General features: G+C 69.9%; 807 protein-coding genes, 8 tRNA genes, 7 pseudogenes and 3 riboswitches (2 of these 825 only partly in view). Of the genes and pseudogenes, 333 read left to right on the top strand and 489 right to left on the bottom strand.

Going from position 1 to position 900460, the window contains the following annotated elements:
* The 3 genes from E5671_RS33255 to thyX form a co-directional block, all read right to left on the bottom strand.
* On the bottom strand, window positions 1-1189 hold the 5' portion of the coding sequence (locus E5671_RS33255; protein ID WP_160507562.1) for a ribonuclease J. 497 nt of this gene lie to the left of the window's left edge; the window shows 1189 of its 1686 coding nt (coding positions 1-1189); it begins with the start codon at window positions 1187-1189; its stop codon lies off the left edge, out of view.
* A gap of 133 nt (window positions 1190-1322) precedes the next feature.
* Complete coding sequence (gene dapA, locus E5671_RS33250) at window positions 1323-2222, bottom strand: 4-hydroxy-tetrahydrodipicolinate synthase (RefSeq protein ID WP_160507561.1); 900 nt, start codon at window positions 2220-2222, stop codon at window positions 1323-1325.
* A gap of 190 nt (window positions 2223-2412) precedes the next feature.
* Complete coding sequence (gene thyX / locus E5671_RS33245) at window positions 2413-3153, bottom strand: FAD-dependent thymidylate synthase (RefSeq protein WP_160507560.1); 741 nt, start codon at window positions 3151-3153, stop codon at window positions 2413-2415.
* 190 nt (window positions 3154-3343) lie between these two features.
* Here thyX and E5671_RS33240 point away from each other — a divergent pair, with 190 nt between their 5' ends.
* Together E5671_RS33240 and E5671_RS33235 are read left to right on the top strand one after the other, a co-directional pair.
* On the top strand, window positions 3344-3583 hold the full coding sequence (locus tag E5671_RS33240; RefSeq protein WP_160507559.1) for a hypothetical protein: 240 nt from the start codon (window positions 3344-3346) through the stop codon (window positions 3581-3583).
* A 123-nt stretch (window positions 3584-3706) separates the two neighbouring features.
* Window positions 3707-4267, top strand: coding sequence for a PH domain-containing protein (locus E5671_RS33235; RefSeq protein ID WP_160507558.1), 561 nt, complete (start codon window positions 3707-3709; stop codon window positions 4265-4267).
* A gap of 9 nt (window positions 4268-4276) precedes the next feature.
* Here E5671_RS33235 and E5671_RS33230 read toward each other — a convergent pair whose 3' ends face one another.
* From E5671_RS33230 to E5671_RS33205, 6 genes are all read right to left on the bottom strand, one after another.
* A complete protein-coding gene (locus E5671_RS33230; RefSeq protein WP_160507557.1) occupies window positions 4277-4729 on the bottom strand; it encodes a tetratricopeptide repeat protein in 453 nt (150 codons plus the stop codon).
* Between the two features lie 17 nt (window positions 4730-4746).
* Complete coding sequence (gene dapB, locus E5671_RS33225) at window positions 4747-5499, bottom strand: 4-hydroxy-tetrahydrodipicolinate reductase (protein WP_160507556.1); 753 nt, start codon at window positions 5497-5499, stop codon at window positions 4747-4749.
* Window positions 5500-5539: 40 nt separating this feature from the next.
* Window positions 5540-6919, bottom strand: a complete 1380-nt coding sequence (locus E5671_RS33220) for an insulinase family protein (protein WP_160507555.1) — start codon at window positions 6917-6919, stop codon at window positions 5540-5542.
* The gene (locus tag E5671_RS33215) at window positions 6916-9132 is read right to left on the bottom strand and encodes a polyribonucleotide nucleotidyltransferase (RefSeq protein ID WP_160507554.1); all 2217 of its coding nucleotides are present in this window, start codon (window positions 9130-9132) and stop codon (window positions 6916-6918) included. Before E5671_RS33215 ends, E5671_RS33220 begins: the two co-directional genes overlap by 4 nt.
* Before the next feature lie 359 nt (window positions 9133-9491).
* Entirely contained in the window at window positions 9492-9779 is a 288-nt protein-coding gene (gene rpsO, locus E5671_RS33210) for a 30S ribosomal protein S15 (protein WP_160507553.1), read from the bottom strand.
* A 334-nt stretch (window positions 9780-10113) separates the two neighbouring features.
* Entirely contained in the window at window positions 10114-11574 is a 1461-nt protein-coding gene (locus E5671_RS33205) for an outer membrane protein assembly factor BamB family protein (protein ID WP_160507552.1), read from the bottom strand.
* 338 nt (window positions 11575-11912) lie between these two features.
* Between E5671_RS33205 and E5671_RS33200 the strand changes: the two genes are divergently transcribed.
* On the top strand, window positions 11913-12209 hold the full coding sequence (locus E5671_RS33200; protein WP_160507551.1) for a DUF397 domain-containing protein: 297 nt from the start codon (window positions 11913-11915) through the stop codon (window positions 12207-12209).
* A gap of 17 nt (window positions 12210-12226) precedes the next feature.
* On the opposite strand, the gene eccD is transcribed toward E5671_RS33200, so the two are convergent.
* Complete coding sequence (eccD, locus tag E5671_RS33195) at window positions 12227-13750, bottom strand: type VII secretion integral membrane protein EccD (RefSeq protein ID WP_336605908.1); 1524 nt, start codon at window positions 13748-13750, stop codon at window positions 12227-12229.
* Between eccD and E5671_RS33190 the strand changes: the two genes are divergently transcribed.
* From E5671_RS33190 to E5671_RS33160, 7 genes and pseudogenes are all read left to right on the top strand, one after another.
* Complete coding sequence (locus E5671_RS33190) at window positions 13743-13898, top strand: hypothetical protein (protein ID WP_160507550.1); 156 nt, start codon at window positions 13743-13745, stop codon at window positions 13896-13898. The two genes, eccD and E5671_RS33190, sit on opposite strands and share 8 nt — an antisense overlap.
* 233 nt (window positions 13899-14131) lie before the next feature.
* On the top strand, window positions 14132-18106 hold the full coding sequence (eccCa, locus tag E5671_RS33185; RefSeq protein ID WP_160507549.1) for a type VII secretion protein EccCa: 3975 nt from the start codon (window positions 14132-14134) through the stop codon (window positions 18104-18106).
* A gap of 39 nt (window positions 18107-18145) precedes the next feature.
* Window positions 18146-18646, top strand: coding sequence for a hypothetical protein (locus E5671_RS33180; protein WP_160507548.1), 501 nt, complete (start codon window positions 18146-18148; stop codon window positions 18644-18646).
* Window positions 18643-19296, top strand: a complete 654-nt coding sequence (locus tag E5671_RS33175) for a hypothetical protein (protein ID WP_160507547.1) — start codon at window positions 18643-18645, stop codon at window positions 19294-19296. Before E5671_RS33180 ends, E5671_RS33175 begins: the two co-directional genes overlap by 4 nt.
* Window positions 19296-24035, top strand: a complete 4740-nt coding sequence (locus E5671_RS33170) for a putative T7SS-secreted protein (protein WP_160507546.1) — start codon at window positions 19296-19298, stop codon at window positions 24033-24035. Before E5671_RS33175 ends, E5671_RS33170 begins: the two co-directional genes overlap by 1 nt.
* 17 nt (window positions 24036-24052) lie before the next feature.
* Window positions 24053-24442, top strand: a complete 390-nt coding sequence (locus tag E5671_RS33165) for a hypothetical protein (RefSeq protein WP_160507545.1) — start codon at window positions 24053-24055, stop codon at window positions 24440-24442.
* Between the two features lie 156 nt (window positions 24443-24598).
* A pseudogene (locus E5671_RS33160) lies at window positions 24599-24906 on the top strand (DUF397 domain-containing protein).
* A 92-nt stretch (window positions 24907-24998) separates the two neighbouring features.
* Here the strand turns inward: E5671_RS33160 and E5671_RS33155 are convergent.
* The 4 genes from E5671_RS33155 to E5671_RS33140 form a co-directional block, all read right to left on the bottom strand.
* A complete protein-coding gene (locus E5671_RS33155) occupies window positions 24999-25277 on the bottom strand; it encodes a WXG100 family type VII secretion target (RefSeq protein WP_443032729.1) in 279 nt (92 codons plus the stop codon).
* An 80-nt stretch (window positions 25278-25357) separates the two neighbouring features.
* Window positions 25358-25696: a WXG100 family type VII secretion target gene (locus E5671_RS33150; protein WP_160507543.1), complete on the bottom strand. Its 339-nt coding sequence runs from the start codon at window positions 25694-25696 to the stop codon at window positions 25358-25360.
* A 57-nt stretch (window positions 25697-25753) separates the two neighbouring features.
* Window positions 25754-26950, bottom strand: coding sequence for a S8 family serine peptidase (locus tag E5671_RS33145; RefSeq protein WP_160507542.1), 1197 nt, complete (start codon window positions 26948-26950; stop codon window positions 25754-25756).
* A gap of 1681 nt (window positions 26951-28631) precedes the next feature.
* Window positions 28632-29105, bottom strand: a complete 474-nt coding sequence (locus E5671_RS33140; RefSeq protein ID WP_160507541.1) for a hypothetical protein — start codon at window positions 29103-29105, stop codon at window positions 28632-28634.
* A 450-nt stretch (window positions 29106-29555) separates the two neighbouring features.
* Here E5671_RS33140 and E5671_RS33135 point away from each other — a divergent pair, with 450 nt between their 5' ends.
* The 3 genes from E5671_RS33135 to E5671_RS33125 all read left to right on the top strand — a co-directional run bounded on the left by E5671_RS33135 (window position 29556) and on the right by E5671_RS33125 (window position 32478).
* Window positions 29556-30065, top strand: coding sequence for a hypothetical protein (locus E5671_RS33135; RefSeq protein ID WP_336605907.1), 510 nt, complete (start codon window positions 29556-29558; stop codon window positions 30063-30065).
* Between the two features lie 9 nt (window positions 30066-30074).
* Window positions 30075-31907 (top strand): alpha/beta hydrolase, encoded by a 1833-nt coding sequence (locus E5671_RS33130; RefSeq protein ID WP_160507540.1) that lies wholly within the window; start codon window positions 30075-30077, stop codon window positions 31905-31907.
* Window positions 31908-31998: 91 nt separating this feature from the next.
* Window positions 31999-32478: a hypothetical protein gene (locus tag E5671_RS33125; protein WP_237330280.1), complete on the top strand. Its 480-nt coding sequence runs from the start codon at window positions 31999-32001 to the stop codon at window positions 32476-32478.
* A 212-nt stretch (window positions 32479-32690) separates the two neighbouring features.
* Here the strand turns inward: E5671_RS33125 and mycP are convergent, their stop codons facing one another.
* Both mycP and eccB read right to left on the bottom strand, forming a co-directional pair.
* A complete protein-coding gene (mycP, locus tag E5671_RS33120) occupies window positions 32691-33938 on the bottom strand; it encodes a type VII secretion-associated serine protease mycosin (protein ID WP_160507538.1) in 1248 nt (415 codons plus the stop codon).
* Between the two features lie 18 nt (window positions 33939-33956).
* The gene (gene eccB / locus E5671_RS33115) at window positions 33957-35489 is read right to left on the bottom strand and encodes a type VII secretion protein EccB (RefSeq protein ID WP_160507537.1); all 1533 of its coding nucleotides are present in this window, start codon (window positions 35487-35489) and stop codon (window positions 33957-33959) included.
* A gap of 186 nt (window positions 35490-35675) precedes the next feature.
* On the opposite strand from eccB, the gene eccE reads away from it, so the two are divergent.
* The 9 genes from eccE (at window position 35676) to E5671_RS33070 (ending at window position 48568) form a co-directional block, all read left to right on the top strand.
* Window positions 35676-36998: a type VII secretion protein EccE gene (gene eccE / locus E5671_RS33110; protein WP_202121355.1), complete on the top strand. Its 1323-nt coding sequence runs from the start codon at window positions 35676-35678 to the stop codon at window positions 36996-36998.
* Window positions 36998-37777 carry a hypothetical protein gene (locus E5671_RS33105; RefSeq protein ID WP_160507535.1) on the top strand — a complete coding sequence of 260 codons (780 nt, stop codon included), beginning with the start codon at window positions 36998-37000 and terminating at the stop codon, window positions 37775-37777. The genes eccE and E5671_RS33105 overlap by 1 nt, the downstream gene beginning before the upstream one ends.
* A 307-nt stretch (window positions 37778-38084) precedes the next feature.
* On the top strand, window positions 38085-41462 hold the full coding sequence (locus tag E5671_RS33100) for an SCO5717 family growth-regulating ATPase (RefSeq protein WP_160507534.1): 3378 nt from the start codon (window positions 38085-38087) through the stop codon (window positions 41460-41462).
* Window positions 41463-42173: 711 nt separating this feature from the next.
* Window positions 42174-44087 carry an ABC transporter substrate-binding protein gene (locus tag E5671_RS33095; RefSeq protein ID WP_160507533.1) on the top strand — a complete coding sequence of 638 codons (1914 nt, stop codon included), beginning with the start codon at window positions 42174-42176 and terminating at the stop codon, window positions 44085-44087.
* 3 nt (window positions 44088-44090) lie between these two features.
* Window positions 44091-45173, top strand: a complete 1083-nt coding sequence (locus E5671_RS33090; protein ID WP_160507532.1) for an ABC transporter permease — start codon at window positions 44091-44093, stop codon at window positions 45171-45173.
* Window positions 45170-46117 (top strand): ABC transporter permease, encoded by a 948-nt coding sequence (locus tag E5671_RS33085; protein ID WP_160507531.1) that lies wholly within the window; start codon window positions 45170-45172, stop codon window positions 46115-46117. The genes E5671_RS33090 and E5671_RS33085 overlap by 4 nt, the downstream gene beginning before the upstream one ends.
* Window positions 46006-47160 (top strand): ABC transporter ATP-binding protein, encoded by a 1155-nt coding sequence (locus E5671_RS33080; protein WP_443032728.1) that lies wholly within the window; start codon window positions 46006-46008, stop codon window positions 47158-47160. Before E5671_RS33085 ends, E5671_RS33080 begins: the two co-directional genes overlap by 112 nt.
* Before the next feature lie 35 nt (window positions 47161-47195).
* Complete coding sequence (locus tag E5671_RS33075; RefSeq protein ID WP_160507529.1) at window positions 47196-48212, top strand: oligopeptide/dipeptide ABC transporter ATP-binding protein; 1017 nt, start codon at window positions 47196-47198, stop codon at window positions 48210-48212.
* A 158-nt stretch (window positions 48213-48370) separates the two neighbouring features.
* Window positions 48371-48568: a hypothetical protein gene (locus E5671_RS33070; protein WP_160507528.1), complete on the top strand. Its 198-nt coding sequence runs from the start codon at window positions 48371-48373 to the stop codon at window positions 48566-48568.
* A 101-nt stretch (window positions 48569-48669) separates the two neighbouring features.
* Here the strand turns inward: E5671_RS33070 and E5671_RS33065 are convergent, their stop codons facing one another.
* Complete coding sequence (locus E5671_RS33065; protein WP_160507527.1) at window positions 48670-48894, bottom strand: hypothetical protein; 225 nt, start codon at window positions 48892-48894, stop codon at window positions 48670-48672.
* A gap of 157 nt (window positions 48895-49051) precedes the next feature.
* Here E5671_RS33065 and E5671_RS33060 point away from each other — a divergent pair, with 157 nt between their 5' ends.
* Complete coding sequence (locus E5671_RS33060) at window positions 49052-49252, top strand: hypothetical protein (RefSeq protein ID WP_160507526.1); 201 nt, start codon at window positions 49052-49054, stop codon at window positions 49250-49252.
* Between the two features lie 22 nt (window positions 49253-49274).
* On the opposite strand, the gene E5671_RS33055 is transcribed toward E5671_RS33060, so the two are convergent.
* The 9 genes from E5671_RS33055 to rimP all read right to left on the bottom strand — a co-directional run bounded on the left by E5671_RS33055 (window position 49275) and on the right by rimP (window position 61369).
* Window positions 49275-50222: a bifunctional riboflavin kinase/FAD synthetase gene (locus E5671_RS33055; protein ID WP_160507525.1), complete on the bottom strand. Its 948-nt coding sequence runs from the start codon at window positions 50220-50222 to the stop codon at window positions 49275-49277.
* A 114-nt stretch (window positions 50223-50336) separates the two neighbouring features.
* Complete coding sequence (locus E5671_RS46520; protein ID WP_237330279.1) at window positions 50337-54008, bottom strand: serine protease; 3672 nt, start codon at window positions 54006-54008, stop codon at window positions 50337-50339.
* A 241-nt stretch (window positions 54009-54249) separates the two neighbouring features.
* Window positions 54250-55158: a tRNA pseudouridine(55) synthase TruB gene (gene truB / locus E5671_RS33045; RefSeq protein ID WP_160507524.1), complete on the bottom strand. Its 909-nt coding sequence runs from the start codon at window positions 55156-55158 to the stop codon at window positions 54250-54252.
* On the bottom strand, window positions 55155-55616 hold the full coding sequence (gene rbfA, locus E5671_RS33040; protein WP_160507523.1) for a 30S ribosome-binding factor RbfA: 462 nt from the start codon (window positions 55614-55616) through the stop codon (window positions 55155-55157). Before rbfA ends, truB begins: the two co-directional genes overlap by 4 nt.
* Window positions 55617-55648: 32 nt before the next feature.
* Window positions 55649-55942 (bottom strand): DUF503 domain-containing protein, encoded by a 294-nt coding sequence (locus E5671_RS33035; protein ID WP_160507522.1) that lies wholly within the window; start codon window positions 55940-55942, stop codon window positions 55649-55651.
* A gap of 138 nt (window positions 55943-56080) precedes the next feature.
* On the bottom strand, window positions 56081-59263 hold the full coding sequence (infB, locus tag E5671_RS33030) for a translation initiation factor IF-2 (protein ID WP_160507521.1): 3183 nt from the start codon (window positions 59261-59263) through the stop codon (window positions 56081-56083).
* A gap of 145 nt (window positions 59264-59408) precedes the next feature.
* Window positions 59409-59699 (bottom strand): YlxR family protein, encoded by a 291-nt coding sequence (locus E5671_RS33025; protein ID WP_160507520.1) that lies wholly within the window; start codon window positions 59697-59699, stop codon window positions 59409-59411.
* Window positions 59700-59867: 168 nt separating this feature from the next.
* Window positions 59868-60866, bottom strand: a complete 999-nt coding sequence (gene nusA, locus E5671_RS33020; RefSeq protein ID WP_160507519.1) for a transcription termination factor NusA — start codon at window positions 60864-60866, stop codon at window positions 59868-59870.
* Window positions 60867-60868: 2 nt separating this feature from the next.
* Entirely contained in the window at window positions 60869-61369 is a 501-nt protein-coding gene (gene rimP / locus E5671_RS33015; RefSeq protein WP_160507518.1) for a ribosome maturation factor RimP, read from the bottom strand.
* A 308-nt stretch (window positions 61370-61677) separates the two neighbouring features.
* On the opposite strand from rimP, the gene E5671_RS33010 reads away from it, so the two are divergent.
* Genes E5671_RS33010 through E5671_RS33000 form a run of 3 tightly spaced genes read left to right on the top strand, consistent with a single transcriptional unit; the run spans window position 61678 to window position 63596 of the window.
* The gene (locus E5671_RS33010) at window positions 61678-62220 is read left to right on the top strand and encodes a hypothetical protein (protein WP_160507517.1); all 543 of its coding nucleotides are present in this window, start codon (window positions 61678-61680) and stop codon (window positions 62218-62220) included.
* Window positions 62217-62675 carry a DUF4439 domain-containing protein gene (locus E5671_RS33005; RefSeq protein ID WP_160507516.1) on the top strand — a complete coding sequence of 153 codons (459 nt, stop codon included), beginning with the start codon at window positions 62217-62219 and terminating at the stop codon, window positions 62673-62675. The genes E5671_RS33010 and E5671_RS33005 overlap by 4 nt, the downstream gene beginning before the upstream one ends.
* 27 nt (window positions 62676-62702) lie before the next feature.
* Window positions 62703-63596 carry an aminoglycoside phosphotransferase family protein gene (locus E5671_RS33000; RefSeq protein WP_160507515.1) on the top strand — a complete coding sequence of 298 codons (894 nt, stop codon included), beginning with the start codon at window positions 62703-62705 and terminating at the stop codon, window positions 63594-63596.
* A 265-nt stretch (window positions 63597-63861) separates the two neighbouring features.
* On the opposite strand, the gene E5671_RS32995 is transcribed toward E5671_RS33000, so the two are convergent.
* From E5671_RS32995 to E5671_RS32950, 10 genes are all read right to left on the bottom strand, one after another.
* Window positions 63862-65556 carry a proline--tRNA ligase gene (locus E5671_RS32995; RefSeq protein ID WP_160507514.1) on the bottom strand — a complete coding sequence of 565 codons (1695 nt, stop codon included), beginning with the start codon at window positions 65554-65556 and terminating at the stop codon, window positions 63862-63864.
* Between the two features lie 108 nt (window positions 65557-65664).
* The gene (locus E5671_RS32990; protein WP_160507513.1) at window positions 65665-66210 is read right to left on the bottom strand and encodes a GNAT family N-acetyltransferase; all 546 of its coding nucleotides are present in this window, start codon (window positions 66208-66210) and stop codon (window positions 65665-65667) included.
* A 72-nt stretch (window positions 66211-66282) separates the two neighbouring features.
* Complete coding sequence (locus tag E5671_RS32985) at window positions 66283-67131, bottom strand: GNAT family N-acetyltransferase (RefSeq protein ID WP_160507512.1); 849 nt, start codon at window positions 67129-67131, stop codon at window positions 66283-66285.
* Between the two features lie 643 nt (window positions 67132-67774).
* Window positions 67775-68932, bottom strand: a complete 1158-nt coding sequence (gene ispG / locus E5671_RS32980) for a flavodoxin-dependent (E)-4-hydroxy-3-methylbut-2-enyl-diphosphate synthase (RefSeq protein ID WP_160507511.1) — start codon at window positions 68930-68932, stop codon at window positions 67775-67777.
* A gap of 163 nt (window positions 68933-69095) precedes the next feature.
* Window positions 69096-70397 carry a M50 family metallopeptidase gene (locus tag E5671_RS32975; RefSeq protein WP_160507510.1) on the bottom strand — a complete coding sequence of 434 codons (1302 nt, stop codon included), beginning with the start codon at window positions 70395-70397 and terminating at the stop codon, window positions 69096-69098.
* Window positions 70394-71650 carry a 1-deoxy-D-xylulose-5-phosphate reductoisomerase gene (gene dxr, locus E5671_RS32970; RefSeq protein ID WP_160507509.1) on the bottom strand — a complete coding sequence of 419 codons (1257 nt, stop codon included), beginning with the start codon at window positions 71648-71650 and terminating at the stop codon, window positions 70394-70396. Before dxr ends, E5671_RS32975 begins: the two co-directional genes overlap by 4 nt.
* A gap of 120 nt (window positions 71651-71770) precedes the next feature.
* Window positions 71771-73717, bottom strand: a complete 1947-nt coding sequence (locus E5671_RS32965) for an acyl-CoA dehydrogenase family protein (protein ID WP_160507508.1) — start codon at window positions 73715-73717, stop codon at window positions 71771-71773.
* 235 nt (window positions 73718-73952) lie between these two features.
* The gene (locus tag E5671_RS32960; protein ID WP_160507507.1) at window positions 73953-75398 is read right to left on the bottom strand and encodes an aldehyde dehydrogenase family protein; all 1446 of its coding nucleotides are present in this window, start codon (window positions 75396-75398) and stop codon (window positions 73953-73955) included.
* 145 nt (window positions 75399-75543) lie between these two features.
* Window positions 75544-77133, bottom strand: coding sequence for a PucR family transcriptional regulator (locus tag E5671_RS32955; protein ID WP_160507506.1), 1590 nt, complete (start codon window positions 77131-77133; stop codon window positions 75544-75546).
* Window positions 77134-77338: 205 nt separating this feature from the next.
* Window positions 77339-79525: an ATP-binding protein gene (locus E5671_RS32950; protein WP_160507505.1), complete on the bottom strand. Its 2187-nt coding sequence runs from the start codon at window positions 79523-79525 to the stop codon at window positions 77339-77341.
* Between the two features lie 160 nt (window positions 79526-79685).
* Between E5671_RS32950 and E5671_RS32945 the strand changes: the two genes are divergently transcribed.
* From E5671_RS32945 to E5671_RS32935, 3 genes are all read left to right on the top strand, one after another.
* A complete protein-coding gene (locus tag E5671_RS32945) occupies window positions 79686-80825 on the top strand; it encodes a hypothetical protein (RefSeq protein WP_160507504.1) in 1140 nt (379 codons plus the stop codon).
* 162 nt (window positions 80826-80987) lie between these two features.
* Complete coding sequence (gene gabT / locus E5671_RS32940) at window positions 80988-82322, top strand: 4-aminobutyrate--2-oxoglutarate transaminase (RefSeq protein ID WP_160507503.1); 1335 nt, start codon at window positions 80988-80990, stop codon at window positions 82320-82322.
* Window positions 82323-82815: 493 nt separating this feature from the next.
* Window positions 82816-83400, top strand: a complete 585-nt coding sequence (locus tag E5671_RS32935) for a phosphatase PAP2 family protein (RefSeq protein WP_336605906.1) — start codon at window positions 82816-82818, stop codon at window positions 83398-83400.
* Between the two features lie 39 nt (window positions 83401-83439).
* On the opposite strand, the gene E5671_RS32930 is transcribed toward E5671_RS32935, so the two are convergent.
* The 7 genes from E5671_RS32930 to E5671_RS32900 form a co-directional block, all read right to left on the bottom strand.
* Window positions 83440-83919 carry a hypothetical protein gene (locus tag E5671_RS32930; RefSeq protein WP_160507501.1) on the bottom strand — a complete coding sequence of 160 codons (480 nt, stop codon included), beginning with the start codon at window positions 83917-83919 and terminating at the stop codon, window positions 83440-83442.
* 135 nt (window positions 83920-84054) lie between these two features.
* A complete protein-coding gene (locus E5671_RS32925) occupies window positions 84055-85473 on the bottom strand; it encodes an NAD(P)/FAD-dependent oxidoreductase (RefSeq protein WP_160507500.1) in 1419 nt (472 codons plus the stop codon).
* Between the two features lie 43 nt (window positions 85474-85516).
* On the bottom strand, window positions 85517-86320 hold the full coding sequence (locus E5671_RS32920; protein WP_160507499.1) for an ABC transporter permease: 804 nt from the start codon (window positions 86318-86320) through the stop codon (window positions 85517-85519).
* Window positions 86320-87249 (bottom strand): ABC transporter permease, encoded by a 930-nt coding sequence (locus tag E5671_RS32915; protein ID WP_160507498.1) that lies wholly within the window; start codon window positions 87247-87249, stop codon window positions 86320-86322. The genes E5671_RS32920 and E5671_RS32915 overlap by 1 nt, the downstream gene beginning before the upstream one ends.
* Entirely contained in the window at window positions 87246-88406 is a 1161-nt protein-coding gene (locus E5671_RS32910) for an ABC transporter ATP-binding protein (protein WP_160507497.1), read from the bottom strand. Before E5671_RS32910 ends, E5671_RS32915 begins: the two co-directional genes overlap by 4 nt.
* Before the next feature lie 59 nt (window positions 88407-88465).
* Window positions 88466-89707, bottom strand: coding sequence for an ABC transporter substrate-binding protein (locus E5671_RS32905; protein ID WP_160507496.1), 1242 nt, complete (start codon window positions 89705-89707; stop codon window positions 88466-88468).
* A 53-nt stretch (window positions 89708-89760) separates the two neighbouring features.
* The gene (locus E5671_RS32900) at window positions 89761-91263 is read right to left on the bottom strand and encodes a gamma-aminobutyraldehyde dehydrogenase (RefSeq protein WP_160507495.1); all 1503 of its coding nucleotides are present in this window, start codon (window positions 91261-91263) and stop codon (window positions 89761-89763) included.
* Window positions 91264-91439: 176 nt separating this feature from the next.
* Here E5671_RS32900 and E5671_RS32895 point away from each other — a divergent pair, with 176 nt between their 5' ends.
* Window positions 91440-92021 carry an NADAR family protein gene (locus E5671_RS32895; protein WP_160507494.1) on the top strand — a complete coding sequence of 194 codons (582 nt, stop codon included), beginning with the start codon at window positions 91440-91442 and terminating at the stop codon, window positions 92019-92021.
* 423 nt (window positions 92022-92444) lie between these two features.
* Here E5671_RS32895 and E5671_RS46515 read toward each other — a convergent pair whose 3' ends face one another.
* Window positions 92445-93173 carry a DUF4190 domain-containing protein gene (locus E5671_RS46515; protein ID WP_237330278.1) on the bottom strand — a complete coding sequence of 243 codons (729 nt, stop codon included), beginning with the start codon at window positions 93171-93173 and terminating at the stop codon, window positions 92445-92447.
* 55 nt (window positions 93174-93228) lie between these two features.
* On the opposite strand from E5671_RS46515, the gene E5671_RS32885 reads away from it, so the two are divergent.
* Genes E5671_RS32885 through E5671_RS32875 form a run of 3 tightly spaced genes read left to right on the top strand, consistent with a single transcriptional unit; the run spans window position 93229 to window position 95282 of the window.
* Entirely contained in the window at window positions 93229-94356 is a 1128-nt protein-coding gene (locus E5671_RS32885; protein WP_272902841.1) for an adenosine deaminase, read from the top strand.
* 20 nt (window positions 94357-94376) lie between these two features.
* Complete coding sequence (locus E5671_RS32880) at window positions 94377-95084, top strand: glycerophosphodiester phosphodiesterase (RefSeq protein WP_160507492.1); 708 nt, start codon at window positions 94377-94379, stop codon at window positions 95082-95084.
* Between the two features lie 30 nt (window positions 95085-95114).
* Window positions 95115-95282 (top strand): hypothetical protein, encoded by a 168-nt coding sequence (locus tag E5671_RS32875; RefSeq protein WP_160507491.1) that lies wholly within the window; start codon window positions 95115-95117, stop codon window positions 95280-95282.
* Here the strand turns inward: E5671_RS32875 and E5671_RS32870 are convergent.
* Complete coding sequence (locus tag E5671_RS32870; RefSeq protein ID WP_160507490.1) at window positions 95269-95937, bottom strand: NADPH-dependent F420 reductase; 669 nt, start codon at window positions 95935-95937, stop codon at window positions 95269-95271. The two genes, E5671_RS32875 and E5671_RS32870, sit on opposite strands and share 14 nt — an antisense overlap.
* A gap of 81 nt (window positions 95938-96018) precedes the next feature.
* Between E5671_RS32870 and E5671_RS32865 the strand changes: the two genes are divergently transcribed.
* Window positions 96019-96387 (top strand): winged helix-turn-helix transcriptional regulator, encoded by a 369-nt coding sequence (locus E5671_RS32865; protein WP_160507489.1) that lies wholly within the window; start codon window positions 96019-96021, stop codon window positions 96385-96387.
* Window positions 96388-96494: 107 nt separating this feature from the next.
* Entirely contained in the window at window positions 96495-97754 is a 1260-nt protein-coding gene (locus E5671_RS32860) for a serine hydrolase domain-containing protein (protein ID WP_160507488.1), read from the top strand.
* Here E5671_RS32860 and E5671_RS32855 read toward each other — a convergent pair.
* Together E5671_RS32855 and E5671_RS32850 are read right to left on the bottom strand one after the other, a co-directional pair.
* The gene (locus E5671_RS32855) at window positions 97706-98374 is read right to left on the bottom strand and encodes a class F sortase (protein WP_336605904.1); all 669 of its coding nucleotides are present in this window, start codon (window positions 98372-98374) and stop codon (window positions 97706-97708) included. The genes E5671_RS32860 and E5671_RS32855 overlap by 49 nt on opposite strands.
* Window positions 98371-99189, bottom strand: a complete 819-nt coding sequence (locus E5671_RS32850; RefSeq protein WP_443032725.1) for a hypothetical protein — start codon at window positions 99187-99189, stop codon at window positions 98371-98373. The genes E5671_RS32855 and E5671_RS32850 overlap by 4 nt, the downstream gene beginning before the upstream one ends.
* Window positions 99190-99274: 85 nt before the next feature.
* Between E5671_RS32850 and E5671_RS32845 the strand changes: the two genes are divergently transcribed.
* Complete coding sequence (locus E5671_RS32845; protein WP_160507486.1) at window positions 99275-99742, top strand: hypothetical protein; 468 nt, start codon at window positions 99275-99277, stop codon at window positions 99740-99742.
* Between the two features lie 19 nt (window positions 99743-99761).
* Here E5671_RS32845 and E5671_RS32840 read toward each other — a convergent pair whose 3' ends face one another.
* From E5671_RS32840 to E5671_RS32830, 3 genes are all read right to left on the bottom strand, one after another.
* Entirely contained in the window at window positions 99762-100952 is a 1191-nt protein-coding gene (locus tag E5671_RS32840) for an extracellular solute-binding protein (protein ID WP_160507485.1), read from the bottom strand.
* Window positions 100953-101043: 91 nt separating this feature from the next.
* Window positions 101044-103662, bottom strand: coding sequence for an MXAN_6230/SCO0854 family RING domain-containing protein (locus tag E5671_RS32835; protein ID WP_336605903.1), 2619 nt, complete (start codon window positions 103660-103662; stop codon window positions 101044-101046).
* Between the two features lie 171 nt (window positions 103663-103833).
* Complete coding sequence (locus E5671_RS32830; RefSeq protein ID WP_160507484.1) at window positions 103834-105273, bottom strand: aminobutyraldehyde dehydrogenase; 1440 nt, start codon at window positions 105271-105273, stop codon at window positions 103834-103836.
* 161 nt (window positions 105274-105434) lie between these two features.
* Between E5671_RS32830 and E5671_RS32825 the strand changes: the two genes are divergently transcribed.
* The 6 genes from E5671_RS32825 to E5671_RS32800 all read left to right on the top strand — a co-directional run bounded on the left by E5671_RS32825 (window position 105435) and on the right by E5671_RS32800 (window position 111232).
* Complete coding sequence (locus E5671_RS32825) at window positions 105435-105947, top strand: Lrp/AsnC ligand binding domain-containing protein (RefSeq protein WP_160510554.1); 513 nt, start codon at window positions 105435-105437, stop codon at window positions 105945-105947.
* On the top strand, window positions 105932-107311 hold the full coding sequence (locus tag E5671_RS32820; protein ID WP_160507483.1) for an aspartate aminotransferase family protein: 1380 nt from the start codon (window positions 105932-105934) through the stop codon (window positions 107309-107311). Before E5671_RS32825 ends, E5671_RS32820 begins: the two co-directional genes overlap by 16 nt.
* 208 nt (window positions 107312-107519) lie before the next feature.
* A complete protein-coding gene (locus E5671_RS32815; protein ID WP_160507482.1) occupies window positions 107520-108356 on the top strand; it encodes an ABC transporter ATP-binding protein in 837 nt (278 codons plus the stop codon).
* A complete protein-coding gene (locus E5671_RS32810; protein WP_160507481.1) occupies window positions 108338-109504 on the top strand; it encodes a hypothetical protein in 1167 nt (388 codons plus the stop codon). Before E5671_RS32815 ends, E5671_RS32810 begins: the two co-directional genes overlap by 19 nt.
* Window positions 109505-109636: 132 nt before the next feature.
* Window positions 109637-110041: a VOC family protein gene (locus E5671_RS32805; RefSeq protein WP_160507480.1), complete on the top strand. Its 405-nt coding sequence runs from the start codon at window positions 109637-109639 to the stop codon at window positions 110039-110041.
* A 36-nt stretch (window positions 110042-110077) separates the two neighbouring features.
* Window positions 110078-111232: an LOG family protein gene (locus E5671_RS32800; protein WP_160507479.1), complete on the top strand. Its 1155-nt coding sequence runs from the start codon at window positions 110078-110080 to the stop codon at window positions 111230-111232.
* 323 nt (window positions 111233-111555) lie between these two features.
* Here E5671_RS32800 and E5671_RS32795 read toward each other — a convergent pair whose 3' ends face one another.
* The 11 genes from E5671_RS32795 to rpsB form a co-directional block, all read right to left on the bottom strand.
* On the bottom strand, window positions 111556-112347 hold the full coding sequence (locus tag E5671_RS32795) for a maleylpyruvate isomerase family mycothiol-dependent enzyme (RefSeq protein ID WP_160507478.1): 792 nt from the start codon (window positions 112345-112347) through the stop codon (window positions 111556-111558).
* A 94-nt stretch (window positions 112348-112441) separates the two neighbouring features.
* Entirely contained in the window at window positions 112442-113521 is a 1080-nt protein-coding gene (locus E5671_RS32790) for an ABC transporter ATP-binding protein (RefSeq protein ID WP_160507477.1), read from the bottom strand.
* A 41-nt stretch (window positions 113522-113562) separates the two neighbouring features.
* A complete protein-coding gene (locus E5671_RS32785) occupies window positions 113563-115173 on the bottom strand; it encodes an ABC transporter permease (protein WP_160507476.1) in 1611 nt (536 codons plus the stop codon).
* A 95-nt stretch (window positions 115174-115268) separates the two neighbouring features.
* Window positions 115269-116357: a thiamine ABC transporter substrate-binding protein gene (locus E5671_RS32780; RefSeq protein WP_160507475.1), complete on the bottom strand. Its 1089-nt coding sequence runs from the start codon at window positions 116355-116357 to the stop codon at window positions 115269-115271.
* Window positions 116358-116625: 268 nt separating this feature from the next.
* Window positions 116626-117732, bottom strand: a complete 1107-nt coding sequence (gene rlmN, locus E5671_RS32775; RefSeq protein ID WP_160507474.1) for a 23S rRNA (adenine(2503)-C(2))-methyltransferase RlmN — start codon at window positions 117730-117732, stop codon at window positions 116626-116628.
* 37 nt (window positions 117733-117769) lie between these two features.
* Window positions 117770-118618, bottom strand: a complete 849-nt coding sequence (locus tag E5671_RS32770; protein ID WP_202121350.1) for an alpha/beta fold hydrolase — start codon at window positions 118616-118618, stop codon at window positions 117770-117772.
* Window positions 118619-118887: 269 nt separating this feature from the next.
* Window positions 118888-119961, bottom strand: a complete 1074-nt coding sequence (locus E5671_RS32765; RefSeq protein ID WP_160507472.1) for a phosphatidate cytidylyltransferase — start codon at window positions 119959-119961, stop codon at window positions 118888-118890.
* Between the two features lie 34 nt (window positions 119962-119995).
* Window positions 119996-120553 (bottom strand): ribosome recycling factor, encoded by a 558-nt coding sequence (gene frr / locus E5671_RS32760; RefSeq protein WP_160507471.1) that lies wholly within the window; start codon window positions 120551-120553, stop codon window positions 119996-119998.
* A 160-nt stretch (window positions 120554-120713) separates the two neighbouring features.
* Complete coding sequence (pyrH, locus tag E5671_RS32755) at window positions 120714-121475, bottom strand: UMP kinase (protein ID WP_160507470.1); 762 nt, start codon at window positions 121473-121475, stop codon at window positions 120714-120716.
* Window positions 121476-121661: 186 nt separating this feature from the next.
* Window positions 121662-122498 (bottom strand): translation elongation factor Ts, encoded by an 837-nt coding sequence (gene tsf, locus E5671_RS32750; RefSeq protein ID WP_160507469.1) that lies wholly within the window; start codon window positions 122496-122498, stop codon window positions 121662-121664.
* A 93-nt stretch (window positions 122499-122591) separates the two neighbouring features.
* Window positions 122592-123518 carry a 30S ribosomal protein S2 gene (gene rpsB / locus E5671_RS32745; protein ID WP_160507468.1) on the bottom strand — a complete coding sequence of 309 codons (927 nt, stop codon included), beginning with the start codon at window positions 123516-123518 and terminating at the stop codon, window positions 122592-122594.
* A gap of 290 nt (window positions 123519-123808) precedes the next feature.
* Here rpsB and E5671_RS46510 point away from each other — a divergent pair.
* Window positions 123809-124357 (top strand): annotated as a pseudogene (locus tag E5671_RS46510) (peptidoglycan DD-metalloendopeptidase family protein); the annotation flags it as partial.
* Window positions 124358-124748: 391 nt separating this feature from the next.
* Here the strand turns inward: E5671_RS46510 and E5671_RS32735 are convergent.
* The 18 genes from E5671_RS32735 to proS all read right to left on the bottom strand — a co-directional run bounded on the left by E5671_RS32735 (window position 124749) and on the right by proS (window position 139551).
* Window positions 124749-125306, bottom strand: a complete 558-nt coding sequence (locus tag E5671_RS32735) for a TetR family transcriptional regulator (protein WP_160510552.1) — start codon at window positions 125304-125306, stop codon at window positions 124749-124751.
* Window positions 125307-125438: 132 nt separating this feature from the next.
* Window positions 125439-126281, bottom strand: coding sequence for an RNA polymerase sigma factor WhiG (gene whiG / locus E5671_RS32730; protein ID WP_160507467.1), 843 nt, complete (start codon window positions 126279-126281; stop codon window positions 125439-125441).
* A gap of 347 nt (window positions 126282-126628) precedes the next feature.
* Window positions 126629-127795 (bottom strand): DNA-processing protein DprA, encoded by a 1167-nt coding sequence (dprA, locus tag E5671_RS32725; RefSeq protein ID WP_160507466.1) that lies wholly within the window; start codon window positions 127793-127795, stop codon window positions 126629-126631.
* Window positions 127792-129411 carry a YifB family Mg chelatase-like AAA ATPase gene (locus E5671_RS32720; protein WP_160507465.1) on the bottom strand — a complete coding sequence of 540 codons (1620 nt, stop codon included), beginning with the start codon at window positions 129409-129411 and terminating at the stop codon, window positions 127792-127794. Before E5671_RS32720 ends, dprA begins: the two co-directional genes overlap by 4 nt.
* Window positions 129411-129788, bottom strand: a complete 378-nt coding sequence (locus E5671_RS32715; protein WP_160507464.1) for a YraN family protein — start codon at window positions 129786-129788, stop codon at window positions 129411-129413. Before E5671_RS32715 ends, E5671_RS32720 begins: the two co-directional genes overlap by 1 nt.
* Before the next feature lie 162 nt (window positions 129789-129950).
* A complete protein-coding gene (locus tag E5671_RS32710) occupies window positions 129951-130259 on the bottom strand; it encodes a DUF2469 domain-containing protein (RefSeq protein ID WP_003965949.1) in 309 nt (102 codons plus the stop codon).
* Window positions 130260-130314: 55 nt separating this feature from the next.
* Entirely contained in the window at window positions 130315-130866 is a 552-nt protein-coding gene (locus E5671_RS32705) for an NUDIX hydrolase (protein WP_160507463.1), read from the bottom strand.
* Window positions 130856-131623, bottom strand: a complete 768-nt coding sequence (gene lepB / locus E5671_RS32700; RefSeq protein ID WP_160507462.1) for a signal peptidase I — start codon at window positions 131621-131623, stop codon at window positions 130856-130858. The genes E5671_RS32705 and lepB (E5671_RS32700) overlap by 11 nt, the downstream gene beginning before the upstream one ends.
* 80 nt (window positions 131624-131703) lie before the next feature.
* Complete coding sequence (lepB, locus tag E5671_RS32695) at window positions 131704-132669, bottom strand: signal peptidase I (RefSeq protein WP_160507461.1); 966 nt, start codon at window positions 132667-132669, stop codon at window positions 131704-131706.
* Window positions 132560-133639, bottom strand: a complete 1080-nt coding sequence (gene lepB, locus E5671_RS32690; RefSeq protein ID WP_160507460.1) for a signal peptidase I — start codon at window positions 133637-133639, stop codon at window positions 132560-132562. Before lepB (E5671_RS32690) ends, lepB (E5671_RS32695) begins: the two co-directional genes overlap by 110 nt.
* Window positions 133632-134351, bottom strand: a complete 720-nt coding sequence (gene lepB / locus E5671_RS32685; RefSeq protein ID WP_160507459.1) for a signal peptidase I — start codon at window positions 134349-134351, stop codon at window positions 133632-133634. Before lepB (E5671_RS32685) ends, lepB (E5671_RS32690) begins: the two co-directional genes overlap by 8 nt.
* Before the next feature lie 45 nt (window positions 134352-134396).
* Window positions 134397-134747 carry a 50S ribosomal protein L19 gene (gene rplS, locus E5671_RS32680; RefSeq protein ID WP_160507458.1) on the bottom strand — a complete coding sequence of 117 codons (351 nt, stop codon included), beginning with the start codon at window positions 134745-134747 and terminating at the stop codon, window positions 134397-134399.
* Between the two features lie 133 nt (window positions 134748-134880).
* A complete protein-coding gene (trmD, locus tag E5671_RS32675; RefSeq protein WP_160507457.1) occupies window positions 134881-135702 on the bottom strand; it encodes a tRNA (guanosine(37)-N1)-methyltransferase TrmD in 822 nt (273 codons plus the stop codon).
* On the bottom strand, window positions 135702-136265 hold the full coding sequence (rimM, locus tag E5671_RS32670) for a ribosome maturation factor RimM (RefSeq protein WP_160507456.1): 564 nt from the start codon (window positions 136263-136265) through the stop codon (window positions 135702-135704). Before rimM ends, trmD begins: the two co-directional genes overlap by 1 nt.
* A 113-nt stretch (window positions 136266-136378) precedes the next feature.
* On the bottom strand, window positions 136379-136618 hold the full coding sequence (locus E5671_RS32665) for an RNA-binding protein (protein WP_030361979.1): 240 nt from the start codon (window positions 136616-136618) through the stop codon (window positions 136379-136381).
* A gap of 2 nt (window positions 136619-136620) precedes the next feature.
* A complete protein-coding gene (rpsP, locus tag E5671_RS32660) occupies window positions 136621-137058 on the bottom strand; it encodes a 30S ribosomal protein S16 (RefSeq protein WP_160507455.1) in 438 nt (145 codons plus the stop codon).
* 208 nt (window positions 137059-137266) lie between these two features.
* A complete protein-coding gene (locus tag E5671_RS32655; protein WP_160507454.1) occupies window positions 137267-137863 on the bottom strand; it encodes a hypothetical protein in 597 nt (198 codons plus the stop codon).
* Window positions 137864-138135: 272 nt separating this feature from the next.
* A complete protein-coding gene (proS, locus tag E5671_RS32650) occupies window positions 138136-139551 on the bottom strand; it encodes a proline--tRNA ligase (RefSeq protein WP_160507453.1) in 1416 nt (471 codons plus the stop codon).
* 227 nt (window positions 139552-139778) lie between these two features.
* Here proS and E5671_RS32645 point away from each other — a divergent pair, with 227 nt between their 5' ends.
* Entirely contained in the window at window positions 139779-140642 is an 864-nt protein-coding gene (locus E5671_RS32645; protein ID WP_160507452.1) for an SAM-dependent methyltransferase, read from the top strand.
* A gap of 6 nt (window positions 140643-140648) precedes the next feature.
* Here E5671_RS32645 and E5671_RS32640 read toward each other — a convergent pair whose 3' ends face one another.
* Window positions 140649-141557: a LysR family transcriptional regulator gene (locus E5671_RS32640; RefSeq protein ID WP_160507451.1), complete on the bottom strand. Its 909-nt coding sequence runs from the start codon at window positions 141555-141557 to the stop codon at window positions 140649-140651.
* Between the two features lie 70 nt (window positions 141558-141627).
* On the opposite strand from E5671_RS32640, the gene E5671_RS32635 reads away from it, so the two are divergent.
* Window positions 141628-142251: a maleylpyruvate isomerase family mycothiol-dependent enzyme gene (locus E5671_RS32635; RefSeq protein WP_160507450.1), complete on the top strand. Its 624-nt coding sequence runs from the start codon at window positions 141628-141630 to the stop codon at window positions 142249-142251.
* Here the strand turns inward: E5671_RS32635 and ftsH are convergent.
* The 6 genes from ftsH to nsdA form a co-directional block, all read right to left on the bottom strand.
* The gene (ftsH, locus tag E5671_RS32630; protein WP_160507449.1) at window positions 142248-144188 is read right to left on the bottom strand and encodes an ATP-dependent zinc metalloprotease FtsH; all 1941 of its coding nucleotides are present in this window, start codon (window positions 144186-144188) and stop codon (window positions 142248-142250) included. The two genes, E5671_RS32635 and ftsH, sit on opposite strands and share 4 nt — an antisense overlap.
* 107 nt (window positions 144189-144295) lie before the next feature.
* Window positions 144296-145849: a signal recognition particle protein gene (gene ffh, locus E5671_RS32625; protein WP_160507448.1), complete on the bottom strand. Its 1554-nt coding sequence runs from the start codon at window positions 145847-145849 to the stop codon at window positions 144296-144298.
* 341 nt (window positions 145850-146190) lie between these two features.
* On the bottom strand, window positions 146191-148656 hold the full coding sequence (locus tag E5671_RS32620) for a [protein-PII] uridylyltransferase (protein ID WP_160507447.1): 2466 nt from the start codon (window positions 148654-148656) through the stop codon (window positions 146191-146193).
* A gap of 67 nt (window positions 148657-148723) precedes the next feature.
* Entirely contained in the window at window positions 148724-149062 is a 339-nt protein-coding gene (locus tag E5671_RS32615) for a P-II family nitrogen regulator (RefSeq protein WP_150493276.1), read from the bottom strand.
* Window positions 149059-150429 (bottom strand): ammonium transporter, encoded by a 1371-nt coding sequence (locus E5671_RS32610; protein ID WP_160507446.1) that lies wholly within the window; start codon window positions 150427-150429, stop codon window positions 149059-149061. The genes E5671_RS32615 and E5671_RS32610 overlap by 4 nt, the downstream gene beginning before the upstream one ends.
* 301 nt (window positions 150430-150730) lie before the next feature.
* Window positions 150731-152206: a transcriptional repressor NsdA gene (gene nsdA / locus E5671_RS32605; protein ID WP_160507445.1), complete on the bottom strand. Its 1476-nt coding sequence runs from the start codon at window positions 152204-152206 to the stop codon at window positions 150731-150733.
* Between the two features lie 441 nt (window positions 152207-152647).
* On the opposite strand from nsdA, the gene E5671_RS32600 reads away from it, so the two are divergent.
* The gene (locus E5671_RS32600) at window positions 152648-153310 is read left to right on the top strand and encodes a bifunctional DNA primase/polymerase (protein ID WP_160507444.1); all 663 of its coding nucleotides are present in this window, start codon (window positions 152648-152650) and stop codon (window positions 153308-153310) included.
* 88 nt (window positions 153311-153398) lie between these two features.
* Here the strand turns inward: E5671_RS32600 and ftsY are convergent, their stop codons facing one another.
* Window positions 153399-154607 carry a signal recognition particle-docking protein FtsY gene (gene ftsY / locus E5671_RS32595; protein WP_160507443.1) on the bottom strand — a complete coding sequence of 403 codons (1209 nt, stop codon included), beginning with the start codon at window positions 154605-154607 and terminating at the stop codon, window positions 153399-153401.
* 198 nt (window positions 154608-154805) lie between these two features.
* Here ftsY and E5671_RS32590 point away from each other — a divergent pair, with 198 nt between their 5' ends.
* The gene (locus E5671_RS32590) at window positions 154806-156263 is read left to right on the top strand and encodes a purine-cytosine permease family protein (RefSeq protein ID WP_160507442.1); all 1458 of its coding nucleotides are present in this window, start codon (window positions 154806-154808) and stop codon (window positions 156261-156263) included.
* Window positions 156264-156354: 91 nt separating this feature from the next.
* Window positions 156355-157335 (top strand): LLM class flavin-dependent oxidoreductase, encoded by a 981-nt coding sequence (locus E5671_RS32585; RefSeq protein ID WP_160507441.1) that lies wholly within the window; start codon window positions 156355-156357, stop codon window positions 157333-157335.
* Window positions 157336-157379: 44 nt separating this feature from the next.
* On the opposite strand, the gene E5671_RS32580 is transcribed toward E5671_RS32585, so the two are convergent.
* The 4 genes from E5671_RS32580 to E5671_RS32565 form a co-directional block, all read right to left on the bottom strand.
* Entirely contained in the window at window positions 157380-158831 is a 1452-nt protein-coding gene (locus E5671_RS32580) for a sugar porter family MFS transporter (RefSeq protein WP_202121347.1), read from the bottom strand.
* Window positions 158832-159032: 201 nt separating this feature from the next.
* Complete coding sequence (gene smc, locus E5671_RS32575) at window positions 159033-162599, bottom strand: chromosome segregation protein SMC (RefSeq protein WP_160507439.1); 3567 nt, start codon at window positions 162597-162599, stop codon at window positions 159033-159035.
* A gap of 271 nt (window positions 162600-162870) precedes the next feature.
* The gene (locus E5671_RS32570) at window positions 162871-163074 is read right to left on the bottom strand and encodes a hypothetical protein (protein ID WP_135333243.1); all 204 of its coding nucleotides are present in this window, start codon (window positions 163072-163074) and stop codon (window positions 162871-162873) included.
* 383 nt (window positions 163075-163457) lie between these two features.
* Entirely contained in the window at window positions 163458-163739 is a 282-nt protein-coding gene (locus E5671_RS32565) for an acylphosphatase (protein ID WP_160507438.1), read from the bottom strand.
* A gap of 132 nt (window positions 163740-163871) precedes the next feature.
* Between E5671_RS32565 and E5671_RS32560 the strand changes: the two genes are divergently transcribed.
* Window positions 163872-164813 (top strand): CAP domain-containing protein, encoded by a 942-nt coding sequence (locus E5671_RS32560; protein WP_160510551.1) that lies wholly within the window; start codon window positions 163872-163874, stop codon window positions 164811-164813.
* A gap of 63 nt (window positions 164814-164876) precedes the next feature.
* On the top strand, window positions 164877-165281 hold the full coding sequence (locus tag E5671_RS32555) for a winged helix-turn-helix transcriptional regulator (protein ID WP_160507437.1): 405 nt from the start codon (window positions 164877-164879) through the stop codon (window positions 165279-165281).
* On the opposite strand, the gene mutM is transcribed toward E5671_RS32555, so the two are convergent.
* The 9 genes from mutM to E5671_RS32510 all read right to left on the bottom strand — a co-directional run bounded on the left by mutM (window position 165251) and on the right by E5671_RS32510 (window position 174407).
* On the bottom strand, window positions 165251-166114 hold the full coding sequence (gene mutM / locus E5671_RS32550; RefSeq protein ID WP_160507436.1) for a bifunctional DNA-formamidopyrimidine glycosylase/DNA-(apurinic or apyrimidinic site) lyase: 864 nt from the start codon (window positions 166112-166114) through the stop codon (window positions 165251-165253). The genes E5671_RS32555 and mutM overlap by 31 nt on opposite strands.
* Before the next feature lie 112 nt (window positions 166115-166226).
* A complete protein-coding gene (gene rnc, locus E5671_RS32545; protein ID WP_336605902.1) occupies window positions 166227-167075 on the bottom strand; it encodes a ribonuclease III in 849 nt (282 codons plus the stop codon).
* A gap of 7 nt (window positions 167076-167082) precedes the next feature.
* The gene (gene rpmF / locus E5671_RS32540) at window positions 167083-167256 is read right to left on the bottom strand and encodes a 50S ribosomal protein L32 (RefSeq protein ID WP_003965982.1); all 174 of its coding nucleotides are present in this window, start codon (window positions 167254-167256) and stop codon (window positions 167083-167085) included.
* Window positions 167257-167258: 2 nt separating this feature from the next.
* Window positions 167259-167954 carry a YceD family protein gene (locus tag E5671_RS32535; RefSeq protein ID WP_160507435.1) on the bottom strand — a complete coding sequence of 232 codons (696 nt, stop codon included), beginning with the start codon at window positions 167952-167954 and terminating at the stop codon, window positions 167259-167261.
* 118 nt (window positions 167955-168072) lie between these two features.
* Window positions 168073-169143, bottom strand: a complete 1071-nt coding sequence (locus tag E5671_RS32530; RefSeq protein WP_160507434.1) for a cell division initiation protein — start codon at window positions 169141-169143, stop codon at window positions 168073-168075.
* A 110-nt stretch (window positions 169144-169253) separates the two neighbouring features.
* Window positions 169254-169733 carry a pantetheine-phosphate adenylyltransferase gene (coaD, locus tag E5671_RS32525; protein ID WP_202122486.1) on the bottom strand — a complete coding sequence of 160 codons (480 nt, stop codon included), beginning with the start codon at window positions 169731-169733 and terminating at the stop codon, window positions 169254-169256.
* A 26-nt stretch (window positions 169734-169759) separates the two neighbouring features.
* Window positions 169760-170353: a 16S rRNA (guanine(966)-N(2))-methyltransferase RsmD gene (rsmD, locus tag E5671_RS32520; protein ID WP_160507432.1), complete on the bottom strand. Its 594-nt coding sequence runs from the start codon at window positions 170351-170353 to the stop codon at window positions 169760-169762.
* A gap of 105 nt (window positions 170354-170458) precedes the next feature.
* Complete coding sequence (gene recG / locus E5671_RS32515) at window positions 170459-172660, bottom strand: ATP-dependent DNA helicase RecG (RefSeq protein WP_160507431.1); 2202 nt, start codon at window positions 172658-172660, stop codon at window positions 170459-170461.
* A 70-nt stretch (window positions 172661-172730) separates the two neighbouring features.
* Entirely contained in the window at window positions 172731-174407 is a 1677-nt protein-coding gene (locus tag E5671_RS32510) for a DAK2 domain-containing protein (RefSeq protein ID WP_160507430.1), read from the bottom strand.
* A 218-nt stretch (window positions 174408-174625) separates the two neighbouring features.
* Here E5671_RS32510 and rpmB point away from each other — a divergent pair, with 218 nt between their 5' ends.
* Entirely contained in the window at window positions 174626-174811 is a 186-nt protein-coding gene (gene rpmB / locus E5671_RS32505) for a 50S ribosomal protein L28 (RefSeq protein WP_160507429.1), read from the top strand.
* An 83-nt stretch (window positions 174812-174894) separates the two neighbouring features.
* Here the strand turns inward: rpmB and thiD are convergent, their stop codons facing one another.
* The gene (gene thiD / locus E5671_RS32500) at window positions 174895-175710 is read right to left on the bottom strand and encodes a bifunctional hydroxymethylpyrimidine kinase/phosphomethylpyrimidine kinase (protein WP_160507428.1); all 816 of its coding nucleotides are present in this window, start codon (window positions 175708-175710) and stop codon (window positions 174895-174897) included.
* Window positions 175707-176675 carry a thiamine-phosphate kinase gene (locus tag E5671_RS32495; RefSeq protein ID WP_160507427.1) on the bottom strand — a complete coding sequence of 323 codons (969 nt, stop codon included), beginning with the start codon at window positions 176673-176675 and terminating at the stop codon, window positions 175707-175709. Before E5671_RS32495 ends, thiD begins: the two co-directional genes overlap by 4 nt.
* Window positions 176676-176884: 209 nt before the next feature.
* Between E5671_RS32495 and E5671_RS32490 the strand changes: the two genes are divergently transcribed.
* Together E5671_RS32490 and E5671_RS32485 are read left to right on the top strand one after the other, a co-directional pair.
* Window positions 176885-177118, top strand: coding sequence for an Lrp/AsnC family transcriptional regulator (locus E5671_RS32490; protein WP_016642988.1), 234 nt, complete (start codon window positions 176885-176887; stop codon window positions 177116-177118).
* Window positions 177119-177144: 26 nt separating this feature from the next.
* On the top strand, window positions 177145-177627 hold the full coding sequence (locus E5671_RS32485) for a DUF3515 domain-containing protein (RefSeq protein ID WP_336606072.1): 483 nt from the start codon (window positions 177145-177147) through the stop codon (window positions 177625-177627).
* A 24-nt stretch (window positions 177628-177651) separates the two neighbouring features.
* On the opposite strand, the gene E5671_RS32480 is transcribed toward E5671_RS32485, so the two are convergent.
* Genes E5671_RS32480 through E5671_RS32470 form a run of 3 tightly spaced genes read right to left on the bottom strand, consistent with a single transcriptional unit; the run spans window position 177652 to window position 180688 of the window.
* The gene (locus tag E5671_RS32480) at window positions 177652-178830 is read right to left on the bottom strand and encodes a D-alanine--D-alanine ligase family protein (protein ID WP_160507425.1); all 1179 of its coding nucleotides are present in this window, start codon (window positions 178828-178830) and stop codon (window positions 177652-177654) included.
* A gap of 47 nt (window positions 178831-178877) precedes the next feature.
* Window positions 178878-179888, bottom strand: coding sequence for an NAD(P)H-dependent glycerol-3-phosphate dehydrogenase (locus tag E5671_RS32475; RefSeq protein ID WP_160507424.1), 1011 nt, complete (start codon window positions 179886-179888; stop codon window positions 178878-178880).
* Window positions 179885-180688 carry a 1-acyl-sn-glycerol-3-phosphate acyltransferase gene (locus E5671_RS32470; RefSeq protein WP_160507423.1) on the bottom strand — a complete coding sequence of 268 codons (804 nt, stop codon included), beginning with the start codon at window positions 180686-180688 and terminating at the stop codon, window positions 179885-179887. Before E5671_RS32470 ends, E5671_RS32475 begins: the two co-directional genes overlap by 4 nt.
* A gap of 159 nt (window positions 180689-180847) precedes the next feature.
* Here E5671_RS32470 and cofC point away from each other — a divergent pair, with 159 nt between their 5' ends.
* A complete protein-coding gene (gene cofC / locus E5671_RS32465) occupies window positions 180848-181483 on the top strand; it encodes a 2-phospho-L-lactate guanylyltransferase (protein ID WP_160507422.1) in 636 nt (211 codons plus the stop codon).
* Between the two features lie 26 nt (window positions 181484-181509).
* Window positions 181510-181713, top strand: a complete 204-nt coding sequence (locus E5671_RS32460) for a hypothetical protein (RefSeq protein ID WP_160507421.1) — start codon at window positions 181510-181512, stop codon at window positions 181711-181713.
* 124 nt (window positions 181714-181837) lie between these two features.
* Here the strand turns inward: E5671_RS32460 and E5671_RS32455 are convergent, their stop codons facing one another.
* The 4 genes from E5671_RS32455 to leuC form a co-directional block, all read right to left on the bottom strand.
* Window positions 181838-182506 carry an HU family DNA-binding protein gene (locus tag E5671_RS32455; protein WP_160507420.1) on the bottom strand — a complete coding sequence of 223 codons (669 nt, stop codon included), beginning with the start codon at window positions 182504-182506 and terminating at the stop codon, window positions 181838-181840.
* A 173-nt stretch (window positions 182507-182679) separates the two neighbouring features.
* Entirely contained in the window at window positions 182680-182916 is a 237-nt protein-coding gene (locus E5671_RS32450; RefSeq protein WP_160507419.1) for a hypothetical protein, read from the bottom strand.
* Between the two features lie 239 nt (window positions 182917-183155).
* Window positions 183156-183749, bottom strand: a complete 594-nt coding sequence (gene leuD / locus E5671_RS32445) for a 3-isopropylmalate dehydratase small subunit (RefSeq protein WP_160507418.1) — start codon at window positions 183747-183749, stop codon at window positions 183156-183158.
* Window positions 183750-183754: 5 nt separating this feature from the next.
* Window positions 183755-185188 carry a 3-isopropylmalate dehydratase large subunit gene (gene leuC / locus E5671_RS32440; RefSeq protein WP_160507417.1) on the bottom strand — a complete coding sequence of 478 codons (1434 nt, stop codon included), beginning with the start codon at window positions 185186-185188 and terminating at the stop codon, window positions 183755-183757.
* 181 nt (window positions 185189-185369) lie between these two features.
* Here leuC and ndgR point away from each other — a divergent pair, with 181 nt between their 5' ends.
* Window positions 185370-186086, top strand: a complete 717-nt coding sequence (gene ndgR / locus E5671_RS32435) for an IclR family transcriptional regulator NdgR (protein WP_053137572.1) — start codon at window positions 185370-185372, stop codon at window positions 186084-186086.
* Window positions 186087-186211: 125 nt separating this feature from the next.
* Here ndgR and E5671_RS32430 read toward each other — a convergent pair whose 3' ends face one another.
* Window positions 186212-186670: a DUF4188 domain-containing protein gene (locus E5671_RS32430; protein WP_160510549.1), complete on the bottom strand. Its 459-nt coding sequence runs from the start codon at window positions 186668-186670 to the stop codon at window positions 186212-186214.
* 149 nt (window positions 186671-186819) lie between these two features.
* On the opposite strand from E5671_RS32430, the gene E5671_RS32425 reads away from it, so the two are divergent.
* On the top strand, window positions 186820-187467 hold the full coding sequence (locus E5671_RS32425; RefSeq protein ID WP_160507416.1) for a MerR family transcriptional regulator: 648 nt from the start codon (window positions 186820-186822) through the stop codon (window positions 187465-187467).
* A gap of 71 nt (window positions 187468-187538) precedes the next feature.
* Here the strand turns inward: E5671_RS32425 and E5671_RS32420 are convergent.
* The 9 genes from E5671_RS32420 to E5671_RS32380 all read right to left on the bottom strand — a co-directional run bounded on the left by E5671_RS32420 (window position 187539) and on the right by E5671_RS32380 (window position 191544).
* Window positions 187539-187611, bottom strand: a tRNA-Glu gene (locus E5671_RS32420).
* Between the two features lie 40 nt (window positions 187612-187651).
* Window positions 187652-187723: transfer RNA gene (locus E5671_RS32415), tRNA-Gln, on the bottom strand.
* Between the two features lie 28 nt (window positions 187724-187751).
* Window positions 187752-187824 (bottom strand) — tRNA-Glu (locus E5671_RS32410).
* A gap of 62 nt (window positions 187825-187886) precedes the next feature.
* Window positions 187887-187959: transfer RNA gene (locus E5671_RS32405), tRNA-Glu, on the bottom strand.
* A gap of 21 nt (window positions 187960-187980) precedes the next feature.
* A tRNA-Gln gene (locus tag E5671_RS32400) sits at window positions 187981-188052 on the bottom strand.
* An 87-nt stretch (window positions 188053-188139) separates the two neighbouring features.
* Window positions 188140-188865 carry an HAD family hydrolase gene (locus E5671_RS32395; RefSeq protein WP_160507415.1) on the bottom strand — a complete coding sequence of 242 codons (726 nt, stop codon included), beginning with the start codon at window positions 188863-188865 and terminating at the stop codon, window positions 188140-188142.
* Between the two features lie 70 nt (window positions 188866-188935).
* Entirely contained in the window at window positions 188936-190417 is a 1482-nt protein-coding gene (gene gltX, locus E5671_RS32390; protein WP_160507414.1) for a glutamate--tRNA ligase, read from the bottom strand.
* Window positions 190410-191198 (bottom strand): fumarylacetoacetate hydrolase family protein, encoded by a 789-nt coding sequence (locus tag E5671_RS32385; protein WP_160507413.1) that lies wholly within the window; start codon window positions 191196-191198, stop codon window positions 190410-190412. The genes gltX and E5671_RS32385 overlap by 8 nt, the downstream gene beginning before the upstream one ends.
* A gap of 145 nt (window positions 191199-191343) precedes the next feature.
* Complete coding sequence (locus E5671_RS32380; RefSeq protein WP_160510548.1) at window positions 191344-191544, bottom strand: hypothetical protein; 201 nt, start codon at window positions 191542-191544, stop codon at window positions 191344-191346.
* A gap of 573 nt (window positions 191545-192117) precedes the next feature.
* Between E5671_RS32380 and E5671_RS32375 the strand changes: the two genes are divergently transcribed.
* The 8 genes from E5671_RS32375 to E5671_RS32340 all read left to right on the top strand — a co-directional run bounded on the left by E5671_RS32375 (window position 192118) and on the right by E5671_RS32340 (window position 202705).
* Complete coding sequence (locus E5671_RS32375) at window positions 192118-195993, top strand: sensor histidine kinase (protein WP_336605900.1); 3876 nt, start codon at window positions 192118-192120, stop codon at window positions 195991-195993.
* Window positions 195994-196413, top strand: coding sequence for a roadblock/LC7 domain-containing protein (locus E5671_RS32370; RefSeq protein WP_098244998.1), 420 nt, complete (start codon window positions 195994-195996; stop codon window positions 196411-196413). It abuts the gene before it with no gap.
* Window positions 196414-196533: 120 nt separating this feature from the next.
* A complete protein-coding gene (locus E5671_RS32365; protein WP_160507411.1) occupies window positions 196534-196938 on the top strand; it encodes a DUF742 domain-containing protein in 405 nt (134 codons plus the stop codon).
* Window positions 196919-197500, top strand: a complete 582-nt coding sequence (locus E5671_RS32360) for an ATP/GTP-binding protein (RefSeq protein ID WP_160507410.1) — start codon at window positions 196919-196921, stop codon at window positions 197498-197500. Before E5671_RS32365 ends, E5671_RS32360 begins: the two co-directional genes overlap by 20 nt.
* Window positions 197501-197840: 340 nt before the next feature.
* A complete protein-coding gene (locus E5671_RS32355) occupies window positions 197841-201023 on the top strand; it encodes a nitrate- and nitrite sensing domain-containing protein (RefSeq protein WP_160507409.1) in 3183 nt (1060 codons plus the stop codon).
* Between the two features lie 10 nt (window positions 201024-201033).
* A complete protein-coding gene (locus E5671_RS32350) occupies window positions 201034-201447 on the top strand; it encodes a roadblock/LC7 domain-containing protein (RefSeq protein WP_135330751.1) in 414 nt (137 codons plus the stop codon).
* A 93-nt stretch (window positions 201448-201540) separates the two neighbouring features.
* Window positions 201541-202140 (top strand): DUF742 domain-containing protein, encoded by a 600-nt coding sequence (locus E5671_RS32345; RefSeq protein WP_160507408.1) that lies wholly within the window; start codon window positions 201541-201543, stop codon window positions 202138-202140.
* The gene (locus E5671_RS32340) at window positions 202121-202705 is read left to right on the top strand and encodes a GTP-binding protein (protein ID WP_030361923.1); all 585 of its coding nucleotides are present in this window, start codon (window positions 202121-202123) and stop codon (window positions 202703-202705) included. The genes E5671_RS32345 and E5671_RS32340 overlap by 20 nt, the downstream gene beginning before the upstream one ends.
* Window positions 202706-204139: 1434 nt before the next feature.
* On the opposite strand, the gene E5671_RS32335 is transcribed toward E5671_RS32340, so the two are convergent.
* Together E5671_RS32335 and E5671_RS32330 are read right to left on the bottom strand one after the other, a co-directional pair.
* The gene (locus E5671_RS32335; protein ID WP_160507407.1) at window positions 204140-204337 is read right to left on the bottom strand and encodes an acyl-CoA carboxylase subunit epsilon; all 198 of its coding nucleotides are present in this window, start codon (window positions 204335-204337) and stop codon (window positions 204140-204142) included.
* Between the two features lie 33 nt (window positions 204338-204370).
* On the bottom strand, window positions 204371-205966 hold the full coding sequence (locus E5671_RS32330; protein ID WP_160507406.1) for an acyl-CoA carboxylase subunit beta: 1596 nt from the start codon (window positions 205964-205966) through the stop codon (window positions 204371-204373).
* A 299-nt stretch (window positions 205967-206265) separates the two neighbouring features.
* Here E5671_RS32330 and E5671_RS32325 point away from each other — a divergent pair, with 299 nt between their 5' ends.
* The 5 genes from E5671_RS32325 (at window position 206266) to E5671_RS32310 (ending at window position 209055) form a co-directional block, all read left to right on the top strand.
* Window positions 206266-206886, top strand: a complete 621-nt coding sequence (locus E5671_RS32325) for a YceI family protein (protein WP_160507405.1) — start codon at window positions 206266-206268, stop codon at window positions 206884-206886.
* Window positions 206887-207090: 204 nt separating this feature from the next.
* Window positions 207091-207627, top strand: a complete 537-nt coding sequence (locus E5671_RS32320; protein WP_160507404.1) for a hypothetical protein — start codon at window positions 207091-207093, stop codon at window positions 207625-207627.
* A 46-nt stretch (window positions 207628-207673) separates the two neighbouring features.
* Window positions 207674-208687, top strand: a complete 1014-nt coding sequence (locus E5671_RS32315; protein ID WP_160507403.1) for an SDR family NAD(P)-dependent oxidoreductase — start codon at window positions 207674-207676, stop codon at window positions 208685-208687.
* A gap of 5 nt (window positions 208688-208692) precedes the next feature.
* Window positions 208693-208818: a hypothetical protein gene (locus E5671_RS47115; protein WP_272902840.1), complete on the top strand. Its 126-nt coding sequence runs from the start codon at window positions 208693-208695 to the stop codon at window positions 208816-208818.
* Window positions 208819-208842: 24 nt separating this feature from the next.
* On the top strand, window positions 208843-209055 hold the full coding sequence (locus E5671_RS32310) for a hypothetical protein (RefSeq protein WP_160507402.1): 213 nt from the start codon (window positions 208843-208845) through the stop codon (window positions 209053-209055).
* Here E5671_RS32310 and E5671_RS32305 read toward each other — a convergent pair.
* From E5671_RS32305 to ureA, 8 genes are all read right to left on the bottom strand, one after another.
* On the bottom strand, window positions 209045-209938 hold the full coding sequence (locus E5671_RS32305; RefSeq protein ID WP_160507401.1) for an alpha/beta fold hydrolase: 894 nt from the start codon (window positions 209936-209938) through the stop codon (window positions 209045-209047). The genes E5671_RS32310 and E5671_RS32305 overlap by 11 nt on opposite strands.
* 104 nt (window positions 209939-210042) lie before the next feature.
* Complete coding sequence (locus E5671_RS32300; protein ID WP_160507400.1) at window positions 210043-211404, bottom strand: hypothetical protein; 1362 nt, start codon at window positions 211402-211404, stop codon at window positions 210043-210045.
* A gap of 56 nt (window positions 211405-211460) precedes the next feature.
* Window positions 211461-213065 (bottom strand): citramalate synthase, encoded by a 1605-nt coding sequence (gene cimA / locus E5671_RS32295; RefSeq protein WP_160507399.1) that lies wholly within the window; start codon window positions 213063-213065, stop codon window positions 211461-211463.
* Window positions 213066-213432: 367 nt separating this feature from the next.
* Window positions 213433-214692 carry a PD40 domain-containing protein gene (locus E5671_RS32290; RefSeq protein ID WP_160507398.1) on the bottom strand — a complete coding sequence of 420 codons (1260 nt, stop codon included), beginning with the start codon at window positions 214690-214692 and terminating at the stop codon, window positions 213433-213435.
* A gap of 148 nt (window positions 214693-214840) precedes the next feature.
* On the bottom strand, window positions 214841-215470 hold the full coding sequence (locus tag E5671_RS32285; RefSeq protein WP_160507397.1) for a TetR/AcrR family transcriptional regulator: 630 nt from the start codon (window positions 215468-215470) through the stop codon (window positions 214841-214843).
* A 14-nt stretch (window positions 215471-215484) separates the two neighbouring features.
* The gene (locus E5671_RS32280; protein WP_160507396.1) at window positions 215485-216498 is read right to left on the bottom strand and encodes an agmatine deiminase family protein; all 1014 of its coding nucleotides are present in this window, start codon (window positions 216496-216498) and stop codon (window positions 215485-215487) included.
* 75 nt (window positions 216499-216573) lie between these two features.
* Entirely contained in the window at window positions 216574-218295 is a 1722-nt protein-coding gene (locus E5671_RS32275; protein ID WP_160507395.1) for an urease subunit alpha, read from the bottom strand.
* Window positions 218292-218996, bottom strand: coding sequence for an urease subunit gamma (gene ureA, locus E5671_RS32270; protein ID WP_160507394.1), 705 nt, complete (start codon window positions 218994-218996; stop codon window positions 218292-218294). Before ureA ends, E5671_RS32275 begins: the two co-directional genes overlap by 4 nt.
* A gap of 162 nt (window positions 218997-219158) precedes the next feature.
* Between ureA and E5671_RS32265 the strand changes: the two genes are divergently transcribed.
* Complete coding sequence (locus E5671_RS32265) at window positions 219159-220604, top strand: cytosine permease (protein ID WP_160507393.1); 1446 nt, start codon at window positions 219159-219161, stop codon at window positions 220602-220604.
* Between the two features lie 608 nt (window positions 220605-221212).
* On the opposite strand, the gene E5671_RS32260 is transcribed toward E5671_RS32265, so the two are convergent.
* Together E5671_RS32260 and E5671_RS32255 are read right to left on the bottom strand one after the other, a co-directional pair.
* Window positions 221213-222310 carry a branched-chain amino acid aminotransferase gene (locus E5671_RS32260; RefSeq protein WP_160507392.1) on the bottom strand — a complete coding sequence of 366 codons (1098 nt, stop codon included), beginning with the start codon at window positions 222308-222310 and terminating at the stop codon, window positions 221213-221215.
* A gap of 245 nt (window positions 222311-222555) precedes the next feature.
* Window positions 222556-223596: a 3-isopropylmalate dehydrogenase gene (locus E5671_RS32255; protein ID WP_160507391.1), complete on the bottom strand. Its 1041-nt coding sequence runs from the start codon at window positions 223594-223596 to the stop codon at window positions 222556-222558.
* Between the two features lie 151 nt (window positions 223597-223747).
* On the opposite strand from E5671_RS32255, the gene E5671_RS32250 reads away from it, so the two are divergent.
* Window positions 223748-225346, top strand: a complete 1599-nt coding sequence (locus tag E5671_RS32250; RefSeq protein WP_160507390.1) for a purple acid phosphatase family protein — start codon at window positions 223748-223750, stop codon at window positions 225344-225346.
* 20 nt (window positions 225347-225366) lie between these two features.
* On the opposite strand, the gene E5671_RS47110 is transcribed toward E5671_RS32250, so the two are convergent.
* The 3 genes and pseudogenes from E5671_RS47110 to E5671_RS32240 form a co-directional block, all read right to left on the bottom strand.
* Complete coding sequence (locus E5671_RS47110) at window positions 225367-225495, bottom strand: hypothetical protein (protein ID WP_272902839.1); 129 nt, start codon at window positions 225493-225495, stop codon at window positions 225367-225369.
* A gap of 173 nt (window positions 225496-225668) precedes the next feature.
* Window positions 225669-226021 (bottom strand): annotated as a pseudogene (locus E5671_RS46505) (hypothetical protein); the annotation flags it as partial.
* 41 nt (window positions 226022-226062) lie between these two features.
* Window positions 226063-226674, bottom strand: coding sequence for a GNAT family N-acetyltransferase (locus E5671_RS32240; RefSeq protein ID WP_160507389.1), 612 nt, complete (start codon window positions 226672-226674; stop codon window positions 226063-226065).
* On the opposite strand from E5671_RS32240, the gene E5671_RS32235 reads away from it, so the two are divergent.
* From E5671_RS32235 to E5671_RS32220, 4 genes are read left to right on the top strand one after another with little or no spacing between them, the layout of a single operon-like run.
* A complete protein-coding gene (locus E5671_RS32235; protein ID WP_160507388.1) occupies window positions 226673-227269 on the top strand; it encodes a CDP-alcohol phosphatidyltransferase family protein in 597 nt (198 codons plus the stop codon). The genes E5671_RS32240 and E5671_RS32235 overlap by 2 nt on opposite strands.
* Window positions 227266-228129 (top strand): phosphatidate cytidylyltransferase, encoded by an 864-nt coding sequence (locus E5671_RS46500; protein WP_160507387.1) that lies wholly within the window; start codon window positions 227266-227268, stop codon window positions 228127-228129. The genes E5671_RS32235 and E5671_RS46500 overlap by 4 nt, the downstream gene beginning before the upstream one ends.
* Window positions 228130-228173: 44 nt before the next feature.
* Window positions 228174-229373: a 1-acyl-sn-glycerol-3-phosphate acyltransferase gene (locus E5671_RS32225; protein WP_160510547.1), complete on the top strand. Its 1200-nt coding sequence runs from the start codon at window positions 228174-228176 to the stop codon at window positions 229371-229373.
* Between the two features lie 19 nt (window positions 229374-229392).
* Window positions 229393-230100, top strand: a complete 708-nt coding sequence (locus tag E5671_RS32220; RefSeq protein WP_160507386.1) for a nitroreductase family protein — start codon at window positions 229393-229395, stop codon at window positions 230098-230100.
* Here the strand turns inward: E5671_RS32220 and E5671_RS32215 are convergent.
* Window positions 230079-231197 carry an alkene reductase gene (locus E5671_RS32215; RefSeq protein ID WP_160507385.1) on the bottom strand — a complete coding sequence of 373 codons (1119 nt, stop codon included), beginning with the start codon at window positions 231195-231197 and terminating at the stop codon, window positions 230079-230081. The genes E5671_RS32220 and E5671_RS32215 overlap by 22 nt on opposite strands.
* Before the next feature lie 74 nt (window positions 231198-231271).
* Here E5671_RS32215 and E5671_RS32210 point away from each other — a divergent pair, with 74 nt between their 5' ends.
* Window positions 231272-231637 (top strand): MerR family transcriptional regulator, encoded by a 366-nt coding sequence (locus E5671_RS32210; RefSeq protein WP_160507384.1) that lies wholly within the window; start codon window positions 231272-231274, stop codon window positions 231635-231637.
* A 114-nt stretch (window positions 231638-231751) separates the two neighbouring features.
* Window positions 231752-232642 carry an alpha/beta fold hydrolase gene (locus E5671_RS32205; protein WP_160507383.1) on the top strand — a complete coding sequence of 297 codons (891 nt, stop codon included), beginning with the start codon at window positions 231752-231754 and terminating at the stop codon, window positions 232640-232642.
* A gap of 84 nt (window positions 232643-232726) precedes the next feature.
* Here the strand turns inward: E5671_RS32205 and pruA are convergent, their stop codons facing one another.
* A complete protein-coding gene (gene pruA, locus E5671_RS32200; protein ID WP_160507382.1) occupies window positions 232727-234358 on the bottom strand; it encodes an L-glutamate gamma-semialdehyde dehydrogenase in 1632 nt (543 codons plus the stop codon).
* A 40-nt stretch (window positions 234359-234398) separates the two neighbouring features.
* On the bottom strand, window positions 234399-235325 hold the full coding sequence (locus tag E5671_RS32195) for a proline dehydrogenase family protein (protein WP_160507381.1): 927 nt from the start codon (window positions 235323-235325) through the stop codon (window positions 234399-234401).
* Between the two features lie 179 nt (window positions 235326-235504).
* Here E5671_RS32195 and E5671_RS32190 point away from each other — a divergent pair, with 179 nt between their 5' ends.
* Window positions 235505-236671 carry a PucR family transcriptional regulator gene (locus E5671_RS32190; protein ID WP_160507380.1) on the top strand — a complete coding sequence of 389 codons (1167 nt, stop codon included), beginning with the start codon at window positions 235505-235507 and terminating at the stop codon, window positions 236669-236671.
* A gap of 93 nt (window positions 236672-236764) precedes the next feature.
* Window positions 236765-237145 (top strand): hypothetical protein, encoded by a 381-nt coding sequence (locus tag E5671_RS32185; protein ID WP_160507379.1) that lies wholly within the window; start codon window positions 236765-236767, stop codon window positions 237143-237145.
* Between the two features lie 78 nt (window positions 237146-237223).
* Here E5671_RS32185 and E5671_RS32180 read toward each other — a convergent pair whose 3' ends face one another.
* Entirely contained in the window at window positions 237224-237808 is a 585-nt protein-coding gene (locus E5671_RS32180) for a TetR/AcrR family transcriptional regulator (protein WP_160507378.1), read from the bottom strand.
* A gap of 97 nt (window positions 237809-237905) precedes the next feature.
* On the opposite strand from E5671_RS32180, the gene E5671_RS32175 reads away from it, so the two are divergent.
* Window positions 237906-239471, top strand: coding sequence for an MFS transporter (locus E5671_RS32175; protein WP_160507377.1), 1566 nt, complete (start codon window positions 237906-237908; stop codon window positions 239469-239471).
* Window positions 239472-239523: 52 nt separating this feature from the next.
* Here the strand turns inward: E5671_RS32175 and serA are convergent, their stop codons facing one another.
* From serA to E5671_RS32145, 6 genes are all read right to left on the bottom strand, one after another.
* The gene (gene serA, locus E5671_RS32170) at window positions 239524-241128 is read right to left on the bottom strand and encodes a phosphoglycerate dehydrogenase (RefSeq protein ID WP_160507376.1); all 1605 of its coding nucleotides are present in this window, start codon (window positions 241126-241128) and stop codon (window positions 239524-239526) included.
* A 230-nt stretch (window positions 241129-241358) separates the two neighbouring features.
* Window positions 241359-242357: a ketol-acid reductoisomerase gene (gene ilvC / locus E5671_RS32165; RefSeq protein WP_160507375.1), complete on the bottom strand. Its 999-nt coding sequence runs from the start codon at window positions 242355-242357 to the stop codon at window positions 241359-241361.
* A gap of 110 nt (window positions 242358-242467) precedes the next feature.
* Entirely contained in the window at window positions 242468-242995 is a 528-nt protein-coding gene (ilvN, locus tag E5671_RS32160; protein WP_160507374.1) for an acetolactate synthase small subunit, read from the bottom strand.
* 29 nt (window positions 242996-243024) lie between these two features.
* The gene (locus E5671_RS32155; protein WP_160507373.1) at window positions 243025-244875 is read right to left on the bottom strand and encodes an acetolactate synthase large subunit; all 1851 of its coding nucleotides are present in this window, start codon (window positions 244873-244875) and stop codon (window positions 243025-243027) included.
* Window positions 244876-245107: 232 nt separating this feature from the next.
* Entirely contained in the window at window positions 245108-247987 is a 2880-nt protein-coding gene (locus E5671_RS32150; RefSeq protein ID WP_237330798.1) for a putative bifunctional diguanylate cyclase/phosphodiesterase, read from the bottom strand.
* 448 nt (window positions 247988-248435) lie between these two features.
* Window positions 248436-249386 carry a 2-hydroxyacid dehydrogenase gene (locus E5671_RS32145; RefSeq protein WP_202121341.1) on the bottom strand — a complete coding sequence of 317 codons (951 nt, stop codon included), beginning with the start codon at window positions 249384-249386 and terminating at the stop codon, window positions 248436-248438.
* A 97-nt stretch (window positions 249387-249483) separates the two neighbouring features.
* On the opposite strand from E5671_RS32145, the gene E5671_RS32140 reads away from it, so the two are divergent.
* Both E5671_RS32140 and E5671_RS32135 read left to right on the top strand, forming a co-directional pair.
* A complete protein-coding gene (locus E5671_RS32140; protein ID WP_160507371.1) occupies window positions 249484-250476 on the top strand; it encodes an aldo/keto reductase in 993 nt (330 codons plus the stop codon).
* 93 nt (window positions 250477-250569) lie between these two features.
* The gene (locus E5671_RS32135) at window positions 250570-251736 is read left to right on the top strand and encodes a PQQ-dependent sugar dehydrogenase (protein WP_336605898.1); all 1167 of its coding nucleotides are present in this window, start codon (window positions 250570-250572) and stop codon (window positions 251734-251736) included.
* Between the two features lie 47 nt (window positions 251737-251783).
* Here E5671_RS32135 and E5671_RS46495 read toward each other — a convergent pair whose 3' ends face one another.
* The 17 genes from E5671_RS46495 to E5671_RS32055 all read right to left on the bottom strand — a co-directional run bounded on the left by E5671_RS46495 (window position 251784) and on the right by E5671_RS32055 (window position 273828).
* The gene (locus E5671_RS46495) at window positions 251784-252047 is read right to left on the bottom strand and encodes a DUF6191 domain-containing protein (RefSeq protein WP_336605897.1); all 264 of its coding nucleotides are present in this window, start codon (window positions 252045-252047) and stop codon (window positions 251784-251786) included.
* A gap of 79 nt (window positions 252048-252126) precedes the next feature.
* Window positions 252127-255231, bottom strand: a complete 3105-nt coding sequence (locus E5671_RS32130; protein WP_160507370.1) for a helix-turn-helix transcriptional regulator — start codon at window positions 255229-255231, stop codon at window positions 252127-252129.
* Between the two features lie 77 nt (window positions 255232-255308).
* Complete coding sequence (locus tag E5671_RS32125) at window positions 255309-255494, bottom strand: hypothetical protein (RefSeq protein WP_160507369.1); 186 nt, start codon at window positions 255492-255494, stop codon at window positions 255309-255311.
* Between the two features lie 181 nt (window positions 255495-255675).
* Window positions 255676-256281, bottom strand: coding sequence for a hypothetical protein (locus E5671_RS32120; RefSeq protein ID WP_160507368.1), 606 nt, complete (start codon window positions 256279-256281; stop codon window positions 255676-255678).
* A gap of 35 nt (window positions 256282-256316) precedes the next feature.
* Window positions 256317-256895, bottom strand: a complete 579-nt coding sequence (locus E5671_RS32115) for a GNAT family N-acetyltransferase (protein WP_160507367.1) — start codon at window positions 256893-256895, stop codon at window positions 256317-256319.
* Complete coding sequence (locus tag E5671_RS32110; protein WP_160507366.1) at window positions 256864-259137, bottom strand: MMPL family transporter; 2274 nt, start codon at window positions 259135-259137, stop codon at window positions 256864-256866. Before E5671_RS32110 ends, E5671_RS32115 begins: the two co-directional genes overlap by 32 nt.
* A 213-nt stretch (window positions 259138-259350) precedes the next feature.
* The gene (locus E5671_RS32105; RefSeq protein WP_160507365.1) at window positions 259351-261456 is read right to left on the bottom strand and encodes a phosphocholine-specific phospholipase C; all 2106 of its coding nucleotides are present in this window, start codon (window positions 261454-261456) and stop codon (window positions 259351-259353) included.
* Between the two features lie 128 nt (window positions 261457-261584).
* Entirely contained in the window at window positions 261585-262838 is a 1254-nt protein-coding gene (locus E5671_RS32100) for an SLC13 family permease (protein WP_160510544.1), read from the bottom strand.
* A 146-nt stretch (window positions 262839-262984) separates the two neighbouring features.
* Window positions 262985-264496 carry an Asp-tRNA(Asn)/Glu-tRNA(Gln) amidotransferase subunit GatB gene (gene gatB, locus E5671_RS32095; protein WP_160507364.1) on the bottom strand — a complete coding sequence of 504 codons (1512 nt, stop codon included), beginning with the start codon at window positions 264494-264496 and terminating at the stop codon, window positions 262985-262987.
* A gap of 16 nt (window positions 264497-264512) precedes the next feature.
* Window positions 264513-264746, bottom strand: a complete 234-nt coding sequence (locus E5671_RS32090; RefSeq protein ID WP_160507363.1) for a hypothetical protein — start codon at window positions 264744-264746, stop codon at window positions 264513-264515.
* A 5-nt stretch (window positions 264747-264751) separates the two neighbouring features.
* A complete protein-coding gene (gene gatA / locus E5671_RS32085; protein WP_160507362.1) occupies window positions 264752-266257 on the bottom strand; it encodes an Asp-tRNA(Asn)/Glu-tRNA(Gln) amidotransferase subunit GatA in 1506 nt (501 codons plus the stop codon).
* 6 nt (window positions 266258-266263) lie between these two features.
* Entirely contained in the window at window positions 266264-266560 is a 297-nt protein-coding gene (gatC, locus tag E5671_RS32080) for an Asp-tRNA(Asn)/Glu-tRNA(Gln) amidotransferase subunit GatC (RefSeq protein ID WP_016642027.1), read from the bottom strand.
* 123 nt (window positions 266561-266683) lie between these two features.
* Window positions 266684-269104 carry a putative bifunctional diguanylate cyclase/phosphodiesterase gene (locus tag E5671_RS32075; protein ID WP_160507361.1) on the bottom strand — a complete coding sequence of 807 codons (2421 nt, stop codon included), beginning with the start codon at window positions 269102-269104 and terminating at the stop codon, window positions 266684-266686.
* Window positions 269105-269353: 249 nt separating this feature from the next.
* Window positions 269354-271537: an NAD-dependent DNA ligase LigA gene (gene ligA / locus E5671_RS32070; RefSeq protein WP_160507360.1), complete on the bottom strand. Its 2184-nt coding sequence runs from the start codon at window positions 271535-271537 to the stop codon at window positions 269354-269356.
* Window positions 271538-271567: 30 nt separating this feature from the next.
* The gene (locus E5671_RS32065) at window positions 271568-272563 is read right to left on the bottom strand and encodes a methionine synthase (protein WP_160507359.1); all 996 of its coding nucleotides are present in this window, start codon (window positions 272561-272563) and stop codon (window positions 271568-271570) included.
* Window positions 272560-273249, bottom strand: a complete 690-nt coding sequence (locus tag E5671_RS32060) for an SDR family oxidoreductase (RefSeq protein WP_160507358.1) — start codon at window positions 273247-273249, stop codon at window positions 272560-272562. The genes E5671_RS32065 and E5671_RS32060 overlap by 4 nt, the downstream gene beginning before the upstream one ends.
* A 33-nt stretch (window positions 273250-273282) precedes the next feature.
* A complete protein-coding gene (locus E5671_RS32055) occupies window positions 273283-273828 on the bottom strand; it encodes a TIGR00730 family Rossman fold protein (protein WP_160507357.1) in 546 nt (181 codons plus the stop codon).
* Between the two features lie 63 nt (window positions 273829-273891).
* Here E5671_RS32055 and E5671_RS32050 point away from each other — a divergent pair, with 63 nt between their 5' ends.
* Entirely contained in the window at window positions 273892-274227 is a 336-nt protein-coding gene (locus E5671_RS32050; protein ID WP_160507356.1) for a DUF427 domain-containing protein, read from the top strand.
* 28 nt (window positions 274228-274255) lie between these two features.
* Here the strand turns inward: E5671_RS32050 and mnmA are convergent, their stop codons facing one another.
* Window positions 274256-275392 (bottom strand): tRNA 2-thiouridine(34) synthase MnmA, encoded by a 1137-nt coding sequence (mnmA, locus tag E5671_RS32045; protein WP_160507355.1) that lies wholly within the window; start codon window positions 275390-275392, stop codon window positions 274256-274258.
* 61 nt (window positions 275393-275453) lie between these two features.
* On the opposite strand from mnmA, the gene E5671_RS32040 reads away from it, so the two are divergent.
* Entirely contained in the window at window positions 275454-276131 is a 678-nt protein-coding gene (locus tag E5671_RS32040) for an N-acetylmuramoyl-L-alanine amidase (protein WP_160507354.1), read from the top strand.
* Window positions 276132-276143: 12 nt separating this feature from the next.
* Here the strand turns inward: E5671_RS32040 and E5671_RS32035 are convergent, their stop codons facing one another.
* The 4 genes from E5671_RS32035 to E5671_RS45540 all read right to left on the bottom strand — a co-directional run bounded on the left by E5671_RS32035 (window position 276144) and on the right by E5671_RS45540 (window position 279400).
* Entirely contained in the window at window positions 276144-277433 is a 1290-nt protein-coding gene (locus E5671_RS32035) for a cytochrome P450 (protein WP_160507353.1), read from the bottom strand.
* A gap of 233 nt (window positions 277434-277666) precedes the next feature.
* Window positions 277667-278830: a cysteine desulfurase family protein gene (locus E5671_RS32030; RefSeq protein ID WP_160507352.1), complete on the bottom strand. Its 1164-nt coding sequence runs from the start codon at window positions 278828-278830 to the stop codon at window positions 277667-277669.
* Window positions 278831-278878: 48 nt separating this feature from the next.
* Complete coding sequence (locus tag E5671_RS32025) at window positions 278879-279184, bottom strand: DUF4190 domain-containing protein (protein ID WP_202121339.1); 306 nt, start codon at window positions 279182-279184, stop codon at window positions 278879-278881.
* A gap of 60 nt (window positions 279185-279244) precedes the next feature.
* Window positions 279245-279400 carry a hypothetical protein gene (locus E5671_RS45540; RefSeq protein ID WP_202121338.1) on the bottom strand — a complete coding sequence of 52 codons (156 nt, stop codon included), beginning with the start codon at window positions 279398-279400 and terminating at the stop codon, window positions 279245-279247.
* A gap of 116 nt (window positions 279401-279516) precedes the next feature.
* Here E5671_RS45540 and E5671_RS32020 point away from each other — a divergent pair, with 116 nt between their 5' ends.
* On the top strand, window positions 279517-280140 hold the full coding sequence (locus E5671_RS32020) for a TetR family transcriptional regulator (protein WP_160507351.1): 624 nt from the start codon (window positions 279517-279519) through the stop codon (window positions 280138-280140).
* 65 nt (window positions 280141-280205) lie between these two features.
* Window positions 280206-281048, top strand: coding sequence for an alpha/beta fold hydrolase (locus E5671_RS32015; protein WP_160507350.1), 843 nt, complete (start codon window positions 280206-280208; stop codon window positions 281046-281048).
* On the opposite strand, the gene E5671_RS32010 is transcribed toward E5671_RS32015, so the two are convergent.
* Window positions 281008-281997, bottom strand: coding sequence for a WYL domain-containing protein (locus E5671_RS32010; protein WP_160507349.1), 990 nt, complete (start codon window positions 281995-281997; stop codon window positions 281008-281010). The two genes, E5671_RS32015 and E5671_RS32010, sit on opposite strands and share 41 nt — an antisense overlap.
* 52 nt (window positions 281998-282049) lie before the next feature.
* Here E5671_RS32010 and E5671_RS32005 point away from each other — a divergent pair, with 52 nt between their 5' ends.
* The 3 genes from E5671_RS32005 (at window position 282050) to E5671_RS31995 (ending at window position 284716) form a co-directional block, all read left to right on the top strand.
* On the top strand, window positions 282050-282955 hold the full coding sequence (locus tag E5671_RS32005; protein ID WP_160507348.1) for a LysR substrate-binding domain-containing protein: 906 nt from the start codon (window positions 282050-282052) through the stop codon (window positions 282953-282955).
* 151 nt (window positions 282956-283106) lie between these two features.
* Window positions 283107-283676, top strand: coding sequence for a cysteine dioxygenase family protein (locus E5671_RS32000; RefSeq protein ID WP_160507347.1), 570 nt, complete (start codon window positions 283107-283109; stop codon window positions 283674-283676).
* Window positions 283676-284716, top strand: coding sequence for a YeiH family protein (locus tag E5671_RS31995; RefSeq protein WP_160507346.1), 1041 nt, complete (start codon window positions 283676-283678; stop codon window positions 284714-284716). The genes E5671_RS32000 and E5671_RS31995 overlap by 1 nt, the downstream gene beginning before the upstream one ends.
* 191 nt (window positions 284717-284907) lie before the next feature.
* Here the strand turns inward: E5671_RS31995 and E5671_RS31990 are convergent, their stop codons facing one another.
* The 11 genes from E5671_RS31990 to E5671_RS31940 form a co-directional block, all read right to left on the bottom strand.
* On the bottom strand, window positions 284908-285777 hold the full coding sequence (locus E5671_RS31990) for a thioesterase family protein (protein WP_160507345.1): 870 nt from the start codon (window positions 285775-285777) through the stop codon (window positions 284908-284910).
* A gap of 71 nt (window positions 285778-285848) precedes the next feature.
* Window positions 285849-286517 carry a TRIC cation channel family protein gene (locus tag E5671_RS31985; RefSeq protein WP_160507344.1) on the bottom strand — a complete coding sequence of 223 codons (669 nt, stop codon included), beginning with the start codon at window positions 286515-286517 and terminating at the stop codon, window positions 285849-285851.
* A gap of 54 nt (window positions 286518-286571) precedes the next feature.
* Window positions 286572-287963, bottom strand: coding sequence for a M1 family metallopeptidase (locus E5671_RS31980; RefSeq protein ID WP_160507343.1), 1392 nt, complete (start codon window positions 287961-287963; stop codon window positions 286572-286574).
* Window positions 287964-288072: 109 nt separating this feature from the next.
* Window positions 288073-289263, bottom strand: a complete 1191-nt coding sequence (locus E5671_RS31975) for an ABC transporter ATP-binding protein (protein ID WP_160507342.1) — start codon at window positions 289261-289263, stop codon at window positions 288073-288075.
* Window positions 289264-289298: 35 nt separating this feature from the next.
* Window positions 289299-290396: an ABC transporter ATP-binding protein gene (locus E5671_RS31970; RefSeq protein WP_160507341.1), complete on the bottom strand. Its 1098-nt coding sequence runs from the start codon at window positions 290394-290396 to the stop codon at window positions 289299-289301.
* Window positions 290393-291394, bottom strand: coding sequence for an ABC transporter permease subunit (locus E5671_RS31965; RefSeq protein ID WP_160510542.1), 1002 nt, complete (start codon window positions 291392-291394; stop codon window positions 290393-290395). The genes E5671_RS31970 and E5671_RS31965 overlap by 4 nt, the downstream gene beginning before the upstream one ends.
* A gap of 125 nt (window positions 291395-291519) precedes the next feature.
* A complete protein-coding gene (locus E5671_RS31960; RefSeq protein ID WP_202121336.1) occupies window positions 291520-293289 on the bottom strand; it encodes an ABC transporter substrate-binding protein in 1770 nt (589 codons plus the stop codon).
* Window positions 293290-293391: 102 nt separating this feature from the next.
* Window positions 293392-294396 carry an ABC transporter permease gene (locus tag E5671_RS31955; protein ID WP_160507339.1) on the bottom strand — a complete coding sequence of 335 codons (1005 nt, stop codon included), beginning with the start codon at window positions 294394-294396 and terminating at the stop codon, window positions 293392-293394.
* A 332-nt stretch (window positions 294397-294728) separates the two neighbouring features.
* Window positions 294729-295502 carry an enhanced serine sensitivity protein SseB C-terminal domain-containing protein gene (locus E5671_RS31950; protein ID WP_160507338.1) on the bottom strand — a complete coding sequence of 258 codons (774 nt, stop codon included), beginning with the start codon at window positions 295500-295502 and terminating at the stop codon, window positions 294729-294731.
* Between the two features lie 128 nt (window positions 295503-295630).
* On the bottom strand, window positions 295631-296452 hold the full coding sequence (locus tag E5671_RS31945; protein WP_160507337.1) for an enhanced serine sensitivity protein SseB: 822 nt from the start codon (window positions 296450-296452) through the stop codon (window positions 295631-295633).
* Between the two features lie 85 nt (window positions 296453-296537).
* On the bottom strand, window positions 296538-297224 hold the full coding sequence (locus tag E5671_RS31940) for an AAA family ATPase (RefSeq protein WP_202121335.1): 687 nt from the start codon (window positions 297222-297224) through the stop codon (window positions 296538-296540).
* A 141-nt stretch (window positions 297225-297365) separates the two neighbouring features.
* A riboswitch (glycine riboswitch) is annotated at window positions 297366-297479 on the top strand.
* Window positions 297480-297590: riboswitch (glycine riboswitch) on the top strand. It begins immediately after the preceding riboswitch.
* 35 nt (window positions 297591-297625) lie between these two features.
* On the opposite strand from E5671_RS31940, the gene gcvT reads away from it, so the two are divergent.
* From gcvT to E5671_RS31920, 4 genes are all read left to right on the top strand, one after another.
* Window positions 297626-298759, top strand: a complete 1134-nt coding sequence (gene gcvT / locus E5671_RS31935) for a glycine cleavage system aminomethyltransferase GcvT (protein WP_160507336.1) — start codon at window positions 297626-297628, stop codon at window positions 298757-298759.
* An 89-nt stretch (window positions 298760-298848) separates the two neighbouring features.
* Entirely contained in the window at window positions 298849-299226 is a 378-nt protein-coding gene (gene gcvH / locus E5671_RS31930; protein WP_160507335.1) for a glycine cleavage system protein GcvH, read from the top strand.
* Between the two features lie 30 nt (window positions 299227-299256).
* Window positions 299257-300516, top strand: coding sequence for a serine hydroxymethyltransferase (gene glyA / locus E5671_RS31925; protein WP_160507334.1), 1260 nt, complete (start codon window positions 299257-299259; stop codon window positions 300514-300516).
* 184 nt (window positions 300517-300700) lie between these two features.
* Window positions 300701-302071, top strand: a complete 1371-nt coding sequence (locus E5671_RS31920) for an L-serine ammonia-lyase (RefSeq protein WP_160510540.1) — start codon at window positions 300701-300703, stop codon at window positions 302069-302071.
* 46 nt (window positions 302072-302117) lie between these two features.
* On the opposite strand, the pseudogene E5671_RS46490 reads toward E5671_RS31920, so the two are convergent.
* Window positions 302118-302586: pseudogene (locus E5671_RS46490) on the bottom strand (hypothetical protein).
* 81 nt (window positions 302587-302667) lie between these two features.
* Here E5671_RS46490 and E5671_RS31910 point away from each other — a divergent pair.
* On the top strand, window positions 302668-302880 hold the full coding sequence (locus tag E5671_RS31910) for an EF-hand domain-containing protein (protein WP_160507333.1): 213 nt from the start codon (window positions 302668-302670) through the stop codon (window positions 302878-302880).
* 59 nt (window positions 302881-302939) lie between these two features.
* On the opposite strand, the gene E5671_RS31905 is transcribed toward E5671_RS31910, so the two are convergent.
* Both E5671_RS31905 and leuA read right to left on the bottom strand, forming a co-directional pair.
* Window positions 302940-303731: an ABC transporter ATP-binding protein gene (locus E5671_RS31905; RefSeq protein WP_160507332.1), complete on the bottom strand. Its 792-nt coding sequence runs from the start codon at window positions 303729-303731 to the stop codon at window positions 302940-302942.
* Window positions 303728-305449, bottom strand: coding sequence for a 2-isopropylmalate synthase (gene leuA / locus E5671_RS31900; RefSeq protein ID WP_160510539.1), 1722 nt, complete (start codon window positions 305447-305449; stop codon window positions 303728-303730). Before leuA ends, E5671_RS31905 begins: the two co-directional genes overlap by 4 nt.
* Before the next feature lie 225 nt (window positions 305450-305674).
* Between leuA and E5671_RS31895 the strand changes: the two genes are divergently transcribed.
* Window positions 305675-306367: a FadR/GntR family transcriptional regulator gene (locus E5671_RS31895; RefSeq protein WP_160507331.1), complete on the top strand. Its 693-nt coding sequence runs from the start codon at window positions 305675-305677 to the stop codon at window positions 306365-306367.
* Here the strand turns inward: E5671_RS31895 and E5671_RS45530 are convergent.
* The gene (locus E5671_RS45530) at window positions 306364-306501 is read right to left on the bottom strand and encodes a hypothetical protein (RefSeq protein WP_202122792.1); all 138 of its coding nucleotides are present in this window, start codon (window positions 306499-306501) and stop codon (window positions 306364-306366) included. The two genes, E5671_RS31895 and E5671_RS45530, sit on opposite strands and share 4 nt — an antisense overlap.
* Window positions 306502-306511: 10 nt before the next feature.
* Here E5671_RS45530 and E5671_RS45525 point away from each other — a divergent pair, with 10 nt between their 5' ends.
* On the top strand, window positions 306512-306841 hold the full coding sequence (locus tag E5671_RS45525) for a hypothetical protein (RefSeq protein ID WP_202122791.1): 330 nt from the start codon (window positions 306512-306514) through the stop codon (window positions 306839-306841).
* On the opposite strand, the gene E5671_RS31890 is transcribed toward E5671_RS45525, so the two are convergent.
* The gene (locus E5671_RS31890) at window positions 306799-307923 is read right to left on the bottom strand and encodes a CU044_5270 family protein (RefSeq protein WP_202121332.1); all 1125 of its coding nucleotides are present in this window, start codon (window positions 307921-307923) and stop codon (window positions 306799-306801) included. The genes E5671_RS45525 and E5671_RS31890 overlap by 43 nt on opposite strands.
* On the bottom strand, window positions 307920-308597 hold the full coding sequence (locus E5671_RS31885) for an RNA polymerase sigma factor (protein ID WP_443032723.1): 678 nt from the start codon (window positions 308595-308597) through the stop codon (window positions 307920-307922). Before E5671_RS31885 ends, E5671_RS31890 begins: the two co-directional genes overlap by 4 nt.
* 35 nt (window positions 308598-308632) lie before the next feature.
* Between E5671_RS31885 and E5671_RS31880 the strand changes: the two genes are divergently transcribed.
* Window positions 308633-309403, top strand: coding sequence for an NADPH-dependent F420 reductase (locus E5671_RS31880; RefSeq protein ID WP_336605896.1), 771 nt, complete (start codon window positions 308633-308635; stop codon window positions 309401-309403).
* Window positions 309404-309432: 29 nt separating this feature from the next.
* Here the strand turns inward: E5671_RS31880 and E5671_RS31875 are convergent, their stop codons facing one another.
* From E5671_RS31875 to E5671_RS31845, 7 genes are all read right to left on the bottom strand, one after another.
* Window positions 309433-309990: a GH25 family lysozyme gene (locus E5671_RS31875; RefSeq protein ID WP_160507329.1), complete on the bottom strand. Its 558-nt coding sequence runs from the start codon at window positions 309988-309990 to the stop codon at window positions 309433-309435.
* Between the two features lie 91 nt (window positions 309991-310081).
* Window positions 310082-311269, bottom strand: coding sequence for a YncE family protein (locus E5671_RS31870; protein ID WP_202121331.1), 1188 nt, complete (start codon window positions 311267-311269; stop codon window positions 310082-310084).
* On the bottom strand, window positions 311269-312048 hold the full coding sequence (locus E5671_RS31865; RefSeq protein WP_160507328.1) for a polysaccharide deacetylase family protein: 780 nt from the start codon (window positions 312046-312048) through the stop codon (window positions 311269-311271). Before E5671_RS31865 ends, E5671_RS31870 begins: the two co-directional genes overlap by 1 nt.
* Window positions 312049-312422: 374 nt before the next feature.
* Complete coding sequence (locus tag E5671_RS31860) at window positions 312423-312926, bottom strand: ATP-binding protein (protein WP_160507327.1); 504 nt, start codon at window positions 312924-312926, stop codon at window positions 312423-312425.
* A 316-nt stretch (window positions 312927-313242) separates the two neighbouring features.
* Complete coding sequence (locus E5671_RS31855) at window positions 313243-314013, bottom strand: enoyl-CoA hydratase/isomerase family protein (RefSeq protein WP_160507326.1); 771 nt, start codon at window positions 314011-314013, stop codon at window positions 313243-313245.
* A gap of 81 nt (window positions 314014-314094) precedes the next feature.
* Window positions 314095-315342, bottom strand: coding sequence for a L,D-transpeptidase (locus E5671_RS31850; RefSeq protein WP_202121330.1), 1248 nt, complete (start codon window positions 315340-315342; stop codon window positions 314095-314097).
* 157 nt (window positions 315343-315499) lie between these two features.
* Window positions 315500-316699, bottom strand: a complete 1200-nt coding sequence (locus E5671_RS31845; protein WP_160507324.1) for a L,D-transpeptidase — start codon at window positions 316697-316699, stop codon at window positions 315500-315502.
* Window positions 316700-316920: 221 nt separating this feature from the next.
* Between E5671_RS31845 and glgX the strand changes: the two genes are divergently transcribed.
* From glgX to E5671_RS31830, 3 genes are all read left to right on the top strand, one after another.
* Window positions 316921-319251: a glycogen debranching protein GlgX gene (gene glgX, locus E5671_RS31840; RefSeq protein WP_160507323.1), complete on the top strand. Its 2331-nt coding sequence runs from the start codon at window positions 316921-316923 to the stop codon at window positions 319249-319251.
* A 75-nt stretch (window positions 319252-319326) separates the two neighbouring features.
* Window positions 319327-320280 carry a LysR family transcriptional regulator gene (locus tag E5671_RS31835; protein WP_202121329.1) on the top strand — a complete coding sequence of 318 codons (954 nt, stop codon included), beginning with the start codon at window positions 319327-319329 and terminating at the stop codon, window positions 320278-320280.
* Between the two features lie 373 nt (window positions 320281-320653).
* The gene (locus E5671_RS31830; protein ID WP_160507322.1) at window positions 320654-322024 is read left to right on the top strand and encodes a carbohydrate-binding protein; all 1371 of its coding nucleotides are present in this window, start codon (window positions 320654-320656) and stop codon (window positions 322022-322024) included.
* Window positions 322025-322034: 10 nt separating this feature from the next.
* On the opposite strand, the pseudogene E5671_RS46485 reads toward E5671_RS31830, so the two are convergent.
* A pseudogene (locus tag E5671_RS46485) lies at window positions 322035-322334 on the bottom strand (response regulator transcription factor); the annotation flags it as partial.
* Window positions 322335-322506: 172 nt separating this feature from the next.
* Here E5671_RS46485 and E5671_RS31820 point away from each other — a divergent pair.
* From E5671_RS31820 to E5671_RS31800, 5 genes are all read left to right on the top strand, one after another.
* Entirely contained in the window at window positions 322507-324456 is a 1950-nt protein-coding gene (locus tag E5671_RS31820; protein WP_160507321.1) for an ABC transporter ATP-binding protein, read from the top strand.
* Complete coding sequence (locus E5671_RS31815; RefSeq protein ID WP_160507320.1) at window positions 324453-326408, top strand: ABC transporter ATP-binding protein; 1956 nt, start codon at window positions 324453-324455, stop codon at window positions 326406-326408. The genes E5671_RS31820 and E5671_RS31815 overlap by 4 nt, the downstream gene beginning before the upstream one ends.
* A gap of 136 nt (window positions 326409-326544) precedes the next feature.
* Window positions 326545-327231 carry a DUF4232 domain-containing protein gene (locus tag E5671_RS31810; protein ID WP_160507319.1) on the top strand — a complete coding sequence of 229 codons (687 nt, stop codon included), beginning with the start codon at window positions 326545-326547 and terminating at the stop codon, window positions 327229-327231.
* 387 nt (window positions 327232-327618) lie between these two features.
* Entirely contained in the window at window positions 327619-329676 is a 2058-nt protein-coding gene (locus tag E5671_RS31805; RefSeq protein ID WP_443032722.1) for a M4 family metallopeptidase, read from the top strand.
* A 297-nt stretch (window positions 329677-329973) separates the two neighbouring features.
* A complete protein-coding gene (locus E5671_RS31800) occupies window positions 329974-331608 on the top strand; it encodes a M4 family metallopeptidase (RefSeq protein WP_160507317.1) in 1635 nt (544 codons plus the stop codon).
* 216 nt (window positions 331609-331824) lie between these two features.
* Here E5671_RS31800 and glgP read toward each other — a convergent pair whose 3' ends face one another.
* Both glgP and E5671_RS31790 read right to left on the bottom strand, forming a co-directional pair.
* Window positions 331825-334455 (bottom strand): alpha-glucan family phosphorylase, encoded by a 2631-nt coding sequence (glgP, locus tag E5671_RS31795; protein ID WP_160507316.1) that lies wholly within the window; start codon window positions 334453-334455, stop codon window positions 331825-331827.
* Between the two features lie 130 nt (window positions 334456-334585).
* Complete coding sequence (locus E5671_RS31790) at window positions 334586-335032, bottom strand: nuclear transport factor 2 family protein (RefSeq protein WP_160507315.1); 447 nt, start codon at window positions 335030-335032, stop codon at window positions 334586-334588.
* A 298-nt stretch (window positions 335033-335330) separates the two neighbouring features.
* Between E5671_RS31790 and E5671_RS31785 the strand changes: the two genes are divergently transcribed.
* From E5671_RS31785 to glgB, 5 genes are all read left to right on the top strand, one after another.
* Complete coding sequence (locus tag E5671_RS31785) at window positions 335331-336545, top strand: S8 family peptidase (protein ID WP_160507314.1); 1215 nt, start codon at window positions 335331-335333, stop codon at window positions 336543-336545.
* 404 nt (window positions 336546-336949) lie between these two features.
* The gene (locus E5671_RS31780) at window positions 336950-339097 is read left to right on the top strand and encodes an alpha-1,4-glucan--maltose-1-phosphate maltosyltransferase (RefSeq protein ID WP_160507313.1); all 2148 of its coding nucleotides are present in this window, start codon (window positions 336950-336952) and stop codon (window positions 339095-339097) included.
* Entirely contained in the window at window positions 339094-340794 is a 1701-nt protein-coding gene (gene treS, locus E5671_RS31775) for a maltose alpha-D-glucosyltransferase (RefSeq protein ID WP_160507312.1), read from the top strand. The genes E5671_RS31780 and treS overlap by 4 nt, the downstream gene beginning before the upstream one ends.
* Before the next feature lie 120 nt (window positions 340795-340914).
* On the top strand, window positions 340915-342336 hold the full coding sequence (locus tag E5671_RS31770; RefSeq protein WP_160507311.1) for a maltokinase N-terminal cap-like domain-containing protein: 1422 nt from the start codon (window positions 340915-340917) through the stop codon (window positions 342334-342336).
* 26 nt (window positions 342337-342362) lie between these two features.
* Window positions 342363-344696 carry a 1,4-alpha-glucan branching enzyme gene (gene glgB / locus E5671_RS31765; RefSeq protein ID WP_160507310.1) on the top strand — a complete coding sequence of 778 codons (2334 nt, stop codon included), beginning with the start codon at window positions 342363-342365 and terminating at the stop codon, window positions 344694-344696.
* 16 nt (window positions 344697-344712) lie between these two features.
* Here the strand turns inward: glgB and E5671_RS31760 are convergent, their stop codons facing one another.
* From E5671_RS31760 to E5671_RS31740, 5 genes are all read right to left on the bottom strand, one after another.
* Entirely contained in the window at window positions 344713-346953 is a 2241-nt protein-coding gene (locus E5671_RS31760; protein ID WP_160507309.1) for a HelD family protein, read from the bottom strand.
* Between the two features lie 158 nt (window positions 346954-347111).
* Complete coding sequence (gene trxA, locus E5671_RS31755; RefSeq protein WP_202122459.1) at window positions 347112-347450, bottom strand: thioredoxin; 339 nt, start codon at window positions 347448-347450, stop codon at window positions 347112-347114.
* A 24-nt stretch (window positions 347451-347474) separates the two neighbouring features.
* On the bottom strand, window positions 347475-347867 hold the full coding sequence (locus E5671_RS31750) for a MerR family transcriptional regulator (protein WP_160507308.1): 393 nt from the start codon (window positions 347865-347867) through the stop codon (window positions 347475-347477).
* A gap of 42 nt (window positions 347868-347909) precedes the next feature.
* Entirely contained in the window at window positions 347910-348272 is a 363-nt protein-coding gene (locus E5671_RS31745; RefSeq protein WP_160507307.1) for a VOC family protein, read from the bottom strand.
* A 70-nt stretch (window positions 348273-348342) separates the two neighbouring features.
* Window positions 348343-349239, bottom strand: a complete 897-nt coding sequence (locus E5671_RS31740; protein WP_160507306.1) for an NAD(P)-dependent oxidoreductase — start codon at window positions 349237-349239, stop codon at window positions 348343-348345.
* 86 nt (window positions 349240-349325) lie between these two features.
* On the opposite strand from E5671_RS31740, the gene E5671_RS31735 reads away from it, so the two are divergent.
* A protein-coding gene (locus tag E5671_RS31735) for an IS5 family transposase (protein ID WP_160507305.1) occupies window positions 349326-350143 on the top strand; the annotation gives its coding sequence in 2 pieces (ribosomal slippage) (window positions 349326-349668 and window positions 349668-350143; 819 coding nt in all).
* Between the two features lie 122 nt (window positions 350144-350265).
* On the opposite strand, the gene E5671_RS31730 is transcribed toward E5671_RS31735, so the two are convergent.
* Window positions 350266-350871: a mycothiol-dependent nitroreductase Rv2466c family protein gene (locus E5671_RS31730; protein WP_160507304.1), complete on the bottom strand. Its 606-nt coding sequence runs from the start codon at window positions 350869-350871 to the stop codon at window positions 350266-350268.
* Window positions 350872-351010: 139 nt separating this feature from the next.
* Here E5671_RS31730 and E5671_RS31725 point away from each other — a divergent pair.
* A pseudogene (locus E5671_RS31725) lies at window positions 351011-351973 on the top strand (glycoside hydrolase family 16 protein); the annotation flags it as partial.
* Window positions 351974-351992: 19 nt separating this feature from the next.
* Here the strand turns inward: E5671_RS31725 and E5671_RS31720 are convergent.
* The 3 genes from E5671_RS31720 to E5671_RS31710 form a co-directional block, all read right to left on the bottom strand.
* The gene (locus E5671_RS31720) at window positions 351993-352871 is read right to left on the bottom strand and encodes an SGNH/GDSL hydrolase family protein (RefSeq protein WP_160507303.1); all 879 of its coding nucleotides are present in this window, start codon (window positions 352869-352871) and stop codon (window positions 351993-351995) included.
* A 195-nt stretch (window positions 352872-353066) separates the two neighbouring features.
* Window positions 353067-353552, bottom strand: coding sequence for an HIT family protein (locus E5671_RS31715; protein WP_160507302.1), 486 nt, complete (start codon window positions 353550-353552; stop codon window positions 353067-353069).
* Between the two features lie 211 nt (window positions 353553-353763).
* Window positions 353764-355476 carry a DHA2 family efflux MFS transporter permease subunit gene (locus E5671_RS31710; RefSeq protein ID WP_160507301.1) on the bottom strand — a complete coding sequence of 571 codons (1713 nt, stop codon included), beginning with the start codon at window positions 355474-355476 and terminating at the stop codon, window positions 353764-353766.
* Between the two features lie 139 nt (window positions 355477-355615).
* Here E5671_RS31710 and E5671_RS31705 point away from each other — a divergent pair, with 139 nt between their 5' ends.
* On the top strand, window positions 355616-356254 hold the full coding sequence (locus E5671_RS31705; RefSeq protein WP_160507300.1) for a TetR/AcrR family transcriptional regulator: 639 nt from the start codon (window positions 355616-355618) through the stop codon (window positions 356252-356254).
* Here the strand turns inward: E5671_RS31705 and E5671_RS31700 are convergent.
* Window positions 356251-357639 carry a cation:dicarboxylate symporter family transporter gene (locus tag E5671_RS31700; RefSeq protein ID WP_160510532.1) on the bottom strand — a complete coding sequence of 463 codons (1389 nt, stop codon included), beginning with the start codon at window positions 357637-357639 and terminating at the stop codon, window positions 356251-356253. The two genes, E5671_RS31705 and E5671_RS31700, sit on opposite strands and share 4 nt — an antisense overlap.
* A 209-nt stretch (window positions 357640-357848) precedes the next feature.
* Between E5671_RS31700 and E5671_RS31695 the strand changes: the two genes are divergently transcribed.
* The 6 genes from E5671_RS31695 to E5671_RS31670 all read left to right on the top strand — a co-directional run bounded on the left by E5671_RS31695 (window position 357849) and on the right by E5671_RS31670 (window position 365802).
* Window positions 357849-359510: a sensor histidine kinase gene (locus tag E5671_RS31695; protein WP_160507299.1), complete on the top strand. Its 1662-nt coding sequence runs from the start codon at window positions 357849-357851 to the stop codon at window positions 359508-359510.
* Entirely contained in the window at window positions 359507-360193 is a 687-nt protein-coding gene (locus E5671_RS31690; RefSeq protein ID WP_160507298.1) for a response regulator, read from the top strand. The genes E5671_RS31695 and E5671_RS31690 overlap by 4 nt, the downstream gene beginning before the upstream one ends.
* Before the next feature lie 177 nt (window positions 360194-360370).
* The gene (locus E5671_RS31685) at window positions 360371-361732 is read left to right on the top strand and encodes an extracellular solute-binding protein (RefSeq protein ID WP_160507297.1); all 1362 of its coding nucleotides are present in this window, start codon (window positions 360371-360373) and stop codon (window positions 361730-361732) included.
* Window positions 361729-362676 carry a carbohydrate ABC transporter permease gene (locus tag E5671_RS31680; RefSeq protein WP_443032720.1) on the top strand — a complete coding sequence of 316 codons (948 nt, stop codon included), beginning with the start codon at window positions 361729-361731 and terminating at the stop codon, window positions 362674-362676. Before E5671_RS31685 ends, E5671_RS31680 begins: the two co-directional genes overlap by 4 nt.
* A complete protein-coding gene (locus E5671_RS31675) occupies window positions 362677-363543 on the top strand; it encodes an ABC transporter permease subunit (RefSeq protein ID WP_160507296.1) in 867 nt (288 codons plus the stop codon). It abuts the gene before it with no gap.
* 60 nt (window positions 363544-363603) lie between these two features.
* Entirely contained in the window at window positions 363604-365802 is a 2199-nt protein-coding gene (locus E5671_RS31670; protein WP_160507295.1) for a protein kinase domain-containing protein, read from the top strand.
* Between the two features lie 7 nt (window positions 365803-365809).
* On the opposite strand, the gene E5671_RS31665 is transcribed toward E5671_RS31670, so the two are convergent.
* The gene (locus E5671_RS31665; RefSeq protein ID WP_336605895.1) at window positions 365810-366190 is read right to left on the bottom strand and encodes an HIT family protein; all 381 of its coding nucleotides are present in this window, start codon (window positions 366188-366190) and stop codon (window positions 365810-365812) included.
* A gap of 807 nt (window positions 366191-366997) precedes the next feature.
* On the opposite strand from E5671_RS31665, the gene E5671_RS31660 reads away from it, so the two are divergent.
* From E5671_RS31660 to E5671_RS31650, 3 genes are all read left to right on the top strand, one after another.
* The gene (locus E5671_RS31660) at window positions 366998-371494 is read left to right on the top strand and encodes a DUF6531 domain-containing protein (RefSeq protein ID WP_160507294.1); all 4497 of its coding nucleotides are present in this window, start codon (window positions 366998-367000) and stop codon (window positions 371492-371494) included.
* A gap of 20 nt (window positions 371495-371514) precedes the next feature.
* Window positions 371515-372171: a hypothetical protein gene (locus E5671_RS31655; protein WP_160507293.1), complete on the top strand. Its 657-nt coding sequence runs from the start codon at window positions 371515-371517 to the stop codon at window positions 372169-372171.
* A 65-nt stretch (window positions 372172-372236) separates the two neighbouring features.
* Window positions 372237-372959 (top strand): helix-turn-helix domain-containing protein, encoded by a 723-nt coding sequence (locus E5671_RS31650; RefSeq protein ID WP_443032719.1) that lies wholly within the window; start codon window positions 372237-372239, stop codon window positions 372957-372959.
* Window positions 372960-372983: 24 nt separating this feature from the next.
* Here E5671_RS31650 and E5671_RS31645 read toward each other — a convergent pair whose 3' ends face one another.
* Window positions 372984-374009 carry a 6-phosphofructokinase gene (locus tag E5671_RS31645; protein ID WP_160507292.1) on the bottom strand — a complete coding sequence of 342 codons (1026 nt, stop codon included), beginning with the start codon at window positions 374007-374009 and terminating at the stop codon, window positions 372984-372986.
* A gap of 311 nt (window positions 374010-374320) precedes the next feature.
* Between E5671_RS31645 and pta the strand changes: the two genes are divergently transcribed.
* The 3 genes from pta to pyk all read left to right on the top strand — a co-directional run bounded on the left by pta (window position 374321) and on the right by pyk (window position 379205).
* Window positions 374321-376399, top strand: a complete 2079-nt coding sequence (pta, locus tag E5671_RS31640; protein WP_160507291.1) for a phosphate acetyltransferase — start codon at window positions 374321-374323, stop codon at window positions 376397-376399.
* Between the two features lie 79 nt (window positions 376400-376478).
* The gene (locus E5671_RS31635; protein ID WP_160507290.1) at window positions 376479-377699 is read left to right on the top strand and encodes an acetate/propionate family kinase; all 1221 of its coding nucleotides are present in this window, start codon (window positions 376479-376481) and stop codon (window positions 377697-377699) included.
* 87 nt (window positions 377700-377786) lie between these two features.
* Window positions 377787-379205: a pyruvate kinase gene (pyk, locus tag E5671_RS31630; RefSeq protein WP_160507289.1), complete on the top strand. Its 1419-nt coding sequence runs from the start codon at window positions 377787-377789 to the stop codon at window positions 379203-379205.
* 75 nt (window positions 379206-379280) lie between these two features.
* Here the strand turns inward: pyk and E5671_RS31625 are convergent, their stop codons facing one another.
* From E5671_RS31625 to E5671_RS31610, 4 genes are all read right to left on the bottom strand, one after another.
* Entirely contained in the window at window positions 379281-380633 is a 1353-nt protein-coding gene (locus E5671_RS31625; RefSeq protein WP_160507288.1) for a hypothetical protein, read from the bottom strand.
* Window positions 380623-381177: a DUF6114 domain-containing protein gene (locus E5671_RS31620; RefSeq protein WP_160507287.1), complete on the bottom strand. Its 555-nt coding sequence runs from the start codon at window positions 381175-381177 to the stop codon at window positions 380623-380625. Before E5671_RS31620 ends, E5671_RS31625 begins: the two co-directional genes overlap by 11 nt.
* Window positions 381178-381313: 136 nt before the next feature.
* Window positions 381314-381931 carry a DUF6230 family protein gene (locus tag E5671_RS31615; protein ID WP_160507286.1) on the bottom strand — a complete coding sequence of 206 codons (618 nt, stop codon included), beginning with the start codon at window positions 381929-381931 and terminating at the stop codon, window positions 381314-381316.
* 604 nt (window positions 381932-382535) lie between these two features.
* The gene (locus E5671_RS31610; protein ID WP_160507285.1) at window positions 382536-383519 is read right to left on the bottom strand and encodes a tetratricopeptide repeat protein; all 984 of its coding nucleotides are present in this window, start codon (window positions 383517-383519) and stop codon (window positions 382536-382538) included.
* 374 nt (window positions 383520-383893) lie between these two features.
* Here E5671_RS31610 and E5671_RS31605 point away from each other — a divergent pair, with 374 nt between their 5' ends.
* A complete protein-coding gene (locus E5671_RS31605) occupies window positions 383894-384544 on the top strand; it encodes a TetR/AcrR family transcriptional regulator (protein ID WP_160507284.1) in 651 nt (216 codons plus the stop codon).
* A 257-nt stretch (window positions 384545-384801) separates the two neighbouring features.
* On the opposite strand, the gene E5671_RS31600 is transcribed toward E5671_RS31605, so the two are convergent.
* Together E5671_RS31600 and E5671_RS31595 are read right to left on the bottom strand one after the other, a co-directional pair.
* On the bottom strand, window positions 384802-385839 hold the full coding sequence (locus E5671_RS31600) for a GDP-mannose 4,6-dehydratase (RefSeq protein WP_160507283.1): 1038 nt from the start codon (window positions 385837-385839) through the stop codon (window positions 384802-384804).
* Window positions 385836-387062: a UDP-N-acetylglucosamine--N-acetylmuramyl-(pentapeptide) pyrophosphoryl-undecaprenol N-acetylglucosamine transferase gene (locus E5671_RS31595; protein WP_237330275.1), complete on the bottom strand. Its 1227-nt coding sequence runs from the start codon at window positions 387060-387062 to the stop codon at window positions 385836-385838. Before E5671_RS31595 ends, E5671_RS31600 begins: the two co-directional genes overlap by 4 nt.
* A 64-nt stretch (window positions 387063-387126) precedes the next feature.
* Between E5671_RS31595 and E5671_RS31590 the strand changes: the two genes are divergently transcribed.
* Both E5671_RS31590 and E5671_RS31585 read left to right on the top strand, forming a co-directional pair.
* Complete coding sequence (locus E5671_RS31590) at window positions 387127-387867, top strand: response regulator transcription factor (protein ID WP_160507282.1); 741 nt, start codon at window positions 387127-387129, stop codon at window positions 387865-387867.
* Complete coding sequence (locus tag E5671_RS31585; RefSeq protein WP_160507281.1) at window positions 387864-389249, top strand: ATP-binding protein; 1386 nt, start codon at window positions 387864-387866, stop codon at window positions 389247-389249. Before E5671_RS31590 ends, E5671_RS31585 begins: the two co-directional genes overlap by 4 nt.
* A gap of 14 nt (window positions 389250-389263) precedes the next feature.
* Here E5671_RS31585 and E5671_RS31580 read toward each other — a convergent pair whose 3' ends face one another.
* The 5 genes from E5671_RS31580 to E5671_RS31560 form a co-directional block, all read right to left on the bottom strand.
* Window positions 389264-390364 carry an alpha/beta fold hydrolase gene (locus E5671_RS31580; RefSeq protein ID WP_336605893.1) on the bottom strand — a complete coding sequence of 367 codons (1101 nt, stop codon included), beginning with the start codon at window positions 390362-390364 and terminating at the stop codon, window positions 389264-389266.
* 192 nt (window positions 390365-390556) lie between these two features.
* On the bottom strand, window positions 390557-392257 hold the full coding sequence (locus E5671_RS31575) for an acyl-CoA mutase large subunit family protein (RefSeq protein ID WP_160507280.1): 1701 nt from the start codon (window positions 392255-392257) through the stop codon (window positions 390557-390559).
* 73 nt (window positions 392258-392330) lie between these two features.
* Entirely contained in the window at window positions 392331-392663 is a 333-nt protein-coding gene (locus E5671_RS31570; protein ID WP_160507279.1) for a DUF3817 domain-containing protein, read from the bottom strand.
* 68 nt (window positions 392664-392731) lie between these two features.
* Window positions 392732-393241, bottom strand: a complete 510-nt coding sequence (locus tag E5671_RS31565) for a MarR family transcriptional regulator (protein WP_160507278.1) — start codon at window positions 393239-393241, stop codon at window positions 392732-392734.
* Between the two features lie 10 nt (window positions 393242-393251).
* The gene (locus E5671_RS31560) at window positions 393252-394607 is read right to left on the bottom strand and encodes an MFS transporter (RefSeq protein ID WP_160507277.1); all 1356 of its coding nucleotides are present in this window, start codon (window positions 394605-394607) and stop codon (window positions 393252-393254) included.
* Between the two features lie 72 nt (window positions 394608-394679).
* Between E5671_RS31560 and E5671_RS31555 the strand changes: the two genes are divergently transcribed.
* Both E5671_RS31555 and E5671_RS31550 read left to right on the top strand, forming a co-directional pair.
* Window positions 394680-395663 carry a DUF5937 family protein gene (locus tag E5671_RS31555; RefSeq protein WP_160507276.1) on the top strand — a complete coding sequence of 328 codons (984 nt, stop codon included), beginning with the start codon at window positions 394680-394682 and terminating at the stop codon, window positions 395661-395663.
* Between the two features lie 103 nt (window positions 395664-395766).
* Window positions 395767-396798: a glycoside hydrolase family 6 protein gene (locus E5671_RS31550; protein WP_160507275.1), complete on the top strand. Its 1032-nt coding sequence runs from the start codon at window positions 395767-395769 to the stop codon at window positions 396796-396798.
* A 7-nt stretch (window positions 396799-396805) separates the two neighbouring features.
* Here the strand turns inward: E5671_RS31550 and E5671_RS31545 are convergent, their stop codons facing one another.
* The 7 genes from E5671_RS31545 to E5671_RS31515 form a co-directional block, all read right to left on the bottom strand.
* Window positions 396806-398770 carry a kelch motif-containing protein gene (locus tag E5671_RS31545; RefSeq protein ID WP_160507274.1) on the bottom strand — a complete coding sequence of 655 codons (1965 nt, stop codon included), beginning with the start codon at window positions 398768-398770 and terminating at the stop codon, window positions 396806-396808.
* 3 nt (window positions 398771-398773) lie between these two features.
* Complete coding sequence (locus E5671_RS31540) at window positions 398774-400612, bottom strand: glycosyltransferase family 2 protein (protein WP_160507273.1); 1839 nt, start codon at window positions 400610-400612, stop codon at window positions 398774-398776.
* 304 nt (window positions 400613-400916) lie between these two features.
* Window positions 400917-401549, bottom strand: a complete 633-nt coding sequence (locus tag E5671_RS31535) for a TetR/AcrR family transcriptional regulator (protein ID WP_160507272.1) — start codon at window positions 401547-401549, stop codon at window positions 400917-400919.
* Window positions 401546-402229: a DUF4166 domain-containing protein gene (locus E5671_RS31530; RefSeq protein WP_160507271.1), complete on the bottom strand. Its 684-nt coding sequence runs from the start codon at window positions 402227-402229 to the stop codon at window positions 401546-401548. The genes E5671_RS31535 and E5671_RS31530 overlap by 4 nt, the downstream gene beginning before the upstream one ends.
* Window positions 402229-402921 (bottom strand): hypothetical protein, encoded by a 693-nt coding sequence (locus tag E5671_RS31525; RefSeq protein WP_160507270.1) that lies wholly within the window; start codon window positions 402919-402921, stop codon window positions 402229-402231. The genes E5671_RS31530 and E5671_RS31525 overlap by 1 nt, the downstream gene beginning before the upstream one ends.
* A gap of 147 nt (window positions 402922-403068) precedes the next feature.
* Complete coding sequence (locus E5671_RS31520; protein ID WP_160507269.1) at window positions 403069-403362, bottom strand: MTH1187 family thiamine-binding protein; 294 nt, start codon at window positions 403360-403362, stop codon at window positions 403069-403071.
* Window positions 403359-403703 carry a DUF3817 domain-containing protein gene (locus E5671_RS31515; protein ID WP_160507268.1) on the bottom strand — a complete coding sequence of 115 codons (345 nt, stop codon included), beginning with the start codon at window positions 403701-403703 and terminating at the stop codon, window positions 403359-403361. Before E5671_RS31515 ends, E5671_RS31520 begins: the two co-directional genes overlap by 4 nt.
* Window positions 403704-403883: 180 nt before the next feature.
* Between E5671_RS31515 and E5671_RS31510 the strand changes: the two genes are divergently transcribed.
* The 4 genes from E5671_RS31510 (at window position 403884) to E5671_RS31495 (ending at window position 406586) form a co-directional block, all read left to right on the top strand.
* A complete protein-coding gene (locus tag E5671_RS31510; RefSeq protein ID WP_160507267.1) occupies window positions 403884-404522 on the top strand; it encodes an AIM24 family protein in 639 nt (212 codons plus the stop codon).
* A 1-nt stretch (window position 404523) separates the two neighbouring features.
* Entirely contained in the window at window positions 404524-405174 is a 651-nt protein-coding gene (locus E5671_RS31505) for an AIM24 family protein (RefSeq protein WP_160507266.1), read from the top strand.
* A gap of 8 nt (window positions 405175-405182) precedes the next feature.
* Window positions 405183-405989, top strand: a complete 807-nt coding sequence (locus E5671_RS31500) for an AIM24 family protein (protein WP_160510526.1) — start codon at window positions 405183-405185, stop codon at window positions 405987-405989.
* 120 nt (window positions 405990-406109) lie between these two features.
* Window positions 406110-406586, top strand: coding sequence for a MarR family winged helix-turn-helix transcriptional regulator (locus E5671_RS31495; RefSeq protein WP_160507265.1), 477 nt, complete (start codon window positions 406110-406112; stop codon window positions 406584-406586).
* A 3-nt stretch (window positions 406587-406589) separates the two neighbouring features.
* On the opposite strand, the gene E5671_RS31490 is transcribed toward E5671_RS31495, so the two are convergent.
* Window positions 406590-408014: a sensor histidine kinase gene (locus E5671_RS31490; protein WP_160507264.1), complete on the bottom strand. Its 1425-nt coding sequence runs from the start codon at window positions 408012-408014 to the stop codon at window positions 406590-406592.
* On the bottom strand, window positions 408011-408688 hold the full coding sequence (locus E5671_RS31485) for a response regulator transcription factor (RefSeq protein ID WP_160507263.1): 678 nt from the start codon (window positions 408686-408688) through the stop codon (window positions 408011-408013). The genes E5671_RS31490 and E5671_RS31485 overlap by 4 nt, the downstream gene beginning before the upstream one ends.
* A 145-nt stretch (window positions 408689-408833) precedes the next feature.
* Here E5671_RS31485 and E5671_RS31480 point away from each other — a divergent pair, with 145 nt between their 5' ends.
* On the top strand, window positions 408834-409529 hold the full coding sequence (locus tag E5671_RS31480) for a PepSY domain-containing protein (RefSeq protein ID WP_160507262.1): 696 nt from the start codon (window positions 408834-408836) through the stop codon (window positions 409527-409529).
* Between the two features lie 315 nt (window positions 409530-409844).
* On the opposite strand, the gene meaB is transcribed toward E5671_RS31480, so the two are convergent.
* Together meaB and E5671_RS31470 are read right to left on the bottom strand one after the other, a co-directional pair.
* The gene (gene meaB, locus E5671_RS31475; protein ID WP_160507261.1) at window positions 409845-410801 is read right to left on the bottom strand and encodes a methylmalonyl Co-A mutase-associated GTPase MeaB; all 957 of its coding nucleotides are present in this window, start codon (window positions 410799-410801) and stop codon (window positions 409845-409847) included.
* 63 nt (window positions 410802-410864) lie between these two features.
* A complete protein-coding gene (locus tag E5671_RS31470; protein ID WP_160507260.1) occupies window positions 410865-412067 on the bottom strand; it encodes an acetyl-CoA C-acetyltransferase in 1203 nt (400 codons plus the stop codon).
* Between the two features lie 137 nt (window positions 412068-412204).
* On the opposite strand from E5671_RS31470, the gene mce reads away from it, so the two are divergent.
* From mce to E5671_RS31430, 8 genes are all read left to right on the top strand, one after another.
* Window positions 412205-412645 carry a methylmalonyl-CoA epimerase gene (gene mce, locus E5671_RS31465; RefSeq protein WP_160507259.1) on the top strand — a complete coding sequence of 147 codons (441 nt, stop codon included), beginning with the start codon at window positions 412205-412207 and terminating at the stop codon, window positions 412643-412645.
* Between the two features lie 266 nt (window positions 412646-412911).
* A complete protein-coding gene (gene scy / locus E5671_RS31460) occupies window positions 412912-416796 on the top strand; it encodes a polarized growth protein Scy (RefSeq protein WP_160507258.1) in 3885 nt (1294 codons plus the stop codon).
* A 182-nt stretch (window positions 416797-416978) separates the two neighbouring features.
* The gene (locus E5671_RS31455) at window positions 416979-417914 is read left to right on the top strand and encodes a cellulose-binding protein (protein WP_160507257.1); all 936 of its coding nucleotides are present in this window, start codon (window positions 416979-416981) and stop codon (window positions 417912-417914) included.
* A 109-nt stretch (window positions 417915-418023) separates the two neighbouring features.
* A complete protein-coding gene (locus E5671_RS31450) occupies window positions 418024-419016 on the top strand; it encodes an ABC transporter ATP-binding protein (protein WP_160507256.1) in 993 nt (330 codons plus the stop codon).
* A 3-nt stretch (window positions 419017-419019) separates the two neighbouring features.
* On the top strand, window positions 419020-419790 hold the full coding sequence (locus E5671_RS31445; RefSeq protein ID WP_160507255.1) for an ABC transporter permease: 771 nt from the start codon (window positions 419020-419022) through the stop codon (window positions 419788-419790).
* Window positions 419791-419808: 18 nt separating this feature from the next.
* Window positions 419809-420606, top strand: a complete 798-nt coding sequence (locus E5671_RS31440; protein WP_160507254.1) for a hypothetical protein — start codon at window positions 419809-419811, stop codon at window positions 420604-420606.
* A 111-nt stretch (window positions 420607-420717) separates the two neighbouring features.
* Window positions 420718-421878: an ABC transporter ATP-binding protein gene (locus tag E5671_RS31435; RefSeq protein ID WP_160507253.1), complete on the top strand. Its 1161-nt coding sequence runs from the start codon at window positions 420718-420720 to the stop codon at window positions 421876-421878.
* A gap of 116 nt (window positions 421879-421994) precedes the next feature.
* Complete coding sequence (locus E5671_RS31430) at window positions 421995-422831, top strand: ABC transporter permease (RefSeq protein WP_443032804.1); 837 nt, start codon at window positions 421995-421997, stop codon at window positions 422829-422831.
* Window positions 422832-422856: 25 nt separating this feature from the next.
* On the opposite strand, the gene E5671_RS31425 is transcribed toward E5671_RS31430, so the two are convergent.
* Window positions 422857-423189 carry an ATP/GTP-binding protein gene (locus E5671_RS31425; RefSeq protein WP_160507252.1) on the bottom strand — a complete coding sequence of 111 codons (333 nt, stop codon included), beginning with the start codon at window positions 423187-423189 and terminating at the stop codon, window positions 422857-422859.
* A 211-nt stretch (window positions 423190-423400) separates the two neighbouring features.
* Here E5671_RS31425 and E5671_RS31420 point away from each other — a divergent pair, with 211 nt between their 5' ends.
* Entirely contained in the window at window positions 423401-424453 is a 1053-nt protein-coding gene (locus E5671_RS31420) for an LLM class flavin-dependent oxidoreductase (protein WP_160507251.1), read from the top strand.
* 70 nt (window positions 424454-424523) lie between these two features.
* Here E5671_RS31420 and E5671_RS31415 read toward each other — a convergent pair whose 3' ends face one another.
* Window positions 424524-424916: an SCO5389 family protein gene (locus E5671_RS31415; protein WP_160507250.1), complete on the bottom strand. Its 393-nt coding sequence runs from the start codon at window positions 424914-424916 to the stop codon at window positions 424524-424526.
* 212 nt (window positions 424917-425128) lie between these two features.
* On the opposite strand from E5671_RS31415, the gene nucS reads away from it, so the two are divergent.
* The gene (gene nucS / locus E5671_RS31410; protein WP_160507249.1) at window positions 425129-425800 is read left to right on the top strand and encodes an endonuclease NucS; all 672 of its coding nucleotides are present in this window, start codon (window positions 425129-425131) and stop codon (window positions 425798-425800) included.
* Between the two features lie 82 nt (window positions 425801-425882).
* Here nucS and E5671_RS31405 read toward each other — a convergent pair whose 3' ends face one another.
* The 4 genes from E5671_RS31405 to E5671_RS31390 form a co-directional block, all read right to left on the bottom strand.
* Entirely contained in the window at window positions 425883-428378 is a 2496-nt protein-coding gene (locus E5671_RS31405) for an ATP-binding protein (RefSeq protein ID WP_160507248.1), read from the bottom strand.
* A gap of 215 nt (window positions 428379-428593) precedes the next feature.
* Complete coding sequence (locus E5671_RS31400; RefSeq protein WP_160507247.1) at window positions 428594-428917, bottom strand: STAS domain-containing protein; 324 nt, start codon at window positions 428915-428917, stop codon at window positions 428594-428596.
* A gap of 162 nt (window positions 428918-429079) precedes the next feature.
* Entirely contained in the window at window positions 429080-429928 is an 849-nt protein-coding gene (locus tag E5671_RS31395) for a 3-hydroxybutyryl-CoA dehydrogenase (RefSeq protein WP_160507246.1), read from the bottom strand.
* A 156-nt stretch (window positions 429929-430084) separates the two neighbouring features.
* Entirely contained in the window at window positions 430085-430726 is a 642-nt protein-coding gene (locus tag E5671_RS31390) for a TetR/AcrR family transcriptional regulator (RefSeq protein ID WP_160507245.1), read from the bottom strand.
* An 84-nt stretch (window positions 430727-430810) separates the two neighbouring features.
* On the opposite strand from E5671_RS31390, the gene E5671_RS31385 reads away from it, so the two are divergent.
* Genes E5671_RS31385 through E5671_RS31375 form a run of 3 tightly spaced genes read left to right on the top strand, consistent with a single transcriptional unit; the run spans window position 430811 to window position 432970 of the window.
* On the top strand, window positions 430811-431593 hold the full coding sequence (locus E5671_RS31385) for an ABC transporter ATP-binding protein (RefSeq protein WP_160507244.1): 783 nt from the start codon (window positions 430811-430813) through the stop codon (window positions 431591-431593).
* Window positions 431594-431628: 35 nt separating this feature from the next.
* Window positions 431629-432384: an ABC transporter permease gene (locus tag E5671_RS31380; protein WP_160507243.1), complete on the top strand. Its 756-nt coding sequence runs from the start codon at window positions 431629-431631 to the stop codon at window positions 432382-432384.
* Window positions 432385-432397: 13 nt separating this feature from the next.
* The gene (locus tag E5671_RS31375) at window positions 432398-432970 is read left to right on the top strand and encodes a cob(I)yrinic acid a,c-diamide adenosyltransferase (RefSeq protein ID WP_160507242.1); all 573 of its coding nucleotides are present in this window, start codon (window positions 432398-432400) and stop codon (window positions 432968-432970) included.
* Here E5671_RS31375 and E5671_RS31370 read toward each other — a convergent pair.
* Window positions 432967-433539, bottom strand: a complete 573-nt coding sequence (locus E5671_RS31370; protein WP_160507241.1) for a hypothetical protein — start codon at window positions 433537-433539, stop codon at window positions 432967-432969. The genes E5671_RS31375 and E5671_RS31370 overlap by 4 nt on opposite strands.
* 153 nt (window positions 433540-433692) lie before the next feature.
* On the opposite strand from E5671_RS31370, the gene E5671_RS31365 reads away from it, so the two are divergent.
* The 3 genes from E5671_RS31365 to E5671_RS31355 all read left to right on the top strand — a co-directional run bounded on the left by E5671_RS31365 (window position 433693) and on the right by E5671_RS31355 (window position 437562).
* On the top strand, window positions 433693-434883 hold the full coding sequence (locus E5671_RS31365; protein WP_160507240.1) for a sensor histidine kinase: 1191 nt from the start codon (window positions 433693-433695) through the stop codon (window positions 434881-434883).
* Window positions 434880-435536, top strand: a complete 657-nt coding sequence (locus tag E5671_RS31360; protein WP_160507239.1) for a response regulator — start codon at window positions 434880-434882, stop codon at window positions 435534-435536. The genes E5671_RS31365 and E5671_RS31360 overlap by 4 nt, the downstream gene beginning before the upstream one ends.
* Before the next feature lie 190 nt (window positions 435537-435726).
* The gene (locus tag E5671_RS31355) at window positions 435727-437562 is read left to right on the top strand and encodes a glycoside hydrolase family 18 chitinase (protein ID WP_160510524.1); all 1836 of its coding nucleotides are present in this window, start codon (window positions 435727-435729) and stop codon (window positions 437560-437562) included.
* Window positions 437563-437689: 127 nt separating this feature from the next.
* Here the strand turns inward: E5671_RS31355 and E5671_RS31350 are convergent, their stop codons facing one another.
* The 25 genes from E5671_RS31350 to E5671_RS31230 form a co-directional block, all read right to left on the bottom strand.
* Window positions 437690-438139, bottom strand: a complete 450-nt coding sequence (locus E5671_RS31350) for a DUF2550 domain-containing protein (RefSeq protein ID WP_135331165.1) — start codon at window positions 438137-438139, stop codon at window positions 437690-437692.
* A gap of 130 nt (window positions 438140-438269) precedes the next feature.
* Window positions 438270-438644 carry a F0F1 ATP synthase subunit epsilon gene (locus tag E5671_RS31345; protein WP_160507238.1) on the bottom strand — a complete coding sequence of 125 codons (375 nt, stop codon included), beginning with the start codon at window positions 438642-438644 and terminating at the stop codon, window positions 438270-438272.
* A gap of 109 nt (window positions 438645-438753) precedes the next feature.
* Window positions 438754-440196 (bottom strand): F0F1 ATP synthase subunit beta, encoded by a 1443-nt coding sequence (atpD, locus tag E5671_RS31340; RefSeq protein WP_160507237.1) that lies wholly within the window; start codon window positions 440194-440196, stop codon window positions 438754-438756.
* Entirely contained in the window at window positions 440196-441113 is a 918-nt protein-coding gene (locus E5671_RS31335) for a F0F1 ATP synthase subunit gamma (RefSeq protein WP_160507236.1), read from the bottom strand. Before E5671_RS31335 ends, atpD begins: the two co-directional genes overlap by 1 nt.
* A gap of 20 nt (window positions 441114-441133) precedes the next feature.
* Entirely contained in the window at window positions 441134-442732 is a 1599-nt protein-coding gene (gene atpA / locus E5671_RS31330; protein ID WP_160507235.1) for a F0F1 ATP synthase subunit alpha, read from the bottom strand.
* Between the two features lie 127 nt (window positions 442733-442859).
* Window positions 442860-443681 carry a F0F1 ATP synthase subunit delta gene (locus E5671_RS31325; RefSeq protein ID WP_160507234.1) on the bottom strand — a complete coding sequence of 274 codons (822 nt, stop codon included), beginning with the start codon at window positions 443679-443681 and terminating at the stop codon, window positions 442860-442862.
* Window positions 443678-444226 (bottom strand): F0F1 ATP synthase subunit B, encoded by a 549-nt coding sequence (locus E5671_RS31320; RefSeq protein ID WP_160507233.1) that lies wholly within the window; start codon window positions 444224-444226, stop codon window positions 443678-443680. The genes E5671_RS31325 and E5671_RS31320 overlap by 4 nt, the downstream gene beginning before the upstream one ends.
* Before the next feature lie 38 nt (window positions 444227-444264).
* Window positions 444265-444504, bottom strand: coding sequence for an ATP synthase F0 subunit C (gene atpE / locus E5671_RS31315; RefSeq protein WP_055564408.1), 240 nt, complete (start codon window positions 444502-444504; stop codon window positions 444265-444267).
* A 78-nt stretch (window positions 444505-444582) separates the two neighbouring features.
* On the bottom strand, window positions 444583-445353 hold the full coding sequence (gene atpB, locus E5671_RS31310) for a F0F1 ATP synthase subunit A (RefSeq protein WP_160510523.1): 771 nt from the start codon (window positions 445351-445353) through the stop codon (window positions 444583-444585).
* A 276-nt stretch (window positions 445354-445629) separates the two neighbouring features.
* Entirely contained in the window at window positions 445630-446067 is a 438-nt protein-coding gene (locus tag E5671_RS31305; RefSeq protein ID WP_160507232.1) for a hypothetical protein, read from the bottom strand.
* Between the two features lie 260 nt (window positions 446068-446327).
* On the bottom strand, window positions 446328-447662 hold the full coding sequence (locus tag E5671_RS31300) for an MraY family glycosyltransferase (RefSeq protein ID WP_160507231.1): 1335 nt from the start codon (window positions 447660-447662) through the stop codon (window positions 446328-446330).
* A gap of 130 nt (window positions 447663-447792) precedes the next feature.
* On the bottom strand, window positions 447793-449064 hold the full coding sequence (glyA, locus tag E5671_RS31295; protein ID WP_160507230.1) for a serine hydroxymethyltransferase: 1272 nt from the start codon (window positions 449062-449064) through the stop codon (window positions 447793-447795).
* Between the two features lie 97 nt (window positions 449065-449161).
* Entirely contained in the window at window positions 449162-449803 is a 642-nt protein-coding gene (locus E5671_RS31290; protein ID WP_160507229.1) for an arsenate reductase/protein-tyrosine-phosphatase family protein, read from the bottom strand.
* Window positions 449800-450447 (bottom strand): L-threonylcarbamoyladenylate synthase, encoded by a 648-nt coding sequence (locus E5671_RS31285; RefSeq protein ID WP_055543563.1) that lies wholly within the window; start codon window positions 450445-450447, stop codon window positions 449800-449802. The genes E5671_RS31290 and E5671_RS31285 overlap by 4 nt, the downstream gene beginning before the upstream one ends.
* Window positions 450448-450494: 47 nt before the next feature.
* Window positions 450495-451340, bottom strand: coding sequence for a peptide chain release factor N(5)-glutamine methyltransferase (gene prmC / locus E5671_RS31280; protein WP_160507228.1), 846 nt, complete (start codon window positions 451338-451340; stop codon window positions 450495-450497).
* A 36-nt stretch (window positions 451341-451376) separates the two neighbouring features.
* Window positions 451377-452453, bottom strand: coding sequence for a peptide chain release factor 1 (gene prfA / locus E5671_RS31275; RefSeq protein ID WP_160507227.1), 1077 nt, complete (start codon window positions 452451-452453; stop codon window positions 451377-451379).
* Window positions 452454-452588: 135 nt separating this feature from the next.
* Window positions 452589-452807 (bottom strand): 50S ribosomal protein L31, encoded by a 219-nt coding sequence (gene rpmE / locus E5671_RS31270; RefSeq protein WP_160507226.1) that lies wholly within the window; start codon window positions 452805-452807, stop codon window positions 452589-452591.
* Window positions 452808-452979: 172 nt separating this feature from the next.
* Window positions 452980-454101 carry an LCP family protein gene (locus E5671_RS31265; protein WP_160507225.1) on the bottom strand — a complete coding sequence of 374 codons (1122 nt, stop codon included), beginning with the start codon at window positions 454099-454101 and terminating at the stop codon, window positions 452980-452982.
* Window positions 454102-454411: 310 nt separating this feature from the next.
* The gene (gene rho, locus E5671_RS31260; protein WP_160507224.1) at window positions 454412-456490 is read right to left on the bottom strand and encodes a transcription termination factor Rho; all 2079 of its coding nucleotides are present in this window, start codon (window positions 456488-456490) and stop codon (window positions 454412-454414) included.
* Between the two features lie 372 nt (window positions 456491-456862).
* A complete protein-coding gene (gene thrB / locus E5671_RS31255) occupies window positions 456863-457780 on the bottom strand; it encodes a homoserine kinase (protein WP_160507223.1) in 918 nt (305 codons plus the stop codon).
* 308 nt (window positions 457781-458088) lie between these two features.
* Window positions 458089-459147 carry a threonine synthase gene (gene thrC, locus E5671_RS31250; RefSeq protein ID WP_160507222.1) on the bottom strand — a complete coding sequence of 353 codons (1059 nt, stop codon included), beginning with the start codon at window positions 459145-459147 and terminating at the stop codon, window positions 458089-458091.
* 6 nt (window positions 459148-459153) lie between these two features.
* Window positions 459154-460446 (bottom strand): homoserine dehydrogenase, encoded by a 1293-nt coding sequence (locus tag E5671_RS31245; RefSeq protein ID WP_160507221.1) that lies wholly within the window; start codon window positions 460444-460446, stop codon window positions 459154-459156.
* 138 nt (window positions 460447-460584) lie between these two features.
* Window positions 460585-461976: a diaminopimelate decarboxylase gene (gene lysA, locus E5671_RS31240; RefSeq protein ID WP_160507220.1), complete on the bottom strand. Its 1392-nt coding sequence runs from the start codon at window positions 461974-461976 to the stop codon at window positions 460585-460587.
* Window positions 461977-462020: 44 nt separating this feature from the next.
* Window positions 462021-463097 carry an ArgS-related anticodon-binding protein NrtL gene (gene nrtL / locus E5671_RS31235; protein WP_160507219.1) on the bottom strand — a complete coding sequence of 359 codons (1077 nt, stop codon included), beginning with the start codon at window positions 463095-463097 and terminating at the stop codon, window positions 462021-462023.
* 338 nt (window positions 463098-463435) lie between these two features.
* Entirely contained in the window at window positions 463436-463894 is a 459-nt protein-coding gene (locus E5671_RS31230; RefSeq protein ID WP_443032803.1) for a response regulator, read from the bottom strand.
* A gap of 243 nt (window positions 463895-464137) precedes the next feature.
* Here E5671_RS31230 and E5671_RS31225 point away from each other — a divergent pair.
* The 3 genes and pseudogenes from E5671_RS31225 to E5671_RS31215 all read left to right on the top strand — a co-directional run bounded on the left by E5671_RS31225 (window position 464138) and on the right by E5671_RS31215 (window position 465913).
* Window positions 464138-464209, top strand: a tRNA-Arg gene (locus tag E5671_RS31225).
* Between the two features lie 226 nt (window positions 464210-464435).
* Window positions 464436-465155, top strand: coding sequence for a hypothetical protein (locus tag E5671_RS31220; RefSeq protein WP_237330274.1), 720 nt, complete (start codon window positions 464436-464438; stop codon window positions 465153-465155).
* Between the two features lie 179 nt (window positions 465156-465334).
* Window positions 465335-465913, top strand: a pseudogene (locus E5671_RS31215) (dihydrofolate reductase family protein).
* Between the two features lie 10 nt (window positions 465914-465923).
* Here the strand turns inward: E5671_RS31215 and E5671_RS31210 are convergent.
* The 3 genes from E5671_RS31210 to ku all read right to left on the bottom strand — a co-directional run bounded on the left by E5671_RS31210 (window position 465924) and on the right by ku (window position 469330).
* Window positions 465924-467276, bottom strand: coding sequence for a DUF1254 domain-containing protein (locus E5671_RS31210; protein ID WP_160507218.1), 1353 nt, complete (start codon window positions 467274-467276; stop codon window positions 465924-465926).
* A 169-nt stretch (window positions 467277-467445) separates the two neighbouring features.
* Window positions 467446-467715 (bottom strand): type B 50S ribosomal protein L31, encoded by a 270-nt coding sequence (locus E5671_RS31205; protein ID WP_160507217.1) that lies wholly within the window; start codon window positions 467713-467715, stop codon window positions 467446-467448.
* A gap of 601 nt (window positions 467716-468316) precedes the next feature.
* A complete protein-coding gene (gene ku / locus E5671_RS31200) occupies window positions 468317-469330 on the bottom strand; it encodes a non-homologous end joining protein Ku (protein ID WP_160507216.1) in 1014 nt (337 codons plus the stop codon).
* Window positions 469331-469438: 108 nt separating this feature from the next.
* On the opposite strand from ku, the gene ligD reads away from it, so the two are divergent.
* Together ligD and E5671_RS31190 are read left to right on the top strand one after the other, a co-directional pair.
* Window positions 469439-470326 carry a non-homologous end-joining DNA ligase gene (ligD, locus tag E5671_RS31195; protein ID WP_160507215.1) on the top strand — a complete coding sequence of 296 codons (888 nt, stop codon included), beginning with the start codon at window positions 469439-469441 and terminating at the stop codon, window positions 470324-470326.
* A 91-nt stretch (window positions 470327-470417) separates the two neighbouring features.
* Window positions 470418-470846: a nuclear transport factor 2 family protein gene (locus E5671_RS31190; protein WP_160507214.1), complete on the top strand. Its 429-nt coding sequence runs from the start codon at window positions 470418-470420 to the stop codon at window positions 470844-470846.
* A gap of 20 nt (window positions 470847-470866) precedes the next feature.
* On the opposite strand, the gene E5671_RS31185 is transcribed toward E5671_RS31190, so the two are convergent.
* A complete protein-coding gene (locus E5671_RS31185; RefSeq protein ID WP_160507213.1) occupies window positions 470867-471670 on the bottom strand; it encodes a nuclease-related domain-containing protein in 804 nt (267 codons plus the stop codon).
* 325 nt (window positions 471671-471995) lie between these two features.
* Here E5671_RS31185 and E5671_RS31180 point away from each other — a divergent pair, with 325 nt between their 5' ends.
* From E5671_RS31180 to E5671_RS31150, 7 genes are all read left to right on the top strand, one after another.
* Window positions 471996-472304, top strand: coding sequence for a hypothetical protein (locus tag E5671_RS31180; protein ID WP_160507212.1), 309 nt, complete (start codon window positions 471996-471998; stop codon window positions 472302-472304).
* A gap of 34 nt (window positions 472305-472338) precedes the next feature.
* Window positions 472339-472998, top strand: coding sequence for a class F sortase (locus tag E5671_RS31175; protein WP_336605891.1), 660 nt, complete (start codon window positions 472339-472341; stop codon window positions 472996-472998).
* 102 nt (window positions 472999-473100) lie between these two features.
* Window positions 473101-473898 (top strand): hypothetical protein, encoded by a 798-nt coding sequence (locus E5671_RS31170; protein WP_160507211.1) that lies wholly within the window; start codon window positions 473101-473103, stop codon window positions 473896-473898.
* Window positions 473895-475196: a sensor histidine kinase gene (locus tag E5671_RS31165; RefSeq protein ID WP_160507210.1), complete on the top strand. Its 1302-nt coding sequence runs from the start codon at window positions 473895-473897 to the stop codon at window positions 475194-475196. Before E5671_RS31170 ends, E5671_RS31165 begins: the two co-directional genes overlap by 4 nt.
* A gap of 129 nt (window positions 475197-475325) precedes the next feature.
* Window positions 475326-475688, top strand: coding sequence for an SH3 domain-containing protein (locus E5671_RS31160; protein WP_160507209.1), 363 nt, complete (start codon window positions 475326-475328; stop codon window positions 475686-475688).
* A gap of 63 nt (window positions 475689-475751) precedes the next feature.
* Window positions 475752-477116: an FtsW/RodA/SpoVE family cell cycle protein gene (locus E5671_RS31155; RefSeq protein WP_160507208.1), complete on the top strand. Its 1365-nt coding sequence runs from the start codon at window positions 475752-475754 to the stop codon at window positions 477114-477116.
* Complete coding sequence (locus tag E5671_RS31150) at window positions 477113-478573, top strand: penicillin-binding transpeptidase domain-containing protein (protein ID WP_160507207.1); 1461 nt, start codon at window positions 477113-477115, stop codon at window positions 478571-478573. Before E5671_RS31155 ends, E5671_RS31150 begins: the two co-directional genes overlap by 4 nt.
* An 84-nt stretch (window positions 478574-478657) precedes the next feature.
* Here the strand turns inward: E5671_RS31150 and E5671_RS31145 are convergent, their stop codons facing one another.
* Window positions 478658-479767 carry a diiron oxygenase gene (locus tag E5671_RS31145; RefSeq protein WP_160507206.1) on the bottom strand — a complete coding sequence of 370 codons (1110 nt, stop codon included), beginning with the start codon at window positions 479765-479767 and terminating at the stop codon, window positions 478658-478660.
* Window positions 479768-479985: 218 nt separating this feature from the next.
* On the opposite strand from E5671_RS31145, the gene E5671_RS31140 reads away from it, so the two are divergent.
* The 4 genes from E5671_RS31140 to E5671_RS31125 all read left to right on the top strand — a co-directional run bounded on the left by E5671_RS31140 (window position 479986) and on the right by E5671_RS31125 (window position 483332).
* Complete coding sequence (locus E5671_RS31140; RefSeq protein ID WP_160507205.1) at window positions 479986-480924, top strand: AurF N-oxygenase family protein; 939 nt, start codon at window positions 479986-479988, stop codon at window positions 480922-480924.
* A 59-nt stretch (window positions 480925-480983) separates the two neighbouring features.
* Window positions 480984-481712 (top strand): TetR/AcrR family transcriptional regulator, encoded by a 729-nt coding sequence (locus tag E5671_RS31135; RefSeq protein WP_160507204.1) that lies wholly within the window; start codon window positions 480984-480986, stop codon window positions 481710-481712.
* A 33-nt stretch (window positions 481713-481745) separates the two neighbouring features.
* Entirely contained in the window at window positions 481746-482021 is a 276-nt protein-coding gene (locus E5671_RS31130) for a hypothetical protein (RefSeq protein ID WP_160507203.1), read from the top strand.
* Window positions 482022-482171: 150 nt separating this feature from the next.
* On the top strand, window positions 482172-483332 hold the full coding sequence (locus tag E5671_RS31125; RefSeq protein WP_160507202.1) for a C40 family peptidase: 1161 nt from the start codon (window positions 482172-482174) through the stop codon (window positions 483330-483332).
* A 22-nt stretch (window positions 483333-483354) separates the two neighbouring features.
* Here E5671_RS31125 and E5671_RS31120 read toward each other — a convergent pair whose 3' ends face one another.
* Genes E5671_RS31120 through E5671_RS31100 form a run of 5 tightly spaced genes read right to left on the bottom strand, consistent with a single transcriptional unit; the run spans window position 483355 to window position 488973 of the window.
* Window positions 483355-484590 (bottom strand): styrene monooxygenase/indole monooxygenase family protein, encoded by a 1236-nt coding sequence (locus tag E5671_RS31120; RefSeq protein ID WP_160507201.1) that lies wholly within the window; start codon window positions 484588-484590, stop codon window positions 483355-483357.
* 31 nt (window positions 484591-484621) lie between these two features.
* Window positions 484622-485251 carry an ATP/GTP-binding protein gene (locus tag E5671_RS31115; RefSeq protein WP_160507200.1) on the bottom strand — a complete coding sequence of 210 codons (630 nt, stop codon included), beginning with the start codon at window positions 485249-485251 and terminating at the stop codon, window positions 484622-484624.
* Window positions 485232-485636 carry a DUF742 domain-containing protein gene (locus tag E5671_RS31110; protein ID WP_160507199.1) on the bottom strand — a complete coding sequence of 135 codons (405 nt, stop codon included), beginning with the start codon at window positions 485634-485636 and terminating at the stop codon, window positions 485232-485234. Before E5671_RS31110 ends, E5671_RS31115 begins: the two co-directional genes overlap by 20 nt.
* Entirely contained in the window at window positions 485633-486166 is a 534-nt protein-coding gene (locus E5671_RS31105; protein ID WP_237330273.1) for a roadblock/LC7 domain-containing protein, read from the bottom strand. Before E5671_RS31105 ends, E5671_RS31110 begins: the two co-directional genes overlap by 4 nt.
* A gap of 8 nt (window positions 486167-486174) precedes the next feature.
* Entirely contained in the window at window positions 486175-488973 is a 2799-nt protein-coding gene (locus E5671_RS31100; RefSeq protein ID WP_443032718.1) for a nitrate- and nitrite sensing domain-containing protein, read from the bottom strand.
* Window positions 488974-489341: 368 nt separating this feature from the next.
* On the opposite strand from E5671_RS31100, the gene E5671_RS31095 reads away from it, so the two are divergent.
* Entirely contained in the window at window positions 489342-490187 is an 846-nt protein-coding gene (locus E5671_RS31095) for a protein phosphatase 2C domain-containing protein (RefSeq protein WP_202121326.1), read from the top strand.
* Window positions 490188-490296: 109 nt separating this feature from the next.
* Here E5671_RS31095 and E5671_RS31090 read toward each other — a convergent pair whose 3' ends face one another.
* On the bottom strand, window positions 490297-490809 hold the full coding sequence (locus E5671_RS31090; RefSeq protein WP_160507195.1) for a MarR family winged helix-turn-helix transcriptional regulator: 513 nt from the start codon (window positions 490807-490809) through the stop codon (window positions 490297-490299).
* A gap of 278 nt (window positions 490810-491087) precedes the next feature.
* Between E5671_RS31090 and E5671_RS31085 the strand changes: the two genes are divergently transcribed.
* Window positions 491088-491930, top strand: coding sequence for a lysozyme (locus E5671_RS31085; protein ID WP_160507194.1), 843 nt, complete (start codon window positions 491088-491090; stop codon window positions 491928-491930).
* Window positions 491931-492004: 74 nt separating this feature from the next.
* Here E5671_RS31085 and lon read toward each other — a convergent pair whose 3' ends face one another.
* Together lon and E5671_RS31075 are read right to left on the bottom strand one after the other, a co-directional pair.
* Window positions 492005-494434 (bottom strand): endopeptidase La, encoded by a 2430-nt coding sequence (gene lon, locus E5671_RS31080; RefSeq protein ID WP_160507193.1) that lies wholly within the window; start codon window positions 494432-494434, stop codon window positions 492005-492007.
* A gap of 108 nt (window positions 494435-494542) precedes the next feature.
* A complete protein-coding gene (locus E5671_RS31075) occupies window positions 494543-495304 on the bottom strand; it encodes a rhomboid-like protein (protein WP_237330272.1) in 762 nt (253 codons plus the stop codon).
* Window positions 495305-495456: 152 nt separating this feature from the next.
* On the opposite strand from E5671_RS31075, the gene E5671_RS31070 reads away from it, so the two are divergent.
* The 5 genes from E5671_RS31070 to E5671_RS31050 all read left to right on the top strand — a co-directional run bounded on the left by E5671_RS31070 (window position 495457) and on the right by E5671_RS31050 (window position 502478).
* Window positions 495457-496161, top strand: coding sequence for a spermidine synthase (locus tag E5671_RS31070; RefSeq protein WP_160507192.1), 705 nt, complete (start codon window positions 495457-495459; stop codon window positions 496159-496161).
* 65 nt (window positions 496162-496226) lie between these two features.
* Window positions 496227-496967: a response regulator transcription factor gene (locus E5671_RS31065; protein WP_055555160.1), complete on the top strand. Its 741-nt coding sequence runs from the start codon at window positions 496227-496229 to the stop codon at window positions 496965-496967.
* Window positions 496968-496980: 13 nt separating this feature from the next.
* On the top strand, window positions 496981-498066 hold the full coding sequence (locus tag E5671_RS31060; protein WP_160507191.1) for a HAMP domain-containing sensor histidine kinase: 1086 nt from the start codon (window positions 496981-496983) through the stop codon (window positions 498064-498066).
* Window positions 498067-498325: 259 nt separating this feature from the next.
* Window positions 498326-502126 (top strand): multifunctional oxoglutarate decarboxylase/oxoglutarate dehydrogenase thiamine pyrophosphate-binding subunit/dihydrolipoyllysine-residue succinyltransferase subunit, encoded by a 3801-nt coding sequence (locus E5671_RS31055; protein WP_160507190.1) that lies wholly within the window; start codon window positions 498326-498328, stop codon window positions 502124-502126.
* Between the two features lie 169 nt (window positions 502127-502295).
* Window positions 502296-502478 carry a DUF6104 family protein gene (locus E5671_RS31050; protein WP_003961784.1) on the top strand — a complete coding sequence of 61 codons (183 nt, stop codon included), beginning with the start codon at window positions 502296-502298 and terminating at the stop codon, window positions 502476-502478.
* A 114-nt stretch (window positions 502479-502592) separates the two neighbouring features.
* On the opposite strand, the gene E5671_RS31045 is transcribed toward E5671_RS31050, so the two are convergent.
* Window positions 502593-503432, bottom strand: a complete 840-nt coding sequence (locus tag E5671_RS31045; protein WP_160507189.1) for a hypothetical protein — start codon at window positions 503430-503432, stop codon at window positions 502593-502595.
* Between the two features lie 139 nt (window positions 503433-503571).
* Between E5671_RS31045 and E5671_RS31040 the strand changes: the two genes are divergently transcribed.
* Window positions 503572-504513: a DUF4097 family beta strand repeat-containing protein gene (locus tag E5671_RS31040; protein ID WP_160507188.1), complete on the top strand. Its 942-nt coding sequence runs from the start codon at window positions 503572-503574 to the stop codon at window positions 504511-504513.
* A gap of 1 nt (window position 504514) precedes the next feature.
* Window positions 504515-505621, top strand: a complete 1107-nt coding sequence (locus tag E5671_RS31035) for a helix-turn-helix transcriptional regulator (protein ID WP_160507187.1) — start codon at window positions 504515-504517, stop codon at window positions 505619-505621.
* A 70-nt stretch (window positions 505622-505691) separates the two neighbouring features.
* On the opposite strand, the gene E5671_RS31030 is transcribed toward E5671_RS31035, so the two are convergent.
* The 4 genes from E5671_RS31030 to E5671_RS31015 all read right to left on the bottom strand — a co-directional run bounded on the left by E5671_RS31030 (window position 505692) and on the right by E5671_RS31015 (window position 508877).
* Entirely contained in the window at window positions 505692-506258 is a 567-nt protein-coding gene (locus E5671_RS31030; protein WP_160507186.1) for a Clp protease N-terminal domain-containing protein, read from the bottom strand.
* Window positions 506258-506467, bottom strand: a complete 210-nt coding sequence (locus tag E5671_RS31025; RefSeq protein ID WP_160507185.1) for a helix-turn-helix domain-containing protein — start codon at window positions 506465-506467, stop codon at window positions 506258-506260. Before E5671_RS31025 ends, E5671_RS31030 begins: the two co-directional genes overlap by 1 nt.
* A gap of 60 nt (window positions 506468-506527) precedes the next feature.
* Window positions 506528-507493 carry a zinc-binding dehydrogenase gene (locus tag E5671_RS31020; RefSeq protein ID WP_160507184.1) on the bottom strand — a complete coding sequence of 322 codons (966 nt, stop codon included), beginning with the start codon at window positions 507491-507493 and terminating at the stop codon, window positions 506528-506530.
* A gap of 169 nt (window positions 507494-507662) precedes the next feature.
* Window positions 507663-508877: a malic enzyme-like NAD(P)-binding protein gene (locus E5671_RS31015; protein ID WP_160507183.1), complete on the bottom strand. Its 1215-nt coding sequence runs from the start codon at window positions 508875-508877 to the stop codon at window positions 507663-507665.
* 537 nt (window positions 508878-509414) lie between these two features.
* Between E5671_RS31015 and E5671_RS31010 the strand changes: the two genes are divergently transcribed.
* The 3 genes from E5671_RS31010 to E5671_RS31000 are packed head-to-tail and all read left to right on the top strand — an operon-like array spanning window position 509415 to window position 512112.
* The gene (locus E5671_RS31010; RefSeq protein ID WP_160507182.1) at window positions 509415-510377 is read left to right on the top strand and encodes an ABC transporter substrate-binding protein; all 963 of its coding nucleotides are present in this window, start codon (window positions 509415-509417) and stop codon (window positions 510375-510377) included.
* Window positions 510378-510412: 35 nt separating this feature from the next.
* The gene (locus E5671_RS31005; RefSeq protein ID WP_160507181.1) at window positions 510413-511348 is read left to right on the top strand and encodes an ABC transporter permease subunit; all 936 of its coding nucleotides are present in this window, start codon (window positions 510413-510415) and stop codon (window positions 511346-511348) included.
* A gap of 11 nt (window positions 511349-511359) precedes the next feature.
* The gene (locus E5671_RS31000; protein WP_160510519.1) at window positions 511360-512112 is read left to right on the top strand and encodes an amino acid ABC transporter ATP-binding protein; all 753 of its coding nucleotides are present in this window, start codon (window positions 511360-511362) and stop codon (window positions 512110-512112) included.
* 89 nt (window positions 512113-512201) lie between these two features.
* Here the strand turns inward: E5671_RS31000 and E5671_RS30995 are convergent, their stop codons facing one another.
* The gene (locus E5671_RS30995; protein ID WP_160507180.1) at window positions 512202-512963 is read right to left on the bottom strand and encodes a class I SAM-dependent methyltransferase; all 762 of its coding nucleotides are present in this window, start codon (window positions 512961-512963) and stop codon (window positions 512202-512204) included.
* Between the two features lie 104 nt (window positions 512964-513067).
* On the opposite strand from E5671_RS30995, the gene E5671_RS30990 reads away from it, so the two are divergent.
* Window positions 513068-513697, top strand: coding sequence for an ABATE domain-containing protein (locus E5671_RS30990; protein ID WP_160507179.1), 630 nt, complete (start codon window positions 513068-513070; stop codon window positions 513695-513697).
* Here the strand turns inward: E5671_RS30990 and sodX are convergent.
* Window positions 513601-514041 (bottom strand): nickel-type superoxide dismutase maturation protease, encoded by a 441-nt coding sequence (gene sodX / locus E5671_RS30985; protein ID WP_160507178.1) that lies wholly within the window; start codon window positions 514039-514041, stop codon window positions 513601-513603. The two genes, E5671_RS30990 and sodX, sit on opposite strands and share 97 nt — an antisense overlap.
* A gap of 144 nt (window positions 514042-514185) precedes the next feature.
* On the opposite strand from sodX, the gene sodN reads away from it, so the two are divergent.
* Window positions 514186-514581: a superoxide dismutase, Ni gene (sodN, locus tag E5671_RS30980; RefSeq protein ID WP_160507177.1), complete on the top strand. Its 396-nt coding sequence runs from the start codon at window positions 514186-514188 to the stop codon at window positions 514579-514581.
* A 60-nt stretch (window positions 514582-514641) separates the two neighbouring features.
* Here sodN and E5671_RS30975 read toward each other — a convergent pair whose 3' ends face one another.
* Window positions 514642-514935, bottom strand: a complete 294-nt coding sequence (locus E5671_RS30975; RefSeq protein WP_160507176.1) for a hypothetical protein — start codon at window positions 514933-514935, stop codon at window positions 514642-514644.
* A gap of 32 nt (window positions 514936-514967) precedes the next feature.
* Complete coding sequence (locus tag E5671_RS30970) at window positions 514968-515447, bottom strand: LysE family translocator (protein WP_160507175.1); 480 nt, start codon at window positions 515445-515447, stop codon at window positions 514968-514970.
* 173 nt (window positions 515448-515620) lie between these two features.
* Here E5671_RS30970 and E5671_RS30965 point away from each other — a divergent pair, with 173 nt between their 5' ends.
* Window positions 515621-517645: a translation factor GTPase family protein gene (locus tag E5671_RS30965; protein WP_336605890.1), complete on the top strand. Its 2025-nt coding sequence runs from the start codon at window positions 515621-515623 to the stop codon at window positions 517643-517645.
* Between the two features lie 34 nt (window positions 517646-517679).
* Here E5671_RS30965 and E5671_RS30960 read toward each other — a convergent pair whose 3' ends face one another.
* A complete protein-coding gene (locus tag E5671_RS30960; protein ID WP_160507174.1) occupies window positions 517680-518615 on the bottom strand; it encodes a sigma-70 family RNA polymerase sigma factor in 936 nt (311 codons plus the stop codon).
* 72 nt (window positions 518616-518687) lie between these two features.
* Here E5671_RS30960 and E5671_RS30955 point away from each other — a divergent pair, with 72 nt between their 5' ends.
* A complete protein-coding gene (locus E5671_RS30955) occupies window positions 518688-519155 on the top strand; it encodes a pyridoxamine 5'-phosphate oxidase family protein (protein WP_160507173.1) in 468 nt (155 codons plus the stop codon).
* Between the two features lie 54 nt (window positions 519156-519209).
* Here E5671_RS30955 and E5671_RS47470 read toward each other — a convergent pair whose 3' ends face one another.
* The 8 genes from E5671_RS47470 to E5671_RS30910 all read right to left on the bottom strand — a co-directional run bounded on the left by E5671_RS47470 (window position 519210) and on the right by E5671_RS30910 (window position 526179).
* Window positions 519210-520367 (bottom strand): GNAT family N-acetyltransferase, encoded by a 1158-nt coding sequence (locus tag E5671_RS47470; protein WP_336605889.1) that lies wholly within the window; start codon window positions 520365-520367, stop codon window positions 519210-519212.
* The gene (locus E5671_RS30940; protein ID WP_160507172.1) at window positions 520364-520888 is read right to left on the bottom strand and encodes a hypothetical protein; all 525 of its coding nucleotides are present in this window, start codon (window positions 520886-520888) and stop codon (window positions 520364-520366) included. Before E5671_RS30940 ends, E5671_RS47470 begins: the two co-directional genes overlap by 4 nt.
* Before the next feature lie 82 nt (window positions 520889-520970).
* Complete coding sequence (locus E5671_RS30935; protein ID WP_160507171.1) at window positions 520971-521216, bottom strand: hypothetical protein; 246 nt, start codon at window positions 521214-521216, stop codon at window positions 520971-520973.
* A gap of 43 nt (window positions 521217-521259) precedes the next feature.
* Entirely contained in the window at window positions 521260-521856 is a 597-nt protein-coding gene (locus tag E5671_RS30930; RefSeq protein WP_160507170.1) for a dihydrofolate reductase family protein, read from the bottom strand.
* A 110-nt stretch (window positions 521857-521966) separates the two neighbouring features.
* Window positions 521967-522626, bottom strand: coding sequence for a GAF domain-containing protein (locus E5671_RS30925; protein WP_237330270.1), 660 nt, complete (start codon window positions 522624-522626; stop codon window positions 521967-521969).
* A gap of 55 nt (window positions 522627-522681) precedes the next feature.
* Window positions 522682-523347, bottom strand: a complete 666-nt coding sequence (locus E5671_RS30920) for a GNAT family N-acetyltransferase (protein ID WP_160507169.1) — start codon at window positions 523345-523347, stop codon at window positions 522682-522684.
* 261 nt (window positions 523348-523608) lie between these two features.
* Complete coding sequence (locus tag E5671_RS30915) at window positions 523609-524676, bottom strand: family 2 encapsulin nanocompartment cargo protein polyprenyl transferase (protein WP_160507168.1); 1068 nt, start codon at window positions 524674-524676, stop codon at window positions 523609-523611.
* Between the two features lie 96 nt (window positions 524677-524772).
* The gene (locus E5671_RS30910; RefSeq protein WP_160507167.1) at window positions 524773-526179 is read right to left on the bottom strand and encodes a family 2B encapsulin nanocompartment shell protein; all 1407 of its coding nucleotides are present in this window, start codon (window positions 526177-526179) and stop codon (window positions 524773-524775) included.
* Between the two features lie 302 nt (window positions 526180-526481).
* Between E5671_RS30910 and E5671_RS30905 the strand changes: the two genes are divergently transcribed.
* From E5671_RS30905 to E5671_RS30895, 3 genes are all read left to right on the top strand, one after another.
* Entirely contained in the window at window positions 526482-526730 is a 249-nt protein-coding gene (locus E5671_RS30905; RefSeq protein ID WP_160507166.1) for a hypothetical protein, read from the top strand.
* A 137-nt stretch (window positions 526731-526867) separates the two neighbouring features.
* The gene (locus E5671_RS30900; RefSeq protein WP_160507165.1) at window positions 526868-527458 is read left to right on the top strand and encodes an N-acetylmuramoyl-L-alanine amidase; all 591 of its coding nucleotides are present in this window, start codon (window positions 526868-526870) and stop codon (window positions 527456-527458) included.
* An 87-nt stretch (window positions 527459-527545) separates the two neighbouring features.
* Window positions 527546-528484 carry a pyridoxal-phosphate dependent enzyme gene (locus E5671_RS30895; protein WP_160507164.1) on the top strand — a complete coding sequence of 313 codons (939 nt, stop codon included), beginning with the start codon at window positions 527546-527548 and terminating at the stop codon, window positions 528482-528484.
* On the opposite strand, the gene E5671_RS30890 is transcribed toward E5671_RS30895, so the two are convergent.
* A complete protein-coding gene (locus tag E5671_RS30890) occupies window positions 528463-530061 on the bottom strand; it encodes a Na+/H+ antiporter (RefSeq protein ID WP_160507163.1) in 1599 nt (532 codons plus the stop codon). The genes E5671_RS30895 and E5671_RS30890 overlap by 22 nt on opposite strands.
* A gap of 46 nt (window positions 530062-530107) precedes the next feature.
* Here E5671_RS30890 and E5671_RS30885 point away from each other — a divergent pair, with 46 nt between their 5' ends.
* From E5671_RS30885 to E5671_RS30875, 3 genes are all read left to right on the top strand, one after another.
* Window positions 530108-530368 carry a UBP-type zinc finger domain-containing protein gene (locus E5671_RS30885; protein ID WP_160507162.1) on the top strand — a complete coding sequence of 87 codons (261 nt, stop codon included), beginning with the start codon at window positions 530108-530110 and terminating at the stop codon, window positions 530366-530368.
* Between the two features lie 247 nt (window positions 530369-530615).
* Window positions 530616-531029: an anti-sigma regulatory factor gene (locus E5671_RS30880; RefSeq protein ID WP_135332116.1), complete on the top strand. Its 414-nt coding sequence runs from the start codon at window positions 530616-530618 to the stop codon at window positions 531027-531029.
* On the top strand, window positions 531026-532099 hold the full coding sequence (locus E5671_RS30875) for a SigB/SigF/SigG family RNA polymerase sigma factor (RefSeq protein ID WP_160507161.1): 1074 nt from the start codon (window positions 531026-531028) through the stop codon (window positions 532097-532099). Before E5671_RS30880 ends, E5671_RS30875 begins: the two co-directional genes overlap by 4 nt.
* Before the next feature lie 79 nt (window positions 532100-532178).
* Here the strand turns inward: E5671_RS30875 and E5671_RS30870 are convergent, their stop codons facing one another.
* Entirely contained in the window at window positions 532179-532631 is a 453-nt protein-coding gene (locus E5671_RS30870) for a hypothetical protein (protein WP_160507160.1), read from the bottom strand.
* Window positions 532632-532723: 92 nt separating this feature from the next.
* Between E5671_RS30870 and E5671_RS30865 the strand changes: the two genes are divergently transcribed.
* Window positions 532724-533692 carry a diacylglycerol/lipid kinase family protein gene (locus E5671_RS30865; protein ID WP_160507159.1) on the top strand — a complete coding sequence of 323 codons (969 nt, stop codon included), beginning with the start codon at window positions 532724-532726 and terminating at the stop codon, window positions 533690-533692.
* Between the two features lie 318 nt (window positions 533693-534010).
* Window positions 534011-534268, top strand: a complete 258-nt coding sequence (locus E5671_RS30860; RefSeq protein ID WP_016639615.1) for a WhiB family transcriptional regulator — start codon at window positions 534011-534013, stop codon at window positions 534266-534268.
* A gap of 201 nt (window positions 534269-534469) precedes the next feature.
* Here the strand turns inward: E5671_RS30860 and E5671_RS30855 are convergent, their stop codons facing one another.
* Window positions 534470-535936, bottom strand: a complete 1467-nt coding sequence (locus E5671_RS30855) for a sensor histidine kinase (RefSeq protein ID WP_160510515.1) — start codon at window positions 535934-535936, stop codon at window positions 534470-534472.
* A 327-nt stretch (window positions 535937-536263) separates the two neighbouring features.
* On the bottom strand, window positions 536264-536860 hold the full coding sequence (locus tag E5671_RS30850; RefSeq protein WP_160507158.1) for a TetR/AcrR family transcriptional regulator: 597 nt from the start codon (window positions 536858-536860) through the stop codon (window positions 536264-536266).
* 93 nt (window positions 536861-536953) lie between these two features.
* On the opposite strand from E5671_RS30850, the gene E5671_RS30845 reads away from it, so the two are divergent.
* Window positions 536954-537700 (top strand): SDR family oxidoreductase, encoded by a 747-nt coding sequence (locus E5671_RS30845; RefSeq protein WP_160507157.1) that lies wholly within the window; start codon window positions 536954-536956, stop codon window positions 537698-537700.
* Window positions 537701-537709: 9 nt separating this feature from the next.
* Here the strand turns inward: E5671_RS30845 and E5671_RS30840 are convergent, their stop codons facing one another.
* The gene (locus E5671_RS30840) at window positions 537710-538780 is read right to left on the bottom strand and encodes an SIS domain-containing protein (protein ID WP_160507156.1); all 1071 of its coding nucleotides are present in this window, start codon (window positions 538778-538780) and stop codon (window positions 537710-537712) included.
* Between the two features lie 201 nt (window positions 538781-538981).
* Between E5671_RS30840 and nagB the strand changes: the two genes are divergently transcribed.
* Entirely contained in the window at window positions 538982-539767 is a 786-nt protein-coding gene (gene nagB, locus E5671_RS30835) for a glucosamine-6-phosphate deaminase (protein WP_160510514.1), read from the top strand.
* A gap of 133 nt (window positions 539768-539900) precedes the next feature.
* Here the strand turns inward: nagB and E5671_RS30830 are convergent, their stop codons facing one another.
* The 4 genes from E5671_RS30830 to E5671_RS30815 form a co-directional block, all read right to left on the bottom strand.
* On the bottom strand, window positions 539901-541394 hold the full coding sequence (locus tag E5671_RS30830) for a glycoside hydrolase family 3 protein (protein ID WP_160507155.1): 1494 nt from the start codon (window positions 541392-541394) through the stop codon (window positions 539901-539903).
* A gap of 8 nt (window positions 541395-541402) precedes the next feature.
* Window positions 541403-542209 (bottom strand): carbohydrate ABC transporter permease, encoded by an 807-nt coding sequence (locus E5671_RS30825; protein WP_336606071.1) that lies wholly within the window; start codon window positions 542207-542209, stop codon window positions 541403-541405.
* A 38-nt stretch (window positions 542210-542247) separates the two neighbouring features.
* Window positions 542248-543228, bottom strand: a complete 981-nt coding sequence (locus E5671_RS30820; RefSeq protein ID WP_160507153.1) for a carbohydrate ABC transporter permease — start codon at window positions 543226-543228, stop codon at window positions 542248-542250.
* Window positions 543229-543334: 106 nt separating this feature from the next.
* Window positions 543335-544615 (bottom strand): extracellular solute-binding protein, encoded by a 1281-nt coding sequence (locus E5671_RS30815; RefSeq protein ID WP_160507152.1) that lies wholly within the window; start codon window positions 544613-544615, stop codon window positions 543335-543337.
* Window positions 544616-544889: 274 nt separating this feature from the next.
* On the opposite strand from E5671_RS30815, the gene E5671_RS30810 reads away from it, so the two are divergent.
* The 5 genes from E5671_RS30810 to mctP all read left to right on the top strand — a co-directional run bounded on the left by E5671_RS30810 (window position 544890) and on the right by mctP (window position 550183).
* Window positions 544890-545696: a GntR family transcriptional regulator gene (locus tag E5671_RS30810; protein ID WP_160510513.1), complete on the top strand. Its 807-nt coding sequence runs from the start codon at window positions 544890-544892 to the stop codon at window positions 545694-545696.
* A gap of 102 nt (window positions 545697-545798) precedes the next feature.
* The gene (locus E5671_RS30805; protein ID WP_160507151.1) at window positions 545799-547952 is read left to right on the top strand and encodes a carbon starvation CstA family protein; all 2154 of its coding nucleotides are present in this window, start codon (window positions 545799-545801) and stop codon (window positions 547950-547952) included.
* Window positions 547949-548146, top strand: coding sequence for a YbdD/YjiX family protein (locus tag E5671_RS30800; protein ID WP_160507150.1), 198 nt, complete (start codon window positions 547949-547951; stop codon window positions 548144-548146). The genes E5671_RS30805 and E5671_RS30800 overlap by 4 nt, the downstream gene beginning before the upstream one ends.
* A 121-nt stretch (window positions 548147-548267) precedes the next feature.
* Window positions 548268-548537 carry a DUF3311 domain-containing protein gene (locus E5671_RS30795; RefSeq protein WP_160507149.1) on the top strand — a complete coding sequence of 90 codons (270 nt, stop codon included), beginning with the start codon at window positions 548268-548270 and terminating at the stop codon, window positions 548535-548537.
* Window positions 548534-550183, top strand: coding sequence for a monocarboxylate uptake permease MctP (gene mctP, locus E5671_RS30790; protein WP_160507148.1), 1650 nt, complete (start codon window positions 548534-548536; stop codon window positions 550181-550183). The genes E5671_RS30795 and mctP overlap by 4 nt, the downstream gene beginning before the upstream one ends.
* A gap of 63 nt (window positions 550184-550246) precedes the next feature.
* Here mctP and E5671_RS30785 read toward each other — a convergent pair whose 3' ends face one another.
* Window positions 550247-550561 carry a type II toxin-antitoxin system PemK/MazF family toxin gene (locus tag E5671_RS30785; protein ID WP_160507147.1) on the bottom strand — a complete coding sequence of 105 codons (315 nt, stop codon included), beginning with the start codon at window positions 550559-550561 and terminating at the stop codon, window positions 550247-550249.
* Window positions 550551-550790 (bottom strand): hypothetical protein, encoded by a 240-nt coding sequence (locus E5671_RS30780; protein WP_160507146.1) that lies wholly within the window; start codon window positions 550788-550790, stop codon window positions 550551-550553. Before E5671_RS30780 ends, E5671_RS30785 begins: the two co-directional genes overlap by 11 nt.
* A 104-nt stretch (window positions 550791-550894) precedes the next feature.
* A riboswitch (cobalamin riboswitch) is annotated at window positions 550895-551018 on the top strand.
* Window positions 551019-551155: 137 nt separating this feature from the next.
* Between E5671_RS30780 and E5671_RS30775 the strand changes: the two genes are divergently transcribed.
* From E5671_RS30775 to E5671_RS30765, 3 genes are all read left to right on the top strand, one after another.
* On the top strand, window positions 551156-553576 hold the full coding sequence (locus E5671_RS30775; protein WP_160507145.1) for a ribonucleoside-diphosphate reductase subunit alpha: 2421 nt from the start codon (window positions 551156-551158) through the stop codon (window positions 553574-553576).
* Entirely contained in the window at window positions 553576-554598 is a 1023-nt protein-coding gene (locus E5671_RS30770) for a ribonucleotide-diphosphate reductase subunit beta (RefSeq protein ID WP_202121324.1), read from the top strand. Before E5671_RS30775 ends, E5671_RS30770 begins: the two co-directional genes overlap by 1 nt.
* Window positions 554599-554841: 243 nt before the next feature.
* Window positions 554842-555843, top strand: a complete 1002-nt coding sequence (locus tag E5671_RS30765; protein WP_160507144.1) for a helix-turn-helix domain-containing protein — start codon at window positions 554842-554844, stop codon at window positions 555841-555843.
* Here the strand turns inward: E5671_RS30765 and E5671_RS30760 are convergent.
* The 10 genes from E5671_RS30760 to E5671_RS30715 form a co-directional block, all read right to left on the bottom strand.
* Window positions 555797-557146 carry a bifunctional albaflavenone monooxygenase/terpene synthase gene (locus E5671_RS30760; protein WP_160507143.1) on the bottom strand — a complete coding sequence of 450 codons (1350 nt, stop codon included), beginning with the start codon at window positions 557144-557146 and terminating at the stop codon, window positions 555797-555799. The two genes, E5671_RS30765 and E5671_RS30760, sit on opposite strands and share 47 nt — an antisense overlap.
* Complete coding sequence (gene cyc1 / locus E5671_RS30755; RefSeq protein WP_336605888.1) at window positions 557143-558264, bottom strand: epi-isozizaene synthase; 1122 nt, start codon at window positions 558262-558264, stop codon at window positions 557143-557145. The genes E5671_RS30760 and cyc1 overlap by 4 nt, the downstream gene beginning before the upstream one ends.
* A gap of 306 nt (window positions 558265-558570) precedes the next feature.
* Window positions 558571-559221 (bottom strand): peptide deformylase, encoded by a 651-nt coding sequence (gene def, locus E5671_RS30750; RefSeq protein WP_160507142.1) that lies wholly within the window; start codon window positions 559219-559221, stop codon window positions 558571-558573.
* Between the two features lie 64 nt (window positions 559222-559285).
* Complete coding sequence (locus E5671_RS30745; protein WP_160510510.1) at window positions 559286-560266, bottom strand: hypothetical protein; 981 nt, start codon at window positions 560264-560266, stop codon at window positions 559286-559288.
* Between the two features lie 102 nt (window positions 560267-560368).
* Window positions 560369-561610, bottom strand: coding sequence for an HD-GYP domain-containing protein (locus E5671_RS30740; RefSeq protein WP_336605887.1), 1242 nt, complete (start codon window positions 561608-561610; stop codon window positions 560369-560371).
* Window positions 561607-562959: an HD-GYP domain-containing protein gene (locus E5671_RS30735; RefSeq protein ID WP_160507140.1), complete on the bottom strand. Its 1353-nt coding sequence runs from the start codon at window positions 562957-562959 to the stop codon at window positions 561607-561609. The genes E5671_RS30740 and E5671_RS30735 overlap by 4 nt, the downstream gene beginning before the upstream one ends.
* Window positions 562960-563153: 194 nt before the next feature.
* On the bottom strand, window positions 563154-563498 hold the full coding sequence (gene rsrA, locus E5671_RS30730) for a mycothiol system anti-sigma-R factor (protein ID WP_160507139.1): 345 nt from the start codon (window positions 563496-563498) through the stop codon (window positions 563154-563156).
* Window positions 563495-564175 (bottom strand): sigma-70 family RNA polymerase sigma factor, encoded by a 681-nt coding sequence (locus E5671_RS30725; protein ID WP_336605886.1) that lies wholly within the window; start codon window positions 564173-564175, stop codon window positions 563495-563497. The genes rsrA and E5671_RS30725 overlap by 4 nt, the downstream gene beginning before the upstream one ends.
* A gap of 221 nt (window positions 564176-564396) precedes the next feature.
* The gene (locus tag E5671_RS30720; protein ID WP_160507137.1) at window positions 564397-565038 is read right to left on the bottom strand and encodes an alpha/beta family hydrolase; all 642 of its coding nucleotides are present in this window, start codon (window positions 565036-565038) and stop codon (window positions 564397-564399) included.
* 1 nt (window position 565039) lies between these two features.
* Complete coding sequence (locus E5671_RS30715) at window positions 565040-565855, bottom strand: SOS response-associated peptidase (RefSeq protein ID WP_160507136.1); 816 nt, start codon at window positions 565853-565855, stop codon at window positions 565040-565042.
* 61 nt (window positions 565856-565916) lie between these two features.
* On the opposite strand from E5671_RS30715, the gene E5671_RS30710 reads away from it, so the two are divergent.
* The 4 genes from E5671_RS30710 to E5671_RS30695 all read left to right on the top strand — a co-directional run bounded on the left by E5671_RS30710 (window position 565917) and on the right by E5671_RS30695 (window position 569460).
* Window positions 565917-566639: a M50 family metallopeptidase gene (locus E5671_RS30710; protein WP_160507135.1), complete on the top strand. Its 723-nt coding sequence runs from the start codon at window positions 565917-565919 to the stop codon at window positions 566637-566639.
* Between the two features lie 41 nt (window positions 566640-566680).
* Window positions 566681-567997: a 3-phosphoshikimate 1-carboxyvinyltransferase gene (aroA, locus tag E5671_RS30705; protein WP_160507134.1), complete on the top strand. Its 1317-nt coding sequence runs from the start codon at window positions 566681-566683 to the stop codon at window positions 567995-567997.
* 16 nt (window positions 567998-568013) lie between these two features.
* On the top strand, window positions 568014-569027 hold the full coding sequence (rsgA, locus tag E5671_RS30700; protein ID WP_160507133.1) for a ribosome small subunit-dependent GTPase A: 1014 nt from the start codon (window positions 568014-568016) through the stop codon (window positions 569025-569027).
* A 109-nt stretch (window positions 569028-569136) separates the two neighbouring features.
* The gene (locus E5671_RS30695; RefSeq protein WP_160507132.1) at window positions 569137-569460 is read left to right on the top strand and encodes a DMT family transporter; all 324 of its coding nucleotides are present in this window, start codon (window positions 569137-569139) and stop codon (window positions 569458-569460) included.
* A 27-nt stretch (window positions 569461-569487) separates the two neighbouring features.
* Here E5671_RS30695 and E5671_RS30690 read toward each other — a convergent pair whose 3' ends face one another.
* Window positions 569488-570093: a TetR/AcrR family transcriptional regulator gene (locus E5671_RS30690; RefSeq protein ID WP_160507131.1), complete on the bottom strand. Its 606-nt coding sequence runs from the start codon at window positions 570091-570093 to the stop codon at window positions 569488-569490.
* Window positions 570094-570255: 162 nt separating this feature from the next.
* On the opposite strand from E5671_RS30690, the gene hisN reads away from it, so the two are divergent.
* On the top strand, window positions 570256-571056 hold the full coding sequence (hisN, locus tag E5671_RS30685; RefSeq protein WP_160507130.1) for a histidinol-phosphatase: 801 nt from the start codon (window positions 570256-570258) through the stop codon (window positions 571054-571056).
* 145 nt (window positions 571057-571201) lie between these two features.
* On the top strand, window positions 571202-571603 hold the full coding sequence (locus E5671_RS30680; protein WP_160507129.1) for a CBS domain-containing protein: 402 nt from the start codon (window positions 571202-571204) through the stop codon (window positions 571601-571603).
* 83 nt (window positions 571604-571686) lie between these two features.
* Here E5671_RS30680 and E5671_RS30675 read toward each other — a convergent pair whose 3' ends face one another.
* Window positions 571687-573156: a catalase gene (locus E5671_RS30675; RefSeq protein WP_160510509.1), complete on the bottom strand. Its 1470-nt coding sequence runs from the start codon at window positions 573154-573156 to the stop codon at window positions 571687-571689.
* Window positions 573157-573282: 126 nt separating this feature from the next.
* Between E5671_RS30675 and E5671_RS30670 the strand changes: the two genes are divergently transcribed.
* The 4 genes from E5671_RS30670 (at window position 573283) to E5671_RS30655 (ending at window position 576722) form a co-directional block, all read left to right on the top strand.
* The gene (locus E5671_RS30670; protein WP_160507128.1) at window positions 573283-573699 is read left to right on the top strand and encodes a Fur family transcriptional regulator; all 417 of its coding nucleotides are present in this window, start codon (window positions 573283-573285) and stop codon (window positions 573697-573699) included.
* Between the two features lie 178 nt (window positions 573700-573877).
* Window positions 573878-574672: an ATP-binding cassette domain-containing protein gene (locus tag E5671_RS30665; protein WP_160507127.1), complete on the top strand. Its 795-nt coding sequence runs from the start codon at window positions 573878-573880 to the stop codon at window positions 574670-574672.
* Window positions 574669-575547, top strand: a complete 879-nt coding sequence (locus tag E5671_RS30660) for an ABC transporter permease (RefSeq protein ID WP_160507126.1) — start codon at window positions 574669-574671, stop codon at window positions 575545-575547. Before E5671_RS30665 ends, E5671_RS30660 begins: the two co-directional genes overlap by 4 nt.
* A 29-nt stretch (window positions 575548-575576) precedes the next feature.
* Window positions 575577-576722, top strand: coding sequence for an ABC transporter substrate-binding protein (locus E5671_RS30655; protein WP_160507125.1), 1146 nt, complete (start codon window positions 575577-575579; stop codon window positions 576720-576722).
* Between the two features lie 83 nt (window positions 576723-576805).
* Here E5671_RS30655 and E5671_RS30650 read toward each other — a convergent pair.
* The 4 genes from E5671_RS30650 to E5671_RS30635 all read right to left on the bottom strand — a co-directional run bounded on the left by E5671_RS30650 (window position 576806) and on the right by E5671_RS30635 (window position 582025).
* Window positions 576806-576879 (bottom strand) — tRNA-Met (locus E5671_RS30650).
* 80 nt (window positions 576880-576959) lie between these two features.
* Window positions 576960-578756 (bottom strand): tetratricopeptide repeat protein, encoded by a 1797-nt coding sequence (locus E5671_RS30645; RefSeq protein ID WP_160507124.1) that lies wholly within the window; start codon window positions 578754-578756, stop codon window positions 576960-576962.
* 220 nt (window positions 578757-578976) lie between these two features.
* A tRNA-Met gene (locus E5671_RS30640) sits at window positions 578977-579050 on the bottom strand.
* A 50-nt stretch (window positions 579051-579100) separates the two neighbouring features.
* On the bottom strand, window positions 579101-582025 hold the full coding sequence (locus tag E5671_RS30635; protein ID WP_160510508.1) for a UPF0182 family membrane protein: 2925 nt from the start codon (window positions 582023-582025) through the stop codon (window positions 579101-579103).
* A 146-nt stretch (window positions 582026-582171) separates the two neighbouring features.
* Here E5671_RS30635 and E5671_RS30630 point away from each other — a divergent pair, with 146 nt between their 5' ends.
* Entirely contained in the window at window positions 582172-582714 is a 543-nt protein-coding gene (locus E5671_RS30630) for a PPA1309 family protein (RefSeq protein WP_160507123.1), read from the top strand.
* Window positions 582715-582784: 70 nt separating this feature from the next.
* Here the strand turns inward: E5671_RS30630 and E5671_RS30625 are convergent, their stop codons facing one another.
* The 4 genes from E5671_RS30625 to E5671_RS30615 form a co-directional block, all read right to left on the bottom strand.
* Window positions 582785-583873 (bottom strand): YlbL family protein, encoded by a 1089-nt coding sequence (locus E5671_RS30625; RefSeq protein ID WP_160507122.1) that lies wholly within the window; start codon window positions 583871-583873, stop codon window positions 582785-582787.
* Between the two features lie 66 nt (window positions 583874-583939).
* Window positions 583940-584110, bottom strand: coding sequence for a hypothetical protein (locus tag E5671_RS45520; protein ID WP_202121319.1), 171 nt, complete (start codon window positions 584108-584110; stop codon window positions 583940-583942).
* Between the two features lie 140 nt (window positions 584111-584250).
* On the bottom strand, window positions 584251-584715 hold the full coding sequence (locus E5671_RS30620) for a molybdenum cofactor biosynthesis protein MoaE (protein WP_160507121.1): 465 nt from the start codon (window positions 584713-584715) through the stop codon (window positions 584251-584253).
* A 110-nt stretch (window positions 584716-584825) separates the two neighbouring features.
* Window positions 584826-585938 carry an NAD-dependent epimerase/dehydratase family protein gene (locus tag E5671_RS30615; RefSeq protein WP_160507120.1) on the bottom strand — a complete coding sequence of 371 codons (1113 nt, stop codon included), beginning with the start codon at window positions 585936-585938 and terminating at the stop codon, window positions 584826-584828.
* 191 nt (window positions 585939-586129) lie between these two features.
* Between E5671_RS30615 and E5671_RS30610 the strand changes: the two genes are divergently transcribed.
* The gene (locus E5671_RS30610) at window positions 586130-587608 is read left to right on the top strand and encodes a zinc-dependent metalloprotease (protein ID WP_160507119.1); all 1479 of its coding nucleotides are present in this window, start codon (window positions 586130-586132) and stop codon (window positions 587606-587608) included.
* Complete coding sequence (locus E5671_RS30605; protein WP_160507118.1) at window positions 587605-588135, top strand: NUDIX domain-containing protein; 531 nt, start codon at window positions 587605-587607, stop codon at window positions 588133-588135. Before E5671_RS30610 ends, E5671_RS30605 begins: the two co-directional genes overlap by 4 nt.
* Window positions 588136-588231: 96 nt before the next feature.
* Here the strand turns inward: E5671_RS30605 and E5671_RS30600 are convergent, their stop codons facing one another.
* The 4 genes from E5671_RS30600 to E5671_RS30585 all read right to left on the bottom strand — a co-directional run bounded on the left by E5671_RS30600 (window position 588232) and on the right by E5671_RS30585 (window position 592053).
* Entirely contained in the window at window positions 588232-588987 is a 756-nt protein-coding gene (locus tag E5671_RS30600) for an AIM24 family protein (RefSeq protein WP_160507117.1), read from the bottom strand.
* Window positions 588988-589003: 16 nt separating this feature from the next.
* Complete coding sequence (locus E5671_RS30595; RefSeq protein ID WP_160507116.1) at window positions 589004-589684, bottom strand: AIM24 family protein; 681 nt, start codon at window positions 589682-589684, stop codon at window positions 589004-589006.
* 11 nt (window positions 589685-589695) lie between these two features.
* Window positions 589696-591339, bottom strand: a complete 1644-nt coding sequence (locus E5671_RS30590) for a TerD family protein (protein WP_160507115.1) — start codon at window positions 591337-591339, stop codon at window positions 589696-589698.
* Between the two features lie 117 nt (window positions 591340-591456).
* Window positions 591457-592053 (bottom strand): SprT-like domain-containing protein, encoded by a 597-nt coding sequence (locus E5671_RS30585; RefSeq protein WP_160507114.1) that lies wholly within the window; start codon window positions 592051-592053, stop codon window positions 591457-591459.
* Between the two features lie 215 nt (window positions 592054-592268).
* Between E5671_RS30585 and E5671_RS30580 the strand changes: the two genes are divergently transcribed.
* Window positions 592269-593417, top strand: coding sequence for a ThiF family adenylyltransferase (locus E5671_RS30580; RefSeq protein WP_160507113.1), 1149 nt, complete (start codon window positions 592269-592271; stop codon window positions 593415-593417).
* Window positions 593418-593458: 41 nt separating this feature from the next.
* The gene (locus E5671_RS30575; protein ID WP_160507112.1) at window positions 593459-594817 is read left to right on the top strand and encodes an ABC1 kinase family protein; all 1359 of its coding nucleotides are present in this window, start codon (window positions 593459-593461) and stop codon (window positions 594815-594817) included.
* A gap of 27 nt (window positions 594818-594844) precedes the next feature.
* On the opposite strand, the gene E5671_RS30570 is transcribed toward E5671_RS30575, so the two are convergent.
* The 5 genes from E5671_RS30570 to E5671_RS30550 form a co-directional block, all read right to left on the bottom strand.
* On the bottom strand, window positions 594845-595045 hold the full coding sequence (locus E5671_RS30570) for a hypothetical protein (RefSeq protein WP_160507111.1): 201 nt from the start codon (window positions 595043-595045) through the stop codon (window positions 594845-594847).
* Between the two features lie 121 nt (window positions 595046-595166).
* The gene (locus E5671_RS30565; RefSeq protein WP_160507110.1) at window positions 595167-595490 is read right to left on the bottom strand and encodes a hypothetical protein; all 324 of its coding nucleotides are present in this window, start codon (window positions 595488-595490) and stop codon (window positions 595167-595169) included.
* Window positions 595487-595855, bottom strand: a complete 369-nt coding sequence (locus E5671_RS30560) for a WhiB family transcriptional regulator (protein WP_160507109.1) — start codon at window positions 595853-595855, stop codon at window positions 595487-595489. Before E5671_RS30560 ends, E5671_RS30565 begins: the two co-directional genes overlap by 4 nt.
* 168 nt (window positions 595856-596023) lie before the next feature.
* The gene (locus E5671_RS30555) at window positions 596024-596410 is read right to left on the bottom strand and encodes a hypothetical protein (RefSeq protein ID WP_160507108.1); all 387 of its coding nucleotides are present in this window, start codon (window positions 596408-596410) and stop codon (window positions 596024-596026) included.
* A gap of 167 nt (window positions 596411-596577) precedes the next feature.
* The gene (locus E5671_RS30550) at window positions 596578-598908 is read right to left on the bottom strand and encodes an ATP-dependent DNA helicase UvrD2 (RefSeq protein ID WP_202121317.1); all 2331 of its coding nucleotides are present in this window, start codon (window positions 598906-598908) and stop codon (window positions 596578-596580) included.
* Window positions 598909-598935: 27 nt separating this feature from the next.
* Between E5671_RS30550 and E5671_RS30545 the strand changes: the two genes are divergently transcribed.
* A complete protein-coding gene (locus E5671_RS30545; protein ID WP_160507106.1) occupies window positions 598936-599178 on the top strand; it encodes a mycoredoxin in 243 nt (80 codons plus the stop codon).
* 29 nt (window positions 599179-599207) lie between these two features.
* On the opposite strand, the gene nudC is transcribed toward E5671_RS30545, so the two are convergent.
* The 6 genes from nudC to E5671_RS30515 form a co-directional block, all read right to left on the bottom strand.
* The gene (nudC, locus tag E5671_RS30540) at window positions 599208-600155 is read right to left on the bottom strand and encodes an NAD(+) diphosphatase (RefSeq protein WP_160507105.1); all 948 of its coding nucleotides are present in this window, start codon (window positions 600153-600155) and stop codon (window positions 599208-599210) included.
* A 58-nt stretch (window positions 600156-600213) separates the two neighbouring features.
* Entirely contained in the window at window positions 600214-601635 is a 1422-nt protein-coding gene (locus tag E5671_RS30535) for a dipeptidase (protein WP_160507104.1), read from the bottom strand.
* A gap of 10 nt (window positions 601636-601645) precedes the next feature.
* On the bottom strand, window positions 601646-605137 hold the full coding sequence (locus E5671_RS30530) for a UvrD-helicase domain-containing protein (protein WP_160507103.1): 3492 nt from the start codon (window positions 605135-605137) through the stop codon (window positions 601646-601648).
* Between the two features lie 90 nt (window positions 605138-605227).
* Window positions 605228-605923 (bottom strand): hypothetical protein, encoded by a 696-nt coding sequence (locus tag E5671_RS30525; RefSeq protein WP_160507102.1) that lies wholly within the window; start codon window positions 605921-605923, stop codon window positions 605228-605230.
* Window positions 605924-606036: 113 nt separating this feature from the next.
* Entirely contained in the window at window positions 606037-609570 is a 3534-nt protein-coding gene (locus tag E5671_RS30520) for a UvrD-helicase domain-containing protein (protein WP_160507101.1), read from the bottom strand.
* A gap of 167 nt (window positions 609571-609737) precedes the next feature.
* Window positions 609738-610172, bottom strand: a complete 435-nt coding sequence (locus E5671_RS30515) for an MGMT family protein (protein ID WP_160507100.1) — start codon at window positions 610170-610172, stop codon at window positions 609738-609740.
* Window positions 610173-610333: 161 nt separating this feature from the next.
* On the opposite strand from E5671_RS30515, the gene E5671_RS30510 reads away from it, so the two are divergent.
* The 3 genes from E5671_RS30510 to E5671_RS30500 all read left to right on the top strand — a co-directional run bounded on the left by E5671_RS30510 (window position 610334) and on the right by E5671_RS30500 (window position 616509).
* Window positions 610334-613201 carry a flippase-like domain-containing protein gene (locus tag E5671_RS30510; RefSeq protein ID WP_160507099.1) on the top strand — a complete coding sequence of 956 codons (2868 nt, stop codon included), beginning with the start codon at window positions 610334-610336 and terminating at the stop codon, window positions 613199-613201.
* 108 nt (window positions 613202-613309) lie between these two features.
* Entirely contained in the window at window positions 613310-614854 is a 1545-nt protein-coding gene (locus E5671_RS30505; RefSeq protein WP_160507098.1) for an alpha/beta hydrolase, read from the top strand.
* A gap of 89 nt (window positions 614855-614943) precedes the next feature.
* A complete protein-coding gene (locus tag E5671_RS30500) occupies window positions 614944-616509 on the top strand; it encodes an alpha/beta hydrolase (protein ID WP_160507097.1) in 1566 nt (521 codons plus the stop codon).
* Window positions 616510-616626: 117 nt separating this feature from the next.
* On the opposite strand, the gene moeZ is transcribed toward E5671_RS30500, so the two are convergent.
* From moeZ to E5671_RS30465, 7 genes are all read right to left on the bottom strand, one after another.
* Window positions 616627-617805, bottom strand: coding sequence for an adenylyltransferase/sulfurtransferase MoeZ (gene moeZ, locus E5671_RS30495; RefSeq protein WP_160507096.1), 1179 nt, complete (start codon window positions 617803-617805; stop codon window positions 616627-616629).
* A 63-nt stretch (window positions 617806-617868) separates the two neighbouring features.
* A complete protein-coding gene (locus E5671_RS30490; RefSeq protein WP_160507095.1) occupies window positions 617869-618618 on the bottom strand; it encodes a spherulation-specific family 4 protein in 750 nt (249 codons plus the stop codon).
* Window positions 618606-619559: an NAD-dependent epimerase/dehydratase family protein gene (locus tag E5671_RS30485; RefSeq protein WP_160507094.1), complete on the bottom strand. Its 954-nt coding sequence runs from the start codon at window positions 619557-619559 to the stop codon at window positions 618606-618608. The genes E5671_RS30490 and E5671_RS30485 overlap by 13 nt, the downstream gene beginning before the upstream one ends.
* A gap of 155 nt (window positions 619560-619714) precedes the next feature.
* Window positions 619715-620935, bottom strand: a complete 1221-nt coding sequence (locus E5671_RS30480; protein WP_160507093.1) for a hypothetical protein — start codon at window positions 620933-620935, stop codon at window positions 619715-619717.
* Entirely contained in the window at window positions 620932-622689 is a 1758-nt protein-coding gene (locus E5671_RS30475) for a DUF3492 domain-containing protein (RefSeq protein ID WP_160507092.1), read from the bottom strand. The genes E5671_RS30480 and E5671_RS30475 overlap by 4 nt, the downstream gene beginning before the upstream one ends.
* A 236-nt stretch (window positions 622690-622925) precedes the next feature.
* Window positions 622926-624395: a DUF3152 domain-containing protein gene (locus E5671_RS30470; RefSeq protein ID WP_336605885.1), complete on the bottom strand. Its 1470-nt coding sequence runs from the start codon at window positions 624393-624395 to the stop codon at window positions 622926-622928.
* 8 nt (window positions 624396-624403) lie between these two features.
* Window positions 624404-625393, bottom strand: coding sequence for an alpha/beta fold hydrolase (locus E5671_RS30465; protein WP_160507091.1), 990 nt, complete (start codon window positions 625391-625393; stop codon window positions 624404-624406).
* A gap of 200 nt (window positions 625394-625593) precedes the next feature.
* On the opposite strand from E5671_RS30465, the gene E5671_RS30460 reads away from it, so the two are divergent.
* From E5671_RS30460 to E5671_RS30445, 4 genes are all read left to right on the top strand, one after another.
* The gene (locus E5671_RS30460; protein ID WP_160507090.1) at window positions 625594-625809 is read left to right on the top strand and encodes a hypothetical protein; all 216 of its coding nucleotides are present in this window, start codon (window positions 625594-625596) and stop codon (window positions 625807-625809) included.
* Window positions 625810-625953: 144 nt separating this feature from the next.
* On the top strand, window positions 625954-626595 hold the full coding sequence (locus E5671_RS30455) for a TetR family transcriptional regulator (RefSeq protein ID WP_160507089.1): 642 nt from the start codon (window positions 625954-625956) through the stop codon (window positions 626593-626595).
* Window positions 626596-626758: 163 nt separating this feature from the next.
* Window positions 626759-626986, top strand: coding sequence for a DUF3107 domain-containing protein (locus tag E5671_RS46475; protein ID WP_055565193.1), 228 nt, complete (start codon window positions 626759-626761; stop codon window positions 626984-626986).
* 177 nt (window positions 626987-627163) lie between these two features.
* Window positions 627164-627436 (top strand): hypothetical protein, encoded by a 273-nt coding sequence (locus tag E5671_RS30445; protein ID WP_160507088.1) that lies wholly within the window; start codon window positions 627164-627166, stop codon window positions 627434-627436.
* A 133-nt stretch (window positions 627437-627569) separates the two neighbouring features.
* Here the strand turns inward: E5671_RS30445 and E5671_RS30440 are convergent, their stop codons facing one another.
* Window positions 627570-628307 carry a ferritin-like fold-containing protein gene (locus E5671_RS30440; protein WP_160507087.1) on the bottom strand — a complete coding sequence of 246 codons (738 nt, stop codon included), beginning with the start codon at window positions 628305-628307 and terminating at the stop codon, window positions 627570-627572.
* A gap of 463 nt (window positions 628308-628770) precedes the next feature.
* Here E5671_RS30440 and E5671_RS30435 point away from each other — a divergent pair, with 463 nt between their 5' ends.
* Both E5671_RS30435 and E5671_RS30430 read left to right on the top strand, forming a co-directional pair.
* Window positions 628771-630975: a DEAD/DEAH box helicase gene (locus E5671_RS30435; protein WP_202121312.1), complete on the top strand. Its 2205-nt coding sequence runs from the start codon at window positions 628771-628773 to the stop codon at window positions 630973-630975.
* A gap of 290 nt (window positions 630976-631265) precedes the next feature.
* Entirely contained in the window at window positions 631266-632144 is an 879-nt protein-coding gene (locus tag E5671_RS30430) for an alpha/beta fold hydrolase (protein WP_160507086.1), read from the top strand.
* Window positions 632145-632160: 16 nt separating this feature from the next.
* Here E5671_RS30430 and E5671_RS30425 read toward each other — a convergent pair whose 3' ends face one another.
* Entirely contained in the window at window positions 632161-633069 is a 909-nt protein-coding gene (locus E5671_RS30425) for an NYN domain-containing protein (RefSeq protein ID WP_160507085.1), read from the bottom strand.
* A gap of 210 nt (window positions 633070-633279) precedes the next feature.
* On the opposite strand from E5671_RS30425, the gene E5671_RS45515 reads away from it, so the two are divergent.
* Entirely contained in the window at window positions 633280-633432 is a 153-nt protein-coding gene (locus E5671_RS45515; RefSeq protein ID WP_167829028.1) for a hypothetical protein, read from the top strand.
* A gap of 94 nt (window positions 633433-633526) precedes the next feature.
* On the opposite strand, the gene E5671_RS30420 is transcribed toward E5671_RS45515, so the two are convergent.
* The 3 genes from E5671_RS30420 to E5671_RS30410 all read right to left on the bottom strand — a co-directional run bounded on the left by E5671_RS30420 (window position 633527) and on the right by E5671_RS30410 (window position 635872).
* Window positions 633527-634132, bottom strand: a complete 606-nt coding sequence (locus tag E5671_RS30420; RefSeq protein ID WP_160507084.1) for a MarC family protein — start codon at window positions 634130-634132, stop codon at window positions 633527-633529.
* A 75-nt stretch (window positions 634133-634207) separates the two neighbouring features.
* Window positions 634208-635074: a PHP domain-containing protein gene (locus E5671_RS30415; protein ID WP_160507083.1), complete on the bottom strand. Its 867-nt coding sequence runs from the start codon at window positions 635072-635074 to the stop codon at window positions 634208-634210.
* Between the two features lie 156 nt (window positions 635075-635230).
* Window positions 635231-635872, bottom strand: coding sequence for a DUF6758 family protein (locus E5671_RS30410; RefSeq protein WP_160507082.1), 642 nt, complete (start codon window positions 635870-635872; stop codon window positions 635231-635233).
* Window positions 635873-636067: 195 nt separating this feature from the next.
* On the opposite strand from E5671_RS30410, the gene E5671_RS30405 reads away from it, so the two are divergent.
* Window positions 636068-637330, top strand: coding sequence for an MFS transporter (locus tag E5671_RS30405; protein ID WP_160507081.1), 1263 nt, complete (start codon window positions 636068-636070; stop codon window positions 637328-637330).
* Window positions 637331-637348: 18 nt separating this feature from the next.
* On the opposite strand, the gene E5671_RS30400 is transcribed toward E5671_RS30405, so the two are convergent.
* Window positions 637349-637933, bottom strand: coding sequence for a suppressor of fused domain protein (locus E5671_RS30400; RefSeq protein ID WP_160507080.1), 585 nt, complete (start codon window positions 637931-637933; stop codon window positions 637349-637351).
* A gap of 471 nt (window positions 637934-638404) precedes the next feature.
* On the opposite strand from E5671_RS30400, the gene E5671_RS30395 reads away from it, so the two are divergent.
* The gene (locus tag E5671_RS30395; RefSeq protein ID WP_160507079.1) at window positions 638405-639526 is read left to right on the top strand and encodes a magnesium and cobalt transport protein CorA; all 1122 of its coding nucleotides are present in this window, start codon (window positions 638405-638407) and stop codon (window positions 639524-639526) included.
* A gap of 34 nt (window positions 639527-639560) precedes the next feature.
* Window positions 639561-640076: a hypothetical protein gene (locus tag E5671_RS30390; protein WP_160507078.1), complete on the top strand. Its 516-nt coding sequence runs from the start codon at window positions 639561-639563 to the stop codon at window positions 640074-640076.
* A 6-nt stretch (window positions 640077-640082) separates the two neighbouring features.
* On the opposite strand, the gene E5671_RS30385 is transcribed toward E5671_RS30390, so the two are convergent.
* On the bottom strand, window positions 640083-640802 hold the full coding sequence (locus tag E5671_RS30385; protein ID WP_160510506.1) for a hypothetical protein: 720 nt from the start codon (window positions 640800-640802) through the stop codon (window positions 640083-640085).
* 250 nt (window positions 640803-641052) lie between these two features.
* Here E5671_RS30385 and E5671_RS30380 point away from each other — a divergent pair, with 250 nt between their 5' ends.
* From E5671_RS30380 to E5671_RS30370, 3 genes are read left to right on the top strand one after another with little or no spacing between them, the layout of a single operon-like run.
* On the top strand, window positions 641053-642330 hold the full coding sequence (locus tag E5671_RS30380; RefSeq protein WP_160507077.1) for a magnesium transporter MgtE N-terminal domain-containing protein: 1278 nt from the start codon (window positions 641053-641055) through the stop codon (window positions 642328-642330).
* Window positions 642317-642892 carry a DUF1003 domain-containing protein gene (locus E5671_RS30375; protein WP_160507076.1) on the top strand — a complete coding sequence of 192 codons (576 nt, stop codon included), beginning with the start codon at window positions 642317-642319 and terminating at the stop codon, window positions 642890-642892. The genes E5671_RS30380 and E5671_RS30375 overlap by 14 nt, the downstream gene beginning before the upstream one ends.
* Before the next feature lie 44 nt (window positions 642893-642936).
* On the top strand, window positions 642937-644070 hold the full coding sequence (locus tag E5671_RS30370) for an Mrp/NBP35 family ATP-binding protein (protein ID WP_160507075.1): 1134 nt from the start codon (window positions 642937-642939) through the stop codon (window positions 644068-644070).
* An 87-nt stretch (window positions 644071-644157) separates the two neighbouring features.
* Here E5671_RS30370 and E5671_RS30365 read toward each other — a convergent pair whose 3' ends face one another.
* The 5 genes from E5671_RS30365 to sigE all read right to left on the bottom strand — a co-directional run bounded on the left by E5671_RS30365 (window position 644158) and on the right by sigE (window position 649380).
* The gene (locus tag E5671_RS30365) at window positions 644158-644832 is read right to left on the bottom strand and encodes a hypothetical protein (protein WP_160507074.1); all 675 of its coding nucleotides are present in this window, start codon (window positions 644830-644832) and stop codon (window positions 644158-644160) included.
* A 186-nt stretch (window positions 644833-645018) separates the two neighbouring features.
* Window positions 645019-645501 (bottom strand): sec-independent translocase, encoded by a 483-nt coding sequence (locus E5671_RS30360; RefSeq protein ID WP_160507073.1) that lies wholly within the window; start codon window positions 645499-645501, stop codon window positions 645019-645021.
* An 82-nt stretch (window positions 645502-645583) separates the two neighbouring features.
* Window positions 645584-647404, bottom strand: a complete 1821-nt coding sequence (locus E5671_RS30355; RefSeq protein ID WP_160507072.1) for a trypsin-like peptidase domain-containing protein — start codon at window positions 647402-647404, stop codon at window positions 645584-645586.
* A 126-nt stretch (window positions 647405-647530) separates the two neighbouring features.
* Window positions 647531-648616 (bottom strand): zf-HC2 domain-containing protein, encoded by a 1086-nt coding sequence (locus tag E5671_RS30350; protein WP_160507071.1) that lies wholly within the window; start codon window positions 648614-648616, stop codon window positions 647531-647533.
* On the bottom strand, window positions 648613-649380 hold the full coding sequence (sigE, locus tag E5671_RS30345) for an RNA polymerase sigma factor SigE (protein ID WP_160507070.1): 768 nt from the start codon (window positions 649378-649380) through the stop codon (window positions 648613-648615). The genes E5671_RS30350 and sigE overlap by 4 nt, the downstream gene beginning before the upstream one ends.
* 153 nt (window positions 649381-649533) lie before the next feature.
* On the opposite strand from sigE, the gene E5671_RS30340 reads away from it, so the two are divergent.
* The gene (locus E5671_RS30340; protein WP_160510505.1) at window positions 649534-650232 is read left to right on the top strand and encodes a class I SAM-dependent methyltransferase; all 699 of its coding nucleotides are present in this window, start codon (window positions 649534-649536) and stop codon (window positions 650230-650232) included.
* 147 nt (window positions 650233-650379) lie between these two features.
* Here E5671_RS30340 and E5671_RS30335 read toward each other — a convergent pair whose 3' ends face one another.
* The gene (locus tag E5671_RS30335) at window positions 650380-650547 is read right to left on the bottom strand and encodes a DUF3117 domain-containing protein (RefSeq protein WP_003966491.1); all 168 of its coding nucleotides are present in this window, start codon (window positions 650545-650547) and stop codon (window positions 650380-650382) included.
* 320 nt (window positions 650548-650867) lie between these two features.
* Between E5671_RS30335 and E5671_RS30330 the strand changes: the two genes are divergently transcribed.
* The gene (locus tag E5671_RS30330; protein ID WP_160507069.1) at window positions 650868-651668 is read left to right on the top strand and encodes an enoyl-CoA hydratase/isomerase family protein; all 801 of its coding nucleotides are present in this window, start codon (window positions 650868-650870) and stop codon (window positions 651666-651668) included.
* A 12-nt stretch (window positions 651669-651680) separates the two neighbouring features.
* Here E5671_RS30330 and E5671_RS30325 read toward each other — a convergent pair whose 3' ends face one another.
* Both E5671_RS30325 and E5671_RS30320 read right to left on the bottom strand, forming a co-directional pair.
* Window positions 651681-652271, bottom strand: coding sequence for a DNA-3-methyladenine glycosylase I (locus E5671_RS30325; protein ID WP_160507068.1), 591 nt, complete (start codon window positions 652269-652271; stop codon window positions 651681-651683).
* Window positions 652268-652672, bottom strand: a complete 405-nt coding sequence (locus tag E5671_RS30320; RefSeq protein ID WP_160507067.1) for a DivIVA domain-containing protein — start codon at window positions 652670-652672, stop codon at window positions 652268-652270. Before E5671_RS30320 ends, E5671_RS30325 begins: the two co-directional genes overlap by 4 nt.
* Before the next feature lie 124 nt (window positions 652673-652796).
* On the opposite strand from E5671_RS30320, the gene folP reads away from it, so the two are divergent.
* Window positions 652797-653657 (top strand): dihydropteroate synthase, encoded by an 861-nt coding sequence (folP, locus tag E5671_RS30315; RefSeq protein ID WP_160507066.1) that lies wholly within the window; start codon window positions 652797-652799, stop codon window positions 653655-653657.
* A gap of 51 nt (window positions 653658-653708) precedes the next feature.
* On the opposite strand, the gene E5671_RS30310 is transcribed toward folP, so the two are convergent.
* Together E5671_RS30310 and dapE are read right to left on the bottom strand one after the other, a co-directional pair.
* The gene (locus tag E5671_RS30310) at window positions 653709-654464 is read right to left on the bottom strand and encodes a TIGR00730 family Rossman fold protein (RefSeq protein ID WP_160507065.1); all 756 of its coding nucleotides are present in this window, start codon (window positions 654462-654464) and stop codon (window positions 653709-653711) included.
* 88 nt (window positions 654465-654552) lie between these two features.
* Window positions 654553-655644: a succinyl-diaminopimelate desuccinylase gene (gene dapE / locus E5671_RS30305; RefSeq protein WP_160507064.1), complete on the bottom strand. Its 1092-nt coding sequence runs from the start codon at window positions 655642-655644 to the stop codon at window positions 654553-654555.
* Between the two features lie 62 nt (window positions 655645-655706).
* Between dapE and E5671_RS30300 the strand changes: the two genes are divergently transcribed.
* Window positions 655707-656639, top strand: a complete 933-nt coding sequence (locus E5671_RS30300; RefSeq protein WP_160507063.1) for a heavy metal transporter — start codon at window positions 655707-655709, stop codon at window positions 656637-656639.
* A 303-nt stretch (window positions 656640-656942) separates the two neighbouring features.
* Window positions 656943-657413 (top strand): ATP-binding protein, encoded by a 471-nt coding sequence (locus E5671_RS30295; protein WP_160507062.1) that lies wholly within the window; start codon window positions 656943-656945, stop codon window positions 657411-657413.
* Between the two features lie 98 nt (window positions 657414-657511).
* On the opposite strand, the gene E5671_RS30290 is transcribed toward E5671_RS30295, so the two are convergent.
* A complete protein-coding gene (locus tag E5671_RS30290; RefSeq protein WP_160510504.1) occupies window positions 657512-658492 on the bottom strand; it encodes an ArsR family transcriptional regulator in 981 nt (326 codons plus the stop codon).
* An 82-nt stretch (window positions 658493-658574) separates the two neighbouring features.
* Here E5671_RS30290 and E5671_RS30285 point away from each other — a divergent pair, with 82 nt between their 5' ends.
* Window positions 658575-659819: an MFS transporter gene (locus tag E5671_RS30285; RefSeq protein WP_160507061.1), complete on the top strand. Its 1245-nt coding sequence runs from the start codon at window positions 658575-658577 to the stop codon at window positions 659817-659819.
* Here the strand turns inward: E5671_RS30285 and E5671_RS30280 are convergent.
* Both E5671_RS30280 and fdxA read right to left on the bottom strand, forming a co-directional pair.
* Window positions 659732-660826 carry a bifunctional succinyldiaminopimelate transaminase/glutamate-prephenate aminotransferase gene (locus tag E5671_RS30280; protein ID WP_160507060.1) on the bottom strand — a complete coding sequence of 365 codons (1095 nt, stop codon included), beginning with the start codon at window positions 660824-660826 and terminating at the stop codon, window positions 659732-659734. The genes E5671_RS30285 and E5671_RS30280 overlap by 88 nt on opposite strands.
* Before the next feature lie 118 nt (window positions 660827-660944).
* The gene (fdxA, locus tag E5671_RS30275; RefSeq protein WP_030573070.1) at window positions 660945-661265 is read right to left on the bottom strand and encodes a ferredoxin; all 321 of its coding nucleotides are present in this window, start codon (window positions 661263-661265) and stop codon (window positions 660945-660947) included.
* 143 nt (window positions 661266-661408) lie between these two features.
* Between fdxA and E5671_RS30270 the strand changes: the two genes are divergently transcribed.
* Together E5671_RS30270 and E5671_RS30265 are read left to right on the top strand one after the other, a co-directional pair.
* Window positions 661409-662428 carry a GNAT family N-acetyltransferase gene (locus E5671_RS30270; protein ID WP_160507059.1) on the top strand — a complete coding sequence of 340 codons (1020 nt, stop codon included), beginning with the start codon at window positions 661409-661411 and terminating at the stop codon, window positions 662426-662428.
* Between the two features lie 40 nt (window positions 662429-662468).
* Window positions 662469-663302 (top strand): transglutaminase-like domain-containing protein, encoded by an 834-nt coding sequence (locus E5671_RS30265; RefSeq protein WP_160507058.1) that lies wholly within the window; start codon window positions 662469-662471, stop codon window positions 663300-663302.
* Here the strand turns inward: E5671_RS30265 and E5671_RS30260 are convergent.
* Window positions 663295-664128, bottom strand: coding sequence for a helix-turn-helix transcriptional regulator (locus tag E5671_RS30260; RefSeq protein ID WP_160507057.1), 834 nt, complete (start codon window positions 664126-664128; stop codon window positions 663295-663297). The two genes, E5671_RS30265 and E5671_RS30260, sit on opposite strands and share 8 nt — an antisense overlap.
* A 49-nt stretch (window positions 664129-664177) precedes the next feature.
* Between E5671_RS30260 and E5671_RS30255 the strand changes: the two genes are divergently transcribed.
* Window positions 664178-664654, top strand: coding sequence for a DUF2000 domain-containing protein (locus tag E5671_RS30255; RefSeq protein ID WP_160507056.1), 477 nt, complete (start codon window positions 664178-664180; stop codon window positions 664652-664654).
* A gap of 69 nt (window positions 664655-664723) precedes the next feature.
* A complete protein-coding gene (locus tag E5671_RS30250) occupies window positions 664724-665566 on the top strand; it encodes a SirB1 family protein (protein WP_160507055.1) in 843 nt (280 codons plus the stop codon).
* An 18-nt stretch (window positions 665567-665584) separates the two neighbouring features.
* Here the strand turns inward: E5671_RS30250 and E5671_RS30245 are convergent, their stop codons facing one another.
* From E5671_RS30245 to E5671_RS30210, 8 genes are all read right to left on the bottom strand, one after another.
* A complete protein-coding gene (locus E5671_RS30245; RefSeq protein WP_160507054.1) occupies window positions 665585-666214 on the bottom strand; it encodes a response regulator transcription factor in 630 nt (209 codons plus the stop codon).
* Window positions 666211-667392, bottom strand: coding sequence for a sensor histidine kinase (locus E5671_RS30240; RefSeq protein WP_237330777.1), 1182 nt, complete (start codon window positions 667390-667392; stop codon window positions 666211-666213). Before E5671_RS30240 ends, E5671_RS30245 begins: the two co-directional genes overlap by 4 nt.
* 59 nt (window positions 667393-667451) lie before the next feature.
* Window positions 667452-668186 carry an ABC transporter permease gene (locus E5671_RS30235; protein WP_160507052.1) on the bottom strand — a complete coding sequence of 245 codons (735 nt, stop codon included), beginning with the start codon at window positions 668184-668186 and terminating at the stop codon, window positions 667452-667454.
* On the bottom strand, window positions 668180-669106 hold the full coding sequence (locus E5671_RS30230) for an ABC transporter ATP-binding protein (RefSeq protein ID WP_160507051.1): 927 nt from the start codon (window positions 669104-669106) through the stop codon (window positions 668180-668182). Before E5671_RS30230 ends, E5671_RS30235 begins: the two co-directional genes overlap by 7 nt.
* A 130-nt stretch (window positions 669107-669236) precedes the next feature.
* Window positions 669237-671390, bottom strand: coding sequence for a hypothetical protein (locus tag E5671_RS30225; RefSeq protein WP_160507050.1), 2154 nt, complete (start codon window positions 671388-671390; stop codon window positions 669237-669239).
* Between the two features lie 170 nt (window positions 671391-671560).
* Entirely contained in the window at window positions 671561-671929 is a 369-nt protein-coding gene (locus tag E5671_RS30220; protein ID WP_160510503.1) for a DUF6113 family protein, read from the bottom strand.
* Between the two features lie 86 nt (window positions 671930-672015).
* Window positions 672016-672936 (bottom strand): N-acetyl-1-D-myo-inositol-2-amino-2-deoxy-alpha-D-glucopyranoside deacetylase, encoded by a 921-nt coding sequence (mshB, locus tag E5671_RS30215; RefSeq protein WP_160507049.1) that lies wholly within the window; start codon window positions 672934-672936, stop codon window positions 672016-672018.
* A gap of 85 nt (window positions 672937-673021) precedes the next feature.
* On the bottom strand, window positions 673022-673216 hold the full coding sequence (locus E5671_RS30210; protein ID WP_160507048.1) for a hypothetical protein: 195 nt from the start codon (window positions 673214-673216) through the stop codon (window positions 673022-673024).
* A gap of 149 nt (window positions 673217-673365) precedes the next feature.
* On the opposite strand from E5671_RS30210, the gene E5671_RS30205 reads away from it, so the two are divergent.
* On the top strand, window positions 673366-675543 hold the full coding sequence (locus E5671_RS30205) for a S9 family peptidase (protein ID WP_160507047.1): 2178 nt from the start codon (window positions 673366-673368) through the stop codon (window positions 675541-675543).
* A gap of 339 nt (window positions 675544-675882) precedes the next feature.
* On the opposite strand, the gene E5671_RS30200 is transcribed toward E5671_RS30205, so the two are convergent.
* The 5 genes from E5671_RS30200 to E5671_RS30180 all read right to left on the bottom strand — a co-directional run bounded on the left by E5671_RS30200 (window position 675883) and on the right by E5671_RS30180 (window position 681531).
* A complete protein-coding gene (locus E5671_RS30200; RefSeq protein WP_202121307.1) occupies window positions 675883-676947 on the bottom strand; it encodes an ABC transporter ATP-binding protein in 1065 nt (354 codons plus the stop codon).
* Window positions 676934-677929, bottom strand: coding sequence for an ABC transporter ATP-binding protein (locus tag E5671_RS30195; protein ID WP_160507046.1), 996 nt, complete (start codon window positions 677927-677929; stop codon window positions 676934-676936). The genes E5671_RS30200 and E5671_RS30195 overlap by 14 nt, the downstream gene beginning before the upstream one ends.
* A gap of 6 nt (window positions 677930-677935) precedes the next feature.
* Complete coding sequence (locus E5671_RS30190) at window positions 677936-678913, bottom strand: ABC transporter permease (RefSeq protein ID WP_160507045.1); 978 nt, start codon at window positions 678911-678913, stop codon at window positions 677936-677938.
* Window positions 678906-679829 (bottom strand): ABC transporter permease, encoded by a 924-nt coding sequence (locus E5671_RS30185; RefSeq protein ID WP_160507044.1) that lies wholly within the window; start codon window positions 679827-679829, stop codon window positions 678906-678908. Before E5671_RS30185 ends, E5671_RS30190 begins: the two co-directional genes overlap by 8 nt.
* A 70-nt stretch (window positions 679830-679899) precedes the next feature.
* Entirely contained in the window at window positions 679900-681531 is a 1632-nt protein-coding gene (locus E5671_RS30180) for a peptide ABC transporter substrate-binding protein (RefSeq protein ID WP_160507043.1), read from the bottom strand.
* Between the two features lie 177 nt (window positions 681532-681708).
* Between E5671_RS30180 and E5671_RS30175 the strand changes: the two genes are divergently transcribed.
* Complete coding sequence (locus E5671_RS30175; protein ID WP_160507042.1) at window positions 681709-682293, top strand: Uma2 family endonuclease; 585 nt, start codon at window positions 681709-681711, stop codon at window positions 682291-682293.
* Window positions 682294-682319: 26 nt separating this feature from the next.
* On the opposite strand, the gene E5671_RS30170 is transcribed toward E5671_RS30175, so the two are convergent.
* The 9 genes from E5671_RS30170 to E5671_RS30130 all read right to left on the bottom strand — a co-directional run bounded on the left by E5671_RS30170 (window position 682320) and on the right by E5671_RS30130 (window position 694517).
* Entirely contained in the window at window positions 682320-682976 is a 657-nt protein-coding gene (locus E5671_RS30170; RefSeq protein WP_160507041.1) for a hypothetical protein, read from the bottom strand.
* On the bottom strand, window positions 682969-683496 hold the full coding sequence (locus E5671_RS30165; protein ID WP_160510501.1) for a SigE family RNA polymerase sigma factor: 528 nt from the start codon (window positions 683494-683496) through the stop codon (window positions 682969-682971). The genes E5671_RS30170 and E5671_RS30165 overlap by 8 nt, the downstream gene beginning before the upstream one ends.
* Before the next feature lie 135 nt (window positions 683497-683631).
* A complete protein-coding gene (locus E5671_RS30160; RefSeq protein WP_160507040.1) occupies window positions 683632-684780 on the bottom strand; it encodes an ABC transporter ATP-binding protein in 1149 nt (382 codons plus the stop codon).
* The gene (locus E5671_RS30155; protein ID WP_160507039.1) at window positions 684773-685834 is read right to left on the bottom strand and encodes an ABC transporter ATP-binding protein; all 1062 of its coding nucleotides are present in this window, start codon (window positions 685832-685834) and stop codon (window positions 684773-684775) included. Before E5671_RS30155 ends, E5671_RS30160 begins: the two co-directional genes overlap by 8 nt.
* An 11-nt stretch (window positions 685835-685845) precedes the next feature.
* On the bottom strand, window positions 685846-686802 hold the full coding sequence (locus tag E5671_RS30150) for an ABC transporter permease (RefSeq protein WP_160507038.1): 957 nt from the start codon (window positions 686800-686802) through the stop codon (window positions 685846-685848).
* Window positions 686795-687724, bottom strand: coding sequence for an ABC transporter permease (locus E5671_RS30145; protein ID WP_160507037.1), 930 nt, complete (start codon window positions 687722-687724; stop codon window positions 686795-686797). Before E5671_RS30145 ends, E5671_RS30150 begins: the two co-directional genes overlap by 8 nt.
* 81 nt (window positions 687725-687805) lie before the next feature.
* Window positions 687806-689431 carry a peptide ABC transporter substrate-binding protein gene (locus tag E5671_RS30140; protein WP_160507036.1) on the bottom strand — a complete coding sequence of 542 codons (1626 nt, stop codon included), beginning with the start codon at window positions 689429-689431 and terminating at the stop codon, window positions 687806-687808.
* 585 nt (window positions 689432-690016) lie between these two features.
* Entirely contained in the window at window positions 690017-691891 is a 1875-nt protein-coding gene (gene typA, locus E5671_RS30135; RefSeq protein WP_160507035.1) for a translational GTPase TypA, read from the bottom strand.
* Between the two features lie 298 nt (window positions 691892-692189).
* Window positions 692190-694517, bottom strand: coding sequence for an ABC transporter family substrate-binding protein (locus E5671_RS30130; protein ID WP_160507034.1), 2328 nt, complete (start codon window positions 694515-694517; stop codon window positions 692190-692192).
* A 378-nt stretch (window positions 694518-694895) separates the two neighbouring features.
* On the opposite strand from E5671_RS30130, the gene E5671_RS30125 reads away from it, so the two are divergent.
* The 8 genes from E5671_RS30125 to E5671_RS30090 all read left to right on the top strand — a co-directional run bounded on the left by E5671_RS30125 (window position 694896) and on the right by E5671_RS30090 (window position 703923).
* On the top strand, window positions 694896-695210 hold the full coding sequence (locus E5671_RS30125) for a hypothetical protein (protein ID WP_160507033.1): 315 nt from the start codon (window positions 694896-694898) through the stop codon (window positions 695208-695210).
* 73 nt (window positions 695211-695283) lie between these two features.
* The gene (locus E5671_RS30120; protein WP_160507032.1) at window positions 695284-696117 is read left to right on the top strand and encodes a hypothetical protein; all 834 of its coding nucleotides are present in this window, start codon (window positions 695284-695286) and stop codon (window positions 696115-696117) included.
* Window positions 696117-698054: a fumarate reductase/succinate dehydrogenase flavoprotein subunit gene (locus E5671_RS30115; protein WP_160507031.1), complete on the top strand. Its 1938-nt coding sequence runs from the start codon at window positions 696117-696119 to the stop codon at window positions 698052-698054. The genes E5671_RS30120 and E5671_RS30115 overlap by 1 nt, the downstream gene beginning before the upstream one ends.
* 38 nt (window positions 698055-698092) lie before the next feature.
* Window positions 698093-698878, top strand: coding sequence for a succinate dehydrogenase/fumarate reductase iron-sulfur subunit (locus E5671_RS30110; RefSeq protein WP_160507030.1), 786 nt, complete (start codon window positions 698093-698095; stop codon window positions 698876-698878).
* A 93-nt stretch (window positions 698879-698971) separates the two neighbouring features.
* Complete coding sequence (locus E5671_RS30105; RefSeq protein WP_160507029.1) at window positions 698972-700231, top strand: alpha/beta hydrolase family protein; 1260 nt, start codon at window positions 698972-698974, stop codon at window positions 700229-700231.
* Between the two features lie 51 nt (window positions 700232-700282).
* On the top strand, window positions 700283-700957 hold the full coding sequence (locus E5671_RS30100; RefSeq protein ID WP_160507028.1) for a phosphotransferase: 675 nt from the start codon (window positions 700283-700285) through the stop codon (window positions 700955-700957).
* Window positions 700958-701047: 90 nt separating this feature from the next.
* Window positions 701048-703147 (top strand): TPM domain-containing protein, encoded by a 2100-nt coding sequence (locus E5671_RS30095; RefSeq protein ID WP_443032717.1) that lies wholly within the window; start codon window positions 701048-701050, stop codon window positions 703145-703147.
* A 62-nt stretch (window positions 703148-703209) separates the two neighbouring features.
* Complete coding sequence (locus E5671_RS30090) at window positions 703210-703923, top strand: PspA/IM30 family protein (RefSeq protein WP_160507027.1); 714 nt, start codon at window positions 703210-703212, stop codon at window positions 703921-703923.
* Between the two features lie 22 nt (window positions 703924-703945).
* Here the strand turns inward: E5671_RS30090 and E5671_RS30085 are convergent, their stop codons facing one another.
* The 9 genes from E5671_RS30085 to E5671_RS30045 all read right to left on the bottom strand — a co-directional run bounded on the left by E5671_RS30085 (window position 703946) and on the right by E5671_RS30045 (window position 715304).
* Complete coding sequence (locus E5671_RS30085) at window positions 703946-706600, bottom strand: SpoIIE family protein phosphatase (RefSeq protein ID WP_160507026.1); 2655 nt, start codon at window positions 706598-706600, stop codon at window positions 703946-703948.
* Between the two features lie 166 nt (window positions 706601-706766).
* Window positions 706767-707183: an ATP-binding protein gene (locus E5671_RS30080; RefSeq protein ID WP_160507025.1), complete on the bottom strand. Its 417-nt coding sequence runs from the start codon at window positions 707181-707183 to the stop codon at window positions 706767-706769.
* Window positions 707184-707403: 220 nt separating this feature from the next.
* Window positions 707404-707796: a (deoxy)nucleoside triphosphate pyrophosphohydrolase gene (locus tag E5671_RS30075; protein WP_160507024.1), complete on the bottom strand. Its 393-nt coding sequence runs from the start codon at window positions 707794-707796 to the stop codon at window positions 707404-707406.
* 18 nt (window positions 707797-707814) lie between these two features.
* On the bottom strand, window positions 707815-708000 hold the full coding sequence (locus E5671_RS30070; protein WP_160507023.1) for an SPOR domain-containing protein: 186 nt from the start codon (window positions 707998-708000) through the stop codon (window positions 707815-707817).
* Window positions 708001-708214: 214 nt separating this feature from the next.
* A complete protein-coding gene (locus tag E5671_RS30065; RefSeq protein ID WP_160507022.1) occupies window positions 708215-709909 on the bottom strand; it encodes a purine-cytosine permease family protein in 1695 nt (564 codons plus the stop codon).
* Between the two features lie 195 nt (window positions 709910-710104).
* Complete coding sequence (locus tag E5671_RS30060) at window positions 710105-710857, bottom strand: GntR family transcriptional regulator (RefSeq protein WP_160507021.1); 753 nt, start codon at window positions 710855-710857, stop codon at window positions 710105-710107.
* Window positions 710858-711031: 174 nt separating this feature from the next.
* A complete protein-coding gene (locus tag E5671_RS30055) occupies window positions 711032-712300 on the bottom strand; it encodes an alpha/beta hydrolase fold domain-containing protein (protein ID WP_160507020.1) in 1269 nt (422 codons plus the stop codon).
* A gap of 53 nt (window positions 712301-712353) precedes the next feature.
* Entirely contained in the window at window positions 712354-713568 is a 1215-nt protein-coding gene (locus E5671_RS30050; RefSeq protein ID WP_160507019.1) for a DUF4190 domain-containing protein, read from the bottom strand.
* Window positions 713569-713729: 161 nt separating this feature from the next.
* On the bottom strand, window positions 713730-715304 hold the full coding sequence (locus tag E5671_RS30045; RefSeq protein WP_160507018.1) for a S8 family peptidase: 1575 nt from the start codon (window positions 715302-715304) through the stop codon (window positions 713730-713732).
* Between the two features lie 232 nt (window positions 715305-715536).
* Between E5671_RS30045 and E5671_RS30040 the strand changes: the two genes are divergently transcribed.
* The 3 genes from E5671_RS30040 to fxsT all read left to right on the top strand — a co-directional run bounded on the left by E5671_RS30040 (window position 715537) and on the right by fxsT (window position 722640).
* The gene (locus E5671_RS30040) at window positions 715537-716643 is read left to right on the top strand and encodes a threonine synthase (RefSeq protein WP_160507017.1); all 1107 of its coding nucleotides are present in this window, start codon (window positions 715537-715539) and stop codon (window positions 716641-716643) included.
* A gap of 247 nt (window positions 716644-716890) precedes the next feature.
* The gene (locus E5671_RS30035; RefSeq protein WP_160507016.1) at window positions 716891-718342 is read left to right on the top strand and encodes a VMAP-C domain-containing protein; all 1452 of its coding nucleotides are present in this window, start codon (window positions 716891-716893) and stop codon (window positions 718340-718342) included.
* 398 nt (window positions 718343-718740) lie between these two features.
* The gene (gene fxsT / locus E5671_RS30030) at window positions 718741-722640 is read left to right on the top strand and encodes an FxSxx-COOH system tetratricopeptide repeat protein (protein ID WP_160507015.1); all 3900 of its coding nucleotides are present in this window, start codon (window positions 718741-718743) and stop codon (window positions 722638-722640) included.
* Window positions 722641-722689: 49 nt separating this feature from the next.
* On the opposite strand, the gene E5671_RS30025 is transcribed toward fxsT, so the two are convergent.
* From E5671_RS30025 to E5671_RS30000, 6 genes are all read right to left on the bottom strand, one after another.
* The gene (locus tag E5671_RS30025; protein ID WP_160507014.1) at window positions 722690-724570 is read right to left on the bottom strand and encodes an HEXXH motif domain-containing protein; all 1881 of its coding nucleotides are present in this window, start codon (window positions 724568-724570) and stop codon (window positions 722690-722692) included.
* A gap of 29 nt (window positions 724571-724599) precedes the next feature.
* Complete coding sequence (locus tag E5671_RS30020) at window positions 724600-724767, bottom strand: hypothetical protein (RefSeq protein WP_160507013.1); 168 nt, start codon at window positions 724765-724767, stop codon at window positions 724600-724602.
* Window positions 724768-724891: 124 nt separating this feature from the next.
* On the bottom strand, window positions 724892-725959 hold the full coding sequence (locus E5671_RS30015) for an effector-associated domain 2-containing protein (RefSeq protein WP_160507012.1): 1068 nt from the start codon (window positions 725957-725959) through the stop codon (window positions 724892-724894).
* Between the two features lie 11 nt (window positions 725960-725970).
* Window positions 725971-726270: a trypco2 family protein gene (locus E5671_RS30010; protein WP_160507011.1), complete on the bottom strand. Its 300-nt coding sequence runs from the start codon at window positions 726268-726270 to the stop codon at window positions 725971-725973.
* Between the two features lie 104 nt (window positions 726271-726374).
* A complete protein-coding gene (locus E5671_RS30005) occupies window positions 726375-726782 on the bottom strand; it encodes a rodlin (protein WP_160510499.1) in 408 nt (135 codons plus the stop codon).
* 111 nt (window positions 726783-726893) lie between these two features.
* A complete protein-coding gene (locus tag E5671_RS30000; protein WP_237330265.1) occupies window positions 726894-727823 on the bottom strand; it encodes an LCP family protein in 930 nt (309 codons plus the stop codon).
* A gap of 342 nt (window positions 727824-728165) precedes the next feature.
* Here E5671_RS30000 and E5671_RS46470 point away from each other — a divergent pair, with 342 nt between their 5' ends.
* Window positions 728166-728360 (top strand): hypothetical protein, encoded by a 195-nt coding sequence (locus tag E5671_RS46470; RefSeq protein WP_237330264.1) that lies wholly within the window; start codon window positions 728166-728168, stop codon window positions 728358-728360.
* A gap of 70 nt (window positions 728361-728430) precedes the next feature.
* On the opposite strand, the gene E5671_RS29995 is transcribed toward E5671_RS46470, so the two are convergent.
* On the bottom strand, window positions 728431-728841 hold the full coding sequence (locus E5671_RS29995; protein ID WP_160507009.1) for a rodlin: 411 nt from the start codon (window positions 728839-728841) through the stop codon (window positions 728431-728433).
* Window positions 728842-729047: 206 nt separating this feature from the next.
* Between E5671_RS29995 and E5671_RS29990 the strand changes: the two genes are divergently transcribed.
* From E5671_RS29990 to E5671_RS29980, 3 genes are all read left to right on the top strand, one after another.
* On the top strand, window positions 729048-729458 hold the full coding sequence (locus tag E5671_RS29990) for a rodlin (RefSeq protein WP_160507008.1): 411 nt from the start codon (window positions 729048-729050) through the stop codon (window positions 729456-729458).
* Window positions 729459-729667: 209 nt separating this feature from the next.
* Window positions 729668-729925: a chaplin gene (locus E5671_RS29985; protein ID WP_160507007.1), complete on the top strand. Its 258-nt coding sequence runs from the start codon at window positions 729668-729670 to the stop codon at window positions 729923-729925.
* A gap of 98 nt (window positions 729926-730023) precedes the next feature.
* A complete protein-coding gene (locus E5671_RS29980; protein ID WP_160507006.1) occupies window positions 730024-730890 on the top strand; it encodes a chaplin family protein in 867 nt (288 codons plus the stop codon).
* Window positions 730891-731080: 190 nt separating this feature from the next.
* On the opposite strand, the gene E5671_RS29975 is transcribed toward E5671_RS29980, so the two are convergent.
* Complete coding sequence (locus tag E5671_RS29975) at window positions 731081-732361, bottom strand: NAD(P)-binding domain-containing protein (RefSeq protein ID WP_160507005.1); 1281 nt, start codon at window positions 732359-732361, stop codon at window positions 731081-731083.
* Window positions 732361-733692, bottom strand: a complete 1332-nt coding sequence (locus E5671_RS29970) for an ATP-grasp domain-containing protein (protein ID WP_160507004.1) — start codon at window positions 733690-733692, stop codon at window positions 732361-732363. Before E5671_RS29970 ends, E5671_RS29975 begins: the two co-directional genes overlap by 1 nt.
* Window positions 733693-733822: 130 nt before the next feature.
* Here E5671_RS29970 and E5671_RS29965 point away from each other — a divergent pair, with 130 nt between their 5' ends.
* Window positions 733823-734974 carry a glycoside hydrolase family 26 protein gene (locus E5671_RS29965; protein WP_160507003.1) on the top strand — a complete coding sequence of 384 codons (1152 nt, stop codon included), beginning with the start codon at window positions 733823-733825 and terminating at the stop codon, window positions 734972-734974.
* A 22-nt stretch (window positions 734975-734996) separates the two neighbouring features.
* Here the strand turns inward: E5671_RS29965 and E5671_RS29960 are convergent, their stop codons facing one another.
* The 9 genes from E5671_RS29960 to E5671_RS29920 are packed head-to-tail and all read right to left on the bottom strand — an operon-like array spanning window position 734997 to window position 745506.
* Window positions 734997-736106 carry a GNAT family N-acetyltransferase gene (locus E5671_RS29960; RefSeq protein ID WP_160507002.1) on the bottom strand — a complete coding sequence of 370 codons (1110 nt, stop codon included), beginning with the start codon at window positions 736104-736106 and terminating at the stop codon, window positions 734997-734999.
* The gene (locus E5671_RS29955; RefSeq protein WP_160507001.1) at window positions 736106-736765 is read right to left on the bottom strand and encodes a lipopolysaccharide biosynthesis protein; all 660 of its coding nucleotides are present in this window, start codon (window positions 736763-736765) and stop codon (window positions 736106-736108) included. Before E5671_RS29955 ends, E5671_RS29960 begins: the two co-directional genes overlap by 1 nt.
* On the bottom strand, window positions 736765-737937 hold the full coding sequence (locus E5671_RS29950) for a glycosyltransferase (protein WP_160507000.1): 1173 nt from the start codon (window positions 737935-737937) through the stop codon (window positions 736765-736767). Before E5671_RS29950 ends, E5671_RS29955 begins: the two co-directional genes overlap by 1 nt.
* Window positions 737934-738674, bottom strand: coding sequence for a polysaccharide deacetylase family protein (locus E5671_RS29945; protein WP_237330771.1), 741 nt, complete (start codon window positions 738672-738674; stop codon window positions 737934-737936). The genes E5671_RS29950 and E5671_RS29945 overlap by 4 nt, the downstream gene beginning before the upstream one ends.
* Window positions 738675-738708: 34 nt before the next feature.
* Entirely contained in the window at window positions 738709-740361 is a 1653-nt protein-coding gene (gene murJ / locus E5671_RS29940; protein WP_160506999.1) for a murein biosynthesis integral membrane protein MurJ, read from the bottom strand.
* A complete protein-coding gene (locus E5671_RS29935; RefSeq protein ID WP_160510497.1) occupies window positions 740358-741686 on the bottom strand; it encodes an O-antigen ligase family protein in 1329 nt (442 codons plus the stop codon). The genes murJ and E5671_RS29935 overlap by 4 nt, the downstream gene beginning before the upstream one ends.
* A 56-nt stretch (window positions 741687-741742) precedes the next feature.
* Entirely contained in the window at window positions 741743-743221 is a 1479-nt protein-coding gene (locus tag E5671_RS29930) for an exopolysaccharide biosynthesis polyprenyl glycosylphosphotransferase (RefSeq protein ID WP_160506998.1), read from the bottom strand.
* A complete protein-coding gene (locus E5671_RS29925; protein ID WP_160506997.1) occupies window positions 743218-744372 on the bottom strand; it encodes a glycosyltransferase in 1155 nt (384 codons plus the stop codon). The genes E5671_RS29930 and E5671_RS29925 overlap by 4 nt, the downstream gene beginning before the upstream one ends.
* Window positions 744373-744405: 33 nt before the next feature.
* The gene (locus E5671_RS29920; RefSeq protein ID WP_160506996.1) at window positions 744406-745506 is read right to left on the bottom strand and encodes a DUF3344 domain-containing protein; all 1101 of its coding nucleotides are present in this window, start codon (window positions 745504-745506) and stop codon (window positions 744406-744408) included.
* A 345-nt stretch (window positions 745507-745851) separates the two neighbouring features.
* On the opposite strand from E5671_RS29920, the gene E5671_RS29915 reads away from it, so the two are divergent.
* The 7 genes from E5671_RS29915 to E5671_RS29885 all read left to right on the top strand — a co-directional run bounded on the left by E5671_RS29915 (window position 745852) and on the right by E5671_RS29885 (window position 750204).
* The gene (locus tag E5671_RS29915; RefSeq protein WP_160506995.1) at window positions 745852-746091 is read left to right on the top strand and encodes a chaplin; all 240 of its coding nucleotides are present in this window, start codon (window positions 745852-745854) and stop codon (window positions 746089-746091) included.
* Between the two features lie 179 nt (window positions 746092-746270).
* A complete protein-coding gene (locus tag E5671_RS29910; protein WP_160506994.1) occupies window positions 746271-746906 on the top strand; it encodes a hypothetical protein in 636 nt (211 codons plus the stop codon).
* Between the two features lie 247 nt (window positions 746907-747153).
* Window positions 747154-747435, top strand: coding sequence for a hypothetical protein (locus tag E5671_RS29905; RefSeq protein WP_160506993.1), 282 nt, complete (start codon window positions 747154-747156; stop codon window positions 747433-747435).
* 301 nt (window positions 747436-747736) lie between these two features.
* Window positions 747737-748240, top strand: a complete 504-nt coding sequence (locus E5671_RS29900; RefSeq protein ID WP_160506992.1) for a DUF5949 family protein — start codon at window positions 747737-747739, stop codon at window positions 748238-748240.
* Window positions 748241-748253: 13 nt separating this feature from the next.
* A complete protein-coding gene (locus E5671_RS29895; RefSeq protein WP_160506991.1) occupies window positions 748254-748904 on the top strand; it encodes a vitamin K epoxide reductase family protein in 651 nt (216 codons plus the stop codon).
* Complete coding sequence (locus E5671_RS29890) at window positions 748904-749293, top strand: tyrosinase family oxidase copper chaperone (protein ID WP_160506990.1); 390 nt, start codon at window positions 748904-748906, stop codon at window positions 749291-749293. Before E5671_RS29895 ends, E5671_RS29890 begins: the two co-directional genes overlap by 1 nt.
* A gap of 38 nt (window positions 749294-749331) precedes the next feature.
* Complete coding sequence (locus tag E5671_RS29885; protein ID WP_160506989.1) at window positions 749332-750204, top strand: tyrosinase family protein; 873 nt, start codon at window positions 749332-749334, stop codon at window positions 750202-750204.
* Window positions 750205-750251: 47 nt separating this feature from the next.
* On the opposite strand, the gene E5671_RS29880 is transcribed toward E5671_RS29885, so the two are convergent.
* Window positions 750252-750554 (bottom strand): chaplin, encoded by a 303-nt coding sequence (locus E5671_RS29880; protein WP_160506988.1) that lies wholly within the window; start codon window positions 750552-750554, stop codon window positions 750252-750254.
* Between the two features lie 159 nt (window positions 750555-750713).
* Between E5671_RS29880 and E5671_RS29875 the strand changes: the two genes are divergently transcribed.
* Entirely contained in the window at window positions 750714-750977 is a 264-nt protein-coding gene (locus E5671_RS29875; protein WP_160506987.1) for a hypothetical protein, read from the top strand.
* Between the two features lie 55 nt (window positions 750978-751032).
* On the opposite strand, the gene E5671_RS29870 is transcribed toward E5671_RS29875, so the two are convergent.
* From E5671_RS29870 to E5671_RS29810, 13 genes are all read right to left on the bottom strand, one after another.
* The gene (locus tag E5671_RS29870) at window positions 751033-752034 is read right to left on the bottom strand and encodes a beta-ketoacyl-ACP synthase III (protein WP_160506986.1); all 1002 of its coding nucleotides are present in this window, start codon (window positions 752032-752034) and stop codon (window positions 751033-751035) included.
* Complete coding sequence (locus E5671_RS29865) at window positions 752031-752693, bottom strand: DUF6875 domain-containing protein (RefSeq protein WP_336605883.1); 663 nt, start codon at window positions 752691-752693, stop codon at window positions 752031-752033. The genes E5671_RS29870 and E5671_RS29865 overlap by 4 nt, the downstream gene beginning before the upstream one ends.
* A gap of 175 nt (window positions 752694-752868) precedes the next feature.
* Window positions 752869-753510, bottom strand: a complete 642-nt coding sequence (locus E5671_RS29860; protein WP_160506984.1) for a hemerythrin domain-containing protein — start codon at window positions 753508-753510, stop codon at window positions 752869-752871.
* Window positions 753511-753574: 64 nt separating this feature from the next.
* Entirely contained in the window at window positions 753575-755413 is a 1839-nt protein-coding gene (locus E5671_RS29855) for an acyl-CoA dehydrogenase (protein WP_160506983.1), read from the bottom strand.
* Entirely contained in the window at window positions 755410-756519 is a 1110-nt protein-coding gene (locus E5671_RS29850) for a pyridoxal phosphate-dependent aminotransferase (RefSeq protein ID WP_160506982.1), read from the bottom strand. The genes E5671_RS29855 and E5671_RS29850 overlap by 4 nt, the downstream gene beginning before the upstream one ends.
* 57 nt (window positions 756520-756576) lie before the next feature.
* Window positions 756577-758226, bottom strand: coding sequence for an AMP-binding protein (locus E5671_RS29845; protein ID WP_160506981.1), 1650 nt, complete (start codon window positions 758224-758226; stop codon window positions 756577-756579).
* Between the two features lie 2 nt (window positions 758227-758228).
* Window positions 758229-759239: an acyl-CoA desaturase gene (locus E5671_RS29840; RefSeq protein ID WP_160506980.1), complete on the bottom strand. Its 1011-nt coding sequence runs from the start codon at window positions 759237-759239 to the stop codon at window positions 758229-758231.
* A 63-nt stretch (window positions 759240-759302) separates the two neighbouring features.
* Window positions 759303-760781: an MFS transporter gene (locus E5671_RS29835; RefSeq protein WP_160506979.1), complete on the bottom strand. Its 1479-nt coding sequence runs from the start codon at window positions 760779-760781 to the stop codon at window positions 759303-759305.
* Window positions 760782-760832: 51 nt separating this feature from the next.
* A complete protein-coding gene (locus tag E5671_RS29830; protein WP_202122790.1) occupies window positions 760833-761765 on the bottom strand; it encodes an SDR family NAD(P)-dependent oxidoreductase in 933 nt (310 codons plus the stop codon).
* Between the two features lie 32 nt (window positions 761766-761797).
* On the bottom strand, window positions 761798-762814 hold the full coding sequence (locus E5671_RS29825; RefSeq protein ID WP_160506978.1) for an SDR family oxidoreductase: 1017 nt from the start codon (window positions 762812-762814) through the stop codon (window positions 761798-761800).
* Entirely contained in the window at window positions 762811-764136 is a 1326-nt protein-coding gene (locus E5671_RS29820) for an FAD-dependent oxidoreductase (RefSeq protein WP_160506977.1), read from the bottom strand. Before E5671_RS29820 ends, E5671_RS29825 begins: the two co-directional genes overlap by 4 nt.
* A gap of 2 nt (window positions 764137-764138) precedes the next feature.
* Window positions 764139-765032: an SAM-dependent methyltransferase gene (locus tag E5671_RS29815; protein ID WP_160506976.1), complete on the bottom strand. Its 894-nt coding sequence runs from the start codon at window positions 765030-765032 to the stop codon at window positions 764139-764141.
* Window positions 765029-765277: a phosphopantetheine-binding protein gene (locus E5671_RS29810; protein WP_160506975.1), complete on the bottom strand. Its 249-nt coding sequence runs from the start codon at window positions 765275-765277 to the stop codon at window positions 765029-765031. Before E5671_RS29810 ends, E5671_RS29815 begins: the two co-directional genes overlap by 4 nt.
* Before the next feature lie 205 nt (window positions 765278-765482).
* Between E5671_RS29810 and E5671_RS29805 the strand changes: the two genes are divergently transcribed.
* From E5671_RS29805 to E5671_RS29785, 5 genes are all read left to right on the top strand, one after another.
* Window positions 765483-767270 carry a thiamine pyrophosphate-binding protein gene (locus E5671_RS29805; RefSeq protein ID WP_160506974.1) on the top strand — a complete coding sequence of 596 codons (1788 nt, stop codon included), beginning with the start codon at window positions 765483-765485 and terminating at the stop codon, window positions 767268-767270.
* Entirely contained in the window at window positions 767267-767947 is a 681-nt protein-coding gene (locus tag E5671_RS29800) for an SRPBCC family protein (protein ID WP_202121302.1), read from the top strand. Before E5671_RS29805 ends, E5671_RS29800 begins: the two co-directional genes overlap by 4 nt.
* Window positions 767944-768969 (top strand): 3-oxoacyl-ACP synthase III family protein, encoded by a 1026-nt coding sequence (locus E5671_RS29795; protein WP_160506973.1) that lies wholly within the window; start codon window positions 767944-767946, stop codon window positions 768967-768969. The genes E5671_RS29800 and E5671_RS29795 overlap by 4 nt, the downstream gene beginning before the upstream one ends.
* Window positions 768970-769050: 81 nt before the next feature.
* Window positions 769051-770247 (top strand): FAD-dependent oxidoreductase, encoded by a 1197-nt coding sequence (locus tag E5671_RS29790; RefSeq protein WP_160506972.1) that lies wholly within the window; start codon window positions 769051-769053, stop codon window positions 770245-770247.
* Window positions 770248-770334: 87 nt separating this feature from the next.
* A complete protein-coding gene (locus tag E5671_RS29785; RefSeq protein ID WP_160506971.1) occupies window positions 770335-770829 on the top strand; it encodes a hypothetical protein in 495 nt (164 codons plus the stop codon).
* 24 nt (window positions 770830-770853) lie between these two features.
* Here the strand turns inward: E5671_RS29785 and E5671_RS29780 are convergent, their stop codons facing one another.
* From E5671_RS29780 to E5671_RS29750, 7 genes are all read right to left on the bottom strand, one after another.
* Window positions 770854-771648 carry a 4'-phosphopantetheinyl transferase family protein gene (locus E5671_RS29780; RefSeq protein WP_160506970.1) on the bottom strand — a complete coding sequence of 265 codons (795 nt, stop codon included), beginning with the start codon at window positions 771646-771648 and terminating at the stop codon, window positions 770854-770856.
* Window positions 771648-773999 (bottom strand): LuxR C-terminal-related transcriptional regulator, encoded by a 2352-nt coding sequence (locus E5671_RS29775; RefSeq protein ID WP_160506969.1) that lies wholly within the window; start codon window positions 773997-773999, stop codon window positions 771648-771650. Before E5671_RS29775 ends, E5671_RS29780 begins: the two co-directional genes overlap by 1 nt.
* A 51-nt stretch (window positions 774000-774050) precedes the next feature.
* Window positions 774051-776273 (bottom strand): MMPL family transporter, encoded by a 2223-nt coding sequence (locus tag E5671_RS29770; protein ID WP_160506968.1) that lies wholly within the window; start codon window positions 776271-776273, stop codon window positions 774051-774053.
* Window positions 776274-776376: 103 nt separating this feature from the next.
* Window positions 776377-777360, bottom strand: coding sequence for a TauD/TfdA family dioxygenase (locus tag E5671_RS29765; RefSeq protein ID WP_160506967.1), 984 nt, complete (start codon window positions 777358-777360; stop codon window positions 776377-776379).
* The gene (locus E5671_RS29760; protein WP_336605882.1) at window positions 777357-778982 is read right to left on the bottom strand and encodes an AMP-binding protein; all 1626 of its coding nucleotides are present in this window, start codon (window positions 778980-778982) and stop codon (window positions 777357-777359) included. The genes E5671_RS29765 and E5671_RS29760 overlap by 4 nt, the downstream gene beginning before the upstream one ends.
* Entirely contained in the window at window positions 778972-779622 is a 651-nt protein-coding gene (locus E5671_RS29755) for a thermostable hemolysin (protein ID WP_160506966.1), read from the bottom strand. Before E5671_RS29755 ends, E5671_RS29760 begins: the two co-directional genes overlap by 11 nt.
* Window positions 779623-779648: 26 nt before the next feature.
* Window positions 779649-780428 carry a thioesterase II family protein gene (locus E5671_RS29750; RefSeq protein ID WP_160506965.1) on the bottom strand — a complete coding sequence of 260 codons (780 nt, stop codon included), beginning with the start codon at window positions 780426-780428 and terminating at the stop codon, window positions 779649-779651.
* A gap of 346 nt (window positions 780429-780774) precedes the next feature.
* Here E5671_RS29750 and E5671_RS29745 point away from each other — a divergent pair, with 346 nt between their 5' ends.
* The 4 genes from E5671_RS29745 to E5671_RS29730 all read left to right on the top strand — a co-directional run bounded on the left by E5671_RS29745 (window position 780775) and on the right by E5671_RS29730 (window position 785563).
* Window positions 780775-780954, top strand: coding sequence for a hypothetical protein (locus E5671_RS29745; RefSeq protein ID WP_160506964.1), 180 nt, complete (start codon window positions 780775-780777; stop codon window positions 780952-780954).
* On the top strand, window positions 780951-783374 hold the full coding sequence (locus tag E5671_RS29740) for a TOMM precursor leader peptide-binding protein (protein ID WP_160506963.1): 2424 nt from the start codon (window positions 780951-780953) through the stop codon (window positions 783372-783374). Before E5671_RS29745 ends, E5671_RS29740 begins: the two co-directional genes overlap by 4 nt.
* A 301-nt stretch (window positions 783375-783675) precedes the next feature.
* Complete coding sequence (locus E5671_RS47465; RefSeq protein WP_160506962.1) at window positions 783676-784887, top strand: histidine kinase; 1212 nt, start codon at window positions 783676-783678, stop codon at window positions 784885-784887.
* A 70-nt stretch (window positions 784888-784957) separates the two neighbouring features.
* Entirely contained in the window at window positions 784958-785563 is a 606-nt protein-coding gene (locus E5671_RS29730; protein WP_160506961.1) for a response regulator transcription factor, read from the top strand.
* 19 nt (window positions 785564-785582) lie between these two features.
* Here E5671_RS29730 and E5671_RS29725 read toward each other — a convergent pair whose 3' ends face one another.
* Window positions 785583-786311 (bottom strand): hypothetical protein, encoded by a 729-nt coding sequence (locus E5671_RS29725; protein WP_160506960.1) that lies wholly within the window; start codon window positions 786309-786311, stop codon window positions 785583-785585.
* A 542-nt stretch (window positions 786312-786853) separates the two neighbouring features.
* Here E5671_RS29725 and fusA point away from each other — a divergent pair.
* From fusA to E5671_RS29710, 4 genes are all read left to right on the top strand, one after another.
* A complete protein-coding gene (gene fusA / locus E5671_RS29720) occupies window positions 786854-788953 on the top strand; it encodes an elongation factor G (protein WP_160506959.1) in 2100 nt (699 codons plus the stop codon).
* Between the two features lie 310 nt (window positions 788954-789263).
* A complete protein-coding gene (locus E5671_RS47100) occupies window positions 789264-789392 on the top strand; it encodes a DUF6408 family protein (RefSeq protein ID WP_272902838.1) in 129 nt (42 codons plus the stop codon).
* A 175-nt stretch (window positions 789393-789567) separates the two neighbouring features.
* Window positions 789568-791613, top strand: a complete 2046-nt coding sequence (locus E5671_RS29715; protein ID WP_160506958.1) for a DNA/RNA helicase domain-containing protein — start codon at window positions 789568-789570, stop codon at window positions 791611-791613.
* Window positions 791614-791723: 110 nt separating this feature from the next.
* Window positions 791724-793667: a DUF2075 domain-containing protein gene (locus E5671_RS29710; protein WP_237330263.1), complete on the top strand. Its 1944-nt coding sequence runs from the start codon at window positions 791724-791726 to the stop codon at window positions 793665-793667.
* A 105-nt stretch (window positions 793668-793772) separates the two neighbouring features.
* Here the strand turns inward: E5671_RS29710 and ychF are convergent, their stop codons facing one another.
* The gene (gene ychF / locus E5671_RS29705) at window positions 793773-794861 is read right to left on the bottom strand and encodes a redox-regulated ATPase YchF (RefSeq protein ID WP_160506957.1); all 1089 of its coding nucleotides are present in this window, start codon (window positions 794859-794861) and stop codon (window positions 793773-793775) included.
* A gap of 197 nt (window positions 794862-795058) precedes the next feature.
* Here ychF and E5671_RS29700 point away from each other — a divergent pair, with 197 nt between their 5' ends.
* Window positions 795059-795718 carry a DUF6542 domain-containing protein gene (locus E5671_RS29700; RefSeq protein ID WP_336605881.1) on the top strand — a complete coding sequence of 220 codons (660 nt, stop codon included), beginning with the start codon at window positions 795059-795061 and terminating at the stop codon, window positions 795716-795718.
* A 44-nt stretch (window positions 795719-795762) separates the two neighbouring features.
* Here the strand turns inward: E5671_RS29700 and ppgK are convergent, their stop codons facing one another.
* Window positions 795763-796509, bottom strand: coding sequence for a polyphosphate--glucose phosphotransferase (gene ppgK, locus E5671_RS29695; protein WP_160506956.1), 747 nt, complete (start codon window positions 796507-796509; stop codon window positions 795763-795765).
* A gap of 35 nt (window positions 796510-796544) precedes the next feature.
* Window positions 796545-797537, bottom strand: a complete 993-nt coding sequence (locus E5671_RS29690; RefSeq protein WP_160506955.1) for a 4-hydroxy-3-methylbut-2-enyl diphosphate reductase — start codon at window positions 797535-797537, stop codon at window positions 796545-796547.
* A 76-nt stretch (window positions 797538-797613) separates the two neighbouring features.
* On the opposite strand from E5671_RS29690, the gene E5671_RS29685 reads away from it, so the two are divergent.
* From E5671_RS29685 to E5671_RS29670, 4 genes are all read left to right on the top strand, one after another.
* Window positions 797614-799050 carry an APC family permease gene (locus E5671_RS29685; RefSeq protein WP_160506954.1) on the top strand — a complete coding sequence of 479 codons (1437 nt, stop codon included), beginning with the start codon at window positions 797614-797616 and terminating at the stop codon, window positions 799048-799050.
* Window positions 799051-799160: 110 nt separating this feature from the next.
* Window positions 799161-800423 (top strand): exodeoxyribonuclease VII large subunit, encoded by a 1263-nt coding sequence (gene xseA, locus E5671_RS29680; RefSeq protein WP_160506953.1) that lies wholly within the window; start codon window positions 799161-799163, stop codon window positions 800421-800423.
* Between the two features lie 10 nt (window positions 800424-800433).
* Window positions 800434-800694 carry an exodeoxyribonuclease VII small subunit gene (locus E5671_RS29675; protein WP_160506952.1) on the top strand — a complete coding sequence of 87 codons (261 nt, stop codon included), beginning with the start codon at window positions 800434-800436 and terminating at the stop codon, window positions 800692-800694.
* A 174-nt stretch (window positions 800695-800868) separates the two neighbouring features.
* Window positions 800869-801459, top strand: coding sequence for a malonic semialdehyde reductase (locus E5671_RS29670; RefSeq protein WP_160506951.1), 591 nt, complete (start codon window positions 800869-800871; stop codon window positions 801457-801459).
* Between the two features lie 75 nt (window positions 801460-801534).
* Here the strand turns inward: E5671_RS29670 and E5671_RS29665 are convergent, their stop codons facing one another.
* Window positions 801535-802053, bottom strand: coding sequence for a DUF4245 family protein (locus tag E5671_RS29665; RefSeq protein ID WP_160506950.1), 519 nt, complete (start codon window positions 802051-802053; stop codon window positions 801535-801537).
* Window positions 802054-802238: 185 nt separating this feature from the next.
* On the opposite strand from E5671_RS29665, the gene glpX reads away from it, so the two are divergent.
* Entirely contained in the window at window positions 802239-803270 is a 1032-nt protein-coding gene (glpX, locus tag E5671_RS29660; protein ID WP_160506949.1) for a class II fructose-bisphosphatase, read from the top strand.
* Between the two features lie 135 nt (window positions 803271-803405).
* Here the strand turns inward: glpX and E5671_RS29655 are convergent, their stop codons facing one another.
* Window positions 803406-803786, bottom strand: a complete 381-nt coding sequence (locus E5671_RS29655; RefSeq protein WP_160506948.1) for a WhiB family transcriptional regulator — start codon at window positions 803784-803786, stop codon at window positions 803406-803408.
* 149 nt (window positions 803787-803935) lie between these two features.
* Entirely contained in the window at window positions 803936-804643 is a 708-nt protein-coding gene (locus E5671_RS29650) for a DUF1707 domain-containing protein (RefSeq protein ID WP_160506947.1), read from the bottom strand.
* A gap of 179 nt (window positions 804644-804822) precedes the next feature.
* Here E5671_RS29650 and E5671_RS29645 point away from each other — a divergent pair, with 179 nt between their 5' ends.
* A complete protein-coding gene (locus E5671_RS29645) occupies window positions 804823-806514 on the top strand; it encodes a fumarate hydratase (RefSeq protein WP_160506946.1) in 1692 nt (563 codons plus the stop codon).
* Between the two features lie 45 nt (window positions 806515-806559).
* Here the strand turns inward: E5671_RS29645 and E5671_RS29640 are convergent, their stop codons facing one another.
* On the bottom strand, window positions 806560-808101 hold the full coding sequence (locus E5671_RS29640; protein WP_160506945.1) for a ricin-type beta-trefoil lectin domain protein: 1542 nt from the start codon (window positions 808099-808101) through the stop codon (window positions 806560-806562).
* A gap of 122 nt (window positions 808102-808223) precedes the next feature.
* Between E5671_RS29640 and E5671_RS29635 the strand changes: the two genes are divergently transcribed.
* The 4 genes from E5671_RS29635 to E5671_RS29620 all read left to right on the top strand — a co-directional run bounded on the left by E5671_RS29635 (window position 808224) and on the right by E5671_RS29620 (window position 813343).
* Window positions 808224-809636, top strand: a complete 1413-nt coding sequence (locus E5671_RS29635; protein ID WP_160506944.1) for a class II fumarate hydratase — start codon at window positions 808224-808226, stop codon at window positions 809634-809636.
* 66 nt (window positions 809637-809702) lie between these two features.
* Entirely contained in the window at window positions 809703-810389 is a 687-nt protein-coding gene (gene fomD / locus E5671_RS29630) for a cytidylyl-2-hydroxypropylphosphonate hydrolase (protein WP_160506943.1), read from the top strand.
* A 127-nt stretch (window positions 810390-810516) separates the two neighbouring features.
* Entirely contained in the window at window positions 810517-811209 is a 693-nt protein-coding gene (locus E5671_RS29625; protein WP_160506942.1) for a methyltransferase domain-containing protein, read from the top strand.
* A 55-nt stretch (window positions 811210-811264) separates the two neighbouring features.
* The gene (locus E5671_RS29620) at window positions 811265-813343 is read left to right on the top strand and encodes an ATP-binding SpoIIE family protein phosphatase (RefSeq protein ID WP_336605880.1); all 2079 of its coding nucleotides are present in this window, start codon (window positions 811265-811267) and stop codon (window positions 813341-813343) included.
* 81 nt (window positions 813344-813424) lie between these two features.
* Here E5671_RS29620 and E5671_RS29615 read toward each other — a convergent pair whose 3' ends face one another.
* Window positions 813425-815689 (bottom strand): transglycosylase domain-containing protein, encoded by a 2265-nt coding sequence (locus tag E5671_RS29615; protein WP_160506941.1) that lies wholly within the window; start codon window positions 815687-815689, stop codon window positions 813425-813427.
* A 237-nt stretch (window positions 815690-815926) separates the two neighbouring features.
* Between E5671_RS29615 and E5671_RS29610 the strand changes: the two genes are divergently transcribed.
* The 3 genes from E5671_RS29610 to E5671_RS29600 are packed head-to-tail and all read left to right on the top strand — an operon-like array spanning window position 815927 to window position 819563.
* A complete protein-coding gene (locus E5671_RS29610) occupies window positions 815927-816454 on the top strand; it encodes a PadR family transcriptional regulator (RefSeq protein ID WP_160506940.1) in 528 nt (175 codons plus the stop codon).
* Complete coding sequence (locus E5671_RS29605) at window positions 816451-817137, top strand: ABC transporter ATP-binding protein (RefSeq protein ID WP_160506939.1); 687 nt, start codon at window positions 816451-816453, stop codon at window positions 817135-817137. Before E5671_RS29610 ends, E5671_RS29605 begins: the two co-directional genes overlap by 4 nt.
* A complete protein-coding gene (locus tag E5671_RS29600) occupies window positions 817134-819563 on the top strand; it encodes an FtsX-like permease family protein (RefSeq protein WP_443032716.1) in 2430 nt (809 codons plus the stop codon). Before E5671_RS29605 ends, E5671_RS29600 begins: the two co-directional genes overlap by 4 nt.
* A 36-nt stretch (window positions 819564-819599) precedes the next feature.
* On the opposite strand, the gene E5671_RS29595 is transcribed toward E5671_RS29600, so the two are convergent.
* A complete protein-coding gene (locus tag E5671_RS29595; protein ID WP_443032715.1) occupies window positions 819600-820538 on the bottom strand; it encodes a LysR substrate-binding domain-containing protein in 939 nt (312 codons plus the stop codon).
* A gap of 128 nt (window positions 820539-820666) precedes the next feature.
* Between E5671_RS29595 and E5671_RS29590 the strand changes: the two genes are divergently transcribed.
* Window positions 820667-821221: a redoxin domain-containing protein gene (locus E5671_RS29590; protein ID WP_160506938.1), complete on the top strand. Its 555-nt coding sequence runs from the start codon at window positions 820667-820669 to the stop codon at window positions 821219-821221.
* Window positions 821222-821236: 15 nt separating this feature from the next.
* Complete coding sequence (locus E5671_RS29585) at window positions 821237-821767, top strand: alkyl hydroperoxide reductase (RefSeq protein ID WP_160506937.1); 531 nt, start codon at window positions 821237-821239, stop codon at window positions 821765-821767.
* Window positions 821768-821913: 146 nt separating this feature from the next.
* Here the strand turns inward: E5671_RS29585 and E5671_RS29580 are convergent, their stop codons facing one another.
* From E5671_RS29580 to E5671_RS29565, 4 genes are all read right to left on the bottom strand, one after another.
* Window positions 821914-823302, bottom strand: coding sequence for an AI-2E family transporter (locus E5671_RS29580; protein ID WP_160506936.1), 1389 nt, complete (start codon window positions 823300-823302; stop codon window positions 821914-821916).
* Between the two features lie 125 nt (window positions 823303-823427).
* Window positions 823428-824177 (bottom strand): lytic transglycosylase domain-containing protein, encoded by a 750-nt coding sequence (locus E5671_RS29575; RefSeq protein WP_202121300.1) that lies wholly within the window; start codon window positions 824175-824177, stop codon window positions 823428-823430.
* A gap of 388 nt (window positions 824178-824565) precedes the next feature.
* On the bottom strand, window positions 824566-825888 hold the full coding sequence (locus E5671_RS29570) for a PhoH family protein (RefSeq protein WP_160506934.1): 1323 nt from the start codon (window positions 825886-825888) through the stop codon (window positions 824566-824568).
* A gap of 329 nt (window positions 825889-826217) precedes the next feature.
* Window positions 826218-826979 (bottom strand): isoprenyl transferase, encoded by a 762-nt coding sequence (locus E5671_RS29565; protein ID WP_160510489.1) that lies wholly within the window; start codon window positions 826977-826979, stop codon window positions 826218-826220.
* 175 nt (window positions 826980-827154) lie between these two features.
* Here E5671_RS29565 and mgrA point away from each other — a divergent pair, with 175 nt between their 5' ends.
* A complete protein-coding gene (gene mgrA, locus E5671_RS29560) occupies window positions 827155-828192 on the top strand; it encodes an L-glyceraldehyde 3-phosphate reductase (RefSeq protein WP_160506933.1) in 1038 nt (345 codons plus the stop codon).
* A gap of 34 nt (window positions 828193-828226) precedes the next feature.
* Here the strand turns inward: mgrA and E5671_RS29555 are convergent, their stop codons facing one another.
* Window positions 828227-828769: a hypothetical protein gene (locus E5671_RS29555; RefSeq protein WP_160506932.1), complete on the bottom strand. Its 543-nt coding sequence runs from the start codon at window positions 828767-828769 to the stop codon at window positions 828227-828229.
* A gap of 367 nt (window positions 828770-829136) precedes the next feature.
* Here E5671_RS29555 and E5671_RS29550 point away from each other — a divergent pair, with 367 nt between their 5' ends.
* Window positions 829137-829478, top strand: coding sequence for a DUF192 domain-containing protein (locus E5671_RS29550; protein WP_160506931.1), 342 nt, complete (start codon window positions 829137-829139; stop codon window positions 829476-829478).
* 248 nt (window positions 829479-829726) lie between these two features.
* Here the strand turns inward: E5671_RS29550 and E5671_RS29545 are convergent, their stop codons facing one another.
* The gene (locus E5671_RS29545) at window positions 829727-830176 is read right to left on the bottom strand and encodes a winged helix-turn-helix transcriptional regulator (RefSeq protein ID WP_160506930.1); all 450 of its coding nucleotides are present in this window, start codon (window positions 830174-830176) and stop codon (window positions 829727-829729) included.
* A 61-nt stretch (window positions 830177-830237) separates the two neighbouring features.
* Here E5671_RS29545 and E5671_RS29540 point away from each other — a divergent pair, with 61 nt between their 5' ends.
* On the top strand, window positions 830238-831470 hold the full coding sequence (locus E5671_RS29540) for a winged helix DNA-binding domain-containing protein (RefSeq protein WP_160506929.1): 1233 nt from the start codon (window positions 830238-830240) through the stop codon (window positions 831468-831470).
* Window positions 831471-831543: 73 nt separating this feature from the next.
* Here E5671_RS29540 and E5671_RS29535 read toward each other — a convergent pair whose 3' ends face one another.
* Window positions 831544-832299: a class I SAM-dependent methyltransferase gene (locus E5671_RS29535; protein ID WP_160506928.1), complete on the bottom strand. Its 756-nt coding sequence runs from the start codon at window positions 832297-832299 to the stop codon at window positions 831544-831546.
* Between the two features lie 118 nt (window positions 832300-832417).
* On the opposite strand from E5671_RS29535, the gene E5671_RS29530 reads away from it, so the two are divergent.
* The 3 genes from E5671_RS29530 to E5671_RS29520 all read left to right on the top strand — a co-directional run bounded on the left by E5671_RS29530 (window position 832418) and on the right by E5671_RS29520 (window position 833731).
* A complete protein-coding gene (locus E5671_RS29530; RefSeq protein ID WP_160506927.1) occupies window positions 832418-832897 on the top strand; it encodes a nuclear transport factor 2 family protein in 480 nt (159 codons plus the stop codon).
* Between the two features lie 172 nt (window positions 832898-833069).
* A complete protein-coding gene (locus E5671_RS29525) occupies window positions 833070-833315 on the top strand; it encodes a GNAT family N-acetyltransferase (RefSeq protein ID WP_237330262.1) in 246 nt (81 codons plus the stop codon).
* A 20-nt stretch (window positions 833316-833335) separates the two neighbouring features.
* A complete protein-coding gene (locus tag E5671_RS29520; protein ID WP_160506926.1) occupies window positions 833336-833731 on the top strand; it encodes an antibiotic biosynthesis monooxygenase family protein in 396 nt (131 codons plus the stop codon).
* Between the two features lie 948 nt (window positions 833732-834679).
* Here E5671_RS29520 and E5671_RS45510 read toward each other — a convergent pair.
* Window positions 834680-835432, bottom strand: a complete 753-nt coding sequence (locus tag E5671_RS45510; protein ID WP_202121297.1) for a hypothetical protein — start codon at window positions 835430-835432, stop codon at window positions 834680-834682.
* A 119-nt stretch (window positions 835433-835551) separates the two neighbouring features.
* Between E5671_RS45510 and E5671_RS29505 the strand changes: the two genes are divergently transcribed.
* From E5671_RS29505 to E5671_RS29495, 3 genes are all read left to right on the top strand, one after another.
* Window positions 835552-835746, top strand: a complete 195-nt coding sequence (locus tag E5671_RS29505; RefSeq protein WP_160506925.1) for a hypothetical protein — start codon at window positions 835552-835554, stop codon at window positions 835744-835746.
* Window positions 835747-835830: 84 nt separating this feature from the next.
* Window positions 835831-836133, top strand: coding sequence for a hypothetical protein (locus E5671_RS29500; protein ID WP_160506924.1), 303 nt, complete (start codon window positions 835831-835833; stop codon window positions 836131-836133).
* Entirely contained in the window at window positions 836130-836546 is a 417-nt protein-coding gene (locus E5671_RS29495) for a hypothetical protein (protein ID WP_160506923.1), read from the top strand. Before E5671_RS29500 ends, E5671_RS29495 begins: the two co-directional genes overlap by 4 nt.
* Window positions 836547-837913: 1367 nt before the next feature.
* Here E5671_RS29495 and E5671_RS29490 read toward each other — a convergent pair.
* The 11 genes from E5671_RS29490 to E5671_RS29445 form a co-directional block, all read right to left on the bottom strand.
* Window positions 837914-838576, bottom strand: coding sequence for an OmpA family protein (locus E5671_RS29490; protein WP_160506922.1), 663 nt, complete (start codon window positions 838574-838576; stop codon window positions 837914-837916).
* A gap of 3 nt (window positions 838577-838579) precedes the next feature.
* On the bottom strand, window positions 838580-839182 hold the full coding sequence (locus E5671_RS29485) for a hypothetical protein (RefSeq protein WP_160506921.1): 603 nt from the start codon (window positions 839180-839182) through the stop codon (window positions 838580-838582).
* A gap of 32 nt (window positions 839183-839214) precedes the next feature.
* Window positions 839215-839808 carry a pilus assembly protein TadG-related protein gene (locus E5671_RS29480; RefSeq protein ID WP_272902897.1) on the bottom strand — a complete coding sequence of 198 codons (594 nt, stop codon included), beginning with the start codon at window positions 839806-839808 and terminating at the stop codon, window positions 839215-839217.
* Window positions 839809-839819: 11 nt separating this feature from the next.
* Window positions 839820-840038, bottom strand: a complete 219-nt coding sequence (locus E5671_RS45505) for a hypothetical protein (RefSeq protein ID WP_336606070.1) — start codon at window positions 840036-840038, stop codon at window positions 839820-839822.
* A 469-nt stretch (window positions 840039-840507) separates the two neighbouring features.
* A complete protein-coding gene (locus E5671_RS29475; RefSeq protein WP_160510486.1) occupies window positions 840508-841383 on the bottom strand; it encodes a DUF5936 domain-containing protein in 876 nt (291 codons plus the stop codon).
* 27 nt (window positions 841384-841410) lie between these two features.
* On the bottom strand, window positions 841411-842355 hold the full coding sequence (locus E5671_RS29470) for a type II secretion system F family protein (protein WP_160506920.1): 945 nt from the start codon (window positions 842353-842355) through the stop codon (window positions 841411-841413).
* Window positions 842355-843713: a CpaF family protein gene (locus E5671_RS29465; RefSeq protein WP_160506919.1), complete on the bottom strand. Its 1359-nt coding sequence runs from the start codon at window positions 843711-843713 to the stop codon at window positions 842355-842357. The genes E5671_RS29470 and E5671_RS29465 overlap by 1 nt, the downstream gene beginning before the upstream one ends.
* Before the next feature lie 10 nt (window positions 843714-843723).
* Window positions 843724-844053 (bottom strand): TadE/TadG family type IV pilus assembly protein, encoded by a 330-nt coding sequence (locus E5671_RS29460; RefSeq protein WP_160506918.1) that lies wholly within the window; start codon window positions 844051-844053, stop codon window positions 843724-843726.
* A 133-nt stretch (window positions 844054-844186) separates the two neighbouring features.
* On the bottom strand, window positions 844187-845803 hold the full coding sequence (locus E5671_RS29455) for an AAA family ATPase (protein ID WP_160506917.1): 1617 nt from the start codon (window positions 845801-845803) through the stop codon (window positions 844187-844189).
* Window positions 845804-846261: 458 nt separating this feature from the next.
* The gene (gene cpaB, locus E5671_RS29450; protein ID WP_160506916.1) at window positions 846262-846978 is read right to left on the bottom strand and encodes a Flp pilus assembly protein CpaB; all 717 of its coding nucleotides are present in this window, start codon (window positions 846976-846978) and stop codon (window positions 846262-846264) included.
* 106 nt (window positions 846979-847084) lie between these two features.
* Window positions 847085-847984, bottom strand: coding sequence for a hypothetical protein (locus E5671_RS29445; protein WP_160506915.1), 900 nt, complete (start codon window positions 847982-847984; stop codon window positions 847085-847087).
* 284 nt (window positions 847985-848268) lie between these two features.
* Between E5671_RS29445 and E5671_RS29440 the strand changes: the two genes are divergently transcribed.
* Window positions 848269-849282 carry a glycosyl hydrolase family 18 protein gene (locus E5671_RS29440; protein ID WP_160506914.1) on the top strand — a complete coding sequence of 338 codons (1014 nt, stop codon included), beginning with the start codon at window positions 848269-848271 and terminating at the stop codon, window positions 849280-849282.
* 20 nt (window positions 849283-849302) lie between these two features.
* On the opposite strand, the gene E5671_RS29435 is transcribed toward E5671_RS29440, so the two are convergent.
* On the bottom strand, window positions 849303-850634 hold the full coding sequence (locus E5671_RS29435) for an Nramp family divalent metal transporter (RefSeq protein WP_160506913.1): 1332 nt from the start codon (window positions 850632-850634) through the stop codon (window positions 849303-849305).
* A gap of 162 nt (window positions 850635-850796) precedes the next feature.
* Here E5671_RS29435 and E5671_RS29430 point away from each other — a divergent pair, with 162 nt between their 5' ends.
* Together E5671_RS29430 and E5671_RS29425 are read left to right on the top strand one after the other, a co-directional pair.
* Window positions 850797-852137, top strand: coding sequence for a M14 family metallopeptidase (locus E5671_RS29430; RefSeq protein WP_160506912.1), 1341 nt, complete (start codon window positions 850797-850799; stop codon window positions 852135-852137).
* A gap of 175 nt (window positions 852138-852312) precedes the next feature.
* Window positions 852313-853134, top strand: a complete 822-nt coding sequence (locus E5671_RS29425) for an MBL fold metallo-hydrolase (protein ID WP_160506911.1) — start codon at window positions 852313-852315, stop codon at window positions 853132-853134.
* An 80-nt stretch (window positions 853135-853214) separates the two neighbouring features.
* Here the strand turns inward: E5671_RS29425 and E5671_RS29420 are convergent, their stop codons facing one another.
* From E5671_RS29420 to E5671_RS29405, 4 genes are all read right to left on the bottom strand, one after another.
* Complete coding sequence (locus E5671_RS29420) at window positions 853215-854711, bottom strand: GntP family permease (protein WP_160506910.1); 1497 nt, start codon at window positions 854709-854711, stop codon at window positions 853215-853217.
* 126 nt (window positions 854712-854837) lie between these two features.
* Entirely contained in the window at window positions 854838-855251 is a 414-nt protein-coding gene (locus E5671_RS29415; RefSeq protein WP_160506909.1) for a RidA family protein, read from the bottom strand.
* Between the two features lie 7 nt (window positions 855252-855258).
* Window positions 855259-856017 (bottom strand): IclR family transcriptional regulator, encoded by a 759-nt coding sequence (locus tag E5671_RS29410; RefSeq protein WP_160506908.1) that lies wholly within the window; start codon window positions 856015-856017, stop codon window positions 855259-855261.
* Window positions 856014-857057 carry a sugar kinase gene (locus E5671_RS29405; RefSeq protein ID WP_160510485.1) on the bottom strand — a complete coding sequence of 348 codons (1044 nt, stop codon included), beginning with the start codon at window positions 857055-857057 and terminating at the stop codon, window positions 856014-856016. Before E5671_RS29405 ends, E5671_RS29410 begins: the two co-directional genes overlap by 4 nt.
* 155 nt (window positions 857058-857212) lie before the next feature.
* Between E5671_RS29405 and E5671_RS29400 the strand changes: the two genes are divergently transcribed.
* Both E5671_RS29400 and E5671_RS29395 read left to right on the top strand, forming a co-directional pair.
* Complete coding sequence (locus E5671_RS29400) at window positions 857213-858520, top strand: amino acid deaminase (protein ID WP_160506907.1); 1308 nt, start codon at window positions 857213-857215, stop codon at window positions 858518-858520.
* Between the two features lie 461 nt (window positions 858521-858981).
* Window positions 858982-860598: an N-acyl-D-amino-acid deacylase family protein gene (locus tag E5671_RS29395; RefSeq protein WP_160506906.1), complete on the top strand. Its 1617-nt coding sequence runs from the start codon at window positions 858982-858984 to the stop codon at window positions 860596-860598.
* A gap of 1411 nt (window positions 860599-862009) precedes the next feature.
* On the opposite strand, the gene E5671_RS29390 is transcribed toward E5671_RS29395, so the two are convergent.
* Both E5671_RS29390 and E5671_RS29385 read right to left on the bottom strand, forming a co-directional pair.
* The gene (locus tag E5671_RS29390) at window positions 862010-862174 is read right to left on the bottom strand and encodes a helix-turn-helix domain-containing protein (RefSeq protein WP_202122388.1); all 165 of its coding nucleotides are present in this window, start codon (window positions 862172-862174) and stop codon (window positions 862010-862012) included.
* Window positions 862126-862536, bottom strand: coding sequence for a type II toxin-antitoxin system RelE/ParE family toxin (locus E5671_RS29385; RefSeq protein ID WP_336605879.1), 411 nt, complete (start codon window positions 862534-862536; stop codon window positions 862126-862128). Before E5671_RS29385 ends, E5671_RS29390 begins: the two co-directional genes overlap by 49 nt.
* A gap of 128 nt (window positions 862537-862664) precedes the next feature.
* Here E5671_RS29385 and E5671_RS29380 point away from each other — a divergent pair, with 128 nt between their 5' ends.
* Window positions 862665-862877 carry a hypothetical protein gene (locus tag E5671_RS29380; RefSeq protein ID WP_160506904.1) on the top strand — a complete coding sequence of 71 codons (213 nt, stop codon included), beginning with the start codon at window positions 862665-862667 and terminating at the stop codon, window positions 862875-862877.
* 163 nt (window positions 862878-863040) lie between these two features.
* Window positions 863041-864468 (top strand): FG-GAP-like repeat-containing protein, encoded by a 1428-nt coding sequence (locus E5671_RS29375; protein WP_160506903.1) that lies wholly within the window; start codon window positions 863041-863043, stop codon window positions 864466-864468.
* Window positions 864469-864580: 112 nt separating this feature from the next.
* Here E5671_RS29375 and E5671_RS29370 read toward each other — a convergent pair whose 3' ends face one another.
* Both E5671_RS29370 and E5671_RS29365 read right to left on the bottom strand, forming a co-directional pair.
* Window positions 864581-865450, bottom strand: coding sequence for a trypsin-like peptidase domain-containing protein (locus E5671_RS29370; protein ID WP_160506902.1), 870 nt, complete (start codon window positions 865448-865450; stop codon window positions 864581-864583).
* 211 nt (window positions 865451-865661) lie between these two features.
* Window positions 865662-866495, bottom strand: a complete 834-nt coding sequence (locus tag E5671_RS29365) for a trypsin-like serine peptidase (RefSeq protein WP_160506901.1) — start codon at window positions 866493-866495, stop codon at window positions 865662-865664.
* 210 nt (window positions 866496-866705) lie between these two features.
* On the opposite strand from E5671_RS29365, the gene E5671_RS29360 reads away from it, so the two are divergent.
* Both E5671_RS29360 and E5671_RS29355 read left to right on the top strand, forming a co-directional pair.
* Window positions 866706-867917: a pyridoxal phosphate-dependent aminotransferase gene (locus E5671_RS29360; RefSeq protein WP_160506900.1), complete on the top strand. Its 1212-nt coding sequence runs from the start codon at window positions 866706-866708 to the stop codon at window positions 867915-867917.
* A 92-nt stretch (window positions 867918-868009) separates the two neighbouring features.
* Entirely contained in the window at window positions 868010-868420 is a 411-nt protein-coding gene (locus E5671_RS29355; RefSeq protein ID WP_160506899.1) for an SCO4983 family protein, read from the top strand.
* A 158-nt stretch (window positions 868421-868578) separates the two neighbouring features.
* Here the strand turns inward: E5671_RS29355 and E5671_RS29350 are convergent, their stop codons facing one another.
* On the bottom strand, window positions 868579-870321 hold the full coding sequence (locus E5671_RS29350) for an Ig-like domain repeat protein (protein WP_237330261.1): 1743 nt from the start codon (window positions 870319-870321) through the stop codon (window positions 868579-868581).
* Between the two features lie 174 nt (window positions 870322-870495).
* Window positions 870496-872340 (bottom strand): phosphoenolpyruvate carboxykinase (GTP), encoded by a 1845-nt coding sequence (locus E5671_RS29345; RefSeq protein ID WP_160506898.1) that lies wholly within the window; start codon window positions 872338-872340, stop codon window positions 870496-870498.
* Window positions 872341-872653: 313 nt separating this feature from the next.
* Here E5671_RS29345 and trhA point away from each other — a divergent pair, with 313 nt between their 5' ends.
* The 4 genes from trhA to E5671_RS29325 all read left to right on the top strand — a co-directional run bounded on the left by trhA (window position 872654) and on the right by E5671_RS29325 (window position 876565).
* A complete protein-coding gene (gene trhA, locus E5671_RS29340; RefSeq protein ID WP_160506897.1) occupies window positions 872654-873394 on the top strand; it encodes a PAQR family membrane homeostasis protein TrhA in 741 nt (246 codons plus the stop codon).
* A gap of 126 nt (window positions 873395-873520) precedes the next feature.
* Complete coding sequence (locus E5671_RS29335) at window positions 873521-875080, top strand: MFS transporter (RefSeq protein ID WP_160506896.1); 1560 nt, start codon at window positions 873521-873523, stop codon at window positions 875078-875080.
* Window positions 875081-875085: 5 nt separating this feature from the next.
* Complete coding sequence (locus E5671_RS29330; RefSeq protein WP_160506895.1) at window positions 875086-875721, top strand: TetR/AcrR family transcriptional regulator; 636 nt, start codon at window positions 875086-875088, stop codon at window positions 875719-875721.
* 67 nt (window positions 875722-875788) lie between these two features.
* A complete protein-coding gene (locus E5671_RS29325; protein WP_160506894.1) occupies window positions 875789-876565 on the top strand; it encodes a Mut7-C RNAse domain-containing protein in 777 nt (258 codons plus the stop codon).
* A gap of 169 nt (window positions 876566-876734) precedes the next feature.
* Here the strand turns inward: E5671_RS29325 and E5671_RS29320 are convergent, their stop codons facing one another.
* A complete protein-coding gene (locus E5671_RS29320) occupies window positions 876735-878759 on the bottom strand; it encodes a thioredoxin domain-containing protein (RefSeq protein WP_160506893.1) in 2025 nt (674 codons plus the stop codon).
* Between the two features lie 147 nt (window positions 878760-878906).
* On the opposite strand from E5671_RS29320, the gene E5671_RS29315 reads away from it, so the two are divergent.
* Window positions 878907-882101: a tetratricopeptide repeat protein gene (locus E5671_RS29315; protein WP_160506892.1), complete on the top strand. Its 3195-nt coding sequence runs from the start codon at window positions 878907-878909 to the stop codon at window positions 882099-882101.
* Here E5671_RS29315 and E5671_RS29310 read toward each other — a convergent pair.
* Together E5671_RS29310 and mca are read right to left on the bottom strand one after the other, a co-directional pair.
* The gene (locus E5671_RS29310) at window positions 882098-882343 is read right to left on the bottom strand and encodes a hypothetical protein (RefSeq protein WP_160506891.1); all 246 of its coding nucleotides are present in this window, start codon (window positions 882341-882343) and stop codon (window positions 882098-882100) included. The genes E5671_RS29315 and E5671_RS29310 overlap by 4 nt on opposite strands.
* The gene (mca, locus tag E5671_RS29305; RefSeq protein WP_160506890.1) at window positions 882336-883217 is read right to left on the bottom strand and encodes a mycothiol conjugate amidase Mca; all 882 of its coding nucleotides are present in this window, start codon (window positions 883215-883217) and stop codon (window positions 882336-882338) included. The genes E5671_RS29310 and mca overlap by 8 nt, the downstream gene beginning before the upstream one ends.
* Before the next feature lie 112 nt (window positions 883218-883329).
* On the opposite strand from mca, the gene E5671_RS29300 reads away from it, so the two are divergent.
* Complete coding sequence (locus E5671_RS29300) at window positions 883330-883737, top strand: DUF4307 domain-containing protein (protein ID WP_160506889.1); 408 nt, start codon at window positions 883330-883332, stop codon at window positions 883735-883737.
* Between the two features lie 222 nt (window positions 883738-883959).
* Window positions 883960-884457 carry a transcription elongation factor GreA gene (gene greA, locus E5671_RS29295; protein WP_160506888.1) on the top strand — a complete coding sequence of 166 codons (498 nt, stop codon included), beginning with the start codon at window positions 883960-883962 and terminating at the stop codon, window positions 884455-884457.
* Window positions 884458-884586: 129 nt separating this feature from the next.
* On the opposite strand, the gene E5671_RS29290 is transcribed toward greA, so the two are convergent.
* The 3 genes from E5671_RS29290 to ilvA form a co-directional block, all read right to left on the bottom strand.
* Complete coding sequence (locus E5671_RS29290; protein WP_160506887.1) at window positions 884587-885438, bottom strand: ABC transporter permease; 852 nt, start codon at window positions 885436-885438, stop codon at window positions 884587-884589.
* A complete protein-coding gene (locus tag E5671_RS29285) occupies window positions 885435-886445 on the bottom strand; it encodes an ATP-binding cassette domain-containing protein (RefSeq protein ID WP_160506886.1) in 1011 nt (336 codons plus the stop codon). The genes E5671_RS29290 and E5671_RS29285 overlap by 4 nt, the downstream gene beginning before the upstream one ends.
* 241 nt (window positions 886446-886686) lie before the next feature.
* Entirely contained in the window at window positions 886687-887916 is a 1230-nt protein-coding gene (gene ilvA / locus E5671_RS29280) for a threonine ammonia-lyase (RefSeq protein WP_160506885.1), read from the bottom strand.
* Between the two features lie 145 nt (window positions 887917-888061).
* Between ilvA and E5671_RS29275 the strand changes: the two genes are divergently transcribed.
* The 3 genes from E5671_RS29275 (at window position 888062) to E5671_RS29265 (ending at window position 889362) form a co-directional block, all read left to right on the top strand.
* A complete protein-coding gene (locus tag E5671_RS29275; protein ID WP_160506884.1) occupies window positions 888062-888565 on the top strand; it encodes a MarR family winged helix-turn-helix transcriptional regulator in 504 nt (167 codons plus the stop codon).
* 63 nt (window positions 888566-888628) lie between these two features.
* Window positions 888629-889111 carry a sigma factor-like helix-turn-helix DNA-binding protein gene (locus E5671_RS29270; protein WP_336605878.1) on the top strand — a complete coding sequence of 161 codons (483 nt, stop codon included), beginning with the start codon at window positions 888629-888631 and terminating at the stop codon, window positions 889109-889111.
* Window positions 889108-889362 carry a hypothetical protein gene (locus E5671_RS29265; RefSeq protein ID WP_160506882.1) on the top strand — a complete coding sequence of 85 codons (255 nt, stop codon included), beginning with the start codon at window positions 889108-889110 and terminating at the stop codon, window positions 889360-889362. The genes E5671_RS29270 and E5671_RS29265 overlap by 4 nt, the downstream gene beginning before the upstream one ends.
* Window positions 889363-889378: 16 nt before the next feature.
* On the opposite strand, the gene E5671_RS29260 is transcribed toward E5671_RS29265, so the two are convergent.
* Complete coding sequence (locus tag E5671_RS29260; protein WP_160506881.1) at window positions 889379-890533, bottom strand: cystathionine gamma-synthase; 1155 nt, start codon at window positions 890531-890533, stop codon at window positions 889379-889381.
* A gap of 90 nt (window positions 890534-890623) precedes the next feature.
* Here E5671_RS29260 and E5671_RS29255 point away from each other — a divergent pair, with 90 nt between their 5' ends.
* Both E5671_RS29255 and msrA read left to right on the top strand, forming a co-directional pair.
* Window positions 890624-891742, top strand: a complete 1119-nt coding sequence (locus E5671_RS29255) for a hypothetical protein (RefSeq protein WP_160506880.1) — start codon at window positions 890624-890626, stop codon at window positions 891740-891742.
* A gap of 92 nt (window positions 891743-891834) precedes the next feature.
* Window positions 891835-892539 (top strand): peptide-methionine (S)-S-oxide reductase MsrA, encoded by a 705-nt coding sequence (msrA, locus tag E5671_RS29250; protein ID WP_160510482.1) that lies wholly within the window; start codon window positions 891835-891837, stop codon window positions 892537-892539.
* Window positions 892540-892585: 46 nt separating this feature from the next.
* Here msrA and E5671_RS29245 read toward each other — a convergent pair whose 3' ends face one another.
* A complete protein-coding gene (locus E5671_RS29245; RefSeq protein ID WP_160506879.1) occupies window positions 892586-893032 on the bottom strand; it encodes an ester cyclase in 447 nt (148 codons plus the stop codon).
* 216 nt (window positions 893033-893248) lie between these two features.
* On the opposite strand from E5671_RS29245, the gene E5671_RS29240 reads away from it, so the two are divergent.
* Together E5671_RS29240 and E5671_RS29235 are read left to right on the top strand one after the other, a co-directional pair.
* Window positions 893249-893890, top strand: coding sequence for a ClpP family protease (locus E5671_RS29240; protein ID WP_160506878.1), 642 nt, complete (start codon window positions 893249-893251; stop codon window positions 893888-893890).
* Between the two features lie 5 nt (window positions 893891-893895).
* Window positions 893896-894504 carry a ClpP family protease gene (locus E5671_RS29235; RefSeq protein ID WP_160506877.1) on the top strand — a complete coding sequence of 203 codons (609 nt, stop codon included), beginning with the start codon at window positions 893896-893898 and terminating at the stop codon, window positions 894502-894504.
* Window positions 894505-894525: 21 nt separating this feature from the next.
* On the opposite strand, the gene E5671_RS29230 is transcribed toward E5671_RS29235, so the two are convergent.
* Together E5671_RS29230 and E5671_RS29225 are read right to left on the bottom strand one after the other, a co-directional pair.
* Window positions 894526-894978: a helix-turn-helix domain-containing protein gene (locus tag E5671_RS29230; RefSeq protein ID WP_443032714.1), complete on the bottom strand. Its 453-nt coding sequence runs from the start codon at window positions 894976-894978 to the stop codon at window positions 894526-894528.
* A gap of 67 nt (window positions 894979-895045) precedes the next feature.
* Window positions 895046-895996: an aminoglycoside phosphotransferase family protein gene (locus E5671_RS29225; RefSeq protein WP_160506876.1), complete on the bottom strand. Its 951-nt coding sequence runs from the start codon at window positions 895994-895996 to the stop codon at window positions 895046-895048.
* 55 nt (window positions 895997-896051) lie between these two features.
* On the opposite strand from E5671_RS29225, the gene E5671_RS29220 reads away from it, so the two are divergent.
* Complete coding sequence (locus E5671_RS29220) at window positions 896052-896846, top strand: alpha/beta fold hydrolase (RefSeq protein ID WP_160506875.1); 795 nt, start codon at window positions 896052-896054, stop codon at window positions 896844-896846.
* On the opposite strand, the gene E5671_RS29215 is transcribed toward E5671_RS29220, so the two are convergent.
* Together E5671_RS29215 and E5671_RS29210 are read right to left on the bottom strand one after the other, a co-directional pair.
* Complete coding sequence (locus E5671_RS29215) at window positions 896843-897229, bottom strand: VOC family protein (protein WP_160506874.1); 387 nt, start codon at window positions 897227-897229, stop codon at window positions 896843-896845. The genes E5671_RS29220 and E5671_RS29215 overlap by 4 nt on opposite strands.
* 225 nt (window positions 897230-897454) lie before the next feature.
* Entirely contained in the window at window positions 897455-898531 is a 1077-nt protein-coding gene (locus E5671_RS29210; RefSeq protein ID WP_160506873.1) for an NAD(P)-dependent alcohol dehydrogenase, read from the bottom strand.
* A gap of 118 nt (window positions 898532-898649) precedes the next feature.
* On the opposite strand from E5671_RS29210, the gene E5671_RS29205 reads away from it, so the two are divergent.
* Entirely contained in the window at window positions 898650-899570 is a 921-nt protein-coding gene (locus E5671_RS29205) for a helix-turn-helix transcriptional regulator (RefSeq protein ID WP_160506872.1), read from the top strand.
* 28 nt (window positions 899571-899598) lie between these two features.
* Here E5671_RS29205 and E5671_RS29200 read toward each other — a convergent pair whose 3' ends face one another.
* Together E5671_RS29200 and E5671_RS46460 are read right to left on the bottom strand one after the other, a co-directional pair.
* Entirely contained in the window at window positions 899599-900369 is a 771-nt protein-coding gene (locus E5671_RS29200; protein ID WP_160506871.1) for a group II truncated hemoglobin, read from the bottom strand.
* On the bottom strand, window positions 900366-900460 hold the 3' end of the coding sequence (locus E5671_RS46460) for a winged helix-turn-helix transcriptional regulator (RefSeq protein WP_336605877.1). 301 nt of this gene lie beyond the right edge of the window; the window shows 95 of its 396 coding nt (coding positions 302-396); its start codon lies beyond the right edge, outside the window; its stop codon occupies window positions 900366-900368. The genes E5671_RS29200 and E5671_RS46460 overlap by 4 nt, the downstream gene beginning before the upstream one ends.

Here is a 900460-nt window from a genome sequence, read left to right as displayed (position 1 = left end):
GCATCAGGTTCTTGGGCTTGCAGATGTTGTAGAAGTACAGGAGCTCGCCGGCCGACGCGTGGCCTGATACGTGCACCTTCGCGTTGCCCTTGTGGACGACGTTCGCTCCCCAGCGGGTCAGGCCGTTGATCACGCGGTAGACCGCGTTCTCGTTGCCGGGGATGAGCGACGACGCCAGGATCACCGTGTCGCCCTGGACGATGCGGATCTGGTGGTCGCGGTTGGCCATCCGGGAGAGGGCGGCCATCGGTTCACCCTGCGAGCCCGTGCAGACGAGCACTACCTGGCTGTCCGGGAGGTCGTCGAGCGTCTTGACGTCCACCACCAGGCCCGGCGGGACCTTCAGGTAGCCCAGGTCCCTCGCGATGCCCATGTTGCGGACCATCGAGCGGCCGACGAAGGCGACCCTGCGGCCGTACTCGTGGGCGGCGTCCAGGATCTGCTGGATGCGGTGGACGTGGCTGGCGAAGCTCGCGACGATGATCCGCTTCTGGGCGCCGGCGAAGACGCCCCGGATCACGTTCGAGATGTCGCGCTCCGGCGGGACGAAGCCAGGGACCTCGGCGTTCGTCGAGTCGGAGAGAAGGAGGTCGATGCCCTCCTCGCTCAGCCGCGCGAACGCGTGCAGGTCGGTGAGGCGGCCGTCCATCGGCAGCTGGTCCATCTTGAAGTCGCCGGTGGCGACCACCATGCCCGCGGGGGTGCGGACGGCGACGGCCAGGGCGTCCGGGATGGAGTGGTTGACCGCGATGAACTCGCAGTCGAACGGGCCGAGGCGCTCGCGGTCACCTTCGGCGACCTCGAGCGTGTACGGCCGGATGCGGTGCTCCTGGAGCTTCGCCTCGATGAGCGCGAGGGTCAGCTTGGAGCCGATCAGCGGGATGTCCGGCTTCTCGCGGAGGAGATACGGGACACCGCCGATGTGGTCCTCGTGGCCGTGCGTGAGCACGATGCCGTCGATGTCGTCGAGGCGGTCCCTGATGGACGTGAAGTCCGGCAGGATCAGGTCGATTCCGGGCTGCTCCTCCTCGGGGAAGAGCACTCCGCAGTCGACGATCAGCAGGCGACCGTTGTACTCGAAGACGGTCATGTTGCGGCCGATCTCACCGAGGCCGCCCAGCGGGGTGACCCGCAGGCCGCCCTTCGGGAGCTTCGGCGGGGCGCCGAGTTCAGGATGCGGATGACTCAAAAGACTCTCCTCACCACACGCGCCACGTACCTCCGGGGCACGTGGCGCGCATGACGTTCGTGCAGTAGCAGTTGTTTGTGTGTGCAGGACGATGTCCTGCGGTGTTTCGCGTATTCAGTTGTGAAGTCTGGGGTTAGATCTGTACCCCGCCGGCGGCGAGATCGATCTTGAGCTGGGCCGTCTCGTCAGGCGACAACTCGACCAGGGGCAGCCGCAGCGGTCCCGCGGGGCGACCCTGCAGGGTGAGCGCCGCCTTCGTGGTGATCACACCCTGCGTACGGAACATGCCGGTGAAGACCGGGAGCAGCTTCTGGTGGATCTCTGTGGCCTTCTGTACGTCACCCGTGGTGTACGCGTCGATCATCGCGCGCAGCTCCGGCGTGACCACGTGGCTGACGACGGAGACGAAGCCGCAGGCGCCGACGGAGAGCAGCGGGAGGTTCAGCATGTCGTCGCCGGAGTACCAGGCGAGGCCGGAGCGGGCGATGGCCCAGCTGGCGCGGCCGAGGTCGCCCTTGGCGTCCTTGTTGGCGACGATGCGCGGGTGCTCGGCGAGGCGGACGATCGTTTCGGTGTTGATCGGTACGCCACTGCGGCCGGGGATGTCGTAGAGCATGACGGGAAGCTCGGTGCTGTCGGCGATCGCCGTGAAGTGCCGGAGCAGACCCTCTTGCGGGGGCTTGTTGTAGTACGGCGTGACGGTCAGAAGGCCGTCGGCGCCGACCCGCTCGGCGTCGCGGGCGAGCTCGATGCTGTGGCGGGTGTCGTTCGTGCCGACGCCTGCGACCACGTGGGCGCGGTCTCCGACCGCTTCTACTACGGCTCGTACGAGCTCGGCTTTCTCCGCGTTGCTGGTGGTCGGGGACTCGCCGGTGGTGCCGTTGATGACGAGGCCGTCATTGCCTGCGTCCACCAGGTGGGCGGCGAGCCGCTGCGCGCCGTCGAGGTCGAGTGCGCCGTCCGCCGTAAAGGGCGTGACCATGGCGGTGAGGACCCTCCCGAAGGGGGTCTGCGGAGTGGAGGTCGGAGCCATGGGTAACACGCTACTCGCTGCTCAGCGCGTGGTCCCCCCTCGGGGGATGTGTGCGGACCTGACAAGTGAGGAGCCCGGCACTGCCTGCTCGGGGGTTCAAGCAGTGCCGGGTCCGTTTGATCAGGCTAGATGAACTTCTCGAAATGCCGCAATACGGACACCTCACTCAGCCCACCCGTACATCAGTGCCTTACGGAGCCACACGTCCGTTGGCGTTGAACGCGGCGTGCGTGAGGGGCATGAGCTTGGCCCACTGCTCCTCCATCTTCTCGCCGACCATCTCGATCTCCCGCTGCGGGAAGGACGGGACCTTGGCGAGCTCGTGCTGCGTACGCAGGCCGAGGAAGTGCATCAGCGAACGGGCGTTGCACGTCGCGTACATCGACGAGAAGAGGCCTACCGGCAGGACCGCGCGGGCGACTTCGCGGGCGACGCCGGCGGCGAGCATCTCCTGATAGGCCTCGTACGCCTGGCGGTAGGAGTCCTCCATGACGCGGCCCGTGAGCTCCTGCTGGGCCTGGGTGCCCTCCACGAAGACGTACTTCCCGGGGCGGCCTTCCTGGACCAGCTTGCGGGCCTCGTCCGGGACGTAGAACGTCGGCTGGAGCTCCCTGTAGCGGCCCGACTCTTCGTTGTACGACCAGCCCACGCGGTGCCGCATGAACTCGCGGAAGACGAAGATCGGGGCACTGATGAAGAACGTCATCGAGTTGTGCTCGAAGGGGCTGCCGTGGCGGTCCCGCATCAGGTAGTTGATCAGGCCCTTGGAGCGCTCGGGGTCCTTCTGGAGCTCTTCCAGGGACTGCTCCCCGGCAGTGGAGACACGGGCGGCCCACAGGACGTCGGAGTCGGTCGCGGCGTGCTTCACCAACTCGACGGTGACCTCGCTGCGGAAGCTGGGCTTGAGCTCTTCGGTGGGGGTCTCGCTCACTGGCGGGGTCCTTCCATGTGCATCACTCGGGCGGCGCCCACTCTATGGCCCGGCACTGACAATCGGCCGTTCGGCGGCTCGCCACGACAATCTTCGGCGAATTTGGCGAAACCGGGCACCAATTGGCCGTTTCGAGCGTCTGACTGGACAACAGAGTTAAGTTCGAGTCGCGTGAGGAGAAACGCACCCCATGTTCCGTCGGCGCGAGCCCGTCCCGTTCGCCTTCATCGCCGAAGCCGACAAGTTCCGCAGCAACGTCACTCCCCCACCCCGAGAGCGTGCGTCGGCCGCTCAGGTCGTGGGCCGAACCCTGGTCGGCCTGGTCGTGGTCGCCGGACTCGCGGGTTCCCTGCTGTTCGGCATGCCCGCCCTGTCTCCCGATCAGTCACCCGCACAGAATCAGCAGTCCGAGGCCTCGGACGGTCGCTGACTCTCCCCCACTGCCCTAAAGGCGTGGGGGCACCCCCATGGCCCCCCAAGGGTGGTAGGCCGGAGCAGGGCTCGGTAGCCTCACCGGGCACAGCCCGTGCGTGGATTGAGTGAGGATTCAGTCGTGCCCCTGCCCTTCCTGACGGCGGACCGCGCCTTTGACGAGTCGGCGGACGACGCCGCTCTGCCGTTCGACGACCGCGACCACTGGCGGCGGCCCTACCGGCCAGGGCCGTGGCGGGTGGGGGCGGCAGCGCTGCTTCTCCTGCTCGCCTCGTACGTCCTCGTCGCCGCCGTGGTCATCGCGTTCGCGGACTCACTCGCGGGTGCCGCGGTCTGCGCGGGCCTCGCGGTGGTCGTCATCGTGAGCGCGCTGCGGCTGCTGCGGATGGGCACCTGGGTGAGCGCGCACGGCCTGCGTCGTGTGGCCTTCCTGACGACGCAGACCGTGCCGTGGGCGCAGGTCGTGACGGTGCGTACGACGCAGCAGCCCGTGCGGTGGCTCGGGCTGCCCCGCACGGTGCAGGGGCAGGCACTCGTCCTCGTACGGCGGGATCAGCGGGCCGAGGGGCAGCAGCCGTTGCTCACCGACCGCAACGCCGACTTCCTGGCCCGGTACGAGGCCTTCAACCGGGCGGCCGACTCCATCGAGGTGTGGGCCGACGAGTACCGGCGCACCGCCTGATCGCAGACGTCAGGCGTTCACAGGCCTGCCCGCGTGCAGCGCGATCGCGCGCTGCATCGCCTTTCGCGCGCGCGGGGTGTCCCGGGCATCGTGATAGGCGACGGCGAGGCGGAACCAGCAGCGCCAGTCGTCCGGCGAGTCCTCGGTCTCGGCCTTGCGCCTGGCGAAGACCTCGTCGGCCGAGTCACGGTCGATGCGACCGCCGGGGGTGCGCTTCAACTCGTCGACGGGCAGGCCGCCTTCGGCTTCCAGCTCGGCGGCGAGGCGGTTGGCGCGCTGGACGAACTGGGTGTTCTTCCAGAGGAACCAGACACCGATGAACGGCAGGATGAGCACCGCGACACCGAAGGTGACGGTGAGCGCGGTGCCGTGCTTTATCAGGAGCACGCCGCGGCTGCCGACCAGGACGAAGTAGACGACCAGGACGGCAGCCGTGACGGCGTAAGTGATCTTTGCTCGCATGAGGGTCAGCCGGTCCGTCAGTTCAGGTCCAGGAAGTGTTCCAGGCCGAACGTCAGGCCCGGAGTGCTCACCACACGGCGTACGCCGAGCAGGATGCCCGGCATGAAGCTGCTGTGGTGCAGCGAGTCGTGCCGGACCGTGAGGGTCTCGCCCTCGCCGCCGAGCAGCACCTCCTGGTGGGCCAGGAGGCCGCGCAGCCGCACGGAGTGCACCGGAACGCCGTCGACGTCCGCGCCGCGTGCACCGTCAAGCGCGGTCGAGGTGGCGTCCGGCTGCGGGGCGCTGCCCGCATCCCGACGGGCCTCGGCGATGAGCTGGGCGGTGCGCGTGGCGGTGCCGCTGGGGGCGTCGGCCTTGTTCGGGTGGTGCAGCTCGACGACCTCGACGGACTCGAAGTACGGCGCCGCGATCTGCGCGAACTTCATGGTGAGGACCGCGCCGATGGAGAAGTTCGGGGCGATCAGGACGCCCGTCTCCGGCGATGCGGCCAGGGCGGTCTCCAGCTGCGCGACGCGGTCGTCGGTCCAGCCCGTCGTACCGACCACGGCGTGGATGCCGTGCCGTACGCAGAAGTCGAGATTGCCCATCACCGAGTCGGGGTTGGTCAGTTCGACCGCGACCTGGGCGCCGGTCTCCACCAGCGTGTCCAGCGAGTCGCCCCGGCCAAGCGCGGCGACCAGTTCCAGGTCGTCGGCGGCTTCGACGGCTCGGACGGCCTCGGAGCCGATCCGGCCCTTGGCTCCGATGACCGCCACGCGCAGCTTGCTCATGTGCCTGATTCCTTAAGGGAGTTAGGAGACCGCTGAGGGCTTAGGAGACCGCTTCGTGCAGGCGTGCGGCCTGCTTGTCCTTGAGCGGGCCGATGGCCGACAGCGACGGACGGTGGCCGAGGACCTCGCGGGCGACCTCGCGGACCTCGTCCGGGGTGACCGCCGAGATCTTGGCCAGCATGTCGTCGACCGACATCTGCTCGCCCCAGCACAGCTCGCTCTTGCCGATACGGTTCATCAGCGCGCCCGTGTCCTCGAGGCCGAGCACGGTGGAGCCCGCGAGCTGGCCGATCGCGCGGCCGATCTCGTCGTCGCTCAGGCCGTTCTGCGCGACCTGGTCGAGCTCGTCGCGGCAGATCTTCAGTACGTCGTGCACCTGGCTCGGGCGGCAGCCCGCGTACACGCCGAAGAGGCCGGTGTCGGCGAAGCCCGATGTGTACGAGTACACGCTGTAGGCCAGGCCGCGCTTCTCCCTGACCTCCTGGAAGAGGCGCGATGACATGCCGCCGCCGAGGGCGGTGTTCAGGACGCCCATGGCCCAGCGGCGCTCGTCCGTGCGGGCCAGGCCCGGCATGCCGAGGATGACGTGGGCCTGCTCGGTCTTGCGGTTGATGACCTCGACGCGGCCCGCCGTGCGCAGGGCGCGGGAGCCCTGGCGCGGGATGACCGGCGTCGCGTCGGTGCGGTGGAGGGCGCCGGCCTTCTCGAAGGCGGCACGGACCTGACGTACGACCTTGTTGTGGTCGACGTTGCCCGCGGCCGCGACCACCAGGTGGGTCGGGTCGTAGTGCTTCTTGTAGAAGCGGCGGATCCGCTCGGCGGTGAGGGCGTTGACCGTCTCCTCGGTGCCGAGGACGGGGCGGCCGAGGGGGGTGTCGCCGAGCATCGTGTGCGCGAACAGGTCGTGCACGCAGTCGCCCGGGTCGTCCTCGGTCATCGCGATCTCTTCGAGGATGACGCCGCGCTCGGCGTCGACGTCCTCCTGGAGGATCAGGGAGCCCGTCAGCATGTCGCAGACGACGTCGATGGCCAGCGGCAGGTCGGTGTCGAGCACGCGTGCGTAGTAGCACGTGTACTCCTTCGCCGTGAAGGCGTTCATCTCGCCGCCGACCGCGTCGAGCGCGGCCGAGATGTCGAGGGCGCTGCGCTTCTTGGTGCCCTTGAAGAGCAGGTGTTCCAAGTAGTGCGTGGCGCCGTTCAGGGACGGCGTCTCGTCGCGGGATCCGACGTTCGCCCAGATCCCGAAGGTCGCCGAGCGTACGGAAGGCAGGGTCTCGGTGACGACGCGGAGGCCGCCCGGCAGCGTCGTACGGCGGACCGTGCCGATGCCGTCCTTGCCCTGGAGGAGGGTTTGGGTACGGGCGACGGCCCGCCCCTCCGAAGAGGGGCGGGCCGTCGTCGTGGTGCTACGCGACGTCACTTGTCGGTGTCGTCCTTCGTTTCGTCGCCCTCTTCGCCCTCGATGACGGGGATGAGGGAGAGCTTGCCGCGGGAGTCGATCTCGGCGATCTCGACCTGGACCTTCTGGCCCACGCCGACAACGTCCTCGACGTTCTCCACGCGCTTGCCGCCGGCGAGCTTGCGGATCTGCGAGATGTGCAGCAGACCGTCCTTGCCCGGCATGAGCGAGACGAACGCGCCGAAGGTCGTCGTCTTCACGACGGTGCCCAGGTAGCGCTCGCCGACCTCCGGCATGGTCGGGTTGGCGATGCCGTTGATCGTGGCGCGGGCGGCCTCGGCCTGCGAGCCCTGAGCGGCACCGATGTAGATGGTGCCGTCGTCCTCGATCGTGATGTCGGCGCCGGTGTCCTCCTGGATCTGGTTGATCATCTTGCCCTTCGGGCCGATGACCTCACCGATCTTGTCCACCGGGATCTTGACGGTGATGATGCGCGGAGCGTTCGGGGACATCTCGTCCGGAACGTCGATCGCCTCGTTCATCACGTCGAGGATGTGCAGACGCGCGTCACGGGCCTGCTTCAGCGCGGCGGCCAGGACCGAGGCGGGGATGCCGTCGAGCTTGGTGTCGAGCTGGAGCGCGGTCACGAACTGCTTCGTACCGGCGACCTTGAAGTCCATGTCACCGAACGCGTCCTCGGCACCGAGGATGTCGGTGAGGGCGACGTAGTGCGTGTCGCCGTCGATCTCCTCGGAGATCAGACCCATGGCGATACCGGCGACGGCGGCCTTCAGCGGCACACCGGCGTTCAGCAGCGACATCGTCGAGGCACAGACCGAGCCCATGGACGTCGAGCCGTTCGAACCGAGGGCCTCGGAGACCTGACGGATCGCGTACGGGAAGTCCTCGCGCGACGGGAGCACGGGCACGATCGCGCGCTCGGCGAGCGCGCCGTGGCCGATCTCGCGGCGCTTCGGCGAACCGACGCGGCCGGTCTCGCCGACCGAGTACGGCGGGAAGTTGTAGTTGTGCATGTAGCGCTTGCGCGTCACCGGGGAAAGGGTGTCGAGCTGCTGCTCCATGCGGAGCATGTTGAGGGTGGTGACGCCCAGGATCTGGGTCTCGCCACGCTCGAACAGCGCCGAGCCGTGCACGCGCGGGATGGCCTCGACCTCGGCGGCGAGCGTACGGATGTCCGTGAGGCCACGGCCGTCGATGCGGACCTTGTCCTTGATGACGCGCTCGCGGACCAGCTTCTTGGTCAGCGCGCGGTACGCACCGGAGATCTCCTTCTCGCGGCCCTCGAACTGCGGGAGCAGCTTCTCGGAGGCGATCTCCTTGATGCGGTCGAGCTCGGTCTCGCGCTCCTGCTTGCCGGCGATGGTCAGCGCCTGGGAGAGCTCCGACTTCACGGCGGCGGTCAGGGCCTCCAGGACGTCGTCCTGGTAGTCCAGGAAGACCGGGAACTCGCCGGTGGGCTTGGCGGCCTTGGCGGCGAGGTCCGACTGGGCCTTGCAGAGCGCCTTGATGAAGGGCTTCGCGGCCTCGAGACCGGCGGCGACGACCTCCTCCGTGGGGGCCTCCGCGCCGTCCTTGACGAGCTGGATGGTCTTCTCGGTGGCCTCGGCCTCGACCATCATGATCGCGACGTCGCCGTCCTCGAGGACGCGACCAGCGACGACCATGTCGAAGACGGCGTCCTCGAGCTCGGTGTGCGTCGGGAAGGCGACCCACTGGCCCTTGATGAGCGCCACGCGCGTGCCGCCGATCGGGCCCGAGAAGGGCAGGCCGGCCAGCTGCGTGGAGCAGGAGGCGGCGTTGATCGCGACCACGTCGTACAGGTGGTCGGGGTTGAGCGCCATGATCGTCTCGACGATCTGGATCTCGTTACGCAGGCCCTTCTTGAAAGAAGGACGCAGCGGGCGGTCGATCAGGCGGCAGGTCAGGATCGCGTCCTCGGAGGGACGGCCTTCACGGCGGAAGAACGATCCGGGGATCTTGCCGGCGGCGTACTGCCGCTCCTCGACGTCCACCGTGAGGGGGAAGAAGTCGAGCTGGTCCTTGGGCCGCTTGGAAGCGGAGGTGGCCGACAGCACCATGGTGTCGTCGTCCAGGTACGCGACGGCGGAGCCTGCGGCCTGCTTGGCCAGGCGGCCCGTCTCGAAGCGGATGGTGCGGGTGCCGAACGTGCCGTTGTCGATAACAGCCTCGGCGTAGTGGGTCTCGTTCTCCACTGTTCTCCTACGTGTCTACGTTTCGTCTTCTCGCCCCTGGGCCCGTGTGGCCCGGGAGCGGCGCCCCATGCGTCCTTCGTGGACAGGGACTGTGTGGAGAAACGCGCCGTGTGTGCGGGCCGGTCTTCGATCGAAGCTCCCGGGGGTTTCGCCCGGAAGCCACTACCGAAGATCGGCGGCGGCTGGTGCGCCTCTCCTTCGTGAGGTCCTGCTGGGTGTCCCCCGGGTGCTGGACCATGGTGATCCCTACCCGCGGGGACGTGCTTATGTCACCAGACTACAAAGCGTCGGTGACAACGCGCACGTACAGCAAAGGGAGCGGCCCCCTCTTGCGTGGGAACCGCTCCCTTCACGATGTCTTACTTGGCGCCCGCCGCACCGCGACGGATGCCCAGACGGTCCACCAGCGCACGGAAGCGCTTGATGTCCTTCTTGGCCAGGTACTGCAGCAGACGGCGACGCTGACCGACCAGGATCAGCAGACCACGACGGGAGTGGTGGTCGTGCTTGTGGGTCTTCAGGTGCTCGGTCAGGTCCGAGATGCGGCGCGAGAGCATGGCGACCTGGACCTCGGGGGAGCCGGTGTCGCCCTCCTTCTGGCCGAACTCGGTCATGATCTGCTTCTTCGTAGCGGCGTCGAGCGACACGCTTACTCCTCGTAGTCTTTTCGTGGCCACCGAGTGCCCCTGGTCTACATCGCAGGGGAGCTTCCACAACTCGGAAGGCGAGGTCCGCTGGGCGCTGCCCTCAGGTCCTTGGTCGAGGTGTCGACCTTGGGGGTCCGGGGGCGCGTACACATACGGCCGTTACACAGGGTACCAGTCGGGTCGTGGACAGCCGACAGGGCTCCTGTCCAGTCCCCCTGAGGCCCCTGCCGCGCCGTTCCCCACCCCTATGCTTCTGAGCCCGCGCCCCTTCGGGGCCTGCGCTGCTTCAGGCCCCGCACCGCTTCAGGCCCCGCACTGCTTCAGGCTCTGCGCTTCATGCGCCTTCGACTCCCAGCGCGCTGAAGGCCGTGCCCTTCCAGGGTCCACTGTCCTCCGCGGACAGCTCCCGGGGGGCGAAGAAGACCCGGCCGTGCTCGATGATGATCTCGTTCTCCTCCGGATTCTCCATCCCGATGCGGTCCGGCATGCCGAAGAGCAGATACGGGGCCTCCTTGCCCGTACGCGGGTCAAGGCTCACCACGGCGGCCGGTGAGACACCGTCGTCGCTCGGCCGGAAAGCGAGCAGCCTGCCGCCGCTCACCCGCAAGGGGTACATCGGACGGTCCGGCTTGGAGTCGAACTTCTTGACGGTCTTCCCGGTGCCGAGGTCGTACGAGGCGATCCAGTTGTCCGCGGGCGTCCCCTTGGAGGCCGCCAGGAACAGCTGGTCCCGCCCGACCGCGATCGCGTCACACGTTTCCACGGTCCCGAAGAGCGGCTTGTGGCAATTGTCGACGAAGCGGCCTTCCGGCATGTCGATCGTGGCCCGGTAGTCGCCTCGGTCATCGAGAGTGATCAAGTCCGTCACGGCGGTACCCGCGGTCGAGACGGCAAGCACCGCGGGGTCGGACGAGACCAAGTAGACGCGCTCGACCCCGCGCGCCACCTTGTAGGTCCACTCCGGCTCAGCCGTCCGGGGCCGCACCTTCTGCACCTTGAACCGGGGCTCCTCGGTGTCCCCGCACCGGACGAGGGCAAGGAGGTCGCGCCCGCCCGCGAAGCCGAGGTCCCGGCACTCCGCAGAGGCCGCGCTCGTCCACAGTTGCCGCCCGTGCTTCATGTCGTACGCGACCGAGCCCTGGCTCCAGGCCACGGCGACCGTGCCACGCGTCATGGTCACGTTGGCGTGCGGCGCGAACGCTTCCTCGGCGTCGGGCAGCTTCACCTGCCAGAGCTTCTCGCCGGTGTTCAAGTCGAAGAAGGCCAGCTGGGTACAGAGGAACTTGTCGGGGTCCTCGGCTTTGCGGCTCTTGTCCTTGGATCTCTTCCCCTTGTCCTTCTTGCTCTTCTTCTTGCTCTTCTCGTCCTTGCCCTTGGGCTTGGGCTTGTCACCCTTCTCCTGGAGGAGGACAGCCGTGCGTCCGTCGGCGGTGACGTGGCGGGTGGTGTCGCATATCGGGCCGGTCAGCTCGGTGGACCAGTCCTCCTTGGACGTGCCGAACTTGAAGCCCTTGAGCGTGCTGCCGGTCCCCCGGACGAAGTTCTTCTCCGTCGCCCACGCGCCGGGCGCGTGAACGGTCTCGCGCCCGAACCTCTTCTTGAACTCTTTTTCGTTGTAGTCGACGGCGAGATCGGCCTCGGGGCTCCGGGGGGACTCCTCGACGGTGTCCCGGATGTCGTCCGGTGCCTGCCGCACGGCGGTCGGCTTCTTCGGCTGTGGCTGCTCGCCGTCGGTCACCGCCCAGACGACACCGCTGCCCACACAGAGAACCACTGCCAGCAGAACGGCCAGCACCCTCGCGCGACGCTTCTTGTTCTCCCTCTCCGCGCTCAGGACGGACTGAGTAAAGGGGGAATGGGGCGGGCCGTGACTCACGTGGCGGGGCCTTTCTGGTTCGAAGGGGCGTCGCTTCGCGCGAAGTTACGGGTGAACTCACCGCAAATGCCCACTGGTTCAGGTTCCGCGCGATGCGCGCGTCACCTTATCTCCGCGCTTTCGCCACCCTCCGTTCAGGATTGGGGGACCTGCGACCGGAACCCCAGGTGACGAGGCCATTGCGCTGCGTACCTTCCGGCCTGCCAAGTACTCTGAGCCCACGGTTGGTTCGCACAGGTGGAAGGGGCCGTCGCGCCATGGCCGAGGCACAGCACGAGGACGTCCAGGCTCGCAAAGAGCGCGAGAAGAACGAGCTCTACGCTCTCGACATCTCCGGCGTGGAGTGGCACAGCGCACCGGGCGCCGAGGCACACGAGGAGCGGGTCGAGATCGCGTACCTGCCGGACGGCGCCGTAGCCATGCGGTCGTCCATCGAGCCCGAGACAGTGCTGCGGTACACCGAGGCGGAGTGGCGGGCCTTCGTGCTCGGAGCCCGGGACGGGGAGTTCGATCTGGAGCCGGCAGCGGGCGAGGTCAGCCGGGACGCGGGCTGACGCGTAGAGCGCAGCTGTCAGCTGGTCAGAGCTCGTGCTGAGGCATACACGTCGAAGACGGCCAGGGTCAGCGGGACCAACGTCAGCAGGACGAAGCCTTCCGCGATTTCAGTGAAGCGGCCCCAAAAGGGGGTGACTCCTCGGCGTGACGTGATGAGACCTACGGCAGTGACCAGTGCGGAGGCGGCCGCGATCGCCGCGATCAGCCACAGCGTTCGTACGTTGAGGGCCGAACTGTCGCCGAGCAGGGCATCGCGCATCAGTGCGTGCGGCGGGTTGAGGCAGAAGCCGAGCCCGAGCAGCACGAGTCCCGCCAGGCCCGCGGCCAGCGTCGAGGCGACCTGAGCCGTGTAACGGAAGAGCTGGGCGCGCATCAGCATCGCGATGCCGGTAGCGAGGGCAAGCAGCTGCCCCCAGACATCGTCGGAGAAGCCGAGCACCGCGGCCCCACCGACGGACACCAAGGCGCAGCCACCCACCAGGCCGACGAGCAGTTCGTGGCCGCGGCGGGCCTGGGCGGCGATGCGCTCGGCGTCGACAGGCTGCTGCGGCTCTGGCTCAGCGCCGTACTCGTTGCGTGCGGCGTGCGGGGACTCGAAGCCGATGGGGATACGGGCGAACCGCATGGACAGACCCGGCAGGAACGCGAGGGCACCTACGGCCAGCGGGGCGCAGAGCGCCGCGGTCTCGACCGGTTCCAGGCTGCTGAGCGTCGCGATGAACACGGTGAGCAGGCCGACGGCGGAGGCGAAGACGAAGGCCACGAACGGGCCGTCCCCGCGCGGCGACACCAGGGCGAGGATCACCGAGGCGATGAGTACGGCCGTGCAGGCGAGCAGGAACTGGAGCCTGCCGATGCCCTGCCCCTCGGTGAGGGGCAGCAGACCGGAGCCGGCCACGGCCACGTTCGGCAGAGCGCCGAGGCCGAGAGCGATGGCCGAGGCCCGGTCGTCGTAGATCCGCGCACGCACGCAGGCGAGCGTGAGCAGCAGCAGACCCGCGACGGCGGCGAGGATGCCCGGCAGGCCGTTCATGTCGTGGCGGGGCTCTGCGGTCCAGGCCACGAAGGCGATGAGGGCCGGCAGCACGGCGCCGCCGATGAGTCCTGCCACGCGCGTCGAGTCGCCGTCCCACAGCGTGCGATCGCGCGTCACCGCGGAGGCGACGGCCTCGGACACGTCGTCGAAGACGGCCGGCGGCAACGACTCGGAGAACGGACGCAGGGTGAGGAGCTCGCCGTCGAGGATGCGCTGCGCCGCGAAGGATCGGGCGCTGTCCAGCACGGCGCCGTCACGGCGTACGAGGTGGTAGCCGACAGGGGCGCCTTCGGCGGGGCTCTGCCGGGAGAGGCGCAGGATCTCCGGGTAGATGTCGGCGACCGGGATGTCATCGGGCAGCGCCACGTCGATCCGGCTGTCGGGCGCGACGATGGTGACGCGGCAGAAGCCGAATCCCGCGCCGGTTCCGGAGGCGGGTCCCGGAGGTGTTCCCTGGCCGGACCGTCCCGATCCGGTAGCCGTCGCGGAGGCCGTCATGCTCACCTTGCTGCTCCCCCTCCATGCTGTGGTCCTGATGGCGATGTCATCAGTGGTGCTGGTGCTGGTGCCGCGTGCGCGGCAGCTGGTGCTGCGTGCGCGGCGTCTCCGCCGACTGTGCCGCATTCGCGTGGTGCATCGCGGCGCGATCTGACCCAGCTGGCTGGTTCTTGGTGGCGACCCTCACCACATACGGCTAAATGCACCGATACATCGGCCAGTTGGACAGGCGGCTCTACGGCCGGATTAGCAGGTGCTCACGCGCACAGCGGCACCCTACCGCCGACCGGTCACCACCCGTATCAGTAGGATCACACAGCGGCCTGCGTCCGCCTGAAACGGGGCGGCGGACGGAACACCTCGGCCCTGTAGGGGAATTGGTGCGTAGTGAGCCACATCGTCGTGAAGCGCCCACCTCGGGCTCTGCCGTCTCAGGTGCCCACCGAAGAAATCGTGCTGCAGCCGCCGCCCGAACTGCCGCGTGGGCAGCAGGAGGGCGCGATGATGCAACTCCTTCCCATGCTGGGCATGGGCGGGTCCGTGGTGTTCTTCTTCATGCCCAGTTCGCATCCGTTCATGAAGATCATGGGCATGGTGATGGTCGCCTCGACGGTGGCCATGTCCGTCGCGATGCTGATCCGCTACCGGCGCGGGACGCAGGGCCAGTTGGCCGACATGCGGCGCGACTACCTCCGGTACCTGAAGCAGACCCGGCGCCAGGCGCTGGATGCCGCGAGGGCACAGCGTGACGCGCAGTACTACCTCCACCCCTCCCCCGAACAACTGTGGGCGCTGGTCGCCGAGGGCAGCCGGATCTGGGAACGCCGCACGGGGGACGAGGACTTCGGGCAGGTGCGCGTCGGGCTCGGTCCGCAGTCGCTCGCCACGCCACTCGTTCCGCCGCAGACCGCCGCGGTGGACGAACTGGAGCCGCTCACCGCGGGGGCGATGCAGCGCTTCCTCGCCGCCCACAGCACGCTGGAGGACCTGCCGATGGCGGTCTCCCTGCGGGCCTTCTACCACGTGACGGTCAGCGGTGACCCCGGCACGGTGCGGGCAGCGGCTCGTGCGCTGACCGGCTCTCTCGCGTCGCTGCACTCCCCGCAGGACCTGGTCGTCGCGGTCGCGGCGGGGCGCGCGGCCGCTCCGGAGTGGGAGTGGTCCAAGTGGCTCCCGCACTGCCAGACGCAGGGCAGCGCGGACGGTGCGGGCAGCCGCCGTCTGATCACCGGCGACCCGGTGGAGCTCGAGGCGATGCTCTCCGCCCGGCTGCAGGGCCGCCCCCGTTTCCACCCGGGTGGGTCTCATGTGCCGGACGAGCCACACATCGTCGTCGTACTCGATGGCCTGTCACTGCCTCCCATGTCGGTCCTGGCCTCCCCTGAGGGGCTGCAGGGAGTGACGGTCCTGGAGGTCGTGCCGGGAGAACTGACGGGCGGGCGGGGTGGGCTTTCCCTCGTCGTGCAGCCGAGGTCGCTGCGCATCGAATCCGGACACGGCCTGGTGTACGAGGGCACGCCCGACCTCCTCTCCTACGAGGCTGCCGAGGCGCTGGCCCGGCAGCTGGCCCCGCTGCGGGTGGCATCGGGCGGGGACGACGACGAACCGCTCCTCGCCAACCTCGAGTTCACGGATCTGCTGAGCCTGGGCGACGCGAACTCGGTCGACACGGCCCGGACGTGGCGCCCGCGCGCGCAGGCCGAGCGGTTGCGCGTGCCGATCGGCGTCGGCGAGGACGGCCGCCCCGTGATGCTGGACCTCAAGGAGGCCGCGCAGGAGGGCATGGGCCCGCACGGTCTGTGCGTGGGAGCCACCGGTTCCGGCAAGTCGGAGCTGCTGCGCACTCTGGTGCTCGGCCTCGCGGTCACCCACTCCTCCGAGAGCCTGAACTTCGTTCTTGCCGACTTCAAGGGCGGTGCGACCTTCGCCGGGATGGCGCAGATGCCGCACGTCGCCGCCGTGATCACCAACCTGGCGGACGACCTGACGCTCGTCGACCGCATGGGCGACTCCATCCGCGGCGAGCTCAACCGGCGCCAGGAACTGCTGCGCGACTCGGGCAACTACGCCAACATCCACGACTACGAGAAGGCGCGCGCGGCAGGGGCCCCGCTCCAGCCGATCCCTTCTCTGGTCCTCGTCATCGACGAGTTCAGCGAACTCCTGACCTCCAAACCGGACTTCATCGAGATGTTCGTGCAGATCGGCCGCATCGGCCGCTCACTCGGCGTGCATCTGCTGCTGGCCTCGCAGCGCCTGGAGGAGGGTCGGCTTCGCGGCCTGGAGACCTACCTTTCGTACCGCGTCGGTCTGCGGACGTTCTCCGCTGCCGAGTCGCGCGCGGCGCTCGGGGTCCCGGACGCGTACCAGCTGCCGAACGTGCCCGGCTCCGGCTACCTGAAGTACGGCACGGACGAGATGGTGCGCTTCAAGGCGGCGTATGTCTCCGGGGTCTACCGCTCGGGTTCGCAGCAGGCCGCGGCGCTGGGCGGGCCGCGGCCGGTGGACCGCCGTCCGGTGCTCTTCACGGCGGCCGAGGTTCCTGTTCGCTATTCCGCGCCAGCGGTGCCGGAGCCGCGTACGCCGTCACCGGCGGACCCGGACGACGCGCTGGCCGACACCGTCCTGGACGTCATCGTGCGCCGCCTGGAGGCGCAGGGCCCGGCGGCCCATCAGGTGTGGCTGCCGCCCCTGGAGAGTCCACCGTCCCTGGACGCGCTGCTTCCGGGGCTCACGGCCGTACCGGGGCGTGGGCTCACGCAACCCGGCTACGAGGGAGCGGGGCGGCTCGTCATCCCCCTCGGCCTGGTCGACAAGCCCTACGAGCAGCGTCGTGACGCACTGTGGTGCGACTTCTCGGGCGCGGCGGGCCACATGCAGATCGTCGGTGGCCCGCAGTCCGGCAAGTCGACCTTGCTGCGCTCCCTGATGGCGTCCTTCGCCCTCACGCACACTCCGCGTGAAGTGCAGCTCTACGGCCTGGACTTCGGCGGCGGTGGCATGGCGGCCGTCGCCGACCTCCCGCACGTCGGCGGGGTCGCCTCACGCCTCGACCCCGAGCGGGTGCGGCGCACGGTCGCCGAGGTGTACGGCGTGATGACGCGCCGCGAGGAGTACTTCCGTACGTCCGGCATCGCGTCGATCGCGGACTTCCGGGCGCGAAGGGCCCGCGGTGACATCTCGGTCGCCGACCAGCCGTGGGGCGACGTCTTCCTGATCATCGACGGATGGGGCAACTTCCGCTCGGATTACGAGGGCTTGGAGCCCGCGGTCCTGGACATCGCGGCGCGCGGCCTCGGTTACGGAGTCCACCTGGTCCTTTCGGCATCGAGGTCGATGGAGGTCCGCGCGAATCTCAAGGACCACCTCATGAACCGCCTCGAACTGCGCCTCGGCGACACCATGGACTCCGAGTTCGACCGCAAGGTCGCCGCCAATGTCCCGGCAGGGGTGCCAGGCCGGGGCCAGTCCCCTCAGAAGCAGCACTTCATGGCGGCGGTCCCGCGCATCGACGGTCTGTCGTCCGACACGGACCTCGCGGATGCCACGGCCACCCTGACCGCCGAGGTGTCCCGCCACTGGACGGAGCCGGGTGCACCGAAGGTCCGCCTCCTGCCGAGGGAGCTCCCCTCCGACCAGCTCCCGCCGGGCAACGTCTTCCCGAACCGTGGTGTGTCCTTCGCTCTCGACGAGACCAACCTCGAACCGGTCTTCGTGGACTTCGAACAGGACCCGTTCTTCTTCGTCTTCGGCGAGAGCGAGTCGGGCAAGTCGAACCTGCTTCGCCTGCTGATCACCCGCCTCACCGAGCGCTACAGCGGCGACGAATGCAAAATCTTCGTGGTCGACAACCGCCGCTCCCTCCTCGACGTGACCCCGGCCTCGCACCTGGCGGAGTACATCCCCATGTCCAACGCCATGGACCACCACATGACGGCCCTGGCCGACCTGATGAACCGCCGCACGCCGACGGCCGAGGTCACCGCCCGGCAACTCCGCGAACGCAGCTGGTGGCGAGGACCGACGGTGTACGTGATCGTCGACGACTACGACCTGGTGTCCACGTCGAGCGGCAACCCGCTGGGCCAGCTCACCGAGCTGCTTCCCTTCGCCCGTGATGTGGGCGTCCGCTTCATCATCGCGCGGTCGACGGCGGGCGCGGGACGGGCGTCGTACGAACCCTTCATGCAGCGGATGAAGGAGCTTGGCGCGCAGGGTGTGGTGCTCGCCGGGGATCCGGGCGAGGGCGACATCCTGGGCGGGGTGCGGCCGCGGCCGATGCCGGCGGGGCGAGGGACCTTCGTTTCACGACGGCGGGGGAAGCCGTTGGTGCAGACGGGGTTGGTGGCTGGGGAGTTCTGAGTTCCACCGCCAGATCCAGACCGTACGAGGATTCCAACCATGATCGACGACAACGGGGAAGGAAGTCGGCCGGGGCACGGTCGACGGTCCCGCCTCGCGGATCTGGCCGACATGACCGTGCCTGCGGCTGTCGTGCCCGATGCGCGGGACGACAGCCTCCGAATACGCCGGGAGTTCGCCGCTCTGCTCGGTGAGTTCCGGCGCACTGCCGTGCTGCTTCCGCTCGGTGAGGACGCATGCCCGCTCATCGCGGATTTCAACGGCGTCCGATGGATCTACGCCTTCTCGGACGAGACAGCGCTGGCCCGGTTCGCGGTCATGCGCGGGGACGGTGCTCGCGAGTGGGAGTACCAACGCCTGCTCGGCGCCCGGCTGCTGGACGGGGTCGTGCCGGTGGCCGGCGTTCCCTGCGGTGTGGCCATGGACGTAGGAAGCGAAGGGGACGAGGTGCTGCTTCCGCCGGTGCTGGGGGTCGTCCCTGCCGCGGTCGCGGTCGACGCGGACGAGTACGCGGATGAATACGGGGAGAGTGGAAAGTGAGTGACGACCAGTCCGATCTGGCAACAGGCGGCCTGAACCTGATCGCCCAGGGGATCAACCTGACTCTGGAAGAGCTCAAGGAGCTCGGTCCGATCGGTGCGGCCAGTGCCGGTCGCGGTTTTCAGGAGATCGCCCTGACGGGCCTTGAGCTGGGCCATGGCGGGCTCACGTCTGCGTTCGATTCGTTCTGTGAGCGCTGGGAATGGGGGGTGCGCTCCCTGGTCGCGGCAGGGAACGACTTCGCGCAGGGAGTGGGTCTCACGGCGGGGACGATGTACGAGACCGAGCAGTACGTGGGCGGGTCGTTCAAGGTCTTGTCGAACTCGCTGGGCGGCAATCCGTACGCGACCGAGGACGAGGTCACCCGGATGAGTTGGGGTGAGCTGGCCGATAACCACGCCCTCGCCAACCCGGACTACAGCAAGGAATCCTTCGACAAGGCGGGGGAGAACATCGAGCAGGGCTACAAGGACGCCGGCCGGGATGTACTGACCTCGGACATGTTCGGCCCGGACAGCGCTCAGCGAGCCGCCGGAATGAGCGACGAGCAGTACGAGGCCCTGCTGGACGAGGGCTTCGGCCCTTCGCCCGAGGAGCGTGCCCGTGCTGACGCACAGCAGCAGACTCAGCGGGGCGGGGACACGGGCTGATGGGCATAGGTGGTCTCGGTGATGTCGTCAACTCCGGTCTGGGAAAGCTGGAGGACGGCTGGGACACGACCAAGAAGGTGGTCGGTGAAGGCGTCGAATGGGGCTCCGACAAGCTGGCCGACGGTCTCGACCACATCGGCGCGGACGGTGCCGCGGACTTCGTCCAGGACGTCGGTGGCAGCGTCGCGTCCTCCCTGGGCGCGGAGGTCGACGAACGGCAGCTCGGCGAGACCGAGCAGGCCGATGAACTCATCCACGGCAACCCCGGAACGATCCGGCAGAGCGCGAAGCATCTGAAGGACTTCCACAAGGCCTTCGACAAGGTCGGCCAGGGCATGCGCAGGCTGGACTCCTCGCACTGGAAGGGCGAGGCGGCCAAGACTTTCCGCGAGAAGTTCACCGTGCACCCGGTCAAGTGGCTGCACGCGGCGGACGCCTGCGGAAGTGCCGGTGAAGCCCTGGAGAAGTACGCGGACACGGTCAAGTGGGCACAGGGCCGGGCGCAGGACGCGATCGACCTGTACAAGAAGAGCCGGCAAGCCTCTGAGTCAGCCGTGGAGGCGTACAACAAGCGGGTCGATGCCTACAACGCCGCGCTCAAGGCCGACAAGGATCCGGGTGCACGGCCGGAGCCGTTCAAGGACCCGGGCAAGGCCGACCTCGAACTGGCCCGCGAGATCCTCGCCGACGCCCGTCGTCAGCGCAACGAGGCGGGCCAGTCGGCGGAGAGCACGGTCAAGGCGGCCCTGGCACACGCTCCGGCCGAACCGCCGCCGCTGGACCGGCTTCAGTCAAATTCCTTCGACGGCCTCAAGTCGCAGAACACGGAACTTCAGCACGTCATGGGCGGAGCGTTGAAGGGAACAGGAGGGCTGATCAATTTCGTACGCGGTCTGAGCCCGATCGACCCGTACAACATCACGCACCCCGCCGCCTATGTGCAGAACGTGAACCTGACCCTGGCCGGGCTCGCGTCCACGGCGACGCACCCCGACCGTGCGGCGAAAGACGCGTACGACAGCTTCAAGAAGGACCCCTCCGAATTCTGGGGCCGGATGCTGCCGGAGCTGGCCGGGACCAAGGGAGCCGGTTTCGCGAGCGGAGCGGCCCGGGCCGCAGCCGCACAAGGGGTGAAGGGCGCCGCACGAGAGGCAGCGGAGTCGGGCGCACGGCGGGGGGCACGCGAGGCTGTCGGCGAAGACCCCGCGGGGCCCTCTCGGCGAGAGGGCGTGGAGAGCCGGGGAACGGACCCGATCGACCTCGCGACCGGCAAGATGTACCTGCCCCAGACGGACGTGGCACTGCCCGGCGCCCTGCCTCTGCTCTTCAAGCGCAGAGTGGAGTCCGGCTACCGGCTTGGGCATTGGTTCGGCCCGTCCTGGTCTTCGACGATCGACCAACGCCTCGAAATCGACGTCGAGGGCGTCGTCTTCGTCACCGAGGACGGCCTCCTGCTCGCCTACCCGCACCCCGCGCCCGGCCTGCCGACTCTCCCGAGCCACGGCCCGCAGTGGCCGCTGGACCGCGAGGAAGGCGGCTACACGATCACAGATCCGGCCACCCTGCGGAAGTGGCATTTCACCGACCGGAGCGAGGGCCTGGCGGTCCTGGAGCAGATCGACGACCGCAACGGCAACTGGTTGACGTTCGAATACGACGCCGAAGGCGCACCCCGGTCCTTGGTGCACAGCGGCGGTTACCACCTGAAGCTCACCACCGAGGGCGACCGCGTAACGGCTCTGTACCTGGCCGGCGCGGCCGCTGATGGCAGGGACCAGGAGCTGATCCGCTACCAGTACGCCGACGGTCACCTCACCGAGGTCCTCAACTCCTCTGGTCTGCCGCTCCGTTTCGCGTACGACGGCTTGGGCCGGGTCACCTCGTGGACGGACACGAACGACCGCAGCTACACCTACGCGTACGACGATCAGGACAGGTGCGTTGCCGAGGGCGGCTCGGAAGGCCATATGAGCCTGCGCCTCACCTATGACACGACGGACCCCGAAACCGGGCTCAGGGTCACGACGACCACCACCGGCGAGGGCCACACCCGACGCTTCCTGATCAATGACGCCTGGCAGGTGGTCGCCGACATCGACCCGCTCGGCGCGGTCACCCGCTACGAGCGCGACCACTACAACCGCCTGCTCTCCCGCACCGACCCATTGGGCCGCACCACGTCTCTCAGCTATGACTCGGCAGGCAACCTGCTCACAGCAGTACGCCCGGACGGACGTGAGGCGAGTTCCGAGTACAACGAACTCGGGCTGCCCTTGAAGGTGGTGAATCCTGACGGAACGATCTGGCGGCAGTCCTACGACGAACGCGGCAACCGCACGACGGTGACCAGCCCTTCGGGCCAAACGACGCGCTTCACGTACGACGAAGGGGGCCGTCTCACCGCGGTCACGGACCCGCTCGGCAATGTGACGACGGTTCGGTGCGACCCGGCGGGGCTCCCTGTCGAGATCGCCGATCCGCTCGGCTCAGTGACCCGCTACAAGCGTGACGCCTTCGGAAGGCCTGTCACGATCACGGACGCGATGGGCGCCACGACGCGACTGGAATGGACTGTCGAGGGACAGCTGGCCCGGCGCACGGGACCCGACGGGGCGGTCGAGTCCTGGGCGTACGACGGTGAGGGCAACTGCACCACTCACACCGACGCGATGGGTGGCGTCTCCCGCTACGAGTACACCCACTTCGACGTGCTGTCGGCCCGCACGGGCCCGGACGGGGTGCGTTACGAGTTCGCCCATGACCACGAACTGCGCCTCACCGAGGTAGCCAACCCCCAGGGCCTGACGTGGAATTACGCATACGACCCGGCCGGCCGTCTCATATCGGAAACGGACTTCGACGACCGGGCGCTGTCGTACGCGTACGACAGCGCCGGGCAGCTGGCCTCGCGCACGAACGCCATCGGTCAGACGGTTTCCTTCGAGCGGAACGCTCTCGGCCAGGTCACCTGCAAGGACGCCGACGGCCGGGTCACTGAATTCGCCTACGACCTGACTGACCAACTCGCGCAGGCCACAAGCCCGGACACCACTCTCGTGCTGCTGCGCGACCGCTACGGCCGGCTCAGATCCGAAACGGTCAACGACCGCAAGATCACATACACATACGACGAACTGGGCCGCCCCGCCACGCGCACCACGCCGTCGGGGGCCACCAGCGCGTGGGCGTACGACGAGGCAGGACGCCGCACCCAACTGATCGCGTCGGGCCGCACCATCGACTTCGCCTACGACGCGGCAGGCCGCGAACTCGCCCGTCACATAGGCGAGTCCATTTCCATGGGCCAGACCTTCGACGAGCTGGGTCGCCTCACAGACCAATCAGTCACCGCTACGGGCGGCCGATCTATCCAGAACCGCGCCTACACCTACCGCGCCGACGGCAACCTCATCGCCATCGACGACCAGCTCTCCGGCAACCGTAGCTTCGACCTGGACGCGGCGGGCCGTGTCACGGCGGTCCACGCGGCGAACTGGACGGAGACGTACGCCTATGACGCGGCGGGCAACCAGACCGAGGCGTCCTGGCCTGCCGGTCATCCTGGGCAGGAAGCGACGGGGCGGCGCGCGTACGAAGGCACGCGGATCACGCGCGCTGGTGGTGTGCGCTACGAGCACGATGCTCTTGGCCGCATCGTCATGCGCCAGAAGACGCGCCTCTCCCGGAAGCCGGATACGTGGCGCTACTCGTGGGATGCGGAGGACCGGCTGACGTCGGTGATCACTCCTGACGGCACTCGCTGGCGCTACACGTACGACCCACTGGGCCGCCGCACGGCCAAGCTGCGTCTGGCGGCCGACGACGAGACAGTCGTCGAGCGGGTCGACTTCACTTGGGATGACACGACGCTCTGCGAACAGACCACTAGCGGCGAAGGGTTGCAGCATCCAGTCACTCTTACGTGGGACCACCAGGGCCTGCACCCCGTGGCGCAGACCGAACGCATCACTGCGGCCGCTACACCACAGCAGGAGATCGATTCCCGCTTCTTCGCCATCGTCACCGACCTGATCGGCACACCGAGCGAACTAGTCGACGAGCAGGGCGAGATCGCGTGGCGGACACGCAGCACGCTGTGGGGTACGACGGCGTGGAATGCGGGGAGCACGGCTTATACGCCGCTTCGTTTTCCGGGGCAGTACTTCGACCCGGAGACGGGGCTGCATTACAACTACTTCCGGCATTACGATCCCGAAATCGGGCGCTACTCCACGCCTGACCCTCTTGGTCTTGCCCCTGCACCCAACCCGAATTCCTACGTTCATAACCCCACAGCTTCGGTCGACCCTCTGGGGCTCGCGCCCGAAGTATGCCCTTCCGGGCGCGACCCGTTCGACTTCCGCGCCCCTAACCCTGCTCACCCTCCGAGCGGAAACCTTACAGACGCCATGAGGGCGGCACCTCAAGGATCGGAAATTGATTGCTCTGATATCGCTTCATTCATATCAAACCGGGCCGACAACGAAGGGAGGATCGTGCATTACATGACCCATTCCGGAAATGACATCAAGATTCCAGAGCAGGGCGGAAGGGCAGTAGAGGACTACACTTTCCACGACGTTTACACCGACGGCCGCTACGCCTACGACCCAACACTCAGCAGCACGCCAGTCCCTCTGGGAGACTACGAGAGGGCACTCCGACACATGAACGACGGCGAGAAAGTGATCAGACACAACGGAGATTACCAGATACCCCCACCTTGGGGACGTCGCTAAGGCGAGGAGGCAGGACAATGGTCGACAATACGCGGCGCGAAAAGATAAAGCGGGTACTGAACAAATTCGGCTCGGTGGTCTGGCTCAGATCCCCTGTCGAACGGCACCCCACGTATGGATACCTTCAAGTATCCTTTATTGCTTGGCGCTTCGAGGAGCCTCGCGACAGCCTCAAGGAAATTTTCGAGACGATCACCCGAGAGGCGCCAAACAGCCTTGAATGGACATTCAAGGCAACAAGAAATTGGATGATTGCACCTACTCGCCTCATTCAGCAGGCCGGCCCCGATGGAAGTAAATTCAATGAGGCTATGGTCTACATCACGGAAGAGGACCAAGAATTCTGCGCAGCAGCAAGAGAAGATCTATCCAGGATTCTCGAAGCTCTTGAATCAGCGTCATCCTAGTTAATCTGCGCCTGGAACGCAGCCCGATGTTCGACTGGATAGATACGAGGGCCCTCGCGCGACGTACAAGCCAGGCCATTGCCGAGCGGACACCGAAGGACTCCAAGTAGGCTGAGTCCACCGTTCGTTGGCACGTCAGGAAGGGGCTGCTTCATCATGGCCAAGGCAGAGGACCAGGAGTCGGAGCAGGACACCAAGGCGCGCAAGGAGCGGGAGAAGGACGAGCTCTACGCCCTGGACATCTCAGCGTCGAGTGGCACAGCGCACCGGGCACCGAGGCGCACGAAGAGCGCGTCGAGATCGCGTACCTCCCCGCGGGCGCCGTGGCCATGCGGTCGTCCGTCGAGCCGGAGACCGTGCTGCGGTACACCGAGGCAGAGTGGCGGGCGTTCGTACTCGGGGCGAGGGACGGGGAGTTCGACCTGGAGCCTGCGCCGCGGAATGGCGGGGCAGGGGCGGTGTAGGCCCAACCATCCTTCCGCCCCGCCCACCATTCAACAAGCAGGGGTGGACACCTCCCGCGTGTGTCCACCCCGATGTTGCGTGACGCTGATACTCACTGGAAGTAGCTGGCGCCCTTCAGGTCACCGCCCCGGTAGTCACCGCCGGCCTGGCCGACCTTTTGGCCGATCTCGACGAGAGCCCGGTGAATGGCCTCGACGTTCTTGTCCCACTCCTGCTGCTGCAGGACGTACGCCTCGTGGGCCTTGCCCTCCCAGCCCTCGGCCACCTTCGTCACCGCCCGCTTGATATCAGCGAGATCGGCCTCCAACTGCTTCGCCTGGTTGCCGAGTTCGGTCGTGATGGCGTCAAGGCCACCATATTTGACCGCCATTTCACCATAGTGAACGTTTGCCATGCCTACCCCGTCTCTCAGTGGTTGTGGAGGATTCGTTCCCCAGAGACCGCAGTGCTTCAGTAGCTGTTGATAGCCGACTGCTTGCCGCCGTACTGCACGTCGATGCTGTCCATCGTCGACCGGACCTGGTCCTCAAGGCCTTCCGTGAGCTTCTCGTTGCCACTGATGCCGTCCAGAAAATCCACCAGGATCCTCCCGATCACCTGCATGCGCTCGTTGAGCTCGGTCTGCTTCTTGTCGAATGCATGAGCTCCGACACCCCGCCAGTTCACCTCCATCGTGTCGAGGGTGCCCTGGAGCCGCTTGAGCTGCTGCTGGACCGATTCGTACTTGCCCACGATCTCTTTCTTCAGCAGCGCCACTTGCTCATTGTTCAACTTCTGGCCGTCAGCCACGGCTGGGCTCCCTTCTTGAACCTTTGTTGGTGTGGGTCGGGTGATGCTGCGTCGCGTTCAGGCTCTGCGCCGAGCACGCATCACTGCGAAGGCGCTGGCGCCGATCACTGCGGCTGCGGCGATGGAGCCGAGGATCAACCACAACTGGCCGTCTCTCTCACTGGACTTGGCGCTTGAAGCTGCCGCCGCGGCCCCGCCACCCGTCGCCCCCTTCGGGGGCTGCGATGAAGCCGGCGCGGAAGCAGAGGGTGAAGCCTCATTGCCGGGACCGGCACCAGCACCGGGCGTCTTCTCATTGGTGAGGGGGTCAACATCTGCGGGGCCCGGGTCGCCCTTCCCCTCCAGCAAGTTGGGAGCCGGCCGGACAAGTCCGTAGCCGAGGTAGACGCTCGGATCGTCCTTCGGCCAGTCGCGGCCTGCGGTGTCGATGAGGACTCTGAGGACCTGGTTGGCCGTCCAGTTGGGGTGCTTGGACCAGATCAGGGCGGCGGAGGCGGAGGCGATGGCTGTGGCTACGCTGGTGCCGCCTTCGCCATCGCAGTACGAACGAAATGCCTCATCGCACCACTGGGGGAGGTCCCGACCTGGCGCCGCCAGATCCACGTAGTCGCCGCGTTCAGAGAACCTAGCGACCTTTCCTGACTCATCGGCGGCGGAGACTCCAGTGACAGATGGAAAGGCGGCGGGATACCCGATGAAGTCCTTCTTCTCTCCATCGTTGCCGACGGCCGCGAACATCAACTTGCCCTTCGATGCGGCATACTTCACTGCTGCCTTCTCATCTGGGTACGCAAAGTCAGAACCGAAGGACATACTGATGATCCGGGCATCACTGTCGGCCGCGGCCCGAATTGCTTCGGCGCTTCGGCTTCCCTTCTTCTCGAACTTGCCACCCAGACCGGTTCGAAAGGACACGACCTCGGCACCGGGGGCCAAACCCTTGATCCCCCCGCCTCGTCCGGATCCCACGATGAGTTCCGCCATCGTGGTTCCATGTCCGTCGTAGTCATCTGTCGAGCCACCAGGCATTCCTGCCACATCCGTGCCCGGATGTACGCGGCCTTTGAGCGACGGCGTCTCCGAGACACCAGTGTCCACAACTGCGACCTTGATGCCCTCGCCGGTGCTGACATCCCAGAGTTCGTCAGCGCCCATGGCCTCCAAGTGCCACAGCTTCGACTGGATGTCGTCCGCCGTCGCACTCGGAGCAAGCCCTAGGGGCACGAGGACCAGCACAACAAGTGCGGAGGCCATGGTGGCGATGCGTCTCCCCGCACCGCCCGGAGACGGCGCAACCCACCCGCCGCGTCGACCGGCTTCTGACCTCATGCCCTGCACGTCCTTGCTCGCGATCAGTCGATCACCGGCGGCACGTGCCGCCGGTTGCCTGGCAAATGTGTTTCCTCGTCCTCGACCAGATAGTCGGGCCGCTGCACGCCCTCGCCCTCGTCGCCATCCGGGCGTCGTGGTGTGCCCGCGGGACCACGCACCAGCCCTGAGCCCCCGGCGGTGAATCCGTTCCTACGGCCTGCGGCGGTAGACGTACGTTCCTTGGGAGTACCGACCACGCCATCGGGACTACTGGTGAACCGGCGAGACGTCTGTCCGCTCCCAGCCGTGCCGTGAGGCGCTGCTCCAACGACTCCGCGTTGGCCTCCGGCTCCATTCGTTGCCCTTGAACCACCAGAGCCCTCGGTTCCGATGACCGGGCCACGCGGCAACCTGGAGCCCGACGAACCCTGCACGGGGCCAGGAACAGGCCGCCCACCGACGAGGCCGTTGGCGCGCCCCGCACCAGTATCTGGGAGGCCAGGGCGAGGACCCGGCACGGCGGGACGTGGCGTTCCCCCAGTGACGGCACGTCCTACCGGCGGCTGTCCGGTAGCCGTCGGACCACTGACGGTTCTCCCTTGGGCCATCGGACCTGTGCGCCCCACCGGGCTCGAAGGTCCCGGACCTGCAGTTGGTCGCGCTGGGCCTGTCGTGCCTGTTCGACCTTGGGCCGGTAGTGAGGTCCTCGGACCTGCTCCAGGAACTGACGTGCGTGCAGTGGGTCCACTGGTCACAGGGAGACGGGGGCCGCTTGCAATGGGAGGAACAGGCTCTCCGAGCCCACCCGTTGGACCTGATGTCGGAGGCGACGCAGCGGGTACCGGACTTGCGGTCTGCGGCGGCAGAGTCCCGACGCTGTCAATCTCCGTGCTGACAGGCCGATCCGGCAAGGCGATCGAGTCCGGCGAGGCGATCGGGCCGGGTCCGCCAGTGCGGGGCGGTGTGGATTCGACGGGATGCGGGTCACCTCCCTTCACGGTGTTGGCAGAGTGGTCAGGCGTGACCTGGGCGTCGCCTGCGGTCATGGCGGAAGATGCCGCACCCCGCTCCGCGCCGGGGAGGGATGCCGTCTTCCCCTTCGGCACCCCCACATCCGGCATAGCCGAAAACGTAGGCGGCTCCTGCCCAGCCATCGAGTGCTGCGACACCTGGTAGAACGACGACAACCGATTCATCTGGTTGATCGCCTCTTGGCGATGCTTCTCCGCCTTGGCCGCGGCGGCGTACTCCGCATTGCCGTCGACCCTCTTGGGGGTGGGGATGTCCTCAACCATCTTCGGATCGGCGCGCTGATCCCTGGGCGGCATGGAACTACGGACAGACGCCAGCCCCGCGCCGGCCGAAGCGATCTGAACACTGGCGGTGTCGGCGAAGTCGGAGAGTAGATGCGTGTCCTTGACGAGGTTCTTGCCCCACTTGCGGAACGCCTCCCCAGCCGCTCCCTCCCAGTCGACTCGATCGATGTGCTCGCCGAGCTCCTTAGCGGCCGCGGCAATCGCGTTGCGGGCCTTCTTGAGGGCCTCGCCCGCGCTCTCCAGGTCCGCGGGGTTCGCCTGTTCGACCAAGTCGATCATGTCGTTGAGGCGGTGGCCTTCGAAGCTCATCAGCGCCACCCGGAGTCAGAGCCGGCGTCGCCATTGCTACGGGGCGAATCAGGCATGCCGTCCTTCTCGCTCTGAGCGGCAGCCTCGTCACGGTCAACCCTGGTCTGGATCGCCCAGAAACGCTGCCTCAGGTCCTCGTCGAGATTGTCGAAGCCGACGTCCGCGCCGTGCACCGCAATGCCCATGGCGTCGATCTGGTCTCCGAGCATCTTGGAGAGCGAGGTCAGCCGCTCGTGAACCTGGTTGTACTGCGAGTACAGGCCATCGGCCGCTGGAAACGCACTGCCCCCACCGCTGAAGGAACCCCGGGTGAGCTTGTACCCCCCGACCTCGCTCGAACCGCCCGCCGAACCCTCGAACTCCGTGAGCAGCGTGTTGACGCGCCGACGAAAGGTCTTCAGCGCCTCCAGCCCGCGCTTGAGGTCAGCGCCGGATGACGGCGCGGCACCCCCGCGCCCATCTGTAGCAAGCACGATGCTTACCCTCCCCGTTACCTGCCCTGCCCGACCGTTTTCACGATCGCGGTGGCTAGGTGGTCACTTATCGCGCCCGCGTCACTCTAGTCACACTCACTGTGACTACCAACCGATCTATGTGTCCCGGCGGTTGAGAACAGGCCAGCCGTAAGGGCTACTGCAGGGCCCAAACTTCGCGAAGAGGGGCAACTTCCCCTCCAAGGGAAACCGCTACCAGCCAGTACTTGGTCACTTCCGGATCTGTAGCCCCCAAGCCAACTAGCTAGCCCCGCGCCCTGCCACTGGCCACGCCTCACACACTGCCACCTCTGCCCTCACGAAGTGACGCGTCCCCTACTCAACCCATCTGAGTACACCTACTCAGTTGCTGCAGCCACAACTATCGCTACCCTCTCGGAAGTTCAGATGAGCCCGTGGCACTAACAGTCGCTACGCGGAAGTGCCTTGATGGAGCAATCCAAGGACGGAGTCCCTTACATGGGGTGGGACGAGTGGGAGCAGCTCAAGGCCGGTGCGGCCGAGCGCCACTCCGAACAGATGCAGCTCAACGAGGCCCCGACTGACAAGGGGGATTCCGATCCGGGCAACAGCGGAGGCTGGGGCAACGACGATTCGGGCAACCTCAAGTCCAGTAAGGCCGCATGGGCCAAGGCCGGGGAGGGTGTCGGCTCTCTGCGGGAGAACATCGGCAAGGCGCTGACGAAGCTGGAGGAAGGACAGGGCGGGCTCGACAAGAGCTCCGGGTGCCTCAGCGCCGCAGCCCAACGGGATGTCCATATCACGTGGGAGCGCTACGTGAAGGACGTGAGCGGTCGGTGCGAGGATCTACAGAAGTTGATGGTTCAGATGGGCCGTCTCCAGCGGAGGACCGACGAGGGAGTCGAGGCCGAACTCGCGAAGTTGGCCACCGAGCACCAGGACACATCCGCCATCGGCGGCCAGACCAAAGGACGTTGATCCACAGGGATGGACTACGCGACGCTCAAGTCTCTCAAGCCCTCCGAGTTCGAGGGCGCCGCGGACGGGTACCGCGCGACCAGCGACATGGCCAATGCAGCCAAGGAACGCATCGAAAACCAGGTCGCTGCCGGAATGCAGAAAAGCCTTGAGGGTGCCACCGCGAAGGCAGCCCTAAAGCAACTGCGTGAGTTGTCGAAAAACTTCCACTACACCCAGATTGAATGCGGCCTGATCAGCACCGCACTCAACGGCTTCGCCTACGACCTGGCCGCCGCCAAGAGCAAGCTGGACGCGGCGGTCGATGGCGCGCAGACCGAGAAGTTCACGGTGAACGCCGATGGATCGGTCAGCTATCCACCCGGGGGCAAGAAGACAGACGGCGAACTCCCCAAGGGCGGCACGGCGAACGGCACTACCGACGAGACAGCAGCCGGGCTGAACCGTCAAGCGGCCAGCTTCGACCCCAACCCGAATTATGCCCGCGCGCAGGAGTACGCCGACCGGATCGCCGCCGCCATCAAGGAAGCCACCGAGGTCGACGAGAAGTGGGCCCCGAAACTGCGGGCACTGAAGGCGGACGACGACCTCACCGTCTCGAACCAGGACTGGGCTGACGTTCACAAGGACACAGGTGGGGTTCGCAAGGGAGCCGATGGGTACCTCGACACCATCAAGGACCCGCCCAAGGGTGGCGACGCGGAGGACAACGCGAAATGGTGGAAGGACCTCACCGCCGAGCAGCGTGCTGACTACCTCGCCATGCACTCCGCCTCCGTAGGCGCCCTTGATGGGCTGCCCGCCGATGTGCGGGACGAGGCCAACCGGACGGTCCTCGCCGATGCAAGGGCGAAGTACCAAATGGAACTGAACTCCATTCCTCCAGAGCCCGAGCGCATCGCCCGCGATGCCGTCGGCCGCCCGGTCGCGGCGTCCGAGAGCTGGTTGGACTGGAACAAACAGTACGGCGACAGACAGACGTTCCTCGAACAGCGACTGAAGGGAATGAACGCTATTCAAAGTCGCTTCGATGCCACAGGAAAGAACGGACTTCCCGAGGCATACCTGCTGGGGTTCGACCCAGTAGGGAAGGGCGACGGCAGGGTGATTCTCGCCAGCGGCAACCCGGACAACGCCGACCACACCTCCGTCTACGTGCCGGGCACAGGGGCAAGTTTGGAAGGCATCAGCGGCGACCTCGCACGCGGTGACAACCTGTGGAAGGAGAGCACCAAGCAGGCTCCAGGCCAGCAGATCTCGTCCATCACATGGTTCGACTACGATTCCCCTCGTTCCGCTTTTCCCACGGACAAGGGCGATCTGATCCCCGAGGCCTCGAACGACAAATACGCGGCAGAAGGCGGACCCATACTGCGTGATTTCCTTGATGGAAACCGCATTGCACATCAGAGCGAGGCCGGGCCGAACAACTTCGGGCACACCACCGTTATCGGCCACAGCTATGGAAGTACCGTGATCGGGGACGCCGCGAAGTCCGGCGGCATGCTGGACGGCGGCCTTCCAGTGGATGACGTCGTCGTTGCCGGAAGCCCTGGCATGCAGGCTGACCGTTCCGCGGACCTCGGCATCAAGGACGGCCATATGTGGGCCATGGGAGCTCCGTTCCTCAGTGACCAAGTACCCGAGGGCGGAAAGAACGTCGGTCTCGGCGATCACCGGACTGTACCTACCGATCGTGAATTCGGGGCCAATATCATGGAGACCGACGCGACGAGCCACAGCGGCTACTGGGACGTGGACAAGAGTGGCGACGGATCGAAGAGTTTGAGAAATCAGGCACGGGTCATCGTCGGCGATTACAAGGGTGTGGATCTTGACTAGTACCTGCTCGACAACGGCAAGAAATCCGCGCCAGATGTACGCTCTCTCCTGCATGGCATCGGCCTTGCTCATCCTGACGGGGTGCTCATCAATGCAAACCAACGAAGACAAACTTGGCTACAAGGCGGAGACGCGAAAAATCGAACCCGCCAAAGAGGAAGTAAATGAAATCTCCAGCAACTTGCTTGATTGGATGGGGATCAAGGGGAAAACCACCGAGGCCGGCGCAGGAGTGAACGTGTGCGAGGCGGTCGATCCCGGGCTGAAGGAGTACTACACAATCCATCACCCATGGTCAATCTATGATCTACATAAGGGAACCTTCGAAGAGGCCATGCAGAATATTCGCGAGCAACTCCCAAAGAATGGCTGGAAGATCACGAAGGATGGCGAGACGAACTCGCGTGCCCGTAACCCAGAGATCGTGGCAGTGAACGCCAAGAGCAACCACACAATTTCCATTGAGTGGGCGAGGGAAAGGTCCGGGAATCTCAAGGAGATGATCGGAGTCGACGTCGACTCCCGCTGCTATCGAGCACCGGAGGGGACCGACATCTACGCCGAACAGTGAGGGTGAGCACGTCCCGGCAACTGGACGTGAGAAAGCAAGCCTCGGGCATCACTAAGCAGGAGGCAGCCGAGCAGGCAGAAGCGATGCTCGAAACAACCTTGGCCGCCATCGGACCGGAAGTCCCATGGCCCAGTTGGTGCCTCACTACGTCTGCCACAGCAGGTGCCAGCCGCGATCCTTCGCGACGAATCGACCCTCACGGGGAGCCGCCGTCAGCTGCCTTCCCCGCGCCTACGGCTGCGGCCACGTGAATCCCGCACAGCAACCCCCACCCCAGCAAGCCCCGCCACCACAACCGCCGCCCCCACAGCCACGTACGTAGCGATCCGCGCCGTGCGCTCCTCTGACGTCTCACCGAGGTGGAGTTCCGCGGGAGTTGGGGCCTTCGCGCGGGTGATGCCCTCTTCGGCTGTTGGGGTCTCGATCGGGTGCTCGTCCTCCGTCAGAGCCCGGACCGGGTCCACCACCCCCCAGCCGACCAGGCGGTCGTGGCCCGCTACCGAGCGTTCCGCTGTCTGTTTGATCTGGGCCGTGATCTGGCGGGACGTCCAGTTCCTGTGCTTGGACTTGATCAGGGCCGCCACGCCTGCCACGTACGGCGCCGAGAAGCTTGTGCCGTTGTCCGAGCAGTGGCCGCCGAGAGGGACTGTGGAGATCATGTCTACGCCCGGGGCTGCCACGCCCACGAACTTGCCCGACTGGGAGAACGGGGCTCGTTCGTTGTTGCGGTCCGATGCCGCTACCGCCAATACGCCTTCGTAGGAAGCCGGGTAGGTCCGCTTGACGTTGCCGCCCAGGCCGTCGTTGCCTGCGGAGGCCACGATCACCTTTTCATCCGCCAGCGCCCTGTCCACTGCCCGTTTCAGGATCGGGGTCGGCTTCACGGCGTTGGCCGTGTCCTGGGAGATGTTGATGATGTCCGCGTCGGCGGAGACCGCGTAATCGATTGCTGCCGCGAGGGTCTCTGCCGTGCCGTGGCCCTCCGCGTCGTTCTGCTGGATGGGGATCAGCGTCGCGTCGGGGGCCAGGCCCACGAAGCCGGTGTCCTTGACGGGGCGGGCCGCGATGATGCCCGCCACGCGCGTGCCGTGGCCGACCTCGTCCGTCGTGCCGTTCTCCTTGCCGCGCTTGACCTTGTCTCCGTTGTCGTCCTTGAGGTTCTTGGGGAGCAGGTTGCGGCCCTTTGACACGTCCACCGCGCTCTTGAGTTGAGGGTTCTTGACGTCCACCCCTGTGTCGATCACCGCCACCCGTACGTCCTTTCCAGTGGACTGACGCCACAACTCGTCCAGGAGAACGCGCTGCAGTGCCCAGGGGCGACCCTCGTATTTTTTGGACGGGAACGTGCACTGCTCCGCTCCCGCGGCTGCCGCGGGAGACGCGGCGAACGCCGTCGTCATCACTGTCAGGGCTGCTGCCGTGGCCGCTGTCACGCGCGGCCACCCGTATGCGTACGTCATCGTCGGCATCCCACTGGCCTAGGAGCCCTGCGGCTGGCGTGCCGCCGAGGTCGAGAGACGCGGGCCCGTGGGGAGGAATTTGGACCATGGGGCCGGTACCGGAGTCACGTCCGTATTCGCGTAGCCCAGGCGGGTCTGCGCCTGTCGCGCCTCTGCCTGCTGCTGCTTGCGCTGCTTGGCCGTGGTGCCGATGCCCTCATCGTCCGTCGCGCTGTCGCTGTTGGACTGCATCGCGTAGCGCAGGCCCGTGTCCGTAGCGAGGAAGACGCCGCCCACATTTGGCTCCGAGCCCGTGAACTGCCGGTAGAGCAGGCCTGACCCGGCCGTCACGTACGCGCTGGACGAGCCCGTGGGAAGCGTTGCGGGGAAGTCCGTTCCCGCCCATGTACTGAGCGTGGTGTCGCCGTCATTGCCGTCCACCTTGCGCAGGACATTGCAGACGGTATTACGGCTGCCTGCGTCGGCCGAGGCTTCGTTGGTGGCCTTCGGCGCCTGGCTCGGCCACTTGTATGACGCGTCGAATGTCTCGCGGTCAGGGGTGAAAGCGCCGGTGCTCAGGTCGCGGGCATGGCCGTCCTGGCGCAGAGAGAGCAGGTCGCGGCTACTGAGAAGCAGTTTCGCGGTGAAGTCGGAGACGGGGGCGACCCGTCCGCGCTCAACGACGTAATGCTGCATCCCTGCCCCATCGGACGCCTTGAGGACCATGCCGACCCTGTTCGCCTGTTGGTCCTGGAGGCCCTCCACATTGGCCGGCGCTCCGGGAGTTCCCTCCACCTTCGGGTAGGAGATCGGGTCGCCGTAGTGCAGCGTGTCCAGCCACTCCTTGGACACCCGCTGCGGTTGACGGCCTGAATCGACGATTGTGCGCAGGAGGAGTTCGAGCCGTTCCCGTTCCGCGATCCGGTACGCCATCCCGTGAGCGTCCACCACGTACCGGACCTTGTCAGGGCCGACCACGTACAACAGCTCGCCGCCGCGGAGCCGTTCGCTGCCCTCGGTCTTGTTCTGGTCGCGCTCCGCCAGGATGAACGCGGCCTTCTGGATCGCCCTGCCGCCTTCGCCCGGACGCTCGCACACCGCCCATCGCTTGGGGGAGCCGGCCTCGGACTCAGAGGGCAGGCGGTCGGGAGCGTACGGAATGCCGATGGTGGCGCCGTGCGGGATCTTGCCCTTGTCGAGTACCGATTCGTCGACGTTGATGACGTCGCCCTTGTCGGCGTCCAGCAAGAGCTTCGCCGAAGCCATGTTGAGGACCGGGTGGAGTTGGCGCTTGCCGTCCGTCTTCAGGACCACGTATCGCGTCGTGGACTTGCTCGCGATGATCACGTGCTCGTTCGGCTTGTCCCAGCCGGGTTTGGCCGCCGGTTTGAACATCCCCCAGGCGCCGAAGACGGCGAGGACGATCACTCCCACGATGATGCCGGGGAGCACGCCGCGCAGCGGGCGTGGCGCTCCCTCCTCCGAACCCGATGGTGACGGTTGGATGAAGGAGGCGAGCGTGCGGCGCTTCGCGAAGGTGTAGGCGTTGAGTTCGTCCCGCCGTGATGCCATGAGTGTCTGCTTCTCCCCCGTGCAGCGCCGGGGGCACGCGACCCCCACCCTCCGTTGTCAGACCCGGCCCCTACTATGCCTGTTGAGTAATCGCGCGTGTGGGGTGGGTAAGGTTCCCAGGCACTCCTGGGGTGCATGTTCCTTGACCACCAGGGGGATTCGGGAGATTTACGGGGGGTTGGACTGATGGCTTCCGCAGCGCGGACCGGAGCTCGGGGGCCGTCAGGGTCCGGGAGCCCGGGGCAGGCAGAGCCCGTTGGTGGCGGCGCGGCGTCTGGCCGAGGTGCCGTTGCCTTCCATCTCCGGTCACGCTCAGCGCAGTTCGGGTCGTTTCGCTTGCAACGGCTTGTGTTGATCGAAATCGCTGCGGCCCTTCTGCTGACCGCATGGGTGGTCGATCCGCTGGCCGTCGTGCCGACCGTTGTCGTCGCAGCCGTGCTGGTGCTGCTCGCTGTCGTACGCCGTCGTGGCCGCGCATGGCCCGAATGGCTCGGTACCGCGCAGGCGTTGCGAGCACGCAAACGGCGAGCGCTGAGCGCCCCGATACCGCCGGGTACGGAGCCTGCGTTCGCCCCGGCCGTCGAGTGCGACCCGGCCTTGCGCACATATGCCTACGCGGACCGGGACCGGCGACAGGTGGGGATGGTCGGTGACGGGACGTTCGTGACCGCTGTGCTCCAAGTCGAGTCGGATGCCACCGCGTTGCGGGCCGAGCGCGGGCGGCAGCCGCTGCCGGTTGGGCTCGTGCGGGATGCCCTGGAGGTGGACGGCATCCGGCTCGAGTCGGCGCAGATCGTGCAGCACGCCCAGCCGGCACCCGCACTGCATCTCCCCCAGCAGTCCGTGGCCGTCAGCAACTACGCGCCCCTTCAGGCTCAGACCGGCGCACCCGCCGTACGGATCACATGGGTTGCGCTGAAGCTCGATCCCGAGCTCTGCCCCGAGGCGGTGGCGGCGCGCGGAGGCGGCCTCGTAGGGGCCCAGAAGTGTGTGGTGCGTGCCATGGACCAGCTGGCAAGCCGGCTGACGGGCGCCGGCTTCCGTGCCACAGCACTGACCGAGGAGCAGTTGGCCGCCGCCATCGCCACTTCGGTGGGCGCCAATCCTCTCGTCACGGCGGAGGCCGGGCGGACCGAGCTGCCGGAGCGCAGGACGGAGGAATCCGCACGCGCGTGGCGCTGCGACAACCGCCGTCATACGACCTACTGGGTCCGGCGCTGGCCACAGTTGGGGAACGCGGGCGGTCCGTCGCTGCCGCAGCTCGTCGCGCTGCTCACCGCGGTTCCTACGCTGGCCACGACGTTCAGCCTCACCCTGCGCCAAGGGGAACGGAAGGAAGTGTCGCTGTGCGGGCACGTTCGGGTGACCGGACGCAGTGACTCCGAACTCGAAGCGGCTCGGCAGGCGTTGGAGCAAGGGGCGCGGCAGGCCGGTACGGGGTTGGTCCGACTCGATCGCGAGCAGGTGCCCGGGATGCTCGCCACTCTGCCGCTCGGAGGTGCCCGCTGATGACCGTCACGAATCCGACTGCCCCAGCCACGCCAGCCACGCCGCCGTCGTCCGGTCCGGGCAACACGTTCCGCACGGCGCTGCGCAGTGGATTCGGTCTGCTCGGGCCTCGGCATCGTCGCCACGCGCTCTCCGCCGAGCAGGTGGACGCGCTTGCGTTGCCCATTGGTGACGATGGCGTCGTGATCGGTGTGGACGCACAGGGCCAGCCCTCGGTACTCGGCGTCAACCGGCCCACTCCGTACGACGTGCTGCTCATCGGAGGGTTGTGGACAGCGCAGGTCATCGCGCTGCGGGCAGCCGCGACGGGGGCGCGGGTGGCCGTGGAGACCGGTCGGGCAGCGGCCTGGGCGCAGCTCGTAGCGGCCCTCGGCGTCGGGCCGAGCGGTATGTCCGTGCATGAAGTGGGGCGCGTTCCCCCGCAGGGTGCGTCGGCGGGAAGTCCGGTCCTCGTGGTGCGCGACTGCGGGATGCGGCCGCCGCGGGGGCGGGTGGTCTCCGGGCCCTGGCAATCAGTCCTGACGCTGCTGCCCTATCTGAGTCCGGTCGCGCCCCGGCTGATTCGACAGGCCCGGCTCGTCGGCGTGCAGCGGGTCTCACCGGATGAGGCGGTTCAGATCGGGCGGTCCGTGGGGCTGCCGCGCGGTGATGTCGAGGCATTGCCGACGCTTGCCGACGGGGTCACGTTGTGGTGTGCCGATCGTGACCGGCAGTACGTGATGACGCAGCCCACAGACGCCGAGACCGGATTGTTGGGTACGGCGCGGAGGATGGACTGAGCGGAGGGTCGGTGTCGGTTGACCATGCGAATTAGCAGGCATTCGATGCTTGTTGGTTGATTTGTCCGTCACGGTTTTGGATACGTGGATCACTCCCGTGGGGAGCGTGACGGAGAGGACAGTATTCGTGGGGTGGGCTGCCCTGCCGTGCTCGTGGTTTTGGTGATTAGGCTGGGACTGGGCGCGACGCCAGAACCCGCGAGTGGGTGGTTCGCGTCCATCACGGGGAGAGCCAAGGCGGATCGGACGACAGGAACGGTCGCCCCCCACCACGGCACGAGGGTGCTCGACCACACCAGGAGGCATTGTGAACAGCGATCGGGACGAGATCCGCGGGGGCTGGGATTCACCCGTCGATGATCAGTCCGACGCGGAGTCCGCTGCCGAGACTACGGGCGAGTTCACCATCGACTACGCCCCTCCTGCCTGGTACACGCAGAACGCGTCCGGCAGTGCGGGGGAGACTCCTTCGGCTTCGCCTGTGCCGTCTTCGTCACCTTCCTCGCCTTCGTCTCCGCCGGTTTCTTCGCCTTCGGCTGCTGCGGAGCCTCCCGCTGCTCCTGAGCCTCCCGCTGCTCCTGAGCCTCCGGCTGCTCCTGAGCCTCCGGCTCCGCAGTCTCCGCCTGTCGGGCCGCCTGCCGTTGTGCCGAAGCTGCCTGTGGGCGGCGGGTTCCAGCCGCGGGCTGATTGGGCTGCGCCGGTTGCTCCGGCGCCTGTTGCTCCGGCGCCGGTTCCCTCTGAGGATCCTGCTCCTGCCGAGTCTGAGAGTCGTTCGCCTGCAGGGGGTGCGGGTGCCTCTGACTGGAGTGGTGCCGTTGCCGGTGTCGCCTCCTCCGTGCATGTGACTGGTGTTGTTCCTAGGCCTGCGGCTGAGGACGAGGCTGAGGCTGAGGTGGAACCTGCTTCCACGCCCTCCGCTGTGGTTGAGCCCGTTGCCGATAGCAGTGGCGATCTGGAGAGTGGCGCCACCATGCGGTTCTCCTCTGCCGCCCTCAAGCGGGAGATCGAGGAGCGGGCCGCCGGTTCCAGTTCCCCCTCTGAGCCCTCAGAGCCCTCCGAGCCCTCAGAGCCCTCCGAGCCTGAGGAATCCTTGGGGTCTTCGGAGCCCTCGGGCACAGATGAGTCGGATGAGGCTGACCTTGGCCTCGGTGATGAGCAGCCTGAGTCGTCTCTTCTGGCCGCAGCCGGACTCTCCTTCGGTGACGGCCACGGTGACGGTGCGCCGCCTTCTGGTGAGCCTGTTGGGGAGTCCGTGGACGCGGATGAGTCGGACGGGGGCGTTTCTGTCTCTGCTCATTCGGACTCTGCTGATTCGGATGATGACGTCGAGGACTCCGGCGACTCTGGTGATGTCGCTGACGAGATCCGGGACGCCGCTCCGCAGGAACCCGCTCCTCAGGACGCCGCTCCTCAGGACGCCGTGCCTGCCGCGGCCGTCGATGAGGTGCAGGACTCCGTTCCGCCCTCCTGGACTCCGCCGCCCGCGCCGAACGGTGGGCTTCCGCCGCTGCCGCCCGCCTTCCAGCCCGCCGCGCCTACCTCGGCGCCGCAGTGGCCCGTGCCCGGCCAGGCCTCGGCTCCGCCGGCTGCGGAGCCGACGCCAGCTGCCGAGCCCGTGCCGCAGCAGGCTGAGCCCACGCCTGCGCCCGTACAGCAGCAGTCTCCGCAGACCACGCCGCCTGCTTGGCCCTCACCCACCGGGCCCGTGGCTCCCTCACCGGTCGCGCCCACTCCGCCGGTTGCCGACGCGTCGGCTCCTCCCGGTGGGTACGAGTTCCCGCAGGCCGGTGCGCCCGCTCCCGCCCCGGCTCCGGCTCCGGCTCCCGGGACGCCTGCACCGGCACCGGCTCCCGCAGCGCCAGCTCCGCCCGCCGGGTATGGGTTCCCGCAGCAGGGCGCGCCCGCGCCGGCTCCGGCCCCCGCTCCCGAAGCTCCTGCTCCACCCGCCGGGTACGGGTTCCCGCAGCAGGGTGGCGCTCCCGTTCCGCCGAGTGGTTATGGGTTCCCGCAGCAGGGTGCGCCCGCGCCGGTCAACCCCAACTCCCCTGCACCGCAGGGCAGTTATGGGTTCCCCCAGCCGCCCGCGCCCCAGGCCCAGCAGCCGCTGCCTCCCGCTGTTGCTCAGCAGCAGCCGACGCCTCAGGCTATGCCGCAGCCGCAGCAGCAGCCGCCTGCTCCCGTGCAGCCGCAGGCTGAGCAGCAGCCCCACGCTCAGCCTCAACCGCAGCCGCAGGCCCAGCCCCCGGCTCAGGCTCAGCCGCCCATCGACCCCCGCACCGGTGCCGCCTGGCCGCAGGCCGTGCAGCATGATCAGCGGGAGCGGACCAACCCAGGGGCGCCGCTCGGTTACACCGCTGCCGTCGAGCTGTCCTCCGACCGGCTGCTGCGCAACACCAAGCCGAAGGCCAAGAGCAGTCGGCCCGCTACCGGTGGTTCTCGCTTCAAGCTCGGCGGCAAGAAGGAAGAGGCCGAGCGGCAGCGGAAGTTGGAGCTGATCCGGACTCCGGTGCTGTCCTGCTATCGCATCGCCGTCATCAGTTTGAAGGGTGGCGTCGGGAAGACCACCACCACTACCGCTCTCGGCTCTACGCTCGCCACCGAGCGGCAGGACAAGATCCTTGCCATCGACGCCAACCCCGACGCCGGTACGCTCGGGCGCCGCGTACGCCGCGAGACCGGGGCCACCATCCGTGACCTCGTGCAGGCGATCCCGTACCTCAACTCGTACATGGACATCCGGCGCTTCACCTCGCAGGCCGCGTCCGGGCTCGAGATCATCGCCAATGACGTCGATCCGGCCGTCTCGACGACCTTCAACGACGAGGACTATCGGCGTGCGATCGATGTGCTCGGGAAGCAGTACCCGATCATCCTGACCGACTCCGGTACGGGGCTGCTCTACAGCGCCATGCGGGGTGTTCTCGATCTTGCCGATCAGCTGATCATCATCTCTACGCCGTCTGTGGATGGCGCCAGTAGTGCGTCGACGACCTTGGACTGGTTGTCCGCGCATGGGTACGCCGACCTTGTTTCGCGGTCAATCACTGTCATCTCCGGGGTGCGTGAGACCGGGAAGATGATCAAGGTCGACGACATCGTGTCGCACTTCGAGACGCGATGCCGGGGCGTTGTCGTCATTCCGTTCGATGAGCATCTTGCTGCTGGTGCCGAGGTTGATCTCGACATGATGCGGCCGAAGGTGCGGGAGGCGTACTTCAATCTCTCCGCGATGGTTGCGGAGGACTTTGTGCGGGCTCAGCAGCAGCAGGGGCTGTGGACTTCGGATGGGAATCCGCCGCCCGTCGTGGCTCCGCCCCTGCCGGGGCAGGGGGGGTATCCCGGGCAGCAGCAGCCGTACGGGGGGCAGGCGCCTCAGCCTGGGCAGGCACCTCAGCAGCCGTACGCTCCCCAGCCGCAGCCGCAGCCGCATCAGCCGCAGCCCGGCGGGCAGCCCTATCCGCAGCAGCCGGGGGCTCCGCAGGGGTGGCAGAACGCGGCGCCTCCGCAGTCGCCTGCGGGGCCGGGGCCGGGGCAGCCGTACCAGTCGCCTGCGCCTGCGCCTGCGCCTCAGGGGCAGCCTCAGCCGGGGCAGGTGCCTCCGCCCGTTCAGCCTGGGCAGCCGTTCCAGCCCGGGGCTCCGTATCAGCCCCCGCAGCCTCCCGCGCCGGAGGCGCCGCAGCAGTAGTCTTCGCCTCCGCCGATCTCAACTGGGCCCGCACCAACCCCTGGTGCGGGCCCAGCCCGTTGCCCCGGCGCCCCGCAGTTCCGCTGACGAACAGACTTTCCCGCCCACCCACCCGATTACCCCGCAGCCTTGCCCAAGCACCGAAGGGACCAGGACGGGCAGGCGGACAGCGGAGACAGTACTGCCGATGCGACGGAGGGAGGGGGCGGGCGAGGGACCAGGGCGGGCATGCGGACAACGGAGGCAGCACATGCCGACGCGCCAGAAGGAGGGCGCGGGCGAGGGGCCAAGGCAGGCAGGCGACCCACAGCCGCAGCACGGCGGCGCGACAGGAGGGAACGCGCGAGGGACCAAGGCAAGCAAGCGACCCACAGCCGCAGCACGGGCGGCGCGACAGGAGGGCGAAGGCAGCCGCAGCACTGGCGGCGCGGCAGGACGGCGAAGGCAGTCGTCGCGCGGCCAACCGCACCGGTTCGCCGCGGCTCCCCCACCTGCCCCTCCCCCCACCATCACCCCCCGACCAGCCACGCTTCACAGGTCTTGACCAATGCGGATGAAATACGGGTCAACTCGTTATTTCCGCAGGCCACATGGGGTTCACCTGCCGTTGACTGACGCAGACTGGCGCTGGTAGACACACACATCAACCAGCTGGCGTTCCTTGATCAACTAGCCATCTCTGCGCGAGCGATGACGCGAGGTCACCGACCCATGGATACACAAGATCAGCACGGCAGAACACGGTCCCGCCGCACCACCAAGGCGCCCCCCAAGGCGTCACCCAAGGTGCCCCCCAAGGCGTCAAAACGCCCCCGTCTCCTTGTGGTAGCCGGAGCCGGAGCCCTCGCCCTGACCGCCGGCCTTGCCTCTCCCCTCAACCCGGCGCCCCAACAGGCCGAGGCCAAAGCGGACGGCAAGAAGACCCTCACCGTCGCGGTGGCCCAGAGCGTCGACTCGCTCAGTCCCTTCCTCGCCCAGCGGCTGCTCAGCACCAGCATCCACCGCCTGACGTACGAGTACCTGACGAACTACGACGCCAAGGACAACCACGCGATCCCGGGCTTCGCCACCAAGTGGGAGCCCTCCGCCGACAAGCTGACCTGGACGTACACCATCCGGGGCGACTCCAAGTGGTCGGACGGCAAGAAGGCCACCGCCGAGGACGCCGCCTGGACGTTCAACAAGGTGATGTCCAAGGAAGGCACCGCCACCGCCAACTCCGGCTTCGTCGCCAACTTCAAGAAGGTGACCGCGCCGAGCCCCACCAAGCTCGTCATCGAGCTCAAGAAGCCGCAGGCCACCATGGCCGCGCTCGACGTGCCGATCGTCCCGAAGCACGTGTGGGAGAAGGTCGACGACGTCTCCAAGTTCAACAACGACAAGTCCTTCCCCGTGGTCGGCAACGGTCCGTTCGAACTCACGGACTACAAGACCGACCAGTACGTGAAGCTGAAGGCCAACAAGGACTTCTGGCGCGGCGCGCCCAAGTTCGACGAAGTGGTCTTCAAGACGTACAAGGACCAGGACGCCGCCGTCGCCGCGCTGAAGAAGGGCGAGGTGTCCTTCGTCGCCGGGCAGCCCGCCCTCACCCCCGCGCAGGCCGCCGAGCTCAAGGGCACGGAGAACGTGAAGGTGAATGAAGGGCCTGGGCGGCGCTTCTTCGCCATCGCCACCAACCCCGGTGCCAAGACCCGCGACGGCAAGAAGTTCGGTGACGGCCACCCGGCGCTCCTGGACAAGAAGGTGCGTCAGGCGCTGTTCCGTTCCGTCGACCGCGAGGCACTCGTCGACAAGGTCTTCCAGGGCCAGGCCGTCGAGGGCGAGGGGTATATCCCGCCGCGCTTCTCCGAGTACGCCTGGCAGCCCTCCGCCGACCAGAAGCTGTCGTACGACCCCAAGAAGGCCGCCCAACTCCTCGACGAGGCGGGCTACAAGAAGAACGGCGACGGCAAGCGCGTCGGCAAGGACGGGAAGCCGCTCGACTTCCGCATCCTCTGTCACGCCACCGACCCGAACGACAAGGCTGTCGGGAAGTATCTGAAGGAGTGGTGGGGTGATCTTGGCATTGGGCTCAAGGTCAACTGCCTCGATGACGTGTCCGTGCCCTGGTACGCCGGTGAGTACGATCTCGCGTTCGACGGCTGGTCGGTCAACCCCGACCCGGACTTCGTACTCGGCATCCACTCCTGCGCCGCGCTCCCGGTGAAGGCCAAGGAGAGCGCCTCCACCGACAACTTCATCTGCGACAAGAAGTACGACGAGCTCTACAACAAGCAGCTTGCCGAGTACGACCCGGACAAGCGCGCGGAGACCGTCAAGGAGATGCAGTCCTGGCTCTACGACTCCGGGTACATGAACATCCTCGCGTACCCGAACGCCGTCGAGGCCTACCGCACCGACCAGATCAAGTCCATCACCACCATGCCGACGGCCGCGGGCAACATCTACGGCCAGGACGGATATTGGAGCTGGTGGTCCGCCGTGCCCGCGGATGGGAAGAGTTCCTCCAAGGATGGAAGCTCGACCGGTGTCATCATCGGTATCGCCGCCGCCGCGGTGGTGCTCGTCGGCGGTGGAGTCCTGTTCGCCCTGCGCCGCCGTTCGACCGCAGAGGACCGCGAGTAACGCATGACCGCTGACAGCAATCCCGCACTGCTCGACACCGAGGGCGCCGCGGCGACCGACGATCCGGCGTTCGCCGGGCCGTCGGCCCGCGGCCCCCGGGCTCGCAACACCCGCGCCTATCTCCAGTACGTGGCGGGCAAGCTGGGCGGCGCCGCCGTCTCGCTGTTCGCCGTCCTCGTCACCAGCTTCTTCCTGTTCCGGCTCATCCCGGGTGACCCGGTGAAGCAGATGACGGGCGGAAAGCGCGTATCGGCCGAACAGCTGGACGCGATGCGCAAGGAGTTCGGCCTCGACCAGCCGGTCATGACGCAGTTCCTCGACTACTGCGGCAACGCGCTCACCGGCGACTTCGGCACCTCCTACCAGTTCCACACACCGGTGATGGAGAAGATCACCGAGGCGCTGCCCGCGACGCTCCTGCTCACCGGCACCGCGTTCGTGCTCTACACCCTCATCGGCATCTGGCTCGGCACCCGCACGGCCTGGCGCAACGGCGGGCTCGGGGACCGCTTCCACACCGGCCTCGCGCTCACCCTCTACTCCGTGCCGTCCTTCTGGCTGGGCCTGCTCCTCATCATCACCTTCTCGGTCGGGGTCGGTCCGATTCCCGGGCTCTTCCCGACCGGCGGGCTCGAATCGGGTGGCGAGACGGGCATCGCGTACGTCATCGATGTCGCGCACCACATGGTGCTCCCCGTCATCACCCTGGTGGCGGTGGGGTACGCACAGACGCTCCTCGTCATGCGGTCGTCCCTGCTCGATGAGATGGGGAGCGACTATCTGACCACCGCTCGCGCCAAGGGGCTGCGGGACGATCTCGTACGCCGTCGTCATGCCGTCCCGAACGCGATGCTGCCCACCGTCACGCTGATGTTCGTGAACCTCGGCACGGTCGTGGCGGGCGCGATCCTCGTCGAGACCGTCTTCTCCTGGCCGGGACTCGGCGGGCTCTTCTACGCCGCGCTCAGCGTGCCCGACCTGCCCCTCGTGCAGGGCCTGTTCTTCGTCTTCGCCGCCGCGGTGATCCTGATGAACACCCTGGCCGACGTGATCTATCCGCTGCTCGACCCGAGGGTGGGCCGATGACGACCGAAGCAACAGAGCCCAAGGTCCCCGAAGTCCCCGAGGTCCCGGTCGCGAAGAGCCCCCGGGCGCTCGCCTGGACCCGCAGGCGGCACTCCGTGGCCCGATTCTGGCGCGAGTACCGCACCCACCGGGCGGGTCTCTTCGGCCTTGCCGCGCTCGTCGTCATCGCGCTCGTCGCCGTCTTCGCGCCGCTCCTGGTCGGCTCGGACGCGCAGAGCGTGACCGACGCGCCGGGCAAGCCGATGGAGTCGCCGAGCGGCGAATTCCCCCTCGGGACAGATCAGTTCGGGCGCGATCTGCTCGGCCTGCTCGTGTGGGGCGCGCGGATCTCACTCACCGTCGGGCTGCTCGCGGCCGTGCTCTCGGTGGCCATCGGCACGGTCGTGGGCATCACCGCGGGGCACTTCAAGGGCTGGTACTCCACCGTCATCATGCGGGTCACCGACTGGTTCCTGGTGATGCCGACGCTGGTGCTCGCCATCGCGCTCGCCTCGGTGATGTCCAAGTCCATCTGGACGATCATCCTGGCGATCGGCGTGACGACCTGGCCGACGACCGCGCGGCTCGTCCGCGCCCAGACCCTGGCCGTGGAGTCACGCCCGTACATCGAACGCGCGCAGGCGCTCGGCGGCGGCCACGGTCACGTCATGGGCCGGCACGTCCTGCCCAACGTCATGCCGCTGGTGCTCGCGCAGACCACGCTCGTCATCTCGAACGCCATCCTCACCGAGGCCACGCTCGCCTTCCTGGGCCTCGGCGACCCGACCGTCGTCTCCTGGGGCGGGCTGCTCCAGGACGCGCGCGAGGCGGGCGCGGTCAGCGCGGGCAACTGGTGGTACCTCGCTCCGCCCGGACTCGCCATCGCCGTCGTGGCACTCGCGTTCACGCTGTGCGGACGCGCCGTGGAGTCCGTGCTCAACCCCAGGCTGGGGGTCTCCCGTTGAACAGCGCGAACAAGGTGACGGAGACAAAGGTGACGACGGAACAGCGCCTCCTCGACGTGAGAAACCTCGAAGTGACGTACGCGTCCGGGGCGGCCGCGGTGCGCGGCGTGAACCTCTCGGTCGACGCGGGCCAGAAGCTCGGCGTCGCGGGCGAGTCCGGCTGCGGCAAGTCCACGCTGGCGCTCGCGCTGCTGCGGCTGCTGCCCGCCGGCACGAAGGTGACCGGTGAGGTCCTGCTCGACGGCGAGGACGTCCTCACCATGAAGTGGGGTCAGGTCCGGGCGGTCCGCTGGGCGGGCGCGTCGATCGTCTTCCAGGGCGCGATGCACTCGCTCAACGCCGTGCACCGCATCGGCGACCAGATCGCCGAGCCGATCCTGCTGCACAAGAAGGCGACCCAGGCGGGGGCGAAGAAGAAGGCCGGGGAGCTGCTCGAACAGGTGGGGCTTCCGGCCGCCCGCGCGGACGCGTATCCGCACGAGCTGTCGGGCGGGCAGCGCCAGCGCGTGATGATCGCGATGGCGCTCGCCTGCGATCCGCGCCTGATCATCGCCGATGAGCCGACGACGGCCCTGGACGTGATGATCCAGGCTCAGATCCTGCGCCTCATCGAGCAGTTGGTGTCCGAGCAGGACCTGGGCCTGATCATGATCAGTCATGACCTCGCGGTGCTCTCCGACACCTGCGACCGGCTCGCGGTGATGTACGCGGGCCGCGTCGTCGAGGAGGGCCCGGCCTCCGAGGTCTACGAGAACGCGCAGCACCCGTACGGGAAGGCCCTCTCCGCGGCCTTCCCCCGCATCGGCGACACGGCGTCCCGCTTCGCGCCGCGCGGCCTGCCCGGCGACCCGCCGGACCCGTCCCTGCTCCCCACGGGCTGCACGTTCCATCCGCGCTGCCCGGTCGCCCTCGACGTCTGCACCACGGAGGACCAGGCGCTGCGGGACGCGGGCCCCCGGCATCGCGCGGCGTGCGTGCACGCGGGCGCGCAGCTTCCGGCGCAGCCGACATCCCCGCCGGCGACGGCGGAGCGTACGCCGTGAGCACCGACAGATCACGCACCGAGGAGCAGCGACGCATGACCACCGACGCCCCCCTGACCTCCGCTGATCCGCTGCTGTCGGCGGGCGACCTGCACATCACGTTCCCCGGCCGCCGTGGCGCGCCGCCCGCGCGGGCGGTGGACGGCGTCGACCTCGACATCAAGCCGGGCGAGATCGTGGCCCTGGTCGGCGAGTCGGGCTGCGGCAAGACGACCCTGGCCCGTTCCCTGCTCGGCCTGGTGGCGCCCACGTCCGGCAAGGTGACCTTCGGCGGCAAGCCGCTCGGCTACTCGGGGCGCGCCCTGAAGGCGTACCGCAAGCGCGTCCAGCTCGTGCTCCAGGACCCGAGCGGGTCTCTGAATCCCCGCCACACCGTGTACGAGGCCGTGGCTGAGGGCCTGCGCATCCACGGGTACGGGGGCGACGAGCAGGCCGCGGTCGCCGACGCCCTGTCACGGGCGGGGCTCCGGCCGCCCGAGCGGTTCTTCCTGCGCTATCCGCACGAGCTGTCGGGCGGCCAGCGTCAGCGCGTCGTCATCGCGGGCGCGCTGGTCCTCGAGCCCGAACTGATCGTCGCGGACGAGCCGGTGGCCTCGCTGGACGCCTCCGTACGCGGCGAGATCCTCGCTCTGCTGCTCAGGCTCCGCGACGAACTCGGCCTGTCCGCGCTGGTGGTGACGCACGACCTGGGTCTGGCGTGGAACATCGCCGACCGCGTCGCGGTGATGTACCTGGGCCGGATCGTCGAGACGGGGACGGTGGAGGAGGTCCTGACGTCCCCTCAGCATCCGTACACACAGGCACTGTTGTCCGTGCTCCCGGAGGCTCCGGGTGATCCCGTGGTCCTCACGGGCGAGCCGCCGGACCCGTCGCGCATCCCGGGCGGCTGCCGCTTCCACGCGCGCTGCCAGATTCTCGCCTCGGGAGAGGCGGAGACGGCGGGGGTGGCGGACCGTTGCCGGACGGAGGATCTTCCGGTGCTGTCCGGCGGCGGCGAGACGCAGGTGGCGTGCCACTGGGCGACGGTCAACGTCGGCGCGTCCGGGGTCTGAGTCCCGCCGCAGCCCGAGTCTCGCGGCGGCGGATCGTTACCTCTTTCACGTACGGGTGATACGGGGCGTATCGGGCGTGATCTCTGGGGAGTCACTGAGCGTTGCGATCCACGTACAGATCGTGACAGCTCAACTCCACCGACGTGAAGGAGATTTCCATGCGCCGTTCCGCCGCCGTGATCCTCGGGGCCGTCGCACTTCTGGGGGTACTCGCCGTGCCGGCAAGCGCCGTCCCGGACCCCGTGACAACCGTCGACTGCCTGGCGCAGTCGGCCGGCGACGTCACCTCGCTCGTCGATCCGGCGAGCCCCGGCGTCCCCTCGGAGGTGCCGGGCGCGGCGTGCCTCGCCCCGTGACGCGGTGACCCCGTGACCTGAACAGCCCTGCATCGTCACGTACTTGCGCGGCCACCCCGGGGCCCGCGCAAGTACGGTACGGCCGCGAGCGGTTCAGCGCGTCAGTCCCACCTGTAGCCGTCACCGAAGTTGAGGGTGTGCTCGAGCACGTCCTCCAGCGGATCGTCGATCTGCCCGGTGTTGATCAGCGCGACCCTGGGGGCGTTGTGCGAGTTCTCGTGCGTCTCGTCCGCGTGGGCCGCGCCGGAGCACAGGGCGGACGGCACTGCCGCCATCGACGCGACCAGCAACCACCGGGATGTCTTCTGCACCCAACTGCCGTTCACAGCAGCCTCCTTGGCCCGTGCGTGTGCGGGCCGCCGGTCGCGTCCCACTCGCCGTGGCTAACCCCCGAACGACCGGAAAGTCACCGACGATCATACGAAAGGGTCGTCGGGCACCGCGGTCCGAAGAACCGTAAGAAAGCAAGAAAGCAGATATCGCATGCGTCATCGCCGCGCTTGGACCGTCACCCTGCTCGCCGCCCTCGCCGTGTCCGTCATCGCCACCGCCGCACCGGTCCCGGCGGCCGGGCTCGCGCCGGTGAACCCCCCACCGCTGCCGCACGTCGAGCCGCTGATCACCGAAGGGGTCACCATCGAAGGGCCGCTCGTCAACAGCGTCGCCCTCCCTCACCTCCTGTAAGCACGGAGGGCGGGGCAGAGACCTACTCGGCGGCCTCGATGAGCTCCCGGGCCTTCTTCACGTCATCCGCGATGGCGACGAGCAGCGAGTCGATCGAGTCGAACTTCGCCTGCCCGCGCACGAAGGCGAGGAAGTCCACGGCCACGTGCAGCCCGTACAGGTCGAGCCCCACGCGGTCGATCGCGTACGCCTCCACGGTCCGCTCCGTGCCGTCGAACTGCGGGTTCGTCCCGACGGAGATCGCCGCAGGCATCGCCTCGCCCTGGGCGTGCAGCCACCCCGCGTAGACGCCGTCGGCGGGGATGGCGGTGTGCGGCAGCGTCTCCACGTTGGCGGTGGGGAAGCCCAGTTCACGCCCGCGCTGCGCGCCCCGTACGACGACGCCCTCGACGCGGTGCGGGCGGCCGAGGATCTCCGCCGCGCCCTCCACGTCGCCCTCGGCGACCAGGCGCCGGGTGAGGGTGGAGGAGAAGGGCTCGCCGCCCCCGGCCTCACCGCTCACGAACAGGTCGATGACATCGACTTCGTAGTCGTACGTGGCGCCGAGCTCGGTCAGGAAGGCGACGTTGCCCGCGGCCCTGTGGCCGAAGCGGAAGTTGGGGCCTTCGACGACCACGCACGCGTGCAGCTTGTCGACGAGGACCTTGACGACGAAGTCGGCCGGCGAGAGCTTCGAGAACTCCGTGGTGAACGGCAGGATGAGGAGCGCGTCCACGCCGAGATCCGCCATGAGTTCGGCGCGCCGGTGGTGCGGGGCGAGCAGCGGCGGGTGGCTGCCGGGGCGCACGACCTCGGAGGGGTGCGGGTCGAAGGTGACGACCACGGCGGGAACGCCGAGCTCACGGGCGCGCTCCACCGCGCGGCCGATGATCAGCTGGTGCCCGCGGTGCACGCCGTCGTAGGAACCGATGGTGACGACGCTGCGCCCCCAGTCCTGGGGGATGTCCTCCAAGCCACGCCAGCGCTGCACTGTCTTTGCTCCTCGCCGAACCTGTGTACGTGTGTGTACGTCCCATTGCCGATGCGCAGGTCTAAGACTGCCATGCCCGCGCGATCCGGATCGCATCGGAGGGGGTGGCGGGGGTCACGCCGGAACGCGTACTCCGGCGAGGTTCTCGATCATGCGGCGCGAGCTGGGACCGACGAGGGCGGACCAGTCCTGCGGGGCCGCGCAGATCCACCGGGCGACCCGCGTGGAGAAGCCCGGCACGGAGCGGGCCAGCTCGACCAGGCGCCGGTCGAAGCAGGTCGCGCCCTCCGGGGTGCGGACGAGCAACGCGCCGGTGCGACGCACAAGATCGCGAACCCTTTCCCCGTCACCTTGCCCATCCCTTTCCCCGTCACCTTCCCCGTCACCGCCGCCCGCCACGGCGCAGAGCACGGCGTCCAGGACTTCGGGCTCCCGCTCCTGGGCGAGCAGCACGTCCAGGAGTTCGGTGCGCAGCGCACGCGAGGCGTCGGTTCCCGGGGCGGCGACGACCGCGGCGAGCGCGGCGCGCACCGGCGGCGGGCGGTCCCGCAGGAGACCCTTGACCAGCGGGAGGAGTACGGCGCGGACGCCGGGCCCCTGCTCGAACCGCAGATCGAGGTAGGCGGCCACGTGCCCCGCGAGGTCGGGGCGGAGTTCCAGCACGTCGCGTACGAGATCGGCCACCCGCCGCGCGAGCACGGGCGCGGTCACGTCGGCCAGGGCGCGCAGTACGTCGCCCGGCGCGGGGCCGGGGCCGTACAGCCGGGTCCGGAAGGCGGCGATGACCTGCTCCGGGTGGGTGTCGAGGGCGGCGACGAGCGCGCTCGCGGGCAGCTGCGGGTCACCGGCGGTGAAGCGCTTCAGGGCGGGCGGCAGGTGGCGTGCGCGGGTCTGCGGATCGCGTACGAGGAGGGCGAGGGCGGCGCCGTGCAGGGAGTCGTCGGCGGTTCGGGCGAGCAGGGCGAAGGCCGCGTACCGCAGGAGCCTGCGGTCGGCCTCCGTGGTGGCGTGCGGGGCGGCGCGCAGGCCGTAGGCGACGGCGGCGACATGGCGTGCGGGGCGCGGGTCGTGGACCCAGCGGTCGACGGCTCGGCAGATGGCCGATGGCTCCTCCTCCGCGAGGGCGGCGAGCAGTTCGTCGGCGCGGGGGTGGGCGCAGTCGACCAGGATCTCCGTGAGGTCGTCGATGGCGCGGTGCCGGTGGGTGTGGAGGAGGGCCTGGGCGGCCGATGCGACGGTGGCGTGCGGGGTGGCTTCGAGGGGGCGCTCGTCGGTGAACCAGCGGGTGAGTTGCGGCTGCGTTTTCGCGGGGTCTTCCGCCAGCAGTTCGGCCACCGCGTCGAGGCAGCGGCTGCCCTGCGGGGGGCCTGGCGGGGGGTCGGTGATCACTGCTTCCCGCAGCAGGTCGAACCGATCGGCATCGGAGAGGGGCAGATTCGTCCAGAAGCCCGCCGGGAAGCGGGCCTGCTCCGCGAGCTGCTTGAGCAACGACCGGTAGGGCCGCGCGTCGGGCACCCGCGACAGGGTCTCCCTCACCAGGTGGCTGGCCCACCACTGGGCGTCGCCCCGTGTCTCGGCATCCGGCGGCGCGGGCGCGTTGCCCGCATCCCCCGCCACATCAGCACCCCGCGGTTGGGGTTGTGCCCACCCGTTCCGCCCTGCGGAACGCCTGCCCACAACGGAGGCGGCACCCTCGCCCTCCGGGCGCCCCGCCGTCCCCGCCGCTGTGGGCAATCGTCCCGCTGGGCGATTGGGGTCTCCCCTGCTCGAGAGGAGCCGAGAGCTTGGGGAAGGGTGGGCACAGCCCTTGATGCCGGGGGCCGACTCGGCGGGCGATGAGCAAGGCTCCCCGAACCTCGCCAAGTCCCCTAGCCGAGCCCCCAGTTCAGCAGGCCCCCGCTGGCGGCCCAGAAGCAACAGGGCCTGGATCACGGGACCGATCCGGTGTCGAGGTACCGGCAGGGCAGCCTCCGGCACCGGCTCGCGGTGGCGGAAGACCAGCGACCACAAAGCACCGTCCACATCCAAGTGCATCCCCTGGATCCAGTCCGCGAGCTCCTCGTGTGCGAACCGGTACCCGCCCCCCGCGGGGACGAGCAGCCCCTCCGTGAGCACCGCGGAGGCCCACCCCGTCGCCCACGGGAACACTCCCTCGAACGACGCCCGGTCGAGCTCCCCCTGCCCCGGCCCCAGGCACCGCCGCGCGGCCTCGTGCACCTGCCCGGACACCTTCGCCGCGAGGCGCCGTACAGCCGCGCCCCGCAGCCCGTTCGCCGCGGCGAGCCGCACCGCCACCCGCAGGCACAGCACGTCCAGATAGGCCTCGAAGATCTCCTCCCGGTCGGGGCGGCCCGGCGGTGGCTCGTCCGGCAGCGCCGCCCGCACCTCGGCCAGCAGCCGCAGGGCGAGGGGATGCCGCGCGTCGGCCGGGGCGAGCGCGCCGTCCGGGATGCCGTACCGCGCACGGGCGATCCGCGCCTGCCGCTCGGGCAGATCCCCCAGGTGCACACACCCCGGGGCGAGCTCCTCGGGAAAGTGCGCCCCGGCCTGCTCCCAGTACTCCGCGCGGCAGGCGACCACGAGCCGCGCGCCCGTCTCCCGAAGCCACTCGGCCGTCCCCCCGCTCCACTCGGCGAGGCGGTGCGCCAGGACCGGCGGCATCTCCTCGGGGCCGTCGAGCAACAGCAGCAACGCCCGCCCCTCGTCCCGCACGAGCCGCGCGACCCGCCCCGCGGAGATGTCCCCGAGCCCGTCGTCCGCCTCGGCGAGCGAGCACTCCGCGGTCTCCGCCGAGGCCTCCGAGGCCTCCGCGGCCTCCAGAATCCGCCCAGCCCGCTCCAGCGCCCGCTCCACCGCGTCGCCCACGCCCGTGTCCGTGCCCTGGAGGTCGGCGCCGCGCAGCCACAGCGTGGGTGCCGGTTCGGCGCCTCGCGCGCGGCATGCGGCGAGGGCGGCGAGCTCCGTCGTACGGCCGGTGCCGGGGTCGCCGACCAGACCGAGCACCTGCGCGGGCCCGGCGGTGAAGTCCGCCAACTCCCGTGTCGTGTCGGGGCGTTCGACCGGTTCGAGGAGGGCGGGGCGCGGGCCGTCGGAGCCCACGGACGTCGCCGCCAGGTGCAGCGCGCCCGCCAGATTCAGATCGCGGCCGTACGCGGGAACGGTCGCCGCGTTGCGTGCCAGGAGCTCCGCGAGCGGCCCGCCCGGATCGGCGGCGGCAGCCTCCCGCAGCGGCACGGCGAACCCCGCCGCGCGGTGCTCACTGTGCAGCGCGGTGCCGAGGACGGCGAGCACGGCTCCGGACGAGGCGTCGACGACCGGGCCGCCGGCCGCCCCGCCGCCGAGCCGCAGCGCGTCTGCGCCGTCCGTGCCGATCGCCAGTTCCATCGCCGCGTCGAGAAGGTGAAAGCGGTCCGTCGCCGTGTACGTGACGGGGGCCGGACCCAGGACCCGCGCCTCACGCCGGCCGCGCGCGACGATGCGTACATAGGTGCCCACGGGAACGGTCTCGCGGACCGTGACGGGCAGCGGGCGCAGATCGAGCCCCTCTGTACGGACGAGGGCCAGATCGGCCTCGGGGAGGGCCACCACGGCATCGGCGCTCACCACGCACACGCGCTCCCCCGCCGCGTGCAGCACGAGCCGCGCGAGGCCGTCGACCGCTTCATGGCTGGTGATCACCGTGCCGTGGTCGTCGGCGGCGAACCCCATGCCCCGCGGGCGCCCGGCCAGATCGCAGATGCGCACGAGGCCACCGTCGAGCCCCGTCGGGTCGCCCTGTCCCGCCATGCCCGAACCTCCCGCGACGCCCCGTCCTTCCGACGGTAGGTCGGCGGTGATCAGCGGGACAGAACGCGTCGCGAACGCGCCCCCTTCTGCTCCCTCGGTTCACTCCGAGCGCCTGCCTGATGGGGTGAATCGGCACGCCGGAGTGGATACATCTCTGGTGGGGGGGGGTTCGCCGTGGAGCGGCGCGACGCACAGCTGTCCGCCGCTCCACGACGGAGATCCGCGTACGGGAGGCTCAGGCTCAGGCGAAGACGGCCAGGCTCTTGGCCTTGCCCTTCAGCTCCTCGGCCAGGACCAGGAACCTGCCCTCGGGATCGAAGACCGCGACGGCGCCGACTCCGGCGTACTCCCCCGGCATCTCGATCCGCACGCCGTTGAGCAGCAGCTTCGCCCGCCGCTCGTCCACGTCCCAGCGCGGGAACGCGGCGGTGGCCGCGTCCGCCACCGGCATCACCGTCAGCTCCTCCTGGAGCTGGTCGATGGTCTTCGCCGCGTCCAGCTTGTAGGGCCCGACACGGGTGCGCCGCAGCGCCGTCAGATGACCGCCGACCCCGAGGTCCGCGCCGAGGTCGCGGGCGAGGGCGCGGATGTAGGTCCCCGACGAGCAGACCACGGAGACGACCAGGTCGAGGACGGGGGTGCCGTCCTCGGCGACGGCGTCCCTGACGTCGTACACGGTGAAGGCGGAGATCTTCACCGGCCGGGCGGGGATCTCGAAATCCTCGCCCTCGCGCGCTCGCGCGTACGACCGCTTGCCGTCGATCTTGATGGCGCTGACCTTCGACGGCACCTGCATGATGTCGCCGGAGAGCTTGGCGATGCCCGCGTCGATGGCGTCCCGCTTGATCCCTGAAGCATCGGCCGACGAGGTGATCTCACCCTCGGCGTCGTCCGTGAGGGTGTTCTGGCCGAGCCGGATCGTCCCCAGGTACTCCTTCTCCGTCAGCGCGAGATGGCCGAGGAGCTTGGTCGCCCGCTCCACGCCGAGGACGAGAACGCCCGTCGCCATGGGGTCGAGGGTGCCGGCGTGGCCGACACGGCGGGTCTTGGCGATCCCGCGCATCTTGGCGACCACGTCATGCGAAGTGAAGCCGGACGGCTTGTCGACGATGACAAGTCCGTCCGGCGTCTTGTTGCTGGTGCTGCTCATGCTCGGGCGTCGCCGTCCGTTTCGTCGTCGGACTCGTCCTCGGGCTTGCGGTACGGGTCGGGCCCGCCGGCGAACTCGGCGCCCGCGGACACCTCGCGCACCTTCTCGTCCGACATCCGGGCCTTGTCGAGGAGGTCCTCGATGGCCTTGGCGTTGTCCGGCAGCGCGTCCGCCACGAAGGCGAGGCTCGGGGTGAACTTCACGCCCGCGGCCTGGCCGACCGCGGAACGCAGGACGCCCTTGGCGCTCTCCAGACCGGCGGCGGCCGCCGCGCGGTCCTCGTCGTCCCCGTAGACCGTGTAGAAGACGGTCGCCTCCCGCAGGTCACCCGTGACCCGGGTGTCCGTGATGGTCACATGCGTACCGAGCCGCGGGTCCTTGATCCCGCGCTGCAGCTTCTTGGCAACCACCTCTCGGATGAGGTCCGCCAGCCTTTTCGCCCGCGCGTTGTCGGCCACTGCTCCGTCTCCTTCTTCGCCTTGCTGTGCAATCAGTCTTCGTCGCCGTGGAGCCTGCGTCGAACGGAGAGCAGCTCCACCTCGGGACGGGCGGCCACCAGGCGCTCGCACCGGTCCAGTACGTCGGTGAGGTGCCCCGTCTCCCCGGAGACCAGCGCCAGGCCGATCTCGGCCCTGCGATGGAGGTCCTGGTTCCCGGTCTCCGCCGCACTCACCGCGTACTTGCGCATGAGTTCGGCGACGATCGGGCGGACGACGGAGCGTTTCTCCTTCAGCGAGCGAACGTCGCCGAGGAGCAGATCGAAGGACAGTGTCCCCACATACATGTATGCCCGGATGTCCCGCCGGTTCGGGTTCCGCCCCGCCAACCACTTGGCAGGGACACAAGAACCGTACACGGAACGGCCGGGGCCGATCGACGGGATTTACCTCCCCTCGACCGGCCCCGGTTCGAGCTGTCGTGATCAGCCTCGCGGCTTCTCGCGCATCTCGTACGTCGCGATGACGTCGTCGATCTTGATGTCGTTGAAGTTGCCGAGGTTGATACCGCCCTCGAACCCTTCGCGGATCTCGGTGACGTCGTCCTTGAAGCGGCGCAGACCGGAGATGTTGAGGCTCTCCGCGATGACCTTGCCGTCGCGGATGAGGCGCGCCTTGGTGTTGCGCTTGACCTCGCCCGACCGGACAAGAACACCGGCGATGTTGCCCAGCTTGGACGAGCGGAAGATCTCGCGGATCTCCGCCGTGCCGAGCTCGACCTCTTCGTACTCCGGCTTGAGCATGCCCTTGAGGGCCGCTTCGATCTCTTCGATCGCCTGGTAGATGACCGAGTAGTACCGGACGTCCACACCTTCGCGGTCGGCCATCTGCGCGGCACGACCGGCCGCACGGACGTTGAAGCCGATCACGATCGCGTCGGAGCCGGTCGCCAGGTCGATGTCCGACTCGGTGACCGCACCCACACCGCGGTGCAGGACGCGGATGTCGACCTCTTCGCCGACGTCGAGCTGGAGCAGCGAGGACTCGAGAGCCTCCACCGAACCGGACGCGTCGCCCTTGATGATGAGGTTGAGTTCCTGCACCAGACCGGCCTTGAGGGCCTCGTCCAGGTTCTCCAGGGAGAACCGGACACCCTTGCGGGCGAAGCGGACGTTGCGCTCACGGGCGGCACGCTTCTCGGCGATCTGACGGGCCGTACGGTCCTCGTCGACGACCAGGAAGTTGTCGCCGGCGCCCGGGACGTTGGTGAGACCGAGGACGAGGACCGGAGTCGACGGACCCGCCTCTTCCACGTTCTCGCCCTTGTCGTCGAGCATCGCGCGGACTCGGCCGTACGCGTCGCCGACCACCATCGTGTCGCCGACGCGGAGGGTACCGCGCTGGACCAGGACGGTCGCGACGGCGCCGCGGCCCTTGTCCAGGTGGGACTCGATCGCAATACCCTGCGCGTCCTGCTCCGGGTTGGCCCGCAGGTCGAGCGAGGCGTCCGCGGTCAGGACCACGGCCTCCAGGAGGGCCTCGATGTTCTCGCCCTGCTTGGCGGAGATGTCGACGAACATCGTGTCGCCGCCGTACTCCTCGGCCACCAGACCGAACTCGGTGAGCTGACCGCGCACCTTGGTCGGGTCGGCACCCTCGACGTCGATCTTGTTGACCGCGACCACGATCGGCACCTCGGCCGCCTTGGCGTGGTTCAGCGCCTCGATCGTCTGCGGCATCACACCGTCGTTCGCCGCGACCACGAGGATCGCGATGTCGGTGGACTTCGCACCACGGGCACGCATGGCGGTGAACGCCTCGTGACCGGGGGTGTCGATGAAGGTGATCTTGCGGTCTTCGCCGTTGACCTCGGAAGAGACCTGGTACGCACCGATGTGCTGCGTGATGCCGCCGGCCTCGCCCGCAATGACGTTCGTCTTGCGGATCGCGTCCAGAAGGCGGGTCTTACCGTGGTCGACGTGACCCATGACGGTCACGACCGGCGGACGCGCGACGAGCATGTCCTCGTCGCCCTCGTCCTCGCCGAACTCGATGTCGAAGGACTCGAGCAGCTCGCGGTCCTCCTCCTCGGGGCTGACGATCTCGAGGACGAAGTTCATCTCGTCCGCGAGCAGCTTCAGCGTCTCGTCCGGCACGGACTGCGTCGCCGTGACCATCTCGCCGAGGTTCATCATCACGCCGACGAGCGACGCCGGGTTGGCGTTGATCTTCTCGGCGAAGTCGGTCAGCGAGGCACCACGGGACAGGCGGACCGCCTGGCCGTTGCCGCGCGGCAGCATGACGCCGCCGACCGACGGAGCCTGCATCGACTCGTACTCCTGGCGCCTCTGCCGCTTCGACTTGCGACCACGACGGGCGGGCCCGCCGGGACGGCCGAAGGCACCCTGCGTGCCACCACGGGCACCGGGACCGCCGGGACGGCCACCGAAGCCGGGACGACCGCCGCCGCCACCGGGACGACCGGCGAAGCCGCCGCCACCGCCACCGGGACCACCGGGACGACCGGCGAAGCCACCGCCGCCACCGCCACCGGGACGACCCGCGAAGCCGCCGCCACCGGGACGACCGCCGCCGCCACCGGCACCGCCGGGACGACCGCCGCCACCGGGACCACGGCCACCGCCGGGGCCACCACCGGGACGCGGGCCCGCAGCGGGACGCTGGGGCATCATGCCCGGGTTCGGACGGTTACCGCCGCCGCCGGGAGCGCCGCCAGGTCCGCCGGGGCCGGGACGTGCGCCACCCTGCGGGCGAGGCATGCCGCCGGGGCTGGGGCGAGCGCCGCCCTGACCCTGCGGACGAGGAGCACCCTGGCCGCCGCCCTGGCCCTGCGGGCGCGGGGCGCCGCCGGGACCGCCGGGGCCACCCTGGCCGCCGGGACGCGGGGCGCCGCCCGGACGGGGCGCCTGCGGGCGCGCCATGCCGGTGGAGCCACCAGAGGTGAAGGGGTTGTTGCCCGGACGCGGTCCGGCCGGACGGCCACCGGGGCGCGGAGCGCCACCCTGGCCGCCGGGACGCGGAGCGCCACCCTGACGGTCGCCGCGGTCGCCACGACCGCCCTGACCCTGACCCTGACCACCCTGGCCGGGGGCCGGACGGCCCGCGGGCTTCGGGGCACCCGGGCGAGCGCCCGGACGGGGGCCTGCCGGCGCCGAGGAGGCGGCCGGAGCAGCCGGCGGAGCGGTGAACTCCGGGGCGGCCGGAGCCGGGGTGACCGGCGCGGCGGGCGCGGCCGGGGCAGCCGGAGCTGCCGGCGCCGGCTTGGGCGTCGGCGGCTTCGGGCCCGGACGCGGGCCGGGAGCGGCCGGGGAGGCCGCAGGCTTGTCGGCCGCTTCGGCGGGCTTGGCCGCCGGCGGCTTGGGCGCGGCCGGACCCGGACGGGCGGCCTGCGCGGGAGAGGGGGACGCCGAGCCCGAGGGGGCCGGCGGCTTGGGGGCGGCCTGCTTGCGCGGCGCCCCGGGCTTGGCGGCGGCCTTGCCGTTGCCACCACCCGTGTTCAATGCGTCAGTCAATTTGCGTACAACGGGCGCCTCGATGGTCGAGGACGCCGAACGTACGAATTCACCGAGTTCTTGGAGCTTGGCCATGACGACCTTGCTCTCTACGCCGAACTCCTTGGCGAGCTCGTATACCCGGACCTTAGCCACTTCGCTCCTTTTAGGTCCGGGTTACGCCGGACCGTCGCTACTTCATGGGCGTACTCATCGCGTGCTCATCGAGTGCTCATCGCAATCTCGACCTACTTCCAACTCGCGGAATACCAGGGCCGCGCGGGGTTCCGCGCGACCTTCCTTACGGTGTTGCCTGCTGGGCAACTGTCTCGACGGCTCGGCGCAAGTCCGCCGTGTCGAGCGGGCCCGGGGCCCGGAAGGCCCTCGGGAACGCCCTGCGTCGGACCGCCAGGTCGAGACAGACCGGAACGGGGTGGATATACGCACCCCGGCCGGGCAGCGTACCGCTTGGATCGGGGGCGCAAGCGCCCTCTTTCGCCACGATGCGCAGCAGATCGCTCTTGGCCGCTCGCTCCCGGCACCCCACACAGGTGCGTTCAGGGCATGCACGGGCTTGCGTCCGGCCAGACACGATTAAGTCTACCTCCCCGTACCGACCTCACCCCTTTGGGGCAAAAATCGAACGGTTGTTGTCTTGATCAGGACTGGATCAGGAGTGGCTCAGGAGTGGCTCAGGTCTTGATCAGCACCCGGCTCGCGGCCCGATCCGCACCCGATCCCGCACCCGATCCGCACCCGGTCAGGCCTCCTCGGAGCCCTGCGGCTGCTCGGTGTCCGGACGGATATCGATGCGCCAGCCCGTGAGCCGCGCGGCGAGGCGGGCGTTCTGGCCCTCCTTGCCGATCGCGAGGGACAGCTGGTAGTCGGGCACCGTGACCCGCGCGGAACGGGCCGCGAGATCGACGATCTCCACCTTGCTGACCCGCGCCGGGGAGAGCGCGTGGGCGACCATCTCGCCCGGGTCGTCCGACCAGTCGACGATGTCGATCTTCTCGCCGTTGAGCTCGGCCATGACGTTGCGCACACGCTGGCCCATCGGGCCGATGCAGGCGCCCTTGGCGTTGAGACCCTGCCGGGTCGAGCGCACCGCGATCTTGGTCCGGTGGCCGGCCTCACGGGCGATGGCCGAGATCTCGACCGACCCGTCGGCGATCTCCGGCACCTCGAGCGCGAAGAGCTTCTTGACGAGGTTCGGGTGCGTACGGGACAGCGTGACCGAGGGGCCGCGGACACCCTTCGCCACCCGGACGACGTACGAACGAAGGCGGAGCCCGTGGGCGTACTCCTCGCCCGGGACCTGCTCCTGCACCGGCAGGATGGCCTCGAGCTTGCCGATGTCGACGAGCACGTTCTTCGGGTCGCGGCCCTGCTGGACGACGCCCGTGACGATGTCGCCCTCGCGGCCCGCGTACTCGCCGAGGGTCGCGTCGTCCTCGGCGTCGCGCAGACGCTGCAGGATGACCTGCTTGGCGGTCGTCGCGGCGATACGGCCGAAGTCGGACGGGGTGTCGTCGAACTCCTTGGCTTCCTGGCCCTCTTCGAGGTCAGCCGGGTCCTCCGTCGCCCACACCGTCACATGGCCGCTGTCGCGGTCCAGCTTCACGCGTGCGCGACGGAAGCTGCCGTCGGTCCGGTGGTAGGCGATGAGGAGGGCCGACTCGATCGCCTCGACCAGCAGGTCGAAGGAGATCTCCTTCTCCCGGACCAGACCCCGCAGGGCACTCATGTCGATGTCCACGGCTACGCCTCCTCTTCCTTCTTGTCCTTGCGGTTGAACTCGACCTCGACGCGCGCCTTGGCGATCTCGTCGAAGGTGAGCCTGCGGGCGGTGGGCTTGCGCCCCTTCACGCCCGGTACTTCGAGATCCACACCTTCGTCGTCCACCTCGAGGATGCGGGCGATCAGCTCGTCGCCGCCCTCCGTCAGCTGGAACTTCACCAGGCGGCCGACGGCGCGCAGATAGTGGCGGTGCTCCGTCAGCGGGCGCTCTGCGCCCGGGGAGCCGACTTCGAGGGTGTACTCCCCGTCGCCCATCGCGTCGCTCTCGTCGAGCTTCTCGGAGAATTCGCGGCTGATCTCCGCGATCTGATCCAGGTCCACGCCGTCGTCGGAGTCGACGACCACCCGCAGCACCCGCTTGCGTCCGACCGAGGCCACTTCGATCTCTTCGAGATCCAGATCCTTCGAGCTGACGAGCGGTTCCAGCAGTTCTCGCAGCCTCTCGCTCTGGGTGGTGCTCATCCGGGTGACTCCTCGGCCGCGTGTGCTGTTGTGGGTTCGTCGCGTGTCAGGTCAAAGGGTATCCGGTCCTGAGGGGTGTTGCCGCCGCTGTCCGGCGCCTGTCCGGCCCCTCTCCGGTCACGGTCCGGTCCCGGTCCGCCCCGCATCGAGCCGCTCACGCGTACGAGGACAGCCCGCAGGTACGGTGATCACCGAGCTCACGCCCGGCTCGCCCGACTTCCGACTCGCCGACTTCCGACTCGCCGACTCCTGACTCGCCCGACTTCTGACTGCCTGCCTTTCTGGCCTTCCTGCCGAGGACGTCTGCTGTGCCGTCGTATCCCACCCCCTCGCACGCCCGCTCGGGGCCGCGCCGGAGGAGCCTGCTGACCGGGGCCGCAGGAGCGGCCGGGGCCGTGCTGCTCTCGGGCTGCTCGGACTCCGCATCCACGGACGCGGACGAGCGTCCTTCCGCCGCCGCGCGGCTGCGCGCGCGTGCCGCTCGGGACAGCGGTGAGCTGCTCGGGCGGTACGACGCCGTCATCGCCGCCCATCCCTCGCTGGCCGGACGGCTCGGTCCGCTGCGGGCGGAGGTGAAGCGGCACGAGGCGGTCTTCGCCGAGGGGTCCGCTCCCCCGACGCCCCCGCCTTCGTCCGGCTCCCGTTCCCCTTCCGCATCGCCCTCGCGGAAGCCTTCCGTCCCCAAGGATGAGAAGGACGCCGTGCGCGAGCTCGCCAAGGCCGAGAAGGAGCTGGCGAAGAGCCGCGGGATCGATCTCCTTGACGCGCCGGACGAGCTGGCCAGGCTGCTCGCGTCGGTGGCGGCATCGGGTGCCGCGCACGCGTATCTGCTGACGGAGGGCGACAAGTGAGCGATTCCAAGGACGAGTTGCGGGCGGTGCAGGCCGCGCTGGGTGCCGAGCACGCCGCCGTGTACGGCTTCGGGGTCGTCGGCGGCCGGATCGGCGAGGACCGCAGGGACGAGGCGCGCACGGCGTACGACGCGCATCGCGCCCGGCGCGACGAGCTGCAGCGCGCCGTGCGCGACCTGGGCGGCGAGCCCGAGCCCTCGGCGGCCGCCTACGCGCTGCCGTTCGCGGTGCCGGACTCCGCGGCTGCCGCGCGGCTCGCGACGGAGCTGGAGGAGCGGGTCGCGGGGGTCTACTCGGATCTCGTACGGGCCTCCACCGGCACCCGGCGCGGGAACGCGGCCGAAGCGCTGCGGGAGGCGGCGGTCCGTGCGGCGCGGTGGCGCGGCGGGAGCGTAACCTTCCCTGGTCTCGCCGAGCGGGCCGCCACTTCTGGCTCCTCGGCACCCAAGGCCTAACCCGCTCAGGAAGGGAACACCTCGCGTATGGCTCTCGAACCGCCCCAGCGTCTGGTCACCGCTCTCGGTGAGACGGCGCAGGACGGCGACGACTGGCTGGCGAAGCTGCCCGAGGCAGCTGAACAGGCCGTCTCCCTACGCGAGTTGACCGTCGAGCGGGTCCACGTGCCCGGCGGGCGCAGCAGCCTCGTCATCCTCGTGCGCCTCGCCGACGGCACGCCCGCCGTCCTGAAGCTGGTGCCGCCGAGGTCGCGGCCCGAGAGCGAGCGGGCCGCGCTGGCGCACTGGAACGGGCTCGGTGCCGTACGGCTGCTCGACCCCTCCGCCGCGGACGGGGCCCTCCTCCTTGAACGGCTGCACCGCGATGTGTCGGTCCGTTCGCTGCCCGAGGCCAAGGCTCTGCTCGAGGCGGCGGGCACGCTGCGGCGGCTGTGGGTGGAACCGCCCACGGATCACCGTTTCGAGACGGTCGCCGAGCGGACGGGGAGGCAGGCCGACGCGATGCGGGCCGCTGCCGATGGGGAGGTGGCGCCGCTGGTGGACGCGGCGCTCTCCGCCCGGGATGAGCTGCTCGCCGGGGACGTGGAGGTGCGGCTGCTGCACGGGACGTTCCGGCAGAGCAAGGTGCTGCAGGGTGACCGGGTGCCGTGGCTGGCCGTGGGCCCCGACCCGGTGGTGGGGGAGCCCGCCTTCGACCTGGCCCGTCTGGTACGGGACCGGGTGGAGGACCTGATCGCCTCTCCCTCGGGGGCGTCGATCACCCGTCGCCGGGTGAAGAAGCTGGCCGAGTCGCTGGATGTGGATCAGGAGCGGCTGCGGGGGTGGACCTTGTTCCGGGCCGTGGAGTCGGGCGTACGGGCGCGGCGGGTGGGGCGGGAGCAGGATGCGGAGCTGTTGTTGGAGTTCGCGGGTTGGTTGTAGGGGGCGGGACCCTGCGGGGCTTTCCCCAATCCCGCCCCTTCCCGAAAACCCGCTCTGGCGCGGGAGCCTTGGTTGCCGCTGATCACCGGCTTCGCCGAGTTCGTCCTCAAACGCCGGACGGGCTAAATGATCTCGGCCGGGCTGGAAGATTCCAGCCCGGCCGGCGTTTGAGGCCATCTTGTACGGGGTCTGGGGCGGAGCCCCAGTTTCGGGAAGGGGCGGGATTGGGGAAAGCCCCGCAGGGTCAGCCCGAACCCCAGCCCTCTCAGGCCGTCAGCCGCGCCACAGCCTCCGCCACCGTCAGCTCCTCGCGCTCCCCGGTACGCCGGTCCTTCAGCTCGACGACGCCCTCGGCCGAGCGACGCCCCGCCACCAGGATGGTGGGAACACCAATCAGCTCCGCGTCAGTGAACTTCACGCCGGGCGAGACGCCCGCCCGGTCGTCGACCAGAACCCGCACACCCGCCGCGTTCAACTGCTCGGAGACGTCCAGCGCGAGCTCAGTCTGGAGCGCCTTGCCCGCGGCCACCACGTGGACGTCGGCGGGGGCGATCTCCTTGGGCCAGCACAGCCCCTTGTCGTCCGCCGTCTGCTCGGCCAGCGCCGCCACCGCCCGCGAGACGCCGATGCCGTACGAGCCCATGGTCACGCGGACCGGCTTGCCCTGCTGGCCGAGGACGTCCAGCTGGAAGGCGTCGGCGAACTTGCGGCCCAGCTGGAAGATGTGGCCGATCTCGATGGCGCGGTCCAGCTTCAGGCCGGTGCCGCACTTGGGGCAGGGGTCGCCCTCCTCGACGACCACGACGTCGAGGTAGTCGTCGACCTCGAAGTCACGGCCCGCGACGACGTTCTTCGCGTGCGTGTTGATCTTGTTGGCGCCGGTGATCCAGGCGGTGCCCGCGGCCACTCGCGGGTCGGCGATGTAGCGGACCTTCTCCAGACCCTGCGGGCCGACGTATCCGCGTACGAGATCGTCGCGGCCCTCGAAGTCCTCCGCCGTCACCAGCTCCACCACCGCGGGCGACAGGTGCTCGCCGAGCTTGCCGAGGTCGACCTCGCGGTCGCCGGGGACGCCCACGGCGACGATCTCGCCGTCGACCTTGACCAGGAGGTTCTTCAGGGTCGCGGACGCGGGCACGCCGAGGTGGGCCGCGAGCGTCTCGATGGTCGGGGTGTCGGGGGTGTCCAGGTCCTCGACCGGGCCGTGCGCGGAACCGTCCACCGCGGTGGCCACGAAGGACACCGCCTCCGTGTTGGCCGCGTAGTCGCACGCGGGGCAGTCCACGAACGTGTCCTCACCGGCCGGCGCGGGCGCCAGGAACTCCTCGGACGCCGAGCCGCCCATCGCGCCGGAGACGGCGGAGACGATGCGGTGGTCGAGGCCGAGACGCTCGAAGATCTTGATGTACGCGGCGCGGTGCAGGTCGTACGACTCGGCGAGACCCTCGTCCGTCGTGTCGAAGGAGTACGAGTCCTTCATCTGGAACTCGCGGCCACGGAGCACACCGGCGCGGGGGCGGGCCTCGTCGCGGTACTTGGTCTGGATCTGGTACAGGATCACCGGCAGGTCCTTGTAGGACGAGCACTGGTCCTTGACGATCTGGGTGAAGATCTCCTCGTGGGTCGGACCGAGGAGGTAGTCCGCGCCCTTGCGGTCCTTGAGACGGAACAGCAGGTCGCCGTACTCGTCGTAGCGGCCCGTCGCGTCGTACGACTCCTTGGGCAGGAGCGCGGGCAGGAGGACTTCCTGGGCGCCGATGGCGTCCATCTCCTCGCGTACGACGTGGGTGATGTTCTCCAGGACCTTCTTGCCCAGCGGCAGCCAGGACCAGATGCCGGCGGCGGTGCGGCGGACGTATCCGGCCCGGACGAGCAGCTTGTGGTTGAGCGTCTCGGCGTCCGCCGGGTCGTCGCGCAGTGTCTTGATCATCAATCGGGACATGCGCTGGACCTGGGCCATGGTGAACTCCTGCGGGATGGGGGTCCCCCCTGCTCGAGCGGAGCCGAGAGCTTGGGGGAGGGTGATGTGCAGGAGGTTACTTCGGGCGCGGGCGCGTGCGGAAATCGGTTAGGCGCCGGGCCGCCTCAGGGGCAAGGGCGCGCCCATCACCGCGTACGGCTTCGGGGCGCTGGGGAACTGGACGTTGCGGGCCAGGTCCGCGTAGCCGAGGGAGCGGTAGAGGCCCCGCGCGGGGCTCTCGGTGTCGATCGCGGAGAGGATCGAGCGGGGCTGGTCGACGGCGTCCGTGATGGTGGTGATGAGCGTGCGGCCGACTCCGCGGTTCTGGTGGCCGGGCTGCACATGGAGCTCGGTGATCACGAAGGAGTCGTCGAGCCAGTCGTCCCTGCCGCCGGCCCGCAGATACGGCTCGACGACCGTGGACCACCAGTGGCCGCGGTCGTTGGGCATGCCGTAGACGAAGCCGACGAGCCGTCCCTCGGGGGTGCTCGCGCCGAGCGCGCGGGCCCCGGGGTAGGTGATGTGCCGCAGCACGATCTGCCGCCGCACGGCCACCTCGTCGTCGGTGAGCCCGAAGGCGTGGGCCTGCACCCGCAGCGCTTCGTCCACGTGCGTGGCGAGGTCCAGCGGCCCGATCACGACGTCGTCAGTCATGCGCCGAACTTTAACTCGCGTACGGGGGTGCGTGAGGAGGGCGGTGTGAGACGCGTAGGGGCTGGAAGGGGGCTAGAACAGGACGCTCATGAAGGCCCCGACCTCCTGGAACCCCACACGCCGGTACGCCGCTCTGGCCGCGGTGTTGAAGTCGTTGACGTAGAGGCTGACGACCGGGGCGACGTCCGCGAGGGCGTAGCGCATGACGGCCGCCATGCCCGGTGCCGCGTAGCCCTTCCCCCGGTACTCGGGGGCCACCCAGACGCCCTGCACCTGGCAGGCCTGTGCCGTGGCCGCGCCGATCTCGGCCTTGAAGATGACGTTGCCTTCGCGGTCGAGGCGCGCGAACGACCGCCCCGCGCCGACCAGTTCGGCGACCCGCGCCTGGTAGAGGAGGCCGCCGTCGCCCGCCATCGGCGAGATGCCGACCTCCTCGGTGAACATCGCCACGCACGCGGGCATGATCGTCTCCATCTCGTCCTTGCGGACGCGACGGACGTACGGATCGGGGGTGATGCCGTACGGGAGGCGGTCGGCGACCATCAGGGGCTGCTGGGCGCGGACCTCGCGGGCGGGGCCCCAGGAGGGTTCGAGCAGCCGCCACAGCTGGGCGGTGGGCTCGGCGGGGCCGACGATGGAGGAGCAACGGCGGCCTGCCCTGCGGGCGCGGTCCGCGAAGGCGCGGACCGCTCGCGGGGTCGCGCAGATCGGGACGAGGTTGGCGCCCGCGTAGCAGAGGGACTCCAGCATTCCGTCCTGGTACCAGCCCCACATCTCGCCGCCGAGCCGCCACGGGTCGAGGCCCGCGACGCGGACTCGTGAGGTCACGAAGGCGTTGGCCACGGGCTCGCGGTCGAGGACTGCGAGCGCGGCGTCCAGGTCACTCGGTTCGAGGACCCTGGTGGTGGTCTGAGTCAACACGTGCGGGGGCCTCACCATACGGTCTGCTGATCTCCGCACTGTACCTGGCGGGGGCGCCTTGTGCCGTGGGGTCGCTTGGAGGGGGCTTTGTCTCCTCCCCTGCGGGCTGGTGGTCCGTCTTCTTCGCCGCTGCGCGGCGGGTTTCCCGCCCACCTGCGGGCCGGTGGGGGTGACGCCTTTTCTCCGCCGCTCCGCGGCGGGGTTTCCCACCCACCCGCCCGATTACCCCGCATCAACCTCGTGCCGTGGGGCGGCTTGGGGCTCGGTCGTCGTCTCCTCTGCGGGCCGGTGGGTGGCTCGCCTTCTCCGCCGCTACGCGGCGGGTTTCCCGCCCACCCGCGGGCCGGTGGGGGCGTCACCTTTTCTCCGCCGCTCCGCGGCGGGGTTTCCCACCCACCCGCCCGATTGCCCCGCATCAGCCAGCGCCCTGGGCAGAATCAGCCACGGAGTGCACGGGTGGGTGGGTGGGAGACATCCGCCGCGCAGCGGCGGTTCAGGCCGGAGACTGCCCGCAGACAAAGGACACAGCCGCCCCCACGCCGCGCCCTGGCCCCCCGCAAGCCGCAAGCGCCACGCGCGCGTGGGCCCCGCCACCAACCCCCGGTGGCGGGGCCCACGTAAACGCGCGACGCGCAGGCGAGGGTCAGCCGGCCACGGCCACCGTCGGCTCGCCCGAAGGGATGCCGTCCTTCTCCATCTGCTCAGCGATCTTCAGCGCCTCTTCGATGAGCGTCTCCACGATCTTCGACTCGGGCACGGTCTTGATGACCTCGCCCTTGACGAAGATCTGCCCCTTGCCGTTGCCGGACGCGACACCGAGGTCCGCCTCACGGGCCTCCCCCGGCCCGTTCACGACACACCCCATGACCGCCACACGCAGCGGCACTTCCATGCCGTCCAGGCCCGCGGTGACCTCTTCAGCCAGCTTGTACACGTCCACCTGGGCGCGCCCGCACGACGGGCAGGAGACGATCTCCAGGCGGCGCTGCTTGAGGTTCAGGGACTCCAGGATCTGGATGCCGACCTTGACCTCCTCCGCCGGAGGGGCCGAGAGCGAGACCCGGATGGTGTCGCCGATGCCCTCGGAGAGCAGCGCACCGAACGCCACCGCCGACTTGATCGTGCCCTGGAAGGCAGGACCGGCCTCGGTCACGCCGAGGTGCAGCGGGTAGTCGCAGGCCGCGGCAAGCTGGCGGTAGGCGTTGACCATGACCACCGGGTCGTTGTGCTTGACGGAAATCTTGATGTCCCGGAAGCCGTGCTCCTCGAAGAGCGACGCCTCCCACAGCGCCGACTCGACCAGCGCCTCCGGGGTGGCCTTCCCGTACTTCTGGAGGAGACGCGCGTCCAGCGACCCAGCGTTGACCCCGATCCGGATCGGCGTACCCGCGTCGTTCGCGGCCCGCGCGATCTCCTTCACCTTGTCGTCGAACTGCTTGATGTTGCCCGGGTTCACACGGACAGCAGCGCAACCCGCGTCGATCGCCGCGAAGACGTACTTCGGCTGGAAGTGGATGTCGGCGATCACCGGGATCTGCGACTTGCGCGCGATCGTGGCCAGCGCGTCCGCGTCGTCCTGCGTGGGACACGCGACCCGCACGATCTGGCAGCCGGACGCGGTGAGTTCGGCGATCTGCTGAAGCGTCGCCCCGATGTCGGACGTACGCGTCGTCGTCATCGACTGCACCGACACCGGTGCGTCCCCGCCGACGGCGACCGTACCGACCTGGATCTTGCGGCTGACACGGCGGTCGGCGAGCTTGGTCGGTACGGACGGGATTCCGAGAGAAACGGCAGTCATCTGGCGTGCATCCCCAAGGTGTGGATCAAGGTCCCGAGATCGGCGGGCTCCAGGCTTCGAGATTACGGCACCCCACAGGGCCCGAGCACATCCCGCCCCCAAGTCCACCCATTGGTGGGTGACCGGACACATAGAGTGCCCGGCCGCCGCAAACTTCGCGTTATCAGGAGATTCTTACCGGGTTAACTACATCCGCGATCAGGACGAGGATCGTGAAGCAGATGAAGATTCCGGCTACCACATAGGCGACGGGCATCAGCTTCGCGACGTCGAAGGGGCCCGGGTCGGGCCGCTTCATGAGCTTGGCCGCCTTGCGCCGCACCGACTCCCACAGGGCTCCCGCGATGTGCCCGCCGTCCAGCGGAAGGAGCGGCAGCATGTTGAACAGGAACAGGGAGAGGTTGAAGCCCGCCACCAGGAACAGCATCATCGCGATCTGGTTCTCCGGCGGGATGTCCAGGGTGAAGACCTCGCCGCCCACGCGGGCCGCGCCGACGACGCCCATCGGGGAGTCCTGCTTGCGGTCGCCGTCACCGAAGGCCGCGTCCCACAGGTCGGGGATCTTGGACGGCAGCGCGATGAGCGACTCGACGCCGTTCTCCATCATGTCGCCCATGCGGTTCACGGAGTCGCCGAAGCCCTGCTGGACGACGCCGGTGGCGGGGGTGAAGCCGAGGAAGCCCGCGGAGACGTACTTGCCCTCCACATAGCCACCCTCGCCGTCGGTCTTGCTGACCTGGTTCTTGATGAGGTTGGCGTGCAGGTCGACCTGCTTGCCGTCGCGCTCGACCGTGATGGTGGCCGGGCCGATCGTCTCGCGGATCTTGCCCTGGAGCGCGGACCAGTCGTCGATGGGCTGCCCCTGGAAGCCGACGATCTTGTCGCCGAGCTTCAGGCCCGCCGCCTTGGCGGGCGCGACCGTGTCGCCCTTCTCGCACTTCGTGCGGTTCTCGCTCTGCTGGATGACGCAGTCGGACACCTTGCCGACCGTCGTCGTCTGCGTGCTGATGCCGAAGGTCATCATCACGCCGAGGAAGATCGCGACGGCCAGGATCAGGTTCATGAACGGGCCCGCGAACATCACGATCACGCGCTTCCACGGCTTGCGCGTGTAGAAGAGCCGCGTCTCGTCGCCGGGCTTGAGCTCCTCGAAGGCGGCCGACCGCGCGTCCTCGATCATGCCGCGCCACGGGGACGTCGAGCGTGACTCTATGCGGCCGTCCGGACCTGGCGGGAACATGCCGATCATGCGGATGTACCCGCCGAGGGGGATGGCCTTGATGCCGTACTCGGTGTCGCCCTTCTTGCGCGAGAAGAGCGTCGGGCCGAAGCCGACCATGTACTGCGGCACGCGGATGCCGAACAGCTTGGCGGTCGAGAGGTGGCCCAGCTCGTGCCAGGCGATCGAGAACAGCAGCCCGACCGCGAAGACGACTATGCCGAGGATCATCATCAAGGTCGTCATGCGCGGGCCTCCGCGGTCGCCTTCGCCGTCAGTTCACGGGCCCGGGCACGCGCCCAGGTCTCCGCTTCGAGGACGTCCGCGACGGTCAGGGAAGTTCCCGCGGACGGTGTGCCGTGTTCGGCGACGACCTTCGTGACGGTCTCCATGATCCCGTTGAAGGGCAGGGCGCCGTTCAAGAACGCGTCCACGCACTCCTCGTTGGCGGCATTGAACACTGCCGGGGCCGTGCCCGCGAGCTTCCCCACGTGCCGGGCGAGCCCGACCGACGGAAACGCGTCGTTGTCGAGGGGGAAGAACTCCCAGCTCGACGCCTTCGTCCAGTCGAAGGCGGGCGCGGCGTCCGGCACCCGCTCGGGCCAGCCGATGCCGATGGCGATCGGGCCGCTCATGTCGGGCGGCGTGGCCTGGGCTAGCGTCGATCCGTCGGTGAACTCGACCATGGAGTGCACGTAGGACTGCGGGTGGACGACGACCTCGATGCGCTCGAAGGGGATGTCGTAGAGGAGGTGGGCCTCGATGACTTCCAGGCCCTTGTTGACGAGCGTCGCGGAGTTGACCGTGATGACCGGGCCCATGGCCCAGGTGGGGTGCGCGAGGGCGTCGTCCGGCGTGACGTTCGCCAGATCCGCCTTCGTACGTCCCCGGAACGGGCCCCCGGAGGCCGTGACGACCAGCTTGCGCACGTCGGCGCGGGTGCCCGCGGCGAGCGCCTGGAAGAGCGCGGCGTGCTCGGAGTCGACGGGGATGATCTGCCCCGGCTTGGCGAGCGCCTTCACCAGGGGGCCGCCGACGATCAGCGACTCCTTGTTGGCGAGCGCGAGGGTGCGGCCCGCTTCGAGCGCGGCGAGGGTGGGCGCGAGCCCGATGGATCCCGTGATGCCGTTCAGGACGGTGTGGCAGTCGGATGCGGCGACCTGCGTGGCCGCATCGGGCCCGGCGAGGATCTCGGGCAGCGGCTCACCGCCGTACTGCCCCTTCAGCGCCTCGCGCAGCGCCGGTACGACGTCCTCGCGGGCCACGGCCACGGTCCGCACCCGCAGCTGCCTCGCCTGCTCGGCGAGCAGTCCGACGCGGCCGCCCGCGGCGGACAGTGCGGTGACGCGGAAGCGACGGGGGTTGCGCAGGACGAGATCGATGGCCTGCGTGCCGATCGACCCGGTCGAGCCGAGGATGACGATGTCCCGCGGGCCGTCCGTGACGACGGGGTCGAAGACGAGATGCGGGTCGGCGAGGGGGGCTGGGCTGTCGCTCATCCCCCCATTCTTGCCTGGGCGAGGGGGTGAGGAGACACCGCGCCCCGATCCGGACGGCCGAAATCGTGTTCCGGGGCGTTCCCGTGGAGGGAACGCCCCGGAAAAGCGCGGCGGCGGATGTCAGCGGATCGGCCGGTGGACGTTCTCCCGGGTGGACGGACCCGGTGTGGCGTCCGCGATCCAGGGGCCTTCGCCGCTGGGGTCGACGACGCCCGACTCCAGCCAGGTGTACATGCCGTTCAGAACGCCCTTGACGACCTTGCGGTCGACGTCATCCGTGTTCTTCCACAGGCGGTCGAAGAGCTCTTCGACGCGGATGCGGGACTGGCGGCAGAACGTGTCGGCCAGCTGGTAGGCCTCGCGTCCGTGGTCCTCCGTCGTCCGCAGGAGCTCGGCCCGTACGCACGCCGCGCTCATCGCGAAGAGTTCGGCGCCGATGTCGACCACGCGGCCCAGGAAGCCCTGCTTGGTCTCCATCTTTCCCTGCCAGCGCGACATCGCGTAGAAGGTCGAGCGGGCCAGCCTCCGGGCGGTGCGTTCCACGTAGCGCAGGTGCGGGGAGAGGTCCGCGTGGCCGCTGGGGTGGAACTCGGCGTACGAGCGCGGGAGTTGACCCGGCCCCGTGACCAGTTTCGGCAGCCAGCGGGCGTAGAAGCCGCCTGCCTTCGCGCCCGCCTTCGCCTTGTCGGTCAGGGACTTGTCCGGGTCGATCAGGTCGCCCGCCACCTTCAGGTGCGCGTCCACCGCCTCGCGGGCGATGAGCAGGTGCATGATCTCCGTCGAGCCCTCGAAGATGCGGTTGATGCGCAGGTCGCGCAGGACCTGTTCGGCCGGAACCGCGCGTTCGCCGCGGGCCGCGAGGGACTCGGCGGTCTCGAAGCCGCGGCCGCCGCGGATCTGCACCAGTTCGTCGGCCATCAGACAGCCCATCTCGGAGCCGTACAGCTTGGCGAGCGCCGCCTCGATGCGGATGTCGTTGCGGTCCTCGTCGGCCATCTGCGATGAGAGGTCGAGTACGGCTTCGAGGGCGAAGGTCGTCGCCGCGATGAAGGAGATCTTCGCGCCGACTGCCTCGTGGAGCGCGACCGGCTTGCCCCACTGCTCCCGCGCGCCCGACCACTCACGGGCGATCTTCAGACACCACTTGCCCGCGCCGACGCACATGGCGGGCAGCGAGAGGCGGCCGGTGTTGAGGGTCGTCAGGGCGATCTTCAGTCCCGCGCCCTCCGGGCCGATGCGGTGCGCGGCGGGGACGCGGACCTGGTGGAAGCGGGTCACGCCGTTCTCCAGGCCGCGCAGGCCCATGAAGGCGTTGCGGTTCTCGACCGTGATGCCCTCCGCCGCGGCCTCCACCACGAAGGCCGTGATGCCGCCCTTGTGGCCATCGGACTTCGGTACGCGCGCCATGACGACCAGGAGGTCGGCGACGACGCCGTTCGTGGTCCACAGCTTCACGCCGTCCAGGACGTACGAGTCGCCGTCCGGCACCGCCATGGTGGCCAGGCGCGCCGGGTCGGAGCCGACGTCCGGCTCGGTCAGGAGGAAGGCGCTGATGTCCGTGCGGGCGCAGCGCGGCAGGAACTCGTCCTTCTGTTCCTGGGTGCCGAACTGCTTGAGCGGCTGCGGTACGCCGATCGACTGGTGGGCGGAGAGCAGCGCGCCGATCGACGGGTTCGCGGAGCCGACGAGGGCAAGCGCCTTGTTGTAGTACACCTGCGTGAGGCCGAGACCGCCGTACTTCGTGTCGATCTTCATGCCGAGCGCACCGAGCTCCTTGAGCCCGTTGATCACCTCGTCGGGGATCTTCGCCTCGCGCTCGATGCGCGCCGAGTCGATCTTCGTCTCGCAGAAGTCGCGGAGCTTGGCGAGGAACTCCTCGCCGCGCCGGGCGTCCTCGTCGGCGGGCAGGGGATGCGGGTGGATCAGGTCGAGCCGGAAGCGGCCGAGGAAGAGTTCCTTGGCGAAGCTCGGCTTGCGCCAGTCCTGTTCGCGGGCGGCCTCGGCGACCTGCCGGGCCTCGCGCTCGCTGACGGACGGCCCGGAAGGGGGCGTGGGTTGTGCGGGCATTGAGGAGCTCACCTCGCCGCGGAGTGGGGCCGATCGGCTCCGATTGACCCGATCTTGACCCGGTCGGTTACTGACTGGTGCTACTCGATCGTATGGATCGTATGTACCCGATTCGCCCCGAGCCCACCAGTCCTCGTGCAGCGTTTGGCCCCGCCACACCCGTCGCACCCGCCGGACACGAGAACGGCCGGAGCCCCCGCACAGTGGGCTCCGGCCGTTGTCCTCGGCGTACGGATCAGAGGGCGAGGCCCGTCAGGACCATGACCCGCTCGTAGGTGTAGTCGTCCATCGCGAAGCGGACGCCCTCGCGGCCCACGCCGGACTGCTTGACGCCGCCGTACGGCATCTGGTCGGCGCGGTAGGAGGGGGCGTCGCCGATGACCACGCCGCCGACCTCCAGGTCGCGGTGCGCGCGGAAGGCGGTCTGCAGGTCGTGCGTGAAGACGCCCGCCTGGAGGCCGTACTTGGAGTCGTTGACGGCGGCGAACGCCTCCGCCTCGCCATCCACCTTCTTGATCGTGAGGACCGGCCCGAAGACCTCCTCGCAGGCGATGGTCACGTCGGCCGGCACGTCGGCGAGCACGGTCGGCGCGTACGAGGCGCCGTCACGCTTGCCGCCCGCGAGCAGCTGCGCGCCCGCCTGGACGGCCTCGTCGACCCAGGACTCCACGCGCTTGGCGGCGTCCTCGTTGACGAGCGGGCCGACGTCTGTCTTCGGGTCGGACGGGTCACCGGTGACCTGGGCCTCGATGGCCCTGAGCACGCGCGGCACGAGCCGGTCGTACACGGAGGCGTCGGCGATGACGCGCTGCACCGAGATGCAGGACTGGCCGCCCTGGTAGTTGGAGAAGGTCGCGATGCGCGAGGCGGCCCAGTCGAGGTCCTCGTCGGAGGAGAAGTCGGACAGGACGACGGCGGCGCCGTTTCCGCCGAGCTCCAGGGTGCAGTGCTTGCGCGGCACCGAGTCCATGATCGCGTAGCCGACCTTCTCGGAGCCCGTGAAGGAGATGACGGGAAGGCGCTCGTCCTGCACGAGGGCGGGCATCTTCTCGTTCGCGACCGGAAGGACCGACCAGGACCCGGCGGGCAGCTCGGTCTCGGCGAGCAGCTCGCCGATGAGGAGACCGGAGAGCGGGGTCGCGGGCGCCGGCTTGAGGATGATCGGCGTGCCGGACGCGATGGCCGGGGCGATCTTGTGGGCGCAGAGGTTCAGCGGGAAGTTGAACGGCGCGATGCCGAGGACGACACCCTTGGAGAAGCGGCGGGTGAAGGCGAGGCGCCCCTGGCCACCGGCGTCCGTGTCGAGGCGCTGGGCCTCGCCGCCGTTGAAGCGGCGGGCCTCCTCCGCGGCGAACCGGAAGACGGAGACGGCACGGCCGACCTCGCCACGGGCCCACTTGATCGGCTTGCCGTTCTCGGCGGAGATGAGCTGGGCGATCTCTTCCGTCCGCTCGACGAGCCTGCGGCTCACGTGGTCGAGGGCGGCGGCCCGCACGTGCGCCGGGGTCGCGGCGAACTCGTCGCGCACGGCGTACGCGGCGGCGACGGCCTCCTCGACCTGGGCGTCGGTCGGGACGGCAGCCTTGCCGACGATCCGCCCGTCCCAGGGCGATGTGACGTCGAGAGTGGTCTCACCGGTGGTCTGGCGACCGGCGAGCCAGAAGGCGTGGATGGAAGTCATGTCGATTCCCGGCCCTTCCGCGAAGGTGTGTCTTGGGGGGTACGTTCCCCACCGTAGGGGCGGTATGGGTGGACGACGTTTGTCCGACGCGGAGTACTGACGGGGCGCCCCGCGCCTCTTTGGCAGGGGCGCGTTTCGCCCGCGGCTACTCCGTACCGCTCGACGTCGCCTTCAGCGACAGCCACAGCTCCATCCGGACGTCCGGGTCGTCAAGGGAGCGGCCCAGGATCTCCTCGACCCGCCGCATGCGGTAGCGCAGCGTGTGGCGGTGGACGCCGAGGTCGGCCGCTGCCGCGTCCCACTGGCCGTGCCGCGAGAGCCAGGCGCGCAACGAGGCGATCAGGTCGCCCCGGCCCTTGGCGTCATGTTCGTACAGGGCGCGCAGCAGCCCGTCGGCGAAGGCCCGCACCGCGTCGTCGGCGAGCAGCGGCAGGACCGAGCCCGCCGCGAGGTCCTCGTGCTCGACCATCGCGCGGCCTCGGCGCCGGGCGATGGAGAGCGCCTGGTCGGCCTGCTTGTACGCGGTGGCCGCCGCGATCGGTCCGGCGGGCGCGGAGAGGCCGAGGAGGAGGGGTGCCCCGTCGCCCGCGCCGCCCTCCGGCGCCTCGGAGCGTCCGGCTTCCAGCGTCTCCGCGTACGCGAGGCAGGCCGCCGCGCCCGCGCCGCCGTCCACGACGAGCAGCACGAGCCGCTCGCCGTAGGGGACGACGAGGAGTGCCTCGCCTGCCCGCGCCGCGGCGGACTCGACGGCGTCGGTGAGCCCGGCGTAGGGGTCGCCGTCCTCCGGGGCCGCGGAGGCCGGGACTTCCGCCACCACCAGGCGGAACGGGGCGTCGAGCAGGCTTCCGTACAGCTCCCCCGCCACCGTGCGGGCGTGGTCCGGCTCCCCCGCGAGCAGCATCCGGAGCACCGCGGAGCCGACCCGGGCCTCGGCGGCTTGGAGCGAGCGGTTCCGCTCCGTGGTGAGGGTGAGCAGCGCTATGGCCGAGTGCAGTGCGTACCGCTCGGCGGTGCCGAGGGTGGATGCCGTGCCGACGGCGAGCGCGGCGCGGGGCCGCCGGCCGGTGCCGATCGAGTGCAGCTCCACCCGGTCCTCCGTGCCGGCGACGACCGCGCTCGCGGGCGCGGCTCGCTCCCGCAGCCGCTCCACGTCGGAGGTGAGCCTTGCGGCCCTGCGGGACGCCCACTCGGGAGCCGTGGCGACGACGGCGCCGGACGCGTCGTACAGCGCGGCCCAGCCGTCCACTTGTCCGGCTAGCGCGCCGAGCAGCCCCTCGGGGCCGTCGCTCAGCGCCTGCTTGGTCAGCTCGCGCTGGGCCGCGAAGCCCGCCGTGACCGCGCGGTACTGGTCGGCGGCGATGGCCGCGGAGACGGCCTTGCTGATGGCGAGGAAGGGGGTGCGGCGCGGGACTTCGAGGAGCGGAAGCTCCTCGTCCGCCGCCGCGGCGACCAGCGCGTCCGGAATGTCCTTGTAATGCACCCCGACCGCGAACCCGAGCCCGACGACGCCCGCCGCCGCGAGCCGCTTCACATAGCGGCGCATGGCCTCCGGGTCCTCCGCGTCCAGCTTGAGCGCGGTGATCAGGAGGAGCTCGCCGCCCTCCATGTAGGGCACGGGGTCGGTGAGCTCACTGGCGTGCGCCCACCGCACGGGCACGTCCAGATGTTCCTCACCCGCGCGCACGGTGAGCTTGAGCGCGGAGTGGTGGACGAGGGAGGCGAGCGTGGGCGGCATGGGACCTTCAGGTCTGGTCAGCAGGTCAGGACGGCAGGTCTGGCACCGGCGGGTGAGGCACGCGTCCCGGTCGGCCATTGAATCCCGGACGAGATGTGGATCTTTTGGCCGGTACGTATGAACGACCTGTGTCGATTCTGCCTCACCGTACGGTACGGCGGGGACCGATTACCCCGTATGTGCACCGCCGCCCACGCCCCGGCAGCTACCCCCGAAGGTCCACCAGCAACGGCGGCGCGTGCTCGCCCCGTACGTCCGTCAACGAGAGCACGGCGTGCCCGGCCGGCACCCCGTGCGCGAGCTCGGACGCGGACCAGCGCTCGCGCTCGACCTGGCGGACGGTGACGGCGCGCGCGGTCGGGGCGTTGCCGGTGATCACGCGGCGGAGCATGTGCACCGTCTTGCCGAGCGGTGTCTCGGCGATGATCTGCCGGTCGGTGACGTCCCGCGCCTCGATCCACTCCTTGCCCCAGACCTCGGCGAAGTCCTGCCCGTCCCACGGGGTGAGCCCGGACAGCGCCATGCGGCAGCCGATCGAGCCGAGCAGCGGGGTGCGCAGGGGGCGGGGTGCGTCGTCGAGCGTACGCAGGGTCAGCACGACCCCGGCGTTCGCGGACCGGAGCCGCTGCAGACGGCGTACGGACTCCGGGGTGACCGTCCCCGTCGCGTCGTCGAGGACGAGACAGGCGAACAGCGAGCGGTCCTCGCGTGCGGCGGCGCTCGCCATGAACTGGGCGAGCATCAGCCGGGCGAGGATCCGCGACGCGTCGGCGTGACCGCGCTCGGGGAGATCGATACGGACGCGTACGGGGTGGTCGAGGGCCCGCAGCGAGAAGGGTGTGCTCTGGCCGGACGTGTCGAAGAAGGAGGCGAAGGCCGGGCGGTCGAGCAGCGCGATGCGGTCGGCGATGACGGCGCCGGGGTCGCCGGGGTGCCCCAACTGCCGCTCGCGGGCATCGAGTTCCCGCAGCATCGCCTCCTGTCCCGACTCCTGGAGCGCCTTGCGCAGCGCGCCGAGCGGGCCGGGGGTGCCGTCGAGCAGGGCGCGCAGCTCGGGCACGGACGGGAAGCGCCGGTGCACGGCGTGATACGGGCCGAGCAGCTGGGCGAGCACGGTCGTCGAGCGGCGGCTGTCGGCTCCGGGGTGCGGGTCGACGAGGTCGCCGACCAGGGCTTCGGCGAGGACGGCGGCCGCTTCGTCCGGGTCGTTCGTGCCGCCGTAGAGGTCGAGGTCGTACACGGAGTCGGGGTGCCCGATCCGCACCACGACGTCGTAGTCGTCGGCGGGTCCGAGCCCGGCGCCCGCGGCTCCGACCACGACCACGGCGGCTCGCCCCGCCAGTGCCCCCAGGCACAACGACTCGGCGACCGGCCACACCACACCGCTCGTCTTGCCGGACCCGGCGGGCCCCACGGCGAGCAGCGAGGTCCCGAGCAGTTCGGGCCCGATCCCGAGCCCCGTCCCCCGGTAGGCATAGGGATTACGCGGATCATCGACCGTCGTCCCGAGCCGCACCTGCGCCGTGGCGAGGTCGTGGCGGGCGGCGCGCGCCGGCAGATCCCGGTCGCCGGAGGGGTGGGCGCAAGCGGCGGCCCCCTCCCTCACGACGGACTCGCTGAACGCGGAGAGGCTGTTGCGCCCGGCCCGCACGGAACGCCAGGCCCGCGTGATCCGGGCATGGTCGACGTCCCGCATGAGCCCGGCCCGCGCATCTGCGGCCAGCCGCTCGGCAGCGTCCTGCGCCCCGGCCTCCCTCAACTGGGGCCACTGGGCGGGGTCCTCGCCGGGGGCGGGGGGAGCCTGGGGCGGGGCGGGGCGGCGGAAGCGGGGGGCGATGTAGCGGCGCCAGATCTCGTCCCAGCGGCCGATACGGCCGACGCCGATCATGATGACGAGCACGATGAGGGTGTAGTAGCCGTACCAGACGACCGCGTTGCCGACCTGGTCGTCCGTGTAGATCCAGGCGTCGGGCAGGAAGAGCTCGAGCGGCAGGACCCACCAGCCGCCGAGATAGCCGTTCCAGAGCAGCGACCAGAGCAGCCACCCCACCAGGAACGCGATCAGCGCCCCCGTGAACAACTGCCTGGCCGGAGTGATCTCGGGCTCCTGCTCGGGCCGAGGCCGGTGCCCGAACCGCCACACGCCGGGCTGCGCCCCGGGCCGCGGCGTCCGCAGCCAGGTCAGAAAGGCGGAGCCGTCGGGCAGGGGCGGCGCCCCCGCGTCCACCGTTCCCGGTGCCCGCACAGGCCGCGGCGGAGTGACGTGCGCGCCCTGCTGACCGGCGGAGCCGGACGGCACACCCCGCTGCCCTGCGGAGCCAGGAGGCCCCGCCGGACGCGGCACCGGTGTGGCGTGCGTACCGCGAGCGTCGTGCGTGCCTTCGGAGTCCATGGCCCTTGCCCCCTGACCTGCCGGTCTGTCGATTCAGCCGTCAATCTAGTGCCCCCACAGGGGTAGTTCACCGGATACGCGCCCGGGGCCTGCGGGAATGGGCGACCGCAATGGCCTCCGCGATCTGGGCAGAACACGCCAATCCGGCTACGTTCGTCCGATGCCCGCCCCCAAGGACCCCGTCACCGAACCGCAGCGGTCGCCGCTCCCGTCCCCCGGGAGCCCCACCGCCTGGGACGAGCCCCCGACCCGTCGGGCCTGGCGGTGGCACACGGTCAGAACCGTGCTCGCCCTCGCCGGGTGGATCGCCGTCTGGTTCGCTTTGTACGGCATCATGCGGAACATCTTCACCCTGGCGTCCGTGGTACTCGTCCCGTACAGCGTCTATGCCGCCTACCGCCTCCTCGTGCTGCTGGCCGCGACGCTCCCCGACACCCTCCGGATCCGCCGCACCCTTCGCGGTCACCCCTGGCGGCTGGTCGAGGGCGCCGAGCACGGTTTTACGGCCCATCCGGCGGCGGCGAAGGACCACCCGTGGATCGCGGTCCCGGACCCCGAGACCCCTGACGACCCGGATGCCCGGCTCCCTCTCCTTCTCCTGGTCCACCCCGGCACCCGTTGGTGGACCCGGCGCATGCGCTCCCGAGCCACCGCCGAACAGCGGGCGGAGATCCGCGTGTTGTGGTGCTGCGGTGATCCGCGCGCCGACGTGGTCATCGCCGCGTCCGCACGCTCGGGAGCGGGGAAGGCGCCTCGTCGACTTCTCCATCTCCAGCAGCGCAACGCCCTGGTCGCGGGCCGACGCCACCGCGGTCCCGGAGACTCGGATCCCGAGATCCTCGACAGCTCGCGTGCGGCTCTCTCCCACCTGCCCACTGCCCGCACGATGCGAAGCCGGATGCGTCGCCGCGTTCTTCTCCTCGTCCTGCTCTGGCCGGCGCTGCTGGCCACGCAGATCGTGATCGTCGCCCACGGTGACGACGACAGGATCGGCCTGTTCATGGTCATCGTGCTGGCCCAGCTGGCAGGGCTTCCGATGCACATCTTCGTGCTCGTCAGTACCCGCCGCATGACCCGTCTCCTGGCGGGCCACTCCTGGCGCCCCGTCGACTGCACGGTCCGCATGCGGGGCAAGACCCAGCTGATCACCGTCGAGGGGCGGGAGCTGACCCCGAACCCGTGGCGCACCCACGTCGACGAACAGGCCACGCGTCTGTGGATCGCGGGCGACCTCAGCTCACGCTGCATGGCCTCCGCGCCCGGCGGCGCCCGCCCTGTCAGCCTCGCGCCCGCCCGCTGACCCACCGGCCCGGCCACTATGTCCACCACGGACAAACCGCCACACCCAACAACTCCCCCGTGGAGCATGCCCGCCCCCGCCCTTCGCCCCTAACCTGCGAAAGAAAGCAGGAACGAAAGCAAGCATCGAGCGTCCGCCTCGCCCCACCCCCAGGAGCACCCCATGACCGCACTTCCGCAGGAGCGCCGCGTCGTCACCGCCATTCCCGGGCCGAAGTCTCAGGAGCTGCAGGCCCGCCGTACCGCCACGGTCGCCGGCGGCGTGGGTTCCGTGCTGCCTGTCTTCGCGGCGCGCGCGGGTGGCGGCATCATCGAGGACGTCGACGGCAACCGCTTCATCGACTTCGGCTCCGGCATCGCCGTGACGTCGGTGGGTGCCAGCGCCGAGGCCGTCGTACGCCGGGCGACCGCGCAGCTCGCCGACTTCACCCACACCTGTTTCATGGTCACGCCGTACGAGGGGTACGTCGCCGTCGCCGAGCAGCTCGCGGAGCTGACGCCGGGTGACCACGAGAAGAAGTCCGCGCTCTTCAACTCCGGCGCCGAGGCCGTCGAGAACGCCGTGAAGATCGCCCGTGCGCACACCAAGCGCCAGGCCGTCGTCGTCTTCGACCACGGCTACCACGGTCGCACCAACCTGACCATGGCGCTGACCTCGAAGAACATGCCGTACAAGAACGGCTTCGGTCCGTTCGCGCCCGAGGTCTACCGCGTCCCGGTCGCGTACGGCTACCGCTGGCCGACGGGCGAGGAGAACGCCGGGCCCGAGGCCGCCAAGCAGGCCATCGACCAGATCAGCAAGCAGGTCGGCGCGGAGAACGTCGCCGCGATCATCATCGAGCCGGTGCTCGGCGAGGGCGGCTTCATCGAGCCCGCGAAGGGCTTCCTGCCCGCGATCGTGAAGTTCGCCAACGACAACGGCATCGTCTTCGTCGCGGACGAGATCCAGTCCGGCTTCTGCCGTACGGGTCAGTGGTTCGCCTGTGAGGACGAGGGCATCGTCCCGGACCTGATCACGACCGCCAAGGGCATCGCCGGCGGTCTGCCGCTCGCCGCCGTCACCGGTCGCGCCGAGATCATGGACGCCGCGCACTCCGGCGGCCTCGGCGGCACCTACGGCGGCAACCCGGTGGCCTGCGCCGGTGCGCTCGGCTCCATCGAGACCATGAAGGAGCTCGACCTCAACGGCAAGGCCAAGGCCATCGAGGCGACGATGAAGGCCCGCCTGAACGCCATCGCGGAGAAGTACGACATCGTCGGCGACGTCCGCGGCCGTGGCGCGATGATCGCCATCGAGCTCGTCAAGGACCGCGCCACGAAGGAGCCGAACCCGGAGGCGACGGCCGCGCTCGCCAAGGCCTGCCACGCGGAGGGGCTGCTCGTCCTCACCTGCGGCACGTACGGCAACGTCCTGCGCTTCCTGCCGCCGCTGGTCATCGGCGACGACCTCCTGAACGAGGGCCTGGACATCATCGAGGCCGCCTTCTCGGGCGTCTGACCGTCCACCGCCTACAGCGCCTGACGGAGCCGGGATCACCCCAAAGGGGGAAGATCCCGGCTCCGTATGTATCGGTACATGCCCTGACGTGTGTGTACAGCGCGCGGTGGCGGAACCGTGACCTGGGGTGACCGTCAGAGCGTGTGAAGAACGTGTGCGGGGCCCATGTCGGGTTGCCGTTCCGCCTGTCGGCCCGACACCACCTGACGTACGGTTTCTGCAGATGAGAGAAACACCCCGCCCACAGGGGACTGTGGGCGACACCGGGACGGAGCCTCCCCAGCCCCGTCTTGGTCGTGCCCTCGCGCACACACCCGGAGTCACTGGCTCTGGAACTCCTCACCGATCGGATGGCCGCCCGCCCCAAACCCCCCGGGGCGTGCGGCACACCGGTCAGGACGGCCGCCTCGGAACTACCCCCCCTGTTCCGGGGCGGCCGACCATTTTTCTTTTCTCCCTCTGTGCGCTGCTCTTCGCGCTCATCACCTGGCAAGTGCTCGCCGAAGGCCCCCTCCGCGACGCGGACGAGCGGCTCGGCCCCTGGATCACCGGAAGCCGCATCCCGGGCGGCGCCGCCGAACTCCTCGCCGATCTGGGCGGGGTCGCCGTCGCCGTGCCGTTCCTGGCGGCCGCCATCGCCTACGCGGGGTGGCGCGGCCACCGGGCCGGTACGTACCGCTGGTGGCTGGCCCCGGTCGCCACCGCCGTGGCCATGGCCGCGGTGCCGGTGCTCGTGATCCCGCTCAAGGAACTCATCGGCCGCACCGGCCCGCCCGGCATGGACGGCACCGGCTACTACCCATCAGGGCACACGGCCACCGCCATGGTCGCCTACGGCGGGGCGGCGCTGCTCCTGCTGCCGTACCTGCGCGGCACGTACGCGCGGCGTGAACTGGTCATCGCCTGCGCTCTGTTGAACTTCGGGGTCGGGCTCGGGCTCGTGCGGCGCGGGTATCACTGGCCGCTGGACGTCGTGGCCAGCTGGTGTCTGTTCGGGATGGTGCTGTACGTCGTGGCGCTCACGGTGGCGCGGTACGGCCGCCGCCCAGCCGAAGCGGACCCGGCTCAGCCGGAGTAACCGTCGAGGTTCTTCGGGAGCTCCCGTCGTGGTGACCGGTCACTCCTCCCCCGTCTGCTCGCCGTCCCGCGGCGCCAGCTGCGCCGCCGCCTCGTGCATCGCGAGTTCGAGAAGTGCCGGATCCGTCAGCGTTCCCGACCCGTCGGGCGGGACGAGCCAGCGGACACCGCCCGTGGAACGCCCCGGATAAGGGACGACGATCCACGTGCCTCGGCCCGCGCCCCGCACGCCCGTACCGATCCAGCGGGAGACCGTGCCCGCCGGGACGAAGAACCCCATGCGGGAGTCGCCGAAGTCCGCGAGCACCGGGCCCGGACGGTCGACGCAGCGGGTCAGGACGTCAAGCGTGGGATAGCCGAGTTCGCCGGTGAGGATGAGTACGTCCCAGAGCCTGCCCGCGGGAAGGAGCGCGACCCCCAGGGGATTGCGCTCCCATTCCCAGCGGCAGGCCTCCGGATCCGGCGCCACCGACACCAGCCATTCGACCGCAGACTTCGCTCCCGAGCCAGAGCCAGCCATGGCGGGACCTCCCTCTCTCCTGTGTTGCGGCTGTGCCTGTCACAGGAGAGAGGGGGCTGGGGCCGCAGCATTACGCGGGTTCCGGGAACTTGTTGACGAATCGTCGACAGGCGGCTGTTTGAACCCCGGAGCTGGTCAGCTGTCGAAGCCCAGGCCCAGCTTGTCCATCGTCTTCAGCCACAGATTGCGCCGGCCGCCGTTCTCGTCCGCACGGGCCAGGGACCACTTGGTCAGGGCCACGCCCGTCCACGCGAACGGCTCGGGCGGGAACGGCAGCGGCTTCGTGCGCACCATCTCCAGGGACGTGCGCTCGGTGCGCTCGCCGGAGAGCAGGTCCAGCATGACGTCGGCGCCGAAGCGGGTGGCACCGACGCCGAGGCCGGTGTAGCCCGCCGCGTAGGCGACGCGTCCCGCGTGGGCCGTGCCGAAGAACGCCGAGAAGCGCGAGCAGGTGTCGATCGCGCCGCCCCACGCGTGCGAGAACCGGACCCCCTCCAACTGCGGGAAGCAGGTGAAGAAGTGGCCCGCGAGCTTCGCGTACGTCTCGGGGCGGTCGTCGTGCTCGGCGCGCAGCTTGCCGCCGAACGGATAGATCGCGTCGTAACCGCCCCACAGGATGCGGTTGTCGGCGGAGAGCCGGAAGTAGTGGAACTGGTTGGCGCTGTCGCCGAGGCCCTGGCGGTTCTTCCAGCCGATGGACTCCAGCTGCTCCTCGGTCAGCGGCTCGGTCATCAGCGCGTAGTCGTAGACCGGGACCGTGTACGCGCGCACGCGCTTGACCAGCGAAGGGAAGATGTTCGTGGCGAGCGCGACCTGGCGGGCGCGGATCCGGCCGTACGGGGTGCGCACGGCCATCCCGGCGCCTGACGAGGCGAGTTGGAGCGCGGGCGTGTGCTCGTAGACGCGTACGCCCTTCTCCAGACAGGCGCGCTTGAGACCCCAGGCGAGCTTCGCCGGGTGGAGCATGGCGACGCCCTCGCGGTCCCAGAGGCCGCCGAGGAAGGTCGGCGAGTCGACGTGGGACCGCACGGCATCCGCGTCGAGCAGTTCGGAGCCGCCCGCGAGGCCGTGCTCCGCCATCTCCTCGTACATCTCGTGCAGTTCGGTGAGCTGGTGCGGCTGCGTCGCCACGTCGATCTCGCCGGTGCGCTCGAAGTCGCAGTCGATGGAGTAGCGCTTGACGGCCGCCTCGATCTCGTCGAGGTTGCGGGCGCCGAGCTCCTCCAGCTTCCCGATCTCGCCCGGCCAGCGGGACAGGCCGTTCGAGATGCCGTGCGTGAGGGACGCGGCGCAGAAGCCGCCGTTGCGGCCGGAGGCGGCCCAGCCCGCCTCTCGGCCCTCGACCAGGACCACATCGCGGCCCGGGTCACGTTCCTTGGCGATCAGCGCGGTCCACAGGCCGCTGTAGCCGCCGCCGACGACGAGCAGGTCGCACTGCTCGTCGGCGGTGAGGGCGGGCTCGGGGCGTGGCTTGTCCGGGTCGTCCAGCCAGTACGAGACCGGCTGGGCGTCGGAGAGTGACTTGGTCCAGCGGGTCATGGCGCTTGGGGCCATGATTTCCAACTCCTTCAGAACGTGCGGTTCTTTTCTCGCATGCTTACTTGGCCTGCTTGCTGCGGCGCTTTGAGACGATCATTCCGCCGAGCACCAGGAGAACGGCGACCAGGAACATCGCCGTACCGATCACATTGATCTGGACGGGCGTACCGCGCTGTGCCGATCCCCAGACGAACATGGGGAAGGTCACGGTGGAGCCCGCGTTGAAGTTCGTGATGATGAAGTCGTCGAAGGAGAGCGCGAAGGCGAGCAGCGCGCCCGCCGCGATTCCCGGTGCGGCGATCGGCAGCGTGACCCGGAGGAAGGTCTGCACGGGGCCCGCGTAGAGGTCCTGCGCGGCCTGCTCCAGGCGCGGGTCCATGGACATCACGCGCGCCTTGACGGCGGTCACCACGAAGCTGAGGCAGAACATGATGTGGGCGATGAGAATCGTCCAGAAGCCGAGCTGCGCGCCCATGTTGAGGAAGAGCGTGAGCAGCGAGGCGGCCATGACGACCTCGGGCATCGCCATCGGCAGGAAGATCAGCGAGCTGACCGCCCCGCGCGCCCGGAAGCGGTAGCGGACGAGCGCGAAGGCGATCATCGTGCCGAGCAGGGTCGCGCCGATCGTCGCCCAGAACGCGATCTGCAGGCTCAGCGAGAGCGAGCCGCACATGTCGGCGACGCCGCAGGGGTCTTTCCACGCGTCGAGCGAGAAGTCCTGCCAGGCGTAATTGAAGCGCCCTTTCGGCTTGTTGAAGGAGAACACCGTCACGACGATGTTCGGGAGCAGCAGATACGCGAGCGTCAGCAGACCCGCGATGACGACGAATTTGCCGCGGAGCCAGCGGAAGAAGGCAGCCATCAGACGAGATCCTCCGTCCCGGACTTACGGATGTAGACGGTGACCATGACGAGGATCGCCGCCATGAGGATGAAGGAAAGGGCCGCGGCCGTCGGGTAATCCAGAACGCGCAGGAATTGCGTCTGGATGACGTTTCCGACCATGCGGGTGTCGGTGGAGCCGAGCAGATCCGCGTTCACGTAGTCGCCCGCCGCCGGAATGAACGTGAGCAGCGTGCCGGAGACGACTCCCGGCATGGAGAGCGGGAAGGTCACCTTGCGGAAGGTCGTGGACGGCTTCGCGTAGAGGTCGCCCGCCGCTTCGTGCAGCCGGCCGTCGATGCGTTCGAGGGAGGTGTAGAGCGGCAGGATCATGAACGGCAGGAAGTTGTACGTGAGTCCGCAGATCACCGCGAGCGGTGTGGCGAGGACCCGGTCGCCCTCCGTCCAGCCGAGCCAGCTGGTGACGTCCAGGACGTGCAGCGAGTTCAGGGCGCCCACCAGGGGCCCGCCGTCCGCGAGGATCGTCTTCCACGCCAGCGTACGGATGAGGAAGCTGGTGAAGAACGGCGCGATGACCAGGACCAGGATGAGGTTGCGCCAGCGGCCCGCGCGGAACGCGATCAGGTACGCGAGCGGATAGCCGAGCAGCAGACACAGGATGGTGGCGGCGCCGGCGTACATCACCGAGCGCAGGAACTGCGGGTAGTAGTCGCTCAGGGCGTCCCAGTAGGTGGCGAAGTGCCAGGTGACCTTGAAGCCGTCTTCGAGGGAGCCCGTCTGGACGGACGTCGATGCCTGGTAGACCAGCGGAAGGGCGAAGAAGACGACGAGCCAGAGGATGCCGGGGAGCAGCAGCCAGTAGGGGACGAGGCGGCCGCGCTTGCGGGGCTTGCGCGGCGCCGTTTCCGGCTCTTTGGCCGGTGGCGCTTCGGTGAGGGTCGTCGTCATGCGGAGGCGTCCTCCTCGACCTTCTCGACGCCCGCCTCGATGTCCTGGGCGGGGTCCAGGCCGAAGGTGTGCGCGGGGTTCCAGTGCAGGACGACATCGACGCCGGGGACCAGGCGGGTGTCGCGCTCGATGTTCTGGGCGTAGACCTCGAACTCGGTGCAGAGCGGGCTGTTGACGACGTACTGCGTCGATACGCCGATGAAGCTGCTGTCGGCGATGCGGCCCGTGATGCGGTTGCGGCCCTCCGGGATCTGCCCCGCGTCGTCGGCGTGCGTGAGGGAGATCTTCTCGGGGCGTACGCCGAGGATGACCTTGCCCCCGGTGGTGGTGGGGGCCGTACATCGCGCGGCGGGCAGCGTGAGTTTGCCGTCGCCGGCCTTGAGGGTGAGGTCGTCGCCGCTGCGGCCCGCGATGTCGGCCTCGATGAAGTTCGACGTGCCGAGGAAGTTGGCGACGAAGGTGGTGCGGGGGTTCTCGTAGAGGTCGGCGGGGGCGCCGAGCTGTTCGACCTGGCCCGCGTTCATCACGGCGACCTGGTCGGCCATCGTCATGGCCTCCTCCTGGTCGTGCGTGACGTGGATGAAGGTGATGCCCACCTCGGTCTGGATGCGCTTGAGTTCGAGCTGCATCTGGCGGCGCAGCTTGAGGTCGAGCGCGCCGAGCGGCTCGTCGAGGAGCAGCACCTTGGGGTGGTTGATCAGGGCGCGGGCGACGGCGACGCGCTGCTGCTGGCCGCCGGAGAGCTGGTGCGGCTTCTTGCGGGCCTGCTCGCCGAGCTGGACGAGGTCGAGCATCTCGCCGACCTGGCCCTTCACGGACTTGATGCCGCGCCGGCGGAGGCCGAAGGCGACGTTCTCGAAGATGTCGAGGTGCGGGAAGAGCGCGTACGACTGGAAGACCGTGTTGACGGGCCGCTTGTACGGCGGCAGCGCCGTGACGTCCTGCTCGCCCAGGTGCACGGTGCCCGTGCTGGGCTCCTCAAGGCCCGCGATCATGCGGAGCGTGGTGGTCTTGCCACAGCCGGACGCGCCGAGCAGCGCGAAGAAGGAGCCCTGCGGCACGGTGAGGTCGAGCGGCCGTACGGCCTTGAAGGAGCCGTACGTCTTGCTGATCCCGGTGAGGCGGACGTCGCCGCCGTGTTCTGTAGCAGTCGTCATGGTGCGTCCAGGGGGTCGAGGGGAGACATGGGGACTACGAAGGGGCGTGGGGGCGCCGCCTAGGAACCTGTCAGCTTCGCGAACTTCTCCTCGTACGCCGTCTCTTCCTTCGGCGTCAGCGAGCGGAACCCGCGGGACTTCGCGGCCATCTCCTTGTCCGGGAGGATCAGCGGGTTGTTCGCGGCGTCCTTGTCGAGCTTCGCGAGCTCGGGGCGCACACCGTCCACGGGGCAGACGTAGTTGATGTACGCGGCGAGGCGCGCGGCGGGCTCGGGCTCGTAGTAGTAGTCGATGAGCCGTTCGGCGTTGCGCTTGTGGCGCGCCTTGTTCGGGACGAGCAGGTTGTCCGTGGACGTGATGTAGCCCTGGTCCGGGATGTGGAAGGCGATGTCGGGGTTGTCGGCCTGGAGCTGCACGATGTCGCCCGCCCAGCCGAGGCAGGCGGCGAGGTCGCCCTTGTCGAGGTCCGAGGTGTAGTCGTTGCCCGTGAAGCGGCGGATCTGCTTCTTGTCGACGGCCTTCTGGAGGCGGGCGATGGCCGCGTCGAAGTCGTCGTCGGTGAACTTCGAGGGGTCCTTGCCCATGTCGATGAGCGTCATGCCGACGCTGTCGCGCATCTCGGAGAGGAAGCCGACGCGCCCCTTGAGCTTGGGGTTGTCCAGAAGCTGCGACACCGAGGTGATGTCCTCGCCGTCGGTCGCCTTCTTGTTGTAGGCGATGACGGTGGAGATGCCGGTCCAGGGGTACGAGTAGGCCCGCCCCGGGTCCCAGTCCGGGTCGCGGAACTGGGAGGCCAGATTGGCGTACGCGTGCGGCAGGTTCGCCGGGTCCAGTTTCTGGACCCACCCGAAGCGGATGAGCCGGGCCGCGAGCCAGTCGGTGACGCAGATGAGGTCGCGTCCGGTGTCCTGGCCCGCCGCGAGCTGCGGCTTGATCTTCCCGAAGAACTCGACGTTGTCGTTGATGTCCTCGGTGTACTTGACCGTGATCCCGGTGCGCTTCGTGAAGGCGTCCAGGGTGGGGCGACGCTCGTCGTCGACGTCCATGTACTCGGTCCAGTTGGAGAAGGCGATCCGCTTCTCCTTGTCCGAGTGGTCGTCGGACGAGACATCGCCCTGCCCCTTGCTCGCTGCCGGGATCCCGCAGGCGCTGAGCGCGCCGAGACCGCCGACGGCGAACGCTCCACTCGTGCCGGCCCGCAGCAGGGAACGGCGGGTGAGGGCGCCCCTGCCGTTCCTGAGGCTGCGGTGCATGGCGGCCAGTTGGGCCGGGGACAGGGGTTCGGGCTCGTACTGCTCCATGCGCTTGATTGCCCTTTCGGGAGGATGGGGCCGCTGGTCGGGCGGCCTATCGGCTATCGGTCCCCGAAGATCGTGCGGTGCCAGTCCTTGCGGACGACCGCGGTGTTGTCGAACATGACGTGCTTGATCTGCGTGTACTCCTCGAAGGAGTAGGCGGACATGTCCTTTCCGTAGCCGGATGCCTTGTATCCGCCGTGCGGCATCTCGCTGAGGATCGGGATGTGGTCGTTGACCCATACGCAGCCCGCCTTGATCTCGCGGGTCGCGCGGTTGGCGCGGAACACGTCGCGGCTCCAGGCGGAGGCGGCGAGTCCGTACGGGGTGTCGTTGGCGAGCCTGATGCCTTCCTCGTCGGAGTCGAAGGGCAGCACGACGAGAACGGGCCCGAAGACCTCGGACTGCACGATCTCGCTGTCCTGCGCGGCGTCGGCGATGAGGGTGGGCTTGTAGAACGCCCCGGGGTGGTCGAGCGCCTCGCCGCCGGTGACCACGCGCGCGTAGGAGCGTGCCCGGTCGACGAAACCGGCGACGCGGTCGCGGTGGACGTGCGAGATGAGCGGCCCGAGGTCGGTGTCGTCGGCGAAGGGATCACCGAGCCGCACACTCTCCATGAGCTCGGCGACGCCCTCCACGAAGGCGTCGTACAGCGGACGTTGCACGTACGCGCGCGTGGCGGCCGTGCAGTCCTGCCCGGTGTTGATGAGCGCACCGGCGACCGCGCCGTGCACGGCGGCATCGAGGTCGGCGTCGTCGAAGACGACGAACGGCGCCTTGCCGCCGAGCTCCAGGTGCAGCCGCTTCACGGTGGAGGTGGCGATCTCGGCGACGCGCTTGCCGACGCCGGTGGACCCGGTGAAGGAGGTCATGGCGACGTCGGGGTGCCCGACGAGCCGCTCTCCGGCATCCCGCCCGGCCCCGCTGATGATGTTGACGACACCGTCCGGGATGCCCGCCTCGGTGGCCGCCTGCGCGAAGAGGAGCGAGGTGAAGGGGGTCAGCTCGGCGGGCTTGAGGACGATCGTGTTGCCCGCGGCGATGGCGGGGAGCACCTTCCAGGCGGCCATCTGGAGGGGGTAGTTCCAGGGGGCGATGGAGCCGACGACACCGATGGGCTCGCGCCGTACGTACGAGGTGTGGTCGCCGGAGTACTCACCGGCCGACTGGCCCTGAAGATGCCGGGCGGCGCCCGCGAAAAACGCGGCGTTGTCGACGGTCCCCGGTACGTCGAATTCCCGGCTGAGCTTGATGGGCTTGCCGCACTGGAGCGACTCGGCCTGCGCGAACTCCTCGGCGCGCTCGGCCAGTACGCCGGCGAAGCGGTGCATGGCGTCGGAGCGCTCGCCGGGGGTGGCGCCGGCCCACTCGGGGAAGGCGCGCGCGGCGGCTGCGACAGCGGCGTCGACGTCCTTCTCGCCCGCGAGTTGGTAACGGTGGACCTCGGCGCCGGTGGCCGGGTCGACGACGGCGTGAGAGCGCCCTGAGGTGCCCTCGGTCAGCCGTCCCGCGATGTACTGCGCGCCCTCCGCGAAGTGGTCCTGCGCCTGGAAGTTGTGCATGACGCTCTCCTCCGCCGTCGTCCCCGTCCCAGGGGGTCGGCGTAGCTCCAGATCGATTTGAGTGCCGATCCTGACAGAGCAGTGGTACTCCAACAAGTGATTCCGTTGTTGCCTTTTGGTTACGCGACGGAATCTGTCGACCAGGTGTCGAGTCGTCCTGGAAAACCCAGGACGGAATGTCAGTGGTGCGTGCCAAACTCGCATGCATGACGAAGATCGACTCGGTGGACGCGCTGGTCGCGGCCGTGCGGGCGGGCGAGCCGGTGAAGTATCTGCACTTCTGGGGCCACAGGCCGCGGCGGGACGGGACGCTCGGTTCGAGCTGCCTGAGCCAGTGGTGGCCGTCGCCGTTCACCGTGGACGGCGTGGAGTACGGGACAGCCGAGCACTGGATGATGGCCGCCAAGGCCCGCCTCTTCTCCGACGCGGAGGCGGAGCGGGCGGTCCTCGCCTCGCGTACGCCCGCCGAGGCGAAGAACGCGGGGCGCCTGGTGCGGGGCTTCGACGAGGCGGTATGGGAGCGGGAGCGGTTCGGCATCGTGGTCGAGGGCAGCGTGCGGAAGTTCGCGTCCACGCCCGCGCTCTCGTCCTTCTTGGTCGGTACGGGGTCGCGGGTACTGGTCGAGGCGAGCCCGATGGACCGCGTCTGGGGGATCGGCCTGGCGGCCGATGATGAGCGGGCCCATGACCCGGAGAGGTGGCGGGGGCCGAATCTGCTGGGCTTCGCCCTGATGGAGGCACGGGACCGCTCGCGCTAGGCGGTTCCTTGGCGGGGGGCCTGGCCGGGGGCCTTGCGTCGTCTATGCCGCCGGGCGGGCCTTCCGCCGGGCGGGGCCTTGCGTCGTCCACGCCGCCGCGCCGGGCCTGGGGCCGCCGCCCAGGGCCTTGCGCTGGCCCCGTCCTGAACCGCCGCTCTTGAACTGGCGGGGCGCCTGCTGCGCCGCCCTGAACCGCCGCTTCGCGGCGGATGCCTCCCGCCCACCCACCCGTTTGCCCTGCGGTGCAGGGTGAGCGAAGGGCCCGGATGCGGGGTAATCGGGTGGGTGGGCGGGAAAGATCCGCCGCGAAGCGGCGACTCAGGGCATTACACGAGGCGCCCCGCCAAGCAAGAGCGGCGGTTCAGCACGGCAGAGAAAGCGCTCCTGCCCGACAAGAGCAGCGGTACAAGAGCCGCCCAAGCGTCAGGAGCCTACGACCAGCGTGGTCGAGTAGCTGCCGCCCCCCGAAGCCGCCCCGTCCTCCTCGAACGCGTCGTCCGGGACCACGATCAGCACCACCAGCAGCGCCACTCCCAGCACGATGCCCGCGATCCCGCAGATGATCCCGGCCAGCGCCTGGCCGGGGTTCGTGGCCTCGCCCCGGCTCGCCCTGCCGCGTCCGATCGACCCGAAGATGATCGCGAGGATGCCGAGGACGATCGCCAGGGGCCACAGGCAGAAGCCGACGGCCGCGATGATCCCGAGGACGAGCGCGGTCACGCCCATGCCGTTGGCGGGCGCCATCGGCATCGCGGGCCAGCCGTATCCGGGCGGGCCCTGCCCCTGATAGCCGGGGTAGCCCGGGTAGCCCGGGTAGCCGGGGTGTCCCTGCGGTCCGGGGTATCCGTAAGGCACCTGCCCAGGCCCTTCGGGCCCGATCGGAGGCGGCGGCACCGGCTCTCCCGAAGCAGCCGCACCCGACGGGGGCGGCGACAGAGGCGCCGCCCACGGATCCCGCTTCTCCAACGGGACGGGCGCCCCCTGCGAGGCGTGCGGCCCCTGCGGCCCCTGCGAACCGTGCGGTCCCTGCGGGCCGTGCGGCCCCTGCGACCCGTACGGTTCCTGCGACCCCTGCGGGGCCGCGTCCTCAGGTGGCGCCCACGGGTCCCGTTCGGGCTCGGCGTCCGGTGCGGACCCCTCGGACTGGGACATGGCGGGTCACCTCTTTCCTGCGTTCCGTCATGCTACGACCCCCGCCCTCGACGGGTTGAACGCCGCCTACGATGATCCCCGACCCACCGATCAGCCGATCAAGCCCGTTCCTGGGGAGGAAACCGTGACCGACCGCCACACCGCAGGCCAGCAACGCGACCCGCACGCCTTCATCGCAGGACTGCCCAAGGCAGAACTGCACGTGCACCACGTCGGCTCGGCATCTCCCCGCATCGTCTCGGCCCTCTCCGCCCGCCACCCCGACTCCAAGGTGCCCACGGACGTAGAGGCCCTCGCCGACTTCTTCACGTTCACGGACTTCGCCCACTTCGTCCAGGTGTACCTCTCGGTCGTGGACCTGGTCCGCACCGCGGACGACGTACGCCTGCTCACGTACGAAGTCGCCCGCGACATGGCCCGGCAGAACATCCGCTACGCCGAGCTGACCGTCACCCCCTACAGCTCCGTGCGCCGCGGCATCGACGACCGCGCCTTCATGGACGCCATAGAGGACGCCCGCAAGGCGGCCGAGGACGAGCTCGGTGTCGTACTGCGCTGGTGCTTCGACATCCCGGGCGAGGCAGGGCTCGAATCCGCCGAGGAGACGGTCCGGCTCGCGACCACCGACAAGCTGCGCCCCGATGGCCTGGTCTCCTTCGGGCTCGGCGGCCCCGAGATCGGCGTGCCGCGGCCGCAGTTCAAGCCGTACTTCGACCGGGCGATCGCGGCGGGCCTGCACTCCGTCCCGCACGCGGGCGAGACCACAGGGCCCGGCACCATCTGGGACGCCCTCACCGATCTGCGCGCCGAGCGCATCGGCCACGGCACCAGCGCCGCCCAGGACCCCAAGCTCCTCGCCCACCTCGCCGAGCACCGCATCCCGCTCGAGGTGTGCCCGACGTCGAACATCGCGACGCGCGCGGTCGCCACCCTCGACGAGCACCCGATCAAGCAGTTCGTCGCCGCCGGGGTCCCGGTCACCATCAACTCCGACGACCCGCCCATGTTCGGCACCGACCTCAACAACGAGTACGCGGTCGCCGCCCGCCTCCTCGACCTCGACGAGCGGGGCATCGCGGCCCTGGCGAAGAACGCGGTCGACGCGTCGTTCCTCGACCCGGCGGGCAAGGCGAAGATCGTCGCGGAGATCGACACGTACACGCAGACCTGGCTCGCCCCCTAGCGCGGCACCACAATGGGCCCATGCGCACCGTGACAGCCGTGGCCCACCGAGGCGATCCCTACAGCGTCCGCGAGAACACCCTCCCGTCCCTGCGCTCCGCGCTCGACCGGGGCGCGGACGCGGTGGAGATCGACGTCCGTCTCAGCCGTGACGGCGTCCCCGTCCTGCTGCACGACGCGACCCTCAAGCGTCTGTGGGAACTCGACCGCCCCTTGTCCGTGCTCTCCGCGGACGAGGTGCGCGGCCTCACCGAGGGCGGCGTACCCACGCTCGAAGAGACCATCGCGGCGACCGAAGGCCACCGGCTCATGGTGGATCTGCCGGGCGCCACACCGGAGTCCGTACGCGCGGTCGTCGGCGCCGTCGCCGACTGCGGGGCGTCGGAGCGGGTGTACTACTGCGCGGGCGCCCGGACGATGCTCGCGGTGCGCGCGGCGGATCCCGCCGCCGAGATCGCCCTGACCTGGACGACCCTGGCCCCGCCGCGCCACGCCGTGCTCGACGCGATCAAACCCCGCTGGCTCAACTACCGCTTCTCGCTGCTCGGGCGTGAACTGGTCGGGCAGGTGCAGCGCCAGGGGCTGCTCGTCTCGGCCTGGACACCGGACACGAAGCGCGCGATGCGCCGCCTCATCGACCTCGGCGTCGACGCGATCACGACCAACCGCATCGACACACTGCATGCCCTGCGCGTTCAGGACATGCGGTCCGGCGGCGCACTCTCGTAGCCGGGCGGTCCCTCAACTAGCTTGTGGGACATGGGGAACAGCGACGACGACAAGCGGGAAGAGCCGCTCTTCGTGTACGAGCGCGACGAACGGGGGTACCGCGGCCACCGCCTCAATCCGCGGCATCCCGTCGGCCGCATGCTGCTCATCGCACTCCTGGTCGGCGTCGTCCTCGTCATCCTGCTCATGGCGAGGTGACGGCCCCGGCCTGAGGGGCCCCTGCGGCATACGCCAGCGGTGGCGCGATGGCCTGCGCGTCCACCTCCTCCCCCACCCAGAGCCCGATCAGCAGCGCCGCCGTCGCCTCCACCAGACCGGCCCGCTCCAGGCCGCCCGCGGCGAACGGCGCGCAGCCGATGTCCTTCACCAGTTCCCGTACGACATCCAGCGCGCCCTCCTCGTCCCCGCACACCGGGACCGCGAGCGGGCGGCCGTCGAAGACCGGTGGGTCCATCCGCCACACGTCCTCGTGGCAGAGGTTGAACGCCTTGACGACACGCGCTCCGGGAGCCGCCTCGGCGAGCCGTCGCGCGGCCGACGGGCCGCCCTCGGTGAGCAGGGCGAAGCCGGGCCCCACCGGGTTGGAGCAGTCGATCAACACCCGGCCGCGCAGGGCGACTTCGAGCCCGCCGGCCAGACCGGCCCCCGCCTCGTACGGCACGGCGAACAGCACCGCGTCCCCGAACTCGGCCGCCGCGCGCGGCGTTCCGTGCCCCGCGGCGCCCATCCTCGCGGCGAGTGCCGCCGCACGGCCCTCGTCCCGGCCTCCGATCAGCACTTCGTGCCCCGCGCGCACCCACTGCGTGCCGAGCGCGTCCGCCATGCCGCCCGCGCCGATGATGCCTATGCGCATGCCCGTCTCCTTCTCGCCCCACATCCCCGGCCATCGGGGTACGGAACGACAGTAGGAAGGCGCTCAGGCACCATTCGGTACGTGACGAACGACGATCTGCTCGCCGACTGCCGCGCCCGGCTCGCCTTCGATCTGCTCGCGAACACCTGGAACGCGGTGGCGCTCTGGGCTCTGCGGCACGGCCCGCGCCGGCCGGGTGAACTGCGCGGCCTGATCGGCGGCATCAGCCCCAAGATCCTCACCGAGACGCTGCGCCGCCTGGAGTACAACGGCCTGGTCTCGCGGAAGTCGTACGCCGAGTCACCGCCCCGCGTCGAGTACGAACTCACCGGCCTCGGCCGTACGTTGCTCGACCCGATCGAGGCCTTCGGAGCGTGGGCCTTCGACCACGGGGACGAGGTCATGGCGGCGCAGGAGCGCGCCGACGGTCTGTCGGCCGACGCCCCCTAGGGGGATCCCGCCCGACACCCCTTAGGCGCATGGGTGTTGACCCCTCAGGGATCAGCGGGGCGCCACCCTCCCCCGTGAGGATCCGCCCTGCCCGGGAGATCACCAGGATGGACAGCACAGGTCCCACACCGCAGCCCACCTGGAGTCACACCGTGCAGTTCCCCGCCCGTACCGCTCTCGCCGCCGCCCTCGTCATCGGCCTCACCGGCGCCGCGAGCGCCCCCGCCCTCGCGGATGCGAACGCCCCTGCCGCCGCGGCCTCCACCCAGAGAGCCGCGCCGGACGGCAAGGCCCTGCGCGCCGCGATCAAGGGGCTCCCGAACGCCGACGCGACCGCCGCCCTGGTCCGTGTCGGAGGCACCGACGGGACCTGGCGCGGCAGTTCCGGCGTACACGACGTGGTCACGGGCCGGAAGGCCGACCCGCACGGGCGCTTCCGCGCCGGATCCACGACCAAGATCGTGACCGCGGCCTTGGCGCTGCAGCTGGCCGCCGAGGGCGACCTGGACCTCGACAAGCCGGTGCAGTACTACATGCCGGACCTGTTCCCGGAGCGGAGCCAGGATCCGAAGAAGACGTTCAAGCCCATCCCCGTCCGCAGCCTCCTCAACTACACCAGCGGGCTGCGGCCGGGCGACGGTTTCGACGACGAATACGCCCACCGCTACGACACGTTGGACTACCGGACGGTCGTCGCGTCGGCCGTCTCCAAGGGGCCCGAGCACGACCCCGGCGACCAGCAGCACTACCGCAACATCGGCTACACCGTGCTCGGCCTGCTGATCGAGCGGGTCACCGGGGATTCGTACGCCCGTCAGGCGAGCGAGCGGATCTTCCGGCCGCTGCGCATGCGCGACACGTACTTCCCCGGGGCCGACCTCCGCATTCGCGGCCCGCACAACCGCGGCTACCAGAGCGTGAAGCAGCCGGACGGCACCACCCGGCTCGTCGACGTCACCGAGTGGAACCAGTTCGACCGCTTCGCGGCGGGCGACATGATCTCGTCCACCGCCGACCTGGAGGTCTTCACGCAGGCGCTGTTCGGCGGAAAGGTCGTGCCCCGGCCGCAGTTGAAGGAGATGTTCACCCTGCCGAAGCTGGCGCCGGGCGTCCCCGGAGCCGTCTTCGGCGCGGGCCTCCAGCGGATGAAGGTCGACGACGACACGGTGGTCTGGCTCAAGACCGGCTCCCGCTACGGCTACACGAGCATGATCGCCTCCACCGAGAACGGCTCCCGGGCCCTCGTCTACTCGGTCAACGCGACCGACGCCAAGGGGAAGGACATGAACCCGGTCGCCGAGCGGATCGCCCTGACCGCCTACGCCACGCCCGTCATGCTCGCGAAGACCGTGACGTTGTTGGGGTAGTAGTTCCGGTCCGCGTCGAACTCCCCGCCGCAGGTGATCAGGCGCAGCCCCGCGTGGTCGATGTTCTTGTAGACGTCCAGGGTGGGGAACTTCTTCTTCGGGTACTCCTCGACACGGTCCACCGCGAAGGTGGCGGTCTTCCCGTCCTCGCGCGTCACCTCGATCGTGTCCCCCGCCTTCATCGTCTTCAGCTTCTTGAAGACCGCGTCCGCGCCGTTCCAGGTCACATGTCCGGCGATCACCGCCGGGCCCCGGGAGCCGGGGGTGGGGCCCGGTTCGTACCAGCCCGCCAGATCGGGGTCCTTCGGCGTCGTCATCGCCCCGTCCCCGCTCTGCCCCAGCGTCTCAAGCCCGCTCGAAACACCCAGGGAGGGGATGGCGACCCGCTGCGGAGCCGACCGTTCCAGGGGCGCGGCGGCCTCGCCGGGTCCCTTCGACGGCGTGGGGCCGCCGCCCTCCGTGGCGTCCCCCGCCGCGCTCTGGCGAGGAGGCGAGGGCGAGGCAGCCGTACCGTCCTGACCCGCACATGCGGTGAGTACCAGGGCCGCCGCGACGGCGGCGATCAGAGCGGCGGAGGCACGCCGGACCCCGGTCCACATCCGCCAGGCCGAGCGGCTCACGCGGCGTCCCCGGTCTTCGTGACCACGGCGGCGGGCACCGGCACCATGCGCCGTCGCATGAGAGCCAGTACCCCGGCGGCCGCCACCACCGCCGCCCCGGTGGCGCCGGTCACGGCACCGGCGGAGGTGCGGCTCTCCGTGCCCCCGCCGGTCTCGACCCCGCCGATGGGGACGGACCCGACGGCCGCGCCCTTGACGACACCGCAGTTCGTCGGAGCCGTGGCCTCCTGGGGCAGCTTCGGGTCGAGTTCGCTCTTGCCCGCGCCCTCGAAGTCGTACTTGCCGTTGTCGTTGCGGTCGACGCCGTGCTGCACGATGTGCAGGTCCTTGATCTGCTCGACCACGTCCTGCCCCACGGTGATGGTCCGCTTGTAGGAGACCTTGCCCTGCGCGTCGGCCACCGGCATCCGGTCCACGGCGAGACCGCTGCCCGCGTCGGTGCCCCCGGATTCGGTCAGCGAGATGTTGATGTCGCCGTAGTGGACGGTGGCCTCGGTGTTGTCGAGGATGCCGTCGCCGTTGGTGTCGTCGCCGTCGTCCGGGCACTGGAAGTCGTGCCCGTCGGTGGACCCGTGCAGGTGCTGCGCCGACGGCTGTCCCGGCACCAGCCCCTCGGACTTGATCCACACGGTCAGCGCGTTGCCACGCAGGCTCAGGAGCGCCGTTCCCGTGGATCCGGAGTCGTTCAGCGGCGCCAGGTCGATCTGGTAGGCCGGGGGATCCGCCGCGAACACCGGGGTCGACACGGCCACGGTGAGGAGGGCGGCGGGCAGAGCGGCGAGCGCCGCGAGAAGGCCGATTCGCTTGGGCATCACGTTCGTTCCTTTCGGTTACCCATGAAACGCAACGAGACTCGCGGGTGTTCAAATTGAGCACGGGGAACGGGAAGGAAGCGTGGTCATGGCCGCCGATTGGGACTGGAACCGCGGCGAAACCATGCTGCGCATCGACGACCCCGCCGATTGGGACGCGGCGTACGAACGCGGCGAGAGAAGCCTCGGCACGGCGGCCATCGGGCTGGCCTTCAACTGCACGCCGACCGAGGCCTCACCCCGCATCGTCAGGGCGATGCGGCTGGAGGACCGCGGTCAGCGGGGATTCGCGTTCACCGCGGCGGGAGCCGTGGCCCGGCTCAACGGCGAACTGACCCCTCAGTTGTACGCGGCGCTCCGCGCCGAGGGTCCCGGCGGCATGGCCGATGACGCCATCAGGGACACCCTGACCTTTGTGCCCTACCGGCAGCTGCCGCCGTGGTTCAAGTGGCAGCTGGTGCGGATGGCCGTGCTTGACAAGCTGGCGTACTGGCGGATGCTGTCCGAGGACACCGTCGGTGACGTCAGGAAGTCCCTGCGCCGACGCCGGCCCTGAGCAACGTGCAACGCCCCCGCTACAACCCCGCGATCGCGTTCCACCGCTTCGCGAACTCCGTCCGCTCCTCCGACGTGATGTCCCGCGCTATCGCGAGCCGCTTCCGCATCGCGTCGTCCGGGAAGATCAGCGGGTCCTCGGCCAGCGAAGCCAGCTCCTTGTCCTTGGACGAGGCGAGGATGTCGCGCGCGGCAGGCACGGGGCAGACGTAGTTGACCCAGGCGGCCAGCTCCGCGGCCACCTCGGGCTCGTAGTAGTAGTCGATGAGCCGTTCCGCGTTCCGCTTGTGGCGGGCCAGGTTGGGGATCATCAGGGATTCCGCCCACAGTTCGGCGCCCTCCTCGGGGACGACGAACTCGATGTCCGGGTCGTCCGCCTGGAGCTGGATCACGTCGCCGCTGTAGGCCTGGCAGGCCAGGACGTCGCCGCTCGACAGGTCCTTGATGTAGTCGTTGCCCGTGAAGCGGCGGATGTGCTTCGAGGCCACCAGCTTCTCCACCCGGTCGCACATCCGGTGGAAGTCGTCGGCCTTCCACTTGGTGATGTCGACGCCGTCGCCCTGCATCAGCAGCGCGAACGACTCGTCGAGGCCGGAGAGCAGCGTGACCCGGCCCTTGAGGTCGCCGGCCCACAGGTCGGAGACCTGCTTGATCTCCCGGCCGAGCCTGCGCTTGTTGTACGCGATGCCGGTGATGCCGGACTGCCAGGGAACGGTGTGCTTGCGCCCCGGGTCGAAGTGCGGCGAACGCAGCAGCGGGTCCAGGTACTTGGTCACGTTGGGCTGGCGCGCGCGGTCCATCTCCTGGACCCAGCCGAGCCGTACGAAGCGGGCGCACATCCAGTCGCTGATGACGATGAGGTCGCGGCCGGTCTCCTGGTGGTTCATCAGGGACGGGCTGATCTTGCCGAAGAACTCGTCGTTGTCGTTGATCTCCTCCGTGTAGCGGACGTCGATGCCGGTCCGCTTCTCGAAGGCGTCGAGCGAGGGCCGCTTCGTCGTGTCATCGTCGTCGGTGTCGATGTAGAGCGGCCAGTTGGCGAAGGACAGCGTCTTGTCCTGCCGGGAACGGTCCCCGGCAGCGCGCTCGCCGGGGCCTATGTACGCGGCGGGCACGCCGCAGCCCGCGAGCGCGCTGACGGCCGCCCCGCCGCCGAGGGCACGCAGCAGGGACCGGCGGGAGACTGAGGAGGCACTGGGGTTCGCTCGCACTCCGGCAGCATGCGCCTGGGTGTCACGTACAGGCAATGGACGCTGCGTCGAGCCGAGCGGTCGGGAAGCGACACCCTGTCCACCGACGTGATCACACCGGCGCCAGCCACCCCGCCAGATCCCCCGCGGTGATCCGCTCCAGCGGCGAGGCGTCGACCGGCCCGGGGTAGAGGCGGTACACCGTGCCGGACGTGACGCCGTCCGTGCCCTCCAACTCGCCGTGCAGGAGCGCCAGAAGAGCGCGGCGGCCCGCAAGCCCGGGATCCGGCTGCGCGCGCAGCTCGTCCGGCTCCCAGCCGTCGCGGACGCGCAGCGCGAAGTCGGCGCGCGGCTCGTCGTCGGCACGGCGGTAGCCCCACAGGACGTGGCCACGGCCGCGCACGTACACGGGTCCGTCGGTGCGGGCCGCCGCCGCCCAGCAGGCGAGGTCCCACAGGGTGGCCCGGCCGCGCGGCTCGAACGTGTCGAGAAGGTCGTTGCCCATGCGGCCCAGCTGCTTGCGGTAGCGCCACACGTCGTGGTTGCCGTCGCCCGTGGCGAGGGTGACGTCGGCCCACCAGGCGCGCCGCGCCCTCAGGTCGACGAGCATCGGCACGCGCAGCGCCGCGTCACCCGCGAGGTCGAAGCGCTGCCGGACCGTGCGCGGGTCGTACACGGCCCTCTTCGTACCCTCCACCGCCATGAACCCCGCGAAGGCGTCCGGGAGTTCGTCGAAGGGGACGTTGTTGTACGAGAGGACCGCGGGCACCACGAAGCGCACCCCCACGTGGGCGAGGCGCGGCAGGTCCAGGTCGAGGTACTCGGTGGCGCCGTGCGGGGCGGGCGCCGACGTCAGGTCCCCGGAGTGCCGGGCGGCGCCGCCCGCGTACGCCAGGTGCGTGTAGTCGCACAGGCCGACGAAGCGCCACAGGTCGTCGTAGAGCGCGACGGACAGATCGAGGTCGACGCGCACGCCCTTGGGCTGCAGCCAGTGCAGGAAGAGCCGCACGGTCTCGCTGTCCGCGGGCATGGGCAGCGAGCTGCCGCGCGGCACGGCGACCAGCGATGCCGCGGACGCGCGCTCGGCGAACGGCACCGGAAGGTCGGCCAGCGATGCGTCCAGGACGGCCACGTCGTACCGCTCGCCCTCCCCCTCGCCAGAAGCGAGCCGCCGCACGGCCTCCGCCTCGATCAGCTCACCGGCACGCCCCGCCACCCGGGACGGCAGCGGCGGCCGGTCGTCGTCGATCGCGTAGGCCTGGGTGACGCGCCCGCGCGGGAAGAAGACGCGGCGGTGCCCCGGCACGGAGCGGACCTTCATGCGGCCGTACGCGCCGAGCAGCGGCCCGGGTCCGGAGCGGGGCAGGGCCTCCGCGAGCGCCTCGCCCACGGCCTCCGGCAGGGCCGTCGAGCCCGACCGTGCGAGCAACAGGTCCAGCCGGCGCAGGAGTTCACCCGGGCGTTCGCGCAGGAGTCCGGCGGCGGCCTCGGTGTCCCAACGGCCGAGCGCCTCCTCGACGCGCCCCTGCCAGGTGGAGATCCGCAGCCGGTCGCCTTCGATGCGGATGTCATCGTGGCGTGCGGCTTCGGCGAGCAGTGTCTCGCCGAGCGCGCCGTCCCCGATGCGGGTCCCCCGCAGGACCGCGAAGGCGAGCGCCACGCGCGCGTGCCGGTGGGCCTGCTCGAAGGGGTGCAGAATTTCACCGGCCCGCTTCCAGGCGCGCGGGTGGCGTGCCATGTCCTCGGCGAGGCGCCGCAGGTCGAACCCGTCGAGCAGGGCGAGGAGTTCGCGGCGTACGGGACGCGAAAGTCCACGCAGACGCGGCAGTTCGAGCAGATCGGGGTCGCCCCCGGAACCTACGACGAGGATGCGCAGCACATCGGTGGCGGTGTCGGCGTACCGCCCGACGAGCGCGCGCACGTCCGCCGGGACGGGCACATCGAGCAGCGGTGCGAGCGCGAGCGCCTTGCTCTCGCGCAGGGGTATCTCCGGCGGGAGCCAGTCGGCGGCGTCGGCCGGGTCCAGGTGCCCAAGGAGCAGCACCAGGTCGTCGTGGTCCTGGGGGCTCAGGGGCGTACGGCGGGCAAGCAGGGCGGCGAGTTCACCCGAAGCGTCGCCCGGGGCCGCCAGGCGCAGCGCGCGCAGGATCTCGCCGCCGTCGCCGCCGAGACCGGCCCCTGTGTCGAACCAGGGGTCGGTGGGACCGTCCGTCTCGTAGCGGTTCTCGCAGACCGGGCAGGCGTACCAGACGCAGCACAGGTCGCAGCAGCCCGTGTCCAGTTCCTTGCGGTGGCAGTCGTCGCACAGCAGATGCGCGCACGGCTCGATCGCACGGACGCGGGCCTTGGTGCCCGCGCAGTTCATGCAGGGCTGGTGGGGCTGGGCGGCGAGGTGGGCGACGACGAGGGAGGCGTAGCGGTCGTACGCGTGCTGGTACGGGATGTCGTCGGGGAAGCGCCGGAACAGCGGGGCGTGGTGACGGTCGGAGCCCATCAGCGCGTCGACGTCGGCGATCAGCCGCATGCCGGTCGCTGCGAGGTCGGCGACGGAGAGCGCGGCCAGCGCGCGGCGCAGCGGGGCGGTCAACAGGTGCCCGCGGTCGGCGAGTTCGGCTTCGAGGACGACGACTGCGGCATCGGTCAAGGTGGACCTTCCGGCGCCTTCGGGAACGTACACACTCTGCCGGCGGCGCAGCAGCAGCCCGGCGAGGTCGTCAGCCGTCGTCATCATCAGGTCCCACCCCCGTAGGTACAGAAAAGGCGGGGGCGGAGAGTGCGTGCGCTACGGATCTTTTGCAGAGATGAGAAAGAAGGAAGCACACGACGGAGCCGCCCCCGCGCACCTGACGGTACGCGGGGGCGGCGGGGCCGGGCATCCCAATTAGCTCAGGGACGAGGAGGCTTAACCCTCGATCGACGTCATCACGTGCTTGATGCGCGTGTAGTCGTCGAAGCCGTACGCCGAGAGGTCCTTGCCGTAGCCGGACTTCTTGAAGCCGCCGTGCGGCATCTCCGCGACCAGCGGGATGTGCGTGTTGATCCAGACGCAGCCGAAGTCGAGGACCTTGGACATGCGCATGGCGCGCGCGTGGTTCTGGGTCCAGACCGAGGAGGCCAGGGCGTAGTCCACGCCGTTCGCGTACGAGATGGCCTGCGCCTCGTCCGTGAAGGACTGGACGGTGATGACCGGCCCGAAGACCTCGTTCTGGATGATCTCGTCGTCCTGCTTCAGGCCCGAGACGACGGTCGGGGCGTAGAAGAAGCCCTTCTCGCCGACGCGCTGACCGCCCGCCTCGACCTTGGCGTGCGCCGGGAGGCGGTCGATGAAGCCGGAGACCTGCTTCAGCTGGTTGGCGTTGTTGAGCGGGCCGAAGAGCACGTCCTCGTCGTCCGGCTGGCCGGTCTTCGTGTCGGCCGCGGCCTTGGCGAGCGCCGTCACGAACTCGTCGTGGATGGACTCGTGGACGATCACGCGCGTGGCGGCCGTACAGTCCTGGCCCGCGTTGAAGAAGCCCGCCACCGAGATGTCCTCGACGGCCTTGGCGATGTCGGCGTCCTCGAAGACGACGACCGGGGCCTTGCCGCCCAGCTCCAGGTGGACCCGCTTGAGATCCTTGGACGCGGACTCGGCGACCTGCATGCCGGCGCGCACGGAGCCGGTGATGGAGGCCATCGCCGGGGTGTGGTGCTCGACCATGGCGCGGCCGGTGTCACGGTCGCCGCAGACGACGTTGAAGACGCCCTTGGGGACGATGGAGCCGATGATCTCGGCCATCAGGACGGTCGACGCGGGGGTCGTGTCCGAGGGCTTGAGGACGACGGTGTTGCCCGCGGCGAGCGCCGGGGCGAACTTCCAGACGCCCATCATCATCGGGTAGTTCCAGGGCGCGACCTGCGCGCAGACGCCGATCGGCTCGCGGCGGATGATGGAGGTCAGACCCTCCATGTACTCGCCGGCCGCGCGGCCTTCGAGCATCCGGGCCGCGCCCGCGAAGAAGCGGATCTGGTCGACCATGGGCGGGATTTCCTCGGACCGGGTGAGCCCGGTGGGCTTGCCCGTGTTCTCGACCTCGGCCGCGATGAGCTCCTCGGCGCGCTCCTCGAAGGCGTCGGCGATCTTCAGCAGGGCCTTCTGGCGCTCGGCGGGCGTCAGGTCGCGCCAGGCGGGGAACGCGGCGGCGGCGGCCTCCATGGCGGCGTCGACGTCGGCCTGCCCCGACAGGGGCGCGGTGGCGTAGGACTCGCCGTTGGCCGGGTTGACGACCTCGGTGGTCCGCCCGTCGGCGGCGTCCCGGAATTCGCCGTTGATGTAGTTACGCAGACGGCGCAGCTCGGTGGTCACTTCCGGCCCTCCAGTCAGATGTCCAGTGGATGAGACACCCACCCTAGTCGTTGCACGGACGCTTTCAACATACCCGAGGGCCTAGAACTGCGAAATCCGTGACGATCGAAGCTCCAGACAACGAATTTCATCGATCTGACCTTGCGGAACTGTCGAGACGTGTGCACCATGGGGTCGTGGCCAGTCGCAGCGCAGATTCCAGCAGTTCCCGACACGGGAACGCTTCTTCGTCCATCGACGCCGTCTCCCTGGCGATCATCGAACAGCTTCAGGAGGACGGACGCCGTCCGTACGCCGCCATCGGCAAGGCCGTGGGCCTTTCCGAAGCGGCCGTGCGCCAACGCGTCCAGAAGCTGCTCGACCAGGGCGTGATGCAGATCGTCGCCGTCACGGACCCGCTCACCGTGGGTTTCCGTCGGCAGGCAATGGTCGGCATCAACGTCGAGGGTGATCTGGATCCCGTCGCGGAGGCGCTGACGGCCATGGCCGAGTGTGAGTACGTGGTGATGACCGCGGGCTCCTTCGACCTGATGGTGGAGGTCGTCTGCGAGGACGACGACCACCTTCTCGACGTGATCAACAAGCGCATCCGCGCCCTCCCCGGCGTGCGCTCCACCGAGAGCTTCGTCTATCTGAAGCTCAAGAAGCAGACCTATATGTGGGGAACCCGATAGCCGTGAGCAAGGACCTCAGCCGAACCGCGTACGACCACTTGTGGATGCACTTCACCCGCATGTCGGACTACGAGAACGCACCCGTGCCCACCATCGTGCGTGGCGAAGGCACCTACATCTACGACGACAAGGGCAAGAAGTACCTGGACGGTCTGTCCGGCCTCTTCGTCGTCAACGCCGGCCACGGCCGTCACGAGCTCGCAGAGACCGCCTACAAGCAGGCGCAGGAGCTGGCCTTCTTCCCGGTGTGGAGCTACGCCCACCCGAAGGCCGTCGAGCTGGCGGAACGTTTGGCCAACTACGCGCCGGGCGACCTCAACAAGGTCTTCTTCACCACCGGTGGCGGCGAGGCCGTCGAGACCGCGTGGAAGCTGGCGAAGCAGTACCACAAGCTCACCGGCAACCACACGAAGTACAAGGTCATCTCCCGCGCGGTCGCCTACCACGGGACCCCGCAGGGCGCCCTGTCCATCACCGGCCTGCCGGCCCTCAAGGCCCCCTTCGAGCCGCTCGTCCCGGGCGCGCACAAGGTGCCGAACACGAACATCTACCGCGCCCCGATCCACGGCGACGACCCGGTGGCCTTCGGCCGCTGGGCCGCCGACCAGATCGAGCAGGAGATCCTCTTCGAGGGCCCCGAGACGGTCGCCGCCGTGTTCCTGGAGCCGGTACAGAACGCCGGTGGCTGCTTCCCGCCCCCGCCCGGGTACTTCCAGCGGGTACGCGAGATCTGCGACAAGTACGACGTGCTGCTCGTCTCCGACGAGGTCATCTGCTCCTTCGGCCGCCTCGGCACGATGTTCGCCTGTGACAAGTTCGACTACATCCCGGACATGATCACCTGCGCCAAGGGCATGACGTCGGGCTACTCCCCGATCGGCGCCTGCATCATCTCGGACAGGCTCGCCGAGCCGTTCTACAAGGGTGACAACACCTTCCTGCACGGCTACACCTTCGGTGGCCACCCGGTCTCGGCCGCGGTCGGCATCGCCAACCTCGACATCTTCGAGAAGGAGGGTCTGAACCAGCACGTCCTCGACAACGAGGACGCGTTCTACCAGACCCTGCGCAAGCTGCACGACCTGCCCATCGTCGGCGACGTCCGCGGCAACGGCTTCTTCTACGGCATCGAGCTCGTGAAGGACAAGGCCACCAAGGAGACGTTCAACGACGAGGAGACCGAGCGCGTCCTGTACGGCTTCCTCTCCAAGGCGCTGTACGAGAACGGCCTGTACTGCCGCGCCGACGACCGTGGCGACCCGGTCGTCCAGCTCGCCCCGCCGCTGATCTCCACCCAGGAGACCTTCGACGAGATCGAGGGCATCCTGCGCCAGGTCCTCACGGAGGCGTGGACGAAGCTCTGATCCATGGGGTCCCTCTCCGGGATCCATAGTGTGATCGAGTGATCAACACCGGCCCCGGGGGCGCCCGTTCGAGTGAGAACGGGCGCCCCCGGGCCGCGTCGTTTCCAGGCACAGCGGCCTGGATCCCTAGCGTGCCCAGTGACCGATCGGCCCCGCCTTCGTTCCCCCGTACGGGGGAGGCAAACTGATCTGAACCGAGGTGTACGTGATGGTGGCCCCGCCGGACAACGACGTGCTGTGGGCACGTGCCCTCCACGTCACACACAACGGCTCTCCCGCGCTCACCGGCGTATCGCTCGGTGTCCGCGAGGGCGAGATCCTCGCCGTCACCGGCCCGCGCGGCAGCGGCAAAACGACTCTCCTGCGCTGTCTCTCCGGCCAGCTCCTGCCCCAGGAGGGCGAGGTCTGGTTCAACAGCGCGCCGGTGCACACGATGGGCCCGGTGGTCCGCGAACGTCTGCGCCGCGACCGCTTCGGCTGGATCGACCCGGAGCCGCACCTCGTGCCCGAGCTCACGGCCTGGGAGAACGTCGCGATGCCGCTGATGCTGCGCGGCGCCTCGCACCGCGTCTCCAAGACCACGGCCCAGGAGTGGCTGGAGCGCCTCGACATCGGTGACTGCGCCCGCAAGCGGCCGCACGCGCTGCTCCAGGCCCAGCGCCAGCGCATCGCCATCGCCCGCGCCCTGGTCACGATGCCGTCCGTGATCTTCGCCGACGAGCCGACCGCGCCGCTGCACCGCGCCGACCGCGCCCACGTCCTGCGCACGCTGACGACCGCGGCCCGCTCGCACGGCATCACGGTCGTCCTCGCCACGCATGACGCGGAGGTCGCCGCCCTCGCCGACCGGACGGTCACGCTGCTCGACGGGCGGCGCGTGAACACGGTGCACCTGCCGGGGCCGGGCGAGCTCGCGGCGGAGGTCGGCGGCTCGGATGAGGGCGGCGCCCCCGCCACTGCCCCCGCCGAGGGCTCCGGCACCTCGGCCGCCGAGGGCGATTCCGACGACGCGGAAGGCCGGGCCGCGTGCTCGCTCTCCGTCTAGCCCGCGGGGCGCATCCCCTGGTCCAGCTGCGCAGGCTGCTCGTCGCCGCGGCATCGGCCGGCACCGGCTTCCTGCTCCTTTGCACGCTGGGGTACGCGATGGGCCACCCGGAGGCGTCCGGCGGGGCCCTGCTGCGGCTCGCCTGGTGCGTCGCGCCGATCGCCGCCACCGTGTACTTCGCCGTCACCGTCGCGCGCACCGACCCCGCGACCCGGCCGCGCTCCGGGCTCTCCGCGGTGGGGCTCGGTCCGGCCAGGCTCACCGTGCTCGCCACGATCTCCACGGCCGTGGCGTGCACGCTCGGCTCGATGGTCGCGCTCCTGTTCTTCCTGCACCTGCGCGGCGATCTGACGGGCCTGCCGTTCGACGGCGCCGCGGCCGAACTGCTCGCCGCCGGGCAGCCGTTGCCCCTCGCCGCGGCGCTCACCCTGCTCGCCCTGGTCCCGCTGACGGCCTCCGCGGCCAGCGCGGCCGTACTGCGGCCCCGGACCGCGAAGTCCGGCGGCAAGCAGGAAGAACCGGCGGACCCGAACGCCCCGGCCGCCCCGCCGAGCGGCCTTCCCTGGGGGGTCGCGCTCCTCGCGGCGGGCCTCGCCGTCGAGACGTACGCGAGCCGCTCCCCCGGCGCTTCGGATCTGAGGATGCCGGGCGGCCTGACCGGAAGCCCCGCGGGTGTGCTCGCCGGGTGGGCGCTCACGGCGCTCGGTCTCGCTCTCGCGGGGCCCGGCCTCACGCATCTGTGCGGGCGCATCCTCCAGGCGGCCAGGCCCGGCGCGATGCGGCTCCTGGCCGGGCGTGGGCTGCAGGAGGAGGCCCGGCGGATCGGGCGGCCGCTCGGGGTGCTCTGCGTGGTGGCCTCCGGGGCGTACGCGGCGCTCACGCTCTACTCCGGTGCCCGGCCCGACGTCGGCCCGCTGACCACGCTCGGCTCGCTGCTCGTCGCGGGCTGCGCGGTCCTCACGCTGGCCACGGCTGCGATCGAGGCCAAGCACGCGCGCTCGGAGACGACGTCGGCGCTGCTCAAGATCGGGGCTCCGGCATCGTTGCTGCGCGGCACCGCCGCGCTGCGGGCAGGCGTGCTCGCGGCCGTGTTCGGGCCGCTGACCTGGGTGGTCGCGGAGCTGGCTGCACTGCCGCTCGTGGGCTGAGGAGCCCTCATCGAAGGCGCGGGAAAAAAGATCCGCGCCGGGCGATGAGTTCTGCGTCGAACGTTCGTCTACCCCTCCGTAAGACACGGAACGCACGCGCCACGCAGAACTCACCGCAACGGGAGACACCTCATGTACCAGCAGATGATCTTCGTGAACCTCGCCGTGAACGACGTCGACAGCTCGAAGAAGTTCTTCACGGAGCTCGGCTACACGATCAACCCCCAGTTCACGACGGACGACTGCGCCTGCGTCGTGATCAGCGACACGATCGTCGCGATGCTGCTGAGCAAGCCGCGCTACCAGGACTTCACGACGAAGCGGATCGCGGACTCGACGACGACCAGCGAGACGCTGCTCTGTCTGAGCGCCGAGAGCCGCGAGAAGGTCGACGAGCTGGTGGACAAGGCCGTGGCGGCGGGTGGCACGGCGGGCAAGACGCAGGACTTCGGCATGATGTACGGCCGCGCCTTCGACGACCTGGACGGCCACACCTGGGAAATCATGTGGATGGACGAGTCCGAGGTCCAGGGCTGAGGACGGCGCCTTGCACGGCCTGCTTAGCATGGGCGGATGCAGCCGACTCCCGAACCCGCATCCGCCCCCAGGCCCTCGCCCCGACTCCCGGGCGGCGACCGCGAGATCGAGTCGCTCGCCGAGTTCGACGAGATCGCCGCGGGCGGCTCCCTCGCCGGGTGCCGCGTCCAGGCCATAGACCTGATGGCGCGTACGACCGCGTTGACGGCGTGCGACGCCACGGGCGCGGTCTTCCTCGGCTGCCTGATGGAGCCGAGCGCGGCGGACGCGATGCGGGCCGCCGGAGCGCTGGTGTTCCCGCCCGTCCCCGGCCTGCCGTTCGACCCGTACCGCGGTCTTCTCCACACGCCGGAAGAACTCTTCGCGGGACTCTCCGAGGGTGGGTACGAGGCGACTCCTGACGCCCGTGCGTACGAGTGGTTCCAGGAGACCAAGGCCGACGGCGACGTCTTCTCCTCGATGCTCCGCGCGATCCACGACGACGCGATCTCGGACGCCCTCGCCGAACTGCTCGTCAGCGCGCGGGTGGTGGGCGTGATGGGCGGCCACGCGATGGCCCGCGGCACGACGGCGTACGAGGGCGCCGCGCGGCTCGGCCGCTCGCTCGCCCGCGCCGGGTTCACGGTCGCCACCGGCGGCGGCCCCGGCGCGATGGAGGCCGCGAACCTGGGCGCGTACGCGTCCGTCTTCCGCGACGAGATGCTGGACGAGGCGCTCGAACTCCTCGCCAAGGCACCGTCGTTCACGCCTTCGGTCACCGAGTGGGCGCGGGCGGCCTTCCACGTGCGCGAGCGCTGGCCGTCCGGCGGCGCGTCGGTGGGCATCCCCACGTGGTTCTACGGCCACGAGCCGCCGAACGCCTTCGCCACGCACCTGGCCAAGTACTTCGCCAACGCCACCCGCGAGGACGGCCTCCTCGCCCGCTCGAACGCGGGCGTGATCTTCCTCCCCGGCGCCGCGGGCACACTCCAGGAGATCTTCGACGCGGCAACCCCGAACTACTACGAATCCCGCGGCGAACCGGCCCCCATGATCCTGGTGGACCACGACCACTGGACGAAACGCCTCCCGGCATGGCCGCTGCTGCAGGCGCTGGCACGGGGGCGCTCGATGGAGTCACGGATCGCGTTGGTGGACGGGGTGGAGGAGGCCCCGGACGCGCTGCGAGGCTTCAGCCCGTCCGGCGTTTGAGGACGAACTCGGCGAAGCCGGTGACGACAGCAACCAAGGCCCCCGCACACCGGCACCCCACCCACCCCGCGAAAGCTCCAGCCCACCCGGCGAAGGCTCCAGCCCGTCCGGCGCCTGAGGACGAACTCGGCGAAGCCGGTGACGACAGCAACCAAGACCCCCGCACACCGGCACCCCACCCACCCCGCGAAAGCTCCAGCCCACCCGGCGAAGGCTCCAGCCCGTCCGGCGCCTGAGGACGAACTCGGCGAAGCCGGTGATGACGGCCACCAAGGCCCCCGCGCCAGAGCGGGTTTTCGGGAAGGGGCGGGGTTGGGGACTAATCACCCAAACGAGGCCCGCTCCAGCCAGAACTCCAGCAACCCCCGCTCCCCCAACACCTCCACGGCCCCGCTGTCGAGGGACCGCCGTCGGTAGAAGGCCAGCAGCACCTCAGTAAGCGGCCCCCGCAAAGCAACCGTGGCCTTCTCATGCCCCCGCCGCCACACGAACCCATCCTCACCGAACTCAATGACCCACTCGGCATTCAGCCCCGCAGGCGCATCCGTCGCATGCAAATGGATACTGCGCCCCGCCCCCCTCAACTCGGCGGCACTGTCCCCCGGATCAGACCGCTGCACATACCGCACGATCTCCAGCCACTCATCAATCGCATCGGCGGCGACATCCGGCGCGATCTCATACGCGACCCCCGCGGCAATCGCCGCGTCCGCACGGTGAATGGCCACCTCATGCGTCATACGCCGCGCCCAGAACCCGGCGTTCCGCGGTTCGGCCCAGGTCCACACCGGGGTATCGGCGCGCGCGGCGGAGAACGTCTTGCCGGCCAGCTCGGCGGTCTCGGCCAGCCAGGCGTCGAGGACGGCGGGATCGTCGCCCTCGGGCCCGCGGATCCCCGGCACCTCCTCCTCCACAATGTCCCCCGTGGCCCGCGTGCCCACCAGCCGCTCGGCCCAACGCACTGCGCCGCCCACATGCCGGGCGAGGTACCCGAGCGTCCACTCCGGACACGTCGGCACGGTGGCCGACAGGTCCGCCCCGGCCAGCGTTTCCCTCAAGAGGCCCAGCTGGACCGCGACTTCGGCGCGGTGGCGGTCGTACTCCAATGTCGTCATGGGCGGAACCCTAGGCAGATCCCCAGGGCAAGGCACCTCAATAAAGCCGCAACCCCCATCACCCGTAGCCCACGTCAGCCCACGTCAGCCCACGTCAGCCCAGAATCACGACATCCCCCGCATCAAACGCGACCCCCACCGTCTCCCCCACCCCAGGCGCGTCCCGCAACGCACAGGCCGCCTCAAGACGCGGCCCCACCCGAGGCTCCAGATGAACGGCGACATGCGTACCCCGGAAGGTCCGCGCCGTCACCGCGCACGGCAGCCCCTCGTCGGCGGGAACGAGCCGCACCCCGGCCGGCCGCACAAGGAGGCGGCACCGCCCGTCCGCCGCACCCGCGCCCCCAGCACCCTCCGGCACCGGAACCTTGCCCCAGACGGTATCGGCCACGTCACCCGCCACCGTCGCGTCGACGACGTTGTCGAAGCCGAGGAACCGCGCCACGAACTCGTCCGCCGGATGCCGCCAGACCTCAAGTGGCGTACCGGACTGGGCGATCCGCCCGTCCCGCATCACCACGACCCGGTCCGCGAGCGCGAACGCCTCGCCCTGGTCGTGCGTGACCGCGAGGACCGTCGTGCCCAACTCGTCGAAGAGTTCACGGAGTTCGACGACAAGGCGCTCCCGCAGCGAACGGTCGAGCTGCCCGAGCGGTTCGTCCAGCATGAGCAGGCGCGGCCTCGGCGCGAGCGCACGCGCGAGGGCGACCCGCTGCTGCTCCCCGCCCGAGAGCGAGGCGACGGCCCGGCGCTGCGCACCCGGCAGCCCCACCAGTTCGAGCAACTCGGCCACCCGGTTGGCCTGTTCACCGCGCGAAGCGCCGTGCATCCGCAACCCGAAGGCGACGTTGCCGGCCACATCGCGCTGCGGGAACAGCTGATGGTCCTGGAACATCAAGCCGACCCCACGCTTGTGCGCGGGCACACCACGCTGGTCCTTCCCGCCCAGCAGGACCTGCCCGCCGTCGAGCTCCTGGAGCCCGGCGACCACGCGCAGCAGCGTCGACTTGCCGCTGCCGCTCGGGCCGAGCACGCACACGATCTCGTGCGCCGCGACCTCCAGAGCGACACCGTCGAGGACGGCACGCGCCCCGAACCGCACGGTCGCGTCCGCCAACGTCAGCAGGCTCACACCTGCACTCCCACCGGCACCCACATCCACACCTGCACCCATACCTGCACCCATACCTGCACCCACACCTGCACCCACACCCATCAGAACTCCCCTGTCGTGCGGTCGGTACGGAGCCGTTCGAGCAGCAGCAGCGACACCGCGCACACCACCATCAAGATCGTCGAAAGTGCCATCGCCTGGCCGTAGTTGAGCTCCCCGGCCCGCCCAAGGAGCCGCGCCACGGCGACCGGAAGCGTCGGGTTGTCCGGCCGCGCGATGAACACGGTCGCGCCGAACTCGCCCAGGGACACGGCGAAGGCGAACCCGGCGGCGATCAGCAGCGCCCGCCGCACCATCGGCAGGTCGACCTCACGCCACGCCCGCATCGGCGACGCCCCGAGCACGGCGGCCGCCTCGCGCAGGCGTCCGTCCACCGCGCGCAGGACGGGAAGCATGGTGCGTACGACGAAGGGCACGCCCACCAGGGCCTGCGCGAGCGGCACCAGAATCCACGTCGAGCGCAGGTCGAGCGGCGGCTTGTCCAGCGTGATCAGGAACCCGAAGCCGACCGTCACCGCGGACACCCCGAGCGGCAGCATCAACAGCGCGTCGAAGCCGCGCACCAGGCGACCTGCCTTCCGGGTGAGGGCCGCGGCGGCGAGCCCGCCGATCACCAGGGCGATGGCGGTGGCGGCGAGCGCGTACTGGAGCGAATTCCAGACCGCCTCGATCGGCGGGACGAGGAAGGCCCCGCCCTCCGCCGATGTCAGCTCCCTGTAGTAGGTGAAGCCGTAGCCGTCGGGGCCGCTCAGCGACCGCTCGATCAGCACTCCGAGCGGCAGCAGTATCAGCACGGCGACCGTCAGCAGGACCCCGCCGAACAGGCTCCACTGCCCCACGCCGCGTGGCCGCCGTGCGACCGCGGAGGCATCGACCAGCCTCAGCGCGGTCTCCCGCCTGCGCACGGTCCACGCGTGCACGGCGAGGATCACGCCGACCGCCGCGAACTGCACGATCGTCAGGACCGCGGCCGTCGGCAGGTCGAGGAGCTGGGCGGTCTGCCGGTAGATCTCGACTTCGAGCGTCGAGTACGCGGGTCCGCCGAGGATCTGCACGACACCGAAGGAGGTGAACGTAAACAGAAAGACCATCAGTGCGGCCGCCGCGACCGCGGGGCCGAGCGCGGGCAGCGTCACCGTCCGCCAGGCGGTCCACCGCGAGGCGCCGAGCATCCGCGCGGCCTCTTCCTGGCGCGGGTCGAGCTGCGACCAGAGCCCGCCGACGGTCCGTACGACGACGGCGTAGTTGAAGAAGACGTGCGCGAGCAGGATCGCCCACACGGTCGTGTCGAGCCGCACGCCCCACATGTCGTCGAGCAGCCCGCCGCGGCCGAGCAGCGCGAGGAACGCCGTCCCGACGACGACCGTCGGCAGCACGAACGGCACGGTCGCGACGGCCCGCAAGACCTGCTTGCCCCTGAACTCGAAGCGCGCGAAGACGTACGCGCCGGGGAGCGCGATGAGCAGCGTGAGCGCGGTCGACGCGAGCGCCTGCCAGGTGGTGAACCACAGCACGTGCCGGACGTCGGACTGCCCGACGACGTCCGCGATCCGTCCGAACTGCCACTGCCCGCCCACCTTCAGGCCGCGCGCGACGATCGCGGCGACCGGATAGGCGAAGAAGACCGCGAAGAACGCGACGGGCACGGCCATCAGGCCGAGCCGCGCCGCACTCCCGCGCGAGAGCCCCGTACGAGACTTTCGTCCTGTACGGAACTTTCGCCTCGTACGGGACTTTCGGGGCCCCTTTACTTCAGTACGAGCGAGGTCCACGACTTGACCCACTGCTCGCGGTTGTCGGCGATCTTCTTCGGATCCATGGTCTCCGGATTGTCGACCTTCACACCGTGCTCGACGAACAGCTCGGGCAGCTCGGCCTTCTCCCGCACAGGGTTCACGAACATGTTCAGCGGCATGTCGTTCTGGAACTTGTCACTGATCAGGAAGTCGAGGAGCGCCTTGCCGCCCTTCTCGTTCTTGGCGTTGCTGAGCAGCCCCGCGTACTCGACCTGCCGGAAGCAGGTGCCGGTCGCGACGCCGGTCGGCGCCTCCTCGGGCTGCGGCTTTGCGTAGAGCACCTCGACGGGCGGCGAGGAGGCGTAGGAGACGACGAGCGGCCGGTCGCCCTTGGCCTTCTTGCCGCCCGCGGAGCCGGAGAACTCCTCGTTGTAGGCCTGCTCCCAGCCGTCGACGACCTTGACGCCGTTGTCCTTGAGCTTCTTCCAGTAGCCCTGCCAGCCGTCGTCTCCGTACTGGGCGGCGGTGCCGAGCAGGAACCCGAGGCCGGGAGACGAGGTCGAAGCGTTCTCGGTGACCAGCAGGTCCTTGTACGCGGGCTTGGTCAGATCCGCGAAGGACTTCGGCGGCGCCAGCTTCTTGTCGGCGAAGTACTTCTTGTCGTAGTTGACGCAGATGTCGCCGCTGTCGACAGGCGTAACGCGGTGCTTCCCTTGATCAACGCGGAACTGCGACGCGATCTGGTCCGAGCCCTTGGCCTCGTACGACTGGAAGAGCCCGTTGTCGAGCGCACGCGAAAGAAGCGTGTTGTCGACGCCGAAGAAGACGTCGCCCTGCGGGTTGTCCTTCGACAGGATCGCCTTGTTCACGGCGGCGCCGGCGTCCCCGTCCTTGAGGACATTGACCTTATAACCGGAGCTCTTCTCGAACGCCTTCAGTACGTCCTTGGAGACGTTGAAGGAGTCATGGCTGACAAGCGTGACGCTCTTGGCGTCGTCGCCCTTGTCACCGCTGTCCGACGAGCCGCCGCACGCGGAGAGCGCGACGAGCCCGAGGGCGACCGCGACCGCGGTGACGGTGATCTTCTTGGTGGTGCTCACTGAGTTCAACTGAGTTCATTCCTCCTGGAGTGACCAGGAAGAGACGCGGCCCTGCCCGCGGACCGGAAGGGGCCACGGGCAGGGCGCAACAGCTTGAGTGATGACCGAACTTCCTACCCGGAATGACCCGGGCAAGGTTCAGAGGGTCTGCGGCCAACCTGTCCTTGGCTGCCGCACTCTCAGCGCTGTGGCGCTCCCCTGTCGGAATATGAAGATGCGTTCCGGCTATGAAGTTGTGCTTCGGCTATGAGGTTGTGTTTCGGCCAGCCTAACGCTCGGACGCGGCGAGCTGACCGCACGCCCCGTCGATCTCCTGGCCGCGGGTGTCACGAACCGTGACAGGCACCCCATGAGCGGCGATGGCATCCACGAAGGCCTTCTCGTCCTCCGGCCGCGATGCCGTCCACTTCGAGCCCGGCGTCGGGTTCAGTGGGATCAGGTTCACGTGCACGGGCTTGTTCTTGAGCAGCCGCCCGAGCCGGTCACCGCGCCACGCGTGGTCGTTGATGTCCCGGATCAGCGCGTACTCGATGGAAAGCCGGCGCCCGGACTTGGCCGCGTACTCCCAGCCGGCATCCAGCACCTCCCGCACGTTCCACCGCGTATTGACGGGTACGAGGGTGTCGCGGAGCTCGTCGTCGGGCGCGTGCAGCGAGATGGCGAGGCGGCACTTGAAGCCCTCGTCGGCGAACCGGTGGATAGCGGGCACCAGGCCCACGGTCGACACGGTGATGCCACGCTGCGAGAGCCCCACACCGTCCGGCTCGGGATCGGTCAGCCTGCGGATCGCCCCGGTCACCCGGTTGTAGTTGGCGAGCGGTTCACCCATCCCCATAAAAACAATGTTGGAGAGCCGGGCAGGCCCACCCGGGATCTCCCCGTCCCGCAGGGCCCGCATCCCGTCCACGATCTGGTGCACGATCTCGGCGGTCGACAGATTCCGGTCGAGACCGGCCTGCCCGGTGGCACAGAACGGGCAGTTCATCCCGCACCCGGCCTGCGAGGAGATGCACATCGTCACGCGGTCCGGATAGCGCATGAGCACGGACTCGACGAGCGTCCCGTCGAAGAGCCGCCACAGCGTCTTGCGCGTGGTGTCGTCGTCACAGCTGATGTGCCGCACCACGGACATCAGCTCGGGAAGCAGCGCCTCCTGAAGCTTCCCGCGGGACCCGGCAGGAATGTCGGTCCACTGCTCCGGGTCGTGCGCGTACCGCGCGAAGTAGTGCTGCGAGAGCTGCTTGGCGCGAAACGGTTTCTCGCCAGCGGCGGCGACGGCTTCCTTGCGCTCGGCGGGCGTGAGGTCGGCGAGATGCCGCGGCGGCTTCTTGGCTCCGCGGGGCGCGACGAAGGTGAGTTCTCCGGGTACAGGCATGGTTCTTCCAGTGTCGCAGACGACGGGAGCCGTCGGCTCAGGCGGCGACTGAAGCGCTCAGGAACTCCCGGACCAGAGGGACCACCTCGGCCAGGTGCGTTTCGAGCAGCCAGTGTCCGCCGTTGAGCAGGTGCAATTCGGCACTGGGGAGGTCGCGGTGGTAGGCGCGGGCGGCGGCTTCGGGCATGTAGCCGTCGTGCGGGCCCCACAGGATCAGGGTCGGCGGCTGGTGTTCGCGCAGGTATGACTGTTGTCGGGAGAACCAGGCCAGCGTGCTGGGCTGGTCCTCCAGGAGCCGGACGAGGTTCGCCACCCGGGCAGGATCGGACATCAGGGACCAGTGCAGGGTCCACAGGTCCGGAGGAACGCGGTCGGCCACCTCTGCCGGGAGCTCGCCGACGAACTCGTCGCGGAATCCGTCGAGGCTCACGTGCTGGGCGATGCCTCGCCGCGACTCCGGTCCGGGATTGGTCCAGAACTTCCGCAGGCCGTCGTACTTCGGTCCGAACTCGTCCTCGTAGATGTCGCCGTTCTGGATGATCAGGCCCGCCACCCGTGCGGGCTCGCGCATCGCGAGCCGGAGCCCGAACTGCGACCCGTAGTCGTGCAGCCAGATGACGTACCGGTCCAGTCTCATCGCCTGGGTGAAATCGAACAGGAAGTCCGCGTAGGCGTCGAAGGTGTAGTCGAAATCGTCCGGTGAAGGCGTCCCGCTGTAGCCGAAGCCGGGTAGGTCGGGGGCGATCAGGCGCCACCGGTCCGCGAGGGCGGTCAGCAGGTGCCGGTAGACGAAGGACGACCCGGGATAGCCGTGTGGAAGCAGCAGCACCGGGGCGTCGGGGTTTCCCGCCTCGCGGTAGAAGATCTCGATGCCATCGACGTCCACGGTGCGATGCGAAGTGGGTCCGAGTCCGAGTCCAGAGGTGGGTCCGAGTCCAGAAGTGGGTCCGAGTCCAAACGACACAGGATCCTTCCTTTCGGAATCGTCCGGATGATGTGCTCGGGGAGCCTCACCCGCGCCGGCGGATCTCAAACCGGGCTCCAACCGGCTCAGACCGGCTCAGACCGGCTCAGACCGGGGTTCGGTAGGCAGGAACGACGAAGAGGGGCTCGCCGTCCTGTGGACGGCGAGCCCCTCACGTACAAAAGTGCGGGTCAGCCGGACCCCACGAAAATGACAAGCAGCAGCCACACCACCGGCGCCGTCGGCAGCAGCGAGTCGAGGCGGTCCATGATGCCGCCATGACCCGGCAGCAGCGTGCCCATGTCCTTGATGCCGAGGTCACGCTTGATCATCGACTCGCCCAGGTCCCCGAGCGTCGCGCTCGCGGCGACCGCGAGGCCGATGAGCAGCCCCTGCCACCACGTGCCGCCGTCGATCAGGAACTCCATGCACAGCGCGCCCGCCGCCATCGCGAACGTCACCGCACCGACCAGGCCCTCGCGGGTCTTGCCGGGGCTGATGCGCGGGGCGAGCTTGTGCTTGCCGAAGCGCCAGCCGATCGCGTACGCCCCGGTGTCGCTGACCACGGTCAGGAGCAGGAACGTGAGCACCCGCATCGAGCCGTCGTCCGCGGTGAGCATCAGCGCCACGAACGTGGCGAGGAACGGGACGTAGAACGCCGCGAAGACGCCCGCCGTGACGTCCTTCAGATAGCCCTCGGGCGGCTCGGTCATCCGCCAGACGAGCACCGCGAGCGCGGTGAGCGCCATGGCGACCCAGGCGCCCTCGGCCCCGCGGACGTACCCAGCGACGACCATCGCGGCGCCGCCCACCGCGAGAGGGACCAGCGGCGCCTTGATGCCCTTGCGCTCCTGGAGCCGCGAGGTGAGCTCCCAGAGGCCTACGACGACGGCGACCGCTATGACGCCGATGAAGACGGCCTTCACGATGAAGAGCGACGCGACGATCACCGCGCCGAGCCCCACGCCGACTCCTATGGCCGCCCCGAGATCACGGCCCGCGCTCTTCTTCTGCGGCGCTTGCGGCGCTTGTGGCCCTTGAGGCACTCGCGGCGCCTCGGGGGCGGGCTGTGATGCGCTGGGCATGGGCTCCTGGGGTACTTCAGGCATGTCAGGCACGATGGGCATGGGCTGCGTCTCTGCTGGATACAGGGCGTCATGCGCATCGTACGCGGGACCTGCCGGAGCAGCCCCTTGAGCAGGGCCCTGGTCGGGCGGCCCCCAGTACCCGGCTCTGGGAGGCGCCCCCCAGGAAGAGTCGTTCACGGATCGGATTCCTCAGTCCTCAGACTTCGAGCCCTCAGACCTCGAGCAGCTCGGCTTCCTTGTGCTTGAGCAGCTCGTCCACCTGAGTGACGTACTTCGCGGTGGTGTCGTCGAGCTCCTTCTCCGCGCGACGGCCCTCGTCCTCGCCGATGTCGCCGTCCTTGATCGCCTTGTCGATCGCTTCCTTGGCCTTGCGGCGGATGGAGCGGATCGAGATCTTGGAGTCCTCGGCCTTGGTCTTGGCGACCTTGATGTACTCCTTGCGGCGGTCCTGCGTCAGCTCGGGGAACGTCACCCGGATGATGTTTCCGTCATTGCTGGGGTTGACGCCGAGGTCGGAGTCGCGGATCGCCTGCTCGATGTTGCGCAGCGCGCTCTTGTCGAACGGGGTCACCACGGCCATCCGCGGCTCGGGCACCGAGAACGAGGCCAGCTGATTGATCGGCGTAAGGGCGCCGTAGTAGTCGGCCACGATCTTGTTGAACATCGCCGGGTGCGCACGGCCTGTGCGAATCGCGGCGAAGTCCTCCTTGGCGACCACGACGGCCTTCTCCATCTTCTCCTCGGCCTCGAGGAGGGTCTCTTCGATCACCACTTGCTCCTGCGTGTTGTGAGTGGGCTGGGGGCGCCCCCACACGGTGAAGTAGGGGGAGTCCATGGGGTGTCGGCTGCGTCGCGTCTCTTTTCCCTGCACCGTGTCCGACCGGCAGGGCTTTGTCCATCCCTCAGGGCCCTCGGGGACGTCCCCGAGATCAGGCGCGGGTGCCCTCGTCGCCCACGAGTGTGCCGATCTTCTCACCCTTGACGGCACGCGCGATATTGCCGGCGGAGAGCAACTCGAAGACCAGGATGGGCAACTTGTTGTCGCGGCACAGCGTGATCGCGGTCATGTCGGCGACCTTCAGGTCGCGGGTGATGACCTCGCCGTAGCCGAGCGCGTCGTACTTCACCGCGTCCGGGTTGGTCTTGGGGTCGGAGTCGTAGACCCCGTCGACGCCGTTCTTGCCCATGAGCAGGGCCTGGGCGTCGATCTCCAGGGCGCGCTGCGCCGCGGTCGTGTCGGTGGAGAAGTACGGCATGCCCATACCGGCGCCGAAGATGACCACACGGCCCTTCTCCAGGTGCCGGACGGCGCGCAGCGGGATGTACGGCTCCGCGACCTGGCCCATCGTGATGGCGGTCTGGACCCGGCACTCGATGCCCTCCTTCTCCAGGAAGTCCTGGAGGGCAAGGCAGTTCATGACCGTGCCGAGCATGCCCATGTAGTCCGAGCGGGCCCGGTCCATGCCGCGCTGCTGGAGCTCCGCGCCACGGAAGAAGTTGCCGCCACCGATGACGGCCGCGATCTGGGCGCCGTCACGGACGACCGCGGCGATCTCCTTGGCGATCGCGTGCACCACATCGGGGTCGACGCCAAGGCCGCCCCCGCCGGCGAATGCCTCGCCGGAGAGCTTCAGCAGGAAACGACCGGCGCCTTTGCCGTCGTCGCTGTTCGTGTCGGCCTTGGTGGTCATGGAGTTCTCGCTTCTTTTTGCTCGGCGCACATACGAAGAAGGCCATTGCCGCTGGGGTGTTGTTCGCATCCCATGCTCGGCAATGGCCTCCTCGTCAGATCCTGCGGTCGTACGTCGCGTACTGCGTGGGTACGCGGGCGACCGCTGTCGACCCTAGCGGGGTCTACCGTCGATCGCGGTACGGACTCAGATGCCGACCTTGATGCGCGAGAAGCGCTTCAGGGTGACACCGGCCTCGTCCAGAACCTTCTGGACCGACTTCTTGTTGTCGAGCGCGTACGGCTGACCGAGGAGGGTGGCCTCCTTGAAGAAGCCGTTGACGCGACCCTCGACGATCTTGGGCAGCGCGGCCTCGGGCTTGCCCTCGGCGCGGGTGGTCTCCTCGGCGACGCGGCGCTCGGACTCGACGACCTCGGCCGGAACGTCCTCACGGGAGAGGTACTTCGGCGCGAAGGCGGCGATGTGCTGCGCGATGCCCTTGGCCAGGTCGGCGTCGGCCTTGTCCAGCTCGACCAGAACACCGATCTGCGGGGGCAGGTCGGGCATGGTGCGGTGCATGTACGCGGTGACGAAGGTGCCCGAGAACTGCGCGAAGCGGTCCAGGACGATCTTCTCGCCGAGGTTGGCGTTGGCCTCGTCGACGTACGCCTGGACGGTCTTGCCGGCCTCGATCTCGGACGCGAGGAGCGCCTCGATGTCGGCGGGGGACGTCTTGGCGATGTGCGCGGCCAGCGAGTTCGCGACGGCCTGGAACTTCTCGCCCTTGGCGACGAAGTCCGTCTCGCACTTCAGCTCGACGATCACGCCGGAGGTGTTGTCGTCGGCGATGAGGGACACCACGGCGCCGTTCTCGGCGGAGCGGCCCTCGCGCTTGGCGACGCCCTTCTGGCCCTTGATGCGCAGGGCCTCGACGGCCTTGTCGACGCTGCCGTCGGCCTCGTCGAGCGCCTTCTTGCAGTCCATCATGCCGGCGCCCGTGAGCTCACGGAGCTTCTTGACGTCAGCGGCGGTGTAGTTCGCCATGATCCTGAAATTCTCTTTCGGAGGTCTGAAAGATCTACGGGTGAACGGCGGGGGCCAGCAGGCCCCCGCCGTCAACTACCGAACCTGTGAAGGTCAGGCCTGCTCGGCTTCCGCGGCGGCGGCGGGGGCGTCGGCCTGCTCGGCGTCGGCGGCCTTCTCCGTCTCGGCGGACTTCTGAACCTCGGCCTCAGCCTCGGCCTCAGCGGCCTTCGGCTCGTCGGCCTTGGGCTCGTCAGCCTTCTTCTCGCCCTCGAGCAGGTCGCGCTCCCACTCGGCGAGCGGCTCGCCGGCGGCCTTCTCGCCCGGCTTCTGGTCGCCCGTGGCGACGCCGGAACGGGCGATGAGGCCCTCGGCGACGGCGTCGGCGATCACGCGGGTGAGCAGGGTGACGGAGCGGATCGCGTCGTCGTTGCCCGGGATCTTGTAGTCGACCTCGTCGGGGTCACAGTTGGTGTCGAGGATGGCGACGACCGGGATGTTGAGCTTCCGGGCCTCGCCGACCGCGATGTGCTCCTTCTTGGTGTCCACGATCCAGACGGCGCTGGGCACCTTGGACATCTCGCGGATACCGCCGAGGGTCTTCTCCAGCTTGGCCTTCTCGCGGGAGAGGACGAGCAGCTCCTTCTTGGTGAGGCCGGACGCGGCCACATCCTCGAAGTCGATCTGCTCGAGCTCCTTCAGGCGCTGCAGGCGCTTGTAGACGGTCGAGAAGTTGGTGAGCATGCCGCCCAGCCAGCGCTGGTTCACGTAGGGCATGCCGACGCGGGTCGCCTGCTCGGCGATGGCCTCCTGCGCCTGCTTCTTCGTGCCGACGAACATGACCGTGCCGCCGTGGGCGACGGTCTCCTTGACGAACTCGTAGGCGCGGTCGATGTACGACAGCGACTGGAGCAGGTCGATGATGTAGATGCCGTTGCGCTCCGTGAAGATGAAGCGCTTCATCTTCGGGTTCCAACGACGGGTCTGGTGACCGAAGTGGACGCCGCTTTCCAGCAGCTCCCGCATCGTGACGACGGCCATGGCCGTACTCCTTGGTGTTCTCGGTTGTGCCGCGTCCGCCGGATGGCGGTCGCGCCTGACGCCCGCGATGCGCCGTGCCACAAAGGACCGAGAGGCGCTGGCACCTGGCTTTTCATGGCCTGGTGTCGGGGCGTGCGAAGTCGACCCGGTGACCCGGATCGCCACAAGAAGTGTACGGGACCCGCGAGGCAGCGGGTGACGCCGCTGTCCACAAGCGGCTGGTCATCCACAGATCCGCGCCATGATCCCTACGGACCGGCCAGGCGCGGGACGGTTCTGGCATGTCTCACATGCGAAGAAGACTGAGCCTTGCGCTGCTGACCGTGGCGCTGATCGCTGGGGTGGCGCTGCCCGCTGGCGCCGCCGGGTCCGCCGGGGAGCCGGTGCCGAAGGTGGGCGGCGCGTGGCCCGTGGGGGTGCGGCCTTCTGTCGTACGGGGCTGGGAGCCCCCGGCGACGGAGTACGGCCGGGGGCACCGGGGTGTGGACCTCGCGGCCGCGCCGGGCTCGGTGGTCCGGGCGGCCGCTGCGGGCAGGGTCTCCTTCGCGGGCCGGGTGGCGGGCCGCGGAGTGGTCGCGGTGGAGCTCACGGGCACGGGCGATCCACCCCTGCGCACGACGTACGAGCCGGTGCGGGCCACGGTCGAGAAGGGCGCCGAGGTGACGGCGGGCGAGGCGCTGGGGGTGCTGGAGCTGCCCAGGTCCCACTGCCCGAGCAGCTGTCTCCACTGGGGCCTGCTGAGGGGCGAGGCGTATCTGGACCCACTGTCGCTGTTGCCACCGTGGCTGCTGCGGCGCGGGGCGTCCCGCTTGCTGCCGGTGATCGACGTGCCGCGTCCGGGGTCAGTCGCGGCGTGGACGGGGTCGGTCGCGGCGTGGGCGGGGGTGGGCTTGGCGCGTCCAGGGCTGGGCCGGGCTCGTCCGGGGCTGGGCCTGGCACGTCCGGGGCTGGGCCTGGCACGTCCGGGGCTGGGCCTGGCACGTCCGGGGCTGGGCTTGGCGCGTCCGGGGTTGTTCCCTGCGCGTCCGGGGCTGGGCCTGGCGCGTCCCGGGTCGGGCCTGGCGCGTCCGGGGTTGTTCCCTGCGCGTCCGGGGCTGGGCCTGGCACGTCCGGGGCTGGGCTTGGCGCGTCCGGGGTTGTTCCCTGCGCGTCCGGGGTCGGGCCTGGCGCGTCCGGGGTTGGGCCTGGCGTGGACAGGCGTTGCGTTGCCGACCGCCGATATCCGGGGCCTCAGCCCCGCACACCCCTCAACGCCATGGCAACCGCCGCCTCCGTAATGGCGGCCGGCTCCTCGGCGACACCGAGCTCGATCCGCCGCACCGCGGCGTCCACGATGCCCTGCAGCAGCATCGCCGCCATCCGGGGCTGCTCGTGCCCCAGCGTCTCGAGCGCCTCGACGATGATGGCGATCAGGCCGCCGTGCGCAGCGCGGATCTTCTCCCTCGCCCCGGCGTCCAGCTCGCTGGCCGAGATGGCGACCACGGCTCGGTGCCGCCGGTCACCGACCAGGGCCAGCTGCCGCCGGACGTACGCCTCGACCTTGCCCTCGGCGGAGTCGGCGCCCTCCATCGCGGCGGAGACCTCGGCGGCCCAGACGGGGAAGTCGACCTCGCACAGCTCCTCCACGACCGCGGCACGCGACCGGAAGTACTCGTACACGGACGACCGTGCGAGCCCCGTGCGTTCAGCGAGGGCGGGGAAGGTCAACGCTTCCGTACCGCCCTCGGACAGCAGGGACCGCGCAGCGTCCAGCAGGGCGCCGCGCTGCATCGACCGGTGCTCGGCCACAGAGGCCGCTCGAATCCTTGGCACGCCCTCCACTCTACGGACGTGACCGCCAGGACGGGAGTCGATCCGCCCCGGAGAAACCCACACCCGGACCGCACGGCGCACGCCTGGGGCAGGGACGATTCAGCGCGCTCAGCGGCCGAAACTCGCCAGCTTCGCCCGCAGCTGGAGCACGGATTTCGTGTGGATCTGGCTCACGCGGCTCTCCGTCACCCCGAGCACGTTTCCGATCTCGGCGAGCGTCAGGCCTTCGTAGTAGTAGAGCGTGACGACGGTCTTCTCCCGCTCCGGGAGCGTGTTGATCGCGCGCGCGAGCAGCCGCCGCAGCTCGCGGTCCTCGGCGACCTCCACGGGGTTGTCGGCCGCGGTGTCCTCGAGCGTGTCCATCAGGCTCAGCCGGTTGCCGCCCTCGCCGCCGACGTGCAGCAGCTCCTCGAGGGCCACCACGTTCGCCAGCGACAACTGGCTGAAAATGCCGTGCAGTTCCTCGATGGCGATCCCCATCTCGTGGGCGACCTCGCCCTCCGACGGGGTCCGCCGCAACTGCGCCTCGAGCGTGGCGTACGCCCGCTCGACGTTGCGCGCCTTCTGCCGCACGGACCGGGGGATCCAGTCGAGCGCCCGGAGTTCGTCGATCATCGCGCCACGGATGCGGGTGATCGCGTACGTCTCGAACTTGATGGACCGCTCGATGTCGAACTTCTCGATCGCGTCGATGAGACCGAACACCCCGGACGACACGAAGTCCGCCTGCTCGACATTGGGCGGAAGCCCCACGCTGACCCGGCCCGCGACATACTTCACCAGCGGCGAGTAGTGCAGGATCAACTGCTCGCGCAGCCGCCCGTCCCCCGTGTCCTTGTACGACCGCCACAGCTCGTCCAGCGACGAGGGTGCGGGTGGCCGCTCCCGCTCGCCGCTACGGGCGGCGGGGGGAGCCGCCGCCCGATCGGACCCTGAGGTGTGCTGGGGCATTTGTTGCCTTGAGCCGTTCTGCCGTGAACTGGTGAGGTCGCGCGAGCCGTGCGAGCCGATGGATTCGCCCGCGCCCGCGAGGTGATGAGTTTGCGTGAAGTGAATGAGGTTGTCCGTCTGCTTGCCCGTGATTGCCTGTGGCTGCCTGTCCGCGTCGGAATCCTTGTGAGCGTAGCGTGACTGCAGTGTCGCAGTGTGCGAACAGTAGGGGATCTCGCGTACGCAGATACGTTCCGCTGGGCGTCCCGCCGGGTAACCCTCATCGCGGTGCGTGACGACCGCGCAGCGTCAACTGCGGGCATTCCCAAGGCCATCGGGGGTTCATCCAGACGGCCGAACACGCTCGGTCACGAACCGTCTCCCTTCGGCAAGACCGACACAATCGCCTGGCGTGTCAACTGCCAGCCGTCGCCGTGTCGTTCGACGAACCCCAGTGAGCGCAACTCGTACAACCGACCGATCGCTTCGTCCGCCCCCGTGCCCGCGCCGAGTGCGATCTCCCGAGCCGACACACTCCCCCGGCCGGGCAGGGCGGCCAGGACACGCGCGGCATCCGGGGCGAGCAGATCGCGTGGCACGACGGGGCCACGCCGCTCCGGTGCCAGCTCGCCCATGTCGCCCACCAGCTCGACGATTTCCGCCGCGTCGGTCACCAGGACTCCATCACGACGCAGGAGTTCGTGCACCCCTGCCGACAGGCCGCTCGTCGCGGGACCCGGTACCCCCATCGTGAACCGTCCGAGCTCCTGCGCACTGCGCGCCGTGGCGAGCGCACCGCTGCGGTACGCGGCCTCGACGACGACGCTCCCCCGGGTGAGGGCGGCGATCACGCGGTTCCGGAGGATGAATCTGCTCGGCGTGGGATGGTCCCCGGGCGGCAACTCCCCCACCAGCAGACCCTGTTCCGCGATCCTCCTGAGCAACTCGGCGTGACCTCGCGGATAGGCCCGGTCGACCCCGCAGGCAAGGACCGCGACCGTGGCCCCACCGGCTCCCAGCGCTCCCCTGTGCGCGGCCCCGTCCACCCCATAGGCGCCGCCCGACACGACCACCCAGCCCCGCTCGGCCAGCCCCGCGCCCAGACCGGCCGCCATGTGCGCCCCGTACTCCGTGCAGGCCCGCGCGCCCACCACGGCCACCGACCGCAGGGCCCATATCCGCAGGCTGGGCTGCCCCCGCACCCACAGCCCCACCGGCCGCGCGTCCCCGAGGTCGTCCAACTGGACAGGCCACTCCGCCTCCCCCGGGCACACGAACCGCACCCCGGCGTCCCGCGCCACCGCCAGATCCCGCTCGGGCCGCGCCTTCCCGGCCCGCGCCCGCAGCCCTTCCCACCGGACCGGTGTCACCCCGTCAAGCAGCTCCTCCCCCTCGACCAGCCGCCGCACCACTTCGACGGCCCCGCTCTCGCGCAACCACCGCCCGCCCACCTCGTCCCCCGGTTCGAGGATCCGCGTCAGGGCGACCCTGGCCAGCCGCTCTTCCTCCGGGGCTGAGCCCGGGGCCGGGGTCATGTCAGCGCCCCGATCGCCATCGGAACACCCCGCGCCACCCCCGTACGCAACTGCAGCGCCAGGGCGACGTCCTGCGTGGCAGGCCGGTCACGTCCTGCGAGGTCCGCGACGGTCCAGGCGACCCGCAGGACACGGTCGAGCCCCCGGGCGGTCAGGAAGCCGCGCTCCAGGTCGAGTTCGGCGGCGTCCAGGGCGCCCGGCTCGGCGGGCCACCGCGTGCGCAGGGCGTGTCCCGGCACTTCGCTGTTCGTCCGCCAGCCGGTGCCGGCCAGCCTGGCCGCCGCCCGCTCCCGGGCGGCGCGCACCCGGTCGGCGACCGTCTGCGTGGAGTCACCCGGAGTGCCGTACCCGGCCAACTCGGATCGCGTGACGGGCTCCACCTCGACCTTGAGGTCGACCCTGTCGAGCAGCGGGCCCGAGAGCCGTGCCTGGTAGCGGCGGATGACGGACGCCGGGCATTCGCAGCCGTCGCCCAGCAAGGTGTGCCGACCACACGGACAGGGGTTGGCCGCGAGCACCATCAGGAACTTCGCGGGCAGCCGCACCACTCCCGCGCTGCGAGCGATCACCACATGGCCCGCTTCCAGGGGCTGACGCAAGGAGTCCAGGGTCTGGCTGCTGAACTCCGGCGCCTCGTCGAGAAAGAGCACCCCCCGGTGAGCCAACGACACCGCCCCCGGCCGCGCGATTCCCTTGCCACCGCCCACCAGCGACTGCATCGTCGCGGAGTGGTGCGGCGCGCAGTACGGCGCGGTGTCCACCAAGGGCTTGCCCGGTGGCAGCATCCCCGCCACGGAGTGGACGGCTGTCACCTCCAGGGACTCCTCCCTGGTCAGCCGGGGCAGGATCGCCGGCAGCCGCTCCGCGAGCATCGTCTTTCCCGCGCCCGGCGGGCCCTGCAGAAAGAGGTGATGCCCGCCCGTCGCCGCCACCTCCACGGCGGTCCGGGCCGAGGCCTGGCCGATGACGTCGGCGAGGTCCAGGGCAAGGGCGTCGTCCAGGCCGCCGCTGAGCCCCGTGCCCACACCGGTCCCGGGCACACAGAGCCCCGCGAGCATCGGATCGGGCCGCCCCGGTTCGTCCGGCTCCTCCTCCGGCACCGGCTCATCGGTCAGCACGGCGATCAGCTGCCGCAGGCTGCGCACCCCGAGCACCGAGACCCCGGGCACCAGAGCCGCCTCGGCCGCCGTGCACTCCGGGACGACGACCTGCTCATATCCCGCGTCCGCCGCCGCGAGGACCGCGGGCAGCACTCCCCTGACCGGTCGCACCCGCCCGTCGAGCCCCAGCTCGCCGATCATCACGATGTCGGTGAGAGTCCGCGGATCGATCCGCTCCGCCGCGCCGAGCACCGCGCAGGCGATCGCGAGATCGAAGCCGCTGCCGCCCTTGGGCACCGACGCCGGGCTGAGGCCCACCGTGAGCTTCTTCTGGGGCCACTCCCCGCCGGAGTTGACCACCGCGGCCCTGACCCGGTCCTTGCTCTCCGTCAGGCTCTTGTCCGGGAGCCCGACCAGCGTGAACGCCGCGACGCCCGGCTCCAGGTCGGCCTGCACCTCGACGACCACGCCCTCGACGCCCACCAGCGCCACGGAGCACGTACGCGCGAATCCCATCAGGCCACCCCCCGCGCGTGCTCCACGACAGGGGCGCCGCGGCGTGGGATCAGCACGCCGACGAGGTCGATCCGCACCCCGCCCGGCGGTGGGCCTCCGCGCTCCTCGATCCAGCGCTCGGCCAGGCGCCGCAGCCGCTCCGCCTTGGCCCGGCCCACGGCCGCCATCGGATGCTGATAGATCCCCGGGCCGGCCAGGCCTGCTCTGCGCGTCTTGACCTCACAGACGACCAGCGCTTCGCCGTCCATCGCCACGATGTCGATCTCGCCGGTTCTGCCTCCGCGCCAGTTGCGCTCCAGAACCGTCATTCCGGCTTCACCGAGCCGCCGCGCGGCCAGATCTTCGCCGTACCGCCCCAGTGCCCCACGTGCGTTCATGTCGGAACCACCTCCGACACCCACACTGGGGCTCAGCCCCGAGCGTTGTGGATCTTGGTGGACGACTCACGCGTTGTGAAAAACTCGCTCACCCGTGCCGGTGAACCCGCGTCGGCAAACCCGTGCCGTCGAACCCGTGACGGTGAACCCGTGACGGTGAACTCAGCCTCCCGGCAGCTCGAGATCGCTCTTGTTGAGCTCCTCGATATTCACGTCCTTGAACGTGAGGACGCGCACCTGCTTCACGAACCGTGCGGGCCTGTACATGTCCCACACCCAGGCGTCCGCCATCGACACCTCGAAGAAAACCTCACCCTGGACGGAGTGCACCTGCATCTCGTAGTCGTTGGTGAGATAGAAGCGCCGTTCGGTCTCGATCACATATTTGAACAGACCGACGACATCGCGGTACTCCCGGTAGAGCTTCAGCTCCATCTCGGTCTCGTACTTCTCGAGGTCCTCGGCGCTCATGGCATGTTCCCCTTCAGCCGTGCGTCCCCCTATTGTGCGTCAGCCCCTGGAGCCTCTACACGATTTCCGTGTCGAGGGTCTCGGGCCGGCTCGGAGGACCCTCGTCGAGCAGCTTGCGAAGCAGCTCGGCGAGCCTGGTCGGATACACCGTCTCATGTGCCTCGGTCAGTTCCTGGCACGTCCACCAACGCGCTCCCGCGACACTCCGTCGTTCGAGCTCCGTCAGCCCTGTGGCCTGCGTGTACGTCTGTGACGTACGCGCCAGGAAGTACCGCTCGTCCTGGTCCCAGCGCCGTCCGGCGAAGGGGAAGGAGCAGATCCGCTGCCACAGGGCGGGGCCGAGCTCGACCTCGATGATGCCCGTCTCTTCCATCAGTTCACGCAGTGCGGCCTGTTCATGCGTCTCGTCGCCCTCCAGACCACCGCCCGGCGTGAACCACCAGTCGTCCGCCGCGTCCTCCGGCTCATGGCCGTGCAGCAGCAGGATCCGGTCCTGCGGGTCGAGCAGCACCACCCGCGCGACCCTGCGCAGCGCCTCCGGCTCCGGCCCCGGCCCCTGCCCCTGCTGGGGCTGGGGATGGGGATGGGGATGGGGCTCAGCCGGCATGAGCCGTCGCCCCCGAGCGGTCGCGGCTCTGCGGACGCTCACGCCCGCGCCGCATCCGCTTGGCCACCGGACCGTACGCGGCGCCGCCCAGGACGAGGACGGCACCGGCCACCACCGCCCACACCATGAGCCGCACGGGCCCGGGGTCGGAGATGCCGCCCGGCATGTCCGCGAAGCCCTCGGGGCGCTCCAGCGTCCCGAACTTGTCCATCGGCCAGGCCACCGCGTCGACCCGCCCCTCCACCGCGCCGCGCGGCACGGACCCGTGGTTGGAGTCGCCGAGGTGCACGCTGGAGTCCAGGGAGCCACTGCGCTCGTCACCGAGCAGGAAGAGGTTGCCCTCGGGGACCGTGGTGGCCGGGATTCCGGTGGCAGCGGCGCCCTTGCCCTCCTGGAGATACGGTTCTGCGACGGGCTTGCCGTTGACCATCAGCTTGCCGTCCGTGCAGCAGGAGATCCGGTCGCCGCCGACACCGACCACGCGCTTGACCATCGGCAGGTCGCCCCAGCTCGCCTGCTTGAAGACGACGACGTCGCCCCGGCGCACGTCGCTGCCGTCCATCCGCTCCGCGAGGACCCGGTCGCCCGCACCGATCGTCGGCGTCATCGACCCGGTGGGAACGGTGTACGGCTGGTACACGACGGCGCCCCATACGAAGCCACCCAGGAAGAGCACACAGCCAAGGGCCACGGCCAGCCCCGACAGCATGCTGCCGAGCCGTCCGTGGCCCTCGTCCGTACGTTGTGTCCTGCTCATCCCAGTGCTCCCCCATATCGGAGACGACCCCGCGCCCCTACGAACAGGAGCACGGAAGATCAGCGATCTGGGACGGCACCCTACCCGGCGGTACCTCCACCAGAAACCCTCGCGGCCTGGGCAGCGGCCACCGTGAGCCGACGCCTGCGCCAGAGCACGACCGGCACCGCGCCCGCGAGCCCGAGGGCCGCCGGGGCCGCGCTCATCGCGGCGTTGATGCCCTGCTGATCGAAGGTGTCCGGCTTGGGCAGCGTCGCCCAGCGGGTGGGCGGCCAGGCGATCACGATGGCGCGGCCCACGACGTTGTCCACGGGGACGGCGCCGCCGCCGGCCTGGTTCTGGTGGTAGCGGGAGTCCAGCGAGTTCTGCCGGTGGTCACCCATGACCCAGATTTTGCCCGCGGGGACGGTGATCTTGAACTGGCCGCCCTGGTCGTCGACGCTGCACGGGGTGTTGCCCTCGAAGACGTACGGCTCGTTCAGCGCCTTGCCGTTGACCTTCACCGGTCCTGTGCCCTTGCACTCGACCGTGTCGCCGCCGACCGCGATGACCCGCTTGATCAGGTCCTTCTCGTCGGCGGACGGCATCAGGCCGACCCAGCCGAGGACCCGCTGAATCGCGTTCGGGTCGGGTGTGGGCTCACCGTCCAGCCAGTGGCCGGGGTCCCTGAAGACGACGACCTCGCCTCGCTCGGGCTCCGAGCCGAACCACGGGGTGAGCTTGTCGACCAGGACGCGGTCGCCCTTCTGGAGCGTGTTCTGCATCGAGTCCGAGGGAATCGAGAACGCCTGCACCAGGAAAGTCTTGATCACCAGCGCCAGGATCAGCGCGATGCCGATGAGGAGCGGCAGCTCCTTCCAGAAGGAGCGGGGCTTCTTCGCCCCCTTGGCCGGCTTCCCGTCGAGATCACTGGGTGCGGGCCTGGTGCCTGCGGCGTCACTCCCGGGGTTCACCCCGTCCACCGCGGCCTCGGGCTCGTCTGATCGCCCTGGCTGCTCCTCGGGCCCACCGTGTCCGGACCGTGCGCCGACCGCCACATCCCCCACATCCACTCCTCAGTCCGTGCCGCTGCCCGCTCCTGATGCGATGCAGGCCCACCACTCCCATAACGAGCGGGAGTTCCGCAGGGGTCGGGAGTCCGGTCAATCCGTATCGATCGCCGTGTGCCACCCTATGCGACGGCCCGAGGGCCGTGTCCGACCCCGCACGCGCGTCGGGCACCGACGCGTACGTCTCGGGCTCCTCCAGCTTGCGCCAGTGGTCGAAGGGCCAGGCGATGACAAGTGCGCGCCCCACCACGCTCTCCTCGGAGACGGTGCCGCTGAACTTCTCGGTGCGGTGGAAGCGGGAGTCTGCCGAGTCGGAGCGGTGGTCGCCCATGACGAAGAGGCGCCCTTCGGGGACCTTCACCTCGAAGTCGAACGACGAAGGCTCATCACCTGGGTTGATGTACGGCTCGGTGAGGGGGACTCCGTTGACCGTGAGTTTCTTGTTCTTGTCACAGCACTTCACGGTGTCGCCGCCGACGCCGACCACGCGCTTGATCAGGTCGCGTTCGTTGTCGGAGGGCAGCAGTCCGATGAAGGAGAGGCCTTCCTTGACCTGCTTGACGACTACGGGGTCGTCCTTCTTCTTGGTCTGTTCATCCTCGAGCCAGTTGCCGGGGTCCTCGAAGACGACGACGTCGCCGCGCTCGGGCTTGGAGCCGAACCACGGGGTGAGTTTGTCGACGAGGACGCGGTCGCCGATCTTGATCGTCTGCTCCATCGAGCCCGACGGGATCACGAAGGCCTGCACCAGGAAGGTCTTCAGGACCAGGGCTATAAGCAACGCGACGCCTATGAGGAGGGGTATCTCCTTGATCGCCGAGCGCCGCCTGCGCCGCTTGACCTTCCGCGCGAGCTTGCGCCGCTCGGCCCTTCCGGGCAGTACGGGCCCTGTGGTGGGCCGGGAGCCTGTGGGCAGCCGGGTGTCGGCTCGGTGACTGGCGGCGCGTGTCCGTCCGCGGTTACCCATGCGCGCCGCCTGGTGCCGGCACGCGCGCGTAGCTGTCGGGGCGCTCCAGGGAGGTCCAGTGCCCGATGGGCCAGGCGATCCAGTCGGCCCTGCCGATCACGGAGTCCACGGGGATCATGCCGCCGCCGGGCTGGCCCAGGTGATCGCGGGAGTCACGGGAGTCGCTGCGGTGGTCGCCGAGGAGGAACAGGCTGTCTTCGGGGACGACGACATCGAAGCGCACCTTGGAGGGCGCGTCCCCCGGGTACAGGTACGGCTCGTCGACGGGCTCGCCGTTCACCTTGATCCTCCCCCGCTTGTCGCAGCAGACCACGCGGTCTCCCCCCACCCCTGCGACCCGCTTGATGTAGTCGGCATCTCCGAAGTAGCCGCTGCCGTCGAAGACGACCGCGTCACCTCGCTGCGGCTCGGAACCGAAACGGTACGCCAACTTGTTGACGAGTACGCGGTCTCCGACCCGGAACGCGGGCTCCATGGAGCCGCTGGGGATCTGGAACGGCTGCATCACGAAGGTGCTGACAAGCAGCAGGGACGCCATGCAGATCAGCACTGTCAGGGTGGCTCTGCCGCCGGGCACCCAGGACACGAAGGACACAAAAGCGGAGCGCGACCGGTCCTCCGCCCCCTCGGACTCTCCGTCGCGCTCGGCGCTCGGGGAATCGGTGGGTGGGGAGGAGCGGTCGCGCTCCGTGTGCTGTGCTTCGGTGTCCATCGGGGCCAGATGGTATCCGGCTCCGCTGTGGACCCGTGCGCGAGCTCAGTTGTCGCGCTTCTCCTTGATCTTCGCGGCCTTGCCGCGCAGCTCACGGAGGTAGTACAGCTTCGCGCGACGCACGGCGCCGCGGGAGACGAGCTCGATCTTCTCGACGATCGGCGTGTGCACCGGGAAGGTGCGCTCGACGCCGACGGAGAAGGAGACCTTGCGGACCGTGAAGGTCTCGCGCACGCCGGCACCCTGGCGGCGGATGACTACGCCCTTGAACTGCTGCACACGGGAGCGGTTGCCCTCGATGACGCGCACGTGGACGTTGACGGTGTCACCCGGGCGGAAGGCCGGGATGTCGGTGCGCAGCGAAGCGCTGTCGACGGAGTCGAGCAGGTTAGCCATGATCGTCTGCTTTCTTCACTGATGCCACAGGTCATCAGCGGGAAGGTCGTGATGAAGGATTCGATAGCTGTTCGCGTCGGGCGGGCGTCTTTCCCCCTGTGGCAGGGGCGCACGCTGGACGTACAGCAGCGGCCTATTGTTCCACGGCCTCGGGGTCTCGCCCAAATCGGCCGTCGGGACCCGGACGCCACCCCAGGATCGAGAGCATCTCGCGGTCCTTCTTGTCGAAGGCGGCGGGGTCGCAACGCTCGATCAGATCGGGCCTGTTGCGGACCGTGCGCCGCAGCGCCTCGTCCCTGCGCCAGCGCGCGATCTTGCCGTGGTGGCCGCTGATCAGCACGTCCGGGATGCCGTGGCCGCGCCACTGGGGAGGCTTGGTGTAGACGGGGCCTTCGAGGAGGTTCGCCATGGCGCCCGGCGCGAAGGAGTCGTCGCGGTGGGACTCGGCGTTGCCGAGGACGCCGGGCAGGAGCCTGGCCACGGCCTCGGTGACGACCAGGACGGCCGCCTCGCCGCCCGCGAGGACGTAGTCGCCGATCGACACTTCGTAGACCGGCATCCGGGTCGCGTACTCGTCCATGACGCGGCGGTCGATGCCTTCGTAGCGCGCGGGCGTGAAGACCAGCCAGGGCCGCTCGGAGAGCTCGACGGCGAGCTCCTGGGTGAAGGGCCGCCCGCTGGGCGTGGGGACGACGAGGACGGGCCCGTGGGCCCCGCCCTCGTACCCCTCGGCGAGCACGTCGTCGAGCGCCGCGCCCCAGGGCTCGGTCTTCATGACCATGCCGGGGCCGCCGCCGTAGGGGGTGTCGTCGACCGTGTTGTGCCGGTCGTACGTCCACTCCCTGAGGTCGTGCACGTTCACGTCGAGCTGGCCACGCGCGCGTGCCTTGCCGACGAGGGAGACGTTCAGGGGTTCCAGGTACTCGGGGAAGATCGTGACGACGTCGAGCCGCATCAGGCGTCGTCCTTCGCGGGACCCTCGTCGTCCCGCGCCGATGCGATCTCCGCGCGGTCGTCGATCAGGCCGGGCGGCGGGTCGATGATCGCCCGCTGCTCCTCCAGGTCGATCTCGGTGACGATCGCCTCCACGAAGGGGATCATCACCTCGCTGCCGTCGGGCCGCTCCACGATGAACAGGTCCTGCGAGGGCAGGTGCGAGATCTCGGTGATCCGGCCGACCTCGATGCCGTCCTTGGTGACGATGTCGAGGTCCATCAGCTGGTGGTCGTAGTACTCGTCCTCGTCCTCCGGGAGCTCTTCCGGATCGACCTCCGCGATCAGGAGCGTATTGCGGAGCGCCTCGGCGCCCGTGCGGTCGCGTACGCCCTCGAAGCGCAGCAGGAGGCGGCCACTGTGCACCCGGCCGGTCTCGATGGTCAGCGGCCCCGTGGAGGCGGGGTCGGTGGCGAGGACGGCGCCGGGCCCGAGCCGCAGCTCCGGCTCGTCGGTGCGCACCTCGACGGTGACCTCACCCTTGATGCCATGGGCGCGGCCGATCCGCGCGACTACCAGCTGCACTGCTCTCTCTCCTGTCGTGTGCCTACGGAAGGGGCCCGTAAGCGCCTACAGACGACTACGGGCCGGGGAAGGCCCAGAAGCCCTCCCCGGCCCGTGCCGGTGCTACCTGTGGTTCAGTGAACCTGGTCCACGTCGACGAGGTCGACGCGGACACCGCGGCCGCCGATGGCGCCCACGACGGTCCGCAGAGCGCGCGCGGTCCGGCCGTTGCGGCCGATCACCTTGCCGAGGTCATCCGGGTGAACCCGGACCTCGAGCACACGCCCCCTGCGCAGGTTGCGCGAGGCGACCTGCACGTCGTCGGGGTTGTCGACGATGCCCTTCACGAGGTGCTCGAGAGCCTCCTCGAGCATGCTCAGGCCTCGGTCGACTCGGTGGGCGCGGCCTCGGCCGCGTCCGCCTTCTTGTCAGCCTTCTTGGCCTTCTGGGTGATGGCCTCACCCTTCGCCTCGTCGCCCTCGAGGCCCTTGGTGAAGGCCTCGAACGCGGCGCGCTTGTCCTTGGGCTCGGCGACGAGCAGCGGCGCCGGGGCCGGAAGGCCCTTGTGCGCCTGCCAGTCACCGGTGAGCTTCAGGATCGCCATGACCGGCTCGGTCGGCTGAGCGCCGACGGAGAGCCAGTAACGCGCGCGCTCCGAGTCGACCTCGATGCGCGAGGGGTTCTGCACCGGGTGGTACAGACCGATCTCCTCGATGGCCCGACCATCACGGCGGGTACGGGAGTCGGCGACGACGATGCGGTAGTGAGGCGAACGGATCTTGCCCAGACGCTTCAGCTTGATCTTGACTGCCACTGGAGTGGTGTCTCCTGGTCTTGACGTGGTTGGGCACAACGAGATGCCACGTGGGGTTGCGGTACTCGGGGTGCCCGATGGACGCGTCAGCCGGAGGCGAGAGGGTTCCTATGCGGCTGTCGAGTACAGCTAGCCATTGTGCCACACGTCGCCGGGGCGTCCGACATCAGTCCGGACGCCCCGGGCGACGCAGCTCCAGCTCAGCCCGTCAGCGGGCGACGGCGCCGACCACTTCCGGGATACGGAAGGGCTTGCCGCAGCCGCCGCAGACGATGGGCGCCTGGGCGAGCACCGAAGGCACCACGCGGACGTTGCGCCCGCAGTCGCAGACCGCCTTGACTCGGACACCGCCCCCGGAGGAGCCGTGCCGGGCGGCCGGACCCCGGAAGCTGCGTGCCGTGTCGGCGGCGGTCGCCGCGGTGTGCGCCTTGAGGGCACGCTGGAGCCGCTCGATCGTCGGGCGATAGCGCTTGCGCGCCTCGGGGTTGAGCGTGACCAGCGAGAAGCCGCTGCTGGGGTGCGGCTCCTCGGGGTGGTCGAGGCCCAGCTCCTCGGCGATCGCGAGGAATCTGCGGTTGTGATAGCGGCCCGCGCGTGAGGTGTCGCGTACGCCGCGTGACGCGGCGATGCCATGGACTGCCTCATGGAGCAGTCGCTCGAAGGAGAGTTCGGCGCCGCAGGCGGACGACGACTCTCCGATCAGGGATTCGGGCGCGGCTAGATCGGGCAGCTCGGGGTGGTGCCGCTGAATATCGGCCCACGCCTGTGCCAGCTCTGCGGCGAGAACAGGTGGTGTCGTGCTCACGTCGTGAACAACGAGCCGGGATGCCCAGGGGTTCCATTCCGGGGCATCCCAAATAATTTGCACGTACCCGTCAGTTGCCGTTGATGTGCCATTGATGCGTCCGGACGAGGGCGGGTGCGCTGATCTGCCCAGAAGCCTCGCAGCTCATGGCAAGCCGGTACGTAGTGGCGCGTACGCCCCGGCGCGTAGAACAACCACTCACACCGGGGCTTGTGTTGCCTGAGCAGGCGTACGGGCCGGGAACGAGCGCGCTGGTACCGGAGGCGCCCTCGTCAGTATGCGCGGGCGACCACAGCGACGTTACCCGGGGTCGCATCGGCGTCAGGCACCGCCCCGTCCGCCGTGACCAGACACCGTACGGACACGGAGTGCTCCGCGAGCTTCGCCTCGCCCTCCGGGCCGAGCGTGGCCCAGGGGATGCGCGCCCAGCCGCCGGCGGCCGCGGCCTCCACGGCCTGGTCGACGGTGGTGACGTCCGAGGTGCGGGACTCCCGGCGCTCACGGGCCTGGTCGAGGAGCAGCTTCTGGTCCTCTTCGAGGACGGTGGGCAGCAGCGCGGCCAGGGAGTCGATCGCGACCGGCTCCTTGCCTCCCCTGATGCGGCGGGCCAGCATCGCGGTGCCGTTCTCGAGGTCGCGAGGCCCGACCTCGACGCGGAACGGCACTCCCTTGAGCTCCCAGTCGACGGCGCGGCGCCCGAAGGGGGTGTCCGTGCGGTCGTCGACCTTGACGCGCACGCCCGCGGCCTTGAGGCGGTCGCCGATCTCGCGGACCTTGGCGAGCACCGCGTCGTCGCCCTTGATGGCGAGGACGACGGCCTGGATCGGTGCGAGGCGCGGCGGGACCCGCAGGCCGCTGTCGTCGCCGTGCATCATCACCAGGGCGCCGATCATCCGTGTCGTACTGCCCCAGGACGTCTGCCAGACGAGCTCCTGCTTGCCTTCCTTGGAGAGGTACTGGGTGTGGAAGGCCCTGGCGAAGTTCTGCCCGAGTTCGTGGCTCGTGCCGAGCTGGAGGGCCTTTCCGTCGCCCATCATGCCTTCGAGCGTGAGGGTGTTGATGGCGCCCGCGAAGCGCTCCCGCGCGGTCTTGCGGCCCAGGACGAAGTCCATCGCGAGGACGTCCCGCATGAAGGCCCCGTAGACGTCCTGGTGGATGCGGGACGCGAAGTCGCGTGCTTCCTCGTACGTCGCGTGGGCCGTGTGGCCCTCCTGCCAGAGGAACTCCGACGTCCGCAGGAAGAGGCGGGGCCGCAGCTCCCAACGGACCACGTTCGCCCACTGGTTGATCAGGAGCGGCAGGTCGCGGTAGCTCTGCACCCACTTGGAGAAGTACTCGTTGATGATCGTCTCGGAGGTGGGGCGGATGACGGCCGGCTCCTCGAGATCCTTGCCCCCGCCGTGCGTGACGACGGCCAGTTCGGGGGCGAAGCCTTCGACGTGCTCGGCCTCCCTGGTCAGGTACGACTGGGGGATGAGGAGCGGGAAGTACGCGTTCTGGGTGCCCGTCTCCTTGATGCGGGCGTCCATGTCCTGCTGCATGCGTTCCCACAGGCCGTAGCCGTACGGTCGGATCACCATGGTGCCGCGCACCGGGCCGTTGTCGGCCAGTTCTGCCTTGCTGATCAGGTCCTGGTACCAGCGCGGAAAGTCTTCCGCCCGGGGCGTGAGAACGGGTGCCTTAGCCATGGCGCGCATGGTACGGCGGGCCTCCGGAGAGCGGGAATTGAATTCCTCCGGGGCTCCTGCGGGGGGCGCACGACGGTGGCACGCAAGCATTGCCCCACAACCTCTGGACGCCGCGACGGATGCGGAGTTCTCTGGCATACGGGGGGAGTGCGAGCGCACTGCACGGGGGCGGACGAACCGTTTGAATACGACACTCCAGCAACTCTCGGCGGATTGGGGCGCTTTCGATGACACCTACACTCGCGCAGCCGCACCTCCCCCGCGCGGGCACGACCCCCCGCGGCGTGGACCGGTGCGCACGCGCGCGTGACTGGGCGGAGATCCAGGAACGGATGCTGGTTCCGCTCTATGAAGCGGTGTACGAACGACTCGACGTGGACGGCGGAACACGGCTTCTCGGGCTCGGCTGCGGTTCCGGACTCGCCCTCCTGATGGCGGCGTCCCGGGGCGCGTCGGTCACCGGCGTCGACCCCTCGGCACCCGAACGGCTCGCCCTGGCGCGCGATCGCCTGCTGCCCGACACGAGTTCGGACGCACGGCCGCACGGCGGCACCCGGCTCGTCGAGGGAGGCCCCGCCGACGTCTCGGGGCCGGACGCGCCCGCCTTCAACATGGTGACCGCGTTCCAGCCGATCGGCTGTGTGGCGGGCGACTCCGAAGGCCTCTCCGGCCTCCTGGAGGCCACCGTCCCGCTGACCGGGCGCGGCACCCCTGTGGTCCTCGTCGGATGGGGTCCGCCGGAGCGCTGCACGACCTCTTCTGTACTGAAGGTGGCGACCAAGCTCGCCGACCCGCTCCGTAGTACGGGAAGTTGGCGCCCCGCGCTCCGTGACGACCTGGAGGAGGTCGCCCAGCGGGCGGGCCTCAAGCCGGACGGCTCGGGTCGCGTCGCGTGCCCCTTCGGGTACGCGGACACGGACAGCGCGGTCCGCGGTCTGCTCTCGACGGGCCTGTTCGACGCGGCGGTGGGCGCGACGGATCAGGTCCAGGTCGACAAGGAGCTGACGGAGGCCCTGCACCCGCACAAGCGGCGGGACGGGACCGTGTGGATGCCGAATGTGTTCCGGTACTTGATCGCGCGTACGCCGTAGCCCCGGCTAGCTTCGCCCCAGGGCTGTCCGCAGCCGGTCGAGGAGCGCCCTTGCCGCCGGGCTCGCGGGCCCGTCCGTGCGCCAGGCCAGGGCGATCCTGCCCCGGGGCCGCGGATCGGTGATCTCCAGGGTCCGCAGCCCGTACGCGGCCGCCGTACGCGGTTCGAGCGCCGGCAGGACGGCCACGCCCAGACCGCGGACGACGAGTTGCACGAGGACCTGCGGAGCGGCCGCCTCGAAAGCGACGCGGGGACGGATGCCCGCCTGCGCGCAGGCACGGTCGAGCACCCCGCGTACGCCGGTACCGCGCGGCAGGGTGATCAGCGGGCGGTCGCGGAGCCCGGCCAGCGGAATCGTCGTACGCCCCTGGGGCGCGAGCAGGGAGTCGCCCGGGAGCACGACGGCCACCAGGGGTTCGTCGATCACCGTCCGCAAGGAGATGCCCGGCGGGGGCTCCTCGTCCGTCAGGCCGAGGAGGGCGATGTCGAGTGCGCCGCCGCGCACCGCGGCCAGCATCCGGTCCGAACTGTCCTCGGTGAGGGCGATCTCGACTCCGGGGTGGTCGTCGTGGAAGTCGGCGAGTACGGAGACCACATCGACCTCGTGGGTGGCCGCGCCGGACACCAGGCCGAGCGCGATCTGGCCGCGGAGCAGCCCGGTGAATTCGTCCGCGGTGTGCCGCACGCCCTCGACGGCGGCGAGCGCGGCCCGCGCGAACGGCAGGACGGCCTCGCCCACCTCCGTAAGCGTCACCGAACGCCCCGAGCGGTCGAGCAGTTGCTGTCCGAGCTCCTTCTCCAACTGCCGGACCTGGGCGCTCACACCCGGCTGGGCCAGGTGCAGTCGGGCGGCGGCGCGGGTGAAGTTGGCCTCCTCCGCGACGGCGACGAAGTACTGGAGCTGACGGAGTTCCATAACCGGGCATGCTAGCCGCGAGAAGATCAAGCTCTTGGACTTATGGCGGGGCGCTCGACACCCTGGAGAAGTGGACATCAGAACCGCTGTCGCCGCCGAACGCCATGACCTCGCCGCCCTGCTCGACGATCTGTCGCCCGCGCAGTGGGAGGTGCCAACTCTGTGTGCGGGGTGGCGGGTCAGGGAAGTGGCGGCCCATATGTCGCTGGGCTTCCGGTACTCGCTCCCGAAGACGCTGGCCGAACTCGTCAAGGCGCGCGGAAGCCTCCACCGGATGACCGACCGGTGCGCCCGCAAGGACGCCGCCGCCTACTCCACGGGGCAGCTCGCCACGTTCCTCAGGGACAACGCCGACCACCCCTGGCAGCCGCCCATGGCCGGGATCGAGGGAGCCCTGGGCCACGACGTGGTGCACGGCCTGGACATCTCGGTGGCCCTGGGACTCGAACGCAGGGTCCCTCTGGACCGTGTCGGCATCCTTCTTAAGAAGGTCACGCCCAAGAGCACCAAGTTCTTCGGGGCGGACGTCGCCGGCGTCGAACTGCGCGCCGACGACGTCGACTGGAGTTACGGCACGGGCACCCCGCTGACCGGCGCCGCACAGGACCTCCTCCTCGTCCTGTACGGCAGGAAGCTCCCCCCGGGCCGCCTCCGAGGGGAGCCGCGGGGCCGCTTCGTCACCGAACCCGCCTAGTCGACGTCCTTGGTGAGCCGTGTGATGCCGACGACCCGGTACGCCGCCTCCTCCTCCAGGGTCTCGTTCTCCAGGAGTGCGGCAGCCAGGGCGTCCAACTGCTCCCGATGGTCCCTCAGTAGCCGGCACGCGCTCTCGTAGCACTCGTCGACGATCCGGCGCATCTCGTGGTCGATCACGTCGAGGGTGCCGGGGGCGGCCGAGAGCCCGTAGGCCTGTTGGGCGTCGTTCGGCAGTGCGGAGAGCCGGCCCACGCGCTCGCTCATGCCCCAGCGGCCGACCATGCCGCGGGCGATGTTGGTGACCTGTTCCAGGTCGCTCTCCGCGCCCGTGGTGATGACTTCGAAGACGACGTGTTCGGCCGCCATGCCACCGAGGGCGCCGACGATCCGGCCGCGCAGATACTCCTCCGTGTACGCGTACTTGTCGGCGTCCGGCGTCGAAAGCGTGACGCCGAGCGCGCGCCCCCGGGGAACGATGGTGATCTTCCGGACCGGGTCGGCGCCGGGCTGCAACATGCCGAGCAGGGCGTGTCCGCTCTCGTGGTACGCCGTGCGCCGCCGCTCCTCGTCGGGCATGACCAGCGGCCGCTCGGCACCGAGCTGGACCTTCTCGAGGGCCTCGGAGAGGTCGGCCTGCGTCACTTCCTTCTGCTTGCGCTTGACGGCGAGCAGGGCGGCTTCGTTGGCGAGGTTGGCCAGTTCGGCGCCGGTCATCCCCGGTGTCGTACGGGCGACCTGGGCGAGGTCGATGTCGCTCGACATCGGGATCTCACGGGTGTGGATCTTGAGGATGGCCTCGCGTCCGCCGCGGTCGGGCGGGCTGACGGTGACGACCCGGTCGAAGCGTCCGGGGCGGGTCAGGGCGGGGTCGAGGATGTCGGCGCGGTTGGTGGCCGCGAGGACGATGACCCCTTCGGAGCCAGAGAAACCATCCATCTCGGTGAGAATCTGGTTCAGCGTCTGCTCACGTTCGTCGTGCCCGCCCATCCCGCTGCCGCCGCCACGCGCCCGTCCGATGGTGTCGATCTCGTCGATGAAGATGATGGACGGCGCGACTTTCCTGGCCTCGGCGAAGAGTTCACGTACGCGCGAGGCGCCGACGCCCACGATCATCTCGATGAACTCCGAGGCGGACGCCGAGAAGAAGGGCACCCCTGCCTCACCGGCGACGGCCCGCGCGAGCAGCGTCTTGCCGGTGCCGGGCAGGCCCGCGAGCAGCACGCCTCGCGGCATCTTGGCGCCCATGTCGCGGTAGGCGGCGGGGTTCTTCAGGAAGTCGACGACGTCACTGAGCTCGCCCTCGACCTCGTCGATGCCCGCCACGTCCTCGAAGGTGGTGCGCTTGTCGCCCGGTTCGAGCTCGACCGGCTTCGGCGGCGCCTTGCGGCCCAGCATGCCGCCCGCACCGCCGCCCATGCCCGAGCTCATCCGCCGGGCGATGAAGATCCACAGGAAGACCAGGAGCAGCATCGGGGCGAGCGAGATGAGCAGGTTGGAGAGGAAGCTGCGCTCCTGGACGACGGGCTCGGCGGTGACGGTGACGTCGTGCTTGGTGAGGTCGTCCCAGAGCTTGTCGTCGGCGAAGGCGGGCCGCTGGGTGGTGAACTTGGTGTACTTCCCCTTCTCGTCGCCCGGCTTCTCCTGCTCCTTCTTGAGCTGCCCCTGGATCGCGTCGCCCTTGGAGTAGATCTTCGTGACGTTCCCGGAGTCGACCTGCTTGCTGAACTCCGTGTACGAGATCGTCGGCTCGTCGCCCTCGTCGAGGAAGGAGAGGACGAGGTTGGCGATGAGGTAGACGATGAGCGCGGTGAGGATGAGGCGGCCCCATCCGCCCGGCATCTTCTTCTTCGGCGGCGGCTTGGGCTCGGGCGGGGGCGCGCCCTCGGAGCGCCATGGCTGGTCGGGCGCCCGGCGCGGCGGCACAGGGTTGCTCATATCCGGACGTTACGACACAAACATGGGCTGGGCACCTGCGCCGAAAAGCGCCTGGGGCGCCCCTCTCGGCAGAGGGGCGCCCCAGACGGCGTACGAACTACAGGGCCTCAGCCCATGAACTTCTTGAACTCGTCCGGCAGCTCGAAGTTCTGCCCCTGCTGCCCCGCGGGGAGGCCGAAGGCGCCGCCTTCCTGGGCCGCCTGCTCGCGGCGGGCGGCGGCCTCCTGCTCCTCCTGCTTGCGCTTCATCGGGTTGCCCGACTTCCGCTTGCCCTTGGCCTGCTTCTGCTTCTTCTTCTGCTTGCCGGCGCCACCGCCCATGCCCGGCATCCCGGGCATGCCCGGCATTCCGCCGCCCTGGGCCATCCGCGACATCATCTTGCGGGCCTCGAAGAAGCGCTCGACCAGGTTCTTGACGGCGCTGACCTCGACGCCGGAGCCCTTGGCGATACGGGCGCGGCGCGAGCCGTTGATAATCGTCGGCTCGTGGCGCTCGCCCGGCGTCATCGACTTGATGATCGCGGCGGTGCGGTCGACGTCCCGCTCGTCCAGGTTGTTGATCTGGTCCTTGATCTGCCCCATGCCGGGCATCATCCCGAGCAGCTTGCTGATGCTGCCCATCTTCCGGACCTGCTCCATCTGGGCCAGGAAGTCGTCGAGCGTGAAGTCCTTGCCCTTGCTGCTCGCCAGCTTGGAGGCCATCTTCTCGGCCTCTTGCTGGGAGAAGGTCTGCTCGGCCTTCTCGATCAGCGTGAGCATGTCGCCCATGCCGAGGATGCGGGACGCCATGCGGTCCGGGTGGAACGCGTCGAAGTCGTCCAGCTTCTCGCCGTTCGAGGCGAACATGATCTGGCGGCCTGTGACCTGCGCGATCGACAGGGCGGCACCACCGCGGGCGTCACCGTCGAGCTTCGACAGGACGACGCCGTCGAAGCCGACGCCGTCACGGAAGGACTCCGCGGTGTTGACGGCGTCCTGACCGATCATGGCGTCGACGACGAAGAGGACCTCGTCCGGGCTGACGGCGTCGCGGATGTCCGCGGCCTGCTGCATCAGCTCCTGGTCGATGCCGAGGCGGCCGGCGGTGTCGACGATGACGACGTCGTACTGCTTGGTCTTGGCGAAGTCGATCGAGTCCTTGGCGACCTGAACGGGGTCGCCCACGCCGTTGCCCGGCTGGGGGGCGTAGACGCCGACGCCCGCGCGCTCGGCGACGACGGACAGCTGGTTCACGGCGTTCGGGCGCTGGAGGTCGCACGCCACCAGGAGCGGCGAGTGGCCCTGCCCCTTCAGCCAGAGGCCGAGCTTTCCGGCGAGGGTGGTCTTACCGGCACCCTGCAGACCGGCGAGCATGATGACGCTCGGCGGGTTCTTGGCGAACCGCAGGCGTCGCGTCTCGCCGCCGAGGATGCCGATGAGCTCCTCGTTGACGATCTTGATGACCTGCTGGGCGGGGTTCAGGGCCTGGGAGACCTCGGCCCCGGTGGCGCGCTCCTTGATCTGCTTGATGAAGGCCCGGACGACGGGGAGGGCGACGTCCGCCTCGAGCAGGGCGATGCGGATCTCGCGCGCCGTGGCGTCGATGTCCGCCTCGGACAGGCGGCCCTTGCCCCGGAGGTTCTTGAATGTCGCTGCGAGGCGGTCGGAGAGAGTGTCGAACACGGCGGTCGCGAATCCTCGGGTTGGGGGCGGGCGGATAGGTCGCCCTCCAGGGTATCTGCCCCGCCGGGCGGGCGGGCCCGCAGGAGCGGGGCGGGGTTCGTCACTCCGTGACGGGGGGCCGCCCCGTCTATCGCCCCGGGCAGCGGGCCTGCCGAGCGGGGCTCTCCCACCCACCCGCCCGTTCACCCCGTATCCGCCCCTGAACGAACAAGCTTTCCCGCCCACCCACCCGATTACCCCGCAGCGACCATCGACGGACATACCGGCACGGCCCCGCACCCACACACGCACCAGCACCGCACCGCAGCCAAAGCAGCCCCGCAGGGACCCGCACCCTCCCCCTACCCCCGCAACCCCTCCTCCACAGCCCGAGCCACCCCCGCAGCCCGCTCCCCCGACAGCGGCGCCCCCGCGCCCTCCCCCTCTCCCGTCACGTAAAACGCATCCACCGCATTCGCCCCCAGCGTCGACACATGCGCACTCCGCATCACCACCCCCGCCGACTCCAGCGCCCGGCCGATCCGGTGCAGCAGGCCCGGCGCGTCCTGGGCCCGTACCTCGATCACCGTCGCGAGGCGTGAGCCCGCCGAGGCCACCGTGACGCGAGGCGGCGGCGCGACAGTCCCCCGCCGCCTCGGGTACGCCGCGTCCCGTTCCGCCAAGCGCGCCGCGATGTCCAGCGACCCGTCCAGCGCCCGCACCAGATCCGCCCGCAGCCGCGCCGCCTGCGGCAGCGACCCGTACTCCGCCGCGACCCGCCAGTTCAACAGCAGCACCGAGTCCTCGATGCCGGACGGCAGTCCCACCCCCCGAAGCTCAGCCGTCCGCACCGCGAGCCGATGCATCGCCAGGACCCCCGCGACAGCGGACAGCACACCCGGCTGCTCCGGCACCGCGATGATCAGCTCCACGCCCAGCGGCTCGGGGTCCCCGGCCGGCTCCTCCGCCGACGTACCCTCCGTCTGCGCACGCAGCGCAAGCACAGGCCCACCCGTACGGAACGCCTCCACCGCGAGCCGCTCCTGCTCGGCGGTGGGAGCGACGTCCTCCGCACCTTCCGGCTCGTCCCCGGACAGCACCGCGCCCACCCGTTTCACCAGGTCGGCGACGAGCGAACCCCGCCAGGCGGACCACGCCGCGGGGCCGGTGGCCAGCGCGTCCGCCTCCGTCAGTGCGTGCAGCAACTCGAGGGTCCCCTGCGAACCCACCGCGTCCGCGACCGCCCGTACCGTGGCCGGGTCGTCGAGGTCCCGCCGCGTGGCCGTCTCGATGAGGAGCAGGTGATGCCGCACCAGGGTCGCGAGGACCGCCACATCGCCCCGGTCGAAACCGATCCGGGCTGCGACGTCCCGCGCGATGATCTCCCCGGCCACGGAGTGGTCCCCCGGCCAGCCCTTCCCGATGTCGTGCAGCAGCCCGGCCACAAGGAGCAGGTCGGGCCGCCCCACGCGCCGGGTCAGCTCCGAGGCCCGCACCGCCGTCTCCACCAGATGCCGGTCGACGGTCCACGTGTGCACGGCATTGCGCTGCGGCCGGCACCGCACCCGCTCCCAGTCGGGCAGCAGGCGAGTGATCAGCCCTTCCGCCTCCAGCGCCTCCCAGACCTCGACCGTCGGACGCCCCGCCCCAAGGAGCGTCACCAGCTGCTCCCTCGCCTCCGCGGGCCACGGCGTGGGCAGCGGCCGCACCGCCGTCGCCATCCTGCGCACCGCGTGCAGCGACAGGGGCAGCCCCGCCTGGGCGGCAGCCGCGGCGGCCCGGAGCGGCAGCACCGGATCCCGCTCGGGCCGGGCCGCCCGGGCGAGGACAACCTCCCCGTCCTGCTCCACGATCCCCTCGGCCAACGGCGACCGCTCGGCCGCCACCCCCTTGCCGCCCCCCAGCATGGCCCGCAGCCGAGGCCGCACGGACCGGGACCGCAGCACCCTGCCCACCTCGCGCCACGTCACGTCACTCGCGTACGAAACGGTGCGCGCGGCCTCGTACACCTGACGGAGCAGAGTGTCGGCGTCCAACAGGCCCAGTTCCGCAGCGACTTGATCCTGTTCCTGCAGCGCCAGCCGGTCTGTGGCCCGCCCCGTGGTCAGATGCAGCGCGTCCCGGACGTCGAGCAGCCGTCGCCGGGCGTCGGCGAGCCCCTCACGAGGCGCGTCGGCCAGCCATGAAGCGGCGACGGCCCGCAAGGCGGTCGCGTCCCTCAGGCCGCCCCGGGCCTCCTTCAGGTCCGGCTCCAGGAGATAGCTCAACTCCCCCTGCCGCTCGGCCCGTTCATCGCACAGCTCCCGCAGCTCGGGCAGCCGCTTCGGCGCGAGGTTCCGCCAGTCGGCGAGCACCGCCGTACGCAGCCCCGCAGTCAGTCCGAGATCCCCCACGACGTGCCGCGCGTCGAGCAGCCCCAGCTGCACCTTGAGGTCCTCGCCCGCGGTCTTGCGTGCCTCGGCGGGCGTCCGCACGGAGTGGTCGAGCGCGAGGCCGAGATCCCAGATGGGATACCAGATGCGGTCCGCGAGGGCCGCCACCTCACCGGCGTCCGCGCTCCCGTCGTGCAGCAACAGCAGATCGAGGTCGCTGCGCGGCGAGAGCTCCCCCCTGCCGTACCCGCCCACGGCCACCAGTGCGGCCCCCCGTGGCGCACCCGCGGCCGTGAAAAGGCCGGTCAGCCAGTCGTCCGTGAGATCGGCGAGTGCCGAACGGCGCGGCGGCCCGGACTGCGCCTCCCCTTGAAGGAGGCGCAGCCGGGCCGCCGCATAGCCGCTGGGTCCGGAGTCTTCCGAGTCCGATTCAGTACGTACGTCCACACTCGTCACCCAGCAGCTCCTGTCAGTCCCGCTCAGTTCCGCTCAGTTCAGCCTGCTCAGCCCTGCCCGGTCCGGATCACAGCGCATCCGGCCCGCGTTCGCCGGTCCGCACCCGGACCGCGGTGTCGACCGGGACGCTCCAGACCTTGCCGTCCCCGATCTTGCCGGTTCGGGCGGCCTTGACCACGACATCCACGAGCTGTTCGGCGTCGTCGTCCTCGACCAGGACCTCGATCCGGATCTTCGGCACGAGGTCGACGGTGTACTCCGCGCCACGGTAGACCTCGGTGTGACCGCGCTGGCGGCCGTAGCCGCTGGCCTCGGTGACGGTCAGGCCCTGGACGCCGAAGGCCTGGAGGGCCTCCTTGATCTCGTCGAGCCGGTGCGGCTTTACGACCGCGGTGATGAGCTTCATGCGTCCACCCTTTTGTTCTTCTCGCTCGCAGCCTTACCGGCGTCCTGAGCCGGCGGGCCGGGCACGGAGGCGGCGGTACGGGGCGCCGTGCCACCGCCCGCGCCACTGAAGTCGTACGCGGTCTCGGCGTGCTGCACCTGGTCGATGCCCGCGACCTCCTCGTCCTCGCTGACCCGCATCCCGATGGTCTTGTCCACCAGGAAGGCGAGGACCGCGGAGGCGATCATGGAGTACGCGAGGACGGCGCCGACACCGGCGGCCTGCTTGCCCAGCTGTTCGAGGCCGCCGCCGTAGAAGAGGCCCTTGGCGTCGGACTGGACGCCACCGGTGGCGAAGAAGCCGACGAGCAGCGAGCCCACGACACCGCCGACGAGGTGGACACCGACGACGTCGAGGGAGTCGTCGTAGCCGAACTTGAACTTGAGGCCGACAGCCATGGCGCAGAGCAGGCCGGCGATGGCTCCGATGGCGATCGCGCCGAGCGGCGAGCAGGAGCCGCCGGACGGGGTGATCGCGACGAGGCCGGCCACGGCACCGGATGCGGCGCCGAGCGTGGTGAACGCGCCGTGCCGGATCTTCTCGTAGGCGAGCCAGGCCAGCATGGCCGCGGCGGTGGCGACCTGCGTGTTCAGGAACATCATCGCGCCGACGCCGTCGTCGTTGCCCAGCCACGATCCGGCGTTGAAGCCGAACCAGCCGAACCACAGGAGTGCGGCGCCGAGCATGACCAGCGGCAGGCTGTGCGGCCGCATCGGGTCCTTCTTGAAGCCGACGCGCTTGCCGATGACCAGGATCACGCCGAGCGCGGCGGCACCGGCGTTGATGTGCACGGCCGTACCACCGGCGAAGTCGATGACGCCGAGCTCGAAGGCCCAGCCGCCGGCGCCCCACACCCAGTGCGCGACCGGGAAGTAGACGACTGTGGCCCAGAGCGCGACGAACAGCGCCCAGGCGGTGAACTTCACGCGGTCGGCGAGCGCACCGCTGATCAGCGCGGGCGTGATGATCGCGAACATCAGCTGGAAGACCGCGAAGACGTAGACCGGGATGGTGTAGCCGTCCCACAGCTCGTTGAGCCCTATGCCGCTCAGCCCGACGTAGTCGGACGACCAGCCGAAGAGGCTGCCGTGGTCGGTGCCGAACGCGATGGAGAAGCCGTACAGCACCCAGAGGATGGTGACGATCCCCAGACTGATGAAGCTCATCATCAGCATGTTCAGCGTGCTCTTGACGCGGACCATGCCTCCGTAGAAGAAGGCGAGTCCCGGCGTCATGAGCATCACCAGGGCGGAACAGATGAGCATGAACCCTGTGTTGGCGGCAGACAGCTGCGGGGCGTCTGCGGCGATCGTGATGCCTGGGGGCATCGGCGTCTCCTCGTCGTCGTATGCGGCCCGTGCGGGCGGGGCAAGAGGGGGTGGGCCGTTATGCGCCATGAGATTGGCCCAGTGCCGTTTCAGGGGGCGCCCCTCGATGTTTCGCCGCAGTGACGAAGAGGTCGTGCGTGTTACGCGTCCATGAACTGCCGGGTCAGGCGGGGCGCGGTTTCATACCCTGCGCACACCGCACAAACCGGCCGCGGCGGCCATCCGATTGACCTGGCGTGGGGGAGCCGAGTCGGGCAGTTCGGGATGGACCGGCCGCGGCCGGAGTTCTGGTGGGGCGCGCTCAGACCGCCTCCGCGGATTCCGGCATGTCGACGGCGAGCCGGTCGGTGAGCTGCACGACCTCGGCGATGTCGCCGAAGTCCCGCACGGCGGTGTCCACGGTCGTGCGGAGGCGGGTGTTGACCCGCTCGGAGCGGACCTTCTTGGCGATGGTGAGGGCCTCGCCCGCGAGCACCGTGCTCTGCTCGGGCTCGCGCTGGAGCAGGTGGACCGTGGCCATGCCGATGAGGTTCAGTGCGTACGAACGCTGGTGCTCGGAGTCCTTGCCGAAGAGGTCGACGGCGCGCTCCATGACGGGCTCGGCGAGCGAGGCGTACGTGGGGCTGCGGCCCGCCACATAGGCCAGGTCGCGGAACGAGTGAGCGTTCTCGCCGTTCAGCTCGGCCTCGGAGAAGAAGCGGATCCAGTCGGGCTCGGGCTCGTCGAAGTCGGCGGCGTCGGCGAAGGTGTCCTCGGCCATGCGCACGGCCCGCTTGCACTTGCCGGGCTGGCCCATGCTGGCGTAGGCACGGGCCTCCATCGCATACAGCATGGCCTGGGTGCGCGGGCTCGCGCAGTCACGGCTTCCGTACTGCGCGAGGTGGATCAGTTCGAGCGCGTCGTCGGGCCGCCCGAGGTGGATCATCTGGCGGCTCATGCTGGAGAGGATGTACGAACCCAGCGGCTTCTCGCCGGCTTCCTTCGCGGCGTGCAGGGCCAGGACGAAGTACTTCTGGGCGGTGGGCTGGAGGCCTACGTCGTAGCTCATCCAGCCGGCCAGCTCGGCCAGCTCGCCCGCGACCTTGAAGAGCCGCTTGGACGTGGCCTCCGGCTGGGGCTCCTGCAACAGGTCCGTCACCTCGTGCAGTTGGCCGACGACCGCCTTGCGCCGCAGGCCTCCCCCGCACTGCGCGTCCCACTGCCGGAACATCACGGTCGTGGACTCCAGGAGGTCCAGCTCCGGTTTGGAGAGCCGGCCGGGCCTGCGGGACGGCGTGGGCGGCTCCGGGTCGCCGACGGGGGACACCGGGCCGGGGACCAGCCAGCGCTGCATGGGCTCGATGAGGGCGGGGCCGGCCGAGAGCGCGAGCGAGGTGCCGAGGAAGCCGCGCCGGGCCAGCATCAGGTCGCTGCGCGAGAACTCGCTGATGAGCGCGACGGTCTGGGGCCCGGTCCAGGGCAGGTCGACGCCCGAGACGGAGGGCGCCTGGTGCGCGGCGCGAAGACCGAGGTCCTCGACCGCGACGACACAGCCGAACCGCTCGGAGAACAGCTCGGAGAGGATGCGCGGGATGGGCTCGCGGGGGTTCTCGCCGTCCAGCCAGCGCCGCACGCGCGAGGTGTCGGTGGAGATGTGATGCGCACCCAACTGCCGTGCCCTGCGGTTCACTTGACGCGCCAGCTCACCCTTCGACCAGCCGCTGCGCACGAACCAGGAATTGAGCAGTTCGTTGGGGCGCTTCTCAGCGTTCGCACCACTTCCGCCATTGCCGCCCACTGGAACGCCCCCATCCCTCACGACACTTGCACGCGGTCCATGCCAAGCCCTACCAGAATGCCGCCCATTGCGGCTCTCCGTCCGGAGAACGTCACCCATCGAACAGGAAACCGACTTGCCTCCGGCATACCCACGAGTGCACGACACTCAGGGGCCATGCACTGAAAGTAATCCTACGATCACCCCTCCGGCGAGGGCGATCGCGGAAACGCCACCATTCGCCACCCCTTCGAATGAACTCCCGGCCCGCTACAAGCGATTGACTTGACAGTGGACGACCGAAGGTGGGCGGAAGGGAGCACTCGGGGGCGCGAATGACAGCGCGCACACCCCTGAAGCCATCTGAAGCCAGCCTGAAGCCATCGGGCGCCACACAAAAACACAGGGTCACGATCCGATTCCGTCACGTAACCACACCGCGCTCGACCCGTTGGAGGGGGCATGGGCTTCACGATCGGCGGCATCCGGGGGACCGACAAGCCTCGCACCGGTTCACGGCGGCGCGGCCGCACGTCGGACTGCATCGCGGTGGCGGAGTACACCGGACTGTGGGGATGGGCCGCGGTCCCCGGCGCACGCGCCCTGGACGGCCGCTGCTCCTGCGGCGCGGCCGACTGCACGGCCCCCGGCGCCCACCCCCTGGAGTTCGCTCCCGAGGTCCCCGCCGGGGCGACGCTCGACGAAGTGACCGAGGCCTGGGCGCAGCTCCCGGGCGCCGCCGTACTGCTGCCCGTGGGGCGCGCCTTCGACGTCATCGAGGTGGCAGAGGCAGCCGGCCGCAGGGCCCTGGTCCGCCTGGAGCGCATGGGCCTGCCGCTCGGCCCGGTGGCCGCCACCCCGCAGGGCCGGGCGCACTTCTTCGTCGCCCCCGGCGCCGCCGCCGAACTCCCCCAGCTGCTCTACCGCATGGGCTGGGACGACGCCGGCATCGACCTGCACGGCCTGGGACCCGGCACGCACATCACGGCCCCGCCGTCCGACCGCGGGGGCCTCGGCCCGGTCCGCTGGCTGCGGCCCCCGGACCTGGACTCGGCGACGCATCCCCCGCAGGCGCGGCTGCTGCTCGGGACCCTGGCGTACGTGGCGCACCGCTCACCCGCGTAGCAGTCACCGCCCGCACACGGAAATGCCCCGCCCCGGCTGCACCCCGGGGTGGGGCATTTCTTCGCGATGGCGCCCGGTGGGTCCAGTGCTACTCGCCGATCAACGCGTCCACGAACGCCTCGGGCTCGAACGGCGCCAGGTCGTCCGCGCCCTCGCCAAGACCCACCAACTTCACCGGCACACCCAACTCCCGCTGAACGGCGACAACGATTCCGCCCTTGGCGGTGCCGTCCAGCTTCGTCAGGACGATGCCGGTGATGTCGACGACCTCGGCGAAGACCCGCGCCTGCACCAGGCCGTTCTGCCCGGTGGTGGCGTCCAGGACGAGCAGCACCTCGTCCAGCGGCGCGTGCTTCTCGACGACGCGCTTGACCTTGCCGAGCTCGTCCATCAGGCCGGTCTTGGTGTGCAGCCGCCCCGCGGTGTCGATGAGGACGACGTCGGCGCCCTCCGCGATGCCTTCCTTGACCGCGTCGAAGGCGATCGACGCCGGGTCGCCGCCCTCGGGGCCGCGGACCGTGCGCGCGCCGACGCGCTCGCCCCAGGTCTGCAGCTGGTCGGCGGCGGCCGCGCGGAACGTGTCGGCGGCGCCGAGGACCACGGAGCGGCCGTCGGCGACCAGGACGCGGGCGAGCTTGCCGGTGGTGGTGGTCTTGCCGGTGCCGTTCACGCCGACGACCATCACGATGCCGGGGGTCTCCAGGCCCGACTCGGTCTTGACCGTGCGGTCGAAGTCCGGGCCGAGCAGGGTGATGAGTTCCTCGCGCAGCAGGTTGCGCAGGTCGTCCGGGGTACGGGTGCCGAGCACGCGGACACGCTCGCGCAGCCGCTCGACCAGTTCCTGGGTGGGGGCGACGCCGACATCGGCGGTGAGGAGCGTGTCCTCGATCTCCTCCCACGTGTCCTCGTCCAGGTGCTCGCGGGAGAGGAGCGTGAGCAGCCCCTTGCCGAGCGCGTTCTGCGAGCGGGAGAGCCGCGAGCGCAGACGGACCAGGCGACCTGCCGTGGGCTCCGGGGTCTCGATCTCCGGAGCGGCTTCGGGAGCCTCTTCGGTGACGACCGGCGCCTCGGCTCCGGCGCCCGGGAGTTCCACCTCCTCGATCGTGCGGCGCGGTTCGTCGCGCGGCGTCTCGGCCTCGTCGCCGACATGCGGCTCGGCCGGAGGGGCGGTGATGGTGGGCGTGGACGACGGGGCCTGCGGCGGCAGCTGCTTCTTCTTGCGGCTGCCGATCACGAGCCCGCCGAGCGCGCCGATCACGACCACGGCGATGACTACAGCAAGGATGACGATTTCCATAACTCACCCAGTATCAGCCATGGGGGCAACAGGGGCTCAAGCTGTAGCTTCCTCCAAAGAACATAAGCTCATAGAGGGCACTACTCGGACTAAAGTACGATGGAGCTCTCCGCATCAACGCGCGTAGAGTCCAACGCGATCACCCCCACGGACGGATCGCGGCGTTGCGATCCGAGCGAGAGGCACGGACCCCACCCCATGAGCACCACCGCCGAAACCGAAGGCGCCCTGGAGACACGCGGCCTCGAGCCCGTCCCCGACTCCGAGCGCACCGGCCGCACCCGCGAGCTGTTCCCCACCTGGGTGGCGGCCAACATCAGCGTCCTGCTGCTCACCATGGGCGCCGGTCTCATCGTCACCAACGGCCTCAACTTCTGGCAGGCCCTGGTCGTCGCCCTCGTCTCACCGGTCCTGAGTTACGGCATGGTCGGACTGATCTCCATCTCGGGCAAGCGCGGCGGCTCCCCCGGCATGACGCTCTCGCGCGCCGTCTTCGGCCAGCGCGGCAACCTCTTCCCGGGTTCGCTGATCTGGGTCGCCCGCTGGGGCTGGGAGACGATCAACGCGGTGACGGGCGCGTACGCGATCATCACCGTCCTGGACATCTGCTTCGGCGTGAAGTCCAGCAAGTGGCTGACAGTCGTGACGCTGGTCGCCTTCGTCGCCGGTACGTTCGTCATCAGCGGCCTGGGCCGCAAGGTCCTGCACATCTGCAACACCTGGGCGACGTACCTCTTCGGCGCGTTCAGCGTCCTCGTCCTGGTCTATCTGGTGGCCAACACCCCCTGGTCGGACGTCTTCTCGCAGTCCGCGGGCTCCACCGCGGCGATGGTCGCGGGCGTCGGCGTGATCGCCGCGGGCGGCATCAGCTGGGTCCCCACCGGCCCGGACTTCACCCGCTACCTCCCGCGCAAGGCCTCGAACAAGGCCCTGGTGGGCAACGCCGTCGGCGGCGCCGGCATCGTCGTCGTACCGATGGTCCTGATGGGCGCGGTCATGGCGGTCAGCACGCCGAGCCTGTCGGAGGCCTCGGACCCGGTCTCCTTCCTCGGCCAGCTCCTGCCGACGTGGATCGCCGTGCCCTACCTGCTGATGGCCCTGATCGGCATGCTCCTGATCAACTCCATGTCGATGTACTCCGCGGGCTTCACCGCCATGACGCTCGGCATCAAGGTCCCGCGCACGTGGGCCGTTTCCATCAACGCCCTCATCAGCCTGATCTTCGGCTACCTCCTGATGAACGTGGCCACCAGCTTCATCGGCTCGTTCATCTCCTTCCTGACCCTGCTCGCAGTCGCCTTCTCCGCCTGGATCGGCGTCTTCGGCATCGACATGCTGCGCAGGAAGACGTACGACGGCGAAGCGCTGATGGACACCAAGCGCACCAGCGCCTACTGGTACAAGGCGGGCTTCGCCTGGCAGGCCATGACGGCGTGGGCGATCGCCCTGGTGGTCGGGCTGCTCTTCACGAAGGTCGACTGGTTCAGCGGCCCGCTCGCCACCTCCTGGGTCGGCCGCAACGGCCTGGGCTGGCTGGCCACGATCCTCATCGCGGCCGTGCTGTACGCGGTGCTTCCGAGGACCCCGGCCGTCGAGGCCCCGCAGGGCAAGGGCGAGGGCCGGGGCGAGGGCGAGAGCGAGCTGGTCTCGGCCTGATCCGGAACAACTGCCCCCGGGCCCTGGCCATCTGACACCGCGTCATCTAACGTCCCTCTTCGCCCGCCCACGGTGAAGGGGGACGTTTTCCATGCCCGTCACAGTCGTACGCTTCAACCTCGTCGATCCGGACGCGACACCCGCCTCGCTGAGCGAGCGCTACAAGGCCGCCCTGGAGATGGCCACGTACGCCGACGACCGGGGCATCTCCACCGTGCAGACCGAGGAACACCACGGCGTCGGCAACAACTGGCTGCCCTCGCCCTTCACTTTCGCCGGCGCGGTCTTCGGCGCCACCCGCCGCATCGCGGTCACGGTCTCCGCGATCATCGGCCCGCTGCACGATCCGCTGCGGCTCGCCGAGGACATCGCCGTACTCGACCTGCTCAGCGGCGGTCGCCTGGTCACCGTGGCGGGGATCGGCTACCGGCCCGAGGAGTACGAGGCGTTCGGCGTCGACTGGAAGCGGCGCGGCAAGCTCCAGGACGAGCTCCTTGAGACCCTGTTGCGGGCGTGGACGGGCGAGCCCTTCGAGTTCCGCGGCCGCACCGCGCGCGTCACCCCGCGCCCGTTCACCCAGCCGCATCCGATGCTCCTGGTCGGCGGCTCCTCGCAGGCGGCGGCCCGCCGCGCGGCCCGGCTCGGCCTGCCGTTCTTCCCCAGCGCCCATCTGCCGGACCTTGAGGCGTACTACAACGAACGCCTCGCGGAGTACGGCACCGAGGGCTGGACGATGATGCCCGCCGCCGAGACCCCGCTCCTGCACATTGCGGACGACCCGGACCGCACCTGGGCGGAGCACGGCGAGCACTTCCTGCACGAGGCGCGCACCTACGCCTCCTGGCAGTCCAAGGACATCCGCTCGGCGGTGAAGTCCGCCGCCACCACGGTCGAGGAGCTGCGCGCCGAGGGCGTCTACCGCGTCCTCACGCCCGACGAGTGCGTGGCGTACGTGCGGGGCGGCGCCGCAAATCTCGTACTGCATCCGCTCTCCGGAGGGATGCCGGTCGACGAGGGATGGCGCAGCCTGCACCACTTCTGCGAAAACGTACTGCCCCGGCTCAAGGAATAGGTCCTTGAGCCGGGGCAGCTTCCTCAGAGGAGGGGCAGCGGGGATTAGCCCATCTCCTCCAGGGTCTTGCCCTTCGTCTCTCTGACGAACTTCATGACGAAGGGGATGGAGAGCGCCGCGAAGCCGCCGTAGATGATGTACGAGCCGGTCAGGCTCCACTCGGACATGCTCGGGAACGTCTTCGTGATCGCGAAGTTGGCGAGCCACTGGGCGGACGCGGCCACACCGAGGGCGGCGGCGCGGATCCGGTTCGGGAAGATCTCGCCGAGCAGGACCCAGACCACCACGCCCCAGGAGAGGGCGAAGAAGAGCACGAAGAGGTTGGCGGCGATGATCGCGGTCAGACCCTGCGCGTCCGGCAGCGAGACGTTGTCGCCGGAGCCGGTCCGGTACGAGAACGCCCAGGCCATGGTGAACAGCGCCAGGGCCATACCGGCGGAGCCGATCAGAGCCAGCGGCTTGCGGCCGATCCGGTCGACGAAGATCATCGCGATGACCGTGCCGACGATGTTCACGATCGACGTCTCGAACGAGTACAGGAACGAGCTGCTCGGGTCGTGCCCGATCGACTGCCACAGCTGGTTCGAGTAGTAGAAGATCACGTTGATGCCGACGAGCTGCTGGAACACCGAGAGGCCGATGCCGATCCAGACGATCGGCAGGAAGCCGACCTTGCCGAGCAGGTCCTTGAAGGAGGACTTGTGCTCGCGGCGCATGCCCTCGTGGATCTCCGCGACGCGCGCGTCCAGGTCGATCTTGGTGCCCTCGACCTCGCCGAGCACCTTCTTCGCCTCGACGTCACGGCCGACCGAGATCAGGAAGCGCGGCGACTCGGGGATGACGAAGGAGAGCACGCCGTACAGGACGGCCGGGATGACCATGACGCCGAGCATCAGCTGCCAGGCTTCGAGGCCCATCAGCTTGCCGCGCTGGTCGTCGTCCGCCAGCTTCAGGATGCCGTAGTTGACCAGCTGCGACACGGCGATACCGATGACGATCGCGGCCTGCTGGAAGGAGGCGAGGCGGCCTCGGTACGCGGGCGGGGCGACCTCGGCGATGTAGGCCGGGCCGATGACGGAGGCCATGCCGATGCCGATGCCGCCGATGAAACGCCACATCGTCAGGTCCCACGCCGCGAACGGCAGGGCGGATCCGACGGCGCTCGCAGCGAAGAGGACGGCGGCGATCTGCATACAGCGGATGCGGCCGATGCGGTCGGCGATGCGCCCGGCGATCGCTGCGCCGAGGGCACAGCCGAGCAGCGCGGTCGCGATGATCCAGCCGAGCATGTTCGCGTCGACGTCGAACCGGTGCTGGATGGCGACGGTCGCGCCGTTGATCACGGAGCTGTCATAGCCGAAGAGGAAGCCGCCCATGGCGGCGGCCGCCGTAATGAAGATGACATGGCCGAGATGGTCCGGCCTGGCCTCTCTGCCTTCGGGCTGCGGCGCCTTCGTAGTGCTGGTCACATGGACTCCTCGGGCCACCGGCAACATCGCCGGGGGTGGGGGTGAGCACTTCAAGTGGCGCACAACTTCACGCCGCCCACCACCTGAAGGTAAAAGCAACGTTGCAGAGACTATGCCTTCAAGTTTCGAAGTCAATACCTGGGTTCCTGTGAATTTCAGGTGCGTAAGAGGTGACCTTCGTTCACATCTTGAACTCAAGGAGGAGGAGCCCCGGTCCAGGAACAGCGCCTAGCGAAGCCGCTGGCTGATCACCTTCGAGACGCCGTCGCCCTGCATGGACACGCCGTACAGCGCGTCGGCGACCTCCATCGTCCGCTTCTGGTGCGTGATCACGATGAGCTGCGAGGCCTCCTGCAGCTCCTCCATGATGCGGATGAGCCGCTGCAGGTTGGTGTCGTCGAGCGCGGCCTCGACCTCGTCCATCACATAGAAGGGACTCGGCCGCGCCTTGAAGATCGAGACGAGCAGCGCGACGGCGGTCAGTGACCGCTCGCCGCCGGAGAGCAGCGAGAGCCGCTTGACCTTCTTGCCCGGCGGGCGCGCCTCGACGTCGACCCCCGTGGCGAGCATGTTGTCGGGATCGGTCAGGATCAGCCGCCCCTCGCCGCCCGGGAAGAGCCGCGAGAAGACACCCTCGAACTCACGGGCGGTATCGCGGTAGGCCTCGGTGAAGACCTGCTCGACGCGCTCGTCGACCTCCTTCACCACTTGCAGGAGATCGGCCCGCGTCTTCTTCAGGTCCTCAAGCTGCTCGCTCAGGAACTTATGACGCTCCTCAAGCGCGGCGAACTCCTCCAGAGCCAGCGGGTTCACCTTCCCGAGCTGCTGGTACGCCCGTTCGGCTGACCTCAGCCGCTTCTCCTGCTCACCGCGGACGTACGGCACGGGCCTGTTGCGCGGGTGCTCCGGGTCCTCGGGAAGCTCCTCGCCCTCGGCAGCGGGGGAGGGCGGCACGAGCTGGTCGGGGCCGTAGTCGGAGACGAGTCCTGCCGGTTCCACACCGAGTTCCTCCAGTGCCTTGGACTCCAGCTGCTCGATCCGCAGCCGCTTCTCGGCACCGAGTACCTCGCCGCGGTGGACTGAATCCGTCAACTTGTCGAGCTCCGCCTTGAGGTCGCGCCCCTGGCCACGCTCGGCGGCGAGATCCCGCTCCCGCGCCTCCTTGGCGCGCTCGGCGGCGCCACGCTCCTCCTGTGCCCGTACGAGGGAGACCTCGACGTGCGCGAGCAGTTGCCGCGCGCCACGGGCGACGGCCTCGGCGACCGCGGCCTCGTGCCGCATCCGGGCCTTGCGCTGCTCGGCACGCGCGCGTGCCTCGCGTTCGGCGCGCGCGGCCCGGTCGAGCGAATCGGCGCGCCCCGCGAGCCCCTTGACCCGCTCCTCGTGCGTACGCACCTGGAGCCTGGCCTCCATCTCGGTCTGCCGGGCATTGGCCCCATCGGCGGCGAGCCTGTCGCGTACGGAAGTGTCGGGCTCCTCCTCGACCGGAGCCTCCTGGGCCACGGCGAGCCGCTCGGCCAGTTCCTCGGCGTCCTCGACCGCCTTGTCAAGGGCCTCCTGCGCCTTGGCCGCGGCGGCCGCACTGCGCTCGGCCTCGCCCGCTGCACCACGCGCCTGCCCGGCGAGCGCGCCCAACTGCTGGGCCACGGCGGACTTCTCCCGGTCGGCGGCGCGCCTGCGCTCCCCCAACTCCTCGACGAGCGAGGCCACCTCCTTGCGCCGCTCTCCCGCATCCTGCTGGGCGCGCGCCAACTCATCGCATTGCTCGGCGAGTTGTTCCAGCTCGGCCGCCGCTTCGTCGACGGATGCCTGCACTTCGAGAAGGCTCGGCGCCCCGGCGGAGCCGCCCTGCGCGAAGTGCGCCCCGAGCAGGTCGCCTTCGGTGGTGACGGCGGTGAGCTCCGGGTGCGCGTAGACGAAGTCCTCAGCATCCTCCAGTGTCCCGACGGCGACCATCCCCCGCAGCAACCGCCGCACCGAGGGCATCAACTCCGCGGGCCCGCGCACCAGTTCGGCGACCAGGGGCGGCCCATCGGAGCCCGTGGGCCGTACGTCACCGGGGCCGCCGCCCTCCGGTGCACCTGCGAGGAGCAGTGCGGCCCGCCCCGCGTCCTGCTTGCGCAGCAGCCGGATGGCCTCCGCCGCCGACGCCGGTGTGGTCACCGCGATCGCGTCAGCGGCGGCACCGAACGCCGCCGCGACGGCGACCTCGTACCCCGGAGCGATCGAGAGCAGCTCGGCCGCCGGACCGAGCAGCCCCGTGAGGCGGTCCTTGGCGGCGAGCAGCGCCCCCGTCCCGTCCTTGCGGCGCAGGCCGAGCGCGAGCGCCTCGTGCCGGGCGGCGACCGCGGCCCGCTTGCGTTCGGCGGCGGTCGCCGCCTCCCGGGCCGCGGTCAGCGCACCTTCGGCCTCCGCGAGGGAACGCTTCGCCTCGTCGTGCCGCTCGCCGAGCTCCGCGTCACCCGCGTCGAGCCCGTCGACCTCCGCCTTCAGCTGCTCGTACTCCTCCTGGGCGGTGACCGCGCGCTCCCCCGCCTCGTCACGCGCCACGGCGAGCCGGTCGATCTCGGCCTGCGCGGAGCCCGCCCGCGAGCGCGCGGCGTTGACCTGGCCGTTCAGCCGCGCGAGCCCTTCACGCCGGTCGGCGATGGCCCGCGCGACGTCCTTGAGGCGACGCTCCTCGACCGCGAGCTCCCGCTCCAGATCGGCACGGTGGCCGACCGTGTCCTCCAGGGCGTGCTCCGCGGCCTCCAGGGCGGCTTCCAGCTCCGCTTCCTGCTCGCGGATCCGCGCGGCCTCGCGCTCCATGTCCTCGGGGTCACGGCCGCGCCGCTCCTCGGGGGGCGCGGCCGTCGCGCTCTTGACCCGGGCGTCGGCCAGCGACACCGTGCCGCGCACGCGCTCGGCCAACTGTGACAGCTCGTACCACGTCTGCTGCGCCCGCTGGAGCCGCGGCGCGAGGCGGCGCACCTCGTCCTCCAGCTCCGCCTCCCGCTGGAGCGCCTTCTTCAGCTCAGCCTCGGCGGTGTCCTTGCGCCGCTTGAGCTCCGCCTCGTCGGCGATCTCGGTGCGCAGCGCGTCCCGCAGGCGTACGAGATCGTCGGCGAGCAGCCGCAGGCGGGCATCGCGCAGATCGGCCTGGATGACAGCGGCCCTGCGCGCCACGGCGGCCTGGCGCCCGAGCGGCTTGAGCTGACGCCGCAGCTCGTCGGTCAGGTCCTGGACACGCGCGAGGTTGGCCTGCATCGCGTCGAGCTTGCGCAGCGCCTTCTCTTTGCGCTTGCGGTGCTTGAGGACGCCCGCGGCCTCCTCGATGAAGGCGCGGCGGCCCATGGGGTCGGCGTGCAGTACGCCGTCGAGCTGGCCCTGGCCGACGATGACGTGCATCTCGCGCCCGATGCCGGAGTCGGAGAGCAGTTCCTGGATGTCGAGCAGCCGGCACGTGTCCCCGTTGATCTGGTACTCGCTGCCGCCATTGCGGAACATGATGCGCGTGATGGTGACTTCGGCGTACTCGATGGGCAGGGCGCCGTCGGAGTTGTCGATGGTGAGGGACACCTCCGCGCGGCCGAGCGGCGGGCGCCCGGTGGTGCCGGCGAAGATGACGTCCTCCATCTTGCCGCCGCGCAGCGACTTGGCACCCTGCTCGCCCATCACCCAGGACAGCGCGTCCACGACATTGGACTTGCCGGAGCCGTTCGGTCCGACGACGCAGGTGATGCCCGGCTCGAACTTCAGCGTCGTCGCCGACGCGAAGGATTTGAAACCGCGCAGTGTCAGGGCCTTGAGGTGCACGCCGCCGGACTCTACCTTTCACTGACCGTTTCACCCAGGAAGATGCAGGGCACATCAGACGGTAAAGGAAGCGACACACGCAGCGACAAGCGGCGACAAACGCCGACAAGAAAGAAGGGACGCCGAAGCGTCCCTTGCAGATCTGGACAAGCGGCTGACATGGGCAGCCTGACCACGTGCGTTAACAGGCATCCCACGGACCGGAGAATGCGTGACGTGATCAAGCGTTACGCGAGGTCGTGTGAGGTGAGCGCCTTACTGAAGGTGGTGGTCAGGTGAGCGCAGGCTCCGCCTGGGGTACGTCGATGCTCTCCAGGAGCGATTCGTGAGAAGCGGCAGCCGCGAGCGCGTCGTTCTCGGCCTGGATCTTCACGAGCTCAGATTCCAGGTCCTGGACACGCTGCTGGAGCCGTCGCATCTCGGCGAGAAGTCGCGGGTCGGAACCGCCGACGTAACCGAGAAGCGCCTTTGCCATGATGGATGGTCCTCCACAATGAGTGACCGACCGAAGCGGTGTGGGTCGTGAGGGAATCGCACCCGCGGTGCTTGGCACTCGTTGTTCTTGCTGGGTCTTACGGGCCGTTCTCACATGCCAAACAGCTAAGGTGCGCGGGGCTTCCAGAGTCTCACCAAAAAGTTTGACGGTCAACACGATCACGCCCCGTATTGGCGGGCAACCCGGGGGCCTGCGGCCGTGGAAACGGCGGCGCTGCCTCTGCTGCGGGGCCCTGGGGGCGTGTCGATCTTCCTTCACCTGGGAGCCTGCCACGGCGGGACGTTCTTGGCAACCACCAGGCGTTTTCTGCCCCGGGCAGTTGCCACGGCCACATCGGAGCGGCTCCGCCCGGCAGCTCTCCGTCAGCGAATCGCGAATGTGTCGTAGATGCCGCGCGGAGTGTCCCAGATCTCAGTGACGCCGTCGACGCGGCCGGGTGTGTCGCCCTCGCGAAGCCAGTCGAGCAGTCCCTGGGCACCCGCGCGGGGCCCCTCGGCGACGACTTGCACACGGCCGTCCTCCAGATTGAGAGCAAAACCACTCAGGCCCCCGATCTCCAGAGCCTTGGCACGCGTGAACCAGCGGAAACCCACGCCTTGCACCCGGCCACGCACCCACGCCGTGAGTCTGACTTCTTCGTTCATGGGTGCACGCTAACCGGCCAATTGCTCTCGGAGCACTTCGTCCCCATGCGCCATCGCGTACAGTCCCGACTCGATGAGCCTCACTCGTATGGGTGAGCCACGTTGACCACTGAGGACGAGGAAGGCCAGGAGATGGGACGCCACCGACGCTCCGGCGCAGGGGCAGCCGCCACCGGCCGCGCCACTGGGGTCTCCGACGCATACGCGGGCGAGCACGCCGGCGTCCCGGAGCCCCGCCCCGCCACCGTGTCACACCGCCACAGGGGCCGCCGCGCCACCCCGGTGCGCACCGGCCTGCTCGGTGTGTCCGCGGCTGTGGCGATGGGCGCCGTGGCCGTCGCCTCCGGTCTGGTCCCCGGTGCGGAGAACTACTCCCTCGGCGGAGGCGGCGACTCGAACAAGGTCCGTGCCGCCACCACTCCCAGCGAGGTCGCGCCCCAGGGCGGCGACACCGGCACCGCCGAGCGCGAGTCGGCCCCGCCGAGCCGCGGCTCCGACCGCCCCGACGCTCCGGCCCCCTCCCCCTCGCAGTCCACCGAGAAGCCCTCGGCGGAGCCGTCGAAGAAGCCGTCATCCAAGGCGCCCGCCGCGCCTGAGACCGACGAGAAGAAGAAGACGAAGCCCCCGAGCCCCTCGCGCACCCCCTCCGAGAAGCCCAAGGCCCCGCCGGCCGCCGGATCGAAGTCGCCGTCCGCCGAGAGCGTGGCCGAGGCGGATGTGCTCACCCTGGTCAATCAAGAGCGGGCCAAGGTGGGCTGCTCCCCCGTGAGCGGCGACGCCGCGCTGGCTTCGCTCGCCGGGGACTTCAGCACGGACATGGCCGAGCGCGACTTCTTCGACCACACCGACCCGGACGGCGCGACTCCCTGGGACCGCGCCGAGAAGGCCGGGATATCGGACCTGGGCGGCGAGAACATCGCCCGGGGCCAGGCCAACGCCCAGTCCGTGATGGACGCCTGGATGAACAGCGCCGGCCACCGGGCCAACATCCTCAACTGCGACTACAAGACCCTGGGCGTCGGCGCGCACTTCGCGCCGGGCGGCCCCTGGTGGACGCAGGACTTCGGCTTCTAGCGTGCACTAACTCTTGGTTAGCGCCACCCGTGAGCTAGCGCTGTCCAGGAGTACGCTATCTGTATGGATTCCACAGCTCAGGCCGAGCACAGCGCGGAGATGGCGTACGACGTGTTCTCCAAGCTGTGCCCCTCGCGCGGCACCCTGGAGCACGTCACCGGACGCTGGGGCGCGCTGACCCTGGGCGCGCTGCACGACGGCACGTTCCGTTTCAACGAACTGCGCCGCCGGGTCGACGGCGTGAGCGAGAAGATGCTGTCCCAGACACTGCACGCGCTGGAGCGCGACGGCCTGGTCCGCCGCGACGCGCAGCCCACCAATCCGCCGCGCGTGGACTACCAACTCACCCCGCTGGGACGGGAGATCACCGACCGCCTGATGGACCTCATCCACTTCGTGGAGGGCAGGATGGACGGCGTGATCGAAGCCCGCGAGCGCTACGACGAGCGGGCGGCCGGCGGCCGCTGACAGCGCGGGCAGAAGTAGCTGGAGCGGTTCATCCAAGGGCGTCGGCGCATCGGCGTACCGCAGCGGCGGCACGGCTCGTCCTCACGTCCGTAGGCATCGAGCGACCGCTCGAAGTACCCGGACTCGCCGTTCACGTTCACGTACAAGCTGTCGAAGCTGGTGCCGCCGACGGCGAGGGCGGCGTTCATCACGTCCCGTACGTGGCCCAGGAGTTGGGCCGTGCGCGGGCGCGTGAACGTGGCGGTGGGACGCTCGTAGTGCAGCTTCGCCCGCCAAAGGGCCTCGTCCGCGTAGATGTTGCCGACGCCGCTGATCAACGACTGGTCGAGCAGGGCACGTTTGATCGTCGTACGGCGACGGCGCAGCGCGGTGTGGAAGGCCGCGTCGTCGAACTGCTCGTCGAGCGGGTCGCGTGCGATGTGCGCGATGACGTCCGGGAGCCCGTCCGGGGTGGTCGCGTGCAGTGAGAGACCGCCGAAGGTGCGCTGGTCGACGAAGCGCAGCTCGGTGCCGAGCGCGTCGGCGAACCGCATCCGGATCCTCAAGTGCTTCTCGTCGGGCGCCTCTTGGGGCTGGACGAGCAGCTGTCCGCTCATGCCGAGATGGGCGAGGATCGAGGTGCCGCTGTCCTCGACGGGCAGCCAGAGGTACTTCCCGCGCCGCATCGCCGTACCGACCCGGTGGCCCTTGAGGCGGAGCCCGAAATCGTCACCGCCCGCGAGATGCCGCCGCACGGCGCGCGGATGCAGCACCTCGACATCGGCGACGGTCCGATGAGCCACCCACCGCTCAAGACCGCGCCGGACGACTTCGACCTCGGGCAGCTCGGGCACGGGGATTCACTCCGGGGTAAACGGGTGGGTGGGCGGGAAGAATGCCGCGAAGCGGCGAAATGGCTGGTGCCGGCCACCCAAAGGGCGACCGGCACCACCAGTAAAGCGACTGTCAGGCAGACGGGGCTTCGGCAGCCTCGTCAACCTCCGCGACAGCGGGAGCAGCGGCGGCGGCGACTTCCGCCGCCTTGATCCGCTCATCCGCGGCAGCGCGAATCTCGCGCCACGCGGACTCCGCGGCCTGCTGCTCCGCTTCCTTCTTGCTGCGGCCGGTGCCGGTGCCGTACGAGACGCCTCCGACGCGGGCGGCAGCAGTAAAGGTCTTCTCGTGGTCCGGGCCGCTCTCCGTGACGAGATACTCGGGAACGCCGAGGCTCTCGGTGGCGGTGAGCTCCTGGAGGCTGGTTTTCCAGTCCAGGCCCGCGCCCAGGTTCGAGGACTTCTCGATCAGCGGGTCGAAGAGCCGGTGCACCAGCTCGCCCGCCGCGTCCAGACCCTGGTCCAGATAGACCGCGCCGATCACCGCTTCAAGGGTGTCGGCGAGGATGGATGCCTTGTCCCGGCCACCCGTGCCCTCTTCGCCCCGGCCGAGCCGGATGAAGGAGCCGAGTTCGAGGCCACGACTGACCTCCGCCAGCGCACGCGAATTGACCACCGCGGCCCGCAATTTGGCCAGCTGGCCTTCGGGCAGGTCGGGGTGGGTGCGATAAAGCGTGTCCGTGACGACGAGACCGAGCACCGAGTCCCCGAGGAACTCGAGCCGCTCATTCGTCGGCAGACCGCCGTTCTCGTACGCGTACGAACGGTGGGTCAGTGCACGCACCAGAAGGGCGGACTCGAGTTTGTACCCGAGCCGCCCTTCCAAAAGCGTGTGGGACGAGGCCGTGTTTTCCGCCTGCTTCTTGGCGTTTTCCGCCTTGGCGTCATCCGCCATCTTGTGGCTAGACACGGTGCCTCTCACCAGCCGCTCAGACCTCGAGGACCTGGCGCTTGTTGTACGTGCCGCAGCTCGGGCACGCGATGTGCTGCAGCTTCGGCTCCTGGCAACGCTCACACGAAACCAGAGTGGGGACCGCAGCCTTCCACTGCGACCGGCGGTGGCGCGTGTTGCTGCGCGACATCTTCCGCTTCGGAACAGCCACGGCTACTTCTCCTGCTTCTCGTCGACGCCGGCTTCGGCGCCGCTCACGTCGTCCTTCTCGCCGTCCTGGATGGTCCCGGCGAGTCCCTGCAATGCCGCCCAACGAATGTCGACGGCGTCATGGTGATGCTCCGGGTCGTCCGCGAGCCGCGCTCCGCACTGGGAACACAGGCCCGGACAGTCGTCCCGGCACACCGGCTGCATCGGCAGTGCGAGCACTACCGCGTCACGCAGCACGGGCTCGAGGTCGAACAAGCCGTCCTCGAGATAGAGCGTGTCCTCGTCGTCCTCGGCGTCGTCGGCCGGTTCCGCTGTGCGGCCCCGGTCGTCGGCGTCAGGGTACGAGAACATCTCCTGGAAGTCCGCTTCCACCTCAAGCTTCAGCGGCTCCAGACACCTTACGCACTCCCCCTCGGCCGACGCACGGGCGGTGCCTGTGACAAGCACCCCTTCCATGACCGACTCAAGACGGATCTCCAGCTCGACCGGAGCACCTGCCGGCACTCCGATGACCCCTTCGATGCCGAAGACACCCGGAGAACCGGGGGCCTCGACGGAACGGGTCAGCCGCTGCTGCGCACCGGGACGCCGACCCAGCTCGTGTGTGTCGAACACGAGTGGATTGCGGTGGTCAAGGCGAGCACTCAGGGCTTTTCCTGCTTTCGAATCCTGGAAGTTCAAGAAGGCCGCCCCCGTCATGAGCTTCGCTCATTAGCCGGGCAGCCTGGATCGCGGACGTACGCGCGACCGAAGAGCCAGGATACTGGACCTTTCGCTCTCGGCCCAATCCGGTCCCACAAGGACCGCGGACCGGGCGCTAGCGGCCCTGTTCGTACTGGCGCAGCTGCTCCGCCGTGATCATGCCGGTGTCGAAGAGGCTGGTCTCGTCGAGGACGCCGGGGGCCTGGTGCTGCTGCTGCTGCGGCTCTCCGTACGCCTGCTGCTGGGTCTGGTCGTATCCCTGCTGCGGGTAGCCGTACGGATCCTGCTGCTGGTAGCCATACGGGTCCTGCTGGGCGTACTGCTGCTGGTAGGCGTACTGGTCCTGCTGCTGGTAGGCGTACGGGTCCGGCTCCTGCTGGGGCGGGGCGTACGGCTGCTGTGCGGGGATCTGCGGGGGCGCCTGGGGAGGCTGCGGAGCGGCGGCCGCGGGGGCGGGGGCCGCGGGAGCCGTGGGGGCGGTGAGGCCCGCGAGGTACTCGGCGTCCGTGGTGTGCGCCTGGGAAGCGAGGCCCTCGGCGAGGCCCGCGAGGTCGTCGGCGGGCGCACGGCCGTGCAGGGTCTGGCGGCCTCGGCCGACCGCCTCCAGGGTCTTGGCGAGGACCGCCTCGAAGGCGCCGAGCTTGGCGTCGACGTACGCGTCCGCGTCCCTGCGCAGCGTCTCGGGGTCGTGGCTGCGCTGCGGGGCGTCCTCGTCCTCGTAACCCTGCTCGTCGAGGCCGGGGCCTGTGCCGAGGAGCTTCTCGCGGCCGCGGCCGACGGAGCCGAGGGTCTTGGTGAGGACGACCTCGAAGTTGGCCAGCTTGCTGTCCACGTAGTCGTCGGCCTCGACGCGGACCTCGTCGGCTGCCTGCCTGGCCTCGGCGAGGATGCGTTCGGCCTCGCCCTGGGAGTTGCGGGCCACCTCCGTGTCGGAGATCAGCGAACCGCGCTCGGCGTGCGCGGTCTCGATGATCCGCTCCGCCTCCTGGCGGGCCTGCTCGACGAGCTGCTCGCGGCCGCCGATGAGCTCCTGGGCCTGGGCGAGGGAGCCGGGCAGTGCCTGGCGCACCTCTTCGAGCATCGACAGCAGATCGGCGCGGTTGACCACGCACGAGGCCGACATCGGCATGGACCGGGCACTGCCGACCGCGTCGACGATCTCGTCGATCTTCTTCTGCACGTCCACCGTGTGCTCGCCACTCTCTACAGCTGGTTGGAGACGGACGGCACGACTGTAAGGCCAGTCGGCGGCCGTCCGACACCGGGTGACGGACTGTCAGTTGGCCCGGTGGTCCGTCACTTCTTGCCGATGCGCTCCACCAGTGCCTCGTGGACCACCGGCGGCAGCAGGTGGGCGACGTCGCCGCCCCAGGCGGCCACTTCCTTGACCAGCGAGGAGGAGAGGAAGCTGTAGGTGGGGTTGGTGGGCACGAAGAGGGTCTCGACGCCCGAGAGGCCGTTGTTCATCTGGGCCATCTGCAGTTCGTAGTCGAAGTCGCTGACGGCGCGCAGACCCTTGACGATGGCCGGGATGTCGCGCTGCTTGCAGAAGTCGACGAGGAGGCCGTGGAAGGACTCGACCTCGACGTTCCCGAAGTCGGCGGTCACCTCGCGGATCAGCTCGATCCGCTCGTCGACGGTGAACAGGCCCTTCTTCGACTGATTGATCATCACCGCGACGTGCACCACGTCGTACAGCTTTGAGGCGCGGGCGATGATGTCGAGGTGTCCATTGGTGATGGGGTCGAATGACCCCGGACAGACGGCGCGGCGCAACTGAAGTCCCTCGCTCTCCGGTCCGGTCATGGCGCGATCACTGAGTCGTCGCACGTAGAGGCGGCGCGACCGTACCAAAACGTGCCTTCGCCGTAGCGACGGGACCTCAGTGCTTCAAAGCCGTCGGGCCAGCCGAATTCTCCGCCTCTGGTACTGCGTTCAACGGTGACGAGCGCGTCGTCCGTGAGCCAGCCCCCCGCGCGGAGTGTGAGCAGGATCTCGCGAAGATCGTCATCGGTGACGACGTACGGAGGGTCGAGAAAGACCAGGTCGTACGGGGTCGTGGGGGCGCCGCCCTGGACGATCTGGGCCGCTTTGCCCGCCCTGACCTCTGCGCCGGGCAGGCCGATCGACTTCACGTTCTCCCTGACGGTGCGCACCGCTCGGGCGTCGGCCTCGACGAGCAGGGCGTGGCCCGCACCGCGCGAGAGCGCTTCGAGGCCGATGGCCCCGGACCCGGCGTACAGGTCGAGGACGCGTGCACCCTCCAGCGTGCCCTGTAGGGCCTGCCAGGTGGAGAACAGGCCCTCGCGTGCGCGGTCGGTCGTGGGCCGTGTGCCGTTTCCTGGCGGGACGGCGAGGCGACGTCCGCCGGCCACTCCGGCGATCACGCGGGTCATCTGAGTCCTTGTCGGTGAACGAACGTGCGGAAGATCCGGCCTCAGTCTCTCAGCCTCGGCGCCGCTCCTGCCTGTCAGCCCTTGTCACCGCGTCGTCCCCTCTTGTCACCCCTTGTCGAGGTACTGCTCGCGCTCGTCGTCCAGGAGGGCGTCCAGAGCCGTGCGCAGCTCGGGCAGGTGTTCCAGCTCCGGGTCGTTCGACACCACCGTCACGGCCTCCTCGCGGGCCTCGGCGATGATCTCCTCGTCCTCGATGACCGCGAGCATGCGCAGGCTGGAGCGGACACCGGACTGCGCCTGGCCCAGTACGTCGCCCTCGCGGCGCTGCTCCAGGTCGATCCTGGAGAGCTCGAAGCCGTCGAGCGTCGCGGCCACGGCTCCGAGGCGGGCGCGGGCGGGGCTCGCCTCGGGCATGTCGGTGACCAGCAGGCAGAGGCCGGGGGCCGAGCCGCGGCCGACGCGGCCGCGCAGCTGGTGCAGCTGCGATACGCCGAAGCGGTCCGCGTCCATGATCACCATCGCGGTGGCGTTCGGGACGTTCACGCCGACCTCGATGACCGTCGTCGCGACCAGGACCTGGGTCTCGCCCGCGGCGAAGCGGCGCATCACCGCGTCCTTGTCGTCGGGCTGCATGCGGCCGTGCAGGATCTCGACCTTCAGGCCGCTCAACGGGCCGCGGGCGAGCTGCTCGGCGACCTCGATGACTGCGAGCGGGGGCCGCTTCTCGGCGGTGGCCTCCTCCTCGGCCTTCTTCTTGGCCTTCTTCGGATCGTCCTCCTCATCGCCGATCCGGGGGCACACCACGTACGCCTGGTGGCCGTTCTCGACCTCCTCGCGCACGCGCTCCCACGCGCGCGCCAGGAAGTGGGGCTTGTCCTCGGCCGGGACGACATGGCTGGCGATCGGTGAACGGCCCGCGGGGAGCTGGTCCAGGACCGAGGTCTCCAGGTCGCCGAAGACCGTCATCGCGACCGTGCGCGGAATGGGCGTGGCCGTCATGACGAGGAGGTGCGGGGGCTGCTTGCCCTTCCCGCGCAGGGCGTCGCGCTGCTCGACCCCGAAGCGGTGCTGTTCGTCTACGACGACCAGGCCCAGGTCGTGGAACTGGACCTTGTCCTCGATCAGCGCGTGCGTGCCGATGACGATCCCTGCCTCGCCGGTGACCAGGTCGAGCAGGGCCTGGCGCCGGCCCGCCACCCCCATCGAGCCGGTGAGCAGCGTGACCTTCGTGCCCTGGTCCGAGCCGCCGAGCATGCCGCCCTCGGCAAGATCGCCCATCATCTCGGTGATCGAGTGGTGGTGCTGCTGGGCGAGGACCTCGGTGGGCGCGAGCATCGCGGCCTGCCCGCCCGCGTCCACGACGGCGAGCATGGCGCGCAGGGCCACCATCGTCTTGCCCGATCCGACCTCTCCCTGGAGCAGTCGGTGCATCGGGTGCTCGGTCGCCAGGTCGTCGAAGATCTCCTTGGAGACCTTCTCCTGTCCCTCGGTAAGGGTGAAGGGCAGCTTGGCGTCGAAGGCTTCGAGCAGGCCGCCCGCGCGGGGGCGGCGGGCGATGGCGGGGAGCTGCGCGTCCGCGTACCTCCGGCGGGCCAGGGCCACCTGGAGGACGAAGGCCTCGTCCCACTTGAGGCGGTCGCGGGCGGATTCGATGTCCGCCTTGGTCTGCGGGCGGTGGATCTTCAGGAGCGCTTCGGGGAGCGGGATCAGCTCCCGGCCGTCGCGAAGGCCCGGCGGCAGCGGGTCGACGGCTTCCTGGGCGCTCGGCAGGACCGCGTCGACGGACTTGGCGATCTTCCAGGACTCCAGCTTGGCGGTGGCCGGGTAGATCGGGATGAGGGCGCCTGCCCAGGAGTCGACCGCCTCGTCGGCGTTGTCGGAGTCGCCCTTGAGGAGTTCGTACGCCGGGTGGGCGAGCTGCATCTTGCGGTTGAAGACGGATGCCTTGCCCGCGAACATCGCGCGTGTGCCGGGCAGCAGGTCCTTGTGCGGCTTGTGGATGCCCCGGCCGAAGAAGACCAGCTGGAGCTGGCCGCTGCCGTCGGTGATCGTCACTTCGAGGCGCTGGCCCCTGCCGCCGTTGAAGGTCAGGATGCGCGCCGTCGCGACCTGGGCGACCACCGTGACGTGCTCGTCCAGCGGCAGGTCGGCGAGGCGTGTGAGCTCGCCCCGCTCCGCGTACCGCCGTGGGTAGTGGTGCAGCAGGTCGCCGACGGTGTGCAGGTCCAGGTGCTCGGCCATCACCTTCGCGGTGGCGGGACCGACCACTTTCTTCAGGGGTTCTTCGAGCGCGGGCACGAGATCCATTGCACACCACACCACTGACAATTCGGCGTACGTCTGTGAAATCCGCTGGTCAGTAAGGCGGGAGGCAGGGTTACTCCACGCCGATCAGGAGCAGCGCCGACTGGCGTCCGCCGCGGTAGACCACCGTGTCGACCGCCAGATGCGCCTCGCGCACATGCTTCTCCAGGTCGTCGCCGAGACTGTCCGGCACGTCGTCGCCGAGCACCAGCGTGACCATCTCGCCGCCCGCGGCCAGCATCCGGTCGAGGACGGAGCATGCGGTGCGCGTGGTGTCGTCGCCGATCAGCGCGACATCGCCGTCGATCAGGCCGAGGACGTCCCCTGCCTGGCAGATGCCCGCCATGGTCCACGACTGCCGCTCGGCGACGGCCAGTTCGGCGTACCGCGTCGCGCCTGCCGCCGAGGTCATCGCGACGACGTCCTCGTCGAAGCGGCGGTCCGGCTCGTGCACGGCGAGCGCCGCGATGCCCTGGACCGCGGACCGGGTCGGGATCAGCGCGACCCGCACCCCTTCGGTGCGGGCCTGCTCCGCCGCGGCGGCCGCGGTGTGGCGCAGCTCGGCGTCGTTCGGCAGGAGAACCACCTCGCGCGCGTGGGCCCGCCGGATGGCGTCGACGAGTTCTCCGCTGGCGGGCGGCTCCCCGGGGCGCGTGGGCACGGTGGTCGCACCGGCATCGGCGTAGAGACCGGCGAGCCCCTCCCCCGGTACGACGGCGACGATCCCGCGCTGCGCCCGTTCCCGGGGCGGCTGCACGGCGCCCGCGGTGTGCGCGTCGCCCACCCCGAAGTGGGTGATGCGGATGCGGTGGGGCCGCCCGGCCTCGACGCCCGCCTCGACGGCGGCACCGGCGTCGTCCACATGGACGTGGACGTTCCACAGCCCGTCACCGCCGACGACGACGAGTGAGTCCCCGAGCCCGTCAAGACGGGTCCGCAGCCGCGCGACGGCCGTGTCGTCGGCCTCCAGGAGGTAGATGACCTCGAAGGCCGGGGCCGTGGCGTCGGCTGGGGCGTCCTGGCACTCGATGGGCTCCACGCGCGCGTGGCCGCCCGAAGCCGAAGCCGTCTTCAGGAGCACCGTCTCGCCCGACAGGACCTCCACGAGCGCCCCGAGCACCGCCACGAGCCCGCGCCCCCCGGCGTCCACCACTCCCGCGCGGCCGAGCACCGCGAGCTGCTCCGGCGTCGCGTCCAGCGCCCGGCACGCACCGTCGTACGCGGCCCGCGCCACCGCCCCGCAGTCGCCGTCGGCGCCAGAAGCCGCCGCGGACGCCGCGTCGGCAGCGGCGGCCGCCACCGTCAGGACCGTGCCCTCGACGGGGTGCGCCACCGCTTGGTAGGCGGACTCGGCGGCCCGCCCCAGCGCGAGCGCCAGCGCCCGGCTGTCGGCGTGATCAGTGTCACGGTCGGCGCCGAGGACCTGCGCCATCCCCCGCAGCAGCTGCGACAGGATCGTGCCCGAGTTCCCGCGGGCCCCGATCAGCGCGCCGTGCGCCATCGCCCGCGCGGCCTCGGCCAGCGAGGGGCGGGCCGGCTCCAGGCCCGTGAAGACCGCGTCGACCGCCTGGGACGCCGATTCCACGGTCAGATAGAGGTTCGTTCCGGTGTCCCCGTCCGCGACCGGATAGACGTTGATCGCGTCGATCTCCTCGCGGGCCCGTCCCAGGGCGTCCAGAGCGAGGCCGCACCAGGCGCGCACCGCGACGGCGTCGAGGTTCTGCGGCACCTGCTCGCCTCCTAAGGGCATCCGGAATGGACGCAGCGTAGACCGGGAAGGGCGAAAGGCCCGGGGCGGGGCCGGGGCGAGACATGGTAGTTTCGTTCTATCGAAGCAGTCGTTGTATGCTGCTCCGGTTGCCCGATACCCATCGGGCCATTCCTCCTGGCAACGCCACCCACGATCATTGCACTGATCCCGGCATGCCGGGATTAACCGTAAGTGCATCTGAAGTCTTGGAGTGACCCGTGGCTGCCAACTGCGACGTCTGCGGCAAGGGGCCGAGCTTCGGCAACAACATCTCGCACTCTCACCGCCGTACGTCCCGTCGCTGGAACCCGAACATCCAGCGCGTTCGTGCCGTGGTCAGCGGGACGCCGAAGCGGCTCAACGCCTGCACCTCGTGCATCAAGGCCGGCAAGGTCTCGCGCTGACGCAAGTAAGCGCGGCCACCTAGCTGGTTGCTGAAAGAGCCGGTCCCCCTCGGGGGACCGGCTCTTTCGTGTGCCCGAGCCCCTTACCGGCCCCGGAACCGCCAGCCATGATCCACGGGCCCGATCCCGCCACCGAGCGCGAACCCGGCCGCGATCGCCCCGGTCACGTACTCCTTCGCCGCCGCGACGGCCTCCGGCACCGGCAGGCCCTTGGCCAGGTGCGAGGCGATGGCACTCGCGAGGGTGCAGCCCGTGCCGTGCGTGTGGCGGTTGTCGTGGCGGGGCGCGCGCAGCCAGTGCTCGTCGGAGCCGTCGGTGAGCAGGTCCACCGCATCACCCCGGAGGTGCCCTCCCTTGATGAGCGCCCATCGCGGGCCGTACGCCAGGAGGGCCGCCGCCGCCCGCCGCATTCCGTCCTCGGACTCGACGTGGACGCCCGTGAGCTGTGCGACCTCGTCGAGGTTCGGGGTCGCGACCGTGGCGACGGGCAGCAGCTTCGTCCGTACGGAGCCGAGCGCCGAGGCGGCCAGGAGCGAGTCGCCGTGCTTGGAGACGCCCACCGGGTCGACGACCGAGGGGGCGTCGGTGCCTGCGATCAACTCGGCCACCGCCTCGACCAGTTCGGCCGAGGCGAGCATGCCGGTCTTGACGGCCTGTACGCCGATGTCGTCGACGACGCTGCGGTACTGCGCGCGCACCGCATCCACCGGCAGCTCCCAAAAGCCTTGTACGCCAAGGGAGTTCTGCGCGGTGACGGCCGTGACGACGCTCATGCCGTGCGTGCCGAGTGCCAGCATCGTCTTCAAGTCGGCCTGGATGCCCGCGCCGCCGCCGGAGTCGGAACCGGCGACGGTCAGGACGCGGGGCGGGGCCTGGCCCGCTCCAAGGACCGCGCTCACTCCATGTCCCCGTTGTCCCCGAAGTGGTCCCAGCCCTTGCTGGTCCAGGGCGCCCCGTCCACCGTCACCTGCGGCAGGGCCGAGGGGTTGAGGACCTCGCCGATGACCTTCCAGCGGGCGGGCAGCTTCACGTCCGGCGGGAACGTCGCCACGATCGCGTGGTCCTCGCCGCCGTTGAGCACCCACTGCAGCGGGTCGACGCCGACGGCCTGGCCGATGTCATTCATCTGGGAGGGCACGTCTACGTCTCCGGAGCGGATGTCGATGCGCACCTTGCTCGACTCGGCGATGTGGCCGAGGTCGGCGATCAGGCCGTCGCTCACGTCCGTCATCGAGGTGGCGCCGAGTCCCGCGGCCGCGGGGCCCGCGTGGTACGGCGGTTCGGGCCTGCGGTGGGCCTCCACGAAGGCGCGGGGCGAGCGGAAGCCGCGCGAGAGCACCGCGTGCCCGGCTGCGGACCAGCCCAACCAGCCGGTGACGGCGACGACATCGCCGGGCTGCGCCCCGGCGCGGGTGACCGGCTCGTGGTTGCGCAGATCGCCGAGCGCGGTGATCGCGACGGTGATCGTGTCACCCCGTACGACATCACCGCCCACGACGGCCGCTCCCGCGACCTGGCATTCGTCCCGCAGGCCGTCCATGAGCTCCGTGGGCCAGCTGGCGGGGAGTTCGGCGGGCACGACAAGGCCCAGGAGGAGCGCGGTCGGCACGGCGCCCATGGCCGCGATGTCGGCCAAATTCTGCGCGGCTGCCTTGCGGCCCACGTCGTACGCGGTCGACCAGTCACGGCGGAAGTGCCGCCCCTCCAGGAGGATGTCGGTGCTCGCCACGACCCTGCGGTCGGGAGCCGACACGACGGCGGCGTCGTCGCCAGGACCGAGCCGGACGGCCGGGGTGGAGGTGAGCCGAGAGGTGAGTTCCCTGATGAGCCCGAACTCCCCCAACTCGCCGACGGTTCCCTTCACCGGGACTCACCATGCCCTTTCACGCTGCTCGGCTTGCGGTCGCGAGCCGTCACTGTCATAGGTACGGTCGATATGACCGTCAACTTCTGTTGCCCGTCCACCGCGATGTGCGCGCCACAGGTCCCCCGGGTCTCCCCGCGAGAAGCGGCGACGCGGTACCGTGGCGTCCCTTCTCCCCACATGATCCTCGTGGCCGCCCTGGAGGTTCCGTGGTACAGGCGTACATCCTGATCCAAACAGAGGTCGGCAAGGCGTCGACCGTCGCCGAGCTGATCGGCAAGATCCCAGGAGTGATCCAGGCCGAGGACGTGACCGGACCCTACGATGTCATCGTGCGCGCCCAGGCGGACACGGTCGACGAACTCGGCCGCATGGTGGTCGCCAAGGTCCAGCAAGTGGACGGCATCACCCGGACCCTGACCTGCCCCGTCGTGCACTTGTAGCCCCCGTCTACCCTTGGCCGGTGAAGATTTCCCGTCGCCGGCGTCGCTGCCTCGTCTCAGCTCCCGCCCTCGCACTGCTGATCGCGTCCGCGGGCTGCTCCTCAGCAGACGAAGCGGTGAAGGCTGCGGTTCCCACCCCGGACAGCAAGGTCACCGAACTGTGCCGGAACCTGGACAAGCGGCTGCCGAAGAAGGTGGACGGTCTTGGGCGCGTTGATCCCGAGCCGAAGTCCGAGCTGACCGCCGGGTGGGGAGACCCGGCGATCATACTGCGCTGTGGTGTCGCCAAGCCGCCGAAGATGAACGACCCCGAGGCGGACGGCGTGACGGCTGACGGCGTCAACTGGCTGATCGAGGAGCAGGACGACGGTTCGTTCCGCTTCACCACCACGCTGCGCAAGGCGTACGTGGAGATCACGCTGCCCAAGGAGCGCGCGGGGGACGGCGTGAGCCCGCTGACGGACTTCGCCGCCCCCGTCAAGAAGACCATCCCCAAGGGAATCGCCTAGGGCCCTTCTGACGGGTCTCCCGGGCTAGCGCAGCCCCGTCGACCGGTTGAGGGCCGCCTGCACGAGGCGGTCCACGAGTTCGGGGTAGCTGACGCCGCTCGCTTCCCACATCTTCGGGTACATCGAGATGGGCGTGAAGCCCGGCATCGTGTTGATCTCGTTGATCACGAACCCGTCCTCGGTGAGGAAGAAGTCCGCGCGCACCAGACCTTCGCAGGACGTGGCCTCGAAGGCGTCGACCGCGAGCCGCTGGATCTCGGCGGTCTGCTCGGGCGTCAGCGGGGCGGGCACGATCCCGGGCGTCGAGTCGATGTACTTCGCCTCGAAGTCGTAGTAGTCGTGCGACTGCACCGGCGGGATCTCGGCGGGCACGCTCGCGCGCGGTCCGTCCTCGAACTCCAGGACCCCGCACTCGATCTCGCGGCCGCGCAGGAGCGACTCGACGAGGATCTTGGGGTCGTGGCGGCGGGCCTCGTCGATCGCCTCGTCGAGGCCTTCGAAGGAGTCGACCTTCGTGATGCCCATCGAGGAGCCCCCGCGCGCGGGCTTGATGAACAGCGGCCAGCCGTGGTCGCCGGCGAACTCCGCGATCTTCTTGCGGGCGCCCTCCTGGTCACGGTCCCACTCGCGCGGGCGGATCACCAGGTACGGGCCGACGGGGAGACCGAAGGAGGTGAACACCCGCTTCATGTACTCCTTGTCCTGGCCGACAGCCGACGCGAGCACTCCGGCGCCCACGTAGGGCACTCCGGAGAGCTCCAGGAGTCCCTGGAGGGTGCCGTCCTCGCCGTACGGACCGTGCAGCATCGGGAAGACGACGTCGACCTCACCGAGCGCCTTGGGCACGGAGCCGGGCTCGCTGTAGACGACCTCGCGGTTGCCGGGGTCCAGCGGCATCACGACGCCGCCGTCGGCCGACTCGGCGAGCGCGTCGACGTTGGGCACCTGCCGGTCGGTGATCGCCATGCGGTCGGGATCGTCGGCGGTCAGGGCCCAGCGGCCGTCCGTCGTGATGCCGATGGGCAGGACGTCGTACTTGGTGCGGTCGATGGCCCGCAGCACGGCGCCCGCCGTGACGACCGAGATGCCGTGCTCCGAGCTGCGGCCGCCGAACACGACGGCCACACGCGGCTTGCGGAGCGGCAGCTCAGAGCTCTGCTCGGGGCGCGGCTCGGGGCTCTGGGGGAGGTTCTCGCTGCTCATATCGGCTTGAGGGTACCCGCTGGCCCGGGGAGAGTCAGCGGCGACAGTCAGCGGCGCTCGGGCTTGGCGCTGCGCGACATCAGCTCCTTGAGGGCGACCACCGGCGGTGTGCCCTCGTGCACGATGCCCACGACCGTCTCGGTGATGGGCATGTCGACGCCGTGCCTGCGGGCCAGATCAAGCACCGACTCACAGGACTTGACGCCCTCGGCGGTCTGCTTGGTGACCGCGATGGTCTCCTCCAGCGTCATGCCCTTGCCGAGGTTCGTGCCGAAGGTGTGGTTGCGCGACAGCGGCGAGGAGCAGGTGGCCACCAGGTCGCCCAGGCCCGCGAGTCCGGAGAACGTCAGCGGGTCGGCGCCCATCGCCAGGCCCAGGCGGGTGGTCTCGGCGAGGCCGCGGGTGATGAGCGAGCCCTTGGCGTTGTCGCCGAGGCCCATGCCGTCCGCGATGCCGACGGCGAGACCGATGACGTTCTTGACGGCGCCGCCCAGTTCGCAGCCGACGACGTCCGTGTTCGTGTACGGGCGGAAGTACGGGGTGTGGCAGGCGGTCTGGAGGCGCTGCGCGATCGATTCGTCGCGGCAGGCGACCACGGCGGCCGCGGGCTGCCTGGCGGCGATCTCGCGGGCGAGGTTGGGGCCCGTGACGACGGCGACACGGTCGGCGGCGACCTTCGTGACGTCCTCGATGACCTCGCTCATCCGCATCGCGGAGCCCAGTTCGACGCCCTTCATGAGGGAGACGAGCACGGTGTCGGTGGCGAGCAGCGGCGCCCACTCGGCGAGGTTGCCGCGCAGCGTCTGCGAGGGCACCGCGAGCACGGTGAAGTCGGCGCCCGCCGCGGCCTCGGCCGGGTCGGTGGTCGCCCTGAGGTTCTCCGGGAGTTCGACACCGGGGAGGTAGTCAGGGTTGCTGTGCGAGGAGTTGACGGCGTCGGCGAGTTCGGCGCGGCGGCCCCACAGGGTGACGTCGCACCCGGCGTCGGCGAGCACCATGCCGAAGGCGGTACCCCAAGAGCCCGTTCCGAAGACGGCGGCCTTCACCGGGTTCGTCACTTGCTGTCCTCCGTGGTGTTCTCGGGGCTGATCTCGGGGGTGACCTCGGTGACGCTCCGGCCGCTCCGGCCCGCCGCCTTGCGGCGTTGCGCGAGCCGCGCCTTGCGCGGGTCGTAGGGGGTGTCGGGGGCCTTCTCCTGCCGGATCTCCTCCAGGAGTTCGGTGATCGCGGCCATGATGGTCTCGGTCACCTCCCGCAGGACCTCGGGGGTGGGTTCCTTGTCGTAGAAACGCGAGAGGTCGACCGGCTCGCCCGCGAGCACCTGGAGCTTCTTGCGCGGGAAGAGGCTGAGCTTCTTGCTGTACGGGGGAAGCGCGAGGTTGGCGCCCCACTGCGCGACGGGTACCACCGGGCACTGGGTCCGCAGGGCGACCCGCGCGGCACCGGACTTGGCCGTCATCGGCCACATCTCGGGGTCCCTGGTGAGGGTGCCCTCGGGGTAGAACGCCACGCACTCGCCGCGCTCGATCGCGTCGACCGCGGCACGGAAGGCGTCGAGCGCGTTCGTGGTCTCGCGGTAGACCGGGATCTGGCCGGTGCCCTTCATGACCTTGCCGACGAACCCGTCCTTGAAAAGGCCGTCCTTTGCCAGGAAACGAGGCACTCGTCCGGTGTTGTACTGAAAATGCGCGTACGAGAGCGGGTCGATATACGAGTTGTGATTCACCGCGGTGATGAATCCACCGTCGGCCGGAATGTGTTCCATTCCTCGCCAGTCCCGCTTGAACAGAACCACCAGCGGCGGTTTAGCGATGACCGCCGCCAGGCGGTACCAGAAGCCGATTCTGCGGCGGGACACTCGGACACCTTCCTCCATGAACCTGGTCGGCCGCACAAGTGTCGCCCCAGGCTGCCTGTCTGTCGAGAACACCGTACGCCCGCCCCGGGAACCCGGCCCCGGTAGTGCCCCGCCCAGCAGGTCACAATGGGCGCGACGCGAAGGACGGAGCCGCCACCCGTGCAGTGGACTTTGGTGATACCCCTGAAACCGCTGGAGCGCGCCAAGAGCAGGCTCACCGCCACCACCGGCGACACCCTGCGCCCCGGCCTCGCCCTCGCCTTCGCACAGGACACCGTGGCCGCCGCGGTGGCCTGTCCTTCCGTACGGGATGTGGTGGTCGTCACGGACGACGGCCTCGCCGGGCGCGAGCTGGCGGTACTGGGGGCCCGGATCGTGCGTGACGAGCCCGCCGGTGGCCTCAACGCGGCCCTGGCGCACGGAGCGGCGGCCGTGCGCGCGGGGAGGCCCGAAACGGCCGTCGCGGCGCTGAATGCCGATCTCCCCGCGTTGCGCCCCCTGGAATTGGCCCGGGTACTCGACAGCGCGGCCCGATTTCCCCGCTCTTTCCTCGCGGACGCCGCAGGAATCGGTACGACACTGCTCTGCGCGGCCCCCGGCATGGAATTGCGCCCGGCATTCGGCGCGGCTTCCCGTTCCCGGCACGCGGCATCCGGGGCGGTGGAACTTCCGCTCGGCGACGTCGATTCCGTACGCCAGGACGTGGACACGGGCGACGACCTGCGGGCCGCGCTCGCGCTGGGCGTCGGGCCGCGTACGGCGACGGCTGCCGCGAGGCTCCTGATCGCCGACTGAGACAGCCGACTGAGTACGCTTCCCCCATGCAGGCGACCGCGTACACGTACGACTCCGAGACCCGCAGCGGCAGCGTGCTGCTCGACGACGGCACTCCGGTGCCCTTCGATCCCCCGGCGTTCGACGCGGGCGGCCTGCGGCTTCTCAGGCCCGGCCAGCGGGTGCGGATCGAGGTCGAGGGCGAGGGCGAGGGGCGCCGCATCACGCTGGTGACGCTGCAGACGTTCTGAGGAAGCGCTGAGATGCACTGAGGCGCACCGAGGCGCACCAAGGCGCACTGAAAAGACCCCGTACACGCCGCGGGCCGGGCTCCCAGTGGGGAGCCCGGCCCGGCGCGTGAGTGCCCTTGCGCCCTTACTTCTTGCGGGCGGTCGCCTTCTTGGCGGTGGTCTTGCGCGCCGTGGACTTCTTGGCAGGCGCCTTCTTGGCGGTGGCCTTCTTGGCCGGCGCGGTCTTCTTGGCGGTGGCCTTCTTCGCCGGCGTAGCCTTCTTCGCCGTCGTCTTCTTGGCCGTGGCCTTCTTGGCCGTCGCCGCCTTCTTGGCGGTGGTCTTCTTGGCGGTCGCCTTCTTCGCCGTCGCCGTCGTCTTCTTGGCGGTGGCCTTCTTGGCGGTGGCGGCCTTCTTCGCCGTCGCCTTCTTGGCGGTGGCCTTCTTGGCCGCTGCCTTCTTCACGGTCGCCGAAGCACCGCCGCCCGAAAGGCTGCCCTTGGGCGCCTTCTTGACCGCGACGTCGTTCTTCGGGAGCTTCTTCGAGCCGCTCACCAGGTCCTTGAAGCCCTGTCCGGCGCGGAAGCGCGGAACCGAGGTCTTCTTGACCCGAACGCGCTCCCCGGTCTGCGGGTTGCGGGCGTAACGGGCCGGACGGTCAACCTTCTCGAACGAGCCGAACCCGGTGACCGAAACACGGTCTCCGCTGACCACGGCACGGACGACTGCGTCCAGAACCGCGTCCACGGCGTCGGCGGCCTGCTGACGGCCACCCACCTTGTCGGCAATCGCTTCTACGAGCTGCGCCTTGTTCACGTCTTCCCCTTCGGAGACCTCGCCCGAGCGTATTCGCCAGGCTTTTTCGCACGTTAGGCAGATATATACCGCAAATCAAACACGAAACGGGCTAATCACCCTTGTGCCGCAACGAACTCGACTGTCCATGAGTTCCTCGAAGGTTCCTCGAAGGGCCGTTTGAGCCTTGTAGCTCAGGTGTCTTCGGGGAATCGGCCCTCGTCAGCTTCCTCGATGGCCGCCATCAATCGCTCCAGACGCCTTGCCGCATCGGCGAGATCGTGTTTGGCCGCGGCCGTAATGACCAGCAGCTTCCGGGTCAGCGCCATCCGTACGCCCTCCGGGACTTGCAGTGCACGCACCCTTGAGTGCGCTTCCTTCAGTTGGTCCGCAACAAGCCCGTAGAGCTCGAGTTGGCTGTCACGTTCCATGCACCGATTGTGCCATCTGGGGCGAGTTGTCGCCTCCGCAGGGGGTAACTACCCACATCCGGCGCCCTTCTGAGGGTACCCGGTCGGACCGAGTACAAGGGGATTTCAAGCCTCTTCTGCCGTCCGAATCAAGGGAGTTGAGACCACCCGATCAGGTCATCGCGCAGCTCAAAGGGGGCAAACACAGATGTACCCCCAACCGTCCACGATTGGGGGTACACCAGGGTGTTGCGGGGGTGTCAGACCTGCACCGTCCGCGGTTTGTACGAGGGTCGCCCCGACTCGTACGCGGCGATGTCCGGCTCGTTCTGAAGCGTGATGCTGATGTCGTCCAGGCCGTTCAGGAGACGCCAGCGGGCGTTCTCGTCGAGTTCGAAGTCGGCGGTCACGCCCTCGGCGCGGACTTGGCGATCCTGCAGGTCAACGGTGATTTCGGCCTGCGGGTCGTTCTCGGTCAGCTCCCAGAGCGCGTCCACGACCTTCTGGTCGAGTACGACGGTCAGCAGGCCGTTCTTCAGCGAGTTGCCGCGGAAGATGTCGGCGAAGCGCGAGGAGATGACCGCCTTGAAGCCGAAGTTCTGCAGCGCCCATACGGCGTGCTCGCGCGAGGAGCCCGTACCGAAGTCGGGCCCCGCGACCAGGACCGTGGCGCCCTGGCGTTCGGGCTTGTTCAGGACGAACTCGCCGTCCTTGCGCCAGGCCTCGAAGAGCCCGTCCTCAAATCCGTCCCTGGTGACCTTCTTCAGCCAGTGGGCGGGGATGATCTGGTCGGTGTCGACGTTGCTGCGGCGCAGCGGAACGGCCCGGCCGGTGTGCGTGGTGAATGCTTCCATGGCTCTCAGACTCCGGCTGTCACAGGGGCGTCAGGGGCGTCAGTCAGGTCGGCGGGCGAGGCCAGGTGGCCCGTCACCGCGGTGGCGGCGGCGACCTGGGGCGACACCAGATGGGTGCGGCCGCCCTTGCCCTGCCTGCCCTCGAAGTTGCGGTTGGAGGTCGACGCGGAGCGCTCGCCGGGCGCCAGTTGGTCGGGGTTCATGCCCAGGCACATCGAGCAGCCGGCGTGCCGCCATTCGGCGCCCGCGGCGACGAAGACCTTGTCCAGGCCCTCCGCGACGGCCTCCAGGGCGACCCTGACCGAGCCGGGGACGACCAGCATCCGTACGCCGTCGGCGACTTTGCGGCCCTCGACGATGGAGGCGGCCGCACGCAGGTCCTCGATACGGCCGTTGGTGCACGAACCTACGAAGACGGTGTCGACCTTGATGTCGCGCAGCGCCTGTCCCGCGGTCAACCCCATGTATTCCAGGGCCTTTTCGGCGGCGTACCGCTCCGACGCGTCTTCGTACGAAGCAGGATCGGGGACCTGCGCCGAGAGCGGCGCGCCCTGGCCCGGGTTGGTGCCCCAGGTGACGAACGGCGCGAGCTCGGTGGCGTCGATGTAGACCTCGGCGTCGAAGACCGCGTCCTCGTCCGTCTTCAGGGTCTTCCAGTACGCGACCGCCGCGTCCCACTCCTCGCCCTTCGGGGCGTGGTCGCGGCCCTCGATGTAGTCGAAAGTGGTCTTGTCGGGGGCGATCATGCCCGCGCGGGCGCCGGCCTCGATCGACATGTTGCAGATGGTCATGCGGGCTTCCATCGAGAGTTTCTCGATGGCGGAGCCGCGGTACTCCAGGACGTAGCCCTGGCCGCCGCCGGTGCCGATCTTGGCGATGATGGCGAGGATCAGGTCCTTGGCCGTGACGTCGTCGGGCAGTTCGCCGTCGACGGTGATGGCCATGGTCTTCGGCGGGGCCATCGGCAGCGTCTGGGTCGCCAGGACGTGCTCGACCTGGGAGGTGCCGATGCCGAACGCCAGCGCGCCGAAGGCACCGTGCGTGGAGGTGTGGGAGTCGCCGCAGACCACGGTGGTGCCGGGCTGGGTCAGGCCCAGCTGCGGGCCCACCACGTGGACGACGCCCTGCTCGACGTCGCCCAGCGAGTGCAGACGTACGCCGAACTCCGCGCAGTTCTTGCGCAGCGTCTCCAACTGCACCCGCGAGACCGGGTCCGCGATGGGCTTGTCGATGTCGAGGGTCGGGGTGTTGTGATCCTCGGTCGCGATGGTGAGGTCGAGCCGCCGCACCGGCCGGCCGGCCTGACGGAGGCCGTCGAAGGCCTGCGGGCTCGTCACCTCGTGCAGCAGGTGCAGATCGATGAAGAGGAGGTCGGGCTCGCCTTCGGCGCGCCGGACGACGTGGTCGTCCCAGACCTTCTCCGCGAGTGTCCTACCCATCGCTTTCCCTCCGACCGGCTGTGTTGGGCCGGCCCAACTAGAGAATTGTTCGTCCACGCCCGTACCCCTCGTGCCGTGCGTGGACCGCTTTCCGTTGGTCCGCGGATCGCACGTCCCAGGGTGACGTGTTCCATCGAAAATTGAACTTGCGTTTCACAGAGTGAGACGCGAGTATCGACGCATGGACAACTCTAGCGGCGTCGGCGTTCTCGACAAGGCGGCTCTCGTCCTGAGCGCCCTGGAGTCCGGTCCGGCCACCCTCGCGGGCCTGGTCGCGGCCACCGGACTCGCACGACCCACGGCACATCGCCTCGCCGTGGCACTGGAACACCACCGGATGGTGGCGCGCGACATGCAGGGCCGTTTCATTCTCGGCCCGCGGCTCGCGGAACTCGCGGCGGCGGCCGGCGAGGACCGCCTGCTCGCCACGGCGGGCCCGGTCCTCACGCACCTGCGTGACGTGACGGGCGAGAGCGCGCAGCTCTATCGCCGCCAGGGCGACATGCGCATCTGCGTCGCCGCTGCCGAGCGCCTCTCGGGCCTGCGGGACACGGTCCCGGTCGGCTCGACGCTCACGATGAAGGCGGGCTCGTCCGCGCAGATCCTGATGGCCTGGGAGGAGCCGGAGCGCCTGCACCGCGGCCTCCAGGGCGCCCGCTTCACGGCCACGGCCCTTTCGGGCGTACGCCGCCGGGGCTGGGCCCAGTCGATCGGCGAGCGGGAGCCGGGCGTCGCGTCCGTCTCCGCCCCCGTGCGCGGGCCCTCGAACCGCGTGGTCGCCGCCGTATCGGTCTCCGGGCCGATCGAGCGCCTGACCCGCCACCCGGGCCGGATGCACGCGCAGGCCATCATCGACGCCGCGGGGCGCCTGTCCGAGGCCTTGCGCCGCACGGGCTGACCCGCACGCGCACGGGCCGACCCCGCGCCCGCACGCACGCACAGACAGCACACAGAACGCCCGAGGGGCCGCCTCAACGCCGCGGCGGCCCCTCGGGCGTTTTTCTGTCGCCCCCCCCCGCGTCCTCAGGCCATCTTGAGGCGGTCCGCGGCCCTGTCTCCCCTGCGGCCCACCGGCACCACACCGACGGCCGCACCCAGGCCGAACTCCGGCATGTTGATGTACACCGCCTCATGGGCGCCCTCGGGCACGACATACGTCTCGTGCCAGAAGCCGACCTTCCCCTTGCCCTCCTGCATCCGCCGGTTGAACGCGGCCCAGGCGGGCCGGTGCTCCTTGCCCTGCGCGGACGCGTAGGCGAGCAGCTTCTCGGACGACTCCCAGTACTGCACGACGTACAGGACCCGCGCCCCGCCGAGCAGCAGTTGATAGCCGAGCATCCCGCTCTCGCGGTCCTGGGACAGCTCCTTGAGCATCCGCGGCATCGCGCGGAAGACGGGCCACCAGCTGCGCAGGGCACGGAAGTTGTTGATGCGCATCCCGATGTTGAAGACGGTGACCTGGCCCTGCGCGTCGGCTGTCATGCGCCCTTCGATCGGCTTGGTGCTCACGATGGTTCCCCCTTCAGAGAGCGTTGGATAGCTCAGCTATCCATGATTGGATAGTGCCACTCCCCAAGGGGATAAGCAACAGGGATCCGCAAGAGGCAAGAAGCAAGAGGAGAAGTGAGCCGATGAGACTGGCGGAGCTCAGCACGCGCAGCGGGGTCTCGACGGCCACGATCAAGTACTACCTGCGCGAGGGCCTGCTCCCGCCGGGCCGCCGCGTGAGCGCGACGCAGGCCGAGTACGACGAGACACACCTGCGGCGGCTTCGCCTCGTCCGGGCGCTCATCCAGGTGGGGCGGGTGCCGATCGCGTCCGCCCGGGAGGTGCTCACCGCGCTGGAGGACGACTCCCTTGACCACAACTCCCGTCTGGGCACGGCGGTCTGGGCGCTCCCCCACGGCCCCGAGCCGGACGCCGACGATCCGGCGACGGAGACGGCACGCCAGACGGTGGACGCCCTCCTCGACCGGCTCGACTGGCGTTTCAGCCAGGGGTACGGACCCGATTCACCGGCGTACGGCATGCTCGTGACCGCGGTCGGGACGCTCGCCCGGCTCGGATACCCCTGCACAGTGGACGACTTGGCGCCGTACGCGCGCTCCGCCGGTCAACTGGCCGTTGCCGACTTGGACTTGGTGGAGCGTCACGAGTCGCCCGACGAACAGCTGGAGGCGGCGGTCGCCCTCACCGTGCTGTACGAGCCGGTCCTGCTGAGCCTGCGCAGGCTCGCCCAGGCCGAGGAGTCCAACCGCCGCTACGGGCAGGAGAATTGACCCGCCCGCCCCGCCCGACCTGCCGGGGCACGACGAAGGGGCCCTCCCTTGCGGGAAGGCCCCTTCTTCTGTACCCCCGACCGGATTCGAACCGGCGCTACCGCCTTGAGAGGGCGGCGTGCTAGGCCGCTACACAACGGGGGCTAGCTTGTCCTGCTGCACTGCTTTGTCCTGCTGTACTGCGCTGGGCTACCAGGACTCGAACCTAGAACAACGGAACCAGAAACCGTCGTGTTGCCAATTACACCATAGCCCACTGTGGTCTAGACCAGCTAGACCCTGCGTACCCCCGACCGGATTCGAACCGGCGCTACCGCCTTGAGAGGGCGGCGTGCTAGGCCGCTACACAACGGGGGCCCTAGCGATCCTGCATCGGTAGCAGTGGGTGCGACCCTGACTGCTTCCATGGGAAGGATCTGTACCCCCGACCGGATTCGAACCGGCGCTACTGCCTTGAGAGGGCAGCGTGCTAGGCCGCTACACAACGGGGGCGTTGCAGATAAGCTCTGCGAGCTGGCCTACCAGGACTCGAACCTAGACTAACGGAACCAGAAACCGTCGTGCTGCCAATTACACCATAGGCCATCGATACGCAACCCCTTGCGGGAGTTTTGCTCGACTTGCGCTTCCTGTTCGGACCTTTCGGCCTTCTCGGGCGGCGCAGGAAGAACATTACCCGAAGGTGGACGGCGCTCCAAAACGGGTATCGGCGCGGAGCAGCGGCGGCAGCTCGGTGAGACGCGTGATGCGGTGCACGCCCGACGGGCCTTCCTGGGCCGCGCTGTTGCGGTCGAGCCAGATCCCGAGAAGACCCGCGTCACGGGCGCCTCGTGCGTCGATCTCCGGCTGGTCCCCCACGTAGGCCACTTCCTCGGGCGCGAGCCCCATCGCCGTGCACACCGCGAGGAAGGCCTCAGCCGCAGGCTTGGAGACGCCGAGTTCGGCGGCGCACAGGACGGACTCGAAGCGGTCGCGCACACCGAGGACGCGCAGCTTGCGGTCCTGGACGATCAGGGCGGAGTTGGACAGGACCGCGTGGCGGTAGTCGTCGGCGAGGGCGTCGAGGACGGGGACGGTGTCGGGGAAGAGGGTCCAGGCGGATTCGTAATGTGTGAGGTAACGCTCGAACCAGGCGTCCGCCTCCTGGTCGCTCAGGACGGCACCCAGGAAGTCGCGCACGCGGTCGCGGCGCTGCGCCTGGAACTCGACCCCTCCGGCGCTGAAGCGTGCCCAGTGGCGCTCGGTGACCTCTTTCCACAGGTCCAGGGCGCGCTCGGCGGTCTCGTACCGCTCGATGAGGCCTTCGGCGGTGAGGTGGGCGTGCATGCCGGTGGTGTCGGCGTGCGCGTAATCGAAGATCGTGTCGTCGATGTCCCAGACCACGGCTTTGATCGGCATGTCTTCGACGGTATGCGAAGGGCCCGGGAGCCGTGGTGGCTTCCGGGCCCTTCGTTCTGAACGTACGTACTTACGCGGCCAGCTTCGCCAGGGCCGCGTCGATGCGGGTCAGCGACTTTTCCTTGCCCAGGATCTCCAGGGACTCGAAGAGGGGCAGGCCGACCGTGCGGCCGGTGACTGCGACGCGGACCGGGGCCTGGGCCTTGCCGAGCTTCAGGCCGTGCTCCTCGCCGGCGGCCAGGACGGCCTCCTTGAGGGACTCGGGCGAGGTCCAGTCGGCGGCGTCGAGCTTGGCGCGGGCCGTCGTCAGGAGCGCGGCAGGGTCGCCCTTGCCCATGGCCTTCGTCCAGGACGCCTCGTCCTCGACGGGCTTGTCGAGGAAGAGGAAGTCCACGTTCTCCGTGATCTCGGAGAGGACCTTGATGCGGGTCTGGGCGTGGGGCGCGATGGCTTCCCAGGCCGCCTGGTCGAAGCTCTCGGGGACCCAGTTGGCGTGCGGGGCCTTCAGCCACGGCTCGCACGCCGTCGCGAACGCCTTCACGTCCAGCATGCGGATGTGGTCGGCGTTGATCGCCTCGGCCTTCTTCAGGTCGAAGCGGGCCGGGTTGGCGTTCACGTCCGCGAGGTCGAACTTGGCGACCATGTCCGGGATCGAGAAGACGTCCTGGTCCGCGGAGAACGACCAGCCCAGGAGGGACAGGTAGTTAAGGAGGCCCTCGGGGAGGAAGCCTCGCTCGCGGTAGAGGTTGAGCGAGGCCTGGGGGTCGCGCTTGCTCAGCTTCTTGTTGCCCTCGCCCATGACGTACGGGAGGTGGCCGAAGGCCGGGGTCACCTTGGCGATGCCCAGGTCGGTCAGCGCCTTGTAGAGCGCGATCTGGCGCGGGGTCGAGGAGAGCAGGTCCTCGCCGCGCAGGACGTGGGTGATCTCCATCAGGGCGTCGTCGACCGGGTTCACCAGGGTGTAGAGCGGTGCTCCGTTGGCGCGGACGATGCCGTAGTCCGGGACGTTCTCCGGCTGGTACGTGATCTCGCCGCGGACCAGGTCCGTGAACGTGATCGTCTCGTCGGGCATGCGGAAGCGGACGATGGGCTTGCGGCCCTCCGTCTCGTACGCGGCACGCTGCTCGGTCGTGAGGTCGCGGCAGTGGCCGTCGTAGCCGGACGGCTTGCCGGCGGCGCGCGCGGCCTCGCGGCGGGTGTCCAGCTCCTCTGTGGAGCAGTAGCAGTAGTACGCGCGGCCGGCGTCCAGGAGCTTCTTGGCGACGTCCTGGTAGATGTCCATGCGCTGCGACTGGCGGTACGGCGCGTGCGGGCCGCCGACCTCGGGGCCCTCGTCCCAGTCGAAGCCCAGCCAGCGCATCGAGTCGAGCAGCTGCTCGTACGACTCCTCCGAGTCGCGAGCCGCGTCGGTGTCCTCGATGCGGAAGACCAGGGAGCCCTCGTTGTGCCGGGCGTAGGCCCAGTTGAAGAGAGCGGTGCGGACCAGGCCCACGTGGGGGTTGCCGGTCGGCGAGGGACAGAACCGTACGCGTACGGGGGTCGCGTTAGCCACGCTTGATCACCTTGTTGGTGAGAGTGCCGATGCCTTCGATGGTGACGGCGACCTCGTCGCCGACGTTGAGGGGGCCGACCCCTGCCGGGGTGCCCGTGAGGATGACGTCGCCCGGGAGCAGCGTCATGGCCTCGGAGATGTGCACGATCAGGTCCTCGATGGAGCGGACCATCTCGGCCGTACGCCCCAGCTGGCGCTGTTCGCCGTTGACCGTGCACTGGATGGTGAGGTCGGAGGGGTCGAGGTCGGTCTCCACCCAGGGGCCGAGCGGGCAGGAGCTGTCGAAGCCCTTGGCCCTTGCCCACTGGTTCTCGCGCTTCTGTACGTCACGCGCGGTGACGTCGTTGGCGCAGGTGTAGCCGAGGATGACGTCACGGGCGCGCTCGCGCGGGACCTCGCGGCACATGCGGCCGATGACCACGGCCAGCTCGGCCTCGTAGTGCACCTCCTGCGAGAAGGAGGGGTACGCGATGGCGTCGCCGGGGCCGATCACCGAGGTCGACGGCTTGAAGAACGCGACGGGGACGTCCGGGACCTCGTTGCCGAGTTCCGCCGCGTGGTCCGCGTAGTTGCGGCCGATGCCCACGACCTTGTTGGGGAGCACCGGAGGCAGCAGCCTGACCTTGCTCAGCGGGACCTTCGTGCCGGAGAGCTCGAAGTCCGCGAACGGGATGCCCTTGATGATGTCGAGGACGAGCCCATCGGTCGTTCCGGGGGGGCTTTCGCCCTCGACCGCGCCGAAGGCGACGTTGCCGTCGATGGAGAACCTGGCGATGCGCAAGAGCGGTGCCCTTTGCTGGAGGGAGAGTCTGACCCCCCAGGCTAACGTGGCCGTGTGCCGCCAAGCCTCCTGTGGCCCCGCGGCTTCGCCCGCCGCGATCGCGCCTGAGCGCTCGTCCTCAATCGCCGGACGGGCTTGATCATCCTCAGGCCGCCGACGGGCTGGATTCCTCCGGCGCGTCCATCAGGATCGTGCGCTTCGGGTTGGCCGTCACCGTCGGCAGTTCCGTCGCGTGGTCCGGCTGCTCGGCGGCCGGGGCGACCTCCTGCGCGTCCGTGAGGTGGGCGAGGGTGGTGCGGCGCGGGTTGGCTATGTTGCGGAACATCGCCGACTTCACAGTCTTCATCTGCTGTTCGTGCCCTGTCAGTTGAGGCGTCGTACGGAGGACGCGGGTTGTCGGATTCGCCATCCCTGTAAAGCGTCAGGCTAAACATCCAATTCCCGCCCAAAGCCCGGATGAGGCCTTGATCTTCATGTGAGTTTGCTCACGAGCGACCGGGCAAAAGGGTCAATTCAGGCCCGTGTAGGCCTTGTTGGAATCGGACATTGCGCCACTGAAGCCATCATTCCGCTCCCGATCATGAAGACTGGGACACCCGTCAGCCAGAGCTTTCCTGGGCCCAATAGACCGTTTTGCCCCAGATCACTTTCTACCGCTCGTGACGCGTCACTCACACCCAGTCACGGAGGTCCCGGCGCGACACACGGGCCTTGTTGGAGATCCTGCACTGTGCTGGAATTCCCGGGACCGCCGCGGGATCGAACCGGCGCGCAGGGGCGCAACGCAGCGCCGAGTGGCGGCGGGAAAGGGGAGCAGCGCCGGTCACTCACGACCACCATGGGGCGTTCTGCGCCCCACGACGCCGACACCGTCCCGCCGTTATGCGGAGGGACGCCTGGTCCAGAGGTTGCGACGCTAGTGCAGGGACGTTTCAAGAGGGATGGCAGCAGCGCTGCGGCGGAGCCGGAGCGCGGCGGGACCGACCGCGGCTCCTCGGCCCAGCACGCCCAGAACCCCGGGCAGGTACCGTCCGGCGACAACGGCCCCGGAGCCGTGCGCGGAGCCGGCGGCGTGAGTCTGCCCACGGCCTCCCCGGCATCGGGCAGTACGACGGGCACCGTGAAGTCGCCCACAGGACCCGGCTCGCGAATAGCCCTGCGCAACTGGCGCATCTCCACCCGCCTCGTCTCGCTGCTCGCGCTCCCCGTGATCACAGCGACCTCCCTGGGCGCGCTCCGCATCAACGAGTCCATGGACGAGATCCAGCAGCTCAACAACATGAAGCTGCTGACCGACATGACCAAGCGCGCCACCGAGCTGGCCTCCGCGCTCCAGGAGGAGCGCGACCGCTCGGCAGGCCCCCTCGCGCACGGCGCGAACTCCTCGGACTACGTGGTCAAGGGCGCCCGGCAGAAGACCGACCGCGCCTACAACCGCTTCCTGCAGGAGACGCAGGACCTCGACAACACCGACGGCGACAAGGGTCTCCTCGGCGTCCGCGCCAACACCGTCGAGATCACCCAGCAGCTCCAGAAGATCAACGACGTACGCAAGAACGCCTACGACGACGAGAACTCCACGTCGCAGACGGTCGATGCCTACAGCCAGCTCATCGAGCAGCTGCTCACCCTGTCCTCGGACATGGCGCAGGCGACCAGCAATCCGGACATGATCCAGCGCACCCGCGCCCTGACGGCCTTCTCCTCCGCCAAGGAGTACGCCTCGGTGCAGCGTGCCGTGATCGCTGCCTCGCTCCCAGCCGGTGACAACACCTTCGGTAAAATCTCCGAGACCGACCGGCGCTACGGCTGGTCCGCGCTCGACAAGGAGAACTCCGAACTGGATGCCTTCAAGGGCATCTACTCGGGCAATCCCGACGAGCTCACCAAGCCCATCGACGGCGGCAACTCCTCCATCAAGGGCGCCGACTCCTACGCCAAGCGTGTGCTTGAGCAGGAGGGCGGCATCAAGCTCCAGGACAAGCGCTCGTACAAGGACTGGGTCGACAACGACACCACCAAGATCGACGCGATGTCCAAGATCGAGCTCACGCTGCTCAACGAGATGGAGCAGAAGGCCCGAGAGCTGCGCAACGAGTCCGAGCAGGCGGCCATCCTCAACGGTGCGCTGATCCTGCTCGTCCTCGGTGTCTCGCTCGTCGGCGCCTTCGTCGTGGCCCGGTCCATGATCCGCTCGCTGCGGCGCCTCCAGGACACCGCGACCAAGGTCGCCCAGGACCGGCTGCCCGAGCTCGTCAAGCAGCTCTCCGAGGCCGACCCGCAGGACGTCGACACCTCCGTCGAGTCCGTCGGTGTGCACTCCAGGGACGAGATCGGCCAGGTGGCCGCGGCCTTCGACGACGTGCACCGCGAGGCCGTCCGCCTCGCCGCCGAGCAGGCGTTGCTGCGAGGCAACGTCAACGCGATGTTCACCAACCTGTCGAGGCGTTCGCAGGGTCTTATCCAGCGCCAGCTCTCGCTCATCTCCGAGCTGGAGTCGCGCGAGGCCGACCCCGACCAGCTCTCCTCGCTGTTCAAGCTCGACCACCTCGCGACCCGCATGCGCCGTAACGGCGAGAACCTCCTCGTTCTCGCCGGTGAAGAGCCCGGCCGCCGGTGGACCCGGCCCGTCCCGCTCGTCGACGTGCTGCGTGCCGCCGCGTCCGAGGTGGAGCAGTACGAGCGCATCGAACTCTCCGCGGTCCCGACGACCGAGGTCGCCGGACGCGTGGTCAACGACCTCGTGCACCTGCTCGCCGAGCTCCTGGAGAACGCGACGTCGTTCTCCTCGCCGCAGACCAAGGTCAAGGTCACCGGTCACGCGCTGCCCGACGGGCGTGTGCTGATCGAGATCCACGACACGGGCATCGGCCTCTCGCCCGAGGACCTCGCCGCGATCAACGAGCGGCTCGCGTCGCCGCCCACCGTGGACGTCTCGGTCTCGCGCCGCATGGGTCTGTTCGTGGTCGGCCGTCTGTCGCAGCGTCACGGCATCCGCATCCAGCTCCGTCCTTCGGACTCCGGCGGTACGACCGCGCTCGTCATGCTGCCCATCGATGTCGCCCAGGGCGGCAAGAAGGCGCCGAACAAGCCCGGTGCGCCCGCCCCCGGCCAGAGCGGTGGCCCCGTCGCCGCGCAGGCCTCGGCGGGTGCCGCTGCCGCGCGTCGCGGAGTCGGCGCCGGGAACGGTGGCGGAAACGGTGCGCCCGGCTCGGGTCCCGCGGGCTCCCAGGGCAGGCTCGGCGCCGGTCCGCCTCGTGGTCAGGTCACGGGCTCGGGGCCGCGTGCCGCACTGCCTTCGCGCGACGGGGGGCCGCGTGCCGGTTCGCCGTCCGCTCCGGCGGGCCCGTCGGGTCAGCAGCCTCCCCGGCAGGGACAGCCCGGCCAGGGCGCCTCGGCCGGTACCGGTGGCAGTCTCTTCGGGGGCGGGCAAGGCGGACAGGGTGGACAGGCCGGGCAGGGTGGTGGTCGCGGTCAGGCTTCCGCGCCGCAGCCTCCCGTGCCCCAGCAGCGTACGAACCCGGTGAACCCCGCAGGTCCCGCGAAGCCCTCCGGACCCGCGAACGACGCCGGGGGCCAGGGGCACAGGCCGCAGCTGCCGCCGCGCGGTGGTCCGCGTGCCGAGCTTCCCGGGGGCAACCCGCAGCCGCGCGTGCCCAGTTGGAGCGACGAGAACGCGCAGCCGCAGATCTCGCGGGAGCCGTTCGACACCCCGCGTGGGCACGAGGAGCCGGAGTCCACCGGACAGTTCCCGCACCCCGCGGCCGGCGCCTCCGCGCAGGGCCCCGGTTCGACCGCCGAGTTCGCCCGGCCGGACTTCAACGGGCCGCCGCCCGGTACGGGTTCGCCGCAGCAGGGCGGCCAGGGCCAGCAGGGCACCGGGCAGTTCGTCCGCCCGGACGTCTTCGGCGGCCAGGACTCCTCCTCGTCCTCCGGTACGGGGCAGTTCCAGCGTCCCGGCACCAGCGCCCCCGGCTACAACAACGGCGGTACGCCGGGTGCCGGTGCCCCGCAGCAGCAGCGCGGTGGCCGTGACGCGGGCGACGCGCCTGGGCGTGGTCAGGGTCCGGCTCAGGGTCAGGGTCCGGCTCAGGGTCAGGGCCCGGGTCAGGGTCAGGGTCAGGGCCCGGGTCAGCAGGGCCTCCCGCCGGTTCCGCAGCAGCCCTCCCAGCCCCAGCAGCCCGTACAGCCGGAGGGCCTGCCGCCCGCCGGTCCCGGTGACGGCCGTACCCCGCTGTTCGACACGCTGGAGACCAACTGGTTCCAGCAGCAGCAACAGCAGCAGCAAGGGCACCAGCCGCCCCAGGGCAGCGCCCCCGAGCAGCAGCAGCCCCAGCGGCCGCAGCGCCCGCAGGCCTCGTCGCCCTCCTCGCCCCTCCCGTCGAGGCCGCAGGCACAGAGGCCGCAGGCACAGCAGCCGCAGAACCCGGCCGCTCCCCAGCGGCCGGCCCCCGCCTCCAACGGCACCGGCGGCGGAACCGGCGGCAACGTCACGAACGGCAGCGCCGCATCCTGGCGCACCTCGCCCAACGACGAGCTGGGCCGCCAGGCCGAGCGCGTCCGGCAGCCGTCCGCCGGTGGCGTCACCACGTCCGGCCTGCCGCGCCGCGTACCGCGAGCCAACCTCGTCGCGGGCACCGCACAGCAGCAGCAGGACAGCACAGGTCCGCAGGTCTCGCGTGCGCCCGACGACGTGCGCGGCCGGCTGACGAATCTCCGTCGGGGCATCCAGCAGGGTCGCCAGGCCGGTACCGGCCAGACCGGCAGCTACCCCACTCACCAGCAGGAGCGTTAGTTGAGTCCGAGCCAGGCGGCACAGAATCTGAACTGGTTGATCACGAACTTCGTGGACAACACCCCCGGGGTGTCCCACACCGTCGTGGTCTCCGCCGACGGCCTCCTTCTGGCGATGTCCGAGGGCTTCCCGCGTGACCGCGCCGACCAGCTGGCCGCGGTCGCGTCGGGTCTGACCTCCCTCACCGCCGGGGCCTCGCGGATCTTCGAGGGCGGCGCCGTCACCCAGACCGTGGTGGAAATGGAGCGGGGGTTCCTTTTCCTCATGTCGGTCTCCGACGGTTCGTCCCTGGCCGTGCTCGCGCACCCCGAGTGCGACATCGGCCTTGTCGGATACGAGATGGCGCTCCTCGTCGACCGCGCGGGCGCCGTCCTCACCCCGGACCTCCGCGCCGAACTGCAGGGCAGCCTGCTGCACTAGCTCTTCTCCATCGGCCGCCCCACCGACCGAACGTACTGACCACCGTCCGGCCAACCTGGTGCCCCCCACCGGCTCTATCAGACGGCACGCAGACCACCTGCTGTCCCGCCCGGAGGATCCATGACCCCGCCCAACGCCTCTCACGATCCGTACGGCTCTCAGGCGTCGTACGGCTATGAAGGCGACCAGCCGCTGGTGCGTCCTTACGCGATGACCGGCGGCCGGACCAGGCCCCGCTACCAGCTCGCGATAGAGGCGCTGGTGAGCACGACGGCCGACCCGGCCCAGCTGATGGGACTGCTCCCCGAGCACCAGCGCATCTGCCACCTCTGCCGCGAGGTCAAGTCGGTGGCCGAGGTGTCGGCTCTGCTCTCCATGCCGCTCGGCGTGGCCCGGATCCTCGTGGCCGACCTGGCCGAGGCCGGGCTCGTCGCCATTCACCAGCCCGGCGGCGACGAGAACGCCGGCGGTCAGCCTGACGTGACACTGCTCGAAAGGGTGCTCAGTGGACTTCGCAAGCTCTAGCAGCGGCGGAGGCCGCTCCACCACCAGCGCGAAGATCGTGGTGGCTGGCGGCTTCGGCGTCGGCAAGACCACGTTCGTGGGCGCGGTCTCCGAGATCAACCCGCTGCGCACCGAGGCCGTCATGACGTCCGCGTCCGCGGGCATCGACGACCTCACCCACACCGGGGACAAGACCACCACCACGGTGGCCATGGACTTCGGCCGCATCACCCTGGACCAGGACCTGATCCTGTACCTCTTCGGTACTCCCGGTCAGGACCGCTTCTGGTTCATGTGGGACGACCTCGTACGCGGCGCCATCGGCGCCGTGGTGCTCGTCGACACCCGCCGTCTCGCCGACTGCTTTCCGGCCGTCGACTACTTCGAGAACAGCGGTCTGCCCTTCGTCATCGCGCTCAACGGCTTCGACGGCCACCAGCCGTACACCCCCGATGAAGTGCGCGAAGCTCTCCAGATCGGTCCCAACACGCCGATCATCACCACCGACGCGCGACACCGTGCGGACGCAAAGAGCGGCCTGATCACGCTGGTCGAGCACGCACTTATGGCACGACTCAAGTAGACGAGGCAGTACGGCAGTTGCCGTAGATTCCACAGAGCGGTCTGTGTCCTTTGACACGGATGACCGCTCTGTTCATAACGTTTCGACAGAGAATTCGCCGGGCGCCGCCACGCGTCGCGGTCGTCCGGTGTCGCTGTGCGCACAAGAGCCCCGCCTTTTGGCGGGGCTCGCTCTATTTGACCGTTTTATCTGAGGCTTACACCACTCGGAACCAGCGCTTCTCACTGTTTGGTAGAGGACCCCCTGACGTGCTGGAATGCGCTGAACTGCCCAGTAGCACGGGCCTTGGAGACGACAGCGGGACCGGTGTAGGTCCCGCCGCCGAGAGGTTGTTGGTCGAGTGAGGCGAAGCAAGACGAGCCCCGCACCGCCGCATACGCGGGACACGCGGGGCAACTTCACCCCGCCGCCGCGCACAGCGGCGTCCCCCACCGATGTGCAGGGCATGGAGCCGCCGGCCCCCACCGGCGGCAGAATGTCCCCGCGCAACTGGCGCGTGCCGACCCGCCTGAACGCGATCCTCCTGATACCCGTGCTCGTCGGCCTCGTCATGGGCGGCTTCCAGGTCAAGGGCTCGATCGACACCTGGAGCGAAGCCCAGGACGCCGAGAACACGGCCCGCCTCGTGCAGGCCTCGCTGAACTACGGCAACCGCCTCATCGAAGAGCGCGACATCTCCGCCGCCCCGCTGCTGCGCGGCGACAAGAACAACCCGGCCGTCGTGAAGGCCCGCAAGGCCACCGACAAGGCCGGCGACGAGTTCGACGCCGCCGCCGAGAACATGCCGCAGAAGGAAGGCCTCAAGCGCCGCCTTGACGGCTTCCACAAGGTGGAGCCGGGCCTCCAGTCCCTGCGCCAGGCCGCGTACACCTCCAAGCTCTCCGGCGCGCAGACCGAAGAGGGCTACGTCGCCATCCAGCACCCCCTGATGGAGTTCGCCAACGAGCTCGGTCTGGGCACCGGAAACATCACCAGCTACGGCCGCACGGTCTACGCCATCTCACTGACCAAGGCCGCGCTCTCCCTCGAGCGCTCCATCGGCATGCACCTGCTGGTCAAGCCGGGCCCCACCGCGAGCAGCTTCGGCAAGCAGAAGGTCGCGCTCTCCTCGTACGCCTACCTCGAGGGCATCGCCATCGAGGAGTACACGGGCGGTGGCACCCCCGAGGACGTCGCCAAGCTCGAGGCCGCCAAGAAGAAGCTGAAGGCGGACGGCGAGAAGCAGGCCAAGCAGGCCGCCGCGGCCGCGAAGGCCCAGGGCAAGACGTTCGTCCCGCCGCCGTCCCCCGAGGACATGGTCTCGGCCATCGCGACGCTGCCGAGCACGCAGCCCAGCGCCCGCGTCACGCTCGCAGGCAAGGGCGTCACCAAGGAAGCCTGGTGGGCGACCACGTCCGCCAAGTTCGACGCGTACCGGACCATCGAGTCCGACCTCGCCGACAAGGCCGTGACCGAGGCGTCGGACATCGCGTCCAACGCCCAGCGCAACGCCTACATCACCGGCGCCATCGTCGTGATCGCCCTGCTCGCCGCCTTCATCCTGGCCGGGATGATGGCCCGCCAGATGTCCAAGGCGATGCGCCAGCTGCGTACGGCCGCCTTCGGCATCGCCGAGCAGCGCCTGCCGATGCTGGTCGACCAGCTCTCGCGTACGGACCCGGGCCGCGTCGACACCCGCGTACAGGCCATCCCGATCAACTCCACGGATGAGATCGGCGAGGTCGCCCGCGCCTTCGACCAGGTGCACCGCGAGGCCGTGCGGCTCGCCGCCGAGCAGGCACTGCTCCGTGGCAACATCAACGCGATCTTCACCAACCTCTCGCGCCGCAACCAGTCCCTGATCGAGGGCCAGCTGACCCTCATCACCGACCTGGAGAACAACGAGGCCGACCCGGACCAGCTGGAGAGCCTCTTCCGCCTGGACCACCTGGCGACCCGTATGCGACGCAACGGCGAGAACCTCCTGGTCCTCTCCGGCGAGGAGCCCGGCCGCCGCTGGGACCAGCCGGTCCCGCTGGTCGACGTCCTGCGCGCCGCCTCCTCCGAGGTGGAGCAGTACGAGCGCATCGAGCTCTCCGGCGTCCCCGAGGCCGAGATCCACGGCCTCGCCGTGACCGACCTCGTGCACCTGCTCGCCGAGCTCCTGGAGAACGCCACCACGTTCTCCTCGCCGCAGACCAAGGTCCGCGTCACCGCGACCCGTCTTCCCGACGGCCGCGTCATGGTCGAGATCCACGACAAGGGCATCGGCCTCACCGCCGAGGACTTCGCGGACATCAACCACAAGCTGGCCAACCCGCCGACGGTGGACGCCGCGATCTCCCAGCGCATGGGTCTGTTCGTGGTCGGCCGCCTCTCCGACCGGCACGGCATCCGCGTCCAGCTGCGCCCCTCGGGCGAGCAGGCGGGCACGACCTCGCTCGTCATGCTCCCGGACGGGATCACGCACGGTGGCGGTGGCGAACACCAGCTGCCCGAGTCCGAGTTCACGGTCTCCTCGATCATGCCGGAGCAGCAGGCCCCGGAGCAGCCCGCCTTCAACCACCAGCCGATGCGCACGGCGGCCGAACTGGGCTTCGACGACAGCCGTTACAACGGCGACGCCGTCGACTCCCCTGATCTCGACCCCGTGGGCCGCTCGCTGATGCGTGAGGAGCGGCGTGCCGCCCTGGAGGCGCAGGCGCAGTCCGGTGACGGCCGTCCGCTCTTCCGCGACGAGGTGGACCCGCAGCAGGGCTTCGACCAGCAGCAGGGCGGTTACGAGCCCGCGTACGACCAGCAGGCCCCGGTGTACGACGAGTACAACCAGGGTCAGGCCGTGCAGCCGGCGTACGACGAGACGTACTACCCGGCGCAGGACGGCTACCAGGACGCCCCCTATACGGAGGCCGGTCACGACGATCACGCCGCTCGTACGGGTGCCGTGTCCGAGCCCTTCGTGGCCTACCCGGACCGCTCTCACCAGGACGACTGGCCGACGCGTGACGGATACGAGAGCAACTCTGGCTCGTATCAGGCCGAGTACTCCCCGGAAGCGGAATCTGGTCCGGCGGCTCCCGCGAACGGCGCCGAGCGCGTAGGCTTCGACCGTCCCGGGCCGGCTCCGTCCGCAGTCCACGACACGACCGCCGCGGGTCTCCCGCGCCGAGGCGGAGCCGGTGCGAACGGCAACGGCAGCGTTCCGGCCCCGGCCCCGACCGGCGACGCGTTCGGCAACAACGACGACAGCAGCTGGCGTACGTCCAACGACGACCGCTGGCAGCGCGCCGAGTCCCTGAAGGAGCCCAAGGCGGGTGGGGTCACCCCGTCCGGTCTCCCGAAGCGGGTGCCCAAGGCCAATCTGGTCGAGGGCACGGCGGAACAGACCCCACAGGGCGGCCCTCAGGTCTCCCGCGACCCCGAGGACGTTCGGGGTCGGCTGAGCAACCTGCGCCGCGGCGTCCAGCGGGGACGCAGCGCAGGCAGTGACACCACGAATGGCCAGGGCCTCGGCCCTGACAGCACCTACAACCAGGAGCGTTAGTGTGAGCCCGATGAGCCAGGCGGCGCAGAACCTGAACTGGTTGATCACCAACTTCGTGGACAACACCCCTGGGGTGTCCCACACGGTGGTGGTCTCCGCCGACGGACTCCTTCTGGCGATGTCCGAAGGCTTCCCCCGCGACCGGGCCGACCAACTGGCGGCCGTCGCATCCGGTCTGACCTCCCTCACCGCCGGGGCCTCCCGGATCTTCGAGGGCGGTTCCGTGACCCAGACCGTTGTGGAGATGGAGCGAGGATTTCTCTTCCTCATGTCCATCTCCGACGGCTCCTCGCTGGCCGTCCTCGCCCACCCCGATGCGGACATCGGTCTCATTGGGTACGAGATGGCACTTCTTGTCGACCGTGCCGGGACCGTTCTCACGCCCGACCTGCGTGCGGAGCTGCAGGGGAGCCTTCTCAACTAGTAGACGTACGGTGCGTTTTCGCGTCCCGTGGCCGTAAGGTTTCGGGACGCGGCTCCAGAATGATGGTGCCCGGCACAGTCGGAGGAGGAGTACGTGGCAGGCTCAGGAACACCCCCGGACGGTTCGTCATCGGCCAACTGGTCGCCTGGTCACGGCCAGGGGCAGGGACCGCACGACGGGGCGCCGAACCGATACAACTTCCCCTCCGCGCCCAGCCAGCACCGCAGGCCCTACCAGCAGCCGCAGCAGCCGGGCCCCCGCCAGAGCCCGTACGAGCAGCCTCACACCCCCAGGATCCAGCCAGTGCAACCACAGCGACGCGCCCCGGAACCGGCGCCCGCCGGTGCTGCGAGCAACCCCCTGGTGCGCCCGTACGCCATGACGGGCGGCCGCACCAGGCCCCGCTACCAGCTCGCCATCGAGGCGCTGGTGCACACCACCGCCCAACCGCACCAGTTGCAGGGCCAGTTGCCCGAGCATCAGCGCATCTGCAACTTGTGCCGCGAAATCAAGTCAGTGGCCGAAATCTCGGCACTGCTCACCATCCCCCTCGGCGTCGCCCGGATCCTCGTAGCCGACCTGGCGGAGGCCGGACTTGTCGCCATCCATCAGCCGGGCGGCGACGAGTCCGCCGGCGGCCAGCCAGACGTGACACTGCTCGAAAGGGTGCTCAGTGGACTTCGCAAGCTCTAGCGGCGGAGCAACAGCCCGCTCCACCACTTCCGCGAAAATCGTGGTGGCGGGCGGCTTCGGCGTGGGCAAGACCACGTTCGTCGGGGCGGTCTCTGAGATCAACCCGCTGCGCACCGAGGCCGTCATGACGTCCGCGTCCGCGGGCATCGACGACCTCACCCACACCGGGGACAAGACGACCACCACGGTCGCCATGGACTTCGGCCGCATCACCCTGGACCAGGACCTGATCCTGTACCTCTTCGGTACGCCGGGGCAGGACCGCTTCTGGTTCATGTGGGACGACTTGGTCCGCGGCGCGATCGGCGCGGTGGTCCTCGTGGACACCCGCCGCCTCGCCGACTGCTTCCCGGCCGTCGACTACTTCGAGAACTCGGGCCTGCCCTTCGTCATCGCCCTCAACGGCTTCGACGGCCACCAGCCGTACACGCCGGACGAGGTGCGCGAGGCGCTGCAGATCGGCCCGGACACTCCCATCATCACGACGGACGCGCGGCATCGCGCGGACGCGAAGAGCGCGCTGATCACGCTCGTGGAACACGCGCTGATGGCACGGCTGCGGTAGCAGTAGCAGTAGCAGTAGCAGTCCTTGCCGGTACTCCGAGGGGCCTCGCACCGTCAGGTCGGTGCGGGGCCCCTCGCGTCTGCCTGTCTGCGCGTCTGCCTGGGGGCGGGGGGCGGGGGCTTCGCCGGACCGGTGGCGTTGCTTGGGCGCCGGGGCCGCCCGGTTGTCCTGAGGTTGGCGGTTCCGGGCCGGGAGTAAAGGGCGCTCCGCTGCGCTACGCGTCGGCTGCGCCGATTCCGCTTCGCTCCACCCTTGACACCCGCCCCTCCACCGCGCGAGGGAAGACGACCGGACGGCCCAAGGGGCGAGACTCTCGACCACTCCCGTCGGGCCGTCCGGCATTCCTGCCGAGTGCGGACTGGTTCTTCCGGCGTGACCGGCACGGGGAGAAGGGCGGGCGCCCGGTCCGCAGCCGCTCCGGGAATCGATGCCGGTCTCGTCAAGCGTCTACCGACCGGATCGTCGGGGGTGGCCGCCAGAGGGAGGGGCGCGCGATCGCGCGGGGTGGTGGGGTGCCGGTCTCGTCAAGCGTCTGCCGACCGGATCTTTCGGGGCGGATGGGAGGGTCGTCACGGGCGGGGTGGGTTAGCGCGTGGCTCGCTGAACGGATTGCAAGAAAGTCCCACGACACGCCGGGCAGGAGGCGGGGGCAGCGGGATTCTCCTGCAATCCACACGCGCGGGGCGCCGGGCGACGGAGCCCGGGCGGCGGGGCACCTACTTTGGCGAAGTTGCGTTCTGGCAGAAGGGGGGCGCACGCGCTACGTAACGCGCCTTCTCGGAATTAGGTGCCGGACCCCCACCCCTCGCACCCCTCGGGCCAGTCGCACCCCTCGGGCCAGTCGGGGCAACTGGCCATCGCCAGCCGCAAGCTGCCGCGCTGCCTGCATCCGGTCGATCGGCCGGTCGGTCGGCGGACGCCTGACAAGACCGTCACCCCTCCCCGATGCAGCCGCGCACCCTCTCCCCCACCGGCCACCCCCGACGATCCGGTCGGCAGACGCTTGACGAGACCCGCATCGATTCCCGGGGCAGCCGCGCACCGCATCCCGTGACGGTGCCCTCGACGAACCAGTCCGCACCCGGCAGGAAAGCGGGATGGTCTGACGGGAGTGGTCGAGAGTCCCGCCCCTTGGGCCGTCCGGTCGTCTTCCCTCGCGCGGTGGAGGGGCGGGTGTCAAGGGTGGAGCGCAGCGGAATCGGCGCAGCCGACGCGTAGCGCAGCGGAGCGCCCTTTACACCCGGCCCGGAACCGCCAACCTCAGGACAACCGGGCGGCCCCGGTCACCGATTCAGCCCCCGGGGCGCCGGAGCTCCAACTCCCTCCCGGGTGCAGGGCGACGGCAGCGGGCACGGCTCCGTCGCTGCGGGGAACGCAGCAGGGCCCCGCACCAGGAGTGGTGCGGGGTCCTGTTGGGTGCCGTGAGGCGGGGGCTCAGCCCTGCCAGCTGTGCGGGGCGCGGAAGCCCGGGGTGCGCTCCAGGCGGCGCCAGCCGGCCTTGTCGCGGCCTCGGCGGGGCGCGGGCGCCTGCGCGGTGGCGGCGGCGCTACGGGCCAGCAGGATCGCCGTGATGGCGGCGACCTCTTCGGGCTCGGCGTGGCCCTTCTCGACGCGGATGTCGGGAGTGTTCATGTGCAGCGTTCTCCTTGTGGGCTACTGCAGGAATTACTGCGGCGGGTTGCCGTGCTTGCGGGACGGCAGATCTGCGTGCTTGTTGCGGAGCATCGCGAGGGAGCTGATGAGCACCTCGCGGGTGGCGGCGGGGTCGATGACGTCGTCGACCAGGCCTCGCTCGGCGGCGTAGTAGGGGTGCATCAGCTCGGCCTTGTACTCCTTGACCATCTTCTGCCGCATGGCCTCGGGGTCCTCGGCCGCCGCGATCTGCCGACGGAAGATGACGTTGGCGGCGCCCTCGGCGCCCATCACCGCGATCTCGTTCGTCGGCCACGCATAGGTCAGGTCCGCGCCGATGGACTGGCTGTCCATGACGATGTACGCGCCGCCGTACGCCTTGCGCAGGATGAGGGAGATGCGGGGCACCGTGGCGTTGCAGTACGCGTACAGGAGCTTCGCGCCGTGCCGGATGATCCCGCCGTGCTCCTGGTCCACGCCCGGCAGGAAGCCGGGTACGTCGAGGAGCGTGATGATCGGGATGTTGAAGGCGTCGCACATCTGGACGAAGCGGGCCGCCTTCTCGGAGGCCTCGATGTCCAGGACCCCGGCCAGCGACTGCGGCTGGTTGGCGACGATGCCCACCACCTTGCCGTCCAGGCGGGCCAGTGCGCAGATGATGTTGCGGGCCCAGCGCTCGTGGACCTCCAGGTAGTCGCCGTCGTCGACGAGCTCCTCGATCACCTTGGCCATGTCGTACGGGCGGTTGCCGTCCGCCGGGACCAGGTCGAGCAGGACGTCCGAGCGGCGGTCCGCCGGGTCGTCCGACTCGTGGGTGGGCGGGTTCTCGCGGTTGTTCGAGGGCAGCATCGAGATGAGGTAGCGGACCTCGGCGAGGCAGGTCTCCTCGTCGTCGTACGCGAAGTGGCACACGCCCGACGTCTCGGCGTGCACGTCCGCGCCGCCCAGACCGTTCTGGGAGATCTCCTCGCCGGTCACCGCACGCACCACGTCCGGGCCGGTGATGAACATCTGCGAGGTCTCGCGGACCATGAAGACGAAGTCCGTCAGGGCGGGCGAGTATGCGGCGCCGCCCGCGCACGGGCCCAGCATCACCGAGATCTGCGGGATGACACCCGAAGCCTTGGTGTTGCGCTGGAAGATCCCGCCGTACCCGGCGAGCGCCGAGACGCCCTCCTGGATACGGGCTCCCGCGCCGTCGTTCAGCGACACCAAGGGCGCGCCCGCCGCGATGGCCATGTCCATGATCTTGTGGATCTTCGTCGCGTGCGCCTCGCCCAGCGCGCCGCCGAAGATGCGGAAGTCATGGGCGTACACGAAGACCGTGCGCCCCTCGACCGTGCCCCAGCCGGTGATCACACCGTCCGTGTACGGCTTCTTCGCCTCCAGGCCGAAACCGGTCGCCCGGTGCCGACGCAACTGCTCGACCTCCTGGAACGAACCCGCGTCCAAAAGCAGCTCGATCCGCTCGCGTGCGGTCAGCTTGCCCTTGGCGTGCTGGGCCTTCGTCGCCTTCTCACTCGGGCCGCGCAGTGCCTCGGCACGGATCGCGTGCAGCTCGGCCACGCGCCCACGCGCGTCGGTGGGCTCGCCGTCGGGAGAAGAAGCGGTGTCGTCCAAAACGGTCATGTAGTGACCTTACGAAGCGGGCCCATAGAAACGGACCGTCGACTCTGAACAGTCTCCGGCCCGTTTTCCTGGCACCCCCGAACAGAAGGTGACTCCAGTGCGCCCGAAGTGACTGTTCAGAGGGCCGCCGCGCTGTAGGAATTCCACAAAGGTTCGCGTGAGAGACACCTCACACCGTCAAGGTGGTTGAATGTTGAACTGAATCGCGTTAGAGTCATTCTCGTTGAACATTCAACAGATACATCCCCCGTAGCTCGCAGCTCGGCTTCCCGGTCGCAGCTCGTCCCCAAGGAGCAGTCATGGGTCTCTTCGGCCGCAAGAACGAAACCGCCACTTCCTCCGCCCCCGCCACGATGTCCGCCCCGGTCAACCCGGATCTGGCCGCCCTGACCGGCGAGTACGCGATCGACCCCTCGCACACGTCGATCGGCTTCGTCGCCCGCCACGCCATGGTCACGAACGTCAAGGGATCCTTCACCGACGTCGCCGGCACGCTGCACCTGGACGGCACCGACCCGTCCGGCTCGACGGCCTCCATCGACATCAAGATGGAGAGCATCGACACCGGCAGCGCCGACCGCGACGGTCACCTGAAGAGCTCGGACTTCTTCAAGATCGACGAGTTCCCGGAGATGACGTTCCGCTCCACCAAGGCCGAGGCGCTGGGCGGCGACGACTATCGCATCACCGGTGACCTGACGATCCTCGGCACCACGAAGCCGCTGGCTATCGACCTCGAGTTCAACGGCTCGGCCACGGACCCCTTCGGGAACGAGCGGGTCGGCTTCGAGGGCAAGGCGGAGATTCTCCGCTCGGAGTGGGGCCTCACGTGGAACGCGGCGCTGGAGACGGGTGGGGTGCTTGTCTCCGACAGGATCAAGCTGAGCTTCGACATTTCCGCGATTCGTTCTGGCTCCTGAGCCCTGGGGCGACTTCTGGGCCGCCGCTTCGCGGCGGATGCTTTCCCGCCCACCCACCCGATTGCCCCGTAGTGCCAAGGGGTGGGGTGGGTGGGCGGCTTGGTTTTCGTTGCGAGTGCTTGGCGCCCGGGGCGAGTGGCCTTCGCCGTATCCATCTGTCCGGTATCTCTCCGGGCCCCTCTGCTCCTCCTATACCGTTCGGCCGTGCCTGAGTTCATACAGCAACTGCCCGCCCTGATAGGCGTGATCGTCGGTGCGCTCGGTTCGTATCTGGCTATCACCCGCGGCGATCGGGCCCGCTTCCAGCGGGAGCAGGCCGCCCGTTGGGAGGAGCGGCGCCTCGCCGTCTACGGCGACTACGCCCGCGTGGTGAAGCAGACGGTCACGCTCACCTACCGCGTCGCGGCCCACCTCGGCAACGACCCGCACCCGCACTCCCTGTCCCCCGAAGAAGCGGCGCCCCATCTGGCGGAGGCCGCCATCGCGCGGGATCCGGCCGGTGAGGCGCTGTTGATGCTCGGTACGCCGGACGTGGTGGACAAGGCGCGGGTCTGGGTCCTCACCGTCATCGAGATGGAGCGCTTCCTGCGCGAGGACATCCGGGACCCCGACGCCTGGTCCACCCTCCTGGAGCGTCAGCGCACCTCGCGCGAGGGCTACTACCAGGCGGTGCGGCGCGACTTGGCGCTCCCGCCGGGGCATTCGGGGAGCTGGCCCGTCTCGCCGCCGCAGGGCGTTTGAGTCACCGCTTGCCTTAGAGCGCGGTCCAGCTTCTAGCGTCACGCGCATGACCACACGGCAAGAGCTTCAGCACAAGATCGGCAGCGGGTTCGGGGCGCTGAGCACGGCGGACGGCGTGCTCGACGGGATCGACCTCTCGGGCAGGACGGCGCTGGTCACCGGCGGCTACTCGGGCCTCGGCCTGGAGATCACCCGGGCACTCACCCGGGCGGGCGCGTACGTCATCGTCCCGGCGCGCAGGCCCCGTACGGCGGAGGAGGCGTTGCGGGGCACGGACCGCGTGGAGGTGCAGGCGCTCGACCTGGCGGACCAGGACAGCGTCAGGCACTTCGCCGACCGCTTCCTCGACACGCGCCGCACCCTCGACATCCTCATCAACAACGCGGGCGTGATGGCCTGCCCCGAAACCCGCGTCGGTCCGGACGGCACCTGGGAGTCCCACTTCGCGATCAACCACCTGGGGCACTTCGCCCTCGTCAACCGCCTCTACCCGGCGCTGAGTCAGGGCACCGCCAGCACCGCAGGCACCGCCAGCACCGCAGGCCCAGCCCGCGTGGTGTCCGTGGCCTCCTCCGGCCACTTCCTCTCCGGCATCCGCTGGGCGGACCCGCACTTCCGCGAGGGCTACGACCGCTGGCTCGCCTACGCCCAGTCCAAGACGGCGAACGCGCTCTTCGCCCTGCACCTCGACTCCCTGGGCTCGGCAGGCACCGGCCCACTCGCCTTCTCCGTCCACCCCGGCAGCATCCTCACGCCCCTCCAACGCCACATCCCTCACGAGGAACAGATCGCGCAGGGTTGGGTGACCGCCGACGGCACACCCGCGCAGGGCTTCAAGACCCCGGCGCAGGGAGCGGCCACGGCGGTCTGGGCGGCGACGTCACCGCTGCTCGACGGCCATGGCGGCGCGTACTGCCAGGACTGCGATGTCGCGGAGCCCGCCATGACGGAGGACATGCTGATCGGCGGCGTCAAGCCGTGGGCGACGGACCCCGATGCGGCGGCCCGCCTCTGGCAACTGTCCGCGGAATTGACGGGGTTGGGTGATCTGGCACCATGACCAGCATGACCAGCATGACCAGCATGACCAGCATGACCCGCATGACCCGGGACCGGCATGAGTGGATCACCATCGCCTCATACGAGAACGCGTCCGGCCGGCCGCGGCCGATGGCCGCTGTCCGCGCTTGACTGCGTGAGCGGGGCATCGACTGGATGCCGTTCGCGCCGGACGGCGTGTACTGGGACCACATGTGCGGCCCCGGCCCCGACGGCCACTGGCACGGCTTCTTCGTGGTTCATGTCCGGGCTGACGCACTCCGCCCGCTGGGCCTGCACCCGGCCCGGCCCACGTCCCGCGTGGTCGGCCCCTCGCCGCCGGGCTGGTGGCACGCGGCGGCAGAACGGCGCGCGGCAGCTAGGCGCTGACGGAGGCCGTGTGCGCCAGGATCGCCTCCGCCAGTGGGCCCTGCACCGCCGAGGGCAGGGCGTGGCCCATGCCCGGGATCTCCACCACCTGCGCGGTGCCGCCGCCGATGACCTGCGCCAGGTGGTGCGGGTGCGGGGGTGGGAATACCGGCTCGGCCGGGGCGGAGATGACGAGCGTGGGGACCTTCGTATCTGCCAGTTCGTCGGTGCGGAGCATGTCGGAGTCGACGGCCCGCGCGTGGGCCGTCGAGGCGACGTGGGTGCCGGTGTGCTCGATGATGCGGCGCTCCAGATCACGGAAGTACGCCTCGTCCACGTCCAGTTGGCTGCCGCTCAGGACGCGCCAGTGCTCCACCCTGCGGTCCAGTTCGGCATCGAGGCCCGCGTCATCGACCGGGCGCGACCACATCTCAAGGACTTCCGGGGCGATGCCGGGGAGTTCAGCGGCGGGGACTTCGGTTCCGTCCGGGGCCACGTACGGGGTCTCGCTGAGCGCGCAGGTGCCGATCAGCGTGGCGCTGAGGACGCGCTCGGGATGGTCGGCGAGCACCAGCTGGGTCAGCATGCCGCCGAGGGACATGCCCACCAGATGCGCGCGTTCCACTCCGAGACCGTCCAGGACGGCTACGACATCCCGTGCCAAGTCCGTTATGGGGTATGGGCGTTGATCGAAGGTGGAGGTGGAGCGCCCCGTGTCCCGGTGGTCGTATCGGATGACCTGGTGCCGGGCTGCGAGCGCGTCGACCAGGGCGTCGGGCCAGCCGAGGCCGGAGGCCTGGGCGCCCATGACAAGGAGCAGCGCGGGGGCTTCGGGCGCGCCACACCGCTCCGTCCACAGGCGGACGCCGGGGGCGACTTCGACGTACTGCTGCTGTCGCTGCATGGGTGACCTTCCGGATCAGCGGGGCGGCATCATGGCGACGCACGAGACGAGTGCGAGGCGATACGCAACGTATCGTCTCGCATAACCTCCGGCCGGTCAACCCGCTAGAACCCGCCACCCCCGAAGTCCCCTCCCCCGCCAAAGTCCCCGCCGCCCCCGAAGCCCCCGCCCCCGTAGTCCCCGGGGTCGAAGTCCGAGCCCGAGTAGTCGCCGCCGTCGTACCCCGCGCCCGCGCCGCTCCCGAAGTCCCCGTACCCCGCCCCGTAGTCAGCCGCGTACGCCGGGCTCGCCATCATTCCGCCCAGCATCGTGCCCACCAGCAGGGCCGGCAGCATGCCGCCGCCGAAGTAGCCACCGGCCCAGGGGCCGTAGGCCGGGCCCGCCTCCCAGTACGGGCGCCGCTCCCCCGACTCCGTGACCACGGTCCGCGACATGGGCTCCTCGCCGTCCGCGAGGCGCGTCGCGTCCGCCAGGCACACCGGGACCGTCCGCTCGGCCCCGCCCGGCGGCGCCCACTGGGCGTCCTTCACCGACGGGCCGTGCCGCGGGTCGAAGAAGCAGGGAGCGCGCCGCTCCGGCAGCGGGCGGCCCTCCCGGCGGGCGGCGAGCAGGGCGAGCGAGAAGCGGCCGTCCTCCAGGGACTGCGTCACGGCCCGCACCTGCTCAGGCCGCTCCGCCGCCGCCATGAACGACTTCGCCTTCTCGTACGAGTCGAGGGCCCGTTCGTAGTCCGCGCGCATCTTGTCGTCCGCTCCCGCCTCCCCGGGGTGGAAGTCGAGCCGGTCCAACTCCTCGCCGTACGCCGTGATGTCCTCGTCCACCACGACCCTCAGCTTCTCCAGCGCGACCCGCTGCTCCTCGGCCTTGCGCCGCCGGTTCCGCCGGACCACGGCGTACGTGGCCCCGCCGCCCGCGACGAGCACCGCACCGACACCGATCAGCGCGGCCACGGGAGTGCCGTCGTCGGAACCGGCGTCCCAGGACGCGGGCGCCGAGCCGCGGGCGTCCTTCACCGCCTGGTCGACGAAGTCGTTGAGCTGGGTCTTGGTGTTGTCCACGTCCCCGTAGGTCGCGACGAGGTTCGAGACGGCCGCGTTGCTCAGGACCTGCCGGTCTGCCTTCGCGTCGAACGCGTCGCCGAGCCTGATCCCGTACACACCCGTCACGCCGGTCTCGGTGCGCAGCTTCTGGAAGAGGTCCTGCTGGGGGAAGTCGGCGGGCAGCACCGCCACGAACACGGGCTTGTCGGCGTCCGTGATCTTCTCCGCGATGGCATCCGCGTCGGCCCCGGACAGCTGGTCCGAGGCGGCCGGATCCACGTACACCGGGCTCTTCTCCCAGGCGTCGGCCACGGCCGGAACACTGGTGGCGGCCGCGGCCCCGGGCGCCGCCGTGAACGACACGGCACCCAGGGACAGGAGCATCCCGGACAGTGCGACAAATATGCGCTTCGTCCCATTGCTCATACTTCGAAGCTAACCCAGTCGGGCACGCTACGGCGGTCCTGAGCCGAACCAGTTTTCTATTCGACGGGCTCGACGCCCGCCCGCAGCAGTCCGAAGGTGTACGCGTCCTCCAGCGCCTGCCACGACGCCGCGATCACGTTCTCCGCCACCCCCACCGTCGACCACTCACCGTCACCGTCACTGGTGGAGATAAGTACCCGGGTCGTGGACGACGTGCCGTGCTTGCCCTCAAGGATGCGGACCTTGTAGTCGACCAGCTCCATCTTGGCGAGCTGCGGATAGATCCGCTCCAGGCCGACCCGCAGCGACCGGTCGAGCGCGTTGACCGGGCCGTTGCCCTCCGCCGTGGCGACGATGCGCTCGCCCTTGGCCCACAGCTTCACGGTCGCCTCGTTCGCGTGCGTGCCGTCGGGCCTGTCCTCGACGATGGCCCGCCAGGACTCGACGCGGAAGTAGCGCCGGGCCCTCCCCTCGGCCTCCTCGCGCAGCAGCAGTTCGAAGGACGCGTCGGCTGCCTCGTACGTGTAGCCCTTGAGCTCCCGCTCCTTGACCCGCTCGACGACCCGGCCCACCAGCGCCCGGTCGTCGCCCAGGTCGATCCCGAGCTCCTTGCCCTTGAGCTCGATGGAGGCGCGTCCGGCCATGTCCGAGACCAGCATCCGGATGCGGTTGCCCACCAGGTCCGGGTCGATGTGCTGGTAGAGATCCGGGTCGACCTTGATCGCGGAGGCGTGCAGGCCCGCCTTGTGGGCGAAGGCCGATACGCCCACGTACGGCTGGTGCGTGGAGGGGGTGAGGTTCACGACCTCGGCGATGGCGTGCGAGACCCGGGTCATCTCGCGCAGCGAGCCCTCGGGCAGGACCTGCTTGCCGTACTTGAGCTCCAGGGCGCCGACCACGGGGAAGAGGTTGGCGTTGCCGACCCGCTCGCCGTAGCCGTTGGCCGTGCACTGGACGTGGGTCGCGCCCGCGTCGACGGCGGCAAGGGTGTTGGCCACCGCGCAGCCCGTGTCGTCCTGCGCGTGGATGCCGAGCCGGGCGCCGGTGTCGGCGATCACGGTGCCGACGATGGCCTTGACCTGGGCGGGGAGCATGCCGCCGTTGGTGTCGCACAGGACGACGACGTCGGCGCCCGCCTCCGAGGCCGTGCGGACGACGGATTTCGCGTACTCGGGATTGGCGCGGTACCCGTCGAAGAAGTGCTCGCAGTCGACGAAGACGCGCCGCCCCTGGTCCCGGAGGTAGGCGACGGTGTCGCGCACCATCTCCAGGTTCTCCTCCAGGGTCGTGCGCAGGGCGAGCTCGACGTGCCGGTCATGGGACTTGGCGACGAGCGTGATGACCGGGGCGCCGGACTCCAGCAGGGCGTTGACCTGCGGGTCCGTGGCCGCAGAGCCACCGGCGCGGCGGGTGGCGCCGAAGGCGACAAGCTGGGCGTGCCGGAAGGTGATCTCTTGCTGCGCGCGGGCGAAGAACTCGGTGTCGCGGGGGTTGGCGCCCGGCCAGCCGCCCTCGATGAAGCCCACGCCGAAGTCGTCCAGGTGCCGGGCGATGGTCAGCTTGTCCGCGACGGTCAGGTTGATTCCCTCGCGCTGCGCGCCGTCGCGCAGCGTGGTGTCAAAGACGTGGAACGAATCGTCGGGTGTGCTGGTTTCCGTCATGCTGATCTGGCTCCTGTGTCGGATCTCGGTCTACCGGAATGACCGGCTCCACCGCCTCAATGATCCCTCGCGCTCCGCGTCCGGCTGATGTTGGGCCAGGAAACGAAAAAACCCCTCGTGGGTACGAGAGGTTTGCGCGCGGGTCGAGAGACGACGGTGTCCGCCCGTACATGGTGGTACGAGACGGTCACTGCGGACCGGCGCGCCTGCTGCCAATAATCATGGCGAACGAGAGCACGGTGGCAGCCTGCCACAGCCCGCACACACCGCGCTGCCCCGTCTCACGATGCGGGCGTACGTGGACGTCATAGGACACCTCGCCGCGGGCGACGCGTGGGACGCGCCGCCCGCAGGCTGTGCGACCGCGTCAGCGCAGGTGGCGTACGAACGTGTCGTAGCCGTCATTGGTGTCGCCGCTCAGGAGCGACGCGTCGCCGGAGAGGAAGGCGATCCTGCGGCCGTCCGCCGAGATGCCGCCGGGGGCGACCTGGGCCGAGGCCGCACCGCCCGTGGTGTCCGGCGTGACGAGTGTGGTGCCGCCCTTCTTCAGGTCCCGCAGGTAGACGGGCCACTCCTTGCCGTACTCGGCGCCGGCTTCGGTGAGCTCCGACATGTACGTCAGGTACCGCCCGTCGGCGCTGATCGCGGGCGCGCGGGTGTAGGCCTCGCCGGGGCCGCCCTGGGTGCCGTGGATGCGCTGGCTCTTGCCGGACGCGAGGTCGTGCACGAAGACGTTCCAGGCGGCGTCGTCGTCGTTCGGGACGAGGTGCGTGTCGCGGGACTCGAAGACCACGGTGCGGCCGTCGCCGCTGATGGACGCGTCCAGGGACTCCTTCTCGGTCTTGGAGCCGTCGTGGGAACGGTCGACCTGCGTCACCTTCCCCGTCTTGCGGTCGCGCACCCACAGATCGCTCCAGTCGTCGCCGCGCGGGCCGTTGACGAAGGAGTTCGCGTACGCGACGTGGCGGCCGTCGTCGCTGACGGTCGGCGAGTGGGCGTCGCGCTCCCCGTCACCGCCGGTGTACGGGTGGCTGACCTTCTCGGTGGTGCCGGTCTTGCGGTCGCGCAGGAAGACCGCCGTGCCGTCGAACTGCGGGCCGTCCGTGCTGAAGACGGCGTAGCGGGCGTTCGCGCTCAGCGAGACGCTGCCCGCGCTGTCCCCGGGGTAGCCGTCGGGCAGCTCGACGTCGAGGCGCTCGAACTTCTTGGTCCTGCGGTCGTAGAGCCGGACGTCGCTCACCGAGTAGGCGTCCGCGGGGCTGGTGATCATCGCGACGTAACGCCCGTCGGCGCTCAGCGAGGCCTTCCTGAGGTCCCGCCCTTCGAGGGCGATCCGCTCGGTCTTTCCGGTGCGCAGATCGCGTACGAAGATGTCGCTCCGGCCGTTGGTGTCGCCCGCGACCAGGTCGGTGGCCTCGGAGTCGAAGGCGGCGAACCGGCCGTCCCTGCTGATCACGGCCCCCGCGGAACGGTCGTTGGCGGCCTTGCCGTCGGCCGTGACGCTGACGCCCTCGGTGCGGGGCGCGTCGGCGCCGGGCGCGGCGGAGGCGGCGGGCAGCGTCGAGGCGGTGATCGCGGCGACGAGTACGGCGGCGGCCAGGGCGGCGCGGCGCTTGGTGCTGTGCATGGTCAAATCCCCCGTGGTTCCTCAGAGTTCCGTGCGGATGGGCTTCCTCGGTTCGGTGCGTGCGAGGTCGGTGCCGGACCGCACCGAGGGCCCACGGGGATACAAGCGCACCGCCAGGAAACGCACAATCCGCCGGAACGCGTACAACCTAGACGGGGGTCGCCGGGTCCTGGGAGCCGGACGCTAGCGCTCCGTCCAGGAACTCCCGTACGTGCGCGAGGATCTGGTCACGCCCCGTGCCGCGCAGGCCGATCGCCACGTGGATGGAGAATCCGTCGAGCAGCGCCCGCAGCCGGGCCGCGAACCGGTCGGGGTCCATGGCCCTGAACTCGCCTCGCGACACGCCTTCGGCGAGCAGCGCCACCAGGTCGCGGTGCCAGGCGCTCTCGATGGCGGCCTGACGGTCGCGCCCGTCCTCGTCGGCGTTCAGGGAGCGGTTCCAGACCTCCAGCCAGAGCGTCCAGTGGGGGTCGCCGGGGGCGTCGGGGACGTACAGGTCGACGTACGCGTCGAGCCGCTCGCGGGCCGTGCCCTGCCGGGCAAGGAGCCGGCCGCGCTCGGCGCCGAGCGCGGCCTCGCTCCACTCCAGGGTGCGCAGGAGCAGCTCGTCCTTGGTGCGGAAGTAGTAGAGGAGGTGGCCGCTGCTCATGCCGACCTCACGGCCGAGCGCGGCCATGGTCAGCTTCTCCAGGCCGCGCTCGGCGATCATCTCCATGGCGGCGGCGAGGACGTCCTCGCGCGGCGGTGCGTTCTTGCGCGCACGGGCTGTCCCGGCCATGGGGTACTCCTAGGTCACACCTTCGGCTGCTGCTGGGTGATGCAGTGGATGCCACCACCCCCGGCAAAGATCGTACGGGCGTCGACGAGCGTCACGGTCCGCTCCGGGAAGAGACGGCGGAAGATGCCCGCCGCGATCTCGTCGCGCGGGTCGTCGAAGGCGCACAGGACGACGCCGCCGTTGCAGAGGTAGTGGTTGATGTAGGAGTAGTCGACCCAGCCCTCGTCGTCGGTGAGGACGGTCGGCGCGGGCACCTCGACGATCTGCAGGGCGCGGCCCCGGGCGTCGGTCTGCCCGCGCAGGACCCCGATGATCTCCTTGCTGACCTCGAAGTCCGGGTGGGCGGGGTCCTGCTGCGAGTGGACGAGGACGATGCCGGGCGCGGCGAAGGCGGCGACGATGTCGACGTGCCCCCGGGTGCCGAACTGGCCGTAGTCCCCGGTCAGGCCCTTCGGCAGCCAGATCGCCTTGCGCGTGCCGATGCGGGCGTGGATCGCCTCCTCGGCCTGCTCCCGGGTGAGGCCCGGATTGCGTCCGGGGTCGAGCTGGACCGTGTCGGTCAGCAGGACCGTGCCCTCGCCGTCGACGTGGATGCCGCCGCCTTCGTTGACCAGGGGCGAGGAGTGGACGGGTACGCCTGCCAGGTCGGCGACATGGCGGGCGATCTTCGCGTCGTGCTCCCAGCGGGCCCAGTCCTGGCCGCCCCAGCCGTTGAAGATCCAGTCCACGGCGGCCAGTTGGTCTCCGTCGCGTACGAAGGTGGGGCCGATGTCCCGCATCCACGCGTCGTCGAGATCGCGCTCGACGAGCTCGATGTCCGGGCCGAGGAGCGCGCGGGCCGACTCGCTCTGGCCCGTTCCGACGACCATCGTGACGGGTTCGAAGCGGCGTACGGCACGGGCGACGCCCGCCCAGGCGGCCCGTCCTTCGGCGAGCTCGCGCTCGTCTCTGAAGGTGGGGTTGGGGCCCGGCCAGGCCATCCAGGTGCGCTCGTGCGGGGCCCACTCGGCGGGCATGTGGAAGGTCATGGTGATCCCTATGGAAGGACTTCAAGGAGGGCTGGCGAGGGAACTACAGGAAGGTGGAACTACAGGAAGGAGGGACTACAGGAAGTAGAGGCGGTTGAGCGAGACCGAGTCGGCGGGATCGGAGCGCACCGGGTCGCCGTCGAGCGTGACAAGGCCGGAGCGCTGGTCGACGTCGATGGAGCCGGTGCGGGAGTTGAGCCGCAGGTCGGCGGGGCCGATCCCACGGGTGCCGCGCACGGCGACCCGGCGCCGCCGGGTCGGCATCTGGTCGTTGCCCTGGTCGACGGCCGCCTGCGCGACGAAGGCCACGGAGATGTCGGCGGGCGTCGCGCCGTACGAGCCGAACTGCGGGCCGAGGACGAGGGGTTCGCAGGTGTCGGTCGCGGCGTTCGGGTCGCCCACCACTCCGTAGGCGGGGAAGCCGGACTTCAGGACCAACTGCGGCTTGGCGCCGAAGTATTCGGGCCGCCAGAGCACGATGTCGGCCATCTTGCCGACCTCGATGGAACCGACCTCGTGGGCGAGGCCGTGGGCGATGGCGGGGTTGATGGTCAGCTTGGCCATGTAGCGCAGGACGCGCGCGTTGTCGTCGTGAGCGCCGTCCCCGTCCATGGGGCCGAAGTCGGCCTTCATCTTCCCGGCCATCGCGAAGGTCCTGCGTACAGTCTCGCCCGCGCGCCCCATGCCCTGCGCGTCGGACGAGGTGATGCCGATGGCGCCCAGGTCGTGAAGGACGTCCTCCGCGCCCATGGTCCCGGCGCGTATGCGGTCGCGTGCCATCGCCGCGTCGCCCGGCAGATCGGTCTTCAGGTCGTGGACCGAGACGATCATGCCGTAGTGCTCGGCGACGGCGTCGCGCCCGAAGGGCAGCGTGGGGTTGGTGGAGGAGCCGATCACGTTCGGCACGCCCGCCATCTTCAGGACGTTGGGCACGTGCCCGCCGCCGCATCCCTCGATGTGGAAGGCGTGGATGGTCCGCCCTTCGAGCACCTTCAGGGTGTCCTCGACTGAGAGGCACTCGTTCAACCCGTCGCTGTGCAGGGCGACTTGTACGTCGTGCTCCTCGGCGACCCGCAGCGCGGTGTCCAACGCCCGCGTGTGCGCGCCCATGTCCTCGTGCACCTTGAAGCCCGAGGCCCCGCCCTCGGCGAGCGCCTCGATCAGCGGGGCGTCGTGCGAGGACGAACCCCGGCCCAGGAAGCCGATGTTGACCGGCCAGGCGTCGAAGGCGTTGAAGGCGTGCTTCAGCGCCCAGGGCGAGTTGACGCCGACGCCCCACACGGGCCCGAATTCCTGCCCGATGATCGTCGTCACACCCGAGGCGAGGGACGCCTCCATGATGCGCGGCGAGAGCAGGTGGACGTGGGTGTCGACCGATCCGGCGGTGGCGATGAGCCCCTCGCCCGAGACGATGGACGTGCCCGTGCCGACGACGACGTCGACGCCGTCGAGGGTGTCGGGGTTGCCGGCCCGCCCGATGGCGTGAATACGGCCTTCCCTGATGCCGATCGACATCTTGCGGATGCCCTGCACCGCGTCGATCACCAGGACGTTGCTGATGACGACGTCGCAGGTCTCGCGGACGGCGGCGGCCTTCAGGTGCAGACCGTCACGGGCGGTCTTGCCGAATCCGGCGAGGAATTCGTCGCCGTAGCGCTGGGAGTCGGACTCGACGCGGACCGTCAGCCCCGAATCACCGAGCCGCACGTGGTCACCGGCTCGGGGGCCGTGCGTGGCGGCGTACTCGTACGGGGTGAGGCGGCGCGGTTCGGCGGGGTGGCCTCCGGGGCGGCTCATCGCTCGACCTCCTGCTCAGTGGTTTCCGGTATGCCGAGGTAGCCACAGGCGGCGGCGCGGCGCAGGGCCTCTTCGCGGGCGCCCGGCGCGTCAAGCGGCCCGTCGACGAGGCCGGCGAAGCCGATCGCGATCCGCTCGCCGCCGATCGGCACCAGGCCGACCTCGGCGCTCTCGCCGGGCCCGAAGCGGACCGAGGACCCGGCGGGCACGGCCAAGCGCATGCCGTACGCGGCCACCCGGTCGAAGTCGAGCCGGGGGTTGGCCTCGAAGAGGTGGAAGTGCGAGGTGACGGAGACGGGCACGGTGGCGGTGTTGCGCACCGTGAGCTTCGCGGTCGGCGCGAGCTCCTCGTGCTCGGGGCCGGGGAGCAGCGCCCCCGGAGCCTCGCTCCCGAGCCCCTCCCCGATCGGCTGCGAGACCACCGCGAGCCGGGACCCGTCGTCGAAGACGGCCTCCACATGCACCTCGGTCACCACGTCCGCGACGCCCGGCAGGACGTCGTCGGGCCCGAGGGCCGAGCGCGCGCGCTCGATCGCCTCGGCGAGCCTGGCGCCGTCGCGGGCCGCCTCGCACACCGTGTCCGCGATCAGCGCGGTCGCTTCGGGGACGTTGAGTCTGAGGCCGCGCGCCTTGCGGGCCCTGGCAAGCTCGGCCGCCCCGAAGAGCAGCAGCCGGTCGCGTTCCGTGGGAGTAAGCCGCACGCCACCACACCTCCATCATTTGAACGACACTCTAACCACGAGATTGATCCAACGGAAACATTGACGCACGAGCATGCATCAGGTCACATTGAGCGGCACTCAAATAGTCGGACGGCGGCCTGTGTGCGCAGGCGGCCACGATCGAGCGTCAGGGGCACCCTCATGCCGATAGAACAGCGCGGAGTCGACACCATCCCGGACGGGGAACGCACCAGCGGCCCCCGCGATCTCATCTCGATCCTGCTCGGCTCCAACCTCTGCCTCGGGGTGATCGTCTTCGGCTGGCTGCCGGTGTCGTTCGGCCTCGGCTGGTGGGCGTCGGTCACGTCCGTGGTGGCGGGCACGGTGATCGGTACGGCCCTCACGGCCCCCCTCGCCCTGGTCTCGCTCCGCACGGGCACCAACCTCTCGACGTCCTCCGGTGCCCAGTTCGGCGTACGGGGCCGCCTGGTCGGCTCGATCGTCGGCCTCCTCCTCTCCCTCGGCTACACCGCGCTGACCATCTGGATCGGCGGCGACGTGATGGTGGGCGTCCTGCACCGCCTGACGGGGCTCCCCACCGGCGGCCTCTCGTACGGGATCGTGTACGCGCTGCTCGCCGCCGCCACGGTCACGGGCGCGGTGTACGGCTACCGGGTCCTGCTGCGCCTGTCGCGCGTCCTCGCGGTCGGCATGACCGCGCTGCTGATCCTCGGGGCGGTGGCCTACGCCCCCGACTTCACGACGTCGGCGCTCCCCGATGCGGGCGGCTACCTCCTCGGCTCGTTCTGGCCGACGTGGCTGCTCGCGCTTGTGGCGGCGGGCCTGAGCGGCCCGATCGCGTTCATCACGCTCCTGGGCGACTACACGCGCTACGTCTCCCCCGCCCGGCACAGCTCGCGCACGGTGCTGCGGGCGTCGTGGGCGGGCCTTCTCGCCGGACTCCTCGTCCCCCAGCTCTTCGGTACGTTCACGGCGTACGCGGCGGGTGCGGCGCTCGACTACGCGGGGCCGCTGGTTTCCGCCTCCCCCACCTGGTACTTGATCCCGCTCCTGCTCGCCGCCTCCGCGGGCTCGGTCGGCAACGCGGGCCTGATGCTGTACTCGATGGGCCTCGACCTGGACGCGATCCTGCCGCGTGCTTCGCGGGCGCGGGCGACGTACACGGTGGCGGTGGTGGCCACGGGGTGCGTGTTCGTGGGCCACTACGCGTGGGAGGCGCAGGACGCGATGACGTCCTTCGTCCTCCTCCTCACGGCGATCGGCACACCGTGGGCGGTGATCACCCTGATCGGCTTCGTGCGCTGCGGGGGCGTCTACGACGCGGAAGCGCTCCAGGTCTTCAACCGCCGTTCCAAGGGCGGGATCTACTGGTACCGGGCGGGCTGGAACGTCCCGGCGACGGTGAGCTGGACGCTGGGCGCGGTGGTCGGCCTCGCCTCGGTCTCGCTGCCCTCCTACGAGGGGCCGCTGCTCGCCCTGACGGGCGGGGTGGACTGCAGTTTCCTGCTGTCGGGGGTGGTGGGGGGCCTGGCGTACGTGGCCCTTGAGCGGGGGCGGGCTCCGGAGCCTGAGCCTGAGCCTGAGCCGGCGGCGGAGAGTGGCCCTGCGGTCGGCGTGGCCCCCTGATCAGCTTCCCCGCAGCCTTTCCTTCCCGAACAGGCCTCCCCACCCACCCGCCCGATCACCCCGCATCCGACCCTGAACGAACAGGCCTTTCCCGCCCACCCACCCGATTGCCCCGCGGTGATGGGGGGGTGGGTGGGGGACGGTCACCTTGCCGGGGGTCGGCGGGGCGGGGCGGGCCTGGTTCGCATGCACCCGCAGTCGGCAGCGCTCGGGAGGGGACGTGCCGGTATGTCTGCCCGGAGCACGGCTCCCGAAGGCTCCGGAGCCGAAGTAGCCCCGCAGTCACCGGACGATAGCGAGGACGGACATACCGGCGCGGCCCCGCACCCAACAAGCAGGCCGCACCGCAGCCGACACACCCGCAGCCGGCAACGAGACGCGAGGGGCCACAAAGCAACCCCGCACCACCGCCACCTCCACCGCCCCGGCACGGCCCCGCAGCCGGCAACGCCACGCGAGGGAACGCAAAGCAACCCCGCAGCACCCGCCACCGCCACCGCCACAGGCGCGGCCCCGCAGCCGGCAACGCCACGCGAGGGAAAGCAAAACAACCCCGCCCCACCGCCACCGCCGCCGGCACGGCCCCGCTCCCGCCCCGCAGGGACCCCTCAGCCGAGGTCGTGCATCCAGCCGTGCTGGTCCTTCGCAGTTCCCCGTTGCACATCCAGCAGCGCCTCGCGCAGCCTCATCGTGACCGGGCCCGGCTCGCCGCCGCTCTGGGTCCACTCGCCCGAGCGGCACTTGACCGTACCCACAGGGGTGATCACCGCCGCCGTACCGCACGCGAAGACCTCCGTCAGCGTGCCCTCGGCCGTGTCCGCCTGCCACTGGTCGATCGAGACCCGCGACTCCTCCGAGGAGTACCCGAGGTCACGGGCGACCGTGAGCAGCGAGTCCCTCGTGATCCCGGCGAGCAGCGAACCCGTCAACGTCGGCGTCACGATCTTGTCCCCGTACACGAAGTACAGGTTCATCCCGCCGAGTTCCTCCACCCACTTGTGCTCGACCGCGTCCAGGTACGCCACCTGGTCGCAGCCCATCGCCGCCGCCTCCGCCTGCGCCAGCAGCGACGCCGCGTAGTTGCCGCCGGTCTTGGCGTCGCCCACACCGCCGGGCACCGCGCGCACGCGGTCCTCCGAGAGCCAGATCGAGACGGGCTTGACGCCACCGGGGAAGTACGCGCCCGCGGGCGAGGCGATGACAATGAAGAGGTACTCGTTGGCGGGCTTCACGCCCAGGCCGACCTCGCTCGCGATCATGAACGGACGCAGGTACAGCGACTCCTCGCCACCATGCGCCGGCACCCATGCCTTGTCCTGCTTCACCAGCGCGTCGCACGCCTCGATGAACGTCTCGACCGGCAGCTCCGGCATCGCGAGCCGCCGCGCCGACCTCTGGAAGCGCTCCGCGTTGGCCTCGGGGCGGAAGGAGGCCACCGAGCCGTCGGGCTGGCGGTAGGCCTTCAGGCCCTCGAAGATCTCCTGCGCGTAGTGCAGGACGTTGGTCGCCGGGTCGAGGGAGAGCGGGCCGTACGGCACGAGCTGACCGTCGTGCCAGCCGCGGCCTTCCGTCCACTTGATCGTCACCATGTGATCGGTGAAGTGGCGACCGAACCCGGGGTTGGCCAGGATCGCCTCGCGCTCCGCCTTCGACAGCGGGGAGGAGGTGGGCTTGAGCTCGATCGAGGGTGTCGGCGTCGTCGTCATGAGTACTAGTCCTTCACGGTGTGATGGTGACGGACCGCGCTCACGCCTGTACTTCTCGTACTAGGACGTCCGAGTAACCCTGCATTCCGCGGCCCCACGTTCGATTATCGCTCGCGTGGCGCCGAGGAAGAAACAGCGTGAATGCGGCCCAGGGGTCGATGGTGGCACCCGGAGCCGCATACGAGAAGCCGCCGGGTCGTGAACCAGACCCGGCGGCTTCTGTGTCAGAGGGGTGAGCTACCGGGTCAGCCCGCTACTCGTACGGCGAGCGCGTCGCCGATCTGCTCGGTGCTGCGGACCGTCTCGCCGCGCTCCGCGAGGTCCGCGGAGACGGCCGTCTCGATGCGCGCCGCCTCGTCCTCGTACCCGAGGTGACGCAGGAGCAGTGCGACGGACAGGACGGTGGCCGACGGGTCGGCCTTGCCCTGGCCCGCGATGTCCGGCGCCGAGCCGTGCACGGGCTCGAACATCGACGGGAACTCGCGGCTCGGGTTGATGTTGCCGGAGGCCGCGACGCCGATGCCGCCGGAGACGGCAGCCGCGAGGTCGGTGATGATGTCGCCGAAGAGGTTGTCGGTGACGATCACGTCGAAGCGGGCCGGGTCGGTGACGAGGTAGATCGTCGCGGCGTCGACGTGGATGTAGTCCGTGGTGACGTCCGGGAACTCCTTCGCCACCTCGTTGAAGACGTTCGTCCAGAGGTGACCGGCGTACGCGAGGACGTTGTTCTTGTGGACCAGCGTCAGCTTCTTGCGCGGGCGGGCCTGCGCGCGGGCGAAGGCGTCACGGACCACGCGCTCCACACCGAAGGCGGTGTTGACGGAGACCTCGGTCGCCACCTCGTGGGGGGTGCCGGTGCGGATCGAGCCGCCGTTGCCGGTGTACGGGCCCTCGGTTCCTTCGCGTACGACGATGAAGTCGATCTCGGGCTCGCCCTTGAGCGGGGTCGCCACACCCGGGAGCAGCTTCGACGGCCGCAGGTTGACGTGGTGGTCGAAGAGGAAGCGGAGCTTCAGCAGGAAGCCGCGCTCCAGGACGCCGGACGGGACCGAGGGGTCGCCGATCGCGCCGAGGAGGATCGCGTCGTACTGCTTGAGGGCATCGACGTCGGCGTCGGTGAGGGTCTCACCGGTCGCGTGGTAGCGCCTGGCGCCGAAGTCGAACTCCTTGGTCTCCAGCTTCACATCCTGCGGGAGGACGGCGCCTAGGACCTTGAGCCCCTGGGCCACGACTTCCTGGCCGATTCCATCACCGGGGATCACTGCGAGATTGATGCTGCGAGACATGCAAGCACCCTACGCTCCGTCCCAGGGGATGACACTCGCAGTCCGGCATGCGGACACCCCTGGTCACGCCACGCGGGCGCCACCACATGGCCACTCTCCCTTTACCCTCAGGCCTGCCGGGAGTTGGAGGTCACTGGGAAGTTCTCTCTACATGGACACCCCCAACGTCGGCATACCGGAGCAGCTCGCGGCCGGGATGAGCATGCCGGAGCAGCACGAGTACCTGCGCAGGAAGTTCTCCCGCCGCAAGGTCCTCGCGAGTTCGTTCGCCACGACCGGCACGGTCGGCGGCATAGGCCTGCTCGCCGGCAGCTCGGGCAGCGCACACAGCGAGGGCGCCTCGGCGTCGAGCCCGCTCGCCGCGACGTCCGCACCGTCCGCGCCCGTCAAGGTCGACGGCAAGCTGGTGGCCCCTTTCGCCCGGCATCTCGCCTTCGGGGCCGACCCGAAGACGCAGATGCGGGTCTCCTGGCAGGTGCCGTTCGCCGTCAAGTCCCCTTATCTGCGGGTGGGGTTGAAGCCCTGGGAGCTGAGCCGGAAGATCGAGGCGGAGGTGCGCGATCTGCACACCCCGTCCCTGTCGAAGAAGCTGCCCAAGGTCGAGCAGTACTACCTGCACGCGGCCCTCGACGGCCTGAAGCCCGGCACGACGTACTACTACGGCGTCGGCCACGACGGCTTCGACCCGGCCTCGCCCGAGCGGATGGCGACGATCGGCTCCTTCCGCACGGCGCCCGCGACCCCGGAGAAGTTCGTCTTCACGGCCTTCGGCGACCAGGGCGTGAGCTACGACGCGCTCGCCAACGACCAGTTGATCCTGGGCCAGAACCCGTCCTTCCATCTGCACGCGGGCGACATCTGCTACGCGGACAGCACCGGGCACGGCAAGGAGTCCGACACGTACGACGCACGCGTGTGGGACACCTTCCTGGCTCAGACGGAGTCCGTGGCGAAGTCGGTCCCGTGGATGGTGACGACCGGCAACCACGACATGGAGGCGTGGTACTCGCCGAACGGCTACGGCGGCCAGTCCGCCCGCTGGTCGCTCCCCGAGAACGGCTTCGACCCCAAGAACGCGCCGGGCGTCTACTCCTTCACGTACGGCAATGTCGGTGTCGTCGCGCTCGACGCGAACGACGTCTCGTACGAGATCCCCGCCAACAAGGGCTACACGGACGGCAAGCAGACCGCCTGGCTGGACAAGCGCCTCGGCGAGCTGCGGGCTGACGGGTCCATCGACTTCATCGTGGTCTTCTTCCACCACTGCATGTACTCGACGGCGACGCACGCCTCCGACGGCGGGGTGCGCGACGCGTGGCTCGGCCTTTTCACCAAGCACCAGGTGGACCTGGTCGTGAACGGCCACAACCACGTCTACGAGCGCACGGATGCGGTCAAGGGCGGCGAGGTCGGCAAGCCCGTGCCGGTCGGCGCGTCGACCGATCCGACGCGCGACGGCATCGTGTACGTCACCGCGGGCGGCGCGGGCAAGGACCTGTACGACTTCCCGGCCGGCGTGAAGGACAGCTACGAGGGCAACGTCGAGGACCGGGAATCGATCCTGTCGTTCCACTGGACGAAGTCGCGCCTTCCCGACCCGGACAGGGTGGAGTGGTCACGGGTGCGGTACACCGGCTTCTCGTTCCTCGCGGTGGAGGTGACGGCCGGCGCGAACCCGAAGCTGACGGTCTCCGCGCTCGCCGAGAGCGGAGAGCGCGTGGACCATTTCGAGGTGGTGCGCGGTAAGTAGGGACTCAGGCGCGGGGCGGGTCAGTGACCCGTCGCACCGCCGTTGTCCCTGCGGTCGAGCGCGCGCTGCAGGGCCGCCGCGGCGTTCTTGCGCTCGGAATCGGTCGTACGGGAGGCGTGTCGGACTCGGCGTGCGGTCGTCTCGGCCATGGGAGATCCACTCCTTGAGGGAACGGTGATTACGAGACGCCGGAGGGGCGGGGAGCGTGGGAGCGACAGGGGTTGCCTGCGTGGGGCTCCGGCTCACGACCGCCATTCGCTTGATCGAGCGAGACGTTCGGCTTCTACAAAGCTAAGCGAGGACGGAGCGTCTGTCTCCACAATTACTCGGACTTCCTACTATCTGAGACGGGCTTCACTTCCGGCCCCTCATTTGGCCGCTCTGAGCTCGCGGATCAGGGCGCGGACGGCGACCGTGGCGGCCAGCTCAGGGGTGGTGACGTAGCCCACGGAACGCGACGGGCGCTCCGGACCGAGATCGGTGATCTCGATTCCGTGCGGTGCTCCGTTCAGGGAGAGCGCGCCCGGCGGGCACGGGCGAGGTTGCCCCGATCGTCGCGATGCCCACGTCCGCGCGCCCATCGGCGACCTCGCCCGCGGTGCCCGCACCCAGCTCGCGGACCACGCGCACCTCCGGTGCGATGCCGGGATGGCGGGCGGTCAGATGCTGCGGGGCGCGAACCGGGGCAAGATCATCGTGCGGGCGGCGTCGGGTGGCTAGAAGACGTCCCCGTCGCGCCAGTCGATGAGCAGTTCGTGCACCGGGTCGAGGTCGGCGCCGGCGCCCCACAGAAGCGGGGGCTCCTCGTCCGGCATGTGGATCACGCCCTCCGGGCCGAGGGTGCCGACCGAGCCCTTCCACTCCCGCCAGCCGCGCGCGAGGTAGAGCCGCTGCCCCTCGTCGGAGGCCGACAGCGCGCCCAGGACGTACGCCCGGTCGATCACCCGCTCCAGGGCGCCCATCACCTGCCCGCCCAGGCCCTGCCGCTGCCGGTCCGGGCGGACTGCGACCGCTTCGACGTAACCGGCGCGCAGCGAACGGCCGTTGTGCAGGATCCGGCGCTGGACCACCGACCCGTGCGCGAGGAGGAGCCCGGAGTCGTCGCACACGAGGGCGTGGACGCCACCGAGTCCGTGATCCCAGTCCGCGTCGGTGAAGTCCCCGTCGAAGGCCTCGTCCATCAGGGCGCGGGCGGCGCGGAGTTCGGTGGGGTCGAGATCGCAGGTATGGGCCGTACGCAACGTGGTCACCCTTCCACCGTACTCAGGCCATATCTGAGTACGCACGCCGATTTGCCGGGGGCCGGGTGGCGGCAGAGTCGGTGCCATGAACGGCCTTTACGCTCTCAAGCCCTGGTACGCGGACCGGTTGTCCGGCGTACGCGGCGCGCTCGCCCGCCGCGAGGTGTCGCCCGACACCCTCACCGTGGCGGGTGTGCTCTGCGCGGCGGGCGCGGCGTCGGCACTCGCCTGGCTGCCGGTGCCGCTCGCGGCGCTCCCGGTGGCCGTGCTGCTCGCGGCACGCCTCGCTTTCGCGAACCTCGACGGCGCGCTGGCCCGCGACACGGGCCGCACGACGCGCCGCGGGGCGCTCCTGAACGAACTGGGTGACCGGGCGGCCGACCTGGCCATGCTGGCGGGCTTCCTGACCTTGGCCCCGCTGTGGCTGGTGGCGACGGCGGGCCTCGCGGCGACGCTCCCTTCCTGGGTGTCGCTCGCGGGCACGGCAGCGGGCGCGCCCCGCCTGAACGGGGGCCCGGTCGGCAAGACGGAGCGCTGCGCCCTGGTGGTCCTGGCGGCGGCTTCCGGGTGGGCCGTCCCGGTACTCGTGGTGATCGCCGCGGGCTCGGCACTCACGGTGGGGGTTCGACTCGCGCGACTGTGGCGGGAGTTGGGCCAGGCTCACCCGGAGGGCCGACGATGAGCGCCGCGGTCGTCGTCGGTGAGGTCGCCGGGCGGGCCCTGCCCGTGGTTGCCGGGGTGCTCGGTGTGGGTGGAGTGGCCGTCGCCGCGTTGCCCTCCCGGGTGCGGATGCGGGGCGAGCTGCGTAAGCGGTGGCGGACCTGGGCGCTGGCCGCGCCGCTCTTCCTCGGGGCGTTCTTCCTTGGCCGGGCGGGGGCGTTCGCGCTCGCGGCGGGGCTCGGAGTGGTCGCCGTGGGTGAGTACGCGCGGATGACGGGGCTGCCCCGGGGAGAGCGGGCCGTGCTCGCGGTGTCCGCTGTAGCGGTGCCTGGGATTGCTTGGGGCGTGCCCGCCGCCCTTGATCTGCGGGCGGCCGGTGTGCTGCTCGTCGCCGCCGCCGGGGTGGCCCTCTTCTCCGGGGACTCCGCGCAGGGCTTCACGCGGGCGAGCCGGACCGTGTTCGGGCTGCTCTGGATTCCCGTCTCGCTGAGCGGGCTCGTGCTGCTCGGCGACACCGCCGTCGCGGTGGGCGTCGCGGTGGCGTTCGGGGACGTGGGGGCGTGGTGCGGGGGCACGGCCCTCGGCCGCAGGGGGCTCCTGTCCCGGCCCCTTTCGCCCCTCTCCCCCAACAAGACCTGGGCGGGGGTCATGGGCGCCGCCGCCGCGACCGCCGCCGCGCTGGCCGCGGTCGGCGCGTTCTCCCTGGTGCTGTGGGCCGCGGTACTCGTCGGCTGCGTACTCGGGGATCTCCTGGAGTCGATGGTCAAGCGCGAGGCGGGTGTGAAGGACGCGGGCAGCTGGCTGCCGGGGTTCGGCGGGCTGCTCGACCGGATCGATTCGCTGCTGGTCGCTCTGCTTCTGACGATGGTGGTGACGCTGTGAGGGTGCGTACGAGGGCCGGCTCGGCACATCGAGCCCGTCCGGCGATTGAGGACGAACTCGGCGGAGCCGGTGACCGACGGCGCCCGAAGCGGGGCGCGGCCCGTCTGCGCCGTGCCCTCTGGTGGACCCTGCTCACCCTCACCGGAGGTGTCGAGCGGCGCGGTCAGCTCCCGCCCGGTGGCTGCGTGGTCGTGGCGAACCACTCGTCCCACGCGGACACCGCCGCCCTGCTCGCGGCACTGGACGCCCGCCACGCCCCGGCGATAGGCGCAGCCGCCGACTACTGGTTCGCCTCCCCCTGGCGGAAGCGGATCTGCAGCCGCCTCGCCGCGGGGTTCCCCGTGCGCCGTACCGGAGGCGGCATGGACGACCTGCTGTCCAGGGCGGACGCCCTGCGCGCGGGCGGAGCCGTGGCCCTCTTCCCCGAAGGAACCCGCGCGCGGGCGGGCGAACTGGGCGCCTTCCACAAGGGCGCTCTGGTCCTCGCCCGGCAGGCGGACGTACCCATCGTGCCGGTCTCCATCGACGGCACGGCCCGCCTCCTGCCCAAGCACGGCAAGCTCCGCCCCACCCTGGTACGGGTCCGCATCGGCGCCCCGCTGCCCCCGGACACCACCCCGGAGACCGCGCGGGACGCGGTGGCGGAACTTCATCGGCGTACGGCGCGAGAGCCTCTCAAGGACTCCGTCGCGCGCAGGCGGACCGCCGCTGTCATCGGTTCCCGCTGGGGCCTCGCGGCGGGCTTCCTCTGGGCCTTCGCGGAGGCCCTGAGCTGGCCCCTGATGCCGGAGCTGTTCCTGGGGATCGCCTGCGTGGCGCTGCCGCGCCGGGCCCTGAAGCTGTCCCTCACGGCGCTCGCGGGCAGCCTGGCGGGTGGGCTCCTGGCCCTCCAACTGGCCGCTTCCGGCGTGCAGTTGCCGCACCCGCTGACCACGGACCGGATGCGCGCGGAGGTACGCGCCGAACTCGCCACCGAAGGCGCGGCGGCCGTACGCCACCAGCCCTGGAACGGCATCCCCTTCAAGGTGTACGCACGCGAGGCGGGCCGCGCCGACATCGCGCCGCAGGACTGGCTGGCCCACTCGGCACTCTCCCGCGGCTCCCGCACCCTCACGGTGGGCCTCGCCTTCGGGGGCTTCGGGTTCCTCGTACACCGCCTGCGCAGGTTCTACGGGCTGTATCTGGCCCTCCTGGGTGGCGGATTCACGATCGGGCTCTCATTGATCGTGACGGGATGGAGCTGACCGGGGCACACTCGTGAGCATGGCTGACGAGACCGCAGAACGGCCCTGGACCCCCATCCACGGCGAGCCCTACCGCTCCGTGCCCTACCGCCCCGAGCGCATGCCCGAGTCCGAATCCCTGGCGCAGGCAGCCGAGTTGCGCACGCGGATGCGGGAGCGGCGCACGGTGCGGCAGTTCGCGCCGGACCCCGTGCCCCCGCAGGTCGTGCGGGACGCCATCGCGTGCGCGGCGACGGCGCCGTCCGGCGCGCACCAGCAGCCGTGGACGTTCGTCCTCGTCCAGGATCCGGAGGTGCGCCGCCGCATCCGTGAGGCCGCCGAGCACGAGGAGCGCGTCTCGTACGACGGGCGCCTCGGCGAGGAGTGGCTCGCCGCCCTGCGCCCGCTCGGCACGGACGAGGTGAAGCCGCATCTGACGGACGCGCCCGCGCTCGTCGTCGTCTTCCAGCAGCGGTACTGGCTGGGCGAGGACGGCACCAAGCACAAGCACTACTACGTGGACGAGTCGGTCGGCATCGCGGTGGGGATGCTGCTGTCCGCGCTGCACCTTTCGGGCCTCGCCGCACTGATCCACACGCCGAGCCCTATGCGGTTCCTTTCGCAGGTGCTCGGCCGCCCGGAGAACGAGAAGGCGTTCGCGGTGATCCCCGTGGGCTATCCGGCGCAGGACTGCCAGGTCCCCGATCTCGTACGGAAATCGCTTGATCAGGTGCTTGTGGAGGTCTGAGCGGACACCAGCTCCCGGTCGAGGGCCGGATAGTCCGTGTAGCCCTCGGCCCCGTGCGTGTAGAGGTGCGCCGCGTCGATCTCCTGGAGCGGCGCGCCCACCGCGAACCGCTCCGGCAGGTCGGGGTTGGAGATGAAGGCCCGCCCGTAGGAGACGAGGTCCGCGAGGCCCTGCGCGAGGACCGCCTCGCCCGCCTCGCGGGTCGTCGGGTCGCCGTTCTCGCCGACGTTGGCGATGAGGGTGCCGTGCCAGTGGGGGCGCAGGTCGGTGAGGGCCGGGTAGCTGTCGTTGTCGGTGAGGTGGAGATAGGCGAGGCCGAGACCGTCGAGCTCGTCCAGGAGGGCGCGGTAGACGGGGCCCGGGTCCGCCTCCGCCATCTCGAACTGCGGGTTGCCCGGTGAGAGGCGCAGGCCGAGCCGTTCGGCGCCGATGGCGTCGGCGACGGCGCGTACGACCTCGACGGCGAAGCGGATGCGGTCGGCTATCGAGTTCCGGCCGTATTCGTCGTCGCGGAAGTTGGTGTTGTCGGCGAGGAACTGGTGGATCAAGTAGCTGTTGGCGCCGTGCAGTTCGACTCCGTCGAAGCCCGCGGCGATGGCGTTGCGCGCCGCGGTCACGTGGTCGCGCACCGCGGCGTGGATCTCTTCGCGGGTCATGGCGCGCGGAACGACCGGATCGGCCTTGCGCCCGCCGCTCACATGCACACGGCCCGGGACGAGCACGGCGGACGGTCCCGCGGGGAGATCACCGTCGATCCGCGCCAGGGGGTGGCCCTTGCGGCCGCCGTGCATGAGCTGCGCGTAGATCCGGCCGCCGTCCTCGTGCACCGCCTCGGTCACCGCGCGCCAACCCGCGATGTGGGCCGGGGTCTCAAGACCCGGGATCCGCCAGTCGCTCTGGCCGCTGCTCGCGGGCCAGATGCCCTCGGTGACGATGAGGCCCGCGCTCGCGCGCTGGGCGTAGTGGTCGGCGACCACGGGCAGCGGGGTGCCGTCATCGGTGGCACGGTGGCGGCTCATGGGGGCCATCACGATGCGGTTCGGGAGGTACCCGATGGGGCCGGCGGAATACGGTGCGAGAAGCGATGTGTTCGTCATGCCGGAACGGTAGAAGCTGACACCGGTGTCAGATTCAAGTCCGGAGGTACGTCAAGTGCGGAGGTACGCGTGACATGAGGATCGGCGAGCTGGCGAAGCGTACCGCTGTGAGCGAGCGGTCCCTGCGCTACTACGAGACGCAGGGCCTGCTGCACGCGGACCGCACGGCGGGCGGCCACCGCGACTACCCGGAGGCGGCGGTGGACCGGGTCGTCCACATCCAGGAGCTGTTCGCGGCGGGCCTGTGCAGCGCGAAGATCGTGCAGTTGCTGCCATGCATGCGGGACCAGGACGGCGGCCCGTCGGAGACGGCGACGCCTTGGCTGGTGGACGAGCTGACCGAGGAGCGGGCCAGGATCGACCGCCAGGTGGCGGACCTGCTGCGGGCGCGGGAGGTCCTGAACGAAGTGATCACGGCGGCGACGGGCGCGAGCCGCTGACCCCCCACCGACTTTCCCAACCCCTCTAACTCTTCAACACACATTGACCAGTTAGGCATGCGCGTGCTCTACTCACCTCATCGCAACCACCAAAACGCACTTGAGGGGTTAGAGATGAGCAACTCGCCGCAGGCCCGCACCCACCGCACCCACCACCGCTCCACCACCGTCCGCGGCCACGAGATCTTCTACCGCGAGGCGGGCCCCGCCGACGCCCCGGTCCTCCTCCTGCTGCACGGCTTCCCCACCAGCTCCCACATGTTCCGCGACCTCATCCCGCGCCTCGCCCACCGCTACCGCGTCATCGCCCCGGACCACATCGGCTTCGGCCGCTCCGCCGCCCCGTCCGCGCAGGACTTCACGTACACCTTTGCCGAACTCGCCGACATCACCGCCGAGTTCACCGAGCAGCTGGGCCTGACCCGCTTCGCGCTCTACGTCCAGGACTACGGCGCCCCCATCGGCCTGCGCCTCGCGCTCGCGCACCCCGAGCGCGTCACCGCGATCGTCACGCAGAACGGCAACGCGTACGAGGAGGGCCTCGGCACCGAGGCGTGGGCACCGGTCTTCGCGTACATCGGCGACCCGAACGAGAAGACCGCCGCGCCCGTACGGGAGATCCGCTCCCTGGAAGGCATCAAGTGGCAGTACACGCACGGGGTTCCTGACCAGAGCCTGCTGAACCCGGACGCCTGGCACCACGACGCCGCGCTGATGGCCCGCGAAGGCCAGGACGGGATCCAGCTCTCCCTGATCGGCGACTACGGCAGCAACATCGGCCTGTACCCCGACTTCCAGGAGTACTTCCGCGCCTCACAGGTCCCGCTGCTCGCGGCCTGGGGCGCCCACGACCAGATCTTCGTGCCGCAGGGCGCGCTCGCCTTCCTCCGTGATCTGCCGGAGGCCGAAGTCCACTTGCTGCCCGCCGGGCACTTCGCCCTGGAGACGCACGCCGCGCAGATCGGCGGGCTCATCGACGACTTCCTGACCCGGCGCCTGCCCTGAACCGGGAGACAACACCGCCTCCGACCGGGGTGGGGCCCAGGTCGGAGGCGGGGTTCAGGGAGGGGCACGAAGGCCCCGGAGGGACTAGCCCATGTGCGGGTAGTTGTAGTCCGTCGGCGGGACCAGCGTCTCCTTGATGGCGCGGGTCAGCGTCCAGCGCTGCAGGTTCTGCGGGGCGCCCGCCTTGTCGTTGGTGCCGGACGCGCGGCCGCCGCCGAAGGGCTGCTGGCCGACGACGGCGCCGGTCGACTTGTCGTTGATGTAGAAGTTGCCCGCCGCGTAGCGGAGCTTCTCCATCGTGTACGCGGCCGCGGCGCGGTCGTTGGAGATGACCGAACCCGTCAGGGCGTAGTCCGAAGCCGACTCCATCTGGGTCAGCATCTCCTCGTACTTGTCGTCCTCGTAGACGTGGATCGCCAGGAACGGGCCGAAGTACTCGGTCGTGAAGACCTCGTTGGCCGGGTCCGAGCACTCGACGACGGTCGGACGGACGAAGTAGCCGACCGAGTCGTCGTACGTGCCGCCCGCGACGATCGTGCAGGTGTCGTCCGCCTTGGCGCGGTCGATGGCCGCCTTGTTCTTGGCGAACGCGCGCTCGTCGATGACCGCTCCGATGAAGTTGGAGAGGTCCGTGACGTCGCCCATCTTGATGCCGTCGACCTCGGCCGCGAACTCCTCCTTGAAGCCGGAGTTCCAGATCGAGGCGGGGACGTACGCACGCGACGAGGCGGAGCACTTCTGGCCCTGGAACTCGAAGGAGCCACGGGTCAGGGCCGTCTTGAGGACGGCGCGGTCGGCGCTGGGGTGCGCGACGACGAAGTCCTTGCCGCCGGTCTCGCCGACCAGGCGCGGGTAGGTGCGGTAGTTGGCGATGTTCTCGCCGACCGTCTTCCACAGGTGCTGGAAGGTCGGGGTCGAGCCGGTGAAGTGGATGCCCGCCAGGTCGCGGTGGGTCAGGGCCACCTCGGAGACGGCCTTGCCGTCACCGGTCACCAGGTTGATGACGCCCTTGGGCAGACCGGCCTCCTCCAGGAGCTGCATGAGCAGCACGGCGGCGTGCGTCTGCGTCGGGGACGGCTTCCACACGACCACGTTGCCCATGAGGGCCGGGGCGGTCGGCAGGTTGCCCGCGATCGCGGTGAAGTTGAACGGCGTGATCGCGTAGACGAAGCCCTCGAGCGGGCGGTGGTCCAGACGGTTCCAGACGCCGGTCGAGTTCGCCGGGGGCTGCTCGGCGAGCAGGTCACGGGCGTACTTGACGTTGAAGCGCCAGAAGTCGATCAGCTCACAGGGAGTGTCGATCTCGGCCTGCTGGGCGGTCTTCGACTGGCCGAGCATCGTGGAGGCGGCCATGGTCTCGCGCCACGTCGTGGAGAGCAGCTCGGCAGCGCGCAGGATGATCGCGGCGCGATCGTCGAAGGCCATCGCGCGCCAAGCCGGGGCGGCGGCGAGCGCGGCGTCGATCGCGTCCTGGGCGTCCTGCTGCGTGGCGCCGCGGCCGTTGCCGATGACGGACTTGTGGTTGTGCGGCTGCACGACCTGGAAGGGCTCACCGCCACCGAGGCGCTTGACGCCACCGATGGTCATCGGCAGCTCGATGGGGTTCTCGGAGAGCTCCTTGAGCTTGGTCTCGAGGCGGGCACGCTCCGGCGAACCGGGTGCGTAGCCGTGCACCGGCTCGTTGACCGGCGCGGGGACCTGGGTCACAGCGTCCATGAGTTCCGTATCTCCTTAAGGGGGGTCGGGGGAAGGGAGCTCAGCCCTTGGTGAGGATGGAGCGGGCGAAGAAGAGCAGGTTGGCCGGCTTCTCCGCGAGGCGGCGCATGAAGTATCCGTACCAGTCGGTGCCGTAGGCGGTGTAGACGCGCATCCGGTGGCCCTCGGCCGCGAGCCGCAGGTGCTCGTCGCTGCGGATGCCGTACAGCATCTGGAACTCGTACTCATCCAGTTTGCGCCCCGCACGCCGCGCGAGCTCCTGTGCGATGGAGATCAGGCGCGGGTCGTGGGACCCGATCATCGGGTATCCGTCGCCCTCCATCAGGATGCGCATGATGCGGACGTACGCCTTGTCGATCTCCGCCTTGTCCTGGTACGCGACCTCGGCGGGCTCCTTGTAGGCGCCCTTCACGATGCGTACGCGGCTGCCGGCTGCGGCCAGGCGGCGGGCGTCGTCCTCGGTGCGGAAGAGGTAGGACTGGATGACGCAGCCGGTCTGCGGGAAGTCCTTCCGCAGCTCCTCGTGGATGGCGAACATCGAGTCGAGGGTGGTGTGGTCCTCGGCGTCCAGGGTGACCGTGGTGCCGATCGCGGCGGCGGCGCGGACGACCGGGCGGACGTTGGCGAGGGCGAGCTCGTGGCCGCCTTCGAGCGCCTGGCCGAACATGGAGAGCTTGATGGACATCTCGGCCTTCGTGCCGAGGCCGAGGTCCTTGAGGCGCTCGACGAGGTCCAGGTAGGCGTCGCGTGCGGTGGCGGCCTGCTCGGGCGTGGTGATGTCCTCGCCGACGACGTCGAGGGTGACCTCGAGGCCCTTGTCGGCGGCGTCCGTGATGATCGGCACGACCTGGTCGACCGTCTCACCGGCGATGAAGCGGGCGACGACCTGCTTGGTGCCCGGGGCCGCCGATACGAAACGGCGCATCTGGTCGCTGCGCGACGCGGCGAGGATCACGGGACCCAGCACGGGCACCTCCACGGAGAGTAGAACGGGGCCGTACCTGGATATGCGTAACGAACCGGTACGGCACGGAGAACCACCGTGAAACTTAAGGATCCCTCCGATCCGGGGCCATCGACAGCTGTCACGCATCCGTGCCCTGGATCTCAGACATCTGTCTGAAGGCAGGGGCGAACTACGTCAGAATGGACAGCGTGAAAGGCGATTACCAGGAACTGGTCGACGAGATCTCAGCCCTGCTCGGCGCCCCCGCGACACTGGAGAACCGCGATTTCGAGCTGATCGCCTTCGGCGCGCACGACAGCGGCGACAGCGACTTCGACGCGGCGGCCCTGGACCCGGTGCGCACCCGCTCGATCCTCACGCGCCGCTCCACGGCCGGAGTGCGCACCTGGTTCGAGAGCTTCGGGATCACCCGCGCCACGGCCCCGGTCCGCATTCCGCCCACTCCGGAGGCGGGCGTCTACCGCGGGCGGATCTGCCTTCCCGTACGGCATCGGGGGTTCGCTCTGGGGTACGTATGGCTGCTCGACGACGATCCCGGGCCCACGGAGGCGCAGCTGACCGCCGCCATGGAGGTCGCGGCCCGCATCGGCGCGCTGCTCGCGGACGAGGTGCAGGCGGGCGCCGACCTGACCCGGGAGTTCCGGGCCGTACTGACCGCCGAGCGTGGCTGGCAGCGGGACATGGCCGTGGCCGATCTGCGCACGGCGCTCGGCCCGCGCGGCGAGGGCCTGCACGCGGTCGTCTGCCTCGCCCCCTGGCCCTCCGCCGACCCGGACTCCGCCCCCTCGGTCCGTACGGTGCAGGGAGCGACCGCCCTGTGCACGGTCCCGTGGGGCACGGCGGGCCAGAGCCTAGCGATCCTGGTCCGGCTGCGTTCGCCCGACGTACCCACCCCGGCGGTGTCGGCGGCCATGCGGCTCCTGGAGTCCGCGAAGGGCGCCGCGGCGGGGATCGCGAATGCCCGCCACGGCCTCGACGAGCTCGGCGCCGCCTGGTGGGAGGCGTCGACGGCGGCCCGCGCGGCCCGCGCCGAACCGCGCTTCGCCCCCGTGGCCCAGTGGGCGGACGTGGGCCCCTACCGCCTGCTCACCTCCCTGCCCGCCGAGGCCGCCGAGGACCCGGTGGCCCGCGCACTGCTCTCCCCCGCCCATCGCGAACTCGCCCGCACCGCGGAGGTGTTCCTCGACTGCGCGGGCCAAGCGGGGCGCACGGCGGCGGAGTTGGGGATCCACCGCCAGACGCTCTACTACCGCCTCTCGCGCGTGGAGCAGCTCACGGGCCTCGACCTGGACGACGGCGAGGACCGCCTCCTTCTGCACATGGTCCTGAAAGCGTCACGACTGTAAGGGCACGGCTACAGAAGGCGGCCGGCGTGATCATGACGGGATAGCGTCTCCCCCGACCACTCACGCAACTCCACAGGGGAGAACGAACAACCAATGAAATTCAAGCTGTTGGGACCCGCCGTCGCCGCTGCCGCCCTCGTCGGCACCACCCTCACCGGCGGCACCGCCGTGGCGCAGACGCCCTCCGCGCCGGTGTCCGCCGCCGCGGCTCCCAGCTGCCTCAACGGCCTCACGAACGTTCCCGCCAAGCAGACCGTGAAGGTGCGCACCCACGCGAAGGTGAACGCCACCGCCAAGGGTCAGTGGAACAAGGGCAAGAAGGGCTTCCTCTGCAACGACGGCAAGTCGATCACGGGGCAGAAGTACACGCTGTGCGGCAAGACGAGCACCAAGTGGCAGTACGGCATCACGAACGGCACGAACGTGAAGGGCTATGTCCCCGAGGCGTGCCTCAAGTGGGGCATCGGCGCCTGATCTGAAGGCATCTCCACGCATCTCCACGCATCTCCACGGTGGTGCGGGCGGCACGACGCCGCCCGCACCACCGGCGTTTCAGGCCTCTGATGCCCGCCTCATCACACGCCGCATGCCCTCGGTGAGCTGCTCGGCGGTGGTCGCCGACTCCGGGTCGAAGAGCCACTGCACCATCAGGCCGTTGAGCAGCGTCGCGTAGAAACGGCCTTCGTTCTCCACCACGTCGTCCGGGATGACGCTCTCCTCGATCCCGGTGAACACCGCGGCGAGCCCGCTGCGCCCTTCCCGCTGCGCCTTGATCAGCAGGTCACGGACTCCGGCGAGGCGCTCCCCCTGCGTGATGACCTCGAAGGTCAGCATCCAGATGGAGCGGGACTCGGGGAACCCGCGCAGGATGTTCGACCAGACCTGCTCGAACCGCTCCAGCGAGCCGCCCTTCGCGCCGCTCTCCCCGGCGGGAGGTTCGTCGAAGCCGCCGCCGGCCTTCTCGACGAGGGCGACGAAGGCCTCCACGAGCAGCGCGTCCTTCGAGCCGTAGTGGTACCCGATCGAAGCCAGGTTCGCCCCCGACTCCTTCACGATGTCGCGGGCCGTCGTGCTCACGAAGCCCTTCTCCAGCAGGCAGCGCTTGGCGCCTTCGAGCAGATCATCACGGTGTCCCATGCGGGCCAGCCTACTCCCGATCCATACGCCCGTCCCATACGTGCGTCTTACACACCCGTACTAGACAAGCGTATAGGACGTCCGTACAGTCCTCGGCATGACGAAATCGACGCACGAACAAGCGAACTCGGCGGTCCCGGAGCGCGCGGGCCGCAAGGAGTGGACCGCTCTCGCCGTCCTGATGCTGCCGCTGCTCCTGGTCTCGATGGACGTCTCCGTCCTCTACTTCGCGGTACCCGCGGTCAGTGCCGACCTGGAGCCGAGCGGCACCCAGCAGCTGTGGATCTTCGACATCTACGCGTTCGTGCTCGCGGGGCTGCTCATGACGATGGGGTCGCTCGGCGACCGCATCGGCCGCCGCAAGCTGCTCATGTTCGGCGCGGCGGCCTTCGGCGTGGCCTCCCTGACCGCCGCCTACGCCAACAGCGCCGAGCTGCTCATCGCCGCCCGCGCGGTCCTCGGCATCGGCGGCGCGACCCTGATGCCGTCCACGATGGCCCTCGTACGCACGATGTTCCGCGACGCCGGACAGCGCGCGAAGGCGATCGGCATCTGGTCCGGCGTGATGGTCGCCGGGATCGCGCTCGGCTCGGTGATGAGCGGCATCCTCGTCGAGTACTTCTGGTGGGGCTCGGTCTTCCTGGTCAACCTGCCCGCGATGGTGATGCTCCTGGTCCTCGCGCCGGTCCTCATCCCGGAGTTCAAGGACCCGGCGCCGGGCCGCTTCGACCTGCTGAGCGTGCCGCTGTCCATGGCCGCCGTGCTGCCCGTCGTCTACGGCATCAAGGAGATCGCCGCCGAGGGCCTGGAGACCACGTACGTGGCTTCGCTCGCCGTCGGTCTCGTCTTCGCCGCCCTCTTCGTCCACCGCCAGCGCACCACGGATTCCCCGCTGATCTCCCCCGCGCTGTTCCGCGGCCGCGGCTTCGCCCCCGCGGTCCTCCTGAACCTCATCTCCACGCTCGCGATGATGGGCTCGGCCTACTTCACCACGCAGTATCTGCAGTCGGTCCTCGGCAAGAGCGCCTTGGAGGCCGCGCTGTGGGCGCTGCTCCCCTCCGTACTCATCGGCTTCGCCGCCCCGGTCGCCACCGCCCTGGTCCAGAAGGGGATGAACCGCGCCCACGTCGTCTCGGCCGGCTTCGTCATCTCGGCGTGCGGGTACGGCCTGCTGACCCTGACCGGCACGGACTCGATGTGGACGGTGCTCACCGCCGCCGGGCTCCTCGCCTGCGGCGCCGTGGTCGTCGGCTCACAGCTCACCGACCTCGCCCTCGGTTCGGCCCCGGCGGAGAAGGCGGGCTCGGCTTCCTCGCTCCTGGAGACGGGCCAGGAGTTCGGCGGCGCGCTCGGCATGGCGCTGCTCGGCTCCATCGGCAACGCGGTCTACCGGGGCGAGATCCCGGACGCGGCCCCGGCAGAGGCCCACGAGACACTCGGCGGCGCGCTCGCGGTGGCACAGCACATGCCGGACAAGGCCGCTTCCGCGCTGACCGCCGCCGCACGGGAGGCGTTCACCAGCGGCATGCATGTTGCTGCGCTCGCGGGGGCGACGCTGCTGGTCGCGTCGGCGGTACTGGCGTCGGTGACACTGCGGCGGTCTGAGCCCGCAAAGCAAACGCCGGAGGAGCTGGAGCGTATCTCCAGCCCGTCCGGCGTTTGAGGACGAACTCGGCGCAGCCGGTGACGAACCGGCAGCCGAAGCCGCGGGGCGACTAGTCCGTGAGGTTCACCGCGCGAGCGGACTCCGCACCGATCTCCTCGGCCAGCTCGTTGAGCACCGCCTGCGGCACAGTGTCATCCACCGTGAGGACGGCGAGCGCCTCCCCGCCGACGTCAGCGCGAGCGACCTGCATGCCGCCGATGTTGATGCCCGCCTCGCCGAGGACACGGCCGACGGTGCCGACGACACCGGGACGGTCCGCGTAACGGAGGACGACCATGTGCTCGGCGAGCGCCAGGTCCACGTCGTACCCGCCGATGGCGACGATCTTCTGCAGGTGCTTGGGGCCGGCCAGCGTGCCGGAGACCGAGATCTCCTCGCCGCCGGTCAGCGTGCCGCGCACCGTCACGACGTTGCGGTGGTCCGGGGACTCCGAGCTCGTGGTGAGGCGGACCTCGACGCCACGCTCCTGGGCGAAGAGAGGCGCGTTCACGTAACTCACGGTCTCGTCGACGACGTCCTCGAACACGCCCTTGAGCGCGGACAGTTCGAGCACCTTCACGTCGTGCTGCGTGATCTCGCCGTACACCTCGACGTCGAGGCGGGCCGCCACCTCGCTCGCGAGGGCGGTGAAGATCCGGCCGAGCTTCTCGGCGAGCGGCAGACCGGGACGCACGTCCTCGGCGATGACGCCGCCCTGGACGTTCACGGCGTCCGGGACCAGCTCGCCTGCGAGGGCGAGGCGCACCGACTTGGCGACGGCGATACCGGCCTTCTCCTGCGCCTCGTCCGTCGAGGCACCGAGGTGCGGCGTGCAGACGACCTGGTCGAACTGGAAGAGCGGGGAGTCCGTGCAGGGCTCCTTCGCGTACACGTCCAGACCGGCGCCCGCGACGCGGCCTTCCTTGAGCGCCGAGTACAGCGCCTCCTCGTCGACGATCCCGCCGCGCGCGGCGTTCACGATGCGGACGGCGGGCTTGACCTTGTGCAGGGCCTCGTCGCCGATCAGACCGACCGTCTCGGGGGTCTTGGGCAGGTGCACGGTGATGAAGTCCGAGACCTCGAGCAGCTCGTCGAGCGTGAGGACCTTGACGCCCATCTGCGCGGCACGCGCGGGCTGTACGTACGGGTCGTACGCGACGACCTTCATGCCGAAGGCGCTCATGCGCTGGGCGACCAGGGCGCCGATGCGGCCGAGGCCCACGACACCGAGGGTCTTCTCGGCGAGCTCGACGCCGGTGTACTTCGAGCGCTTCCACTCACCGGCCTTGAGGGCCTGGCTGCCCTGGGGGATGTTGCGGGCGGTGGCGATGAGCAGGCCACAGGCGAGCTCGGCGGCGGTGACGATGTTCGAGGTGGGGGCGTTCACCACCATCACGCCGGCCTTGGTGGCGGCCGACACGTCCACGTTGTCCAGACCGACGCCCGCGCGGGCGACGACCTTCAGCTTCTTGGCGGCCGCGATGGCCTCGGCGTCGACCTTGGTCGCGGAGCGGACCAGAATCGCGTCGACCTCGGCGATGGCGGGCAGCAGCTCGGCGCGGTCCGCGCCGTTGCACTGACGGATCTCGAAGTCCGGGCCCAAGGCGTCGACAGTGGCGGGCGACAGCTCTTCAGCGATGAGTACGACCGGTTTGCCGTTGGCAGCAGTGCTCACGTGAGTCCTCACAAGTCCAATGCGGACGGCCGTCCCGACGGCCGCATGCGGTGGAGGGTGCTAGCCGCGTGGAAGACGCACGACGCTGTGGGCCTGACGCGTTTGTTGAAAGCAGTGTAGTGGCGTCTTGACGGGTGTCTTACGCCTCCGCGGAAGGATCACTCGTCCGTGGCTGGACGAGGTGGACAACGCCGGAGGGAGATCACTCCCTCCGGCGCTTCCGGAATGCCTCAGGCCTCTTCGTTGACCCAAGACATCAGCTTGCGGAGCTCCTTGCCGGTGGTCTCCAGGAGGTGGTTCTCGTCCTGGGTCTTGTACTCGTTGTACTTCTTCAGACCGCCGTGGTACTCGTCCATCCAGTTCTTGGCGAACGTGCCGTCCTGGATCTCGGTGAGGACCTTCTTCATCTCGGCCTTGGTGGCGTCCGTGATGATGCGCGGTCCGGTGACGTAGTCGCCCCACTCGGCGGTCTCGGAGATCGACCAGCGCATCTTCTCCAGGCCGCCCTCGTACATGAGGTCGACGATGAGCTTCAGCTCGTGGAGGCACTCGAAGTACGCGATCTCCGGCTGGTAGCCGGCCTCGGTCAGCGTCTCGAAGCCCGCCTTGACCAGCGCCGCGGTGCCACCGCAGAGCACGGCCTGCTCACCGAACAGGTCGGTCTCGGTCTCCTCGGTGAAGGTCGTCTTGATGACGCCCGCACGCGTGCCGCCGATGCCCTTGGCGTACGAGAGAGCCAGCGCGAAGCCGTTGCCGGTCGCGTCCTGCTCGACGGCCGCGATACACGGAACGCCGCGGCCCTCCTCGTACTGACGGCGGACGAGGTGGCCCGGGCCCTTCGGGGCGACCATGCAGACGTCGACGCCCTCGGGGGCCTTGATGAAGCCGAAGCGGATGTTCAGGCCGTGGCCGAAGAACAGCGCGTCGCCGTCCTTGAGGTTGTCCTTGATGGACTCCTCGTAGACCTGGGCCTGGATCGGGTCCGGCACCAGGATCATGATGACGTCGGCCTCGGCGGCGGCCTCCGAGGGAGTCACCACGCGCAGGCCCTGCTCCTCGGCCTTGGCCTTGGACTTGGAGCCCTCGTGCAGACCGACGCGGACGTCGACACCCGAGTCACGGAGCGACAGCGCGTGGGCGTGGCCCTGGCTGCCGTATCCGATGACCGCGACCTTGCGGCCCTGGATGATGGACAGGTCGGCGTCGTCGTCGTAGAACAGCTCGGCCACTGGAAATCTCCTATGTGTGCTGGTGTTGCGACCCACCGTACGGCGGGCGGGGGGAAGAAAGTTTTCAGGTCTCGCCATACGGGCGGGACCGGTGACGCGTTCAGGCCGGTTCAGGCCGAGCGGTCGAGCGCGCGCAGGCTGCGGTCCGTGATGGAGCGCGAGCCGCGGCCGATCGCGATGGTGCCGGACTGGACTAGCTCCTTGATGCCGAAGGGCTCCAGCATCTTGAGCATCGCCTCCAGCTTGTCGCTGGATCCGGTGGCCTCGATGGTGACCGCCTCGGGCGAGACGTCCACGGTCTTGGCGCGGAACAGCTGGACGATCTCGACGATCTGCGAGCGCGTCTCGTTGTCGGCGCGGACCTTGGCCAGAACCAGTTCACGCGCCACCGCGCCGGCCGGCTCCAGTTCGACGATCTTCAGGACGTTGACGAGCTTGTTGAGCTGCTTGGTGACCTGTTCGAGCGGCAGATCCTCGACGTTCACGACGATGGTGATGCGTGAGATGTCGGGGTGCTCGGTGACGCCCACGGCGAGGGAGTCGATGTTGAAGCCGCGGCGCGAGAACAGGGCGGTGATCCGGGCGAGGACACCGGGCTTGTTCTCGACCAGGACGGAGAGCGTGTGCTTGGTGGACATGACTCGTGGTCTCTCTTTCGCTCTCGGTCTCAGTCGTCTTCGTTGTCGCCGAAGTCGGGGCGGACCCCGCGGGCGGCCATGACCTCGTCGTTCGAGGTGCCCGCTGCGACCATCGGCCAGACCTGGGCGTCCTCGTGGACGATGAAGTCGACCACGACGGGGCGGTCGTTGATGGCGTTGGCCTCGGCGATGACCTTGTCGAGGTCCTCGGGGCGCTCGCAGCGCAGTGCCACGCAGCCCATCGCCTCCGACAGCTTCACGAAGTCCGGGACGCGGGTGCCCTTGTTGGGCGGAGTGTCGCCCTCCGGGCCCGCGTGCAGCACGGTGTTGGAGTAACGCTGGTTGTAGAACAGCGTCTGCCACTGGCGGACCATGCCGAGGGCGCCGTTGTTGATGATGGCGACCTTGATCGGGATGTTGTTCAGGGCGCAGGTGGTCAGTTCCTGATTGGTCATCTGGAAGCAGCCGTCGCCGTCGATCGCCCAGACCGTGCGGTCGGGCTGACCTGCCTTGGCGCCCATCGCGGCCGGGACCGCGTACCCCATCGTTCCGGCGCCGCCGGAGTTGAGCCAGGTGGCGGGCTTCTCGTAGTCGATGAAGTGGGCGGCCCACATCTGGTGCTGGCCGACGCCCGCCGCGAAGATCGTGTCCTCGGGGGCGAGCTTGCCGACGCGCTCGATGACCTGCTGCGGGGAGAGCGAGCCGTCCTCGGGCTGGTCGTAGCCCAGGGGGTAGGTGTCGCGCCAGCGGTTGAGGTCCTTCCACCAAGCGGTGTAGTCACCCTGCTGGCCCGCGGTGTGCTCGGCCTGGACCGCCTGGATCAGGTCGGCGATGACCTCGCGGGCGTCTCCGACGATCGGCACGTCGGCGGCGCGGTTCTTGCCGATCTCGGCCGGGTCGATGTCGGCGTGGACGATCTTCGCGAAGGGCGCGAAGCTGTCCAGCTTGCCGGTGACGCGGTCGTCGAAGCGGGCTCCGAGGGCGACGATCAGGTCGGCCTTCTGCAGCGCGGTGACGGCGGTGACCGCTCCGTGCATGCCCGGCATTCCCACGTGCAGCTTGTGGCTGTCGGGGAATGCGCCGAGCGCCATCAGTGTGGTGGTGACGGGCGCTCCGGTGAGTTCCGCGAGGACCTTCAGCTCGGCGGTGGCCTGGGCCTTCAGAACGCCGCCGCCCACGTAGAGGACGGGCCGCTTGGCGGAGGTGATCAGCTTGGCGGCCTCGCGGATCTGCTTGGCGTGCGGCTTGGTCACCGGGCGGTAGCCGGGCAGGTCCTGGGTCGGCGGCCACTGGAAGGTGGTCTGCGCCTGGAGTGCGTCCTTGGCGATGTCGACCAGGACGGGCCCTGGACGGCCCGTGGAGGCGATGTGGAAGGCTTCCGCGATCGTCGCCGGGATGTCCTCCGCCTTGGTGACCAGGAAGTTGTGCTTGGTGATCGGCATGGTGATGCCGACGATGTCCGCCTCCTGGAAGGCGTCCGTACCGATCGCCTTGGAGGCCACCTGGCCGGTGATCGCGACCATGGGCACGGAGTCCATGTGGGCGTCGGCGATCGGCGTGACGAGGTTGGTGGCACCGGGGCCGCTCGTCGCCATGCACACCCCGACCTTGCCGGTGGCCTGCGCGTAACCGGTGGCGGCGTGGCCTGCGCCCTGCTCGTGACGGACCAGGACGTGACGGACGCGGGTGGAGTCCATCATCGGGTCGTACGCGGGAAGGATGGCGCCGCCGGGAATGCCGAATACCGTGTCGGCCCCGACTTCCTCGAGAGAACGAATGAGGGACTGCGCACCCGTGACGTGCTCGACGGGGGCGGACTGCTGTCCTGAGGATCGGGGCCGCGGCTGCGGATGGTGGGCCCCGGTGGCCTGCTCGGTCATCGGCATTCTCTTCTCGAAGCTGAGGGTTTTTGCGGGGTGTTTGCGGGGATTTGGCGGGTGCCGGTGCAACAAAAAACCCCTCGTGCCGTGAGGCAAGCGAGGGGAGCGCGTCGGAGCGGGTGCGGGATTCCGGTGTTCGGACCGGTGAGTCCCAGCTTCAGCCGACGCGCTTTCCAAGTACGAGAATTCGGGTGCGCATGGCACTGACCCTCTCCCCGGCGCACAGTGCCTGTCAAGTAGGTGGGATGGGGGTCTCATTATGTGAGCGGGCGAAGGACTCGACACCTCCTCCGTACGCCACTGGCGGGCCGCCCGCGAGCACCGGCTCCGCGGGCCCGTGCGGCACCGGATACTGCCCGAGCGACAGCGCACGGCGCAGGCGGTACTCGTCGAGGGGTCCGGAGAACGCCATGCCCTGGCCGTGCGTACAGCCCATCGCGCGCAGGGCGATGACCTGCTCCGGAAGGTCGACGCCGTCGGCCACCGAGAGCAGCCCCAGATCGGTGGCGATGCGCAGCAGACCAGAGGTGATCTTGTGCAGCCGCGCGGACTCGACGACGCCCTCGATGAGACTGCGGTCCAGTTTCAGTACGTCGACGGGGAGCCGCCGCAGTGCGGTGATGGCGGCATAGCCGCTCCCGAAGCCGTCAAGGGCGATGCGTACGCCGAGTCTGCGCAGGGAGGTGAGACGGCGCTCCAGGTCGTCCAGGGACACCCGGGGGTCGCTGTCGGCGAGCTCGATGATGAGCGCCCCGGAGGGCAGGCCGTACCGGGTGAGGAGCGCCTCGATGGAGCCCAGCGGCATGGAGCGGTCCAGGAGGCGCCGCGCGCTGATGCGGACGGCGACGGGCGTCGCATGGCCCGTACGCCCGCGCTCGGCGGCCTGCTGGACGGCTTCCTCGATCATCCAGCGGCCGAGCTCGGCGGTGCGGGCGCCCTCCTGCGCGTCCGAGCTGTCGGCCACGCGCAGGAACTCGGCGGGCGTGAAGAGGATGCCCTGCGCCGAGCGCCAGCGCGCCTGGGCGGCGACCGAGGTGATGCGTCCGTCGTCCAGGGAGACCACCGGCTGGTGGAGCAGCGCGAACTCGCCGTCGTGCAGGGCGGTGCGCAGCCGCGTCGCCAGCTCCGCCTTGCGTACGACGTCGGCCTGCATCTGGGGGGCGTACAGCTCGACGCGGCCCTTGCCCGCGGCCTTGGCGCGGTACATCGCGAGGTCGGCGTTGCGCAGCAACTCGCCCGCTCCTATGCCTGGTTCGGCGAAGGCCACGCCGATGGACGCCGCCACGCGCACGTCGTTGCCGTCGATCGCGTAGGGCTGGGAGAGGGTGATTCTGAGACGGTCGGCGAGTTCGTAGATGTGCTGCTCGCGCGCGGCCTGGTCGCGGGTGCCGTCACCCACGATGAGCGCGGCGAATTCGTCGCCGCCAAGCCGGGCCGCGCAGTCCCCGGACCTGACGGCCTCCTGAAGGCGGCGGGCCGCCTGGATGAGGAGCTCGTCCCCCGCTTGATGGCCGATGGTGTCGTTGACCGCCTTGAAGCCGTCCAGGTCGATGAAGAGCACGGCCGTGCCCCGGTCGGTGACCCTGCGGCCGGTGAGGGCCTGACCGACCCGGCGGGTGAACAGGGCGCGGTTGGGCAGGTCGGTGAGCGGGTCGTGCTCGGCGTTGTGCTGCAACTGCGCCTGGAGACGCACCCGTTCGGTGACGTCGCGGCTGTTGAAGATGAGACCGCCCTGGTGGCGGTTGACCGTGGACTCCACGTTCAGCCAGTCGCCGTCACCGGACTTGAAGCGGCACTCGATACGGGTCGTGGGTTCTTCGACGGGGTTCGCGGTGAGGAATCTGCGCACTTCGTGGACGACACGGCCCAGGTCCTCGGGGTGCATGAGCGAGGCCAGTTCGGAGCCGACGAGCTCCTCGGCGTCGCGGCCGTAGACCCCTGAGGCGGCCGGGCTGACGTAGTGGAGTATGCCGTTCGGAGCGGCGATCATGATGACGTCGCTCGAACCCTGCACCAGGGAGCGGAAGTGGTTCTCCTTCTGGGCCAGTTCCTGGGTGAGGGTGATGTTGTCCAGGAGCATGATGCCCTGGCGCACGACGAGGGCGAGGACGACCGTGCCCGCGGTGAAGAGCACGACTTCGTCGACGCTGCGGCCACTGAGCACGTTGTAGAGAATGCCCAACGTGCAGACAGCGGCGGCGAGATAGGGCGTCAGCGCGGCGAGCGACCCGGCGATCGGCCGGGTGGCGGTGGCCCGTGCGTCCCTGGGGGCCTCGTCGTGCCGCACGCGCGCGTGCTGCTGCGCGTCGTCCCCGTGCCGGTGCCAGGGCGCCGCCCAGGGTGCGTACGCGAGGAGCAGTGAGCCGGCGAACCAGCCCGCGTCCAGCATCTGCCCCGAGCGGTAACTGGCGTGCAGCAGGGGCGAGGTGAACATCGCGTCGCACATGACGGTCAGCGCGAGGGCGCCGATCGCCGTGTTCACCGCCGTACGGTTCGCGGAGGACCGTCTGAAGTGCAGCGCGAGGACCATGCTGACCAGCGCGATGTCGAGGAGCGGATAGGCGAGCGAGAGAGCGGCGTGCGCGACGCTCTGGCCCTCGAACTGTGCCGTGTGCGCGAGCGCCAGGCTCCAGGAGAGTGTGAGCAGTGAGCCGCCGATGAGCCAGGCGTCGAGCGCCAGGCAGACCCAACCGGCCTTGGTCACCGGGCGCTTGGCGAGCACGAGCAGGCCGATGATGGCGGGCGGCGCGAAGCAGAGGAAGAACAGGTCGGCGAGGCCGGGACTTGGCACCGGCTGCTCGAGCACGACCTCGTACCAGCCCCATACGCCGTTGCCCAGGGCCGCCATCGCGGAGGAGAGCGCGAACAGCAGCCATGCGGGTCGAAAGCGGCTTCGGCGGGTGCGTGAGTAGCGGAAACAGGAGACCGCGGCGGCCGCCGCCGCGAGACTCAGACCGAAGTCACCCATGATCAGGGCGGCCCGGGTCGATCCCCAGCCGAAAGCGGCGCCGGTGGCATACCCGCCGCAGACCACGAGGAGCGCGATCTGCGAGACCAGGCCCGCGCCGCCGCCGGAGCCGGGGCGCCGGGTCAGGGGAGCGCCGGGCGGCATCGACGCCGTCAGACCTCCGCTGCCCTCCAGGGCGGTGGCGGGTGACGGACGGGTGCTCACCGCGCCGCCCTGATCCATGCCGCGCCTGTGTCCGTCCGCCTCCCGTGACTGATCGGCCCCGGGACGTCGGGTGCGAAGCCGTCGCGCGTCCGGCTGTGAGCCGGTGCGCGTGAGAGTCGTCGCCGGCGGCCTCGCCGCGTCGGATGGTTCGCCCATTGGCCGTACATCGCCCGTCGCCCCCCTCGCGTCTGATGTCTCGTCCCCGGCGCCGACGAACTGTCCACGGCGCATCCCCTGTCGGGACGATACACCAGTCTCGTCACTCAGCGACATAGCTTCTCTACGCTCCGTGACTGTCGACGGAGTTGTGAACACGGGGCGCACACAACCAGGTGCGGAGTGTGCTCGAACGGTCCCTGAGTGACAGTGGGTTGGCCGGGCCGGTGCGCTACTCGGTTGTCAGGACGACGTTGTCGAGGGGTTCCCCGGCGACGTGACGGGTCAGCTGCGCGGCGAGCAGGCGCTTGGCGCGGGGCAGGAAGGCGGAGGACGATCCGCCCACGTGGGGGCTGATGAGCACTCCAGGAGCCTGCCACAGGGGGTGACCTGCGGGCAGCGGTTCCGGGTCGGTGACATCGAGGGCGGCGGTGATCCGGCCGCTCTCCAGTTCGGCCAGGAGCGCCTTGGTGTCGACGACGGGGCCGCGCGCGACGTTCACGAGCAGGGCGCCGTCCTTCATGCGGGCCAGGAAATCGCCGCTCACCAGGCCACGAGAGGCGTCGGTGAGGGGCGTGGAGAGGATGACCACGTCGGCCTCGGGCAGCAGCGCCGGCAGTTCGGCGAGCTGGTGCACGGGGCCGCGCTCCGTGGCACGGGCAGAGCGCGCGACGCGCGCCACCCGCGCGCACTCGAAGGGGGCGAGCCGGTCCTCGATGGCCGATCCGATCGATCCGTACCCCACGATCAGCACGGACTTGTCGGCGAGCGCCGGATAGAACCCGGACCGCCAGTCCTCCTGCCGCTGCCCCTCCACGAATCGGGGGATGCCGCGCAGTGACGCGAGGATCAGGGCGAGCGTCAGCTCGGCCGTGCTGGCCTCGTGCACCCCCTTGGCATTGCACAACTGCACGCCGGGCGCGAGGAACTTGAGCCCGGCCTCGACGTGGTCGATGCCCGCGGTGAGTGTCTGTACGGCGCGTACGGATGTCATCTCGGGCAGCGGCCGTACGGAGGTCTCCGCACCCTTCATATAGGGCACGGCGTAGAACACGCAGTCGGCCGGGTCCGCGGGGAAGTCCGGGCCGCCGTCCCAGAAGCGGTAGTTGAGCCCGGCTTCGGCTGCTCCGGGCAGGCCTTCGATCTCGTCCGCGGCATAGGGGAGCCACACATCGGTCGTCATGGTCAGGAGGCTAATGCGCGGAGGCCGCACGCCGCGCAGGCGGAGCCAGAGGTTACGTTGGGGGCCGCTCGGACATGAGGTGGGAGGGCACGGCCAGGTGGACCGCAGGACGATCGGCGCGGCAGCGCTCGGGGTGGGTGCGGTCGGGCTCGGCTGCATGCCGATGAGCTGGGCGTACACCGGCTCACGGCAGCGGGGCGAGGAGTCGCTGCGCACCGTGCACGCCGCGCTCGACCAGGGCTCGACCCTGCTGGACACGGCGGACATGTACGGGCCGTTCACCAACGAGCTCCTTGTGGGGCGGGCGCTGAAGGAGCGGCGGGCCGAGGCCTTCGTGTCCACCAAGTGCGGGCTCCTGGTGGGTGAGCAGCACATCGTCGCCAACGGCCGCCCCGGCTATGTGAAGCGGGCCTGCGACGCGTCGCTGCGGCGGCTGCAGACCGAGACGATCGACCTGTACCAGCTGCACCGCGCCGATCCCGAGGTGCCCGTCGAGGAGACGTGGGGCGCGATGGCCGAGCTCGTCGCCGCGGGGAAGGTGCGGGCGCTCGGGCTGTGCGCGGTGGGGGCCCGTGCATCGCGGCGCGAGGGCAGAGGGCTGCACGAGGGGACGATCCGGCAGCTGGAGCGGGTCCAGCAGGTCTTCCCGGTCAGCGCGGTGGAGGCCGAGCTCTCGGTGTGGTCGCGCGAGGCGCTGGAGACGCTGCTGCCGTGGTGTGCGGCGCGCGGGGTCGGCTTCCTGGCGGCGATGCCGCTGGGGAACGGTTTCCTCACGGGGACGCTGACGCCGGGGCAGGGCTTCGAGCCGGACGACGTGCGGGCCCGGCATCCCCGTTTCACCGCCGAGATGATGGCGGCCAACCAGCCGCTGGTGGTGGGCCTGCGCCGGGTGGCCGAGCGGCACGGGGCGACCCCGGCGCAGGTGGCGCTCGCCTGGGTGCTCGCGCAGGGCCGCGATGTGGTGCCGATCCCCGGGGCCAAGCGGGAGCGCTGGGCGGTGCAGAACGCGGGGGCGGCGTCGATACGGCTGACCGGGGCGGACCTGGCGGAGATCGCGGCGCTGCCTTCGGCGATGGGATCCTGGGAATGACGACGCCCGCGGGTCCGTGAAGCGGGGTTGGGAACCTGTGGGGACCGAGCGGTGTATGAACAGTAGAAGCGCTGCGTCGAAGGGAACCTGATCGTGCAACGACCTGCTGTCACAGCCGCATTGGCTGCCGCCGCCCTTGTGCTCACGGCCGGTTGCTCGTCCGGGGGCTCAGACGCGCCGGACAATGGAAAGAGCGCCGAGTCGAGCCCCGCGAAGTCGGACGGGACACCCACGGGAAAACCGCGCGCCGGCGACGCCCCGCCAAAAGAGGGATCGGCGTCGGTCACCAAGACACTCACCGAGGACCTGAAGTCGCCGTGGGGCCTCGCGCCGCTCCCGGGTGGGGACCTGCTGGTGTCCTCACGCGACGAGGGGACCATCACCCGCGTCGACGGGAAGACGGGAAAGAAGACCGAACTGGGCCCGGTCCCCGGCGTCTCCCCCGCCGGAGAGGGCGGCCTGATGGGCCTGGCGCTCTCTCCTTCGTACGCATCGGACCACATGGTCTACGCGTACTTCACCACCGAGTCGGACAACCGCATCGCCCGCATGCTGTACGACGAGAAGAAGCCCTCCGGCCAGCAGCTGGGCGCGCCCGACACGGTCTTCAAGGGCATCCCCAAGGGCGTGGTCCACAACGGCGGCCGGATCGCCTTCGGCCCGGACAAGATGCTGTACGCGGGCACGGGCGAGACAGGTGACACCGGTCTGGCCCAGGACAAGAAGTCACTGGGCGGCAAGATCCTGCGCCTGACCGCGGACGGCGATCCGGCCCCCGGCAACCCATTCGGCGACTCCCCTGTCTATTCGTACGGCCACCGCAATGTGCAGGGCCTGGCCTGGGACGAGGAGAAGCGGCTCTGGGCGGCGGAGTTCGGCCAGGACACCTGGGACGAGCTGAACGAGATCAAGGCAGGCGACAACTACGGCTGGCCCGAGGTGGAGGGCAAGGGCGGCAAGGAGGGCTTCCGGGACCCGGTGGCCCAGTGGAAGACCTCGGAGGCCTCCCCCAGCGGCATCGCCTACGCCGAGGGCTCCGTCTGGATGGCGGGCCTGCGCGGCGAGCGCCTCTGGCGCATCCCGGTCCGCGGAGTGGAGGGCACCGTGGAGCCCCAGTCCTTCTTGAAGGAGGAGCACGGACGCCTGCGCACAGTGGTCGCCGCGGGCGGGGACAAGCTGTGGCTGGTGACGAACGAGACCGATTCCCGGGGCACCCCGGAGGAGGGGGACGACAGGATTCTCGAGGTGACGGTGAAGTAGGGGGCTCCTACCGGCGTCCGGGCTCGGGCTCGCTGCCCCAGCGCGGGCTAACGGTCGTGATCGGTGGCCGCTGCGGGGGCCGGGGGCGTGTCGGTGGTGGTAGGGGGCTCTGCGGCGGCTGCGGCGGTCGGGTTTGGCTCCAGGGCGGCAGCCTGTTGCGGCACCCTCACCACCACCTTGCCGGAGGTCAGGTCTATCGGGCCGCGGCCCGGGTCGCCGTCGGCAACGTCGACCCGGCTCAGCTCCAGCCGCTTCTGCTCGTCGTGCGTGTGTTTGCGGCCGGGCTGGAAAAGCTCGATCGGGTTGAACACTGCGCCTCCTGGCGGCCGGGTTCCTCCTACCAGCGTAAGCGAGTGCCTGCGGAACCCACCGGGGCCGGGAAAGCGCAGGTCAGCCGGCGGACTGTGCGCGTTCCGCGGGGAACAGGCGCAGGCGGTGGGCCAGGGCCGCCGCCTCGCCCCGGCCGGCGACGCCCAGCTTGGCGAGGATGTTGGAGACGTGGACGCTCGCCGTCTTCGGGGAGATGAAGAGCTCCTCGGCGATCTGGCGGTTGCTGCGGCCCGCGGCGACGCGGCGGAGCACGTCCCGCTCCCGGCTGGTGAGGCCGAGCGCTTCGGCGGGGTCGACCGGGGTGAGGTGAGGGATCGCGGAGTCGTCGTCGTTCAGGGTCAGGCGGGCGCGCTGGGCGAGTCCGGCGACGGAGTCGGCCAGGGGCCGGGCCCTCAGGCGCTCGGCGACCTCGCGGGCCTGCCGCAGCAGCCCGGCGGCGCGCTCACGATCCGCTTCGGCGCCCACGCCGGCAGAGGTCGCGAGGAGGGACTCGGCGAGCCGGAGGCGGGCGCGGGCCAAGTCGTAGGGGCGGTCGACGGCTTCGAGCGCGGTGACCGTGGCGGACCAGTCGGCGGGGGTGTCGCGGTCCTCGGCGCGCAGGAGTTCGGCGCGGACCCACTTCTCGTAGGCGACCCAGACCGGCATGGGCGAGGGGAGGCGCCTCGCGGCTCGGCGGATGCTGTCGATGGCATCGGCCCTGCCGGGCTCGGCTGCGGGCAGGCCGCGCGTATCGGCCTCCGAGGTGGCAGCGGCGAGCAGCAGGGGCCAGGTGTAGCGCTGAGTGCTGGGTGGGAAGCCCTTGGCCAGGGCCTGTTCGAGCTCGGCGCGCGCCGCGGCGACGCCCGACGCGCGGTCGGGGTCGGCCCCCGCGATGCCGAGGGCGGCGTGGATCATGGGCAGGAAGTACTGCGGCATGCGATCGTGCGAGCCGTAGTGACCGCGGGCCGTGGCCAGTTGGGCGGCGGCTTCGGCCAAGTCACCCCGGCCGAGCGCGATGAAGGCGAGCTGCAGGGCGGCACCGCCCCGCGGCTTGACGCTGAGCGCACCACGGCGGGCCGCCTCGGAGGCCTCGACCGCCTCGTCCCAACGGCCCAGTGAGAAAAGGGACTCCGCTTTGTTGGCCTGGACCCAGCTCTCGGTGTCCGTGAGGCCGTACTTCCGGCAGAGCGCGAGGCCCTGATCGCCGACCTCCAGGGATTCGAGCGAGCGGCCCGCGCCTTCGAGCACGGACGGCAGGTTGACGTGGATGTGCGGGATGCGGGAGACCAGGCCCGGCGGCTCCACGCACCGGTCCCTGACCGCGTACATCTCGGCGAAGCCCTGCTCGACGTCGCCCGCGTCGACCAGGAGGCCGCCGAGGATGAGCCGGGCATTGAGTTCGGTCTCCTCGGCCTTGACCATCCGGGCGTACTCGACGGCGCGCTGGGCCGACGCCAGGGTCTCGGCTCCGGGGTTGTGGAGCATGCCCCAGGAGGCGACGTTGGTCAGTACTTCGGCGTGCACCTCGGACGGCGGGAGGCCGCGGACCAGTTCCTGCGCGGTGGCGATCTCCGCCCAGCCGTCGCCGCGGCCGAGCGTCGAGGTGAGCCGGGAGCGCTGGATCCAGAACCAGGCCGCGCGCAGCGGATCGTCCTCGTCCGCAAGGAGCCGCAACGCACGCTTGGTTATCTTCAGGGCGCGCTCCCGCTCCCCGCAGAGTCGGCCCGCGACGGAGGCCTCCGCCATGAGGTCGAGGTAGCGCAGCGGGGTGGTCGCCGGGTCGCAGCCGCAGGGAGGGTAGACCTCGGCGTAGTCGAGGGGGCGCAGTTCGAGGCGGATGTCCTCGGGGGCGTCGTCCCACAGCTCCATCGCCCGTTCGAGGAGGCGCAGTTGCTCGGAGTACGCATAGCGGCGGCGGGCCTCGACGGAGGCCCGCAGGACGGCGGGGAGCGCCTTCGCCGCGTCGTGCGCGTGGTACCAGTAGCTGGCGAGGCGGGCGGCGCGCTGGTCGGCGGCGACGAGGGAGGGGTCGGCTTCGAGGACCGTGGCGAAGCGGCGGCTGATCCGGGAGCGCTCACCGGGCAGCAGATCGTCGCCGACGGCCTCGCGCACCAGGGAGTGCCGGAAGCGGTAGCCGTCGCCGTCGGGTGACGGCAGCAGGATGTTGGCGCCGACCGCGGCCCGCAGCGCCTCGATCAGGTCGTCCTCCGCGAGCCCCGCGACCGCGGCGAGCAGGGGGTACTCGACGTTCGAGCCGCCCTCCGCGACGATCCTTGCCACCCGCTGGCTGTCCTCGGGCAGCTCCTCGACGCGTACGAGGAGGAGGTCGCGCAGGGAGTCCGTGAGGCTCGCGCAGCTGCTGCCGTGCGAGGCGACCGCGAGCTCCTCGACGAAGAAGGCGTTGCCGTCCGAGCGGTCGAAGATGTCGTCCACCAGGGACGGTTCGGGCTCGGCGCTGAGGATGCCCGCCATCTGCCGGGCCACTTCGACCTTGCTGAAGCGGGACAGTTCGATGCGCCGCACCGTGCGCAGGCGGTCGAGCTCGGCGAGGAGCGGGCGCAGCGGGTGGCGGCGGTGGATGTCGTCGGCGCGGTAGGTCGCGACGACGACGAGGCGGCCGCTGCGCAGCGTGCGGAAGAGGTAGGCGAGGAGGTGCCGGGTCGAGGCGTCGGCCCAGTGCAGGTCCTCCAGGGCGACGACCACCGGACGGTCGGCGGCGAGGCGCTCCAGGAGGCGGACGGTCAGCTCGAAGAGGCGGGCCATGCCCTCCTCGTCGTGCTGTGCGTCGGTGCCCCTGCGGCGCTGCGGTGCCTCGCCCAGTTCGGGCAGGAGCCGGGCGAGCTCGCCCTCCTGGTCGGCGACCGCGGCGTCCACCTCGTCGGGGAGCTGGCGGCGCAGGGAGCGCAGGGCACTGGAGAACGGGGCGAAGGGGAGGCCGTCCGCGCCGATCTCGACGCAGCCGCCGAGCGCGACAACGGCACCTTCGGCGCGGGCCGCCGCGGTGAACTCCTCGATGAGGCGGGTCTTGCCGACGCCCGCCTCGCCGCCCAGCAACAACGCCTGCGGCTCGCCCGTGCCGGGGGTCGTCCCCTTGGCACGGGCGAGTGCGTCGTTCAGTACGCCCAGCTCGTCGGAGCGGCCGACGAACACGGGGCTTACGGACCTGGTCTCCACAGCGGTGAGCATCGCACAGGGTGAGTGCTTGGTGGCAGCGAATATCCCGAGGGCAGAAACAGGCGCTTCTGTCGCCGCCGTCTCCCCCATCACGCGGCCCGGGTGAAGCGGCTTCTCCGCTGGCTGGTACTCACCCGCCCCTCGGTTTCGTGGCGGGCCGAGCGGCGGGCGGCGCGCTCCGCCTTGGCCTCACGGGCTTCGCGCAGGAGACGGCGGCGGTCGGCCTCGCGGATGAGCTCGGCGGCGCGCAGCTGGTGCATCTCGTACTCGAACATGGGAACTCCCTGGCTTCTGCTGGCTGCTGACTTCCTTCTGACCTCTACTTTCGTCTGCCAGGGAGGGGCGGCACATCGGGAGAGTGCCGCATCTTGAGGGGGCAAAATGCCTTAGGGGGGTGGGAGAGGCCCTTAGGCCTCTCCCACCCCCCTAAGGCTCAGAACGCCGGTGGGGCTGCCATCAACTCGTCGACGGAAGACCGTAGATGAGGTCCGAGTACTTGGCGATGGCCAGCAGCAGGCCGATGACGCCCAGGGCGACACCCGCCCAGGCCACCGACTTGATCCACGGTGCCTGTACCTGGTCGGGCGCGCCGAACGCGGGCCTGACCAGGACGACGAACCCGACGACCAGCGCGGCGAGCGCGAAGGCTCCGGCGATCAGCGCCGTGACCTGCCAGGAGTCGCCGTACAGGGCCTGGATCTGGTCGGCGACGCTCGCCGACTGCTTGGTCTCGAGCTGACCGACGATGTTCGAGCGGGCCGCGGCGACCGTGCCGAGCCAGCCGCCGGACAGGCCGATCACACCGAGAGCGGCGGAGACGACGGCCGCGGCGCCCTGGAACACGCCGGTGGACCTGGCCGGAGCGACCTCGTCCACCACGACGAGCTCGTCGGCGTCATCGGCGTCGTCGCCCTCGACGGCGTCATCGGCCGGGGCGGTCTTCTCCACCTTGACGGCGTCCGCCTTCGCGGCGTCCGTGGTGTCGGCGGTGTCCGCGGCCTCCGGCTCTGCGGGCTTTGCGGCCGCCTCGGCCGCGATCTCGTCCTCTGTCTTAGTTCCCATGCCCCGCACCGTACGGACGGAGTCTGAGAGCTTTCTTAACGAGCCGCTTCGGCGCCTTGACGAGCCTCGCGCGCCTTCCGCCACTCCGGTGCGAGCACCGACCACACCTCCATGTCGTGCCGCACCCCCTGCCAGGGGAAGCACTCCCGCAGCACCCCGTCCTTGGTCATCCCGAGCCGCTTCGCCACCGCCTTGCTGCGGTCGTTCGCCGTCGAGACCATCCACTCCACGCGGTGCATGCCGCGCTCGTCCACCGCCCAGTCGATGAGGACCCGGCTCGCCCTGGTGATCAGACCGCGTCCGGCGGCCGAAGGCTCAAGCCAGACGCCGACCTCGCAGCTCTCCGTGGCCGTGTCGAAGATCCGGAAGAGCACACCGCCGACGAGTGTGTCATCGAGCCAGATGCCGTACAGGCGCCCCGTGTCGGCGGCCTGCCTGTCGGCGAACATCTGGAGCAGCTCCCGCGCCGATTCGAGGTCCTTCGCCCGTACGGTCAGGGGCACCCAAGGCCCCGCGTACTCCCGCGCACGCTCGACGTGCGTGAGGAACTCCTGCGCCTGCCACGGCTCGATGGGCCTCAGCTCAGCGCCCTCGCCCAGCGATATCGCGAACATCCCGCTCCTTCATTCCGTCCGGCACCACGTCCGCGCCGTCCCGCGCGTCCCGTTGCCCCCGGATCCTCGCACTCACGACGGCCGTACTCGAACGACATTCCGGCGGCTCGATGCTGATGCGCGGCAGCCAGCGGTCGAGGCCGCGCGGCAGCCACCAGTTGGCGCCGCCCAGCATGTGCATGAGGGCCGGCACCAGCAACGTACGCAGGACGAACGCGTCGAGCGCGACCGCGGCGGCGAGGCCGATGCCGAACATCGCGATGACCCGGTCGCCGCTCAGGACGAAGGCCAGGAAGACCGAAATCATGATCACGGCCGCTGAGTTGATCACGCGGCTCGTCTCGGCGAGGCCGACGCGGACGGCCCGCCGGTTGTCGCCGGTCTCCAGCCACTCCTCGTACATCCGGCTGACCAGGAAGACCTGGTAGTCCATCGAGAGCCCGAAGAGTACGGACACCATGATCACGGGCAGGAAAGGCTCGATCGGTCCGGCCGAGCCGAGGCCGAGCAGCTCGCTCCCCCAGCCCCACTGGAAGATCGCGACGACGACCCCGAAGGCGGACGCCACCGCGGCCACGTTCATCGCGGCGGCCTTCAGGGGGATGCCGATGGACCGGAAGGCAAGGAGCAGCAGGACGCAGCCGAGGCCGATGACCACACCCACGAAGAGCGGCAGCTTGCCGACGATGATCTCCGCGAAGTCGTCGTAGCTCGCCGTGACACCGCCCACCGCCAGGTCGAGCGATGTGTCGGCCTCGGCCATGGGCAGCACGTCGTCGCGGAGCCGGTCGACGAGATCGCTGGTCCGCTCGGACTGGGGGGACGAGTCCGGTACGACGGTGATGTGGGCGACGGTGCCGTCGGTGTCGTACGTGACGGGGCTGACGGAGGCGACGCCCTTGGTCGATTCCAGTGTGGGGACGAGGTTGGTGAGGGCGAGCCGGTCGCCCGCTCCTTCGACGTCCGTGACGAGGGTGAGGGGGCCGTTCACGCCGGGGCCGAAGCCGTCCGCGAGCAGGTCGTAGGCCTGGCGTGTGGTGGCCGACGCCGGGTTGTTGCCCTGGTCGGAGGTGCCCAGGTGGAGGGAGAGTGTGGGCAGCGCGAGCAGCGCCATCACGGCGACGGCGACGACGCCGAGCAGCTTCGGGTGCCGCTCCACGAAGGCGGACCAGCGGGCGGCGAGCCCGGTGGGCAGCTCCGGGGCCGGGCCGTGCTCGGCCAGGGCGCGGCGTTCGCGGCGGCTGAGCGCACGCGGTCCGATCCAGGACAGGAGGGCGGGCAGCAGGGTCACGGACGCGGCGACCGTGAGGAGGACGGTCAGCGATCCCGCGATCGCGACGCCGCCCAGGAAGCTGAGCCGCAGGATGAGCATGCCGAGCAGCGCGATGCACACGGTGGCGCCCGCGAAGACGACCGCGCGCCCGGTGGTGGCGACCGCGCGTTCCGCGGCGACGGCCACCGGCAGGCCCTGTTTGAGGCCCTTGCGGTGGCGGGTCACGATGAAGAGCGCGTAGTCGATGCCGACGCCGAGCCCGATCAGCGTGCCCAGCATCGGGGCGAAGTCCGCGACGGTCATGACGTGCCCGAGCAGCACGATGCCGGCGTAGGCCGTGCCGACCGACACCAGCGCCGTGGCGATGGGCAGGATCGACGCGGCGAGCGAGCCGAAGGCGAGGAAGAGCACGACGGCGGCGACGGCGACCCCGACGATCTCGGCGGTCTGCGCGCTCTTGGACTCGGTGAGGGCGACGGCGCTGCCGCCGAGCTCGACGTCCAGGCTGTCCGAATCGGCGGCCTTCGCGGTGTCGACGAGTGCCTGTGCGTCCGCCTTGTCGATGTCGTCGGCCTGCTCGCGGAAGGTGACGTTCGCGTACGCTATGCGGTCGTCGTCACTGATCTGTGCGGCGCCGCTCCCCTCGTACGGGCTGCTGACGGAGGCCACGGCGGGCATGTCCTCGATCTTGTCGAGGGTGTCGGTCATCGTCTGCTCGACGTCCGCCGCGCGCACGGTGGTGCCCGCTTCGGTCTTCCAGACGACGGTGTTGCTGTCGCCGCCGAGACCTTCGAAGCCCTCGTTCAGGAGCTGGGTCGCACGGCCGGACTCGGTGCCCGGAACCTCGTAGTCGTTCGAGTACGAGGATCCGGCGAGCGCCGCGGCGCTCGCGGCGCCCGAAAGAGCGACGAGCCAGAGCAGTACTGCGAGGAGGCGGTGCTTCACACACCACCGTGCGAGTGCTGCCACTGACCGGCTCCCTGATGTGGTTCGTGGATCTTTATCGGGAACCGTCTTGAATGACCTGAACAGCCCGCAAAGAACGTATGAGCGATGACAAAAGCGCCAAAGACACTTTGACAGGGCCTGGAGATCGTTGGTCCGGTTCGTGGGCTTCCTCACAAGAGCACAAAGGGTGTGCGAGGCCCCATCGGAACCTCGCACACCCTGAGAACTGTGGCTTCAGCCCGATACGCTCGCGCGTCCGTTCTCTATGTGCCCCATCAGACGCCGTCGGAATACGGGCTCACCCGTGACCGTCACCTGGATGTCGTACCAACCGTGCTCGTCTGCCGTGTGCCAGGCGATCGTGCGACTGCTGCCCGCCTTGACGCGCACGACCCTCGTGCGCCTCCTGACGTCGTGCTCGTCCACGTATCCGAGCGGCTTGACGGTGAAGACGAGTTCCTTGCGGCCCCGATTGGCCAGGGTCAGGTGGATCTCGCGGCGGGTGATCGCGGAGGCGAGCTGCGCGCCGCCGTCCTTGCCGCCCGCGAACTCGCGCCGGAAGCCGTTCGGCCCCGTGACCGTGAAGTCGTACGCGTCCTCGGGCACCGGAACGGTCCAGGAGCCCTCGCGTACGACGTCCTGGTGGAGCGGGGCCGTGAATTCACCGGCGTACGGATAGAGCGCGAAGTGCGCGCTGGAGCGTCCGCCGTTGCGCAGCCGCACCGAGAGAGCACCGCTCTCGCCCCGCTTCACGTACGCGTCGGGCTGGTAGGGCAGCGGGCGGGCGCGGCGGGTGCCCGGCTCCTGGACCGGCATGGACTGCTTCAGGGGCGGCTGCGGGGACCAGCGGCCGCTGAACTCCGGGATGGCGCCGGGCTGCTCCACCTCGGGCTGCCGGTGGCCGCGTCTGAAGTCGAAGGCGCCGGTGAGATCGCCGGTGACCTTGCGGCGCCAGGCGCTGATGTTGGGTTCCTCGATGCCGGTCCACTTCTCCAGGAAGCGCACGACCGAGGTGTGGTCGAAGACTTCGGAGCAGACGTAGCCGCCGACGGTCCAGGGCGAGACGACGAGCATGGGCACGCGCACGCCGAGGCCGGTCGGCCGCCCCTGCCAGCGCTCCTCCTTCGCCTCGTCGCTCTCGCCGCCGGGGACGGGCGGCGGGACGTGGTCGAAGAAGCCGTCGTTCTCGTCGTAGTTGATGAAGACGGCGGTGCGCCGCCAGACCTCGGGGTGCGAGGCGAGGGCGTCCAGGACCTTGTAGACGATGGTCGCGCTGTGGATCGGCGAGGAGACGCTGGGGTGCTCGGAGTCCAGGGCGGACGGCACCAGATAGCTGACCTTCGCCAGCTTGCCGCCCGCGACGTCCTTGGCGAACTCCTCGGCGAGCTTGCCGGTGGGCACGCGCCGAAGGCCGCGTTCGAACAGCGACTTCTCCGCCTTCGTGAGGGTCGCGACGCCCTCCTCCAGGGTGGCGAGCAGCTTCTCGCGCTCGGCGTCGTCCTTGGCGTCGCGCACCTTGGCGTAGAAGGCCTCCATGAAGGTGAGGCCGGTCTTGGCGAGGACCTTGCGGGCGATGGCCTTGAAGGTGGTGAAGAACTCGATCTGGTTGTCGGTGAAGTTCTCCCACTCCGTGTACGTCTGCCAGCTCACGCCCGCCTTCTCCAGGCGCTCGGCGTACGTCCCCCAGTCGTATCCGGGGTGCTTGCCCTCGTCGTACGCGTCGTTCTCGACGGCGCGGCCGCCGTCCGCCTCGAAGCCGGTCTTGCCGCTCCACAGGTGGTTGCGGTTGGGGCTCGTGGAGGTGTGGATGGAGGAGTGGTAGGCGTCGCAGACGGTGAAGGTGTCGGCGAGTTCGTAGTGCAGCGGGATGTCGTCGCGCGTGTAGTACGCCATGGTCGCCGCGGTCTTGGCGGTGATCCAGCCGTCCATCCAGCCGTCGTGCCAGGCCTTGGCGCCGCCGCTCCAGGAGTGGTCGAGGGCGCCGATGTACTGCAGGTCCTTCTTCTGCGCCGCCGCGGCCTCGCGGACCGGGAAGGGCATGACGGTGCGCAGCACGCCCGGCTGCTCGAACACGGACTTGCCGCTCGGGAGCCGGACGGCGTTGCGGTCGCCGAAGCCGCGTACGCCGCGCAGGGCGCCGAAGTAGTGGTCGAAGGACCTGTTCTCCTGCATCAGGATGACGACGTGCTCGATCGAGTCGAGTCCGCCGCTGCCGGGTTTGTGCCGGTCCTGCGCCAGTGCCTGCTGCAACGACGGGGGCAGGAAGGATCCGACGGCGGCGGCGCCGACCGCGCCACCGCCGACTGCCATCAGTCGCCTGCGGGAAATCTCCGGGGACACGTAACGACCTCCAGTCGACGGCCAATGGTTCTCCGCTGATCCATTGACCTACTCGGCGGGACGCTAGTGAAGTCCGGTATCCGTGTGAAGACTTGGGGACGAAGTCGGTATGAACGGATGCCTGGGGCTCAGGCGCCGATCAGCAGCCCCGCCCAGAGCGCGACGGTCGACGCCGCCAGTGTGAGGGGCACGGTCAGCACGCCGAGGCGGGTGAAGGTCCCCAACTCGGCGTCCGTGCCGTGGTCGTGGAGGATGCGGCGCCACAGCAGGGTGGCGAGCGAGCCGACGTACGTCAGGTTCGGGCCGATGTTGACGCCGATCAGGGCGGCGAGGACGGGGCCAGGGCCCGCGGGGGCGACGGAGGGCAGCAGGGCGAGGATCGCGGGCAGGTTGTTGATCAGGTTGGCGAGCACGGCGGCGACGGCCGTCACGGCGAGCAGCGCGGGCAGCGAGGCTCCGTCCGGCAGGAGCCACTCGATGCCGGAGCCGAGGCCGTTGTCGACGACCGCCTTGACGACGATGCCGAGCGCGAGCACGAACAGGCAGAAGAGGGGGTTCGCGGAGCGGACGAGTGCGGTGGCGCTCGTACGCCGTCGCAGCAGCGCACGGCTCGCGAGGACGGCGGCCCCCGCGAGGGCGGCCCACAGGGGTTCGAGGCCCGCGAGTGAGGTCACCACGAACCCGGCGAGCGTGAGCCCGAGGACGGCCAGGGTGAAGACCGGCACGGCGGTCGGCTCGGTCTCCTTGGGCTCAAGGGCGCCCGCGTCCAGATCGACGGCGAAGTACCGCCGGAAGGCCACGTACTCGATACCCATGGCAACCACCCACGGCAACGCCATGAGCAGCGCGAACCGCGTGAAGCTCAGCCCGCTGGCGGTGAGGGCGAGGAGGTTGGTGAGGTTGGAGACGGGCAGCAGGAGCGAGGCCGAGTTGGCGAGGTGGGCGGTGGCGTAGACGTGCGGCCGCGGCCTCGCCCCGACGCGGGCGGCGGTGGCGAGGACGACGGGGGTGAGCAGGACGACGGTGGCGTCGAGGCTGAGCACGGCGGTGACGGCGGCGGCCACCGCGAAGACCCCGCCGAGCAGCGCCTTCGTCCGCCCACCGCAGAGCCGGGCCACCAGATCCCCTGCGGCGGCGAAGAGCCCGTCGTCCGCGCAGAGCCGAGCGAGCACAAGCACGGCGGCAAGGAACCCCACCACGGGCAGCAGACTCTCGACCTCGGCGAGCGCATGCCGCGGCGAGACGGCCCCGACCCCCACGACGATCCCGGCGGCGGGCAGCGCGGCGGCGGCCTCGGGCCACTGTCTGGGCCGTATGACGGCGAACGCGAGCACGGCGAGAAGCAGGCCGACGGAGAGGATCTCGGCGGTGAGGGTGTTCAGGGGAGGCTCCGGGGCCCGGGGCTTGCGATGGTGCGGCGGGACGAACAGCACCCCGCCCGCCCACTCGATGGCCCCAGGGCAATCGGGTGGGCGGGCGGGAAAGATCCGCCGCGAAGCGGCGGTTCAGGCCGTACTGGCGAGAGGCTTCAGCCCTCCACGCCCAACTTCTCCAGGATCAGTTCCTTGACGCGGGCCGCGTCCGCCTGGCCGCGGGTGGCCTTCATGACCGCACCGACCAACGCGCCGGCCGCAGCGACCTTGCCGCTGCGGATCTTGTCCGCCACCCCGGGGTTACCGGCGATCGCTTCCTCCACGGCAGTGGACAGCGCGCCCTCGTCCGAGACGACCTTCAGGCCGCGCTTCTCGACGACCTCGTCCGGCGTGCCTTCGCCGGCCAGGACGCCTTCGAAGACCTGGCGGGCCAGCTTGTCGTTCAGGTCACCCTTGGCGACGAGCTCGGCGACCCGCGCGACCTGCACCGGCGTGACCGGCAGCTCGTCCAGGGCCTTGCCCGTCTCGTTGGCGTTGCGGGCCATCTCGCCCATCCACCACTTGCGCGCGGCAGCCGCGTCGGCGCCCGCCTCGATCGTCGCGACGATGGGGTCGACCGCACCGGCGTTCAGGATCGACTGCATGTCGTGCTCCGAGACACCCCACTCCTCGCGGAGGCGGTTGCGGCGCACGCGCGGCATCTCGGGGAGACCGGCACGCAGCTCCTCGACCCACGTACGGGCCGGGGCGACGGGGACGAGGTCGGGCTCCGGGAAGTACCGGTAGTCCTCGGCGTTGTCCTTGATGCGGCCCGACGTCGTGGAGCCGTCGTCCTCGTGGAAGTGACGGGTCTCCTGGACGATCGTTCCGCCGCCGTTCAGGACGGCGGCGTGACGCTGGATCTCGAACCGCGCCGCACGCTCCACGGAACGGAGCGAGTTGACGTTCTTCGTCTCCGAGCGCGTACCGAACTCCACGCGCCCGTGCGGACGCAGGGAGAGGTTCACGTCGCAGCGCATCTGGCCCTTGTCCATCCGGGCCTCGGACACGTCGAGCGCCTTGATGACCTCGCGCAGCTCGGCGACGTACGCCTTGGCGACCTCGGGAGCCCGCTCGCCCGCGCCCTCGATCGGCTTGGTGACGATCTCGATGAGCGGGATGCCCGCGCGGTTGTAGTCCAGGAGCGAGTGCGAGGCGCCGTGGATACGGCCCGTCGCGCCGCCCACGTGCGTGGACTTGCCGGTGTCCTCCTCCATGTGGGCGCGCTCGATCTCCACGCGGAAGACTTCGCCGTCCTCCAGCTGGACGTCCAGATAGCCGTTGAAGGCGATCGGCTCGTCGTACTGAGAGGTCTGGAAGTTCTTCGGCATGTCCGGATAGAAATAGTTCTTCCGGGCGAAGCGGCACCACTCGGCGATCTCGCAGTTCAGCGCGAGGCCGATCTTGATGGCGGACTCGACGCCGATCTCGTTGACGACCGGCAGCGCGCCGGGCAGGCCGAGACAGGTCGGGCAGGTCTGGCTGTTGGCGCCCTGCTTGAGCTCGGTGGAGCAGCCGCAGAACATCTTGGTCTTGGTGCCCAGCTCGACATGGACCTCAAGGCCCATGACGGGGTCGTACGTCGCGAGGGCTTCCTCGTACGACACCAGGTCAGTCGTGACAGTCACGGTGAAACTTTCCCTCTCAACCCAGCAGGACGTCGTCGTCGCCGAGCTTCTTCAGCTCACGAAGGAGCAGAGCGAGGCCGGTGGCGATGGCGGCGGCGGAGACAGCGGCGTCGATGAGCCGGAGCGTGTCGTTGTCCTTGCGGGCCATACGGGCCTGCTTGACGACGGAGACCGCGCCGAAGGCGGTCGTGGCGATCGACAGGTACGCGCCGGGCTTGGACTTCTTGAAGCCCTTGGCCTTGGCAGTCATGGGACTCACAGTGACGGTGCCTCCTCAAGCAGCGGGTGACCCCACCTTTCCACGAAGGCGGCCTCTACGGCAGCGCCCACCTTGTAAAGGCGTTCGTCCTTCATGGCCGGGGCGATGATCTGCAGACCGACGGGCAGGCCGTCCTCCGGCGCGAGACCGCAGGGCAGCGACATGGCGGCGTTGCCGGCCATGTTCGACGGGATGGTGCACACGTCCGCGAGGTACATCGCCATCGGGTCGTCGGCGCGCTCGCCGATCGGGAAGGCGGTGGTCGGCGTCGCGGGCGAGACGATCACGTCCACCTGCTCGAAGGCCTTCTCGAAGTCCTTCGTGATCAGGGTGCGGACCTTCTGGGCGCTTCCGTAGTACGCGTCGTAGTAGCCGGAGCTCAGGGCGTATGTGCCCAGGATGACGCGGCGCTTGACCTCGTCTCCGAAGCCGGCCTCGCGGGTCAGCGCGGTGACGTCCTCGGCGGACTTCGTGCCGTCGTCGCCGACGCGCAGGCCGTACCGCATGGCGTCGAAGCGCGCGAGGTTCGACGAGCACTCGGAGGGCGCGATCAGGTAGTACGCGGAGAGCGCCAGGTCGAAGGACGGGCAGTCCAGCTCGACGACCTCGGCGCCCAGCTCCTTGAGCAGGGCGACCGACTCCTGGAAGCGCTGGACGACACCGGCCTGGTAGCCCTCGCCCGCGAACTGCTTCACGACACCGACACGCATGCCCTGTACGGAGCCGTTGCGCGCGGCCTCGACGACCGCGGGGACCGGGGCGTCGATGGACGTCGAGTCGAGCGGGTCGTGCCCGGCGATGGCCTCGTGCAGGAGGGCTGCGTCCAGGACCGTGCGGGCGCAGGGACCGCCCTGGTCGAGGGAGGACGAGAACGCCACCATGCCGTAGCGCGAGACGCCGCCGTACGTCGGCTTGACGCCGACCGTGCCGGTGACGGCCGCGGGCTGGCGGATGGAGCCGCCGGTGTCGGTGCCGATGGCGAGGGGGGCCTCGTACGAGGCGAGGGCGGCGCTTGAGCCGCCGCCGGAGCCGCCGGGGATGCGGGTGAGGTCCCACGGGTTGCCGGTGGGGCCGTACGCGCTGTTCTCGGTGGAGGACCCCATGGCGAACTCGTCCATGTTGGTCTTGCCGAGGATGACGACGTCGGCTTCCTTCAGCTTGCGCGTGAGGGTCGCGTCGTACGGCGGGATCCAGCCTTCGAGGATCTTGGATCCGGCGGTGGTCGGGATGCCCTCGGTGGTGAAGATGTCCTTGAGCGCGAGCGGGACACCGGCCAGCGGGCCGAGCTTCTCGCCCTTCTCCCGCTTGGCGTCGACGGCGCGGGCCTGCGCGAGGGCGCCCTCGCGGTCGACGTGCAGGAAGGCGTGCACCTTCTCGTCGACGGCCTCGATGCGGGCGAGGTGGGCCTCGGTGACCTCGACGGCGGTCAGCTCGCCGGACACGACCTTCGCGGCGATCTCGGCGGCGGTGAGCCTGATGATGTCGATCTTGCTGTCCGTCATGGTGGGTTAGTCCTCCCCCAGGATCTGCGGCACCTTGAAACGCTGCTGCTCTTGGGCCGGGGCTCCGGAGAGCGCCTGCTCGGGGGTGAGCGACGGACGGACCTCGTCCGCGCGCATGACGTTCGTCAGCGGCAGCGGGTGGGAGGTCGGCGGTACGTCTTGGTCGGCGACCTCGGAGACGCGTGCGACCGCGCCGATGATGTCGTCGAGCTGTCCGGCGAAGTGGTCGAGCTCCTCGTCCTTCAGCTCAAGACGTGCTAGGCGGGCGAGGTGGGCGACCTCCTCGCGCGTAATGCCAGGCATGCGGCGATCCTCTGGGGGTGAGTGTGTGGTTTGTGGCCCCAATCCTATGGGGCCACACCCCGTGCACGTGAAACGGATTCCCTCGGCGGGGGCCCGGCCGCTCCCCCGGGGGTCCGCGCCCGGCTACTTCGCGATGTCGGCCCCGGCCTCTGCCCCGGCCTCGGCCTCGGCCTGCGCCGCGGCGGCCGCCTCCTCGGCGGCGACATCCGCCGGCCGGCGCCATCCGCGGGAGCCCCGGGCCCGCAGCCACGCGGTGGTCTCGTCCGGCGGCATCGCGGCGGCGACCAGCCAGCCCTGCACCGCGTCGCACCCCAGGTCGCGCAACCGCTCCCACGTCTCGTCGTCCTCGACGCCCTCGGCGACGACGAGCAGCCCCAGGGAGTGCGCGAGGTCGACCGTGCAGCGGACGATCTCCGCGTCTTCGTTGTCGACGGCGAGGCGTGCCACGAACGACCGGTCGATCTTCAGTTCGCTCACCGGCAGGCGCCGCAGGTGCACCAGGGACGAGTACCCCGTGCCGAAGTCGTCGAGCGACATCTTGACGCCGTGGCCGGTCAGCCCTGCCAGCGTGTCCGCGGCCCGCTGCGGGTCCTCGAGGAGGACGTGTTCCGTTATCTCCAGTTGGAGCGCTCCCGCGGGGACCCCGTGCCGGGCCAGGCGTGCGGCGACCGCGCCCGCGAAGCCGGGGGTGTGGACGTCGCGCGGTGACACGTTCACCGCGACGGGGACCTTGAGCCCCATCGCCTGCCACTTCGCCACCTGGCAGAGCGCCGTCTCCAGGACGTACTCCGTCAGGTGCGGCATGAGACCGGACGACTCGGCGATGGCGATGAACTCGTCCGGCGGCACTTTCCCGCGCTCGGGATGCACCCACCGCACCAGTGCTTCGAGCCCCGCGACCCGCCCGTCGAACTGGACCTTGGGCTGGTAGTGGAGCTCGACATCACCCGCGTCGAGCGCCCTGCGCAGATCGCCCAACAGGCCGAGCCGGTCAGGGGTGTTGGAGTCCCGCTTAGACTCGTACACCTCGACGCCCGTGCGGTCGCGCTTGGCCTGGTACATCGCGACGTCCGCGCGGCGCAGCAGACCCTCGGCGTCCATGGCGTGGTCGGGGAAGACGGCGAGTCCGGCGCTGGCCTCCAGGACCAGCGTCAGGCCGTCGAGGTCGAGGGGTGAGCCGAGGGCTGCGACCAGCGAGCGTGCCACGCGGGTGGCGGACGTCGTGGAGTCGGCGACCGGCAGCAGGACGGCGAACTCGTCGCCGCCGAGCCGCGCGGCCTCCGCACCGCGCGGCAGGGCGAGCCGCAGCCGGTCGGCGATCTGCAGCAGCAGACGGTCGCCCGCGAGGTGGCCGAGGGTGTCGTTCACCGACCGGAAGCGGTCCATGTCGATCAGCATCAGGGCGGAGCGCGCCCCGATCCGCTCGGCGTCGTCCAGGGCCGTCCAGGTCCGTTCCAGGAGCCACTGGCGGTTGGGCAAGCCGGTGAGCGGGTCGCGCAGCTGCTCCTCGGCCCTGGCCCGCGCGATCCACAGCGTCGAGTCGAGCGCTACCAGGGGGATCGCGAAGAGCGGGAGCAGGATGGGCGTGGAGGCGGCGACCACGCAGATCAGCGGGGCGATGCCGAGCAGCGCGACGCCGACGAGGCCCTGCCGGACCAGGGCCGTGCGGGTGACCGTGGGCAGTGCTCCGGTGCGCGGCGCGTGGACGTACCAGAGCAGGACGCGGGTGACGACGAGGTACGCGGCGGCGGCGAGCGCCACCTCGGGGGCCGAGTACAGGTCCCAGGTCTCGGGCAGCCAGGGCGATTCCGTCGACGGGGCCGTGCCGAAGGCGGCCATGGCGAGCGCGCCCGCGCCGATGCCGAGGATGTCGACCGCGCCGTGCAGGATGCCCTGGCGCCAGCGGTGGCGGCGCGCGACGCCGACCAGGACGACGACGGTGAGGCTGACCATTCCGGCGGGCACCCAGCCGTACAGCAGGAGCACGGCGACGGTCAGCGCGCCGCCCGATCCCGTGCCGCCCCACCAGCGGTCGCGGCCGAGCGCGACGAGGTGGCCGACGATGAGCCCCGTGAGGACGGCGAGGGACCAGCCGACCGTGCCGGAGGGGAACAGTGCGCCGCGTCCCGTGAAGGCGTGGAAGAAGCCCGTGCCGAGCACCACCGCGGCGATCGTCACGACGACAACCGGAAGCACCGGCCAGGGGTCGCGCTCGCCGGAAGGATCGTCGGGGCCGTGCGCCTCGGCGCCGCGCCAGAGCGGCCTGCGCCGCCCCTCGACCCCGGTCTGCGTGGAACAGGGCCCCGCGTCCCGGCCGCCCGCGGTCTCGCCCACGCCGAGCTCCTGCGTGCCGTACCCGCCGACGGTGCTCCATGCCCGTTCACGGCGCTCAACTGCGGTGCTCGGGGCGGGGCGCCGGTTCTCGGCTTCGCGCGCCTCGCGTGTCTCCCGTGCCGCTCCGCGTCCGCTGAGCCACGCGCCCGGTCCGCGCCGCAGGCGCGCGCGCAGCCGGGAGTCCGGTGCGGCGCTCTCGGTCGGTTCCATTCCCGTCCCTCTCACAGCCGGCGGTGCCCACGCCACGCGGACTCGCTCCAGAAGTCAGCCGCGTCTGAAACTCCTTCCCCGTGCTCCCGATGAGCAGGGGATACCCCAATCGCAGCGGGGCACGGCAGGCGCACACCTCAACAGTAGGCCGCAGAAGGCTTCTACGGGCAGCGGTCCACAACGGTTGCCCGAATGCGACCCGGCCACCCGTATGCATCTGGTATGCGCTGAACGGGTGGCCTTCAACCGCTACTCCTCGGTCGGAAGCGCGACTTCCGCTGCCGCGTCCGGCCCCTGTTCCAGCAGGACGGCGAAGCCTTCCTCGTTGAGAACCGGAACCTTCAACTGCATCGCCTTGTCGTACTTCGATCCAGGATTGTCACCCACTACTACGAAAGCTGTCTTCTTCGAAACGGAACCGGTCACCTTTGCTCCCCGGCTCTGCAACGCATCTTTTGCGCCATCCCGCGTGTGGTGCTCCAGCGTTCCGGTCACGACGACGGTGAGGCCTTCGAGGGGACGCGGCCCCTCATCCTCTCCTCCGCCCTCTTCCTCCATGCGGACCCCGGCCTCCCGCCACTTGCGCAGGATCTCCCGGTGCCACTCCTCCTCGAACCACTGCTTCAGGGATGCGGCGATGGTCGGGCCCACACCCTCGACAGCGGCCAGTTCCTCCTCCGTGGCCTGCTCGATCCGGTCGACGGACCGGAACTCGCGGGCCAGCGCCTCCGCGGCGACCGGGCCCACATGGCGGATGGACAGGCCCGTGATGACCCGCGCTAGCGGGCGTTCCTTGGCCGCCGCGATGTTCTCCAGCATGGAGAGGGCGTTCTTCCTGGCCTCGCCCTGCTGGTTGGCGAAGACCGTGGCGATCTTCTCCTCGCCCGTCTTCGGGTCCCGCTTGGGCAGACCGCTGTCCTGATCCAGTACGTACGCCTTGATCGGCAGGAGCCGCTCGATGGTGAGGTCGAAGATGTCGCCCTCGTCGAGGATCGGCGGCTCGGACGGTTCAAGGGGCTTGGTCAGGGCGGCCGCGGCGACATACCCGAAGTTCTCGATGTCCAGGCTCTTGCGGCCCGCCAGATAGAAGAGACGCTCGCGCAACTGGGCGGGGCAGGACTGGGCGTTGGGGCACCGGAGGTCGATGTCGGCCTCCTTCATCGCCCGCAGCGCGGTCCCGCACTCGGGGCACTCGGAGGGCATCACGAACTCCCGCTCGGTGCCGTCGCGCAGATCGACGACGGGGCCGAGGATCTCCGGGATGACGTCGCCCGCCTTGCGCAGGACGACCGTGTCCCCGATGAAGACGCCCTTCTTCTTCACCACGTCCTGGTTGTGCAGGGTCGCGAACTCGACCTCGGATCCCGCGACCGTGACGGGCTCCACCTGGGCGTACGGCGTGACGCGGCCGGTGCGGCCGACGCCGACGCGGATGTTCACCAGCTTGGTGTTGACCTCCTCGGGGGCGTACTTCCAGGCGATCGCCCAGCGGGGGGCGCGCGAGGTCGAACCGAGGCGCCCCTGGAGCGGGATCTCGTCCAGCTTCACGACGACGCCGTCGATCTCGTGCTCCACGGAGTGGCGGTTCTCGCCGAAGTACGTGATGAAGTCCCGTACGCCGTCGAGTCCTTGGACCACCTTGTTGTGCTGGGCGGTGGGCAGGCCCCACTCGTGCAGGAGGTCATAGGCGTGGCTGAGGCAGTCGATGTCGAAGCCCTCGCGGGCGCCGATGCCGTGCACCACCATGTGCAGCGGGCGCGTCGCGGTGACGCGCGGGTCCTTCTGGCGCAGTGAACCCGCCGCCGCGTTGCGCGGGTTGGCGAAGGGCTTGTCGCCGGCCTCGACCAGGCGGGCGTTCAGCTCCTCGAACTTCTCCATGGGGAAGAAGACCTCGCCGCGGATCTCGACCAGGGCGGGGATCTTCTCGCCCTTGAGGCGGTCCGGGATATCCGCGATGGTGCGGACGTTCGGCGTGATGTCCTCGCCCGTGCGGCCGTCGCCGCGGGTGGCCGCACGCGTGAGCTTGCCGTCCTCGTACGTGAGGTTCACGGCGAGGCCGTCGACCTTCAGCTCGCACAGGAAGTGGTGGTCGCTGGTGCCGACCTCCTTGGCGACGCGGTCGGCCCAGGCGGCGAGCTCCGCGTCGTCGAAGGCGTTGTCCAGGGAGAGCATGCGCTCGCGGTGCTGGACGGAGGTGAACTCGGTCTCGTACGCCCCGGAGACCTTCTGGGTGGGCGAGTCGGGCGTGCGCAGCTCGCTGTACTCGTCCTCCAGGGCCTCCAGCGAGCGAAGGAGCTTGTCGAACTCGGCGTCACTGACGACCGGTTGGTCGTTCACGTAGTACCGGAAGCGGTGCTCCTCGATCTGTTCGGCCAGCTGGGCATGCTGATCCCGTGCCTCGGCGGGCACAGAGCCTTGCTGTTCGACAGCCACCGTTTCGTCCTCCCGTTACGTCATACCCAATTACTCAGGGTTGTCCGCGAGTGATCTCGCCGCCCGGGCGCAGTGGGCGAGCACCGCGCGGGCGTACGCGGGAGAAGCCCCCGCGAGCCCGCACGACGGAGTGACCACGACCGACTCCGCGAGTGAACCCGGATTCAGCCCCAGCCTGCGCCACAACGTCCTGACACCCATGACGCTACCGGCAGGGTCTGACAATGGTCCTTCCACGCCCGCCACGACACCGGCGAAGAGCTTCGTGCCGGCCTCGACGGCCTCACCGATCGCCTCGTCGTCACGCTCGGTGAGCAGCGAGAAGTCGAACGAGATCGCGTCGGCGCCGGCTCGGCGAAGGAGCGCGAACGGCACGTCCGGCGCGCAGGAGTGCACGACGGCGGGCCCGTCGTGCACACCGAGCACCTCCCGCAGGGTGCTCTCCACGAGCTGCCGGTCCACGGCGCGGTGCGTGCGGTACTCGCTCGCGGTCTTGATGTGCCCGCGCAGCACGGCCATGAGCGAGGGCTCGTCGAGCTGGAGCACCACCTGGGCGCCGGGGATCCGGCGGCGTACGTCCGCGAGATGGGCGCGCAGGCCTTCGGCGAGCGATCCGGCCAGGTCACGGCAGGCGCCGGGGTCGGAGAGCGCGGCCTCGCCGTTCTTCAGCTCCAGGGCGGCGGCAAGCGTCCACGGCCCGACGGCCTGTACCTTGACCGGCCCTTCGTACCCCTGGGTGAACTCCTCCAGGGCATCGAGGTCTTCGCCGAGCCATGCCTTGGCGCGGCGCGTGTCCCGTCCCGGCCGGTCGCCGATCCGCCAGCCGCTGGGCTCCACGCGCGCGTAGAGCTCGACCAGCATCCCGGCCGTCCGGCCGATCATGTCGGCGCCGGGCCCGCGCGCGGGCAGCTCCGCCAGATACGGGAAGTCCTCGAAGCTGCCGGTGACGGTCTTCGCGGTCTCGCGGGCGTCGCCGCCGGGCATGGACCCGATGCCGGTGGCCGGGCCCCAACGAAACGCGTTCACTGTCCCGGCCGCACCGTCAGGTCGTTGACCTCCGCGTCGCGCGGCAGGTCGACGGCCATCAGGATCGCCGTGGCGACCGACTCCGGGTCGATGAAGCGGGAGGGGTCGTACGCCTTGCCCTCCTGCTGGTGGACCTTGGCCTGCATGGCGCTCGCCGTGCGCCCCGGGTAGACGGAGGTGACGCGGACGCCGTTCGCGTGCTCCTCGGCGCGCAGGGAGTCGGCCAGGGCCTTGAGGCCGTGCTTGGAGGCGGCGTAGGCGGACCAGTCGGCGTGGGCGCTCAGGCCCGCGCCCGAGTTGACGAAGACCACGTGGCCCTGGGCTGCGCGGAGTTGGGGCAGGAAGTGGCGGGTCAGCTCGGCGGGGGCGATGAGGTTGACGTTGAGCTGGTGGCGCCAGGACTTGGGGGTGAGGTCGCCGACCCGGCCCAGGTCGACGACGCCCGCGATGTGCAGCAGGGAGTCCACCCGGTCGGGCAGCGACTGATGCCCGAAGGCCCAGGAGAGCTTGTCCGGGTCGGAGAGGTCGCCCACGAGCGTGTCCGAGCCCGGGAATTGCGCCGCGAGTTCCTTGGCCCGGCCCGCGTCGCGTGCGTGCAGGACGAGGGCGTCGCCGCGTGCGTGGAGGCGGCGGGCGACGGCCGCGCCGATGCCGGAGCCGGCTCCGGTGATCACATGTGTTGCCATGCGTCCATCGTCGCACTCCCCGGCAGATGCAGGTCAGCGCATGCCCACGGACTCCTCCAGGTAGGCGAGGGCGCCGACCGGCTCCTCGGCGAAGAAGACGAGACCGGTCAGCGGCACCGGCAGGAAGCCCTCGTCCTCCATGCGCTGGAACTGCTCCTTCAACCCGTCGTAGAAGCCTGCCGAGTTGAGCAGGACCACGGGCTTGGTGTGCTTGCCGTGCTTCTTCAGTTCGAGGATCTCGGTGGCCTCGTCCAGCGTGCCCGTGCCTCCGACCATGATCACGATCGCGTCGGCCTTCTCCAGGAGCAGCGCCTTGCGCTCGGCGAGGTCGCGCGCGATGACCATCTCGTCGGGCGCGGTGACGGTCCTGGCCTTGGCGGCGAGGAAGTCCACGGAGACGCCGACGAGCCCTCCGCCCGCCTCGTGCACACCGTCGGCGACGACCTTCATCAGGCCGCTCTCCGAACCGCCCCACACCAGGGTGTGTCCGCCCTTGCCGAGCAGTTCGGCGAATTCGCGGGCGGGGCGGGTGTAGCGGTCGGGGAGGTCGGCGGCGGAGAGGAAGACACAGATATTCATGGCTTCACCGTACGATCCGGCACAGACTGGGTGGGACGCGGCCGCTCACGGAAGGAGACCACGGTGACAGCAGGACACAAGATCACCATCGAGCAGGGCACCGACCACGTACGGGTGGTGCGCGAGGGCCAGGTCGTGGCCGAGACCCGACGCCCGCTGCTGCTGCGCGAGACCGGCTATCCCGTGCGGTACTACCTCCCCCCGGAGGACGTACGCACCGGCCTCCTGACCCCGTCGGACACGACGACCTACTGCCCGTTCAAGGGCACGGCGTCCTACTGGTCGCTGCCGGGCGCCGAGGACGGCAAGGACGCGGTGTGGGCGTACCCCGAGCCGAAGGACGCGGTGGCCGAGATCAAGGACCACTTCTGCTTCTACGAAGTAGAAGCAGCGGAGTAGCCCTGTACCCGCACCGGCAGGAGAGGGCCTAGGCCGCCGCCGTGGCCCTCTCCGTCGTCGCGATCGTCGCCGAGCCGACCACGCGCGTGCCGTCGTAGAGCACGATCGCCTGGCCGGGGGCCACGCCGCGTACGGGCTCGTCGAAGGAGACCCGCAGCTCCGAGCCGTCGACCAGCTCCGCGCGGACCGGCGTCTCGCCGCCGTGCGCCCGCAGCTGCGCGGTGTACGTGCCGGGGCCTGAGGGGGCCGCGCCGCACCAGCGGGGCTTGATGGCCGTCAGGCCGGTGACGTCCAGGGCGGCCGCCGGGCCGACCGTCACGGTGTTGTTCACCGGGGAGATGTCCAGGACGTAGCGCGGCTTGCCGTCGGGGGCCGGGGTGCCGATCCGCAGGCCCTTGCGCTGGCCGATGGTGTAGCCGAAGGCACCTTCGTGGGTGCCCAGCTTGTTCCCCTCGGCGTCGACGATGTCGCCCTCCGCCTTGCCGAGGCGGTCCGCGAGGAAGCCCTGGGTGTCGCCGTCGGCGATGAAGCAGATGTCGTGGCTGTCGGGCTTCTTCGCGACGGCGAGGCCGCGCTCCTCGGCCTCCGCGCGGATCTCCTCCTTGGTGGTGAGCGTGTCACCGAGGGGGAACATGGCGTGGGCGAGCTGGCGGTCGTCCAGGACACCGAGGACGTACGACTGGTCCTTGGCCATGTCCGACGCGCGGTGCAGCTCGCGCGTGCCGTCGTCGTTCACTACGACCGTGGCGTAGTGGCCGGTGACGACCGCGTCGAAGCCCAGCGCGAGGGCCTTGTCCAGGAGCGCCGCGAACTTGATCTTCTCGTTGCAGCGGAGGCACGGGTTGGGGGTGCGCCCCGCCTCGTACTCGGAGATGAAGTCCTCGACCACGTCCTCGCGGAACCGCTCGGCCAGGTCCCAGACGTAGAACGGGATGCCGATGACGTCCGCGGCGCGGCGGGCGTCGCGGGAGTCCTCGATGGTGCAACAGCCTCGCGCGCCCGTGCGGAACGATTGCGGGTTCGCCGAGAGTGCCAGGTGCACTCCGGTCACGTCGTGCCCTGCTTCGGCGGCGCGTGCGGCGGCGACGGCGGAGTCCACGCCGCCCGACATGGCGGCGAGTACGCGAAGGGGGCGGGGGCGCTGCGGGGTCCGGTTCTCAGTCATAGCTCTAACAGGGTACGGGCCCGCGGGAACCAGGTGCCCGTGAGTAAGCGTTGACGATCACATGGGGGAAGAACAGGACACGACGGCGGAGCGGGGGCGGGGGCGCCGGGGCGTCAACCGCCGGACGCTCCTGATCGGCGGCGCCGCGGCGGCCGCCGGCACGGCCGCGCTCGCATCGGACGAGCTGGGCCGCCTGTGGTGGCGGCTGCCCGGCGTCGTCAAGAAGCGCAAGGAGGGCGAGGTCGACGCCAAGGGCGCGCAGTGGACAGCCGCGTCCGACTACAACTGGCGCCGAGCGGACCGCCCCGACGACTACGGAATCGACATGGTCGTCATCCACGTGGTGCAGGGCGGGTACGCGACGGCGCTGAGGGTCTTCAAGGACCCGGCGCACGGCGCGGCGGCGCACTACGTGGTGCGCAAGGACGGCCACGTGGCCCAGATGATCCGCGAGCTGGACGTGGCGTTCCACGCGGGGAACAAGAGCTACAACGAACGGAGCGTCGGCATCGAGCACGAGGGCTTCGTCGACAAGAAGTCCTCGTTCACCGACGCCATGTACGAGTCGTCGGCGCGGCTCACGGCGGGCATCTGCGAGCGGTACGACATCCCGGTGGACCGGGAGCACATCGTCGGGCACGTGGAGGTGCCGGGCACGGACCACACGGATCCGGGGCCGCACTGGGACTGGGACCGGTACATACGGCTGGTCCGGAAGGCCCGCACCGCCCTCGGGTGACCCCCGCCGCCGCTAGCGAAGGTGCACCGGCAGCGACTCCACCCCGTACACGATCGACAGCTTGCGGAAGGCGAGCTCCTCGGGGGCGACCGCGAGCCGCATCTCGGGGAAGCGCCTGACCAGGGCCGGGTAGGCGGCGCGCAGCTCCATGCGGGCCAGTTCGGCGCCGATGCAGCGGTGGATGCCGTAGCCGAAGGCGAGGTGGCCGGAGGCCTTGCGGTGCGGGTCGAAGCCGCCGCCGTCGGGGGTGTACTTGGCGTCGCGGTTGCCGCCGCTCAAAGAGCACAGGACCAGGTCGCCCTTGGGGATGCGCACCCCGGCTATCTCGATGTCCTCGCGGGCGAACCGCGGGAAGGCCACCTGCACGACGGTGAGGTAGCGCAGCGCCTCCTCGACGAAGGGGGCGGCCGCCGCGTCGTCCTCGCGCAGCCGCGCAGCGGTCCCGGGGTTCTGCAGGAGGAGCAGGGAGCCGAGGGCCACCATGCTGGCGGTGGTCTCGAAGCCGCCGGTGAGGACGCCGTCGGCGAGGCCGGCCAGCTCCTCGTCGTCGACGGTGTCGCCGTGCTCCTTCACGATCATGCCGAGCAGTCCGTCGCCCGGGTTCTCGCGCTGCTTCTTGACGACGTCCCTGAAGTAGGAGAGCGAGGCGGATATGGCGCCGAAGGGAGCGGTCGCACCGCCGAAGAGGTCGAAGCGCTCCATGGCCAGCTGCTGGAAGTCGTGCCGGTCCTCGTACGGCACGCCGAGCAGTTCGCAGATCGTCAGCGAGGGGATCGGAAGCGCGAACGCCTGGACGAGGTCGACGGGCCCTTCGGCGGCCTCCATCGCGTCGAGCCGCTCCTCGACGATGGCCTCTATCCGGGGCGTGAGGCGGCGCAGCCTGCGCATCGTGAACTCGGGCGTGAGGATGCGGCGCAGATGCGTGTGGACCGGGGGGTCGCTGAAGCCGAGGCCGCCGGGGTTCTGCTCCTCGACCACACCGGCGTTGCCCGCGAGGTTCGTGAAGTCGTTGCTGAAGCCCTCGGTCGCGCCGAGGACGGCCTTCACCTCGTCGTAGCCGGTGACCACCCAGGCGTCCATGCCGAACGGCAGCGGCACCTTGGATATCGGCTGCTCCGCCTGGTGCTCGGTGAGCCGGGCGACCGGGTCGAGCCCGTCGCGGCGCATCGGCGCGAGCAGGGGCTCGGGCAGCCGCGAGATCGTGGAGGCGCTGATCCCGTTCTTCTGGATCCGGGAGAGATACATGCGTCCGAGCCGCGCGGCGATGCGAGAGCGGAGGTTCGCCTTCAATGTGAACTCCATGAGGGGGTTGTCGTGCAGCCCCGAAGAGGGGGGTGTCGTGCAGCCCCGAACGCGCGGAGCGGACTCGCGAGCGGCAAGCATAGATCGGCGGGCTGTGGGCCTCGTAGCCCGCTGCTGCGCCTGTCCGGCCTATAGCGGCTGAAACCGGCATCAACTCGGGGCGGAATCAGCACAGTCCAGCGTTACCTGCGTCACCTACCGGGATAAACAGGGACCAACCATGTGTCCCGGACTCAGCTCAGGCCCGCCGTCCGCGCCCGTTCCACCGCCGGGCCGATCGCCTGGGCTACCGCGGCCACGTCGGCCTCCGTCGAGGTGTGTCCGAGGGAGAAGCGCAGCGTGCCGCGGGCCAGGTCGGGGTCGGTGCCGGTGGCGAGCAGGACGTGGCTCGGCTGGGCCACGCCCGCCGTGCACGCCGAGCCGGTGGAGCACTCGATGCCCTGGGCGTCGAGCAGCAGCAGGAGGGAGTCTCCCTCGCAGCCGGGGAAGGTGAAGTGCGCGTTCGCGGGCAGCCGGTCGACGGGGTCTCCCCCCAGGATCGCGCCGGGAACCTGCGCGCGCACGGCGGATACCAGATCGTCCCGCAGGGCGCCGATCTCCCGGGCGAACCACTCGCGCTGTCCGGCGGCGTGCTTCCCCGCCACGGCGAACGCGGCGATCGCGGGCACGTCGAGCGTCCCGGAGCGCACATGACGCTCCTGCCCGCCGCCGTGCAGGACGGGCACGGGGCTGTACTCGCGGCCGAGGAGCAGCGCCCCGATGCCGTAAGGGCCGCCGATCTTGTGTCCGGAGACGGTCATCGCGGCGAGGCCGGACGCGCCGAAGTCGACGGGCACCTGGCCGAACGCCTGCACGGCGTCGGCGTGCAGCGGGATGTCGAAGTCCCCTGCCACATCGGCCAGTTCACGGATCGGCTGAATGGTGCCGATCTCGTTGTTGGCCCACATGACGGTGGCGAGGGCGACGTCGTCGGGGTCGCGCTCGATCGCCTCGCGCAGGGCTTCGGGGTGCACGCGGCCGTACGCGTCGACGGGGAGGTACTCGACGGTGGCGCCTTCGTGCTCGCCGAGCCAGTGCACGGCGTCGAGGACGGCGTGGTGTTCGACGGGGCTCGCGAGGACCCGGGTCCGCGCGGGCTCGGCATCGCGCCGCGCCCAGTACAGGCCCTTCACGGCGAGGTTGTCGGCCTCGGTGCCGCCCGCGGTGAAGACGGTCTCGCTGGGGCGCGCGCCGAGCGACTCGGCGAGCGTCTCGCGGGCCTCCTCGACGGTGCGTCGCGCCCGGCGACCCGCGGCATGCAGTGAGGAGGCGTTGCCGGTGACGGCGAGCTGGGCGGTCATCGCCGCGATCGCCTCCGGGAGCATCGGAGTGGTCGCTGCGTGGTCGAGGTAGGCCATGGTGGGCACGATTCTACGAGCCCCGCGGGGCCCCGCGTCCAAGCGGTGTCAGCCCGCGAGACCCCACGACACGGTGTTGTCCATGGCCATCAGCACGGCGAGGACGACGAGATCGGCCACGCCGAGCCCGAGTCCGAGCAGCGCGCGGCCCTTTCGGCCGGTCCCGCGCAGGAGCGCGATGCTCGCGAGGACGATCGCGATCGGCCCGAGGAAGATGTTCAGGACGAGCAGCCCGAGCAGTCCGAGGACGAACGAGGCGACGGCCATGCCGTCGGTGTCACGCCGGCCGGTGGGGACGACGGGGTCGGTAGATGCGGTGGCCTTCGACCGGGGGGCGGTGGCGGTGAGTCCCATGGTGCGACTCCTTTCAGGTGCGTGCCGTACGGCTCAGTTGCGGACCGGTGATGATGGCGCTCAGGAGTGGCGGCGCGAGTGTCGCTCGCGGACCGCGAACACCATGAGCCAGACGCCGATGACGGCGGCGGCGACGAGGGAGACGGGGAGCGGTGCGTGGGCCACGGAGCCCATGGCGACACCGAGCAGCAGGAGGGCGGCTACGAGAAACAGCATGGGTCACCTCTCATGTGAGGGTTTCGGTGAACGCTTGTGGTAACAACTGTTCACCGAATTCAGAGTACCTCCTCTCCGGCTTTCCAATCCCGGAGAACAGTTGTTAACTGCATGGCATGAGTCACACCCTCGGCATCCGGCAGGCCCAGAAGCAGAAAACCCGGCAGGCACTCCTCGACGCGGCGCTCCAGCTGCTCGAGGAGCAGAGCCTGAGCAGCCTGGGCTTGCGCGAGGTCACCCGTGCCGTGGGCGTGGCCCCCACCGCCTTCTACCGGCACTTCCGCGACATGGCCGACCTGGGTGTGGCCCTGGTCGAGGAGGCGCTCGGCAGCCTGCACACCACGCTCGTCGCCCTCCTCGCGGCGACCGGCGACGGCGAGGAACGCATCGCGGCCACGGTCGAGTTGATCGTCGCCTATGTGCGCACGCACCCCGCGCACGTCCGCTTCATCGCGCGCGAGCAGCACGGCGGGGTGCAGGCCGTACGGTCCGCGATAGGCGACCAACTCACCCTGTTCGCACAGGAGGTGAAGGACCAGTTCGCCCAGGAGCCCCAGTCCGCGGGATGGGACGAGGACGATCTCCTCATGCTGGCCAGGATGTACGTCGACCACATGGTGATGACGGCGTCCGCGCTCCTGGAGGCGGCGCCCGACGCCGAGGAACGCGTGGCGGCCAGTGCACGTCGGCAGCTGAGGCTGGTGTCGCTCGGGCGGCACCACTGGCTGGACGAGCAGTGACCGCGAGGCAGCCCACGGGCCGGCAGGCCTCGACTCTCACGTAAGGAGCTACTAGCCTTACGGTCATGACGACCGACCGCGACTGGACGCTCGACCAGACCTTCGCAGGGCCGACCGGCACCGTCCGCTGGACCGCCCTGGGCGCCACGGACGCACCGCCCGTCGTCCTGGTCCACGGCACCCCCTTCTCCTCGTACGTCTGGCGGGGCGTGGCCCGCGCGCTCTCCCGCGAACACCGCGTGTACGTATGGGACTTGCCGGGCTACGGCACGTCCGAGATGCGGTCCGGGCAGGACGTGACCCTGGCCTCGCAGGCCCGCGTCCTCACCGAGCTCCTCGCGCACTGGGGCCTCGACGAACCGGCCGTCGTGGCCCATGACTTCGGCGGCTGCGTCGCCCTGCGCGCCCACCTCCTGCACGGCGCCCGCTTTGAGCGCCTCGCGCTCGTCGACCCGGTGGCGCTCGCACCGTGGGGCTCCCCCACCTACCGCCTGCTCGGCGCGAACGCCGACGTCTTCAACCAGCTGCCGCCCGCCCTGCACGAGGCACTCGTGCGCGAGTACGTCGGTTCGGCGAGCCACCGCGGCCTGCACCCGGCGGTGCTCGACCGCCTGGTCGAGCCCTGGTCCACGGAGGAGGGCAGGCCCGCGTTCTACCGGCAGATCGAGCAGAACGACCAGCGATTCACCGATGAAGTCCAGGGCCGTTACGGGGAGTTGGCGCTGCCCGTCCTCATCTGCTGGGGCACGGACGACACCTGGATCCCGGTGGAGCGCGGCCACGAGCTCGCCAAGCTGATCCCCGGCGCCGAGCTGCGCCTGATCGAGGGCGCGGGACATCTCGTACAGGAGGACGCGCCGGCCGAGCTCACCGGCGAGCTGGGCCGCTTCCTTCGTACAGGCCGGTGACCGCGGCGGCGGCTTCCGCCAGCTCGGCGCGCACCTCGGGCGGCGAGAGCACCTCGACACTGGCGGCGAACGGCAGCAGCGTACGGGCGTCGCCGATGACGCCGAACCCGAGACGGACGGTGATCCACTCGCTCTCTCCGTCATCCTCGGGAGGCACGCTGAGGAAGTGGCCCTTGAGGCGCAGGAACTGGGCGAACCGGTCGCGCGCCACCCGCGCCGTCACATCGACGCCGACCGGGCGGTCCTCGACCTGCCGCTTCAACACCCCCCAGACAGCGGTGAGTTCGATACCAGGCCTGCGCTGCACGGGCAGGTCCGTCAAGGTCGCCGCCTGCACGCGGTCGGCCCGGAAGAGCTGCGGGGCGCCGCGCCGGTCGGCGACCAGATACCAGACGCCCGCCTTCGAGACGAGGCCGTAGGGGTCCACGGTGTAGGTGCGCGGCTCCGCGTCGCCGCTGTGCCGGTAGCGCAGGCGCAGCCGCCGGTCGGAGAAGACGGCGTCCTGCAACACGTCGAGATCGACGGTGACCGGATCCGATCCACGCGGCCCCGGCATCCAGCGCGCCGAGTCGACGAGGATGCGGCGGCTCGTCAGCTCGGCGGCGGGGCGGTGCGGCGCGGGCAGCGCCGCCATGACCTTGCGCAACGCGGAGCCGAGCGCCGCGTCGAGCCCGAGCGCGGCGTGCGCGCCCTGCGCGGCCAGGATGAACAGCGCCCGCGACTCGTCCGCCGTGAGCCCCGTGACGTCCGTACGGAAACCGGGCAGGAGCGCGATGCCCCCGTGCCGCCCCCGCTCGGCGTACACCGGGACGCCGGAGGCGGAGAGCGCGTCGATGTCGCGGTAGATGGTGCGCACCGAGACTTCGAGGCGGTCGGCCAGTTCATGGGCGGGGACCTGCCCACGAGTCTGGAGCAGCAGCAGGATCGAGAGCAGCCGGTCGGATTTCACGCGGTCAAGGATGGCCTGTCGGCCCTCTCCGGATCATGCTTATGATTCAGGCGTGTTCGATTCCCGGCACATCAGGTCATTCCATGAAGTGGTCCGGACCGGCTCCTACTCCGCCGCCGCCCGCTCGCTCGGCTATACACAGCCCGCGATCACCCAGCAGATGAAGGCGCTCGAACGGTCCGTCGGCACGGTCCTGTTCACCCGCGTCGGCCGCAGGATGCGCCTCACCGAGGCGGGCGAGGCGCTGTCCCGGCACGCGGGGATCATCCTCGGCAACATCGACGCCGCCCAGCAGCAGATGAACGCCATCACGGGCCTGCGCACCGGACGCGTCCGCATCTGCGCCTTCCCCAGCGCCAACGCCACCCTCATCCCCGAGGCGCTGTCCCGGCTCGCGGCGAGCCATCCCGGCGTACGCGTCGAACTCCAGGAGAACGAACCACCCGAGTCGCTCCAGCGCCTGGTGGACGGCGACTGCGACGTCACGCTGGCCTTCCACTACCCCGGCCTGCACGAGGACGTGCCGGACGAGGTGGTGGAGATCCCGCTGATGGAGGACCAGTTGACGGTCCTCCTGCCGTCCCGGCATCCGCTGGCCCGGCGCCGTTCCGTCAGGCTCGCCGACCTCTCGGGAGAGCGCTGGATCGCGGGCTGTCTGCGCTGTCGCGCCAACTTCCTGCACGAATGCGCCGAGCAGGGCTTCAGGCCCGACATCGCCTTCACCACGGACGACAACCTCGTCATCCAGAGCCTGGTCGCCGAGGGTCTCGGCATCGCGATGATGCCGGGGCTCGTCCTCAACTTCCTGCGCCACCGGGAGGTGACGGGACGGGCACTCGATCCGGCGTCACGGCGGCAGGTCTCGGCGTACGCGCTGCGGGAGCATCTGCGGATTCCCGCGACGGCGCTGGTACTCGAGGAACTGAAGGCGGTCGCCGCGAACCGGATGGGCTGCTGAGGCACGCGGCCTCCGCCCGGCTGCCCCATAACGCTCCATCCCGCTCCATCACGCTCCATCACCTCCATCACCTCCATCTATAAGCGGGAGTTGGAGAACGGCTTAGAAACTGTCGTTGGACGTGATGGAACGGCGGCGAGACGCTGCCAGTATGAGTGCCTCCACCACCGCGTACCGCGCGTCCCGCACCACCGAGCGCCTCGACGCCCTCGTCTCCGGGGTCCGCGAGGCCGTCGGCCGGGGCCTTCCGCCGGATCTGACGGCGTACCTGGTCGGCGAACGGCTCGCGCCGCATCTGGGCGCGGCCGACCTCCTCACCGAGGAGCAGCGCGAGGGGGATCCCGAGCGCTACCGGCAGCATCTGCTGCACGCCGAGCACGACGGCAGCTTCTCCGTGGTCGGCATCGTCTGGCTGCCGGGCCAGCGGACGCCGGTCCACGACCACGTGTCCTGGTGCGTCGCGGGCGTCCACGAGGGCGCGGAGCACGAGCGGCGCTACCGGCTGATACCGGCGTCCTCCGGTGCCCCGGCCCGACTCGTCGCCACCGAGGACCTGGTCAACGGGCAGGGCACAGTGTGCGGTTTCGCGCCGCCCGGCGACATCCACCGGGTCTGGAACGGCGGGACGGAGCGGGCGATCTCGCTCCACGTGTACGGCGCGGACATCTCCCGCCTCGGCACCAGCGTGCGCCGGGTGTACGAGCTGCCGGCCGACCGCTGATGGCGCTTCTGGGGCAGCGTCAGCACATCTCTCCGGTGTCGCCTCCCGGCCCCCGCCCGCTGCCGGGGCTCGCTCTCGCGGCCCTCGGTGTCGCGGTGGCCTGGGCGACACACGCCCTGATCCCGGCGGTGCCGATGCTGACGGCGGCCGTGGTGCTCGGGCTCGCGGCGGCGCATGTGCCGGGGATACGCGCTGTCGTACGCGGCCGGGGCAAGGCAGGGCTCTCCCTCGCCGGGAAGCGGCTGATGCGGCTCGGCATCGTCCTGCTCGGCCTGAAGCTGAGCCTGGACGACGTCCTCGGCCTCGGCTGGGCGACGGTGGTGATGGTGCTCGGGGTGGTGGCGGCGACGTTCTTCGGGACGTGGTGGCTCGGCCGCCGGATGGGACTGCCCGGCGACCAGCCGCTCCTGATCGCGACCGGCTACTCGATCTGCGGCGCGTCCGCGATCGGCGCGGTCAGTGAGGTGACCGAGAGCGAGGAGCGTGACGCGGCGGTATCGGTGGCGCTCGTGACGCTGTGCGGGACGCTCGCCATCGCCGTACTGCCGTTGCTGCAGGGGCCGTTGGGGCTGAGCGACGCGGAGTTCGGGCGGTGGGCCGGGGCCAGTGTCCACGACGTGGGGCAGGTGGTGGCCACCGCGCAGACCGCGGGGGCGGGGGCGCTGGGGGATGCGGTTCTGGTGAAGCTGATGCGGGTGGCGGTGCTTGCGCCGCTGGTGGCGGCGGTGGGGCTTTCGCTGCGGGCCCGCGTGACCGCTGCGCGCGGGGCGGGGAGGCGGAGGCCGCCGTTGCTGCCGCTGTTCGTGGCGGGGTTCATCGGGATGGTGGCGGTACGGAGTACCGGGTGGGTGCCTGGGGCTGCGCTTGACGTGGCGGGGCACGCGCAGGAACTACTGCTGGCTGCGGCGTTGTTCGGCCTGGGCTCGGCGGTGGACTTGCCCTCCCTCGCCCGAACGGGTGGGCGGGTGGCGGCACTTGGATTTTGTGCGTGGGTGGTGGTGGCGGGGGTTTCTTATGGGGGCGTGCTGCTTGTGGGGTAGGGAGATTTGTCCCCAACCCCACCCCTTCCCGAAAACCCGCTCTGGCGCGGGGGCCTTTCGGGAGCCTTGGTTGCCGTCAATCACCGGCTCCGCCGAGTTCGTCCTCAAACGCCGGACGGGCTGAAAATCCAGCCGCGGGGCAATCGGGTGGGTGGGCGGGAATGATCCGCCGCGAAGCGGCGGTTCAGGGGTCAGGCCAGCCGGACCCGCGCCAGCTGACGCGACTGGGCGACCAGGCGGTCCGCGCTGTCCCAGACCTCCGCGTCCTCCTCCAAGAAGCCCCCCGCCAGGTTCCGCGTGGTGATCGAGACGCGGAGAGGGCCGGGGGCGGGGCGGGCCCGGACGTGGACCGTCAGCTCCACCGTCGGCACCCAGCCGGAGAGGCCCAGCTCGAACGCCGTCGGCGGCAGCGCGTCCACCGCCAGCAGCAGCGACAGCGGATCCGCGTCACGCCCGTCCGCCAGGCCGAACCAGGCCCGCATCTCCCCCTTGCCGGAGGGCTCGCCGAGGGCCCACCCCAGGGTGGCCGGGTCCAGCTTCAGGAAGAGCCGGTCACTGATCGCCGAGCTGCCGGGCACAGGACGGTGGTCCGGGGCGTCCTGCGGCCCGAAGCACTGCTCGATCGGCGGCAGCGCGGGCGCCTTGGCCGTCGTACGGACGTCGTCGGGAAGCCCCGCCAGATCCCCGTACGAGGCGAGCACGCGGATCCGCTCGACCTCGCGCCCCTCCTCGTCGTACTGGAAGAGCGAGGCCTGCCCGGTCGACAGGGTCCGCCCGGCGCGCGCCGTGTCCGTGCGGATCACGGCGGGCCCGGGGTGGGACGCCGTCAGGTAGTGCGCGGAGACGGTGAAGGGGTCCGCGTGCGGCAGGGCGTCGGCCAGCGCGCGGCCGAGGACCGCGAGGAGATAGCCGCCGTTGACGGCGTTGATGATCGTCCACCCCGCGGAGAGGTCGATGTCATAGACGCCGGGCTCCCGCCGGGTGACCGCGGTGTCGCGGTCGAACTCGCTGTCGCCGATGCTCGCGGGCACCGCTGCCGGTATGGATGCTGCCTCTGCCATGCCAGCAACGTACAACATGAAATTACTGAGCGGTAGCTTTTTCTGCTGAGCCGGGTCCGCACGAGCCTCGCCTACGCGACGTCCTCCACCTCCACCGCCGTCGACCGCCGGTGCCAGGCCCGCGGCGCGCGCCAGTGGTAGCGCAGCGCGAGCAGCCGCAGGACGAAGGTCGTGATCACGGCGAGGGTGCTGGTGAAGGCGTTCACCATGTCGTAGTTGATGCAGAGCGCGACCATCGCGGAGCCGACGATCGCGGGCACGGCGTACAGGTCGCGGTCCCAGCGCACCAGCGAGGGCACTTCGTTGGCGATGATGTCGCGCAGCACGCCGCCGCCCACCGCGGTCGCGAGCCCCAGGGCCGCCGACGCGGTGAGGCCGAGGCCGTAGTCGTACGCCTTGGTCGTGCCGGTGACGCAGAAGAGTCCGAGGCCCGCGGCGTCGAAGACGTTCACCGCGAGCTGCGTGCGCTCCACCTCCGGGTGCAGGAAGAACACCAGGGCGGCGGCGAACAGCGGCGTGATGAAGTAGCCGAGGTCGACGAAGGCGGCGGGCGGCACCGCCCCGATGACCACGTCACGGAAGATCCCCCCGCCCAGCGCGGTGACCTCGGCGAGCACGACGATCCCGAAGACGTCGAAGTTCTTGCGTACGGCGAGCAGGGCGCCGGAGATCGCGAAGACGAAGATCCCGACGATGTCGAGCGCGTGCTGGACGGAGGGACTGAACAGATCCTGGATCACGCGACATTCTTACCTGCCCGCCGCCACGGGCCTCACCAGGGCAGCACCGCGGGACTACAGGGCCGGCTTGCCCTTCGTGAACAGCCACGTCCGGAAGAGGCTGTCGAGCTGCTTGCCCGAGATCTTCTCGGCGAGCCGGATGAAGTCGGCCGTCTCCGCGTTCCCGTACCGGTTCTGCTGGACCCAGGCCGGGAGCAGCTTGAAGAACGCCTTGTCGCCGATGCGCTCGCGCAGGACCTGGAGCGTCATCGCGCCGCGCACGTAGACGGCCGAGGCGAACATGGTGTCGCGCTGCGGGTCACCGACGACCGTCTGCCAGAAGGGTGCGTCGGCGGGGCGTGAGTTGTAGGCCGCGAGGAAGGCGTCGCGGGCGGACTGGGTGCCCTTGTGCTCGCTCCACAGCCACTGGGAGTAGGTCGCGAAGCCTTCGTTGAGCCAGATGTCGCTCCACTTCTCGGGCGTGACGGAGTCGCCGAACCACTGGTGGGCGATCTCGTGGGCGATGGTCGACTCGCTGCGGATCGCGGAGTAGACGGGCTTGGTCTGCGTCTCCAGCGAGAAGCCCGCCTGCGGCATGTCGTCGACGATCGCCCCGGTCTCCTCGAAGGGGTAGGGGCCAAACAGCTTCGACCAGTAGTCGGTGACCTCGGCCGTGACGCCGTACACGTCGACGTTGTTGCTGTTCTCCAGTACGGGGTCGATGGCGACGTAGATCGGGGTGCCCCCTGGGGTCCTGCCCTTCTTCACGTCGAACTTGCCGATGGTCGCGGTCGCGAGATAGGTCGCCATGGGCTTGGACTCGCGCCAGTGGGCGACGGTCTGTCCGCCCTTGTCGTACGTGCCGACGAGCCGGCCGTTGGAGACCCCGGTCAGACCCTTGGGTGCCTTGATGCGGATGTCGAAGGCGGCCTTGTCGGAGGGGTGGTCGCTGGAGGGGAACCACGTCGACGCGGCGTTGGGCTCGCAGGCGACGAAGACGCCGTCGGTGGTCTTCATCCAGCCGTAGTCGGAGCCGAAGACGATGGGGCCGCTCAGCGGCTCGGGCACGCCGCCGTAGGTCACGGTCACGGTGAACGTCTTGTGCTTGCGCAAGTGCTCGCGCGGGCTGATGCGGATCTCGTCGCCGTCGCGCGTGAACTTCGCCCGTCTGCCGTTCACCTCGATCTTCGTCACCTGCAGCTGCTGGAGGTCGAGGTCGAAGGAGGAGAGGTTCTGGGTGGCGCGCGCGGTGATCGTGGTCCGGCCGTCGAGGCGGTCGGTGCCGGGGTTGTACGCCACGTCGAGGCCGTAGTGGCGTACGTCGAAGCCGCCGTTGCCGAGCTGCGGAAAGTACGGGTCGCCGACGCCGGGCGAGCCGGGGTGCGGCGCGGGTGCGGCGGCGATCAAGCAGAAGGAGGCGGCGGCGGTGGCCAGTGCCCCCAGACGTGCCGAACGGGAGAGTGCCATGAGTCATCCCTTTCGCGCGTGTTCCGATGAAACGGACACGCAGACTCTGCACTCTCCCGTATGGGCGTGTACATGACCTGGTGACTGATTTTTACCAAGTCATCAGGTGCTACTTGTCAGTTGACGCCTGACCCTTGGCTTCCGCTTCAGGAGCGTCCTTGGACACGGCCGGCGCCGGCTCTTCCGCAGCCGCCGTCTCCTCCGCCTTGCTCACCACCGACACCACGTCGATCGCCTCCCTGGCGACCTGCAGCAGCTTGGTGTCGCCCGGCTGCTGGTCCTCGGCGTTCTCCGGGTGGTGGCACGCCACCTGGTGGCCGGAGGCGAGCGGGATCAGCGGCGGCTCGGTCTTCGCGCAGATCTCCGTCGCCTTCCAGCAGCGCGTGTGGAAACGGCAGCCGGTGGGCGGGTCGATCGGCGAGGGGACGTCACCGCGCAGCAGGATGCGCTCGCTCTTGACGCCGCGCCGCTTGGGGTCGGGCACGGGCACGGCGGAGAGCAGCGCCTTGGTGTACGGGTGCATCGGCGTGGAGTAGAGGTCCTTGCGGTCCGCGAGCTCCACGATCTTGCCGAGGTACATCACCGCGATGCGGTCCGAGACGTGCCGGATGACCGAGAGGTCGTGCGCGATGATCACGTACGTGAGACCGAGCTCGTCCTGGAGGTCGTCCAGGAGGTTGACCACCTGTGCCTGGATGGAGACGTCCAGGGCGGAGACGGGCTCGTCGGCCACGACCAGCTTGGGCCGCAGGGCGAGCGCACGCGCGATGCCGATGCGCTGGCGCTGGCCGCCGGAGAACTCGTGCGGGTAGCGGTTGTAGTGCTCGGGGCTGAGCCCCACCCGCTCCAGCATCTCCTGCACGTGCTTCTTCAGGCCGCCCTCGGGCTTGACGCCCTGCAGCTTGAACGGCGCACCGACGATCGTGCCGATGGTGTGCCGCGGGTTCAGCGACGAGTACGGGTCCTGGAAGATCATCTGCACGTCGCGGCGCAGCGGCCGCATCTTGGCGGTGTTCAGGTGCGTGATGTCCACGCCCTCGAACTCCACGCGGCCCGCGGTCGGTTCGAGCAGGCGGGTGATCAGACGGCCCATCGTCGACTTGCCGCAGCCCGACTCGCCCACGACGCCGAGCGTCTCACCGGGACGTACGTCGAAGGTGAGACCGTCGACCGCCTGCACGGCGGCCACCTGGCGCTGCAGCAGCCCCTTCTTGATGGGGAAGTGCTTCACCAGGCCGTCGACCTTGAGCAGCGGTTCGCCGGACGCGGGAGCGCCCTTCGTCTGCGCCGGGATCGTCATCTCCTGGCCCTTCGACTGATCTTTCGTGTCGTCTTTCACAGCTTCGGCGCAATCTCTTCGGTCCAGATCCGGGTGCGCTCGTCCTGCGGCATGTGGCAGGCGGTGAAGTGCCCCGGCTCGACCTCGCGCAGGTCGGGGCGCTCGCGGCGGGTGATCTGGTCCTTGGGGATGTCGGCGTAGGGGCAGCGCGGGTTGAAGGCGCAGCCCGAGGGGAGGTTGATCAGGCTGGGCGGGGAGCCCTTGACCGGCACGAGACGGTCGGTCTCCTCGCGGTCGATGCGCGGCATCGAGCCCAACAGGCCCCAGGTGTAGGGGTGCTGGGGCTCGTAGAAGACCTTCTCCGCGGTGCCGCGCTCGACGCAGCGCCCGCCGTACATCACGAGCAGCTCGTCCGCCATCTCGGCGACCACGCCCAGGTCGTGCGTGATCATGATGACCGCGGAGCCGAACTCCTTCTGCAGATCCCGGATGAGGTCGAGGATCTGCGCCTGGACGGTGACGTCCAGGGCGGTCGTCGGCTCGTCCGCGATGAGCAGTTCGGGGTTGTTCACCAGGGCCATCGCGATCATCGCGCGCTGGCGCATGCCGCCGGAGAACTCGTGCGGGTAGCTGTCGACCCGCTTGTCCGGCTGGGGGATGCCCACCCGGTCGAGCATCTCGATGGCACGCTTGCGGGCGGCCTTCTTGTCCACGTCGTGGTGGACCCGGTACGCCTCCATGATCTGCTTGCCGATGGAGTAGTACGGGTGCAGCGCGGACAGCGGGTCCTGGAAGATCATCGCCATGTCGCGGCCACGCAGCTTGCGCACCTGGTTCGGGTCCGCGGTGAGCAGCTCAGTGCCGTTCAGCCAGATCTCGCCGGAGAGGCGCGGCTTGCGGCTGCCGTACTGCCCGGCGGTGTGCAGGCCGAGGATGCCCAGCGAGGTGACCGACTTGCCGGAGCCGGACTCGCCCACGATGCCGAGGGTCTTGCCCTTCTCCAGCTGGAAGCTGAGCCCGTCGACGGACTTGACCAGGCCGTCGTCGGTCGGGAAGTGCACCTTGAGATCGCGTACTTCGAGGAATGCGGTGGGAGCGACCGAATCAGCGACGGGTTCTCCGACCGCCGCTCCGGTCTTGTGCAGTTCGGTCATCCCAGCCTCACTCGCGGGTCGATGACGGCGTACAGAAGGTCGACGACGAGGTTGGCCAGGGCGATCGCGAGCGACGCGCACAAGGTGACGCCGAGGATCACCGGCAGGTCCTTGTTGCTGATGGCCTTGACCGCCTCCAGGCCGAGTCCCGGCAGGTTGAAGGTGGATTCGGTGAGCACGGCGCCGCCCATGAGCACGCCGAGGTCGAGACCGAAGACGGTGAGGATCGGCGTCATGGCGGAGCGCAGCGCGTGCCGCCTGATGACGACGGCCTCGCCGAGCCCCTTGGCGCGCGCGGTGCGGATGTAGTCCTCACCGAGCACTTCCAGCATGGTGGCGCGGGTGAGGCGCGCGTACATGGCGGCGTTGAGGAACGCGAGCACGATCCAGGGGAGGATCAGGGTCTCGAGCCAGATGTTGATCGGATCGTCCGTGGTGAGGGTGTCCTCGATCTTCACCCAGCCGAGCGTGTGGACGAAGAGCCCCATCGCGATCATGCCGGTGAAGAAGACCGGCAGGGAGACGCCGCCGAGGGCGGTGATCATCGCGGAACGGTCCCAGATGGTGCCGCGCTTGAGCGCGGAGAGCACGCCGGTGGCGACACCGGCGACGAGCCACAGCACACAGGCACCGGCGGCGAGCGCCGCGGTGACGGGCAGGGCGTCCTTGAGGGTCTCCCAGACGGGCGCCTCGGTACGGAAGGAGTATCCGAAGCAGGGGGCAGGGCAGTGGGTCACGTCGGACCCGTTGGAGTAGTCACGCCCCATCGGGATGCCCTTGACGAAGTCCCAGAACTGGACGAGCAGAGGGTCGTCCAGACCCAGTTTGATCCGGATGCCCGCGAGCTGCTCGGCACCGGAAGACTTGCCGGCGAAGAGGACGGCGATGTCCTGTCCCGCCCACTTGGGCAACATGAAGAAGACGGTGAAGGTCGCGAGCAGTACGACCAGCACCATGACGACAACGGCGATCAGGCGCCGGATGAGATAAGCAAGCACTGTGCGCGGCCCGGCGGTGGCCGGGACCCCCTTGTGAGGAGTCCCGGTCACCGCCCGGGGCCATCACCTGCCCTTCGGACTGGCGGGATTCGGCGGTGGGACTACGTTGATGCGGCAGCTACCGACTACTTCGCGTCGTTGACGCCGATCGAGATGTAGTCGTAGCGACCGCTGTACGCGGCGGACGAGTAGACGTTGGTCGCCCGCGAGGAACGCCAGCTGATGTTCTTCTCGTAGATGAAGGGCATCCAGTAGGCCTTGTCGACGATCTCGTGGGCCAGCTCGGTGTAGATCTCACCGGCCTTGTTGGGGTCGACCGTGCCGATCGCGTCGTCGAAGTACTTGTCGATCTTCGGCTCGTCGATCTGCGACTCGTTGTAGTTGCCGTTCTCGTTGATGAAGCGGCTGTCGAACAGCGGCTGGGCGTAGCCCTGGCCGGTCGGGAAGTCAGGACCCCAGCCCGCCATCGTCATGCCGATGCCGCGCTTCTTCACCACCGAGGGAGAGCCGGTGATGCTGGAGGAGTCGGCGCCGTCGATCTGGTCGACATCGGCGTTGATGTTGACCTTCTTCAGCTGCTCCTGGAGCGCCGTCGCGGCGTCCACCTCACCCGGCTGGTTGGTGCGCGCCGAGATCTTGGTCGAGAAGCCACCCGGCTTGCCGCACTCCTTGAGCTGAGCCTTCGCCTTGGCGACGTCCGGCTTGCCCTTGCGCTCCTTGATGCCGTACGGGTCGTAGTCGTCGTGACCCTTGATCGACTTCGGGAAGACGCTGGTGGCGATCTCACCGGCGGCGACCTCGCCGCCACGGGTCTTCTGCAGGCTCGCGAAGTCCGTGGCGTAGAAGACGGCCTTGCGGCAGGCCTCGTTGTCGAACGGCTTCGTCTTGGTCACCAGGGCGACGTAACGGACGAAGTCCGTCTGCATGTTGTCGACGTTGTCCTTGTGGTCCTGAATGGCGGTGGTACGACCCGACTGGGTCATGCCGGTGCCATTCATGTCGATGTCGTAGTCACCTTCCATCAGGCGCTTGTCGTTCTCTTCGAGGTTCGCCGAGATGGTGACCGAGATCTTGTCCGGCAGGGCGGGACGGACCGGGTCGGACGACTTCTTCCAGTTCGGGTTGCGCACCAGGGTGATGCTCTTGCCCGCGCTGTAGTTCTGGAACTTGTACGGGCCGGAGGAGAAGGGGCGCTGGGTGTACTTGGCGCCGGTGTCCTCGGACTGCTTGACCGGGGTGCCCGACGGCATCGCGAGCATCTGCTCGAAGTCGCCGTTCTTCTTGGGCAGTTTGAAGATGATGGTGTTGTCGTCCGGCGTCTCGATCGCCTTCAGACCCAGCTTGTCCTTCGACTTGTCCTCGTAGGGGCCCTTGTACTCGCCCTTCGGGTCCAGCGTCGACTTCAGGTAGCCGGGACCACCGGTGATGACCTTGGTCGCCCAGATGCGCTCGATGCCGTACTTGATGTCCTTGGAGGTCAGCTTCGAGCCGTCCTCCCAGGTCAGGCCGTCACGCAGCTTGTACGTGTAGGTCTTGCCGTCGTCGCTGATCTTCGCCGTGGACTCGGCGAGGTCGGGGACGAGCTTGTTGGACGCGGCACCCGGCTTGGTGTCGTACGTGATCAGCGTGCGGGTGTAGAACCGCATGAAGTCCCACGTCATGCCGTAGTACGCGCGCTGCGGGTCGGCCGAGTCCAGGTCCTGCTTGGCGATGAACTTGAGCGTTCCGCCCTTCTTCGCCGACTTGTTCGCGACCTTGCCGATGGCCGCGTTGTAGCCGGCGCCCTTGCTGTCTTCGTCGTCGCTGCCGCCGCCGCACGCCGTGGTGGTCACCAGCGCCGCTACGACGAGGGCCGCGCCTGCGGTCAACCGTCGTTTAGAGGAACCTGTGGGCATTTCTCGCATCCTCCGAGATTCGCGGTCCTTGGCATTGACTGCCTTGAGAACCATGGGAAGAGCCACCTGACGCTGCGGCAGGGGCAAGCCAGTTGGAGCTGTTTACCGAGTTCCCTTGGGGTCCAGGGCGTCGCGCAGCCCGTCACCGAAGAGGTTGAAGGCAAGCACGGTCACGAAGATCGCCAGGCCGGGGAAGACCATGAACATCGGATCGTGCTCGTACGTCGCCAGCGCGTCCCGGAGCATGCCGCCCCAGGAGGCGGTCGGCGGGCGTACACCCGCGCCGAGGAAGCTGAGCGCCGCTTCGGTGAGGATGTTGGTGGGGATCATGAGCGTCGCGTACACGGTGATCGGTGCGACCAGGTTCGGCAGCAACTCGCGGAAGAGGATGTGCCGTTGGCCGCCGCCGAGGCTGCGGGCCGCTTCCACGTACTCGCGTTCGCGCAGGCTGAGGGTCTGGCCTCGGACGATGCGCCCGACGTAGGGCCAGCCGAAGAACCCGATCACCAGGATCAGTACGGCGATGCGGACGCCGCTGCCGGTGAGCCCGAGCAGGTCGTCGGGGAGGACCGACACCAGGGAGATCACGAAGAGCAGCTGCGGGAAGGCGAGCAGCACGTCCATGACCCGGCTGATCGTCGCGTCGATCCAGCCTCCGAAGTAACCGGCGATGATGCCGAAGAAGGTGCCGAGCACCACGGCCACCACCGCGGCGAGGAACGCCACGAGCAGTGAGATCCGGGCGCCGTAGACGATCCGGCTGAAGACGTCGCGGCCCTTGTTCGGCTCCACTCCGAAGAGGAAGTCCGAACTCATGCCGCCGAACGCGCCCTTGGGCAGGTTCGTCAGGTCTTCCAGCTCGTCCTGATGGAACTCGTTGGGCGGGTGGCCCAGGAGGGAGACGATCAGGGGCGCGAAGACGGCGACAAGGACCAGGACGAGCACGGTGATGCCGCCGGCCAGGGCGACCTTGTCCCGCTTCAGGCGGTTCCAGGCGATCTGCTTGAGGGACCGCCCCTCGACCTTCTTCACCCCTGCACCATCTGCGGGAGCGACGTCCGCTGTCGGGTCCGCGTCCGCAGGTGTGTCATGCAATGGTGCCGTCATCGTGGCAGGGACCCCTCTCAACCGGTGGTGACCGGCCCGCACTTGCCGCTGTAGCGACGTGATCAGTCCGTCGTACACAGGGGCGAAGCGCCCCTGGTGCGGGAGTCTTCATCGGGGTCGCGATCTGTTACCAGCCTTGTCGGGGAATGGATGCGCAACCGTGATGCTGATCGAGGTGTTCCGTTATCCGGACGGAGGTGAACGAGGGTCGAACACGGGGCAGTTGGGTCGCAAGGTGCCACAGGAGCCCATAGGGTCCCTCTGCCATCAGAACGGGCATCATGACGGTCAGGGCAGGTTGAGCGCTGCTTCAGTACTGCTTCAGTACTGCTTCAGTACTGCGCGGGGTAGCCGTATCCGCCCGCGGGCGCCGGGGCCGGCTGGGCCTCGCGGTCGTAGAACGGGCGCGCGTTGGCGCGCAGCCACATGGCTACCGGGTCGTATCCGTCGGACATCGCGACGGTCGACACGGGCAGGCCGTCGGGGACGGCGGCGATCGACTGCTGCATCATCGCGCGCACCCCGTCGACCGAGGCGGGCGAGGTGTCGTACACATCGAGGCCGATGGCCAGATAAGGGGCGCCGAGCGCGGGCTGCACCCAGGCGCGGCGCAGCGAGCGGACCGCGGGGGTGCGGTGGGCGTTCTGCGTGAGCAGGGCGTAGAACTGGGGGATCTCGATGGCAGGCTCGGTGAGCCGGAGCGGTCCCGCGGGCAGCAGGTCGAGGCCGGACGCGATGCGCCGCAGGTCGAGCCAGGGGATGCCGACGCCGCCGCCGGGGGCGTGGGGGTTGAGCCAGAGGCCGTAGTGGTCGGGGTAGAGGGTGCGGGAGATGTCGACGCCGCTGACCACTTCGTACGAGCGGTTCCAGCCACTGGCGGAGAGCTCCTGGGCGGAGGTCACGCACGGCGCGTACCCGAGGCCCTCGACCTCCATGTTCCCGTACTGGGCGTCGGGGGATCCGGCCTGGCCGTGCCAGAGCAGCATCCACACCTGGTCGGCGGCGAGCGCCCGCAGGAGCGCCTCGTAGGCGTCATAGCGCCCTGGTGTCACCTGGCGCAGCATGTGCTCGACCTGCCCGGCCGCAGCCGTGCCCGACGCACTCACCCTTAACCGCCCCTTCGCGATGACCCGATGACCCGCTGACCCGGACCCGGGTCATGAAACCAGCTTAAGCGGCGATCCTGACACCGACTTGACGTACGGCACCCTCACACACGTACCTGCACATGTCCTTACACATGTCCGTGCTCGTGCCCCGGGCCCTGGCCGAGGCCCGGGCTCCGGCCGAAGAAGGGCCGCACCCGCTCGCGCATCCAGTCACCGACCGGGTCCTGGGCGACGTCGAGCAGTACCAGGTTCACCGGCCAGGACACCGGGGCGTGGCCGAGGGCACGGCCCACGGCCTCCATCGGCAGCTCGCGCGCGTTGCCCTCCCAGGAGGTCAGTTCGACGCCGACGAACAGGGAGGGCGACTCGCCCTCGACGCTCGCCAGGCAGCGGCGGGCGCTCAGGACGACCCCGGTGGCCTCGAACTCGCGGGCGGCGGCGGACAGGAAGTCCACCGGGTCCTCCTGCCAGTCCGGTTCGAAGAGCCGTACGCGGCCGCCGCTCGCGGGGCCGTCCAGCGGGGTCCGTCCTGACCGGCAGAGCTCGGCGACGGCGGGCGGCGGCAGCGGCACACCGACCGTGCCGTCCGGGTTGACCGCGATGCCCAGCTGCGGGGGGAGGCCGCGCGCGAACTCCACGGCGGGCGCCACGGTGCAGCCCATCCGGCCGCCGGTGACGTGCTGGAACTGCTGCTCCGAGCTGAAGACGGGGACGTATGCCTGGCCGTCGATCTCCAGCGTGGGCAGGTCCAGGGTGCCGCTGTCCGGTGCCCCGCCGTTCGGCAGCGGGACCCAGACGTGGCTGCGGCCGAGCACCTCGACGATGCGGGCCCCCGCGGATGTGTGGGGTGCGCCGGGCGTGCCGAGGGATGCCGCGAGCACCTCTTCGAGTTCGTTGCCCGGCCATCCTCCATAGGGATGGGCGTGTGCCTGCGCCGGAATGTCCATCTCTTCTAACCCCTGCTCGGTCCCGCTCTGCCTGCGGCACGACCCTAACGTGGCGGCCCGTGGCGGGCGGCCCATGGCGGGCGGCTCAGCCCCCGAAGCCGATCCCCCGCAGCACCCCGGCCGCCGTCCTGTCGAGGAGCACGGCCGAGCCGCAGCCGCGCGGCAGGTCGCCCCGCTCGGCGGCGCCGACGAGCCTGCCTACCGTTCTGCGGTGGCGCGCGAAGGCGTACCGCGACACGCCGCGACCGCGCGAGAGCTGGCCCTCTATGGCGGTGTCCGGCGGCACGTCGAGCAGCAGCAGGTGCAGTGTCGTGCCGCGCCGCGCGGCCTCGCGGCCCAGCCAGCGGCGCACCCAGGCCTGGGTGCCGCAGTCGTGCACCACGACTCCCTCGCCGGAGCGCAGGGCTCTGCGCAGGCCCGCGTAGTGCGCGAGGCGGACCAGGGGGCGGTACACCGCGTACGGCAGCAGGCTCGGCATGCGCCGGGCCCAGCGGTCGCGGGTGTCCTGCGAGTCGATGCGCGGGCCCGCGACGGCTCTGCGCATCAGCGTGGACTTGCCGCTGCCCGGCAGCCCGGAGACGACGATCAGGTCGCCCTCGCCGTACGTGAGCCGGTGCGGGCTGTGGCCGGTCCGCTGCCGCAGGTCGCGGACGACGGCCGCCGGCAGGGGGCCGCAGCTCTCCCTGGTGGGGGCGGCGGCCTGTTTGGGCAGGGCCACCCCTGTATTGGTCGCGTAGACACTCGTCCTGCGCACCGTGATCGGCCTCCCCATAGCGGTCACGTACCTGCTTACCGCAGCTTCCCCGGCAAGTGTAAAGAGAAGGTAATGCGGCACAAGGGCATTACGGGACTGGCACTGCCCTGTGACGGAAGCGCGTGCAATGATGTGCGCGCAAACTCCATACAGGCCGTTTGAATCCGCGCGGGAGAGTTCCCGGTCGCCGTCGTACGACGCTATGACGCACCGGGGCGCCGAAGGAGCAAGTCCCTCCCTTGAATCTCTCAGGCCCCGTACCGCGCGGGCGAGGCACATCTGAAAAGCGGGCCGCCCGGCGGCTCCACCCAAGGTGCAAGTCATGACCTCCTGTACGAGCGGGTCGTGGTGAACCTCTCAGGTTCCGATGACAGATGGGGAGGATCGACCTCGCCCGTCATGCCCTGGGAGTTCAACGAATGAGTACCGCTTCCCGTCTGACCGCACTCGATGCCGTGCATCGCGCCCTCGGCGCGACCATGACCGACTTCGCGGGCTGGGACATGCCGCTCCGCTACGGCAGCGAGCGCGACGAGCACGTCGCCGTCCGCACCAAGGCCGGTCTCTTCGACCTCTCCCACATGGGCGAGATCACCGTCACCGGCCCCGAGGCCGTGGACTTCCTGAACTTCGCGCTGGTCGGCAACATCGGCTCCATCGGTGTCGGCCGCGCCCGCTACACGATGATCTGCGCCGAGGACGGCGGCATCCTGGACGACCTGATCGTCTACCGCCTCGGTGCGGCCGAGGCCCCCGAGTACATGGTCGTGGCGAACGCCTCGAACGCGCAGGTCGTGCTCGACGCGCTCACCGCCCGCGCCGACGGCTTCGACGCCGAGGTCCGCGACGACCGCGACGCGTACGCGCTGCTCGCCGTCCAGGGCCCCGAGTCCCCCGGCATCCTGAAGTCACTCACGGACGCGGACCTGGACGGCCTGAAGTACTACGCGGGCCTGCCCGGCACGGTCGCGGGTGTGCCCGCGCTGATCGCCCGCACGGGCTACACCGGCGAGGACGGCTTCGAGCTCTTCGTCGCGCCCGGCGACGCCGAGAAGCTGTGGAACGCACTGATGGAGGCGGGCGAGCCCGTCGGCCTCGTCCCGGCCGGGCTCTCCTGCCGCGACACGCTCCGTCTTGAGGCGGGCATGCCGCTGTACGGGCACGAGCTGACCGCGGACCTGACACCCTTCGACGCGGGCCTCGGCCGGGTCGTGAAGTTCGAGAAGACCTCGCAGTCCGACACCTTCGTGGGGCGCGCGGCGCTCGCGGCCGCCGCCGAGCGCGCCGAGACCGCTCCCCCGCGCAAGCTGGTCGGCCTGATCGCATCGGGCCGCCGCATCCCGCGCGCGGGCTTCTCCGTGGTCACCGGCGAGCAGGTCATCGGCGAGGTCACCTCCGGCGCCCCGTCCCCGACGCTCGGCAAGCCGATCGCCATCGCGTACGTCGACGCGGCGCACGCGGCCCCCGGCACCGAGGGCGTGGGCGTGGACATCCGCGGCACACACGAGCCGTACGAGGTCGTGGCTCTGCCGTTCTACAAGCGCCAGAAGTGACACTGCCGCTTCCGTGGTAACCCGGAAGTGACCCCACGCACATCTTTCCCGTTCCGCAGCACCCACCCGCGTACAGGAGAATTCAGGTCATGAGCAACCCCCAGCAGCTGCGTTACAGCAAGGAGCACGAGTGGCTCTCGGGCGCCGAGGACGGCGTCTCGACGGTCGGCATCACGGAACACGCGGCCAACGCGCTCGGTGACGTCGTCTTCGTCCAGCTCCCTGAGGTCGGCGAGACGGTGACCGCGGGCGAGACCTGTGGCGAGCTCGAGTCGACCAAGTCGGTCAGCGACCTGTACTCCCCCGTGACCGGTGAGGTCGTCGAGGCGAACCAGGACGTCGTGGACGACCCGTCGAAGGTGAACTCCGAACCGTTCGAGGGTGGTTGGCTCTTCAAGGTACGGATCACGGAGGAGCCGAAGGACCTGCTCTCCGCAGACGAGTACACCGAGTTCTCCGGCAGCTGAAGCCCCCCGAAGACCCCTAGGGACCACCTGATGTCGCTTCTCAACACCCCTCTCCACGAGCTGGACCCGGACGTCGCCGCCGCCGTCGACGCCGAGCTCCACCGCCAGCAGTCCACCCTGGAAATGATCGCCTCGGAGAACTTCGCTCCGGTCGCCGTCATGGAGGCCCAGGGCACGGTCCTCACCAACAAGTACGCCGAGGGCTACCCCGGCCGCCGCTACTACGGCGGCTGCGAGCACGTCGACGTCACCGAGCAGATCGCGATCGACCGGATCAAGGATCTGTTCGACGCCGAGTACGCCAACGTCCAGCCGCACTCCGGCGCCTCCGCCAACCAGGCCGCCCTCTTCGCGATCGCCAAGCCCGGTGACACGATCCTCGGCCTTGACCTGGCGCACGGCGGCCACCTCACCCACGGCATGCGCCTGAACTTCTCCGGCAAGCAGTTCAACGTGGTCGCGTACCACGTCGACGAGGCCGGTCTCGTGGACATGGCCGAGGTCGAGCGCCTGGCCAAGGAGAACAGCCCGAAGGTGATCATCGCGGGCTGGTCCGCCTACCCGCGCCAGCTGGACTTCGCGGAGTTCCGCCGGATCGCCGACGAGGTCGGCGCGTACCTGTGGGTCGACATGGCGCACTTCGCCGGGCTCGTCGCCGCAGGGCTGCACCCGAACCCGGTGCCGTACGCGGACGTGGTGACCTCCACCACGCACAAGACGCTCGGCGGCCCGCGCGGCGGCGTCATCCTGGCCCGCAGCAAGGAATTCGCGAAGAAGCTGAACTCCGCGGTCTTCCCCGGCTTCCAGGGCGGCCCCCTGGAGCACGTGATCGCGGCCAAGGCCGTCTCCTTCAAGGTCGCGGCCTCGGAGGAGTTCAAGGAGCGCCAGCAGCGCACCCTGGACGGCGCCCGCATCCTGGCCGAGCGCCTCGTCCAGGACGACTCGAAGGCCGTCGGCGTCGACGTCCTGTCGGGCGGCACGGACGTGCACCTGGTCCTGGTCGACCTGCGCAACAGCGAGCTGGACGGCCAGCAGGCCGAGGACCGCCTCCACGAGGTCGGCATCACGGTCAACCGCAACGCGGTCCCGAACGACCCGCGCCCCCCGATGGTCACGTCGGGCCTGCGGATCGGTACGCCCGCGCTCGCGACCCGTGGCTTCCAGGAGGACGACTTCCGTGAGGTCGCCGACGTCATCGCCGAGGCGCTGAAGCCGGGCTTCGACGCGGAGTCGCTCAAGGCCCGCGTGTCGGCCTTGGCAGCCAAGCACCCGCTGTACCCCAACCTGTAGCAGTTTCGTACGCTTTCCTTCGTACGATTCTTCGGGGCACCGCGCACACTGGACAGTGAAGACAGTGAGTGCGGTGCCCCGGCTCATGCCCCGCTCTCGTAAATATTTCCTGCAGTTCTCTTTCGTAGTTCTCTGCACCACCCCGGCAGACAACGGCGTCTACCAACCACCATTGGAGTTTCTCGTGGCCCTCTCGGTCTTCGACCTGTTCTCGATCGGCATCGGCCCGTCCAGCTCCCACACGGTCGGCCCCATGCGCGCCGCCCGCATCTTCGCGAGCCGCCTCAAGAACGAGGGCCTGATGGCCCACACCACCGCGATACGGGCCGAGCTCTACGGCTCGCTCGGCGCGACGGGCCACGGCCACGGCACCCCGAAGGCGGTCCTGCTCGGCCTGGAGGGCGAGTCCCCGCGCTCGGTCGACGTCGAGTTCGCCGACGACCGCGTCGAGCAGATCAAGAGCACCGGCCGCATCAACCTCCTCGGCATGCACGAGATCGACTTCGCCTTCGACGAGGACCTGGTCCTGCACCGCCGCAAGGCCCTGCCGTACCACGCCAACGGCATGACGATCTTCGCGTACGACCATGAGGGCGGCCTCGTCCTGGAGAAGACGTACTACTCCGTGGGCGGCGGCTTCGTGGTCGATGACGACGCGGTGGCCGGCGAGAACCCGATCGTGCCGGACGACACGGTCCTCAAGCACCCCTTCCGCACCGGCGACGAGCTCCTGCGCCTGGCGCAGGAGACCGGTCTCTCCATCTCCGCGCTGATGCTGGAGAACGAGAAGGCGTGGCGCACCGAGGAGGAGATCCGCTCGGGGCTGCTCGACATCTGGGGCGTCATGCAGTCCTGCGTCTCGCGCGGCATGTCCCGCGAGGGCATCCTGCCGGGCGGCCTCAAGGTCCGCCGCCGGGCGGCGAACTCCGCACGGCAGCTGCGCGCCGAGGGCGATCCGCTGGCCCGCGCCATGGAGTGGATCACCCTCTACGCGATGGCGGTGAACGAGGAGAACGCCGCGGGCGGCCGGGTCGTGACGGCCCCGACGAACGGCGCCGCGGGTATCATCCCGGCGGTCCTGCACTACTACATGAACTTCATCCCCGGCGCCGACGAGGACGGCGTGGTCCGCTTCCTGCTCGCGGCGGGTGCGATCGGCATGCTCTTCAAGGAGAACGCCTCGATCTCCGGCGCCGAGGTCGGCTGCCAGGGCGAGGTCGGCTCCGCCTGCTCGATGGCGGCGGGCGCACTCGCCGAGGTGCTCGGCGGCTCCCCCGAGCAGGTCGAGAACGCGGCCGAGATCGGCATGGAGCACAACCTCGGCCTGACCTGCGACCCGGTCGGCGGCCTCGTCCAGATCCCGTGCATCGAGCGCAACGGCATGGCGGCCGTGAAGGCCGTGACCGCGGCGAAGATGGCGATGCGCGGCGACGGCAGCCACAAGGTGTCCCTCGACAAGGTCATCAAGACCATGAAGGAGACCGGCGCCGACATGAGCGTGAAGTACAAGGAGACGGCGCGGGGCGGGCTCGCGGTGAACATCATCGAGTGCTGAGCCGCGGCCACGACCACCGGCCACCGGCCCCGGCCACCGGCAGCCCTCACCGCGCGACGAACAGCGCCTCCGCGCCCACGGGCCGGTACCCCGCGGCCTGAAAGGCCCGCACGCTGCGGGCGTTCCCCGGGGACTGCTGCGCCCGCACCGGGGCCCCGCCGGGCACCAGCTGCCGGGCGGCGAGCGCGAGCGCCCGGCCCAGCCCCCGGCAGGGCGTCGGCCACGGTCAGGAGGTCGGTGGTGTCCGTCGCGCGTCCCGTCCGCTCCAGGAAGGCGGCGAGGAACAGGGGGTTCATCGTGGCGGCCAGCGGATCGCAGTCGAGCGCGGCGAGGGTGGCGTGCACCCACTCCGGGTCCTCGTCCGTGAAGACCACCGAGTGCGCGGTGAAGGCGATGACGCCCGCGTCGCGGTGGCGGGGCTGCGGCACGACGGTGGTGGTGCCGTCGGGCGGCGGGAACTGCCCGTGGGCCGCCGCGTCGAGGATCGCACCGAGCGCGGCAGAGGTCCTGGCCATGGGCGTACTCCTTGTGATCGCATCCTCGGACGGCCGATACCCTGACCCCCGTCAGTAGTGCACCAAGAAGGGGTGGATCCGGTGGCGGACATCGAGGAAGCGCGCAGGACGTTCGAGCAGTTCGACGCGGACGGCGACGGCTTCATCACGGCGGTCGAGTGGAAGTCGGCCATGGCGAAGATGGGAGACTTCTACGTCACCGAGACGGTGGCCGAAGCCGTGATCGGCACGAAGGACGCCGACAAGGACAAGCGCCTCTCCTTCGACGAGTTCTGGGCGAGCCTGAACAAGTAGCGGGAACGCGACGCGGAAGGGGCCCGGCACGCGCGTGTGCCGGGCCCCTTCCGCGTACCTCAGCGGGGGCGCCGCGCCGCCCGCACGCTCCACCGCCCCTCCGTGCGCTCCAACCGCACCGGGTGGTCGAAGCACTTGCTGATCTGGTCGCCGGTCAGTACGTCGTCCACGGCGCCGGAGGCGAGCGCACGCCCGTCGCGCAGGAGCAGCGCGTGTGTCGTACCGGCCGGGAGCTCCTCCAGGTGGTGCGTGACCAGGACCGTGGCGAGTTCGGGGTGGGTCTCGCGCAGGGTGTCCAGGCTGTCGAGGAGGCGTTCGCGGCCCGCGAGGTCGAGCCCGGTGGCCGGTTCGTCGAGCAGGACGAGCCGCGGCCTTGGCATCAGCGAGCGTGCGATCAGGGTCCGGCCGCGCTCGCCCTGGGAGAGCGTCGGCCAGCGCGCGTCCGTGCGGTGGGCGAGGCCGAGCATGGCGATCAGGCGGTCGGCCTGCTGCTCCTGCTCGGGCGTGGGGCGCCAACGGGGCAGCGGTTCCACGCTGTTGGTGAGCCCGGTGAGGACGACCTCGCGCACGCGCAGAGGCGAGCGGAGCGGGTGACGCGGGTTCACATGACCTACGTACGACCGGAGTTCGCGCAGGTCGACGGTGCCGAGGCGGCGGCCGAGCACCTCGACCGTGCCGTGCGTGGGGTGGGTGACGGCTCCGCAGAGGCTGAGCAGGGTCGACTTGCCCGCGCCGTTCGCGCCGAGCAGCGCCCAGTGCTCGCCGGGGCGGACGGTGAGGGTGACCTCTTCGAGGATGGGGCGCCCTTCGCGGACGACCGTGACGGTGTCGGCGTGCAGGACGGGGGTCATTCCGTGGCCCCCGCCCGGTTCACCGCGGCGAGCACGGCCTGCACGGACGCGGTCAGGACGGAGGTGTCGAGGCCCGCGCCCCAGCGGACGGCATCGCCCACCCGGCACTCCGCGTACGCGACGGCCTCGCTGGCGCCGCCCGCCTCGGTGGCGTGTTCGGAGTAGTCGAGGATGTCGACGGTGATCCCCGCGGCGGCGAGCGCCTCGACGAACGCGGACAGGGGGCCGTTGCCCGCGCCTTCGAAGTCCCCTGTGCGGTCACCGACTTGGAGGGTGCAGACGAAGCGGTGGGCACCGTCCGGTGCGCGGTCGGTGGTCCAGGAGCTCAGCTCCACCTCGCCGCCGTCGCCACCGCCCTGCCCTGGCGCGACGTAGGTCGCGCGGAACAGCTCGTACAGCTCCTTGGCGCTCGCCTCCTGACCGCTGTCATCGGTGGCCTCCTGCACCACGCGCGAGAAGTCGGGGCGCATGCGCCGCGGCAGGTCGAGGCCGTGCCGCGTCTGCAGCAGATACGCCATTCCGCCCTTGCCGGACTGGGAGTTGACGCGGATGACGGCTTCGTAGCTGCGGCCGATGTCCGCCGGATCGATCGGCAGGTACGGCACGTCCCAGGGCGCCTCGCGCTCCGTGACCCCCAACTCGGCTGCCCGGCGGGCGTGGTGGGCGAACCCCTTGCTGATGGCGTCCTGGTGGGTTCCGGAGAAGGCGGTGTGGACGAGGTCGCCCGCGTAGGGGTGGCGGGGGTGCACGGGCAGCCGGTTGCAGTGCTCGACGACGTCACGCACGGCGTCGATGTCCGAGAAGTCGACCATGGGGTCGACGCCTTGGGCGTACAGGTTCAGGGCCAGGGTCACCAGGTCCACGTTGCCGGTGCGCTCGCCGTTGCCGAAGAGGCAGCCCTCGACGCGCTGGGCCCCGGCCAGGACGGCGAGCTCGGCGCAGGCGACGCCGGTGCCACGGTCGTTGTGGGGGTGGACGGAGAGGATGACGGAGTCGCGCCGGGCGAGGTGCCGGTGCAGATACTCGATCTGGTCGGCGTACACGTTCGGGGTCGCGATCTCGACGGTCGCCGGCAGGTTGTGGGTGACGGGGCGTTCGGGGCTCGCGTCCCACAACTCGGTGAGTCCGTCGCAGAGTTCGAGTACGTAGTCGGGTTCGGTCAGGTTGAAGGTCTCCGGCGAGAACTGGAACCGGATGTCCGCGCCGGGCCGCGCGTCGGCCAGGCGGGCCATGTGGGTGGCGGCTGCCGTGACGACGCCCTGCACCTGTGCGCGCGAGCGCCCGAGCACCACGTCGCGCCAGACGGGCGAGGTGGGGATGTAGAGATGGACGACGGCGCGGGGCAGCCCTTCGATCGACTCGAAGGTGCGGTCGATGAGGTCGGGCTTGGCGGGCGTGAAGACGACGATGCTGACGTCTTCGGGAATGCCGCCGCTCGCGCTGAGCGCGGCGAGGTCGCGCACGAAGTCGAAGTCGGCGCGGCTCGCCGACGGATAGCCGACCTCGATCTCCTTGAACCCCATCGAGACGAGCAGATCGAAGAAGCGCCGCTTGCGGGCGGGGTCCATCGGCTCGGCGAGTGCCTGATTGCCGTCGCGCAGATCGACGGGGACCCAGAGGGGGGCGCGCTCGATACGGGAACCGGGCCAACCGCGGTCCGGCGAGGGGATGTCGACGTCGACCCGGTGCTGGTAGGGGCGGTAGCGGTGGTGCGGCATGGGGCTCGGGCGCTGGGGGTTCCACTGATACGCGGGGGATTTCACGGTGGCCTCTCGGCTCGGTCGGTGGGCCGACCGGCAGCACGGCACCCCGCGGCGGGGTGCCGGTCGCTTCAGGCCCCGCCGCGGCAGCCGAGAAGGAGGAGACCGCAGAAGATCACGGGACTACACTAGGCACACGTCAGCTCCTCAGACAAGTACTCCTCAGACAAGTTAGGCCCCGCAATGCCGCTCGGCTCCCTGCGCCCCAGCCCCCTGGTCGAACAGGCCACCAAGCGTCTGCGCGAACAGATCACCGGCGGCCAGTGGCCCATCGGCAGCAAGCTGCCCGGCGAGACGACCCTGGCCAAGGAACTCGGCATCGGCCGCTCCACCGTCCGCGAGGCACTGCGCTCGCTCGCCGGGGCCGGGCTCGTCAAGGCCCGGCAGGGCGCCGGCGTCTTCGTCATCGCGACGGAACCTGTCGCCGACTGGCCCACGAGGCTGCGGCGCGCGGCGGTCTCGGACGTGTACGAGGTGCGGATGCTGGTGGAGGTGCAGGCGGCACGCCTTGCGGCGATGCGGCGCACCGACGAGGACATCACGGCGATGCGCGACGCGCTCGAAGGCCGCAGGGCCACCGCAGCCGCGAGCGACGCCGCGTTCATCGACGCCGACATCGCCCTGCACGCGGCAGTCGTGGCGGCGGCCCGCAACCCCGTCCTCACGGACCTCTTCGCGGAGTTCGCCCCCGTACTGCGGGAGGGCCTGATCAACCTCCTCGACCTGATCGACGTACGCACCGAGGAGACGAACCACGGGGACGCCGCCCACGCCGCCCTCGTACGGGCCGTCGAGGCGAAGGACGCGGAGGAGGCGGCACGCGTGGCACAGGCCGAACTCCAGGACACCCTCGGCCGGTTGCTGGCCCGGGACTAGACCTCGGCCCGGCCGCCCGCTCCCTTGCCGGGCCCCTCGCGCCTCCCACCGTCGCCCCCGTACAACCGCGCCGACGCGTCCTCACCGTCGTCATCCTCTGGCTCGGCACCCTGCTCATCGCCGTCCTGCGCCATCGGGTTCCTGATGACCCGGCCGGCGCCCGGTCAGGAGCGGGGCTCCTCCCCGATCGTCGGCGCCCACAGCGTCGGCGTACCGGACGGCGGTACCACGGCCGTCAGCACGTACGGAGCCCTCCGAGCCCCAACCACCCGCGCCGATGGCGCTGCCCGTCCTGCCGGAACTCTGGGCATCCACCCCCTCCTGATGGGGCCGCTCCTGGTCCTGACGATCCTCCTCTCACCCTTCGGGCTGCTGCTCTTCCTGCTGCTGCGCGCGATGCGGGCAAGCCGGGCGAGCCGGGCGGACCGTGATCAGCCGCGGTCGGCGTCGCCGGTGGGCTCCATGCCCTTCTGATCGACGACGGCACGCTCCAGAACCGCGACGCTGCCGTTGAGCACCTCGGGGTTGCCCGCCTTGCCCGGCTTGCCGCCCGGCTTGTGGTTCTTCGTCATGTAGCCCCGTGAGCCGAGGTAGGCGAAGGTCTTCTTGTCGAAGATCCATTCGCTGCGGGTCGCGAACGCCGACTCCCCGATGGTGATGCCGATCCCGTGGCGGCCCGCCGCGTCCACCGCGTCGGGCACCACGACCACTCCGGGGAGCTTCGCGACCGCCTTGTAGAAGGCGGCGGCGTTCTCCGGCGGCATGACCGACCCGCCGACCAGATCACCGATCCGGTCGAAGACGGCCTGCGCCTTCGTCTCCTGCCCCTCGATCACCCGCGTCTCGGCGTACAGCTTCTTCAGCAGGGCGTCGGGGTCGGTGGGCAGCGAGGCGAGCCAGTCGTACGTCGGCCGGTCGGGCCCCTCCGGTATGGCACCGGAGTCATCGGAACCGTCCACCGCGGACGCCTCGATGGGCAGGTCCTGCCCGGCCATCGGCGCGCCCTTGCCGCTCGCGCGGCTCATGCCGATGTCCGTGACGGGGGCGGGGTTCTGGTTCAGCCAGACCTCCTCCGTGTACGGGGTGCCGAGCTTCACCGGGCCGTCGAGCTTGCCCTCGTTGCCCTGGACGAGGCTGCGCGTGTAGACGAACTGGCTGTCCTTCACCGGCTTCGTGCCGGACTTCAGGGACGCGTTCGCGATCCGGTCGAGAGTGACGGCCGCGCCAGGGGCGGCACCCCGGCCGGCACCCATGTCGCGTACGCCGTCGCCGTTACCGTCACCGAGGGGAAGCGTGGCGGCCAGGATGCCGGCCACCGCGAGCGCGGCGGCGGCCGGCATCAGCACCGCGGGACGCAGGAGCGCGCGGCGGGGCGATGCGGGGGCGGGGGCCTGCTGTGCGTCGGCGGTGTCTCGGTCGATCTGGTGCATCAGGACGTCCTTGTGGTGAAGGTGACGCCCCGGCGGAAGTTCCCACTCGTCTTCGCCCGACTCCGGCAGCAGGCGGGCCAGTTCAGCGGCCTCGGCCTCTCCCCGGGGCGGGGTGGCGGCGTTCATCGGAATTCCTCCCGCAGGGGCAGGGCCGCGAACGCGGCCTCACTCTCTACCTCTCCGCGGCCACGAAGAGGTTCCGTCACGTCATTCACTTCCGCCACACCAGTCCCGTCGCTGCTGCCGCCCCCGTCCTCGCTGAGCCTCCGCAGCCGCGCACGAGCCCGCGAGAGCCGCGAACGCACCGTGCCGACCGGAACGCCGAGCGCCTCGGCGGCCTGCGCGTAGTCGAGCCCGGACCACACGCACAGCACGAGCACTTCACGCTCCTGCCGACGCAGCCGCCGCAGCGCGTCGTGCACCGCCGCGAGCCGCCGCGCGTCGTCCATCCGCCCCGCTGACTCCTCCGCGAAGTCCGCCACTTGGGGCGGCGCCGGCTGACGCGACAGAAAGGCGAGCCGACGCCTCAGACCGCGATTGGCGTTCTGCGCCTTGTGCGTCGCGATGCCGAGCAGCCACGGCTTGAGCGAACCGCCGTCCGGTTCGAGCCGGTCGCGGGTGCGCCAGGCCGCGAGGAAGGTCTCGGACATGACCTCCTCAGCGGCCGACCAGTCGCCGGTCAGCCGGAGGGCGTGGCTGTAGACCGTCCGCGCGTACGCCTCGTACAACTCACCGAACGCCTCCCGCTCACCTGCCCGGATACGTGCATGGATGCCATCTCCCAGTTCACTAGGCCTCACACCACGTATCTCTCCGCGCACCCGAACAAGTTCCTGTGCCCCTCATCACACACCACGGAATAGCCGAGCCGTTCCGGAGGTTGGCTCCGGTACGAGCTACGAGTACAAGCTACGACACAGGCGAACCAACCCCGGAAGGGTCAGTCATGAAGATCGGCATCATCGGCGCGGGCAACATCGGCGGCAACCTCACCCGCCGCCTCACGGCAGTCGGCCACGACGTGGCCGTGGCGAACTCCCGCGGCCCGCACACCCTCACCGCCCTCGCCGAAGAGACCGGTGCGACGCCGGTGACGGTCGAGGAGGCAGCCCGCGGCGCGGAGGTCGTCGTCGTAACGATCCCCCTGAAGGCCGTACCGAACCTGCCGTCAGGCTTCCTCGACGGCGCCGCCGAGAACGTCGCCGTCATCGACACCGGCAACTACTACCCCCAGCAGCGCGACGGGAAGATCGCCGAGATCGAGGAGGGCCTGACCGAGAGCCGCTGGACCGAGCGCCAGATCGGCCACCCGGTGATCAAGGCCTTCAACGGCACGTACGCCCAGGACATCCTCGACAAGCCCCAGCCCAAGGGCACCCCCGGCCGCGTCGCCCTCCCGGTGCCGGGAGACGACGAGGCCGCAAAGAAGGTCGTACGCGACCTCATCGACGAGATCGGCTTCGACACCGTCGACACGGGCGGCCAGGACGAATCCTGGCGCCAACAGCCGGGCACCCCGGTCTACGGCCTGGCCAAGGACACCGAAGCGGTCACCAAAGCACTGGCCGAGGCCTCCCCGGAACGCACGGCGGAGTGGCTCGCCTGACCCACGCCACGGGCCGCGCGCGGGGACGGCTACGACTGCGGCTTGGCCCAGTCCCGCAGCGCGTCCTCACTCGCGAAGTCCGCCACGTTCTTGTCCAGCGGCGTCGACGTGTACTGGTGGATCCGCCACTTCGCCTTGATGCGCGGCTTGCCCGCCGTGACGTAGTCGGCGATCCAGAGGGCGTCACCCGCGTACGAGGTGGTGTCGTGGTTCAACCAAAAATCGCGGTTGCAGTACAAGATCGTTCGGTGGTTCGGCCGCAGCCTCTTCACCTCCCGGATGAACCGGTCCTTCTCCGCGTTGCTCGCGCGCGTGCGGTCCCCCGTCCACTCCCAGTCCACCGCCAGCAAGTCCCCTGATTTCTCAGGGGCCTTGCTGACGAAATACTCCGCCTGGGCCGTGATGTTCCCCGGCCACAGGAAGTGGTAGAAGCCCACCACGCAGCCGCCGTCCCGTGCTCGCTTCGTCTGGGCCGTCAGGCGTGGGTTCACGTACGAGCGGCCCTCCGTCGCTTTTATGATCACGAAAGAGATGCCGTCCGTGTCGAATGTGGACTGGTACGAGCTGACGTCGATGCCTTTGAGCACGGGCGACCTCCTGAGCGGCAGGGGGGAGGGGGGGGTAGGTGGATCTACCCTTTTTGTGCCCGGTGGCCGCTATGGTCAACCGTTGAACAGCTCAGCGGAAGATCCCGGTGTGGCCGAGTGAGTAGCGGCCAGGTTGCGGGTAGACAGCGAGGCCGTGTGGGCCGCCGCCCACCGGGATGCGGGCGGTCTGGACTCCGGTGCGGGTGTCGATGGCGTACACCTCGGAGTCGTAACGCCCCGAGAGCCAGAGGGTGTTGCCGTCCGCCGACACTCCGCCCATGTCGGGGCTGCCGCCCTGGGGGAGCTTCCACTTCTTGGTGAGCTTGTTCTTGGGGAAGTCGAAGACGGAGACGGTGCCCTCGCCGCGGTTGGACACGTACATCTCGCGCGAGTCCCTGCTGACGTACAGGCCGTGGGTGCCCTTGCCGGTGGGCAGGAGCTTTGGTTTCTCGAACTTGTCGCCGCTCAGGACCCACATGCCGTCGGCCATCATGTCGGCGACGTAGAAGGTCTTGCCGTCGGGCGAGACCTTCACGTCCTGCGGCATGGCGCCCTTGAAGGGCAGCTTCTGCTGGCCGATGACCTTCATCTTCTCCGTGTCGACCTTGAGGAGTTCGCCGGAGAACTCGCAGGAGACGATGAAGTAGCGTCCGTCGGCCGAGAAGTCGGCGTGGTTGACGCCGTAGCAGCTGACCGGTTCGGTCTTGACCTTCTTCATGGTGTGCGGGTCGCGGAAGACGAGCTCGCGGTCCATCGAGGCCATGACGATGGCGTACTTGCCGTTGGGCGTGAAGTAGAGGTTGTACGGGTCGTGGACCTCGACCGGCTTGCCCGCCTTGCCGGTCTTGGGGTTGATGGGGGTGAGCGTGTGGCCTCGGTTGTTGTTGACCCAGAGCGTCTTCATGTCCCAGGAGGGGACGACGTGCTGGGGCTGGATCCCGACGTCGATCGTGTCGATCACTTCGTACGTCTTGGGGTCGATGACCGAGACGGTGTTGGAGTTGGTGTTGGGGACGTAGACCCGGGAGGGGAAGTCCTTGACCACCGGGGAGAGTTTGTTCGGGCGGTCGGCCGCGTAGACGTCCTTCGGGTCGAGGAGGGGCGGCATGCCCGGGAGTCCGGGCGCGACCTTGGGTTTGGCGGGTTTCGGGACGCCCTTGGTGCCGTGGGCTTCGTTCGTGCGCGTGTCGGTGCCGCAGCCGGCGAGCGCGGCGGCGACGACGGCCCCGGCGGCGATGACCGCTCCGGTGCGCTTGGTGAGGTTCAGGTGCAGGGTCATCAGGTCAGCAACTCCGTGGTCGTCACCGCGCGCAGGTCGCGGCGGTCCAGTTCTTCCAGGACGGCGGGGAGCGCGGCGACCGTGTCCGCGTACCCGAAGTGCAGGCTCACGACGGAGCCGGGGCGTACCTCTGAGGCGATCTTGCGGGTGACGGCCGGGGCGCCCGGCGAGGTGAAGTCGAGGGAGTCGACGTCGTACGAGAGGACGTGCGGGTAGCCGGCGCGGCGGGCGAGGCGGGCTACGAGGGGGGTCGCGGTCTCGGCGCGCGAGGGGCGGAACCAGGTGCCGATGGAGCCGGTGAGGCGGCGCAGGCGGTCGGCGCAGCCGGTGATCTCGGCGTAGGCGTCGGCCTCGGGCAGGTCGTTGATGGTGCGGTGGTGGTGGGTGTGGTTGCCGAGGTCGTGGCCGCCGTCGAGGATGCGGCGGGCGAGTTCGGGGTGTTCGTCGAGCCAGCTGCCGACGGCGAGGACGGTGATCCTGGCGTCGGCCTTCTCGGCGATGGTGAGCAGGGACCGCGCGGTGGCGGGGTCGCCCTGGCCGTGGAAGGTGAGGGCGACCTGGGGCCGGCCGCGGGGGCTGTGCGTGATCTGGTCGGGGAGGCCGGGGAAGCGGCGGGGTGCGGGGGCGGCGCGGGGTGTTTTCGCGGCGGGGTGCCGGGCGGCGGGAGCGGCCTGGTCCGCGGGGGCGGCTCCGAAGGAGGAGCAGCCTGCGGTGAGCGCGCCCGCGACGGCCAGTGCGGCGCCCGCGCGCAGGGCTCCACGGCGGTCGGTCTCGGTCACGCGACCATTTAATGGGCAAAGGGGTCAAAAGCTGCTTATTGCCCCTACGTGATCCCTGCGGGTCGGGGCCGCGAAGGCCGGCGGCTGCTCTATCACCCCTTGCGGAACACCTGTCACAGCCTGAACTTAACCAGCGTTTACCAGGCAGGTGTCCCAGCTCACCAAGGATTCACCTTCGAACTGCCCCAGTTTGCGCCCGTATGCCCGGATAGGGACTTTTGGATCGCTGGCCCCCGTCTGCCATAGTCGGAGCCACGACCCCCATTGACCCGGGCTCAGGTCGTTCTCAGCGCCCGCGGACCACACCCCTTCGTCCGCGGCGCTCCGCGCAGGCCCCCGTCACGCCGCAATCGGCGACCGGGGGCTTTCGCGTATCAGCGGTCGGCCACCCGCATCTCGAACCACGTCGTCTTGCCGCGCGGCAGCAGATCCACGCCCCACCGGTCGGAGAGCTTGTCGACCAGGAAGAGGCCCCGGCCGCTGAGGTCGAGTTCGTGTACGGGCATCAGACAGGGCAGTCCGCGCGAGGGGTCGCGCACCTCGATCCTGATCCAGCCGCGGCGCCGCATCATCCGCAGCCCGAAGACGCGGGCGCCGGTGTGCCGCACGGCGTTGCCGACGAGTTCGGAGGTGAGGAGCACCGCGTCCTCGGTCAGCTTCGGGGAGAGCCCCCAGTGCCGGAGCACCACGACCTGGGCGAGGCGGCGCGCGATGGCGGCGGACTCCGGGCGCGACGGCAGCGGAACCTCCGCGTCCGTCGGATTGCCGAACAACTCGAGCGCCTTGAGCGCGTGTTCGTCCTCAACCGCCGGCGACCAGCGCGCCGCGGTCGCACTCCCGTGTCGCCGCGGCTGTTCGATACCCTCCAGCCCCGCCATGCCACCCATCATGGCCGCACAGAGCGTGTTCCGGGGCCGTTCCGACGGAATAAGCCCCCCGGAACCATCCGTTCCGGGGGGCTGGGTAGGCATATGCCAGTGGCAGCCAGGCCCCTGCGACACCCCTGCTGACCTGCGATGACCACCCGCTTACGGATGATCACTTAGGGGTGCGGGGAAGGCGGACTTAAGGTTCTCTTAAGCCGCGCATAATCCGCTCCTTCGGGGGACACTTTGGCTGACGTAGCCTCAACTGCGCGCGTCCTGACGGGACTTCACAGGCGGGACTTCACAGGCGGGACTTCACACGAGCGCTTCAGAGGAACTTCGCCTTGCCGGGGCCCTCCTCGACGAAGCTGCGCATGCCCCGCTCACGGTCCTCGGTGGCGAACAGGCCCGCGAACCAGGTGCGTTCAATCGCGAGCCCGGTGTCGATGTCCGTCTCCAGGCCCGCGTCCACGGACTCCTTGGCGGCGCGCAGCGCCAGCGCGGGCCCCTGCGCGAGCCGCGCGGCCCACTGGAGCGCCTGCTCGTACACCTCGGCGGCGGGCACGACGCGGTCCACCAGGCCGATGGTGAGCGCCTCTTCGGCCTTGACCATGCGGCCGGTGAAGATGAGGTCCTTGGCCTTGGACGGGCCGACCAGACGGGACAGGCGCTGGGTGCCGCCCGCGCCGGGGATCAGGCCGAGCAGGATCTCCGGCTGGCCGAGCTTGGCGTTGTCGGCGGCGATGCGGAAGTCGGCGCAGAGGGCCAGCTCGCAGCCGCCGCCGAGGGCGTAGCCGGTGACGGCGGCGACGACGGGCTTGGGGATGCGGGCGACCGCGGTGAAGGAGTCCTGCAAGCCCCTGGAGCGCGCGACCATCGCCGCGTGGTCCATGGCCTGCATCTCCTTGATGTCCGCGCCCGCCGCGAACACCTTCTCGCCGCCGTAGATGATCACGGCGCGTACGTCGTCGCGCCGGGTCGCCTCTTCGGCAAGCTCCTTGAGCCGGTCCTGCAGGGCGATGTCGAGCGCGTTCATCGGGGGGCGGTCGAGGCGGATCGTGCCGACGCCTTCGGCGACTTCGAGATGCACAGATGTCATGCGAGGCACGTTAGCCGTGCCTCGCATGACGGGGACATGCGGCCGGGTGTTCCCGGCGGGCCGGTCAGGCCTTCCGACCGGTCAGGCCTTCCACTTCTCCCAGGACATGTTCCAGCCGTTGTAGCCGTTCTCGGGCTGGATCGTCTTGTCCGCGGAGTTCTTCACGACCACGAGGTCCCCGATGAGGGAGTTGTCGAAGAACCATCCGGCGGGCGTCTTCTTGCTGTAGCCGCCGCGCACGTCGCTCAGGCCTATGCAGCCGTGGCTGGCGTTCGTGTTGCCGAAGGCGCCGCCCGACCAGTAGTTGCCGTGGATGAACGTGCCCGATGTGGACAGGCGCATCGCGTGCGGGACGTCCTTGATGTCGTACTCGCCGCCGAAGCCGACGGTCTCGCCGTTCATGCGCGTGACCTGGAGCTTCTCGCTGATGACCATCTGGCCGTTGTACGTCGTCGTGCCGGGGGCGCCCGCGGTGATCGGGATCTTCTTGATCTGCTTGCCGTCCCGGACGACCTTCATCTGGTGCGACTTGGCGTCGACGGTGGAGATCTGGCTGCGGCCGATCGTGAACTTCAGGGTCTTGGCCTGCTCGCCGTAGACCCCGGGCCGGCCCTCGACGCCGTCGAGGTTGAGGTTGACGGTGACCTTCGTGCCCGCCTTCCAGTACTTCTCGGGGCGGAAGTCGATGCGGTCGTTGCCGAACCAGTGCGGCTCGACGTCGACGGCGGGCTCGGTCTTGATCTGGATGGCCTTCTCGACGTCCTCGGGAGCGGTGATCCCCCGGTTGAAGTGGACCGAGAACGGCATTCCGACGCCGACCTTCGAGCCGTCCTCCGGCGTGAACTGCCCGATGAAGGTGTTCTTCGGGGTCAGCGTCGTGAACGACGTGTCCTTGGCGGACTCACGTCCCTCGGAGTCCTTGGCTATCGCGTGGACCTTGTACTTCGTGGAGGCGGCGAGGTGATGCGCCGGCGTCCACGTGGCGCCGCCCGAGGTGATCTTGCCCGGGACCGGATTGCCCTTGCTGTCCTCGACCTTGACCTGGGACAGCTTGCCCTTGTCGGCGGCTATCTTCAGGGCGCCGCTGGTGGCGACCGCCTCGGCGCCGTCCTTCGGGGCTATGGTCACCACCGCCGTCGACGGCGCGTTCTTGTCGGCCGCCTTGTCGCCGGACTTGCCGTCCTTGCCCGAGTCCGAGCCGCCCCCGCCGCATGCCGTGACCAACAGCAGCGTCACACCCGATGCCACCGCAAAGAGGCCCTTGGCCCCCCGTCGTCGTGCGCTCCCCCGCGCACGAACCGACGTCCCCGATATCGGTCGCCCGTTCAAGATGTGTCTCCCCTCGCACGGCCTGGTCAGGCCCGCACCCCAGTGCCTCAGCGCGCACAGACACGCGCCTGCGCTAGATAACCACACGGCCCTGACCGATGACTCCCCGCCAATGTCACTGTTCCGTCCCAACTGCGCAGGTGGCGCGGGTCCTGCCTCAACGACCGTCCGCGGGCTTGGCCTCCGGCTTGGATCCGGGCGGCGCCGTCCAGTCCTTCCACCCCATGTTCCAGCCACCGAGCCCGTTGTCGGGAGCGACTTTCTTGTCATCGCTGTTGACAACTTCCACCACATCGCCGATCAGGGTCCGGTCGAAGAACCACCCCGCCGGTGTCTGTGAGCTGCCGCCCTTCACATCACGCAGCCCCACACAGCCGTGGCTGACATTCGTGTTGCCCGGCGCGTCCGGGGCCCAGTAGTTGCCGTGCAGGAAGGTGCCGGACGTCGTCAGGCGCATCGCGTGCGGCACGTCGGGGATGTTGTACTCGCCGCCGAAGCCGACGGTGCGGCTGTTCATCCGGGTCACCTCCAGCATCTCCGTGACCACCATCTTCCCGTTGTACGTGGGGGTCTTGGGAGCCCCGGCGGTGATCGGCACCGTGGAGAGGACCTCGCCGTCACGGCGTACTTCCATCGTGCGCTCGGCGGCGTCGACCAGGGAGGTCTGGCTGCGGCCGACCGTGAACGAGAAGCTCTTGTCCTGGAGGCCGTAGACGCCGGGGGCGGCCTCGACGTCGCGCAGGCGCAGGCCGACGGTGACCTTCGTGCCGGGCTTCCAGTACTTCTCGGGGCGGAAGTCCACGCGGGTCTTGCCGAACCAGTGCGGCCGTACGTCGACTGCCGGGTGCGCGGTGACGCTGATGGCGCGCTGGACGGCCTCGCGGTTCTCGATCTCCTCGTTGAACTCCAGGGAGACGATCATGCCGGTGCCGACGGTGGAGCGGTTCTCCGGTGACACGTAGGCGATGAACCGCTCGTCGGGGACGGCCGTCGTGAACGTCGTGTGCCGGGCCGAGCGTCGGCCGTGGCCGTCGAGGGCGACGGCGTCCACCGAGTACTTCGCGGCGAGCGCGAGGCCGCCTTCGTCCAGCGGCTTCCAGGTCATGCCGTCCTCTTGGATGCGTCCGGGCACCGGAGCCTCCTGCGCGTCCTGCACCCGGACGACCTTCACCGATTCGAGGCGTCCGTCGGGGACCTCGACCTGGAGCTGTTCGTCTCCCCCGACGCCCTTGCTGCCGTCGTCGGGCGTCACCCGGATCACGTCGGCGGGCGACCGCGGCTTGCCCATCAGCTGGTCGATGCCACCGCCGTCACCGCTGCATCCCGCGGCCCCGGCAAGCAGTCCTGCCCATGTCATTACGGCGGCCAGCGCGGCCCCTGCGCGCCGAGCGCGCCTCGCTACCTGTCTCACGTCCGTCCCAACGACCGTCCCCCTCCTGGGGAAACGTGAGTGCGACGCACGCGCTGGGCAGAACAGTGGGGAGGGCGGCACTGGTCCTGCGGGTCCACATGTGCCGTCCGGTCGGGTACGCCCCGCCGCCGGGACGCGTCAGGGGTCGAGCCGCAGGAGGCGAATGGGTGTCCAGCGCAGCCGAACAGGAAGCACTCCGGGGTGGGCGGCGCGGGACGGGCGCGGCCGCGGGGAACGGGAAGGCCGCCGCCGTGAACGGGACGTCCACGGCGGCGCGCGCCGCGCCGCGGGCCGTTTCTGCCGCGCAGGGGCCGCCCGCGTGGCCGGGGGCGCCGACGCCGCTCGGTGCGCGGTTCAGGGTGGGGCCCGACGGGGTCGCGGGCACCAACTTCGCGCTGTGGGCGGGGGGTGCGGAGGCCGTCGAGCTGTGCCTGTTCGACGACAGGGGCGTCGAGACGCGTACGTCGCTGACCGAGCTGACGCACGAGATATGGCACGGCTTCCTGCCGGGCGTCCGTCCGGGGCAGCGTTACGGCTACCGTGTGCACGGCCGCTGGGACCCGTGGACGGGCGCACGCTGGAACCCGGCGAAGCTGCTCCTCGACCCGTACGCGCGCGCGGTGGACGGCGACTTCGGCGCGCGGGGCCTGCCGCCCGAGGTGTACGGACACGTGCGGGACTGGCCTCAGCAGCAGGTGGCCGACACGGTGCGGGACGACAGGGACTCGGCCGCGTACGTCCCCAAGGGTGTGGTCGTGCACGACGACGCCCCGGACGACGAGTGGGCCGACGACCGGCGCCCGAAGACTCCGTGGGCGGACTCGGTCATCTACGAGGTCCACGTACGCGGCTTCACCAAGCTGCACCCGGGGATCCCCCAGGAGCTGCGGGGCACGTACGCGGGGCTCGCGCATCCCGCGGCGATCGGCCATCTCCTGCGGCTCGGGGTGACGGCGGTGGAGCTGCTCCCCGTGCACCAGTTCGCCCATGAGGACCATCTCCTGCGCCGGGGCCTGAAGAACTACTGGGGCTACAACTCGATCGGTTACTTCGCGCCGCACGCGGCGTACGCGGCGTCGGGGACGACGGGCGGGCAGGTCGGCGAGTTCAGGCGGATGGTGCGGGCGCTGCACGAGGCCGGGATCGAGGTGATCCTGGACGTGGTCTACAACCACACGGCGGAGGCGGGCGAGCTGGGCCCGATGCTCTCGCTCAAGGGCATAGACAACCGCGGCTACTACCGGCTTCAGCCGTCGGACCCGCGGCGGTACGCGGACTACACGGGCTGCGGGAACACGCTCCAGGTGGTGCAGCCGCATGTGCTGCGGCTGATCACGGACTCCTTGCGCTACTGGGTGACCGAGATGGGGGTTGACGGGTTCCGCTTCGATCTGGCGGCGGCGCTCGCGCGTTCGTTCCACGACGTCGACATGCTGTCGCCCTTCCTCGCGGTGATCGCGCAGGACCCGGTCCTGCGGCGGGTGAAGCTGATCGCCGAGCCGTGGGACGTGGGTTCCGGGGGGTATCAGGTGGGGGCGTTCCCTCCCCTGTGGACGGAGTGGAACGACCGCTACCGGGGCGCGGTGCGGGACTTCTGGCGGGGCGCGCTGCCCGATGTGCGGGATCTGGGCTACCGGCTCTCCGGGTCGAGCGATCTGTACGCGTGGGGCGGGCGGCGTCCGTACGCGTCGGTGAACTTCGTGACGGCGCACGACGGGTTCACGCTGCGGGATCTGGTGTCGTACGAGCGGAAGCACAACGAGGCGAACGGGGAGGGGAACAGGGACGGTTCGGACGACAACCGGTCCTGGAACTGTGGTGTGGAGGGCGAGACGGCGGACGCGGGGGTGGCGGAGCTGCGGCGGCGGCAGCTGCGCAATCTCCTGACGACGCTGCTGCTGTCGACGGGGGTTCCGATGCTCGTCGCCGGGGACGAGATGGGGCGTACGCAGGGGGGCAGCAACAACGCGTACTGCCAGGACAACGAGGTCAGCTGGGTGGACTGGGGGCTGCTCGACGATCCGGGGTGGGCGGCGCTGTTCGACCTGACGTCCCGTCTGATCGCGTTGCGGCACCGGCATCCCGTGCTGCGGAGGCGGGCGTTCTTCTCCGGGCGTGCGCATTCGGCGGACGGGCTTCGGGATCTGGCGTGGTTCACGGCGCGCGGGACGGAGATGACGGAGGGCGACTGGTACGCGCCGGCCGCGACGCTGGGCATGTATCTGTCCGGCCGCGACATCCCCGGACGTGACGCCCGGGGTGCGCCGGTCGTCGACGACAGCTTCCTGGCGGTCCTGCACGCGGCGGACCGTGCGGGGAGCTTCGTGCTGCCGGGGGCGCCGTGGGCGCGGGAGTACGAGGTGGTGGTGGACACGTCCCTGGAGGAGCAGGGGGAGGCGCCCGGCACGGTACTGCGCGCCGACGCGACGGTCACGGTGGCCGCGCGGTCGGTGCTGCTGCTGCGGGTGCGGGACGACGTGGCGGGGGGCGGGGGCTGAGGGTGCCCGGCCGTGGTCCGTATTGGTCCGTACCTGCCCATTGCCGCGCTCCCCCGCACGGGCCAAGCTCGGGCCATGGACCTGGAGTTGAGGCACCTGAAGACGATCCGGGCGATCGCCGACGCGGGCAGCCTGACCAAGGCCGCCACCGCGCTCGGGCTCGCGCAGCCCGCCCTGAGCGCGCAGCTGAAGCGGATCGAGCGCACCTTGGGAGGGGAGCTGTTCGAGCGGGGGCGGCATGGGGTGCGGGCGACCGCGCTGGGGGAGTTCGTGCTGGCCCGTGCGCGGGTGGTCCTACCCGCGGTGACCGGCCTGCGGGAGGAGGCGCTGCGGTTCGGCCGGGACTGGGCCGGCGGTGCGGGGTTCCGGCTCGGCGCGACGCACGGGCCGCTGCTCGGCGCCTTGGTGGACCGGCTCGCCGCCGCGTACCCGGGCGTGCCGGTGACGACGCACACCTCCTGGTCGGAGCGGGAGATCGCGTCCCGCACGGCTGACGGGCGCCTCGACTTCGCGCTGGTGGGGACGTGCGGGGCGAGCGCACCGCCGCAGAACGAACTCCTGGTGTGGCGTGAGGTCGCCCGTGACCCGGTGTTCGTCATGCTGCCCACGGACCACCCGCTGGCCGGCCGCCAGGAGATCGACCTTGCCCGGCTCGCGGACGAGGCGTGGACGGACGTGCCGGGCGACGGCTGCTTCGCGGACTGCTTCACAGCAGCGTGCGCCCGAGCGGGTTTCACTCCGTCATCGGTGTACGAGACGGACGTGGCGTCCTGCGTGCACCTGGTCCAGGTGGGCCGGGCGGTGGGCCTGTGCCGGGCGACGTTCCCGCCGACGCCGGGCCTGGTGACCAGACCCCTCTCCGGGGCACCGCTGTACTGGCGGCACCTGCTCGGCTGGCACCCGTCGGCCCCGGCCCACGACACAGCACCGGCAGTCTTCGCCCAGGCCCGCACGGCCCACGCGGAGGCAGCGGCCCGCAGCGAAAGCTACACGGCATGGCTAGCGACCCCGTCCCCACACCGCCCCTGACGGGACATCACCGCACCACCCCTGCCTTCGCCACACCCTCACCGCGCCTTCCGTGACCGGACCGCGCTCCACCGCCCCTGACTTCGCCGCACCCTCGCCAGCACCTTCCGCGACCGGGCCGCGCCTCACCACACGTTCCGGTACCGGAACGCACCCTCGCCTCACCTATTGCGGCCGGACCGCGCCCCCGCTCACCGCAACCTCCCCCGACGAGACCGCACCCCCGTAACCACACCCCCCCGCCTTCCATAACGCCAGGCACGGGGGTCGACTGGTAGCTGATGGTGGGCTGTTGAGGGTTCTACGGTGTGGGCGATCCGCTGGCCGGACCCTCAACGGTCCGCTCCCCCCTCGCAATCGAGGAGATGCCCCCATGCCTCCCATCCCCCACAGACGCGCCGCCGCGGCCTGTGCCGCGCTCGGTGCCGCCGGTGCCCTGGTCCTCGCGGGTCTGTCCGGCACCGCTCATGCCCAGGCCGATCCCGCCGCGGCCTCTTCGCCCTCCCCCGCCGAGACCGCCGCCGTCGACAGGACATCGCCCGAGGTCCTGAAGGCCATGCAGCGGGACCTCGGCCTCACGGCGGCGCAGGCCGAGGCCCGTTTGGCAAACGAGGCCGAGGCCGGCGCCGTCGCGGGAGCCCTGCGGGTCGCGCTCGGGCGTGACTTCGCGGGCGCCTGGGTGCACGGCGCCACCTCGGCTCGGCTCACCGTGGCCACCACCGATGCCTCCGACGTGCGGAAGATCGAGGCGCGGGGTGCACGGGCCGAGGTCGTGCCGCACTCCATCCAGCAACTTGACGCGGCCAAGGCACGGTTGGACCGTGCCGCGGACAAGGCCGCTACGCGCGACGCCCCCGTCTGGTATGTCGACGTGCGGTCCAACTCCGTCGTCGTGCGTGCCCTGCGGCCGGGTGCCGCCCACTCCCTCGTCTCCGCCGCCGGCGTCGCTCCCTCCCTCGTACGCGTGGAGGAGACCCGGGAACGGCCGCGCCCGCTCTACGACCTCGTGGGCGGCGACGCCTACTACATGGGCGGCCGGTGCTCCATCGGCTTCTCGATCACCAAGGGCACCCAGCAGGGCTTCGCCACGGCTGGCCACTGCGGGCGGGCCGGTACCGCGACCAGCGGCTACAACCAGGTGGCTCAGGGCACGTTCCAGGCGTCCATCTTCCCCGGCAGGGACATGGCCTGGGTCGCCACCAACTCCCAGTGGACCGCCACCCCGTACGTGAAGGGCCAGGGCGGGCAGCGGGTCGGCGTCGGGGGCTCCACGCAGTCCCCGGTGGGTGCGTCGATCTGCCGCTCCGGCTCCACCACGGGGTGGCACTGCGGCACCATCCAGCAGCACAACACCAGCGTCACCTACCCCGAGGGCACCATCAGCGGCGTGACGCGCACGTCGGTCTGCGCGGAGCCCGGCGACTCGGGCGGCTCCTACATATCCGGGAGCCAGGCGCAGGGTGTCACGTCCGGCGGTTCGGGCAACTGCCGCAGTGGGGGCACGACCTTCCACCAGCCGATCAATCCGCTCCTTCAGCAGTTCGGCCTGACGCTGAAGACCACGGGCGGCGGCGACCCGGGCCCCGGTGACCCCGACCCGGGCGGCACGTGGGCCGCGGGCAAGGTCTACGCCGCGGGTGACACCGTCACCTACGGTGGATCGACTTACCGGTGCTTGCAGGGACACCAGGCGCAGTCGGGCTGGGAGCCGCCGAACACCCCCGCCCTCTGGCAGCGCGCCTGACCTCCGAAAGTCAGCTCAGAATGCCGCGGCTGTACGCCGTCGCGACGGCCGCGGCACGGTCCTTGACGCCCAACTTGCCGTAGATGTGGGTGAGATGCGTCTTGACCGTGGCCTCGCTGATGAAGAGTTCGACGGCGATCGCACGGTTCGACGTGCCCTTGGCGACGAGCGCGAGCACTTCCCGTTCGCGGGTGCTCAGCGGTTCGTTGCCGGGGGCACGCACGCGTGAGACGAGGCGGGAGGCCACGGCGGGCGAGAGGACCGTGCGGCCCTGGGCCGCCGCGCGAACCGCGGTGGGTAGAACGCGGCGTACGTGGGCGGGGTTCCGGGCATCGCCCATCGCGCTCGAAGCGGCATCAACCGATCGGTTGATGGAGGGGTACGACCCCGCGCTCGCCCCCCGGACTTAGGACCAGCGGACGAGCGGGGACGGGCCAAAACTCGGTGGGCTGTGTCAGTGGCCATCCGTAGGCTCGCTCCTGATGCCGAAACCAGATGCACCGACCAAGGAACCAGCGAGTTCAGCGGATTCAGGGGATTCAGGGGATTCAGCGGGAGGAAAATCTGCCGCACGGACGCTGCTGCGGCTGTGGCCGTACGTCCGGCCCATCCGAACTCGCCTGTTCAGCGCGGCATTCGTCGCCGTCCTCGCCTCCTGTACGGGGCTGGTCTTCCCCCTCGTACTGAAGTGGCTCGTGGACGGACCGGTGGCGGACCGGGATCTCGGCGGGGTGTGGCTCGGGGCCCTGCTGCTGCTTCTGCTCGGTGTCGCGGAGGCGCTGCTCTTCGGTCTCCGGCGGTGGCTGGTGGCGCGGCCGCTCGCCTCGGTCGAGGCGGCGATGCGGGCGGATCTCTACCGCCATCTGCAGCGGCTTCCCGTGGCCTTCCACGACCGGTGGGCCTCGGGCCAGTTACTGTCGCGCGGCACGACGGATCTGATGCTGCTGCGGATGTTCCTCGCCTTCCCGCTGACGTTCCTGGTCGTGAACGGAACGACGATCGTGGTCGGCATGGCGATCCTGCTGGCCCAGGACTGGGTGCTCGGGCTCGTGCTGCTGTCCCCGCTGGTGCCTCTGGTGATCGTCTGCGCGTACGTCGAGGGCCGGTACATGGCCGTGGCGCGGCGGGCGCAGGACCAGGTCGGCGATCTGACGACGGTCGTCGAGGAGAGCGTGCTCGGCATCCGCATCATCAAGGGCTTCGGCCGCCACCGCAGCCAGGCACGGGCGTTCCGCGAGCTCTCACACACGTTGCGGGGCACGGAGCTGGCCAAGGCGCGGCTGCTCGCTGCGATCAACGCGGTGATCATGGCGCTGCCGGAGGTCGCGATCGGTGCGGCGCTGGTGCTCGGGACGGTGCAGGTGGCGGACGGGGGCCTGTCGACGGGCACGCTGGTCGCTTTCCTCTCCACGGCGCTGGCGCTGCGCTGGCCGGTGGAGTCGATCGGGTTCCTGCTCGCGATGAGCCAGGAGTCGGCGACGGCCACTGAGCGGTACTTCGAGGTGATGGACGCGGAGCCGGAAGCCGCCACGGAGGTCACGTCCCCCGGTGGGGGCTCCGCGGCGGCCGGACTCCGCTTCCACGGCGTGGAGTTCCGCTACCCGGACGCGCCTGCCGGTGCGCCACCGGCGCTCGACCGGATCGACCTGCACATACGCCCCGGAGAGACCCTCGCCCTGGTCGGCGCGACGGGCAGCGGCAAGACGACGCTGACGGCGCTGGTGCCCCGGCTGCACGAGGTGAGCGGGGGCCGCATCACGCTGGACGGCGAGGACATCGCGGAGATGGACCGCGAGCGGCTGCGCACGCTGGTGGCGGTCGCTTTCGAGGAGCCGACGCTGTTCTCCGCGACGGTGGGCGAGAACGTGCTCATGGGCGCCGAAGGGGACGCAGGGGAAGCGGAGTTGGCGCGCGCCCTGGAGGTGGCCCAGGCTGACTTCGTCCACGCGCTCCCGCAGGGCACGGCCACGCAGGTCGGCGAGCAGGGCCTGAGCCTCTCGGGCGGCCAGCGCCAACGCCTCGCGCTGGCCCGCGCGGTGGTGGGCCGCCCGCGCTTCCTGGTCCTGGACGATCCGCTCTCGGCGCTGGACGTCCACACGGAGGCCTTGGTGGAGGCGGCCCTGCGCCGCGTCCTGAGGGACACAACGGCCCTGGTGGTGGCCCACCGCCCCTCCACGGTCCAACTCGCCGACCGAGTCGCCCTGCTCTCCGAAGGCAGAATCACCGCGGTGGGCACCCACCAGGAACTGCTGCGGGGGAACGCGGAGTATGCGTGGCTGATGTCGGGGGCGGGGGTCGCTCCCGCGACAGGGGAAACGGATCCGGGGCCCGCCCCCGCACCCGCACCCGCACCCGCACCCGCACCCGCACCCGCACCACCCCTACAGACAGAATCGGACCCCGCGTCCGCGGAAGGTGAGGTCGCACGATGACCGCGTCGACACCCGCCTCACGGACCACGGGGCCCGACGAGGAGGACCGGCCCGGCCTTCCCGACCGGGAGGCCACCGGCGGCTCTCTGGACCTCGCCGAGTCGCCGGCGGCAGAGGCGGAGGGGGCAGGTCCGACCCAACTCCCCTCGAATGCGGAGGACTTCGACAAGGACGTCCTCCCCACGGCCCCTGGCGCCACCTCCGCCCTGCTTCGTTCGCTGCTGTCTTCCCTTCGGGGGCGCGTCGTTCTCGTGACCGTGCTGCTTCTGTTGCAGCAGGCCGCCGTGCAGGGCGGGCCGTTGCTCGTGGCGTACGCCATCGACCGGGGCGTGCCTGCGGTCCGGGCCGACGACTACGGGCCCCTCATCGCCATCGGCGTCGGCTATCTGCTCTGCGCGGCCGCGTCCGGCGCGTTCCAGTACGCGTTCATCGTCGCCTCCGCCCGCGTCAACCAGGACGTCCTGCTCGATCTGCGCGGGCGGATCTTCCGGCACGCGCAGGCACTCAGCGTGGATTTCCACGAGCGGTACACCTCGGGGCGGCTCATCTCCCGGTCCACCACCGACGTGGAATCCCTGCGAGAGCTCCTCAGCGAGGGGCTGCAGGAGCTGATCACCGTCATCCTGTCCTTCGTCTACATCTCGGCGATGCTGCTCTGGCTCGACCTGGGCATCGGCGCCGCGGCCGTAGCGTCGTTCGTGCCGCTCTATCTCCTCGTACGCCGCTATCAGCGCCGCGCGGGCCCCCTCTTCGGGAAGCGGTCGACGGCGATCGCCTCCGTCATCGTGAAGTTCGCCGAGACGATGAACGGCATCCGCCCCGTCCGTGCCTTCCGGCGCGAGCGCGCCAACGAGGCCGAGTTCGGCGTGCTCAACCGTCACCATGAGCGGGCCAACGGCGACGCCATGCTGGAGATGGCCCAGTACGTCGTCGGCTCCCGGCTCGTCGCCAACACCGCCGTCGCGGGCATCGTCCTGTGGGGCGCCTACCGCGTCACCGACGGCACCCTCGCACTCGGCGTCCTCGCCGCGGCCGTGCTGTATCTGCGGCGCCTGTACGACCCGATCGACCGGCTCGGAATGTTCCTGAACTCCTACCAGTCGGCCGCCGCGTCCCTGGAGAAGGTCGCCGGGCTGCTCGCCCAGACCCCCTCCGTGCCCGAGCCCCACCCGGACCGCGCCCTTCCGCTGCCCGCCCTCGCCTCCGAACACCCGGGCCGCGAGGTCGAGTTCGACGGCGTCCGGTTCGCCTACCGGACCGGCGGCGAGGTCCTGCCCCGCTTCGACCTGACGCTGCCCGCCGGGCAGACCGTCGCCGTCGTCGGCTCCACCGGCGCGGGCAAGTCGACGCTCGCCAAGCTGCTCGCCCGCTTCTACGACCCGACGGAGGGCCGGGTCCTGCTCGACGGGGTCGACCTGCGCGACCTCGCCAACTCCGAGCTGCGGCGCGGCGTGGTCATGGTGACCCAGGAGGCCTTCCTCTTCTCCGGGACCGTCGCCGAGAACATCGCCATCGGCCGCCCTGACGCCACCCGCGAGGACATCGAACGGGCGGCGCGGGCGATCGGCGCGCATGACTTCATCACGTCGCTGCCCGACGGCTACGACACCGACGTACGCAAGAGGGGTGGCCGTATCTCCGCCGGTCAGCGGCAGCTTGTCGCCTTCGCGCGGGCGCTGCTCGCCGACCCGGCGGTGCTGATCCTCGACGAGGCGACCAGCTCGCTCGACATCCCGGGCGAGCGTGCCGTGCAGCGCGCCATGCACACGGTGCTGCGCGGGCGGACCGCCGTGGTGATCGCCCACCGGCTCTCCACGGTGGAGATCGCCGACCGGGTGCTCGTGATGGAGCACGGGCGCGTCGTGGAGGACGGGACCCCGGCCGAACTCATCGTGGGGAGCGGGTCGTTCGCGGACCTGCACCGGGCGTGGCGGGACAGCGTGGTGGGGTAGCGGCGCGCTCCCGGCGCGTTAGCGGGACGTCAGCCAGGCGTGAGCGGAACGCCAGCGAGGGTGGCCACAGTGGTGTCAACGGCGGGAACGACGACCAGCAAGTCCCGCATCCACCACCGCACGGGGGAACCTCAGCATGCGTACGACCCGGATCCGCGCCACCGTCCTCGCCGCCACCACCGCCGCGCTCGCCCTCTCCCTGACTGCCTGTGGCGGCTCCGACGGCTCCGGCAACTCAGGCAACGGCTCCAAGGCCGGTGGGAGCCGGAGCGTCGCCACTACCGACGACTCGCAGAGCCCTGAGGTGACGACGACGGAGACCACAGAGACCACAGAGACGGTGGAGACGTCCGGCTCCGGTGCGGGCAAGGCCGTCCCCGCCCGCGCCGCCAAGGTCCAGGCGTGCAAGGGCGACGAGATCTCGTACTCCGTGCTGCACCGCTTCCCCGCGGAGCAGGGCGAGCACCTCCTGATCACCGCGACGAACGCCGACTCCAAGTCCTGCTGGGTCACTTCCTTCCCGTCGGTGATGCTCGGCAACGCCTCGGACGTCCTGGCCCACTCGTCCAAGGACGCCCCCGGCGGCACCACCCGGATCACGGTCAAGCCCGGCGGCAAGGTCTACTCCGCCGTGTCGCTCTTCGCCGACAACGACAAGACCCACACGTCGACGGACCTCTCCATCGCCCTGCGCGACCAGACCGGTGACACCGGTCCCGGCGCCGGGACGGGCGCGTTCGACGACAAGGGCGCCCCGTCGGAGTTCACCTGGTCCGGCGCCGAGGTCACCAACTGGAACAGCACGAAGCCCTACGACTTCTGATCAGCGGCCCCCTCCCCCAAGTGCCGGCCTGGAGCGACGCAGCGCTCCAGGCCGGCTTTCGCGTACCCGGCCGGGGTGCGGAATCAGCCACGCCGCTCCGGCCACCCCGTGCCGGGCCCCGTCGAACAATGGCGAGGCCTTCACCCCGGGCGACCCCTCCGTATATCGAACGTGGCCCACCGGGCAGCGGACCATTTCCGGCCAACTCTTGACGCACTCCTGACAAACAGAGCGCACCGGTGCCACTCTTCCCCTCGATTCCCAGCTCGACGTTCTGCCAGCTCCACGTTCTGCCTGCTCCACGTTCTGCCTTGTTCTGCCCGGACGGCACGACCGCGCCGACCGTTCCCCCTGGCCGCGTATCCCGCGGCCACGCAGAAGGAGTCCGTGTTGAGAAGCACCTCTCACAGACCTGCCTCCCACAGACGCGCCACCGCCGCGGGCGCCCTGACCGCCGTCGCCGCCCTCATCGCGGTGGCCTTCCAGACGGGCCCGGCATCCGCCGACGACCCCGCGATACCACAGGCCAAGACCCCGGCCGCCGCGAAAATAGGCAAGGCCGACCCCGGTTCCCTGCCCGTGAAGCTCACCCCCGCCCAGCGTGCGGCGCTCCTCAAGGACGCCAACGCCACCAAGGCGGACACGGCCAAGGACCTGGGGCTCGGCGCCAAGGAGAAGCTCGTCGTCCGTGACGTCACCAAGGACGGCGACGGCACGACGCACACCCGCTACGAGCGCACGTACGACGGCCTGCCCGTCCTCGGCGGCGACCTGGTGGTCGACGAGGCGAAGTCGGGGAAGACCGAGGGCGTCACCAAGGCCGCGAAGGCGGAGCTCAAGGGCGTCGACACCAGCGCCGAGGTGAAGGCGGCGACCGCCGAGAAGCAGGCGCTCGGCGCGGCGAAGGCCGAGGGGTCGAAGAAGACCGACGCGGACCGGGAGCCGCGCAAGGTCGTCTGGATGGCCAAGGGCGAGCCGACCCTCGCGTACGAGACGGTGGTCGGCGGTCTTCAGCACGACGGCACCCCGAACGAGCTGCACGTCATCACGGACGCGGCGACCGGCAAGAAGCTCTTCCAGTGGCAGGGCATCGAGAACGGCACGGGCAACACCCAGTACAGCGGTCAAGTCACCCTGGGAACGGCTCAGTCGGGATCCAACTACACCCTGACCGACACCGCTCGCGGCAACCACAAGACGTACAACCTCAACCGCGCCACGTCAGGCACCGGCACCCTCTTCTCGGGCGCGGACGACGTGTGGGGCAACGGGCTGCCCTCCAACCTGGAGACGGCAGGCGCGGACGCCCACTACGGGGCCGCGCTGACCTGGGACTACTACAAGAACGTGCACGGCCGTTCCGGTATCCGGGGTGACGGCGTCGGCGCGTCCTCGCGGGTCCACTACGGCAACAACTACGTCAACGCGTTCTGGTCCGACGCCTGCTTCTGCATGACGTACGGCGACGGCGCGAACAACGCCAAGCCGCTGACGTCCATCGACGTGGCGGCCCACGAGATGACGCACGGCGTGACGGCGGCCACCGGCAACATGACGTACAGCGGCGAGTCCGGCGGCCTGAACGAGGCGACGTCCGACATCTTCGCCGCGGCCGTGGAGTTCCACGCCAACAACCCGCAGGACGTGGGCGACTACAACGTCGGCGAGAAGATCGACATCCGCGGCAACGGCACCCCGCTGCGCTACATGGACAAGCCGAGCAAGGACGGCTCGTCCAAGGACTCGTGGTACTCGGGCATCGGCAACATCGACGTCCACTACTCCTCGGGTGTCGCGAACCACTTCTACTACCTGCTGAGCGAGGGCAGCGGCGCCAAGGTGATCAACGGCGTCTCGTACGACTCGCCCACCTCGGACGGTCTGCCCGTGACCGGAATTGGTCGTGACAAGGCGTCGCTCATCTGGTTCAAGGCGCTGACGACGAAGTTCACCACGACCACCAACTACGCGGCGGCGCGCACCGGGACCCTCGCGGTGGCCGGTGAGCTGTACGGCACCACCAGCGCCGAGTACAAGGCGGTGGCCCACGCCTGGGCCGGCGTCAACGTCGGCACGCGGCCCGGCGACGGCGGCGGCACGGACTTCGAGAACACCACCGACGTCGCCATCCCGGACAACGGAGCGGCCGTCACCTCGTCGGTCAACGTCACCGGCCGCACGGGCAACGCGCCCGCCGCCCTGAAGGTCGGCGTCGACATCATCCACACCTGGCGCGGCGACCTGGTCGTCGACCTGGTGGCCCCGGACGGCTCGACGTACCGCCTGAAGAACTCCAGTTCGTCGGACTCGGCGGACAACATCCAGGCGACCTACACGGTCAACGCCTCGTCCGAGGTGGCCAACGGCACCTGGAAGCTGAAGGTCCAGGACGTGGCCGCGCAGGACGTCGGCCGCATCAACAGCTGGAAGCTGACGTTCCCGTAGGCCCTGGCCGGGCTTGACGGGAGCACGTGCAGACTGCGCCGCTCCGGGTGGACCGACTCCCCGGAGCGGCGCACCCATGTGTACGGGCCGCCGCGTAACTCCCCGTTCGCATTGCGTACATGGACCATCGCTCAACGGACGATTTCTGGCCAACCTGCGGTCAGGTACCTGACATGAACCTGGCTCAACTGGCACTCTTCCCTCGCACGACACAACAGAACATCTGTACACCCGCACCGCATCTTTCAGCCCGGACAGTCCCCCATGCCGTCCGGGCCCCCCACAGAAGGAGCATGCGTGACCCCCCACATATCCCGGAAGCGCTCAACGCTGGCCATAGCCACCGCTGTTGCCGCCGGAGCCCTGCTCGCCGCCGGTCTGACCACCGGAGCCTCCGCGCAGCCCGACCAGGCCGCCGCACCCTCCGGGGCACCGATCGCACTCTCCTCCACGGCCCGCGCCGGCCTGCTGCAGGACGCGAACGCGGACAAGGCCGCAACCGCCGAGAAGATCGGGCTCGGCGTCAAGGAGAAGCTCGTCGTACGCGACGTCGTCAAGGACCGTGACGGCACCACGCACACCCGCTACGAGCGCACGTACGACGGCCTGCCCGTCCTCGGCGGCGACCTGGTCGTGCACGCCGCGAAGAGCGGCGCGGTCAAGAGCGTGACGAAGGCGGCCAAGGCCACGATCAAGGTCGCGTCGACTTCCGCGAAGGTCGCGACGAAGTCGGCCGCGGCGAAGGCCGAGTCGACGGCTGCGAAGTCCGGCGACACCAAGAAGGCGGACGCGCAGGCTCCGCGCAAGGTCGTCTGGGCCGCGTCCGGCAAGCCGGTCCTCGCCCACGAGACCGTCGTCACCGGCGTCCAGAAGGACGGCACGCCCAGCAAGCTGCACGTCATCACCGACGCGGCCACGGGCAAGAAGCTCTTCCAGTACCAGGCCATCGAGAACGGCGCGGGCCACAGCCAGTACAGCGGCGACGTCGAGGTCGGCTCCAAGAAGGGCGCGAACGGCTTCGATCTGACCGACGACTCGCGCGGCGGCCACTCGACGTACGACCTGGCCCACGGCCAGAGCGGCGAGGGCAAGCTCGTCACGGACGACGACGACACGTGGGGCACCGGAAAGCCGGAGGACGCCCAGACCGCCGCCGTCGACGCCGCCTACGGCGCGCAGTTGACCTGGGACTACTACAAGGCCGTGCACGGCCGTGAGGGCATCAAGGGCGACGGCAAGGGCGCCACCTCGCGGGTCCACTACGGCAACGCGTACGTCAACGCCTTCTGGGACGACAGCTGCTTCTGCATGACGTACGGCGACGGCGAGGGCGACAAGAAGCCGCTCACGTCGATGGACGTCGCGGCGCACGAGATGACGCACGGCGTCACCGCGGCGACCGCCAACATGGAGTACAGCGGTGAGTCCGGCGGCCTGAACGAGGCCACCTCCGACATCTTCGCGGCGGCGGTCGAGTTCAACGCCAAGAACGCCGAGGACGTCCCCGACTACATGGTCGGCGAGAAGATCGACATCAACGGCGACGGTTCGCCGCTCCGCTACATGGACAAGCCCTCCAAGGACGGCAACTCCCTGGACAACTGGAGCGAGGACGCGGGCAACGTAGACGTCCACTACTCCTCGGGCATCGCCAACCACTTCTTCTACCTCCTCTCGGAGGGCAGCGGCGCGAAGGAGATCAACGGCGTCAAGTACGACTCCCCGACGGCCGACGGCTCCAAGGTCGAGGGCATCGGCCGCGACAAGGCCGAGAAGATCTGGTTCAAGGCCCTGACGTCGTACTTCACGACGACGACGGACTACAAGGCGGCCCGCGAGGGCACGCTGAGCGCTGCGAAGGACCTGTACGGCGCGGACTCGGCCGAGTACAAGGGCGTGGACGCGGCCTGGGCCGGCGTGAACGTCAAGTAAGTCCCCTTCACGGCCAGGTGGCACTCGGGGCTTCCTTTCCCCAACCCCGCCCCTTCCCGAAAACCCGCTCGGCGCGGGGGCCTTGTCCTCAAACGCCGGACGGGCTGGAATTCCAGCCTGTCCGGCGTTTGAGGACATCTTGTCGGGGGTCCAGGGGGCGGAGCCCCTTGGTTTCGGGAAGGGGTGGGGTTGGGGAAAGCCCCGCAGGGACCACCCCTACCGCAACAACATCCCCGCCGCCTCCCCCGTCCCGTCCGACGGCACCGCCACCAAGCCCAACTCCGCCCCGTTGGCCAGCAGTCGGTGGAATGGAAGGATCCGCACCGTGTAGCCGAACGGCCCCGTGCGGTCCAGGGCCAGCGGCCCCTCGTACAAGCGCCGGCCCTCCGCGTCGGGCCCGCCCACCGGCTTCAGCGGCACCGGGCTCGCGTCGGCGATGACGTCCTCGGGGTCTACGCGGCCCGCGATCGCCTGGACCTCCACGTCGTCCGGGGTCAGCTCGCCCAGGTGCACGCGGACCCGCAACGACAGCGTGGCGCCCAGTTCGGCCGTGGTGCCCGTCGCCGACGCCTCCACGTGGTCGACGGCGACCCGCGGCCAGGCGGCGCGCACCCGCGCCTTCCAGGAGGCCAGCTCCCCCGCGGCATCCGGGCCAAGGGTGCGATGCGCCCGCGCGGCGGGGACGTACAGCTGCTCCACGTAGTCACGCACCATCCGCCCCGCGAGCACCTTCGGCCCCAGCCGGGTCAGTGTCCGGCGCACCATCTCGATCCATCGGTCGGGCAGGCCGGCCGGACCCTGCTCGTAGAAGCGGGGCGTGATCCTGCGTTCGAGGAGGTCGTACAGCGCCGCCGCCTCCAGATCGTCCCGCCGGTCGTCGTCCGTCGCCGCCCCGTCCGCCGTGGGAATCGCCCACCCGAAGTCCGGCTCGAACCACTCGTCCCACCAGCCGTCAAGGACCGACAGGTTGAGGCAGCCGTTCAGCGCGGCCTTCATCCCGCTCGTCCCGCACGCCTCCAGCGGACGAAGAGGGTTGTTCAGCCAGACGTCGCAGCCGGGGTACAGCTTCTGGGCCATCGCCATGCCGTAGTCCGGCAGGAACACGATCCGGTGCCGCACCCGCGGATCGTCCGTGAAGCGCACCAGCTCCTGGATGAGCCGCTTGCCCCCGTCGTCCGCCGGATGCGCCTTGCCCGCCACCACGATCTGGATCGGCCTCTCCGGATGCGTGAGCAGCTCCATCAGCCGGTCACGGTCCCGCAGCATCAGCGTCAGGCGCTTGTACGAGGGGACGCGGCGCGCGAAGCCGATCGTCAGGACGTCCGGGTCCAGTACGTCGTCCGTCCAGCCCAACTCCGCGCTCGCCGCGCCCCGTTGGCGCCACGACGCGTAAAGCCGCTGCCGGACTTCCGTCACCAGCTGGCCCCGCAGCTCACGCCGCAGCTCCCAGATGTCCGCGTCCTGGATCTCGGCCACGGCGTCCCACCGGTCGGAGCCGCCCACCGACAGCGCGTCCTCGGTCTTCTGCGCGCCGATCTGACGTGCGCCGAGGCGGAAGACCTCGGGGGCGACCCACGTCGGGGCGTGCACGCCGTTCGTGACGGAGGCGATCGGCACCTCTTCGGCGTCGAATCCCGGCCACAGGCCCGCGAACATCTCACGGCTCACCTTGCCGTGCAGGGTGGAGACGCCGTTGGCGCGGCGCCCGAGCCGCAGGCCCATCACCGCCATGTTGAAGAGGTTGGGCTCGCCGCCGGGATACGTCTCCATACCGAGCCGCAGTATCCGCTCGACATCGATGCGGGGCAGCTCGGCGTCCGGGCCGAAGTGCCGGGCGACCAGCTCACGGTCGAAGCGGTCGATTCCGGCGGGTACGGGGGTGTGGGTGGTGAAGACGGTCCCGGCCCGCACCGCTTCGAGCGAGGTGTCGAACTCCACGCCCTCACGCGCGAGTTCATGGATCCGCTCCAGACCGAGGAAGCCCGCGTGACCTTCGTTCGTGTGGAAGACCTCGGGCTCCGGGTGCCCGCTCAGCCGGCAGTACGTCCTGATGGCGCGCACCCCGCCGATGCCGAGCAGCATCTCCTGGAGCAGCCGGTGCTCGCTGCCGCCGCCGTAGAGCCGGTCGGTCACCTCGCGGGCGCCGGGGTCGTTCTCCTCGACGTCCGAGTCGAGCATCAGCAGCGGTACGCGTCCGACGCCGGCCTGCCAGACGTGGGCCCGCAGCGATCGCCCGCCGGGCAGCGCGATCGACACCAGGCTCGGGGTGCCGTCCGCCTCGCGCAGGAGGGAGAGGGGCAGCTCGTTCGGGTCGAGCACCGGGTAGGTCTCCTGCTGCCAGCCGTCGCGGGACAGGGACTGGTGGAAGTAGCCGTGCCGGTAGAGCAGCCCGACCCCGATGAGCGGAAGCCCGAGGTCGCTCGCCGCCTTCAGGTGGTCGCCCGCGAGGATGCCGAGCCCGCCCGAGTACTGCGGAAGGGCGGCGGTGATGCCGAACTCGGGCGAGAAGTAGGCGACGGCGCGCGGCAGTTCGCCGCCACGCTCGGCGGCCTGCTCCTGATACCAGCGCGCCCCGGTGACGTACTCCCGAAGCCCCTCCGAGGCCTCGGCGAGCCGCCGCAGGAAGGGCGCGTCCCCGGCCAGCTGCGCGAGCCGCGCGGGCGGCACACCGCCGAGGAGACGCACGGGGTCGCCGCCCGATGCGGCCCACTGCTCGGGGTCGACGGCCTTGAACAGTTCACGGGTTCCGGTGTGCCAGGACCAGCGCAGGTTGCGCGCCAGCTCCGCTAGCGGGGTGAGGGGTTCGGGAAGGGCGGGACGTACGGTGAATCGACGGATGGCCTTCATCACGTGTGCACCTCTGCCGGAGCGTCTGACGGGGCGTATGCCGGGGCTTTCGTACCTCGCGTATCGCCGTACCGCACCGACGTTAGCGGTGCGCCGCTCCTGTCACCACGGCGCACAGGGAGCACGGCCCTCAGGGCCGGGTCATCGCCGCCACGATCGTCGCCGTGTCCCAGTAGAACGGCCGCACCTGCGTGATCCGCCCGTCCCGCACGGTGATCGTCTGCAGTACGGGGAAGGCGAGTTCACGCCCCGTGGCACGTGCCGTCGCGCGGACCTGGCTGTGGACGACCACCGTCTCGCCCGTGGCCAGGAACTCCTGCTCGCCGATCTCGAAGGACTCCCACGCCTCGGCCATGGCGAGGAAGAAGCGGGTCATGCCGTCATGGCCGCGCCATGTGCCGCCGTAGGGGAGTGCCCGCGCCTGGTGCAGTACGACATCGGGGGCGAAATAGGGGGCGAGCAGGTCGAACGACGCCCTGCCGGGTCCGCCTGCCGCCAGGTAGCGGGACTCCGCCTCGTACATGCCGGTGAGGACGGAGAGGGAGTCCGGCGCGGGTGCTTCGTGTGTGCTGGTCATGCCGTCAGCGTGACGGCCCCGGGCACTGCTCCGCTGGCGGAAAACGGACGTCGACGTACCGACGGTCACCCCGTGGCCCCGCACCTATCGCAGGCATCCTGAATCCGTCCGGAAATCGGCGCAACCCTCACAGCACCCCCACGGGCGGTATGGCCGATTCCCCCACGCCGTGTGGTCTTGTAGGGCCTCACGCCACACGAGAGGCTGCCAAGTGGCGCTCGTGGAGGATACGGGGAATCCGGCACAGACCGCTCCAACTCCGCGAGTGGCACGTCAAGTTGGGGAGGGAAACCAGCGTATGACTCTGACGCGAAAGAAGCGTTTGCGGTGGGCGGGAGCCGTCACCGCCGCCACCACGGCGGCGGTGCTTTCGGCCATCACGCTGCCCGCAAACGCCGCTCCCGCCGATGCCCCGCTGGGGGAGATACTCGGCGCCGGGGAGCCCGGTTCCATCAGCGGAAGTTACATCGTCACGCTCAAGGGCGGCACCGAGGCCCCGTCGGATGCGGGCAAGGGGCTCGCCGCGAAGTACGGGGCGGAAATACGTCACACCTACAGCACCGCGCTCAACGGTTATGCGGTGCGGGTCAGTTCGGATCAGGCCAAGAAGCTCGCGGGTGACTCGAAGGTCGCATCCGTCGTCCAGGACAGCACCGTGTCCCTGGACCACACCCAGAAGAATCCGCCCTCCTGGGGACTCGACCGGATCGACCAGAAGAATCTGCCGCTCGACAAGTCCTACACCTCGCCCGAGTCTTCGGGGCAGGGCGTGACGACGTACGTCATCGACACCGGCATCCGCACGTCGCACCAGGACTTCGGCGGCCGTGCGAGCAGCGGCTGGGACTTCATCGACAACGACGCCACGGCGCAGGACGGCAACGGGCACGGCACGCATGTCTCCGCGACCGTCGCGGGCGAGAGCCACGGCGTCGCCAAGAAGGCGAACGTCGTGGGCGTCCGCGTGCTCGACGACGCGGGGTCGGGGTCGACGGCGCAGGTCATCGCCGGCATCGACTGGGTGACGAAGAACGCGAAGAAGCCCGCCGTCGCCAACCTCAGCCTGGGTGGCTCGGCCAACGCCCAGCTGGACGCGGCCGTACGCAACTCCATCGCGTCCGGGGTCACTTACACCGTCGCGGCGGGGAACGACGGGCTTCCCGCGTTCCTGTTCTCGCCGGCCCGCGTGAAGGAAGCGGTCACGGTCGGCGCGACCGACGCCAAGGACGCCAGGGCGAGCTTCTCCAACTGGGGCAGCAGCCTCGACCTGTTCGCGCCGGGCGTCGGCATCACCTCCGCGTGGAACACGAACGACGCCGCCACGGACACCATCTCGGGTACGTCGATGGCCTCGCCGCACGTGGCGGGCGCGGCGGCGCTCTACCTCGCCGATCACCCGTCGGCCGCCCCGGCCGAGGTGAGCAAGGCGCTGTCCGACCGGGCGGTGCCGGGCAAGGTGACGGGCGCCGGCCTCGGCTCCCCGAACAAGTTGCTGCAGGTCAACAACCCGTAGAGCACGACGCCTCACAGAACCGGCCCCGCCGCACACGGCGGGGCCGGTTCTGCGTGCGCGGGCGCGGCCTTGCCTCAGGCGTCAACCCGAAGCACCCTCGATAGGACGCCGGTCATGTATGAGGCCTTACGCACCAGTAGTGCTGCACGCCCCGGGGGACGCTCCCCGGACCCCCAGCCGGAAAGACGGGGCCCGCCCCCGGTCTTGTATGAGGCCTTACGCACCAGTAGTTAACAAAGCGCCGGATTGCCCACCCGAAGTTGGTGGGAAGGCTCCCCCGGTACGCACACGGCTCAGTACGGTCAGTCACGACTCAGTACGGCCCCGCAAGCGCGGCACGCAGTCGCTGAACCCCTCCACACCCCCGTATCCGCCCCACTTATGTAACGCGGACAGGAGCGGTCATGCCCTCAACTCGCCCGTCGGCGAAGCCCTCGGGAAAGGCCCCCACAAGGGTGCCCGAGCCCTCGGCACCACAGCAGGACCCGGAGCAGGAACCCACCCCGCAGGACCCACCCCCGCGATCCGCCCGGCCGGGCACCCTCACCGGCCGCATACCCGTCCTCGACATCGCACCCCTGGTCCACGGCGGGCGGCGGCCCGCCAAGGCCGTGGTGGGCGAGACCTTCCAGGTCACCGCCACCGTATTCCGCGAAGGCCACGAGGCGGTCGCCGCCAACGTCGTGCTGCGCGATCCGGAAGGGCGCCCCGGGCCATGGACTCCCATGCGCGAGCTGGCCCCCGGCACCGACCGGTGGGGCGCGGACGTCACTCCGGACGCGGAGGGGAACTGGACGTACTCCGTCGAGGCGTGGGGAGATCCCGTCACCCAGTGGCGGCACCACGCGCACATCAAGGTACCGGCGGGCATCGACACCGAACTCGTCCTGGAGGAAGGCGCCCGCCTGCACGAACGGGCCGCGGCCGGGGCCCCGGTGAGCAAGGGCCGCCGCGCCACCCTCCGCACCGCCGCCGAGGCCCTGCGCGACGCGGAGCGTCCCGTCGCGGCCCGTCTGGCGGCCGCTCTCACCCCGGAGGTGGACGCGGTCCTCGCCGAGCATCCGCTGCGCGAACTCGTCACGGAGTCGGAGCGGTTGCCGCTGCTCGTGGAGCGGGAGCGGGCGCTGTTCGGGTCCTGGTACGAGTTCTTCCCGCGCTCGGAGGGCGCCGTCGTCCGCAAGGGGCAGCCCCCGAAGTCGGGCACTTTCCGCACGGCCGCCGAGCGGCTGCCTGCGATCGCCGCGATGGGCTTCGACGTCGTCTACCTGCCGCCCATCCACCCCATCGGAACCACCTTCCGCAAAGGCCCCAACAACTCCCTCTCCCCCGGCCCGCACGACGTCGGCGTGCCCTGGGCGATCGGCTCCCCCGAGGGCGGCCACGACGCGATCCACCCCGACCTGGGCACCCTGGAGGACTTCGACGCCTTCGTACGCCGCGCCGGCGACCTGCACCTCGAAGTCGCCCTGGACTTCGCCCTGCAGTGCTCCCCCGACCACCCCTGGGTGGACAAGCACCCCGAGTGGTTCCAGCACCGTGCCGACGGCAGCATCGCCTACGCGGAGAACCCCCCGAAGAAGTATCAGGACATCTACCCGCTGGCCTTCGACCGCGACATGCCCGGTCTGATCGCCGAGACCCTACGCCTGCTGCGGTTCTGGATGGACCACGGCGTGCGTATCTTCCGCGTCGACAATCCCCACACCAAGCCGGTCGCCTTCTGGGAGCAGGTGCTTGCCGACATCAACCGCACCGACCCCGACGTCATCTTCCTGGCGGAGGCCTTCACGCGCCCGGCCATGATGCGCACCCTGGCCGCCATCGGCTTCCAGCAGTCCTACACGTACTTCACCTGGCGCAATGCCAAGGATGAACTGACGGACTACTTGGGCGAGTTGTCAGGCGAGACTGCCCATTACCTCCGGCCGAACTTCTTCGTCAACACCCCGGACATCCTGCACGCCTACCTCCAGAACGGCGGCCGCCCCGCCTTCGAGGCCCGCGCGGTGCTCGCCGCAACCCTCGCGCCGACGTGGGGCGTCTACAGCGGATACGAACTCTGCGAGAACGCCCCGGCGCGGGCCGACAGCGAGGAGTATCTGAACTCGGAGAAGTACCAACTGCGGCCGCGCGACTGGGAGTCGGCAGAGCGCACCGGTTCCACCATCGCGCCCCTCATCACCACGCTGAACCGCGTACGGCGCACCAACCCCGCCCTGCGGCAACTGCGTGACCTGCACTTCCACCCCACGGACCAGGAAGCGGTGATCGCGTACTCGAAGACGGCCAGTGACAAGGACGGATCGAACACGGTTCTGGTGGTCGTGAACCTCGACGCCCACCACACCCAGGAGGCCACGGTCTCGTTGGACATGCCGAAACTCGGCCTCCCCTGGCACGAGACCGTACCGGTGCGCGACGAGCTCACCGGCGACACCTATCACTGGGGCAGGACCAACTATGTGCGCCTTGAGCCGGGCCGCGCGCCCGCGCACATCTTCAGGGTCCTGCGACCGTCCTCACCGTTGATCGGAGGGTCACCCACACCATGATCATCAATGAGCCCGTCCAGGACACATTCGAGGACACGCCCGCCAAGGACCGGGACCCCGAGTGGTTCAAGCGCGCCGTCTTCTACGAGGTCCTGGTCCGCTCCTTCCAGGACAGCAACGGCGACGGCATCGGCGACCTCAAGGGCATCACGTCCAAGCTGGACTATCTGCAGTGGCTGGGCGTGGACTGCCTGTGGCTGCCCCCGTTCTTCAAGTCCCCGCTGCGGGACGGCGGTTACGACGTCTCGGACTACACCGCTGTTCTTCCCGACTTCGGTGATCTCGCCGACTTCGTGGAGTTCGTGGACTCCGCGCATCAGCGGGGCATGCGCGTGATCATCGACTTCGTCATGAACCACACCAGCGATCAGCACCCGTGGTTCCAGGCATCGCGCAACGACCCCGAGGGCCCCTACGGCGACTACTACGTCTGGGCGGATGACGACAAGCAGTACCAGGACGCGCGCATCATCTTCGTCGACACCGAAGCCTCCAACTGGACCTTCGACCCGGTGCGCAAGCAGTACTTCTGGCACCGCTTCTTCTCCCACCAGCCCGACCTCAACTACGAGAACCCCGCCGTCCAGGAAGAAATCATCTCCGCCCTGCGCTTCTGGCTCGACCTGGGCATCGACGGATTCCGCCTGGACGCCGTGCCCTACCTCTTCGCCGAAGAGGGCACCAACTGCGAAAACCTCCCCCGCTCCCACCACCTGCTCAAACGCGTCCGCGCCGAGATCGACGCCCACTACCCCGACACCGTCCTGCTCGCCGAAGCCAACCAATGGCCCGAAGACGTCGTCGACTACTTCGGCGACTTCAAAGACGGCGGCGACGAATGCCACATGGCCTTCCACTTCCCCGTCATGCCCCGCATCTTCATGGCCGTCCGCCGCGAATCGCGCTACCCCGTCTCCGAAATCCTCGCCAAGACCCCCGCCATCCCCTCCGGCTGCCAATGGGGCATCTTCCTGCGCAACCACGACGAGCTCACCCTCGAAATGGTCACCGACGAAGAACGCGACTACATGTACGCGGAATACGCCAAAGACCCCCGCATGCGCGCCAACATCGGCATCCGCCGCCGCCTGGCCACCCTCCTGGACAACGACCGCAACCAGATCGAACTCTTCACCGCCCTGCTGCTGTCCCTGCCCGGCTCACCGATCCTCTACTACGGCGACGAGATCGGCATGGGCGACAACATCTGGCTCGGCGACCGCGACGCGGTGCGCACCCCCATGCAGTGGACACCCGACCGCAACGCCGGCTTCTCCTCCTGCGACCCCGGACGCCTCTACCTCCCCACGATCATGGACCCGGTCTACGGCTACCAGGTCACCAACGTCGAAGCCTCCATGTCATCCCCCTCCTCCCTGCTCCACTGGACCCGCCGGATGATCGAGATCCGCAAACAGAACCCCGCCTTCGGACTCGGCTCCTACACGGAGCTCCCGTCGTCGAACCCGGCGGTGATCGCGTTCCTGCGCGAGTACAAGGACGACCTCGTGCTGTGCGTGCACAACTTCTCGCGGTTCGCGCAGCCCACGGAGTTGGATCTCCAGACCTTCAACGGCAGGCACCCGGTGGAGCTGATCGGCGGGGTGCGCTTCCCGGCCATCGGCGAGCTGCCCTACCTGCTGACTCTGGCCGGACATGGCTTCTACTGGTTCCGGCTGCGCAGGGACCCGGCGTAGGCTCCACCCCTGCGACTCCCGTGCGGGGCGGTTTCCACCGCCCCGCCCTGGGCACTCTCCCCGCACAACCGGCACTCCCGCACTCCTCCCTTGTCCGCACCGCGGAAAGGACGCGACGCCATGTCGGAAGCCGTCACCCGCCCAGGCATCACCGCGGACGCGCTGCTCGCCTCGCTCGATCCGCTGCTGCGCGCGTGGCTGCCACGGCAGCGCTGGTTCGCGGGCAAGGGCCGCCCCATCACGGACTTCACCCTGGCCACGGCGACCGAACTCCTTCCGCCCACCGCCGAGTTGGGGCTCCTGCACCTGCTCGTACGGGTCCGGCAGCCCCAGGTGCCCGGCCAGGCGGTCGGCGCGCACCCACTGCCCGCCGACTGCTATCAACTCCTCATCGGCGTACGGCGCGAGCTGCCGCCGCGCCTCGCGCCCGCGCTGATCGGACATGTGACGCGGGGGCCCCTCGCCGGGTTCACGGTCTACGAAGCGATGCACGACTCCCGTATGTCCGGATTCCTCCTTGAGGCGCTGCGCACGCAGGCACGCGTCGGCAAGCTCCGCTTCGAGCGCGACCCCCGCAAGGACATAGGCGCTGATCTCGCGCCGCGCGTCCTGGGCGCCCAGCAGTCCAACTCCTCGCTCGTGTACGGCGATACGTTCATTCTGAAGCTGTTCCGCCGCATCGTTCCCGGAGTCAATCCCGACCTGGAGCTGCCCCTGCTGCTGGCCCGCGAGGGCTGCCCGCAGGTCCCGGCGCCCGCGGCCTGGTTCCTGGCGGACGCCGGGGGCACCAAGGACGCGGTGAACGTCCTCGGCGTGCTCCAGCCCTTCCTGAAGGGCACGGTGGACGGCTGGGAGCTGGCCCTGCGGGAGCTCGCCGCGGAACGGGACTTCAGCGAGGAGGCGCGGGCCCTCGGCCGGGCGACCGCAGAGGTGCATCTGGCGCTCGCCCGCGCGCTGCCCGCCGTCACGCTGGGCCGCGCCCAGGTGGAGCTGGTCGCCGAGGGCATGGCCGATCGCCTGGACGCGGCGGCCAAGGCGGTGCCCGCCCTGCTGCCGTACGCCCCCGCCCTGCACACGACCTTCGAGGCGCTCGCCGACCTGGGGCGGGGCGAGGCGAACTGGACGGCCCAGCGCATCCACGGCGACCTGCACCTGGGGCAGTGCCTGCGCTCGCCCGCCGGTGAGTGGTCGCTCATCGACTTCGAGGGTGAGCCCTCGCGCCCGCTGGCCGAGCGCAGGATGCCGCAGCCGCCGGTGCGCGACGTGGCGGGCATGCTCCGGTCCTTCGACTACGCGGCGCGCTCGCACGAACCCTGGGCGCCGGAGTGGGCGGGCGACTGCCGGGCGGCGTACTGCGCCGGGTACGCGGAGGTCACCGGCCGTGATCCGCGGATGGACCCGGTGCTGCTGCGCGCCTACGAAACGGACAAGGCGGTGTACGAGGTCCTCTACGAGGCCCGCCACCGCCCCGACTGGCTCCCCGTCCCCCTCGCCGCGATCAAACGCCTCGCCACGAACGGCCCCGCCACCGAAGCCCACTGACCCGCCATCGCCGAGGAGGCTCCCCCGTGACCCCCCGCCCGCAGCCGCGCAAACCGTCCGACGAGGCCAGGAAAAAGGGCAAGCGGAAGCCGGAGCCTCCCAGCCGGACACCCGAACCGCCCCGGCAGAAGCAGCCAAAGGGCGGCCGCCGCCCCGCGTCGCCCGTCCCCCAGGCCGACCGTGCCCGCCTCCTCGGCGGCACGCACCACGACCCGCACGGGGTGCTCGGCGCCCACGTCGTGCGCGAGGGCGTCGCCTTCCGCGCGCTGCGGCCGTACGCCCGCTCCGTCACCGTCGTCGCCAAGGATCTGCGGGCGGAGCTGGGTGACGACGGGGACGGGTTCTTCTCCGGGGTGCTCCCGCTGAACGAGGTCCCCGATGACTACCGGCTCCACATCACGTACGAGGACGCCGAACTGGAGATCCACGACGCGTACCGCTTCCTGCCCGCGCTCGGCGAGTTCGATCTGCATCTGATAGGCGAGGGCCGCCACGAGCAGTTGTGGCACGCGCTCGGATCGCGCCCGATGGTGCACGAGGGGGCGACCGGGACGCGCTTCACGGTGTGGGCGCCCAACGCCTTGGGCGTGCGCGTGGTGGGCAGCTTCAACTTCTGGGACGGCACGGGATTCCCGATGCGCTCGCTCGGCGGCACCGGCGTATGGGAGCTGTTCGTTCCGTCCGTCGGCGAGGGCGAGCTGTACAAGTACGAGATCACCAGGCCCGACGGCACGAAGACGCTGCGCGCCGACCCGCTCGCCCGCCGCACGGAGGCACCGCCCGCCAACTCCTCCGTCGTGCACGAGTCGCACCACGAGTGGCATGACGCGGAGTGGCTGGCGCGCCGCGCGGAAACCCCCGTCCACCAGGCACCGTTCTCCGCCTACGAGGTCCATCTGGCCTCCTGGCGCCCTGGCCTGACGTACCGCCAGCTTGCCGAGCAGCTGCCCGCGTATGTGGCCGATCTGGGGTTCACGCACGTCGAGCTGATGCCAGTGGCCGAGCACCCCTTCGGCGGCTCGTGGGGCTATCAGGTCACCGGCTTCTACGCGCCGACGGCCCGCCTCGGCACGCCCGACGACTTCAAGTACCTGGTCGACGCGCTGCACAGGGCGGGCATCGGCGTCCTGATGGACTGGGTGCCCGCGCACTTCCCGCGCGACGACTGGGCGCTCGCGGAGTTCGACGGAAAGACGCTGTACGAGCACGAGGACCCGGAGCGGGCCGCGCACCCCGACTGGGGCACCCTGGAGTTCGACTACGGCCGCAAGGAGGTCCGCAACTTCCTCGTAGCGAACGCCACTTACTGGTGCGAGGAGTTCCACATCGACGGCCTGCGCGTCGACGCCGTGGCCTCGATGCTCTACCTGGACTACTCGCGCGAGGACGGCGAATGGTCCCCGAACGTGCACGGGGGCCGCGAGAACCTCGACGCCGTCGCCTTCCTCCAGGAGATGAACGCGACCGTCTACCGCCGCGCCCCCGGCGTCGTCACGATCGCCGAGGAGTCCACGGCCTGGGACGGCGTGACCCGCGCGACGCACCACCAGGGCCCAGGCGGCTTCGGCGGGCTCGGCTTCGGCCTGAAGTGGAACATGGGGTGGATGCACGACTCGCTCGACTACGTGTCGAAGGAGCCCGTGCACCGCAAGTTCCACCACAACGAGATGACGTTCTCGATGGTGTACGCGTACAGCGAGAACTACGTCCTGCCGATCTCGCACGACGAGGTCGTGCACGGCAAGCGGTCCCTGGTGTCGAAGATGCCAGGCGACTGGTGGCAACAGCGCGCCAACCACCGCGCCTACCTGGGCTTCATGTGGGCCCACCCCGGCAAGCAACTCCTCTTCATGGGACAGGAGTTCGCCCAGGGCGCCGAGTGGGCGGAGGGGCACGGCCCCGACTGGTGGCTGCTCGACCCGGCGTACGGGGCGGAGGCCGACCACAGGGGCGTACGCGATCTCGTACGCGACCTCAACACCGTCTACCGCCGCGAACCGGCCCTGTGGCAGCGCGACACCGACCCCGGCGGCTTCGCCTGGGTCGATGGCGACGCGGCGGAGGACAACGTCTTCGCGTTCCTGCGGTACGCCGCCGAGGACACCGAGGGCGCGGGCGGCGCGCCTCTCCTGGCCATCTCGCACTTCTCGCCGGTGGTGCGGCACGAGTACCGCCTGGGCGTACCCGGCGAGTTCACCGCCTGGCGCGAGGTCCTGAACACGGACACGGCACGCTACGGCGGCGGCGACGTCACCAACCCGGACCCGGTCAAGACCGAGCCGGTGGCGTCGCACGGCCGCCCCGCGTCGCTGCGCCTCACCCTGCCGCCGCTGGCCACGGTGTGGCTGCGACCGGTGTGAACCAGCCGACGGTGAACTAGTCGAACTGCTTGAGCGCCACCGGCAGTTCCTCGGCGTGCAGGATGCCGAGCCGCTGCGTGGCCCGGGTCAGGGCCACGTACAGGTCACTCGTGCCGTAGCGGCCCGGCTCCACCACCAGGACCGTGTCGAACTCCAGGCCCTTCGCCTGACGCGGGTCGATCAGGACGACCGGCCGCGTCAGGTCCGGGGCCTCCCCGGCCGTCACTCCGGGGAGCTTTCCGGCGAGCTCGGCATGGAGCTCGCGCGGGGCGATCACCGCCAGGCGGCCCTCGTCCCGTGCCTCGTCCGCCACCGCGTCGGCCACGGCCGCGGCGAGGTCGTCGGTGCGGCGCGCCCAGGGGAGCACGCCCGTGGACCGCACCGAACTCGGCGGCTGGAAGTCGGGGTACTCGACGCGCGGCACCTCGGCGGCCACGTCCATGATCTCCACGGGCGTGCGGTAGTTGACGCCGAGGCGTGTGTACTCCCAGCGGTCCTCGACGTACGGGGACAGGATCGTGTCCCAGGAGCCGCAGCCGCCGGCCTCCGCCGTCTGGGCGGGGTCGCCGACCAGCGTCATCGAGCGGGTCGGACAGCGCCGCATGAGCAACCGCCAGGCCATGGCGGAGAGTTCCTGCGCCTCGTCCACGATGATGTGCCCGAAGGCCCACGTACGGTCCGCCGCGGCGCGCTCGGCGGCGCTGCGGTGGTCGGCCTCCTCCTGGCGCTCGGCCATCCGCTCGGCGTCGATGATGTCGTGCGCGAGCAGGACCTCGGATTCCTCGTCGTCCTTGTCCTCGAACTCATACGTACGGGACGCGTACGAGACGTCCAACACGCCCTGTGCGTAGGCGATCTGCTTGGCACGCTCGGCCTCGGCCATCGCACGCGCCGCGCTGTCGTCGCTGCCGAGCAGCTCGGCGGCCTCGTCGAGCAGCGGGACGTCGGCAGCCGTCCATGCGGCACCGCGCGGGCGCCGCACGATCTCGGCGTCCGCCTCCGGCAGGTGCGGCGTCGGCTCCTCCAGGAAGTCGGCGAGGAAGCCTTCCGGGGTGAGCTGGGGCCACAACTCCTCGATGGCGGCGTGCACTTCGGGGCTGGCCGCGATGGCCTTGCCGAGCTGGGCGATGTCGTCGGGGCCGAGGAAGTTGGGCCCGCCGTACGGGTCGGCTCCGAGCCGCTCGGCGAGCTGCTCGGTAAGCATGTCGATGATGCGGAAGGCGAAGTGCGGGCGGCCGAGGTTGTGCGGGACGTCCGCCTCGCGGGCCGCCTCGCGTGCTTCGTGGGCGATCGTCCAGTCCAGGACGAGGTCACCGTCGTCGTGCTCGATGATCAGCGGGGCGCCGGGCTCGGGGGTCTGCTGCCGGTCGCGCAGGGCGGCGGCGAGCACGTCCGCCATCTCCGCGCGTCCCTTCACCTCAGTGGCCTCGGGGGTTTCGGTGCCGGTGGCACTCACGCCGGGGAACAGCTCGCCGACCGTGGAGAGGAGGACGCCTGTCTCGCCGAGCGCGGGCAGGACCTCGCTGATGTAGCCGAGGAAGGCGGGGTTCGGGCCGACGATCAGGACCGCGCGCTTGGCGAGCAGCTGGCGGTGGGCGTAGAGGAGGAACGCGGCACGGTGCAGCGCCACAACCGTCTTGCCGGTGCCGGGGCCGCCCTCGACGACGAGGACGCCGTGGTGCGGGGCCCGGATGATGCGGTCCTGCTCGGCCTGGATGGTCTGCACGATGTCGTGCATGCGTCCGGTGCGAGCCGAGTCGAGGGCGGCGAGCAGCACCTCGTCGGCGTTCGCGCCCTCGTGTCCGGTGCGGGTGGTGTCACCGAGATCGAGGATCTCGTCGTGCAGGGCCGTCACGTCGCGGCCCTCCGTGGTGATGTGCCTGCGCCGGCGGAGCCCCATCGGCGTATGACCGGTCGCGAGATAGAAGGGGCGCGCGACTTCCGCACGCCAATCGATCACGAGTGGGGTGCGTTCGATGTCGGACGCACGGATTCCGATGCGCCCGATGTGGTGATCACGGCCGTCGCGGAATTCGAGCCTCCCGAAGCAGAGGCCGTTCTCTCCCGCGTTGAAGGCGGCCAGCAGTCCCGACCGCTCGGCCACCAGGACGTCGCGCTCAAGCCTGGCCTGCAGACCGTTGCCGACCTGCGTCAACGACGCCCGCACGGCGGCTTGTGCCTCCTCGCGCAGCGCGTCGAGGCGCGCGTACAGCCCGGAGACGAATTGCTGCTCTTCCCGCAATTCCTCGGTTGACAATTCAGCCCCTCGCCAGTTACAGTGCTCTTATACAGATTCTCGCTATTCCTGTGCGCTTAATGAGCCAGGGGTCGCGAAAGGATCCAATATACGCCAGGAAAAGCCCCGGACGTCAATTCGTCCGGGGCTTTTCTCTTTCTGTTCACGTACCGCGTAGGTCAGAGCACCTCGGCCTCGGCGAGATCGGCGAGCAGCTTGCGCTTGGGGCGCGCGCCCACCATGGACTTCACCGGCTCACCGCTCCGGAACACCAGGAGGGACGGCACGGACAGAATCCCGTACGCGATCGCCGTCTGCGGATTGTGGTCCACGTCGAGCTGCACGATCTTCAGCCTGTCCTCCTCCTCGCGTGCGATCTCGCTGAGCACCGGGGCGAGCTGCCGGCACGGGCCGCACCACTGAGCCCCGAACTCCACGAGCACGGGCAGTTCCGACTTGAGCACCTCCCCCTCGAAGTCCGCGTCCGTCACCTCGGCCACGCCGTCCGCCTTGACCATCCCCATGCTTCCGCTCCCTCTCCCTCAGCCCGTCAGTTCGCAACTCGGGTCCGGGCCGCCCGGAACCGCCGCCTCGGCGCGCAGCAGCTGCGCGCCCACCTGCTCGCGCACCGCGCTCAACTCACTGATCAGCGCGTCGAGTTCACCGATCTTGCGGCGGTAGACGTCGAGCGAGGCCGGGCAGGAGTCGCCCGCCGGATGCCCCGACCGCAGACACTCCACGAACGGCCGCGTCTCCTCCAGGTCGAACCCGAAATCCTGCAAGGTCCTGATCTGCTCAAGGAGACGCACGTCGTCCTCGCCGTAGGTGCGGTAGCCGTTGCCGCTGCGACGGGCGGGCAGCAGCCCCCGTGACTCGTAGTACCGAAGCGTCCGCGTGGTGGTGCCGGCCCGATCCGCAAGTTCGCCGATGCGCATGCGTACGACGGTAATCCTTGACGTGGGCGTCAAGGCCAGCGCTCAGAGAGCCTTCGGCGGCTGATGCAGGCCGAACGTCGACCCCTGGTCGTCCTTGCAGAGCCGGAACCGGCCGAACGCGGCGTCGGACTCCTCGCTCTCGCCACCGATGGGCGCCTCGACGGTGCCGCCCAGCTTGATGACGCGGGCCAGCGCGGCCTCCATGTCGTCGACCTTGAAGAAGAGGTACGGCGCGGCCCCCGCGTCGCCCCCGTGCATGCCACCGGAAACCCCCGGGGTGTCGATCACATACCCCTGCCCCGACGGCCCCGGCTCGAAGGACCAGCCGAGCAGCTCCCCGTAGAAGGCCCGCCCCCGCTCCGGGTCCTCGACACCGATCTCGAAGAAGCTCGGTTCACCAGTCATCGCACGGCTCCTGCTCTGTGACGGCAGTCACTTTCACCGTACGCCGTGAAGGGCGGGGCGCGCCTGCCGGTCAGTGGGCCCGCTGCTCCGGCGTGCGGACGGCCTCGATCGTGGCCGTCCAGCCGTCCGCGCCGTGCCCCTTGGCGATGGCCCGGTCCAGGACTGCCTTGATGCCGGTCAGGGCGCCCACGTCGAGGCCCCGGTGCGCGGAGGCGTGGATGATGTGATCGACGTTGACGGCCTCCGTGACGAGCGGGGCCTGCTCGCCCGGGTAATCGCCGGAGTCGACCTCGCTCCCCATCTCCTCGATGATCGGCGGGAGGATGGAGAGCAGGGCGCTCATGTACGGGGCCAGCTCCGCGCCCTTCACTCCGTCCGCCCCGGCCAGCGCGAAGGCGTGCACGAGGCCGGACATGCTGGTCCAGAAGAAGTCGAGCAGAGCGTTGTCGTAGAGGGCCGCGAGGCCGTGGTCCTCGCCGAGGTACACGGTATTGCCGCCGAGCGCCTTGAGGGTGCCCTCGTGCCGCTCGTACACGGACTTGGGGCCGCTGTGGAAGAGCAGGGCGTCAGGGGTGCCGATCACCGTCACGGGCACCAGGATGGCGCCGTCCAGGTAGTCGATGCCGTGCCCGGCGGCCCAGGCGGCGGCCTCGCGGGACCGCTCCGGGGTGTCCGATGTGAGGTTGACCAGGGCGCGCCCCGACAGCTCCGCGGCGATCGGGCCGAGCACGGCCTGCGAGACCTCGTAGTCGGAGAGGCAGACGACCACCAGGTCCGAGGCGCCGACCGCCTCGGCCGCGGTGGCGGTGCGCACGGCGCCTCTGGCCACGAGGTCATCACCCTTGCCGGGCGTGCGGTTCCAGACGGTGGTGGGGTGACCGGCCTTGAGGAAGGCACCGGCGAGGGCCTGGCCCATGGCACCGAGGCCGAGGACGGTTACGGGGGTGTCGGGCTGCTGATTTGCCATGACGACCATGCTTGGCGCGCGCCCGCACTCCCACAAGTACCGACTAAGACGTTGTCCTATGTGGTGAGGCGGAGTAGTACTGCAACATGGGTCAGGGGACGTGGAGTTGGATTGTTCCGGACGGATTGTGGGAGATCGCGAAGCCGTTGATCCCGCCGCCGAGAGTGCGTCCGCAGGGCGGCGGGACACCGGATACGCCTGATGAGACGCTGTTCGCCGCCATCATCTATGTGCTGGTCAGCGGATGCGCCTGGCGGCATCTGCCGCCCTGCTTTGGGATCTCGAAGTCGACTGCTCATCGCCGGTTCCTGATCTGGTCCAGAGCCGGCGTCTGGGGCCGGCTGCACGAGGCCGTGCTCCACCAACTCGATGACGCCGGCCTCATCGACGTCACCCGCGTCGTGCTCGACACCGCCCACGTCCGCGCTAAAAGGGGGGCGAACACACAGGTCCCAGCCCCGTGGACCGGCGCAAGCCGGGTACCAAGATGCACATCCTGTCGGACGCGAACGGGCTGCCCCTGGTCGTCGGGATCTCCGCGGCGAACATCCACGACAGCCAAGGACTGAAGCCGATGGTGGCGGGACTCCAAACGCAACACGACCCGTATCGCGGCCGCTACTTCAAGCCCCAACGCCTCCACGCGGACAAGGCTTACGACGTCCCCGTCCTGCGGCGATGGCTCTGGGGCAAACACATCGGCGTCCGTGTCGCGCGCAAGGGCATCGAATCCAGCGAACGACTGGGGCGTCGCAGGTGGGTGATCGAGCGGACCTTGTCCTGGCTGACCGGCTACCGCCGCCTCAGCCCCCGCTACGAACGCCACCCCTCCAACTACCTGGCCTTTCTCGCCCTGGCAGCGGCCCTGTGCTGTTACAAGCGACTACTCCGCCTCACCACATAGGACAACGTCTAATTAGTCAGGTACTTACGAAGAGGTAAGCATGCGGGGGCACTTGGGCCCGGCGGCGGGCGGGATCAGGGGTCAGGGGTCAGCCGAAGTCGAAGTCGAAGGCGGCTCGATGGTCAGCCGAAGTCGAGTTCGCCGTACGCCCGCTTCAGTTCGCAGAAGCCCTGGACTCCCGCCATCAGCACCACCCCGTCCCACAGCCGCCCCGCCGCCTCCCCCTTCGGCGCGGGCGAGACGACCGGACCGAAGACCGCGCCCACCCCCTGGACGGAGAGCACCGGCGTCCCGACGTCGTGGCCGACCAGCTCGACGCCCTGCTCGTGCGAGGCCCGCACGGCAGCGTCGTACTCCTGCGTCCAGGCCACCGCGGCGAGCTCCGTGGCCAGTCCGGCGTCGGCGAGTGCGCGCTCGGCGCCGTCCCATTCGCCCCGCTCGTGCAGCCGCACCCCGAGCGCGTCGAGGTACCTGCCCAGCGCCTCGCTCCCATGCCGCGCGGCCACGGCGGCGCAGACCCGGCCCGGACCCCGCATGTAGTCGCCCCACTGGCCCTCGGGGTCCTCGGGGTCGACATCGAGGTCTTCGTTCAGGACCGAGAGGCTCATCACCCGCCACCGCACGGTGACGTCCCGCACCCGCTCGACCTCACGGATCCACCGGGAGGTGAGCCAGGTGTAGGGGCAGACGGGGTCGAACCAGAAGTCGACGTGCTGCGGGGTACCCATCCAACTACCGTACGCCTTCGAGAAGTTGAGGTTCCGGACCCATTGACGTCCGGCATGTCTGCAACTACAAAACCCGGAGAGCGTTCTGAGAGCGCTCTCACCGGTACGCACACTCCCCCCACGGAGGTGTTCCATGCGCATGAGCACCACTCGCACTTCTCGCATCGGTCGCTTCACCAAGTCCCCCCGCACCGCTCCCGTCCTGGCCGCTCTGGCCGCCGTCGGCCTGCTCGGCGCCCTGATGACGCCCGGCACGGCACGCGGCGACGTCCCGCCGCCGGCGCCCGGCTGGTCGCTGGAGTGGAGCGACGACTTCAACGGCGCCGCGGGCTCCCGGCCCTCCGCAGACAACTGGCAGATCGACCTCGGGCACAACTACCCTGGCGGGCCCGCCAATTGGGGCACGGGCGAGATCCAGTCGTACACGGACTCCCCCGAGAACCTCGCCCTGGACGGAAACGGCAGCCTCCGGATCACTCCGCGCAGAGACGGCGCGGGGAACTGGACCTCGGCCCGCATCGAGACGAAACGCAGCGACTTCAAAGCACCGGAGGGCGGCACGCTCGCCATCGAGGGCCGCATCCAGATGCCGAACGTCACCGGCGAGAGCGCGCTCGGCTACTGGCCCGCTTTCTGGGCTCTCGGCGCGCCCTACCGCGGCAACTACCAGAACTGGCCGTCGATCGGCGAGTTCGACGTGATGGAGAACGTGAACGGCATCAACTCGGTCTGGGGCGTGCTGCACTGCGGCGTGAACCCGGGCGGCGACTGCAACGAGACGCAGGGCCTCGGCGCCAACCGGGCCTGTCCCGGCGCGAGTTGCCAGTCGGCGTTCCACACGTACCGCTTCGAATGGGACCGCTCGACGACCCCGAACCAGTTGCGCTGGTATGTGGACGGGGAGCAGTTCCACACCCTCTCCCAGGACCGCTTCTCCGCGGCCGCGTGGTCCAACATGACAAACCACGCGGGCTACTTCATCCTGCTGAACGTCGCGATGGGCGGCGCCTTCCCCGACGGCGTCGCCGGCAGGGCGACACCGGTCGCGCGGACGGAGCCGGGGAAGGCGATGGCGGTGGACTACGTGGCGGTGTGGACGAAGCGGCCGTGACCGGTGGCGGTCACTTGAGGCTCAGCACGCCGATGGCCTGATCGGCCATCCCCTTCTCGCCGAGGGCGTTCGGGTGCACCGGGACGAAGTTGGTGCCGAACAGCACGGGCTCGATCCACCGGGTGCCCAGCGGCTTGCAGGCGTCGTGCCCCTCCGATGCGGCGGCCATGTCCACGAACGTGGCACCCGTCTCGGAGGCGGCGCGCTGCACGGTCTTGTTCAAGTGGGCCTGCAGTTCCCGCAGGTAGGGCACGTCGCCCTCGGCCACCGGCATCTTGGCGAAGCAGGTGGGGTCCGACTTGGCCGGGACGATCCACGGATAGCCCAGTACGCCGATGCGCGCGTGCGGGGCCTTGGCCTTGACCGCTCGCAGGGCGGTCTTCAGAGCGGGGTACGTACTGGCGTCGATCGCCTTGGTGAACTTGTCTCCGTTGGCGTCCTTGCAGGGGCTGCCCTTGCCTCCGGAGAGCACTCCGGCGGAGCCGCAGGCGAGGATCGCGCTGATGAAGGTGTTGTTGTCGTTGCCGCCGATGGTCAGTGTCACCACATCGGTGTCGGCGTCGACCGCGTCGAGCTGCGGGGCCACGCCGGGGTACTGCGACCCGGCGAAGTCCTTGGTCTGGGCTCCGCCGCAGGTCACGTCGGTGAGCCGGGCGCCCGTGCGCTGGGCCACGACGTGCGGGTAGTTGGCCGTCGAGCGCGCGCAGAGGAGGGGCGCGGTCGGGTCGAGAGGGAGGACGCCGGATCCGGCGCTGAAGCTGTCGCCGAGGGCTACGTAGTCGAGCGGTTCGCCGCCGGTCGCCTGGGCGGGGGCGGCCAGGCCGAGGGTCGCGGTTCCGGCGGCGGCGAGGGCGGCTGCCAGGCGCAGGGCGCGTGCGCGGATCACCATCTGGAGTCTCCTTTGAATCCGATGGGGGGTCAGTCCCGGGGAGGAGCAGGCACGCCGCGGGCGCCAACAGCCGTACTGTGCAAGGGATTTGGGCAGGCTCCAGCGGCTTTTGGCGGGTCTCGGTGGTGCAACGCTGAAGTTACTGGCAGGTTTGAACAAGAGTCAACAGTTTGCACACGCGTCCACCTGGTTGGCTCAACCCGCACCCAGCGCACGCCGCACCCGCCCGCAGAACTCCTCCACGGCAGCGGTTTCCGGCTCAGCGCCCTCGGCGAACAGCGCTCCCTGGAGGCCGGGCCCGTACGCGCCGCCATGGCGATCGATGTCGGACGTGCGGGCAGGCTGCACCACGAAGTGGATGTGACCGGGCACGCGCCCGGCATGTGACCAGAGGCAGACGTACACCTGCTCGCACTCGTCGCCAACCGCCGTGCGCACGGCGGTGGTTACCCGTGTGAGCAACGGGCCGAGCTCGGCGCCTTCCTCGACGCCGAGCTCGTGTACGCCCGTGATGTGCCGCAGCGGTTTGACGATGAGGGTGCCGACACCGAGGGGGCCGACGCAGTGCTCGACGGTCCAGTGCGGGGAGCGCAGCAGGGTGCCGCCGAGCAGCGGGACGGTGCCTGCGGCCAGCCCGCAGGCCAGGCAGTCGGGTCTCTCCCCCGGCGACTCGGACTCCATGAACTCCGCCCCCGATCCCCGTAGTTCCGACCTAGAGATTATCCCCCAACGTCCCGCCACCCCTGCCCCCCAGGGGGCAGGCGTAGTTGCCCCTATCCCCTACGTCTGACACGCGCTGCGGGGTGAACGGGTGGGTGGGCGGGAGAAATCCGCCGCGAAGCGGCGGCACAGGCAGATACGGCGCCGCACCCGAAGAGGCCCCGCCCCTCGGCTACCGCCGCCCCGCGGCCTCCGCGGCCTCCGCGGCCTCCGCGGCCTCCGGAGCGTCCGAGGGCTCCAAAGCCTCGGTCACCGCCACGGCCGCGCCCTTCCGGCGCCCCGGCAGCAGCACAGCGACCACAACAGTCCCCACCCCCAGAATCACCGCACCGATCAGACTGGTGTGGGCCACCGCGCCAGAAAACGCCGAGCCCACCGCATCGGCCATCTGGTGCGCGCCCCCGGCCAGTTCCTGCGCCTGCGCCTTGAGCCGCGCCGCCTCCTCGGGCGAGGAAGCCCCCGCCGCCTTCTCCGAGAGCGCTCGCGCCTGGTCGGCGATGCCCTGCGCGACGCCGTTGCCCGCGCCCACCGAGTCCTGTGCCGTGTCGAGCGCGGAGGCGGGAAGCTTGCTGCCCGCTGTCTCGTCGGCCAGCTTCGACGAGTACGAGCCCGCGAGGACCGAGCCGAGCACCGCGATCCCGAGCGAGCCGCCCAGCTCCAGCGAGGTGTCGTTCACCGCGCCGCCCACGCCGAGCTCCGACTCGGGGAACGCGCCCATGATGACGTCCGTGCAGGGCGATACCGCGAAGCCGAGGGACAGGCCGAGGATAACCAGCGGCGCCACGAAGTCCCCGTACGTGGAGCCCGCCTCGATCTGCGTCAGGAGGGCGAGGGCCACCGTGCCGCCCACCATGCCCGCCACCACCATGATCTTGCCGCCGATGCGCGGCGCGAGGATCCCGGTGACGGCCGAGCCCACGAACACCGCTCCGGCCAGCGGCAGCATGCGTACGCCGGTCTCCAGCGGGTCGTAGGCCAGGACGAACTGGAGGTGCTGGGTCAGGTAGTAGAAGGCGCCGAACACCGCGAGGAAGAAGAGCGCCACGGCGAGGTTCGAGCCCGCGAAGCCGCGCTGCGTGAACTTGCGTACGTCCAGGACCGGGCGCGGGTGCTTCAGCTCCCAGATGATGAAGGCGATCAGGCCGACGCCCGCCACCACCGCGGCGGAGATCGCCCGCACGCCCCACCCGAAGTGCGGCCCGTCGATGATCATGAAGATCAGGGAGCCCACCCAGACGACCGAGAGCAGGCCGCCCACGTAGTCGATCCGGCCGTGCTGCGCGGCCTTCGACGGCGGTACGAGGACGAACGCGCCGACGATCGCGAGCACCGCCACCGGGATGTTGATCAGGAACGTCGAGTGCCAGCCGTTGTCACGGAGCAGCGCGCCCGCGATCAGCGGACCCGCGGCGATCGCGATGCCTGACGTGGCCGCCCAGATGGTGATCGCCTTGGCCCGCTCCGCCCGCGGGAAGGTCGAGGCGAGGAGCGAGAGCGTCGCGGGCATGATCAGCGCCGCGCCCACACCCATCACCGCGCGGACCACGATGACCGCCGTCGAGCTGTCGACCATCGCGCCCGCCCCCGCGCCGACGGACATGATCACCAGGCCGAGCACCAGCGCGCCCCTGCGGCTGCACTTGTCGCCGATCGCGCCGAGCAGCAGCATCAGCGCGGCGTACGGGACGGTGTAGGCGTCGATGACCCACTGCAGGTCGGAGCTGGACAGGCCGAGGTCCATGGTCATGTCGGGTGCGGCCACCGTCAGCGCGGTGTTCGCCATCACGGCGATCAGCAGACTCAGACACAGGACACCCAGGGCCCACCAGCGGCGGGCGTACGGACGGTCCATCCGTTCGACCGGTTCCTTGATCAGCAGAGGCATTGGATTCCACCATCCCGTTTCTTGCACAGATATTGCACAACCCTGTGCAACTACACACTGATGTGCAAGATACCCGATGTTGCACAGCTATGTGCAAGTGGGGTGCGCGAGGGCGCCGCGGAGTGGGCAGAATGGGGCCATGAGCCCCCGCCCAGCGAGCAGCGTCAGAGCCGACGCCAACCGCCGCCGCATCCTTGACGTCGCTGTCGCGGAGCTGCTGCGCGACCCCGACGCGTCCATGGACCAGATCGCGCGCGCCGCGGGCGTCGTGCGACGGACGGTGTACGGGCACTTCCCCAGCCGTGACGCCCTGATCGAAGCGATCGTGGAGCGGGCCGTCGAGGCGGTCGAGACCGCGCACGCGGCGGGCCGCGAGGGCATCGACGACCCGGCGGAGGCGGTGGCCAGCTCACTGCTCGCCGTGTGGGAGGTCGCCGACCGCTACCGCCTGCTGCTGTCCCTCGCCCAGCGGAGCATGACGCTGAGCGGCATCCGCGAACGGCTCGGCTGCGTCCACGAGTCCGGCATGGAGATGTTCCGGCGCGGCCTGGACGACGGCACGTTCGTCTCGCCGCTGCCGACACGGGCGCTCGGCTACGTACTCGAAGGGATCCTGTTCGCCGTGATGGAGGCCGTCAACGACGGTGTCGTACCAGCGGAAAAGGCGGGCAGGTCCACCGCGATCACGTTTCTGACCGCGGCGGGCCTGCCCGCCTCACAAGCCACCGAGCTGGTGACGAGGGTCGCCGACCGCAGGGCGGCGACCACCGACGGCTAAGCCGTCAGGGACTTCTTCTCGACGCCTTCCGGCTGCGAAGGAACGGCGTCCACCGCGTCCGGGTCCACGTCCTCCTGCTCGGGAGCACCGTCGTCGAGCAGCGTCTTCTCGTCGAACGGCAGCTTCCCGTCGAGCACGAGCTCGACCCGCTCGCGGTCGACCTCCTTGGTCCACGTGCCGATCAGGAGCGTCGCCACCGCGTTGCCGGCGAAGTTGGTCAGCGCGCGGGCCTCGCTCATGAAGCGGTCGACGCCGATGATCAGGCCGACGCCGTCCACCAGGCCCGGCTTGTGCGACTGCAGACCACTGGCGAGGACCGCGATGCCGGAGCCCGAGACACCCGCGGCGCCCTTGGATGCGATCATCATGAACAGCAGCAGGGAGATCTGCTCGCCGATGCCGAGCGGCTGGTCCATCGCCTCGGCGATGAAGAGCGACGACATGGTCAGGTAGATCATCGTGCCGTCGAGGTTGAACGAGTAGCCCGTGGGGACCGTGATGCCGACGACCGGGCGGCTGACGCCCAGGTGCTCCATCTTCGCGATGAGCCGCGGGAGCGCGGACTCGGACGAGGAGGTGGACAGGATCAGCAGGAACTCGCGGCCCAGGTACTTCAGAAGCTTGAAGAGATTGACGCCGGTCACCAGGCGCAGCAGCGTGCCGAGCACGATCAGGATGAACAGCGCGCAGGTGACGTAGAACCCGACCATGATCGTGGCAAGGGCCTTCAGGGCGTCCGTGCCGGTCTCGCCGACCACCGCGGCCATCGCGCCGAACGCGCCGACGGGAGCGGCCCACATGATCATGCCGAGCACGCGGAAGACCAGCCGCTGGATGTGCCCGATGCCGCGCAGGATCGGCTCCCCGGAGCGGCCCATCGCCTGCAGCGCGAAGCCCACGAGCAGCGCGACGAGCAGCGTCTGCAGCACCTCGCCCTGGGTGAAGGCGGAGACGAGCGTCTTCGGGATGATGCCGAGCGCGAAGTCGACGAGACCCTTGTTCGCCTCATCGGCCGCGTCGTGACCCGCGCCCTTCTCGGAGTCGGAGATGTCCATGCCCGAGCCCGGGTGCAGGATGTTGCCGACGATCAGGCCGATGGCGAGCGCGACGACCGACATCGCGACGAAGTAGGCGAGTGCGAGGCCGCCGACCTTGCCGACCTTGGCGGCCTTACGGACGGAGCCGACGCCGAGGACGATCGTGCAGAAGATGATGGGCGAGATCATCATCTTGATCAGGTTCACGAAGCCGGTACCGACCGGCTTGAGCTCCTTGGCGAAGTCGGGCACGAGCAGGCCGACACCGATACCGAGAACCACGGCGATGATGACGGCGATGTACAGATAGTGGGTCCGGTCCCGCTTGGCAGCGGGCGCCGGTGCCACCTGGCTGTCGGTGGTGTCGGCCACGAGGGCCCTCCTTGAACGACTACGTCGGCGTTTTCGGCCAGTGCGTGCGGCTCACGTCCTGGTTCGCCCGTGCGTGCGGCTCACGTCCTGGGCAGGCGGATCCCGGTGACTATCTCTCGCCCTGTGAGGGCGGTCACCCTTACGGTCATTTAGTTCGCACTTACGCGGCGAGGCAGACTTGCACCATGTCCCTCGCCCGCCCGCCCCGGCCGCGCAGCCTCGCCGGGCAGCTCTTCGCGATGCAGATCGTGCTGGTCACCGTCGTGGTGGCCGGATGCGCGCTCTTCACGTTCCTGAGCGACCGGCAGCAGGCGGAGGAGGGCGCGCGCCGCCAGGCGACGGCCGCGGCGCGGGCGGTCGCGGACTCCCCTTCGGTACGTGAGGCCGTGCGTGGCCGGAATCCGACGCAGACCCTCCAGCCGTACGCGAGCGACGTACGCCGGCACACCGGGGTCGACTTCGTCACGATCATGGACCCGGACGGCATCCGCTGGACGCACCCCGACGAGGAGCAGATCGGCGAGCGCTTCCTCGGCCACCGTGCGGAAGCCCTGCGGGGCAGGACCTTCACCGAGACGTACACGGGCACGCTCGGCCCCTCGGTCCGCGTGGTCACACCGATCCGTGCCGACGACGGCACGGACCGCATCACCGGCCTGGTCAGCGCGGGCATCACCATCGAGGAGATCAGCGAGAAGGCGCGCGGCCAGCTGCTCGCCCTGCTCGGTGTCGCGGCGGGCGCGCTCGCGCTCGGCGGACTCGGTACGTACGTCATCAACGCCCGCCTGCGCCGCCACACCCACGGCATGAACGCCGCCGAACTGAGCCGCATGCACGACTACCACGAGGCCGCGCTGCACGCGGTGCGCGAGGGGCTCCTGATGCTGGACGGGCAGCGGCGCATCGCCCTCATCAACGACGGAGGGCGCGAACTGCTCGGCGTGTCGGGCGACCTGGTCGGCAAGAACGTCGCCGAGCTCGGCCTGCCCGCGCCGCTGACGGGCGCGCTGCTCGCGACCGAGCCGCGGGTGGACGAGCTGCATCTGACGGCGGACCGGGTGGTCGTGGTGAACACGTCGCCCGTGTCGAGCGGTGAGCGCAGGGGCACGGTCGTCACCTTGCGCGACCACACCGAACTCCAGGCGCTGACCGGCGAGTTGGACTCGGAGCGCGGCTTCACGCGGGCGCTGCGCTCGCAGGCCCACGAGGCGGCGAACCGTCTCCACACGGTGGTCTCCCTCATCGAACTGGGCCGCGCGGACGACGCCGTCGACTTCGCCACGGCCGAGCTTGAGCTGGCCCAGACGCTGACGGACCAGGTGGTCGCGGCCGTGAGCGAACCGGTACTCGCGGCCCTGCTCCTGGGCAAGGCCGCCCAGGCGAACGAACACGGCGTGGAGCTCGTCGTCTCCCCCGACAGCAGCATCGACGACGGCATGCTGCCCGCTGACCTGCCGGCGCGCGACCTGGTGACGGTCCTCGGCAATCTGATCGACAACGCGGTGGACGCGGCCCAGGGATCACCCGCGGCCCGCGTCACGGTGACGGCACACGCGGACGAGGCGGGACTGACCCTGCGGGTGTCCGACACGGGCCCCGGCGTCGACCCGGCCCACACGGAGGCGGTCTTCCAGCGCGGCTGGTCGACGAAGGCCACAGCAGGCCGCGGCCTCGGCCTGGCCTTGGTCCACCAGACGGTGACGAAGCATGAGGGGTCGCTTACGGTGCGGGAGGCGGAGGGGGGTGGGGCGGAGTTCGAGGTGCGCCTGCGGACGACGGCCTCGCTGCCGGGTGCGGATGACGAGGCGTGCGGTTCCCCGGCCGCAGCAAACGGAGGCACCAAGTGACCGAGCCCATCCGCGTCTTGGTCGTGGAAGACGACCCCGTGGCCGCCGACGCCCACGTCCTCTACGTGAACCGCATCCCCGGCTTCAACGCCGTAGGCAAGGCGCACAGCGCCGCCGAGGCGAAACGCGCCCTGGACCGAACCGAGGTGGACCTCCTCCTCCTGGACCTGCATCTCCCGGACGGCCACGGCCTCCAGCTGGCCCGCACCCTGCGCGCCGCGGGCCACCGCACGGACGTCATCGCCGTCACATCGGCCCGCGATCTCGCAGTCGTACGCGAGGGCGTCTCGCTCGGCGTGGTCCAGTACGTACTGAAGCCCTTCACCTTCGCCACCCTCCGCGACCGCCTCACCCGCTACGCCGAGTTCCGCACCGCCGCGGGCGAGGCCACCGGCCAGGACGAGGTGGACCGCGCCCTGGCCACCCTGCGCGCGCCCGGCCCCGCCGCCCTGCCGAAAGGGCTCAGCGGCCCCACCCTGGAGAGGGTGACCCGCACCCTGCGGGACGCGCCCCCCGAGGGCGTCACCGCCGCTGCCGCCGCCGAGACCGTGGGCATCTCCCGCATCACCGCGCGCCGTTACCTGGAGCACCTGGTCACCACGGGTTGCGCCGCCCGCACCCCGCAGTACGGCCACGTGGGCCGCCCCGAGTACGCGTACCGCTGGCTGACATCGAACACCTGAGGCCCCAAGTCCCTCCCTCCGTACAGCTGTTGCCGCCTCCAATAACAACGTTGTCACGTTGATGACAAGGGGCGACGCACGGGCATTGACCTTGCTCCGAACCCGCCCTTACGTTCACCGGGCAGCCCCGCGTTGCGCCCCGCGTGGTAACCCGGCCGCGTCGGCCAGTAGGAGGTCGTGCCCGTGCGTCCCACCACCCCTCTGCTCCTCGCCACAGCCCTGGTCGCCGCCGGCACCCTCACCGCATGCGGCGGGGACTCCGGCGACGATCCGGACACCGTGAAGGTCTCCTTCAAACAGTCCACGGACAACCAGGTCAAGGTCATGGACACCTTCCTGGCCGACGTCAAGAAGCAGTTCGAGAAGGAGAACCCCGGCAAGAAGGTGAAGCTGGTGCCGATCAAGGCGCCGGACTCCGAGTACTACACCAAGCTGCAGCAGATGATGCGCTCCCCGAAGACCGCGCCCGACCTCGTCTACGAGGACACCTTCCTCATCAACTCGGACATCACCAGCGGGTACTTGAAGCCGCTCGACACCTACCTGGACAAGTGGAAGGACTGGGACCAGTTCATCGACACGTCCAAGACGGCGGCGAAGGCGGCGGACGGCAAGACCTACGGCGTACCGGACGGCACCGACACCCGCGGCCTCTGGTTCAGCAAGAGCATCTTCAAGAAGGCCGGGCTGCCCGCAGACTGGCAGCCGAAGTCATGGGACGACATCCTGGAGACGGCGCGGACCATCAAGAAGAAGGTCCCCGGCGTCACCCCCCTGAACGTCTACACGGGCAAGCCCGCGGGCGAGGCGGCCACCATGCAGGGCATGGAGATGCTCCTGTACGGCACGGGCAAGGACCCGATGTACGACCCGCAGTCGAAGAAGTGGGTGACGGGCAGTCAGGGCTTCAAGGATTCCCTGGAGTTCGTCGAGACGGTCTACAAGGAGAAGCTCGGCCCCGACGTCTCCGACGCCCTCGACCCGAACTTCGCCACCCGGGTCCGCGGTGAACTCCTCCCCGAGGACAAGCTCGGCATCAACCTCGACGGCTCCTGGCTGCCGCAGGACTGGGGCAAGGGCGCGGGCCACGAGTGGCCTCAGTGGTCGAAGAAGCTGGGCCTCGCCCACATGCCGACCCAGAACGGCGAGGCGCCCGGCAAGGTGAGCATGTCCGGCGGCTGGACCTGGGCGATCCCGACCAAGGCATCCAACCCCGACCTGGCCTTCAAGTTCATCGAGCAGATGCAGACCAAGGCCAACGCCCAGAAGTGGTACGTGGCGAACTCGGGCATCGCGGTCCGCAAGGACGTCGCCGCCGACCCCGCCTACCTCAAGGCGCAGCCCGGCCTGAAGTTCTTCACCGACCTGGTGTCGTCGACGCACTACCGCCCGGCGTACCCGGCATACCCGAAGGTCTCCACCGCGGTGCAGGAGGCCATGGAGAAGGTCACGACGGGCGACGCCTCCGTGGACGAGGCGGCGAGCGGATACGACGACGAGGTCAAGGCGGCGACGGACGGCGAGGTCATCAAGAAGTGACCGCCGCACCCCCCGCCGGGCCCGGCGACATCGTCAAGACGGCGCCGGGCCAGGGCGCATCGCGCCCCCTGTCCCGCCGCGGGAAGACGGGCAGGGCGCTGACCCGCGCCCTGCCCGTCTCCCCCGCCGTGATCCTCCTGCTCCTCTTCCTCGCGGGACCCATCGGCTACTGCGCCTACATCGCCTTCACCGACCTCCAGCTCACCGGCCAGGCGGAGTCGAGCTTCGTCGGGTTCGACAACTTCCGTAAGGCCTTCGGCGACGAGGCGTTCCTCAACGCGGTGTGGCTGACGCTCGTCTTCACGGTCCTGTCGTCCCTGATCGGCCAGAACACCATCGGCCTCGCGCTCGCGTCCCTGATGCAGCGGGCGTCCAAGCCGGTCCGCACCGTCACCGGCGCGATCGTGATCACGGCGTGGGTGCTGCCGGAGGTGGTGGCGGCCTTCCTCCTGTACGCGTTCTTCCGCCGCGAGGGCACGCTGAACGCGGTCCTGGGCTTCCTCAACCTGCCGTCCCAGAACTGGATGTACACGCTGCCGATCCTGGCGGTGTCGTTCGCCAACGTATGGCGCGGGACGGCGTTCTCGATGCTGGTCTACTCGGCGGCCCTGAACGAGATCCCCAAGGAGATCACCGAGGCGGCCGAGGTGGACGGCGCGGGCGGCTGGCGCCGCATGTGGCACATCACGCTCCCGATGATCCGCCGCTCCATCGGCACGAACCTGATGCTGAACACCCTCCAGACCCTCTCCGTCTTCGGTCTGATCTGGGTGATGACGCGAGGCGGCCCGGGAAACCGCAGCCAGACCCTCCCCCTGTTCATGTACGAACAGGCCTTCCAGAAGAGCATGATCGGTTACGGCACGGCGGTGGCGCTCCTGCTCCTGGTCGTCGGCTCACTCTTCTCCCTCGTCTATATGCGCCTGCTCCGCACGGAGGTCTGAGTGTCGTCCGTCAATACGGTCAAGTCGCCTGCCAGGAGCCTCGGTTCACGCCGGACCAGCCGACGTCTCGCGGCGGACGCGGGGCTGCTCGTGGTCGCGGCGGCGTTCGTCCTGCCGCTGGCCTGGGTGATCCTGTCCTCGCTCGACACCAAAGCCGACCTCAAGGTGAAGGTCCCCGACGGCATCACCCTGGACAACTACGACGCGGTCCTGACCCCAGAGATCACCTTCACGCCCCTCCTCAACAGCCTGCTGCTGTGCGGCGGCGGCACGCTCCTGACGGTGGTCTGCGCGGCACTGGCGGCGTATCCCCTGTCGCGCTTCAAGTCCCGCTTGAACCGCCCCTTCATGCTGACGATCCTCTTCGCGACGAGCCTGCCCATCACGGCGATCATGGTCCCGGTGTACGCGCTCTTCGTCCAGGTCGACCTGATCGACACGATGCAGGGCACGATCTTCTTCTTCGCCGCGTCCCAACTCCCCTTCGCCATCTGGCTGATGAAGAACTTCATGGACGGCGTCCCGAAGGAACTGGAGGAGGCGGCGTGGACGGACGGCGCGTCGTCGTTCCAGTCTCTGCTGCGGATCGTGCTCCCCCTGATGGGCCCGGGGGTGGCGGTGGTGACGGTCTTCTCCTTCGTGATGATGTGGGGCAATTTCTTCGTCCCGTTCATGCTCCTGCTCACGCCGGAGCAGATGCCCGCGTCGGTGAGCATCAATGACTTCTTCGGCAACAAGGGCACGGTGATCTATGGCCAGTTGGCGGCGTTCTCGATCATCTACTCGACGCCGGTGATTCTGCTTTACGTACTGATCTCGCGGCGGCTCGGCGGCGGCTTCGCCCTGGGAGGTGCGGTGAAGGGATGACCGGCCCCGCTCCGGCCGCCCGGCCCGCTGGCTAGGATCACCGGGTCTGAGGGAGGGCACATGCGGGGGCGTTTGCTGAACGGCCGGTACGAGCTGCTTGAGCGGCTCGGCGCGGGCGGCATGGGAGAGGTGTGGCGGGCGCGGGACGAGAGCCTGGGCCGCAAGGTGGCGGTCAAGGTCTTCGTGCCGGCGGGCTTGGCGGGTGCGAGGGACGCGGACGACCAGGATGAGCTCCTGGCCCGCTTCCGGCAGGAGGCCCGCGCCGCGGCCTCGCTGGACAGCCCGTACATCGTGGCCGTCCACGACCACGGCACGGACGACGGCACCTCGTACCTCGTGATGGCCCTGGTGCAGGGGCGCTCGCTCGACCAAGTGCTGCGCGAAAGCGTCCGCGTACCCGTGGCGGACGCGCTGCGCTGGGCGGCGGACATCTGCCGCGCCCTGGACACCGCCCACTCGGCGGGGGTCGTGCACCGCGACATCAAACCCGGCAACGTCATGATCACGCAGGACGGCTCCGCCAAGGTCGTCGACTTCGGCATCGCGACGTTCATGGAGCGCGCGGCGGGCGACTCCCGCCTCACGCGGACCGGGCAGCTGCCGTTCGGCAGCGTGCCGTATCTGGCGCCGGAGCGGTTCCGCCAGGAGGCGGGCGACGGACGCACCGACCTGTACGCGCTCGGCTGCGTGCTCTACGAACTCCTCGTCGGCAGACCGCCGTTCACCGGAACCGCGGCCGGCGTCATGTACAACCACGTCAACGACGCCCCGCTGCCGCCTTCGCGGGCACGGGCCGAGGTGACGCGACCGGTGGAGCGCCTGGTCCTGGACCTCCTGGCCAAGGACCCCGCGGACCGTCCGGCGAACGCCGGGGCGACGCTAGAGCGGATTCTGGCGGCGGAGGATTCGCCGCAGCAGGATGTAGAGGACCCCTCGGCGAAGCCAAAGACGCCCGCTCCGGGCGCACAGGACGCCATCGCCGACGCCGTCCCGGCCGAGGCGGGACCGGCCGCCCGCCCGCGCACCCAGTCATCGGCGGTCCGCAAGGAGTCCACGGCCCCGGGGCGAGGGGCGCGCGGACGACGTCTTCTGGTCCCGGCCGCCCTGGTCCTGGCGGTCAGCGTCCCGACGGGCCTGGGCATACGCTCCCTGGCAGCGCCCGACACGGAGTCCGCGTCCGCGTCGGGCGCCGGGAACGCCCCGGCCGTGTACGAGATCGGCGTGGCCCACAGCTACACCCACGCAGGCGCGGGGGAAGCCACCGACGCGTACGAGAAGTCGGAGTACAAGCAGTTCACGACGCAGCAGCTGCGCACAGTCAAGTCGGCCTTGACCGAGACGCTAGGCACGAAGAGTGCCAACCGCTTCCGCATCGTGCCCGTGTCCGCCAACCCGGACACGACGTCCCGCGAAATGCTCGCCAAGCACCCCAGGATGCTCACCGTCATCGGTGACACAGTCGACTTCTCCTGGGTGCACGACACGGACGAGGCATTCCTGCCGGAGATCAGCACGTGCCACGAAGTTGCCCATGCCGGGGGCGCGTTCGCGATCCCGGCCGACGAGGCGCGGCAGGGCGAGGCGATGGCGGAGTACCTCCTGACGCGGACGAAGGCACGCCGGGCACTGGTGGCGGAGGACAAGACCTGGGCGGACCGTGAGGACGGTATAGGCACCGCGCTGCGCAGGTCCGGCGTGACAGCCGAGGCGCTGGACGTCAGACCTGACGAGGTGAAGACGTCACAGATCCCGGCGCTGGTGGCCGGGGCGCGGGCGGACGCGGTGGTGGTGCCCACCGGGGCGGACGTCACCGTCTGGGCCACGAAGCTCAGGGCCGATGGCTTCGCCGGCCCCATCCTCACCCAGAGCGATCCCGACAGCGTCTGCGAGGACTCGGAGGAACGAGCCACAGCCGAGAAGTGGGACAAGACGGTCCCCGAGGGAGTCCTGCGCACCCGCAACTACTCGGGCGAGCCCGACGACAACCTCCCCGCACGCGGGAACCAGGAGCTGTACGACGGCGCCCTGGCCCTGGCGACGGCACTCAAGAAACTCCCCGCCGAGGGCTCGGCCACCTCCCTCCGACGCACCCTGGACCGCGAGATCCAGAACGTCTCGGTGAACGGCGTTCTCGACGAGGTCTCCTTCGAGAAGCGCCGCTCGGCACGGGAGCGCCCGGTGTGGTTCGACCGCCGGGAGAACAACACCTGGTCCGAAATCGGCAAGACGGACAAGAAGTACCGGCCGACGAAGCGGTAGGGGGCCGCTAGGACTCGACGGCGGCCCGAAGCCGCGCACCGAGGTCAGCCATCGCCTCCGGCGGAATGTCCAGCACACCGTTCTCGGCCATCAGGACGTGGAACTGCTGTTCGTCGTAAGGGACTCCAGGCGGCAGGGCAGCGATGTGCCAGTGGAGATGACTGTTCCCCTCCTGGCTTCCGAGGGAGTAGAGATAGGTCCGCTCGGCGTCGAGAACCCTCTCGAGGGCGAGGGCGACCTTCCGCACGACGAGCATGATCCGCACGTACGCCGCCTCGTCCAGATCACGAATGACGTGCTCGACGTGGGCTTTCGGCGCGACGAGAACCTTGCCGGGAAGAGTGGGATACCGATCGAGAAACGCGACGTGGTCGTCGTCCTCGTACACGGTGTGATGCGCGAAGCCGGGCTCCCCGGCAAGAAACGCACAGATGAAACAGGGCCCGCTACGCGTACGGCGACACGACCCGAGGCGGGCCTGGGGGCATGGTGGAAACGCAAACCGCTGCAGGAGCCCCGGAATTGAAGGACCGCCCGGATTCACCGGGATGCCCCGCTCACGCCCTATTCATCGCCAGATTTCAGCGGGCGACGCGATCCTCCGTGACAACTCGGACTTCATCCGCGCGCTCAACGCGGCGATCGTGGCCGGCGATCCACGACTCCCGGCGCTGGAGTTCTTCACCGAGGGCGAGGCGGCGGCGTCATCGCAGAGCTGGGTGAAGGCGTTCAAAACGCGGGCTGGACGGTCACAGGGACCGTGCAGTACTTCAACCGCCAGGTGACCGTGAAGTCCAAAACCGCCGCGTCACTCACCTATTGCGGTGATGAGAGCAAGGGCTACAGCAAGGTCATCAAGACGGCGACGGCTCGTATCCGCTCAAGGCGACGGTCACGTGAGAGATCCGCTGGCCCGGCACGGGGGTCAACGAACCTCAAAAGCTCCCTGACGGGGAGTTCGGCGCGGGCCAGGACGTGGTGGTCGAGGAGATCCAGTCGATCAACCGGTAACCGAGGCGCGACACCACTGAGTAATCCGACCTGGCCCCCGACTCATCGCGGCTCAGGGCAGCGGAAAAGACCGTTGCTGGTGCGCAACCAGACGAAGGACCGCGCATGACGCAAGCGCTCCGTCTCATGTAAATTCGCATCTGCGTACGGTAGTTGGGGTGGAGAACGTGACGGGGGTTGCGGGATGGCGGGGAATCGGCCGGCGGATTGGCATGTCCTGGACCTGGACAAGGACCCGACGCCGGGAGATCCGGACCGGGTGCGGAACCTCGCCAAGAATCTGCACGATTTCGCCGATGACGTCTCCAAGGTCCTGCGCGACATCAAGGGGATGGCGGGCGAGGACGCGATCCTGACCTGGGCGGGCAAGACGGCGGAGTCGTTCACGGCGGAGTTCGAGGACGCGCCGGGCAAGCTGAAGAAGCTCAAGAAGAGCTACGAGATGGCCGGCGACGCGCTGTCCACGTACTGGCCGGAACTGGAGCGCGCCCAGGCCCTCGCCGACAAGGCCCTGGTCAAGGGCCGTGAAGCGCAAGGCGACCTGTCCGCCGCCCAGACGCGGTTGACGTCCGCCGACTCCTGGATGGACAAGGCGGGCAAGGAAGCCGACAAGTACAAGGACGACAAAGACTCCGGCAAGGACGTCCCCAAGCCCGACCCGGACAAGGTCAAAGCCGCCACGCGCAACGCCAACTCCGCCGAGAAGGCCCAGACCGCCGCCAAGTCGGATGTCTCCTCCGCGAAGTCCAACCTAGATGCCGCGAAGAAGATGGCCGAGGATGCCCGCAAGATGCGCGAGGACGCCGCGGGCACGGCGAAGAAGAAGCTCGAAGAGGCCTCGGACGCGGGCATCCAGAACCGCAAGTGGTGGGAGGAGGTCGGTGACTGGGTCACCGACAACTGGGACACCATCGTCGCCGTCTGCAAGGTCGTCGTCGCCGTACTCGGCATCATCGCCATGATCATCGGCGGCCCGATCCTCGGCGCCATCGTCCTCATCGCCGCCCTCGTCGTCCTCGCCGACACCCTCAACAAATACGCCAACGGGGAAGCCGGGCTCCTCGACGTTGCCTTCGCCGCCCTCGACTGCATACCCGGTATGAAGGGCCTGACCTCCCTCCGCGGCCTCGCCAAGGGCATGAAGGGCCTCAAGGGCGGACTCAAGGGTCTGAAGAGTGCACGCAGCATGCTCGGCCGGGGCAAGGACGCGTTCGGGCGCAGCGCCAAGGCGGTCTGGAAGAAGTTGACCGACCCTGTCGACCTTGCCACTGGGCAGATGTTCCTGCCGCAGAGCGACATCACCCTGCCCGGCACACTGCCACTGGTGTTCAGCCGTCGTGTCGCCTCGGACTACCGGACTGGCTGGTGGTTCGGTCCCACTTGGTCCTCCACCGTCGACCAGCGCCTTGAAATCGACGAAGAGGGAGTCGTCTTCGTCACCGAGGACGGTCTGCTCCTTGCCTACCCCCACGCCGACGGGCCCGGGACGGCCACGCTGCCGGAGGTCGGCCCCCACTGGCCCCTGGTCCGTCTGGACAACGGCAGCTATCGCATCGACGATCCCCTCACAGGCCAGAGCCGCTACTTCGGCCTCCCCGACGAGGGCCTGGCGCTGTTGGATCGCATATCCGACCGCAACGGCAACACGATCAACTTCGACTACGACGCGGAGGGCACCCCGCTCGCGATCCGCCACTCTGGCGGCTACCACCTCAAGTTCAGTGTTGAGGAGGACCGAGTCACCAGACTGTGCCTGGCAGGAGGTGCCGAGGACGGCTCGGACATCACGATCAAGGAGTACGGCTACACCGACGGCAACCTCACTCAGACCATCAACTCCTCCGGGCTCCCCCTGAAGTTCGCCTACGACGAGCGGCTGAGGGTCACATCCTGGACGGACTCCAACCACAGCCGCTACAACTACAGCTACGACGATCAGGACCGGTGTATCGCCGAGGGCGGAGAGGCCGGGCATCTCGCCCTCACCCTCGACTACGACGGGACGGACGCCGCCTGGCCCGAGTGCCAAGTCACCACCCTCACCACCGCCGAAGGGGTGTCGTCCCGCTTCGTCATCAACGAGCAGTGCCAGGTCATCGCGGAGATCGACCCGAACGGCTCGGTTACGCGGAGCGCATACGACGTCCATCACCACCTCGTGTCGTGGACCGACGCGTTCGGGTACACCACGGAGTTCACCAACAACGCGTACGGCCAGCCCATCACTGTCAGCCGCCCCGACGGCACCGAGGCGAGCACCGAGTACAACGAACTCGGCCTGCCCCTACGGGTGATGACGACAGACGGCGCCGTGTGGGAACACAACTACGACGAGCGAGGCAACCGCACCGCGCTCATCGGACCGGACGGTGTGACGACCCGGTTCACCTATGACGCTGCGGGACGACCGCTGACGGTCACTGACCCACTGGGCGCCTCCACACGAGTGCGGTGCAACGCTGCGGGCCTGCCCGTCGAGATCGTCAGTGCGCTCGGCGAGCGGGCTACTCGCTCCTACGACGCGTTCGGACGGCTCATCAAGGTCACCGACCCGGTCGGTGCGACTACACGAATTTGGTGGACCGTTGAGGGCAGGATCGCTCGGCTGCTCAGGGCGGACGGGGCCGAGGAGACGTGGGAGTACGACGGCGAGGGCAACTGCGTCCAGCACACGAACGCGGCCGGCGCCTCCACCATGTACGAGTACACCCATTTCGACCTGGTCCGCGCGCGCACGGGCCCGGACGGCGCCCGCCACGAGTTCGGCCACGACGCCTCACTGAGGCTCACACACGTCACCAACCCCCACGGCCTGAGCTGGAATTACGCGTACGACGCCGCAGGACACCTGGTGGCCGAGTCCGACTTCGACGGTCGGCACACCTGCTATACGCGCGATGCCGTGGGGCGCCTCCTGGAGCGCACGAACCCGCAGGGACAGACAGTCCACTTCACCTATGACGCCGTAGGGCGGCCCGTCACCAAGGAAGTCGACGGGCGGCAGACGACGTTCACGTACGACCGCGCGGGCCGACTGGTGCGCGCCACTGGTCCGGACGCCACCCTGACTTGGGAGCGCGACCCGCGCGGCCGGGTGCTCACCGAACGGACGGACGGGCGAAGTCTGACCTGCACCTACGACGCCATGGGCCGACGCGTGCAGCGCACCACCCCGACGGGCGCCCTGGCCCGCCACGCCTACGACGCGGTGGGGCGGGCGATCCACCTGGACACTTCGGGGCACGCGCTGTCCTTCGTCTACGACGCGGGCGGCCAAGAGATCGAGCGGTTCGTGGGCAGCTCCCTCGCGCTCACGCAGACCTGGGACGCGGCAGGGCGCCCGATCGAGCAGACGACGACGGCCGGGGGCGAGGCTGTCCAGCGCCGGGCCTACGACTACCGTCCCGACAGCTTCGTCTCCAGAATCGACGACCCGCTGCTCGGCGAGATCACCATGGGGCTCGACCCGACAGGACGGATCACCGGGGTCAGCGGGCACGACTGGACTGAACGCTACGCCTACGACGAGGCCGGGCAACTGACGGCCGCCGAGTGGCCCGAGCGGCATCCGGGACAGGAGGCACGGGGGGACCGGGAGTTCAACGGAATCCAGCTGGCTCGCGCGGGGGCCGTGCACTACGAGTACGACGCGGCGGGCCGTGTCGTCGTACGGCGGAAGACGCGGCTCTCCCGGAAACCAGACATCTGGCGGTACGCCTGGGACGGCGAGGACCGACTGACGTGCGTGACTACGCCGGACGGGACCGTCTGGCGATATCTGTACGATCCGCTGGGACGGCGGACCGCCAAGCTGCGCATGGCGGCCGACGGTGCCACGGTAATGGAGCGGACCGACTTCACCTGGGACGGTCCTCTACTCGCCGAACAGACCACCAGGTCCCCGGACTTGCCCCATGCCGTGACGCTCACCTGGGATTACGACGGCCTGCGCGCTATCACGCAGACGGAGCGCCTCGTCGATGAGGCCACCCAGGAGAACATCGATTCCCGGTTCTTCGCCATCGTCACGGACCTCGTCGGCACGCCCACCGAACTCATCGGGGAAGACGGTGACGTCGCCTGGCGTTCCCGGCGCACCGTCTGGGGCCTGACCACCTGGCCCACGCGCAGCGCCGCGTACACGCCCCTGCGCTTCCCCGGCCAGTACCACGACCCGGAAACGGGGCTGCACTACAACTTTCAGCGTCACTACGACCCAGAGTCGGCCCGCTACACGACGCTCGACCCGCTGGGCCTGGACCCGGCACCCGATCCCTACGGGTACGTCATCAACCCCTTCCGGCAGATCGACCCCTACGGACTCTCCGGCTACGACACCGTTACCCTCTACCACGGCTCACAGAACTGGCACGGCGATGCCTTCTCGCTGCCGACGGCGGTCCGGGACGTGCGGCAATACACACCAGACGCGGGTGTCTATCTGACGGACGATTTCATGCGGGCGGCCAACCAGTACGCTGGGCCCGGCGGCCACATCGTGCGTACGGAAGTCCCCCGGGCTGACGCCCAGCGTTGGCTGCGCCAGCACGAAGGGCCTGCCGGTAACCAGCCGGAGTACTTCGTGAACACGGCTGATGACGTCGACATTCTGAACGCCGGGTCACCACGAGTGCTGCCGTTCAACGAGGCATTCATGCAGAACGTAGCCGGGAACTTCTAGGAGATATGGACTATTTGAGCATGCCGGAATGGAACACCCCGGAAGATGTCCTTGGTCGGGCAGCCTTCGCACCGCTCGGCGGGATCGTGGAGATCGGCGCGGTCGCCGCGACGGGGGCGTGGTCGCTGCAGGACGCGTCCGTGAGCGCCTTCGGGTCAGCGCGGCAGAACGACGTGGTGCGGCTTCTCGCGGTGGTCCAAGAGGTCGGCGACTTCGAGGAAGCGACCATGGAGATCTTCGACGGTCTCGGCTACCTGCGCGAGCACCCTGTGGGCGCCCCGTCCATGCTGATGTGGTCCTCCGTCTACGAGGAAGTATCTCCCAGGCTCGAAGAGCCCGACGCGGTGCGGCGAATGAGCCGCATGGGCGCGGATCTGCAGCTGACGCGATTCCTCCAGGCCCTCGTCAACGCCGCGATCGCCCGGGGGCCCGGCGTCACGCGAGGGGCTCCACTGATCGCCGAAGCCTTGCGGATCGCCGTCGGACTGGCCGGTGGGGCGATGGATGAGGACCCCGACTCCGCGCGCGGCGCCAGTGCCGTCTTCCGGATGTGGCGCGTCACCTTCCTCGCCGATCTGCTGCTCCCCAGTTCGCCTGCGCGGCCCGACGCCCGGGTGCTCTTCCGGGAGTACGGGCACGCGCTGGAGCAGTTGCTGGGTGCGCCCAGCACCCCGTAGCTTCGTACCAATCCGCAACCTCGTATGAACGCACCGTAGTCGCCAGCCCCTCGCACCCATACCGTGTGCCCGTGCAACCGAGCCAGCAGCCGCACCAGCCGACGCCCCCGTTCAACTTCCCCGCCGCCCGGCGCCTCCGTGAGGCTCTGGGGATGGCTCATGGGCATGTCGCCTACGGGATGCGGGCGAGTTACGGGCTCACCTACATCACCCCGGAGACCATCGCCGCCTGGGAGCGCGGGCTCGCCGCGCCCACCTCCGCCGAGCTCACCGCCCTCGCGGGGACGTTGTGGTGCTCGCCTGGGGAGCTCATGGGCGCCGCCACCACCCTGCGCGAGCACCGGCTCGCGCGCGGGCTCGCCCCCGAGGACGTGGCGCGGGGGGCCGGCGTCGAGATCCAGGCCTATCTGCACATGGAGGAGACCAACACCTGGCGCGGCAACGAGCGGCAGTCCGCCGCCCTCGCCGAGGTGCTGCAACTCCCGCTGCCCGACTTCATCAACGTCACCGGGCGCGCCGACGACCTCGCCGATCTGCTGCGCCGCGCCGTCACCACCCGCTGGCAGGGGTACGTGCGGCCCGTCAGCAAGATGCTGCCCGTACGGAAGCGGCATCTCGAAGACGTCCTTCAGCAGCTGCACGCCGACTACCAGTCCCGCATGGTCCGGACGCTCAGCTGGGGCGGCGGCGCCGGAGCCGATGCCTCGGGGAGCGCCGGGCAGGACTACCTGGACAAGATTCTTGAGCACTTCTGGGCGCAGGTGCGGGGGACGGGGGCAGGGGGGTGACTCCCCCTGCCAGGGGACCAGCCCCTAGAACACCGACTCCGCCTCGTCCATCCGGTCCTTCGGCACCGTCTTCAGCTCGGTGACCGCCTCCGCGAGCGGCACCATCGTGATGTCCGTGCCCCGCAGCGCCGTCATGCGGCCGAAGTCCTCGCGGTGCGCCGCCTCCACCGCGTGCCAGCCGAAGCGGGTGGCGAGGACGCGGTCGTACGCCGTCGGGGTGCCGCCGCGCTGCACGTGGCCCAGGATGACCGGCTTGGCCTCCTTGCCGAGGCGGCTCTCCAGCTCGTACGCGAGCGCCGTACCGATGCCCTGGAAGCGCTCGTGGCCGAACTGGTCGATCGCGCCCTTGCCGTAGTTCATGGTGCCCTCGGCCGGGTGCGCGCCCTCGGCGACGCAGATCACCGCGAACTTCTTGCCGCGGGAGAAGCGCTCCTCGACCAGTTTGACCAGGTCAGCGGGGTCGAAGGCACGCTCGGGGAGGCAGATGCCGTGGGCGCCGCCCGCCATGCCGGACTCCAGGGCGATCCAGCCCGCGTGCCGGCCCATGACCTCGACGACCATCACACGCTGGTGGGACTCGGCTGTCGTCTTGAGGCGGTCCATCGCCTCCGTCGCCACACCCACCGCCGTGTCGAAGCCGAAGGTGCGGTCGGTCGAGGAGATGTCGTTGTCGATCGTCTTCGGGACCCCTACCACCGACAGGCCCGCGTCCGACAGCATCTTCGCGGCCGTGAGCGTGCCCTCGCCGCCGATGGGGATCAGGACGTCGAAGCCGATCTCCTTGGCGAGCGCGGGCGCATCCTCGCACGCCGCGCGGAAGCGGTCGCGCTCCAGGCGCGACGAGCCGAGAATCGTTCCGCCACGGGCCAGGATGCCGCTGACCTCGTTGAGACCGAGGGAGCGGTAGCGGCCGTCGAGCAGGCCCGCGTAACCGTCCTCGAAGCCGATGACCTCGTCGCCGTAGTGCGTGACGGCTCGGTGCACGACCGACCGGATCACTGCGTTGAGGCCGGGGCAATCGCCGCCTGCGGTGAGAATTCCGATGCGCATCGTGCTGTGTCTCCTGCTCGCTGTTGATGCTTGTGAGCCGGTCCGATTGTTCCATGACCGCGCAGGGGCCGCTGCTCCCACAGTAAGCACTCCCGGCGCACGGCTGCTCCGCCCGATCCTGGGGAGAAGGCCCTTGGGCCCGCTCCACGAGGCCTTTCGTCCGGCGGGCGACGTAGCCAGCCACAGAGGTATTGTCAAGAGGGCACGGCAACCATATCGGGTCATTTGTCCGTCCCTGAGTGACCTCGCCCGGCCTCGCCCGGTCTCACCGGGCACGCAGGGACACCGCAGCGAAGAAGGGGAGAGCACGCGTGACGCGCAGCGTGTACGTGACCGGGATCGACCGGGGCGACGGCCGCCAGGTCATCGAGCTGGGAGTCATGGAACTCCTGACCCGTCAGGTCGACCGGGTGGGGGTCTTCCGTCCGCTGGTCCACGACGGGCCGGACCGCCTTTTCGACCTTCTTCGGGCCCGATACCGGCTCGCGCAGGACGCCGCGTCCGGATACGGCATGGACTACCACGAAGCCTCCGCCATCCAGGCCGAGCAGGGCACCGACGAGCTGGTCTCCCAGCTCGTCGACCGCTTTCACCGGGTGGCGCGGGACTACGAGATCGTCCTCGTACTCGGCACGGACTTCGCCGACACCCAGCTCCCGGACGAGCTGTCCCTCAACGCCCGCCTCGCCAACGAGTTCGGCGCCTCCGTGATAGCCGTCGTCGGCGGCAAGAACCAGACCGCCGAATCCGTCCGCTCCGAGACGCGCAACGCCTACCGTGCGTACGAGAGCCTCGGCTGCGACGTCCTCGCGATGGTCACCAACCGGGTGGCGCCCGCCGACCGCGACGAGATCCACGACAGCCTCGCGGCCGGCCTCCCCGTGCCCAGCTACGTCCTCCCGGACGAGCCCGCCCTCGCCGCACCCACCGTCGCCCAGATCACCCACGCGCTCGGCGGCCGCGTCGTACTCGGCGACGACGCGGGCCTGGCCCGTGACGCGCTCGACTTCGTCTTCGGCGGCGCGATGCTGCCGAACTTCCTGAACGCCCTGACCCCCGGCTGCCTCGTAGTCACCCCCGGCGACCGCGCCGACCTCGTCGTGGGCTCGCTCGCCGCACACAGCGCCGGTACGCCGCCCATCGCGGGCGTCCTGCTCACCCTCAACGAACAGCCCGGCGAGGCGATACTGAAGCTCGCCGACCGCCTCGCGCCCGGCACCCCCGTCATCGCGGTCACCGGTGGCTCCTTCCCCACCGCAGGCGAACTCTTCGCCCTGGAAGGGAAGTTGAACGCCGCCACGCCCCGCAAGGCGGAGACGGCCCTCGGCCTCTTCGAGCGGTACGTCGACACGGCGGGCCTGCTCAGCCGCGTCCAGGCCCCCAGCAGCGACCGCGTCACGCCGATGATGTTCGAGCACAAGCTCCTGGAGCAGGCACGCTCCGACAAGCGCCGCGTCGTCCTGCCCGAAGGCACCGAGGAGCGCGTCCTGCGCGCCGCCGACGTACTGCTTCGCCGCGGCGTCTGCGACCTGACGCTGCTCGGGCCTGTCGAACAGATCCGCAAGAAGGCCGCTGACCTCGGCGTCGACCTCGCGGGGTCGCAGCTCATCGACCCGCAGACCTCCGAGCTGCGGGACGCGTTCGCCGCCAAGTACGCCGAGCTGCGCGCCCACAAGGGTGTCACCGTCGAGCTCGCGTACGACGTCGTCGCCGACGTGAACTACTTCGGCACCCTGATGGTGCAGGAAGGGTTCGCCGACGGCATGGTCTCGGGTTCTGTTCACTCCACCGCCGCCACCATCCGGCCCGCCTTCGAGATCATCAAGACGAAGCCGGACGCTTCGATCGTGTCGTCCGTCTTCTTCATGTGCCTCGCCGACAAGGTGCTCGTGTACGGCGACTGCGCGGTGAACCCGGACCCGAATGCCGAGCAGCTCGCCGACATCGCCGTCCAGGCGGCCGCCACCGCCGAGCAGTTCGGCGTGGAACCGCGGATCGCGATGCTGTCGTACTCGACGGGCACGTCGGGTACGGGCGCCGACGTCGACAAGGTGCGCGAGGCGACCGAGCTGGTGCGGGAGAGCCGCGGCGACCTGAAGATCGAGGGTCCGATCCAGTACGACGCCGCCGTGGAGCCCTCGGTCGCGGCGACGAAGCTGCCGGACTCGGAGGTCGCGGGCCAGGCGAGCGTGCTGATCTTCCCGGACCTGAACACCGGCAACAACACCTACAAGGCGGTCCAGCGCTCGGCGGGCGCGATCGCTGTGGGGCCGGTGCTGCAGGGGCTGCGCAAGCCGGTGAACGACCTGTCGCGGGGTGCGCTCGTGCAGGACATCGTGAATACCGTTGTGATCACGGCGATCCAGGCCCAGGGTTCCGCCGGCGTATAGCGATCGGCGTTCAAGCGCTGACAGACAACAGATGACAGATACCCAACTCCGTTAAACGTCTACAGAAAGCACCTCCCCCGTGACCGCCACCCGCGTCCTCGTCCTCAACTCCGGCTCCTCGTCGGTGAAGTACCAGCTGCTCGACATGCGGGACAGCTCCCGCCTCGCGGTCGGCCTGGTCGAGCGCATCGGCGAGGAGACCTCGCGGCTCAAGCACACCCCGCTGACCGGCGGCGGCGAGGAGCGCGAGCTCAACGAACCGATCGCCGACCACGAGGCCGCCCTGAAGGCGGTTTCCGCCGAGCTGACCGCCGACGGGCTCGGCCTCGATTCTCCCGATCTTGCCGCGATCGGCCACCGCGTGGTGCACGGCGGCCTGAAGTTCACCGCGCCGACGGTCGTCACGGACGAGGTGCTCGCGGAGATCCAGCGGCTCGTCCCGGTGGCGCCGCTGCACAATCCTGCCAACATCACCGGTATCCGCACGGCCCAGGCGCTGCGCCCGGATCTTCCGCAGGTCGCCGTCTTCGACACGGCGTTCCACACGACGATGCCTGAGTCGGCGGCGCGTTACGCGATCGACGTGGCCACCGCCGATGAGCACCGCGTGCGGCGTTACGGCTTCCACGGGACGTCGCACGCGTACGTGTCGCGCGAGACCGCCAAGCTGCTCGGCAAGGCCCCGGAGGACGTGAACGTCATCGTGCTGCACCTGGGCAACGGCGCGTCGGCGAGTGCTGTGCGGGGTGGCAGGTGCGTGGAGACTTCGATGGGGCTCACGCCGCTTGAGGGGCTCGTGATGGGTACTCGTTCCGGTGACGTGGACCCGGCGGTCGTCTTCCACCTGGCACGCGTCGGCGGGATGTCGGTCGATGAGGTCGACACCCTGCTCAACAAGAAGAGCGGTCTGGTCGGTCTCTGCGGCGACAACGACATGCGGGAGATCCGGCGTCGTGTCGATGAGGGTGATGAGGCGGCCTCGCTCGCGTTCGACATCTACATCCACCGTCTGAAGAAGTACATCGGTGCCTACTACGCGGTGCTCGGCCGGGTGGATGCCGTGGCGTTCACGGCGGGGGTCGGTGAGAACGCGGCGCCGGTGCGGGAGGCTGCCGTCGCGGGTCTGGAGGAGTTGGGGCTCGCGGTCGACGGGGAGCTCAACGCTGTACGTTCCGACGAGGCCCGGCTGATCTCACCGGAGTACGCGCGGGTCGCGGTCGCCGTCGTCCCGACCGACGAGGAGCTGGAGATCGCGCAGCAGACCTACGCACTGGTCGCGAGGTTCGGTGACCCGTCGTGACCGCAACGCCTGAGCGCACTTCCGCCCATTTGTAGATTCCACCAGACGGAATATTCCGTAGCGAAACAAACCGATAGGATCGCCCCCATGCGCCGTTCCAAAATCGTCTGCACGCTGGGCCCCGCCGTCGACTCCGAAGAGCAGCTCGTCTCGCTGATCGAGGCCGGCATGAATGTGGCCCGCTTCAACTTCAGCCACGGCACGCACGCCGAGCACCAGGGGCGGTACGACCGCGTCCGTGCGGCTGCCGACAAGACCGGCCGTGCCGTCGGCGTCCTCGCCGACCTGCAGGGTCCGAAGATCCGTCTGGAGACCTTCGCCGAGGGCCCCGTCGAGCTGGTGCGCGGTGACGAGTTCACCATCACCACCGAGGACGTCCCCGGCGACAAGTCCATCTGTGGCACCACCTACAAGGGTCTGCCCGGTGACGTCTCCAAGGGTGACCAGGTCCTGATCAACGACGGCAACGTCGAGCTGCGCGTCGTCGAGGTGAGCGGCCCGCAGGTGAAGACGATCGTCGTCGAGGGCGGTGTCATCTCCGACCACAAGGGCATCAACCTGCCCGGCGCGGCCGTGAACGTTCCCGCGCTCTCCGAGAAGGACGTCGAGGACCTGCGCTTCGCCCTGAAGATGGGCTGCGACATGGTCGCCCTGTCCTTCGTGCGCGACGCGGGCGACGTCAAGGACGTCCACAAGGTGATGGACGAGGAGGGCCGCCGGGTCCCCGTCATCGCCAAGGTGGAGAAGCCGCAGGCCGTCGCCAACATGGAGGGCGTCGTCGCGGCCTTCGACGCCGTCATGGTCGCCCGTGGTGACCTGGCCGTCGAGTATCCGCTCGAGAAGGTCCCGATGGTGCAGAAGCGCCTCGTGGAGATGTGCCGCCGCAACGCCAAGCCGGTGATCGTCGCGACCCAGATGATGGAGTCGATGATCACCAACTCGCGCCCCACGCGCGCCGAGGCGTCCGACGTCGCCAACGCGATCCTGGACGGCGCGGACGCCGTCATGCTGTCCGCCGAGTCGTCCGTGGGCGCCTACCCGATCGAGACCGTGAAGACGATGTCGAAGATCGTCGTGGCGGCCGAGGAGGAGCTGCTCGCCAAGGGTCTGCAGCCGCTCGTGCCCGGCAAGAAGCCGCGTACGCAGGGCGGTTCGGTGGCCCGTGCCGCGTGCGAGATCGCGGACTTCCTCGGCGGCGAGGCGCTGATCGCCTTCACGCAGTCCGGTGACACGGCCCGCCGTCTGTCCCGCTACCGCGCGGCCCAGCCGATCCTGGCCTTCACCACCGACGAGGCCACCCGCAACCAGCTCTCCCTGAGCTGGGGCGTCGACTCGTACGTCGTGCCGCACGTGGACAACACCGACGCGATGGTGGAGCTCGTCGACGCCGAGCTGGTCAAGCTGAACCGCTTCAACGACGGTGACACGGTGATCATCACGGCTGGTTCGCCTCCCGGCGTCCCCGGCACCACCAACATGGTGCGGGTGCACCACCTGGGCGGCTGACACACCCTGATACGACACTGAGGGCGCCCCCTGACGCAGGGGGCGCCCTCAGCGCTTCGCGGCTCCCGGTGAAGATCAGTCGGTGATCGTCTGGCTCAGACCGGGGACGTGCAGGTTGCCGCCGAACTGGCCCGCCTGCTGCACCTTCACGTCCGTGAAGTAGATCAGCGGGATGTTCAGGGGCGGCGGGTGCTCGGGGTCGAACGTGATGGGGATGAGCCCGAAGAGCTTGCCGGAGATCGACTCGGTGTACATGGTCGTCTCGCCGCCGCGGATCGTGGAGGTGGAGCCCTTCTCGGCCTGGACGTGGTACTTCTTCCCGGCCGGGCCCTCGACGATCTGGTGCAGGTCGCCGATGTCCGTGTTCTGGACGACGTACTTGAGGGCCTGCTTGGTCTTGCCGCCCGGCATCGTCAGGTTCACGACGCCCTGGTAGTCCGCGCCCTTGAGGGTGAGCGAGCTGGCTTCCAGGTGCCACGGCTGGTTCGGGATCGGCGCGGGCGTCTGCTCGGCCTTTCCGTCGACCTTCTTCTCGACCACGCACGGGAACGGCTTCTTGCCGTTCTCGTCCGGCGCCATCGGGTCCGCGGACTCCTCGGCCTTCGCCTTGTCGGCAGCCTCTTCGGCGGCCTTCTCGGCGTCCTCCTTGGCCTTGTCGACCGTGTCCCCGGCCTTGCCCGCACCGTCCTCGACGCCGTCCTTGACGCCGTCGAGGGTGTCCTCGACGGGCTTGGTGACGTCGTCGACGGTGTCCTTCGCCGTGTCCTTCGCCTCTTCCTCGGAGGACTTGCTCTCCTCGGAGGCCGACGGGGTCGGCGTGGGGCTCGCGGATTCCTTCTCGTCGGGCGTGAAGAGGTCCTTGAGCGCGGGACCGACACCCAGCGGGTCCAGCGGGTTCTTGGTCTCGGAGGGTTCCGGAGCGGGCTCGTCGGCCTTGTCCTCCGAAGGGGACGGGGTCGGCTCGGCCTTGTCGGAGCTGCCGGAGCCGTCTGAGCTTTCGGAGTCCGGGCCCGCCTCGTCACCGGCGGAGGGCGAAGGCGTCGGCTCGGCGGCCTCGTCCTTCTTGGCCGCGTCCTTCTCGGCCTTCTCCTTCTCCGCAGCCTCCTTCTCCGCCTTCTCCTCGGCGGCCTTGTCGGCTTCCTTCTCGGCGTCCTCGGTGGCCTTGGTGGCCTCGGATGCATCGTCCGGCGCCGTGACGCACGGGCCGTCCTGGAAGGGGTTCTTCGGCAGCGGCTTGGCCTGCGCGAGCTGGGGGGTCAGTCCCATGCCCATGAGGACCGCGGTCGGCATGGCCGCGATGGCTATCGCCTTGCCCGCCGGAACGTGCAGGCGGGTGAGGAGCGGCTTTCTGGGTGCCGCGTGGCGCGGCCCGGATCTCGCGCGGGGCTCCCCCGCGGAGTCCTCATGGTGCACCTCGTCAGCCGGCACGGTGCCTCCCGTTCGTCCCGTTGTCCGGGCTCGTTCCTGACAGATCGTCCGTAGTGCCGCTCACCCCGTTCGCGGCCCCCGCGGCCGCGGGCTCCGGCGCCCCGTCGTCGGAGCCTTCGGTCCGCGCCTTGGCGGGTTCCTTCACCGGCTTGGCCGCCGCCCAGGAGATGCCGAGGGCACCGCCGATCAGAGCGAGCAGGAAGCCGATGACGAAGCCGCCGAAGTTGGAGACCACCAGAGAGACCAGGGCGAGCAGAATCGCCGCGACACCCGCGAAGATCCGGGAGTGCGGCTGGAACCACATGGTCAGGCCGAGCACGACAAGCAGGACGCCGATGATCAGCGAACCGGCACCGGCGGTCGTCGCCATCCGGATCGTCATCGTGCCGAGCGTGAGGTTCGCGTACGGGAAGTACATGATCGGGATGCCGCCGAGCAACGTCAGCAGACCACCCCAGAACGGGCGCTGACCGCGCCACCCTCGGAACGATCGGCGCATCCGGCCGAGCTTGTCGCCCAGCCCCACTTGCGCTTCGGCGCTCATGTCGTACAGCTCCTCGGGGAATGGCGTTGGTTCTGTGTCCTGCGGATTCGGGCACGGGGACGGCTGTCGATATCCGTCGCGCCCCCGCGCCCGGCCGTTCTTCGCTACAAGTACCGCTGTCAAGGCATCAGTTGCCTCAGTAGCACTCGTGCTTGCCCTTCTTGACCGACATGCCCAGACCGGAGAGCTTGAAGGTGCCGGCGGTGGTCGCCCACGCGCGCTGCTTGACGTCGGTGAAGCGCACCTTGTCAGCCTGCTGCGCGAACGAGTCGGGGGCGTACTTGTCGCCCTTCGACGGACCCGGGCCCTTGGTGGTCTGGTCGACCGAGACGCCGATGTCGACGTTGGTGAACGTCGCGTCGGCCTTCAGGTCGTCGGCGTCGATGTAGAGCTTCTTCGCCTCGACCCTGGGGCCGCCCTTGGCGCCGGCCTTGAGGGTCATCGACACATCGCCGAAGACGGGGACCGGAACGACGACGGACTGACACAGGTTGGTGATCTTGGCCGAGTCGAGGCCGACGACGGCGACCGGGTGGGTACCCGACTTGCCGCTGTCGAGCGCCCCGTACTGGACGAAACCCGTACCGTCGAGCTGGTCGGCAGTCACCTTGAACTGCTGACCGGACACACTGAACGATGCCGCGAGTGCACCCTGCGAGAGGGCCACGCCTATCGCGGCAGTCGCCGCGACGCTCGGCACCATGACTACGGCGAACCGCTTCCATCTGGTTCCGCCACGAGCCACGGACTCCATGACTTTCCTCCTTCTCGGACGTACATCTCCGGCCCTGACTGCCCCGTTCGGGCGGCTCAGCCGGGCAGGGATGGGAGAAGCGCTACGTCCTCGGGAGATCACCCCCGAGCGACAACCACTGGTCGCACGCGACACGCACAACCTGCCGGACAGGCCCTGCCGGATGGCAGAGACCCCCCTGTCCAAGACCGGTGACGGGGTGTCTCCGGCCTGCTCGGTGGGGACCCAGAAAGCCCGCTCCCGACTGGCTTTCGGGCTGCGGGTTATTGGACCGAGCGTCGCCGATCGTGGTGCATTCTCGGCCCCCGCACAAGGGGGTTCGTTACTGGCTAGTAACGGCGCGATAACCGAACCACGACCGCCCGGTATCGGTCGGCCACGGACGGTGCACCCATGGGGAGGAGCAGATCGGGAGGTTCAAGTGCACAACAGGACAGAAGGCTGGCCTGGGCTTACTCCCAGTAACAGTGGCCGCGTTTACCAAGTTTTGGTAAAGCGCGGCCACTGTGACGCCGTGACGGCGAATTTTCACTCGGGCATCACAAGCCCCAGCGTTTAGGGACTGGTCAGCGAACGGCCCGCAGGACGGATCAGACAGGACGGATCAGAAGAGCACCCGCGCGAGCTGCGTACGCGCCACGGTCACCCGCGGGTCGTCCGAGCCGACCACCTCGAGGAGTTCGAGCAGCCGCACGCGCGCGGCGTCCCGGTCCTCGCCCGCCGTGCGCCGGACCGCGTCGATGAGCCGCCCGAAGGCGTCCTCCACGTGACCGCCCACCAGATCCAGGTCGGCGGCGGCGATCTGCGCGGCCACGTCCGCGGGACGGTCGGCGGCGTCCTTGCGGACCTGCTGCGGGTCAAGACCCTGGACGCGCTGCAGCAGTTCGGCCTGGGCCAGGCCGAGCTTGGCCTCCGTGTTGCCCGGGTCGTCGCTCAGTACGTTGCGGTACGCCTGGACCGCGCCGCCCAAGTCGCCCGCGTCCAGCGCCTGGACGGCGGCTTCGAGCAGGGCGTCGTAAGGACCGGCGGGCACCTCGGCGACGGGCGCCTCCTGCTGGTCACCCCCGGCGTCCGGGTCGACGGCGATGCCGGTGAGCCCGAAGCGCTCCTCGCCGACCTGGATCAGCTGGTCCAGGGTCTGGCGGATCTGCTCCACCGGGGCCGCGCCCTGGAAGAGCGGCAGGGCCTGCCCGGCCACCACCGCGAAGACCGCCGGGATCCCCTGGACCCCGAACTGCTGCATCAGCATCTGATTGGCGTCCACGTCGATCTTGGCGAGGACGAAACGGCCGTTGTACTCCCGCGCGAGGCCTTCGAGCAGCGGGCTCAGCTGCTTGCAGGGCTCGCACCACTCGGCCCAGAAGTCGATGACGACGGGCACTTCGGTGGAGCGTTGCAGGACGTCGCGCTCAAAACCGGCCTCGTCGACGTCAATGACGAGACTCGACGGGGAGACGCCGGGGGCAGTGCCCCCGCCCTGCCGGGCCGCTTCGGCGCGCGCCTGCTCCGCCTTCGCCTTGGCCTCCTGGGCCGCCTTCACGGCGGCGAGGTCGACGACTCCGCTCATGGACATGTTCCGTGGCTGCATGAGTACATCCTCCCCCAAGCCGTGCGGGAACCGCGCCCGTCCGAGGCCCCCCGCCGGATTGCGGGGCCGCGGACGGTCGTGGTGCCAAGGTCCCGAGGAGGACCGATGGTTGTCGGCGCGGGGTCCCCACCCCGTGCCGGCGCTTGCCGCTGTGGTTGTCGCATTGGTTGTCGCTGTGGTTGTCGCTCTCGCAGCGATCGAGCGTGGGCGCCGAGGAGGAATTGCCGTTCGTCCCGCCCACATCTCTTTCGCTACGAGTCGTAGCGTAACTGTCGGGCGCCGACGTGTGGGCGGCGGGCCTGCGCGAACTTCGGTGATCTGCCTCACTCGCCACTGTTCCCGGCCCATTCCGTACTGGCCGGTATGGTCGCGGGATGGAGAGCCGCATCCCCTCACCCGCACGCACCGGTGGCCGCCCCCGCAACGCGGCGGCGGACACCGCGATCCTGGAGTCGACGCGTCAGGCCCTGGTCGAACTGGGCTGGTCCAAGCTGACCCTGGGCGACGTCGCGACGCGTGCGGGTGTGGCCAAGACGACCCTCTACCGGCGCTGGGCGGGCAAGAGCGAGCTGGTCGTGGACGCGGTGGCGGAGCTGTTCGACGAGCTGGAGCTGCCGGACCGCGGCAGCCTGGCGGCGGACATCGAAGGTGTGGTGCTCCAGTTCGCGGCGCTGCTCGGCCGTCCCGAGACGAAGACCGCGCTGATGGCGGTGGTGGCCGAGTCGACGTCGGACGAGCCGCTGCGGGAGCGGATCCGTACGTCGATCGTGGACCGCCAGAAGCGGCTGGTCCTCGCGGGGCGCAAGCGGGCGCAGGAGCGGGGGGAGCTCCCCGCGGAACCCGACCCCGCCGCGGCCGGTCGTACCGCGGACCTCATCTTCGACGTGATCGCCGGGGCGGTGGTGCACCGGGCCCTGGTGAGCGCGGAACCGGTGGACCAGGACTGGGCCCGCCGCTTCACGCTGCTGCTGCTGGGCGGTCTCGCCGCGGCGGCAACTGGCCCCGGGGCCTCCACCAGCCCCTGACGGACCGCTCGCCGCTGCGGCTGGGCCCTGCGGCTGCGGCGAACCCAGAGCCGCCGCTTCGCGGCGGACTCCCCCTCCCACCCACCCGTTCACCCCGCGGCCCACCCGTTCACCGCCGGGTAATCGGGTGGGTGGGCGGGAAAGACCGCCGCGAAGCGGCGAACTGAAACCCACAGCGAACAGGCGTGGGGGTGGGAGACATCCGCCGCGGAGCCGCGAGCCCGGAGCAATGCGCAGGCCGCCCCAGGCGCGACGCCTCAGACCTGGTAGCGCTCCGCCGCGAAGAGGTGGAGATTCTCCGACACCCAGGACGACGTCCGCTTCAGACCCTCCGTCAAGGAGACCGACGGAGTCCACCCCGCCCACTCCCTCGCCCGGGAGTTGTCCGAGAGCAGCCGCAGGACCTCGCTACCCGAAGGGCGGAGACGGGACGGGTCGACGACCACCTTCGCCTCGCGCCCGGACGCCTCGATCAACGCCTCCGCCAGATCACCGATCGAAATCTCCTGGCCCACCCCGAGGTTCACCGCATGGCCGACAGCTGCCTCGCACGCCGCCAGGGCCAAGAAGCCCCGAGCCGTATCCGTCACGTACGTGAAGTCCCGCGTGGGTGTGAGCGAGCCCAGCTTGATCTCCCGTGCGCCGGAGTGCAGTTGGGCAAGGATCGTGGGGATCACCGCACGGGCCGACTGCCGTGGGCCATAGGTGTTGAAGGGGCGGACCACCGTCACCGGCAGCTCGAAGGCGTGCCAGTGGGAGAGCGCCATCATGTCGGCGCCGATCTTCGAGGCGGAGTACGGGGATTGGGGCTGGAGGGGGTGGTCCTCGCTGATGGGTGCCGTCAGCGCCGTCCCGTACACCTCGCTCGTCGAGGTGTGGACCAGCCGCCGCACCTCGTGGCGCCTGCACGCCTCCGCCACGTTCTCCGTGCCGACGACGTTCGTCTGGACGTACGCCCCCGGGGAGTCGTACGAGTACGGGATACCGATCAGCGCGGCCAGATGGAAGACCGTGTCGCAGCCCGCGACCGCGTCCATCACGCGCCCCGCGTCCCGGACGTCCCCCGCGAGCATCTCGACCCGCGGGTCCCCGAGCAGATGCGCGAGGTGGCCCTTCTCCGCGTACGGCTTGTAGTGCACGAAGGCGCGGACCTTCGCGCCCTGTTCGAGGAGCAGGTCGACGAGCGTCGAGCCGATGAAGCCCTCCGCCCCGGTGACGAGGACCGTGCGGCCGGCCCAGCTGAAGGGGGCTTCGAAGGTGCCGTTGGTGCTGTTGGTGCCGTTGCTGCTGTTCATGCGTACTCCAAGTGCGGGGTGTGGTGGTGGGTGAGGTGGATGACCCGCTCGGCAAGCAGGTCGGCCGCCCGCGCGTGCGGGCCCGGATCGGCGGCCCCGCTCATCGCGGCGAGCCGCGCCGGATCGGCGAGGAGCGGCCCGACGAGCTCCGCGAGCCGCGCCGCCGTCGTCTCGCCGTCGGGAAGGAGCAGACCCGCGCCGGCGTCGGAGAGGACCCGCGCGTTGTGCGTCTGGTGGTCGCCGGGCGCGTGCGGGTAGGGCACGAGGACCGCGGGGACCCCGGTGGCGGCGAGCTCCGCGACGGTCGCCGAACCGGCGCGGCAGACCACCAGATCGGCGGCCGCGTACGCGAGGTCCATCCGGTCGAGGTAGGGAACGGCGCGGGCGGTCGCCTCCACGCCCGCCTCCGTGAGGCGCCGCCGTGTCTCGTCGAGCGCGGCGGGTCCCGTCTTGATCAGGAGTTGTACGTCGGCGCGGTGCCGCCAGCGCGCCGCGAGCCCCACGGCCGCCTCGGTCAGCCTGGCGGCGCCGAGGCTGCCGCCGTTGAAGAGCAGCAGCCGGGCCGCGTCAGGAACCCCGTACTCCCGGCGGGCCTCGGCCCGCAGCGCCGCCCGGTCGAGCGCGGCGAGCGGCGCCGCGATGGGCATCCCGGTGGTGTACGCGCGCGCGCCGCCCGGCAGATGCTCCCGGCTGCGGTCGAAGGCGACGGCGATGTTCGGGGTGAGGCGGGCCGCGAAGCGGTTGGCGCGGCCGGGCACGGCGTTGGACTCGTGGATCAGGCTGGGCAGGCCCGCCATCCGTGCGCCGACGATGACGGGGGCGCTGGGGTAGCCGCCCATCCCGACCGCGACCTGCGCGCCCTGGGCCCGCAGGATCGCCCGGCACTGGGCGCCGGACTTCACCAGGGCGGCGGGCAGCAGGAACCGCTTGGCGCCGAGCGAGGGGTCGAAGGGGATCATGTCGACGGTGTGGAGGCGGTACCCGGCCTCCGGTATCAGCCGGGTCTCAAGGCCCCGTTCCGTGCCGACGAAGGAGACGACCGCGCCCGGCACGGCACGGCGCAGGGCGTCGGCGAGGGCGAGCCCGGGATAGATGTGTCCACCGGTGCCGCCCGCGCCGATGACGACGGAGAGAGGGGCGCGCCCGTTGGCCCGGGCCCCTGCCTCGGAAGATCCCGCCTCGGAAGATCGCGCATCGGGAGATCGCATATCGGGTGTTCGCATGGCAATGGAGCATCACGAGCAGGTCTAAGAGTGTTTTAAGAGCCGCGTTTGGCACCTTGGGTCCATGAGCTTCACGAGCAGGCCGGGCCCACCGGTGACCGGCGGCGGCCCACCGGCGGCCAAGATCCTGGTCGTCGACGACGACCCCGAGGTCCGCGCGGCGGTGGAGGACGCCCTCACGATCGAGGGCCACGTGGTCCGCGGCGCGCCGGACGGGCAGCGTGCGCTCTCGGCGGTGGCCCGCTGGGAGCCCAACCTGCTGGTCCTCGACGTGATGATGCCGGTCCTCGACGGCCTCGCCGTGTGCCGCCAACTGCGGGCCGCGGGCGACCGCACGCCGGTCCTCGTCCTCACCGCGCTCGGCTCCGTCAGTGAACGCGTCGACGGCCTCGACGCGGGCGCGGACGACTATCTGGTGAAGCCCTTCGCCCTGGACGAGCTCGTCGCCCGCGTGCGTGCGCTTCTGCGCCGCGCCGCCCCTGAGCAGCTCTCCGCCGCCGACGGAGACGGCTTGGCGTACGGCGATCTCGTCCTCGACCCGTCGACCCGCACCGGCCGCCGGGGCCACCGTACGGTCGAGTTCAGCCGCACCGAGGCCGCCCTGCTCGAACTGCTCCTGCGGAACGCCGGTCAGGTGCTTCCGCGTGAGCTCATCCAGGAGTCGGTCTGGGGGCGCGACTTCGGGCCTGACTCCAACTCCCTTGCTGTGTACGTCGGTTATCTGCGCCGCAAGCTGGAGTCGGGCGGCGAACCACGTCTGGTGCACACGGTGCACGGCGTCGGCTACCGGCTGGGCAGCCCGTGAGCGCCCGGCGCAGGCTCGGCGCGCGGTGGCGGCGGAGGCGTCCGCTGCGCACGCGGCTCGCGCTCGCCGCGGCGGCGGCCGTCGCGCTGGTCGCGGTCGGGGTGTGCGTGGCCGCGTTCCTCGTCATCCGCTACAAGCTCTACCAGCAGCTCGACCAGAACCTCGCCCAGTCGGCGACCCTCATCGCGCAGCAGCGCAACTACGACGCCGAGCCGGGTGTCGTCACCGGCGAGTGTCGCTTCATGGGCGCCCCGGCCTGCTCACAGATCGTCCCCGCCGACCCCGCGGACGATCCGTCGAAGCCCTATCTGCTGCCCGTCACCGAGTCCACCCGGAAGGTCGCGGGCGGCCGGGCCGCCCCGTACTACACAAGTCTCACGCTGCACGGGAAGCCGACCCGGATGTACACCACGCACTACGGCACGGGCAACGCCGTCCAGGTCGCTCTGCGCGCCGACATCGCCGAGCGCGGCGTGCGCCAGGCCGCGGGGCTGCTCTCCGCGGTGGGCGGCGCGGGAGTGCTCCTGTCGGGGCTCGGCGGCTACTGGGTCTCGCGCACCGGTCTCGCTCCGGTCGCCCGCCTCACCGCCACGGCGGAGCGCATCGCGGCGACCCGTGACGCCCGCCACCGCATCGAGCTGCCGCCGGGGCCGCCGGGCCGCGAGGACGAGGTGACCCGCCTCGCGGCGTCGTTCAACGCGATGCTGGCCGAGCTGGAGGAGTCGGTCACGGCACGCCGCCGCCTGGTCGCCGATGCCTCGCACGAGCTGCGTACGCCGCTGACGGCGCTGCGGACGAACGCCGAACTCCTGGCCCGCGCCGACCGGTTGAGCGAGGCGCAGCGCGAACGCGCGTCCGGCGCTCTTGCCCGCCAGCTGCGCGAGGTCACGGGCATGGTCAACGACCTGATCGAGCTGGCGCGTGACGAGGAGCCGCAGCCCCTCCTGGAGGAGGTGCGGCTCGCGCCTCTGGTCACGCACGTCGTGGACGCGGCGCGCGGCCACTGGCCGCAGGTTCCGTTCGCGCTCCACGTGACGCCGGAGGCCGACGGCGCGAGCATCCCCGGCGTTCCCGCGCGTCTCTCCCGGCTCGTCACCAACCTCCTGGACAACGCGGCCAAGTTCAGCCCGCCGGGCACGCCCGTGGAGGTCTCCCTGACCTCCGCCGCCCTGACGGTCCGTGATCACGGGCCCGGCATCGCGGAGGAGGACCTGCCGTACGTCTTCGACCGTTTCTACCGCGCCGAGAAGGCCCGCGCGCTGCCGGGTTCGGGCCTCGGTCTCGCGATGGCCCGCCAGATCGCCCACGCGCACGGAGCGGAGCTCTCGGCGGAGGGGGCGCCCGGCGGGGGCGCGTTGTTCAGGCTGTCGCTGCCCGGCTGATCGTTCGCGGCCGGCTAGTTGTTCTTCCAGGCGCAACTGCCCAGCGTGGCCTTGTCCTTGGCGAGGAGTCGGTCGGCCTCGTCGGCGGGCAGCACGCGCGTGTGCTTGCCCTTGCAGATGACCGTGCGGTCGCCATGGCCCGCCAGGTCGACCAGGATCTGGTCCCAGTGGCGGTACTGCACGTCGTGCCCGGAGTCCGCGTACGTACGCACCTCCGCCTTGCCCGGCAGCGCCTCCTGCCAGGTCTTGAGCGTCGCCGGCGGCACGGTCGTGTCCTTCTTGCCGCCGTAGAGGTAGACGGGGGCGTCGAGCTTCTTCAGGTCCGGGCCCGGCCGTCCGCAGTACAGCTTCTGCTCGTGCACCTGCGGCGCGGGGTCGGCCTGCTGGCCGCGCTGGTTGTAGGTGCGCGCGCCTTCCTCGTACGCCGTGTCGGCGAAGCCCGGTATCGACTTGACGGGGCTGTCGTCGGGGAACGCCCACCACTTGCGCGGGTCCTTGATGGAGTCCTTCACGGTGGCGGCGAGCTCGTCGTCGGACATCGAGCAGTACTTGGGCTTCGCGCCGTAGGGCGGCAGGGCGGCCGCGAGGTGCAGGGCCGAGATCCGCTCGGGGGCGCGCCCGGCGAGCTCCGCGGCGTAGGGGCCTCCGCCCGAGATCGCGATCACGCTGACGTCGTCGACGCCGAGCTGGTCGAGGACTTCGAGGGTGTCCTTCGCGAAGTCGGCCTTGCCGAGCTTCTTGTCGAAGTCCGTGTCACCGAAGCCGTTGCGCTCGACGGAGATGAGGCGCAGGCCCAGGTCCTCGCGGGTCGAGCGGAAGAAGTCGGTCATGTGCGCGGCGCGGGCGCTGGTGCCGGTGCCGCCTATGAACAGGACGGGCTTGCCCTTCTTGTTCCCGGTGTCGGAGTAGTGAGCCGTCCGGCCGTTCGAGAGCTTCGCCGCGTGCACGTCGGGGCCGAGCGAGTCGAAGGTGTCCTGCACCTTCGGCTCAGCGGGCGGGCTCGCGGAGACCTCACCTGAGCCGTACACCGTCAGCGCACCGAGAAGAGTGAGCGTGGCGGCTCCGATGGCTATCACGGCGGTGCGGGTGGGGCCGGGCAGGCTCACGGGTGACACAGGGTGACTCCAGGGGCAGGTGGGACTGGCGCGAGCGCGCGCCTACCCAGCTGCTTGCGTCTGACACCCACAATTTTCGGCCGGGTTCCAAGAGGGCCCCGAGGAGGCCCCGCAGGGGCCTTTCAGGGGCGCGGGGAACTGCGCGACCAGCCACGACGGCCCGCAGATCCCCACACGCCCGGAGCACCCGAACTAGAACCCAGGAGGCTCGGTGTAAATACCCCATTCATCGCGCAGGGCGCCACAAATCTCGCCCAGCGTCGCCTCCGCGCGAACCGCCTCCAGCATGGGCGGGATCATGTTCGCCCCGTCCCGTGCGGCGGCCAGCATCGCGTCCAGCGAGGCCCGCACCCGGGCGTCGCCCCGCGCCGAGCGGCGCGCGCCGAGGACCTTGACCTGCTCCCGCTCCACCTCGTGAGAGACCCGCAGGATCTCCAGGTCGCCGGTGACGGACCCGTGGTGGACGTTGACGCCCACGACCCGCTTGTCGCCCTTCTCCAGGGACTGCTGGTACTGGAACGCCGACTCGGCGATCTCGCCGGTGAACCAGCCGTCCTCGATGCCGCGCAGGATCCCGGAGGTGATGGGCCCGATGGGGTGCTGCCCGTCCGGGTGCGCCCTGCGTCCCCGCTCCTTGATCTGCTCGAAGATCTTCTCGGCGTCGGCCTCGATGCGGTCGGTGAGCTGCTCGACGTACCAGGAGCCGCCCAGCGGGTCCGCCACGTTGGCGACGCCCGTCTCCTCCATGAGCACCTGCTGCGTGCGCAGCGCGATCTCGGCGGCCTGCTCGCTCGGCAGTGCGAGGGTCTCGTCGAGGGCGTTCGTGTGCAGGGAGTTCGTGCCGCCGAGGACCGCGGAGAGGGCCTCGACAGCGGTGCGTACGACGTTGTTGTAGGGCTGCTGGGCGGTGAGCGAGACGCCCGCGGTCTGGGTGTGGAAGCGCAGCCACTGGGCCTTGTCCGTCTTCGCGCCGTACACGTCGCGCATCCAGCGGGCCCAGATGCGGCGCGCGGCGCGGAACTTGGCGATCTCCTCGAAGAAGTCCAGGTGAGCGTCGAAGAAGAAGCTCAGTCCGGGCGCGAAGACGTCCACGTCCATGCCGCGGCTCAGCCCCAGCTCGACGTACCCGAAGCCGTCCGCGAGGGTGTACGCGAGCTCCTGCGCGGCCGTCGCCCCGGCCTCACGGATGTGATAGCCGGAGACCGACAGGGGCTTGTACGCGGGGATGTCGCGGGCGCAGTGCTCCATCAGGTCGCCGATGAGGCGCAGGTGCGGCTCGGGCTGGAAGAGCCACTCCTTCTGCGCGATGTACTCCTTGAAGATGTCCGTCTGGAGCGTGCCGTTCAGGACGGCCGGGTCGATGCCCTGCCGCTCGGCGGCGACCAGGTACATGCAGAAGACGGGGACGGCGGGTCCGGAGATCGTCATCGACGTCGTGACGTCACCGAGCGGGATGTCCTTGAACAGGACCTCCATGTCGGCGGCCGAGTCGATGGCGACCCCGCAGTGCCCGACCTCGCCGAGGGACTGGGGTTCGTCGGAGTCCCGGCCCATCAGGGTCGGCATGTCGAAGGCCACGGAGAGTCCGCCGCCGCCGTTGGCCAGGATCGTCTTGTAGCGCTCGTTCGTCTGCTCGGCGTTGCCGAAGCCGGCGAACTGGCGGATGGTCCAGGTCCGGCCGCGGTAGCCGGTGGGGTGGAGTCCGCGGGTGAAGGGGTACTCGCCGGGCCATCCGATCCGCTCGAATCCCTCATAGGCGTCCCCGGGCCGTGGCCCGTAGACCGGCTCGACCGGGTCGCCGGAGAGCGTGGTGAAATCCGCGTCGCGCTTCTTCGCGGTGTCGTACCGGGCCTGCCAGCGACGGCGGCCCTCCTCGATGGCGTCAGCGTCCATACCCTCGAATTTACTTGGACGTCCTAGTAAATGTCGATGGCTGGCCGCCACGGGTCTCTCCGTGGCGGTGCGGTTACGCCTTGGCGGTGACCGGGGAGCCGTCGGTGATCAGCGGCTCGACCTCGCGCACGACCTTGCGCTCGACGAAGAACGCGGCCGTCGGGATGGTGCCGGAGACGAGCACCCACAGGAGCTTGCCGAACGGCCACTTCGCCTTGGAGCCCAGGTCGAAGGCGAAGATCAGGTAGATGATGTAGAGGACGCCGTGGACCTGGGAGACGACCAGCGTCAGGCCCTCGCCCGTGTCGAAGCCGTACTTGAAAACCATGCAGGTGCACAGGACGAGCAACATGACGGCGGTGACATAGGCCATCACCCGGTAACGGGTCAGCACGCTTCGCTTCATGCCTACGAGCGTATCGGCCCGTTTTGCGCGATCTTCCGGCGGCCCCGGCCCGACCGGAATCCGAGGTTCTACTGCTCCTCGAAGTCCTCGGCGGCGACCCGCAGCGGCCGCAGCATCGCGAAGATCTCCGCGCACTCCTCGGCGTCGTACACCCCGAGCCCGAAGTCCATGGCCATCAGCTCGCGGGTGGCCGACTCGACGACCTCGCGGCCCTTCTCCGTGATGGAGGCGAGGGTGCCGCGCCCGTCGTTCGGATTGGGGCGCTTGTCGACGAGACCGGACTTGACGAGACGGTCGACGGTGTTGGTGACGGACGTGGGGTGGACCATGAGCCGCTCGCCGATCTTGGACATCGGCAACTCGCCCGCCTGCGAGAACGTGAGAAGGACCAGCGCCTCGTACCGCGCGAAGGTCAGTCCGTACGGCTTGACGACCGCGTCGACCTCACCGAGCAGGATCTGGTGCGCCCGCATGATCGAGGTGATCGCGCCCATGGCCGGTACGGATCCCCAGCGCTGCTTCCAGAGCTCGTCGGCGCGGGCGATGGGATCGAAGGGAAGGCTGAGCGGCTTCGGCACGCCAAAGACCTTACCCGCCGGTCACATGGTGGTCAGCCCCGTCTCGGGATTCGGTCCCCTGTTCCCGTACGTCGGCGGGATTCCCGGCGGTCTTACGGTGTGAGGCGTCCGTACGGTGCGTGGCGTCCGTACGGTGTGTGGCGCGGACCTCTGCGGCCAGCGCGAGGCAGCAGAGCGTGCCGAGCACGCCCGACGCCGTGACGACGGTGCTCACCGCGAAGAACTCCGCCGCGAGCCCGGCGAGCGCCATCCCGACACCCTGGATCGTCATGAGCCCCGCCGTGTGCACGGTCATGGCCCGCCCGCGCAGCTCCTCGGGCACGGCGTCGACGAACCACCGGTCGACGCCCAGCGTGTACGCGGATCCGGCGCCGGCGAGCGCGAGGGCGAGCATCGCCCACAGGAGGCCCGGCGTGACCGCGTACACCGTGAGCGGCAGGAGGGTGAAGGAGGCGAGCGGCAGGGCGATGCGGGCCCGGGTGCTCGCGGAGAGCGCGGATCCCGCGTACAGCTCCGCGGCGATCGTGCCGACCGGCAGCGCGCACATCAGGAGTCCGACGCCCGCGACGCCGACGCCGATCTGATCGGCGTACGGAGCGGCGAGCGCTTCCGGGGCGACCATGAACATGGGCGGCGCCCACAGGAGGAGGAGCAGCGCCCTGATCCGCCGGTCGCCGAGTGCTTGCCCGGCACCGCTGAGCGAGTACTTCATCAGGGCGGAACCGCCGCTCCCGCGCGCGGGTCTGCGTTTCGTGCCGCACCGCAGGAGCAGCGCCGAAGCGGTGAACGTACAGACGGTGATGAGGAGCGCGCCGCGCGGCGAGACGACGGTGAGCAGAACGCCGCCGAGCCCGAAGCCGACGAGCACGGAGCTCTGCGAGACGATCCGGAGCAGGGAGCGGCCGAGGACGAACAGGTCGCCGTCCCCGAGGATGTCGGTGAGGGTCGCCATGCGCGTGCCGTTGAAGACGGGTGACACGAGGGCGATGGCGCACCGCAGCGCGAGCAGTCCGAAGACGGGTGTGGCGGGCAGGGCCATGAGCGCCGCGCACCCGGCACACACCACGTCGCACAGCACGAGCACCCGTCGCGCCGGGTACCGGTCGGCGATCCCGGAGAGCAGGGTCCCGCCGATGAGGTAGGGCAGCATCCCGAGGGCGAAGGTGAGCGCACTGAGCAGCGGTGACCCGGTGAGCCCGTACACGAGCACGGTGAGGGCGACCTCGCTGACGACGACGCCGAGCAGTGAGAAGGCGTGGGCGAGGAAGACGGCACGGAACTCGCGGATCGTGAAGAGGCGGAGGTAGCCGGTGGGTTGGGGGCCGGGTTCGGTGGTGCGCGCCTCGGGGACGGGTTCGTCGGACATGCCCGCACCCTGCACGCGCGCGTGCCGGGCGTCCTAGAGTTTCGGTTCCAGGCGAATCTTGGGGGTGAGCGCGTGCCGAACCGGTTGCACTTCGGCCCGGACGATCTCCTGCGGTGCCGGTTCGCCGTGTCGCCGCTGTGGGAGACCCAGGAAGCCGTGCGGACCCTGAAGCGGCCCGACCGGCACGGCTATCACCCGCAGTGGCTGCGGCGGATCCGCGGGGCGGGCGCCGGGCTCGAACTCGGGGCGCTGTGGCTGCTGATGCCGCCGCGCGGGTACACCCCGGACTTCATCGGCCCTCCCCCCATCGGCCCCGCCGCCACCTTCGACGAGGAGATCGCGGCGGTGCGCGCGGCGGACCCCGGGGCCGCGCGGGAGGAACTCGCGCGGGCGCTCGCCTGCACCGCGGGGGCAGCCGAGTCTCCCCAGGGGCGCGCGCTGCTCGCCGATCCCGCACGCGCGGTGCGGGATCTCGCGGATGTCATGGAGGCCGCCTGGCGCACCCTCGTCGAGCCGGACTGGCCCCGGCTCCGCGCGCTCCTGGAGACGGACGTCGCCTTCCACTCGCGGCGGCTCGCGGAGGTCGGCCTCGGCGCGCTTGTCGCCGAGTTGGACCCGCGGTTCGCCTGGGACGCGGACACGCTGACCGTCGCGCGGCGGGACGACCACGTGCGGCATCTGGCGGGCCAGGGCCTGGTCCTGATGCCCAGCGTCTTCGCCTGGCCGGACGTGGTGGGCGGCCACGACCCGCCCTGGCAGCCGACTCTGGTCTATCCCGCCCGCGGCCTCGCCGGACTCTGGGCCGAGCCGAGCGACCGTACGTCCGAAGCGCTCGTACGGCTGCTTGGGCGGGGCAGGGCCACCGTCCTCGCCGCGCTCACCGACCCCGCGACCACCTCGGCCCTGGCACATCGCCTGGGGCTCGCCCCTTCGTCCGTCTCCGCGCACCTCGGCGCGCTGCGCGACGCCGGGCTGCTGGTCTCGCGGCGGTACGGACATCAGGTGCTGTACGAGCGCACTCCGCTCGGCATCGCGCTGGCGAGCGGCGGTGTCTGACGGGGGTCCGCCGGATCTGGCGGTGCCCGCCCCGGTGTCGTAGCCAAGGGCGATTGGGGCGTTATGTAACGATTGCCCGGTCACCGTCGCCCAAGGGGGCTGGATGTACCGGCTGCTCCGCACGTTCACCGCACTCACGGCCCTCACGGCCCTCGGGCTCACGGCAGGGTGCTCCTCCGAATCCGGCAGCAAGGGCAAGGAGAAGACGCCCGTCGAGGCCGGTCCCTCCACCGAGGCCGCCAAGAAAGCCCCGGAGAGCGCCTTCTGGGTCGACCCGCAGAGCGCCGCCGCCCGGCAGGTCAGGCAGTGGGAGCAGGAGGGCCGCACCCAGGACGCCGCCGCGCTCAAGCGGATCTCCGAGCAGCCCATGGCCGTGTGGCCCGCGGGCGACGACCCGGTCCCGGACGTCAAGGCGGCCGTCGACGGCGCCGCGCAGGACGACCGCACCGCCGTGCTCGTCGCGTACAACATCCCGCACCGCGACTGCGGCAACCACTCCGCCGGCGGCGCGCACAGCTCGGACTTCTACCGGCAGTGGATCGACAAGTTCGCCGGCACCATCGGCGGCACACCGGCCGTCGTCATCCTGGAGCCCGACGCGATCCCGCACATCGTGGACGGCTGCACCCCCGCCGAGTACCACGCCGAGCGCTACCAACTGCTCTCCGAAGCCATCCAGCGGTTCAAGCGGCAGCCCCAGGTGAAGGTCTATCTGGACGCGGGCAACCCGGGCTGGATCGACCAGGCGGGCAAGCTCGCGGCGCCGCTCCAGCAGGCGGGGATCGCCCAGGCGGACGGCTTCTCGCTGAACGTGTCGAACTTCCAGAGCGACGAGACCATCAAGGCGTACGGCCGCGGCCTCTCGGGGATCGTCGGCGGCAAGCACTTCGTGATGGACTCGAGCCGCAACGGCAGGGGCCCGCTCGCCGGTGACCGTGAGGACGCCTGGTGCAATCCGCCGGGCCGCGGTCTCGGCACCCCGCCCACGGACAAGACCGGTGACGCGCTGCTCGACGCGGTCCTGTGGATCAAGCGGCCCGGCGACTCGGACGGACCGTGCAGGGGCGGCCCGGCGGCGGGCCAGTGGTGGCCCGACTACGCGCTCGGTCTCGCGCGCAACGCCAAGGCCACCTGACCGGCGGTCACTTCTGCCCGACGTGGATCCACTTCGCCTCTGACGACGAGCCGTCCTGGTCCGTCACGAACAGCATGTACCAGCCCGGCGGCACGAGGGCGGTGTCGCCCCTGGGCACGTCCACCGTCACCTCACCCTTGCCCTTGGTGAGGCCGAGCGCGATCGACCGCTGCTCGACGTCCGTCGTGTGCGTCACCGCGCTGGGGCGCATCAGACGGGCCGAGGCGATCTTCTCGGGGCTCTGCGTACGGAACGTCGCGCGGCCGTCCGCCGCGAGCTCCTCCGGGCCCTCGCCGAGGACCGGGCGGTTCTTGCCGGCCTTGTGCAGCGCGGGCGGCGTGTAGACCTCCATGCGCTGCTCGAAGTGACCGAGCTTGGTGTTCTCCTGGTTGTCGAAGAGCGGGTCCGAGCCGAAGGTGACGACCCGTCCGTCGGGCAGGAGCAGGGCCTCGGAGTGGTAGTTGCGGCCCACCTTGGGGGACGCCGCCTCGCGGAAGCTGTTCGTCTTGGGGTCGTAGAACTGCGCCTTGAGGATGTTGCTGCCGCCGCGCCCCCGGTAGTCCTTGGAGCCGTTGGACGTGAACACCGAGTCGTCCGGCAGGATCACGCTGTTCAAGTAGCGGGTGCCCTGCGGGAGTTCGGGCCCTGTCCTGAAGGCGGGGCTCTTCTCCTTGAGGTCCACGACGGCCGTGCGCCGGGTCGCCTTGTCGGACTCGCCGACGCCTCCGCCGCCCAGGATCATCACCTTCTGGTCCTGCGCCGGGGGCAGCAGGAGGGAAGCGGACGTCTCGGTCTGGTCGAGGTCGACGAGGCCGGGGATCTTCTCGAACTTGTTCGTCTCCAGGTCCCAGAGGCCGGGCTCACGGCCCTTGTCGGCGGGCCCGTAGCCCGCGTTCGACGCCGGGTAGAAGAGCTTGCCGCCCTTGGTGAGGAAGAGCGCCGGGTAGGTCGGGAAGTAGCGCTTGGGGCCGTTGGTCCACTTCTTCGTCTTGGGGTCGTAGATCTCGTTGTCGCCCGGGTCGATCATGCCCACGTCGTCGAGGCCGGAGACCGCGAGGACCTTGCCGTCGTCGAGACCGACGAGCGTGGGGTACCAGCGGGCCTTCTCCATCGGCTCCACGGGAACGTACTTCTCGGCCACCGGGTCGAACTCGTAGGCCGCCTTGATCCCCTGGAAGTCCTGCTTGTCCATGGTGAGCTTCTCGGCGATCCCGTACGCGTTGTCCGCCTCCTTGCCAGTGAGGCCCTCGATCTCGTACTGCGCGGACTTCTCGTTGACGAACTCGTGGCCCTCCTGGGCGGCCTCGACGAAGACGCGCGCCTCACTCGCCTTGACCGACGTCTTCCACGGCTGCATCGCACCGGCCTTGGAGTACGTGATCTCGTAGTCCCGCTTGGCCTTGGGGACCTTGACGTCGAACTTGCTCACGTACTCGATGCCCGACGGCGAGCGGAAACGGGTGCCCTTCTTGAGGACGATGGCCTTGTCGGGGTTCTCGTTCTTGACGCGCATGCCGCCGCCGGCGCGGTTGATCTCGCCGTCGAGGAGTTCGTAGCGCGCCGTGCCGCCCGCCACCAGGAGGCGGCCGTCGGGGAGTTGGGCGTGGCCCGAGCAGAAGAAGTCCTCCGGGGTCCTGACCTTCTTGAAGGTGTCCGTCTTCGGGTCCCAGAGGATCGTGTCGAACGACCCCGCGTCGAACTTCTTCTGCTCGTTCCCGGAACCCGCGACGATCAGGACCTTGCCGGTGTGCAGGAGCGCGGCGTGGATGGCGTTGGTGCGGAACTCCTCGGGGATGCCGATCTGCTTCCAGGAGCCGTACTTGGCCTTGTAGCCGGGCTGGGCGATCTTGTACTCGTAGTACCTCTCCTCGGCGAAGGAGAGTGCCGCCGGTGCGTTGAGCCCGACGAGCAGCGCGCCCGCCCCGACTCCGAGGAGTGTCTTCTTCGTCCGCTGAGAGGGCCGGTATGCCATGGGTCAGTTCCCTCCTGTCGTCGTACCGGTGGCGAACGCCGGCTCCGGCTCGCCATCCGCGCCCGCGGCGCCGAGGCCTTCCGCGTCTTTCCTGGCGCGCTGCCGAACCCGCTCGCGGGCCTTTTCGCGCACCGCGCCCGCCCTGCGCTCCTTGACCAGCGAGAAGCTCCAGATCGCGACCGGGGCGAGCGCGATGACCAGCGCGAGGACGGCCCAGGTGCGCATCGCAGCGTGGGTGTGGCCGAGCACGAACGAGGCGACCAGTGAACTGGCGAGGACCGCCGCCCAGCAGAGATGGATCCGGAAGGTGAGCACCCGGTCGGGGCTCGCGTCGCCGCCCTTGGGCGTGACCACGAAGCGGCTCGGGCGGCGCAGGACGGCGGCGCCGAGCGACTTGGCGTAGATGGGCGCGGAGAGCGCGGACATCGCCATGCCCGCGAGGCCTCCGGAGCCCTCCGGTTCGTGCGGGGAGACGTTGTGACGGCGGTTCCAGAGGTAGAGCCCGACCTGGAGCGCCGCGGCGTCGCTGTAGAGCATCAGCCAGACGGAGGCGGCGACCTGGGTCCCGGAAGCGCCGAACCAGAGGAAGAGAACACAACTCAGCACGCCGAGCAGCCAGTTGACGGCCGTCATGGGGTAGTAGACGAGCATCATCGTGTACGAGAAGAGACGGCCGGGCGGCATCGTGAACGGCGCCCTCCAGTACTGCTTGAACAGCGTCTCGTACGTCCCGCGCGACCAGCGCATCTGCTGGGTGAAGAAGTCCGTCCAGGAGGCGGGCCCCTCGCCGACGGCGAGCACGTCCGGGGTGTAGACCGACCGCCAGTGGCGCCTGGTGAGGGGGTTCTTGTGGCGGTGCAGCTCGAAGCCGGTGGCCATGTCCTCGGTGATGGAGTCGTACAGGCCGCCGACCTGGCGGAGCGCCTGGATGCGTACGACGTTGTTGGTGCCGACGAACATGGGTGCGCGGTAGCGGTTGCCTGCGCGCTGGATCAGGGCGTGGAAGAGGAACTGCTGGGACTCGGCGGCCTTGGTGACGGGAGAGTCGTAGTTCCCGTACACCTGGGGCCCGACGACGAACGCCACATCCTCATCCCGGAAGTAACCCATCATCCGCTCCAGGAAGTTGGGGAGCGGGACGTGGTCGGTGTCCACGGAGGCGAAGAAGTCGTAGTCGCCGCCGTGCATCGCGATCCAGGCGTTGTAGTTGCCGTGCTTGGTGCGGGCCTTGTGGACACCCTTCTCACGGTTCCACTCGGGCACTCCGTTGCGGGTGAAGTGACGTACGCCGAGTTCGGCGCAGAGCGCCTTGGCGTCTTCGTCGTCGCCCTCGTCCAGGAGCCACACGTCGAGGGGGCCGGTGTGGTGTATCGCCTTCGCGCCCTCGAGGGTGGCGCGGACCATGCTGAGGGGTTCCTTGCCCGGGACGTACGTCGTGAGGAAGGCGACGCGGGTGCCGGGTTCGGGGGTGACCGGGATCGGGTCTCTCGCCATCATCGTCGCGTGGGCGATGGATATGACGTTGACGAGCATGAAGAGCTCGATGAGCCCGATCGCGACGAGCATCGTGACGTCGAGGCCGATGAGCCAGCGGTCGGCGCCCTCGCGTTCCGTCCAGTGGGTCGGCCACACGAGGTAGACGAGGAGGAGGCCGGTGAGGAGGGGGGCGAGCGTCATCAGGATGACGGCTCGTATTCGGTGGGGCTCACGGGAGAGAAGCTTGTTGTACCGCACCCGGTAGCGGCCACCGTCGCCGCTGTCACTGCCGCTGCTGCCGTCCGGCTCGGTGAGCGGTCCGGCGAGTGTGCTGTGGGTGTCGTAGTCGTAGCCCTCCGGCCGCACAGCGCCCTCCAGGTGGTGGGTGATCTGGCTCTGGCAGGTTCAGGTGCGAACAAGCCGATACCCACACAAAAGTGGAGTTTCCCCGGCGTGTCGAACCGGATGCGTCCGTGCGAGCGGTTTTAGGGTGAACGGTTCGGCTGCGGTTGCGAGACCTGCCGCGGGGTGCGGGTCTGTCCTTCGGTGGCTGCGGGGCAATCGGGTGGGTGGGCGGGAAAGCTCGTTCGTCCAGGGTCGGATGCGGGGTAAACGGGCGGGTGGGTGGGAAAGGTCTGCGCCTCAGCAGGACCGCCGGGGGCAATGGGCTTCAGGACCGCGTAACCCGCCGTAGGCGATGCCGCATGGCACGCTGCGCAAGCGGCCCCAGATCCTCAACCGCCGCCACCAGAAGGGACAGTTGCTCCAGGGAGTCCAACGCCCTGGACGCCCCCACCTCGTCCACCCCCTCGTACAGCTCTATCCCCACGAAGGACGCCGCCACCGCCCGCGCAAGCCCCGCGGGATCCGCGAACTCCCCCAGCGGCGTCGACGAGAAGACCCGGACCAGGACCTTCTCGATCTCCTCGATCCAGAGGGCGAGGCCCGCAGCCGTCGCGGGGGCGAGACGGGGCTGCGTCTGCGCTCCCGCGAGGAGCTGGCCGAGGACCGCGACGTGGCCCGCGGCCCGCTCCTCCTCATGCATCTCGCGGCCGAATTCGAGGAGTTCGGCCAGCGAGGACACCGCGTCCAGCCGTTCCCGGTAACGCGAGACCCGCTGCTCGGAGCCGTGGCGACAGGCAGCGGCGAGGAGCTCGTCGACCGACCCGAAGTGGTAGAAGACCAGCGCCTGATTGACCCCGGCGGCAGCCGCGATCGTCCGCGCGGACGTCTTCGCGATGCCCTGCTCCGTCAGCGTACGCAGGGCCCCTTCGAGGAGTTTCTGCTTCGTGTCGGCGCTCATGCCCTCGCCTCCTCACGGAGGGGCCGCAACCCCGGCCGCACACCACAGGTGCGGACATCCTCGTACTCCGCCGTGAAGGAACCCTCGTACCCGAAGAGCGGCCCGAAGCTCCGGTTCACCACCCTGACCCGGATACGGAAGCGGCCCGTGGAGTCGTCGTAGGACTCCCGCACCTCCGCGTCGCCGCCGATCAGGCCGGGCACACGGACGTCCACCGGTCCCTCCCGGAAGCGGTGCGTCCCGGAGCGGATCAGCAGGGAGCCGTCCGGCTCGGCCCGGAGGTGGAGGTCGCTCGCGAGGTGCTGGTGAGTGCCCAGGTAGTCGAGGATTCGGTCGCCCTTGGGGCCCAGGACCATCTGGGCGTCGAAGCGGCGGGAGCGGCCTGGCAGATCGAAGGTGCGCACGAAGCTCACCGTCTCACGGCCGAACGTGTCGACGTACGGCACGTTCTCGATGGTGAAGGGGACGTGGCGTCCCGCGCGCGGGACGAGGATGTGGCGGGTGCCTCCCACGGCCAGGAACGGTTTCACGAAGCCTCTGCCGTGCCAGATGCGGTCCATGACGCCCCGGCCCGTGCACACCTCGCCGCTCGCGAGACCCACGGAGAAGCGGCGTTGCAGCTGGGGGTGCAGGCGGTCGAAGTCGGAGCCCATCACCGTACGGAAGATCGATGCCCGCATCACCGCTCCTGGAGGGTCGTCAGGACGCGCGGGGCACGCGTGCGTGGCGGTGGATTACGCAGGCAGCGGCGCGCCGCGGGTGTCGTCGGCAGGGGCGGCAGAACGAAGGCGAGCGCCAGGGCGGCCGGTGCCACCATCGGCGCGGCGACGACGGCCGCGACCACGCACCCGACGCGCACCCCCACCTCTGCCAGCGCGTGCAGCAGTTGGCGCTCGGGGGTGATCCCCCGCTCGATCCAGAGCCGCAGCCGGTCGAAGGACCAGGCCGTGGCCCAGCCCATCAGGGGGCGGAAGGCGGCCCGGTCGGCGAGCGCGCCGAAGCGGCCCCAGCGAGGCCGGTAGTCGTAGCCGGTGAGGAAGCGGATGCCGCCGTCCGGGGCGGGGACGTAGCGCCAGTAGCCCGAGCCCTCCTGGAGGAGCGACAGCGGGTGCGGTGAGGCGAAGCGCAGTGCCGATGTCCTGGTGCCGTCCGCCCGGCGCTTCTCGCCGGCGGAGATCCCGGTGCCCGCGATGGTGAGGAAGGGCAGTACGCGCGTGCCGTACCGGAAGCGCTGGGGCTCGCCCGGCACTTGCGGCAAGTAGTCGATCTCGGCGAAGCGGAGGTCCCAGCGCTGGTGCTGGGACGGCTCCTGGGTGCGTGCCCAGAGCTCGTCGAGGTCGGCGTCTATGCGTGCTTCGACGTACAGGCTCACGGCGTTCCCCCATGCCAGTGCAGTTTTGAGCGACTGCTCAAGGAGATCTTAGGGAGTTTTGAGCGGTCGCTCAAGTTCGCGGCGAAGAAGGAGCCCCCGCCGGCTGTCGGCGGGGGCTCTTCGCAGTTACGGGGGGGGCAGCGGCGGTTATGCGGAAAGGTGCCGCTCCACCGTCTCGACCTTCGACGTCATCCCGTCCGTCACCCCGGGGCGGATGTCCGCCTTCATGACGACGGAGACACGCGGCGCCCGCGCCTCGACCGCGGCGACGGCACGCTTGACGACGTCCATCACCTCGTCCCACTCGCCCTCGACGGAGGTGAACATCGCGTCGGTCCGGTTGGGCAGGCCGGACTCGCGGACGACGCGGACCGCGTCGGCGACGTACTCGCCCACGTCCTCACCGACGCCGAGCGGGGTCACGGAGAAGGCGACGATCATGCGCTCACGACGCCTTCGCGGCGGGCGCGCGAAGCGATCACGGCGGCCTCGGCCTCACGCTTCAGCTTGCGCTCGGCGAAGAAGCCGCCGGCCGGCAGGACGGAGAGGATGAAGTAGACGGCGGCCGTCTTCACGTTCCACTTGGTGCGGTTCCAGGCGTCGAGCCAGAACAGCACGTACAGGAGGAAGAGCACGCCGTGGACCATGCCCATCACCGGCACGGCGTTGAAGTCCGTGGTCCGCTTGAGCACCGAGCAGATGATCAGGAGCAGGAAGGAGACGGCCTCGGGGGCCGAGACCAGACGGAGGCGGCGGAGTGCGGAAGCGGTCTTGATGTCCACGGATCACCTTCGGTGTGAGGCGGGGCGAGGGGGCGGGCCGCTCGACGGCATCGATCTCGTGAATGCGATCTTGTGAATGCGCGCACAAGCGACCCCCATTGTGACATCGGGGTGTTCTCCGGGTTCGCTCAGGGGCCGTTGCCCTGTTCCGGCCCCATATCCGACGGCTACCGTCGATACGTGGCAACGTTCCGACTGCAAGGCAGCAGGGTGCTCGCCGTGGACATGTCCGGCGACGCCGTCAAGGCGAAGAACGGCTCGATGGTCGCGTACGACGGCCAGATGGCCTTCAAGAAGATGACCGGCGGCGGCGAGGGCATACGGGGCATGGTGACCCGCCGCGTCACCGGCGAGCAGATGACGGTGATGGAGGTGAAGGGGCACGGCACGTGCTGGTTCGCCGACCGCGCCACCGAGATCAACCTCGTGCAGCTGCGCGGCGAGAAGCTCTTCGTCGAGGCCGGCAATCTCCTGTGCACGGACGGCGGCCTGCGCACCGGAACTCATTTCACCGGCGTCCGCGGTGCCTCGCAGGGCAACGGCCTGTTCACCACGACCGTCGAGGGCTCGGGCCAGGCGGCGATCATGTCCGACGGCCCCGCGGTGGTGCTGCGCGTGAGCCGGCAGTATCCGCTCACGGTGGACCCGGGGGCGTATGTCGCGCATCAGGGAGACCTCCGCCAGAACCTCCAGTCGGGCGTCACTTTCCGTACGTTGCTCGGCGAGGGCGGCGGCGAGGCCTTCCAGATCCGCTTCGAGGGCGACGGACTCGTGTACGTCCAGCCCAGTGAGCGGAACACGATCGCGGGGGACGTCTGACATGCCCTTCCGAGAGATCAACTCGAAGATGGTCGAGGCGACCGTCCTGCCGGGCCAGCGGCTGTTCAGTCAGCGCGGCGCCATGCTCGCCTACAAGGGAGATGTCGCCTTCACCCCCAACATCCAGGGCGGACAGGGCGGCCTGGCCTCCATGATCGGGCGCCGGGTGGCCAACGAGGCGACGCCCCTGATGACGGTGGAGGGCAGCGGCACCGTCCTCTTCGGGCACGGCGGCCACCACATCCAGGTGATCAGCCTCACCGGAGACACCCTCTACGTGGAGGCGGACCGGCTGCTCGCCTTCGACGGGACGCTCCAGCAGGGCACGATGTTCATGGGCTCGCAGGGCGGCGTCATGGGCATGGTCCGCGGACAGGTCACAGGGCAGGGCCTCTTCACGACCACCCTCAAGGGGCAGGGCGCGGTCGCCGTCATGGCGCATGGCGGGGTCATCGAAGTGCCGATCACCCCGCAGCGCCCGGTCCATGTCGACCCGCAGGCGTATGTGGCGCACCACGGCGACGTACGCAACAAGCTCTCCACGGCGCTCGGCTGGCGCGACATGGTGGGGCGGGGCTCGGGCGAGGCGTTCCAGCTGGAGCTGTCCGGTAGCGGTGCGGTGTACGTCCAGGCGTCGGAGGAGAAGCTGTGAACCCCTCAATGCCCGCGGGAGCGCCCGCGCCCCTCGACCCGATGACGCTGCCGAGCGACGACAGCGTGAACGCGTACACCTTCTGCGTGGAGCTCAAGGGGAGCCAGTGGTTCCTGCAGAAGGGGAAGATGATCGCCTACTACGGGACGATCGAGTTCAACGGCATCGGACACGGCCGTCTGGACCGCCTGGTGCGCACGAGTTTTCATTCGCCCCTGCACGCGAGCGACTGGGTGGTGGCCGACGGCCAGGGCAAGATGCTCCTCGCCGACCGGGCCTTCGACGTGAATTCGTACGACCTCGAAGACGGCAACCTGACCATTCGCTCGGGCAACCTCCTCGCTTTTCAGCCAACTCTCGCGCTGAAGCAATCCATCGTTCCGGGCTTTCTGACCCTGATCGGAACCGGAAAGTTCGTGGCCGCGTCGAACGGCCCCGTGGTGTTCATGGAGCCGCCGATCCGGGTCGATCCACAGGCCCTGGTGGGCTGGGCCGACTGCCCTTCGCCCTGCCATCACTACGACCATGGATATCTGACCGGAGTCATCGGCGGCGTACGGGCACTGACCGGGATCGGCGGAACCTCAGGCGAGGAGCACCAGTTCGAGTTCGTGGGGGCGGGGACGGTGCTCCTGCAGTCCTCGGAGGCGCTCATGGCCGAGCAGGCGACGGGCGCGGTGCCGCAGCAGGCCGGCGTGCCGGGCGGCCAGGGCGGCCAGGCCGCACCGGGCCAACGCAGTCAACACGGACAGCAGCCGGGGCAACCGCGCCTTCCCGGACAACTGGGGGACCTCCAGCGTCGCTTCGGCCTGTGAGCGGTAGTCTGCGGAGTGTGACGGCGAACGTCTGTGCCCCTCCGTCACCCGGGGGGTGAGAGGCGCGTGTCACACACCGACATTCGTTCACCTTTCAACTTCTTAGGTAGAATCGATTCCATGGAGACCGAGACGGCCCCGCAGTGGCTGACCAACGAGGAACAGTGCGCCTGGCGCACCCACGTGGAGGTCAACAGGATGCTGACATATCAGCTCGAGAAGGACCTCCAGCCGTTCAACCTGACCATGAACGACTACGACATCCTCGTGCATCTCTCCGAATCGGAGGAGAAGCGGATGCGTATGAGCGATCTCGCGGCCGCCACACTGCAGTCCAAGAGCCGCCTGTCCCACCAGATCACCCGCATGGAGAACGCGGGCCTGGTCCGCCGGGAGAACTGCGAGTCCGACCGGCGCGGGCTCTACACCGTCCTCACGGACGAGGGCATGGAGACCATGCAGCGGGTCGCCCCGCACCACGTGGCCTCGGTCCGCCAGCACTTCGTCGACCTGATCTCGCCCGAGGCGCTCGGCGAACTCCACAAGGCCCTGACCCCGATCGCGGAGCACCTCCGGGCCCAGCGGGGCAAGCCCTGATCCTCACCGCGTGGCGGCAGGGACCCTGAGCTCGAAGAGCGCTCCCCCACCGGGAGCCTCCCGGACCGTGAGGGTCCCGCCATGGCGTGCGGCGACATCGCGCGCGATGGCGAGGCCCAGACCCGCCCCGCCGTCATCCCTGGTGCGGGCGTCGTCGAGGCGGACGAAGCGCTCGAAGATCCGGTCGCGTTCACCCTCCGGCACGCCGTTTCCGTCGTCGGAGACCTCAAGAACCGCCCACGCCCCCTCGGGGCGGGTGGTGACGGTGACGTGCGAGCGCGCGTGGCGCTGCGCGTTGTTCACGAGGTTGCCGAGCACGCGCGCCAACTGGCTCCGGGAGCCGGTGACTTCGACGCTCTTCAGATCCATGCGGACGTCGACATGATCCCGCGTGCGCTGCGAGAGCTCCTCGCGCGCCAGGGCCGCCAGGTCCACGTGCCCACCGCCCGGCTTCTCGCCCGCGTCGAGCCGGGCGAGGAGCAGCAGGTCGGCGGCCAGCTCCTGAAGTCGTACGGTGTCCTCGACCGCACCGTCCACGTCCAGCAACTCCGGGTGGGCCACGCCCACTTCCAGCTGTGTGCGCAAGGAGGCGATGGGGCTGCGCAGTTCGTGCGAGGCGTCGGCGACGAAGCGGCGCTGACGTTCCACCGAGCTCTGCAGGGCGGCGAGCGTCTCGTTCGTGGTCGTGGCCAGGCGGGCGATCTCGTCGTGCGTGTCCGGCTCGGGCACGCGGCGCGCGAGATCCTCCGAGGCGGTGATCGCCGCCATCTCGGAGCGGATCGCGTCCACCGGGCGCAGGGCGCGCCGCGTCACCAGCCAGGTCACCAGGGCGATGACGGCCAGGAGCAGCGGGAAACCGATGAGCATGGACGTCAACGCCGTGGACACCGCGCTCTGTTGGGCGGCGAGCGAGGCGCCCGCGTAGACGGTGAAGTCGCCCTTGTCCTCGACGCTCACCTCGACCGCGGCGAAACGGTAGTCCGCCGTCTCGCCGTCGACGGTGGCGGTGCCGGAGGTGACCTTCGGCGGGTCATCGGAGACCTCCCCGGGTTCGGGGGCCTCGGTCTCACCGTCGTCTTCACCGTCACTCTTCGGGGGCGTGGACCCAGGACGGGGCTTCACGGCGTCGACTCCCGTGCCGCTGATGCTCTCCAGGTCCTCCGTGGCGGCGACGAGCCGTTCCTTGCCGTCGACGATCTGGACCGGACGCTCCTCGTCGTCCAGGTCCAGATCGCTGTACGGCTCGTTCGCGGCGAGCCGCGAGGCCACGCTTCGGGCCGTCGACTCCGCCTGACCGTTCGCCTGGTCGGTCAGGTTCGCCCGCAGCGAGAGCAGCACGGCGGCGCCCGCGGCGACCAGCGCGACGGCCACGACGAGGCTGGCGCCGAGGGTGGCACGGGCCCGTACGGAACTGAAGAAGCGCCTCATCGGGGGGCCTCCAGGCGGTAGCCGGCGCCGCGCACCGTCTTGATCAGGGGCGCGCCGAGCTTGCGCCGCAGCGCGCTGATGTACACCTCGACGATGTTCGGGTCCCCTTCGTAGGCGAAGTCCCAGACGTGGTCCAGGATGTCGCCCTTGGAGACGACCTCGCCCGCGCGCAGTACGAGCTGCTCAAGGACGGCGAACTCCTTGGCGGTGAGAGTCACTTCACTGTCCTCACCGCCCTCGCCGCGGAAGACGCGGCGGGCCGCGGTGTCGACCTTGAGGTCGCCGAGGGTGTGGACGGGGGACGGCCCCGCGTTGCCACGGCGGCGCAGGAGCGCCTTCACACGGGCAACGAGCACCACGTACGAGAAAGGCTTGGTGAGGTAGTCGTCGGCGCCCGTGTCGAGCCCTTCGGCCTCGTCGTACTCGCCGTCCTTGGCCGTGAGCATCAGGATCGGTACGTCGTGCCCAGCGGCCCGCAGGGTGGAGCAGACGCGGTAGCCGTTCATGCCGGGCAGCATGATGTCGAGGATGACCAGGTCGTACGTCCCCTCGCTCGCCCGGTGCAGTCCGTCGACGCCGTCGTGCACGACGTCCACGGCGTAGCCCTCGGCCGTCAGGCCCTTGGCGAGCGACAGGGCGAGCCGCTTTTCGTCCTCCACGATCAACAGGCGCATGCGTTCAGGGTCGCAGAGCGAACCTGAAGAGTTCTTCAGGCGGCTTCAGGCTGGCTTCAGGGTCGCTCAGCCAGATTGGTTCTTGTCGAAAGCGAACGGCAGCGGCTCACGGGCCGCACAGCCACCGTCTCGGGAGGAACCCCTTATGAAGCGCAACATCGTCATCGCCACCGTCGCAGCCCTGGCCCTGGCCGGGGGCGGTACGGCGACGGCGCTCGCTGCCTCCGGCGACGACGACTCGTCGGCCGCCGCCAAGAAGTCGAGCGTTCAGCTGAAGGACGACAACCGGGACAACGACCGTGACGACGACCGTGACGACGACCGGTACGACGACCGTGACGACGCCAAGGAGAACACCGCCGAGGTGAAGGCCGCCAAGGTGACGGCGGCCGACGCGATCGACGCGGCGCTGGCGAAGCACTCCGGTACCGCGGTCTCCGCCGAGCTCGACGACGAGGACGGCGGCCTGGTCTGGGACGTCGACCTGCTGAAGGGCGACGCGTGGACCAGCGTGCAGGTGGATCCCGGCACCGGCAAGGTGCTCGGCTCGCACACCGAGCAGGACGACGACGGCGATGCCAAGCGTGTGGCCGCGGCCCTGAAGGGTGCGTCCGTCAACGCCGCGGACGCGGCGAAGGCCGCCGGCGCCAAGGGCACGGTGACCTCCGTGGACCTGGACGACGACGGTACGGCCAAGGCCTGGGAGGCGGAGACCGCTTCCGGCAAGGGTGCGGAGTCCGACTGGAAGGTGGACCTGCAGTCGGGCAAGGTCTCCGCTGACAAGTCGGACAGCCACGATGACTCCGACGACAATGACTCGGACGACGGCTCGGACGACTGACCTCCCCCCCGTCCCCATACATCAGCGAGCCGCCCCGCAGGGATTTCCCTGCGGGGCGGCTCGCGTGGTGGGTGCGGGGCTCGCCCGGGCTTCCGGCTACAGCCTGAACCGCCGCTTCGCGGCGGATGCTTCCCGCCCACCCACCCATTACTCCGGGGTAATCGGGTGGGTGGGCGGGAAAGATTCGCCGCGAAGCGGCGGCCAGGGCGACCGCCGGTTCAGCCAAGCCCCGGAGCAGCGGAAGAAGCACCCGACCGCCGGTTCAGCCGAGCCCCCGGAGCAGCGAAGCACCCCGCAGCCACCGCAGAGGTCACCTCACCCCGAGGTCAAGCTCGCGATCAGTTCGTCCGCCGCCGCGTAAGGGTCCAGCTCCCCGGCAACGATCCGCTCCGCCAGAGCGGACAGCCGCGCGTCCCCGTGCAGATCCGCGATTCGCTCCCGCAAGGCCGTGACCGCGATCGTCTCGACCTCCCGCGCCGCCCTCGCCGCCCTCCGGTCCGCCAGGACCCCCCGCTCCTCCATCCACGCCCGGTGCTTCTCCAGGGCTTCGACTACCTCGTCGATCCCCTCGCCCCGTGCGGCCACCGTCTTCACGATGGGCGGGCGCCAGTCCCCCGCGGCGCGGGACTCCCCGAGCCCCAGCATGTGGTTCAGCTCGCGCGCGGTCGCGTCCGCGCCGTCCCGGTCCGCCTTGTTGACGACGTACACGTCACCGATCTCCAGGATTCCGGCCTTCGCCGCCTGGATACCGTCGCCCATCCCGGGGGCGAGGAGCACCACCGACGTGTCCGCCTGCGAGGCGATCTCCACCTCGGACTGGCCCACGCCGACCGTCTCGACCAACACGACGTCGCAGCCCGCCGCGTCCAGTACGCGGATCGCCTGCGGAGCCGACCATGCCAAGCCGCCCAGGTGGCCCCGCGTCGCCATGGAGCGGATGTAGACCCCGGGGTCGGACGCGTGCTCCGACATCCGGACCCGGTCGCCGAGCAGCGCACCCCCGGAGAAGGGGGACGAAGGGTCGACGGCCAGGACGCCGACCCGCTTGCCCGCCCTGCGGTAGGCGGACACGAGCGCCGACGTCGAAGTCGACTTGCCGACACCGGGAGATCCGGTGAGGCCCACCACGTACGCATGGCCCGCCAGCGGAGCCAGCGCCGCCATGACCTCGCGGAGCTGCGGTGACGCCCCCTCGACCAGTGAGATCAGCCGGGCCACGGCCCGTGGCCTGCCCTCGCGGGCCTGTGCCACCAGGGAGGGGACGTCCTGCATGTCAGACAGCTCCGTTCCAAGACGTTTGCGAGACGGGGAAGGCTTGCGCGCGCGAAGGGGGCGTCAGGCCTTCGCCACCTTCACGATCAGCGCGTCACCCTGCCCGCCGCCACCGCACAGCGCGGCCGCGCCCACGCCACCGCCACGCCGCTTCAGCTCAAGGGCGAGGTGAAGGACAACGCGTGCGCCGGACATCCCGATCGGGTGACCCAGGGCAATGGCACCGCCGTTGACGTTCACCTTTTCCGAGGACACCCCGAGGTCCTTCATTGACTGCACCGCGACCGCGGCGAACGCTTCGTTGATCTCGATCAGGTCGAGGTCGGCGACGTCCAGGCCCTCCTTCTTCAGGGCGTGCAGGATGGCGTTCGACGGCTGCGACTGGAGCGAGCTGTCCGGGCCCGCCACGTTGCCGTGCGCCCCGATCTCCGCGATCCAGTGCAGGCCGAGCTCCTCGGCCTTGGCCTTGGACATCACCACGACCGCCGCGGCGCCGTCGGAGATCTGCGAGGCCGTGCCCGCGGTGATCGTGCCGTCCTTGGCGAAGGCCGGGCGCAGCTTGCCGAGCGACTCGGCGGTCGTCTCGGCGCGGATGCCCTCGTCCTGGGAGAAGAGGACCGGTCCGCCCTTGCGCTGCGGGATCTCGACCGGGGTGATCTCGGCCTCGAAGATGCCGTTCTTCTGGGCGGCGGCGGCGCGCTGGTGCGAGGCGGCGGCGATCTCGTCCTGCTCGGGGCGCCCGATGCCGAGGCGGGTGTTGTGCTTCTCCGTGGACTCGCCCATGGCGACGTTGTCGAAGGAGTCGGTGAGGCCGTCGTACGCCATGGAGTCGATCATCTCGATGGCGCCGTACTTGACGCCCTCGCGCGACTTGGGCAGGACGTGCGGCGCGTTCGTCATCGACTCCTGGCCGCCGGCGACGACGATGTCGAACTCGCCCGCGCGGATCAGCTGGTCGGCGAGCGCGATCGCGTCGAGCCCGGAGAGGCACACCTTGTTGACGGTGAGCGCGGGGACGTTCATGGGGATGCCCGCCTTGACAGCGGCCTGGCGTGCCGGGATCTGCCCTGCCCCGGCGGTGAGCACCTGGCCCATGATCACGTACTGCACCTGGTCGCCGCCGATCCCGGCCCGGTCGAGCGCGGCCTTGATCGCGAAACCGCCCAGGTCGGCACCGGAGAAGGACTTCAGGGAGCCGAGCAGGCGGCCCATGGGCGTACGCGCGCCCGCGACGATCACTGAGGTGGTACCGGTCGTTCCAGACATGTGCCACGGCCCCTTGGGAGGAGGAGTTAATGAGGGTTTACTTGAATGTACTGAGCGGTACGCCGCCCGTCATCGGGCGCTAGGTGTGATCGCGCGCACGTTGCGTAATCACCGCCGGAAGGGCTGCACTTAAAAACATGCTGACGCGAATCGATCACATCGGGATCGCCTGTTTCGACCTCGACAAGACCGTCGAGTTCTACCGGGAGACATATGGCTTCACGGTGTTCCACACCGAGGTCAATGAGGAGCAGGGGGTGCGCGAGGCCATGCTCAAGATCAATGAGACGGGTGACGGCGGCGCTTCCTACCTGCAGCTCCTCGAACCCACTCGCGATGACTCCGCCGTGGGCAAGTGGCTCGCGAAGAACGGCGAGGGCGTGCACCACATCGCTTTCGGCACCGCGGACGTGGACGGCGACGCCGCGGCCATCAAGGACAAGGGCGTACGCGTCCTTTACGAGGAGCCCCGCATCGGGTCCATGGGATCCCGCATCACCTTCCTGCACCCCAAGGACTGTCACGGTGTGCTGACCGAACTCGTCACCTCGGCAGCTCAGGAGTCACCGGAGCACTGACCTCCGCATACTTGGGCCGGTAGGGTTGGGGTCGGCCGTCCGAAGTTCGGGCGGCCGGTCGTCCGTACGCTGGGCGGCCGCTTGCCGGGGTCCGGGTTTCGGGGGACGAGCGTCAGGGCAGCAGCCCAAGCTCTGCTGTTGATCTGACACCATTCCCCGTGGGCCCCGTTCGGCGGATGGACAGGGCTCGTACGAAACTTGCGATCAGAGTGGGGTCTCCCCTGCTCGAACGAAGTTGAGAGCTTGGGGAAGGATGGGACCGCGCAGTGCGGGGCTACGAACGCCAAGAGAGCTCGCGGGCTGAGACGGACCATCTTTCGCGGTTCGAGGCCGAGATGGACCGGCTGAAGACCGAGCGAGAGAAGGCTGTTCAGCACGCCGAAGACCTCGGCTACCAGGTCGAGGTGTTGCGCGCCAAGCTGCACGAGGCGCGCCGCAACCTCGCGTCCCGCCCTGCCTACGACGGCGCGGACATCGGTTACCAGGCCGAGCAGTTGCTCCGTAATGCCCAGATCCAGGCCGACCAGCTGCGCCAGGACGCCGAGCGGGAGCTGCGGGACGCCCGTGCGCAGACCCAGCGCATCCTCCAGGAGCACGCCGAGCAGCAGGCCAGGCTCCAGTCCGAGCTGCACTCCGAGGCGGTGTCACGCCGTCAGCAGCTCGACCAGGAGCTGTCCGAGCGCCGCCAGACCGTCGAGTCGCACGTCAACGAGAACGTGGCGTGGGCCGAGCAGCTGCGGGCGCGCACCGAACAGCAGGCGCGCCGCCTGCTCGACGAGTCGCGCGCCGAGGCCGACCAGGCTCTGGCCGCCGCCCGCGCGGAGGCCGAGCGCGTGGCCGAAGAGGCCCGCCAGCGCCTTTCGAGTGACGCCGAGTCCGCCCGCGCCGAGGCCGAGGCCATCCTGCGCCGGGCCCGCTCGGACGCCGAGCGCCTCCTGAACGCCGCGTCCACGCAGGCGCAGGAGGCCACCGATCACGCGGAGCAGCTGCGTTCCTCCACGGCCACGGAGTCCGAGCAGGCGCGCCGTCAGGCCACCGAGGCGAGCCGGGCCGCCGAGCAGCGCATGGCGGAGGCCGAGACGGCTCTGCGCGAGGCACGCGCCGAGGCGGACAAGGTCCTCGCCGAGGCGAAGGAGTCCGCGTCCAAGCAGCTCGCGGCCGCCGAGGGCGCCAACGAACAGCGCACGCGCACCGCCAAGGAGCAGGTCGCCCGTCTGGTGGGCGAGGCCACGAAGGAGGCCGAGGCCACCAAGTCCGAGGCCGAGCAGCTCGTCGCCGACGCCCGTGCCGAGGCCGAGCAGCTGATCAAGGAAGCCGCCGAGAAGGCGCGCACGATCACCGCCGAGGAGACCGCGGGCCAGCTCGCCAAGGCCGCCCGCACCGCGGAGGACGTACTCGACAAGGCGTCCAAGGACGCCAAGGAGACGACGAAGGCCGCCACCGAGGAGGCCGAGCGGATCCGCAGCGAGGCCGAGGCCGAGGCGGACCGGCTGCGCGCCGAGGCGCACGACATCGCCGAGGAGCTCAAGGGCACGGCGAAGGACGACACCAAGGAGTACCGCGCCAAGACCGTCGAGCTGCAGGAGGAGGCGCGCAGGCTGCGCGGCGAGGCCGAGCAGCTGCGGGCCGACGCGGTCACCGAGGGCGAGCGGATCCGTGGCGAGGCCCGGCGCGAGGCCGTCCAGCAGATCGAGGAGGCGGCCAAGTCCGCCGAGGAGCTGCTCGCCAAGGCGAAGGCCGACGCGGACGAGCTGCGGTCGGCGGCCACCGCCGACAGCGAGCGGATGCGCACCGAGGCCATCGAGCGCGCGACGACCCTGCGCAAGCAGGCCGAGGAGACCCTGGAGCGCACCCGCGCGGAGGCCGAGCGGCACCGCGAGGAGGCCGCCGAGCAGGCCGAGGCCACGAAGACCGAGGCCGAGGACGCCGCGCGGGCCCTGCACGAGGAGACCGAGCGGGCGATAGCGGCACGTCAGGCCGAGGCAGCCGACGAGCTGACGCGCCTGCACACGGAGGCCGAGGAGCGTCTCGCCTCCGCCGAGCAGGCGCTGACCGATGCCCGCGCCGAGGCCGAGCGCATCCGCAAAGAGGCCTCGGACGAGACGGACCGCCTCCGTTCGGAGTCCGCCGAGCGGGTCCGCACCCTTCAGGCGCAGGCCGAGACCGAGGCCGAGCGGCTGCGCACCGAGGCCGCGGCCGACGCGTCGCAGGCGCGCGCCGAGGGCGAGAACGTCGCCGTGCGGCTGCGTTCGGACGCCGCGGCCGAGGCCGAGCGGCTCAAGACGGAGGCCCAGGAGTCGGCCGACCGTCTGCGCTCGGAGGCCGCAGCCGCCGCCGAGCGCGTGGGCGCGGAGGCCGCCGAGGCGCTGTCCGCGGCCCAGGAGGAGGCCGCGAGGCGCCGCAGGGAGGCCGAGGAGACCCTCAGCTCCGCGCGCGCGGAGGCCGACCAGGAGCGCGAGCGGGCGCGCGAGCAGAGCGAGGAGCTCCTCGCGTCCGCCCGCAAGCGCGTCGAGGAGGCACAGGCCGAGGCCGTGCGCCTCGTCGAGGAGGCCGACCGCAGGGCGACCGAGATGGTCTCCAGCGCCGAACAGACCGCCCAGTCCGTACGGGATTCCGTGGCGGGCCTTCAGGAATCGGCGCAGGAGGAGATCGCGGGCCTGCGCAGCGCCGCCGAGCACGCGGCGCAGCGCACGAGGACCGAGGCGCAGGAGGAGGCGGACCGCGTCCGCGCCGACGCGTACGCCGAGCGGGAGCGCGCCACCGAGGACGCCACCCGCACCCGGCGCGAGGCGAACGAAGAGACCGAGGCCGCCAAGTCCCTTGCCGAGCGCACCGTTTCGGAGGCGATCGCGGAGGCCGAGCGGCTGCGCTCGGACGCCTCCGAGTATGCCCAGCGTTCGCGTACGGAAGCCTCGGACGCGATCGCGTCGGCCGAGCAGGACGCGTCCCGCACCCGTGCCGACGCCCGCGAGGACGCCAACCGCATCCGCAGCGACGCGGCGAGCCAGGCCGACCAGTTGATCGGCGAGGCGCGCAGCGAGGCCGAGCGGCTGCAGAACGAGACGGTCGCGGAGGCCGAGCGGCTCAAGGCCGAGACGAGCGCCGAGGCCGAGCGGGTGCGCTCGGAGTCGGTGGCCAAGGCCGAGAAGCTCATCTCGGACGCGTCGGGCGACGCCGAGCGGCTTCGCGCGGACGCCGCGGAGACGGTCGGCTCCGCCCAGCAGCACGCCGAGCGCATCCGGTCCGAGGCCGAGCGCGTCAAGGCGGAGGCGGCCGCCGAGGCCGAGCGGCTCACCTCGCAGGCGCGGGAGGAGGCCGAGCGGACCCAGGACGAGGCACGCCGGGCCGCCAACAAGAGCCGTTCCGAGGCGGCCGAGCAGGTCGACACGCTCATCACGGAGGCGGCGGCCGAGGCCGAGAAGCTGACGAGCGACGCCCAGGAGAAGGCGCTCAAGGCGACCACGGACGCCGAGGCGCAGGCCGACACGATGGTCGGCGCCGCCCGCACGGAGGCCGACCGCCTTGTCTCCGAGGCGCGCGTCGAGGGCAACTCCCTGGTGGAGAAGGCCCGTACGGACGCGGACGAACTGCTCGTCGGCGCCCGCAGGGACGCGACGGCGATAAGGGAGCGCTCCGAGGAGCAGCGCGACCGCCTCACCGCGGAGATCGAGGAGCTGCACGAGCGTGCGCGCCGCGAGTCCGCCGAGGCGATGAAGACGGCCGGTGAGCGCTGCGACGCCCTGGTGAAGGCCGCGGAGGAGCAGCGTGCCGAGGCCGAGGCGCAGGCCAAGGAGCTGGTGTCGGACGCGAGTTCCGAGGCCGGCAAGGTCCGCATCTCCGCGGTGAAGCGGGCCGAGGCGCTGCTCAAGGAGGCCGAGACGAAGGTGGCCGAGCTGGTGCGCGAGGCCGAGCGCGTCAAGGCGGAGGCGCAGGCCGAGGCCGAGCGGACGGTCGACGAGGGCAAACGCGAGCTCGAGGTTCTCGTCCGGCGCCGCGAGGACATCAACGCCGAGATCTCCCGTGTCCAGGACGTACTGGAGGCGTTGGAATCTTTTGAGGCTCCGCCGGTCCCCGGCCAGAAGGACGGTGGCGTCAAGGCCGGTGCGGCGGCGGGCTCAACTCGATCGGGTGGCAAGCCGTCCGAGGGCTAGCCAAAGAACATCTCGCGTGCTTTGTAAGGACCTTCGGCACTGTCGCTGGCAAGTGCTCCGGCGGTTAGCCACTCAAAAGGGGTGTCATTCTCCAGATCAAACGGGCATCTGCTCGATGACACGCCGCTTGGACCCCTAGGATTCCCCCTATCACCTCACCGGTCTCATTCGACAGGAACCCCATGAGCGACACTTCCCCCTACGGCTTCGAGCTTGTGCGGCGTGGGTACGACCGCGCTCAGGTGGACGAACGTATCTCCAAGCTCGTCTCCGACCGTGACAGCGCTCTTGCTCGTATCACTGCTCTGGAAAAGCGCATTGAGGAGCTGCACCTCGAGACGCAGAACGCGCAGGCGCAGGTAGCCGACGCCGAACCGTCGTACGCGGGCCTGGGTGCTCGCGTCGAGAAGATCCTCCGCCTCGCCGAGGAGGAGGCGAAGGACCTGCGCGAGGAGGCTCGTCGCGCAGCCGAGCAGCACCGCGAGCTCGCCGAGTCGGCGGCCCAGCAGGTGCGCAACGACGCCGAGTCGTTCGCGGCCGAGCGCAAGGCCAAGGCGGAGGACGAGGGCGTCCGGATCGTCGAGAAGGCCAAGGGCGAGGCGGGCGCGCTGCGCAGCGAGGCGCAGAAGGACGCTCAGCAGAAGCGCGAGGAGGCGGACGCCCTCTTCGAGGAGACCCGCGCCAAGGCCGCCCAGGCCGCGGCCGACTTCGAGACGAACCTCGCCAAGCGTCGCGAGCAGTCGGAGCGTGACCTGGCCTCGCGTCAGGCCAAGGCCGAGAAGCGCCTCGCGGAGATCGAGCACCGTGCGGAGCAGCTTCGTCTTGAGGCGGAGAAGCTGCGTACCGACGCTGAGCGTCGTGCGCGTCAGACGGTGGAGACGGCCCAGCGTCAGGCCGAAGACATCGTCGCGGACGCGAACGCCAAGGCGGACCGGATCCGGAGCGAGTCCGAGCGTGAGCTCGCGGCTCTGACGAACCGTCGGGACAGCATCAACGCTCAGCTCACCAACGTGCGCGAGATGCTGGCCACGCTCACCGGTGCGGCCGTCGCCGCGGCGGGTACGCCTGCCGAGGACGAGCCGGTCAGCCGCGGGGTGCCTGCTCAGCAGACGCGATAAGGCCGTTGGGACGCTGCGGACCGGTTGTCGCTGGTCGCGCAGTTCCCCGCGTCCTGACGGGGCCCTCTGCCAAGTGGCAGGGGGCTCTGTCCCGTTTTAGCGTGGCCGCATGATCGAGCTCGAGGGGCTGACCAAGCGGTACGGCGAGAAGCTGGCCGTCAACGACCTCACCTTCACCGTGCATCCGGGCATCGTCACCGGCTTCCTCGGGCCGAACGGCGCCGGCAAGTCCACGACGATGCGGATGATGCTCGGGCTCGACAACCCCACGGCGGGCGCCGCGCGGATCGACGGCAAGCGCTACGCCCAGCTGAAGGAGCCCCTCAAGTACATCGGCGCCCTGCTCGACGCGAAGGCCATGCACGGCGGGCGCAGCGCCTTCAACCATCTCCTCTGCCTCGCGCAGAGCAACGGCATCCCGCGCGCCCGCGTCCACGAGGTCCTGGACACCGTGGGCCTGACGCAGGTCGCCAGGAAGAAGGCCAAGGGCTTCTCGCTCGGCATGGGCCAGCGGCTCGGCATCGCGGGCGCGCTGCTCGGTGATCCCGAGATCCTGATGTTCGACGAGCCGGTCAACGGCCTCGACCCCGAAGGCATCCACTGGATCCGGAACCTGATGAAGTCCCTCGCCTCACAGGGCCGTACGGTCTTCGTCTCCTCCCACCTGATGAGTGAAATGGCGCTGACCGCCGACCACCTCGTCGTCATCGGGCAGGGCCGGCTCCTCGCCGACACGTCCATGGCGGACTTCATCCACCAGAACTCGCGCAGTTACGTCCGGCTGCGCTCCCCGCAGCGCGAGCGTCTCCTCGATGTGCTGCACCAGGAGGGCGTCACCGCCGTCGAGGCGGGCAACGGCACCCTCGAAGTCGACGGCACCCCCTCCGAGGACCTCGGTGAGCTCGCCGCCCGCCATCAGCTCGTACTCCATGAACTGAGCCCCCAGCGGGCCTCGCTCGAAGAGGCCTTCATGCAGCTCACCGCGGAGTCGGTGGAGTATCACGCGCACGCCGACCACGCGGGCCCCGGCGCCGCCCCGCCGCCACCCGTGCGGGCCGCGGGCTGGGGCGAGAGCTGGCAGCAGCCGAAGAAGGGGTCCTGAGCGATGGCCGCGACGCAGGTACTGAAGTCGGAGTGGACCAAGATCCGCTCGGTCTCGTCGACCGTGTGGACGCTGGGTCTCGCCGTGGTCGTCACGGTCGGGCTCGGCCTGCTGATCAGCATCCTGGCGAAGAACGACTACGACAGCCTCAACGCCCAGGACCGCAGGGTCTTCGACCCGACCTTCACCAGCTTCGCCGGGATGAGCCTCGGCCAGCTCGCGATGATCGTCTTCGGTGTGCTCGTCGTCTCGAACGAGTACAGCACCGGCATGATCCGCACCTCGCTCTCCGCTGTCCCGCAGCGCGCCACCTTCATGGCGAGCAAGGTCGCGATCGCCACGCTGCTCTGTCTGGTGGTGGGGCTGGTCACGAGCTTCATCGCGTTCTTCGTGGGGCAGGCGATGCTCGGCGAGCACAAGGCGCTGATCGGGGATCCCGGAGTGCTGCGCGCGGTGATCGGCGGAGGGCTCTACATGACGCTCATCGCGATGTTCTCGATGGGTGTCGCGACGATGCTGCGCAGTCCGATGCTGTCCCTTGGCATCCTGATGCCGTTCTTCTTCCTCATCTCCAGCATCCTGGGCAACGTGTCGGCGACGAAGAAGATCGGCCGCTTCCTCCCCGACCAGGCCGGCAGCAAGATCATGCAGGTGAAGACGCCACTGGACGACGACACCCCGTACGGGCCATGGGGCGGGCTCGGGATCATGGTGGTGTGGGTCGTGGTCGCGCTGATCGGCGGCTACGTACTTCTGAAGAAGCGGGACGCCTAGTCCCGCGGGGGGTGTGTGATGACGGAGGACCTGAGCCTTGCCGCGCTCGGCCTCGACGTCGTGCCCGCCCTGCACCCGCTGGCCTACCCGGGGCGGCCGGTCCTCGCGCCCTCCCTCCTGACCGGCGACGAGCTCCTTCCCCTCGGTGTACGTCCGCTGCCGCTCGGGCAGTGGCACGTGGCGGGGCAGCCGCTCGACGAGGCGCTGGGTGAGCGGGGCCTGACCCCCGTCAGCCGCCGCCATCCCGTCATCGCCGTCGGGTCGAACGCCTCGCCCGCTCAGGTCGCGTACAAGCTGATCCGGCGCGGCATCCCCGCCGTCGTGCCGATGGTCCCGGTGCGGGTGCGCGGCGTCGCCGTGGGCTGCTCGGCGCACGTCGGGCGGGCCGGTTATGTGGCGGCGGCCCCCTACCTCGATCCGGTGATCGAAACCTCCCTCGTCGTGAGCTGGCTCGATCAAGACCAGCTCCGGGCGGTCGACGAGACGGAGGTGCCCAACTACCGGCGGGTGCTGCTCCCGGGCGACGGCTTCGGCCTTGCCATGCCGTCCGGGCAGAAGCTCGACGACGCCGCCCTCTACGTCAGCTCGTACGGAGTCCTCGTCTATCCGGACACCGGGCTGCCCCGCCCCGGTGGCGGCGACCAGGCGGCGCTGCTCGCCTCGCTCATCGGGGGTTCGCCAGCGTTGCGCAGGCTGCTCGGGCCCGGCCCCGCCGACTGGGTGCGGAAGGCCGCCGCCGACCGAACGCTGCGTGAGCTCGGTACGCGTGCCTTCGCCGATGCGGGCTTGGCGCTGGCTCAGCCGGGCTTCCCGTGACGGGGAGAGTTTTTGCCCGCTCTTGGCTGGAACCGTCAGCTCCCCGTTATCCTCCTAACCCTTACGGGGGCGTGTGCCCCGACGTCCTGAACCATTCGATGGGTGCGGAGAATGATCGAGGCAGTCGGCCTGACAAAGCGCTATGGCGCCAAGACAGCCGTGTACAACCTTTCCTTTCAGGTGCGACCCGGCACGGTCACCGGCTTCCTGGGCCCGAACGGCTCCGGCAAGTCGACGACCATGCGCATGATCCTCGGGCTCGACCAACCCACCACGGGCCAGGTGACGATCGGCGGCTACCCGTACCGCAAGCTCCCCAACGCCCCCCGCCAGGTCGGCGCGCTGCTCGACGCCAAGGCGGTGCACGGCGGCAGGCACGCCCGCAACCACCTCCTGTGCCTCGCGCAGCTCTCCGGCATCCCGGCCCGCCGTGTCGACGAGGTGCTCGGCGTCGTGGGCCTCCAGGACGTGGCGAAGAAGCGCTCCAAGGGCTTCTCGCTGGGCATGGGCCAGCGACTCGGCATCGCCGCCGCGCTGCTCGGCGACCCGCAGGTGCTGCTCTTCGACGAGCCGGTCAACGGCCTCGACCCCGAGGGCATTCTCTGGGTCAGGAACCTGATGAAGTCCCTTGCCGCCGAGGGGCGCACGGTCTTCGTCTCCTCGCACCTGATGAGCGAGATGGCGCTCACCGCCGAGCACCTGATCGTGATCGGCCGCGGGCAGCTGCTCGCGGACATGAGTGTCAAGGACTTCATCTCGCACAACTCCGCCGACTTCGCCCGCGTGCGTACGCCGGAAGGCGATGTCCAGCAGCGCGAGAAGCTGTCGGCCGCGCTGAGCGAGGCGGGCGGCCAGGTCATGCCCGAGCAGGACGGCGCGCTGCGCGTGACCGGGCTTCCGCTCCCCCGCATCAGCGACCTCGCGCACAGCGCGGACGTCCGCGTGTGGGAGCTCTCCCCGCACCAGGCCTCGCTGGAAGAGGCGTACATGCGGATGACACAGGGCGCCGTCGACTACCGCTCGACCGTCGACCAGCGCGCGGGACTGCAGCAGCAGCTGCCGCCGGGCGCGATGCCGCAGCCGCCGATGCCGGTGCCCGGACAGGGCCAGCCCGGGTGGTACGCACCGCCGCCGCCCCAGCAGGGCGGCCAGCCGTTCGCGATGCCGCAGGGAGCCCCTCAGGGCCCTGCGCAGGGCGCCCCCAACCCTTACGCGGCCGCCGCCGCACCTGAGATGACCAAGAGCGCCAACGACAACGAGGATGCCCGATGACCACGCCTCCGACTCCGCAGCCGCAGGCGCAGCCCCAGCAGGCGTACGCACAGGCAGGCGCTCCCCCGCAGGGCGCCCCGATGCCGCAGGGCGCTCCCATGCCTCAGGGCGCTCCGATGGCTCCCCCGCCGGCCGCCCCCGCGCCGCCCTCCGCCTGGCAGCAGGCGATGAACAACGCCTACACCTCGCCGATCCCGGTCAGGAAGACCCACCTCGGCAACGCCCTGGCCTCCGAGTGGACGAAGATCAAGTCGGTCCGCTCGACGATGTGGACCCTCGGCGTCTTCTTCCTCCTGGTCGTCGGCATCGGCCTGCTCGTGGCCGCGCAGACACAGGACCGTGACTACGCGGACGTGCCGTTCACGATCCCGGCGTTCTTCGGTCTCGTGCTCGGCCAGATCTGCCTGATCACGCTCGGCGTCCTGGTGACGTCGTCCGAGTACGGCACGGGCATGATCCGTACGACGTTCACGGCGTCGCCGCAGCGTTATCGCGTGCTCGCCGCCAAGATCATGATCTTCTTCGTGATCGCCTTCGTCGTATCGGCGGGCTCGATCCTCCTGGTGGGCCTGATGACGTCGGGGATGCACAGCGGCCCCGAGGCCGGCGACGTCGACTGGGCGGGCACGGTCCTCAAGGGCGGCCTCTACGTCTCGCTCCTGGGCGTCCTCGCGCTCGCCGCAGGATCGATGCTGCGTCACTCGGCGGGTGCGATCACCGCGATGCTCGGCGTGGTCCTCGTGCCCGCGATCCTGCCCGTGTTCCTGATGATCTCCGAGGGCACGCGACCGCTCGGCGAGAAGATGATGGACTACAACGCCATCAACTCGCTCGCCAAGATCTTCGAGATGGACGGGACGGGCGGCGGCACCTCGCAGCTGCTGCTGCTCGTCGGCGTGACGGCGGCCGCGATCGTCGCCGCCTTCGCCCTCCTGGAGAAGCGCGACGTGTAACTGCCGCCGGGGTCCTCGGTACTCCTCAGTACCTCGGCGCGTTACGGGACCGCTGCACCCGCGTGGTGCGGCGGTCCTTCGCGTTCCAGCAGGCCTTGTGCCAGTGCCGGCGCTCGTCTACACCCGAGTGCTCGGGCCAGGCCACCACATGCGCGACCCCGGAGGGGATCTCCTGGTCGCACCCGGGGCAGCGGTAGCTCTTGCCGGCCGCGCTCGCGCCCGCGACGTGGCGCAGGCTCCACTGCTCGCCCTGCCAGCTCTCGGTGGACTGGAAGCCGCCGTAGCGGCCCGTCGGTCCCCCGTCCGTGCGCGGGCTGTCTACTCCGGCGCCCTTCGGGCGGTTGCGACGCGGGGACACGGGACACCTCACGGGATGTACGGGGGCCAGGGGTGCGCCAAGCCTACGCGGCGCGGACACGGGTAGGCGTCTCCCACCAACCCCCACAGATCCCCCCTGCATTTCGCAGAAAATCCGTCAATCTTCACGCCAAGCCGTGCCTTTGGCACGTGTCATGCGTTGTTGCCCGTAGGGGGAGTGCCTGCGTCGGCGCCAAGGAGGCAGGAGTGCGATGCGTGTAGGTAGTTTTGTTCTGGCCGCCCAGTTCCCGGGACAGGGGCAGGGAGAGGCGCTGCACCGTGCGGTGCGGTCCGCCGAGGTGGCCGAGGAGGCGGGCCTCGACTCGGTCTGGCTCGCCGAGCACCACTTCGTGCCGTACGGCACGTGTCCGTCCGCCGTGACCCTCGCCGCGCTGCTTCTCGGGCGTACGCGGCGCATCCGGGTCGGCACCGCCGTGAGCGTCCTGCCGACCGTTCATCCCGTCGCCCTGGGCGAGCAGGCGGCGCTGCTGCATCTGACGTCCGGCGGGCGCTTCTCGCTGGGCGTGGGGCGCGGCGGCCCATGGGTGGACCTGGAGGTCTTCGGATCCGGCCTCGACGCGTACGAGAAGGGCTTCCCGGAGTCGCTCGATCTGCTGCTGCGGTGGCTGAGCGAGCCCCGGGTCGCGAGCGACGCGGAGCGCTTCCCCTTCCGCGAGGTCGCCGTGGTGCCACGGCCGCAGGAGGCGCTGACCGGCGCCGGCGAGGACACCGGGGGGACGGCTGAAGGCCCCGAGGTGATCGTCGCCTGCACCTCGCCGGCCAGCGTGCGGCTCGCGGCGGAACGCGGGCTGCCGATGCTGCTCGGCATGCATGTCGGCGACGAGGAGAAGGCCGAAATGGTGGCGTTGTGGCGCAGGCACGCGCGCGCCGCGGGGCGCACGCCGGAGGAGGTCCTGCGGGGCTCGCACGTCTCCGCCGGGGTCGCGCAGATCGCGGACCGGCGCCTGGACGCGGCGGAGACGCTGCAGAAGTCGATGCCGGGCTGGCTCAAGCAGGGGCTCGACGCCCATGTCACGGTCGACGGCCGCGCACGGGCCATGCGGGACCCGCTCGCGTACACGGAACTGCTCTGCGGACTGCATCCGGTGGGCACCCCGCAGCTGTGCGCCGACCGGATCGCGGCGACCTCGGAGCGCACGGGGATCACACGCTTCGCGCTGCTTGTCGAGGGCTCGGGCGATCTGGCGACGACGGAGGAGAACGTCCGCAGGCTGGGCGCCGAAGTGCTGCCCCAGCTCGGCTGAGCCACTGAGGCGGGGAGCTGCCGCTCCGGTACTAGAACACCTCCCGCGTACGGAGCGGCAGCAAAAGGCTTCAGCAGTCCCGCAGTTCAGGCGACTGGTTGAGCAGCTGGCCCCGGATCGACGTGAACCGGGCGAGCCTGTCGTCCACGGACGCATCCAGCGGGAACACCGCCACACGGTGGCAGTTCTGGAATGCGAGCCGTACTCCGAAGTGCCGCTGCAGAGCGCCGCGAATCGCGTCACTCGCGAGCGCCCGCAGGAGCTGGCCGCGAGCCTGCTCGTTGGGTGGCGGCGTCTGGTTGTCGGCGAACTCGCCGCCGTCAACCTTCAGCTGTGCCACCAGGGAGCTGATCATCTCCCATGCGTAAGGCAGGGAGGTCCGGACGCAGTCGACGAATTCCGCTTCATCGACCTCGCCTCGCTCGGCCTGTTCCAACAGTGCCGGTGAGACGTCGAGCGACATGGGTTCTCCTCTCGCACCCCCGGGGAGCGGGGGCTTCCGGACAGGGAAGGAGTCCGCACACGCAGCGTGCACGCACGGCGACCTCCTGCTTATACGGTAAGCACCGGACCCGAGCTGCACCAGGAGATTGGGAACATAACCGGCCAGGATCGAACAGGGCCATCGCCGGAGGAATCGCGCGGACCACCTGGGGTCGAGTAGCGTTGCGCCCCATGCGTCTCGTCATTGCCCGATGCTCCGTGGATTACGCGGGCAGGCTCACCGCCCATCTCCCGTCGGCCCCCCGCCTGATCCTTGTGAAGGCGGACGGCAGTGTCTCGATCCATGCGGACGACCGGGCCTACAAACCTCTCAACTGGATGTCCCCGCCCTGCACCTTGAAGGAGGGGGCGGGTGACGACGCGGGCGTCTGGACCGTCGTGAACAAGGGGGGCGAGAAGCTCATCATCACGATGGAAGAGATCCTGCACGACTCCTCGCACGAACTGGGCGTCGATCCCGGCCTCATCAAGGACGGCGTGGAAGCGCACCTTCAGGAGCTGCTCGCCGACCGGATCGAGACGCTCGGCGAGGGCTACTCCCTGATCCGGCGCGAGTACATGACGGCGATCGGCCCGGTGGACATCCTCTGCCGCGACTCCGACGGACAGACCGTCGCCGTCGAGATCAAGCGGCGCGGCGAGATCGACGGCGTCGAGCAACTGACGCGCTACCTCGAGCTGTTGAACCGCGACCCGCACCTGGCCCCCGTCAAGGGCATCTTCGCCGCCCAGGAGATCAAGCCGCAGGCCCGCGTGCTCGCCACGGACCGCGGCATCGGCTGCGCCGTCCTGGACTACGACGCGATGCGCGGCATCGAGGACGACAAGCTGCGGTTGTTCTAGGCGTTCTTGTACGAAGAGAGGGGGCCGGGTCCGCAAGGACCCGGCCCCCTCTCGTACGTGCGTCAGATCGTCCGTACGTGCGTCAGATCGTCGACGCAGAGCTGGAACTCGACGCGCTGTCGCTCGTCGCCGGGCCGCTCGCCGAGTCCGAGGTGCCCGGGGACGACGGCGGGTCCGGCGCCGGGGAGGTCGGCGGCGGGGTCGTCGGCGGCGGCGTTGTCGGCGGCTTCGTCGTGGGCGGCTTCGTGGTCGGCGGCTTGGTCGTCGGCGGCTTCGTCGTGGGCGGCTTGGTCGTCGGCTTGTCCGTGGGCTTGTCGGACGGCTTGCCCGAGGTGTCGTCGGACGGCTTGCCGCTGTCGCTCGGCTCGTCCGACGGTTCGCCGCTCTCGCTCGGCTCACCGTCGTCCGCGGTGCCGGGGACGTTGTCCGGGCCGTCACTGTCCGGGCGGCTCGTCGAGTCCTTCGCCGGCTTGTCCGCGGTCAGGCCGTCGTCGTCCTGGTCCTCGCTCGCCGACTGCTCCGTCTTGACCTTGTCGGGAGGGTTGTCGTTGCCGTCGGACGTCGCGCCGAGGGTCACCACCGTGCCGAGCACGGCGGCAAGGAGGGCTCCCGCGCCCGCCGCCACGAGGTTGCGCCGGGTGCCGTTGATGATGGAGCGGCGAGTCGGTGCCGGGCCGCCCGCGCCCGCCGCGGGCGCTGCCTTGCGGGTGACCAGGGTCTCGGGCTGCGGGGGCGGTGTGGGCAGCGCGAACGCCGCCGGTACGCCGCCGGGGGGCGACGCCGATTCCTCGTAGCGCGCGTCGGGCACCTCTTCACCGGCGGCCGCGCTCATGCCGGCCACCGGCAGCACGCTGCCCGAGCGGTCGGCGACCAGGGCGAGGGCCCTGCGTCCCGCGATCATGCCCCGCTTGTCGGCGAGCGCGCCGCGCAGGCCGATGGAGGCCTCCAGTTCGACGCGGGCCCGGTCGAGCTGTCCGCCGCAGAGCGCGAGGACGCCGAGCTCATGGTGGAAGTACGCCTCTTCGGCGACCTCGCCCGCGGTCCGTGCCGCCTCCTGGCCCGCCCGCAGGGCACGCTCCCAGGCGCCCCAGTCGAGGCCTCCCGCGAACGCCGGTGCGACGGTGCGGGCGAGCAGTACAGCGGCGCTCTCCTCGCCGCCGGCCTGCGCCCCCGACGCGGACTGCCCCGCGACCAGGACGCCCAGCGCCGCGAGCACGGCGTCCGCCTCGGCCACGACCCTCTCCGGGCCGACCGAGGGGTGCCCCGCCCACCAGGCGTAGTGCTGGGCGGCGCTCTGGGCGCGCTCAGCGGTGTCGTCCGCGTACCCGGACGCCTCCAGCTGCGTACGCACCCCGGCGGCGAGCCGGTAGTGCGAGCCGACCACCGTGACGAGCGCGGTGGAGACCAGCTCGGCGAGGGCCGCGTCCGCGTGGGTGTCCCCCACGAGGGCGGGCAGATGCGCCTGGTGCGGCAGCTCGCCGCCGAGAGCGACGGCGAAACGCAGCGTGGTGCGCGCCGAAGGGCTCAGGCGCGAGGCGAGCAGCACCGCGGGCGCCGCGCCGTCGGCGAGCGAGGGCAGCGGTACGTCGTGGCCCTCGGCGTCGAAGGGCGCGTCGACCGGGGCGTCGGCGTAGTAGCCGTACTCGTCGAAGGCGTTCGGGTCGGCGCGCAGCTGGTCGCGCTGGCGCAGCAGGGCGCCCGCCTGGACGAAGCGCAGGGGCAGCCCCTCCGACTCGAACCACAGGTCGCCCGCCCAGCCCGCCTCGTCGTCCGTCAGGACGCGGCCGACGGCGCGCTCCAGGAGTTCGAGGCCTCCGCTGCGGCCGAGGCCGCCGAGGAAGACCTCTTCGAGGTGGGAGTCGGGGGACGGCGCCGCGACGTCGGGGGTCGCGGAGATGAGGAAGGCGCACTCGGGCGTGGCCTCAAGCAGCTCCTCCAGGGCTGCCGCACCGAACTCCAGGTCGTCAAGGACGACGACCGCGCCGATGTCGTGGACGAGTTCGAGCAGCAGGGCGCGGTCGGGGCGGTGCAGCGGGGCGTTGTAGACCGTTCCGAAGAGGTCCTGGAGCAGGTCCGCCGGTGTCTTGTGGTAGCCGGAGAGCCGGACGACGCCGTCCGGTGCGAGGTCCGCGCAGTCTTCGGCGACGGCGTTCAGGAGCGACGTGCGCCCCGAGCCCGCGGGGCCGGTGAGCCGCACCGAGCGCCCGCGTGCGAGCAGGCGCACGAGCCGCTCGCGCTCCTCCTGCCGCTCCAGGAGCGGCAGCCGGGGCAGTGCGGGTCCCGGCGGCACGGGCGGCGTCGATGCGCGGCGCAGCTCGGCACGCTCGGCGGCGGTGCGCTTGACGGGCCGTGCGGGCCGTTCGCCCGGCGGGCAGGGTTCGATCTCGCTGCCGTCTACGGGGTTCACGGTGAGCAGGAAGTCGCCGGACACGAGCTGGACGGTGCGGGCGAGCGCGGGCGCGGGCTGCCCGAAGTCTGGTGTCAGAGGATCGCGCGGTGGCCGCACGGGACGCGCCGAATCGTCGTCGTTGATGCCGTCATGGCCGTACTCTTCCGGTCCCCGGTTCATCGGGTCCATGGTCAAAGCCCCCCAGATGCGTGGTGTACACAGCCCCCTCCGGCCTTGTGCACACTGCGCTGTCGCTTCTGGTCCGGTGCCCCCGCTCGGGCGTCTGTCTTCGTCATGACGGTGGGCGACCGAACCCTAGACCTTCGCTCAGTATCTCCGAACGGGCGGGGTACCGCGCCGCCCGAGACGTCACAGTCTCGTGAGGATTGTGCGCGAGAGGTGTCTCACACACGAGGCAGTGATTCGACCCCGATGCCACCCTCGATGGCAAGGATCCTGTGCAGCCGGGTGGCCACGAGCAGGCGCTGCATCTGGGGCGGCACACTGCGCAGCACGAGCCGGCGTCCGCACCGTCCCGCGCGCCGGTGCGCGCCCATGATGACGCCGAGTCCCGTGGCGTCCCACGAGTCGAGTTCGGACAGGTCGAGCACCAGGTCACCGGCTCCGTCGTCGACGGCCGAGTGCAGGACCGTTCGGGCGTCCGCCGCGCTGCGTACGTCGAGGCGTCCCCCGACGACCAGCTGGGCCTGGTCGCCCCTGATGTGCATATGCGCTCCCCGAGAGTGCTGAGTTTCCTGTGACGTCTGTTCCGTATGGCGTCTGCGTATGTCACTGCAACTGACTGCCACATGGGCAAGGAAGTTGCCGTCTGTAAGCGAACCGATACCGAATTCACCCCGAGGAGTGACCCGCAGGAGGGGAAGCAGACGTCAGTGCTTGTAGAAGCCCTGCCCGCTCTTGCGGCCGATGTCACCGGCGTCAACCATCCGGCGCATCAGCTCGGGCGGTGCGAACTTCTCGTCCTGGGACTCCGTGTAGATGTTGCTCGTGGCGTGCAGCAGGATGTCGACGCCCGTCAGGTCGGCGGTCGCGAGCGGTCCCATGGCGTGTCCGAAGCCGAGCTTGCAGGCGATGTCGATGTCCTCGGCGGTGGCGACGCCCGACTCGTAGAGCTTGGCGGCCTCGACGACGAGCGCCGAGATCAGACGGGTCGTCACAAAGCCGGCGACGTCGCGGTTCACGACGATGCAGGTCTTGCCGACGGACTCGGCGAACTCCCGTGTGCGGGCGAGGGTTTCGTCGCTGGTCTTGTAGCCGCGCACCAGCTCGCACAGCTGCATCATCGGCACCGGCGAGAAGAAGTGCGCGCCCACGACCCGCTCCGGACGTTCCGTCACGGCCGCGATCTTCGTGATCGGGATGGCGGAGGTGTTCGACGCGAGCACGGCGTCCTCGCGCACGATCTTGTCGAGCGTACGGAAGATCTCGTGCTTGACCTCGAGCTTCTCGAAGACGGCCTCGACGACGATGTCCGCGTCGGCGACGGCGTCCATGTCGGTGCTCGTCGTGATGCGCCCGAGCGCCGCACCGGCGTCCTCGGCGGCGAGCTTGCCCTTGCTCACGAACTTGTCGTACGACGCCTTGATCCCGTCGGTGCCACGGGTCAGGGCCTCATCGGTGACGTCGCGCAGGACGACGTCCCAGCCCGCCTGGGCGGAGACCTGTGCGATGCCGGACCCCATGAGTCCGGCTCCGATGACGGCGAGCTTCCGTGCCACTGTTCCGACTCCCCTACCGCTTATCACGCCTGGCTTACACGCTGTTTACGTGTGCCCTCCGGGCGGACATTAGCGGTCGTGAGCGATCGAGTGGCGGTGAAGAGACGCGCGTCACGTCTCAGATGACGGACATCACACTGGTACGGGCCGTGCGCGTCATTCGGCGTCGCGCACCGCGTAGTTGAGGACCTTCTCGCCGAGCAGGTCCTCCATCTCGTCGAGCAGGACGAGGGCGTCGCGTGACACTTCGGCGGGCTTGCGGCCCTTGGACATCTCGTCGCCGATCCAGGCCATGAGCGTGCTGTGGACCCAGGAGAGCTGACCCGCGATCAGGCCGGGCATGGGGTCGGCTTCGGCGGCTTTCGCCTCTTCCGCGAGGGTCTTCGTGAGGTGACCGAGCGCCTGCTGCTGGATCTCCCAGAGCCGGGAGCGCAGCGGGTGGGCCTCGGTGATGACCTTCATGAAGTCGGCCCAGCCCGAGAAGAGGCCGATGGTGGGCGAGACGCCCTCGACCTCCGAGCGCAGCGCGCGCAGGACGGCCGCGGCTGCGGACTCCCCCGGCCGACGGCCGCGTACGTAGCCGGAGAGCCGGTCGACGACGGCTTCGCCCCGGTCGAGGAAGAGGTCCTCCTTGACCGGGAAGTAGTTGTAGACGGTGTTCACGGAGACGTCGGCGGCCTCCGCGACGTCCGCGACGGTCACCGTGACGAAGCCGTGCTCCAGGAAGAGCCCTGTCGCGATGTCCGAGATCCGCTGCTTGGTCTGCCGCTTCTTGCGCTCCCTGAGTCCTTCAGCCATGACCCCACCTTACGGCCATTGGCTAGGGCAACTGAAAACTTGGTGTGATTGCAAAATTTAAGAGACTCTGTTTTTGTGGTCGCCATGGCAATCATCAGCACGGCCGGACTCACCCAGACCTTCCGGACCAAACGCGGCACCGTCGAAGCCGTGCGCGGCATCGACCTGACCGTCGCCCCCGGCGAGATCCTCGGGTTCCTCGGACCGAACGGCGCGGGCAAGACGACGACGCTGCGCATGCTCACCACGCTCCTGGCGCCCACCGGCGGCGCCGCCACCGTCGCGGGCTGCGACCTGGCCCGCGACCCGGCCGCCGTACGGCGCAAGATCAGGTACGTGGCCCAGTCCGGCGGCGTCGACCTGAACATCTCCGTACGCGAGGAACTGGTCACCCAGGGGCAGCTCTACCGCCTGACGAAGACTCAAGCAGCCGCCCGCGCCCAGGAGTTGGCCGCAGACCTGGACCTCACCGACTTCCTCGACCGCCAGTGCGCGACCCTCTCCGGCGGCCAGCGACGGCGCCTCGACATCGCCATGGGGCTCATGCACCGGCCCGAGGTGCTCTTCCTCGACGAACCGACCACGGGGCTCGACCCGGGCAGCAGAGCCGACCTGTGGGCGCTGGTGCGGCGGCTGCGCGATGACCACGGCACCACCGTCGTCCTGACCACGCACTACCTCGACGAGGCCGACGCTCTCTGCGACCGCCTCGTCGTCATCGACAAGGGCGTCGTGGTCGCCGAAGGCACACCGAGCGCGCTCAAGCTCCAGTACGGCGGCTCCATCGACGCCTCGCTCCAGGACACGTTCCTGGCCGTCACCGGGCGCGACCTCACCCCCAAGGACACGGCGCCGGTCGCCGTCTGAATCCCCAGGGCCGCGTAAATACTCAAGGACCTCACATGTCTGCGTTTCTCTCCGACACCGCGCTGATCTTCGGGCGGTACGCCCGCCAGACCCTGCGCTCCAAGTTCCAGATCCTCTTCGGCGTCCTGATGCCGCTGCTCTACCTGCTCTTCTTCGGCCCGCTCCTGACCGACCTGCCGCTCGGCTCGCGCGGTGACTCCTGGCAGGTGCTCGTGCCGGGGCTGCTGCTCCAACTCGGTCTGTTCGGCGCCTCGTACAGCGGATTCGCGATCATCATCGAGAAGCAGTTCGGCGTGGTGGAGCGGATGCGGGTGACGCCGGTCAGCCGGCTCGCGCTCCTCCTCGGGCGGGTGCTCCGCGATGCCGCGCTCTTCGTCTTCCAGGCGGTGCTCCTGGTCCTCGCGGCCGTGGTGATGGGGCTGCGGGCGCCGCTCGCCGGCATCCTCATCGGCTTCGCCTTCGTGGGCGTCCTGACGGTCGTCCTCGCGTCCCTCTCGTACGCGCTCGCGCTGCTCGTCTCCAAGGCGCACGAGTTCGGACCCGTCGTCAACGCGGTCAGCATGCCCTCGATGCTGCTCTCCGGCCTGATGCTGCCGATGGCGCTCGCGCCGGGCTGGCTGGACGTGCTCTCGCACTTCATGCCGTTCCGCTATCTCGTGGACGCGGTGCGGGCCGCCTACGTGGGCGACTACGCGAGTACGGCGATGCTGTACGGCGTCCTGATGGCGGCCGCGCTCGCGGCCGGATCCGTGACGGTGGGCACACGTGTCTTCCGGAAGGCGGGCGCGTAACTAGGCTGACCTCATGGTCAATCTGACGCGCATCTACACCAGGACCGGCGACAAGGGCACGACGGCCCTCGGCGACATGAGCAGGACCGCCAAGACCGATCTGCGGATCTCGGCGTACGCCGACGCCAACGAGGCCAACGCCGCGATCGGCACGGCGATCGCGCTCGGACGGCTCGACGAAGAGGTCGTGAAGGTCCTGGTCCGGGTCCAGAACGACCTCTTCGACGTGGGCGCCGACCTGTCGACGCCGGTCGCCGAGAACCCGGAGTACCCGCCGCTGCGCGTCGAGCAGTTCTACATCGACAAGCTGGAGGCGGACTGCGACCGCTTCAACGAGCAGCTGGAGAAGCTGCGCAGCTTCATCTTGCCGGGGGGCACCGCGGGGGCTGCGCTGCTTCACCAGGCGTGCACGGTCGTCCGGCGGGCGGAGCGCTCCACTTGGGCGGCGCTCGAGGTGCACGGCGCGGCCATGAATGCCCTGACGGCCACCTATCTGAACCGGCTGTCCGACCTCCTCTTCATCCTTGCCCGTACGGCGAACAAGGAGGTCGGGGACGTGCTGTGGGTGCCGGGCGGCGAGCGTTAGAGCTTGCTCAGGAAGGTGGGGCGCCGCTCGGTCTCGCCGACCGGCGCCTTCTTCGGGAACACCGTGTACGCCCCCGCGATGATCACGTTGATGCCGATCAGCCACAGCATCTTCTGCTGCCACATCCGCAGGGAGCCGACGTCCCCGTCGCCCCCGACGTACCAGACCGCTCCCTGCAGCAGCGCCATGGCGATCAGGCCTGCCAGGATCCAGCGGGCGGCGAGCTTCCACTCGTGGAGGGCGCGGGCCATGCCGTACTTGGGGGTCGACGGCGGCGGGCCGCCCGCGAAGCGGTGGGCGACGCGGACGTCCACCCACTTGATCGTGTAGTGGCCGAGCGCGATGGAGTAGCCGATGTAGACGGCGGCCAGACCGTGCTTCCAGTCCGGCTCCGCGCCGTTCTTCAGGTCGATCGCGGTGACGACGAAGAGGACGACCTCCAGGACCGGCTCGCAGAGCAGTACGGCGATGCTCGCGCGCGGCATCTTCGCCCAGTACCGCAGGGCCAGGCCACCGGCCAGCAGCAGCCAGAAGCCGACCTCGCAGATGATGATCAGCGTGACGATCACGGTTCGCTCCTCTCGGTCACCTTTCCAGGCTCCCGTCGGCGAGGCCGCTGATCGTCGTCGCCAGTGACGAAGTTCGACTGCATCCTTCGATGTAGCGCGCGGTTCCTCCCTCAGAATCAGGCGCTGCCCCGGCGCGCCGTGTTGGATGGACGCATGGCCTTGTCCCTCCCCCGCCCGAAGCGCGTCGACGTACAGATCGCCGTGACCTGCGTGCTCGCCGGGCTCGCGTGGTGGGGGATCGGGCTCCACATGCAGGCGGACCGGCCGCTCGGCGGCACCTGGGCGCTGATCCCGCTCTTCGTCCTCGGCGGCCTTGAGCTGCTGCGCAGCAGCATGCCGCAGACCGCCCTGACCGTCGGCACGCTCGCGCTGGTCGCCGATCAGTTCACCGCGGGCAATCTGGCGTCGGTCATGATGTTCACGGACATCGTGTACGCGGCCGTGCTCTACGGGACGCCCGCCTCCGCCCGCCGCATCCCGGTCACCACGGGGGCGGTCACGGTGGCCGTGACGGTCGGGTTCCTCGCCTGGTTCCGTGAGCCGGAGGCGATCCTCATCGGCGTCATCACGGGTCTTGTGTCCTTCGGCCCTGCCTGCACCGGTGTTCTCGTACGCAATCATCGCGAGGCCGCCGTCGCCGCGCGGCTGCGGGCCGAACAGACCGCGCTGCTCGCCGAGATGGACCGCGTACAGGCCATCACGGCCGAGCGCGCCCGGATGGCGCGCGAGCTGCACGACATGGTCGCCAACCACCTCTCGGCGATCGCCATCCACTCCACGGCCGCGCTCTCCCTGGACGACCCGAAAACCACTCGCGACGCCCTGGCCGTCATCCGCGAGAACAGCGTCGAGGGTCTGGCCGAGATGCGCCGCCTCATCGGGATCCTCCGTGACTCCAGCGAGGACCGGGAGCCGACGGCCGCACCCACCCTGGACGGCCTCGGCGCCCTGATCGCGGGCGCCCGTACCAATGGTCTGGACGTCACCCTCGACGACGCCCGCGCGCCGGACGGCTCCAAGCTCCCCGCCCCGGTCGAGCTCGCGGCGTACCGCATCATCCAGGAGTCCCTGACCAACGCCCTGAAGCACGCCTCGCCGGGCGTGGTGACGGTGACGCTCTCCCAGCGCCCCCACGCCCTCGATGTCCACGTGACCAGCCCGTACGGATCCCCCGCCGGGCCCCGCGCCCCTGGCTCGGGAGCCGGCCTCGTCGGCATGCGGGAGCGCACCGAACTCCTGGGCGGCACCTTCGATTCGGGCCCCGAGAGCACCACGGACGGCAAGGTCTGGGACGTCCGCGCCACCTTGCCCGTCGACCCCTCAGACCAAGGAGTGACCGAATGATCCGAGTGCTCGTCGCCGAGGACCAGTCCGCCGTACGGGCCGGGCTTGTCCTGATCCTGCGCAGCGCGCCGGACATAGAGGTGGTCGGCGAGGCGTCGGACGGCGAGGAGGCGGTGGCGCTCGCCCGTGAACTCCGGCCCGATCTGGTGCTCATGGACATCCAGATGCCGCGCCTCGACGGGGTCTCCGCGACCCGTCAGGTCGTCGCCGAAGGCCTCTCGGACGTGCTCGTCCTGACCACCTTCGACCTCGACGAGTACGTCTTCGGGGCGCTGCGCGCGGGCGCCTCCGGCTTCCTCCTGAAGAACACCGAGGCCAGGGACCTCCTGGAGGCGGTCCGTACGGTCGGCCGCGGCGAGGGCCTGATCGCCCCGGCCGTCACGCGGCGGCTGATCGCCGAGTTCGCGGCCCCGCGGACCACGCGGCCCGTACGCCGCGAGAACGGACCCGATCCCGCCATCCTCGACACCCTCACCCGCCGTGAGCGCGAGGTGCTCGCCTGCCTCGGTGAAGGCCTCTCGAACGCGGAGATCGCGGGCCGTCTGGACATGGCGGAGGCGACGGTGAAGACCCACGTCAGCCGACTGCTCGGCAAGCTGGAGCTGCGCAGCAGGGTCCAGGCGGCGGTCCTCGCACAGGAGTTGGGTGTATAGGCCCGGATGCGGTGCGCCCGACCGGCGCTATCCGGCCAATGGTTCAGACCTCTTGACCGCTGGTCCAGACCTTTCTATTCTCACCGCACTGCGGTGAGCACTCCCCCACGTGTTCCACGTGCTCACGGGCGGCGCAGGGATCCACCCCTCTGACCCCCGGATCTCACCCGAGGAGCACACCTTGCGCACCTTGCGCTTCAAACACAGAGCTGTGGCAGGCCTCACCACCCTGCTGCTCCCGCTCGCCACCCTGGTCGCGCTCGGCGGCCCCGCCGAAGCCGCGCCGGAAGCCGCCCCCGCGGCCACCGCCACGTACGCCAAGACCCAGGACTGGGGCAGCGGCTTCGAAGGCAAGTGGACCGTCAAGAACACCGGAACGACCTCCATCAGCTCCTGGACCGTCGCGTGGGACTTCCCCACCGGCACGAAGGTGACCTCCGCCTGGGACGCCACCGTCACCAACTCCGGCAACCGCTGGACCGCCAAGAACCTCGGCTGGAACGGGACGCTCGCCCCCGGCGCCTCGGTCTCCTTCGGGTTCAACGGCTCGGGCCCGGGATCCCCCTCCAACTGCACGCTCAACGGCGGCAGTTGTGACGGCGGCAGCATCCCCGGCGACAACCCTCCCTCGGCGCCCGGCACCCCCACCGCGTCCGACATCACCAACACCTCGGTGAAGCTCGCCTGGAAGGCCGCCACCGACGACAAGGGCGTCAAGAACTACGACGTCCTGCGCGACGGCTCCAAGGTCGCCACGGTGACCGGCACCTCGTACGCCGACAGCGGCCTCACCGCGGGCACCGACTACTCGTACACGGTCCAGGCCCGCGACACCGCCGACCAGACGGGACCGGCATCCGGCGCCGTCAAGGTGCACACCACGGGCGGCGGCGACCCGGGTCCAGGCCCCGGTGACAAGGTCAAGCTCGGCTACTTCGCGCAGTGGGGCGTCTACGGCCGCAACTACCACGTGAAGAACATCGACTCCTCGGCCTCCGCCTCCAAGATCACCCACATCAACTACGCCTTCGGCAACGTCCAGAACGGCAAGTGCACCATCGGTGACGCCTACGCCGACTACGACAAGGCCTACACCGCCGACCAGTCCGTCGACGGCAAGGCCGACACCTGGGACCAGCCCCTGCGCGGCAACTTCAACCAGCTGCGCAAGCTCAAGGCCAAGCACCCGAACATCAAGGTCCTCTGGTCCTTCGGCGGCTGGACCTGGTCCGGCGGCTTCACCGAGGCGATGAAGAACCCGGCCGCCTTCGCCAAGTCCTGCCACGACCTGGTGGAGGACCCGCGCTGGGCCGACGTCTTCGACGGCATCGACCTGGACTGGGAGTACCCCAACGCCTGCGGCCTGACCTGCGACACCAGCGGCCCCGCCTCGATGAAGAACATGATGCAGGCCTTCCGCACCGAATTCGGCAAGGACAACCTGGTCACAGCTGCCATCACCGCCGACGCTTCGAGCGGCGGCAAGATAGACGCGGCCGACTACGGCGGCGCGTCGCAGTACGCCGACTGGTACAACGTGATGACGTACGACTTCTTCGGCGCCTGGGCGGCCAAGGGCCCGACCGCCCCGCACTCCCCGCTCACCTCCTACCCCGGCATCCCGCAGGCCGGGTTCAACTCCGCCGACGCGATAACGAAGCTGAAGGCGAAGGGCGTCCCCGCCGCGAAGCTCCTGCTCGGCATCGGCTTCTACGGCCGCGGCTGGACGGGCGTCACACAGAAGGAGCCGGGCGGCACGGCTACCGGCGCGGCGCAGGGCACGTACGAAGCGGGCATCGAGGACTACAAGGTCCTCAAGAACTCCTGCCCCGCGAACGGCACGATCGCCGGTACGGCCTACGCCCACTGCGGCACCAACTGGTGGTCGTACGACACCCCGGCGACGGTCAAGAGCAAGATGGCCTGGTCGAAGCAGCAGGGCCTGGGAGGCGCGTTCTTCTGGGAGTTCAGCGGTGACACCACCAACGGCGAGTTGGTGTCTGCCATCAATGACGGTCTGAAGTAGCCCGTCCCGCATAGACGAAGCCGGGAAGACAAGTACGCCCCTTGTCTTCCCGGCTTCTCGTTGTCTTGGTCCGCGGGCCGTATGTGGCTGAGCGCGCAGTTCCCCGCGCCTCTAAAGGGGCGCTCAGCTAGGCCACGTTCACCCGCTGGCCGGGAGGCGCTGCCTCCAGCCAAGCGAGGAAACCCGTGAGCGCGTCCTCGCCCATCGCCAGTTCAAGGCGGACTCCGCGGTGCAGGCAGCCGAGGACGATCGCGTCGGAGAGCAGCGCGAGCTCCTCCTCGCCGTCCGGGGCGCGCCGGTCGACGACCTCGATGGCCGAGCGCTCAAGGACCCGGCGCGGCCGGGGAGCGTACGAGAAGACTCGATACCACTCGATCCGGTCGCCGTTGTAGCGGGCGACGCCGTACCCCCAGCCCTTGCCGGAGGTGTCGCCCTTCTCCGGGGCGTTCCAGCGCAGGCTGCAGTCGAAGGTGCCGCCGGACCGCTGGATGAGCCGGCGCCGCAGCCCGAAGACGAAGAGCCCCACCAACACCAGCGCGACCAACACGAGTCCGCACACGAGCAGAGTGAGGATCATCGGCACCGACCTCCTCGCCTCTTCGTAACGGACCAACAGAATTGCACCCGCATTGCCTCAGCCGCGACCCGGTCCGGATTGCTCCGGACCTGGCCGCGGCTGAGTCACGTCAAACGCCGTCGCGCCGGTTTCAGCGCGACGACACCGCCCGCAGTCGGACGTCCGCGCGACGCTCGGCGGAGGCGTCGGCCTCCGACTTCGCGCGCTCGAGCGCCCGCTCCGCACGCTGGACATCGATCTCGTCCGACAGCTCGACGATCTCAGCAAGCAGTGACAGCTTGTTGTCCGCGAAGGAGATGAATCCTCCGTGGACGGCGGCGACGACGGTGTTGCCGTCGCTCGTACGAATGGTCACCGGGCCCGACTCCAGCACACCGAGCAGCGGCTGGTGACCGGGCATGACGCCGATGTCGCCGGACGTGGTGCGCGCGACGACCAGGGTGGCCTCGCCGGACCAGACGCTGCGGTCCGCGGCGACCAGCTCGACATGCAGCTCAGCAGCCAAGGGTGGCTCCTCGGGTCACCACCCGGCGGCTTCGCCGGGTGTTGGGTCAAATTCTAGTGGGCGTACCGGGAGGGGCGGGACTCGCCCACCCCTCCCGTGAGTCACGGACTCAGGAGACGCCGAGCTCCTTGGCCTTCGCCTTGAGGTCCTCGAGGCCACCACACATGAAGAACGCCTGCTCGGGGAAGTGGTCGTACTCACCGTCGATGATCGAGTTGAACGCTGCGATCGACTCGTCCAGCGGCACGTCCGAACCGTCCAGGCCGGTGAACTGCTTGGCGGCGTGGGTGTTCTGCGACAGGAAGCGCTCGACGCGACGGGCGCGCTGAACGACCAGCTTGTCCTCTTCGCTGAGCTCGTCGATGCCGAGGATCGCGATGATGTCCTGGAGGTCCTTGTACTTCTGCAGGATTCCCTTGACGCGCATGGCGGCGTCGTAGTGGTCCTGCGCGATGTAGCGCGGGTCCAGGATGCGGGACGTCGAGTCCAGCGGGTCCACCGCCGGGTAGATGCCCTTCTCCGAGATCGGACGCGACAGCACGGTCGTCGCGTCGAGGTGCGCGAAGGTCGTGGCCGGGGCCGGGTCGGTGAGGTCGTCCGCGGGGACGTAGATCGCCTGCATCGAGGTGATCGAGTGACCACGCGTCGAGGTGATGCGCTCCTGGAGGAGGCCCATCTCGTCGGCCAGGTTCGGCTGGTAGCCCACCGCGGAGGGCATGCGGCCGAGCAGGGTCGAGACCTCGGAACCGGCCTGCGTGAAGCGGAAGATGTTGTCGATGAAGAACAGCACGTCCTGCTTCTGCACATCGCGGAAGTACTCCGCCATGGTCAGACCGGCAAGGGCGACGCGAAGACGCGTGCCCGGCGGCTCGTCCATCTGGCCGAAGACCAGGGCGGTCTTGTCCAGAACGCCCGACTCTTCCATCTCGTCGATGAGGTCGTTGCCCTCACGGGTGCGCTCGCCGACACCGGCGAACACGGAAACGCCCTCGTGCAGCTTGGCCACACGCATGATCATTTCCTGGATGAGGACGGTCTTGCCGACGCCCGCTCCACCGAACAGACCGATCTTTCCACCCTTGACGTACGGGGTGAGAAGGTCGACGACCTTCAGGCCGGTCTCGAACATCTCGGTCTTCGACTCGAGCTGGTCGAAGGCCGGGGCCTTGCGGTGGATGGGCCACCGCTCGGTGACGTCGGCCTCGGCCTCGGGGTGGTTCAGGATCGCACCGAGGGTGTTGAACACCTTGCCCTTGGTGATGTCACCGACGGGCACGGTGATGCCCGAGCCCGTGTCGGTCACCGCGGCCTGGCGGACCAGACCGTCGGTGGGCTGCATCGAGATGGCGCGGACGATGCCGTCGCCGAGGTGCTGGGCGACCTCGAGCGTCAGCGTCTTCTTCTCGCCGTCCTTGGCCGGGTCGGCCACCTCGACGTGAAGCGCGTTGTAGATCTCCGGCATCGCGTCGACGGGGAACTCCACGTCGACGACCGGGCCGATCACCCGGGCGACGCGGCCCGTGGCAACGGCCGTATCAACAGTGGTCGTCATTACTTGTCACTCCCCGCGGTCGCGTCGGCCAGGGCACTGGAGCCACCGACGATCTCGCTGATTTCCTGGGTGATTTCGGCCTGGCGGGCCGCGTTGGCAGAACGGGTGAGAGCGTTGATCAGGTCACCCGCGTTGTCGGTCGCCGACTTCATCGCGCGGCGCGTGGCGGCGTGCTTGGAAGCAGCCGACTGGAGCAGCGCGTTGTAGATACGGCTCTCGACGTAGCGCGGCAGCAGGGCGTCGAGGACGTCCTCCGCCGACGGCTCGAAGTCGTACAGCGGACGGGCCTCGTCCGTCGTGCCCGCCTCTTCGGCGACCTTCTCAAGGCTGAGCGGGAGCAGCCGGTCACCGGTTGCCTCCTGCGTCATCATCGAGATGAACTCGGTGTAGACGATGTGGAGTTCATCCACGCCGCCCTCGGCCGTGTCCTTCTCGATGGCCTCGATCAGGGGTGCGGCGATCTCCTTGGCGTCCGAGTAGGAAGGGGCATCCGTGAAGCCCGTCCACTGGCCGGCGATCTTCCGCTCACGGAAGTTGTAGTGCGCGATGCCACGGCGGCCGACGATGTACGTGTCGACCTCCTTGCCCGCGTCCTGCAACTTCTTGGTGAGCTTCTCCGCGGCCTTGATGGCGTTGGAGTTGAAGGCGCCGGCCAGGCCGCGGTCGCTCGAGAGGAGCAGAACAGCGGCCCGGGTCGGAGCCTCGGCCTCGGTGGTCAGCGGGTGCTTGTCGTTGGCACCCGTGGCCACCGCGGTGACCGCGCGCGTGAGCTCGGTCGCGTACGGAGTGGAGGCGGTCACCTTGCGCTGTGCCTTGACGACACGCGAGGCGGCGATCATCTCCATCGCCTTGGTGATCTTCTTGGTCGCGGTGACGGATTTGATGCGACGCTTGTAGACCCGGAGCTGGGCTCCCATGAGTCAGGTCCCTTCCGTCGTCACTTGGACGCGTCGACGGCAGCCGGAGCGTCCTCGCCGAGCAGCTTGCCGTCCGAGGTCTCGAACTGCTTCTTGAACTCGGCGACGGCGTCGGCGATGGCCGTGATCGTGTCGTCGGACATCTTGCCGCCCTCCTTGATGGAGGTCATCAGGCCCTGCTCCTTGCGGTGCAGGTAGTCGAGCAGCTCGCGCTCGAAGCGCCGGACGTCGGCGACCGGTACCTCGTCCATGCGGCCCGTGGTGCCGGCCCAGATGGAGATGACCTGGTCCTCGGTGGCCATCGGCTGGTACTGAGCCTGCTTGAGCAGCTCGACCATCCGCTGACCGCGCTCGAGGGAGGCCTTCGACGCGGCGTCCAGGTCGGAACCGAAGGCGGCGAACGCCTCGAGCTCGCGGTACTGGGCGAGGTCCACGCGCAGACGCCCGGAGACCTGGCGGATCGCCTTGTGCTGGGCGGAGCCACCGACTCGGGAGACCGAGATACCGACGTTCAGGGCCGGACGCTGACCGGCGTTGAACAGGTCGGACTCCAGGAAGCACTGGCCGTCGGTGATGGAGATGACGTTGGTCGGAATGAACGCCGACACGTCGTTCGCCTTGGTCTCGACGATCGGCAGACCCGTCATCGAGCCCTTGCCCATCTCGTCCGAGAGCTTCGCGCAGCGCTCGAGCAGACGCGAGTGCAGGTAGAAGACGTCACCCGGGTAGGCCTCGCGCCCCGGCGGGCGGCGGAGCAGCAGGGACACGGCGCGGTAGGCGTCGGCCTGCTTCGAGAGGTCGTCGAAGATGATGAGGACGTGCTTGCCCTCGTACATCCACTGCTGGCCGATGGCCGAGCCGGTGTAGGGCGCCAGGTACTTGAAGCCCGCCGGGTCGGACGCCGGGGCGGCGACGATGGTCGTGTACTCAAGGGCGCCGGCCTCTTCGAGGGCACCGCGCACGGAGGCGATGGTGGAGCCCTTCTGACCGACGGCGACGTAGATGCAGCGCACCTGCTTGTTCACGTCGCCCGAGCGCCAGTTGTCACGCTGGTTGATGATCGTGTCGACGGCCAGGGCGGTCTTGCCGGTCTGGCGGTCGCCGATGATCAGCTGACGCTGGCCACGGCCGATCGGGGTCATGGCGTCGACGGCCTTGTAGCCGGTCTCCATCGGCTCGTGCACCGACTTGCGGTCCATGACCGTGGGGGCCTGCAGCTCGAGGGCGCGGCGTCCGGACGTCTCGATCTCGCCGAGGCCGTCGATCGGGGTGCCGAGCGGGTCGACGACGCGGCCGAGGTAGCCCTCGCCCACCGCGACGGACAGGACCTCGCCGGTACGGGTGACCGGCTGGCCCTCTTCGATGCCGCTGAACTCGCCGAGGACGACGGCGCCGATCTCGCGCTCCTCAAGGTTGAGGGCGAGACCGAGGGTGCCGTCCTCGAACTTCAGCAGCTCGTTGGCCATGGCCGAGGGGAGGCCCTCGACCTTCGCGATGCCGTCACCGGCAACGGTGACCGAACCGACCTCCTCGCGCGAGGCCGCGTCCGGCTTGTACGCCTGGACAAAGTTCTCCAGTGCGTCCCGGATCTCCTCCGGCCGGATCGTGAGCTCCGCCATCTGGGTTCCCTGCTCTCCTTGTTGGGCCCGAAGTTTCACTTTGGGGGTCTGGGGACTCCCCCCAAGTAAGAGGTGAATCCTCTGCACGGCCCAACTAGGGCCGTCATTCCTACGTTTTGAGTTACTGCTAGCTCGCCATGCGGCGGTGTGCGTCCTCGAGGCGGTCCGCGATGCTGCCGTTGATGATCTCGTCGCCGACCTGCACCGTGATCCCGCCGAGGACCTCGGGGTCCACGTCGAGGTTCAGGTGCATCTGGCGGCCGTAGACCTTCGCGAGGGCGGCGCCGAGGCGCTGCTTCTGCTGGTCCGAGAGCGGAACAGCCGAAGTGACGACGGCGACCATCCGGCTGCGGCGGTCCGCGGCCAGCTTGGAGAGGGACTCGAGTCCCGACTCCAGGCTACGTCCACGGGGCGCGGTCACGAGGCGCTCGACGAGCCGCTCCGTCACCTCGTTCGCCCGGCCACCGAGCAGGCTGCGCAGCAGCTCGCTCTTGGCCGCACCGGTGGCGGCGCGGTCGGTCAGCGCGGACCGGAGGCCGGTGTTCGAGGAGACGATCCGGCCGAACCGGAACAGCTCGTCCTCGACGTCGTCCAGCGCGCCGGACTTCTGCGCACCGGTCAGCTCGGCGAGGTTGGTGAGCTCCTCGACGGCGTCCACCAGGTCACGCGACTGCGACCAGCGCGAGCGGACCAGGCCGGCCACCAGGTCGGCGGTCTCGCCGCCCACCTGCCCGCCGAGCAGCCGCCCGGCGAGCTCGGCCTTGGCCTCACCGGACTGCGACGGGTCGGTCAGGACCCGGCGCAGCGAGACCTCGCGGCCCAGCAGCGCGGTGACCGAGGCGAGCTCGTCCGCCAGCTGCCGCACGTCCACCGAGGTGTTGTCGGTCAGCGCGTCGAGACGCTCGCGCGCGGCCGCGAGGGCCTCGCGGCTGGCTCCGTGCGCTGTCATCGAGCCGCCTCGGCCTTCTCCTCGAGCTCGTCGAGGAAACGGTCGATGGTGCGGCTCTGCCGAGCGGAGTCCTCGAGGGACTCACCGACGAGCTTGCCGGCCAGGTCGGTGGCCAGCTGGCCCACGTCCTGACGCAGCGACTGCGCGGCGGCCTTGCGGTCGGCAGCGAGCTGCGTGTGACCTGCGGCGACGATCTCCTCGCGCTGCCGCTGGCCTTCGGCACGCATCTCGGCGATGAGCTGGGCGCCCTGCTCCTGCGCCTCCTGGCGCAGACGCGCGGCCTCGTGCCGAGCCTCGGCGAGCTGAGCCTTGTACTGCTCAAGAACGCTCTGGGCCTCGGTCTGAGCGGCCTCGGCCTTCTCGATACCGCCTTCGATCGACTCCCGGCGCTCTTCCAGAACCTTGTTGATGTTCGGGAGGAGCTTCTTCCAGAAGAAGAAGAAGACGATGGCGAAGGCGATGGCGCCGACGAGCAGCTCAGGACCCGGCGGGACGAGCGGGTTCTGCTCTTCCTCGGCCGCCAGCTGAACCAGGTTGGCGATCACATCAATGCCTTTCGTCGAAAAGTGTCAGTAAGCAGTGACTACTTACCGAACACGAACGGCATAACGATGCCGATGAGGGCGAGCGCCTCACAGAAGGCGAAGCCGAGGATCTGGTTGGCGCGGATCAGACCGGCGGCCTCGGGCTGACGGGCCAGGGCCTGGGTGCCGTTACCGAACACGATGCCGACGCCGATGCCGGGGCCGATCGCGGCGAGGCCGTAGCCGATGGAGCCGAGGGAGCCGGAGACGCCTGCGGCGAGTTCGAGGGTCGCGGACATGCCGTTACTTCCTTCTCTTTCATGGACCGGTGGGGGTTGGCCACCGGGCGATCTGGGGGCTGGAAAGCCGGGTCTTACTCAGTGGTGCTCGGCGAGAGCGCCCTGAATGTAGGTGGCGGAGAGGAGCACGAAGACGTACGCCTGGACCGCCTGCACGAAAAGTTCGAAGAGGATCATGACGATGGTCATCACGAACGAGACACCGGCGGCCGGGATCATCCAGCTGTTCAGCAGGTACCAGGAGGCGACGGTGAACATCACCAGCATCAGGTGACCGGCGAACATGTTGGCGAAGAGTCGCACGGCGTGCGTGAAGGGACGCACGAGCAGGTTCGAGAAGAACTCGATGAACGACACGAGCCACTTGATCGGGCCCAGCGAGGCGTCGTAGCCGGTGATGTTCTTCCAGCCGCCGACGAACCCGTGGCGCTTGAAGGTGAGAGGCACCCAGATGAAGTAGACGACGGCCGCGAGGATGATCGGGTACGCGATGACCGACGAGACCGGGAACTGGGTCAGCGGGATCACGGACCAGATGTTCATGATCCAGATGAAGAAGAACATCGAGACCATCAGGGGGACGTACTTCTCGCCCTCCTTCTTGCCCATCGTCTCGTAGACGATGCCGCGGCGTACGAAGTCGTAGCCGGCCTCACCGATCATCTGCAGCTTGCCCGGGACGACCTTGGCCTTGCCGAACGCCAGATAGAAGAAGCTGACCACGACGAGGGTCGTCAGCAGGGCGAGCAGCATGACCTTGTTGAACTCGAACCCGCCGACCTCGAAGATCGGCTTGAAGAGGAACGAGTGCAGGCCCGGAGCCGGGAAGCCACAGCCGTTGTCGGACATGATCCGACAGCTCCAGTCAAAGGCGAGCTCAGTTTGGTCAGCACTCACCGCGGGCTCCTTCGGCGTGACGCATAGGTACGGCAACCTCGTTGTCGTGTCGGCGCGGCGCGCAGCCGCGATTCGGCACCAGACTGGTGTTTCGGATGTGGGCGCGGCGTTCAGGCATCGAGCCTCGCGAACGTGCAGGCGTCAGCTCAGATGCCCGCGCCAGCAGTGCCGCAGTTGGCACCGGACGATAGCAGCATCTCGAACGCGCATTTATCCCGGCCCTACCCTTCACGTCGAGGACCCCGACTTCTCCGGCTTGTCCTTCTGCTCGGAGTCGGGTTCGACGTAAAGGATCTTGGCTTTCATGAACGCGCGGGCCTGCGACGCCATCCACACGACGGTCGCGACCACAAGACCCACGGCGAAAGCCTTGGGGTTGAACAACGTGGTGTCCTTGAAGAGAGCCACGAAGACAAGAAGCAGCAGGAGTTGGGCGACGTAGAGCATCAGCCCCATCGCCTGGAACAACTGCGGAAGCGATTTCGCCGTGCGTTGGAGTACGAACATCCCGAGCCCCATGAAGGCGATGACGACCAGCGTGCCGACGACCGCCCCGAGCGCTCCCTTGCCGCCCGCGACCACGGCGCTGACCGCGGCGGTGATGACACCGGCGGCAGCTGTGGGTACGGCGGACTGAAGGAGTGTTCGGGTGTCTTGAGACGGCATGGCGGCGCTCCGCTTACTGATGGGGGCAGGGTGTCGTCATGGACGAGCGTAGTCCGGGGTCGAGAGTGTCCCTCGGGCCAATGGACCGTCGCACTACGGTCCTTCGGCTCTATCCCCTGGTTTCGTGAACGGTATCACAAACTATTTGATGAGGTCTTTACCTGCCAGGTGTGCTCGCCGTCACACATGAGAGTTAACCCGCGCGTATGTGCACGCAGCGCGGCAACTTGTCTGGTATTGGGCGAGTTTGACGGCCGCCGTCAGCTCGACGACTCCGCCTTGTGCCGATCCTCGAAGCGCGAGCGGGTGCCGACCGCCGTCGCCCCGTTGACGCCTGACTCGACCGGAGGACGGTCACCCGCCGCCACATCCGTCACGTCCCCCTCGTCCGTCGCCTCCGTCGCGGAGACGTCAGCGGCAGCCCTCCCGCGCCGCCGGTAACGCGGCGGTACGAAGGACTCGGCCCAGCCCGGGATGTGCGGGGTGAACCGCGGCAGCAGGAGCAGCACGAGGCCGACCGCGCTCAGGGCGACGATCGCGAACAAGATCCACATGCTGGCCGAGTGGACCGAGTAGGCCACCGTGCCGAAGCCGATGAGCGCCGACCAGAAGTACATGATCAGCACCGCGCGGCTGTGGGAGTGGCCGATCTCCAGGAGGCGGTGGTGGAGGTGGCCGCGGTCGGCGGCGAACGGCGACTTGCCGTTCCACGTACGCCGGACGATCGCGAGGACCAGGTCGGCGAACGGGATCGCGATGATCGTCAGCGGCATCAGGAGCGGGATGAAGACCGGAAGCATCGCGTGCGTGGCATCGCGGGTGCCGCCGAAGTTCAGCTTCAGGGCGTCGCCGTCGATCTGGCCTGTGGCGGAGATCGCACCCGCCGCGAGGACGAGGCCGATCAGCATCGACCCCGAGTCCCCCATGAAGATCCTGGCGGGATGGATGTTGTGCGGCAGGAAGCCCATGCACATGCCGATGAGGATCGCGGCGAAGAGCGTCGCGGGGGCCGCGGCCTCGATGCCGTACCCGTACCAGAGGCGGTAGGCGTAGAGGAAGAACGCCGTCGCCGCGATGCACACCATGCCCGCCGCCAGGCCGTCGAGGCCGTCCACGAAGTTCACCGCGTTGATGGTGATCACGACGAGCGCGACCGTCAGGAGCGTGCCCTGGCCCTGGTCCAGGAGGACCATGCCGTAGCCAGGGACCGGGATCCACAGGATCGTCAGGCCCTGGAGGACCATGACGCCGGCGGCGATCATCTGGCCGCCCAGCTTGATCAGGGCGTCGATCTCGAACTTGTCGTCCAGGACGCCGATCAGCCAGATCAGCGCGGCACCGGAGAGCAGCGCGCGCGGTTCGTTGGACCGCTCGAAGACGTCGTTCAGATTCGGCAGGTGGTCGGCGACGAGGAGACCGGCGCACAACCCGAAGAACATCGCGATACCGCCGAGCCGGGGCGTGGGCTCCCGGTGCACGTCGCGGGCGCGGATCTCCGGCATGGCGCCGGCCACGATCGCGAACTTCCGCACCGGGCCGGTCAGCAGGTAAGTCACCGCGGCCGTGATGCAGAGCGTCAGCAGGTATTCACGCACGGGCTTCCCCACAGGTATCGCTGGCCATCTCAGCCCCACACCCTAGCTCTGCGTGCATGTGATGGGGGACTTCCGGGTAGCGACGATGGTTGCACGAGTACGTGCCTTCCCCTGACGCGTCTACCCCGACCTAGGCCGTATACGGCGGAAATCTGCCCACCAGTTCACGCACTTCCTCTCGTACTTTCGAGTCGTTCGCCTCCTTGGATCCCTCACCCACCGCGTCGGCGAAGAGCCCGGCGATCCGCACCATCTCCGCGTCCCCCATGCCCTGCGTGCTGACGGCCGCGGTGCCCAGGCGCAGGCCGCGTCCGTCGGCGTACGGCAGGGCGCAGGTGTCCAGGACGAGGCCGCAGGCGGCGAGTCTGCCGCGGGCGGTCTGTGCGTCGATGCCCAGGGGCGCCGGGTCGGCCAGGATCAGGTGCGTGTCGGTGCCGCCGGTGGTGATCGCGCAGCCCGCGGCGGCAAGTGCCTGGGCGAGGATGCGGGCGTTGGTGACGACCTGATGGGCGTACGCGGTGAAGGCCGGGGTCTCCGCCTCGCCGAACGCGACGGCCTTGGCAGCGATCGTGTGCATCTGCGCGCCACCCTGCGTGAAGGGGAACACGGCCCGGTCGATACGGGAAGCGAGCTCCGTCCCGCACAGGATCAGGCCGCCGCGCGGGCCGCGGAGCACCTTGTGGGTCGTGGCGCAGACGACGTCGGCGTACGGCACGGGGCTCGGGGCCGCTCCCCCGGCGATCAGGCCGAGCGGGTGGGCGGCGTCGGCGATGAGGTACGCGCCGACGTCGTCGGCGATGTCGCGGAAGGCCGCGTAGTCGATGTGCCGGGGGTAGGCGATGGAGCCGCAGACGATGGCCTTCGGCTTGTGCGAGCGGGCCAGGACGCGGACCTGGTCGTAGTCGATGAGGCCGCTGTCCGGGTCTACGCCGTAGCCCACGAAGTCGAACCAGCGCCCGGAGAAGTTCGACGGCGAGCCGTGCGTGAGGTGGCCGCCGTACGGAAGGCCCATGGCGAGGACGGTGTCGCCGGGGCGCAGCAGGGCGGCGTACGCGGCGAGGACCGCGGAGGAGCCGGAGTGCGGCTGCACATTGGCGTGCTCGGCGCCGAACAGGGCCTTGGCGCGGTCGATGGCGATGCGCTCGGCGACGTCCACCAGCTCGCAGCCGCCGTGGTGGCGGGCGCCGGGGTAGCCCTCGGCGTACTTGTTGGCGAGGGGCGAGCCCAGGGCGGCGAGCACCGCCGGTGAGGTGAAGTTCTCCGCCGCGATGAGCTGGAGGCAGGACGCCTGCCGCTCCTGCTCGGCGAGGAGGATCTCCGCCATCTGGGGGTCCGCGCGGCGCAGCGCGTCGAAGTCAGCGGGCGCCGTCGGGGCGGCGGTGGGTGCGGTGCTGACCGGCATCTTGGGCTCCGGGCCTCGCGAGGGTTGAGGGTCCCTCCAATGTAGGCCTGCCACACGGTGCACGCGCGGCGTCAGCTCGCCTTTCGAAGAGAAAGGTTTAAGCCTTGGCCCGCACGCCCGTCAGCGCCGTCACCACCGGATCGAGCGCTTCGTTGATCTCGTCGCCCACCGAGCGGAAGAACGGCAGCGGCGCCCCATAGGGGTCGTACACCTCGTCCGCCTCGGCCGTGGGTGCCAGGAGCCATCCCCGCAGCGCCGCGGCGGCCCGCACGAGGGCCCTGGCCCGCTCGACCACTCCCCCGTCGGGGTCGGGCAGCGTCGCCGGGTCTATGGCCCGCACGAGCCGCGTGAACTCCTTGAGCGTGAACGTGCGAAGCCCCGCCGAGTGGCCCATCGAGATGACCTGCGCCCGGTGGTCCCGGGTCGCCGTCAGGACGAGGTCGGCGCGGATGACGTGCTCGTCGAGGAGCTCGCGTCCTTTGAAGCCGGAGGCGTCCGCGCCGAAGTCCGCGAGCACCGCCTCCGCGTTGGTCTCCATGGGGGCGCCCTCGTGCCCCCACGTGCCCGCGCTCTCCACGATCAGGCCGCCGGTGAAGGGATCGCCCAGGCGGTCGGCCAGGGCATGCCTGGTCAGCCGCTCAGTGATCGGCGAGCGGCACACATTGCCGGTGCTGACGTGGAGGATGCGGAACGAATCGGGATAAGCCGCTATGCCACGCCCCGTCTCAGGGGCTGTCAATTCGCCACCTCGAGGTCGGGTACCACCTTGCGGAGCTCCTCCGCAGACAGGGCACCCGCGCGCAGCAGTACCGGCACCTTCCCGGTGACGTCCACGATCGACGACGGGACGATGCCCGGCGTCGGACCGCCGTCCAGGTACACGGAGACGGAGTCGCCGAGCATCTCCTGCGCGGCGTCACAGTCCTCCGGTGCGGGGTGCCCGGTGAGGTTCGCCGAGGAGACCGCCATGGGGCCGACCTCGGTGAGCAGTTCGATGGCGACGGGGTGCAGCGGCATCCGGATCGCGACGGTGCCACGGGTGTCCCCGAGGTCCCACTGGAGCGAGGGCTGCTGCTTGGCGACCAGGGTCAGCGCACCGGGCCAGAACGCGTCGACGAGCTCCCAGGCCGACTCGGAGAAGTCGGTGACCAGGCCGTGCAGCGTGTTCGGGGAGCCGATGAGGACAGGCGTGGGCATGTTGCGGCCACGGCCCTTGGCGTCGAGCAGGTCGGCGCACGCCTCCGGCGTGAAGGCGTCGGCACCGATCCCGTAGACGGTGTCGGTGGGCAGCACGACCAGCTCGCCACGGCGGACGGCCGACGCGGCCTCGCGCAGACCGGTCGTACGGTCGGTCGCGTCATTGGTGTCGTATCGCCGTGCCATCTAACGGGCCTCCTCGTACACGTACTGCTGACTTGAAGTGCTGGTGCTCACGGCATCGCCTTGCGGGCGGTCGCGAACCTCGGCCGGTTGTTGAGGTCGGGGTGGTCGGCCGCGTCCGCCCAGCCCCGCTCCTCGGTGAAGATCCACGGGACCTGGCCGCCCTGGGTGTCGGCGTGCTCGATGACAACGACGCCGCCGGGCCGCAGGAGGCGGTGTGCGGTGCGCTCGATGCCGCGGATCAGGTCGAGGCCGTCCTCGCCGGAGAAGAGCGACAGCTCCGGGTCGTAGTCGCGGGCTTCCGGAGCGACGTACTCCCACTCCGTGAGCGGGATGTACGGCGGGTTCGAGATGAGGAGGTCGACCTGGCCTTCCAGCTCAGGAAGGGCGTCACGCGCGTCACCCTGGGAGAGCTTGACCCTGGACCCCTCGACGTTCTTCCGCGTCCACTTCAGGGCGTCCTCGGAGAGCTCCACGGCGTGCACGCGCGAGCGCGGGACCTCCTGCGCCATGGCCAGGGCGATGGCCCCTGAGCCCGTGCAGAGATCGACGATGAGCGGCTCGACGACGTCCATCGCGCGCACGGCGTCTATGGCCCAGCCGACGACCGACTCGGTCTCCGGCCGCGGCACGAAGACGCCGGGCCCGACCTGAAGTTCGAGGTAGCGGAAGAAGGCGCGCCCGGTGATGTGCTGGAGGGGCTCGCGGGCCTCACGGCGCGCGATCGTCTCCCAGTAGCGGGCGTCGAAGTCAGAGTCCTTGACGGAGTGCAGCTCGCCCCGCTTCACGCCGTGCACGAAGGCGGCAAGCTCCTCCGCGTCGTTGCGCGGCGAGGGCACGCCGGCGTCGGCCAGCCGCTGGGTGGCCTGGGCCACTTCCGCGAGCAGCAGGTTCACGCTGGTCCTCCGGGGGGCAGTGCGGTTGTCGGGTGCTTAAGCTGCCGCGAGCTTGGCCGCGGAGTCCGCGTCGACGCAGGCCTGGATGACCGCGTCGAGGTCTCCGTCGAGCACCTGGTCCAAGTTGTACGCCTTGAAGCCGACACGGTGGTCCGAGATCCGGTTTTCCGGGTAGTTGTACGTCCGGATCTTCTCGGAGCGGTCGACGGTGCGGACCTGGCTGCGACGGGCGTCCGCGGCCTTGCTCTCCGCTTCCTCCTGCGCCGCGGCAAGGAGCCTGGAGCGCAGAATACGCATCGCCTGCTCCTTGTTCTGCAGCTGGCTCTTCTCGTTCTGGCAGGAGGCCACGACGCCGGTGGGCAGGTGCGTGATGCGCACCGCGGAGTCGGTCGTGTTGACGGACTGGCCGCCGGGGCCCGACGAGCGGTAGACGTCGATGCGCAGGTCGTTCGCGTGGATCTCGACGTCGACCTCCTCGGCCTCGGGCGTCACCAGGACACCGGCCGCGGAGGTGTGGATCCGGCCCTGCGACTCGGTGGAGGGCACGCGCTGCACGCGGTGCACGCCGCCCTCGTACTTCATCCGCGCCCAGACGCCCTGGCCGGGCTCGGTCGCGCCGTTGCCGCCCTTGGTCTTCACGGCGACCTGGACGTCCTTGTAGCCGCCGAGCTCGGACTCGGTGGCGTCGATGATCTCGGTCTTCCAGCCCACGCGCTCCGCGTACCGCAGGTACATGCGCAGGAGGTCGCCGGCGAAGAGCGCGGACTCGTCGCCGCCCGCGCCGGCCTTGACCTCGAGGATGACGTCCTTGTCGTCGCTGGGGTCGCGGGGCACCAGGAGGAGCCGCAGCTTCTCGGTGATCTCCTCGCGCTGCTTCTCCATCTCCTTGACCTCGGCGGCGAACTCCGGGTCCTCCGCGGCCAGTTCACGGGCCGTCGCGATGTCCTCGCCGGTCTGCTTCCAGGCGCGGTACGTCGAGACGATCGGGGTCAGCTCGGCGTAGCGCTTGTTGAGCTTGCGCGCGTTGGCCTGGTCGGCGTGGACCGAGGGGTCCGCGAGCTTTGTCTCCAGATCGGCGTGCTCACCGATCAGTTCCTCGACCGCCTCGAACATCGGGGTCTCCTGAGTTTTCTACGCGAAGGTGCAGCGCAAGGTTTCTACGCGAAGGTGGCTGCTGCGATCAGACGGCAAAGCGCCGGTCCCAACCGCCCCCTCCCGGGGGCGGCCGAAGACCGGCGCAGTGGCTCGCTACTTGTTGGCGGCAGCCTTGCCGAAGCGGGCCTCGAAGCGGGCCACGCGGCCACCGGTGTCGAGGATCTTCTGCTTGCCCGTGTAGAACGGGTGGCACTCGGAGCAGACCTCGGCGCGGACGCGGCCGCTGGAGATCGTGCTGTGAGTGGTGAACTCGGCGCCACAGGTGCAGCTGACCTGGGTCTCGAAGTACTCGGGGTGGATGTCGCGCTTCAAGGTGTCTCCTAGTTTCGGGAGGGCACCGGGTCGTACGCGCGGATTGCTCGTACGTGAACCGGGGCCGACGTACCAGTCTGCCAGGACGGGTCGCATCTGCCCAAACCGGGGTGGGTTCTGTTCTATTCCCGGCGGGCTGTGGTGGGGGCTGTACCGCGGGCTGAGAACGCCGCTAGTTACTGGTCACCACGTCGCTCGCGTCGCCCTTGTCGCCCGCGGACTTCTCGGTGGCGGACTTGGGGATGGGCTTGTCGGCCTTGAGCGCGTCCCAGACCTGCTGGTCGGCCTTCTCCAGGGGCAGGACGCGGTTGGGGTCCGCCGGGTCGTACTGGATGGGCATCGTGACCATCTTCATGTCGCCCGCGCCGATGCCCTTGAGGCCGCCCGCGAAGCCCGCCAGGCTCTTGACGTCGTTCAGGTCGGAGTCGGTGGTGATGGCGCTGGTCGCGTCGTTCGCGAGGTCGTAGAGCTTCTTCGGGTTGCTGAAGACGCCGACGTCCTTGACCTGGTTGATCAGGGCCTTGATGAAGGCCTGCTGCAGCTGGATGCGGCCGAGGTCGCTGCCGTCGCCGACGCCGTGCCGGGTGCGGACGAGGCCGAGGGCCTGCTCGCCGGTGAGCTGGTGCTTGCCGGCCTCCAGGTCGAGGTGGCTGTCCTTGTCCTTGATCGCCTTCTTGGTGGTGATCTCGACGCCGCCGAGGGTGTTGATGAGCTTCTTGAAGCCGGAGAAGTCCACTTCCACGTAGTGGTCCATCCGGATGCCGGACATCTTCTCCACGGTCTTGACGGCACAGGCGGGGCCGCCGACCTCGTACGCCGTGTTGAACATCTGCCGCTGTCCGCCCGGGTCCGTCCCGCCGTCGTCCGTCTTGCACTCGGGGCGGGATATGAGGGTGTCGCGGGGTATGGAGACGACGCTGGCCGTCTTGTGGCCCTTGTTCACGTGCACGACCATCGCCGTGTCCGAGCGGGCGGCGCCCTCGTCCTTGCCGTACTTGGCGTTGTCGCCGGAGCGGGAGTCGGAGCCGAGGACGAGGATGTCCTGCGAGCCGTTGTCGATGTTCTCGGGGCGGTCCGTGCCGAGCGCCGCGTTGATGTCGACGCCCTTGATGTTGCCGTTGAGCTTGAAGTACACGAAGCCGAGGCCCGTACCGCCGAGGACGATCACCGATGTCGCGGTCCACGCGGTGATGACGAGGACCTTGCGGCGCTTGTCGCGCGGCTTACGACGCCGACCGCCACCGCCTTTGGGGCGCTTCGGCTTCGCATCCGCGGGTGCGCTCTCGTCGGTCATGTGCTCCTCAGTCCTCGTCGGGTCGGTTACCCCCTGCTTTCAGGGTCAGGCGCGGTTTGTCGTCGCTTGTCAGACGTGGAAACCGAAAGAAGGGTTGCACAGCGCTTTGTGAGCACCCGGGCGCTCACTCGTGACGCATCGTGCACTCCTCTCCCGCGCTTCCCGCTTCTCACCTGCGGTTTTTTCTGTCACTGGGCTACTGCCCGTGACCGTAAGAATCTCTTAGGTATGTGGCCAAGGTCATTCAGCGCGAAGGGCCGCCCCGTCGGATGACGGGGCGGCCCTTTCGCGTGTGCGCGTCGCGCGAGGACTAGTCGTTGCCGTTGCCCGGCGTCGGGGTCGTCTTCGCGATCTGCATGAGGAACTCGGCGTTCGACTTCGTCTGCTTCATCTTGTCGAGAAGCAGCTCGATGGCCTGCTGCGAGTCGAGCGCGTGCAGCACCCGGCGCAGCTTCCAGACGATCGCGAGCTCTTCGCTGTTGAGCAGGATCTCTTCCTTGCGGGTGGAGGACGCGTCGACGTCCACCGCCGGGAAGATGCGCTTGTCGGAGAGCTTCCGGTCGAGCTTGAGCTCCATGTTGCCGGTGCCCTTGAACTCCTCGAAGATCACCTCGTCCATGCGCGAACCGGTGTCGACGAGCGCGGTCGCGAGGATGGTCAGCGAGCCGCCGTCCTCGATGTTGCGCGCCGCACCGAAGAAGCGCTTCGGCGGGTAGAGCGCGGTCGAGTCGACACCACCGGACAGGATGCGGCCTGAGGCCGGGGCCGCCAGGTTGTACGCACGGCCCAGACGGGTGATCGAGTCGAGGAGCACGACCACGTCGTGACCCAGCTCGACGAGACGCTTGGCGCGCTCGATGGCCAGCTCGGCGACCGTGGTGTGGTCCTCGGCCGGACGGTCGAAGGTCGAGGAGATGACCTCGCCCTTCACCGACCGCTGCATGTCGGTGACCTCTTCCGGACGCTCGTCGACCAGGACGACCATCAGGTGGCACTCGGGGCTGTTGACGGTGATCGCGTTCGCGACCGCCTGCAGGATCATGGTCTTGCCGGTCTTCGGCGGGGCCACGATCAAGCCTCGCTGGCCCTTACCGATCGGCGCGACGAGGTCGATGATGCGGGTGGTGAGCACGCCCGGGTCGGTCTCCAGGCGGAGCCGGTCCTGCGGGTAAAGGGGCGTCAGCTTGTTGAACTCCGGTCGCCCGCGCCCGGATTCGGCCGCCATGCCGTTCGCCGAGTCGAGGCGGACGAGCGCGTTGAACTTCTCGCGGCGCTCGCCGTCCTTGGGCTGGCGGACGGCGCCGGTGACGTGGTCACCCTTGCGCAGACCGTTCTTGCGGACCTGGGCGAGGGACACGTACACGTCGTTCGGGCCGGGGAGGTAACCCGACGTACGAATGAACGCGTAGTTGTCGAGGATGTCCAGGATGCCCGCGACGGGGATCAGTACGTCGTCGTCGGCGACCTGCGGCTCGTTGGCGCCGCCGAACTCGTCGCGCCCACGGCGGCCACGGCGGTCGCGGTAACGGCCACGACGGCCGCGACGGCCACCCGCCTCGTCGTCGAAGTCGTCCTGCGGGCCGTTGTCCCGCTGGTCCCGCTGCTGACGGTCCTGGCGGTCGCCGCGGTCCTGGCGGTCCTGACGGCCGCCGCCCTGCTGGCGGTTGCCGCCCTGCTGCTCGTCGCCCTTGTTGCCACGGCGGTCGCGGTCGCGGCCACGGCCCTGGCGGTCACGACGCTCACGGCGGCCGTCGGCGTTGTTGTCACCGGAGCCGTCGCCCTTGGCCTCGGACGGCGCGTCCGTCCTGGCCTCGGTCTTCTGCTCGTTCTTCGGCTCGCTCTTGGCCTCGGCGGTGACCGTTTCGGGGCTGCCCGCGTCGGCGGTGGCACGGCGACGGCGGCGCTCGCCCTTGTCGGCACCCGCGGGCTGGCCCGGGATGTCGATCTGCTGCTGGGCGGCCTCTTCGGCCTTGGCGGCGGCGGGCTGCTCGGCCTTGTCGGCCTTGCTCGCCTTGGCTGCCTTGTCGGCGCTCGCCGAGCTCGCCGCGGTGTCCTCGCCCGTCCGGGCCTTCGAGGTGGCACGGCGCTTGGGCTTCGTCTCGGTGTCCGTGGAGGACGCTGACGAAGCGGGCGCGGCACTCTTCGCGGGGGCGCCGCCCCCGGCTTGCGCCTCCTTGATGACCTCGATCAGCTGGCTCTTGCGCATCCGCGCGGTGCCCTTGATACCGAGGCCGGATGCGACCTGCTGCAGTTCCGCCAGCACCATGCCATCGAGGCCGGTGCCGCGGCGCCGCCGGGACCCGGCCGAAGCACCGGTGGCAGGCGCCGCAGAGGCGTCCGTGGCGGGCGTGTCGGCAGTCACGCCCATCAGATCGGTGGTGTCGCTCACGAAGGGTCCTTCCCTGGAGCGGACGTCGGCCTGTCTGGCTCGGCGACCGGTTGTGCTGTCCGGAGGTCCTCTGGTGTGTGGACCATGCCGGGGCGGTGGTCCGCCAACGCGCGGCGGAAGAATTCACTGGTGATGGCGAGTCCCGGTGAGGTGCCACTGATGTGCGGTGTCACTCGGCTCGGTCACGCCGGTTCCGGAGCGTGCTCGGCACCGCTCAGTGCGGGGCACAGAGCAGTTTGGGAGGCTCCCGGAAGGATGGATGTCCCGGACGGGGACACGAAGCACCTCGCCATGGTGGGGTCGGGTGCAGACTTGAGATTAACACTACCGGATCCAACAAACATTCCCCCTCTCTAATCCGGCTACCAGGTGTCAAGGAGCGAGCGGCAGCACGCTCGCACCGGTCGGGTCGAGCGCCAGACGATTGGCCGCCCAGCCCTCTCCCGCAAGGCGTGCGACCTTGTCCGCCGCACTCTCATCGGCCAGCGCGAGGACCGTGGGTCCCGCGCCGGAGATCATGGCCGGTACTCCGTCCGCGCGCAGGCGCTCGACCAATGCCGCGCTCTCGGGCATGGCGGGTGCGCGGTACTCCTGGTGGAGCCGGTCCTCGGTCGCGGGAAGCAGCAGCTCGGGGCGCCTGGTCAGGGCCTCGACGAGCAGTGCGGCCCGGCCGGCGTTGGTGGCCGCGTCGACGTGCGGGACGGTGCGCGGGAGCAGCCCGCGCGCCGTCTCGGTGAGGACGGGCTTTCCCGGTACGAAAACCACCGGAACGATGGAATCGGCGGGCTCCATCCTGATCGCCCGCGCGGCTCCCCCGTCCATCCAGGAGAGCGTGAAGCCGCCGAGCAGACAGGCGGCGACGTTGTCCGGGTGGCCCTCGATCTCGGTGGCGAGTTCCAGCAGGGCGTTGTCGTCGAGCCGGGCGTCACCGCCTATCGTCACGGCGCGGGCCGCGACGATGCCCGCGCAGATGGCGGCGGACGAGGAGCCGAGGCCCCGGCCGTGCGGAATGCGGTTGGCGCAGACGATTTCGAGCCCGCGCGGCTGTCCGCCGAGCAGGTCGAAGGCGGTACGCAGGGAACGTACAAGCAGATGCGACTCGTCACGCGGGAGCGTCTCGCTGCCCTCACCTGCGATGTCGATGTTCAGTCCGGTGTCGGCCACCCGCACGACGACGTCGTCGTACAGACCCAGCGACAGGCCGAGGGCGTCGAAGCCCGGGCCGAGGTTGGCGCTGGTGGCGGGGACGCGCACCCGGACGGCGGCGGCGCGGAACGCGGGACCGGCCATCGCTCGATGACTCTCCTTGAGCTGCGATCTTTTGAGGACTTGCCACGTGATGAGGCACTACCCGAAGGCCGCTCTGCGGCAGCACCGCGGCATATGCGGCGGGGCGGGTTCGGTACAGCCTATCGAAGGAAGGTTCTGTGGCGACATAGGGCGCACAGGAGGCGCACGATGCGTGTCGTAAGCCCCCTGTGCACCCCCTATGCGGAGTTGCGGGTTTTCCAGGCGGTTATGCCCGCCGTCCGGCTGCGGTTATCCCCGACCGGCACGGTTATGCCAGATCCGGGCCGGTCGCGCCAGACCGGATTCGGCTACGCCAGACCCAGACGCTCGGCCGCGGCGGCCGAGTCGACCGGAACCGTGACCGGCTGCGGTGCGCCCGCGACGGCCCAGTCCGGGTCCTTGAGGCCGTTTCCGGTGACGGTGCAGACGATCCGCTGCCCCTTGTCGACCTTGCCCTGCTCGGCCGCCTTCAGCAGACCGGCGACGGAAGCGGCCGACGCCGGCTCGACGAAGACACCCTCCTGGGACGCCAACAGCTTGTAGGCGCGCAGGATCTCACGGTCCGTCACCTCGTCGATGAAGCCGTGCGACTCGTCGCGCGCGTCGAGGGCGTGCTGCCACGACGCGGGGTTGCCGATGCGAATCGCGGTGGCGATCGTCGACGGGTCCTTGACGATCTCGCCGCGCACGATGGGCGCGGAACCGGAAGCCTGGAAGCCCCACATACGAGGAGTGCGCGTCGAGATCGAGTCGGCGGCGTACTCCTTGTAGCCCTTCCAATAGGCCGTGATGTTGCCCGCGTTGCCCACCGGAAGCACGTGGATGTCGGGGGCGTCACCGAGCGCGTCGACGATCTCGAACGAGGCGGTCTTCTGGCCCTCGATACGGAACGGGTTGACCGAATTGACCAGCGCCACCGGGTAGTTCTCGGAGAGGGCGCGTGCGAGGTTCAGGCAGTCGTCGAAGTTCCCGTCGACCTGGAGGATCTTCGAGCCGTAGACGAGCGCCTGGCCCATCTTGCCGAGCGCGATCTTGCCCTGCGGCACGAGGACCGCGCAGACCATTCCCGCGCGTACGGCATAGGCGGCTGCCGAGGCCGACGTGTTGCCGGTGGAGGCGCAGATGACGGCCTTGGCGCCCTCCTCCTTGGCCTTCGTGATCGCCATCGTCATGCCGCGGTCCTTGAAGGACCCGGTCGGGTTGGCGCCCTCGACCTTGAGATGGACCTCGCAGCCCGTGCGCTCGGAGAGCACCTGCGCGGGCACGAGCGGCGTGCCGCCCTCACGGAGCGTCACGACCGGCGTCGTGTCGGACACGGGAAGACGGTCCCGGTACTCCTCGATGATTCCGCGCCATTGGTGGGTCATTGCTGCTTACTCCCCTTCAACCCGCATGATGCTGGCGACACCACGCACGGTGTCGAGATTCCGCAGCGCCTCGACGGTGCCGGTGAGGGCGGCGTCGGGCGCGCGGTGGGTGACGACGACGAGGGAGGCCTCGCCGTCCTTGCCCGTCTGACGGACCGTATCGATCGATACGCCGTGCTCGGCGAAGACCGTCGCGACCTGGGCGAGAACACCCGGCTTGTCGGCTACGTCGAGGCTGATGTGGTAGCGCGTGACGACCTCGCCCATGGAGCTCACGGGCAGCTGGGTGTACGCGGATTCGCCGGGCCCGGTGGTTTCGCCGAGCTTGTGGCGGCAGACGGCGACGAGGTCGCCGAGCACGGCCGACGCGGTGGGCGAACCGCCCGCGCCGGGCCCGTAGAACATGAGCTGACCTGCGGCCTCCGCCTCCACGAAGACGGCGTTGTACGCCCCGCGGACCGACGCCAGCGGATGGCTGAGCGGAATCATCGCGGGGTGCACGCGCGCGGTGACGGACCCGCCGTGGGCGGCCCGCTCACAGATGGCGAGCAGCTTGATGGTGCAGCCCATGCGCTTCGCGGACGCGAAGTCGGCGGCGGTCACCTCGGTCATGCCCTCGCGGTAGACGTCGTCGAGACGCACGCGCGTGTGGAAGGCGATGCCGGCGAGGATCGCGGCCTTGGCGGCGGCGTCGAACCCTTCGACATCGGCGGTCGGGTCGGCTTCGGCGTACCCGAGCGCGGTGGCCTCGTCGAGGGCTTCCTGGTACCCGGCACCGGTGGTGTCCATGGCATCGAGAATGAAGTTGGTGGTGCCGTTGACGATCCCCAGAACCCGGTTGACCTTGTCGCCGACGAGGGACTCGCGCAGCGGCCGGATCAGCGGAATGGCACCGGCGACGGCAGCCTCGTAGTACAGATCCCGCCCGTGCTCCTCGGCGGCGGCGTGCAGCGCGGCGCCGTCCTGGGCGATGAGCGCCTTGTTCGCGGAGACGACGGACGCGCCGTGCTCGAAAGCGGTGGTGATGAGGGTCTTGGCGGGCTCGATGCCGCCGATGACCTCGACGATGACGTCGATGTCCCCGCGTTTGACCAGCGCGGTCGCGTCGGTGGTGATGAGGGAGGGATCGATTCCCTCACGCACCTTCGACGGTCGGCGGACGGCCACCCCGGCGAGCTCCACCGGGGCGCCGATCCGAGCCGTGAGGTCGTCGGCGTGCGTCGTCATGATGCGCGCCACCTCTGAGCCGACAACCCCACAGCCCAGCAGCGCCACCTTCAGCGGACGCGTACGCATCATCCGACCTCACTTCTCATACATCTACAGTGGGACCAGTCTCGCCCACCCGATCGCGGTTTCTATCCACTGTCCGGATGGTGAGACATCTATTTCACAGACCGATACTTCATCGATCGCTGTTTCCGAGCCGGTATTTCCTCAGCCGACATCAAGTCGCAGGAGATCTTCCTCCGTCTCGCGCCGGACGATGACCCGCGCCTCACCATCCCGCACGGCGACGACCGGCGGACGGAGGGCGTGGTTGTAGTTGCTCGCCATGGAACGGCAGTACGCGCCGGTCGCGGGCACGGCGATCAGATCGCCGGAAGCGACGTCGGCGGGCAGGAACGCGTCCTTCACCACGATGTCCCCGCTCTCGCAGTGCTTGCCGACGACGCGGACGAGCATGGGCTCCGCGTCGGACTCACGCGAGACGAGCGCGACGCTGTACTCGGCGTCGTAGAGGGCCGTACGGATGTTGTCGGACATGCCGCCGTCGACGGAGACGTACGTACGCAGTCCTTCGAGCGGCTTGACCGTACCGACTTCGTAGAGGGTGAAGGCGGTGGGTCCGACGATGGCGCGGCCGGGCTCGACGGAGATACGGGGAGTCCGCAGATTGGCGGCCTCGCACTCACGCGTGACGATCTCGCCGAGCGCCTTGGCGATCTCGTGCGGCTCGCGGGGGTCGTCCTCGGAGGTGTAGGCGATGCCGAGCCCGCCGCCGAGGTCGATCTCGGGAAGCTCGACGCCGTGCTCATCACGAATCTCGGCGAGCAGCTGAACGACGCGGCGGGCGGAGACTTCAAAGCCCGCCATGTCGAAGATCTGCGACCCGATGTGCGAGTGCACGCCGATGAGCTCGAGGCCGTCGAGCTGAAGAGCCCGTCGCACGGCCTCGGCGGCCTGTCCCCCGGCGAGGGCGATGCCGAACTTCTGGTCCTCGTGGGCGGTGGCGATGAACTCGTGGGTGTGGGCCTCGACGCCGACGGTCACGCGGATCTGCACACGCTGACGGACGCCGAGCCGGTCGGCGATGTGAGCGACGCGCACGATCTCCTGGAAGGAGTCGAGCACGATGCGTCCCACGCCGGCTTCGATGGCCCGCTCGATCTCTCCCTCGGTCTTGTTGTTGCCGTGGAAGGCGATGCGGTCGGCGGGCATGCCGGCGGCGAGAGCGGTAGCGAGCTCACCACCGCTGCACACGTCGAGGTTGAGCCCCTCTTCGTGCAACCACCTCACGATCGCCCGCGAGAGGAAGGCCTTCCCGGCGTAGAAGACGTCGGCATCCGAGCCGAAGGCGCCGCGCCAGGCGTGGCAGCGGGCACGGAAGTCGGCCTCGTCGAGGAAGTAGGCGGGGGTACCGAACTCCTCGGCGAGCCGGGTCACCTCGATCCCGCCGACGGTGACGACACCATCGGCGTTACGCCCGACGGTCTGCGCCCAGACCTTCGGGTCGAGGGAGTTCAGGTCGGCGGCCGGGGCGGTGTAGTGCCCTTCGGGGACTACGTCGGCGTGGCGGGGCCCGGCGGGGTGTGCGGAACGGCTCATGTCGCGTTCGTCTCTCTCACTTCATTCACGTCTGTCTTCACGTGTCACAAGTACTCGGGGGCACTGATGCCGAGCAGGGACAGGCCGCCTGCGAGCACCGTCCCGGCGGCTTCGGCGAGCGCGAGCCGGGCGCGGTGGGCGGCCAAGGGTTTCTCGTCACCAAGCGGCAGGACGGCGGGCTCGAAGGCGAGGAAGGCATCGGCGGTGACGACGAGATGCCGGGCAAGGCGGTCGGGCGCACGGTGCCGGGCGGTGGCGGCCAGGATGCGGGGGTACTCGGCGAGGGCATCGAGCAGCTCGTCCGCGGTGACGTCCCCCGGGGCGCTGTGGAAACCGAGGGCGGCGGCGTTGCGGGTGAGGGCGCGGGTGCGGGAGCAGGCGTACCGCACGCGGAAGAGGGGGTTGACCGCTCGCTGGACGAGGTGCTCGTCGCTGCTGATGCGGGGCCGGTCGTGGGCGGCGGGGTGGAGAAGGGCCCAGCGGGCGGCGTCGGGGCCGAGGGGGGCGGGGTCGGCCGGGGCGGGGACGGGCCGTAGGACCTTGAGGGGGGAGGGGTGGATCCCGTACGCGTCGACGTGTACGCCGAGGGGGGCCCAGCCGGGGTCGGGCGCCTCCTCACAGGTGTTCCGTACGCGGGCCCCCTGGGAGAGGAGGATGCGGCGGAGGGAATCGGCGAGGACGGCGGCGCGGACTTCGCGGGGGAAGTGAAGCTGGTGGACTTCTGCTTCGCCGGAGCCGGGACGGGCGTGTCCGTAGGAGGCGCCGCAGGTGAGGACGTCACGTACGAGGGCGGCGCGGGCACTGCCGGTGTTCCCGGGGCCGCCGTCCCGCTCGAGGGTGATGTTCAGGAAACCGGGCCCGGTGATGTCGATGGCGGCGATGCCGGGCTCGCCCGCGAGCCGCGGGGAGAGCACTTCGGCGACCTGCCGGGGCGACTGCCCGGCGGCGCGGGCGATCTGCAGGGCGACGTTCGTGGCGTAGTCCCCACACCCGCCGGGGCGGGGGCGCTCGACGACGACCCGCGCCGTGGCCCCCACGTCCCCGAGGCCACTGAGCTCCCCGTCATCGACGGCACGACGCATGGCGCGCAGCACGGTGCGGGAGAGCTCGACGGGGGTCACGGGACAAGCGTATGGGAGGAGGGGGGTGGGGACGCGACCTGGTTTCCCTGATGGTCCGGGATGTGGACGGGGGGGCGCTGGCGAGGAAGGGGGTGCTGGCGGCTTGGGAGGCTTCGGCGGGGGTTGGGTCGGGCTCCGGGGCGGGGTGAGCCACTCGGGCGGGGGCGGGGTTAGCCGCTGGGGCGGGGGCGGGGTGAACCACTCGAGCGGCAGCGGGTTCAGCCGCTCGGGCGGGGGCGGGGTCAGCCGCTGGGGCGGGGGCGGGGTTAGCCACTCGGGCGGGGGCGGGGTGAACCACTCGAGCGGCGGCGGGGTCAGCCGCTGGGGCGGGGGCGGGGTCAGCCGCTGGGGCGGCCGGCGCGCTCGGCTTCTCCGGCGGCCCCGAGCTCACTGCTGAGCGCACTGTGCCCGCCGTCACCACCATCACCGCCAACACCGGCGCCACCACCACTGCCGTGCTCCATCAACTGCCGTACGATCCCGAGCAGTTCGGCAGGCTCAAAGGGCTTGGCCAGGAAGGCGTCCACCCCGACCTCGAGCCCGCTGGCCACCTCGTACTGGGTGCAGGCACTGACAATGACGATGGGCAGATCCCGGGTCCGCGGATCGGAACGCAGCCGAGCGGCGGTACGCAGCCCGTCGAGGCGAGGCATCACCACGTCGAGCGTGACGACATCGGGTCTGACCTGGTTCACCACATCCAGGCATTCGGCACCATCAGCCGCGGTCACGACCTCGAAGCCCTCCAGCTCGAGGTTGACCCTGATCAGCTGCCGGATGACCTTGTTGTCGTCCACAACAAGCACGCGGCCTGACACGCCTGACACAACTCGAGAGTAGGTCCGCGCCCGCCGCCGCGTCCGGGTTTTCCCCACTTCTGCCCCGTGCGAGGGAGCGTGCGGGGAGCCGAGGGTGACCTCTGGGACGCAGGGTGCGGATGTGCTCGCTCCCATGGCCACGGAGTGCGGAAATACCTGTTCATGGGGAGCCGTTCAGAGCTGGTAGGGTTCTACACGTCGCGGCGCAACCCGCCCCGACACGCCCCCGTAGCTCAGGGGATAGAGCAACGGCCTCCGGAGCCGTGTGCGCAGGTTCGAATCCTGCCGGGGGCACCTTGTATTAGGTGCCCAAAGACCCCGTCACCAGCGGAAACGCTGAGGCCGGGGTCTTCGCGTATGTGCAGGCAGATACAGCCCGTAGCGGCCGTATGTCGAGGTCTGTGGACGAGGCGTGGACGGGATCTTGGAGCGTGCCCGCAGGTTATGGCACATGGTGGAGCCGAGCAGGCCTTCACTCCTCGTTACGTCACGCTGCCCCACGACCACACTGCAGGTGGGCATGAGTCTGGCGAAGGTGAGCCGGCACCGCGGCCATCAGCCGCTGACTGCAGTCGGACGACTGCTGGACGAGTTGGAGGATCTCGTGGACGTGACCACGCTTGCCGTCGCGCTCATCACTGTCGGAGGAACGTTGGGGGGAACCCTCGGTGGGACGGTGCTCAGCCAGCGCGCCAACCGGGAGCAGAACGAGCGGGCCGACCGCGAACGAGAGCAGGAACGCCACGAGCAGGCGATACAAGCGCGGCGGGATCTCTATGCCCGTCTGAATACCACCGCTCGCGCTTACCGAGTCGCCGCGCGGGACGCCGTGGAGGCAGCAAAGCGCGGCGAAAGCCTCGACCCGGCTCTGCTCGAAAGCGCGAAGGAGGCCTGGGCGGACGAGTACTCCCAGGCACAGATGGCACTGGCCAAGGACGTCCTGGACGTAGCCTCGACCCTCAACAGATCTCTTGGGATCGGATATGCGGTCGTCAAGCATCTGCCCAGCAGCCCTGACCTCGACGGGGCGTATCAGCGGGCCGATACATGGTTCAGTGGCCCACTGTCTGACGGCGTATACCTGCTACGGGTCACGCTGCGACATGACCTCGGAGTCGAGGTCGACCCCCGCTTCGAAGAGACCCGTGCGCAGATGCTCTCCACGCTCGGCAGTGCACGGGACAACCTCGCGCAGCTCTTGGCCGCAGAAGGGGCCCAGACAAGCGAGCCAGCTGCCTGAGTTCACGGCCAGAGCGATTAGTGCAGGCGGGCGAAGGGGTCCGCGACCCGCCCAACTGGCGCCTCAGCGAGCCTTTCTGACTGAGCCGATTCAACCCACCACCACGCCCGGCGATGAGTCTCGCCGTGATCGCCGGTCTGTATGAGCGACTCGCAATCGACCGCACTCAGGAGCGCCTCATGACCGCCACCTACACATTCGACGTCTTCTCCAGCCTTGACGGCTTCGGCGCCGCCAGTGACAACTGGTCCGGCTAGTGGGGGAAGCAAGGGCCCGAGCTGCTCGGCCATCGCCTCGCCCTGTATGCCGACGAGCAGCGGATGGTTTTTGGGGCCCGTACGTATCGGGCGTTCGCGCAGATGCTGGCCTCCAGCACCGAGGAGTCCGAGGTGCGTGATCCGTGGGTCACACGGATGCGGAACCTGCCGGCCACTGTGGTGTCGAGCACGCTGGAGGGGCCTCTCGACTGGCCGGATGCGAGCCTCGCGAGCGGGGATGCCGTTGATGTCGTCGCTCGGCTCAAGAAGGAGTCTGCGGTGCCGTTGCGCTCGCACGGCAGTCTGTCGATGAATCGGGCGCTGATGGCCGCCGGTCTGGTCGACCGTGTGCAGGTGACGCTCTTCCCTGTGATCACCGGTCGGACGGGCCTTGATCCGATCTTCGAGGGTGCGGCCGACTTCGATCTCGAGCTGATCGACCGGACGACGCTCGACGGCCACATTCAGGAACTCGTCTACCGGCCCACCCTGCATAGCTGAGCGGCTGTACCTAGCTCCGGTGGATCGGGGGTAGTTCGTAGGTGCCATCGAAGACCGCTGCTTGGGGCGTGTACATCCGCAGGATCGGGCGGAAGCTGCCCTGCGGTGGTGTGGGCAGCCAGTTCTTTGCCGTCTTGTCGTCGGCGGGGCGGCGTGACTGGAGGCGGAGGGTCAGGGAGCCGTCGTCGTCGTAGCTCAGGCCCGGGGTGCGGTCGCCGATGGAGTATCGGTCGAGGGGGTTGGCGACCAAGTGGCGGTCGGGTACGCCGTACATCGTGATCGCCCAGAACGCGTCCACCGGCGGCGGCTTCTCGAAGCGCAGAGTGTAGGACTGCTCGCCCTCCAGGGGTTGGCCGTCAGCGTCGGTCCATGCCGTTGCGCACGCCGCTTCGTAGCAGTGTTCGCCCCAGAGCGCCGTGTGGGCCGACACCGCGCGCAACATGCGGCCCAACTCCCGGTCGGCACAAATCCATTGGGGGTCCTTGAGCGTGCCGACCTCGAAGTGGTCTGCGTTGTAGTCGAAGGCGTGGTACATCAGCTTCCAGCCGTTCTGCTCCGCGCTGTCCCCGTGGGTCGAGGCGTACTCGACCTTCTCCTTGCCCTCGGCGAATCCCGCGCGCAGGGCTTCGGCGAGGTCGGGATCGGGGGTCGCGTAGGGGCTCTGCGCGTCCAACAGGCCCAGCGGGGCGAACTGTTGTTGGTACGTCAGGTCGGCGGGCGCGGGCGGGAAGGCAGCCATCCTCGCCCGGAGCTTCTCGTAGAAGAGGAGCTCCGGTTGGGCGTCGGGGATGTACGTGTGGGTCGGCAGCCCGTGGGACTCTCCGGATGCCGTCCAGTACGGCTCCAGGTGCGTGTCCTCCTGGAGCGCGCGTACCGCCGCCACGTCGTCCGGGCCCGAGCAGGCCCACCGGCCGACGATCGACGCCACCTCCGTCGGCACGGCGATCCGGGTGGCGCCCGGCGGGACCTCTTCGTCCCAGCCCGGCGGCGTGAGCAGGAAGCTGGCCGGGCCGGTGCCGGTGGCGCGGCGGCCCACGTACGCGAAGTTGTTGGTCCAGGCGTCCACGAACTGCAGGACGTAGTAGCGGCCGTCCGTGTCCGGGACCGTCAGGAGCAGGGCGCCGCCGGACAGATCGAGCTGGGCCAGCGAGTAGATCGTGTCGTTGTTGACGCTCACGAAGGGGTCGTCCGGGCCCGCGAGACGGGTCGCGTGGCTGAACTCGTTGAACGGTGCGGGGGCCACCACCGAGCCCATGCCTTTGCGGGAGAGGCGGTCGACTTCGTCGAGGTTGAGCACCATCGGGTAGCCGTAGATGTACGCCTCGGCCGCCAGCGCCTGGAGATCGGTCGTGCCGTCGGTCATGCCCGCCGCCTTCTCGTGATCAAGCTCGTTCGTCGATCGTCGCTCGTGGTTCTTTGTTCGGGGTTTCTCGGTCGTGATCAAGGTTCTATCGCCATCGTCGGGCCGCCGCGTCCCTCCTGCCACTCCTGCGCTCCACACGGCGTGGCGCGGTGGGGCGGGGGCGGTTTCCTCATCCCTCCGGTGTGGCCGGGGGTGCCTGATCGCCGTAGCGGCGCTCGAACTTGGCGACCTGGCCCTCGGAGTCCACGACGCGGGCGCGGCCCGTGTAGAAGGGGTGGCTCTCGGAGGAGATCTCCACCTCCACCAGGGGGTACGTCTCGCCGTCGTCCCACTCGATGGTCTGGTCGCTCTCCGCGGTGGAGCGGGTGAGGAAGGCGTAGCCCGCCGAGCGGTCCCGGAAGACGACGGGCCGGTAGTTGCTGTCCTTGTCCTGGGTCATGTCCTCAGGTTCCCCGCGTACGTGGGGTGCGGCGAGCCTGGGGGCGCCACGTGGGTTGCGTCCGTCGCTTGAACCGTCACCACCCCCCGTGTCCGTCGGCGGCCCCGCATCCTGCGTCTGGCCGAACAGGCTTTCCCGCCCACCCGCCCGTTCACCCTGCAGCCACCCCTGACCGAACAAACCTTTCCCACCCACCCACCCGATTGCCCCGGGGTGCCAGGGGGGACAGGAGGGGTGGGTGGGCGACGTGCAACCCGGGTGGGGTGGGCGACCCCCGGGGCGACAGGGGGTGCGGACAGGCCGGGGGTGGGTGGGCGACGTGCAGCCCGGGCGGGTGGGCGACCCCCGGGGCGACAGGGGGTGCGGACAGGCCGGGGGTGAATGGGCGACGTGCAGCCCGGGCGGGTGGGCGACCTCCGTGGCGACAGGGGGTGCGGACAGGAAGGGGTGAGCGGGCGACGTGCAGCCCGGGCGGGTGGGCGACCTCCGTGGCGACAGGGGGTGCGGACAGGAAGGGGTGAGCGGGCGCGACGTGCCGCCCGGGTGCGTCGGCGACCCCGGCGCTGCCCCGCGCCCGCAGACGAAGCAGCCCCGTCCCGCCCTAAGCCGAAGTTCGCTTCTTCGTCGTCTTTTTTGTCGCCGGCTTCTTCGCGGTCGACTTCTTCGCCGTCGTCGTCTTCTTCGCCGTCGTCGTCTTCTTCGCCGTCGTCGTCTTCTGCGCCGTCGACTTCTTGCCCCCTACCTCCTTCGGCGTCGTCTTCGCCGCAGTCCGCTTTCGTCCACCCCGCTCCAGCGGCGTCACCTCCGCCCCCGCCCCGGCCCCGGGCCCGTTCCCCCCGCCCCTCTTCGCCGCGCGCACGCTCTTCTCCAGTGCCGCCATCAAGTCGATCACCTTGCCCCCGCCCGAATCCCCCTCAGCGGCCGGCTCCGTGGGGGTCGTGCCCTCGGCCTTGGCGGTGACCAGTTCCTCCACCGCCGCGCGGTAGTCGTCGTGGAGGGTGGACACGTCGACCTCGCCCAGCGTGTCCATCAGTGCGTCCGCCAGGTCCAGTTCCGCGTCCCGCACCTTGACCTGGGTGTCCGGAGCCACGCCCTCCGGGCCCCGGATCTCGTCCGGCCACAGCAGTGCGTGCATCGCGATCACGTCGTCCACCACCCGCAGCATCCCCAGCCGTTCCCGCCCCCGCAGCGCATACCTGGCGATCGCCACCTTCTGGCTCCGCTTCAGCGCCTCCCGCAGCAGCGTGTACGGCTTCGCCGCGGGCACTCCATTGGCCGACAAGTAGTACGCCGTGTCCATCTGCATCGGATCGACCCCGTCCGCCGGCACGAAGGCGACGATCTCGATCGTCTTGGCCGTCGGAATCGGCAGGGCCGCCAGATCCTCGTCCGTGATCGGGATGATCGAGCCGTCCGCGTCCTCGTACCCCTTGCCGATCTCGGCGGACGTCACCTCCCGCTCCTCCAGCTCGCACACCTTGCGATAGCGGACCCGGCCCCCGTCCTCCGTATGGATCTGCCGGAAGGAGATCGAGTGGTTCTCGGTGGCGTTCACGAGCTTGATCGGGATGCTGACCAAGCCGAAGGAGATCGCACCGTTCCATATGGATCGCACGTCAGACACCTCTCAGCAGTCGAGCATCCATTTAGGGACGTACACCAGCATTTATTATCTGTTGCCAGGATTTACGCGCCTTCACCCTATTCGTGGGATTCTCATCGTATGACGCCGATCACCGAGGTGGAGGGGCGGCGGCTGGCCCTCAGCAATCTCGACAAGGTCCTCTACTCCGCGACCGGCTTCACCAAGGGCGAGATGCTGCACTACTACGCCAGCACGGCCGAGGCCCTCCTGCCTCATCTCCGCAACCGGCCCGTCTCCTTCCTTCGCTTCCCGGACGGACCGGACGGGCAGCGCTTCTTCGCCAAGAACGTGCCACCGGGCACCCCCGACTGGGTGGACACCGCCGACGTGCCGCGCTCGGAAGGGAACATCCGGCAGATCGTCGTGAACGATCTGGCCACCCTGATGTGGGCCGGCAACCTCGTCACCGAGTTCCACACCCCCCAGTGGCAGGCCGACGCCCCCGCCGTCGCCGACCGGCTCGTGCTCGACCTGGATCCCGGCGACCCCGCCACCATCGTCGAGTGCTGCCGGGCAGGCCTCTGGCTGCGTGAACGGCTCCGGGCGGACGGCCTGCACGCGTACGCGAAGACCTCGGGATCCAAGGGCCTGCACCTGCTCTGCGCCCTGGAGCCGACGCCCTCCGAGGACGTCACCGCGTACGCGAAGAAGCTCGCCCAGGAAGCCGAGGCCGAACTGCCCGGCCTCGTCGTCCACCGGATGACCCGCAGCCTGCGCCCCGGCAAGGTCTTCGTCGACTTCAGCCAGAACGCCGCCGCGAAGACGACCGCCACCCCCTACACCCTGCGCGCCCGCCGGGAGCCGACGGTCTCCACCCCCGTGACCTGGGAAGAAGTCGAGGAGTGTGATGACCCGGCACAGCTCGTCTTCCTGGCCGCCGACATCGCGCCCCGCCTCCAGCGGCAGGGGGATCTGCTGGGCCCGCTCACCGATCCGGGCCAGGCGCACCCCCTCCCCCACGACTAGAGCGTGATCGGCGTCACGCCTAATCAAGTTTGACTAGGTAGATAATCGAGCATACCTTTCTCCACGTAGTCAAACTTGATTAGGAGCCCGCATGACCGTACTGCCCGAGACCGGATACGTCGCGACCGATGAGGACCGCGCGAGCCTTGCCGCCTGGTTCGCCGAGTACGACGCACACAGCGCCAAGCGCGATGTGGAGCGCATGGCCGACCTGGCCGTCTTCCCGCTCAACCTGGTCAGCGACGACTCCGCGGGCGACGGTCGCTCCGCGCAGTGGGACCGGGAACAGTTCGTCGCGACCATGACGCACGTGATGGGGGACGGGAGCGAGGACATCACCTTCGAGTCCACGCGCACGCCCGTCTTCCTCTCCCCCGCCATGGCCGTGGTCTTCACCGACTCGGTGATGACCGCGAACGGCGAGACGCAGCAGCTGCGGTACGCCGACATCCTGCTGAAGCGGGGCGGGGCCTGGGCGTTCCAGACCATGATCCAGGGAGGCTGGGGCGACAACCTCTGAGAAGGGGCCTGCCGGGGCAGTTACACCCGCAGCCACGTACGCCGGTCGCGGGCCATCGCGTGCAGCGCCTCCACATCGGCCGGTTTCAGTACGCCGCCGGTGCCCGCCACGGTCGACACCTCCCGGTCGCGCACGATCCGCACCTCGCGCGGCGGGGCCGTGACGTCGAGATCCGTCGCCCCGCAGAGGGCCAGGACCGGGCGGATCTCGGCGGTCAGCGCGAAGGACGCCCGGTCGGCGTCGGCGCGGATCTCCCTCAGGAGTGGACGCGGGTCCGCGCGGCCGACCGTGACCATCGGGTCGGCGACGCGCACCCGCTGCTTGCGGGCGGGCAGCGTGTGGACGCTGAACAGACCGCCGGGGCCGATCAGGAGGTGGTGGATGCGGGCGCCGCCCGGCAGCGGCACCGAGTGCAGGGTGTGCCAGCCGCCGCCTTCGAGGCCGTCGAGCACCTCACCGATGGACTGCTCGGCGGTGAGCGCCCGCTGCCGCGGGTCGGCGCGCAGCCTGCGGGCGGGGGCCGGGTCACGGTCGAGGGCGATCAGGAGTGCCTCGCCCGGGCGGTTCGGGGCGAGGTCGTCGTCCGGGTGGAGGGCGAGGCGGGCCAGCTCCGCGGGGGTGGGGACGGGCGGCGGGCCTATCGAAAAGCCGCCGGTCAGGAAGGGCGCGAGGGCGCGCAGGACGGCTTCCCTGTGCTCCTCGCCGAGCAGGTTCACGCGGGACGACTCCCTCTCGTACCACGCCACGCTTCTGCCGTCCGTGAGACAGACGTAGAGCCGCTCCTGTCCGTGCCGCCAGGCCGGTATGACGCGCAGTCCGCTCATGCATCATCACCCCACGGACCATGGGAGCAGCAAGGACATGCCTTGGGCAAGAACCTGGGCGAGGCGGAAGGAAGTTGAGCCACTCGTTGAGCCACTCGTAACGGCACCGCTTCCGCACCGCCTCCCCGCCGCCTCCGCACCGCCCCCGAACCGCCTCCCTGCCGCCTCCGCACCGCCTCCGCGGTGATGGCTCGCTGTTACATAGCTGACGAATTGCTGCAATGGCGGACATCTAGCTTCATAGGTGCCTCTTTCGCTTCCCCTCGCAGCGACCAGGCCGCACGCCCCCGGCCTCCAGCCCGCCAGCCGTAAGGACCGTCCGCTCATGAGCAGCCACCGCCGCCGCACCCTCCTCCGTTCCGCCGCCGTGACCACTGTCGTCGGCGGCGCGCTCCTCATGCCCGCGGTGGCCGCCGTCGCGGATACGCCGGCACACGCCGAGGCGGCCCAGGCGGACGGCACCCGGACAGTGGCGCCGGTCGCCCCCGGCGCCCCGGAGGGCGGGGTCAAGGCCGGCACCGAGGGGTTCCACAGCGGGGACCCGGTGTTCATCGCCGCCGGTGGCGCCATGGCGGCCGCCGGTGCGGCCGGTCTCGGGTACGCGATGCTGCGCCGCGGCCGCACCGACGCCTGAGCCCCCCTTCCCCACGCACCCCGCAGGAGCCGCTGTGAGCACCCCCACCGACGAAGCCCCCGTCCCCGCACCCACCCCCGTAAAGCGCCGCCACACCACCCGCATAGCAGCCGCCGCCACGCTCACCGCCGCCCTCGGCATCGGCCTCATCGCCTGCGGTCAGGGCTCCGGCGGCGACCCCGCGCCCGACGTCAAGGTCAACAACGCCACGGCCTCCCCGGCGGCCGAGCCGAACGCCCCGATGAAGAAGTCCCGCCCCACGGGCCTGCGCATCCCGGCGGCCGGTGTCGACGCGAAGTCGATGCTGGACCTCGGCGTGGGCGCGGACGACGCGCTCGAAGTGCCGCCCGTGGACAAGGCGGACGAGCCGGGCTGGTGGACCGGGGGCGTCACCCCAGGCGAGAAGGGGGCGGCCGTCCTGGTCGCGCACTACGACACCGCGAAGGGGCCCGCGCTGATGAAGAACGTGGCGAAGGTGAGAATGGGGGACGAGATCGAGGTGCCGCGAGCGGACGGGAGTACCGCGACGTTCAAGGTGCGCGAGATTGAACAGGTGGACAAAAAGAACTTCCCCACCAATAAGGTGTATGGGGCGACCGACCGGCCCGAGCTGCGCCTGCTGACCTGTGGCGGACCGATCGAGGAAGGTCACCGCACCGACAACATCATTCTCTACGCCGACCTCGCGCCGTAGCCGGACCCGGGTGACGGGACCCGGTCCCCGCGGCGCCGCAACCGAACCTCGCGCCGCAGCCGAGCAGCCCCCCGGGCCGCTCCTCCGGCAGGCAGGAGTGCAGTGCACCGGAGCCGTCTCGCGCTCGCCGCAGGACTCGTGCTGCCCGCCGTCCTGCTGGCCGGCGGCTGCGGCGACCCCGGCGACCTGCGCGGCGCGGGATCCACCCCCACCGCCGAGGCGCCCACGCGCCTGTGGCCGAAGTTGCCGCCTCCCTCGGCGCCCGCCGAGGACTACGGCACGATCGAGAGCCTGCCGGTCAAGGGCGTCGACGTACCGGGCGGGGATCTGCGCAAGGTGAATCCGGTGGCCGTCGCCAAGGCCGATTTCGACGAGAACCCCGGGATGTACAGCCGTTCGGACACGGTCTACAAGCAGACGGCCGAGCAGCTGGACACGTGCGAGACCGGCCACGCCGACGGTGGCGGCGAGGACGGCGACGGCGAGTGCCCCGTCCTGAACGCCTACTACCGCGACCTCACCGGCGACGGCAAGGACGACCTCATCGTCGGCATCCGCCTTGCCCGGGGGCACGCAGAGAATCTCGACATACGCGCCTACGCCGTGGAGAAGCGGAAGTTGACGCAGATCATGGAAATGGGGGACGCGGTGCTCGGTGTCGAGCTGGCCGGTCACGAGGTGATCGTCCGCGCCGTCTCCGGCATGCAGGGGTACGAGTACCGCACCGTCTGGTCCTGGGACTCCCACCAGAAGACCATGCTGCCGACGACCGACGAGATCGTGCGCTCGCCGAACACGCCGAAGAGGAAGCCGTCCCGCAAGCCCGAGCCTGCGGCGAGCGCCCGTCCCGTGCCCTCAACGAGCGGCTCCCCGAGCGACTCACCGAGCGACAGCCGATGAGCCACAGGCTGCCGCGCGGACCGCGGCTTCCCGCCTGGACGGCGACGCTGACCTGGAAGGCCGCGGTCTTCATCACCGTCATGTGCTGCGCGCTCGCCGCGCTGCTCGGCGCGCTCGTGCACGTCTCGGTGACCAACCAGACCGTGGGCCAAGCCCGCGACCACGCCCTCACCCGCCTCGACGACGCCACCGCGGCGTTCGAGGCTGGCGACGAGCTCGGCCCCGGCGCGGGGGTCGATCCGCCGGGCCTTCCCGCTCGGCTGCGGGAGCTCGCGGTGGGCGGGGAGCGCGGGACGATGGTCGGCACGCAGAACTCCCGGCCGACGATGTGGGCCGCGGGGCCCGCGACGGACCGGCGCGCCATCGCCGTCCAGGTCGACTACGCCCAGGGCGCCCGCACGATCGACGGCCTCGACCGGGCGATCCTCGGCTCCTCGGTGCTCGCGATCGGGGCGACGCTCCTGGTCGGGGCGTTCTCCGTGACGCGCGTGACGCGGCGTCTGCACCAGACGGCGACGGTGGCCCGCCGGATCAGCGCGGGTGACCTCGACGCCCGCGTGAACGACCCGCGCACCCGCGAGCCCTCGCGCCTCCAGGACGAGGTGGCGGCGGTCTCCGGAGCGCTCGACACGATGGCGTCCTCGATGCAGGGCAAGCTCCAGAGCGAGCAGCGGTTCACCGCGGACGTGGCGCACGAGCTGCGTACTCCGCTGACCGGTCTGCACGCGGCGGCCGAGCTGCTGCCGCCGGGCCGCCCCACGGAGCTGGTGCGCGACCGGGTCGCCGCGCTGCGGACCCTCACCGAGGACCTCCTGGAGATCTCCCGGCTCGACGCGAAGAGCGAGCGGGTCGATCTGGACGACCACCATCTCGCCCCACTGGCCGAGCGCGCCGTGCGGGGTTCGGGAGTCGATGCCGAGCTGGTCCTCGTACGCGATGTCTGCGTGGAGACCGACCGGCGGCGCCTGGAGCGGGTCCTTGGGAATCTCATCGCCAACGCGGACAAGCACGGGCGGGCGCCCGTCGTGGTGACCGTCGACGGGCCCGTGGTCTCGGTGCGCGACCACGGCGACGGATACCCCGACTACCTGGTGGAACACGGGCCGCAGCGGTTCCGCACCGAGGGGACGACCAGGGGCCACGGGCTCGGTCTGACGATCGCGTTGGGCCAGACGGCGGTCCTCGGAGCGCAGCTCACGTTCACGAACGCGGCCGACGGAGGCGCCGTGGCGACGCTGACGCTGCCGTACGAGGAGTGCGCGGGGAACGGTGCCAGAGGCGCCGACGGGACGGTCTGACGGGCGGTTTGACGCCGCGTGACCTTTTGCGCGCCCAGCGTGCCGATTTTAGTGTGAATTGCGGCCTATGGCCCCCGTCCCAAGGGCCTGAGGCCGCATCACATCCGCCTCGTCCCCAGAGGAGTCCCCATGTCCCTTCGGCCCACCTCCGCCACCACCCGGCTCGGCATACTGGCCGCCGGCGGCGCGCTCGCCGCCCTCACCCTCACCGGCCCGGCCTTCGCCGCCGGCGACACCGACGCCAACGGCCACCCCCGCGTCTACAAGGGCCGCGTCACCGCCAAGCACGGACTGCTGCTGCGCACCTCCCCCCACCGGGGCGCCAAGGTGATCCGCAGCGTTCCGTACGGAAAGGTCGTCTCCATCTACTGCAAGACGACCGGCGACCACGTGTCCGGCAACAACCGGTGGTACCTGCTCACCAACGGCACCTGGGCATGGGGCGCCGCGCACTACATCGCCAACATCGGGCCCGCCCCGCGCTGGTGCTGACGCACCACCAGTACACGGTGACATAAACGGACATTGGGGCCTATCGCTTGCTACGTTCCGGGCATGACCCGAACAGCAGCGGCGCCCCCCTCCGTACCCGCTGTTCGCGTGCCCCGGCGCCGTGGCACCGAAGTCGCCCTGATCGTCGTGGCCGTCCTGCTCTCGGTCTACGGCTACTGCGACGTCGGCCTCGCCAAGAACGGCACCGTCCCGCCCGGCGCCGCCGGTTACGGCGCCGGGCTCGGCGTGCTCGCGCTCCTGGCCCATCTCGCGGTCCGCTTCCGGGCGCCCTACGCCGATCCGCTGCTCCTGCCGATCGCCGTGCTCCTCAACGGCCTCGGCCTCGTCCTGATCTACCGGCTCGACCTGGAGACCCCCGGCGACGAGGCCGCGCCCACGCAACTCGTCTGGTCCACCGTCGGCGTGACGCTCTTCATCGGCGTCGTGCTGTTCCTGCGCGACCACAGGGTGCTCCAGCGGTACGCGTACATCTGCGTCGTCGCCGCGCTGGTCCTGATGATCGTGCCGATCTTCTTCCCGGCCGTGAACGGCGCCCGGATCTGGATCAGGATCGGCGGATTCTCCATCCAGCCCGGCGAGTTCGCCAAGATCCTGCTCGCGATCTTCTTCGCCAGCTACCTGTCCGCCAACCGCAACGCGCTGGCCTACACCGGCCGTACGGTCTGGAAGCTGACGAAGCTCCAGCTGCCGACCGGCCGTGTGCTCGGCCCGATCGTCGCGATCTGGCTGCTGAGCGTCGGGGTCCTGGTCCTCGAACGGGACCTCGGCACCTCGCTGCTCTTCTTCGGCCTCTTCGTGATCCTGCTGTACGTCGCCACCGGGCGCACCGGCTGGATCGCGGTCGGCCTGGTGCTCGCCGGCGTCGGGGCGTACACGGTCGGCTCGCTCGAACCCCACGTGCACAGCCGGGTCGAGGACTGGCTGCACCCCTTCGCCTCCATCGACGCGGGCGAGGGACCGAACCAACTGGCCCAGTCCCTCTTCGCGTTCGCGGCCGGCGGGATGCTCGGGACCGGTCTTGGGCTCGGGCACTCCATCCTCATCGGCTTCGCCGCCAAGTCCGACTTCATCCTGGCGACGGCGGGCGAGGAGCTCGGCCTCGCGGGCCTCGCCGCGATCTTCCTGCTCTACGCACTCCTGGTGGAGCGCGGCTACCGTGCGGGGCTCGCGCTGCGGGACGCATTCGGGCGGCTCCTCGCGGTCGGGCTCGCCTCGATCGTCGCGCTCCAGGTGTTCGTGATCGCGGGCGGGGTGACCGGGCTCATTCCGCTGACGGGCATGGCGATGCCGTTCCTGGCGCAGGGCGGCTCGTCGGTCGTCACCAACTGGATCATCGTGGCGCTGCTCATCCGGCTCAGCGACTCGGCACGAGGTCAGCCGGTGGGCCCGTTGAAGGAGGCCGCGTGACGCGGTACATCCGGCACGCCGCCGCCTTCTGCGCGCTGCTGCTCATCGCCCTGCTCGTGAACGCGACCCGCGTCCAGGTCGTCCAGGCCGAGCACTTCGACAAGAACTCCGCCAACCGCCGCCAGGCCATCGTCCGCTTCGGCCAGCCGCGCGGCGACATCTTGGTCGAGGGCCACACGGTCACCGGTTCCAAGGACACCGGGGAGCAGCTCCGCTATGAACGGACGTACAGGAACGGCCCGTTGTACGCCCCGGTGACCGGGTACGCCTCGCAGGTCTACGGCACGAGCCTCCTGGAGAACGCCGAGGACGACATCCTCTCCGGGACCGACCCGATGCTCGCCCCGCTCCCCCTGTGGAACGACATCAGCCGCGCGCAGAACCCCGGCGGCATGGTGCGGACCACCATCAAGGCGGCGGCGCAGCAGGCCGCGTACGCCGGGCTCGGCGGCAAGAAGGGCGCGGTCGCCGCGATCGAGCCGTCGACCGGGAAGATCCTCGCCCTGGTCAGCACGCCTTCGTACGACCCGGAGCGGCTCTCCGGCACGAGTGAGTCGGTGGCGAGGTCATGGGCGTCGCTGAACGGCAGCACGGACAAGCCGATGCTGAACCGGGCGATCCGCCAGACGTACCCGCCCGGTTCGACGTTCAAGGTGGTGACGGCGGCGGCCGCGCTGGACGCGGGCACGGTCACGGACCTGGACGCCGCCACCAAGTCCCCCGTCCCGTACACGCTGCCCGGCACGAGCACGCAGCTGACGAACGAGGTCGAGGGCTGCAAGAACGCGACCCTCCGCTACGCCTTCGAGTGGTCCTGCAACACGGTCTTCGCCAAGCTGGGCGCGGACACCGGCCTGGACGACATGCTGGACACGGCACGGAACTTCGGCTTCAACGACAGCGGCCTGAAGATCCCGTCGTCGGTGGCGGCGAGCAACTTCGACACGTCGATGGACAAGGCGCAGCTGGCCCTCTCCGCCATCGGCCAGTACGACACGAGGGCGACGCCTCTGCAGATGGCGATGGTCTCGGCGGCCGTGGCGAACGGCGGCCAGGTCCAGTCCCCGAACCTGGTGGACGAGACCACGACGGACGACGGCGACGTGGTGCGGAACACCGGCACCAAGTCCCTCCACCAGGCGATGAACCCGGCCACGGCGATGCAGCTGCGGGACATGATGACCGACGTGGTCAAGGAGGGCACGGGCGGCAACGCGGCGATCCCCGGCGCGACGGTCGGCGGCAAGACGGGCACGGCCCAGCACGGCATCGACAACTCCGGGACGCCGTACGCGTGGTTCATCTCCTGGGCCCAGAAATCCGGCGAGGCACAGCCGTCGGTGGCGGTGGCGGTGGTCGTGGAGGACGCGGCGGCGGACCGGGGGGACATCAGCGGGGGCGGGAGTGCGGCGCCGGTGGCGAAGGCGGTGATGGAGGCGGTGCTCAGCGGCGGTTGAGAGTGGTGAGGTCGTACGGCCAGCGTACCCAGCGGGAACCCCGGGCCGCCCGCCCATCGAGTGGCCGCCGCACGCCGCGTTGACTCAGCCCGCGGCCTCACCGGAGGTGATCATCTCCTCGACCTCCGCCACCCGCTGCCCCTCCTCCGCCGCGAACCGCTCCGCGTCCAGTTTCTCGGCGATCTCCTCGTCCTGGGCCATCAGCTGGTCGAGGTTGGCGTTGCCCATCTCGAAGACGCCCATGTCGACGTACGCCTCCTGGAGCCGCTTGCCCCACAGGCCGATGTCCTTGACGCACGGGACGATGCGGCTGAAGAGCAACTGCCGGAAGAGGGCGAGGAATTCGGAGTCCTCGCTGCACTCCTCGGCCTCCGCCTTGGGGATGCCGAAGTTCTCCAGGACCTCGACGCCGCGCAGGCGGTCCCGCATCAAGTAGCAGCCCTCGATGACGAATTCCTCGCGCTCGCGCAGTTCCGCGTCCGAGAGCTGCTTGTAGTAGTCCCGCAGGGCCATGCGGCCGAAGGCCACGTGCCGGGCCTCGTCCTGCATGACGTACGCGAGGATCTGCTTCGGAAGGGGCTTGTCCGTCGTGTCGCGGATCATGCCGAAGGCGGCCAGGGCGAGACCCTCGATCAGGACCTGCATGCCCAGGTAGGGCATGTCCCAGCGGGAGTCGCGCAGGGTGTCGCCGAGGAGTGACTGGAGGTTGTCGTTGATCGGGTAGAGCATGCCGATCTTGTCGTGCAGGAAGCGGCCGTAGACCTCCGCGTGCCGCGCCTCGTCCATGGTCTGGGTCGCGGAGTAGAACTTCGCGTCCAGGTCGGGGACGGACTCCACGATGCGCGCCGCGCACACCATCGCGCCCTGCTCACCGTGCAGGAACTGGCTGAACTGCCAGGAGGCGTAGTGCTTGCGCAGCTCGCCCTTGTCCCGCTCGGTCATCTTGTCCCAGTGGCGGGTGCCGTAGAGCGAGAGGGACTCGTCGGGGGTGCCCAGGGGGTCGTACGGGTCGACCTCCAGATCCCAGGCGATGCGCTTGGCGCCGTCCCACTGCTTGTCCTTGCCCTTCTGGTAGAGAGAGAGCAGCCGGGCGCGGCCCTCGTCGTACTCCCAGCTGAAGCGGGCCGCGCCGTTCGCCGGTATCTGCCAGGTGGTCTCGTCCGGGGCGTGTGTGTACAGCTCATGCGTGGACACTGACGGCTCCTTAGGAAAGTGGCCTCGGTCTCTCCGTAGTCCCCCCGTGCTGCTTTCGACTGTCTTCGACTGCCTTGTACTAGTTGGTAGTTGGAAGGCTCACACGTTCGTAGACGTCGGGTCAACAAGTCGTGCGCAAGGGATTGACGCCCTTGCTGACAAGCAGTCTCATAAGTCGTGACCGCCGGTAACTGTGACGACGAGGCAGGGGCAGAGTCATGACGACCATCACGGAGGACGCGGCGATCGAAGGGCTGCGGGACGCGCTCGGACTGCTCAAGGACCGGGAGCAGGTGGCCGAGAGGCTGCTCGACTCCTCCGCCAAGCACTCCTTCGACCCCGACAAGGAGCTGGACTGGGAGGCGCCCTTCGAGGAGGGCAAGTGGTTCTGGCCCCCGGAGCTGGTCTCCCTGTACGGCACGCCGATGTGGCGGCGGATGAGCGAGGAGCAGCGCATCGCGCTCTCCCAGCACGAGGCCGCCGCGCTCGCGTCGCTCGGCATCTGGTTCGAGCTGATCCTGATGCAGCTGCTCGTACGGCACATCTACGACAAGCCGGCCACGAGCGCGCACGTGCGGTATGCCCTGACGGAGATCGAGGACGAGTGCCGGCACTCGAAGATGTTCGCGCGCCTCATCTCGCGCGGGGACACCCCGTACTACCCGGTCAGCACCGTGCACCGGAACCTCGGCCGCCTCTTCAAGACCATCTCGACGACGCCCGGTTCGTTCACGGCGACGCTGCTCGGCGAGGAGATCCTCGACTGGATGCAGCGCCTGACGTTCCCGGACGAGCGCGTCCAGACCCTCGTGCGCGGCGTCACGCGGATCCACGTCGTGGAGGAGGCGCGCCATGTGCGGTACGCCCGTGAGGAGCTGCGCCGTCAGATGGTGACGGCACCGCGCTGGTCCCAGGAGTTCACCCGCCTCACCTCGGGTGAGTTCGCCCGCGTCTTCTCCATCGCCTTCATCAACCCCGAGGTCTACACGAACGTCGGCCTGGACAAGCGCGAGGCCATGGCCCAGGTCAAGGCGAGCGCCCACCGCCGCGAGATCATGCAGACCGGGGCCAAGCGCCTCACCGATTTCCTGGACGACATCGGGGTGCTGCGGGGCGCGGGGCGGCGGCTGTGGAAGAGCTCGGGACTCCTGGCGTAGCGAAGAGGGTACGCAGGGTTCCGGGGCGCTTGTTCGAAAGGGCGGTTACGCTGCGGGGCATGACCTCGCCTGCTCCCACCCGCGCTTACCGGCGCCTCAGTGTCGAAGAGCGGCAGCGGCAGCTCAAGGAGGCCGCCCTGTCCCTCTTCGCGGTGCGCGCACCCGACGAGGTCTCCCTCGACGACGTCGCGGAGGCGGCCGGAGTGTCGCGGCCGCTCGTCTACCGCTACTTCCCGGGCGGCAAGCAGCAGTTGTACGAGGCCGCGCTGCGATCCGCGGCCGACGAGCTGGAGCAGTGCTTCGCCGAGCCGCCTCAGGGCCCGCTCACCCGGCGCCTCGCGAACGCGCTCGACCGCTATCTCGCCTTCGTCGACCAGCACGACGCGGGGTTCAGCGCGCTGCTCCAGGGCGGCAGCGTCGTGGAGACCTCGCGGACGACCGCCATCGTGGACGAGGTGCGCAGGACGGCCGCCGAGCACATCCTGGCCCACCTCGAGGTCGTGGGCGCGACGGGCCCGCGGCTCCGGATGACGGTGCGGATGTGGATCACCTCCGTCGAGGCGGCGTCCCTGATCTGGCTGGACGAGGAGAAGCAGCCGCCGCTTGACGAGCTGCGGGACTGGCTGGTCGAGCAGTTCATGGCGGTCCTCGTGGCCTCGGCGGGCCGCGACCCGCAGACCGCGGAGGCGGTACGGGTCGCCCTTGCCATGGAGACGTCCGACGGCCCCGCGGGCTCGCTCGCCCGGCGTGTCCTTCCCGTGGTGAGCGACGCGGCGCACCTGCTGTGACGCGCGGCGGGCGCCTGCTGTGACACTGGCCGGGTGAAGAGCGTAGAGACCCCCTTCGTGGGTGGCCCCCTGGACGGCCGCGTACTGCCCATCCTGCTCGGCCCGACCGGCCACCCCCCGAAGGTGTACCGGGTCCCGGTGCCGGACGAGGCGGGCGGCCCGCCGACCGTGCTCGTGTACCGCCGGGTGGCCAGGGCGGGGAAGCGGCTCGGGCTTCACCAGGGCTGGACGTACGAGTACGACCCCGAGGGCGACAAGGCCGGGTCCGGCCTGAAGTGGCCCTGGTCGAAGCCGGGCGGGGCGGGCTGAGGGCCGCCTCCGCAAGGGCGGCGCGCCGTGGGGCCCTGGACGAGTGACCGCATTGCGCCAACCCGCGCACCTTCCGGAGGCGGGCCGCGCCGGGGCGGCTGATGCTCGCGGTGCGGGGCGGAGCCGCCGCCGCGCGCCGGAGGTGATGGCATGTCAGGCAGGTTGCTGCAGTGGGTCGGTACGAGTGTGGTGGTCGGCGCGTTGCTGGCGCCCACCTCCCCTGCGTACGCCGTCCCGGGGCCCGACGGCACCGGGGAGCGCCCGGTCTCCGAGCTCCTGACGGACCTTCAGGAGCTGTACCGGAAGGCCGAGGAGTCGACGGAGACGTACAACGCGACCGCGGAGAAGCTGAAGGACCAGCGCGCCGAGGTCAGGCGCCTGAACGGCAAGCTGGCCCGCGCCCGGACCTCGGTGCGCGACAGCCGTGGCGCGGCGGGCCGCTTCGCGCGCCAGCAGTACCAGGGCAGGACGAACGTCTCCCCCTACGTACGCCTGCTCCTCGCCCGCAACCCGCAGCAGGCCCTGGACCAGGGGCATGTGATCGGGCGGGCGTCGGCGGAGCGGGCCGCGACGGTGGAGCGGCTCGTCGGCGGCGAGAAGAGAGCGTCCGAGCTCGCGACCCGGGCGGAGGTCGCCCTGGAGACCCAACTGGCCCTCGCCGCACGCCAGAAGGAGGCGCGGGACACGGTCAAGGGCCGGCTGAAGGAGGTCGAGGAGCTGCTCGCCTCGCTGAGCACGGAGCAGCTGGAGGACCTTGCGCGGGCGGAGGAGGAGGGGATGGCCGAGTCCCAGCGGAAGTTCCTGAAGTCGGGCTCCCTGAGCGGATCTCCGGGCTCCGCCGCGCCGACCCGGCCACCGTCCAGGCGAGGGGACAAGGCGCTCTCCTACGCCGTGCGGCAGATCGGGAAGCCGTACAAGTGGGGCGCGGAAGGCCCCAAGGCCTTCGACTGCTCGGGGCTCACCTCGCAGGCGTGGGCCGAGGCGGGGAAGGAGATCCCCCGCACGTCGCAGGAGCAGTGGGCGCAGCTGCGGCGGGTCTCCCTGCGGAAGCTGCGCCCGGGTGACTTGATCGTCTACTTCCCCAAGGCCACGCATGTGGCGATGTACCTGGGTGACGGCATGGTGATCCAGGCCCCGCGCCCCGGGGCCAAGGTCAAGGTCTCCCCCATCGCCGCCAACCCCGTGCGGGGGGCGGTACGACCCGACCCCAAGGCCCGCCCCATGGAGGACTACACCCCGCCGAAGCTGCCGCGCGGGGCGATGAAGGGGGCGGACACGGGTTACAGCCGATCGGTCGCGCCCCCGGCATAGGGGCAAACCTGACGGACGGCCGTCAGGCCCCGGAGAGCGAGCTCAGGTACGCGCCCGTCTTCTCCGGCTCATAGAAGAAGTTCTCGAAGTCCGACGGGTCGTTGAAGCCGTTGGCGAAGCGGTCGGCGGCCGGCTGGAGTTGGCCTGCCGCGCCGATCAGGTTCAGGACGTGCTCCGGCGGCGGCGACAGCATCGCGTTCGTCCACTTGGTGACGTGCTGGGCCGTCTCCCAGTACCGGTCGAACGTGGACTGCATCCACTCCTCGTCGAACGGCTTGTCGCCGTGCGTGATGATCGAGTCGAGGTACGAAGCCGCGCACTTCGACGCCGAGTTGGAGCCCTGCCCGGTGATCGGGTCGTTGGCGACGACCACGTCCGCGACGCCGAGGACGAGCCCTCCGCCGGGCAGCCGGCCGATCGGCTTGCGGACCGTCGGCGCGTACCGGCCGCTCAACGTGCCGCCCGCGTCCGTGAGTTCGACCTTCGTCGCCCGCGCGTACTCCCACGGCGTGAACTTCTCAAGGAGTTCGAGGGTCAGCGCGAGGTGCTCAGAGGGGTCCTTGACGCCCTGGAAGACGTCCAGCGGGCCGCCCGGCACGCCCTCCCAGAACAGGATGTCCGCACGCCCGGACGTGGTGAGGGTCGGCATGACGAAGAGCTCGCCGACGCCCGGCACGAGGTTGCACCGCACCGCGTCGAACTCGGGGTGCTCGGGGCGCGGCCCCATCCCGTGGACGTACGCGACGGCCAGCGCGCGCTGGGGGGTGTCGTAGGGGGAGCGCGAGGCGTCACGCTCGAACATCGAGACCAGCTCGCCCTTGCCCGCGGAGACGAGCACCAGGTCGTAGGTGCGGGAGAAGTAGTCGAGGTCGCCGACCGCGGCGCCGTGGATGACCAGCTGGCCGCCGCGCTGCGCGAACGTCTCCATCCAGCCCGCCATCTTCACGCGCTGGTCGACGGACTGGGCGATCCCATCCAGCTTGCCGACCCAGTCGATCACGCGGGAAGAGTCGGGGCCGGCGACCGAGACGCCGAGGCCCTCGATCTTCGGGGCCTGGGACTCCCAGAAGTTCAGCTGGAGGTCGCGCTCGTGCTGCAGCGCCGTGTGGAACATGCACTGCGTGGACATCACACGGCCGGACCGGACCTCGTCCGCCGTGCGGTTGGACATCAGGGTGACCTCGTACCCCTGCGACTGGAGTCCGAGGGCGATCTGGAGACCGGCCTGGCCGGCTCCGACGACGAGTATCTTCCGCATGCGGCACTTCTCCTACGTGCTAAAGCAAAAACTATTCGGGGGTTGCTTCAAGTGCGTGGCCGACCAGCGAGAGCAGCGACTCGATCACCGATATCCGCTGCCTCGCGTCCATGATCAGCACTGGTATGTGCTGCGGGATGGTCAGCGCCTCGCGGACGTCCGCGGGCTCGAACTTTTCGGTCCCGTCGAAGTGGTTGACGGCCACGATGTACGGCAGACCGCAGCTCTCGAAGTAGTCGAGCGCGGGGAAGCAGTCGGGCAGGCGGCGGGTGTCGGCGAGGACCACCGCGCCGATCGCGCCGCGCACCAGGTCGTCCCACATGAACCAGAAGCGCTGCTGCCCCGGCGTACCGAAGAGGTAGAGCACGAGGTCGTCGTCGAGCGTGATCCGGCCGAAGTCCATGGCGACCGTGGTCGTGGTCTTGTCCGGGGTCGACGTGAGGTCGTCCGTGTCCTCGCTCGCCTGCGTCATCAGCGCCTCCGTCTGGAGGGGCGTGATCTCGGAGACCGCGGTGACCAGGGTCGTCTTGCCGACGCCGAAGCCGCCCGCCACCACGATCTTCGTCGCGATCGGGGCCCGGGTGCGGTCCGTCTGCCAGGCTTGGAGGTTCTCGTCCGGGTCGGGGCCCGGGTGGCGGAGTTCAGAGACGGCGGAGTCCACTCAGCACCCTTTCGAGCAGTGCGCGGTCCGGCTGTCCCGGACCGTGGCCCGTTCCGTACACGCGGATCTTTCCCTGGTCTGCGAGGTCGCTGAGCAGTACGCGGACCACGCCGAGCGGCATCTTCAAAAGCGCGGCGATCTCCGCGACCGTACGCATACGGCGGCAGATCTCGACGATGGCCCGCATCTCCGGCATGACGCGGGCGGTGGCGTTGCCCTGCGGCAGTTCGAGACGCTCCTCGGCGGCTTCGAGGGCAGCGACGAACGTCTCTACGAGCAGGACGTGGCCGAAGCGGGTGCGCCCGCCGGTGAGCGAGTACGGACGTACTCGGGCGGGCTTGCGTTCTCCGCCCCGCTGGGGCAGCTTGCCGGGCTTACTGCTCATCGGACGCTCTCCATCGACTGGCGCAGCTCGCTGCGGAGTTCGGGGGTGAGGACATGCCCGGCGCGGCCGACGAAGAGCGCCATGTGGTACGCGACGACGCTCATGTCGCAGTCCGGGGTGGCGTGCACGCCGAGCAGCGAGCCGTCGCTGATCGACATGACGAAGAGGCTGCCCTCCTCCATCGCGACGACGGTCTGCTTGACCGGTCCCGCGTCCATCAGCTTGGCGGCGCCGATGCAGAGGGAACCCAGGCCGGACACGATGGTGGCGAGGTCCGCGCTCGAGCCCTTGGGGCCCGAACTGTTGTCGACAGCCTGCTCGTTGTTGCGCGCGGGGTCGGAGGAGAGCAGGAGCAGACCGTCGGAGGAGACCACCGCGACCGACAGCAGACCTGGCACCTCCTCGACGAGATTCGTCAGCAGCCAGTGCAGGTTGCGTGCTTCGCTGCTCAGTCCGAACCCGGCGGAGCCGGCCCCGGCGGTGGAGCTGCCGGTGGATTTACTGCCGGTGGAAGAACTGGGCGAGCGCATGGGCGCAGTCAACTGCTTGCCTCCTCGACTGTGTCCCCCATGTTTTCGGTCTCTTTGTTCTCTGCGGTCTCGTCGCTGCCTTCGTTACGTCCGGTCAGCTCGGCCTCTACGTCGCGACGGCCGCTGATGGCTCCCTGGTGGAAGCCCCCGAGTCGCTTGCGCAGCGCTTCGGCGTCCACGGAGCCGCTGCGTGCCTTGGGCACCGTGGGCTCGGGCGCGGTGATCTTGGGCGTGCGCTTGGGTAGCCCCTTGTCGGTGACGCGCTCCCACTTGGGGCCGGGGTCGTCCTGCTGTGCCCCGGCTGCCGGGTCCTCGGGGGCTTCCGGAGGGGTCAGCTCCAGGGTCGTCTCAGGCGATGCTTCGGGGTCGGTGTCGGGGTCGGTCTCGGGGGCGGGTTCGGACTCGGCCTCCGCTTCCCGCACCGCGTGCTCCGCAGCCGCGATCAGCGGATCCTCATCGCCCCCCGGGGCAGCGGTCAGCGCCGAGCGCCCCGGCAGCACATTGGAGTTGGCCTCGGCTTCCGAGCCCGGAAGGTGCAGGGCGGGGGCCCCGCCCTGCACAGGCTCGCCGACCGGCGGGGCCGTCACCGCGGGCGCCGCGGCGAGGATCGACTTCGGCAGGACCACGACCGCCGCGACGCCGCCCTGCTTCTGCTCGCGCAGCCGGACCCGGGCCCCGTGCCGCGCGGCGAGACGGGCCACGACATAGAGGCCGAGCCCGAGCCCGTCCCCGCTCTCCTGGTCGTACGCGTCGTCCGGACGGAAGTCCGCGAGGCGGGAGTTGAGCTCCTCCATGCGGTCTTCGGTTACCCCTATGCCCTCGTCCTGCACGGAGAGCATGACCTCGCCGCTCTCCAGGAGCCAGCCGGAGACCTCCACGGAGGCGTCCGGCGGCGAGAACGAGGTCGCGTTCTCCAGGAGCTCGGCGACCAGGTGGCTGATGTCGTCCGCGGCGAAGCCCGCGACGTGCGCGTGCGGCGGCAGCGTGGCGATGCGCACCCGCTCGTACCGCTCGATCTCGGAGACGGCGGCGCGTACGACGTCGACGAGCGGGACAGGGCCCGGGTGCTGGTGGCCGTGCTCGGCGCCCGCGAGGACCAGGAGGTTCTCGCTGTGGCGGCGCATGACCGTGGCGAAGTGGTCGAGCTTGAAGAGCGTGGCGAGGCGGTCGGGGTCCTGCTCGCGGTCCTCGAGGTTCTCGATGACGGCGAGCTGCCGCTCGACCAGGCCGAGGGTGCGCAGGGCGAGGTTGACGAACGTGCCGTGGATGGACTGCCGCACCCGCTCCAAGTGGGCGGAGGCCTCGGCCAGTTCGGCGCGCAGCGTCTCGCGCTCGTCGGCCATGGACTGGCGCTGGCCGATGAGGTGCTTGCGGTCGGCTTCGAGCGTGGTGAGGCGCTCGGTGAGGCCGGCCGCGTGCTCGTGCAGCGCGTTGACGGACCGTACGACCTGGGCGAATTCGTCGTCGCGGCCGGTGAAGCGGATCGGCTCCTGGGGCGCGGGCTCGGTGGCGAGGCGGGCCGAGCCGATGCGCAGGACGGCCAGCGGGCGGGTCAGGCTGCGGGCCATCGCCATGGAGACGCCGACCGCGACGAGCAGCGTGACGCCGATGAGCGCGACGCGGATCTCGAGCGCCGTCACGTCGTCGTCGCGCAGCGCGGCGAGGTCCTTGGTGCGCTGCACCGTGAGCGCGGACTCGGCGCCGCGCATCGTCTCGATGCGGGCGGAGAGCGCGGTGTCGAGCTTCTTGCGGTCGTAGCCGCGCTCGGCGGTGGAGAGCGTGGGCTGGTCGGTGAGGCGGGTGAGGTACTTCTCGGCCGTCGTCACCTCGTGGCCCGTGACCGCCGAGTCGTACGTGGTGCGGGCGCCGTCCGTGGCCGCGTCCCGGAAGTCGGCGAGGGCCGCCTCCGCGCGGGTGTGGGCCTGCTGGCCCGCGGCGCTGAGGGCGTCGCGGCTCTTGGTCTGCGCGGGAGACTCGTCGACCACCGTGGTGGGAAGGCCGGTGACGGGGTCGACGGTGGTGCTCGTCTCCGTGGAGCGCGGAACGGCGAGGGTGGCGAGGAGCAGGCCGCGGGCGCTGGCCGCCTGCTCGACGGCGTGGTCCAGGTCGGCGAGGGCGTAGGCGCCGGAGCCCGCGCGTGGCGGGGTCTTCTCGGCGAGTTCGCGGGTCAGGCCGTGCAGTTCGGTGATGACGTTCGAGTACGCCGTGTGGGCTTGAAGAGCAGTGCTCTTGCCGGTGAGCGCCGCTCTGCGTACGGCCGCGATGTCGGCGAGGTCGCCCCGCAGACCGGCCGGGGCGTCGGCGGTGCGCAGCTCCTCGATCTGGCGGTCCACGCGGGCGCTGCGGCTCTCGGAGAGCCCCTTGCCCTGCGGGCGGCCCGCCGCGATGAACGAGGTGACCTCGTCGCGCTCGTCGGCAAGCGAGTGGCCGAGGGACACGGCGTCCTGGGTGCGCTCGGCGAGGGTCACCAGTTGCTGCGCGTCGCTCAGTTGCCCGGAGGCGGCGACGATGGCGGGCGCTCCGGCCCCGGCGATCGCTGCGGCCACGACGGCGACGGCGACGATCAGCCGATTGCGTACGCGCGCGGTGGGCTTGGAGTTGACGGACTTCACGGGCTTCGAGGGACCGCCAGCGGGCTTCGAGCCGCCAGGAGCCGTCACGGCGGGGACGGTGTGCTCTCCCGCTGTGGGCTCGGGGTTCTCTCCCGCTGTGGGCTCGGGCGAGCGCTCTGGAGGGGTGTTCGCGCCCGGCGTGGCCCCTTCGGAAGCCGTCTGCTTGCCCTTGCGCCCAGGCCGCATCTTCTGCACCGGTGCTCGCATTCTTGTTTTTCGTCTGCCCATGGGCCCGGGTGACGATCCGTCAACACACGCGCCCCCCGGTACGGCTCCAGACCCTTCCAGTGCCGGTGGGTGGCAGTCGTGCATCACATGCCTGGCCACCCGAAGGAGTGAACATCGGCGGGGAGTTGGCGAGCAAGTCCCGCCCCGGACCGAAAGTCTCGGCCACGGTGCGCCGGTTGGACGTCGACCGCAGGCTTTGGCAGGATGCGCCGCCACACGCCGCTGGAAGCGATCATTCCGACTGAAATCCGGCGTCTGACCTGCTGGTCCGGGCCAATCCTCGCCTTTCTGCGGCCTCCGGATGACCTTGTGAAGGCCTCGTGCAGACTGGCCGAATGCGTATCGAACTCGCCACCGAGCCCGGAGACCCCGCACGCCCCAACGAGGACTATGCCTCGGTGATTCTTCCTGCGGCCGGACAAGGCGGATCGCTCATCCTTCTGGATGGGGTGACTCCACCTGTCGGAGATGACGGCTGTCTGCATTCCGTCCCTTGGTTCACGGCGCGCCTCGGGGGCGCACTGGGGGAACTGTCCGTTTCACGACGGGATATGACGCTCTCTGAGATCCTCGCGGCGGCGATCGTGCGCACCGCGGAGGCTCATTGTCAAACCTGTGACCTTTCTCACCCGCGCACCCCTCAGGCCACCGTGATTCTGGTGCGTTGGGACGAGGACCAGGTCGAGCACCTCGTCCTGTCCGACTCCGCGCTCCTGATGGCGGGCCCCGACGGCCTGGTCACTCCGGTGCTCGACGAGCGCCTCACGGAACTGCCGCCGAGGATCCGCGCGATGCGTGACGCGGTCCGCGCGCTGCCGCGCGGCTCCGCCGAGCGCGAGGAGGCCGGCCGCGCGTACGGCGCCGCCGTCGAGGCCCTGCGGAACGCGGAGGACGGCTTCTTCACCGCGGCCGCGGACCCGTCGGCGGCGGCTCGGGCGGTCACAGGCAGCTGGCCGCGCGCCGAGGTGACGGCGGTGGCGGCCCTGACGGACGGGGTCGGCCGCTGGGTCGAGACGTTCCGGCAGGGCGACTGGGCGGAGTGCTTCGCGCTGCTGCGGAAGGACGGTCCGCAGCGCCTGGTGGACCGGGTACGGGAGCTGGAGCGCGCGGACCCGGAGGGCGCGGAGTTCCCGCGGGGCAAGCGGCATGACGACGCGGCGGTGGTGTACGCGGAGTTCTGACATAGCCGGGGGTGCGCCCCGAAGGGGCGCGGGGAACTGCGCGACCAGCCACGACGCGGCCGCGGACGGAGACCTGCCGCACCACGGCCCGAGCGGGCGGCCGGCCCCCTCAGGACTCCGGCGACTCGTTCAGCTGCCGCAGCAGGCGGGCAAGCTCCGCCACCTCCGTACGGTCCCACCCGGCCAGCTTCCGCACGTACCGCTCCCGCCGCCCCGCCCGCACCGTGCGGAACCGTGTCCCGCCCTCCTTCGTGAGGTGGACCAGCCAGGCCCGCCCGTCGGCGGGGTCGGGCTCGCGGGCGACGAGCCCCAGTTCCTCCAGGGCGCGCAGCTGGCGGCTCATCGTCGCCTTGCCGACGCCGATGTACGCGGCGAGATCCGTGGCCCGCTGCGGGCCCGAGTCGTCGAGGCAGACCAGGAGTCCGTACGCGGCGGGCTCCAGCTCGGGGTGGACCTGACGCGCCATCTCTCCGGAAGAGGCACGCGCCCGGCGCAGGAGCAGCGTCAACTCCCGCTCCAGGGAGAGGAACTCACGGTCGACCCCCTTGCTCACGTCGACTCCACCGCCCCTGTTCACGTCGACTCCACCGTCGTTCTCGCCCTCGTGCACTTCAGCACCCATGGCACGCTTTCTTTCCGGATCAGGGAAGTTTTCCGCCCCGCACGGCGGCAGACACCCGCGTCGGCCCATCGCCGCAGCTCGACCAGTATTTCGCAACGCCCCGACGGGCCATGCCGGGGACACCGCCGCAGGAGTAGACCAACGGCAGAGACCGGACCCTCTTCCCAGCCACGGGTCTACGTGCGTAGCGTCCCTCGTGACATGTTCACACCACGAACTGTCGACAGGTCCCCCCACGAGCTCCATCGAGCTCAACCGAGGCCTACGGAGGCACGCACATGCCCGTGCACAGACCCGGAACGCCCCGCCGCTCTCGCTGGTCAGCGGCCGGAATCCTGCTCTCAGTCCTCTCCGCCCTCTCCCTCCTCCTCACACTGCCGGGCGCCGCACAGGCCGCCGGCGGCGATGACACCCCGGCCCGCGGCTCAGCCCGCATGGGCCAGGGCGTCATCAAGCACGACGGGCAGGGCAGTCTGCCGCCCGGTGGCGACGCCGTACAGACCGAAGGCGTCGACGTCAGCAGCCATCAGGGCAACGTCGCCTGGTCGACGCTCTGGAACAGCGGCGTGAAGTGGTCCTACGTCAAGGCGACCGAGGGCACGTACTACAAGAACCCGTACTTCGCCCAGCAGTACAACGGTTCGTACAACGTGGGCATGATCCGCGGCGCCTACCACTTCGCGACGCCCGACACCTCCAGCGGCGCCGCCCAGGCCAACTACTTCGTGGACAACGGCGGCGGCTGGTCGCGCGACGGCAAGACGCTGCCGGGCGCGCTCGACATCGAGTGGAATCCGTACGGGGCGGCCTGCTTCGGCAAGTCACAGTCCGCGATGGTCACCTGGATCCGTGACTTCCTTAACCAGTACAAGGCGCGCACCGGGCGGCACGCGGTGATCTACACGGCCACCAGCTGGTGGAAGCAGTGCACCGGCAACTACGGCGGCTTCGCGGTCAACAACCCGCTGTGGATCGCGCGTTACAACACCTCTCCGGGTGAGCTGCCCGCCGGTTGGGGCTTCCACACGATGTGGCAGTACACGTCGACGGGCCCGACGGTCGGGGACCACAACAAGTTCAACGGCGCCCTGGACAGGGTCGTGGCGCTCGCCAACGGCTGAGCACGCACGTAGTGGCGCGAGGGCCCGGAACCCCCTTTCGGGGGCTCCGGGCCCTCACTCACCGGCCGCCCCCGTCACGCGGCGGCCGGAATCCTCACCTCGGCCTCGGTCAGGGCCAGTTCGAGCACCTGACGGACATCGGTCACCGGGTGCACGTCCAGCTTCTGGAGGATCTCCGCGGGCACGTCGTCCAGATCGGCCTCGTTCCGCTTCGGGATGATCACCGTGGTGATCCCGGCGCGGTGCGCGGCGAGCAGCTTCTGCTTGACGCCGCCGATCGGCAGCACCCGCCCGGTCAGCGACACCTCACCGGTCATGGCCACATCCGTACGGACGAGACGGCCGCTGAGCAGCGACGCGAGGGCGGTCGTCATGGTGACGCCCGCGCTCGGCCCGTCCTTGGGGACCGCGCCCGCCGGGAAGTGGATGTGCACGCCGCGTTCCTTCAGGTCGGCGACGGGCAGCTCCAGTTCGGCGCCGCGCGAGCGCAGGAAGGAGAGCGCGATCTGCGCGGACTCCTTCATCACGTCGCCGAGCTGACCGGTCAGGTTCAGTCCCGCGGCGCCGGTCTCCGGATCGGCGAGCGACGCCTCGACGAAGAGGACGTCACCGCCCGCGCCGGTGACCGCGAGCCCGGTCGCCACACCCGGCACAGCCGTGCGCCGCTCGGCCGGGTCCTGGGCGGACTCGGGCACGTGGTGCGGGCGCCCGATGAGCCCGCGCAGATCCTCGTCCGTCACCGTGAACGGCAGCTCCCGCTCCCCCAGTTCGTGCTGGGCCGCGACCTTGCGGAGCAGCCGCGCGACGGACCGCTCCAGGTTCCGTACGCCCGCTTCCCGGGTGTACTCCCCCGCGAGCTTGCGCAGCGCGCTCTCGTCCAGGGTGACCTCGTCCGTCTCCAGACCGGCCCGCTCCAGCTGGCGCGGGAGCAGGTGGTCGCGGGCGATGACGACCTTCTCGTCCTCGGTGTACCCGTCGAGCCTGACCAGCTCCATGCGGTCGAGCAGCGCCTCGGGGATGGATTCGAGGACGTTCGCCGTCGCCAGGAAGACGACATCGCTCAGGTCGAGCTCGACCTCCAGGTAGTGGTCACGGAAGGTGTGGTTCTGCGCCGGGTCGAGGACTTCGAGGAGGGCGGCTGCCGGGTCGCCGCGGAAGTCGGAGCCCACCTTGTCGATCTCGTCGAGGAGCACGACCGGGTTCATGGACCCGGCCTCCTTGATGGCCCGCACGATGCGTCCGGGCAGCGCCCCGACGTACGTACGACGGTGTCCGCGGATCTCCGCCTCGTCGCGTACGCCGCCGAGCGCGACCCGCACGAACTTGCGGCCCATGGCGTGCGCGACGGACTCGCCGAGGCTCGTCTTGCCGACACCCGGAGGCCCCACCAGGGCGAGCACCGCGCCGCCACGACGGCCACCGACGACCCCGAGGCCGCGGTCGGCGCGCCGCTTGCGCACCGCGAGGTACTCGGTGATGCGCTCCTTCACGTCCTCAAGGCCCGCGTGCTCGGCGTCAAGGACGTTCTGGGCGCCCTTGATGTCGTACTCGTCCTCGGTGCGTTCGTTCCACGGGAGTTCGAGGACGGTGTCGAGCCAGGTCCTGATCCAGGAGCCCTCGGGCGACTGGTCGCTGGACCGCTCCAGCTTGTCGACCTCCTTGAGGGCGGCCTCCCGTACGTTCTCGGGGAGGTCGGCGGCCTCGACGCGGGTGCGGTAGTCGTCGGACTCCTCAGCTGCGTCCTTGCTGTCGCCGTTGATCTCGCGCAGCTCCTTGCGCACGGCGTCGAGCTGGCGGCGAAGGAGGAACTCGCGCTGCTGCTTGTCGACGCCTTCCTGGACGTCCTTGGCGATGGACTCGGCGACGTCCTGCTCGGCGAGGTGCTCGCGCAGCTGCTCGGTGGCGAGCTTCAGGCGGGCGGCCGGGTCGTCGGTCTCCAGGAGCTCGATCTTCTGCTGGGTGGAGAGGAAGGGGGAGTATCCGGAGTTGTCGGCGAGGGCGGAGACGTCGTCGATCTGCGTGACGCGGTCCACGACCTGCCAGGCACCGCGCTTCTTCAGCCAGCTGGTGGCGAGTGCCTTGTACTCCTTGACCAGCTCGGCGACCACCCCCGGCAGGGGGTCGGGCACGGTCTCTTCGACCTTGACGCCCTCCACCCAGAGCGCGGCACCGGGCCCGGTCGTCCCGGCGCCGATCCGCACGCGGCCACGGCCGCGGATGAGCGCGCCGGGGTCGCCGTCGGAGAGGCGGCCGACCTGCTCGACGGTGCCGAGGACGCCTGTCGCCGCGTACGTCCCGTCGATGCGCGGAACAAGAAGGACCTGCGGCTTGCTGCTTCCACTGGAGCGTGCGGCCGCTTGGGCGGCCTCCACCGCGGCGCGTACCTCGGTGTCGGACAAGTCGAACGGAACCACCATGCCGGGCAGGACGACCTCGTCGTCGAGCGGCAGCACGGGCAGGGTCAGCGGCGTGGACGCGTTTGACTGAGCAGACTCAGCAGACATGATCTCCCCTTCGGCATTCAAGTTGAGCTATGTGGACTCAATGCACGTGAGTCCTTGAATGTTCCCCGAAGGATGTTCGCTGTGAGCGATCAGTTCGATACGAGGTGATCAGGCGGCCCGTCGCCACCGTCGCACCAGCGGCCACGTGGCGACGCCGATCGAAAGCGCGAGCAGATGACCCCAGTTCGTCATCGGGTCCGTGAACGCGATCAGGTCGTCGATCAGCATTCCCCCGAACCCGGCGAGCACCAGCCACCGCAGCCACGGCCTGAAGAGGCCCGCCAGCGCCCCGACGCTCGCCGCGACACCGAAGCTGATGCCGTAGTCGAGACGGTGCAGGGAGCTGTCCGGCAGGTGGCCCGCGAGGACCGAGAGGCCGACCGGGACCTCGGTCGCGAGGGTGGCGACGACATGCCCGAGCAGGAAGACGCCGGCCGTGCGCAGCGCCCCGATGCGGCGCTCCAGAGCCGTGAGGACGAGCAGGAAGCCGATCGCGTACGGCGAAGCGATGCCGCCCGCGATCCACAGCGCGCTGGCCACCAGGACGAGGAACGGCTCCTGCGTCAGGTGCGCGACGTCCGTGCTGGAGTGCCGGTGCAGGGCCGAGATGAGGGACGGGTCCGCGTACGTGGTCAGGAGTGACGTCACGGCGAGGACCACGGCATAGCCGAACGTGAAGGGCGTGCCCGTGGGGGTCGGGAGGAGGCGCCAGAGGTGCGGGCGCCGACGGGGCGGTGCGGCTCCCTCGGGGGCGGTCACTTCGGGAGCGGTCACTTCGGCAGGGCGTTCCCGTTGCCGGGGAATGGCGTCCAGGCCGGGCGGGGCTGTCTCCTCGGGCGCCGTGGGGGCAGCCGACACGCTCAGGTTCAAGGTGAGACGCTCCTTCCGTCATGTCCACCCTTTGCCGATCTTTCCGGCACTGTCTATGACCCGCGCCACGTGAGACACGGATCACAGCAACCTGAAGGCCCCGGTTCCCGTCCACCCCTGGCCGCACCGCCGCCGGTCATACGCTGGCCGCCATGCACACCGACATCACCACCCCCGTCGTCATCGACCGGCGCGAGGGGCCGTACGGCGAAGTCGTACTGCGGCGCCATGGTGCGCTTCTGCAGATCATCGCCAACGGCTGTTTCCTCATGGACACTTCGGACGGCCGCTCGGAGCGGCTGCTCGTCGACGCGGCGTACGACGCCCTTGACGACCCCAGGGAGCCCGCGCTGCTCATCGGCGGCCTGGGCGTCGGCTTCTCCCTCGCCCACGCGGCGGCCGACCCGCGCTGGGGCCGCATCACGGTCGTGGAGCGCGAGCAGGCCATCATCGACTGGCACCTCGCAGGCGCGGATGCCCCGCTGGCCGGGCTCTCCGGTGCCGCGCTCGCCGATCCGCGCACGGAGATCCTGCACACAGACCTCGTGGCGCACCTTTCCGGCGCCGACGCCCCTGACAGCACCCCGAAAACGTACGACGCGCTCTGTCTGGACATCGACAACGGCCCGGACTGGACGGTGACGGAGGACAACAACTCCCTCTATTCTCCCGCCGGTCTGGCGGCCTGTCAGGCTCGCCTCAACCCCGGCGGAGTGCTCGCCGTGTGGTCCGCCCAACCCTCGTCCGCTTTCGACTTCGCTCTACGGAATGCCGGGTTCCAGTCGGTACGGACGGAAGAGATCCCCGTTGCCCGAGGCGTACCCGACGTGGTTCATCTCGGCGTAAGGGCTGCGTAGCCGAGGTGCCTTCGCGACCCGTACCCTGCTGACCGAACACAAGCGATCAGTGTCAGGGGCGGGCGATGGAGCAGACACACACCTCCCACAACGGTGCGACGGCGGCGATGCCAGGCGCCCAGCGCCGGGTTCTGGTGGTCGAGGACGACCCGACGATCGTCGACGCCATCGCCGCCCGGCTACGCGCCGAGGGTTTCGTAGTGCAAACGGCGGGCGACGGCCCGTCCGCGGTCGACACCGCGCAGGCTTGGCAGCCCGATCTGCTGATCCTGGACATCATGCTGCCGGGCTTCGACGGGCTTGAAGTGTGCCGTCGGGTGCAGGCCCAGCGGCCGGTTCCGGTCCTCATGCTGACGGCGCGTGACGACGAGACGGACATGCTGGTCGGGCTCGGCGTCGGCGCCGACGACTACATGACCAAGCCGTTCTCGATGCGGGAGCTCGCGGCCCGCGTGCACGTCCTGCTGCGCAGGGTCGAGCGGGCCGCCCTTGCCGCGACCACCCCGCGCAGCGGCATCCTTCGGCTCGGCGAGCTGGAGATCGACCACGCCCAGCGGCGGGTCAGGGTCCGCAGCGAGGACGTACATCTGACGCCGACGGAGTTCGACCTGCTCGTCTGCCTGGCCAACACGCCGCGTGCGGTGCTCTCGCGCGAGCAGCTGCTCGCCGAGGTGTGGGACTGGGCGGACGCGTCGGGCACCCGGACCGTCGACAGCCACATCAAGGCACTGCGCCGGAAGATCGGCGCCGAGCGGATCCGTACGGTGCACGGCGTCGGGTACGCCCTGGAGACCCCGACCCCCTGAGGTGAGCCGTCCGATGACAGGTCCCTTCGGCGGGCTGCGGCCGTTCTCCATCAAGACCAAGCTCGGCACGCTGGTGGTCGTCTCGGTCTTCATCACCACGGGTCTGCTGATGGTGGCGATGAAGACGGAGACGGAACTGCGCTTCATCACCGTCTTCTCCGTGATCGCCACGCTGCTGATCACGCAGTTCGTGGCGCACAGCCTCACCGCGCCCCTGGACGAGATGAACTCCGTGGCGCGCGCCGTCTCGCACGGCGACTACACGCGCCGGGTGCGCGGCGCCGACCGCCGCGACGAGCTGGGCGACGTGGCCACCACGATCAACCGCATGGCGGACGACCTGGAGGCCCAGGACCAGCAGCGCAAGGAGCTGGTCGCCAACGTCTCGCACGAGCTGCGCACCCCCATCGCGGCGCTGCGGGCGGTCCTGGAGAACGTCGTCGACGGAGTCTCCGCCGCCGACCCCGAGACCATGCGTACGGCCCTGAAGCAGACGGAGCGGCTCGGGCGGCTTGTGGAGACCCTGCTCGACCTCTCCCGCCTGGACAACGGCGTCGTACCGCTGCGTGCCCGCCGCTTCGAAGTGTGGCCCTATCTGTCGGGCGTCCTGAAGGAGGCCAACATGGTGGCCTCCGCGCGCGCGGGCATCGCGTCGGGCTCCGGCAGCCACACGCGCACGGACGTGCATCTGCACCTGGACGTCACGCCGCCCGAGCTGACCGCGCACGCGGACGCCGAGCGCCTGCACCAGGTCGTGGCCAACCTCATCGACAACGCGGTCAAGCACAGCCCGCCGCACGGCCGCGTCACGGTGCGCGCCCGGCGCGGCCTCTACCCCGAGTCCCTCGACCTGGAAGTCCTCGACGAGGGCCCCGGCATCCCGGAGTCGGAGTGGCACCGGGTCTTCGAGCGCTTCAACCGCGGCAGCCACGCCAACACGCCTCCATCGGGCCCCGGCAGCGACGGCGGCACCGGGCTCGGGCTCGCCATCGCGCGCTGGGCGGTCGATCTGCACGGCGGGCACATCGGTGTGGCTGAATCCCCTCGGGGCTGCCGCATCCAGGTCACTCTTCCGGGCCTGCCCGAACTACGAAGTTGACGTAGGGTTCGAAACGGAAGCGATTCGCGGGCGCATCGGAAGCGCGCCCGGGTGACGCCACCGCGCTGGGCACGGCCCGCGCGGCCTACCGGCGATCCGGAACCTCGCTTGTTTCCCGCCATTTACGCCACCGAAACCCCCCATCCAATGTGACTTACGCGACGGATGACGGGGCCGGTCTGCACCTGACGGCGATGGAGGCGTAGCCTTAATTCCCGCTGTCCATCACCTTGTGAAGCGGAAGAGGGCGGTTACCGCCGTGTCGTCACAGTCCCCCAGTAGCTCGAGCATCTCGACCGACCAAGACGGTCAGGGCAAGGACCCTGCTGCTGCCTTCGGTCCCAATGAGTGGCTCGTCGACGAGATCTATCAGCAGTACCTCCAGGACCCGAACTCGGTCGACCGAGCCTGGTGGGACTTCTTCGCCGACTACAAGCCGGGAGCGGGCGCCTCACCTGCCGCTGCCCCGGCCAAGCCGGCGGGTGACGCAGCCGCGGGGGCTGCGGCCACCACGTCCCCCGCAGCTCCTGCCGCACCCGCCGCCACTCCGGCCGCACCCGCGGAGCCCGCCACGTCCGCCGCGCCCGCAGCTCCGGCTGCGAAGCCCGCGGCCGCCGCTCCGGCCCCCGCCGCCAAGCCCGCCGCCGCGAAGCCCGCCGCCAAGGCGGAGCCCGCGACGGAGGCACCGGCAGGACCCGAGTACGTGACGCTGCGCGGCCCCGCCGCCGCTGTTGCGAAGAACATGAACGCCTCCGTGGAGGTCCCGACGGCGACGTCGGTCCGCGCGGTCCCGGTGAAGCTGCTCTTCGACAACCGCATCGTCATCAACAACCACCTCAAGCGCGCCCGCGGCGGGAAGATCTCCTTCACGCACCTCATCGGGTACGCGATGGTGCAGGCCATCAAGGCCATGCCGTCGATGAACTACTCCTTCGTGCAGAAGGACGGCAAGCCGACGCTGGTCAAGCCGGAGCACGTGAACTTCGGCCTCGCCATCGACCTCGTGAAGCCGAACGGCGACCGCCAGCTGGTCGTCGCGGGCATCAAGAAGGCCGAGACGCTGAACTTCTTCGAGTTCTGGCAGGCCTACGAGGACATCGTCCGCCGCGCACGCGACGGCAAGCTCGGCATGGACGACTTCACCGGAGTCACGGTCTCGCTGACCAACCCCGGCGGCCTCGGCACCGTCCACTCGGTCCCCCGCCTGATGCCCGGACAGTCGGTCATCATGGGCGTCGGCTCGATGGACTACCCCGCGGAGTTCCAGGGCACCTCCCAGGACACCCTGAACAAGCTCGGCATCTCGAAGGTCATGACGCTCACGTCGACCTACGACCACCGGGTGATCCAGGGCGCCGCCTCCGGCGAGTTCCTGCGGATCGTCGCGAACCTGCTGCTCGGCGAGAACGACTTCTACGACGAGATCTTCAAGGCGCTGCGCATCCCCTACGAGCCGGTCCGCTGGCTCAAGGACATCGACGCCTCGCACGACGACGACGTCACGAAGGCCGCCCGCGTCTTCGAGCTGATCCACTCCTACCGCGTCCGCGGCCACGTCATGGCCGACACGGACCCGCTGGAGTACAAGCAGCGCAAGCACCCCGACCTGGACATCACCGAGCACGGCCTCACCCTGTGGGACCTGGAGCGCGAGTTCGCGGTCGGCGGCTTCGCCGGCAAGTCGATGATGAAGCTGCGCGACGTCCTCGGCGTCCTGCGCGACTCGTACTGCCGCACCACCGGCATCGAGTTCATGCACATCCAGGACCCGAAGCAGCGCAAGTGGCTCCAGGACCGCATCGAGCGCACCCACGCCTCAAAGCCCGAGCGCGAGGAGCAGCTGCGCATCCTGCGCAGGCTGAACGCCGCCGAGGCCTTCGAGACGTTCCTCCAGACGAAGTACGTCGGCCAGAAGCGCTTCTCCCTGGAGGGCGGCGAGTCGGTCATCCCGCTGCTCGACGCCGTCATCGACAGCGCCGCGGAGTCGCGCCTGGACGAGGTCGTCATCGGCATGGCCCACCGCGGCCGCCTGAACGTCCTCGCGAACATCGTGGGCAAGTCGTACGCCCAGATCTTCCGCGAGTTCGAGGGCAACATGGACCCCAAGTCCATGCACGGCTCCGGCGACGTGAAGTACCACCTGGGCGCCGAGGGCACCTTCACCGGCCTGGACGGCGAGCAGATCAAGGTCTCGCTCGCGGCGAACCCGTCCCACCTGGAGACGGTCGACCCGGTCATCGAGGGCATCACCCGCGCCAAGCAGGACATCATCAACAAGGGCGGCACGGACTTCACGGTCCTGCCGGTCGCCCTGCACGGTGACGCGGCCTTCGCGGGCCAGGGTGTGGTCGCCGAGACGCTCAACATGTCGCAGCTGCGCGGCTACCGCACGGGCGGCACGGTCCACATCGTCATCAACAACCAGGTCGGCTTCACCGCCGCCCCGGAGTCGTCGCGCTCCTCCATGTACGCCACGGACGTGGCCCGCATGATCGAGGCGCCGATCTTCCACGTGAACGGCGACGACCCCGAGGCCGTCGTGCGCATCGCGCGCCTCGCCTTCGAGTTCCGCCAGGCGTTCAACAAGGATGTGGTCATCGACCTCATCTGCTACCGCCGCCGCGGTCACAACGAGTCGGACAACCCGGCGTTCACGCAGCCGCTGATGTACGACCTGATCGACAAGAAGCGCTCGGTGCGCAAGCTCTACACCGAGTCCCTCATCGGTCGCGGCGACATCACCCTGGAAGAGGCCGAGCAGGCTCTGCAGGACTTCCAGGGACAGCTGGAGAAGGTCTTCACGGAGGTCCGCGAGGCCATCTCGCAGCCCGCCGAGGCCGAGGTCCCGGCCCCCGAGGCGGAGTTCCCGGTGAACGTCGACACGTCGATCACCCAGGAAGTCGTCAAGCGGATCGCCGAGTCCCAGGTCAACATCCCCGACCGGGTCACGGTCCACCCGCGTCTGCTGCCCCAGCTGCAGCGCCGCGCCTCGATGATCGAGGACGACACGATCGACTGGGGCATGGGCGAGACCCTCGCCATCGGCTCGCTGCTCCTGGAGGGCACGCCGGTCCGCCTGTCGGGCCAGGACTCGCGTCGTGGCACGTTCGGTCAGCGCCACGCGGTCCTCATCGACCGTGAGACGGGCGAGGACTTCACGCCGCTCCTGTACCTCTCCGAGGACCAGGCGCGCTACAACGTCTACGACTCGCTCCTCTCCGAGTACGCGGTGATGGGCTTCGAGTACGGCTACTCTCTGGCCCGCCCCGAGTCCCTCGTCATGTGGGAAGCGCAGTTCGGTGACTTCGTCAACGGCGCGCAGACGGTGGTGGACGAGTACATCTCGGCCGCCGAGCAGAAGTGGAACCAGCACTCCGGCGTCACGCTGCTGCTGCCGCACGGCTACGAGGGCCAGGGCCCGGACCACTCGTCCGCCCGCATCGAGCGCTTCCTCCAGCTGTGCGCGCAGAACAACATGACGGTCGCGATGCCGACTCTGCCGTCGAACTACTTCCACCTCCTGCGGTGGCAGGTGCACAACCCGCACCACAAGCCGCTGGTGGTCTTCACCCCGAAGTCGATGCTGCGCCTCAAGGCGGCGGCCTCGAAGACGGAGGAGTTCACGACGGGCGGCTTCCGCCCGGTCATCGGCGACGACTCGGTCGACGCGTCGGCGGTCCGCAAGGTCGTCTTCTGCGCCGGCAAGCTGTACTACGACCTCGAAGCCGAGCGGAAGAAGCGCGGCGACACGGGCACCGCGATCATCCGTATCGAGCGTCTGTACCCGCTGCCGGGTGCCGAGCTCCAGGCGGAGATCGCCAAGTACCCGAACGCCGAGAAGTACCTGTGGGCGCAGGAGGAGCCGGCGAACCAGGGCGCGTGGCCCTTCATCGCCCTCAACCTCATCGACCACCTGGACCTGGCGGTCGGCGCGGACATCCCGCACGGCGAGCGCCTGCGCCGCATCTCGCGGCCGCACGGCTCGTCCCCGGCGGTCGGCTCGAAGAAGCGCCACGAGCAGGAGCAGGAGCAGCTGCTTCGCGAGGTCTTCGAGGCGTAAGCCTGAGCGGTCCGTGTGAGCGGTCCGTACGCCGGTGGGCCCGGTCCCGAGTGCTTGTCACCCGGGGCCGGGCCCACCGTCGTATCGGCTTATCCTGAATGTGCTGAAGCTGCTGAGTGTGCTGAGCACATCGTTCGTCTGTAGTCGTTCCTGAATCGCGGAGCCTGTCTTGTACTTCACCGACCGTGGCATCGAGGAGCTGGAGAAGCGGCGCGGCGAGGAGGAAGTCACCTTCGAGTGGCTCGCCGAGCAGCTCCGCACCTTCGTGGACCTCAACCCGGACTTCGAGGTCCCGGTCGAGCGCCTGGCGACCTGGCTGGCCCGTCTGGACGACGAGGACGAGGACGAGTAGCCCGCGTCACCCGTCAGGACCTGTACGCAGACGTGGTCGGCCCCCGGGGACGGGGCCGTGCGCGGGGGCGGCGTCCATGGCATCGAGGTAGCCGCCCGCCACTAAGGGCCCCTCTCAACCCCGCCCGGACCCGGCGTCAGCCGCTCGCACCCTGTCGTACGCAAGCCCCAAGGCGCCGTGCACCAGCAGGAGCGCTCCCGCCACGGCCCAGCCCCCGCTGCGCCGCCGCACGGCCCACGCCGTGAGCGGCAGCCCCGCGGCCATCTGCGCCACGGCCAGCGCGCGGGCCCGAGGTCCGCGCAGCCAGGGCCCGAAGGGTCCCCGCTCGACCACGTCCAGCTCCGCCCGCACCACGTCCCGCCACCCGGACCACTCCACCTCCCGGACTCCCGGCACCACGCGTGCCACCGCGCGCAGCCGGTCCGCGGGTTCGCCGGGGCCGAGGCCGGACGGGAGCGTCACCCCTGCCCGCGCGAGGACGGCGAGCAGGCCCAGCAGTCGTGCGCGAGCGTCGGACTCCGTGTCGGGGCGCCCCAGGGCCTCCAGGGGCTGCATGTCCAGGACAGGGTCGAGGCCGAGGCGTGCGGCGAAGGTGCGCAGGGCCTCGTCCTCGCCTACGGGCGTCCCGTTCGCCAACCACACGTACTCGACTGTGCGCCGGAAGCCCGCGGCGAGGGTGCAGCCGGAGCGGTCGGAGTCCCACCACAGGGCGAGCACCGGCCAGGTCGACCCCACGGCGAGTGCGGTGGCCCAGCCGGTGAGCACCCGGTCCACCGGTTCGTCACCGCGCACCCAGGGCTTGCCTTCGGGTACGAGAACGCTCCACTCGCGGCCCGCCGGGGCGAGCAGCATCTGTTCGCGCAACAGGCGGGCGGAGGGCTCGACCACGTCGGGTTCGGCCCGGCAGAGCAGCAGCGCGCCGGCGGCGGTGTGCTCGAAAGCTTCGGACGGCATGGCCCCACGCTAGGTCAAATCGCCATATTTAGCGCAGAGGAGCGGTAGCGTCTTGACTTTCCGCGACCGCGATATATCGTGTATCTCAGAGACGCGATATGGCGCGTTGCAGCCCAGCCCGCCCGAGGAGGTCAGCCCGATGTCAGAGTGGTCCGTCGCCGAGCCCCAGAAACTCACGTTCGACGCCCCCGTGAAGACCCTCCATGTGCGCGTCGTCAACGGAACAGTGAACGTCGTGGGCACCGACGAAGTTTCCGCCCGGCTCGAAGTCTCCGAGATCGAGGGGCCGCCCCTGACCGTCACGCAGGCCGACGGCATCCTGACTGTCGCGTATGACGACCTGCCCTGGAAGGGCTTCCTCAAGTGGCTCGACCGCAAGGGCTGGCGCCGCAGTGCCGTGATCTCCCTTGCCGTCCCCGCGGGCACCCGTGTCGAGGTGGGCGTGGTCGGGGCGGGCGCCGTGGTCTCGGGGATCGAGGGGACCACGGAGGTCAAGGGCGTCACCGGCGACACGACCCTCGTCGGCCTCTCGGGCCGGGTCCGCGCCGACACGGTCTCGGGCAGCCTGGAGGCGCAGGGCATCACCGGCGATCTGCGGTTCAACTCCGTCTCCGGCGATCTGACCGTCTTCGAGGGCGCGGGCTCCTCCGTTCGGGCCGATTCGGTGAGCGGCTCGATGATCGTGGACCTCGACCCGGCGGGCACCCCGGCCGACATCGGCCTGACGAGCGTGTCCGGTGAGATCGCGATACGGCTGCCCCACCCGACGGACGCGGACGTCGAGGCGAACACCGCGAGCGGAGCCGTGTCCAACGCGTTCGAGGATCTGCGGGTCAGCGGCCAGTGGGGGGCGAAGAAGATCACCGGCCGCCTGGGTTCGGGCAGCGGAAAGCTGAAGGCGACGACGGTGTCGGGGTCCATCGCGCTGCTGCGCAGGCCACCGACGGAGGAAGATCCGTACGACGAGGTCCCGCCGACCGCGTCCCCGTCGGAGCCGTCGCACCCCACGGACCCGACGGACCCGACGGACACGCCCCCGGCCGACGACGCCGCCACCCCGACCGACAAGAAGGTGCTCTGAGATGGCCCCTGTCTTCGCCCACGGCCGACTGCGCCTGTACCTGCTCAAGCTCCTCGACGAGGCGCCGCGCCACGGCTATGAAGTAATCCGCCTCCTGGAGGAGCGCTTCCAGGGCCTCTACGCGCCTTCGGCGGGGACGGTCTACCCCCGCCTGGCGAAGCTGGAGGCCGAGGGCCTGGTCACGCACACCACCGAAGGTGGCCGCAAGGTGTACGCCATCACGGACGCGGGCCGCGCCGAACTGGCCGACCGCAGCGGTGAGCTGGCCGATCTGGAGCTGGAGATCCGCGATTCCGTCGCCGAGCTCGCCGCCGAGATCCGGGACGGCGTGCGGGGCGCGGCCGGTGAGCTCCGCCGTGAGATGCGGGAGGCGGCCAAGGAGGCGCGCGCGTCCGGCGGCAGGCCCGAGGGCAAGAGCGGCGCAGGCGCAGGCGTCGGCTCCGGCTCCGGCTCCGGAGCGGCCTCCGGCAAGCCCTTCCCCGACCCCTCGGACTTCTTCGACGGCTCCTGGGGCGACAACGACGGCTGGCGCCAGGCCAAGGAGGAGTTCAAGCGCGCAAAGCAGGAGTGGAAGGAGCAGGCCCGGCGGGCGAAGGACGAGACCCGCAGGGCACGCGAGGACGCCCAGCGCGCCCGCCGCCAGGCTCAGGACGCGCAGGAGACCGCGCGCGCCCAGGCGCAGGAGGAGGTGCAGCGCATCGCACGGCGCGTCCAGGCCCAGGTGCAGGACCACTTCACGCGGGGCGACTGGCCGACGGGGGTCCGCGAGGGTCTGACGGAACTGGCCAAGGAGTTCGGCGAGTTCGGCAAGGACCTGGGCAAGGACTTCGGGCGCAAGAGCCCGAAGCCGACCGCCGCCGAGGAGCCCAAGTTCACATCCGCCCCCGAGGACGTGGTCCCCACGGAGTATGTCCCGGAGTGGGCGCAGGAGGACACCACCGGCAATCCGTCACGTGACCTGGACCGCCTCCTGGACCGCTTCCGTGACGACATCCGGGACGCGGCCCGGGACCACGGCGTGACGGAGGACCAACTCCGCGACGCCCGGCGCCACTTGTCGTCGGCGGCGGCCCACATCGCCGCGAGCCTGCGCACCCCGAAGGGCTGACCTGGGCGGCCACCTGGGCCGCCCAGACCTCCCAGGCCGCAGGCCGCCCAGGCCGCCCAGGCCCATCCGCTTACGCGGCGCCCTCGCCGTACAGCACCCTCTCCACCGACTCATGGGTCACGCCATGGTCCGCGAGGACCTCACTGACGAGCCCTGGGCGGACGGTCAGAGCGAACAGGATGTGCTCGTCGCCGATGTACCGGTCCCTGCGAGCGGTGGCCATGCGCAGGGACCTCACCAGGGTGTCCTTGGCCTCGCGGGTGAACGGCCGGTGTCCGCTCAAGGCCCGGCCGGGACGGCGCCCGGCCCTGCGGCCACCCGCCAACGCGCCCACGCCGTGGGCCTCTTCGACCCGGGAGACGATCTCGGACACATCGATGCCGAGTCCGGCCAGCGCCTCCGTGTCGGCCTGCGAGAGGCCCGCGCGGCGCCGCGCCTCACCCAGCGCCCCCTCGATCGAGTCCCGGCGGCGCGTGGCACCGAGCGAGGCCAGGGCGAAGGACGCCCGGCTCGCCTCGCGGTCGAGCAGCGCGAGGAGCATGTGCCCGTCGTCGACGAAGGCCGCACCCTCGCCCACGGCATGCTCGACCGCGCCTTTGACCACGGCGCGGGCGTCCTTCGTGAACCGCTCGAACATCACTGCCTCCCGTACTTCTTGTGCACGGCCTGCCTGCTCACTCCGAGCTCCGCGGCGATCCCCTGCCACGACCAGCCCTGCTGACGCGCACTGCGCACCTGCACGGCCTCCAACTGCTCCACCAGCCTCCGCAGCGCGGAGACGGCCCGCAGTCCGACTCGTGGGTCACGGTCACCCGCACGCTCGGCGAGATCCGTAGCTTCGGTCATGCATGTCAACTTACGTTGACGGGAGGTGGATGTCAACCACAGTTGACATGCGGGGGCAGGTCACCCGACTTCGAGCACGATCTTCCCGAACAGGTCGCCGGACTCCAGGCGCTCGAAGCCCTCACGCGCCCGGTCCAGCGGCAGCACCTCATCGATGACGGGGCGCACGCCCGTGGCCGCGCAGAAGGACAGCAGGTCCTCCAGCTCGTCCTTGGACCCCATCGTCGAACCGACGATCTTCAGCTCCAGGAAGAAGACCCGGGTCAGCTCCGCGTGCGAGGGCCGGTCACCGCTGGTCGCGCCCGAGATCACCAGAGTGCCGCCCGGCTTGAGGGACTTGACGGAGTGCGACCACGTCGCCGCACCCACCGTCTCGATGACGGCGTCCACCCGCTGCGGCAGCCGCGCGCCGGACTCGACGGCCTCCACCGCGCCCAGCTCCAGGGCCCGCTTCCGCTTGGCCTCGTCGCGGCTCGTGGCGAAGACCCGCAGGCCCGCCGCCTTGCCGAGCACGATCGCGGCCGTCGCGACGCCGCCACCGGCGCCCTGGACGAGGACCGAGTCCCCCGGGCGCACACCGGCGTTGGTGAAGAGCATGCGGTACGCGGTGAGCCACGCGGTCGGCAGGCAGGCCGCCTCGGCGAACGACAGCTCCTTCGGCTTCGGCAGCAGATTCCACGTGGGGACACAGACCTGCTCGGCGAACGTCCCCTGGTACTTCTCGGTCAGGATGGAGCGGCCCTCGTCGGGGCCGACGCCGTACCCGGTCTGGCCGATGACGGAGTGCAGGACGACCTCGTTGCCGTGCTCGTCGATCCCCGCGGCGTCACAGCCGAGGATCATCGGCAGCCGGCCCTCGGGGAGTCCGACCCCGCGCAGGGACCACAGGTCGTGATGGTTGAGGGAGGCGGCCCGGACATTCACGGTCGACCAGCCGTCCCTGGCCTCGGGGGCGGGACGCTCCCCCAACTCAAGGCCACTGAGCGGCTGGTCACGGTCGATGCGGGCGGCGTAGGCAGCGAACATGAGGTGACGATAGGCCGCGGGCCTACCCGGACGTAACCACGCACGACTGTGACGCGCGCCGCGCCCGCTGCCTCGTACACCCCCGCCCCGCCCCACACGCGCCGCGCCCCCGCCTCGTACGCATCGAGGCGTACGAAACGGGGGCGCGGTCACGCCATGAAGTCACCGATCAGCGGCGGGCAACGCCCTCGGCACGCGCGGCCGCGGCCACGGCAGCAGTGACAGCCGGGGCGACCCTCTCGTCGAACGGCGAGGGGATCACGTAATCGGCGGAGAGCTCATCGCCCACCACGCCGGCCAGCGCCTCCGCCGCGGCGATCTTCATCGTCTCGGTGATCCGCGAGGCCCGGACCTGCAGCGCGCCCGCGAAGATGCCGGGGAAGGCGAGCACGTTGTTGATCTGGTTCGGGTAGTCCGAGCGCCCCGTCGCGACGACAGCCGCGTACTTGTGGGCGATGTCCGGGTGCACCTCGGGGTTCGGGTTGGCCATGGCGAACACGAACGAGTTCGGCGCCATGGAGGCGACCGCGGGCTCGGGGACGGTGCCGCCCGAGACGCCGATGAACACGTCCGCACCCGCCAGCGCGCTCTCCAGCGAACCGCTGAGCCCGGCCTTGTTGGTGATCTCCGCGAGCTCACGCTTGACCGGGGTGAGGTCCTCCCGGTCCCGGCTCACGACGCCCTTGCGGTCCGCGACCGCCACATCGCCGAGGCCCGCTTCGAGCAGGAACTTGGCGATCGCGACACCGGCCGCACCGGCGCCGGAGATCACGGCACGCAGCTCACCGAGCGTGCGCCCGGTCAGCCGCGCCGCGTTCCGCAGCGCGGCGAGCGTCACGACCGCCGTGCCGTGCTGGTCGTCGTGGAAGACCGGAATGTCGAGCCGCTCCTGGAGCTTGCGCTCGATCTCGAAGCAGCGCGGCGCCGAGATGTCCTCGAGGTTCACACCACCGAAGGACGGCGCCATCCGCACCACGGTCTCGACGATCTCGTCCGCGTCCGTCGTCGCGAGCGCGACCGGAACGGCGTCCACGCCGCCGAACTGCTTGAAAAGAATGGCCTTGCCCTCCATCACGGGGAGGGAGGCCTCGGGACCGATGTCACCGAGGCCGAGCACGGCCGTGCCGTCGGTGACCACGGCCACGACGTTCGACTTCCATGTGTAGTCGTTCACCAGCTCCGGCTGCTCGGCGATCGCGGTGCACACTTTCGCGACGCCGGGCGTGTACGCCAGGGACAGGTCGTCCTTGTCCCGCACCGGCACAGTGGCCTGCACGGCCATCTTGCCGCCACGGTGCAGCGCGAACGCCGGATCGAAGGGCTCTTCCGCGCCTTCGTGACCCGTACTGCTGTCGCTGCGAGGATTGACGATCTCCGCTGCCACTTGTCTGACCCCTTAAGTCTTAAATCATCAGTTGAGGGTGTCCACTCCTGGTTGAGAAGTGGGCGGGCACCGCGTCTGTTCCCCGCCTGTCGGCGGAGGGAGGTACAGACACGCGAGCGCGCCGCACACGCGCTCTGGGCCCCGGATGAGGGGTGTAACGAACCTTTCTACCTGACGGTCCTTGCCATGGGCGAGTGGGATTGGTTACGTGAGGCGCCCGTGGCCGTTGTGGTGGTCCTACAAGAACGGAACGGGCCCATGCCCGAATTTCCGAAGAGCGCACGCCGCCGGTCCGCATCGCGAGATTCACCCGAGATTCACCGAAGATCTCAAATGGCGGTACTTCGTTCCAGGCCGGTACGGCCCGGTTGTCCCAGCCTGTCTGGGTGGCGTGGTCACCCGTTATCCGATTTTGACATCTCTGGCACCCAGAATCGGACGGTCCGAATGGCAAGATGCCGTCATCACACGAGGTCGCGACACCCGAAGGTGTGTGCACGACCGCTCGGCAACTCCCTCATCCGCCGGAGGACCCTCATGACCGCACGCTCCATCTGTCGTACCACCGCCGGCAGGTCCGCGAAGTCCCGGATGGCCACGGTCGGCGCGATCGCGGTCGCCGGCGCGCTGCTGCTGACCGGCTGCGGTGACCAGACCAAGAGCAAGGACGAGGGCGGCGAGAAGGTGAGCAACGCGCCGCTCGCCGACAAGCTCCCCAAGGACATCCGTGACGCGGGTGTCGTCAAGGTCGGTTCGGACATCGCGTACCCGCCCGTCGAGTTCAAGGACAAGTCGGGCAAGACCGTCGGCATCGACCCCGACCTCGGTGACGCGCTCGGCAAGCAGCTCGGCGTGAAGTTCCAGTTCGACAACGGCACCTTCGACACCCTGCTCGGCGGTCTGCGCTCCAAGCGCTACGACCTCGCGATGTCGGCCATGACCGACACCAAGAACCGCCAGGAAGGCGTCGACGAGGAGACCGGCAAGAAGATCGGCGACGGCGTCGACTTCGTCGACTACTTCACCGCGGGCGTCTCGATCTACACCAAGAAGGGCGACGACCAGGGCATCAAGACCTGGGCCGACCTCTGTGGCAAGAAGATCGTCGTCCAGCGCGGCACCGTCTCGCACGACCTGGCCAAGGCCGAGTCGAAGAAGTGCAAGGGCGGCAAGAAGATCACCATCGAGTCCTTCGACAACGACCAGCAGGCCCAGACCCGCCTGCGCTCCGGCGGCGCGGACGCCGGTTCCTCGGACTTCCCGGTCGCCGCGTACGCGGTGAAGACCTCGGGCGGCGGCAAGGACTTCGAGCTGGTCGGCGAGCAGGTCGAGGCCGCTCCGTACGGCATCGCGATCTCCAAGAAGAACCCCGAACTGCGTGACGCGATCAAGGCCGCACTCGACGCGATCATCAAGAACGGCGAGTACGACAAGATCATCTCGAAGTGGGGCGTCGAGGACGGCGCGGTGAAGGAAGCCAAGATCAACGGCGGCAAGTGACCGCGTAACCGTCTCGCCGCTGAAAGGCCACTCCCGTGACTACCGACATCTCCAAGAAGGGGCCGGAGGACACACCCCCGTCCTCCCACCCTGAGGCCATCAAGGCCATCCCCGTCCGGCACTACGGCCGGTACGTCTCCGCGGTCCTCGCCATCGGTGCGCTCGCCGCGATCGTCTTCGCGTTCGCGCAGGGCGACATCAACTGGGACGCGATCCCCGACAACTTCTTCGACGAACGCATCATGAAGGGCGTCAGGGAGACCCTGCTCCTGACCGTCCTCTCGATGCTCATCGGCGTGGTCGGCGGCGTCCTCCTCTCGGTGATGCGCCTGTCCAAGAACCCGGTGACCTCGTCGATCGCCTGGTTCTACATCTGGTTCTTCCGCGGTACGCCGGTCCTGGTCCAGCTCTTCATCTGGTTCAACCTCGGCTTCGTCTTCGAGTACGTGAACCTCGGCCCCGTCTACAAGGACGAGTGGTCGGACTTCATGACGCCGTTCCTGACGGCGCTGCTCGGCCTGGGTCTCAACGAGGCCGCGTACATGGCGGAGATCTGCCGCGCCGGTCTGCTCTCGGTCGACGAGGGCCAGACCGAGGCGTCCCACGCGCTCGGCATGAGCCACGGCAAGACGCTGCGCCGGGTCGTGCTTCCGCAGGCGATGCGCGTGATCGTGCCGCCGACGGGCAACGAAGTCATCAACATGCTCAAGACGACGTCCCTGGTGGCGGCGGTCCAGTACTTCGAACTGCTGCGGTACGCCCAGGACATCGGCACCTCCTCCGGCGCCACGGTCGAGACGCTGCTGCTCGCCGCGACCTGGTACCTGATCATGACGTCGATCCTCAGCGTCGGTCAGTTCTACCTGGAGCGTTACTACGCACGCGGTTCGTCGCGCTCCCTGCCGGCCACTCCCTTCCAGAAGATCAAGGCCAACATGCTGTCGCTCGGCAACCGTTCGGGGGTGCGCTGATGACCACCGCCATGGTGAAGTCCGAGGGCGTCCACAAGTCCTTCGGCAACGTCGAAGTCCTCAAGGGCATCGACCTGGAGGTCAAGTCGGGCGAGGTGTTCTGCCTCATCGGCCCGTCCGGCTCCGGCAAGTCGACGTTCCTGCGCTGCATCAACCACCTGGAGAAGATCAACGCCGGGCGGCTCTACGTCGACGGCGAACTGGTCGGCTACCGGCAGAAGGGAGACAAGCTGTATGAGCTCAAGGACAGCGAAGTCGCCCTCAAGCGCCGGGACATCGGCATGGTCTTCCAGCGCTTCAACCTCTTCCCGCACATGACGGCCCTTGAGAACGTCATGGAGGCGCCGGTCCAGGTCAAGGGCCAGTCCAAGGCGGCGGCGCGGGAGCGGGCCGGTCAGCTCCTGGAGCGCGTCGGCCTCGCCGACAAGGCAAAGAGCTACCCGTCGCAGCTGTCGGGCGGCCAGCAGCAGCGCGTGGCCATCGCCCGCGCGCTCGCGATGGACCCGAAGCTGATGCTCTTCGACGAGCCGACGTCGGCGCTCGACCCTGAGCTGGTCGGTGACGTGCTCGACGTCATGCGCGATCTCGCGGAGTCCGGCATGACGATGATCGTCGTCACGCACGAGATGGGCTTCGCGCGCGAGGTCGGCGACAGCCTCGTCTTCATGGACGAGGGCGTGGTGGTCGAGTCCGGCCACCCGCGCGACGTCCTGACCAACCCGCAGCACGAGCGGACGCAGTCGTTCCTGTCGAAGGTCCTGTAAGTCGAAGGTCCTGTGACGCGTACAGACGCGAAAGGGGCGGTACGGATCCACGATCCGTACCGCCCCTTCGTGTTCCCGCTGCCCGGCCGCTACTTGAGGCCGAGCACCATCGCGTCCGAAGGCGACGACCACACCGTCCGCGCCTCGCCGAAGCCCGCGTCGCGCAGCGTCCGCGCGTGCCACTCGGGCGAGGGGGTGTCGCCGTCCGCGTGCTCGCCGTAGATCTCGAAGCGCTTGGCGGTGGGCCCGGCGAGTACCGGGTCCTTGGCGGCGAGCTGCCACCACTCCCGCCAGTCCACGGCGCCCTCGGCCTTGGCCGCTTCCATACGGGCGTGCCGCTGGGCCCGGTCGGCGTCGTTCAGGCGGGGCGTCGCCGGGTCGGGCATGTGGTCGGCGTTCATGAAGACGCCGCCGTCGCGTACGACACCCGCGATCTGCCCGTACAGCGTGGTGAGGGGTTCGCTGTGCAGCCAGTGCAGGGCGGTGGCGGTGAGGACGGCGTCGTACGAGTCGTACGGGAGCTGCGCCGTCCAGTCGGGGTCCTTGAGGTCCGCGGTCACGAACGTGACGCGGTCGTCCCCGGCGAAGGTGCCCTCGGCGATGGCGAGGAGCGCGGGGTCGAGGCCGACGCCCGTGCTGACCGCGTTCGGGAACCTCTTGAGCAGCCGGTCCGTAATACTCCCCGTACCGCACGCGAGGTCGAGGACGCGCGGTTCGGTGCCGACGACGGCCTCGACCATGTCCAGCATGACCCGGAACCGCTCCTCGCGGTCGGGCAGATACCACTCCTGCTGCCGGTCCCAGCTGTCCTGCCAGGCACGCCAGTCGGTCCCGGCCACCGTTTCCGTCATAAGAAGCCCTCCCGTACGTAATACGCTCTCGTAATACCCTAGAAGCACGCGCAACTGTTACTCACGCACCTGACGAAGATAGCCCGCCCCGGTAAGGACTACAAGTGGAACTGGCCTATTACTCGGACTACGCAGTACGTCTGGTCAACAGCGAGGAGCCGGGTCGCAACAAGGACACGCTGACGTCGGTCGACGCCGTCCGTGAGCTGTTCGGAGGCAGTTCGCAGGCGGCTCGTCGCGCCACGGACTCCGACGTCACCCGCTTCCGCTCGGTACGAGGCAGGCTCAGGGCGGTCTTCGAGGCGGCCGACGGCGGCGACGAGACGCTCGCGGTCGACCTCCTGAACTCACTGCTCATGGAGTTCCCGGTCAGCCCGCAGATCTCGGGCCACGACGACCGCGACGACGAGGGCAACCCGCTGTGGCACATGCACCTGGCGGACCACCCGTCGAACGCGACGTCCGGGTACGCCGCCATCGCCGCGATGGGCCTCGCCTTCCACCTCACCGAGCACGGAGTCGACCGCCTCGGCCTGTGCGAGGCAGCGCCCTGCCGCAACGCCTATCTCGACACGTCGACGAACCGCTCCCGACGCTACTGCTCGGACCGCTGCGCGACCCGCGCCAATGTCGCCGCCTACCGCGCCCGCAAACGCCTGGAGACGGAGCGGTCGGCCAGTACGGGCCGCGCGGCCGACACGGCCCAGCGCAGCAGGGTGAACGGCGAGCGCTGACCGGACCTGAACTGGGGCGGGCGGTAGCGGAACCACACCTTCCCCAGGACGAGTTCCTCGGGCACCGTGCCGTAGTCCGTGCTGTCCCCTCCCGCGTACGTGTTGTCCCCGAGCACCCACCAGCCGCCCTCGCGCCGCTCGGCGGCGCGCTTGACGACCAACAGGTCCTGCTGGAACGGATGGCGGAGCACCACCACGTCACCCGCTCGGACCCGCGCGCCCCACTGCACCACCAGGCGGTCCCCGTGGTACAGCGTGGGCACCATCGAAGGGCCGGTCACCTCTGCCGCGCCCAACGGCAAGATGGCCCTTCTCCGTTCGCTCTCCTGCGACAGCTCCGGCATCACCGCACCTCCCCGGTCCTATCCTCCACGAGTCCCAGTCTGACCCTGGACTTTTGTCCTAAGCCCATGGGGGCACTCGCGAAAACCCGTCTCTCACGGAGTAATGTCCCACCTGAGAAGACGATCACGAGGAAGGACCGCTGCATGCTTTCCCGCCTGTTTGCCCCGAAGGTAAAGGTCAGCGCCCACTGCGACCTCCCCTGCGGCGTGTACGACCCTGCCCAGGCCCGCATCGAGGCCGAGTCGGTCAAGGCCGTCCAGGAGAAGATGGCCGCCAACGACGACGCGCAGTTCCAGACGCGCGCCATCGGCATCAAGGAGCAGCGCGCGGAGCTCGCCAAGCACCACGTGTCGGTGCTCTGGAGCGACTACTTCAAGCCCCCGCACTTCGAGAAGTACCCGGAGCTGCACCAGCTGGTCAACGACACCCTCAAGGCCCTCTCGGCCGCCAAGGGCTCGTCCGACCCGGCCACGGGCCAGAAGGCGCTGGACTACATCGCCCAGATCGACAAGATCTTCTGGGAGACGAAGAAGGCCTGAGCCTTCGCATACGTCAGCTGAAAGCACCCGGCATCCGCGCGGAGCCGGGTGCTTTCTCTGTCAGCCCCGCAGCGAGGCGAGCCCCTTCTGCAGGTCCTCCGCGTTCATGATCGGGTAGATCTCGATCTCCGCACCGAGCTCCAGGAAGAACGGCTCGGCGATGGACGGCATGTCCGAGCTGTCCTGCATGTCGAAGACGAAGGTGGCCGCGCGGCCGCCCGCACTGGGGCCGAAATACGCCGCCTCGGGCTTGATCTGCTCCGTCACCGACTGCATCAGCTTCGGCAGCGTTCCGTTCTTGATCGCCTCGTTCGAGATCTGGGTGTCAAGACGTGCTCTCAGCATGACTCTCATGGCACTCACTTCCTCCCTTCCAGGGTCCCCCATCAGGTCCGGTCGTGCAGTGCCAGGTTCACGGCGAAGCCCAGGAAGGCCACCCCGCTGAACTGCTCCAGGCGGCGCCGGAACGACGGCCGCCGGATGCGCTCGCCCAGCGCGGACGCCGCGTAGGTGACGATCCAGTACCGGGGAGAGGCTGGCTCGGCCTCCGCCGCCTGCTCCCGCTCCGGCGTCCGCTCCGCGCGGCGGGACCGCCACAGTGCCGTGCCTCCCAGCCACGCCAGGTAGACGGCACCCCCGATGCGCAAGGCGTCGTACGCGAAACGGGACGCCGTGAGCAGTGCCGTCAGGCCGATCGCCGTCGCCACGCCCCAGGCCAGGCAGCCGGTGAGGATGCCAAGGGCGGCGGCGAGACCGCCGTCCCTGCCGTGGGCCACGGAGGTGCGCAGGACCAGGAGTGTGTCCAGGCCCGGCGTGATGTTGATGATCGCGGCGACGCCCGCGAACGCGAGTGCGGCGGTGAGCATGACGGGAGGCTAGCTGCCCCCGACGCCGTCGCGCCGCCCGATAAATCGGTTGCCGCCGCGCACCGCCCCTGCTGCACTTGCCGTACATCCGACCCGTCAAGGAGACGCAATGCGCCGTTCGTTCATGTCCAGCCAGAAGGGAATCGCCATCAACCCAGAGGACATGACACCCAGTGCATACGTCGAGCACGTCCAACTCCCTGAATCTGGGGATCCTTGCGCATGTTGACGCCGGTAAGACCAGCCTGACCGAGCGGCTTCTGCACGCCGCCGGTGTCATCGACGAGATCGGTCGCGTCGATGCGGGCAACACCCAGACCGATTCACTGGCCCTGGAGCGGCAGCGCGGCATCACGATCAAGTCCGCCGTCGTCTCCTTCGCCGTCGACGACGTCACCGTCAATCTCATCGACACCCCCGGTCACCCGGACTTCATCGCCGAGGTGGAGCGGGTCCTGAGCGTGCTCGACGGCGCCGTACTCGTCATTTCGGCGGTCGAAGGCGTCCAGGCGCAGACCCGCGTACTCATGCGGACGCTGCGGCGGCTCCGCATTCCCACGCTCGTCTTCGTGAACAAGATCGACCGACGCGGCGCGCGCCACGAGGATCTGCTGCGGGACATCGCGGAGCGCCTCCTCGTCCCGGACATCATGCCCATGGGGGCGGCCCACGGCCTCGGCGGTCGCGACGCGTCCTTCGTACCCTTCGACGGCGACGACCCCGCCTTCACCGCCCGCCTCGTCGACGTACTCGCCGCGCACGACGACGCCCTGCTCTCCGCGTACGTCGACGACGAGGCGGGCCTCTCCTACCGGCGGCTCCGCACCGAACTCGGCAAGCAGACCGAGCAGGCCCTGGTGCACCCGGTGTTCTTCGGTTCGGCCGTCACCGGCGCGGGTGTCGGCGAACTCATCGCGGGCATCCGGGAGTTGCTGCCCTCCGAGGACGGCTCCCGGCGCGCCGACGACCCGGCGTCCGGCACCGTCTTCAAGGTCGAGCGCGGGGACGCCGGGGAGAAGATCGCGTACGTGAGGATGTTCGCGGGGACGATCCGCACGCGCGACCGGCTGCCGTTCGGCGGCGGGCGCGAGGGCAAGGTCACCGCGGTGAGCGTCTTCGACCGCGGGTCCGCCACCCCGCGTGAGGGCGTTTCCGCGGGCCGGATCGGGAAGTTGTGGGGGCTCGGGGACATCCGGATCGGTGATGTCGTCGGCGCACGGCACCCCCGGAGGGGCGGAGACGGGCGGCACCACTTCTCACCGCCCACCCTGGAGACCGTCGTCGTGCCCGCCCGCCCCGGCGACCGGGGCGCGCTGCACCTCGCGCTCGCCCAACTCGCCGAGCAGGACCCGCTGATCAACCTGCGGCAGGACGATCTCCGCCAGGAGGTGTACGTGTCGCTGTACGGCGAGGTCCAGAAGGAAGTCATCCAGGCGACGCTCCTCGATGAGTACGGCATCGACGTCGCGTTCCGCGAGACCACGACCATCTGCGTGGAGCGCGTGACCGGCAGCGGGGCCGCCTACGAGATCATCGACAAGGACGACAACCCCTTCCTGGCCACCGTCGGTCTGCGCGTCGATCCCGGTCAGCCGGGTTCCGGCGTGGAGTTCCGCCTGGAGGTCGAGCTCGGTTCCATGCCGTACGCGTTCTTCCGCGCCGTCGAGGAGACCGTGCGGGAGTCCCTCCACCAGGGGGTTCACGGGTGGGAGGTCGACGACTGTGCCGTCACCATGACGCACTCCGGGTACTGGCCCCGCCAGAGCCACGCGCACGGCACCTTCGACAAGAGCATGTCGAGCACGGCCGGTGACTTCCGGCAGCTGACTCCGCTGGTCCTCCTGAGCGCGCTGCGACGGGCGGGCACCGAGGTGCACGAGCCGCTGCACCGCTTCCGGCTCAGCGTCCCGGACGACGTGTTCGGGCAGCTCCTGCCCGCGCTGTCACGGCTGCGGGCGGTCCCGCACACCCAGACGGCGCGCGGAGCCTCGTACGTGGTCGAGGGCGAGATCCCCGCGGCCCGCGTCCACGAGCTCGAACAGCTGCTGCCCTCGCTGACGCGCGGCGAGGGCGAGCTGGAGTCCGCCTTCGAGCGGTACCAGCCGGTCCGGGGCGAGGCCCCGGACCGGCCGCGGACCGACCGCAATCCGCTCTGCCGCAAGGAGTACCTGCGGGAGGTGGCGGGTGTCCGGCGCTAGGTCCTGGTCAGCGGGGTCATCGGGGTCAGCGAGGTCAGCGCCGGAAGGCGGGAAGACCGAGGGCGCGCACGCGGGCGGGGTCGACGAGGATGTTGAGCTCGACGATCCTGCCGTCCGAGATCGTGAACTCCATGACCGAGACGACCTCGTCGCCGGGCACTCCGACCACGCCGACGCGGCCGTTGACGAGCGCGAGCTCGGTGGTCGGTGCCCCCTTCGAGAACATCGCCGCCTGCCCGGCCACCACCGACGCTCCCCGCACCAACTTCGAGAGCCCCGAGGCCAGTTCGCCGGTGTCGGCCCGCAACACCACATCCGGGTCGAGCAGTTCGAGCAGCGCGTCGAAATCCCCGCCCCGCGCGGCCGCGAGGAAGGCACCGACGACCTCGCGCTGGCGTACGGGGTCGTTGTCGGGGGTGGGCGCCGAGCCCTGCACCCTGCGGCGGGCCCGGCTCGCCAGCTGCCGGGTCGCGGCCGGGGTGCGCTCCACGATCGGGGCGACCTCGTCGAAGGGCACGGCGAACATGTCGTGCAGCACGAACGCGAGGCGTTCGGCGGGCGCCAGCGTCTCCAGTACGACGAGCAGCGCGAGGCCCACCGAGTCGGCGAGCAGCGCCTCCTGCTCGGGGTCGACCACGTCTCCCCAGCTCACCACCGGGTCCGGCACATGGGTGTCGAGGGCGAGCGACAGGGAGTCCTCGCGCCGCGACTGCCGCGTACGCAGCATGTCGAGGCAGATACGGCCGACGACCGTGGTCAGCCAGCCTCCCAGGTTCGCCACCTCACTGGTGTCGGAGCGGCTGAGCCGGATCCAGGACTCCTGGACCGCGTCCTCGGACTCGCTGAGCGAACCGAGCATGCGATAGGCGACGGCCTTCAGATGCGGCCGGTGCTCCTCGAAGCGGGCGGCCAGCGCTTCGTCCTGATCTACTGCCGCTCCGTCATCTACTGCTGCTTCGTTCTGATCCATCTGTCACATTCCCCCCTCGCGGTACGTCACAACAATGACGCACCGTGCCCGCGCACTTGGAGGAGAACAGTAATGAACACCGAGACGACAGGACCGCGCACACCCGAGCAGCGCAAGCGGGACACCCTGCATCGCCTCGCCCACGACATCGACGCGTGGGTGGCGACGGCCGACGCGGCCGGCGGAACCCCGTATCTGATCCCGCTGTCCTTCCTCTGGGACGGCGAGAGCCTGCTGGTGGCCACTCCCGACGCCAGTGTCACCGGCCGCAACCTCCGGGCGACCGGCAGGGCACGGGTCGGCATCGGGCCGACCCGCGACGTCATCCTCGTGGAGGGGGCCGTACGCGCCCTGGGCGAGGGCGAGTTGACCCCCGAGAACCGTGACGCCTTCGCCGAGAAGACGGGCTTCGACCCGAGCAAACTCGACACCGCCTACACCTACTTCCGCATCACCCCGCAGCGGCTCCAGGCCTGGCGCGAGGCCGACGAGCTGGAGGGCAGGGAGCTGATGCGGGGCGGGCGGTGGACGGTGCTGTAGGTGGTGCGGTGGGCGGTGCGGTAGGCGGTGCGGTAGGCGCGGTGCGGCCCGGCGTCAGTCCCTGCCGAGCACCGGGGCGAGCGCCTCCCTGAGGTCGTCGGGGCCCGTGTAGTGGAGCCCCACCATGCCGAGCGCGACGGCCGCGTCCACGTTCTCCTTGCGGTCGTCCACGAACAGGCAGCGCTCGGCGGGGACCCCGGTCCGCTCCACGGCGATCTCGTAGATCCGGCGGTCGGGCTTGACGATGCCGACGTCGGCGCTGCCGACCACGGTGTGCGCGAGGCCGGCGATGCCGAGTTCGGCCAGGTCGTCGTCGAGCCAGGGGGTCGCGTTCGTCACGAGCGCCACGTGCAGGTGTGCGCGGGCCCGCCTGAGCAGGTCCACCACGGTGGCGTCGGCGGAGAATCCGGCCTCGGCGAGCGCCGTGCCCAGGGCGTGCCCGCGCTCGTAGGGCACCCGGTCGGCGAGGCCCCGGGCGATGGCCTGCACCCACTCCTCCTTGCCGGTGCGCCCGAGCATCAGCGGCAGGTCGGTCTCGGGCGCGAAGGCGATCCCGGCGGTGCTGCCGTGGGGAAGACCAGCGGCGCGCTCCATCTCCTCCATCGCCGACATGTCGTAGAAGCGGATCACGCCGTCGAGGTCGCAGAGCACGGCGTCGAAGGGCGGCGGCGGCACCTGCCAGGCGAAGCGCAGCTTCTCCTTGGCCTCGGCGCCTATGCGGCCGTAGAAGCGGATCGCGCCCTCGTTCCACGCGGGGGTCTGCCACTGGACCTCGGTGAGGCCCAGCGCACGCGCCTCTGCCGCCACCGCGTCCGTCAGCCGCTCGCCGAGGCCGAGACCCCGGTGGCCGTCGCGCAGGAAGAGGCAGTCCATGTGGAGGTACTCGGCGCCGTCCCAGGTGGAGATCTCCGGCGCACACGTCGCGTAGCCGACGACCTCGCCGCCGGGCAGCTCGGCCACCAGACAGCGCAGCCGCGGGTCCGGCACCCCGAAGAGGAGCGCGCCCAGGCGCTGTTCCAGGCCGGGGGCGGGCGGGGCGCCCTTCTCGTACGCGGCGTGCTCGGCGACGAGTTCCACGACGCGGGGGAGGTCGACGGGGCGGGCGTGGCGGACGCGGGGGGCTTCGCCGTTCCGCGCGCGGGGCGAGGCGCCGGGTACTTCGCCGTTCTGCGCGCGCGAGCCGTCGTACGCCATCGGACCTTCGTACGTCATCGCAGGTCCCCCTCGATGACGTCCCGGCCCCACGCCGTGAGCCGCTCCGCGAGGGTCCCGCTCCCGTCGAGCACGCACCGCACGTACGCGTCCCGCTCATGCGTGAGCACGGCGGCCTCCCACACGCACGGCGCGAGGCCGGTGCGGCCCGGCCGCAGCGCTCCGGGGTCCCCGGCGGGACCGACGAAGACCGCGAGGTCCGACATGTACCCCTCGATCCAGCTCTGCACCAGGACGTAGTCCCCGTCACCGCCCGCGTGCACGATCAGCACGGCGAGCCCCGCCGACCCCCGCGCACGACCGAGGCCCAGGTGCGCTCCCCCGATCGCGAGCGCGGCTTCCTCGTCCTGCCCGGTCACCTTCCGCCCGGGTGCCTCGACGGCGTACGCCTTCACCAGGTGCCCGCCGGCCTCGTGGACGCCCAAGGGCCGTGCGGTGCGGGCGTGGTGGCCGTCGGCGAGGGCGAGCAGCCGCTCGCCGTCGACGGCCGACGGAAGTTGATCCAGCTCGGTCATGTCCATGAGCCCATGATGCAGATGCCCGCCCTCCTTCACGGAGGGAACTCCGGGGTCACGTGAGCCCCGCGGGGCTCCCGAGCCTCCCTCAGTCGTCGTCGGCGTCGGAGCGCGCGGGCTCCGCGTCGGCCTCGGCCTCGCGCTTCGCGCCCTCCTGGGGTTCGTCGACGCACGCGTCGCACTGCGGGTTGTGGCACGGGCCGGGGCCCCACACAGGGACGAACACCCCGAGCACCTTGCGCCGCTTGATGGCCGTACCGACAGGCCGTCCGCAGCTCGCGCACACCGGCTCGCTCTGCGGGCGGGGACCGGACCGGCTCCCATCGCTGCCCATGCGTTCAGGGTAGGGCGGCCCGCCCCGGCCGGATAGCCGACTGTCAGCGCTTCCTGCGATACGTCCGCACGACGACGCCGTTCCCGAAGACCCGGGACGCGTCGAGCACGAACTCACTGATCACTGTCTCCCCACCCGCGCCCTCATCGAACATCGGCATACCGGTCCCCACAAGCACCGGGTACGTCTTGACGACCAGCTCGTCGACCTCGTCCCGCAGCTCCCCCGCGATCTTCGCGCCACCGCACAGCCAGATGTCGAACTCGCTCTCCTCCTGCTTGAGTTCACGTATCTTGCCGACCAGGTCACCGGAGATGATCTCGACATTCGGGTCGTGTGACTTGTCGAGGGTGGTGGACGCCACGTACTCGCGCAGATGCCCGTACGGACTCGTGATGCCGGCGTCCAGAGCGAGCCGGTAACTGCCCCTGCCCTGGACGACCGTGTCGAAATGCTTGTTCTCCACGCCTTCGAGACCGAGTTGCCGGCGGCCCTCGGCCGGAATCGTCTCCGGGTATTCCGCCTTGAGGAACTCCAGGAACTCCTCGTCCACGAACGGCATGAAGGACCCCCCGTCGCCACTCCGGTCACCGATGAAGCCGTCGATCGATACCGCGACGAAGTAGATGAGCTTTCGCAAGGGGGCTCCTGACTCGGATTTTCACTTCTTCGTGTTCTGGTTTCCTGAGGGCACCCAGGCTTATTGAGGACGCAGAAGAGAGGCGCCGAGGGGGGCGCGGCGCCACCCCGTCACCTCCGGTGGATCCCCTCCGTGTCGAGCTCCCCCGTCACCACCTGCCGCGCGCACTCGGCGATCCGGCGGGTGAGAGCCTCCTGCAACTGGTCGCGCCGCAACTCGCTCTGCTCCAGGGAACGCCGCTGGAGTATCGCGATCGTGGCGACATCCGCGAGGGCCTGCGCGAGCGCGATCTCGTCGGGGCCGAGCACCCGTGGCTTCGCCTGGAACAGATTGAGTGTCCCGAGAGCCTGATCGCCCTGGCGCAGAGGCAGCACTTGCGTCATCGCGTAGCCTGCCGCCCTGGCACGCATGGCGAACCGCGGCCAAGAGGTGTTCGCTTCCAGTCCGGTGAGTGCGATGTTCGTGTGCGCCGTGCCGGAGCGATAACAGTCCAGGCACGGCCCCTGTTCCTGCTGCAGGGCGAACAGATCGAGTACCCAGGCGTGCTCGCCGGACGCCGCGAGAAACCTCAACTCGCCCTGGGCGTCCGCCAACAGGACGCCCGCGGCCGAGACGCCGAGCAGTTCCACGCAGCGCACGGTCAGGTTCTGCAGGAATTCGGCGACGTCGAAAGTGCCGGTCAAGGAGTCGGCCATCTCCACGAATGCCTCCGCCATAAGTCGCTCGCGGGACGTGTCGCCGGACACCTCACGGGTCATTTCGCGGGACATGGGGCTCGTCCCCCTTCGTTGTGTCTACGGGCAACACAGCGGTGCTTTGACGACTTTATGCGAATCGGCGGGTGTCGCCACCGTCCGTGCCGAAAGGCTGGGGTTCCCGCCACATCGGCCACAGGTGCGGGCCGTCCGGCAGGTCGATGGCGTTTCCGGTGAAACGGAATCCGAGCCGTGTGTAGAGCGCGCGGCTGCGACTGCTGCTCGCCTCCAGATAGGCGTGCAGCCCTTCCTTGTCGCAGCGTTCGAGCACGGCGCCGATCAGCGCGGAGCCGAGCCCCTCGCCCTGCCGCTCCGGGCTCACGCCGATCATGTGCAGATACTGGTGGGGCCGGTCGGCCGGGTGCGCGTCGCCGGTCAGCCTGCCGATCACCTCGATCCGTTCGTTGCCCGGGTCGACGGCCGCGCGCAGCTGCGCGGGCCCTTCTTCCCCGTCCTCGTCGCCGCCTTCGTCCCCGCTCGCGTCCTCACCCACGTCCTCGCCCGCGGGGACGGACCACCACAGCGCGACGGCCGAGCCGTCCTCCGTGATGTCGACGTAGCCCTGGCTCAGCGCGAGGTCGAGAAAGGCGGCCATCAGAGCGCCGTGCGTACGGCGGCGGTACTCCTCGCCGGGCAAGACCCAGCTGCTCACCGGATCGTCTCGGAACGCCTCGTCGAGCAGCCGGACCACGTCCGCTCTGTCGCTCTCCCCGGCCCTCCGGATGACTACGCCCACAGCCCGCCCCCTTGCGCCTCGCCCACGCTCAACTGCGTGTCCCGCCCCACCGGTTGCTTCGGTTGCAGCCTAAGTGATCGGGCCCCGGAACACGGGAGAGCCCCGCACCCTGACCGGATCTCGGCGGGGTGCGGGGCTCGTCGGCCGCGTTCGGCCGTCCTGTCTCAGCCCGTCTTCGTCGGGTCGGCTCCTCTCCGTACGTCGCCTCACATCGCCGTACGTCGCCGTGCATCGCGTACGTCTCCGCAGGCCTTCGTACGTTCAGTGCGTGCGCCGCGTCACGAACTCCGCGAGCGCCAGCAGGCTGCCGGCCGCCTCCGGGACCGGCACCGCGCCGGCCAGCTGGTTGATCGCGCGGGACATCCGGTCGCCCGCGTGCAGCAGCGCCCAGTCCCTGCCGCCCGCCGCTTCGACGGCCTGCGCCATGCGGTCCAGATCGCCGTCGCTCGACGGGCGTCCGTACAGCTCGGCCAGCTCGGCGGCGGCCGGGGTGCCGGAGGCCAGCGCCGCGACCACCGGCAGGGACTTCTTGCGGGCCGCGAGGTCGGCACGGGCCGGCTTGCCCGTGTGGTCCGGATCGCCCCAGATGCCGATCACGTCGTCGATGAGCTGGAAGGCGAGCCCCGCCTCACGGCCGAACCCGTCGAGCGCCTCCACCTCGCTGTGCCCCGCCCCCGCGTACAACGCCCCCAGCGCACAGGCACAGCCGAGCAGCGCCCCCGTCTTGGCCTCGGCCATGGCGAGGCACTCGTCGAGCGTGACCTCGTCGGGGCGGCGCCGCTCGAACGCGCCGTCCGCCTGCTGGCCCTCGCAGAGCTCCACCACGCAGGAGGCGAGCCGGGCGGCCGCCGCCGGGGCCCCGGGGTGCGGGTCCTCGGCGATCAACCGCTGGGCCAGCGCCTGGAGCGCGTCACCGGCCAGGATCGCGTCGGGTTCGCCGAACACGGTCCATGCGGTGGGCCGGTGCCTGCGGGTGGTGTCGCGGTCGATGACGTCGTCGTGCAGCAGGGTGAAGTTGTGGGTCAGCTCCACCGCTGCCGCCGCGCGGACGGCCATGGCCTGGTCCCCGCCGAGCGCCCGCACCGCGGCCAGCACGAGCGCGGGCCTGATCGCCTTGCCCGCGTGCCCGGCCGCCGGTGTGCCGTCCGCGTGTTCCCATCCGAAGTGGTAGAGCGCGATGCGGCGCATCGCTCCCGGCAGCGAGTCGATCGCCCGGCGCAGCTCCGGGTCGACGCACGCCCGCGCCGACGCCAGGAGCTCCGCCGCTTCCGGCGATTCGTGCCCTGCCTGCTCATCGAACCCCGTCACGTCCGTTGTCGTGTCCGTCATGGACTCACCCCGGAGAGGATGCGGACGGTGGCTGTTCCTGGGCCTGCGGGCGCGTACGGGAGGGGTGTACCCGGCGGCGCGCCCACAGACACGGCCTCATCGCCAGCGGCCGATCTCGACGTTCTCCAGCACGCCGAGCGCGTCCGGCACGAGGACCGCCGCGGAGTAGTAGGTCGACACGAGGTACGAGATGATCGCCTGCTCGCTGATCCCCATGAAGCGCACGGACAGGCTCGGCTCGATCTCGTCCGGGATGCCGGTCTGGTGCAGGCCGACGACGCCCTGCTCCTCCTCGCCCGTACGCATGCAGATGATCGAGGTGGTGCGGGCCTCGGTGACCGGGATCTTGTTGCACGGGAAGATCGGCACCCCGCGCCAGGTGGGGATGCGGTTGCCGCCCATGTCGATGGTCTCCGGCACGAGGCCGCGCTTGTTGAGCTCACGGCCGAACGCGGAGATCGCGCGCGGGTGGGCCAGGAAGAGCTTCGACCCCCGCCTGCGGCTGAGCAGTTCGTCCATGTCGTCCGGGCTCGGCACGCCGTCGTGGGGCTGCAGCCGCTGCTCGTACTCGCAGTTGTTGAGCAGTCCGAACTCGCGGTTGTTGATCAGCTCGTGCTCCTGGCGCTCCTTCAGCGCCTCGACCGTGAGCCGCAACTGCTGCTCGGTCTGGTTCATCGGCTGGTTGTAGAGGTCGGCCACGCGCGTGTGGACGCGCAGAACGGTCTGGGCGACGCTCAGTTCGTACTCACGCGGCGCTGATTCGTAGTCGACGAACGTGCCCGGCAGCACCGCTTCACCGATGTGTCCAGCGGAGAGGTCGATGGGCGACTCGCCGAACTTGTTGGTCCGCTGGGCCGGAATGGACCGCAGCCGCCGGAGGTGCTCGCGCAGCGAATCCGTGCGCTCGGCGACCTGCTCCAGGTCCTGGCGCGGCAGTGTGAGCACGGTGCAGGCGGTCACCGCGCGCGTCGTGTACTCCCAGATGGCTTCCGGGTCGAGCAGTGCCTGCTCGCCGAAGTAGGCACCGTCGGCGAGCGTCCCGAGAACCGTGTCGTCCCCATAGGGCCCGGTGCCGATCTTCTCGACCCTGCCGTGCGCGAGCAGGAACACCTCGTCGGCCTGGCTGCCGAAGGAAGTGATGACCGACCCCGCGGCGAACTCCCGCTGCTGGCAGCGCTGGGCCAGCTCCCCCAAGACCTCGACGTCCTCGTAATCCCGCAGGGTCGGCAGCTCGCCGAGCTCCGCCGGGATGACCTGGACCCGGTCTCCGGTCTTCACGAACGTCACCCGGCCGTCGCCGACCGAGTAACTCAACCTCCGGTTCACTCGATACGTACCGCCCTGCACCTGCACCCACGGCAGCGTCCGCAGGAGCCAGCGGGAGCTGATCTCCTGCATCTGCGGCGCGGACTTGGTGGTGGTGGCCAGATTCCGCGCGGCCGATGTGCCCAAGCTCTGCTGCGGCTCGGACTGTTCCGCTCGGACCTCTTCGCCTACCGACATTGGCTATGCCCTCCCGATCAAGCGCTGATCTGCGCCGACAACCCTTCCAGCACGGCGTGTGCCGGCGCCATTACACAAACGAGCGGGAATGGATGGGGCGAGAACGGGGCACTCACCCGCGTACCAGGAACGGGGTTCTCGGGGGCGGGGAACCCCAAGACTCGTGGCGGGGGAACTCCAAGATCCGTGGCGGGGGGAACTCCAAGATCCGTGCATCCGTTGAACAGGACACAACGGCCGATACTCTTCGTACCGATATGCACCATCTCGCAACATCCCGCACCAATCCGTAGGAGACGGCAATGGCAGGCTTCCTGGATCGCGCCAAGGAACAGGCGCAGCGCGGACTCACTCAGGGAAAGCAGAAGATCGACGAGGTCCAGGCGCAGCGCACGGGCGGCGACCTCCTGAAGAAGCTGGGCGCGGCGTATTACGCGCAGCAGCACGGCACGGGAACCCCCGAGGCCACGCAGCAGGCCCTGCAGGCACTTGAGGCCCACATCGCGACGAACGGCGACGCGTTCCTGCACAGCGGCGAACACCGCGGCTGACCAAATCGGCTCGCACGGTGCCCGAACAGCGACGGAATCCCTCCGAACGGCTGGTCCGGGCACCGTGGTTCCGGTAAAAGCGGACATACAAGACGGTCCGCGACAGGCGGCCGTCGTGCTCCGCAAAGGAGTCGGCCATGGCCCCACCCATGTCCGCGAGCAGGTTCCTCGACGTGCTCCAGGACGAAGGAGTGACAGTCGTCGAAGTCGGCGACTGGCCTCACCACAACCGCAACCACAAGGGGCCGTGGGGGCCCGTGCACGGCGTGATGATCCACCACACGGTCACATCGGGCAGCGAGCGGACGGTGGAGATCTGCCGCGACGGGTACGCCTCGCTGCCCGGCCCGCTCTGCCACGGCGTCATCACGAAGGACGGCCGCGTCCACCTCGTCGGGTACGGCCGCGCCAACCACGCGGGGCTCGGTGACGACGACGTCCTGCGCGCGGTCATCGCCGAGAAGGCTCTCCCCCCGGACAACGAAGCGAACACCGACGGAAACCGCCACTTCTACGGCTTCGAGTGCGAGAACCTCGGCGACGGCGAGGATCCCTGGCCCGACGCACAGCTGGACGCCATCGAGAGGGTCTCGGCGGCCATCTGCCGCCACCACGGCTGGACCCACCGCTCGGTGATCGGCCACCTCGAATGGCAGCCGGGCAAGATCGATCCCAAGGGCTTCACCATGAACGCCATGCGGGAGCGCATCGAGGAACGCCTCAAGTAAGCCGGGGAACACCTCAAACAAGGAGCGCGCCCCGAGCGGGCGGACCGTGGCCGTGCCCGGCGGCACGGCGGCGGGCAGAATGGCGGGGTGAGCACCACCCCGCCGACCACCCCGCGCCCCCGGCTCCCGTCCCCGCTCCAAGAGCTCCAGGACGACCGGTTCACGCGGCAAGGCGTCACTCTCACACTCAAGCGGGACGACCTGATCCACCCGGACCTCCCGGGCAACAAGTACCGCAAGCTCTTCCTGAACCTGGACGCCGCCGTCGCCGCGGGGCACGAAGCCCTGCTGACCTTCGGCGGCGCCTACTCCAACCACCTCAGGGCGACCGCCGCTGCCGGCCGCCTCCTCGGCATGACCACCATCGGCGTGGTCCGCGGCGACGAACTCGCCGACCGTCCCCTGAACCCGTCGCTCACGCAATGCGCGGCCGACGGAATGCGCCTGCACTTCATCGACCGGGCGACGTACCGCAGGAAGACCGAGCCGGAAGTCCTGGCCGCCCTCCTGCACGCGGCAGGCGCCAAAGACCCCTACGTCATCCCCGAAGGGGGCAGCAACTCCCTTGCCGTTCAAGGCTGTACGGCCCTGGGCGAGGAGCTGCGCGGCCGCACCCACACGGCGGCCGTGGCCTGCGGCACCGGCGGCACCCTGGCCGGCTTGGCCGCGGGGCTCGCCCCGGACCAGCGCGCGCTCGGCATACCCGTACTCAAGGGCGGCTTCCTCGGCCCCGAGATACAGGCACTGCAACAGCGGGCCTTCGGCGCCGCCACCGCCAACTGGCACCTGGACGAGCGCTTCCACTTCGGCGGCTATGCCCGCACGTCCTCTGAACTCACCGCGTTCGCAAACGACTTCGAGGACCGGCACGGCCTCCCCGTGGAGCGCGTCTACGTGGCCAAGCTCCTCTACGCGCTGACAGCCCTCTCCGAAGAGGGCGCGTTTTCCCCCGGCAGCAACGTCACGGCGGTCATCACCGCGACGGAGCCGGCGTCCCCCGCGGCTCAGTCCTCGACCTCCCGATAGGCGGCCGCCTCCTCCAGGTCCAGCTTCCGCAGCAGGGTCCGCATCATCTCGTCGTCGATGCGCCGCTCGTCCCGCATCGTCACGAACACCTCCCGCTCCGCGGCGATCGCCTCCCGGGCGAGCCTGCGGTAGGTGTCGTCGGCGGACTCCCCCGTGACGGGGTTGGACTGGCCGAGCCGCTCCCACACGGAGTTGCGGCGCCGCTCGAGGACAGTGCGCAGACGGTCCTGAAGGGGCTCTGGGAGGCGATTGCGCTCGTCCCGCATGAGTTCGTCCACCCTCCGCTCCGCGGCCTGCGAGGCGGCGTTCTGCGCCTGCGCCTCCGCGAGCGTCTCCGCCTGCGCGTCACGCCCCGGCAATTTCAAGACCCGGATCAGCCACGGCAGCGAGAGCCCCTGCACAACCAGTGTGCCGATCACCGTGGTGAAGGTCAGGAACAGGACGAGGTTCCGCGCGGGGAACGGCTCCCCGTCGTCCATGACGAGCGGGATCGAGAAGGCGATCGCCAGCGACACCACACCGCGCATCCCGGCCCAGCTGACGATCAGCGGCCGCCGCCAGTCCATGTCGGACTCCCGCTCCTTGATGCGCGTCGACAGGATCCGCGGCAGATAGGTCGCCGGATACGACCACACGAAGCGCACGAGGACGACGAAGAAGAAGACCCCCAGCGCGTACCAGGCCGCCTGGGGACCGCTGTACTCACCGAGCCCCTTGAGCACGAGCGGCAGTTGCAGGCCGATGAGCGCGAAGACCGCCGACTCCAGGATGAACGCGACCACCTTCCACACGGCGGCTTCCTGGAGCCGCGTCTCGAAGTCGACCTCCCAGGAGCGGTGTCCGAGGAACAGGGCGACGACGACCACGGCGAGCACTCCGGAGGCACCGACCTGCTCGGCGGCCGCGTACGCGACGAAGGGGATCAGCAAGGAGAGGGTGTTCTGCAGCATCGCCTCCTTCATGTGCCTGCGCAGCCAGTGGATCGGCACCATGAGGACAAGACCGACACCGACCCCGCCGACCGCGGCCACCAGGAACTCCTGGATCCCGCCCGCCCAGCTCGCGCCCTCGCCGACCGCAGCCGCGAGCGCGACCTTGAAGGCGGTGATCGCGGTCGCGTCGTTCACCAGCGACTCGCCCTGGAGGATCGTGGTGATCCGTGAGGGCAGCCCCACCTTCCGCGCGATGGCCGTGGCCGCCACCGCGTCCGGCGGCGCGATCACCGCGCCGAGGACAAGCGCGGCGGTCAGCGGCAGATCGGGGATCAGCAGATACGCGAGGTAGCCGACGGCGAGGGTCGCGAACAGCGTGTACCCGACCGAGAGCAGCGCCACGGGTCTGATGTTGGCGCGCAGATCGAGGTACGAACTCTCCAGGGCCGCGGTGTGCAGCAGGGGCGGCAGGATCAGCGGCAGCACGATGTGCGGGTCCAGGTGGTAGTCCGGAACCCCGGGCACGTACGCGGCGACCAGACCCACCGCGACGAGCAGCAGCGGCGCCGGCACCGGGGTCCAGCGCGCGGCTCCGGCCACCGCGGCACTCGCCGCGATCAGTGCCACCAGGGGCAGTACGTCCATCGGTCAGGCCCTCCGCGATACGCGTTCCCGTCGTAACCTGGCAATCATGAACGAGTGCCCGCATGTCGCTGCGCTGCCGCACCCTGAGCCCGCCCCGCTGAGCGAGACCTGTCCCGAGTGCCTCGCGGTCGGCAGTCACCCGGTGCAACTGCGGCTCTGTCTGGACTGCGGTCATGTGGGCTGCTGCGACTCCTCGCCCTTCCAGCACGCGACGGCACACTTCAAGGACACCGGACACGCGGTGATGAGGACCTTCGAGCCTGGCGAGAGCTGGCGTTGGTGCTTCGTGGACGGTTCGATCGTCTGAGGCCTGGGTACGTCAACCCGACGCCCGTACTCTCCAATTGGGACCGCGAGACCCCTAGCCACTCTCCGTACCCTTAGGCTTACTATGAGTGACAGCAACGGAGCGGGGTCCCCGGGACACGGAACTGGGGAGCGCGGTAGCGTCACCGCAGAACTACGTGGTGCGTTACCCGTGTGACGCAGTCCGGACCGCCGCTGGACGGCGGACCTGGAGCCCCGAAAGTGCTTGTACCACCTTGGAGGTGAGGGTGTCCCAGATCGCAGGCGAGCCCGGGAATCAGGACTTCGTCGAGGTCCGCCTTCCGGCTGCGGGTGCCTACCTGTCGGTGCTGCGTACGGCTACGGCCGGTCTCGCGGCGCGTTTGGACTTCACTCTCGACGAGATCGAGGACCTCCGCATCGCGGTCGACGAGGCCTGCGCGATCCTGCTCCAGCAGGCCGTGCCCGGTTCGGTGCTCAGCTGCGTCTTCCGGCTCGTCGACGACTCCCTGGAGGTGACCGTCTCGGCGCCGACCACCGACGGCCGGGCCCCGGAACGGGACACCTTCGCCTGGACTGTGCTGTCCGCCCTCGCGGGTCAGGTCGACTCCTCCGTGGCCGAGGACAACACCGTCTCGATCAGTCTCTACAAGAAGCGCGGCGCGGGACCCGGGCCGGCGTGAGGGGCAGGGAGGGGCCGGTGCGGGACGAAGAGCGCGGCACACGGGATCTGCCCGGTGGCCGGGGAGGTGCGCCGATAAAGCCGACAAGGGGGCGCGAGGCTCCGGTGGAGCCGGCGCTCACGGGCATCCCCGAGCAGCAGGCCAGGCCGCACCCGGAGGACCCGGAGCAGCCGGGTCCGTCGACTGTGGCTGATGCGTCGGAGCAGGCAGAGCCGACCGCCCAGGAGGAGCGCGCGAAGCCCTCCGTCCGGGGCGGCGCGCAACGGGCGGGATACATGAGCGAACACGGTGAGCAGCAGCACACCCGGCACGATCCGCAGGACCGCAGCGGTGCACGCGCGATGTTCATCGAGCTGCGCGAGCTGAAAGACGGCAGCCCCGAGTACGCGGAGCTGCGCAACAAGCTGGTCCGCATGCACCTGCCGCTCGTCGAGCACCTGGCCCGCCGCTTCCGCAACCGCGGCGAGCCCCTTGACGACCTGACGCAGGTCGCCACCATCGGCCTGATCAAGTCCGTGGACCGCTTCGACCCGGAGCGCGGCGTGGAGTTCTCCACGTACGCGACACCCACGGTCGTCGGCGAGATCAAGCGCCACTTCCGCGACAAGGGGTGGGCGGTCCGGGTCCCGCGGCGCCTCCAGGAGCTCAGGCTCGCCCTCACCACGGCGACCGCCGAGCTGTCCCAGCAGCACGGCCGCTCCCCCACGGTGCATGAGCTCGCCCAGAAGCTGGCCATCTCCGAGGAGGAGGTCCTGGAGGGCCTGGAGTCGGCCAACGCGTACTCCACGCTGTCCCTGGACGTCCCGGACACGGACGACGAGTCCCCCGCGGTCGCGGACACCCTGGGCGCGGAGGACGAGGCCCTGGAGGGCGTCGAGTACAGGGAGTCCCTCAAACCGCTCCTTGAAGACCTTCCACCGCGCGAGAAGCGCATCCTGCTGCTGCGGTTCTTCGGCAACATGACGCAGTCGCAGATCGCCCAGGAAGTCGGCATCTCCCAGATGCACGTCTCCCGGCTCCTCGCCCGCACGCTCGCGCAGCTGCGCGAGAAGCTCCTCGTGGAGGAGTGACGAAGGAGCAGACCGCCCCTCCTGGTCTGCTCCTTCGGAAGGTCTCTCCCGTCCAGCGGGTCCGTCGCGTGCGGGACGGCTACTTCACGTCGTCCTGTACGTTCCCCGGTCCCCGGATGCCGAGGGCCTCGGTCGTGGCGGGGTTGACCAGCAGCACGAGCGCGGCCACCGCGACCGCGGCGAGCGCGATGCCGCCCGGGATGGCCATGCTGTCGGCCTGCAGCAGCTGCCAGGCCACCGGAAGCGCCATGATCTGCGTGATGATGGCGGGCCCCCGGCTCCAGCTGCGGCGGAGCAGGAGACCGCGGGCGGCGAGCAGGGGCAGGAGCGCGAGAACGATCAGCGTGATGCCGCCCGTCGTGGCCTGTTCCGGATTGTCGGGGTCACCCGCGAGGCCCATCACGAGCATGTAGACACCGGCGGCGATGAGTGCGACGCCCTCCAGCGCGGCGAGGGCCGCCGCGGCCGTCAGGCGTCCGGGACGCGGGCCTGACTGCGGGGCTTCGGGGGTGGGGTTCCGCTCAGTACTCACCCTTGCAGGGTAGCTGTGCGTGTCCGCGCTCCGGCCCCCGGTCCGCCCCCTCGGTCTAGGCCGGATAACGACCCCTAGGTACTCTGCTTCGCATGCGTGCACTCCTTGTGGTCAACCCAGCGGCAACCACCACCAGCGCGCGCACGCGTGACGTACTGATCCACGCGCTGGCGAGCGAGATGAAACTCGAGGCGGTCACCACGGAGTACCGCGGCCACGCCCGGGACCTCGGAAGACAGGCCGCGGAGAGCAAGGACATCGAGCTCGTCGTCGCCCTCGGCGGGGACGGCACGGTCAACGAGGTCGTCAACGGCCTGCTGCACAACGGCCCCGACCCGGCCCGTCTGCCGCGCCTGGCGGTCGTCCCCGGCGGCTCCACCAACGTCTTCGCGCGCGCCCTCGGTCTGCCCAACGACGCCGTGGAGGCGACCGGCGCACTGCTCGACGCCCTGCGTGAGGGAAGCGAACGCACAGTGAGCCTGGGCCACCTGTCGGGAACTCCCGGCACGGAGGACGAAGCCGTTCCCGGGCACTGGTTCACTTTCGCCGCCGGATTCGGTTTCGACGCCGGAGTGGTGGGACGAGTCGAACAGCAGAGGGAGCGCGGGAAGCGGTCCACCCATGCGCTGTATTTGCGCCAGGTGTTCCGTCAGTTCCTCGACGAGCCGCACCGCAGGCACGGAATGATCACGCTGGAACGGGCCGGCGAGGACCCGGTGACCGACCTCGTGCTCTCCATAGTCTGCAACACCTCCCCCTACACCTACCTGGGCAATCGCCCGATGTACGCGTCCCCGCAGGCCTCCTTCGACACCGGCCTGGACGTGCTCGGTCTGAGCAAGCTCTCCACCACCGCGGTGGCCCGTTACGGGACCCAGCTGCTGACCTCGACGCCCGATCGCGGACCGCACGGCAAGCACGCGGTCACGCTCCATGACCTCACCGACTTCACCTTGCATTCGAAGGTGCCGCTCCCGCTTCAGATGGACGGCGACCACCTGGGGCTGCGGACGAGCGTGACGTTCACAGGCGTACGCCGTGCACTGCGTGTGATTGTGTGAGTAGAAGGGGCCAAAGTCCTTTCACTCGAACGTTTAGGCCAGGGTCCACCCCATGGAAGTACGGCTGTGACCCAGCCGACACTGAGGAATCAAAAAAAACTTGCCGGAAGGGGTTGTATCCGCCGCCGAGGTTTGCGAATCTCTACATGGCGATCGGGACGGCCCGCAACATCGGCCCCACAGAGAGCCAGAACCCCCTCCTCAACGCATAGGACATCGTCGCGTATGTGACGAAAGTCCCTTCCGTCGTCGAGGGATTCGTGAAAGCGTTCACATTCACAAGCAACCTGCATGTAATACCAAGGAGAGGTAGCAGCCATGGACTGGCGTCACAACGCCGTTTGCCGCGAGGAAGACCCCGAGCTCTTCTTCCCCATCGGCAACACCGGTCCTGCGCTGCTGCAGATCGAGGAAGCCAAGGCCGTCTGCCGCCGCTGCCCCGTCATGGAGCAGTGCCTGCAGTGGGCGCTCGAGTCCGGCCAGGACTCCGGCGTCTGGGGTGGCCTCAGCGAGGACGAGCGCCGCGCAATGAAGCGCCGCGCCGCTCGCAACCGTGCACGCCAGGCCAGCGCCTGACGCTCACGCCCCCTACGAGCCTGAGCCCGGCGGCGCGTACAGCGAGTACGCATCTCCCGCCCCCGAGCCGCAGCCGCGCAGTACCCCCGATGCGCAACGCAACGTGAGCAGTGAGCCCCGGACCACTTCGGTCCGGGGCTCACTGCTTTGCGTGTGCGGTGCCGGGCGGGTGATCTGCCGTGATCTCCCCTTCCCCCGGCGCTACTTGTCGGCGCGTACCGGGATGTCGAGCACGACCTGCGTGCCGCGCTCCGGGGCCCGCACCATGTCGAACGTGCCGCCCATCTCGCCCTCGACCAGGGTGCGGACGATCTGCAGGCCGAGGTTGCCCGAGCGGTGCGGATCGAAGCCGTCGGGCAGGCCGACGCCGTCGTCCTGGACGGTGATGAGGAGTCGGGCGTCCTTGCTCGTGCCGCCGCGTACGGCGGAGACCTCGACCGTTCCGGTGTCGCCCTCCTGGAAGCCGTGCTCCAGGGCGTTCTGCAGAACCTCCGTGAGGACCATCGACAGCGGGGTGGCGACCTCGGCGTCCAGGATGCCGAAGCGGCCGGTGCGCCGGCCGGTGACCTTGCCGGGCGAGATCTCGGCCACCATCGCGAGGACGCGGTCGGCGATCTCGTCGAACTCCACGCGCTCGTCCAGGTTCTGGGACAGCGTCTCGTGCACGATGGCGATGGAGCCCACGCGGCGTACGGCCTCTTCGAGGGCTTCGCGGCCGGTGGCGGAGTCGATGCGGCGCGCCTGGAGGCGAAGGAGCGCGGCGACCGTCTGGAGGTTGTTCTTCACCCGGTGGTGGATCTCCCGGATGGTCGCGTCCTTGGTGATCAACTCCCGCTCTCGGCGGCGCAGTTCGGTGACGTCGCGGAGCAGGACGAGCGAGCCGATGCGCGGGCCCTTGGGCTTGAGGGGGATCGCGCGGAGCTGGATCACGCCGTCACCGCCCTCGATCTCGAACTCGCGGGGCGCCCAGCCGCTGGCGACCTTGGCGAGCGCCTCGTCCACCGGGCCGCGGGACGGGGCGAGTTCGGCGGTCGCCGTGCCGAGGTGGTGGCCGACCAGGTCGGCGGCCAGGCCGAGGCGGTGGTACGCGGAGAGCGCGTTCGGCGACGCGTACTGGACGATGCCGTCGGCGTCGAGCCTGAGCAGACCGTCGCCCACGCGCGGGGACGCGTCCATGTCGACCTGCTGGCCGGGGAACGGGAAGGAACCGGCGGCGATCATCTGGGCCAGGTCGGACGCCGACTGAAGATAGGTCAGCTCAAGGCGCGAGGGGGTGCGCACCGTGAGCAGATTCGTGTTGCGGGCGATGACCCCCAGGACGCGCCCTTCCCTGCGTACGGGGATGGACTCGACCCGCACCGGGACCTCTTCGCGCCACTCGGGGTCGCCCTCGCGCACGATGCGGCCCTCGTCGAGGGCGGCGTCGAGCAGCGGGCGGCGGCCCCGCGGGACGAGGTGGCCGACCATGTCGTCCTGGTAGGAGGTGGGCCCGGTGTTGGGCCGCATCTGCGCCACGGAGACATAGCGGGTGCCGTCGCGGGTGGGGACCCAGAGCACGAGGTCGGCGAAGGAGAGGTCGGAGAGCAGCTGCCACTCCGAGACCAGCAGATGCAGCCACTCGAGATCGGAGTCACCGAGAGCGGTGTGCTGGCGTACGAGGTCGTTCATGGAGGGCACGTGTGCGAGCGTACCTGGCACGTCCGGCGGGCCCGCTCCGGGAGATCCCCGACGAGCCGCGGCGCCAGGGCGGGACCCTCAACCCGCCCACGGCACCGCAGCCCTTCAGGAACACCGACCACCGGAATGTGCGGTACCGGGCGGCCGATCGGAGGATCCGACACGGTCAGGGCAGAGAGTGCCGGTTCCTCGGTCCGCCCTCCTGTGCGGGAAGGGCGGATGCTTTACCAACGCATTGTGGACTAGACCATTCACTTGTGTCCATGCGTCGGCAGATGTTTGTTGTTGTCTCTTTCTCTCACTTGCAGCCCAGCGGACTCATACATCGGGCCAGACCCGCATCGCCAGCTCGGCGACCGCTTCCAGCTCCTGCCGGCTCGCGCCGTCGCGGGACTGCTGGGACATGCCCTGGAGCACGGCTCCGGTGTAGCGGGCCAGGGCGGGGGCGTCCGTCCCCGGGGGGAGCTCGCCCGTGGCGACGGCGGCCCTTATGCGGGACTCGATGGAGCTGACGTTGGCGTTGCGCCGGTCGCGCAGAGCGGACTCGACCTCCGGCGTCGCGCAGTTCGTCGCGGCGCAGATGACCAGGCAGCCGCGGGGGTGTCCGGCTTCCGTGTACTTGTCGGCGGCCTCGTGCAGCATCCGCGCCACTCCGCCGCGGACGGTCGGCTCCTCGGCGAAGGCGCGCTCGCCGAAGGAGCCGTGCGTCTGCCCGTACAGCAGCACGACCTCCTCGAACAGTGACTGCTTGTCACCGAAGGCCGCATACATGCTGGGGGCGCCGATGCCCATGGCCCGGGTGAGGTCCGTGACCGATGTCGCCTCGTACCCCTGTTCCCAGAAGGTGCGCAGGGCCTGCTCCAGTGCGGTCTCGCGGTCGAAGGAGCGGGGGCGTCCGCGCTGTTTCGTCGCCATGGAGTGAATTGTATAGCGGCCGCTAGAAAAACGGCTCGGGGTCCGCTACGGTTCTTTCTGTAGCGACCACTAGAGAAATAGGGGGCGGCTCTCATGGGCACGCTTGCGGGGAAGACGGCACTGGTCACGGGCGGCAGCCGCGGCATCGGGCGGGGCGTCGCCGAGCGGCTCGGGCGGGACGGCGCGCGGGTCGCCGTGCATTACGGCAGCAACGAGACAGCGGCGAAGGAGACGGTCGCGGCCATCGAGGCCGCGGGCGGATCCGCCTTCGCCTTCGGTACGGAGTTGGGCGTCCCGGGCGACGCCGAAGCCCTCTGGGCCGAGTTCGACCGGCACGCCGACGGCCTGGACATCCTGGTGAACAACGCGGGGATAGGGCTCTACAGCCAGGTGGGAGAGGTCCAGGAAGCGGACTACGACCGGGTGTTCGCGGTCAATGTGAAGGCGCCGTTCTTCATCATCCAGAAGGGCCTGTCCCGGCTGCGCGACGGCGGCCGGATCATCAACATCTCCTCGGGCGTCACCCGCATCGCCTTCCCGATCACGATCGGGTACTCGATGACGAAGGGCGCGCTGAACGTCCTGACGCACACCCTGGCCCAGGACCTGGGCCCGCGCGGGATCACGGTCAACGCCGTGGCACCGGGGATCATCGAGACGGAGATGATGGACGGTATCCCCGAGAAGCAGCGCGCCGAGATGGCCGGTTACTCGACCTTCGACCGCATAGGCCAGCCGGCGGACGTGGCGGACATCGTCACCTTCGTCGCATCGGACGACGCGCGGTGGATCACCGGCCAGTACATCGACGCAACAGGAGGCTCGGCGCTCGGCCTGTGAGGCCCCGCGTCAGCGGGTCTCCGTCACCTTCGCCAGGGCGCGCGGCGCGTCCGGGTCCTGGCCGCGGGCGATGGTGACCTCGTGGGCGAGCAGTTGGAGGGGGATGATCTCCAGGATCGGCTGGAGCTCTTCGGGTACGCCGTCGGTCGGCAGGACGAAACCGGCCGACGCCTGCTCGACCTGGGCCTTCGGACCGACGACCACGAGGTCGGCGCCGCGTCCGCGCAGGCGGTCGAGGACCGGTTGCAGGGCCTGACCCCCTCTGCCGTCGGTGACGACCGCGATGACGGGCGAGATGTTGTCGACCATGGCGAGCGGGCCGTGCAGCAGGTCGGCTCCGGAGTAGGCGAGGGCGGGGATGTAGCTCGTCTCCATCAGCTTGAGGGCAGCCTCCTTCGCGGTCGGGTAGCCGTAGCCGCGTGAGGTGATCACCATGCGTTCCGCGAAGCGGTAGCGGGCGGCGAGGGTCTTGATCTCCGCCTGGCGGTCGAGGAGTTGGGCCGCGAGTCCGGGCAGTGCGGTGGCGGCGGCGCCGTCTTCACCGCGCAGTCCCTCGACGAAGAGATAGAGGGCGAGGAGGGATGCCGTGTAGGTCTTCGTGGCGGGGAGCGCCTTTTCCGGGCCCGCTTGGATGTCGATGTGGTGTTCGGATACGGCGGCCAGGGCCGAGTCGGGGTTGTTGGTCACCGAGAGGGTGATCGCGCCGGCCTCGCGGGCCGCGCGGGTCGAGGCCACCAGATCGGGCGAGCCCCCGGACTGGCTGACGGTGACGGCCAGGACGTCCCTCAGGTCGGGCTTGGCTCCGTAGGCCGTGAAGGTGGACATCGAGGTGAGTCCGCAGGGCACACCCAGACGGACTTCCAGGAGGTACTTGGCGTAGAGGGCGGCGTGGTCCGAGGTGCCGCGTGCGGTGAGGAGGACGAAGCGGGGCTTCTTGGCGGCGACCAGTCGGGCGGTCTCGCGGATGTCCGGGGCGCCGGTGTCGAGGAGGCGGCGCAGGACGTCGGGCTGTTCGGACATCTCCCGGGACATGATCCGGCCCGGCTGCTCGCTCTGCGGGGTGGTCGGCGTGGCGGTCATGCCTCCCACTTTCCCTGTTCGGGGCGTGGCTTGCCCGCCGGGCGGGGGCGGGGCGGAGAGCTGAGCATGGGACGCGGGAACTTGAAGCCCTGGAACCTTGGGCCCGGGCGGGCCAGCTCTGCTAGATTGGTCTATACCACATAGTCCCCCGTGGGTCCTCTCTCCAGACCCGTGAGCCCTCTCCAGATCGGCAGGCCCAGCGTGGAAGTTGTCATCGTCCCGGACGCCAAGGCAGGCGGCGAGCTCATCGCGGAGGCCATGGCCGCCTTGGTGCGCCGTAAGCCTGACGCCCTGCTCGGTGTCGCCACCGGATCCACCCCGCTGCCCATCTACGAAGCCCTCGCCGCCAAGGTCGGCTCCGGTGCCGTGGATGCCTCGCGGGCGCGGATCTGCCAGCTCGACGAGTACGTGGGGCTGCCCGCCGGGCACCCCGAGTCGTACCGCTCCGTGGTGCTGCGCGAGGTCGTCGAGCCGCTGGGGCTCAGCGAGAAGTCCTTCATGGGGCCCGACGGCAGCGCGGAGGATGTGCAGGCGGCGTGCGAGGCGTACGACCAGGCGCTCGCGGACGCCGGGGGTGTGGACCTCCAGCTGCTCGGGATCGGCACGGACGGGCACATCGGGTTCAACGAACCGTGCTCCTCGCTCGCCTCGCGCACGCGGATCAAGACGCTGACGGAGCAGACGCGGGTGGACAACGCCCGGTTCTTCGACGGCGACATCGAGCAGGTGCCGCACCACGTGATCACTCAGGGGATCGGGACGATCCTGGAGGCGCGGCATCTGGTGCTGCTCGCCACCGGTGAGGGCAAGGCGGACGCGGTCGCCGCGACGGTGGAGGGGCCTGTCGCCGCGGTTGTTCCGGCTTCGGCTCTGCAGTTGCACCGGCATGCGACTGTCGTCGTGGACGAGGCCGCCGCCTCCAAGCTGAAGCTCGGGGAGTACTTCCGGGCCACGTACGCCGCGAAGCCAACCTGGCAGGGCCTGTAGGTTGCACGAAGGTGCCGGGCACCCCCTGCTGGGAATGTGCCCGGCACCTTGCTGTTCGCTGCTCGTGTGCGGGCCGGTGGGTGGTCTGTGCCCACCCGTTCCGCCCTTGCGGAACGCCTGCCCACAGACGGACCTACCGGGTAGCGATGACCTCTGCCGCTGCCAAGCCACAGACTCTTGCTGCTCCGTGCGTGGCGATGTGGACGGCGCCCGTCGGGGGTGACTGGGGGACGCCCATTTCGACCACGATCGTGTCGGGGCGGGCCGCGAGCAGCACGTCCAGGGCCTGTGCCATCCACGCGTGGCGGTGGGCGTCGCGGACCACGGCCACGATCCGCCGCTCCCCCGCCTCGCCCAGCGCGAGCGCGCCCGCGTCCTCGCCCGTGAAGCTGCCCGTCTCCGTGCCCGGGAGCAGGCGTTCAAGCTCCGCGGCCACGCCCCACGGCGTCTCGTCGCCCACCGCGATGTTGGCCATCGGCGTGAAGGCGGCGACGTACGGAGCTTCGGTGAGCGGGGCCGTGTAGGACTCGCCCCGGGTGACCGTCAGGGCGCGGCGGGCCGCGACCAGGCCGATCTCGGTGCCGGGCGCGCCCCCCGAACGCTCGGCCGCGCCCGGCACCGAAGTCCAGTGGGCCAGCGCACGGACGCGGGCTGCGGCGTCGGCGAGGCGTTCCTCCGATAGCTCGCCCGTGCGCACCGCCCCCACCAGCGCGTCGCGCAGGCGCAGGACCGTGTCGTCGTCCGCGAGGCCGCCGCCCACACAGATCGCGTCGGCGCCCGCGGCGATGGCGAGGACGCTGCCGCGCTCGATGCCGTACGTGGCGGAGATGGCCCGCATCTCCATGCCGTCCGTGACGATCAGGCCGTCGTAGTTCAGTTCCTCGCGCAGGATGCCTGTCAGGATGCGGCGCGAGAGCGTCGCCGGGTACTCCGCGTCAAGGGACGGCACGAGGATGTGCGCGCTCATCACGGCGCGCGAGCCCGCGGCGATCGCGGCCCGGAACGGCGCGAGGTCGCGGGCGCGCAGCACCTCGGGGTCGACCCCGATGCGCGGCACGTCATGGTGCGAGTCGACCGCGGTGTCGCCGTGCCCAGGGAAGTGCTTGGTGCAGGCGGCGACGCCCGCGGACTGCAGCCCCTCGACGTACGCGGCGGTGTGCCGGGCCACGAGGAGCGGGTCGGCGCCGAAGGAGCGTACGCCGATAACGGGATTGTCCGGGTTGGAGTTGACGTCGGCGGACGGCGCCCAGTTGAGGTTGACGCCGCACGCGGCGAGCCGGCGGCCCAGCTCGGCGGCCACGTCACGGGTCAGCGCCGTGTCGTCGACCGCGCCGAGCGCGTGATTGCCCGGGAAGGAGGACCCGGAGCGGACCTCCAGGCGGGTCACGTCACCGCCCTCCTCGTCGATGGCGACCAGGACGTCGTCCCGCTCGGCGCGCAACTGGGCCGTCAGTGCGGCCAGTTGTCCGGGCGAGGCGATGTTGCGGCCGAACAGACCGACCGATGCGAGGCCTTCGCCGATCCTGCGCAGCAGCCAGTCCGGCGCGCTGGTCCCGACGAAGCCGGGCTGCAGGACGGTCAGGGCGTCGCGGGTCAGGGTGTCGGTGGGGCGGGTGAGTGTCGTCATGTGGCGTGTTATCCCTTCACGGCACCGTCGGTCAGACCGCTGACGGCCCTGCGCTGCAGGAAGACGAAGAGGACGAGGATCGGGACGGCGAAGAGCGAGGCGGCGGCCATGGTGGCACCCCAGTCGTCGCCGAAGGCGGTCTGGAAACCGGAGAGCCACACCGGCAGCGTCTTGGCCTCCGCCTCCTTGTTGAGGACAAGCACCAGCGGGAATTCGTTCCAGGCGGTGATGAAGCCGAAGAGCGAGGTCGACATCAGGCCAGGTGCGAGCAGCGGCAGGATCACCCGGCGGAACGCCTGCATCCGTGAACAGCCGTCGACCATCGCCGACTCCTCCAGCTCACGCGGCACCGCGGCGACGAAGCCGCGCAGCGTCAGGAGCGTGAAGGGCAGGATCATCACCATGTAGAAGAGGGTGAGCGGGACCAGGCTGTTCAGCATGTCGGCGTCGCGCACGATCATGTAGATCGCGATGACCATGACTTCCCAGGGCGCCATCTGGGCCAGCATGAAGCCGATGATGAAGCCCTTGCGGCCCTTGAAGCGCATCCGGGCGAGTGCGAACGCCGACGCGAGGCCGATGATCAGCGAGAAGACCACGGCGAGCACCGTGACGGTGAGGGAGTTGCCGACCATCGTCCAGAAGTGCTCGGCCTCGACGGCCGTCTTGAAGTGCTCGAACGTCGCGTCGGTCGGGAACCACACCGGGTCCTCGCTGATGATGTCGCCGGTCGGCTTGAAGGCCGTGGCGAACATCCAGTAGACCGGGAAGACGAAGCCGATGAAGAGTACGACGGCCACCGCGTTGGGCCAGATGCGGCGAACCTTCGACGAAAACGACGAAGCAGTGCGCGTCACAGCTCCTCCTCCTCTTGCTTGAGCACGATCCGCAGATAGAAGGAGGTCAGGGCCAGCAGGATGATGATGGTGAGCAGCGCGATCGCCGCGCCCATGCCGAAGTGCTGGTTGCCCATGCCCTCGATGTAGGCGTAGACGGGCAGGATCTCGGTGAGCCGGTCGGGCCCGCCCTCGTTGAGCGCGAAGACCTGCGCGAACGCCTTGAAGACCCAGATGATCTCCAGGAACGTCGTCGCGTAGAGGAAGGGCCTCATGTACGGCAGCGTGACGTTCGTGAACCGCTTCCACGCGCCCGCGCCGTCCAGCGACGCGGCTTCGTAGAGCTCCTTGGGGATCGTCGTCGTCGCGGCGTACAGGTTGATCGCCACGAACGGGATCGACTGCCAGACGATCAGGACGATGACCACGAAGAACGTGGAGTACTGGCTGCCCATCCAGTCGTAGTCGGCCATCGAGTGCCAGCCGGCCTTGTCGAGGACCCAGTTGACGACGCCGAAGCGGGTCGCGAACAGCCACTGGTAGACGGTGGTCGACGCGATGATCGGCATGGCCCAGGCGAGCACGAGTCCGACCAGGAGCAGCGTCCGCATCCGCTTGCCGAGCCGCGCGAGCAGCAGGCCCACCAGCGTGCCGAGCAGCATGATCAGTACGACGTTGACCGCGGTGAACGCGATCGAGCGCCCGGTGACCCGCCAGAAGTCCTCGCCGGTGAGGACCTCCTTGAAGTTGTCGATCCCGTTCCACTCCGTGAGGTGCAGGATGAACTGCCTCATGTTGAGGTTCTGGAACGACAGCATCCCGTTGTTGACCAGCGGCCAGCCGAGGAACACCAGGGTGGCCGCGACCGCGGGAAGCAGGAGCAGGTAGGGCGCGAGCGACCGGGCACGCTCGCGGGGCTTGCCGGGGTCCCCCGGCCGTCGGTCCGTTTTCACGACGTCCGTCGGGCCGGTGGGCGGCCGTTCGGTCTGCACGGTCATGCTCGCCATCTCTTTCGTGGGCATCGCGGAACGCAGCGCTGCGCCGGGGCACCGGGCCCGGGGGTGATGACACCCCGGGCCCGGAATCCCCGGCAGGAGTACGCCCTTACTGCTTCTGCGCCAGGCGCTTGTTGAGCTCGCCCTCGACCGACTTGGCGGCCTCGTCGTTGGACTTACCGTTCAGGACCGCGGTCATGTAGTTCTTGATCGGGTTCGGCGGGTTCTCCACCGCGGCCCACTCCGGGATCAGCGGGGTCGTGCCACCGCCGGCGGTGGCGGGGGCCATGGCCTCGGCGGCCGGGTTGCCCTTGAGCTGGGCCTCCAGGGCCTGCTTGTTCGGGATGACGCCGCCTTCCTTGGCGAGCGCACCCTCGAACTTGTCCGACAGCGCGATCTTCAGGAACTCCTTGGCGAGCTCCTGCTTCTTGCTGGTCGCGGCGACGGCGAGGTTCGAGCCGCCGAGGAAGACGCCCTCGGGCTTGTCGGCCGTGGCACCGGGAATGGTGAAGTAGCCGATGTTCTCCTCGAACTTCTTGTCCTTGCTGGCCTTGATCGCGGTCGCGGCCTCCCAGCTCATGCCGATGAAGGCGCCGGTCTTGCCCTTGGCGAAGACCTCGGCCTGCTGCGGAGTGGCCTCGTCCTTGTTCTTGGGGGCCTTGGAGAGGTCCGCGAACTCCTTGTACGTCTTCATGGCCTTGGCGACCTTGGGGTCGGTCAGGTTGGAGACGTACTTGTCGCCGTCCTTCTTGACCAGTTCGGCGCCCTCACCGATGGTCAGGCCGACGAAGTGGTACCAGTTCTGGCCGGGCAGGTAGATCGGCTCGGCGTCCGTCTTGGACTCGATCGCCTTGAGGTTCTTGAGGAACTCCGCGCGGGTCTTGGGCGTCTCCTTGATGCCCGCGTCCGCCCAGACCTTCTTGTTGTAGATCACGACGCGGTTCAGGACGAACCACGGGGCGGCGTACTGCTTGCCGTCCACGACCGAGGACTTGTTGATCGACTCGGTCCAGTCGGCGCCGACCCCTTCCTTGAGGTCGCTGAGGTCGGCGAGACCACCGGTCTTGGCGTACGCGGCGGTCTGGGTGTTGCCGATCTCGAAGACGTCCGGCGGGTTCTCCTCGGAGAGGGCCGTGGTCAGCTTCTGCTGAATGCCGTTCCACTGCTGGACCTCGACGTTCAGCTTGGCGCCGGTCTTCTTCTCGAAGGCGGCCTTGACGTCCTTGCTCCAGCCGTCGGGCGTGGAGCCGTCCATCGCCCAGAGCGTCAGGGTCTCCCCCTTGAAGCCGTCCGCTCCGGCCTTCTTGTCGTCGCTGTCGTCGCTGCCACAGGCCGCGATCGAGACCAACATGCCCGCGACACCGATGGCCGCTATGAGCTTGCGCTTCACGTCACCCTCCTCAAGGGATGCCAGTCAACCCCCCACCCGCAGCGACCAATAGGACCGAGATCTGCCCGTGGGACTGGAACCTGGTCTTTAATGGTGTAGACCAGTACGGGGAGCTTGGCCTAGACCTTTAGGGGTGTCAAGGGTGTATAAGAAGGGCTGTCAGGTCCGTTATCGGACCGACACCTGAGCGGGCACGGTATGCCCGGCCCGGTACGTGCCACGATGTGAGCCGCGACAGACGGAGGAGCCGGTGACGGCAGCAGGAAGGCGGGCCATGGGCACCGAGGCGGGGAGTGCGGAAACCGAAGCGGGTGCGTCAGCGCCCATGGAGGCCACGGACACCGGCCCGGCCGCGGCAGTCGGGCGCACCGCGCGCGTGCCCAAGTACTACCGCCTGAAGCGGCACTTGCTCGACATGACCGAGACGCTGCCGCCCGGCACCCCGGTCCCGCCCGAGCGCACGCTGGCCGCCGAGTTCGACACCTCGCGCACGACGGTGCGCCAGGCCCTCCAGGAGCTGGTCGTCGAGGGCCGCCTGGAGCGGATCCAGGGCAAGGGCACCTTCGTGGCCAAGCCGAAGGTCTCCCAGGCCCTCCAACTCACGTCGTACACCGAGGACATGAGGGCCCAGGGCCTCGAACCCACCTCGCAGCTCCTCGACATCGGCTACATCACCGCGGACGACACCCTCGCCGGACTGCTCGACATCAGCACGGGCGGCCGGGTGCTCAGGATCGAGCGGCTGCGGCTCGCCAACGGCGAGGCGATGGCCATCGAGACGACGCACCTCTCGGCCAAGCGCTTCCCGGCCCTGCGCCGCTCCCTGGTGAAGTACACCTCGCTCTACACCGCACTCGCCGAGGTGTACGACGTCCACCTCGCGGAGGCCGAGGAGACCATCGAGACCTCCCTCGCGACCCCGCGCGAGGCCGGCCTGCTCGGCACGGACGTGGGCCTGCCGATGCTGCTCCTGTCGCGGCACTCCCTGGACGGCGGCGGCCAGCCGGTGGAATGGGTCCGTTCGGTGTACCGCGGCGACCGCTACAAATTCGTGGCCCGCCTCAAACGCCCCACGGAGTAACCCGCCTCCCCGCGGACCGACCCTCTTCCGGGGGTCTGGCGCGGATCACCGCACTGCCCTAGGTTCCTCCCGTCATCGCATGATGAACGGGAGGACGACCCGGTGCGCACAGCGAATCCCCGAACCATCGTCATCTGGTCCCTCGTCGCGCTGGTGGGCGCCGCGGGCTGGACCGTACTGGCGCTCTCGCGCGACGAAGAGGTGTCGGCCGCCTGGATGGTGGCCGCGGCCCTCGGCTCGTACGCCATCGCCTATCGCTTCTACTCCAAGTTCATCGTCAACCGCGTCCTGAAGGTCGACAAGAAGCGGGCCACCCCGGCGGAGCGCCTGGACAACGGCATCGACTTCCACCCGACCGACCGCCGCGTCCTGCTCGGCCACCACTTCGCGGCCATCGCGGGCGCGGGTCCTCTCGTGGGGCCCGTACTCGCCGCGCAGATGGGGTACTTGCCGGGCACGATCTGGATCATCGTCGGCGTGATCTTCGCGGGCGCCGTGCAGGACATGGTCGTCCTCTTCTTCTCCACCCGGCGTGACGGCAAGTCGCTCGGCCAGATGGCGCGCGAGGAGATCGGTCCCTTCGGCGGGGCCGCCGCGCTGCTCGCCGCGTTCGCCATCATGATCATCCTGCTCGGGGTGCTCGCGCTCGTCATCGTCAACGCGCTCGCGGACTCGCCGTGGGGCACCTTCTCCATCGCGATGACCATTCCGATCGCGCTGTTCATGGGCTTCTACCTGCGAATCCTGCGTCCAGGCCGGGTCAGCGAGGTCTCCCTCATCGGGATCACGCTGCTGCTCATCGCGCTGGTCGCCGGGCGCTGGGTCGCCGAGTCGTCCCTCGCACAGACGTTCACGCTCGCGCCGTCGACGCTGGTCATCTGGCTGGTGGCGTACGGATTCATCGCCTCGATCCTGCCGGTGTGGATGCTGCTCGCGCCGCGCGACTACCTCTCCACGTTCATGAAGATCGGCACGATCCTGCTGCTCGCGATCGGCGTCGTCGTCACGCTGCCGACGCTGAAGATGGACCCGGTGACCGACTTCGCCTCGCGCGGTGACGGGCCCGTCTTCGCGGGATCTCTCTTCCCGTTCGTCTTCATCACCATCGCCTGCGGCGCCCTGTCCGGCTTCCACGCGCTGATCTCGTCGGGCACGACGCCGAAGATGGTCCAGAAGGAGACGCAGATCCGGATGATCGGCTACGGCTCCATGCTGATGGAGTCGTCCGTCGCGGTCATGGCGCTCGTCGCGGCGAGCATCATCGACCCGGGTCTCTACTTCGCGATGAACGCGCCAGCGGGCGTCATCGGCGACAACGTCCAGGCCGCGAGCCAGGCCGTCGCGAACTTCGGGTACTCCATCTCACCCGAGGATCTCGCGCAGGCCGCCAAGAACGTCGAGGAGTCCTCACTGCTCTCGCGCACCGGCGGCGCGCCCACGCTCGCGGTCGGTGTCTCCGAGATCTTCTCGAAGGTCACCGGCGGATCCATGAAGGCGTTCTGGTACCACTTCGCGATCATGTTTGAGGCGCTGTTCATCCTGACCGCGCTCGACGCGGGCACGCGCGTGGGCCGCTTCATGCTGCAGGACATGCTCGGGAACGTCTACAAGCCCTTCAAGAAGGTCAGTTGGAAACCCGGACTCATCATCACGAGCGCGGTCGTCACCGGTCTGTGGGGCTACTTCCTGTGGGTGGGCGTGCACGAGCCGCTCGGCGGGATCAACCAGCTCTTCCCGATCTTCGGCATCTCCAACCAGCTCCTCGCCGCGGTCGCGCTCGCCGTCTGCACGACGCTCCTGGTGAAATCGGGGCGCCTCAAGTGGGCCTGGATCACCGGCGTTCCGCTCGCCTGGGACGCGACGGTGACGCTCACCGCGAGCTGGCAGAAGGTGTTCTCCAGCGATCCGCGCGTCGGCTTCTTCAAGCAGCGCTCGATCTACCAGGACGCCATCGACGACGGAAAGATCCTGCCGCCCGCCAAGTCCATGGACGACATGCACACCGTCGTCACCAACTCCACGGTGGACGGCGTCCTTTCGGCCGTGCTCGCCCTGCTCATCGTCATAGTGATCGCGGACGCGACCCGGATCTGCGTGAAGCACATCCGCAACCCCCAGTCGTCGAAGCTGAGCGAGGCCGAGTACGTGGAGTCGAAGCTGACCGCGCCCGCCGGGCTCATCGCGACCCAGGAGGAGAAGGCGGAGCTGGCGGCGGCGAAGGCGAGGACTTCCGACGACGCGCAGGTCCCGTCATGACGTGGGTGCTGCGCGGGCTGCGCTGGGTGCGTTGGTACGCACGGGAGTTGACCGACGAGTCCGCGTACGACCGGTATGTCGCGCACACGCGGAAGACGCATCCCGGGGCATCCGTGCCCTCCCGGAGGGAGTTCGAGCGAATGCGGACGGACCAGCAGGAGTCGGACCCCAGACAGGGGTTCCGCTGCTGCTGAGCAGGGGCGTTGACCCGTCCGGCACTCGTCCGGTATCCGGACGGGGGTTCCATAGATCAATCCTCTCGCTTAGATTTCCCGCACGTTAAAGGTGGGATAAGCGAGGGAGCGGAGCCGCGAAGTGTCAGATGCGCCTGAAGTGAGCAGACCGGTGATCACGCCGGTCCGCGTGGTCATTGCCCTCTGTCTCGTCGCGCCGTTCGTGGCGATGCTCTGGGTGAGCTCCTACGCGAAGGTCGAACCGACCTTCATCGGCATCCCGTTCTTCTACTGGTACCAGATGCTGTGGGTGCTCATATCCACGCTTCTCACCATGATCGCGTACAAGCTGTGGCAGCGTGACCAGCGCGCCCGCAAGGCCGAGCAGGCCCAGGGGGGTGCGACCCGATGAACGAGCTCGCAGCGGACACGGGCGGCGTCAACGGCATCGCCCTCGCCGTCTTCATCTTCTTCTTCGCCGCCGTCACGGCGATGGGCTTTTTGGCCGCGCGCTGGCGCAAGGCCGAGACCGAGAGCCTGGACGAATGGGGCCTGGGCGGACGGTCGTTCGGCACCTGGGTCACGTGGTTCCTGCTCGGCGGCGACCTCTACACGGCGTACACGTTCGTCGCCGTCCCGGCGGCGGTCTACGCGGCGGGCGCGGCCGGCTTCTTCGCGGTGCCGTACACGATCCTCGTCTACCCGCTGATCTTCACCTTCCTGCCGCGCCTGTGGTCCGTGTCGCACAAGCACGGTTACGTGACCACCTCGGACTTCGTGCGCGGGCGCTTCGGCTCGAAGGGCCTCTCGCTGGCCGTCGCGGTCACCGGCATCCTCGCCACGATGCCGTACATCGCGCTCCAGTTGGTCGGCATCCAGGCCGTGCTCGACGTCATGGGCATCGGCGGCGGGCCCGACACGAACTGGTTCATCAAGGACCTGCCGCTCCTGATCGCGTTCGCGGTGCTCGCCGCGTACACGTACTCGTCGGGTCTGCGTGCTCCCGCGCTGATCGCGTTCGTGAAGGACGGCCTGATCTACCTCGTCATCGCCGTCGCGATCATCTACATCCCGATCAAGCTCGGCGGCTTCGACGAGATCTTCCAGGCGGCGAACGAGAAGTTCTCGTCGGCGAACGAGGCCGCGGGCAAGCCCGTCGCGGGCCTCGCACCGGGCCATGCCGGGCAGTGGACCTACGCCACGCTCGCGCTCGGCTCCGCGCTCGCGCTGTTCATGTACCCGCACTCGATCACGGCGACGCTCTCCTCCAAGAGCCGCAACGTGATCCGCCGCAACACCACGATCCTGCCGCTCTACTCCCTGATGCTCGGCCTGCTCGCGCTGCTCGGGTTCATGGCGATCGCGGCCGGGGTCAAGGTGGAGAACGGGCAGCTGGCGATCCCGCAGCTGTTCGAGAACATGTTCCCCGACTGGTTCACGGGCGTCGCGTTCGCGGCGATCGGCATCGGCGCGCTCGTCCCGGCGGCGATCATGTCGATCGCGGCAGCGAACCTCTTCACCAGGAACATCTACAAGGACTTCATCAAGCCGGACGCGACACCCGCGCAGGAGACCAAGGTCTCCAAGCTGGTCTCGCTCCTGGTGAAGGTGGGCGCGCTCGCCTTCGTCCTCACCATGGACAAGACGGTCGCGATCAACTTCCAGCTCCTGGGCGGCATCTGGATCCTGCAGACCATGCCCGCACTGGTCGGCGGCCTGTTCACGCGGTGGTTCCACCGCTGGGCGCTGCTCGCGGGCTGGGCGGTCGGCATGATCTACGGAACGGTCGCCGCGTACGGCGTCGCGTCGCCGACGCAGAAGCACTTCGGCGGCTCGTCCGACGAGATCCCCGGCATCGGCGAGATCGGCTACATCGGGCTCACGGCGTTCGTCCTGAACGTGGTGGTCACCGTGGTCATGACCTTCGTCCTGCGCGCCATGAAGGCCCCTGACGGCATCGACGAGACGTCTCCCGGCGACTACACGGCGGACGCGGGCGACCCCGGCGTCACGGAGGAGCTGCCGCCGGCCACGGTGGGGGCACCGGGCGGTCACTGAGCCTCTTCTTGTACGTGCGTGACGCGGGCCGCCGGGAGGAATCCGGCGGCCCGCTGTCGCGTGTCAAAGGAGGCCCAGCACCAGCTTCACCGCTCGCTCGACGTCATCCCACTCCTGCGGATCGACGCGGCCGAACCAATCGCCGAGCCGGTCAGGGTCCACGGCGGCCATCTGCTCGACGAGGACCACCGTCGCAGTGCCGTCCGCGTCCAGCTTCGGGTGCAGTAGGCCCGGTCGAGCGCTCGTCGATGTCGGCGCCACGATCAGCGTGGATGTATGGAGAGCTTCGGTCTGCAGGACCACTGCGAAGCGTGTACCCCGCTGCTCATGACCGGCGGCATCCTTGCGGGCACGCAGCCGGTAGACGTCACCACGCACGGAGTTCGTTCATTTCCTCTCGCACCTCGGCCATCTCGGCCTGGTACGCGGGGTCGTTGCGCCACGCTGCCAATTCCGCGGCGGCACGGCGGTACTGCTCCCGGACGTACGCCTCGTGAATGGCGAGCCTTATGGCATCCGAAGCTGTGATGTCCCGGACCTCTGCCAGCGCTTCCAGCTCGCGGTGAGTCTCGGCGTCAGGGCGGAAACTGATGGTCTTGGGGGTCATACCCGCATTGTAATACGCAACGCATTACATGCAACCCTTATGCGTTCGAGGCCACACCGCCGACACAAGATATGGGGCTGCCTCGCAGCGCCAGCACAAGATGTATGCTCGTGCTCGCTGTCGCCGCAGGGGAATCCGGTGCAAGTCCGGAACTGTCCCGCAACGGTGTATGAGTACGCATTTGTCGTGCTCGCAAGTCCGAAGACCTGTCGACAGTGCGCCCGTTCCGACCGGTCCGGGTGCCAACGACGTCCGGGCCTCGTGGAATGGGCTGGTGGACGCGGAGCGCAGCCCTGCCCAGGGGCGGCCCCCGTGTGTCACTCACCCCTCCCCGAGGCTCTGAGCCGAGCGAGGGAGTGCTCCACGTGACCATCGCGCCAGCCGAACCTGCGTCAGCGCAGACCACCGACGAGTCGCGGATCGCCGACGGCCCAGGAACCGCGCTGCTGCGTACCCTGACCGACCTCACCGCCGACCTCCCCGACGCCGACCCCGGCCGGGTCGCCGCCGCGGCGCTGAGGGGCCGTTCGGCCAAGGCCGACGTGGCGGAGCTGCGGGATCTCGCGACCGAGGCGGCCGCCGGGCTCATCTCCGAGGACCCGACCTACTCGCAGCTCGCGGCCAGGCTCCTCAGCCTCAGCATCCGTGACGAGGCCGCGTCGCAGGGCGTGCGCAGCTTCTCCGACTCGGTTGCCGTCGGCCACCGCGAGGGGCTGATCGCGGACCGTACCGCCGCGTTCGTCACCGACCACGCGGAGCGCCTGGACGAGCTCGTGCAGGCCGCCCTCGACGACGGCGCCGACTTCCGCTTCGGCTACTTCGGCCTGCGCACCCTGCACAGCCGCTATCTGCTTCGCCACCCGATCACCCGGCACGTCATCGAGACCCCGCAGCACTTCATGCTGCGCGTCGCGAGCGGCCTCGCCGAAGACGGCAGCCAGCGTTCGGTGGACGAAGTCGCCTCCCTGTACCGCCTGATGAGCCGCCTGGACTACCTGCCGTCATCGCCGACGCTCTTCAACTCCGGCACCCGCCACCCGCAGATGTCCTCCTGCTACCTCCTCGACTCCCCGCTGGACGAGCTGGACTCCATCTACGACCGCTACCACCAGGTCGCGCGCCTCTCCAAGCACGCGGGCGGCATCGGCCTCTCGTACTCCCGCATCCGCGCCCGCGGTTCGCTGATCCGCGGCACGAACGGTCACTCCAACGGCATCGTGCCGTTCCTGAAGACGCTGGACGCCTCCGTCGCCGCCGTGAACCAGGGCGGGCGCCGCAAGGGTGCCGCCGCGGTCTACCTGGAGACGTGGCACTCCGACATCGAGGAGTTCCTGGAGCTGCGCGACAACACGGGTGAGGACGCGCGCCGCACGCACAACCTCAACCTCGCGCACTGGATCCCGGACGAGTTCATGCGCCGGGTCGCAGCCAGCCAGGACTGGTCGCTGTTCTCGCCGGCCGACGTGCCGGAGCTCGTCGATCTGTGGGGCGACGAGTTCGACGCGGCCTACCGCAAGGCCGAGGCCGCCGGGCTCGCCCGCAAGACCATCCCGGCCCGCGACCTGTACGGCCGCATGATGCGCACCCTGGCGCAGACCGGCAACGGCTGGATGACCTTCAAGGACGCCGCCAACCGCACCGCCAACCAGACGGCGGAGCCCGGCCACACCGTCCACTCCTCCAACCTCTGCACGGAGATCCTGGAGGTGACGGACGACGGCGAGACGGCCGTCTGCAACCTGGGTTCGGTGAACCTCGGCGCCTTCGTGGACACGGCTGCCGGTGACATCGACTGGGAGCGGCTCGACGAGACCGTCCGCACCGCGGTCACCTTCCTCGACCGCGTCGTCGACATCAACTTCTACCCGACCGAGCAGGCAGGCCGCTCCAACGCCAGGTGGCGCCCGGTGGGCCTGGGCGCGATGGGTCTGCAGGACGTCTTCTTCCAGCTGAAGCTGCCGTTCGACTCGCCCGCCGCGCGCGCCCTCTCGACGCGCATCGCCGAGCGGATCATGCTCGCCGCGTACGAGGCATCCGCCGACCTCGCCGAGCGCAACGGCCCGCTGCCCGCCTGGGAGAAGACCCGCACCGCGCGCGGCGTCCTGCACCCCGACCACTACGGCGTCGAGCTGACCTGGCCGGAGCGCTGGGCCGCGCTGCGGGAACGCATCGCCGCGACCGGCATGCGCAACTCGCTGCTTCTCGCGATCGCGCCGACCGCCACGATCGCGTCCATCGCGGGCGTGTACGAGTGCATCGAGCCGCAGGTCTCCAACCTCTTCAAGCGCGAGACGCTGAGTGGTGAATTCCTCCAGGTCAACGCCTACTTGGTGCAGGAGCTCAAACGGCTCGGCGTCTGGGACGCCCAGACCCGCGAGGCGCTGCGCGAGGCCAACGGCTCGGTGCAGGGCTTCAGTTGGATCCCGGCCGAGGTGCGCGAGCTCTACCGCACCGCGTGGGAGATCCCGCAGCGCGGCCTGATCGACATGGCCGCCGCGCGCACGCCGTTCCTGGACCAGGCGCAGTCCCTGAACCTGTTCCTGGAGACGCCGACCATCGGCAAGCTCTCCTCGATGTACGCCTACGCCTGGCAGCAGGGTCTGAAGACCACGTACTACCTGCGCTCGCGCCCGGCGACCCGCATCGCCCGCGCGGCGGCGGGCCGGAGCGAATCCGCCGAGCCCGCCCCCACCCCCGGCCCCTCCCCTGTACCTGCCCAGGCCACGGCCGAAGAAGCCGTCGCCTGCTCCCTGGAAAACCCCGAGTCCTGCGAGGCCTGCCAGTAATGAGCTCCACCACCAACGCCGAGAAGAACCTCCTCGACCCGGGCTTCGAGCTGACCCTGCGCCCCATGCGCTACCCCGACTTCTACGAGCGCTACCGGGACGCGATCAAGAACACCTGGACCGTGGAGGAGGTCGACCTCCACTCGGACGTCGCCGACCTCGCCAAGCTCTCGCCCGGCGAGCAGCACATGATCGGCCGCCTGGTCGCGTTCTTCGCGACCGGCGACTCGATCGTCTCCAACAACCTCGTGCTCACGCTCTACAAGCACATCAACTCCCCCGAGGCACGGCTCTACTTGAGCCGCCAGCTCTTCGAGGAGGCCGTGCACGTCCAGTTCTACTTGACGCTGCTCGACACCTATCTGCCGGACCCGGACGACCGCGCCGCCGCCTTCGACGCGGTCGAGGAGATCCCCTCCATCCGCGAGAAGGCCGAGTTCTGCTTCCGGTGGATGGACTCCGTCGAGAAGATGGACCGTCTTGAGAGCAAGTCCGACCGGCGCCGCTTCCTGCTGAACCTGATCTGCTTCGCCGCGTGCATCGAGGGCCTCTTCTTCTACGGTGCCTTCGCCTACGTCTATTGGTTCCGCTCGCGCGGTCTGCTGCACGGCCTCGCCACCGGCACCAACTGGGTGTTCCGCGACGAGACGATGCACATGAGCTTCGCCTTCGACGTCGTCGACACCGTCCGCAAGGAGGAGCCGGAGCTCTTCGACGACGCGCTGCGGACGCAGGTCACGGACATGCTCAAGGAGGCCGTCGAGGCCGAGCTGCAGTTCGCGCGCGACCTGTGCGGTGAGGGCCTGCCCGGCATGAACACCGACTCCATGCGCGAGTACCTGCAGTGCGTCGCCGACCAGCGGCTCCAGCGGCTCGGCTTCGCGCCGGTCTACGGCTCCTCAAACCCGTTCTCGTTCATGGAGCTCCAGGGTGTCCAGGAGCTGACCAACTTCTTCGAGCGGCGGCCTTCCGCCTACCAGGTCGCGGTCGAGGGCTCGGTCTCCTTCGACGACGAGTTCTAGTACGTCCGGTTGCCGTGAGCTGTGCGGGGCGCGTGCCGCCTCGCGCAGCTCGCGGTCGATCCGGCGGTCGTGGACGTACCCGACGAGCGAGGGTGCGGCCAGCAGGAGGAGGACGGTCAGGACAGTCGCGTATCCGAGGAATGCGTTCATGTCCTCACTGTCCTGCGCGCCGGACCGTAGTGTCAGTGGCAGGACTGCCACACACCATCGACTTACTGCCAAGACCGCGGCACACTGGCGCCCATGCTGAACAACGTGGCCGTCGTGCTGCTCGACGGCGTGAATCCCTTCGAACTCGGCGTCGTCTGCGAGGTGTTCGGCCTCGACCGGAGCGACGAGGGTCTTCCCGTGTACGACTTCGCGGTGGTCGCCGCGGAGAGCGGGTCCCTGAGCAATCACGCCGGGTTCTCGATCACCACTCCGTACGGCCTCGACCGGCTCGAAGAAGCCGACCTCATCGCCGTCCCCGCGGGCCAGTCGTTCGTGGCCCGCGACTATCCCGAGGAGCTGCTCGCCGCCCTGCGCCGCGGGGTGGACCGCGGGGCCCGCATCCTCTCCGTCTGCTCCGGCGTCTTCGTGCTCGGCGCCGCGGGGCTGCTCGACGGGCGCCGCTGCGCCGTGCACTGGCAGCACTCCACGGAGCTCGCGGTGCGTTATCCGCGCGCCCGGGTCGAACCCGACGTCCTGTACGTGGACGAGGGCCCGGTCGTGACGTCGGCGGGCACCGCCGCCGGGATCGACGCCTGCCTGCACATCGTGCGCCAGGAGCACGGGACCGAGGTCGCCAACGCCATCGCCCGGCGCATGGTCGTACCGCCCCATCGCGACGGCGGGCAGGCCCAGTTCGTGACGCGCCCGCTGCCGCGATCGGCATGCGACACCGTGGGCGGGGTACTCGCCTGGATGGAGCGCCATCTGGACGAGGAGATCACCGTCGAGCGGCTCGCCGAGCGTGCGCACATGTCGCCGCGCACCTTCGCGCGCCGCTTCCAGCAGGAGACCGGCACCACGCCCTACCGCTGGCTCCTGCGCCAACGCGTGCTGCTTGCCCAGGAGTTGCTCGAAGGCTCGGACGAGACAGTGGACGCCATCGCCGGGCGTGCCGGTTTCGGCAACGCCGCAGCGATGCGCCACCAGTTCCTGCGGGCGCTCGGCACCACGCCGAACGCCTACCGCCGCACCTTCCGCGGCCCGGCCGTCAGCGCCGCTCGGCCCGGAGAACCAGCTTCTTCGGCTGTAGCGTGATCCCGATCTTCGTGTCGGCGTCGGTCTCCGCGACCGGCGCCAGGTGCCACTTCGGGGCCACCGTCGCCAGGATGATGGCCAGTTCGACCAGGCTGAAATGGTCGCCAGGGCACTTGCGGTTACCGGTACCGAACGGCATCATCGCGAACTCCGGTATGTCACCCGCACGTTCCGGGCTCCAGCGGTCCGGGTCGAACTCGAGGTGCTGCTCGAAGGAACGCGGATCGCGCTGCATCGCGTACACGCTGTAGACGATGTCGGCACCGGCCGGAATACGGTAGCCACCCAGGTTGGTCTCTCCAACCGACCTGCGGGTGAATATCCAGGCGGCCGGTTGTATACGCATGGCCTCGGTGACGACATTCCGGGTGTGCGGCAGGTCCCCGAGGTCGGCGAATGTGATCTCCCGGTCCGGTGCCACGGCATTTACTTCTTCAACCAATCGCCTTTCCTGCTCGGGGTGTTGGGCCAGCAGATGGAACGTCCACGCCAGGGTAGACGCGATATTCTCGGCGCCCGCCACGACAAGGGAGATCACGTGGTCGTGGACCTCCTGGTCGCTGAGCGGCTGCCCTGATTCATCGCGCGCCCGCAGCATTTCGGCCAGCAGATCGTCCTGATCCGCACCCGCCGCCCTGCCTTCGGCGACGATCTCGTCGACCAGTGCGTGCAGATCGGCGAGCGCGTTCTGGAAGCGGCGGTTGCCCTGGGTCGGCACGCGGTACAGCGGCCCGACCGAGAGAACCATCCTGCGGTAGAGACCCTCGAAGACGGTGTGCAGCGATTCGGCGATGCGGTCCGCCTTCTCGCTGATCGCGTCGACCTCCAGGAGCGAGCGGGACACGACGCGCACGGCGGTGCGGAACATCTCCGCGTTGATGTCGACCGTGTCGCCCGGCCGCCAGCGCGCGGCCGCCATGCGGGCCTCCTCCTCCATCACCTTGGCGTAGCCGGCGACCCGCTCGCGCCTGAACGCGGGCTGCATCATGCGCCGTTGACGCCGGTGCAGCTTTCCGTTGCTGGTCGCCACGCCCTTGCCGAGGAGCACTTCCAGGGTGTCCCAGAGCGGCCCTCCGACGACGTAGTCGGGGCTCCTCAGGAGCTGCCCGACCAACACGGGGTCGCAGACCGCGTACGCGGTCTTGGGTCCCAGCCTTATGCGTACGAGATCACCATGATCCCGCAGCGCGGCGAGGAAGCCGAGGGGGTCGCGCACCAGGTTCCAGGCGTGACCGATGAGCGGGGCACCACCGCTGACGAGCGGTGGAGTCATTGTCGCGGGTATCGCGGATTCGACGCTCATTCCTCACCTACCAATTCAGTTTCGGCCAGGTCGCTCATTGCGGCGTCGCTCACGTACGGAGGAATGGACCTGTCGTCCCAGCTGTCCACCCGGTAGCGGCCGGATTCGTGGTGGAACCAGTACACGGAAGAGAACCAGTTCCGCATGTTGGCGACGCACGATTCCAGCGCGTCCGAGAGTTCCCTCCCCTGTACGCTTCCGTCGGCCAATTGCCCGGCGAGCCGCAGTACTTCCTTTTCCGCCACGAGGAAATCCGATATGCATCGGGTGACCCGCGCGTGCACTTCCGCCACGGCTTCTTCCAGGGAAAGTCCCTCGTGCTGGATCAGACTGATCCCGAGATTGTGCAATTCATCTCCCGCGAGTTCTTTGGGGAGCGAGCACAGGTCGTTGTACCAGGCGGAGAAGTCCTGCGTGGCGAGCGCCGCCCGCCGGTACGCGGGATGCTTCCGCACCGCCGGAGGCAGTTCACGGCGCGCCGTGGGCTCGAGCAGGTCGATCCACGTCCAGTGCGCGAACGTGAGTCTGCGGAGCTCGATGTAGGCCTCGACCGTCGGGACCGTGCCCGTTCTGCGGTTCCTGAACTCCAGGTCGTACGCCTCGATCACGCTGTGGAAATGCCGGGCGAACCGGGCGTTCCAGCTGGGGCCGAGGTGGGAGTACAACCGGAGGACGCAGTCCGCGAATCCCGCTACCAGAGGGTCGCGGTGGCGCAGTTGCTGCCGGGGCGCCCGGAGCGTCTCGTGGAGCCCGCGGCACAGCCGGCGCCACTGCGCCGCCCTGCCGTGCACCGAGTCGCGGTCGTGCCGGTCGTCCCACGCGAAGAACCAACTGCTGAGGTCGGCTATCGCACTGAGCAACTCATCGGGTGCGCCAATGTAGTAGCCCGCCACCAGGTCCGTGTAGCACAGGCTGTCCGCGTACCGCTCGACCTTGTCCGCGGGCATGAGGCGCATTTCGCGCAGCCACGTCCTGGACTTCTCCTGGAGCTGTGGCCAATACGGGTGCAGTTGACGAGGAAACCCCGACTCGATCACCGGAAGTGCCAACGCCGGTGGCACGGATACCGCCGGCGCGTGCGTCTGTGTCGGTGAAGTGCTGTGTGCATATGCAGGCACGGACAAACCCCTCTCAGCCGCGTGAAAACGCACGCCCCTCCCGCCGTACCGGGCGCGCGCCGTTGTGTATCCCCGCGCTTTCCATTCAGCACCACAACTGACCGTTCAGGGAACAGATTTGCGCCATTCACTACCCCCCAGTGCCGAGAAAATCCCCGTACGTGACTGATTAAGGATCACCATGAGCCTGATTTGATCGCACAGCTGACCGGTTGGTGTCGGTTCATGCGAACGGCCCCTGGCCGGGAAGGAGTTCCCGGCCAGGGGCCGCAGGTGGCGCGTGGTGCGCCCGTGTCTGGAGTCGGCTCAGGCGTTCGGCACGACGGGGTAGCGCGGGGTGCCCTCTTCCATCTGCCGCAGCGCGTCCTTGCGGTCACGCTTGGACAGGCGGTCGATGTAGAGGTAGCCGTACAGGTGGTCCGTCTCGTGCTGGAGGCAGCGGGAGAAGTAGCCGGTGCCCCGCACCTTGATGGGGTTGCCCTTCTCGTCCTGCCCGGTCACTTCCGCGAAGTCCGGGCGGGCCAGCTCGGCGTAGGCCGTGGGCACCGAGAGGCAGCCCTCGTTCGAGTCGTCCAGGCGGCGCCGGTCCGCGGGGAGCTCGCGCACGACGGGGTTGCAGACCACGCCGACGTGCCGCCTGCCCTCGTCGTCCATGCAGTCGTAGACGAAGACCTTCAGGTCGACGCCGATCTGGTTGGCGGCCAGGCCCACGCCCTCGGCGGTCCGCTGGCTGGCGAACATGTCGGCGACGAGCTGCTCAAGATCGGCGTCGAAGGCGGTGACGTCCTTGCACTCCTTGTGCAGCACAGGGTTGCCGACGACCGTGATGGGCCGGGACGTGCCGCGCTCGCGGTAGGCCGTCTCCCGCTCCTCGCAGTCCTCCGTGTCGATGACGAAGCCCTCGTCGTCTACGGGGAGGACCCCGCCCGAGGCCTGCTGCTCAGTGTCCTGCGCCATTGTCCGACGTACGCCTTCCTGGGAACCCACAAGAGATAGTGCCGGTACAGCCTACGGCCAGGAGTCAGCAGACCTCTTCCAGATCCCGCCAGTCGCGGGAGTCCGGGCTGTCCGCGACCCAGCCGTCGAGCAGGCCGCGCACCAGGGCGGCGGGCGCCGCGATGCCGCACTCGCGCTCGGGCACCCACAGGGCGCCGGGGCTGCGGTGGCCGAGCGGCCCGGGGTGACCCGGCTCGCTGTGGTCGTGCGGGTCCAGGTGCTCGCCGTCGCCCTCGTCGCTCGGCATGCGGCTCTCGGAGCACATGCGGCACAGCAGCCGTACGGACGAGGACCAGTCCTCGGCGGCGAAGCCCGCGTCGGCGGCGAGCTTCTCCAGGGCGTCCCTGTCGTCCTCGGTGGCGGCCTCCAGGAGAACCACCCAGGTGGGAACGGGTGAGGGAGCCCACAGCTCGATTTCGTCGAAGACGGGATACGAGTCCCCGGCCCCCGTCGTCCGCTCGCCGTGCGGAACGCCGTCGTGCAGCACGACCTCGCCCCAGCGGCGCCCGGAGGACGGCAGCGGAATGGAGAGCACCTCGATGCGGGCGGGGTCGAGCCTGCGCCCCCACACGACCTCGGCCTCACCCTCGGGCGAGAGCCGCACGGCGGCGCTGCCCAGGTCCATGCCGGTGGGCTCCCCGGAGGCGGCCACCCCGCCGGGCACCTTCAGGCCGTACGCCTGCCAGGCGCGCCGGGCAAGGGGCCAGTCCTGGAGTGCGGTGGCGGCGATCCCCACGTTCCACCAGTCGGGGGCGCCCTGCGACCGGTCGAGCAGCGCGACGGCACGCAGGCCCGCGGCCCGTGCCTGCTCCCAGTCGTGCCGGAACTTGTGGAGCAGCGCGAGGTTGAACCAGGACTCCGAGAGCCACGGCTCCAGGTCCGCCGCGCGGGTAAGCAGCGCGCCCGCGTCCTCGTACCGCCCGTCGCCGATCAGCGTGAAGGCGCGGTCGGTGGCCTGCCGCCATGAGGCGGAGGGCCGGTGCCGTCCCTTGCCGAAGATCCTCACGATTCCCGCCTGCCGGTACTTGAGTTCCTGTGTTCCGCTGTGCCCGAGGGCCCTCTTCGCATCCAACCACGTACGGTCGGACGGCCGCTCATTACCCATGGGTTACCCAACCGGCGGCAAGCTATGACCGCCCCGCGAAAGCACCCGGGCCAGGGCTTCCACCACCTCGGGCTGATAGTCACGGCCCGTGCCGAGCCGCAGCCGCTCCAGGGCGTGGAGAGGGCCTGTGGGACCTTCTCCCCTGGCCATCTCGTCGTACGCGTTGGCGGCTCGCACAATACGGGCGGTGAGCGGCTGATCGCGGTACGGGTCCGCCTGCCGCTCCACGACCACGGCGACGTCGCCGTCCACCCCCGTCTGACGCACGACGGCGCCCCCGAGCAGGGCGATCCGCCGCTGTTCCGCGTCCGGCAGGGCGGCGGTCGCGCCCGCCGGCACGGGGTCGACGAGGGAGAGCTGCCCGATGTCGTGCATCAGCGCCGCGTGCTCAAGGACGGCGAGGTCCGGCGCGGAGAGCCCCAGCTCACGCCCGACGGCCCGGCTGAGGGCGGCCACGCGGCGTGCGTGGCCCTGCGGGGTGTACCCGGCGATCTCGGTGGACCGCGCGAGGGAGGTGATGGTCTGCCGGTAGGTGGTCCGCACCGCGGCGTACCGCCCGAACGACAGCTGGGTCAGGAGCAGCGGCAGGCTGAACACCGGCAGCGCCCAGAGCCCCGCCACGGCGACCGCGAGCGCCATGACGGCCCCCGTCGCGCACACGGCGGACCCGATGCCGAGCATGGCCCGCAGCTCGTCGCGCAGGAGCGGTGCGAAGGGCCACCCGGTGCGGGCGTGCGCCATGGCCGCGGCGAGCACGGCGTCGCACAGGGCGGTCAGGACGAGCAGCGCGCCGATGACGACGGCGAAGGCGGGGCCCTGCCCCACCCACTCCCCCAACTTCCCCGCGTTGTAGAGCGGTTGGAAGCATGCGGCGGCGAATCCGACGGTGAGCACGCGCCGGGCCACGTGATCGAGGGCGGGCCCCTTGCCGAGCGCCACATGCGGCACGGCACCGACGAGCGCGGCCGCGACGACCACAGCGATCACCTGGAGGACTCCGTGGTGCGTGGGCCGCCCCCCGATCTCACCCAGCAGCGCGTACGCGAGCGCGCCCGCGGCCCCGAGCGGCGCGGGCTCCCGGTCGCTCCCTCCCGTACCCCACCGGGCCAGCTCCCCCACGGCGACGAGCCCTCCGAAGGCAAGCGCGATCCCCCCTTCGGCAACGCCGTGCCAGAGGGTCCACCCGAGACCAAGGAGAGTGAGCAGCCCGGCGGCGCCGTAGGTGAACCCCGTGACGGCCCTCACCGTGAGGCCGTCCCGGGGGCCGAGGGAACGCTGGACGTCCCTCGGCGGGGCGCGGGCACCTCGCCGGTGTCCGCCGTGACAGCGGGATGCCACCCGTGCCGGTCCAGCGCCCGCTGCAACGCGGCAACCATCACAGGGTCGAACTGCGCCCCCGCGCACCGGGACAGCTCGGCCACAGCAGCGGCGACAGGCCTCCCCCGCCGGTAGGACCTGGTGGACGTCATGGCGTCAAACGCGTCCGCGACGGCCACCACCCGGGCGAACTCCGGAATCTGCCGCCCCACGAGCCCGTAGGGATACCCGCTGCCGTCCATCCGCTCGTGGTGGTGGAGGATCGCCGCCCGTGCCTCCCCCAGGAATCCGATCCCGCGCACCATCTCGTGCCCGTACTCGGGATGCAGCTCGATGACCCGCCGTTCCTCGGGGGTCAGCGGCCCGTCCTTGCGAAGGAGCCGGGTCGGTACGCCGAGTTTGCCGACGTCGTGCAGGATCCCGGCGAACCGCAGGCTCTCCACCCGCTCGTCCGCCATCCCCAGCTCCCGCGCGATCATCACGGAGGCCCGCCCCACGCGCTCGCTGTGCCCGCGCGTGTACCGGTCCTTGATGTCGACGGCCTGTACGAGCGCCCGGATGGTGGCCTGATGCGCGGCGCGCTCGCGGTGGTACTGCGCGAAGACCCAGCAGGAGACGCCCATCGGGAGCAGCACGAGGAGCGCGGCGAGCGGCCCGTACGGACTTCGCCACAGCACCGCCATCATCAGTCCGGCGAGTCCGTGCACCGCGACCGGCGCGAACGACCGCAGGAAGAGCCCCCGCCACGCGGTCCGCACCGGCACCCGTTCCGCGGTGGCCAGGATGCCGCCGTCGAGCAAGGTCAGTACGGCGGAGAAGGCGAGGACGGCCGCCCCCGCGGGCGCGAGCGCGTACGGAAAGTCGGGCGCGGCCACGGCCTCGCGACCGCCGAGCGCTCCGTACGTCCACGCCGAAGCCCAGGCGGCCAGGGCGAGTTGGGCCGCGCGCCAGACCCTGCGCACCCACCGGGGGCGTCGCTCGACGCGGGCGAGCAGCGCCCCCGGCACCGCGACGAGGGCGGCGGCCGCGGGCGGCAGCAGGAAGACGGCGGCGAGCAGCACGGGGAAGAACGTGCCGAGGCCGTTGAGTCCGGGCCCGGCGCGGCGGCCGATCACCCGGCACCGCGTGATCTGCTCACACCCGGCGTAGAGCGCGGCGAGCAGGGCGAGCGCGCCCCACGGCGTGCGCGACGAGGTCAGCGCGGGCGCGGCGCAGGCGGCACCGGCCAGGGCGGCGCACAGGATGTAGGCGCGCGCCCATGGGGCGATGGACCGCATGGCACCGTCTCCTCCCCCGTGACCGCCCCCACGGACCACGTTCCAAGGTCCGGAGACTAGAACGACTGCCGTCCGCTCCGAGCCCCCCTCGCGGAAATTGGCACGTACGAGTGACAGTGAACGACGGGGCACAGAAGAAAAGCAGGCCGTGACGGACTCCCGTCACGGCCTGCTCACACTCAACTACCGGAAGATCAGGCTTCCTTGGCCCTCAGACTCTTGGCTGACACACCGGCGTCGGCCGTCGTCGTCTCCACCGTCACGTCGTGCTCGGGCACGGCCTCGCCGGAGCGGATCAGGTCGATGCGACCCATGACCTTGGCGCGCAGGTCGGTGGGCACGTCGTCCTGGCCGCAGCAGCGCTTCACCAGCTTCTTGACCGCCTGCTCCAGGCCGTACTTCTCCAGGCACGGAGAGCACTCCTCGAAGTGCGTCTCGAACTTGGTGCAGTCACTGTCCGGCATCTCGTGGTCCAGGAACTCGTACAGATGGTCCAGGACTTCACTGCAATCCGTCTCGTGCGGCTCTCCGCAGCTCATGAGCCTGAGCCTTTCGCTTCGTTCGACGACTCTGACGCGGCGCCGGCGGGGACGAGGCCGCGGTCGCGGGCGTAGTCCTCGAGCATGCCGCGCAGTTGGCGACGGCCGCGGTGCAACCGGGACATCACCGTACCGATGGGTGTCCCCATAATGTCCGCGATCTCCTTGTACGCAAAGCCCTCTACGTCGGCCAGATAGACGGCGATGCGGAATTCCTCGGGGATCGCCTGCAGCGCCGACTTCACGTCGGAATCCGGCAGGTGATCGAGCGCCTGCGACTCGGCCGAGCGCAGACCGGTGGACATGTGCGACTCGGCACGCGCGAGCTGCCAGTCCTCGATCTCCTCGGCGGCGCTGCGCTGGGGCTCGCGCTGCTTCTTGCGGTACGAGTTGATGAACGTGTTGGTAAGGATGCGGTACAGCCACGCCTTGAGGTTGGTGCCCTCACGGAACTGGTGGAACGACGCGTACGCCTTGGCGTAGGTCTCCTGCACCAGGTCCTCCGCGTCCGCCGGGTTGCGCGTCATGCGCAGCGCCGCCGAGTACATCTGGTCGAGGAAGCCCAGGGCGTCCCGCTCGAAGCGGGCGGTGCGCTCCGCCGACGTCTCAGCGCTTCCGTCGGGTCGCTCCGCCTGGCCGTTCTCGGCCCCTGCGTCGGTCCCAGTGACCGGACCCACCTCCTCCAAAGACGTGGTGAGACCAAAAGCAGTCCCACTCGAATCGGAGGATAGACGACGATCCGGTCCCGCCGCCGCCCGAATAGGAGCGGCCTTGGGTGCGCTCAGCACCGTCCATTCCAGGTCAGAGGCGCTGGAGCGGGCCGGGCATACGGTCGAACCCATGCGGCGGACTTCCTCTCGTACGAACAGCGTTTAACGTCTGTTCGGCACAACAGAGGTCACGCACCCAACATTCCCGCCCACCTGATGACGCCATCCGTGATGCGCGTCATGGCCTCGGCCTCGGTGATGTCCGCGCGCTTGGGGATCGCGAAGCCGTGATCGCCGTAGGGGACCTCTACTAGTTCGTACGCTCCCTCCGGGAACTCGGCGGGCTTCCCGAAGGGGTCGTTCCCGCCCTGCACGACGAGGGTCGGCACCCCTGCCCCGAGCAGTTCCTCCGCGCGTGACTTCTCCGGCTTGCCCGGCGGGTGCAGCGGGAAGCTGAGGGCGAGCACGGCGGCGGCGCCGAGTTCGGTGGCCGTACGGCACGCGACGCGAGCCCCTGCGCTGCGGCCGCCCGCGATCACCGGGAGGCCGGGCTTGGCGAGCGCGGGCCACAGGCCGCGCCATCCCACGTCCAGCGTCTTCGGAGCGGGCGCCAGCTTCTTGCCCGCGACGCGCCAGGGCTGCTCCACCAGGGCGACGGTGACGCCGTGCGCGGGCAGAGCCGCTGCGATGGCCTTCAGGTCGCGGGCCTCGATGCCGCCGCCGGCTCCGTGGCTTAGGGCCAGGATCAGGCGTGTTTCGGCCTTCGGGGCGGGGTGCCAGGTGATGCGCGCGTCACCCGCGTCTGTCAAAACGATCTCACTCTTGGTCACGTCAGAAGAGTGTGCCTTCCTCGGGCCCCTCCAGCTCCTTCAGAAGCTCCGGGCCGTTGTTGCGTACGTTGCTGACCGCCGTCGACACCGGGTAGGCCCGCATCAGGCCGTGCGGCGGCGGCTCAAGGAGCGGCCGCAGGTCCTCGACGTCCGTGCGCGAGGGGTCGAGCCAGGCGTCCCAGCGGTCCGGCGTCAGCATCAGGGGCATCCGCGGGTGGATGTCGGCCAGCGTGCGCGGGCCTTCCTCGGGGGCGACCGCGAGGGGCGAGCTCTCCGCCTCCGTGGTGATCACCGTGCACGTCACCCACCAGGCCAGGGGGTGCTCGTCCGGCAGTGTCTTGTCCCGCCAGAACTCGTAGAGCCCCGCCATCGCGAAGACCGAGCCGTCGGCGGGCGTCACGAAGTACGGCTGCTTGCGGGGGCGCTTCTTCTTGCCCTCGACCTCCAGATCGCGCTCGCCGGAGCCGGTGACCCACTCGTAGTAGCCGTCGGCCGGGATGACGCAGCGGCGTGAGGTGAAGGCCCGGCGGTAGGAGGGCTTCTCGTGCACCGTCTCCGCGCGGGCGTTGATCATCCGGGCAGCGCCCTCGGGCGTCTTGGACCAGGACGGCACGAGTCCCCACTTGAGCGTGCGCAGCTGGCGAACCGGGGCGGGGTCTTCCGCGTCTTTCACTGGACGGTCCAGGACCGCGTAGACCTCCTTGGTCGGAGCCACGTTGAAATCGGGGGCGAGCGCCTCCTCGGGCTCCCACTTCTCGATCTCAAAGACTCCTGCGAGATCCTCGGGCCTACGACTCGATGCATACCGTCCGCACATACGTGCCAGACTGCCAGACCCCGTACGACCAGAGGAGCCGGTCCCGACAATGGCACGAGCAATGGAAAGCACCGCGAACGCCAGCCTGACCGACCTCTGGGACCGGGTCTTCGGCACGCAGGCCGCCCCCGACGAGTGGCTGGTCATCGCCACCGGCCTCGTCGCGCTCGCCGTCGTCGTCCCGCACGGCGTCTGGCGCATAGCCCGCAACGCCATCACCATCGCGCACGAGGGCGGCCACGGCCTGATCGCCCTGCTGACCGGCCGCCGCCTCGACGGCATCCGGCTGCACTCCGACACCAGCGGCCTCACCGTCTCCCGCGGCAAGCCCACCGGCCTCGGCATGATCCTGACCGCGGCATCGGGCTACACCGCACCGCCCCTGCTCGGCCTCGGCGGCGCCGCGCTCCTCGCCGCCGGTCACATCACGGCGTTCCTGTGGATCGCGACGGCGCTGCTCCTCGTGATGCTGGTCATGATCCGCAACGCGTACGGCGCCCTCACGATGATCGTCACCGGCGGGACCTTCCTGCTCGTCTCCTGGCTGACCAGCTCGCAGGTGCAGGCGGCCTTCGCGTACGCGGTGGTGTGGTTCCTGCTCCTGGGAGGCGTACGTCCCGCCTTCGAGCTGCAGTCCAAGCGCAGGCGCGGGGGCGCGGGCGACTCGGACGCGGACCAGCTGTCCCGGCTCACTCACGTGCCCGCGGGGATGTGGCTCTTCCTCTTCCACGCCGTCTCACTGTGCTCGCTGATAGGCGGCGGACGCTGGTTGCTCGGCCTCTGAGCAGCGACGACCCCTCAGCTCTCTGCCACTAAAGTGGGGGCATGACCGCAAACCCAGCGCACAGCACCCTCTGGCCAGCCCCGCACGCGAGCGGAGCCGTCGCCGCGACGGTCCATGTGCCCGGGTCCAAATCGGTCACCAACCGCGGCCTCGTCCTCGCCGCCCTCGCCGCCGAGCCCGGCTGGCTGCGCCGGCCGCTGCGCTCCCGCGACACCCTCCTGATGGCGGGCGCCCTGCGCGCGCTCGGCGTCGGCATCGAGGAAGGCGTGGGCCCGGACGGTTCCGGTGAGGCCTGGCGTGTCATCCCCTCCGGTCTGCACGGCCCCGCCACGGTCGACGTGGGCAACGCGGGCACGGTCATGCGCTTCCTGCCCCCGGTCGCCGCCCTCGCCGACGGCGCGATCCGCTTCGACGGCGACCCCCGTTCGTACGAGCGGCCGCTGAACGGCGTGATCGACGCCCTGCGCGCGCTCGGTGCCCGCATCGATGACGACAGCCGTGGCGCGCTGCCGCTGACCGTGCACGGCGCGGGCGCCCTGGACGGCGGCCCGGTCGAGATCGACGCCTCCTCGTCCTCCCAGTTCGTGAGCGCCCTGCTGCTCTCGGGCCCGCGCTTCAACCAGGGTGTCGAGGTACGGCACACCGGCTCCGCCCTGCCCTCCATGCCGCACATCCGGATGACCGTCGACATGCTCCGCGCGGTCGGCGCCCAGGTGGACACCCCGGAGTCGGGCGGCGAGCCGAACGTGTGGCGGGTCACCCCCGGTGCCCTGCTCGGCCGCGATCTGACCGTCGAGCCCGACCTCTCGAACGCCCAGCCGTTCCTGGCGGCGGCCCTGGTCACCGGCGGCCGCGTGACCATCCCCGACTGGCCCGCGCACACCACGCAGCCCGGCGACAAGCTGCGGGAGATCTTCACCGAGATGGGCGGTTCCTGCGAACTGACCGAGCAGGGGCTCGTGTTCACCGGCTCCGGGTCGATCCACGGCATCGACGTGGACCTGAGCGAGGTCGGCGAGCTCACCCCCGGCATCGCGGCCGTCGCGGCCCTCGCCGACTCCCCCTCGACCCTGCGGGGCGTCGCTCACCTGCGGCTGCACGAGACGGACCGCCTGGCGGCCCTCACCAAGGAGATCAACGAACTCGGCGGCGACGTCACCGAGACCGCCGACGGCCTGCACATCCGTCCGCACCGCCTGCACGGCGGGATCTTCCACACGTACGACGACCACCGCATGGCCACCGCGGGCGCCATCATCGGCCTGGCGGTGGAGGGCGTACAGATCGAGAATGTCGCGACGACGGCGAAGACGCTGCCCGACTTCCCCGACCTCTGGACCGGAATGCTCGGGAACTGACGGGCGGATCCAGAACATGCGCCGCTACGGAAAGAACCCCGACGAGGACGACATCCGCGTCCGCCCCAACCGCAAGGGCAACCGCCCGCGCACGCACATCAGGCCCAAGCACGAGGACGCGTCCGACGGCATGGTCCTCACCGTCGACCGGGGCCGCCTGACGGTCCTGGTCGACGACCGGATCGTCCTGGCCATGAAGGCCCGCGAACTGGGCCGCAAGGCCGCCGTGGTGGGCGACCGCGTCTCGCTCGTCGGTGATCTCTCCGGCAAGAAGGACACCCTCGCGCGCATCGTGCGCATCTCGCCGCGTACGTCCGTCCTGCGGCGCACGGCAGACGACGACGACCCGTACGAGCGCGTGGTCGTCGCCAACGCCGACCAGCTGGCCATCGTCACCGCCCTCGCCGATCCGGAGCCGCGCACGCGCCTGATCGACCGCTGCATCGTGGCGGCGTACGACGGCGGCCTCACGCCGCTCCTCGTCCTGACCAAGTCCGACCTGGCGTCCGCCGACAAGATCCTGGAGACCTACTCCACCCTCGACATGCCCTATGTGGTCACCAGCCGCGAGGAGTTCACCGACGAGACGGACCTCGCCCGGGTGCGCGAGGTGCTCGACGGCAAGGTCACCGCGTTCGTCGGCCACTCCGGTGTGGGCAAGACGACGCTGGTGAACGCCCTGGTCCCCGAGGAGCTCCGGCGCAGCACCGGGCACGTCAACGCCGTCACGGGCCGCGGCCGCCACACCACCACGTCGGCGCTCGCGCTCCCGCTCGCGGGTTCGCCCGGCGGGTGGGTGGTCGACACGCCCGGCGTGCGGTCCTTCGGCCTGCACCACGTCGACCCGTCCCGCGTGATCCTCGCCTTCCCGGACCTGGTGCCGGGGACGGAGGACTGTCCGCGCGCGTGCGGCCACGACGAGCCGGACTGCGCGCTCGACGCGTGGGTGGAGGAGGGGCACGCGGATCCGGCGCGTCTCTACTCCCTGCGCAGGCTCCTGGCGACCCGTGAGCGACGCGAGGACGACTGACCTCGCCGTTGTTTGCGCCCCGGGCACAGTGGCAAAGGCATAATCGCACCAGGCCTGATCCAGGCCAGGCGAAGCGGTCACCGAACGTACGGTTGCGGGAGGCAGATACATGGCGTGGCTGCTGGTCATCGTCGCGGGGTTCCTGGAGACCGGTTTCGCGGTCTGCCTCAAGCTCTCGCACGGCTTCACCCGACTCTGGCCGACGATCACCTTCGCGGCCTTCGCCCTGGGCAGCTTCGGTCTCCTCACGCTCGCGCTGCGGAAGCTCGACGTGGGGCCCGCGTACGCGGTCTGGACGGGCATCGGCGCCGCGGGCACCGCGATCTACGGAATGATCTTCCTCGGTGACGTGGTCTCCACCCTCAAGCTCGTGTCGATCTCGCTGGTGATCGTCGGCGTCATCGGCCTGCAGCTCTCCGGCTCCGCCCACTGACCTGATCCGACCTGCTCGCGGGGGTCCTCAGGCGCCGGTCCAGTGCCCGAGAACCCCACGCACCAGCTCCACGGGATCCACGTCTGTGGGCGAGGGCGCGACGACGTACGACAAGGCCATCCGCACGGCGCTCTCGCAGGCCATGGCCAGCTCTTCCGTGTCCTTCGGCCGCGCCCTGCCGTCCAGCGCGTTCACCGCCTTGTCCCGGACGAGGGCGAGCAGTTCGGCGGGCGAGGGGACGCCCGCGTCCGCGCGCCGCTGTGCCGGTACGGGCGAGGCGGAGACCCCGGGCCTGCTCGGCGCGGGCAGGCGTTCGCTCCAGCAGCCGGTGAGCATGGCCCGCGTGAGTTCGTTCGCGCGGGCGGCGGCGATCGTCCAGGCGCCCACGGCGGCGAGCCGGTCCACCGGGCCGCCCTCCGTGGCCAACGCCCGCTCCACGCCGTGCAGATAGGCGTCGGTCTCGCGCCGGAGCAGGGCGCGGGCGAGGCCGTCCTTGCTGCCGAACTCGTTGTAGAGGGTCTGCCGTGACACCCCGGCGGTGGCCGCGACATCGACCATGCGGACGCCGGGCCACGGTCGGCGGGCGAGCGCCGTTTTAGCCGCGTCCAGTAAGGATTCCCGTGCCGCAGGCATCGTCGCCTCCCGGGGCCGAAGCGGCTCTGCGGTCAGAGTTGACGCGCTCGGGAGCGGTGTCAATAGGCCCGGCGCGACCTGGCACGGTATGCGTCATGTCCCGGAATGGCCCGGACATACGGCGCTGTGGCTCAGGCACAACGAGATCGATACTGTTCACTCATGCCCGACTACCACGATGATCTGCGTCTTGCCCACGTCCTCGCGGACGCCGCCGACGCCGCGACGATGGACCGGTTCAAGGCTCTCGACCTCAAGGTGGAGACCAAGCCGGACATGACGCCGGTGAGCGAGGCGGACAAAACGGCCGAGGAGCTGATCCGCTCGAACCTGAAGCGGGGCCGGCCGCGCGACGCGATCCTCGGCGAGGAGTACGGAGTCGAGGGCACGGGCCCCCGCCGCTGGGTGATCGACCCGATCGACGGCACCAAGAACTACGTACGCGGGGTGCCGGTCTGGGCCACGCTGATCTCCCTGATGGAGGCGGGCGAGGGCGGCTTCCAGCCGGTGGTGGGTGTCGTTTCGGCGCCCGCGCTCGGCAGGCGCTGGTGGGCCGCGAAGGGCGCGGGTGCCTACACCGGGCGCAGCCTGACCTCCGCGACCAGGCTCCACGCCTCCAAGGTCTCGCGGCTCCAGGACGCCTCCTTCGCGTACTCCTCGCTCACGGGCTGGGAGGAGCAGGGCCGCCTCGACGGGTTCATGGACCTCACGCGCGCGGTCTGGCGCACCCGGGGCTACGGCGACTTCTGGCCGTACATGATGGTCGCCGAGGGCTCGGTCGACATCTGCGCGGAGCCCGAGCTCTCGCTCTGGGACATGGCGGCGACCGCGATCATCGTGACCGAGGCGGGTGGCACCTTCACCGGCCTCGACGGCATTCCGGGCCCGCACAGCGGCAACGCCGCGGCGTCGAACGGACTGCTCCACGACGAGCTGCTCGGCTACCTCAACCAGCGCTACTGAGGCGTACGCCCCTCGGGCGCACGCCCTGACCGGCAGCACGCGCCCCCTTGTTGACGACCCGCATGGCTGCGACTCTGAGAGTCCCCCCACTTGTGAACTTGTGAATCGCTTCTCTTGCGGTCCACTCAGGAGGTGGCTCAAGCCCATGCTCGTCCGCGACGCCATGAGCACGGTGGTCCTCACCATCGGTCCCGCCCACACACTGCGCCAGGCCGCCCGTCTGATGTCGACGCGCTGCGTCGGCGCGGCCGTCGTCCTCGACTCCGACAACTCCGGTCTGGGAATCCTGACCGAGCGCGACGTCCTCATCTCGCTGGGACTCGGCCAGAATCCCGACACCGAGACCGCAGGCACCCACACCACGACCGATGTCGTCTTCGCCGCCCCGTCATGGACCCTGGAGGAGGCGGCCGACGCCATGGCGCACGGCGGCTTCCGGCACCTGATCGTGATGGACGGGAACGAACCGACCGGCATCGTCTCGGTCCGCGACATCATCCGCTGCTGGGCCCCGAGCAGGCGCCCCGCGCGCACGCTCACGGCCTGAGCACTCCCCGCGACCCGTGAACGGCAGGCGGGCCGGACACCCGAAGGGATCCGGCCCGCCTGTTCTCCCTACGACAAACGGTCTCAGCCGCGCAGGGCCTGGACCGCGGCCTCAAGACGCTTGCCGAAGTCGCCGTCCGCCTGACGGAAGTTGTTGATCGCGCGCTCGGCGATGTCGTCGCGCGAGACACCCGCGATGTTGCCCGCGAGGTTCTCGATCAGCCGCGCCTTCTCGTCCTCGGACATCTTGCGGTAGAGGTTGCCCGCCTGCACGAAGTCGTTGTCCTCGGTGTGCGAGGGCGCCTCGTGGTTGCCCGTGCCACCACTGACCGGGGTGGTCACCCACAGCGGCCGGTCCGTCTGGAACGGGCCGCCGAAGGAGTTCGGCTCGTAGTTCTTCGCGCCCTTGTGGCGGCCGTCGTACAGCGCGCCGTCACGCGAGTTGGTGCGCGCCTCGGTGGCGTGCGGGCGGTTCACCGGCAGGTGGTCGGCGTTGATGCCGACGCGGTAGCGGTGGGCGTCGCCGTACGCGAAGAGGCGGCCCTGGAGCATCTTGTCCGGGGAGGGACCGATGCCGGGCACGAAGTGGGCGGGGCTGAAGATGGACTGCTCGACCTCGGCGAAGATGTTCTCCGGGTTGCGGTTGAGCTCCAGCTTGCCGATCTCGATCGGCGGGTAGTCCTCGTGCGGCCACACCTTGGTGAGGTCGAACGGGTTGAAGCGGTACGTCGCCGCTTCGGCCGCCGGCATGATCTGGACCTGCACGGTCCAGGACGGGAAGTCGCCGCGCTCGATGGCCTCGCGCAGGTCCCGCTGGTGGGAGTCGGGGTCCTCACCCGCGAGCTTCGCTGCGTCGGCCGCCGTCAGGTTCTTGATCCCCTGGTCGGTCTTGAAGTGGTACTTGACCCAGAAGACCTCGCCGGCCTCGTTGTTCCACTGGTACGTGTGCGAGCCGTACCCGTTCATGTGGCGCAGCGTCGCCGGGATGCCGCGGTCGCCGAAGAGCCAGGTGACCTGGTGGGTCGACTCGGGGCTCAGGCCCCAGAAGTCCCAGACGTTGTCGGCTTCCTGCGAGCCCGTGTACGGGTCGCGCTTCTGCGTGTGGATGAAGTCGGGGAACTTGATGGCGTCCTTGATGAAGAAGACGGGGGTGTTGTTCCCGACCAGGTCGTAGTTCCCCTCCTCCGTGTAGAACTTCAGCGCGAAGCCACGGGGGTCGCGCACGGCGTCGGCGGAGCCGAGGTTGCCCGCGACGGTGGAGAAGCGGAGGAAGGTCTCCGTCTGCTTGCCGACCTCGGAGAGGAACTTCGCACGCGTCCACTGCGAGACGTCGCGGGTCAGCGTGAAGGTGCCGTACGCACCGGCGCCACGCGCGTGGACGATGCGCTCCGGGATGCGCTCGCGGTTGAAGTGCGCGAGCTTCTCGAGCAGCGCCTGGTCCTGCACGAGCACCGGACCGCCGACACCAGCGGTCTCGCTGTTCTGGTTGTCGGCGACCGGCGCGCCGGCCTCCGTGGTGAGCGGTCCCTGCGTCACGTGCGCCTCCTGCGTCATTTCCTGCAAGTCCTGTCCTTGGGTTTCGCTGACCCCGATCCTACGATGGACTTTGTCTAAGTCAAGTAAACATCCAAAGTCACACCTCGTCGGGAGTTAGGCTCCTCGCCTGCTAGGCTGGTTCTCATGAGCGACCTGTTGGAACGACTGCGCGGCCGCGGCTGGCGCATGACCGCGCAGCGGCGCGTCGTGGCCGAGGTCCTCGACGGGGACCACGTACACCTGACCGCGGACGAGGTGCACGCCCGCGCCGTGGACAAGCTGCCCGAGATCTCCCGGGCGACCGTCTACAACACCCTGGGCGAGCTGGTCACCATCGGCGAGGTCCTCGAGGTCTCGACGGACCGCAGGGCCAAGCGGTACGACCCGAACGCCCACCGCCCCCACCAGCACCTGGTGTGCGCGAAGTGCGGCACGATCCGCGACGTCCACCCCACGGGCAACCCCCTGAGCAGCCTCCCCGACTCGGAACGCTTCGGCTTCACGATCGAGGGCGCGGACGTCACATACAGGGGCACGTGCCCCAGCTGCGCGGGGGCGTAGCACTCGCCTTTGTGGTTTGTGGGCAGGCGTTCCGCAAGGGCGGAACGGGTGGGCACAAACCACCCACGGTCAGCAGTCGGCAGCGAATCCCAGCCAGAGCAGACCTCTTCCGGAATCTGACGGTGCGTCATATGGTCGGCGGCGCCCAACATCCGCCTGCCCTCCGCAAGGAGACACCGTGGGAGATCCGCACCCCAAACTAGAAGCCCACGCAGTAACAAGAACGTTCGGCCGAGGCGCCAAGGCTGTATACGCGCTGGGCCCCGTGGACCTGGAGATCGCTCCAGGCGAATTCACCTGCATAGTCGGCCCCTCAGGCTGCGGAAAATCAACCCTGCTCCGCATAGCCGCAGGCTTACTGCGCCCCAGCAGGGGCGAGCTGACCATCCGCACAGCCGCGCAGCGACCCGCCGCGATGATCTTCCAGGACTACGGCATCTACGACTGGAAGACCGTCCAGGCCAACGTCCGCTTCGGCCTGGACATCCAGAAGGTCCCCCGCCGCGAGGCGAACGCCCGCGCCACGGACTGGCTGACCCGCCTAGGCCTCGCCGACTTCGCCGACGCCTACCCCGCCACCCTCTCCGGCGGCATGCGCCAACGCGTGGCCATCGCCCGCGCCCTGGCCGTGGAGCCCGAGATCCTCCTGATGGACGAGCCGTTCGCGGCCCTGGACGCCCAGCTCCGCACGATCCTCCAGGACGAACTCCTCGACCTCACCCAGACCACCCGCACCACCACCCTCTTCATCACCCACAGCCTCGAAGAGGCGATCGTCCTCGGCGACCGCGTCCTGGTCATGTCCGCCCGGCCGGGCCGCATCATCGCCGAACACCGCCCGCCGTTCCCGAGGCCCCGCACCGGAGACGTACGAGCGACCCCTGAATTCACCGCCCTCAAGGGCGAGTTGTGGGACCTGCTGCGCGGCGAGGTGGTCCGCGAGGACTCGCAGGACGAGGCGGCAGCGGCATGACGACGACCACCTCACCCAGAGCGCCCGAAGAACCCCAGGACGGCGTGCTCGTCCGCAAGCCCGGCCCCCAGGAACTGCACCCCGCCCGCACCCACCGCAGGCGCCGCACCCTGGAGACCGGCCTCGCCGTCGCCGTCCCCCTCGCCCTGATCCTCCTCTGGCAGCTGGCCGCCACCCAGGCCTGGATCGACGACCGCGTCTACCCCGCTCCCCAGACCATCCTCGAGGACGGCTGGGAGCGCGCGGCGGACGGCGACCTGTGGCCCGACGTCTGGGCCACGCTCAAGCGCGTGCTCGCCGGCTACGCGATCGGCACGGTCACCGGCTACGCGCTCGGCCTCCTCATGGGCTCGCTCTCCCTCGTGCGCGCGGCGCTCGAACCGCTCCTGGACGCGCTGTACGTCGTACCGAAGCTGGCCCTGCTGCCCGTCTTCCTGAACATGTTCGGCCTCGGGGAGGGCCCGCAGATCGCGCTCGTGGCGGCCACCGTCTTCTTCTTCGTCTGGATCTCGACGATGGCGGCGGTGCTCGCCGTGCCCTCAGGGCATCGCGACGCCGGCCAGGTCTTCGGCGCCTCGCCGTGGCAGATGTTCCGCCACGTCCTGCTGCCCGCCTCGCTGCCCGCCGTGCTCGTGGGCGCGCGGATCGCGGCGGGCGTCGCGGTCCTGGTGATCGTGGCGTCGGAGCAGATCGCGGCGTCGAACGGCCTCGGCCACCTGATCTTCGACTCCCGGGCGCTGTTCCAGAACGACGTGATGTTCGTCGGCATCGTCTGCGTGGCCGTGCTCGGCGTCGTCTTCTCCGAACTGGTGCGCATCGCGGGCCGGTTGCTCACCCCGTGGGCCCCGCGCGACCGCGGCAGAAGCCAGTCATGAACGTACGTACGAATGCGCTCGGAGGCCCCATGCATACCCGCACCCGCGTCTCGGCCCTCACGCTGCTCCTGGCGGGCTCGCTGCTCGCCTCCGCGGGCTGCGCGAAGGAGGACGACACCACGGACTCGGCGGCGCCCGCGAAGCCCCGCACCATCAAGGCGGTCCCCGGCTGCGGCAAGGGCAGCTGGACGGACCCGTCCGACCTCGCCAAGGACCGCGCGCCCGCCCGCTGCGACAAGGGCGCCCCGGCCCCGCGCCCCCTGCCCAAGGAGCGCAGCCTCACCATCGCGACCGGCACACTCAGCGCCGAGTACGTCGCCCCCCTCCAAATGGCCGTGCAGAAGGGCGAGTTCAAGAAGGAAGGCCTGAACGTCCACCTCAAGGTGCTCCCCACCCCCGACGCCCTCCCGCTCCTCGCCAAGGGAGACATCGACGCCCAGTGGGCCGCCCCGGAGGCCGCCGTCATGAACGGCATCACGGGCGGCTTCACCATCAAGTGGGCTGCCGGGAACTTCTCCCCCGACCCGAAGTCCAAGAGCGGCCTGTGGGTGAAGCTGAAGAAGGGCGAGAGCGCGGACCACGTCCCTATGGCGGGCCGCAAGCTCGGCACCATGATCGGCAAGGGCTCGGTCATCGCGTACCCCATGGGCAAGGCCCTGAAGAAGCACGGCGGCGGCCTCGACAAGATCCAGTTCCAGCAGCTGGGTTCGGCGGACGTCCTGACGGCACTCCAGAACGGCGGCACCGACTCCGCCTGGCTCCTCGACCCGGTCTGGCGCAAGGTCGACGGCGACAAGCAGTACGCCTTCCTCGGCGGCCAGCCGCGGGGCGAGCCGCTCGGCGGCCTCCTGTTCGGCCCCAACCTCCTGACCAAGGACCCGGACGCGGGCGTCGCGCTGCTGCGCGCGTACATCAGGACCGTGAACACGTACTTCGCCGGTGACTACAAGGCGGACAAGGCCTTCGTGGCCGAGCTCGCGAAGCTCCTGAAGACCGACGAGGCGGTCCTGAGGTCGACTCCGTCACTGCGCATGGACTGGGAGATCCGGGCCGGCACGACGGACCGGCTCCAGGCGGCGTACGAGGCTGCGGGCGTCGCCGAGGGCGACAAGGTCCCGGAGAAGAAGGCGGTGGACCGCAGGCTGTACGAGGAGGCCGTGGGCCACAAGCGGTAGCGGTCCGGTTACGCACCAAACGGGGCCCGTTACGCACCAAGGGCCGGAAAGCTTCGAAAAGCTTTCCGGCCCTTGGCCTTTAGTAGCGGGGACAGGATTTGAACCTGCGACCTCTGGGTTATGAGCCCAGCGAGCTACCGAGCTGCTCCACCCCGCGCCGTTGTGTTGTAACCGTACGTCAAGCGCGACGACCAGCGCAAATCCGTTCCGCGCACCGGCTGTGGGCAGCCGCAGGAGCTACGCGGTCAGCTCCTGCTGAAGCGCCTCGCGCAAGCGAGCCGCCCGCTCGGAAACCTCGGCAGGCCCAAGCTCGACCGCACGGGAAGCCCACCGCTGCCCCTCGACCAGCTGCCCGCGCCGAGCGTAAAGCAGCGCAAGCCGCAGCGCGGCCCGCCCGTGCCCCGCGTCAGCGGCCCGCGTCCACCACAGCGCGGCCTCGGGCTCACTGCCCTCGCGGGCAAGCAGCAGCCCCAGGTTGAACGCGCCGTTCCGGCTGCCCGCGTCCGCCGCGAGGCGGTACCACCGCGCCGCCTCGACGACGTCACCGCGCCCCGCGGCCAGCATCCCGACCCGCACCTGCGCCCGCCGGTGCCCCTGCTGTGCCGCCCGCTCGTACCACTCCTCGCACTCGGTCTTCTCCGCGGCGGGCTCCCCGAGGGCGGGCGGGCCCGCGGCGGACCGCCGCGCGTCGAGCACGGTGCCGAGCCGGTACGCCGCCTCCGCGCTGCCGCCACCGGCAGCGCACCGCAGATGCCGCTCGGCGTCCTGCTCGTCGCCTTCCCGCAGCCGCGCGGTGCCGACCTGGAGCGCGGCCTCGGTGTGCCCGGCGGCCGCCGCACGCTCGTACCAGGGCAGGGCGGAGCCCTCGTCGTCACGGGACGCGTACAGAATCCCGAGGTTGAAGGCCGCGTCCACGCTGCCCGCCTCCGCGGCCTTGGAGAACCACGGCTCGGCGCCGGCCGCGTCGCCGCCCTGGAGCAGCAGCACGGCGAGCGCGTTGGCGGCCTCGCGGTGACCGGCGTACGCGGCGCGCCTGTACCACTGGTCGGCCTGCGCGGTCCGCCCCTGCTCGGCGCAGAGCAGACCGAGGTTGTACGCGCCGTTCACGTCGCCCGCGTCCATGGCCGCCCTGTACCACCGCTCGGCGGTCTGGGTCTCGCCCCGCTCGGCATGCAGCGCGCCCAGGGCGTTCGCGGCGTTCCCGTCGCCGTCCTGGGCCGCTTTCAGCCACCAGACGGCGGCGCTCTCCTCGTCGCCCGCGTCACGCAGCAGGAAGCCGAGGGCGCAGGCGGCACGCGCCTCCCCGTCCTTCGCGGAGTTCAGGTACCAGCGCCCCGCCTCCTTCAGCTCGCCGCGCTGCTCCAGGATCGCGCCGAGGTGCAGCGCGGCCCGCCGGTGACCGCGCGCGGCGGCCTGGCGGTACCACTGCTCGGCCTCGGCGGCAGCGGAACGTCCGCCTCCGTCGTCGGTGCGCTCGGCTGTGGCGCGCCGGTCGAGGGCGCGGGCGATCCGGTACGCGGCCTCGCGGTGACCGCGCTCGGCCGATGCCCGCATCCAGCGCTCGGCGCCGACGTCTCCGCGGTGCTCCAGAAGATCGGCGAGGGCGTAGGCACCCAGGGCGTGGCCCTGCTCGGCGGACTGCCGCAGCCAGTACTCCGCAGCGGGCTCGTCGCCGCGCTCGCGGTGGTGCCGTCCGAGCGCGTGAGCGGCCGCGGCGGAACCGGCGACGGCGGCGACCCGCCACCAGCCGGCCGCCTCGTCGGCGTATCCGCGCTGGTGGAGGAGGACTCCGAGGTTGTTGGCAGCGGCACGGTCGCCCTCGGCGGTCGCAGCGCGCAGTAAAGATTCGGCCCCGTCGAGATCACCGCGGCGCAGCAGAAGGCTTCCGAGGACGCTCATCGCGTCGACGTCTCCGGCCTCGGCGGCCAGCCGATGGCGCATCTCGTCGGCGGCCGCCCCGGGATCCTCCCGGTCGGCCGGCTGCACAAACCGCCCTGTCTCCAACAGAGTTGCCTTGTCCCCCATAACGTCCATCGTCGCACCACCTGCAACCTGGGTACACCTGGTATACCGCAGCCAGTGAGGTCACTTCAGCGTTTTGTCGACATGCCCACAGAGAGATAAGTGAAACACAGTTTTCCCAACTCCCCCCGGGCGGAGCACGGTTCGCACAGACCAGCGCACGACGCCACGGACCCCGGGCACACACGACGAAGGCCCGGATCCGATAAGGATCCGGGCCTTCATCTTCTAGTAGCGGGGACAGGATTTGAACCTGCGACCTCTGGGTTATGAGCCCAGCGAGCTACCGAGCTGCTCCACCCCGCGCCGTTGTGTTCAAACCGTACCACGGCGCGGAGGGGGTGTTTCGCAGCTGGTCAGCCGCCGTTCTTGTCGCCGTCCTTGTCGCCGTTCTTATCCGCGTTCTTGTCGTCCTTCTTGTCCGCCGCGGCCTGGGCGTCCTCGGCTCGCTGCAGGGCGTCCTCGAGCTTCTCCTGCGCTTCGCCGTAGGCCTTCCAGTCGCCGTCCTTCAGGGCCGTCTGCCCGTCCTCGAACGCCTTCTGGGCGTCGTCGAGGGCAGCCTGCACCGTCGGGTCGTTCGTCTTGGGCGGATCGGTCGGATCGGCCGGCTCGTCCGGGTCCTCGGCCGGTGGCTTGGTGGTCCCCTCGGCGCCGAAGACCTGGTTGAGGCCGTCGCTCAGGGAGTCCGCGAACGCGGTCTCCGTGCCGTAGGACACCGCCACCTTCTTCAGGAGCGGATACGCCGATTTACGTCCCTGTACGTACACGGGCTCGACGTAGAGGAACCCGTCGTCCAGTGGCACGGTCAGCAGATTTCCGTAGAGGACGTCGGAGTCGGCGCCCTTCATGTCCCGGACGAAGTTACCGACCTCGGTCATCGAGTTCAGCTTGTTCTGGACCTGTTCCGGGCCGTCCACGTCGCCCGTGACTCTCAGCAGCTTCATCGTGCCGAAGTTCTTGCTTCTGGCGTCGGCGTCGACCGTCATGAAGGCGCGTAGGTTCGGGCGCCCGCTGGGGGTGAACGTCGTCGTCAGCGAGAACTGCTGCTGCGTCTGTCCCGGCGACTTCATGGACAGGTAGTACGGCGGGACCGCGCTGTTGTCCTTCTTCGTCGGGTCGTTCGGCACCTGCCAGGCGTCACTCGCGTTGTAGAACTGGCCGGGATCCGTGACGTGGTAGAGCGTCAGGAGCTCGCGCTGCACCTTGAACATGTCCTGGGGGTAGCGCAGGTGGTCCATCAGGGTCTTGGGGATCTCGCCCTTGTCCTTGACGGTGTCCGGGAACGCCTTCTTCCAGGTCTTCAGGACCGGGTCCTTCTCGTCCCAGGTGTAGAGCTTGACCTCTCCGGTGTACGCGTCGACGGTCGCCTTCACCGAGTTGCGGATGTAGTTGACCCGGTTCTGCTGGGCCACCACCGCGCGCGCGTCGTCGGACTCGGACAGCGAGTCGGCCGTGGTGTCGCCGAGCGTGGTCCGCGAGGCGTACGGATAGCCGTTGCTGGTCGTGTAGGCGTCGACGACCCACTGGATCTTGCCGTCGACCACCGTCGGGTACGTGTCGCCGTCGATGGTCAGCCAGGGAGCCACCGACTCGACGCGCTCCTTGGGGGTGCGGTTGTAGAGGATCCGCGACCCCTCGCCGATGGCGCCCGAGTACAGCATCTGGGGTTCGCCGAAGGACACCGCGTACGCGGCGCGGTTGATCGGGTTGGAGAGGTTGACCCCGCTGTCGCCCTTGTAGCTGTAGGTCTTCTGGCCTCCGCCGTCCTCTTCGTAGTCGAGCTCCTTCTGGGGCCCGCCCACGATCGAGTACTGGGTGGTCTTCTCGCCGTAGTAGATCCGCTGCTCGTACTCGCCGAGGTTGCCGGTGGTCGGCAGGCCGTAGTTCGTGAAGTCCGGAGCGCCCTTGGAGCCCTTCTTCGTCTCCGTGCCCTTGGCCGTGACCATGCCGTAGCCGTGGGTGTAGGCGAAGTGGTCGTTGATCCAGTTGCGCTTGTCGAGCTTGTCGAGGCTCAGCTCACGCAGACCGACGACGGTGTCCTGGCCGTTGTAGCGGTCCACGTCCAGGGTCCTCGGGAAGCGGTAGTACTCGCGCTCCTGCTCCAACTGCTGGAACGTCGGCGAGACGATGTTCGGGTCGTTCAGCCGGTAGTTGGCGGCCGAGTCCGCGTCGTCGCGCTTCTTCTTGGGATCCTCGTCGGCCTTGCCCGCGCCCTTGTAGTCCTCGGGCTTCACGCCGCTGATGCCGTACGCGTTGCGCGTCGCCTCGATGTTCTTCTCGATGTACGGCGCTTCCTTGGCCTGCTCGTTCGGCTGGACCTGGAACTTCTGCACGATGGCCGGGTACAGGCCGCCGATGAGGATGGCGGAGAGGACCATCAGGCCGAAGCCGATGACCGGCAGCTGCCAGGTGCGCCGCCACAGCGTCCCGAAGAAGAGCAGGGCGCAGATGACGGCGATGCAGAACAGGATGGTCTTCGCCGGCAGATACGCGTTCGCGTCCACGTAGCGAAGGCCCGTCCAGTCGCCCGTCGCCTTGAAGTCACTGGACTTCACCGCGAGGCCGTACCGGTCGAGCCAGTACGCCACTGCCTTGAGCGTCACGAAGACGCCGAGCAGCACCGACAGGTGCCCGGTGGACGCCGCCGTGGCGCGCGCGCCGGGGCTGGTGATCCGCAGCCCGCCGTACAGGTAGTGCGTGAGGGCGGCGGCGATCAGGGAGAGCACCGTCGCCGCGAAGCCGAAGCCCAGCAGGAAGCGGTACCAGGGCAGGTCGAACGCGAAGAACGACACGTCCAGGTGGAACTGCGGGTCCTTCTGATTGAAGGAGACGCCGTTCACCCACAGGAGCCATGTGCGCCACTGGCCGGCGGCCGACGCGCCCGCGATCAGGCCGACGAGCGTGGCGATGCCGAGCAGCAGCCACTTCTTGTACGGCGCGATGCTCATGCGGTACCGGTCGAGGCTCTGCTGCTCCATCGACATGGCGCTCAGTGGCGGGCGCAGCCGGTGCGCCAGCCAGATGTTCAGTCCGACCGCGGCCGCCATCAGGAGGCCGAAGACGGAGAACAGGCCGATCTTGGTCCACAGGGTCGTCGTGAAGACCGACGAATAGTTGACCGAGCGGTACCAGAGCCAGTCCGTCCAGAACCCCGCGAACATGACGAACACCATGGCGAGTACAGCCAGGATGCCCAGTGTCATGAGCAGGGTCCGGACGCGACGGGACGGTCGGCCCACTCTGATCCGTGGCCCCGTCGGGCCTCCGCCGCGGTCCGGCATCTGGAAAGCCAAGGTGCGCACCTCGAAGTTCGATGTTGATTCTGTTGATCCGTCAGGGCCCTGTGATCGTGGACCCACACCTATGCAACTTACCTACGCTTTACTCGGTTCCCGTTTCTCGGGACTAACGAGGCAGGATTGTGACCATGTCCAACACTCCCATGGCAGCGAGCCCCCTCACCCGTGCCGTACTCGAGATCGATGAGTACGCGTCCGGCATCGGCTGGGACCGGCCCGCACGCCTCTTCGCGCTCGTCGACACGGCGCGACTGCGCTCCCAAGAACCCGGCCTTGCCAACCAGCTCGGCCTCGACAACTCCCCCGAGGAAACCGGCCTCACCCCCATCGAGCAGGAGGAGATCCCGGAGGGCAAGCCGCTGGACGAGTTCCTCGGCACCATCGCCTGGCCGGACGCCGTGGTGGGCTGCGCCCTCACGGTGGAGCGCCTGATGCTGCCGCCGTCGGCCGAGACGTCCGTCCCCGACGGGCTCGGCGAGGCTCAGCTCGCGAAGTGGGTGGCCGAGCACCCGGACCGCCAGGAGGTCCGCATGACGGTGGCGGTGCTGCGTGACGGTGCGCGCGAATCGGCCCTGCGGCTGCGCGAGAAGGACTCGCCCACCGAGGTCCTCACGGGCTCGGACCTGGTTCCGGGGCTCGCGGACGCGCTGGCGGCCACGTTCGCCGACTGACACCACGCTGTTCTCGTACGCGGGTGGGGCCGGCCCCACCCGCGTACTTCTGTCTCCGTGGTCCGTGCCGCTACTTCTTCACCGTGCACTGCGGCAGGTCCGCGGTGTCGCCCTTGCGGATGTCGTCGAGTGCGTCGACCGCGTCGTCGATGGTGTCCACCTTGACCAGCGTGAGGCCGTCGGGGACGTCCTTGGCGGCCGTGGCGCAGTTGTCCTTCGGCGTCAGGAAGTACTCGGCGCCCTTGGCACGCGCGCCGACCGTCTTCATGCCGATGCCGCCGATCGGGCCGACCTTGCCCTTCGCGTCGATCGTGCCGGTGCCGGCCACGAATTTGCCGCCGGTGAGGTCGTCCGGGGTCAGCTTGTCGACGATGCCGAGCGCGAACATCAGTCCGGCGCTGGGGCCGCCGACATCGGCGAGCTTGATGTCGATCGTGAACGGGAACGTGTGATCGGTGCCCGCTTCGATGCCGACGATCGCACGGCCGTCCTGCGCCTTCTCCGTGGTGATCTTGACGTCGTCCGTCCGGGTCGGCTCCTTGCCCGCCTTCTCCGCGGCGGCCGCCTCCTTGACGGGGACGACACTGAAGACGACGTCCTGGCCCGGCTTGTGCTTGGTGACCAGCTTGGCGACGTCCGTCATCTCCTTCACGGGCGTGCCGTCGACCTTCCTGATGACGTCACCGGCGTGGAGCTTGCCCTCGGCGGGGCTGTTCTTGAAGACGGTGGAGACGACGACCTGGGACTCCACCGGGAGGTCCAGTTCCTTGAGCGCCGCGACCTTGGCGCTCTCCTGGGACTGGCTGAACTCCTCGGCGTTCTCCTGGGTCGACTGCTGCTCGGTCTTGCCGTTCGGGTAGAGGGTGTCGTGCGGCACCACGATGTTGTCGTGGGCCAGCCAGCCGTACACGGCCTCCGCGATGTTCATGTTGTAGTCGGCGCTCGTGACCCGGACCGTCGTCATGTTGAGGTGACCGGTCGTCGGATAGGTCTTGTGGCCGGAGATCTGCAGCACCGGCTCGCCGCCGTGGTCGCCGAGGGTGTTCACCGTGGGACCCGGGGACATCTCCGAGTACGGCACTTTGATGAGGACTCCGGCGCAGAGCAGCGCGATCAGCATCAGGGTGGAGGCGAGCATCGTCGCGGTGCGGCGTGGCATGGAACGACAGTACGGGACCTGTCTGTCAGTGCACCCCTGGGGCCAGTCCGTACGGGGCCCAGGGCCTCACGTGCCGGAGTGGGACTTCTCCATCGCCTCGCGGAAGGCCGCGTAGCCGTTCAGCTCGGTGTGGTCCCCGGTCTTGCCGGACTTGCGGTTGCGCGCCGCCAAGGCAGCCCACAGCCCCGCACCGACCGCTGCCGCAAACGGAATCAGCAACCAGGCAAGTGATGCCATGTCGACCTCCCGACCCCTTGAGCGACCGCAACTGACTGATCAGCAGATTAACCATCCGCTGCGTCAACGCTCACGCCAGGGGTCGGGTTACGCAACCGGAAGCACTTGGGGCCAACTGGCCGGGTGGCGGCGGCAGGACCTCAACAGGCGCCGACCCACTCCTCCTGGCCGTCGGAGAAGCGCTGGTGCTTCCAGATCGGCACTTCGTGCTTGAGGTCGTCGATCAACTTGCGGCAGGCGGCGAAGGCCTCCGCGCGGTGCGGGCAGGAGACCGCCACGACGACCGCGAGGTCGCCCACCGCCAGGTCGCCGACGCGGTGGACGGCGGCCAGCGCGCGCACCGGATATTCGGCGACGACCTTCTCGGCCACCCGGCGCATCTCGGCCTCGGCCGTCGGGTGGGTCGAATAGCCGAGCTCGTCGACGTCCGCACCGCCGTCGTGATTGCGCACGGTCCCCACGAAGAGCGCCGTGCCACCCGCTGCGTCGTCGCCGACGGCCCGGAAGACCTCGTCCAGGGAGAGCGGTGCGTCACGGATCGCGAGGAGCCTGATGGGGTCCTGTGCGGCCTGCTCGCCGGGGTGGTCGTTCGTGGTGCGTGCCATGCGGCCATGGTGCCGCACGGCACGGACATCACGGAATAGCGTTTTCGCCCGGCACGCGTGCGTGCCGCGTTGGAGCTCTCTACAGGCCCGCGGCCGGGCCCTGGCGCGTCTCAGATCCGGCGCCGTGCCTTCCGTGCGCGCCGCACCACCGCCGCGGCGCCAAGCAGCGCGACCGTCGCACCCGCGGCACCCGCGGCCGTCGCGTCCTTGCGGCCCAGCCTGCGTCCCGCCACGGTCCGGCGCCCCGCGACCTCCTCGAGCAGCTCCGCGAGGACCTCCTCGTTGGTCCACTGCGGCCGCCAGCCCGCGTCGTGCAGCCTGCTGACGCTGACCACCCACGGGTACATCGTGTACGCGAGGTCACCGGCCGGAGACGGAGTGAGACCGATCCGGTGCAGCCGCGCGGCCGCGCCCAGGGCCACCGTGGAGGGCAGCTCCATGCGGCGGATCTCGCTGAGCTCCTCGACCTCTTCCTGCTCCAGCCAGCCGTCGCAGCCGACGGCCAGCTCCCCGTCGACCTTCTCCAGGACGGCGTACTCAAGAGCGCTGCACAGGTCCTCGACGTGGCAGAACTGCCAGGCGGGGCGCGAGCCCGCCACCACGAGCAGCCGGGGCGACTCGAAGTACCGCGTGAGCGCGGTGTCCGTGCCGCCCACCAGGATCGCGGGCCGCACCACGGTGACGTTCAGACCGGGGTGGGCCCGGGGCGCGCGCCGGGCGAGGCGCTCGACCTCCAAGAGGTCACCGACACCGGTCGCCTCCGCGGTGGCGCGCAGTTCGGCGTCTTCGGAGAGGGGCAGTTCGTTGTCGGACAGCGCTCCGTAGACCATCGCCGACGTGCAGAGCACGACGCGGTGGACACCGGCCGCGGCGGCGGCCGTCAGCACGGTCTGCGTGCCGCGCACGTTGTACGCCGTACGGGCCGCCGCGTCGGTCTCCAGGTCGAGATCGAGCGCGAGGTGGACCACGACGTCCGCGCCCCGCAGCTTCTCGGCGATGGCCGGGTCCCTGACGTCCAGGATGTGCCACTGGGCCTGGGCGCACTCGCCCCGCCGCTCGTCGATGGCAACGACCTGCTTGATCTCCTCGGACGCGGCCAGGCGCTCGGTCAGGAGCGCGCCCACGCCGGAGGCGGCGCCGGTGACGGCGACCACTGGCCCTCGGACGGGGGCCGGGGTTGAAAGGTTTCGCGCTGCGCGAACCTGTGGATCTGGGGAACTCACCAGGCGTCTCCAGCGGTTGTCTTCAGTAGATACGCGAATGACGCGTACGTACCAGGTGGCATCCATCCTGCCGCAGGCCATGAGTCGGCGAAGCACTGAGGCCCGATCCCGTCACGGTGTCTACGCTGGGTGGTGTTGTAAGGCAGCCGCCGCCGGAACCATACCGGCGGCCTGACGAGCCGAGGAATCCCGTGAGTGACACCCCATTCGGATTCGGCCTTCCGCCGGAGGAGCCGGAGAACGGCGACGAGGGCAAGAAGAAGGACACCCCCGGAGGGGGACAGGGCGGAGGACAGGGTCCCGGTGGCCCTGCGAACCCCTTGGGCTTCGGCGGCCTGCCCGGCGCTGGCGGCCCCGGCGGTGACAATCCGTTCGCCGCGATGTTCGGTTCGATGAATCCGAACGACCTGGGCGCCGCGTTCCAGCAGCTCGGCCAGATGCTCTCGTACGAGGGCGGGCCGGTGAACTGGGACATGGCCAAGGACATCGCCCGCCAGACCGTCTCCCAGGGGACGCCCGACGGCACCAAGGACGCGAGCGTCGGTCCCACGGAGCGCGGCGCGGTCGAGGAGGCCATCCGCCTCGCCGACCTGTGGCTCGACGACGCGACGTCCCTGCCGTCCGGCTCCGGCGTGGCCGTGGCCTGGAGCCGCGCCGAGTGGGTCGAGGCGACCCTTCCGGTGTGGAAGGAGCTCGTCGACCCGGTCGCCGAGCGGGTCGGCCTCGCCATGGGTGACGTGCTCCCCGAGGAGATGCAGGCCATGGCGGGCCCGCTGATCGGGATGATGCGCTCCATGGGCGGCGCCATGTTCGGCCAGCAGATCGGCCAGGCCGTGGGTGTGCTCGCGGGCGAGGTCGTCGGCTCCACCGACATCGGCCTGCCGCTCGGCCCGGCCGGCAAGGCCGCCCTGCTTCCGGTGAACGTCGAGGCCTTCGGCAAGGACCTGGGCGTCCCCCAGGAGGAGGTCCGGCTCTACCTCGCGTTGCGAGAGGCCGCCCACCAGCGGCTCTTCGCCCACGTGCCGTGGCTGCGCTCGCATCTGTTCGGCGCGGTCGAGGGGTACGCCCGCGGCATCAAGGTCGACACCGCCAAGCTGGAGGACGTGGTCGGCCAGCTCGACCCGCAGAACCCCGAGCAGCTTCAGGAAGCGCTCCAGCAGGGCATGTTCCAGCCCGAGGACACTCCCGCCCAGAAGGCCGCCCTGGCCCGCCTGGAGACGGCTCTCGCGCTCGTCGAGGGCTGGGTGGACGCGGTCGTGCACGCGGCGGCCAAGCCCCGCCTGTCGTCCGCCGACGCCCTCCGTGAGACGCTGCGCCGCCGTCGCGCGACGGGCGGCCCCGCGGAGCAGACGTTCGCCACGCTCATCGGCCTGGAGCTGCGCCCGCGCCGGCTGCGGGACGCCTCGCGCCTGTGGGCCTCGCTCACGGACGCGCGCGGCGTGGACGGGCGTGACGGCCTGTGGGCCCACCCGGACATGCTGCCGACGGCCTCGGACCTGGACGACCCGGACGGCTTCGTTCACCACGAGCAGCTGGACTTCTCCGAGCTGGACAAGATGCTCGGCGAGGCGGCGGGCGGCTCGTCCAAGCCGGACCTCAAGAAGGACACCAAGGACACCGAGGACGACGGCAACGCCAAGGGCGAGGACAAGGGCGACAGCGAGAAGTGAGCCTGTACGACGACACGGTCCTCGTCCTGAAGGGGTACGGGGACGAGGACCAGGAAGAGCTGCGCCAGTACTACCTGGACCATCTCGCCGCCCATCCCGAGGACGGCATGTGGAAGGCCTGCACGGACGGCCATGTGACGGCGAGCGCCCTGGTCATCGACCCGGTGCGCGGGCGCGTGCTGCTGACCCTGCACAAGAAGCTGCGGATGTGGCTTCAGATGGGCGGCCACTGCGAGCCGGGCGACCCGACCCTGGCCGCGGCCGCGCTGCGCGAGGCCACGGAGGAGTCGGGTGTGCCGGGTCTGACGCTCCTGCCGGGAGGCCCCGTCCGGCTGGACCGCCACCCGATTCCGGGCCCCTGCACGCAGCACCTCGACGTGCAGTACGCGGCGCTGGCCCCGCAGGACGCCGTCGAGGCGATCAGCGACGAGTCACTGGACCTGCGCTGGTTCGCGTACGACGAGGTGGCGGATGTGGCCGACGAGTCGGTCGTACGCCTGATGGAAGCAACGAGGGCACGGCTGTAGCCGTGCCCCGTAAGGGGCGCGGGGAGCTGCGCGACCAGTCACAACCGGCCCGCAGTTCCCCACGCTCCTCCTGGTTCTGTCTCGCCTGGAGAGGCTTCAGCTCCAGACGTTGCCTTGGTTCTGCCCCCGAGCGCCCTGCTGTCCGACGCCGAACTGGGCGCGCGCGCCCTGCCCGATAACGGCGTTCTGGGGCGGCAGCATCTCGCTCGGCTGGACGAGTGCGTAGCCCTGGCCCATGAAGCTGAGCTCCCAGCCCTCACCGGTGTTGCCGCGGCGCCGCCACACTCCCGAGGAGTGCGTCTGGGCCTGCATCTGGACCCGCAGACCGTTGGACCAGGCGACGATCGCGTCGGCGTCGGCGTTCACGTACTGGTCCGGCGTGACCTGCAGCATCAGCGGCTGCCCCGAGGTCATCAGGGCCACCTTGCCGCGGCCCGTGATGTTGAGCTGGTACTTGCCGGAGCCGGAGATGCCGTACTGGCTGTCCACGGCGATGACCTGATGGGTCAGCGACGAGTCGAGCGCGAGGACGTAGCTGCTGTCCACGGTCAGGCCGTCCTGGTCCACATCCACTACGTGGATGTACTGGGCGAGGTTGGCCAGATAGACCGTGCCCTGGCCGTGGCAGCGCATCAGGTCGAGGCCCTCACCGGTGTGCGCGCGGGCCCGCTGGTTGCCCTGGCTCTGGTACTCGGCGTCGAACTCGACCAGACCCTGATAGGCGACCATGGCGCCCTTGCGGGCCAGGATGTCGTCGTGGCCCGCGAGGGCGACCCGCAGCAGCTGCGGGTTCTGGACGGTGTAGCGCTCCTGAGTCTGCTGCTCGGTGTGCGCGAAAAGTGGGCTCTGCATGGTGTGTTGCTCCCCCTCAGCCCCGAGCTCGGAGACGGTCGGTGCTGTCCTCGCTGGGCTGTACGACGACGATGCCCTCCCCGGAGAAGCCCATCTGGTAGGCCTCACCGCTGCCGCGCCCGATGAGCGAACCGGCCTTGAAGCTGCGCTTGCCCTTCACCTTGAGGTTCGGGGACCAGGCGATCAGGGCGTCCGGGTCGACGTACGTCTCGTCATCGCCGCGGCCGCAGTCGACGACGATCGGGGTGCCGCGGGAGGTCAGCGCCACCCAGCCCTGGCCGGAGATCTTGATGTTCCACAGGCCCTGACCGGTGAACTTGGCCAGGCCCTTGACCCGCTCGACGCCCCACTGGAGGTTCGCGTCGAAGGCCAGGAGGTTCGTGCCGTTCACCGAGAGCGAGTCGCCCGCCAGATTGATGACGACGACGTCGGCTCCGTAGTCGGCGAGGTAGAGCAGGCCGTCTCCGGAGCACTTCATCAGAGGTGCGCCTTCGCCGGTCATCCACTCCTTGGCGATTTGGCGGACCGCGGGCGGATTGGGCTCGTACTGCACGAAGCCTTCGTAGGCGACCATCGAACCCACGCGTGCGAGCAGGTCGTTTCCGGTCTGCATCGCCACCTTGACCATGTGGTGGCCGTGGTTCTCCATACGGGCGGCGACAGGCGCCGGGGCAAAGCCCGCGAGTTGCTGATTCATGACGGGCTCCCTCAGACCTCGTACGGCTGGACGATGATGAAGTTGCCGGGCGCACCCCGGAACTGGAGGTTCACGCTCTCCCCCGTGGAGCCCGCGGACGCGTTGCTGCGCAGCCGCACCTGGCTGGAGACGATCGCCTGGGACGCCGCCGACCAGGCGACCACGGCGTGGCAGTCGGCGAACGTCGTCGGCGTGACGGGCAGGACGACGGGCACACCGTGCGTCTTGACGATGACCGTGCCGGTGCCCTGGAACTGCATCACGAACAGCGCGCCACCGGGGATGCCGTGGCCCTCGATCCTGCGCACCTCGTGCTGGAGGGACTCGTCGAACGCGAGGACGTTCTCCGCGGAGACGCAGATCGCGTCCCCCTGGAGCTCGATGGGGTGCAGGTAGGTGGCTTCTTCGGCGAGGAAGACCTGGCCCCGACCGGAGCAGCGCATCAACTGCATCTCCTGGCCGGTGGAATTGCCCACGACGCGGCCCGCGAAGCCCGCGCCCTTGTAGCTGAATTCGACCTTGCCCTGGTAAAGCACCATGCTGCCCTGCCGGGCGAGCACGGCCTGCTCGCTGACGCCGAGATCGACGCGGATCAGCTTCTCGTTCTGCTGCGTCCAGCGCTGCCCGGTGGGGGCCTCGCGGTACTTCTGGAGAGCGGCGGCCACACCTCCGCCCTGAGGGGCCGCGCCTTGCGGGGCGCCGGGCTGGCCGGGGAACTGGCCGGGTGGCTGCTGGCCGTAGCCGGGAGGCATCGGGGCGCTCGACTGCTGACCGTAACCGGGAGGCATTGGGGCACTCGGCTGCTGACCGTAACCGGGCGGCGGAGGCGGCGGGGGCGCCGATTGGCCGGGGACCTGGCCGAACTGCGGCTGGTTCATCGGCGCCACGATGGTCTGCGCGGCGTGCACCGAGGGGTCCACCGGGGCCGGGGCGGGCGGCGGAGTGGCACCCTGCGGCGGCGCGAAATGCTGGGCCGGGGCCGGGGCCGGGGCGGGCGCGGGGGCCGGAGCCGGTGCCGGGGTCTGGGCGGGTGCGGCGGGGGCGCCGAACGCGGGCGGCGCGGCGGCCTGGCCGGGCGGCGCGAAGGACGGGGCGCCGGCCTGCGGTGGCTGCGGCGCGGGCTCCTCCTCGGCGACCTCGCCACCGAAGTTCTTCAGGAGTGCGTCGAGGCCTCCGTCGAAGCCCTGGCCGATCGCGGCGAACCGCCAGACGTCCTTCATGTAGAAGTCGCCCAGCATCACGGCACGCTCCGTGGAGAACTCCGCGCCGTTGAAGGAGTAGCGGGCCACTTCCTCGCCGCCCGCGACGATCCGGATGTACCCGGGGGCGACCTGCGACATCTGCCCGGCGCCGTCGATCGTCGCCGTGAACGACAACTTCTTGATCTGCGGCGGAATCCGGTCGAGCGTGACCCGGAAGGACTCCGTGTCGCCGGCCTGCGCGCCGAGGAGCTGGATGGACTCCTCGGGAGACTTCGGCTGGTTGAAGAAGATGAAGTAACTGTCGTCCGACAGGCGCTCGTCCGCGTCCAGGCCGAAGCAGCTGATGTCGAAGCTCAGTCCGGGGGCGGAGATCTGCACACCTACGTACAGATCGGTCCCCGCGGTGAGGTCACTGATCTTGGCCTTGTGGCCGCGTTGGAATTCCCTGGCCATACGTAACGACCGTCCCCCATCCCGAATGTAAATGCGTCGCGCCAGGCTAACCGCAAACTCGGACAGCGGACCAAGCCGGTACAGACCCGGTACACAACCCGCGCGCCCGGCGGAAGTTCACTCGTCGCGGGCAGCGAGCAGATGGGGCAGCCGGTCGGCCGCGACCACACCTTCGAGGTACCCACGAGCCCGCTCCGTACGGGGATACGCCTCGAGGAGCTGCCAGAAATCAGGTCCGTGCCCGGGGACGAGGAGATGCGCGAGCTCATGGACGAGGACGTAGTCGACGACGTACTCGGGCATGCCCTGCAACCGGTGCGAAAGGCGGATGCTGCCCTCCGACGGGGTGCACGAACCCCACCGGGTGTTCTGGTTCGTGACCCAGCGAACGGACGTGGGCCTGGCGCGACCGTCGAAGTACTGCTCGGAGAGACGCTCGGCGCGCTCGGCGAGCTCCGCGTCGCCCAGGACCCGTTTGCTCTCCTGGGCCGCGAGCTTGTCGAGCATGACGTTGACCCAGCGCTGTTCCTCGGCCTCGGACATGCGGGCGGGGATGAGCACGACGGTGCGATCGCCCTCTCGGTACGCGGAGACCGTTCTGCGGCGGCGGGCGCTCCGTCTGACCTCGACCGCGCTCGTCCGCGGGCCGGGTGACGGCGGGCTGGTCGTGCTGCGCTGTGGGTTTCCGGCGCGGTGCAGTGGGTCGGCGGGCACGCCCCGACGTTACCCGCTGGGCGTGGGGGAAGTCCCGCCTCCGGGACGGTTCGGCGGGGTATCGCTCCCCGTGCGATCGATTAGTACGACGAATACCCCCTGCCTGTGGACAACGCTCGGCGGCCGTCCGGCGGGGCGGGCATTCTGGCTGTCGACCGGTGATGCGGACGGGGACAGCGCCGGAGGAACACGGGGAACCACGGGGGATGAAGACCATGCATCCGATCTTGAAACCGGCGCTGCGGCGCGGCTGGCGCGATCTGAACACCATCCAGTTCGGCGTGGCGCCCGCGCATGCCCTGGTGCTCGGCCCTGTCGACACGGCGACGGGCAGCTTTCTCCAGCTCCTGGACGGGACACGCGGGCTGCCGCTCCTGCGCGACGAGGGCAAGCGGATGGGCCTGCCCGACGATCACGTGGACAAGCTCGTGCGGCGGCTGTCCAGAGCCGGGCTCATCGACGACGCGAAGGGAGGAGGCGCGGCGGCCGACGCCTTGCGCAAGCGGACATCGGCCATGGACCGGCTGCGCCCGGATCTGGCCTCCCTGTCGGTCGTGACTCCCGAACCGGGCGACGGGATGAGGAAGCTGGCGGCGCGTCGCGCGATGCGGGTGCAGGTCCGGGGAGCGGGCCGGGTGGGGGCGGTGGTGGCCTCGGTCCTGTCCGGGGCGGGCGTGGGGCAGGTCGACGTGATGGAGGGGGGAGTCGTCGAACCCTGGGATGTGGCGCCGGGCGGTCTGCCCGCCGACGCGGTCGGACACCGCAGGGACACGGCGGCGCGGAAGGTCGTGCGGCAGTCGGCTCCGGACCGGCCGGACCGCCGGGGCCGGAAGGAGGCTCAGGCGCCGGGCGAAGGGGAGCCGGGTCTCTCCCTCGTGATCATCGCCCCGCGGGACGGGCTCGACGTCCACGCACCCGATCCGCTCACCGCTGAGCCGCTCGTCTCGTCGGGGACGCCTCATCTCTATGCGGGTGTGATCGAGGGAACCGGAGTGGTCGGGCCGCTCGTCCTGCCGGGGACGACAGCCTGCGCGGGGTGTCTGGCTCTGGACCGCGCGGACCGTGATCCGACCTGGCCGCGCATGCTGGCGCAGTGGCGTTCGGGACGCGCGCGCCATGTGCACGCATGCGACCTGGCACTGTCGACCACGGTCGCAGGCCTTGCCGCTGCGCATGCCCTGGCCTTTCTGGACGGGGCGGCACCGGCGAGCGCCGGGGTCCGCTGGGAGGCGTCCGTGCCCGGATTCGACTGGCACGCACGGCCGGTGCCACCGCATCTCACGTGCCCGTGCGGGGCGGGTGTGGTGGATAAGGGGGAACACCTCGCCAGGGACACAGAGCCGCACGACACAATGGCCGGGTAACCGCCTGCGAGGGCGTGGCTGTCTGGGACTTGGAGGGGCGCATGTCTGATCTTCCCCGGAAGGCGGTAACCCGTACCGCCAAACTGGCCGCGCTGCCACTCGGCTTCGCCGGGCGGGCGACCTGGGGGCTCGGCAAGCGGATCGGGGGCAAGTCGGCGGAGATCGTCGGCCGTGAGCTGCAACAGCGCACGGCGGAGCAGCTGTTCAAGGTGCTCGGCGAGCTCAAGGGCGGGGCCATGAAGTTCGGCCAGGCTCTGTCGGTCTTCGAGTCGGCGCTGCCTGAGGAGGTCGCGGGGCCGTATCGCGCCGCGCTGACGAAGCTGCAGGAAGCGGCGCCGCCGATGCCGACGCGCACCGTGCACGCCGTGCTCGCGGAGCGGCTGGGTGAGGACTGGCGCGAGCTGTTCCTGGAGTTCGAGGACAAGCCGGCCGCCGCCGCCTCGATAGGCCAGGTCCACCGGGCGGTGTGGGAGGACGGGCGCGAGGTCGCGGTCAAGGTGCAGTATCCGGGGGCGGGCGAGGCGCTGCTCTCCGACCTGAACCAACTCAGCAGGTTCGCCCGGCTCCTGGGGCCGCTGATCCCGGGCATGGACATCAAGCCGCTCATCGCGGAGCTGCGCGACCGGGTCTCCGAGGAGCTCGACTACGGCCTGGAGGCCCAGGCTCAGCGGGCGCACGCCGAGGAGTTCGCGGACGATCCGGATGTCGTGGTGCCCGATGTGGTGCATCAGTGCGAGCAGGTCCTGGTGACCGAGTGGATCGACGGGATTCCGCTGTCGGACGTGATCGCGGACGGCACGCAGGAGCAGCGGGACCGGGCGGGACAGCTCCTTGCCCGTTTCCTCTTCTCGGGCCCCGCGCGCACCGGCCTGCTGCACGCCGACCCGCATCCGGGCAACTTCCGTCTGCTGCCCGACGAGAAGGACGGCTGGCGGCTCGGGGTCCTCGACTTCGGCACGGTGGACCGGCTGCCCGGGGGGCTCCCCCCGACCATCGGCCGCTCCCTGCGGATGACGCTCGACGGCGAGGCCGACGCGGTCTACGCGATGTTGTGCGAGGAGGACTTCGTCCAGGATTCCGTGGAGCTCGAACCGGACGCGGTGCTCGACTATCTGCTGCCGATCATCGAACCGATGCTGGTGGAGGAGTTCACCTTCACCCGCGGCTGGATGCGCGGCCAGGCAGCGCGGGTGGCCGATCCCCGGTCCCCCGCCTATCAGTTGGGCAAGCGGCTGAATCTCCCGCCGTCGTATCTGCTGATCCACCGTGTGACGTTGAGCACGATCGGGGTGCTCTGTCAGCTCGGAGCGACGGTGCGGATGCGGGAAGAGCTCGAGGAGTGGCTGCCGGGCTTCCTGGACGAGGAGCCGGAGGACGAGGGGGACCTCACCACCGGGTAGGCGGTAGGCCTCACCACGGGGTAGACCTCACCACCAGGTGGAGTCGAGTCGTCCCTCGATGGCCCTGAGGTTCTCGCGGGCGCAGGAGTCGCAGAAGTAGCGACGGACGCCGTTCTCCACGGAGCAGGTCCAGGTGGGTGGCGCGCCTTCGGCGACCTTGCCGCAGCAGTAACACACGAGATTCTCGGCATTCTCGATGCCCGCGGGCTGAGGAGTCTGCTGGTCCACCCGGCGACCATATCGCCGCTCCCGGAGGTTCGCCCGGCACAACGCACCGCGGGGGCCGGTCCGTTCGGACCGGCCCCCGCGGGCATCGTGGTGAAGCTCAGTCAGCGTGTCGGCCGGCTCGTCACTGCATGACGGCGATGGCGAGCGCGCGCCTGGCGCGCAGCGACGCGCGCTCGGCACGGCGCTGCATCCGGCGGGCCGCCATCAGCCGGGCGGCCGGGCGCTGGGCCTCGGCCTCACGCATGCGTTCGTGCATATGCGCACGAGCCAAGGCTTCTGGGATGAGTTGCATCTCGCGGGTCCTGTTCTGGCGCGAGTCGTTCGCGCCGGTGGTGGTGAAGTCTGAGGTTGCGGAGCGCGCGGGCTCGGCGGTGGCTGCCTTCATCGGGGCCTGCTTCTTGGGGTCGTGCGTCAGGGGGCGATCGATCGTTCCGGTGATGCTCATGCCGCAACCGGGTTCTTGCGCGGACGGCCACGCGGCCGCTTGCGGGCAACGACGACACCCTGGACGAAGAGCTCGCCGCCCCAGACACCCCACGGCTCACGCCGCTCCTTGGCGCCGGCCAGGCAGGCCTCCATCAGCGGGCAGGTACGGCAGAGGGACTTGGCGTACTCGACGTCGGCGGGCGACTCGGCGAAGAAGACCTCAGGGTCGTAGGCACGGCAGGGAACGGGTACGCCGAGGTTCTCGATGGCGTCGTCGAGCGCGGTGAGCGCGGTCAGGGGAGTCAAGGTCGGGTCCTCCGTGGGAGCGGGCGGGGGGAGAGTCTCTGAAGGCGGTACGGACGGGGCGTGCGCTTCGAGTTGCACGGTGTTGTTTTCCTCGTCTGGTCGTGCCGGCCTGGGTCGGCCGGTTGGCGGCTGGTACCGGGTCTTGCTCGGCCCCTTCGCTCCGTCATCCCGTTTTGGGGAAAACAGAAGGGCCGCGGATCCCGGGTGGGGTTCCGCGGCCCTGGAAGGCGCCGGTCTGATCGAGGATCAGACTGGATCACTCCAGGGTTCGAGCCCACGGAAGGCCCACATCGTGTGGTGCTGCTGCGTCTGGTGCTGCGTCGTCTGCTTCTTGGATCCGGCACCGGCTGCGGCAAAGGCATAGGCCTGCGCCTGTGCCGTCGCTACTGCTTCCGGTGCCTTGGTCGCTCGCTCGCTGCCTTCATTGACCTCACGCATCGGAAGCACGTTGAGAGCGGTGCTGGCGGCGCGCGGGAACAGAGGCAGGACAGAGGACTCCGGACGGATGGCGGCGGCAGCGATGCCACCGGACAGACCGGTGCCCAGGTTCGAGAAGCCGAGCAGGCAGGAAGCGACGACCGAGCGATCGGTCATTTTCGCGGTGCTGATGAAGCTCTCGTTGATGCTGATCACTGGAATCGCCTCCTCTCGGCGTCTATGGGATCGGCCGGAACCGATCCTGCGGGCGGACTATTAAGTACAGCACGAGGCCAGGGCTTCGGAGAAGCCGCCGTTCCCGTGCTTAAGAACCTATGGGTCTTCCTTGCGCATGCGCAAACTATTTTTTCGACGAGTTTGAATCAGTTGCCATCGGCGCCCCTTACACGCTCCTCACCTGCACAAATGGCGAGGACATCAGATCCGAAGCGGTTGAGCTTGCGCACGCCGACGCCCGGGATCCGGGCCAGCTCGCCCTCTTCGTCGGGTGCGGCCTCCGCGATGGCGATCAAGGTCTTGTCCGTGAACACGCAGTACGCGGGCTGTCCAAGGATCTCCGCCTGGCCCGAGCGCCACTCCCGCAGCCGTTCGTAGAGCCCTTCGTCCATGTCGGACGGGCAGTCCTCGCACCGCATGAGCTTCATCTCGCCCGCGTCGGTCAGGGTCCGCCCGCAGACCCGGCACCGGGCCGGGGACCTGCTCGTCCTTCGGCGGCTCCTGGCGCCGCCGCTCTCCCCGCCGCCGCTCCCGCGCTCGACGCCGCCGGGTCCGCCGCCCGCGGCGCGCGCTCCGGTGCCCGCCCCCGAGCCCGGCCGCAGCCCGTCCAGGAAGCGGCTGGGCCGGCGTCCCGCGCGACCGCCCGGCGAACGCGACAGTGCCCAGGAGAGGGAGAGGTGAACACGGGCCCGGGTGACACCCACGTACAAGAGGCGGCGCTCTTCCTCCACCTGCTCGTCGGTCTTGGCGTACGTGATCGGCATCATGCCCTCGGCGAGGCCGACCAGGAAGACGGCGTCCCACTCCAGGCCCTTGGCGGCGTGCAGCGAGGCGAGGGTGACGCCCTCGACGGTCGGCGCGTGCTGGGCGCTCGCGCGCTCGTCGAGCTCCCCCACGAGGTCGGAGAGCGTCGCGTCCGGCTTGGCCCGCGCAAAGTCCTCGGCGAGGCGCACCAGGGCCGCCAGGGACTCCCAGCGGTCGCGGGCCGCGCCGGAGCCGGCCGGGGGCTGTGTCGTCCAGCCCTTCGTGGACAGGACGGCCCGCACCTGTGAGGGGAGGTCGACGACGTCGTCGAGCAGGGAGTCGTTGCCCCCGAAGCGTGCCGCGCCGCGCAGCGCGGCGCCGGCCTCCCTGACCTCGGTGCGCTCGAAGAACCGCTCGGCGCCCCGCAGCTGATAGGGCACACCGGCGTCGGCGAGCGCTTGTTCGTAGATCTCGGACTGGGAGTTCGTGCGGAACAGGACCGCGATCTCGCTCGCCGGGACTCCGTCGGCGATGAGGGCCCGGATGCGGCGGGCGGCGCCTTCGGCCTCGGCGGGCTCGTCCGCGTACTCGGTGTAGACCGGTTCGGCCCCGGCCTCGCGCTGGGAGATCAGTTCGAGGCGGTGGTCCGCGGCGCGGCCGCGGGCCTGGGAGAGCAGGCCGTTGGCGAGGTGGACGACCTGGGGTGTGGAGCGGTAGTCCCTGACGAGCTTGACGACCGTCGCCCCGGGGTGGCGGGTGCGGAAGTTCAGCAGGTGGTCGGGGGTCGCGCCGGTGAAGGAGTAGATCGTCTGGCTGGCGTCGCCGACGACGCAGAGGCTGTCGCGGTCGCCGAGCCACAGCTCCAGCAGGCGCTGCTGGAGCGGGCTGACGTCCTGATACTCGTCGACCACGAAGTGTTGGTACTGGGCGCGGACCTGGTCGGCGATGTCGTGGCGGTCCTGGAGGATGCCGACGGCCAGGAGCAGGACGTCTTCGAAGTCGATGACGGAGCGGTCGCGCTTGAGGTCTTCGTACGCGCCGTAGATCTGGGCGATCTCCGCGGCGTCCCGGGGGATGAGGCGGCCCGACTTCGCGGCGGCGGCCGCGTAGTCGGCGGGGACGGTCTGGGTGACCTTGGACCACTCGATCTCGCTCGTCACGTCGCGCAGTTCGTTGCGGTCGAGGCGGATGCGCGATGCGGCCGCCGCGTCCGCGACCAGCTTGATCTTGCGGTCGACGATCCGGGGCAGCTGGCCGCCGACTGCTTTCGGCCAGAAGAACTGGAGCTGGCGCAGGGCCGCGGAGTGGAACGTGCGCGCCTGGACCCCGGAGGCGCCGAGCTGGCGGAGGCGGCCGCGCATCTCGCCCGCCGCGCGGTTGGTGAACGTGACGGCGAGCACGCTGGCGGGCTGGAGGATTCCGGCGCGCACGCCGTAGGCGATCCGGTGCGTGATCGCCCGTGTCTTGCCCGTGCCCGCGCCTGCCAGGACGCACACCGGCCCGTGCAGGGCGGTGGCCACCTCGCGCTGCTCGGGGTCGAGCCCGGCGAGCACCGCGTCGGCAGAGTCCGGGACCTGCGGGAAGAGGGTGGAGTGCGTTGCTGCTGTCACCCCGCCATGCTGCCAGGTCGCCGGAGGCGCGTGAGCCGGTTGTCCACAGGGAGGCCGGTGCGGTCGTACTAATGCGGGAATGGTGGCCGGGTCGCGTACGTTCGAGTCTTTGCGATGACGCATGCCGAGCAACAAAGGAGCGCGAGACACATGCCGGGCACTGTGACGATGTACAGCACCACGTGGTGCGGCTACTGCCGCCGGCTCAAGGGCCAGATGGACCGCGAGGGCATCACGTACAACGAGATCAACATTGAGCACGACCCGGACTCCGCGGCCTTCGTCGAGAAGGCGAACGGCGGAAACCAGACGGTTCCCACCGTTCTCTTCCCCGACGGCTCGACGCTGACGAACCCGTCGCTGGCGCAGGTGAAGCAGAAGCTGGCCGCCTGAGCGGCCGGGCCTGACCTGATGTCAGGCCCCTAGCCGACGGTGCCCGGCTTCGGCAGGGGCTTGCCGTACCAGAGCTCGATCAGTCGGGCCGCAATCGAGATCCCGTAGGGAGGCAGGACCTCCCCGGACTCGAATGCGGCCCGCAGGTCTTCCCGGGAGAACCATCGGGCCTCGGAGATCTCCTCGCCGTCCACGTTGATCTCCGACGACGTGGCGGCGGCCATGAAGCCCAGCATCAGGCTGGAGGGGAACGGCCAGGGCTGGCTCGCGACGTACTCGACGTCGCCGACCGTGACTCCGGCCTCCTCCCACACCTCGCGCCGCACCGACGTCTCGATGGACTCGCCCGGCTCCACGAAGCCCGCGAGCGTAGAGAAGCGGCCCTCGGGCCAGTGCACCTGGCGGCCGAGGAGCGCGCGGTCCTGGTCGTCCGTCACGAGCATGATCACGGCCGGGTCCGTACGCGGGTAGTGCTCGGCGCCGCACGCCTGGCAGCGGCGGATGTGGCCGGCCGCCGCGATGACGGTGCGCTCGCCGCAGCGCGAGCAGAAGCGGTGCAGGCGCTGCCAGTTCTCCAGGGCGACGGCGTGCACCATCAGGCCCGCGTCACGGGGCGACAGGAGGAGCCCCGCCTCGCGCAGGCCCGCGGGGCGCGCCTGCTGGTCCATGCGGCCGGGCAGGGAGTCCTTCTGCAGCGCGAAGTAGCTGACGCCGTCGTCGTCCGTCCCCAGGAAGTAACGGTGGGCCTCGGTGAGGGGCGCCTCGAAGGACGGGGTCATCACCAGTTCGGTGCTGCCGTCCGGTGTCTCGTCGATGAGCACCTGACCGCCGGAGACCACGAAGACCCGTGTCGTGGGGTGGCTCCAGGCGGCGGCGAGCCAGGCCTCGTCGAGGCGGTGGTGGGCCGCGCGGTCGATGCCGCTCGGCGCGGTGAGCGAGACGGGACGATCAGCGGCGCGGTCGGTCCAGGTGGTCACAGGTGCTTCCAACTCCCCCGATGGAATGGGTGGTTCAGCAAGGTCGGCAAGGCGGGGCTCAGTGTGCATCGCGCCAGTGCTCGGCGAGATCGCCCCACAGGTAGGCCGTCGTCTCGACTCCCTTGAGGAGCAGATCGAGTTCGACCTTCTCGTTCGGCGCGTGCCAGCCGTCGGACGGCACGGAGATGCCCAGGAAGAGCACGGGGGCGGCCAGTACGTCCTGGAGGTCGGCCGCCGGTCCCGAACCGCCCTCCCGGGTGAAGCGGATCGGCTGCTCGAAGGCCCGGCCCATCGCCCGTACGACTGACCGCAGGGCGGGGTGGTCCAGCGGCGTCAGGCACGGGCGCGTGGCGGCGCCGAAGGTGATCGTGTGACTGATCCCGGCCGGCAGCTGGTCGGCGACCCAGGTGCGTACGGCCTCCTCGACGCGGTCCGGGTCCTGGCCCGCCACGAGCCGGAAGGAGAGCTTCAGGAAGGCGGACGACGGAACGATCGTCTTGCCGCCCGGTCCTTGATAGCCGCCTCCGATGCCGTTGACCTCGGCGGTGGGGCGGGCCCAGATGCGCTCCAGGGTGGTGTGACCCGCTTCTCCGTACGTCGCGCGCGACTTGGCCGTACGCAGCCAGCGCTCCTCGTCGAAGGGCAGCTCGGCGAAGAGTTCGCGCTCGCGGTCGGTGAGTTCGGTGATGCCTTCGTAGAAGCCCGGTACGGCTACGCGCGCGTGCTCGTCGTGCAGCGCGGCGACGAGACGGGCGGCCGCGGTCGCCGGGTTCGGGACGGCGCCGCCGAAGGAGCCCGAGTGGATGTCCTGGTCGGGGCCGCGCAACTCGATCTCGCAGTCGGCGAGGCCGCGCATGCCGGTACAGACCGTGGGGGTGTCCTCCGCCCACATGCCGGTGTCCGAGACGATCACCGCGTCGGCCGCTATGCGCTCCCTGTGCTCCTCGATCAGCGCGCGGAAGTGCGGGGAGCCCGATTCCTCCTCGCCCTCGATCAGGAGCTTCAGGTTCACCGCGGGGGCGGTGCGGCCGGTGGCGGCGAGGTGGGCGCGGACGCCGAGTGTGTGGAAGAACACCTGGCCCTTGTCGTCGGCGGCACCGCGCGCGTAGAGGCGGTTGCCCTGGACGACGGGCTCGAAGGGGTCCGTGTGCCAGCCGTCCTCGCGGGCCGCGGGCTGCACGTCGTGATGGCCGTAGACGAGGACCGTGGGGGCCTCGGGGTCCCCGGAGTGCCACTCGGCGAAGACGGCGGGAGCGCCGGCCGTCTGCCAGACCTCGGCGGTCGGGAAGCCGGTCTCCTTGAGCTGGGCGGCGAGCCAGTCCGCGCTGCGCCGCACGTCCTGTGCGTGGTCGGGCTGTGCCGACACGGACGGGATGCGCAGCCACTCGGCGAGATCGTCGAGGAAGGCGGAACGGTGGGTCTCAATGTACGTACGAACGGCGCTGACGCCACTGACGTCACTGTCAACGGACTGGCTCATGGTCACGAGCCTAGCCGCCCCCGGGAGCCGATCCGTCCGGTGGTTCGTCACCCGACTGCCCGCCCGGTTCCTCGAGCAGGATCCGCTCCAGTTCGGCCCGGCCCGGCAGGTGCGCGGGGCGGGAGGTCTCGCCGCTGCGGACGTACAGGAACGCCGCTTTCACGGACTCCGGTGGCACGTCGTGCAGCTCGGCCCAGGCCAGGCGGTAGACGGCGAGCTGGAGGGGGTCGGCGGTGCGGGTGCGGCTGGTCTTCCAGTCGACGATCTCGTACGTCACGTCGTCGCCGTCGATCTCCTTGTAGACGGCGTCGATCCGGCCGCGGACGACGCGGCCCGCGAGCGTCAGCTGGAAGGGCACCTCGACGCGGTGCGGAGTGCGGTGGGCGTACTCGGTGCGCTCGAAGGCTTCCTTGAGCGCGTCCAGGTCGCGTTCGTCGGCGATCTCGGCCTCTCCGGGGGCGCCGCCCGGCAGGTCGTCGGGGGCGAGCAGCGGGAGGCGCAGCTCCTCGAAGCGGGTCTCCACCCAAGCGTGGAAGCGGGTGCCGCGCCGGGCCGCGGGCTGCGGCGGGTGCGGCATGGGGCGCGCGAGCTCCTGCGCGAAGCCCTCCGGGTCGGCGGCCAGACGCAGCACCTCGGACGCGGTGAGGGATGCCGGTACGGGGATGTCCCTGATCGCCTCTCGGGCGCGCAGGAGTTCGCCGGTGAGGGCGTCCAGGTCACGGTCCCAGGAGGCGAGCGTGCGGGCTTCCTCCGGGGTGAGGCGGGTCTCTTCCGGGTGGGCGGACGCCTGGTGCGGGATCGTCGGGCGGGCCGATGTCCAGGAGTCCCAGTCCTCGGGGTGGGCCTCGGGCAATCCGGCTTCTCTGTGGGGCGGCTCTTCGTCCTCCGGAGGGGGCGGCCAGTCCGGGTCCTCGGCAGGGGGCACGTCGTCGTACGCCGACGGGTGGGGTTCTTCGTGCGAGCGGGCGTCGTCCGGCGTGCCGTGTGCCCCCTCCCCCGTCAGGCGGTCCAGCTGCGTGAGGACCGTCTGCGCGGCGGCCCGGCGGCGGGCCAGGGCCGTGTCGTCCAGCGGGAGCGGCCACGCGTGCTCGGCGGCGCCCTCCGCCAGGGCGGGGTTCTCCTCGCCCTCCTCCGGTTCGTCCGCCCAGGCCTCGATCTCCCCGTGACCCACCGCGCAGTGGTCGTACAGCGCCCGGAGGAAGTCCGAGGGGCCCCGCGGCTTCTTCTGTGAAGGGCCCCACCAGTGGCCGGAGCCCAGGAGCAGCGAGCGGGGACGGGTGAAGGTCACATAGCCGAGGCGGAGCTCCTCCGTGCGCTGGTGCTCCTTCATGTCCTCGTGGAACGCCTTCATGGACCGGGAGTCCCACGCCTCGATGTCGGGCAGGGTCGCCGCGTCGCCACGCAGCGCGTGCGGGACGACCTTGCCCTGGGCCGTCCACTTCTCGCGGCCCTGGGTGCTGGGGAACGTCCCGGTGACGAGGCCGGGGACGGCCACGACGTCCCACTCCAGGCCCTTCGACTTGTGGGCGGTGAGCACCTTGACCGTGTTCTCGCCGCCGGGCAGGGCGTTGTCCAGGCCCTTCTCGTACTGCGCGGCCGTCCTCAGGAAGGCGAGGAAGGCCAGCAGGCTCGCCCCGCTGTCGTTCGCGGCGAAGGACGCGGCGACGTCCAGGAAGTTCGAGAGCGTCTCGCGGCGGCGGGCCGCGAGGGCGTGCGGTGACGCGGAGAGTTCGACCTCAAGGCCCGTGACGGCGAGCACCCGGTGCAGCACGTCCATCAGCGGGTCGGCCAGCGAGCGGCGCAGATCGCGGAGTTCGGCAGCGAGGCGCGCGAACCGCACTCTCGCCTCCGGCGAGAAGGGCAGCCCGTCGTCCTCCGTGTCCTCCTCCAGCGGCGTCTCCAGGAACGTGTCGAGCGCGTCCGCGAGCGATATCACCTCGGCGGGGTCGACCCCCTCGACCGCTTCGGCCAGACGCCGGTCCGGGTCGTCGTCCGGTGCCGCGTGCCCATGGCGTACGAGAAGGCGTGCGCGGCGGCCCAGGAGGGCGAGGTCGCGCGGGCCGATGCGCCAGCGCGGGCCGGTCAGCAGGCGCACCAGGGAGGCGTTCGCGCCCGGGTCCTGGAGCACCTCGCAGACGGCGACCAGGTCGGCGACCTCCGGGAGGTGCAGAAGCCCGGAGAGGCCGACGACCTCCACGGGGACGTCGCGGGCGACAAGCGCGCCCTGGATCTGCGCGAAGTCCGTCGCCGTGCGGCACAGGACCGCGATCTCGCCGGGGGCCTTGCCGGTGCGCACGAGGTGCGCGATCGAGTCGGCGATCCAGTCGATCTCCTCGGCGTGCGTGCGCAGCAGGGCGCAGCGGACCATGCCGTCGCGCTCGGCGCCGGGCGCGGGCCGCAGCGCCTCCACGCCCGCGTGCATCGCGCGCAGCGGCTCCGCGAGGCCGTTCGCGAGGTCCAGGAGGCGGCCGCCGCTGCGACGGTTCTCGCTGAGCGCGTGGCGGGCCGCGGGGCGTCCGTCGGCGTGCGCGAAGTGCTCGGGGAAGTCGTCCAGGTTCGCCACGGAGGCGCCGCGCCAGCCGTAGATCGCCTGGCAGGGGTCGCCGACCGCCGTCACGGGGTGGCCCGTGCCGCCTCCGAAGAGGCCCGCCAGGAGGATGCGCTGGGCCACCGAGGTGTCCTGATACTCGTCGAGCAGGACGACGCGGAACTCCTCGCGCAGGATCTCGCCGACCTCCGCGCGTGTGCGGGCCAGCGTCGCGGAGAGGGCGATCTGGTCGCCGAAGTCGAGGAGGTCGCGGGAGCGCTTCGCTTCCCTGTAGCGGCCGACGAGCTCGGCCAGTTCGAGCCGGGCGGCCGCCGTCTCCGGGACCTTGCGCAGATCGGCGTTGGAGAGCTTCGCGCCCTCCAGGGTGTGCAGCAGCTCGGTGTCGTACGCGCGGAGCCTGTCGGGCCGTACGAGGTGTTCCGCGAGCTCGCTGTCGAGCGCGAGGAGGTCGCTGACGAGGTCGGGGAAGGAACGGGTCAGCGCGGGATACGGACCCGGTGCCTCGCGCAGCACGCGCGCGGCGAGCTGGAAGCGGGTGGCGTCGGCGAGCAGCCGGGCGGTCGGTTCGAGCCCTATGCGAAGACCGTGGTCGGTAAGGAGGCGGCCCGCGAAGGCGTGGTACGTGGAGATGACCGGCTCGCCCGGAGGGTGGTCCGGGTCGAGCGCTTCGGGGTCCGTGACCCCGGCCTTGATGAGCGCCTGGCGCACCCGCTCGGCGAGTTCGCCCGCCGCCTTGTTCGTGAACGTCAGGCCGAGGACCTGCTCGGGGGCGACCTGCCCGGTGCCGACCAGCCACACCACGCGGGCCGCCATCACCGTCGTCTTGCCCGACCCGGCTCCGGCCACGATCACCTGCGGGGCGGGCGGCGCGGTGATGCAGGCCGTCTGCTCCGGGGTGAACGGGATGCCGAGGAGCTCTTTGAGCTGCTCGGGGTCGGTGATACGAGGTGGCACGTCAGAGAGGCTAGCGGCGGCCACTGACAATCGGGGCGGGCCCGGGTGTCAGTGACCGCTGTCGCTACTGGCGTCAGGGTTTTTCGGGTGTCAGGGCTTCATGAGCTCTTCCATGTCCATGACGTCGCCCGGAGCCGGGGCCTTGACGGCGACGGGCTTGCCGTAGTCGGTGAAGTTCATCGTGCCCGGGTCTTCCTTGCCCGAGGTGACGATCTTCAGGAAGTACGGCTTGCCCTCGGCGGCGACGTAGAAGGTCGTCTTCTTGCCCGAGTCGTCCTTCGTGAGGACGGCCGCCTTCTTGCCGCCGACCTCGGAGTCCTTCTCGCGCTCGAGCTTCTTGAGTTCCTTCGACTGGAACATCGCGTCCGGGTCACAGACGCCGCCATTCCCGCCGCTCGGCGCCTTGACCCACTTGTCCTTGAGGGTCGACGCCTTGCCGCTGCCGCCCATGGCCTTCTTCCAGTACGCCTCGTCACCCTTGATGTACTGGGTCTTGTCGGACACGAGCAGCTCGGCGGTGCCACCCGCGCCGCCGCCCACCTTGCCCTTGCAGTCACCGGACTTGGCGACCGAGAAGTCGACCTTGACCGTCTCGGCGCCCTGCTTGCCCTCGCCGGTCACCTTGAAGGAGCCCGCGTCCTTGGACGCGTCGGCCGCCTTCTTGGCGATCTTGTCGGCGCTCATCCCCTCGAAGGGGTCCTTGTCCTCGCTGGAGCAGCCCGTGATGCCGACGAACGCGGCGGCACAGGCGACTGCCGCGGCCAGGAGCTTCCGGTTGGCTGCCATGTGTGTTTCTCCTCAAAAGACGATGAGCTTTGCGGCGACTTTAGATGGCCTGTGCGGCTGCTATGAACCCGAGTGGCGAGAGGTGACGTTGGCCACTGAAGCCACCAGGGAGGTCAGTCCACGACCTGCCGGCCCTCCGGCTTGGCGCTGCACGAGGCGCGGAAGGCGCAGTGCGTGCAGTGCTGGCCCGTCGTGGGCGAGAAGCGTTCGTCGAGGACCTTGCCGGCCGCGGTGGCCAGGAGGTCGCCCACCCACTCCCCGGCGAGCGGCTCCTGGGCCTGCACCTTGGGGAGGGTCTCGCCGCCGTCCTTCTTGGCGGCGCCCTGACGCAGCTGCACCAGTTCCGCGCCGCCCGCCTCCGGACGTACGCCTTCGAAAGCGTCGTCGACCGCGCCCTCGCGGAGGGCGAGTTGGTAGACGGCGAGCTGTGGGTGGCGGGCCACTTCGGCCGCGCTGGGGGTCTGTTTGCCGGTCTTGAAGTCGACTACGTAGGCACGCCCCTGCGCGTCCTGCTCGACGCGGTCCATGGAGCCGCGCACGCGTACTTCGTAGGGCCCCGCTTCGAGGGTCACGTCGAAGTCGTGCTCGCTGCTGACGGGGGTGCGGGTCGCGCGGTCCATCACATGCCACTGGAGGAAGCGTTCGAGCGCCACGCGCGCGTGCTCCTTCTCCTGCGTCGACTTCCAGGGGGCGTCGAAGGCCAGCGCGTCCCAGACCGAGTCGAGGCGCTCCATGAGGACGGCGAGGTCGGCGGGTGTCCTGCCGGACGCGACCTCGTCGGCCAGGACGTGCACCACGTTGCCGAAGCCCTGGGCGGCGGTCGCCGGGGCGTCCGCCTTCACCTCGCGGCCCAGGAACCACTGCAGGGAACAGGTGTTGGCGAGCTGATCCAGGGCGCTTCCGGAGAGGACGACGGGCTTGTCGCGGTCCCTCAGAGGGACCTCGCTCGCCGTCGGCTCGTACATGCCCCACCAGCGGTACGGGTGCGCGGACGGCACGAGGGGGCGCCCGTCGGCGTCGCTCAGCGCGGCGAGCCGGGCCAGGCGGTGGGCGGCGGCCTCGCGCAGCGGCTCCGACACCCGGGGGTCGACGGTGGTGGAGCGCAGTTCGGCGACGAGCGCGGAGACGGAGAGGGGGCGGCGTGGGCGGCCCGTTATGTCCTTGGGTTCGACGCCGAGTTCGGTGAGGAAGCGGGAGGGCTGGTCGCCGTCGTCCGCGGGTGCCTTGACGGCGGTGACGACGAGGCGTTCACGCGCGCGCGTGGCGGCCACGTAGAACAACCGGCGTTCTTCGGAGAGGAGCGCTCCGGGGGTGAGGGGCTCGGCGAGGCCGTCGCTTCCGATGCGGTCGGCCTCCAGGAGGGAGCCGCGGCGGCGCAGGTCGGGCCAGAGGCCCTCCTGGACACCCGCGACCACCACGAGCCGCCACTCGAGGCCCTTGGAACGGTGCGCCGTCATCAGGCGTACGGCGTCGGGGCGTACCGCCCTGCGCGTGAGGGTGTCCGCGGCGATGTCCTGCGCCTCGGTCTCCTCCAGGAAGTTGAGGGCGCCGCGCCCTCCGGTGCGCTCCTCCGCACGTGAGGCGTACGCGAACAGGGCGCAGACCGCGTCGAGATCGCGGTCCGCGTTGCGCCCGGCGGCGCCTCCGCGGCGCGCGGTCCGCTCCAGGCGGCGTGGCCACGGTGTGCCGTCCCACAGCTCCCAGAGCGCCTCCTCGGCGGTGCCGCCGCCCGCGAGCCGCTCCCGGGCCTTGCGCAGCAGCGCACCGAGCCGCTGGGCGCCACGCGCGTACGCGGGATCATGCGCGACGAGCCGCTCCGGCTCGGCCAGCGCACGGGCAAGGAGCTCATCGGAGGGCGGCGGCAGATGGTTCCCCGCGGCACGCTCCTCCGCTCGGAGAGCGCGGCCGAGGCGGCGCAGGTCGGCGGCGTCCATGCCCGCGAGGGGGGACGTGAGAAGGGCCAGGGCGGTCTCGGTGTCGAGCCAGGTGGTCGGGGAGACGGCTTCGGGCTCGGGTACGGGGTCGGCCACAACTCCCGCCTCGGGCTCCGACGCCGAGCCGAGCTCGGACGCGGGCTCGGACTCGGACACGGGATCACGCCCGGCTTCAGGCTCGGGCGCCTGACGAGCCGCGAGTCCGGGTTCGGACTCGGACTCAGCATCGGCATCGGCCATGAGCTGCCCGGCCTCGGACTCGGCCTCCACCCCAGCCTCGCCCCCCGCCCCGCCAGGCGACGGCTCGGACACCACCGCCGTCGCCACCGCCCGCAGCGCCGTCAGCAGTGGCGTGACCGCCGGCTCATGGCGCAGGGCGATGTCGTCGCCGTCGATGTCCAGGGGGACGCCGGCCGCGGTGAGGCTGCGGCGGACCGCGGGGATCGTGTGGGCTCCCGCGCGGACCAGGACCGCCATCTCGCCCCAGGGGACGCCGTCCTCCAGGTGCGCGCGGCGCAGGATGTCCGCGATGTTGTCGAGCTCGGCGCCGGACGTGGGGTACGTGTAGGTCTCCACGCGGCCGCCATCCCTGACCGCCGCCAGCTCCCGGTGGGCCCGTACCTTCTCCGCGGGCAGCCTGGTCAGCGGCATGCGGCGGGTGAGCAGGCGCGTGGCGGCCAGCAGACCGGCTCCCGACCTGCGGGACGTCGTCAGGACCTCCACCGGCGCCGCGGTGCCGTCCGCGCGCGGGAAGCGGTCGGGGAACTCCAGGATGCCGTTCACGTCGGCGCCCCGGAAGGTGTAGATCGACTGGTCCGGGTCGCCGAAAGCGACAAGGGAGCGCCCGCCCCCGGCAAGCGCGTGCAGCAGCCGTACCTGCGCCGGATCCGTGTCCTGGTACTCGTCCACGAACACCGCGTCGTACTGCGCGCCGAGCGCCCGTGCGACCTCGGGACGCCGCGCGAGCAGCACCGCGCGGTGCACCAGTTCCGCGTAGTCGAGCACTCCTTGCATGTCGAGTACGTCCAGGTACTCCGCGAGGAACGCCGCCGCCGCGCCCCAGTCCGGGCGCCCCGCGCGGCGGGCGAAGGCCTCCAGGGCGTCGGGGCCGAGGCCGAGCTCACGGCTCCGGGCGAGCACCGCGCGCACCTCGTCGGCGAAGCCCCGTGTCGTCAGGCAGGCGCGCAGCTCGTCCGGCCAGCGGACGTGGGAGCGCCCCTCGCCCGCCAGGTCGATCTGGCCCGCGAGGAGCTCCCGTACGGCCACGTCCTGCTCGGGACCGGAGAGGAGGCGGAGGGGCTCGACGAACAGGTCCGCGTCCTGGTGGGCGCGGATGAGGGCGTAACAGAAGGAGTGGAAGGTCGTCGCCTGCGGGGCGTTGGCCGCTCCTATGCGCAGCGCCATGCGGTCGCGCAGTTCCACCGCGGCCTTGCGGCTGAAGGTGAGGACCAGAACCCGCTCCGGCTCCGTGCCCTTCGCGATCCGCGCGGCGACGGATTCCACGAGCGTCGTCGTCTTGCCCGTGCCGGGCCCCGCCAGGACGAGCAGCGGCCCTCCGGCATGGTCAACCACCGCGCGCTGCCGTGCGTCAAGACGAGGGGGATCCACGCGGACCGGCGGGGTACGCACCAGTCGATAGGCGCCCTGGGACCCCTGTCGCACCTGCTGGTGCGACGGGTGCCGGGTGTGCCGGGCGGAAGAAGTGGAGCTCACGTGGGTCGCCGGTCCTGGTGGGTGTACGTGGTGAAAATCGGCTGCGCGATGGCTGCGGGGTGAGAGAAATGCGTGCTGTCGACGCTACGCCAGCGGGCGTGCGGGACGCGTGGCTTCCCCCGTACGGGCCACCGGTCCTCCACGACTCCGCGGGATGGCCGAAGCTGTCAGGTGTGAGCCTCCGGAGCCCGCGGGTGAGCGGCCTCGCCACTGTCCGCCGCGCCGCCGCCCGCCGCGTCGTGGACAGCTGCCGTGCCGTCCCAGCGCGCCCGCCGCATGTCGAGGCGCGGTACATGTCCCTCGGACGCGCGGCCCGCCTCACGCAACGGCGTGGCCTCCGTACGGTAGTGGCCGAGCGCCCGCAGCTCGTGGCCCGGCAGCAGCCGGCCGTCCGCGCGCACCACACGCCACCACGGAACCGCACCCCCGTAGAGGGCCATCACCCGGCCGACCTGCCGGGGCCCGCCCTCCTCCAGCCACTCGGCGACGTCCCCGTACGTCATCACCCGCCCCGGAGGGATCAGCTCCGCGACCTCGAGGACCCGCTCCGCGTACTCCGGGTACTCCGGAAGCCCTTGCTCCGGTCCGCTCTCCTCGCTCATCCGGACCATCCTGCCGTACCCCACCGACACCGTGAGCGGCCCGCGACAGAGTGTGCGGTACGAGACAAACTGGAGCTCGGTGAACACTTTGCGCCCCCGCATTGCACCCTGATGCCCCCCTCTGTCGGTGGGGCATGCCACCATCGTGCGGGCGGTGACTGGTGATACGAGATCAAGAAGAGGCGACGGAGCAGCAGGATGTGCACCCCGATGAGACGGCGGGCACCCCTGCGGCCGAGGCGCACCCGGACACCGGTGGGCACTCCCTGAAGAAGCACGAGAAGCACGAGAAGTCCGAGCAGCGCGAGAAGTCCGGCAGGGACGAGGACGGGCGACCCGCGGCCGAGCAGGACGCCCACGCCGCCTTCGTGCCCGACGAGTGTGCCGACGACTGCGCCGACGGCGAGGGAGCCCACGCCGACCGCGTCGCCGGTGACGAACCGCTGCTCGCCGCGCGCGTGCACCGCCCGTCGGACCTGATGCGGCTGCTCGTCGGCATCCTCGGGATCGCCGTCGTCCTCGCCATCGCCGCGTTCGCGCACGGCACGACGTCGGGGCTCGCCCAGGACATCGACAAGGGCACGGACCAGGCGCCCGACCTCCTGATCAAGTTCGCGGGCCTCACCGCGAGCATCGGCGTGCTGCTCGTGCCCGTCGCGTTCGCGATCGAGCGCCTGGTCAAACGGGACGGGCTGCGCATCGCTGACGGCGTCCTCGCGGCCGTCCTCGCGCACGGCGTGACGCTCGCCACCGACCTCTGGGTCGCCAAGGCCGCACCGGACTCCCTCCAGGAGGCTCTGACCCGGCCGTCCCCCGGCGAGCTGCACGCGCTCACCGACCCCGTGCACGGCTATCTCGCCCCCGTCATCGCGTACATGACAGCGGTGGGGATGTCCCGGCGACCACGCTGGCGTGTGGTCCTGTGGGTGGTGCTCCTGCTCGACGCCTTCACCATGCTGGTCACCGGCTACACGACGCCGTTCTCGATCATCCTGACGGTCCTGCTCGGCTGGAGCGTGGCCTACGGCACGCTGTACGCGGTCGGCTCCCCGAACGTCAGGCCCACCGGCCAGACGCTGCTCGCCGGCCTGCGGCACGTCGGCTTCCGCCCGGTGAGCGCATCCCGCGAGGACTCCCCGGACAGCGAGCACGGCGACCGGGGCCGCCGCTACTTCGTCACCCTTGAGGACGGCCCGCCCCTCGACGTCACGGTCATCGACCGCGAACAGCAGGCGCAGGGCTTCTTCTACCGCGTGTGGCGCAGGCTCACGTTGCGCGGCATCACCCAGCGCCGCAGCCTGCAGTCGCTGCGCCAGGCCCTGGAGCAGGAGGCCCTCCTGGCGTACGCGGCGATCGCGGCCGGGGCCAACGCACCCAAGCTGATCGCCACCTCCGAGCTCGGCCCCGACGCGGTGATACTCGTCTACGAGCACACGGGCGGCCGCACCCTGGACTCCCTGCCGGACGACGTCATCACCGATGAGCTGCTGTGCGACACCTGGCGGCAGGTGCAGGCGCTCCAGTCGCGGCGGATCGCGCACCGCAGGCTCGCGGGCGACGCGATTTTGGTGGATCGTTCCGGCACGGTGATCCTGACCGACCTGCGGGGCGGTGAGATCGCCGCGGGCGACCTGGTCCTGCGGATGGACATCGCCCAGCTCCTGACCGCCTTCGGTCTTCGCGTGGGCGCCGAGCGCGCGGTCGCGACCGCGGTCGACGTGCTCGGCCCCGACACGGTCGCCGACTGTCTTCCGCTGCTCCAGCCCATCGCCCTGACGCGGTCCACCCGCGGGACCCTGCGCAAGCTGGCCAGGGAGCGGTCGCAGCGCGAGCGCGAGGCGGTCCTTGAGGCGTCCCGCAAGGACAAGCTGGCCCGCGCGGCGGAGGCGGACGCCAACGCCGCGGCGGAAGTGGCGGAGACCGTCGACGGCGCCAAGGCTCCCGACCGCAAGACCGTGCGCGCGGAGAAGCAGGCGGAGAAGCAGGCGATAGACGTCGCGCTCGAACAGGCCCGCGAGGAGGATCTGCTCACCCAGATCCGCCACCAGGTGCTGCTCATCCGGCCGCAGGCGCCCGTCGAGCCCGCTCAGCTGGAGCGGATCAGGCCGCGCACGCTCATCAGCTTCATCGCCGGTGCCATCGGCGCGTACTTCCTGCTCTCCCAGCTCACTCACGTCGACTTCAACACGATCATCGGCGAGGCCGAGTGGGGCTGGGTCGCCGTGGCCGTGGCGTGCTCGGCGCTGAGCTACTTCGCGGCGGCGATGAGCCTGCTCGGCTTCGTCCCGGAGCGTGTGCCGTTCCTGCGGGCCGTGCAGGCGCAGGTCGCCGGGTCGTTCGTGAAGATCGTGGCGCCCGCCGCGGTGGGCGGCGTCGCGCTCAACACGCGCTTCCTGCAGCGCTCCGGGGTGCGTTCCGGCCTCGCGGTGGCGAGCGTCGGGGCCTCGCAGCTGTTCGGGCTGGGCTCGCACATCATGCTGCTGATGATCTTCGGGTATGTGACCGGTACGGAGAAGACGCCGTCCCTTTCGCCGTCCCGGACCGTCATCGCCGGTCTCCTCTCGGTCGCGGTGCTCGTGCTCGTGGTGACCGCGATCCCGTTCCTGCGGAAGTTCGTGGTCACGCGCGTGCGGTCGCTGTTCGCGGGCGTCGTGCCGCGCATGCTCGACGTGCTGCAGCGCCCGCAGAAGCTGCTCACCGGCATCGGCGGCATGCTGCTCCTGACGCTCCTGTTCGTGCTCTGTCTCGACGCTTCGGTACGTGCCTTCAGCACTACGGAGATGAAGCCGCTGACCTTGGCCAGCGTCGCCGTGGTCTTCCTCGCCGGCAACGCGCTCGGCTCCGCTGCGCCCACGCCCGGCGGTGTCGGAGCGGTCGAGGCGACGCTCACCTTCGGTCTCATCGCGGTGGGCGTACCCAAGGACGTCGCGGCGCCGGCCGTGCTTCTGTACCGGCTCCTCACGCTGTGGCTGCCGGTGCTTCCGGGGTGGCTGTTCTTCAACCACCTGACAAGGAAGGGCCTTCTTTAAAGAAGGGGCCTTCTTGGAAGGAGGGGCCTTCTTCAACAGAAGGACGCCTGTTCACGGAAGGCCGAGCCAGCCGTGCGCCCCGTCTGCGCCCCCCGCAGGATGGGGAGCATGCCCAACCTCAAGGCGCGTGCCGCCGCCACCGTCGTCCTGCTGTCTGCGACCCTCGCGGCCTGCGGCGGTGACGACTCCAAGGACTCCAAGGATGAGGACCTCTCGTCCCAGGAGCTCAGCTGGAAGGAATGCCGCGCACCGGCCGCGTCCGAAGGCGGAGGTGAGGCCCCGTCCCCGCTGCCCGGCGGCGCCGCATGGCAGTGCGCCACCATGAAGGCCCCCCTCGACTGGGACAAGCCCAAGGGGGACACGCTCGACATCGCCCTGATCCGCGCCGCGGCGAGCGGCGAGAAGGGCCAGCGGATCGGCTCGCTCGTCTTCAACTTCGGTGGCCCCGGCGGCTCGGGCATCACCACGCTGCCCGCCTTCGGGGAGGACTACGCCAAGCTGCGCACCCGCTACGACCTGGTGAGCTTCGACCCGCGCGGCGTCGGCCGCAGCGCGGGCGTGAAGTGCGAGGACGACGAACAGCTCGACGAGTACTTCCAGCAGGACTCCACGCCCGACGACGACGCCGAGCGGAAGAAGCTCGTCGCCAACGTGAAGGGCTTCAACGGAGCTTGCGAGAAGAACTCCGGCGAGGTGCTCCCCCACGTACGGACCACCGACGCGGCCCGCGACATGGACCTGATGCGCCAGGTGCTCGGCGACGAGAAGCTGCACTACTTCGGCATCTCGTACGGCACCGAACTCGGCGGCGTCTACGCGCACTTGTTCCCCAAGAAGGTGGGCCGTGCCGTCTTCGACGCGGTCGTCGACCCCACCGAGACGGCGGAGCAGGGCTCGCTCGGCCAGGCCGAGGGTTTCCAGCTCGCACTCGACAACTACGCCAAGGACTGCACGTCGAAAGTCGCCGACTGCCCCGTCGGAGACACCGAGCAGGACGTCAAGGAGCGGATCGCCAAGCTCCTCAAGGACCTGGACGCCAAGCCGCTGCCCGCCATCGCCCCGCGCGAACTGACACAGACCGCCGCCACGAACGGCATCGCGCAGGCGCTGTACTCCGAGGACTTCTGGCCGTATCTCACCGAGGGCCTCGACGAGGCGTACGACGGCGACGGCAAGATCCTGATGGCGCTCTCCGACTCCATGAACGGCCGCAACCAGGACGGTACGTACAGCAACATCCAGGCCGCCAACATCTCCATCAACTGCGCGGACGACAAGGCGCGCTACACGCCGGAGTACGTCGAGGAGAAGCTCCCCGGGTTCCGTGAGGCGTCGCCGCTGTTCGGCGACTATCTGGCGTGGGGCATGGTCGGCTGCACCGACTGGGCGGTGGACGGCGCCGCCGAGCACCCGGACGTCAGCGCGCAGGACGCGCCGCCCATCGTCGTCATCGGCAACACGGGCGACCCTGCCACGCCCTACGAGGGTGCGAAGAAGATGGCGGACGCGCTGGGCAAGGGCGTCGGCGTCGAGCTGACGTACAAGGGCCAGGGGCATGGGGCGTACGACAGCAAGAACAAGTGCGTGCGGAACGCGGTGAACAGCTATCTGCTGGACGGCACGGTGCCGAAGGAGGGCACGGTCTGCTCGTGACGTGGTGAGGGCCACCCGGGGCGCCCCGGATCACTGTCGGTGGGCCCGCCTACTATGGCTTGACTGTCTTCCGAGGGGGGAAGCGTTCCATGCCGCGTTTCGTACGGTCAGCAGCTCTGGCCGCCGCAGGGGTTCTGGTGGCCGGGCTCGCCGTCGGCTGCGGCGGTTCCGAAGGCGACGGGGGCAAGGACGACGCGAAGCCCGCGCCGACCGGCCCCGAGCAGTCGCCGAAGCCCGACCCCTCCTCCACCCTGCCCGCCTCGCTCACCACCCAGAAGCTCGACTGGGGCGGCTGCAAGGCGACCGGAAGCGACCCCGCGCCCGGCTCCGAGTGGCAGTGCTCGACCCTCAAGGTCCCCTTGGACTACGCGAAGCCGGACGGCGAGACGATCGACGTCGCGCTGATACGTGCCAGGTCCACCGGCGAGGGCAAGCGCATCGGCTCGCTCCTGTTCAACTTCGGCGGACCCGGCGGCTCCGGCGTCTCCATGCTGCCGTCGTTCGCGGACATGTACGACACGCTGCGCGAGCGGTACGACCTGGTGAGCTTCGACCCGCGCGGGGTGGCCGGCAGCGAGGGTGTGCGCTGCCGCAGCGACAAGGAGACGCAGGCCGCGGAGTCCGTCGACCTCACCCCGGACACTCCGGCCGAGGAAGCGGCGTACTTCAAGGACGCGGCCGACTTCGGCGCGGGCTGCGAGCGGAACGCGGGCAAGCTGCTCGACCATGTCTCGACGGTCGAGGCGGCGAAGGACATGGACGTGCTGCGCCAGGTGCTCGGCGACGAGAAGCTGCACTACATGGGCATCTCGTACGGCACCGAACTGGGCGGCACGTACGCCCACTTGTTCCCCAAGAAGGTGGGGCGCCTCACCCTGGACGCGGTCGTCGACCCGAGCGCGGACTCGGTGGGCCACGCCAAGAACCAGGCACGGGGCTTCCAGCGCGCCCTGGAGAACTACCTGAAGTCCTCGGGCCAGGACCCGAAGGCCGGCTCGCAGAAGATAGTGCGCCTCCTGAAGCGGCTCGACGCCGAGCCGCTGCCCGGGTCGGGCGACCGGAAGCTCACCCAGTCCCTGGCGCTCACGGGCATCACGGTAACCCTCTACAGCAAGCAGAGCTGGCCCGCCCTGACCCGCGGCCTCGAGCAGGCCGAGAAGGGCGACGGCTCGGCACTGCTGCAGATGGCCGACGCCTACAACGAACGGGACGAATCCGGGCGTTACAGCACACAGAGCCACTCGCAGCGCTCGATCTCCTGCCGCGACGGCAAGGCGCGGACGACGCCCGCGGAGGCGAAGGCACAGCTGGCCGACTTCCGTGAGATATCGCCGGTCTTCGGCGAGTTCATGGGCTGGGACACGGCGGGCTGGTGCCATTCCTGGCCGGTGGCCGGGCTGCACGACTCCCCCGACGTGAGCGCCCCGGGCGCGGCCCCGGTCCTGGTCGTCGGCAACACCGGTGACCCGGCGACGCCCTACGAAGGCGCCCGCAAGATGGCGGACGAACTCGGCGAGGGCGTCGGCGTGATGCTGACCTGGAAGGGCGAGGGCCACGGCGCGTACGGCATGGGCAGCGACTGCGTGGACAGCACGGTCAACGACTACTTGCTGGAGGGCAAGGCCCCGAAGGACGGCAAGGTCTGCGAGACCTGAGTGATCCAGCCACTGGGCGGAGTCTCCAGCCCGTCCGGCGTTTGAGGACGAGCCCTCAAGGCGATGGGGCCCGCACCTTTGAAGGTGCGGGCCCCATTCTCCGTTCAGGCACTACGCCTAGTAGACCGGCTTCTCGGGCTCGATCTGGTTGACCCAGCCGATCACGCCGCCGCCCACGTGCACCGCGTCGCTGAAGCCCGCGGACTTCAGCACGGCGAGGACCTCCGCGGACCGGACACCCGTCTTGCAGTGCAAGACGATCTTCTTGTCCTGCGGAAGGCTCTCCAGGGCGGTGCCCATGAGGAACTCGTTCTTGGGGATCAGCTTGGCGCCGGGGATCGAGACGATCTCGTACTCGTTCTGCTCGCGCACGTCGATGATCTCGATCTTCTCGTCGGCGTCGATCCACTCCTTGAGCTGCTTGGGAGTGATCGTCGAGCCGAGCGCCGCCTCCTGGGCCTCGTCCGACACGACGCCGCAGAAGGCTTCGTAGTCGATGAGCTCGGTGACGGTGGCGTTCGGGCCGCAGACCGCGCAGTCCGGGTCCTTGCGGACCTTGACCTGGCGGTACTGCATCTCCAGGGCGTCGTAGATCATCAGGCGCCCGACCAGCGGGTCGCCCACGCCGGCCAGGACCTTGATCGCCTCGGTGACCTGGATGGAGCCGATGGACGCGCAGAGCACGCCGAGCACGCCGCCCTCGGCGCAGGACGGGACCATGCCGGGGGGCGGGGGCTCCGGGTAGAGGCAGCGGTAGCACGGGCCGTGCTCGCTCCAGAAGACGGAAGCCTGGCCGTCGAAGCGGTAGATCGAACCCCATACGTACGGCTTGTTGAGCAGTACGCAGGCGTCGTTGACCAGGTAACGCGTGGCGAAGTTGTCCGTGCCGTCGACGATCAGGTCGTACTGGCTGAAGATGTCCATCACGTTCTCGGCCTCGAGCCGCTCTTCGTGGAGGATCACGTTCACGTACGGGTTGATGCCGAGGACGGAGTCCTTCGCCGACGCCGCCTTGGAGCGGCCGATGTCGGCCTGGCTGTGAATGATCTGGCGCTGCAGGTTCGACTCGTCGACCTCGTCGAACTCCACGATGCCGAGCGTGCCGACGCCCGCCGCGGCGAGGTACATCAGCGCCGGTGACCCGAGGCCGCCGGCGCCGACACACAGCACCTTGGCGTTCTTCAGCCGCTTCTGCCCGTCCATCCCGACGTCGGGGATGATCAGGTGGCGGGAGTACCTGCGAACCTCGTCGACGGTGAGCTCAGATGCTGGCTCGACCAGGGGTGGCAGCGACACGGGGACTCCGTTGGTCGGTATTTCGGAACAGTTGTTCTGCGTGTAACACTGCCACGCCCTTCTTCATTCCGAGACACCCGTTCCGATGCGCGAGACGATTTCGTCCCAGTACCCGGGCATCGACTCCCACGGGTCGTCCGCTCCCCCGCTGTCCACCCGGTCGGTGAAGTAGATCGTCGAGGCGCCCTGCCAGCGTGCGATGCGCAGCGCCTCGTCGAGATGGCCGCGCGGCATGCCGTGCACGAAGTGACAGAAGCGCTCGGGCGGGTAGTCGGCGGTCCACTCGGCCACCTGTGACCAGCGGTAATCGCTCCAGGGGCCGGAGAAGGTCACCAACTGGTCGGCGGATTCGGCGTATCCGGGATACGGATGGGTGCCGTGCCCCAGGACGATGTGCGCGTCGTCGCAGAGCGCGCGCAGGGTCGTGACCGTCCGCCGGACCTCCGGGAGCGCGGCACGCTCCGTAGGGCAGCGGTCCAGCGAGAAGCCGTCGACCTGATACCAGTCGAGGTAGCGGTGGGCGTCGGAGACGAGCTCCCCGAACCCGCGGGCGCCGTACATCACGTCGAGGTGACCGAGAACACGCACGCCCGCGTTCCGCAGCCGCCCCGCCGCCTCCAGACAGTGCGGGTCGGGCCGGCCCCCGGGCCCCCTGCTCACATTCAGGACAACCCAGTCCAAAGGGGTCCCCGGGCGGGTGAGTTCGGACCATTCGGCGGGCGCGACGAGGGGGTGCGCGAAGCCCGGGATGCCGAAGCCGAGACGTACGTCGGTGTGTGCGGTGCCTGTGGCTGTGCTGGTCAGATGCGGCATGCCGCCTCCATCCAGATGTCGGCGAGTGATTCTTCGAGGTTGATCCGGGGGCGCCAGCCGAGCCGGTCGCGCGCGGTGCGCACATCGGCCTGCTGCCAGCTGCCGCACCCGTCGGGGTAGGGGTAGGCGGCCGGGCCCCCGTGGTCGGATTCGGCGCGGGGGTGCCCGATGGATTGCCTCAGGGCCCCTTGGTCGAGCTCGTGCAGGGCTCCGCCGTACCCGGCGACGCGCGCCAGGACGGCCGCCGCGTCACGCAGCCGCACTGCCCGGCCCGCACCGATGTTCACGATCCCCTGGGCGGCGGAGAGCGAGGCGGCGTGCACGGCGCGCGCCACGTCGCGTACGTCGATGAAGTCCCGCTGCACGCCGAGGCCCCCGAGCTTGAGCTCGCCGTCACCGGCCTGCATGGCCCGCCGCATGGCCTCGGCGAGCCGCCCGAGCGGCGATCCTGCCGGGGTGCCGGGCCCGGCGGGCGAGAACACCCGCAGGACGACCGCGTCGAGACCGGCCCCGAGGACCAGCTCGGTGGCCGCGAGCTTGCTGACGCCGTACGGTCCGCCGGGCCTGGGCACGGCGTCCTCGGCGGTGGAGGACCCCGGCTGGCTCGGCCCGTACTCGGCACCGCACCCCAGCTGCACGAGCCGCGCCCCGCATCCGCTGCGGCGCAGGGCCTCGCAGATGGTGGCGACGGCGACGGTGTTGTGCCGGGTCAGCTCGCGGGCGCCGCCGCGGGTGGCGCCCGCGCAGTTGATGACGACGCCCGGGTGCACGGCGTCGAGGAAGCGGGTGAGCGCGCCGGGGCTGCCGCTCGCGAGGTCGAACCGTACGTCCGAGTCGTCGCCGCGGCCGAGCGCGGTGAGCTGCACCGCCGGGTCGGCGAGCAGCCGGTCGGCGACGAACCGGCCGAGGTATCCGTTGGCTCCGATCAGCAGCACCCTCATCGGGCGGCTCCCGGCTTGGATTCTCGGATGCTGGGGGTGCTCATCTGGCGTTCTCCTTCAGGGGGTTGCCGTAATTCACGGGGTAAGGCCCGCGGTGTCGGCCCCGCGGGAGAGAGATTTCGAATGGGGCCAGGAGTAACTGGCGGCGCGCATCCTCAGGGCGCCCCGTCGCCGTGCGCGGAGGCCCGGCTGAGCACGCGCAGGGAATGGAGCAACAGCACGCCCGCGGCGGCGCCGCACGCGACGAGGGGTACGACACCGGGCCCCCAGGCCCGGACCGCCGCCTCCACCGGCGCCGCCGACCACGCGCACCCGGGCAGGCGCGCCGCGAACACGGAGGCGAGCGATACCGCCTCCACCGCACCCGCGGCCCCCAGCATCAGCAGGGGCGCGCGCGTGAACCCGTACGAGGAGAGCAGCCGGGAAAGCAGCAGCAGCGCGCCGAGCGCCCCGGCCCCGGCGGAGGCGGGCACGCCATGGACGGCCCCGGCGCCCACGAGCAGGGCCCCCAGGGCGCACAGGTACAGCGCGACGACGCCCAGCAGCAACGGCCGTACGGCGGAGGTGAATTCAGCGAGCCCCCGGCTGAGCGAAAGGCGTCGCCGCGCCCCCACGGCGAACAGCCGAGCGCACCACACGGCGGGCGCCACGGCGAGCGAGAGCCCCAGTGCCGCGGCGGTCGACGGCGCCCAGGGGCCGCCGGGCCCACCCGAGACGGCGCCCCGCATCAGCCCGTCGCCGAGGAGGGCGTACGCGACGAGAAAGCACAGCCACGCGCGCGTGGCCGGCGCGATATGACGCGCGGAACGCAGCGGACCGTACCGAAGAGCCACCTGGAGCGCGACGGCCACGGCGAGTGCTCCGCCGAGCCCCACCGCGTACCGCGCGCGCCCCTCGCTCAGCTCGATCCCCACGGCGGCGAGCCCGCAGGCCGCACCCGGCAGCAGGGCGAACAGCGCCCATCCGGCGGGCACTTCGGGGGCCCCGCGCGAGGGGAGGGCCACGGAGGCGCCGCGTTCCTCCTCGTCGCGCGGCACGCGCGCGTACATCTCATCGGCGAGTGCGAACACGTCCCGGTGCCTGAACCGCGCGGCGGTCCGGTCGGTCACTCCGTGCGCCTCTAGCCCCGCCGCGATCTCCAGCGGGTCGACAGCGCGCTCGCACAGCTCCCGGTGCCGGTGCATCAGCGCCTTCACGGGGTCCGCCGCACCGCGCCGCGCGGGCTTGGCACCCGCCCCGGCGCCACCGCCCGGCCCTCGCCAGGCCGCGGGCTCCCGCACCAGGGCCGCGTCGGCCACCAGTTCCTCCGACCGCACGTCCCACCCGCCCGGACTCTCCGGAGCCCTTGGCGCGTCCACCTGCTGCTCCTTGCTCATACGCCCGCCCCCTTCAACCGCCCCGGTCCGTCAGCCTCTTGCGCCCAGCTGGGCGCGCCACCCGTACCCGCGCCTGCGCCCTCGTCCCCGCCACCGCCACCGCCGCCGCCGCCGCCCGCGGCGACCGCCCAGCGCCCCGGCATGTACGCCTCTGCCGGATGGCCGAAGGGCACCGGCTCGCCCGCGTCGTCGACCGCCTCCCTGCGCACCGGGCAGTGCGAGACGATCTCCAGGTAGATGCCGCGGAAGGCTTCGGTGTTCTGCTCCACGGTGAACAGTTCGAGCGCCCGCGCACGCGCCGCCGCCCCGAGCCGCTCGCGCCGCCCGGCGTCGCGCAGCAGCGCCACGCACGCCTCTGCGAGCGCCCGCGGATTGCGCGGCGGCACCACGAGCCCGGTGCCGCCGATGACCTCGACGACCGCTCCGACATCCGTGGAGACCGTGGCGCGCCCGCAGAACATCGCCTCGACCAGGCTGATCGGGAAGCCCTCGACGACGCTCGAAAGGACGACGACACTCCCCGCGGCGTACGCGTCCGCGAGCTCGGGCGTCTCGGGCGCGCCGATCTCCTCGAAGGACACGGGGTTGTCGCCGACGGCGTGCGCCCCCGTCGCCTCGTCCGGGAAGAGCTGCGCGGCGAGCGTCCTGCAGTGCGCGAGGTACGCGCCCGCTTCCGGGTCATCGCCGGGGGCCCCGACGATGCGCAGCCGCGCCTTCGGCTCCTCCTTGCGGATCTCCGCGAAGGCGTGGAGCAGGGAGATCAGGTCCTTGGCCGGCTCGATGCGCCCGATCCAGAGGAGGGTGTCGGGGTCGCCCGGGTCCTCCCGCTCGCCGACCTCCGCGAAGCGGGACGCCTCCATGCCCGGATAGACCGTGCGCAGCTTCGCCCGCTCGGCTCCGCACCGCTCCTGCCAGCGGCGGGCGTGCGTGTTGCCGGGGGTGATGATCTTGGCCTGGCGGTACACCTCGGCGGCGAGCCTGCCGTGGAAGGAGGTGAGCAGGGCCCGCGCCGGCGCACTCAGCGCCTCGTCCCCGGTCGCGAGGTAGTGCGCCCGCAGTTGCACGCCGTACTCGGTGACCAGGAGCGGCACTCCGGAGAAGTGCTGGGCGAGGAGGCCGGGGAGCGCCGCCGGGCCGCCGGACGTGGCGTGGCACAGGTCCACCGCGCCGAGGCCGTCGTCGCCGTACCAGTCGAGGGAGAGCGGGCGCAGGGCGCGCTCCAGGAGGCCCGCCACGGCGAGCAGGTCGGGTACGCGTGCGGCGCGGGCGGCGCGGAGTGCGCCCGGCGCGCGGCACGCGCCCTCCAGGGCGCGCACGGCAGCTTCGGAGCGCAGTGCGGCGACGAGGCCGCCCTGGTCCATCGCGAGTTCGGCGAGGCCGTAGAGCGCGCTGCCGAAACGGTCCGCCAACGTGTCAGAAGGAGCAGAGGCTCCCGCCGCCCCCGAGTCGCAGACCGCCGCGGCCAGTTCACCGAAGCACTCCGCGAAGCGCCGCCGCGCGCGTCGTCCGTACCCGGCTCCGAGGGCGACTCCCTCGTCGACGCTCCAGTCGACGGGCCACAGGGGCGCCGTCCGCACCCGGTTCACCTGGGGCGGCAGCTCGATCCAGCCCTGCGCCTCCTGCCGCTCGCTGCGGCTGAGGGCGTAGATGTCGAATTCGTGCTGCCCGAGCCCGCGCACGAGCCGGTCGCACCAGAGCCTGGCCTCACCGCTCACATACGGATAGCCACCCTCCGTAAGCAGTCCGATGCGCACGCGTACACCCCCGATCTCCCATGTGGAGAGCCGCCGTTGGACCCGGTGGCTCGCAGCGGGACGAACGTATGCGGACATGCCGGTGGCGTGATGGACGGTTGTCCATCACGCCACCAAAAGGGGTGAACGGCAGTAACTTTCCCGCACCGGTAGCGTTCTGTCGCGCTATGGCGCTCGGAGAGCGCTCTTTAGCTACACAGAGTCAAGCTGCGGCCAGCTCCCGTCGGGGCCTGGGCTCAACTCTTGGGGAACGCCCAGGGGTTGGCCTTGCACTTGATTCCGTCGTGGTCCAGGAACTTCGTCTGCTGCTGCATGACGGGCGCGAGCTGGCCGTCCTTCGTGCAGTCCGTGTGATTGAAGCCGAGCCGGTGACCGACCTCGTGATTGATCAACATCTGCCGGTACGGATGAATGCGGTCGCCGTAGGTCTTGGCGCCCTGCGCCCACCGATAGGCATTGATCATCACGCGGTCCGTGGCGGCGGAGTCACAGGAGACGTTCTGCTCCATGGTGTCGAGCCCGGATTTCGCGCACCATTTCGCGGTCGTCCCCGGGCTGGCGAGCGTGATGACGAAGTCGGGTTGCCCCGAGGAGATCCGCTCGAACGTCCTGCCTCCGCCGTGCGCCCAGCTCCGGTCGTCGTTCAGGGTCTTCTGCACGGCCGACGCGAACAGCTCGCCGTCCAGGCCCATGCCCTTCTCGACGTCGACGCGGTAGCGGAACAACTGCCCCTTGCCCGGCGCCTTGTCGAACCCGGCCATCGCGTCGAAGTCGCCGGACGCCGTGAGCTTGGCGTCGAGCGGATACTTCTTCGCCATCTTCGTCTCGTACGTCGCCGGGGCGGACTCGGGAGGCGTGGGGCGCTCGTCCGAGCGGGAAGCGTCCTCGGCCGCTTCACGTCCCTCCTGGCCCTTCGCGGCCTGCGTCCGGGGCGCAGAATCCTTTGGCCCGTCGGTCACTTGGCCGGCCACGACGACCGCGAGGACGGTGGTGACAGCGGCGGCGGCGATCCCGGTGAAGGTGCGGCCCTTGCCGCCTCCCTTGCCGTCCTCGGCGTCTTCGGCGTCGCCGACCGTGATGCCGCCGGGGCCGTCGAACCCATCGGCTCCGTCGAACCCATCGGCTCCGTCGGCTCCGGCGGCTCCGGCGGCTCCGGCGGCCCAGAGCTCTCCCCGCGCCTTCTCGTCCTCGTCGACCAAGCGGTCCCAGTCGGTGACGGAGGCGTACGGGTCGCGGGGCGGGCCGCCGGCCGACATGGGCGAGGGACGGCTCGCGCCGCCCCCGAAGAGGTCATCGTCGGCGAATTCGCCGCTGAACGCGTCCATGTACTCGCGGCGTGGCCCCGGCGTGTGGGGCGGTGCGGGCCGTGCTCCCGGCGCCCCGTAGGCAGCGCCCATCCGCGGCCCGGATCCCCACGCCCCGCCCGACTCACGCTGCTCGGGGTGCCCGCCACGGACATGCGGCGTGCCGTGCGGCGGGGTGGCCTGGGGCATGCCGTGCGGCGGGGTGGCCTGCGGTGATCCGTGCGGCGGAGTGGCCTGGGGGACGCCGTGTGCGGGCGTGCCGCCGTCGCCCGGGGCACGCCTGCGGCGCCCCGTGCCGGGACCCGGCGGGCGTGCACCCTGCTGTGGCGGTATGGCGTCGGTGTTCGTGTTGCCCGTGTTGTCTGCGAGGTCGGCCGAACCCCGGCGGCTATGACGTCCCACTCGCCGCCTCAGCTCCCCGCGCCCGGATGACCGGATGCATGCAACTCGCCCGTGTCCGCGAGGAGTTCGCGGATCGCCGTGGCCACCGTATCCGGATACTCCATCATCGCCACATGCCCCGCGTCCGGCAGCGTGAGCAGCCGCGAGTCACGGAACGCGGCGGCGGCCCTGCGGGCCATGCGGTACGACACGAGCAGATCCTTGCCGCCGTAGATGAGCAGCGTCGGCGCGAGCACCCGCTCCGCCTGCCGCCACAGACCGTGCTGCCCGCCCAGTGTGTACGCGTTCACGATGCCGCGCGCCGAGCGGGACATCGCGTCCCACATGTACGGGAGGGCGAGCCTGCGCTCCATCTCCCGCACCGCCGCGCTGTAACCCTCCGGCGAGACCCGGCCCGGGTCTCCGTAGCAGAGCGCCATGACGCCGCTGACCCGCTGCTCGGCCGTCCAGTCCTTGGTGAGCCTGGTGAACAGCGCCGCGACGCCGGGCACCGCGAGGAGCCCGGTCGGCACCGCCGTGCGCTGCACCCGCAGCTCCGGGAGCGCGGGCGAGATCAGCGTGAGGGTGCGGACGAGGTCGGGGCGGACGGCGGCGACGCGGGTGGTGATCGCGCCGCCCAGCGAGTTCGCGATCAGATGCACGGGCCCGTGTTCGCGCGTGTCCAGATATCGGATGACCGCGCGCGCGTGCCCCGTGACCGAATAGTCGCCGTCGTCCGGCGGCGGCGAGTCGCCGAAGCCCGGAAGGTCGAGGGCCGCACAGTCGACGACGTCCTCGAGCATCGGCATCAGGGCCGACCAGTTCTGCGAGGACCCGCCGAGCCCGTGCACGTACAACGCGGCCGGAAGGCCCTCGCGGACCGACGGCCTGGAACGCACCGAAAGCGTGAGCCCGGGCAGGTTGACCGAGTCGAGCCGCTCGCCCGCCGCGACCCCGACGGCACCCGGCTTGGGCGCGACGGAGGCGGCGATCACGTTCGGCAGCTCGGTCGAAGACATGCGGCAATGTTACGAGACGATCACACGGTGGTTCATGTGTTCGCCGTCACAGATCCGGCCGATGTCGCCCGGAGATCGCCCGGAGATCGCGCAGAGATCGCCCGGAGATCGCGTAGCGCCCAGTTCGGCAGTCTCCTACGCTCATAGAAGAGGGCGAACAGGGCACTCGCACCACTAGTCCTCCAGGGAAGAGAGCCACGATGACCGTCGACCCGTCCGACCCCGAGACCTTCGAGGCCGAAGAAACCGCCGATCACAGCACCGAAGCGCCCGAGGCCGACGCCGCGGAGCAGCAGACCGATCTCGCGCCGCGCGAGGACGACTCCTTGCAGGACGCGGACACGGACGCGGCCAACGAGGCAGACCTGGCCGAACAGGCCCGCGTCGTCAGCATCGACGAAGACGACTATCGCTGAGCTGCCCGTGTTTGCCCTGCTACGCACGGCTTTCCCGGGCATCCAGTCCGTGAAATTCTCCGCTCGTACCGCGCACATCACGGTTACCGAAAAGTACGATGGCCGCGCGGCGCACACCGCACATTCACGATCATGGGAGGCGGCGTGACAGCCATCGAGCAGACAGAGGCAGCGCGCCCTCGGGGCACACGCCTGCCGCGTCGTGCCCGACGCAATCAGTTGCTGGGCGCGGCGCAGGAGGTCTTCGTCGCGCAGGGTTACCACGCGGCGGCGATGGACGACATCGCCGAGCGGGCCGGAGTCAGCAAGCCGGTGCTCTACCAGCACTTCCCCGGCAAGCTCGACCTGTACCTCGCCCTGCTCGACCAGCACTGCGAATCACTGCTGCAGTCCGTCCGCACGGCACTTGCCTCCACCTCGGACAACAAACTGCGCGTCGCGGCCACGATGGACGCGTACTTCGCTTACGTGGAGGACGAGGGCGGCGCGTTCCGCCTCGTCTTCGAGTCCGACCTGACGAACGAGGCCGCGGTCCGCGAGCGTGTGGACCGGGTCACCCTCCAGTGCGCGGAAGCGATCTGCGAGGTCATCGCCGAGGACACGGGCCTGCCCCGTGACGAGGCGATGCTGCTCGCCGTGGGCCTGGGCGGCTACTCCCAGGTGGTCGCCAGGTACTGGCTCGCCAGTGGCAGCACGGTCCCGCGCGACAAGGCGGTGGAGCTGCTCACCTCGCTGGCGTGGCGCGGCATCGCCGGCTTCCCGCTGCATGGCGTGGACGGCCACTGACGCCGGCCGGGAGCCCGGTTTCCCCTTCCCGCGTTCTGTTCCCGATCTCTGTTCGCTACTGGCGTGCAGCGGCGGAAGCATGCGGGTCGCCTCACCGGGCTAATGTGTGCTGAGTACGGCGCGGCAGGCCGCGCACATCACTGACCGTCGGAGGGACAAAGCCGTGGAGGTCAAGATCGGCGTGCAGTACGCGCCCCGCGAGATCGTGCTGGAGAGCGGCCAGAGTGCCGAGGAAGTCGAGCACGCGGTGTCCGAGGCGCTGACCGGCAAGTCGCCGCTGCTGAGCCTCGTGGACGACCACGGCCGCAAGGTCCTGGTTCCGGCCGACCGCCTTGCGTACGTCGAGCTCGGCGAGCCGACCGCACGCAAGGTGGGCTTCAGCGCCCTGTAGTTCAGGGGCGCAGCACACAGGACGAAGAACGAGAACGGCCCGGTGGTGACAACCACCGGGCCGTTCTCGCGTGTTGACGCGCGGGAAGGCTCTGGCTCTGGAGGGTTGCATTCCGGCCGCCACGGGTAAGACCGGCTACGACCGTTTTGCACCTGGCCGCGAGGGAGGGAACACCCTGTGATTCTGGAAGCACTCGGCTCCGCACTGCTCGGTTTCGCCCTGGCATGGGCCACGGCACACCGACTGTCCCACCGGCTCCCCGCACGCAACCTGGTCCTGTCGACAGGGGCCGCGGGCGCCATGATCGGCGCCTTCGTCACACACATGGCGCTGGGCGCGGGCCACGCGGCCGGCACCATCGTCGGCGCGGTGGCTATGGCGGCGGCCCTGCTCTCACTCCTGATCCGCCCCAGCCGGGGCCGACTGCGCCGTCGCTCAGCGACGGCGTAGGGAACGGGGAGCGGCGCGCGAACCCAGGACGCACCCGCGCGTGCAGACGGCGGATCCGCCCCGAAGGGGCGCGGGGAACTGCGCGACCAGCCACGACGCACCCGCAGGGGAATCCGCCGAACCCAGCAGAGCGCTACGCCGCCAGGCCAAGCGCGGCCATCCGCTTGGTGTGCGCCTCAGTGATCCGAGAGAACATCCGCCCGACCTCGGCAAGGTCGAACCCATCGGCAACGCCCCCGACCAGCATGGTCGACAAGGCGTCCCGGTCGGCAACGACCCGCTGCGACTGCGACAGGGCCTCGCCCATGAGCCGCCGCGCCCACAACGCGAGCCGCCCACCCACACGCGGATCCGCGTCGATCGCGGCCCGCACCTTCTCCACCGCGAAGCTCGCGTGCCCCGTGTCGTCGAGCACACCGAGGACGAGACGGCGGGTGTCGCCGTCGAGCCGCGCCGCGACCTCGCGGTAGAAGTCACTGGCGATCGAGTCGCCCACGTACGCCTTGACCAGGCCCTCAAGCCAGTCGGACGGCGCCGTCTGGCGGTGGAACCCGTCGAGCGCGGCCACGAAGGGCTCCATCGCCTCGGTCGCGTCCGCGCCGATCGCCGAGAGCCGGTCACGCAACTGCTCGAAGTGGTGGAACTCCGCCGACGCCATCTTCGCCAGCTCCGCCTTGTCGCCGAGCGTCGGCGCCAGCTTCGCGTCCTCCGCGAGCCGCTCGAACGCCGCGAGCTCTCCGTAGGCGAGCGCTCCGAGCAGGTCCACGACCGCGGCGCGGTAGTTCGGGTCGGCGGAAGCGGTCTTCCAGTCCTGGGCGGCGATTCCCGTGGGTTCGGCAGGTGTGTCAGCGGCGGTGTCAGGCGTCTCCATAAACCGCACAATAGCCCGCTCGCAGCAACGCGTAAGGGCCTGGTCAGTGACTGTGACGACGACTACGTGACCTTTTCGCCAGACACGGCTGCGAGATTCCGGGGTACAGTGGTAATGCGCCCGCCGAATATTCGACGGGCCGTACGAATGAGGATGCCCGGTCGGAGGCCCGATCGGCTCCGACCCGACAGCCCTCCAGGCGGCCCGCACAGTGCGGACGGCACGAGGAGGGAACCTCAGCGGTACGAGCGCTCGAGCGCAGGCAGTGGTCCCGCGCCCCCGGCCCCGCCCCCCAAGCAGCCGGCGGTAGTGGCACGGTCACGACCCCCAGCGTTCGCCTCGCGCCGCGTCTCACAGAAGAGGCAATGCCCTGACTACGACTTTCCGCGATCTCGGAATTCTCTCCGAGACGGCCGAGGCCCTAGAGGCCGTCGGCATCACCAGCCCTTTCCCCATCCAAGAGATGACGCTGCCCGTAGCGCTCTCCGGCTCCGACGTCATCGGCCAGGCCAAGACCGGCACCGGCAAGACGCTCGGCTTCGGACTCCCGCTCCTTGAGCGCGTGACCGTCCCCGCGGACGTCGAGGCCGGCCGGGCCAAGCCCGAGCAGCTGACCGACGCCCCGCAGGCGCTCATCGTCGTCCCCACCCGTGAGCTGTGCCAGCAGGTCACGAACGACCTCCTGACCGCCGGCAAGGCGCGTAACGTCCGCGTCCTCGCCATATACGGCGGCCGTGCCTACGAGCCGCAGGTCGAGGCCCTCAAGAAGGGCATCGACATCGTCGTCGGCACGCCGGGGCGTCTGCTCGACCTCGCGGGCCAGAAGAAGCTCAACCTCAAGCACATCAAGTGCCTGGTCCTCGACGAGGCCGACGAGATGCTCGACCTGGGCTTCCTGCCCGACGTCGAGCGGATCATCAACATGCTGCCGCCGAAGCGCCAGACGATGCTGTTCTCGGCGACCATGCCGGGCGCGGTCATCGGCCTGGCCCGTCGCTACATGTCGCAGCCCACGCACATCCGCGCCACCGCGCCGGACGACGAGGGCCAGACCGTCGCGAACACCAAGCAGCACGTGTACCGCGCGCACAACATGGACAAGCCCGAGATGGTCTCGCGCATCCTCCAGGCCGACGGCCGCGGACTCGCGATGATCTTCTGCCGTACGAAGCGGACCGCCGCGGACATCGCCGAGCAGCTCGAGAAGCGCGGGTTCGCCTCGGGCGCCGTGCACGGCGACCTCGGCCAGGGCGCCCGCGAGCAGGCGCTGCGCGCCTTCCGCAACGGCAAGGTGGACGTGCTCGTCTGCACGGACGTCGCCGCACGCGGCATCGACGTCGGTGGCGTCACGCACGTCATCAACTACCAGTCCCCCGAGGACGAGAAGACCTACCTGCACCGCATCGGCCGTACCGGCCGCGCGGGCGCCAAGGGCATCGCGATCACGCTGGTCGACTGGGACGACATCCCGCGCTGGCAGCTGATCAACAAGGCGCTGAACCTCGGCCTCAGCGACCCGGTCGAGACGTACTCAAGCTCTCCTCACCTGTACGAGGAGCTGAGCATCCCGGCGGGCACGAAGGGTGTGCTGCCGCGCGCCGAGCGGACCCGTGCCGGGCTGCGCGCCGAGGAGGTCGAAGACCTCGGCGAGACCGGCGGCAAGGGTGGCTCACGCGACCGTGGCGGCCGTGGCAGCCGTGACGGCCGCGACCGTGACCGTGGGCGCGCTTCCGAGCCCGCCCCGGAGCGCGAGCCGCGTGAGGCGCGTACGCCGCGTCGCCGTCGCCGCACCCGTTCGGGTACGCCGCTGGAGACTCCGGCGGTGGCTGCGGCTGAGGTGGTTTCCGCCCCCGCGGCCGAAGAACTGACGGAGCCGCGCGCGCCGCGTCGCCGCCGCCGGACGCGGAGCGGTTCTGAGGCTGCGGAGGCCGTGGTCGAGACGGTCGAGGCCGTGGAGACGGTCGAGGCCGCGGAGACTGCTGCCGAGACGAAGCCGCGCCGTCGTACGCGCAAGGCCGCGGAGCCGGCTGTTGCCGAGGCAGCTGCGGAGACGCAGACCGAGACGAAGCCGCGCAAGCGCACCCGCAAGGCCGCGGAAGCGGTCGTCGACACGGCCGAGGCCGCAGAGACCACCGAGGCCAAGCCGCGCCGCCGTACGCGCAAGGCCGCGGAGGCCGTGGTCGAGACGGTCGAGGCCGTGGAGACGGTCGAGGCCGCGGAGACTGCTGCCGAGACGAAGCCGCGCCGTCGTACGCGCAAGGCCGCGGAGCCGGCTGTTGCCGAGGCGGCGACGGAGACGCAGACCGAAGCGAAGCCGCGCAAGCGGACCCGCAAGGCCGCGGAAGCGGTCGTCGACACGGCCGAGGCCGCGGAGACCACCGAGGCCAAGCCGCGCCGCCGTACGCGCAAGGCCGCGGAGCCGGTTGTTGCCGAGGCAGCGGCGGAGACCCAGGCCGAGACGAAGCCGCGCAAGCGCACCCGCAAGGCCGCGGAAGCGGTCGTCGACGCGGTCGAGGCGGAGATCCCCGCTCAGTCGACGGAGGAGACGAAGCCGCGTCGCCGTACACGCAAGGCTGCGGAAGCTCCGGCTGCCACGGAGGAGGCAGCGGTTGCGAAGCCGCGCCGCCGTACGCGCAAGGCGGTGGCGGCGCCGGCCGAGGAGAGCTGAGGCGCTCCGCTGAGTTTCAACGCCTGAGGCCCGGCCCCCTGCGGGGGTGCCGGGCCTTCGCCGTGCCGCTCCCCCCCCTTCAACTCCACGCCACCGCCCGCGAGTTACGGCCCGCGCCCGGCCTCCAGTACCGGCGCTGCGCGCCGGATCTCTCCCACCCTCCCACCCGATACCCCGCAGCGGCAGAACAACCGATCAAGCGGGCCGGGAGGCCCCGATCACTCCGCGACTGCCGGGCAAACGGGCGGGTGGGCGGGGCTGCCCGCCAAGCCGGCAGCTAGCCTCAAGGCATGAGCAGGCCCCCGACCTTCACCCCGCCCCCCGGCGTCGACGCGCGGCTTCTCCAGACCGTGCGCGGCAGCTTCGCCACCCTGGATGCCCGCCCGGCCGGCGAGGCCAAGGGCACCGTCCTGCTGCTCCCCGGATTCACCGGGAGCAAGGAGGACTTCATCGCCCTGCTCAGGCCCATCGCCGATGCCGGGTACCGAGCCGTCTCCGTAGACGGCCGGGGGCAGTACGAGACCCCAGGCCCAGCCGACGACGAATTCCCTTACAGGCAGGACGAGTTGGCCCAGGACGTCCTCGCCCAGGCCGACGCCGTCGGTGGCACGCCGCACCTCCTCGGGCACTCCCTCGGAGGGCTCATCGCTCGCGCCGCCGTCCTCCGCGCCGCCACCCTCCGCACCCCCGCGGGCACCTTTGCCTCGCTCACCCTGATGGCGTCAGGCCCGGCCCAGATCGCACCCTCCCAGCAGGCCCGCGCCAAGATGCTGACGGACGCGCTCGGCGTCCTGTCCATGGCCGAGGCCTGGGCGGCCATCCAGGCCATGGATCCGCCGGAGGAGGCCGACCTCGACGGCGAGGTCCTGCGCCGGCGCTGGCTGCGGCACAGTCCCGCCCAGCTCATCGCCACCGGCAAGCAGCTCTGCGTCGAGCCCGACCGCGTCACGGAGCTCGCCGCGACGCCTCTGCCCAAGCACGTCATCTCCGGCGAGCGCGACGACACCTGGCCCATCCCCTGGCTCGACGAGATGGCCGAGCGGCTGCGGGCCCACCGCACGGTCATCGCGGGTGCGGAGCACTCCCCCAACACCGACCGCCCCGCGGAGACCGCCGCCGCCCTCATCGCCTTCTGGGACCAGCACAACGGCAGCGACGACCAGGCTTAGGCCTAGGCCTAAGCCGCTAGTACTGCGTCTGCAAGTGCTCCCAGAAGCCGTCCCGCAGCGCCCGCCTCAGGTCCGACTGCCCCCGCAGCGAGTACGCGAGCAGCTTCTCGGCCTCCACCAGGAGCTCCTGGTCGACGGACCCCGGCAGGTACGGATGGCCGGGCAGCAGGTCCACCAGCGCCCTGCTCCCCCGCGCGGCCAGCCACTTCGCGGCGATCTGCGCGCCCACGAACCGCACGTCCTCGCGGGAGGGCCGCGGCGTGCCCGCCGTCTCGTACGTCGCCGCGGCGCTGCGCCGGGACACGTACGGCTTGAAGAAGTCGAGGTCGAACGTGCGCTGGCTGTCGACCTCCCACAGCAGCGGCTCCGCCTGATTGCGGCCCTCGCTCGCCTCGATGCCCCACAGATGCACCCGCGCGCCGTACCCCTGCGCCGCCTCGACCGCCGAGACGAGGTCCTCGTCGCCCCCGATCAGAGCCGCGTCGCTGATCGCGCGGTGCCGGGCGAGTGACTCCAGATCCGTCCGGATGAGGGAATCCACGCCCTTCTGCTGGTTGTTCGCGTTGAGGTTGCCCAGGCGGACCTTGACGTCGGGGAGCTCCGCGATCGACTGCTGCTCCACCGTGTGGATGCGGCGCCGCGCACCGTCGTACCAGTAGACGCGCAGCAGACGGCTGTCCGCGAAGATCGTGCGCGCCTTGTCGATGAACGCCTCGATCAGCCCCTCCGCGTCCAGGTCGAAGGCGCGCCGGTCCTCCGTGCCGACCGCGAGCCGTCCCGCCGCCGCGTACACATACCCGGCGTCGACGAAGATCGCGTGCGTGGACGGCGTCTTCGCCACCTCGGCGAGCATGCGCTCGAGGAGCCCGTTGGCGCGCTCCAGCTGGGCACTGATCTGGGCGCTGATCTCGATCTCGTCGTTCATTGGGGCTCATTGTCCCGTTGGTCACGCAGCGAACACAACCGGTCTCGCTACTCGTGAGTAATTAGTCTGTCGAAAAATTTCTTTAGCGTAGGGAATGTTTGCTGGGGGCAACTCGTTCTACCCATATGGAACGCCGGACACTGCTGTCCCGGCGTCCACAACTCCAGTAGTTCTCCTTCAGGAGGATGACCAGACGAAGGGAGAAGCCCTATGCGCTTCGAAATCATGCGACTCGACGACGTCGACGGCGCCGCCGTGGACCGGACCGTCGTAGACGCCGCCTCCGTCAATCGGATCGTGCAGCAGGCCGCAGCGATCGGCCAGCGCATCTATATCCGCCCGGCCGAATCCCCGGCCTCGTAACGCACAGGTTGCACTGACAGGTTGAAGGGCCCCCGTACACCTTTGGTACGGGGGCCCTTGGCATGCCAGGTGTCCACGCGGGACCACCGGCGCCCTAGCCGCCGTTGATCACCTGCGTCACGCCGTTGATGATCTGCTGCACCGCGATCGCGGAGAGCATCATGCCCGCGAGCCGCGTCACCAGGACCACGCCGCCGTCCTTGATGACCCGGATGATCAGCAGCGAGTAGCGCATCACCAGCCACAGCACGACGTGCATCGCCACGATCGCCGCCCACACGGAGATCTGCGTGCCGAGACTGTCGGCGTCCTGGACGGCCAGGATGACGGAGACGATCGCGCCGGGCCCGGCGAGCAGCGGCATGCCGAGCGGCACGAGGGCGACGTTGACGTCCTTGGTCTGCTTCGGCTCGTCCGTCTTGCCGGTGAGCAGGTCGAGCGCGATCAGCAGGAGCAGCAGACCGCCCGCGATCATCAGCGCGGGGACGGAGACATGCAGGTAGTCGAGGATCTGATGGCCCAGGACCCCGAAGACCGCGATCACGCCGAAGGCGACGCACACGGCCTGGAAGGCCATCTTCCGCTGCACCTTGGCCGGGCGGCCTGAGGTGAGTCCGAGGAAGATCGGGGTGATCCCAGGGGGATCCATGATCACAAAAAGGGTGAGAAAGAGGGATCCGAAGACGGCGACGTCGAACACAGTGATGGCCTTGCAGTGAAGTGAGCGTACGAACATGCCGCGCGGGGGCGGCGGAAAGGGTAGGGCGGAACCGCGTTACGCGGTGGGGCGTCCGCCCGCGCCCGGCACCGGGAACGCTCCGGTCGCCCGGCGCGTGATCTCCCCGTAGATCTCGGGGTCGGTGGTGAACTCGCCGAGCACACAGGTCTTGCGGCTGCCGTGGTAGTCGCTCGACCCCGTGGCCAGCAGACCGAGGTCCGCGGCGAGGCCGTGCAGCCGGGTGCGGGTGGCCGGGTCGTGGTCCATGTGGTCCGCCTCTACGCCGTCGAGACCGGCGGCGGCCAGCGCCGCTATCGCGGCCTCGGGCACCACTTGGCCGCGCTTGACGGCCGCGGGGTGCGCGAAGACGGTGACGCCGCCCGCGGCCTTGACCAGGCGGATCGCGTCGAAGGGGTCCAGTTCGTGCTTCGCGGCGTACGCGCGGCCGCCGTCGGCGAGCCAGTCGGGCGTGAAGGCGTCGGAGACGGTGGGCACGACGCCCAGTTCCACCAGGGCCTCGGCGATGTGCGGGCGGCCGACCGAGCCGTCGCCCGCGATGCGCGCGACCTGCTCCCAGGTGACCGGGACGCCGAGCTCCTGGAGCTTGCCGACCATCGTCTTGGCGCGGGGCACCCGGTCGTCGCGCACGAGCTCGCGCTCACGGGCGAGTTCGGGCTCGTCGGGGTCGAAGAGGTAGGCCAGCATGTGCAGACCCACGCCGTCGAGGCGGCAGGAGAGTTCGGCGCCCGTGACGAGGGTGAGGCCTGCGGGGAGGGCCGCGACGGCTTCCGCGTACCCGCGGGTGGTGTCGTGGTCCGTGAGCGCGACGACGTCGAGGCCGGCGGCGGCAGCGTTGCGCACCAACTGCGCCGGGGTGTCCGTGCCGTCGGAAGCGGTGGAGTGGGTGTGCAGGTCGATGCGCACGACGCGGACTCCAGGCTCTGACGGGGCGGACGAGGGGACGCTCAAAGATGACGAGGGGACGCTCAAGGATAACGGGACTCGAACGTTCCACCGGACGCCACAGAGGAGACCCCCCTCACGGCACCGGCAGCGGACCCCTCGGCAGCGGCAACTCCCTCACAGCATAAGAATCCGCGGCGAAAGCGCCCCGCACGGCAGCAGGTCCACCTCTGCCCCCGCGTCCCGCAGGTCTGTGAGCACCAGCTCGTCGTACATCAGAAGTCCCGACTGCTCCGGCCACGCGATCGCCCACAGCCACAGGCCGCGTGCCTCGCCCGCGAAGACCGCGCGGTCGTCCGGCGTGCCCGCCACGTGCCACATAGGGGTCGGCCTGCCCGCGGCGAGGAGCTTGGCCTGCGGCGGCTTCTCCACGTTCAGATACGGGCCGGGGTCCGGGCCGTCGATGCCCGCGTACCGCGCGCCGAGACCGACGCCGAGCTCCTCGGCGACCAGGACCAGCTCACCCATGCCGCCGAGCGGCGCGGGCCCCGAGCAGGCCACGGCGGTCGCACGGCCGCCGCTGCGGTCGTCGCCCGCGCAGGCCACGCCCGTGAACAGCCAGCCGACCGGCAGCGGCCACGGCATCCACACCGGCACCTGAGCGCGATGCACCACGACTTGGAGGGCCTCGACGCTGGGCGGGATCACAGGTTGCAGCGGATGCACCGTCCCGTGCACATCGCACTGCCAGGAGTCGGCAAAGAGACCGGGAGCCCTGACCCGGCCACCACACTTCGGGCAACTGGGTTCGCCCCTCATAGCGACCAACGGTCCTCCCCGGTCGTCGCCCCGTCAAGGACGATCACCCGTCCGGTGGCCCTGTCACCAGGGGAAACTAGATGTAGCTTGCACCTTTTAGCTTGACTAACTAATATGTGCATACGCCAACGATCTCGACGAAGTCGCTTCGGAAGTCACTACGGAAGTCACTACGGACGCCGCTAAGGAGCAGGCATGAACAGCAGCACAGGAGGGCCCGCGGAAGGGGATCCGTTCGATGAGGGAGCGACCGGAGCCACCAGTCTCCTGCGCCAGCCGAAGGCCGTCTGGGCCACCGCCGGCGCCTCCGTCGTCGCCTTCATGGGCATCGGGCTCGTCGACCCGATCCTCCCCTCCATCGCCAAGGGCCTGGACGCCTCCGCCAGCCAGGTCTCCCTGCTCTTCACCTCGTACTTCCTGATCACCGCCGTCGCGATGCTGGTGACCGGCTTCGTCTCCAGCCGGATCGGCGGCAAGAAGACCCTGCTGCTCGGCCTCGCGCTCGTCGTGGTCTTCGCCGGGCTCGCGGGCACCTCGGGTTCGGTCGGCGAGCTCGTCGGGTTCCGCGCGGGATGGGGGCTCGGCAACGCGCTCTTCGTGTCGACCGCCCTCGCGGTCATCGTCGGCGCGGCGGCCGGAGGCAGCGCCGCCGCGATCCTGCTCTACGAGTCGGCGCTCGGCCTCGGCATGGCGTGCGGGCCGCTGCTCGGCGCGGTACTCGGCAACGCGAGCTGGCGCTACCCGTTCTTCGGCACCGCGGCCCTGATGGCGGTCGGCTTCCTCTGCATCACCGCGTTCCTGAAGGAACAGCCGAAGCCCGCGCGGAAGACGTCCCTGCTCGCGCCGATCAAGGCCCTCGGCCACGGCGGGCTCGCCTCGGCCGCCGCCTCCGCCTTCTTCTACAACTACACGTTCTTCACGGTCCTGGCCTTCACACCGTTCGTCCTGAACATGACCCCGTACAAGTCGGGCGCCATCTTCTTCGCCTGGGGTCTGCTGCTCGCGGTCTTCTCGGTGCTCGTGGCCCCGCGGCTGCAGGCGAGGTTCGGCTCGCTGAAGGTGCTCGGCGGTTCGCTCGTGCTGCTCGCGGCGGACGTGCTGGTGCTCGGGTACGGGAACCACGCCACGGCCATCGTCTGCACGATCCTGTCCGGCGCCTTCATCGGCGTGAACAACACCGTCTACACCGAGCTCGCGCTCGGCGTATCGGACGCGCCGCGCCCGGTGGCCAGCGCCGGCTACAACTTCGTCCGGTGGTTCGCGGCGGCCGCCGCCCCGTTCTTCGCGCCGAAGATCGAGGAGTGGAGCGACATCCACATCCCCTTCGTGGTCGCGGCCGTCACGGCGGTGCTCGGCGCGGTCGTGGTCTGGGCCCGCAAGGACTCCCTCACCCACGAAGCCGAGGAGCTCGAACCGAAGCACGCCACGGAGGACAGCGTCACCGTCTTCGCCAACTGAGGCCCTGCGTAAGGGAACTCAATCCAGGGACACGGACTTGCGCAGCGGATCGCGCAGATCCGTTCCGCTGTTCAGCCAGCGCTCCTGGAGGGCCTGCGCGCCGTGCACCCGCTTCCACGCGCCCTCGTTCGGCGTCATGGGCAGCAGCGGCAGGAACCGTACGGACTCCATCGGCTCGTCGAGCTCCAGGTCCTCCACCAACCCGCCCGGCTCCGCGACAAGAACCGACGTGAACTGCGCGCCGGGCCACAGCGGTTCACCCACGTCGAGCGAGGCGCCGGGGGCCACGATCAGACCCTCGACCTGCGGCGACGCGGCCAGTACGGCGAGCGGGCGCAGCACCTTGTCCGTGTCGGCGACGCCGCCCCGCACCGAGAGGATCAGCTCCGCGCGCGGGCCCTTCACCGGGTCGGCCAGCGGAGCGGTGGGGTCGGCCATCGGCTGGGCGGACATGCCGAGGGTGGCGTATCTGACCACGTCCCCGTCCGTGAAACGCAGCACTTCGACGCGGTCGGTGCCGAGGAAGGTCACCGCGGCGCGGGCGTCCGGTTCACCGAGGCCAGTGCGGAGACGGGCTTCGACCAGAGCAAGAACATCAGCCATGACGCGAGCATAGAACTCGTCAGGGGTGGGTAAAGGCGGGGCTTGACTCTTCAGTCGGCTGATAGTGTTGGCCGCTGGTTCCGGGCAGCACGCAGAGCGCGCTTTCAAGCCCGGGCAGATGACTTCGCGCGCTACGCGCTTGGGACTTCCCCTACGGGGGACCGGCCGGAGGAGGTGGGGCTGCCATGGATCGAAGTCGACCGTGCAGTACCACCCGTTCTTCCGTCTGACACCTCACGCAGCCCTGTAGCTGCCACTGTGCGCCTGTACTCCCCGTGCTCGCGTGCGACGGAAGAGCACTTCGTTTCCACCTGATCTCTCTGAGTTCTCTGATCTGAGTCAGTAGCGAAGCTGCCACCGCGATGGTGCGGTGCTCCCCGCTTTGTGGACGTGCCAAACACCCTCAGCAGGACGTCCCCATTCCGGGTAGTTCCAACCGTCGCCGGCGGCCTCCGTCAAAGGAGCGTGCCCATGTCGATGATCCGTGACCTTCGCGCCGCCGTCCGCCCCTCGCTCCGCAAGGACGGCAGCGCCTACAGCTCGTACGACACCACGCGCGACCCCACCGCCGCCTCCGCCGTCGTCGACTGCGCCGTCTACCGCGACGGCCGCCGCGCGGCCTGCGACGACACGCTCACGCCGCACGAGGCGATGCTCCAGGTGCGTCGCGACGGCGGCTTCGCCTGGATCGGTCTGCACGAGCCGACCGAGGAGGAATTCGCCGGTATCGCCGCCGAGTTCGGGCTGCACCCCCTCGCCGTCGAGGACGCGGTGCACGCGCACCAGCGGCCCAAGCTGGAGCGCTACGACGACACGCTCTTCACCGTCTTCAAGACCATCCACTACGTCGAGCACGCCGAACTCACCGCCACCAGCGAGATCGTGGAGACCGGCGAGGTGATGTGCTTCACCGGGCGGGACTTCTTCATCACCGTGCGGCACGGCGGCCACGGCTCGCTGCGCGCCCTGCGGCGCCGGCTCCAGGAGGAGCCCGAGCTCCTCGCCAAGGGTCCGTCGGCCGTCCTGCACACGATCGCCGACCACGTCGTCGACGGCTATCTCGCGGTCGCCGACGCGATGCAGGACGACATCGACGAGGTGGAGACCGAGGTCTTCTCCGCCCCGAGCAAGGGCAAGGGCTCCGCGCGCGGTGTCGACGCCGGGCGCATCTACCAGCTCAAGCGGGAGGTCCTGGAGTTCAAGCGGGCCGTGTCGCCGCTGCTCCGGCCCATGCTGCTGCTGAGCGAGCGGCCGATGCGGCTCGTCGACCCGGACATCCAGAAGTACTTCCGTGACGTCGCCGACCACCTGGCCCGCGTCCAGGAGCAGGTCGTCGGCTTCGACGAACTGCTCAACTCGATCCTCCAGGCCAACCTCGCGCAGGCCGCGGTCGCGCAGAACGAGGACATGCGCAAGATCACCTCCTGGGCGGCGATCATCGCCGTGCCGACGGCGGTCTGCGGGGTCTACGGCATGAACTTCGACTACATGCCCGAGCTGCACTGGCGGTTCGGCTACCCGATGGTGCTCGGCCTCATCGGCGGCGTCTGCTACGCCATCCACCGCACCCTGAAGCGCAACGGCTGGCTCTAGAACCCCTGAGCACCCCACTCGGTAGGCTGCGCGCATGACAGAAACGCTGCTCGCCCAGGCCCTCGTCGAGGAGGCCACCAAGAAGTCGGGCCTCATCTGGGTACGCGGCGAAGGACCTGCCCGTGCCCTGTGGCACGTGTGGCACGAGGGTGCGGCGCACCTCGTCGGCGACGGCCCCGGCGAGCAGCCGCTGCCGGGTCTCGTCGACGGCGGCACCGCCGAAGTGACCGTACGCAGCAAGGACAAGGGCGGTCGTCTCCTCGCCTGGACGGCGCTCGTGACCGAGCTGGCGCCGCGCTCCGAGGCGTGGGAGGCGGCCGTCGCCGAGCTCAAGGGCAAGCGCCTGAACGCACCCGACGGCGAGCGGATGCCGCAGCGCTGGGCGGACGAGTGCCGGGTCGTCACGCTCACCCCGCGGGACACGATCACCGACCTGCCCGACGGCTCCCTCGCGGCCCCGCCCCTGCCGACCTCGGCGACCACCCGGCAGCCGGTGCCCGAGGCGCTGCCCCGGCTGCTGTTCAAGCGGAAGAAGAAGCCGCGCCCCTAAGCCTTCCTACGAGTCGGGCAGCTGCTCGCCGTAGTCCACCATCTCGTCCTTCTCCGGCTCGCTGAGGGGGAAGTCCCTGCCCCAGTCGCTGAGCCGGAGCGTGCCCGCGTCGCCCGCGCGCTCCAGGCGCAGCGGGTAGGGCTTGCCCTTGAGGGAGACGTCCAGGGTGCCGCCCGCGCCCTTGTCGCCGGTGATCTCGATGCTGGGGTTGCCCTCCGTGGTGCCGCGGGCGCCGGTGGCGAGTTTGCCGTGCAGGGTGAGCATGCCCTCCAGGAGGACGTCCTTGTCGGTGAAGCCGCTCAGCTGCTGGTAGGACGCGTCTTCCTCGGGGACCTTCACGTACTTGCCGTCGAGCTTGGCCGCCGCGTCGCCATCCGCCTTGCCGGGCTTCTGGCCGCCCTTGGCGTCCTCGTGGGTCCAGAAGGCGGAGTCGGCCATCAGGAAGAGCTGCTTGCCCACGCGCAGCAGCTGGAAGGTCTCACCCTTCGATGTGACCGAGCCGGTGCCGCCCTCGTCCTTCAGGCGCATGTCGAGCTTGTACGTGTGGCCCTTGCTGACCACCGTGCCCGAGAGCCGCACCGCGGGTGCCGCGTCGGCGGCCGCGCGGGACTTCTTCTGGATCTTCGCGGCGGAGAGTTTGCCGATGCCGTTCGTGCCCGCGTCAGGGTCCACCTCGCTGCTGCACCCGGTCAGACCTGTGACCCCCAGGACTAGACCCGCGCACATCACGCTCACGAGTGCCGTCTTGCGGGTACGGCGGACCGGGGGAATCGATGACACAGGGGGCGCTGCCTCTCGTGGGGACGACGGCTACGGCTACGGCAGTACGGCAGCGTACCCGTGCTGACCAGTTGGATCGTCGTCAGTCCTGCCGGAGGCTCCGCCGGGGCGTATCCGACCGGGACGGGCTAGCCTGAAGCCCGCATTGCTCGACAGAACGCCACAAAAAGGACCGCGAGCAGAGGAGGCGCGTGCAATGGCGGCAAGCGCCTCCCGGGTCTTCGTCTCCCATCTGGCCGGTACCGCCGTCTTCGACCCGAACGGCGACCAGGTGGGCCGGGTGCGCGACCTGGTGGCGATGCTCCGTGTGCAGCGCAGACCGCCCCGCCTCCTCGGCCTGGTCGTGGAGCTGTCCACGCGGCGCCGCATCTTCCTGCCGATGACCCGGGTGACGGGCATCGAGTCGGGCCAGGTCATCACGACCGGCGTACTGAACGTGCGGCGCTTCGAGCAGCGGCCCACCGAGCGGCTCGTGCTCGGCGAGATGCTCGACCGGCGGGTCAGGCTCGTCGAGTCGGACGAGGAGGTGACCGTCCTCGACGTGTCGGTGCAGCAGCTGCCGGCCCGCCGCGACTGGGAGATCGACCGGGTCTTCGTACGCAAGGGGAAGGGAGGCACCTTCCGGCGCAAGGGGGAGACGCTCACCGTCGAGTGGTCGGCCGTCGACGGCTTCTCCCTGGAGGAGCACGGCCAGGGCGCCGAGAGCCTGCTCGCCACCTTCGAACAGCTGCGCCCCGCCGACCTCGCCAACGTCCTGCACCACCTGACGCCGAAACGGCGGGCGGAGGTCGCCACCGCCCTCGACGACGACCGGCTCGCCGACGTCCTCGAAGAGCTCCCCGAGGACGACCAGATCGAGATCCTCGGCAAGCTCAAGGAGGAGCGCGCCGCCGACGTCCTGGAGGCGATGGACCCGGACGACGCCGCCGACCTGCTCGCCGAACTGCCCGAGGACGACAAGGAGCGGCTGCTGACGCTGATGCAGCCGGACGACGCGGCCGACGTGCGGCGCCTGATGGCGTACGAGGAGCGCACCGCCGGCGGTCTGATGACGACCGAGCCGATCGTGCTCAGGCCGGACGCCACGGTCGCGGACGCCCTCGCGCGGGTGCGCCAGCAGGACCTGTCCCCCGCGCTCGCCGCGCAGGTCTACGTGTGCCGCCCGCCGGACGAGACGCCGACGGGCAAGTACCTGGGCACCGTGCACTTCCAGCGGCTCCTGCGCGATCCGCCGTACACGCTGGTCAGCTCGATCCTCGACGACGATCTGCAGACGCTCCTGCCGCAGACCGTGCTGCCGCAGGTCGCCGGGTTCTTCGCCACGTACGACATGGTGGCGGCGCCCGTCGTCGACGAGGGCGGCTCGCTGCTCGGTGCGGTCACCGTCGACGACGTGCTCGACCACATGCTGCCGGACGACTGGCGCGAGACCGAGTTCCACCAGGAAGAGGAAGCGCGCCATGCCGCCGGCTGACCGGGAGCGGGACACCCGCGTCGAGCCGCGGACCGCCCCGCGCTTCCGGCTCGACCAGCCGCGGCCGCCGCGCCGCAAGTTCCTGCCGGAGTACGACCCCGAGGCCTTCGGGCGCCTTTCGGAACGGATCGCGCGGTTCCTGGGCACGGGGCGCTTCATCGTCTGGATGACGGTCACCATCATCGTCTGGGTGGGCTGGAACGTCTGGGCGCCCGAGATCCTGCGCTTCGACCCGTTCCCCTTCCTGTTCCTGACCCTCGCGCTCTCCCTCCAGGCGTCCTACGCGGCTCCCCTGATCCTGCTCGCTCAGAACCGGCAGGACGACCGGGACCGGGTCAACCTCGAACAGGACCGCAAACAGAACGAGCGCTCCATCGCGGACACCGAGTATCTGAGCCGCGAGATCGCCTCGCTGCGCATGGGCCTGGGCGAGGTGGCCACCCGCGACTGGATCCGTTCCGAACTCCAGGACCTGGTCAGGGAGCTGGAGGAGCAGCGCAGGGGGAACCGCGTCGTATTCCCGGCGGAGGAGAGCGGCGGGCGTGATGTAGGCGACCGTTGACGGCTCTTTCCGGGGGACGGTTACCGCGCCGTACTATCGGACGTATGGCTACGGAAGACGCGGTGCGTGAAGCACTGGCGACGGTGAACGACCCCGAGATCCACCGACCCATCACCGAGTTGGGGATGGTCAAATCGGTAGATATCTCCCCTGATGGGGTGGTAGCGGTCACCGTGTACCTCACGGTCTCCGGGTGCCCGATGCGCGAGACCATCACGAAGAACGTGACCGCCGCGGTCGCCGCCGTCGAGGGCGTCACGCACGTCGACGTCACCCTCGACGTGATGAGCGACGAGCAGCGCAAGGAGCTGGCGAGCGCGCTGCGCGGCGGCACCGCCGAGCGCGAGGTCCCCTTCGCCAAGCCCGGCTCCCTGACCCGTGTCTACGCCGTCGCGTCCGGCAAGGGCGGCGTCGGCAAGTCCTCGGTGACGGTGAACCTCGCGGCCGCGATGGCGGCGGACGGCCTGAAGGTCGGCGTCGTGGACGCCGACATCTACGGCCACTCCGTGCCCCGGATGCTGGGTGCGGACGGAAAGCCCACCCAGGTCGAGGACATGATCATGCCGCCGTCCGCGCACGGCGTGAAGGTCATCTCGATCGGCATGTTCACGCCGGGCAACGCCCCGGTCGTGTGGCGCGGCCCGATGCTCCACCGCGCCCTCCAGCAGTTCCTCGCCGACGTCTTCTGGGGCGACCTGGACGTCCTCCTGCTCGACCTGCCCCCGGGCACCGGCGACATCGCGATCTCCGTCGCCCAGCTGGTCCCGAACGCGGAGATCCTGGTCGTGACGACGCCCCAGCAGGCGGCGGCCGAGGTCGCCGAGCGCGCCGGCTCCATCGCGGTGCAGACCCACCAGAAGATCGTCGGCGTCGTCGAGAACATGGCGGGCCTTCCCTGCCCGCACTGCGGCGAGATGGTCGACGTCTTCGGCACGGGCGGCGGCCAGCGCGTCGCCGAGGGCCTCACGAAGACCACGGGCACGAACGTCCCGGTCCTCGGCTCCATCCCGATCGACGTCCGCCTGCGCGAGGGCGGCGACGAGGGCAAGCCGGTCGTCCTGACGGACCCGGACTCCCCCGCGGGCTCCGCACTGCGCACGATCGCGGGCAAGCTGGGCGGCCGCCAGCGCGGCCTCGCGGGCATGACCCTCGGAATCACCCCGCGCAACAAGTTCTGAGGCCTTTCAAGGCTCCTTCCGTACGCCGATGGGGGCGCCGCTCGTCATGAGCGGCGCCCCCATCGGCGTATGTGCGCGGCGGCCCGGCTAGTCGGCCGCGTACTCGTGGATGTCCTTGACCACCGAGAAGCCCAGGCCGTACGCGCTCATGCCGCGCCCGTAGGCGCCCAGGTGGACGCCCTCCTTGGTGGACCCGGCGAGCACCCAGCCGAACTCGGACTCGCGGTAGTGGAACGAGGTCGGCACCCCGTCCACCGGGAGCGAGAGCGTCGACCAGTCCTCGCCCTGGAGATCGTCCGCGAGGACCCAGGCCGTCTCGGTCTGCTGGTCGAGCCAGTCGTCGCGCAGGCTGTGGTCCATCTGGCTGGGCCAGGTGAAGGACAGCAGCCCCACTCCGGCGAGCCAGGCCGCGGACGACACCGACGTCGCTTCCAGCAGGCCCGTGCCGTCCGGGCTGCGACGCACCGGGTTGGCCGCGACGGTCACCACGACCGCGAAGCGCTCCTTGTCGCTGTTCCCGAAGGGTCCGTCACTCCGTACCGACGGCTCATCGCCGTGCCCGATGGAGCCGTGCTCCACCGCGCCGTCCGCGGCGGTGCCGACCTGCATCAGCCAGCGCTGTCCCGTGAAGGCCTCGTCGAGGCCGTACCAGGGGAAGGGCGCCAGCAGATAGCTGTCGACCGTACGCCGGGCGGAGGGCATCGCTTGTGCGGTGCCGTCCGCGGCCGGCGCCTGTGCGCCTACGCGACTTGTCGTCTCCATGTACCCGGCCGCCTCCTCGTTCTCATCGGTCCGCAGGGCCCGCCCCCCTCGGGCGTCCTCAGCCGGACAACAAGGCAGGATAGCCACACCCGTTCCGGAACCTGGGACACCGGTAGGCCGACGGGTGTCTCACGGGGCGTGCCGGGGGACGTGCTCAGGGGCGTACCGCGGGTGACGCGCAGGAGGTCAGGTGGCGTCCGCGTCGAACGGCGGAGGGGCGGCGGGCGCGGCCTTCTCGGGCTTCTTGTCCATGTCGACGCCGGCGTCCTTCTTGGCCATGTCGATACGGCTGCCGCTCGCGCCGGACGCGCTGTCCGTGCCGGTCGCGCCGTCGGAGGATTCACTCTCCCGCCCGTTCACGGCGTCCGTGACCTCGGCCATCTCCTTCTTCAGGTCGAAGCCGTTCCGGATTTCCTTCAGACCGAGCTCGTCGTTGTCGAGCTGCTTGCGGATGAAGGTCTTCGGATTCAGGTCCTCGAACTCGAAGTCCTTGAATTCCGGGCCGAGTTCACTGCGTATATCCGCCTTGGCGCTGTCCGAGAATTCACGGATCTTACGGATGGTCCGCGAGGCGTCCTGAATGAGCTTGGGCAGCTTGTCCGGGCCGAAAACGAGCACGGCGAGGATGATCAGCGCCACTACCTCGAGCGGGCCAATGTCTGAGAACACCTTGAGCTCCTTGCCATCCGGACCGGGTCCACGGTACCCGGCGTTCCTGTCCGTCCGGTAGCCGCTGGGCGACAGACGTGGATCAGCTGCCGTCCGAGGCGCCGAGTACCAGCGTCACTTTCCGGTCCTTTCCCGCTCGCTGGACGGTCAATTCGAGACTGTCCTTGGGCCGGTGGGCACGGATCTTGACGATCAACTCGTCGCCGGAGTGGATGCGCTGGCCGTCCACTTCGGTGATGACGTCGCCCGGCTCGATTCCGGCGCGGTCGCCGGGGCCGCCCGCGTTCACGGCGGGGCCGCCGTCCTTGCCCTTCTCGCCGACGCGGGCGCCGTCGCCCGTGTACTCCATGTCGAGCGTGACACCGATCACAGGGTGCGTGGCCTTGCCGGTGTTGATCAGCTCTTCGGCGACGCGCTTGCCCTGGTTGATGGGGATGGCGAAGCCGAGCCCTATGGAACCGGCCTGGCCGCCACCGGGCGCCGAGCTGTCGTCGGCGGAGCGGATGGCGCTGTTGATGCCGATGACGCGGGCGTCGGAGTCGACCAGCGGGCCGCCGGAGTTGCCGGGGTTGATGGGTGCGTCGGTCTGGAGCGCGTCGACGTAGCTGACATCGCTGCCGTCGCCCTTCTCCCCGCCGGCCGTGATGGGGCGCTCCTTGGCGCTGATGATGCCGGAGGTGACGGTGTTGGCGAGGTCGAAGGGGGCGCCGATGGCGACGACGGGGTCACCCACCTGGACGTTCTCGGAGTTGCCGAGGGGCAGCGGCTTCAGTCCGCGTACGCCGGAGACCTTGACCACGGCGAGGTCGTACCCGGCGTCGCGGCCGATGACCTCCGCCTTGGCGGTCTCGCCGCCGCTGAACGTCACCGATATCTCGCCGCCCGTCCCCGCGGGCTCGACCACGTGGTTGTTGGTGAGGATGTGGCCCTTGCCGTCCAGTACGAAGCCGGTGCCGGTGCCCTGCGCCTCGTCGCCGCTGACGTGCAGGGTCACGACGCCGGGCAGCGAGCTCGCCGCGATCCCGGCGACGCTGTCCTTGGCCCGCACCTTGTCCTGGGAGTCCGCCTGCGGCAGCTCGATGTCCGAGACACCGGCGTTCCGCTCCAGATAGGCGCCGATGGCTCCGCCGATGCCACCGGCCACGAGCGTGATGACGGCGATCCCGACCAGGATGACCCGCCGGGCCCTCTTCTTCTGCTTGGCCTCATCGACAGGAACGGCACCACTCTGCTGAAGGGGCGCGTTCCAGGGGTCGTAAGGCTGCCGGGGAGGGGCGACGGCTGCGGGTTGGGGGTGGTGGGGGTGCGGCTGGGGCTGGGCCTGGGGCTGGGGGGCCGTGTGGGGCTGGGGGGTGCCGTGGGGCGGGGTTCCGTGGGGCGGGGTTCCGCTGTGGTTCGCCGCCGGGAGCTGGGTGCCGTGGGCCGGGGTTGTCGCCGGGTGCTGTACGGGCGGGGCGGGGGCCCAGGGGCCGGGCTCACCATAGGGCGGGGTGCTGTACGGATCGGGGTCGTGCAGGGGTCGGGGGCGGTCGGCGGCGCCCAGGTCGGGGACGCCAGGCTCGGTGGCCGCAACGGAAGTCACGCCGCCCGAAGCCGAGGCGCCCGGCACAGGAGCCGCGGCAGCCGAGGCTGCGGCGTCGGAGCCGGGCGTCGCTCCGGGCGGGGTGGGCTCGGGGGCCGCGCCGAGCGGAGTCGGCTCAGGTCCCGCCCCCGGCGGAGCCGCCGCGGCCAGGGTGAAGTCGCCGGACGTGTCCTCCGCTCGGCCGGTGGTGCCTGTCGACACGTCCCCGGTGGTGCCTATCGCCTCGTCGGGGCCGCCCCGCTCCGGCCCCGCTCCGTCAGGCGCGGACGCCGACCTGGGGCGGCTCCACCACTTCGCCTTCGTGGGCTTGCCCTCGTCCATGCTCTCCCCACACCTGGCCTACGGCGGACGCCGATCACGTGCTCAACTCCGCGCCCGCCACAAGCCTCGGGCAGGCACGGCCCACCGAGGATTCAACCAGGTTCCCGCGCCGAAGCGCAGAGCACGTCAGCGGATCTGCGAAGTGCCCTGCAGTGTGCCCTCGATGGGCGAGGACGCCGAGGTGCGCGCCGGGTCCACCCCGCCGCCCGAAGCCGCGCCCTTTGAAGCCACCCCGCCCAGAGTCGGCACGGTGCCGCCGGGGACTGCGGGAGGGACCGGCCGGATCAACGGGGACATGATCGCCGCGCCGGTCAGCATCGGCGCCGCGAGCTGATGCTGGACGGACCCCGGATCGGGCTGCTGGACATGAGGACCGCGCGCGGGCACTCCGGGCAGCAGAGGCCCGGTGGCCTGTGTCGGCGCGACCGGCGCCGCGAGGACTCCGGGACGCTGGCCCTGCACCGACAGCGGTCCGCTGCCACGGCGCCGGACGGAATCGGGAGCGGTGGCGGCCCCCGCGCCCGGCGAACGCATCGGCGACGCATTGCTGTTGCCGCTGCCCGAACTGTTGGTGCTGCCCGAGCTGTTGGTGCTGCCCGAGCTGTTGCTGGTGCCCGAGCCCGCGCGCGGGTCACCGGGGTCGGCGGGGATGCCTGTCGTGACACCGCCCAGCGCTATCGCGGCCAGCGACACCGCGCCCGCGGCGGCGAAGGCGAACCGCCGCCCGCGCCACAGCGACCGCTCGGCCTCGTGACGGCCCACGTCTCGGCGGTCGACGTCATGGATGCGGAAACCGCGCCCCGAACTCGGCAGCACCGCGGCATGCGCACCCGCGGGGGCATAGCCGAAGGTCTCGGGCCGCACACCGAAGACTCCGCTCGGGGGCAGCCCTGACTCGCTGTCCGAGGTGGCGAAGCCGCCGCTTCCAGGGGGTCTTGGGCCGGAAGGAGGCTCACTGCCACCGCCGGGAAGGCCTTGGAGCCGGGCGAGGAAACTCTCGGAGGGAGGCGGCGGCGCCACCTCGGCGAAGACACTCTTGAGCCGCCGCTGCGCATCGGCCTCGGTCTTGCACTTCGGACAGGTCGCGAGATGAGCGAGAACCCGCTCACGCGCGTCATGGCCCAACTCACCGTCCACCAGGGCGGCGAGTCGGTCCCCCAGATGCTGCTCGGCCAGATGCCGCTCAACAGGATTCGACCGTGATCCACTCACGCGGTCGCGCCCCCTCCTCCCAGCGCCACGGCTCCTGCGAGCGAGCGACGCTCGGCGCGGGCTTCGGGCGACCGGTGCTGAAGGGCCTTGCGCAGCTGCGAGCGGCCACGGTGGATACGGCTGCGGACCGTGCCCAGCTTGACGCCCAGGGTCGCGGCGATCTCCTCGTACGAGAGACCTTCGATGTCGCACAGGACCACTGCCGCGCGGAACTCGGGAGCGAGGGTGTCGAGCGCCTGCTGCACGTCCGCGTCGAAGTGCGTGTCGTTGAAGACCTGCTGCGGCGACGGCTCACGGCTCGGGAGGCGCTCGGCCGCGTCGTCACCGAGGGCGTCGAAACGGATGCGCTGCTTGCGGCGCACCATGTCCAGGAAGAGGTTCGTGGTGATGCGGTGCAGCCAGCCCTCGAACGTGCCGGGGGTGTAGGTCGACAGGGACCGGAAGACACGGACGAAGACCTCTTGCGTGAGGTCCTCGGCGTCGTGCTGATTGCCGGTCAGGCGATACGCCAGGCGATAGACCCGTCCGCTGTGCGTGCTGACGATCTCCTCCCAGGTGGGCGGAGTCCACGCCTGCGAATCCGCATCAGCGGCAAAGGTCGCGGTCTGAGCGGAGCTGGCAGCGTGGAATCGGTCAGCGGTGTCGGTCACGGATTTCGGCTCACCCACCAACCTGAGGAAGCGCTTCAGCGCTCCTCTCCGATTCGCGGACGCAGCCGCACCTCCCCTGTCGGCTCTGGTGGTGTCCAGTGGAGCCCCTACCATAACCACCTCGCCCGTTAGCTCCGGATAAGCGTTTTTACTGGAATTTGGTACGGGCTTCCTGCCAGCTGTCCTGCCTGGTCGAAGGGCCCGCGGCCAGTCTTGATCCATTCGTTACCCCCGGCGTCCGCCTACCCCTACTAAACGCCCGGTCCCATCTGCGGGTTCCCACCCCCAACGGATACAGTCACGGCCAGGCATCCACGGGGACAGGAGAGGGCCATTACCGGCAACCGGCAGACGAGCTGGGCGTTCGCCGACGCCTTTGTCGCCGAGGACGAGGCCACGCGCTGGGCCCGTGACCGGGCCCAGGAGGCAGGGCTGCCCTCGGTGTCTCCCGGTACCGGCGCCGCGCTGCGCATGCTGGCCGCCACGGCGGACGCCAAGGCCGTCGCCGAGATCGGGACGGGCACGGGCGTGTCCGGGCTCCACCTGCTGCACGGGATGCGCCCCGACGGCGTCCTGACCACCGTCGACCCCGAGCCCGACCGCCAGCAGTTCGCCCGTGAGGCCTTCCGCGCCGCCGGTTTCGCCGGCAACCGCGCACGGTTCATCCCCGGCCGCGCACTCGACGTACTGCCCCGCCTCGCGGACGGCGGATACGACCTCGTGTTCTGCGACGGCGACCGCACGGAGTACCTGGACTACCTCGCTGAATCGTTGCGCCTCCTTCGGCCGGGCGGGCTCGTCTGCTTCGAGGGCGCCTTCTCCGACGGCCGGACGGTGGACTCCGGTCCGCAGCCCGCCGAGGTGCTGCGCATCCGCGAGCTCCTGCGGACCGTGCGCGAGAGCCAGGACCTGATGCCGGCGTTGCTCCCGGTGGGCGACGGCCTGCTCTGCGCCGTAAAGCGCTAGCCACCCTGCGGAGGGCGAGCGCATTCACCTGCGGGCCCGTCGTGGCTTGTCTCGCAGTTCCCCGCGCCCCTTCGAACCCCGGACATAGCACTGCCCCGGCTCGTTTGTACGATGCCGGGGCAGTGAAAAAGTGTGGGCGCTTCCGCGTCAGCCGACGACCTTCTTCAGGGCGTCGCCGAGTGCATCGGCCTCGTCCGGAGTCAGTTCGACGACAAGTCGTCCGCCGCCTTCGAGCGGAACGCGCATGACGATGCCCCGCCCCTCCTTGGTCACCTCGAGCGGGCCGTCGCCCGTCCGCGGCTTCATGGCCGCCATGCTCGTTCCCCTTCCTGAAACCAGCTCATCGCAGCCGACAACCCAGGTGTCACCGGCATCGAACACATTGCTTCCAGGCCATTATCCCGCATGGCAGGACCCGATGACCAACATCGGTCTGCATCGCTTGCGCAACGCGCGCCCGCAAAACCACTCAATTCGGCGATGTGGCTGCGATACTTCGCCGCCTCTTACGCCTCCACGGCCGGGAATTCTTTGACGCAGGTCACATATCTCCCCTCATGTCGGAGCCGGATGATCTCCGTCATGCTGGGCTCGGACAAAGATGACCGGCGCAGGACCACTGGAGGGGATTCACCATGGCCGACACCGTGCTCTACGAGGTGAGCGACGGGCTCGCGACCATCACGCTCAACCGCCCCGAGGCGATGAACGCGATGAACACCGAGGCCAAGGTCGCTCTGCGAGAGGCGGTGCAGTCGGCCGAGTCGGACCCCGCGGTCCGTGCCGTACTGCTCACCGCGACCGGGCGCGCCTTCTGTGTGGGGCAGGACCTGAAAGAACACGTCGGTTCCCTCATGGCGGACCGCGAGGCGGGCACCGGGCGGACGATGAGCACGGTGCGCGAGCACTACAACCCCATCCTGAGCGCGCTGACCGGGATGGCCAAGCCGGTCGTCGCTGGGGTCAACGGCGTCGCCGCCGGGGCGGGCCTCGGCTTCGCGCTCGCCGCCGACTACCGGATCGTCGCGGACACCGCGCGCTTCAACACCTCCTTCGCCGGGGTCGCGCTGACCGCCGACTCGGGCGTCTCCTGGACGCTGCAGCGCGTGATCGGGCCCGGCCGCGCGAGCGACCTGCTGCTGTTCCCGCGCAACATCAGCGCGCAGGAGGCGTACGACCTGGGCATCGCCAACAGGGTCGTCCCCGAGGCCGAGTTGGCGGTCGAGGCCCAGAAGCTGGCCCGCACCCTGGCCGAGGGCCCGACCCTCGCCTACGGGGCCCTCAAGGAATCGCTCGCCTACGCGGCGGGCCACACCCTGAAGGAGTCCCTGGCCAAGGAGGAGGAGCTCCAGGCGAAGGCGGGCGCGTCCGAGGACCACGCGATCGCCGTCCAGGCGTTCCTGGACAAGGCGAAGCCCAAGTACCTCGGCCGCTAGGGCCCAGCGGGACTAACTGCCCACGGGGACGCGGATCACGCAGTCCTCCAGGTGGTCGTTCACCAGGCCGCAGGCCTGCATCAGGGCGTATGCCGTCGTGGGGCCGACGAATCGGATGCCGCGCTGCTTCAGGGCCTTGGACAGGGCCGTGGACTCGGGCGTGATCGCCGGTACGTCGGCCAGCGCGGTCGGCGCCTTGCGGGAGACCGGGTCCGGCGCGTGCGACCAGATGAGCTCGTCGAGCTCTCCCTCGGACCAGTCGGCGAGCACGCGCGCGTTGGCGAGGGTCGCATCCACCTTGGCGCGGTTGCGGATGATGCCGGGGTCGGCGAGGAGGCGCTCCCGGTCGGTGTCCGTGAACCGCGCGACCTCGGCGATCTTGAAATCGGCGAAGGCGGCGCGGAAGCCCTCGCGGCGGCGCAGGATGGTGATCCAGGAGAGGCCCGACTGGAAGGCCTCCAGGCAGAGCCGTTCGTACAGGGCGTCGTCCCCGTGGACCGGGCGGCCCCACTCCTCGTCGTGGTACGTCACGTAGTCCTCGGTCGAGAGGCCCCAGGGGCAGCGCAGTCTGCCGTCCGGGCCCGCCACGGCGTCGCCGCTCATCGGCCGTCCTCCTCTTCCGCAGCGTCCTTCGGGGCCGGCTCGTCCTGGAGCGTGGCCGGGGCGTGCGTCTTGAAGAGGCCGGGGCCGCCGACCGCGGTGGCCTGGGCGCCGGCGAGTGCCGCCTCCAGCTCCGCGATGTGGGCGTCGCGCTCGGCCAGTTCGGCGGCGAGGCGGCCGAGGGCGTCGTCCACGTCCGCCATGCGATAGCCCCGCAGAGTCAGCGGGAAGCGCAGTGCTTCGACGTCCGCGCGGCGCAGGGCACGGTCGGGCGGCAGCGGGTCGACGAACCGCTCGGCCGCCACGTCGGGCAGCGCGGCGCGCTCCCCGCCGCCCACCACGGCCAAGGTCACCGCGCCGACCACCACGACGAGGGCGATGACCAGGAACAAGAACAAGACCATCTCTTCGGGCCCCCACGCTCGACTGCCGTGCTGAAACTGTCAGAGTCCGATCGTGCCATGCGCCTGTGACAGTTAAGGTCGCAGGCGGCCGGACCACGGCACCGACGAAGGAGGCTCACAGGGGATGCTCAGGCTTGGCAGGCGTGAATTCGACGCGCACGAGCCGGTGATCATGGCGATCGTGAACCGGACCCCTGACTCCTTCTACGACCAGGGCGCCACGTTCCGCGACGAGCCCGCGCTCGCACGCGTGGAGCAGGCGGTGTCGGAGGGCGCTGCCATCATCGACATCGGTGGGGTCAAGGCCGGTCCGGGCGATGAGGTGACGGCCGAGGAGGAGGCGCGGCGGACGGTCGGTTTCGTCGCCGATGTGCGCAAGCGGTTCCCCGATGTCGTCATCAGCGTTGACACGTGGAGGCACGAGGTCGGCGAGGCGGTCTGCGAGGCCGGCGCCGACCTCCTGAACGACGCGTGGGGCGGGGTCGATCCCCGGCTCGCGGAGGTGGCGGCGCGCTACGGCGCGGGCCTGGTGTGCACGCACGCCGGTGGCGCCGAGCCGCGGACCCGCCCCCATCGGCTGACGTACGAGGACGTCATGGCGGACATCCTCTCGGTCACCCTCGGCCTGGCCGAGCGCGCGGTCGCGCTCGGGGTGCCGCGTGAGTCCGTGATGATCGATCCGGGGCACGACTTCGGGAAGAACACGCGGCATTCGCTGGAGGCGACGCGGCGGCTCGGGGAGATGGTGGAGACCGGCTGGCCCGTGCTTGTGTCCCTGTCCAACAAGGACTTCGTCGGCGAGACGCTCGACAAGCCGGTCAAGGAGCGCGTGGTGGGGACGCTGGCCACGACCGCGGTCTCGGCGTGGCTGGGCGCGCAGGTGTACCGGGTGCACGAGGTCGCGGAGACCCGGCAGGTCCTCGACATGGTCGCCACCATCGCAGGCCACCGGGCCCCGGCCGTGGCTCGGCGGGGGCTGGCGTAGGAGCGGGAACGACCACCGGGCGGGCGGACCGGAAGCCCGCCCGGCCAGGGCCTAGCGGCCGACTTCCTTGGTCACCAGGGTGACCGCCTCGTCCACGTCGTCCGTGATGTGGAAGAGGTGCAGATCGTGCTCCGACGCCTTCCCGCCGGCCACCACCGTGTCGCGCAGCCAGTCGACGAGTCCGCCCCAGTACGCCGAGCCGAAGAGGACGATCGGGAAGCGGGTCACCTTGCGGGTCTGGACGAGGGTGAGGGCCTCGAAGAGCTCGTCCAGGGTGCCGAGGCCGCCGGGCAGGACCACGAAGCCCTGCGCGTACTTCACGAACATGGTCTTCCGTACGAAGAAGTAGCGGAAGTTCACGCCGATGTCGACGTGCTCGTTCAGGCCCTGCTCGAAGGGCAGCTCGATGCCGAGGCCCACGGAGACTCCCCTGGCCTCGCGCGCGCCCCTGTTGGCCGCCTCCATGGCGCCGGGGCCGCCCCCGGTGATCACGGCGAAGCCCGCGTCGACCAGGGCCTTGCCGATGCGGACGCCCGCCTCGTACTCGGGCGAGCCCGGCGGCGTGCGGGCCGAGCCGAAGACGCTGATGGCGCTGGGGAGTTCGGCGAGCGCGCCGAAGCCTTCCACGAACTCCGACTGGATGCGCATGACCCGCCAGGGGTCGGTGTGCACCCACTCCGACTCGCCCTCGGCGCCGGTGTCGAGGAGCCGCTGGTCCGTCGTGCCGGGGGTGATCTGCTCACGCCGCCGCACCACGGGCCCCAGGTGCTGCTCCTCCGGCGGGTCCTGTCCTTCTGGACTACCCATGAACGTCCCCTTCCGCTGACGGTCTTGCTCGACGTGCTGCTTCAGCGTAGGTCTACGGGCGTTACGGGCGACGGATCCTTATGGGAAATCAGGATGTCAGCCAGGCGCTCAGCCGCTTCTCGGCCTCCGGGATCAGCGAGGCCTTCACGCGCTCGTCGATCTTGTGGGCGAGCAGCGGGTTCCCCGGGCTGTAGTTCACGGCGGGCACGCCGAGCGCGCTGAAGCGGGAGACGTCCGTCCAGCCGAACTTGGGCAGCGCCTCGCCGCCGACCGCCGCCATGAAGGCCGTGGCGGCCGGGTGGTCGAGGCCGGGGCGCGCCCCGCCCGTGTGGTCGTCGACGACGAACTCGTCGATCCCGCAGTCGGCGAAGTAGTCGCGCACGAAGGCGAGCGCCTCGTCCTCGGTGCGGTCGGGCGCGTAGCGGAAGTTGACGACGACGGTGCACTCGTCGGGGATGACATTGGTGGCGACGCCGCCCTCGACGCCTACGGCGTTGAGGCCCTCGTGGTACCGCAGGCCGTCGACCACCGGCTTGCGCGGCTCGTACGCGGCGAGCTTGGCCAGGATCGGCGCTGCCTTGTGGATGGCGTTCGAGCCCATCCACGCGCGCGCGGAGTGCGCACGCGTGCCCTTCGTCTTCAGGTGGACGCGCAGCGTGCCCTGGCAGCCGCCCTCGACCTGGTTGTCCGTCGGCTCCAGGAGGATCGCGAAGTCCCCGGCGAGCCAGTCGGGGTGGGCATCGGCGACATGGCCGAGGCCGTTCAGGTGTGCGGCGACCTCTTCGTTGTCGTAGAAGACGAAGGTGAGGTCGCGGTTCGGCTCGGTCACGGTCTGCGCGATGCGCAGCTGGATCGCGACGCCCGACTTCATGTCGCAGGTGCCGCAGCCCCACAGGACGCCGTCCTCGTCGAGGCGGGACGGGACGTTGTCCGCGATCGGGACCGTGTCGATGTGCCCGGCGAGGATCACGCGCTCGGCCCGGCCCAGATTCGTGCGGGCCACCACGTTGTTGCCGTGCCGGTCGACCGTGAGGTGCGGCAGGCGGCGCAGGGCCGTCTCGATCGCGTCAGCGAGGGCTTTCTCCTCGCCGCTCGGCGACGGGAAGTCGACCAGCTGGGCGGTGAGGGCGGCAGCGTCGAGCGTGAGGTCGAGCGAGGCGTCGTGTGAGGTCTGGGCCATGGCTTCGACCCTAACGCCCCTCGGCGCGCGGCCTTGTCGGTGGCCTCCAGTACCTTGGTCGCGTGCCTGAGCCCCCCACCCCCGTCCGGCGCGGCCGCCTCCTTCGTATCGGGGCCGCCGTCGCGGTCCTGCTCGCCCTCGTGGGCTATGTGGTCGTGCAGTACGTCTTCGGGGGCAAGGCCGATCCGCGCTGCCGGGTCGTCTCGGGCAACGGCGACGGCGCGAGTTACGAATTCGGCGCGGAGCAGGCGCAGAACGCGGCGACGGTCGCCGCCGTGGGCACCTCGCGCGGCATGCCGGAGCGCGCGGTCACCATCGCCCTGGCGACGGCCCTCCAGGAGTCGGGTCTGCGCAACATCAGCCATGGCGACCGGGACTCGCTCGGCCTCTTCCAGCAGCGGCCCTCGCAGGGCTGGGGCAACGAGAAGCAGATCATGGACCCGGCGTACTCGGCGGCGCGTTTCTACGCCCATCTCAAGGACGTCCCCGGCTATTCACGGCTGCCCCTGACCGTCGCCGCGCAGCGCGTGCAGCGCAGCGGCTATCCGCAGGCGTACGCGAAGCACGAGCCGGACGCCGCGCTGCTCGCCGCCGCGCTGACGGGCCGCGCGCCCGCCACCCTCACCTGCGAGGGCCGCACGGCCGACGAGCCGGGCGACCCGGCGAAGGTGCGGGCCGCCCTGGTCCGGGACTTCGGCCGCGACGTGGCGCCGGAGGGCGGCAGCGGCGGCACGGTCACCGTGCCGGTGAACGCCACGGCGGGAGGCGCGGAGGGCGGGGCCGGGAAGCGGGGCTGGGAGCTCGCGCACTGGGCGGTCGCCCAGGCGTCCACGCTCGGCATCGAGCGCGTCTCGTACGGCGGCCGGGAGTGGAGCGCCGCGCAGTCCGAGAAGGAATGGCGCAAGCCGGGCAAGGCGTCCGCAACAGACACAGATGGTCAGCGCACCGACGCCGGAACCGGCGCGGGCGAGGTCCGAATTGTCATTGGGCAGTAGTACGGCGAGTCACCCGATCGAGTAACGCTGATCACGCACGGGCGATGCACCGCCCAGACTTTCGCGCGCCGCTTCCCACACCCGCCCGACCCCTTGCGAACACAGGGCATTGACGATTCAGCACCCTCCCACCGGCTGATCCTTTTGCCCGTTTTTATCCACAGCCGATTATGCGATGCATTGCCAATTCTTTACGTTGAGCCACCGCAACCTTCGAGGGCTTCGAGCGGTAGTCACTGCGTCCAAGCGCCGGAGCCCATTCGGCCGGACACACCCACGTTCTCTCCCGTCTGAAGGAGCATCATGTCCCTCCCCCTGACCCGCCGGATCGCCCGCGCCGCGCTGCTCATCGCAGCGGGGGCGGCTCCCGTGGTCGGTGCGGCCGGCTCCGCAAGCGCCGCCGAGCTTCCGGCCACCCCCGACCTGGGCGGTGTGACCGCCGTGGACGGTGCCGGTCTGGGCAACACCGTCGACAGCGCGGCTCAGAACACCACCGGTCTCGCGGGTGAGACCGGCAGCAAGGCCGTGAAGAAGGGCGTCCCGGCCGCGGGCAAGGTCGTCGGATCGGGCGCCAAGACCACCACCCCCGTCGCGCAGAAGGCCGCGGGTGACCTCGCGGGCAGCGCCGGTGACGTGGTCGGCGACACCGCGGGCACGGCCACCGAGGGCGGCCTGCCGACCGACGCCGTCGGCGAGGGCCTGCCGACGGACGCGGTCACCAAGGGCGGACTGCCCACCGACCAGCTGCCGGTCAAGAGCCTGCCGCTCGGCTGACAGCCGCGCACCCGAGAGGGCCCGGAGCCACTGGCTCCGGGCCCTCTTCGCGTCGGCCGCCTCAGACCTCACCCGTCCGTGCCGGCCGCCCGCACGCCTCACCCGTCCCTCTGCGCCTCGACGAGCACCTCGCCCGCCGCCGTACGGAAATACAGCACCGCCCGCCCCGTACGCCGCCTTCGCACGAGGCCCGCGTCCAGCAACACCCTCAGATGGCGGCCCACCGAGCCGAGCCCCTGCCCTGTCAGCGTCACCAGCTGCGAGGTGCTCATCGGCGTCGCGAGGAGCACGAGGACGCCCGCCCGCGCGGGACCCAGGAGCCTGCCGAGCGGCTCGGGCACCGCCGTCGCCCGGTCCGCGTCCGCGAGCACCCCCGAGCACGGGTACACCACCGCGTAACGGTCCGCCGCGTCCCACGACACCCAGCCCTGCCGGGGCGTCACCGGCACGAAGAGGAGGCGCGCCCCGGAGGTCTCGCGCGGCGGGTGCTCGTGGGTGTTGATCTGGAGCCTGCTCTCCCCCAGCCAGCGCATCCCCGGCCGCATGCCGTTCAGCGCCTCGGCCCAGCCGCCCTGGCTCAACTGGGCGGTGCGCGCCACGACATCGGCCTCGATGACCGTACGGACACGGGGCCACCTCGGCAGCACCGTCCGCGTCCACACCCACTCCAGGAGGTCGGCGAGCAGCTCCGGCAGTCCGGGGCGCAGGAGTGCCGGGGGAAGCGGGCCGCCGTAGGACACCGTCAGGTGGGCGCGTGCGGTCGCGTCGGAGGTGTCGCGGATCCGCGCCAGCTCCTCGGCGAAGGAGGCGTCACCCTCGCCCGTGGGCGTCGGCGTGAGGAAGTCCGCGATCCAGCGGGTCCGCTCGCCGAGAGCGGCCCGCACCAGCGCCGCGAGGCCGGGCTCGGCGGCCAGTCGCTCGCGGTAGGCCGCCAGATGGGCGTCGAGCCAGCCTCGCTCCCCCGGGTGCGTGGCCGTGCGCCGCTCCAGGGAGAAGAGGCTCGCGGTCGCCTCGGCCAGCGGCGAGACGACGAAGCGGCTGCCCGCGAGGGTGTCCGCGTTGACCTGCCACCAGCCCATGCCACCGCCCCGCCCCCGCGCACCTTTCGCCACCGCGCGAAACATTAACTCCCGTGCGCGAAGCCCCCGAAGACTCCCCCGCATGCGCACCTACCGCGAGCTCTTCCGCACCCCGGAGTTCACCCCGTTCTTCCTGACCGCCTCTTTCCTGGCGGCGGCCCAGACGGTGAGCGGCCTGGCCCTCGGCACGCTGATCTACGACAGGACCGGCTCGCCGCTGCTCTCCTCGCTCGGCATGTTCGGCCCCGCACTCGCCCAGGTCGTGGGCGCCGCCTGTCTGCTGTCGGCGGCCGACCGGCTGCCGCCGCGCGGCGCCATGGCGGGCCTCGCGCTGTTCTTCGCCCTGGCCACCGCGGCCCAGGCCGTCCCCGGCCTGCCGCTGTGGGCCGCCTTCGCACTGCTCCTGGTGCTCGGGAGCCTGGCCGCGCTCGGCGGTGGCGTGCGCTACGGGCTGCTCAACGAGATCCTCTCCAGGGAGGGTTACCTCCTCGGCCGCTCAGTGATCAACATGTCGAACGGCACCATGCAGATCTGCGGCTACGCGCTCGGCGGGGCCCTGGTCGCGGTGTTCTCGCCGCGCGGCACGCTGCTCGCCGGCGCCGCGCTCTATCTGGCCGCCGCGGTCGCCGCGCGCCTCGGTCTCACCCGCAGGGCGCCGCGCACCGGCGGACGCCCCTCGATCGGCGCGACCTGGCGCACGAACGCGGTGCTGTGGGCGTCCGGGCCGCGCCGCTCGGTCTATCTCGCGCTGTGGGTGCCCAACGGCCTGATCGTGGGCTGCGAGTCGCTCTACGTGCCGTTCGACCCCGGACACGCGGGGCTCCTGTTCGCCTTCGCCGCGTTCGGGATGCTCGCGGGGGACGTGCTGGCCGGGCGGTTCCTGTCGCGCCGGTGGCGGGAGCGGCTCGGGGCGCCGCTGCGGCTGCTGCTCGCCGTGCCGTATCTCGTCTTCGCGCTGCGGCCGGAGCTGCCCCTCGCGCTCGCGGCGGTGACGCTCGCCTCGGTCGGGTTCTCGGCGAGCCTGCTGCTTCAGGAGCAGCTGATGGCCCTGACGCCGGACGAGCTGAGCGGGCACGCCCTTGGCCTGCACACCTCCGGGATGCTCACGATGCAGGGCGTGGGCGCCGCGCTCGCGGGCGCGATCGCCCAGCTGACGTCGGCTCCGGCCGCCATGGCCGTGCTTGCCATGGCGTCCGTCGCCGTCACGCTCGCCCTCGCGCCAGGCCTGCGGTCAGCGGCTCAGGCGAGCCGCTCGACCGCCGCGGCCACGCGCTCGTCCGATGCCGTGAGCGCCACGCGTACGAAGCGGTCGCCCGCAGGGCCGTAGAAGTCGCCGGGCGCCACGAGGATGCCGAGCCGCGCGAGGTGTCCGACGGTGTCCCAGCAGGACTCGTCGCGGGTCGCCCAGAGGTAGAGGCTCGCCTCGCTGTGCTCGATACGGAAGCCGTGCTTCAGCAGGGCGTCGCGCAGGGCGGTGCGGCGGGCCGCGTACCGCTCGCGCTGTTCGTGGACGTGCTGGTCGTCCCCGAGCGCGGCGACGACCGCCGCCTGCGTCGGCGCCGACGTCATCATGCCGCCGTGCTTGCGGATCTGCAGCAGGGCGCCGAGTACGTCCGCGTCACCGGCGACGAACGCCGCGCGGTAGCCCGCGAGGTTCGACCGCTTGGAGAGCGAGTGGACGGCGACGATCCCCTCGTACGAACCACCGCACACGTCCGGGTGGAGGACCGAGACCGGCTCCGCCTCCCAGCCGAGCTCCAGGTAGCACTCGTCGCTCACGAGCAGTACGCCGTGCTCGCGCGCCCAGGCCACGGTGCGGATCAGCTCGTCCTTGGACAGGACACGGCCGGTGGGGTTGGAGGGTGAGTTGAGCCAGAGCAGTTCGAGGTTCGTCGGGTCGAGGTCTGTCGGGTCGTCGTACGCGACGTACTCCGCGCGGGCCAGGCGCGCGCCCACCTCGTACGTCGGGTAGGCCAGGCGCGGGTAGGCGACGACGTCGCCCGGGCCCAGGCCCAGCTGCGTCGGGAGCCAGGCCACCAGTTCCTTGGAGCCCACGATCGGGAGCACGTTCCGGTGCGTGACGTCGCGCGCGCCGAGGCGCCGCTCGCACCAGACCGTGATCGCGTCGCGCAGCTCGGGCGTGCCCCAGACCGTCGGGTAGCCCGGCGAGTCCGCCGCCGCGATCAGCGCTTTCTGGATCAGCTCCGGGACCGGGTCGACCGGGGTACCCACCGACAGGTCGACGATGCCGCCGGGGTGGGCGGCCGCCGTGGCCTTGTACGGCTCGAGCTTGTCCCAGGGGAAGGTGGGAAGGCGATCGGAGACTACGGACACGTGCTGACTCCCGTACTGCGTGTACGTACTGCGTGTATGGAATGCGTGCAGGGAAAATGCCTCGGTCCCGTACGGCGACTTGTGCCGTACGGGACCGGGGCGGCGCTTCAAGCTGCCGTTACTGGTTCTGCGGCGGCAATGCGGCGATGAAGGCGTGGTCGCGCTCGATCAGGCCGAGCTTGCTGGCACCACCGGGCGATCCGAGCTCGTCGAAGAACTCGACGTTCGCCTTGTAGTAGTCCTTCCACTCTTCCGGAGTGTCGTCTTCGTAGAAGATCGCCTCGACCGGGCAGACCGGTTCACAGGCTCCACAGTCGACGCATTCGTCCGGGTGGATATACAAGGACCGGGAGCCCTCGTAAATGCAGTCGACCGGGCACTCCTCGATGCACGCCTTGTCCTTGACGTCGACACAAGGCTGCGCGATGACGTAGGTCACGCTGTCGTTCCTCCTCGATACGGGCGTTGGCGGGCCGTCCTCAGGCTCCGCTCGCCTGGCGCGCGGGAGCGCGGCGTCGTCGATGCCCGCCTCTAGTATCTCCGTTCCCGGGCATGATCCGAACAGGAGGGGCGTACAGAGCTGTGGAATTCACTGCGGGCGGACGGCTCGAGGTCCGAATTACCCCTGCTGACGTGGGTAAACGGGTATCGATCAGGCGCCTCGACGACGGGTCGAGGACGGGCGGTAAGTTCACTGACACGGTGGGTGTTCTCACATCGTGGAACGACGGTGTGGTACTGATCACACGCCGTGACGGTGAGCGTGTCCGGATCGCGGAGAGTGCCCTGGTGGCCGGCAAGGTCGTCCCCGCGGCCCCGGCCCGCAGGCGCGGCCCCGCCGCCTCCTACGCGGAGCTGGCACGCGTGTCCGCGCGCGCCTGGCAGCCCGTCGAGAGCGAACCGCTCGGCGAGTGGGAGCTGCGGGCGGCGGCCGGATTCACCCGGCGGGCCAACTCGGTACTCCCGATGGGCGATCCGGGACGGCCGCTGGACGAGGCCCTCGCGTACGTACGCCAGTGGTACGAGGAGCGGGAGCTGCCCGCGTACATCCAGACCGCGACCGGGGCCGAAGGCACCCAGGAGCTGCTCTGCGCGGAGCTGGAGGAGCGGGGCTGGGAGCGCGAGGTGAGCGCCGAGCTCCACATCGGCGCTCTCGCGCCCCTCGGCGACCTGGACGTGCCCGGAGCAGGGGCGGAACAGGTGCGGCTCTCGCGGTCCTTCGACGAGGCGTGGCTGCGGCGGTACAAGCGGTTCGGGGTCCCCGGACCGCATGTGCTCAAGGTGCTGGCGGGCGGCCCCTCGGTGTGGTTCGCTTCCGTGCCCGGGGCCTCTCCTGACGCGGGGCCCGCGGCGATCGGGCGGTGCGTCGTGGACGGGCGCTGGGCGGGATTCATGGCGGTCGAGGTGGATCCGGGGCACCGCAGGCAAGGACTGGCGACAGCGGTGATGGCCGCGCTGTCCCGGCAGGCGCTCGCCGAAGGCGCTTCGGCGGCCTGGCTGCAGGTCGAGGACGACAACGAGGGTGCGCGGGCGCTGTACGGCGGTCTTGGCTTCGCCGCGCACCACACGTACCACCACTATCGATACCCGTCGGCTCGGTAGCTTCTACCGGTCGGCTCGGTAAGTAAGGCACGAGGCACGCATGCACGAGGAGTCAAGGACCTGGCCTCAGCGGCGGTTCGCGGAGGAGGCCAGGTCCGAGCGGCCCGACCTGTCCCTGCTGTGCCTCCTGGTGAGCGCGGAGGCGGATCCGGAGCTCGGCGACGACGACATCGACGCGGCGCAGGTCGAGCTCGACCGGCTCGCCGGGCAGCTCCCCTACCGCCCCGGCGGGGCGCGGGAGTGGGCGGCGGCGCTCGCCGAACTCCTGGGCGCGCGCTGCGGGTTCATGGGGACACCGGCCGACTACCAGCGTCTGGAGTCCTCCCTCCTCCACGAGGTGCTCGAGCGCCGCCGCGGCCTGCCGATCCTGCTCTCAGTGGTGTGGATCGAGGTGGCACGCCGGGCGGGCGCCCCCGTCTACGGCGTCGCGCTGCCCGGCCACTTCGTGGTCGGCTTCGGCGCCCGCGAGGAGCAGGTGCTCGTCGACCCGTTCGCCGGCGGGCGCCTCCTCACGGGCGCGGACGCGGAGCTGCTCGTCGCCGGGTCGTCGGGCGGCACGGTGTCCGCCTCGATGCTGACGCCCGCCGATCCGCTGAACATCGTGCTGCGCATCCTCAACAACATCCGCGCGTGGGCGGCGGCCCGCCCCGAGCGCTCGGACGTCGCGCTCTGGGCGGTCGAGCTCTCCCTGCTGCTGCCCGCCCACCCGGCACGACTGCGCTACGAAAGGGCCCAACTCCTCGTCCAGCGCGGGGACTTCCTCGCGGGCGCGGCGGAGCTGGAGGAGTACGCCGACGTGGTGACGGCGGTGGAGCCGACCACCGCGGACCGGGTGCGGGACCAGGCGCGGGCCGCGCGGGCCATGCTCAACTGACTCGGCCGACGGCTCGCGCGCGGGCGTAGCGCCCCGGTGCGATGCCCACCACCCGCTTGAAGTGCCGGGTGAGGTGCGACTGGTCGTAGAAACCGGCGGCGGTCGCCACCTCGCCCGGCGGCTGCCCCGCCAGGAGGAGACGGCGGGCGCGGTCGACACGGCGGGACATCACGTACTGGTGCGGTGCGATGCCGAAGGCCCCGCTGAAAGCACGTACGAGATGGGTGGGGTGGGCGTGGACCAGGCGTGCGGCCTCCTCCAGTGTCACGCCTTCGAGCAGCCGCTCGTCGAGCAGGTCGCGCAGGTCCCTGGCGACGCCTCGGCCGGTGTCGCCAGGGGTGTCGGTGGCGCCCGGGGTGCCGGCGGTGATCCTGGGGCGCAGGTGCCCGCGCAGCCGCTCGCCGATCAGGGCCAGGCGGCTCTCCCCCTCCAGCTCGTCGCCCCGGCGGGCAAGGGCCGCGTGCAGCAGGCCCACGCGCTTGCGCAGGACGGGGTCGATCAGGTCGGGGCCGTCCACCGCGGGGCCGATGAAGCTCGCGTCCAGCTGCGTCATGTCCAGGTACAGGACGCGCTTGCGGAAGCCGTCGGGGGTGGCGGGCGAGCCGTTGTGCGGGACCTGGGGCGGGAGCAGGGAGACGGTGTCCCCCGGTGTGCCGTGAACGCGCCGGTCCAGGTCGTAGCGGACGGCTCCGTCGTCCACGATCAGCAGGGTCCACGCGTCGTGGACGTGCATCGGGTACGCGTGCTCGGTGAAGTGGGCGTGGAAGACCTCCACGACACCCGCGACCGGCGGGCGCCATGCGGATATCTCCTGCCGGGCCACCATGCAAAGAACGTACAAGACGCGGCGGCGCTCGACTCGGCAGTCTCGAAGCATGAGAACCACCGCTGAGACAGACATCGCCGGGACGGAGTCCGCCGGGGTCACGGGCGAGGCACCCGTCCGCTTCGACACGAAGATCGCCGTCCTGCTCCGTGACGACCTGGAACCCTGGCAGCGCCTGAACGTGACCGCGTTCCTCGTCAGCGGGCTCGGCACGGCGGCTCCCGAGGTGATCGGCGAACCGTACGAGGACGCCGACGGGACCCCCTACCTGCCGATGTTCCGCCAGCCCGTCCTGGTCTTCGAGGGGTCGAAGGAGACGCTGACCACCGCGCACGGACGTGTGCTGTCCCGTTCCCTGCCGCGGGCGGTGTTCACGTCCGACCTGTTCGCCACCGGCAACGACCGGGACAACCGGGCCGCGGTGCGAGCCGTGCCTTCGGATCAGCTCGACCTGGTGGGGATCCTCGTCCACGGCCCGCGCAACGCGGTCGACAAGGTCCTCAAAGGGGCCCGGATGCACCGTTGACCGACGGGGGCAGCGGCGCGGGCAGAGATCGGAGCGCTATCGATCGGCCCGGCAGGGCACGAAGCTCCTATGCACCCCCAATCCCCGGAGCGGCGACGCCTCTTCGCCGATCAGGCACGGTCCGCGCGGCCCGATCTCGCGCTGCTGTGCCTGCTGATCGGCGCGGAGGCGGACCCTGATCTCGACGACGCGGGCATGCGCACGACGCGGCGCATCCTCGACCGCCTTGCCGACCAGCTGACCGAACGGCTGCCCGACAAGGCCGACGGCCCCCGGTCCTGGGCCATCGCGCTGGCCGAACTGCTCGGCACGCGCTACGGATTCAAGGGCAGGCCCGGCGACTACCAGCACCTTCGGTCAGCGCTGCTGCACGAGGTGCTCCGGCGGCGCAGAGGCCTGCCGATCCTGCTTTCGGTGGTGTGGATCGAGGTCGCACGCCGGGCGGGCGTACCCGTCCACGGGGTGGCCCTGCCCGGCCACTTCGTGGTCGGCTTCGGCGCGCGCGACGAGCAGGTCCTGGCCAATCCGTTCGCGGGCGGGCACGTACTGTCGCCCATGGACGCGGAGTTGCTCGTGGCGGGGGCCACGGGTGCGCCGCTCGTGCCGTCGATGCTGAGCCCCGCGGGGCCGCTCGACATCGTCCTGCGCGTCCTCAACAACATCCGCGCGTGGGCGGCGGCCCGCCCCGAGCGCTCGGACGTCGCGCTCTGGGCGGTCGAACTCTCCCTGCTGCTTCCGGCGCACTCCGACCGGCTGCACTACGACCGCGCCCAACTCCTGGTCCAGTGCGGCGACTTCATGGCGGGCGCCGCCGAACTGGAGACGTACGCCGATGCCCTTGCCACCACCGACGAGGAGGCGGCGGTGCGGCTGCGCCAAGAGGCACACGGGGCGCGGGCGATGCTGAACTGACGCCCTGAGCAGGACAGTTCAGAGCCAGCCCTTGTCCCGGGCGACCTTCACCGCCTCGGCGCGGTTGCGCACGGCCAGCTTCTGGATCGCCGTCGAGAGGTAGTTGCGGACCGTGCCCGGGGAGAGGTGCAGGGCCGTGGCCAGCTCGGCGTTGGTGGCGCCGTCGGCCGCCGCGCGCAGGACCTCGCGCTCGCGGTCGGTCAGCGGGTTGGCGCCACCGGCGAGCGCGGCCGCCGCGAGCGTGGGGTCGATGACGCGCTCCCCCGCGAGGACCTTGCGGACGGCCTCGGCTAGCTGGGCCGCGGGCGCGTCCTTGACCAGGAAGGCGTCGGCGCCGGCCTCCATGGCGCTGCGGAGATAGCCGGGGCGGCCGAAGGTGGTGAGCACCACGATCTTCAACTCGGGGAGCTCCGCGTGGAGTTCGGCCGCGGCCTCGATGCCCGTGCGGCCGGGCATCTCGATGTCGAGGAGCGCCACGTCCACCGCGTGTTCGCGTGCCGCCGCGAGCACCTCGTCGCCGCGGGCCACCTGAGCGACGACCTCGATGTCCGGCTCCAGGCCGAGCAGCGCGGCGAGGGCCTCGCGGACCATCGACTGGTCCTCGGCGAGGAGCACCCTGACGGTGCCCTTCGCACTGTTCGTACTCATGCGGAAGATCCTAGGGCGGAGGCGCCGGGCGCCGGTTCCGTGCCCCGGTCCAGCGGCACCCTGGCGGTGAGCCTGAACCCCCTGCGGGCGCCGGGCCCCGCGTCGAGGACGCCGCCGACCGCCTCCACACGCTCGGCCAGGCCCGTCAGGCCGTTGCCCCGGACCGTGGAGGAACCGCCCCTGCCGTCGTCCTCCACGGACAGCTCGACCATCGGCCCGTCGAGGGTGTGCCGCGACATGAACGCCACCGTGCAGCGGCGCGCACCGCTGTGCCGCACGACGTTCGTCACCGCCTCGCGCAGCGCCCAGGCCAGGGCCGTCTCCCCCTCTTCGCCGGGCAGGGCGGCGGGCGCCTGAAGCGGTACGTCGGCCTCGACACCGGCGGCCGTGAGCGCCGTGCGCGCGCCCGCGAGCTCACCGTCGAGGGTGCGCCTGCGGTAGCCGGAGACCGCCTCGCGCACGTCCACCAGGGCCTGGCGGCTGACCTGCTCGATGTCCGCCACCTGCTGGGCGGCCTTGTCGGGGTGGGCCGGGAGCATCCGCCCGGCGAGCTCGCTCTTCAGCGTGATGAGGGAGAGCGAGTGGCCGAGGAGGTCGTGCAGATCACGGGCGAGCCGCAGCCGTTCCTCGTTCGCGGCCAGTTGGGCGACGGTGGCCCGTGCCTGGCGCAGCTGGATCGTCGTACGCACCAGCTCGCGCACCCCTGTCATCGCGAAGCCGACCAGGAGCGTGAGGACGGCGAGACTGCCGAGCAGGTCCCCGATGCTGTCGGTGCGCAGGCCGACGGCGATCATCACGCCGGTGACCGCCGGAATGACCCACATCGCGTACCGCATCGGCAGCACGGCCCCGGCGGACACGGCCACGTACACGAAGAGTCCGAGCCAGGCCGTGCCGAAGGCGAACGAGAGGACGACCGCGAGCGTGAGCAGCGTTCCGAACGACACGTGCACCACACGCCAGTCGAGCACCCTGGAGGTGTAACGGAAGACCAGGGTCAGATAGCAGCACACGAAGGCGGCGAGGCCCAGCCAGCCGAGCGCCGTGGCCACGCCACCGTGCTCCGCGCCCACCAGGTCCTCCACGGGGCCGGCCAGGAAGACCAGCCAGATGCCGATCCAGAGCCCTTTGGTCAGCAGCTGGCGGCGGCCCGCCACCGGGTGGCCGAAGCCGTCCAGCGGGTGGGCCCGCTCACCGCGGTCGGAGGGGTGGGCCCGCTCGGAGTGGTCTGTGTCGCTCACGCCTTCGATGTGTCCTTCCGGTACAGCCATGCCGCGCCGCCCGCGAAGAGGACGAAGTACCCGATGAGGAGCACGATGTCCTTCGCGTGCGGGGCGTCGCCCAGTTCGATGGCCTGTCCGAGGGCAGCGTACGCATGGGTCGGCAGCCAGGACGCGACGTCGCTCAGCCACTGCGAAAAGGTCGCCGTGGGCATCCACAGGCCGCCGAGGACGGAGAGCCCGAAGTACACGATCATCGTGATCGGGCGGACCGCGTCGCCGGTGGCGAGATAGCCGATGGCCACGCCGAGCGCGGCGAAGCAGAGGCTGCCCGCCCAGATCGCGCCGGTCAGGGCCAGCCACTGCCAGGCCTCCAGGCGTACGTCCTTGACTACCGCGGCGACCACGAACACCACGACGATCGACGGCAGGCTGACCACGGCGGCGCTCGCGGTCTTCGCGATGACGTAGCCGCGCCCCGGCAGGCTCGTCAGGCGCAGCTGGCGTACCCAGCCGCTCTCGCGCTCCTTGGCGATGCGCTCGCTGTTGCCCATGAGGACGGCGGTGAGGGCGCCGAACGACGCCATCGACACCATGAAGAAGGCGGGGAGCGCGAGCCCCGTGTCGCCGACCATGTCCGTGCCGCTCTGGCCGCCCGCGATGATCAGGAAGAGCATCGACGGATAGATGACCGAGAAGAAGAGGAACTTCTTGTTGCGCAGGGCGCGGATGATCTCCAGCTTGATCAGCATGTCGTGGCCTCCTTCTTGGCCTCCTCCGCCGCGGTGATCGCCACGAAGGCCTGCTCAAGGCCGAGCCCCGCGACCTCAAGGTTGCGAGGGTAAAGACCGAGCCCGTAGAGCGCGTGCACGGTGGCGTCGGCGTCCGTCGACTGGAGCCGTACGGTGTGGCCTGACACGTCGACGGCGGTGAGGAACGGCAGGACGCGCAGCTTCTCCGCGAGCGCGGCGTCCAGCTCGGGGAGGTCGAAGGCGACCCTCCGCGCCCCCGCCTTCGCCTTGATCTCGGCGGCCGTGCCGTCAGCGAGGAGACGGCCTCGGTGCAGGACGAGGACCCGGTCCGCGATCGCGTCGGCCTCCTCCAGGTAGTGCGTGGCGAACAGGACCGTGCGGCCCTGTTCGGCCTGCTCGCGCATGGTCGCCCAGAAGGCCTGGCGCACGGTGACGTCCATGCCGGTGGTCGGCTCGTCCAGGACGATCAGGTCGTTCGCTCCGGCGGTCGCGAGGGCGAAGCGGACGCGCTGTTCCTGACCGCCGGAGAGCTTGTCGACCTTCCGGTCGGCGAGCTGGGTGAGGCCCGCGGCGGCCAGCACGTCGTCCGCGCGGTACGGCCTGGGGTGCAGATCGCAGGCGAGCCGCACCAGCTCGCGGACGGTGACCTCCGCCATCAGGCCGCCGCTCTGCAGCATCGCGCCGACACGGCCCGCGGTGATCGCCTCGCGCGGGCTCGTGCCGAAGACCCGCACGGTGCCGCTGTCCGCGTGCCGCAGGCCGAGCAGCAGGTCGAGCGTGGAGGACTTGCCGGCGCCGTTCGGTCCGAGGAGGGCGACCGTCTCGCCGGGGTGGAGTTCGAGCGTGAGGTCGTCGACGGCGCGTACGTCCCCATAGCTCTTGGTCACCTGGTCGAAGCTCACTGCTTTCATGTGATCCATCGTCGCCAAGGGGCGGCGGGCGGCGGCAGTGTCGTGTGTGCCGAGTCCGGGATGACAGATGTCATGCGGAAGGCCGGACGATTCACTTCCGTGAGCCGTCCGGCCTCCGTCGTTCTGTACGTACGGACAATCAGCTGGCGTTCGTCTCGATCACACCGATCCGCTCCGCAGGCGTCTTGCCGATCAGCGCCTTGTTCATCGCGGCGGCCACGTCCGTCGGCTGGACCGGCGTCTTGTCGCCGTTGCCGCGCTGGATCAGGACGCCGTCGAAGACGTTGCCGTACAGCTTCTTGAGCTCGGCGGTGTTGTAGTGCACCTGCAGCGTGCCGTTGTCGAGCACCTTCGTCTCGAGCACCTTCGGCAGGGACTTCGCCGGGCCGAACGGGATCGAGGCGTTGCCCGCCTTGATCGTGACGTTGGCGGACATGGCGGGCTTCGCGAAGCGCGTCATGAACTTGTCGACCTCGGCGTTCGGGACGGTCGGCTTGCGGGTCGTGACGGGCACCTCGACGGTGCCGGCGCTGCCGGTCTCGACCTGCTTCTTGTACGCCTCCGAGACGGCCGTCGTCGACGCGGCGACGTCAATGCCCTTGCCCGCCTTGCCGTACACGGGGACGGCCTTGCCGGGCACGAACTTGACCGTGCCCTCCTTGGCCGATCCCGAGCCGCCCGCGGCGCGCTCCAGGGCGGCCGCCAGCTTCTCCTCGTCCACGGGCATGACCGGCTCGGCGACGCGCGCGCCGCCGAAGAGCGATCCGATCACCGATACGGGGTTGTAGTCGCTGCCGGCGGCCTCGCGGACGGTCGCCTGGCTGTCCAGGGTCAGGCCCGCCTGGTCAGGCTTGAGCGTGACCGTCTCGCCGTCGACCGACAGCTTCAGGGGCTTGGCGACGTCCTCGCCGATCGCCGCGTCGAGCTTCTTCACGGCCTCGTCGCGCGTGCCGCCGCCGATGTCGACGCCGAGCACGGTGGTGCCCTTCGGTACGTCGGCGTGGTTCATCAGAAGACCGGCGCCGTAAGCACCGCAGGCCACGACGACCACGGCGACGGCCACCAGAACGAGCTTGTTGCGCCCCTTCTTCTTGGCCGGGGCCGCGGCGACGGGCACGTTCGGCTGCACCGGCTCGGGCAGCTTGGGCGGGGTGTGCGGCACGGGTCCGTCACCCTGCGGGCCCGCGGCGAACGGCGAGTTCTGCGCGGGCGGCACGACGGGGATGCCGCTGGTCAGGGTGTCGCCGGAGACATTGGCTCCGGGAGAGGGCGCGCTCGGGCCGCCGGGGATGGAGCCGGGGCCGCCGCGTACCGGGCCGCCGTTGGGGCCCTGGACGGGGCCCGCCTTCTGCGGCGTGAGGATGGCGGTGTCGTCGCCCATCGCGGGCACGCCTGTGCCTGCGCCTGAACGAGGGCCCGGATTGGCCGGGTTGGGGCGGGCGCCCGGGTTGGGGCGATTGCCGGGGTTGCCCGGACCGCCCTGGTTCGGCGGAGCCAACGGGTTCGCCCGGCCTGCCGGGTTGGCCTGGTTCGCCGGGTCGGACGGATCGGCGGGCTTCGGCGCCAGCGGGCCTTCACCGGTCATCGGTCCGCTGGTGGGCCCCGACGGGCCACGGCCGCCATCACCCGCGCCGCCTCCGGAGAAGTACGGCAGGTCCCCGCGCTGCGGGTCGCCGCCCTGCGGCGCACCCGTGCCGAGCGGTCCCGACGCCACGGCGCCGGACACGTCGAAGGAGCCCGTACCGGAGCCGTTGCCGCTGCCGTTGCTCCCCGAACCGGCGGGCCCGGACGCACTCTTGCGCGGCGCGAACCAGTCGCTCGTCTTCTCCTCGGCCGGAGCGGAAGCGGACGACGACCCGGCGGAGGAAGATCCGGCGGGCGCGGAGCCCGAAGCGGGCATCCCGGCGGAACCGGGACCGCCCGCGCCGTTCGCGGACCCCGCGGCCCCCGGACGCCCCGCGCCGTCCCCGGCGTCGGAGCCGTTGGCCCCGCGACCCGGGCCCGCGTCCAGCGGACGCGAGGCACCCGCGTCGCTGTCCGTGACGGGCGTGCGCATGACGACCGGTGGGATGGGCCGCGACCCGGGGATGTTGATCCGGATACGCGTCGTCAGCGTGGTCTCGGTCTTGGGATCGTCGGGCCGCTCATCGGCGGCCTGCCGCTGCGCGCCGTCCACGGCGCCGTCCGACGCGGCACCCTGCGCGGGGGAGCCGTACGGCGGCGTCCCCGAGGGGTAAGCGGCTCCACCGCGCCCCTGGGGCCCGGAGGACGAACTGTCAGTTTCACGACTCAAGGCAGGTTCTCCCGGTTGGCTCCGCCGCCCGTGCTCCCCGCGCGGAGGGGAATTTCCCCCGGCCGGAGGCTGGGGGAGGCTCGGCGGCGCGCACCACCATACTGGCCGCCGTCGGCACTCATCCTGTGACCGCCGTCAAACCCGTGCGGGACGCGGCCTGAAGCGGTACGTCACTTGCCAAGTCGGGCGGCGGGCCCGCCTGGTTGCGGCCGCTGGCCGAGGGTGGCACACATCACAGCTACCGCCATCCCGCCGAGCAGGAAGGCGTACGAGCCGAGTCCCGCGCCGAAGAGGAAGTCCCCCTCGGGCCGGCTGGCCGTGAGCAGCATGACGGAGACGAGCCAGCCCGCCGCGGGCGCCACCGCCCCCGCTCTGCCGCCAAGGGCGAGCACCCCTCCGTAGAAGAGCCCGGCGGCCCCGAGGAGCGCGAGCAGCAACCCGCCCGGGAACCAGCCCCCTTGGACGAGCGCGCCGGCCGTGCCGACGACCGCGCCAAGCACGAAGAGGCCTCCGTAGGCGGCGAAACGGCCGAGGTTCAGCGGCTGAGCGAGGGCGCTGCCGCCCGGTGGGGAGGCAGCGGACGACGCGCCAGGAGCCGACGATGACGTAGCACGCGAACGAGTACTCACAGCGTCGTCACCCCGTCGCGTCCGGCGTCTTCGAGCCCCGCGAACAGATCCGTCTCACGCTCACCCTCCACCGCACCGGCCTTTCCTCGCACCAACTCGTAGTACTCCACATCAAAGATCGGCTGCGCGAGTCCGTTCGACAGGACGAAGAGCGGACCCTGCACCTCGATCTGCGTGGCGTGCGCGCGCATCGCCGCCGCCTTCGCCTGCGCGAAGGCGGTCCCGTCGATCTCCGCCGTGATCCGTCCGTCGTCCGTCACACCGGGGACGTCCGCGGCCACGCCGGGGGTCGTGAACGGTGAGTGCCGCAAAGCGCCCTCCATCCAGCGGAACCGCTCTTCGACGACGGAGCGCGGCGCGCGGTTCCAGTAGATCTTGCCGATGGTGTGCGGTTCGCCGAGATCCGCGCGGAAGGCGCCCTCGGCCGCGAGGTCAGCGGCGCGCATCGCGACCCGGTGGGCCTGGATGTGGTCGGGGTGGCCGTACCCGCCGTCCGGGTCGTAGGTCACGAGCACCTGGGGCCGCACCTCGCGGATCACCTCGACGAGGTGCGCGGCGGCGTCGTCGAGATCGGCGGACCAGAAGGCGCCCGCGCGGTGGTTCTGCTCGGTGCCCATCATCCCGGAGTCGCGGTAGCGGCCGGTGCCGCCGAGGAACCGGTGGTCGGTGACGCCCAGCTCCTTCATCGCGGCGGCCAGCTCGCCGATGCGCTGCGGGCCGAGCGCGTCCTCGCGGTCGGGCGCGAGATGGGCGAGGCCGGGCGGGATGACCTCGCCCTCCTCGCCCAGCGTGCAGGTCACCAACGTGACATGGACGCCGTCGGCCACGTACTTGGCCATCGTCGCGCCGTTGTTGATCGACTCGTCGTCGGGGTGCGCGTGCACGAGCAGCAGACGCCGGGCGGGCAGTTCCGTCATGGGACCACCCTACGAGCACCCCGCGCAGTGATCAGAACGTGATGCGGCTGGATCCGAAATGGACCAGAAATGGACCAGAAATGGATCAGAACTTGATGTCGCCGATCATCCCCGCCACGTTCGTCGTCAGCTCGTTGATCGTCGGGGCGATGGAGGAACTCGCCAGATAGAAGCCGAGCAACACACAGACGATCATGTGGCCCGTCTTCAATCCTGACTTCTTGACCAGCAAGAAGACAATGATCGCCAGCAGCACCACCGCCGAAATCGAGAGTGCCACGGCGGCTCACCTCCAAGTCCCAGACCCTGCACCAGTGCGGACGCCAGCAGGTTCATACCCACTAAGCGCTACGGATCATAACTATCCGTGGGTCCGCATGACTCGGAGCACGGCAGCACAAGGGGGCGCATGCCCCATAGGCTCGGAGGATGACCACCGAGACGCCCGGAACCACCGGGCCCGCCGAGAGTCACGCGCAGCGGCTCTCCTTCCCCCGCCTGCACGCCCGCACGCAACGCTTCACTCTCGGTGCGCCCCGCGCGTTCACGGTGGCGCCGGACGGGTCCCGCGTCGCCTTCCTGCGCTCGTCGTCCGGCACTGACCGGGCGAACCAACTCTGGGTCCTCGACCTGGAGGACGGCGCTGCAGAGCGGATCGCGGCCGACCCCGATGCCCTGTTGAACGGCGCGGTCGAGCGGCTCTCCACCGAGGAGCGAGCCCGCCGCGAGCGCAGCCGCGAGGGCGGCGCCGGCATCGTGGGCTACGCGACGGACGCGGCGGTGGAACTCGCCGCGTTCGCGCTCTCCGGACGGCTCTTCGCCGCGGAGCTCCGTGTGGGCACGGCCCGCGAACTGCCCACCCCCGCACCGGTGATCGACCCGCGCCCCTCGCCCGACGGCCGCCACATCGCGTACGTCGCCGGGGGCGCCCTGCGGGTGACGGGCGCCGACGGGGAAGGCGACCGTGCCCTTGCGGCGCCGGAGCCGGACTCCGTCGAGAAGGAGACCGTGACGTACGGCCTCGCGGAGTTCATCGCGGCCGAGGAGATGCAGCGTTCGCGCGGCTTCTGGTGGTCGCCGGCGTCGGACCGGTTGCTCGTCGCACGCGCCGACGACGCCCCGGTGCGGCGCTGGTGGATCGCCGACCCCGCGCACCCGGAGACGGAGCCCGCGCGGGTCGCGTACCCGGCGGCGGGCACGGCCAACGCGGACGTACGCCTCTTCGTCGTGACCCTGGACGGCGCGCGCACCGAGGTGATGTGGGACCGCGCCCGCTACCCGTATCTGGCGCGGGTGCACTGGTCCTCGGCCGGGGCGCCGCTGCTCCTCGTCCAGTCCAGGGACCAGCTCAGCCAGCTCTACCTGGCGGTGGACCCGGACGACGGCTCGACGCGCATGGTGCACGCGGAGGAGGACCCGCAGTGGCTCGAACTCTTCCCCGGCGCCCCGTCCTGGTCCCCCAGCGGGCGTCTCGTGCGGATCGTGGACGAGGGCGGCGCGCGGGTCCTCGCGGTGGGTGAACGCCCGCTGACGGGGCCGCAGTTGCACGTCCGCGCGGTGCTCGACATTGCGGACGACGACGTACTGATCTCGGCGTCGGCGGGTGCGGCGGCCGCGGCCCCGGAGACGGGCGAGGTGCACGTCTACCGGGTCAACGAACTGGGCGTGGAGCGCGTGTCCACCGAACCCGGGGTGCACTCGGCGGTGCGCTCCGGCGGCCTCACGGTCCTCGTCTCGGCCACCCTTGACCAGCCGGGCTCCCGCGTCCAGGTACTGCGCGACGGTAAGCAGGTGGCGACCGTCGCCTCATACGCGCGGCATCCGGAGCTCACGCCGCGCGTGACGCTGACCGAGGGGGGCGCACGCAAGATCCCGTGCGCCGTCCTGCTCCCCACGGACTACGAGGAGGGTTCGGGCCCCCTGCCCGTCCTCCTCGATCCGTACGGCGGTCCGCACGGCCAGCGGGTCCTCGCCGCCCACAACCCGTACCTCACGTCCCAGTGGTTCGCCGACCAGGGCTTCGCCGTGATCGTCGCGGACGGGCGTGGTACTCCGGGCCGCTCCCCCGCCTGGGAGAAGGCGATCCGCCGTGACTTCACGCTCACCCTGGACGACCAGGTGGACGCGCTGCAGGGCCTCGCCGCGTCCTTCCCCCTCGACCTGAACCGGGTCGCCATCCGGGGCTGGTCCTACGGCGGTTACCTCGCGGGGCTCGCGGTCCTTCGCCGCCCCGATGTGTTCCACGCGGGGGTGGCGGGGGCGCCTGTGACGGACTGGCAGCTGTACGACACGCACTACACGGAGCGGTACCTGGGGAACCCCGGGGAGGATCCGGCGCCGTACGCCCTGAGTTCCCTCGTCACGGAGGAGGGGCTCGTGGCGCCGGAGAACCCGTCGCGGCCGCTGATGATCGTGCACGGTCTCGCGGACGACAACGTGGTGGTGGCGCATGCCTTGCGGCTGTCGTCGGCGCTGCTCGCCGCGGGGCGGCCCCACGAAGTCCTTCCGCTCTCCGGGGTCACGCACATGACTCCGCAGGAGCAGGTGGCGGAGAACTTGCTGTTGCTCCAAGTCGACTTCCTGAAGCGCTCGTTGGGCCTGCCCTAGCGCAGGCGACCGGCCGGGGCGACATGGCTTGCCCCGGCCGGTCTACGGCACCCGCACGGCCGTACGAGGCTCAGCCTGCCGCGGGCGTATATCGCTGGCGCGACGGCGCGATTGCCCGCGTGTAAAGCACGAACAGGCTTCATCCCCAACCCCACCCCTTCCCGAAAACCCGCTCTGGCGCGGGGGCCTTGTGCGCCGTCGATCACCGGCTCCGCCGAGTTCGTCCTCAAACGCCGGACGGGCTGAAAATTCAGCCGCGGGGCAATCGGGTGGGTGGGCGGGAAATCCAGCCCCTCCGGCGTTTGAGGAGCGGGGTCTGGGGCGGAGCCCCAGTTTCCCCTACGGCACGACCTGCTTCTCCTCTGCGAAATGGCAGGCGGAGTCATGCGCCGCGGGCCCCGGCACATCACGGAACTCGGCCGGAACGGCCAGCAGCGGCACCTCCAACGCGCACCGCTCCCGCGCCTTCCAGCACCGCGTGCGAAACCGGCACCCCGACGGTGGGTTCGCCGGGGACGGCACGTCCCCGCTCAAGATGATCCGCTCCCGATGCTCCCGCGCCTCGGGATCAGGCACCGGCACAGCCGACAGCAGCGCCTGCGTGTACGGATGCGTCGGATGCTCGTAGATCTCGTCCTCGGAGCCGATCTCGACGATCCGCCCCAGATACATCACGCCCACCCGATCCGAGATGTGCCGCACGATCGACAGGTCGTGGGCGATGAACACGTACGACAGATCGAAGTCGTTCTGGAGTTGGTCCAGGAGGTTCACCACCTGCGCCTGGACCGACACATCCAGCGCCGACACCGGCTCGTCCGCCACGATGATCTCGGGCCGCAGCGCCAACCCCCTTGCGATCCCGATCCGTTGACGCTGACCTCCGGAGAACTGGTGCGGATAGCGGTTGATGTACTCGGGGTTCAGCCCGACCACATCGAGCAGCTCCTGCACCTTCTGCCGCCGCGAGCCCTTCGGCGCGACCTCGGGATGGATCTCGTACGGCTCCCCGATGATGTCGCCGACCGTCATACGCGGGTTGAGCGAGGTGTAGGGGTCCTGGAAGACCATCTGGATGTTGCGGCGCACGGCCTTCAGCGCGCGCCCGGACAGCTTGCTGATGTCCTCGCCCTTGTAGCGGATCTCGCCCGCCGTCGGCCGCTCCAGGTTCACCAGCATCTTCGCGACCGTCGACTTGCCGCAGCCCGACTCCCCCACGATGCCGAGCGTTTCGCCCTGGCCGAGGTCGAAGTCGACGCCGTCGACGGCCTTGACCGCGCCGATCTGCTTGCGGATGACGATGCCCTGGGTGAGCGGATAGTGCTTGACCAGACCCCGCACCTGGAGGATCGGCTCGCCCTCGGCCGCCACCCGCTGCTTGCTGACGTGCTCACCATGAGGCATGGAGCGTCTCCTTCCAGAAGTGGCAGGCGCTCCGGCGGTCGGCGGCCAGACCCTCGTACGCCACGTCGTAGAGCGGCGGCACATCGGTCCTGCAGACGTCCTGTGCCATCGGGCAGCGGGGGTTGAAGGCGCAGCCCGGCGGGATGTTCATGAGGTTGGGCGGCAGGCCCTTGATCGCGTAGAGCTCCTGACCCTTCTGGTCGAGCCGGGGGATGGATTCCAGAAGACCGCGTGTGTACGGGTGCGCGGGGGCCTTGTAGATCTCGTGGACGGGGGCCTTCTCGACGATGCGGCCCGCGTACATGACGGCGATGTTGTCGGCGACGTCCGCCACGACGCCCAGGTCGTGCGTGATGAGGATCAGGCCCATGTGGAGCTCGCGCTGGAGCTCGGCGAGGAGGTCCATCACCTGGGCCTGGACGGTCACGTCCAGGGCGGTGGTCGGTTCGTCGGCGATGATCAGCGAGGGTTCGAGCGCCATCGCCATGGCGATCATGATGCGCTGGCGCATGCCGCCGCTGAACTGGTGCGGATACTGCCCGACGCGCTCCTTCGCGGCCGGGATGCGCACCCGGTCCATCAGCTCGACCGCCTTGGCCTTGGCGTCCTTGCGGGACATCCCCTGGTGGACGACGTACATCTCGCCGAGCTGCTGGCCGACGCTGACCACGGGGTTGAGCGACGACAGGGCGTCCTGGAAGATCATCGCCATTCCGGCGCCGCGGGTCTTGCGCCGCTCCTCCTCCTTGAGCTTGAGGAGGTCCTGGCCCTTGAAGAGGATCTCTCCCCCGGTGATCTTTCCCGGCGGCATGTCGAGGATGCCCATGATCGCCTGGGCCGTGACCGACTTGCCGGAGCCGGACTCGCCGAGCACGGCCAGCGTCTCGCCCTCGCTGACGGTGTAGTCGACGCCGTTGACGGCCTTGGCGACGCCGTCTCTCGTCCTGAACTCCACATGCAGATCGCGCACTTCGAGCAACATGGGCGGCTACCTCAGCTTGGGGTCGAGGGCGTCGCGCACCGCGTCGCCGAGCATGATGAACGCGAGCACGGTGATCGCAAGGGCTCCGGCGGGCCAGAGCAGCATGTGCGGGGCGTTGCGGATGTACTGGGAGGCGGCCGAGATGTCGATGCCCCAGCTCACGGTCGGCGGCTTCAGACCCACGCCGAGGTACGAGAGCGTCGCCTCCAGAGCGATGTACGTGCCGAGGGCGATGGTGGCGACGACGATCACCGGGGCGACGGCGTTCGGCGCGATGTGCCGAAGCAGCATCCGCGAGTTGGATGCGCCGAGGGCCCGCGCCGCCTGGACGTAGTCGTTCTGCTTGGCGGTGATGACGGATCCGCGGGCGATGCGCGAGAGCTGCGGCCAGCCGAGCAGGACCATGAAGCCGATCACCGGCCAGACGGTGTTGCTGGTGACGACCGACAGGAGCACCAGGCCGCCGAGCACGACGGGGATGGCGAAGAAGACGTCGGTGATCCGGGAGAGGATCGCGTCCCAGAACCCGCCGAAGAACCCCGCGAGCCCGCCGAGCACGCTGCCCAGGATCGCGACACCGAGCGTGGCGCAGACGCCGACGGTGACCGATGCGCGGGCCCCGTACACGGTCCGCGTGTAGACGTCGCAGCCCTGGCCGTCGAAGCCGAAGGGGTGGCCGGCCGTGGAGCTCTTCTGGGCGTTGGCGAGGTCGCAGTCGAGCGGGTTGCCGGAGGCGATCGCGGACGGCCAGAGGGAGATGAAGACGAGGAAGACAATGATGAGGCCCGAGATGATGAAGACCGGGTTGCGCCGCAGCTCGCGCCATGCGTCGGACCACAGGCTGCGGGCGGGGGCCGACGGACCGGTACCGCCGGGGCCCCCGGTGGCCTTCTCCAGCGTCGAGCCCTCGGTCGCCGCGAGGTCCATCGCGCCGCCCGCGCCGGTCGGGGCGATGGCTCCGTCTGGCTCTCGGGGTTCAGGCATAACGGATCCTCGGGTCGAGTACGGCGTACAACAGGTCGACGATCAGGTTGGCCACCAGGAAGACCAGGACGAGGACGGTCACGAAGCCGACGACGGTCTGGGTGCTCTGGCGGAGAATCCCCTGGTAGAGCTGGAAGCCGACGCCGTGGATGTTGAAGATCCGCTCGGTGACGATCGCGCCGCCCATCAGCGCGCCGATGTCCGTGCCGATGAAGGTGACCACCGGGATGAGCGAATTGCGCAGCAGGTGCCGGGTGATGACGCGGCGTCTGGGCAGCCCCTTCGCGATGGCCGTACGGACGTAGTCGGCGCGGCGGTTCTCCGCGATGGAGGTCCGGGTGAGCCGGGTGACGTACGCCAGGGAGACCGAGGCGAGCACGAGCCCCGGCACGATGAGTTCGTTGACGGGCGCCTCCGACGAGACGGAGGGCTTCATCACGCCCCATTCGACGCCGAGGAGGAGCTGGAGCAGCAGGCCGGTGACGAAGGTGGGGATGGCGATGACGACGAGCGTCAGGAGCAGGACGACGGTGTCGACGGGCCGCCCGCGCCGCAGTCCGGTCACCACACCCAGCGAGATGCCGATGACGATCTCGAAGACGATCGCGACGAGCGTCAGGCGGATCGTGAGCGGGAAGGCGGTCGACATCAGTTCGGTGACCTTCTGCCCGTTGAACGCGGTGCCGAAGTCGCCGGTGAAGACATTGCCCATGTAGGTCGCGTACTGCTGCCACACGGGCTTATCGAGGCCGAACTCCTTCTTCAGCTGGGCGGCCGTCGCGGGGTCGCACTTTCGGTCCCCGCAGAGGCCCGCGACGGGGTCGCCCATCACGTTCACCATCAGGAAGATCAGCAGCGTGGCGCCGAAGAAGACCGGGATCATCTGCAGCAGACGCCGGATCACATAACGTCCCATGAAGGGCTCCGGAAGTAACGGGAGCGGTCATCCGGCGCGCATCACCGCGTCGGATGACCGCTCCCTGGCTTCAGCTGACCTTGATCTCGTTGTAGACCGGGACGCTGAACTGGTTCAGGGCCACGTCGGAGATCCTGTCCGAGTAACCGGCGCTGCCGTTCTGGTACCAGAGGGGAATGACCGCCATCTGCTCGGCGAGCACCTTTTCGGCGTCCTGGAAGGTGGAGACGGCCTTGGCGGTGTCGGTCTCGGCGTTGGCCTTGTCGACGAGTTCGTCGAATTTCTTGTCGGACCACTTTCCGTCGTTGGACGGGGCGTCCGTGTAGTACAGCGGCTGCAGGAAGTTCTGGATGAGCGGGTAGTCCATCTGCCAGCCCGCGCGCCAGGCGCCGTCCAGCTTCTGCTGGGAGGCCTTGCTGCGGAAGTCGGCGAAGGTGCCGACCGGGCTTCCGACGCAGGACTTGTCGTTTCCGAGGGCCTTGTTGATGGAGTTGCAGACGGCGTCGACCCATTCCTTGTGCGAGCCGGTGTCCGCGTTGTACGTGATCTTCAGCGTGCCGCCGGGGATGCCGCCGCCGTCCGAGATCAGCTTCTTGGCCTGGCCGGCGTCGTACTTGCAGGCGTCACCGCACAGCCCTTCCTTGTACCCCCCGGCCTCGCCGAGCACCGGGGACGTCCAGTCGGTGGCGGGGGTGCGGGTCTTCTGGAAGATGGTGTCGGTGATCTGATCGCGGTTGATCGCCATGGAGAGTCCCTGGCGGACCTTCTCCATTCCGGACTTCGACCACTTGCTGTCGTAGAAGGGGAAGGCGAGCGTCTGGATGATGCCTGCGGGGGTGTTGATGTAGCGGTCACCCAGATCGCTCTTCGCGTTCTTGAGCTGCGAGGCGGGAACGTCGTCGACGAGGTCCAGATTGCCCGCCATCAGGTCCGTGTAGGCGGTGTTGTTGTCGGTGTAGACCTTGAGATCCACACCGCCGTTCTGCGCCTTGTCCGCACCGCTGTACCCGTCCCATTTCCGCAGGGACATCTTGGACCCCTTGGCGTACGAGTCCACGGTGTACGGGCCGTTGCCGACCGGTTTGGCGAGCCATGCGTCGTGGTCGTCGTAGAAAGCCTTGGGCAGCGGAGCGAACGCCGGATAGCCGAGGGTCTTGGGCCAGGTGGAGAACTTCTGCGTGAGCTTGACGGTGAAGGTGGTGTCGTCGACGACCTTCAGTCCGGAGAGCGTTTCTGCACTGGCGTCACCCTTCTCCGGGTGGACCTTGTCATAACCCTCGATATAGCCGAAGAAGTAGGCGTTCTTCTGGTTGTTCTTCAGATGGGCGCCGTAATTCCAGGCGTCCACGAAGGACTTCGCGGTGACCTTCTCGCCGTTGCTGAACTTCCAGCCGTCCTTGATCTTCACGGTGAAGCTCTGCGAGTCCTTGGTGTCGATCTTCTCGGCGACCATGTTCTTGGCCTCGCCGGTCTTCGGGTCGTAGCGCACGAGACCCCGGAAGAGCATGTCGAGCACCTTGCCGCCCTGCACCTCATTGGTGTTGGCAGGCTCCAGCGGATTCTGCGGATCACCCCAGGAGGAACCCACGATCCCGGAGCCGTCGCCGCCACCGCCGTTGCCCCCGCCTCCGCCGCAGGCGGTCGCCGCGAGCGCGACGGTCACCGCACATGCGGCCCACTTGGCGTGCGTGGCTCCACGCATGGAGAGCCTCCCTTTCAGGCCTGAGTCTCACTTAGGCCCAAATACACCCCAATGCGTGGTGCTGCGCATCTTTATGGCCGCTTTCCGGGGCTAGTAGGACTGGGGAAACCCTCGTATGCCGCCACAGGGAGATCCGACAGGCGGGGAGGCAACTCGACTCCTCGCTACCCTCGAAGCATGGACTACGCGAAGATGCGCGCGATCGCCGAGGAGCTCGGAACCTATGCCGAGCGCCTTGAGGGCACTTGGAACGTAGAGATCGGACCTTCAGGTCCGATACTGGCCATGATGTGCCCCTCGAAGCGCCACGAGGGCACGGTCCATCGCATCTGCCAGCAGCTGAACAAGCAGCTCCTTGTCACCCACCCCGGCTACATCTGCGCGAACGGCCCGGAGATCGAGCACCCCGCGATCGGCCGCATGCGCCGCCCCGACGCCCTCGTGATCCCCGAGGCCGTGCTCGACGAGGAGGGCATCGCCGTCGACGCCACGCAGGTGCTGGCCGTCATCGAGATCGTTTCCCCGTCCAACCCGAACAACGACTACGGCGAGAAGCTGACCGAGTATCCCGCCATGGGCATCGACCGCTACATGATCGTCGACCCCCGGACCGGCACGATCGAGGTGCACTCCGAGCCGTGCGCGGGGCGGTACGGGAACAAGGAGCCGTACATCTTCGGCGACAAAGTGCCGTTCGGACCCTGGACGGTTGAGACCGTCGCGTTCCGGCGCTACGGAAAGCCGGGGGACCTCGACGGCTGAGGAGCCCGGTTTCCCGGCCCGCCCCGTCAGTCCCGCCCCTCCGCCTCCACCTCCACCACGGACACCCAGTCACGCCAGCGCTCGACGCTGACGCGCAGCCGCGAGGAGGACTCGGTGGTACCGGACCAGTAGGGGTCAGCCCCCTCCGCGTGCTCCCGCAGACCGCATTGGGTCAGTGCGTCGCGCAGGCGGGACACCTCGTCCGCCGCGACGGATTCGCTGTCGTACTCGGTGACCCGCTGCCTGGCGTTGGCGCCCTTGTCGCTGTAGTACTCCGTGCCGTACTGGACCTGGCTCGGAGCCTTCCGCCCGACGTCCGAGCCCGGGCAGCTGTCGTCCCGGCCCACCTTCGGCAGGGGCAGGTCCACCATCACCTCCTCCTCCATGCTCTTCCAGTGCCACTTCGTGGCCTGCGGCATCAGCTCCGGCGACAGCAGGCGCACCACACCGCCCACCTTGAAGGGGTTCTTCGTCGGCGTGGCCGCGGGCCGCACCTCTGTGCCGTCGCCGCCCCCTCCCCCGGAGGCCACGCCCCACGTCACCGCCCCCGCCACCACCACCGCGAAAGCCGCTCCCCCGGCGACCCGCCTTCGCACGGTCCGCCTCTCACCCCGCGCCCGCAGCTCCGCCCCGCTCGGCATCCGTACCGTGACGTCGTCCAGCAGCTCTTCGACTTCAGCCATGGTGGGCCGCCCCTTCCGCGGTGAAAGCAGTCGTGTCGGTCAGGCGCTCCCCCAGCGCCTTGCGGGCCCGGCTCAGCCGGGTGCGGACCGCCCCGTTGGACGCCCCCGTCTCCCGGGCGACCTGTTCCACGGGGAGGTCGAGCAGATGGTGCAGCACCACCACCTGGCGTTGCTGCGCGGGCAGTTGGCGCAGGGCGGCGAGCAACGCCACCCGGTCCGCGGAGAGTTCCGGCACGTCCGGCGCGGCACCGTGCCTGAGCTGCGCCCGCAGCCGGTTCCGCGTCCGGCGCCAGGTACTGATCGCCAGGCGGGACGCCACCGTGCGCACCCACGGCAACGGATCCCCCTCCCGCGTCAGCCGCTCCCACCGCTGCCACGCCCGCACATACGCCTCCTGCACCGCGTCCTCCGCCTCGGCCAGATCGCCTGTCATCGCATAGACCGCGGCGACCAGCCTCTTGGCAGTGGCGGCGTAGAACGCGTCGAACTCCGATGAGTGGTCTGGGGAGTCGTCGTTCATCCGTCCGTCCCATGGTTCGGCTGCTGTCTCTGTCATAGACACGCCTGACAGCGCCCGCATGTTACGTACGAAAATGGGGGCGCCCGGAACCGTGAAGTTCCGGGCGCCCCCATCACCTGCAGAGGGAGAAACGGCTCACGCCGCGTGGACCACGTCCTTCTCCTCAGCGAAGTGACACGCCGACTCGTGTGCCGCCGGGGTGTCCTGGCCCGCGAAACGCTGCGGGATCGCGAGCAGCGGGGTCTCCTCCGCGCACTTCGCCTCCGCCTTCCAGCAGCGGGTGCGGAAGCGGCAGCCCGATGGCGGGTTCGCGGGGGACGGGACGTCACCGGTGAGGATGATCCGCTCGCGGCCCTCGCGTGCCTCCGGGTCGGGCACCGGCACGGCGGAGAGCAGCGCCTGCGTGTACGGGTGCGTCGGGTGCTCGTAGATCTGCTCGTCCGAGCCGATCTCCGCCATCTTGCCGAGGTACATCACGCCCACGCGGTCCGAGATGTGCCGGACGATCGACAGGTCGTGCGCGATGAAGAGGTAGGAGAGGTTGAACTCGTCCTGGAGCTTCTCCATCAGGTTGATGACCTGGGCCTGGACGGAGACGTCCAGGGCCGAGACCGGCTCGTCGCAGATGATGATCTCGGGGTTCAGGGCCAGGCCTCGGGCGATGCCGATGCGCTGGCGCTGACCGCCCGAGAACTGGTGCGGGTAGCGGTTGATGTACTCGGGGTTCAGGCCCACCACGTCCAGGAGGTCCTGGACCTTCTGGCGGCGCGAACCCTTCGGAGCCACCTCGGGGTGGATCTCGAAGGGCTCCCCGATGATGTCGCCCACCGTCATACGGGGGTTGAGTGACGTGTACGGGTCCTGGAACACCATCTGGATGTTGCGGCGGACCGCCTTCAGGGCGCGCCCCGAAAGCTTGGTGATGTCCTGGCCCTTGTAGAAGACCTCGCCGGCCGTGGCGCGCTCCAGCGTCATCAGGAGCTTGGCGACCGTGGACTTGCCACAGCCGGACTCGCCCACGATGCCAAGGGTCTCGCCCTGGTAGAGGTCGAAGGAGATGCCGTCGACCGCCTTGACCGCACCGATCTGCCTCTTGATCAGGATTCCCTGTGTGAGCGGGAAGTGCTTGACCAGGTTGCGGACCTGGAGGATCGGCTCGCCGCGCTCCACCGGTGCCTCGATGGCCGCGACGGCCTCCTCGGCGCTGGACGCGTCGACCGTTTCCACGTCGGAGACGCTCGGGGTCGTGTCCTGAGGCTCGTCATTCTTCTTGAGCTCAGCCATGGATCGTCTCCTTCCAGAAGTGGCACGCGCTGCCGCGACCCGGCAGCTCCCCGCCGTCCTGCTCCGACACCTGCACCAGGGCCGGGACGTCCGTACGGCAGATGTCCTGCGCCTTGGGGCAGCGCGGGTTGAAGGCGCAACCGGACGGAATGTGGAGCAGGTTGGGCGGCAGGCCCTTGATCGCGTAAAGCTCCTGGCCCTTCTGGTCGAGCCGGGGAATCGACTCGAGCAGACCGCGCGTGTACGGGTGCGCGGGGCGCTTGTAGAGTTCGTGGACCGGGGCCGTCTCGACGATCCGGCCCGCGTACATGACCGCGATCTTGTCCGCGACGTCGGCGACCACGCCGAGGTCGTGGGTGATCAGGATCAGGCCCATGTTGTACTCGCGCTGAAGGTCGGCCAGCAGGTCCATGACCTGCGCCTGGACGGTGACATCGAGCGCCGTCGTCGGCTCGTCCGCGATGATCAGATCCGGCTCCAGGGCGAGCGCCATCGCGATCATGATGCGCTGGCGCATACCGCCCGAGAACTGGTGCGGGTAGTCGTTCACCCGCTCCTTGGCCGCCGGGATCTTCACCCGGTCCATCAGATCGATGGCCTTGGCCTTGGCCTGCTTGCGGCCGAGCCCGTCGTGCACCCGGAACATCTCGCCGAGCTGATAGCCCACCGAGAGCACGGGGTTGAGCGACGACAGGGCGTCCTGGAAGATCATCGCGATCTTGCGACCACGGATCTTCCTGCGCTCCTCGTTGGACATCTTCAGCATGTCCTGCCCGCGGAAGAGGATCTCTCCCTGCGGGATCTTGCCGGGCGGCATGTCGAGGATGCCCATGATGGCCTGGGCCGTCACGGACTTGCCGGAGCCCGACTCACCGAGGACGGCGAGCGTCTCGCCCGCGTCCACGCTGTAGTTGACGCCGTTGACGGCCTTGACCTCACCCTCGCGAGTGTGGAACTCGACGTGCAGGTCCTTGACGTCAAGCAGCCTGCCGCCCTTTTCCTCGCCCGAGCGGGGGGCGGGAACCGAGTCTTCCTTGATGTCGATGCTGGTCATTTACGCCTCCCTCAGCGCAGCTTCGGGTCGAGGGCTTCGCGTACGGCGTCACCCATCATGATGAACGCCAGCACCGTGATACTCAGCATTCCTGCCGGGAAGAACAGCGTGTGCGGGTTGTTCCGGATGTCCTGCGTCGCGTCGGAGATGTCGCCGCCCCAGGAGATGGCGCCGTCACCGATGCCGAGGCCCAGGTACGACAGCGTCGACTCGGCCACGATGTACGTGCCGAGCGAGATGGTCGCCACGACGATCACCGGAGCCAGCGCGTTCGGCAGGATGTGGCGGAACAGGATCCGCTTCGTCCCGGCACCGAGCGCGCGCGCCGCCACCACATAGTCGGCGTGCTTGGTCGTGATGACCGCGCCGCGCATCACGCGGGCGATCTGCGTCCAGCCCAGGAAGGCAAGCGCGCCCATGACCACCCACACCGTGCGGTTGGTGAAGGCGTTCAGGACGACCATGGCGCCGAGCAGGAACGGGATGCCGAAGAACACGTCGGTGAGCCGGGAGATGAGGCTGTCCCAGAAGCCGCCGAAGTAGCCCGCGAGCATGCCGCACAGGCCGCCGAAGAAGGTGACGAGGATCGTCACGCCGACGCCGACGAGGATCGAGTTGCGCGCTCCGAAGACGACGCGGGCGTAGATGCTGCGGCCCACCCTGTCGTAGCCGAACCAGCTCTCCTGGAAGAACTTGCTGAGTTCGGGCTTGCCCAGGAAGTGGTTCACCTGGTCGCCGGACTCGGGATTCGTGCTGGTGAACAGGCCGGGGAAGACGGCCACCACCAGCAGGATCGCGATCAGGACCGCGGAGATCACGAAGAGCGGATTGCTGCGCAGCTCGCGCCACGCGTCGTTCCACAGGCTTCGCGGCTTTCCCGGTGCGGGACCGGCCGCGATCGCATCCGTGGGAGCGGAGGGCGCCACGGTCTTCTCGTCCGTGGCCGTGGTCTTGGTGAGGTCAGGCATAACGGATCCTCGGGTCCAGGACCGCGTAAAGCAGGTCGACGATCAGGCTGGCTGCGAGGTACACGAGCACCAGGACGGTGACTACACCGACGATGACCGCGCCCTCACGGCGGGCGAGAGCCTGGAAGAGGAGATTGCCGACGCCCGTCACGTTGAAGATGCCCTCGGTGATGACCGCGCCACCCATCAGGGTGCCGACGTCCGTGCCGAGGTAAGTCACCACGGGGATCAGCGAGTTGCGCAGCAGATGCCGGGTGATGATGCGCTGCCGGGGCAGGCCCTTGGCCACCGCCGTGCGCATGTAGTCCGCCTGCCGGTTCTCGGCGATCGAGGTGCGCGTCAGTCTCGCCACATAGGCGAGGCCCACCATGCCGAGCACGATCGCCGGCACCAGCAGCTGGCCCATGTTCTCGGAGTCCTGAACCGTGGGCGTGATCCAGCCCAGTTCATTGCCGAAGAACAGCTGGCACAGCAGACCGACCACGAAGATCGGTACGGAGATCACCAGGAGCGTGAAGAGCGTGACCGTGTTGTCGACGAACCGGCCGCGCCTGATGCCGGCAAGGACACCCAGGGTGATGCCGACGATGAGCTCGAACGTCCAGGCCATGGAGGCCAGTCGCATCGAGACCGGGAACGCCTGGGTGATCTCGTCCAGGACCGGCCGGTTACCGGCGATGGTCTTGCCGAAGTCTCCCTGCAGCAGGCCGCCCATATAGTGCAGATACTGCTGCCACAGCGGCAGATCCAGACCACGGTCGTGGCGAATCTGCGCCACCTGTGCCGGGTCCGGCGGCTTGTCGCCCCACAGCGCCCGTACGGGGTCGCCGGGGAGCACGTTGACCATGATGAAGATCAACAGGGTTGTCCCGATGAAAACCGGGATCATCTGGAGCAGTCGCCGCGCGACATAACGCCCCATTGGTGCCTCCGTCCAATCCGGAGCCGCCCGAAGCGACGCCCGGGATCGCCGGGCGTCGCTTCGGGAACTGGCCTCCGACGCCTACTTCTTGAAGACCTCGATGTCGGTGAGGATCGGGTCACCGGCCTGGTCAAACTGCACGTGCTTGACGTTCTTCGAGTAGGCGGAGAGCGTCTTGTTGTACCAGAGCGGAATGCCCGGGAAGGTGTTGACGAGCTGCTTCTCAGCCTCGTTGTACAGCTCCGCGGACTCGTCGATCGTCTTGGCCGCGTCGGCCTTCTTGGTCAGCTCGTCGAACTTCTTGTCCGAGAAGCCGCCCTTGTTGCCGTCGACGCCCGTGCCGTAGAGGTCGGCGAGGAAGTTGCCGTTGAACGGGTAGTCGAGCACCCAGCCCGACCGGTACATCGCCTTGACCTGCTTCTTGTCCCGAATCTCGGTGTCGGCCTGGAAGTCGGTCGTCGGGTCGCCGGTGCACTTCACGCCGGTCGACTTGGTGATGCTGTTGCACACCGCCGTGACCCAGCCCTTGTGCGGCTGGTCGGCGTTGTACTGGATGGTGATCTTGTTGCCCGGGATGCCGCCGCCGTCCTTGACGAACTGCTTGGCCTTCTTCGGGTTGAACTTGCAGAACTCACCACAGGCGCCGGCCTTGTAGCCCTTGACGCCCTTGGCGACCCAGCCGGAGGCGGACTCACGCGTACCGGCGAAGGTGGTCTTCGCGATGGTGTCGCGGTCGATGGCCATCGACAGACCCTGGATGACCTTCACGTCGACGTCCTTGAACGCCTTGCTGTAGAAGGCCGGGTTGACCGTGTTGATCGCCGAGAAGTCCTGCTCGATGGCGCGGTCGCCGAAGTCCTGCTTGAAGTTGGCGAGCTCGCTGTCCGGGATCAGCGGCATCGTGTCGACGTTGTCCGAGCGCAGGTCGTTGTACGCGGCCTGCGGCGTCGTGTACGCCTTGAAGTCGATGCCGCCGTTCTTCGGCTTCTTCTCACCCTTGTAGCCGGACCAGGCGGTGACCTTGATCGACTTCTTGTGGTCCCAGCTCTTCAGCTTGTAGGGACCGTTGCCGACCGGCTTCTCGCCGTACGTCTTCGGGTCCTTCAGGGCAGCCGAGGGCATGGGGTAGAACGGCGCGTAGACGAGCTTGTACGCGTAGTACGGGATGCCCGAGTTCAGCGTGATGGTGAAGGTGTTGTCGTCGACGACCTTCAGACCGGACATGGTCTTGCCGGTGCCCTTCCCCTTCTCGGGGTGGACCTTGTCGTAACCGACGATGTCGCGGTACCAGCCGCTGTTCTGCTGGCCGTTGGCGGGGTTCGCCGCGAAGTTCCAGGCGTCCACGTACGACTTGGCCGTGACGGCCTCGCCGTTGTGGAACTTCCAGCCCGGCTTGAGCTTGACGGTCCACACCTTGTTGTCCTTGTCGGGGGTGACCGACTCGGCGTTCTCGTAGGTGATGTTCCCCTGCTTGTCGTAGTTGACAAGCCCCGTGAAGAGGGAGTTGATGACGACGCTGCCGTACGCCTCCATGGTGTTGGCGGGCTGCAAGGCGTTCTGCGGCTCACCGTTGGCGTAACTGACGATCCCCTTGGGGTCGACCTTGCCGCTGTTGCCGCCGCTGTCGCTGCCGCCGCCGCAGGCCGTTGCCGTCAGCGCCACGACACCCGCTATCGCGACCCACTTGGCGCTCTTGGCACCACGCATGGGGTTCCTCCTCATGAGTCCACTTGTTCACTACAAGAGGGGGTACAAGAAACCGCGCCGACACCCCTGACGGCGCGTAGATCGAAGTACCCCAGTGTGCTCGTGAGTCGGCGCTCCCCACAGCGCGTGACCCATTGACCCGAGCTATACGCGGTCAACTATTAGCCATGAGGTACCGCCCGACCACACCCTTTTGGTCTCGGTTCAATCACACCTGGTGCGTACAACTTCCAAAATCCGGACAAACCGATCCGAGATAGATGGTTGCGAAACGGACGTGTTACACATCTAACGGTCAACGGCGTCCGCATTCCGGACAGATGGTCCAGGAAAACCGGTTGCGGCGGACCGAGTCGGAGACGGCTCGCGGCGCCGTCGGAGGCGCTTTCGCGGACGCGCGTAGATGCGCGGAGAGTCGCGACGGAGGAAGATCCCTCGCCCCCGAGGTCTGGGCCAGCGTAGTGCCGTCGAGGGCCCCGCAAAGGGGTAACCCCCGCAGATACGCGAGAGGCCGGTTTCCGCCTCTCCCGTGGGGAGGGGCGGAAACCGGCCTCAGATGCCGAATTCGCCGAGCGTCAGCGGGACTTAGCCGTGCTTGGCGCGCGAGGCGGTGCGGCCACGCTGCTTCTGGTCCAGGACGACCTTGCGGATACGCACGGTCTCCGGGGTCACCTCGATGCACTCGTCGTCGCGGCAGAACTCCAGGGACTGCTCCAGGGAGAGCTTGCGGGCGGGCACGACGTTCTCGGTCGTGTCCGCGGAAGCCGCACGCATGTTGGTGAGCTTCTTCTCCTTGGTGATGTTCACGTCCATGTCGTCGGCGCGCGAGTTCTCACCGACGATCATGCCCTCGTACACCTCGGTGCCGGCCTCGGTGAAGATGACACCGCGCTCCTGGAGGTTGACCATCGCGAACGGCGTGACCGAACCCGAACGGTCCGCGACGAGCGAGCCGTTGTGACGGGTGCGCAGGTCGCCGAACCACGGCTCGTGGCCCTCGAAGATCGAGTGCGCGATGCCGGTGCCGCGGGTCTGGGTCAGGAACTCCGTACGGAAGCCGATGAGGCCGCGCGACGGGACGATCCACTCCATGCGGATCCAGCCGGAGCCGTGGTTGGTCATCGTCTCCATGCGGCCCTTGCGGGTCGCCATCAGCTGCGTGATGGCGCCGAGGTGCTCCTCGGGCGAGTCGATCGTCATGCGCTCGATCGGCTCGTACGTCTTGCCGTCGATCTGCTTGGTGACGACCTCGGGCTTGCCGACGGTCAGCTCGAAGCCCTCGCGGCGCATCTGCTCGACCAGGATGGCGAGCGCGAGCTCACCACGGCCCTGGACCTCCCAGGCGTCGGGCCGCTCGGTGTCCAGGACGCGGAGCGAGACGTTACCGATGAGCTCCTTGTCCAGACGGTCCTTCACCTGGCGGGCGGTGACCTTGTGGCCCTTGCCGCCCTTGCCGACGAGCGGCGAGGTGTTCGTACCGATGGTCATGGAGATCGCGGGCTCGTCGACCGTGATGAGCGGGAGCGCGATCGGGTTCTCGGGGTCGGCGAGGGTCTCGCCGATCATGATCTCCGGGATACCGGCGATGGCGCAGATGTCACCGGGGCCCGCCTTCTCGGCGGGCTTGCGCGTGAGCGCCTCGGTCATCATCAGCTCGGTGATGCGGACGTTGGACTGCGAGCCGTCACGCTTGATCCAGGTAACGGTCTGGCCCTTGCGCAGCTCGCCCTGCTCGACACGGCACAGCGCGATACGGCCGAGGAAGTTGTCGGCGTCGAGGTTCGTGACGTGGGCCTGGAGCGGCGCTTCCTCGTCGTACTCCGGAGCCGGGACGGTGTCCAGGATCGTGGAGAAGAACGGCTCCAGGTTCTCGCTGTCGGCCGGGACGGTGCCGTCCTCCGGCTTGGTCAGCGAGGCGACGCCGTCACGGGCGCAGGCGTAGACGATCGGGAACTCGATCTGGTCCTCGTCCGCGTCCAGGTCCAGGAACAGGTCGTACGTCTCGTCGACGACCTCGGCGATCCGGGAGTCCGGGCGGTCCGTCTTGTTGATGCACAGGATGACCGGCATCTTGGCCGCGAGCGCCTTGCGGAGCACGAAGCGGGTCTGCGGCAGCGGGCCCTCGGAGGCGTCCACGAGGAGCACCACCGCGTCCACCATCGACAGGCCGCGCTCGACCTCACCACCGAAGTCGGCGTGGCCGGGGGTGTCGATGATGTTGATGGTGATGACGTCGCCGCCATCCTTGGGGTGGTACTTGACGGCCGTGTTCTTGGCCAGGATCGTGATGCCCTTCTCACGCTCCAGGTCGTTCGAGTCCATCATGCGGTCGTCGAGGGACTCTGCCGCATGCGCGGCGAAGGAGCCGGCCTGCTTGAGCATGGCGTCGACCAGGGTGGTCTTGCCGTGGTCGACGTGGGCGACGATGGCAACATTACGAATGTCATGGCGCGTGGGCATACGAGCTGCGCTTCTCCCGGGAAGAGTGGATGGCCGCGCGTACGGTCCGGCACGCGTGCCCTGCCGGGCAGAACACGCCACGGCCTCACCCCAGTCTACGTGCCTTACGCGGAGGTCACCTCCGCGGGGCCTTGGTGGGGGCCTGACCTGGGGTTTCTGGGGTTCTGGTGGTGCTGGGGGGAACGTACGGGTCAACGGGTGGACACGACCTTGCCCGCCGGGGGTGCCGACGGGCAAGGGAGTTGAGCGGAATCTGAGCGTGACCTGGGCCGGAGCTACAGCTTGACCTGCGGCGGAGCTACTTCTCGGCGGGCTTGCCCGAGGGCTTGGCGCCCGGCTTCAGGAAGCCCATGTCCTCGTAGGCCGGGACCTGGAAGCCGAAGGCGCCCGCGTTCGCGAGGTTCGTACGGGCCGCGATCAGCTGGGGGCGCTGATAGAGGGGAATGGATCCGGCCTCGGCCCAGATGCGGGCGTCGGCCTTCTTGACCAGGGCGCGGTTCTCGTCCTCGTCCAGCTCCCCCATCGCCTGATCGAACAGCTGATCGATGTGATCCGTACCGACCCGCGTGTAGTTCTGCTCGACGTTCAGCGAGCCGTCCGCGGCCGGCACCGGCTTGGCGAAGATCGGGCGCGCGTCCGTGGCGGGGAAGGCCGTGGCGGGCCAGGAGTAGAGGGCGAGGTCGTACTGACCGGACGCGATGTGGTCCTTGAAGTAGCTGTCGTCGGCGACCTTCGCCGTCTCCGTGCGGATCCCGATCTTCTCCAGCATCCGCGAGATCCGGTCGGCCACCGTGCGCAGCGACTCCGAGCCCTCGCCCGACGGCAGGACGAAGCGGAGGGTGAGGGGCTTGCCGTCCTTGGCCATGGGGCCGCCCGCCGCCGCGCTGGCGGCGGGCGCCGCGGTGCCCTTGGGGGCGTACGCGCCGGGTGCGCCGCCCTTCGCGGCCTTCTTCTCGGACTTCCCCTCCGCGTGCTGCTTGGCGTGGCCGCCGGGGTCCTTCTTCTTCTCCTTGTCCGCCTCGCGGTGAGCCGTGAGGGACGCCGCCTGGCGGGTCAGCGCCGCCTGCTGGTAGGCCGCCGCCGGGGCGGGCGCGAGCACCGATGTGCCGCTGTCGCCCGGCTTCTGGTCGTCCTCGCCGACGACGTACGTGCCGTCGTCGCCCGAGTCCTCCGCCGAGTCCGAGTCCTCCGCCGAGTCCTCCGACTCATCCGATGCGGATTCCGCCTTCGCCTTCTTGGTGTCCGCCTCGCCCCCGGCCGTCTTCCCCTTCGGCTCCTTCACCGGACCGCCCGGCGTCCACCCCGCGTCGGCGAGCAGCGCCCGCGCCTCCGCGGTGTCCTGGTCGCCGAGGGCCCCGCTGTTGTCCGCGTACGCCTGCTGCCCGGCGAGTGCCAGGTGGCTGCCGACCGGCTCGGCGGGGAGGCCGAGCGGCGCGAGTACCGCCTTGGCGAGCTCGTCGCGGTCGAGGGCGCGGGCCACCGCGCGCCGCACCCGGTCGTCGGCGAGCGGGCCCTCGGTGCCGTTGAGGGCGAGCTGGGTGTAGGCCGGTTCGAGGGACTTGCGGACGGTGTAGCCCCGCAGGCCGGTCTGTTCGGTGGCGTACTTCTTGATCGCCTTGCCGGTCCGCTGGCGGGCCTGCTGCTCGGTGTCGGCCGCCTCTTCGTCGGAGCCGTGAGCGATCGCCCAGGAGCGCAGCGCCTTGGCCGGGGTCAGCTGCGCCTCGGGGCCGTGCCCCAGCGGGCCCTGCACGCCCTGGTCACGGGCCGCGTTCGTGATGCGCCTGGCCTCGGGGGCGTCGATCTCGGCGAGGTCGACCTCGCCCTGCGCGAGCGCGGCGGCCCGCTCGTCGCGCGGCACCTCGCGCAGGACCATCTTGGCGAGCTTGGCGGGCCTGCCCCACCAGCGCGGGTTGCGGACCAGGGTGACCTCGTCCGCCTTGCTGTCGAAGTCCTGCACCGCGAACGGCCCCGCGCTCACCTTGAGCTTGCGCCGCGCACCGTCGTTGAAGGTGTCAGGAGTGCCCATGACCTCCTTCGGATACAGCGGCGAGAAGAGTGAACGCCAGTCCGCGTAAGGCTTGTTGAACGTGACGCGCACCTCCAGGTTGTCCGCGCCGCGCTCGATCTTCTCGATGCGGTCGTAGCCCGCGTTGCGTGCCGTCCAGTACGCGCTGTCCTTCCCGGAGAGCGCACGCTGCTGCGCCGCGAAGTCATCGGCGCCGATCTCCCGGCCGTCGCTCCACACCGCCTGCTGGTTGAGCTTGTAGAGCACGACCTGCTTGGGCTCGCGCTCAACGACCTCCGCGGACTCCAGATAGTCGGCGTTCCGCTGCGCCCTGCCCTGCGCGTCGAGCCGGAACATCGACGGCAGAACCGCGCCGGCGATCCGTGACGTGCCCGCGTCCGCGTCCGACTGGAAGGAGTTGAGGGTCTCCGGCATCGCGTCGACGGCCCAGTTCATCGTCCCGCCGTCGGCTACGAGGTCCCGGGCCGCGGGCGCGACGTCCTGGCCTGCGGTCGGGGAGCCCGCCTCGTCCTGGGAGCTGCAGGCGGCGAGGGCGGGCAGGGCTAGCACGCCGGTGGCGAGGAACACGGCAGATCTCAGTCTGGCGCGGTCTGGGGACATGACGGGTACCTCCGGGGCTCGCCCGGCCGCCCGCTACCAGGACCGGGCCGGGTTTGATCACGTTTGGCGGTATATGGAGCTGATCACATCTATCGATCCACTGAAGGGGACGTGGCCGGGCACACGGGAGCGACACGGCGTGGGGGCGCCAGATCCCACTCGTGCGGCCCAACCACGCGTGACCGAGCGTGACGGCGGCCCCGGCCCGCGCCCCGGGGAACGGGCGGGGCGGGGCGCACACCCCGGCGCGTTCCAGCGGCGCGTTTCAGCCCGCACGAGCCGGGAATCCCGGCAGATCCCTTCACAAGCCGGGATGTGACGCGCGACACTCGCAGGCGCATGAACGTTGCCGCCGCACCCCTGAAGTGAGGGCAAGTCATGGCTCTGCAGGATGATCTGACGGCTGTTCAGCGCTGCGTCGACGATCTGGTCCGCACCGTCGGCAAGCTGGAGCAGCAGGTCGGCGAGGGTTCCCAGGGTGGTCTTGCCGGGATCGACGTGCGCCGCGTCCGCACGGACGCCGACCACCTGCGCGAGAGCGTCGCGTTCCTGCGCGCCGCAGGCTCGGATCCCGCCGTCGCCCCGCGGAAGCGGCCCGACCTGGTCACCATCCCCGATACGCCGTACGACAGTTCCCTGTGGACGGACTCGGACGACGAGGGCCTTGGCGCGAGCGACCGGCATGCCCCTTGAGGCGCCGCACCCGCCCTGAGCACCGCCGCCGACCCGAGTACAGCCGATCTGAGGACAAAGGAGTGGAGCCTCGTTGGCCACTGGCACGGAACCCCATCTGAAAAGCGGTCAGGATCCCGGCGGCGTGCGAGCGGCGACGCGCGCCGCGATCAGCGCTGCCCATCTGCGGACCGACCGCTGGTGGCTGGCGCCCGCCGCGACCACGGCCGGCCTCCTCGCCTTCATCGTCTACTCGACGTGGCGGGCCTTCGCGAACGCGGACTACTACGCGGCGCCCTACGTCTCACCGTTCTATTCGCCGTGCCTCGCCGAGAGCTGCGAGCCGATGCGGTCGGGGCCCAACTGGGAGATCCTCGGCAGCTGGTGGGGCCTGTCCCCCGCCCTGCTGATCCTGGTCTTCCCGCTCGGTTTCCGCCTGACCTGCTACTACTACCGCAAGGCCTACTACCGCGGCTTCTGGGCCTCACCGCCCGCCTGCGCGGTCGCCGAGCCGCACAAGAAGTACTCCGGAGAGACCCGCTTCCCGCTCATCCTGCAGAACATCCACCGCTACTTCTTCTACGCGGCGGTTCCGGTGGCGGGCATCCTCACGTACGACACCGTGCTGACGTTCCGCGATGAGCACTACGAGTGGGGCCACATGGGCCTCGGCACTCTCGTCTTCCTGGTCAACATCGTGCTGATCTGGGCGTACACGCTCTCCTGCCACTCCTGCCGGCACATCGTCGGCGGCAAGCTCAAGCACTTCTCCAAGCACCCCGTGCGCTACCGCATGTGGCAGTGGGTTGGAAAACTGAACGCACGGCACATGCTGCTCGCCTGGGTCTCCTTGGTGAGTGTGGCGCTCGCCGACTTCTACGTGTATCTGATCGCGTCCGGCGCCTTCGACGATCCGAGGTTGTTCTGATGTCTCAAGTGGAGCGGCAGCAGTGGGACGTTGTCGTGGTGGGAGCCGGAGGGGCGGGACTGCGGGCCGCGATCGAGGCACGTGAGCAGGGCGCCCGTACCGCCGTGATCTGCAAGTCCCTGTTCGGCAAGGCCCATACGGTGATGGCCGAGGGCGGCATCGCGGCCTCCATGGGCAACGTGAACTCCGGCGACAACTGGCAGGTCCACTTCCGCGACACCCTGCGCGGCGGCAAGTTCCTCAACCAGTGGCGGATGGCCGAGCTGCACGCGCGCGAAGCCCCCGATCGTGTCTGGGAGTTGGAGACATGGGGCGCGCTGTTCGACCGTACGGCGGACGGGCGGATCTCCCAGCGCAACTTCGGAGGGCACGAGTATCCCCGCCTCGCGCACGTGGGTGACCGGACCGGCCTCGAACTGATCCGTACGCTCCAGCAGAAGATCGTCTCCCTCCAGCAGGATGACGAGCGCGAATTCGGCGACCACGAAGCGCGGTTGAAGGTCTTCCAGGAGTGCACGGTCACGCGCGTGATGAAGGAGGGCGAGCGGGTCAGCGGCACGTTCTGCTACGACCGCGAGTCCGGCCGCTTCTTCGTGCTCGAAGCCCCGAGTGTGGTCCTGGCCACCGGCGGCATCGGCAAGTCCTTCAAGGTGACGTCGAACTCGTGGGAGTACACGGGTGACGGTCACGCGCTCGCGCTGCTCGCCGGGGCGCCGCTCCTCAACATGGAGTTCGTGCAGTTCCACCCGACGGGGATGGTCTGGCCGCCCTCGGTGAAGGGCATCCTGGTCACCGAGTCGGTGCGCGGTGACGGCGGCGTACTGCGCAACTCCGAAGGCAAGCGGTTCATGTTCGACTACGTACCGGACGTCTTCAAGGAGAAGTACGCGCAGTCGGAGGACGAGGGCGACCGCTGGTACGAGGACCCCGACAACAACCGGAGGCCTCCGGAGCTGCTGCCCCGCGACGAGGTGGCGCGCGCCATCAACTCCGAGGTGAAGGCGGGCCGCGGTTCACCGCACGGCGGGGTCTTCCTCGACGTGTCGACGCGCATGCCCGCTGAGGTCATCAGGCGCCGGCTCCCGTCCATGTACCACCAGTTCAAGGAGCTGGCGGACGTCGACATCACGGCGGAAGCGATGGAGGTCGGACCGACCTGCCACTACGTGATGGGCGGCATCGCGGTCGAGTCGGACACGGCGGCGGCAGAGCGCGTACCGGGTCTGTACGCGGCCGGAGAGGTCGCCGGCGGCATGCACGGCTCCAACCGGCTCGGCGGCAACTCCCTGTCCGACCTGCTCGTCTTCGGGCGACGCGCAGGGCTGCACGCGGCGCGGTACGCGGCCGGGTTCTCCGGGGCGGACGCACGGCCCCTGGTGGACGAGGTCCAGGTGGACACGGCGGCTGCCGAGGCGCTGCGCCCGTTCAGCGCGGAGGGTCCCGATGACGGGGCGACGCCGGAGAATCCGTACACCCTCCACCAGGAACTCCAGCAGACGATGAACGACCTGGTCGGCATCATCCGCCGCGAGGGCGAGATGGAACAGGCCCTGGAGAAACTGGCGGAACTGCGGGTACGGGCACGGCGGGCCGGCGTCGAGGGCCACCGCCAGTTCAACCCCGGCTGGCACCTCGCGCTCGACCTGCGCAACATGCTCCTTGTCAGCGAGTGCGTGGCGCGGGCCGCCCTGGAGCGCACGGAGAGCAGGGGCGGGCACACCCGCGAGGACCACCCCGGCATGAACCGCGAATGGCGCCGCGTGAATCTTCTCTGCCAGCTCACGGACCCCTCCGGCGGGCTCGCGGCGACGGATCCCGTGCGCGGCCAGATCGATCTGGTGCGGGTCTCCACCGAGCCCATCCGTCCCGACCTGCTTGCTCTCTTCGAGAAGGAAGAGCTGGTCAAGTACCTGGCCGAAGAGGAGCTTTACGAGTGAGTACCGCTACGCCGAGTCCTTCGGGTCCCTTGGGTCCCTTGGATCCTTCGAGTACGTCCTATGAAGCGCGGTTCCGGGTCTGGCGCGGGGACGCCGAAGGCGGCGACCTGGAGGACTTCAAGGTCGAGGTCAACGAAGGCGAGGTCGTCCTCGACATCATCCACCGCCTGCAGGCGACCCAGACCCCCGACCTCGCGGTGCGCTGGAACTGCAAGGCAGGCAAGTGCGGTTCGTGCTCGGCGGAGATCAACGGCCGGCCGCGGCTGATGTGCATGACGCGGATGTCCGTGTTCAGCCGCGAGGACGTCATCACGGTGACACCGCTGCGGGCCTTCCCGGTGGTGCGGGACCTGGTGACGGACGTCGGCTTCAACTACACGAAGGCGCGGGAGGTGCCTGCCTTCGTGCCTCCGGCGGGCCTCGGCCCCGGCGAGTACCGCATGCAGCAGGCGGACGTGGACCGCTCCCAGGAGTTCCGCAAGTGCATCGAGTGCTTCTTGTGCCAGGACACGTGCCATGTGGTGCGCGACCACGAGGAGAACAAGGCGGCGTTCGCGGGACCGCGCTTCCTGATGCGGGTCGCGGAGCTGGACATGCACCCGCTGGACGCGGCGGCGGAGGCCGGCATCGACCGCAAGCAGACCGCGCAGGACGAGCACGGGCTCGGCTACTGCAACATCACGAAGTGCTGTACGGAGGTGTGCCCGGAGGGCATCAAGATCACGGACAACGCGCTGATTCCCTTGAAGGAAAGGGCGATTGACCGGAAGTACGACCCGCTGGTCTGGCTCGGGAACAAGATTCGGCGGCGGGGGGAGCAGTAGGGCCGCTCGTGGCGAGGTGGGGGTAATCCCCCAGGCCGAAGACTCAAGATTTCCCCCATGGTCACGGGGGCGGGGCGAGATCAGCATGGAGGCATGAACTCTTCCTCGGCTGTGACTGGTTCGGCTGCTCGTGCAGTGGTGACCCGGCGCTCGGTGCTCGGCCTCGGGGCGGCCGGTCTGGCGGCGACGCTGCTGGCAGCCCCGACCCCCGCGCACGCGGGACCCACGGCTATCGAGGCGAAGCTCCCCGCGCCCACGGGACCGCACCGGATCGGCACGGTGTCGACGCGCCTCGTCGACACCTCACGGCACGACCCCTGGGTGAAGTCCGTGCCGTACCGGGAGCTGATGATCAGCGTCTGGTACCCGGCGGCGGGAAGGCCGGGTGACGCCGGGCACCGCCTCGCTCCGTACATGTCGCCGGGCGCGGCAGAGCGCTGGAACGCGAAAGCGCCCCACGGCATCCCCAGGGACGCGATCGACTTCGCGAGGATGCGTACGCATGCGCGGGCGGGAGCTCCGGCCGACACCAGCGGGGGCCGACGTCCGGTCCTGCTGTACGCGGCGGGGGCCAACGACCCGCGCACGTGGGGCACTTCCGTGGTCGAGGAGCTGGCGAGCCACGGCTATGTGGTGGTGACGGTCGACCACACCTATGAGGCGCCGGGGGTGCAGTTCCCCGACGGCTCGGTCAAGGACGATGCCTCGCTCCTCAAGGCCTTCGCGGAGGCGCAGCGGAGCGGATCGGTGCCGGCGCTGCTCAAGAAGGTCCTGGACGTCCGGGTGGCCGACTCGAAGTTCGTCCTGGACCGCATCGGCCTCCTGCCGAACGGCCTTTCCAGGGTCGTGGACCAGAAGCGGGTGGGCATGCTCGGCCAGTCGGCGGGCGGAATCGCGGCCGCCGAGACCATGTACGAGGACGACCGGGTCAAGGCAGGCATGAACATGGACGGCACCCTGGAGAACAACCCCGAACCGAACGGCACGAACCTGACGCCGGTCGCCCGGCACGGCCTCACCGGCCCGTTCCTGCTCATGGGCAGGCAGGGCAGTGACCGTACGACGGAACCGTCGTGGCGCGCGTTCTGGTCCCACACGACCGGCTGGAAGCGGAACCTCACCCTGCGCGGCTCGACGCACCAGACGTACACGGACCTCTCGGCGCTGCTCCCGCAGGCCGGGGTGGACCGCGAGGTCATCGAGAAGAACATGGGCACGGTCGACCCGAGCCGCGCGGTGGCAGCGGAACGGGCCTACGCGACATCGTTCTTCGACCGCTGGCTGCGGGGACAGGACGACCACCTGCTTGACGGGCCTTCGGGGAAGTTTCCGGAAGTGGAGTTCGCGGGGTGAGACACCACAGCCGCCCCTGCGCGAGAGGGGGAAGCGGCTTACGCTCCCGGGATGGGGATGACTGATCGGCTGCTCGGCTCGGGACGCACTTCGGATGTCTTCGCGCTGGACGACACATGGGTGCTGCGCCGGTATCGGGACGGGACCGACGCGACGGAGGAGGCCGCCGTCATGACGTATCTGTCGGAGCACGGGTATCCCGTGCCGCCCATCCGCCCGGCCGAGCCCGGCGCACCCCGTACGGACCTGGTCATGGGGCGGCTGACGGGCCCGACCATGGCGGAGGCCGCGATGCGGGGCGCGATCACGCCGGAGGAGGCGGCGGTGATCCTCGCCCGGTTGCTGCACACGCTGCACGCCCTCCCGGCCCGCTTGTCCACCTCGCCCACGGACCGCGTCCTGCACCTCGATCTCCACCCGGAGAACGTGATCCTCACGCCGGAGGGCCCCGTGGTGATCGACTGGGCCACCGCGGAGGAGGGCCCGCCCGGCCTCGACTGGGCGATGTCGGCGCTGATCCTCGCGGAGGTCGCGGTGAGCGGCAGACCTGAGGCGGCGGGGTCACGGACCGCTCTGGCCACGCTCCTGACGGACGCGGCGGTCGACGTCAGAGCCACGGCCAACAGCCACCTCGCGGAGGCCCGCGCCCGCCGCGGGGCGAATCCGACGCTGGGGGCGGACGAGGTGCGGTGGCTGGACGCAGCGGTGGAACTGGTGCTGGAGTAGAGCCGGGCAGCACCGGGCGGGAGGCGGCACCGGAGACGCGGCCCGATCCCCCGGTCGCGCGCCCCCCAAGACGGTCATACGCTCCCAAATGTGACGCTGCCCTCGCACATAGCCGTGCGGGCGATAGCCGTGGCCGGTGCCCTGCTCGCATGGTGCCTGCTGCTCCTGTCCGCCCCCGCGGCACTCGCCGCCCCGGCCGATGACCCGGTCACTCTCTCCCGCGAGGGCCAGATCACCGACAAGGTGGGCGCCCTCGGCGACCGTAAGGACGCCACCGCACGGGCGCTCGACCAGCTCTACGACGACCGCGGCCTCCAGCTCTTCGTCGTCTACGTGCGTGACTTCTCCGGGCGCGGCTCACAGGACTGGGCGGACACCACCGCCGAGCGCAACGGGCTCGGCCTGGACGACGTGCTGCTCGCCGTCGCCACGCACGACCGCCAGTACGCCTACTCCGTAGACGTCGATTCCCGGCTCACCGAGGCACAGCTCCAGGACGTGGCGACCACCGCGATCAAGCCCGCGCTGCGGCAGAACGACTGGGCCGGCGCGGCCATCGGCGCCGCGAACGGCTACAGCGCGGTCCTCTCCGGCCGGCCCGTCCCCACCCCGGCGATCACCCCTGGGGCCGCCGACCCGGGCGGCGGTGGCAGCGGCAGCGGGGGCGAGACGGCCACCGGCGACCTCGTTCTGCCCATCGTGGTGGTCGGCGGCGCGGGCGCCCTCGCGGCGGTCGCGTACAGCCGCCGCAAGAGGCGCACCAACACGCGTACGACGCCCGGAGGCGGCGGCTGGGGCAAGGGGGCGCCGGGCGAGAGGCCGACCCCGCTCCCCGAGCTCGACAAGCGGAGCAAGCAGCTCCTGGTGGAGACCGACGACGCGATCCGCACCAGCGCGGAGGAACTCGGTTTCGCCACCGCCCAGTTCGGCGACGACGCGGTGCGGCCCTTCACGGACGCGCTCGCGTACGCACGCTCCGAGCTGACCACGGCCTTCAAGCTGCGCCAGCAGCTGGACGACGCCTATCCGGAGGACGACGCGACCAAGCGCACCATGCTGGAGGAGATCGTCGCGCGCTGCACCGATGCGGGCCGCCGCCTCGACGCGGAGGCCGCGGGCTTCGACCAGTTGCGCGCCCTCGAACGCGACGTCACGGGAGCCCTGGACCACGCCGAGCAGGTGTTCCGGGAGGTCACGGGCCGTACCACCGCGGCGGAGACCATCCTCGGCAAGATCCGCGACCAGTACGCGCCGTCCGCGTCGGCGCCCGTACTGGGCCATGTGGAGCAGGCCAAGGACCGCCTCCTCTTCGCCACGACGCATCTGAACGAGGCCCGCCAGGCCATCGACGCCGGTGACAACGGCAAGGCCGCCGTCCATCTGCGGGCCGCCGAAGGCGCCGTCGACCAGGCGGCCACCTTCGTGGACGCCGTCGACCGCCTCGCCGACGAGCTCGCGCAGGCCGCGGAGAAGCTCCCCGCCGCGCTCACCGAGACGGAGACCGACCTCGCCGAGGCGCGCGGCCTCCTCGAAGGCACCGCGGCAGGAGCCTCCACGGCCGACCTGCACGGCCGTATCGCCCGCGCGGAGACGGTGGTCACCGAGGTCCGCAAGAAGATGGCGGCGGGCCCGCACGACCCGATCGACGCCCTGCGCAGGGTCGAGGAGGCCGACACGGTCCTCGACGAGTCCCTGGCGGGCGCCCGCGAACGCGAGGTCACCAGGCAGCGCGCAGCCACCCTCCTCGGCCAGGCCCTGCTCACCGCGCGCAGCGCCGTGGGAACGGCGGCGGACTTCATCGACACGCACCGGGGCGGGGTGGGCAGCGAGGCGAGGACCCGTCTCGCGGAGGCCCAGCGGCACCTCTCGGGCGCGGAGGCCGCCAAGGACACCGATGCCTCCGCGGCGCTCGCCGAGGCCCAGCAGGCCGACGCCCAGGCCCGGCAGGCCCATCAGCTCGCAGAACGCGACGTACGCGGCTACGGCAACCCCTACGGAGGCGGCGGCGGACGCGGCGGCGGCATGGGCGGCGCGGTCCTCGGCGGCATCATCCTCGGCGAGCTCTTCGGAGGCGGGGGCCGCGGGATGGGCGGAGGGGGCTTCGGAGGCGGCGGCTTCGGCGGCGGCGGTCCCGGCAGTTTCGGCGGCGGCGGGACCCGGGGGCGGATGGGCGGGGGCGGGAGGTTCTGATCCCGGTACAGCCCCCTCGTACGGACCTCGCACTCCTACCGACCCGGATAGAAGGAGCCCACATGACGAAGCAGACGATCCTCGGACGCGTGGCCCAGCTCGCCAAGGCCAACATCAACTCCCTCCTCGATCAGGCCGAGGACCCGCAGAAGATGCTCGACCAGCTGATCCGCGACTACACCAACAACATCCGGGAGGCCGAGGAGGCGGTCGCGACCACCATCGGCAATCTGCGGATGCTGGAACTGGACCACAAGGAGGACCAGGACGCGGCCGCCGAATGGGGCACCAAGGCGGTCGCCGCCAGCAAGAAGGCGGACGAGCTGCGCTCCGACGGGAGTGCCGTGGAGGCCGACAAGTTCGACAGCCTGGCCAAGGTCGCGCTGCAGCGGCAGCTCCAGTCCGAGCGCGAGACCAAGGACGCCGAACCGACGATCGCCTCGCAGACCGAGGTCGTCGACAAGCTGAAGTCCGGCCTCGACCAGATGAAGATCAAGCTGACCCAGCTCCAGTCGAAGCGCGATCAGCTGGTCGCCCGTGCCAAGACCGCGCAGGCACAGAACCAGATGATGGACGCCGCCCAGAGCATCGATGTCCTCGACCCGGCCAGCGAGTTGAGCCGCTTCGAGGACAAGGTGCGCCGCGAGGAGGCCAGGGCGCTGGGCAAGCAGGAGCTCGCCGCGTCCTCCTTGGACGCGCAGTTCGAGCAGTTGGACAGCCTGGGCGACACGGCGGAGGTCGAAGCCCGCCTCGCCGCCCTCAAAGCGACCACGTGACCACGTGACCACGTGAAGGCACTCAGAACAGACTGAGCAGCGCCTCCGCCGCGTCCATCGGCTGCGCGCCGCTGTCCGGCAACGGCATCTCGAACCACACCGTCTTGCCGCGCGGCGTCCTGCGCGAGCCCCACGCCGCGCTCAGCAGGCCGACCAGCTGCAGCCCGCGGCCGCCCTCGTCCGTGTCGCGCGCCCGGCGGCGGCGCGGCTGGACGAGGCCCGCGTCCCACACCTCGCACACCAGGGTGCGGTCGAGCAGGAGCCGCAGCCGGATGTCGCCCTCGCCGTACCGCAGCGCGTTGGTGACCAGCTCGCTGACCAGCAGTTCGGTCGTGTCGCAGAGGGGTTCCAGGTCCCAGGTGCGCAGCTGCTCGCAGGCCAGTTCGCGGGCCCGGCCCACCGACTTCGGGTCGCGCGGCAGCGTCCAGTCGCCGACGGCCTCGGCGGGCAGGCCCTGGATGCGCGCCATGAGCAGCGCGATGTCGTCCTCTCCGTGGTGGGTGTCGAGGGTGTTCAGGACGTGGTCGCAGACGTCCTCGAGGGCGGGTGCGGGGTCGTCGAGGGCGCGTACGAAGGCGTTCAGGCCCTCGTCGAGGGGATGGTGGCGGGATTCGACGAGCCCGTCCGTGTAGAGCGCGAGGAGGGCGCCCTCGGGCAGCTCGACCTCGACCTCCTCGAAGGGCTCACCGCCGACTCCCAGCGGCATGCCTGGCGGCACGTCGAGCATGAGCGGCGATTCGCCGGGCTCGACGAGTACGGGTGGCAGGTGGCCGGCGTTGGAGAAGGTGACGCGGCGCGTGACGGCGTCGTAGACCGCGTAGACGCACGTGGCGAGGTAGACCTCCGAGAGGTCTGTCCCGTTCGCGGAACGCGTCTGGCGGGCCGCTCTCGTGGCCTGCTGGGTGCCTGAGGGGTCGCCGAGGCCGCGGGCGATCTCGTCGAGCGCGGAGAGTACCTCCGCGGGCTCCAGGTCCAGGAGCGCCAAGGTGCGTACGGCGGTGCGCAGTTCCCCCATGGCGACGGCGGCGCGCAGGCCGCGGCCCATGACGTCGCCGACGACCAGGGCGGTGCGGTGGCCCGGCAGTTCGATGACGTCGAACCAGTCGCCGCCGACCTCGGTGGCCGCGTTGCCCGGGAGGTAGCGGCAGGCGATGTCGAGGCCGGACGCCTCGGGGTCGCCGGGCGGCAGCAGGGAGCGCTGCAGTATCAGCGCGCGTTCGTGCTCGCGGCGGTAGAGGCGGGCGTTGTCGATGCAGACGGCGGCGCGCGCGGCGAGCTCGACGGCGAGGGCGCGATCGCGCTCCCCGAAGGGCTCGCTCCCCTTCGTGCGGGAGAACTGGGCGAGGCCGACGACGGTGTCGTGGGCGACCATCGGCACGACGAGCGTCGACTGGATGAGCCCGCCGGTGAGCCTGCTCGCTGAGCCGTCGTCGGCCGCGGAGACGAGCCGTGGCCGTGCCGTGCGCAGGGCGTCGGCGCAGGGCGAGGTGAAGGCGAAGCGGTGCACGGCGCCCACGTCGACGGGGTGGCCGCCGTCCGGGAAGGGCGCGTCGGAGACGGCGCTCGCGAAGGCGACGCGGCGCAGTTCGGCGCTTCCGTCGGCGAGGCCCGGAGGTGTCTCGTCGCCGTCGAGCAGCCCTTGGTAGAGGTCTACGGAGGCGAGGTCGCAGAAGCCGGGGACGGTGACGTCGAGCAGCTCGCGCGCGGTCGTCTCCAGGTCGAGGGAGTTGCCGATCCGGGCGCCCGCTTCGTTGAGCAGGGCGAGGTTGCGGCGGGCGTGGGCGGCCTCGCGGGCGGCGGCGTGCCGCCGGGTGACGTCGGTGCCGAGGCCCGCGACACCTATGGGGCGGCCCGAACCGCTGTGCACGCGGTAGAGGTTGATCGACCAGTGGCGGCGTTCGTTGCTGCCGGGGGCGGGGCCGACGATCTGCATGTCCGTGACGGAGTCGCCGGTCTCCAGGACGCGCTTGAGGGCGGCGGCCATGCGGTCGGCCTCGTGACGCGGGAGGTAGTCGTGGACGGTGCGGCCACGGTGGTCCTCGACGCCGCCTCCGAAGACGGCGGCGAAGCGGCGGTTGGCACGCTGCACCTTCAGGTCCGTGCCGAACAGCAGGAAGCCGAAGGGAGATTGGCCGAAAATGGCCTGCGAAGCGGCGAGGTCGGTCTCGATCTGCCGCAGCGCCCGTACGTCGACGACGATGCAGACGGCGGCCCGCTCGCCCTCCTCGGTCTCGGTGGGCATCACGTAGACCTCGGCGATCCCTTCGGAGCCTCTGAAGGACTCCGTGCCGGGTCCGCCGGGTCCGCCAGGCCCGCCCGGTCCGCCCGGTCCGTCGGGCCTTCCGGGCGCCCGGAAGGGGACGGATCCGGTCCACTCCCTGCCGTCCAGGATCTCCGCCATCTTGCGGTGCCCGCTGCTGCGCAGCTCGGCAGGGACGAAGGCCTCGATCGGGTCCCTGCCCACGGCGTCGTCGGCGGCCACTCCGAACAGCCGCTCGGCCCGCAGGCTCCACTGGTCGATGAGACCGTCGGGGCCGATCGAGAACGAGGCCACCTTGATGTAGTCGTAGATCGAACCGGGTGGACTGCTCTGCCACATCACGTCATCCGCAGCTTCGCCCCTAGCGTCACCCGACGGCCCGTCCTGCTCCGTCGCCTTCGCTGGTATCTCGCTCACGCGAACCGTCCCCTCCAGCTCACCACGTCCGGCACCGGTCACCGGATGCGGCTGCCCGCAGTATCCAGCACTACGGAGCCACGCCACACGGCGTTCACGATCACAGCACGGACTCAACTCTTTTTGGCCCGTGACCGTCTTGTGTCCGTCCTACGCTGCCAGTCTTCTAACCCGGCAGCACCAGCTCGAACCACACCGTCTTCCCCGTCTTCCCCGTGCTGCCCTGTCGCGTCCCCCAGCGCCGCGACGCGCGGGCCACCAACTGGATACCCCTGCCCCCCTCGTCATCAGGTGTGGCGTCGCGCTCCCGGGGCGGGTCGGGAAGCGGATCGGAGACCTCTACGAGGAGGGTCCCCAGCGGCCCGGCCGGACGTACGAGCCGTACCCCGATGGGGCCCGAGGCGTGCCGCAGGGAGTTGGTCACCAGTTCGCTCACGAGGAGGACGGTGATGTCACCGAGGGCGGCGAGGCCCCAGGCGCCGAGCTGTTTGCGCACGACGGCGCGGGCCATGCGCACGGCGCCGGGGTCCGCGGGAAAATCCCACTCGGCGCAGTCGCCTTCGGTGTCGATCACGCCGATCACTTCCAGACCAGCAACAGCGGACCCTTGTCCGGTTTCATGGGGTTAATGGGCACATACCCGATATCCCGGCGGAACTACCGCTTACTTGGGCGCACTGTGGCACGAACGGCGTAGGTGGGGCTCAAGTGCGGGGAGACAAGCCCTCGCGCGCTCCCCCCGGCCAGCGGCGCCCGATCGCGACCGGCGGCGCCCGATCCGCCCTAGATGCGCCCGATCCGCCCTAGCGGCGCTCGACCGCCGTCACCGCCGCCACCGCCGGGACATCCGCGTCCAGCCAGTCCACCGACCAGACCTCGTCCGGCGCGAGCCAGCGCAGTTCGTCGTGGTCCTCCAGGGGCTCGGGGGCTCCCGACAGGAGCTTCGCCGTCCACACCCACAGGACGTACCCCGGCTTGAGCGGCCACTGTCCCGGCACCCTCGCGACCGGCTCGGCGGCGACGCCCAGCTCTTCGCGCAGCTCTCGCACCAGGGCTTCCTCGGGGTGCTCGCCGGGCTCGACCTTCCCGCCGGGCAGTTCCCAGCGGCCCGCGAGCTCAGGGGGCGCAGTGCGCCGCGCGGCCAGCAGGCGCCCGTCGTCGTACAGGGCGGCGCCCACCACGATCCGTTCCGTCATGCGGCGGAGCCTATGCGGTCAGTGCGCGCTGCCGTTCTGGCTCAGCTTCTCCACGCTGTACAGCTGCTGGCGGCCGTGGTCGTCGAGGCTCTCCGCGATCTTCTCGGCCTCGGCCTTCGTCGCGTACCTGCCCACCCTGTAGCGGTTGCCGTTGTCATCCTGACGTATCACGAGCCAGGGAAGTACGGCCGTTCCGTCATTCATCGCGCCCCTCCGCTCGCCGCCCCCGGCGCGCGCCACGCCTCGATCAGTAAGGAAACCGCAATCCGCATATGCCCGAGCCTACGCCCGACCTTTACTCAGCGGATACGACTTTGCACAAAGAGATACGCAATTGGCCAACGCCGAGGGGGCGCACCTTGTCGGATGCGCCCCCTGGTGACACCGGTTCGGCCGGTGCGAGCCGTGTCGGTCCCGCTCAGTCGGTGCGCACCGTCGGCATCGGCATGAGCACCGGCGCACTCGACGGCGACGTACGGCAGACGTCTCCGCACTCCGCGTCCAACGAGCAGCACAGGGAACAGATCGGGCCCGCCTGGACCGGGCAGTCCGCGATGTCCGGGAGTTCGTACGCCGTCTCGCAGACGCCGCACGCGTGCGTGGCCGTCACGTCGGGGACCTCGACGTGCGGACCGTTCACCGGGTTCGGGCGCGCCAGGTAGTACTTGCCCTTCGTCGCCCAGGCGATCAACGGGCACAGGACGACGGCGAGTCCGGCCGCGATGAACGTCGAGAAGGCTTCCGCGTACTGGCCGAAGAGGCCGAAGAAGGCCAGGATCGAGACCACCGACGCGATCACCATCGAGCCGAAGCCCGCCGGGTTCACCGCGTACAGGTAGGCCCTTTTGAACTCGATGTACGGGGGGCTCCAGCCCATCCTCTTGTTGATGACGAGGTCGGCGGCGACCGCCACGATCCACGCGATGCCGACGTTCGAGTAGAAGCCGAGCAGCTTGTTGAGGGCCGCGAACATGTTCATCTCCATCAGCGTCAGCGCGATGGCGAGGTTGAGGAAGATGTACCAGACCCGGCCCGGGTGCCTGTGCGTGACGCGGGAGAAGAAGTTCGACCAGGACAGCGAACCGCTGTAGGCGTTGGTCACGTTGATCTTGATCTGGGAGACGATCACGAAGAGGGCCGCCGCGGGCAGCGCGAAGGAGCCGAGCCACGGTTTCAGGGCCTCGATCTGCGGGGCGATCGGCTCAAGGGCGTGCGTCTTGCCGACGGCTTCGAGGGCGGCGAACGCCAGGAGCGCGCCTCCCAGCTGCTTGGCCGCGCCGATGATGACCCAGCCGGGGCCCGCCGCGAGAACGGCCAGATTCCAACGCCGCTTGTTCTGCTCGGTCTTGGCCGGCATGAAGCGCAGATAGTCCGCCTGTTCGCCGATCTGGGCGATGAGCGAGAGCGCGACGCCCGTGCCGAGCCCGAAGGCCACCCAGGAGAAGCCGCTGCCCGCGCCCTCGGTGCCCCCGAACGAGCCGAAGGCGCCCCAGGTGTCGGGCGCCTCGAAGGCGAGCACCACGAAGGGCAGCACCATGCCGACGAGCCAGATCGGCTGCGTCCAGGCCTGCACCTTGGCCAGCGCGCCCATGCCGCGGAAGACGATCGGGATCACGATGAGCGTCGTGATCAAGTAGCCGATCTCCACCGGGAGTCCGACGGCCTGGTGCATGGCCTGAGCCATGATCGAGCCTTCGAGCGCGAAGAAGATGAACGTGAACGAGGCGTAGATCAGCGACGTCAGCGTCGAGCCGAAGTAGCCGAAGCCCGCGCCCCGGGTCACCAGGTCCATGTCCAGGCCGTACTTGGCGCAGGCCCGCGCGATCGGGATGCCGGTGACGAAGATGATCGTCGCGGCGCACAGGATCGAGGCGAGTCCGCTGGTGAAGCCGTAGGTGAAGACGATGGACGCGCCGATCGCGAAGTCCGCGAGATAGGCGATGCCGCCGAGCGCGGTCGACGCCACCATGGTCGGCGACCAGCGCCGGAAGGAGTGCGGCGCGTACCGCAGGGAGTAGTCCTCGCGGCTCTCGTCGGCCGCCATCTTCGCGTAACTGCGCTTGGGTGGTGGTCCTGCGGCGGCGCTGGTGTCGCGGGTGGCCGTATCCGTCATGTGAGTTCAACCGTCATGTGGGTTCCTGTCGTCCGACCGGATTGCGGGTACGGGCGATCAAGTTAGGAGCCGTACATGACAAGTTCTCGCGGGGCCTGATTGCTCCGGCGTTACGGAAGCCGGCCGCGCGTTAACTCGCGATCTCGGCGGGCGGACGGGCCCCTCCGGATTCCGGGCGTACGCCGGAGCGCTCGGTCACTTCACCGGCAGGTGGTATGCGATCCGATACCGGTCAGCGGGCACCACGACGTCGGCCGTCTCGACCGGCTTGCCCGACGCGAAGTACGTCCGCTGCACGACGATCACCACATGGCCGGGGACACCGCCGAGCGCCATGAGCTCCTCCGCAAGCCCCGGGCGCGCGCCGACCTCCTCCGCGACGTTGTCCACGATGACGTCGATGGCCGCCATGCGCTCGACCACTCCGCAGCCGCCCAGCGGCCCTTCCTCGGGGAGCATCACGGGAGTGCGTCCGGTGACGGCGAGGGGCTCCCAGGAGGTGGAGAGCATCATCACCTCGCCCGCATCGCGGTAGACGTACTTGGTGCACATGACGCGGTCGCCCGCTCGGATGCCGAGACGCTCGGCGATCGCGCTGCCGGCCTCCACCTGCTCGCTGCGCGACTCCCAGGTGCCGCGCGCGCCGTCCTCCGCCTGCTCCTGACGGAAGGGCGTCGATCCGCCGGATCCCCGATAGCCGGTTCGTGCCACGCGGCGGGGCACGGGTCGCTCGCGCACGTACGTGCCGGATCCGGAACGTCCTTCGACCAGGCCTTCGGCCATCAGGACCTTGCGGGCCTCCAGGGCGACCGTGTCCGACACCCCGTACTCCTCGCGGATCCTGGCCTGCGAGGGGAGCCGGGTATGCGGCGGCAGCGAACCGTCGACGATCTTCTTGCGGAGATCACCCGCGACACGCAGATACGCCGGCTGCTCACCGAAAGTCACTGGCCACTCCCATCAGGTTGACAGACAGCAACAGCCTGGCAACCGTGGGTTGTTGGCCGCAACCCAAGGCCAAGGAATCACCCGAAGTGATGATTTTGGGGCGTGCAGGTCTTTACGCAGGGGCTTTCCGCGGCTATGGCGATCACCTTCCCACGGCGCTCCCGGGGACGTCGATCAAGCGCTCTCACCCCGGATGGCGAGGAAACGGGAGATCGCCGCTCTCGCGATCTGACTGCCCCAGCCACCCCAGTTCACGTCGAAGCAGTGGTCGGCCCAGGGCAGTTCGACATACGTCGAGGGCGCCCCGGCCGCGTCGAGCCGCCGCGCCAGCTCGCGCGCCTGCGCCACCGGCACCGCCCGGTCCGCGCTGCCGTGCAGCAGGAGCGTGGGCGGCACGTCCGTCCGTACGAGCCTCGCGGGCGAACCGAGCAGGTAGCGGGCCGGGACGGCCTTCGCCGAACCGCCCATCAGACGCGGGATCATGGGGTCGCCGCGCAGCGCGGTCCCCGCGATGAGACGCCCCATGTCGGTCGGCCCGTAGAGCGAGATCACCCCGGCGACCGAGCTGTCACGCACCGCACAGGACGCGGGAACGCGGTCATCACCCTCCGTATAGGCGGCCGCGAGCGCGAGGTTGCCGCCCGCCGAACTCCCCGCGAGCACAAGGCGGTCGGGATCGATGCCGAACACGCGCGCGTGCCGCCGCAGCCAGCCCACGGCGCACTTCACGTCGCCGATCTGGTCGAGCTGGGTCACGCGGGGCGCGAGCCGGTAGTCGATGTCGAAGACCGACCAGCCCCGCGCGTTGAACCAGCGGTTCCACGCGGGACTCTGACCCCGGTGCCCCTTGTTCCAGCCTCCCCCGTGCACCCAGACCACGGCCGGGTGCCGCACCCCGTCCCGCTTCGGCAGGGTCCACAGGTCCAGCTTCTCGCGCCGCTCGCCGATGCGGGCGTAGCGGCGGGTGCGGTCGCCGTCGGGGGCCTTGGCGTAGTTGACGCCCTCGAAGTAGGCGGAGGGAGCGAGGGGTTGACCCTGCCCCTGGGCGGTGCGGTACGCGGCGGCGTACGGCATGACGCCGTACACCAGCGCGACGAAGGCGGTCAGCACGGCCGACCCGGCGCACCAGGGGTGGCGCCGACCCGCGACCGCTCCGGCGACGAGGCCGATGACCGCGGGCGGCACGAGCACGAGCCCCCAGGAGGTGACCGCTGCCGCGACGAGCACCAGGAGGGGGATGCGGGGCAGCGGGGCGGCGACGAGCACGACAAGGGCGGCGTTCAGGAGGGCGACGGCGACGAGGAGCCCTCGGGAGAAGTGCGCGACGCACGAAACCCTGGGCCCGTTCCTGCCGTTGCGGCTGCCCCTTCGGGGAGAGTCCGACGGCGCCGCGGGCCCCGGAGTGCGCTGGCCTGCGACGGTTGGCGTCACGACAGTCGTCACGCCGAAGAACTATCACAGAAGCGGACAAAAGGCCCTTAAGGTGAGCGGCCTCGTCACACGGCAGCGCCCGCCCCGCCCCCCTCGTCCCCGTCGTCCCCCTCGTCCTCGTCGTGGCTCTCGCCGCCGCCCCCGGGAGTCGCGTCGCGAGGTGAAGTGGTCGCCAGGCCCAGGGGCTTGCGGGCCGCGGCCTCGCGCTCGCCGCTGATGTGCCGCTGGGCCGGCACGTAGTACTCGGAGAAGGCGTCGGCGTCCTTCGCGGTGGAGGCCTTCTTCCACTGCTCGCGGTTCTGCTCGATCGCGCCGATGAGGGCGGTGATGCCGGCGTCCGCCTTCGCGGGCCAGTCGTGCGCGCGCAGCAGCCGCGCCTGCTCGGCGAGACCCCTCTCGACGCGCCCTGCCCACTCCTTGTGGCCCGGCAGGTCGTCCTCGAAGTCCTCCGCGTCGGGCTCGGTCCAGTAGGCGTCGTAGAGGGCCTTGTCCGCCTTCAGATAGGCGAGCTGATCGGCGTCGAGGTTCGTGCCGTCGCGGCGGAACGAACCCTTCAGCGTGCGCTTCTCCTCCGCGTCGCCGAAGAGACAGGTGACGTGACGGTCCCCCTGGCGCCAGGTGTCCCGGTCGGGCACGAAGTAGTTGACCTGAGCGTCCCCCCAGTCGACCCAGGTGTCGAAGACGTAGGCGGTCTGGAGGTCGACGCACTTGGTCTCGGCGAGGTGCGTGAGCTCAGAGTCGCCCGGGTAACTGCCGTGATTCACCCGGAACGAAGCGAAGACCTCGCCGTCGTGCCGCACCGAGCAGGGCACCTCGTCGACCTGGAAGGCGTACTGGGCCCCTTCGAGCTTGCCGCCGGGGACGTTGAAGCACTCCCCCTTGTCGACAGGGAACCCGGAACTGTTCCGGGCGTCACGCGCGGCCTCCCTGAAGCCGTCCATGAAGTCACGCGCGCCTCCCGTCACGACAGCCAGCACAAGCAGCACGACACCGACGACGGAGAGGATGCTGCCCGCGATCGCCATGCCCTTGCCGCGCTCGCCCTTCTTCGAGATCTGCGCGAGCGCCACCAGGCCGAGGACCAGACCGACTGCGGGCAGGAAGCAGAGGATCCCGAACACGAGCGAGGCGATCGCGAAGCCGTTGACCGGAGGCCGGGAGTACGGCGAGTACCCGCCGGGCCACCGCTGGTACGGCACCTGGGGACCACCCGGGTACGGGGGCTGCCCGTACGGCTGCCGAGGGCTGCCGCCCGGGTAGGGCGGCGGGGGTATGTCCACGGGTGGCGTGCTCCTGGTTCGGATGGTTCGGATGGTTCAGTCGATGCGGGAGCTTCGCATCGTAAATAACGCCTCGTCCTCGCGGCGGGCCGGGTCGAAGGACCGGAGCCGTACCGCGAGGACGAGGGCTGGTGCCAGGAAGAACTGCTACGAGGAGCTGCTCAGAACTGCAGTGCCCAGGAGTCGATCTTCCCGACGTCCTGTGCCGCGTTGTCACTCACCCGCAGCTTCCACGTCCCGTTGGCCGTCTCGGACGACGCGTTCACCGTGTAGGTGGTGTTGATGTCGTCCGAACTGCCGCCGGTTCCATAGCCCTTCAGCGTGTACGCGCTGCCGTCGGGCGCGATCAGCTGCACCTGGAGGTCACCCACGTACGTGTGCTTGATGGCGACCGGCACGCTCAGGGCGGCAGGCGCGGAACCCGGGACGCCGCTCACGGTGACCGGTGATTCGGCCGTGGCGTTGTCGTTGATCGCGTAGTCGGCCGTGTTCTCGAACTTGGGGCCCGGAGGGTTCGTCGAGCCGGGGCCCACGTTCAGGAGGCGGTTGGGGGAGCCCGATCCGGGGCTGGTGACGACGCCCGTGGAGGCCGCGCTGACCAGCGCCGCGGACACCTGCGCCGGGGTCGCCGCGCGGTTGTCGGCGAGGTAGAGCGCCGCGGCGCCCGCGGTGTGCGGGGACGCCATCGACGTACCGGAGATGGTGTTCGTCGCGCTGTCGCTGCTGTTCCAGGCCGAGGTGATGGACGAGCCCGGCGCGAACAGGTCCAGGACGCTGCCGAAGTTGGAGTAGCTCGCCTTGGCGTCGGTGCTCGTCGTGGCGCCGACCGTGATGGCCTCGGTCACGCGCGCGGGAGAGCGCGTGGAGGCGTTGACGGACTCGTTGCCGGCCGCGACGGCGAAGGTGATGCCGGACGCGATGGCGTTGCGTACGGCCGTGTCCAGGGCGCTGTCGGCGCCGCCGCCGAGCGACATGTTCGCGACGGCGGGCTTGACCGCGTTCCGGGCGACCCAGTCGATGCCGGCGACGACCTGCGCGGTGGTGCCGGAGCCCTGGTTGTTCAGGACGCGCACGCCGACGATCTTCGCCTTCTTGGCGACGCCGTGCAGGGTTCCGCCGACGGTGCCCGCGACGTGCGTGCCGTGGCCGTGGCCATCCTGCGCGGTGTTGTCGTTGTCGATGGCGTCGTAGCCGTAGGAGGCGCGTCCGCCGAAGTCGCTGTGGCTGATGCGGACTCCGGTGTCGATGACGTACGCCGTGACGCCCTCACCGGCGGAGTCCGGGTAGGTGTAGGAGTTGTTCAGCGGGAGCGTCTTCTGGTCGATGCGGTCCAGGCCCCAGGACGGCGGGTTCGGCTGGGTGGCGTCGACCGTGAACGTGCGGTTCTGCACGACGGAGTCGACCGCCGGGTCCGCGGCGAACTTCTTGGCCTCGGCCGCGGAGAGCTCGACCGCGTAACCGTTGAGCGCCTTCTTGTACGTGCGGTCGATCTCGGCGCCGTACTTCTCGGCCAGGGCCTTGCCCTGCTTGGAGTCCGCCTTCGCGGCGTCCGCGTCGAGGCTGACTATGTAGCTGCCGGGTATCGCGCCGGGGGCTCCGGCGTTCTCGATCGTGCCTTCGGCCTGACCCGGCTGGGCGGTGGCGGGAAGGGCGGATACGACGCCGAGGGCGAGGGCCGCGACCGCTGTCGCGCTGATCCCGGCCAGTCTTCGGCGGGTATGACGCATCACTGCCATCTGAGGGGTCCTCCTCAATAGGTGGTGCGCTGGTGGGGGGTGGAGCCGGTGGTGCCCACACGCGGAGGCAAACGACAGGAGCATGTCAATTGACGTGTCTACTTTTGCCTTCGTCGGGACGAAAGATTGGCGGATCCATAGGAATCCCACAAGGGTCAGTACCGGACGTAACATGACCGCCACGCACCCGCCATGACACATCCGCCCCAAATGCCCCAACTAGCCTGCGTACATGACAGCATTGCCGGACTGTTTCTGCCCCACCGACGGAACCCGTGTCCCCGCGGGCACCCTCGCCTGGTGCTGCCCCGTCTGCCGTGGCCCGCTCGACCTGGACTTCTCCCCCAATCCCGCACCGCTGAAGTCCCTGAACGGAAGGGTCAATTCACTGTGGCGGTACGCGGAGTCCCTGCCGCTGCCCGTCCCCGCCTTCTCGCTCGGCGAGGGCCGCACACCGCTCGTACCGCTGGATGGCGCGATCTCGGCCAAGCTCGACTTCCTGATGCCGACGCTCTCCTTCAAGGACCGGGGCGCCGTCATGCTCGCCGCGCTCGCGCTGCGGCTCGCCCCGGAACGGGTGATCGCCGACAGCAGCGGCAACGCGGGCACGGCGATCGCCGCGTACTGCGCGCGGGCCGGACTGCCCTGCACTGTGTACGTCCCTGAGGGCACGTCACCGAAGAAGCTGGAGCAGATCGGCGCGCACGGAGCGCGGCTCGAAGTCGTCCCCGGAGACCGCGAGAAGACGGCATGGACGGCCCGTACGGCGGCCGACGAACCGGGCACCTTCTACGCCTCACACGTCCACAACCCCTACTTCCTGCAGGGCACCAAGACGTACGTCCACGAGCTGTGGGAGGACCTGGGCGGCCGGCTGCCGGACGCGCTCGTCGTGCCCGTGGGCAACGGCACCCTGCTGCTCGGCGCGGCGCTCGCGGTGCGGGAACTGCACGCGGCGGGCCTGATCGCGAAGGCACCGGCGCTGTACGCCGTGCAGGCCGCCGCGGTCTCCCCGCTGGCCGAGGCGTGGCGCGCCGGCGCCGACGAGCCCCTGGGCTCCACCCCGGCGGCGCCCACGCTCGCGGAGGGCATCGCCATTCCGCGGCCGCCCCGCGCACGGCAGATCCTCCGGGCCGTACGCGGTCTCGGCGGTGGCTTCCTGACCGTCACGGAGGACCAGATCCGGGACGCCCAACTGGATCTGGCGGGACGCGGGTTGTACGTCGAGGCGACCGGCGTCGCGTGCTGGGCCGCCGTACGGGACGGCGCACTCGGCGAGCGCACGGCCGTGGTTCCGCTGTGCGGGGCGGGTTTGAAGTCAGGACTCGCAAGCGATTGAATTCACCAGTGCACGCTAACTGGCCGCTGCTACCGGGGAGTTGGCGGCACACGGCAAATGGTCACAGCTCTGTTCTGCTCATGGCCGGAGGCCTGCCCTGAGCTGAACTGTGGCCGTACGCTTGTCACCACCATCGATACGACGATGCCGCACCATCGATGCACACGAGTGCTGACTGCTGACTGCTGGTGGCGATCGGGAGGTCACGGGGGTGGAAGGGCGCAGCCCTGCGAGGGTTCGCAACGAATTGGTCGCCGACATCGTCGACGTACTGCAGGAATCGAGCACGGTACGACAGGAGAACAGCGCCGATCTATGGGTGCGCATGCTGAGCGACGAGCTGGAATCCCCCGTGGAGCCCCTGCGCAACGCCGCGCTGCGGCCCTGGCTGCTCCAGCTGGTGGAGCGCTGCGCGCAGATTCCTGACGGCCTTGGGTGTCTGGTGCGCTGCCTGCAATATCTGGAGCAGCAGTCTTCCGCCATTCTGTCGCTGCTGCGTCTCGTGGACGAATGGGAGGCCGTGGAGTTCTTCGACGGCGCCGACCTGCATCCCTTGCAGCCCATCCTGCGGGACATGCGCTCATCGGCCGGACTCGCCACGCTCGCCCGGCGGGCCAGCCGGTCACGCACCCAGGAATTGCCCGCGTGGTGCGACACGGGATGGGCAGTCTTTCTACGGCTGGCCGGCGACAACACCGCCGCGAGGGAACTCCCCGTCAGCATGGCGTTCCTGGCCCTGGCCGCCGAACGGCTCGTGGAGGACGGACAGATGGAGGCAGCGGAGGACCTGCGTCGCTGGAACCGTCAGCAGGCCAGGACGTGGGGCCTTGAGGATCAGATCGCCGACTGGCAGCGCAGCGGCATGGTCCAGCAGGCTCCGCCGCCCATGGTGCCCGCGTATCTGATGATCCAGTTCGAGCCCGACGGAGTGGATCCCGATCGCTATCTCCTCTCCCACTGGCGGCAGTCGGACGCCGACGGCTGGCATCCCGTGCCGGGCGAGACCCTGCATCTGCACCGCGACGACCTGCCCGCCGAGGTCGAGGTCCTCATCGAGCAGACCGAGGAGCGATGGGCGGACCTGCGACAACCGGTCGTCCTTGAATTCATCCTCCCGTGGGAATTGCTGGGCGAGCCCGTGGAGTGGTGGCACAAGGAGTCCTCCTCCTCGTCACCGACCCCCCTGGTGATGGACTACGCCGTCCTGATCCGCAGCTTCGAGCGCCTGCGCAAAGCCGCCTGGCACCGCCCCTGGCACAAGAAGTGGCGCCAGCTCAAGGAGCAGCCCGCCGACAGCCATTCGTACTTCAACCCTCCGGGCCAGTCGCACTTCCACCTGGAGCGCGAGCTGAAGGAGGACGACCACGCGGTCTGTCTCGTACTGAGCCAGCCACCCGGCACCGACTCACCCGCCGGCCACCAGGAGTTCATGGCGGGACTGCGGGCGGGGGTGCCCGCGATGATCTGGCACCGCGGTGACTGCGGTGATCCCGCCTTCAAGGAGGCGGTCGCCGAGATGGTCCAGGACAGGGGCCTGTCCAGCCTGGTGACGCGCGCCGGAAATTGGCGCAAGGAGGCTCTGGCGCTGGGGCCCGAGGGCTGGGACAACCACGTGGGGCGCCATCTGGCGATCCTGTTCGACGATCCGGAACGCAGACCCGGGCCGCCCGGCCCCGACCGAGCGCCGGTGACGAGTTGAACGGGCCCGCCGGCGACGGGTCCGTGAACCTCCCGCACATGGCGAGAGGGGGTGCCGCGCCGTGAACGAGCCGGCCTCCGCTGCCGTGCGGCTGCTTCGCGCCGGGCGCACGCACCTGTCGGCCGTGCGCACGCACCTGCCGACCGGGCGCACGCACCTGCCGACCGGGCGCACGGAGCCGCACGCCGGGGGCGTCACGTTTTCCGCCGTAGGCACGGCTTTCCCCGGGGCGGGCGTGACTTCTAGCACGTTTTCCGTGCGCCCCGGCCCATGCCGCCGTACCCCCTTGCTTGCTGTGCGGGCGCACTGTCACGCTGCGCTTGTGGATGTCACGCACGCCCGCGCACTGGGGGACTCCACATCATTGTCCTGGCCGCCTCGACGCCTTGAGGGCGCATATGCATGACGACGGAGGGCAGCGGCAGGGACCGGCAACGCGGGCACGTCGTGAAGCCGCGTCCGTTCTCGGCCGGCTCGGGCATGCGAGGACCGGCCAGTCGGGCAGCCAGGAGCGCTCCGAAGCGGTCCTCGTGCTCGACAGCCACCTGACGATGAAGGTCTGGGACCACGCTGTCGACGACCTGGTCGACGAGCTGAACCGCGAAGGCGACTTCGCGCGCGTACGCGTGCTGCGCTTACGCGGCACGGACGAGACCGACCCCGCGCGCCTGGGCCCCGAGGAACCGCTCGGCAGCGCCGGAGACATGCGCCGGGTGATCCTCGTCCTCACCGACGGGCTGGCGGCCGGATGGCGGTCGGGCGCCGTCATGCCCCTGCTGCGCGCCTGGGGCCGCACCTGTCCCGTCGGCGTGGTGCATGTGCTCCCCCAGCAGCTGTGGTTCCGCACGGGCCTCGACGTCTGCCGGGTGCGGCTGCGCGCCGACCACGCCTGGGCGGCCAACAGCGAGCTCGACTGGGAGCTGCGCGAGGCCCCGGTGGAGTCACGCGACCCGGACGAACCCGAGGCCGAGGGCGACGCGGTCCTCGTGCCGGTCCTCGCCCTGACCAACCGCTGGGCCGAGGCCTGGACCCAGCTCGTCATGGGACCGGAGCAGCGGTGGCTCGAGATGTCCGCCATCCGGGCGCGGGAGTGGAAGCGCAGGCCCGACGCCGCGCGCGCCCTGCCCTGGACGGACGACGTCCCCGACCCGCGCAGCACGGTGCCCGCCTCCGAACGCGTGTCGGACTTCCGCGCCGGCGCCTCGCCCACGGCCTTCACCCTGGCGACGCGCTTATCCGCCGTCCCGCTGAGCCTCCCCCTCATCCGCAAGGTCCTGGAGACCACACCGGGAGCGGGCCCGGTGCACGCGTCGGAGCTGCTGATGAGCGGCCTCGTCCGGCCCAGCGGGGGACAGGGGGACGACGTCACGGATGTGGCGTTCTCCTTCGCTCCCGACATCCGCGAGGAGCTGCTCGCGCTGGGCCGCCGCAGCGACACCGCTCGGATCCTGCACGACGTACGCGCGCTGTTGGCAGGTGACGGCACAGGGGCCCCCTCGCTGCTCCCCTCCCCCGCCGAACCGCTCGACACCCTGGCCATGCCCCGGGTGAACAGTCGCAATATCGGTTTCCTCCGCGTGGAGCTCGCCGCGCTGAGAGCACTCTCCGGACGTTTCATGCAGCGCGCCGCCCTGCTGGCAGGGGTACTTGGCTGGCACGATCGTCGATACGCAGTCAGCCTGGAGAAAAGCGGTGGAACCCCCGTCTCTCGGCCCGATCCTGAAGGAGCATCGGTGATGTCGACTACGCCCCAGCAAACGATGGAGGGGGACCGCACATCACAGCCGCGCGTCTGGGGAAACCTACCGCCTCGGAACCCCAATTTCACCGGCCGGATGGCACTCCTCGAACTCCTCGGCGAGCGTCTGAGGGAAGGCACGACCACAGTCCTGCCGGAAGCGATTCACGGCATGGGCGGCGTGGGCAAGACCCAGCTGGCCATTGAATACGCATACCGCCATCAGGCCGAGTACGACATCGTCTGGTGGATTCCCTCGGAGCGGCCCGGCCAGATCGGGCAGGCGCTCGTGGAGCTGGCGGGGCGCCTCGGCCTGGAGACGAGCACCGAGGCCAATATCGCGGGACCCGCGGTGCGCGAGGCGCTGCGCGAGGGCCGTCCTTTCTCACGCTGGCTGCTGATTTTCGACAATGCCGATAATCCGGAACAGGTTCGCCATTACTTCCCCACAGGGGGCAACGGCACGATCCTGGTCACCTCGCGCAACAGGCGGTGGGGCCTGGTCGGCGGCTCTCTCGAGGTGGACGTCTTCACCCGCGAGGAGAGCAAGGAACTCCTGCGCCACTCCGGGCCGCCTCTCCAGGACGACGAGGCCGACCAGCTTGCCGAGGCGCTCGGAGACCTGCCGCTCGCCCTGGAGCAGGCCGCCGCATGGCGTGCGGAGACGGGCATGCCGGCGTCCGAGTACCTCCGGCTGTTCGAGGACAAGCGCACAGAACTCCTCGAAGTGGCCCCGCCGCCGGACTACCAACTGCCGGTCGCAGCCGCCTGGAACGTCTCCCTCGACCACTTGGAGAACCGCAGCCCGTCGGCCCTGCGGCTGCTGCAGCTCTGCTCGTACTTCGCACCCGACCCGATTTCGCGGTCCATCTTCTCCGGCCTGGGAAACAGCAGCATCTTCCCCGAGCTCGACGCGACATTGAACGACCCGATGCGGCTCGCGCGGGCCATAAGGGAGGTGAACCGCTACTCCCTCGCACGCATCGACCACCGTACGAACTCCATCGAGATGCACCGCCTTGTTCAGCTCGTCCTGAACAACCGCATGACCCCTGAGGAGCAGTCCCGCATGCGCCATGGCGCCCACACCCTGCTGGCCGCCGCTGACCCGAAATCACCGAACAACGCAGCCAGCTGGCAGCGCTACGCGGAGCTGTACGGTCACGTCATCGCCTCCGACGCCATCAAGTCCGACCAGCCGTGGGTGCGTCAGCTCGTCATGAACATCGCCAAGTACCTCTACTACTGGGGCGACCACGAGGTGTCGCTCGACTTCTCCGAGCAGGCCTGGGACACCTGGCTGACGATCTTCGGCGAGGAGGACCAGCAGACCGTCCTCATGGGCCAGTGGCTGTGCATCATGTACCGCGTCGTCGGCCGCTACGACGACGCGGCCGCCCTGGTGGACCAGCTCAAGGGCATCTACGAACGCACCGCCCCCGCCGACCGCGAGGACACCCGGGAAGACGCCCTGGACGCGATCCAGCTCGAAGCGGCCGTACGGCGCGTCGAAGGCCACTTCGCCCTGGGCGCCGAGCTGGACGAGACCGCCTTCGAGCGGGCCCGCCGCGCGTTCGGCGAGGACGACCCCACGACGATGAACATCGCCCACAACCTCGGCGTGAGCCTGCGGCTGACCGGCGAGTTCCGCCGCGCGCTCGAACTCGACCGCCACACCCTGGGGTTGAAGATGCGGCTGTTCGGCCGCGACGACCAGCGGACCCTGGTCACGGAGAACTCCGTGGCCATCGACGTCCGCGAGACCGGGGACTACGTCGGCGCCCGCGCCCTCCAGGAAGCGGTGCTCGGCGCCTTCCGTGACGTGTTCGGCCGCGCCAACCCCTCCACGGTCGGCGTGATGCGCCAGCTCAGCGAGTCGTTCCGCAAGGAGGGCGACCACGCGCGCTCCCTGGAACTCGCCACCGAGGCCTACGCCCTGTTCACCCGGCGCTACGGCGACACCCACCCCCAGTCGCTCTCCACCGCGCTGACCCTGTCGGTGGCGCTGCGCCAGAACGGCGACCTCCAGGCGGCACGCACCCGCGGCATCAAGGCCTGTCAGGGCTACCGCAACATCTTCGACCCGCACCACCCGCACGTCCTGTCGGCCGACATCAACCTCGCGGTCACCTTGCGCCTGCTCGGCCAGCCCGACGAGGCGTGCAGGCTGAACGAGGCGGCTCTCACCTCACTCGCCGAACGGCTCGGCCCCGGCCACCCGATCTCGCTGGCCTGTGCGATCAACCTGGCGAGCGACCTGGCCGCGCGCTCCCACCACCAGGACGCGCGCAGGCGTGGCGAGACGACGCTCGCGCTCTGCCAGTCGACCTTCGGTCCCGACCACCCCACCACCCTGGCCTGCGCCAGCAACCTCGCAATGGACCTCATCGCGGTCGGGGAGGAAACCGCGGGCAACACGCTGCGGGCCGACACCCTGGAGCGCATGGAGCGCGTGCTCGACGCTCCCCGGATCCGCGAGGAGGCCGGACCGCACCCGGCGACCCTTCAGGCCAAGGAAGGAATGCGGGCCAACTGCGACATCGACCCGGTGTCGCTGTAACGCGAAGAGGCAAGGCCGGCCGCGGGCTTCGCGCCCGGGCCGGCCTTCTCTAGCGTCCCGTCGTCCCGCCCCGGCCCAGCCACTCGGCGAGCCGTACGGGGTCCGCGCCGTCGCCCGTGTCGGCCCGCAGCGCGTCCCGCATGGCGCGGGCCCGCTCCGGGTACCGGCGCAGGAGCCGGGCCGCGGCACTGCCGCCCTCGTCGTCCGCATCGCCGCCGAGCGCCCGTCCCAGGCCCACCCAGGCGGTCACGGGGCCGCCGTCGCGGGCCAGCTGGGCGGCGTAGGCGTCCCGGGCTCCGGCGCGGTCGCCGCGGGCCAGCAGGACGTCGGCCGCTTCGACACCCTTGATGCCGTCCGCCATGGCCGCGGTCTGCCGCCAGGTCCCTTCGGGCTCGCTGACGCGGTAGCGGGCCAGGATGGCCGCGACGTCGAAGTGTCTGCCTTCCGGGTCCGGGACGAGCTCGGGCTCGGCCGCCAGGGCGGCCGGCGGGCGGCTCTCCCCCCGCTGCCAGGCTCGTACGGCCTCCTCGACGGCCGTGACGGGAGGCCGCAGATGATGCGCGCGCCAGCGGGCCCGGTGGTCGGCAGCGGCTTCCCCTGCCAGCTCCAGCTCCCGGCCGGGCACCGCGTCGGCCATCCACTCCGCGCACCTCTCGCGCAGGGCCTCGATGACGCGTCGGCCCAGCGGCGTCAACTGCCCATGACCGGCGACCAGATTCAGCGTGGACCACACCTGGGCACGCCACAGCGCGAACTCGAAGTGGGCCAGCGGGGCGTACGCGGCGTCGGCGGCATGCCGGTGGGCACGCCAGAAGCGGGTGACGCCCGTGAAGGCGTAGATCCCCTGCATCAGGCCGCCCAGGGGCCGCGGGTCGTCGCGCCAGGGAGCGTAGAAGAGCTCGTCCGGCTGCTCCGGGTCCGATGCCGGGCGGCTCAGCGGTTCCAGATGCATGAGACCGCCGAGCTTCGTGTGCTGGAACTCGTGCACCAGCGTGGCAGCGAGCTGCGCCGCGTCGTCCGGGTGGGAGGCCGTGACGCTGCCGAACGCGTCGCCCGCTGTCCCGCTGTATGGCCGGAACCGCTCCCTGGCCGACACCGGCGCCACCGACATCAGCCCCGGGCGCATCGCGTCGGCGCTCTCCGCGTCGTCGCGCAGCAGGACCTCCCACGCGGCGGCCAGCAGCTTCCGCCAGCTCACGTCCTCCGAAGCCGACATGAGGGAGGGCTCGCTCGGGCGGGGGAACGTCCGGTAGGGGTCGAGCTCCTCCAGGGCCAGCCGCTTGACGCCGTCTCCGGACCCGACGCTCACGCGCCGCACCGCATGCCAGCCCGGACCGCTCTCCTGCCGGTCGCCGGGCACCGTCACTTCGCCGTTCCCGCCGATGACGCGTAACGACCCCTTCTCGGCCACGACTTCGGCCGTGCTCCACGGCTCGGTCACCGGAAGCACCGCGCATCCCAGCGTAGGCAGCGGCACGACGCCGCGGCGCACCGGAACGGTCATCGAGAAGTCCAGGCCGGCCCGTGCTCCCGCCGCCGCGGCCAGCGCCGACAGATGCCCGGTCACCACCCACAAGGGCGCGTCCTCGTACGACTTGCCCCTGAGCCGGCGCAACGCGAGCGAGAGCCACATGCCGGTGTGCGGGCACATGAGCACGTCCTCGAACGCCTCGGGCGACTGTTTCTGAACCCGCTCAAGGAGCGCCCAGGCCGCGTCCGGCGAGAGCGCCGCACCGAGGCCGAGCGGCGGGCCGCTCCGGGAGAGTCCGTCGTCCAGGGCCCGCAGCATCAGCAGCCGGCGGCTCCGCTCGGCGGCGAGCAGCTCGTCCACCACGTCCTTGCCGCCCTCGCCGCGCGCGAGAGCACGGGCACCGGCCGCCGAGAGCTGGTGGAACGACAGATCCGCAGATATCGCGGACTCACCCGCCATGGGCCCTCCACCGCACCGTACCGAGCTCCTCAGTCGATGCGGTCCGGGGGGTTGTACGACACGGCGATGGCCTGGGGGCCGTCAATGTGCCGCAGGAGCTGTTCCAGCGACACGGCGATGGCCGTACCGTCCATGGAGAGCAGCGCTTCAAGAGAAACCCCCGAGAGATCTACGAGATCGGACTCGACGGCAGGCATCGATTGCTCCACGGCTGCCAAGTCCCCTCCCGCGATTCCGTGCATGCGCCATCCCTTTCCCCCTCATGATGGCCCAGCACGGCACGCTGCGAAACCCCGCATCCGAGCCGTGCCCGACATCAAGTCAGCAGTATCGCTTGGCCAGTTGAGCCGCCTCACGGTCGAGGCGGGCCACTTCCATCGACTGCCCCTCCAGCAGCCGGACAGTCTCCAGGAGCTGATCTAGCGTGCCCCGGTAGCGCAGACAGGTGCGCACGACGCCGTAGATGTCCATCCTGAGCCTGGAGTCCCTCGGCCGGTTCGCAGCGATCTCCGCGTCGATGCTGGAGAGCACCAGACCCAGGCCGCTCGCGTCCTTCAGGGCCGGTACGTCCACCAACGCGTCGACGAGCCCCATCAGTTCACGCAACGGCAGGTCAGAGGGGAGTTCGGCCAGACTGGCGGGCGCCGCCACCCACTCCGGATCCGCTGCGGAACGGAGCCCTCCAGGCATGGGCAGACCCGCTTCCTTGTGCAGGTGTTCCAACTCGGCCGAGGAGAGCGCGCCGTACCACTGTTCCACCCTGCCGGCCGCGAGCCGCCCCAGGCCGTCCGAGCGGTGGTGGGCACTGATCACACCGATCACGGCACCGCCGGACCAGACCACCGCACCGGACATCCCCTCCCAGGGCGAACGCTCCGGTTCGGGGTCCGCGCGCGGCGCGAGAACGGCCAGTTCGAGTGTGCCCTCGCGGCGGTTGGACAGGACGGAGACGGTCCCCGAGACATGGCAGGAGTCCCGGAACTGGCTGGGGAGGCCGTCGTCGAGGAGGCGCATTCTGTCGTCCCGCAGCTTGAAACGGGGAAAGCCCATCGCGCTGACGGGAAGCACCACATCGGATTCGGGCACGGCGCCATAGCGGGGGCTCCCGACAGCCGCACTCCCGTGCGGCACGTTCGTGATCTCCAGGAGGGCCATGTCCACGGCCTCGGCGAGCAGCACGACGCGTACGTCGGCGCTCCACTCCCCCGGCAGATCGGCGTCGAAGCGCACCCGCACCGACGTCACGGGTCCCGCGACCACATGTGCGGCCGTCAGTACGGACCTTTCCCCCACGCGGTAGCCGGACCCGCGCCGTCCGGGCTCTCCGCCCGGCCTCTCCACCAGTATTTCGGCGACCCGCGCCGCCTCGAGACCCTCCGACGCCGACATGGTGTCCGGGCTCAGCGCTCGCGTGCGGTCCGGTCACCGCGGACCCAGGGCCGCTGATCGGAGCCGCGGACGCGGGGCTCCAGGCTGAGGGTGACGCGGTGGGTGGTGCTGTTCACCTGCTGGCCGGAGGCGCCTGCCTCGACGACCCAGAAGCGGATCTTGCCGTCCGCGCCCGCGGACCGCTGTACGACGAACTCCGCCTCCAGCTGCACGGCACCCAGCTCGAAACGCACTTCTTCTTCCTCGGCCGCGGCCATGGCGGCGGCGAGCTGCCCACGTAACTGCGCGATCATCTCGGCGAGTTCAATCACGCCGGGCCTCTACCCCCGGCGTGTCGCCTCCACACGGTGGAGGCGACACGAGGAGAGCCGAAGGGGCCGGCCGGCGCGACGACGGCCGGCCCCTGGGGGCAAGGTCAGCCGTTGCCCTGGCCGTTGCCGGACAGGACCGGGATGTCGGACAGGATGTGCGACAGCGGCTCGTCGCCCTTGGCCTGCGTCGAGTTCTCGGTGCACTGCTGGTTCTGCGGGGCCGACAGGATCGGGATGTCCTGGATTCCGATGTTCACGAGCGCGACGATCGACTGGATGTTCGCCTTGACCGGCACAGCGATGCAGGGCTTGTTCAGCGTGCCCTGGACGAGCGTGAGCTGGGGGCTCTGGTTGCCCTTGGTCGCGGAGTTGCCGAACGCCGTCTCGGACCCGTTGCCGCTCAGGGACGTCGTGCCCTGGTCGTCACCGATCGCCATGGCCTGGGGGGCCATTCCCGCCGAGATTCCGGCGACAGAGGCGGCAATGGCCGCGGATGCCCACAGCTTCTTCATTTTGATTCCCTTCAAGAGCGGGCTCCCTTGGCAGAGCCGCGTGATGATCAACTGCCCGACACGGTGATGGTTGCGACCTTCGACCCGGTTGGCCGAGTAATCAGACGGCCGTCAACGGCATTCCAGGGTGCCGCCCCGGACGGTCGCCGGGCTCCCGAACCTCGGCGGATCGCTCAGCCTGGCCTTCGAGTCGGGGGGCGTCAGGGGCCGGTCCCGGTTGATGGCCGCGAAGACCTTGCCGGCCTTGGCCCGGTCCCACTTGAGCGACCCGTTCTCGCTGAAGCCGCTGACCGGCACCGTGGTGAACTCCATGGACGACGCCGGGAGACGGCCCAGCTGTGCCGCGAGCGTCAGGATCTGCTCGGTGCTGAACCCCCGGTCCACCCGCGCGGCTCCGACCAGCGACCGGCCGAGCCGCGCTGCCCGCACCGGATCGGCCAGGACGTTCCCCGTACGTACGCTGCGCAACGCGCCCAGGAGGAAGCGCTGCTGGCGCTGGATCCGCCCGAAGTCGGCGCTCGCGTCCACGTGGCGGGAGCGGACGTACTGCAAGGACCGGCCGCCGCCCAGCAGGTGGCTGCCGGGCGCGAGGTCGAGCCTCGTGGTCCTGTCCTTGAGGGGGCGGGGCGTGCAGACCCGCACGCCGCCGACCGTCTCGACGCTGTCCATGAAGCGCCGGAAGTCGAGCTGCAGATACCGGTCGACGCGGACGCCGGTCATTCCCTCGACGGTCCGCACCGACAGCGCGGGACCGCCTTCCGCATAGGCGCCGTTGATCTTCCCCGGATGCGCCGGACGCTCCCGTCCCGTGGCCTCGTCCCGGTGCGCCGGAATGTCGGCGTGGGAGTCCCTGGGGAGGCTGACGACACTGACGTGGTCCCCGGCCTCGGAGACATGGACCAGCATGAGCGTGTCCGTGCAGTTGCAGGCGACTCCGCCCGCGTAGAACTTCCGCTTCTCCTTGCGCGTGATGGTGTCGCGGCCGTCGGTCCCCATCAGGAGGATATTCGTACCGCTTCCCTCGTCCGGTCGATTCTTCATGTCGCCGAAGGCATCGACGCGTTGGACTGGCAGCGGCAGTGCCGTGGCGTTTCCCATTCCAGCGGCAGCGGCGATCAGAAGGACCCCCGAAAGGGCGATACGCAGACTTCGAGCACGCCGGGATCCGGTCGGTGAGTAGAAGTGAGTGAGCAAGCTGAACTCCGCTGCGGGGGAACCGGGGCGAAGAAACGGTAAACCGCTCGACGCCACTGCGGAGCGCCGGATTTCGTGGCGCGCACGAACAACAACTCGTTCGCCCCAATCCGTTCGGTTTCCCCGGATTCCACATCTGGAACAGATGGCTCGACACGCTCGACACACGCCCGTCGATGGCGAGGGAACATGGCTGACTTCAAGCATCAATGGAAGCGGCAGGGCCTCATCCCGGTGAGCAGGAATTCTCCGGAAAGCCGCGTCGATGACCCCATCTTCACGTCGTTGCAGGATTTCTGGGAAAGGCAGGGGAAAACCGTTCCCGGGCGCCCCGACCAGGAGTGGCGAGCCCTCATGTCACGCGATCACTGGCCACGCGGCTGACGGCACGGGGGCGTAGAACGCGGCAGCGGGCCGCCGGTGAACGGCGGCCCGCTGTGCAATGCGTGGGGGATCAGCTGTTGCCCTTCCCGTTCCCCGAGAGGACCGGGATGTCGGAGAGGATGTGCGACAGCGGCTCGTCGCCCTTGGCCTGCGTCGAGTTCTCGGTGCACTGCTGGTTCTGCGGCGCCGACAGGATCGGGATGTCCTGGATTCCGATGTTCACGAGCCCGACGAGCGACTGGAGGTTCGCCTTGACCGGGAGACCGATACAGGGCTTGTTCAGCGAGCCCTGGATCAGCGCCATCTGCGGGCTCATGTTGCCGTACGTGGCGGAGTTGCCGTACGCCTGCTGGGCGCCGTTGCCACTGAGAGACGTGGTGCCGTGGTCGTCGCCGATGGCCATCGCCGACGGAGCTGCGGCGGCCGACATGCCGACGACGGAGACGGCAACCGCGGCTGCAGCCATACCCTTCTTGATCACAACTAATTCCCTTCTGGAGAAACCCCGTTCGCCGGAGCGCTCTGATTAACTCCACGCCCTGCGCTTAGTTGCTGCCATTCACTCCGATGGCCCAATGCGAGGCCGGCAGGGGCCCCAACCGAGTGAAGCCCCGAAACTCAAACTCGTGCCGACCGGTTGGTCAGCGCGCAGTGACTCGAGCTTCTGCCAGAAAAGGAACACACAAAATGATGAAGAAGGCTATGGCCACGGCGGCAGTTGCCGTTTCCGTCGTCGGTATGTCCGCTGCCGCGGCCCCGTCGGCACTGGCCATCGGTGACGACCACGGCACCACCTCCCTGAGCGGCAACGGATCCGAGCAGTCGTACGGCAACTCCTCGACGCACGGCGACATGAGCCCCCAGCTCTCCCTCGTCCAGGGTTCGCTGAACAAGCCCTGCATCGGTCTCCCGGTCAAGGCGAACATCCAGTCGATCGTCGCGCTCGTGAACATCGGAATCCAGGACATCCCGATCCTGTCGGCGCCGCAGAACCAGCAGTGCACCGAGAACTCGACGCAGGCCAAGGGCGACGAGCCGCTGTCGCACATCCTGAACGACATCCCGGTCCTGTCCGGAAACGGTGAGCTCAACGGCTGATCCGTCGACGTGAGGACCGCTCGGGCTGCTCGCCTGCTTCAAGCCGGGCAGCCCGGGCGCTTCTTCATTTTTGAATGCGGTAATTCGGGTGAATTTACTGAACGGTCGGAGCCGATGGTTTCTTACGGGCCCTCAACTCGTTTGCAGGCTGCGGGTCATGGTGCGAGACATCAATCAAGTGCTCGCTCGGTTTCGACTGCCAGATCGGCATGACCACAGAGAAGGGAACATCTGTGAAGCACAAGAAGAGCGCAACGATCATCGCTGGTGTCGTGATGGCCATGAGCATGGCGGCCCCCGCGTTCGCCGACGCCGGCGCCGAGGGTGCGGCCGTCGGGTCCCCGGGCGTTCTCTCCGGCAACGTCGTCCAGGTCCCGGTCCACATCCCGGTCAACCTGTGCGGGAACAGCGTGAACGTGATCGCCCTGCTGAACCCGACCTTCGGCAACACCTGCGTCAACGCCTGACGTAGCACCCAGCCACCTGGCTCTCTTTCATGGCCGGCCTTGGACCGTCGCTACGACTCCAAGGCCGGCTTTCCACTTGCTCAGAGGAAGACAACTAGATGCGACAGGTCATTGGTAAAGGGATGCTCGCGACCGCGGCCGCGAGCAGCATCCTCTCCCTGTCCGGTTCGAACGCGTTCGCCGCGGGCGGGGACGCCGTGGCGACGGGTTCACCCGGGGTCTTGTCGGGGAACAGCGTGCAGGCCCCCGTGGACGTGCCGGTGAACGCCTGCGGCAACAGCGCGAACGTGGTCGGCGTGGGCAACCCCGCCATGGGCAACAACTGTGCGAGCGCCGGGGCCTCTCACAAGGAGCACGCCGGCGCACCGGAGCGCTCGGCGGCGCAGGAGCGAACGGCCACCCGGACGGACGACGGGCCGGGGCACGGCCACACTCCGGAGAGGGACGCGTCCTCGGGCACGCACGCGGGCACCCAGTCGCTGGCCCGGAGCGAGGCCGGCAACTCGCCGGGCGTCGTGTCGGGCAACAACGCACAGGCGCCCGCGGACGTTCCGGTCAAGGCCTGTGGCAACACCGTGGACGTGGTCGGCCTGCTCAACCCGACCGCCGGCAACGGCTGCCCCAACGGAGCGGCCGCGCCGACTCCCCCGGGGCACGAGCACCAGACGCCGCCTTCGCACGACACCCCGCCTTCGCACGAGACGCCTCCGCGGGCCGTCGAGCCACCGAACGAGCGCGCCGTCCCGCCGGTGAAGGCCGACCAGCAGCAGCCGCAGTACGTCGCGTCATCGACCTCGATCGCTCGGCAGATGCCGTCGGCCGCCCACGAGGCGCCGCACGCCGCCACCGGGCTCGCCGCGACCGGAAGCGACCAGGACCTCCTGGCCGCCGCAGCCGCGAGCGCCGCTCTGCTGGTCGGCGGAGGGATCCTGTACCGCCGCGGGTTGGCCTCATCGCGCCGCTAGCACCCCGGACAAGCCGCTGGCGGGGAAGAGACACCCGAGGGTCTCTTCCCCGCCAGAGCGGGAGGGGGCCGGCCCGCGAAGGGGGGTGTTGCCGACCTACGGCGAAGGCGCCGACGGCTGGCGGAGGGCAACCAGGCCCGTCCCATGACGACAGAGTCCACCACCTGATCGCCATGGACGAAGAACCGATTCACCCGTTCGCCGACGGCATCACCTGATCGAGTTCCCGGGAGGCGAGGTTCCCGCTCGGTGCTTGACGGTCATGGGCGTCGAGCGGCCCCCGCCGCAGGCTGCGGCGAACGCCCCGTACCAGCCGACGCGCCGTGAAAGACGCCCCGTGCACGAAGCGCATGGCCGGGCCGAAGCTGGACGCCGTCACCAGACCCGCCAGGAACAGACCGGGGTACGAGGACTCGAACTCGACGGTGGCGTAGGGCTCGTCGGCGGCGTTCACCTCCAGGCTGCCGCGCACGTCCGGGGCCAGCAGTCCGAGGCGGGCGCTCGTGGCCTTGAAGCCGGTGGCCGCGATGACGTGGTCGGTGTCGAAGTCCGGACCCCCGCTCGCGTTGCGCACGGTCGCGAGCCGCACCCGGCCCGCCGCGACCGACGCCGTGACGACCTCGTGGTCGAGCAGCACCTCGACGCGTGACTCGACCCGGTCGCGCACCCACCAGGCCCCCGCCGGGCCGAGCGCCGACGCCGAGACGCGGGCGCGCGTGGCCTCGGGAAGCCGCCGGAAGCCGCCCGGCACCTCGGCGTAGAACCAGTTGCGCCATCCGCAGCCGAGGCCGCTGTGCGGAGCGCGGGCGGACTCCCACCACGGGCGCTTCCACGCCGGGGGCACGCTGTTCCAGCTCAGCCGGCGCGACCGGGCGAGTACCCGCACGCGTGTTCCTTGCTCGGCGAGGAGCGCCGCGGTCTCCAGGGCGGCCTGGCCCCCGCCGATCACGGTGACGTCCCGGTCGCGGAAGCGGTCCAGGTCCCGGTGGTGGCTGCTGTGCGAGACGTGCTCCGCGGCTAGCCCGTGCAGCGCCGAGGGGATCTCGACGAAGGGCATCACGCCGACGGCCAGGGCCACCGTGCGGCCGCGGACGGCCTGTCCGTCATCGGTGACCACCTCGAAGCCTCCGCGACATGCGCCGACCGACGCCACCATGCGTTCGTCGACGTCCGGTACGGCGTGCCGCGCGAACCACAGGCCGTACGAGGCGAACGTCTCCACGGAGATCGGCTCGCCGTGCCGGGCCCGCATCCCGCCCCGCTCGCAGTACGCGGCGAGGCCGTAGCGGCGCCGCGGGTCGGAGAGGTTCGACGCCCAGGGCTCCGACTTCAGGAACATCCCCCGCGGCATGTGGTCGCGCCAGGACGCCATGGGCCTGCCGAAGACGCGTACGTCGAGGCCGGCATCGGCGGCGTGTGACGCGATGGAGAGCCCGTAAGGACCGGCTCCGACAACCAACAGGTCGTACATCAGCGGCTGCTCGCTCTCTCGTCATCGGTACGGGCGTCGTCGGCGCGCCCTGAGCCGTCGGGCGCGCCCGCCTGGCGCACCATCCGCACCCGCACCCCCTCCCCCGGTGGCCCGGCGGGACGCACCGTCCGCCGCAGCCGGCCGAGCAGCCGCCGCGTGACATGCCGGCACCACAGCACCCACATGGCGAGCGCGGGCGCCATGTCGTCCCGGGCGTGCCAGGCAAGCTCACGGCGGTGTGACGCGGTGGAGGCCGGCCCCGCCGTCAGCAGGACGCGCAGGGCGGCCAGCGGGGAGTAGTTCTCCACGACGAACGAGCGGCCCGGGAGTACGGCGGCGGCCGGCAGCGGCCGATGTGTCATGTCCAGGTGCTGGGCGCGCACCACGTCCAGGTCGGCCCCGTCGGCGAAGAGCCGGAACTGGGCGCCGGGCCGCGGATTGAAGTCGAGCAGGCAGTGCTCGCCGGTCGCGGAGTCCACCCGGAAGTCGAGGTCGAAGATCCCCCGGTAGCCCAGCGTTCCGACCAGTCTCTCCACGCAGGACCGCAGGCCCGGGTCGGGCGTCCACTCGCCCACCGCCGTCAGGCCCGCCCCGCGCGGCCAGGCGCGGTGCTTGCGGCCTGAGCCGCCGCCGCGCACGGCCCCCGCACGGTCGGCGTATCCGTGGACGAACCAGTCGCGGCCGGGTCCGTCCGGCAGGAAGGCCTGCAGCAGGAGGCGGCTCCCCGCCTCCTCGCTCCGCCGGTGGAGCTCCTGGGCCTGACGCACCGACCGCACCAGGACCGTGCTGCGCAGATCCGTGCCGCCGGGGACCAGCCACGGGCGGCTCCACTTCGCCACCGCGGGGAGCCCCAGCTTCTGTACGGCGGCGGCTACTTGAGCCGGTGTTTCCGGCATGAGCGTCACCGGGTGGGGGATGCCGGCCAAGGCGCACACCTGGGCCAGTGTCGCCTTGTCGGCCACCCGTTCCGCGAGTCCGCTCGCCTGGTCCGGCAGGAGATAGATGTCGGCCAGTTCTTTCTGCAGGCGCCCGATGGCGAGGGCGCCCGCGTCGTCCATCGGAATGAGCACGGCCGGCCTGGCCACCCGGTGGGAGATGAGGCGCAGTACGGCGGAGATTTCCTGGAGTGACGCGCCCGGCGGCGGCGGAGGGTGTGTCTGGTGCAGATAGCGGGATCTGCGCACCGGGCTCTCCGCGGAATCCGCGGCCGCCACGTGCACCTCCACTCCCGCACGGCCCAATGACCGGACAGCTCCGAGCGTGCCGTGATGAAAAGGGTTCCGGTCGATCCGCAGCAGAACAGCGGGGACCCGGGTGTCGAGAGTTAGCACGGCCAAATTCTCTCAATTCGATCCCCCATGCGGGCGATGGGCACGCCCAAAGGATTAGGGGCTCGATTGGCGCAATAGGAATACATATGACTGAGTGTCAGTAGACGGAGGAGCAGCATGAGGAGCGGCCATGGCCTTGCAGAGACGCCGGACCAGCAGTAAACGGCCGGCATTCATTGCCACCGGAATCGTCGTATCGGCAGCGCTCGCCGTCGGCCCCGGCTACGCGTGGGGAGCCGGGCAGGACCCCGACCCGCCGGTCGCCCCGCCACCCTCCGAGGCGCCCGCGTTCGGGGCCTACCTCACCTACGGGCCCCAGGGCGTGGAGCGCATGGCAGAGCTCAGCGAATGGCTGGGCGGCGCCGAGCTGCGCGTGGGGCACACCTATCTGCCGGGCGACCGGTGGAGCAACATCGAGGGGGCACCGAACTTCCTGGAGAGCTGGGCACAGTGGCGGCGCGAGAAGGACGACCGGCTCTTCGTGCTCAACGTCCCCATGATGGAGCGCAACGAGGACCACGTCGGCGACTGGGAGGTCCGTTCGCTGCTCCGCCGCGGCGCCGCGGGCGATTTCGACCAGCATTACCGCGCCCTCGCCGAGCGGCTCGTGAAGCTCAAGGTGCCGGACACCGTGGTGGTGCTCGGCTGGGAAATGAACGGCATCACGTACACCCATCGATGTGGTCCCGACCCGGAATCCTGGAAGAAGTACTGGAAACGCATCGTCACGACGATGCGGTCGGTGCCTGGCCAGAAGTTCAAGTTCGACTTCACGCCGAACAGGGGCCGGGACGCCATTCCGTGGACGCAGTGCTATCCGGGTGACGACGTCGTGGACATCGTCGGCATGGACTCGTACGACCAGCCGACGGGCACGGATTTCGCCGAGCAGGTCAGCGAGCCGTACGGCTTGAGAAAGCATGTGGAATTCGCCAAGGCCCACGGCAAGGAGATCTCCTACCCGGAGTGGGGCCTTTTCCGTAACGGCGACAACGAGGAGTACATGCGGAAGATGCTCGCCTGGATGGACGAGCACAAACCGCTCTACAACACCGTCACCGACTACTGCCCGCACGGCGTGTGGCAGTGCGATGACAATCCCAAGTCGTCCAAGGCCTACCGTTCCCTGCTCTTCGGCCGTACGGGCACCGAGCCGACAACCCCGGAGCCGACGAAGCCCACGACACCGCCGAACTGTTCCCCGCTGAACCTGGGCGACTGGGTCGAGCACTGGCTGGGCGGCAAGCTGTGCATGCGCCTGGACTGGTACAAGCGGCCCTGATCAGGCGCCGGTCAGGGGCTGATCAGGACCGCTGCTTGCGTTCCCGGCGCTCCCGCAGGAGCTCCTTGCCCCGGCTGCGGGCGGCCGCGTCCCATGCGGCGGCCCGCAGCACGGGGGCGGTGCGCCTGCGGGCGAGGAGCAGCCGGTGGTTGGCGGCCTCCTCGGGGCGCCAGTGGTGCTTGTACGGTTCGTTGCCGCGCAGGAGGCTGAGCACCCGGTCGCGGTCGCCCTCGGCGTGCTCCGTGCAGGAGCTCAGGAGCATCGTCGCCACGTCCACCTTCCGCTCCCTCAGCCGCGGGTGCGCCCCGTACAGATAGCCGCCGACCAGGTGGGGCGAGAGCAGGGTCAGATCGGCGGCCACCACGGCGTCGTCGAGCCGGAACTCGGTGACCACCGCGTCGCCCGACCTGACCATGAGCCCCACCGACCTGATCAGGTGCTCGGAGAACCGCTCCTGGAGGTGCTCGGCGGTCACCTTGCGCCCCTGCCACTGGAGTTGGTGCAGGTGCAGGAGCGTGCGCACCGAGGCGTCCACCTCGTCGTGCCGTACGACCCGTCGCTCGACGCCCAGCCTGTCCAGCTTCCGGATCTTGGCGCGCGCCCGCTGGGCGCGCGGCGCGGGCAGCCGCCCGAGCAGTTCCTCCATCGACGCCGCGGGCAGCTCAAGGCAGAGCGAGTCCACGAGGCGCAGCCGGGGTCCGCGCCAGCGTTCGTAGATGCGCTCCACGGCGGCGCCCGACCGGACCTCGCGGAAGTCGATCAGTGCGCCGCGGGCCAGTTCCGCCAGGCCGTCGGCCAGCGCGTCCGCGGCCTCGTCGGCGAACGCGTCGTCGAGCAGCACGTCGGTGAAGTCGGAGATCGCGCCGCCCAGCGGCACGAGCGCCGGGAGCGGGACGTACGCGCGCATCAGCGGCGCCGCGGCGACGAGCTCGCCGTCCCTGCGCACGAGGACCACGCGGAGCCGCCCACGCCTGCCGTAGGAGAGCCACCACGAGTGCAGCCACGCATGGCTCTGGAACGGCGTCGCCGTCCCGCACCTGCGGTGCAGCCGGGCCCACGCCGCCGCGAGGCTCCCGAACTCCGCCTCGTCCGTGCAGAGTTCGACGGTCAGGGCGCTGTGGTCCACCGCCATCACCTGTCCCGGTCGAGATCGGCGGACTGCGCGGGGCCCGGCACCGGGGCCGGCGTCGCGCCCTCGCCGCGGCGGGGGCGCACGAGGAGGGCGAGCCCGCCGAGCAGGCCTCCCGCGCAGGCGCCCACCAGGGCGGTCATGGGCGCCGCCGCCGACGCGGGGTCGGCCGGCTTGACCGCGCGGGAGAGCTGCAGGAGTCGTACCTGGGTGCTGTCCTTGGTGTGGTTCGCGTTGTTGGTCAGGGAGCGCGACACCGCGTTGGCGATGTCGGCCGCCTTGCCGGGCTTGGCCGCGGTCGCCGAGATGGAGATCATCGGGGCGTCGGGCGACGTGGCCGCCCGCACGCTCTCGCGCAGCGTCTGCGGCGAGACGCCCGACTCCACCTGGGCGTCGCCGAGCACCGCGAGCTGTGTGGCGACCCGGCCGTACGCCGTGGCGAAGCCCAGCGCGGCGGTGGGGTCGGAGTCCTTCTGCGGGACGGCGATCACATAGCTCGTGGCGGTGTACTCGGGCGTCTTGACCACGCCGTACAGACCGCCGGTGAGGGCGCCGAGCGCGGCTCCCGCGGGCAGGAGCCACCAGGCGGGCAGTCGCTTGACGCGGGCCAGCATCGGGGCCGGTCCTGCCGGGCGGAACCGCCGGCTGAGGGTATCGGTCATCAGGAACTCACTCTCGGGGTCGAGCCGGAGGCAGCTGCCTCGTAGACGTGCATCAGCTGTGCCGCACTGCGGGTGATGCTGTAGTGGTGCGCCGCCTCCAGCGGGAGGCGCGGCCGTGGCCCCGCCGACCGGGCCCGCAGCAGCGCCCGCGCGAAGGAATCCGGGTCGCCCGTGACGCGCTCGGCGCCGGTGGCCGCGTCCGGCGGGAGGTCCTCGACAGCGGGGCACCGGACGTAGAGCACCGGCAGACCGGCGGCGATGCCCTCCACGACGGCGAGGCCGAAGGCCTCCTCGGGCGACGGCGACGCGAGGACGTCCATGGCGGCGAGGAGCGCCGGGAGGTCGGGCCCCTCCTCGGACGGATGAGGCCCCTGCCCGGACAGGTGAGACCCCTCCCCGGACATATGCGGCCGCTCCCCCGCGAACAACACGCGGTCAGCAACGCCCAGTTGGGCGGCGGCCACACGCAGCCTGGCCTCGTCGGGGCCGCCACCGACCAGCAGCACGCGTACGTCCCGGGGCAGCGCGGCCAAGGCGTGCAGCAGGACGTCGAAACGCTTGCCGGGGGCGAGGCGGCCCACCCCGCCGACGACGAACGCCTCGTCCGGCAGGCCCAGTTGACGGCGTGCGGCGATCCGGGCCCGGGGGTCGAAGCGGAACCGCTCGACGTCGATGCCGTTCGGTACGACGTGGATACGCTGCCGCGGCACCCCCCATCGGCTGAGCCGCTCGGCGACGGACGGGGAGACCGCCACCGTGGCCCGCCCCAGGCGCTCGCCGGTCAGATACAGCGCGCGGACGCCCGCGGTCAGCGGCCTCCCCTCCATCTGCGAGTCGCCGAGGGAGTGTTCGGTGGCCACGACGGCTCGCGTCCCCGCGAGGCGTGCGGCGATGCGCCCGTAGAGGCAGGCGCGGAACAGGTGGGTGTGCACGAGGTCGTATCCGCCGCCGCGGATGACCTTGGCGAGGCGTGGCACGGCGCCCAGGTCGCGGTTGCCGGACATCCCCAGGTGGATGACGCGCACTCCGTCCGCCGTCAGGCCGTCGGCGACCGGCCCCGGGTTGGTGAGGGTCACGACGTCACAGGTGGCGGGCAAGTTGCGCAGGAGCAGCCGCAGTTGCTGCTCTGCGCCCCCGACTCCGAGGCCGGTGATGATGTGCAGGGCTCTCATTCGGTCACCGCCGGTTCGCGGACCGTACGGCGGCGCAGCCGGTTGAGCCGCAGCTTCAGCTGGAGCCGCAGGGCGGTGTCCTCCTGCCCGATGTGGACGCGCGGCAGGGCGTGCACTCCGGTCAGGGAGCCCGGGGAGATCGCGCACGCGTAGCGGTAGCCGGCCGCTCGTACGGTGTCGACGACGCGCTGGTCGACGGTGCCGTACGGATAGCAGAAGCCCTCGACCTCGCGGCCGATGAGGTCGGACAGGGCGACCCGGCTGCCGCTGGTCTCCTGCCACAGCAGCCGGTCGCTCGCCCGGGTGAGGTCGACGTGGGTCAGGCCGTGCGAGGCGACCTCCATCCCCTCGGCGGCGGCGCGGCGGATGCCCTCCCCGTCGAGCAGCGGTTTGCGCGGACCCAGCGGATCCCACGCGTTGTCGCCCGCGAGGCGGCCCGGCAGCACGAAGACGGTGGCGTCGAAGTCGTAGCGGTGCAGGAGCGGCAGGGCGTTGGTGACGAAGTCGGTGTACCCGTCGTCGAAGGTGAGGCCGACCAGGTCGCGTCCCTCGCCACGGGCACGCGCCGTGAGGAGCCGCGACATGCTGACCCCGCGCAGGCCCTGCCTCCGCAGCCAGCGCAGCTGGGCCGCGAGGCGTTCGGGCGAGACGGTGATCTTGTAGGGGTCGTCCGCGCAGTTGTCCACGGAGTGGTACATCGCCACCCACATCGGCGCTTCGGGCAGCCAGTGCCGCATGCGCCGCGAACGGGAGGTGTCACCGAGTGCTGTGTCAACGGACATGCGTGAGCTTTCGTGTGGCGGATGTGACGGAGCGGAGGACGGGCTCGAAGGCCTGGGCCTTCAGGGCCCCGAGCACCAGGACGAAGACGGCGACGACGGTCGCCAAACCGGCGGCGAGGGCGGGGAACGGCGAGTCGACGCAGCTCGCGAGGGCCCAGCCGGCCGCGGTGGCGCACACCATCGCGGCCACCGGTTTGAGCAGTTCGCCCACCACCTTGCGGACCCGGATCGGCACATTGCGCGGACCCATCCCGCACAGCAGCACGAAGGCGGTGACGCTGATCCCCGCCGCGTTGGCGAGCGCGATGCCGCGTACGCCCCACAGGTCCACCGTCCAGCTGCCGATCCCGGCGGTCGCGGTGATCCCGACGGCCATCGCGCCCAGCGGGAACCACGTGGCGCGCCCGCCGGAGAAGTAGGAGCGGGTGAGCGCCCCGACCAGTGTGTGGCCCAGGAGCCCCAGGGCGTACACGCGCATCACGCCCGCCGTGGCGACGGTGTCATCGGCGGTGAACGCGCCTCGCTGGAAAAGGAGTTGGATGAGCTGCGGCGCGCAGGCGATCACCACGGCGGTGCCGAGGAGCACCACGCAGCCGGCCAGGCCCAGGTCCCGCTCGACGCGCGACCTGGCCCGCTTGACGTCGCCTTCGGCCAGGGCCCGCGCGACGACGGGGAGCGTGACCGTGCACAGCATCAGGGAGAGGATCATCGGCACCTGCGCCACTTTTTGCGCGTAGTTGAGGTGCGAGATGGCCCCCGCCGGCAGCGAGGACGCCAGGAAGCGCTCGATGAGCACCTGCGACTGCCGGCACAGCGCGAAGAGCAGCACGGTGGCGATGAGGGTGCTGCTCATCAGCGCGGGGGCCGAGGGACCCGCAGCCCTCTCGTCGGGCGCGTCGGCCGTGTCGCGGGTGAGCTGCCGCCAGAGCGAGGGGGCCTGGACGAGCACCATGAGTACGCCGCCGACCGCGACGCCAAGCGCTGCCGCGCGGACGCCGTAGCGGGGGGCCAGGACCAACACCGCGGCGATGATGCCGATGTTGTAAAAGACGTAGATGCCCGCGGGTGCCACGAACCGGCGGTGGGCACGAAGCGCGGCGCTGCAGTACCCGGCGAGACCGAACGTGAAGACACAGGTGGCGGTGAGCAGCGTGCAGTCCACGGCGAGGCGCGGGTCGGGCAGCCCCGGCGCGAGGACTTCCACCAGGACCGGCGCCCCGGCCATCAGGATCAGCGCGACGGCTCCGGAGGCCAGCATCAGCCGGGGCAGCGACGCGGCCACCAGGGCACGGACCGGATCGCGGCGCGCGCCCTGGCCGCGGCGGGCGAGCGCCATGCTGAAGGCGGGGACGAGCGCGAACGCGAGGCCGTCCTCGATGAGCAGGGTGGTGGCCACCTCGGGGACGGTCCACGCGACGAGGAAGGCGTCGGTCTCGGGGCCCGCCCCGAAGAAGTGGGCAAGGGCCTGGTCACGCACGAGCCCGAGCACCGATCCGGCCACCGTGAGGACCGCGGTGACCAGAGCGGCCTTGGCGAGAAAGCCGTTGGAGGGGTCGGAGCCCTTGGCGGGCTCAGCCCCGGTGGCCGGAGCGGGCACCTTGCCGCCCGTTCCCGCGTCCACGGAGCGGGTGGTGGAGGTCATCGCGGGACCTCCCCCGGCATCGGGGCGGACAGCGCGCGGCCGGACAGCGCCCACCAGGCCACGAGCCCGAGGACAACGGCCATGAGGACCGTCGAAGGACCGCCGATGTCGGCGTACGCGAAGTCCACGAGCTGCCACACAAGGAGACCGCACGCGACGAGCGCGCAGTCAGCGCCGACGCCCCCGCGCACCCGGGCGAGCCGCCGCAGGCCGAGCAGCAGGAACGCGGCCCAGCTGCCCACCAGCGCGCACAGGCCGAGCAGCCCCTGCTCGCCGAGGACGAGCAGGTACATGTTGTGCGGGGAGAGCAGCGGCTGACGGCTGAACTTCGCGCCCGCGCCCGCGGTGTCGCTGGCCGAGGAGAGGGCAAGCGAGGCGTGGCTGTCGCGGTGGTCGGGGAAGGCCTTGAGCCCCACGCCCGTCACCGGCTCGTCACGCCACATGTCCACCGCCGCGGCCCACATGGTGTACCGGTCGGTGACCGACTGGTCGGGGGCGTCGGAAACCTGCGTGATGCTGGTGACGCGCTCCTGCAGCATCTGCGTACCGATGCCGAACCCGCCCACGAGGACCACGGCCGCGGCCGCCACAGCCGCGAGGGCCCGCAGCGCGTTCCGCACCCCCGCGAGCCCCAGCTGCGCACCACAGGCCACGAGGGTGGCGATCCAGGCGCCGCGGCTGAAGGAGAGCGCGAGCGGGACGATCAGGAGCAGCGCGCACACCAGCGCCGTCTGACGCTGATTCAGCCCCGCCCGACGCTGCCTCGCGGAAGCCGGCCCGAGCGCGATGGCGACCGCGCACACCACTCCGTACGACACCACGGTCGACATTCCCATGACGTCCGTCGCGCCGAAGGTCCCCACGGCGCGGACGTCCGAACCCATGTAGCTCGCGCCCGTGCCCGTGACGTACTGGTAGACGCCGATCGAGCCCTGGAAGAGGGCGAGTCCGATGAGGGACCAGGCCACCAGGCGGAAGTCGCGGCGGTCGCGGACGAGCATCAGGACCGCGGCCGGTACGAGGACGAAGATCTGGAGGTAGCGCACCAGGCCGGTCGTCCCGGCGGAGGCGGTGCTCGCGCCGACCGCGGCGACCGCGATGCCGATCACCGGCAGACCGAGCACGACGGCGGCGGTCCGCGTCAGCGGCCGGCGCGCCGCGCGCACGGTGCGGGCCACGCACCAGAGCACCACCAGGGCGGAGGCCGCGTCGGCGACGGTGCCGCCTCCGGAGCCGCCGTCGCCCGGCGCCGCGGGCAGCGCGAGCAGCGCGACCACGGCCATGACGGGCAGCACGGGTCCGGCGCTCCGGAGTGCCGACGACATAGCGGCGGCCGGCGAACCGGCAGGGAAGAGCGCGATCGGGGCGCCGTTCACGCGGGTCAGCTCCCCGTGGGACGTACGAGGGAGGCGGCGGTGCGCAGCAGGATGCAGAGGTCCTGCCAGATCGACCAGCTGTCGATGTAGGCGTTGTCGAAGCGGCACCGGTCCTCGATCGAGGTGTCGCCCCGCAGCCCCTGGATCTGGGCGAGCCCGGTGATGCCGGTCGGCATGCGGTGGCGCTCGGCGTAACCGGGGTGTGCCTTGCTGAACTGGCCCACGAAATAGGGCCGTTCGGGCCGGGGCCCGACCAGGCTCATGTCGCCACGGAGCACGTTCCACAGCTGGGGAAGCTCGTCGAGCGACGTACGGCGCAGGAACTGGCAGAACGGTCTCATGTGCTGCTCGCCCGCGACGGTCCACCGGGTCGCGGCCTCGTGCGGGTCGGCGGGCCGGTGCGTGCGGAACTTCAGCAGGGTGAACGGCCGTCCGTCCTTGCCGATGCGCTCCTGCCGGAAGATGACCCCGGGGCCGTCGGTGGCCCGCAGCACGGCGGCGCACGCCAGGAGCACGGGGCTGATGAGCAGCAGCAGGATCCCCGAGGTCACGAGGTCCAGGGCGCGCTTGCTGACGCTGAAGTGCCCGCGCCGCACGGGCGCGAGCGGACGGCAGGGGAACCCCGCGAGCTGCCCGGATCTCGACTGGCGCCCCGGCGCGTCATAGCCCGGCGGCTGCGTCGCGTCGACCGCCCATACGTCGCAGCCCGAACCGCTCAGCGTTCGCAGCCACACGATCTGCTCGGGGCCCGGGGTCGGTCCGACGACCAGGACGGTGCGTACGGCGTTCTGGATGACCGCGCGGCGCAGCTCCTCGATCGTGGAGAGCACCGGCAGTTCGGCCCCCTCCGACTCCGTGCGCTCGGCGGGCGCGTCCCCCACGATGCCCACGGGCCGCACCCCGGCCCGCGGATGGCGAAGCACCGCCTCCGCCACACGCCGCGCGACGGCGCCGGGGCCGACCACCAGGGCCGGGCGCGGCTGGCGGAGCACCGCTCTGCGCGCCCACCAGTACAGGGCTCCGCGGCCCGCGCAGCACAGCACGCTCTGGAGCGCCGCGGCCGTGCACAGGGTGGTGAGGGAGAGCGGGCTCAGTACGGAGACGCTCGCGGCCAGGAGCCCCACGGCGCACCAGCTCAGCAGGGCCTGCCAGGCCAGCGAAGGCAGTTCGTCGAGGGCGCAGGGCACGGCGAGCGGACGGTAGAGCGCGGCGCGCGCGTTCAGGCCGGTCACCGCGGCGAGGAGCAGGGCCACAAGGAGTGGGTGGCGCTGCGGGTCGGTGAGCAGCACGGTGCCGAGGAGGGCCGCGCTGCAGTCGACGGCGAAGAGGGGGAGGGCCGATGAGCGGCGTGCCGAAGCCCCCCATTGGATGCTCGTCCTGCGGCCGCCCCCGGCCCCGCGGGGAGGGATGACCGAGGCGGTGGCGATGGCATGGTCGGCCGCCCGTGGCTGCGCGGCAGGGGCGACGGTTCGTTCCGCACTCACGGGTTGCTGGACTCCCTGCACTTGATGGGCCCCACGCCCAGTAGCTCGCGGTACACGGCCGCGACAGCGTCCGCGGTGTGCCGCACATCGTGGGTGTTCAGAACGTGGCGGTGCGCCGCACGGCCGAGGGATTCACGCAGCGGCGGATCGCCGAGCAGTCCGACGAGGGCTCGCGCCAGCGCCTCCGGATCCTGTGCGGGAACGAGGCCGTGGGGCACGAGTCCTTGCGGCAGGCTCTCGCGCGCGCCGTCCACGTCGCTGACCACCACGGGCCGGGCACAGGCCATCGCCTCCAGGGGTACGAGGGCCATGCCCTCCCACCGGGAGGGCAGGACCACGAGGTCGGCCGCCTGGTACCAGGGGGTGGCGTCCTCGACGTCTCCGACGAACCGCACGGAGGCGGGCGCCTGTTCGCGCAGGCCGGTCGCGCCTGGACCGTCCCCGACGAGGACCAGCCGGGCGAGCGGCATCCGCTCGGCGACGGACGCCCAGGCCCGCAGCAGGACGTCCTGCCCCTTCTGCCGGCACAGCCGTCCCACGCACACCACCAGAGGCTCCTCCTCGGCAAGGCCCAGGGCGGTCCGCGCCGCCTGCGCGGCCATGGGGCGGAAGCGCTCGACGTCCACCCCGTTCGGGATCACGGACCAGCGCGCGTCGATCCCGGCCCGCTGTCCGGTGAGCCGCTCCGCCTCGCTGACGCAGACCACGTGCGCGGCCCAGCGCGCCCCGAAGCGTTCCCAGCGCCGGGCGAGCCCCGCGGTCACGCCGCCGACGGCCTCGAAGGACCAGGCGTGCGGCTGGAAGACCGTGGGCACCTTGCCGCGCAGGGCGAGCCGGACGGCGAGCCCGGCCTTGGCGCTGTGCGCGTGCACGACGTCGGGCCCGAGCTCGTCGACGATGCGGGTGATGCGCCGTACTTCCTCCGGCAGCCCGGCCCCAGGGGAGCGGGCCGCCGCCCACCCATGGACACCGCTTCCCAGGCCGCGCACGGCATCGGGCAGACAGCCGCTGTCCGGGCACGCCACGTTGACCTGCATCCCGGTGGACAGCTGGGACTTCACCAGGTCGGCGACCACGCGGGCCACTCCGCCGTCGACGGGCTGGGCGACATGAAGGACGCTCAGCCGGGGGTCAGTTGATGACAGTTGCATGCACGGCGCCTTGCTCAGGGGGAAGGTGGTGCGCTACCGCTTCGCGTCCACAGCGGCGAAGAGCACACCGGCCCACGCGGACTCTCGCCGCGAGGCGAGTCGGATGAGCAGGCCCTTTCGGTCGGCCTTGAGGCCCCCGTCGAGGCGGAAGATGTCGGAGTCGTATCCGAGCGTGTTGGCGTACGCGGGCGTCCTCGCGCTCTGCCTGCCCGGCTCGCTGATGGTCGAGTTCAGTACGTCGTGTGCGGGGTTCGCCGCGTCGGAGAGCCGCACGGGCCTGCTGCGGTCGGTCGACACGGTGAGCGTGTCGCCGGTCGTACCGCGGTCGCCGTCGTACGCGACCATGCCCACGCTGCCCTTCGCCCGGCCCGGAACCGGCATGCCGCCCAGGCGGACCGCATGGCCGCGCCCGCGCGCGCCGAAGGAGTCGAAGCCGTCCCACACGCTCAGGTGCCGCAGCGGCGCGGCCTTGTCCTCGTACGCGACGACCAGCGTCCAGCCGCCCCACGCGCCGGCCTTGGAGTGCCCCATCGCCACGTTGACCTGCGCGACGGTGTAGAGCCCCGGGCCGCCGGACCTGACGAGGCGCGTGACATCGGCCGACGCCTGGAAGGCGTCCGCTCCGTCGGCGGTGCGGTGCCCGGCCAGGGTGTCGGCCCGCACGTCCCGGTAGCTGCCGCCGGGTTCGGCGATGAGGGCCTTGCCGTTGTCCCTGGGCGGCTTCCGCTCACCGACGTGGAGGTTGCCGCCCCAGTACAGACGCGCGTAGGTCACCCGGGAGCCCGGCGGGAGCCGGACCTCTCCGCGGCTGGAGTTGTAGGTGTTCGGGTCCTTGTCGACGTCGACGTAGAACATGTCGAAGTCGTTGTTGGCGGCCATGCCGCCCCCGCGCGCGGACGGGCATGACACCGCGCGGGGGGCCATGGGCTCGCGGCACGTGATGGCCGTGTTGGCCGCGCGGGTGATCCCGCCGTGCTGGAGGGCGTGGTAGCGCTGCGCGAACTCGGTGCCCGCCGCTTCGGCGGCGGGGGGCGCCGGCGCGGCCACCGCGGGGCCGCCCGGTGTGGCGACGACCGCGAGGGAAAGGGCGCACAGCGTCGCGCGACGCAGAAGGGGGCCCACGGAATTACGCATGACCGGCGTTGCCCTTTCGGGAAAGGTTCCGAACCAGGAGGGAGAATTCAATGCGACAGTCACACTCGACTCGTAACTTCCCGCACTTGTTCTTTCAAATGGCTTCAGGAGGAGAGCAACAGTAGCTGCTTTTTGCATAAATCCAGGAAGGCTGACAAGTGTGTCGGAAACGTGAAGTGCGTAACGCTCGGAGCCCGCCGGAAGCACGGCCAGGAGGCCGTCGCGTAAACCTTGCGCCGACAGATCACCCTTTTGGGCCCACAACTCCAGCGGGCGACGTCCGTTGATCCATGGGCCGGGCACCCCGCCCTGCCGATGCATCAACTGACCAAGGAGCAACTCTCCATGTCGCGTACCGCGAAGGCCCTCGCCCTCTCCACCGTTGCCGTGGCCGCCATGGCCGGCAGCGCCGGCATCGCCGCCGCCGACGCCGGTGCCAACGGGGCTGCCGTCAACTCCCCCGGTGTCATCTCGGGCAACGCCGTCCAGGTCCCGGTCCACATCCCGGTCAACGCCTGCGGCAACACCATCAACATCATCGGTCTGCTGAACCCGGCGTTCGGCAACACCTGCGTCAACGCCTGACACATCAGCAGTACGCACGCCGCGACGGCCGTTCTCCCCCGAGGAGGACGGCTGTCGTCCGTTCCCGTCGGTCCCCGAACGGCCGCAGTGCCCCCGAATGGCAGTCGCTCGGTTGCGGTCGGTGTCCACCGCTTTCACGGTGAACACAAGATCCGATGACATCACCGAAGGGAACATCCATGCGCGCTCTGCCCGTACGGCGTATCGCGACCACCGTCCTCTGCGCCTCGCTCCTCCTCGGGACGGCCGGCCCCGTCGTCGCAGCCGAGAGCGACTCTCCGCAGGGCAGCGCCCAGGAGGCGGCCCGCGCACCGGTCCCCGAGGCGAACAAGCTGCTCGCCCAGGTCAAGACCCTGGGCGACGCCGGTGGTGTGCTCACCCCGGTCACCGATCTGCTCACCGCCGTACTCAAGGCCGACGGGGGTCAACTGCCCGCCGCGGACGCCACGAAGCTCGCCGCACCGGTGAAGGACGCCATCACGAAGGCCGCCGCCACGGCCCCCAAGGCCCCCGAGACCTCAGTGGCTCCCGAGGCCCCCGCGCTCCCGCAGACGCCGGCGCTCCCCAAGGCCCTTCCGGATGAGGACAAGGCGGCGGCCGAACCGAAGGACGACGCCCTGAAGGCACTGCAGACCGCGGTCGACACCCTGCTCAAGTCGGCCACCGGCGGCGACGTCACCAAGGTCGCGGGCGCGGTACCGCCCGTGCTCACCGGCCTCGTCAACGTCGTCGCCGCCACGCTGCTCGGCAGCGGCCTCCCCGCGCCCGACCTGGCGGGCCTGTCGGCCCTGCCGAAGGCGCCCGCGCTTTCCTGAGACCCGGTCAGTTCCCGTCCTGTCGCGTCGGCCCGAACGGCCGGCGCGACGGGCTTTTCACGTCCGCAGCGCCGCCGCACAGCCGCCCGTATCGCGTCCATCTCATACGAGAATGAGACACCGCCTTCGTTCGGGTGGGTTCCGGGAATTTCCGCCGCACAGAGTTTCCGCCGTACACAAGGCTCGTTACCCATGGCGAAGTGAAAATCCCCTCTGGCGACCGTCTGTCGCCGCAGAAAGGAACACGATGAAGCCCCTGAAGGCTGCCGCCGTCGTTGCCGGATCCCTGGTCATCGCAGGTGCCGCCGCACCCGCCTTTGCCGCCGACCTCACGCCCACCAGCCTGAACGGTGCAGTCGACACGATCGCCGGATCGACGTCGCAGATCGACTCGGCCCCCCTGGCCACGAACGCCCTCGACAAGGACAACAAGGACTCGGTCGTCAACGCCGTGTCCGGGGCCGCGGAGAGCCTGCACGCGGGTGGCGGCGCGGACAAGCTCCTCGGCGGACTTCCCGTCGCGAAGTAGAGCTCCTTTCGGCTCCTTCATTCGGCGCGATGCACCGCCAGGGGACAACATCTGAAACCCCGAGGAGTATTGCCGCGAGCAAACGGCACGCGGCAGTGAGGGCCGGTTCCGCAGACACATTCTGTGGAACCGGCCCTCTGGCTTTCCCCGCCTTTCCTAGTTCCGCTCTCGGTCTCAGTTCGACTGAAGGGCCCCGGAGTTCGACCGGCGCGTGCCCCGATCGTGTGATCGCTCGCCCGCACTCACCCAGTCAAGTGACAGGCGGGGCCGGGAGATCGGGACACATCGATACGGTTCCGGGATGACGTCGACATCGAGCGAAACCCGCACTTTCCGAGCCGCCGATCTGGGCACCCTCACCGTGGTCGCCTGGAGTGGTGAACACCCCGAGGACGAGCAGGACATGGCTTTCCTGCTCGCCTATTCGCTGGGTGACGGCGAAGGCGGACCTGAGGCCGCGGCCGAAGCAATCGAGCTCCTGCTGGAGAACACCGGACTCCCCATCGGTGGCCCCGTCGTGGAGAGCTCCCGCAACCCGAGCCTGCCCGTCACCCTCCTCGTCGAGGCCGGCCAGGCCGCACTGAACATGCCGTACCTCAACGCCCAGTGCGTCGTACCGCCGGAGTGGCTCGCCGCGGTGGGCGAACGGGGCCACGCCTACTTCATGTTCACCACGCGTCCCTGGCCCGAGGCCAAGCCCGGCGTTCCCCTCGCCGAGGAGGCCCTCGCGGCGTTCGCGGGCGCCGAGGAGACCATGGCCCGGGCCGCGCACTGCCTGCTCACCGCGAAGAGCCTGCGCGGCTAGGAGCACCGCGGCGATGCACACCAAGACTCCTCTTCCTGAAGCCCGTAAGCCCGAAGCCCCCTTAGGGCGCGTGGACCCGCCGCCCAACGGCACCGGTGGGAGCCGTGCGTTCGCGCTGCTTCTGGTGATCACGGGTGCGGCGGGTCTGCTCGCGGCGTGGGTCATCACGCTGGACAAGTTCAAGCTGCTTGAGGACCCGGACTTCACGCCGGGCTGCAGCCTCAATCCGGTGGTCTCCTGCGGCAACATCATGACGAGCGACCAGGCATCGGTGTTCGGCTTCCCGAACCCGATGCTGGGCCTGGCCGCGTACGCCGCCGTGACGTGCGTGGGCATGAGCCTGCTGGGCCGTGCGCGCTTCCCGCGCTGGTACTGGCTGACGCTGAACGCGGGCATGCTCTTCGGGGTCGGCTTCTGCACCTGGCTCCAGTACCAGTCGCTGTACGAGATCAACTCGCTGTGCCTGTGGTGCTGCCTGGCCTGGGTCGCCACGATCATCATGTTCTGGCACGTCACGTCGTTCAACGTCCGCAAGGGCTTCCTGCCCGCGCCCTCCTGGCTGCGTACGTTCCTCGGTGAGTTCACCTGGGTCTTCCCAGTGCTGCACGTCGGCATCATCGGCATGCTGATCCTCACCCGCTGGTGGGACTTCTGGACCAGCTGATGCCGATCTCAGCCCTCACCCGCCGGGCCACGATGCGGAACCTCATCGGAGTGGCCGTCGCCGCCGTGACCGGGCAGACCGTCCTCCACTGGTGGACTCGGCGCCCGGCTCAGCACCCGCCGTCGGACGCCCTCGGCGACGGCTCGTTCGACGAGATGTACGAGGGCCGGCACATCCGCGGATCGAGAGCCGCCGCGGGACATCAACACGCGGGCGCCTCCTGGGACATCACCGTCGACGGGCGCCCGCTCCACCTCATGCGGCGCGCCGACGGCGGCTACCTGAGCATGATCGACCACTACCAGTCGTATCCGACGCCTCTCATCGCCACCCGCAGAGCAGTGGACGAACTCGGCCGCGGCCAGCAACTGCGCGCCGGGGACGCCTGATCGCTGCCGCGCCCACCCGGACCGGAGGAGCGACCGAAGTGGTCTACACGCGCAAGAACCAGGCCCGGCTCACCAGCGCCGAGAAGCGCCGGTTCGTCAACGCGCTGCTCGAACTCAAACGCAAGGGCGAGTACGACGAGTTCGTCCGGACGCACATCGAGCACTACGTCTCCGACGGGGACAACGGACTGCGGGTGGCCCACATGACGCCCTCGTTCCTGCCCTGGCACCGCAGGTTCCTCCTGGAGTTCGAGCAGGCCCTGCAGCGGCTCGACCCCGCCGTGACCGTCCCGTACTGGGACTGGACGGTGGACAGGACGCCCGGCGCCTCGCTCTGGGGCAGCGGGCTCATGGGCGGCAACGGACGGCGCTCCGACCGGCAGGTCATGACCGGTCCCTTCGCCCGCACCAACGGGACCTGGGTCATCAGGGAAGGGGAGACGGGCGGCGACTTCCTCATGCGCGACTTCGGCAGGCCGCAGAACCCGATCGAGCTGCCCACCGGCGCGCAACTGGCCTGGGCCATGCGCGACCCCGTGTACGACACGGAGCCCTGGGACTCCACCTCGTCCGGCGGTTTCCGCAACAAGCTGGAGGGGTGGACCTCCGGCAGCGGCAACAGCAAGTGGCGCAACCACAACCGCGTCCACCGCTGGGTCGGCGGACACATGCTCGGCGGCGCGTCGGTCAACGACCCCGTCTTCTGGCTGAACCACGCCTTCGTGGACCTGCTGTGGGACCGCTGGCAGGCGCGGCACCCCCGCTCCGCGCCCTATCTGCCCGAGAAGCCGCCGAGGGCCGGGCACGGCCCGCCGCACGGCCGTATCTGCGCCCGCTTCGAGGGGATGCCACCGTGGAACGCGAAGCCGGACGAGCTGATCGGCCATCGGGGCATCTACCGCTACGCGTGAAAGAGCCCCCGGTGGTCGTCGGACCGCCGGGGGCTCACACACGGGGGTCAGCCGCCGTAGCCGCCGTGGTTGCCGTGGTGGCCGTGGTGGCCGGGCTTGCCGTGGCCGCCGTCGGCGTTCACGCAGGTGTTGCCGAACGCCGGGTTCAGCAGCCCGATGATGTCCACGGTGTTGCCGCACACGTTGACCGGGACGTGGACCGGGACCTGGACGAGGTTGCCCGAAAGGACGCCGGGCGAGCCCACGGCCGCACCCTCGGCGCCTGCGTCCGCCATGGCCATACCGGTGCCACTGAGCACCACGGCGCCCGTGCCGAGGGCAACAGCGGCTGCCTTCGCGATGCGAGACATCACGTTCTCCTTTGAATTGACGAGTACGGCCGCATGCACGCGGCCGTACTGTCCCTTCAACGGCGTCATCGACCGCAGGTAACGGCACCGATCGGTACATCATTGGTGAAATCGTCCGATCGCCCGTGTCCAGCGCTGTTCCGAGCCGTTGCGCATCACATGATCTCAACACGACGCATGGCCGCCGTCCTCGCTCTCGCCGCCGGTGCCTCCGCCCTGGGCGCGCCCGCCGCGAGCGCCGAAGCCATCTCTCCCACCGGCATGCTCAACTCGCTCGCGGCGTCCCAGATCCCCGAGGAGCACCGCGCCGAGGTGCCGTCCGTGACCGAGCAGCTCAACGGGCTCAACAATCTGTACGAGCTGCAGCAGCTGCACCAGCTGACCGACCTGGCCGCGCCCGTCACGGGACTGCTCTACGCGTAGTACCGGTCACGCGCGGACAGAGGCGGGGTCGGGTCCGTGTGGCCTCGGCCCCGCCTCACGGCATGGTGGCCACGACCGACGCGTACGAGAGGCCCGCCCCGTAGCCGAGCAGCAGGGCCGTGTCGCCGGGCTTCGCGTCGCCCGACGCGAGCACCGCGTCCATGGCGAGCGGGATGGAGGCGCCGGAAGTGTTGCCCGAGGTGACGATGTCCTTGGCCACCCGCACGCCCTCCGGCAGGCCGATGCGCTTCGCCATCGCGTCGATGATGCGGACGTTGGCCTGGTGCGGGATGAAGACGTCGAGGTCGGCGGGGGTCAGACCGGCGGCGTCCAGGGCCTGTCCTGCGACCTCGGCCATCTCGTAGACGGCCCAGCGGAAGACCCGCTGCCCTTCCTGGCGCATCCACGGGAACTCCTGGTCGGGTGAGTCCCTGAGCACGTCCCACGGGGCGGTCTGCTCGATCGCGTCCGCCTGGGAGCCGTCCGCTCCCCAGATCGCCGGGCCGATGGCGGGGGTCTCGGAGGGGCCGATCACCACGGCGCCCGCGCCGTCCCCGAAGATGAAGGCCGTCGAGCGGTCCTTGAGGTTCAGCAGGTCGGTCATCCGCTCCACGCCGACGACCAGGACGTGGCCGCCGCGGCTGCGGACCGCGTCCGCCGCGAGCACCACGCCGTGCACGAACCCGGCGCAGCCCGCCGACAGGTCGAAGGCCGCGGCGCCGCGCGCTCCGACGCGGTGCGCGATCTCCGTCGCGACGGCCGGGGTCTGCTTGAGGTAGGTGAAGGTCGCGGCGATGACGCAGGTGACGTCGGCCGGGGAGATGCCCGCCGCCGCGATGGCCTTGGCCGCGGCCTCCTCGGCCATCACCGCCAGGGTCTCGTCGGGTCCCGCCCAGCGTCGGGTGTGGATCCCCGTGCGGGCGCGGATCCATTCGTCCGACGAGTCGATGAGGCGGCTGGCTTCTTCATTGTCGACGATCCGTCGCGGGCGGTACGTACCCACGCCCATGATCCGTGCGAAGCGGGCGCCCTGGGAGGTGCTCAGTATCGGGCTCATGTGGTGCCCCACTTGTCCCGTGCTTCGGCGAAGGCCTCGGCGAACATCGGGTCGGCCACCGAACCCCGCTCGTGTCTGCCTCCGTACCGCTCCTCGTAGGCGGCGAACCACTCGGGGTCCGAGCCGAGGAACAGTACGTCGTGGAAGGCCATCCAGCGCATCGCCAGCATCGGCACTGGGGATCGCGACACCTCGAACTCCGGGTTGCGCGCGGCGCGTTCGTCGCAGTCCGGATGGAACTGCGCCAGCATCAGGCCGCGGCCGACCAGTTCGGGCTTGGCGAGGGCGTGCGCCTCGTCGAGCAGGCGGTGGCTTTCCTCGGGGAGGCCCGTCAGGACCAGGACGAGGGTGTGCAGGACGCGGTTGCGGCCCTCCCAGCGTGTGGTCTCGAAGGCCTCGGCCATCCGGCGCACGAGGCCCACCATTCCTTCGGCGTCGATGTCCGGATCGACCCGCCATTCCTCGATGCGGAAGCTCTGTGCCTTCATCGAGGATTCGACGAACGGGCAGACGGCGCCCTCCCGGTTGATACGCTCGTGCGGCCGCATGATGAACTCTTCTATCCACCGCTGCCCCCGTTCCAGGGGTGACGCGGCAGGGCGATCCGGTGTGTCCGCCTTCCCGTACTGCGGAGTGACGGCCGATACCGACGGACTCATGAGGGTTCCCTCCGTGATTCAGGACGCACTGAACCGCCACCCGGACTCGCGTGACGCAGAGGGGTGTCGAGGTCGCCGTGCGACTCAGCGGTTCAGCTCGGGCAGTTGTGGTCTTGGCCGTTCAACTCTCGTCAGAGCGTTACTTGTTCAGTGACTCGTAGCCGTCCGGTGGATCTCAGTAGTTCTCGCCGAAGGCGGCGCGCTGGCGCTTCTCCAGCCAGCCGCTGAACAGCCGGCCGATCGGTGCCGCGGCGACGCCGCCCTGCTCACCCGGTCCGGCCACGGACAGCAGCCAGGCCGGCATGAAGCGCAGCGTCCAGCCGGGGGCCGTCTTGCGCATGTGGGTCGCGAAGCCCTTCCAGATCTGCTTGCCGAGCGCCGGGGCGAGCCGGCCGAGGAGCTCCCGCTCCTCGTCGCCCGCGTGCCCGGCCAGCTGTTCGCGCACCTCCTCCGTGCGTTTGGCCAGTTCCGCCGCTACGGCAGGGTCCGTGCCGAGCCGTTTGCTCGTCTCGTGCCAGGTGTGCAGGACCTTCGCAAGCTCTTCGTGCTCGGCGGTCATGAGGGCCAACGCCTCCTGGTCGGCGCCCAGTTCGCGCAGGCGCGGCCAGAGGAAGTCGTCCTCGCCCTCGTGGTGGTGCTCGATCACCTGGAACAGCTTGTCCACGTAGTCGAGGAGGGCGGCGGCCTGTTCGGCGTCGGGGGTACGGGCCAGCTGTTCGGCGCTGCGGGCCACGCGGTCGAGGTCGCGCACCATGGCACGGTGGGCCAGGAGCATCGTCTGGTGGCCCGAGGGCAGGTGGGCGATGGACTCGGTCATGAATGTCGCTCCTTACAGGTCAACGGCGTGCGATACAGGTGTCCGCCCGCCGGGCGCTTCGGTTTCACCAGGCCTCGTCCGGCACGGTCATGAGCACCGTGTCCGTGCGCTCCGCGACGGAACGCTCCGCGGTCAGCAGCGGCAGCACCTCCTGGGCGAAGAACCTGGCTGCTGCGATCTTGCCTCGGTAGAAGGCCGCATCGGAGGCGTTCGGGCCATCCGGCCGCTGCGCCAGCTTCGACTCGGCCACCGTGGCCTGCCGGAGCAGGAGCCAGCCGACGAGTACGTCGCCGGCCGCCATCAGGAGCCTGGTGGTGTTCCGCCCCACCTGGTACATCGCCGTGGATTCCTCGAAGGAGCGCAGCAGGTGCCCGCCCATGACATCGACGATGGCTCGCAGTTGCGTAACTGCTTCCGCCAACTGGGCGTGGGCCTCCGCGAGTTCGCCGCTCGTGACGGCGTACGCGGTCTTCTCCACCTCGGTCAGGAGCGCACCGAGCGCGGCGCCCTGGTCCTTCGCCACCTTGCGGAAGAAGAAGTCGAGGCCCTGGATCGCGGTGGTTCCCTCGTACAACGTGTCGATCTTGGTGTCGCGGATGTACTGCTCCAGCGGGAAGTCCTTGATGTAGCCGGCGCCGCCGAAGATCTGGAGCGCGTGGTTCAGCTGCTCGCAGGCGCGCTCCGAGCTGTAGCCCTTGACGATCGGAAGCAGCAGGTCGTTGAGAGCCTTCGCCTCTTCGTCCGCGCCGCCCGCGGCCTCGGCCTCCGCGATCCGGTCCTGCACCGTCGCGGTGTGCAGGACCAGGGCGCGCAGGCCCTCGGCGTACCCCTTCTGGAGGAGCAGGGAGCGCCGGACCTCGGGGTGGCGGGTGATGGGGACCTTCGGCGCGGACTTGTCGCCCAAGGCCGCCAGGTCCGTGCCCTGGAGGCGCTCCTTGGCGTACGCGGCCGCGTTGAGGTAGCCGGTGGAGAGGGTGGCCGCCGACTTGGTGCCGACGATCATCCGGGCCTGCTCGATGACCTGGAACATCTGCCGTATGCCGTCGTGGACCTCGCCGAGGAGCACGCCGACGGCGGGCTGTTCGGCGCCGAAGGTGAGCTCGCAGGTGGCCGAGGACTTCAGGCCCATCTTGTCCTCAAGTGCCGTGGCGTAGACGCCGTTGCGCTCGCCGAGGCGGCCCGCGGAGACGTCGGCGATGTGGAACTTCGGCACGAGGAAGAGCGAGAGGCCCTTCGTTCCCGGCTTGTGGCCCTCGGGGCGCGCGAGCACGAAGTGGACGATGTTCTCGGCCAGGTCGTGCTCACCGGAGGTGATGAACCGCTTGACGCCCTCGATGTGCCAGCTGCCGTCCGGCTGCCGGACCGCCTTGGTCCGGCAGGCGCCCACGTCGCTGCCCGCGTCCGGCTCGGTGAGCACCATGGTGGCGCCCCACTGCCGGTCGACCATGAGGCGGGCGAGCCGCCGCTGGTCCGGGGTGCCGAGCCGGTCGAGGATCTTCGCGAAGCCCGCCAGGCCTTGGTAGAGGTAGAGCGAGGGGTTGGCGCCGAGTGCGAGTTCGGCGACGGCCCAGCGCAGGGACGGCGGCACGTCGGCGCCGCCCAGGGACGACGGCAGGTCGAGCAGGTGCCAGCCGGACTCCATCCAGGTGCAGTACGCCTCCTTGAAGGAGTCGGGCAGGGTGACCGAACGGGTCGCCGGGTCGTAGCGCGGCGGGGTGCGGTCGGCCTCGACGAAGGGGTCCGCCAGTTCGTGCACGGCGAGCCGCTCCACCTCGGCCAGGATGCCGCGCGCGGTGTCACGGCCCGTCGACGCGAAGGCGCCCCTGCCGTACGTCCGCTCGCAGCCGAGGACCTCGAAGAGGTTGAACTCCAGGTCCCGCAGGTTCGGCTTGTAGTGGCTCATGACTGGTGTCCGAGCAGGGCGGCGAGCGCCGTGGACAGGCGCTCCACCTCGTCCACGGTCCCTACGGAGATCCGCAGATAGCCGGGGAGCCCGAGCACGTCGAGGTTGCGTACGAAGATGCGGTGCTCGGCCGCGAGCCGGGCCGCGAACCCCACGCTGTCCCCGGGTGCCGCCCCCTCCCCCGGCGCCCCCGGCACCTTCACCATCACGAAGTTGGAGACGGACGGGGCGTACTCGATGTCCAGGTTGTCCAGGGACTTGCAGAGCAGCTCCCTGGCCCGTGCGTTGTCCGCGCGCACCTGGTCGATGTGCTCGGGCTGTTCGAGGGCGCGCAGCACGGCCCGCTGAGCGGGACGGTTGACGTTGAAGGGCAGGGCGGCCGCGACGCTGTTGATCCGCTGGACGAGGTCCTGGGGGCCGATGACGAACCCCATGCGGACCGAGGCCAGTCCCCACGCCTTGGAGAAGGTGCGCGTCACCAGGACGCGGCGGCCCTCGCGCACCGCGTCGAGGGCGAACTCGTGGGCAGGGCCCGCGAAGTCCATGTAGGCCTCGTCGAAGACGAGCACCGTCCCGCTGCGTTCCGCGGCGTCGATCAGTTCCGACACGGCCGCCCGGTCGAGCACCGCCCCGGTCGGGTTGAGCGGATTGCAGACGAAGGCGAGTTCGGCGCCGCGCTCCATCTCGGCCACGACCCCGTCGACCGGGATCGACGCGCCGTTCAGCGGAACGGTGTGCGCCCGCGCCCCGACGGCCGCGGCGGACACCACGTAACCGGGGAAGGTGGTGGCGGTGGTGACCACCGAGGCGCCGGGCTCGCGCAGGAACGCCATCGAGGTGACGAGGACCAGTTCGTCGGTGCCGTTGCCGACCGCGACCATGTCGGGGGTGACCCCGAAGTGGCCGGCCAGCCTGCCGCGGAGTTCGCCGCACTCGCTGTCGGGGTATCGGTTGAGGTAGCTCGCCGCCTCCGCCCTTACGGCGTCGATGGTTCCGGGCGGCGGACCGTACGGGTTCTCGTTGAGATGCAGTCGCAGATGGTCCTCCCTGCCGACGATCTCGGTGTCGGCGAAGAAGCCCGGCGGCGGAGCCTGGACCTGGGGCATGGTGGATCCCTTCTCGTACGGTGTCGCCGTGCCGGCCGGGCCGAACGGCCGGCCCGGTCAGCCCAGTTGGACCCGGGCGATGGTCTGCAGCTGGTCGGCCTCGCCGCCGAGCAGGGCCCGGCAGCGGAAGCGCTGGATCTTGCCGCTGGGTGTCCTCGGCAGATGGCCGCGCTCCACGAAGACGCACTCGGAGAGCGCGATGCCCGACTTCTCCCTGGCCACGGCGGCGGCCTGGTCGGCGATGAGCGCGAAGTCGGCGCTGCTGCGCTTGGGTTCGAGGAGAAGGACCAGCTTGGAGACGCCGCCGCCGGCCATGTCGACGAGCGCCGAGCAGCCCTTGCGGACCGGGCCCATCGCCTCGACCGCCGATTCGATCTCGCTGGTGTAGACGTTGCGTCCGCCCACCGAGATCAGGTCGTCGGCCCTGCCGACGAAGTACACCTCTCCGTCGTGGACGAAGCCCAGGTCACCGGTGTGCAGGATGCCGTCGTGGAAGCGCTCGGCGGTGCGCTCGGCGTCGTTGAGGTAGCCACTGGCCAGGCTCGGCGAGTCGACGCGCAGCTCGGAGACGCGGTCCGGTTCCTTGGTGGTCACCGTGACGCCGGGCAGCGGCGGCCCGTTGGAGACGAGCCGGGTGGCGCCCGGCGCGTCCTCGGGGACCTCGACGATCCGGCCGTCGAGCAGCGCCGCCCCGTCGAAGCTGCGGGTGACGGGGACCGCGCCGAGCGGGGTGCAGGAGACCGCGAGGGTCGCCTCCGCCATTCCGTACGCGGGCATGAACGCCGTGGCCTTCAGGCCGGAGGGGCCGAACGCGGCGACGGTGGCGTCCAGGGTCTCCCAGTCGACCCGCTCGGCTCCGACCACGCAGACGTTCAGCTTGAGCGGCTCGGGCAGGATGTTGCGGCCCTGCGCGCGGGCGGCCAGGTGCAGGGCGGTGTTGGTGCCCGCGGTCATGGTGGCGCCGTACTCGGACATGTCGCGGAACCAGGTGCGCGGTGCCATGCCGAACCGCTCGGGCGACGACAGGACGAAGTCGTAGTCGAACGCCCAGGCGTGCAGCATGGTCCCGAAGATGCCCATGTCGTGCGAGAGCGGCAGCCAGGAAACGATGGTCTCGGCGCCGGGGCGCCCGCCCGTCATCTCGTGCAGCATGTGCAGATGGGTGCCGATGGCCCGGGTGCTGAGCTCGCAGCCCTTGGGCAGGCTTGTGCTCCCCGAGGAGTACTGGATGAAGGCGGTGTCCTCGGGTCCCGGCGGGGAGGGCTCGATGCGGTGATCACCGTACAGGGACGTCCAGTTGAGGACCGGGAGCTGTGCGGCGAGCTCCACGGGGACGAGCGGCGCCAGGGCCTGGTCGATGAGGAGCACCGTGGGGCCGAGCCGCTCGGTGAGCACGCTCAGCTGGGCGCCGTACTCCTGCGGGCTCTGGCCGCGGGCGGGCAGCGGGAAGGAGGCGACGGCCCCGCCGGCCAGCCAGACGGCGAGGAGTCCGCGCAGGGTGTGCGCCGAGTTGGTCAGGACGGTGGCGACCCGGCTGCCGGGCCGCACACCCGCGGCGCGCAGGGTCGCGGCCATGCCGTGGGCGTCGGCGACGACCTCGCTCCAGGGGGTGTGCCCGAAGCCGTCGTCCTCCTGCCAGTGGTGCAGGACTCCGTGGGAATCGTCGCGCAGGAGGAGGTCCCAGAGTCCGGTGCCGGTGGTTGCCATGGTCACTCCACATCCACGAGGGAGAGATCGGATCCGCCGCGCGAACGGTCCGCCATGGGGGCGATCCGCTGCTGGCTGACCAGGAGTTCCTCCTGGCTGAGCTTGGTGCCGCTGACCCGGCTCACGCCGGCCTCGCGCATCGTCATCCGCTCGGTGTCGATCCGGATGACCTTCCAGGCGAGGCGGGTCTTCTCCAGGCTCCAGATGAAGATCGCGGAGAGGTCGACCTCGTACCACTTCATGCCGTGCCGTGCGGAGCGCGGGAACGCGTGGTGGTTGTTGTGCCAGGCCTCGCCGAAGGAGGGCAGGGCCAGCCAGGCGACGTTGCGGGAGTGGTCGGTGGTGGTGAAGCGGCGGCGGCCGAAGTAGTGGCCGATGGAGTTCACCGCGTACGTCATGTGGTTGATGAGGAAGATCCGCACGAGACCGCCCCAGAGCATGCCCGTGAACAGCGCCTGGACGGAGCCGCCCGTGATGGCGAACGCGAGCAGGCCGGGCAGGACGACACCGGCGGCGACGACGGCCACGAAGTTCTCGCTGAGCCAGCGCAGCGGCTTCTCCCTCACCAGGTCGGGGCAGTAGCGGATCGGGTCGGAGCTGAGGTCCTCGTCGAAGAGCCAGCCCAGGTGCGCGTGCCACATGCCGGCCATCGCGCCCTTGAAGCCGGGCTCGAAACCCAGGTGCGGGCTGTGCGGGTCGCCTTCCTTGTCGGCGACGCGGTGGTGCTTGCGGTGGTGGGCGGCCCAGATGATCGGCGGGCCCTGTCCCGCGAGCACCCCGGCCGTGGCGAGGGCTACGCGGATCGGCTTGTACGTCTCGAAGGAGCGGTGGGTCAGCATGCGGTGGTAGCCGGTGGATATGCCGATGCCGGAGATCACGTACATGACGACCGTGACCAGGACGTCCGTCCAGCCGAATATGTGGTTCCAGGCCAGCACCATGGCGGCTCCGAGTGCGAACAGTGGCACCAGGGAGGCCGTGAGCATGTACCAGCGGTGTTCCTTGCCGTCCATTTCTTCCCCTTACTTTCGTTGGTCTTCGACGTCAGAAACTTGAAGAGTCAGACACCCGAGGCGTCAGACACCCGAGGTGGTCTCCGGGTCGAATTCGGTGCGGAGCGCGGGCAGAACGAGCGAGAGGAGCGCGGCGATGCCGGTGAGCACCGTCCCGACGAGGAACACGGTGTGGAAGCTCGTCAGGAGGGCGCCCGGCATGGCGGCACCCGCGGCGATCTCGTCGTCCAGGCGGGTGCTCGCCAGGGTGGCGAGGACCGCGAGCCCGACGGCGCCGCCGATCTGCTGGCCGGTGTTGAGGACCCCGGAGGCCGCGCCCGAGTCCGCCTTCGGCACCCCGCTGACGGCCGCCACCACCAGGGGCACCATGGCCAGGCCGTAACCGGCCGCGCAGAGCAGCAGGGTGGGCAGGATGTCGGCGGCGTACGAGGCCTTGAGCGGGGCGTTGAGCAGCAGGCCGAGGCCGGTGGTGGCGGAGGCGAGGCCGATCAGGCACAGGATGCGGCTGCCGAGCCTGGGCAGCAGCTGGATCGCGATGCCGGAGAAGACCGCCATGGTGATGCCGAAGGGCGCCCAGGACACTCCGGCGCGCAGCGGGGACCAGCCCAGGAGGTTCTGCATGTACTGGGTCAGGAAGAAGAAGATCCCGTACAGGCCCGACGCGGCGAGCAGCATGATGACGTTGGCCGCGGAGATCTGCCGGCTGGCGAAGATCCCGAGGCGGATCAGCGGCTCGGGGGCGCGCTGTTCCCTGATGACGAACGCCACCAGGAGCAGGACGGAGCCGATGAGTCCGGCGATGGTGGCGGCGGAGCCCCAGGGGCGGTGGTTGGTGCTGATCACGGTGTAGACGAACAGGAGCAGACCGCCGGTGATGAGGACGGCTCCCATGCCGTCCGTCGCGGGCCGCTTGCCCGGGGCGCCGTCCTCGCGGTCGGCGAGCGCGGGCTTCAGGGCGAGGGCGAAGAGGAGGGCGCCGACCGGGATGTTGATGAAGAACACCCAGCGCCAGTCGACGAGATCGGTGATGACGCCGCCGAGCAGTACGCCGGAGACTCCGGAGATCCCGGTGAGGCCGCCCCAGATGCCCAGCGCCTTGCGGCGCTCCTTCGCCTCGGTGAAGACGGTGATCAGGATGGACAGCGCGGCCGGGCTGAGCAGCGCGGCACCGAAGCCCTGGGCGCCGCGCGACACGATCAGCATCTCGGGAGAGTTGGCGAGACCACAGGCGAGCGAGGCGGCCGTGAAGATCCCGAGGCCGGTGAGGAACACCCGGCGTCTGCCGAACAGGTCGGCGCAGCGGCCGCCGAGCACCAGGAAGCCGCCGAACAGCAGCATGTAGGCGTCGATGACCCAGGCCAGCGAGGCCCGGTCGAAGTCGAGGGTGGTGCGGATCGTCGGCAGCGCCATGGCGACGACCGTGTCGTCGATGATGACCATGAACTGTGCGCCGCAGGTCACCGCGAGCGCGAGCCCTGCCGCCTTGGTTGCCGCGTCGCCGCTCTCGGCTGCCGCGGTGGACGAGGCGGTTCCCCTGCCCATATGCCTTCTCCTGTTCGCCGAGCTGTGTGGGGGTGCTCTTTGGTCGAGCTGTCAGGAGGCCGCGGCCTGCGCGACGACCCGGTTGAGGCGGTCCATGCGGGTGGCCAGGCTCATCCGGCCCTCCAGGCGGAAGGCGGGCAGGCGCCTGCCGTCGACGTCGCTGAAGCCGTACTCGTCGGCCAGGTCGCCGGTGGAGAGCACCTGGCCCGAGCGGCTGAGCACGTCGGGGTCGGCGGCGAGCGCGTTGATCGCGCGGCCCACGTACTCGGGCGAGTGGACGACCGCGGCGGGACCGTCGCCGAGGGCTTCCCAGGCCGCCTCGACCCGCTCGGTGCGGACGAAGCCCGGGTGCAGGGAGAGCGCGGCGATCTTCTTCTTGCGCAGGTCGGCCGCGAACGCCTTGCTGAGCCGGTCGTTGGCGGACTTGAAGACGTCGTACGCCGCCTGGCCGAGGTAGGTGTCGCCGTCGGTGAAGCCGATGCCGACGATCAGCCCGGTCTTCCCGTCGCCCTTCTCGAACATCAGCGGGGTGAGAAGGCGTGTGATGTCGTACTGGGCGCGCAGCGAGCCCTCGCACAGTTCATAGCGCCACATCGGCTGGTCCCAGTACGGGGCGTCGAAGCGCACGTCGCTCGAACGCTCGTAACCCGCCCAGGCGTTGTTCACCAGAAGGTCCAGCTTGCCGTGGTCGGCCCGGATCCGGTCCGTGAGCGCCTGGTTGTCCTCGGTCGACCGGTGGTCGCAGCGCACCGCGATGCCGGTGCCGCCGCGGGCGGTGACCTCGTCCGCGGTGTCGTCGACCGTGCCGGGCAGGCCTTCGGTGCGGCCCTCGGTACGGGTGCTGCGCCCGGTGACGTACACCGTCGCGCCCGCGCTGCCGAGGGCGAGGGCTATCCCGCGGCCCACGCCCCTGCTGGCGCCGGTGACCACGGCGACGGTTCCGTCGAGCCGCGGGGGCTTCCACTCCTCGTTCACGGGGTTCACGGCTGCGTCCTTTCTGAACTGATCCGGCGGGGTTAGCTGAGGTGGGCGGAGGCGTATTCGAGCGTCCGCTGGTAGGCGTCCGTGTCGTGGACGAAGGGGACCTGGTAGCGCTCGCGCAGTTCCGGCATCGACGTGGGCAGGACTCCGCCGCCGCAGCGCGTGACCTCGCTGACGTCCCGCAGGACGGACAGGTACGAGCGCGCCAGCGGAGGCAGCCGGCGCAGCTCCTCGGGGTCGAGGGCGTCGGGGTCGGTGACCGGCGGCGGGGTGAGGGTGCGGCCCAGGCCCGCCGCGTGCTTGGCGCACACGTCGATGGCGGCCTCCATGTCCATGGCCTCGTCGCCGTACGTCACCCAGAACTCGCCGCTCGTGTCCCCGAGTTCGACGGCCGCGAGCACCGCCTTGGCGAGCAGGTCCTGGGGCACGATGTCGATGCGGTTGCCCTCGTGCACCGGGATGAACGGCGCACGGCCGCGGCAGATCCAGTCGGACATCAGCTGCACGATCTGGCCGCGCGAGGTCCAGCCCGTCCGCGAGTCGCCGATCAGGTTGGTCGGCCGGAACACGGTGTGCGGAAGTCCGCTGTCACGCAGCAGCTGCTCCGAACGCAGCTTGGAGCGCACGTAGTTGGTGGTGACGTTCGTGTCGCTGAGCTTGTACGGGGCGTTCGCCGAGAGCGCGGCCACGAACGCCGTGCTCATGAAGTGCACGGTGGCGCCGGAGAGTTCGGCGAACTCGATGACTCTGCGGGTGCCGTCCACGTTCACCGGCTTGTAGCGCTCGTCGGGCAGCCCCCACTCGGTGAGGCCCGCGGAGTGGATGACGGTGTCCACGTCCCGGACCAGCGCGCGGTAGCTGTCCTCGTCGAGGCCGAAGCGCGGCTCGGCCAGGTCGGCGTCGAGCACGTGCTCGGTCCCGGCCGGCAGGGCCACGCCGCCGGGCCTCGCCATGGAGATGAGCCGGATCGGCCGGCCCGGCATCTCCTGGAGGATGGCGCGGCCCACGACGCCGGACGCGCCGGTGAGCAGTACGGTGCGTCGCTCGCTCATGCGCGGGACTCCTTCCACTCCATGAGGCGTGTGGTGGCGCGGGCGCCGACGTAGAGGAACGGCTCGGGCGGGAAGTCCCGCTGCTTGCGGTGCTTGTCGTCCACGTAGAGGAGCCGCGAGTACTCGGAGTCCTTGCCGAGGACGAGGTCGCGCAGGACCTTGCCGCCGGTGTGCGTGGCCGCGATGCCGTTGCCGTTGAAGCCGTAGCCGTAGAAGACGTTTCCGCCGGGCAGGGACCCGAAGTGCGGGGCGTAGTCACGGGTGACGTCGACGGTGCCGCCGTAGAGGTAGGTGAACTTGACGTCCCTCCACATGGGGAAGAACCGCCCGAACTCCTTGTGCAGTTCGCGGTAGGCCCGCGTCTCGTTCATGCGGCGTCGGCGCATGTCGCGGCCGTAGAAGTAGAGGGCCGGACCGCCCGCCCACATCAGGCGGTTGTCCGCGGTGAACCGCGCGCAGGTCAGGAAGGTCTTCGCCTCGACGAGACCCTCGCGGCCCTCCCAGGCGATCCGGCCGAGCTGCTCGTCGGTGAGCGGTTCGCTCACCATCGCGTAGCTCCAGATGGGCACGGTCTTGTTGCGGAACTTCTCGAAGGTGAACTGGTGCGCGTTGGCCGCGATGATCACCTTGTCGGCGGTGATCCGGCCGCCGGGGGTGACGACCGTGGGCCGCACTCCGGGGTCGACGCGCAGGACCGGGGTGTTCTCGTAGACGGTCACCCCGCGCTCCTTGACGACCCGGGCCACACCGCGGGCGAGGCGGAAGGGGTTGATCAGGGCGCCGCCCGTGCGCATGGCGCCCAGGATCGCGGGCGAGCCGATCAACTCCCTTGCCTGGCCGCCCGAGAGGAGCTCGGGCTGCTCGCGGCCCGCGATGGTGGTGGCGAGCTCCCGGTCCGCGCGCAGGCGGCGCAGCTGGGCCTCGTCGGTGGCGACCATCAGGTAGTCGTTGGCCTCGTACTCCGCGTCGATCTTGTTGCGGCGCGTGAAGCGGCCGATCTCCAGGATGGAACGCCCGACGGCCTGCGAGGCCTCCAGGGCGCGGCGGGTGCCGAACTCCTCGACCAGGGCCTGGATGTCCTTGCCGATGGTCGGTGTGACGAAGCCGTCCGCACGGCCCGAAGCGCCGTATCCCGAGTACTTGGCCTCGACGATGCGGATGTCGAGCGCGGGCTCGGCCTCCTTGAGGAAGTGGGCGGCCCAGAGGCCGGTGTAGCCGCCGCCGACGATGGCGACGTCACAGTCGACGTCGTCCCGCAGCGGGGGTTCGGGCGTGACGGACTCCGTCTCGTGCCAGTAGACGACGTTCTTGCGCGTGCTCACACTCAACGCCCCTTTTCGAGAATGATCCTCGCGAGGCCGAGGTGGCGGTTCTTGAAGTGCCGCACGCTCGCGCCGAGATAGTTCTCGTAATTGACGACGTTCTCCTCGCCGGAGATGCGTACGGCCGCTTCCCTGTTCTCCTGGAGCCGCCTCAGCCATTCCCCGCAGGTGCGGCTGTAGTGGTCCGGGTCATTGCGCAGGGAAACCACGTCGAAGAGCTTTTCGCTGGATTCGACGACTTCGGAGAGCGCCGGGATCTCCGACTCCGGGAAAATGGTCTCGATGATGAACATGAGCTCACGCACGGTGGCCTTGTCCATCACGGTGTTGTTGCCCTTGATGTTGGTCTGCAGGGCAATGCGCCCGTGTGAGGGCAGCCACTCGTAGCAGCGCTCGAAGAACTCGCGGTAGGCCGCGATCCGTTCGGCCCTCGTCAGGCCGGTCTTGGCGAAGTGCTCGAACGCCCCGATCGAGATGATCGCGTCGTAGCCCTCCGTCGGCTCGTGGTCCAGCCAGTTCTCCACCCGGATCTCGGTGCGCGCGATCCCGGACGCCCTGACCAGTTCGGCCTGGCTGTCGCTGAGGGTGAGGCCCGTCGCGTGCCGCACGCCGTAGATCCCGGTGAGGCGCTTGAGGAGGCTTCCCCAGCCGCAGCCCACGTCCAGGACGCGGCCGGCGCCCGCCGCCCTGGCCCCCTCGATGAGGTAGTCCAGCTTGCGGGCCTGCGCCGCCTCCAAGTCGCCCTGAATACCCGCGAGTTCGGCGCCCGACTCGTCCCACAGGGCGCAGGTGTAGGTGAGCGAACCGTCCAGCCACAGGCCGTAGAAGTCGTTGGAGACGTCGTAGTGGTGCCTGATCGCCTCGGCCGTGGCGCCCTGGTAGGCGGCGGTGCTCATGCGGCGGCCGCGGTCTGGGTGGACTCGACCAGCTTGACCAGGTCGCCGACGGTCTTCACGTTCGCCGCCTGGCTCGGGTCGAGCTCGATCTCCGCGTCGTCCTCGACGGTGTAGACGATGTCGGCGATCTGCAGGCTGGACAGGCCCACCGAGTCGAAGGCCGTGTCGGCGCCGAGCGTGAGGCCCGACGCCTTGTTGCCGAGCTTCTTCGCTATGAGGGCGCATACGGATTCAACGGTGATCACGATGGTTGTTCCTTCCGGTCGTTGCGATGTGCGGTGAGCGATTGACCAGAACCTAACTACGGCCGCCGCCCCCGGACATGACAGACCGGTATGGCAGATCCCTGCCATGCCACGGCCGCCCCTGCTGGCAGGGATGTGTCACTTGCCCGTGGTGGACCAGAAGGCCTGCAATGAGTGGACCACCGCCTGGAAAGAGGGACGGTCCATGAGAAACCAATTCCGCGTGGTCGACTTCATCGTCGACTTTCTTTGCCGGCAGGACGTCGGGCATGTATTCGGCGTCGGTGGCGCCAATATCGAAGACCTCTACGACGCGATGCGCCACGCGGAGTCCGGCCCGCTCGGCGTGGTCGCCAAGCACGAGTTCTCGGCCGCCACCATGGCGGACGGATATCACCGCGCCTCCCAGCGCATACCGGTGATAGCCGCCACCTCGGGCGCCGGGGCCATGAACCTGGTCCCCGGGATCGCCGAACTCAGGGCCTCCTTCGTGCCCGCCCTCGTCCTGATCGGGCAGCCGCCCACCTCACTGGACGGGCACGGTTCCTTCCAGGAGACCAGCGGGCTCGCCGGGTCCATCGACGCGGAGCGCCTCTTCGGCGAGATCGCCGTGCACTGCGTACGCGTCGATGACCCGGAGTCCATCACCGAGTCGCTGCCGCGTGCCCTAGCGGCGGCGATGGACCCGGCGGCTCCGGGCCCCGCCGTGCTCCTGCTGCCCAAGGACGTGCAGCAGGCCGTGCTTCCCGCCTGGGACGCTCCGGGTCCGCCCGAGCTCGCCGCATCCGCGCTGTCCTCCGCCGCCGAACGCGACCGGGCCGTCGGCCTGTTGCGCTCGGCCGTCGAGCGGCAGGGCGTGGTGGTGGTCGCGGGTGAGGCGGTGGCCAGGGCGGACGCGCGGCCGCAGCTCGCCCGGCTCGTCGAGGCGCTGGGGGCGCGGGTCGCCGTGGCCCCGGACGCCAAGGACGTCTTCGACGACCGCGATCCGCGTCATCTGGGCATCGCCGGGGTGATCGGCACCGCGGACGTGCAGGAAGCCCTGGAGCAGGCGTCGGCCGTGGTGCTCGCCGGCACCCGGCTGCCGCAGATGGCGGGGGCCGGACTGCACGACCACCTCAAGGGCTCACCGGTGGTCTGCCTCGACCCGCGGCCGCCGTTCCTGGAGCCGCACGAGGATCTGGTGCGCCTCACCGGGCCGCTGGCCGACGAAATGACCGTACTGACCGAGGAGTTGACGGCCGAAAAGGAGTTGATGGCCAGAAAGGAGTCGATGGCCAGGAACGCACCGGACGAGACACCGGGAGCCGCCCGGCAGGAGCTCCGCGCCCCCGCGGCCGGGGCGGCGCCACCGCCCCCTGACCTCTCGCCACCGGGCCCGCTGGACATGCGTACCGCCGCGACCGTCGTCGGCGCCGCGCTGCCCGCGGGGGCCACCGTGGTGAGCGACGCGGGCAATACCGGCGCCACCGTGATCCACCACGTCGGCGTGCCCGTCGACGGCCGGTTCATCGTCGCCATGGGCATGGGCGGCATGGGCCACAGCTTCGGGGCCGGCATCGGCGCCGCGTTCGCGACCGGCAGGCGCACCTGCGTGTTCGCCGGTGACGGGGCGTTCTTCATGCACGGCATGGAGGTGCACACTGCGGTCGAGCACCAACTGCCCGTCACCTTCGTGATCTTCAACAACAACTCCCACGGCATGTGCCACACCCGTGAGCAGCTGTTCTTCTCCGGCGACTACACCTACAACCTCTTCCGCCCGGCCCGGATCGGCGAAGGCGCCGCCGCGATGTTTCCCGGCCTCGACGCGGTGACCGCCACGACCGCCGACGAGCTGCGCACCGCGCTCGCCCGGGCCGAGGCCACCGGGTCGCCCTCACTGATCTGCGTCGAGACCGACCCCACCGAAATGCCTCCGTTCCGTCCCTTCCAGCAGCACGCCATGGCCGTCGGAAAGAGCCGGCCCATCAACCAAGGAGTCGTACCAGGATGACCACCGCCCTCACGAACACGGACCCCACCAGCGCCACCGCCGACTACGTCGCGCCGGAGCCGATCCCCGCCGACCTCAAGGACGTCCCCGGACTGCTGCGCTGGGAGACCACGCCGCGCGAGGAGGCCCTCGCGCAGGCCGCGCAGATGACGAAGGAGTCGTTCACGTACGACGAGGTGTACGGGAAGTTCGTGACCGTCCACCAGTACATCGACGCGCCGCCGCAGGCCGTCTACGACTACCTCACCAACGAGCGCAACCTCAACGAATACACCTACAGCACCCGTGACTTCGCGCCCACCGACACCCCCGGCCTCTACCAGGGCCGCGACACCCTCCTCGACGACGAGACCAAGATCTTCCTGCGGATCGACGGCGACCCGCGGGCCCTCACCGTCGACATGAAGTGCGCCTGGGACCAGGGCGAGGAGCTGTGGATGGTCTACATCCACCGGATCATCGACGCGCAGACCGTCCTGAACAAGCCCGGCTCCGTGGTCATCTGGACCAACTGCCGTCACCCGTACTACGACAAGAACCCGCACCCCGAGCTGGCGTCGAGCCCCGAGCGCCCCTGGGTCGGCGACATGTGGAACCTCTTCTACGCCGGTCACCAGATAGAGATCGACAACATGAAGAAGATCCTGGAGCTGCGCAACGGCAGCACCGGCGCATGAAGGCTGTGAGCCTGCTCGAACTCGCCTCCTACCTGCCCGGGGAACCGGTGGGCACGGAGTACTTCCTCGAACATCAGACGAGTGACGGCGAGTTGGCCGACCACACGATGTTCAAGGCACCGCGCACCCGGCACCAGGTGTCCAGGGACGAGACGCCCGCGGACATGATGGAGAAGGCCGGTCTCGTCCTGCGGGAGCGGATCGGGGACGACGCCCTGCGCGCCGTCGACGTGGTGATCACCAACTCGCTCCTTCCCGAGGTGCCGTTCACCGGTCCCGGGGCGGAGGTCGCCCACCGGCTCGGCGTCAAGGCGGACTGGGTGCTCGACGCCCACAACGGCGGCTGCGCTTCCTTCGTCCATCTGCTGCGTCTGGCCCGTGCGCTGATCGGATCGGGCCAGGCCAGGTCCGCGCTGCTCTTCAACGTGCAGAACAGCGCGGGCCCGGTGATGACCCAGCCGGACGTACGCAGTCTCCCCGAGGCCGTCATCCCCGGTGACGGCTGTGGCGCCGCCTATGTGGCGGCGTCCGACGAGTCGCCGATCCTCGGCATCGAGGTCGCCAACCACGGCGAGTTCACCCGCGACTGCGGACTCGCGCTGCACGACGGGCGCAAGTACTGGGAAGCGGGGGCCAGTCAGATGCACGTCGGGTTCACGCCCGACAAGGTCGCCGACATCGTCGAGCGCGGCAACCGCCTGGTGCCCGAGGTGGTGAACCGGCTCTGCGAGTCGCTCGACCTGAAGACCGACGACCTGGATCTGCTGATCACCAACCAGCCCAACCGGATGTTCCTGAAGCAGTGGCAGGAGCGGCTCTCCATCGGCCCCGACCGCCATCTGGACACCTTCGACCGGTTCGGGAACCTCTTCGGCGCGGCCGTCCCCATCACCCTCGACCACGGAATCCGCGAGGGCCGGGTCGAGGACGGCAGCCTGCTGATGCTGGCGGGCTTCGCCCACGCCGGGGACTTCGCGGGAGCCGCCGCCGTGCACTGGCGGGTGGGAGGTGCGCGGGGGTGACCCAGGGGGCCGGGGGCGGTTCGCGCCGCCCCCGGCCCTCCCGCAGCTCACGCCAACTCGCCTGACTCACAAGGAGAGTCCATGACACGCCCCAAAGCCGTCGTCATCGGTGCCGGCATCGGTGGCCTGACCACCGCCCTCGCCCTGCACCGGCGCGGCTGGGACACCACCGTCCTGGAACGCGCCCCCACCCTGTCCCCGATCGGCGCCGCCCTGACCCTGGCCCCCAACGCACAGCGCGCGCTCGCCGCCCTCGACCTCGGTGACGAGGTCACGGCCCTCGCGGCGTGGCAGGGCGACGGCCTGATGTGCGATCCGCGGGGCCGCCCGCTGACCCGCACGAACAGCGCGGCCGTCACCGCACGGTTCGGCGGCCCGCTGGTGGTCCTGCGCCGCAGCGACCTGGTCGACCTGATCGTCGGCCGGCTGCCCGACGGTGTCCTGCGCACCGGCGAGGCGGCCTACCTCACGGACGCGGGATCCGCGGACCGCAAGGCGCACGTCAGCACCCCGCAGGGAATGTACGAGGCGGATCTCGTCGTCGCCGCCGACGGCGTCCACTCCAAGACGCGCGCCATCCTGTTCCCCGGCCACCCCGGCCCCGCCTACGGCGGCTGGACCGTCTGGCGCATCCTCGCGCCGACGCCAGGACCCGGCTTCGTGCCGCACGAGTCGTGGGGCGGCGGCCTCGTCTGGGGCAGCCTGGTCCGGGACCCGGACAGCGTGTTCATCTACGCCTGCGCCGCGACCGAGGAGGGCGGCCGCTCCCCCGACGGCGAGAAGGCCGAGCTGCGCAGGCGCTTCGGCGACTGGCACGACCCCGTGCCGACCCTGATCGACTCGGTCGGTGATCACGAGATCCTGCGCCACGACGTCTACCACATGGCCGTGCCGCTCGGCTCGTTCCACCGGGGCCGCACCACGCTCCTCGGGGACGCGGCCCACGCCATGGTGCCGACCCTGGGGCAGGGCGCCAACATGGCGATCGAGGACGGCGTGGTCCTCGCCCATCACGCCAGGCCGGGCGGCGACCCGCTGTCCGCCCTGGCCGCCTACGACCACGACCGAAGGCCGCGTACGACCGCGATGGTGCGGCGCGCCGAACGCATCCTGAAACTGACGTCGCTGCGCTCCCGCGGGGCCGTGGCGACCCGCGACGCGGTGTTCAGGGCAGCGTCGAAGGCCGTCCCAGGCCTGCTCCTGCGCGGCTTCGACGGAATCGCCGACTGGCATCCGCCCGCCGTGAAGATCCCGGTGGCCGAGCGCCACCCCCTCTGACCCGGACGGCCCGCCGGCCGTCCGTCATCTCACCACCCCTCACCACCCTGATGGTCCCAACACCCCTGTGAAAGAAGGACTCTGACTGTGCGTCATATACTCAAGGCCAGCGCCGTCGCCACCGCCGCCCTGTTCGTCGGCGGTGTCGCACTCGCCACCCCCTCCGCCGCCGCCCCCACCGCCGTCCAGACCGTGACGGCGTCGTACGACTGCGGCAGCTACGGCGTCTCCGACCTGACGATCGAGGCCTCGGCCGCGAACGGCGTCGGCTCCGTCAAGATCTCCACCAGCGGCGGTCTGGCCCCGGTCGACATCCCGGCGAACTCGATCACCGCCACGCTGCGCCTTGAGCGGGCCGGCGGCGGCACGGTGGACTTCACCGGCACCGCCAACGACGCGGCTGCCGCCGGGCAGCCGGTGACCATCGGCGCGCTGACCGGTTCGGTGTCCGCGGGCGACAGCCTCGACTCCTACATCCCGGCCGCGGGCTCCGCCGACACCTCGCTGAGCCTCAACATCCTGGGCAGCGAGAACACCTGCAAGGCGGTCTCGAAGCAGACGCCGGGCCCGATCGTCTTCTGATCGAGCAGCTTCTGAACGAGCGGTTCACTCCCGGGGGCCTGACTGTGCGCACAGTCGGGCCCCCGCGGCTGTCTCGGCTGTCTCGGCCGTCGCGGCTGTCCGCACGGCCTCGCCCCGGTGCACCACCACGGGCGCCACGGCCGACGCCGGGCGGGCGAGCGCGGCCAGGCAGCCCTCACCGGCCGCCACGTCCCGCACCGCCCAGCGCTCGGTGCCGCCGATCGCCGCGGCTCGCTCCACGACCGCGGACCGCTGCCACGGCCGTACGGCCACCTCCGCGAGATCCGTACCGAGCCCCACCCCCCAGGCCTTGACCACCGCTTCCTTCCGCACCCAGCAGCGCAACAACGCCTCGTCCCGCTCCGCTCCCTCCCGGGCGGCGACATGGGCCCGCTCATCGGACGTGAGGGCACGGCGGAGCACCGCCGGTGCCTCGGGTGCGCTCCGGCGCTCGATGTCGACGCCGACAGGCACCCCGTACGAGAGCGCGAGCATCCACCACTCCCCGGAGCGCGACACGCTCGTCCGCCACTCGGTGCGCGGCAGGCGGACATAGGGAGGGCCGTGGCGGTCGCTCCCGCAGCCCGGGCAGACCGCGACGCCCCAGTCCACCGCGGACGGCCGCACTCCGAGCCACCTCGCGACCGTGCGCCGGATCTCGGCGCGGGCGCCCGCGTACCTGGCCCGCGTCACCTCGTCCCTGAACCCCTCGAACCGGCGTCTCTCCCGGTCGTCCAGAAGCGCCACGTCCCGGCCCGACACCGTGTCGCGCACGTGCCCGGCCCAGACGTGGACGCCCGCGCGCCCGGCCCAGCCCATCAGCCGGCCTGCTGAATGGCGCGTACGACGTGGACCCGTGAGCCGCACTCCAGCTTCTGCATCACCACGCGCAGATGGTTCGTCACGGTCCACTCCGAGATGCCGAGCTGCCTGCCGATCTGCCGGTTGGTCATGCCTTCGGCGACGAGCAGCGCGACCTCGTGCTGCCGTGGCGTGAGGCCGTGCGGGGCGGCGGGCTCGGCCCGCGAGGACCGTGCCTCCCTGGGCGCGGGCGCGAACAGGCCTGCGAGCAGGGCGTTGTGCGGCGAGACCTGGCGGGCCTCAAGACGCAGCCTGCGCAGCGCGGCGGGGTCGAAGCCCTGGTGCAGCCGGTCGGCCACCGCCCGCAGCGTGACGCCCTCCTCGGAGACCAGCGCGTGCCGCCCGCGCAGGGCCTCTGCGTGGGCGAGGACCTGGGCCAGCGCCTCCTTGTGCTCCTCGGTCCCGGGCCCCGCGGCGACGATCACCATCGTCTCCAGTGCCTCGGCGGCCTCCGCGGGGCCGCTGGTGCCCATGAGGAGACGGATCGACTCCCGCACGTTCACGTACGCCTCCGGGGTGCGGCCGAGCAGCCGTCGTACCCGGGCGAGCGCGTTGAGCAGGGCGGCGCGGACCACGACCGGGGACCACGGGTCGCGCCAGAAGCCGTGGGCGTCCGGCTCCAACCCGACGGGCGTGCACGGCAGTTCGGCCAGCGCCTGCAGCACCGGGCGTTCCGCTCCCGAGTCGCCGTGCCCGGCCCGCAGGAGCGACTGCGACCGCCGGGCAAGGGCCGCTCCGTACACATCCCTCCTGGCGTCGAGTTCCCTGAGCGCGGATTCGAGCAGCGCCGCGGCGCCCGCCATCTCGCCCCTGCGGCGCAGCAGCTCCCCGGTGTGCGCCGCCACCCGGGCCCGTACGCCGGGAAGTTCGGCGGCGGCGACCGCGGCCCGGTCGAGCGCCGCCTCCGCGCGCTGTCGCTCGTCGCGGCCGAGCGCCCAGCGGGCCACGGCCATCAGCGCCTCGGCGGCCAGGGCGCCGTCGGGGCACGCGGCGGCGGAGGCCTCCATGACGTCCGCCGCGCCGAGGTCGAGCCCGTGGCCGAGCAGCGGGCCTTCGAGCGCGGTCAGCACGCGCAGCACTCCCGCGTGGTCGCCGCGCGAGCGCAGATGGCCCGTGGCCTTGCGCAGGTCGGGCAGCCTGGCCTCGACGGCCGCGAGGAGCTGGCCCATGTCCCGCCCGGCGCGCAGCCCGTCCGCGAGCCCGGCGGCGAAGGCCGTGCAGTGCGCCGCGTGCTGGTCGAGCGCCCCGGCAAGCGCGTCCGCATCGCCCGCCAGGTCCCGGTGGTAGTGGGCGCGCGCCATGCGCGGCAGCCGGAACTCCGGCTCGCCGTCCGGGCCGCGCCCGCTGAGCAGCAGGCTCTGGTGGACCAGGGACTCGATGCCGGCCACCGCGTCCGCCTGGCCGGCGCCGGCCACCCTGCGCACCTCAGCGAGGCCGAGCGGTGCCTCGAACACGGCGAGCGTGCCGAGGAGTTCGCGGTCGGCCGCGCTCAGCCCCTGGGCGGCCCAGCCGAGGGCGCTGCTGATGCCGTCGTGCCGGGCGGACGCGTCCCGCAGCCTGCGCCGGCCGATGGGCTCGCCCCTGCTCAGCCTCTCCAGGACGGCCTGCGGGCCCTCGGCGCCGACCGCCTCCGCGGCCAGCTCGATGGCCAGCGGAATGCCGTCGAGCTCCCGGCAGAGGTCCGTCACCGCCGACTGCGCCTGGGCGCCGTCGAGTCCGGCGCGGTGGCGGGGGCTCACGTGATCGGTGAAGAGCTCCTCGGCCGGTGAGCCCACGCCCGTGGGAAGCGGCTCCGTCACCAGGACGCGCTCGGCCCGGATGTCGAGCGAGACCCGGCTCGTGACCAGGATCTTCAGCCGCGGACAGGCCCTGAGCAGGGCGGAGATGTCCAGGGCCACGTGCGCGGCCACCGGGTCGCAGTTGTCGAGGACGAGCAGCGTCTGCCGGGTGCCGATCCGCGCCGCGGCCGCCCTGGCCGTGTCGGCACCGACACTCGACCAGACCGCCGCGCCCCCGGCCGATTCGGCGAGGTCCGTCCAGAGCAGGGGCGGGCCGCCCGCCCGTGTCCGCGCGATCAGCGCCGCGTGGGCCACGTGGCTCTTGCCCACTCCGGCGGGCCCGGTCAGCGTGATGAGACGCTCGTGAGGCTGCGCCAAAAGCCGTGCCAGCAGGGCCAGTTCACCCTCCCGGCCGCGCAGCCTGCCGAATCCGTGGCCCATCAGGCGGTCGGCTTGCGCTTCCGCCGCCGCACCGCCGCTCCCCGGCACGGCCGGGATCACGACCTCGAACTCCCGCTCTGGTGCAATCATTTCCGCTCTCCCTTGTGTGGTTCCCCGCAACCCCAGCCGGTGAGTCCTGTCTCAGGCTCTGCTCACCACCTCCTCACGCCCGGCCTGCTCGGGGCTTCCGGCGTCCCCGGCCCGTGGCCGTACGGTGGCGTCGTCCGAGGTCTCCATGCGGTCGAGCCGCAGCGCGCTGTGCAGCCGGCGCAGCGGCCTCGGCGCCCACCAGTTGGCGCCGCCGAGCAGCGTCATCAGGGCGGGCACGAGGAGCGCGCGGACGACCGTGGCGTCGAGGATGACCGCGAACGCGGTGCCGAGCCCCAGCTCCTTGACGAACACGAGACGCGAGAGCGCGAGAGCGCCCACCGCCACGCAGAACAGCAGCGCCGCCGACGTCACGATGCGTCCGGTGCGGGCCAGGCCTTCGGCCACCGCCGTGCGGTCGTCGAGGCCCGCCGCCCTCGCCTCCTTGATCCGGCCGAGCAGGAAGACGTTGTAGTCCGTGGAGAGACCGAAGGCGAGCGCGAAGACCAGCACGGGCGTGGTGGACTCGATGCCGCTCACCGCGCTGAACCCGAGGTTCCCGTCCTGGAAGACCCAGACGAGGAAACCGAGCGCGGCCCCGGTGGAGAGGGTGTTCATCAGGAGCGCCTTGAACGGCAGGACCACCGAGCCGGTGAAGGCGAAGAGCAGCAGCAGGGTCACCAGGGCGAGTACGCCGATAGCCAGCGGAAGCCGGTCACGGATGCCGTCCTTCTGCGAGAGGAAGTCCGCGGTCTGCCCGGTGAACCGTACGGGCGTGGGCGCGTCGAGCGACCTGACCTCGTCGGCGGCGTCCTTGGCCACCGTGCCGAGCGGCTGCCCTTCCAGTACGGCGTCGATCTCCCAGTGCGTGGCGTCCAGACGCACCGGCTTCGCGACGGCCTCGACTCCGGGCACCTGGGCGATCTTCTTCGCGTACGCGTCGAGGCGGCCGCCGTCGGTGGTGTCCGCGACGACGCGCAGCGGCGAGGTCGCGGGAGCGGCGAAGTCGTCCTGCATGGCGGCCGAGACCTTCCCGGCGCTGATGCTGGTCGGCAGCGCCGAGGCGTCGGCGCCGGTGAAGCGGATGCCGAGCACCGGCGACGCGAGCGCGAGGAGCAGCGCGGTGGCGGCGACCGCGACGACGACGGGCCTGCGCATCACCATCTGCGCGATGCGCCGCCAGCGCCGGACGGCGGCGTCACCGGAACCCCCGTCGTCCTGCGCGGCACGCTGCCAGCGTCGCGGGGCGAGGGAGTTGACGCGATCGCCGAGCAGCGCGAGCACGGCCGGCAGCGCGAGGAGCGCGAAGAGCACCGCCGCGAGCGAGGTGATCACGCCCGCCATGCCCATGGACTGGAGGTACGGCTGCGGGAAGACGAGCAGCGCCGCGAGCGCGGCGGCCACGGTGAGCCCGCTGAACAGCACGGTGCGTCCCGCGGTCTCCATGGTGCGGCGCAGCGCGAGCGCCCCGGGGCCGTGCTGCGCGAGCTCGTCGCGGTAGCGCGAGACGATCAGCAGGCCGAAGTCGACGGCGAGTCCGAGCGCGAGCGCGAAGGCCAGGTTGAGCGCGCCGGTGGAGACGTTGTCGAAGAGGGTGACAAGGCGCAGCCCCGCCATCGTGAGCAGCAGCGTGAAGATCGCGCCGATGACCGGAAGGAGCGCCGCGACCAGGCCGCGGAAGACCAGGAAGAGCAGCACGAGGACGACAGGAAGGGCGATCCCCTCGGCCATCGAGAGGTCCTTGGTGGTGACCTCGCCGACCTGCACCATGCCGATGGTCGGCCCGCCGAGGTGGGCGTGGCCGCGCAGCGCGGGGTCGGCGTCGATCGCCTTCTGCAACGCCTTCTCGGCGTCCTTGGTCTCCTTGTCCTTCATCGGCCTGACCGCGCCGACGAGGACGGTGGAGCGCGCGTCCTTGGAGATCAGGGCCGGGTCACCGGCCGACTTGTAGTCGACGACCCGCTTCACCTCGGGCCGGTCCTTCAGGAGCGCGATGCCCGCCGTCACCGCCTCCGGCCGCGGCCCGCCGGGCTCGATGGCCTCATCCGTGCGGATCAGGAGCGCGTACCCCTGCTGGGCGTCGATGCCGGTGGCTTCCTGGATGACCTTGCGGGCCACGGTGTGCGACCCGGTCGGGTCGTCGTAGTCGGCGAGGCCGTTGGTCACCTTGCTCTGCAGGGTGCCGCCGAAGAGGGCGGCGAGCACGGCGAAGCCGATGACCAGGTACAGGGTCAGCCTCCGCTTCGCGTGGAGGGCGGAGCCCAGGGCAGAGAACATGCGAGATCACCTTCGGGGTTTCGGGAGTACGGGGCGGAGGTCGGCGCCGGGGGGTTGGTACCGGCCTCCGCCGGTCGGGTGCGCCGCCGCTCGGGCGGCGCGGTCAGGCGGCCACAGGGCCTGCGGTCTCGACGAAGCTCAGCGCGTTGTAGATGGTCCGCCGGGGGTCGGTGATGGCCCTGCGGCCGTGCATCACCCGGGTGTTGTCGATGACGGCGACGTCCCCGTCGGCCCACTCCAGGTTCTCGGTGAGGGCGCCGGTGGTCCCGGTGACGGCGGCGAGCAGCTCATCGGAGAGGTCGCTGCCGTCCGCGAAGGTGATGCGCGGCTTCTCGTAGTTGAAGGACGGGCCGAGGATGCTGTTGGCGAAGGAGATCCGCTCGCCGAACAGCGTCGGTCCCGCCGCCGGTGTGCGGAACGAGTAGCGCACACCGCCGTCCGCCTCGGGCGTCACTTCCGTGCCGGGCAGCGACGCGGCGAGGACGACGAGCTCGTCGACGGCGATCTCGTCGGCGGGCCTGCCGGTGAGGTGGTGGGCCATGGCGCGCCACTGGGGCTCGGCGACGTGGCGGCTGTAGACGATGTCCTGGCCGAGGAAGGCCGTGCGTACGGGCTCCGCGAGCTCGTCCCACACCCGGTAGCCGTCGCAGACGGTGGTCTGGGAGCCGGACGCGGCCGCCTTCTCGCAGAAGAACCAGGCCAGGTGGGAGCGGAAGGGGCTGTTGCCGTTCTCGGTGTGCAGGCCGACCTCGTCGAGGCCCGCGTCGACCTTCTGCGCGACCTCCGAGTAGAAGTCGCGCGCCGGGTCGAGGGTGGTGGAGGTGGAGGTGCGCTGCACCAGGTCGGTGAACGAGGCCATGTCGGCGCCGAAGCCGCGCAGCAGCAGGAAGCCCGCTTCGGCGAGCAGGTCGAGCAGTTCCTTGGGCTCGACGCCGGAGAGGGTGCCGGAGAGGGCGCCGGAGAGGGCGCCGGAGAGGGCGCCGGACTGGGTGCCGGGCAGGGTGCCGGACTGGGCGCCCGGTTCGGCGGGCGTCACGAGCAGTCCACCGCCGGTGCCGTACGGAGTGGTGCTCAGGGCGGTGCTCATGCGGTGATCTCCTCGGGTGCGGTGCGGGTCAGCAGGTCGCGGACGGCGTCCCTGCGGGGGCGTCCGGTCACGGTGAAGAAGGCGGTGTACTCCGGGTCGTCCTCGGCCATGAGGCGTACGGAGGTGGCCCGTTCGATGGCGGAGAGGCGTCCGGCGCCGAACTCCTCGATCTGGCGGCGGGCCTCCACGCGGTCCGTACCGGCGTCGATCACGAAGAGCCCGAGCACCTCGTCCAGGCCGTCCGCGACGACGGCCGCCTCGCGCACGAAGCCGAGCTCGCGGTAGCGGGCCTCGACCCACTCGGGGGACAGATTGCGTCCCGCGGCCGTGATGACCAGGCTCTTCTTGCGGCCGGTGATCCGGATATAGCCGTCGTCGTCGATGGTGGCCAGGTCGCCGGTGTGCAGCCACCCTTGGTCGTCGACGACCACGCTCGAGGGGTCCTCCTGGGTGTATCCGTCGAACAACGACGTGCTCTGGATGAGGAGTTCACCGTCCTGCGCCAAGCGCGCCCGTACGTGGTCGAGCGGCCGCCCCACCGTGCCGAACCGGAACTGTCCGGGGAAGTTCCAGGCCACGACCGAGCTGTTCTCGCTCAGCCCGTACCCCTCGTACAAGGGGATCCCGAACGCTTCGAGGCGCTCGAGGACGTCGAGCGAGACGGGCGCGCCGCCACAGGCGATGAAGACGGGACCGGTGTGGCCGAAGAGCCGGTGCCTGCGCTGGGCCAGGTCCTCCGTGGGGTTCTGTTCGCACAGTCCGAGCAGCAGGCCCGCGACGGTGGGCGGTACGACCATGGCGGTGGGCTGCGCCTGGCGGAGCAGCGACAGCATGCGGGGGCCCGCGTCGGCCACGGTGCCGATCAGGGCGGTGCCCGGCGGCAGGAAGGTGACGCTGCCGCCGTTCAGGAAGGGCATGTAGAGGCCCGCGACCTGTTCGATGAGCAGACTCAGCGGAACCACGGAGAGATAGCGGGCGAAGACCGCGTCGTCGACCCGGCCGCCGAGCGAGGCGAGCAGTGCCTCCATGCCGTACAGCCTGACCCGTACGCCCTTGGGGGCGGACGTCGTGCCCGAGGTGTGCACCACCTTGACGACGGCGTCGCCGGCGGCTTCCGCCGCGGCGATCTCGGCTTCGAGCGAGGGGAGTTGGCCGTCGGTAGCGGCGTCGATGAGCCCCGGCAGGTCGACCCCGACGACCGGGCAGCCCGCGGGCAGGACCCGGTCCCCCGCGGCGGCGGCGCGCTCCAGCCACTGCTCCCCGCACGCGTCGACCAGACAGATGTCGGCGTCGGCGAGCAGCGAGGAGGCCTGTTCGGCGGTGAAGGCCGTGGGGACCGGGATCTCCACGGCCCGCGCGAACAGCGCCGCGAGGTCGGCGACCACCCACTGCGCGGAGTTCTCGGCGAGCAGCCCCACCCGTACGGGGCGGCCGAGTACCTCCCCGCGCCGGCGCAGGTCGGCGGCGAACACACGGGCGGCGCCGATGAGTTCACGGTAGGTGTGCCGGGTTCCTGGCCCGCCGGTGGAGGAGAGCACCTCGACCATGACCGCGTCGCTCTCGGCACGCTTCAGGAGCCCGGCCGCCAGGGAAGTGGTGTGCGGCATGACGTCAGGCAGCACGGGTCAGCTCCGTTCGGTTCCGGGAGGAGAGCAGGCGGATGTCGACGGAGTCGAGTGCGTAGCGTTCGACCCCCGTGACCAGCTGCTGGGAGTGGTCGGCCAGGCGCCCCCAGCGCACGGCGGGCCGCTGGTCGTAGAAGGTTCCCCAGCGGGCCAGTTCCTCGGCGCCCAGGCGCGTGCCGTCGGCGTCGCACAGCCGGTGGGTGATGAGGCCGAGGCGCTTCGCGAGCGCCGCGGACCGGTTGGTCATCGTCATGGCGGCGTACGACCGGCCCAGGCAGGCCTGGATCAGCGGAAGCGCGCGGTAGATCTCCGCGCCCGCCAGGTTCGCGACCGATGCGACGCTGCCGAGCTGGATGATCTGATGCCGTCGCACCTCCTGTCCTGCCGCCTCGCACAGCGCGTCCTCGATCGACCCGTCCAGGTAACGCTCCAGGAAGACCGGGCCGTTCTCCGGGAAGGAGATCCCGATGCAGGCCTCCACCTCGTCGGGGCCGCCGTCCTGCCGTCCTACGTACGCGATGAACTGATCCGGATCCGGGGTCACCTGGGCCCCGAAACTCGTCCCGAACACCTTGCTGACCAGCGATGCGGATTCCAGCCAGACCGGAGTCCCCCGCCGGGCGATCACTATCTTCACGTTCCGTGTTCCTTTCGAGAATGGGATTACTCGGCCGGTACGGCACCGAACTCGCTGAGCACCCCGGCGAGTTCTTCCAACAAGGCGCTCTCCTGGGAGCGGACGAAGAAGTGTCCGCCCGGCATCGTGCGCAGCTCGGCCCCCCTGCTTCCGTGCTCCGACCAAGCGGCCATCTTGTGAACCGGCACCAACCGGTCCCGCTCCCCGACGAACAGGCGCAGAGGCACTCGCAGCGGTTCGATCTCGTTCTCTTTCACGACCCCCGAGCAGAGCCTGAGGTCGTCCCGGACCAGCGGCATGAAGCGCTGACGGAATCTGCGCCGCGCCGCCAACTCCGGAGGAATTCCCCCCAGTTCCGCAAGCCTCGTGGCGAGTTCCTCGTCGTCCGCCGCCGGATCCAGGATTCGGTTGGGCGGTATGTGGGGTGCGCGGTGGGAGCTGAGGATGAGCGCCCGCGGCAGCGCGGCCCCCCGCCGCTGCCTGCGCAGGGTCAGCGCGTGGGCGATGAACGCCCCCATGCTGTGTCCATAGAGCAGATGGGGCCGCGAGAACGCGTCGTCCAGCTGCTCGTCCATCTCCTCCACCAGCGCGTCCAGGTCGGTGAACCTCGTTTCGTGGGCGCGCTCTTCACGGCCCGGCGGCTGCACCGGCCGCACCTGGACTCCGGCGCCGCGCGCGTCGAGCTCCTGCTGCCACCGCGCATAGGCGGAGGCACCGCCGCCCGCACACGGCAGGCAGAACAGGTTCGGCCCCGCGGCTGCGGTGTGTGCCGGCTGCGGCAGATACGGCGTCTCGGTGACCCTCATGGACACCGAAGATTCCATTCGGGCCGGGGCTTGAAACAGTGGGTGCGTACCGGCGTTCGGGGTGGGTTTCTCTGCTCCGGGATGTGACCACGTCACACCCCGTGAAGAAATCACAGCACCGGAATCGATTCCTCCAGAAGAGCCCATGCCATGAGACGGGGCGAAGCTGAATGGAGGTTTCCGATTATCGCCGCAGGCCTGCGGCGACCACGGAGTGAAATATGAAGGCGGGGTATGGGAAAGTCTCACCCCTCACTGATGAGCCCTTCACTTTCTGCGGGCGCTTTCCCCGTATGAAGATCCTGGCAACGGAGAACGCCTCCCCAGACCGAAAAGGAACGTGCTGATGATCGAGATCATTGCCGGCGCACTCACGCTCCCCGCCGCCGCGGACAGCCACACCTCCCCGCGCCCCGCACTCGTCGTGGACCACCTCGACACGAGCGCCGACGACTCGGTGGCCCTGTTCACCTTCTGCACCCTCCTGTCCGGCACCAACGCGGGCACCGAGCTCTCCCACGCATGACGGTCACGGGGGACGAGACCGCGGTCACGGGGGTCGGGGCCGCGGTTACGGGGGACGAGACCGCGGTTACGGGCGACGAGGCCGCGTTCGTCGAGTTCAAGAGCCATCTGCGCTGCGCGGTCGTCCCCGGAGAGGCGGCCTATCTGGTGTCGCACTCCGGGATCACGGCACTGCGCGGAGCACAGGCGGAAGCGCTGGCCCCCCTGCTCGACGGGACCCGCACACCGGCCGCCATCGCCCGCGCCGCCGCCTCCTCCCTGACCTCGGAGGAGGTCGGCGACGCACTGCGGGTGCTCGCCGACGCCGGTCTTCTGCGCTTCCAGCGGCAACCCAGCAGGTCACGGGCCGACCGGGCCGCCGAGGCCTACTGGGACCTCGCGGGCCTCGACGGTGCCCGCGCCACCGAAGAGGCGGCGCGGGCGGCGGTGCGGATCGTGGCGCTTCCGGGGCCGGCTGGGCCTCCCGGAACACCCGGAACACCCGGAACACCCGGCCTCGCTGACGAGGCCGGTGTCCGCGAGGCCCGTATCCGCGAGGCCGGTATCCGCGAGGCCTGCGCGGCCTCGGGCCTCCGGGTCACGGACTCGGCGCAGGAGGCCTGCCTCAGCATCGTCCTGTGCGACGACTATCTCTCCCCCGGCCTGCGCGAGGTGGACGCCGAGCACCGGGCGACGGGGCGCCCCTGGCTCCTCGTACGCCTTGGCGGGCCCGAGCCCTGGTTCGGGCCGGTGTTCCGCCCCGACGACGGACCCTGCTGGTCGTGTCTCGCGACCCGTCTTCGCGGCCACCGCACCACCGAACTGCCCTTGCAGCGCGCACTGCGGCTTGACCACCCGGTGGCCAGGCCGGCGGCCGACCTGCCGACCGGGCGTGCCCTTGCCGTACAAGCCGCTGTACTCGAAGCGGTCAAGTGGGCGAGCGGTCTTCGCAGTCCGGAGCAGAACGCCGTACGCACCCTCGACACCCTCACGCTGCAGACCGCCACCCACCCGGTGTCCCGCATCCCGCAGTGCGCGGCATGCGGCGACCCGACGCTCATGAGCGAGCGCGGCTGGCGGCCCACCGAACCGCGGAGCCGCCCGAAGTCGGCGGACGGCACGGGCGGCGGGCATCGCGCGCTCGGCACCGCTCGGATGCTGGAGCGCTACGGCCACCTGGTCGGCCCGGTCACGGGCGTGGTGAAGGAGATCCGCCGGGCCCCCGGCGCCCCCGACTTCACCCAGGCCTATGTGTCGGGCCAGAACCTCGCCATGGAGGCGAGCACCCTCTCCGGCCTGCGCGCGGGACTCCGTTCGCTCAGCGGCGGCAAGGGCCTGACCGCCGAGGAGGCGAAGGTCAGCGCCCTGGGCGAGGCCATCGAGCGGTACAGCGGGACCCGGCGCGGCGACGAGGCGGTGGTGCGCGACACCTTCCGCGGCCTCGGGGACGTGGCGCTGCACCCCAACTCCTGCCAGCTGTACGACGACCGGCAGTTCCGCGACCGGCCGCGCTGGAACGCGGCCCGCTCGCCCTTCACCCACGTACCGGAACGCTTCGACGAGAACCGCCCCGTCGACTGGACACCCCTGTGGTCCCTGGCCACGGGCACGCACCGGCTCCTGCCGACCAACATGCTGTACTTCCCCGCCGACGCGGTGTCCGCGCACGAGCCGATCGCCGACTCCAACGGCAACGCGGCGGGCAGCAGCTTCGAGGACGCCGTGCTCCAGGGCTTCCTCGAACTGGTCGAACGTGACGCGGTGGCCCTGTGGTGGTACAACCGCACACGCCAGCCCGGCATCGACCTGCACGCCTTCGCCGAGCCGTACATCGACCAACTGCGCGCCGGCTACTGCCGGTTCAACCGCGAGGTCTGGGCGCTCGACCTCACGTCCGACCTCGGCATCCCCGTCGTCGCGGCCCTCTCCCGGCGCACCGACAAACCGTCCGAGGACATCATCTTCGGCTTCGGCGCCCACCTCGATCCCCGCATCGCGCTGCGCCGGGCCCTGACGGAGATGGGGCAGCTGCTCCCCGCCGTCTCGGGGGCGCGTCCCGACGGCTCCGGCTACCGCGTCGACCAGCCGGAAGCCATGAACTGGTGGCTGCGCGAGACGACGGCCACACAGCCCTATCTGACCCCCGCACCCGACACGGCCCGCAGGGCACCGGGCTCCTGGGACTACACCGCGAGGGACGACCTGCGGGACGACCTCTCGGCGGCCACCGGCCTGCTCGCCTCGCACGGCATGGATCTGCTCGTACTCGACCAGACCCGCCCCGACATCGGGCTTCCCGTGGTCAAGGTCGTCGTGCCCGGCCTCCGGCACTTCTGGGCGAGATACGCGCCAGGCCGCCTCTACGACGTTCCCGTAGCGCTCGGCCGGATCGCGGAACCGACGCCGTACGAGGAACTCAACCCGATCCCGCTGTTCGTCTGAGAGTTGACCTGACACTTGGTCTGACCGTTCATTTGACAGTTCGTCTAACACGGGCGGCATTTCTCAGAGCTTGCGACCACGCAAACTCTGAGTTCTGCCCCACGAGTTGATGTGAAAGCACGGTTTTTTCCGGAAGGGGCTGATGCGCGGACATCCCACGTAAGGTCTGCTGGACGAGCGTTGTGGCCGAATACCACGGGCCCGGGGTTCGGGAGCGCCCGCAAGGACGCGCTCTCGTACGCTCTCCTGGCAGAAGAGGAGCACTTCGAGGATGCACAGCGACACCAAGGACACGTCTGACGTGGCTGGTTCCAGATGGAGCCTCCGGCCTGCCCCCCGGCTGGCCCACGTCATCCTGTTGGCGGCGCTCATCTGCTATCTCGGCATCACCGCGATCAACCTGATGAGCCAGAAGCCCTCCGCGCCCGAACTCATCACCGGACTCGTCACGCTCTCCGCCGTCTTCGGCCTGCAACTCGTGCACTCCAGGCCAGGAGCCGACCGCGCCTCCACGTGGGCGAAGGCAGCGACGCTGGGCGCCCAGGCGCTCCTCACGTATCTGCCCCTGGTCTTCTTCGGCATCCTGTGGGGGGCGATGGCGGGCTTCCTCGGCGGATCGCTGCTGCTCCTGCTCAGGCCCCGGGTGGCCTGGCCGCTCTACGGGGTGACCGGGCTGAGCCTGCTGATCCCGGGGGTCACCGCGGGGATGTCGGTGATCGATCTCGTCTACATGTGCCAGAGCACCCTGCTGACCGGCCTGGTGATCTACGGCCTGTCCCGCCTTTCGTCCCTCGTCGACGAGGTGTACGCCGCTCGCGCGGAGATAGCCAGGATGGCGGTCGCCGGTGAACGCCTGCGCCTGGCAAGGGACTTGCACGATCTCCTCGGCTACAGCATCTCCGCGATCGTCCTCAAGAGCGAGCTCCTCCAGCGGCTGATCCGCGCCCAGCACCCCCGTGCCGACCAGGAGGTGGAGGAGGTCCTCGCCATCTCCCGGCAGGCGCTCAGCGACGTCCGCAGGGTGGCCCGCAGCTACCGCGACATGTCACTCGTGTCCGAGGTGTCGTCGGCCCAGTCGGTGCTCGACGCCGCGGAGGTCGAGGTCGAGGTGGTCCTCGCTCCCGCCATCGAGGAGATCAGCTCACATGCCGGCACGGCGCTCGCCACCGTCCTGCGCGAAGGCGTCACCAATCTGCTGCGTCACAGCAAGGCGTCACGCTGCGGCATCACCGCGGTGGTCGACGACGGGACAGCACGCCTCACCCTCATCAACGACGGTGTGGTGGACGACTATCACGATCCCTCTCCGGACAGCGGAAACGGCCTCGGCAACCTGAAGCAGCGGCTCGACGAGATCGGCGGCCGGCTGATCACCGAGCGCGAGAAGGAGACGCCTCCGGACTGCGGGGGCTGGTTCCGCCTCGTAGCCGAGGTGCCCGCGCAGGCAGTTGGCCGAAACAGCGTGGAACAATCCCAGAAAATCGGGCGAATAAATCCGAATGGCGCGTTCTAGGCGGCTGATAACATGTGGCGCGCGAGCAACAACAGGGGTTCGCGATACGGGTAATCATGGGGGGCTATCGATGATCCGTGTAATGCTCGCTGAAGATATGTACATGCTGAGAGGCGCATTGGTCGCCTTGTTGAATCTCGAACATGACTTGGACGTCGTGGCGAGTGTGGAACGCGGCGACGAGATTCTCTCCACAGCCCGCGAGTTCCAGCCGGACGTCGCGATCATCGATATTGATCTTCCCGGCCTCGACGGGCTGAGCGCGGCGGAGCAACTGCACGAACGACTGCCGCAGTGCCGCACTTTGATCCTCACCAGCCTCGGCCGCCCCGGCACACTGCGCCGTGCGATGTCGGCCAAGGTCTCCGGATATCTGCTCAAGGACTCCCCGCCACAGGAACTCGCCCAGGCGGTACGGAAAGTGGCGGCAGGCCAGCGGGTCATCGACTCCGAACTCGCGCTAGCCGCATGGGGCAGTGCGGACAGTCCGCTCACCTCCCGCGAGACGGAGGTGCTGCGCCTCGCGTCACAGGGCACGGACGCCAGTGAGATAGCGAAGCGGCTCCGCCTGTCGGTGGGGACCGTACGGAACTATCTGACCACGGTGGTGACCAAGCTCAACGCCCGCAACAGGGTGGACGCGATCCGCATCGCCAACGACTCCGGGTGGCTGTGAGGCGGCCCTCCGGGGCTGCTCAGGCCCACAGTTGGGCCGCGACTCCCGCTGCGGTGAAGTAGCAGAGGATGCCTTCCGTCACGTCGGCGGGCAGCGGCAGCACGGCGGTGATGGCCTTCGGCGTCACGGGGCGGGCGAGAGCGAGCGCGAAGACCATCATGGCCTCCTGCCGGTGGATGATCAGGCGGTGGGAGGCCGTGCAGGACTCGAAGGTGGCCGTCAGCGGGTCGAACGCGAAGGAAGCGCCGAGGAACAGCCGGATGGGCCGTGCCTGATCCAGGGGGACGACGGCCAGAGAGGCTTGGCCGCCATCGGCGAGGGGCGGCCGGCCCGCGTCGGCCGGGAACACCCCACCGGTATCGAGCCGGGACACCCGGCCCGCGTCGGCCAGGGGTGCGATCGAGAGGAGCGGGCCGCTCAGGCCGTCGAGCCCCAGGGTGCGGACCAGCAAATGGGGAAAGCGCCCGAAGACCGGCCGCATCATGAAGTAGACCTTCGCGTCCCTGTCCCGCCCCCCTTCACCGTCGTCCACCAGCGCGTTACCGAGCAGAACCGGACCCAGCTGCATGCGCCGGAGCACTTCGAGGACGGTGGGCTCCGGGCTCGCCATACGGGCGGTGCCCTGGTCCCAGGTGAGCACCAGGGCCCCCGTGAGCGCATCGGACTCGACCACGACATCCTCGCGCAGCGACCAGAGATGCCGGAGCCGTCCACCGGGCAGCTCCAGCAGGTCGATCGTGGCCTCCATGCGCGCTCTCCTCGCGGTATCTGAGAGTGTCCACTGTGAAGGCGCAGGGAGGTGTCCCGACAGTCATGAACTCATGCCGGGGCTGTGATCCCTTCACGGGTTCAGGGGCGCTGCACCCCGGCCCGGGGGATATTCCGGTGCGGTACGGGCCCCGGCTGCCTAGAATTCGATCAGCCGAACGACCAGCCGAATGACCAGCTGAATGACCAGCTGGCTGACCAGCCGAATGATCAACCGATCAGCCAAGTGAGGGAGGAGCCGGGCCATGCGTCACCGCACAGTTGCCTGCTCTCCCCGGTCGCGGTTCGACGTGATCCTGGTGTCTTCGCGCGTGCGGTGCCGGCTGCGCGGCCGTCACTGAATCTCCGTGGCGAACATCTGACGTACCCACGAGCCTCTGCCTCTGCCTGTCCGGGCAAGGAGGCCGTCCTCGGTCCGTCCTCGGTCCGTCCTCGGTCCGGCGTCCGTCCGGCGTCCGTCCGGCGTCCGTCCGGCCTCAATCGCGCTGCCCCGCCCCACATCGCACCGAAAGGCCCAGGGCCGTGCGCACCCACACAACCACCAACACCCGGCACCAACAGTGCAGTTCATCGTCCGCTGTACGTAATCTCGGCATCCTCGCCCACGTCGACGCGGGCAAGACGACTGTCACCGAGCGGATCCTGTACCTGACCGGCGCCACCCACAAGAGAGGTGAGGTCCATGACGGCACGACCGTCACCGACTTCGACGCGCAGGAACGCGACCGCGGGATCACCATCTTCGCGGCGGCGGTCAGCTGCGCCTGGGACGGGCACCGGATCAACCTGATCGACACTCCGGGTCACGTCGACTTCGCCGACGAGGTGGAGCGCTCGCTGCGGGTGCTCGACGGCGCGGTCGCGGTGTTCGACGCCGTCGCGGGCGTCGAACCGCAGAGCGAGTCGGTGTGGCGCCAGGCCGATCGGTACGACGTACCGCGCATCGCGTTCATCAACAAGCTGGACCGTGCGGGCGCGGACCTCGACACGGCGGTCGCGTCGATCAGGGAGCGCCTGCACACGGTCCCGCTGGTGGTGCAGCTGCCGATCGGGCGTGAGGACGGATTCACCGGGGTGGTGGACCTGCTGCGTATGCGTGCGCTGATCTGGCACACGGGCAGCGACACGTACGAGACGACGCGGATCCCCGAGGCCCTGGCCGACCAAGCACACCAGTGCAGGAGGGAGTTGGAGGAGAGGGTGGCGGAGCTGCATCCGGCGGCGATGGAGGAGTACTGCACGACGTCGACGCTCACCACTCCCACGCTGACGGCCGCACTGCGCGACCTCACCCTGGGCGGTGAGGGCGTGGTGGTGCTGTGCGGTTCCGCCTACCGCAACCGCGGAATCGAGCCGCTGCTCGAGGCCGTCGTGTCCTACCTGCCGTCTCCGACGGACGTCCCGCCGGTGCGCGGAACGCTGGGCGACACCGCGCAGGAGAGGGCCGCTGATCCGACGGCGCCGTTCGCGGGCCTGGCGTTCAAGGTGAACGCCACGGCGACGGGACGTCTCACGTACGTGCGCGTGTACTCGGGAACGATCACGAAGGGAGAGACAGTGATGGACGCGGGCACGGGCCGCACCGAACGGATCGGCCGGATCCTGCGCGTGCAGGCCGACCGCCACGCGGAGCTGGACCGCGCGACGGCAGGGGACATCGTGGCCGTGGTGGGCCTGAAGACGGCCCGCGCCGGCACCACACTCTGCTCCCCGGCAGCGCCCCTGGTTCTGGAACCTCCCGCGGTGGCGGCGTCGGTGGTATCGGTGGCGGTGGAGGCGCGCAGGAGCGTGGACACCGGCCGACTGTCGTCGGCATTGGCCCGCCTGGTCGAGGAGGACCCGTCGCTGGCGGTACGGGTCGATCGTGAGACGGGCCAGACGGTGCTGTCCGGCATGGGCGAGCTGCACCTGGAGGTCGCGGTGGAGAAGATCCGCCGCGCCCACGGCATCGAGGTCGGCGTGGGCCGCCCGCAGGTGGCGTACCGCGAGACGGTCGTGCGCGGGGTGTCGGGCCTGGTGTACCGGCACGTCAAACAGGACGGAGGGGCAGGGCAGTTCGCACACGTGGTGCTCGATGTCGCCCCGGTGGAGGCGGGCCCGGATGCGGCGCACACCTTCGCCTTCGCTTCCACGGTGACGGGGGGCCGGGTGCCGCAGGAGTACATCCGGGCGGTGGAGGCCGGCTGCAGGGACGCTCTCACGGAGGGCCCCCTGGGCGGTCACCCGGTGACGGGCCTGCGGGTGACGCTCACCGACGGGGCAACGCACTCCAAGGACTCCTCGGAGATGGCGTTCCGGACGGCGGGCAAGTTCGCCCTGCGCGCGGCACTGCGGGCAGCGACGCTGGAACTCCTGGAACCGGTGGTGGAGTTGACGGCAACGCTGCCGGAGGAGGCGGTGGGCGGAGTACTAGGCGACCTGGCAGCACGCCGAGGCCGAGTAACGGCATCCACGACACGCTCCGGCACAGCCACGATCACGGCAACGGTCCCACTGTCGGAACTCTTCGGCTACGCAACCCGCTTGCGCAGCCGAACCCAGGGCAGAGGCACGTTCACCACACGTCCGTCGGGGTATGTGGGGGTGCCGACGGGGGTCTCGGAAGAAGTGCTGCGCCGGTAGGTCGGCAGGCGAGGTGGCGCCGCTCGCGTGGGGCGGCGCCACCACCCCGTACGGCCACGGCCACGGTCACGCGAGAGAGCGAGCGCCGTACGCCGCCTCATGAAGGTGCTCCTTCGGCATCAATTCCTGGGGCAGGGCTCACTGTCGTGAGCTAGCGTTGACCTGCATCGCGCTGCCTCATCGGAGGATGTACGCGACGTGCCCTGCGGAAACGTGGCCCCTTTTGGTTGGGTGACGCGGCCCCTTGGAGTGCTCCCGGCGGGAGCCATCCGGCGTCCGTCACCGGACACAACCGAAGGGGACGCTTTTCATGGCTGCCGTCGAGTACACGCCCAAGCGCCGCATTTGGGTCCGCGATGTCCTGGTGGGCATCACGGCGAGTTTCGGCTCGAACCTGGTGTGGATGCTTGCGCAGGCTGTGGTGCACCGCCTCGGCTGAGCCGAGCGGAGGGCGGGCCCTTGGGGGCCCGCCCTCACCACGCCAGAGGCCGGGTTAGTCTACGAACTGTCATTGCGGCCCGACGGGCTTCCGCTCCGCCCAGGCGGAGTGACGAAGGACATGCCCCCACCCGCACGAGTCATCTCGTGCCTGGGGAACCTTCGTGCTCCTGCAAATGTCCGCTGCCGAACTCGGCCGACTCATCGTTGCCCAGGCCGGATCGGCGCACCTTCCGCTCACCGAGCGACTGATCCATGAGCATGCCCGGCTCAAGGGGGGAGCGGCCGGCAAGGGTGATGTCGCTTCCTGGAACAACAGTGTTCCCATAGTTGTCAGGGCGCTGCTGGACTGCGGCCTCGACGAGGTCGAGGTACTGGTCGAGGTCGACCTGCCGCACACCAATTGCGCGGTCGACCTGGTGTTGTGCGGCAACCACCCTGGTACAGGGACAGATTCGTACCTCGCTGTTGAGCTGAAGCAGGTACGGCACGCCTCGGTGGACCCTCTGTGCCCCATCGCCGTCGATCTCGGGTTCGGCGACGGCAAGAACAAGCTGCATCCGGTGCGGCAGGTCCAGCGCTACTGCGAGTACATGCTGCGCTACCTGCCCCATCTACGTGAGAACGACGATCAGTTGATGGGGGTGGCATTGCTCCACAACGCGCGTGACGCGGACGTGGAGGCACTGTTCGGCCTGCCCGAGACCGACCACGGGTTCCTCTACACGCTTGATGATCTGGACCGATTCCGCCGGGTCCTTATCGCGCGTTTCGCAGCCGCTTCCGGCAAGCGGGCCGCATCCGCGCTGGAGCAGGCACGCCAGGACCCCTTGCTCAAGGTCACCGATGTGGCCCGTCAACGATCTGTCCGCGGCGGAGGTCTCACGCTCCTCGACGAGCAGTACGTCGCGTTCGACCGGATCACACGGCACCTGGAGAAGACTGCGCGCTTCACCGGCTTCGACGTCGGACTGTTCTACGACGCTGATGCCGCCCACAGCCCCGCCCCCAAAGCGGGCACCAAGCGCGTCTACATCCTGCGGGGCGGACCTGGCAGTGGGAAGAGCGCCGTAGCACTGGAGTTGCAGCGCGCCCTCGGACTCAAGGGCCGCGAAGCCGTGCTGGCCAGCGGCTCGCACGCGTACACGGAGACTCTGCGCGAGATCATGCTCAGCACGGCCCGTCGAGGGCGGACTGCGGACAAGCACAACGCGGCCAACAGGCTGTACCGGTACTTCAACAGCTTCAGCAAGACCCCGCCGGACAGCATCGATGTCCTCATCTGCGACGAGGCGCACCGCATGCGACGCAGCTCGACATACCGCTGGATGCCGAAAGCTCTTCGGGACGACGACCGGCCGCAGGCAACTGAAGTGATCAAGGCCGCCAAAGTGCCGATCTTCCTTCTCGACGATCACCAGTCGATCCGTCCCGACGAAGTGGGCACTGCCACTTATCTCAAGGAACTCGCCGAGGGCATGGGTTGCGAGGTCGAAGTAACCGATCTGGAAGGCACCTTCCGAGCTGGCGGCAGCAAGCGCTACCAGAGCTGGGTCCAGCAGTTGTTGGGACTTGCTGCCTCCGATCCGGTGGCCTGGCGACCAGACGGCAGGATGTCGCTGATGGTCGCCGACTCCCCCGAGCAGATGGAGCAGTTCATCCAGGCACGCCACCTCGAAGGTGCCACGGCCCGCATCACCGCGGGCTTCTGTTGGCCGTGGAGCAACCCTGCCGGAGATCAGCTCGTCGACGACGTACAGATCGCGGACTGGCGCCGACCGTGGAACGTGAAGCCGGAGCACAACGTCCCGAACGCACCCAGGTCAGACCTGTGGTCGACCGACCGCCTCGGTGTCAACCAGATCGGCTGCGTCTACACGGCCCAGACCTTCGAGTACGACTGGAACGGCGTTATCATCGGCCCCGATCTGCTGTTCCGTGACGGGAAGTTCGAGGTGGACCGACACGCTTCCCGCGATCCCGCCTTCCGCGGCCCGATCGACGACGCGATCGTCACCCGGTGCGTCCTCAACGCCTACCACGTGCTCCTCACCCGCGGCGTCGTCGGCACCGTGGTCTACGCGGTGGACCCAGCGACCCACAACGAACTGCGCAGGCTCATCCCGGGCGCCATCGGCATGCAGCACTACGACGGCGGCCGGCCGCGGCTCACCGCTGAAGGATCGCAGCTGCCCCCCGCCTACCGCAGACAGCCCAGGTAGCCTTGATCCCGTCGTAGCTGCGGCCCGCCGGGCTTCCGATCCGCCTAGCGGAGTCACCCAGGACATGCCCCCACCCGCACGAGTTCCTTCGTGCTGCCTGGGGGCATCTCTTGCTGTTCCGCGACTCCGCCGCCGTGGTCGCCGCCGAGTGCATCTCCGGTGCCCTCTTCTTCCGCCTGACGGAGCAGTTCGTGCACGTGCACGGCCACAAACCCAGCTCGTCCGAGGCCCGTTCGTGGGAGCGGAGCATCCCGGTGCTCGCGAGCGCGCTCAACGACGCGGGGCTCGGCCAGGTGGAGATGCTCCTGGAGTACGGGCTGCCACTGAACAGCAAGCGGGCCGATGCCGTGCTGGCCGGGGTGCACCCCAAGACCGGACTGCCGTCCTACGTGGTCGTGGAGCTGAAACAGTGGAGCAGCGCCGAGCCGGACGACGACGATCCGTCGCTGTGCCGCATAGACGCCTACACCCGGGCAGTACTGAACCCTGTCGACCAGGTGCGCGGCTACTGCGAGTACCTCCTCTCCTTCAACGGAGCGCTGGCCGAACACCCTGAACGCATCAGCGGCGCCGCCTATCTGCACAACGCGACCGAGTTCGGCGTGAACGGGCTCTTCGAGGCCGAGCAGGACCAGTACGGGCAACTCTTCATCGGCGCACGGCGCGGCGAGTTCGTCGACTTTCTGCGTACGAAACTGGGGCCGGAATCCGGCGCTGCGGCTGCGGACGAGCTCGTGAACGGGAAGGTCGGCCCTTCCAAGCAGCTCATGGCGGTAGCCGCCCAAGAGGTGTGCGAGCGCGAGCAGTTCGTCCTGCTGGACGAGCAGCAGGTCGCCTACCGTACGGTCCTCAACGCCGTCCGCCGTGCCAAGCAGGCCGACCACAAGGAAGTCGTGGTCGTGACCGGCGGGCCCGGCACCGGCAAGAGCGTCATCGCCCTCTCACTCCTCGGTGAGCTGTACCGGCAGCGCACCACAGCGCTGCATGCCACAGGCTCCAGCTCGTTCACGACGACGATGCGAAAAGTCGCTGGTGCCCGGAAACGTGAGGTGCAGGAACTCTTCAAGTACTTCAACAGCTTCATGACCGCAGAGCGCAACAGCCTCGACGTCCTGATCTGCGACGAGGCTCACCGCATGCGTGAGACCTCGGCCAACCGCTACACACCGGCGTCGAACCGCACTGGCAAGGCTCAGATCGAGGAGCTGATCGACGCCGCGCGCGTCCCGGTATTTCTGTTGGACGAGCATCAGGTCGTGCGCCCCGGCGAGATGGGTACGGTCACAGAGATCAAGGCTGCCGCCGCCTCGAAGGGGCTCCACTGCCAGGTGGTCCCGTTGGACAGCCAATTCCGCTGCGGTGGCAGCGACGCGTATCTGCGCTGGGTGGTGCGGCTGTTGGGGCTGGAACAGGGCGGTCCTGTGGTCTGGGAGCCCGACGGCAAGATGCGACTGCTGCTCGCGGACAGTCCGCGGGAAATGGAGGCGTTCCTGGACGATCGCCGCTCGCAGAATTACAGCGCACGTATGTCCGCAGGCTACTGCTGGAAGTGGACGAAGAAGGTGCCGCCCGGGCAGGAACTGCCCGCAGACGTCGTCGTCGGGGAGTGGGAACGGCCCTGGAACGTCTTCGGTGACCGGTCCATCATGGGTGCGCCTCCGGCCGCCCTGTGGGCAACGGATCCGGCCGGTTTCGGGCAGGTGGGCTGCGTGTACACGGCGCAGGGCTTCGAGTACGACTGGAGCGGCGTCATCATCGGTCCCGACCTGGTGTGGCGCGGCGACCGCTGGGTCACCGACCGCACGGCATCCAAGGATCCGGTGTTCAAGAAGTCGACCTCAGACGCGGATGTGGATCGACTCATCCGCAATACGTACAAAGTTCTGCTGACGCGGGGAATGATCGGAACGGTGGTGTACTCGACCGACGCCGAGACACGAGCGAAGCTGCGGGAGCTGACCAGCGAACCGAAGCGAACCCGGCTGCCGGACGCGGACACCCCGGCGATCATCAGTACCGCCCAGCCGCGGAAAGCCGGATCTTCTCGTCCGTGACCAGATGGACCGTGCCCGCATGGACAAAGGGCCGACTCCCTGAGGAGTCGGCCCCTGCCCCCTGCGCGTCGTCAGGCCGCCGACGCGCGGTGCTTCTTCATCCGCTCACACATTGAAGCGGAACTCCACCACATCCCCGTCCTGCATCACATACTCCTTGCCCTCCATGCGCGCCTTGCCCTTCGCGCGGGCCTCTGCCACCGAGCCGGTCTCGACCAGGTCCTCGAACGAGATGACCTCGGCCTTGATGAAGCCCTTCTGGAAGTCCGTGTGGATCACGCCCGCGGCCTCGGGGGCCGTTGCTCCCTGGGGGATCGTCCAGGCTCGGGATTCCTTGGGGCCTGCGGTGAGGTACGTCTGGAGGCCCAGGGTGCGGAAGCCTACGTGGGCCAGGGTGGCGAGGCCCGGCTCCTCCTGGCCTACCGACTGGAGGAGCTCAAGGGCCTCCTCCTCGTCCAGCTCCGCGAGGTCCGACTCCAGCTTGGCGTTGAGGAAGATCGCCTCCGCGGGGGCGACCAGTGCGCTCTGCTCGGCCTTGAACTCGTCGTCCGTCAGCTCGTCCTCGTCCACGTTGAAGACGTAGAGGAAGGGCTTCGTGGTCAGGAGGTGCAGGTCGTGGAGGAGCTCCTCCCTGCCCGAGCCCTGGACGATGCCCTGAGAGAAGAGCGTGTCGCCCTTCTCCAGGATCGCCTGGGCCTCCTCCACCGCCTTCACCTTCGGGGCGATGTCCTTCTTGATGCGCGATTCCTTCTGGAGGCGCGGCAGGACCTTCTCGATGGTCTGGAGGTCGGCGAGGATCAGCTCGGTGTTGATCGTCTCGATGTCGTCCTTGGGCGAGACCTTGCCGTCGACGTGTACGACGTTCTCGTCCTTGAAGGCGCGGATCACCTGGCAGATCGCGTCCGACTCGCGGATGTTCGCGAGGAACTTGTTGCCCAGGCCCTCACCCTCGCTCGCGCCGCGCACGATGCCCGCGATGTCGACAAAGTCGACCGTCGCCGGGAGGATCTTCTGGGAACTGAAGATTTCCGCCAGTTTCGTGAGGCGGGGGTCCGGGACGCCCACCACGCCGACATTCGGCTCGATCGTCGCGAACGGGTAGTTGGCCGCAAGGACGTCGTTCTTGGTCAGGGCGTTGAACAGGGTCGACTTGCCGACATTGGGCAGACCGACGATTCCGATCGTGAGCGACACGTTGCGACTTCCCGTACGTGGAGGCTGTGGGTGGACGGCCCGGAGGGCCGGAGCGACCGTAGGGCGATCCCCCAGTCTACGGCGTGCGGGCCCCGCCCTCGTCGGCGTATCGCGCGAGTATCGAACGCTTGGCCAAGGTCGGCCAAAGGGCGTGTCCCATGCAGGATTATCGGTATGGCTCGCCCTAGGTTGGTCCGGTGGAGCAACACAGGACGCGTCCCCCTCAGCCTCCGGCCCGGCCGCGACGCACCGCCCCCCTGCCCCCGCAGGGCAACAGGTCCGCCGCGTCCGCGGCGGTCTACCGCGCCGCGCCCCCTCCCCGCCGCCCCGTCCCGCCCTTCGTACGAAGACTGCGCGCACTGCCGCTCTATCGCAGGCTGCGCGGGATGCCGAACCCGCGTCTCACGGGGCTCGGCAGCGGACTCTTCTGCGCCGTGGTGATGTTCCTGCTCGCCAGTCTGCTGTGGCTGCTCTTCGGCAGTTCGGTCGTCGCGTACGGCGTGCTCTTCCTGCCCGTGAGCGCGCTGACCGCGTTCTGGGTGCGGCCTGCCGACCTGGTGACCGCTCCCGTGGCCGTGCCGATCGCCTTCGCCGTCGGCCTCGTACCCATCTCGGGCGGCAACGGGGGCGGCTTCAGCGGGCATTTCATGGGGCTGATCACCTCGCTCGCGCTGCACGCGGGCTGGCTGTACGGCGGGACCCTCGTCGCCGGTCTCATCGTGACCGTGCGCCGGATCAAGCTCATGGGGCAGCGGCGCCGGGCGCGGGCCGCCTCCTCCGCCCCCGGGCCAGGACCTCGGCCAGGACCTGGGCCAGGGCCGCAGGGAGCCGCGAAAAGGCGCATGCCCACCGCGTAGGCCGCCCCGGAGCCACCAGAGCCACCAGAGCCCCTGCCGGGGAGCTAGTCCTTTTCCGCCGCCGCCATCGCCGCGCCCACAATGCCCGCGTTGTTCTGCAGCTCCGCGGGGACCACCTCGGCCCTGATGCCCTTGATCAGCGGCAGGAACTTGTGGGACTTGCGGCTCACTCCGCCGCCGATGATGAACAGCTCGGGCGAGAACAGCATCTCCACGTGCGCCAGATACTTCTGGACGCGGTGCGCCCAGTGCTCCCAGCTGAGGTCCTCGTCCTCCTTGGCCTTGGACGACGCACGCTTCTCCGCGTCGTGTCCGTGCAGCTCCAGGTGGCCGAGCTCGGTGTTCGGGACGAGGCGGCCGCCGGTGAAGAGGGCGCTGCCGATGCCCGTGCCGAGGGTCAGCAGGATGACCGTGCCCGTACGGCCGCGGCCCGCCCCGAAGTGCATCTCGGCCACGCCAGCCGCGTCCGCGTCGTTCAGGACGGTGACGGGGACACCACCGCCGAGCCGGTCCGCAACCAGGCTCTGGATGTCCGTGCCGATCCAGCTCTTGTCCACGTTGGCCGCCGTGCGCGCCGTGCCGTCGGTGATCACGCCCGGGAACGTGGCGCCGACCGGGCCCGTCCAGCCGAAGTGCTCGACGACCTCGCGCACCTTGTCGGCCACGCCGTCGGGCGTGGCCGGGTGCGGGGTCAGTACTTTGTGCCGCTCTTGTGCCAGGTCTCCACGGTCCAGGTCAACGGGCGCGCCCTTGATCCCTGATCCGCCGATGTCCACACCGAAGATCTGCATGAGACCCACCGTACGGCCACCCTCTGACCGCCGCGTTACTTCTGCGACAGCTCCGCGGCCTCGGCGCGCAGGTCGCGGCGGAGCTCCTTCGGCAGCGAGAAGGTGATCGACTCGTCGGCCGTCTTCACCGTCTCCACGTCTCCGTAGCCCCGCTCGGCCAGCCACTCGATGACGCCGTCCACCAGGACGTCCGGGACGGAGGCACCGGAGGTGAGGCCGACCGTGGTCACGCCCTCCAGCCAGGCCTCGTCGATCTCTTCGGCGCCGTCGACGAGGTGCGAGGCGGGGGCGCCCGCGTCGAGGGCTACCTCGACCATGCGGATCGAGTTCGAGGAGTTCTTGGAGCCGACGACGATGACGAGCTCGGCGTCCTCCGCCAGCTTCTTCACCGCGATCTGGCGGTTCTGCGTGGCGTAGCAGATGTCGTCGCTGGGAGGGGAGATCAGGCCCGGGAACTTGGTCTTCAGGGCGTCGACCGTCTCCATGGTCTCGTCGACCGAGAGCGTGGTCTGGGAGAGCCAGACGACCTTGTCCGGGTCGCGGACCTCGACGTTCGCGACGTCGTCCGGGCCGTCGACCAGCGTGATGTGGTCGGGCGCCTCACCGGACGTACCGATGACTTCCTCGTGGCCCTCGTGGCCGATCAGGAGGATGTCGAAGTCGTCCTTGGCGAACCGGACGGCTTCCTTGTGGACCTTCGTGACCAGGGGGCACGTCGCGTCGATCGTCGCCAGTTTCCGCTCGGCGGCTTCCGCGTGGACCGTCGGGGCCACTCCGTGGGCGGAGAACATGACGATGGAGCCTTCGGGGACCTCCGCCGTCTGGTCGACGAAGATGGCCCCCTTCTTCTCCAGAGTCTGCACCACGTACTTGTTGTGAACGATCTCGTGGCGGACATAGATCGGGGCCCCGTACTGCTCAAGGGCCTTCTCGACGGCGATCACGGCACGGTCCACACCCGCGCAGTAGCCGCGGGGGGCGGCGAGCAGGACTCGGCGGGCAGGAGTCGAAGCAGTCATGCCCCCCATCGTAAGGCCGAGCCCAGCGCGTCAAAGATCGGCTTCTTGGGGAGACTGGGGGCCTGCGTTCACTTACGGAGGCACGATGTCCGGTAACTCCGGTAACTCAGACCCGGGTACCCCAGACCCGACGGCCCCGGGTTACCCAGACCCGACGGCCGGCGCCCGTACCGCCACGGCCCCCGCTGCCGAGGGCGACGGGCTGCGGCGCAGTCTCGGCTTCCGTGATCTCGTCGTCTACGGGTTGCTGTTCATCGCCCCGATGGCACCGGTCGGAGTCTTCGGAACGCTCGACGCCAAGTCGCACGGTGCCGTGGCGCTCGTCTACATCATCGCCACGATCGCGATGGCGTTCACCGCATTCAGTTACGCGCAGATGGTGAGGGTGGTACCCCAGGCTGGTTCGGTCTTCGCCTACGCGCGCGTGGGGCTCGGCAACGGCCCCGGGTTCATCGCCGGGTGGATGGCGATGCTCGACTATCTCCTCATCCCGGCCGTCGCCTATCTCTTCTCCGGGATCGCGATGGAGGCGCTCGTACCCTCCGTCTCCCGGTGGGTGTGGACGGCGATCGCGGTCCTGGTGACGACCGCGCTGAACCTGTGGGGCGTACGGGCGGCTGCGCGGGTCGGGTTCCTGGTGCTCGCCATGGAGATCGTGGTCCTCCTTGTCTTCGTGGTGTCGGCGATCGTCGTCCTGGCGCAGGACGGGGCGGAGCGGGACTGGCTCTCACCGCTGAGCGGGGACGGCTCGCAGGGGGCGTTCGCGCTGGGGGCCGTGGTGGGGGCGGTGTCGGTGGCGGTGCTCTCGTATCTGGGCTTCGACGCGATCGCCTCGTTCGCGGAGGAGGTGACGGGGGGCTCGGCGAAGGTGGCGCGGGCGGTGCTGCTCTGTCTGGCACTCGCCGGTGTGCTGTTCATTGCCCAGACGTATCTGGTCGCTCTCCTTGAGCCGGTGTCGTCGGCGCAGCTCGCCGCCGAGCCGGGCAAGCAGGGGTCCGCTTTCTACGATGCTGTCGACTCGGCCGTCGGGGACTGGCTGCACGACCTGGTGGCCGTCAGCAAGGCGATCGGTGCGGCGTTCGCTGCGCTGGCCGGGCAGGCCGCGGCGGGGCGGCTCCTGTTCGCCATGGCGCGTGACCGGCGGCTGCCGGGGGCTCTGTCGAAGACGGATTCGGGGACGCCTCGGCTGGCGCTGCTGTGTGCGGCCGTGATCACGCTGGTCGCGGCGGTGTGGGCGGCTCGGCGGGACGACGGGATGGATCACTTGGTGTCGGTGGTGAATGTCGGGGCTTTGACGGCGTTCGTGTTGCTGCACGCGAGCGTGGTGGGGTGGTTCGTGGTCCGCCGGCAAGGGGGGCCCGTCAGCTGGTGGCGGCACGTCCTGGTTCCGGTGCTCGGGGCCGCGATCACCATCGCCGTGATTGTCGAGGCCGCGGGGTCCGCGCAGGTGGTGGGTGCGGTCTGGTTGGCCGTGGGGCTTGTCGTGCTCTTTGCCCAGCGGGCTCGTCGTGGGGAGTCCTAGGCCGCCGCTTCGCGGCGGATGTTTCCCGCCCACCCACCCGAATACCCGGCGTCCGATCCGCGGCGTAGGAGGGACCCCCTCGTGTCAGAGCCTGCCGATACGCTCGGCGCATGGCTTTGAACACGTCTGCTGATGCCCCGCTGCCCGTCGGCGAGGTGTCGCGGCTCATCGGCGGGTGGATCGACCGGCTCGGTGCCGTGTGGGTCGAGGGGCAGATCACCCAGCTGTCCCGCAGGCCCGGCGCCGGTGTCGTATTCATGACGTTGCGCGATCCCTCGCACGACATCTCCGTCAGCGTCACCTGCTACCGCCAGGTGTTCGACGCCGTAGCGGACGTCGTCTCCGAGGGCGCCCGAGTCGTCGTCCACGCCAAGCCCGAGTGGTACGCGCCCCGGGGGCAGCTGTCCCTGCGGGCCGTCGAGATAAAGCCCGTCGGCGTGGGGGAACTCCTCGCGCGGATCGAGCAGTTGAAGAAAAGCCTCGCCGGGGAGGGGCTCTTCGCGGCCGACCGGAAGAAGGCGCTGCCCTTCCTGCCGCAGCTCATCGGGCTCGTCACCGGTCGCGCCTCCGCCGCCGAGCGCGACGTCCTTGAGAACGCCCGGCACCGCTGGCCCGCCGTCCGCTTCGAGGTGCGCAACGTCCCCGTCCAGGGCGTGCACGCCGTACCGCAGGTCGTGCAGGCCGTGAAGGACCTGGACGCGCTCGACACCGTGGACGTGATCATCGTGGCCCGTGGCGGCGGCAGCGTAGAGGATCTGCTGCCGTTCTCGGACGAGCAGCTCGTGCGGGCCGTCGCCTCGTGCCGTACGCCCGTCGTCTCCGCGATCGGGCACGAGCCGGACAACCCCCTGCTCGATTACGTCGCCGACCTGCGCGCCTCCACCCCCACCGACGCCGCCAAGAAAGTCGTGCCGGACGTCGGCGAGGAGTACGAGCGCGTGCGGTGGCTGCGGGACCGCGCCCGGCGCTGCCTGGACGCCTACCTCGACCGCGAGGACCGCGGCCTCGCGCACGCCCTTGCCCGCCCCTCCATGGAGAATCCGCACCGCATGATCGAGGAGCGCGAGGAGCAGGTCTCGGCGCTCGTCGACCGCAGCCGCCGCACGCTCGGGCATCTCCTCGACCGCGCCGAGTCGGAGCTGACGCACACCCACGCGCGCGTGGTGGGCCTCTCCCCCGCCGCGACGCTCCAGCGGGGGTACGCGGTGCTGCAGAAGGCGGACGGCGCTGTGGTGCGGGCCCCGGAAGAGGTGACTGCCGACGAGGAGTTGCGGGCCCGGGTCGCCGAGGGCGAGTTCACCGTACGAGCCACAGAGGCCGCAGGCGCCACAGAGGCTGTAAGCGCCGCAGAGACCGCACGAACCGACATTTAGGGTGGGGCACATGACCAGCAAGACGGACGAGGCCACGAGCCCCGCGGACGCACTCGGCTACGAGCAGGCACGGGACGAGCTCATCGAGGTCGTACGCCGCCTGGAGACCGGCGGCACCACGCTCGAGGAGTCGCTCGCCCTGTGGGAGCGCGGCGAGGAGCTGGCGAAGATCTGCCGCCGCTGGCTGGACGGCGCCCGCGCCCGCCTCGACGCGGCCCTGGCGGGTCCTGACGGGGACAGCGACGCGGGCGAGGACACCGCCGCCGACTGACGCCGCTGGCTGACACCGCCGACTGACACGGACGCCTCGCCTCGCCTCTGACCTGGTGCGTTGTGAAGCGGATCACCAAGCGGCCGATTTGGTTGAAACTTAAACCGCAACGTCGTACGGTCGATGACGCAAGCTGATCCACGCACGCAACGCACGCACCGAGAAGGTTGATCCATGTCTCTCGTCCTTGACCCCGCCGCACAGGACCTGCTCTTCCGCGAGGCCCGCACCGCGAACTCCTTCACCGATGAGCCGGTCACCGACGAGCAGGTGCAGGCGATCTACGACCTGGTCAAGTTCGGCCCGACCGCCTTCAACCTGTCGTCGCTGCGCATCACCCTGGTCCGCTCCCCCGAGGCCCGCGAGCGCCTGGTCCAGCACATGGCCGAGGGCAACCAGCCGAAGACCGCGTCCGCCCCGCTCGTCGCGATCCTCTCCGCGGACAACGAGTTCCACGAGGAGCTGCCGGCGCTGTTCCCGCACTTCCCGCAGGCCAAGGACGTCTTCTTCTCGGAGCGCCCGGCCCGCGAAGGTGCCGCGCACCTCAACGCCGCGCTGCAGGCCGCCTACTTCATCATCGGCGTGCGCGCCGCGGGCCTGGCCGCGGGGCCGATGACCGGCTTCGACGCCGCCGGCGTCCAGAAGGAGTTCCTGGACGGCGACCACACCCCGCTGATGGTCGTCAACATCGGCAAGCCGGCCGAGAACGCCTGGTTCCCCCGCTCCCCGCGCCTGGAGATCGACCAGGTCATCGAGACCGTCTGAGACTCGGACACCTAGTACGAATACGAGCGAGGGCCCCGGCGATGTCGCCGGGGCCCTCACTCGTACTCAACAAAATCAGGACGTCTTCAGCGCCTGCGCCATCTTCGTCAGCTGACCGAACGACGCCGTGCCCGCGACCACCGTCGTCGCGCCCTTGTCCTCGCGCACCAGGGCGTCGTACGTCTGCCCCTCGTACCGGTGCCACGTCTGGCCGCCGATCTTCTCGGTGGCCTTCGTCCGCACGGCCCGCTGCGTGGCCTCTTCGATGAACTTGACCCGCTTGGCCGTGGACTGCTTGACCACGACGTACTCACCGGACGGGTCGAGGAAACCCAGGTGCCAGCTGTCGCCCTTGGAGCCGTCGAACCGCACCGACGTCGGCTTCCACGCCTTGGCCAGACCCTCGGGGGCGGCCACCGGATAGGCCGCCGCGCGCCGCGCGGTCACCAGCTCGATGCTGTAGTCGACGCGCTTGACGGGGCTCTGGGAATCGTCGTGCGGGATGAAGATGTAGATCGCGCCGGCGACGAGGGCGATCACCGCCATCGACCACAGCATGTTCCGTACGGTCTGCTTGCCTTGTCTGCCTGCCACGCCCCCATGGTCTCAGGCCCCGAAGACGGCTCTTCCCCCGGTGCTCCTTCAAGCATTCCCCGGTGCACCCCCACGTGCCCGATCCGCTCATGCGTGGGGCCCTCTGCTCATTTTGTCGGCCTACGGATAGAGTCGTGCCACACCCTCATCCGGCCGTCGTCGTATCAGCAGAAAGGTGCGCTCCGATGACCGAGCATCATCTCCCCTCCGAGCTCGAAGTCTCTCCCGAGGCTCCCGACCGCAACCTCGCCCTGGAGCTCGTCCGGGTCACCGAGGCCGCCGCCATGGCCGCGGGCCGCTGGGTCGGCCGCGGCGACAAGATCGGCGCCGACGGCGCCGCCGTCCGGGCCATGCGGACCCTCGTCTCCACCGTCTCGATGAACGGCGTCGTCGTCATCGGTGAGGGCGAGAAGGACGAGGCCCCGATGCTCTTCAACGGAGAGCGCATCGGTGACAGCACCGGCGCCGAGGTCGACATCGCCGTCGACCCGATCGACGGCACGACCCTGTGCGCGAAGGGGATGCCGAACGCCATCGCCGTGCTCGCCGCCGCCGACCGCGGCGCCATGTTCGACCCGTCCGCGGTCTTCTACATGGACAAGCTGGTCACGGGCCCGGAAGCCGCCGACTACGTCGACATCAACGCCCCGGCGTCCGTGAACATCCGCCGCGTCGCCAAGGCCAAGGGCCGCGCGCCCGAGGACGTCACGGTCATGATCCTCGACCGCCCCCGCCACGAGGGCATCGTCAAGGAGATCCGCGAGACCGGCGCGCGCATCAAGTTCATCTCGGACGGCGACGTCGCCGGTTCGATCATGGCCGTGCGCGAGGGCACCGGCGTCGACATGCTCATGGGCATCGGCGGCACCCCCGAAGGCATCATCTCGGCCTGCGCGATCAAGTGCCTGGGCGGTGTGATCCAGGGCAAGCTGTGGCCCAAGGACGACGCGGAGCGCCAGCGCGCGCTCGACGCGGGCCACGACCTGGACCGCACGCTGTCGACGACCGACCTGGTCCGCGGGGACAACGTCTTCTTCGTCGCGACCGGCATCACGGACGGCGAGCTGCTCCAGGGCGTGCGCTACGCCGCGGAGACGGCCTCGACCTCGTCCCTGGTCATGCGCTCCAAGTCGGGCACGATCCGCAAGATCGACTCCGACCACCGGCTCGCGAAGCTGCGCGCCTACAGCGCCATCGACTTCGACCGCGCCAAGTAGCCGAGCGACCAAGTAGCCGAGCGACCAACTAGGCTTCACAGCGCGCGAGTTGCGCACACCTGAGGGGGCGCCCCGTGCGGGGGACGCCCCCTCCGGCGTACGGAAGAACTATCCGGCCTGCCCGGCGTGTCCGGCCTACCCGGCGGCGGCGATCGGTCCCGCGGTCGTGTGCGCGGCCTTCTTGAGCTCCACCTCGCGCCGGCGCCGCCTGGCGAGCACCACGCGGCGCTCCGCGGCCGTGAGGCCGCCCCAGACGCCGTACGGCTCGGGCTGGAGCAGGGCGTGTTCCCTGCACTCGACCATCACGGGACAGCCGCCGCAGACGCGCTTCGCGGCCTCCTCCCGGGACAGGCGTGAGGCGGTCGGTTCCTTGGACGGGGCGAAGAACAGCCCGGCCTCGTCTCGTCGGCACACCGCCTCGGTGTGCCATGGGGAGTCCTGGTTCCGATCGCGCACTGGTTCCCGCTGGGCCGGAACGGCGGCGACCTGCAGGGACTGATGCGACGGCTGCAGCACGGGTCTACTCCTGACGACGGCTTCGCGAGCGAGAGACGATGCAGCAAGCTCTACCCGCTGTGTACGCGCCTATGCACTGAGTTCCGATGTACGGAAGTTCGCGCCGTCAGTGGCCGGATACACCCCCTCGGTGGCCGGCCAGGAGCCCTTCAGTGGCCGAGATGCTTGCGCAGCTGCTTGTGCAGGTCCCGGACGAGCTTGCCCCGCCTGGGCTTCGCCTCGATGTTGCCCAGGACCGCGAAACCGTCGACGAAGACGACCGGAGCGTCCCGCTCGGCCGAATCGAGCGTGTCCACCTCGAAGTTGCCGAGCACGCCCGTGCCGTTGCCGCGCAGCGAGACGTTCTCCGGGACGCGGATCTCGACGTTGCCGAAGACGGAGATCGCCCTGATGACGACCTGCCGCTGCTCGAAGATCGCCTCGCTGAGGTCGATCTCCACGCTGCCGAAGATCGAGTACACGTGCGTGCGGCGGGCTACGCGCCAGCGGCCCTTGCGGACAGAGCTGCTGAAGACCGCGACCAGGTTCTCGTCGGCGACCGGGGGCACCACGCCGTCCGAAGGCCGGGAGGGGGCGGGCTCGGGCCTCACGGTCGGATACGCCGCGCCGCCTGGATACGCCGCGCCGCCTGCCGCGGGCAAGTCGCTGACCAGCGGCTCCAGTTCACCCATGGTCTTGGCCCGATAGACCCCGTCGATCCGCTCACCGTGCTCCTCGGCGGTCAGCCGCCCCTCGGCGAGGGCATCGCGGAGGATGTCCGCCGTGCGGTCCCGGTCGGCGTCCGACGCCCGCAGGCCTGCGGGCGTCGGTTCCGGGTGGGTCTGCTGAGGGGGCTGGAGGCGCTTCTCTAGGTCCACACCATCAGCGTACCCAAACGCGATAGATCGCGACTACCCCTGTGGACAACCCGCGCGGACATCGGGCGGGCTCTACTGAGCCTTACCTCACAGACCCGGCCGTCCTGTGGCGTTCTACGCTGGTTGGCGCGTCGCCAATGGAGGCCGCGCCGCTGTCTGCCGAGTGAGGAATGGCCGTAATGCCAGAGTTTGAGTACTCCGAACTGCTCCCCCTGGGAGAGGACACCACGCCGTACCGGCTGGTGACCTCCGAGGGTGTCTCCACTTTCGAGGCCGACGGGCGGACGTTCCTCAAGGTCGACCCGGAGGCGCTGCGCACGCTCGCCGCCGAGGCGATCCACGACATCCAGCACTACCTGCGGCCCGCGCACCTGGCCCAGCTGCGGCGCATCGTCGACGACCCGGAGGCGTCGGGCAACGACAAGTTCGTGGCGCTCGACCTCCTGAAGAACGCGAACATCGCGGCCGCGGGCGTGCTCCCCATGTGCCAGGACACCGGCACGGCCATCGTCATGGGCAAGCGCGGACAGAACGTCCTCACCGAAGGTGAGGACGAGAAGGCGCTCTCGCACGGCATCTACGACGCGTACACGAAGCTGAACCTGCGCTACTCGCAGATGGCTCCCCTGAACATGTGGGAGGAGAAGAACACCGGCTCCAACCTCCCGGCCCAGATCGAGCTGTACGCGACCGACGGCGGCGCCTACAAGTTCCTCTTCATGGCCAAGGGCGGCGGCTCGGCCAACAAGTCGTTCCTCTACCAGGAGACGAAGGCCGTCCTGAACGAGGCCTCCATGATGAAGTTCCTGGAGGAGAAGATCCGCTCGCTGGGCACGGCCGCCTGCCCGCCGTACCACCTGGCGATCGTCGTCGGCGGCACCAGCGCCGAGTTCGCCCTGAAGACCGCGAAGTACGCCTCCGCGCACTACCTGGACGAGCTGCCCGCCGAGGGCTCCCCGGCCGGGCACGGCTTCCGCGACAAGGAGCTGGAGGAGAAGGTCTTCGAGCTGACGCAGAAGATCGGCATCGGCGCGCAGTTCGGCGGCAAGTACTTCTGCCACGACGTCCGCGTGGTGCGCCTGCCGCGCCACGGCGCCTCGCTACCCGTCGCCATCGCCGTCTCCTGCTCGGCCGACCGCCAGGCCACCGCGAAGATCACCGCCGAGGGCGTCTTCCTGGAACAGCTGGAGACGGACCCGGCGCGCTTCCTCCCCGACACCACGGCCGAGCACCTCGACGAGGCCGCCGCCCGCGGCGAAGCCGCTGATGTACGCAGTGTGAAGATCGACCTCAACCAGCCGATGGACGACATCCTCGCCGAGCTCACCAAGCACCCGGTGAAGACCCGCCTCTCGCTGACCGGCCCGCTGGTCGTGGCCCGCGACATCGCGCACGCCAAGATCAAGGAGCGCCTTGACGCGGGCGAGGAGATGCCGCAGTACCTGAAGGACCACCCGGTGTACTACGCCGGTCCCGCCAAGACCCCCGAGGGCTACGCCTCCGGCTCCTTCGGCCCGACGACGGCCGGCCGCATGGACTCCTACGTGGAGCAGTTCCAGGCGGCGGGCGGCTCCAAGGTCATGCTCGCCAAGGGCAACCGCTCCAAACAGGTCACCGACGCCTGCGACGCGCACGGCGGCTTCTACCTGGGCTCGATCGGCGGCCCTGCCGCGCGCCTGGCCCAGGACTGCATCAAGAAGGTCGAGGTCGTCGAGTACGAGGAGCTCGGCATGGAAGCGGTCTGGAAGATCGAGGTCGAGGACTTCCCGGCCTTCATCGTCGTCGACGACAAGGGCAACGACTTCTTCCAGAACCCGGCTCCGGAGCCGACGTTCACGTCCATCCCGGTGCGCGGGCCCGGCCTGGCGTAGCAACGCGGAGGAGCCCTCTCCACGGAGAGGGCTCCTCTACGGCACTCAGGCGAACCGCTGGTTCGCCGCCCCCGTGCACTTCTGGAGCCGCAGCGGCTCCTTGGCCCCCGCCAGGGTCAGGCAGAGCCCGGCGTCGGCGGCCGGCCGCAGCGTCCCCGCCTCACGTACGAACTTCTGGTTGGCGCCGCCGTGGCAGTTCCACAGCGTGACGGCGGTGCCTTCCTTCGCCGTGCCCGGGACGTCGAGGCAGCGGTCCTGGGTCAGGCCTGTGTGCAGCGACTTCTGCCCGCCGGAAGCACCGTCGTACCACCAGGTCTGGTTGCGGTTGCCGGTGCAGTCCCAGCCCTGCACCTTGGTGCCGTTACGGCTCTTCGAGGCGTCGACGTCCACGCACGTCCCCGTGCCCGCGTTCTTGAGCGGCTTGTACGCGTCGCCCCATCCGCCCTGGTAGAGCTTCGGGCTGCCCGTGCTCGCCGGGTCCGCGCAACCGCCCTCGCTCCAGCCGGAGTTGTAGAGCTGCGTCAGGCAGGAGGCGAAGGCCTCGTGGCCGCGGGCGTTGGGGTGGAAGGACTGGCGGACCGAATTGGAGTCCGGCGGGAAGGGGTTGGAGAGGTCCACGTAGAGACCGCGCGCCCAGGTGTCCTCCATGCAGACCTCATGGCCGTGGAAGAGGCGGGAGTTGTCGAGGTAGGTCGCGCCCGCGGCCTTGACCGCCTTGCGCATGCCGGTCTCGAACGTGGGGACGGCGTAGTTGCGGCCCCACTCGGTGTCGGAGTCGTAGCCGAGACCGCCGCACGCCAGCTTGCCGGGGAACTTGGGGTTGTCCCGGAAGTCGGGGCCGATCGGGCTCGGATAGCCCATGACGACCAACTTGTACTCGTCGCCCGCGTATCCGGCGTCCTTCATGACGGTCTTCAGGTCGCGGATGGACTGCTCGACCTTGGGTACGAGCGCGTCGACCCGCGCCTGCCAGCCGTCGTTGTACTTGCCCGCGCAGGCGCCCTGGCTGAGCAGGAAGCGGGTCACGCAGTCCGTCATCACCGGGGCGAACTGCAGGTCGTCGTTGGCCCCGATGACCAGCATGACCGCCTTGATCTTGGTGTTGCGCGCCTTCACGGCGAGGTTGTCGCTCTGCACCAGCTCGTCGGGGTACTGCTTCTGCCCCCCGATCCTGATGTTGACCGTCTGTGCTCCCGAGCAGGCGACGTTGTACGTCACGTCCGCGGGGATGCCGGTGCGGTGGATGGCGGCGTCCGGGGAGCGGTGGCACCAGTTGTCGGGGCCGTCGGTGCCGGGTTCGTACGTTCCGACACCCTCCCCCGAGATCTCACTGTCGCCGAGCGAGATGAGCCCGGTCTTGCGGTCGGCGAGCGGGCGCTCTGCCGGGTCGCCGTAGAGCTCGGTGGCCTCGGCCGCCCGGATCTTCTCCAGTTCGGGCGGCAGGGGCGTGGATGCCGCCGCCCTGTTCCCGTCCTCGGCGGCCTGGGCCGGCACGGCCGCTGCCGTGCCGAGCACCGCCGCCATCGCCACGGCCGCCGCGAACGTACATCGCAGCCTGCTCCGGCGGTCGCGTCTGATGCGCTTCATTGCGCCTCCCCGGTTTGGTGTTACCCACGGTTTTTACTGGTCAGTAAGAGCCTTGGGAATACCTAGAACAAGACAAGTGCTCAACTTTTCAGCGAGGTTTGACGGAGAGGTAGGTTCGAGGCATGACCAGCGACGCCAGCGCAAGCGACAGCGGTGAGTACCGGATCGAACACGACTCCATGGGCGAGGTGCGGGTCCCCGGACACGCCAAATGGCGGGCGCAGACGCAGCGGGCGGTGGAGAACTTCCCCGTGTCCGGGCAGCGCCTGGAGCGCGCGCACATCGCCGCGCTCGCCCGGATCAAGGCGGCCGCCGCGAAGGTCAACGCGGACCTCGGGGTGCTCGACAAGGACGTCGCGGAGGCCATCGCCGACGCGGCGGGCGAGGTCGCCGAAGGGCGCTGGGACGAGCACTTCCCCGTGGACGTCTTCCAGACCGGCTCCGGCACGTCGTCCAACATGAACACGAACGAAGTCCTCGCGACGCTCGCCACCGAGCGCCTGGGCAAGGACGTCCACCCGAACGACCACGTGAACGCGTCCCAGTCGTCGAACGACGTCTTCCCCTCCTCGATCCACATCGCGGCCACGGGCGCCGTCACCCAGGACCTGATCCCGGCGCTCGAACACCTGGCGACCGCCCTGGAGCGGAAGTCGGCGGAGTTCGCCGACGTGGTGAAGTCCGGGCGCACGCACCTGATGGACGCCACACCCGTCACCCTCGGCCAGGAGTTCGGCGGGTACGCGGCGCAGGTGCGCTACGGCGTCGAGCGGCTCAACGCCTCGCTGCCGCGCCTCGCCGAACTGCCGCTCGGCGGCACGGCGGTGGGCACCGGCATCAACACCCCGCCCGGCTTCTCGGCGGCCGTGATCGCCGAAGTGGCACGGGCCACCGGGCTTCCGCTGACCGAGGCACGCGACCACTTCGAGGCGCAGGGCGCGCGGGACGGCATCGTCGAGACCAGCGGGCAGCTGCGGACGATCGGCGTCGGCCTGACGAAGATCGCCAACGATCTGCGCTGGATGGCTTCGGGCCCGCGGACCGGCCTCGCCGAGATCAACCTGCCCGATCTGCAGCCCGGTTCCTCGATCATGCCGGGCAAGGTGAATCCGGTCATCCCGGAGGCGGTGCTCATGGTCGCCGCGCAAGTCACCGGCAATGACGCGACGGTCGCCGCCGCGGGGGCCGCCGGCAACTTCGAGCTGAATGTGATGATGCCGGTCATCGCCAAGAACGTCCTGGAGTCCGTGCGGCTCCTCGCCAATGTCTCGCGGCTGCTCGCCGACAGGACGGTGGACGGAATCACCGCGAATGCCGAACGGGCCCGGGAGTACGCGGAGTCATCGCCCTCCGTCGTCACCCCGCTGAACAAGTACATCGGATACGAGGAGGCGGCGAAGGTCGCCAAGAAGTCGCTGGCCCAGCGGAAGACCATCCGGGAAGTCGTGCTCGAAGGCGGATATGTCGAGCGGGGCGAGCTCTCCTTGACGCAGTTGGACGAGGCATTGGACGTTCTGCGGATGACGCACCCGTAGAGCTGTTCACCTTTACGCCCGGACAGGTTCTGAAAAGCCTGTCCGGGCGCCCACTAATATCTCCGCATGACAGACCTCACCACGCCGCCAACGACGAGCAGCGAAGCAGCGCGCTGGGCCCCCGGCTCCCATGTGCTGTGGCGGTACAAGGAGAACGCCGGGAACCGCATTCACATCTGCCGGCCCGTCACGGTCGTGCAGGACAGCGCAGAGCTGCTCGCCGTGTGGATGGCCCCCGGCACCGAATGCGTGAAACCCGTTCTCGCGGACGGAACTCCCGTGCACCACGAGCCACTCGCCACCCGCTACACCAAACCGCGCGCCCTGCGCAGGGACCGCTGGTTCGGTACCGGCGTACTGAAGCTGGCCCGCCCCGCGGAGCCGTGGTCGGTGTGGCTGTTCTGGGATCCGGGATGGCGGTTCAAGAACTGGTACGTGAATCTCGAAGAGCCGCGCGTCCGTTGGGACGGAGGGCTCGATTCCGAGGATCACTTTCTGGACATCTCCGTGCGGCCGGACCGGACGTGGCGCTGGCACGACGAGGACGAGTTCGCCCAGGCTCAGCGCGCCGGCCTCATGGAGGCGGGAAAGGCACGGGAAGTGCGGGCCGCCGGGTATGCCGCCGTCGATGTGATCCGCTCCTGGGGACTGCCCTTTTCGGACAACTGGCCGCACTGGCGCCCCGATCCGGACTGGGCGATTCCCCCCCTACCGGATGACTGGGACCGCACGCCCGTACATGTGACGTCATGAGACCCTTGATGCGCCCCCATGGTTCAAACGTAGGATCGTCCTCCGCAAGGGCGCACAGCAGCAACTCAGCAGCAACTCCCTGAGCTTGCGCGTTGCCTGACAGGATGTCATCGAAGGGCGGCAGAACGTGAGCGAGGCGAGCGGGTTCGACAGGTACGGCGGGCCATCCGGTGTGCGTCCCGACCGGACGGGCCAGGCCGAGGCTTTCGACGCCATCGGACAGCACTACGACGACGCGTTCCCGCACAAGGACGGCCAGCTGGCCGCCGGCCGCAGGCTCGCCGAAGCGCTGCCGCCCGGCTCGCGGGTGCTCGACGTGGGGTGCGGCACCGGGCTTCCGACCGCCCGTCAGCTCGCCGACGCCGGGCATTTCGTTCTCGGCATCGATCTCTCCTCCGGCATGCTCGACCTCGCCAGGAAGAACGTGCCCGCGCCGAACGCCGAGTTCCGGCAGCTCGACGTGGCGGAGCTGCGGGCCGAAGGCCCTGACGGCGTGGGCCAGTTCGACGGGATCGCGGCGTTCTTCGCGCTCCTGATGCTGCCGCGCGCCGAGATCCCGTACGCTCTGCGGCTGCTGCACGGACTGCTGCGCCCCGGTGGTCTGCTCGCGCTCTCCATGGTCGAGGCCGACCTGGATGACGCGGGAATTCCGTTCCTGGGGCACACAATCCGGGTATCCGGTTACCTGCGGGACGAACTGCGGCAGGTCGTACGTGAAGCGGGCTTCGACATCGTCGATGAGGACACGTACTCCTACGCCCCGGCGAGTACCGAAGTACCACCCGAGCACCAGCTCTTTATGCACTGCCGACGCGGCTGACAGACGTAGCCACCGGACACCAAGGCGCAGCCCCGGACGGACGGATTCGAAACGCGTGACGGAGCACTCCATCCCCGACGAGGGCCGACAGCCCCGAGCTGCCCGGCCCGCCGCCCCCGCGGACCCCCGCGGGGCGCTGGTGCGTGCCCCGAAGGCGCGGGACACCCCCGGCGCGGCCGCTTTACCCGCACAGCCCCAGGCCCGCACGGGCGACTCCACCGCGAGCCCCAGCGACGAGCACTCCCAGTCGTCCGGGCCCTCCGGGCAGCAGCCCGACCCGCACCGGCCGCGCCCCGACCAGGGCGGCGGGCAGGGCGGCGGGCACGACAATCCCGACGGCGTCCCCCCGGGCGCCCCCGGCGGCGAGGAGCGGCGTACGGGACAGCCAAGGCCGCCGGGCTCCGGCCCCGCGGCGATGCGACGTGACGGCGACCGGCTGCGCTTCGTGGGCGCCGCGACCCGGCGCATCGCCCGCGGCATCGACCTGGACGAGATCGTGATGGGCCTGTGCCGGGCCACGGTGCCGACGTTCTCCGACGCGATACTGGTCTACCTGCGCGACCCGCTGCCGGTCGGCGAGGAGCGGCCGAGCGGAGCGCTCATCCTGCGCCTGCGCCGCACCGACCGCATCCCGGAGGAGCCCGACACCGAGGGCGGCACGATGCCCGCCCTCCAGGTGCAGACCGACCTCGTGACGACCGCCGAACTGTGCGAGGTGCGCCCCGGCGGCGCCCTCGCCGAAGTCCTGCGCGGCGTGCGCCCGGTCTTCGCCGACGCCCCCGCGGCCCGCGCCGCCCTGCCCGAACTGCTCGGCGAGGGACGGACGGTCCCCTCGGGGCAGCGGACGATCCTCGCCCCGCTGCGCGGCAGGCGCCGGGTGATCGGCGCCGCGGTGTTCCTGCGCCGCCCCGACCGCCCCGCGTTCGAGGGCGACGACCTGCTTGTCGCGGCCCAACTGGCCACGCACAGCGCGCTCGGCATCGACAAGGCCGTGCTCTACGGCCGCGAGGCGTACATCGCCGACGAGCTCCAGCGCACGATGCTGCCCGAGACCCTGCCGCGCCCGACCGGTGTGCGCCTGGCGTCCCGCTATCTCCCGGCCGCCGAGACGGCCCGGGTCGGCGGCGACTGGTACGACGCGATCCCGCTGCCCGGCAGCCGGGTCGCGCTCGTCGTGGGCGATGTCATGGGGCACTCCATGACATCGGCGGCGATCATGGGCCAGCTGCGGACGACCGCCCAGACCCTGGCCGGGCTCGACCTGCCGCCCCAGGAGGTCCTGCACCACCTGGACGAGCAGGCCCAGCGGCTCGGCTCCGACCGGATGGCGACCTGCCTCTACGCGGTCTACGACCCGGTCGCGCACCGCATCACCATCGCCAACGCCGGTCACCCGCCGCCCGTCCTGCTGCACCTGGGCGGCCGGGCCGAGGTTCTGCGGGTCCCGCCGGGCGCCCCCATCGGCGTGGGCGGCGTCGACTTCGAAGCCGTCGAGCTGGACGCGCCCGCGGGCGCCACGCTGCTGCTCTACACGGACGGCCTCGTCGAGTCCCGCCTGCGTGACGTGTGGACCGGGATAGAGCAGCTGCGCGAACGGCTCGCCGCCACCGCCCAGTTGACGGGCCCGGACCATCCGCCGCCGCTCGAGGCCCTCTGCGACGACGTGCTCGACATGCTCGGCCCCGGCGACCGTGACGACGACATCGCGCTGCTCGCCGCCCGCTTCGACGGCATCGCGCCGAGCGACGTCGCGTACTGGTTCCTCGAGCCTGAGGACGCCACGCCCGCCCGCGCCCGGCGCCTGGCCCGCAGCGCCCTGGAGCGCTGGGGTCTGGAAGAGCTGACCGACTCCCTGGAGCTCCTGGTCAGCGAGGTCGTGACGAACGCCGTGCGCTACGCATCGCGCCCGGTGACCCTGCGCCTGCTGCGTACGGACGTCCTGCGCTGCGAGGTCGGCGACGACGTGCCGCAGCTGCCGAGGTTGCGGCAGGCGCGGGCCACGGATGAGGGCGGCCGGGGGTTGTATCTGGTCAATCGGCTTGCCCGGCGGTGGGGCGCGACGCGGTTGAGTACCGGGAAAGTGGTCTGGTTCGAGCTGAATCATGGCTCGAACCCGGAATCGAGCAGTAACTAAGCGGTCGTTCTTTTACGGATGGCCGGTGGGGGCTGGTCGCGCAGTTCCCCGCGCCCCTTAAGGGGCGCGGGAGCGCGGGCCTCAATCCCTGCCGGGCCGCCCGTTCGGGTTCTCCGGGATCTCGATGGAGTCCGTCGGGTCCGGCTCCGCCGGATCGCTCGTCGGCGGCTCCGTGGTCGGGTCGTCCGTGGGCGGCTCGGTCGTCGGGGTCTCCGTCGGCTTCTCCGTCGTCGGGTCGTCCGTCGGCGGCTTCGTCGTCGGCTTCTCCGTCTCCGTCGGCTCGTCCGTCGGCTCCTTCGGGGCCTGCGTCGTCGGGTCCGGCGGCGGTGCGATGGCCGCGCCCATGGACGTGTCCAGGTCGAAGTTGCTGGGCGCGCCCATCGCGTCGAAGGTGTACGCCGCCCAGATCTGCGCCGGGAAGCTGCCGCCGTCGACGCGCGGCAGACCGCCCGCGCCCTTCATGGAGACCTGCTTGCTCTCCTCGGCGGTGCCCGCGGCTCCCTCGCCGAACAGGCCGACGGACGTGACCAGCTTGGGCGTGTAGCCGACGAACCAGGCCGACTTGTTGTCGTCGGACGTACCGGTCTTGCCCGCCACGTCCTGCACCGGGTTGCGCACCGCACGGCCCGTTCCGTCGTCGACCACGCCGGTCAGGACCGAGGTGAGCGAGTCCGCGGTGCCGCGCTCGACGACCTGCTCGCCGACCGGGTCCGGCAGCTCGATCGTGCGGTCCTTGTGCTCGACGGAGGCCACGACCGCGGGGGTGACCTTCTTGCCGTGGTTGTCGAGCGTGGCGTAGACGCCCGCCATCTCCAGCGGGCTCGCGCCCATGGTGCCCAGGGTCTGGGCGGGCACTGCGGGCAGATCCTCGACGTCCATGCCGAGCTTGCCGGCGGTCTCCAGTACGTCGTCCATGCCGACGTCCACGCCCATCTGCGCGAAGACGGAGTTGATGGACTTGTTCATCGCCTTCTGGACGGTGACCGGGCCGTAGCTCTTGTCGTCCTCGTTCGGCGGCGCGAAGCCGACGTCGCTGCCCTTGACCGGGCGCTCGCTGGTGCCGTCGTAGACCGTGTTCGCCGTGATGGGCTGGCCGGACTGCGTCGTGGCGCTCTTCTCCAGGGCGGCGGCCAGGATCAGCGGCTTGAAGGTGGAGGCGGGCTGGTAGTCGCGCCGGGTCGCGTTGTTCGTGAAGTGCTTGACGTAGTCCCGGCCGCCGTACATCGCCAGGACCTTGCCGGTCTTGGGGTCGACGGAAGCGGCGCCCGCCTGCACCCGGGCGTCGGCCTTGCGCTTGTCCGGGTCGAGCTGGTCGTTCAGCTTCTTGTCGACGGCCTTCTCGAGCTGCTTCTGCTTCTTCTTGTCGATGTTGAGCGTGATCGTGTAGCCGCCCGCGTCGAACTGCTTCTCGCTGAGGTGGCCCGCCTTCATGACCTCGGCCTTGGCCTGGCGCACCAGATAGCCGTTCTGGCCCTCAAGGCCGGGGGCGGCCTTGGGCGCGTCCGGCTTGTCGAACTTCAGGCCGTCTCGCTTGCTCGCGGACAGCCAGCCCTCTTCGACCATGTTGTCGAGCACGTAGTTCCAGCGCGCCTCGACCAGCTTCCTGCTGGTGTCCGTGGCGGAGGTCCAGTCGTACTGGTTCGGGGCCTGGAGGAGTGCGGCGAGGTAGGCGCCCTGCGAGACGTCCAGGTCCTCGGCGTCGATGCCGTAGTACGCCTGGGCGGCGGCCTGGATGCCGTAGGCGCCGCGGCCGTAGTAGCTGGTGTTGATGTACCCGGCGAGGATGTAGTCCTTGCTCTTGTTCTGGTCCACCTTCAGCGAGATGACCAGTTCCTTGACCTTGCGGCTCACGGTCTGGTCCTGCGTCAAGTAGTAGTTCTTGACGTACTGCTGGGTGATCGTCGAGCCGCCCTGCTTGCCCTTGCCGGTGACGGTGTTGATCAGACCGCGGGCCGTGCCCTTGAAGTCGACGCCCTTGTCCTTGTAGAAGGACTTGTTCTCGGCGGCCACGAACGTCCGCTGGACTTCCTTGGGCACCTTCTCCAGGTCGACGACCTCGCGGTTCAGCTCGCCGGTCCTGGCGATGACGTCGCCGTTCTTGTACTTGTAGACGTTGCTCTGGAGCCGGGCCGCCGCGTTGCCCTCGGGGACGTCGACCACCATGTAGAGGACGACGAAGGAGAGCATGCCGAGCAGGCAGAGCCCGAAGAGCGTCCCCAGGATCTTCTTCAGCGTGAAGAAGCGGCGTATGCCCGTGCGCTTGGGTTTGCCGCCACCGGCGGGGCGCCCGCGCGATGCCCGGCGCGCGCCGCGCTGCCGCGCTTGTCGCTCTTCGGCTCGGCCCATGGTCCTTTGTGCTCCGCTTCCGTCTAGTCCTCGTGCGTACGTCGAATCAGCTCATGAAGCTAACACCGCACCGTGGGACAAACTCCTGCCGATCCGGTCTTTTCCGGACGTGACAATGAGCACCTGCCCTTAACAACCGACGAACACAGGCCTCAGAAGGTTGCCCGGCTTTCGAACCTGTGAGCTCCCCGTGACAGGTATACATGCCACGTATACACACCGTGTAGAGTGCTCCGCATGTCCATCGGTCACACCCTCCTCGGCCTTCTTGAGTCGGGCCCGCGCCACGGCTACGACCTCAAGCGCACCTTCGACGAGAAGTTCGGTCACGACAAGCCACTGCACTACGGGCAGGTCTACTCGACCATGTCGCGCCTCCTGAAGAACGGCCTCGTCGAGGTCGACGGCATAGAGGCGGGCGGCGGCCCCGAGCGCAAGCGGTACGCGATCACCGAAGCCGGCATCACCGATGTCGAGCGGTGGCTCGCCACCCCCGAGAAGCCCGAGCCCTACCTCCAGTCGACCCTCTACACGAAGGTCGTCCTCGCGCTCCTCACCGAGCGCGACGCCTCGGAGATGCTCGATGCCCAGCGGGCCGAGCACCTGCGCCTGATGCGCATACTCACCGACCGCAAGCGCAAGGGCGACCTCGCCGACCAGCTGATCTGCGACCACGCGCTGTTCCATCTCGAAGCCGATCTGCGCTGGCTGGAACTCGCCGCCGCGCGCCTCGGCAAGCTCGCCCAGGAGGTTCGCTCCGCATGACCCCCGCCGGTTCCCTCCTGACCGCATCCGGTCTTCGCAAGACGTACGGCCCGACGACCGCGCTCGACGACGCCGAGTTCTCCATCCACCCCGGCGAGGTCGTCGCCGTCATGGGCCCCTCCGGTTCCGGAAAGTCCACGCTCCTGCACTGCCTCGCGGGGATCGTCAAGCCCGACTCGGGCTCCATCACCTACAACGGCCGCGAGCTGACGAGCCTGCCCGACGCCACGCTGAGCGCCCTGCGCCGCAGCGAGTTCGGCTTCGTCTTCCAGTTCGGGCAGCTGGTCCCCGAGCTGACGTGCGTGGAGAACGTCGCGCTTCCCCTCCGGCTGAACGGCGCCAAGCGCAAGGAGGCCGAGGCGACCGCCCGCTCCTGGATGGAGCGCCTGGAGGTCGAGGACGTCGCCGCCAAGCGGCCCGGCGAGGTCTCCGGCGGCCAGGGCCAGCGCGTCGCCGTGGCCCGCGCGCTCGCCACGAGCCCCCGCGTGGTCTTCGCCGACGAGCCGACCGGCGCGCTCGACTCGCTCAACGGCGAGCGCGTCATGGAGCTGCTCACCGACGCCGCGCGCTCGACGAACGCCGCCGTGGTCCTGGTCACGCACGAGACGCGGGTCGCGGCCTACTCCGACCGCGAGATCGTCGTACGCGACGGCAGGGCACGGGACATGGAGCGGGCGATATGAGCCTCGACACCCGTACGAAGGCCGCCACCGCCCCCCGGCCACCGCTCGCCGACGCCACCGCGACCGTGCCCAAGGGGGGACCCCGCGCCTTCGCCCGCGACCTCGCGATGGGCATACGTTTCGCCGTCGGCGGCGGCCGCGAGGGCTGGACCCGCACCCTCCTGACGGCGGTCGGCGTCGGCCTCGGCGTGGCCCTGCTGCTCGGCGCGGCCTCCGTGCCCAACCTGCTTCAGAACCGCGAGGACCGCCAGGTGGCCCGCGCGGCCAACGACCAGTTCTCGGCCGAGAAGATCAAACGCTCCGACTCCACGGTCCTCCAGCGCGACGCCCCCACCGACTTCCGCGACACGACGGTCAGCGGCCGCGTGCTGCGCGCCGAGGGCGCCCACCCGGTCCTGCCGCCCGGCCTGAAGAAGATCCCGGCCGACGGCGAGATGCTCGTGTCGCCCGCCCTGCGCGACCTCCTGAACAGCTCCGACGGCTCCCTCCTGAAGGAGCGGTACGGCGACTACAAGATCACGGGCACCATCGGCGACGCGGGCCTGACCAACCCCAAGGAGCTCTACTACTACGCCGGTTCCGACGCGCTCACCCCGGCCAAGGGCGGCCACCGCGTGGACACCTACGGCTACGAAGAGCCCGCGGAACCCATGGACCCGATGCTCATCGTCCTGGTCGTCCTGATCTGCGTGGTCCTGCTGACCCCGGTGATCATCTTCATCGGCACGGCGGTCCGCTTCGGCGGCGACCGGCGCGACCGGCGTCTCGCCGCGCTGCGCCTGGTCGGCGCGGACGCGCACAGCGTGCGGCGGATCGCGGCGGGCGAGGCCCTGTGCGGCGCGCTGCTCGGCCTTGCCGCGGGCGGACTGTTCTTCCTGGGCGTACGCGAACTGATCGGCACCCTCGACGGGTGGAAGATCAGCGCCTTCCCCTCCGACGTGGTGCCGTTGCCCGGCCTCGCCGTACTGATCCTGCTCGCCGTGCCCGTCACGGCCGTCCTGGTCACGCTGATCTCGCTGCGGGCCGTCTCCATCGAGCCGCTGGGCGTCGTGCGCAGCACCAAGCCCCGCAAGCGCCGCCTGTGGTGGCGCATCGTGATGCCGCTCGTCGGCCTCGGGATCCTGCTTGCCGCGGGCCGCGTCGGCGGCGACATGGCCCCGCCGGTCTTCGCCATCGGCGCGGGCGCGACGCTCACCCTGGTGGGCCTTGCCGCGCTGCTGCCCTGGCTCGTCGAGGCGAGCGTGGCCCGGCTGCGCGGCGGTGGCCCAGTGCCCTGGCAACTTGCCACCCGCAGGCTCCAGTTGAGCAGCGGTACGGCGGCGCGCGCGGTCAGCGGCATCACTGTCGCCGTGGCGGGCGCGGTCGCCCTGCAGATGCTGTTCGTCGCGATGCACGACGACTTCAACCGGGTGACGGGGAACGACCCCGGCCGCGCCAAGCTGGTCGTCCGGGCCGACGTCGGTGACGGCGAGCTCGCCCAGCGGATGATCGACAAGTTCCGCACGACCAAGGGCGTCAAGAACGTCATCGGCACGGTCTCCTCATACGCCGTGCGGCCCGGCAAGCTGAAGAGCCCCGACGAGCTCAGGCCCACCACGGAGGTGACGGTCGGCACCTGCGCGAACCTGCGCGAGCTGGCCCGGATCGGCTCGTGCGAGGACGGCGACACCTTCGTCGTGCACACCGGCAACGCCAGGATGAACAAATGGGTCGACGCGTCGGCCCGCCCCGGCGAGCCGCTCGACCTGCACGTCGGCCGCGAGGGTGAGCCCGGCCAACGGCACAACCTGTGGACGCTGCCGGCCGACTCCCGCACGGTCAAGGCCCGCCCCGACCCGGGCGGCGATCTGCACGACGGCGTCTACGCGACGCCCGGCGCGATCGACGTGGCCAAGATGACCGACGCCTCGACGACCGCGATGATCCAGGTCGACCCGGACGTCAAGGACGCCGAGGAGTACATCCGCAACACCGCGGCCCACGTCGACCCGTTCCTCTCCGTGATGACGCTGCGCGCGGTCGAGCGCGACAAGCAGTACGCCACCATCCAGAGCGGCCTGCAGATCGGCGCGATGGCGACGATGGCGCTGATCGCGGCGTCCATGCTGGTCTCGATGATGGAGCAACTGCGGGAGCGCAAGCGCCTGCTCGCCGCGCTCACCGCGTTCGGCACGCGCCGTGCGTCGATGGCGTGGTCGATCCTGTGGCAGACCGCGATCCCGGTCGCGATCGGCCTCGCGCTCGCCGTCGCGGGCGGCCTCGGCCTCGGCTGGGTCATGGTCCGCATGATCGAGAAGTCGGTCACCGACTGGTGGCTCTTCGCCCCCCTGACGGCGGCGGGCGCCATCCTCGTCGCGGTCGTGACGGTGCTCAGCCTGCCGCCCCTGTGGCGCATGATGCGCCCGGACGGCCTGCGCACGGAGTAACTCCCCGCGCTCAGTCGGTGCGTTGCCGGTGCGGGGTCACAACACCCGCACCGGCAACGGCTTCACGGCCCCCCTCATCGCGGCGGCGAGCGCCTCGTACTCCGCCGCCCGCGCGGCCCCCGTACGCATCGCGAGGGCGATGCGCCTGGTCGGCGCCGGGTCCGCGAAGTACCCGGTGAGCAGCTGATTGCTCCGGCTGGTCTCGACGCGGACCGCGGTGCGCGGAAGGAGCGTCACACCGAGCCCGCCTGCCACCAGCTGTACGAGGGTGGAGAGCCCGGCGGCGGTCGTGGTCACCGGGGCGTCCGCGCGCCCGGCCTCCCGGCAGATGTCCAGGGCCTGGTCGCGCAGGCAGTGCCCTTCGTCGAGCAGCAGCAGGTTCAGCTCGCGCAGGGCGTCGCGCGGGATTCCCTCGCGCCCGCCGAGCCAGTGGTCGAGCGGCGTGACGAGCACGAAGTCCTCGTCGAACAGGGGGAGTTCGGTGACGCCGGGCACGCCGAGCGGCACGGCGAGAAGCAGCAGATCGAGCCGTCCGGCGCCGAGCCCCTCGATCAGCGACGAGGTCTGCTCCTCATGCACCTGAAGGTCCAGATCCGGGTACTTCTCGTGGACGAGCCCGATGAGCGTGGGCAGCAGATAGGGCGCCACGGTCGGGATCACGCCGAGCCGCAGCGCCCCGGTGAACGGCGCGCGCACCGCGTCGGCCTCCTCCATCAGCGCCCCGACCTCGTCGAGGACGGCCCTGGCCCGCACCGCGAGGCGCTCGCCGGCCGACGAGAGCAGCACCTTGCGGGTCGTACGCTCCAGGAGCTGGACACCCAGTGCCTCCTCCAGGGCCGAGACGGCGCCGGAGAGCGCGGGCTGACTCATCCCTATTGCTACCGCCGCGTCCCTGAAGTGCAGATGCTCGGCCACGGCCGCGAAGGCGCGCAGCTGCGCCAGGCTGGGCTGCTTGCCCCTATTTATGGCTGGCACTGATAGCCACCTCCGATCAACAAGACAGAGTGTAGCTATTTCCCTAATCAATGCACTCTGTGCCACGATCGACAGCAGTCCAACCCCTTGGAGCCCCTTACCGGGTTCCTATGCTGCAAGGAGAGTCCGTGCTCACTGTCGGTGACAAGTTCCCCCAGTTCGATCTGACCGCCTGTGTCTCCCTGGAGAAGGGCGCTGAGTTCAAGCAGATCGACCACAAGACCTACGAGGGCAAGTGGAAGATCGTCTTCGCGTGGCCCAAGGACTTCACCTTCGTGTGCCCGACCGAGATCGCCGCCTTCGGCAAGCTGAACGACGAGTTCGCTGACCGTGACGCCCAGATCCTCGGCTTCTCCGGTGACTCCGAGTTCGTGCACCACGCCTGGCGCAAGGACCACCCGGACCTGACCGACCTGCCCTTCCCGATGCTGGCCGACTCGAAGCACGAGCTCATGCGTGACCTCGGCATCGAGGGCGCGGACGGCTTCGCGCAGCGCGCCGTCTTCATCGTCGACCAGAACAACGAGATCCAGTTCACGATGGTGACCGCCGGTTCCGTGGGCCGTAACCCCAAGGAGGTCCTCCGGGTCCTCGACGCGCTCCAGACCGACGAGCTCTGCCCCTGCAACTGGACCCAGGGCGACGAGACCCTTGACCCGGTCGCGCTGCTCTCGGGCGAGTGAACGGAGCCTACTGACATGGCACTCGACGAACTGAAGTCCGCCGTACCGGACTACGCCAAGGACCTGAAGCTGAACCTCGGCTCGGTCATCGGCAACTCGGACCTGCCGCAGCAGCAGCTGTGGGGCACGGTGCTCGCCTGCGCGATCGCCTCCCGCTCCCCGAAGGTGCTGCGCGAGCTCGAGCCCGAGGCGAAGGCGAACCTCTCCCCCGAGGCGTACACCGCCGCCAAGTCGGCCGCGGCCGTCATGGCGATGAACAACGTCTTCTACCGCACGCGCCACCTCCTCTCGGACCCGGAGTACGGGACGATGCGGGCCGGCCTGCGGATGAACGTCATCGGTAACCCGGGCGTGGAGAAGGTCGACTTCGAGCTGTGGTCGCTCGCGGTCTCCGCGATCAACGGCTGCGGCCAGTGCCTCGACTCGCACGAGCAGGTGCTGCGGAAGGCGGGCGTGGATCGCGAGACGATCCAGGAAGCCTTCAAGATCGCCGCCGTGATCCAGGCGGTCGGCGTCACGCTGGACTCCGAGGAGTCTCTGGCGTAGTCGCCTCAAGCCGAAAAAAGCGGCTCCGCCCAGCAGCAGCTGGGCGGGGCCGCTTAATCTTTCAGCCCCTCCGGCGTTTGAGGAGCGGGGTCTGGGGCGGAGCCCCAGTTTCGGGAAGGGGCGGGGTTGGGGACTGCCGGGAGGCCCTACGAACCCGCACCCGGCGACGGGGCAGCAGATGGATCAACCGGGGCCACATCCACCGCCGTAGCCCCCCGCGGCTGCGGAGACTGCTTCAGGGCCGCCTCCCGGGAGTACGCCCGCAAGTAGCCCACCACCGTATTCGTGACGGCGACCAGCGGCACGGCCACCACCGCCCCGCCGATCCCGGCGACCAACCCACCCGCGGCCACGGACAGCACAACGGCCAGCGGATGCACCCGTACGGCACGGCCGAGGATGAACGGCTGCAGGATGTGGCCCTCGATCTGCTGCACGGCGAGGACCACGACCAGGGTCATCACACCGGTGAAGACGCCCTGCGTCACCAGACCCACCACCACGGCGAGCGCGCCCGAGATGACCGCGCCCACCAGCGGGATGAACGCGAACAGGAAGATGAAGACGGCGAGCGGCACCGCCATCGGCACCCCGAGGAAGTAGATCCCGAGCCCGATGAAGATCGCGTCGATCAGGGCCACTATCACCGTGCCGCGCACATAGGCCGTCAGCGTGCGCCAGGCCCGCGGCCCCGCACCCGCGATGCCGGGCCGCGCGGGCGCAGGGACCAGCTTCAGGACCCACTGCCAGATGCGCTTGCCGTCGTACAGCAGGAACAGCGTCGAGAACATCGCGAGCAGGATGCCGGTCAGGGCCTCCACGATCACGGTGACCCCTTCGAGCCCCGCCGACGTCAGCTCCTCCGTGTTCGCCCCGACCGCCTCGCGCAGGCTCTTGGCGATGTCGTTGATCTGGTCCTCGGTGACGTGGAACGGGCTGGTGAGCAGCCAGTTGCGCAGGTCGTCGATGCCGTCCTGGACCTGGCTGGACAGGTCGTTCGCGTTCTCCATGACCTGCCAGACCACGAACCAGCCGACCAGACCGATGACGACGAAGCCGAGCACGGCCGTGAGGACCGTCGCGAGCCCCCTCGGAAGACCGAGCCGCTTGAGCCTGACCACCGTCGGCTGGAGCATCGCGGTGATGAGGAGCGCCGCGACGAAGGCGAAGACGACGAGCTGCACGGCGCTGATGACCTTCATCAACACCCAGAGCGTGCCCGCGAGTACGAGTAGACGCCAGCCTGCCTCGGCCGCGACCCGCATCCCCCACGGAACCGCCGCGACGGGGTCGGGCCGTGCCGCTATGTCCGGGGCGTAGGCGGGCGGGGCCGGCACGACCTGCTCCGGCTCTTCTCCGGCTGCCGCCTCGGCCGCCGCGTCGCCCTCGGCGGCGGCAGCGTCGTCGGCGGCCGACCGCCGTGCCGCCCTGACGCCGTCCTCCGGGCCGGAGTCAGGGTCGGCGCGCCCCATCCGCTCGCCCATCTGAGCCAGCCCGGAACCCAGCCGGCCGATCCACCCTGGCACTCGCGACATGATCCGTCCTCTTCCCCCGTCTTTCCGCACCACTCCCCCCTGGAAGTTGTCGGACTGACCGTACACGGCAAAGACCCCCCACCGAAGGACGGTGAGGGGCCTCAGAAGGTTGAGCGCCGAGCGGCTCAGTACCAGTTGTTCGCCTGCCAGAAGTCCCAGGCTCCGCACGGGCTTCCGTACCGGTCGTTCATGTAGCCGAGACCCCACTTGATCTGCGTGGCGGGGTTCGTCTGCCAGTCGGCACCGGCCGAGGCCATCTTGGAGCCGGGCAGCGCCTGGACGAGGCCGTACGCACCCGAAGAGGGGTTGCTGGCCTTGTAGTTCCAGGTGGACTCGTGGTTGACGATGTTGCTGAAGCACTGGAACTGGTCACCGGGGACCATCTGCCGTGCCATCGCCTGGACCTGCGAGACGGAGTACGAGGACTGCGGGGCGAAGTCAGAGGCGTCGCGCGCGGAGGAACGGCTGGCCTTGGTCTCGGCCGCCTCCTCGCGCTCCTTCTTGGCTGCCGCCTTCTCCGCCTTCTCGGCGGCCTCGGCCTTCTCCGCGGCCTTCTGCTTCGCGATCGCCGACTCGGCGGCCTGCTTGCGGGCCGCTTCCGCCGCGGACTTCTTCGCGGCCGTGTCCGCAGCCATGGCCTGTGCGTCGGCCTGCTGCGTCAGGGACGCGGTCTGCACCTGGGCCTGCTGACCCGCGGGGATGTCTGCGAGGAGTGTCGCGTCGCTTGCTGTCGCCTCGAAGTCGTTGTCGTTCGAGGCGCCCGGGGTGCTGCCCGAGGCGACACCAACAACAGCGCCGACGGTGGTGACCGCGGTGGCGGATGCCACGGCGAATCCCCGGACCGAAATCCGGCTCACACGGTTTCCTTCCAGCATCGCCCGCATAGGTGACCTCGCGGACGCAATCGTGCCCCTGGCGCTGGCCTCCGCTTGTATCGGTCACGGGAGGCACGGACCCGGTGGGCAACTCCCGTGACGGGAGCGCCGCGTGGTGCTCGGGCGGCATGCGACGGCCACTATGAAGTTCTGGTGTTTCCGTTTTGCAGTACCGCTGGGGGTACAGGTGTGTCGCATGCGGGGCCTGACAGGACCCAGACTCTGCCCCAGCCGGACGCCGCAAGGCAATTCCCCGTTGCGTGTGAAAGCTCACACCTCGTTTGCCCCAGGAGTTTTTCGGAAAAGGGCGAACGCCAAGACGCCGCCCGGCTAAGCTCCTTCGCTTCGCCGGGCGGCGCCAACTACCGCGTAACCAGGGTGAACTGGATCAGATCGCTCCGTCCTCCAGCATTTCGGTCACAAGCGCCGCGATCGGCGAACGCTCGGAGCGGGTGAGCGTGACGTGGGCGAAGAGCGGATGCCCCTTCAGCTTCTCGACGACGGCAACTACCCCGTCGTACCGCCCCACTCGGAGGTTGTCGCGCTGGGCGACGTCGTGAGTGAGGACGACTCGGGAGTTCGCCCCGATCCTGGACAGAACGGTCAAAAGAACGTTCCTCTCCAGGGATTGGGCCTCGTCGACGATCACGAACGCGTCGTGCAGCGAGCGCCCGCGGATATGAGTGAGAGGGAGCACTTCGAGCATGCCGCGCGCCGTCACCTCCTCGATGACCGCCTTGCCCGCCACCGAACCGAGCGTGTCGAAGACCGCCTGGGCCCAAGGGCCCATCTTCTCGGCCTCGGTGCCGGGCAGATAGCCGAGCTCCTGCCCGCCCACCGCGTACAGCGGCCGGAAGACCATCACCTTCTGGTGCTGCCGGCGCTCCAGGACCGCCTCAAGTCCCGCGCAGAGCGCGAGAGCCGACTTGCCGGTGCCCGCACGGCCGCCCATCGACAGGATGCCGATGTCCGGATCGAGCAGCAGATCCAGCGCGATGCGCTGCTCCGCACTCCTCCCCTTGATGCCGAAGGCCTCACGATCGCCGCGTACGAGACGGACATTGCCCTCGGCCGTGACACGGCCGAGCGCCTTGCCCTTCTCCGACTGGATGGTGAGGCCCGTGTGGACGGGCAGGTCGGCCGCCTCGGGCACGTACAGGGTGTCCTCTTCGAAGAGGAGGTCCACCTGTTCGCCGGAGAGGGTCAGTTCGGACATTCCGGTCCAGCCGGAGTCCGTGATGGCGAGCTCGGCGCGGTACTCCTCCGCGAGGAGGCCGACCGAGGACGCCTTGATCCTCAGAGGCAGATCCTTCGACACGACGGTGACGTCGTATCCCTCTGCCTGGAGGTTGCGCGCGACGGCGAGAATCCGTGAGTCGTTGTCCCCCAACCGGTAGCCGGCCGGAAGCACGCCGGGATCGGAGTGGTTGAGCTCGACGCGCAGCGTGCCGCCCAGGTCGCCGATCGGAATCGGCGCGTCCAGGCGACCGTGCCGGACCCGGCAGTCGTCCAGGAGGCGCAGGGCCTGCCGGGCGAAGTAGCCGAGCTCGGGGTGGTGCCGCTTCGCCTCGAGCTCCGTGACCACGACGACGGGCAGCACGACTTCGTGCTCGTCGAAGCGGTACATGGAGTTCGGGTCTGCGAGCAGAACGCTGGTGTCGAGAACATAGGTGCGCCTGTCGGACATGCGGCGCTTTGTGCTGGTCACCACGGAAGGACGTACCCCCTCGGATGAGGTCGGGGAGCGACGGGAAGGATGCCGGGAGAAATCCGGACCGGTCTCGTGCCGCAGTGCGCGGGCCGAGCTCCGGCCCTCCACTTCGCCCGTACTCACCGCACGGTCGTCCTGGTGCAAAGGGCCTCCCGGGCGGACGGCCCCATGCCGCCCGCTGAGATACGACATCCGTGAATCGGATGTCGACCTGGAAGGCTTATTCCCTCGAACATGCGCTGCCATGCCATGGCATATGACGGCGCGTCCGTGAACTCTGGGTTACTCGCGCCTCACCGACATGAGTGCCTCGCGTGCCTCTTGGGGCGTCAGCCGCCGTAGCGCCGGTGCCTGGCCGCGTAGTCACGCAGCGCACGCAGGAAGTCGACCTTGCGGAAGGCCGGCCAGAAGACTTCACAGAAGTAGTACTCGGAGTGGGCCGACTGCCAGAGCATGAAGCCGGACAGGCGCTGCTCGCCACTCGTTCGGATCACCAGGTCGGGGTCGGGCTGGCCGCGCGTGTAGAGGTGCTTGGAGATCAGGTCGACGTCGACGGTCTCGGCGACGTCCTCCAGGCTCGTGCCCTTCTCCGCGTGGTCCAGGAGCAGCGAGCGGACCGCGTCGGCGATCTCCTGCCGGCCGCCGTACCCCACGGCCACGTTGACCAGTATTCCCTTGTTGCCGTGGGTGGCCTGCTCGGCCTCCTTCAGGACGGCCTGGGTGCGGGAGGGCAGCAGGTCCATCGTGCCCACGTGGTGCACGCGCCAGCGGCCGTCGACGGCGAGGCTGCGGACGGTGTCCTCGATGATGCCGAGGAGCGGGATGAGCTCCCGCTCCGGGCGGTCGAAGTTGTCCGTCGACAGCATCCAGAGGGTGACGACCTCGACGTCCGTCTCGGCACACCAGCCGAGGAACTCCTCGATCTTGTACGCACCCGCCTGGTGGCCCTGTTCGGTTGTCCCGCCGGACGCCTTCGCCCAGCGCCTGTTGCCGTCGAGGATGACCCCGATGTGCTTGGGCACCTGGTCGTGGTCGAGGCGGCCTTCCACCCGGCGTGCGTAAAGTCCGTACACCAGGTCGCGCAGGTTCACTTCTGTCAGCCCCTCCATGCAGATGGCAGTCCCCGAAGGCGAAAGCCTACCGCTGTGAGGGCGGGGTTCCGCCCTGGGGTGAGGCGGGCCTTCCCTCTCCGGCGGCCCTCGGGCGACCCTCGGGTGACACGAGGCCGACCCCCGGAAGATCCCGGGCTGAAGTAGCTTCGTACCCATGAACGACACGTCTCTGTACCGAGCGGCAACGGACCGTTACAGCAGCATGGAGTACCGGCGCACGGGCCGCAGCGGCCTGAAGCTGCCCGCCGTCTCCCTGGGCCTGTGGCACAACTTCGGTGACGACAAATCCCTGGAGAGCCAGCGCGCGATCCTGCGTCGCGCCTTCGATCTGGGCGTCACGCACTTCGACCTGGCGAACAACTACGGCCCGCCGGCCGGTTCGGCCGAGCTCAACTTCGGCAAGCTGTTCGCGCAGGACTTCGCCCCGTACCGCGATGAATTGGTCATTTCGACCAAGGCGGGCTACCTCATGCACCCCGGCCCGTACGGCGAGTGGGGTTCGCGCAAGTACCTGCTGTCGTCCCTCGACGCGTCGCTCAAGCGGATGGGCGTGGACTACGTCGACATCTTCTACTCGCACCGCTTCGACCCGGAGACCCCGCTCGAAGAGACGATGGGCGCGCTGGCGTCCGCCGTACGGCAGGGCAAGGCGCTGTACGTGGGTGTCTCCTCCTACAACAGCGAGCAGACCGCCGAAGCGGCGCGGCTGCTGCGGGAGATGGGCGTTCCCGCGCTCATCCACCAGCCCTCGTACTCGATGATCAACCGCTGGACCGAGGACGACGGTCTGCTCGACACCCTCGAGGACGCGGGCATGGGCTGCATCTCCTTCGTGCCGCTGGCGCAGGGCCTGCTCACGAACAAGTACCTGAAGGGCATCCCCGAGGGTTCGCGCGCCACGCAGGGCAAGTCGCTCGACCCCGACCTCCTGAGCGACGAGGTCGTGCGACGCCTGGGCGGCCTGAACGACATCGCGGCCCGCCGCGACCAGTCGCTCGCACAACTGGCCCTCAACTGGGTCCTGCGCGACGAGCGGATGACCTCCGCGCTGATCGGCGCCTCCAGCGTGAAGCAGCTGGAGGAGAACGTCGCGGCGCTGTCCGGTCCGAAGCTCACGGACGAGGAGCTCAGCGAGATCGACACGTACGCGGTGTCCACGCCCGGCACCAATATCTGGGCCGGGCGCGGCTAGTTCGGGCGGAACTGGCGGGAACTGGCGGGACGCCTCAGCCGGTGTACCCCTGCCCCGGGGCAGGGGTGCGCGGGCGCTTGAACCAGGCGCCCGCGGCGCCCTGCGCGAGCAGGACGACCGTGGCGATCGAGCCGAGCAGGCCGAGGAGGCCGCCCGGGTTGCCGGAGGCCAGGCCACCGAGCCCGAGGGCTATCTGCACGCTCATCAGCACGATGCAGGTCACGCGCACGCCGTTGCCCGCGTTCTTGAACGCGAAGGCGAACCCGCAGGCCACCAGGAGGCAGAGGTTCGCTCCGAAGGCCGCGCCGGCCGTCTCCGCATCACCCGAGGCCGCGATCGCGATCGTGCCGAGCAGGACGAGCCCGCTGAGGACCCAGACGACGATCTGCGCGGCGCGCACTATGCCGGGCATCGTGAGCGGGGCGACCGGGCCGTACCCGTATCCGTATCCGTATCCGTACGCGGGGTCCTGCGCCGGGCCGGTGTAAGAGGGGAGACCCTGCTGGGGGTTGGCCTGCGGATTGACCTGCGGATTGGCCTGCGGGTCATGGGGCGGTGGGGGGAACTGGTTCGACATGTCCCTGACGATATCCGCAGGCTCTGTTCCGACGATCATGCGGGCGCGAACCCCCTGCGGGCACAAAAAAATCGGGCCGGTCCATGGGGGGGAGATGGACCGGCCCGAGGGGGGGTTTCCACCATAACCCTTCGTAAGTGATGCTGCGCGCATCGGCGTGCCACAACTACTCTCCGAAACCGCCCGACAACTCCGCGACCCTGTTCTCCCACCGGATTTCGGCCCCCGGGGACAAATTTCAGCCCCGTGCGGTGGTAACCCACAGGAGGGACGGGGGCGGGACGCCCGCTTGACGCGGCGGGGCGGGGCGAGGCAGGACTGGCGGCGCTTGACGCGGCGGGCGGGAGGGGCGCTAGCTTCGGCTCGCATGGCGACGCTTCTTCTCCCGAGCGGTCGGGCACTCCCCCTGGAGATCGCGGACTCCGCCGGCGCACGGCGGCGCGGGCTGCTCGGCCGGGACGGGGTGACGGGGGCGCTGCTGCTGACTCCGGCGAGCGGCGTGCACACGGTGCGGATGCGGTTCGCCGTCGACGTGGCGTACCTGGACCGGGGGCTGCGGGTCCTGTCGGTGCGGACGATGCGCCCCGGGCGGATCGGGCGGCCCCGGGTGCGGGCCCGGCACGTCCTGGAGGCGGAGGCCGGGGCGATGGAGCGGTGGGGCGTACGCCGGGGTGTGCGGGTCGAGGTGGGGTTCGGTTCGGTTCGGTGATCCGGTGGGGTTCGGTGAGAGGAGGCGCGCGGTGCCGCGCAGCCCCCTCCACCGCGCGGCACCGCACACGTGGCTTTGCTCACGCGAATTCGCCTTGGTCTGAACTTACGTGATCTGCGGGCTCAGATCGAGCCGGTGGCGATAACGATGCGGAATCAACGGAACCTGTTTCGGGATCACTTGGCTGACGTTCGGGATCACTTGGCTAACAATCGTCGCGCCACGCAACCACCGACCGGTTTCCCGCGTCAGGCGGCTTTGCCTTCCTTCTTGCATTCCCTGTTCGCCACAAGCTGCTGCATGTGATCGTCGCCCCACACGCCCAGCGGAATCAGGGCCTCGTTCAGGGACAGGCCGAGGGGGGTGAGTGAGTACTCGACCTTCGGCGGCACCTCCCGGTACACCTCGCGGTGCACGATGCCGTCGGACTCCAGCTCGCGCAGCTGCTGGATGAGCACCTTCTCGCTGATTCCGGTGATGTTCCGCCGGAGCTCGCCGAAGCGCAGCGTCGTGCTCGCGAACAGCGCCCAGAGGATCATCGGCTTCCACTTGCCGCCGACGACGTCCACGGCGGCGTCGAGGCCGCAGGCGTACAGAGTCTTGCCCTCCCTGCCGCTCCCCGCAGCACTTCCCGTGGCGCTGCCCACAGCGCTTCCCGTGGCGCTCCCCGAATTACCCTCCGCGCCGCTGTTCGGCATGGTCCACTCCTCGTGTCCGCAGAGCCACTTACCCGATGGACAGTACCGAAGGAGACCCCCGATGAGCGCCCCTTCAACCGTCACGTGGAGTGCTGCCAACGCCCGGCGCATGGAGCGGCAGTTCCTGCGCACTCCGGCGAAGCCGGGCGAGGCAGGAGCCGGCGAGGTGGTCGACGCGATGCTCGCGGCGCAGGCGCAGGTGATGTCCGCCGCCGAGCTTTCGGTGGGGCTGCGGATGGACGGGGCGACCCGGCAGGACGTACGCGACGCGTTGTGGGGCGAGGAGCCGAGTCTGGTCAAGACGTACGGGCCGCGCGGCACGATCCACTTCCTGCCGACTGCGGAACTCCCTCTCTGGACAGGCGCGTTGTCCGCGATCCCGGGCGGGCCGAGCCCGTTCAAGGCGGGTGACCGGCTGACTCCTTCTCAGACGGAGGAGATCGTGAGCGCGATCGGCGAGGCGCTTGACAGGGTCCGGCTGACCATCGACGAACTCAACGACGAGGTCGTGGCGCGGACGGGCCCCTGGGCTGGGGAGTTGGTGTTGCCCGCCTTCCAGGGGATGTGGCCGCGGTGGCGCTCGGTCATGCATCTGGCGGGCCACCGCGGGGTGCTGTGCTTCGCGCCGAACCGGGGCCGCAAGGTGACGTACACGCGCCCGCCGACAGCGGGTCCGGGGGAGCCGCCGCTGTCCGCCGAGGTGGCGACGGGGCGCCTGGTGCGACGGTTCTTGTACGCGTACGGACCTGCGACGCCGCGGCAGTTCGCCAAGTGGGCGGCGGCGCCGGACGGTTGGGCGAGCGGCGTCTTCGCGGCGCTGGCGTCGGCGGGGGAGATCGAGGGGTTGGGGATGGACGGGGAGCCGTCGTCGGCGGCGGGGTCGAGGTTGGGGGCAGGGTCGAGGTTGGGGGCAGGGTCGTCGGGGTGGGTGGTCGCTGGTGACACGGAGTTTCCGGGGGAGCCGGTGCGGGGGGTGCGGCTGCTGCCGTACTTCGACGCGTACGTGATCGCCTCACACCCGCGCGAGCGGCTCTTCCCGGGTCGGGCCTACGAGCGAGCACTGGCCAAGGGCCAGGCCGGCAACTTCCCTGTGCTGCTGGTCGACGGGGTCGTGGCCGGGGTCTGGCACCAGCGCCGCTCCGGACGACGGATCACGGTGACGGTGGAGCCACTGGGGACGCTGGGCGCCGGGCAGGAGAGGGAGCTTGCGGGGCAGGTGGAGAGGGTGGGGGAAGTGCTGGAGGGGGTGGCGGAGTTGGTGGTGGGGGAGGTGGGGGTGGGGGCTCATGCGTAGGGGGCGCGGGGAAAAATCCACCACGAAGCCGCAGCCCAGTGCGCACACCGCCAACGGGCGCCCCGCGGCGGGCCTAGCCCTTGCGGGCGTTGAAGAGATGCCTCGTACTGTGCGCCACGAAGGGCCCCTCCGCTTCGATCTGGTCGTGCAGGTCCCGTAGCCGCGACCAGTACCGCTCCACCGAGAAGTCCGGCACCATCCACACCACCTTCCGTAGGAAGTGCACGACGGCCCCGATGTCGTAGAACTCCATCCGAAGCCGCTCGGCCCGCAGGTCGACGATCTCCAGGCCCGCTGCCTCCGCCTCGGCCCGCTCGTCATCGGGATGACGCCCGTTCCGTACGGAGTCGGGCTGGGGCCCGAGGAAGTACTCGACGACCTCGAAAGCACTGGCGGGGCCCACGTGCTGGGCGAAGTACGTTCCCCCGGGACGCAGCACGCGCGCGATCTCGTCGAAATGCGGTTTCACCGGATGCCGGCTGGTGACCAGGTCGAACGCCTCCGGCGCGAACGGCAACGGCGCGTCCTCCGGCGAGGACACGACCACCGCACCCCGCGGATGCAGCAGCGCGGTGGCCTTGGCGACGTTCGGCGGCCACCCCTCCGTGGCGACGGCGAGCGGCGGGAGCGAGGGCGCGGATGCGAGGACCTCGCCGCCGCCGGTCTGGATGTCGAGGGAGGCGGTGGCGTGCCCGAGCCGCTCCCCCATGGCGTGGGCGTACCGCCAGGAGGGCCGCTCCTCCGTGGCCCGCCCCTCGAACCAGGAGAAGTCCCAGCCCTCGGTCGGGGCCGACTCCGCTTCCGCCACAAGTGTGTCGAAACAGCTCATGGATCGATCTTCGCATCGCATGGCGTCACGACTCACGCCCATTACTCCAGAGGTAATCGCCACAGCTCCCGTCCACCCAGAAGGATCAAGGGCAACGTCACACGAAGAGAAGGAACCCATGCCACCCACACCCACACCTCCACCCACACCCACACCCGCACCCACACCCACCACCCGCTCCGTCGTGGAGGACCTGCTGGCCCGCATCGCGGAGGGCGACCCCGAGCGCATCGCCGAGCGGTACGCCGACGGTGCGGACTGGAAACTGGACTGGCCGGAGGCCGAGCACGGCCGCGCCGCCACCCCGTGGATCCGCCACCGCGCGACACGCGCCGACGCCGCCGCTCACTATCGCCAGCTCGCCGAGCATCACGTGCCCGGGGAGGCGGCGACCCAGGTCGAGCACATCCTTGTGGACGGTGAGCACGCCGTCGTACTCGGTGAGATCCGCCAGACCGCCCGGCCGACGGGAAGGCCCTACCGGGCACGATTCGCACTGCACCTCACGGTGAAGGACGGCCTCGTCACGCGCCACCACGTGTACGAGGACAGCCTCGCGGTGGCGCAAGCGTTCGGGGAGGGGCGAGGGGAGGGGTGAGGGGAGGAGTGAGGGAAGGTGTGAGGGGAGGAGCAAGTGGAGGAGTAAAGCGTGGGCACCGCACGGGAGTTCGCGCCTACCGTGGCGCGATGAGCGAGAACGATCTCACGATGCCAGTGCGGCTGTGCGATGAGCGCCTCGGCTCTGGTTATGAGCCACTCGGCTCTGTGGCATGGCGGAAGAGGTCGTGGCCTTCCGGACCTCGTACTACTGGACCATCGGCATTCGACTCCTGCCGGAGGCCCGTGGCCGCGGCGTCGGCGCCCGGGCCCAGCGGCTACTGGTGCGGTACCTCTTCGCGCATACCCCCGTGACGCGCATAGAAGCGGACACCGAGGCCGAGAACACCGCCGAGCGACGAGCTTTGGCCGGTCGGTCAGGTCACCGGCTCAACTCGCCCTTATCCGGGCTTAATTAGGACAGCCATAGGGTTCGATCATGACCACAGAGAGCCAGCAGCCGGAGCCGCAGCCGTCAGTGGACGCGTTGGCCCCGACGGGCCCCTCGGGCCCGTCGGACTCCTCGTCCGTCACCTTCATCAACGTCTTCGAGATCGCCCCCGAGGACGTCGACGCCTTCGCCGAGAAGTGGGAGCAGCGGGCCGCGATCATGAGCAAGAAGCCAGGCTTCATCGACACCCGCCTGCATCGCGCCCAGTCCCCCGGCGGACGCTTCCAGCTCGTGAACGTCGCCCACTGGGAGAGCCAGGAGGCCTGGGAAGCGGCCACTGCCGACCCACAGTTCGCGAACCGCGCGAATGCCGCGCGCGATTCCAAGCAGACTCCGGCCACGGCGAACCCGGGGCTGTACGACGTGGTCGTACGGTTCCCTTGAACCGCCACGCCTTGCCTGAACCGCCAGCCCCCGGGAGCCCCTCCCACCGGCGGTGGCATTCGTGCCGGGGCCGCCCGGTTGTCCCGAGGTTGGCGGTTCCGGGACGGGAGTAAAGGGCGCTCCTGCGTCGCGTCGGCTGCGCCGATTCCGCTGCGCTCCACCCTTGACACCCGCCCCTCCACCGCGCGAGGGAAGACGACCGGACGGCCCAAGGGGCGGGACTCTCGACCACTCCCGTCGGGCCGTCCGGCATTCCTGCCGAGTGCGGACTGGTTCTTCCGGCGTGACCCGGGAGAGAAAGGGTGGGGCCGCGTTCGCTTCGGGGGTGGGTTGTGGGTTCGTCAAGCGGCTGCGGGGTGGGGTGGGGGCGGCCCATCGTGTCGCCGGCGTCGTGGGTGAGTGCTGAGGGGTGGGGTTTGCAGGAAAGTCCCATGCTGGGGCGGTAGGGGGTGGGTGGTGGTGGAAGTTTTGTGCATTGGGCGGCCAGTTGCATGTGCTGGCTGCGCTAGGGCGGCGGCGGGCGGCGGGACCGTCGCATGCGTCTTTGCTCGGTCAGTCAGACGCGTCGTCGGCTGTGAGGCCCCGGGGGTTCGGGACCTTGCCAGGGCCCTGCCTCGGCCAGTCGCTCGGCGATGGGGTGTGTGAATGCGTCCGCTTCCATTGCGGGGTCATGACCACCGTGACCGCCGCGGCCGACGGGCTCGTCGAGGGCTCTTCCGGGCAGCCGGTGGACGTGGGGGAAGGAAGCTGAGGTGTCGTGGTGCCTACCCAGAAACACACCATCGCGCCGTCCCCGGAGCGGGGGCCTGTGGTGGAGGGATCGGCCTTTCCGTTCCCGCAGGCGGTGAGCAGCGTTACGGCGCTGATGCCGAACACGGCCCCGAGTGTGCGCATCCGCCCCATGAAGCGACAGGCTAGGCGTGAGGGCGGCCGACCCTGGGGTGGTCCTCATAGATCGGCCCAAACATGCCCGTCGCCGTACGAGGACTCGCCCCTGAAGAACCAGTCGGCCAGGTCGCCGATCCGTTCCAGGCAGTCCTCGTAGTAGGCGGCGGGGGCCGGGCGCGGGAAGTCGGGGTGCGCGGTCCAGCCCGGCACGGCGGTCGCGACCTCGTAGAAGCCGTCGGCCAGCCATCGGTCGAGCTGGGATGTCGACTGGAAGTGTGCGCAGACGGCTCGCATGGCGCGTTCCAGACGAGTGAAGGCGGACCGGTCCCAGGTCAGGTCGGACCGCAGCCGGAGCAGGAAGCTTCCGTCCTCGGCACGGAACTCCCGCTCCAGGGTCTCGATCATCTGCTCCATGTAGTCCATGGGCTGCCCCACGAGGGAGGGCCAGGCGGGGCGCAAGCTCGTCACTAGCTCGTCGAAGTCCTCGTTCAGGTATGCCGGTTCGAGCGGCTTCAGGCGGATCTGCATGCGCTCCGGGGCCGCCCACCACACCTCGAAGCGAGTGACCGTGCCTTCGGCCGGCCAGGTCTCCGCTGCCGTCGGCAGGAGCAGGACGTCGACGAAGCCGCCCACCGGTAGCCCGATGTCCACGAAGAGCCCGATGGCGCCGGGCTTGGGGACGCGGACGACCGTTCCCGTGAAGACCTGCCCGAAGCGCAGCCCGCCCCGGATCCTCTTCCACTCGCTCGCGCTGGGCTCGCTGACCTCACTGACATCGCCCGCGTCGCTGGCCTCACTGGCCTCGCTCTCCATGGGGCATTGTGGTCCGTGGGTGGGAGTCAGGGGCAAGGCTCTCGACAACGCGCAGGTCAGAGTGTGTGAGCAGTCGCGTACGATCTTTGGCGACCAAGATCAAAAATGGGGGAACGCACATGCGCCTGAGCTCGACGACTCGTATCGCCGGAGCCGTACTCGCCCTGGCCGCGACGCTGGTGGCCACCGCCGGACACGCGAACGCCGCGTCCGCAGACGCCGACAACGACGCCGACGTCAGCGTCGGCGTCGGCGTCAGCGCCTCGCCCACTACGAAGGCCGACATATCGACCCGGGCCGCGGTCGGCAAGTAGAGCAAGCTCATCAACAAGTCGAAGCAGACGAACTACACGAACCAGAAGGACGAGATCGCCCGCTGCACCGCGCAGACCAAGGGCATGACCTGCATGATCAACAAGACCGCTTCGGCCACGCGCACCATCGACGCGGGGTTCGGCCTCAGCCGGGGCGCCGTCGCGGGCAGCCTCAACATCAGCCAGGCCAAGACCCAGTCCGTCGCCGTGACCTGCAGCTCGCCGGTGAAGAAGGGGCACTCGCTCGTCGCCTACCCGATCGGCACCCGGTACAAGTACAAGATCGAGAAGCACATCACCACGCCCCTCGACTACAAGGCCGGCACGAGCGGGTGGAAGCGTGCCTTCAACCCTGCTCCGGCGAAGGTGAGTTGCAAGGTCAAGTGAGTGTCCTGACAAACCGAGCCATGGTCATCGCCGTCGCGGGAGCCGCGATGCTGCTGAGCGGGTGCGGCGCCGGGGGCGATCAGCCGGACGCGCCGCCCGGCCACGTGCCGGTCACCTCGTTCGTCGGTCAGACCGTCGCCCAGGTGGAAGGGGGTCTGCCGTCGGCCTCTTCGATGGTGTCGTACGACCTGTCAAAGCCGGTCACCGGCGCCAAGGCGACGTACGGCACCGCGAAGGACACGGGGACGCATGCCGACTGGATCGTGGTGGTGGCGTGCGCGGACACGAAGAATCTGGAGGACGACACCCACCTCGCGGCCGGGGTCCTGCGCGCGGACGCGTACACGGAGGCCATCGCGGGGAAGGCCAAGGACCATGCCTTTGACCGCTACTTGGCGGAGTGCGGCAAGTAGGCGGCAGGTAGGCGGAGTGCGGCAAGTAGTTGGTAATTGGCCGTCGGTGGCTGACGTCGCCTGGCCGGAGGTGCCGTGGCCCGGCGGTGGCATTCGTACCGGGGCCGCCCGGTTGTCCTGAGGTTGGCGGTTCCGGGACGGGAGTAAAGGGCGCTCCGCTGCGCTACGCGTCGGCTGCGCCGATTCCGCTGCGCTCCACCCTTGACACCCGCCCCTCCACCGCGCGAGGGAAGACGACCGGACGGCCCAAGGGGCGGGACTCTCGACCACTGCCGTCAGACCATCCCGCTTTCCTGCCGGGTGCGGACTGGTTCTTCCGGCGTGACCGTCACGGGGAGAAAGGCGGACGCCCGGTCCGCAGCCGCTCCGGGGCGGATGCCGGTTTCGTCAAGCGTCTACCGACCGGATCTCCCGGGGTGGCGGTCACGAGGAGAAAGGCGGACGCCCGTCCGCAGCCGCTCCGGGGTCAGGTGCCGGTCTCGACAAGCGGCTATCGACCGGATCTTCCGGGATGGCGGTCACGGACGGGGACGCGAGGGGTAGTTGGCAGAAATGTTCCACGCCAGCACGCACTATCCGCGAGTTTGGCGGGACTTTTCTGTCGCTCGCTCGGTGGCGCACCTACTTTCGCAAAGTTGTGTTCTGGCAGAAGGGGGGCGCGCGCGTTGTGTAATGCGCCTTCTCGGAATTAGGTGCCGTACCCCCCCTGCCCCCACCCAGCCCTCACCCAGTCAACCGTCGCGGGCGTCGTTGGCGGTGAGTCCCTGCGGGTTCGGAATCTTGCCAGGGCCAGTCGCCTGGGGGCGGGTGAGCTGGGGGGGGCGCCAGTGCCAACGCCGGGCACCCGGGGGACATCTGGAGGCTCGGCGGCGCTGTGCCCGGCCAGACGCAGAGAATCCCTCCCCCCCCCCCGCCCCGAGAGCCGATGGCGAACAAGACTCCGAGTGGTCGTATCCACCCCATGGAGAAGCAACCTATGCGTGACCGCCACCCCGGAAGATCCGGTCGCTAGACGCTTGACGAGGCCTGTACCCATCCCCGGAGCGACTGCGGACCGGGCGTCCGCCTCTCTCCCCGTGACGGTCACGCCGGAAGAACCAGTCCGCACCCGGCAGGAAAGCGGGATGGTCTGACGGCAGTGGTCGAGAGTCCCGCCCCTTGGGCCGTCCGGTCGTCTTCCCTCGCGCGGTGGAGGGGCGGGTGTCAAGGGTGGAGCGCAGCGCAATCGGCGCAGCCGACGCGTAGCGCAGCGGAGCGCCCTTTACACCCGGCCCGGAACCGCCAACCTCAGGACAACCGGGCGGCCCCGGCACCAAGCAAAGCCACAGGCCCAGCAAAGCCCCGTGGCGCGCGCTTGGGCCAACGGGTCAGTCCTGGCTCCCGGACGGGGCCGTCCCTGTGTCCTCCCCGGCAGAACCCCTCGGGAAGGTCACCTCGACTCGGCGGTTCTTCTTGCGGCCCTGCTCGGAGGTGTTGTCCGCGATCGGATAGTCCTCGCTGTAGCCGCGTACGGAGTACGTCACCTCGGGGCCCAGGTAGCTTGCCAGCTTGTCGTGCACCGCTTCTGCGCGCTTGCGGGACAGGGTCTTGCCGTGGCTGTACGAGCCGAGGTTGTCCGTGAAGCCGAACACTCTGACGTTCGTCGCCTTCTGCGCCTTGGCCTCTTCCGCGATCGCCTTGATACGGGCATTCGCCTCAGGGTTCAGCTTGTTGCTGTCCTTGGGGAAGAGGACTTCCGCCTGCAGCGCGAACTTCACGTCTGTGTTGGTGTCCTCGCGGCGCTCCTCGCCGCCGAGGTCTTCGACCACGGACTTGATGTCCAGGACCTTCGCCGGGGCGAGGGTCGCACCGTCGGCGAGCTTCAGGCCGGGGCTGTTGGAGTCGACCTCGGGGGGTGGGGATGTGGTGCTGCTGCCGGGGGGTGCGCTGGGGTCCTCGTCGTCTGCGGAGGCGGGGGTGATGGTCAGGAGGACGAGGGCCGTGAGGGTGGCAGTTGCTGTGGTGAGGGTGCGGGATCGTGGGTGGCCCATGGGTCACTCACTCTCGGAGATCTCGATGGAGGCGGGGGGCATGGCGCCTACCTGGAAGTCGACCTTGGTCGTCTCTGCGGGAGGCGCCGGGAACTGGGCGAACCAGTTGACGGTCTTGCCCGAGAGCACACCACCGGTGAAACGCGTGCACAGGCAACGGCCCTGCGTGTCCCGGAGGATGAGGTACTTCTTCTTCCCCTCGGTGTCCACGAGGCTGGCCCCCGCGATTGAACCGCCGTTCTTGGTCAGTTCGCTCTCGTCCCCACGCCAACTGGCCGCCACCCAAGCTTTGCTGCCTCCATTGGTGACCGTGCCCTCAACTGTGAGGAAGCCACCCTCATCACGCTTGGCAGAAGTGACCTTGAGGGTCAGGTCTCCCTCACCCTTGACCTCTGCGAGCACAGGGTCCGCAGCCGGTTGCTCGGTCTCCTTGTCCCCTTCGCCTCCCTCGTCATTCTTGCCGCCCGAGGATGACGAGCTCTTGCCAGACTTGGGCTTGTCGTCGTCCCCACCTCCGCCGCAACCGGCCACCGTGAGGACCAGCCCAGTAGTGATCGCTACAGCGGTCATTGCCCTGCGGGCCTTCATGGTGCGCCGAATGTTCATCGCTACGGCTTCCTTCTTTCGTCGATCATTCATCAGTCGGCCAAGTGGACGGAGAAGAGGGCAGATGCGTCCGGTAGGTCATCCAGTTGGAAGTCATCCGGATCGATCTCGAAAGAGCCCTCGCCCTCGCAGTCAAATTCGACGACCTTCTCCGGATCAGCCGATGGAGACAGATCACATCGCGGCTTGACGATGGCGGTGGCCTCTGCTTTGGCATGCATGGACTCAGTGCCAGGAATGATCGAATCCCCGACTGTATACGTAGTCTCGATCTCGACCCGAAAGCCCGGGTAGCCGTTTACTTCATCCGGCCCGAAGCCGATGACAGTCGAATCATTGTCGGCAGCAAGAGCAGCAGCCGCACCCTCCGCACCGTCACCGGTGAACTTGTCACCATCGAGCCAATCGAGCCAGTCATCACCTTGACCGATGGATTCCCCCAGCCCTTGGACGAGTTCGTCCCTGGCGTCCTGCCCCGCTGCCAGCGCCGCTGCGTCAGCCGCCGACTGGGCACCGTTCCGTGCGGATGCTGCTTGGGCGAACGCGAAGAACGCGAACGCAACAAAGAGCAGAATCCCCGTCATCCAGATATAGATGGGAAGAGTCTGCCCTCGGTCACCATGCAGGCTACGGAACGTCAGCCACCGATTACGTTGTTGACCGCGTCCAAGATCGCCCCGGAGATCAGACCGTCCAGCCCGAGGCCGTCGATCAACGTAAAGATCCCCGCAATAAGAATCATCAACCCCGCATACTCCACAAACCCAGCCCCCGCATCCCGCCCCCTCCCCCGAACCCGGGAAGCCACGGTCACCGTCCAGTCGGTCCAGACTCTGAGTACGCGATCCTTCAGCACGACGGCCCCTTCTCTCCCACCCGATACACGCACACGCGCCCGCATCGCGAATCGCACCGCCGGCGCAACCAATTCCGTCACCGCTGTCGTCATAGGCAACGTACGCGAGATCATGTGACCCAACAGCCACTCTCCGCAACCAATGCCGTTTGAGACGCGGAAGTTGGCGAGTTCCCTTCCCCTGTGGCGAGGTCATCACGCACCCCGGGGGCGTGTGGCGGAGGTCCTTGAGCTGCTGGTCGGTGGTTCGTTGTGTTTCACGACTTCCCCTCCCGCGGATCCCGTGAACTCACCTTTCGCAAAGGCCGGTTGGGGCGGCAAGCCCCGGCAGGGGCCGCCCCCGGGGTTACCGCACCCTCCCCACGCTCCTCGCGACTGTCCCATACTTGGTTGCAGCCGCGAAGAGGTTTCGCCCAGTGGCTTGATAGCAGCGCCCGTCCCGCCCCGCTCCGAACCGGTCACGGCACCCTCACTTCCCCAGAATCGAGCCGAAGTCCGAACCCGAGCCCAGGAACATCCCCGCCGCGATCAGAATCATCGTGGCCGGAAGCATGAAGACCAGCGTCACCATCGTTGCCTTGGGGATCGTCTTGGCCGCCCTGCGGCGGGAGTTCTGGGCGTCCGTTCTGCGCATGTCCGTTGCCAGTTGGATCAGCGTGTCCGCGATCGGTGAGCCCAGTTCCTCGCCCTGTTGGAGCGCCGAGACGAACTGGGAGACCTGCTCTGAGGCGTTCCTGCGGCGTAGTTCGTCGAACGCCTGGCGGCGGCTCACTCCCATGTCCATCTGGCGTAGCGTGATGCGCAGTTCGTCCGCCCACGGGCCCTCGTAGCGTTCCGCCACGCGGTCCAGCGCCTGGCGGAAGCCGAGGCCCGCCGAGACCACCACCGCTAGTACGTCCAGGAAGTCCGGCAGCGTGCGGTCGATGACCTCGCGCCGTTCCCGTATCGCCTGCCAGATCAGCGCGTCCGCCGCCGTCACTCCGAAGGCGAAGGTGAGCACGCCGAAGAGTGCGGAGCCGTTCGTGAGGAAGACCAGGGCCATCACTGAGCCGAAGATGCCGTAGACCGCTCTGCGCGCCGCATAGCGGTCGATCGTCAGGCCTCCCGGGTTGCCCGCCATGTCGATCCTGCGGCGCTTGGCGTCCACCCGTTTCTGGCCCATCAGGCGCAGGACCAGCGGCGCGAAGCGCATGCCCAGGCGGTCCACCGCCGAGCCCGCCGTCGAGACGCGGGTGGCGCCGACCTCCAGGGCGATCGCCAGGTCCGAGGGGAGTTTCGCCTCCGCGCGGTACATGCGGATGCCCTGGCACACTCCCGCCACCGCAAGGCCCATCACGGCCGCCATCGCCAGACCGAACACGTCGACCGCTCCCTACACTTCGATCTTGCCGAGGCGTCTGATCACGAAGAAGCCCACCGCGTACAGGCCGAGCGCGATCAGGATCAGCGTCTGGCCCATCGGCGAGCCCGTCACCCTTGCCAGTGCTCCCTCATTGGACGAGTTGATCAGGATCAGGGAGCCCAGGCCCAGGAGCGGGACCGTGAACGCCGTCGCGTGGACCTCCGAGAGCATCGTGCGGACCTCCCTGCGGGTCTCCTTGCGGTCCTCCAGGGTCTGGGTGAGGTTTCGGAGGGAGTTCACCACCGAGCCGCCCGCCTTGTTGGAGAGGACCAGGGTTGTTACGAGGACTATCAGTTCACGGGAGGGGAGGCGTTCCGCCAGTTCGCCCAGCGTGTCGTCGATCGAGCGGCCCAGCGTCAACTGGTCTGCCACCATTGACAGTTCCTCGCCTGCTGGGGCTTCCAGTTCCTCCGCCGCCATCGCCAGTGATGTGCGCAGCGCCAGGCCTGCTGCCGTTGCGTTGGCCAGGATCCGGGCCACGTCCGGGAGTTGGTTGATGAACGCCGCTATTCGCTTCTGGCGTTGCCAGTTGAGGAAGACCACCGCGCTCCAGACCGCCACGATGCCCGCGATCGGGCCGAAGAAGGGGGCCAGCGTGGCCGCCGCCATCAGCCAGAGCGCGGCGACGACCGCCACGACGTAGACGAAGAACTCGCCCGCCGTGAGGTCGAGGCCTGTCGCCGAGAGGCGCAGGTGGATGGAGCGGCCGAGGCGGGTGCGGCGCAGGCGGCGGTCGACCGCGCCGAAGCGGCGGCCGCGGCCCGTGGGCTCGCCGGTGCCGGGGCCGATCGACAGGCGGTCCACCAGCGCCTGGCGCTGGGCGCGGCCGGACGCGTACGAGTGGATCCCGGCGACGGCGAGCGTGCCGGTCAGGATCGTGGCGCCCAGGGCCAGGAGGGCGGCTTGGTTCTCCATCAGCCGATGGCCTCTCTCGTGTTCAGTACGTCGATGGCCTGGGCCACGCCGAAACCTGGCGGCACCGGCTCTCCCGCGACGTACAGCCGCTCGGCGACGGAACGCGGCAGCGGCAGGTGCTCGAAGTAGCCGCGCACCCGGCGGTCCAGGCCGCCGACGCTCGGCTGGCTCGGTACGAAGCGGGTCGCCGGGGCGATGCGGAAGTGCTCGCGGCCGTGCGAGACGAGAAGGACGATCTCGGCGATCTTGCGGGAGCCGTCCGCGTGCCGGGCGAGCTGGACCACCACGTCGACCGCCGAGTTGATCTGGTCCTTCAGCGCCTCGAACGGGATCTGGACCTCGGACATCGAGCCGAGGGTCTGGAGGCGCATGAGGGCGTCCTCCGCCGTGTTCGCGTGGACCGTGGCGAGGGAGCCGTCGTGGCCCGTCGACATGGCCTGGAGCATGTCGAGGGTCTCGCCGCCTCGGACCTCGCCGACGATGATGCGGTCGGGGCGCATACGGAGGCTGTTGCGGACCAGGTCGCGAATGGTGATCTGGCCTTTGCCCTCGACGTTCGGGGGGCGGGATTCCAGGCGGATCACGTGGTCCTGCTGGAGCTGCAGTTCGGCCGAGTCCTCGATGGTGATGATGCGTTCGTGGGCGGGGAGCAGGCCGGAGAGTGCGTTGAGGAGCGTCGTCTTTCCGGAGCCTGTGCCGCCGCTGACGATGATGTTGAAGCGGGCCCGTACGAAGGCGGAGAGCAGGAGCAGCATGTGCTCGTCGAGCGAGCCGAGGCCGATGAGCTCGTGCAGCGTGTACGCGCGCGGGAAGCGGCGGATGGTGAGGGTCGCGCCGGTGAGGGCCAGCGGGGGGATGATCACGTTCACTCGCTCGCCGGTGGGCAGGCGCGCGTCGACCATCGGGTTCGACTCGTCGACGCGGCGGTTGACCGTGGAGACGATGCGTTCGATGGTCTGCATGAGCTGGTCGTTCGACGCGAAGCGGAGGGGGAGCTGTTCGACGCGTCCGGCGCGCTCGACGAAGATCGAGTCGGGGCCGTTGACCATGATCTCCGTGATGGAGGCGTCGGCGAGGAGCGGTTCGAGTACGCCGAGTCCCAGGGCCTCGTCCACGACGCGGCGGATGAGCTGGGAGCGCTCCGAGGTCGAGAGGACGGGGCCCTCGCGGCTGATGATGTGGCCCATGACGCGTTCGAGGCGGACCCGGCGGTCCGCCGTCGTCAGGGACGACATCTCGGCGAGGTCGATCTCTTCCAGGAGCTTGGAGCGGTACACCGCCACGAGGCTGTCGTCGCGGCTGGGGTCGCTTCCCTTGCCGTGGTCGTGCGGCGTCGCTATGCGGTCGCGGAGGCTCATCTTTTCTCTCTCAGCTCCCGTCTTCGTCTTCGTCGTTGGGCATGGTGGCCGACTTCGTGACGGACCAGCCGGCGTCCACGAAGGGGAGCAGGGTGGGGACTTGGACGGTGACGTCCGCTGTCGTCGTGTCGCCGCCACCGCTGATGGCGACCTGGGCGTCGAGGTTCCCGTCCATCGCCGCCAGGCCCGCCGCCTCGCCGCCCTCACCCTGGGAGGCGACGCGTGCTGCCGCGCGGGCGCCTGATCCTGCCTGGTTGACGGCGTAGCCGACGAGCCCGAGCTGGATGGCGGCCAGGCCTATGAGGAGCAGGATGGGGAGGAAGCCGGCGAATTCGAGCATGGATACGCCTCGATCGTCGTTGAGGCGCACCCTCTTTCGCTGATGCTGCTGATGGCGCTGGGGACCCAGCCCGTCCGGCGTTTGAGGACGAACTCGGCGGAGCCGGTGATCGACGGTACGCAGCGCTGCCGGGTCACCCTTCACCGTCCTCCCCCTCCTTCGCCGCGCCCGCCTCCCCGCTCACGCTCCACCCCGCGTCGATCCCGGGGAAGAACAGCGGTACGTCCGCGTCCACGTGGGCCTTCCACACCGCTCCCTCGTCGGTGCAGGCCACCTCCGCGCCCTGCCACGCCGACGGCAGATGCTCCTTCGCGGCGGCCTCGCACGCCGCCGCGCCGCCCTCTCCCACCGCGTACGCGGCCGTCGCCGCCCGTGCGGCCTCGTCCGCCGCGTTTCCGGCGAGGGAGAAGGTGTAGCCGTACAGCGCGCACTGCCACAGGAGGCCCATCACGGTGAGCAGCAGCGGGAACATGCCCGCGAACTCCAGCGTGACCGCGCCGCGGTCCCCGCCGCCGACCCGCTTGCGGAGGGTCAGCCGTTTGGCTCCGCCGGACGCCGCCTCCGGGTCCACAAGGCCGAGCTCGCCCGCCAGCGCCCACAGCGCCTGCTTCACGGTGGACTTGCTGTCCAGGTCCTGCATGCGGCCCGCGTCGACCGCGCCCTGCAGTTCCTTGAAGTTCGCGGGGACGGTGGTGCGGGCCACGCGCGTCCCCGTCACCCGTTCCACCAGGGAGGGCTGGATCTCCGCGCCCTTGCCGTGGCGGTTGACGACCGTGAGCGTCTCTTCGGCCTTGCGGATCTGGAGGCGGTCCCACAGGCGCACCATGCGTTTGGCGGCGCGTACGGAGACGACGTCCGGGGTGACCAACAGGACCGCCTGGTCGGCGAGTTCGATGGCTGCCGCGCTCGCCCCGGTGACGTACGTACCGCAGTCGACGAGTACGACGTCGTAGCGGCTGCGCAGGGCGCTGAGCGTCTGGCGGGCGACGCGGTCGGTGATCTCCTCGCCCTGCTCGCCCTCGCCGGGGGCGAGGAGGAGGCCGATGCCGGTCTCGTGGGTGTAGACGGCGTCCTGGAGGACGCGGGGCGTGATGTCGGTGATCGACGCGAGGTCGGCGATGGAGCGGCGGAACTGGACGTCCAGGTACGAGGAGACATCGCCCGCCTGGAGGTCCAGGTCGAGGAGGGCGACGGTGCGGCCGGATGCCCGTGCGGCGAGGGCGAGCTGGACGGCGGCGAGGGTGGTCCCCACGCCTCCCTTGGCGCCGCTCACCGCTACGACGTGGCCGCCGCCCGGGGTCTCCCCCGGCCCGGCGTAGAGCTCTATGCCCGCGCTGCCCAGGTGCCTGCGCATCCCCGCGGACCAGGCGGCCGCCGCGTGCACCCGCTCGGCGAGTGCGTCGTACGCGAGGGGGAAGCCGACGATGCCTCGGGCGCCGGAGTCCATCGCGGCGGTGAGGAGGGCGGAGCTGGTGTCGGCGGTGATGAGGACGACGCCTACCGCGGGGAAGCGGAGGACGAGGTCGCGGATCAGGTCGAGGGCGGGGACGGGGCCGATGCGCTCATGGATGAGGACGACTTCGGGGAGCTCGTCGATGGACTCTGCGGCGAGCCTTGCCAGGGTGTCGAGCAGGGCGGTGGAGTCTGCGACGGGGAGGGCGGGTTCGGCGTCCGGCAGTTGCCCTGTGAGGGTGGAGAGTGCGCGGGCGGCGTCCATGTCCCCCACGGCGGGGAGGATGCGGGTCGTCATACGCGATCGCCTCCCGGCGGTGGGCTGTACGGGGCGCCTGCGGCGGGCTGGGCGTCCTGGCTGTCGGCACTCGGCAGCGGGCCTGCTCCGCCTGCGGCGGCCTGCACGCCCCGGGCACTCCCGCCCGGCAGCGGGCCCCTTCCGCCTGCGACGGGCTGCACGTCCCGAGCATCTCCACCCGGCAGTGGGTGCCTTCCGCCTGCGGCGGGCTTGGCGTCCTGGCTGCTCCCACTCGGCAGTTGGTGCCGACGAACAGGCTTTTCCCGCCCACCCACCCGATTACCCCGCGGGGCAATCGGGTGGGTGGGCGGGAAAGATCCGCCGCGAAGCGGCGGCACAGGGCAGCCGACCACGGCGGGAGCCAGAGACCCGCCGCGGAGCGGCGGCCTTGAGCGGGCCGCCCCGGCGGAACCGCAGCGCGGCGGTACGGACGTGCGTCGCCTCATGCGCGGGGCCCCCTACTTGTCCTCGTCGAGTGTGTACGTCCGATCGCCCCGCGGAATCGCGCTCTCCTCGCCCTGGCCGACCAGGGCGAGCCGTACATGCGTGGCGAACGACTCCGCGTACGCGACGCGCTGCGCGTCCGCCGTGTCCAGGGCGAACGTGATCGGCACCGCTTCCGTCGCCGTACGACGGCTGCTGCCGCGGTCGTCCTGGTCCGGGTCCAGTGCGGTCAGCTTGCCTACGTCGATCACCTTCGCGGACTCGACGATCACCTTCGACTGATCCTTGGCGTTGTCGGTCTCGCCCTTGAACGTGGCGTAGATGTTGACCGTCGCCCCCGGCGTGATCTTGCCCGCGACGCCCGTCGCCGCGTCGATCATGATGGCGATCTCCTGCTGACCGGGATCGAGTTCGGGACGGTCGACGATCATGTCCGTCTGGAGCAGCGAGCCCTTGCGCAGCTCGGTCACCGCGATCTTGCCGCGGACCTGGCGCAGATCGGTGACCGCGTTCTCCGAGAGCCACCGCTCCGGCATCTCGACCTTCTCGAACTGGTCCGCGCTCAGCTCCTTGTAGGGGGCGATGTCCCCCTTCAGCTTGTACGCGGCCACCTCCGGCCCCACCTTCGAGTTCACGTCCCGGATCACCGAGAGGACGCCCGCGAACGCGCCGAACGCGGCCAGGACCGAAAGGACCAGCAGGATGACGCCGCGGCGCTGGCGTGAGTTCATGAACCGGACTACCTCGATCGAGTGCGGACGGCTACGGACAGTGAGCGGGGTGGCGCGCGTTCAGTGCGGGCAGTTCGGGCTCGTGCACATGAGGGACCTGCGGCTCTTACGTCGCGCCTCGCGGCAGCGCCCGTACGGCGGAGACAGAGACGGCAGCCGACGCCGCGCGTTCCGGCGGCGGCAGCAACGGCGCCGCGCAGAAGCCGCAGCGGTCGCCGATGAGTTCGAGGCCGCACCAGTGGCAGTCGTCACGGCGGACGGACGACACCAGTTGGTAGAGCACGGAGATGTCGGGGATCGCCGCGGCGAACTCGACGAGCTTGCCCGTCGCCCACCAGCGCGCGGACTCCCCCGGAAGCCGCGCCTCCGAAATCCCCTGGGTCCGCCAGGCCGGGGCGAGCGTCTCGGTGACCCAGCCGGGCCCCAGCTGCCCGGTGGCGTACAGCATCTTCGTGCCGAATCCGGGGCCGGGGAGCGTCGTGTCCCCCGTCACCTTGATCAGCTCGGGGCGCGGGGTCGCCAGGACGGCGAACTGGGCGCCCGGCACCCATGACTTGGCGTGGGACTGCAACGTGACCGGCACCCGGTCCAGCTTCGCCACCGAGCCGAGCAGCGCGCCCGCGTAGATGTAGTGGGAGAGGAGGCGGGCCGCCGACGCGAGGACGCCGGGGCTGAAGTCGCAGATGGAGAGCTGGCGGAGCTGGAGCGCGAGGACCGCGAGGCCCAGCGGCGGCAGGTCCGGGCGGAGGATCGAGATGCGGTCGCTCTCCAGGACGGAGCGGATCGCGTGCATGCGCTGGACGAGGGCGGGCGGCGCCGACGCGGGGCACAGGACGATCACATAGCCGTGGTGCTCGATGAGCGTGTGCATCTCGGTGAGCGCCTGGTCCAGGGAGTACGTCCGCGGTGACTGGACGGCGCTCTGCAGGACGGCCGCCGACGGGGTGTGCCGGTCGGGCGATGGCAGCACCAGGTCAGGGCCGGTGACGGCTATGGCGGTCGGCATACGCACACCCCCCGGTCTTCGTGCACTTCTGCCTCAGCACCTTATAGAGGTCAGCGTCACCTCAACACCCAACTTCCCACTGTTCACGCAGAGGTTGGCCGGACTCGTGGGATCCGGGTGGCGCCAGAGGTGTCGCCAGCGGTGGCGCCAGAGGTGTCGCCAGAGGTATTGACAACCTGATTGGTCTGGACCAGCTTGTACGACCAAGCAAAGCGCCGGGCAACCCCCACCCCAGCCCGGCGAGACCTCTCCGAAAGCCCCAACTCCCCCCACCGGAGGCAGAAGTGGACCACGCACGCGGCAGGACACGCAGGAAGGCAGGGCCCGTCATCGGTCTGACAACGGCACTCGCCCTCGCGCTCACCGGCCTGCTCACCGGCGGCGCCGACAACGCCGACGCCGACGCCCGCGCCGTACCGAAGCACGCGGTGACCGGCTACTGGCAGAACTTCGACAACGGCGCCACGGTCCAGAAGCTGAGCGACGTACAGGACGAATACGACATCATCGCGGTCTCGTTCGCGGACGCGACCTCCACGCCGGGCGAGCTGGCCTTCAGCCTCGACTCGGCCGGGCTCGGCGGGTACACCGTCGACCAGTTCAAGGCCGACATCAAGGCCAAGCAGGCGGCCGGGAAGTCCGTGATCCTCTCGGTCGGCGGCGAGAAGGGAGCCGTGACCGTCAACGACGGCGCATCGGCGACCGCCTTCGCCGACTCCGCGTACAAGCTCATGCAGGAGTACGGCTTCGACGGCGTCGACATCGACCTGGAGAACGGGCTCAACTCGACGTACATGTCGCAGGCCCTGAAGTCCCTTTCCGGGAAGGCCGGTTCCGGGTTCGTCCTGACCATGGCGCCGCAGACGATCGACATGCAGTCGACGTCGAACGAGTACTTCAAGACGGCGCTCGCGGTGAAGGACATCCTCACGGTCGTCAACATGCAGTACTACAACAGCGGTTCGATGCTGGGCTGTGACGGCAAGGTCTACAGCCAGGGCTCGGTCGACTTCCTCACCGCTCTCGCCTGCATCCAGCTGGAGGGCGGCCTCGACCCGTCCCAGGTCGGCATAGGCGTCCCGGCCTCGGCGAAAGCGGCCGGGGGCGGCTACGTCTCGCCGTCCGTCGTCAACCAGGCCCTGGACTGCCTGGCGAAGGGCACCAGCTGCGGTTCCTTCAAGCCGTCCAAGACGTACCCCGACATCCGGGGCGCGATGACCTGGTCGACCAACTGGGACGCCGCCGACGGCAGTTCCTGGTCCAAGGCGGTGGGGCCGCACGTCCACGGCCTGCCGTAACCGGCGGGCCCACCGCGTCGCTAGAAGAAGCTGCTCCAGTCCTGGTCCGTGATCTGCTTGACGCACAGGACCAGGAACAGCAGGCCGGCGATCGTCAGCATGCCGTTGCTGAGCCAGCCGTTGCGCCATTCGCCCGGTGTACGCGAGGAGTTGAGGAGCCAGACCAGGGTGAGCGCGAGGAACGGCATGAAGGCCGCGCCGAGCACGCCGTAGATGATGATGAGGCGGAACGGCTGGCCCTGGAAGAGCAGGATCATCGGCGGGAAGGTCAGCCACAGCAGGTAGGCGCGGAACGGCACCGACTTCTCGCGGGCTCCGGACGCCACCTCCTCGCCGGTCAGGGCCTTCTCGTCGGCGCCCGCCCGCTGCTTGCGGTAGCGCTCCACGAAGTCGGCGAACATCAGGCTCACGCCGTGCCAGACGCCGATCAGCGAGGTGAAGGACGTGGCGAAGAAGCCGATCAGGAAGAGCTTGGCGGTGGCGTCTCCGTACTCCTTCTCCAGGATGTCCGAGAGCTGCACCAGGCCCTTGTCGCCGCTGGCGATGGCGACGTTCGCGGAGTGCAGCAGCTCGGCGCCGACGAAGAGCATGGCGACGACGAAGATGCCGGTGGTGATGTACGCGACGCGGTTGTCGAGCCGCATCACCTTCATCCAGCCGGTGTTCGTCCAGCCCTTGGCGTTGACCCAGTAGCCGTACGCGGCAAGGGTGATGGTGCCGCCGACGCCGCCGATCAGGCCGAGCGTGTTGAGGATCGAGTCCTTCTCGTCGGGCAGGACCGGCAGCAGGCCCGCGAAGGCGTCACCGAGGTGCGGGGTGACGCGGATGGCGAGGTAGACGGTGACGACGAACATGATGCCGACGAGCACCGTCATGACCTTCTCGAAGACGGCGTACTTGTTGAACCAGACGAAGACCAGGCCGACGATGCCGGTGAGCATCCCCCACCACTTGAGCTCCATGACGTCCGGGAACAGCGCCTGGAGCGGCAGTCCCGACGACGACATGGCCGCGGCCCCGTAGACGTACCCCCAGATCACGACGTAGACGACGAAGAACCACGTCGTCCAGCGGCCGAGGCTGGCCCAGCCGTCGAAGAGGGTGCGTCCGGTCGCCAGGTGCCAGCGTCCGGCGGCCTCGGCGAGCGAGATCTTGACGACGCAGCCGATGACGGCGGCCCACAGCAGGGTGTAGCCGAAGTTGCTGCCCGCGATGAGCGTGGCGACCAGGTCGCCCGCGCCGACGCCGGTCGCGGCGACGACGATGCCGGGTCCGATGTATTTCCAGCTGGACTTGCGGGGCTGGGGAGCCGCATCTCCCGTGGCAGTGCCACTGCCTGTCGTATCAGCCATGCCGATCAAGAAACCGCATGGCGGCGCGTGGCACAAGGGGTTGGCCGAAGACAGCGTTGACCGGAGCATGCCAGGCGCCCACGATGGGCCCGCGCAACCCGCACCTCGCAACCGCACCGCACGCGTCGCACTGAACCACCCCCCCCACCCCCAGGAGACTTCATGCGACTTCGCATACGCGGCAGAAGATCCGCTGCCCTCGCGGTCCTTCTCGCCCTCGCCGTGGCGGCGCCCATCACCGCCAACGCCTCACCGGACACCACCGCCCCCGCCGCTCGCGGCACGGCGGCCACCGACAACGAAACGCGCCAGTACGAAATCCCTCTCGGTGACGACAAGGCCGCACGCACCGCGCTCGCCCGCACCGGCGTCGCCATCGACGAGGTCGACGCCCGCGCGGTCGTCGTCTCGGCCGACGGTCGCGAGGCGGCCGGGCTCCGGGACGCGGGCTACGAGCTCAAGGCCCTGGCCGGGCCCCCGAAGCGTACGAACGGCGAGCCCGTGGAGGCCAAGGACTTCCCGCCCGCCGACGCGAGGTACCACAACTACGCGGAGATGAACGCGGAGATCAACCAGCGCATCGCGGCCCACCCGACCCTGATGAGCAAGAGGGTCATCGGCAAGTCCTACTCGGGCCGGGACATCGTCGCCATCAAGATCAGCGACAACGTCGGCACGGACGAGGCCGAGCCCGAGGTCCTCTTCACCCACCACCAGCACGCCCGCGAGCACCTGACCGTCGAGATGGCGCTCTACCTGCTGCGCGAACTGGGCGACGACTACGGCACGGACGCCCGCATCAAGAAGATGGTCGACGAGCGCGAGATCTGGATCGTGCCGGACCTGAACCCGGACGGCGGCGAGTACGACATCGCGACCGGCTCCTACCGCAGCTGGCGCAAGAACCGCCAGCCCAACGCCGGTTCGTCGAACGTCGGCACCGACATGAACCGCAACTGGGCCTACCGGTGGGGCTGCTGCGGCGGCTCCTCGGGCAACACGGGCTCCGAGACCTACCGCGGCCCGAGCGCCGAGTCGGCACCCGAGGTGAAGGTCGTCTCCAACTTCGTACGCAGCCGCATCGTCGGCGGCAAGCAGCAGATCAAGGCCTCCATCGACTTCCATACGTACAGCGAGCTGGTCCTGTGGCCGTACGGCTACACGTACAGCGACACGGGCCCCGGCCTCACCCAGGACGACCGCGACGCGCACGCCGCCATCGGCCGGAAGATGGCCGCGAGCAACGGCTACACGCCGCAGCAGTCCAGCGACCTCTACATCACGGACGGGTCGATCAACGACTGGCTCTGGGGCAACCAGAAGATCTTCAGCTACACCTTCGAGATGTACCCCTCGTCCGCGGGCGGCGGCGGCTTCTACCCGCCCGACGAGGTGATCGAGCGGGAGACGAACCGCAACAGGGACGCGGTCCTGCAGCTCCTGGAGAACTCGGACTGCATGTACCGCTCCATCGGCAAGGAGCAGCAGTACTGCACCGGTTGAGCGGGCCGGGTGAGCGGACCAGGTGAGTGAAGGGCCGTCGCCGTCCGGCGGCGGCCCTTCGCCCGGATGCGGCGGCGCCTGAACAGGACGACGATGGACCCATAAGGGGACAGATAAGGGGATGTGTAAGGGCCGCGACACGATCACCATCCCTGAGGGGGCATGGAGATGTGTCATGCGCGTCCACAAGGTACGCCCCGACATCAGCGTCCTGAGCGACAGCCTGGAAGTACCGGGGATCGGACACATACCGGTCAACGCCTTTGTCCTGCACGCCTCCCAGCCCGTCGTGGTCGACACCGGCCTCGGACTGTCCGACCGCAACTTCCTGGAGGCGCTCGCCACCGTTCTCGATCCCGCCGACGTGCGCTGGATCTGGCTCACCCACCCGGACCGTGATCACACCGGCGGGATCTTCGATCTGCTGGTCGCGGCGCCCCAGGCACGGGTCGTGACCACGTTCGGGGGCGCGGGGATCATGTCCTGTGAGCGCCCGCTGCCCCTCGACCGCGTCCATCTGCTCAACCCGGGGCAGAGCCTGGACGTCGGCGACCGCACCCTCACGGGGTTCAGGCCGCCGCTCTTCGACAACCCGGCCACGGTCGGCTTCTTCGACGACCGGTCGGGGGCCTGCTTCAGCTCCGACTGCTTCGGAGGGCCGATGGCCACCGCCGAGCTGGCGCAGGCCGACGACGTCCGCGAGGTGCCCGTCGAGGGGCTGCGGGCCGCGCAACTGCTCTGGGCGACGGTCGACAGCCCCTGGGTGCAGGTCGTGGACCCCGGGAAGTTCCTGGACAGCTTCCAGCCACTGCGGGACGGGGCGCCCGAGCTCGTCCTTTCCACGCATCTGCCGCCGGCTCTCGGCATCACCGGGACGATGATGGACACGCTGGGCTCGGCGGCCGGGGCCTCGCCGTTCGTGGGCCCTGACCAGGCGGCGCTGGAGCAGATGCTGGCCGGGTTCGAGCCCGTGGGCGCGCCCCCGGTCGCGTCGTGACGAAGGCGCCCCGGACCGGTTCGGCCCGGGGCGCTTTCAGCGACGTACAAGAAGCCGACGTACGAGAAGGGGATCTCGCATCAGACGAACAAGCTCACCACGGCCGCCACCGCGAATCCCGCCACGGACAGCACCGACTCCAGGACCGTCCACGTCTTCAGCGTGTCCCGCTCCGAGATGCCGAAGTACTTCGCCACCATCCAGAAGCCGCCGTCATTCACGTGCGAGGCGAAGATCGAGCCCGCCGAGATCGCCATGATGACCAGGGCGACGAACGCCTGGGAGTGGTCGCCCTCGGCGAGGAGGGGGGCCACGATGCCCGCCGTCGTCACGATCGCCACCGTCGCCGAGCCCTGGGCGACGCGAAGGACCAGGGAGAGCAGGTAGGCGAGGACGATGATCGGCAGGCCCACGTCCTGGAAGGTGTCCGAGAGGGCGCCGGCCACGCCGCTCGCCTTGAGGACCGCGCCGAAGATGCCGCCCGCGCCGACCACGAGCAGGATGTTGCCGACCGGCTTGAGGGACGAAGTCGACACCGTCTCAAGGGACTTGCGCGACCAGCCGCGCCGGATGCCGAGCAGGTAGTACGCCATGAGCAGGGCGATCGTCAGCGCCACGAACGGGCTGCCGAAGAACTCGATGACGCTGCGGAGCGTCGAGGGGTCGAAGGCGATCGACGAGAACGTGGCGAGGAGGATCAGGAACAGCGGCGTTCCGATGATCGCGAAGACGGTGCCGAGCGGCACCGGCTTCTCGCGCGGCTCGACGCCTGCCGCACGCTGCTCGGCGATGACCGCCTGGCGCGCCTCGTCGGCGGCCTCGACCATGTCCTGCGGGACGGGTACGAAGATGCGCTTGCCGATCCACGCGGAGTACACCCAGGCGGCGAGGACGGCGGGGATGCCGCAGACGATGCCCATCAGGATGACCCAGCCGAGGTCCACGTGGAGCAGACCGGCGGCGGCCACCGGGCCGGGGTGCGGGGGCAGGAAGGCGTGGGTCATCGACAGACCCGCGAGCAGGGGCAGGCAGTAGAGCAGGATCGACTTGCCGCTGCGCTTGGCGGCGGCGTACACGATCGGCGCGAGGACGAAGATGCCCACGTCGAAGAAGACGGGGATACCGAAGATCAGACCCGTCAGACCCATGGCGAGCGGGGCGCGCTTCTCACCGAAGAGACCGAGGAGGCGCGAGGCCAACACCTCGGCGCCGCCCGACACTTCGAGGATCGCGCCGAGCATCGTGCCGAGGCCGATGATGATCGCCACATGGCCGAGGATGCCGCCCATGCCGGACTCGATGACGGAGACCGCGTCGGACTTCTGGACCGTGCCGAAGAGTTCGGTGACGGAGAGGCCGGCCGAGAGGCCGACGACTATGGAGACCGCGAGCAGCGCCACGAAGGGCTGCAGCCTGACCTTGATGATCAGGAAGAGGAGAAGCACGATGCCGAGCGCGGCGACGGTCAGGAGGCCTGCCGTCCCGTCGATCAGGGTGAGGATGCCGCCGGTGTGGGGTGGTGCCTCGGCGGCGGGGGCGGCGGCCGCGAGCGCGGCGAAGGGGGACGACGGGGACATCTTTGACCTCGTAAGTGCATGGGGCTTTCGGGGCAGGGGGGATCACGGCGCGGCGCCCGAAGGGGGGAGTTGGGCGCCGCGCCGTGAAGACTTGCGGCTTGCGGGGTGCTCAGAACGTCGGGCGGATCAGCTCAGGACGGCGAGCGCGTCGATCTCGATGAGCAGACCCTTGGGCAGGCCCACGTAGACCGTGGTGCGGGCCGAGGCGGGGGCCTTGAGGCCCTGCTCCTCGAAGTACGCGTTGTAGATCTCGTTCATCTCGGCGAAGTGGTCCACGTCCGTGAGGTAGACGCGCATCATCATCACGTCGTCCCAGGTCGCGCCGCCCTCTTCGAGGATCGCCTTGACGTTGGCGAAGGTCTGGAGGGTCTGCTCGCGCAGGGTGGGGCCCGCGGGGGTGGGGGCCTTGCCCTCCTGTGCCGGGAGGAAGCCGACCTGACCGGCGACCTGAAGGATGTTGCCCTTCTTGACGCCGTGGGAGAACTTCGCGGGCGGGGTGGTGTGGGTGGCCGGGGTGAGAGCGGTCTTCTCGGTGGTCATGACGTGCTCAGGCTTCCTTGAGGGGTGACTTGCCGGAGTACTCCCGGCTGATGGCGTCCGCCGTACGGCGCACCAGCGGGAGCAGCGTGAGGAGTTCCTCGGCGGTGACGACGACATTCGGCGCTGAGACCGACATGGCGGCGACGACCCGGCCGTCCGCACCGCGGATGGGGGCCCCGATGCAGTTGATGGACTCCTCGTGACCACCGAGGTCGGTGGCCCAGCCCTGTTCGCGCACGGCGCTGAGCTCCTTGAGGAACGCGGCGGCGTTGGGCGTCGAACGGGACGTGTACGTGGGGTAGTCGAGCTTCTCCGCGATGGCGCGGCGCTCGGCCTCGGGAAGGTCGGAGAGCAGCAGCTTCGCCACGGCGGCGACGGTGATCGCCACCGGCTTCCCGATGCGCGAGTACATCCGCACCGGATAGCGGCTCTCGACCTTGTCGATGTAGAGGACTTCCTGCTCCTCGTAGACCGCGAGGTGCACGGTGTGGCCGCACTTCTCGTTGAGCGCGAGGAGGTGGGGGTGCGCGATCTCGCGTACGTCGAGGTTCTCGACGGCCTCCTGGGCGAGCGCGAAGAGGCGGGCGCCCAGGCGGTAGCGCTGGTCGGACTGGCGGTAGACCAGGCCGTGTTCGTGGAGCGTGCGCAGGAGCCGCAGGGCGGTGGACTTGTGCACCTCCAGGCGCTCGGCGACCTGGCCGAGGTCGGCGGGGCCTTCGGCGAGCAGCGGCAGGATGGACAGGGCGCGGTCGACGGTCTGGCTCATGTACGTGCCTCCTCCTTGGCCTCAGTGTTCACGGGGACGCCGTCCGTCCAGCCCGGGCCGAGACGAAGTGTCCCCCAGGCGTCGGCGTCCAGTGCGGCAAGACGATCGGTGTGCGCCCTCGCGGGAGGGGTCGCAAGGTCTTCGGGGACGGTGAGGGCGGCGGCCGCCATGAGGTGCCCGTGCCGCAGGCGCCGCTCGGCGTCAAGGCCGCGCAGGGTCGCGGAGAGGAACCCGGCGGCGAAGGCGTCACCGGCGCCCACGGGGGCGACGACGTCGACGTCGAGCGCCGCCTGGAAGACGGCGGGCGCACCTTCGGTGTACACCGTGGCGCCGCGGCTGCCCTGCTTGACGACCAGGGTCGCGGGCTCCGGGAGCGCGGCGCGGATGGCGTCGGGTCCTCCGGTGACATCCCATGCGTCGGCGGCCTCGTCCTCGCCGACGAAGACGAGGTCGGCGCCGCGGGCCAGGTCGAGCAGGACGCGGGGGCCTTCGCCCGCCTCGCCGCTCCACAGGCCGGGGCGGTAGTTCACGTCGAACGACACCAGCGGGCGGCCGGGGCGGGGTGCGGTCAGCTCCCGCAGGAGGGCGAGGCAGTCCGCGGAGAGGGCTGCGGTGATGCCGGAGAGGTGCAGGATGCGGCCGGCGTCCAGGGCCTCGCGGTCCACGCTGCGCGGCGCCATCGCGGACGCGGCGGATCCGGCCCGGTAGTAGAGGACCTCGTGGGCGTCGGTGTCGCGGTCGTCGGCGGTGCGGAAGTAGATGCCGGTGGGGCGGTGCGGGTCGCGGCCGACGGACCCGGTGTCCACTCCGTAGCGGGCGATCGCCTCGACGAGGTGGTCGCCGAAGCCGTCGGCGCCGACGCGGCTGACCCAGCGGGTGCGGTGCCCGGCCGCGGCGAGCGCGCAGGCGACGTTCGACTCGGCGCCGCCGATTCCGCGATCGAAGGAGGGGACGTCGGCGAGGCGGCCCGCGCGGGAGGGCAGGAACGTGACCATGGACTCGCCGAGCGCGACGACGTCCACTGTTGCCTGCGCGTCCATTGCTGCCTGCGCGGCCTCTGCGGTCACGATCTTCCTGCCCCTCAACCGTCGGTCCGGATCCGTTGACCCGGCATTGGCTCGGATGTTAGACAGCAGTAAGCGACATACGCAATGACCGTTGCACATCATGCAACGCACCTTTTCGAGGAGGCGCCATGGCCGCCGACAACGCCGCAGACCACTCCGCCGGACGTGCTGCCCGGGAGCTCGACCGGCTCGCGGAAGAGCGGGTCGACCACCGCTTCAAGGGCCTTCCGCCGGACGCGGAGGGCCTGACGGTCGGCGAGCTGGCGGCCCAGCGCCGGAACCTCTTCACGGACGGTTTCACCACCCCCGTCCTCGCCCTCTCCGCCGAGCGCCTGGAACACAACCTCGCTCTGATGGAGACGTACTCCGAGCGGCACGGCCTCGCCTTCGCCCCGCACGGCAAGACGTCCATGGCGCCGCAGCTCTTCGCGCGTCAGATCGAGCGGGGCGCGTGGGGCATCACCCTCGCCGTGCCGCACCAGGTGCGGGTGGCGCGGGCCTACGGGGTGGAGCGGATCTTCCTCGCCAACGAGCTGGTGGACGCGGCGGCGCTGCGCTGGATCGCTGGCGAGCTGGACGAGGACCCCTCCTTCCGCTTCATCTGCTACGTCGATTCCGAGGCCGGCGTCGCCCTGATGGACGCCGCTCTGCGCGAGGCGGGCGCGACGCGTCCCGTCGACGTCGTGGTGGAGCTGGGCGCGGGCGAGGGGGCGCGCACCGGTGTGCGTACGGAGGCCGAGTGCGTCGAGATCGCCAACGCGGTCGCGGCGGCGGACACGCTGCGCCTGGTGGGTGTCGCCGGGTACGAGGGCGAGGTGCCGGACGCGACGCCCGAGCGGGTGCGGGCCTGGCTGGGGCGTCTCACCGCGCTCGCGGTCGAGTTCGACAAGGCGAACCGGTTCGCGGATCTGGACGAGATCGTCGTCAGCGCGGGTGGTAGCGCGTGGTTCGACGCGGTGGCGGATGTCTTCGCGGAGATTCCCGAACTGTCGGTGCCGGTACTGAAGTTGCTCCGCTCCGGGGCGTACGTCTCTCATGACGACGGCCACTATCGTCACTTGACCCCGTTCAATCGCATCCCGGACGAGGGGGCGCTGCACCCCGCGTTCCGGCTCTGGACGCAGGTCGTTTCGCGGCCGACGCGGGAGCAGGCGTTCACCAATGCGGGGAAGCGGGATGCGGCGTACGACATTGACCTGCCCGAGGCGCAGGTCGTCCACCGGGGTGGGGTGGACCGGCCCGCGACGGGGGTCACGGTGACGGGGCTCTCGGATCAGCACGGGTGGGTTCGTACGGCCCCCGAGGCGGACCTCGCGGTCGGCGACTGGGTGGGCCTCGGGCTCTCTCACCCCTGCACGTCCTTCGACAAGTGGCAGCTGATTCCTCTGGTCGAGGCGGACGGAACGGTCACGGATTACATCCGTACCTATTTCTGACCCCTGGGTCTTGGGCGGGCGCCTTTCTGACCCCGGGGCTTTGGGTGGGGCGTCCGATCACCCCGCGGTGCCGGGCGGGCGAACAAGCAGAACCGCCGCTCCGCGACGGATGTCTCCCACCCACCCACCCGATTACCCCGCAGTCCCCCTGCGGGGCAGAACAAGACCGCCGCTCCGCGACGGATCTTTCCCACCCACCCACCCGATTACCCCGCGGCGCGGGGTGGGTGGGTGGGGGCCGCCGCTCGCGTACGGAGCGGTGGGGGGCGCCGCCCCACAAGAGCAATCGCCGACGGTGGCTCGCCCCGCAAGGAGCAGTCGCCGACGGTGGCTCGCCCCCGCCAGGGCCACCCGCACCCGGCGACGAGAGCCGCACGGGTGGTGCGGGTGGGGACAACAACCCGGCCGGAGGCCGGGTGCACCACACACAAGCTGCGCCCACGCAAGAGAGAGGCACCGCCATGGACCTGGTGATCCGGGACGCCCGCGTCATCGACGGCACCGGAGGTGCCTCCTACCGAGCCGACGTCGGCGTACACGAGGGCAGGATCACCGAGATCCGCAGGGAGGGGGAGGGCGAAGGCCCCCGGCTCACCGGGGCCAAGACCCTGGACGCCCAAGGCCTGGCGCTAGCCCCCGGCTTCATCGACATGCACGCCCACAGCGACCTCGCCCTCCTCCGCGACCCGGACCACAGCGCGAAGGCCGCCCAAGGCGTCACGCTGGAGGTCATCGGCCAGGACGGCCTCAGCTACGCCCCCGTAGACGACCGCACCCTCGCCCAAGTCCGCCAAGCCATCACCGGCTGGAACGGCGACGGCAGCGACATCGACTTCGACTGGCGCACCGTCGGCGAGTACCTGGACCGCCTCGACCGCTCCCACGGCGGCCACGGCATCGCCGTGAACGCCGCCTACCTCATCCCCCAGGGCACCGTCCGCATGTACGCGCTCGGCTGGGACGACCGCCCCGCCACCCCCGCCGAGGTCGAGCGCATGAAGCAGCTCGTCGCCGAAGGCATGGAGCAGGGCGCCGTCGGCATGTCATCGGGCCTCACCTACACCCCCGGCATGTACGCCGACGACTCCGAACTCACCGAACTCTGCAAGGTGGTGGCCCAGTACAGCGGCTACTACTGCCCCCACCACCGCAGTTACGGCGCCGGCGCCCTCCAGGCGTACGAGGAGATGGTCAACCTCACCCGCACCGCGAACTGCCCCCTCCACCTCGCCCACGCCACCATGAACTTCGGCGTGAACAAGGGCAAGGCGCCCGACCTGCTCGCCCTCCTCGACGACGCCCTCGCCCAAGGGGCCGACATCAGCCTCGACACCTACCCCTACACCCCCGGCTGCACAACTCTCGTGGCCATGCTGCCCAGTTGGGCCAGCGAAGGCGGCCCCGACGCGATCCTGACCCGCCTCCAGGACGACGAGACCGCCGAGAAGATCCGCCACCACATGGAGGTCATCGGCGCCGACGGCTGTCACGGCGTACCGATCGAGTGGGACAAGATCGAGATCTCCGGTGTCTCCGACCCCGGGCTCGCCTCCTGCGTGGGCAAGACCGTCGCCCAGTCCGCCGCCCAGCGCGGCGAGGAGCCCTGGATCACCGCCCGCCGCCTCCTCATCAACGACAAGCTCGGCTCGACGATCCTCCAGCACGTCGGCCACGAGGAGAACGTCCAGGCGATCATGCGCCACCCCGTGCACACGGGCGGCAGCGACGGCATCCTCCAGGGCTTCAAGCCGCACCCGCGCGCGTACGGCACGTTCCCGCAGTACCTCGGCCGCTACGTCCGCGAACTCGACGTCCTCACCCTCGAAGACTGCGTCGCCCACCTCACCGGGCGCCCGGCGGCCCGCCTCCGCCTCCCCGACCGGGGCATCGTCCGCGAGGGCTACCGCGCCGACCTGGTCTTCTTCGACCCGGAGACGGTCGCGGCGGGCTCAACCTTCGACGCTCCCCGCACCCTCCCGACGGGCATCCCGCACGTCCTGATCGACGGCAAGTTCGTGATGGAGGACGGCCGACGCACGGACGTCCTCGCGGGCCGGTCCGTACGCCGGACTCCCTAGGAGGCCCGGGCTCGGCCCCCGAACGCGAGAAGCCGGTTGTCCTTGGCGGTCACACTTCGCGCCCAGAGGCCCCGCGCCGCCGAGCCGGCAGGCTTCGCGGTGCCTGCGGCCTTGCTGCGTGCCGGGGCCATCCGGTGTCCCGAGGTTGGCGGTTCCGGGCCGGGAGTCAAGGGCGCTCCTGCGTCGCGTCGGCTTCGCCGATTCCGCTGCGCTCCACCCTTGACACCCGTCCCTCCACCGCGCGAGGGAAGACGACCGGACGGCCCGAGGGGCGGGACTCTCGACCACTGCCGTCAGACCATCCCGCTTTCCTGCCGGGTGCGGACTGGTTCTTCCGGCGTGACCGTCACGGGGAGAGAGGCGGACGCCCGGTCCGCAGCCGCTCCGGGGATGGGTACAGGCCTCGTCAAGCGTCTACCGACCGGATCTTCCGGGGTGGCGGTCACGAGGAGACGGGCGGCCGCCCGTCCGCAGCCGATCCGGGGTCGGTGCCGGTTTCGTCAAGCGGCTATCGACCGGATCTTCCGGGATGGCGGTCACGGACGGGGACGCGAGGGGTAGTTGGCAGAAATGTTCCACGCCAGCACGCACTATCCGCGAGTTTGGCGGGACTTTTCTGTCGCTCGCTCGGTGGCGCACCTACTTTCGCAAAGTTGTGTTCTGGCAGAAGGGGGGCGCGCGTGTTGTGTAATGCGCCTTCTCGGAATTAGGTGCCGGACCCCCCTGCCCCCACCCGATCAACCGCCCCAGGCGTCGTTGGCCGTGAGTCCCTCCCGGCACACGTAGCACCGGGGTCTGATCCGGAGGTCCCATGCGCCCTCAGCACCGCACTTGCGTGCCGTGGCGGGTCAGGCCGCCCGCACCGCGCTCGCCCGACCGGCAACTTGGGTTGCTCCAGCCCCACTTCGCATCCATCTCCGGGGCATGGAGCAGCGCCGTTGCGCCGTATGCGTGACCGCCATCTCGGAAGATCCGGTCGGTAGCCGCTTGACGAAACCGGCATCTGCCCCGGAGCGGCTGCGGACCGGGCGTCCGCCTCTCTCCCCGTGACGGTCACGCCGGAAGAACCAGTCCGCACCCGGCAGGAAAGCGGGATGGTCTGACGGCAGTGGTCGAGAGTCCCGCCCCTCGGGCCGTCCGGTCGTCTTCCCTCGCGCGGTGGAGGGACGGGTGTCAAGGGTGGCCCGAAGGGTCATCGGCGCAGCCGACGCGTAGCGCAGCGGAGCGCCCTTTACTCCCGCCCCGGAACCGCCAACCTCACGACAACCGGGCGGCCCCGGCACCAAGCAAAGCCACAGGCCCAGCAAAGCCCCGGGCCAGGCCCGAGCATCCTCGTCATGGTGTCCCCTCGTCCCCGCCGGCCCCTCCGGCGGCGAGTGCGCGGGCAACGTCTCACCGCAGCGGGCCACCGTCACCGGGCGGCCGCAAGCAGCCTGAGCAGCTCCAGCGTCGGGGCCGTCCCGCCCTCTTCGATGCACTCGATGTCGTCCTGCTCCATACCGGTGCGCTCGGCGAGCTGCGCCGAACTCAACCCGAGTTCGGTACGGCGGTCGTAAAGAGCCTTGCCGAAAGCCAGTGCCTCACGGATGGCGATCCGCTCCGGAACTTGCGTCTCGACGCCCGACGGAGTCCAGCGGCTGTGCTGCCCGACCACCACGCCTTCCTCTCATACGTCGCGGTCACCGGTCCATGATGCTCGCTCTCGGAGACCTTCTGGGCACGCACGGCCCGCTCGATGTGGCCTTGTTCGTGCTGTCTCGTCTTGCGGAACACCGTAAGGAGCACGACCGTCCTCGTCGGAGTGATCCAATACGTCACGCGAGGTGCCACATCCCGCAGTCGGAGGCGCAATTCCCAGACCGGCCCTTCGAGGTGATCGGCCCAGGGCCCGCACAACCCTGGTCCAAGCTCAGCCAGCGTCCCGACCGTCTCATCCACGCGCTTGAAGTCGTGGTCGCTGAGACCGTCCAGCCAACAACCGGCTGACGCTCTCGGCGGCCGAGTGCGCCGCCCTCGAAGAGCCCGCCGCCCAGTGGCTCGCTCGCGGGGCCGCGCCGGAGGCGCTGGTGCGCGCCCTTACCGCCGGGCTGCCGGAACAGGTGCACTCCCCCGGCGCCTTCGTCCGCCGCAGGCTGCGCCACAAGCTGCCGCCGCAGCTCGCCGCACGGCGGCAGGCCCTCGTGGAGTGCACGGGCTGCGGCGTGCCGGGCCTCCCCGAAAGGTTGCCGGACGGACTCTGCAAGGGCTGCCAGGGGGCAAGGCGGCGGCACCGGCCTTGAGAAGGGCCCCGCCGCGCTGCCGCCCCATGAGGTACGGCGTCGAGTGGCGGCGCTCAGAAGCCGTACGAGTCTTCCACCGAGTCCCCCACCCGTCTCGTACAACTCTTCGACTCCCTGGAGTGTCTATGGCACCGTCCAGCACAGCTCCAAGGAGTGAACCTTCATGCCCCTGCCTTTCCGCACCGTCGTTGCCACCGCGGCCGTCACCGCGCTGACCGGCGGTCTTCTCGTCGTCGGCCCAGTGGCTTCGGCGGCCGCTGCTCCTGCCAAGCTCGCCGACGACTTCAACGGCGACGGGCACCGGGACATCGCGGTCGGCGCGCCGTACAAGGCCGTCGGCGGGGCGGCGGCCGCGGGTGAGGTGGTCGTGGCTTTCGGGACGGCCGACGGTCTGGCCTCCACCGGCAGGGCCTCTCTCACTCAGAGCTCCGCGGGAGTGCCGGGTACGCCCGAGGACAGTGACCATTTCGGGATGTCGATCGCCAGCGGCGACCTCGACGGTGACGGGTACGCGGACCTCGTCGTGGGCGCCGACGGCGAGGACGTGGAGGCCTATGAGGGCCAGGGCAGCGTCACCATCCTGTGGGGCGGCACCAAGCCGTTCACCAGCAGCACCACGACCACCGTGGAGAATCCGCAGCAGTGGCAGGCCCACGGCTACGACGTCGCGGTGGGAGACTTCACCGGCGACAGCGGCGCGGACCTCGCGGTGATCGAGCCGGGCGCGGTCGTCGTGTACAAGGGCGGCTTCGACCGGGCGAGCAAGCCAGTGCCTGCGTATACCCTCGCGGTCCCCGGCGCGGGGCTCCGGTACACGGAGGCCGCCGTGGGCGATGTCAACGGGGACGGCAGGGACGACCTGGCGGTGACCGGCGACGCGGGCACCGGGCGTCCGGGCACTGACATCTTCACGGGCCAGGAGGGCCGCCCGAACCGCATCCAGCGCGTGGACGACGGAGACACCGCCGTCGCTCTCGGCGACATCAACGGCGACGGCTTCGACGACATGGCCACGTCCCTGACCTGGCCCGACTTCTTCTCCGTCGACGACCCCAGCAACGGCTCCGGCTACGTCACCGTCCGCCTCGGCAGCCAGACGGGCTTCGGCGACCCGGTGGCCCTGCACCAGAACAGCACCGGCGTGCCCGGCGCCAACGAGGACGGCGACACCTGGGGAGCCTCGGTGGCGATCGGTGACATCACCGGCGACGGCAAGGCCGAACTGGTGGTCGGCGCCAACGGCGAACAGCTCGGCGACCTGGACAACGCCGGTGACGTGACCGTGTTCCGCGGTTCCGCCTCCGGTGTCTCGCAGTCCGGGGTCGTGCGCGTTTCCCAGGACACCGCCGGAGTTCCGGGCGCCGCCGAGGCCGGGGACCTCTTCGGTGCACGGGTCCGGATCGCCGACTACGACAACAACGGCAAGGGCGACCTGGCGGTGACAGCCTCCTTCGAGAACAACCGCAGCGGTGGCCTGTGGACCCTGCCGGGCACGTCGTCCGGCCTCACCGGTTCCGGTTCCAAGTCCCTCAGCTCGGCCGAGTTCGGCCTCGCGACCGGCTCGCGGTTCGGCGAGTCCCTCCAAGACTGACCTCCAGGACTGGCCTTCCAGGGCTGACCTTCCAGGATTGACGACGGACGGCCCCCATCCCCGTCTCGGTGACAGGGATGGGGGCCACGTGCGCCGGGTGGGGGTGAACCCGCTACCTCTGGGCGGCCGCCGGACGCGGCAGCTTGCAGCCCTTCCGGCCGAGGTCGATCTTGCTGTCGTGGCCGACGCACGGCACGATCCCGTACGTCTGCTGCGCGTAGTTGATGCCGTGGCGGACCGTCACGTTGCCGTTCCGGTCGACCTCACAGGGGTTGTTGAGGGTGCAGCGCTCGCCGTCCTCGTTCCCCGTGTTGTTGACGGCGGTGACCTTGCCGGTCTTGTGGTCGATCACCGGTGAGCCGGACGTGCCGCCGATGGTCTGGCACTCGGGGGTGTAGCGGACGGAGTCCTTCCAGGTCCACTCGCCCTCCTTGAGGCGGTACGCGAACCCGTCGATCTTGCAGGTGTACGTCTCTTTCCAGTACCCGGAGACGACGGTGATGGCTCGCCCCTTGACCGGGTGGTCGTCCTCGATCTCCAGCGCCTTGATGCCGTACTTCTTCTTGATGTCGGCGTAGCTGGTGGTGAGTTGGTACAGCGAGATGTCGGTGTCGGTCATCGTCGCGTACGAGATCTTGCTCGCCTTGAGCGTCGCCTTCTCCGCGCCCGTGGCATCCAGGAGCTTGAAGGTGCGGGTGGACGGCTGGTCGACGATGACCTCGCCCGCCGCCGGGAAGCCGCTCTCCAGACAGTGGCCGTTGGAGAGGACGAGCGCGGGGTCGTCCGCCTTCGACTGGGGCATGCGGACGACGGAGCCCGAACAGTTGCTCAGCGCCACCGTGCCCGCGAAGTCGACCGCCTTGGCCTTGGCGGCCTCCCCCGCTTTCTTCGACGATGCGCTGTCCGGAGCCGCGATCGCCGGCGCGGAGCCGAACCCTACGAGGGTGAGGGCGAGTAACCCGCCCGCGAGAGCCTTCTTCATGTGTGGAGCCCCCCTTGTAGCTACGTGTAGCTGTGCCCTGTGTGGTTGTCATGGGCATTCTTCGGGGGGCCTGGATTAGGGACAAGGGGTGAGAACTCTTGCATTTCGACGGGTCGGCATGAAGAGAGGGTCGGCATGAAGAGAGGGTGGGTCGGCATGAAGAACGGCGGGACCGGTCCGGGAAGGGCCAGTCCCGCCGCGGGCCTGACCCTTACGGCTTGGGGAGCTCGCAACCCTCGCGGCTCAGGTCGATCTTGTTGCCGGGTGCCACGCACGGCACGACGCCGTACGTCTGCTGGGCGTAGTTGATGCCCTCGCGGACCGTCACCTTGCCGTTCTCGTCGACCTCGCACGGATTGTTGTCCGTGCACTCCTCGCCGCTCTCGTTGCCGGTGTTGTTGACGGCGACGACCTTGCCGGTCGCGTCATCGATCACCGGCGAGCCCGAAGTGCCGCCGATCGTCTGGCAGTCGGGGGTGTAGCGGACCGAGTCCTTCCAGGTCCAGTTCCCCTCCTTGAGGCGGTACGCGAACCCGTCGATGCTGCACTTGTACATCTTCTTCCAGTAGCCGGAGGCGACGGTGATCGCCCGCCCCTGCTCGGGACGCGCCGCGTTCAGTTCCAGCGCCTTGATGCCGAACTTGCTCTCGATCTCGCTGTAGGTGCTGGTGAGTTCGTAGAGCGAGAGGTCGGTGTCCGTCATCGTCCCGTAAGCGATCTTGCTCGCCTTGACCGTGCCGGCGTCACCGCCGCCGGCGTCCAGGAGGGTGAAGCTGCGCGACGACGGCTTGTCGACGAGGACCTCACCGGGCGCCGGGAAACCGCTCTCCAGGCAGTGACCGTTGGACATCACGAGCGCGGGGTCGCCGGGCTGCGAGTCCGGCACGCGGACGACGGAGCCGGAACAGTTGCTCAGCGCCACCGTCCCGGCGAAGTCAACCGCCTTGGCCTTGACGGGCCGTTCGTCACTGACGGCCGCCGCGGGCGCTGCCGTCGCTCCGAGGAGGAGCACGGCGAAGCACGCACCGACGAGAGGCTTGTTCATGTGGGGGGTCCCCTCTGATGACTGTGTGACCGAAGTTGCTTCGGTTTTGTCATGCGCATTGTTGGGGCACCCGGCCGTGAGGACAAGACCGCATACGGACAGAGCTGACCGCTGACAGGACACTCCTGCCCGCCTCCCCCCTGCCTCCCCCTGCGCTACGTGGCGGAAAACACGAGGCGGGTCTCGTTACGCGGCCGTAAGCTCGCGGACATGCAGGTCATCCAGTCGACGAAGCTCGCCAACGTCTGTTACGAGATCCGGGGCCCGGTACTCGAGGAGGCGATGCGGCTGGAAGCTGCGGGCCACCGCATCCTCAAGCTCAACACCGGCAACCCCGCGGCCTTCGGGTTCGAGTGCCCGCCCGAGATCCTGGAGGACATCCTCCGCAACGTCGGCGACGCGCACGGCTACGGCGACGCGAAGGGCCTGCTCGCCGCCCGCCGCGCGGTCGTCATGCACAACCAGACCCTGGGCATCGAGACGGACGTCGAGCACGTCTTCATCGGCAACGGCGTCTCCGAGCTGATCGTCATGGCCATGCAGGGCCTGCTCGACGACGGCGACGAGGTCCTCGTACCGGCGCCGGACTATCCGCTGTGGACGGCCGCGGTCTCGCTCTCCGGCGGCACGGCCGTGCACTACCGCTGCGACGAGCAGGCGGACTGGATGCCGGACCTCGCCGACATCGAGCGCAAGGTGACCGACCGCACCAAGGCGCTCGTGATCATCAACCCGAACAATCCGACGGGCGCCGTCTACAGCGAGGACATGCTGCGCGGCCTGACCGACATCGCCCGCCGCCACAACCTCCTGGTCTGCTCGGACGAGATCTACGACAAGATCCTCTACGACGACGCGGTCCACACCCCCACCGCCGCCATCGCCCCCGACCTCCTCACCCTCACCTTCAACGGCATGTCGAAGGCGTACCGGGTGGCGGGTTACCGCGTCGGCTGGGTGGCCGTCTCGGGCCCGAAGGCGCACGCGTCCTCGTACATCGAGGGCCTGACGATCCTCGCGAACATGCGCCTGTGCGCGAACATGCCGGGCCAGCACGGCGTGGTCGCCGCGCTCAGCGGGCGGCAGACCATCAACGACCTCGTGCTTCCGGGCGGGCGTCTCGTCGAGCAGCGCGACACGGCGTACGACCTGCTGACGCAGATCCCTGGCGTGAGCTGTGTGAAGCCCAAGGGGTCGCTCTACCTCTTCCCACGGCTCGACCCGAAGGTCTTCAAGATCAAGGATGACCGCCAGCTGGTGCTCGACCTGCTGCGGGCCGAGAAGATCATGGTCGTCCACGGCACGGGCTTCAACTGGCCCGAGCCTGATCACTTCCGGGTCGTCACGCTGCCCACGGCGACGGACCTGACCGAGGCCGTGACGCGTATCGGCAACTTCCTGGACGGCTACAGTCAGCCCTAGGCCCCGCCGTCCGGTGCGACGGCTACCCGAATCAACTTTAGACAGAATCTAATGTAGGATGGCTTTCAAGCTACCCGCCAGGAGGCCATCCCATGTACGAGCCGATCCGCACCAAGTCGGTCCACGCCATGGCCGACCCGGGCGACTTCCCGCACCGCTCCCGCGAGGAGGAGCTGGACATCCAGCTCGCCGCGCATCTGGCGGCGCTCCTCGCCGTCACGGACGAGCTGCGTGCCCTCGCGCCCGCCGCCGACCTGGACGACGCCGCCGAGCAGCTGGCCTCCGAGGTGGCCCGGCTGCGCGGAGGCCTGCCGCCCGTCCGCTCGGCCGTGGTGACCGCGATCCACGAACCGCACCTCACCGCCCTGCACCAGCGCGCCCACGCCCTCGCGGGCCGCGCCCTGGTGGTGGCCGCGTCGCGCGCCGACACCGCGGCGGCGATTCTCGCTGCGCGGCGCATGGATGCGCACGAAGGCGCTGCCCGGCTGGTGGGCGCCCACTGAGCTGCCGCTCAGGCTGCTTGCGCGGCTGCGGGTGATTCGTGGCTTGTCGCGCCCACGCGGCGGAGCCGCACGTGTCACAGCCCCGCGCCCCTTCGGGGCCCGTATACGGCCCCGGTCCGAAGGCCCTGAGGTCTTCGGACCGGGTGCCATCTACCCCGCTAGCTGATCACCCGCACCGTGGCCTGGGCGGACGAGCCCGAGTGCAGCGCGTCGCCCTCGTAGCTCACCGCGTAGACGGTCCTGCCCCGCTTGCTCGGCAGGTCCCTGACCTTGAACGTGCCGTCGGCCGCGACCGATGCCGACGTCAGCTCGCCCGTCGTGCCGAACCGGTCCGTGCGCGTCACCTTCAGGCTGATCCCGGACGGCAGCGCACCACCCTGCCCGGTCAGCTTCCCGGTGATCTCGACGCCGCCCGCGCGGGTGGCCTCGGCAGGCGCCGTCAGCTCGATCGCCGTCGGCGCCTTCGCCACGTCGACGGTGACCGTGACGTCCTCGGCGGGGCGGTGCGTGACATCGCCGAGGAACCGCAGCGTGTACGTCGCCTCGCCGAGCCTGTCCGGCACGTCGAGGACGGTGAAACTGCCGTCGGCGGCGACCTTCGCGGGGGCCACGTCCGTCATGCCGTCCGCGTCCTTGCGGACCGCCTCCACCTTCACCGGCTCCGCGGGCGCGGGACCGTCCAGCTCCAGCTTGCCCCGGATGCCGAGCGGTTCACCGACCACGGGGGTGGCGGGCGTGGTGCTCAGGGTGCCCGTGAAGCGCGAGTCGTGCTGGGCGGCCGGGGGCTGGATGATGTGCAGCCAGTGGCCGTAGCCGTCCGTGGTCACCGCGAAGAGCCGCGAGCCGTCCTTGGACCAGTCGAGGCCGCGCGGCACGACCCGCGAGCCGTCGAGCTCCCCCTCGAAGGCGAACTCCATCGGGGTGGTGCCGTCCGCCGGGTCCGCGGGCTGGATCAGCAGGTCGGACACACTGCCGGAGGCGTCCGCACCGCGCGCCACGTACTTTCCGTCGCCGCTGAACGCCACCGCCGAGGCCTTCGCGCCCGTCGGCAGCGGCTGGTAGCCGGTCGGCGCGTCCGCCAGGTCGGAGGCGTCGAGCAGCCGGGTGCCGTACGCCGCGTCGGCGACGGCGATCCGCTTGCCGTCGGCGCTCTGGGCGATGTCCTTCAGGTCGAGTGCGCCCTTGCCCTCGGCGTCGGCGAAACGCCGCTGCGGGCCCCGCACCAGGTTGGCGCCGCTCGCGTCGAAGGTGGCGACGAACGCGTTGGCCGCGTTGTTCGCGCCCGCCTGCCCCATCACGAGCCGGTCCGGGGCCCCGGGTCCGGACTCGATCTTCAGCCGCCCCTCGCTGTTCCAGCCGGTGTTGACCGAGGACGTGCCGCTGACCCCGTACAACAGGGCGACGTTGTCGGGCCTGTCGCAGTACGAGCCGCCGGTGTACGGCGTCTCCGTGAACCACGTCTTGCCGCCCGCGACGGCCACCTCACGGCCGCAGGTGACGTTGTAGGGCGTGGTCGCGGCGCCGGTCCTGGCCTGTGTCGCCGTGTCGAACGCCAGGATGCTGTTGGACTGCGACACGTGCAGCGTCGCGCCGTCCGCGCTGAGCGCCATGCCGGACGCCGGCTGGTCGGTGGCGAGCGAACCGACGCGCTGTCCCTGGAAGTTGTAGACCAGGACGGCGCTCGCCCCACTGCCGCTCTTGTTTCCGTCGGTGACGTAGACCCGCTCGTGCGCGTCGTCCACGACCATCGCCCCGAACGAGGAGATCGGCAGCTTCGCCACCTCGTCCGACGGAGTGGCGGCGTACGCGGCGGGTGTCCCGGCGGCGACCAGACCGGCCGAACCGAGGACGACCGCGAGCGCGGCGCCCGTCACACGTCTTAACCGCTGAGAGTTCTTCAACTTGGCCCCCCACAGGCTCTTTTGGCGGGCGCGCGACGATCAGCGGCCCCCGTGTGGGGTCATTGAAACATGTGAGGGGCATGTGAAGGCGGCGTATGCAAGATGCGGATATACGCGGATGGGCCCCGCACGCCGTTGTGCGGGGCCCATCCGGAATGTGCGTCGTCGGCCGGGTCAGCCGAGGCGCTGCACCAGGGCGCGGTACTCGTCCCACAGTTCCTTGGGCGTGTGGTCACCGAAGGTGTTCAGGTGCTCGGGGACCAGCGAGGCCTCCTCGCGCCAGACCTCCTTGTCGACCGTGAGCAGGAACTCCAGGTCGGCGGTGGGCAGTTCGAGGCCTTCGGTGTCCAGCGAGTCCACCGTCGGCAGGATGCCGATGGGGGTCTCGACGCCCTCGGCCCTGCCGTCGAGGCGGTCGACGATCCACTTCAGGACGCGGCTGTTCTCGCCGAAGCCGGGCCACACGAACTTGCCGTCGGCGTTCTTCCGGAACCAGTTCACGTAGTAGATCTTCGGGAGCTTCGACTGGTCGGGCTTGTCCGCGCCGACCTTGACCCAGTGGGCCATGTAGTCGCCCATGTTGTAGCCGCAGAACGGCAGCATCGCGAACGGGTCGCGGCGCAGCTCGCCGACCTTGCCCTCGGCCGCGGCGGTCTTCTCGCTCGCCACGTTCGCGCCGAGGAAGACGCCGTGCTGCCAGTTGAAGGACTCCGTCACCAGCGGCACCGCGCTGGCGCGACGGCCGCCGAAGAGGATCGCCGAGATCGGCACGCCCTTGGGGTCCTCCCACTCGGGCGCGATGATCGGGCACTGCGAGGCGGGCGTGGTGAAGCGGGCGTTGGGGTGGGCCGCGGGGACGCCGGACTCCGGGGTCCAGTCGTTGCCCTTCCAGTCGGTGAGGTGGGCGGGCGTCTCCTCCGTCATGCCCTCCCACCAGACGTCGTTGTCGTCGGTCAGCGCGACGTTCGTGAAGACCGAGTTGCCCCACAGGGTCTTCATGGCGTTGGCGTTGGTGTGCTCGCCGGTGCCGGGCGCGACGCCGAAGAAACCGGCCTCGGGGTTGATCGCGTAGAGCCGGCCGTCCTCGCCGAAGCGCATCCAGGCGATGTCGTCACCGATGGTCTCGACCGTCCAGCCGCGGACCGTCGGCTCCAGCATGGCGAGGTTGGTCTTGCCGCAGGCGCTCGGGAACGCGGCCGCGACGTACTTCGACTCGCCCTGCGGCGGCGTCAGCTTCAGGATCAGCATGTGCTCGGCCAGCCAGCCCTCGTCGCGCGCCATGACGGAGGCGATGCGCAGGGCGTAGCACTTCTTGCCGAGCAGGGCGTTGCCGCCGTAGCCCGAGCCGTACGACCAGATCTCGCGGTCCTCGGGGAAGTGCGAGATGTACTTCGTGGAGTTGCAGGGCCACGGCACGTCGGCCTCGCCCGCCTCAAGGGGCGCGCCGAGCGTGTGGACGGCCTTCACGAAGAAGCCGTCCTCGCCGAGCTCGTCCAGGACCTGCTGGCCCATGCGGGTCATGGTGCGCATGGAGACGGCGACGTACGCGGAGTCGGTGATCTCGACGCCGATCGCGGACAGCGGCGAGCCGACCGGGCCCATGCAGAAGGGCACGACGTACATGGTGCGGCCGCGCATGGAGCCGCGGAAGACGCCCTTCTCCCCGGTGAAGATCTCCCGCATCTCGGCGGGAGCCTTCCAGTGGTTGGTCGGGCCCGCGTCCTCCTCCTTCTCGGAGCAGATGAAGGTGCGGTCCTCGACGCGCGCGACGTCGGTCGGGTCGGAGGCCGCGTAGTACGAGTTCGGGCGCTTGATCGGGTCGAGCTTCTTGAAGGTGCCCTTGGCGACGAGCTCCTCGCACAGGCGCTCGTACTCAGCCTCGGATCCGTCACACCAGACCACGCTGTCCGGCTGTGTCAGTTCGGCGATCTCGCTCACCCAGGAGACGAGGTCCTGGTGGTTGGTGGGAACGGTGCCCAGGGACTCAGAGAGAAGGGGAGCCGCGATGTCGCGCGCCACGATTGCTCCTATACGAGGGGTTTATAGGTTTGTGTTGCCCCGTGGGGGCTGCGACCCGGACGCTTCACGTGATTGTTCCCTCTGGCGCTCATCCGGTGCCGACCGCACTCATTTGATCATCCGACGCTTCCGCGCATATGTCCAGAGGACGTCACAGGTGAGCGGCGTGAGTATCGCCACTCGCTCCGGCCGCCTTCCGTGCACGAATCCGTCACTTGTACGCTCGGGTATCACCGTGAGCATCGCCACTTGTGGGCCACGGTTCCCCCATGACTGATGCCTAACTTACGGTTGCGTAGGTACGATTCTCCTCATGACCGCTCCCGTCCCTGACGCGATCACGAACACCCAGGACACCAGCCGCGACTCGACCTCCGGCTCCGACTCGGCCTCCAGCTCCGACTCGTCCGTGCTCGAAGAAGTGAAGCCGAAGATGCGCGGCTGGCTGCACGCGGGCATGTTCCCCGCGGTGCTCGTCTCCGGCATCGCGCTCCTGGCGCTCACGGACTCCACGCGCGCACGGATCGCCTGCGGGATCTACGTCCTGACGGCATCCCTGCTCTTCGGAGTGAGCGCGATCTACCACCGGGGCACCTGGAGTCCACGCGCGGACGGCGTGCTGCGCAGACTCGACCACGCGAACATCTTCCTGATCATCGCGGGCACGTACACCCCGCTGACGATGCTGCTCCTGCCCGACTCCAAGGGGCAGTGGCTGCTCTGGGGCGTCTGGGGCGCGGCGGTGGCCGGCATCCTCTTCCGGGTCTTCTGGGTCGGCGCGCCCCGCTGGCTCTACACCCCCTGCTACATCGCGATGGGCTGGGCCGCGGTCTTCTTCCTGCCCGACTTCCTGCGGGCGGGCGGCATCGCCGTACTGGTCCTGGTGATCGTGGGCGGGCTGCTCTACAGCGCGGGCGGCGTGATCTACGGCATCAAGCGCCCCAACCCTTCCCCGCGCTTCTTCGGCTTCCACGAGGTCTTCCACTCCCTGACACTGGCCGCGTTCGCGGTGCACTACGTGGGCATCTCACTGGTGGCGTACCAGCACGGATAAGGCGTACCAGCACGGATAAGCACCCCGCTTCTCTTCATGGCCGCGGCTTTCGAGCCGCGGCCATTTGCGTGCCTCGACGGCTCCACATCTTGACGGTGACTACCTTTTGAGAGTTACTCTCAATTCATGGCCACTGTCACAAGATCGTCTGCCGCACAACGGCAGGACCCCCGCCGCTGGTGGGCGCTCGCCGCCCTCGTCGCGAGCATGCTCGTGCTCGGTTTCGACATGACGATCCTCAACGTCGCCCTGCCGACCATGGCCGGGCAGCTGGACGCGGGTACGGGCGAGCAACAGTGGATGGCGGACGCGTACGTCGTCGTGTTCGCGGCCCTGATGCTTCCGGCCGGGCTGCTCGGCGACCGGTTCGGGCGCCGCAGGATGCTGATCACCGGGCTCGGGATCTTCCTGGTGGGCTCGTTGATCGGCACCCTGGTCGACTCCGTCGAGCTGGTCGTCGTGGCGCGGGCGGTCATGGGCATGGGCGGCGCGCTCGTCATGCCCCTAGCCCTCGCCGTGCTGCCCGCGCTCTTCGCCCCCGGCGAGCGGACCAAGGCCATCGGCATCGTCTCCGCGGCCTCCGCACTCGGCGCCCCGCTCGGTCCGATCGTGGGCGGCTGGCTCCTGGACCACTTCTGGTGGGGCTCGATCTTCCTGATCAACGTCCCGATGGTCGCGATCGGGATCACGGCCTGCGTCTTCCTGCTCCCGGAGACGACCGACCCGTCCGCCCCCAAGGTCGACATCGCCTCCACCGCGCTCACCGCGGCCGGGCTCGGCGCGCTCATCTACGCGATCATCGAAGCCCCCGTACGTGGCTGGGGCGACCCGCTGATCCTCGGTATGTTCGGCGGCGCCGCCGCCCTGATCGCCGCGCTCGTCCTGCGTGAACGGCAGCTGCCGCGCCCGATGCTCGACATGGCTCTGCTGCGCAACCGCGGCTTCCTGCTCAACACGATCGCGGCGACGCTCGTCATGTTCGTCCTTTCGGGCCTGATGTTCGTGCTCCCGCAGTATCTGCAGGCGGTGCTCGGCCACGACGCCTTCGGCACCGGCCTGCGGATGCTGCCGTTGATGGGCGGCCTCATCATCGCCGCGAGGGGCGCGGAGCCCGTCGTACGCCGCTTCGGCGCACGGGCGGCGATCAGCGCCGGGCTCGTCGTCCTCGCCTTCGCGGCGATCCTCGGCAGCCGTACGACCGTCGACTCCGGATACGGCTTCACCGCGCTGTGGCTCAGCATCGCCGGGACCGGCTTCGGCTTCGCCATCGTGCCGGCCATGGACTCGGCCCTCGGGGCGCTCCCCGTGGAGCGGGCGGGGTCGGGCACGGGGCTCCTGATGACCGTGCGCCAGGTCGGCAGCGCCGTCGGGATCGCGCTGCTCGGCTCGCTGCTCTCCAGCGTGTACGTCGACCGCCTCGACACCGGGAAGCTTCCGGACGAGGCGGCGGACGCGGCGGGCGAATCGGTGGTGGCGGCCCACATGATCGGTGAACGGCTCGGGGTGCAACGGCTCATCGACTCCGCCGATGAGGCGTACATCGACGGCATGGTGACGGTCCTCCTGGTGAGCGGCATCGCGGCCCTCGTGACGGCGCTGCTGGTCGCCGCTCTGCTGCCGAAGGCGAACCCCGAGCCGCCGGACGACACCGACATGGCACAGCAGACGGAGGATGCCCGACAATGAGGGCCATGACGGCCGCACGCACCACCGCTTCCTTGCACGGCCCCCAGCTGGGGCTTCGCGAAAGGAAGAAGCTGAAGACCCGCATCGCGATCCGTGAGGCCACGTACCGGCTGATCGAGGAGCAGGGGTACGACGCGACGACCGTCGAGCAGATCGCCGATGCCGCGGACGTGTCGGCGTCGACCGTCTTCCGGTACTTCCCGACCAAGGAGGACATCGTCCTCACCGACGAGTACGACCCGCTCCTTGAGGACGAGCTGCGGGCGCGCCCGGCGGACGAGCCGATCGTGGAGTCCTTGCGGCACGTGCTGCGCAGTGCGGTGGGCCTCGGGTCCACCGAGGAGCCGGAGATCCTGCGCCTCCGTACGCGCCTGATGATCGAGGTCCCCGCTGTGCGGTCCCGGCTCCTCCAGAGCATGTCGGTCACCAGCCAGATGCTGTGCCGCGTCGTCGCGGAACGCAGCGGCCGCGACCCCGGGGACCTGGAGGTCCGGGTCTTCGCGATGAGCCTGATCGCCGCGCTCACAGAGACGACGGCGTACTGGGCGGAACACGGCCACCGGGACGACCTGCGCGAGCTGGTGGACCGCGCGATGGACATGCTGACCACAGGCTTCGGGACGGGTGCGCGGGAGGTCTGACGCCGGGCTCGGCGCCCCCGCGGCAAATCCCCGGCCTCCCCTGCTGCCGCCATGCCATCCTGACCGCATGAACGGTCCGGAGATCCTCATCGACTTCGCCCCCGAGCTGGGCGTCTTCGTCCCGCACGAGCGAAGGGGCGGCCCCACCAAGGCTGTTACGGACGGCGTGTCCACGCTCGGTCACGTCGTCGAATCGCTCGGGGTCCCGCTGACGGAGGTCGGCGCGCTCGTCGTGGACGGCGCCGAGGTCCCGGTCTCGCACGTCCCGGCGGCGGACGAGTCGGTGGAGGTCCGCGCCGTCTCCCGTCCCCAGCCCGTGCCCGGCGCTCCCCTCCGCTTCCTCCTCGACGTCCATCTCGGCACGCTGGCCCGCCGGTTGCGGCTCCTCGGCGTCGACGCGGCGTACGAGAGCACGGACATCGGCGACCCCGCCCTCGCCGCGCGCTCGGCCGCGGAGCGGAGGGTGCTCCTGAGCAGGGACCGGGGGTTGTTGCGGCGGCGGGAGCTGTGGGTTGGGGCGTACATCTACAGCGACGCGCCGGACGAGCAACTGCGGGATGTGCTGGGGCGGTTCGCCCCTGCCTTGCATCCCTGGACGCGGTGCACCGCGTGCAACGGCTCGCTGAGGGCGGCGAGCAAGGAGGATGTGGCGGGGCGGCTGGAGGGGGGTACGCGGGGGTCGTACGACGTGTTCGCGGAGTGCGTTGCTTGTGGGCGGGTGTACTGGCGGGGGGCGCATCATGATCGGCTGGAGGGGATTGTGGCGGGGGCAGTGAAGGAGTTTTCCCCAACCCCACCCCTTCCCGAAAACCCGCTCTGGCGCGGGGGCCTTGGTCGCCGTTGATCACCGGCTTCGCCGAGTTCGTCCTCAAACGCCGGACGGGCTGAGAATCAGCCCCTGGGGGTCCCCCCGGACGAAGTCTGGGGGAGTTTGAGGAGCGGGGTCTGGGGCGGAGCCCCAGTTTCGGGAAGGGGCGGGATTGGGGAAAGCCCCGCAGGGAACGCCCGAAGCCTCAGCCCGACAGCTTCGCCGCCAGTTCCCCCGCATCCACAGTCGGCGCGTCACACACGAACCGGCGGCAGACGTAAGCCGCCGGAAGCCCCCCGACCTGCCCCCTCCCCGCGAGCAGCGGAAGCTCATCGCCGCCCGCAGGGCCGACAGCCACCACAGCCCCAGGTGCCGTCCCCAACAGAGCGGTGCGATGCAGCTCCCCGCCCACCGAGCCGATCACCGCAACCTCACGGGGACCGTCAAGCGCCGCCTCCGCCACCGCCAACCCATGCCCGATGAACCGCGGCGCCCGAGGCGCGAGCCCCTTCACCACGCCCAACGCCCGCTCCGCCGCGAGGCGATGCGGCTCGGCCCCGGTGTGCGCCGCGTACGAAAGCAGCGCCCCGGCCGCCGCCGTCCACCCGGACGGCACCGCGTTGTCCGTGGGATCCTGCGGCCTGCGGATCAACCGCTCCGCGTCCGCTGCCGTGTCGTACAGAGACCCGGACTCCGCGTCCACGAACTGGCCGAGCACGTGGTCGAGCAGGAACCCGGCGAACTCCAGCCACACCCCCTCCCCCGTCACGGAGGCCAGCGCGAGGAAGCCCTCGGCGACATCGGCGTAGTCCTCCAACACACCCGCGTTGGCGCCGGCTTGACCGTCCTTGGAGGTACGGGAGAGCCGCGCACGGTCGTCCATGTGCAGCCGCACGAGCAGGTCACCGGCGCCCACCGCCGCCGCCACCAGATCCGGCCGGTCGAAGTACGCGCCCACCTCCGCGAGCGCGGCGACGGCGAGCCCGTTCCAGGCGGCGACGATCTTGTCGTCACGGCCGGGCGCTGGCCGCTCCGAGCGCGCCGCGAGCAGCCGCTCCCGGATCGAGGAGATCCGCGCGGCATCTGCCACCACACCGCCCGCGTCGGGGAGTTGAAGCACCGAGGCGCCTTCCTCGAAGGTGCCTTCCTCCGTCACCCCGAAGTACGTGGCGGCCAGCTCGGCGTCCGCGTCGCCGAGCACCTCGCGCAGCTGCTGAGGCGTCCACACGTAGTACGCGCCCTCGACGTGCTTGCCGCTCGCGGCGTCCTCGCTGTCCGCGTCGAGCGCCGAGGCGAAACCGCCCTCGTTCGTGCGGAGTTCGCGCACCATGAAGTCGGCGGTCTCCAGGGCGACACGCCGCGCGAGGTCCGAGCCCGTGGCCCGCCACAGGTGGGCGTACACGCGGCAGAGCAGCGCGTTGTCGTAGAGCATCTTCTCGAAGTGGGGCACGACCCACTCCCGGTCCACGGAGTAGCGCGCGAAGCCGCCGCCGAGCTGGTCGTAGATCCCGCCGCGCGCCATCCGCTCGCAGGTGTCGGCCGCCATCTGGAGGGCGCCCTCGGAGCCGGTGCGGGCGTAGTGCCGCAGCAGGAACTCGACGACCATGGACGGCGGGAACTTGGGCGCGCCCCCGAAGCCGCCCCGCGAGGCGTCGTAGTCGCGCGTCAGGCCGAGCAGCGCCTGCGCGAGTTCGTCCTCGCCGGGCAGCTCGTCGGTGCCGAACGCCAGCTGGCGTTCGGAGAGGTCACGCACGATCTTCCCGGCGACCTCGGCGACCTCGTCGCGCCGGTCCGCCCAGGCGCGCCGGACCCCGTCGGCCACCTGCTGGAAGGAGGGCATGCCGTGCCGCGGCTCGGGCGGGAAGTACGTGCCGAAGTAGAAGGGCTCGGCGTCGGGCGTCAGGAAGACCGTCATGGGCCAGCCGCCCTGCCCGGTCGCGGCCTGTACGGCCTCCATGTAGACGGCGTCGATGTCGGGCCGCTCCTCGCGGTCGACCTTGACGTTGACGAAGTGCGCGTTCAGGAAGGCGGCGGTGTCGGCGTCCTCGAAGGACTCGTGCGCCATGACGTGACACCAGTGGCAACTGCTGTACCCGACGCTGAGCAGCACGGGCACGCCCCGCTCCCGCGCCTCGGCGAAGGCCTCTGCCGACCAGGGCCACCAGTCGACGGGGTTGTCGGCGTGCTGAAGGAGGTAGGGGGACGTCTCATGGGCCAGTCGGTTCGGCATACCTCCCATCCTCGCTCACACCGCCCGCCGATCCGGGGACTGGCCCACGTGATCCGCGGAGTCCCTCGCGCCGGAGCCCCGTACGCAGGACACTTGTGACCGCAGGGGACTGCTGATCTCAGATGTTGCTCTCGGAGGGGGACCCATATGCGGGACAGCCATCGGGCCGAAGCCGAGCGGCTGTTGGTGCGGGCGGTGGAAGAAGAGGTACGGCGCTCCGGCGGGCGTATCGACGGGGGCGTGCTGCTCTCGCGGGCCCGGGGCGCGCTGGAGGACATGGGGCAGACCGCCGCCGAGGAGTACGCCGCTTATACGCAGGCCGTCGACGAGGCGGAGGCCGGTCAGCTCTCCTTCGGGCAGCGGTATGCCAAGGAAGGGGCCGGAACTCCCCTGCTCGTGGCCGTCGTTGCGGCCGTGGGTGCGTGTGTCGCCGACCTCGCGCTCGGGACCGGGGCGTCGACCGCGCTCGGCGCGGGTGCCGCCGTCGCCGTCGTCGGCGCGGCCACCACCGTCCTGAAGGTCACCGCGTCCCACCTGCCCGCGGCCAGCCGCCGCGCCGGTGCGATCAGCCAGCCCGGCGGGCCCGAGCAGCTGCGGCTCCAGTGGCTGACGGCCCTGGATGTGCGGGGCATCCGGCCCTTCCTCGACCAGCAGCGGCTGCTGCAGGCACCCACCACCAAGAAGAAGACCTCGCCGCAGCTGCGGGGCACGGACAAGAGCGCGGCGGCACGCAGGCGTACCGTACTGGAGCAGTCGTTCACCCAACTGCCGCAGCCTGAGGGCCCGTTCGCGGGGCGGCGGGCCGAGCTCGCCCGTGTGGCCCAGTGGGTGCACGCCGCGCGGGCGAGCACGGAGACCCGGCCCACCGTCGTCGTGCTGCACGGCGTGCCGGGCTCCGGGCGGTCCTCGCTCGCCGTGCGGGCCGCGCACGATCTGCGGGACCAGTTCCGGGGCGCCTGCGTCGTCGATCTGCGGGGCGAGAGCTCCCAGCCGCTGTCGACGCGGGACGCGCTCCTGCATCTGCTGAATCGATTGGGCGCCCCGCGCGAGCAGCTCCTCTTCCGTGAGCGTTCCTCGCAGGAACAGCAGGTCAAGCGGCTCAGCGAGCTCTACCACCAGTATCTGACCGGGCTCGCGGTGACCGTCGTACTCGACGACGCGAGCGACCCGGAGCAGGTGCGCACCCTCGTGCCCGAGCGCTCCGACAGCCTCGTCCTCGTCACCACCCGCAAGCCTCTGGAACTCCCCGCCGACCTGCCCGCCTGGGTGCACCAGCTGCCGGTGGAGCCGCTCGACGCGGCGGGCGCCGAGCACCTGCTGCGCGCGGCGGCCGAGGACACCTCCGGTCCCTACGACGCCGAATCCGCCGACGCGGTGCGGGAGTTGTGCGGCGGGCTTCCGCTGGCCCTGCGCGCCGCCGGGTCCTCGATCGGCTCGCGCACGGCGACGCAGCTGGCCGCCGATCTGGCCGCGTACGGCCCTGTGGAGCCCGTCGAGCGCGTCCTGTGGCTGCGCTACACCGACCAGACCGAGCCCGCGCGGCGTCTTCTGCGCAGGCTCGCGCTCGCCGGTCGCGCGTCCCTGGGCGCGGCCGCCGCCGCTGCCCTGCTCGGCGTCGACGAGGCGGAAGCGGCCCGCCAGCTGACCGCGCTCTCGCGCGCGGGCCTCGTCGATCACGTGCGCGGCAGCCGCTACCGCCTGCACGATCTCGTACGCGCCTTCGCGCTCGCCCGCCTCATCGACGAGGAGGAGCCCGGCGAGCGCACGGCCGCGCAGGAACGTCTCATCGTCAGCTACAGCGAGCTCGCCGGGTCGGTGATCCGCCTGGTCGACGGCAAGATGTCGACGCGGGCCGGCCAGTTCGACGGGCACGGCTTCTCCTCGCTGGAGGCGGCCCTGCGCTGGCTGGACGACGAGTCGAGCTTCATCACGGCGGCGCTGCGGCACGCGGAGGGCGTCAACCAGGAGGCGGTGCTCAATCTCCTGGGCGCACTTTGCGACTACTGCCTGCTGCGCGGCGACCTCTACCGCCTGGGCGAGATCAGCGAACTGACGCAAGCCGTCGACCAGGGCCTTCTCTCACGGAGCGTGCGGTGGCGCACGGGCATCGCGTCCCGTCAGCTCGGCGAGCTCGACCAGGCGCGGACGACCCTGACGTCGGTCGTGGACCTGTACATGGAGGCGCACCAGGACGCGGGCGCCGCGCTCGCCCTGTGCTCCCTGGGGATCACGCTGCACCACCAGGGCAATCTGACGGAGGCGTCGGCGCGCCTGCGCGAGGCCCTCGATCTCCAGGCCCCCGACGAGCTCGCCGGTGACCGCGCCTGGACGATGCACGCCCTCGCGGCGGTGGAGCGGGACCGCGCCAACCTCAACCAGGCCCTCGGCCTCCTGGAGACCTCCCTCGTCCTGCACCGCGAGAACGACTCCCTGCACGGCGAGGCCTGGGCGCACTTCCAGCTCGGCCAGCTCTTCCTGCGCATGGGCGACGTACCGCGCGCGGAGGAGCAGCTGCGGGGCGCCCTCGACCTGTACGGGCGCACGCGTGACGGCCGCGGCGAGGCCTGGGCCCTGACGCAGCTGGCGCGGGCCCGCCTGGTGGACGGCGACGCGTCGGCCGCGGTCGACGGACTGCGGCAGGCGGTCTCCCGGCACCGTGACAACGAGGACGCGCGCGGCGAGGCGTGGAGCGCCTACTACCTGGGCCAAGCCCTGGAGGAGGCGGGCGGCCTGGACCAGGCGGTGCGTGAGCTGGAGCGCTCGCGGACGATGTTCTCGCGGATGCGGGACGTGTACGGGCTGGCCTGCGCCCGGCACCACTCGGCGCGGGTGACCCGCGACCAGCGCGCCGCCCAGACGGGTTCGCTGCGCAACTCCGGCTTCGCCCGCCAGCTCCTGGTGGACGCCCGCGCCGACTTCCAGCGCATCGGGGTCGCGCACGGCGAGGCGTGGACGTGCCTGGAGCTCGCGGTCGTGGACGCGGGGAACACGCGCGCCCAGCAGGCGCTCGCCCTGTGCGACGAGGCGGCGGCGCTGTTCGCGTCGTACGGCGACCGGCGAGGCGAGGACTGGGCCCGCTTCCTGCGCTGCACCCTGCTGCCGTACGGGTCGCCCGGCGGCTGGGAGATCGGCACCGCCGTCGCCCACGAGGAGCTCAGCCAGCTGGCCCGCGCCGGTCATCCGACGCGCGACGGCAAGCTGGACGACTACATGGAGGCGTTCGGCCTGCTCCTGGAGCGCGGCGCCGACCTGGAGTCGGGCTGGCAGGCCTGGCGCCTGGGCATGGTGCCGAACCGCCACTCCCGAGAGGTGATGGGAGTGACGGTGACGAAGGCGGGCTAGCTCTTCTGGGCCTCGGCCTCGGAGGTCTTGCCGTCACCGGATCCGGCGGAGGTCTCCGCGGGTTCCTTGAAGTCGACCTTCCGCATGTGCTTGTTCATCGACTTCATCAGCCCCCAGACGGCGAGAGCCATCACCGCGAAGACGATGAAGCCGAGAACACCCGGGGTCACCTTGTCATCGTCGACCTCTTTGGCGAGAGGGACGAGATGCGTCATTGCCAGATGTGCGTTCACGCTAGGCATTGTCGCGGATGCCCGCAAAGAGGTCGTCCTCGGGGAGGGATGTATCGACGAGCGACTTCGCGAGCTCGTACTCCTCCGTGGGCCAGACCTCCTTCTGGAGCTCCATCGGCACGCGGAACCAGCCGCCCTCGGGGTCGATCTGCGTGGCGTGCGCGATCAGCGCCCGGTCGCGGACCTCGTAGAAGTCGGCGCAGGGAACGTGCGTGGTCAGCGTCCGCTCGACCCGCTCGAACTCGTCCCACCGCTTCAGCCAGTCCCCGTAGGGCGACTCCAGGCCCTTGTCGAGCATCGCCTGGTGCAGCGCCTCGGTGCGGGGACGGTTGAAGCCCTGGTTGTAGTAGAGCTTCTGCGGCTGGAAGACCGGGCCGAACTCGCTCTCCGGGTACTTCTCGGCGTCCGCGGCACCGTCGAAGGCCACCATCGTGATCTTGTGGGTCATGATGTGGTCGGGGTGCGGATAGCCGCCGTTCTCGTCGTACGTCGTGATGACCTGCGGACGGAAGGAGCGGATCTGCCGGACGAGCTCACCGGCCGCCTTGTCGACGTCCTCCAGGGCGAAGCAGCCCTCGGGCAGCGGCGGCAGCGGGTCGCCCTCGGGCAGACCCGAATCGACGAAGCCGAGCCAGTCCTGCTTGACGCCGAGGATCTCGCGGGCCTCGTCCATCTCCTTCCTGCGCACCTCGTGGATGTTCTCCTGGATGTACTTGTCACCCTGGAGCTTGGGGTTGAGGATGTCGCCGCGCTCCCCGCCCGTGCAGGTCACGACATGCACGTCCACCCCCTCGGACACGTACTTGGCCATGGTGGCCGCGCCCTTCGACGACTCGTCGTCGGGGTGGGCGTGGACGGCCATCAGTCGCAGCTGCTCAGTCAAGACTCGATCCTCATGATCCGGCGCCCTGGTCGATATGGCGCAATGGGCGGCTTCTATAGTGACGGAACCGGGGGGCGGAAAATTCCGGCATCCCTTTTCCTGGAGGAAGATCATGGCCGCCGTGAGCGACAAGCTCCCCGAGGGGCGGTACGACCGCGCACGCTCGGCCGACGAACGCGCGGACCGCAAGCTGAAGATCATCGGTGGGGTCCTCGGTGCGCTCTTCCTCCTGATGATCGGCTGGTTCGGATACGACTACGTGTCCGGCACGAAGGTCAGCGGCGAAGTGATCAAGTTCGACGTCGTCTCCGCAAGCGCGGTCGAGGTGCACCTGGAGGTGCGCAAGGACGCGGACGCCAAGGGCTACTGCACCGTGCGCTCACAGGCTGAGGACGGCGAAGAAGTGGGTCGCGCGGACTTCCGCTTCGACCAGAACGACGGCCGGATCGACAAGGTCGTCACGCTGCGTACGAAGGCGCGCGGGACGAGCGCGGAGCTGCTCGGCTGCCACTCGGACTGACCGCGGCCGTCGTGGGCTGCGCCTCGGAGCGTCCCTTGCGTCACGCTGACCGAACGACGCCCCCGTTGTACCGGCTCTCACCTGCGTTGACGTATTTCTGATGGCTTATGTCCTCCCCCTCACGCGCCTGAATTGTTAGGCTCGTGGTTTCGCCCACCCGTTAGGGAACATCCTTCTGGGTAGGGCGATGCTTTGTATTCCCAGTACCTACGAGGAGCACCTGTGACCCAGACCAGCGAGAACGTCACCTGGCTGACCCAGGAGGCGTACAACCAGCTCAAGGCCGAGCTGGAGTACCTGTCTGGTCCCGCGCGCACCGAGATCGCTACGAAGATCGCGGCGGCACGTGAGGAGGGCGACCTGCGCGAGAACGGCGGGTACCACGCGGCCAAGGAGGAGCAGGGCAAGCAGGAGCTCCGCGTCCGCCAGCTGACCCAGCTCCTGGAGCATGCGAAGGTCGGCGAGGCGCCGGCCGCGGACGGCATGGTCGCGCCCGGCATGGTCGTGACGATCGCTTTCGACGGCGACGAGGACGACACCCTGACGTTCCTGCTCGCCTCGCGCGAGTACGCGAGCGCCGATATCGAGACGTATTCGCCGCAGTCCCCGCTCGGCAGCGGCGTGAACGGCAAGAAGATCGGCGAGGACGCGCAGTACGAACTGCCGAACGGCAAGTTCGCCTCGGTGAAGATCCTCCAGGCGAAGCCGTACCAGGCCTGAGGCCGCTCGGCTTCTTCGGTTGACGCGAAAGGTCCCCGGCGCCGAGTGCGCCGGGGACCTTTCGCGTGCCTGGGGCCTTTCGCGTGCCTGGGGCCTTTAGCGTGCCTGGGGCCTTTAGCGTGCCTGGGCTCAGGCGGTGGCCGAGCGGTACTTGCGGACCGCGAGGGTCCGGAAGAGCACGACGATCAGGATCGAGTAGATCACCGAGGCCCAGACCGGGTGCTGCATGGGCCAGGCCGAGGAGTCGACCACTCCGGGGTTGCCGAACAGCTCGCGGCAGGCCTGGACGGTGGCGCTGAAGGGGTTCCAGTCGGCGATGGTCTGGATCCACGTGGCCATGTTGTCCGTGGGGACGAAGGCGTTCGAGATGAACGTGACCGGGAAGAGCCAGATCAGGCCGCCCGATGTGGCCGCCTCCGGGGTGCGGACCGAGAGGCCGATGAGCGCTCCGATCCAGGTGAAGGCATAGCCGAGCAGGAGAAGCAGGCCGAAGGCGCCGATCGCCTTGCCGATCCCCTCGTGGACCCGCCAGCCGACCAGGAGCGCGACGATCGCGAGCACGACGAGGGTGAGCGCGGTCTGCACGAGGTCGGCGATGGTCCGGCCGGTGAGGACGGCGCCGCGCGCCATGGGCAGCGACCGGAACCGGTCGATGAGCCCCTTGTGCATGTCGTCGGCGATGCCCGCGCCGGCACCCGCGGTGGCGAAGGTGACGGTCTGGGCGAAGATGCCGGCCATCAGGAACTCGCGGTAGACGCCGGGGTCCGTGGTGCCCCCGATGTTCATCGAGCCGCCGAAGACGTAGGCGAAGAGCACCACGAACATGATCGGCTGGATCAGGCCGAAGATGATCATCTCCGGGATGCGCGTCATGCGGATGAGATTGCGCTTGGCGACGACGAGCGAGTCGTTGATCGACTGGACGACGCCGCCGCGCGGCCTGGGGGCCACATTCCGGACCGCTTCGGTTGTCGCGCTCACTTCGCGCCCTCCGTGTCTTTGACGTTCTCGCCGATCTCGCCGTTCTCGCCGTTCTCGCCGTTCGCCACCTCGGCCACGTGGCCGGTCAGCGAGATGAACACGTCGTCCAGGGTCGGGCGGCGCAGCCCGATGTCGTCGATCTCGACCCCGCGGGCGTCCAGCTCGCGGATGACCTCGGCGAGCAGCTTGGCGCCGCCCGCGACCGGGACCGTGAGCTTGCGGGTGTGGTTCTCGACGGCGACCTCGCCCTTGCCGAAGCCGCGCAGGACCTCCGTGGCCGAGGTGATGTGCGCGCGCTCGTGCACCACGACCTCGACCCGCTCGCCGCCCGTCTGCGCCTTGAGCTGGTCGGATGTGCCGCGCGCGATGACCCGGCCGTGGTCCACGACGCAGATGTCGTGCGCCAGGTGGTCGGCCTCTTCGAGGTACTGGGTGGTGAGCAGCAGGGTCGTGCCGCCCGACACCAGTTCCTGGATGACCTCCCAGAGCTGCTGCCTGTTGCGCGGGTCGAGGCCCGTGGTCGGCTCGTCCATGAACATCACCGGGGGCGACACGACGAGCGCGGCGGCGAGGTCGAGGCGGCGGCGCATGCCTCCCGAATACGTCTTGGAGGGGCGGTCCGCGGCGTCGGCGAGATTGAACCGGTCGAGCAGCTCGCCCGCCCTGGCCTTCGCCTCCTTCGCCTTCATCTGGTAGAGCTGGCCGACCATTTGGAGGTTCTCGCGGCCCGTGAGGTACTCGTCGACGGCGGCGAACTGGCCCGAGAGGCCGATCGACCGCCGCACTTCGTTCGGATGCTTCAGTACGTCGATGCCCGCGACGACCGCACGGCCGCTGTCCGGCGTCAGAAGCGTCGTCAGACAGCGCACCGCAGTGGTCTTGCCCGCGCCGTTCGGCCCGAGGAGGCCGAGCACGGTGCCTTCCGGGACATCCAGATCGACGCCGTCCAGAGCCCTTACGTCGCCGAAGGTCTTCACCAGTCCTTCGGCGTAGATGGCGCCTGGCATGTGAGTTCCCCCAGTGGTTTGGGTGACTTACTACGGAAAAGCTTAGATTTGCCGGGTATGACGCGCCCGGCGACCAGTGACGCGAGACGCACCGTAACGCGATACATCGCGTTTTTTCAACGGGGTTCGCGAAGCCTGTGGATAACGCAAAATAGCGGTGAACGGCGCCTGATGTAGGGGATTTTCACCGGGGCCGCCCACCGCGGCCGCCCGCCGCGGCCGCCCTGCGGAGGCGTGGCCGTCAGCCGATGACGGTGTAGCCCGCCTCGCGCAGTGCCGTCCCGACCTCGGTGCAGTGCGCGGGCCCCTTGGTCTCCAGGTGCAACTCCACCTCCACCTCCGTGAGTCCGAGGCGCGGATCGGTCCGCACATGGCCCACGTCAAGGACGTTAGCGTCGACCACTGACAACACCCCGAGAAGCGTGGCCAGCGCCCCCGGCCGGTCCGTCAGGCGCAGGCGCAGCGAGAGATAGCGGCCAGCCGCCGCCATGCCGTGGCGCAGGATCCGCTGCATCAGGAGGGGGTCGACATTGCCGCCCGACAGGAGCGCGACCACCGGGCCCTCGAACTCCCTCGGCCTGCTCAGGAGCGCCGCGACGGGGCTCGCGCCCGCCGGCTCGACGACCATCTTGGCCCGCTCCAGGCAGAGCAGCAGCGCGCTGGACAGCTCGTCCTCGGAGACGGTGACGATGCCGTCGAGCAGCTCGTCGATGATCTGGAACGGCACGTCACCGGGGCGCCCGACCTTGATGCCGTCGGCCATCGTCGCCGGGTTCTCTATCGACACCGGGTGCCCGGCCGCGAGCGAGGGCGGGTACGCCGCCGAGCCCGCCGCCTGCACGCCGATCACCTTGACGTCGGGGCGCAGCGACTTGACCGCCACCGCGATGCCCGCGGCGAGCCCGCCGCCGCCGACGCCAAGGACCAGGGTGCGCAGCTCGGGGCACTGCTCCAGGATCTCCAGGCCCACCGTGCCCTGCCCCGCGATGATGTCGGGGTGATCGAAGGGGTGGATGAATACCGCGCCCGTCTCGTCGGCGTACTCCTGGGCGGCGGCCAGCGTCTCGTCGACCACCTGGCCGTGCAGCCGCACCTCCGCGCCGTAGTCGCGGGTCGCGGCGACCTTGGGCAGCGGCGCGCCCACCGGCATGAAGACCGTGGACCGCACGCCGAGCAGGGAGGACGCGAGGGCCACACCCTGCGCGTGGTTGCCCGCGCTCGCGGCGACCACACCGGCAGCGCGCTCCTCGGGGAGCAGGCCCGCGATCCGTACGTACGCGCCGCGCAGCTTGAACGAGCCCGTCCGCTGGAGGTTCTCGCACTTGAAGTGCACCGGCGCGCCCACCAGCTGCGACAGGTGCCTGCTGCCCTCCATCGCCGTCATTCTGGACACGCCTGAGAGCATCTTCTGGGCACCGCGCACGTCGTCGAGGGTGACCGTCGGCAAGGAGTGAGGCGTGCGGTAGCTCATGACCCCCAGTCTCCCAGTTCACACCGGGGCCCTCCTGCGGTGACCACGTGCCGAGACTGGTTTGCGCAGCGCTGGTACGCCCCGCGTCCCGGCCGCGTACCCTGTCCCCCAACCCATCGCCCTCGCATGAAGTGAGCCCCCGGCCATGCCCACAACTCCGGACATGACGACCGCCAGCGATCCCGGCCTCCTCGACACGCTGCAGCACCAGGTGGCCGTGTTCGCCCGCCGTGCGGAGCAGACGCGCCTCGGCGGCGTAGGACAGGTCCGCAACTCCATGGACCGCGCTGCGTACCTGCTGCTCAACCGCCTCGACAAGGAGGGGCCGATGGGCGTCAAAGCGCTCGCGGCGAGCATGGGCATCGACTCCTCGACGGTCACCCGGCAGGTCGCCCCACTGGTCGACACCGGGCTCGTCAAGCGCACCTCGCACCCCGAGGACGGCCGCGCCGTGGTGCTCCAGCTGTCGCCGCGCGGCGAGGCGCGCCTCAACGAAGTGCGGTCCTCGCGGCGTGACCTCATGGCCGAGCTGACCGATGACTGGTCCCCGGAGGAGCGCGAAAGCTTCTGCACGCTCCTCACGCGCTTCAATTCCGCGCTCTCCGCCCGCCAGACCTCGCAGTCGACGCCGGACGCGCCTGAGTCTTGACCTCTGCCCTGCGCCTGGCCTCATATGAGACCAGGGGCCCGTCCCCTCCAGGCGGGAGGCGCGGTGCGCGAACGGCAGGCGTTCCTGAACGCCCGCCGGGCCCGGGAGTTCGAGGCGTTCGTCGCGGGCGCGGCAGGGCGGCTGCTGCATGCCGCGACGCTGCTCACCGCCGAGCCGCCGGACGCCAACCCACGCGCGCGTGCCCTGCTGACCGCGTCCCTCGCACACTCGTACGCGGCCTGGGACCGGATGCGCGGCGAGGACCCGTACGACCGCACCCGCCAGCAGCTGGCCATCCGCTTCGCACGCGGGGCCTGGCGCCGGCACCGCGGCCACGGCGGCGTCCTGGCCCGCCTCACGCCCCAGGAGCGGCTGATTCTCGTACTGCGGCTCTACGAAGGCGTCGCCGAGGAACAGACCGCGGCGCTGCTCGGCCTCCCCACCGACCGGGTGGAGACGATCTGCGTCCGCGCGATGGAGACGGTCCTGCACCCGCCGCGCGGCCCCGCGCCGACGGCTCCCCTGGGGGAGGCGGCCCCGTCATGAACCACTACGACCGCAAAGCGAGCGAGGTCCGCCAGCTCCTTGACGGCGGCACGCCACCCTCGGCCCCGCCCGAGCTCTACGAGGAGGCGGTCCGCCGCGGCGGCCGCATGCTGCGCCGCAGAAGGGCGCTTCGCCGGCTCCTGTGGCTCATGCTGCTCGTCGCGGCGATCGCCTTCGTGGTCTGGGCGTCCGTCGAGCAGCCCTGGGTGGAGCCGCCTTCGGAGACGACTCCACCGCTCACCCGCTGGTGATCGTGCGCGGTCTCTTCTAGCCCAGCGCCTGCTGCAGGTCGGCCAGCAGGTCGTCCGCGGACTCGATGCCCACCGAGAGGCGCACCAGGTCCGCGGGGACCTCAAGGGCGGAGCCCGCCACAGAGGCGTGCGTCATCCGCCCCGGGTGCTCGATCAGGGACTCCACACCGCCGAGCGACTCCCCCAGGGTGAACAGCTTCGCGCGGTCGCAGACGGCGACCGCCGCCTCCTCGCCCCCGGCGACCTGGAAGGACACCATCCCGCCGAACGCCTTCATCTGCTTGGCCGCGGTCTCGTGACCGGGGTGCTCCGGAAGCCCCGGGTAGAGGACACGCGTCACGCGCGCGTGCCGCGTCAGCATCTCGGCGATCTTCGTCGCGTTCTCGCTGTGCCGGTCCATCCGGACGGCCAGCGTCTTGATGCCGCGAAGGACCAGCCACGCGTCGAAGGGCCCGGCCACCGCGCCCATCGCGTTCTGGTGGTACGCCAGCTCCTCGCCCAGCTCCGGGTCGCCGACGACAAGGGCGCCGCCCACGACGTCCGAGTGCCCGCCCATGTACTTCGTCAGGGAGTGCACGACGACGTCGGCGCCGAGCGCGAGCGGCTGCTGGAGGTAGGGGCTCGCGAAGGTGTTGTCGACGACGAGCCGGGCCCCCGTCTCCTTGGCGACCTGCGCGACGGCGGCGATGTCCGTGATGCCGAGCAGCGGGTTGGAGGGGGTCTCCACCCAGATCGCCTTCGTACGGTCGGTCACCGCGGCCCGTACCGCCGCCGGGTCGGAGGTGTCGGCGACCGACCACTCCACGCCCCACCGCGAGACGACCTTCGCGAAGAGCCGGAACGTGCCGCCGTACGCGTCATTGGGGATGACCACGTGGTCACCGGGGGCGAGCAGCGTACGCAGGAGGCAGTCCTCCGCGGCGAGACCCGACGCGAAGGCGAGCCCGCGCCTGCCGCCCTCGAGCGCGGCCAGGTTCTCCTCAAGGGCGGTGCGGGTGGGGTTGGCGCTGCGGCTGTACTCATAGCCGCCGCGCAGCCCGCCGACGCCGTCCTGCTTGTACGTCGACACCTGATAGATCGGCGGCACGACCGCGCCGGTGAGCGGGTCGGCGGTATTTCCCGCGTGGATCGCGACGGTCTCGAAACTCTGGCTGCTGAAGCTGTCACTCATGTGGCCAGAGCCTAGTCCGGGACGGGGGAAGGCCCGGCTAGTTCGAGACTGGTTCGCCAAGTGTCAGACCAGTCTGGTTCGCTTGTACTCATGGAGATTCTCTGGGTGCTGATGGCAGCGATCATGATCGGGGCGGTGCTCGGCCCCATCCTGCTGCGCAGGCGCGGCGGAATCCGGCAGGTCGCCCCCGGTTCACCGGACGCCGCGGACCCGGCGGACTACGGCTTCGCGCGTCAGGAAGAGCTGGACATCCGCATGCCGGGCCCGGACCGCGACCTCCTGGACGTCCTGGACGTGGTCCAGCAGTCGCAGAGCTGGAAGGCGGCCTCGCAGCTGCTCGCGGGCACGGAGGTGCACGGCGAGGTGCGCTGGCAGCGCGTGCAGGCGTTCGCGGGCGCCGCGTCCCTGGAGCTGCAGAAGCGGCCCGGCGGGGTCAGCGACCAGCCCGGCGGGCAGTGGCTGCGGGTGTGGCGGGCCGAGGCGCCCAAGGACGCGGGCGGCGCGGCGGTGCACGCCGAGTTCCTGGTCCAGCAGGCCTGGCGGTCCTCCACGTCCGGGACGGACGAGTTCCGGATCATCCTGGAGGAGGCGAAGGAGGCCTGCGCGCAGGCGGCGCTCCTCTCCCCCGGTGACCCTGTCCCGTACATCATCGAGCTCTCGATCGCGCGCGGCCTCGCGTATCCGCGCGAGGAGTTCGAGCAGCTGTGGCTGAAGATCCTGGACCGCGCGCCCGCGCACATGGGGGCGCATCTGGCGGCCCTGCACTACTGGTGCGAGAAGTGGCACGGCTCGCGTGACCTTGCGAACAACTTCGCGGAGGCCGCGGCGGCCCGCGCCCCCAAGGGCTCGCTCCTCTCCGCGCTCCCGCTCTTCGCGGTGTACGAGCACCTGCCCGAGGTCAATCTGGTCCGTGGTTTCTACGAGAGCGAGACCGTCACGAAGGCGGTGGAGGGCGCGCTGTACGCGGTGCACTCGGCCCGCCCGGACGACCCGATGCTGGCGCACGTGCGGCACCTGCTGGTCTTCTTCCTGGTCCGCAGCGAGCGCTGGGCGGAGGCGATGAACCAGCTGATCCACGTGGACGGCCACGTCGGCGCCCTGCCCTGGACGGTCTCGTCCGACCCGGCCGCGGACTACGCGGTGTACCGCGCACTGGCGGTGGGGGGCTACGAAGCGAACGGCGGCAGCCCGGCGACACTGCCGCACTGAGCCCGGCCGCGGAATGCGCCTCGCCCCGCACACGTTGACGTATGAGCCGCACACCCAGCCCCGCCCGCTCCACCCTCCTGGAGGACAGCCCGATGCTCTTCGGCCGTACGCCCGAGCTCCCCACCCCCGAGCAGGCCCTGAAGGGCCGAGCGACCCCCGAATTCGAGGTCCCGTCCCGCCACACGGTCCTCGGCAACCCGCTCCTGGGCCCGTACCCCGACGGCCTGGAGATCGCGGACTTCGGGCTCGGCTGCTTCTGGGGCGCGGAGCGCAAGTTCTGGCAGACGGAGGGCGTCTGGACGACGTACGTCGGCTATCAGGGCGGCTACACGGAGAACCCTTCCTACGAGGAGGTCTGCTCGGGCCTGACGGGCCACGCGGAGGTGGTCCGCGTGGTCTTCGACCCGACCCAGGTCTCGTACGCGGAGCTCCTCAAGCTCTTCTGGGAGTCCCACAACCCCACACAGGGCTTCCGCCAGGGCAACGACGTGGGCACGCAGTACCGCTCGGCGATCTACACGCACTCCGCTGACCAGGAGGCGGCGGCCGTGGCGTCCCTGGACGCGTACCAGCAGGTGCTCACCAAGGCGGGCCACGGCACGATCACGACCACGATCCTCCCGGCGGCCCCCCGCCCGTTCTGGCCTGCCGAGGGCTACCACCAGCAGTACCTGGACAAGAACCCCGACGGCTACTGCGGCATCGGCGGCACTGGCCTGCAGCTGGACAGCCCCTCGGAGACGAACTGGGGCCGGGCCTGCCCGACAGGGATCGCTCCCGCTCCCACGGCGGAGTAGCGGCAGGGTCAGCGGCGACGGGCAAGCGGGCGCCGGGCAAGCGTTCTCAGGACGGTTCGTCGGACGGTTCCTCGGGCAGCATTCCCAGCTGCCCGAGGAAGTCCATCTCGTCGAAGTAGAGCCGGTAATCGACGATCCGGCCGTCCGCCACGGTGGCGATGTCCACCCCGCGGATCCTGATCTCCTTCTGGGTCGCGGGGAGGGTCTCCCCGGACGGCAGATGCAGCGGCCCGGTGTTCCTGCCGCTGAAGAACCCCTCGTCGATGGCCGTGTCGCCGGACTCGTACGCGTGCAGCGTCTCGAACGTGGCCTCGGGGACCGCCTCCGTCATCTGCCGCCAGTACTCCACGATGTTGTCGCGGCCGCGTATCTCCCCCTCGTCGGGGGTGAGGGCGACCGCGTCCTCGGCATACAGCTCGCCGAGGGCCTTCAGATCCGGGTGTGCGGTGAGCGCATCCGTGAGCCGGTCCATGACGTCACGTGCCTGTCCCATGATCCACCTCTTCAACTGAGGATCACCCGCTCTCATTTTCCCACCGCGGCGGCGCACCAGCAGATCGGCGGTCGGGCCGGCCGGGAATGGCTCTGCCGTCAGCGAATCTGCTGCAGGGCAAGAAGCCTTACGGGGCGGGTGCGGGCGGTCGAAGGTGGGGGGACCGGGCAGCGGCCCGCAGGAGAGCCGCCGCTCCCACCGTCAGGAGGACCAACGATGCCGACCATCGGCAGTGCCCCGCGAGCCTCCGAGGGCGAGACCCCCTCGACGCGGTTCGACGATCATCTGGCCGCGCAGTTGCTGACCCAGCGGATCATCTTCCTCGGGACGCAGGTCGACGAGGTTTCCGCGAATCGCGTGTGCGCGCAGATGCTGTTGCTGTCCGCCGAGGACCCGCGGACCGACATCAGTCTCTACATCAACAGCCCGGGCGGATCCGTCACCGCTGGGCTCGCCATCTACGACACCATGCGGCTGATCCCGAATGACGTGTCGACCCTCGCCATGGGGTTCGCCGCCAGCATGGGGCAGTTCCTGTTGACCGTCGGGACCGCGGGGAAGCGGTACGCCCTGCCCAACGCGCGGATCATGATGCACCAGCCCTCCGCCGGCATCGGCGGGACCACCGCCGACATCGCGATCCAGGCCGAGAACCTGGAGTTCACGAAGAAGTCCGTCGAGCGGATCACCGCCGAGCACACCGGGCAGAGCGAGGAGACCATCTCGCGTGACGGTGACCGCGACCGGTGGTTCACCGCCGAGCAGGCCAAGGAGTACGGGATGGTCGACCGGGTGCTCGACTCGCTCGCCGACGTGCGGCCCGCCGCGTCGAAGCCGCGTATGGGACTGGGGGTCTGACCGACATGAGCCAGTACACGATTCCTACCGTCGTCGAGCGCACCCCCCAGGGCGAGCGCGCCTACGACATCTACAGCCGACTCCTCTCGGAGCGGATCATCTTCCTCGGGACCGAGATCGACGACGGCGTGGCCAATGTCGTCATCGCGCAGTTGCTTCATCTTGAGTCCTCGAACTCTGAGCGCGAGGTCTCCATCTACATCAACTCGCCTGGCGGGTCCTTCACTTCACTCATGGCCATCTACGACACCATGAGCTTCATCAGCGCGCCCATCTCGACCGTCTGCGTCGGGCAGGCCGCATCCACCGCCGCCGTGCTCCTCGCCGGAGGCGACCCCGGGCGGCGGTTCGTCCTGGAGCACTCGCGCGTACTGCTCGGGCAGCCCGCGAGCGGCGGGCAGCAGGGGACGGTCTCCGACCTCAGCCTCCAGGCCAAGGAGATGCTGCGGATCCGCTCGCAGGTGGAGGAGGTGCTGTCCCGGCACTCGGGGCACGAAGTCGCCACGCTGCGCGCGGACATGGACCGCGACAAGGTGTTCACCGCCGAGGACGCGGTGGCGTACGGGCTCGCCGACGAGGTGCTCAGCCGGCGGATGCTCGCCGCCGCGGCCTGACTCCCTGCTCGGCCTGACTCCTTACGCGGCCAGGCGGATGTCTCCCTGGCGCGGGCGCGTCGGCTGTGCGTGCTGGGTGTGCTGCGTGTGCTGCGTGTAGCGGACCAACTCGGTCTGGGCCAGGGAGAGCAGGTCCGCGAGGCTCAGGCCGAGCGCGCGGGCGCCGGCCGCGAGGACTTCGGACGAAGCCTCCTTGCGGCCGCGCTCCAGCTCGGAGAGGTACGGCATCGAGATGCGGGCCGCCTCGGCGACGTCCTTGAGCGTACGTTCCTGAGCGAGGCGCTCGCGGCGCAGCACGTCACCGACCACGTCCCGCCACAGGGGCTCTTTCGCCGCCGGTGACACAGGAGTTGGGCGCATCGGGGCGCTGTGACTCGGTGCCGTCCGCTCGGTCCGTGGGCGCAACGGGATGACGCGGGCCCGCTCTTGGGACTCGGCCTGTTCCGGCTCGTGGTACCGCTCTTGGCTGCTCACCCCCTCAGGGTAGAAGCCGCCCCACCCCCCGGTCAGCGATCAGCGTTCCGCCCCCGGCGAAATCGCCTCACGTCAGTGCCTCCGCGAGCGCCTCCGTCGCCTTGACCACCCACGCGGGATCCCCGTGCCGCATCCCCCAGTGCGCCGCCGTCACCGCCCGCGCCTGCGCCCACCTCCTGGCCCGTTCACGGTCGACCTCCGCCGCGTCGGCGAAGACGGCGAGGCGGCGCAGGGCGGCGGCCCGGGGGTCGGGCGCGGTGAGCAGCGGCTCGAAGCGGGTGCGGAGCAGCGTGATCGAGTCGTACGCCGGGTCGCCGACGTAGCCCTTGGGGTCGATGGCCAGCCAGGGTTCGCGTTCCGGCCCCAGCGCCTCCGACCCCAGTGCCTCCGACCTCAGTACGTTCGTGAAGTGCAGGTCGCCGTGGATCAGGGTGTCCGGCTGGTCCACGCCCAGTTCACGTACGGTCGCCATCGCTGCGGCCACCACACGCGCGGGCAGCGGGGAGCCCAACTCCAGGTCCTCGTCCCGCAGTTCACACTCCCACTCGGCCACGAGCGAGCTCATCCGCGGCAGACCGGGCGGCGCGGGCACGGCGAGGCGGCGCGCCAGGCGCCCGGCAACGGTCACCGCTTCGTCGGTGTCCTCGACGTCGGCGAGGGAACTGGCCCCCGCCCGCTCAAGGAGCATCGCGAACCGCTCGTCGTCCCGCTCGTACAGGCGGACCGCGCCCCGCCCCGCCCACACCGCGAAGGCGTCCGGCTCGTGCATGTTGCCGGGGTGCGGGAAGGAGATCTTCAGGACGGCGGGCGTCCCGTCGTACCGCCGTCTCACGGGGACGACGATGCCGACCTGCCCGTGCGTGACCGCTGCCGTCGGCTCGCAGTCCCAGCGCCGGAGCAGCTCGTCGGCAAGATCCGGCAGCGTCGCGAGCCAGGCCCGGCCCCGCTCGCCCTCCCGCTGGACCGTGCTCAGCGCGAAGCCCTCTGGTACGTCGATGTCGATGGGTGTCCCGGTCATCCCGGCACCCTAGCGAGGACCGCGGACAGGGCGCCCGGTGGATACCGTTCACCCCATGCCCCTTGCTGAAGCCGCCGACGGCACCGCCCTGCACTACGAAGTCCACGGCTCCGGCCGCCCCCTGGTCCTCCTCAGCGGGCAGTCCAACAGCCGCCGCTGGTGGAACCCGGTGCGGGACGACTTCGCCGCCTCGTACCGGACCGTCGTACTCGACTGGCGCGGCACCGGCGGGAGCGGGCGCCCCGACACCGACAGCTACAGCACCCCCGGCTTCGCCCGCGACGTCGTCGCCGTGCTCGACCACGCGGGGATCGACCGCGCCCATGTGTACGGCACGTCGATGGGCGGCCGTGTCGCGCAGTGGCTCGCCGCCGATCATCCCGAGCGGGTCGACCGGCTCGTCCTCGGCTGTACGTCGCCGGGGGCGCCGCACGGCATCGAGCGCGGGCCCGAGGTGCGCGCCGCCCTCAGCCAGGGCGACGCGGCGGCGGCGCGCCGCGCCCTGCTCGAGCTGATGTACACCCCCGGCTGGATCGCCGGGCAAGGGGATCGGCGCGTGTTCCACACCCTCGGCGATCCGGACATGCCCCCGTACGCCCGCCGGCGCCATCTGCGGGCCAGCGCCCGGCACGACTCCTGGGACGCGTTGCCCCGGATCACGGCGCCGACCCTCGTCGTGCACGGCACGGACGACGTGTTCAACCCGGCCGCCAACGCGCCCCTGCTCACGGAGCGCGTGCCCGGAGCCCGGATGCGGCTCATCTCCGGTGCGCGGCATGCGTACTTCGAGGAGTTCGCGGAGGTGGCGACGCCGCTCGTGCTCGGTTTCCTGGCGGAGGGGAGCGCTTAACTCCCGCTGCCGTACGGCTTGGTGAGGATCTCCAGGCTGTGGCCGTTCGGGTCGTCCCAGTACGTGCCCCGGCCGCCGTCGTTGGTGTTGATCTCGTTGACGACCGTGTGGTGCGGGTCGGCCCAGTAGGTGAGCCCCGCGGCCTTGATGCGGCCGAAGATGACGTCGAACTCGTCCTCGGAGACCAGGAAGGCGTAGTGCTGGGGGGTGATCGGCCCGCCGTCGCTCTCCATGTAGTCCAGCGTGACGCCGTTCGGGATCTCGACGGGGATGAACGGGCCGTACTGGGGGCTCACTTCGAGGCCGAGGATGTCGGCGAGGAACTGAGCGGAAGCCTTCTTGTCCTCCGCGGTGACGATGGTGTGGTTGAGCTCGATGGACATCGTGCGACCTCTTTCCCGTGCGTCTGAAGTGCCCGTTCTGACGCACTCCACACTAGGCACGGGCCTGTCGGCCGGCATCGGTCACACGGCCCCCCACCTGCTGCGCAATGCGGCCTAGGGCCGCGGGCCGAGGCGAGATCCGGCCACGCGCCGCTCAGGGAGCGGGGTCAGCCGCGCATCCGTGCGGCCGGCCCCCGGCCCCTGGATCACGCCCGCATCCATGCCTCAGATCGTGGCCGCGTCGATCACGAAGCGGTAGCGCACGTCACTGGCGAGGACACGCTCGTACGCCTCGTTGATCTGGTCGGCGGCGATCAGTTCGATCTCCGAGCCCAGGCCGTGCTCGGCGCAGAAGTCCAGCATTTCCTGGGTCTCCTGGATGCCGCCGATCATGGAGCCCGCGAGGGTCTTGCCGCCGCCGATCACCGAGAACAGGTTGAGCGAGACCGGCTCCTCGGGAGCGCCGACGTTCACGAAGGCGCCCTCCGAGCGCAGCAGGCCCAGGTACTTGTCCAGCGGCAGCGGCGCGGAGACCGTCGAGAGGATCAGGTCGAAGGAGCCCGCGAGCTGCTCGAAGGTGGCGTCGTCGCTGGTCGCGTAGTAGTGGTCGGCGCCCAGCTTCAGGCCGTCGTCCTTCTTGCGCAGGGACTGCGAGAGGACGGTGACCTCGGCGCCCATGGCGTGCGCGATCTTGACGGCCATGTGGCCGAGACCGCCGAGGCCCACGACGGCGATCTTCTTGCCGAGGCCCGCGTTCCAGCGGTGGAGCGGGGAGTACGTCGTGATGCCCGCGCACAGCAGCGGCGCGGCCTCGTCGAGCGCGAGGCCTTCGGGGATGCGGACGGTGAACGCCTCGTCGACGACGATGTGCGTGGAGTAGCCGCCGTAGGTGGGCTCGCCGCTCTTGTCGAGGGCGTTGTACGTCTGGATGTTGCCCTTGGCGCAGTACTGCTCCAGGCCCGCCTTGCAGTTCTCGCACTCGCGACAGGAGTCGACCATGCAGCCGACGCCGACGCGGTCGCCGACCGCGAACTTGGTGACGGCGGAGCCGACCTCGGTGACGACACCGGCGATCTCGTGGCCCGGAACCATCGGGAAGATGCCCTCACCCCAGCCGTCGCGGGCCTGGTGGATGTCCGAGTGGCAGATGCCGGCGTACTTGATGTCGATCAGTACGTCGGACGCGCCCACCGGGCGGCGCGGGACGGTGGTCCGCTCCAGGGGGGCCTTGGCGGACGGGGCGGCGTAGGCGGAAACGGTGGTGGTGCTGGTGGCGCTGGGGGTGCTTGTCTGTGCGGTCATGGCGTCAACCGTGCCAGCCTCCTGGACATCTACCCAGGTCACAGCTTTGCGTACGTCCAGTGGTCCTACTACTGGCGGGGACAGGCTCGTACGTCCGCGAGCCCGGATACTGGAATGCATGGACGCCGACGCCGCGCAGCCCCCGCACTCCTCCCCCGCCCCCGAGCCCCTCGACAACCGCGCCGAGCTCAGCGAGTTCCTGCGCACCCGCAGGGCCCGGTTGCAGCCGGAGGACGTCGGCCTGCCGAACTTCGGGCGCCACCGGCGGGTGCCTGGGCTGCGCCGCGAGGAGCTGGCGCAGCTCGCGGGGGTGTCCGTGGCGTACTACACCCGTCTTGAGCAGGGCAACGGCCGCAATGTCTCGGGCGAGGTCCTTGACGCGATCGCGCGCGCCCTGCGCCTCACGGACGCCGAGCACGCCCACCTGACGCACATGGCCAAGCCGAAGCAGCACAAGAAGAAGCGCCCGGCCCGCCCCCAGCACGTGCGGCCCGCGCTGCTCCAGCTCATGGACGCCATGGACGGCATCCCCGCCTACGTGGTCGGCCGCCGCTCGGACATCCTGGGCTGGAACCGCATGGCCGCCGCGCTCTTCGGCGACTGGGGCGCGCTGCCGCCCGAGGAACGGAACTGGGCGCGGATCTGTTTCCTGCACCCCGAGGCCCACTCCCTGTTCCGGGACTGGGAGCAGAAGGCGTCGGACCTGGTGAGCTTCCTGCGGATGGACGCGGGCTGCTATCCGAACGATCCGCTGCTCTCGGCCCTGGTCGGCGAGCTCTCCGTGAAGAGCGAGGAGTTCCGCAGCCTGTGGGCCACGCATGACGTGCGCGAGAAGGGCCACGGCGTCAAGCGCCTGCGCCACTCCCTGGTGGGCGATCTGACCCTGTCCTTCGAGACGCTGCGACTGCCCGACGATCACGATCAGTCACTGGTGACGTACCACGCGGAGCCGGACTCGGCGTCGGCCGACGCGCTGCGGCTCCTCGCCAACTGGGGAGCGGACGCGACGCGCACGGGTGCGGCGGGCGCGGGGAAGTAGCCTCCCGGACGCCCGCCGCGCCAGGGCCTCACGGCTGGTACGGGGGCGCCGCGCCCCAGTTCCACAGCGGCACCGGCTGGTCGGTGGGGCGGCTCGCGTCGGCGCCGGAGAAGTAGACCGCGAGGCGGGTGCCCCACTCGACGTAGGCGACGAAGGCGGACCGGAACTCGGCGTCCGTCGGCAGGCCCGCGTCGTCCGCCGCGTCCTGCATGAGGTTGACCCAGCGGCGTCGCTGCGGCTCGGTGATGCCCTTGCCGAGGTGCTTGCCGACCATTTCGGCGTGCCCGCTGTGCTCCTGGGAGTACGTGGCCGGGCCGCCGAAGACCTCGCCGAGCCACTGGGCGACGTGCAGGGCGTGCTCGGCGGGCAGGCCGTCGAAGAGCGGGGCGAGGAGGTCGTCCTTGAGGACCTTCTCGTAGAAGGTCTCCGTCAGGCGCGCGAGGTTCTCCTCGCCGCCCGCCCACGCGTACAGGGTCGGCGTCGACGCGCCCGTCCCGCGCACGGCGGTGGGGGTGTAGTGGCGCATCTCCTCGATGTTCTCGACGTACGGGCGGATCTCCGCGAAGAACTCGCGGAAGAGCTCCGAGCGCCTGAAGCCCTCCAGGTGGTCCTTGGTCGACGTCCAGGTGATGCGGAGGATGAAGTGCTCGAAGTCCTCCTCGCAGCGCGTGAGTTCGTAGTCGACGCAACTAGGGGCCGCCGCGAGCGGGACGGCGGCGCGGGTGTACGCGGAGAGGAACTCCGCGGAGCGCTCGGACGGGATGCGGTAGCGGATGTACTCGACGGTGTGGGCGGTCATGTGTCGTCGGCTTCCTCTGCGGTGGGTGGTGCCGGCACGCGTGCTCCCCAGTCCCACAACGCCTGTAGGACCGGGCCGAGTTCTTTTCCGT

It is taken from the genome of Streptomyces sp. BA2 (assembly GCF_009769735.1).
Taxonomy (GTDB): domain Bacteria; phylum Actinomycetota; class Actinomycetes; order Streptomycetales; family Streptomycetaceae; genus Streptomyces.
The sequence above is the reverse complement of the archived record's forward strand: the minus strand, read 5'-3'. Positions and strand labels throughout refer to the sequence as shown.

Coding starts and splice junctions, on each gene's coding strand:
- dapA (WP_160507561.1), bottom strand. CDS start 2,222: ATGGCTCCGACCTCCACTCCGCAGACCCCCTTCGGGAGGGTCCTCACC.
- E5671_RS33240 (WP_160507559.1), top strand. CDS start 3,344: ATGTTCCGTCGGCGCGAGCCCGTCCCGTTCGCCTTCATCGCCGAAGCC.
- E5671_RS33230 (WP_160507557.1), bottom strand. CDS start 4,729: ATGCGAGCAAAGATCACTTACGCCGTCACGGCTGCCGTCCTGGTCGTC.
- dapB (WP_160507556.1), bottom strand. CDS start 5,499: ATGAGCAAGCTGCGCGTGGCGGTCATCGGAGCCAAGGGCCGGATCGGC.
- E5671_RS33200 (WP_160507551.1), top strand. CDS start 11,913: ATGGCCGAGGCACAGCACGAGGACGTCCAGGCTCGCAAAGAGCGCGAG.
- E5671_RS33190 (WP_160507550.1), top strand. CDS start 13,743: ATGCTCACCTTGCTGCTCCCCCTCCATGCTGTGGTCCTGATGGCGATG.
- E5671_RS33180 (WP_160507548.1), top strand. CDS start 18,146: ATGATCGACGACAACGGGGAAGGAAGTCGGCCGGGGCACGGTCGACGG.
- E5671_RS33170 (WP_160507546.1), top strand. CDS start 19,296: ATGGGCATAGGTGGTCTCGGTGATGTCGTCAACTCCGGTCTGGGAAAG.
- E5671_RS33165 (WP_160507545.1), top strand. CDS start 24,053: ATGGTCGACAATACGCGGCGCGAAAAGATAAAGCGGGTACTGAACAAA.
- E5671_RS33155 (WP_443032729.1), bottom strand. CDS start 25,277: ATGGCGGTCAAATATGGTGGCCTTGACGCCATCACGACCGAACTCGGC.
- E5671_RS33145 (WP_160507542.1), bottom strand. CDS start 26,950: ATGGCCTCCGCACTTGTTGTGCTGGTCCTCGTGCCCCTAGGGCTTGCT.
- E5671_RS33135 (WP_336605907.1), top strand. CDS start 29,556: ATGGAGCAATCCAAGGACGGAGTCCCTTACATGGGGTGGGACGAGTGG.
- E5671_RS33130 (WP_160507540.1), top strand. CDS start 30,075: ATGGACTACGCGACGCTCAAGTCTCTCAAGCCCTCCGAGTTCGAGGGC.
- E5671_RS33125 (WP_237330280.1), top strand. CDS start 31,999: ATGCAAACCAACGAAGACAAACTTGGCTACAAGGCGGAGACGCGAAAA.
- mycP (WP_160507538.1), bottom strand. CDS start 33,938: ATGACGTACGCATACGGGTGGCCGCGCGTGACAGCGGCCACGGCAGCA.
- eccB (WP_160507537.1), bottom strand. CDS start 35,489: ATGGCATCACGGCGGGACGAACTCAACGCCTACACCTTCGCGAAGCGC.
- eccE (WP_202121355.1), top strand. CDS start 35,676: ATGGCTTCCGCAGCGCGGACCGGAGCTCGGGGGCCGTCAGGGTCCGGG.
- E5671_RS33105 (WP_160507535.1), top strand. CDS start 36,998: ATGACCGTCACGAATCCGACTGCCCCAGCCACGCCAGCCACGCCGCCG.
- E5671_RS33095 (WP_160507533.1), top strand. CDS start 42,174: ATGGATACACAAGATCAGCACGGCAGAACACGGTCCCGCCGCACCACC.
- E5671_RS33090 (WP_160507532.1), top strand. CDS start 44,091: ATGACCGCTGACAGCAATCCCGCACTGCTCGACACCGAGGGCGCCGCG.
- E5671_RS33085 (WP_160507531.1), top strand. CDS start 45,170: ATGACGACCGAAGCAACAGAGCCCAAGGTCCCCGAAGTCCCCGAGGTC.
- E5671_RS33075 (WP_160507529.1), top strand. CDS start 47,196: ATGACCACCGACGCCCCCCTGACCTCCGCTGATCCGCTGCTGTCGGCG.
- E5671_RS33070 (WP_160507528.1), top strand. CDS start 48,371: ATGCGCCGTTCCGCCGCCGTGATCCTCGGGGCCGTCGCACTTCTGGGG.
- E5671_RS33060 (WP_160507526.1), top strand. CDS start 49,052: ATGCGTCATCGCCGCGCTTGGACCGTCACCCTGCTCGCCGCCCTCGCC.
- E5671_RS46520 (WP_237330279.1), bottom strand. CDS start 54,008: ATGGCGGGACAGGGCGACCCGACGGGGCTCGACGGTGGCCTCGTGCGC.
- truB (WP_160507524.1), bottom strand. CDS start 55,158: ATGAGCAGCACCAGCAACAAGACGCCGGACGGACTTGTCATCGTCGAC.
- E5671_RS33035 (WP_160507522.1), bottom strand. CDS start 55,942: ATGTATGTGGGGACACTGTCCTTCGATCTGCTCCTCGGCGACGTTCGC.
- rimP (WP_160507518.1), bottom strand. CDS start 61,369: ATGAGCACCACCCAGAGCGAGAGGCTGCGAGAACTGCTGGAACCGCTC.
- E5671_RS33000 (WP_160507515.1), top strand. CDS start 62,703: ATGGCTCTCGAACCGCCCCAGCGTCTGGTCACCGCTCTCGGTGAGACG.
- E5671_RS32995 (WP_160507514.1), bottom strand. CDS start 65,556: ATGGCCCAGGTCCAGCGCATGTCCCGATTGATGATCAAGACACTGCGC.
- E5671_RS32990 (WP_160507513.1), bottom strand. CDS start 66,210: ATGACTGACGACGTCGTGATCGGGCCGCTGGACCTCGCCACGCACGTG.
- ispG (WP_160507511.1), bottom strand. CDS start 68,932: ATGACTGCCGTTTCTCTCGGAATCCCGTCCGTACCGACCAAGCTCGCC.
- E5671_RS32975 (WP_160507510.1), bottom strand. CDS start 70,397: ATGACGACCTTGATGATGATCCTCGGCATAGTCGTCTTCGCGGTCGGG.
- dxr (WP_160507509.1), bottom strand. CDS start 71,650: ATGAGCGACAGCCCAGCCCCCCTCGCCGACCCGCATCTCGTCTTCGAC.
- E5671_RS32965 (WP_160507508.1), bottom strand. CDS start 73,717: ATGCCCGCACAACCCACGCCCCCTTCCGGGCCGTCCGTCAGCGAGCGC.
- E5671_RS32960 (WP_160507507.1), bottom strand. CDS start 75,398: ATGACTTCCATCCACGCCTTCTGGCTCGCCGGTCGCCAGACCACCGGT.
- E5671_RS32955 (WP_160507506.1), bottom strand. CDS start 77,133: ATGCCGCCCACGCTCGCCTCCCTCGTCCACCACTCCGCGCTCAAGCTC.
- E5671_RS32950 (WP_160507505.1), bottom strand. CDS start 79,525: ATGGACTCCGAAGGCACGCACGACGCTCGCGGTACGCACGCCACACCG.
- E5671_RS32945 (WP_160507504.1), top strand. CDS start 79,686: ATGCCCGCCCCCAAGGACCCCGTCACCGAACCGCAGCGGTCGCCGCTC.
- gabT (WP_160507503.1), top strand. CDS start 80,988: ATGACCGCACTTCCGCAGGAGCGCCGCGTCGTCACCGCCATTCCCGGG.
- E5671_RS32930 (WP_160507501.1), bottom strand. CDS start 83,919: ATGGCTGGCTCTGGCTCGGGAGCGAAGTCTGCGGTCGAATGGCTGGTG.
- E5671_RS32925 (WP_160507500.1), bottom strand. CDS start 85,473: ATGGCCCCAAGCGCCATGACCCGCTGGACCAAGTCACTCTCCGACGCC.
- E5671_RS32920 (WP_160507499.1), bottom strand. CDS start 86,320: ATGGCTGCCTTCTTCCGCTGGCTCCGCGGCAAATTCGTCGTCATCGCG.
- E5671_RS32915 (WP_160507498.1), bottom strand. CDS start 87,249: ATGACGACGACCCTCACCGAAGCGCCACCGGCCAAAGAGCCGGAAACG.
- E5671_RS32910 (WP_160507497.1), bottom strand. CDS start 88,406: ATGACGACTGCTACAGAACACGGCGGCGACGTCCGCCTCACCGGGATC.
- E5671_RS32905 (WP_160507496.1), bottom strand. CDS start 89,707: ATGGAGCAGTACGAGCCCGAACCCCTGTCCCCGGCCCAACTGGCCGCC.
- E5671_RS32900 (WP_160507495.1), bottom strand. CDS start 91,263: ATGCACAACTTCCAGGCGCAGGACCACTTCGCGGAGGGCGCGCAGTAC.
- E5671_RS32895 (WP_160507494.1), top strand. CDS start 91,440: ATGTCAGTGGTGCGTGCCAAACTCGCATGCATGACGAAGATCGACTCG.
- E5671_RS46515 (WP_237330278.1), bottom strand. CDS start 93,173: ATGTCCCAGTCCGAGGGGTCCGCACCGGACGCCGAGCCCGAACGGGAC.
- E5671_RS32880 (WP_160507492.1), top strand. CDS start 94,377: ATGCGCACCGTGACAGCCGTGGCCCACCGAGGCGATCCCTACAGCGTC.
- E5671_RS32875 (WP_160507491.1), top strand. CDS start 95,115: ATGGGGAACAGCGACGACGACAAGCGGGAAGAGCCGCTCTTCGTGTAC.
- E5671_RS32870 (WP_160507490.1), bottom strand. CDS start 95,937: ATGCGCATAGGCATCATCGGCGCGGGCGGCATGGCGGACGCGCTCGGC.
- E5671_RS32860 (WP_160507488.1), top strand. CDS start 96,495: ATGGACAGCACAGGTCCCACACCGCAGCCCACCTGGAGTCACACCGTG.
- E5671_RS32845 (WP_160507486.1), top strand. CDS start 99,275: ATGGCCGCCGATTGGGACTGGAACCGCGGCGAAACCATGCTGCGCATC.
- E5671_RS32835 (WP_336605903.1), bottom strand. CDS start 103,662: ATGATGACGACGGCTGACGACCTCGCCGGGCTGCTGCTGCGCCGCCGG.
- E5671_RS32815 (WP_160507482.1), top strand. CDS start 107,520: ATGGTGGCCCCGCCGGACAACGACGTGCTGTGGGCACGTGCCCTCCAC.
- E5671_RS32805 (WP_160507480.1), top strand. CDS start 109,637: ATGTACCAGCAGATGATCTTCGTGAACCTCGCCGTGAACGACGTCGAC.
- E5671_RS32800 (WP_160507479.1), top strand. CDS start 110,078: ATGCAGCCGACTCCCGAACCCGCATCCGCCCCCAGGCCCTCGCCCCGA.
- E5671_RS32795 (WP_160507478.1), bottom strand. CDS start 112,347: ATGACGACATTGGAGTACGACCGCCACCGCGCCGAAGTCGCGGTCCAG.
- E5671_RS32790 (WP_160507477.1), bottom strand. CDS start 113,521: ATGGGTGCAGGTGTGGATGTGGGTGCCGGTGGGAGTGCAGGTGTGAGC.
- E5671_RS32785 (WP_160507476.1), bottom strand. CDS start 115,173: ATGGCCGTGCCCGTCGCGTTCTTCGCGGTCTTCTTCGCCTATCCGGTC.
- rlmN (WP_160507474.1), bottom strand. CDS start 117,732: ATGCCTGTACCCGGAGAACTCACCTTCGTCGCGCCCCGCGGAGCCAAG.
- pyrH (WP_160507470.1), bottom strand. CDS start 121,475: ATGACCACCAAGGCCGACACGAACAGCGACGACGGCAAAGGCGCCGGT.
- tsf (WP_160507469.1), bottom strand. CDS start 122,498: ATGGCGAACTACACCGCCGCTGACGTCAAGAAGCTCCGTGAGCTCACG.
- rpsB (WP_160507468.1), bottom strand. CDS start 123,518: ATGGCCGTCGTCACGATGCGGGAGCTGCTGGAAAGCGGCGTCCACTTC.
- whiG (WP_160507467.1), bottom strand. CDS start 126,281: ATGCCCCAGCACACCTCAGGGTCCGATCGGGCGGCGGCTCCCCCCGCC.
- dprA (WP_160507466.1), bottom strand. CDS start 127,795: ATGACCCCGGCCCCGGGCTCAGCCCCGGAGGAAGAGCGGCTGGCCAGG.
- E5671_RS32720 (WP_160507465.1), bottom strand. CDS start 129,411: ATGGGATTCGCGCGTACGTGCTCCGTGGCGCTGGTGGGCGTCGAGGGC.
- E5671_RS32715 (WP_160507464.1), bottom strand. CDS start 129,788: ATGAACGCACGTGGGGCACTGGGGCGGTACGGCGAAGATCTGGCCGCG.
- E5671_RS32710 (WP_003965949.1), bottom strand. CDS start 130,259: ATGAGCGCCGAGGACCTCGAGAAGTACGAGACCGAGATGGAGCTGAAG.
- E5671_RS32705 (WP_160507463.1), bottom strand. CDS start 130,866: ATGCCGGCTGAGCCCCATCCCCATCCCCATCCCCAGCCCCAGCAGGGG.
- lepB (WP_160507462.1), bottom strand. CDS start 131,623: ATGAGCAGGACACAACGTACGGACGAGGGCCACGGACGGCTCGGCAGC.
- lepB (WP_160507460.1), bottom strand. CDS start 133,639: ATGGGTAACCGCGGACGGACACGCGCCGCCAGTCACCGAGCCGACACC.
- lepB (WP_160507459.1), bottom strand. CDS start 134,351: ATGGACACCGAAGCACAGCACACGGAGCGCGACCGCTCCTCCCCACCC.
- rplS (WP_160507458.1), bottom strand. CDS start 134,747: ATGGCTAACCTGCTCGACTCCGTCGACAGCGCTTCGCTGCGCACCGAC.
- trmD (WP_160507457.1), bottom strand. CDS start 135,702: ATGCGGCTCGACGTCGTCACGATCTTCCCCGAGTACCTGGAACCCCTG.
- E5671_RS32665 (WP_030361979.1), bottom strand. CDS start 136,618: ATGCTCGAGGAGGCTCTCGAGCACCTCGTGAAGGGCATCGTCGACAAC.
- proS (WP_160507453.1), bottom strand. CDS start 139,551: ATGGCTAAGGCACCCGTTCTCACGCCCCGGGCGGAAGACTTTCCGCGC.
- E5671_RS32645 (WP_160507452.1), top strand. CDS start 139,779: ATGACACCTACACTCGCGCAGCCGCACCTCCCCCGCGCGGGCACGACC.
- E5671_RS32640 (WP_160507451.1), bottom strand. CDS start 141,557: ATGGAACTCCGTCAGCTCCAGTACTTCGTCGCCGTCGCGGAGGAGGCC.
- ftsH (WP_160507449.1), bottom strand. CDS start 144,188: ATGAGCAACCCTGTGCCGCCGCGCCGGGCGCCCGACCAGCCATGGCGC.
- E5671_RS32615 (WP_150493276.1), bottom strand. CDS start 149,062: ATGAAGCTCATCACCGCGGTCGTAAAGCCGCACCGGCTCGACGAGATC.
- E5671_RS32610 (WP_160507446.1), bottom strand. CDS start 150,429: ATGCCCCCAGGCATCACGATCGCCGCAGACGCCCCGCAGCTGTCTGCC.
- E5671_RS32600 (WP_160507444.1), top strand. CDS start 152,648: ATGGGCTTCACGATCGGCGGCATCCGGGGGACCGACAAGCCTCGCACC.
- ftsY (WP_160507443.1), bottom strand. CDS start 154,607: ATGGAAATCGTCATCCTTGCTGTAGTCATCGCCGTGGTCGTGATCGGC.
- E5671_RS32590 (WP_160507442.1), top strand. CDS start 154,806: ATGAGCACCACCGCCGAAACCGAAGGCGCCCTGGAGACACGCGGCCTC.
- E5671_RS32585 (WP_160507441.1), top strand. CDS start 156,355: ATGCCCGTCACAGTCGTACGCTTCAACCTCGTCGATCCGGACGCGACA.
- E5671_RS32580 (WP_202121347.1), bottom strand. CDS start 158,831: ATGTTGCCGGTGGCCCGAGGAGTCCATGTGACCAGCACTACGAAGGCG.
- E5671_RS32570 (WP_135333243.1), bottom strand. CDS start 163,074: ATGGCAAAGGCGCTTCTCGGTTACGTCGGCGGTTCCGACCCGCGACTT.
- E5671_RS32565 (WP_160507438.1), bottom strand. CDS start 163,739: ATGAACGAAGAAGTCAGACTCACGGCGTGGGTGCGTGGCCGGGTGCAA.
- E5671_RS32560 (WP_160510551.1), top strand. CDS start 163,872: ATGGGACGCCACCGACGCTCCGGCGCAGGGGCAGCCGCCACCGGCCGC.
- E5671_RS32555 (WP_160507437.1), top strand. CDS start 164,877: ATGGATTCCACAGCTCAGGCCGAGCACAGCGCGGAGATGGCGTACGAC.
- E5671_RS32535 (WP_160507435.1), bottom strand. CDS start 167,954: ATGACGGGGGCGGCCTTCTTGAACTTCCAGGATTCGAAAGCAGGAAAA.
- rsmD (WP_160507432.1), bottom strand. CDS start 170,353: ATGACCCGCGTGATCGCCGGAGTGGCCGGCGGACGTCGCCTCGCCGTC.
- recG (WP_160507431.1), bottom strand. CDS start 172,660: ATGGATCTCGTGCCCGCGCTCGAAGAACCCCTGAAGAAAGTGGTCGGT.
- E5671_RS32510 (WP_160507430.1), bottom strand. CDS start 174,407: ATGCCCTTAGGAGGCGAGCAGGTGCCGCAGAACCTCGACGCCGTCGCG.
- E5671_RS32480 (WP_160507425.1), bottom strand. CDS start 178,830: ATGAGCAGCGAGAACCTCCCCCAGAGCCCCGAGCCGCGCCCCGAGCAG.
- E5671_RS32460 (WP_160507421.1), top strand. CDS start 181,510: ATGCAGGCGACCGCGTACACGTACGACTCCGAGACCCGCAGCGGCAGC.
- E5671_RS32450 (WP_160507419.1), bottom strand. CDS start 182,916: ATGGAACGTGACAGCCAACTCGAGCTCTACGGGCTTGTTGCGGACCAA.
- leuD (WP_160507418.1), bottom strand. CDS start 183,749: ATGGAAGCATTCACCACGCACACCGGCCGGGCCGTTCCGCTGCGCCGC.
- leuC (WP_160507417.1), bottom strand. CDS start 185,188: ATGGGTAGGACACTCGCGGAGAAGGTCTGGGACGACCACGTCGTCCGG.
- ndgR (WP_053137572.1), top strand. CDS start 185,370: ATGGACAACTCTAGCGGCGTCGGCGTTCTCGACAAGGCGGCTCTCGTC.
- E5671_RS32430 (WP_160510549.1), bottom strand. CDS start 186,670: ATGACAGCCGACGCGCAGGGCCAGGTCACCGTCTTCAACATCGGGATG.
- E5671_RS32425 (WP_160507416.1), top strand. CDS start 186,820: ATGAGACTGGCGGAGCTCAGCACGCGCAGCGGGGTCTCGACGGCCACG.
- E5671_RS32395 (WP_160507415.1), bottom strand. CDS start 188,865: ATGCCGATCAAAGCCGTGGTCTGGGACATCGACGACACGATCTTCGAT.
- E5671_RS32380 (WP_160510548.1), bottom strand. CDS start 191,544: ATGAAGACTGTGAAGTCGGCGATGTTCCGCAACATAGCCAACCCGCGC.
- E5671_RS32365 (WP_160507411.1), top strand. CDS start 196,534: ATGACCCCGCCCAACGCCTCTCACGATCCGTACGGCTCTCAGGCGTCG.
- E5671_RS32350 (WP_135330751.1), top strand. CDS start 201,034: ATGAGCCAGGCGGCGCAGAACCTGAACTGGTTGATCACCAACTTCGTG.
- E5671_RS32335 (WP_160507407.1), bottom strand. CDS start 204,337: ATGAACACTCCCGACATCCGCGTCGAGAAGGGCCACGCCGAGCCCGAA.
- E5671_RS32330 (WP_160507406.1), bottom strand. CDS start 205,966: ATGACCGTTTTGGACGACACCGCTTCTTCTCCCGACGGCGAGCCCACC.
- E5671_RS32325 (WP_160507405.1), top strand. CDS start 206,266: ATGGGTCTCTTCGGCCGCAAGAACGAAACCGCCACTTCCTCCGCCCCC.
- E5671_RS32315 (WP_160507403.1), top strand. CDS start 207,674: ATGACCACACGGCAAGAGCTTCAGCACAAGATCGGCAGCGGGTTCGGG.
- E5671_RS47115 (WP_272902840.1), top strand. CDS start 208,693: ATGACCAGCATGACCAGCATGACCAGCATGACCCGCATGACCCGGGAC.
- E5671_RS32310 (WP_160507402.1), top strand. CDS start 208,843: ATGCCGTTCGCGCCGGACGGCGTGTACTGGGACCACATGTGCGGCCCC.
- E5671_RS32305 (WP_160507401.1), bottom strand. CDS start 209,938: ATGCAGCGACAGCAGCAGTACGTCGAAGTCGCCCCCGGCGTCCGCCTG.
- E5671_RS32300 (WP_160507400.1), bottom strand. CDS start 211,404: ATGAGCAATGGGACGAAGCGCATATTTGTCGCACTGTCCGGGATGCTC.
- cimA (WP_160507399.1), bottom strand. CDS start 213,065: ATGACGGAAACCAGCACACCCGACGATTCGTTCCACGTCTTTGACACC.
- E5671_RS32290 (WP_160507398.1), bottom strand. CDS start 214,692: ATGCACAGCACCAAGCGCCGCGCCGCCCTGGCCGCCGCCGTACTCGTC.
- E5671_RS32285 (WP_160507397.1), bottom strand. CDS start 215,470: ATGGCCGGGACAGCCCGTGCGCGCAAGAACGCACCGCCGCGCGAGGAC.
- E5671_RS32280 (WP_160507396.1), bottom strand. CDS start 216,498: ATGACCTTCCACATGCCCGCCGAGTGGGCCCCGCACGAGCGCACCTGG.
- E5671_RS32275 (WP_160507395.1), bottom strand. CDS start 218,295: ATGAGCCGCCCCGGAGGCCACCCCGCCGAACCGCGCCGCCTCACCCCG.
- E5671_RS32265 (WP_160507393.1), top strand. CDS start 219,159: ATGCCGATAGAACAGCGCGGAGTCGACACCATCCCGGACGGGGAACGC.
- E5671_RS32260 (WP_160507392.1), bottom strand. CDS start 222,310: ATGACGACGACGCCGACACCCTCGATCGAGCTCAAGCCCACCTCCTCC.
- E5671_RS32255 (WP_160507391.1), bottom strand. CDS start 223,596: ATGTCTCGCAGCATCAATCTCGCAGTGATCCCCGGTGATGGAATCGGC.
- E5671_RS32250 (WP_160507390.1), top strand. CDS start 223,748: ATGGACACCCCCAACGTCGGCATACCGGAGCAGCTCGCGGCCGGGATG.
- E5671_RS47110 (WP_272902839.1), bottom strand. CDS start 225,495: ATGGCCGAGACGACCGCACGCCGAGTCCGACACGCCTCCCGTACGACC.
- E5671_RS32235 (WP_160507388.1), top strand. CDS start 226,673: ATGAACGGCCTTTACGCTCTCAAGCCCTGGTACGCGGACCGGTTGTCC.
- E5671_RS32240 (WP_160507389.1), bottom strand. CDS start 226,674: ATGGCACCGACTCTGCCGCCACCCGGCCCCCGGCAAATCGGCGTGCGT.
- E5671_RS46500 (WP_160507387.1), top strand. CDS start 227,266: ATGAGCGCCGCGGTCGTCGTCGGTGAGGTCGCCGGGCGGGCCCTGCCC.
- E5671_RS32220 (WP_160507386.1), top strand. CDS start 229,393: ATGGCTGACGAGACCGCAGAACGGCCCTGGACCCCCATCCACGGCGAG.
- E5671_RS32215 (WP_160507385.1), bottom strand. CDS start 231,197: ATGACGAACACATCGCTTCTCGCACCGTATTCCGCCGGCCCCATCGGG.
- E5671_RS32210 (WP_160507384.1), top strand. CDS start 231,272: ATGAGGATCGGCGAGCTGGCGAAGCGTACCGCTGTGAGCGAGCGGTCC.
- E5671_RS32205 (WP_160507383.1), top strand. CDS start 231,752: ATGAGCAACTCGCCGCAGGCCCGCACCCACCGCACCCACCACCGCTCC.
- pruA (WP_160507382.1), bottom strand. CDS start 234,358: ATGGACGCTGTGACCCAGGTCCCCGCGCCGGTCAACGAGCCGGTGCAC.
- E5671_RS32190 (WP_160507380.1), top strand. CDS start 235,505: ATGGACAGCGTGAAAGGCGATTACCAGGAACTGGTCGACGAGATCTCA.
- E5671_RS32185 (WP_160507379.1), top strand. CDS start 236,765: ATGAAATTCAAGCTGTTGGGACCCGCCGTCGCCGCTGCCGCCCTCGTC.
- E5671_RS32180 (WP_160507378.1), bottom strand. CDS start 237,808: ATGGGACACCGTGATGATCTGCTCGAAGGCGCCAAGCGCTGCCTGCTG.
- E5671_RS32175 (WP_160507377.1), top strand. CDS start 237,906: ATGACGAAATCGACGCACGAACAAGCGAACTCGGCGGTCCCGGAGCGC.
- ilvN (WP_160507374.1), bottom strand. CDS start 242,995: ATGTCCACCAAGCACACGCTCTCCGTCCTGGTCGAGAACAAGCCCGGT.
- E5671_RS32155 (WP_160507373.1), bottom strand. CDS start 244,875: ATGACCGAGCAGGCCACCGGGGCCCACCATCCGCAGCCGCGGCCCCGA.
- E5671_RS32150 (WP_237330798.1), bottom strand. CDS start 247,987: ATGCCGCCCGGCGCTCCCCTGACCCGGCGCCCCGGCTCCGGCGGCGGC.
- E5671_RS32145 (WP_202121341.1), bottom strand. CDS start 249,386: ATGACGACCGATGTGTGGCTCCCCTATGCCGCGGACGAGATCGAAGGC.
- E5671_RS32130 (WP_160507370.1), bottom strand. CDS start 255,231: ATGCTCACCGCTGTGGAGACCAGGTCCGTAAGCCCCGTGTTCGTCGGC.
- E5671_RS32125 (WP_160507369.1), bottom strand. CDS start 255,494: ATGTTCGAGTACGAGATGCACCAGCTGCGCGCCGCCGAGCTCATCCGC.
- E5671_RS32120 (WP_160507368.1), bottom strand. CDS start 256,281: ATGGGAACTAAGACAGAGGACGAGATCGCGGCCGAGGCGGCCGCAAAG.
- E5671_RS32115 (WP_160507367.1), bottom strand. CDS start 256,895: ATGTTCGCGATATCGCTGGGCGAGGGCGCTGAGCTGAGGCCCATCGAG.
- E5671_RS32090 (WP_160507363.1), bottom strand. CDS start 264,746: ATGACTGCCAAGGCCAAGGGCTTCAAGAAGTCCAAGCCCGGCGCGTAC.
- gatA (WP_160507362.1), bottom strand. CDS start 266,257: ATGACGGACAGCAAGATCGACATCATCAGGCTCACCGCCGCCGAGATC.
- gatC (WP_016642027.1), bottom strand. CDS start 266,560: ATGCCTGGCATTACGCGCGAGGAGGTCGCCCACCTCGCCCGCCTAGCA.
- E5671_RS32075 (WP_160507361.1), bottom strand. CDS start 269,104: ATGGAACCGACCGAGAGCGCCGCACCGGACTCCCGGCTGCGCGCGCGC.
- E5671_RS32060 (WP_160507358.1), bottom strand. CDS start 273,249: ATGGCAACACATGTGATCACCGGAGCCGGCTCCGGCATCGGCGCGGCC.
- E5671_RS32055 (WP_160507357.1), bottom strand. CDS start 273,828: ATGAATATCTGTGTCTTCCTCTCCGCCGCCGACCTCCCCGACCGCTAC.
- mnmA (WP_160507355.1), bottom strand. CDS start 275,392: ATGACTGAGAACCGGACCCCGCAGCGCCCCCGCCCCCTTCGCGTACTC.
- E5671_RS32040 (WP_160507354.1), top strand. CDS start 275,454: ATGGGGGAAGAACAGGACACGACGGCGGAGCGGGGGCGGGGGCGCCGG.
- E5671_RS32035 (WP_160507353.1), bottom strand. CDS start 277,433: ATGGAGTTCACATTGAAGGCGAACCTCCGCTCTCGCATCGCCGCGCGG.
- E5671_RS32030 (WP_160507352.1), bottom strand. CDS start 278,830: ATGGCCTACCTCGACCACGCAGCGACCACTCCGATGCTCCCGGAGGCG.
- E5671_RS32025 (WP_202121339.1), bottom strand. CDS start 279,184: ATGGGACTCACCGCCACCGCCCCCCGGTCGAAGGCCACCGCATCTACC.
- E5671_RS45540 (WP_202121338.1), bottom strand. CDS start 279,400: ATGCTGTTTCTCGTAGCCGCCCTCCTGCTGCTCGGTGTCGCCATGGGC.
- E5671_RS32020 (WP_160507351.1), top strand. CDS start 279,517: ATGAGTCACACCCTCGGCATCCGGCAGGCCCAGAAGCAGAAAACCCGG.
- E5671_RS32015 (WP_160507350.1), top strand. CDS start 280,206: ATGACGACCGACCGCGACTGGACGCTCGACCAGACCTTCGCAGGGCCG.
- E5671_RS32000 (WP_160507347.1), top strand. CDS start 283,107: ATGAGTGCCTCCACCACCGCGTACCGCGCGTCCCGCACCACCGAGCGC.
- E5671_RS31995 (WP_160507346.1), top strand. CDS start 283,676: ATGGCGCTTCTGGGGCAGCGTCAGCACATCTCTCCGGTGTCGCCTCCC.
- E5671_RS31990 (WP_160507345.1), bottom strand. CDS start 285,777: ATGGCAGAGGCAGCATCCATACCGGCAGCGGTGCCCGCGAGCATCGGC.
- E5671_RS31980 (WP_160507343.1), bottom strand. CDS start 287,963: ATGGCACTCTCCCGTTCGGCACGTCTGGGGGCACTGGCCACCGCCGCC.
- E5671_RS31975 (WP_160507342.1), bottom strand. CDS start 289,263: ATGACGATCCCGGCGCAGACGAAGGGCGCTCCCGCGTCCGGCGAACCG.
- E5671_RS31970 (WP_160507341.1), bottom strand. CDS start 290,396: ATGACCGAACTGCACAAGACCGGAGCGGCGGTCGGAGAACCCGTCGCT.
- E5671_RS31960 (WP_202121336.1), bottom strand. CDS start 293,289: ATGCCCACAGGTTCCTCTAAACGACGGTTGACCGCAGGCGCGGCCCTC.
- E5671_RS31955 (WP_160507339.1), bottom strand. CDS start 294,396: ATGACGGCACCATTGCATGACACACCTGCGGACGCGGACCCGACAGCG.
- E5671_RS31945 (WP_160507337.1), bottom strand. CDS start 296,452: ATGGACATTCCGGCGCAGGCACACGCCCATCCCTATGGAGGATGGCCG.
- E5671_RS31940 (WP_202121335.1), bottom strand. CDS start 297,224: ATGGGGAGGCCGATCACGGTGCGCAGGACGAGTGTCTACGCGACCAAT.
- gcvT (WP_160507336.1), top strand. CDS start 297,626: ATGAGTACCGCTTCCCGTCTGACCGCACTCGATGCCGTGCATCGCGCC.
- gcvH (WP_160507335.1), top strand. CDS start 298,849: ATGAGCAACCCCCAGCAGCTGCGTTACAGCAAGGAGCACGAGTGGCTC.
- glyA (WP_160507334.1), top strand. CDS start 299,257: ATGTCGCTTCTCAACACCCCTCTCCACGAGCTGGACCCGGACGTCGCC.
- E5671_RS31905 (WP_160507332.1), bottom strand. CDS start 303,731: ATGACCCCCGTCCTGCACGCCGACACCGTCACGGTCGTCCGCGAAGGG.
- leuA (WP_160510539.1), bottom strand. CDS start 305,449: ATGCCGCACCACCGCTACCGCCCCTACCAGCACCGGGTCGACGTCGAC.
- E5671_RS31895 (WP_160507331.1), top strand. CDS start 305,675: ATGCCGCTCGGCTCCCTGCGCCCCAGCCCCCTGGTCGAACAGGCCACC.
- E5671_RS45530 (WP_202122792.1), bottom strand. CDS start 306,501: ATGGCGCAGGACGGCGATGAGCAGGGTGCCGAGCCAGAGGATGACGAC.
- E5671_RS45525 (WP_202122791.1), top strand. CDS start 306,512: ATGACCCGGCCGGCGCCCGGTCAGGAGCGGGGCTCCTCCCCGATCGTC.
- E5671_RS31890 (WP_202121332.1), bottom strand. CDS start 307,923: ATGAACGCCGCCACCCCGCCCCGGGGAGAGGCCGAGGCCGCTGAACTG.
- E5671_RS31870 (WP_202121331.1), bottom strand. CDS start 311,269: ATGACCCTGCACCTGAACCTCACCAAGCGCACCGGAGCGGTCATCGCC.
- E5671_RS31860 (WP_160507327.1), bottom strand. CDS start 312,926: ATGGCGGGGCTGGAGGGTATCGAACAGCCGCGGCGACACGGGAGTGCG.
- E5671_RS31855 (WP_160507326.1), bottom strand. CDS start 314,013: ATGACATCTGTGCATCTCGAAGTCGCCGAAGGCGTCGGCACGATCCGC.
- E5671_RS31845 (WP_160507324.1), bottom strand. CDS start 316,699: ATGACATGGGCAGGACTGCTTGCCGGGGCCGCGGGATGCAGCGGTGAC.
- E5671_RS31835 (WP_202121329.1), top strand. CDS start 319,327: ATGGACCTGGAGTTGAGGCACCTGAAGACGATCCGGGCGATCGCCGAC.
- E5671_RS31830 (WP_160507322.1), top strand. CDS start 320,654: ATGCCTCCCATCCCCCACAGACGCGCCGCCGCGGCCTGTGCCGCGCTC.
- E5671_RS31820 (WP_160507321.1), top strand. CDS start 322,507: ATGCCGAAACCAGATGCACCGACCAAGGAACCAGCGAGTTCAGCGGAT.
- E5671_RS31815 (WP_160507320.1), top strand. CDS start 324,453: ATGACCGCGTCGACACCCGCCTCACGGACCACGGGGCCCGACGAGGAG.
- E5671_RS31810 (WP_160507319.1), top strand. CDS start 326,545: ATGCGTACGACCCGGATCCGCGCCACCGTCCTCGCCGCCACCACCGCC.
- glgP (WP_160507316.1), bottom strand. CDS start 334,455: ATGAAGGCCATCCGTCGATTCACCGTACGTCCCGCCCTTCCCGAACCC.
- E5671_RS31790 (WP_160507315.1), bottom strand. CDS start 335,032: ATGACCAGCACACACGAAGCACCCGCGCCGGACTCCCTCTCCGTCCTC.
- E5671_RS31785 (WP_160507314.1), top strand. CDS start 335,331: ATGACTCTGACGCGAAAGAAGCGTTTGCGGTGGGCGGGAGCCGTCACC.
- E5671_RS31780 (WP_160507313.1), top strand. CDS start 336,950: ATGCCCTCAACTCGCCCGTCGGCGAAGCCCTCGGGAAAGGCCCCCACA.
- treS (WP_160507312.1), top strand. CDS start 339,094: ATGATCATCAATGAGCCCGTCCAGGACACATTCGAGGACACGCCCGCC.
- E5671_RS31770 (WP_160507311.1), top strand. CDS start 340,915: ATGTCGGAAGCCGTCACCCGCCCAGGCATCACCGCGGACGCGCTGCTC.
- trxA (WP_202122459.1), bottom strand. CDS start 347,450: ATGGTCAAGGCGGACGGCGTGGCCGAGGTGACGGACGCGGACTTCGAG.
- E5671_RS31750 (WP_160507308.1), bottom strand. CDS start 347,867: ATGCGCATCGGCGAACTTGCGGATCGGGCCGGCACCACCACGCGGACG.
- E5671_RS31745 (WP_160507307.1), bottom strand. CDS start 348,272: ATGACTGGTGAACCGAGCTTCTTCGAGATCGGTGTCGAGGACCCGGAG.
- E5671_RS31740 (WP_160507306.1), bottom strand. CDS start 349,239: ATGGCAAATCAGCAGCCCGACACCCCCGTAACCGTCCTCGGCCTCGGT.
- E5671_RS31730 (WP_160507304.1), bottom strand. CDS start 350,871: ATGGGTACCCCGCAGCACGTCGACTTCTGGTTCGACCCCGTCTGCCCC.
- E5671_RS31720 (WP_160507303.1), bottom strand. CDS start 352,871: ATGGTGATCCGCGCACGCGCCCTGCGCCTGGCAGCCGCCCTCGCCGCC.
- E5671_RS31715 (WP_160507302.1), bottom strand. CDS start 353,552: ATGGAGTCCGAGTCGCCGGGGGAGAGACCCGACTGCCTGGCCTGCGGG.
- E5671_RS31710 (WP_160507301.1), bottom strand. CDS start 355,476: ATGCCTCTGCTGATCAAGGAACCGGTCGAACGGATGGACCGTCCGTAC.
- E5671_RS31705 (WP_160507300.1), top strand. CDS start 355,616: ATGAGCCCCCGCCCAGCGAGCAGCGTCAGAGCCGACGCCAACCGCCGC.
- E5671_RS31695 (WP_160507299.1), top strand. CDS start 357,849: ATGTCCCTCGCCCGCCCGCCCCGGCCGCGCAGCCTCGCCGGGCAGCTC.
- E5671_RS31670 (WP_160507295.1), top strand. CDS start 363,604: ATGCGGGGGCGTTTGCTGAACGGCCGGTACGAGCTGCTTGAGCGGCTC.
- E5671_RS31660 (WP_160507294.1), top strand. CDS start 366,998: ATGGCGGGGAATCGGCCGGCGGATTGGCATGTCCTGGACCTGGACAAG.
- E5671_RS31655 (WP_160507293.1), top strand. CDS start 371,515: ATGCCGGAATGGAACACCCCGGAAGATGTCCTTGGTCGGGCAGCCTTC.
- E5671_RS31645 (WP_160507292.1), bottom strand. CDS start 374,009: ATGCGCATCGGAATTCTCACCGCAGGCGGCGATTGCCCCGGCCTCAAC.
- pyk (WP_160507289.1), top strand. CDS start 377,787: ATGCGCCGTTCCAAAATCGTCTGCACGCTGGGCCCCGCCGTCGACTCC.
- E5671_RS31620 (WP_160507287.1), bottom strand. CDS start 381,177: ATGAGCGCCGAAGCGCAAGTGGGGCTGGGCGACAAGCTCGGCCGGATG.
- E5671_RS31615 (WP_160507286.1), bottom strand. CDS start 381,931: ATGGAGTCCGTGGCTCGTGGCGGAACCAGATGGAAGCGGTTCGCCGTA.
- E5671_RS31610 (WP_160507285.1), bottom strand. CDS start 383,519: ATGCAGCCACGGAACATGTCCATGAGCGGAGTCGTCGACCTCGCCGCC.
- E5671_RS31605 (WP_160507284.1), top strand. CDS start 383,894: ATGGAGAGCCGCATCCCCTCACCCGCACGCACCGGTGGCCGCCCCCGC.
- E5671_RS31600 (WP_160507283.1), bottom strand. CDS start 385,839: ATGAACAGCAGCAACGGCACCAACAGCACCAACGGCACCTTCGAAGCC.
- E5671_RS31595 (WP_237330275.1), bottom strand. CDS start 387,062: ATGCGAACACCCGATATGCGATCTCCCGATGCGCGATCTTCCGAGGCG.
- E5671_RS31590 (WP_160507282.1), top strand. CDS start 387,127: ATGAGCTTCACGAGCAGGCCGGGCCCACCGGTGACCGGCGGCGGCCCA.
- E5671_RS31575 (WP_160507280.1), bottom strand. CDS start 392,257: ATGGACGCTGACGCCATCGAGGAGGGCCGCCGTCGCTGGCAGGCCCGG.
- E5671_RS31570 (WP_160507279.1), bottom strand. CDS start 392,663: ATGAAGCGAAGCGTGCTGACCCGTTACCGGGTGATGGCCTATGTCACC.
- E5671_RS31560 (WP_160507277.1), bottom strand. CDS start 394,607: ATGTCCGACGAACCCGTCCCCGAGGCGCGCACCACCGAACCCGGCCCC.
- E5671_RS31550 (WP_160507275.1), top strand. CDS start 395,767: ATGTACCGGCTGCTCCGCACGTTCACCGCACTCACGGCCCTCACGGCC.
- E5671_RS31545 (WP_160507274.1), bottom strand. CDS start 398,770: ATGGCATACCGGCCCTCTCAGCGGACGAAGAAGACACTCCTCGGAGTC.
- E5671_RS31535 (WP_160507272.1), bottom strand. CDS start 401,549: ATGAGCGCCGACACGAAGCAGAAACTCCTCGAAGGGGCCCTGCGTACG.
- E5671_RS31530 (WP_160507271.1), bottom strand. CDS start 402,229: ATGCGGGCATCGATCTTCCGTACGGTGATGGGCTCCGACTTCGACCGC.
- E5671_RS31520 (WP_160507269.1), bottom strand. CDS start 403,362: ATGATCGTCGCCTTCTCCGTGACCCCGCTCGGCGTCGGTGAGGACGTG.
- E5671_RS31505 (WP_160507266.1), top strand. CDS start 404,524: ATGCCCTTCCGAGAGATCAACTCGAAGATGGTCGAGGCGACCGTCCTG.
- E5671_RS31500 (WP_160510526.1), top strand. CDS start 405,183: ATGCCCGCGGGAGCGCCCGCGCCCCTCGACCCGATGACGCTGCCGAGC.
- E5671_RS31495 (WP_160507265.1), top strand. CDS start 406,110: ATGGAGACCGAGACGGCCCCGCAGTGGCTGACCAACGAGGAACAGTGC.
- E5671_RS31490 (WP_160507264.1), bottom strand. CDS start 408,014: ATGAGGCGCTTCTTCAGTTCCGTACGGGCCCGTGCCACCCTCGGCGCC.
- E5671_RS31485 (WP_160507263.1), bottom strand. CDS start 408,688: ATGCGCCTGTTGATCGTGGAGGACGAAAAGCGGCTCGCCCTGTCGCTC.
- E5671_RS31480 (WP_160507262.1), top strand. CDS start 408,834: ATGAAGCGCAACATCGTCATCGCCACCGTCGCAGCCCTGGCCCTGGCC.
- meaB (WP_160507261.1), bottom strand. CDS start 410,801: ATGCAGGACGTCCCCTCCCTGGTGGCACAGGCCCGCGAGGGCAGGCCA.
- E5671_RS31470 (WP_160507260.1), bottom strand. CDS start 412,067: ATGTCTGGAACGACCGGTACCACCTCAGTGATCGTCGCGGGCGCGCGT.
- mce (WP_160507259.1), top strand. CDS start 412,205: ATGCTGACGCGAATCGATCACATCGGGATCGCCTGTTTCGACCTCGAC.
- E5671_RS31455 (WP_160507257.1), top strand. CDS start 416,979: ATGAGCGACACTTCCCCCTACGGCTTCGAGCTTGTGCGGCGTGGGTAC.
- E5671_RS31450 (WP_160507256.1), top strand. CDS start 418,024: ATGATCGAGCTCGAGGGGCTGACCAAGCGGTACGGCGAGAAGCTGGCC.
- E5671_RS31445 (WP_160507255.1), top strand. CDS start 419,020: ATGGCCGCGACGCAGGTACTGAAGTCGGAGTGGACCAAGATCCGCTCG.
- E5671_RS31440 (WP_160507254.1), top strand. CDS start 419,809: ATGACGGAGGACCTGAGCCTTGCCGCGCTCGGCCTCGACGTCGTGCCC.
- E5671_RS31435 (WP_160507253.1), top strand. CDS start 420,718: ATGATCGAGGCAGTCGGCCTGACAAAGCGCTATGGCGCCAAGACAGCC.
- E5671_RS31430 (WP_443032804.1), top strand. CDS start 421,995: ATGGCTCCCCCGCCGGCCGCCCCCGCGCCGCCCTCCGCCTGGCAGCAG.
- E5671_RS31420 (WP_160507251.1), top strand. CDS start 423,401: ATGCGTGTAGGTAGTTTTGTTCTGGCCGCCCAGTTCCCGGGACAGGGG.
- E5671_RS31415 (WP_160507250.1), bottom strand. CDS start 424,916: ATGTCGCTCGACGTCTCACCGGCACTGTTGGAACAGGCCGAGCGAGGC.
- nucS (WP_160507249.1), top strand. CDS start 425,129: ATGCGTCTCGTCATTGCCCGATGCTCCGTGGATTACGCGGGCAGGCTC.
- E5671_RS31405 (WP_160507248.1), bottom strand. CDS start 428,378: ATGGACCCGATGAACCGGGGACCGGAAGAGTACGGCCATGACGGCATC.
- E5671_RS31400 (WP_160507247.1), bottom strand. CDS start 428,917: ATGCACATCAGGGGCGACCAGGCCCAGCTGGTCGTCGGGGGACGCCTC.
- E5671_RS31390 (WP_160507245.1), bottom strand. CDS start 430,726: ATGGCTGAAGGACTCAGGGAGCGCAAGAAGCGGCAGACCAAGCAGCGG.
- E5671_RS31385 (WP_160507244.1), top strand. CDS start 430,811: ATGGCAATCATCAGCACGGCCGGACTCACCCAGACCTTCCGGACCAAA.
- E5671_RS31380 (WP_160507243.1), top strand. CDS start 431,629: ATGTCTGCGTTTCTCTCCGACACCGCGCTGATCTTCGGGCGGTACGCC.
- E5671_RS31375 (WP_160507242.1), top strand. CDS start 432,398: ATGGTCAATCTGACGCGCATCTACACCAGGACCGGCGACAAGGGCACG.
- E5671_RS31365 (WP_160507240.1), top strand. CDS start 433,693: ATGGCCTTGTCCCTCCCCCGCCCGAAGCGCGTCGACGTACAGATCGCC.
- E5671_RS31360 (WP_160507239.1), top strand. CDS start 434,880: ATGATCCGAGTGCTCGTCGCCGAGGACCAGTCCGCCGTACGGGCCGGG.
- E5671_RS31350 (WP_135331165.1), bottom strand. CDS start 438,139: ATGATCCTCACTCTGCTCGTGTGCGGACTCGTGTTGGTCGCGCTGGTG.
- atpD (WP_160507237.1), bottom strand. CDS start 440,196: ATGACGACCACTGTTGATACGGCCGTTGCCACGGGCCGCGTCGCCCGG.
- E5671_RS31335 (WP_160507236.1), bottom strand. CDS start 441,113: ATGGGAGCCCAGCTCCGGGTCTACAAGCGTCGCATCAAATCCGTCACC.
- atpA (WP_160507235.1), bottom strand. CDS start 442,732: ATGGCGGAGCTCACGATCCGGCCGGAGGAGATCCGGGACGCACTGGAG.
- E5671_RS31325 (WP_160507234.1), bottom strand. CDS start 443,681: ATGACAGCGCACGGAGCCAGCCGCGAGGCCCTCGCGGCCGCGCGCGAG.
- atpE (WP_055564408.1), bottom strand. CDS start 444,504: ATGTCCGCGACCCTCGAACTCGCCGCAGGCGTCTCCGGCTCCCTCGGC.
- atpB (WP_160510523.1), bottom strand. CDS start 445,353: ATGTCCGACAACGGCTGTGGCTTCCCGGCTCCGGGCCTGCACTCGTTC.
- E5671_RS31305 (WP_160507232.1), bottom strand. CDS start 446,067: ATGCCGTCTCAAGACACCCGAACACTCCTTCAGTCCGCCGTACCCACA.
- glyA (WP_160507230.1), bottom strand. CDS start 449,064: ATGCCGGTCAGCACCGCACCCACCGCCGCCCCGACGGCGCCCGCTGAC.
- E5671_RS31285 (WP_055543563.1), bottom strand. CDS start 450,447: ATGGCACGGCGATACGACACCAATGACGCGACCGACCGTACGACCGGT.
- prfA (WP_160507227.1), bottom strand. CDS start 452,453: ATGTTCGAGGCGGTCGAGGAACTGATCGGTGAGCACGCCGATCTGGAG.
- E5671_RS31265 (WP_160507225.1), bottom strand. CDS start 454,101: ATGACCGACGAGAGCGCACCCGCGGATGCGAAGCCGAAGCGCCCCAAA.
- thrB (WP_160507223.1), bottom strand. CDS start 457,780: ATGGCCGGTCCCGCGTTCCGCGCCGCCGCCGTCCGGGTGCGCGTCCCC.
- thrC (WP_160507222.1), bottom strand. CDS start 459,147: ATGACCCACCAATGGCGCGGAATCATCGAGGAGTACCGGGACCGTCTT.
- E5671_RS31245 (WP_160507221.1), bottom strand. CDS start 460,446: ATGATGCGTACGCGTCCGCTGAAGGTGGCGCTGCTGGGCTGTGGGGTT.
- lysA (WP_160507220.1), bottom strand. CDS start 461,976: ATGAGCCGTTCCGCACACCCCGCCGGGCCCCGCCACGCCGACGTAGTC.
- E5671_RS31220 (WP_237330274.1), top strand. CDS start 464,436: ATGAGTCTGGCGAAGGTGAGCCGGCACCGCGGCCATCAGCCGCTGACT.
- E5671_RS31210 (WP_160507218.1), bottom strand. CDS start 467,276: ATGACCGACGGCACGACCGATCTCCAGGCGCTGGCGGCCGAGGCGTAC.
- E5671_RS31205 (WP_160507217.1), bottom strand. CDS start 467,715: ATGACCCAGGACAAGGACAGCAACTACCGGCCCGTCGTCTTCCGGGAC.
- ligD (WP_160507215.1), top strand. CDS start 469,439: ATGACGCCGATCACCGAGGTGGAGGGGCGGCGGCTGGCCCTCAGCAAT.
- E5671_RS31190 (WP_160507214.1), top strand. CDS start 470,418: ATGACCGTACTGCCCGAGACCGGATACGTCGCGACCGATGAGGACCGC.
- E5671_RS31185 (WP_160507213.1), bottom strand. CDS start 471,670: ATGAGCGGACTGCGCGTCATACCGGCCTGGCGGCACGGACAGGAGCGG.
- E5671_RS31180 (WP_160507212.1), top strand. CDS start 471,996: ATGAGCAGCCACCGCCGCCGCACCCTCCTCCGTTCCGCCGCCGTGACC.
- E5671_RS31165 (WP_160507210.1), top strand. CDS start 473,895: ATGAGCCACAGGCTGCCGCGCGGACCGCGGCTTCCCGCCTGGACGGCG.
- E5671_RS31160 (WP_160507209.1), top strand. CDS start 475,326: ATGTCCCTTCGGCCCACCTCCGCCACCACCCGGCTCGGCATACTGGCC.
- E5671_RS31155 (WP_160507208.1), top strand. CDS start 475,752: ATGACCCGAACAGCAGCGGCGCCCCCCTCCGTACCCGCTGTTCGCGTG.
- E5671_RS31140 (WP_160507205.1), top strand. CDS start 479,986: ATGACGACCATCACGGAGGACGCGGCGATCGAAGGGCTGCGGGACGCG.
- E5671_RS31135 (WP_160507204.1), top strand. CDS start 480,984: ATGACCTCGCCTGCTCCCACCCGCGCTTACCGGCGCCTCAGTGTCGAA.
- E5671_RS31125 (WP_160507202.1), top strand. CDS start 482,172: ATGTCAGGCAGGTTGCTGCAGTGGGTCGGTACGAGTGTGGTGGTCGGC.
- E5671_RS31120 (WP_160507201.1), bottom strand. CDS start 484,590: ATGCGGAAGATACTCGTCGTCGGAGCCGGCCAGGCCGGTCTCCAGATC.
- E5671_RS31110 (WP_160507199.1), bottom strand. CDS start 485,636: ATGAGCAGTAAGCCCGGCAAGCTGCCCCAGCGGGGCGGAGAACGCAAG.
- E5671_RS31105 (WP_237330273.1), bottom strand. CDS start 486,166: ATGCGCTCGCCCAGTTCTTCCACCGGCAGTAAATCCACCGGCAGCTCC.
- E5671_RS31095 (WP_202121326.1), top strand. CDS start 489,342: ATGCGTATCGAACTCGCCACCGAGCCCGGAGACCCCGCACGCCCCAAC.
- E5671_RS31090 (WP_160507195.1), bottom strand. CDS start 490,809: ATGGGTGCTGAAGTGCACGAGGGCGAGAACGACGGTGGAGTCGACGTG.
- E5671_RS31085 (WP_160507194.1), top strand. CDS start 491,088: ATGCCCGTGCACAGACCCGGAACGCCCCGCCGCTCTCGCTGGTCAGCG.
- lon (WP_160507193.1), bottom strand. CDS start 494,434: ATGTCTGCTGAGTCTGCTCAGTCAAACGCGTCCACGCCGCTGACCCTG.
- E5671_RS31070 (WP_160507192.1), top strand. CDS start 495,457: ATGCACACCGACATCACCACCCCCGTCGTCATCGACCGGCGCGAGGGG.
- E5671_RS31065 (WP_055555160.1), top strand. CDS start 496,227: ATGGAGCAGACACACACCTCCCACAACGGTGCGACGGCGGCGATGCCA.
- E5671_RS31060 (WP_160507191.1), top strand. CDS start 496,981: ATGACAGGTCCCTTCGGCGGGCTGCGGCCGTTCTCCATCAAGACCAAG.
- E5671_RS31045 (WP_160507189.1), bottom strand. CDS start 503,432: ATGCCGTCCGAAGCTTTCGAGCACACCGCCGCCGGCGCGCTGCTGCTC.
- E5671_RS31040 (WP_160507188.1), top strand. CDS start 503,572: ATGTCAGAGTGGTCCGTCGCCGAGCCCCAGAAACTCACGTTCGACGCC.
- E5671_RS31035 (WP_160507187.1), top strand. CDS start 504,515: ATGGCCCCTGTCTTCGCCCACGGCCGACTGCGCCTGTACCTGCTCAAG.
- E5671_RS31030 (WP_160507186.1), bottom strand. CDS start 506,258: ATGTTCGAGCGGTTCACGAAGGACGCCCGCGCCGTGGTCAAAGGCGCG.
- E5671_RS31025 (WP_160507185.1), bottom strand. CDS start 506,467: ATGACCGAAGCTACGGATCTCGCCGAGCGTGCGGGTGACCGTGACCCA.
- E5671_RS31020 (WP_160507184.1), bottom strand. CDS start 507,493: ATGTTCGCTGCCTACGCCGCCCGCATCGACCGTGACCAGCCGCTCAGT.
- E5671_RS31010 (WP_160507182.1), top strand. CDS start 509,415: ATGACCGCACGCTCCATCTGTCGTACCACCGCCGGCAGGTCCGCGAAG.
- E5671_RS31000 (WP_160510519.1), top strand. CDS start 511,360: ATGGTGAAGTCCGAGGGCGTCCACAAGTCCTTCGGCAACGTCGAAGTC.
- E5671_RS30995 (WP_160507180.1), bottom strand. CDS start 512,963: ATGACGGAAACGGTGGCCGGGACCGACTGGCGTGCCTGGCAGGACAGC.
- sodX (WP_160507178.1), bottom strand. CDS start 514,041: ATGCCGGAGCTGTCGCAGGAGAGCGAACGGAGAAGGGCCATCTTGCCG.
- sodN (WP_160507177.1), top strand. CDS start 514,186: ATGCTTTCCCGCCTGTTTGCCCCGAAGGTAAAGGTCAGCGCCCACTGC.
- E5671_RS30975 (WP_160507176.1), bottom strand. CDS start 514,935: ATGAGAGTCATGCTGAGAGCACGTCTTGACACCCAGATCTCGAACGAG.
- E5671_RS30970 (WP_160507175.1), bottom strand. CDS start 515,447: ATGCTCACCGCCGCACTCGCGTTCGCGGGCGTCGCCGCGATCATCAAC.
- E5671_RS30960 (WP_160507174.1), bottom strand. CDS start 518,615: ATGGATCAGAACGAAGCAGCAGTAGATGACGGAGCGGCAGTAGATCAG.
- E5671_RS30955 (WP_160507173.1), top strand. CDS start 518,688: ATGAACACCGAGACGACAGGACCGCGCACACCCGAGCAGCGCAAGCGG.
- E5671_RS47470 (WP_336605889.1), bottom strand. CDS start 520,367: ATGACGTACGAAGGTCCGATGGCGTACGACGGCTCGCGCGCGCAGAAC.
- E5671_RS30940 (WP_160507172.1), bottom strand. CDS start 520,888: ATGGACATGACCGAGCTGGATCAACTTCCGTCGGCCGTCGACGGCGAG.
- E5671_RS30935 (WP_160507171.1), bottom strand. CDS start 521,216: ATGGGCAGCGATGGGAGCCGGTCCGGTCCCCGCCCGCAGAGCGAGCCG.
- E5671_RS30925 (WP_237330270.1), bottom strand. CDS start 522,626: ATGTCCCGCGAAATGACCCGTGAGGTGTCCGGCGACACGTCCCGCGAG.
- E5671_RS30915 (WP_160507168.1), bottom strand. CDS start 524,676: ATGACGGACACGACAACGGACGTGACGGGGTTCGATGAGCAGGCAGGG.
- E5671_RS30910 (WP_160507167.1), bottom strand. CDS start 526,179: ATGTCGGTAGGCGAAGAGGTCCGAGCGGAACAGTCCGAGCCGCAGCAG.
- E5671_RS30905 (WP_160507166.1), top strand. CDS start 526,482: ATGGCAGGCTTCCTGGATCGCGCCAAGGAACAGGCGCAGCGCGGACTC.
- E5671_RS30900 (WP_160507165.1), top strand. CDS start 526,868: ATGGCCCCACCCATGTCCGCGAGCAGGTTCCTCGACGTGCTCCAGGAC.
- E5671_RS30890 (WP_160507163.1), bottom strand. CDS start 530,061: ATGGACGTACTGCCCCTGGTGGCACTGATCGCGGCGAGTGCCGCGGTG.
- E5671_RS30885 (WP_160507162.1), top strand. CDS start 530,108: ATGAACGAGTGCCCGCATGTCGCTGCGCTGCCGCACCCTGAGCCCGCC.
- E5671_RS30865 (WP_160507159.1), top strand. CDS start 532,724: ATGCGTGCACTCCTTGTGGTCAACCCAGCGGCAACCACCACCAGCGCG.
- E5671_RS30860 (WP_016639615.1), top strand. CDS start 534,011: ATGGACTGGCGTCACAACGCCGTTTGCCGCGAGGAAGACCCCGAGCTC.
- E5671_RS30855 (WP_160510515.1), bottom strand. CDS start 535,936: ATGAACGACCTCGTACGCCAGCACACCGCTCTCGGTGACTCCGATCTC.
- E5671_RS30850 (WP_160507158.1), bottom strand. CDS start 536,860: ATGGCGACGAAACAGCGCGGACGCCCCCGCTCCTTCGACCGCGAGACC.
- E5671_RS30845 (WP_160507157.1), top strand. CDS start 536,954: ATGGGCACGCTTGCGGGGAAGACGGCACTGGTCACGGGCGGCAGCCGC.
- E5671_RS30840 (WP_160507156.1), bottom strand. CDS start 538,780: ATGACCGCCACGCCGACCACCCCGCAGAGCGAGCAGCCGGGCCGGATC.
- E5671_RS30830 (WP_160507155.1), bottom strand. CDS start 541,394: ATGACGACACTCACCCGCCCCACCGACACCCTGACCCGCGACGCCCTG.
- E5671_RS30820 (WP_160507153.1), bottom strand. CDS start 543,228: ATGACCGTGCAGACCGAACGGCCGCCCACCGGCCCGACGGACGTCGTG.
- E5671_RS30810 (WP_160510513.1), top strand. CDS start 544,890: ATGGGCACCGAGGCGGGGAGTGCGGAAACCGAAGCGGGTGCGTCAGCG.
- E5671_RS30800 (WP_160507150.1), top strand. CDS start 547,949: ATGACGTGGGTGCTGCGCGGGCTGCGCTGGGTGCGTTGGTACGCACGG.
- mctP (WP_160507148.1), top strand. CDS start 548,534: ATGAACGAGCTCGCAGCGGACACGGGCGGCGTCAACGGCATCGCCCTC.
- E5671_RS30780 (WP_160507146.1), bottom strand. CDS start 550,790: ATGACCCCCAAGACCATCAGTTTCCGCCCTGACGCCGAGACTCACCGC.
- E5671_RS30770 (WP_202121324.1), top strand. CDS start 553,576: ATGAGCTCCACCACCAACGCCGAGAAGAACCTCCTCGACCCGGGCTTC.
- E5671_RS30765 (WP_160507144.1), top strand. CDS start 554,842: ATGCTGAACAACGTGGCCGTCGTGCTGCTCGACGGCGTGAATCCCTTC.
- E5671_RS30760 (WP_160507143.1), bottom strand. CDS start 557,146: ATGAGCGTCGAATCCGCGATACCCGCGACAATGACTCCACCGCTCGTC.
- def (WP_160507142.1), bottom strand. CDS start 559,221: ATGGCGCAGGACACTGAGCAGCAGGCCTCGGGCGGGGTCCTCCCCGTA.
- E5671_RS30735 (WP_160507140.1), bottom strand. CDS start 562,959: ATGCGGTCCATCGCCCCATGGGCGCGCGCCTACATCCTGTGCGCCGCC.
- rsrA (WP_160507139.1), bottom strand. CDS start 563,498: ATGAGCTGCGGAGAGCCGCACGAGACGGATTGCAGTGAAGTCCTGGAC.
- E5671_RS30715 (WP_160507136.1), bottom strand. CDS start 565,855: ATGTGCGGACGGTATGCATCGAGTCGTAGGCCCGAGGATCTCGCAGGA.
- E5671_RS30710 (WP_160507135.1), top strand. CDS start 565,917: ATGGAAAGCACCGCGAACGCCAGCCTGACCGACCTCTGGGACCGGGTC.
- aroA (WP_160507134.1), top strand. CDS start 566,681: ATGACCGCAAACCCAGCGCACAGCACCCTCTGGCCAGCCCCGCACGCG.
- rsgA (WP_160507133.1), top strand. CDS start 568,014: ATGCGCCGCTACGGAAAGAACCCCGACGAGGACGACATCCGCGTCCGC.
- E5671_RS30695 (WP_160507132.1), top strand. CDS start 569,137: ATGGCGTGGCTGCTGGTCATCGTCGCGGGGTTCCTGGAGACCGGTTTC.
- E5671_RS30690 (WP_160507131.1), bottom strand. CDS start 570,093: ATGCCTGCGGCACGGGAATCCTTACTGGACGCGGCTAAAACGGCGCTC.
- hisN (WP_160507130.1), top strand. CDS start 570,256: ATGCCCGACTACCACGATGATCTGCGTCTTGCCCACGTCCTCGCGGAC.
- E5671_RS30680 (WP_160507129.1), top strand. CDS start 571,202: ATGCTCGTCCGCGACGCCATGAGCACGGTGGTCCTCACCATCGGTCCC.
- E5671_RS30675 (WP_160510509.1), bottom strand. CDS start 573,156: ATGACGCAGGAGGCGCACGTGACGCAGGGACCGCTCACCACGGAGGCC.
- E5671_RS30670 (WP_160507128.1), top strand. CDS start 573,283: ATGAGCGACCTGTTGGAACGACTGCGCGGCCGCGGCTGGCGCATGACC.
- E5671_RS30660 (WP_160507126.1), top strand. CDS start 574,669: ATGACGACGACCACCTCACCCAGAGCGCCCGAAGAACCCCAGGACGGC.
- E5671_RS30655 (WP_160507125.1), top strand. CDS start 575,577: ATGCATACCCGCACCCGCGTCTCGGCCCTCACGCTGCTCCTGGCGGGC.
- E5671_RS30645 (WP_160507124.1), bottom strand. CDS start 578,756: ATGGACGTTATGGGGGACAAGGCAACTCTGTTGGAGACAGGGCGGTTT.
- E5671_RS30635 (WP_160510508.1), bottom strand. CDS start 582,025: ATGCCGGACCGCGGCGGAGGCCCGACGGGGCCACGGATCAGAGTGGGC.
- E5671_RS30630 (WP_160507123.1), top strand. CDS start 582,172: ATGTCCAACACTCCCATGGCAGCGAGCCCCCTCACCCGTGCCGTACTC.
- E5671_RS30625 (WP_160507122.1), bottom strand. CDS start 583,873: ATGCCACGCCGCACCGCGACGATGCTCGCCTCCACCCTGATGCTGATC.
- E5671_RS45520 (WP_202121319.1), bottom strand. CDS start 584,110: ATGGCATCACTTGCCTGGTTGCTGATTCCGTTTGCGGCAGCGGTCGGT.
- E5671_RS30620 (WP_160507121.1), bottom strand. CDS start 584,715: ATGGCACGCACCACGAACGACCACCCCGGCGAGCAGGCCGCACAGGAC.
- E5671_RS30600 (WP_160507117.1), bottom strand. CDS start 588,987: ATGCAGAGCCCACTTTTCGCGCACACCGAGCAGCAGACTCAGGAGCGC.
- E5671_RS30595 (WP_160507116.1), bottom strand. CDS start 589,684: ATGAATCAGCAACTCGCGGGCTTTGCCCCGGCGCCTGTCGCCGCCCGT.
- E5671_RS30590 (WP_160507115.1), bottom strand. CDS start 591,339: ATGGCCAGGGAATTCCAACGCGGCCACAAGGCCAAGATCAGTGACCTC.
- E5671_RS30580 (WP_160507113.1), top strand. CDS start 592,269: ATGCATCCGATCTTGAAACCGGCGCTGCGGCGCGGCTGGCGCGATCTG.
- E5671_RS30575 (WP_160507112.1), top strand. CDS start 593,459: ATGTCTGATCTTCCCCGGAAGGCGGTAACCCGTACCGCCAAACTGGCC.
- E5671_RS30565 (WP_160507110.1), bottom strand. CDS start 595,490: ATGAGCATCACCGGAACGATCGATCGCCCCCTGACGCACGACCCCAAG.
- E5671_RS30550 (WP_202121317.1), bottom strand. CDS start 598,908: ATGCGTCATCGCAAAGACTCGAACGTACGCGACCCGGCCACCATTCCC.
- E5671_RS30545 (WP_160507106.1), top strand. CDS start 598,936: ATGCCGGGCACTGTGACGATGTACAGCACCACGTGGTGCGGCTACTGC.
- E5671_RS30535 (WP_160507104.1), bottom strand. CDS start 601,635: ATGAGCCAGTCCGTTGACAGTGACGTCAGTGGCGTCAGCGCCGTTCGT.
- E5671_RS30525 (WP_160507102.1), bottom strand. CDS start 605,923: ATGGCAGCCAACCGGAAGCTCCTGGCCGCGGCAGTCGCCTGTGCCGCC.
- E5671_RS30515 (WP_160507100.1), bottom strand. CDS start 610,172: ATGAGCGAGGAGAGCGGACCGGAGCAAGGGCTTCCGGAGTACCCGGAG.
- E5671_RS30505 (WP_160507098.1), top strand. CDS start 613,310: ATGCCCAACCTCAAGGCGCGTGCCGCCGCCACCGTCGTCCTGCTGTCT.
- E5671_RS30500 (WP_160507097.1), top strand. CDS start 614,944: ATGCCGCGTTTCGTACGGTCAGCAGCTCTGGCCGCCGCAGGGGTTCTG.
- E5671_RS30490 (WP_160507095.1), bottom strand. CDS start 618,618: ATGCCGCATCTGACCAGCACAGCCACAGGCACCGCACACACCGACGTA.
- E5671_RS30485 (WP_160507094.1), bottom strand. CDS start 619,559: ATGAGGGTGCTGCTGATCGGAGCCAACGGATACCTCGGCCGGTTCGTC.
- E5671_RS30480 (WP_160507093.1), bottom strand. CDS start 620,935: ATGAGCAAGGAGCAGCAGGTGGACGCGCCAAGGGCTCCGGAGAGTCCG.
- E5671_RS30465 (WP_160507091.1), bottom strand. CDS start 625,393: ATGTCTTCGACCGAGCTGCCGAACGTGATCGCCGCCTCCGTCGCGCCC.
- E5671_RS30460 (WP_160507090.1), top strand. CDS start 625,594: ATGACCGTCGACCCGTCCGACCCCGAGACCTTCGAGGCCGAAGAAACC.
- E5671_RS30440 (WP_160507087.1), bottom strand. CDS start 628,307: ATGGAGACGCCTGACACCGCCGCTGACACACCTGCCGAACCCACGGGA.
- E5671_RS30435 (WP_202121312.1), top strand. CDS start 628,771: ATGACGCTGCCCGTAGCGCTCTCCGGCTCCGACGTCATCGGCCAGGCC.
- E5671_RS30430 (WP_160507086.1), top strand. CDS start 631,266: ATGAGCAGGCCCCCGACCTTCACCCCGCCCCCCGGCGTCGACGCGCGG.
- E5671_RS30425 (WP_160507085.1), bottom strand. CDS start 633,069: ATGAACGACGAGATCGAGATCAGCGCCCAGATCAGTGCCCAGCTGGAG.
- E5671_RS45515 (WP_167829028.1), top strand. CDS start 633,280: ATGCGCTTCGAAATCATGCGACTCGACGACGTCGACGGCGCCGCCGTG.
- E5671_RS30410 (WP_160507082.1), bottom strand. CDS start 635,872: ATGAGGGGCGAACCCAGTTGCCCGAAGTGTGGTGGCCGGGTCAGGGCT.
- E5671_RS30405 (WP_160507081.1), top strand. CDS start 636,068: ATGAACAGCAGCACAGGAGGGCCCGCGGAAGGGGATCCGTTCGATGAG.
- E5671_RS30400 (WP_160507080.1), bottom strand. CDS start 637,933: ATGGCTGATGTTCTTGCTCTGGTCGAAGCCCGTCTCCGCACTGGCCTC.
- E5671_RS30395 (WP_160507079.1), top strand. CDS start 638,405: ATGTCGATGATCCGTGACCTTCGCGCCGCCGTCCGCCCCTCGCTCCGC.
- E5671_RS30390 (WP_160507078.1), top strand. CDS start 639,561: ATGACAGAAACGCTGCTCGCCCAGGCCCTCGTCGAGGAGGCCACCAAG.
- E5671_RS30385 (WP_160510506.1), bottom strand. CDS start 640,802: ATGTGCGCGGGTCTAGTCCTGGGGGTCACAGGTCTGACCGGGTGCAGC.
- E5671_RS30380 (WP_160507077.1), top strand. CDS start 641,053: ATGGCGGCAAGCGCCTCCCGGGTCTTCGTCTCCCATCTGGCCGGTACC.
- E5671_RS30375 (WP_160507076.1), top strand. CDS start 642,317: ATGCCGCCGGCTGACCGGGAGCGGGACACCCGCGTCGAGCCGCGGACC.
- E5671_RS30370 (WP_160507075.1), top strand. CDS start 642,937: ATGGCTACGGAAGACGCGGTGCGTGAAGCACTGGCGACGGTGAACGAC.
- E5671_RS30365 (WP_160507074.1), bottom strand. CDS start 644,832: ATGGAGACGACAAGTCGCGTAGGCGCACAGGCGCCGGCCGCGGACGGC.
- E5671_RS30355 (WP_160507072.1), bottom strand. CDS start 647,404: ATGGACGAGGGCAAGCCCACGAAGGCGAAGTGGTGGAGCCGCCCCAGG.
- sigE (WP_160507070.1), bottom strand. CDS start 649,380: ATGGTAGGGGCTCCACTGGACACCACCAGAGCCGACAGGGGAGGTGCG.
- E5671_RS30335 (WP_003966491.1), bottom strand. CDS start 650,547: ATGGCGGCCATGAAGCCGCGGACGGGCGACGGCCCGCTCGAGGTGACC.
- E5671_RS30330 (WP_160507069.1), top strand. CDS start 650,868: ATGGCCGACACCGTGCTCTACGAGGTGAGCGACGGGCTCGCGACCATC.
- E5671_RS30325 (WP_160507068.1), bottom strand. CDS start 652,271: ATGAGCGGCGACGCCGTGGCGGGCCCGGACGGCAGACTGCGCTGCCCC.
- E5671_RS30320 (WP_160507067.1), bottom strand. CDS start 652,672: ATGGTCTTGTTCTTGTTCCTGGTCATCGCCCTCGTCGTGGTGGTCGGC.
- folP (WP_160507066.1), top strand. CDS start 652,797: ATGCTCAGGCTTGGCAGGCGTGAATTCGACGCGCACGAGCCGGTGATC.
- E5671_RS30310 (WP_160507065.1), bottom strand. CDS start 654,464: ATGGGTAGTCCAGAAGGACAGGACCCGCCGGAGGAGCAGCACCTGGGG.
- dapE (WP_160507064.1), bottom strand. CDS start 655,644: ATGGCCCAGACCTCACACGACGCCTCGCTCGACCTCACGCTCGACGCT.
- E5671_RS30295 (WP_160507062.1), top strand. CDS start 656,943: ATGTCCCTCCCCCTGACCCGCCGGATCGCCCGCGCCGCGCTGCTCATC.
- E5671_RS30290 (WP_160510504.1), bottom strand. CDS start 658,492: ATGGGCTGGTGGCAGGTCAACGCGGACACCCTCGCGGGCAGCCGCTTC.
- E5671_RS30285 (WP_160507061.1), top strand. CDS start 658,575: ATGCGCACCTACCGCGAGCTCTTCCGCACCCCGGAGTTCACCCCGTTC.
- E5671_RS30265 (WP_160507058.1), top strand. CDS start 662,469: ATGCACGAGGAGTCAAGGACCTGGCCTCAGCGGCGGTTCGCGGAGGAG.
- E5671_RS30260 (WP_160507057.1), bottom strand. CDS start 664,128: ATGGTGGCCCGGCAGGAGATATCCGCATGGCGCCCGCCGGTCGCGGGT.
- E5671_RS30255 (WP_160507056.1), top strand. CDS start 664,178: ATGAGAACCACCGCTGAGACAGACATCGCCGGGACGGAGTCCGCCGGG.
- E5671_RS30250 (WP_160507055.1), top strand. CDS start 664,724: ATGCACCCCCAATCCCCGGAGCGGCGACGCCTCTTCGCCGATCAGGCA.
- E5671_RS30245 (WP_160507054.1), bottom strand. CDS start 666,214: ATGAGTACGAACAGTGCGAAGGGCACCGTCAGGGTGCTCCTCGCCGAG.
- E5671_RS30235 (WP_160507052.1), bottom strand. CDS start 668,186: ATGCTGATCAAGCTGGAGATCATCCGCGCCCTGCGCAACAAGAAGTTC.
- E5671_RS30230 (WP_160507051.1), bottom strand. CDS start 669,106: ATGGATCACATGAAAGCAGTGAGCTTCGACCAGGTGACCAAGAGCTAT.
- mshB (WP_160507049.1), bottom strand. CDS start 672,936: ATGACGGAACTGCCCGCCCGGCGTCTGCTGCTCGTGCACGCGCACCCC.
- E5671_RS30205 (WP_160507047.1), top strand. CDS start 673,366: ATGACCACCGAGACGCCCGGAACCACCGGGCCCGCCGAGAGTCACGCG.
- E5671_RS30200 (WP_202121307.1), bottom strand. CDS start 676,947: ATGCCTCATGGTGAGCACGTCAGCAAGCAGCGGGTGGCGGCCGAGGGC.
- E5671_RS30195 (WP_160507046.1), bottom strand. CDS start 677,929: ATGTTGCTCGAAGTGCGCGATCTGCATGTGGAGTTCAGGACGAGAGAC.
- E5671_RS30190 (WP_160507045.1), bottom strand. CDS start 678,913: ATGCCTGAACCCCGAGAGCCAGACGGAGCCATCGCCCCGACCGGCGCG.
- E5671_RS30185 (WP_160507044.1), bottom strand. CDS start 679,829: ATGGGACGTTATGTGATCCGGCGTCTGCTGCAGATGATCCCGGTCTTC.
- E5671_RS30180 (WP_160507043.1), bottom strand. CDS start 681,531: ATGCGTGGAGCCACGCACGCCAAGTGGGCCGCATGTGCGGTGACCGTC.
- E5671_RS30175 (WP_160507042.1), top strand. CDS start 681,709: ATGGACTACGCGAAGATGCGCGCGATCGCCGAGGAGCTCGGAACCTAT.
- E5671_RS30170 (WP_160507041.1), bottom strand. CDS start 682,976: ATGGCTGAAGTCGAAGAGCTGCTGGACGACGTCACGGTACGGATGCCG.
- E5671_RS30165 (WP_160510501.1), bottom strand. CDS start 683,496: ATGAACGACGACTCCCCAGACCACTCATCGGAGTTCGACGCGTTCTAC.
- E5671_RS30160 (WP_160507040.1), bottom strand. CDS start 684,780: ATGGCTGAGCTCAAGAAGAATGACGAGCCTCAGGACACGACCCCGAGC.
- E5671_RS30155 (WP_160507039.1), bottom strand. CDS start 685,834: ATGACCAGCATCGACATCAAGGAAGACTCGGTTCCCGCCCCCCGCTCG.
- E5671_RS30150 (WP_160507038.1), bottom strand. CDS start 686,802: ATGCCTGACCTCACCAAGACCACGGCCACGGACGAGAAGACCGTGGCG.
- E5671_RS30145 (WP_160507037.1), bottom strand. CDS start 687,724: ATGGGGCGTTATGTCGCGCGGCGACTGCTCCAGATGATCCCGGTTTTC.
- E5671_RS30140 (WP_160507036.1), bottom strand. CDS start 689,431: ATGCGTGGTGCCAAGAGCGCCAAGTGGGTCGCGATAGCGGGTGTCGTG.
- typA (WP_160507035.1), bottom strand. CDS start 691,891: ATGCCCACGCGCCATGACATTCGTAATGTTGCCATCGTCGCCCACGTC.
- E5671_RS30130 (WP_160507034.1), bottom strand. CDS start 694,517: ATGTCCCCAGACCGCGCCAGACTGAGATCTGCCGTGTTCCTCGCCACC.
- E5671_RS30125 (WP_160507033.1), top strand. CDS start 694,896: ATGGCTCTGCAGGATGATCTGACGGCTGTTCAGCGCTGCGTCGACGAT.
- E5671_RS30115 (WP_160507031.1), top strand. CDS start 696,117: ATGTCTCAAGTGGAGCGGCAGCAGTGGGACGTTGTCGTGGTGGGAGCC.
- E5671_RS30105 (WP_160507029.1), top strand. CDS start 698,972: ATGAACTCTTCCTCGGCTGTGACTGGTTCGGCTGCTCGTGCAGTGGTG.
- E5671_RS30100 (WP_160507028.1), top strand. CDS start 700,283: ATGGGGATGACTGATCGGCTGCTCGGCTCGGGACGCACTTCGGATGTC.
- E5671_RS30090 (WP_160507027.1), top strand. CDS start 703,210: ATGACGAAGCAGACGATCCTCGGACGCGTGGCCCAGCTCGCCAAGGCC.
- E5671_RS30075 (WP_160507024.1), bottom strand. CDS start 707,796: ATGACGGAACGGATCGTGGTGGGCGCCGCCCTGTACGACGACGGGCGC.
- E5671_RS30070 (WP_160507023.1), bottom strand. CDS start 708,000: ATGAATGACGGAACGGCCGTACTTCCCTGGCTCGTGATACGTCAGGAT.
- E5671_RS30065 (WP_160507022.1), bottom strand. CDS start 709,909: ATGACGGATACGGCCACCCGCGACACCAGCGCCGCCGCAGGACCACCA.
- E5671_RS30045 (WP_160507018.1), bottom strand. CDS start 715,304: ATGGCAGTGATGCGTCATACCCGCCGAAGACTGGCCGGGATCAGCGCG.
- E5671_RS30040 (WP_160507017.1), top strand. CDS start 715,537: ATGACAGCATTGCCGGACTGTTTCTGCCCCACCGACGGAACCCGTGTC.
- fxsT (WP_160507015.1), top strand. CDS start 718,741: ATGCATGACGACGGAGGGCAGCGGCAGGGACCGGCAACGCGGGCACGT.
- E5671_RS30025 (WP_160507014.1), bottom strand. CDS start 724,570: ATGGCGGGTGAGTCCGCGATATCTGCGGATCTGTCGTTCCACCAGCTC.
- E5671_RS30020 (WP_160507013.1), bottom strand. CDS start 724,767: ATGCCTGCCGTCGAGTCCGATCTCGTAGATCTCTCGGGGGTTTCTCTT.
- E5671_RS30015 (WP_160507012.1), bottom strand. CDS start 725,959: ATGTCGGCGTCGGAGGGTCTCGAGGCGGCGCGGGTCGCCGAAATACTG.
- E5671_RS30005 (WP_160510499.1), bottom strand. CDS start 726,782: ATGAAGAAGCTGTGGGCATCCGCGGCCATTGCCGCCTCTGTCGCCGGA.
- E5671_RS30000 (WP_237330265.1), bottom strand. CDS start 727,823: ATGAAGAATCGACCGGACGAGGGAAGCGGTACGAATATCCTCCTGATG.
- E5671_RS46470 (WP_237330264.1), top strand. CDS start 728,166: ATGGCTGACTTCAAGCATCAATGGAAGCGGCAGGGCCTCATCCCGGTG.
- E5671_RS29990 (WP_160507008.1), top strand. CDS start 729,048: ATGATGAAGAAGGCTATGGCCACGGCGGCAGTTGCCGTTTCCGTCGTC.
- E5671_RS29985 (WP_160507007.1), top strand. CDS start 729,668: ATGACCACAGAGAAGGGAACATCTGTGAAGCACAAGAAGAGCGCAACG.
- E5671_RS29980 (WP_160507006.1), top strand. CDS start 730,024: ATGCGACAGGTCATTGGTAAAGGGATGCTCGCGACCGCGGCCGCGAGC.
- E5671_RS29975 (WP_160507005.1), bottom strand. CDS start 732,361: ATGTACGACCTGTTGGTTGTCGGAGCCGGTCCTTACGGGCTCTCCATC.
- E5671_RS29965 (WP_160507003.1), top strand. CDS start 733,823: ATGGCCTTGCAGAGACGCCGGACCAGCAGTAAACGGCCGGCATTCATT.
- E5671_RS29960 (WP_160507002.1), bottom strand. CDS start 736,106: ATGGCGGTGGACCACAGCGCCCTGACCGTCGAACTCTGCACGGACGAG.
- E5671_RS29955 (WP_160507001.1), bottom strand. CDS start 736,765: ATGACCGATACCCTCAGCCGGCGGTTCCGCCCGGCAGGACCGGCCCCG.
- E5671_RS29950 (WP_160507000.1), bottom strand. CDS start 737,937: ATGAGAGCCCTGCACATCATCACCGGCCTCGGAGTCGGGGGCGCAGAG.
- E5671_RS29945 (WP_237330771.1), bottom strand. CDS start 738,674: ATGCGGCACTGGCTGCCCGAAGCGCCGATGTGGGTGGCGATGTACCAC.
- murJ (WP_160506999.1), bottom strand. CDS start 740,361: ATGACCTCCACCACCCGCTCCGTGGACGCGGGAACGGGCGGCAAGGTG.
- E5671_RS29935 (WP_160510497.1), bottom strand. CDS start 741,686: ATGTCGTCGGCACTCCGGAGCGCCGGACCCGTGCTGCCCGTCATGGCC.
- E5671_RS29925 (WP_160506997.1), bottom strand. CDS start 744,372: ATGCAACTGTCATCAACTGACCCCCGGCTGAGCGTCCTTCATGTCGCC.
- E5671_RS29920 (WP_160506996.1), bottom strand. CDS start 745,506: ATGCGTAATTCCGTGGGCCCCCTTCTGCGTCGCGCGACGCTGTGCGCC.
- E5671_RS29915 (WP_160506995.1), top strand. CDS start 745,852: ATGTCGCGTACCGCGAAGGCCCTCGCCCTCTCCACCGTTGCCGTGGCC.
- E5671_RS29910 (WP_160506994.1), top strand. CDS start 746,271: ATGCGCGCTCTGCCCGTACGGCGTATCGCGACCACCGTCCTCTGCGCC.
- E5671_RS29905 (WP_160506993.1), top strand. CDS start 747,154: ATGAAGCCCCTGAAGGCTGCCGCCGTCGTTGCCGGATCCCTGGTCATC.
- E5671_RS29900 (WP_160506992.1), top strand. CDS start 747,737: ATGACGTCGACATCGAGCGAAACCCGCACTTTCCGAGCCGCCGATCTG.
- E5671_RS29895 (WP_160506991.1), top strand. CDS start 748,254: ATGCACACCAAGACTCCTCTTCCTGAAGCCCGTAAGCCCGAAGCCCCC.
- E5671_RS29890 (WP_160506990.1), top strand. CDS start 748,904: ATGCCGATCTCAGCCCTCACCCGCCGGGCCACGATGCGGAACCTCATC.
- E5671_RS29880 (WP_160506988.1), bottom strand. CDS start 750,554: ATGTCTCGCATCGCGAAGGCAGCCGCTGTTGCCCTCGGCACGGGCGCC.
- E5671_RS29875 (WP_160506987.1), top strand. CDS start 750,714: ATGATCTCAACACGACGCATGGCCGCCGTCCTCGCTCTCGCCGCCGGT.
- E5671_RS29870 (WP_160506986.1), bottom strand. CDS start 752,034: ATGAGCCCGATACTGAGCACCTCCCAGGGCGCCCGCTTCGCACGGATC.
- E5671_RS29865 (WP_336605883.1), bottom strand. CDS start 752,693: ATGAGTCCGTCGGTATCGGCCGTCACTCCGCAGTACGGGAAGGCGGAC.
- E5671_RS29860 (WP_160506984.1), bottom strand. CDS start 753,510: ATGACCGAGTCCATCGCCCACCTGCCCTCGGGCCACCAGACGATGCTC.
- E5671_RS29855 (WP_160506983.1), bottom strand. CDS start 755,413: ATGAGCCACTACAAGCCGAACCTGCGGGACCTGGAGTTCAACCTCTTC.
- E5671_RS29850 (WP_160506982.1), bottom strand. CDS start 756,519: ATGCCCCAGGTCCAGGCTCCGCCGCCGGGCTTCTTCGCCGACACCGAG.
- E5671_RS29845 (WP_160506981.1), bottom strand. CDS start 758,226: ATGGCAACCACCGGCACCGGACTCTGGGACCTCCTCCTGCGCGACGAT.
- E5671_RS29840 (WP_160506980.1), bottom strand. CDS start 759,239: ATGGACGGCAAGGAACACCGCTGGTACATGCTCACGGCCTCCCTGGTG.
- E5671_RS29835 (WP_160506979.1), bottom strand. CDS start 760,781: ATGGGCAGGGGAACCGCCTCGTCCACCGCGGCAGCCGAGAGCGGCGAC.
- E5671_RS29825 (WP_160506978.1), bottom strand. CDS start 762,814: ATGAGCGAGCGACGCACCGTACTGCTCACCGGCGCGTCCGGCGTCGTG.
- E5671_RS29815 (WP_160506976.1), bottom strand. CDS start 765,032: ATGAGCACCGCCGCCTACCAGGGCGCCACGGCCGAGGCGATCAGGCAC.
- E5671_RS29805 (WP_160506974.1), top strand. CDS start 765,483: ATGAGAAACCAATTCCGCGTGGTCGACTTCATCGTCGACTTTCTTTGC.
- E5671_RS29800 (WP_202121302.1), top strand. CDS start 767,267: ATGACCACCGCCCTCACGAACACGGACCCCACCAGCGCCACCGCCGAC.
- E5671_RS29795 (WP_160506973.1), top strand. CDS start 767,944: ATGAAGGCTGTGAGCCTGCTCGAACTCGCCTCCTACCTGCCCGGGGAA.
- E5671_RS29790 (WP_160506972.1), top strand. CDS start 769,051: ATGACACGCCCCAAAGCCGTCGTCATCGGTGCCGGCATCGGTGGCCTG.
- E5671_RS29780 (WP_160506970.1), bottom strand. CDS start 771,648: ATGGGCTGGGCCGGGCGCGCGGGCGTCCACGTCTGGGCCGGGCACGTG.
- E5671_RS29775 (WP_160506969.1), bottom strand. CDS start 773,999: ATGATTGCACCAGAGCGGGAGTTCGAGGTCGTGATCCCGGCCGTGCCG.
- E5671_RS29770 (WP_160506968.1), bottom strand. CDS start 776,273: ATGTTCTCTGCCCTGGGCTCCGCCCTCCACGCGAAGCGGAGGCTGACC.
- E5671_RS29765 (WP_160506967.1), bottom strand. CDS start 777,360: ATGAGCACCGCCCTGAGCACCACTCCGTACGGCACCGGCGGTGGACTG.
- E5671_RS29750 (WP_160506965.1), bottom strand. CDS start 780,428: ATGAGGGTCACCGAGACGCCGTATCTGCCGCAGCCGGCACACACCGCA.
- E5671_RS29745 (WP_160506964.1), top strand. CDS start 780,775: ATGATCGAGATCATTGCCGGCGCACTCACGCTCCCCGCCGCCGCGGAC.
- E5671_RS29740 (WP_160506963.1), top strand. CDS start 780,951: ATGACGGTCACGGGGGACGAGACCGCGGTCACGGGGGTCGGGGCCGCG.
- E5671_RS29730 (WP_160506961.1), top strand. CDS start 784,958: ATGATCCGTGTAATGCTCGCTGAAGATATGTACATGCTGAGAGGCGCA.
- E5671_RS29725 (WP_160506960.1), bottom strand. CDS start 786,311: ATGGAGGCCACGATCGACCTGCTGGAGCTGCCCGGTGGACGGCTCCGG.
- E5671_RS47100 (WP_272902838.1), top strand. CDS start 789,264: ATGGCTGCCGTCGAGTACACGCCCAAGCGCCGCATTTGGGTCCGCGAT.
- E5671_RS29715 (WP_160506958.1), top strand. CDS start 789,568: ATGTCCGCTGCCGAACTCGGCCGACTCATCGTTGCCCAGGCCGGATCG.
- ppgK (WP_160506956.1), bottom strand. CDS start 796,509: ATGCAGATCTTCGGTGTGGACATCGGCGGATCAGGGATCAAGGGCGCG.
- E5671_RS29690 (WP_160506955.1), bottom strand. CDS start 797,537: ATGGGGGGCATGACTGCTTCGACTCCTGCCCGCCGAGTCCTGCTCGCC.
- E5671_RS29685 (WP_160506954.1), top strand. CDS start 797,614: ATGTCCGGTAACTCCGGTAACTCAGACCCGGGTACCCCAGACCCGACG.
- xseA (WP_160506953.1), top strand. CDS start 799,161: ATGGCTTTGAACACGTCTGCTGATGCCCCGCTGCCCGTCGGCGAGGTG.
- E5671_RS29675 (WP_160506952.1), top strand. CDS start 800,434: ATGACCAGCAAGACGGACGAGGCCACGAGCCCCGCGGACGCACTCGGC.
- E5671_RS29670 (WP_160506951.1), top strand. CDS start 800,869: ATGTCTCTCGTCCTTGACCCCGCCGCACAGGACCTGCTCTTCCGCGAG.
- glpX (WP_160506949.1), top strand. CDS start 802,239: ATGACCGAGCATCATCTCCCCTCCGAGCTCGAAGTCTCTCCCGAGGCT.
- E5671_RS29645 (WP_160506946.1), top strand. CDS start 804,823: ATGCCAGAGTTTGAGTACTCCGAACTGCTCCCCCTGGGAGAGGACACC.
- E5671_RS29640 (WP_160506945.1), bottom strand. CDS start 808,101: ATGAAGCGCATCAGACGCGACCGCCGGAGCAGGCTGCGATGTACGTTC.
- E5671_RS29635 (WP_160506944.1), top strand. CDS start 808,224: ATGACCAGCGACGCCAGCGCAAGCGACAGCGGTGAGTACCGGATCGAA.
- fomD (WP_160506943.1), top strand. CDS start 809,703: ATGACAGACCTCACCACGCCGCCAACGACGAGCAGCGAAGCAGCGCGC.
- E5671_RS29615 (WP_160506941.1), bottom strand. CDS start 815,689: ATGGGCCGAGCCGAAGAGCGACAAGCGCGGCAGCGCGGCGCGCGCCGG.
- E5671_RS29610 (WP_160506940.1), top strand. CDS start 815,927: ATGTCCATCGGTCACACCCTCCTCGGCCTTCTTGAGTCGGGCCCGCGC.
- E5671_RS29605 (WP_160506939.1), top strand. CDS start 816,451: ATGACCCCCGCCGGTTCCCTCCTGACCGCATCCGGTCTTCGCAAGACG.
- E5671_RS29600 (WP_443032716.1), top strand. CDS start 817,134: ATGAGCCTCGACACCCGTACGAAGGCCGCCACCGCCCCCCGGCCACCG.
- E5671_RS29585 (WP_160506937.1), top strand. CDS start 821,237: ATGGCACTCGACGAACTGAAGTCCGCCGTACCGGACTACGCCAAGGAC.
- E5671_RS29580 (WP_160506936.1), bottom strand. CDS start 823,302: ATGTCGCGAGTGCCAGGGTGGATCGGCCGGCTGGGTTCCGGGCTGGCT.
- E5671_RS29575 (WP_202121300.1), bottom strand. CDS start 824,177: ATGCTGGAAGGAAACCGTGTGAGCCGGATTTCGGTCCGGGGATTCGCC.
- mgrA (WP_160506933.1), top strand. CDS start 827,155: ATGAACGACACGTCTCTGTACCGAGCGGCAACGGACCGTTACAGCAGC.
- E5671_RS29555 (WP_160506932.1), bottom strand. CDS start 828,769: ATGTCGAACCAGTTCCCCCCACCGCCCCATGACCCGCAGGCCAATCCG.
- E5671_RS29550 (WP_160506931.1), top strand. CDS start 829,137: ATGGCGACGCTTCTTCTCCCGAGCGGTCGGGCACTCCCCCTGGAGATC.
- E5671_RS29545 (WP_160506930.1), bottom strand. CDS start 830,176: ATGCCGAACAGCGGCGCGGAGGGTAATTCGGGGAGCGCCACGGGAAGC.
- E5671_RS29540 (WP_160506929.1), top strand. CDS start 830,238: ATGAGCGCCCCTTCAACCGTCACGTGGAGTGCTGCCAACGCCCGGCGC.
- E5671_RS29535 (WP_160506928.1), bottom strand. CDS start 832,299: ATGAGCTGTTTCGACACACTTGTGGCGGAAGCGGAGTCGGCCCCGACC.
- E5671_RS29530 (WP_160506927.1), top strand. CDS start 832,418: ATGCCACCCACACCCACACCTCCACCCACACCCACACCCGCACCCACA.
- E5671_RS29525 (WP_237330262.1), top strand. CDS start 833,070: ATGGCGGAAGAGGTCGTGGCCTTCCGGACCTCGTACTACTGGACCATC.
- E5671_RS29520 (WP_160506926.1), top strand. CDS start 833,336: ATGACCACAGAGAGCCAGCAGCCGGAGCCGCAGCCGTCAGTGGACGCG.
- E5671_RS45510 (WP_202121297.1), bottom strand. CDS start 835,432: ATGGAGAGCGAGGCCAGTGAGGCCAGCGACGCGGGCGATGTCAGTGAG.
- E5671_RS29505 (WP_160506925.1), top strand. CDS start 835,552: ATGCGCCTGAGCTCGACGACTCGTATCGCCGGAGCCGTACTCGCCCTG.
- E5671_RS29500 (WP_160506924.1), top strand. CDS start 835,831: ATGACCTGCATGATCAACAAGACCGCTTCGGCCACGCGCACCATCGAC.
- E5671_RS29490 (WP_160506922.1), bottom strand. CDS start 838,576: ATGGGCCACCCACGATCCCGCACCCTCACCACAGCAACTGCCACCCTC.
- E5671_RS29485 (WP_160506921.1), bottom strand. CDS start 839,182: ATGAACATTCGGCGCACCATGAAGGCCCGCAGGGCAATGACCGCTGTA.
- E5671_RS29475 (WP_160510486.1), bottom strand. CDS start 841,383: ATGGCGGCCGTGATGGGCCTTGCGGTGGCGGGAGTGTGCCAGGGCATC.
- E5671_RS29470 (WP_160506920.1), bottom strand. CDS start 842,355: ATGGAGAACCAAGCCGCCCTCCTGGCCCTGGGCGCCACGATCCTGACC.
- E5671_RS29465 (WP_160506919.1), bottom strand. CDS start 843,713: ATGAGCCTCCGCGACCGCATAGCGACGCCGCACGACCACGGCAAGGGA.
- E5671_RS29460 (WP_160506918.1), bottom strand. CDS start 844,053: ATGCTCGAATTCGCCGGCTTCCTCCCCATCCTGCTCCTCATAGGCCTG.
- E5671_RS29455 (WP_160506917.1), bottom strand. CDS start 845,803: ATGACGACCCGCATCCTCCCCGCCGTGGGGGACATGGACGCCGCCCGC.
- cpaB (WP_160506916.1), bottom strand. CDS start 846,978: ATGAACTCACGCCAGCGCCGCGGCGTCATCCTGCTGGTCCTTTCGGTC.
- E5671_RS29445 (WP_160506915.1), bottom strand. CDS start 847,984: ATGCCGACCGCCATAGCCGTCACCGGCCCTGACCTGGTGCTGCCATCG.
- E5671_RS29435 (WP_160506913.1), bottom strand. CDS start 850,634: ATGGCTGATACGACAGGCAGTGGCACTGCCACGGGAGATGCGGCTCCC.
- E5671_RS29430 (WP_160506912.1), top strand. CDS start 850,797: ATGCGACTTCGCATACGCGGCAGAAGATCCGCTGCCCTCGCGGTCCTT.
- E5671_RS29425 (WP_160506911.1), top strand. CDS start 852,313: ATGCGCGTCCACAAGGTACGCCCCGACATCAGCGTCCTGAGCGACAGC.
- E5671_RS29420 (WP_160506910.1), bottom strand. CDS start 854,711: ATGTCCCCGTCGTCCCCCTTCGCCGCGCTCGCGGCCGCCGCCCCCGCC.
- E5671_RS29415 (WP_160506909.1), bottom strand. CDS start 855,251: ATGACCACCGAGAAGACCGCTCTCACCCCGGCCACCCACACCACCCCG.
- E5671_RS29410 (WP_160506908.1), bottom strand. CDS start 856,017: ATGAGCCAGACCGTCGACCGCGCCCTGTCCATCCTGCCGCTGCTCGCC.
- E5671_RS29405 (WP_160510485.1), bottom strand. CDS start 857,057: ATGGACGCGCAGGCAACAGTGGACGTCGTCGCGCTCGGCGAGTCCATG.
- E5671_RS29400 (WP_160506907.1), top strand. CDS start 857,213: ATGGCCGCCGACAACGCCGCAGACCACTCCGCCGGACGTGCTGCCCGG.
- E5671_RS29395 (WP_160506906.1), top strand. CDS start 858,982: ATGGACCTGGTGATCCGGGACGCCCGCGTCATCGACGGCACCGGAGGT.
- E5671_RS29375 (WP_160506903.1), top strand. CDS start 863,041: ATGCCCCTGCCTTTCCGCACCGTCGTTGCCACCGCGGCCGTCACCGCG.
- E5671_RS29370 (WP_160506902.1), bottom strand. CDS start 865,450: ATGAAGAAGGCTCTCGCGGGCGGGTTACTCGCCCTCACCCTCGTAGGG.
- E5671_RS29365 (WP_160506901.1), bottom strand. CDS start 866,495: ATGAACAAGCCTCTCGTCGGTGCGTGCTTCGCCGTGCTCCTCCTCGGA.
- E5671_RS29360 (WP_160506900.1), top strand. CDS start 866,706: ATGCAGGTCATCCAGTCGACGAAGCTCGCCAACGTCTGTTACGAGATC.
- E5671_RS29355 (WP_160506899.1), top strand. CDS start 868,010: ATGTACGAGCCGATCCGCACCAAGTCGGTCCACGCCATGGCCGACCCG.
- trhA (WP_160506897.1), top strand. CDS start 872,654: ATGACCGCTCCCGTCCCTGACGCGATCACGAACACCCAGGACACCAGC.
- E5671_RS29335 (WP_160506896.1), top strand. CDS start 873,521: ATGGCCACTGTCACAAGATCGTCTGCCGCACAACGGCAGGACCCCCGC.
- E5671_RS29330 (WP_160506895.1), top strand. CDS start 875,086: ATGACGGCCGCACGCACCACCGCTTCCTTGCACGGCCCCCAGCTGGGG.
- E5671_RS29325 (WP_160506894.1), top strand. CDS start 875,789: ATGAACGGTCCGGAGATCCTCATCGACTTCGCCCCCGAGCTGGGCGTC.
- E5671_RS29320 (WP_160506893.1), bottom strand. CDS start 878,759: ATGCCGAACCGACTGGCCCATGAGACGTCCCCCTACCTCCTTCAGCAC.
- E5671_RS29315 (WP_160506892.1), top strand. CDS start 878,907: ATGCGGGACAGCCATCGGGCCGAAGCCGAGCGGCTGTTGGTGCGGGCG.
- E5671_RS29310 (WP_160506891.1), bottom strand. CDS start 882,343: ATGCCTAGCGTGAACGCACATCTGGCAATGACGCATCTCGTCCCTCTC.
- E5671_RS29300 (WP_160506889.1), top strand. CDS start 883,330: ATGGCCGCCGTGAGCGACAAGCTCCCCGAGGGGCGGTACGACCGCGCA.
- E5671_RS29285 (WP_160506886.1), bottom strand. CDS start 886,445: ATGCCAGGCGCCATCTACGCCGAAGGACTGGTGAAGACCTTCGGCGAC.
- ilvA (WP_160506885.1), bottom strand. CDS start 887,916: ATGAGCTACCGCACGCCTCACTCCTTGCCGACGGTCACCCTCGACGAC.
- E5671_RS29275 (WP_160506884.1), top strand. CDS start 888,062: ATGCCCACAACTCCGGACATGACGACCGCCAGCGATCCCGGCCTCCTC.
- E5671_RS29265 (WP_160506882.1), top strand. CDS start 889,108: ATGAACCACTACGACCGCAAAGCGAGCGAGGTCCGCCAGCTCCTTGAC.
- E5671_RS29260 (WP_160506881.1), bottom strand. CDS start 890,533: ATGAGTGACAGCTTCAGCAGCCAGAGTTTCGAGACCGTCGCGATCCAC.
- E5671_RS29255 (WP_160506880.1), top strand. CDS start 890,624: ATGGAGATTCTCTGGGTGCTGATGGCAGCGATCATGATCGGGGCGGTG.
- msrA (WP_160510482.1), top strand. CDS start 891,835: ATGCTCTTCGGCCGTACGCCCGAGCTCCCCACCCCCGAGCAGGCCCTG.
- E5671_RS29245 (WP_160506879.1), bottom strand. CDS start 893,032: ATGGGACAGGCACGTGACGTCATGGACCGGCTCACGGATGCGCTCACC.
- E5671_RS29240 (WP_160506878.1), top strand. CDS start 893,249: ATGCCGACCATCGGCAGTGCCCCGCGAGCCTCCGAGGGCGAGACCCCC.
- E5671_RS29235 (WP_160506877.1), top strand. CDS start 893,896: ATGAGCCAGTACACGATTCCTACCGTCGTCGAGCGCACCCCCCAGGGC.
- E5671_RS29225 (WP_160506876.1), bottom strand. CDS start 895,996: ATGACCGGGACACCCATCGACATCGACGTACCAGAGGGCTTCGCGCTG.
- E5671_RS29220 (WP_160506875.1), top strand. CDS start 896,052: ATGCCCCTTGCTGAAGCCGCCGACGGCACCGCCCTGCACTACGAAGTC.
- E5671_RS29215 (WP_160506874.1), bottom strand. CDS start 897,229: ATGTCCATCGAGCTCAACCACACCATCGTCACCGCGGAGGACAAGAAG.
- E5671_RS29210 (WP_160506873.1), bottom strand. CDS start 898,531: ATGACCGCACAGACAAGCACCCCCAGCGCCACCAGCACCACCACCGTT.
- E5671_RS29205 (WP_160506872.1), top strand. CDS start 898,650: ATGGACGCCGACGCCGCGCAGCCCCCGCACTCCTCCCCCGCCCCCGAG.
- E5671_RS29200 (WP_160506871.1), bottom strand. CDS start 900,369: ATGACCGCCCACACCGTCGAGTACATCCGCTACCGCATCCCGTCCGAG.